This is a genomic window from Chryseobacterium sp. Chry.R1 (assembly GCF_039645525.1).
Lineage (GTDB): Bacteria > Bacteroidota > Bacteroidia > Flavobacteriales > Weeksellaceae > Chryseobacterium > Chryseobacterium proteolyticum.
Genome location: NZ_CP151793.1, coordinates 3056592 through 3979337 on the forward strand (window position 1 = coordinate 3056592; position 922746 = coordinate 3979337).

777 protein-coding genes, 3 tRNA genes and 3 pseudogenes (2 of these 783 running past the window's edge) are annotated in these 922746 nt (G+C 37.2%); 295 read left to right on the forward strand and 488 right to left on the reverse strand.

Annotated features, from left to right (window positions below; all coding sequences use genetic code 11):
* From AAEU33_RS13855 to AAEU33_RS13905, 11 genes are all read left to right on the forward strand, one after another.
* A protein-coding gene (locus AAEU33_RS13855) for a glycosyltransferase family 2 protein (protein WP_172278390.1) crosses the window boundary here: on the forward strand, positions 1-378 show its end. It extends 573 nt beyond the left edge of the window; 378 of the gene's 951 nt are visible here — the last part of the coding sequence; the start codon falls outside the window, past its left edge; the stop codon is at positions 376-378.
* Between the two features lies 1 nt (position 379).
* Entirely contained in the window at positions 380-772 is a 393-nt protein-coding gene (locus AAEU33_RS13860; protein ID WP_345988109.1) for a hypothetical protein, read from the forward strand.
* Between the two features lie 19 nt (positions 773-791).
* Positions 792-1520: a DUF3667 domain-containing protein gene (locus AAEU33_RS13865; protein ID WP_345988110.1), complete on the forward strand. Its 729-nt coding sequence runs from the start codon at positions 792-794 to the stop codon at positions 1518-1520.
* Positions 1521-1526: 6 nt separating this feature from the next.
* Positions 1527-2225 (forward strand): DUF2807 domain-containing protein, encoded by a 699-nt coding sequence (locus AAEU33_RS13870; protein WP_345988112.1) that lies wholly within the window; start codon positions 1527-1529, stop codon positions 2223-2225.
* 190 nt (positions 2226-2415) lie between these two features.
* Positions 2416-4131 (forward strand): phospho-sugar mutase, encoded by a 1716-nt coding sequence (locus AAEU33_RS13875; RefSeq protein WP_345988114.1) that lies wholly within the window; start codon positions 2416-2418, stop codon positions 4129-4131.
* A gap of 136 nt (positions 4132-4267) precedes the next feature.
* On the forward strand, positions 4268-5521 hold the full coding sequence (locus AAEU33_RS13880) for an aminotransferase class I/II-fold pyridoxal phosphate-dependent enzyme (RefSeq protein WP_273648159.1): 1254 nt from the start codon (positions 4268-4270) through the stop codon (positions 5519-5521).
* A gap of 97 nt (positions 5522-5618) precedes the next feature.
* Positions 5619-6584 (forward strand): phosphatase PAP2 family protein, encoded by a 966-nt coding sequence (locus tag AAEU33_RS13885; protein ID WP_345988116.1) that lies wholly within the window; start codon positions 5619-5621, stop codon positions 6582-6584.
* Between the two features lie 57 nt (positions 6585-6641).
* Positions 6642-7367, forward strand: coding sequence for a 3-deoxy-manno-octulosonate cytidylyltransferase (gene kdsB / locus AAEU33_RS13890; protein ID WP_273648157.1), 726 nt, complete (start codon positions 6642-6644; stop codon positions 7365-7367).
* Positions 7368-7506: 139 nt separating this feature from the next.
* Complete coding sequence (locus AAEU33_RS13895; protein WP_273648156.1) at positions 7507-8169, forward strand: histidine kinase; 663 nt, start codon at positions 7507-7509, stop codon at positions 8167-8169.
* A 48-nt stretch (positions 8170-8217) separates the two neighbouring features.
* A complete protein-coding gene (locus tag AAEU33_RS13900) occupies positions 8218-8793 on the forward strand; it encodes a glutathione peroxidase (protein ID WP_172278374.1) in 576 nt (191 codons plus the stop codon).
* 79 nt (positions 8794-8872) lie between these two features.
* Entirely contained in the window at positions 8873-9388 is a 516-nt protein-coding gene (locus tag AAEU33_RS13905) for a VOC family protein (protein WP_345988118.1), read from the forward strand.
* A gap of 110 nt (positions 9389-9498) precedes the next feature.
* Here AAEU33_RS13905 and AAEU33_RS13910 read toward each other — a convergent pair whose 3' ends face one another.
* Complete coding sequence (locus AAEU33_RS13910) at positions 9499-10155, reverse strand: NAD(P)H-binding protein (RefSeq protein ID WP_345988119.1); 657 nt, start codon at positions 10153-10155, stop codon at positions 9499-9501.
* A gap of 383 nt (positions 10156-10538) precedes the next feature.
* Here AAEU33_RS13910 and AAEU33_RS13915 point away from each other — a divergent pair, with 383 nt between their 5' ends.
* A complete protein-coding gene (locus tag AAEU33_RS13915; RefSeq protein ID WP_345988121.1) occupies positions 10539-10892 on the forward strand; it encodes an MmcQ/YjbR family DNA-binding protein in 354 nt (117 codons plus the stop codon).
* Here the strand turns inward: AAEU33_RS13915 and AAEU33_RS13920 are convergent.
* Positions 10889-11809 carry a bifunctional riboflavin kinase/FAD synthetase gene (locus AAEU33_RS13920; RefSeq protein WP_345988122.1) on the reverse strand — a complete coding sequence of 307 codons (921 nt, stop codon included), beginning with the start codon at positions 11807-11809 and terminating at the stop codon, positions 10889-10891. The two genes, AAEU33_RS13915 and AAEU33_RS13920, sit on opposite strands and share 4 nt — an antisense overlap.
* A gap of 321 nt (positions 11810-12130) precedes the next feature.
* On the opposite strand from AAEU33_RS13920, the gene atpD reads away from it, so the two are divergent.
* From atpD to AAEU33_RS13935, 3 genes are all read left to right on the forward strand, one after another.
* Complete coding sequence (atpD, locus tag AAEU33_RS13925) at positions 12131-13639, forward strand: F0F1 ATP synthase subunit beta (RefSeq protein ID WP_172278364.1); 1509 nt, start codon at positions 12131-12133, stop codon at positions 13637-13639.
* Positions 13640-13728: 89 nt separating this feature from the next.
* Positions 13729-14010 (forward strand): F0F1 ATP synthase subunit epsilon, encoded by a 282-nt coding sequence (locus AAEU33_RS13930; RefSeq protein ID WP_172278362.1) that lies wholly within the window; start codon positions 13729-13731, stop codon positions 14008-14010.
* A 79-nt stretch (positions 14011-14089) separates the two neighbouring features.
* Positions 14090-14908 carry a hypothetical protein gene (locus tag AAEU33_RS13935; protein ID WP_273648150.1) on the forward strand — a complete coding sequence of 273 codons (819 nt, stop codon included), beginning with the start codon at positions 14090-14092 and terminating at the stop codon, positions 14906-14908.
* A 113-nt stretch (positions 14909-15021) separates the two neighbouring features.
* On the opposite strand, the gene AAEU33_RS13940 is transcribed toward AAEU33_RS13935, so the two are convergent.
* From AAEU33_RS13940 to AAEU33_RS13955, 4 genes are all read right to left on the reverse strand, one after another.
* Positions 15022-17211: a B12-binding domain-containing radical SAM protein gene (locus AAEU33_RS13940; protein WP_345988125.1), complete on the reverse strand. Its 2190-nt coding sequence runs from the start codon at positions 17209-17211 to the stop codon at positions 15022-15024.
* Between the two features lie 74 nt (positions 17212-17285).
* On the reverse strand, positions 17286-17747 hold the full coding sequence (locus tag AAEU33_RS13945) for a glucosaminidase domain-containing protein (RefSeq protein WP_345988127.1): 462 nt from the start codon (positions 17745-17747) through the stop codon (positions 17286-17288).
* 136 nt (positions 17748-17883) lie between these two features.
* Positions 17884-19155 carry a pyridoxal phosphate-dependent aminotransferase family protein gene (locus tag AAEU33_RS13950; RefSeq protein WP_345992781.1) on the reverse strand — a complete coding sequence of 424 codons (1272 nt, stop codon included), beginning with the start codon at positions 19153-19155 and terminating at the stop codon, positions 17884-17886.
* An 80-nt stretch (positions 19156-19235) separates the two neighbouring features.
* Entirely contained in the window at positions 19236-20273 is a 1038-nt protein-coding gene (locus AAEU33_RS13955) for a cysteine synthase family protein (protein ID WP_273648147.1), read from the reverse strand.
* A 224-nt stretch (positions 20274-20497) separates the two neighbouring features.
* Here AAEU33_RS13955 and AAEU33_RS13960 point away from each other — a divergent pair, with 224 nt between their 5' ends.
* The 8 genes from AAEU33_RS13960 to AAEU33_RS13995 all read left to right on the forward strand — a co-directional run bounded on the left by AAEU33_RS13960 (position 20498) and on the right by AAEU33_RS13995 (position 34155).
* Positions 20498-23983 carry a DUF2723 domain-containing protein gene (locus AAEU33_RS13960; protein ID WP_345988129.1) on the forward strand — a complete coding sequence of 1162 codons (3486 nt, stop codon included), beginning with the start codon at positions 20498-20500 and terminating at the stop codon, positions 23981-23983.
* A 177-nt stretch (positions 23984-24160) separates the two neighbouring features.
* Complete coding sequence (locus AAEU33_RS13965; protein WP_345988131.1) at positions 24161-27646, forward strand: DUF2723 domain-containing protein; 3486 nt, start codon at positions 24161-24163, stop codon at positions 27644-27646.
* A gap of 99 nt (positions 27647-27745) precedes the next feature.
* Positions 27746-29230, forward strand: coding sequence for a hypothetical protein (locus tag AAEU33_RS13970; RefSeq protein WP_345988132.1), 1485 nt, complete (start codon positions 27746-27748; stop codon positions 29228-29230).
* A gap of 60 nt (positions 29231-29290) precedes the next feature.
* Complete coding sequence (locus AAEU33_RS13975; protein ID WP_345988134.1) at positions 29291-29821, forward strand: DUF1697 domain-containing protein; 531 nt, start codon at positions 29291-29293, stop codon at positions 29819-29821.
* 114 nt (positions 29822-29935) lie between these two features.
* A complete protein-coding gene (gene kdsA, locus AAEU33_RS13980; protein ID WP_345988136.1) occupies positions 29936-30745 on the forward strand; it encodes a 3-deoxy-8-phosphooctulonate synthase in 810 nt (269 codons plus the stop codon).
* Positions 30746-30789: 44 nt separating this feature from the next.
* A complete protein-coding gene (locus AAEU33_RS13985; RefSeq protein ID WP_172282460.1) occupies positions 30790-33021 on the forward strand; it encodes a TonB-dependent receptor plug domain-containing protein in 2232 nt (743 codons plus the stop codon).
* A gap of 170 nt (positions 33022-33191) precedes the next feature.
* The gene (locus AAEU33_RS13990; RefSeq protein WP_345988137.1) at positions 33192-33569 is read left to right on the forward strand and encodes a hypothetical protein; all 378 of its coding nucleotides are present in this window, start codon (positions 33192-33194) and stop codon (positions 33567-33569) included.
* A 112-nt stretch (positions 33570-33681) separates the two neighbouring features.
* The gene (locus AAEU33_RS13995; RefSeq protein ID WP_345988139.1) at positions 33682-34155 is read left to right on the forward strand and encodes a DUF3347 domain-containing protein; all 474 of its coding nucleotides are present in this window, start codon (positions 33682-33684) and stop codon (positions 34153-34155) included.
* A 126-nt stretch (positions 34156-34281) separates the two neighbouring features.
* On the opposite strand, the gene AAEU33_RS14000 is transcribed toward AAEU33_RS13995, so the two are convergent.
* From AAEU33_RS14000 to AAEU33_RS14020, 5 genes are all read right to left on the reverse strand, one after another.
* Positions 34282-35400, reverse strand: a complete 1119-nt coding sequence (locus AAEU33_RS14000) for an FAD-dependent monooxygenase (RefSeq protein ID WP_345988140.1) — start codon at positions 35398-35400, stop codon at positions 34282-34284.
* An 18-nt stretch (positions 35401-35418) separates the two neighbouring features.
* On the reverse strand, positions 35419-35928 hold the full coding sequence (locus AAEU33_RS14005) for a GNAT family N-acetyltransferase (RefSeq protein WP_345988142.1): 510 nt from the start codon (positions 35926-35928) through the stop codon (positions 35419-35421).
* Positions 35929-35951: 23 nt separating this feature from the next.
* A complete protein-coding gene (locus tag AAEU33_RS14010) occupies positions 35952-36545 on the reverse strand; it encodes a hypothetical protein (RefSeq protein WP_345988143.1) in 594 nt (197 codons plus the stop codon).
* A gap of 318 nt (positions 36546-36863) precedes the next feature.
* On the reverse strand, positions 36864-37730 hold the full coding sequence (locus AAEU33_RS14015; RefSeq protein ID WP_055859010.1) for an RNA polymerase sigma factor RpoD/SigA: 867 nt from the start codon (positions 37728-37730) through the stop codon (positions 36864-36866).
* Between the two features lie 237 nt (positions 37731-37967).
* Positions 37968-38759, reverse strand: coding sequence for a S1/P1 nuclease (locus AAEU33_RS14020; protein ID WP_273648137.1), 792 nt, complete (start codon positions 38757-38759; stop codon positions 37968-37970).
* A gap of 340 nt (positions 38760-39099) precedes the next feature.
* Between AAEU33_RS14020 and AAEU33_RS14025 the strand changes: the two genes are divergently transcribed.
* Genes AAEU33_RS14025 through AAEU33_RS14035 form a run of 3 tightly spaced genes read left to right on the forward strand, consistent with a single transcriptional unit; the run spans position 39100 to position 42141 of the window.
* A complete protein-coding gene (locus AAEU33_RS14025) occupies positions 39100-40017 on the forward strand; it encodes a type VI secretion system baseplate subunit TssG (protein WP_228457021.1) in 918 nt (305 codons plus the stop codon).
* Positions 40018-40072: 55 nt separating this feature from the next.
* Entirely contained in the window at positions 40073-40975 is a 903-nt protein-coding gene (locus AAEU33_RS14030; RefSeq protein ID WP_172282475.1) for a TssN family type VI secretion system protein, read from the forward strand.
* Between the two features lie 26 nt (positions 40976-41001).
* Positions 41002-42141: a hypothetical protein gene (locus AAEU33_RS14035; protein WP_345988146.1), complete on the forward strand. Its 1140-nt coding sequence runs from the start codon at positions 41002-41004 to the stop codon at positions 42139-42141.
* A gap of 131 nt (positions 42142-42272) precedes the next feature.
* Here AAEU33_RS14035 and blaIND read toward each other — a convergent pair whose 3' ends face one another.
* Positions 42273-42995 (reverse strand): IND family subclass B1 metallo-beta-lactamase, encoded by a 723-nt coding sequence (blaIND, locus tag AAEU33_RS14040; protein ID WP_172282479.1) that lies wholly within the window; start codon positions 42993-42995, stop codon positions 42273-42275.
* 429 nt (positions 42996-43424) lie between these two features.
* Between blaIND and AAEU33_RS14045 the strand changes: the two genes are divergently transcribed.
* Entirely contained in the window at positions 43425-45854 is a 2430-nt protein-coding gene (locus AAEU33_RS14045) for a TonB-dependent receptor (RefSeq protein WP_345988148.1), read from the forward strand.
* Positions 45855-45914: 60 nt separating this feature from the next.
* Here AAEU33_RS14045 and AAEU33_RS14050 read toward each other — a convergent pair whose 3' ends face one another.
* On the reverse strand, positions 45915-46568 hold the full coding sequence (locus AAEU33_RS14050; protein WP_172282483.1) for a metal-dependent transcriptional regulator: 654 nt from the start codon (positions 46566-46568) through the stop codon (positions 45915-45917).
* Positions 46569-46653: 85 nt separating this feature from the next.
* Here AAEU33_RS14050 and AAEU33_RS14055 point away from each other — a divergent pair, with 85 nt between their 5' ends.
* Positions 46654-47685: an aminotransferase class V-fold PLP-dependent enzyme gene (locus AAEU33_RS14055; RefSeq protein ID WP_345988149.1), complete on the forward strand. Its 1032-nt coding sequence runs from the start codon at positions 46654-46656 to the stop codon at positions 47683-47685.
* A gap of 48 nt (positions 47686-47733) precedes the next feature.
* Here AAEU33_RS14055 and AAEU33_RS14060 read toward each other — a convergent pair whose 3' ends face one another.
* Together AAEU33_RS14060 and AAEU33_RS14065 are read right to left on the reverse strand one after the other, a co-directional pair.
* Positions 47734-48063, reverse strand: coding sequence for a hypothetical protein (locus AAEU33_RS14060; protein ID WP_273648134.1), 330 nt, complete (start codon positions 48061-48063; stop codon positions 47734-47736).
* 58 nt (positions 48064-48121) lie between these two features.
* Complete coding sequence (locus tag AAEU33_RS14065) at positions 48122-48622, reverse strand: hypothetical protein (RefSeq protein WP_172282489.1); 501 nt, start codon at positions 48620-48622, stop codon at positions 48122-48124.
* A 239-nt stretch (positions 48623-48861) separates the two neighbouring features.
* Here AAEU33_RS14065 and AAEU33_RS14070 point away from each other — a divergent pair, with 239 nt between their 5' ends.
* On the forward strand, positions 48862-49833 hold the full coding sequence (locus AAEU33_RS14070; RefSeq protein ID WP_345988151.1) for a hypothetical protein: 972 nt from the start codon (positions 48862-48864) through the stop codon (positions 49831-49833).
* Between the two features lie 260 nt (positions 49834-50093).
* On the opposite strand, the gene AAEU33_RS14075 is transcribed toward AAEU33_RS14070, so the two are convergent.
* The 5 genes from AAEU33_RS14075 to AAEU33_RS14095 all read right to left on the reverse strand — a co-directional run bounded on the left by AAEU33_RS14075 (position 50094) and on the right by AAEU33_RS14095 (position 52863).
* Positions 50094-50651, reverse strand: a complete 558-nt coding sequence (locus AAEU33_RS14075) for a DUF4256 domain-containing protein (RefSeq protein ID WP_345988152.1) — start codon at positions 50649-50651, stop codon at positions 50094-50096.
* 169 nt (positions 50652-50820) lie between these two features.
* Positions 50821-51213, reverse strand: coding sequence for a DoxX family protein (locus AAEU33_RS14080; protein WP_345988154.1), 393 nt, complete (start codon positions 51211-51213; stop codon positions 50821-50823).
* An 18-nt stretch (positions 51214-51231) separates the two neighbouring features.
* Positions 51232-51810: a YdeI/OmpD-associated family protein gene (locus AAEU33_RS14085; RefSeq protein ID WP_345988156.1), complete on the reverse strand. Its 579-nt coding sequence runs from the start codon at positions 51808-51810 to the stop codon at positions 51232-51234.
* A gap of 165 nt (positions 51811-51975) precedes the next feature.
* Positions 51976-52461, reverse strand: a complete 486-nt coding sequence (locus AAEU33_RS14090; RefSeq protein ID WP_345988158.1) for an SRPBCC domain-containing protein — start codon at positions 52459-52461, stop codon at positions 51976-51978.
* A 72-nt stretch (positions 52462-52533) separates the two neighbouring features.
* Positions 52534-52863, reverse strand: a complete 330-nt coding sequence (locus AAEU33_RS14095) for a metalloregulator ArsR/SmtB family transcription factor (RefSeq protein WP_345988160.1) — start codon at positions 52861-52863, stop codon at positions 52534-52536.
* A gap of 603 nt (positions 52864-53466) precedes the next feature.
* Here AAEU33_RS14095 and AAEU33_RS14100 point away from each other — a divergent pair.
* Entirely contained in the window at positions 53467-53967 is a 501-nt protein-coding gene (locus AAEU33_RS14100) for a DUF1062 domain-containing protein (protein ID WP_345988162.1), read from the forward strand.
* Positions 53968-54038: 71 nt separating this feature from the next.
* Here AAEU33_RS14100 and AAEU33_RS14105 read toward each other — a convergent pair whose 3' ends face one another.
* The 7 genes from AAEU33_RS14105 to AAEU33_RS14135 form a co-directional block, all read right to left on the reverse strand.
* The gene (locus tag AAEU33_RS14105; protein WP_345988164.1) at positions 54039-54905 is read right to left on the reverse strand and encodes a DMT family transporter; all 867 of its coding nucleotides are present in this window, start codon (positions 54903-54905) and stop codon (positions 54039-54041) included.
* Positions 54906-55109: 204 nt separating this feature from the next.
* Positions 55110-55505 carry a VOC family protein gene (locus AAEU33_RS14110; protein ID WP_345988166.1) on the reverse strand — a complete coding sequence of 132 codons (396 nt, stop codon included), beginning with the start codon at positions 55503-55505 and terminating at the stop codon, positions 55110-55112.
* A 233-nt stretch (positions 55506-55738) separates the two neighbouring features.
* On the reverse strand, positions 55739-56146 hold the full coding sequence (locus AAEU33_RS14115; RefSeq protein ID WP_172282505.1) for a GNAT family N-acetyltransferase: 408 nt from the start codon (positions 56144-56146) through the stop codon (positions 55739-55741).
* A gap of 151 nt (positions 56147-56297) precedes the next feature.
* Entirely contained in the window at positions 56298-57158 is an 861-nt protein-coding gene (locus AAEU33_RS14120; protein WP_345988169.1) for a PhzF family phenazine biosynthesis protein, read from the reverse strand.
* A 45-nt stretch (positions 57159-57203) separates the two neighbouring features.
* Positions 57204-57812: a dual specificity protein phosphatase family protein gene (locus AAEU33_RS14125; RefSeq protein WP_345988171.1), complete on the reverse strand. Its 609-nt coding sequence runs from the start codon at positions 57810-57812 to the stop codon at positions 57204-57206.
* A gap of 297 nt (positions 57813-58109) precedes the next feature.
* Positions 58110-58907, reverse strand: a complete 798-nt coding sequence (locus tag AAEU33_RS14130) for an SDR family NAD(P)-dependent oxidoreductase (protein WP_345988173.1) — start codon at positions 58905-58907, stop codon at positions 58110-58112.
* Positions 58908-59103: 196 nt separating this feature from the next.
* Positions 59104-59733, reverse strand: coding sequence for an AraC family transcriptional regulator (locus tag AAEU33_RS14135; protein ID WP_345988175.1), 630 nt, complete (start codon positions 59731-59733; stop codon positions 59104-59106).
* Positions 59734-60027: 294 nt separating this feature from the next.
* Between AAEU33_RS14135 and AAEU33_RS14140 the strand changes: the two genes are divergently transcribed.
* Entirely contained in the window at positions 60028-60798 is a 771-nt protein-coding gene (locus tag AAEU33_RS14140) for a T9SS type A sorting domain-containing protein (RefSeq protein WP_345988177.1), read from the forward strand.
* Positions 60799-60952: 154 nt separating this feature from the next.
* The gene (locus tag AAEU33_RS14145) at positions 60953-61747 is read left to right on the forward strand and encodes a CPBP family intramembrane glutamic endopeptidase (RefSeq protein ID WP_345988179.1); all 795 of its coding nucleotides are present in this window, start codon (positions 60953-60955) and stop codon (positions 61745-61747) included.
* Positions 61748-61868: 121 nt separating this feature from the next.
* Here AAEU33_RS14145 and AAEU33_RS14150 read toward each other — a convergent pair whose 3' ends face one another.
* A complete protein-coding gene (locus AAEU33_RS14150) occupies positions 61869-62138 on the reverse strand; it encodes a hypothetical protein (protein ID WP_345988181.1) in 270 nt (89 codons plus the stop codon).
* Positions 62139-62606: 468 nt separating this feature from the next.
* On the opposite strand from AAEU33_RS14150, the gene AAEU33_RS14155 reads away from it, so the two are divergent.
* On the forward strand, positions 62607-63302 hold the full coding sequence (locus tag AAEU33_RS14155) for a VIT family protein (protein WP_345988183.1): 696 nt from the start codon (positions 62607-62609) through the stop codon (positions 63300-63302).
* 28 nt (positions 63303-63330) lie between these two features.
* On the opposite strand, the gene AAEU33_RS14160 is transcribed toward AAEU33_RS14155, so the two are convergent.
* On the reverse strand, positions 63331-63837 hold the full coding sequence (locus tag AAEU33_RS14160; protein WP_345988185.1) for a hypothetical protein: 507 nt from the start codon (positions 63835-63837) through the stop codon (positions 63331-63333).
* Between the two features lie 312 nt (positions 63838-64149).
* On the opposite strand from AAEU33_RS14160, the gene AAEU33_RS14165 reads away from it, so the two are divergent.
* Positions 64150-65073: an NAD-dependent epimerase/dehydratase family protein gene (locus tag AAEU33_RS14165; protein ID WP_345988187.1), complete on the forward strand. Its 924-nt coding sequence runs from the start codon at positions 64150-64152 to the stop codon at positions 65071-65073.
* 28 nt (positions 65074-65101) lie between these two features.
* Positions 65102-66010 carry a helix-turn-helix transcriptional regulator gene (locus AAEU33_RS14170; protein WP_345988189.1) on the forward strand — a complete coding sequence of 303 codons (909 nt, stop codon included), beginning with the start codon at positions 65102-65104 and terminating at the stop codon, positions 66008-66010.
* Here AAEU33_RS14170 and AAEU33_RS14175 read toward each other — a convergent pair whose 3' ends face one another.
* The gene (locus AAEU33_RS14175; protein WP_345988191.1) at positions 66011-66802 is read right to left on the reverse strand and encodes a hypothetical protein; all 792 of its coding nucleotides are present in this window, start codon (positions 66800-66802) and stop codon (positions 66011-66013) included. It lies immediately after the preceding gene.
* 719 nt (positions 66803-67521) lie between these two features.
* On the opposite strand from AAEU33_RS14175, the gene AAEU33_RS14180 reads away from it, so the two are divergent.
* Together AAEU33_RS14180 and AAEU33_RS14185 are read left to right on the forward strand one after the other, a co-directional pair.
* Complete coding sequence (locus AAEU33_RS14180) at positions 67522-68007, forward strand: DoxX family protein (protein ID WP_345988193.1); 486 nt, start codon at positions 67522-67524, stop codon at positions 68005-68007.
* A 99-nt stretch (positions 68008-68106) separates the two neighbouring features.
* On the forward strand, positions 68107-68895 hold the full coding sequence (locus tag AAEU33_RS14185) for a PhzF family phenazine biosynthesis protein (protein ID WP_345988195.1): 789 nt from the start codon (positions 68107-68109) through the stop codon (positions 68893-68895).
* Between the two features lie 87 nt (positions 68896-68982).
* Here AAEU33_RS14185 and AAEU33_RS14190 read toward each other — a convergent pair whose 3' ends face one another.
* The 11 genes from AAEU33_RS14190 to AAEU33_RS14240 form a co-directional block, all read right to left on the reverse strand.
* Positions 68983-70500, reverse strand: coding sequence for a TSUP family transporter (locus AAEU33_RS14190; RefSeq protein ID WP_345988197.1), 1518 nt, complete (start codon positions 70498-70500; stop codon positions 68983-68985).
* 4 nt (positions 70501-70504) lie between these two features.
* Positions 70505-73381 carry a TonB-dependent receptor gene (locus AAEU33_RS14195; protein WP_345988199.1) on the reverse strand — a complete coding sequence of 959 codons (2877 nt, stop codon included), beginning with the start codon at positions 73379-73381 and terminating at the stop codon, positions 70505-70507.
* Between the two features lie 236 nt (positions 73382-73617).
* Complete coding sequence (locus AAEU33_RS14200) at positions 73618-75291, reverse strand: NADPH-dependent assimilatory sulfite reductase hemoprotein subunit (RefSeq protein ID WP_345988201.1); 1674 nt, start codon at positions 75289-75291, stop codon at positions 73618-73620.
* Between the two features lie 39 nt (positions 75292-75330).
* Positions 75331-77040 carry a flavodoxin domain-containing protein gene (locus AAEU33_RS14205; protein WP_345988203.1) on the reverse strand — a complete coding sequence of 570 codons (1710 nt, stop codon included), beginning with the start codon at positions 77038-77040 and terminating at the stop codon, positions 75331-75333.
* Positions 77030-77875: a uroporphyrinogen-III C-methyltransferase gene (gene cobA, locus AAEU33_RS14210; protein WP_345988205.1), complete on the reverse strand. Its 846-nt coding sequence runs from the start codon at positions 77873-77875 to the stop codon at positions 77030-77032. The genes AAEU33_RS14205 and cobA overlap by 11 nt, the downstream gene beginning before the upstream one ends.
* A 26-nt stretch (positions 77876-77901) precedes the next feature.
* Positions 77902-78813 (reverse strand): cysteine synthase A, encoded by a 912-nt coding sequence (gene cysK, locus AAEU33_RS14215; protein ID WP_345988207.1) that lies wholly within the window; start codon positions 78811-78813, stop codon positions 77902-77904.
* 27 nt (positions 78814-78840) lie between these two features.
* On the reverse strand, positions 78841-79671 hold the full coding sequence (epsC, locus tag AAEU33_RS14220; RefSeq protein ID WP_345988209.1) for a serine O-acetyltransferase EpsC: 831 nt from the start codon (positions 79669-79671) through the stop codon (positions 78841-78843).
* Positions 79672-79674: 3 nt separating this feature from the next.
* Positions 79675-80913: a GTP-binding protein gene (locus AAEU33_RS14225; RefSeq protein WP_345988211.1), complete on the reverse strand. Its 1239-nt coding sequence runs from the start codon at positions 80911-80913 to the stop codon at positions 79675-79677.
* A 47-nt stretch (positions 80914-80960) separates the two neighbouring features.
* Positions 80961-81869, reverse strand: coding sequence for a sulfate adenylyltransferase subunit CysD (gene cysD, locus AAEU33_RS14230; protein WP_172282547.1), 909 nt, complete (start codon positions 81867-81869; stop codon positions 80961-80963).
* Between the two features lie 11 nt (positions 81870-81880).
* The gene (locus AAEU33_RS14235; protein ID WP_345988214.1) at positions 81881-82594 is read right to left on the reverse strand and encodes a phosphoadenylyl-sulfate reductase; all 714 of its coding nucleotides are present in this window, start codon (positions 82592-82594) and stop codon (positions 81881-81883) included.
* Between the two features lie 79 nt (positions 82595-82673).
* A complete protein-coding gene (locus AAEU33_RS14240; protein WP_345988216.1) occupies positions 82674-83090 on the reverse strand; it encodes an Rrf2 family transcriptional regulator in 417 nt (138 codons plus the stop codon).
* A 230-nt stretch (positions 83091-83320) separates the two neighbouring features.
* Between AAEU33_RS14240 and AAEU33_RS14245 the strand changes: the two genes are divergently transcribed.
* A complete protein-coding gene (locus AAEU33_RS14245; RefSeq protein WP_345988218.1) occupies positions 83321-84649 on the forward strand; it encodes a hypothetical protein in 1329 nt (442 codons plus the stop codon).
* Between the two features lie 44 nt (positions 84650-84693).
* Here the strand turns inward: AAEU33_RS14245 and AAEU33_RS14250 are convergent, their stop codons facing one another.
* The 7 genes from AAEU33_RS14250 to AAEU33_RS14280 all read right to left on the reverse strand — a co-directional run bounded on the left by AAEU33_RS14250 (position 84694) and on the right by AAEU33_RS14280 (position 92104).
* Complete coding sequence (locus tag AAEU33_RS14250) at positions 84694-85188, reverse strand: GNAT family N-acetyltransferase (RefSeq protein WP_345988220.1); 495 nt, start codon at positions 85186-85188, stop codon at positions 84694-84696.
* A gap of 228 nt (positions 85189-85416) precedes the next feature.
* On the reverse strand, positions 85417-86385 hold the full coding sequence (locus AAEU33_RS14255) for a hypothetical protein (protein ID WP_345988222.1): 969 nt from the start codon (positions 86383-86385) through the stop codon (positions 85417-85419).
* Between the two features lie 64 nt (positions 86386-86449).
* Entirely contained in the window at positions 86450-87715 is a 1266-nt protein-coding gene (locus tag AAEU33_RS14260) for an FAD-dependent oxidoreductase (RefSeq protein WP_273648101.1), read from the reverse strand.
* Positions 87716-87723: 8 nt separating this feature from the next.
* Positions 87724-88722, reverse strand: coding sequence for a 4-hydroxyproline epimerase (locus AAEU33_RS14265; RefSeq protein ID WP_345988225.1), 999 nt, complete (start codon positions 88720-88722; stop codon positions 87724-87726).
* A 3-nt stretch (positions 88723-88725) separates the two neighbouring features.
* Positions 88726-90207, reverse strand: coding sequence for an aldehyde dehydrogenase (NADP(+)) (locus tag AAEU33_RS14270; RefSeq protein WP_345988227.1), 1482 nt, complete (start codon positions 90205-90207; stop codon positions 88726-88728).
* Positions 90208-90223: 16 nt separating this feature from the next.
* Entirely contained in the window at positions 90224-91129 is a 906-nt protein-coding gene (locus tag AAEU33_RS14275) for a dihydrodipicolinate synthase family protein (protein WP_273648098.1), read from the reverse strand.
* A 96-nt stretch (positions 91130-91225) separates the two neighbouring features.
* Positions 91226-92104, reverse strand: a complete 879-nt coding sequence (locus AAEU33_RS14280) for an AraC family transcriptional regulator (RefSeq protein ID WP_273648097.1) — start codon at positions 92102-92104, stop codon at positions 91226-91228.
* Between the two features lie 185 nt (positions 92105-92289).
* Between AAEU33_RS14280 and AAEU33_RS14285 the strand changes: the two genes are divergently transcribed.
* The 3 genes from AAEU33_RS14285 to AAEU33_RS14295 all read left to right on the forward strand — a co-directional run bounded on the left by AAEU33_RS14285 (position 92290) and on the right by AAEU33_RS14295 (position 96715).
* Entirely contained in the window at positions 92290-93684 is a 1395-nt protein-coding gene (locus AAEU33_RS14285; RefSeq protein ID WP_345988229.1) for an aminopeptidase P family protein, read from the forward strand.
* A gap of 11 nt (positions 93685-93695) precedes the next feature.
* On the forward strand, positions 93696-95867 hold the full coding sequence (locus AAEU33_RS14290; protein WP_172282559.1) for a DPP IV N-terminal domain-containing protein: 2172 nt from the start codon (positions 93696-93698) through the stop codon (positions 95865-95867).
* A 242-nt stretch (positions 95868-96109) separates the two neighbouring features.
* Positions 96110-96715 carry a DNA-3-methyladenine glycosylase gene (locus AAEU33_RS14295; protein ID WP_345988232.1) on the forward strand — a complete coding sequence of 202 codons (606 nt, stop codon included), beginning with the start codon at positions 96110-96112 and terminating at the stop codon, positions 96713-96715.
* Positions 96716-96734: 19 nt separating this feature from the next.
* Here AAEU33_RS14295 and mug read toward each other — a convergent pair whose 3' ends face one another.
* From mug to AAEU33_RS14310, 3 genes are all read right to left on the reverse strand, one after another.
* Positions 96735-97235, reverse strand: coding sequence for a G/U mismatch-specific DNA glycosylase (gene mug, locus AAEU33_RS14300; RefSeq protein WP_345988234.1), 501 nt, complete (start codon positions 97233-97235; stop codon positions 96735-96737).
* A 128-nt stretch (positions 97236-97363) separates the two neighbouring features.
* Positions 97364-98200: an SDR family NAD(P)-dependent oxidoreductase gene (locus AAEU33_RS14305; RefSeq protein ID WP_345988236.1), complete on the reverse strand. Its 837-nt coding sequence runs from the start codon at positions 98198-98200 to the stop codon at positions 97364-97366.
* Between the two features lie 75 nt (positions 98201-98275).
* Positions 98276-99181: an AraC family transcriptional regulator gene (locus AAEU33_RS14310; protein ID WP_345988238.1), complete on the reverse strand. Its 906-nt coding sequence runs from the start codon at positions 99179-99181 to the stop codon at positions 98276-98278.
* A gap of 394 nt (positions 99182-99575) precedes the next feature.
* On the opposite strand from AAEU33_RS14310, the gene AAEU33_RS14315 reads away from it, so the two are divergent.
* Positions 99576-99893: a multidrug efflux SMR transporter gene (locus AAEU33_RS14315; RefSeq protein ID WP_345988240.1), complete on the forward strand. Its 318-nt coding sequence runs from the start codon at positions 99576-99578 to the stop codon at positions 99891-99893.
* Between the two features lie 283 nt (positions 99894-100176).
* Positions 100177-103068, forward strand: coding sequence for an AsmA-like C-terminal region-containing protein (locus AAEU33_RS14320; protein ID WP_345988242.1), 2892 nt, complete (start codon positions 100177-100179; stop codon positions 103066-103068).
* A gap of 73 nt (positions 103069-103141) precedes the next feature.
* On the opposite strand, the gene AAEU33_RS14325 is transcribed toward AAEU33_RS14320, so the two are convergent.
* The 27 genes from AAEU33_RS14325 to AAEU33_RS14455 form a co-directional block, all read right to left on the reverse strand.
* The gene (locus AAEU33_RS14325; protein WP_172282569.1) at positions 103142-103567 is read right to left on the reverse strand and encodes a hypothetical protein; all 426 of its coding nucleotides are present in this window, start codon (positions 103565-103567) and stop codon (positions 103142-103144) included.
* Positions 103568-103676: 109 nt separating this feature from the next.
* Entirely contained in the window at positions 103677-104462 is a 786-nt protein-coding gene (xth, locus tag AAEU33_RS14330; protein ID WP_345988244.1) for an exodeoxyribonuclease III, read from the reverse strand.
* A gap of 33 nt (positions 104463-104495) precedes the next feature.
* Positions 104496-104957: a PA2169 family four-helix-bundle protein gene (locus tag AAEU33_RS14335; RefSeq protein ID WP_345988246.1), complete on the reverse strand. Its 462-nt coding sequence runs from the start codon at positions 104955-104957 to the stop codon at positions 104496-104498.
* A gap of 145 nt (positions 104958-105102) precedes the next feature.
* Positions 105103-107397 (reverse strand): multicopper oxidase domain-containing protein, encoded by a 2295-nt coding sequence (locus AAEU33_RS14340; RefSeq protein ID WP_345988248.1) that lies wholly within the window; start codon positions 107395-107397, stop codon positions 105103-105105.
* A 23-nt stretch (positions 107398-107420) separates the two neighbouring features.
* Complete coding sequence (locus AAEU33_RS14345) at positions 107421-107873, reverse strand: heme-binding domain-containing protein (RefSeq protein WP_345988250.1); 453 nt, start codon at positions 107871-107873, stop codon at positions 107421-107423.
* Position 107874: 1 nt separating this feature from the next.
* Positions 107875-108519: a DUF3347 domain-containing protein gene (locus AAEU33_RS14350; protein WP_345988252.1), complete on the reverse strand. Its 645-nt coding sequence runs from the start codon at positions 108517-108519 to the stop codon at positions 107875-107877.
* Between the two features lie 57 nt (positions 108520-108576).
* Positions 108577-109071, reverse strand: coding sequence for a DUF305 domain-containing protein (locus AAEU33_RS14355; RefSeq protein WP_172282580.1), 495 nt, complete (start codon positions 109069-109071; stop codon positions 108577-108579).
* A 15-nt stretch (positions 109072-109086) separates the two neighbouring features.
* Positions 109087-109965: a DUF3347 domain-containing protein gene (locus tag AAEU33_RS14360; protein ID WP_345988254.1), complete on the reverse strand. Its 879-nt coding sequence runs from the start codon at positions 109963-109965 to the stop codon at positions 109087-109089.
* 120 nt (positions 109966-110085) lie between these two features.
* Positions 110086-110391: a hypothetical protein gene (locus AAEU33_RS14365; RefSeq protein WP_345988256.1), complete on the reverse strand. Its 306-nt coding sequence runs from the start codon at positions 110389-110391 to the stop codon at positions 110086-110088.
* Between the two features lie 440 nt (positions 110392-110831).
* Positions 110832-112271 (reverse strand): SusD/RagB family nutrient-binding outer membrane lipoprotein, encoded by a 1440-nt coding sequence (locus tag AAEU33_RS14370; RefSeq protein ID WP_345988258.1) that lies wholly within the window; start codon positions 112269-112271, stop codon positions 110832-110834.
* Between the two features lie 11 nt (positions 112272-112282).
* Entirely contained in the window at positions 112283-115303 is a 3021-nt protein-coding gene (locus AAEU33_RS14375; RefSeq protein WP_345988260.1) for a SusC/RagA family TonB-linked outer membrane protein, read from the reverse strand.
* A 147-nt stretch (positions 115304-115450) separates the two neighbouring features.
* Positions 115451-116152, reverse strand: a complete 702-nt coding sequence (locus tag AAEU33_RS14380; RefSeq protein WP_345988262.1) for a LytTR family DNA-binding domain-containing protein — start codon at positions 116150-116152, stop codon at positions 115451-115453.
* Complete coding sequence (locus AAEU33_RS14385; RefSeq protein ID WP_345988264.1) at positions 116133-117203, reverse strand: histidine kinase; 1071 nt, start codon at positions 117201-117203, stop codon at positions 116133-116135. Before AAEU33_RS14385 ends, AAEU33_RS14380 begins: the two co-directional genes overlap by 20 nt.
* Positions 117204-117281: 78 nt before the next feature.
* Positions 117282-117677, reverse strand: a complete 396-nt coding sequence (locus tag AAEU33_RS14390) for a DoxX family protein (protein ID WP_345988266.1) — start codon at positions 117675-117677, stop codon at positions 117282-117284.
* Between the two features lie 77 nt (positions 117678-117754).
* The gene (gene arsB / locus AAEU33_RS14395; protein WP_345988268.1) at positions 117755-118789 is read right to left on the reverse strand and encodes an ACR3 family arsenite efflux transporter; all 1035 of its coding nucleotides are present in this window, start codon (positions 118787-118789) and stop codon (positions 117755-117757) included.
* Between the two features lie 10 nt (positions 118790-118799).
* Positions 118800-119417 carry a protein-tyrosine-phosphatase gene (locus tag AAEU33_RS14400; protein WP_345988270.1) on the reverse strand — a complete coding sequence of 206 codons (618 nt, stop codon included), beginning with the start codon at positions 119415-119417 and terminating at the stop codon, positions 118800-118802.
* 33 nt (positions 119418-119450) lie between these two features.
* The gene (locus AAEU33_RS14405; RefSeq protein WP_345988272.1) at positions 119451-119924 is read right to left on the reverse strand and encodes a DUF6428 family protein; all 474 of its coding nucleotides are present in this window, start codon (positions 119922-119924) and stop codon (positions 119451-119453) included.
* Positions 119925-119981: 57 nt separating this feature from the next.
* Entirely contained in the window at positions 119982-120308 is a 327-nt protein-coding gene (locus AAEU33_RS14410) for a metalloregulator ArsR/SmtB family transcription factor (RefSeq protein ID WP_345988274.1), read from the reverse strand.
* 127 nt (positions 120309-120435) lie between these two features.
* The gene (locus AAEU33_RS14415) at positions 120436-121560 is read right to left on the reverse strand and encodes an ABC transporter permease (protein ID WP_345988276.1); all 1125 of its coding nucleotides are present in this window, start codon (positions 121558-121560) and stop codon (positions 120436-120438) included.
* A complete protein-coding gene (locus tag AAEU33_RS14420; RefSeq protein ID WP_345988278.1) occupies positions 121557-122663 on the reverse strand; it encodes an ABC transporter permease in 1107 nt (368 codons plus the stop codon). The genes AAEU33_RS14415 and AAEU33_RS14420 overlap by 4 nt, the downstream gene beginning before the upstream one ends.
* 2 nt (positions 122664-122665) lie before the next feature.
* A complete protein-coding gene (locus AAEU33_RS14425) occupies positions 122666-123409 on the reverse strand; it encodes an ABC transporter ATP-binding protein (protein WP_345988280.1) in 744 nt (247 codons plus the stop codon).
* Positions 123399-124340 carry an ABC transporter ATP-binding protein gene (locus AAEU33_RS14430; RefSeq protein ID WP_345988282.1) on the reverse strand — a complete coding sequence of 314 codons (942 nt, stop codon included), beginning with the start codon at positions 124338-124340 and terminating at the stop codon, positions 123399-123401. Before AAEU33_RS14430 ends, AAEU33_RS14425 begins: the two co-directional genes overlap by 11 nt.
* A gap of 84 nt (positions 124341-124424) precedes the next feature.
* Positions 124425-125354 carry an HlyD family efflux transporter periplasmic adaptor subunit gene (locus AAEU33_RS14435; RefSeq protein WP_345988285.1) on the reverse strand — a complete coding sequence of 310 codons (930 nt, stop codon included), beginning with the start codon at positions 125352-125354 and terminating at the stop codon, positions 124425-124427.
* Between the two features lie 15 nt (positions 125355-125369).
* Positions 125370-126656, reverse strand: a complete 1287-nt coding sequence (locus AAEU33_RS14440) for a TolC family protein (protein WP_345988287.1) — start codon at positions 126654-126656, stop codon at positions 125370-125372.
* A gap of 99 nt (positions 126657-126755) precedes the next feature.
* Entirely contained in the window at positions 126756-127382 is a 627-nt protein-coding gene (locus AAEU33_RS14445) for a TetR/AcrR family transcriptional regulator (RefSeq protein ID WP_172282614.1), read from the reverse strand.
* Positions 127383-127528: 146 nt separating this feature from the next.
* A complete protein-coding gene (locus AAEU33_RS14450; protein WP_345988289.1) occupies positions 127529-128743 on the reverse strand; it encodes an NAD(P)/FAD-dependent oxidoreductase in 1215 nt (404 codons plus the stop codon).
* Positions 128715-129545: a helix-turn-helix domain-containing protein gene (locus AAEU33_RS14455; protein ID WP_345988291.1), complete on the reverse strand. Its 831-nt coding sequence runs from the start codon at positions 129543-129545 to the stop codon at positions 128715-128717. The genes AAEU33_RS14450 and AAEU33_RS14455 overlap by 29 nt, the downstream gene beginning before the upstream one ends.
* 122 nt (positions 129546-129667) lie before the next feature.
* On the opposite strand from AAEU33_RS14455, the gene AAEU33_RS14460 reads away from it, so the two are divergent.
* On the forward strand, positions 129668-129946 hold the full coding sequence (locus tag AAEU33_RS14460; protein WP_345988293.1) for a hypothetical protein: 279 nt from the start codon (positions 129668-129670) through the stop codon (positions 129944-129946).
* Positions 129947-130054: 108 nt separating this feature from the next.
* Here AAEU33_RS14460 and AAEU33_RS14465 read toward each other — a convergent pair whose 3' ends face one another.
* Positions 130055-131245, reverse strand: a complete 1191-nt coding sequence (locus AAEU33_RS14465) for an MFS transporter (RefSeq protein WP_345988295.1) — start codon at positions 131243-131245, stop codon at positions 130055-130057.
* An 87-nt stretch (positions 131246-131332) separates the two neighbouring features.
* Here AAEU33_RS14465 and AAEU33_RS14470 point away from each other — a divergent pair, with 87 nt between their 5' ends.
* The 6 genes from AAEU33_RS14470 (at position 131333) to AAEU33_RS14495 (ending at position 134860) form a co-directional block, all read left to right on the forward strand.
* The gene (locus AAEU33_RS14470) at positions 131333-132181 is read left to right on the forward strand and encodes an AraC family transcriptional regulator (protein WP_172282620.1); all 849 of its coding nucleotides are present in this window, start codon (positions 131333-131335) and stop codon (positions 132179-132181) included.
* Positions 132182-132288: 107 nt separating this feature from the next.
* Positions 132289-132576, forward strand: a complete 288-nt coding sequence (locus AAEU33_RS14475; RefSeq protein ID WP_172282622.1) for a DUF6150 family protein — start codon at positions 132289-132291, stop codon at positions 132574-132576.
* Between the two features lie 178 nt (positions 132577-132754).
* On the forward strand, positions 132755-133174 hold the full coding sequence (locus tag AAEU33_RS14480; RefSeq protein ID WP_345988298.1) for a cupin domain-containing protein: 420 nt from the start codon (positions 132755-132757) through the stop codon (positions 133172-133174).
* Positions 133175-133394: 220 nt separating this feature from the next.
* Positions 133395-134147 (forward strand): NAD(P)H-binding protein, encoded by a 753-nt coding sequence (locus AAEU33_RS14485; protein ID WP_345988300.1) that lies wholly within the window; start codon positions 133395-133397, stop codon positions 134145-134147.
* Entirely contained in the window at positions 134117-134575 is a 459-nt protein-coding gene (locus AAEU33_RS14490; protein WP_345988302.1) for a hypothetical protein, read from the forward strand. The genes AAEU33_RS14485 and AAEU33_RS14490 overlap by 31 nt, the downstream gene beginning before the upstream one ends.
* Before the next feature lie 57 nt (positions 134576-134632).
* A complete protein-coding gene (locus AAEU33_RS14495) occupies positions 134633-134860 on the forward strand; it encodes a hypothetical protein (RefSeq protein WP_345988304.1) in 228 nt (75 codons plus the stop codon).
* Between the two features lie 92 nt (positions 134861-134952).
* On the opposite strand, the gene AAEU33_RS14500 is transcribed toward AAEU33_RS14495, so the two are convergent.
* The 20 genes and pseudogenes from AAEU33_RS14500 to AAEU33_RS14595 all read right to left on the reverse strand — a co-directional run bounded on the left by AAEU33_RS14500 (position 134953) and on the right by AAEU33_RS14595 (position 158170).
* A complete protein-coding gene (locus AAEU33_RS14500; protein ID WP_345988306.1) occupies positions 134953-135753 on the reverse strand; it encodes a type II CAAX endopeptidase family protein in 801 nt (266 codons plus the stop codon).
* Positions 135754-136343: 590 nt separating this feature from the next.
* Positions 136344-136610, reverse strand: a pseudogene (locus tag AAEU33_RS14505) (RHS repeat-associated core domain-containing protein); the annotation flags it as partial.
* A gap of 87 nt (positions 136611-136697) precedes the next feature.
* Positions 136698-137156, reverse strand: coding sequence for a hypothetical protein (locus AAEU33_RS14510; protein WP_345988308.1), 459 nt, complete (start codon positions 137154-137156; stop codon positions 136698-136700).
* Positions 137146-137853, reverse strand: a complete 708-nt coding sequence (locus tag AAEU33_RS14515; RefSeq protein WP_345988309.1) for a hypothetical protein — start codon at positions 137851-137853, stop codon at positions 137146-137148. Before AAEU33_RS14515 ends, AAEU33_RS14510 begins: the two co-directional genes overlap by 11 nt.
* Positions 137778-138206 (reverse strand): hypothetical protein, encoded by a 429-nt coding sequence (locus tag AAEU33_RS14520; RefSeq protein ID WP_345988311.1) that lies wholly within the window; start codon positions 138204-138206, stop codon positions 137778-137780. The genes AAEU33_RS14515 and AAEU33_RS14520 overlap by 76 nt, the downstream gene beginning before the upstream one ends.
* A gap of 333 nt (positions 138207-138539) precedes the next feature.
* Positions 138540-139034, reverse strand: coding sequence for a hypothetical protein (locus tag AAEU33_RS14525; protein ID WP_345988313.1), 495 nt, complete (start codon positions 139032-139034; stop codon positions 138540-138542).
* Positions 139031-139525: a hypothetical protein gene (locus tag AAEU33_RS14530; RefSeq protein ID WP_345988315.1), complete on the reverse strand. Its 495-nt coding sequence runs from the start codon at positions 139523-139525 to the stop codon at positions 139031-139033. The genes AAEU33_RS14525 and AAEU33_RS14530 overlap by 4 nt, the downstream gene beginning before the upstream one ends.
* 2 nt (positions 139526-139527) lie before the next feature.
* Positions 139528-140454 (reverse strand): annotated as a pseudogene (locus tag AAEU33_RS14535) (RHS repeat-associated core domain-containing protein); the annotation flags it as partial.
* A gap of 47 nt (positions 140455-140501) precedes the next feature.
* Positions 140502-141122: a CPBP family intramembrane glutamic endopeptidase gene (locus AAEU33_RS14540; RefSeq protein WP_345988317.1), complete on the reverse strand. Its 621-nt coding sequence runs from the start codon at positions 141120-141122 to the stop codon at positions 140502-140504.
* A gap of 14 nt (positions 141123-141136) precedes the next feature.
* On the reverse strand, positions 141137-141589 hold the full coding sequence (locus AAEU33_RS14545) for a hypothetical protein (RefSeq protein ID WP_345988319.1): 453 nt from the start codon (positions 141587-141589) through the stop codon (positions 141137-141139).
* A complete protein-coding gene (locus tag AAEU33_RS14550; protein WP_345988321.1) occupies positions 141589-145059 on the reverse strand; it encodes a DUF6443 domain-containing protein in 3471 nt (1156 codons plus the stop codon). The genes AAEU33_RS14545 and AAEU33_RS14550 overlap by 1 nt, the downstream gene beginning before the upstream one ends.
* A 6-nt stretch (positions 145060-145065) precedes the next feature.
* Positions 145066-148323 carry a hypothetical protein gene (locus AAEU33_RS14555; RefSeq protein WP_345988323.1) on the reverse strand — a complete coding sequence of 1086 codons (3258 nt, stop codon included), beginning with the start codon at positions 148321-148323 and terminating at the stop codon, positions 145066-145068.
* Between the two features lie 31 nt (positions 148324-148354).
* Positions 148355-148633, reverse strand: a complete 279-nt coding sequence (locus AAEU33_RS14560) for a T9SS type A sorting domain-containing protein (RefSeq protein WP_345988325.1) — start codon at positions 148631-148633, stop codon at positions 148355-148357.
* Complete coding sequence (locus tag AAEU33_RS14565; RefSeq protein ID WP_345988327.1) at positions 148542-149414, reverse strand: hypothetical protein; 873 nt, start codon at positions 149412-149414, stop codon at positions 148542-148544. Before AAEU33_RS14565 ends, AAEU33_RS14560 begins: the two co-directional genes overlap by 92 nt.
* A 396-nt stretch (positions 149415-149810) precedes the next feature.
* Positions 149811-150560, reverse strand: a complete 750-nt coding sequence (locus AAEU33_RS14570; protein ID WP_345988329.1) for a DeoR/GlpR family DNA-binding transcription regulator — start codon at positions 150558-150560, stop codon at positions 149811-149813.
* On the reverse strand, positions 150554-151738 hold the full coding sequence (locus AAEU33_RS14575) for an MFS transporter (RefSeq protein ID WP_345988330.1): 1185 nt from the start codon (positions 151736-151738) through the stop codon (positions 150554-150556). Before AAEU33_RS14575 ends, AAEU33_RS14570 begins: the two co-directional genes overlap by 7 nt.
* Before the next feature lie 146 nt (positions 151739-151884).
* Positions 151885-152577, reverse strand: a complete 693-nt coding sequence (locus AAEU33_RS14580) for an MgtC/SapB family protein (RefSeq protein WP_345988332.1) — start codon at positions 152575-152577, stop codon at positions 151885-151887.
* A gap of 273 nt (positions 152578-152850) precedes the next feature.
* On the reverse strand, positions 152851-153510 hold the full coding sequence (locus AAEU33_RS14585; protein ID WP_345988334.1) for a phosphatase PAP2 family protein: 660 nt from the start codon (positions 153508-153510) through the stop codon (positions 152851-152853).
* Between the two features lie 232 nt (positions 153511-153742).
* Positions 153743-155206: a RagB/SusD family nutrient uptake outer membrane protein gene (locus AAEU33_RS14590; RefSeq protein ID WP_345988336.1), complete on the reverse strand. Its 1464-nt coding sequence runs from the start codon at positions 155204-155206 to the stop codon at positions 153743-153745.
* A gap of 6 nt (positions 155207-155212) precedes the next feature.
* Complete coding sequence (locus AAEU33_RS14595) at positions 155213-158170, reverse strand: SusC/RagA family TonB-linked outer membrane protein (protein WP_345988338.1); 2958 nt, start codon at positions 158168-158170, stop codon at positions 155213-155215.
* A 563-nt stretch (positions 158171-158733) separates the two neighbouring features.
* On the opposite strand from AAEU33_RS14595, the gene AAEU33_RS14600 reads away from it, so the two are divergent.
* The gene (locus tag AAEU33_RS14600) at positions 158734-159552 is read left to right on the forward strand and encodes a DUF2490 domain-containing protein (protein ID WP_345988340.1); all 819 of its coding nucleotides are present in this window, start codon (positions 158734-158736) and stop codon (positions 159550-159552) included.
* Positions 159553-159556: 4 nt separating this feature from the next.
* On the opposite strand, the gene dnaE is transcribed toward AAEU33_RS14600, so the two are convergent.
* Positions 159557-162610, reverse strand: a complete 3054-nt coding sequence (gene dnaE / locus AAEU33_RS14605) for a DNA polymerase III subunit alpha (protein WP_345988342.1) — start codon at positions 162608-162610, stop codon at positions 159557-159559.
* A gap of 4 nt (positions 162611-162614) precedes the next feature.
* A complete protein-coding gene (dinB, locus tag AAEU33_RS14610) occupies positions 162615-163778 on the reverse strand; it encodes a DNA polymerase IV (protein ID WP_345988344.1) in 1164 nt (387 codons plus the stop codon).
* Positions 163779-163839: 61 nt separating this feature from the next.
* Between dinB and AAEU33_RS14615 the strand changes: the two genes are divergently transcribed.
* From AAEU33_RS14615 to AAEU33_RS14635, 5 genes are all read left to right on the forward strand, one after another.
* Positions 163840-164610 (forward strand): LexA family transcriptional regulator, encoded by a 771-nt coding sequence (locus tag AAEU33_RS14615; RefSeq protein ID WP_345988346.1) that lies wholly within the window; start codon positions 163840-163842, stop codon positions 164608-164610.
* 199 nt (positions 164611-164809) lie between these two features.
* Positions 164810-165037 carry a glutathione synthase gene (locus AAEU33_RS14620; RefSeq protein ID WP_345988348.1) on the forward strand — a complete coding sequence of 76 codons (228 nt, stop codon included), beginning with the start codon at positions 164810-164812 and terminating at the stop codon, positions 165035-165037.
* 74 nt (positions 165038-165111) lie between these two features.
* Positions 165112-165273 carry a hypothetical protein gene (locus AAEU33_RS14625; protein WP_345988350.1) on the forward strand — a complete coding sequence of 54 codons (162 nt, stop codon included), beginning with the start codon at positions 165112-165114 and terminating at the stop codon, positions 165271-165273.
* A gap of 103 nt (positions 165274-165376) precedes the next feature.
* Positions 165377-165547 carry a lmo0937 family membrane protein gene (locus AAEU33_RS14630; protein ID WP_172282659.1) on the forward strand — a complete coding sequence of 57 codons (171 nt, stop codon included), beginning with the start codon at positions 165377-165379 and terminating at the stop codon, positions 165545-165547.
* Between the two features lie 70 nt (positions 165548-165617).
* The gene (locus tag AAEU33_RS14635; protein WP_345988352.1) at positions 165618-166229 is read left to right on the forward strand and encodes an alpha-ketoglutarate-dependent dioxygenase AlkB; all 612 of its coding nucleotides are present in this window, start codon (positions 165618-165620) and stop codon (positions 166227-166229) included.
* Between the two features lie 2 nt (positions 166230-166231).
* Here AAEU33_RS14635 and AAEU33_RS14640 read toward each other — a convergent pair whose 3' ends face one another.
* From AAEU33_RS14640 to AAEU33_RS14650, 3 genes are all read right to left on the reverse strand, one after another.
* A complete protein-coding gene (locus AAEU33_RS14640) occupies positions 166232-166690 on the reverse strand; it encodes an NUDIX domain-containing protein (RefSeq protein WP_172282663.1) in 459 nt (152 codons plus the stop codon).
* Between the two features lie 27 nt (positions 166691-166717).
* A complete protein-coding gene (acnA, locus tag AAEU33_RS14645; protein WP_345988354.1) occupies positions 166718-169489 on the reverse strand; it encodes an aconitate hydratase AcnA in 2772 nt (923 codons plus the stop codon).
* A gap of 189 nt (positions 169490-169678) precedes the next feature.
* On the reverse strand, positions 169679-170674 hold the full coding sequence (locus tag AAEU33_RS14650; protein ID WP_345988356.1) for an aldo/keto reductase: 996 nt from the start codon (positions 170672-170674) through the stop codon (positions 169679-169681).
* Between the two features lie 113 nt (positions 170675-170787).
* Between AAEU33_RS14650 and AAEU33_RS14655 the strand changes: the two genes are divergently transcribed.
* A complete protein-coding gene (locus AAEU33_RS14655) occupies positions 170788-172053 on the forward strand; it encodes an NAD(P)/FAD-dependent oxidoreductase (RefSeq protein WP_345988358.1) in 1266 nt (421 codons plus the stop codon).
* Positions 172054-172058: 5 nt separating this feature from the next.
* On the opposite strand, the gene AAEU33_RS14660 is transcribed toward AAEU33_RS14655, so the two are convergent.
* Positions 172059-172493, reverse strand: coding sequence for a low affinity iron permease family protein (locus tag AAEU33_RS14660; RefSeq protein ID WP_345988360.1), 435 nt, complete (start codon positions 172491-172493; stop codon positions 172059-172061).
* Between the two features lie 276 nt (positions 172494-172769).
* Here AAEU33_RS14660 and AAEU33_RS14665 point away from each other — a divergent pair, with 276 nt between their 5' ends.
* Positions 172770-173387: a DUF892 family protein gene (locus AAEU33_RS14665; protein WP_345988362.1), complete on the forward strand. Its 618-nt coding sequence runs from the start codon at positions 172770-172772 to the stop codon at positions 173385-173387.
* 63 nt (positions 173388-173450) lie between these two features.
* Here the strand turns inward: AAEU33_RS14665 and AAEU33_RS14670 are convergent, their stop codons facing one another.
* From AAEU33_RS14670 to AAEU33_RS14680, 3 genes are all read right to left on the reverse strand, one after another.
* Entirely contained in the window at positions 173451-174353 is a 903-nt protein-coding gene (locus AAEU33_RS14670; protein WP_345988364.1) for a helix-turn-helix transcriptional regulator, read from the reverse strand.
* 16 nt (positions 174354-174369) lie between these two features.
* The gene (locus AAEU33_RS14675) at positions 174370-175368 is read right to left on the reverse strand and encodes an aldo/keto reductase (RefSeq protein ID WP_345988366.1); all 999 of its coding nucleotides are present in this window, start codon (positions 175366-175368) and stop codon (positions 174370-174372) included.
* A 132-nt stretch (positions 175369-175500) separates the two neighbouring features.
* Positions 175501-176445: an aldo/keto reductase gene (locus AAEU33_RS14680; RefSeq protein WP_345988368.1), complete on the reverse strand. Its 945-nt coding sequence runs from the start codon at positions 176443-176445 to the stop codon at positions 175501-175503.
* 616 nt (positions 176446-177061) lie between these two features.
* Here AAEU33_RS14680 and AAEU33_RS14685 point away from each other — a divergent pair.
* The 3 genes from AAEU33_RS14685 to AAEU33_RS14695 are packed head-to-tail and all read left to right on the forward strand — an operon-like array spanning position 177062 to position 178482.
* Positions 177062-177367 (forward strand): hypothetical protein, encoded by a 306-nt coding sequence (locus AAEU33_RS14685; protein WP_345988370.1) that lies wholly within the window; start codon positions 177062-177064, stop codon positions 177365-177367.
* Positions 177368-177380: 13 nt separating this feature from the next.
* Positions 177381-177719, forward strand: coding sequence for a hypothetical protein (locus AAEU33_RS14690; protein ID WP_345988372.1), 339 nt, complete (start codon positions 177381-177383; stop codon positions 177717-177719).
* A 46-nt stretch (positions 177720-177765) separates the two neighbouring features.
* Positions 177766-178482 (forward strand): GLPGLI family protein, encoded by a 717-nt coding sequence (locus AAEU33_RS14695; RefSeq protein ID WP_345988374.1) that lies wholly within the window; start codon positions 177766-177768, stop codon positions 178480-178482.
* Positions 178483-178585: 103 nt separating this feature from the next.
* Here AAEU33_RS14695 and AAEU33_RS14700 read toward each other — a convergent pair whose 3' ends face one another.
* Entirely contained in the window at positions 178586-180394 is a 1809-nt protein-coding gene (locus AAEU33_RS14700) for a hypothetical protein (protein WP_345988376.1), read from the reverse strand.
* A 238-nt stretch (positions 180395-180632) separates the two neighbouring features.
* On the opposite strand from AAEU33_RS14700, the gene AAEU33_RS14705 reads away from it, so the two are divergent.
* Both AAEU33_RS14705 and AAEU33_RS14710 read left to right on the forward strand, forming a co-directional pair.
* Positions 180633-181097 (forward strand): SRPBCC family protein, encoded by a 465-nt coding sequence (locus tag AAEU33_RS14705; protein ID WP_172282683.1) that lies wholly within the window; start codon positions 180633-180635, stop codon positions 181095-181097.
* A gap of 35 nt (positions 181098-181132) precedes the next feature.
* Positions 181133-181684, forward strand: coding sequence for a DUF6624 domain-containing protein (locus AAEU33_RS14710; RefSeq protein ID WP_345988378.1), 552 nt, complete (start codon positions 181133-181135; stop codon positions 181682-181684).
* Positions 181685-181781: 97 nt separating this feature from the next.
* Here AAEU33_RS14710 and AAEU33_RS14715 read toward each other — a convergent pair whose 3' ends face one another.
* The 5 genes from AAEU33_RS14715 to AAEU33_RS14735 form a co-directional block, all read right to left on the reverse strand.
* A complete protein-coding gene (locus tag AAEU33_RS14715) occupies positions 181782-183197 on the reverse strand; it encodes a TolC family protein (protein WP_345988380.1) in 1416 nt (471 codons plus the stop codon).
* Positions 183198-183199: 2 nt separating this feature from the next.
* Positions 183200-186352 (reverse strand): efflux RND transporter permease subunit, encoded by a 3153-nt coding sequence (locus AAEU33_RS14720; protein WP_345988382.1) that lies wholly within the window; start codon positions 186350-186352, stop codon positions 183200-183202.
* Positions 186353-186392: 40 nt separating this feature from the next.
* The gene (locus tag AAEU33_RS14725) at positions 186393-187514 is read right to left on the reverse strand and encodes an efflux RND transporter periplasmic adaptor subunit (RefSeq protein ID WP_273648037.1); all 1122 of its coding nucleotides are present in this window, start codon (positions 187512-187514) and stop codon (positions 186393-186395) included.
* A gap of 255 nt (positions 187515-187769) precedes the next feature.
* Positions 187770-188534 (reverse strand): LytTR family DNA-binding domain-containing protein, encoded by a 765-nt coding sequence (locus tag AAEU33_RS14730; RefSeq protein WP_273648036.1) that lies wholly within the window; start codon positions 188532-188534, stop codon positions 187770-187772.
* Positions 188531-189631: a histidine kinase gene (locus AAEU33_RS14735; RefSeq protein ID WP_273648035.1), complete on the reverse strand. Its 1101-nt coding sequence runs from the start codon at positions 189629-189631 to the stop codon at positions 188531-188533. Before AAEU33_RS14735 ends, AAEU33_RS14730 begins: the two co-directional genes overlap by 4 nt.
* Positions 189632-189863: 232 nt before the next feature.
* Between AAEU33_RS14735 and AAEU33_RS14740 the strand changes: the two genes are divergently transcribed.
* Positions 189864-190712 (forward strand): helix-turn-helix domain-containing protein, encoded by an 849-nt coding sequence (locus AAEU33_RS14740; RefSeq protein ID WP_345988385.1) that lies wholly within the window; start codon positions 189864-189866, stop codon positions 190710-190712.
* A gap of 77 nt (positions 190713-190789) precedes the next feature.
* A complete protein-coding gene (locus tag AAEU33_RS14745) occupies positions 190790-192007 on the forward strand; it encodes an MFS transporter (RefSeq protein ID WP_345988387.1) in 1218 nt (405 codons plus the stop codon).
* A 78-nt stretch (positions 192008-192085) separates the two neighbouring features.
* Here AAEU33_RS14745 and AAEU33_RS14750 read toward each other — a convergent pair whose 3' ends face one another.
* Positions 192086-193009, reverse strand: coding sequence for a DUF3078 domain-containing protein (locus AAEU33_RS14750; RefSeq protein ID WP_172282699.1), 924 nt, complete (start codon positions 193007-193009; stop codon positions 192086-192088).
* Positions 193010-193303: 294 nt separating this feature from the next.
* Between AAEU33_RS14750 and AAEU33_RS14755 the strand changes: the two genes are divergently transcribed.
* Both AAEU33_RS14755 and AAEU33_RS14760 read left to right on the forward strand, forming a co-directional pair.
* Positions 193304-194716 (forward strand): PLP-dependent aminotransferase family protein, encoded by a 1413-nt coding sequence (locus AAEU33_RS14755; protein ID WP_345988389.1) that lies wholly within the window; start codon positions 193304-193306, stop codon positions 194714-194716.
* A gap of 378 nt (positions 194717-195094) precedes the next feature.
* The gene (locus AAEU33_RS14760) at positions 195095-195439 is read left to right on the forward strand and encodes a mannan-binding lectin (protein ID WP_172282703.1); all 345 of its coding nucleotides are present in this window, start codon (positions 195095-195097) and stop codon (positions 195437-195439) included.
* A gap of 283 nt (positions 195440-195722) precedes the next feature.
* On the opposite strand, the gene AAEU33_RS14765 is transcribed toward AAEU33_RS14760, so the two are convergent.
* Positions 195723-196580, reverse strand: coding sequence for an AraC family transcriptional regulator (locus tag AAEU33_RS14765; protein ID WP_345988392.1), 858 nt, complete (start codon positions 196578-196580; stop codon positions 195723-195725).
* A gap of 153 nt (positions 196581-196733) precedes the next feature.
* On the opposite strand from AAEU33_RS14765, the gene AAEU33_RS14770 reads away from it, so the two are divergent.
* On the forward strand, positions 196734-197267 hold the full coding sequence (locus AAEU33_RS14770; RefSeq protein WP_345988394.1) for a carboxymuconolactone decarboxylase family protein: 534 nt from the start codon (positions 196734-196736) through the stop codon (positions 197265-197267).
* A gap of 19 nt (positions 197268-197286) precedes the next feature.
* On the opposite strand, the gene AAEU33_RS14775 is transcribed toward AAEU33_RS14770, so the two are convergent.
* Positions 197287-198171 (reverse strand): LysR family transcriptional regulator, encoded by an 885-nt coding sequence (locus tag AAEU33_RS14775; protein ID WP_345988396.1) that lies wholly within the window; start codon positions 198169-198171, stop codon positions 197287-197289.
* Between the two features lie 94 nt (positions 198172-198265).
* Here AAEU33_RS14775 and AAEU33_RS14780 point away from each other — a divergent pair, with 94 nt between their 5' ends.
* Complete coding sequence (locus AAEU33_RS14780; protein ID WP_345988398.1) at positions 198266-199132, forward strand: alpha/beta hydrolase; 867 nt, start codon at positions 198266-198268, stop codon at positions 199130-199132.
* Between the two features lie 81 nt (positions 199133-199213).
* Here AAEU33_RS14780 and AAEU33_RS14785 read toward each other — a convergent pair whose 3' ends face one another.
* From AAEU33_RS14785 to AAEU33_RS14805, 5 genes are all read right to left on the reverse strand, one after another.
* Positions 199214-200392: an acetyl-CoA C-acyltransferase gene (locus AAEU33_RS14785; RefSeq protein ID WP_345988400.1), complete on the reverse strand. Its 1179-nt coding sequence runs from the start codon at positions 200390-200392 to the stop codon at positions 199214-199216.
* Positions 200393-200427: 35 nt separating this feature from the next.
* On the reverse strand, positions 200428-201969 hold the full coding sequence (locus AAEU33_RS14790; protein ID WP_345988402.1) for an MDR family MFS transporter: 1542 nt from the start codon (positions 201967-201969) through the stop codon (positions 200428-200430).
* A gap of 202 nt (positions 201970-202171) precedes the next feature.
* Complete coding sequence (locus tag AAEU33_RS14795) at positions 202172-203320, reverse strand: efflux RND transporter periplasmic adaptor subunit (RefSeq protein ID WP_345988404.1); 1149 nt, start codon at positions 203318-203320, stop codon at positions 202172-202174.
* Between the two features lie 7 nt (positions 203321-203327).
* Complete coding sequence (locus AAEU33_RS14800) at positions 203328-207665, reverse strand: CusA/CzcA family heavy metal efflux RND transporter (RefSeq protein ID WP_345988406.1); 4338 nt, start codon at positions 207663-207665, stop codon at positions 203328-203330.
* An 81-nt stretch (positions 207666-207746) separates the two neighbouring features.
* Positions 207747-208079, reverse strand: coding sequence for a hypothetical protein (locus AAEU33_RS14805; RefSeq protein ID WP_345988408.1), 333 nt, complete (start codon positions 208077-208079; stop codon positions 207747-207749).
* A 307-nt stretch (positions 208080-208386) separates the two neighbouring features.
* Between AAEU33_RS14805 and AAEU33_RS14810 the strand changes: the two genes are divergently transcribed.
* The 6 genes from AAEU33_RS14810 to AAEU33_RS14835 all read left to right on the forward strand — a co-directional run bounded on the left by AAEU33_RS14810 (position 208387) and on the right by AAEU33_RS14835 (position 212213).
* The gene (locus tag AAEU33_RS14810; protein WP_345988410.1) at positions 208387-209037 is read left to right on the forward strand and encodes a Crp/Fnr family transcriptional regulator; all 651 of its coding nucleotides are present in this window, start codon (positions 208387-208389) and stop codon (positions 209035-209037) included.
* Positions 209038-209145: 108 nt separating this feature from the next.
* Entirely contained in the window at positions 209146-209688 is a 543-nt protein-coding gene (locus tag AAEU33_RS14815) for a YceI family protein (protein WP_345988412.1), read from the forward strand.
* A 21-nt stretch (positions 209689-209709) separates the two neighbouring features.
* Positions 209710-209928: a 4-oxalocrotonate tautomerase family protein gene (locus AAEU33_RS14820; protein ID WP_345988414.1), complete on the forward strand. Its 219-nt coding sequence runs from the start codon at positions 209710-209712 to the stop codon at positions 209926-209928.
* 4 nt (positions 209929-209932) lie between these two features.
* Entirely contained in the window at positions 209933-210664 is a 732-nt protein-coding gene (locus tag AAEU33_RS14825; RefSeq protein WP_345988416.1) for an SDR family oxidoreductase, read from the forward strand.
* Between the two features lie 71 nt (positions 210665-210735).
* Positions 210736-211110, forward strand: coding sequence for a nuclear transport factor 2 family protein (locus AAEU33_RS14830; RefSeq protein WP_228457024.1), 375 nt, complete (start codon positions 210736-210738; stop codon positions 211108-211110).
* Between the two features lie 26 nt (positions 211111-211136).
* Positions 211137-212213, forward strand: coding sequence for a nitronate monooxygenase (locus tag AAEU33_RS14835; protein WP_345988418.1), 1077 nt, complete (start codon positions 211137-211139; stop codon positions 212211-212213).
* A gap of 266 nt (positions 212214-212479) precedes the next feature.
* On the opposite strand, the gene AAEU33_RS14840 is transcribed toward AAEU33_RS14835, so the two are convergent.
* The 17 genes from AAEU33_RS14840 to AAEU33_RS14920 form a co-directional block, all read right to left on the reverse strand.
* Complete coding sequence (locus AAEU33_RS14840) at positions 212480-213229, reverse strand: porin family protein (protein WP_345988420.1); 750 nt, start codon at positions 213227-213229, stop codon at positions 212480-212482.
* A 9-nt stretch (positions 213230-213238) separates the two neighbouring features.
* The gene (locus AAEU33_RS14845) at positions 213239-214534 is read right to left on the reverse strand and encodes a TolC family protein (protein ID WP_345988423.1); all 1296 of its coding nucleotides are present in this window, start codon (positions 214532-214534) and stop codon (positions 213239-213241) included.
* 1 nt (position 214535) lies between these two features.
* Positions 214536-217634 (reverse strand): CusA/CzcA family heavy metal efflux RND transporter, encoded by a 3099-nt coding sequence (locus AAEU33_RS14850; protein ID WP_345988425.1) that lies wholly within the window; start codon positions 217632-217634, stop codon positions 214536-214538.
* Positions 217635-217642: 8 nt separating this feature from the next.
* The gene (locus AAEU33_RS14855; RefSeq protein ID WP_345988427.1) at positions 217643-218782 is read right to left on the reverse strand and encodes an efflux RND transporter periplasmic adaptor subunit; all 1140 of its coding nucleotides are present in this window, start codon (positions 218780-218782) and stop codon (positions 217643-217645) included.
* Between the two features lie 67 nt (positions 218783-218849).
* Positions 218850-221555, reverse strand: a complete 2706-nt coding sequence (gene mgtA / locus AAEU33_RS14860; RefSeq protein WP_345988429.1) for a magnesium-translocating P-type ATPase — start codon at positions 221553-221555, stop codon at positions 218850-218852.
* A 109-nt stretch (positions 221556-221664) separates the two neighbouring features.
* Complete coding sequence (locus AAEU33_RS14865) at positions 221665-222363, reverse strand: MgtC/SapB family protein (RefSeq protein WP_273648014.1); 699 nt, start codon at positions 222361-222363, stop codon at positions 221665-221667.
* A gap of 100 nt (positions 222364-222463) precedes the next feature.
* On the reverse strand, positions 222464-223831 hold the full coding sequence (locus AAEU33_RS14870) for a HAMP domain-containing sensor histidine kinase (RefSeq protein ID WP_345988431.1): 1368 nt from the start codon (positions 223829-223831) through the stop codon (positions 222464-222466).
* On the reverse strand, positions 223831-224511 hold the full coding sequence (locus tag AAEU33_RS14875) for a response regulator transcription factor (RefSeq protein ID WP_172282743.1): 681 nt from the start codon (positions 224509-224511) through the stop codon (positions 223831-223833). The genes AAEU33_RS14870 and AAEU33_RS14875 overlap by 1 nt, the downstream gene beginning before the upstream one ends.
* Positions 224512-224554: 43 nt before the next feature.
* Positions 224555-226402, reverse strand: a complete 1848-nt coding sequence (locus AAEU33_RS14880; RefSeq protein WP_345988434.1) for a chloride channel protein — start codon at positions 226400-226402, stop codon at positions 224555-224557.
* Positions 226403-226738: 336 nt separating this feature from the next.
* Positions 226739-227446 carry a YetF domain-containing protein gene (locus AAEU33_RS14885; RefSeq protein ID WP_345988436.1) on the reverse strand — a complete coding sequence of 236 codons (708 nt, stop codon included), beginning with the start codon at positions 227444-227446 and terminating at the stop codon, positions 226739-226741.
* 158 nt (positions 227447-227604) lie between these two features.
* Positions 227605-228420 carry an alpha/beta hydrolase-fold protein gene (locus AAEU33_RS14890; protein ID WP_345988438.1) on the reverse strand — a complete coding sequence of 272 codons (816 nt, stop codon included), beginning with the start codon at positions 228418-228420 and terminating at the stop codon, positions 227605-227607.
* Between the two features lie 78 nt (positions 228421-228498).
* The gene (locus AAEU33_RS14895; protein WP_172282750.1) at positions 228499-229035 is read right to left on the reverse strand and encodes a GNAT family protein; all 537 of its coding nucleotides are present in this window, start codon (positions 229033-229035) and stop codon (positions 228499-228501) included.
* Between the two features lie 247 nt (positions 229036-229282).
* Positions 229283-230566, reverse strand: a complete 1284-nt coding sequence (gene bioA, locus AAEU33_RS14900; RefSeq protein ID WP_345988440.1) for an adenosylmethionine--8-amino-7-oxononanoate transaminase — start codon at positions 230564-230566, stop codon at positions 229283-229285.
* Positions 230567-230712: 146 nt separating this feature from the next.
* Positions 230713-231711 carry a biotin synthase BioB gene (gene bioB / locus AAEU33_RS14905; protein WP_345988442.1) on the reverse strand — a complete coding sequence of 333 codons (999 nt, stop codon included), beginning with the start codon at positions 231709-231711 and terminating at the stop codon, positions 230713-230715.
* The gene (gene bioD, locus AAEU33_RS14910; RefSeq protein ID WP_345988444.1) at positions 231704-232321 is read right to left on the reverse strand and encodes a dethiobiotin synthase; all 618 of its coding nucleotides are present in this window, start codon (positions 232319-232321) and stop codon (positions 231704-231706) included. Before bioD ends, bioB begins: the two co-directional genes overlap by 8 nt.
* A gap of 151 nt (positions 232322-232472) precedes the next feature.
* Positions 232473-233630, reverse strand: a complete 1158-nt coding sequence (locus AAEU33_RS14915; protein WP_345988446.1) for an aminotransferase class I/II-fold pyridoxal phosphate-dependent enzyme — start codon at positions 233628-233630, stop codon at positions 232473-232475.
* Positions 233588-234205 (reverse strand): hypothetical protein, encoded by a 618-nt coding sequence (locus AAEU33_RS14920; RefSeq protein WP_172282757.1) that lies wholly within the window; start codon positions 234203-234205, stop codon positions 233588-233590. Before AAEU33_RS14920 ends, AAEU33_RS14915 begins: the two co-directional genes overlap by 43 nt.
* A 65-nt stretch (positions 234206-234270) precedes the next feature.
* Between AAEU33_RS14920 and AAEU33_RS14925 the strand changes: the two genes are divergently transcribed.
* Positions 234271-235761, forward strand: a complete 1491-nt coding sequence (locus AAEU33_RS14925) for a PLP-dependent aminotransferase family protein (protein WP_345988448.1) — start codon at positions 234271-234273, stop codon at positions 235759-235761.
* 43 nt (positions 235762-235804) lie between these two features.
* Here the strand turns inward: AAEU33_RS14925 and AAEU33_RS14930 are convergent, their stop codons facing one another.
* From AAEU33_RS14930 to AAEU33_RS14970, 9 genes are read right to left on the reverse strand one after another with little or no spacing between them, the layout of a single operon-like run.
* Positions 235805-237013 (reverse strand): PepSY-associated TM helix domain-containing protein, encoded by a 1209-nt coding sequence (locus tag AAEU33_RS14930; RefSeq protein ID WP_345988450.1) that lies wholly within the window; start codon positions 237011-237013, stop codon positions 235805-235807.
* 2 nt (positions 237014-237015) lie between these two features.
* A complete protein-coding gene (locus tag AAEU33_RS14935; RefSeq protein WP_273648002.1) occupies positions 237016-239460 on the reverse strand; it encodes a TonB-dependent receptor in 2445 nt (814 codons plus the stop codon).
* Positions 239447-240835, reverse strand: a complete 1389-nt coding sequence (locus tag AAEU33_RS14940; protein ID WP_345988453.1) for an AMP-binding protein — start codon at positions 240833-240835, stop codon at positions 239447-239449. Before AAEU33_RS14940 ends, AAEU33_RS14935 begins: the two co-directional genes overlap by 14 nt.
* Before the next feature lie 4 nt (positions 240836-240839).
* Complete coding sequence (locus AAEU33_RS14945) at positions 240840-241085, reverse strand: acyl carrier protein (protein WP_172282766.1); 246 nt, start codon at positions 241083-241085, stop codon at positions 240840-240842.
* A gap of 1 nt (position 241086) precedes the next feature.
* On the reverse strand, positions 241087-242490 hold the full coding sequence (locus tag AAEU33_RS14950) for an MATE family efflux transporter (RefSeq protein WP_273648000.1): 1404 nt from the start codon (positions 242488-242490) through the stop codon (positions 241087-241089).
* The gene (locus AAEU33_RS14955; protein WP_345988455.1) at positions 242487-244295 is read right to left on the reverse strand and encodes an IucA/IucC family siderophore biosynthesis protein; all 1809 of its coding nucleotides are present in this window, start codon (positions 244293-244295) and stop codon (positions 242487-242489) included. The genes AAEU33_RS14950 and AAEU33_RS14955 overlap by 4 nt, the downstream gene beginning before the upstream one ends.
* Positions 244296-244301: 6 nt before the next feature.
* Entirely contained in the window at positions 244302-245615 is a 1314-nt protein-coding gene (locus tag AAEU33_RS14960; protein ID WP_345988457.1) for a SidA/IucD/PvdA family monooxygenase, read from the reverse strand.
* Positions 245608-248034, reverse strand: a complete 2427-nt coding sequence (locus tag AAEU33_RS14965; protein WP_345988459.1) for a GNAT family N-acetyltransferase — start codon at positions 248032-248034, stop codon at positions 245608-245610. Before AAEU33_RS14965 ends, AAEU33_RS14960 begins: the two co-directional genes overlap by 8 nt.
* Complete coding sequence (locus AAEU33_RS14970; RefSeq protein WP_345988461.1) at positions 248006-249529, reverse strand: aspartate aminotransferase family protein; 1524 nt, start codon at positions 249527-249529, stop codon at positions 248006-248008. The genes AAEU33_RS14965 and AAEU33_RS14970 overlap by 29 nt, the downstream gene beginning before the upstream one ends.
* A gap of 213 nt (positions 249530-249742) precedes the next feature.
* Between AAEU33_RS14970 and AAEU33_RS14975 the strand changes: the two genes are divergently transcribed.
* Complete coding sequence (locus tag AAEU33_RS14975; protein WP_345988463.1) at positions 249743-250840, forward strand: taurine catabolism dioxygenase TauD; 1098 nt, start codon at positions 249743-249745, stop codon at positions 250838-250840.
* 93 nt (positions 250841-250933) lie between these two features.
* Here the strand turns inward: AAEU33_RS14975 and AAEU33_RS14980 are convergent, their stop codons facing one another.
* The 5 genes from AAEU33_RS14980 to AAEU33_RS15000 form a co-directional block, all read right to left on the reverse strand.
* On the reverse strand, positions 250934-251953 hold the full coding sequence (locus AAEU33_RS14980; RefSeq protein WP_345988465.1) for a S41 family peptidase: 1020 nt from the start codon (positions 251951-251953) through the stop codon (positions 250934-250936).
* Between the two features lie 70 nt (positions 251954-252023).
* Positions 252024-252818: a helix-turn-helix domain-containing protein gene (locus AAEU33_RS14985; RefSeq protein WP_345988467.1), complete on the reverse strand. Its 795-nt coding sequence runs from the start codon at positions 252816-252818 to the stop codon at positions 252024-252026.
* 114 nt (positions 252819-252932) lie between these two features.
* On the reverse strand, positions 252933-253631 hold the full coding sequence (locus AAEU33_RS14990; RefSeq protein WP_345988469.1) for a DsbA family oxidoreductase: 699 nt from the start codon (positions 253629-253631) through the stop codon (positions 252933-252935).
* Positions 253632-253737: 106 nt separating this feature from the next.
* Positions 253738-254925, reverse strand: coding sequence for an MFS transporter (locus tag AAEU33_RS14995; protein ID WP_345988471.1), 1188 nt, complete (start codon positions 254923-254925; stop codon positions 253738-253740).
* Between the two features lie 154 nt (positions 254926-255079).
* A complete protein-coding gene (locus tag AAEU33_RS15000) occupies positions 255080-255706 on the reverse strand; it encodes a chloramphenicol acetyltransferase (protein ID WP_345988473.1) in 627 nt (208 codons plus the stop codon).
* 316 nt (positions 255707-256022) lie between these two features.
* Here AAEU33_RS15000 and AAEU33_RS15005 point away from each other — a divergent pair, with 316 nt between their 5' ends.
* The 3 genes from AAEU33_RS15005 to AAEU33_RS15015 are packed head-to-tail and all read left to right on the forward strand — an operon-like array spanning position 256023 to position 258410.
* A complete protein-coding gene (locus tag AAEU33_RS15005) occupies positions 256023-256865 on the forward strand; it encodes an NAD(P)-dependent oxidoreductase (protein WP_345988475.1) in 843 nt (280 codons plus the stop codon).
* A 20-nt stretch (positions 256866-256885) separates the two neighbouring features.
* Complete coding sequence (locus tag AAEU33_RS15010; RefSeq protein WP_345988477.1) at positions 256886-257350, forward strand: PPC domain-containing DNA-binding protein; 465 nt, start codon at positions 256886-256888, stop codon at positions 257348-257350.
* A 28-nt stretch (positions 257351-257378) separates the two neighbouring features.
* Entirely contained in the window at positions 257379-258410 is a 1032-nt protein-coding gene (locus AAEU33_RS15015) for a LacI family DNA-binding transcriptional regulator (protein WP_172282789.1), read from the forward strand.
* On the opposite strand, the gene AAEU33_RS15020 is transcribed toward AAEU33_RS15015, so the two are convergent.
* Genes AAEU33_RS15020 through AAEU33_RS15035 form a run of 4 tightly spaced genes read right to left on the reverse strand, consistent with a single transcriptional unit; the run spans position 258397 to position 263194 of the window.
* Positions 258397-259779 carry an MFS transporter gene (locus tag AAEU33_RS15020; protein ID WP_345988479.1) on the reverse strand — a complete coding sequence of 461 codons (1383 nt, stop codon included), beginning with the start codon at positions 259777-259779 and terminating at the stop codon, positions 258397-258399. The two genes, AAEU33_RS15015 and AAEU33_RS15020, sit on opposite strands and share 14 nt — an antisense overlap.
* A 5-nt stretch (positions 259780-259784) precedes the next feature.
* On the reverse strand, positions 259785-261188 hold the full coding sequence (gene uxaC / locus AAEU33_RS15025) for a glucuronate isomerase (protein WP_345988481.1): 1404 nt from the start codon (positions 261186-261188) through the stop codon (positions 259785-259787).
* Positions 261189-261198: 10 nt separating this feature from the next.
* Positions 261199-262359: a mannonate dehydratase gene (uxuA, locus tag AAEU33_RS15030; RefSeq protein WP_345988483.1), complete on the reverse strand. Its 1161-nt coding sequence runs from the start codon at positions 262357-262359 to the stop codon at positions 261199-261201.
* 13 nt (positions 262360-262372) lie between these two features.
* Positions 262373-263194, reverse strand: coding sequence for an SDR family oxidoreductase (locus AAEU33_RS15035; protein WP_345988485.1), 822 nt, complete (start codon positions 263192-263194; stop codon positions 262373-262375).
* A 158-nt stretch (positions 263195-263352) separates the two neighbouring features.
* On the opposite strand from AAEU33_RS15035, the gene AAEU33_RS15040 reads away from it, so the two are divergent.
* From AAEU33_RS15040 to AAEU33_RS15095, 12 genes are all read left to right on the forward strand, one after another.
* Positions 263353-264345: a sugar kinase gene (locus AAEU33_RS15040; protein WP_345988487.1), complete on the forward strand. Its 993-nt coding sequence runs from the start codon at positions 263353-263355 to the stop codon at positions 264343-264345.
* Between the two features lie 20 nt (positions 264346-264365).
* On the forward strand, positions 264366-264992 hold the full coding sequence (locus AAEU33_RS15045; protein ID WP_345988489.1) for a bifunctional 4-hydroxy-2-oxoglutarate aldolase/2-dehydro-3-deoxy-phosphogluconate aldolase: 627 nt from the start codon (positions 264366-264368) through the stop codon (positions 264990-264992).
* Between the two features lie 352 nt (positions 264993-265344).
* Positions 265345-267783, forward strand: coding sequence for a M60 family metallopeptidase (locus tag AAEU33_RS15050; protein WP_345988491.1), 2439 nt, complete (start codon positions 265345-265347; stop codon positions 267781-267783).
* Between the two features lie 10 nt (positions 267784-267793).
* Entirely contained in the window at positions 267794-270781 is a 2988-nt protein-coding gene (locus AAEU33_RS15055; protein WP_228457027.1) for a SusC/RagA family TonB-linked outer membrane protein, read from the forward strand.
* Between the two features lie 17 nt (positions 270782-270798).
* Positions 270799-272526, forward strand: coding sequence for a RagB/SusD family nutrient uptake outer membrane protein (locus tag AAEU33_RS15060; protein WP_345988493.1), 1728 nt, complete (start codon positions 270799-270801; stop codon positions 272524-272526).
* Between the two features lie 10 nt (positions 272527-272536).
* Complete coding sequence (locus tag AAEU33_RS15065) at positions 272537-273730, forward strand: glycoside hydrolase family 88 protein (protein ID WP_345988495.1); 1194 nt, start codon at positions 272537-272539, stop codon at positions 273728-273730.
* A 12-nt stretch (positions 273731-273742) separates the two neighbouring features.
* On the forward strand, positions 273743-275809 hold the full coding sequence (locus tag AAEU33_RS15070) for a polysaccharide lyase family 8 super-sandwich domain-containing protein (RefSeq protein ID WP_345988497.1): 2067 nt from the start codon (positions 273743-273745) through the stop codon (positions 275807-275809).
* A gap of 68 nt (positions 275810-275877) precedes the next feature.
* On the forward strand, positions 275878-278016 hold the full coding sequence (locus AAEU33_RS15075; RefSeq protein ID WP_345988499.1) for a glycoside hydrolase family 2 TIM barrel-domain containing protein: 2139 nt from the start codon (positions 275878-275880) through the stop codon (positions 278014-278016).
* Between the two features lie 44 nt (positions 278017-278060).
* Complete coding sequence (locus tag AAEU33_RS15080; RefSeq protein ID WP_345988501.1) at positions 278061-279488, forward strand: alpha-L-fucosidase; 1428 nt, start codon at positions 278061-278063, stop codon at positions 279486-279488.
* A 271-nt stretch (positions 279489-279759) separates the two neighbouring features.
* Positions 279760-280611 carry an SDR family NAD(P)-dependent oxidoreductase gene (locus tag AAEU33_RS15085; RefSeq protein WP_345988503.1) on the forward strand — a complete coding sequence of 284 codons (852 nt, stop codon included), beginning with the start codon at positions 279760-279762 and terminating at the stop codon, positions 280609-280611.
* Between the two features lie 7 nt (positions 280612-280618).
* Entirely contained in the window at positions 280619-280873 is a 255-nt protein-coding gene (locus AAEU33_RS15090; RefSeq protein WP_345988505.1) for an Atu4866 domain-containing protein, read from the forward strand.
* A 29-nt stretch (positions 280874-280902) separates the two neighbouring features.
* The gene (locus AAEU33_RS15095; protein WP_172282815.1) at positions 280903-281817 is read left to right on the forward strand and encodes a helix-turn-helix transcriptional regulator; all 915 of its coding nucleotides are present in this window, start codon (positions 280903-280905) and stop codon (positions 281815-281817) included.
* A 23-nt stretch (positions 281818-281840) separates the two neighbouring features.
* Here the strand turns inward: AAEU33_RS15095 and AAEU33_RS15100 are convergent, their stop codons facing one another.
* The 4 genes from AAEU33_RS15100 to AAEU33_RS15115 all read right to left on the reverse strand — a co-directional run bounded on the left by AAEU33_RS15100 (position 281841) and on the right by AAEU33_RS15115 (position 284452).
* Positions 281841-282341: a hypothetical protein gene (locus AAEU33_RS15100; RefSeq protein WP_345988508.1), complete on the reverse strand. Its 501-nt coding sequence runs from the start codon at positions 282339-282341 to the stop codon at positions 281841-281843.
* Between the two features lie 6 nt (positions 282342-282347).
* Positions 282348-282992 carry an AraC family transcriptional regulator gene (locus AAEU33_RS15105; protein WP_345988510.1) on the reverse strand — a complete coding sequence of 215 codons (645 nt, stop codon included), beginning with the start codon at positions 282990-282992 and terminating at the stop codon, positions 282348-282350.
* A 197-nt stretch (positions 282993-283189) separates the two neighbouring features.
* Positions 283190-283591, reverse strand: a complete 402-nt coding sequence (locus AAEU33_RS15110) for a heme-binding protein (RefSeq protein ID WP_345988512.1) — start codon at positions 283589-283591, stop codon at positions 283190-283192.
* A 72-nt stretch (positions 283592-283663) separates the two neighbouring features.
* The gene (locus AAEU33_RS15115; RefSeq protein WP_172282821.1) at positions 283664-284452 is read right to left on the reverse strand and encodes an SDR family oxidoreductase; all 789 of its coding nucleotides are present in this window, start codon (positions 284450-284452) and stop codon (positions 283664-283666) included.
* A gap of 216 nt (positions 284453-284668) precedes the next feature.
* On the opposite strand from AAEU33_RS15115, the gene AAEU33_RS15120 reads away from it, so the two are divergent.
* The 4 genes from AAEU33_RS15120 to pdeM all read left to right on the forward strand — a co-directional run bounded on the left by AAEU33_RS15120 (position 284669) and on the right by pdeM (position 290488).
* Complete coding sequence (locus AAEU33_RS15120) at positions 284669-285691, forward strand: ligase-associated DNA damage response exonuclease (protein WP_345988514.1); 1023 nt, start codon at positions 284669-284671, stop codon at positions 285689-285691.
* On the forward strand, positions 285688-287268 hold the full coding sequence (locus tag AAEU33_RS15125) for an ATP-dependent DNA ligase (protein ID WP_345988516.1): 1581 nt from the start codon (positions 285688-285690) through the stop codon (positions 287266-287268). Before AAEU33_RS15120 ends, AAEU33_RS15125 begins: the two co-directional genes overlap by 4 nt.
* 1 nt (position 287269) lies before the next feature.
* Positions 287270-289720 (forward strand): ligase-associated DNA damage response DEXH box helicase, encoded by a 2451-nt coding sequence (locus tag AAEU33_RS15130; RefSeq protein WP_345988518.1) that lies wholly within the window; start codon positions 287270-287272, stop codon positions 289718-289720.
* Between the two features lie 123 nt (positions 289721-289843).
* Positions 289844-290488: a ligase-associated DNA damage response endonuclease PdeM gene (gene pdeM, locus AAEU33_RS15135; protein WP_345988520.1), complete on the forward strand. Its 645-nt coding sequence runs from the start codon at positions 289844-289846 to the stop codon at positions 290486-290488.
* Here the strand turns inward: pdeM and AAEU33_RS15140 are convergent.
* Positions 290485-291015 (reverse strand): GNAT family N-acetyltransferase, encoded by a 531-nt coding sequence (locus tag AAEU33_RS15140; protein ID WP_345988522.1) that lies wholly within the window; start codon positions 291013-291015, stop codon positions 290485-290487. The genes pdeM and AAEU33_RS15140 overlap by 4 nt on opposite strands.
* A gap of 166 nt (positions 291016-291181) precedes the next feature.
* Here AAEU33_RS15140 and AAEU33_RS15145 point away from each other — a divergent pair, with 166 nt between their 5' ends.
* Positions 291182-291913 (forward strand): MBL fold metallo-hydrolase, encoded by a 732-nt coding sequence (locus AAEU33_RS15145; RefSeq protein ID WP_345988524.1) that lies wholly within the window; start codon positions 291182-291184, stop codon positions 291911-291913.
* Between the two features lie 6 nt (positions 291914-291919).
* Here AAEU33_RS15145 and AAEU33_RS15150 read toward each other — a convergent pair whose 3' ends face one another.
* Positions 291920-292261: a hypothetical protein gene (locus AAEU33_RS15150; RefSeq protein WP_345988526.1), complete on the reverse strand. Its 342-nt coding sequence runs from the start codon at positions 292259-292261 to the stop codon at positions 291920-291922.
* 562 nt (positions 292262-292823) lie between these two features.
* Between AAEU33_RS15150 and AAEU33_RS15155 the strand changes: the two genes are divergently transcribed.
* Together AAEU33_RS15155 and AAEU33_RS15160 are read left to right on the forward strand one after the other, a co-directional pair.
* A complete protein-coding gene (locus tag AAEU33_RS15155; RefSeq protein ID WP_345988528.1) occupies positions 292824-293417 on the forward strand; it encodes a Crp/Fnr family transcriptional regulator in 594 nt (197 codons plus the stop codon).
* A 21-nt stretch (positions 293418-293438) separates the two neighbouring features.
* Positions 293439-293894: a PPC domain-containing DNA-binding protein gene (locus AAEU33_RS15160; protein WP_172282837.1), complete on the forward strand. Its 456-nt coding sequence runs from the start codon at positions 293439-293441 to the stop codon at positions 293892-293894.
* 20 nt (positions 293895-293914) lie between these two features.
* On the opposite strand, the gene AAEU33_RS15165 is transcribed toward AAEU33_RS15160, so the two are convergent.
* The 3 genes from AAEU33_RS15165 to AAEU33_RS15175 form a co-directional block, all read right to left on the reverse strand.
* A complete protein-coding gene (locus tag AAEU33_RS15165) occupies positions 293915-294805 on the reverse strand; it encodes an MBL fold metallo-hydrolase (RefSeq protein WP_345988530.1) in 891 nt (296 codons plus the stop codon).
* Between the two features lie 179 nt (positions 294806-294984).
* On the reverse strand, positions 294985-295563 hold the full coding sequence (locus tag AAEU33_RS15170) for a nucleosidase (protein WP_172282841.1): 579 nt from the start codon (positions 295561-295563) through the stop codon (positions 294985-294987).
* A 167-nt stretch (positions 295564-295730) separates the two neighbouring features.
* On the reverse strand, positions 295731-296966 hold the full coding sequence (locus AAEU33_RS15175) for an MFS transporter (RefSeq protein WP_345988533.1): 1236 nt from the start codon (positions 296964-296966) through the stop codon (positions 295731-295733).
* Positions 296967-297151: 185 nt separating this feature from the next.
* Between AAEU33_RS15175 and AAEU33_RS15180 the strand changes: the two genes are divergently transcribed.
* From AAEU33_RS15180 to AAEU33_RS15195, 4 genes are all read left to right on the forward strand, one after another.
* Positions 297152-297742 carry a TetR/AcrR family transcriptional regulator gene (locus tag AAEU33_RS15180; protein ID WP_345988535.1) on the forward strand — a complete coding sequence of 197 codons (591 nt, stop codon included), beginning with the start codon at positions 297152-297154 and terminating at the stop codon, positions 297740-297742.
* Between the two features lie 69 nt (positions 297743-297811).
* Complete coding sequence (locus AAEU33_RS15185) at positions 297812-298270, forward strand: hypothetical protein (protein ID WP_345988537.1); 459 nt, start codon at positions 297812-297814, stop codon at positions 298268-298270.
* Between the two features lie 2 nt (positions 298271-298272).
* Positions 298273-298575 carry a DUF3817 domain-containing protein gene (locus AAEU33_RS15190; protein WP_172282849.1) on the forward strand — a complete coding sequence of 101 codons (303 nt, stop codon included), beginning with the start codon at positions 298273-298275 and terminating at the stop codon, positions 298573-298575.
* Positions 298572-298931 carry a rhodanese-like domain-containing protein gene (locus tag AAEU33_RS15195; RefSeq protein WP_345988539.1) on the forward strand — a complete coding sequence of 120 codons (360 nt, stop codon included), beginning with the start codon at positions 298572-298574 and terminating at the stop codon, positions 298929-298931. Before AAEU33_RS15190 ends, AAEU33_RS15195 begins: the two co-directional genes overlap by 4 nt.
* Positions 298932-298983: 52 nt before the next feature.
* On the opposite strand, the gene AAEU33_RS15200 is transcribed toward AAEU33_RS15195, so the two are convergent.
* From AAEU33_RS15200 to AAEU33_RS15220, 5 genes are all read right to left on the reverse strand, one after another.
* Complete coding sequence (locus AAEU33_RS15200) at positions 298984-299628, reverse strand: NAD(P)-binding domain-containing protein (protein WP_273647969.1); 645 nt, start codon at positions 299626-299628, stop codon at positions 298984-298986.
* Positions 299629-299718: 90 nt separating this feature from the next.
* On the reverse strand, positions 299719-300327 hold the full coding sequence (locus tag AAEU33_RS15205; protein WP_172282855.1) for a Crp/Fnr family transcriptional regulator: 609 nt from the start codon (positions 300325-300327) through the stop codon (positions 299719-299721).
* Positions 300328-300465: 138 nt separating this feature from the next.
* Positions 300466-301422, reverse strand: a complete 957-nt coding sequence (locus tag AAEU33_RS15210; RefSeq protein ID WP_345988542.1) for a nitrilase family protein — start codon at positions 301420-301422, stop codon at positions 300466-300468.
* 177 nt (positions 301423-301599) lie between these two features.
* Positions 301600-302394, reverse strand: coding sequence for an AraC family transcriptional regulator (locus AAEU33_RS15215; protein ID WP_345988544.1), 795 nt, complete (start codon positions 302392-302394; stop codon positions 301600-301602).
* A gap of 141 nt (positions 302395-302535) precedes the next feature.
* Positions 302536-303774: a Na+/H+ antiporter gene (locus AAEU33_RS15220; protein ID WP_172282861.1), complete on the reverse strand. Its 1239-nt coding sequence runs from the start codon at positions 303772-303774 to the stop codon at positions 302536-302538.
* Positions 303775-304061: 287 nt separating this feature from the next.
* Between AAEU33_RS15220 and AAEU33_RS15225 the strand changes: the two genes are divergently transcribed.
* Complete coding sequence (locus AAEU33_RS15225) at positions 304062-304568, forward strand: pyridoxamine 5'-phosphate oxidase family protein (RefSeq protein ID WP_345988546.1); 507 nt, start codon at positions 304062-304064, stop codon at positions 304566-304568.
* An 82-nt stretch (positions 304569-304650) separates the two neighbouring features.
* Here the strand turns inward: AAEU33_RS15225 and AAEU33_RS15230 are convergent, their stop codons facing one another.
* The 3 genes from AAEU33_RS15230 to AAEU33_RS15240 are packed head-to-tail and all read right to left on the reverse strand — an operon-like array spanning position 304651 to position 306260.
* Positions 304651-304884, reverse strand: coding sequence for a thioredoxin family protein (locus AAEU33_RS15230; protein WP_345988548.1), 234 nt, complete (start codon positions 304882-304884; stop codon positions 304651-304653).
* A 4-nt stretch (positions 304885-304888) separates the two neighbouring features.
* Complete coding sequence (locus tag AAEU33_RS15235) at positions 304889-305773, reverse strand: dihydrodipicolinate synthase family protein (protein WP_345988550.1); 885 nt, start codon at positions 305771-305773, stop codon at positions 304889-304891.
* Between the two features lie 31 nt (positions 305774-305804).
* Positions 305805-306260: a cupin domain-containing protein gene (locus AAEU33_RS15240; protein ID WP_345988552.1), complete on the reverse strand. Its 456-nt coding sequence runs from the start codon at positions 306258-306260 to the stop codon at positions 305805-305807.
* Positions 306261-306360: 100 nt separating this feature from the next.
* Here AAEU33_RS15240 and AAEU33_RS15245 point away from each other — a divergent pair, with 100 nt between their 5' ends.
* Positions 306361-307815 carry a PLP-dependent aminotransferase family protein gene (locus AAEU33_RS15245; protein ID WP_345988554.1) on the forward strand — a complete coding sequence of 485 codons (1455 nt, stop codon included), beginning with the start codon at positions 306361-306363 and terminating at the stop codon, positions 307813-307815.
* A 37-nt stretch (positions 307816-307852) separates the two neighbouring features.
* Here AAEU33_RS15245 and AAEU33_RS15250 read toward each other — a convergent pair whose 3' ends face one another.
* The 23 genes from AAEU33_RS15250 to AAEU33_RS15360 all read right to left on the reverse strand — a co-directional run bounded on the left by AAEU33_RS15250 (position 307853) and on the right by AAEU33_RS15360 (position 329311).
* Positions 307853-308641, reverse strand: coding sequence for a phosphatase PAP2 family protein (locus tag AAEU33_RS15250; RefSeq protein WP_345988556.1), 789 nt, complete (start codon positions 308639-308641; stop codon positions 307853-307855).
* Positions 308642-308658: 17 nt separating this feature from the next.
* Positions 308659-311082, reverse strand: coding sequence for a TonB-dependent receptor (locus tag AAEU33_RS15255; protein ID WP_345988558.1), 2424 nt, complete (start codon positions 311080-311082; stop codon positions 308659-308661).
* A 5-nt stretch (positions 311083-311087) separates the two neighbouring features.
* Positions 311088-311516 carry a hypothetical protein gene (locus AAEU33_RS15260; RefSeq protein WP_345988560.1) on the reverse strand — a complete coding sequence of 143 codons (429 nt, stop codon included), beginning with the start codon at positions 311514-311516 and terminating at the stop codon, positions 311088-311090.
* Positions 311517-311580: 64 nt separating this feature from the next.
* Positions 311581-312324 (reverse strand): hypothetical protein, encoded by a 744-nt coding sequence (locus tag AAEU33_RS15265; protein ID WP_345988562.1) that lies wholly within the window; start codon positions 312322-312324, stop codon positions 311581-311583.
* 87 nt (positions 312325-312411) lie between these two features.
* Positions 312412-313698: a HAMP domain-containing sensor histidine kinase gene (locus AAEU33_RS15270; protein WP_345988564.1), complete on the reverse strand. Its 1287-nt coding sequence runs from the start codon at positions 313696-313698 to the stop codon at positions 312412-312414.
* Positions 313699-313817: 119 nt separating this feature from the next.
* Positions 313818-314498, reverse strand: a complete 681-nt coding sequence (locus tag AAEU33_RS15275) for a response regulator transcription factor (protein ID WP_172282883.1) — start codon at positions 314496-314498, stop codon at positions 313818-313820.
* Positions 314499-314582: 84 nt separating this feature from the next.
* On the reverse strand, positions 314583-315239 hold the full coding sequence (locus AAEU33_RS15280) for a DUF6766 family protein (RefSeq protein WP_306612252.1): 657 nt from the start codon (positions 315237-315239) through the stop codon (positions 314583-314585).
* 17 nt (positions 315240-315256) lie between these two features.
* Positions 315257-316768 carry an FAD-dependent oxidoreductase gene (locus AAEU33_RS15285; RefSeq protein WP_345988566.1) on the reverse strand — a complete coding sequence of 504 codons (1512 nt, stop codon included), beginning with the start codon at positions 316766-316768 and terminating at the stop codon, positions 315257-315259.
* Positions 316769-316812: 44 nt separating this feature from the next.
* The gene (locus AAEU33_RS15290; protein WP_306612248.1) at positions 316813-316956 is read right to left on the reverse strand and encodes a hypothetical protein; all 144 of its coding nucleotides are present in this window, start codon (positions 316954-316956) and stop codon (positions 316813-316815) included.
* 36 nt (positions 316957-316992) lie between these two features.
* A complete protein-coding gene (locus tag AAEU33_RS15295; protein ID WP_345988568.1) occupies positions 316993-318450 on the reverse strand; it encodes an alpha-amylase in 1458 nt (485 codons plus the stop codon).
* 5 nt (positions 318451-318455) lie between these two features.
* Positions 318456-319208 carry an SDR family oxidoreductase gene (locus AAEU33_RS15300; protein WP_345988570.1) on the reverse strand — a complete coding sequence of 251 codons (753 nt, stop codon included), beginning with the start codon at positions 319206-319208 and terminating at the stop codon, positions 318456-318458.
* A 5-nt stretch (positions 319209-319213) separates the two neighbouring features.
* Positions 319214-320014: an SDR family oxidoreductase gene (locus AAEU33_RS15305; protein WP_345988572.1), complete on the reverse strand. Its 801-nt coding sequence runs from the start codon at positions 320012-320014 to the stop codon at positions 319214-319216.
* 4 nt (positions 320015-320018) lie between these two features.
* Positions 320019-320519, reverse strand: coding sequence for a nicotinamide-nucleotide amidohydrolase family protein (locus tag AAEU33_RS15310; protein WP_273647951.1), 501 nt, complete (start codon positions 320517-320519; stop codon positions 320019-320021).
* A 44-nt stretch (positions 320520-320563) separates the two neighbouring features.
* On the reverse strand, positions 320564-321733 hold the full coding sequence (locus tag AAEU33_RS15315; protein ID WP_345988575.1) for a zinc-dependent alcohol dehydrogenase: 1170 nt from the start codon (positions 321731-321733) through the stop codon (positions 320564-320566).
* A gap of 48 nt (positions 321734-321781) precedes the next feature.
* Positions 321782-323917 carry a catalase gene (locus tag AAEU33_RS15320; RefSeq protein ID WP_345988577.1) on the reverse strand — a complete coding sequence of 712 codons (2136 nt, stop codon included), beginning with the start codon at positions 323915-323917 and terminating at the stop codon, positions 321782-321784.
* Between the two features lie 39 nt (positions 323918-323956).
* Positions 323957-324337, reverse strand: coding sequence for a hypothetical protein (locus AAEU33_RS15325; protein ID WP_273647948.1), 381 nt, complete (start codon positions 324335-324337; stop codon positions 323957-323959).
* Between the two features lie 12 nt (positions 324338-324349).
* Positions 324350-324697 carry a hypothetical protein gene (locus tag AAEU33_RS15330; RefSeq protein WP_345988579.1) on the reverse strand — a complete coding sequence of 116 codons (348 nt, stop codon included), beginning with the start codon at positions 324695-324697 and terminating at the stop codon, positions 324350-324352.
* Positions 324698-324718: 21 nt separating this feature from the next.
* Entirely contained in the window at positions 324719-325309 is a 591-nt protein-coding gene (locus AAEU33_RS15335; RefSeq protein WP_345988581.1) for a ferritin-like domain-containing protein, read from the reverse strand.
* Positions 325310-325379: 70 nt separating this feature from the next.
* Positions 325380-326201: a KGG domain-containing protein gene (locus AAEU33_RS15340; RefSeq protein WP_345988583.1), complete on the reverse strand. Its 822-nt coding sequence runs from the start codon at positions 326199-326201 to the stop codon at positions 325380-325382.
* Positions 326202-326420: 219 nt separating this feature from the next.
* Positions 326421-327035, reverse strand: coding sequence for a Crp/Fnr family transcriptional regulator (locus AAEU33_RS15345; protein WP_345988585.1), 615 nt, complete (start codon positions 327033-327035; stop codon positions 326421-326423).
* Positions 327036-327076: 41 nt separating this feature from the next.
* Positions 327077-327673: a Crp/Fnr family transcriptional regulator gene (locus AAEU33_RS15350; protein ID WP_345988587.1), complete on the reverse strand. Its 597-nt coding sequence runs from the start codon at positions 327671-327673 to the stop codon at positions 327077-327079.
* A gap of 256 nt (positions 327674-327929) precedes the next feature.
* A complete protein-coding gene (locus AAEU33_RS15355) occupies positions 327930-328169 on the reverse strand; it encodes a hypothetical protein (protein WP_273647943.1) in 240 nt (79 codons plus the stop codon).
* A gap of 257 nt (positions 328170-328426) precedes the next feature.
* A complete protein-coding gene (locus AAEU33_RS15360; RefSeq protein WP_345988589.1) occupies positions 328427-329311 on the reverse strand; it encodes a DMT family transporter in 885 nt (294 codons plus the stop codon).
* Positions 329312-329400: 89 nt separating this feature from the next.
* On the opposite strand from AAEU33_RS15360, the gene AAEU33_RS15365 reads away from it, so the two are divergent.
* Positions 329401-330825, forward strand: a complete 1425-nt coding sequence (locus AAEU33_RS15365) for a PLP-dependent aminotransferase family protein (RefSeq protein ID WP_345988591.1) — start codon at positions 329401-329403, stop codon at positions 330823-330825.
* On the opposite strand, the gene AAEU33_RS15370 is transcribed toward AAEU33_RS15365, so the two are convergent.
* From AAEU33_RS15370 to AAEU33_RS15390, 5 genes are all read right to left on the reverse strand, one after another.
* Positions 330822-331412 (reverse strand): Crp/Fnr family transcriptional regulator, encoded by a 591-nt coding sequence (locus AAEU33_RS15370; RefSeq protein ID WP_172282926.1) that lies wholly within the window; start codon positions 331410-331412, stop codon positions 330822-330824. The genes AAEU33_RS15365 and AAEU33_RS15370 overlap by 4 nt on opposite strands.
* Positions 331409-331789, reverse strand: a complete 381-nt coding sequence (gene ytxJ, locus AAEU33_RS15375) for a bacillithiol system redox-active protein YtxJ (protein WP_345988593.1) — start codon at positions 331787-331789, stop codon at positions 331409-331411. The genes AAEU33_RS15370 and ytxJ overlap by 4 nt, the downstream gene beginning before the upstream one ends.
* Positions 331786-332247 carry a DUF1569 domain-containing protein gene (locus AAEU33_RS15380; protein ID WP_345988595.1) on the reverse strand — a complete coding sequence of 154 codons (462 nt, stop codon included), beginning with the start codon at positions 332245-332247 and terminating at the stop codon, positions 331786-331788. The genes ytxJ and AAEU33_RS15380 overlap by 4 nt, the downstream gene beginning before the upstream one ends.
* Entirely contained in the window at positions 332241-332777 is a 537-nt protein-coding gene (locus AAEU33_RS15385; RefSeq protein WP_172282930.1) for a YfiT family bacillithiol transferase, read from the reverse strand. Before AAEU33_RS15385 ends, AAEU33_RS15380 begins: the two co-directional genes overlap by 7 nt.
* Positions 332778-332960: 183 nt before the next feature.
* A complete protein-coding gene (locus AAEU33_RS15390) occupies positions 332961-334103 on the reverse strand; it encodes a DEAD/DEAH box helicase (protein WP_345988598.1) in 1143 nt (380 codons plus the stop codon).
* Positions 334104-334366: 263 nt separating this feature from the next.
* Here AAEU33_RS15390 and pncA point away from each other — a divergent pair, with 263 nt between their 5' ends.
* Positions 334367-334972, forward strand: a complete 606-nt coding sequence (pncA, locus tag AAEU33_RS15395) for a bifunctional nicotinamidase/pyrazinamidase (protein WP_345988600.1) — start codon at positions 334367-334369, stop codon at positions 334970-334972.
* A 197-nt stretch (positions 334973-335169) separates the two neighbouring features.
* Here the strand turns inward: pncA and AAEU33_RS15400 are convergent, their stop codons facing one another.
* Complete coding sequence (locus AAEU33_RS15400) at positions 335170-336339, reverse strand: pseudouridine synthase (protein ID WP_345988602.1); 1170 nt, start codon at positions 336337-336339, stop codon at positions 335170-335172.
* Between the two features lie 101 nt (positions 336340-336440).
* On the opposite strand from AAEU33_RS15400, the gene aroB reads away from it, so the two are divergent.
* Positions 336441-337487: a 3-dehydroquinate synthase gene (gene aroB, locus AAEU33_RS15405; protein ID WP_345988604.1), complete on the forward strand. Its 1047-nt coding sequence runs from the start codon at positions 336441-336443 to the stop codon at positions 337485-337487.
* Positions 337488-337562: 75 nt separating this feature from the next.
* Here aroB and AAEU33_RS15410 read toward each other — a convergent pair whose 3' ends face one another.
* Complete coding sequence (locus tag AAEU33_RS15410; RefSeq protein WP_345988606.1) at positions 337563-338336, reverse strand: hypothetical protein; 774 nt, start codon at positions 338334-338336, stop codon at positions 337563-337565.
* 509 nt (positions 338337-338845) lie between these two features.
* Between AAEU33_RS15410 and AAEU33_RS15415 the strand changes: the two genes are divergently transcribed.
* From AAEU33_RS15415 to AAEU33_RS15425, 3 genes are all read left to right on the forward strand, one after another.
* A complete protein-coding gene (locus tag AAEU33_RS15415) occupies positions 338846-339493 on the forward strand; it encodes a porin family protein (protein ID WP_172282940.1) in 648 nt (215 codons plus the stop codon).
* Between the two features lie 142 nt (positions 339494-339635).
* Positions 339636-340196, forward strand: a complete 561-nt coding sequence (locus tag AAEU33_RS15420; protein WP_172282941.1) for a porin family protein — start codon at positions 339636-339638, stop codon at positions 340194-340196.
* A 499-nt stretch (positions 340197-340695) separates the two neighbouring features.
* A complete protein-coding gene (locus AAEU33_RS15425) occupies positions 340696-341400 on the forward strand; it encodes a porin family protein (RefSeq protein WP_172282943.1) in 705 nt (234 codons plus the stop codon).
* A gap of 101 nt (positions 341401-341501) precedes the next feature.
* On the opposite strand, the gene AAEU33_RS15430 is transcribed toward AAEU33_RS15425, so the two are convergent.
* The 6 genes from AAEU33_RS15430 to AAEU33_RS15455 all read right to left on the reverse strand — a co-directional run bounded on the left by AAEU33_RS15430 (position 341502) and on the right by AAEU33_RS15455 (position 348352).
* Positions 341502-342449: a glycerophosphodiester phosphodiesterase family protein gene (locus AAEU33_RS15430; RefSeq protein WP_345988609.1), complete on the reverse strand. Its 948-nt coding sequence runs from the start codon at positions 342447-342449 to the stop codon at positions 341502-341504.
* A gap of 165 nt (positions 342450-342614) precedes the next feature.
* Positions 342615-344108, reverse strand: a complete 1494-nt coding sequence (purF, locus tag AAEU33_RS15435) for an amidophosphoribosyltransferase (RefSeq protein WP_172282947.1) — start codon at positions 344106-344108, stop codon at positions 342615-342617.
* 110 nt (positions 344109-344218) lie between these two features.
* Positions 344219-344938 (reverse strand): phosphoribosylaminoimidazolesuccinocarboxamide synthase, encoded by a 720-nt coding sequence (gene purC, locus AAEU33_RS15440; protein ID WP_172282949.1) that lies wholly within the window; start codon positions 344936-344938, stop codon positions 344219-344221.
* Positions 344939-344970: 32 nt separating this feature from the next.
* Positions 344971-345666 carry a DUF3307 domain-containing protein gene (locus tag AAEU33_RS15445; RefSeq protein WP_345988612.1) on the reverse strand — a complete coding sequence of 232 codons (696 nt, stop codon included), beginning with the start codon at positions 345664-345666 and terminating at the stop codon, positions 344971-344973.
* Position 345667: 1 nt separating this feature from the next.
* Positions 345668-346273 (reverse strand): SatD family protein, encoded by a 606-nt coding sequence (locus AAEU33_RS15450; protein WP_172282953.1) that lies wholly within the window; start codon positions 346271-346273, stop codon positions 345668-345670.
* Positions 346274-346477: 204 nt separating this feature from the next.
* Positions 346478-348352, reverse strand: coding sequence for an endonuclease (locus AAEU33_RS15455; protein ID WP_345988615.1), 1875 nt, complete (start codon positions 348350-348352; stop codon positions 346478-346480).
* A 195-nt stretch (positions 348353-348547) separates the two neighbouring features.
* Between AAEU33_RS15455 and AAEU33_RS15460 the strand changes: the two genes are divergently transcribed.
* The 10 genes from AAEU33_RS15460 to AAEU33_RS15505 all read left to right on the forward strand — a co-directional run bounded on the left by AAEU33_RS15460 (position 348548) and on the right by AAEU33_RS15505 (position 359424).
* Positions 348548-349687 (forward strand): acyl-CoA dehydrogenase family protein, encoded by a 1140-nt coding sequence (locus tag AAEU33_RS15460; RefSeq protein ID WP_172282956.1) that lies wholly within the window; start codon positions 348548-348550, stop codon positions 349685-349687.
* 16 nt (positions 349688-349703) lie between these two features.
* Positions 349704-350201 (forward strand): DinB family protein, encoded by a 498-nt coding sequence (locus AAEU33_RS15465; RefSeq protein ID WP_345988617.1) that lies wholly within the window; start codon positions 349704-349706, stop codon positions 350199-350201.
* Positions 350202-350402: 201 nt separating this feature from the next.
* Positions 350403-353333, forward strand: a complete 2931-nt coding sequence (locus tag AAEU33_RS15470; protein ID WP_345988619.1) for a reprolysin-like metallopeptidase — start codon at positions 350403-350405, stop codon at positions 353331-353333.
* Positions 353334-353582: 249 nt separating this feature from the next.
* Complete coding sequence (locus tag AAEU33_RS15475; protein WP_345988621.1) at positions 353583-355826, forward strand: reprolysin-like metallopeptidase; 2244 nt, start codon at positions 353583-353585, stop codon at positions 355824-355826.
* A gap of 421 nt (positions 355827-356247) precedes the next feature.
* Positions 356248-356955 (forward strand): hypothetical protein, encoded by a 708-nt coding sequence (locus AAEU33_RS15480; protein WP_345988623.1) that lies wholly within the window; start codon positions 356248-356250, stop codon positions 356953-356955.
* Between the two features lie 13 nt (positions 356956-356968).
* Positions 356969-357388 (forward strand): hypothetical protein, encoded by a 420-nt coding sequence (locus AAEU33_RS15485; protein ID WP_345988625.1) that lies wholly within the window; start codon positions 356969-356971, stop codon positions 357386-357388.
* A gap of 193 nt (positions 357389-357581) precedes the next feature.
* Positions 357582-358049, forward strand: a complete 468-nt coding sequence (locus AAEU33_RS15490) for a nucleoside triphosphate pyrophosphohydrolase family protein (RefSeq protein ID WP_172282968.1) — start codon at positions 357582-357584, stop codon at positions 358047-358049.
* Between the two features lie 3 nt (positions 358050-358052).
* A complete protein-coding gene (locus tag AAEU33_RS15495; RefSeq protein WP_273647927.1) occupies positions 358053-358619 on the forward strand; it encodes a thioredoxin in 567 nt (188 codons plus the stop codon).
* 3 nt (positions 358620-358622) lie between these two features.
* A complete protein-coding gene (locus AAEU33_RS15500) occupies positions 358623-359228 on the forward strand; it encodes a DUF4230 domain-containing protein (RefSeq protein WP_172282971.1) in 606 nt (201 codons plus the stop codon).
* 10 nt (positions 359229-359238) lie between these two features.
* Positions 359239-359424 (forward strand): hypothetical protein, encoded by a 186-nt coding sequence (locus AAEU33_RS15505; RefSeq protein ID WP_172282973.1) that lies wholly within the window; start codon positions 359239-359241, stop codon positions 359422-359424.
* A 75-nt stretch (positions 359425-359499) separates the two neighbouring features.
* On the opposite strand, the gene leuB is transcribed toward AAEU33_RS15505, so the two are convergent.
* From leuB to AAEU33_RS15525, 4 genes are all read right to left on the reverse strand, one after another.
* Positions 359500-360624 (reverse strand): 3-isopropylmalate dehydrogenase, encoded by a 1125-nt coding sequence (gene leuB, locus AAEU33_RS15510; RefSeq protein WP_306612188.1) that lies wholly within the window; start codon positions 360622-360624, stop codon positions 359500-359502.
* Positions 360614-361213 (reverse strand): 3-isopropylmalate dehydratase small subunit, encoded by a 600-nt coding sequence (gene leuD, locus AAEU33_RS15515; RefSeq protein WP_172282977.1) that lies wholly within the window; start codon positions 361211-361213, stop codon positions 360614-360616. The genes leuB and leuD overlap by 11 nt, the downstream gene beginning before the upstream one ends.
* A 120-nt stretch (positions 361214-361333) precedes the next feature.
* Positions 361334-362722, reverse strand: a complete 1389-nt coding sequence (leuC, locus tag AAEU33_RS15520; protein WP_345988629.1) for a 3-isopropylmalate dehydratase large subunit — start codon at positions 362720-362722, stop codon at positions 361334-361336.
* A 38-nt stretch (positions 362723-362760) separates the two neighbouring features.
* The gene (locus AAEU33_RS15525) at positions 362761-363924 is read right to left on the reverse strand and encodes a 2-isopropylmalate synthase (RefSeq protein WP_273647925.1); all 1164 of its coding nucleotides are present in this window, start codon (positions 363922-363924) and stop codon (positions 362761-362763) included.
* Positions 363925-364070: 146 nt separating this feature from the next.
* On the opposite strand from AAEU33_RS15525, the gene AAEU33_RS15530 reads away from it, so the two are divergent.
* Positions 364071-365615 (forward strand): hypothetical protein, encoded by a 1545-nt coding sequence (locus AAEU33_RS15530; protein WP_345988631.1) that lies wholly within the window; start codon positions 364071-364073, stop codon positions 365613-365615.
* Between the two features lie 52 nt (positions 365616-365667).
* On the opposite strand, the gene AAEU33_RS15535 is transcribed toward AAEU33_RS15530, so the two are convergent.
* Both AAEU33_RS15535 and AAEU33_RS15540 read right to left on the reverse strand, forming a co-directional pair.
* Positions 365668-366627, reverse strand: coding sequence for a membrane dipeptidase (locus AAEU33_RS15535; RefSeq protein WP_345988633.1), 960 nt, complete (start codon positions 366625-366627; stop codon positions 365668-365670).
* 8 nt (positions 366628-366635) lie between these two features.
* Entirely contained in the window at positions 366636-367829 is a 1194-nt protein-coding gene (locus AAEU33_RS15540) for a DUF4932 domain-containing protein (protein WP_345988635.1), read from the reverse strand.
* Between the two features lie 93 nt (positions 367830-367922).
* On the opposite strand from AAEU33_RS15540, the gene thrS reads away from it, so the two are divergent.
* The 9 genes from thrS to AAEU33_RS15585 all read left to right on the forward strand — a co-directional run bounded on the left by thrS (position 367923) and on the right by AAEU33_RS15585 (position 376944).
* Positions 367923-369842 (forward strand): threonine--tRNA ligase, encoded by a 1920-nt coding sequence (thrS, locus tag AAEU33_RS15545; protein WP_172282986.1) that lies wholly within the window; start codon positions 367923-367925, stop codon positions 369840-369842.
* A 71-nt stretch (positions 369843-369913) separates the two neighbouring features.
* On the forward strand, positions 369914-370444 hold the full coding sequence (gene infC / locus AAEU33_RS15550) for a translation initiation factor IF-3 (protein ID WP_172282988.1): 531 nt from the start codon (positions 369914-369916) through the stop codon (positions 370442-370444).
* Between the two features lie 191 nt (positions 370445-370635).
* Positions 370636-371457, forward strand: a complete 822-nt coding sequence (locus AAEU33_RS15555) for an alpha/beta hydrolase (RefSeq protein ID WP_172282989.1) — start codon at positions 370636-370638, stop codon at positions 371455-371457.
* A gap of 174 nt (positions 371458-371631) precedes the next feature.
* Positions 371632-372195 (forward strand): hypothetical protein, encoded by a 564-nt coding sequence (locus tag AAEU33_RS15560; RefSeq protein WP_172282991.1) that lies wholly within the window; start codon positions 371632-371634, stop codon positions 372193-372195.
* Between the two features lie 180 nt (positions 372196-372375).
* The gene (gene rpmI / locus AAEU33_RS15565; RefSeq protein WP_034676300.1) at positions 372376-372573 is read left to right on the forward strand and encodes a 50S ribosomal protein L35; all 198 of its coding nucleotides are present in this window, start codon (positions 372376-372378) and stop codon (positions 372571-372573) included.
* A gap of 121 nt (positions 372574-372694) precedes the next feature.
* On the forward strand, positions 372695-373039 hold the full coding sequence (gene rplT, locus AAEU33_RS15570) for a 50S ribosomal protein L20 (protein WP_172282993.1): 345 nt from the start codon (positions 372695-372697) through the stop codon (positions 373037-373039).
* A gap of 110 nt (positions 373040-373149) precedes the next feature.
* Positions 373150-374325, forward strand: a complete 1176-nt coding sequence (locus AAEU33_RS15575; RefSeq protein ID WP_172282995.1) for a M28 family peptidase — start codon at positions 373150-373152, stop codon at positions 374323-374325.
* Between the two features lie 127 nt (positions 374326-374452).
* A complete protein-coding gene (locus AAEU33_RS15580) occupies positions 374453-375637 on the forward strand; it encodes a M28 family peptidase (RefSeq protein ID WP_172282997.1) in 1185 nt (394 codons plus the stop codon).
* Between the two features lie 128 nt (positions 375638-375765).
* Positions 375766-376944: a M28 family peptidase gene (locus AAEU33_RS15585; RefSeq protein WP_172282999.1), complete on the forward strand. Its 1179-nt coding sequence runs from the start codon at positions 375766-375768 to the stop codon at positions 376942-376944.
* 68 nt (positions 376945-377012) lie between these two features.
* Here AAEU33_RS15585 and AAEU33_RS15590 read toward each other — a convergent pair whose 3' ends face one another.
* The 16 genes from AAEU33_RS15590 to AAEU33_RS15665 all read right to left on the reverse strand — a co-directional run bounded on the left by AAEU33_RS15590 (position 377013) and on the right by AAEU33_RS15665 (position 394305).
* The gene (locus AAEU33_RS15590) at positions 377013-379010 is read right to left on the reverse strand and encodes a glycoside hydrolase family 97 protein (RefSeq protein WP_345988640.1); all 1998 of its coding nucleotides are present in this window, start codon (positions 379008-379010) and stop codon (positions 377013-377015) included.
* Positions 379011-379256: 246 nt separating this feature from the next.
* On the reverse strand, positions 379257-381377 hold the full coding sequence (locus AAEU33_RS15595; protein ID WP_345988642.1) for a TonB-dependent receptor: 2121 nt from the start codon (positions 381375-381377) through the stop codon (positions 379257-379259).
* Between the two features lie 231 nt (positions 381378-381608).
* Entirely contained in the window at positions 381609-382196 is a 588-nt protein-coding gene (gene hisIE / locus AAEU33_RS15600; RefSeq protein ID WP_345988644.1) for a bifunctional phosphoribosyl-AMP cyclohydrolase/phosphoribosyl-ATP diphosphatase HisIE, read from the reverse strand.
* Positions 382183-382947, reverse strand: coding sequence for an imidazole glycerol phosphate synthase subunit HisF (gene hisF, locus AAEU33_RS15605; protein WP_345988646.1), 765 nt, complete (start codon positions 382945-382947; stop codon positions 382183-382185). The genes hisIE and hisF overlap by 14 nt, the downstream gene beginning before the upstream one ends.
* Positions 382940-383662, reverse strand: a complete 723-nt coding sequence (gene hisA / locus AAEU33_RS15610; protein ID WP_345988648.1) for a 1-(5-phosphoribosyl)-5-[(5-phosphoribosylamino)methylideneamino]imidazole-4-carboxamide isomerase — start codon at positions 383660-383662, stop codon at positions 382940-382942. The genes hisF and hisA overlap by 8 nt, the downstream gene beginning before the upstream one ends.
* A 2-nt stretch (positions 383663-383664) precedes the next feature.
* Complete coding sequence (gene hisH, locus AAEU33_RS15615) at positions 383665-384243, reverse strand: imidazole glycerol phosphate synthase subunit HisH (protein ID WP_345988650.1); 579 nt, start codon at positions 384241-384243, stop codon at positions 383665-383667.
* Between the two features lies 1 nt (position 384244).
* Complete coding sequence (gene hisB / locus AAEU33_RS15620) at positions 384245-385339, reverse strand: bifunctional histidinol-phosphatase/imidazoleglycerol-phosphate dehydratase HisB (protein WP_345988652.1); 1095 nt, start codon at positions 385337-385339, stop codon at positions 384245-384247.
* 2 nt (positions 385340-385341) lie between these two features.
* A complete protein-coding gene (gene hisC / locus AAEU33_RS15625) occupies positions 385342-386367 on the reverse strand; it encodes a histidinol-phosphate transaminase (RefSeq protein ID WP_345988654.1) in 1026 nt (341 codons plus the stop codon).
* Positions 386368-387651 (reverse strand): histidinol dehydrogenase, encoded by a 1284-nt coding sequence (gene hisD / locus AAEU33_RS15630; RefSeq protein ID WP_345988656.1) that lies wholly within the window; start codon positions 387649-387651, stop codon positions 386368-386370.
* 2 nt (positions 387652-387653) lie between these two features.
* Entirely contained in the window at positions 387654-388511 is an 858-nt protein-coding gene (gene hisG / locus AAEU33_RS15635) for an ATP phosphoribosyltransferase (protein WP_172283016.1), read from the reverse strand.
* 248 nt (positions 388512-388759) lie between these two features.
* A complete protein-coding gene (locus tag AAEU33_RS15640) occupies positions 388760-389857 on the reverse strand; it encodes a glycosyltransferase family 1 protein (protein ID WP_345988658.1) in 1098 nt (365 codons plus the stop codon).
* Complete coding sequence (locus tag AAEU33_RS15645; RefSeq protein ID WP_172283020.1) at positions 389854-390630, reverse strand: polysaccharide deacetylase family protein; 777 nt, start codon at positions 390628-390630, stop codon at positions 389854-389856. Before AAEU33_RS15645 ends, AAEU33_RS15640 begins: the two co-directional genes overlap by 4 nt.
* The gene (locus AAEU33_RS15650) at positions 390631-391560 is read right to left on the reverse strand and encodes a glycosyltransferase family 2 protein (protein ID WP_345988661.1); all 930 of its coding nucleotides are present in this window, start codon (positions 391558-391560) and stop codon (positions 390631-390633) included. It abuts the gene before it with no gap.
* 4 nt (positions 391561-391564) lie between these two features.
* A complete protein-coding gene (locus AAEU33_RS15655) occupies positions 391565-392734 on the reverse strand; it encodes a glycosyltransferase family 87 protein (protein WP_345988663.1) in 1170 nt (389 codons plus the stop codon).
* Positions 392735-392762: 28 nt separating this feature from the next.
* A complete protein-coding gene (locus tag AAEU33_RS15660; RefSeq protein ID WP_172283025.1) occupies positions 392763-393575 on the reverse strand; it encodes a 2,3,4,5-tetrahydropyridine-2,6-dicarboxylate N-succinyltransferase in 813 nt (270 codons plus the stop codon).
* A gap of 160 nt (positions 393576-393735) precedes the next feature.
* Complete coding sequence (locus AAEU33_RS15665; protein ID WP_345988665.1) at positions 393736-394305, reverse strand: C40 family peptidase; 570 nt, start codon at positions 394303-394305, stop codon at positions 393736-393738.
* Positions 394306-394458: 153 nt separating this feature from the next.
* On the opposite strand from AAEU33_RS15665, the gene AAEU33_RS15670 reads away from it, so the two are divergent.
* Positions 394459-395109, forward strand: a complete 651-nt coding sequence (locus AAEU33_RS15670; protein WP_273647902.1) for a hypothetical protein — start codon at positions 394459-394461, stop codon at positions 395107-395109.
* Positions 395110-395816: 707 nt separating this feature from the next.
* Here the strand turns inward: AAEU33_RS15670 and AAEU33_RS15675 are convergent.
* Positions 395817-395890 (reverse strand) — tRNA-Ala (locus AAEU33_RS15675).
* A gap of 441 nt (positions 395891-396331) precedes the next feature.
* Between AAEU33_RS15675 and AAEU33_RS15680 the strand changes: the two genes are divergently transcribed.
* The gene (locus tag AAEU33_RS15680) at positions 396332-396928 is read left to right on the forward strand and encodes a Crp/Fnr family transcriptional regulator (RefSeq protein WP_172283032.1); all 597 of its coding nucleotides are present in this window, start codon (positions 396332-396334) and stop codon (positions 396926-396928) included.
* 85 nt (positions 396929-397013) lie between these two features.
* Here the strand turns inward: AAEU33_RS15680 and AAEU33_RS15685 are convergent, their stop codons facing one another.
* A complete protein-coding gene (locus tag AAEU33_RS15685; RefSeq protein WP_345988668.1) occupies positions 397014-397610 on the reverse strand; it encodes a Crp/Fnr family transcriptional regulator in 597 nt (198 codons plus the stop codon).
* Between the two features lie 257 nt (positions 397611-397867).
* Here AAEU33_RS15685 and AAEU33_RS15690 point away from each other — a divergent pair, with 257 nt between their 5' ends.
* Together AAEU33_RS15690 and AAEU33_RS15695 are read left to right on the forward strand one after the other, a co-directional pair.
* A complete protein-coding gene (locus AAEU33_RS15690; protein WP_172283036.1) occupies positions 397868-398101 on the forward strand; it encodes a hypothetical protein in 234 nt (77 codons plus the stop codon).
* A 217-nt stretch (positions 398102-398318) separates the two neighbouring features.
* The gene (locus tag AAEU33_RS15695; RefSeq protein ID WP_172283038.1) at positions 398319-398696 is read left to right on the forward strand and encodes a membrane lipoprotein lipid attachment site-containing protein; all 378 of its coding nucleotides are present in this window, start codon (positions 398319-398321) and stop codon (positions 398694-398696) included.
* Positions 398697-399126: 430 nt separating this feature from the next.
* Here the strand turns inward: AAEU33_RS15695 and AAEU33_RS15700 are convergent, their stop codons facing one another.
* The 10 genes from AAEU33_RS15700 to AAEU33_RS15745 all read right to left on the reverse strand — a co-directional run bounded on the left by AAEU33_RS15700 (position 399127) and on the right by AAEU33_RS15745 (position 410606).
* The gene (locus AAEU33_RS15700) at positions 399127-399606 is read right to left on the reverse strand and encodes a MarR family transcriptional regulator (RefSeq protein WP_172283040.1); all 480 of its coding nucleotides are present in this window, start codon (positions 399604-399606) and stop codon (positions 399127-399129) included.
* Positions 399606-400100 carry a GNAT family N-acetyltransferase gene (locus AAEU33_RS15705; protein ID WP_345988671.1) on the reverse strand — a complete coding sequence of 165 codons (495 nt, stop codon included), beginning with the start codon at positions 400098-400100 and terminating at the stop codon, positions 399606-399608. The genes AAEU33_RS15700 and AAEU33_RS15705 overlap by 1 nt, the downstream gene beginning before the upstream one ends.
* Before the next feature lie 143 nt (positions 400101-400243).
* Positions 400244-401659, reverse strand: coding sequence for a TolC family protein (locus tag AAEU33_RS15710; protein WP_172283044.1), 1416 nt, complete (start codon positions 401657-401659; stop codon positions 400244-400246).
* A gap of 92 nt (positions 401660-401751) precedes the next feature.
* Positions 401752-404898, reverse strand: a complete 3147-nt coding sequence (locus AAEU33_RS15715; protein WP_172283046.1) for an efflux RND transporter permease subunit — start codon at positions 404896-404898, stop codon at positions 401752-401754.
* Positions 404898-406082: an efflux RND transporter periplasmic adaptor subunit gene (locus AAEU33_RS15720; RefSeq protein WP_172283048.1), complete on the reverse strand. Its 1185-nt coding sequence runs from the start codon at positions 406080-406082 to the stop codon at positions 404898-404900. The genes AAEU33_RS15715 and AAEU33_RS15720 overlap by 1 nt, the downstream gene beginning before the upstream one ends.
* Before the next feature lie 6 nt (positions 406083-406088).
* Complete coding sequence (locus AAEU33_RS15725) at positions 406089-406544, reverse strand: transcriptional regulator (RefSeq protein WP_345988674.1); 456 nt, start codon at positions 406542-406544, stop codon at positions 406089-406091.
* A gap of 116 nt (positions 406545-406660) precedes the next feature.
* Positions 406661-407173: a GNAT family N-acetyltransferase gene (locus tag AAEU33_RS15730; RefSeq protein WP_345988676.1), complete on the reverse strand. Its 513-nt coding sequence runs from the start codon at positions 407171-407173 to the stop codon at positions 406661-406663.
* 155 nt (positions 407174-407328) lie between these two features.
* A complete protein-coding gene (locus tag AAEU33_RS15735; protein ID WP_172283056.1) occupies positions 407329-407559 on the reverse strand; it encodes a DUF2007 domain-containing protein in 231 nt (76 codons plus the stop codon).
* 63 nt (positions 407560-407622) lie between these two features.
* Positions 407623-408948: an L-lysine 6-transaminase gene (gene lat / locus AAEU33_RS15740; protein WP_345988678.1), complete on the reverse strand. Its 1326-nt coding sequence runs from the start codon at positions 408946-408948 to the stop codon at positions 407623-407625.
* Between the two features lie 107 nt (positions 408949-409055).
* On the reverse strand, positions 409056-410606 hold the full coding sequence (locus tag AAEU33_RS15745; protein WP_345988680.1) for an aldehyde dehydrogenase family protein: 1551 nt from the start codon (positions 410604-410606) through the stop codon (positions 409056-409058).
* Positions 410607-410739: 133 nt separating this feature from the next.
* On the opposite strand from AAEU33_RS15745, the gene AAEU33_RS15750 reads away from it, so the two are divergent.
* Positions 410740-410937: a hypothetical protein gene (locus tag AAEU33_RS15750; protein WP_172283065.1), complete on the forward strand. Its 198-nt coding sequence runs from the start codon at positions 410740-410742 to the stop codon at positions 410935-410937.
* A 103-nt stretch (positions 410938-411040) separates the two neighbouring features.
* On the opposite strand, the gene AAEU33_RS15755 is transcribed toward AAEU33_RS15750, so the two are convergent.
* The 8 genes from AAEU33_RS15755 to AAEU33_RS15790 all read right to left on the reverse strand — a co-directional run bounded on the left by AAEU33_RS15755 (position 411041) and on the right by AAEU33_RS15790 (position 422282).
* On the reverse strand, positions 411041-412069 hold the full coding sequence (locus AAEU33_RS15755) for a hypothetical protein (protein ID WP_345988682.1): 1029 nt from the start codon (positions 412067-412069) through the stop codon (positions 411041-411043).
* 391 nt (positions 412070-412460) lie between these two features.
* Positions 412461-412655 (reverse strand): Arc family DNA binding domain-containing protein, encoded by a 195-nt coding sequence (locus tag AAEU33_RS15760; protein ID WP_345988684.1) that lies wholly within the window; start codon positions 412653-412655, stop codon positions 412461-412463.
* Between the two features lie 69 nt (positions 412656-412724).
* Positions 412725-413591: an SPFH domain-containing protein gene (locus AAEU33_RS15765; RefSeq protein ID WP_172283094.1), complete on the reverse strand. Its 867-nt coding sequence runs from the start codon at positions 413589-413591 to the stop codon at positions 412725-412727.
* A 181-nt stretch (positions 413592-413772) separates the two neighbouring features.
* Positions 413773-417039, reverse strand: a complete 3267-nt coding sequence (gene ccsA, locus AAEU33_RS15770; RefSeq protein ID WP_345988687.1) for a cytochrome c biogenesis protein CcsA — start codon at positions 417037-417039, stop codon at positions 413773-413775.
* A 196-nt stretch (positions 417040-417235) separates the two neighbouring features.
* Positions 417236-417817, reverse strand: a complete 582-nt coding sequence (locus AAEU33_RS15775) for a Crp/Fnr family transcriptional regulator (protein ID WP_345988690.1) — start codon at positions 417815-417817, stop codon at positions 417236-417238.
* Positions 417818-417879: 62 nt separating this feature from the next.
* Positions 417880-418527 carry a cysteine hydrolase family protein gene (locus tag AAEU33_RS15780; RefSeq protein ID WP_345988692.1) on the reverse strand — a complete coding sequence of 216 codons (648 nt, stop codon included), beginning with the start codon at positions 418525-418527 and terminating at the stop codon, positions 417880-417882.
* A gap of 185 nt (positions 418528-418712) precedes the next feature.
* The gene (locus AAEU33_RS15785; RefSeq protein ID WP_345988694.1) at positions 418713-419213 is read right to left on the reverse strand and encodes a hypothetical protein; all 501 of its coding nucleotides are present in this window, start codon (positions 419211-419213) and stop codon (positions 418713-418715) included.
* A 24-nt stretch (positions 419214-419237) separates the two neighbouring features.
* On the reverse strand, positions 419238-422282 hold the full coding sequence (locus AAEU33_RS15790) for a hypothetical protein (RefSeq protein WP_345988696.1): 3045 nt from the start codon (positions 422280-422282) through the stop codon (positions 419238-419240).
* 600 nt (positions 422283-422882) lie between these two features.
* Here AAEU33_RS15790 and AAEU33_RS15795 point away from each other — a divergent pair.
* The 3 genes from AAEU33_RS15795 (at position 422883) to AAEU33_RS15805 (ending at position 427629) form a co-directional block, all read left to right on the forward strand.
* Positions 422883-425396: a DNA translocase FtsK gene (locus AAEU33_RS15795; protein WP_345988698.1), complete on the forward strand. Its 2514-nt coding sequence runs from the start codon at positions 422883-422885 to the stop codon at positions 425394-425396.
* A 68-nt stretch (positions 425397-425464) separates the two neighbouring features.
* Positions 425465-426112, forward strand: a complete 648-nt coding sequence (locus AAEU33_RS15800) for an outer membrane lipoprotein carrier protein LolA (protein WP_273647890.1) — start codon at positions 425465-425467, stop codon at positions 426110-426112.
* Positions 426113-426177: 65 nt separating this feature from the next.
* Positions 426178-427629 carry an LptF/LptG family permease gene (locus tag AAEU33_RS15805; protein WP_172283102.1) on the forward strand — a complete coding sequence of 484 codons (1452 nt, stop codon included), beginning with the start codon at positions 426178-426180 and terminating at the stop codon, positions 427627-427629.
* A 173-nt stretch (positions 427630-427802) separates the two neighbouring features.
* On the opposite strand, the gene frr is transcribed toward AAEU33_RS15805, so the two are convergent.
* Positions 427803-428357 (reverse strand): ribosome recycling factor, encoded by a 555-nt coding sequence (frr, locus tag AAEU33_RS15810; protein WP_172283103.1) that lies wholly within the window; start codon positions 428355-428357, stop codon positions 427803-427805.
* A gap of 111 nt (positions 428358-428468) precedes the next feature.
* Positions 428469-429176, reverse strand: coding sequence for a UMP kinase (gene pyrH, locus AAEU33_RS15815; protein ID WP_172283104.1), 708 nt, complete (start codon positions 429174-429176; stop codon positions 428469-428471).
* A 167-nt stretch (positions 429177-429343) separates the two neighbouring features.
* Here pyrH and porQ point away from each other — a divergent pair, with 167 nt between their 5' ends.
* From porQ to AAEU33_RS15840, 5 genes are all read left to right on the forward strand, one after another.
* Positions 429344-430333, forward strand: coding sequence for a type IX secretion system protein PorQ (gene porQ, locus AAEU33_RS15820; RefSeq protein ID WP_345988701.1), 990 nt, complete (start codon positions 429344-429346; stop codon positions 430331-430333).
* Positions 430334-430396: 63 nt separating this feature from the next.
* The gene (gene cmk / locus AAEU33_RS15825) at positions 430397-431071 is read left to right on the forward strand and encodes a (d)CMP kinase (RefSeq protein ID WP_172283106.1); all 675 of its coding nucleotides are present in this window, start codon (positions 430397-430399) and stop codon (positions 431069-431071) included.
* Positions 431072-431167: 96 nt separating this feature from the next.
* Positions 431168-431515: a YtxH domain-containing protein gene (locus AAEU33_RS15830; protein ID WP_172283107.1), complete on the forward strand. Its 348-nt coding sequence runs from the start codon at positions 431168-431170 to the stop codon at positions 431513-431515.
* 82 nt (positions 431516-431597) lie between these two features.
* Positions 431598-431906 (forward strand): phage holin family protein, encoded by a 309-nt coding sequence (locus AAEU33_RS15835; RefSeq protein ID WP_345988704.1) that lies wholly within the window; start codon positions 431598-431600, stop codon positions 431904-431906.
* A gap of 3 nt (positions 431907-431909) precedes the next feature.
* Positions 431910-432407 carry a phosphoribosyl-ATP pyrophosphatase gene (locus AAEU33_RS15840; protein WP_172283110.1) on the forward strand — a complete coding sequence of 166 codons (498 nt, stop codon included), beginning with the start codon at positions 431910-431912 and terminating at the stop codon, positions 432405-432407.
* 78 nt (positions 432408-432485) lie between these two features.
* Here AAEU33_RS15840 and AAEU33_RS15845 read toward each other — a convergent pair whose 3' ends face one another.
* On the reverse strand, positions 432486-433211 hold the full coding sequence (locus tag AAEU33_RS15845; protein ID WP_345988706.1) for an RNA methyltransferase: 726 nt from the start codon (positions 433209-433211) through the stop codon (positions 432486-432488).
* On the opposite strand from AAEU33_RS15845, the gene AAEU33_RS15850 reads away from it, so the two are divergent.
* Positions 433197-435809 carry a BamA/TamA family outer membrane protein gene (locus AAEU33_RS15850; RefSeq protein WP_172283114.1) on the forward strand — a complete coding sequence of 871 codons (2613 nt, stop codon included), beginning with the start codon at positions 433197-433199 and terminating at the stop codon, positions 435807-435809. The two genes, AAEU33_RS15845 and AAEU33_RS15850, sit on opposite strands and share 15 nt — an antisense overlap.
* Here the strand turns inward: AAEU33_RS15850 and AAEU33_RS15855 are convergent.
* Both AAEU33_RS15855 and AAEU33_RS15860 read right to left on the reverse strand, forming a co-directional pair.
* Positions 435806-436423 carry an ElyC/SanA/YdcF family protein gene (locus tag AAEU33_RS15855; RefSeq protein WP_172283116.1) on the reverse strand — a complete coding sequence of 206 codons (618 nt, stop codon included), beginning with the start codon at positions 436421-436423 and terminating at the stop codon, positions 435806-435808. The two genes, AAEU33_RS15850 and AAEU33_RS15855, sit on opposite strands and share 4 nt — an antisense overlap.
* Positions 436420-437544 carry an iron-sulfur cluster-binding domain-containing protein gene (locus AAEU33_RS15860; RefSeq protein ID WP_345988709.1) on the reverse strand — a complete coding sequence of 375 codons (1125 nt, stop codon included), beginning with the start codon at positions 437542-437544 and terminating at the stop codon, positions 436420-436422. Before AAEU33_RS15860 ends, AAEU33_RS15855 begins: the two co-directional genes overlap by 4 nt.
* 29 nt (positions 437545-437573) lie before the next feature.
* Here AAEU33_RS15860 and AAEU33_RS15865 point away from each other — a divergent pair, with 29 nt between their 5' ends.
* From AAEU33_RS15865 to AAEU33_RS15915, 11 genes are all read left to right on the forward strand, one after another.
* The gene (locus tag AAEU33_RS15865; protein WP_345988711.1) at positions 437574-438140 is read left to right on the forward strand and encodes a redoxin family protein; all 567 of its coding nucleotides are present in this window, start codon (positions 437574-437576) and stop codon (positions 438138-438140) included.
* Positions 438141-438163: 23 nt separating this feature from the next.
* Entirely contained in the window at positions 438164-439135 is a 972-nt protein-coding gene (locus AAEU33_RS15870) for an iron ABC transporter permease (protein ID WP_306612093.1), read from the forward strand.
* A 114-nt stretch (positions 439136-439249) separates the two neighbouring features.
* Positions 439250-440173 (forward strand): ABC transporter ATP-binding protein, encoded by a 924-nt coding sequence (locus AAEU33_RS15875; protein ID WP_273647882.1) that lies wholly within the window; start codon positions 439250-439252, stop codon positions 440171-440173.
* Between the two features lie 164 nt (positions 440174-440337).
* Positions 440338-440787, forward strand: coding sequence for a MarR family transcriptional regulator (locus AAEU33_RS15880; protein WP_172283496.1), 450 nt, complete (start codon positions 440338-440340; stop codon positions 440785-440787).
* 62 nt (positions 440788-440849) lie between these two features.
* Positions 440850-443255, forward strand: a complete 2406-nt coding sequence (locus AAEU33_RS15885) for a 3-hydroxyacyl-CoA dehydrogenase/enoyl-CoA hydratase family protein (RefSeq protein ID WP_172283126.1) — start codon at positions 440850-440852, stop codon at positions 443253-443255.
* Positions 443256-443285: 30 nt separating this feature from the next.
* Positions 443286-443648 carry a four helix bundle protein gene (locus AAEU33_RS15890; RefSeq protein WP_345988714.1) on the forward strand — a complete coding sequence of 121 codons (363 nt, stop codon included), beginning with the start codon at positions 443286-443288 and terminating at the stop codon, positions 443646-443648.
* 40 nt (positions 443649-443688) lie between these two features.
* Positions 443689-444867 carry an acetyl-CoA C-acyltransferase gene (locus AAEU33_RS15895; protein WP_345988716.1) on the forward strand — a complete coding sequence of 393 codons (1179 nt, stop codon included), beginning with the start codon at positions 443689-443691 and terminating at the stop codon, positions 444865-444867.
* A gap of 34 nt (positions 444868-444901) precedes the next feature.
* On the forward strand, positions 444902-445258 hold the full coding sequence (locus AAEU33_RS15900; RefSeq protein WP_345988718.1) for a four helix bundle protein: 357 nt from the start codon (positions 444902-444904) through the stop codon (positions 445256-445258).
* A gap of 51 nt (positions 445259-445309) precedes the next feature.
* Entirely contained in the window at positions 445310-447100 is a 1791-nt protein-coding gene (locus tag AAEU33_RS15905; protein WP_345988720.1) for an acyl-CoA dehydrogenase family protein, read from the forward strand.
* Positions 447101-447213: 113 nt separating this feature from the next.
* Positions 447214-447549 carry a YegP family protein gene (locus tag AAEU33_RS15910; protein ID WP_345988722.1) on the forward strand — a complete coding sequence of 112 codons (336 nt, stop codon included), beginning with the start codon at positions 447214-447216 and terminating at the stop codon, positions 447547-447549.
* A gap of 79 nt (positions 447550-447628) precedes the next feature.
* Positions 447629-448075, forward strand: a complete 447-nt coding sequence (locus tag AAEU33_RS15915) for a phosphohydrolase (RefSeq protein WP_172283136.1) — start codon at positions 447629-447631, stop codon at positions 448073-448075.
* On the opposite strand, the gene AAEU33_RS15920 is transcribed toward AAEU33_RS15915, so the two are convergent.
* Both AAEU33_RS15920 and AAEU33_RS15925 read right to left on the reverse strand, forming a co-directional pair.
* The gene (locus AAEU33_RS15920; protein WP_172283137.1) at positions 448072-448788 is read right to left on the reverse strand and encodes a DUF2490 domain-containing protein; all 717 of its coding nucleotides are present in this window, start codon (positions 448786-448788) and stop codon (positions 448072-448074) included. The genes AAEU33_RS15915 and AAEU33_RS15920 overlap by 4 nt on opposite strands.
* Before the next feature lie 53 nt (positions 448789-448841).
* Positions 448842-450650 carry a TonB-dependent receptor gene (locus tag AAEU33_RS15925; protein WP_345988725.1) on the reverse strand — a complete coding sequence of 603 codons (1809 nt, stop codon included), beginning with the start codon at positions 450648-450650 and terminating at the stop codon, positions 448842-448844.
* Between the two features lie 601 nt (positions 450651-451251).
* On the opposite strand from AAEU33_RS15925, the gene uvrA reads away from it, so the two are divergent.
* Positions 451252-454044: an excinuclease ABC subunit UvrA gene (uvrA, locus tag AAEU33_RS15930; RefSeq protein ID WP_345988727.1), complete on the forward strand. Its 2793-nt coding sequence runs from the start codon at positions 451252-451254 to the stop codon at positions 454042-454044.
* Positions 454045-454097: 53 nt separating this feature from the next.
* Here uvrA and AAEU33_RS15935 read toward each other — a convergent pair whose 3' ends face one another.
* A complete protein-coding gene (locus AAEU33_RS15935) occupies positions 454098-454736 on the reverse strand; it encodes an NAD(P)H-binding protein (protein ID WP_345988729.1) in 639 nt (212 codons plus the stop codon).
* A gap of 310 nt (positions 454737-455046) precedes the next feature.
* Here AAEU33_RS15935 and AAEU33_RS15940 point away from each other — a divergent pair, with 310 nt between their 5' ends.
* Positions 455047-456153: an epoxide hydrolase family protein gene (locus AAEU33_RS15940; protein WP_172283143.1), complete on the forward strand. Its 1107-nt coding sequence runs from the start codon at positions 455047-455049 to the stop codon at positions 456151-456153.
* A gap of 362 nt (positions 456154-456515) precedes the next feature.
* Here the strand turns inward: AAEU33_RS15940 and AAEU33_RS15945 are convergent, their stop codons facing one another.
* Genes AAEU33_RS15945 through AAEU33_RS15965 form a run of 5 tightly spaced genes read right to left on the reverse strand, consistent with a single transcriptional unit; the run spans position 456516 to position 459575 of the window.
* Positions 456516-457247, reverse strand: a complete 732-nt coding sequence (locus AAEU33_RS15945) for a hypothetical protein (RefSeq protein WP_345988731.1) — start codon at positions 457245-457247, stop codon at positions 456516-456518.
* Positions 457248-457251: 4 nt separating this feature from the next.
* Complete coding sequence (locus AAEU33_RS15950) at positions 457252-458232, reverse strand: hypothetical protein (RefSeq protein ID WP_345988733.1); 981 nt, start codon at positions 458230-458232, stop codon at positions 457252-457254.
* A 29-nt stretch (positions 458233-458261) separates the two neighbouring features.
* On the reverse strand, positions 458262-458759 hold the full coding sequence (locus AAEU33_RS15955; RefSeq protein WP_345988735.1) for a hypothetical protein: 498 nt from the start codon (positions 458757-458759) through the stop codon (positions 458262-458264).
* Positions 458759-459232: a hypothetical protein gene (locus AAEU33_RS15960; RefSeq protein ID WP_345988737.1), complete on the reverse strand. Its 474-nt coding sequence runs from the start codon at positions 459230-459232 to the stop codon at positions 458759-458761. Before AAEU33_RS15960 ends, AAEU33_RS15955 begins: the two co-directional genes overlap by 1 nt.
* Before the next feature lie 19 nt (positions 459233-459251).
* Positions 459252-459575, reverse strand: coding sequence for a DUF4870 domain-containing protein (locus AAEU33_RS15965; RefSeq protein ID WP_172283152.1), 324 nt, complete (start codon positions 459573-459575; stop codon positions 459252-459254).
* A 233-nt stretch (positions 459576-459808) separates the two neighbouring features.
* On the opposite strand from AAEU33_RS15965, the gene AAEU33_RS15970 reads away from it, so the two are divergent.
* Positions 459809-461665 carry a hypothetical protein gene (locus tag AAEU33_RS15970; protein WP_345988739.1) on the forward strand — a complete coding sequence of 619 codons (1857 nt, stop codon included), beginning with the start codon at positions 459809-459811 and terminating at the stop codon, positions 461663-461665.
* A gap of 51 nt (positions 461666-461716) precedes the next feature.
* Positions 461717-463156 carry a S41 family peptidase gene (locus AAEU33_RS15975; protein WP_345988741.1) on the forward strand — a complete coding sequence of 480 codons (1440 nt, stop codon included), beginning with the start codon at positions 461717-461719 and terminating at the stop codon, positions 463154-463156.
* Positions 463157-463206: 50 nt separating this feature from the next.
* Here the strand turns inward: AAEU33_RS15975 and AAEU33_RS15980 are convergent, their stop codons facing one another.
* Entirely contained in the window at positions 463207-464355 is a 1149-nt protein-coding gene (locus tag AAEU33_RS15980) for a hypothetical protein (protein ID WP_345988743.1), read from the reverse strand.
* Positions 464356-464425: 70 nt separating this feature from the next.
* Positions 464426-464875 (reverse strand): DUF1569 domain-containing protein, encoded by a 450-nt coding sequence (locus tag AAEU33_RS15985; RefSeq protein ID WP_345988745.1) that lies wholly within the window; start codon positions 464873-464875, stop codon positions 464426-464428.
* A gap of 120 nt (positions 464876-464995) precedes the next feature.
* Between AAEU33_RS15985 and AAEU33_RS15990 the strand changes: the two genes are divergently transcribed.
* Positions 464996-465982 carry a helix-turn-helix domain-containing protein gene (locus tag AAEU33_RS15990; protein WP_345988747.1) on the forward strand — a complete coding sequence of 329 codons (987 nt, stop codon included), beginning with the start codon at positions 464996-464998 and terminating at the stop codon, positions 465980-465982.
* Positions 465983-466016: 34 nt separating this feature from the next.
* Complete coding sequence (locus AAEU33_RS15995) at positions 466017-466583, forward strand: AAA family ATPase (RefSeq protein WP_345988749.1); 567 nt, start codon at positions 466017-466019, stop codon at positions 466581-466583.
* Positions 466584-466620: 37 nt separating this feature from the next.
* Here AAEU33_RS15995 and AAEU33_RS16000 read toward each other — a convergent pair whose 3' ends face one another.
* Both AAEU33_RS16000 and AAEU33_RS16005 read right to left on the reverse strand, forming a co-directional pair.
* Positions 466621-467535: a helix-turn-helix transcriptional regulator gene (locus AAEU33_RS16000; RefSeq protein ID WP_345988751.1), complete on the reverse strand. Its 915-nt coding sequence runs from the start codon at positions 467533-467535 to the stop codon at positions 466621-466623.
* 76 nt (positions 467536-467611) lie between these two features.
* The gene (locus AAEU33_RS16005) at positions 467612-468409 is read right to left on the reverse strand and encodes an SDR family oxidoreductase (protein ID WP_172283165.1); all 798 of its coding nucleotides are present in this window, start codon (positions 468407-468409) and stop codon (positions 467612-467614) included.
* A gap of 165 nt (positions 468410-468574) precedes the next feature.
* Between AAEU33_RS16005 and AAEU33_RS16010 the strand changes: the two genes are divergently transcribed.
* From AAEU33_RS16010 to AAEU33_RS16020, 3 genes are all read left to right on the forward strand, one after another.
* Positions 468575-468646, forward strand: a tRNA-Arg gene (locus AAEU33_RS16010).
* Positions 468647-469169: 523 nt separating this feature from the next.
* The gene (locus tag AAEU33_RS16015) at positions 469170-470117 is read left to right on the forward strand and encodes a 3',5'-cyclic-nucleotide phosphodiesterase (protein WP_345988753.1); all 948 of its coding nucleotides are present in this window, start codon (positions 469170-469172) and stop codon (positions 470115-470117) included.
* 84 nt (positions 470118-470201) lie between these two features.
* Positions 470202-470375: a hypothetical protein gene (locus AAEU33_RS16020; RefSeq protein WP_172283168.1), complete on the forward strand. Its 174-nt coding sequence runs from the start codon at positions 470202-470204 to the stop codon at positions 470373-470375.
* Positions 470376-470418: 43 nt separating this feature from the next.
* Here AAEU33_RS16020 and AAEU33_RS16025 read toward each other — a convergent pair whose 3' ends face one another.
* A complete protein-coding gene (locus AAEU33_RS16025) occupies positions 470419-471168 on the reverse strand; it encodes a DeoR/GlpR family DNA-binding transcription regulator (RefSeq protein ID WP_345988756.1) in 750 nt (249 codons plus the stop codon).
* A gap of 81 nt (positions 471169-471249) precedes the next feature.
* Between AAEU33_RS16025 and AAEU33_RS16030 the strand changes: the two genes are divergently transcribed.
* Positions 471250-471813 (forward strand): 5'(3')-deoxyribonucleotidase, encoded by a 564-nt coding sequence (locus tag AAEU33_RS16030; protein WP_345988758.1) that lies wholly within the window; start codon positions 471250-471252, stop codon positions 471811-471813.
* Between the two features lie 440 nt (positions 471814-472253).
* Here the strand turns inward: AAEU33_RS16030 and ilvA are convergent, their stop codons facing one another.
* The 7 genes from ilvA to AAEU33_RS16065 form a co-directional block, all read right to left on the reverse strand.
* The gene (ilvA, locus tag AAEU33_RS16035; protein ID WP_345988760.1) at positions 472254-473519 is read right to left on the reverse strand and encodes a threonine ammonia-lyase IlvA; all 1266 of its coding nucleotides are present in this window, start codon (positions 473517-473519) and stop codon (positions 472254-472256) included.
* A complete protein-coding gene (gene ilvC / locus AAEU33_RS16040) occupies positions 473509-474570 on the reverse strand; it encodes a ketol-acid reductoisomerase (RefSeq protein ID WP_273647860.1) in 1062 nt (353 codons plus the stop codon). Before ilvC ends, ilvA begins: the two co-directional genes overlap by 11 nt.
* A 68-nt stretch (positions 474571-474638) precedes the next feature.
* Entirely contained in the window at positions 474639-475178 is a 540-nt protein-coding gene (gene ilvN, locus AAEU33_RS16045; RefSeq protein ID WP_228457034.1) for an acetolactate synthase small subunit, read from the reverse strand.
* Positions 475179-475186: 8 nt separating this feature from the next.
* Entirely contained in the window at positions 475187-476926 is a 1740-nt protein-coding gene (gene ilvB / locus AAEU33_RS16050; protein ID WP_345988763.1) for a biosynthetic-type acetolactate synthase large subunit, read from the reverse strand.
* A gap of 10 nt (positions 476927-476936) precedes the next feature.
* Positions 476937-478619, reverse strand: coding sequence for a dihydroxy-acid dehydratase (ilvD, locus tag AAEU33_RS16055; protein WP_345988765.1), 1683 nt, complete (start codon positions 478617-478619; stop codon positions 476937-476939).
* On the reverse strand, positions 478612-479511 hold the full coding sequence (locus tag AAEU33_RS16060; protein ID WP_345988767.1) for an aminotransferase class IV: 900 nt from the start codon (positions 479509-479511) through the stop codon (positions 478612-478614). The genes ilvD and AAEU33_RS16060 overlap by 8 nt, the downstream gene beginning before the upstream one ends.
* 767 nt (positions 479512-480278) lie before the next feature.
* Positions 480279-481067 carry an AraC family transcriptional regulator gene (locus tag AAEU33_RS16065; protein ID WP_345988769.1) on the reverse strand — a complete coding sequence of 263 codons (789 nt, stop codon included), beginning with the start codon at positions 481065-481067 and terminating at the stop codon, positions 480279-480281.
* 166 nt (positions 481068-481233) lie between these two features.
* On the opposite strand from AAEU33_RS16065, the gene AAEU33_RS16070 reads away from it, so the two are divergent.
* Genes AAEU33_RS16070 through AAEU33_RS16080 form a run of 3 tightly spaced genes read left to right on the forward strand, consistent with a single transcriptional unit; the run spans position 481234 to position 485204 of the window.
* Positions 481234-482553 carry a TolC family protein gene (locus tag AAEU33_RS16070; RefSeq protein WP_345988771.1) on the forward strand — a complete coding sequence of 440 codons (1320 nt, stop codon included), beginning with the start codon at positions 481234-481236 and terminating at the stop codon, positions 482551-482553.
* 9 nt (positions 482554-482562) lie between these two features.
* Positions 482563-483609, forward strand: coding sequence for an HlyD family secretion protein (locus tag AAEU33_RS16075; RefSeq protein WP_345988773.1), 1047 nt, complete (start codon positions 482563-482565; stop codon positions 483607-483609).
* Between the two features lie 5 nt (positions 483610-483614).
* Positions 483615-485204, forward strand: a complete 1590-nt coding sequence (locus AAEU33_RS16080; protein WP_345988775.1) for an MFS transporter — start codon at positions 483615-483617, stop codon at positions 485202-485204.
* A gap of 147 nt (positions 485205-485351) precedes the next feature.
* Here the strand turns inward: AAEU33_RS16080 and AAEU33_RS16085 are convergent, their stop codons facing one another.
* From AAEU33_RS16085 to AAEU33_RS16100, 4 genes are all read right to left on the reverse strand, one after another.
* Complete coding sequence (locus AAEU33_RS16085; RefSeq protein ID WP_345988778.1) at positions 485352-485855, reverse strand: endonuclease V; 504 nt, start codon at positions 485853-485855, stop codon at positions 485352-485354.
* A gap of 6 nt (positions 485856-485861) precedes the next feature.
* Positions 485862-486230 (reverse strand): glyoxalase, encoded by a 369-nt coding sequence (locus AAEU33_RS16090; RefSeq protein WP_345988780.1) that lies wholly within the window; start codon positions 486228-486230, stop codon positions 485862-485864.
* The gene (locus tag AAEU33_RS16095) at positions 486227-486670 is read right to left on the reverse strand and encodes a GNAT family N-acetyltransferase (RefSeq protein ID WP_306612061.1); all 444 of its coding nucleotides are present in this window, start codon (positions 486668-486670) and stop codon (positions 486227-486229) included. The genes AAEU33_RS16090 and AAEU33_RS16095 overlap by 4 nt, the downstream gene beginning before the upstream one ends.
* A 96-nt stretch (positions 486671-486766) precedes the next feature.
* Positions 486767-487819, reverse strand: a complete 1053-nt coding sequence (locus AAEU33_RS16100; protein WP_273647852.1) for a M28 family metallopeptidase — start codon at positions 487817-487819, stop codon at positions 486767-486769.
* 89 nt (positions 487820-487908) lie between these two features.
* On the opposite strand from AAEU33_RS16100, the gene AAEU33_RS16105 reads away from it, so the two are divergent.
* Complete coding sequence (locus AAEU33_RS16105) at positions 487909-489048, forward strand: aminotransferase class I/II-fold pyridoxal phosphate-dependent enzyme (protein ID WP_345988783.1); 1140 nt, start codon at positions 487909-487911, stop codon at positions 489046-489048.
* A 63-nt stretch (positions 489049-489111) separates the two neighbouring features.
* Here AAEU33_RS16105 and AAEU33_RS16110 read toward each other — a convergent pair whose 3' ends face one another.
* The gene (locus AAEU33_RS16110) at positions 489112-491853 is read right to left on the reverse strand and encodes a sodium-translocating pyrophosphatase (protein WP_345988785.1); all 2742 of its coding nucleotides are present in this window, start codon (positions 491851-491853) and stop codon (positions 489112-489114) included.
* A 132-nt stretch (positions 491854-491985) separates the two neighbouring features.
* Between AAEU33_RS16110 and AAEU33_RS16115 the strand changes: the two genes are divergently transcribed.
* Positions 491986-493713: an amidohydrolase gene (locus tag AAEU33_RS16115; protein WP_345988787.1), complete on the forward strand. Its 1728-nt coding sequence runs from the start codon at positions 491986-491988 to the stop codon at positions 493711-493713.
* Positions 493714-493850: 137 nt separating this feature from the next.
* Here the strand turns inward: AAEU33_RS16115 and AAEU33_RS16120 are convergent, their stop codons facing one another.
* A complete protein-coding gene (locus AAEU33_RS16120; RefSeq protein ID WP_172283200.1) occupies positions 493851-494462 on the reverse strand; it encodes an inorganic pyrophosphatase in 612 nt (203 codons plus the stop codon).
* A 22-nt stretch (positions 494463-494484) separates the two neighbouring features.
* The gene (locus AAEU33_RS16125) at positions 494485-494997 is read right to left on the reverse strand and encodes a hypothetical protein (RefSeq protein WP_172283202.1); all 513 of its coding nucleotides are present in this window, start codon (positions 494995-494997) and stop codon (positions 494485-494487) included.
* A 185-nt stretch (positions 494998-495182) separates the two neighbouring features.
* Between AAEU33_RS16125 and AAEU33_RS16130 the strand changes: the two genes are divergently transcribed.
* On the forward strand, positions 495183-495929 hold the full coding sequence (locus AAEU33_RS16130; protein WP_345988790.1) for an FkbM family methyltransferase: 747 nt from the start codon (positions 495183-495185) through the stop codon (positions 495927-495929).
* Here the strand turns inward: AAEU33_RS16130 and AAEU33_RS16135 are convergent.
* From AAEU33_RS16135 to pdhA, 7 genes are all read right to left on the reverse strand, one after another.
* Positions 495924-496754, reverse strand: a complete 831-nt coding sequence (locus tag AAEU33_RS16135) for a phytanoyl-CoA dioxygenase family protein (protein WP_345988792.1) — start codon at positions 496752-496754, stop codon at positions 495924-495926. The genes AAEU33_RS16130 and AAEU33_RS16135 overlap by 6 nt on opposite strands.
* A 184-nt stretch (positions 496755-496938) precedes the next feature.
* Entirely contained in the window at positions 496939-497859 is a 921-nt protein-coding gene (locus AAEU33_RS16140; RefSeq protein ID WP_345988794.1) for a hypothetical protein, read from the reverse strand.
* Positions 497856-498533: a DNA repair protein RadC gene (radC, locus tag AAEU33_RS16145; RefSeq protein ID WP_345988796.1), complete on the reverse strand. Its 678-nt coding sequence runs from the start codon at positions 498531-498533 to the stop codon at positions 497856-497858. Before radC ends, AAEU33_RS16140 begins: the two co-directional genes overlap by 4 nt.
* A 37-nt stretch (positions 498534-498570) precedes the next feature.
* Positions 498571-499140, reverse strand: a complete 570-nt coding sequence (locus tag AAEU33_RS16150; protein WP_345988798.1) for a murein L,D-transpeptidase catalytic domain-containing protein — start codon at positions 499138-499140, stop codon at positions 498571-498573.
* Positions 499141-499152: 12 nt separating this feature from the next.
* Positions 499153-499821, reverse strand: coding sequence for an ABC transporter ATP-binding protein (locus AAEU33_RS16155; RefSeq protein WP_172283214.1), 669 nt, complete (start codon positions 499819-499821; stop codon positions 499153-499155).
* Positions 499822-499961: 140 nt separating this feature from the next.
* Positions 499962-501578, reverse strand: a complete 1617-nt coding sequence (locus AAEU33_RS16160) for a 2-oxo acid dehydrogenase subunit E2 (protein WP_345988801.1) — start codon at positions 501576-501578, stop codon at positions 499962-499964.
* Between the two features lie 96 nt (positions 501579-501674).
* Positions 501675-502676, reverse strand: a complete 1002-nt coding sequence (gene pdhA / locus AAEU33_RS16165; RefSeq protein ID WP_172283218.1) for a pyruvate dehydrogenase (acetyl-transferring) E1 component subunit alpha — start codon at positions 502674-502676, stop codon at positions 501675-501677.
* A gap of 125 nt (positions 502677-502801) precedes the next feature.
* On the opposite strand from pdhA, the gene AAEU33_RS16170 reads away from it, so the two are divergent.
* Together AAEU33_RS16170 and AAEU33_RS16175 are read left to right on the forward strand one after the other, a co-directional pair.
* Positions 502802-503404, forward strand: coding sequence for a phosphatase PAP2 family protein (locus tag AAEU33_RS16170; protein WP_345988803.1), 603 nt, complete (start codon positions 502802-502804; stop codon positions 503402-503404).
* An 8-nt stretch (positions 503405-503412) separates the two neighbouring features.
* Positions 503413-503880 carry a BlaI/MecI/CopY family transcriptional regulator gene (locus AAEU33_RS16175; RefSeq protein WP_172283222.1) on the forward strand — a complete coding sequence of 156 codons (468 nt, stop codon included), beginning with the start codon at positions 503413-503415 and terminating at the stop codon, positions 503878-503880.
* A gap of 126 nt (positions 503881-504006) precedes the next feature.
* Here AAEU33_RS16175 and AAEU33_RS16180 read toward each other — a convergent pair whose 3' ends face one another.
* Positions 504007-504363, reverse strand: coding sequence for an RNA-binding protein (locus AAEU33_RS16180; protein ID WP_172283224.1), 357 nt, complete (start codon positions 504361-504363; stop codon positions 504007-504009).
* Between the two features lie 577 nt (positions 504364-504940).
* Between AAEU33_RS16180 and AAEU33_RS16185 the strand changes: the two genes are divergently transcribed.
* From AAEU33_RS16185 to AAEU33_RS16220, 8 genes are all read left to right on the forward strand, one after another.
* Complete coding sequence (locus tag AAEU33_RS16185; protein ID WP_172283226.1) at positions 504941-505336, forward strand: hotdog domain-containing protein; 396 nt, start codon at positions 504941-504943, stop codon at positions 505334-505336.
* Positions 505333-505893, forward strand: a complete 561-nt coding sequence (locus AAEU33_RS16190) for an AraC family transcriptional regulator (RefSeq protein ID WP_345988806.1) — start codon at positions 505333-505335, stop codon at positions 505891-505893. The genes AAEU33_RS16185 and AAEU33_RS16190 overlap by 4 nt, the downstream gene beginning before the upstream one ends.
* A 288-nt stretch (positions 505894-506181) precedes the next feature.
* Positions 506182-509055, forward strand: coding sequence for a heavy metal translocating P-type ATPase (locus AAEU33_RS16195; RefSeq protein WP_345988808.1), 2874 nt, complete (start codon positions 506182-506184; stop codon positions 509053-509055).
* A gap of 59 nt (positions 509056-509114) precedes the next feature.
* Positions 509115-509843 (forward strand): DUF72 domain-containing protein, encoded by a 729-nt coding sequence (locus AAEU33_RS16200; protein WP_345988810.1) that lies wholly within the window; start codon positions 509115-509117, stop codon positions 509841-509843.
* A 126-nt stretch (positions 509844-509969) separates the two neighbouring features.
* The gene (locus AAEU33_RS16205; RefSeq protein ID WP_345988812.1) at positions 509970-510836 is read left to right on the forward strand and encodes a polysaccharide deacetylase family protein; all 867 of its coding nucleotides are present in this window, start codon (positions 509970-509972) and stop codon (positions 510834-510836) included.
* Between the two features lie 112 nt (positions 510837-510948).
* A complete protein-coding gene (locus AAEU33_RS16210; RefSeq protein WP_345988814.1) occupies positions 510949-511608 on the forward strand; it encodes a YggS family pyridoxal phosphate-dependent enzyme in 660 nt (219 codons plus the stop codon).
* A gap of 56 nt (positions 511609-511664) precedes the next feature.
* Positions 511665-512849, forward strand: a complete 1185-nt coding sequence (locus AAEU33_RS16215) for a sigma-54 dependent transcriptional regulator (protein WP_172283238.1) — start codon at positions 511665-511667, stop codon at positions 512847-512849.
* A gap of 71 nt (positions 512850-512920) precedes the next feature.
* A complete protein-coding gene (locus tag AAEU33_RS16220; protein WP_172283240.1) occupies positions 512921-514288 on the forward strand; it encodes an MATE family efflux transporter in 1368 nt (455 codons plus the stop codon).
* Positions 514289-514315: 27 nt separating this feature from the next.
* Here the strand turns inward: AAEU33_RS16220 and AAEU33_RS16225 are convergent, their stop codons facing one another.
* Entirely contained in the window at positions 514316-514885 is a 570-nt protein-coding gene (locus AAEU33_RS16225) for a Crp/Fnr family transcriptional regulator (protein WP_172283242.1), read from the reverse strand.
* Positions 514886-514961: 76 nt separating this feature from the next.
* Between AAEU33_RS16225 and AAEU33_RS16230 the strand changes: the two genes are divergently transcribed.
* Positions 514962-515651: an HAD family hydrolase gene (locus AAEU33_RS16230; protein WP_345988817.1), complete on the forward strand. Its 690-nt coding sequence runs from the start codon at positions 514962-514964 to the stop codon at positions 515649-515651.
* Between the two features lie 47 nt (positions 515652-515698).
* On the opposite strand, the gene AAEU33_RS16235 is transcribed toward AAEU33_RS16230, so the two are convergent.
* From AAEU33_RS16235 to AAEU33_RS16260, 6 genes are all read right to left on the reverse strand, one after another.
* The gene (locus tag AAEU33_RS16235; protein WP_172283245.1) at positions 515699-516235 is read right to left on the reverse strand and encodes a hypothetical protein; all 537 of its coding nucleotides are present in this window, start codon (positions 516233-516235) and stop codon (positions 515699-515701) included.
* Between the two features lie 86 nt (positions 516236-516321).
* Positions 516322-518724: a prolyl oligopeptidase family serine peptidase gene (locus AAEU33_RS16240; RefSeq protein ID WP_172283247.1), complete on the reverse strand. Its 2403-nt coding sequence runs from the start codon at positions 518722-518724 to the stop codon at positions 516322-516324.
* A 215-nt stretch (positions 518725-518939) separates the two neighbouring features.
* A complete protein-coding gene (locus AAEU33_RS16245; protein ID WP_273647833.1) occupies positions 518940-519368 on the reverse strand; it encodes a DoxX family protein in 429 nt (142 codons plus the stop codon).
* Positions 519369-519434: 66 nt separating this feature from the next.
* A complete protein-coding gene (era, locus tag AAEU33_RS16250) occupies positions 519435-520310 on the reverse strand; it encodes a GTPase Era (protein WP_172283251.1) in 876 nt (291 codons plus the stop codon).
* 74 nt (positions 520311-520384) lie between these two features.
* Complete coding sequence (locus AAEU33_RS16255; protein WP_345988820.1) at positions 520385-521281, reverse strand: carbohydrate kinase; 897 nt, start codon at positions 521279-521281, stop codon at positions 520385-520387.
* A 33-nt stretch (positions 521282-521314) separates the two neighbouring features.
* The gene (locus tag AAEU33_RS16260) at positions 521315-522316 is read right to left on the reverse strand and encodes a LacI family DNA-binding transcriptional regulator (protein ID WP_345988822.1); all 1002 of its coding nucleotides are present in this window, start codon (positions 522314-522316) and stop codon (positions 521315-521317) included.
* Positions 522317-522620: 304 nt separating this feature from the next.
* Here AAEU33_RS16260 and AAEU33_RS16265 point away from each other — a divergent pair, with 304 nt between their 5' ends.
* Positions 522621-523184 (forward strand): Crp/Fnr family transcriptional regulator, encoded by a 564-nt coding sequence (locus AAEU33_RS16265; protein ID WP_172283255.1) that lies wholly within the window; start codon positions 522621-522623, stop codon positions 523182-523184.
* Positions 523185-523344: 160 nt separating this feature from the next.
* Entirely contained in the window at positions 523345-523671 is a 327-nt protein-coding gene (locus tag AAEU33_RS16270) for a multidrug efflux SMR transporter (protein WP_345988824.1), read from the forward strand.
* A 58-nt stretch (positions 523672-523729) separates the two neighbouring features.
* Here the strand turns inward: AAEU33_RS16270 and AAEU33_RS16275 are convergent, their stop codons facing one another.
* From AAEU33_RS16275 to AAEU33_RS16300, 6 genes are all read right to left on the reverse strand, one after another.
* On the reverse strand, positions 523730-524497 hold the full coding sequence (locus AAEU33_RS16275) for a class I SAM-dependent methyltransferase (protein ID WP_273647828.1): 768 nt from the start codon (positions 524495-524497) through the stop codon (positions 523730-523732).
* Entirely contained in the window at positions 524497-525306 is an 810-nt protein-coding gene (map, locus tag AAEU33_RS16280) for a type I methionyl aminopeptidase (protein ID WP_172283264.1), read from the reverse strand. Before map ends, AAEU33_RS16275 begins: the two co-directional genes overlap by 1 nt.
* Before the next feature lie 109 nt (positions 525307-525415).
* Positions 525416-525847, reverse strand: coding sequence for a hypothetical protein (locus AAEU33_RS16285; RefSeq protein ID WP_172283266.1), 432 nt, complete (start codon positions 525845-525847; stop codon positions 525416-525418).
* A gap of 91 nt (positions 525848-525938) precedes the next feature.
* Complete coding sequence (locus AAEU33_RS16290; protein ID WP_172283267.1) at positions 525939-526916, reverse strand: acyl-ACP desaturase; 978 nt, start codon at positions 526914-526916, stop codon at positions 525939-525941.
* Between the two features lie 155 nt (positions 526917-527071).
* Positions 527072-528622, reverse strand: coding sequence for a 2,3-bisphosphoglycerate-independent phosphoglycerate mutase (gene gpmI, locus AAEU33_RS16295; protein WP_345988827.1), 1551 nt, complete (start codon positions 528620-528622; stop codon positions 527072-527074).
* Positions 528623-528867: 245 nt separating this feature from the next.
* Positions 528868-529803 carry a DUF2268 domain-containing putative Zn-dependent protease gene (locus AAEU33_RS16300; protein ID WP_345988829.1) on the reverse strand — a complete coding sequence of 312 codons (936 nt, stop codon included), beginning with the start codon at positions 529801-529803 and terminating at the stop codon, positions 528868-528870.
* 195 nt (positions 529804-529998) lie between these two features.
* On the opposite strand from AAEU33_RS16300, the gene AAEU33_RS16305 reads away from it, so the two are divergent.
* Positions 529999-530322, forward strand: coding sequence for a translation initiation factor (locus AAEU33_RS16305; protein WP_172283272.1), 324 nt, complete (start codon positions 529999-530001; stop codon positions 530320-530322).
* A gap of 1 nt (position 530323) precedes the next feature.
* Here the strand turns inward: AAEU33_RS16305 and AAEU33_RS16310 are convergent, their stop codons facing one another.
* The 3 genes from AAEU33_RS16310 to AAEU33_RS16320 form a co-directional block, all read right to left on the reverse strand.
* Positions 530324-531223, reverse strand: coding sequence for a leucine-rich repeat domain-containing protein (locus AAEU33_RS16310; protein ID WP_345988831.1), 900 nt, complete (start codon positions 531221-531223; stop codon positions 530324-530326).
* A 56-nt stretch (positions 531224-531279) separates the two neighbouring features.
* Positions 531280-533427, reverse strand: coding sequence for an alkaline phosphatase PhoX (locus AAEU33_RS16315; protein ID WP_345988833.1), 2148 nt, complete (start codon positions 533425-533427; stop codon positions 531280-531282).
* Between the two features lie 299 nt (positions 533428-533726).
* On the reverse strand, positions 533727-535580 hold the full coding sequence (locus tag AAEU33_RS16320; protein WP_345988835.1) for a cytochrome c peroxidase: 1854 nt from the start codon (positions 535578-535580) through the stop codon (positions 533727-533729).
* 196 nt (positions 535581-535776) lie between these two features.
* On the opposite strand from AAEU33_RS16320, the gene AAEU33_RS16325 reads away from it, so the two are divergent.
* Together AAEU33_RS16325 and AAEU33_RS16330 are read left to right on the forward strand one after the other, a co-directional pair.
* On the forward strand, positions 535777-536244 hold the full coding sequence (locus AAEU33_RS16325; RefSeq protein ID WP_172283278.1) for a hypothetical protein: 468 nt from the start codon (positions 535777-535779) through the stop codon (positions 536242-536244).
* Positions 536245-536251: 7 nt separating this feature from the next.
* Positions 536252-537106 carry a nucleoside phosphorylase gene (locus AAEU33_RS16330; RefSeq protein ID WP_345988839.1) on the forward strand — a complete coding sequence of 285 codons (855 nt, stop codon included), beginning with the start codon at positions 536252-536254 and terminating at the stop codon, positions 537104-537106.
* 43 nt (positions 537107-537149) lie between these two features.
* On the opposite strand, the gene AAEU33_RS16335 is transcribed toward AAEU33_RS16330, so the two are convergent.
* From AAEU33_RS16335 to AAEU33_RS16345, 3 genes are read right to left on the reverse strand one after another with little or no spacing between them, the layout of a single operon-like run.
* Positions 537150-537554, reverse strand: coding sequence for a hypothetical protein (locus AAEU33_RS16335; RefSeq protein ID WP_345988842.1), 405 nt, complete (start codon positions 537552-537554; stop codon positions 537150-537152).
* The gene (locus AAEU33_RS16340) at positions 537493-537990 is read right to left on the reverse strand and encodes a hypothetical protein (RefSeq protein ID WP_345988845.1); all 498 of its coding nucleotides are present in this window, start codon (positions 537988-537990) and stop codon (positions 537493-537495) included. Before AAEU33_RS16340 ends, AAEU33_RS16335 begins: the two co-directional genes overlap by 62 nt.
* Positions 537991-538022: 32 nt before the next feature.
* Entirely contained in the window at positions 538023-538586 is a 564-nt protein-coding gene (locus tag AAEU33_RS16345; protein ID WP_345988847.1) for a DNA-3-methyladenine glycosylase I, read from the reverse strand.
* A gap of 140 nt (positions 538587-538726) precedes the next feature.
* Between AAEU33_RS16345 and AAEU33_RS16350 the strand changes: the two genes are divergently transcribed.
* The 3 genes from AAEU33_RS16350 to AAEU33_RS16360 all read left to right on the forward strand — a co-directional run bounded on the left by AAEU33_RS16350 (position 538727) and on the right by AAEU33_RS16360 (position 540922).
* On the forward strand, positions 538727-539026 hold the full coding sequence (locus AAEU33_RS16350; RefSeq protein WP_172283282.1) for a hypothetical protein: 300 nt from the start codon (positions 538727-538729) through the stop codon (positions 539024-539026).
* 120 nt (positions 539027-539146) lie between these two features.
* Positions 539147-539959 (forward strand): SDR family oxidoreductase, encoded by an 813-nt coding sequence (locus AAEU33_RS16355; RefSeq protein WP_172283283.1) that lies wholly within the window; start codon positions 539147-539149, stop codon positions 539957-539959.
* Positions 539960-540187: 228 nt separating this feature from the next.
* The gene (locus tag AAEU33_RS16360; protein WP_345988850.1) at positions 540188-540922 is read left to right on the forward strand and encodes a hypothetical protein; all 735 of its coding nucleotides are present in this window, start codon (positions 540188-540190) and stop codon (positions 540920-540922) included.
* 88 nt (positions 540923-541010) lie between these two features.
* On the opposite strand, the gene AAEU33_RS16365 is transcribed toward AAEU33_RS16360, so the two are convergent.
* Genes AAEU33_RS16365 through AAEU33_RS16390 form a run of 6 tightly spaced genes read right to left on the reverse strand, consistent with a single transcriptional unit; the run spans position 541011 to position 551484 of the window.
* Positions 541011-542450 (reverse strand): glycoside hydrolase family 30 protein, encoded by a 1440-nt coding sequence (locus tag AAEU33_RS16365; protein ID WP_172283285.1) that lies wholly within the window; start codon positions 542448-542450, stop codon positions 541011-541013.
* A 43-nt stretch (positions 542451-542493) separates the two neighbouring features.
* Positions 542494-543303: a glycoside hydrolase family 16 protein gene (locus tag AAEU33_RS16370; protein WP_345988854.1), complete on the reverse strand. Its 810-nt coding sequence runs from the start codon at positions 543301-543303 to the stop codon at positions 542494-542496.
* Positions 543304-543348: 45 nt separating this feature from the next.
* Complete coding sequence (bglX, locus tag AAEU33_RS16375; RefSeq protein ID WP_345988857.1) at positions 543349-545571, reverse strand: beta-glucosidase BglX; 2223 nt, start codon at positions 545569-545571, stop codon at positions 543349-543351.
* A gap of 3 nt (positions 545572-545574) precedes the next feature.
* Positions 545575-547005 carry a glycoside hydrolase family 30 beta sandwich domain-containing protein gene (locus AAEU33_RS16380; protein ID WP_345988860.1) on the reverse strand — a complete coding sequence of 477 codons (1431 nt, stop codon included), beginning with the start codon at positions 547003-547005 and terminating at the stop codon, positions 545575-545577.
* A 4-nt stretch (positions 547006-547009) separates the two neighbouring features.
* Positions 547010-548563, reverse strand: coding sequence for a RagB/SusD family nutrient uptake outer membrane protein (locus AAEU33_RS16385; RefSeq protein ID WP_273647813.1), 1554 nt, complete (start codon positions 548561-548563; stop codon positions 547010-547012).
* A gap of 11 nt (positions 548564-548574) precedes the next feature.
* Complete coding sequence (locus AAEU33_RS16390; RefSeq protein WP_345988866.1) at positions 548575-551484, reverse strand: TonB-dependent receptor; 2910 nt, start codon at positions 551482-551484, stop codon at positions 548575-548577.
* Positions 551485-551661: 177 nt separating this feature from the next.
* Between AAEU33_RS16390 and AAEU33_RS16395 the strand changes: the two genes are divergently transcribed.
* The 4 genes from AAEU33_RS16395 (at position 551662) to AAEU33_RS16410 (ending at position 557112) form a co-directional block, all read left to right on the forward strand.
* A complete protein-coding gene (locus AAEU33_RS16395; RefSeq protein WP_345988869.1) occupies positions 551662-552852 on the forward strand; it encodes an MFS transporter in 1191 nt (396 codons plus the stop codon).
* 22 nt (positions 552853-552874) lie between these two features.
* Positions 552875-553666: an NUDIX domain-containing protein gene (locus AAEU33_RS16400; RefSeq protein ID WP_172283297.1), complete on the forward strand. Its 792-nt coding sequence runs from the start codon at positions 552875-552877 to the stop codon at positions 553664-553666.
* A gap of 162 nt (positions 553667-553828) precedes the next feature.
* Positions 553829-555007: an acyl-CoA dehydrogenase family protein gene (locus AAEU33_RS16405; RefSeq protein ID WP_345988874.1), complete on the forward strand. Its 1179-nt coding sequence runs from the start codon at positions 553829-553831 to the stop codon at positions 555005-555007.
* Between the two features lie 161 nt (positions 555008-555168).
* Positions 555169-557112 (forward strand): T9SS type A sorting domain-containing protein, encoded by a 1944-nt coding sequence (locus AAEU33_RS16410; protein WP_345988878.1) that lies wholly within the window; start codon positions 555169-555171, stop codon positions 557110-557112.
* Positions 557113-557222: 110 nt separating this feature from the next.
* Here the strand turns inward: AAEU33_RS16410 and AAEU33_RS16415 are convergent, their stop codons facing one another.
* The 5 genes from AAEU33_RS16415 to AAEU33_RS16435 form a co-directional block, all read right to left on the reverse strand.
* Positions 557223-559922 carry a PD-(D/E)XK nuclease family protein gene (locus tag AAEU33_RS16415; protein ID WP_345988880.1) on the reverse strand — a complete coding sequence of 900 codons (2700 nt, stop codon included), beginning with the start codon at positions 559920-559922 and terminating at the stop codon, positions 557223-557225.
* Entirely contained in the window at positions 559919-560455 is a 537-nt protein-coding gene (locus AAEU33_RS16420; protein ID WP_345988883.1) for a DUF922 domain-containing protein, read from the reverse strand. Before AAEU33_RS16420 ends, AAEU33_RS16415 begins: the two co-directional genes overlap by 4 nt.
* Positions 560455-560859 carry a hypothetical protein gene (locus AAEU33_RS16425; RefSeq protein ID WP_273647806.1) on the reverse strand — a complete coding sequence of 135 codons (405 nt, stop codon included), beginning with the start codon at positions 560857-560859 and terminating at the stop codon, positions 560455-560457. The genes AAEU33_RS16420 and AAEU33_RS16425 overlap by 1 nt, the downstream gene beginning before the upstream one ends.
* A 62-nt stretch (positions 560860-560921) precedes the next feature.
* Entirely contained in the window at positions 560922-561557 is a 636-nt protein-coding gene (rsmG, locus tag AAEU33_RS16430; protein WP_273647805.1) for a 16S rRNA (guanine(527)-N(7))-methyltransferase RsmG, read from the reverse strand.
* Positions 561558-561644: 87 nt separating this feature from the next.
* Positions 561645-562982, reverse strand: coding sequence for a M28 family peptidase (locus AAEU33_RS16435; RefSeq protein ID WP_345988890.1), 1338 nt, complete (start codon positions 562980-562982; stop codon positions 561645-561647).
* 121 nt (positions 562983-563103) lie between these two features.
* Between AAEU33_RS16435 and AAEU33_RS16440 the strand changes: the two genes are divergently transcribed.
* The 5 genes from AAEU33_RS16440 (at position 563104) to AAEU33_RS16460 (ending at position 568649) form a co-directional block, all read left to right on the forward strand.
* Positions 563104-564297, forward strand: coding sequence for a pyridoxal phosphate-dependent aminotransferase (locus AAEU33_RS16440; RefSeq protein WP_345988893.1), 1194 nt, complete (start codon positions 563104-563106; stop codon positions 564295-564297).
* 12 nt (positions 564298-564309) lie between these two features.
* Positions 564310-567249, forward strand: a complete 2940-nt coding sequence (locus AAEU33_RS16445; RefSeq protein ID WP_345988896.1) for an insulinase family protein — start codon at positions 564310-564312, stop codon at positions 567247-567249.
* Positions 567250-567398: 149 nt separating this feature from the next.
* Positions 567399-568031: a peroxiredoxin gene (locus AAEU33_RS16450; protein ID WP_172283316.1), complete on the forward strand. Its 633-nt coding sequence runs from the start codon at positions 567399-567401 to the stop codon at positions 568029-568031.
* A 61-nt stretch (positions 568032-568092) separates the two neighbouring features.
* On the forward strand, positions 568093-568398 hold the full coding sequence (locus tag AAEU33_RS16455) for a thioredoxin family protein (protein WP_172283318.1): 306 nt from the start codon (positions 568093-568095) through the stop codon (positions 568396-568398).
* Positions 568399-568400: 2 nt separating this feature from the next.
* Complete coding sequence (locus tag AAEU33_RS16460; RefSeq protein WP_027375263.1) at positions 568401-568649, forward strand: hypothetical protein; 249 nt, start codon at positions 568401-568403, stop codon at positions 568647-568649.
* Positions 568650-568772: 123 nt separating this feature from the next.
* On the opposite strand, the gene AAEU33_RS16465 is transcribed toward AAEU33_RS16460, so the two are convergent.
* The 4 genes from AAEU33_RS16465 to AAEU33_RS16480 all read right to left on the reverse strand — a co-directional run bounded on the left by AAEU33_RS16465 (position 568773) and on the right by AAEU33_RS16480 (position 571505).
* Positions 568773-569141: a hypothetical protein gene (locus AAEU33_RS16465; RefSeq protein WP_172283320.1), complete on the reverse strand. Its 369-nt coding sequence runs from the start codon at positions 569139-569141 to the stop codon at positions 568773-568775.
* A gap of 133 nt (positions 569142-569274) precedes the next feature.
* Positions 569275-569961: a Bax inhibitor-1 family protein gene (locus AAEU33_RS16470; protein ID WP_345988903.1), complete on the reverse strand. Its 687-nt coding sequence runs from the start codon at positions 569959-569961 to the stop codon at positions 569275-569277.
* Between the two features lie 29 nt (positions 569962-569990).
* Positions 569991-570446 carry a peptidylprolyl isomerase gene (locus tag AAEU33_RS16475; protein ID WP_345988906.1) on the reverse strand — a complete coding sequence of 152 codons (456 nt, stop codon included), beginning with the start codon at positions 570444-570446 and terminating at the stop codon, positions 569991-569993.
* A 24-nt stretch (positions 570447-570470) separates the two neighbouring features.
* Positions 570471-571505 (reverse strand): acyl-CoA reductase, encoded by a 1035-nt coding sequence (locus AAEU33_RS16480; RefSeq protein ID WP_345988908.1) that lies wholly within the window; start codon positions 571503-571505, stop codon positions 570471-570473.
* A gap of 59 nt (positions 571506-571564) precedes the next feature.
* Here AAEU33_RS16480 and AAEU33_RS16485 point away from each other — a divergent pair, with 59 nt between their 5' ends.
* The 7 genes from AAEU33_RS16485 to AAEU33_RS16515 all read left to right on the forward strand — a co-directional run bounded on the left by AAEU33_RS16485 (position 571565) and on the right by AAEU33_RS16515 (position 579624).
* The gene (locus AAEU33_RS16485) at positions 571565-571915 is read left to right on the forward strand and encodes a 4Fe-4S dicluster domain-containing protein (RefSeq protein ID WP_048510542.1); all 351 of its coding nucleotides are present in this window, start codon (positions 571565-571567) and stop codon (positions 571913-571915) included.
* Positions 571916-572034: 119 nt separating this feature from the next.
* Positions 572035-573099 carry a 3-phosphoserine/phosphohydroxythreonine transaminase gene (gene serC, locus AAEU33_RS16490; RefSeq protein ID WP_306611988.1) on the forward strand — a complete coding sequence of 355 codons (1065 nt, stop codon included), beginning with the start codon at positions 572035-572037 and terminating at the stop codon, positions 573097-573099.
* 122 nt (positions 573100-573221) lie between these two features.
* Positions 573222-574187 carry a D-2-hydroxyacid dehydrogenase gene (locus AAEU33_RS16495; RefSeq protein WP_345988911.1) on the forward strand — a complete coding sequence of 322 codons (966 nt, stop codon included), beginning with the start codon at positions 573222-573224 and terminating at the stop codon, positions 574185-574187.
* Positions 574188-574189: 2 nt separating this feature from the next.
* Positions 574190-575434 (forward strand): DUF1015 domain-containing protein, encoded by a 1245-nt coding sequence (locus tag AAEU33_RS16500; RefSeq protein WP_345988913.1) that lies wholly within the window; start codon positions 574190-574192, stop codon positions 575432-575434.
* A 56-nt stretch (positions 575435-575490) separates the two neighbouring features.
* A complete protein-coding gene (locus AAEU33_RS16505) occupies positions 575491-576897 on the forward strand; it encodes a M28 family peptidase (protein ID WP_345988915.1) in 1407 nt (468 codons plus the stop codon).
* A 1-nt stretch (position 576898) separates the two neighbouring features.
* Positions 576899-578257, forward strand: a complete 1359-nt coding sequence (locus AAEU33_RS16510) for a M20/M25/M40 family metallo-hydrolase (protein WP_345988917.1) — start codon at positions 576899-576901, stop codon at positions 578255-578257.
* A gap of 2 nt (positions 578258-578259) precedes the next feature.
* A complete protein-coding gene (locus AAEU33_RS16515) occupies positions 578260-579624 on the forward strand; it encodes a M28 family peptidase (protein WP_345988919.1) in 1365 nt (454 codons plus the stop codon).
* Between the two features lie 128 nt (positions 579625-579752).
* Here the strand turns inward: AAEU33_RS16515 and AAEU33_RS16520 are convergent, their stop codons facing one another.
* The 4 genes from AAEU33_RS16520 to AAEU33_RS16535 all read right to left on the reverse strand — a co-directional run bounded on the left by AAEU33_RS16520 (position 579753) and on the right by AAEU33_RS16535 (position 583894).
* Complete coding sequence (locus tag AAEU33_RS16520) at positions 579753-580916, reverse strand: retropepsin-like aspartic protease (RefSeq protein ID WP_345988921.1); 1164 nt, start codon at positions 580914-580916, stop codon at positions 579753-579755.
* A 188-nt stretch (positions 580917-581104) separates the two neighbouring features.
* The gene (locus AAEU33_RS16525) at positions 581105-582142 is read right to left on the reverse strand and encodes a peptidylprolyl isomerase (RefSeq protein WP_172283516.1); all 1038 of its coding nucleotides are present in this window, start codon (positions 582140-582142) and stop codon (positions 581105-581107) included.
* Positions 582143-582220: 78 nt separating this feature from the next.
* Complete coding sequence (locus AAEU33_RS16530; protein ID WP_172283347.1) at positions 582221-582730, reverse strand: hypothetical protein; 510 nt, start codon at positions 582728-582730, stop codon at positions 582221-582223.
* Positions 582731-582820: 90 nt separating this feature from the next.
* Positions 582821-583894, reverse strand: a complete 1074-nt coding sequence (locus tag AAEU33_RS16535) for a branched-chain amino acid aminotransferase (RefSeq protein WP_172283349.1) — start codon at positions 583892-583894, stop codon at positions 582821-582823.
* An 85-nt stretch (positions 583895-583979) separates the two neighbouring features.
* Between AAEU33_RS16535 and mnmD the strand changes: the two genes are divergently transcribed.
* Positions 583980-584657 (forward strand): tRNA (5-methylaminomethyl-2-thiouridine)(34)-methyltransferase MnmD, encoded by a 678-nt coding sequence (gene mnmD, locus AAEU33_RS16540; RefSeq protein WP_345988924.1) that lies wholly within the window; start codon positions 583980-583982, stop codon positions 584655-584657.
* Positions 584658-584830: 173 nt separating this feature from the next.
* Positions 584831-585247, forward strand: coding sequence for an NUDIX domain-containing protein (locus tag AAEU33_RS16545; protein WP_172283353.1), 417 nt, complete (start codon positions 584831-584833; stop codon positions 585245-585247).
* A 13-nt stretch (positions 585248-585260) separates the two neighbouring features.
* On the opposite strand, the gene AAEU33_RS16550 is transcribed toward AAEU33_RS16545, so the two are convergent.
* Complete coding sequence (locus tag AAEU33_RS16550) at positions 585261-585965, reverse strand: DUF4294 domain-containing protein (RefSeq protein WP_345988926.1); 705 nt, start codon at positions 585963-585965, stop codon at positions 585261-585263.
* 51 nt (positions 585966-586016) lie between these two features.
* Here AAEU33_RS16550 and AAEU33_RS16555 point away from each other — a divergent pair, with 51 nt between their 5' ends.
* Together AAEU33_RS16555 and rpe are read left to right on the forward strand one after the other, a co-directional pair.
* On the forward strand, positions 586017-587093 hold the full coding sequence (locus AAEU33_RS16555; RefSeq protein WP_172283357.1) for a M28 family peptidase: 1077 nt from the start codon (positions 586017-586019) through the stop codon (positions 587091-587093).
* A 105-nt stretch (positions 587094-587198) separates the two neighbouring features.
* Positions 587199-587849, forward strand: a complete 651-nt coding sequence (gene rpe, locus AAEU33_RS16560) for a ribulose-phosphate 3-epimerase (protein WP_345992784.1) — start codon at positions 587199-587201, stop codon at positions 587847-587849.
* Positions 587850-588061: 212 nt separating this feature from the next.
* On the opposite strand, the gene AAEU33_RS16565 is transcribed toward rpe, so the two are convergent.
* Positions 588062-588577, reverse strand: coding sequence for an anthrone oxygenase family protein (locus tag AAEU33_RS16565; protein WP_345988928.1), 516 nt, complete (start codon positions 588575-588577; stop codon positions 588062-588064).
* Between the two features lie 117 nt (positions 588578-588694).
* Between AAEU33_RS16565 and AAEU33_RS16570 the strand changes: the two genes are divergently transcribed.
* Entirely contained in the window at positions 588695-590533 is a 1839-nt protein-coding gene (locus tag AAEU33_RS16570; RefSeq protein WP_345988931.1) for an alpha-L-fucosidase, read from the forward strand.
* A 137-nt stretch (positions 590534-590670) separates the two neighbouring features.
* Here AAEU33_RS16570 and AAEU33_RS16575 read toward each other — a convergent pair whose 3' ends face one another.
* The 12 genes from AAEU33_RS16575 to AAEU33_RS16630 form a co-directional block, all read right to left on the reverse strand.
* Positions 590671-591087 (reverse strand): nucleoside-diphosphate kinase, encoded by a 417-nt coding sequence (locus AAEU33_RS16575; protein ID WP_034687444.1) that lies wholly within the window; start codon positions 591085-591087, stop codon positions 590671-590673.
* 387 nt (positions 591088-591474) lie between these two features.
* On the reverse strand, positions 591475-592665 hold the full coding sequence (locus AAEU33_RS16580) for a multidrug effflux MFS transporter (RefSeq protein ID WP_345988934.1): 1191 nt from the start codon (positions 592663-592665) through the stop codon (positions 591475-591477).
* Positions 592666-592790: 125 nt separating this feature from the next.
* Positions 592791-593606, reverse strand: coding sequence for a helix-turn-helix domain-containing protein (locus AAEU33_RS16585; protein WP_345988936.1), 816 nt, complete (start codon positions 593604-593606; stop codon positions 592791-592793).
* 8 nt (positions 593607-593614) lie between these two features.
* Complete coding sequence (gene rsgA, locus AAEU33_RS16590) at positions 593615-594541, reverse strand: ribosome small subunit-dependent GTPase A (protein WP_172283364.1); 927 nt, start codon at positions 594539-594541, stop codon at positions 593615-593617.
* A 274-nt stretch (positions 594542-594815) separates the two neighbouring features.
* The gene (locus AAEU33_RS16595; RefSeq protein ID WP_172283365.1) at positions 594816-595895 is read right to left on the reverse strand and encodes a chorismate mutase; all 1080 of its coding nucleotides are present in this window, start codon (positions 595893-595895) and stop codon (positions 594816-594818) included.
* A gap of 413 nt (positions 595896-596308) precedes the next feature.
* Positions 596309-596644, reverse strand: a complete 336-nt coding sequence (locus AAEU33_RS16600; protein WP_172283366.1) for a hypothetical protein — start codon at positions 596642-596644, stop codon at positions 596309-596311.
* A gap of 281 nt (positions 596645-596925) precedes the next feature.
* Positions 596926-598011 (reverse strand): DNA polymerase III subunit gamma/tau, encoded by a 1086-nt coding sequence (dnaX, locus tag AAEU33_RS16605; protein ID WP_172283367.1) that lies wholly within the window; start codon positions 598009-598011, stop codon positions 596926-596928.
* A gap of 92 nt (positions 598012-598103) precedes the next feature.
* A complete protein-coding gene (locus tag AAEU33_RS16610) occupies positions 598104-598742 on the reverse strand; it encodes a TetR/AcrR family transcriptional regulator (protein ID WP_172283368.1) in 639 nt (212 codons plus the stop codon).
* An 8-nt stretch (positions 598743-598750) separates the two neighbouring features.
* Positions 598751-600007, reverse strand: coding sequence for an aminotransferase class I/II-fold pyridoxal phosphate-dependent enzyme (locus AAEU33_RS16615; RefSeq protein ID WP_172283369.1), 1257 nt, complete (start codon positions 600005-600007; stop codon positions 598751-598753).
* 251 nt (positions 600008-600258) lie between these two features.
* The gene (locus AAEU33_RS16620; RefSeq protein ID WP_345988940.1) at positions 600259-601014 is read right to left on the reverse strand and encodes an SDR family oxidoreductase; all 756 of its coding nucleotides are present in this window, start codon (positions 601012-601014) and stop codon (positions 600259-600261) included.
* Positions 601015-601073: 59 nt separating this feature from the next.
* Positions 601074-601469, reverse strand: coding sequence for an AraC family transcriptional regulator (locus AAEU33_RS16625; RefSeq protein WP_306611964.1), 396 nt, complete (start codon positions 601467-601469; stop codon positions 601074-601076).
* Between the two features lie 93 nt (positions 601470-601562).
* Entirely contained in the window at positions 601563-602315 is a 753-nt protein-coding gene (locus AAEU33_RS16630) for a LuxR C-terminal-related transcriptional regulator (RefSeq protein WP_345988942.1), read from the reverse strand.
* Between the two features lie 106 nt (positions 602316-602421).
* Between AAEU33_RS16630 and AAEU33_RS16635 the strand changes: the two genes are divergently transcribed.
* Positions 602422-603069 carry a DUF1349 domain-containing protein gene (locus AAEU33_RS16635; RefSeq protein ID WP_345988944.1) on the forward strand — a complete coding sequence of 216 codons (648 nt, stop codon included), beginning with the start codon at positions 602422-602424 and terminating at the stop codon, positions 603067-603069.
* 119 nt (positions 603070-603188) lie between these two features.
* Here AAEU33_RS16635 and AAEU33_RS16640 read toward each other — a convergent pair whose 3' ends face one another.
* Together AAEU33_RS16640 and AAEU33_RS16645 are read right to left on the reverse strand one after the other, a co-directional pair.
* Positions 603189-603398, reverse strand: a complete 210-nt coding sequence (locus AAEU33_RS16640; RefSeq protein WP_345988946.1) for a hypothetical protein — start codon at positions 603396-603398, stop codon at positions 603189-603191.
* 272 nt (positions 603399-603670) lie between these two features.
* Positions 603671-603880, reverse strand: a complete 210-nt coding sequence (locus AAEU33_RS16645) for a hypothetical protein (protein WP_345988948.1) — start codon at positions 603878-603880, stop codon at positions 603671-603673.
* A 570-nt stretch (positions 603881-604450) separates the two neighbouring features.
* Between AAEU33_RS16645 and AAEU33_RS16650 the strand changes: the two genes are divergently transcribed.
* Positions 604451-604786: a hypothetical protein gene (locus AAEU33_RS16650; RefSeq protein ID WP_345988950.1), complete on the forward strand. Its 336-nt coding sequence runs from the start codon at positions 604451-604453 to the stop codon at positions 604784-604786.
* On the opposite strand, the gene AAEU33_RS16655 is transcribed toward AAEU33_RS16650, so the two are convergent.
* Positions 604787-606364: a Na+/H+ antiporter gene (locus AAEU33_RS16655; protein ID WP_345988952.1), complete on the reverse strand. Its 1578-nt coding sequence runs from the start codon at positions 606362-606364 to the stop codon at positions 604787-604789.
* Positions 606365-606727: 363 nt separating this feature from the next.
* Between AAEU33_RS16655 and AAEU33_RS16660 the strand changes: the two genes are divergently transcribed.
* On the forward strand, positions 606728-607927 hold the full coding sequence (locus tag AAEU33_RS16660; RefSeq protein WP_345988954.1) for an MFS transporter: 1200 nt from the start codon (positions 606728-606730) through the stop codon (positions 607925-607927).
* Between the two features lie 158 nt (positions 607928-608085).
* A complete protein-coding gene (locus AAEU33_RS16665) occupies positions 608086-608490 on the forward strand; it encodes a hypothetical protein (RefSeq protein ID WP_345988956.1) in 405 nt (134 codons plus the stop codon).
* 74 nt (positions 608491-608564) lie between these two features.
* On the opposite strand, the gene AAEU33_RS16670 is transcribed toward AAEU33_RS16665, so the two are convergent.
* Complete coding sequence (locus AAEU33_RS16670) at positions 608565-609845, reverse strand: epoxide hydrolase (protein WP_345988958.1); 1281 nt, start codon at positions 609843-609845, stop codon at positions 608565-608567.
* 357 nt (positions 609846-610202) lie between these two features.
* Between AAEU33_RS16670 and AAEU33_RS16675 the strand changes: the two genes are divergently transcribed.
* Positions 610203-610637, forward strand: a complete 435-nt coding sequence (locus AAEU33_RS16675; RefSeq protein ID WP_273647786.1) for an organic hydroperoxide resistance protein — start codon at positions 610203-610205, stop codon at positions 610635-610637.
* Between the two features lie 46 nt (positions 610638-610683).
* Here AAEU33_RS16675 and AAEU33_RS16680 read toward each other — a convergent pair whose 3' ends face one another.
* Positions 610684-612006: a serine hydrolase domain-containing protein gene (locus AAEU33_RS16680; protein WP_345988960.1), complete on the reverse strand. Its 1323-nt coding sequence runs from the start codon at positions 612004-612006 to the stop codon at positions 610684-610686.
* A gap of 120 nt (positions 612007-612126) precedes the next feature.
* Positions 612127-614769, reverse strand: a complete 2643-nt coding sequence (locus AAEU33_RS16685) for a glycoside hydrolase family 2 TIM barrel-domain containing protein (protein WP_345988962.1) — start codon at positions 614767-614769, stop codon at positions 612127-612129.
* A 349-nt stretch (positions 614770-615118) separates the two neighbouring features.
* Between AAEU33_RS16685 and AAEU33_RS16690 the strand changes: the two genes are divergently transcribed.
* Both AAEU33_RS16690 and AAEU33_RS16695 read left to right on the forward strand, forming a co-directional pair.
* Positions 615119-617929: a TonB-dependent receptor gene (locus tag AAEU33_RS16690; protein ID WP_345988964.1), complete on the forward strand. Its 2811-nt coding sequence runs from the start codon at positions 615119-615121 to the stop codon at positions 617927-617929.
* A gap of 44 nt (positions 617930-617973) precedes the next feature.
* Positions 617974-618969: a phytase gene (locus tag AAEU33_RS16695; protein ID WP_345992786.1), complete on the forward strand. Its 996-nt coding sequence runs from the start codon at positions 617974-617976 to the stop codon at positions 618967-618969.
* Between the two features lie 171 nt (positions 618970-619140).
* On the opposite strand, the gene AAEU33_RS16700 is transcribed toward AAEU33_RS16695, so the two are convergent.
* The 3 genes from AAEU33_RS16700 to AAEU33_RS16710 form a co-directional block, all read right to left on the reverse strand.
* Positions 619141-620556 carry an alkaline phosphatase gene (locus AAEU33_RS16700; protein ID WP_345988966.1) on the reverse strand — a complete coding sequence of 472 codons (1416 nt, stop codon included), beginning with the start codon at positions 620554-620556 and terminating at the stop codon, positions 619141-619143.
* A gap of 97 nt (positions 620557-620653) precedes the next feature.
* Positions 620654-621856 carry a GTP-binding protein gene (locus AAEU33_RS16705; protein ID WP_345988968.1) on the reverse strand — a complete coding sequence of 401 codons (1203 nt, stop codon included), beginning with the start codon at positions 621854-621856 and terminating at the stop codon, positions 620654-620656.
* Positions 621857-621862: 6 nt separating this feature from the next.
* Positions 621863-622201: a MerC domain-containing protein gene (locus tag AAEU33_RS16710; RefSeq protein ID WP_172283400.1), complete on the reverse strand. Its 339-nt coding sequence runs from the start codon at positions 622199-622201 to the stop codon at positions 621863-621865.
* A 90-nt stretch (positions 622202-622291) separates the two neighbouring features.
* Between AAEU33_RS16710 and AAEU33_RS16715 the strand changes: the two genes are divergently transcribed.
* The 4 genes from AAEU33_RS16715 (at position 622292) to AAEU33_RS16730 (ending at position 626369) form a co-directional block, all read left to right on the forward strand.
* Positions 622292-622678 carry a transcriptional repressor gene (locus AAEU33_RS16715; protein ID WP_172283402.1) on the forward strand — a complete coding sequence of 129 codons (387 nt, stop codon included), beginning with the start codon at positions 622292-622294 and terminating at the stop codon, positions 622676-622678.
* A gap of 117 nt (positions 622679-622795) precedes the next feature.
* Positions 622796-625387, forward strand: a complete 2592-nt coding sequence (locus AAEU33_RS16720; RefSeq protein ID WP_345988971.1) for a phosphatidylglycerol lysyltransferase domain-containing protein — start codon at positions 622796-622798, stop codon at positions 625385-625387.
* Positions 625377-626063: an alpha/beta fold hydrolase gene (locus tag AAEU33_RS16725; RefSeq protein ID WP_345988973.1), complete on the forward strand. Its 687-nt coding sequence runs from the start codon at positions 625377-625379 to the stop codon at positions 626061-626063. Before AAEU33_RS16720 ends, AAEU33_RS16725 begins: the two co-directional genes overlap by 11 nt.
* Before the next feature lie 60 nt (positions 626064-626123).
* Positions 626124-626369, forward strand: a complete 246-nt coding sequence (locus AAEU33_RS16730; RefSeq protein WP_345988975.1) for a redox-active disulfide protein 2 — start codon at positions 626124-626126, stop codon at positions 626367-626369.
* Between the two features lie 50 nt (positions 626370-626419).
* Here AAEU33_RS16730 and AAEU33_RS16735 read toward each other — a convergent pair whose 3' ends face one another.
* From AAEU33_RS16735 to AAEU33_RS16755, 5 genes are read right to left on the reverse strand one after another with little or no spacing between them, the layout of a single operon-like run.
* Positions 626420-627589 carry a MalY/PatB family protein gene (locus AAEU33_RS16735; RefSeq protein ID WP_345988977.1) on the reverse strand — a complete coding sequence of 390 codons (1170 nt, stop codon included), beginning with the start codon at positions 627587-627589 and terminating at the stop codon, positions 626420-626422.
* Between the two features lie 4 nt (positions 627590-627593).
* Entirely contained in the window at positions 627594-629159 is a 1566-nt protein-coding gene (locus AAEU33_RS16740) for an ABC transporter permease/substrate-binding protein (RefSeq protein ID WP_345988979.1), read from the reverse strand.
* Complete coding sequence (locus AAEU33_RS16745) at positions 629159-630073, reverse strand: ABC transporter ATP-binding protein (protein ID WP_345988981.1); 915 nt, start codon at positions 630071-630073, stop codon at positions 629159-629161. The genes AAEU33_RS16740 and AAEU33_RS16745 overlap by 1 nt, the downstream gene beginning before the upstream one ends.
* A gap of 9 nt (positions 630074-630082) precedes the next feature.
* On the reverse strand, positions 630083-631255 hold the full coding sequence (gene egtB / locus AAEU33_RS16750) for an ergothioneine biosynthesis protein EgtB (RefSeq protein WP_345988983.1): 1173 nt from the start codon (positions 631253-631255) through the stop codon (positions 630083-630085).
* Positions 631256-631275: 20 nt separating this feature from the next.
* The gene (locus AAEU33_RS16755; RefSeq protein ID WP_345988985.1) at positions 631276-632259 is read right to left on the reverse strand and encodes an L-histidine N(alpha)-methyltransferase; all 984 of its coding nucleotides are present in this window, start codon (positions 632257-632259) and stop codon (positions 631276-631278) included.
* A gap of 375 nt (positions 632260-632634) precedes the next feature.
* Here AAEU33_RS16755 and AAEU33_RS16760 point away from each other — a divergent pair, with 375 nt between their 5' ends.
* The 5 genes from AAEU33_RS16760 to AAEU33_RS16780 all read left to right on the forward strand — a co-directional run bounded on the left by AAEU33_RS16760 (position 632635) and on the right by AAEU33_RS16780 (position 637273).
* Complete coding sequence (locus AAEU33_RS16760; protein WP_345988987.1) at positions 632635-633312, forward strand: hypothetical protein; 678 nt, start codon at positions 632635-632637, stop codon at positions 633310-633312.
* Positions 633313-633356: 44 nt separating this feature from the next.
* The gene (locus tag AAEU33_RS16765; RefSeq protein ID WP_345988989.1) at positions 633357-633677 is read left to right on the forward strand and encodes a helix-turn-helix domain-containing protein; all 321 of its coding nucleotides are present in this window, start codon (positions 633357-633359) and stop codon (positions 633675-633677) included.
* Between the two features lie 184 nt (positions 633678-633861).
* Positions 633862-634473: a DUF2306 domain-containing protein gene (locus AAEU33_RS16770; RefSeq protein ID WP_345988991.1), complete on the forward strand. Its 612-nt coding sequence runs from the start codon at positions 633862-633864 to the stop codon at positions 634471-634473.
* A gap of 155 nt (positions 634474-634628) precedes the next feature.
* Positions 634629-636632 carry a sensor histidine kinase gene (locus tag AAEU33_RS16775; RefSeq protein WP_345988993.1) on the forward strand — a complete coding sequence of 668 codons (2004 nt, stop codon included), beginning with the start codon at positions 634629-634631 and terminating at the stop codon, positions 636630-636632.
* 11 nt (positions 636633-636643) lie between these two features.
* Positions 636644-637273, forward strand: a complete 630-nt coding sequence (locus AAEU33_RS16780; protein ID WP_345988995.1) for a response regulator transcription factor — start codon at positions 636644-636646, stop codon at positions 637271-637273.
* An 81-nt stretch (positions 637274-637354) separates the two neighbouring features.
* Here the strand turns inward: AAEU33_RS16780 and AAEU33_RS16785 are convergent, their stop codons facing one another.
* Entirely contained in the window at positions 637355-638329 is a 975-nt protein-coding gene (locus tag AAEU33_RS16785) for a T9SS type A sorting domain-containing protein (RefSeq protein WP_345988997.1), read from the reverse strand.
* Positions 638330-638613: 284 nt separating this feature from the next.
* On the opposite strand from AAEU33_RS16785, the gene AAEU33_RS16790 reads away from it, so the two are divergent.
* From AAEU33_RS16790 to AAEU33_RS16800, 3 genes are read left to right on the forward strand one after another with little or no spacing between them, the layout of a single operon-like run.
* Positions 638614-639396: a hypothetical protein gene (locus AAEU33_RS16790; RefSeq protein ID WP_345988999.1), complete on the forward strand. Its 783-nt coding sequence runs from the start codon at positions 638614-638616 to the stop codon at positions 639394-639396.
* A gap of 50 nt (positions 639397-639446) precedes the next feature.
* Positions 639447-641771: a hypothetical protein gene (locus AAEU33_RS16795; RefSeq protein WP_345989001.1), complete on the forward strand. Its 2325-nt coding sequence runs from the start codon at positions 639447-639449 to the stop codon at positions 641769-641771.
* Between the two features lie 29 nt (positions 641772-641800).
* Complete coding sequence (locus AAEU33_RS16800; protein ID WP_345989003.1) at positions 641801-642145, forward strand: nuclear transport factor 2 family protein; 345 nt, start codon at positions 641801-641803, stop codon at positions 642143-642145.
* A gap of 33 nt (positions 642146-642178) precedes the next feature.
* Here AAEU33_RS16800 and AAEU33_RS16805 read toward each other — a convergent pair whose 3' ends face one another.
* Complete coding sequence (locus tag AAEU33_RS16805) at positions 642179-643762, reverse strand: Na+/H+ antiporter (RefSeq protein WP_345989005.1); 1584 nt, start codon at positions 643760-643762, stop codon at positions 642179-642181.
* 228 nt (positions 643763-643990) lie between these two features.
* Between AAEU33_RS16805 and AAEU33_RS16810 the strand changes: the two genes are divergently transcribed.
* Positions 643991-644830, forward strand: coding sequence for an alpha/beta fold hydrolase (locus AAEU33_RS16810; RefSeq protein WP_345989008.1), 840 nt, complete (start codon positions 643991-643993; stop codon positions 644828-644830).
* A 64-nt stretch (positions 644831-644894) separates the two neighbouring features.
* Here the strand turns inward: AAEU33_RS16810 and AAEU33_RS16815 are convergent, their stop codons facing one another.
* Both AAEU33_RS16815 and AAEU33_RS16820 read right to left on the reverse strand, forming a co-directional pair.
* The gene (locus AAEU33_RS16815) at positions 644895-645785 is read right to left on the reverse strand and encodes a serine hydrolase (RefSeq protein ID WP_345989011.1); all 891 of its coding nucleotides are present in this window, start codon (positions 645783-645785) and stop codon (positions 644895-644897) included.
* 141 nt (positions 645786-645926) lie between these two features.
* Complete coding sequence (locus tag AAEU33_RS16820; protein ID WP_273647762.1) at positions 645927-646286, reverse strand: VOC family protein; 360 nt, start codon at positions 646284-646286, stop codon at positions 645927-645929.
* Positions 646287-646658: 372 nt separating this feature from the next.
* Here AAEU33_RS16820 and ppk1 point away from each other — a divergent pair, with 372 nt between their 5' ends.
* Positions 646659-648683, forward strand: coding sequence for a polyphosphate kinase 1 (ppk1, locus tag AAEU33_RS16825; RefSeq protein ID WP_345989015.1), 2025 nt, complete (start codon positions 646659-646661; stop codon positions 648681-648683).
* A gap of 5 nt (positions 648684-648688) precedes the next feature.
* Here ppk1 and AAEU33_RS16830 read toward each other — a convergent pair whose 3' ends face one another.
* The 6 genes from AAEU33_RS16830 to AAEU33_RS16855 all read right to left on the reverse strand — a co-directional run bounded on the left by AAEU33_RS16830 (position 648689) and on the right by AAEU33_RS16855 (position 699942).
* Positions 648689-649432 carry a 4'-phosphopantetheinyl transferase superfamily protein gene (locus AAEU33_RS16830; RefSeq protein WP_172283446.1) on the reverse strand — a complete coding sequence of 248 codons (744 nt, stop codon included), beginning with the start codon at positions 649430-649432 and terminating at the stop codon, positions 648689-648691.
* 42 nt (positions 649433-649474) lie between these two features.
* Positions 649475-650128 carry an MBL fold metallo-hydrolase gene (locus AAEU33_RS16835; protein WP_345989018.1) on the reverse strand — a complete coding sequence of 218 codons (654 nt, stop codon included), beginning with the start codon at positions 650126-650128 and terminating at the stop codon, positions 649475-649477.
* An 82-nt stretch (positions 650129-650210) separates the two neighbouring features.
* Entirely contained in the window at positions 650211-651182 is a 972-nt protein-coding gene (locus tag AAEU33_RS16840; RefSeq protein ID WP_345989022.1) for an acyltransferase domain-containing protein, read from the reverse strand.
* Positions 651183-653471: an ACP S-malonyltransferase gene (gene fabD, locus AAEU33_RS16845; protein ID WP_345989024.1), complete on the reverse strand. Its 2289-nt coding sequence runs from the start codon at positions 653469-653471 to the stop codon at positions 651183-651185. It abuts the gene before it with no gap.
* A 117-nt stretch (positions 653472-653588) separates the two neighbouring features.
* Positions 653589-674120 (reverse strand): amino acid adenylation domain-containing protein, encoded by a 20532-nt coding sequence (locus AAEU33_RS16850; RefSeq protein WP_345989026.1) that lies wholly within the window; start codon positions 674118-674120, stop codon positions 653589-653591.
* Positions 674121-674133: 13 nt separating this feature from the next.
* The gene (locus AAEU33_RS16855; RefSeq protein ID WP_345989029.1) at positions 674134-699942 is read right to left on the reverse strand and encodes an SDR family NAD(P)-dependent oxidoreductase; all 25809 of its coding nucleotides are present in this window, start codon (positions 699940-699942) and stop codon (positions 674134-674136) included.
* Positions 699943-700953: 1011 nt separating this feature from the next.
* On the opposite strand from AAEU33_RS16855, the gene AAEU33_RS16860 reads away from it, so the two are divergent.
* A complete protein-coding gene (locus AAEU33_RS16860; protein WP_345989032.1) occupies positions 700954-701583 on the forward strand; it encodes a class I SAM-dependent methyltransferase in 630 nt (209 codons plus the stop codon).
* A 120-nt stretch (positions 701584-701703) separates the two neighbouring features.
* Here the strand turns inward: AAEU33_RS16860 and AAEU33_RS16865 are convergent, their stop codons facing one another.
* Positions 701704-702834, reverse strand: a complete 1131-nt coding sequence (locus tag AAEU33_RS16865; protein ID WP_345989034.1) for a 1-acyl-sn-glycerol-3-phosphate acyltransferase — start codon at positions 702832-702834, stop codon at positions 701704-701706.
* A gap of 342 nt (positions 702835-703176) precedes the next feature.
* Here AAEU33_RS16865 and AAEU33_RS16870 point away from each other — a divergent pair, with 342 nt between their 5' ends.
* Complete coding sequence (locus tag AAEU33_RS16870; RefSeq protein ID WP_306611925.1) at positions 703177-704040, forward strand: AraC family transcriptional regulator; 864 nt, start codon at positions 703177-703179, stop codon at positions 704038-704040.
* Between the two features lie 227 nt (positions 704041-704267).
* Entirely contained in the window at positions 704268-704762 is a 495-nt protein-coding gene (locus AAEU33_RS16875) for a hypothetical protein (protein ID WP_345989036.1), read from the forward strand.
* Between the two features lie 62 nt (positions 704763-704824).
* Here AAEU33_RS16875 and AAEU33_RS16880 read toward each other — a convergent pair whose 3' ends face one another.
* Both AAEU33_RS16880 and AAEU33_RS16885 read right to left on the reverse strand, forming a co-directional pair.
* Positions 704825-706090, reverse strand: coding sequence for an MFS transporter (locus AAEU33_RS16880; protein ID WP_345989038.1), 1266 nt, complete (start codon positions 706088-706090; stop codon positions 704825-704827).
* 110 nt (positions 706091-706200) lie between these two features.
* A complete protein-coding gene (locus AAEU33_RS16885) occupies positions 706201-706794 on the reverse strand; it encodes a TetR/AcrR family transcriptional regulator (RefSeq protein ID WP_345989040.1) in 594 nt (197 codons plus the stop codon).
* A gap of 188 nt (positions 706795-706982) precedes the next feature.
* Between AAEU33_RS16885 and AAEU33_RS16890 the strand changes: the two genes are divergently transcribed.
* Positions 706983-708104 carry an endonuclease/exonuclease/phosphatase family protein gene (locus tag AAEU33_RS16890; protein WP_345989042.1) on the forward strand — a complete coding sequence of 374 codons (1122 nt, stop codon included), beginning with the start codon at positions 706983-706985 and terminating at the stop codon, positions 708102-708104.
* A 122-nt stretch (positions 708105-708226) separates the two neighbouring features.
* Here AAEU33_RS16890 and AAEU33_RS16895 read toward each other — a convergent pair whose 3' ends face one another.
* Positions 708227-708781: an OmpH family outer membrane protein gene (locus AAEU33_RS16895; protein WP_306611916.1), complete on the reverse strand. Its 555-nt coding sequence runs from the start codon at positions 708779-708781 to the stop codon at positions 708227-708229.
* 270 nt (positions 708782-709051) lie between these two features.
* On the opposite strand from AAEU33_RS16895, the gene AAEU33_RS16900 reads away from it, so the two are divergent.
* The 5 genes from AAEU33_RS16900 to AAEU33_RS16920 all read left to right on the forward strand — a co-directional run bounded on the left by AAEU33_RS16900 (position 709052) and on the right by AAEU33_RS16920 (position 718501).
* Positions 709052-712066, forward strand: a complete 3015-nt coding sequence (locus AAEU33_RS16900; RefSeq protein ID WP_345989045.1) for an ATP-binding protein — start codon at positions 709052-709054, stop codon at positions 712064-712066.
* The gene (locus AAEU33_RS16905; RefSeq protein WP_172278272.1) at positions 712059-712673 is read left to right on the forward strand and encodes a response regulator transcription factor; all 615 of its coding nucleotides are present in this window, start codon (positions 712059-712061) and stop codon (positions 712671-712673) included. The genes AAEU33_RS16900 and AAEU33_RS16905 overlap by 8 nt, the downstream gene beginning before the upstream one ends.
* Positions 712674-712917: 244 nt before the next feature.
* Entirely contained in the window at positions 712918-714021 is a 1104-nt protein-coding gene (locus AAEU33_RS16910; protein ID WP_345989047.1) for a hypothetical protein, read from the forward strand.
* A 60-nt stretch (positions 714022-714081) separates the two neighbouring features.
* Complete coding sequence (locus AAEU33_RS16915; RefSeq protein WP_345989049.1) at positions 714082-715008, forward strand: hypothetical protein; 927 nt, start codon at positions 714082-714084, stop codon at positions 715006-715008.
* A gap of 391 nt (positions 715009-715399) precedes the next feature.
* Positions 715400-718501 (forward strand): amino acid adenylation domain-containing protein, encoded by a 3102-nt coding sequence (locus tag AAEU33_RS16920; protein WP_345989051.1) that lies wholly within the window; start codon positions 715400-715402, stop codon positions 718499-718501.
* 51 nt (positions 718502-718552) lie between these two features.
* On the opposite strand, the gene AAEU33_RS16925 is transcribed toward AAEU33_RS16920, so the two are convergent.
* Positions 718553-719683 carry an alpha/beta hydrolase-fold protein gene (locus tag AAEU33_RS16925; RefSeq protein ID WP_345989053.1) on the reverse strand — a complete coding sequence of 377 codons (1131 nt, stop codon included), beginning with the start codon at positions 719681-719683 and terminating at the stop codon, positions 718553-718555.
* A gap of 237 nt (positions 719684-719920) precedes the next feature.
* On the opposite strand from AAEU33_RS16925, the gene AAEU33_RS16930 reads away from it, so the two are divergent.
* The 6 genes from AAEU33_RS16930 to AAEU33_RS16955 all read left to right on the forward strand — a co-directional run bounded on the left by AAEU33_RS16930 (position 719921) and on the right by AAEU33_RS16955 (position 725384).
* Positions 719921-720370, forward strand: a complete 450-nt coding sequence (locus AAEU33_RS16930) for a MarR family transcriptional regulator (protein WP_345989055.1) — start codon at positions 719921-719923, stop codon at positions 720368-720370.
* Between the two features lie 20 nt (positions 720371-720390).
* Positions 720391-721239: a hypothetical protein gene (locus tag AAEU33_RS16935; protein ID WP_172278260.1), complete on the forward strand. Its 849-nt coding sequence runs from the start codon at positions 720391-720393 to the stop codon at positions 721237-721239.
* A 131-nt stretch (positions 721240-721370) separates the two neighbouring features.
* Positions 721371-722300: a helix-turn-helix domain-containing GNAT family N-acetyltransferase gene (locus AAEU33_RS16940; RefSeq protein WP_345989058.1), complete on the forward strand. Its 930-nt coding sequence runs from the start codon at positions 721371-721373 to the stop codon at positions 722298-722300.
* Positions 722301-722484: 184 nt separating this feature from the next.
* Entirely contained in the window at positions 722485-722667 is a 183-nt protein-coding gene (locus AAEU33_RS16945) for a hypothetical protein (protein ID WP_345989060.1), read from the forward strand.
* Positions 722668-722946: 279 nt separating this feature from the next.
* A complete protein-coding gene (locus AAEU33_RS16950; RefSeq protein ID WP_345989062.1) occupies positions 722947-724371 on the forward strand; it encodes an MATE family efflux transporter in 1425 nt (474 codons plus the stop codon).
* Between the two features lie 116 nt (positions 724372-724487).
* Positions 724488-725384, forward strand: a complete 897-nt coding sequence (locus tag AAEU33_RS16955) for an aminoglycoside phosphotransferase family protein (protein ID WP_345989064.1) — start codon at positions 724488-724490, stop codon at positions 725382-725384.
* A 40-nt stretch (positions 725385-725424) separates the two neighbouring features.
* On the opposite strand, the gene AAEU33_RS16960 is transcribed toward AAEU33_RS16955, so the two are convergent.
* Both AAEU33_RS16960 and AAEU33_RS16965 read right to left on the reverse strand, forming a co-directional pair.
* Entirely contained in the window at positions 725425-726018 is a 594-nt protein-coding gene (locus tag AAEU33_RS16960) for a dihydrofolate reductase family protein (protein WP_345989066.1), read from the reverse strand.
* Between the two features lie 54 nt (positions 726019-726072).
* Complete coding sequence (locus tag AAEU33_RS16965) at positions 726073-726948, reverse strand: alpha/beta hydrolase (protein WP_228456940.1); 876 nt, start codon at positions 726946-726948, stop codon at positions 726073-726075.
* Between the two features lie 314 nt (positions 726949-727262).
* Here AAEU33_RS16965 and AAEU33_RS16970 point away from each other — a divergent pair, with 314 nt between their 5' ends.
* Together AAEU33_RS16970 and AAEU33_RS16975 are read left to right on the forward strand one after the other, a co-directional pair.
* Complete coding sequence (locus AAEU33_RS16970; RefSeq protein ID WP_172278250.1) at positions 727263-727406, forward strand: hypothetical protein; 144 nt, start codon at positions 727263-727265, stop codon at positions 727404-727406.
* Between the two features lie 27 nt (positions 727407-727433).
* Positions 727434-727580: a hypothetical protein gene (locus tag AAEU33_RS16975; protein WP_172278248.1), complete on the forward strand. Its 147-nt coding sequence runs from the start codon at positions 727434-727436 to the stop codon at positions 727578-727580.
* A gap of 171 nt (positions 727581-727751) precedes the next feature.
* Here the strand turns inward: AAEU33_RS16975 and AAEU33_RS16980 are convergent, their stop codons facing one another.
* Entirely contained in the window at positions 727752-728387 is a 636-nt protein-coding gene (locus tag AAEU33_RS16980) for an NAD(P)H-dependent oxidoreductase (RefSeq protein WP_345989069.1), read from the reverse strand.
* Between the two features lie 334 nt (positions 728388-728721).
* On the opposite strand from AAEU33_RS16980, the gene AAEU33_RS16985 reads away from it, so the two are divergent.
* The 3 genes from AAEU33_RS16985 (at position 728722) to AAEU33_RS16995 (ending at position 731597) form a co-directional block, all read left to right on the forward strand.
* On the forward strand, positions 728722-730134 hold the full coding sequence (locus AAEU33_RS16985) for an inorganic phosphate transporter (RefSeq protein WP_345989071.1): 1413 nt from the start codon (positions 728722-728724) through the stop codon (positions 730132-730134).
* Between the two features lie 51 nt (positions 730135-730185).
* Complete coding sequence (locus AAEU33_RS16990; protein WP_273647732.1) at positions 730186-731016, forward strand: universal stress protein; 831 nt, start codon at positions 730186-730188, stop codon at positions 731014-731016.
* 134 nt (positions 731017-731150) lie between these two features.
* Positions 731151-731597 carry a hypothetical protein gene (locus tag AAEU33_RS16995; protein ID WP_345989073.1) on the forward strand — a complete coding sequence of 149 codons (447 nt, stop codon included), beginning with the start codon at positions 731151-731153 and terminating at the stop codon, positions 731595-731597.
* Position 731598: 1 nt separating this feature from the next.
* On the opposite strand, the gene AAEU33_RS17000 is transcribed toward AAEU33_RS16995, so the two are convergent.
* The 14 genes and pseudogenes from AAEU33_RS17000 to AAEU33_RS17065 all read right to left on the reverse strand — a co-directional run bounded on the left by AAEU33_RS17000 (position 731599) and on the right by AAEU33_RS17065 (position 743957).
* Complete coding sequence (locus tag AAEU33_RS17000; protein WP_345989075.1) at positions 731599-732414, reverse strand: AraC family transcriptional regulator; 816 nt, start codon at positions 732412-732414, stop codon at positions 731599-731601.
* A gap of 200 nt (positions 732415-732614) precedes the next feature.
* Complete coding sequence (locus AAEU33_RS17005) at positions 732615-733670, reverse strand: hypothetical protein (protein WP_228456938.1); 1056 nt, start codon at positions 733668-733670, stop codon at positions 732615-732617.
* A gap of 72 nt (positions 733671-733742) precedes the next feature.
* A complete protein-coding gene (locus AAEU33_RS17010; protein WP_345989077.1) occupies positions 733743-734609 on the reverse strand; it encodes an AraC family transcriptional regulator in 867 nt (288 codons plus the stop codon).
* A 179-nt stretch (positions 734610-734788) separates the two neighbouring features.
* Positions 734789-735541, reverse strand: a complete 753-nt coding sequence (locus AAEU33_RS17015; protein ID WP_306611877.1) for a hypothetical protein — start codon at positions 735539-735541, stop codon at positions 734789-734791.
* A gap of 202 nt (positions 735542-735743) precedes the next feature.
* Positions 735744-736658, reverse strand: coding sequence for a prolyl oligopeptidase family serine peptidase (locus tag AAEU33_RS17020; protein ID WP_345989084.1), 915 nt, complete (start codon positions 736656-736658; stop codon positions 735744-735746).
* On the reverse strand, positions 736655-737107 hold the full coding sequence (locus AAEU33_RS17025; protein ID WP_172278230.1) for a hypothetical protein: 453 nt from the start codon (positions 737105-737107) through the stop codon (positions 736655-736657). The genes AAEU33_RS17020 and AAEU33_RS17025 overlap by 4 nt, the downstream gene beginning before the upstream one ends.
* Positions 737108-737164: 57 nt before the next feature.
* Positions 737165-737359: a hypothetical protein gene (locus AAEU33_RS17030; protein ID WP_345989087.1), complete on the reverse strand. Its 195-nt coding sequence runs from the start codon at positions 737357-737359 to the stop codon at positions 737165-737167.
* Positions 737360-737759: 400 nt separating this feature from the next.
* Positions 737760-738293, reverse strand: a complete 534-nt coding sequence (locus AAEU33_RS17035; protein WP_345989089.1) for a dihydrofolate reductase family protein — start codon at positions 738291-738293, stop codon at positions 737760-737762.
* Positions 738294-738364: 71 nt separating this feature from the next.
* A complete protein-coding gene (locus tag AAEU33_RS17040) occupies positions 738365-739099 on the reverse strand; it encodes a helix-turn-helix transcriptional regulator (protein WP_345989091.1) in 735 nt (244 codons plus the stop codon).
* Positions 739100-739154: 55 nt separating this feature from the next.
* Complete coding sequence (locus tag AAEU33_RS17045) at positions 739155-739949, reverse strand: HAD family hydrolase (RefSeq protein WP_172278218.1); 795 nt, start codon at positions 739947-739949, stop codon at positions 739155-739157.
* 83 nt (positions 739950-740032) lie between these two features.
* Positions 740033-741080: pseudogene (locus AAEU33_RS17050) on the reverse strand (UDP-glucose--hexose-1-phosphate uridylyltransferase).
* Positions 741064-742248: a galactokinase gene (gene galK / locus AAEU33_RS17055; RefSeq protein WP_345989093.1), complete on the reverse strand. Its 1185-nt coding sequence runs from the start codon at positions 742246-742248 to the stop codon at positions 741064-741066. Before galK ends, AAEU33_RS17050 begins: the two are co-directional and overlap by 17 nt.
* Before the next feature lie 90 nt (positions 742249-742338).
* Positions 742339-742992, reverse strand: coding sequence for a fructose-6-phosphate aldolase (gene fsa / locus AAEU33_RS17060; protein WP_345989095.1), 654 nt, complete (start codon positions 742990-742992; stop codon positions 742339-742341).
* Between the two features lie 92 nt (positions 742993-743084).
* Positions 743085-743957 carry an AraC family transcriptional regulator gene (locus AAEU33_RS17065; RefSeq protein WP_172278210.1) on the reverse strand — a complete coding sequence of 291 codons (873 nt, stop codon included), beginning with the start codon at positions 743955-743957 and terminating at the stop codon, positions 743085-743087.
* Positions 743958-744113: 156 nt separating this feature from the next.
* Here AAEU33_RS17065 and AAEU33_RS17070 point away from each other — a divergent pair, with 156 nt between their 5' ends.
* A complete protein-coding gene (locus tag AAEU33_RS17070) occupies positions 744114-744710 on the forward strand; it encodes a hypothetical protein (protein WP_273647720.1) in 597 nt (198 codons plus the stop codon).
* A gap of 115 nt (positions 744711-744825) precedes the next feature.
* Here AAEU33_RS17070 and AAEU33_RS17075 read toward each other — a convergent pair whose 3' ends face one another.
* The 6 genes from AAEU33_RS17075 to AAEU33_RS17100 are packed head-to-tail and all read right to left on the reverse strand — an operon-like array spanning position 744826 to position 754789.
* A complete protein-coding gene (locus AAEU33_RS17075) occupies positions 744826-746859 on the reverse strand; it encodes an alpha-glucuronidase (RefSeq protein WP_345989098.1) in 2034 nt (677 codons plus the stop codon).
* Positions 746860-746886: 27 nt separating this feature from the next.
* Positions 746887-747861 (reverse strand): glycoside hydrolase family 43 protein, encoded by a 975-nt coding sequence (locus AAEU33_RS17080; RefSeq protein WP_345989100.1) that lies wholly within the window; start codon positions 747859-747861, stop codon positions 746887-746889.
* A 21-nt stretch (positions 747862-747882) separates the two neighbouring features.
* Positions 747883-748992: an endo-1,4-beta-xylanase gene (locus AAEU33_RS17085; protein WP_345989102.1), complete on the reverse strand. Its 1110-nt coding sequence runs from the start codon at positions 748990-748992 to the stop codon at positions 747883-747885.
* A gap of 9 nt (positions 748993-749001) precedes the next feature.
* Positions 749002-750447, reverse strand: coding sequence for an MFS transporter (locus AAEU33_RS17090; protein WP_345989104.1), 1446 nt, complete (start codon positions 750445-750447; stop codon positions 749002-749004).
* Positions 750448-750475: 28 nt separating this feature from the next.
* Positions 750476-752380 (reverse strand): sialate O-acetylesterase, encoded by a 1905-nt coding sequence (locus AAEU33_RS17095; protein WP_345989106.1) that lies wholly within the window; start codon positions 752378-752380, stop codon positions 750476-750478.
* Positions 752381-752401: 21 nt separating this feature from the next.
* Complete coding sequence (locus AAEU33_RS17100) at positions 752402-754789, reverse strand: glycoside hydrolase family 127 protein (RefSeq protein ID WP_345989108.1); 2388 nt, start codon at positions 754787-754789, stop codon at positions 752402-752404.
* Between the two features lie 514 nt (positions 754790-755303).
* On the opposite strand from AAEU33_RS17100, the gene AAEU33_RS17105 reads away from it, so the two are divergent.
* Together AAEU33_RS17105 and AAEU33_RS17110 are read left to right on the forward strand one after the other, a co-directional pair.
* Positions 755304-755990 (forward strand): NUDIX domain-containing protein, encoded by a 687-nt coding sequence (locus tag AAEU33_RS17105; RefSeq protein WP_345989110.1) that lies wholly within the window; start codon positions 755304-755306, stop codon positions 755988-755990.
* Positions 755991-756636: 646 nt separating this feature from the next.
* Positions 756637-758355 carry an RICIN domain-containing protein gene (locus tag AAEU33_RS17110; protein ID WP_345989112.1) on the forward strand — a complete coding sequence of 573 codons (1719 nt, stop codon included), beginning with the start codon at positions 756637-756639 and terminating at the stop codon, positions 758353-758355.
* Positions 758356-758434: 79 nt separating this feature from the next.
* On the opposite strand, the gene AAEU33_RS17115 is transcribed toward AAEU33_RS17110, so the two are convergent.
* The 33 genes from AAEU33_RS17115 to AAEU33_RS17275 form a co-directional block, all read right to left on the reverse strand.
* Positions 758435-760162, reverse strand: a complete 1728-nt coding sequence (locus tag AAEU33_RS17115; protein WP_345989114.1) for a sodium/solute symporter — start codon at positions 760160-760162, stop codon at positions 758435-758437.
* Between the two features lie 3 nt (positions 760163-760165).
* Positions 760166-761323 (reverse strand): aldose epimerase family protein, encoded by a 1158-nt coding sequence (locus AAEU33_RS17120; protein WP_345989116.1) that lies wholly within the window; start codon positions 761321-761323, stop codon positions 760166-760168.
* A gap of 27 nt (positions 761324-761350) precedes the next feature.
* The gene (araA, locus tag AAEU33_RS17125) at positions 761351-762847 is read right to left on the reverse strand and encodes an L-arabinose isomerase (protein WP_345989118.1); all 1497 of its coding nucleotides are present in this window, start codon (positions 762845-762847) and stop codon (positions 761351-761353) included.
* Positions 762848-762886: 39 nt separating this feature from the next.
* Positions 762887-763597: an L-ribulose-5-phosphate 4-epimerase gene (locus AAEU33_RS17130; protein ID WP_345989120.1), complete on the reverse strand. Its 711-nt coding sequence runs from the start codon at positions 763595-763597 to the stop codon at positions 762887-762889.
* 33 nt (positions 763598-763630) lie between these two features.
* Entirely contained in the window at positions 763631-765331 is a 1701-nt protein-coding gene (locus AAEU33_RS17135; RefSeq protein WP_345989122.1) for a ribulokinase, read from the reverse strand.
* Between the two features lie 128 nt (positions 765332-765459).
* Complete coding sequence (locus AAEU33_RS17140) at positions 765460-767448, reverse strand: alpha-L-arabinofuranosidase C-terminal domain-containing protein (protein WP_345989125.1); 1989 nt, start codon at positions 767446-767448, stop codon at positions 765460-765462.
* Positions 767449-767500: 52 nt separating this feature from the next.
* Complete coding sequence (locus AAEU33_RS17145) at positions 767501-770134, reverse strand: glycoside hydrolase family 3 C-terminal domain-containing protein (protein ID WP_345989127.1); 2634 nt, start codon at positions 770132-770134, stop codon at positions 767501-767503.
* Between the two features lie 295 nt (positions 770135-770429).
* On the reverse strand, positions 770430-773168 hold the full coding sequence (locus AAEU33_RS17150) for a T9SS type A sorting domain-containing protein (RefSeq protein ID WP_345989129.1): 2739 nt from the start codon (positions 773166-773168) through the stop codon (positions 770430-770432).
* Between the two features lie 268 nt (positions 773169-773436).
* The gene (locus AAEU33_RS17155; RefSeq protein ID WP_345989131.1) at positions 773437-775959 is read right to left on the reverse strand and encodes a glycosyl hydrolase 115 family protein; all 2523 of its coding nucleotides are present in this window, start codon (positions 775957-775959) and stop codon (positions 773437-773439) included.
* Positions 775960-775976: 17 nt separating this feature from the next.
* Positions 775977-777197 carry an SGNH/GDSL hydrolase family protein gene (locus AAEU33_RS17160; protein WP_345989133.1) on the reverse strand — a complete coding sequence of 407 codons (1221 nt, stop codon included), beginning with the start codon at positions 777195-777197 and terminating at the stop codon, positions 775977-775979.
* Between the two features lie 26 nt (positions 777198-777223).
* A complete protein-coding gene (locus AAEU33_RS17165) occupies positions 777224-779161 on the reverse strand; it encodes a glycoside hydrolase family 97 catalytic domain-containing protein (RefSeq protein ID WP_345989135.1) in 1938 nt (645 codons plus the stop codon).
* A 2-nt stretch (positions 779162-779163) separates the two neighbouring features.
* Positions 779164-780540, reverse strand: coding sequence for a glycoside hydrolase family 43 protein (locus tag AAEU33_RS17170; protein WP_345989137.1), 1377 nt, complete (start codon positions 780538-780540; stop codon positions 779164-779166).
* An 8-nt stretch (positions 780541-780548) separates the two neighbouring features.
* Positions 780549-781955 carry a glycoside hydrolase family 43 protein gene (locus AAEU33_RS17175; RefSeq protein ID WP_345989139.1) on the reverse strand — a complete coding sequence of 469 codons (1407 nt, stop codon included), beginning with the start codon at positions 781953-781955 and terminating at the stop codon, positions 780549-780551.
* 13 nt (positions 781956-781968) lie between these two features.
* The gene (locus AAEU33_RS17180; protein ID WP_345989141.1) at positions 781969-783987 is read right to left on the reverse strand and encodes an NPCBM/NEW2 domain-containing protein; all 2019 of its coding nucleotides are present in this window, start codon (positions 783985-783987) and stop codon (positions 781969-781971) included.
* Between the two features lie 118 nt (positions 783988-784105).
* Positions 784106-785482, reverse strand: coding sequence for a glycoside hydrolase family 43 protein (locus AAEU33_RS17185; protein ID WP_345989143.1), 1377 nt, complete (start codon positions 785480-785482; stop codon positions 784106-784108).
* Between the two features lie 17 nt (positions 785483-785499).
* Positions 785500-786618: a family 43 glycosylhydrolase gene (locus AAEU33_RS17190; RefSeq protein ID WP_345989145.1), complete on the reverse strand. Its 1119-nt coding sequence runs from the start codon at positions 786616-786618 to the stop codon at positions 785500-785502.
* Positions 786619-786629: 11 nt separating this feature from the next.
* On the reverse strand, positions 786630-789185 hold the full coding sequence (locus AAEU33_RS17195) for a glycosyl hydrolase 115 family protein (RefSeq protein ID WP_345989147.1): 2556 nt from the start codon (positions 789183-789185) through the stop codon (positions 786630-786632).
* A 12-nt stretch (positions 789186-789197) separates the two neighbouring features.
* The gene (locus AAEU33_RS17200; protein ID WP_345989149.1) at positions 789198-791645 is read right to left on the reverse strand and encodes a TIM-barrel domain-containing protein; all 2448 of its coding nucleotides are present in this window, start codon (positions 791643-791645) and stop codon (positions 789198-789200) included.
* Positions 791646-791666: 21 nt separating this feature from the next.
* Positions 791667-793592 (reverse strand): alpha/beta hydrolase-fold protein, encoded by a 1926-nt coding sequence (locus tag AAEU33_RS17205; RefSeq protein WP_345989151.1) that lies wholly within the window; start codon positions 793590-793592, stop codon positions 791667-791669.
* Positions 793593-793692: 100 nt separating this feature from the next.
* Positions 793693-795297, reverse strand: coding sequence for a glycoside hydrolase 43 family protein (locus AAEU33_RS17210; protein WP_345989153.1), 1605 nt, complete (start codon positions 795295-795297; stop codon positions 793693-793695).
* An 87-nt stretch (positions 795298-795384) separates the two neighbouring features.
* Positions 795385-797103: a glycoside hydrolase family 43 protein gene (locus AAEU33_RS17215; RefSeq protein ID WP_345989155.1), complete on the reverse strand. Its 1719-nt coding sequence runs from the start codon at positions 797101-797103 to the stop codon at positions 795385-795387.
* An 11-nt stretch (positions 797104-797114) separates the two neighbouring features.
* On the reverse strand, positions 797115-799625 hold the full coding sequence (locus AAEU33_RS17220; protein ID WP_345989157.1) for a glycoside hydrolase family 95 protein: 2511 nt from the start codon (positions 799623-799625) through the stop codon (positions 797115-797117).
* Between the two features lie 37 nt (positions 799626-799662).
* Positions 799663-800937: an MFS transporter gene (locus tag AAEU33_RS17225; RefSeq protein ID WP_185248352.1), complete on the reverse strand. Its 1275-nt coding sequence runs from the start codon at positions 800935-800937 to the stop codon at positions 799663-799665.
* A 4-nt stretch (positions 800938-800941) separates the two neighbouring features.
* The gene (locus AAEU33_RS17230; RefSeq protein WP_345989160.1) at positions 800942-801574 is read right to left on the reverse strand and encodes a bifunctional 4-hydroxy-2-oxoglutarate aldolase/2-dehydro-3-deoxy-phosphogluconate aldolase; all 633 of its coding nucleotides are present in this window, start codon (positions 801572-801574) and stop codon (positions 800942-800944) included.
* On the reverse strand, positions 801571-802569 hold the full coding sequence (locus AAEU33_RS17235) for a sugar kinase (RefSeq protein WP_345989162.1): 999 nt from the start codon (positions 802567-802569) through the stop codon (positions 801571-801573). The genes AAEU33_RS17230 and AAEU33_RS17235 overlap by 4 nt, the downstream gene beginning before the upstream one ends.
* Before the next feature lie 4 nt (positions 802570-802573).
* On the reverse strand, positions 802574-803992 hold the full coding sequence (gene uxaC, locus AAEU33_RS17240) for a glucuronate isomerase (RefSeq protein WP_345989164.1): 1419 nt from the start codon (positions 803990-803992) through the stop codon (positions 802574-802576).
* Between the two features lie 246 nt (positions 803993-804238).
* On the reverse strand, positions 804239-805054 hold the full coding sequence (locus AAEU33_RS17245) for an SDR family oxidoreductase (protein WP_345989166.1): 816 nt from the start codon (positions 805052-805054) through the stop codon (positions 804239-804241).
* Positions 805055-805085: 31 nt separating this feature from the next.
* Positions 805086-806261, reverse strand: coding sequence for a mannonate dehydratase (gene uxuA, locus AAEU33_RS17250; protein WP_345989168.1), 1176 nt, complete (start codon positions 806259-806261; stop codon positions 805086-805088).
* A 79-nt stretch (positions 806262-806340) separates the two neighbouring features.
* Entirely contained in the window at positions 806341-808299 is a 1959-nt protein-coding gene (locus tag AAEU33_RS17255; protein ID WP_345989170.1) for a RagB/SusD family nutrient uptake outer membrane protein, read from the reverse strand.
* A gap of 12 nt (positions 808300-808311) precedes the next feature.
* The gene (locus tag AAEU33_RS17260) at positions 808312-811206 is read right to left on the reverse strand and encodes a SusC/RagA family TonB-linked outer membrane protein (protein WP_306611807.1); all 2895 of its coding nucleotides are present in this window, start codon (positions 811204-811206) and stop codon (positions 808312-808314) included.
* Positions 811207-811299: 93 nt separating this feature from the next.
* Entirely contained in the window at positions 811300-812628 is a 1329-nt protein-coding gene (gene xylA, locus AAEU33_RS17265; RefSeq protein ID WP_273647684.1) for a xylose isomerase, read from the reverse strand.
* A gap of 107 nt (positions 812629-812735) precedes the next feature.
* Complete coding sequence (locus AAEU33_RS17270; protein ID WP_273647683.1) at positions 812736-814220, reverse strand: FGGY family carbohydrate kinase; 1485 nt, start codon at positions 814218-814220, stop codon at positions 812736-812738.
* A 15-nt stretch (positions 814221-814235) separates the two neighbouring features.
* Positions 814236-814961, reverse strand: coding sequence for an NUDIX domain-containing protein (locus AAEU33_RS17275; protein WP_172278131.1), 726 nt, complete (start codon positions 814959-814961; stop codon positions 814236-814238).
* A 1020-nt stretch (positions 814962-815981) separates the two neighbouring features.
* Here AAEU33_RS17275 and AAEU33_RS17280 point away from each other — a divergent pair.
* The 10 genes from AAEU33_RS17280 (at position 815982) to AAEU33_RS17325 (ending at position 824232) form a co-directional block, all read left to right on the forward strand.
* Entirely contained in the window at positions 815982-816242 is a 261-nt protein-coding gene (locus AAEU33_RS17280) for a hypothetical protein (RefSeq protein ID WP_345989174.1), read from the forward strand.
* A gap of 47 nt (positions 816243-816289) precedes the next feature.
* A complete protein-coding gene (locus AAEU33_RS17285; protein ID WP_345989176.1) occupies positions 816290-817270 on the forward strand; it encodes an LLM class flavin-dependent oxidoreductase in 981 nt (326 codons plus the stop codon).
* 217 nt (positions 817271-817487) lie between these two features.
* Complete coding sequence (locus tag AAEU33_RS17290; protein WP_345989178.1) at positions 817488-818729, forward strand: spondin domain-containing protein; 1242 nt, start codon at positions 817488-817490, stop codon at positions 818727-818729.
* Between the two features lie 288 nt (positions 818730-819017).
* Positions 819018-819668 (forward strand): cytochrome P460 family protein, encoded by a 651-nt coding sequence (locus AAEU33_RS17295; RefSeq protein WP_345989180.1) that lies wholly within the window; start codon positions 819018-819020, stop codon positions 819666-819668.
* 126 nt (positions 819669-819794) lie between these two features.
* Positions 819795-820340, forward strand: coding sequence for a hypothetical protein (locus AAEU33_RS17300; protein ID WP_345989182.1), 546 nt, complete (start codon positions 819795-819797; stop codon positions 820338-820340).
* 333 nt (positions 820341-820673) lie between these two features.
* Positions 820674-821897 (forward strand): bifunctional alpha/beta hydrolase/OsmC family protein, encoded by a 1224-nt coding sequence (locus AAEU33_RS17305; RefSeq protein WP_345989184.1) that lies wholly within the window; start codon positions 820674-820676, stop codon positions 821895-821897.
* An 11-nt stretch (positions 821898-821908) separates the two neighbouring features.
* Positions 821909-822370: a peptide-methionine (R)-S-oxide reductase MsrB gene (msrB, locus tag AAEU33_RS17310; protein WP_345989186.1), complete on the forward strand. Its 462-nt coding sequence runs from the start codon at positions 821909-821911 to the stop codon at positions 822368-822370.
* A 177-nt stretch (positions 822371-822547) separates the two neighbouring features.
* Entirely contained in the window at positions 822548-823006 is a 459-nt protein-coding gene (locus AAEU33_RS17315; RefSeq protein WP_345989188.1) for a redoxin domain-containing protein, read from the forward strand.
* Between the two features lie 311 nt (positions 823007-823317).
* Positions 823318-823812, forward strand: coding sequence for a peptide-methionine (S)-S-oxide reductase MsrA (msrA, locus tag AAEU33_RS17320; RefSeq protein ID WP_345989190.1), 495 nt, complete (start codon positions 823318-823320; stop codon positions 823810-823812).
* 138 nt (positions 823813-823950) lie between these two features.
* Entirely contained in the window at positions 823951-824232 is a 282-nt protein-coding gene (locus AAEU33_RS17325) for a DUF427 domain-containing protein (protein ID WP_345989192.1), read from the forward strand.
* Positions 824233-824750: 518 nt separating this feature from the next.
* Here the strand turns inward: AAEU33_RS17325 and AAEU33_RS17330 are convergent.
* From AAEU33_RS17330 to AAEU33_RS17375, 10 genes are all read right to left on the reverse strand, one after another.
* Entirely contained in the window at positions 824751-825188 is a 438-nt protein-coding gene (locus AAEU33_RS17330; protein ID WP_345989194.1) for a MarR family transcriptional regulator, read from the reverse strand.
* Between the two features lie 558 nt (positions 825189-825746).
* The gene (locus AAEU33_RS17335) at positions 825747-826127 is read right to left on the reverse strand and encodes an aerolysin family beta-barrel pore-forming toxin (RefSeq protein WP_345989196.1); all 381 of its coding nucleotides are present in this window, start codon (positions 826125-826127) and stop codon (positions 825747-825749) included.
* Entirely contained in the window at positions 826093-826845 is a 753-nt protein-coding gene (locus tag AAEU33_RS17340; protein ID WP_345989198.1) for a hypothetical protein, read from the reverse strand. The genes AAEU33_RS17335 and AAEU33_RS17340 overlap by 35 nt, the downstream gene beginning before the upstream one ends.
* A gap of 112 nt (positions 826846-826957) precedes the next feature.
* A complete protein-coding gene (locus AAEU33_RS17345; protein WP_345989200.1) occupies positions 826958-827398 on the reverse strand; it encodes a glycosyltransferase family A protein in 441 nt (146 codons plus the stop codon).
* 1059 nt (positions 827399-828457) lie between these two features.
* Positions 828458-828880, reverse strand: coding sequence for a DUF417 family protein (locus AAEU33_RS17350; RefSeq protein WP_345989202.1), 423 nt, complete (start codon positions 828878-828880; stop codon positions 828458-828460).
* A gap of 103 nt (positions 828881-828983) precedes the next feature.
* Complete coding sequence (locus AAEU33_RS17355; RefSeq protein ID WP_345989204.1) at positions 828984-829661, reverse strand: hypothetical protein; 678 nt, start codon at positions 829659-829661, stop codon at positions 828984-828986.
* A gap of 775 nt (positions 829662-830436) precedes the next feature.
* Positions 830437-830955 carry an ester cyclase gene (locus AAEU33_RS17360; protein WP_345989206.1) on the reverse strand — a complete coding sequence of 173 codons (519 nt, stop codon included), beginning with the start codon at positions 830953-830955 and terminating at the stop codon, positions 830437-830439.
* Between the two features lie 1010 nt (positions 830956-831965).
* Positions 831966-832050: transfer RNA gene (locus AAEU33_RS17365), tRNA-Ser, on the reverse strand.
* Positions 832051-832143: 93 nt separating this feature from the next.
* The gene (locus AAEU33_RS17370) at positions 832144-833202 is read right to left on the reverse strand and encodes a ketoacyl-ACP synthase III (RefSeq protein WP_172278118.1); all 1059 of its coding nucleotides are present in this window, start codon (positions 833200-833202) and stop codon (positions 832144-832146) included.
* A gap of 255 nt (positions 833203-833457) precedes the next feature.
* On the reverse strand, positions 833458-833799 hold the full coding sequence (locus AAEU33_RS17375; protein ID WP_172278116.1) for a helix-turn-helix domain-containing protein: 342 nt from the start codon (positions 833797-833799) through the stop codon (positions 833458-833460).
* Between the two features lie 135 nt (positions 833800-833934).
* On the opposite strand from AAEU33_RS17375, the gene AAEU33_RS17380 reads away from it, so the two are divergent.
* The gene (locus AAEU33_RS17380) at positions 833935-834996 is read left to right on the forward strand and encodes an NADH:flavin oxidoreductase (protein ID WP_273647677.1); all 1062 of its coding nucleotides are present in this window, start codon (positions 833935-833937) and stop codon (positions 834994-834996) included.
* Between the two features lie 174 nt (positions 834997-835170).
* On the opposite strand, the gene AAEU33_RS17385 is transcribed toward AAEU33_RS17380, so the two are convergent.
* A complete protein-coding gene (locus AAEU33_RS17385; protein WP_345989209.1) occupies positions 835171-835560 on the reverse strand; it encodes a RidA family protein in 390 nt (129 codons plus the stop codon).
* 99 nt (positions 835561-835659) lie between these two features.
* On the reverse strand, positions 835660-836223 hold the full coding sequence (locus AAEU33_RS17390; RefSeq protein WP_345989211.1) for a Crp/Fnr family transcriptional regulator: 564 nt from the start codon (positions 836221-836223) through the stop codon (positions 835660-835662).
* Positions 836224-836331: 108 nt separating this feature from the next.
* Here AAEU33_RS17390 and AAEU33_RS17395 point away from each other — a divergent pair, with 108 nt between their 5' ends.
* The 4 genes from AAEU33_RS17395 (at position 836332) to AAEU33_RS17410 (ending at position 839204) form a co-directional block, all read left to right on the forward strand.
* Positions 836332-837165: a sigma-70 family RNA polymerase sigma factor gene (locus tag AAEU33_RS17395; RefSeq protein ID WP_345989213.1), complete on the forward strand. Its 834-nt coding sequence runs from the start codon at positions 836332-836334 to the stop codon at positions 837163-837165.
* Between the two features lie 47 nt (positions 837166-837212).
* Entirely contained in the window at positions 837213-837845 is a 633-nt protein-coding gene (locus tag AAEU33_RS17400; protein ID WP_345989215.1) for an NAD(P)H-dependent oxidoreductase, read from the forward strand.
* Entirely contained in the window at positions 837808-838164 is a 357-nt protein-coding gene (locus AAEU33_RS17405; protein WP_345989216.1) for a nuclear transport factor 2 family protein, read from the forward strand. Before AAEU33_RS17400 ends, AAEU33_RS17405 begins: the two co-directional genes overlap by 38 nt.
* Positions 838165-838340: 176 nt before the next feature.
* The gene (locus tag AAEU33_RS17410; RefSeq protein WP_345989218.1) at positions 838341-839204 is read left to right on the forward strand and encodes a DUF1932 domain-containing protein; all 864 of its coding nucleotides are present in this window, start codon (positions 838341-838343) and stop codon (positions 839202-839204) included.
* A 20-nt stretch (positions 839205-839224) separates the two neighbouring features.
* On the opposite strand, the gene AAEU33_RS17415 is transcribed toward AAEU33_RS17410, so the two are convergent.
* From AAEU33_RS17415 to AAEU33_RS17495, 17 genes are all read right to left on the reverse strand, one after another.
* Positions 839225-839965 carry a sterol desaturase family protein gene (locus AAEU33_RS17415; protein ID WP_345989220.1) on the reverse strand — a complete coding sequence of 247 codons (741 nt, stop codon included), beginning with the start codon at positions 839963-839965 and terminating at the stop codon, positions 839225-839227.
* 81 nt (positions 839966-840046) lie between these two features.
* Positions 840047-841054 (reverse strand): SDR family oxidoreductase, encoded by a 1008-nt coding sequence (locus tag AAEU33_RS17420; protein ID WP_345989222.1) that lies wholly within the window; start codon positions 841052-841054, stop codon positions 840047-840049.
* A gap of 209 nt (positions 841055-841263) precedes the next feature.
* The gene (locus tag AAEU33_RS17425) at positions 841264-842022 is read right to left on the reverse strand and encodes a hypothetical protein (protein ID WP_306611698.1); all 759 of its coding nucleotides are present in this window, start codon (positions 842020-842022) and stop codon (positions 841264-841266) included.
* A gap of 6 nt (positions 842023-842028) precedes the next feature.
* Complete coding sequence (locus AAEU33_RS17430) at positions 842029-842520, reverse strand: MarR family transcriptional regulator (protein WP_345989225.1); 492 nt, start codon at positions 842518-842520, stop codon at positions 842029-842031.
* 171 nt (positions 842521-842691) lie between these two features.
* Complete coding sequence (locus tag AAEU33_RS17435; RefSeq protein WP_172278092.1) at positions 842692-843057, reverse strand: response regulator; 366 nt, start codon at positions 843055-843057, stop codon at positions 842692-842694.
* Between the two features lie 16 nt (positions 843058-843073).
* Complete coding sequence (locus tag AAEU33_RS17440) at positions 843074-843655, reverse strand: chemotaxis protein CheB (RefSeq protein ID WP_345989227.1); 582 nt, start codon at positions 843653-843655, stop codon at positions 843074-843076.
* 7 nt (positions 843656-843662) lie between these two features.
* Positions 843663-844493, reverse strand: coding sequence for a protein-glutamate O-methyltransferase CheR (locus AAEU33_RS17445; RefSeq protein WP_345989229.1), 831 nt, complete (start codon positions 844491-844493; stop codon positions 843663-843665).
* The gene (locus AAEU33_RS17450) at positions 844494-844859 is read right to left on the reverse strand and encodes a response regulator (protein WP_172278087.1); all 366 of its coding nucleotides are present in this window, start codon (positions 844857-844859) and stop codon (positions 844494-844496) included.
* Positions 844860-844874: 15 nt separating this feature from the next.
* Positions 844875-848480, reverse strand: a complete 3606-nt coding sequence (locus tag AAEU33_RS17455; protein WP_345989232.1) for a response regulator — start codon at positions 848478-848480, stop codon at positions 844875-844877.
* Between the two features lie 6 nt (positions 848481-848486).
* The gene (locus tag AAEU33_RS17460; RefSeq protein WP_273647665.1) at positions 848487-849956 is read right to left on the reverse strand and encodes an ATP-binding protein; all 1470 of its coding nucleotides are present in this window, start codon (positions 849954-849956) and stop codon (positions 848487-848489) included.
* A 328-nt stretch (positions 849957-850284) separates the two neighbouring features.
* Positions 850285-850560 (reverse strand): hypothetical protein, encoded by a 276-nt coding sequence (locus AAEU33_RS17465; RefSeq protein WP_172278081.1) that lies wholly within the window; start codon positions 850558-850560, stop codon positions 850285-850287.
* Between the two features lie 54 nt (positions 850561-850614).
* Positions 850615-851967: a S41 family peptidase gene (locus AAEU33_RS17470; RefSeq protein WP_345989235.1), complete on the reverse strand. Its 1353-nt coding sequence runs from the start codon at positions 851965-851967 to the stop codon at positions 850615-850617.
* Positions 851968-851992: 25 nt separating this feature from the next.
* The gene (locus AAEU33_RS17475) at positions 851993-852730 is read right to left on the reverse strand and encodes a hypothetical protein (protein ID WP_345989237.1); all 738 of its coding nucleotides are present in this window, start codon (positions 852728-852730) and stop codon (positions 851993-851995) included.
* Positions 852731-852909: 179 nt separating this feature from the next.
* The gene (locus AAEU33_RS17480; protein ID WP_345989239.1) at positions 852910-853833 is read right to left on the reverse strand and encodes a T9SS type A sorting domain-containing protein; all 924 of its coding nucleotides are present in this window, start codon (positions 853831-853833) and stop codon (positions 852910-852912) included.
* A 64-nt stretch (positions 853834-853897) separates the two neighbouring features.
* Entirely contained in the window at positions 853898-855214 is a 1317-nt protein-coding gene (locus AAEU33_RS17485) for a hypothetical protein (RefSeq protein ID WP_345989241.1), read from the reverse strand.
* 315 nt (positions 855215-855529) lie between these two features.
* The gene (locus AAEU33_RS17490; protein ID WP_345989243.1) at positions 855530-858832 is read right to left on the reverse strand and encodes a TonB-dependent receptor; all 3303 of its coding nucleotides are present in this window, start codon (positions 858830-858832) and stop codon (positions 855530-855532) included.
* Positions 858833-858904: 72 nt separating this feature from the next.
* Positions 858905-859852, reverse strand: a complete 948-nt coding sequence (locus AAEU33_RS17495; protein ID WP_345989245.1) for a FecR family protein — start codon at positions 859850-859852, stop codon at positions 858905-858907.
* Positions 859853-860122: 270 nt separating this feature from the next.
* Between AAEU33_RS17495 and AAEU33_RS17500 the strand changes: the two genes are divergently transcribed.
* Positions 860123-860749: a sigma-70 family RNA polymerase sigma factor gene (locus AAEU33_RS17500; RefSeq protein ID WP_345989247.1), complete on the forward strand. Its 627-nt coding sequence runs from the start codon at positions 860123-860125 to the stop codon at positions 860747-860749.
* Between the two features lie 132 nt (positions 860750-860881).
* Here AAEU33_RS17500 and AAEU33_RS17505 read toward each other — a convergent pair whose 3' ends face one another.
* Positions 860882-862348: a serine hydrolase gene (locus tag AAEU33_RS17505; protein ID WP_345989249.1), complete on the reverse strand. Its 1467-nt coding sequence runs from the start codon at positions 862346-862348 to the stop codon at positions 860882-860884.
* A 131-nt stretch (positions 862349-862479) separates the two neighbouring features.
* Positions 862480-864615, reverse strand: coding sequence for a S8 family peptidase (locus AAEU33_RS17510; protein WP_345989251.1), 2136 nt, complete (start codon positions 864613-864615; stop codon positions 862480-862482).
* 539 nt (positions 864616-865154) lie between these two features.
* Between AAEU33_RS17510 and AAEU33_RS17515 the strand changes: the two genes are divergently transcribed.
* On the forward strand, positions 865155-865661 hold the full coding sequence (locus tag AAEU33_RS17515; protein ID WP_345989253.1) for a DinB family protein: 507 nt from the start codon (positions 865155-865157) through the stop codon (positions 865659-865661).
* Positions 865662-865713: 52 nt separating this feature from the next.
* Here AAEU33_RS17515 and AAEU33_RS17520 read toward each other — a convergent pair whose 3' ends face one another.
* Complete coding sequence (locus tag AAEU33_RS17520) at positions 865714-866334, reverse strand: metalloregulator ArsR/SmtB family transcription factor (RefSeq protein ID WP_345989255.1); 621 nt, start codon at positions 866332-866334, stop codon at positions 865714-865716.
* 191 nt (positions 866335-866525) lie between these two features.
* Here AAEU33_RS17520 and AAEU33_RS17525 point away from each other — a divergent pair, with 191 nt between their 5' ends.
* The 4 genes from AAEU33_RS17525 to AAEU33_RS17540 all read left to right on the forward strand — a co-directional run bounded on the left by AAEU33_RS17525 (position 866526) and on the right by AAEU33_RS17540 (position 868666).
* Positions 866526-867152 carry a superoxide dismutase gene (locus AAEU33_RS17525; protein ID WP_345989257.1) on the forward strand — a complete coding sequence of 209 codons (627 nt, stop codon included), beginning with the start codon at positions 866526-866528 and terminating at the stop codon, positions 867150-867152.
* 30 nt (positions 867153-867182) lie between these two features.
* Positions 867183-867683: a DUF2480 family protein gene (locus tag AAEU33_RS17530; protein ID WP_345989259.1), complete on the forward strand. Its 501-nt coding sequence runs from the start codon at positions 867183-867185 to the stop codon at positions 867681-867683.
* A gap of 5 nt (positions 867684-867688) precedes the next feature.
* On the forward strand, positions 867689-868252 hold the full coding sequence (locus AAEU33_RS17535; RefSeq protein WP_172278052.1) for an NADPH-dependent FMN reductase: 564 nt from the start codon (positions 867689-867691) through the stop codon (positions 868250-868252).
* Positions 868253-868318: 66 nt separating this feature from the next.
* Complete coding sequence (locus AAEU33_RS17540; protein WP_172278050.1) at positions 868319-868666, forward strand: 4Fe-4S dicluster domain-containing protein; 348 nt, start codon at positions 868319-868321, stop codon at positions 868664-868666.
* Positions 868667-868784: 118 nt separating this feature from the next.
* Here AAEU33_RS17540 and putP read toward each other — a convergent pair whose 3' ends face one another.
* The 3 genes from putP to AAEU33_RS17555 all read right to left on the reverse strand — a co-directional run bounded on the left by putP (position 868785) and on the right by AAEU33_RS17555 (position 873408).
* On the reverse strand, positions 868785-870281 hold the full coding sequence (putP, locus tag AAEU33_RS17545) for a sodium/proline symporter PutP (RefSeq protein WP_273647654.1): 1497 nt from the start codon (positions 870279-870281) through the stop codon (positions 868785-868787).
* A gap of 93 nt (positions 870282-870374) precedes the next feature.
* Positions 870375-872939: a M1 family aminopeptidase gene (locus AAEU33_RS17550; protein WP_345989262.1), complete on the reverse strand. Its 2565-nt coding sequence runs from the start codon at positions 872937-872939 to the stop codon at positions 870375-870377.
* 124 nt (positions 872940-873063) lie between these two features.
* On the reverse strand, positions 873064-873408 hold the full coding sequence (locus AAEU33_RS17555) for a YciI family protein (RefSeq protein WP_273647652.1): 345 nt from the start codon (positions 873406-873408) through the stop codon (positions 873064-873066).
* 568 nt (positions 873409-873976) lie between these two features.
* Here AAEU33_RS17555 and AAEU33_RS17560 point away from each other — a divergent pair.
* Complete coding sequence (locus tag AAEU33_RS17560) at positions 873977-876310, forward strand: TonB-dependent receptor (protein WP_345989265.1); 2334 nt, start codon at positions 873977-873979, stop codon at positions 876308-876310.
* 3 nt (positions 876311-876313) lie between these two features.
* Complete coding sequence (locus AAEU33_RS17565; RefSeq protein WP_345989267.1) at positions 876314-877123, forward strand: DUF4249 domain-containing protein; 810 nt, start codon at positions 876314-876316, stop codon at positions 877121-877123.
* A gap of 99 nt (positions 877124-877222) precedes the next feature.
* Here AAEU33_RS17565 and AAEU33_RS17570 read toward each other — a convergent pair whose 3' ends face one another.
* The 4 genes from AAEU33_RS17570 to AAEU33_RS17585 form a co-directional block, all read right to left on the reverse strand.
* Positions 877223-878521, reverse strand: a complete 1299-nt coding sequence (locus AAEU33_RS17570; protein WP_345989269.1) for a TolC family protein — start codon at positions 878519-878521, stop codon at positions 877223-877225.
* Positions 878522-878570: 49 nt separating this feature from the next.
* Positions 878571-880988 (reverse strand): FtsX-like permease family protein, encoded by a 2418-nt coding sequence (locus AAEU33_RS17575; RefSeq protein WP_345989271.1) that lies wholly within the window; start codon positions 880986-880988, stop codon positions 878571-878573.
* Between the two features lie 74 nt (positions 880989-881062).
* Positions 881063-881785 (reverse strand): ABC transporter ATP-binding protein, encoded by a 723-nt coding sequence (locus AAEU33_RS17580; RefSeq protein WP_273647648.1) that lies wholly within the window; start codon positions 881783-881785, stop codon positions 881063-881065.
* 132 nt (positions 881786-881917) lie between these two features.
* Entirely contained in the window at positions 881918-883159 is a 1242-nt protein-coding gene (locus AAEU33_RS17585) for an efflux RND transporter periplasmic adaptor subunit (RefSeq protein ID WP_345989273.1), read from the reverse strand.
* 198 nt (positions 883160-883357) lie between these two features.
* On the opposite strand from AAEU33_RS17585, the gene AAEU33_RS17590 reads away from it, so the two are divergent.
* The gene (locus tag AAEU33_RS17590) at positions 883358-884701 is read left to right on the forward strand and encodes a sigma-54 dependent transcriptional regulator (RefSeq protein WP_345989275.1); all 1344 of its coding nucleotides are present in this window, start codon (positions 883358-883360) and stop codon (positions 884699-884701) included.
* A gap of 72 nt (positions 884702-884773) precedes the next feature.
* Positions 884774-886090, forward strand: coding sequence for an ATP-binding protein (locus AAEU33_RS17595; protein WP_345989277.1), 1317 nt, complete (start codon positions 884774-884776; stop codon positions 886088-886090).
* Between the two features lie 41 nt (positions 886091-886131).
* Here the strand turns inward: AAEU33_RS17595 and AAEU33_RS17600 are convergent, their stop codons facing one another.
* Both AAEU33_RS17600 and AAEU33_RS17605 read right to left on the reverse strand, forming a co-directional pair.
* Entirely contained in the window at positions 886132-886758 is a 627-nt protein-coding gene (locus AAEU33_RS17600) for an NAD(P)H-dependent oxidoreductase (protein WP_345989279.1), read from the reverse strand.
* Between the two features lie 62 nt (positions 886759-886820).
* Complete coding sequence (locus AAEU33_RS17605; RefSeq protein ID WP_273647643.1) at positions 886821-887405, reverse strand: Crp/Fnr family transcriptional regulator; 585 nt, start codon at positions 887403-887405, stop codon at positions 886821-886823.
* Positions 887406-887619: 214 nt separating this feature from the next.
* Here AAEU33_RS17605 and AAEU33_RS17610 point away from each other — a divergent pair, with 214 nt between their 5' ends.
* The 3 genes from AAEU33_RS17610 (at position 887620) to AAEU33_RS17620 (ending at position 889938) form a co-directional block, all read left to right on the forward strand.
* Entirely contained in the window at positions 887620-888600 is a 981-nt protein-coding gene (locus tag AAEU33_RS17610) for an amidohydrolase family protein (protein WP_345989282.1), read from the forward strand.
* 18 nt (positions 888601-888618) lie between these two features.
* Entirely contained in the window at positions 888619-889470 is an 852-nt protein-coding gene (locus AAEU33_RS17615; protein ID WP_345989284.1) for a helix-turn-helix domain-containing protein, read from the forward strand.
* A gap of 72 nt (positions 889471-889542) precedes the next feature.
* Positions 889543-889938: a VOC family protein gene (locus AAEU33_RS17620; protein WP_345989286.1), complete on the forward strand. Its 396-nt coding sequence runs from the start codon at positions 889543-889545 to the stop codon at positions 889936-889938.
* Between the two features lie 106 nt (positions 889939-890044).
* Here AAEU33_RS17620 and AAEU33_RS17625 read toward each other — a convergent pair whose 3' ends face one another.
* Genes AAEU33_RS17625 through AAEU33_RS17635 form a run of 3 tightly spaced genes read right to left on the reverse strand, consistent with a single transcriptional unit; the run spans position 890045 to position 895744 of the window.
* Entirely contained in the window at positions 890045-891499 is a 1455-nt protein-coding gene (locus AAEU33_RS17625) for a SusD/RagB family nutrient-binding outer membrane lipoprotein (RefSeq protein ID WP_345989288.1), read from the reverse strand.
* Between the two features lie 19 nt (positions 891500-891518).
* Positions 891519-894476 carry a SusC/RagA family TonB-linked outer membrane protein gene (locus AAEU33_RS17630; protein WP_345989290.1) on the reverse strand — a complete coding sequence of 986 codons (2958 nt, stop codon included), beginning with the start codon at positions 894474-894476 and terminating at the stop codon, positions 891519-891521.
* An 11-nt stretch (positions 894477-894487) separates the two neighbouring features.
* On the reverse strand, positions 894488-895744 hold the full coding sequence (locus AAEU33_RS17635) for an alkaline phosphatase family protein (protein ID WP_345989292.1): 1257 nt from the start codon (positions 895742-895744) through the stop codon (positions 894488-894490).
* A 260-nt stretch (positions 895745-896004) separates the two neighbouring features.
* Here AAEU33_RS17635 and AAEU33_RS17640 point away from each other — a divergent pair, with 260 nt between their 5' ends.
* Positions 896005-896835, forward strand: a complete 831-nt coding sequence (locus AAEU33_RS17640) for a GLPGLI family protein (RefSeq protein WP_345989294.1) — start codon at positions 896005-896007, stop codon at positions 896833-896835.
* 25 nt (positions 896836-896860) lie between these two features.
* Here AAEU33_RS17640 and AAEU33_RS17645 read toward each other — a convergent pair whose 3' ends face one another.
* The gene (locus tag AAEU33_RS17645; RefSeq protein WP_345989296.1) at positions 896861-897034 is read right to left on the reverse strand and encodes a hypothetical protein; all 174 of its coding nucleotides are present in this window, start codon (positions 897032-897034) and stop codon (positions 896861-896863) included.
* A 228-nt stretch (positions 897035-897262) separates the two neighbouring features.
* On the opposite strand from AAEU33_RS17645, the gene AAEU33_RS17650 reads away from it, so the two are divergent.
* Positions 897263-898411, forward strand: coding sequence for a hypothetical protein (locus tag AAEU33_RS17650; RefSeq protein ID WP_345989298.1), 1149 nt, complete (start codon positions 897263-897265; stop codon positions 898409-898411).
* An 84-nt stretch (positions 898412-898495) separates the two neighbouring features.
* On the opposite strand, the gene AAEU33_RS17655 is transcribed toward AAEU33_RS17650, so the two are convergent.
* Complete coding sequence (locus AAEU33_RS17655) at positions 898496-898864, reverse strand: helix-turn-helix transcriptional regulator (protein WP_345989300.1); 369 nt, start codon at positions 898862-898864, stop codon at positions 898496-898498.
* Positions 898865-899097: 233 nt separating this feature from the next.
* On the opposite strand from AAEU33_RS17655, the gene AAEU33_RS17660 reads away from it, so the two are divergent.
* Positions 899098-899226: a hypothetical protein gene (locus AAEU33_RS17660; RefSeq protein WP_345989302.1), complete on the forward strand. Its 129-nt coding sequence runs from the start codon at positions 899098-899100 to the stop codon at positions 899224-899226.
* Between the two features lie 13 nt (positions 899227-899239).
* Here the strand turns inward: AAEU33_RS17660 and AAEU33_RS17665 are convergent, their stop codons facing one another.
* From AAEU33_RS17665 to AAEU33_RS17680, 4 genes are all read right to left on the reverse strand, one after another.
* Positions 899240-899965, reverse strand: a complete 726-nt coding sequence (locus tag AAEU33_RS17665) for a hypothetical protein (RefSeq protein WP_345989304.1) — start codon at positions 899963-899965, stop codon at positions 899240-899242.
* A 126-nt stretch (positions 899966-900091) separates the two neighbouring features.
* Positions 900092-900430 carry a hypothetical protein gene (locus AAEU33_RS17670; RefSeq protein WP_345989306.1) on the reverse strand — a complete coding sequence of 113 codons (339 nt, stop codon included), beginning with the start codon at positions 900428-900430 and terminating at the stop codon, positions 900092-900094.
* A 37-nt stretch (positions 900431-900467) separates the two neighbouring features.
* On the reverse strand, positions 900468-901190 hold the full coding sequence (locus AAEU33_RS17675) for a putative phage abortive infection protein (RefSeq protein ID WP_345989308.1): 723 nt from the start codon (positions 901188-901190) through the stop codon (positions 900468-900470).
* Between the two features lie 265 nt (positions 901191-901455).
* Positions 901456-901842 (reverse strand): helix-turn-helix domain-containing protein, encoded by a 387-nt coding sequence (locus tag AAEU33_RS17680; RefSeq protein ID WP_345989310.1) that lies wholly within the window; start codon positions 901840-901842, stop codon positions 901456-901458.
* Between the two features lie 179 nt (positions 901843-902021).
* On the opposite strand from AAEU33_RS17680, the gene AAEU33_RS17685 reads away from it, so the two are divergent.
* Positions 902022-902654: an NAD(P)H-dependent oxidoreductase gene (locus tag AAEU33_RS17685; protein WP_345989312.1), complete on the forward strand. Its 633-nt coding sequence runs from the start codon at positions 902022-902024 to the stop codon at positions 902652-902654.
* Between the two features lie 364 nt (positions 902655-903018).
* On the forward strand, positions 903019-903408 hold the full coding sequence (locus AAEU33_RS17690) for a surface-adhesin E family protein (RefSeq protein ID WP_345989314.1): 390 nt from the start codon (positions 903019-903021) through the stop codon (positions 903406-903408).
* Between the two features lie 142 nt (positions 903409-903550).
* Here the strand turns inward: AAEU33_RS17690 and AAEU33_RS17695 are convergent, their stop codons facing one another.
* Positions 903551-904495: an alpha/beta hydrolase gene (locus AAEU33_RS17695; protein WP_345989316.1), complete on the reverse strand. Its 945-nt coding sequence runs from the start codon at positions 904493-904495 to the stop codon at positions 903551-903553.
* 260 nt (positions 904496-904755) lie between these two features.
* Here AAEU33_RS17695 and AAEU33_RS17700 point away from each other — a divergent pair, with 260 nt between their 5' ends.
* From AAEU33_RS17700 to AAEU33_RS17715, 4 genes are all read left to right on the forward strand, one after another.
* Positions 904756-905739, forward strand: a complete 984-nt coding sequence (locus AAEU33_RS17700) for an aldo/keto reductase (RefSeq protein WP_345989318.1) — start codon at positions 904756-904758, stop codon at positions 905737-905739.
* An 82-nt stretch (positions 905740-905821) separates the two neighbouring features.
* Positions 905822-906730, forward strand: a complete 909-nt coding sequence (locus tag AAEU33_RS17705; RefSeq protein WP_345989320.1) for a helix-turn-helix transcriptional regulator — start codon at positions 905822-905824, stop codon at positions 906728-906730.
* 2268 nt (positions 906731-908998) lie between these two features.
* On the forward strand, positions 908999-909898 hold the full coding sequence (locus AAEU33_RS17710; RefSeq protein WP_345989322.1) for an SDR family oxidoreductase: 900 nt from the start codon (positions 908999-909001) through the stop codon (positions 909896-909898).
* An 82-nt stretch (positions 909899-909980) separates the two neighbouring features.
* On the forward strand, positions 909981-910898 hold the full coding sequence (locus AAEU33_RS17715) for a helix-turn-helix domain-containing protein (RefSeq protein ID WP_345989324.1): 918 nt from the start codon (positions 909981-909983) through the stop codon (positions 910896-910898).
* Positions 910899-910957: 59 nt separating this feature from the next.
* Here the strand turns inward: AAEU33_RS17715 and AAEU33_RS17720 are convergent, their stop codons facing one another.
* From AAEU33_RS17720 to AAEU33_RS17755, 8 genes are all read right to left on the reverse strand, one after another.
* A complete protein-coding gene (locus tag AAEU33_RS17720) occupies positions 910958-912247 on the reverse strand; it encodes a hypothetical protein (protein WP_345989326.1) in 1290 nt (429 codons plus the stop codon).
* 185 nt (positions 912248-912432) lie between these two features.
* Positions 912433-912834 carry an ACT domain-containing protein gene (locus tag AAEU33_RS17725; RefSeq protein ID WP_345989328.1) on the reverse strand — a complete coding sequence of 134 codons (402 nt, stop codon included), beginning with the start codon at positions 912832-912834 and terminating at the stop codon, positions 912433-912435.
* A gap of 184 nt (positions 912835-913018) precedes the next feature.
* Positions 913019-914824, reverse strand: coding sequence for a serine hydrolase (locus AAEU33_RS17730; RefSeq protein ID WP_345989330.1), 1806 nt, complete (start codon positions 914822-914824; stop codon positions 913019-913021).
* Positions 914825-915005: 181 nt separating this feature from the next.
* On the reverse strand, positions 915006-915341 hold the full coding sequence (locus AAEU33_RS17735; protein WP_345989332.1) for a TfoX/Sxy family protein: 336 nt from the start codon (positions 915339-915341) through the stop codon (positions 915006-915008).
* 41 nt (positions 915342-915382) lie between these two features.
* Complete coding sequence (locus AAEU33_RS17740; RefSeq protein ID WP_345989334.1) at positions 915383-916093, reverse strand: DUF2071 domain-containing protein; 711 nt, start codon at positions 916091-916093, stop codon at positions 915383-915385.
* Positions 916094-916401: 308 nt separating this feature from the next.
* Entirely contained in the window at positions 916402-916827 is a 426-nt protein-coding gene (locus AAEU33_RS17745) for an HIT family protein (RefSeq protein WP_172277974.1), read from the reverse strand.
* Between the two features lie 86 nt (positions 916828-916913).
* On the reverse strand, positions 916914-919286 hold the full coding sequence (locus tag AAEU33_RS17750; RefSeq protein WP_345989336.1) for an outer membrane beta-barrel family protein: 2373 nt from the start codon (positions 919284-919286) through the stop codon (positions 916914-916916).
* 121 nt (positions 919287-919407) lie between these two features.
* Complete coding sequence (locus AAEU33_RS17755) at positions 919408-920598, reverse strand: FAD-dependent monooxygenase (RefSeq protein ID WP_345989338.1); 1191 nt, start codon at positions 920596-920598, stop codon at positions 919408-919410.
* 101 nt (positions 920599-920699) lie between these two features.
* On the opposite strand from AAEU33_RS17755, the gene AAEU33_RS17760 reads away from it, so the two are divergent.
* Positions 920700-921158 carry a MarR family transcriptional regulator gene (locus tag AAEU33_RS17760; protein WP_172277968.1) on the forward strand — a complete coding sequence of 153 codons (459 nt, stop codon included), beginning with the start codon at positions 920700-920702 and terminating at the stop codon, positions 921156-921158.
* Positions 921159-921271: 113 nt separating this feature from the next.
* A protein-coding gene (locus tag AAEU33_RS17765) for a histidine kinase (RefSeq protein WP_345989341.1) crosses the window boundary here: on the forward strand, positions 921272-922746 show its 5' portion. It continues 190 nt past the right edge of the window; the window shows 1475 of its 1665 coding nt (coding positions 1-1475); the start codon lies at positions 921272-921274; its stop codon lies beyond the right edge, outside the window.

A 922746-nucleotide genomic window follows, 5' to 3' on the forward strand; every position in this document is an offset into this window, starting at 1 on the left:
GAAAAAGAAGTCCGTCATCAGGCCCGGCCTTACGGGACTTCCAAATTTGGTACCGAAAGGTTTATCCGGGGATTTCTGGATTTAGTAACACTTTGGTTTGTAAGCCGTTTCGGAGGAAGACCTATGCATTTTTTTGGAGCGGTGGGAACCACTATGTTTATTTTTGGATTCCTTTCGGCATTTTGGCTGGGTGTTTCGAAATTAATTGATGTCTCCAGGGGAATTTACGGCCACCTGATTACCAATAATCCATGGTTCTTTATTGCTTTAACCATGATGATTATGGGAACATTGCTTTTTATTGCCGGCTTCTTAGGAGAAATGATCATCAGGACTAATAGAGAACATAAGAACTATAATATTGATGAAGTGATATAGTATGGAAAATAATCTGCCAAAAATATATTCTAAAAAGGCCATTTTCGGTTTTTCTGTTTTGATGTCAACTCTTTTTGGGGGTATTTTATTATATCAGAATTTAATTGATATTAAGAAGAAAAGAGAGGCTTATATTGTATTGGGTCTTTCCATTTTAATAACAATAGTAACTATAGTTATAGTAAATATTCCGGAAGAACCGAAAAGCTCACTTGCTTATGTCTTTGGTGCCGCTGGAGGAGGTTTGCTCTCAAATTATTTCGTTCCCAACTATTTTCCGGATGAAGAACATTATCCTAAAAAAGAGATTTGGAAGCCTTTGATCATTGCAGCTATCATAACAGTATCTTTTGTTGGCTTAATTATTTATGCTGGATCACTTGAAAATACTTAATATAATGTGATATTTTTCCATGAATAAGAAGAGTTGTTTGAACTGCGGTTATACAATCTCCGGTGAGTTTTGTGCTCATTGCGGACAGAAGACCGACACAACAAGAATAACTCATATCTCACTTATTAAAAATGACATCTTAGGATCCATCTGGCATGTAGAAACCCGTTTCTTTAAAACAATAAAGAGTATTTTGTTTCGGCCCGGGAAAACAGCAATGGATTATATAGCAGGAAAAAGAATCAGATATTACAACTTTATTTCGTTGTTGCTGATTCTTTTCAGTTTTAATGTCCTGACCTTACATTTTTACGAAAAATTTGCAACGAAAGAAGCAATTCCTGAATCTTCTGAAGTAAGGACTTTTTTTGCAAGATACTCCAAAACAATCCTCTTTGTTATTATCCCAATGCTCGCAGTTAACGCTTTTTTTATTTTTAAAAAGGTAAAATTGAATCTTGGTGAGCATTTTATCCTTGGAACAGTAAGTCTGTTAGGAATTTTAGTTATATTTTTGCTAGATGATATCGTAAGTTTTATGGGTTTATGGAAGCCTTTATCAAAAATTACTGATATTGCTGATAAAATTTTATTCGTTCTTTTTATTCTCTTTCCTGCAATCACTTATTGGAATGCTTTTAAAAAATCATACTCAAAACCAGGTTTAATGGTGAGAGTATCAATTCTTTATGTGGTAATGGGAATAGAAAGTCTTGCAATAATTGCTGTTTTATATAAAATATTTTAAGTAAATATGAAAAATATATTGTACACATTTGTGCTTGTAGCCGTAATTTCTTGTGGAAAAGTTTCCCCAAAAGGAAATATTGAGAGAAAAGATGTGGATGTTTCAGAATTTGTCAACCTGGACCTTAACGGGAAGTTTAGGGTATTTTATGCGAGAGGTCCTAAAAATTTTGTTGAAATAGAGACTTATCCAAATGTTGCCAATAACTTAGATGTAGATGTGAAAGACAAAACTCTTTCAATAAAAGAAAAAAGAGGAACAAAGGGAGTTGATTTTTATAATGTGACCATTTATTCAAAATATAATCTTGAAAAAGTTTCCATTTCAGATTCTGTAGAAATGAATATTTCGAGTGAAATAAAAACAGATAATTTTAAGCTTAATTTAAAGAATAACGCTACATTTATGGGTTCAGTGAACACAAGAAGAGCGGAAATAGAGATGGTGAACAGGAGTAGAGCCAATTTTTTAGGAGAAACTAAAAATGCAGTAATAAAGATTTCTGATACGGCTAGCCTGATTGCTCCGTATTGGAAAATCACCAACCTGAATATTGATTCTAAAAACGGGAATTATGCTGAAGTTAATGTAAAAGATTCTCTTAAAGGACATATTCAGAATACAGCAAAGTTTTTATATTATAATGATCCTATCCGCGCTTTCAAAATTGATAAAACAACAAAAGTTGAAAATAAGACGCTATAATAGAAGCTGAAAGTTAGGAGAGGATGTAATTGTTTATAAAAAAGAATAGAAAATATATTTCTGAATAAAGTTGTAAAGAAATATATACAGAAATGCAATAAAAGAATAATAAATATACGCTGCAAAAGTTGATATGGAGACAGCTGAAAGGCCTCCGACATAAGACTTCCAGCTTAAATAAGATACAAATATGACAACATTAGAAAAAGCGAAACTTTGGTTAAGTGAAACGTTTGATCAGGAAACGAGAGATGCTGTGCAATTATTAATTGATAGTAATTCTCCTGATCTGGAAGATTCTTTTTACAGGGAACTGGAATTTGGGACCGGAGGTATGAGAGGAATTATGGGGGTTGGAACGAATCGTTTAAATAAGTACACTTTAGGTCAAGCTACACAAGGACTTGCGAACTATATGTTAAAGCAATTTCCCAATGAGGAAATTAAAGTAGCTATCGCTTATGACGTTCGTCATAATTCCAAAGAATTTGGAAAACTGGTGGCTGATGTTTTAACGGCTAATGGAATTAAGGTATTGCTTTTTAAAGATCACAGACCTACGCCGGAATTGTCTTTTACCGTTCGTGATAAAAAATGTAACGGGGGTATTGTACTTACGGCTTCTCATAATCCACCGGAATATAATGGATATAAAGTATACTGGAATGATGGAGCTCAAATTGTTCCGCCTCATGATGAAGCAATTATCAATGAGGTGTATTCTGTGAAATTTGATGAAATTAAATTTGACGGGAACGATGATCTTATTGAATGGATCGGGGCAGAGCAGGATGATGTTTATATTGATGCCTGTATTGAGAATTCCACGTATCAGAATGTTGGAAAAGAGAATCTGAATATTGTCTTTACATCCATTCACGGAACAACTTATACAACGGTTCCGAAGGCTTTGGAAAAAGCAGGATTCAAAAAGGTGGATCTTGTAAAAGAACAGATGATTCCTAGCGGAAACTTTACTACTGTAGCTTCCCCGAACCCTGAAGAGCCTGCTGCATTGGAAATGGCAATGGATCTTGCAAAAATCACCAATGCTGATATTGTGATTGGAACAGATCCGGATGGTGACAGATTGGGAATTGCAGTGAGAAACCTTGATGGAGAAATGAAACTGCTGAATGGTAATCAAACCAATACTATTCTTACCTATTATATTCTAAATGAATGGAGAAAACTGGATAAGATTACTGGAAAAGAATTTATTGGTTCTACGATCGTTACGTCAGATATTTTCTTTGATATTGCCCAAAAATTTGGGGTTGCCTGTAAGGCAGGTCTTACCGGGTTTAAATGGATCGGGAAAATGATCCGTGAAGCTGAGGGAAAAGAAAAGTTTGTTTGTGGAGGAGAAGAAAGCTTTGGTTTTATGACCGGGGATTTTGTTCGTGATAAAGATTCTTGTGGAAGTATTCTTTTGGCGTGCGAAATTGCAGCATGGTGCAAAGCCAATGGCAGAACGATGTATCAATATATGATTGAGATATATCAGGAGACAGGAATGTACTATGAGGGATTGGTGAATCTTGTCAGAAAAGGTAAGGACGGAGCTGAAGAAATTCAGAACATGATGAAAAATTTCCGAGAAAACCCTCCAAAAGAAATCGCGGGGTCTTTGGTTGAAGATATTAAAGATTTTAAGGAACAAACCCATTTTATTGTTTCTAAAAATGAAAAACAGGTTATGAATGAGATTCCAAAATCCAATGTATTGATTTACTATACTCAGGATGGAACTAAAGTTTGTGTAAGACCTTCCGGAACAGAACCAAAGATCAAGTTTTATATTTCGGTCAAAGATATGATTACTTCCGAAGCTGATTTCAGAGATAAATTAAAATCTTTGGATGAGAAAATTGATCAGGTAAAAGCAGATCTTAAACTAGACTGAAAATGAAAGTTATAAATTTGGTTTATACATTTATGAATGAGAGTATTAGGAAAGAGCTCTCTAATTAAAAACAAAATTTATAACTTATACTTAATAACATATAACATTAGTCAAAAACAATAAATATTTAAATAAAGTGAAAGTTTCAAAATTAGCGGCGAACCTGATTGGTTCTGAAATTGTAAAAATTGGTAATGAAGTAAATGATTTAAAGGCAAAAGGAGCGGAGATAGCCAATCTTACTATTGGTGACCTGAATTCTAATATCTATCCGATACCTGCAAAGTTAAAGGAGGAGATTCAGAAAGCTTATCAGAATAATCTGACGAATTATCCGCCTGCAAACGGACTTTTATCTTTAAGAAATGAAGTTTCAAAAGATCTTAAATCAAGATGGAATCTGGAGTATTCAGCCAATGATATTTTAATTACTGCAGGATCTAGACCTTTGATTTATGCAGTGTATAAGACGATTGTGGATGAAGGTGATAAAGTTATTTATCCTATTCCTTCTTGGAATAATAATCACTATGCTTATCTTACTTCTGCAGATGCTATTGAGGTGAAGACAACTCCTGAAAATAACTTTTTACCTACTGCTGCTGATCTTAAACCTCACTTAAGTGGTGCTGTTTTATTAGCGCTTTGTTCGCCATTGAATCCAACAGGAACGATGTTTACAAAAGACCAGCTTTCTGAAATCTGCGAACTCATCATCGAAGAAAACAAAAAAAGAGGCGCTGATGAAAAGCCTTTATATCTGATGTATGACCAAATCTACTCGAATCTTACTTTTGATGCTAAACATTACGATCCCGTTTCTCTATTCCCTGAAATGAAAGACTATACGATTTATATTGATGGGATCTCAAAATGTCTTGCTGCAACAGGAGTGCGTGTAGGATGGGGGTTCGGGCCATCTCATATTATCGATAAAATGAAAGCTTTGCTTACACACGTAGGAGCTTGGGCACCTAAGCCGGAGCAGGAGGCAACAGCTAAATATTACCAGAACTCTGAAGATGTAAATACTTTTGTTGATGAATTTAAAGGAAAACTGGAAGAAAGCCTTAAAGTCCTTCATAAAGGAATCCAGGATTTAAAAGGCAAAGGATTAGCCGTAGAAAGCATTGAGCCTATGGGAGCCCTTTACCTTACGATCAAGTTGGATTATATCGGAAAAACGAAACCGGATGGGAACACTATAGAAAATTCATCTGATCTTGTTTTTTATCTAATCAATGAAGCGGGTGTAGCTTTAGTTCCTTTCTCTGCCTTCGGAGAAGAAAAATCTGAACCTTGGTTCCGTGCTTCTGTAGGAGGATTAGCAGTAAACGAAATTGAAGTAATGATGCCAAAATTAGAGCAGGCATTAAGCAATTTAAAATAAAATAAATACCCGCAATCAGTTGTTGTAATGAACTTTTGTTTCTGTTGAAAGTCTCATGAACCGGATAGCTGATTGCGGGTATCAAAAAAAACACAAAGTGAAAAAAATTAAATGGCTGTTATTACCCATATCAATAGTGGTATGGTCGCAGAAAAAAGACAGCACCATCGAAAAATCGTTAAAATCACAGAGCTATATTCTCAAAGATGGTTCTGTGCGAACCTATCATAAGCCTAAGCTTTTCGAATTTATTACCAGGGCTCCGAAAGATTTTATAGATACTAATAAGGACTTTGTTGCAAAGGATCATGCTTATTACTTAGGAGGTGCAATAGCAAGTACTTTGGTGCTTATTCCATTCGATCAGAAATTGATTGATAATTCAAGAGAGCTGGGTGAAAAATGGGGGATGAGTGCCGATAATAATTACAGTAAAATCGGAGGAGTTATAAAAATACCGAAAGATATCGGCTCAGGTTTATATCTCATCGGTAATGGCTCTACAGTTGTATTGTTAGGGATAGGTTTTGCGACGTATGGTTGGATAAAAGATGACTACAGGGCTCAGGCAACCGCCAGTGGTTTAATGGAAAGTTTATTGCTTTCCGGTGTTTTTTCACAAACAATAAAAAGGATTACAGGAAGGGAAAGTCCTTTTATAGCAATAGAAAATGGTAATCCCGGAGGACACTGGACTCCTTTTCCAAGGTTTGCAGCTTTTGCTAAAAATACATCAAGTTATGATGCGATGCCATCGGGACATTTAACAACATTTATGTCGGCTATCACGGTGATTGCAGATAATTATCCTGACGCAGTATGGATTAAACCAGTAGGATATACATTGGCAGGAGCGATGGCTTTTCAGATGATGCAAAGCCAGGTTCACTGGGCATCGGATTATCCTTTAGCCTTGCTCATGGGATATTTTATAGGGAAAACCATTTCGAAAAACAGATATACAGTTTCAGGAGCAAGTACAGGAAAAGTAAAATATAAATTGAATTTTATTGCTTCTACGAATCTAGGCTATAATATGGTGGGAGTAAACGTTTCTTTTTAAGAAGAAGTCCATATTTTGCTTATATTTAAAAAAAATTAAAATAATAAGAATCGTTCAATGAAGATCATAGCAGTTATTCCCGCCCGTTACGAAGCAAGCCGGTTTCCCGGAAAATTAATGCAGATTTTAGGTGGTAAAACAGTAATTACGACCACCTATCAGAATGTTCTTGAAACGGGTTTATTTGATGAAGTTTTTGTAGCGTGTGATTCTGAGATTATTTATAATGAGATTATTAATAATGGAGGAAAGGCCGTAATGACCGGGCAGCATGAAACAGGAAGTGACCGTATTGCGGAGGCAGTTCAGCATATAGATTGTGATATTGTGATCAATGTGCAGGGTGATGAGCCTTTTTTAAAGACAGAACCTCTAAAACAGCTGATTGAAGTTTTTAAAGAAGACCAGAATCAGGAAATTTCATTAGCTTCCCTGAAGATAAAGCTGACTGAAAAGGAGGAAATTGAAAACCCAAATAATGTGAAAGTTATCACAGATAATAATGGTTTTGCATTATACTTTAGCCGCTCAGTTATTCCTTACCACAGGGAGATCTCGTATGCTGTAGATTATTTCAAGCACATTGGAGTATATGCATTCAGGAAGCATGCACTGCTGCAGTTTTCTAAACTGGAAATGAAACCTTTAGAAATTTCGGAAAAAATAGAATGTATCCGTTACCTGGAATATGGGATGAAAATTAAATTAATAGAGACCAACTTTATTGGAGTTGGAATTGATACACCTGAGGATTTGGAAAAAGCAAGAAAATTGATCAACTAAATTGCCAACAGGTAAAAAGGAAGAAGGGCTGAATTGCTAAATAGCAAATTTGTAAAATTGTTAAATGAGTACGATTTTACATTTTCACAAATTTGCTTTCTTACAAATTCGCCTTATATTTGAATTATAAATTGAATTAATGAAGAAATTACTTTTAGTATTCGTACTGATTTATTCACAAATTACTTTTGCACAGACCGCTAAGGAAATTATCGATAAAAATATTGAACTATCAGGAGGACTGACAAATTGGAAGCTGTTAAATTCAGTATTACTTCAAGGGAAAGTAATTTTGGGGATCAAAGATGAATATCCGATAAAAATTTATCAGCAACGCCCGAATCTCACTAAAACAGTTCTTACCATTAATAATAAAGAAACTGCGATTGAAGGCTATGACGGAAGTAAAGGATATGCAATGAACTATGCCACAAATAAAGTTCAGGAATATCCGAATTATATTCCCGAAAGTTTTGATAATGATTTCATTGACTGGGAGAATAAAGGTTTTGAAGCTAAATATCTGGGAAAAGAGAAAGTGGGAGATATTTATTGCCATAAAGTAGAATTAACAAAAAATGTCAATAAAAATTTCTATTATTTTGATACCAATACCTATATGCTTCTTAAGGAAATAAAAAAAGATGAAACATTAACGTATTCGGAGTATAGAAAAGTGGGAAATCTATTAATGCCTTTCAGAATTGAATCTTCAAGTCCTAAAAAAGATGGGGATTTTGTAATGCAGATCAATAAAATAGACATCAACAAAGTTTTTCCTGCCAATATCTTTAAATTTTAATAGTCTATATAAATAACGCAGTGAAAACTGCCACTAATCATATTACTCATGAAAAAGATCTTCTTATTGCTACTTTCTTTTGTAGCGTTCTTACAGAGTTGTACCAACCAAAAAAGTGAAATTTCTAAAGCTAAAACCAATGAACTTATGGGAAAAACAATATATGATTTCAAGGTAGAAAGCCTTGATGGCAAAGAGATCAATTTTGCAGACTTTAAAGGGAAAAAGATCCTGATTGTAAATACGGCTTCGGAATGTGGATTTACCCCACAATATGCGGATCTGGAAAAAGTTTATGAAGAATATAAAGATAAATTGGTAGTAGTGGGTTTTCCTGCCAACAACTTTGGAGGTCAGGAACCGGGAACCAATACCGAGATCGGTGCATTTTGCCAGAAAAATTATGGGGTAACTTTTCCATTGGCTGCTAAAGTTTCTGTAAAAGGGGATGATACAGCACCTATTTTTAAATATCTGACAGAAAAAGAACTGAATGGAGTTAAGAATACTACAATCCTTTGGAACTTCACTAAATTCCTGATCGACGAAAACGGTAAATTAGTAGATAGCTTTGTAAGCACTACGAAGCCAACTGATCAGGCGATTACAAAATATTTTAAGTAAACAAAAAAAAGTATATTTTTACAAAGTGGGTGTTTTCACCCACTTTTTTTATATGGTTAAATAAATAAAAACGTAACTCATGAAAAAGATCATTTTTGCGCTTTGCATTCTAATTTCTTTTATATTAGGATTTGCCTTTAAATCTGCTACTGATGGCAGTGAGGACCGTCTTAAAAGAGTAACAGGGATTGGTGGAATTTTTTTTAAATGTAAAGATCCTAAGAAAATGAGAGAATGGTATAGCGATCACCTGGGGCTTCACACCAATGAATATGGGGCGGTATTTGAATGGTACCAGGGGGCTGATAACTCTAAAAAAGGATTTAGCCAGTGGAGTCCTTTCAATGAAAAAACAAAATATTTTCAACCTTCAGAAAAAGACTTCATGATCAATTATAGGGTAGAACATCTTGATAAACTGGTTGAAGAGTTAAAAAAAGAAAATGTAACCATCGTGGATAAGATCGAAAGTTATGAATATGGAAAGTTTGTACACATCATGGATATAGAAGGAAACAAAATCGAGCTCTGGGAGCCTAATGATGTTGAATATGAAAAATTAGGGAAAAGTATGAATAGTAAAACGACGAAGTAAAGTCTGGACTTCGGTTTGAACCAGAAAACATAAATTTCCACCCTCAAATTGTTATCTTCCTCTAACCTCTAACCTCTAACCTCTAATCTCTAATTTCTAACTCTTAACCTTCATTCATTCGTTTTCTCAGCAAAACAAAATATATTTCCCAGTTTTATACTGGAATACCCATAGCTTTTGATTTTAGAAGAATTGATCATGGCTTTGGCTAAAATATGAGTTGGCAATGGCTTCTGGCTTTCCAAAAGTCCGATTTTGTTGGCAAATTTTATAATTCGGCTTCCGAGAACTTCTCCCGTTCTGTCGGAATCCTTTCTTTCCAGCATGCCAGGTTTAAAGATGGTTATTTTATTAAAATGCAGTTGCTTAACAGCTTCTTCAAGCTCGCCTTTCATTTTGGAGTAGAAAATTTTGGATTTAGGATTTGCCCCGTATGCAGAAACAAGAATGTAGTCATCCACATTGTTTTCCTTCGCAGCTTTTGCAAATTCATACTGATAGTTGAAATCTACTTTTCTCTGGGCTTCTTTACTTCCAGCTGTTTTCAAAGTGGTTCCCAGGCACGAAAAAGCAACATCACCTTTTACTGCTTCTTTCCATTCTTCCGGTGCATCAAAGTTTACGATGTGAACGTTTAATTTATCACTCCTGATATCAAGAGGTTTTCTGACAAATACATCAACTTCATCGAATTCCTTATCGTTAAGTAATTGATTGACTAAATCTTTACCGGTAGCACCTGTAGCGCCAATTACCAAAGCTTTCATAATAAATGTGATTAGTGATGATGTTGTGAACTTTTCTTTCCTACCTAAATTTACTAAATTTGAAATTAATAATAAAGATTAAAAGATTAAAAGATTAAAAGATTAAAAGATTAAAAGATTAAAAGATTAAAAGATTAAAAGATTAAAAGATTAAAAGATTAAAAGATTAAAAGATTAAAAGATTAAAAGATTAAAAGATTAAAAGATTAAAAGATTAAAAGAACTTGATAAACACTAATTTTGCACTATCAACTATCAACTATCAACTATCAACTATCAACTATCAACTATCAACTATCAATTATCAATTATCAATTATCAACTATTAAACTCTCACTTTCATCTTTTAACTAATAACCCATTAAAACAATCAGCTATTAAAAATGGATGCCAACGAAATATTGGATTACTGTCTTGCAAAAAAAGGAGTCACCGAAACTTTTCCTTTTGACAATGAAACGCTTGTGATGAAAGTAGGAACGAAAATGTTTTTATTAATGGGACTGGAAAGACAGCCTTTAGCAATCAACGTAAAGACCGATCCTGAATGGAGTGCCGAACTTCGGGAGCAATATCCGCAGATTACCGGTGCTTATCATATGAATAAGACCCATTGGAATTCAGTTTCTGTGGATGGGTTAAAAAGAGATCTTATTTTTAAAATGATTGATCACTCCTATGATCTTGTTTTCTCTTCATTAACGAAAAAAGCCAGAGAAGAAATTCTCGCTGATTAGAAAGCAAAATTTTCAGTAAGTCTTTTATCTTCATCCAATCTTTCGATCAATTTTTCAAGACCTTCGAATTTGATTTCTTCATGAAGAAAATCCCTGAATTTTACAGTGATCTCCTGATCGTAGATGTCTTCGTTGAAATTTAGGATATACACTTCAACCGTTAGTGCGTCGCCGTTTACAGTAGGATTGGTTCCTATACTGAGCATTCCTTTATATGGCTGTCCTTTAATATATACTTCAACAATATATGCTCCTTTTTTAGGCAATAACTTAATGGATTCGGTACTGATATTAGCGGTAGGATAGCCAATAGTTCTTCCTATTTTCTTGCCATGAACTACTTTTCCTGAAACAGAGTAGGAGTAGCCAAGCATTTCATTAGCTTCTACAATATTTCCCGCTAAGAGAGCATTTCTGATTTTGGTAGAACTGATATTATTTTCGTGGATATTGATGGCTTCCATTTGTTCCACTTCAAAATCCAATTCTTTAGACAGTTTTTGGAGAAGTTCAAAATTTCCGCTTTTATTTTTTCCAAAAGAATGATCATATCCTATAATAAGGTATTTTACATTCAGCTTATCTATAAGGACCTGGCGAACAAAATCTTCTCCTGTAAGATTTCTGAATTCCTCATCAAATTCTTTTAAAAACAAATTATTGATCCCATATTTATCAATCAACAATTTTTTTTCTTCCAGGGTATTTAAAAGTTTTAAATCTTCATTGGGATTAAAAACAAATCTCGGATGTGGCCAAAAAGTAAGGATAGCAGTTTCCAACTGGTTTTCTGCTCCTATTTTTTTTAGTTCATCGATAATGCACTTATGTCCCAAATGTACCCCGTCGAACATTCCTAAAGACAGTGCTAAAGGCTTTTGCGCGGAATAGTCATTAAAATTCTTGAAAACTTTCAAAACGGAAAAAATTTGACTGCAAATATAAAACCTTTAAAATTATCTATTATTATATAGTAAGAGTTATTTTCAATGAACAATTTCGATAATTTGCTGTCTGAGAATTGTTGTCAATTTTAATTTTTGTGAATGAATAACAGTATAAATTATCAATTATTAAATTTTAATCAGTCTGTTTGAGATTTTTAACAGTGAATTTTGTACCTGAATTTTGATTTCCGATTCTGTTCATCTGATCAGAAAAGCATGATAAAAATCTTTTTTTTACCAATTGTGGGTTTATGAAGAATCATTATATTTGCACCAAGAAAAAATTTAGCAATGGCAAACCAAATTAAAGGAAAAATTTCTCAAATTATTGGTCCGGTAATCGACGTAGTTTTTAATAATGTGGAAGCAGTTCCAAGTATTTATGACGCGTTAGAAATTACTAAAGGAAACGGTGAAAAAGTAGTCTTAGAAGTAGAACAACATATTGGTGAAGATACGGTAAGATGTATCGCAATGGATGCTACAGATGGTCTTACAAGAGGTCAGGAAGTAATCGGATATGGAAATCCTATTACAATGCCGATTGGTGAGGCTGTAAACGGAAGACTATTCAACGTTGTTGGTGATGCTATCGACGGGCTTCAGAATATCTCTAAAGAAAATGGATTACCTATCCACAGAGAAGCTCCGAAATTTGATCAGTTGTCAACTTCTGCAGAAGTTTTATTTACAGGTATTAAAGTAATCGACTTAGTTGAGCCTTATGCAAAAGGAGGTAAAATTGGATTGTTCGGTGGTGCCGGTGTTGGTAAAACAGTATTGATCCAGGAGTTGATTAATAATATTGCAAAAGGACACGGAGGTCTTTCAGTTTTTGCCGGAGTAGGTGAAAGAACGAGAGAAGGAAATGACCTTTTGAGAGAGATGTTGGAATCAGGAATTATCAAATATGGTGATGATTTCATGCACTCTATGGAAAATGGTGGTTGGGATCTTTCTAAAGTAGATTTAGAAGCGATGAAAGATTCAAAAGCTGCATTCGTTTTTGGACAGATGAACGAGCCACCAGGTGCAAGAGCGAGAGTAGCTCTTTCTGGTCTTACATTAGCTGAGTACTATAGAGATGGAGGAGAAAGCGGACAAGGTAGAGACGTTCTATTCTTCGTAGATAATATCTTCCGTTTTACACAAGCTGGTTCAGAGGTATCTGCACTTCTTGGACGTATGCCATCTGCGGTAGGTTACCAGCCGACGCTTGCTTCTGAGATGGGAGCGATGCAGGAAAGAATTACATCTACTAAAAACGGATCTATTACTTCAGTACAGGCAGTATATGTACCTGCGGATGACTTAACTGACCCGGCTCCTGCAACTACATTTGCTCACTTGGATGCAACTACAGTACTAGATAGAAAAATTGCTTCTTTAGGTATCTATCCTGCGGTAGATCCATTGGCTTCTACTTCAAGAATCCTTGCACCGGAAGTTATCGGAGAAGAGCATTATAACTGTGCTCAGAGAGTAAAAGAAATTCTTCAGAGATACAAAGCTCTTCAGGATATCATTGCGATCCTTGGTATGGAAGAACTTTCTGAAGAAGATAAATCTGTTGTTTACCGTGCAAGAAAAGTTCAGAGATTCTTATCTCAGCCTTTCCACGTTGCTGAACAGTTTACAGGTATCCCTGGTTCATTGGTAGATATTAAAGACACCATCAAAGGATTCAACATGATTATGGATGGAGAACTTGATCATTTACCAGAAGCCGCTTTCAACTTGAAGGGGACTATCGAAGAAGCTATTGCAGCAGGACAAAAAATGTTAGCTGATAACGCTTAATAAGTTAGACATGAGATATCAGATACTAGACATGAGACTTTAAAGGTTGTCTGAAATCTGAGATCTGAAATCTTTTAATCTAAATTAAAATGAATATAAAAATTTTAACACCAGAATACGTAGTTTTTGAAGGCGAGGTAAACTCTGTTTTACTTCCGGGAAAAAATGGTGAATTTCACATCATGAAAAACCACGCAGGAATCGTTTCTTCATTAATTAATGGTAAAGTAAAGCTGTTTGTGAATTCTGTCGATGAAGCTTATGCCAAGAATCTTACCAGAGAGAATGAAAAAGATTCTGTTTTTTCTTATTCTATCAAAAGCGGTGTTGTAGAATTTAATCATAATAAAGGAATTATCCTTTGTGAGTAATTAAATGAAAAGCTAAATATATTTTCAAGAAAGTGTAACTTTGGTTACACTTTTTTTTATGTAATGTAAATCTGATTTTATGAGGAGTATGATCATGTTGTTTATGATGATGGGAATTGTGTTAAACGCCCAGAATTTTAAAACCAAAAGGGGTATTATAAGTCTTGATGGAGTACATGTTGCTAAAATTTCAAATAAATCAAGTGAGTACACTTTTATGGACCTGAAGGAGACGCCTATTTATACAATAGAATTTGTTGATAAAAGCGTTGTGGATTCTGTAAGGGACAGTTACATAAAATTGAACAGAGTATACAACAGGGATAAGACCATTGAGTTGGATTACAGCTCTCCTTCGGCCTTTTCCGGTGAAGAAAGATCTGCAGTATATACTTGTATAAAAGACCTCAAGATCATTGATAACAAAGGTATTAATGTTAAGAATTTAGATGAGCTTTTTCAAAATACACCCAAAAGAAAACTCGATACTAAAACCAAGGATGCTTATTCCATACGGAGTAAAATTGACAAAATGAAAATTGAAGTCAACAATGTAGGGGAAATTCTCAGCAATGGTGTCCCGGTCGGATATTTTACGAATTTGCCGGTAAGCTTCGGATCTGATGATAAGATTGCTGAGAAAACATTTGTAGATATTGAAATCTATGATGCCAAGAGCAAATATATTGGCAAATACATTACCACTACCAAGCAGATCAAAACAGCCGGTGGAAAAAGTTTTACATTGTACAGGGAAATGTCCGGAAGGGCTTCAATTTTAAAATTTCCGACTTATAAAGCTATTGCAGAACGGATGGCAATTTTAGATCCGAATTTTATTAAAATTCAGGAAAAGGTTGTTGTAGGACAGGTCGTAAAAGATGGTGTAGAGAAATAAAAGTTTAGTGTTTAATAATTTAATTGTCTATGGAATGCCAGGTTTGATTCATTTATAAAAATCAATCAAAATTTGGATCAGCTAAAGATCCCGGTAGACTTCTCAATTAGAAACTACAAACTTAAAATGACACCATTATCTTTAAGTTGCTGTATAGGTTTTGAAAACCAGAACAGTTCAAAATCCTCGAAGTTCTCTTCAAACTGAATTTTAAGCTGTTGCAGGGTTGTCTTTTTTGCATTTTCAATGGCGTTTTCCGCAAGCACTTTCATGAGCCATTCTGCTTTTGGCTGCTCCAGATCTATTTTTACGATATTTGTTTTTAAATGGAATGTCAGTTGTGTATATGCCCACGAATTTTGTTTCTTTGTTTTTATGTAATTCTCGGCAACAACATTTCTGTCTATAAAAATAACCTTTGAGTTTCCTTTAAAAACAAAATGATCTTCTTCTAAAAGGCAATCGTGGATATAATCGGGGTGAATGGTTGTTTTGGGAATTTTAAAATCAAACCAATCCTGTAATGGGATATCAAAATTGATTCCGTGCATATAATTGAAAAGCGATTTTTTTAATCCGAAACTGAATTTACTATGGTCAATTCCTGTTTTATCTGTAAAATCAATATCGTTATTGGCAAATAAAATTTCCTGTTTAATAGGAGTAACGCCAAATTCTTCAGGATGTAAACCCACCGGAGAATGAGCCGTCATGGCAAACTGATGCCAGAATCCACTTTGCAGAATTCCCATTTCAAAGAGCTGCCGCACCATTTCCAGTGAATCAATTGTTTCCTGTACAGTTTGGGTAGGGTAGCCGTACATAAGGTAAGCATGGATCATTATACCGGCTTCAGTGAAATTTCTTGTAACCTGAGCCACCTGATCAACGGAAATCCCTTTATCAATCAATTTTAAAAGACGGTCACTGGCTACTTCCAATCCTCCTGAAACAGCAACACAACCTGAAAGCTTCAGTAAAAAACAAAGATCTCGGGTAAAACTCTTTTCAAAACGGATATTGGTCCACCAGGTCACGACGAGATTCCTGCGCAAAATTTCCAGCGCAACTTCTCTCATTAAAGCGGGTGGGGCAGCTTCATCCACAAAATGAAAACCGGTTTCTCCAGTTTCTTTAATCAGCTCCTCCATCCTGTCGACCAGGATTTTTGCAGAAACAGGCTCGTAGATTCTGATGTAATCCAGCGAAATATCACAAAAAGTACATTTTCCCCAATAGCATCCATGAGCCATTGTAAGCTTGTTCCATCTTCCGTCGCTCCACAGACTGTGCATTGGGTTGGCAATTTCAATGACTGAAATATATTGATCGAGTAAAAGATCTGTATATTCAGGTGTTCCGACCTGTGCCTGTTTATAGTCGTGTCGTTTAGAGTTATTCTTATAAGTTACCGTATGGTTCTCAATGAGGAAAGTTCTTTTAAATTCGGCTTCTTCAGTTGGGTTATTTAGATGGTTATAAAGAAGCTCAATTGGGAGCTCGCCATCATCTAAAGTAATAAAATCGAAGAATTCGAAAACCCTGGGATCTTTTATTTCCCTTAGTTCCGTGTTTGGAAAGCCACCACCCATCGCTGTTTTAATGTTTGGGAAATTTTTCTTGATGTATTGGGCACATCGAAAAGCGGAGTACAAATTCCCCGGAAAGGGGATAGAGAAACAGACAAGTTTGGGTTGTACGGTCTGTAGCTTTTCCGCTAAAATTTCTAATGTGATATCATCGATAAATGTTTGCCGGTCTGATAATTTGGAATATAGCTCGTCAAAAGAATTGGCACTTTTCCCCAGGCGTTCTGCATACCGGCTGAAACCAAAATCGGAATCTATATTTTCAACAATATAATCAGATAGATCCTCCAAATACAATGTGGCCAAGTGTTTTGCTTTATCCTGAAGCCCCATGTTTCCGAAAGCATATTCCATATCATCCAGCTGATTGAACCGGGAAGCTTCCGGTAAAAAATTCATGCTACAGATCTGGCGGGCCAAAGTGGCATTTTTACCTTGCAGGAAATGAATGACCTGATCAATGGTTTTTACATATTCGTCCCTTAGAGCGAAAATCCTTTGGGTATTTTCTGACAACTTCTCAAGATCAATTTTCCTGGAAAAAATGTTCTGAAGACCCTCTTTTGAAAAAAGTTCCAAAATAACTTCAATCCCCAAATCGATCTGATAACTGGTAATATTTTTGGTATTTAAAAAACCTTTAATATAAGCCGTGGCAGGATAAGGAGTATTAAGTTGGGTAAAAGGCGGAGTAATCAGAAGAAGATCTTTCAATAGGAATTTTTTTGCAAAATTATCACATCTATATCATACAAAAAAATTAATGGCCTGTAAAAGATGAATTGAACTTATTTTTGTAAGCCGAATTTAGCAATGGTAGAATTTATTTTCTTTATCCATTCATTAGGTTTGGTAGAATAACCTGTGGAAGCAATAGCTTTAACCCAATCGTTACTGTTATTATTATCTTTTAACCGGGTATAGATTTTCTTTTTGGAAAGCATACGGCAAAAAGCTTCATAGCTTTCGCGAACGGTACTAAAGCTTTTAAATTTAGAATTATTCACATCGTTCTTTCCCAAAATACCAAAGTGATTATTAAGGGTTTTGCTAGCCTTGCTGGTTCCGGCTCCGGACTCCACAATAGCTATCGCGAGTATGATCGAGCTTGGAATCCCGTATTGTTTTGAGAGATCTGCTGCAATATCTTTATGGTTATCTATATAAGAATGCTGGGCATTAGCTGTTGTAAAGAAAAGCGTAAAAAACAGGCCGATAATTGCTGTTTTAATATTTCTGGAATTTCTCATATACATCTATTTTGATATCAATCTATTAGATAAAATAATGACTTTTAAAAAATTAAAAGACAGATACTTACCACCCATTCAGAAGTGGATTATAGATAAAAAGGCCATTGTATTTCAAATGGCCTTTTGTATTGTTTTAAATTTCTTTAAACTGAACGTTGTTCTCCTTCAGATAATTATCAGCTTGCTCCTTATAATGACCACCCACCAGTTTATCGTGAATAGCTTCAAAGGCAGCTAATGTTTCATTGATCTCAGCATCTGTATGAGACGCTGTTGGAATCAATCTTAGTAATATCATTCCTTTAGGAATTACCGGGTAAACAACTACAGATGTGAAAATTCCGTAAATTTCTCTTAAATCTTTAACCAAAAGAGTTGCTTCTACCGGTGTTCCCTGCATCATTACTGGCGTTACACAAGTATTACTGTCTCCAATGTTGAAACCTCTTTCTTTAAGACCGTTTTGCAGTTTATAGGTATTTTCCCAAAGTTTAGCTTTAATTTCAGGTCTTGTTCTTAAAAGCTCTAATCTTTTAAGCCCTCCGATAACCATTGGCATCGTCAGGGATTTTGCAAATATCTGTGATCTTAAGTTGAATTTTAAGTATCTGATGATTTCTTTATCTCCGGCAATGAAAGCTCCGAAACCTGCCATTGACTTAGCGAAAGTAGAGAAATATACATCGATTTTATCCTGACATCCTTGTTCTTCACCAGCTCCGGCTCCTGTTTTTCCAAGAGTTCCGAATCCATGAGCGTCATCTACAAGAAGTCTGAAGTTATATTTTGATTTCAGGTCACAGATTTCTTTAAGCTTCCCCTGCTGACCTCTCATTCCGAAAACCCCTTCTGTAATTACCAGAATACCACCACCGGTCTCTTCAGCTACTTTTGTTGCTCTCTGAAGGTTTTTTTCAAGACTTTCGATATCATTGTGTCTATAGGTAAATCTTTTTCCGGAGTGAAGTCTTACCCCGTCTACGATACATGCATGTGAATCTACATCATATACGATTACATCATTTCTGCTAACCAAAGCGTCAATGGTAGAAACCATTCCCTGGTAACCGAAATTTAATAAATAAGCAGATTCTTTCTGAACAAAATCAGCAAGCTCCTTTTCCAGTTGTAAATGCTGTTCTGTTTCCCCTGACATTGCTCTTGCTCCCATTGGATAAAACATCCCGTATTCAGCAGCGGCTTTTGCATCGGCTTCCAAAACTTCAGGATGATTACATAATCCTAAATAATCGTTAGCACTCCAGAAAATGACTTCTCTTCCCTGAAACTGCATTCTAGGTCCGATTGGCCCTTCAAGTCTCGGGAAAATAAAATAGCCTTCTCCATAATCTGCAAATTGTCCAAGAGGTCCTGGATTTTCTTTTATTCTTTCAAAAATATCCAACATTTTATAAGTGATTTTATTTAATTAAAAAAAGCCTTTTGTGATCTACAAAAAAGGCTTGATTTGTATGGTAATTATTTCTATTTGATGAATTCTGTCTTGAAAACTTCATCGTAGTTGTGAACACAATTGTTTACAAAACCTTGTTCCGCCATCCATTTGTCGCTGTATACCTTGGTAATGTATCTTGATCCGTGATCAGGATAAATTAATACAACCAGGTCATCTTTTGAAAATTCGTTAGATTGGGCATATTGTATAAGCGCCTGGGTAACAGCTCCGGTCGTATAACCTCCCATGATCGCCTCTTTCAGAGCTATTTCACGGGTTCTGTAGGCAGACATTTCATCATTCACTCTTACAAACTGGTCTACTTTATCAAAAAGTAAGGCGGCAGGAATAAGATTTTTTCCCATTCCTTCAATCTGATAGGGGTGAACATCTTCTTTATGGATTTCTCCGGTTTCATGATAACTTTTCAGAATAGATCCGTCTGCATCTACTCCTATTATTTTGATATTCGGATTCTTTTCCTTTAAAAATTTTGCTGACCCGGATAAAGTTCCCCCGGTTCCTGTACATGCAAAAAGATGTGTGATTTTTCCTTCTGTCTGCTCCCATATTTCCGGTCCGGTAGTCTGGTAATGGGCATCAATATTCAACTCATTAAAGTATTGGTTGATATAAACAGAATTAGGTGTTTCAGAAGCCACTCTTTTGGCAACCTCATAATAGGATCGGGGATCATTCGCAGGTACGTTAGCAGGGCAAACATACACTACCGCTCCAAGAGCTTTAAGATAGGCAATCTTTTCAGGTTTTGTTTTGTCACTTACAGCAAGAATGCATTTATACCCTTTGATAATGCAAACCATTGCAAGAGAGAATCCTGTATTCCCTGAGGTGGTCTCTACAATTACAGAATCTTCTTTTAATAAACCTTTTTTCTCAGCGTTTTCTATAATGTGAAGTGCGATTCTATCTTTAGTGGAATGTCCAGGATTATATGATTCTAACTTGGCATAAACAGTTGCAGGAATATCTTTCGTTACAGTATTTAGCTTCACCATAGGAGTGTTTCCTATTAGGCCAAGGATATTATCGTAAACATTACTCATTATTTGCTATTTTTCAATAAAAATCTGAGGGCAAAAATACAAAAAAATAAATAATTTCTAAACTTTTGTTTGATTTCTAAGCTGTCATTACTTAAATCGATATTTTTCCTTCCTCAATGGTTACAGACTTATTAACGCAAATACCACACCAGTATTTTAAAAATTTGTTAAAATCGATATAAAATCATATAAAAGCCCTATTTTCGCGTAATTGATTTTATACTATGAAAAACTGGACTTTTAGGCAATGGAACACCGTTTTAGGATGGGTGATTTTCGTCATTGCATTTTTCACGTACTTATCAACGATAGAACCCAAGCTGAGTTTTTGGGACTGTGGTGAGTACATATCTTCTGCAGTAAAATTAGAGGTAACGCACGCTCCCGGGGCTGCTTTATTCCAGATTGTGGGCGCTGTAGCGGCCATTTTTGCATTAGGAAAAGGCGAAAATTATTCTATCGTAATCAATGCAATGTCTGCTACGTTCAGTGCTTTTACGATCTTGTTTTTATTCTGGACCATTACGCATTTTGTAAGACGATTACTGAATAAAGATTTTGAAGAAGTAACCAAACATCAGGAAATTTCGATTCTTTTTGCCGGTGTGATAGGCGCGTTGTGTTTTACATTTTCCGATACTTTTTGGTTTTCAGCGGTTGAAGGAGAAGTGTATTCTATGGCTTCAATGTTTATTGCGCTTTTGGTATGGCTGATCACCAAATGGGAAAATGAGTATAACACTTCGGACAATGAAAGATGGATCATTCTTATTTTCTTTATCGTTGGACTTTCAGTAGGTGTACACATGATGTGTATGTTATCTCTTCCCGCAATCTGCCTGGTATACTACGCCAGAAACTATAAGTTCACGTGGAAAAATTTTATCTGGGCAAATCTGATCACGTTGGGGATTCTGATTATTGTATTTAAAATTATCTTCCCACTCATCATGACGATGTTTGGTAAACTAGAGATATTCTTCGTCAATGGTTTGGGACTTCCTTTCCATTCAGGAACAATTGCGGCTTTTATTCTTATGGTAGCAATATGCTATTTCATGATTAAATATGCGAGAAGGACGAGAAAGAATATTTATCAGACCGTAGCATTATCAATTGTTTATATGGTAATCGGCTTCTCATGTTGGATGGTCATTCCAATCAGAGCTAACGCAAACCCTCCAATGAACCTGAATGATCCCGATACGGCTATCGGTATGCTCGATTATTATAACAGAGAACAATATGGAGACTGGCCGACAATTTACGGGCAAAACTATACCGCTTTCCTTGATGCCAACGGAATTGAGAAAAATGAAGACGGAAGTTTTAAAACGAAGAAGACAGGCGACATTTATGAAAAGGATGAAAAAACAGGAACCTATAGAAAGACAGGAGAGCGTTTTAACTATGTTTTCAGTAAGTCCCAGGTAAGTTTAATGCCGAGAATGTTCAATGAGGACAAATCGGTGATGGCGAACTACATTTCAATGTATGGGGCTCCTGATTTTACCTTCAATTATGGAAATGAAGATGTGGCAGATAATCCTCAGGCAAAAGAGATCTTCAATGAATTGAGAAAGAAATACGAAGATAAAACGATTACGGCAGCAGATTACCTGAAAGTAAAGCCATACGATCTTATTAATGTTCAGAAGCCTTCTCTGGCTCAGAATATGGATTACTTCATTACTTTTCAGAACGGATATTACTTTGTAAGATACCTGATGTGGAATTTTGTAGGGAGACAGAATGACCTTGAGGGGAATATGGAAAATACAAAAGGAAACTGGATTTCCGGATTTTCTTTTATAGATAATGCCATGTGGGGAAATCAGGATAAGATGCCTGCTAAATTTAAAAATGAAAGTACGGTTGCCTTTTTCTTCTTACCCCTTATTTTAGGATTAATCGGATTCTTCTTCCAGCTTAACAGAGATTTTGGAAGATTCTATGCTATATTATCATTATTCGTTATTACCAGCGTTGGAATTATTTTCTATACAGGTGTAAAACCATTTGAACCTAGGGAGAGGGATTATGCGATGGTAGGCTCATTCTATGCTTTTGCTATATGGATAGGTTTAGGAGCGGGTGCTATTTTATGGTTCTTACAGTCTAAAGTAAAGTCCGGTGCAGCGAATATTGTTGCGGGAGTGATTTTACTGGGTATACCTTTTATGATGGGATTCCAGAACTATAATGTACATGACAGAAGTAACCGGTATACAGCATATGATTATTCTTATTCCGTATTAAAATCATTGCCAAAAGAGGATATTTTATTTGTATACGGTGATAATGATACATATCCGGTTTGGGCGATTCAGGAAACCGAAAATTTCCGTGATGATGTAAAAGTGGTCAACTTTACTTTGCTATCAACACCATGGAACATTGACCAGGTAAAGAGAAAAACCTATAATGCCAATGCTATTCCTAGCCAGTTAACTCACGAAGACTACAGGGATGGTGTGAATGATCAGATCTACCTGATGAAAAAAGAAGACTGGCAGAATATCTTCAATAACCTTCAGGAACAAGGAGCCTCTTCTACGGAATTCCAGGCTTTTAGAAAGTATCTTACCCAGGATTCCATTACTTTAAAAGAAGCAATCAATTTCATCAAAATGAAATCCCCTGAAAAGGATGAAATTCTTAAAATGATCTTTGGAGAGGCACGTTATGAAAAATACAACTTCTTACCGGTGAGTAAATTTATTTTACCTGTCAACAAGGAGAATGCTTTAAAAGCAGGGATTATCAATCCAAGTGATCTTCCTAATACTGTTAATCAGATTATGATCGATTATAAAGCCAATACTCTTTATAAGAACAACCTGATGATGTTTGATATTCTGGCTAATTTTGATTGGAAAAGACCGATTAACTTCTCCTCAGGCGGAGTATATGACAGCGAAAATATTTTCTATCTGGATGATTATTTGCAGTTGGATGGTTTTAGCTACCGACTGATTCCTATTCATACGCCACCTAGCAGCGATGGAGATATGGGAAGAGTAGACGCCAACTCTCTGTACAATGTGGTGAAAAACTTCAAATGGGGTAATTTTAAAGACTTAAATGCTCATTTTGATGAAACCGCAACTTCCAATATCATCAGCTATAGAAGTGCAGCGAGCAGAGCAGCGGCAGCCCTTTCTTTAAAAGGTGAAAAAGCTAAAGCGATCGAGTTACTGGACCTTGCTGCTAAGGAAATTCCGGTAGAAAAATACAATGATCCTCGCTCATTAAGTTCAATTGTGTACGGATATATTGTAGCAGGACAGGAACAAAAAGGATTGAAACTGGCAGAAGTTCTTAAGAAAGGGATATTCGAAGAATATGATTACTATTTAAGCCTTAGCCCTGGTGATCAGAGATACCTGAGAAGACAAATGGGAGCTAAACCTATGGAATATTCTCTTGTGGTTTCTGCTGTAACTACAGCTTACAACGCTATTGGGCAGAAAGATAAAGCATACGACTACCTTGTGAAATCTATTGAGCCTATTGATAAAAAGTTCAATGTGTTCATCAAAGATCTTCAGCAAATGGGTAAAGAAAAAGCGATGAATGAATCTGAAAATGTACAAAGAATCACTCCGTTCTATCAGTACTTATTTGATATTATGGAACCTTTTGATTCTACTTATTCCAAAGAAAAAGAGCATCAGATTACAACAGCGATTATGAAAGCGACCCAATAAAATACTTTCAAAACATAATTAAAAACGGAACTTCGGTTCCGTTTTTTTTTGCTTTGGATGTAATAAAATTAAGTGGTTAAATGTCTTACAGAGAATAGCTATATTATTAAAGATATCACTGGAAAATAATCCTTGACCGCTTAATAATTTGTAGGCAAAGATAAACTGATATATTATATGAAAAACTGGACTTTCAGGCAATGGAACACCGTTTTAGGATGGGTGATTTTCGTCATTGCATTTTTCACGTACTTATCAACGATAGAACCCAAGCTGAGTTTTTGGGACTGTGGTGAGTACATATCTTCTGCAGTAAAATTAGAAGTAACGCACGCTCCCGGGGCTGCTTTATTCCAGATTGTGGGCGCTGTAGCGGCCATTTTTGCATTAGGAAAAGGCGAAAATTATTCTATCGTAATCAATGCAATGTCTGCTACGTTCAGTGCTTTTACAATCTTATTTTTATTCTGGACCATTACGCATTTTGTAAGACGATTACTTAATAAAGATTTTGAAGAAGTAACCAAACATCAGGAAATTTCGATTCTTTTTGCCGGTGTGATAGGCGCATTGTGTTTTACATTTTCCGATACTTTCTGGTTTTCGGCGGTTGAAGGAGAAGTGTATTCCATGGCTTCGATGTTTATTGCGCTTTTGGTATGGCTGATCACCAAATGGGAAAATGAGTATAACACTTCGGACAATGAAAGATGGGTCATTCTTATTTTCTTTATCGTTGGACTTTCAGTAGGTGTACACATGATGTGTATGCTATCTCTTCCCGCAATCTGCCTGGTATACTACGCCAGAAACTATAAGTTCACGTGGAAAAATTTCATCTGGGCAAATCTGATCACGTTGGGGATTCTGATTATTGTATTTAAAATTATCTTCCCACTCATCATGACGATGTTTGGTAAACTAGAGATATTCTTCGTCAATGGTTTGGGACTTCCTTTCCATTCAGGAACAATTGCGGCTTTTATTCTTATGGTAGCAATATGCTATTTCATGATTAAATATGCGAGAAAAAGTAAAAAAAGCATTTATCAGACCGTAGCATTATCAATTGTTTATATGGTAATCGGCTTCTCATGTTGGATGGTCATTCCAATCAGAGCTAACGCAAACCCTCCAATGAACCTGAATGATCCCGATACGGCTATCGGTATGCTCGATTATTATAACAGAGAACAATATGGAGACTGGCCGACAATTTACGGGCAAAACTATACCGCTTTCCTTGATGCCAACGGAATTGAGAAAAATGAAGACGGAAGCTTTAAAACCAAGAAGACCGGCGACATTTATGAAAAGGATGAAAAAACAGGAACCTATAGAAAGACAGGAGAACGTTTTAACTATGTTTTCAGCAAGTCCCAGGTAAGTTTAATGCCGAGAATGTTCAATGAGGACAAATCGGTGATGGCGAACTACATTTCAATGTATGGGGCTCCTGATTTTACCTTCAATTATGGAAATGAAGATGTGGCAGATAATCCTCAGGCAAAAGAGATCTTCAATGAACTGAGAAAGAAATACGAAGATAAAACGATTACGGCAGCAGATTATCTGAAAGTAAAGCCATACGATCTTATTAATGTTCAGAAGCCTTCTCTGGCTCAGAATATGGATTACTTTATTACTTTCCAGAACGGATATTACTTTGTAAGATACCTGATGTGGAATTTTGTAGGAAGGCAAAACGACAGAGAAGGACATATGGAAAGTACCAATGGAAATTGGATTTCCGGATTTTCTTTTATAGATAATGCAATGTGGGGAAATCAGGATAAGATGCCTGCTAAATTTAAAAATGAAAGCACGGTTGCTTTTTTCTTCTTACCCCTTATTTTAGGATTAATCGGATTCTTTTTCCAGCTTAACAGGGATTTTGGGAGGTTTTATGCATTGCTGTCATTGTTTATTCTCACAGGTGCCGGAATTGTTTTTTATACGGGAGTAAAACCTTTTGAGGTTAGAGAAAGAGATTATGCGATGGTAGGCTCATTCTATGCTTTTGCTATATGGATAGGTTTAGGAGCGGGTGCTATTTTATGGTTCTTACAATCTAAAGTAAAGTCCGGTGCAGCGAATATTGTTGCGGGAGTGATTTTACTGGGTATACCTTTTATGATGGGATTTCAGAATTATAATACGCATGACCGTAGCCGTAAATCAGCAGCACACGATTATGCCTACTCATTTCTGAAGTCTTTGCCCAAAGAGGATATTATATTTCTTTATGGAGATAATGATACCTTTCCGGTTTGGGCGATTCAGGAAACCGAAAATTTCCGTGATGATGTAAAAACAGTCAACTTTACATTGCTTGCTACTCCCTGGTACTGTGATCAGGTAAAGAGAAAAACCTATAACGCCAATCCAATCCCTGGGGAACTTACGCGTGAGGATTATAAAGATGGTGTGAACGATCAGGTTTACATTATGAAAAAAGAAGACTGGCAGAATATTTTTGAAAATCTTAAAGAACATGGAGCGCCTGAAACGGAATTTCAGGCTTTTAGAAAATATCTTACCCAGGATTCCATGACTCTAAAAGAAGCAATCAGTTTCATCAAAATGAAATCTCCTGAAAAGGATGAAATTCTTAAAATGATTTTCGGAGAGGCACATTACGAGAAATACAACTTCTTACCGGTGAGTAAATTTATTTTACCTGTCAACAAGGAAAATGCTTTAAAAGCAGGGATTATCAATCCAAGTGATCTTCCAAATACTGTCAATCAGATTATGATCGATTATAAAGCGAATACTCTTTTTAAGGGAAACCTTATGATGTTCGATATTTTTGCCAATTTTGATTGGAAAAGACCGATTAATTTCTCCTCAGGTGGGATTTATGAAAGTGAAAATATTTTCTATCTGGATGATTATTTACAATTTGATGGTTTCAGTTACCGATTGGTTCCTATTCATACACCACCTAGCAGCGATGGAGATATGGGAAGGGTAGACGCCAACTCTCTATACAATGTGGTTAAAAACTTTAAATGGGGTAATTTTAAAGATCTTACCAACCATTATGATGAAACTGCAACATCCAATATTATATATTACAGATCAACAGTCAGCAGAGCTGTAGGAGCTTTATCATCCGCCGGACAAAAAAATAAGGCAATTGAATTGTTAGATCTTGCCGCAAAAGAGATCCCGACGGAGAAATACAATGATCCTCGCTCTTTAAGCTCAATTGTGTACGGATATATTGTAGCTGGACAGGAACAAAAAGGATTAAAACTGGCAGAAGTTCTTAAGAAAGGAATATTTGAAGAATATGATTACTATTTAAGCCTTAGCCCTGGTGATCAGAGATACCTGAGAAGACAAATGGGAGCTAAACCTATGGAATATTCTCTTGTGGTTTCTGCTGTAACTTCTGCATACAAAGCTATTGGGCGGAAAGATAAAGCATATGATTATCTTGTGAAGTCGATAGAGCCTATAGATAAAAAGTTCAATGTATTCATTAAAGGCCTCCAGCAAATGGGTAAGGAAAAAGCGATGAATGAATCTGAAAATGTACAAAGAATCACTCCGTTCTATCAGTACTTATTTGATATTATGAAACCTTTTGATTCTACTTATTCCAAGGAAAAAGAACAGCAGATTACAACAGCAATTATGAAAGCGACCCAATAAAAGGCTTTCAAAACATACTTAAAACGGAACTTCGGTTCCGTTTTTTGTTATTGTATTCATAAATTTTTAAGGTTATATTTGTGGCATTAAAGAAGCACAATGTCTGAAAGAACAACTAAACTTCCAATCTATGCTGTAATTTTTACAGTGGTTTTTAAGCTCCTTTTCTTACTGACGCACCATATTCAGGAGGATGCATTCATCACCTGGCGGGTCGCACAGAATTTAATGGATTATGGAGTAATAGGGTTTAACGGAGATACAAAAATATCGGCATCTACAACGCACCTGTATGTTTTTGTTTCCTACCTGTTCAACCTTATTTTCGGTAAAGAATACTTTATTGAACCTCTTCTTATTTTCAACTCCATATTATTTACAATAGGAAGTTTATTCTTATCTCATCTGCTTTTAAAAAATCCATGGCATAAAGCTGTTTTTATTTTTCTGTTTGGAATTTTACCACCTTCAATAAAAATTTCAATTCTGGGAATGGAATACGGGCTTCTCTTCTTCCTTGAAATGGCTTTGCTGTATTATGGTTTTAAAAAGGAAAAGAAATGGGCATTTATTATACTTCCTATCCTTATTTTATTTACAAGAATTGATACTGTTATTTTTTTAGGTATTGTATTCCTGGTCGATATATTCTGGAATAAGAAAATACGATGGAGCTACATTTTTGGTGGAATACTGGGTATTTCCTTTGCCCTGGCGTTCAACTGGTTTTATTTTGGAGAATGGGTTAACAATACCATTGTTGCTAAAAAACTACTCTATGATAAGAATTTTACATTCGGGCAGGACGTGGAATATTTTATCTCTAACTACGGAAATTTCTGGGGAATGCTCAAATTACCCGGCGATTTTAATCCGTTTACAATTGTTGTGCTGCTTTTTGAGTTGGCCTGTTTTGTTTTTCTGGTCCGCCAAAGAGAAAAGAGGAATTATTTCTTATGGATGATTTTCATTTTTGGATGGGTGAAGCAACTGGTCTTTCTTTCTCAGAAAAGTTTATTCGACTGGTATTACTGGGTTCCTCAGATTTTACTTTTTGTCCCGGTCCTTATTTTTGTGCTAGAACAAAAGGTCAAAAGAGATCTATGGCTGTTTTTATTGATTATTATTTATATCGTTCCTATGATGATTTTCCAGACCATACATTCTATTGCAACGGGCAACGGAGAATGGAATTACAGAAGATCGATCGGAACTTCCTTAAACTTTTATGAAAAAGATAAAAATCAGTGGATCTTACTAGAACCAGCAGGATATGTACCTTATTTTTCTGGGTTGAAGACAATTGATGAAGTAGGTTTGGTAGACAAACAGATTCAGACCGAAATCAAGAAAGATAAAGCCAATTACTGGATCAACACCGTTAAAAACAGAAAACCCAAATATCTGCTTTCTTATAATGACTTATTTAAAGGAAAAGATGCGGAATATTATAAAGCTCACTACAGATTATTGGAAGAATTCAGGATAAAAGACCATCTAAAAAGTGAGAATACAATTCTGGAAAAGATTTATCGTCTTAAACCTTCCGGGACGGATTATAATTTGTACGTTAGGATAAGGTGATAGGTAGTTGCTCTCAACTTTGACCAACCTGTAATAATCAAACCTTAAAAAACTAAAACTATGAAATACTGTGCTTTTCTTCGAGGTGTGAATGTAAAAGGAACGAACATGAAAATGGCCGATGTTTGTAAAGTCTTTGAAAAAGCCGGAATGAAAAACGTAAGCTCTATTCTGGCTTCCGGAAATATTGTTTTTTCTTCCGATAAGAATGTGGCGGATCTTAAAAAAATTCTGGAAGCAGCAATGTCTGAACATTTTTCTTATGATGCTTTTCTTTTCATCAGGTCTGGTGCTGAAATTGAAAACTTCTGGAACGGAAATCCCTTTGAAAAAAACGAAGATTTCCATAGCTATACTTTTATAGGAAATGAAGGTGTAGAAACTATTTTAATGAAAGAATTTGAATTGTCTTCCAAAGCTGAAAATGAGAAGGGTGAGATTATCAATGATATTTTTTACTGGCAGGTTCCTAAGGGGAATACATTAGACTCCAGCTTTGGGAAAATTCTGGGAAAGAAAAGTATGAAAGACCAGTTTACCAGTAGAAATATTAATACTTTTGAGAAAATTCTTAAGAAGATGGAGTCTTAATATTATTAATGTTTTGGAAAAAGACCTTGGAATTCCAGTAATATTAAGGCTTTAAATAATTTCGGATTCTGAAACATTATAAGTATTTTTACTGAACTTTTTAATTATAATAAAATGATTCAGTATTTAGATAATATCCATCACAAAGATTCAAAAAACCTTTTTCTTACAGCAGGACCTTGTATCATCGAAGGCGAAGATATGGCATTGAGGATTGCTGAAAAAGTAATAGAAATTACCAACAAATATAATATACCGTATATTTTTAAAGGAAGCTTCAAGAAAGCCAACAGAAGTAGAGTAGATTCCTTTACTACGATCGGGGAAGAAAAGTCTCTTGAGATTCTAAAAAAAGTTGGGGAAACTTTTAATATTCCTACAACAACAGATATTCATGAAAATGAGCATGCAGCTTTGGCTGCCCAGTATGTAGATGTTTTACAGATTCCCGCATTTTTAGTCCGTCAGACGGATCTTTTGGTGGCAGCAGCGAAAACCGGAAAATGTGTGACCCTGAAAAAAGGACAGTTCCTGTCTCCGGAATCTATGAAATTCGCTGTTCAGAAAATAACAGATTCCGATAATCAGAAAGTAGCAATTATTGAAAGAGGGAATTCTTTCGGCTATACAGACCTTATCGTTGACTACAGAGGGATTCCTACTATGAGGCAATATGCCCCTGTTATTCTGGATGTTACCCATTCTTTACAACAGCCTAACCAGAATTCAGGAGTTACTGGAGGAAGACCAGACCTGATTGAAACAATTGCAAAAGCTGGAATTGCAGTAGGAGCGGATGGACTTTTCATAGAAACACATCCTACACCGGAAACGGCATTATCTGATGGAGCTAATATGTTAAGGCTGGATTTATTAGAAGATTTGTTACAAAAATTAACAAGAATTAGAGAATCGATTTTGTAATTGTTAAAAAATACTTAATTTTAGAAATTCTTAAAACATTTCTTTTGAAAAAACTAGTTTTACCGCTGAGCCTTATGGTTCCCATGTTAGTGTTCTCTCAGACAAAAAAGAAGGATACTGCAAAATACAGAGATATTGAGGAAGTTGTGTTCCAGAAAAAAGTCGTTGGTAAAACCAGTGATCTCAGTACTGTAAAAATCTCAGCCAAAGATGCTAAGAATGTTGCAAGTATTTCGGGAGGAATAGAAGGAATCCTGAAAACCTTACCTTCCGTAAACTCCAATACAGAGCTTTCTTCACAATATATGGTTCGTGGTGGAAACTATGATGAAAACCTTATCTATATTAATGATATTGAAATCTACAGGCCTTTTTTGATCAGAAACTCTCAACAGGAAGGGTTAAGTATCATCAATCCCGATATGGTTTCAACAGTTAATTTTTCTGCAGGAGGTTTTGAACCGCGATATGGAGATAAGATGTCCTCTGCGCTGAATATTTATTACCGGGAACCTGAGAAATTTGAACTGTCCGGGGAAGCAAGTTTGATCGGAGGCAGATTAACGACCGGTCTGGCTTCAAAAAATAAAAAGTTGACTGCTTTATTTTCCGGCCGGTACAGAAATACCAATCTGGTTCTGAATACCTTGAAAGAAGATACCAATTTTAATCCTACCTATTGGGATTTTCAATCGTATATCAATTATCATTTCAATCCTAAGCTTAGCCTTTCATTTGTAGGATATTATTCCAAGAATGATTATGAAATGATTCCTAAAGAAAGGAGTGTGGATTTCGGAACGCTCCAGAGACCTCTTAATCTGACTGTTTTTTATGCCGGAAAAGAAAATGACCAGTATAAAAACATGATGGGAACACTTTCGATGAATTTCAAGCCATCGGAAAAGTGGAGGTTTACATTAGATGCTTTTGCCTATCAAAACAGGGAGCGAGAATATTATTCTATTCAATCCCAATATATATTACAAACATTTGATCCGATCACCGGAGCACCTATAACGACCTATGATACTGGAGGACAGATAGACCATGCAAGGAATGATCTTTTCGTAAGAACCTACGGAGCCCAGTTCAGAGGACGTTTTTCTCCGAATGTGAATACTGATATCGAAGTAGGATTTAAATATGAAAAAGAAAACCTCAAGGATCTTACTAATGAATGGAAATTAATTGACTCTGCCGGCTATAGTATTCCAAGGCCTATAGATGATCCAAGATTCGGAACACCGGGAGATCTTAAATTATTATACAGAATAGCAGGGCAGAATGCTATTGAGCCAACACGATTATCAGCCTATGCGCAGTATTCCCAGAAATTTTATTGGGGAACCAATAAGGTTTTCATCAACGCCGGAGCAAGGGTTGCCCATTGGAGCTTTAATAATGAAACCATTTTCTCGCCCCGCGTTCAGTTTGCTGTAAAACCTGACTGGGATACGGATATGTTATTCAGGCTTTCGGGCGGGATATACTATCAGGCACCTTTTTACAAAGAGATTAAGGACCTGGACGGGAATTTCAATAACACCATCAAATCCCAGCGTTCCATACAGCTGATTCTGGCAAATGATTATGAGTTCCAGATGTATGATCGTCCGTTTAAATTGACTACAGAAGCTTATTATAAAAAGATGGATGATCTTATTCCATACTACATGGATAATGTAAGGATCCGTTATTCAGGGAAAAATAATGCTTCCGGATATGCCTATGGACTTGATGCCAGGTTATTCGGAGAATTTGTTCCCGGAATTGATTCATGGCTGTCTGCAAGTTATGCGAGGGTGTATGAAAATATCGATGGGAGAGGGAATATTCCCCGACCTACTGATCAGAGGTTAAGATTTGCGATGTTCTATCAGGATTATATGCCTCAATTTCCTTCAATGAGAGTGAATCTTACTTTAACCTATGCAATGGGATTACCGACAGGATCGCCGATCATATTGGATCAGAATGGTGCACCGGACGTGAATGCCCCGTATAGATATCAGAGTACCTTACCGTCTTATAAAAGAGTGGATATAGGACTATCCAAAGTATTCATTGATTCAAAAGATAAAAAACAGACATATGGTTTCTGGGGCAATTTTGAGGAGCTTACTTTAGGAGTACAGGTATTCAATGCATTTAACATCCGGAATACGGTAGCCAATCAATGGATTACCGACGCGAATACTAATCTGATGTATCCGGTACCGGTACGTCTGACAGGAAGATTTTTCAATGTAAAACTTGAATTTAAGCTTAAATAAGATTTTCCCTGAGATGACCGTCTGATCATTAAAAACGGTTAATCTGAAATAGATAACATATAAAAAAGCTTCTGAAATCTTCAGAAGCTTTTTATTTCACGAATTTTATAACAACGTTACATAATTTTATAACAACAAAATCAAAGATATTTTTACCTTTGCTTCAACATATGAAAAAGATTCTGGCCATAGTGTTTTCTATTTTCTACTTCGGATTTTCTTCCGGAGCTGTTTTTAGGGTGCATTATTGTATGGAAGAGCTGGTTTCTGTAAGCCGAAAAACCGACGACATATGCTCTAAATGTGGTATTAAGTCCAAAAAGGACTGCTGCAAGACAGAAATTAAGGTTTTAAAAGTTGATGATTCGCAAAAGTCAGATTTTTTGAAAATCAAATTACTCAAAGCGATTCCAAGGCTTCAAAGTGACGAAACTTTTTATGCAGACCGATCTTTTTCAGCTGAAAAATTTTCTCAAACCACTGTCAATCCACCACCTGATAGGAGATCAGTTCCTATTTTTATTGAACATTGTAATTTCAGAATTTAAAATTTAATCTTTCGTCCAATGGTTTTTATTGGATGAACAAAGATGATTATCACCATCTGTGATATTCCAGGACCTTATTAATATTAAAATTTTCAATTCTAAATTTAAAACAATGAAAAAGTATATCATTACAGCAGTACTTTCTATATTCTCAGTACTGTCTTTATCTGCACAGTCACAATCCAACCCTCAGGTTTCAAAATTATACCAGGATTATATTTCTGTTAAAACAGCTTTAACAACGGACGATGCTGATAAAACATCAAAAGCCGCCGCAGAATTCGTTAAGACAGCTGCTGCAATAGATCCTAAAGTTATTTCATCAACTCATTTGTCTGCCCTGAAAAAGAATGCCGGTACTATTTCCGGAACCAAAAGTATAGATACCCAAAGAGAGGCCTTTCTGAATCTTTCAAAAGATATGATCGCGCTGACAAAGCAGTTCAAACTATCCGGAAAACCTGTTTTTGTAATGTATTGTCCTATGGCTGACGGAAGCTGGCTAAGTAATGAAAAGCAGGTTGTAAATCCTTACTACGGAAGTAAAATGCTTTCATGTGGGAGTGTGAAGTCGGAAATTAAATAAAAGTTATAACTGTTTTTAATATAGCGAATTGTATAGTTTTAGTTAAAGCGTAATTTAATTAAAACTATACAATTTTTTTATTCTGTTTACTGACCTAGCGGAAGAGGATTGCCGACTCTATAATGGTTATAGCTCCAGATATACCAGTTTTTCAATCAGTTTTTTATTGGTACTTTCAGGGATTTGCCTCATTAAAAAGTTCCTGAATCCTGTGCCATATTTCCACAGAGATATTTTTCCAATCATCCGGCTGGTATTGACAACATAGTCTACTTTTTTTCTCCTTATTTTTTGAAAATTTTCGAAGACCCGGTTAAAATCTTTATTCTCTACGAGCAATTTTCCGATGATATAAGCATCTTCTATGGCCTGGCATGCACCCTGCCCCATATTAGGAGTTGTTGCGTGCGCGGCATCACCTATCAGGCATAAATTGTCAGAATACCATTCAGGTATGGGAGAGAGGTCTGTAATATCATTTAAAATGATATCCCCGGGAGAAGTTGCTTGTAGGATTTTTGTTACCAATGGATTGAAATCACTGAAAACAGAACAGAGATCAATATCCGGTTTAAAGCTTTTATCACTTATTACGGCATACCAATATACTTTTGTAGCTGACATCTTTACAAAACCGAAACGTTTACCTTTTCCCCACATTTCCAGAGCTTCATGATGGTACTCTTCAGGTAGATCGTATTTAACGAGGCCCCGCCAGCACTTTTGTCCTGTATTTCTGATGGTTCCTGTTTTTAAGATCTGATTCCGAACTTTGGATTTTATTCCATCCGCTCCAAAAACAACCATGCTTTCTACGGCTGTTCTGTTTTCAAAATGTAACGTATAGTTATCATTTTTTTCTATACTTTGTAGATTATGACTTAGCTGAATGTTTTCGAAACCTATGTTTTCAGCAAGGATTTTTTGCAGCTCCGCTCTATGAATGGCTACATTGGAGACATTCAACTTTCTTTCAAGATCTGAACTATGTGTTCTTGAAATAGATCGAAATGAACCGTCAGTAATAGAGATTCCATGAATTTTATTCCCTGCATTTTCAACTTTTTCTTTGAGATTCAGTTGTTCAAATACTTTCATTGCATTCATGGCCATCATAATTCCTGATCCCACTGGCTTAATTTCAGGAGCTGATTCATATAATGTAACATCCAGCTGACGTTGTTTAAGGATATTGCCAAGGGTAAGACCTCCGATTCCGGCTCCGATAATTGAAATTGAATTCATATCAGCTTGATTATCTGCTTACAGGGTTAAAATATAATTTTCGGAAACTTTTCTAAAACCATATTTTTCAAAAAAATGATGAGCTCCTTTATTATCAATGCCACTTTCCAAAAGGAGAAAGCTGATATTCCACTTCCCGGATTCTTCGATCGCACTTTCCAGGAGGGTACTTCCGATAGATTGCCCGCGGTAAGACTGATCTAAGAGCATGTCTTCAAGCACTGCATAATTTTTAAAACCACTGTAAATCACATTAAAAACCAGCATCCCAATGATTTCTTTTTCAGCGTTTTCTGCAATTAAAATCTTGACCGCTGAGGCAGAAGGACTTTCAGCATTAAAATCACTGTTAAACTGCTCCGTCAGAATGGATTCAAGATCAGCACTCCATTCTTCCGAGCTTTCAGCTCTTCCTGAAATTATTTCTCCATGTGAAATGTATGACTTTGTTTTATGGGTAATAAAAAAGTCAACAAGTTCTTTAATCCGGCTTTTATCAGTAAGCCATTGAGTGGTATATTGCATCATTTGGATTTTTATTGTATTCTGAATTATTTAAGGTTTTTCAGCTCGTTTAATAGCTTATTTTGCTTATTAATGAATATGTTCAGTTGGTCTGTTTTCAGAGGATGAGCCTGCTGGTATTTTTCAATTTCAGGAAGTGTCTTTCTGATCTTAAAAGCGGTGTAAAGATCATTCATTTTCTTTTCATTGACATCGATCTGACTAATAAGATCCTTTATGTTTTTGACTTTTAAAGAATATTGATCAGAGCTTGCTTTGATGGATTTGGTTATTTCATTTTTCAGAATGGAATCGCTTATTGCATCAGTATGGTACTGAGCATCATGGTAGTATGATTCAGATTTGTCAAGGACTTCTTTATACTTAAAAATAACTTGAATGGCTTCCCTGTTGGCATCGCTTATTTTATCATCCAGTACTTTCAGATTGTTGTCATTCTTAATCAATTCAGAGTAAATCTGGTCGATCATATCACCACCCCGACCACTTTTAAAAGATCCTGAAACAGAAGATTCTGCATGATCCACTAAATTATCTGCAATAGGTGCATTCTCCGAATTATTTTCTTTGCAGGAGATTAGTAAGGCAACAAGGGATATGATGTAAAGTATTTTTTTCATGTGTTGTTTTTTTCAGTTGATATTTGCTGACTACAGAATTTTTCCGAAGATCTGATTATTTAATTTGATTAGTTGAATATATTTTTTGTATTGTTACAAACATTGAATTTATAAAATGGAATTGATATCAATTCCTTTATTTTTAAAATTTATGAAAATTTTAAAGTCCTGATTTAAAATTCCGCGGTTGAAGTAGCCTTTTATCCTGTGGCTTTCGCCGGCTTTTGATTGAGAGTAAAAAAAATCTCGATCATAAATACAAAGATAAAAAAAGCGGAGTCTGAAAATCAAACTCCGCTGCTAATTGTTTAGGCTAAATTATTTACCCAGGTAAGATTTTAAAATCTTACTTCTTGTATTATGTTTTAGTCTCTTGATCGCCTTTTCTTTGATCTGACGAACTCTTTCTCTCGTCAGGTCAAAAGTCTCACCAATTTCTTCTAAAGTCATTGGATGTTTTCCGTTTAATCCGAAGTATAATCTTACAAGATCCGCTTCTCTTGGAGTTAAAGTGTTCAATGCTCTTTCAATTTCAATTTGAAGAGATTCAAGCATTAAATCTTTATCCGGGCTTGGAGATTCTCCGGAACGCAATACATCGTAAAGATTAGAATCTTCACCTTCTACTAAAGGTGCATCCATAGACAGGTGTCTACCGGAGTTTTTCATAGATTCTTTAATATCCTCTTCGCTCATATCAAGAACTTCAGCCAATTCTTCCGGAGAAGGTGGTCTTTCATTTTCCTGTTCAAGGTGAGCGTATGCTTTATTGATTTTGTTAATTGAGCCAATCTTGTTTAGTGGCAATCTTACAATCCTTGACTGTTCTGCCAAAGCCTGTAAAATTGATTGACGAATCCACCAAACTGCGTAAGAGATAAATTTGAAACCTCTGGTCTCATCATATCTTTTTGCAGCTTTCATTAATCCTAAATTACCTTCATTGATCAAATCGGGTAAAGAAAGTCCCTGGTTTTGGTATTGTTTAGATACAGAAACTACGAAACGAAGGTTGGCTTTGATTAATTTCTCCAGTGCGGCTCTGTCACCTGCACGTATTTTTTGTGCCAAATCTACTTCTTCGTCTGCAGTAATCAATTCTACCTTACCAATTTCCTGCAAATACTTGTCTAATGAAGCAGTTTCCCTGTTGGTTACCTGCTTAGTAATTTTTAACTGTCTCATTTATTTTATCCTCAAACTAGAGTTACTATATATTATACGCTTGAAGAGGTCAAAAGGTTACACCAGTTTTAATTTTTTTTAAACGTAAACTGAATTTTGCGCAAACAAAAAGGCGAAACCGAAGTTTCGCCCTATCTTTTTAATCGTTGGAATTTTTAGAATCACACTTTAGAGGTTAGATGTTGAACAAAAATATAATTCAACATACAACCCTGAATTCCAGCACGATCAATCCTGTTAAAACAGGTCGTTCAACAATTTGGCCAGTCTTAAACCTCCGTAAAGAAGTTGCCTTTCCAGAGTATCGTTAAACTTATACTGGTAGTCAAATGATAATTTGGATCCATCCGGTGTTTGCGCATATATTTTATTGGCAATTTTATGCGAATCGTACAACCAGTCTTCTAATGTCCCGTACTGAATTTGCTTCACTTCATCTTTTGATTTGATATCCAGTAATCTTGAATATTCCGTGTAGCTGTATTTTTGGGAATCAACCAATTTTCCGTCCCAGACAGAGTGCAGGTTGGTTTTTTCTCCGAAATAAGTAACATTAATCTTGTTGCCTCCCAGATCTTCCGCTCTTCCTACGTGTAATGGCTGTGCTAAATCTCCCATAATATGGATCAAAAAGATCAATGCAATTTTTCTGTCTTTCTCAGGGGTTTTTTCATCTTTTACCTGTGCAGATAACGTATTTACCTGAGAATAAAGGCTTGGTCCCGCCTGTGCTTTTAAATTTTGCTCAAAGGTTTTAAAATCAGTCTGCGGATCAATATTTACATAATGCCATGCTGAAGCCTGCTTCCATACCCCTGTTGTATCCGATTTAATAAAGTCCGGCCAGTTAGCCCAATAGGCCAGGCGTTCCTTGCCCATAATTTTTCTGATTTCTCTTCTTGCCTTTCCGGAAAGATGATTCTCTGCGATTTCTGCAATAATTCTGTGTCCCGTTAATCCCCACGCAAATGAATAAAGAGAAGAGGAAATGAATGCTAAAATTAAAATTTTAGAATAAATACTTTTCATTGTAAATAACATTTTCAATCTGCAAAGATAACTTAGCTTTTGGTAATAAGGCGTAAAAAAGTGAATTTCTTATTATTATAATAAGGTTAATAAAATTTAATCATATTCATGGATTAAACCATGTTCCAATTAACAGGTAGCTACGTATTCTTTTATTTTATATTTTTTATCCGGAACCCGCTTTGATTATACAAAATTTTTATATTTTTACTGCTGTTATCGATAGTATTGTCGTAGAAATATAAAAATTGAATAATATTTTTTTTCATTGCGATGAGATATATTATCTTTACAGGCCATAATCACAGGAAACACTATGTATGAGAATAATATTGTAGATATGCATTACAATAAGCTGCAGACAGATTTTAAAGCAGAGTCTGTAGCCGTTAATCTTTTGAAATATCACAGGAGTGTAAGCAATATTTTCATTGACCGTATCGGCATCAATGACAGGGCTTATCTTAAAGATATCAAAAGTATTTCAAGTAATTATCTGGGATTTGATGAAGAAGTATTTACGATAGAAACTTACAGGGAAGGGATATACGACTATCTTCCGGAAGGTTTGTTTCATCCCCCTTCATTAAGTACCTCAAGAAAGAATGTAGAAAGCGTTGTTAAGGAGATCCGCAAACAAAAAAGGATTGAGGAAGACGCGCGCAAATTTTTTCGTCCATTTGAATTAGAAATCTTTTTTACCGAAATCAGTGCTCTGTCTAAGGAGTTTGACTTTGATGTATCAAGCGATACCGACACATTGCTTGAAACGATCAGTGAGCTGTGGCCTATTGTAAGACATCTGGATACAAAGAATGCCTATATTTTTATGCATATTTTACCTTTTTTCCATAACATCCGTGGAGATAAAAGGTGGTTTGAAAGATGCCTGACTGCCTTCCTTCAGGTACCGGTAGAAGTTACCTTCACTCCTAATGTTATCGAGGATATAGAGGAAAATGACGACTCTATGCTTTTAGGAAATTCCCGATTGGGAGTTACTTATATTCCCAGTGGCAGGCATATGGACGGACAGCGTAACTGGGTTGTGAATATAGGACCCATTCCGTATGAAAAAATGAAAATGTATATTCCCGGAAATCCATTCAGAAAAGTTCTCCAGGCGTTATACGATTATTTTCTTCCTGTAACGGTAGATGTAGTGGAAAATTTTATCACCGAAAAACAGGAATATTCATTTAAGCTGGAAGATGATGAAAGAAATGCAAACCGCCTTGGATACTCTACATTTCTGTAAAATAATTTAGCTATATTTACAAGCACCAATACATTATAAATTTGAAAAACAACCAATGGAAATTTCTTCAGTAAAGGGAATCTTTTTAAGATATATTTTAATGCCTTTAATAGCAGTAATCATGATGGTTATACTCGGTGTAATCAGAAGAAATAAACCTGCAATTAAAATTAAGGTCATTATTATTTATGTGCTGCTATGCAGTTTATGTTTGGCTTTGCCCGGCTTTTTTGGGTTTGCCGGAAATCTATTTAACCCGTATTGGTATCTTATAGCACAAATCATTTACCTTATTTTTGGAATTATTCATGTCAACCTATTGGATAAATATTTCAAAAAACACATTGACTCATTGCCGATGAGCATTTTATTTGAGTCCATACTTTCATTAACGTGTATTGCTTTCGGAGGATATCTTTTTGTATTGCTGTTCAAATGGATGAGTGTGGGAACCGGTAATGCGGTCATGTCTGCAACGAGTGTTATCATATTTCTTGTTCCGATGGTGTTTCACTATTGCTATGTTCAGTTTATCAGTATTCCGGTGGATATTTATAAAACATGGCGTTATTCTCCAGAGCAGAGGCTTCCGGATTTTGAAGGCGCGGATTTTGATAGACTTATGGTATTGAATGTGGAATTGAGTAAAAACTTAGAAGATTCCAACAGGTTCAGAATTAAGGCCAAAACTTTGCCAACCGGAGTAACATTTGGAGACTGGTTTTATAGGGTAGTGGATGACTACAATCACAAAAATCCTAAATCGATCATTCACCTTACGGATGCAGACAGAGAATCTTATTACTGGATCTTTTATACTAAAAAATCATTTTTCAGCTTTAGAAAATATATTGATTTTAACCAGGATATTAATACAAACGGGATTTCTGAAAACGAGGTCGTAATTTGTAAGAGGGTTATTCAGCATGAAGAAGAAGGAATAACAAGAAAATCATAACCACACAAAATTTAAAAGTATTTAATATGATACAGCCTATTAAACATTTTGCAATCAATTGGGTTGACGGGATGAAAGTTTCCCAGAGACACCTGAATGATCAGGATAATTTTTTAATTGATACCATCAGGGATTCCAATTCATTGGGAATCACTCCTTATAATTACGGGCTTCTTCCTATCTCAAATGAATTTACAGATAAAACCATTTTTGATGTTCACAATACCGCGACGAATGATGTACAGCTGGTTATCAAACGTTGCAGTGCTGTAACGCTGGCCGGATACAGAATGGAGCTGTCGGACAGGAGGGTAAGCGTAAAATCATTGGCGAAGTCCATGAATGAAGAACAGGCTGATGGAGAATATTACATTCTGATTTCAGTAAATCCGTTTGATAAAGTACCTTTTGGAGATATCGATCCTGAAGAGATCCCTCCAAGACACCCAAATGCCCAGCCGAATTACCATATTGAACTTCTTCCTGTAACTTCGCTCAACAGCAGCTATTCCGGAGGAAATTATCTGATCGTGGGAAAGGTTGATCTTAAAGGTAATATTGCCCAGGTTAATTCCAATTTTATTCCGCCATGTACTTCTATTCAGAGCCATCCTGTTCTTATTGATTACTATGGCAGTTTTGCTAAATCTATTGGAAATCTACAGCAGTATGCGTTCAAGATCATTCAGAAAGCTTCTCATAAAAATCAGAATACGGCACTGGCACAAAACGTTAAGTTTTTGTGTAATGCCATGATCAATACGTTCGGGGATATGTATTTTCAGTTCAGAAATGTGATTCCCTGGCAACCACCGGTATTTTTAATTGATTGTTTCGCAAAGCTGGCGCTTCGTCTTTATAATTCTACCCAGGTTCTGGTTCCTGCCGAGCTGGAAGAAATGCTGAATTACAGTTTGGAATGGAGTGAAATTGCCCCTCATACGTTATTGAATCAGCTTTCTATTGTTGCTGAAACCAATTATGATCATCACAATTGTGGTGAGCCTTTGCTTTATATCCAGCAGATGCTTAGAAGTCTTGAAATTATTTTCTCTAAATTAAGTGAACTTGATTATATCGGTCAGAGAAAAGAAAATATCATCGTTAATGAACAGGAAGTTTCTAATAACGCTAATCCGAAAAGAGGTTGGAGCGTATTGGATTAATTGATCCATATTAAAATATAAAATCCCGTTTTACGGGATTTTTTTTGATGAAACAAGCTCTGTAAACATGATTAACACAGCAGAAAGTATGTTTAAATAAAAAAAGCCCAGGCAAGTTGCTTGGGCTTTTGCTATTTTTTATTCAGGAGATCTATTGTATGTTCTACATGACCTCCACCTTTCCATTCATCATGTCCCGGAATAACCATCGTTGCTCCGGCATACCTGGATTTTAATTTTGCCATTGTCTGAGGCCACGCTTTTACATTAGCTTCTCCTGTATATCCTAAATCTGCCGCCATTCTGCTTTTTACCAGACATCCTCCATCTAATATATGGTATTTGGGGAACCATACCACTACATTATCTGCAGTGTGTCCCTCTCCAAGAAAATCAACGATAAACTCTTCTCCTCCAATGCGATAGGGTTTTCCTGTTTTTATAATTTCAGTAGAGGTTGCTTTTCCATTCTTCTTTAAGATTTCGTTGGTTTTTTCCGTAGCATAGGTCTTGATGCCCTTGTTATTATAAAAACTGAGATCTCCTGCTCTGTCCTCATGGGAATGGGTGGCAAATACAGCAATAACAGGAAGATTATGCCGCTTTTGTATTGTATCTATCAGGCTTTGATACTGTGTTTTCTGCCATGGAACATCAAATAAAACGACTCCTTTTTTAGTAATAAGATATACTGCGTTGGTAGAATATTCCTTACCACCAAATACTCCAAAAGTTTTGTAGATATACAAATTGGGCTTAATAGGTGGTTCTATTACAAAATCTCTTACCTGGGCATGGATAAACTGGCTTAGAAACACAATGGAAATAATCAGAAACTGACTTCTTTTTTTCATAATTTTTTAGAATAATAATTTAATGATACTGCTTTTAAGAAGAATAAAAGTTGAAGCAGAAAGATTTGCAAACCTAATTAAAATAAAAATATTGACCATTTACTGAAGAAGGTTTAACCCTTTTTTAACGATTATCAGTCACCATCATTCACCATCATTCTGTATGAGGTAAATACTTGCTCGCAAATTTATCTGCATGATAATGTTGTGAAATCTCCATAATGGGTTTTGAACAACCATTTTCACTTCGTCTGTGAAATTAACTTTATTACTTTAAGGTAGGATTCCAGAGTAATGAGAAGAATATGATAAATAATTAAAGCAACATTGTTGCGTTAATTAAAATTTTTATACTTTTGCCTTTGTTCACGAAGAGGCTTTTTAATGTTTAGCCATAGCCTTTGATGATCATGGTTTAATACAATGTATATGAATTTCAGATTTATGCTGTCAGCATCCGGTATTTTTACTATTTCTATAGTAGGTGCCCAAAATGCACAATTAAAAGGAAGGGTACTTTATGAAAACGGAGACTTTCCGAATACCGAAGTAATACTCAAAGGAACAAAAGAAAAGACGGTAGCCGACAAAACCGGTAACTACATTATGAAAAATCTGGTTCCGGGTAGTTATCAGCTTGTTATTAAGGCGAAAGGGTATGAGGAAGTGCAGCAGGACATTTTTGTAGAGAAAGCTTCTACGGCTATTCCGGATATTTTATTGTTACGTAATAGCAATACAATTGATGAAGTGGTTATTACAGGGGTTTCAAAAGAAACTTTAATCAAGGAAAATCCTGTTGCAGTGATCAGTATTTCTTCTAAACAGATTGAAAAATCAGTAGCTACCAATATCATAAGTGCCCTTGTAAAATCTGCACCGGGAATGAGTGTGGTAGAAACGGGACCGAATGTTTCCAAACCTTTTATCAGAGGATTGGGATATAACCGGGTTTTGACTTTGTATGACGGCGTACGCCAGGAAGGTCAGCAATGGGGAGATGAACATGGTATAGAGATCGGTCCCTATATGATTGAAAGGGCTGAAGTTATAAAAGGCCCTGCAAGCCTGATGTTTGGTTCCGATGCATTGGCCGGCGTTGTAAGTCTTTTTCCGTATATTCCGAATCTGGATGATGGAGTAGTACATGGTAAAATAACAAATGAATACCAGGGAAATAATAATCTTATCGGGAACGGAATGCAGGTGGGATACAAAAAGAACTCTTTTATAGCAGCCTTAACCGGCTCTTACCGAATGGCTAAAAACTTTAGAAATTCTATTGATGGAAGGGTCTACAATACCAATTTTGAAGAAAAGAACTTATCTTTTTTATTAGGATATAAAACAGACACCCGTTTTTCTAAGATCAATTTTACATTATATGATAATCTCCAGGGAATACCGGATGGTAGTCGAGATCCAAAAACCGGAAAATTTACTTATCAGGTAGGAGAGGGAGATGATGATGATATGGAAAAAAGACCTATTGTGCCGGAAAAAGAGCTTAACTCTTATGCTCTTTCCCCATTGCACCAGAGAATTCAGCATTACAGGCTATATGCTCAACATACCGAACAGTTGGGAAAAGGTGACCTGGATATTCAGCTGGCCTTACAACAAAATATCCGCCGTGAATACAATCATCCTACATTTCCCTCGCAGGCCGGGATGTATGTACGACTCAACACTTTAAATTATGGGGTACGCTATAATTTTCCAAAATTTTCTTCTTTTGAAATTTCTGCCGGAGTGAATGGTATGATGCAGAATAATAAAAATAAATCAGCAACTGATTTTCCTATTCCGGACTATGATCTGCAGGAGGGAGGAGTTTATGCTTATGTAAAATGGAAATACAAAAGACTCAACATCAGTGGTGGTGCGCGGTATGATCTTCGGAATATTAGATGGAGTGACTTTTATATAGGAACAAATCCTATGACCCAATTTGAAGAACACGTCCCATCATCATCTGCCAGTGCCGAACTTCGATTTCCCTTGTATCATAAAACATTCGGCGGACTATCTGCCAGCATAGGATCAGCGTTTCAGTTAACGAAGCACATCAGTCTTAAAGCAAATATCGGAAGAAGCTACAGAGCTCCTAATATCACAGAAATAGGTTCCAATGGATTGGATCCGGGAGCTCATATTATTTACAAAGGAAACAGGAATTTTGATCAGGAGTTTTCATTACAGGAAGACTTGGGAGTCAGTACACGCTTTAAAGATTTTTCTGCAGACGTGAGTTTGTTTAACAATAATATTCAGAATTATATATATCTTTCATTGCTTATAGACAGTCAGGGAAATCCTCTCGTCGATTCCCAGGGAAACAAAACCTACCAATATCAGCAGGCTTCTGCCCAACTTTATGGTATGGAAGCATGGTTTTCTCTTCATCCAGAGAAGTGGAAGGGATTTAATTTTGAAACCAGTTTTTCGGTTATTTATGGATTCAACCGGGAAAAGATGTTTAAAAACCAGGGAATCAACGGCGAATATCTTCCATTGATCTCTCCGCTGAGATTATCAGGCAATATATCCCAGAAAATAGCTACAGGTTCCACAATTATTTCTTCGATTACTCCAATGGCAGAAATAGAATATTCAGCTGCGCAGAACAGATACCTTAACCTCAATGGTACTGAAACTGCAACATCTGACTATACCTTATGTAATATAGGAACGTCCATGGCTATCAACTATTCGGAAAATCATTCCGCAGTCCTCCAGTTTCAGGTGAATAATGTTTTTGACCGTGCCTATCAGTCGCATCTTAGCCGTTTGAAGTATTTAGGCAATATTTATAATATGGGAAGGAATGTATCTTTAAAACTTATTGTTCCTTTTTAAGGATATAAAAAAGGTGGCCGGATTTTTTCCAGGCCACCTTATTTGTGTTATACTTAGGGTTTACTTTTTTACCAGTATTTTCTCCGTCGCTTTTTTACTTAGAATTTCTTTTTTTCCTTCGATTTCAATTGTTACGGATTTATCGAAACTCTCAATTTTAATGATCTTTATCTTTGTATTCAGTAATAACTTTCTCTCCGTGAGATAGCTTAAGAAAGCATCATCAGAGAGTGTAACGGAAGCAAAAACTACGGTTTCACCGACTTCGCAATTACTCAGCTTCTGCAGATCCTGAGCAATAATATTTCCATCTTTATCGGGAATAGGCTCTCCATGGGGATCGAATTTCGGATGATCCAGAATTTCATCCATTTTATCAAAAAAGATCTGGGAGTGTACGTGTTCCAATTGTTCTGCAATTTCATGCACATTTTCCCAGCCAAAGTTCATTTTTTTCACCAGAAACATTTCCGTCAACCTATGTTTACGCACTACCAAAGCTGCTTCCCGTCTTCCTTTTTCGGTAACTCGGAGAGGTTTGTAGGTTTCATAAACAACCCAGCTTTTTTCTGCAAATTTTTTCATCATGTTATTAACGCTGGGCATTTTTACATTTAAAAATTTACTCAGTTCGTTAATCGTTACTTTCCCTTCATTATCAACCAAATGAAACAAAGCCTTCAGATAATTTTCTTCTGTTAATGTTGTTTTCAAAATGTTAGACGATTTTATCTACAAATCTAACAAAATATTGTGGAAATGTTGCGCTTGTTGTCTTCAATTTTTTTAATTTTGATCTATGAAATTTTCATTCAAAAACGATTATTCAGAGGGATGTCATCCCAATATTCTACAAGCACTTTTACGTTCTAATCTCGAGCAGGAAGCCGGTTATGGGGAAGACCGTTTTTCTTTAGAAGCTAAACAACTGATCAGAGAAAAAATAGGAAAAAAAGATTCAGAAATTTATTTCGTTTCAGGCGGAACACAAGCTAACCTGATCGTTATTTCATCTATTTTAAAACCCTATCAGGCTGTAATTTCTGCTTCTACAGGTCATGTTTTAAATAATGAGACCGGAGCTATTGAAGCTACAGGCCATAAGATTCTAGGCATTGAAAAAGCAGATGGGAAATTAACACCGGAAGATATCATAACGGTTTTGGAAAGCCATACCAATGTTCCACATCAGGTGATGCCTAAATTGGTTTATATTTCCAACTCAACAGAATTAGGAACCATTTACACCACCCGAGAACTGGAGGATCTTTCCGCATTTTGCAAAGAAAGAGGCTTGTATCTTTTTATGGATGGAGCAAGGCTTGGACATGGTTTAACGGCAGAAGTAAGTGACCTGAGTCTTGAAAACGTTGCCCGGCTGACTGATGTTTTTTATCTGGGAGGAACTAAAAACGGAGCTCTGATAGGGGAGGCAATTGTGATCAATAATCCTGTTCTTCAGGAAGATTTTGGGTTCAATATCAAACAAAAAGGGGCTTTGCTGGCAAAAGGAAGGTTGCTTGGAGTCCAATTTCTGGAACTGATGAAAGATGATCTGTACTTTGATCTGGCCAGACATGCGAACCGGCAGGCGATGAAAATAAAAAATGCCCTACAGGAAAAAGGAACTGCCTTTTTATCCGTGACTTATACCAATCAGATATTTCCTATTTTGAGTAATGAGCTTATCGATATTTTATCCCAAAAATTTGAGTTTTACATCTGGAAAAAGATCGATGACCAGTATTCTGCAATCCGGTTGATTACTTCTTGGAATACTCCTGACGAAGGCATCAATGATTTTATTGAAATTATAAACAGAGATTCATAACTAAAAAAACAGCCATATGGCTGTTTTTTTAGTTTGTATCACGGCTGATTAACCGTGGGGATCTTGCCTAAGTATGCGCTTTATACCCGCAACCACTTCATCTTCAAGATGTTTTATTTTATCTTTTTTCATTCTGATATAAATAGCGATCGGAAAAGAGAAGATAAAATAAAATAGAGGGATATCACTGTTGGTTTGTGTAGTAACGGTACCTATTCCCGGATTGGTCGTTATTTTTACATTTCCGGTAAGAGTAAAACCACTTGTACGAACCTGTAATGTTCCAAAACTTGTCTGAATTTTATATTGAGGAAATATTCTCCTTAAATCTTCAATAAATTCGGACTGTGAAAAAGGCCTGAATTGAAGTGTCTGCATAGAATATGATTTAGGTTTGTATTCGTGGAAAGTCGCTAATTTGATGAAAGAAGCTGTATTATTTTAATGCTTTGGATACAAGCGCACAATCAGCAACATTCATTTTCGGTCCATCTTTGTAAGCAACTTTCTTTTCGTCGGCATACTTACTTTGCCCGCCTTCTTCTTTATGGTCTCCAATTCCTTCAATTAATGTATTGTCTTTCTGAATAAAGAAAATATCGCGTTTACTTTTAGTACCTTCCGACTGGAATTCATAAGTGAGTTTTAATGTATCTCCTGATTTAAAGCCTGTTATATCTCCTTTAGAACTGTCCTTTTCGCTGTTTTTATAAGCTAATTTACCTGAGATGGTTCCCAGATTATCATCAATAGATGCAAAAACACTGTCTTTACCTATTACTCCTAAATAGCAAAATGACTTTGTTCCTAATGTATCAACCACTGGCTCTTCAACTGCAACAGAATCGGTTTCCACTTTTGGAGTTACAGGTTCCGGTTTTTTATTGCAATTCATTAAAAAGAATGATAATGAACCCAACATAATTAATTTTTTCATATCCTTAGAATTATATTAAATCAAATTTCGATTTTGCTAAATTAACCAAACTATTTAAATCAAAGATATATTTAATGGAAATAAAATTTATTAAAAAAAGTCCCCGAAATACTTGTGTATATCAAATTTTTCCTAATTGCCGAGAATCGCTTAAAAAAAACTTTCCCGGATATTTTCCCGTATATCAAAAACTCATTTAGGCATAAAAAGTGCTTATAAAAGGATAATAAAAATCGGATATGATAAAAAGTTTTAAAATATTTTGTCTTGCTTTCATTTTCTTTGGAGCAAGTTCTTTCAAATCTCAAAAACCTCAAAATTATATTTATACTTCTTCAGGTGATCTTCATGATCTGGAAAAAAAGATAAGAAGCAAAGAGATCGGAGGAGTTCAAATTGTTTATAATTGGAAATCTTTGGAAAAAGAAAAAGATGTTTATGATTTTTCCCGGATTGAAAATGATCTCAATTTCCTAAGCCAACTCGATAGAAAGTTGTTTATTCAGCTTCAGGACCGCTTTTTTGAACCCGAAGCCCAATACGTTCCGGATTATATATTAAAAGATAAGGAATATAAAGGAGGATTGGTTCCGCAATATGATAACCCTGGTGAAAATAAGCCTGTTGGGAATGGTTGGGTCACCCAACAATGGAATCCCGAAGTTCAAAAAAGATTTCAAAAGCTCATTGGCGCTTTAGCTGAAAAATTTGACGGAAGAATTCAAGGTATTAATTTACCGGAAACATCTATAGACATTGAGATGAAAAAAGATAAAACCGGTTTCAGCTGTGACCGGTATTTTCAGGCAGAGATCGATAATCTAAAGTTTGCAAAAGAGGTATTCAAAAAGTCCAACGTTTTGCAGTATGTCAATTTCTTTCCATGTGAATGGGAAAATGATCATCAATATATGTCCAGGCTATTTAAGTTTGCCAAAGAAAATAATGTGGGTTTAGGCGGTCCTGATATTGTTCCCAACAAAAATGCCCAGATGAAAAATTCCTATCCCTTCTTTAATCAGTATAAAGGACAACTTTCTTTAGTTGCAATGGCAGTCCAGGAGCCAACACTCACATATAAAAATCCAAAAACGAAGAAACCTTTCACAAAAGAAGAGTTTGTAGAATATGCCGGAAACTATCTGGGTGTGGATATTATCTTTTGGAGCGTGGAAACACCGTGGATAAGGGAATTGAAAGTTGAAGAATAAGGGGGAGTTGTATTTGTGTTTGAGAGTTTGAGAGTTAGAGGGTATGAGAGCTGCAATAAGGTTCAAGATGTAAAGTTAAGTTAAGAGTTGAAAGTTGAGAGTTGAGAGTTGAGAGTTATTACAATAAAATACTCTCAACCTTAACGATATCTAGAACCACCTACCAAATCAAACAACCTCATACCAACCCAGTATTCTACAACCCTAATACTCTCAAACTCTCATACCCTCAGACCCTCTAACTCTCAACCCCAAAACTCTCAAACTCTCAAACTCCCACGAAATCCTCTTGCAGCGTAGTATGAATCTGCACCGTTGTGATACATGAAAACCATATTGTACCGGCGGTCGCAGAAGATGGCGCCTCCCAATTCACGAATTTCAGGAGGTGTCTTTACCCAGCTGGATGTTTTCAGATCAAACTTTCCTAATTCCTGAAGTTGGCGGTATTGTTCTTCAGTTAGTAATTCGATTCCCATTTCTGACGCTTTGTCGATGGCGTTACTTTCCGGCTTATTGGCTTTACGGGATTCCCAGGCCTGATAGTCGTAACATAGGCTTCTTCGTTTTGGACTTTCCGGAGAGCAGTCGACAAAAATGTATTCATCGGATTTTTTATCGTAACCGATGACATCGGGCTCTCCTTCAGTATCTTCCATTTCAGAAAGTGACCATAATTTTTCAGGTTGTGCTTCAAGCCTGGTCTGGATCTTATTCCAGTCAAGGCCTTTGTGGCGGCCGGTATTTTTTTCAAAACGCGTCTTCAGAATTTTTAAAAGCTCCTGACTCTGTTGTGAAGTTAATTTTTTCTTATTCATATTAATTTGATGTTTTTTGTTATTCTTTAATGGGATGTGATTTCGTATAATACGTATTCCTTAAGTTCCTGATTATATGTGTTTTATGTATATTTTTTAAAATTTTTGTCTAACTGATCATGCAGATATTTTTAACCAGATTAAAAAACTTACAATACATTATTATTACCTATCCAACTTTTCGGTCAGCAGGTCTGAAGTAATATGAAATCAGAGTAAGTACCAAAAGCAATAGTGAAGCAAAAATTTTACTTGAATTGTGATCTGAGGCAAGGTGGGAAATAATAGCTCCTGACATCACGAAGAAAAATCCTGCATAAGCCCATTCTTTTAATAAAGGATACTTAGGTATAAGTACGGCGATGACACCCAGGATTTTCCATACTCCGATAATGGTCATGAGGTAAGCCGGATATCCAAGGCTGGTAAAGTTTTCCACTTCATCTTTATTTTTTAAAAGCTGAACCGCAGCGGTTGATACCATTCCCAATGCCAGCCAAAGGGTAAATATCCAATAGATGATCTTATTTCTTTTTTCGGATTTGTTTGATTGTGTTTCCATAGTATAATTTTTTTGTGATTAGTCGTTAATTCCTTTACCGTCAAGAATTTGAGGAATGCATTTTTCAATTCTTGATTCACGGGTTTTACTTTGTTTAGCAGAGGAAAAATGGAGTAGGTAGGCCCTTTGTCTTCCCGGTGTTAAGGCTTCAAAGGCTTGTTTTAAAACAGGATCTTTATCCAGCTTCTGTTGAAATTCTTCCACCATTTCGAATTCTTTGGTCTTTTTCATTTCAACTTTAATTCCCGATTCTTCAATTTCAACAGCCTCAAACATGTATTCCCGAAGAATTTTTTCAAGGTCATTAATCTGTTCCAGATCTGTAAAGCGGATTTGTCTTGCGGCCTGTACATTTTCTGTCTGTTGGATCAGGAGTTTATCAGGATCCTTCATTAAAGCACCTTTAAAAAAGAGTAGGGCGCAATAGTCTTTGAACCCGTGGATCAAAAAAATATTTTTCCCTTCATAGGTATAACAGGGACATCCCCATTTTAAATCTTCTACAAGTTCGGTACTTAGAGCAATGGTTCTTAATTTTTTAAATTCTTTTTGCCATTGGCCGGGTTCGTTAAAGAAAAAGTCTGTTTTTGGATTCATGGTGTTTTGTGTTTTAGGGTTTGGGAGTGGGAGAGTTTTAGGGTTTGAGAGTGGGAGGGTTTGAGTGTGTGAGGGTGAGGTTTGCAGGATCCGAATTTTGGGGCTAAAAAGTGAAATGATTATTTTTGCTCTAACCTCTAACCTCTAACCTCTAACCTCTAACCTCTAACTTCTAATCTCTAATTTCTCAATTCCCTTAACCACTTCCTGAAGTCGATTATGGGCCATATTGATTCCCTGGGCAAATGGTAATTTCAGGTGCTGGTCCCTGAAGTCTACGGATTTATAGATGGTTTGGATGGTAATTTTGCTGGTGGTGTCAGTTAATTTTTCAAACTCTAAAAACTCGATCTGAGCGGGGAAGGGCGTATTTTCCATTTGAAAGGTCCTGGTTATTTTGAGATCGGGAATGATCTCATGGATCGTTCCGTTGGCACTGAAGACTACGTCGCCCTGTGGATTTGAGGTTTCAAAACGGTAACCGCCATGTTGTCTGTTTTCCATCTTTACGACTTTTGCTCCCATCCATTGTTCTACCAATTCGGGTTCTGTGTAAGCTTTAAAGAGAAGATGGACAGGAAGATCAAATTCCCTGGTGATGAAGATTTCCTGCTTGCCGTCTTCGGCGTGAATTTTTGTTTTTAGTTCCATGTTTTTGGTTTGAGGGTTTTGGTGTTGAGAGTGGGAGAGTAAGAGTTGTTGGGTATAATTATTCATTGCCCATTACTTACAACTTATGTTTTGATATGCCTTCATCACACTTTCCAGCTTATTGAATTTCTCATCCCACATTTTGCGGAAGGGTTCTATAAAATCGGCTATTTCTTTCATTTTATTGGGATTGAGGTGGTATATCATTTCGCGGCCGTTTTGTTCCTGGGTTAAAAGTTCACATTCCGTAAGGATCTGTAAATGCTTCGAAACAGTAGGGCGGGCAGTATCAAAATTAGAAGCAATGGCTCCCGCGGTCATCGATTGGGCCGCCACCAACATCAAAATAGATCTTCGGGTAGGATCTGCTATTGCCTGGAATACATCTCTTCTTAAATTCATCGTGTAGTTATTTGACTACAAATATATATGAAGTTATTTAGCTACGCAAATATTTTCCAAAAAAAATTGAAATTGTTTTATAAAAATCTTTTGTAAAACATTGGATTGCGGCTTTGAGCCCGGAGACAGGGTAGTTGTAAAGGTTAGGAAAAATCATATTATTCTCAAAAAGGAATCGTAACGAATAAAAAAATGATCAAATAATCGCTGTTTACAAGAGATTGATTATATTTATATCACAAATCAATGATCATTGAGAACCATTCTTAAACTTATAGCAGCTTAAAATCGGCCTTATAAACCACAGGCTGATTATTTCTTTATTTGGGTAATTCTATACCCGAACAGGTTTTTCATTTAATCATATTATTTATTGGGTTGCTTACAAAGGCAATTGCATGAATTATTTCTACAGTGTCCTGATCATCTTATGGATCAAGACTATAATATTATTAAATGATATCCCAAAATTAATGAAGAATAATAAGCATACTTTAAATGATACAATATATTTGGGAGGTAAAAATAATAAATACTCCCTTTTTAAAAAGAAAATGCAGTCATTGCAGCAGCGACAGATTTTATTGCAGTGAGAAATTCAGGATGAACGCTCAAAAAAAGAATATCGATATATGGTTAATTTACAACTGTTTAAAATGTGGGAGCTCCTATAACATGACGATTTTCTCTCGGATAAAACCAGAAAACATAGATAAAAATCTTTTTAATAAGTTTTCGGAGAATTGTACAAAGACAGCCTGGGATTACGCGTTTTCCAGGGAAACAGCATGGAAAAATAATGTTGAGCTGGATTATGAGAGTGTCCGGTATGAGCTGGAATATGAAAAGATTTCAGCAGAAGATATTCTGAATGGTGACCATGATATCATAGCCTTTGAAATTAAATATCCTTTTGATTTTAATCTTAAATTTTCATCTGTTATAAAAAAATGCTTACAGCTTTCGACAAATAAACTGAACCAATTGATCACGGAAGAAGCAATACATATCCCGCAAGGGCCACTGCAAAAGAAACATAAGATCAAGAATAAGGATATAATACAGATAAACAGAGCAAGATTGAAAAGCATGTACGATAATTAATTTGTCACTATTTTGTGATTTAAATTGATTTTAAAACCCTCTTACCATAAAGGAAGAGGGTTTTGTATATATTATTTTTTCCTGATCGAAATGATGGTCTGTAATACAACAGAAGTAATGATCAGAGAAAGTCCAATATAGAATGAATGATTTACCTGTTTGCTTTCATTAAAGAATAAAAAGGCCATGATAATTGCATAAACAGGCTCCAGATTGAAGGTTAAGTTCACTGTAAATGCAGGGATCTTTTTTAAAACCTCTGCAAATATAACATAGAGACCCACTGTACAAAAGAGAGCCAGGATCATCAGATAACCGATATCTTTCATCCCGGGAATCATACTTTCCACCGGGAAAAAATAAAGATAAACCGGTAGGACGGTACCCAGGCAAACAGTTCCACTAAGCATCTGGTAGTAATTAATGACTTTGGTGTCATAATGTTGAACCAGGCGCTTGTTGAAAATGGTATACAAAGCGCCAATAGCGGATGAAATAACACCCAAACCAATTCCTAACTGATACGATGTATCAAAATGAAAAATCAGACTGATCCCAAAAACCGTTAATAAACTTAACAACAGCTCGGAAATCTTAAACCGTTCCTTATCGATAAGAGGTTTGAATACGGCAGTAAAAAAACTGGTCAGACAATAACATACTACACCTATGGAGATATTAGCGTATTTGATACTTGCGTAAAAAAATAACCAGTGCAAGGTAATCAGTATTCCAACTTTGGCTATATGGAATTTTCCCCGGGTTGAAATCATATAAGGGAATCTCAGCGATTTGAGAATCACGAATAAAATGAGAGTAGAGAATAACAGCCGGTACCAGACCAGAAGACCTTCGTTAAGCGAGATGAGTTTTCCGAATATTCCTGTAAATCCAGCCAGTATAACGGCCAGATGTAATAATACATATGATTTTTTCATAAGACAATTTGCCTGTCTGTAAAGACAAAGATTTTAATTAATAAGTCATTGAATCTGAAGCATTAGAAAATAGCCAATAAAATTTTATCAGCGTTAATACTTCAGTTACACTTTAGAAATATTAAAATCTTGGAGGAGGCAAACAGCTTGAATGGTTCATATTGGATTGTATTACGGCAAATATAAGAATTAAATCCAGGAATACTACATATGGAATACATTAAAGGTATGGCCGTCAGGATCCGAAAAAACAAATCCATAGTAATTATCTCCGAAACTTTGAGGCGCAGAGACAATGGTGCCACCGGCTTTTTCAACTTCTTTAGCCCATTCATCTGCCTGATCTTTGCTTTCTGCAGATAGCGTAAAAACAATCTCATGGACTTTCTGGGTGTCGCAGAATTCTAACGGCTTAAGATTGGACTCCAGGATATTTTTCAGGAAAAAATGGATCACAAAATCATTGTCACCAAAGAAAAAGCTTACCAGCTGATCAGAGGTGTGCGGACCATTAGGTTTAAATCCTAAGTCTGTATAAAATTTGTGGGTACGTTCAAGATTGGCTACGGCCAGATTTGACCAGATCATTTTAGGTTTCATAATGATTTTATTTTTTGGTTAGGATAAAGGTATAAGGTTTATAAAGAATTTACATTGCCATATGACAAGATTTGTAATGGCTGAGAATCGGATATTTGAAAAGGTGACAGAAAGATGAGCGTATGAAGGATAATTACCCCTATTCGGAATGAATTTTAAAAGTCCTATAATTTATATTATGTTAAATTGTATATGCTAGTATAATTTCATGTATCTCTTTATAATAAGCATACTTAATAATTTCTTTGAATTATAAATGCTTCAGAAATATTTTTCATTCCAATTTTTTCATAAAATTTAAATGCATTTGCATTTGAATGCAAAATTAGTTTGCATTCATTGCCTGCACTTTCTTTTGTGAGTTCAATTAATTTTTTTCCAATATTCAGATTTCGATATTGTAAGTCAACGCAAAGATCTGAAAGATAGCAACAATAACTAAAGTCGCACAAAGAACGAGCAATTCCAACAAGTTTTGTGTTATCCCAAGCAGAAACTATCAGATTTGCATTAGTGAACATTTTTTGTAAACGAATTTTATCATTCATATCTTCGAGTGGCAAATAATCAGAATCAAATAATAGGGCTATTATTTTTTCAATTTCTATTTCTTTGTTTAATTTATATATTATGTCTTTCATATAATTCCCTATAACGAAGTGTTGTCAAATGCCTTGTCAAATTTATCTGTAAGTTGGCAGAGCCGATTTGTTTTAATTCTTACTAAAGACTTTATGTAAGCCTGATTTTCAATTTTATTTAAATATATACCAGGAGCAAATTTGCTCTTAGCTAGATGAATACTTCACCTTGTACTATTTTACAAACATCCCCTTCTACAAAAACATGATCCATTTGTTCATTTTCACCGGTGACCATAACTTTAATCTGGCTTGGTCTTCCCAAAAAATGCCCCTGCTCAATAATGATTTCGTTATTTATTTCTGCAATTTTATTCTCAACTAAGTAGGGACCTACAGGACCAGCTGAGCTTCCTGTGGCAACATCTTCTACCGAACCCTGATTATCCCAGGTTCTCCCCTGCTTTCCGGCAACATCCAGAACAAATATGAATTTGGCACCAATTTCATTAAGCTTAACTTCTAAATCAGGAATTATAATTTTTGATTTGCCTAATGCACTGGCTTTTACAGGAACTATTAAGTAAGGTAAACCAGTAGAAACCACCTGAAATGGAAATTCTTCGAATTTGTCCTCCATGCTCAGATTTAAATAGCTTAAAAATTCATTTTCTTGTTCTTTTCTTAATACCGTTTTAAATTCCGGAATTCCCTGATTCATTCTTGCTGAATAATAGTGTGGTTTTTTTGTTGTTTCCACAACAACCGGTTTTTCATTAAGCTCAATAGTCCAGCTGTTTCTCTCCTTTTTCGGGGAATAAAGATCGTGAAGCATTGCAGACAAGCCGATTATGGGGTGTCCTGCAAAATCCAGCTCTTCTTCAACTGTAAATATGTATGCTCTGAAAGTGTTCGGATTGATTTTATAATAAAAGATACTTTCAAATTGCTTCATTTCCTGCGTTAGAATATGCATGCTCTTTTTATCAAATTCCTCATTAATCTCAAAAATGGTCAATCCGTTTCCAGAAAATTTCTTTTTTGAGAAAACATCTACATGGTAGTACTTCATTATATTTAATTTTTATTCAGTTTGTTGGATATATTATTTTATCTCTTATAAAGAATCCTGTTTTTTGCCTGATGTTCTTTTCTTGTAATTCAACAGATAAGTTCCTTTGTCCGAATTTTTAGAGAAATTACTACCGAACTCCCAAAGGAAACGGGCATTTGCTCTCGCCTCTTCGTTGGTGAAATTTTCATATTCAATTCTGTACAGTGAGCTGAATAAACGCGAACGCCCAACACCATGATGACAATGGATCAAAACAGGATAATTTTTAGGGTCATCCATAATAGATAAAAACTTTTTTACCGTGCTGTCCTGGGGAATCTGATCGGTGGGCAAATTGAAATAATGAATACCTGAAAGCTTATCTACGGCATTTTCTTCCGCATTTACCTGTTTCTTTGTTTCCGGGTTGAGTTCCGTTTGCTGCAGGCCATCCCGTAGGTCAATAACCGTTTTTATATTGTGACTCTTTAATACCGCCGGTAATTTGTCAGGAGGAATAACTCCTGAATTGTACACCTTGTTTTCTGAAATGGTGACTAAATTATACCGCACCTTCTTTTGATAAAGGGCACCAACTAAAAATAAAAAAGCTATTATTAAAAGCGGAATTAGTATTTTTTTCAGCGTATTGTTTTTAAAATTCAGGCTCATGATTGAAGGGTTAAATCTTGTATCGTGGAAAGCTCTAATTTATTTAAAAATATTCATTTTTTCTATAAAAATGTTTTACGTAAAAAACATTTTTGATCTAAGGGCTATCCGGGATTTATTTGACTTTTTGAAATGCAAATTACTGGTAGTTAGCTTTTAAATATAAAGAAAAGGAGACCAGAAGGTCTCCTTTTTATTTCAACAATTTTCTGTAAATGTCTAAAAGAACCGATGTATTATGCATCAAATGAATTCTACTGATCCGGCAGATCACTCGGGTCTGCCGGATTTTATTATTTACAGGCAACGTATTGTACCGCCGTCTACCCGAAGAACAGACCCACTGATGTAGTTGGCAAAACGACTACAAAGGTATACTACAGCTCCGGCAATCTCTTCGGGTTCACCAAACCTTCCTGTGTCATTAGGGATAAGCTCCTGGACAGCTTTGTACTTGATCTCCTCCATATCTGTTCCCCAATTAAATTTCGGGGCTGCATTTTTGAGCCAGTCTTCCACCATTGGATTGATAATGGCACCCGGCGACACCACATTTGATGTGATGCCGGTATCTTTTAGTGTTCTGGCAAGCGAAACAGACATATTATGACGGGCAGCCAGGGTTGCATTGTAATGAGGCTGCTCTTTAATCGGTTGTATGCCAAGGCCTCCTCCGATATGGACTACCCTTCCCCAACCCAGATTTTTCATCTGTGGCACAATACGTTGAATCATCCGTACATATGAAACTACATTTGTATTGTAAATATTCAGCCAGTCATCGGCTGTCGCTTCACCCCAGGACTTATGGGAAGTTGCACCTGCATTATTAATCAGGATATCTATCTTTCCAGACTGGAGTGCTTCGGCGGCTACCTGATCTGCTCCTTCATCAGTTGAAAGATCCCCTATAGCAATTTCTGCAGACCCTCCTTTATCGATTATTGCTTTTGCAACGTTCTCGGCACGGCTTTTATCACGGCCATGAATAATTACCATAGCACCTTCATTTGCTAGCATTTTTGCAATAGCTTCGCCGAGGCCGGAGCTTGAACCTGTAATTAATGCTCTTTTTCCTTTTAATTGTATATCCATTATTATTGTATTGGTTTTTATTGATATTATTTTTTATTGGGAGCGTACCCAAATGCTTTTTTATAAGCATATGAAAAATGAGAAAGATCTTCGAATCCCAGATCCAGGTATATATCAGAAGGCCTTTTTCCTTTTTCCTCTATTTGATATTGAGCATCTTCCAGTCTTTTTCTGACGAGCCACCTGCGGGGGCTCGTCAGAAAAGCTTCTCGAAATCTCTTTTGAATCCGGCCAGACTTCTCCCTGTAAGAAAAGCAAAACGTTCAATACTGATATTATATCTGTAATGACTATTCATAAATGCCTCGAGATTAATTTTACCGGGCTCTCTGAAATCAAAAAGGATATTCTTAAACTGTGGATTGTTTTTGATCAGTAACATGATCAGCTCCCGGGTTTTTAACATTAGAATATGATGATCAATTTCAGGCTCCTGCAGATAGGGAATCAGAGATTCTGTAAATCCTTTGAGAAGATTATCGGGACTGATCAAAAGCACTTCTCCGGACAAATTCATTTCATCTGCTATCCATCCGTATTGGTGACTCATTTCCTTTAAAGTGGTTTGGTCAATATGGATAGCAATTGATTTAAAGCCCTCAGTACCGGTATTTTTAACGTATTTAGCCAGCTGATTCCTTCTGAAGAATCTGAAATCTCCCTGTTGAAACGAATATTTTTTATTGCCAAGCCATACCTCATGTTTTCCCTGCAGGATATAGCTGAAAATATGGTCGGTTACAAAGGCCTCTCCTTCTACATCAGCTCCCTTATAATCATTTAATATTAATCTTGGTCCTAAAACAGTTGGGTCTTTCTTTTTCATGCTTGTATCATTATTTGCATGGACAAAGTTATGGGGGAAATCAGAGTTTAACTTTGCAGGAAAGCTCAAAATACTTTGTTGAAAAGCTCGGACTGAAGAATGATATGATAATGGGTCATATCATTTTTAATATGAGCATTATCGGAGTTTCTTTTAATAGTATGTTATAGACGATTACTAGGGAAAACAAGACAGATACTAGACCAGTTTGCTCAGTTGCTAATTGTTTGTTGGCTGTACCTTATTTTAATCTCAATTTTATTAAAAATATTTTACTAACCTAAATTTAATTGCATGAAAAAACTAATTCTATTTTTATCCTTTATGTCTTTCTTTCAAAGTCAGATAATTGCGCAGATAATTGCTCCTGTAAGAGATACCTATAACATTACTTTTACCAGGGATGACAATTTTATAGGTGAAACCGTACCAGGGCACGCCCATACAAATGTTACCCTGGATATAAAAATTGGCTCTAATATAAGAACAAATACTTTTCTTCCAGATGTTGTTTCCTCAAAGGATTATAATTTTCCTGTGATCTATCTTCTTCCCGGGAGCCCGGCCCCTGTCACCTATGTTAATGTAACTTTTAGTACTCCATCCTTACAAAGCGGATATTATGAGCTTGGAACCCATGTTGGAGATGAGACTATAATTCCTCCTGTGACCTACTATACCGGTCAATTCGGATACGGTGTTGCGATTACCTGTATTGCTACCAATAAATATCTCATGAGAATTACCCGTTTTGAATGTAACCTATGCATTCCGGGAGGTGGTATACCGGTTACAAAAACAGCAAACCCTCAAAATACACCACTAATAGCTCCAAATCCAAGCATGGGACTTACCGAATTGTATTATACGGCTGCAGGTAAGGAAACAGTTTCAATAAACATAGCAGATATTAATGGTAAAACAATAAATGCTTATTCTAAGGATTTAGAAGCCGGTTTACAAAAGCTTCCTATTGATATTCAAAATCATTTGAGCGGTACTTATATTGTTCAATGGAGATCCAGTACCGGTAAAACCGGAAGTTTGAAACTGGTTAAAAAATAAATCAAAAAAAAAGCTCTCAATAGGTATTGCTCCTGCATTTTGCAGGAGCTTTTTTATTCAGTTCCAACAGAAAATTCTTAATTGGCTTTTTTATTATTATTTTTACTTTCAGAAACCAAGCAGTTATTAGTTTAATTAAAGTATCATCAACCATATGGAAAGAAAAGAATTCATCAAAACAGGAGTATTATTTTCTGTTTTGATGATGAGCCTCTTCACTCAGCTTATATCTGTTACAGGATTTTTAATTATAACGTTGTTTGCAGCTTTGGTCTATCTGTATACTGTGCTGGCAAAGAACCTGAAATACAGCAGGTTTTTATATCATACTTTGGCATTGGTAATTCTGGCTGTTTCGATTATCATTTTTCAGCATCTGTTGCCGGGGTTTAATAATGTGCTCATTTTCGACAAAATACAGGTTTCAAAAGACGGTGTTCCTTTCACAATGTACTTTAATATAGATAAAACGTTGGCAGGACTTACCCTGTTGTTATTTGTAGTACCGCCTGGAGCTGGTTTCAGGTCCGCTTTGAAGAAAAGCTGGTCCCTGATTTTGATGACCATTCTTTTGCTGATGGGACTCACACTATTATTTAGTTTTGTAAGAATTGATATTAAATTTCATCAGTATTTCTTTGTATGGGCTTTGAATAACGTGCTGTTTGTCGTCATGGCCGAAGAGGTTTTGTTCAGAGGTTTCTTTCAAAGGCATTTGTCTTTGCTGAATATTAAAAACAGTCAGATAATTGCTGTTGTTATTGCCGGATTAAGCTTTGGAGCGTTGCATTGGGCGGGTGGAATATTGTATGTTCTGTATGCTGCAATAGCCGGGATTATGTATGGTTTAATTTACCAGAGATCAAACAATATACTGGTGAATATATTGAGCCATTTTTTATTGAATATCATTCATATTCTGTTTTTTACCTATCCATTTTTAAAATAAAAGTTTGTCCGTAAATCTCCGGTTCCAAACCCGCTGATTAATGTTACGGAGCGTTGTATTGTTTATTTCTGGACATAAAAAAACCGCCCTTTTCGGAGCGGTTATTAGTCTTTAATTTTTATTAGTGGCAAGTGTTTGCTCCACAGCTAACAACAGTAATGTGTACTACGTTGTTGATTCCGCACTGCACCTGGCAAAGTCCGTTTTCAAGATTTTTGATCACTTGAACAACAGTTCCTCCAACTGCACCACCAACAGCACCGATAGTACCGCCAACGATAGTTCCAACACCTCCTAATACACCACCTACTAATCCTAAGATTGGATCAAGGAATCCATCTCCTGAAATAGTTTTCAATTGCTCTCTGTCTAATTTTTTTAAATTTTTCATGATATAATTTTTTATGATTAATACATCACTAAGATATGAAAAATTATAATATGACAAATTTTTTTTGAAAAAAATAATTAAATATTCTTATAATTTAATATTCGATTAATATATAGGGTGTTTAGTAAGGATATCGTTTTTGTGAAAACACCCTTTCTGAATGCATTTTAACGGATATTAGGGGGCCTTTTTTCCGGAATGAATATTTATTTATAGATCCTGGTTGTAGCGTTGCGTTATTTTAAAGTTGTATTATTGTTACAGCTCGCTCCTGTAAAACAATAAATTTCTAAACAAATGTTTGACCCCAGGAGGTGCATGTACTGTTGATTAGAGATTATAAATATTTTTTTCGAAATGAGAAATTGTTGAAATGGCGTTTAGCATTGTCTTTTTATTTTTACAAAAGTAGAATACGGTATTATTTCCTTATATTTAAGATGAGAATAACCATTTATTCATTCGTGTATGCATCATCAACAGGAAAAACATTATGTAAACAGGGTTGGTTGGCTGCGGGCAGCCGTTTTGGGAGCCAATGACGGTTTATTATCTACAACAAGCATTGTTATAGGAGTTGCCGCTGCAGAATCACAGCGTAACACGATCATTCTGGCTGCATTAGCCGGGATGATCGCCGGTGCCTTGTCCATGGCTGCAGGTGAATACGTATCGGTGAGTTCACAGGAGGATACCGAGAAAGCTGATCTTCTGCGTGAGAAAAGGGAGTTGGAAGAAATGCCGGAAATGGAACTTAAAGAACTTGCCAAAATATACGAAGAAAGAGGTGTGAGTAAGGAAACAGCAATGCAAGTTGCCGTTGAATTAAGTGAGCACAATGCCCTGGAAGCCCATGCCCGGGATGAATTAGGAATTAATGGGATCAGCCAGGCCAGGCCATTGCAGGCTGCCATTGCTTCTTTGGCATCATTTGCTGTGGGCGCCATGCTTCCTTTTCTTGTATCTCTTTTAGCTCCTATTGACCAGATGGTTTATTTTCAATATGGATTTTCCATTATTTTTCTGATGATTTTGGGAGCTGTTTCTGCAAAAACAGGAGGTTCAAAAATCGGAATTGCTGTGGTAAGGATTTGTTTCTGGGGAACTGCTGCGATGGGGATAACGGCACTGATAGGGCATCTTTTTGGAGTAACCGTTTCCTGATATTTGTCAAACAGTGATCTCTGTCCTATTATTTCTTTTTGATTCCAATCATTTTTAATGCCGTAGGGCTCAGATAGATCTCATCAAAAACAGTAAGGGATTCAATATCCGTAAACGTTTGAAATTTTGAATCATTTTTATTGAAAGATAATTCTATCGATTCATCATAGGATGCTGTAATGCGTACGACCGAATACCCATTGTAGGCCACTTTAAAGCCTTCAAAAAAGCAGTTTTGTTCGGCTTTCTTATAGACATTATATTCTTCAAATCCGCTTACAGCAGGAGTATCATCGGAAAGAACTTCATTGTGCTTAAGCGATTTCCAGGAAGAATAGTTTTTAGGTTCCTTCAAGACATTCCCATTTGGATCTACAGGAACAAACAGGGCAAGCGTTAAGGGATGTCTCAGAAAGTTAGCATAATTTTTCATCAGATTTAATGTCTGAAGATCGGCGTATCCTTCGTTTGAATAATACTCAATGACAAAATCGGTCATTGGGATAAGCTTATGGGAAGCATCATTTGGCATCATTAATATTCTCTTTGTCTCGAATGAATTTGATTGTTGGGCAAATATACAAGTTTAGCATAAATACACCTCCTTCACAACGTTCAAGAATGCGGATTAGTACAGGAATTTCCGGTATTTTTTCTTAGAATAAATAAGGTTAGGAATGGAATTGGGATTTGTCATTATGTTAGAATGATCAACACCTGTGATTGAAATATGTGTAGGGCAACAACAGAGATTATGTTACAAATTCAGGTGATCGGGATACAATTTCATTCAGATTATGCCCGAATTTTGCATAGGAATATAAGTCAGAAATAAATACCCATAATTATGCAAACAATATTAGGTGCTAATGGCCAGATTGGCGAAGAACTGGCAAGGGAGCTAAAGCGGAATTTCACTTCCGATATCAGAATTGTAAGCAGAAATGCAAAAAAAGTAAATGACACGGATACCGTCTTTTCAGCGGACCTCTCTGTTAAAGAAAATGCGATTGAGGCGTTGAAAGGAAGTGAAATTGCTTATTTCACACTAGGGCTTCCGATGGACTCGGATCTTTGGGAAAAACAGTTTCTCCTTATTACAAAAAATATAATTGAGGCTTGTAAAGTAAACGGAACCAGGCTTGTATTTTTTGATAATACCTACATGTATCCTCAAAATGGTAACGTTCTTACGGAAGAAACACCGTTTGCTCCTGTGGGTAGAAAAGGAAGAGTAAGGAAGAAAATGGCAGAAATGCTTTTAAAAGAAATGGCAGCAGGAACTATGGATATTGTCATCTGCAGAGCTCCGGAATTCTATGGCCCCGGAAAAACACAGAGCATTACCAACGCTTTTATTTTCGATGCTATTAAAGAGGGAAAAAAACTAAAGGTTCCTTTAAGAGATGATAAGTTAAGAAGCTTAATCTGGACACCCGATGCGAGCAGAGCTACCGCTTTGATTGGTAATACACCCGATGCCTATGGTCAAACCTGGCACTTACCTGTTGATGATCATCGGCTGACTTATAAAGAATTCATTGCTTTGGCTTCGGAAATTTATGGACAGGAATTCAGATATTTTACAATTCCTAAATTTGCTTTCAGGATTGGAGCCCTGTTTAATGAGAAAGCAAAAGAACTGCAGGAACTTTTTCCCAGATATGAATATGATAACCTTTTTGATGATTCAAAATTCAGAAACAGATTCCCGGATTTTGAAGTAACCCCATATCGAAAAGGCATAGAACAGATAAAAAAAGAGCAGTAAAATACGGTAACTTATAAAACAACAAACGATGAAAACTCCTGAAAAAGTATCTTCTATTACAGCAATGCATCATTATCTGAAGCTTAAAAAACCTACGAATCCATTGATCAGTGTTTTTGATTTTAATGAAGTGTCTGTGTCTCCGGACACCATTCTGAGTGCTATTACAACGGAATTTTACGTTATTGCGATTAAAAGTGATTGTGCGGGAAGATTCAAATACGGTCAGCAATATTATGATTTTGAAGATGGAATCATGTACTTTATTGCTCCCCATCAGGTGGTGCAGTTTGAAGATATTCTGCTTTCTGACGTTAAAGGAAGTGTATTGGTGATTCACCCGGATTTTTTGCAGGGCTATCCTATTGCTTCTTCCATAAAGGATTACGGTTATTTTTCCTATTCTGCCAATGAGGCTTTACACCTTTCCGAAAAAGAAGAAAATTCTGTTACGGAAATTATCGCCAATATACGGAGGGAAACGGAAAATAATATGGATGTTTTTACCCAGGATTTACTCATCTCCAATATTGACCTGCTTTTGAAATACTGTGACCGTTTTTATAACCGTCAGTTTTTAACCAGAAAGAAAGTAAATAATGATCTCTTAACGCAATTGGAAACACTGCTTGATGAGCAGTTTAAAAATAAAAGCCTCATCATCAATGGAATTCCGTCAGTACAATTTATAGCAAACGAATTGCACATCAGTCCTAATTATCTCAGCGATATGTTGCGTGTCCATACGGGACAAACAACACAGCAGCATATCCAGAACCGGCTGATTGCAAAAGCTAAAGAATTGCTGTCTACGACTTCAATGTCGGTTTCGGAAATTGTCTATCATCTTGGTTTTGAGCATTCGCAATCTTTTCACCGTTTGTTTAAGAACAGGACTTCGCTTTCTCCACTTGAATTCCGGCAGACTTTTAACTGATTATTCTTTTGCGGCCTCTTTTTCCAGTTCTTCCTGAAATTCAATAAGGGCTTTGGTGGTTCCGGATTTTAAGCTTCCGTTCTTTTCTCCTTCATCCCAGGTTTTAAAAGCTTTTTCTTTTAATCCTAATGTGTAATAATAGCTTCCCAGAACCGTATACCCTTCAGGCTCTCCCATGCTTATTATTTTCTTTGACAGGGCAATTAATTCAGGATGAGGTTGTATTTTTTTTGAGGCGATTTTCTCCGGTTTGGTCAAAAGTCCGGGAGTATACTTCATCATTTTGAGCCCAAAAAGATTCATGCAGGCCTTTGCTAACCCTTTATTGCAAAGTTCTTCATTCACTTCATCGGTTTTTCCTGAAAACAGGGCTTCAAAATCCAGATCTGAACCTGAAGGACTTTTTGTCTTATCATAGTATTCTGCTAAAAGCCGGGCTTTGTTTTGAGCCTCCAGAGGACTCTTTCTGTTATTGACTTCGGAGCTGTCTTTTTTCTGAACCCAGACGCCTTTTTCAACCCAATTGGAAATCCCGAGCAGTTTTCCTTTTTTAATTTTAAAGATGAAAATGCTTTTATCAGGATAAATAATTAAACTGTCATTTCTTGTAAAATAATCTCCATAATCCATATCACCTATCGAAACTTTCCCGTTTCCATCGAAGTTAAAACTGCTGTAAAGTGTATCGTCACTGCTTGCTTTGTAATATCCCTGAAGGGAATTGTCGGCATTTTGTGCCGAAAGAATATAGCTTGATAAAAAACATAGTATTGACAGGATGCATCGTTTCATGGTGCCTAATATTTTTGGTGTGATTTTTCTTTGTGCAAAACTATTAAATAAAAAACAGTTATAATAATTGATAAATATCACATCTGTAGTGAATGGATGTAAGAAATTTCACCCGTAAATATTTTATTACCTTTGTCTGGTGTAAGGAAGTGCTTATGGTGAAACAAATCGGTTTATGGCATTATATAAAGGTATTGAGTATATTTTTGATGCTTGCCCATTTGTTGATCATTCAGTCTGGTACAAATTCTTTTACGGCTCCGACCACTGTCTTTTTTCACATCAAGGAAACTTCCCATAAAGAATGTGATAAAGTTATTCTCAAAGAAAACAATACAACGCCTGTAAAATGTAATGGCAATTATTGTTCAGGTTTCTCATCATTGTTTACTGCACCATTTTCATCTTTTACATTCGGTAGATTTGAAAAGGATGTAAAAAACCGGTTCTTTTTATATGATGATCCATCCTACTCTTCTTTTTTTAATTCGATTTGGATTCCCCCAAAAATAACAGCTTAATTTCTGATTGTCTTTGGTCTTATCAAATAGTGACAGGACCTTATTATTGCTTACAATAATACTATCCGGGATCTATATGCCGGAATATATGCACATTGCTTTATTCCTTCATAATCTGTGATCTGGATTTTAATAAAATGCAAGGCCGGGATTTCTGTACCTTCAATAATGTTTAATTAAAATGAATTAAAAAATATAATGAAAACAACCATATCAAACTTTGAAAAAAACAGCAATACCATTTATATTATCTGTAGAATCCTGATAGGGCTGTTCTTTTTTATCGCAGGGTTTAATAAATTATTCCACCCTATTTTCCAGGGATATATGTTCAATACCATCAGTAGTATAGGTTTTCCCTTTCCGGCGTTCACTGCTCATTTTACAGCTTTTTGCGAGTGTGTATTTGGCTTATTTTTAATGTTGGGTTTCTGGACGAGAATAAGTTCTATTATTCTGATCATCATAATTCTGGTAGCCTTATTGACACATGATCTGAATTCAATTCCTAAAGAGCTAATTCCGATTAAGCCGGAAACCGGAGTTTATGAAATGGATCCTTTTACCTGGCTGAGTTATTTTCTTTACCTGCCTCAAACCCTTTATTTACTTTTTCTTACCCTGTTCTTATTCCGGGGATGTGTGGGATTTGGGATTGATACTTCGAAAAAAATAAATGCGTAAATATACCTGAAGGTCCATCTGAAGGATATTGCCCCTATTGGAATGCCAAGATGAAAAGAAATTTTTAATTTTGCAGGAAACAAGTTTATATCCGTAATTATGAAATTAGAATTATATCAGATAGATGCATTTACAGATGAGCTTTTCAGAGGAAATCCGGCATGTGTTGTACCATTAAAAGAATGGCTTCCGGATGAAACTCTTCTTAAGATTGCTATGGAAAACGCGGTTGCCGAAACAGCATTTTTTATAGACCTCGGTTCAAGAATACATCTTCGCTGGTTTACCCCTGAAATTGAAATGGATTTATGCGGACATGCAACACTGGCAACGGCCCATTGTCTGATTTCAGTTTTAAACTATAACAGGAATGAAATTATCTTTGAAACAAAAAGCGGTGATTTAAAAGTTACCTACAGGGATGGGCTATATTATCTTGATTTTCCTTCGAGAATGCCTTCCCCGTCCTCTTTACCGGATTTGATTTCAAAATCATTGAATATCCAGCCTAAAGAGGTATTTAAATCCAGGGATTATGTTCTGGTATATGATAATGAAAATGATATCAGAAACATCAAAATCGACAGGCAAATCTTTGATCAGATCAATCTGGACCCGGGTGGCGTGATTGTAACTGCAAAAGGTGACCACAGCGATTTCGTTTCAAGATATTTTACTTCGCAGGCAAGTATTCTTGAAGATCCTGTAACAGGGTCGGCTCATTGCTCATTAATTCCTTTCTGGTCTGACAGATTGGGGAAAAAAGATCTTTTTGCAATGCAGCTTTCCGAAAGGTTAGGAAAGTTATATTGTGAGGATCAGGGTGATCGGGTGATCATTGCCGGAAAAGCAAAAACGTATGCTGCCGGACATCTGTGGACGGAATGATTTTTATAGGAAGTAATCATTACATCTATATTGTTAGCAAAAAAGCTCCCGTGAGGGAGCTTTTCTGTATAGGTAAAATCCTGGTTGCTAGATTATTGATTTGATAATTGTGGTAAGGCTCATTGCAATAACCACTATTCCTACAACCACAAACATTTTCTTTGTAGGAAGCCTGGAAGTAAGCATTGCTGAAAAAGGAGCAGTGAAAACACCACCCAGTAAAAGTCCAAGCACGATATTCCAATGATGGATACCAATGGTAAAAATAAAAGTAACAGCACTGGTAAGGGTTAGAAGAAACTTAGCAACAGTAGAGCTTCCTACAACATAACGCGGAATTCTTCCTTCTTTGATCAGGGTTCCTGTAACCAACGGCCCCCAACCGCCTCCGGCGAATGAATCTATAAAGCCCCCAACCAATCCAAGAAGCCTAAGGTTGGTTCTTTTTTTTGTTTTTATACGATCTTTTGTTTTTTCCTTGAAAGCATTCCTAAGAATATTCAGTCCCAAATACAAAGTATAACAGGCGATAATAGGCTTTACGATATGCGCATAATATTCGCCGTAATGGGATAAGGTTAATGCACCGATCACAGAGCCGGCAATGGCCAGCGGAAACAGAACCCAAACCAGTTTTTTATTGACATTTCCCAGTTTATAGTGGCTGAAACTTCCGGCTGCAGTAGTAAATGATTCTGCAGAATGAATGCTTGCGCTTACTACGGGTGGCGGAACATTGAGCAACAAAAGTATAGTGGTGCATATTACTCCGTACCCCATACCCATTGATCCTGCTACAATTTCTGCCAGAAAACCAGTAAGAAGCATCCAATAAAAAATGTGGCCGTCCTTATTAAGGAACACCTGAATGTCATCCGAAAGGTTAAACTGATAAATAATAATTCCTAATACGCCTAAAAGAAGTAAAACTCCGATGACAGCGAGATAAATGTTTGCTCTTCTCTGGGCTATTTTGGTAATGTGGATCAGCTTTTCGATTTCCAGATCTGAATTCGGAAAGCTTTTTTTTCCATCAGCAAGATATTCTGTCGTTACCCGGTTCAGTTCTTTTACTTTATAATTAAAATCTCCCTTTAGCTGGTTACGAATATCCTGCATATTGTCCAGTACCGTATCCATTTCATCAGGAATGATTTCGGTAAATGTTTCCCTTAATCTTTTGGCAATGGTTGGCGATTTTCCGTTGGTTGAAATGGCAATTTTCAGACTTCCTTTCCTGACAATGGAGCCTAGATAAAAATCGCACAAATCCGGTTTATCCGCAATATTCACCAATAGATCATGATTCCGTGCCTTTTCCCTTATCTGACCTGCCAACTCAAGGTCATTTACGGCAATAATCGCAAGATCTGCATTATTAAAATCATTCTCATTATACGGTCTTTCATGTATCTGTATATTAGGGAACCGGGCTTGTAAAGCTTTTACTTCCGTAATAATTTCCTTGGCTACCAATTTAATTGAAGTTTCAGGGGAATTACCCAGTACCGATTCCAGCTTTTCAAGGGCAACCCTGCCACCACCGATAATAAGGAGTGACAGCTGCTCCAGCTTTAAAAATATGGGATATAAGGAATTGCTCATTTAATTATAGTTTTAAATCATAGGTAAAAGCCAGATAATACAATCCGCCTATTTCAGGCCCGGCTGCATATTGAAAATAACGCCTGTTAAAAAGGTTGGTAGCTCCAACCTTTACATTGGCATGGATCTCAGGAAGCTTCCATGTTGCCTGTGCATCTATAGTGTAATATGCCGGAATATTCCCCGAGGCCAAAGGACTTTCCCATAAAAACTGATTCTGCCATCTTGCCACGACTGTAAATCCGATATTTTTAATGATCTCCCTGTTTCCTATACTTACATTTACCATCCATTTTGGGGTGTTGAATGAAGTAATGAACAGGTCGGATGCATTGTTCGAAGCCAGATCATTATAAGAGACGTTAGCATTGATATTGTAGTTTTTAATAATATTATATCTGATTCCCAGAGAGGTCCCGTAACTTTTATAAGTACTATTGCTGTTGGTATATACCCGATAACGATCCTGCTTGCTTCGGTCGGTCATATCCAGCACTGCATTATTGCTTCCCACCTGACCGTTTTTAGGTACGGCCACTTCTACCTGTCCCAGAAAACCTTCGTAGATATTATAATAAAAATCCCAGTCCAGTACCAGTTTACTATTAAAGAAAACCGATTTGTATCCTACCTCAAATGAATTGATCTTTTCAGGTTGTAACTTTTGAAGATTGGCAACGGCTAAAAGATTCTTATTGTCCAGGGCCGCCTGGTTAAGGGTTTTCCCTCCGTCTACATCTGCATTCACAGCAGAAGTAAACTTATCAATTGATGCTAACGTGTAAGAATTTTCGAGATATCCTAATCCTTCGTTGACCTTTGAAAGTCCTCCGACCCTTCTTACATTTCCGTTGTTGACGAAAGACAATGCTTCAAATAATGAAGGAAAACGGTATCCATTCTGAAATGATGCTCTGAAGTTGTGCTGGTTTACAGGAGAATAGACGATACTTATCCTCGGATTCACTTTAGCTTCAAATTCAGGATTTCTGTCCACCCTTAAGGCGGCATTAAGTTTTAATTTATCGTCAAAGAAAAGCTTGGTAATCTGGGCGAAAATCCCATATTTCTGATAGATAACATCCTTACCAAATGTTCCGTCAGCTAATGGGATGTTTCTTTCTTTAACCGGCCTGTTAAAATCTACAAAATTGTTTCCATCGGGAGTAATGCTGTAAAGACGATAATCGATACCCGCAAGGAGATTGAATATTTTTACAAATCTGCTGAAATCATAGGTTAGCTCTCCCTGATAAAAACGCGATTTTTGCTCCAGTTTTGCTCCTCCGGTTGCAGGTGCTCCTGCCACTCCTCCATTGGCCGAATCCCAGTTATTAATCCCAATAATTGTATTTTTTAATTGTTCAAAAGCCGGGGTTCCCGGGACTACTCTGTTTTTATCGGCTTCCCTTCTGGCAAGAATAAAAGCTTCATTAAGGCTTACACCGGCATTAATACTGTTCTGCAAAGCCGTCTGAAATGCATTTCTCCAGTTGCTGTTAGAAAGATTCGTAAGATCAAGATTATCGGCTAATGGTTTCAGATTATAGGAATCTCCTGTATTTTCTATAGAGACATACGCTCTGAATGTAAGCTCCTTACCAGTCAGTTCAACTTTGTGATTCTGCACCGTCGCATTTTGGAGGCGGATTTTATTTCCCCTCTGGAATGTTCCGTCCAGCAATCCGTACCGGTATACATATGAAGTCTTCCATTGGTCTCCAAAACGGTAATATAATCCCGCATCAAATTTAATGTTCTTTACTTCAGGACTTACAAGGTCTTTTTCAAGATACCCTGTTCTCGATACATTGAATGTGGTAGGTTTGCCGTTATAATCTACTTTTACGGCAACCCGGTTGTTTCTTTCATCTCCGTATTTGTTCCAGAGATCCTCTGCAGGGTTATTAGCTAATGAAAAATTGGGATTGGCCGTAATCAATGGATTGGCGTTCTGATCGGTTTGATTATTCGAGATCCAATCGACTCCGCTGAAATAAGAGGCATTAACTTTTACCGCCAGATTTTTATTTAAAACTTTTGCAAACCGTATTGCACTCTCCCCCAGAGAACTTATTTTATGATTAACGTTGTCTACATGATTCACGCCGCCCCGGAAATAAACGCTGAGCCCTTCGGAGGTAAAAGGATCTTTTGTCTGAAGGCTTGCCAGTCCGTTGATGGCATTCATTCCGTAGAGCGCAGACGCTGCACCGGGTGTAACCTCCATAGACTGTATATCCAGCTCTGTAGGTCCGATTGCATTTCCTAAAGGAACACCCAATGTAGCAGATTGTACATCTACCCCATCTACCAGCTGCATAAACCGGAAATTATTGGGAGAATTAAATCCCCTTGAGTTAGGAATTTTTAAAGTAAGGCTGGACGTTAATAGTTGTAACCCTTTTACATTTTCAAGGGTTTCATAAAAAGATGCAGCAGGGCTTTCCCTGATCGCCCGGATATCAATCTTTTCAATAGCTATTGGTGATTTTAAAACTTTTTCCGGAACTCTTGATGCAGAAATGACCACTTCATCAATGATGGCATTCTGCGGATTAAGTTCCACCGCAATTTTATTGGATAGGGATAATATTTCCACCGTTTGGGTGAGAAAACCTTCTTTGCTGATGATCAGCCTGAAAGGTACTTTTACCCTTGTACGTATTTTAAAATTACCCTGTTGATCTGTTAATGAAGTATCCTCAGTGTGTTCAACCTGCACCTTTACGGTACTGATCCCTTTCCGGGTATCGGTATTTTTTATCGTTCCGCTTAACTCTACGAGCTGCTGCTGCGCTTCTGCAAGAGTACAAAATAAGAAGATCAATAGAAATACAGCTGATCTCTGCAGAAAATATCCCTGCTTATTGTTTTTCATTTTTTCATTTTTTAGGTTATGTGAATGAGCCTGTTTAAACTTTTAATAAGGGAGGATTCAGATATGTTTTTAAAAACAAGCAACATTAAAGTCTTTGTGGCTTGCGATTTAAATAATTTAAACAGTTAATGCTATCATTGATTTAAAATCAACAACACATACACATTCGTTTACCTAAAATAGAATGGTTTTGTTTTTTAGTTTGTTTCTGACGATAAAATGGTTGTGTCATATTTTCAATTTAAGTTTTGTAAATAACGATAAGAGAAATCACCGAAAGTTTCTTCTTCTAGTTTATCTTGTATGTAAATTCCAAAAAGCTCATCAAGCGTTTCAATGATTTCTTCCTCGCCGATATTCTCTTTGAATTTCGTGTTAAGACGGGTTCCTAAGCGGTCTCCCCCAATGTGAAGGTTGTATTTACCATAAGCAGTACCCACAAAACCGATCTCTGCATTAGGTGATCTTCCGCAACCATTCGGGCAGCCTGTCATCCTGATCGTGATATCTTCCTCCAAAAGGCCATATTTTTCGAGTACGGGTTCTATTTTGGTTACCAGGGAAGGCAGATAACGCTGTGCTTCTGCTAAAGCCAGGGAACAGGTATTTAAGGCTACACATGCTACAGAGTTTTTGCGCAATGCGCTGGCTCCGGTTGTATACCCAGAAATACCATATTCTTTCAGGAGACGTTCAATTTCAGGTTTATCAGCTTCTTTAATATCCGCAAGAATAAGGTTTTGGTTACAAGTAAAGCGGAAATTAACCTTGCCGGTTTCTGCAATTTTTAATAATCCTGATTTTAAGGGGTAATTATCCGTGTTGAGAACTCTTCCATGTTCAACAAATGCGGTGTAGAACCAATTTCCTTCATGGTTTTGTGTCCAGCCGTAACGGTCTTTTCTTTGTTCAAACTTAAATTCCCTGGCGGGTTCGAAGGCAAAGCCTGTTCTTTTTTCAACCTCCGCTCTGTATCCTTCGATTCCCATTGTATCGATTGTATATTTTAGCCTGGAAAGTTTTCTGTCACTTCTGTTTCCGAAGTCACGCTGTACAGTGATGATTTCATATACGGCCTTTAAAGCTTTCTCTTCGGTATCCACAAACCCTAATACTGAAGCCAAACGTGCATAGGTGGCCGCATTTCCATGCGTTGCACCCAAGCCTCCTCCTGCTGCAATATTGTAGCCGGCGATTTTATTGTTTTCAATGATAGCGATGAGTGCAATATCATTGATAAATACATCCACATCATTATTAGGTGGAATAGCAATTCCAATTTTCAGTTTTCTCGGAAGATATCTGTCCTGGTACAGAGGATCTTCTTCAACTTTCCTGTCGACTATTAATTCATCATCGATCCAGATATCATAATAGGACTTGGTTTTAGGAAGACACATTTCACTTATTTTACCGGCTAATTCATAAGCTTCCTGGTGCAATGGAGACTCCGAAGGATTCGCAGTACAGGTTACATTTCTGTTCACGTCCCCGCAGGCTGCAATGGAATCGAGATGCTGTATATTGAAATTCTGGATCGTAGGTTTTAAATGTGATTTTAAAATGCCGTGCAGCTGAATGGTTTGTCTTGTTGTAATTTTTATCGTGCCTGTAGAATGATCTTCGGCAATGCCATTCAATCCGATCCATTGTTCCGGGGTTAAAAATCCACCGGGTAGTCTCAGTCTGATCATATATGAATACAACCACTCCAGTTTCTTGCTTACCCGCTCTTCCCTTCTGTCCCTGTCATCCTGCTGGTACATTCCATGGAATTTGATAAGGGTCTGGTCATCTTCTCTTATAGATCCTGTGAAATCATCCGCAAGACTTTCCTTTAACGTACCTCTGAGTCCGTTGCTTCCGGTTTTTATCCTTTCTACCGGCGAAAGGTTATCTTTATTGCTCATTATTATTTTCTTTTAATTGGTGATTATTTCCGGCAGATTTTAATAAACATCTTTCGCGTACCTGCCACTAAGTTCCATTTCCTCGAGATAGCTTACTGCTTCGGTTCTGCTACGTCGTCCTTCATCCTGTATGATATCCAGAAGAGTTTCTTCTACATCACGGCTCATCGGGTCTTTGGTTCCGCAAACGTAGACGGATGCTCCCCCTTCCAGCCAGTAAAATACCTCCTGTGCTTTTTGTTTCAGTTTATGCTGGACATAAATTTTTTCAACAGTATCCCTTGAGAATGCGGTATCCAGATGCGTTAATGTTCCTGTTTTCAGGAAATCAATCAGTTCCGATTGGTAAAGGAAATCTGAAATGAAATTTCTGTCCCCGAAAAATAACCAGTTTCTTCCTTCCGCTCCCGTGGCATCCCGTTCCCAAAGAAACGACCTGAAAGGCGCAATCCCGGTGCCGGGCCCTATCATAATGATATCTTTTTCCGGTTCAGGCAGTTTGAAGTGTCCCGCGTCCTGGATATAAAATTCAAGCTCTTCGCCTTCCTTAAATTGACTTAAATAACCACTGCATAAACCATTTTGCTTCTGGTCATCAATGAAAAATTCTGATTTCGCTACCGTAATATGAATTTCAGTATCACCATGCGCTTCCAGTGAAGAAGAAACAGAATACAAACGTGGGGATTGGCCTGTCAGTATCTTAATAACCTGCTCAAACTCATCAGGTCCCTTTACCGGATAGATCCTTAGAAGATCCAAAAGACCTAAACGGACATCCGGAATTGAATGACCAGTGATCTTGGCATATTGTGCAACGACAGACTTTAATAAATAACTTATATTAAGGTGTTTATGCAAAAGCTCCTGCACGCTGGCCGTAAGCTTTGTAGTTTGTATCTGCTTTTGGGAATTGATTCCGGTAAGCCGGATGATCTCGTCCACTGCTTCCTGTGAATTAAAAGGCATAATCCCTAAAGCTGCACCCGGTTGATAACTAAGGGTTTCTTCGGTTTCAATCTCAATATGATAGGTTTCTTTTTCTGAAGTGATATCGTTGAGGTTGATGATTGCAGATATTTTTCCCTTATATTTTCTTCGGCCGGAAGGTTGTTTTGGAGCTGAAGCATTTTTTAAGCTTCCTTCTGATGCTTTTTGTACAGCTTCAAAAACATGTTCTATCCAGGTTCCGGCTTCGCTTTCATAATCAATATCACATTTTTTTAAAGGAACAATACGTTTTGCTCCCAATAGCTCAAAACGGTAATCCACGTCTTCTCCTGTTTTACAGAATAAAGGATAACTGCTGTCTCCCAATGCCAGAACCCCGAACTTAAGATTGCTGAGATTGATTTCATTTTCATGGATATAATCATAGAATTTTTTTGCCAGAACAGGTGGATCTCCTTCTCCTTGCGTACTGATGATCACAAAGAAATAGTCTTCTTTACCAAGGTCTTTAGGCTTATATTGGGAGAGATCGGCTAATTTGACCTGAATTCCTTTTTTCTTGATAATCCCTGCAAGTCCTGTTGCCAGCTTTTTACTGTTTCCCGTTTCCGTACCGTATGCCAGGGTTATTTTCCTTGTAGTGATGGGATCTGGCTGGTCTGTATGGATAGGTGGTAGCGTAGCCGTCAAAGGAGTTCCTGCAAGACCGGCTAAATATCCGCTTGCCCATATGGTTTCATCCCTGGAGAACTCCCCGGATATTTGTTTAAGGACATTTAATTTTGTTTCAGACAGCATATTCGAAAAAGTTTTGAGTTTTTTGTATTAGGCTTCCATTTTCAACCGATTTAAAATAGAGACCTTCTTCTGCTGCATTTTCCAGCCACGAGAACTCTTCATGCAGATTCACGATCTTGCCGATAATCACCAGTGACGGTGAGGCAAATGTTTTACCTTTAAAATTATTTTCAAAGTCATCAAAAGAAGAAGTATATACCTTTTGATAAGGTGTTGTGGCCTGCTCAACGACAGCTATTTTTTTCTCATCGGAAATGTTCAGCCTGATGAACTTCTCAACCAGACCGGCAAGATTACCTTTGGACATATAAAAGACAAGAGTGTCGTCGGTCCCGGCCAGTTCCTTCCAGTATTCATCTGTAAGAATTTCAGATTTATAATAGGTTAAGAAACGGACTGATGTGGCGTATCCTCTGGCTGTTAAAGGCATGCCTGCGTAGGCTGCTGCTCCTAAAGCTGCAGTAATACCAGGGATGATTTCATATGGAATATGATTTTCTCTTAAAGTCTGGAGTTCATCCAGGATATTAGAAAATACAGATACATCTCCCCCCTTAAGCCGTACGACGGTTTTGTTCTGGCGAGCATAATCTACCATTAGAGAATTAATGAACGATTGAGGGGTAGAAGCATTTTTACTGCATTCTTTACCTACATATATTATTTCTGCGTTTTTGCTGACATAAGTCTCTAAAATTTCAGGACTTACAAGTCGGTCACACAGAATAACATCTGCTTCAGCAATAATTTTTACTGCTTTTACAGTGATCAGATCAGGGTTGCCGGGTCCTGCACCGATAAGATATACCTTGGGTGCTTTGATACTTGTATTCATTTAAAATCGGTTTTTAGTTAAAGGATTTAGAAGAGTCCTTCAATCGAAAGATACCTTTCTCCGGTATCATAATTTACGGTAAGAATTTTTGCTCCGGGTTGTATTTCAGGGAGATGTTTTGCAATCGCTGCCAATGCAGCACCTGTTGAAATTCCTACAAAAAGTCCTTCCTGTTTTGCTGCTTTCAGTGTATATTCAAATGCCTCTTCCTTACCTACAGTAATGACGCCATCCAGAAGTGTTATATCCAATATGGAAGGAACAAATCCAGCTCCCAGTCCCTGCAAAGGATGAGGCGCGGGACTTCCGCCGCTCAATACGGGAGACAGCTCTGGTTCTACAGCAATTACCCTGATATTGGGAAAGGTCTCCTTTAAAACTTTAGCAATTCCAGTGATATGTCCTCCGGTGCCCACTCCTGTGATTACATAATCCAGTCCGTCGGGAAAGTCCTTTATAATTTCCTGTGCCGTAGTTTCTGTATGTACTTTTACGTTGGCAGGGTTATCGAATTGTTTAGGAATCCATGAGTTCTGGATTTCCTCTGCCAGTTCGTTAGCCTTTTCAATAGCACCTTTCATTCCTTTTTCCCTTGGAGTGAGCACGAACTCAGCACCGTAGGTTTCCATAATCTTACGGCGTTCTATACTCATGCTCTCGGGCATTACGAGAATAAGTTTATATCCTTTAACTGCAGCAACAAGTGCAAGTCCTATTCCTGTATTGCCACTGGTTGGCTCTATAATGGTAGTATCTTTATTTAATAATCCTTTTGCTTCTGCATCTTCGATCATTGCTAGTGCAATTCTGTCTTTGATACTTCCGCCGGGATTGCTTTTTTCCAGTTTGATCCAGACTTCATGATCTGAATTAAAAAGTTTATTAATCTTTACGACTGGCGTATTTCCAATCGTTTCTAATGCGTTCTGAAATTTCATACCAATACAATTTTTATTTTTCTCTTTTTATATGACGAAGTTCAGCGACTCCGGTAATGTGTTGTTATCTTTTATTCTTATTTCCCCTTTATTATACACCAGGGAATTAGACGGAACGCTTTGAGTGATCCATACGTTTCCACCGATAATGCTTTCCCTGCCTATTGTTGTATTTCCGCCGAGGATAGTCGCTCCGGAATATATAATAACATGGTCTTCAATATTCGGATGTCTTTTTTGGTTGGCTTTTTCCTTCGAAACATTCAAAGCTCCCAAGGTTACCCCCTGATAGATCTTCACATGGTTTCCAATGATGGCTGTTTCCCCGATCACGATTCCTGTTCCGTGATCAATAAAAAAATGTTCCCCGATCAAAGCTCCAGGATGGATGTCGATCCCTGTTTTGCTGTGAGCATATTCAGAAATGAAACGCGGTAAAATTCTTACTTCCTGTTTCCATAACTGATGAGAGATTCTGTAGACATACGTAGCAAAATATCCTGGATAAGCAAGAAGTATTTCTTCAGGAGAATCCGCAGCGGGATCAAACTCAAGTATAGAACGGGCATCCTTGATGAGGTGATCATAAATTCCCGGGAGTGCATCAAAAAAGCTATCCGTCTGCACTTCTGCAATTTCCTCATCACCGGTTATGCTGTTGATCAGGCAAAACAGTTCGCCATATAATCTGGCAAAATTTTCTTCCAAGTGATCTTTTATCTCTTCTTTTTCGGGAAGAAAAAGAACTTCGTACAGGGTCGTAACAAAATTTTTGGCTTTTGCTTTATCAAAAAAAACATGACCGCTATTTTGTTTGTTGTCCCGGATTCTATCGATTAAATTACTAAATGCTGTCATTTTTTATTGAATTATGCATGCCGCCACCGTAGAATTAGATGTTTCATCCACCAAAATTGCAGATCCGGTTCTTTTGTTATTAATAAAACTATCGTAAGCAAGAGGTTGTGCTGTTCTCAGGGTAACCTTAACGATCTCATTCAGCTTTATCTCCCCATCAGCCTGTTCCTGTACCAGCGTATTGACATTGATCTTATAGTCTACTGCTTTTACTACTGTTTTTACAAGTCTGCTATTCTGTTGTAACAGGTATTTATTACCGGGCTGTAATGATTTCTGGTCGAGCCAGCATAAGAGTACTTCCAGATCTTTTTCTATAATGGGAAGCTGTTCTTCGGTCGCAAAAAGATCACCTCTCCCAATATCCAGATCATCAGCAATGTGAATGACGGCAGGTTGTCCTTCAAAGGCTTCTTCAACTTCTTTTCCATTAATTTCAATTGCTGTGATTTCACTTGATGAAGCAGCCGGAAATATTTGAATTTTGTCCCCTTTTTGAAATTTTCCACTTAATATCTGTCCGGCATATCCCCTGTAATCATGTAATTCCTCTGTCTGTGGACGAATTACATACTGTACCTGGAAACGGCTTCCACTATTCAATTCTTCATCAAGGGTTACCTGTTCCAGGTATTCCAGAAGAGCGTTTCCCTTATACCATTCCGTTTTAGAAGATAAGCTTACAATATTATCTCCTTTCAGTGCTGAAATGGGAAAATAGCTTACGTCATGTAAGTCCAGATTATCGGCAATCTTGGAATAATCGGATTTAATGCTTTCAAAAACTTCTTCCGAATAATCGACCATATCCATTTTATTAATGGCTACAACTACTTTTTTCAGCTTGAGTAATGAAGCGATGATAGAATGTCTTCTTGTTTGTTCAATGACTCCTTTACGTGCATCAATAAGGATGACCATCAGATCCGAATTGGAAGCTCCGGTGATCATATTCCTGGTATATTGCACATGGCCGGGAGCATCGGCTATAATAAATTTTCTTTTAGCTGTTGAAAAGTACCTGTAAGCGACGTCAATGGTAATTCCCTGCTCTCTTTCAGAACGTAAACCATCCGTTAAAAGCGCCAGGTCCACTCCATCTTCATTTTTATTTTTAGAATGTTTTTCAAGGACTTCCAACTGATCCTGTAAAATACTTTTGCTATCGTACAACAGTCTTCCGATAAGGGTACTTTTACCGTCATCAACACTTCCTGCTGTTATAAATCTTAAAATATCCATATCTGTTAGTTATAAATGATTAGTTATAAATGATAGATGATAGACGATTAAAAGTAGCCTCCTTTTTTTCTATCTTCCATAGCGGCTTCTGTTACACGGTCGTCGATCCTTGTTTCTCCGCGTTCGGAAATGCGGGTTGCAACAATTTCTTCGATCACTGCATCTATGGTTACAGCATGAGATTCAACCGCTGCGGTACAGGTCATATCGCCTACCGTACGATACCGTATTTTTTTTGTAGTAATAAAATCGTGGCTTTCTAAGGAAGCATGTTCTGAATTGGCAATCCATTGTCCGTTAAAATCTACCACCTCCCTGTCATGCGAAAAGTAAATTGATGGCAATTCAATTTTTTCTCTTCGGATATAATTCCAGACATCAAGTTCGGTCCAGTTGCTGATTGGAAAAATTCTTACATTTTCTCCCTTATGAATTTTTCCATTGAAGATATTCCATAGTTCGGGACGTTGGAGTTTAGGATCCCATTGTCCGAATTCATCCCGCACAGAAAAAATTCTTTCCTTCGCCCTTGCCTTTTCTTCATCTCTGCGGGCACCTCCTATGCAGGCATCAAATTCAAATTCTTCAATGGTATCCAGTAAAGTATAGGTTTGCAGCCAGTTCCTGCTTGGAAATTTACCTTTAGGTTCTGTAAGGCTTTTAGCTTTTATCGTATCTTCTACTTTTCTTACAACAAGGTCCACTTCCAGCTCTTTCACCAGCTGATCCCTGAAATTAAGGACCTCCGGAAAGTTATGTCCGGTATCCACATGAACAAATGTAAAAGGGATCTTCCCATGACGGAATGCTTTTGAAGCAAGATGAGCCAGAACAATACTGTCTTTTCCTCCACTGAACAGCAATGCGGGCCGTTCAAACTGTCCCGCGACCTCCCTTAAGATATAAATAGACTCAGATTCTAACTGGTCGAGATAATTTAAATGATATTTTGACATATTTTTTTTCTTTATTTATGGATATGTAAACCGCATTCTTTTTTACTGGCATCTTCCCACCACCAGCGGCCTGCCCTGAAATCTTCACCTTCTTTTACAGCTCTTGTACAGGGCTCACAGCCAATGCTGACGAATCCTTTTTTATGCAGATGATTATAGGGTAAGTGGTTCGTCTGAACATACTCCAGGACCTGGTCTGAAGTCCAGTGAAGCAATGGATGGAATTTGATGATCCTGTTATCTTCGTCCCATTCCAATTGCGGCATATTTTGTCTGTTGACAGAATGTTCGGATCTCAATCCTGTGATCCATACTTTATAACCCTGTAATGCCTTTTTCAAAGGGTGTACTTTACGGATTGTACAGCATGCCTTCCTCTGCTCCACCGATTGATAAAATGAGTCCGGTCCGTTTTGTGAAACAAACTCTCTTATTTCTTCCGTATCGGGATAATAGGCTTTGATGTTCTTTTTAAAGAAAGCCCTGCTGGCTGTCCATGTTTCATAGGTTTGTTCAAAGAGCCTCCCGGTATCCAACGTGAAAATATCAATATCAAGATTTTTTATCAGGTGAGTGATTATTTGATCTTCGTAGCTGAAGCTTGTTGAAAAAATAACCTCACCCGGAAACCTTTCTGCAAGTAATTGTAGAAACTCAGTATTAACAGCATGGTCAGAGACTTCTTCAAGCAGTTTTTCGAATTCTTTTTTCAGATTATTTTCCATTTGAGATTGAAATTATTCCTGCAAATATATATAATCCTATTAATCCTACCAAATTAGTAGTATTTAAAATTAAAAAAAACTAATTTTTTTTCATAAACGTAGTCAGAGTGGCCTCCATCATGCTTTTTCTTGTTTTTTCCCTTACGATAATAAATTCATTTCTTAGATAACAGGTTTCTTCATCCACACAATCATCACAGGGTTCATAAAAGTTTAAGGAAACACATGGCGCCAATGCAATAGGACCGTCGAAAATCCTGTAAATATCAGCCAGAGAGACTTCGTCAGGAGATTTCAGTAAATAATATCCTCCTGTTTTTCCCTGTTTGCTGTTCACCAGTTTTACCCTCTTCAGCTCTAAAAGAATTTGTTCTAAAAATTTTCTGGGAATATGCTCATCTTGTGCTATAACAGACGTAGGCAGAAAGCCCTGATTGTAATTTCTTGCTAACCTGACCATTGCTTTTAAAGCATATTTGCAACGTTTGGACATCATAATGACTGCAAGTTATAACATTTTCTTTTATTAATGAAATGTTTTTCAGGTGGGAATATATAGCCATTTTGTAAAATTGTTGATTGGCCACCCGTCAGGACAGTAATTATTTATTCTGAAGAGATCTTGAAAAGCTGCATAGAGAACTTTTTTCATAGTACATATTAAGTTTTAAAAGACCCCTACTCGCTTTAAGATTAACCTGTTATCTTTATGATCAAACTATTGATATGAGACAAAGATTAGAGTTCTTAAATATTTTAATGGTACTTATTTTTCTGGTTGGCTGCCAGCAATCCCTTCAAAATAGAGTGTCTTCCAAGAAAGGAACGATAACTAAAAAGATCATATATACTACACCTTTATATCCAAGCTATAATGCTAATTATGTGCCTCCTGTGGGATTGAAACCTTTTGAGCTGAGCCAGGACTATCCTAAAGAATTGGTTTTAGAAAATTATCCCTGGCAAAGTATTGATTTCACCAAAGATCCTCAGCTTTACATGCATACGGTTTTACACTATTGTCTGGAAGGTAATACAGACGTGAATTTCAGAGGTCAGGAAAACCGGATCAGAAAATGGTACCATGCTCCATGGCTTCACGATGATGAAAAATATGCAGGTACTGACTATATAGGAAATGGTCGGGAGTATATCCATGGCCTGACAAGAGAATTTGCAACCCCAAAATACAAACTGCACGATCTTCAGGATGTTGAGCTGGAAAACTGGGCAGTCGGTATGTATAATTCTCCGGGAGGATATACGTTAGGGCAAGTCTGGCCGGGAGCAAAACAAAGTCCTGATCCCGGGAAATCCCATTTTCCAGAAGGAACGGTAAGTTTTAAGCTGCTGTTTACAGATGCCGATACCAAAAAGCTTCCCTTCCTGAACAATACGCTTGAATGGAAAGCAAATATCTATTTGTGCAATCCCAATGCCGAGTGTGCCAACAAAAAAAGGATTGATCGTACTGTTCGGTTACTGCAGATCGATATTGCTGTAAAAGATCATAGAGCATTAAAAACGGGTTGGGTATACGGTACGTTTATGTATGATGGATCAGAGAAAGGAAAAACAGTCTGGGAGAGAATGGTTCCGGTAGGATTAAGCTGGGGGAATGATTCGGGTGTGGTGAAGGATCTTAACCGGGATGGTGCATTTATCAACCGGGAATTAACGGAATCATTTATTAATCCTGCATTGATCGGGTCGAAAGAAAATTATTATGCTGCTTTTCTCAAATATCATGGATTGGGTGGAAGGCTTAATGGTCCGATTGATAATCCTGTCTCATCCTGTATCTCTTGTCACGGAAATGCAGCAGTAAATGATAGAGGCGTTACTTTGCCTCTTGGTGATTTTAAAAGTTCTACAACACGGCAGAATTATTCCCCGGAATCATTCAGGCAATTTTTTAAAGATATCGCGCCGGGTGCAAATGGGATCAGCTACAAAGGAGAAAATTATGTAACCACCGATTATTCATTGCAGATTTCAACAGGGATTAGAAATTACTATGCAAATAAGAAATCTCTGAGTGGGAATGAGAAGTGAGATGTTTTTCCGCAAACCGGGCAGAATTAAACAAACATACTTATTTAATTTTTCTGAAATATAAAATAGGCCAATTCCTCATTTTCCCTTGCCAGGTTTTCCATCCTGTTAAAGCCATTTTTAACAAGAACTTTTTGTGATGCGATATTATCCAGATCAGTTACGGCAACGATATCTTTTGTTTCTCTTAGTGAAAGACAATACTCGACAAGGGCTTTGCATACAAGAGTTGCTACCCCTTTTCCCCAATAATTTTCACCAAGTACGTATCCGATTTCGGTTTGTTCCGGATGATCTGCAAAGATTCTGGCAACCCCCATTCCTATAAAGTCATTATTTTCAGCATTAAAAATTCCCCATCTGCTGAGTGAACCTTCTTTATAATCTGATAAAGCTTTTTCGAACATTTCTATATATTCCTGATGGGTTTTATGAGGCAGAAAACTGGTAACGTTTTTATTTTCGAAAAGAGAAAGAAAAAGAGGTAATTCCTGAGGGGTAAACTCACGTATGATGATGGTATCGTCTTGATAATGCATAAGAATATTTTAACGATTATAAAATTACATAAATAACTGTAAAATGGGTAATGATATTAATCAGAAAGGGCTTAACGCCATTGTTGGTCATTAAGCCTTTTCAACATTCAACTATATACTTATTATTTTTAATAGACCACCCGTCAAATCTTTGATTTGTAACCCTTCAGTAGGAGGGAAATTTTAGGTTGTTTTAAATGGTGGTGTTTTGTTTTAGAAATGTGTCAATTAAAAAGTTTTGAACCAATCTGTTACTGCTTTGAAGTAATAATCTGGGGGTTGGTGACCAGGAAGACTGCCACTGCCTGAGTATTGTCCGGTTTTATAAAGGCTAAGCTTTACGGCTGCTGTGCCCCCACCATACGTTTTTGTAACATCAGTACTGCTTCCAATTGGTGTAGATGTGGGGGTACCGCTTGTTCCGTTTTTCAGTCTCCAGAAATCAGCTTGCTGTATTCCGAAGAGCCCATTAGGGCTGATGTTACCAAAATGATCATCATTAAGCCCAAAGAACACCCACACGGCCGTGTTTCCGTGATAATTGGAATTAGCAACATAATTACCATTGCTATTTTCAAACCAAAATGGTCTATTGGATGCTATGGGAGCAATAGCTGTGAATACTCCATTTAAGAAATAAGCTGTAACATTGGTCATATCACCGCCCCAGGAATGTCCGGTAGCAAAAATACGGTTGTTATCAATGGTATATTCATTTTTGATCAATGCAAGAAGTTCTTTTGTGAATTGAATATCATGCATTCCTCCATATTGTCCGGCATAGCTTCCAAGAGCCCAACCTGTTCCAGTACCCCATATGTATTTCTGATCAGGATAAACAAAAATAGTATTGTCCATTAATTTTTCCAGTCCAGGAGTGTTGGAATTCCAACCTTGTCCCATCCATTCATGCATAAATTCTCCGGTCGAATCTGTTCCTGCAAAAACAAAAACTAAACGGTATTTTTTAGTATCGTCATAATTTTCAGGAATCGAAATGTAGTAACTTCTCTCTCCACCTGCTTCGGGTGAAAAAGTGTATTCTCTCTGTTCGCCGATTAAAGAAACATTCTTAGCCACAGTTGTGGGTTTTGCCTCTGGCCGGTCTGTTATGGTCTCCAATTCTTTGCTTTCACATGAATAGCAAAGCAGGAAATTGAGTAATAATAGCATCATTGTGATAGGTGTTGTTTTCATTATTAATTATTTATGGTGTGATTTTGGTGTTGAATTGTAAAATGTCGAATGTAAAATGTAATTTTTAGCTAAATCTTTCGGGATTGAATTTACTGATATCGGCTGTTGGTTTTTGACCATTGGCGATTTCGGAAACTGTTTTTCCAAAAACGGGTCCAAGACTGAGTCCCATCATTCCACCGCCACCTGCAATAATTAAATTGTCAAGTTTCGAAGATTGTCCTAAATATGGAAGTCCGTCTGGAGCACAGGGTCTGTATCCAAACCAAACATCAGATTCTTTTGGTATTTGTACCTGAAAGTCCGGCATATACTTAGGGATTGATTGTACAATACCTTCTACTCTGTTCATGTTCTTTTTATCACGATGAGGTGCAAGCTCCATGGTACCCCCAAAGCGTATTTGTCCTCCCATTGGCGTTACTGCTACTCTGGCTTCCAGTAATAATGCAGCGTGTTCCAGTTTGTTGGATGGGTTGTCTGGTTGATGCATGAATGAATATCCTTTACCAGGCATTAAATGGATTTTAATTTCTGCTTTTTGTGCCAGTTCCGGAAGAAAAGACCCTCCCGTCATTACATAATGATCTGCAGTGAATTTTTTGCCATTTGCAATAATGCCTTTAATTGTTCTTCCTTGTATTTCAAATCCCGTTACCTCATGTTGAGTATAGAAAACAACCCCATTGTTTTTAAGATATGAGATCATCTGACTCATCAGTTTTATAGGATTCATGTGACCATCACATTTATAATTAATTCCACCAATGACATCCAGCTTAGCATGCGGCTCTAAGCTTTGAATTTCTTTCTGATCAAGAATCTCAACAGGCAGTTCTAATTTGATAGCAGTATGAGCAAGTTCAATTTCTTCTTCAGCGACTTTTTCTGTTTTATAAAGCATAAGGATTCCATTCTGAGTAAGCTCAAAATTAAATTCTTCTTTTTTAGCGAGCTCATTATAAAGCTGGCTGCTTGCTAAATTAAGATCCCGGATAGCCGATGCAGAACGATCTACATGCTTCTGATTGGAATGTTTTAAAAATTTCAACCCCCAGGATAGTAGTTGTGAGCTTAGTGAAGGTCTTACATAAAACGGACTCTTACTGTCAAACATCCATCGGATACCTTGTGTCACTACTCCTGGTGCAGCTAAAGGTGTAAAATGACTCGGAACAATCATTCCTGCATTGCCATAAGAGCAATTGTTGGACAGATCATTCTGTTCCAGAATTTCTACCTGCCAGCCTTTTTGTAAGAGGTAGTATGCAGAGCTTAATCCTACGATTCCTGCACCAATAACCAGTGCTTTTCCTTTATTTTGTGTCATTTGTCTGTTTACATAACCTGAAATCCTAACCAGTATGGATCTTCGTCGTCAATAATAATATGATTATACCCTGTAATTCTCGCCCAGCCTTCAACTGAAGGGATAATGGCTGGTTTTCCGGCAACGGTTGCGGTTCCTTCAATTCGGCCTATAAATTGGGATCCGATATAACTTTCGTGAATGAATTCCTCGCCTTCTTTTAGTTTTCCTTTAGCATACCATTGCGCCATTCTTGCAGAAGTTCCCGTACCACAAGGAGAACGATCCAGAGCATTTTCACCTACTAAAACTGCGTTACGTCCATTTGCTTTAGGATCTGTAGGCTTACCTGTCCACTGAATGTGGCTTAATCCTGTAATGTTTTCATCTTCAGGATGAATGAAACTATATCTTTCATTCAAAAGCTTTCTGATCATTTTTCCATAATGGATTAACTGGCTGGCTGTAAAACCCGAGATATCTTTGAAATTTTCCTGAGGATCGATAATTCCATAAAAGTTACCACCATAGGCTACATCTACTCTTATAGACCCCAAACCCGAACAATCTACTTCCAGATCTTCGGCGTACAGAAAAGATTTTACATTCGTTAGTTTTACAGATTTTACTTTCTTTCCTTCCTCAACATAATCAATAAGAATAAGGCCAGCGGGAGTTTCGAGTCGTAATTTCCCGGGAACCTTTGGAACAACCAAGCCTTCTTCTATAGCGATGGTGACTGTTCCTATGGTTCCATGCCCACACATGGGAAGGCATCCACTGGTTTCAATATATAAAACACCGACATCATTAGCTTCATCAATAGGTGGATAAAGGATACTGCCACTCATCATATCGTGCCCCCTTGGCTCAAACATCAATCCTTTTCGGATCCAGTCATATTCTTTCATAAAATGAAGCCGACGTTCCATCATCGAATTCCCTTCCAGCATTGGTCCACCACCAGCCACAAGGCGTACAGGGCATCCACAAGTATGGGAATCGATACAAAAAAATGTTCTGTTCATCTGTTATAATTTTATTGGTCCTGAATGAATTTTTCCATCAACAATTCTGTTAATTTGTAGTGAATTTTCATTCTTTAATTCTTCCGGCAGAAATTCATCCGGCCAGTTCTGAAAAGAGATCGGACGGACAAATCGTTTCACGGCATCCGGTCCTACTGATGTAAAACGGGTATCTGTGGTAGATGGAAATGGTCCTCCGTGCTGCATGGCATAAACAACTTCAACACCTGTTGGCATTCCGTTGAATAATAATCTTCCGCATTTATCTTTTAAAAGATTAATCACATCAGAATTTTCACGTACATCTTCAACTGTAGCTGCTACGGTTATGGTTAACTGTCCTTTTAACTGTTGAGCAATTTGAATAATTTCTTCATGACTCTCACATTCGACAACGATACCAAAAGGCCCGAAAACTTCTTCACTTAAAAGATGATTTTTAATGAAGTTTCTGCCGCTGGTTTGTATCACACTTGCACGTCCTTGCCATTCCTGGGCTTCCGTATGAGATTCGGCAATAAGGTGAACCTCTGGTTGTGTTGAAGCTGTCCTTTTATGTTTTTCAAAATTTTCAAAGATTCCTTTATGAAGCATGTTGGCAGGAGTAATCCCTTGAATTTCTTTTTTTAGTGCATTGACAAATCTATTCAGTCCCTCTCCTTTCAACGCTATAAATACACCAGGATTGGTACAGAATTGACCTGCACCTAATGTTAAAGAAGCAGCATATTCCTTTGCTAATTCTTCTGCTCTGTTTTGGGATACGCTCTGAAAGGCAAATACAGGATTGATGCTTCCCATTTCTGCAAATACAGGAATAGGTTCCTCGCGCTGATTGGCGAGGTCAAATAAAGCTTTCCCACCAGCAAATGAACCGGTAAAAGCAACAGCCTTAATATCTTTATGTTGAGTTAAATAAGCTCCAACATCATTGGATATTCCTGTAATATCGCTGAATATACCTTCAGGCCATTCTTGTTCCTTTATCACTTCTGTTATAGCCTCTGCCATGATCTGCGAAGTTTTGGGGTGTGCAGGATGTACTTTTACAATAACAGGATTTCCTGCACCTATTGCACTGGCAGTATCTCCTCCCGCAGTAGAAAATGCAAATGGAAAGTTACTGGCTCCGAAAACCACTACAGGACCCAATCCTATATTGTATTTTCTCAGATCTCCTTTTTGTTTATCCGGTTGAGGAAGATCAATTCTTGGTTCGGTGTAGATCCCTGTTGCTACTGCTTTAGCATAACCTCTCCATTGTCCTATTGTTCTTGCTTTTTCACCTGCAAGTCTGGTCATAGGTAATGAAGTCTCAGCATGTGCTGTCTCCAGAAGTTCATCTCCCAGGGATTCAATTTTATCTGCTATAGCGTTCATTAACGCCGCACGTTCCTTTATCGTTGAATTCTTCAGGAACTGATAAGCCTCAGTTGCCTTCTGAATTTTCCTATCAATAGTTTCTTTTGATGTTTCTTCAATCATAACTGTATCTATGACATTAATCTAATGAGGGACGATTCGCTATTCCATCTGCAATAATTGTATTGATTTTTTCAGCTTCTTCGCCTTGAAGTTCTAATCTTGGAGCTCTTACATAAGGATTGCTTATCCCTTCTGCGGTTGCTGCAAGTTTGATGTATTGAATAAGTTTAGGATGAATATCCAATTCCAGTAAAGGCATGAACCATCTGTAGATCGTAACTGCTTTATCATAGTTTCCAGCTTTAGCATGGTTATACATTGCCATTGTTTCATTAGGGAATGCATCGACCAAACCCGCAACAAGACCGTCAGCACCAAGTATCAGAGTTTCAAGGCAAATGGTATCTACACCACCAAGAATTTTAATTCTTTTGCCAAAACGGTTGATCATTCTGGTAACATTGGCCAGATCTCTTGTAGATTCTTTAACGGCCTGGATTGTAGGATAAGCAATAAGCTCTTCAAACATATCAAGAGTTACATAAATTCCGTAATCAACAGGATTATTATAAATAAGAATAGGAAGATCAGTCGCAGTTGCTACGGCTTTAAAATATTCTACGACTTCACGGCTGTCCGCTTTATATCTCATAGGAGGAAGTAACATCAATCCATCTGCATCTAGTTCTTTAGCTTTCTTTGCAAAGTTGATTGCATTTTTTGTAGTATTCTCAGAAAGATTCAAAATGACAGGGATTCTTCCAGCTGTAATCTTCTTTGCATATTTTAATAGTTCAAATTTTTCCTCTGTTTCCAAAGCGCTTGCCTCTCCTAATGTTCCAGCCAATATGATTCCATGGACACCCGCTTCAATCTGAGCTTCTGTATTTTTAGCAAACATTTCAAAATCTATATTCCCCTCTTTTGTGAATGGAGTCAACACTGCCGGATAAATACCTTCCCAGTTAAGTTTTGTATTCATAATCAAATTATATTTTTCTCCAAAACTACCGGAATTTTAAATCGATGAATGTTAATATTTTAATGAATTGTAACCATATTTTAACATGGTGTCTTTTTAATCCAAAATGGTATCTTTGTACCGCTTAAGATATTCTTTGGGAGAATGCTTCATAATTGATTTAAAAACCCGGTTAAAATTAGTCAGGCTCGTAAAACCACTGTTAAAAGCTACTGACGAGATATTGTACATGGTGGAAGAGATCAGCAGTTTGCATGCGCGTTGTACCCGTAATTCATTAAGGAATTCAATATAAGTAATTCCGGTCCTCTTTTTAAAAGAGCGGCAAAAAGCCTGTGGAGTCATACATGCTTCCTTCGCAATACGATCAAGAGTCAGCTTATTCTGGGCAAAATTTTTTCTGATATAGTTTTGGGCATCTATGATGCGTTGATCATAATTAGAAATCTCAACAGGCATATTTTTTTCTGCTGATAATGGAATGTGTAGATTTCTGTTTTGCATCAAATGAGTGAGGATCTTTATAAAGCTTAGAATTTGATCTATACCCTTCGATTTTTTCAATTCGTTGATGCTGACGCTTATCTCGGCTTTTACCTCAGAAGCGATCTGGAAGCCCACTTCAGAGTGATCCATAAAATGTTTCAACTCTTCAAATTCGGGTAGGTTAAAGATGGGAGATAATTTTTTATGGGGATCAAAGAAGATGGATACGGCATGAACTTTTTGTTTTTCTCCTTTATTAAAATCACCTTTGAAAACATGTGACTGATTGGCTCCGATATAGAAAATATCACCGGCTTCAAAAGCGAAAAGGTTTTGTTCTATGGCTAATGTTCCATGTCCTTCAATGATCCACATGATCTGGACTTCGGTATGCCGATGAAAATGGGGGTAGAAGTTAGGCATAATATCCTCTTGAATACGGATGCTTTTGCTGGTATCAGCAGGAACTGAAAACTGAAGACTTTTCATACAGGATCAGAATTTTGTAATGAAAGAATATGGTGTTAAAATATGGTCGAATTTAAGCAAAATATAAACACTGTATATCATTTTAAAATCCAAACTTTACCTGCTATTTATTTTTCGTGAACAAATCCTTTAGAAATATAACAAAATCGTAACTTTAAACCTTACCAAAAAATTGTATTTATCATATGTTTTCAGCACAGACTTATCAGGATAGACGAACTGCATTACAAGGCAGTATAAAGAACGGGATTCTTTTGTTTTTAGGGAATATAGAGAACCCTGTCAATTTTGAACATAATCCTTATTATTTCCGCCAGGATAGTACTTTTCTGTATTATTTTGGAATTCAGGAACCTCGCATTGCCGCTATCATTGACATCGATGAAAATAAAACGATTATTTTCGGCGACGAGTTGAGCATCGATGATATCGTATGGATGGGAAGACAGGAAACACTGAAAGAGAAAAGCCAGAAATCAGGAGTATCAGAAACTTTACCCTACAGGGAACTTTCCCAATACATTCTGAAGGCAAAAACAGCTAACAGGAAGGTGCATTATCTTCCACCATATCAATCTTTCAATAAAATTTTGCTAAGTGATCTTTTGGGAATTAAAGTAGCAGAATTACAGCCCTCTGTGGAGATGATCAAATCGATCGTAAAACAACGTTCGGTAAAGGAACCTCAAGAGATCCTTCAGATAGAACAGGCTGTAAATGTATCCAATGATATGCATCTGCTGGCAATGCGTATGGCAAGACCCGGAGTTAAAGAATATGAAATTGCCAATGCAATTCAGCACCTGGCAGGAGATAAAGAATGCCAGATGTCCTATCCGCCAATCGTAACGATAAACGGAGGCATCCTGCACAATCACTACCGCCTTAATACTTTGAAAGAAGGAGATCTTTTCCTGAATGACTCGGGAGCTGAAACAGCAATGGGATATGCCGGGGATCTCACCAGAACATTTCCTGTGAGTACAACTTTCAGTACCCAGCAAAAGGAAATCTATGAGGTGGTTCTGAATGCTTTTGAAAATGCCCAGCGTCTTTTAAAACCAGGCGTAAAATTCAGGGATATTCATTTACAAGCGTCCCGGCATCTGGTAGATGGACTTGTCGATTTAGGATTAATGAAGGGAAATCCGGAAGAAGCAGTAAAAAATCATGCCCATACCCTATTTTTTCAGTGTGGATTAGGACATATGATGGGGCTTGATGTTCATGATATGGAAGACCTTGGGGAACAATATGTAGGATATACCGAAGATGAACCAAAGGATACAAAAACATTTGGGCTAAAATCTTTACGTTTAGGTAAATCTTTAGAAACCGGGTTCGTGGTAACAGTTGAACCGGGTATTTATATGATTCCTGAATTGATCGATATATGGCAGGCTGAAGATAAAAATGCAGAATTTATTAATTACGATAAAGTTAATGAATACCGGAATTTTGGAGGCGTACGTATCGAAGATGATTTCGTGATTACGAATGAGGGATACAAACTTCTGGGGAACGGATTGATTAAAACTGTGGAAGAAATTGAGAATTACAGAAAAGAACATATATCTTAATTAATTATTATATGAGAAGCATAAAAAAACTGATTAACATTGCACTGTGTTTCCTGTGTCTGTCGCCTCTTGCGGCGCAAAAAACACAATGGACGCCTGATGGCAATGCTTATTATTCATTTACCAAAAACGGAATTGAAACCGTAAATTTATTAAATCCCGGAAAGAACCAGACATTTTTAAGTTCGAGCGAATTAATTCCACCAGGAAGTTCAGAAGCTCTGGATGTACAAAGTTTCGAGGTGTCTCCGGATGAAAAAAGCCTTTTGCTTTTTGCCAATACCCGGAAGGTATGGCGGGACAATACCCGTGGTGATTACTGGATTTTTGATAAAGCCAGTAAAAAGCTGACACAGCTTGGAAAAGGATTACCCGGTGAATCCCTGATGTTTGCCAAATTCTCACCGGACGGGAAAAAGGTAGCTTATGTATCTAAGCATAACATATACATCGAAGATCTTTCCAACAACAAGTACAGTAAAATTACGAATGACGGAACAGACAGGATCATCAACGGAACTTTTGACTGGGCCTATGAAGAAGAATTCGGGACTCAGGATGGATTCAGATGGTCTCCGGATGGAAGTAAAATTGCTTATTGGAAACTGGATGCGCGTGGAACCAAGAACTTCCTGATGATCAATAATACCGATAGCTTATATTCTTTTACGATTCCCGTAGAATATCCTAAAGTTGGAGAAAATCCCTCTGGTTGTAGCATCTGGTTATATGATTTGGCTTCAAAGTCCTCAAAAAAAGCAAATATTGCAGGGGATGAAATGCAAAACTATATTCCGAGAATGGAATGGGTGTTGGATTCCAAATCTATTATTTTACAGCAGTTGAACAGAAAACAAAACCAGAGTAAGGTAATTGTGGCCGATGCCAATTCAGGAAACAGTAAAACCATTTATACCGAAACGGATCCTGCGTGGATCGATATCAAATCCCGTTGGAACGACAATGATCCGAGCGGATGGGACTGGATCAACAATGGTAAAGAATTTTTATGGTTATCTGAGAAAGACGGATGGAGACACATTTATAAAATAGACCTGAACGGAAAAGAAACACTGATTACAAAAGATGATTTTGATGTGATAAAACCGGAATTTTTTGATGTTCCTAACAAACTGATTTACTTTTTAGCTTCACCAAAGAATGCCACTCAGGAATATTTGTACAAAGTGAGCATGAACGGTGGGAAATCCGAAAGGGTTACGCCTGAGTCTTATCCTGGAACTAACAAATACAGCATTTCATCCAATGGAAAACTGGCGATATTTAGTAACAGCAGTGTTAATGCCCGTTCCAATGGTTCCATTATATCGCTTCCTGATCATAAAGAACTGGTAGCTGCAAAAAATTCCACCAAAGCAGACCCTTCGAGATCTAAGGCAGAATTTTTCCAGATTACAACACAGGATGGAATTACCCTGGACGGATGGGTGGTAAAACCTAAAAACTTTGATCCGAATAAAAAATATCCGATCGTCTTTACAGTATATGGAGAACCTGGAGCCCAAACCGTAACCGATAGCTTCTATACGGGCTGGAACGGCTTATATATCGGAGATATGGCTCAGGATGGCTATTTATATGTTTCACTTGAAAATCGTGGGACTCCGGCTCCAAGAGGTCGTGAGTGGAGAAAATCTGTTTACCGTAAAATAGGACAGCTGAACATCCGTGATCAGGCAATGGGAGCTAAAGCTTTATTTGCAAAATGGCCTTATATTGATACTTCCAGAGTTGCCGTATGGGGCTGGAGCGGTGGCGGTTCTTCTACACTGAATCTTTTGGGACAATATCCGGACATTTATCAGACAGGGATAGCGATTGCTCCGGTGGCTAATCAATTGTTCTATGATAATATCTACCAGGAAAGATATATGGGACTTCCACAGGAAAACAGAGAAGATTTTGTAAACGGATCTCCTCTTGCTTATGCTAAAAATCTGAAAGGGAACCTTCTGCTGGTTCACGGAACAGGAGATGATAATGTGCATTATCAGAATACAGAGGTCTATGTGAATGAGCTGATCAAGTACAACAAGCAGTTCCAGCTGATGTCCTACCCTAACAGGACACACTCAATCAGTGAAGGAGAAGGAACTTCGCTTCACCTGGCTACATTGTTTACCCAATATTTAAAAGAACATTGTCCTCCCGGACCTAGATAAAAAGAATCCCACAGTAATGTGGGATTTTTTATTTCTTTTTATAGCAGATGTAACCTAAGAGCTATTTTCTTTTAAAAACCAATGTGCAGATTCCACGGCTAACCTTGTTATTATGCACTAATTTTATTTTAGTGAATAGGTAAGGATCTTAAAAGTTCAAATCTACTAAGAATCTACAGACGATTAGCAGATTGCTGTTTATATCGTTAATTTTGTTGTATTAAATTTTAAAACCCATTGTTTTGAAACTACCACTCTCCTATTATCAGAACCAGGACGTTATATTTCTCGCTCAAAATCTTTTGGGAAAAGTGCTTTTCACACAGATCGGTGATCAGGTGACGGCGGGTATTATTGTTGAAACTGAAGCTTATTTCGGTGCTCTTGACAAGGCTTCCCATGCCTATGGAGGACGGCGTACGGACAGAACAGAAACACTGTATCATGAAGGAGGTGTTTCGTATGTATATCTGTGCTATGGAATTCACCATCTCTTCAATATTGTAAGCTCGGTACGGGATGAGCCGCACGCGGTATTAGTAAGGGCAGTCGAACCATTGGTAGGAAAAGAAATTATGGAACAAAGAAGAAATATGCCTTTTACAAAAGCAGCAATCTCTTCCGGACCAGGTTCAGCAGCCAAAGCTCTGGGAATTGACCGCACATTCAACAAAAAAGATTTGACGGGGGAAGAAATCTGGATCGAAGATCATGGTATTCGTTATTCGCCTGATGATATCGTAGCATCTCCACGTGTAGGAGTTGCTTATGCCCAGGAAGATGCCCTTCTGCCCTGGAGGTTTTTTGTGAAAGGCAATCAATATGTAAGCAAGCCAAATAAAATATAAAGATTTATATTAGTACTTTTTACTTTTGAATTTCCTGATACAATTCTGAATAAGAGTGAACAAGATCTTCAAAGGTAAATCCACGGTTCAGGCCACTTGGATTTGGTAATATCCAGACTTTAGCTCCGCAGAAATCCTCGGATTGTTTTCCCCATGAGATTTGTTTTTTTCCAGAAAAGGCCTGATAAGCTGCCTTCCCCAAGAAAGCTACATATTTGGGGTGGAAAGTTGTGATTTTAGATTTAAAAATTTCAAGAGACTGGTCGAATTCCTCCTTTGAAAGCTCATCTGCCCGCGATGTGGGTCTTGCTACAGCCGTAGTGAGACCATATCCAAAATCCAGAATCGTGGTATCATGTACTGCTTCAATTTGGTAGGGAGTAAAACTGGAGTGATGAAGAACCTTCCAAAAACGATTGCTTCTGCCTGAAAAATGGTGGCCATCGTCCGCAGATTTTAAGCCCGGATTGATTCCACAGAAGATAATATTGAGATCTTTTGCTATAATATCGGTCAGCATTGTAAGAACTGGATGTTATTGTTTGATGATCGCAATTTAGAAATTTTTAATGGTCCCGTCCTGTTTTATATAAAACAACCTCCATAAAAAGCTTGCTGGTTTATGGAGGGTCTTGATAACTTAGTTTTTTATCCGGGAAAATCTGTAGAAAAAGAAATATCTTTCCATCTGCTCATTTCCTGGGAAAGCTGTTCTATTTTACTTTGAGCTCTGTTGAAAGAATCGCTGCCCAAAAATAAATTGACAGCTGGTGCAGGGTTATTAACTACTTCTAAAAATACATCTGCTATTTTATCCGGATCTCCCGGCTGGTTTCCGTTCAAAGTATTCATTCTTTCATGAGCCTCCCGAAGGTAATCATAATCCTTTATGCTGTTTTTATTATAAGCTATGGAATCTGTATTGGCAAAGTTTGTCCGGAACCATCCGGGAAGTACATTCGTTACATGGATGCCAAGAGGTTTAAGGTCATTCGAAAGCGCTTCAGAAAGTCCGCTAACTGCAAATTTTGCAGCACTATACATCGACCAGCCTGTTCCGGGAGCAAAGCCGGCTATAGATGAAATATTAATAATATGCCCTGATCTCTGACCTCTTAAATACGGTAAAGCCTGCTGAATAACTTTAACGACAGCAAAAAAGTTAACTTCAAAATTGTCATTAATTTCCTCTGACGTAAGTTCTTCCAACGCACCGCCAAGTCCGTACCCGGCATTATTGACCACAACATCCAGTCTCCCAAACTTTTCATAGGTTGTCTTCAGGGATTGAGCAATAGAACTCTCTTTTTTAAGGTCAACTTCCAGTGGAAGAAATTTTTCTCCATACTGAAAAAGTGGTTCTAATGAGCTTACAGACCTGGATGTAGCGGCAACGCAATGGCCTTTAATTAATAATTGTTGAGCTACTGCAACCCCCATCCCTTTTGAAGCTCCGGTGATATACCAGATTTTTGTACCTGTCATGATTTCTTTTTTTTACAAAGGTAGATCCCGTTACCCGGCCTTACTTTGTGATATTAAAACCATTTTTTGTCAGATTCAAACCTGTCTGAAGGCAGATGGATTCATACCCGTTTGTTTTTTTAAAAAATTATTAAAGTGAGCCTGGTCTTCAAACCCCAGAACATAGCTTATTTCTGCGATATTCCATTGAGTATGTTTTAGCAGGGATTTAGCCTCTGCAGTGAGCTTAGCAAAAATGTGTTCCGTAGTTGTAAGGCCTGTTACAGTTTTTATAGCTCTGTTGAGTGAGTTGACATGGATTGAAAGCCTTTCGGCAATTGTACGCGGAGATCTTAACTCGAACCGGTCTGTTTTGGATTCTATCGGGAACTCTCTGTCGAGCAGTTCGTGGAATAGAGCCGTAATGCGCGAATTTGAATCGGAATGTAAAGAAATATCTTCACTGGGACGGAATTGCATGGCAAGATAGATCACTTCACTGATATAGCTTTTGATCAGTTCATGTTTGTAGATGTATTCTGTATTATTTGCTTTATAGATTTTTTCGAAGATCATACGTATTTCTTCAGACTCTTCGGAATTGAGTTTAAATACCGGATGGTCTGCCCCTGAAAATAAAGGCAGTTCCCTGAGGTTGATCCGCTGGGTATCCTGAAAAAACTCTTCTTTAAAGACACAAAACCATCCGCTGCTTCCGGGTTTCAAAGGATCGTAAGTATAAGGCATTTTAGGATCAAAGAATAATAAGGTATCTCCTTCAACTGGTATGCTTTTGTCACTGTAATGGAATACATTATTCCCTTTAAAAAGCATGATCTTGTAAAAGTTTCTCCGGATATAGCTTGGTGAACTTGTTCCGTTAATCATATTTTCTTCAATACTAAAAATATTGAATAGACCACTGTCCTTTCCTGGACTCTTGGAAAGATGCGTAAGCTTATGTTTGTAAAATTCCTCAAGTGATTCCGTTGATTTTCCCATGGTAATGCTAAGAATGAAAATATCTACCTAAAGATAAGCTATTCTCTCTAAATCTGCTATTGTGTAAAAAGGAAGATCTACAGTAAAATGTATATGTGACGTTTCATCCGTTGAAAACTACACTTCGCCTGCACATTATGTCAGATCACTTTATTTAATCTGTTGAAAACTAGTATTTACTATTACTTTTACAAAGTAAAAATGCTGTACACTTCATTACTCAAAGTTTTCAGTTTTTATGATTGGCAAACATGGTTAAGAATCAATAAAAATCTGTACAGTCTATCCTTTCATGCCGGAAAGGTTCATTCTAATTTAATCATGTTTGGTAGGATTGGTATATTTCCAATCCTACTTTTTGAGAACAGTATAACAGATGAAAAAATAATAAATTATGAACTGGATTGCATTAATTATTGCAGGGATTTTTGAAATCGGATGGCCTTTGGGAATCAAAATGTCGCAACAGCCTGATAGCAATAAATTCGGGTGGATCTTTCTATCTGTCATTTGTATGACGATCAGCGGTGCTATGCTGTGGTATGCACAGAAAACCATTCCTATTGGAACAGCCTATGCGGTATGGACAGGAATTGGTGCGGTAGGCACTTTATTGGTAGGGGTTATATTCTTTCAGGATTCGGCTAATATCTTCAGATTGTTGTCTGCATTGCTGATCGTAGTTGGAATTGTAGGACTTAAATTGTTTTAGAGTTAAAACTCTCTCGAATTTATAGATTTAAAAGTACCTCTTAGAGGTACTTTTTTGTTAAAATTATTGTAAACTTTCATAGATCATATAAATTATAATTTGATTGCAATCTATTGTTGTAATTATTTGTTTATTAATGTATTGTTGTTTTTATAGTGAAGTATTGGTTTACATATTTGAAACAATGCTTTAATGATGAATGGCTTGATTTTAGATGGTTGTTAATTATTATTTACTCATAAGAGGAAAATAATATCGAAATCAAAATTATAATAGCAATTTTATGGAAAAGTTTATAAAAATAATTTTGAAAGTTTTGAAATGGCTGGGAATTTCTATAGCATCCATTCTTTTTCTGATGTTCATCATCCCTATATTGTTTCCGGGAACTATCTCCCAGCAGGTAAAAATATTTGCCAATAAACATCTTGCGGGTAAACTGGATTATAAAAAGACCCACCTCTCCTTTTTCAGGCATTTCCCATCGCTAACGGTTTCTGTGGATCAGCTTATCCTGAAAGGTTCAAAGCCATTTCAGGAAGATACTCTACTTGCCGCTAGAGAAGTGGCCGTGGGAATCAATCTTAAAAACCTGATCTTTGACCGTGAGGTGAAGATTGATGAAATATATGTAACGGATGCCAACGCGAATGTTTTCGTCAACAGTAAAGGAGAAGCCAACTATAATGTTTATGTTTCCAAGCCCTCACAAACACCTAAGGATAGTACAGAAGAAGGAGCATCTATAAAGCTGGACCTTATCAAATTCAGAAACTGGAATATCAAATACAATGATCATTCTGCCAGAGTGCTGGTAGATGCCAAAGGCTTGAATTACACAGGTAAAGGTGGATTCAGCAAAGATATTTTTGATCTGCAAACCGATCTGGAGATCAATAAAGTAGACTTTGCCCTCAACAGAATCTATTACGCCAAACAAAAAAGTTTGCGTGCAGATCTCATTACGCGGATCAATACGAATGCATTAACTTTTGTATTAAGGAAAAACGAATTAAGGATCAATGATCTGCCCTTAAAATTTACAGGTTCTCTTAGTATTTTGAAGGACGGATATAATCTCGACATCAATGCTGCATCTGAAAAGACAACGATCCGCGATATGATCTCGGTACTGCCGCCGCAATATCTGGACTGGGCAAAAGACACTAAAATTGAAGGAAACAGCGATCTGTTTTTCAGCCTGAAAGGAAGATTCAGTGAACCCAAAAAGCTGAAACCAAGGTTAAATGCCAGACTGCTGGTAAAAGATGGATTTGTCTCCAATGGAAAAGCTCCTGTTCCTATGAACAACCTGAATATGGATCTTATGGTAGATCTTCCTTCATTAGATACGGAACAAATGAATCTGAATCTCAGGAATCTGAGTTTTGATCTGGGTAAAAATAATAATTTCCGTGCGGTTGTAAGAACGAAAGGACTTAATGAAATGATGGTGAATGCCGATGTAAAAGGCGCTGTTGATCTTCAGACTCTTGATCAGGCATTAGGTTTGAAAAATATTGATGTTCGTGGGCTTATGGATACGAATATCAAGGCAAACGGGATTTTCAGCCTGGATAAAAAATTATTCCCAAAGACGGAGGGTTATCTTCATTTAAAAGACGGTTGGCTGAAGACGAAATATTACCCCAACCCTATTCAGAATATCAACCTGATCGCCAACATTAATAATACAGACGGAACGTTTAAAAGCCTTGGAGTGAAATTGGATCCTTTTAGTTTTGATTTTGAAGGGAATCCTGTCTATGTTAATGCTGATCTGCATGATTTTGAAGATCTGCTTTATAAAGTTAAAGCAAAAGGTGTTTTGAATGTGGGCAGAATCTATAAAGTTTTTGCAAAAGAAGGATTTGATGTAAGCGGACTGATTATGGCGGATCTTTCCCTGAACGGACGTCAGAGCTATGCAACTACCGGCCAATACAGTAAGCTGGATAACAAAGGAACTTTGATTCTTAAAAATATAAAGGCTACTACATCATATCTTCCCAAATCATTTTATATCAAAGAAGGAAATTTTCAGTTTGAAAATGAGAAAATGTGGTTCAGAAAGTTTTTGGCCACTTATGGAAAATCGGATTTTGCATTAAACGGATATCTGCTCAATACCATCAACTATTTTATTGAAAGAAAGGGGACCCTTCACGGAAAGTTTGGGTTAAACTCCAATTATATTCTTATTGACGAGTTCATGGCACTTAAGGATGGAGATAATGCAGATAAATCGATTGAAGTGGAATATGCAAAAGTTGAAAATCCTAAAAGCAGCGGTGTGGTAATTATTCCGAAAAACCTTGATGTCTCTTTGGAAGCCCATGTTAAAAAAGTCGAATTTAAGGGACTTGATCTCAATCATCTTCAAGGTCTGGCTTCTGTAAATACGGGTCAGGTGTATCTTAAAAATACTTCTTTTGATATTATTGGAAGCCGCATGAATATTGATGCACGTTATCAGGACGAATCTCCATTAACGGCTAATTATGACATTGCGCTTAAGGTACTGGATTTTGATGTACAAAGGGCTTATAAAGAAATTGATATGGTCCGGGAAATGGTTACTGCTGCTAAGAATGTAAAAGGGATTGTGTCTCTTGATTATAAACTGAAAGGAGATTTTGATAAAAATATGAGGCCTATTTATCCGTCCCTTGAAGGGGGTGGTATCGTAAACCTTCGGGATGTAGAGGTAAAAAATCTTAAGATGCTTTCGGTAATTGGTGATAATGTTGGTGCAAACGCTTTTAATAATCCGGATATGAAAGGAGTTAATATCGAAACCGTGATCAAAAATAACCTGATCCACGTTGATAAATTCACCTTTAAAGTATCTGTCCTAAGACCTTCTATCAGTGGAACAACAAGTTTCAACGGTTTACTGGATCTGCGGGTAAGAATAGGTCTTCCTCCGGGAGGATGGATCGGCTTTCCGGTAGTTGTAACGGGGACCCATGACAAACCTAAAATAAAAATCTTCAGTAAAACCGGACAAGGAATCGTTGATGCTTTGTATAATACGAAATCGAATAAAGTAATACGCCAGGAAAGGCGTGCTGAAAAAAAATCCAGAGTGCAGCAGCGTAAAGAGAAAGAAGCACAGGAAAAAAAAGCTGAAAATGCTGAGAAGCAGATTAAAAAAGATCTTAAAGAAAAATAAATAAAATCAGAGCCCGTTATAAACAAATAGCGGGCTCTGGTCATCAACAGCCTGACCGGCAGGCTTTATTTTTTTAAATACTGTAAATGATTTTCTTACCTTTCCTGAGTGTATAACTATCCTTTTCTTTATTCAGGTTATACGTTCCTTTTTTACTTTTATACACCGATGTGTTTAAGTATTCAAGGGTTCTGTTGAGAATGATACTTCCCTTGGATTCAGGAAGGAACAATTCCGCCTTTTTCTTGTCCTTACTCAAGATAACTACAGCATTGGAAACGTAGGATTTCTGAGGATTAGCTTCTCTCAGCTGTATCTTTTCTTCAAAAAGTTTTACGCAATCATCTTTTAGAACGGAATAGGTATAACCGGCTGAACCGATGCACCCGTGTTGGTCTTTATCTCCCCCTGCTACTTTTGGAGTTGTTTTCTGAGCCCATCCTGTAGTGGTAAACGTCGCAGTGATCATTACTGCCAGTAATAATTTTGTATTTTTCATGTGTTTGTATTTTATAAAACGTTCTATAATATTACGAAAAATCTTTTAACTAAAATTAAAAGATTTATTATTAATATGCCTGGAATAAAAGATAACAGGAAAGATAGGGTTATTGTTTCCCTTCTTTTTCTAATTCTATCCACACCGGGGCATGATCACTGCTCTTTTCCCAGCCACGAACATGCCGGTCAACACCGCCCGATTTTAACCTGGATGATAGATAAGGGCTCAACAGAACGTGATCAAGCCTAATTCCGGCATCGCGGTCATATGCTTTGTAGAGGTAATCCCAGAACGTATAGATCTTTTCTTCAGGAAACAAGGTTCTGATAGAATCAAGCCAACCTTTTTTAAGCATTTTCTCAAAAGCTTTTCTTACTTCGATCCGATATAATGCATCATTTTCCCATCGTTCGGGTTTATGTACATCAAATGGCGTTGGAATAATATTAAAATCACCAATAACAACGGCGGGCAGGTCCATTTTTATAAGCTCATCTGTTCTTTTTTTCAAACGATGGATCCATGCCAGTTTATATTCGAATTTTGGTCCCGGATAAGGATTGCCATTGGGGAGATACAAACAACAAATAACAATCTGATCAATGATTGCTTCAATATAGCGGCTTTGAATATCTTCCGGATCCCCTGGCAAAGCCCTCTGAACCTCTGTGATTTCATATCCTTTTGAAAGTATGGCTACTCCATTCCAGCTTTTCTGGCCATGCCAGATGGCATTATATCCTGCATCATTTATTTCTTTTAGGGGAAAACGTTCCTGTGGCGCCTTCAGTTCCTGGAGGCATACCACGTCCGGTTGTGCTTCTTGTAACCAGCGAAGCAGAACAGGCAGCCGCCCATTTACTCCGTTTACATTATACGTAGCTATTTTCATGGTCCTTATGAGTTGTTGAATAGTATTTATAAGTTAATCCTTTTTTTTATAATCCTCAATTTTTTTAAACTGGGCGTAGGACTGTTTTATGTTGTGCAGTTGTTCTTTTACGGTCTCCAGGCTCTTATCATAAAGGTGTCCGCTATCGATAGCTTGTTGATAGGCTTCTATTGCCGCTTTTTCTCCAAAAGCAACATTTTCCAGGGTAGATTCTACCTTATCCCCTATGAGAAAAGAGTTTTTAATGTCAATCCATGTTCTGTGAAGTGATCCTGCAACAGAAGGTGAATCTTCGGGAGTTCCTCCTTTTTCGGTAATCAGATTGATCAGTTCATTTTTCATGATTTTTGATTGGGTGATCATCTTATCGTAATCATCTTTGATGTCCGGATAAGACTCCCATACCTTTCCTTCTACTTTTTCAAATCCGGCAATCCGGTCGTTGCTGATGTGCAGCAGATCGTTAAGGACTGCTACGGTTTCTTGATTTTCCATATTTACTTTTTTTTGTGGTGTATTCAATTCGTACAAGAATTATGCCCCAAGGGTTAAAATATTCTGGATTTCAGGCATATATTCATTCAATAAAAACGGCTCGGGAGCTTTGCTCCCGAGCCGTTTTGTTTTTAAAGTACCATCTTTAATAGTTTAAGGTAATACCTGCTCCAAAGCCCATATCACTATCGTAATGGGTTCGGATGTTGATATTTTTGTTGATGATATAGCTGAGCCCTGCCATATATTCCCTGTCTGTATTTATCATGAAGTCTCCTCTCAATCTTCTGGAGATCGGAATGTCTTCACGCATGAGCTGCAGACGCACAATACCATCATGATATACTTCTGCCTGAAAATTAACCAACATCGGTAAAGTGTACATAAAACCTAAACTGAATGCCCTACGGCTATCTTTTTCGTTTTTTTGCCCGAAGATATTGGTTTCGTGTTCGTCGATTCCCATTTTTCGGTAACGGTAGTCAAAACCAATAAATGGCATAAACCACTGCATTTTACCTATATATCTGCCCAGATGAGTTTCTACCTCATAACCGTGCATGCTGTTGTATCCCAGACGCCATTCCGTTCCTAAAGACCATCTTGCATTCTGCAGCATGGCCTGTCCGTCATTACCATTGGTAGCAAAATCATTCTGCGCCATAAAGTGTGGCATATTGCTTTCCATCTGCAAAGCCATATAGGCTTTTTCCTTGTCTGGGAGTAAAGGATTTTTATAATCACCAACAGCAAATACCCTGTTCATTCCGGACATCATATGGTAAAGAATATGACAGTGGAAGAACCAGTCCCCTTCTTCATTGGCCAGGAATTCGATGGTATCGGTTTCCATCGGCATAATATCGAGAACATTTTTCAGAGGAGATTTTTCCCCCTTACCATTGATCACCCTGAAATCAAATCCATGCAGGTGCATCGGGTGTCTCATCATGGAATTATTATAAATCGTAATACGTAGGATCTCTCCTTTTTTAACCGGAATTTTATCTGTTTCGGAAAGAACTTTATTGTCCATACTCCATACGTATCGATTCATATTTCCTGTAAGCGTAAACCTGAGTTCTTTCACCGGGGCATCTTTGGGAAGCGTGGTATCGAAAGGAGATTGTAGCATGGCATAGTTTAGCGTCTTAATATCACCCAAAGCATTGGCATTATACCGGTTGGGATCATTATCCATATTCATGGTATGTTTGCTGTGGTCTTCTTTGGGTTCTTCCTTTTGCTTGCCTTTTTTCTTAGCTTCTCCTGTAATTTCGGGATACATCACGACATTCATATCCATTTGGTTTAAGCTCATTTTCATGCCCATATCATTCAGGTCTCCGTTCATTTTCATCATCCCGTTCATCATTTTCATTCCTTCAAAATATTTTAATTTCGGATGTGGTGAAATAAGCTGTTTTATCCCATTTCCAATGTAATAACTGGCTGACTGGGTTCTGTCTTCAGTAGTAGCTAAAAACTCGTAAGAAACACCATCTTCAGGAATTGTTACAACTACATCATAAGTCTCGGAAACGGCAATGATCAAACGGTCGACTTCTACCGGTTCAACGTCATTTCCATCGTTGGCGACAACCGTTATTTTTCCTCCTGCATAGCGAAGCCAAAAGTAAGATGATGCACCACCGTTTGATATTCGTAACCTTACTTTATCGCCGGCTTTTAATGTTTTACCATCAACGGTTTTTAAATCTGTAGCGTTATTCCCGTTCATTAATATTTTATCGTAATACACATCACTTACATCCATTGCTGTCATACGCTTCCATTCATTGGCGATTTTGGTTTTAAAATAACCTTCCTTGATAGCTTCGACATAAGATTGTGTTGCATTCTTTTTTATTCCTGCCCAATCATTTGCGTTATGAAGCATTCTGTGAATATTGTCCGGATTAAGGTTTGTCCATTCACTTAAAATAACAGGAACGGTTGGCAAATCGTCGATTCCTTTTCTAAATCTTTTATCCTCTTCACGCTTTTTCAGGGTGAGGCTCCCGTACATACCAATTTGCTCCTGCATTCCTGAATGGGAATGGTACCAGTGGGTACCGTTTTGAATCACTGGAAAGCGATAAGTGTAGGTTTCACCTGGTTTTATTGGATTTTGGGTGAGAAAAGGCACACCATCTTCCTTATTGGGTAAAAAGACTCCGTGCCAGTGCAGTGAAGTATTTTCTTTTAACTGGTTGTGGACCACTATTTCAGCAATGTCACCTTCCGTAAAGGTCAATGTAGGCATCGGTATTTGCCCGTTTACTGCAATGGCTCTTTTTTCTTTACCTGCGTAATTAACTATGGTATCTTTTACATATAGCTCGTAACGGACGACTTTTTGTGCGAAAATAGTCTTCGAGCACAGGAGTATAAATACTGTCAGAAGTACCTTTAACGAGATATTTTGGGGTATATTCATTGTATATTTCTTTTATATGAAACTTATTCTTGCTTTTCCAGCCAATCTGTTATCAGCTTTATCTGCCGGTCATTCAGTTTTGCATCTTTATGCATAAGCGTGTAGGATGACATTGGCATTTTTTTAGTTTCAATCTGTTTTTTAATTGAGTTTATTAATCTTTCCTGCTTTCGACCCGAGTAAGTGGCCCATTCGTTAAAATTCAAATCCTCTTTTGCATCTTTAATGTGCTTGTCTACTAAACTTCGTGCAGGCTGTATGTAATCGTACCATTGATAATTGGTATTGTTACTATGACAATCATAACACGAGGTCTGTAATAGGGTTTTTACTTCAACGGGCATTGTCTTATGGGTCTTTATAAAATCGGTTTTGTAAACCTGCCCTTTATCTGCATTCCGGGCAGGCTGATAAAATTGTACAGCAATAAAAACCAGCAGCATAATAGCTGCAAAAATCTTTAGTACTATCTTCATTTTAATATTCCTTTTTTACGGAACCACAAGTGAGCATCTTATTACCGTAATAAGGGTTTTTAATTTCTTTTGCTTCGCTGATCCAGATGGCACCTTTTCCATCGTTGAACATCGGGCAATAATCCTGATACAATTTTTGGGTCGTTCCAAATGTTGCAATAAGATCAGCCATGTCATTACTTAATGACATCATGTGTTCCCTTTGGTGATCTATTTTTCCTGCATTATCTCCAATATGCTCCGCATTCTCTTTAGCGTCTTCTGCAATTTCCATATATGCTTTATGCTTATCTGCAGGGATAGTTTTCATATCTACCTTCTCTAGGGTAGCTAATAACTGTTTTCCGGCAGTAGCAACAGCTTGATCGTTATCGGCAACAAGTGCATTTTTTAAAATTAAATAATCTTTGATTAAAGGATCTATAGAAAAATTGTTAACAGGGTCTTTGACAGCTGTCTTTTCATTTGATTTATTGTTGATTTCTTCTGCTGTATTGGTATTTTCTAATTGGGCAGCTGACTGTGTTTCTGTTGCAGAAGCATGGTCCGTATGTTGTTCCGCATTTTTATCCGGTGATTTTGTACAGGAGAATAAAGTAATTGCCATCATTGAGACAGCACTGATTGATAAGAATATATTTTTCATGGTATATGTACGATTAAATTTTTTTGATTTCATAATTGTTATAATATGAGTTTTACCTTATTTTTTGTTGAGTTCTTCCAGCTTCCGCTTCATGAGTTCGATTTCATTGGCCTGGGTTTCCAATATGTTTTTTTGGAGTTGTATCAATTCCGGGTCAGTAAGTTTTGTCTTTTCAGACATAAGAATAGCGGCCGCATGATGAGGGATCATTCCCTTTACAAATTCTTTATCATCCACCATAATCTGTTCTCTGATTCCGAACCAGGAAAAAATGCCTAAAGCAAGAGAAAATACAATGATGATCCCATTGATTTTCTTGTTTTTATACATATCCTTCATGATCAATAATTCAATAATTAACATGACGGATACCATAAGCAAGGTCATATAAAAGTTATTGATATTGGGAATGAGATTTTGTATTCCGTCGATCATTGAATACATAATGAAGTACATGGCAACAAACATAGCAACAGCCATCATGATAAATCGTTTATACATTCCTGTATGGTTTTTATGTTGCATTCCGTGATGATCTGATTGATTATCCATAACTGATATTATTTATTAGTTACCAAGTGTTTCTACTGTGCTGCCACAAGTTATCATCTGAGAACCAAAATAAGGGTTCTTGATCTCATTTTCCAGGCTCAGCCAATCAGCTCCTTTCCCATTATTGTACATAGGACAATGCTGATAATATATAGGATTACCCTGTTTGGATACCTTTGCGAGGTCGTACATATTTTTAGATAATACAGCAAATATTTCTCTTTGTTTGGCAACATCTTTAGCAGAGGAAATCTTTTCTGCATTAAGGGTCAGGTCCTTCATTACTTTCATCCAGACCATATGTTCTTCATTTGAAAGTTGGTTCATTTCCACTGCTTTAATTGCTTTTGACAGTTCAGAAGCTTTAGTTGATGCATTATCGGCATCTGTTTTAACCAGTGCATTTTTTAAAGAGAAGTAGTTGTCGAAAACAGCTTTTAGCTGAGATGTATTCTGGGTAGCTATCATGTCGTTTTCTTCCGTTTTTTTCTGGTCATGGTTCATATGGTCAGTCTTCATATTCATGTCCATAGCCTTATTTTGAGAAGCGGGTTTTAAATCCCTTTTGTAATGACAACATTCCGGTAATGCAGCATAAGCATTGTCAGGAGCTAAAAAATTTTCACTGTCATACCCTGCCAGAGCTATTCTTTTTAATATTTCGTCCTGACTGGTCTTCTGAGGATCGTAGGTTAAAGTAGCCATTTTGGTATCTTTGTTCCAGCTTACTGTGGCTATTTTTCTTAGGTTTCCCGCTTTTTCTATATTCGCTTTACAGATGTCACAATTCCCATAGATCTTTACGGTTTCTGTTTTTATATTTTGAGATTGGGCATAGATTGCTAATGAAAACAGCAAGGTGAATGCTATCCATATTTTTGATATTGATTTCATTGTATAGAGTATTTTGTGAACAAAAGGAATATTCCTGTTGTTTCAGTTAATAAATTGAATGGAAAAAAATTGAAGTGTATCCTTACAAAAAGGCACACTTTAGGCTATAAAATACAGGATCTAGCCTATTTTAGGGATTAACCAAATGGATTGAAAGCCTTTAGAAACAGCACTTTCATAAGTTAAAAAAGAAACAGGAGAAAAGACTTCTACTGTAAGAAAACTAAAATCATGTCTGTCCGGTAAAGTTGGATTTAAATTGGATGCCGGGCATTTGCATAAAGGATTATTGCATTTTCCGGGACATTTTTTAGAACCACAGGAATTACACTGATCTTTTTTAATAGATTTTGAAATATTGAGTTCACAACGCGATTTCTCTTGTAAGGAAATTTTTACAGCACATGCATAGATTTGCTTGGGCATGAATAAAAATCCCAATAGAATAAAAATCAATATGTACTTACGTTGAAACATAATAATATACAAAATTAATGTTTTTTTTTAATCGAACATCAATTTATGCCTCACATGTTTGTTTTTTTACTCTATGGATCATGAATTATTACAGGACAAAAAAAAGGCTTAAGAGTCTGAAAACTCATTAAGCCTTAACGATTCACAGCGTGAATACTAACCTATATATTGTTATGTTCTTTGGAAAAATAAGGTATGATAGTGTTTTTGCCAACCCTGATTCACAGTTCAAAGATGATCAATTGGTGTGTAAAAAAATAAAATGATCTACGAATACAAGAGTCCGGTCTATAAAAGTTTTAATAAAAAACCTGCATGAGTCATGCAGGCTAAAATCACAACTGAAAAAATTTAATATGAAGTTGATTGTGTGAATTTATAAATGCTGTTTAATGGATATCCCAGAAGATTTTAGTCGTTAATTTATCTCCTCCGATAGCGGTGGCGGCTTTGGAATAATTGGTTCCGTTCGTAGTTGCTTCAAGCGATGGATATTGCAGTCTTACAGGGACTTTTCCTTCTGCATTGTTAATGGCGGTAGGAGGAGCCTGAAGAGCGGGATAATCCAGCCTGCGGTAAAAATTCCATGATACTACAGGATGATTATATAGAGCAATCCATGCCTGTTCTCCGATTGATTTTTTCCAGTTGCCGGGGTTATAAGGGTGGGCTGTCAGGTAAGTTTCAGCCTCCTGGGCAGAAAGTTCCCATTCCAGGAATGAGGCCCGGACAGCATCTTTATAAAGCGTCTCCGGATTTCCTCCGATTCCAAACCGGGCAGCTGCTTCTGCAAGATAAAATGTTACTTCTGTATGCGTCATCAGGTTTCCCGGAGTCACTGGAATATAAGCAAAGATTCCGGGAGAGGAAAAGGCGAAAAAGTTTCCGGGAGCTCCAATGGTCTGTCCCAGATAAACTCCGTTTACATCTCTGAAGTACTTGGTTACCCTTTGGTCGGAAGTAGCATTGAGATAATCTATAAAAGGTTTTCCTCCAATAAAATCGTTTCTTCCATTATTAGCCAGATTTTCGAATATAGGGCTGAAATTGGGTGTCTCCGCAAGGTATCTGAAAATACAGTTCTGAGACTGATCCGTAATTACTCCTCCGGAAATCGCTGTATTGATTGCTGTCCTGGCCAGGTTTGCATCAATATCGGAAATAGCGATTCCCAGTTTCAGAAGTAACGAGTTCCCGAATTTCTTCCATTTTGCGATATCTCCACCATACAAAATGTCTCCGGAGCCAAAAGTCCCTTCTCCTTCCTTCAGTCTGTTGATGTCCGCCATAAGACGATTGATTATGCTTTCATAAATTTTTTGGTCATCGTCATAAACCGGAAGCGGGTATTTTTCATTGTTGAGAGCCTGGCTGTACGGAATATCTCCATAAGTGTCTGTCAAAGTCTGAAATGTATAAACTGATAAAATATCAATAATGGCAAGCTGATTCTGCTTTTTGGCCTGCCAGCTGGTCACTTCGGAAGCGGAAGGCTGGTACTGCTCTATCAGTTCCTTAGCTTTATTGAGGCTGTTAAGCACATTAACATAATTATCGGTCCATACATTATTGGAAACATTTCTTGCTGTAAAATTATAGTTGCTTTCATTCACATAAACGGTTTCCTGCCAATACTGCATAATAAGGCGAAAATTATTTTCGTTCACACTGGGAGTGTTCATATAATCGCTCAGTTCCTTTTCTGCATAAGTAATAAGAGTTTCCGGGATCGTGTTATAAGTGACATCGGGATCATTATTTACATCCTCCGATGTGCAGCCCATTAATACCGAAAATAGTATAGAGCTTATCATTATTTTATTTTTCATTTTCATAGTTTTTAAAAATTAACTTTCAGGTTAAATGCAAAATTTCTGGTTGCAGGCATCACTCCGGACTGATATCCCTGAATATTTCCCGATGACAAACCCGCTTCGGGATCTGAATAAGGAAGGTTTTTGTGGATGATCCAGAGGTTACTTCCCACAACACCCAATGTGAGACTCTGAATACCTATGTTTCCCAGAGATTTCTTATCGAAAGTATAAGAAACGGATACCTGGCGGAGCTTTATAAAGCTGGCATCATAAACAAAGGCAGAAGAAGGTGGGTCGGTTTCAATGATCTGGCTGGATCTGGAACGATCCAGACGTATCGTGTTGGGAATATAATGTCCCGGATTATTAGGATCCTCCATCACTCCGGGTAATATGACTCCTCCTCCATTAGATAATGTGTTTCTTATAGGATTACCTAAATCATTCAATCCCACAGAGTCGGGATAAAGTCCTGTTCCATAGCCGAAATATTGGTCCAGTGAGAAGATCTTTCCTCCTTTTTTCCAATCGATCTGAAAGCTTACATTAAAATTTTTATAGGTAAAAGAATTGTTGAGTCCGCCAATAAAGTCAGCCTGGAAACTTCCCAGGTTGTGATTGGTATCATCCGTGTGAAGGTAAGCACCGTTTTTTCCTATGATCTTATTTCCATTAGGATCATACACAAAATCTGCTCCCCAGATGCTTCCATACTCCTCATTAAGTGGTGCGTTGATAGAAATCCCTCCCGGAAGCGTTCCTATTGAAATGTTTTCTGTCCCTTCTCTTAAGGCGGTAACTTTTGTTTTAGGATTGGACCAGTTGATGCTCATATCCCAGTTGAAGTTGTTCAATTTTAAAGGAGTTATATTGAATGAGACTTCAAATCCTTTGGTGGTAAGCTCCCCTGTATTCTGAATTTTGCTTCCGGAGCCATTGGCAAGAGAAATAGGAAGTGGTAAAATCTGATCAAAGGCAATATTTCTGAACCAGGCAACGTCAAAACCTATTCTGTTTTTAAAGAACTGCATATTGGTACCCAATTCAAGGTTTTTAAGCTTTTGCGGAAGCAGGTCGGCATTCCGCAAGACCGTATTGTAAGAATATACAGGGTTGTTTCCAAAGGATGACTGAACAATGAACCTGTTTCTCAATTGATCTGCATTGGTGTCAGAACCTACTTCTGCGTAGGCAGCCCTTACCTTTCCAAAACTCAGCCATTTTTGTTGCAGCAGATTGGAAAATATCATGCTGGCTGAAACGGATGGATAGTAGTAAGCTTCTTTTCCTTTAGGCAATGAACTGGATTGGTCTCTTCTAAAAGTCCCTTCAATGTAATACGTGTTTTTATATCCTAAGGAAGCCTGGATAAACGCTCCGTAAACATATTTTGATGTATCCGATATCAGGGGTTTTGCAGGTGTTGCTGCAGAATTGGAAATGGTGTACAGGTCATCGATGTACAATCCTCCGGATGTGGTCTGGGCATTGGAATAGCTGGACTGGACATTGATATTTCCCCCGATCAGTGCCTGGATATTAAAATTTTCTCCAATATTCTTTTTGTAGGTTGCGATAAGGTCGTAATTGGTTTCTGTAAAGCGGAAATCGGTAATAGCATATCCGGAAGGCTGTTCAATAGGATTAAAACTAAAGAATGCAGGGATTGAGCCTTTGGCTCTCCGCTCTTCTGTGATCATCGTATATCCGTCGATACCTACCCTTCCCAGTATATTGATGCTTTTGGAAAGATCATAGCTCAGGCTGAAGTTTCCTGCAAAACGATCCCTTTTATCGTTTTGATAATTCTTATAGCGTGTAAAATAAGGATTATCCCAATAACCCGGACGTAAATCATCAGGAGAAAGGATGTTCCAGGTATAGTTTTTATTAAATGTTTCATAAAGATATTTTTGGTATTGAATATCGACATTGGTAGGCCACCACTGCCTAAAATTACCCATAATATTATCCCCGTAACCCGTAGAGTTCCGGCCTTTTGTATTTTGGGTTACATAATTGGCAAAGATTGTAGTGGTAAGATTATCCGTTATTTTATACGACGCATTGCCCCCGAAATTATTTTTGATCAGGGAAGAGTTGGGAAGAATATCTGTTGCATTGATATTGGAATAGCTTAATCTGAAGGTAGCACGGTCATTTCCCCCGCTTAGTGCGATATTATTGGTTTGATTAATCGCTTTCTCAAAAAAAGTTACCGGTCCGTTTTTGGCCATTACCCATGGTGTTCTCTTTCCAAAGTTGCGTGAACCGGGAATAAATGCATCATATTGCCACACCATAAGGTTAGGATCAAATGGCGCTCCATAGGAAGAATCTGAAAAAGAGGAAATCGGATGCCCCTGGTAAGAATTGAAAAAGTTTCCATCATATCCCTGCCCGTATTCTGTCTGATATTTTGGAAAGGTTGACTTATCCACAGTAGAAACGGAAATGCTTCCACTGTATTCCAGACCGATCCCCTGGGTATTTTTCCTGCCTTTTTTCGTTGTGATGATTATGGCTCCATTCTGTGCCCTGGATCCGTACAATGCGGTGGCTGCAGCTCCTTTTAATACATTGAGTGTTTCAATATCATTGGGATTGATATCGGAAACCGGGCTGCCGTAATCATAGCCTCCAAAGCCATTAACCTGAAGCGGGGAATTGATATTCCTGTTGATGACGGGAACTCCATCAACCACAAATAAAGCCTGGTTATCTCCAAGGATAGATTTATATCCCCTGGAAACAGCATTGACTGATCCTCCGAAATTGGTAGACTGCTTGATCTCAAGACCAGCCACTTTACCGGATAGATTATTAATGAAATTGGTGGTAGGATTTTTATTGATTTCTTCGCCTTTTACTTCCTGGGTAGAATATCCTAAAGATCTTTTTTCTCTCTTTATTCCTAAAGCAGTTACCACCACACCTTCTATATCGTGGGTTTTAATGGTATCTTGCTTTCCCTGTGCAAAAACAAGCCCGTGTCCTATAAAAAAGACGACACCTGCGCTGAGAAGCTTTATCCGGTAATTCATAATTATTGATTTTTTTAACTGTTATGAGTCAAAATTCAATAATTGGTGAATATTTTAATGAAATGTATATATCAACAGCTGGATAACGTCTACTAAAACTGAAGGCCGGAAAAATAATACCATTACAGAATAAAGGCTTAAAGAATGCTACAATTCAACAAATGGCTTATACGTTCTGCCTATGGGAAGCTTTTTACCGTTTATCTGAATCATATTGGCTGATTTAACTTCTATTTTTAATTTAGAAACAATATAGGATTTATGAATACGGAAGAATATTTTTGAAGGTAGGCTTTTTTCAATTTTACTGATGGGCATTTTAAAGGTGAGCGTTTCTGCTTTTGTATGGATATTAATATATTCGCGCAGACTTTCAATATAAAAAATGTCCTGAAGTGTGATCTTAACCTGTTTTTTTCCGCTGTTAATGAAAATATAATCACGGTCGGCAATTTCCAGTAAAGCTTCTTCGGATTCCATAATGTGTCTGAATTTACTGATGGCAGTAACAAACCTATCGTAAGGAATGGGCTTCATCAGGTAATCCACAACATCGAGCTCATACCCTTCTACCGCATATTGATGATAAGCTGTGGTTACAATGACAAAGGGAGGATTCTTTAATTTTTTCAGAAAATCAAATCCTTTTATAACGGGAAGGTTGAGATCCAGAAACATAAGATCTACATCATGAATGTTTAAAAGGCTGCTTGCGTGTACAGCATCGGCACATTTTCCGACAAGGTTGAGTTCTTCGTTCCGGATTACAAAATTTTCCAGAATTTCAGCTGCAATAGGCTCATCTTCCACGATAATGCAGTTGTATTTTTTAGATGCTGAATGTATCATTGAGGTCAATGGTTAGTTTAACGTTATACCGATCATTTTTATCTTCCACAGAAAGGATATGTTCCGGATACAATAATTCCAGTTGTCTGCGGATATTTTTTAATCCTATTTTAGTAGAATCACCGGCTATCTGTTCTTTGGAGTTTTCTACAGAATAATGGAGGATGCCGTTTTTCAGGCGAATATCTATATGTATAAATGAGTTGCCCAGACTTTCGGATACGCCATGTTTAAATGCATTTTCAATAAACTGAATCAGTATCAACGGTGAAATTTCCTGCGAGGGATTATCGATGTCTTCTTTAAAATTAACAAAAAGCCGACGGTGACGGATTTTCTGAATTTCAATAAAATCTTTAATGTTCTCAATATCTTTTGCAATGGAAATATGCCGTTCAGCTGCTTCATAGATATTATAACGCATGATTTTGGAAAGCTGGAGAATGACGTCTGGGGTCTCATCGGCCTTTTTCAGGGCCATTCCGTAGATGTTATTAAGCGTATTGAACAGAAAATGCGGATTGATCTGGGCTTTCAGCATGGTGAGTTCCTGATCCAGTTTTTCCGATTTCAGCATGGATATCTGGTTCTTGAGAAGGTTCTTCTGCCGGGTAATTTCAACTCCGAATACCAATCCGACCATAAAAATAAGATCCATGAATGAATTGAAAGCAACAAGTCCGTTGATAAGCCCCGAAGGTTGTTTCCCGTCAAGGGTTTCCGTAACTCCGTATATGTAAGGATAAATGATATAATGCGTGAAAAACCGATGTCCCAACACGGCAAAGATCACAATGAGAATAGAAAAAAGATACTTGAGAAGCTTACTGATGCCTGTTTTTTCGTAAACATAGAGTAACGCATAGGCAAGAGGGACTTTGACAAAAAAATATCCCAACTCAAGAGTCAGTGTGTTCTGAAGCCTGATTTGCCATTTGAAATCCGGAAACTGATACCGGGACCAATAGAAATCAAGATAAGCCTCAAGGATATAATACAATATCCAAAAAACCAGATGGGTATATAATTTCGATTTTATATTGGTTTTCAAGCTGTCGATTTAAAACTACAAAATACTATTTTTCAAACCAATATAAAAGCAGAAAAGCTATGAAACGAAACTTTTTGTCTATGAACGACCTGCTTCTTTCTTTCTAAAGGAAATTTTCGGAAACATAAGATTCAGAAAACAAAAGATCAAAAGGAAATTAAATTCAATTCCGTTGGTACCGCCTCCTACCACAAACCAGCCGTTTTGTGCATGGACATAATAGATCCCTGATATAAAGATCAATATGTTGTATATCGCGACCGCTTTTATATATTTGTTCAGAACCAAAAATGGGACGGATAAAAGATGGGTTAATTTAACCATCCACGCGATATACAAGCCCCAGGGACTAAAACCAATGGTATTCAAAAAATGGATGCCAAATTTATTAACATCCCCACTCACAATGGAATCAACACTGTGCATCAATAAAATCACGGATAACGCAAACCTAAGGAAAAAAGACTTTTTCATATAACCAAAAATAGGTCATAGGAAAAAGTCTGGTTTTATTTCAGGTATCAACAACCCTGAAGTGCATACAAAAATGGTTATGGCTTGTTACTATAGTTTTTTAACCATAAGCTGACCTTAACTAATAGTATCAGAACCGGAACTTCAACCAAAGGTCCTATCACACCAACAAATGCCTGCGGAGAATGGATTCCGAACACGGCGATAGATACGGCGATGGCAAGTTCAAAATTGTTTCCTGTTGCAGTAAATGCGATGGCTGCATTTTTATCGTAAGGAATATTCAACAGCTTATTGATAAAGAAACTCATCATAAACATCACTATAAAATAAACGATAAGCGGAATGGCTACTTTTAGCGTATCTAAAGGGAGCTCCAAAATTTTGTCCCCCTTAAGGCTGAACATAAGGATGATGGTAAACAATAAGGCATATAGCGTTAAAGGAGATATTTTAGGAATAAACTTTCTCTGGTACCATTCCTTTCCCTTCAATTTTGTAAATAAATAACGGCTCAGAAAACCGGCAAAAAACGGGATGCCCAAATATATCAAAACACTTTCTGTTACTTCTGATATGGATACGGTGATATTAAAATTAGCAAGGCCGAGTTTTCCGGGTAAGACATTGATGAATAACCAAATCATAAAACTGTAGCTGAATACCTGGAATATGCTGTTAAGAGCTACCAACAAGGCTGCATACTCACGGTTACCTTTTGCAAGGTCATTCCAGACAAGGACCATTGCAATACATCTTGCCAATCCTATGAGAATCAGGCCGACCATATAATCCGGTTCATTCCTTAAAAATAAAACAGCTAATATGAACATTAAAAAAGGGCCAATCAGCCAGTTCAGCAATAGTGAAACACCGATAACCTTCTTATCTTTAAATGCTACAGGGAGAAGGGAATAATCCACCTTTGCCAATGGCGGATACATCATTACTATTAGGCCGACGGCTAAAGGAATATTGGTTGTTCCCACTGATAATGAGGTGATCATATCCGGGATTCCGGGAAATATATTGCCCAGGATAATTCCTGAGATCATGGCAATGAATATCCATAAAGTGAGAAACCTGTCCAGGAATTTTAATTTTGGCTGCATAGTATTGATCTTAATGGAGTTGTTTTACCTGGGAAAAAACATGCCACATTTCTGCCCCTATCTCTAGACTTCTTTCATCATAAACTTTGGACTGTTCAGGAGTATTGTCTGAAATTTTAGGATCTTCAAAAGTGATGGGGATACGCTTTTCTGCACCTGGAATAAAAGGGCAGCCTCCATCTGCCTGAGAACAAGTCATGATTGCTGCAAAACTGTTGGCCGGATTAAACGCACTGTCATATCTTTTAGAAAAAGCAATAATGGGTTGGGACTCTTCATTATACCTGATTGAATAAACAGGATTTCCGTTCTCAGCTATTTTCAAGATCCGGAATCCCTGTTGTTTAAGAGTTTCTATAACCGTAGGAAATACAGCTGTTTCTTCCGTCCCTCCCGAATAGCAAGTTACTTTTGGAATGGAAAAAAAATCGGCTGCTGCTTGTGCCCAGACCTGTGACAAATGGCTCCTTCTGGAGTTGTGTGTACAAATAAAGTTTAGATGTATTGGATTTCCGGCATTGAATTTTGCCTGGATGAATTCTGTAAGAGGTTGTAGCAGGACTTTTCTTTCCTGGGTAATTTCAAAGGCCTTTAATTTTTCTATAGTTTCTAAAACGGATGGATACATAATTTTTGTTTATTTTTAAGATGAGACAGTTGATTAGCAGCATCCTGATTCTGGTGTACAGCAAGCGCTTGATTGGGAAGAAAGGTCTGATAATTTGAGTTTTTTCTTTTCAGTTGGTAGCCCACAAGCTTCCTGAGCCAGGCAGGCTGTGGTTTTATTTTTAAGGACAAAGGTTTTTCCATTGAAATCCAGATCATACTTTCCGATGGTAACGTTCTGATATTCCACTTCTATTTCATGGTCTTCAATTCCTAATTTTTCCTCGGATAGCACGATGATATTGAGAAGCTTTCCGGGTTTTAAGCGATGTTCATAGTCATTGGCATTCCAAAGCTGGAAATTGACTACTTTTTCATTTCTTATGGTTCCTCCGCAATCAATAAAGGATTTTGTTATCGTTCCGACCTCGGTAACATGAAAATGCTCAGGTACAAATGTTCCGTCTTCCAATTGAAATTCAACATTATGTAATGTTGGTAAGATGTTTTTGATTTCAGATAATTTCATTGTTTTTATTTTATTTGTTTATTGCAATATTGCGATTGAAAAGGTCAAAAAAATGCATTAGCAGCATTTTTGTGTAGTAACAGTGGAAATAATCCCCGAGAAATATTCGTTCAAAACTTCAAAAGTTTTTTCATCAATGCAATAGCAAATTGCAGTTCCTTCGATATTTCCTTTGATGAGCCCTGCATTTTTTAATTCTTTTAAATGCTGGGAAACCGTAGCCTGTGCCAGCGGAAGTTCATTTACGATATCCCCGCATATACATGCGTTTACTTTTAGCAGGTATTCTATAATTGCAATCCGTGCAGGATGTCCCAATGCTTTGGCAATAGTGGCTATTTTATTCTGTTTATTCGTAAAATGGTCTGTCTTGGTTGCTCCCATAATGATAACTTTATATTGCAATATTACGATAAATATGTTACACTAAAAATATTTTTTCCATTTTAACAATTGATTATTAGAAATATGAACAAAATAATTTTACAATTGTCGTTGATTTTCAGTACTTTCAACTCGTTTTCCTGTAGTTGTAAATTGCCAGTGAATTCAGGAGCAATGCGAATCCCAGCAGGTAGAAAAACTCGGTTTTGATCTCAGAGAATCCACTTCCCTTCAGTACAATAAGCCTTACGACTTTAATGAAATGGGTAACAGGAGTGAAATTGGATATCTGTCCCGCCCAGTCGGGCATACTTTCGGTATTGGTGAAAAATCCGCTCATCAGCATAAAGATCATCATGAAGAAAAATGCAATGAACATTGCCTGAAGCTGTGTATCGGCAAAAGTAGAGATCAGGAGGCCCAACCCTAATAATGCAATAAGGTAAACTGCTGCAAAAAGATAAAGGGTCAAAAGGCTTCCTTCAGGAAATATGCCGTAAATAATGTACATTACAATCAATCCGATGGTAAAAACAGTCATTCCTACAATCCAGAAAGGAATCAGTTTCCCCAGGATAAATTGCCATTTTTTTATAGGAGTAACGTTAATTTGTTCAATGGTTCCGATTTCTTTTTCCTTGACAATATTAAGAGCCGTAATGAATCCTCCGATCAGTGTCAGAAGCAGGACCAGTATTCCAGGAACCATATAGTATTTATATTCTGCCCTTGGATTATACCAGTTGGTACTTGCCACTTTAATGGTTGCCGGAGATACAGTGGTGGTTTTAACCGGTGATTTAATATTAATATCCAGATTTTTGTTAAAATCTCCGATAACCGATACCAGATAACTTCCTCCCAGAGAAGACTTTGTCCCGTTGATCGCATCTACCGATATATTTATTTTCTGGCTTTCCTCGCGGACCAAATTGCGTTCAAAGTGAGCAGGGATCTCCAGAACAAGATCGGCATCACCGTGTTCAATCATTTTCAATCCTTTTTGGTAGGAATCCGGGTTTCCTGCAATTTTAAAATATCCGGATGAAGCAATTTTGTTGATCAGTCTGTGGGAATAGCTACTTTGATCGTGATCAACATATGCAATATTAATATTTTTTACCTCAAAGTTAGCCGCCCATGGCATGATGATGAGCTGTATTGTTGGCATTATGAACATCATTGCCAGGATAATCTTATCCCTGAAGATCTGACGGAATTCTTTTCTTAAAATAAAGCTTAGTACTTTCATGACAAGCGGATTTTAAATTTCTTTAAGGCAAGCGTTAAGAGTCCACCCGCCATAATGAGTAAAACAAGAGTTTCTTTCCATACATAACTAAAGCCCAGTCCTTTCAGCATAACTGCTTTTACGATATCATAGTAATATCTTGAGGGAAGAATGTGTGATACGACACGGAATATCCAGGGCATATTTTCTATAGGGAACATAAATCCTGTAAGCAATAATGTAGGTAGCATCATTCCCATCATAGAAATCAGCATGGCTGTCTGTTGGGAGTTGGTTACATTCGAGATAAGCAATCCCAGGGAAAGACATGTGATAATGAATAAGATGCTTTCTCCAAATAATAAAAGCAGGCTGCCCCGGATTTCTACATCCAGCAGATACACAGATAGCAGCAGGATGATCACAAAATTGACCAAAGACAATACAAGATAAGGAATGGCTTTGGCCATCAGGACCATAACGGGCTTAAAAGGAGAAACCAATAAGATTTCCATGGTTCCCATTTCTTTTTCACGAACGACAGACACAGAGGTTAAAGCCGTACTCACAATCATAAAAATTAAAGCAATCACTCCCGGAATAAAATTCAGTGATCCGTTTTGTTCTTCATTGTATAACAGCCTTATTTCGGGAATTATTTTATATGTGATTTTGATATGGGGATTAAGTTGTTGCTGATAATCATTAATGATATTGTTGAGATAATTGGTTAATATCGTTGCGGTATTGGGATCTGATGCATCCGCTATAATCTGAATTTGCGCTCCGCCTGTACGATAGAGATCTTTTCCGAAATTGACCGGGAATATAACTGCACATTTGATGCTTCCTTCTTTAAACCTTCTTTCCACATCCGGATAATTCAGGATGGGTCCATGCATTTTAAAATAGGGGCTTGCCTGTATTTTGGAAATGATCTGGACGGAATGGATGTCATGGGCATTATCCTGTATGGCAATGCCTATATTTTTTACCTTGCTGCTTAATGCATATCCAAATAAGATGATTTGAACGACAGGCAAACCAAAAAGGATAAGTAAGGTTCTCCGATCTCTGAAAACATGGTAAAATTCTTTCCTGATAAATACGAGTAACTGTTTCATAACTAATCTCCTGATCTTTTGGCACTTCTTGCCAACTGGTAAAAAACTTCGTCCATCGAGTGGGTTCCAAACTGGTTCTTCAGGTTGGCGGGGGTATCCATGGCTTCTACTCTTCCGTCCACCATTACAGTAATCCGGTTACAATATTCTGCTTCATCCATATAATGGGTGGTCACGAACACCGTGATCCCATCCGCTGCTGCCTGATAGATCATATCCCAGAACTGCCTTCTTGTAATGGGATCTACTCCACCTGTGGGTTCATCCAGGAATACGATTTTAGGCCTGTGAAAAACAGCTACTGAAAAGGCCAGCTTTTGTTTCCAGCCCAGCGGTAAGGAACCCACCAGTTTTTTAGCCTCGTTTTCCAGTCCTAATCTGGAAATGAGTTCATTGCTTCGTGTTTTTATATCTGAACGCGATACGCCATATACTCCTCCATAAAACTCAATATTCTCCAATACAGTAAGATTATCGTATAAAGAGAACTTCTGACTCATATAGCCTATATTTTTCTTGATCTCTTCCTGTTGTTTGTATACATTATAACCGGCTACTATTGCTTTTCCTGAGGTTGGAAAAGAAAGGCCACAAAGGATACGCATGGCGGTGGTCTTCCCTGCCCCGTTGGCTCCCAGGAAACCGAATATTTCGCCCTGATCTACATCGAAGGAAATACCGTCTACGGCCTTAAAATCTCCAAACTGCTTTGTCAGATCTTTACATATAATTGCTTTATTTCCCATGGTTAGTTTCTCTTATTTCTTTTTGTTCACGCATCAGACGAATAAAACTATCCTCAATAGTGGGGGTAATTTTTTTGATCTCAAATTCATCAGGATGATACGATTGGGCTAATTCTGTCACCTCCTTTTCAGTTGCCGTATCAGAAACCATAGTAAGATGAAGATATTCTCCGAATGCATAGCAACTTTCAACAGCTTGGTCAGATCTCAGGTTTTCCAACAATTGGTACATATGGGTGCCTTTGGCTGCAAAAAGGGATTTGGGAAAATTGGAGACGATTGTTTCGGGTTGATCTACAGACATGATCTTTCCTCCCTGTATCAAGGCGATCCGGTCACAAAGTCTGGCTTCATCCATATAAGGTGTAGAAACAACGATGCTTATATTCTGCTCCTTTAATCTTCCTAGCATTTCCCAAAACTCTTTTCTTGAAACCACATCCACACCGGTGGTTGGCTCATCCAGAAACAGCACTTCCGGTTTATGGATCAATGCGCAGCACAAAGCGAGTTTTTGCTTCATTCCCCCTGAAAGCTTACCGGACCTTCTGTTGTTGAATGGTTTGATCTGCTCATAAATATCTTTAATGAGACTGTAATTTTCCTCTATGGTTGTTCCAAATAAGGTAGCGAAGAAGTCCAGGTTTTCTGCCACGGTGAGATCCTGATATAGTGAAAATTTTCCTGGCATGTAGCCTACTTTATTTCGGATAATCTGGTAATCGTTTACCACATCATGTCCTTCCACAGTGGCTGTTCCACTATCAGGAAGTAAAAGTGTGGTAAGAATCCTGAAAATAGAGGTCTTACCGGCACCATCAGGACCTATTAACCCAAAGAGTTCCCCCTTTTTTACTTCAAATGAAACCTCATCAATGGCTTTTATATCGCCATAGGACTTGGTCAGGTTTTTTACTATTACTGAATTCATTTTTATTTTGAATTATGAATTATGAATTGAGGGTTGAGAGTTGAAAGAGGAAAAAGATTGAACTTTTTAATTTTCCATTTTTAATTAAAAAACTACCTCACCGTACATTCCAATTTTCAAATAACCATCATTCTTTACACGTACTTTTATAGCGTAAACGAGATTGGCTCTTTCGTCCTTAGTCTGAATATTTTTTGGAGAGAATTCGGATTGAGATGAGATCCATTGTATGCTTCCTTTGTATTCCCTGAATCCATTCTTACCCTGATCGATTCTTACTTTTACCTGCTGCCCTATTTTAACCTGAGGAAGCTGGACTCCCGTTATATAAGCCCGTAAATCAAGGGTACTGATATCGGCTATTTTATACAAGGGCTTACCGATCAGCTGCATTTCTCCTTTGAGGGCATAATTAACAAGCACTACTCCATTAACAGGGTTAATGATCTGTCCTTTGTTAATCTGTTCCTGAAACTGGGCCGCTGTTTTCTCCAAAGGAGCTTTTTCACTGAGAATACTTCTGTTTTGGGTATTGACATTGGAGTTATTGACTGATCGTTGCTGGCGGGTGGCTTCAATCTGTTTTCTTAGTTGATCAATGGCGGCATCGATATCGTCGAGCTGTTTCCTTGTAGCAGCATCTGCTTTCAATAAGTTAGCTGTACGTATTCGTTCACGGAGCTGTTGTGCCAGTTGAGCTTCCTGTACAGCAAGCTGCTTTTTGATCAGCATATTCTGCTCATCTGCATTATTGGTTTTTTGGGTTAGGGCTCCAATGCTTGCTTCGGCCTGCTCTTTCTGAAGAGTGGCTACTTTTACATCTATTTGTCCTACTTTACTTCCTGCATGAAGTTGCGATCCTTCCTGAACGGAATAAGAAATCAGCTCACCGTTTTGCTGTGCGGATACAATAACCTCATCGGCTTCAAAGTTTCCTGAAGCGTCAAAATTATCTTTTTGTTGACATGCCGTCAAGAGTAAAGTATAGGCTAAGGGGATGATTATTTTTTTCATTGTAACAATGGATTATTAATTTCCGGTTATGAATTTCTGATTGTATCTGGCCTGTAATAATTGAATCTGATGAAGAACCAGGGTTTGTCTTGCAAGATGTTCAGCATTGAGTTTCTGAATGTATTCGTGGATGGTGATTACTCCGTTATCAAGCTGTGCTTCTGCAGATTGTTTTACAGATTGCCGCAGGGCAATGATGTTTTCATCCTGTGTGATCAGTTGAGTGTATTTTTTTACCTGTTCATCCTGCTGCGTAAGATCCAGTTTTGTGTTCAGAAGGAATGTATCTCTGTCTGCATCCGCAGTTTTTTTGTTTAACTCCAGTATTTCTTTTTTGTTGGATGAGGTATACAAACTGTCAAGAGACCAGCTAAACCTTACTCCTGTAATAAACCACGGACCGAACTTATTCTCAATGATATTAAGTGTAGGCCTTCCATATGCTCCCTGGAAGAATGCACTTACCCTGGGGAGAAAATCGGATTTCAACTGTTTTTTCTGGAGGTCGTAAATGGAGTTTTGTAGATCAAAAGCTTTGAGCTCAGGCCTTCTAATTTCTGTTTGAAAATAATCACTGTGGGGAGTGTCAAGTTTCGTAGAATCTGAAAGTTCTTTTCCAATGAAAATGGAAAGCATCTTAAGATAGGCTTCCCGGTTAGATTTATACTCTGTTGCCATCATATCGATATTGATGATCTCTGCTTTTAGTTCATCCAGATTGCTTCTGTACGCAACACCATATTTTAATGCGGCTTCTGTCTTCTGGATCTGGGTATGAAGGTTGGATTTGTTGAGGTCGTTTTGTTTTAGCTGTGCATCCATAAGCAGGATGGAGAAAAACAGATTATTGACCCTATGCTTTAATGTATAAAGGCTTGTTTCAATGTTTTGTTGCTGTAATTCAGTATTGGCTTTTATCAGTTCCTTCTGATTGTGAGTGGTGCCTCCATCGTACAATACCTGGTCTATCTCTCCCTGAATTTTGTATTGGTCTTTACTGAGTGAAGGAAGTGAGGCATTGATCGGGAGTACTCCCAGTGCATCCGAAAAACTGATGGTTTGAGACTGGTATGTGGCCTGGCCGGAAAAAGAAACCTGGGGAAGATATTTCTTATTGGCGTTTTCAATATTGTAACCGGCTGTTTTTGCAATCATCCCTTTTTTTCTGATTAGCGGGTAATTGTCTTTTGCCAGCTGATAACATTCTTCAAGACTAAGGCTTTGAAGCTGAGATTTAAAAGAAGTTGTGGAGGCACAACCCAGAACGAAAACCAGCAGGTATTTTTGAGCATTTTTGTACATAATCACTCATCGTTTATAGGTTAAAAATCATTTTTTTATTTTTCAATTCTTGTTTAAAATTTCGTTTTAATCATTTGATTAAATTAGGGTCAAAAAAAATTAGCCTGCCGCCATCATGGCTTTTACCCAGATCGGGATAAGCTTTTTACGTTGAATCATTAAGGTATTGAACTCTTTATCGTTCAGTTCACTGCTTCCAATCAACATAGGTTTTGCTATGAAGGGAAATACGGTAAGCCCTAACAGGTTAATTAGAAAATGTAAAGGATTAGGCTCTATAATACTACCCTTTTTCACCGCTTCTTGATGTTGCTTTAAAAAGACAGAAGATTGAATCACTTCTTTTAAAGGGATTTTTTGCAATAGAAGATTAGGATTGTTACGAAGCTCACTGATGATGAATGTCGGAATTTCCGGCTCTTTGATGATCAGGTCGATATACTTCCCTACAACCTCTTCTACTTTCTTTTCGAGAGTTGTTTTCTCTGTATTTAGCACCACTAACAAGCTTTGAAAGAATCCAGCCATAGTTTCGAGCATGATAATCTCAAATAATTTGGCCTTGCTTCTGAAATAATAATTGAGCAATGCCAGGTTGATATCTGCTTCTTCAGCAATATCCCTGGTTCTGGTTGCAGCGAATCCCTTTCTGTAAAATACGATTCGTGCGGCTTCCTTTATTTTTTCTTCCGTTGAGGTATCTATTTTTTTAGATTCTTCTTTCATATTACAATCGTTCTTCTGTTGCAAAGGTAGAAAATATTTTTTAGGTTAAACAAGTAATTTAATCAAATGATTAAATTTGTTTTTTATAAAGATATAACCTGAGTTGCGTCAACCCAGGCTATATCTCTTTATGCAGAAGGTTATTGTTATTCAAAAAGCTGTAGAAAAGAAAAATCGGGATCGCGCATTTCTGCCTCGTTAACGGCTGATTCCTGTTGGGCTCCAGCTGCATACTTTATCATTTTCAGTTCATAATCTTTTATAGCTGCTTCTACAGTTTCAAAACTACCTTCAGTAAGATTTTCAGATAAGGTAAGGGCATCTACCAGGCCAATGTTTACCCCCTGTCCGGCAAAAGGAGGCATCAGATGGGCTGCATCACCGATCAAAGTTATGGGAAGCGGTCTGCTATCTTTCCACTGTTTTAATGGTAATTTTCGGGTTGGTAATCCAACGAAGAAGGAAGTTGCCTGAAATACTTCCTGATAAGGTTTGCCCCAATCCGGTAATCTTTCGGAAAGAAACTGAATTACACTTTCTTTATCCTGAAAGTCCAAAGCATGGCCCTGATCCCATTCTTGAGGTTTTTGTATAATTAAACCATAAGTGAGCGAACCATTGTTATAAGGAGTGGCAACGAATAAGCTTCCTTGGTTTGAAGTCATGAGCCTGCTTCCATCACACAGCCCGTACATTTGAGGAGAATTGATCTCAGGCTGCGGAACATCACCCTGGATAATAAAGCTACCGGTTTCTTCGATTTCGGCATCGGTGACATAGTTTCTAACTTTTGACATTCCTCCGTTGGCAACAATCACTAGATCAGCTGTTGCATCGGGCTGGTTTTCGAATTGTAGCAACCACTTGCCATTATGTTCTGTGAGGTTGGTCAGCTTTCTGTTCCAGATAACGGTATCTGGAGCTAAGCTTTCCAGCAGGATCTTTCTTAGCTGATTTCTGTTGATTTCAGGGTTATCATACCGGTTTTCCGGAGTTGGCTTTCTGATATGTAAAGTATTACCTTGTCGATCGGCAAATATAATTCCCATGGGAATTGCGGTTGTATAGTAGTTTTCAAGCAGTCCGGCCTTTTTAATGGCCTCCTGTCCTGAACCTTTATGAAGATCGAGCGTCCCACCCCATATTCTGGTTTGGGCGTCAAAGTCTCTTTCATAAACGGCTACATTGACTTCTTTTTGCTGAAGTAGTCTGGCCATAGTTAAACCTACAGGTCCGCCACCGATGATCGCTACTTTTTTGTCTTTTAATAAATATTGCATGTCTTTTAATTTGTATGTTAATTTCCATACAAATGTCAGAAATGCAGTAAGCTTAGGATTGTACAAATGCGACAAAATCATTGCTTACCACTCGTTGTCTTTTTTTAGCTTTTTTAGCGAACGCAGCAGGAGTAATACCGGTATACCGTTTAAACTCTCTGCTTAAATGGGATTGGTCCGTATATCCAAGATCAACAGCCAACCCGGCTAGATTAACATCAGGATGCAGCCATAAATGATTTCTGGCCTGCTCAAAACGCATCAGACCCGATACATCCTTAACGGTGTGGCCGGATGATTCTTTAAATTTTCTTTCTAAAGTTCTTACTGTTGCATGAGCCGCTTCAGCGACCTGGCTGACGGGTAAAGTACCTTTGGCCTTTGTCATGGCAACTCCTGCTTTGAATAGCATGCTTTCGGTAGAAACATGTGAACGCAGTGTAAGGAAATATTGTTTTAGCTGATCTATAGCTTCTTCTTTTCTACCTTGCTGAATCAATGCATCCAATGTGGAATGAAGCTGTGCTATTGGGTGTTCAAAAGTATGTACCCCTACTTTACCGGAAGGAAGTTCCAGCAAATCGAAAACCGTCCATGGGAAACATCTTACCGCGATGATCTCCAGCCGGTTGGCCATATGGAAATGAACAGGTTGATTGAGCAGCCCCATCATAAATGGCGAAGGTAACGGATGAAGAATTCCGTTTTGAGCAACGCTGCATTCGCCACTGAAATAAAAAATAATTTCAGCATAGCCATCAGGAGTTACTTCAAAGATGGATTGAACTTCTGTTGAATCCCTTCTGTTGTACCAGAAACATTTTATAGTATCCTGTAACTGTTCCGGGACATCAAATTCCTGATGATACATTTCGGGAGACATAATATGGATGTTGGTATTAAAGCTATATTTAAAAAGTAATACTAAATTAAAAATAAAATGGTCACGATCGGCCATAACCAAAGAAGAAATGTTTTAATTTAATGAATGAAAATTTTAAAAATATGAATGAAAATAAGCAATACGTAACTTATACGGTATCAAAAGACGGGATCCGTACAAAGATTGATGCCGAATCGATTATCATACAGATCGAAGAGGAAGAAATTGAAATCGCCCTGATTCCTCCGCATCCTGTTTGGAAAGGGAAACTGACATTATCCACGGGATCAGCCATTGACGGACGACATGAGGAAAGAGAACCCGGAGTACAATTTGTTATAGAACCCGGAGCATCTAACGTTGTACACATTACGGCAAAGAAACCAGATAAAAGCTTTTAGAACCGATATCAAAAAATAATCTCAATACAATCTTTTTCTGTAGAATATTCAGAATAAAAACTGTATTGAGATGAGGAGAAAAAATTTATTTATTTAGTCAAATAGGATTTATTCGCAAACTGCAGAAGAAATTGTTATTTCTTCTTTTTCCTCAGCTTCTGATTCTATTTCTATTTTTTTCGGAAAAGTAATAAAGCTGATGGCGAGTGTAACTCCCAATAATGCAATGCTGATCCAGACAATTTGATGAATTCCATATTTGGCAATAATTAAACCACCCACAAGAGCTCCTAATGATATCCCGATATTGTAGCAGGAAGTCAGCAGGCTGTTGACAAATTCAAGGGCGCTGTGCGGGACTGCCTGGGTGGTACGGATATTAGGAACCAGGAAGCCTCCGGTGTGTATCATTCCCCAAAGGGAAAGAATCAGAACCATCGCCACAAAAATTCCCCCGAAGTAATAGGCTAATATCTGAACGGCAATCAGAGACACAAAAAACAATCGTACGGTAACAAGTAAATTTCTGTTCAGTGCAATCCCCATAAGCCAGTTCCCCAGAATTCCCATACCTCCGAATAAAAGAAGCATTACACTTATTTCTGCTCCATTCATCCGTGTAATTTTTTCCAGATAAGCAGCCAGATATGTATAGCTTGAAAACATAGCAGCCAATGTAAGAATAGTCGAGATCAGATTGACCCAAAGTTGTGGACTTTTTAATACGTATAATTGATTTTGTGATGTTTTATCTTTACTTGCGGGCATGGACGGAACAAAGAATAATAATCCTAAAAACGCAATCAGGCTCACAAAACTTCCCATATAAAAAGAGGCTTGCCAGTTATTAAAGAAATCCGCTGCATAAGTGGTAAGCGGAACTCCTAAAACGGTAGCCAAACTAAGTCCTGCCATTACCACAGAAACGGCTTTAGCACCACCCTGTTTAAATGCAATTGCCATTGAAATATTCCAGAACAGCGGATGCAAAAAGGCAGGTAGAACCCGTGCTACCATCAACATGGTAAAACTGGTTGAAATAGAAGAAAGAAGATTTGATAATACAAATACACCAAGCACCATACATAATAAAAGCTTACGGTTGATCTTAGTGGTAAATGCAGTGATAAATGGAGATGAAACAGCCACAGTAAGTGCAAAAGCACTTAACAGCCAACCGGCTGTATCTATAGATACATTAAATTCCCTGCTGATGTTGGGTAGAATTCCAATTACCCCAAATTCTGTAGTAATGATTCCAAAAGCTCCCAGAGCCAAAATATAAATCGATCGTTTCATGATGAGTCTTAAAATTATTCCACAAAATTGGACAGATTTTTTTTAATAAATCAGTATATTTTAATGATAATTGAGTAATTTTGCAGGATGAATAAAGAAAATATAGACCGATTGGTAGATGTAGAGTACTGTAAAACAGAAAAGTGCCCCGTAAGGAATCTGCAGTTTTCTTTTTTTCAGATGGTCTATGTTATTTCCGGATCAGGATTTTTAGAAATCAATGATAATAAAGTTACCTACAACAAAGGTAGCCTGATCATGCTCACTCCTAATGACCAGCATTATTTTGAGATTTCTGAGATCTCAGAATTTTTATTTGTTAAGTTCAGTGAGAATTATGTAAGAGAATACAATTGGAAAAGCATAAACTGTATTGAATGCTTATTGTATCATGCTTCACATCTGTCAGGCTGTGTTTTAAAAAACAAGCCGGATGAATTCCTGGTAAAATCAATCGTAGATTCACTTCTGCACAATATGAAGCATAGTGATCTTTATCAGGAGGATCTCACACTTCATTATGTAAACGCATTAATTGTGATTGCAGCAAGAAATATTTCTAAGATGAGGCCCGTCAATGCAACGGTGAATGCAGACAAAAGAATGTTATCGATCATCGGTCACATTCAGACCCATATCTATGACCCACAACAGCTGAAGGCCTCTGTGATCAGTCAGAAATTTGGATTATCTGAAACTTATTTGGGAAGCTATTTTAAGAATCAATGTGGAGAAACCATTCAGAACTATATCTATAACTACAAAATGCGATTGATTGAACACAGGCTGATGTTCAGTGATATGCGGATCAATGAAATCGTGAGCGAGTTTGGTTTTGCGGATGAAAGCCATCTCAATAAGTTTTTCAAAAAGCGCCACAAGATCAGTTTAACCGAATTTAGAAAATCTAAACAGAAGGTTAAAGAAATGGTTTAATAGAAGGAGATATAAAGCATTGTGATCCATTAAATTATAATTTAGTACCTTTAGGCCTACGGAATTGATTCAATACCGAAATATAATAACTCCAAAACACCGAACACATGCCAAGTATTAGTATTAAAAATTTTCAATCTAAAAATGATCTTGTAGTTTATGAAACTGATGTTGAAAGCTCAGCTGATCTACTGGTCTATAAAACAAACTCTAAACTGAAAGCTCTGGAAAATGAAGCGTTCTGGTATATTGAGAAATTGGAGAACAGCTCGGATCGTTCCATTTGTTTTTCCAATTCCAAAGCCGCAGCAGATTTATCAATTCATTATGTGGGTAATGATGCCAGTGCCGGATGGCAGGGCGAACACCCGTTGAAAGGTAAGCTTAAAAGCTGATCCATTTACTGAATCATAGAAATTATATTTTTATAATAGAAAACCACTGTATTGCAGTGGTTTTTTGTTGGGAACAGAATGAATTTTTAGAGCAATATTTCTTAAACCAGTTTAAGCATATATCATGTTTTTATTTCCAGTTTTGCTTTAGTAATAATCAAAGAAAAAACTGGATACAATGAAAAAATCAGCAATCATTCCTATTGCCTTTTGTTTTGCTTTTGTGATGAATGCAAAAGCACAACATTCCGGGGATTCAGCACCTGAAATCCCACCACGTGTTATCTTCAAACAATTCATAGAAACTTCCGGGCTTAAAGAGCAGGAAGTAAAAATGGTTATCGTTAATTTTTCTCCGGGTGAAGTCTCTGCGCCACACCGGCATCCTATTCCTACTTTTGGTTACGTTTTAGAGGGTGAACTGGAATCTACCTTTGATGGTAAAGTATATCATTATAAAGCCGATGATGCCTTTTATGAAAAACCAGACGGACTACATTCAGGAACGAGAAATATGAGCAAAGATAAGCCAGCCAGGCTTCTTGCCTTTTTTGTCGGAGATAAAGGGAAACCATTTTTAGTTCCGGAAAAAAAATAAAGTTTCTCAATCTGCATTCCACTTGTGGAGAAGGACATTTTACAAATTTGATAAGCCTCATTTTTAATTTTTAAAATGAGGTTTTTTATTATTTTATTCTGCTGAGATTATGAATCCCATTTTGTACAAATCTGAATGGTTAGCATTTTCTTAAACCAGTTTAAGCAGATATGGCTTTTTTATTTCCAGTTTTGTTGTATTAATAATCAAAACAAAAAAAATGAAAATTGTAATCATCGGAGGTAGCGGACTTATAGGAAGTCAGCTAACAAATATTCTTAAAAATGAACATGAAGTTATCTCTGCTTCACCAAGTTCCGGCGTTAATACAATTACCGGAGAAGGTCTTGATGAGGCCCTTAAAGAAGCTCATGTAGTAATTGATGTATCGAATTCACCATCATTCGCAGATGATGATGTGATGACCTTTTTCAAAACTTCCACCCATAATTTGTTGTCCGCGACAAAGAAAGCCGGACTGCAGCATTATGTTGCGCTCTCAGTAGTAGGAACAGATAAATTGCAAGAGAGTGGATATTTTAGGGCTAAGCAAACTCAGGAAGATATGATCAGGGAGTCTGGAATACCATTTACCATTGTTCATGCCACACAATTTTTTGAATTTGCGGGAGGGATTGCAACGATAGGAACATCAGACGGAAAAGTATGGCTTTCAGATGCATTTGTTCAGCCTATCGCAAGTGCTGAAGTCGCTGCATTTATGAGTAAAGTCGCAGTTGAAAAACCCGTCAATGAAATGATTGAAATAGGAGGTCCGGATCAAATAAGACTGGATGACTGGATAAAGCAATATATTGTATCAACCGGAAAAGATATTCAGGTTGAAACCGATGCCGCTGCACCCTATTCAGGAGCTATATTGGAAGAAAAGACACTTGTTCCGGAACATCCTGCTTATGTAGGAGTGATCAAATATTCTGAATGGATTGCAAAGCCCGAAAACAGACGTTGATTATCCGGAAGACCTTACATTATCTCAGAAAAGCAGCTATGAACTATCAGAAAAATACCCTGATCACAACTTCCATAGGAAGAAAAGTTGTAATGGCATTAAGCGGTTTATTTCTAATCAGCTTTCTTATTGTACATGCTTCGGTTAATGCGCTTATTTTTTATAATGATCATGGGGAAACATTTGGGATCGGAGCCCATTTTATGGCTACCAATCCTATAATCAGGACGATTGAGGTATTTCTGGTTATTGGATTTATTATTCATATTGTCCAGGGATATATGCTGTGGTATAAGAATAAAAAAGCCAGGCCGGTTGGTTATGCAATAGAAAAAAGGCTGTCAGGAGTTACATGGTATAGTAAAAGCATGACTTTATTAGGGACATTGCTTTTGTTATTCCTGGTTATTCACACCCGAAATTTTTGAATTCCCAATCGAATTCATCAGTTTCAGTCGGGCGAAGAACTTCCCTTGTATCAAATGATGATTGATAAATTCACGAATCCTGTTGAAGTGGTTATATACCTGATTGGATGTTCATCCCTTGCCTGGCATCTGGCCCATGGCTTCCAAAGTGCATTCCGTTCTCTTGGTGGTAATCCCAATAAATTCAATTCCCTGATTCTCAATTTGGGTTATGCTTTTGCCGTTATAATACCATTTACACTGGCGATGATGCCCATTTCGATTTATTTTGGATGGATAAAATAGAGAGAAGTGTGCTCCGGAATATTGATAACAAAATCAACCTGCTATTGAGCGGGTTGATTTTGTTAATAATTAAAATAACCAAATTCATATAATTATTCACCTCCAAAATCTCTCTCCTTCATGAATTTTATTTTCTTATTAAACAAAAAAAATCCGTAATAACTTATTATAACTCCCAAAAATATTATTACCCAATAATTAAATGAAAATCGATGTTTAAAAATCATAGTAGTAATATCAGGCAAGTAATAATTAGTAGAATACGCAACAAAATTAAGAATTGAATGAAAAACTATAGTATATTCTATCTTTCTGGATTTAAGAAAAATATAGCCTAAAAATACTCCCATTATTAATGCTGGGATGATGTCTGCCATATTCATATGAAATAACGAGAATAAAATACTTGAGATAATAATAGAGTAAGTTGCAGAATACTTAGTATTAAGTTCTTTTAAAATAAACTCCCTAAAGAACAACTCTTCAACAATAGGAGCAATTATACATCCTTTTATTAATCTCAATATATAATAAAAAATAGGGATATGATATACGAAGTTATTTTCCTTAATATCTGGTCTAAAAATTAAATCATATAAATCAACGAAAGGTTCCTCGATAATTAAGCAGGATAATACCAATATTGATAAAGGTAATAAAATACTTTTCTCATTTTTACGAAAATTAAGCTTTAAATTATAAACTTGAAAATAAAGTTTTTTAACTATTAAGAAAGAAATAACTTGAGATAGTATATTTATAAAAATCCAATAATATTCATAAAAATCTTTAGAAAATGTGATGAAATATTTTGGTAATATTAAAACTGAATAGATAATAGAACTTATACCACAAAAAACAAGGGTGATCCAAAATGCCTTCCAAATATTCATTCTGTAATGAGTATATATTGCTGATTAAAAATAATAACTTAAAGAAATAAGAGATTTATAATTGTTTACTATTCATTAAGAAATAAGAATTACTTTTACTTTCATATCAATGTTATTTATCGCAAATTTACATAATATCCCCACTACAGCACTAAATCCTTTCGTGTGATTAAAAATCATAAATCAAACATCTTAAAAATGACCATATCATCCAAAAGTCCTTTTTCATCGGAATAGTTAACAGTACTGCTGTATTTATGATCTTCTCCTCGAAAAACTAAGCCTGCTTCAACCGGATTTTGATGAGTATAGTTAATTTTTTGGTTTATAACCTTATTACTGCTTACTACAGTAAAGCCTATAAAATATAACCTTCCTTATTATTATGAAATTTATAATTTCTACTCATCACTATATGTTTTAAGTAAAGATAGAACATGAGATCGTTTATTGAAAGAAATGAGATAAAATGCTAAACGAAAGGATTCGTGCAGCAGCGGGGGAACTTTGCTTATTATTTAAATATAGTATTTTCTCTTACAAAAGCTATATCTGCAGAATTTGTGATAACATACACATCTCCATCATCTTTAGATTTTTGCATTTGCATTTAATGCATTTATATTTGCATCATAGACATAATTTCCTTGTTTATCTTTATACCAATCTTTATTTTCTCTTCTATCCGGATCAATAAATCTTATCGGATTATTATAAGCATAGGTATAGGTGCTCCATCTTCTAGAAGTTTCCGCCAGCGGATCCACGACGCCCCATCTCCCAATATCCGGCATATACATTCTCGCTCCATAATCATACATACCCGTCTCCTGCAACTCCTTTCCGTTGTACTTATATTGATACGTAAAATTCCCACTTAAATTATTATACCGCTCATGCTTTAATAATTATCTTCTTCTATTGTTACGTCAGATTTACTATCATTATTCTTCTATTAGTAATTTTGGAAAATCATAATAATGAATGTATACTGTTTGAGATTTTTCATTATGGCAAATTGTTATATAATCATATCCTGGTTTCTGGGATATTGAAAAGGAAATTCCGTTAGATAATTCTATATTAATTTTCCCTAGACTTTTTGAAAAATTAACAATACTCTGTCCATAATGAATTTTATCAGCTTTAGGAAATTCTTTTACATAAGTATTATTAATATTAACCTTTTTATTAAAAAAACAATTATATTGAAACATTAAAGCGATCTCATCTGTTTTTTTAGAAATCATTTTTTTCGCATCAGTAATATATTCATCAATCTCATTCTTCTTTTCTAAAGGTAAATCTTCGTATTTAGTAGAACTAATAATTTTTTTTGTTTGACAAGAAGCTAAACTGAATATTATAATAGTTACAAAATATAATAATTTATTAATTTTCATTTGTATTAGGAATTAATTTTTGTTGTTCTTTTTCTTTTCTTTCTCTATTTTCATTAGTTATTTTGACATAATTTCTAATATCTGTTGTTTGAGAAGTTGTTAGATTAGTTCCGCTAGTATCTTGTAAAGTATCCGTAGTATTTGCTCCTGAGTTCATCAGATTTTTTTTGTTCTCTTTTGTATTCGATACTTTACTTGTTTCATCAAATATATGTGGTAAACTTGCTTTGTGCCCCAATTCATGGGATAATGTTCTTGGGCTATCTTTTGACACTACACTTCCATCATATACATTACCATCCATTTCAGTTTGACCATTTATAAGTATGATTCCATCAGAAGTATTTTCTATTATTGGTTTAGTTAATTCAATAGTAAACTTTGCATTAGGATCTTCAATAATATTTACAGTTAATCCATTTTGACTTAATATACCACCTGCATCACTCAAAAGAGTTTTACTATAATCACGACCTAATTTATTATCAATTTTCACTTTCCATTCAATTGTATTTTCATTGATTAGCACTGCCTCAAGTCCTTCTAGTTCTCTTGCATCTATAACTCTATTTTCAGAGAAATTGTAATGCGATTGATAAGCATATTTTTCAGAAAGTGGATCTATATTGAAAAACCGCCCCATTGTAGGGTCATAATTTCTCCGTTTAAAACTATACCATCCCGTCTCCTGTTGCAATTCCTTACCATTATTCTTTTTAATATAGAATCAGCTTGCCTACCAAATTTCACACCATCAGTATTAAATCTATTAATCATTGAATCCTTTTGACTTCTTGAGATATTAGTTTTATAAACATCTTGAGTTTTAACACCAACACCGGTTATTCCGCCGCCGTTTCCTTTATAAATATTAATACCAACTGCTTGAGTACCAGAATGACTAAACGTATTCGGTTCTCCAATAAATCTAATTGGGTTATTGTAGGTATAAGTATAGGTGCTAAATCTTCTCGAAGTTTCTGCAAGAGCATCAAGCACTCCCCATCTGCCTAAATTCGGCATATACATTCTTGCCCCATAATCGTACATACCGTCTCTTGCAATTCCCTTCCATTGTATTTGTACTAATAGAATAGAAAGCTCCAGTTAATCCATTTATTTGATTTATCCAATAAAAACACTAAACAAATTATAAATAAAATGGATCAATATAGGATATAATAAGTTTCTTTCTTTGATGTATACAATAAATGATACCATAGCAGTAAGCTGATGCCAAATCGATACTCATTCACAATTAAATTATTTAGGATTAAAAATTTCTATATGATATATTTTTTTAATTAAAAATATGAGAAGACATAAAAGAATATTTACTCTTTATTAATTCTACAATAAATACGTCATCTCATTTTCCTCAGTTTAAAATTTTTTCTTATTTCTAATTATTGTTTTGTTAACATAGGACGAATCACCAATTATTTTAAATATCAAATCGTCATTAATACTTTCATCTTCATTATAACCCGTATGACGGCCAAATCTTAAAAGACTTTTAAAAGCGATCTGTGGACTAATATTTTTTTTAAATCTTAGGGGGCCTTTATATCCGAGTTTTCCATTATCAAGAAAAAGTACATGAGTACCATAAAAATATTTTCCTTTAGAGCTATCAATAGTAATATAATGTTGTTTTTGATCATAGTAATAAATTGTGTCAATAAATTGATCTTGTTTAAATTTTAGTTTCATCATTAATTTACCATCTTTTGCATAATCATAAATTGTTATAATGTCTCCTTTGGTAGTATACATTTGTTTCAACCTATTGTCAGGACTAAAAACTTTTTTATAATTCTCTTTTTTTGTACACCCAATTAAAAGTAATAGTATATAACTTAATAGTATATTTCTCATTTCATTAAAGTTTGATCATATATTTTTTCATTTATAATCACTGATGAATCATTGATAATTTTATAATATGTTTCCCTTGCTAATTTACCTTCAGGATTATAAAGAGTTTCTTTTCCAAATAATTTTGAACTTCCTAAAATACTATCTAAATCTTTTCCTTTTCTAAATCTTAAAGGTGAAATTTTTGAAATATTTCCTGTTGAATAATGTGAGATGTAAGAACCATAAAAATATTTATAATCTGAGCTATCCACTTTTATAAAATAATCATCTTGGTCATATACAAAAATAGTGTCTATTAACTGATTATTTTTAAACTTTGCGACAAGTACTAGATTTCCCTTTGTATTATATCTATTTATAAAAAAAATGTCATTTTTCCACGTATTTATATATTTAGGTTTTCCATTGGAATAATATATTCTTTCCTCTTTTTTACATGAAAAGAATAATAAGAAGATTGATGAATAAAAAGCTGCAAATGGTCTCATATTTATTTTTTTTGTAGCATTGAATCTAATAGGGAATTGACTCTTTGATGTGCTTGCTTAGAAAAATAAGCACTGTCATTTTTGTTTTTATTTTTTACAGAATCATATTGGGTACGAGTTAGAAAAGGAATATATTTGCTTTCTCCAGTTACTCTTGCGCCAATTGTTCTATTATCAATTTTAATATCTTCAATCCCTGTGAAAGTATTACCATAAAAACTCATACTTTTTTGATCTTGTTTAATTCCTTTTATTGGATCTATCATACCAAAGGCCTGTACTTGAAGCCCTAAAGATGCTTCTAGTCTATTCATGAGAGGATTAAATTGACCAATTGTCAATGAAGAAAGCATGCCTCCTCCAAAACCTTGCAAATCGACTACCTTATCTATATCTGATCTGAAAAATGGACTGTTCTGACCTATTCCGCTTCCTCCAGCATTAGAGTAATAATCTCCTCCTGTATTTCCTAAACGAGAAATATCTCTTTCCCATTGAAGGCCACTAGAGACAGTTCCTCCGAGTGTCTCATTTGAAAAATTTACCATGGCTGTTGACAAATTATCCGGCATATATTCCGCTGTTCCGCCGGCATTGAGCCTTACATAACCTGCTTCTCCATTAGCTCCAATCTTAGCATTTGAAACTACCGAACCATTTTTAGCAAATGCATCTGCTCCGGCTGCTGTTGCCTGAGCAGCTGTTGTAATATTTGCATCATAAGTCCATTGATTATCTTTCTTAATCCAGTCTGTTCCTTGTCTTCCGTCCGGATCAATAAACCTAATTGGGTTATTCATAGCATAGTTGTAGGGTGACCATCTTCTAAATTCTTCACTCAATGGATCGGGGCTAAACCATCTTCCTAAGTCTGGCATATACATCCTTGCTCCATAATCATAGAAACCTGTCTCCTGAAGCTCCTTGCCATTGTACTTGTACTAATAGAAAGCTCCAGTTAATCCATTTATTTGGTTTATCCAATAAAAACACTAAACAAATTGTAAATAAAATGGATCAATATGGGATATAATAAGTTTCTTTCTTTGGTGTATACAATAGAACAGATTATACCTAATAAAAATGTAACAATAACCTGAGGCCAATTAGGTAAATGAACTAAACTAAAAAATAATGACGTAAAAAATATAATCCAATTTTTTGGCACTTCTTTTTTTAAAAGGTATTCTATTGGAATAACTCTAAAGATTATTTCCTCTGCAATAGGTCCTATCAATACAACACTTAATACATTTGATAAGAGAAATGAGTCAGGTGATTTTAAATAGAAGCTACCACCATAAATTTTTATAAAAATAAACTTAGATAAAATTGAAAATAGAATTCCCATCAAGAAATGTAATCCAATTTTTTTTCTAGAAAAGTTTAATTTACTTATATATTGCTTTGTATGCTCTCTGAGTACAATAAATAAAACTACGAGTATTAAAATGTTAGCAAAAGCTACTTTCCAATCATATTCTATAAGTCTAAGATTTTTATTTAGCCCGAATAAAACTATAAAAACACCTCCTGTTATTTCTTGAATTAAAAGATATAATAATAGATATAAAATATATTTACTGTTTTTTCTCAAACAAACTCATTTTGTTATTTATCCCAACTTATATGGTTTTTTAATGGAGCAGCATTAAATATCTTATTATATCCAACAGGCTTATAAAACATTAAAGTTATTATTAAAGGTTTTTTTAAATTATTACTATCATTTTCTTTTTTAATTATGTATTGAACATATTTCTGTTTATTTTCAGCAAACATAACAGTAGTATCTTTAATTTTTATGTTTTTTACTAGAATATCATTGGGATTTATTTTATCATAGTTTTTACGAAGAAAATAAAAGTCAGCCTGAATACCACCAAAAAAAGTCTCACTATCATCAAAAAGATTTTTATAGCTTTCTGAATCATCATCTTTTATGGTTTTCCAAAATTTTTGAACTGTTGTTTTAATTTGCTCTTCATCCTTTTTATTTTGGTTTACACAACAACTTATATTCAATAAGAATAGTATTCCTAAAATGTATTTAATTGTTTTCATTATTGAGGTATATTTCTATTTTTTGCTGTCAACTGTTCATCAAGTGGTTGAATAGGAATGCCATTTGATCTCATAATTTCTGTCCCGTTCTGGATGATTAAAGAGTTTGGCATTAATCCGGCATCAGGATCAGGTAATGTTCCATCAAATATATAGTTTATTACATCATTTCTCGTTTGTGAGCTCATATTAATTCCACTTTGGTCAACATAATTAATAGCATCGTTCATTCTCATTGCTTGACCTTCGATTGCTTTAACATCCTTTGTTGCTTGTACATAATCGTTTGTACTTTTAATAGCATCAGGAACACTTGCTCCCAATTTCACTAATTTAACAATCTCTTTTACTCCACTGCTTGCTGAGATTGCTTGGTCCGCTCGGTATTGCTTAATATTCCACATTTCCGAACCTGTTTTAGTAGTTTTAAAGCTCTGGCGAACTTTATTAGATATTTTATCTCTTGTATTCTGCATTTGTACAGCATCAGGTACTGGGCCGCTATATTTATAAGAATTAAGCCTTAGACCCGTACTGCCTGAACTAAATCTTGCTTCATCAGGATTATATCCAGCTGTTGATAATCCAATATCTCCTGCTGTAAATGTTGCCTGACCGCTACTATTCGTTTGAGAAACTGGTGCTCTTTTCACTTTCATCGCATTGCCATTAATGGCGAAAAATCCTGTATGGTTTTTCAATAATTCCAACCCTTCCAGCTCTACACCCATTCCCATTTTATTCTCTTGGAAAGCATAGGTAGAATTATATGGATATTTTTCAGCCAAAGGATCAATATTAAAGAATCTTCCCATTGTTGGATCGTAATTTCTCCACTTGAAATTGTACCATCCCGTCTCTTGTTGCAATTCTTGCCCTTGATACTTATATTGATAAGCTAGATTTCCCGCAAGACTATTATATCCCTCGTGTTTTAATCCAAAAGGATAATAATTGTTTTCCTCAATAATTTCTGTTCCGGATCCGGATTTGGTATAACTTAATCTCACATTCCCTAGATGATCGGTGTAGTTGTAAATATACTTATTTTTTACAAAATCATAATATCCCTCGCTAGTTGGGATAAACTGTAACTTAATAGAGGATGGATTGTTAAAAGCAACTATAGGTGCATATTGGAATCCATCCAAATAATCTGTAACTATTTCCATTGTTTCATATCCCACAGCACCAACAAATTTTTGTGTATATTTTTTACGAGTCTTTGTACCGTCCGCTCTGTAGGTATAGTAAATTTGATAAGGTTCGACTACTATGGTGTTGCTTGTAATTACTTCATTAGGAAGATTTAAAAAGTTATATTTTATCTCATTTATTCCTTTATCTTTATGCTTTGTCATATTCCCATTATTATCATAATCAATTACATTTGGAGTTGCAAAATAAGGATATCCTGATGAATTTTTAGAAGCGTCTTCTACTTTAAATAATCTGTTCCCAATGTACGAATACTTTAGATTATCTATCTGCATGGCTAAGCCATTGGTTGTGTTTTTTGTATTTCTGTATAATCGTGTAATATTTCCATTTAAATCATATTCCAAAGATTCCCCGAAATGATTTTCCTGTGGGACTGTTCCATTAGGCTCAGAATAATGCCCATAATTAAGCCTGTTTAAATTATCATAACTATAAGAATATCGTCTTAATACGTTATCTACAGAAGTTTTCCAGTCCACTTCTGCAATATTTCCATTGTATCTTGAAATAGCAAATAATGTATTAACTGGATTATTATACCTAATCTCATACCCAAAAAGTTTTCCATTGAGGTTTGAAAGATCATTAATCTGGGTCATCCAACCGCGGATGTTGTATTTATAATCTACCTGCTGAAGCGGGGTGCTTACAGTAGCTCCTCCTATCTTCTTACTTTCCAGCTGGGAAAGTTCATTGTAGGTATTTTGGCTCAGATATTCAATAGGGCCGCCATTAACCTGGTGGGTATGTGTGAGAAGCCTGTCATTACTATCATAAGTAAAAAACTCCCGGGTGGATGTCTCCGCATCTGTTTTTAATCTTTTATGCCTTGTGGCAGTTTGCTTAACAAGCCCGGCAAAGCTAAGCTGGTAGCTCGTTCTTGTATATCCATCCAGGTGGTTGATCGAGTGGGTACTTATGAGTCTTCCTTTGGTATCATAATAATTATAGTTCTTTGTCCAGTTATCATCTTCAATGTTTTTTATAAAGGTCATTACCGGAAGACCTTTTGTACTTATATTATTTCCTGAAGAATTATCTGTTAGGACGGGTTGGGCAAAAATATCAGCAGAGAAGGACGGGTTAAAACTATATGCGGGATAAGTATCATAGTAATTTACACTTAGCAACTTAAAATTCGATTGAGGATAAGTAGAATTAGTATAATAAATATCCATTCCACTATTATTAAAACTTGAAGAGCTTCGTACTTCATTAAAAGAACTGAAACCATCAACCGTTGCAGCTTGTGCGGACCTTCCTGAATAGCTGTCTAAAATACCTGTATACACAGGCCGTGAAAACTGATCATATTTAGTAAAAAGCCATTGTCCTTTTGCTTCTAAATTAGCATCTCTTGTTAAAACGACCCGATCTGCCTTATCATATACCATAAATTCCCAACCTTTGCCTGGTAGTTTTTTCTCAACCAGCCTGTTTTTTCCATCATATCGATATTGATAACAGAAATTATTTAATGCGGTATCATCTGGTGTGGCAGGGGAACCCGGTGGAATAACAAATACTAACTGGTCATACTCATTATACACATAATAAGTATCTGCATTTTCAGTAGAGCTAATGACTTTTCTAACCAGCACAACTTGTCCCCTTCCATTTTTGAATTCTATGGTTTTATTTCCATCTTCATCATTAACTGTATTTTTATAGAGGGTATTCGGTAAAAAATACTCAAGCAACTCAATCTTAGTGACTGTCATTTTTCCTATAGGATCCCATGTCGTTGTAGGTTTATATTTTCTAACATAATCCTCATGGACGTTGGCATCATATTGAAACTTTACAGGTTTATCACTCCAGGCTGTCCCTACTTGTTTTTGTTCTAGTAGCCTGTCCAAAGGAGAATTTTCTAATGTCTTTTCAGCATAGATCTTTTCCTGTCCATAAATCCCTACCTGAATAGAATTATTTAAAGGATTAGGAACAATGGCGCCATTGAGTGTCTTATCCTGGGGAACCGGTAGATAATCTTTTACCTGTCTTCCAAATCCATCGTATTCGATTTGGGTTACTACATCCCTTCTTTTAGGTGATGCTTTTATATTCACAACCTGCTTAGGTCTTCCCAATCCATCAAAATACTCCACGGTTTCTGAAATTCTTGCGGGTTGGTTACTGGCACTGTATTCTAAATATGTTTTAGAATACACATAATTTTCTGTTGGAGAAAGCTGTGCATGAGCTATTCCTGCCATTAGTACTCCAATAGGAATAATTATCTTTTTCATCGTGTGTTAGTTTTTGTAATTGTATTTGAATTCTTTAACCGTCTTGTATGTTATATTTCCGGAGCTGTCCACTTCCTGTTGGCGGATCTCTTTCAATCTGTTGGCAGTATCGTAGATATACACCTCTCTGATCCCTGATGGTGGAGTAATACTGGTTACTCCGATTAAAGGATCATAAGTATACGTGGAAACCTGGTAGGAAGATGTGCCTGTATTTTTTCTGAAGGTATCCAGGGCCGTCATCAATAAATTTTCTTTTGCAGGATCGGAAGCATCTTCATTAGAAGCATTTACAATAGCTGTAATCTGTGATTGTGGAATGTCAGATAATTTTGCACCTTCAATTTTTGCAATAGGCTGTGTCTGGTTATATCCCCAGATGATTGTTGTGGGAATACCTGCTTTGGTAGTGTATTGCTGGATATTTCCTTTAGAATCATACTGATCATAAGTGATTTCTGTAATGCCCGAAGAAAGGTTTGAAATATCATAAGATAGCATGGATGTGGGTACTGTTAATCCTTGTGTTTTAGTATCAGCATCTGCCTGAGTTTTTGGATAAATCGTTTCCACTTTGGATATAATTTTAGTATTATTTCCAATGGTTTTACTCGTAATCGTTTCCAGCGGAATACCTATCATATTTTTATCTATCATCAATTGATTGTTTTTTTCATAAGCGTAGCCTAAACTTACTTCAATTGTCAGGTCAGAGAGTGTGTTTTTCTGTCTAACAGGATTTAAGTGGTTATATAAATTATCATAGTAATAATCTGTAATTTCATTTATTTCTTTGTCACCGAGATAATTAGTTACTTTAGTCTGTGTGTTTTTCATCCAGGCTGAAGTTATTTCATAGCGGTTTGTTTCAAAAACAGGAGTATATGAAATTGGAATATTATTCACATAAAGACTAGCATATATTCCTATGATATTTATTTGATATGGTCTTATTACTAGTTGTGGAAATTGGCCTACATAATCAGCGGACTTCTGATTAAAAAAACTATCCGAACTGTAATTGTTCTCTATTCTTCTTACAATTTTATTATTAGTGTCAAAAATTTCTTTTTTAATTAAAAGGCCTCTGGCAAACTGGTTATTAACAAAAGTAAGATAGGGTACTTTGCTATTATATGCATTTGTAGATCCTATATTATAATAGCTATCTTCCGTTTTCCATTTTTCATTATTGTTTACATTTATTCTTTCTGTAATAACCTTATTGTACACTACTGGTTTTCCGTTTATTGTCGCTAGATTGAAGTTTCCTGAATTACTGACAATAAGTTTTTCGCAGTAATTTCCATTATAATCATCAGGAGACTTTACTGAATAAAAATAGTTGAGAGGATCTCCCATAAATACTCCTGTGGAAATATTATTTTTATCAGTATATATATACCTTTCTTCTATAATATTGTTATTAAAATTTTCTTGTTTGGTAATTTTTTTAACGCGAATTCCTCCAACCGATTTGTTATATTTTTTATTTTCTGAGGTAACTTCATACCATTCTACCATCAGACAAGGAAGAGGCTTTGTAGTATCTAGATTTTCACTTCCTTGCTTGCGAAATCTGATTTTGTATAAGCTTTTCTTTTCTATAAAATACTCATACTCTTTACTGATTAAGAATTGTTTTAAAATATTATTATTTTGGTCAAGGAGTTCAGCTACAACATATGATCCTATAGGAAGACTTCCTGATCCATCATCATTAGGACTATATGGACTAGTGAAGGTAAATTTGAACTTTATATTGGCGCGAGTTGAATTTACTGTGAATTCTCTTCCTCCAATTGTTCCGTTTCCGCATTCCATAAACCCTTGACGTGAAACATTGATTTCTGGTCCTTCAAAATTAAAGTCATCCAATTCATAATCAAGTTTCATTTTACCCCCAGTGGGATATATAATTTCTTTTAAGCTTCCAGAAACAGCATAGGTGATATTGGGTTTTTTATCGTCCCCTAATCCATATACTTCATCTTCCATTGTAAAATAGGGAATTCCTGCATTATTTGTTTTTCCATTAGAATATCCCAAATAGTCGGTAGCATCAGATAACCTGTTAGGAAGAGGATTCTCCTCATAATATGTTAGTTTAAAAGAAGAGTTATCAACGGTATTTTTTACTTCATTTAATTTTAATCTTTTTGTTATTGAATTTGTATGATTGGGGTAGCCATTAATATTTTTAGTATCAGAGGTGGTGAAATAGCTTTTATTAAGAAAATAATTATAAATTAACTTATTTGCTTTATCATAAGTTGAAATTTTTTCTAATGAAAGTCCGTTTAAAAGGTCTTCTCTACTATTATTATAAGTGAATAGTACGGAGCCTTCGGGATAGATAATTTTAGTGAGGTAATTTTCGGACATTACTTCTGTTAAAGATGCATACTCGTTATATTCAGAGCTTTTACTTTGTATACATGATACCGGATAGGAGAATCCCTTGTAGTAATTGCTTAAATATTGATATGGAGTATTTATTGATGAGTATTCAAATACGATTTCTTTTCCAGTATTAAGAATAATTTTCTTTATAATAAAATCGGTAGTTATAATATCATCATTAGAAGGAATTTGTCCTCCAGTTGTTCTCATTTGGTTACCCTCTGAAAAAAAATATTTGTTACCATTATTATCAGTCAATGTAAAATAATCCTCTATTTTTATATCAGTTTCTGGTATTTTTATAATTTTTCCTGTACTATCAAAATAAAAGTCTCCTGAACTACCTTTTACGGAATAAGAATAGATATCTGGCTGGGTATCCTTTTTATTATCTTTGAGTGGATTTTCTGGACCAAAAGAATTAAATCCTGTTATTATTGTCGCAAAATTCTGGTCACCGGAGTTTGTATTGGGTTCAAAGCCTCCATCCACCTGATTAATATTAGGAATTGCTCCCTTATCTTGATTTCCAAATATTTGTTTGGAAAGAATAATATCTCCAATAGACAAACTCCACCCAAGCCCTATTTTAGAAGCAACTTCTTTCACTTTTATACCCGATGTATGATATTTTAGGGAAATAGGAAGAGTGTAATCTCCCTCTTGGATTGTATAAATGGGAATTATAATACTTGTAGTGCCTGTATGGGTGCTAGGAGGAATATCTGTAAATTTAGATAGTTGGCTTGCGTCAGGAGACTTAATTGTTAAATTGTACTTATTTGGTGCTACCTGATAATTTTGGCCCCATATCCAGGAGTTTAGAAATAAGGATATTAATAAAATTTTATTTTTCATCATATTAAACTATTGAGTTATTATGTTTTATTTTTTATTTTTTAATCAGTTTAGTACTTGCTGTTTTATTCGTATCCATCTTGATCACCACCAGGTAAGCACCTTGTATTAGCGGCTGTGTATTAATCTTAGTCACCTTATTCTTCGTTTTTAGATTCTGAAGCTGTCTTCCGCCCATATCATACAAAGTAATATCCGCTTCCCTGAAATCAAAGCCTATTTCAACATAAGCATAATCTGATACCGGATTCGGATAGATCTTGATGTCTTGTTTTTCGATTAACTGATCCAGTTGTTTGTCTCCCAGCTTCACGATCTTCCAGTTCTCCTTCCCTAATTCCTGAGGTTCCTGTAGCTGAGTTTTGATTTTCGGAATCGGAAACACGAAACTCGGAGCTTCTTGAATAGATTCCCAGAAGTGCTCCTCCGTCTCTTGTGGGGATCATCTTTTCCACTTCGTCTAATCCTCTTCCTCCTAGAATAAGCTGTGAGAGTTCTTTTCCGTTTTTATCCAGTCTGATAACCAGGATATCTTTTGAACCATAACCTTTGGATGCATTCTGAACATTTCCGGCTACAACAAATCCTAAATCTGTGGTTTGGATAACCGCTCTGGCTTCTTCATCAGCACTTGTTCCTAAAATCTTCTGCCACAATTCATCTCCAAATTCATTAATTCTAATGAGCCAGATATCAGATCCTCCTTTCGAATCATCTTTTTTATCTATTCCCTTTCCGGAATATGAGGTTCCTGAAATTAGAAAGCCTCCTTCCTGGGTAGCTACGGTAGACGACAAATAATCATGATTGTTTCCTGAGAAATATTTTTCCCAAACCTGGTCTCCCTGTTGGTTCAGTTTCACCAGATGAAAGTCGTAACCATTATTTTGCTGGGTATTGTTGCCTGCATCCTTCTTTTGATTTCCAGCTTGTATGACACTTCCTGTTATCAAATACTGCTGATCGATTGTTGTGGTTACCTGGCTCAGGAAATCCTGGGTAGAAGATTTGATATCTTTTTGCCACATCAGTTCCTGAGCGCTGAGGCTTAAAATAGTACATACCGAAAATGCACTGAAGTAGAGTTTCTTCATTGATAGATATTTGTGTTTTTAATGGCTGCTAATCTAAATGATTCATTCAGATTCGTCAAGAAATTATTTTGTTTATTTTATTTTTAAAGAAAATTTTAGAAGATCGAATAATGAATTTAATTTTATCTATTGGATTGTAATTGATTTATTTCTAAATAAAATTTATTTTAATGAATAAAAGTTATATGCAATATTAATTTATATGTTGATTTTATTCTTTGTTGAATCCTCTATAGGCATATTAAAATTTTTAAATATTCTAGAAAATCAAAGAAATATTCTTAATAAAAAAGAAACGCCTTATATAAAATAAAGCGATTAAAAAATACATAATATTATACATAAGTTTCTAGATTGATTTTTAACATTCAACCGTACAGTTTATAATCCTGTTCTCTATACAATCTGAAGATTCAATCTCCTGAAAGATTCCAGTTCATCATGATCGGCAGATAGATCTGTAATTAATACATCAAGATCTTCTATATCACAGATTTTAAGGGGCTCTGTACGTCGGAGTTTATTTTGATTGGCGAGTGCAATTGTTTTTTTTGATGATCTGATCATGGTTCTTTTGGTTTCCGCATCAGTCATAGAAGTTGCCGATACACCAAAATCTGCATCTATTGCACAGGTTCCCATGATGAAAAGATCTGCAATAAACCGGGACGCTTCATGACAGGTTGCATTTCCTGTAGTAACGGCTAAATCATTATCATAAATTCCTCCCAACAGAATCAGTTCTACCCTTTTGAATTTACTAAGGATAGGAATGAGCGAGGTGTTGTTCGTTATAACCCGGATATTGATAGTTGCCGGCATATAATTCGCAACTGCACAGAGGGTTGTTCCCCCATCTAAAAAGAGAGTCATTCCATCCTTAATGAATTGCTGAACTTTTAAAGCAATTACATTTTTCTCCTCGGCCAAAAAAGACTGTCTGTCATGAAAAGAAAGCGGATCTTTCTCTCTTAAAATAGCACCTCCACGAACCTTGGATAAAAGACCATTGCGGTGAAGCTGCTCTATATCTCTTCGTACCGTGTCTTCAGAAACATTAAGATCTGAGGCCAGGCTCTCAAACATAACTTTCTTTTTTTTCTTTAGCTGGGTCAGGATGACCTCAAAACGTTCTTCTTTTAACATGATGACGAAGTATTTCTGAATTTATATATGATGGCGACCACAACAAATAGCAAAGCTATAATTTCAAATGCAGCAGTCAAAGAAAAATGATGCGCAATAAAGCCTAGTAAAGCAGGACCTGCCAGTGATCCGGCATAACCTATTGTCGTAATTGCAGGAATGGCAACCGTGGAAGAAATTCCTGAAATCCTCCCGCCTTCACTGAAAAATACAGGAACAATATTGGCAGCTCCCAATCCGAGTAATATAAAGCCAAAAAGAGATAGCGGTACCCATGGACTAAACGTTAAAATAATTACTCCCGCTGCAGCAATAATACTTCCGCCTATGACCACTATCCTGCTGTTTAATTTGCTGATAAGGGAGTCCCCCGATAATCTCATAACAGCCATGGCTACAGAAAAAGCAGCATATCCTATCCCTGAAAATTCAGACTCTACGCCTTTATCATCTCTTAGAAATACGGCACTCCAATCCAACATAGCTCCTTCGGAGAGAAAAACCATAAAGCACATGATCCCCAGAATCAAAACTCTTGAATCCATCCATTGAAAACGGGAATTCGTTTTACTTTCAGGATCCACATGGGAAAACTGGATAATGCTTTTTCTTTCCGTGTCTCGATCAAATAAATATCTGAATTGAATGATCAAAAGGAAAATAAGCAAAACGGATATACTTACTGCCGCATAAATCGGATTTAATCCCAGCTTCATAAGAAAACCCAGTCCTAAAGAACCGAAAAGCCCGCCAACACTAAAGAGTCCGTGTAGGGATGACATAATAGGTTTTCCATATTGATTCTGCACCTGTACTCCATGAGCATTCATAGCTACATCAATCGTTCCTATGCTGCACCCGAATGCGAAAAGAACGGCTCCCATAATATAAACATCCGATACAATCAATAGAAAAGGAAGAAGTAATGCACTCAACAAAACGCTTACAGCTATAATTTTCCGGCTCCCTATTTTATTGATCAGGAGTCCTGATAACGGCATCATCAACAAGGCTCCTCCTCCCAGCAAAAGCAAAAGTAAGCCTAAATCGGCTTCATCTAATCTAAGCCTGTCTTTAGCAAAGGGAACCATAGGTGCCCAACTCGCAATTCCCAATCCACAAACTAAAAATATAAGCTGGGTAGCTATTTTTGCTTTCTTTACCGTTTCAGAGACCATTAATGTAATTATTTGTTTTGCAAAAATATGCAAATTTGCATTATATTGCAATATTAATCTTGCTTAATGCATAAATCTGCATAAATGAAGCGGATCATTTTGCTGTATAATCCTTAAAGTTGAAAAAGAATTTAAATAAAGATTTATTAGATATGAGAATTAATCTCAGTTATCCCTTCAATCGTTTTAAACTCATCTAATGCTGAAAGTATTTGAGATGGAGGGGAATTGTAATCAAAGGTAACCTTTAATTCATCGGATGAGCTTTCTTTACTGCTGTGTATGAATATTTCACTCGTAACCAATTCATATTTAGTGAATATACTTTCAATCTGAGCAAGGCTGATCAGTCCGGAATTATAGAACAGGGTCATGGTTTTACCTTTTGTACTTTTAAAAAGCTTTCTTTCAAATGGTTTTAAAAGAGCCAGAATAACAAGGATGATCACCGTGGCAATGAAGGCTGGAAAATACAAGCCACCCCCAACGGCTAATCCGATACCTGCAACAGCCCACAATCCAGCCGCTGTAGTAAGTCCGATTATAATTTGTGGTCTGAGAAAAAGAATGGTACCGGCTCCCAAAAAGCCTATTCCACTGATGACCTGGGCAGCAATCCGTGAAGGGTCGAGCACAATAGAAGGTTTTCCCATAATATCATTAAAGCCAAAAGCAGAAACAATCATAATTAAAGAAGAACCTACACAAACCAACATATGGGTTCTTAAACCTGCCACCCCCTCTTTCCTTTGTCTGTCCCAACCGACAAGACCGCCGAATACAGCAGCAACAAGCAGACGGACGGCTATTTCCTGATTAGCTAAGTTATAATTAAGCATAATGTTAAGAATTAAAGTGTAATGAATATTTCAGAGTGTTTTGCTATTGGACTGAGTTTCAATAAGCAGAAATAAAACAACTCATAGGGATATGGTCGCAAAAAAGATACCATTTTGAAGTATTGTTACATCGCGAAAAAGCGAAAAGCCGGAATCGAATAAAGCTGGAAGGTAAAATTGCAGATTTATTGAATTGTAAATTTTGTTTTTTGAGAAGCTGGTTTTATGCAATTTTGCCTTTTCGCCATTATATCACTTTACTATTCAGCAACTTTATGGTGCAGTTCTTATATTTTTCACATAGACGGATCCCAAAGCAAAGAGACAGAGAATCCCTACAATAAATCCGCCTAAAACATCTGTAAACCAATGTGCTCCCAGATAAATACGGGAAAAAGCTCCTGCAAATATCATCAGCAGACATGTGGCAACAAGGAATATACGCACGGTATATTTTATGGTCTTCATATGAAGGAAAATTAGAATCAGCGCTCCGAAAAAAGTGGTATAAAATAAAACGTGTACGCTTGGAAAACTCTGGTATTGGGTTTTTTCTAAAAGAACGACCAGATCCTGGGAAGGACGCGGTCTATTGATGATGATTTTAAGGATTAAGCCTACAAGTCCTGATAACAATGTGGATACAATAAATACGGCTTCTTTTCTATACCGTAATAAAACCAGTACAAGGGCAGTAAGGAAAACCATAACCACTGATACCGGGGTTCTTCCCAACCAGCTGATACCTATCATTAATGCGTCAAGATTCCTGGTTTGATTCTCCTGGATTTCTCTGGAAATATGGAGGTCCAGATATTCGGGAGAAATAAAAGTAACAAAAAGGCTCAACAGAATAAACAGCACCACTAAACTCATAAGTATTGCTTTAAATAGAAGTTTTTTATTGGCCTCCAGATAAGTTAGGAATTTCATATTTTAAAAATTAATCAGGATAAAATAAGTACACCAATTTCAAATTAATTTTGAATTGACCAGAGATCAATTAATTTCATTATGGTAATACTGAGCATCTATCATAACAAAATGTGTGCTAATGCGAGGCTATAATTTGAATTGCCATAGAAGTAGTATACAAAAAAGCCGGAGTGAAAATACTCCGGCTACAAATTGCTAATAATTTGTTGATATGAATGAATGTGTGTTGCTAGTCGTTTTGTTTGATCTGTGGATTGTTATTGATCTCTTTATTAGGAATCTGGAACCTGAATTTATCGGGTGAAAGATTGAATCTGCCAAACGTATGGTTGGTTCCCGGATATATTCTTTCCAGAGGAACATTCAGTCTTTTCATGTCAAACCAGTCATAGCCTTCACCCCATAATTCTATCCTTTTTTGCAGGATAATTTCATTGATCAGTTCATTTCCGGTTTTGGTAGATAACGTGTAGGCACTGTTTCTTTTCGAAGTGATTTCATACAATACCTGTCTGGCTTCTGCTTCCCTTCCATGTCTGGCCAGTGCTTCAGCCTGTATGTAATATAATGATGAAGCCCTGATATAAATATAATCCCCTTCAAAAAAAGTAGGGTCTTTAAATTTCCAGCTCACATACGCAGGATAATTTCTTGTTTCTCCATTAAAAGTATAGGCAGTGCTTTGTGCTCCGTTGAATATTTTTTTGCGATAATCCGTTTCTGGAATAGCTTCATACAACCTTTTGTCGATAAGCTTATAGATACCGGCAGCACCGGCATATCCTTTATTGGTATTATCAAACATAGAGAAGAAAGAAGCATAGTAATTTCCAATACTCATTGTGGAGGTCGTATTGTGGAAACCCCACAATACTTCCGGATTATTGATATTGGAAAACCCGGTTGTCGTATACTCATTTTCGGTCATCAGCGCTATTCCCTGCTTGCTTTCTTCAGCATATTTTGCTGCTTTTATGTAATCTCCTGTCTGTAAATAAACTTCTGAGGCTATAGCTTTTGCCGTTCTTTGGTCTATCTGGGCTCTGGATGGGCGGGCATAGCTATCCAGAAGTATAATAGATTCTTCAATATCACTGGCAATCTGTTTATATACATCCGATATGATTGCTCTGGGAAGTCCCTGGCTCGGGTTGCTGCTTGTTAAGACCAAAGGAACTCCCGGCTCCGATTGATGACCTTTGTAATCGTTGGCGTAAAACCGCACCAGATAAAAATAGGAGTAAGCTCTGAGGGCGAGAAGTTGTCCTTTAATGGCTTTATTATTATCGTTACCATTTTTCTGCAGACCATCCAGAAGTTTGTTGATGATAAAGATTCTCGCATAAAATGTAGTCCATACAAATTCGGATGCAGAATTATTGGCATTCGTTGCATCATAATTGTAAAACATTCCCAAATGCTGGTTTTTAGCCTGGATAACGTCATTAGACATCAGATCTGATCCTGCTTTTATCGCCATAATTCCAAAATCCGAATGTAAAGTTGTTCCTCCGGCTCCGTTACTGCGGAGATCAAGGTATATTCCACCTAGTATTTTTTCAGGTGATGACTGATCATTATTCAACTGTTCACCGGAGATATCTCCATCCGGATCTGTATTCAGATCATTGGTACAGCTTGTCATCATAACGCTTATTGACAGGGCTGCTATAAAGTATTGTATTGTTTTCATATTTTCTTAAAATGTTAATTTAAAACCTAGGGAAACACTGGATAATAAAGAGTACCGGTATGGATCGGATACGCCGGTTAATGAAGCTCTCGGATCATAACCTTTTCTTTTAGACCATAGGTAAAGGTTGTTTCCTGTAACGTAAATTTTCAGCCCCGATAAACCTGCCTGCTGCGGAAATCCGTCCGGAAGCTGATAGGATAATGTAACATCCTGAAGACTGATATAATCCGATTTTATAAGATAAAGCGTGGAGTTTCCATTCTGATTCGTAGAGGTAAGATCTACCCTTGGAAGCTCTGCACCCGGATTTTCCGGTGTCCATGTTTTGCTTAAATCTGTAGAGTAATTAGAAGCATAGCTGTCGGAATGGAATAAAGACCTGTAAATATCATCATAGCCGTATCCACCGAACTGATAAGAGAAATTAACAGCCAGGTTAAATCCTTTATAAGTAAAATCAGTTCCTAAACCACCATATACTTTTGGAATGGCGGATTTACCCGTATTGTAATCTGTTGCATCCTTATAATTCCGGGTAACAGTTGTTTCCTCTTTCTGGGTATTAGGGTTTAATGCTGTACGGTACCATAAAGCATCTCCGTTAGAAGGGTCTACACCTGCAAATTTTTTAAGATAGTAAGTATACCTGTCGCCTCCTTCCGTAAGGATAAAAAGTCCGGAAACAAGGCCTGTATTCCTTTGTTCGGCCGGTAATCTGGTGATTTTATTTTTGTAATGGGTGGCATTCGCATATACATTCCATTGGAATTGATCGGAGTGCAGGATTTCAGCGCTTAGATTTACCTGGACTCCCTTGTTGATCATGTCACCGATATTGCCGTACTTTATGTAGGATCCGGCATTGGAAGGCGGTAATGGAAGCGTATAGATCATATCGGATACTTTTCTTTCGAAATAATCCGCATTCAGGCTGATCCTGTTTTGTAGCAGGGATATTTCAAAACCTGCATTCAGGTTTTTGGAAGTTTCCCATTTTAAGTCCTTATTTCCCTGTTTTTTAAGGGAAAGAACGGGCTTGTCATTTCCAAAGTTATTGATGCCATAGATGTCCTGGTATGCATAATAATCCCTTGTTCCGTCATTAAGTAATATGTTATCATTACCCTGCTGACCGTATGAAGCTTTTAACCTTAAGGAGCTGATTACTTTATTATCTTTAAGGAAATCTTCTTTGGCTACATTCCATGCAGCTCCCAGACCATAAAAGGTACCCCATCTGCTATCCGGCGAAAATACAGACGATCCGTCTCTTCGGATATTGGCATTGAAAAAATACTTATTATCATAGTTATAAAGTAATCTGGAAAAGTAGCCTTCTACAGCATATTCATAGCCATTCCCCGATAAATCTGTTATTTTTACAGCATTGTCAAAAGATAACGAGTTGGGTAATAACAGTTGTTGTTTTGATCCGGAAAACCCTTCATTTTTTATTTTATTGAGTTCATGCCCAATAAGGATATTGAAATTATGTTTGTCCAGTTTTTTCTGATAAGTAAGGAGCTGCTGATGGTTTAATGTATGCTTGAATGTGGAGCCCATATTGATGGTTCCCCCGACGGATGATGAAGTTCCTCCGACGGTATTGCCATATCTGAGGTCTTTAAGATTTTCCAGATATGCTCCAAAGTTATAGGTGAAATCCAATCCTTTGACAATTTCGTAATTGAGGCCCAGATTGATGTTGGTGAGATTGCTTGTTGTCCGGAATTTATCCTGCTGAAGATTGGCTACCGGGTTTTCATAGACAGCATAAGACCTTCCTGCTCCGTTTGGACCACTGGAATCCCCGTAATCATAGAGTGGATTTCCATTATTGTCATAAATGATCTGATAATTATCATTCCTAAGGAAAACAGGATAGAAAGGAGCAATATTTCTTGCAAACTGGAACGGATTGGAAAACCCTCCCGATTCACCAAAATCCTGCTGGCTGTAAGTATAGGACAGGCTGCTGATCAGTTTTAACTTTGAGGTGATAGTATAATCCAGATTGGATCGTATTCCGAATCTTTCAAAACCGGAAGAAATAAGATATCCCTTATCATCTAAATAATTCAGGGAGGTATAGGATTTTATCTGGTCATTATTGGCGCTGATCCCTACATTGGCTTCTCTTCTTAATCCGGGTTTAAAAAGAAGTTTTTTCCAGTTGTCCTGGTAGATAAGTTGGGCACTTTTGTTAAAGGTACCATCCTGCCCTATCATTTGACTGAAAGGGACATTGTAGGCGTTGTATCTCAAGCTGGTCAGAGCAGTTATTCCAACTTCATGAGGGTTAGTACCGGAAGGAACTGCTCCGGGTTGTGTTAATCTGGCAATTTCACCGATCCTTGCCCGGTTATAATAAGCGGTGTAGTAATCCTGTGGTGAAGTATACACTGAATAATCTTCAACAGATCTGAAATTAACCCCTGTTCTGATATCTGCTTCTATATGAAGTCCTTTGGATTTACCCCTTTTGGTGTTCACAATGATCACACCATTGGCTCCCCTGGAACCATATAATGCGTTGGAAGAAGCATCTTCAAGAAAGGAGATGCTTTCAATATCAGATCCCGGAATGCTGTTAAGGTTTCCGTTATAAGGAATGCCGTCCAATACGATTAATGGATCACTTGAAGCATTGATCGAACCTATTCCCCTCATTCTGATGACAGGCTGTGAACCCGGCTGACCTGAGGATACTACCTGTACCCCTGCTACTTTACCCCCGATTCCCTGTAAAATATTTCCGTTTTGGAGATTAGCAATATCTTTTGTCTTTAAAGACTGTACGGACCCTGTTATTTCTTCTTTTTTCTGTTTTCCAAAGGCAACCACCACGACTTCTTTTATAGACTGCTCTTTGGTGGAAAGGCTGTCCCTGTTTTGTGCAAAGCCAAATTCTGCAATTAAGATCATGGCCAGTGCACCAATTTTACATTGGTTTTTCTTCATTATATATTAATTTAAGTAGGTTAAAAAATGAGATGGATGCTTACTGTTTTTTTTCGGTAAGAAATAATAATCCTCCTCCCTCCTTTTCCGGGAAGGCTATAATAGAGTCGTTAAATTGTACGGGAATTACTTCTGTTTAAAACCTGTAATTATTGGGTTTTAATTTCTACAGTAAAGGTGGCTTATGACTTCATCATCATGTAGCACATCATAAAATCAAAACACATGTATTGTAACATAAGATCGTGTTGTGAAAGACAGTTGCCTGTACTCCATTCGTCTTGAATGGATACCGTTGCTGTCATCGTGCATAAATAAGGATGAGATGAAGTTTTATTCATGAGAATAAAGTTTATTTTTTTAACTGTGTCAAAAGTATTTAATTCTTCACAAATCTTAACCAAGGAGGGACATGAGATAAATCATATTAGTCTATTAATTTTGTAGACTAATTGAAATTATAACATGGATTCCAGAATTCTTCCAGATTTTGTCCCGATTTTCGACACTTTAAAAGTCATTTAAATAATACGTGGAGTTAAAAAGCCTTTAAATTTGTGATAATGAAGAATGTTTTATGGGAACGACCGTTGAGATTAAAAAAAATTGCCGGAGCCTTATTGCTGTTCGGAAGTCTCTTTTTACAAGCCCAGATCAGCCCGCCGGGTTTAGGGGAAGCCAATACAGCATTCTGGGGTGCATTTGGTGTTCGCCGCAGACTGGATTCATTAGGGAAAAAGCAAACTTTAAGTTATGTTGCGATAGGCCGTAAAAGTGAACCGGACCGGAATAATTTGTTTTCCAGGCAGGCGATCCTGGTATTGAATCATGAGGTGTATCATTCGTTTGCCCCGCACCAGCAGTACAGTTATGCATTCAGTTATCGTCGTCAGCCTCAATATGATGAGGTCTCCCCTTATGAAAAAGAAGGTATAGAGCAGGAATTCAGGATCTATGGGAGGTATGCATATACTTTTAATCTCGGAGAAAGATGGAAGCTTAAAAATACCGTGCGACAGGAATTCAGAAAGTTTTTTGATCCTGACTTCCATAATGTGGAAGAAGATTTCCAGTTAAGGACCCGTCTTAAAAGCCAGATCACCTATAGCCTGCCATCAGAGAATAGCCAGAAATTGATGCTTAGCGTAGAAGGATTATTTTCTGTGAGCCATCTTAATGAGCCGGATAAAGAATGGACTCCTTTTGGATACCGGGAAATGCGTATTGCTGCTTATTATATGTTTGATATTCCCAATTCTCCTTTTACGGTAGATATCGGTTATATGGATGACCTGATCAGAGACAGCCACAGCATACATAAGGGTGGTGTCCATTATCTTGCCGCTGACCTGATCTGGAATCTGCCTTATAAAAAGAAATAAATATTTATTTCAGCTTGTTTCTGGGGAGTCCGATTTCGTGGGCTTGGGGATAAGGAAGCCTGTTTGTCATACTGACGTCCTCTCTGATCTGTTTATGAATATCGTATTGCATTTCTTTGTCATATGCATATCTTGGATCAGGAATGAATGGCATTTTGGCCATTTTGGTAACCGTAATGGTCGGAAAATGAAAATCAACTTCCACAGTTCCTAGAAGAAGATAGCATCCCCCACCCTGAAATGCATACTTTTCAAGACTGTCCGGAAAATGGGCAGTATCAAAGTAATCGCCATTCACATCGATCCAGGTTCCGAAATACATCGTTCCTTTTTTGGTAGGGACATGTTTTCTGGAGATGAGGTAGGCCAGCATTTTTACCTGTTTTTTATGGTACTGTAGCAGGTCTTTCACAAAAACGGAACCTCTGTAACCGGTCTTCAGCAAGTCAAAAGGACTGCATGATATGGTAAACCCCAGAATTTCAATTTCATCGAAAGCATCTTCAAAAGTCTCCCTTTTCAACCGGGGAAGCTTGTATTCCTTAACAGGTTCTTCGATCAGCATCAATCCTCTGTTTTCCGGTTTGAAATTAACCAGGAGCATCCTTACTTCCACCAGTAGTTCGTTTTTCTGTTTTCCGGTAAACCGGAAAGCTCCGATGAAAATAAGTATTTGTGCGGTTTCAAGTCCGACAGGGACTCTTCGTATAAAATCCTCCAGGGATTTATAATTCCCGTTTCTGGCTCTTTCCTCAACGATAAAATGGGCAATCCTGGTTTCAAGCCCCTGTAAATGCATTAACCCGAGATAAATTTCTTTTCCGTGCAGGGTGGTTTGAAAATCACTGGTGTTCACGCAAGGGTTGCAGACAATTCCACCCGACATTTTGGTTTCATGAATGTACACCTCGGTGCGGTAAAATCCACCCATGTTATTGATCACGGAAACCATAAACTCTAGAGGGTAATATACTTTCAGATATAAACTCTGATAACTTTCTACCGCATAGGAAGCAGAATGAGCCTTACAGAATGAGTACCCGGCAAAAGACTCGATCTGGCGATAGGCTTCAGCAGTAAGCTGTAACGAATGTCCTTTTTCTTCACAGGATTTGAAAAAATTAGCTTTTACTTCCCGAAGCTTTTCAATAGAGCGACCTTTCCCGCTCATCGCTCTCCGGAGAATATCTCCATCTGCTAATGATAATCCTCCAAAATACTGGGAAATTTTGATCACATCTTCCTGATACACCATGATTCCATAGGTTTCTTTCAGATGTTCTTCAAATACGGAATGAAAATATTCAAACTGGTCAGGATGGTTATGCCGGAAGATGTATTCGCGCATCATTCCGCTTTGGGCAACACCGGGTCTGATAATGGAAGAAGCCGCCACTAAAATTTTATAGTTATCGCATTTCAACCTTCGCAAGAGCCCACGCATGGCAGGACTTTCAATATAAAAACAACCTATCGTTTTCCCCTGAGCCAGATATTCATTACACACTTCTTCATCTTTGGAAATTGAGGTATCCCGAATATCTATATCAATATTCCTTGTTTTTTTGATCAGCTTAACGGTATCATTAATGGTTCCTAAACCTCTTTGGGAAAGGATATCAAACTTTTCAAAACCGATATCTTCAGCAACATTCATATCGAACTGGACAATGGGAAATCCTTTAGGAGGCATTTCAAGGGCTGTAAAATGGGTAATAGGCTCTTCCGAAATCAGAATTCCGCAAGCATGCATACTCCTTTGATTAGGAAATTTTTCTAATAATTTACCATATTTATGAACATGCTCTATAACCAGGTTTTTATCATGCAGTTCCATCCGTTGGCTGGTCAGCTCGTCCAGTTCTTCTTTTGGCAGACCAAAAACCTTTCCTACTTCACGCAATATCGATTTGTACTTAAATTCAACATTAGTTCCGCAAAATGCGATATGTTCCTTGCCGTAACGGTCAAAGATATATTGCAGAATAGCATCCCTTTCCTGCCAGCTCCAGTCAATATCAAAGTCTGGAGGGGTCTTCCTATTCAGATTGAGGAAGCGTTCAAAATACAGATCCAGTTCCAGCGGACAAATATCCGTAATTTCCAGGCAGAAACTTACGATACTGTTGGCTCCACTTCCCCGCCCTACATGCATAAATCCCATTCTGTTGCTGTATCTTATAATATCCCAGACGATCAGGAAGTAGGAGCTGAAATTGAGTTCATCAATTACTTTAAGCTCCATTTCAACTCTTGCTCTGGCAATTTCATGATCTAAGCCATAGCGTTTTTTTAATCCTAAATAGGCCAGTCTGGTCAGCATTTTAAGGTCTCCTTCTTTGGACCGGGTGTAATGTAATTTATTTTTAACTCTCTTATAGTCAAACTCAAAATGACAGGAATTGAGAATATGCTGTGTATTTTTAATAATTTCTGGATACTGATAAAAAGCATCACGGATACTTTGTTCCCGTTTGAAATATTCCGTTTTATGGCAGGTGTCATCTTCAGTCAGTTTACTGAGGAGTGTATTGTTATCTATGGCCCGAAGAATACAGTGCAGGTTATAATCCTTTCTGGTGGCGAATGTTATCGGATGCAGTACCACCATTTTATGGATGAGGTTCTGATATTCAGTACGGATAAGAAGTGTCAATTCTTCCTCCCGGATCCCTATAAACTCATTTTCTCTAAGTGTTTCAGGAATATTTTCTTTAGGATAGATCACAAATACATTGGCAAATTGCGGAGCGGCTTCCGTGAGGTCTTTTCCATTGCAGTTATAATCCGTAATCATTTGGTTGATCTCTCCAATCCCGCTGAATTCCTTTGCAATAGCGATATAAAGAAGCCTACCCTCTTTCCTTATTTCAACTCCGGCGATGGGTTTTATACCACATTGGTCACATAACGTTTTAAATTCGTAGATTCCGGTAATGGTATTGATATCGGTTAAAACCAATTCCCGGACTCCTGATTCCTGAGCTTGTTTTACCAGCTCTTTGATGGATAGTGTGCCATAACGAAGGCTGTGGAAAGAATGACAATTGAGAAACATAGCGTTAGAATAATCTGTTTTTATTTTCTAAATCAAATCCGGAAGCTCTGCCGACAGCCTGGGCTCCAAAACGATTTTTGATGTAATCCATCGACTGATAAAGATTCATCAGCTCTTCAGTATCTTCGAAAAGATCCATCTGATGGTTTCCATGAACCAGTCCTGTGAAGCGTAGCCCTACCAGACGAAGGCGCATTCTTCTGGTGTAAGCTTTTTGGAATAATTCCAGGGCAACCCGTGAAAGGGTGTGATCTGCAGAAGTATAAGATACTTTACATTGTTTGGTCTCCGTATCAAAATTGGAATACCGGATCTTAATCGTTACCGTTGAAGTCAACCATCTTTCTTTCCGGAGCTGATAGGCCAGCTGCTCAGCCATTCCCGATATCAGCCCTTTTAAAGAAACCATATCCATGGTATCATTCGAAAAAGTTCTTTCCGTTGAGATGGATTTCCTTTCCGAATAAGGAATGACCGGATTCTCATCAATTCCATTGGCTTTTTTCCAGAGTTCAATCCCGTTTTTTCCGATCATCTGTTGTAATACCAGAACAGGCATTTCAGATAATGTATGAATGGTGCGGATTCCTATTCTTGAAAGGAGCTGAAAAGTAGCATTTCCTACCATCGGAATCTTCCTTATTGATAAAGGGTTAAGAAATCCCTGCATATTCTGCGGCTTTATTTCGAGCTTTCCATAGGGTTTAGATTCCCCACTTCCGATTTTTGAGACGGTTTTGTTGTTGGATAATGCAAAGCTGATGGGAAGCCCCGTTTCTTTTGTGACGGCAGCAGCAATTTCTGTAGTCCACTGATAGCATCCGAAAAACTGATCCATTCCGGACAGGTCGAGATAAAATTCATCAATACTCGCCTTTTCCATTACCGGAACCTTACTTTGAATGACCTCTGTTACCAGATGGGATAAGTTGGAATACATTTCATGATCTCCACGGATCACTTTAGCATCAGGACAGAGCTTAAGTGCCATTCTTATCGGCATGGCAGAGCGTACTCCAAACTTTCTTGCTTCATAGGAACATGAGGCTACTACTCCACGGTCCCCACCTCCTATGATCAGAGGGATTCCGTTAAGTTCTGAGTTATTAAGACGCTCACAGGATACAAAAAATGTATCCAGGTCCATATGTACAATCGATCGTTCCACGAAACAAAATTAGCTACGATTTGTATCAAAATTATTATATTTGTTGATATAATTTGTATCAATGTCAATTTTAGCAGAAAATATAAGGTATTTACGATATCAATTGAAATTATCTCAACAAGCTGTAGCAGATGAGTTATTAATAACACGCGGACGGTATGCAAAATATGAAGATGGCGCTTCACAACCTCCGATAGAGCTATTGATTAAGATGTCCAGGTACTATAGGGTAAGTATCGATCTGATGGTAACGATAGACCTTAAGAAATATCCATTAAATGATATTATTAATCTTCCCGATAACAGAATTGTGCTTCCCGTCGTAGTTGATCAATCAGGAAATAACAGCATTGAAATTATTCCTCAGAAAGCATCGATGGGATACCTGTCCGGATATACCGATCCAGGGTACATTGAAAGCCTCCAGAATATCTCCCTACCCTTTCTTACAAATGGAAAATACAGGGCTTTTCCTGTAGAAGGAGATTCGATGCCGCCTTTTAAAGATGGTTCTTATATTGTCGGAAAATACATTGAAAAAACAGAAGACCTGAAGCCTGATAAAACATACATCTTCGTAACGTTAAATGATGGAATTACTTATAAAAGATTTAAATCCAGAAAAGAAAATGCACTTCATATAGCGGCTGACAATCCATTTTATGAGCCTTATGATATTATTTTGAGTGATTTACTGGAAGTTTGGGAATATGCCTGTGGAATTTCGATCCGGGAATTTGAAAATGAAGACCACACCCAAAGTGTAAAAGATATGTTTCTGGAATTGCGGAAAGATATCAAAAATCTTAATCAAAAGGTATCAGGATTGTAGTGATGATAAAAGAAATCCGTTTTAAGTTGAATTACCTTATAAATGATTGATTATCAAAATATATGAAATCCTGCAGATATGCTATTGATAATGGGATTGATTGCTGTGTTGTATGTTAAAAGTGAAAAAAAATAACATATTTGTAAAAAATGGCATAATTTATTCTTTATATAAACCGAATTCTTATACACTTTATATCATGGCACATCGAAATTTACATAAAGAAGATTTTGTACCCACTGATGACGGACGATATCAGATTGAATACAAAAAAACAGAAATTGGGGAAGGCTCGAATCTTACTGTAGAGAAAAGAAATGAAGATGGAAGTTATGAAGTTATACAGGCTATGATAAGAAGACTGAACGACTGTATTTTTATCAGTTGGAGTGAGCCGTTTGAGGGCAGACTTATCTTTGAAAAGTAATAAAAAAGCAATATGGAGTACAACGAAGCAGTTCAGCATAAAAAAGAATCTTTAAAAAAGCTGATGAAACGGTATTGAAGGATTATCATATCATTATTACCCCAGCTAATACGGAAGAAAGTCAAAAACACATTGAGGCTTTTCTGAAAGCTCCTGATAAATTTGATGATGAAAGTTGTAAAAAGTTTTGTTCGGATGGTGAATATCAGGTTGTAAGTTTTAGAAAAGAGGAGTAACCAACGAAAGAAACGTATTGAGGTTCTGAATTCAGGATAAGAATTGAATAACAAAAGGCATAAGGTATGCTTTAATAAAATAAATCACTTAAAATATACAGTTATGAGAAGTTTATTATGGTTAGTCGCAGTTATTTGTATTGTTGTTTGGCTTTTAGGAATGCTAAACGTTATACCCGGAATAAGTACCGGATATTTAGTTCATGTTTTATTGGTTATTGCCATTATTGTCGTTCTTTATAATATTATTTCAGGCAGAAAGCCTCTTGATTAAAATTTAAAATATTAAAATATCCTTTACCGGATTATTTACCGGTGAAGGATATTTTTTTTAATTTCTTACAATGGACCAGCTTAGCTTATTTGATGCAGAAGAATATTACCAATTTCCTAAAGAGTTATTGGAATATACAGATCATTTCCTATCACAACAGGAAGCAAAAGAGCTTCAGGAGTTTTTAATGGAAACTGCCCCATGGATCCAGACGACTCAGAAAATGTATGACAAAGAAGTTTTGACGCCACGCCTGACCGCTTGGTATGGAGACGAAGGGAAATCTTATCAGTTAAGTGGTACCCGTGTTGTGGTTAATCCATGGTTCCCTGAATTACTGGCATTGAAACACCGTTTGGAACAGACAACCGGATATACATTCAATTCAGTATTACTGAACCTGTACAGAAATGGCAATGATTCCGTTGCGTGGCACAGGGACAGAGACAGTGAGTTGGGGAACCGGCCTGTAATCGCTTCTCTGAGTCTTGGACAGGTCAGAAATTTTGATTTCCGTAAAGTGGATGATCATCATTTAAAATACAGCCTCCCTCTTTCGCATGGATCGCTGTTGATCATGAAGGGTAATTTGCAGGTTAACTGGGAACATAGAATTGCGAAATCAACCAAGCCTATGCAACCCCGGATCAACCTTACTTTTCGATTGATTAAAGAATTGTAATCTTACTTTTGCAACAGTTCCTCCAGTTCTGAAAGGAACAATACCTGCGCTGGATTAATACGTATTTTTGCTTCTTCTGAATCGAACCATTCCCATTGGTCTACCTCCGGTATTTCCATACGTTTTCCTGATCTTGGCGGCCATTCTATTTGTAAAGAATTGCTGAAAAGCTGTGTCGTTTCAATATCTGTTTCTATTGCCCAGGCATGCACTGTTTTACCTCCTTTCTGCCGGATGGGAGTCAGTCCTATGAATTCTCCTTCTATAGATTGTCCGGTTTCCTCTTTAAATTCTATGCGGGCCCGTTCCAGGGGATCTTCCCCCTGTTCTATTTCTCCTTTGGGAATGGACCAGGCACCTTTATCTTTATTCTTCCAGAAGGGGCCTCCCGGATGAACCAGAAAATAAAACAGATGGTTATTTTCTTTTTTAAATAATAAGATGCCTGCACTTGTTTTCATTCCATCGTATAGTCCGGATTCCGGAGATTAATTATTTTTTAAATAATCCCGTAAAACGTACTGTAATATTCCCTGGTTTTTATAATATTCAATTTCTATTGCCGAATCTAATCTTGCCTTAACGGTGAATACTGTTTCTTTTCCTGAAGGGTGTACAGCTTTTACATTAAGCATTTTATGCGGAACCAGATTTTCCTCTAAACCGGTGATGGTATACGTTTCCGTTCCGTCCAATCCTAAAGAGGCTGCATTTTCTCCATCATTGAAAACCAATGGTGCCACACCCATTCCAACCAGATTGCTTCTATGGATACGTTCAAAGCTTTCAGCGATCACCGCTTTTACACCTAACAGGAAAGTTCCTTTTGCAGCCCAGTCACGGGAGGATCCTGATCCATATTCTTTACCCGCTAAAATAATCAGTGGTGTCTGGTCTTTTTGGTATTGCATCGCCGTATCAAAAACCGTTTTAACTTCTCCTGTAGGTAAATAACGACTGTATCCACCCTCTCTGTCAGCTATTTTATTTTTTATCCTTACGTTGGCAAAAGTTCCGCGCATCATCACTTCATGATTTCCTCTTCTGGAACCATAAGAATTAAAATCTTCTTTGTTTACATTATTGGCTTTCAGATAACTTCCTGCCGCAGAGTCTTCTTTAAAAGATCCGGCCGGTGAAATGTGATCGGTGGTTACAGAATCTCCGAGATACAGCAGCACTTTTGCATTTTTTATATCGGTTACAGGATCCGGCTGAGCCTTGATATTTTCAAAAAAAGGAGCTTCTTTGATATAGGTTGAGCTTTTGTTCCATTCGAAATTCTGATCCAGGTTAACTTCAAGATCCTGCCAGTCTTCTGAACCATCAAAGATTACATTATAAACGTCTTCAAAATCTTCCTGTTTCATGCACTCATTGATCGTTCTTTGGATCTCTTCGCGTGAAGGCCAGATGTCTTTTAAATAGACAGGCTGCCCATTCGGATCATAGTCCAGAGGGTCTGTAATTAAATTGATATCAACATGTCCAACCAAAGCATAGGCAACAACCAACATTGGTGACATGAGAAAATTCATCTTAACCTGCGGATGCACTCTTGCCTCAAAATTCCTGTTTCCGGAAAGTACCGAAGCTACTACCAGCTCGCCATTATCAACTGCTGTTGCAATAGCAGGTGGAAGTGGTCCTGAATTTCCGATACATGAGGTACAGCCATAGCCGACTGTATGAAAGCGAAGTGCCTCCAGATCTGTATTAAGTCCGGATCTTTCAAGGTATTTTGTAACGACTTTGGAACCTGGTGCCAGAGATGTCTTAACCCATGATTTTGTTCGAAGTCCTTTTTCTATGGCATTTCGGGCTAAAAGTCCTGCTCCTACCATAACAGCAGGGTTTGATGTGTTGGTGCAACTGGTAATCGCTGCAATAACAATGCTTCCGTCACTTAAGACAAATTCAGAATTATTTTGTTTGATCCTTACAGTTCGTAAAGAGTCCTGAATAACTTCCGAATGAAGTTCTCCTTCAATAGGAACTTTTCCAAACGTAAATTCCGTTCCCGAACCTCCGTCCGCTAACCAGGCATATTCTGTTCTTTTGGAAATAGGTTCGTAATTACGATGATGCTCGTCTTTTAAAACTTCAGAAAATCTCTGGCTAAGATCTTTAACTAAAATTTTATCCTGAGGACGTTTAGGCCCGGATACCGTTGGTTCAAGGGTCGACAGATCAAGTTCTGCGACGGATGAATATTTAATTTCTTCCGTTCCGGTTCTCCATAAAAGATTTTCTTTGCAGTATTCCTCAACAATTTTGATCTGTTCCGGAGAACGGTTGGTAGCATGCATGTATTCCAAAGTACGTGAGTCGATAGGGAAATAAGTAACCGTACATCCGAATTCCGGAGACATATTAGAAATGGTAGCACGGTCGGTAACCGTTAAATGATCCAGCCCTTCACCAAAGACTTCCACAAATTTCCCAACTACTCCCTGGTTTCTAAGGATCTTTGTGATTGAAAGAACCATATCGGTAGCAGTACAATGATCAGGAATTTTTCCTGTCAGTTTTAAACCTACTACCTCAGGACAGGTAAAGAAAATAGGCTGTCCCAGCATAGCTGCTTCCGCTTCTATCCCACCAACACCCCAGGCGATAACCCCGATTCCGTTTACCATTGGCGTGTGTGAGTCTGTCCCTACCAATGTATCAGGAAAGAGCCATCCGTCTCTGCTGATCACTCCTTTTGCTAAATATTCCAGGTTAACCTGATGGCATATTCCCATTCCGGGAGGAACTACGGTAAAATTATTCAACCCATGTTGTGCCCATTTCAGAACTTCATACCGTTCCTTATTCCTTTCAAACTCCAGTTCTACATTCCGGTCATAAGAATAATCGGTTCCGAAATAGTCTACCTGAACGGAATGGTCGATAACCAGATCTACCGGAATAGCTGGATTGATCTTTTGTCCGTTTTTTCCCTGCCTCACAAATTCTGCCCTTAAAGAAGCCATATCTACTACTGCCGGTACTCCGGTGAAATCCTGCATCAGGATCCTGGCAGGTTTAAAAGGTATATCCTTATCATTAGGAGCAGGTGTCCATTGCAGTAAGGTATTGATATGTTCGTCTGTAATACCAAAGCCGTCATAATTCCTTAAAACATTTTCTAGAAGAATACGGATACTGAACGGAAGATGATCCACACCTCCCGGCAGGTTTCTTAAAGAGCTATAAGTATAAGATTTTCCATCAATAGTGATTTGTTGTACAGATTTTGCGTTTGGGGTGTTCATTTCAGGTGTTTTTTATTATATATACTAAGTTACCTCAAAAAAAGAAATATGAAAAGAACATTAGGATATATTAACATTAAAGAACCTTTTTTTTCTTTAGTCTACTTATATTTGACCCAAGACAAATGATAAACTATTAAAACAGAAGCCTCTCACAATGAGAGGCTTCTGTTTAATAATATTAAAATTCTACCTGTAATCTGGGATCTGAGCTTTCTCATAGATCAATCCCTCAGATTTTATCTCATTCCAGAAATCAGGAGGAATTACGGCATTTAGTCCTTCTACATTGTCATGCACCTGATCCGGCTGACTAGCTCCGGGAATAATGGCCGCAAATTCATCAGCCGCCAAAACAAATTGCAGGGCTGCATGTACAATGTCTGTGTTGTATTTTTTTGCTATTTCTGCAATCCGGTCTCTTTTTTCTGTCATCCCTTTGGGAATGACGTCTTTATAATTATAGCGGTTTCTCCCCGCAATAAATCCTGAATTATAACCGGCTCCGGAAACCAGTTTTACCCCAGCTTTTTTTACGGCCGGAAGTAATCTGTCTACGGCATCTTCATGTTCTAAAATAGAATATTGGGTAGCAGAAAGGCAGATGTCTGGGTCAGCAGCTTCAATGCAGTCCAAAATAGGCTCTATTTTATTAACACCCATTCCCCAGGCTTTTATAATCCCTTGTTCCCTTAACTCTGAAAGTACTTTAAAAGCTCCTTCCTTTGCCTGTTTCAGAAAGTAAGGATACCGGTCACCGACCTGATCTTCAGAAAGGTCATGGATGTATACAATATCAATACGGTCGAGCCCTGATCTTTCAAGGCTTTCATCGATTGACTTTTTTATAGCATCTGCTGTATAATCATGCCGGAAGTCATAATTTAATGGATTTTTCCACATGGTGGGTGGAACCTCAGATTTAGGGACTTCCTTAAATAATCTGCCTACTTTTGTAGAGAAAACAAAGTCATCTCTATCCTTACCCTGTAAAAACTGTCCAAATCTTCTTTCGCTTTTTGTCAATCCGTACCAGGGTGAGGTATCATAATACCGTATGCCCAGGTCCCAGGCCTTTTGCAGGACTTCGTGCGCTTCTTCATCCGTAATGTCAGCAAAAGCAGTTCCTATAGCTACTCCTCCTAATCCTAATTTGTGCTTTTCTGTTAGAATGTCTGTTTTCATATTGTACTTTTTATGTTGGGTTATAGTAAAGCAAGCAAACATTGTGCATTTATGACTTTAATTTTTTTGGTCTTATTATTGGACTCTTACTGTAACCACTCAAAATAGTAAGTATGAAAAAGCACATCATCATTGTAGGCGGAGGATTTGCTGGGATTAATCTCATCAAATCACTTAAAAATGACGAACGGTTTGAGATCACATTGATTGATAAAAATAATTACCACTTCTTTCCTCCTCTCATCTATCAGGTAGCCACTTCTTTTATTCAGGCTTCAAATATCAGTTATCCTTTCAGGAGAATGATTTCAAAGTTCCGAAATGTACGGTTTCACATGGGCAACCTTATTAAAGTGGTTTCAGAAACCAAAACCGTAGAAACAGATACCGGAAATTTAAACTATGATTATCTGGTTCTTGCTTTAGGAACCGAATCTAATTTTTTCGGGATGGAAAATGTTCAGAGATGTGCACTTCCTATGAAAAGTATTAAGGAAGCTCTTTATCTTCGAAATCATATGCTTCTGACGCTGGAAGAAGCGACAAGAAATAAAGATATGAAAGCAGCAGGCCGTCTTCAGAATATTGTTATTGCCGGAGGTGGACCCACAGGAGTGGAACTTGCTGGGATGCTGGCGGAAATGGGAAAATATATCGCTGAAAAAGAATATCCTGAAATTAAAATGGGTCTTTCCAACCTGTATCTTATTGATGCCCTTCCTACCCTTCTTTCCCCGATGAGCGAAATGGCCCAGAAAACTTCTTATGAGACACTGGAAAAATTAGGGGTAAAAATTATTCTGAACGTCTCCGTGAAAGATTATATTGACAATAAAGTAATCCTTTCTGATGGAAGATCCATTGAAACCGAGACCCTGATCTGGACATCCGGTGTCATAGGCCGGGAAGTTCCCGGTATTCCAAAAGAAGCTATCGGTCGTGGACGAAGAATACTGGTAGACGGATATAATGAAGTGGAAGGAATGAGAAATATTTACGCTGTAGGCGACATTTGTCTTCAGCTCACGGAAAAAAAATATCCTAACGGGCATCCTCAACTGGCGCAGGTAGCCATACAGCAAGCGCATAACTTAGCTGATAACTTTAAATATATTGCACAAGGTAAACCTTTGAAACCTTTCGAGTACAATGACAAAGGAAGCATGGCTATTATTTCTAAATACAATGCGGTAGTAGACCTCCCAAAATTTTCTTTTAAAGGGTTTATAGCATGGCTTACCTGGTTATTTATTCATATTATTCCTTTGATAGGATTTGGAAGTAAAGTCCGCCTGGCTTTTGATTGGCTTCGGTTGTTTATTACCAATAACCCTTCTATCCGTTTAATACTCTATCCAAAGAGGAATACGGGGAAATAACGGTTTTATTTATACCGCTGATTACAGGCTGGTTTTGATTGCTCATCAATTGATATTGAATGGGTGGGAGAAGCTTCTTTTTTAGGTAGTTTTCCCAGTTTTTCATAGAATTTATGAAGCTGGTCCAGTTCATCTTCTGTAAGGTCTTCAATATCTACGATCCGGTTACTGGCGTGCTCATGAGCAGCAATTAGTTCGTTAAGCTTAATCTGTATGGCTTTGGAGTCCTTATTTTGTGCTTTTTGGATAAGGAAAACCATGAGAAAAGTAATTATTGTGGTTCCGGTATTGATCACCATTTGCCATACTTCCGAAAAATTAAATATAGGTCCTACGGAGGCCCATATGATAACGAGGATTGTTGCTGTGATAAATGCAGCAGCACTGCCTGTAAAGTAAACAGCTTTATCTGCGAATTTGTCAAAAAGATTCTTTTTCATAATAATATAATAGTGGATTGAAGGACAGGCATCATTTAGGAATGTTTATTATCCTTTTCATTATTTATGTCCAATATAAAGATTCAACAGTAGTCATTTTTATGATCGTAGTCATAATGAAAATTAGTAATTGCGTATTTAATTCTATTTATTTTTGTTTAATATTTTGGTTTTAAGTTAAAGTAATGTTAAATATTTAAATAATTTGCAGTTTTATTATTGTGTTTGGCTTTATTATTGTAACCAGTTAATGCATAAACCACAAAAAATATTAATATGGCAACGAGTACAAAAACACCAGGAAAAAAAACGGCAACGTCTTCAAGAGCCAGATCGGCATCAACCCCGGCTAAAAAAACAGCCGCTGTAAAAACTCCGGCAAGAAAGGTTCCCGCTAAAAAGGATGCGGCAAAGGAACTCAAGGATCTGTTTGAAGATGGGCTTAAGGATATTTACTGGGCTGAAAAAGCACTAACGAAAGCTCTTCCGAAAATGGAAAAAAATGCTGAAGATAAAGGCCTGAAGAAAGCGATATCAAGTCACCTGGCTGAAACCGAAAACCATGTAAAAAGATTGGAAGAATGTTTTGCTGCTTTGGGCAAGAAAGCTCAGGCAAAAAAATGTGATGCCATGCAGGGATTGCTGGATGAAGGGAAAAGTATTATGGAAGAAACACAACCAGGCTCTGTACGGGATGCCGGAATTATTGCAGCATCACAGAAAGTAGAACATTATGAAATTGCAGCCTATGGTACGTTAGCAGCTTATGCTAAGGTTCTGAAGCAAACCAAATGTCTGAAAATTCTATTGAAAACATTGGAAGAAGAGAAAAAATGCGATGAACTCCTTACCAGTATCGCAGATACTGCTCTGAATAAGAAAGCAATGAAATAATATGATTAATACAACAAAGAATCCTCAATTTTAATTGAGGATTTTTTTATAAAAATTTAGGTATTATTTTATTCCGAAGGAAGTTCTGAACTCCATCGGAGCCATTTTTGTTTTCTTTTTAAATAGAGTGCTGAAAGACTGAGCGTGTTCAAAGCCTAATGCATAGGCAATTTCACTCACAGACAAATTAGTGGTCGACAGTTTTTCTTTGGCCTTTGCTATTAATTTTTCATGAATATGTTGTTGGGTATTCTGCCCTGTATGAATTCTTAACAGATCACTGAGATAATTAGGAGATAGGTTCATTGCTTCAGCAATAAGCTGAACGGTTAACAAACCCTTATCTACAGATTGTTCATGATCAAAATAATCATTCAGAAAACGCTCGAATTTTGTTAGGAGCTGATGATTGCTGTTTTTGCGGGTAATAAACTGCCGTTCATAAAAACGATTGGAATAATTAAGCAAAAGATCAATCTGAGATAAAATAATCTCCTGGGTATGACGATCGATATGCTGACATTCTTTATCTATTTTTTTGAGTATTGCAATCAGATCATCTTCCTCATCTTCCGATAAATGTAAAGCTTCATTTACCGCATAGGAGAAAAAACCATAACCCGTAATCGAAGATGCCAGAGGATGTTTCAATAAAAAATCAGGATGAAAGATCAATAAGTAACCTGATCCGCATTCCATATTTTGCAAGTCTAAATACTGTACCTGGTTAGGTGCAGTAAAGCTTAATACTCCTTTATCATAGTCATAATGCTGCTGACCGTATTTGATCTTGCCTTTTGCTTCTCTTTTCAATGCAACACAGTAGAATCTGTTCACAAAACCTTTCCATATTTCATCTTCCAGAAATATAGAATGGGACAGATTAATAACACTTACCAGCGGATGTTTAGGTTCCGGTAAGGATAATAGGCGATGAAAAGCTGAAACCGACTGAATAGCATTCATAAAACAAATGTAATAATTAATCTAACAGTCCCATACTGAATTCATCATATTGAGCTCCCGTATCAGTGCCTAAAGGAATAATGCCTTCCAGTTTTAAAATTTCCTCTTCTGTAAGCTGAATATGAACAGCATCAATATTCTGTTCCAGATATTTTCTGCGTTTTGTTCCTGGAATCGGGACAAAGCCTTTACTGATAATCCATGCTAATGCCAGTTGGGAAGACGTAATGTTCTTCTCTTTTGCCATAGACTCGATGGCTTCTACCAGTTTAATATTTTTATAAAAATGTTGTTCCTGAAAACGAGGGATTGCGCGTCGGAAGTCATTTTCAGGCAAGTCATCAATGGAACGGATTTGTCCGGATAAAAAACCGCGTCCCAGCGGAGAATAAGGCACAAACCCTATTTTCAGTTCTTGTAATGTTGTAATCACTCCTCTTTCTTCTACTGTACGCTCAAACAATGAATATTCACTTTGTACAGCTGTAATGGGATGAACAATATGGGCTCTTTTGATGGTTTCTGAAGATACTTCCGATAAGCCGATGTATTTCACTTTTCCTTCTTTTACCAGGTCGCTCATTGCTCCTACAGTTTCCTCTATAGGTGTATTTTTATCCAGCCGATGCATATAATAAAGATCAATATAATCGGTCTTTAAGTTTTTTAAGGAACGTTCTACTGATTTCTTTACATAATCCTTCTTTCCGTTGATGGCCCAGGTAACATTATCCTGGTCATTGATTTCCCAGCCAAATTTGGTAGCAATAATATATTGGTCCCGATTGTTTTCCGTAGCTTTGGCAATAAGCTGCTCATTTTTAAACGGACCGTAAAGATCTGCTGTATCAAGAAAATTACCTCCTAGCTCCAATGATCTGTGAATGGTCGCAATAGCTTCCTTCTCATCTGCTTCACCATACATATTTCCATCTTCAAAACCTGTCATGCCCATACATCCTAAACCTATAACAGGAACTTTCAATCCCTGATTTCCTAATTGTATTGTATTCATTTTCATACTGTTTATTTAATGATCCAAAATTCGTAAGAAATAAAAGACAGCATGTATGCAAAACACTGAACAACGTATGTAAATCAAGGTATATAGATCATAAAAACAAAAGCCTCGTATGAGGCTTTGTTTTTATTTGCTTGCTTCATTCAGAAGCTGTACATCTTCATTACTCAGATGAAGTTCAGTCGCTTTAAACAAGGTTTGTAATTGAGACTGGCTGGTTGCGCTTACGATAGGTGCGGTAATAAGTGGATTGGCTAATAGCCATGCTAATGCCACAGAAGCCTGGTTGGCCTGATGTTTTTCACTTACCTGATCCAAAGCTTTTAATACTCGCTCCCCTTTTTCATTCAGATATTTGCGGACACCTTCTCCCCTGGCACTTTTAGAAAGATCTGCTTCACTGCGGTATTTTCCGGTTAGAAAACCTGCCGCTAAAGACCAGTATGGGAATACGCTCAAATCATATTTTTCCACCAAAGGAGCGTAATTTTTTTCAAATTTTTCACGCTCTAATAAATTATAATGAGGTTGTAAAGCGACATACCTGGGTAAATTATTCTTTTCTGAAGCTTCAAAAGAAGCGGTAAGCCGTTCCGGAGTAAGATTGGAAGCTGCAATATAACGCACCTTTCCGGCTTTTATAATTTCGTCATACGCCGCAAGAGTTTCCTCAACCGGGGTTTTATGATCATCAAAGTGGGTATAATAAAGATCTATATGATCGATCTGTAATCTTTTCAGAGATTCGTCAACAGATTTCAGGATATGTCTTTTACTGATATCAAAACCATGTTCTTTGGTTTCTGATCCTACTTTAGTCGCAATAACAAGATCGTTTCTGTTGCCCCGGCTCTTCAACCATTTTCCGATAATTTCTTCAGACTGTCCCCCTCTTCCATTTACCCACCAAGAATAGGTATCAGCAGTATCTATAAAATTGAATCCGGCTTCTGTAAACTGATCCAGGATGTCAAAAGATTGTTGCTCATCCAATGTCCATCCGAAAACGTTTCCTCCGAAATTAATCGGTGCGACCGATAAATCCGTATTTTTTATCATTCTCTTTTCCATACATTAAAAATTAATTTTTTAGTCATAATCATTGATGTGGTGTTCTATGAACCCACAATTGAAAACTATTAAGATAGTTGATCTCCTTGTTTTCTGAATTGTTTGAAGATGTCGAATTATCTTCAGTAGTATAAAATTAAAGAAAAATTTTCTTAAGAATAGCGGACAGAAGATTATTTAAGATAATATTAATACAATACGGTTGATCATAAGAGTTTTATTCTGTCTATTAAGATTATGATTTTAAATACAAAGACGCAAAAGAATTTAATGATGATACTTTTTAAGGGGCAAAGATTTTTGGAAAGTATGGGGTAATAAAATTTTAGATTCTTTCAACACTGTATATTTAATTGACCTTAAAGATTTAACTCAGTATAAGATCATTTAAAAGCTGCAAAAACTTGAAATTCGGCTAAAAAGTTTGAGCTTAATGAAAAGCAATTGAAATAAATCATAGAAAATTATGAAGCATAAATAATGTTTACCTTTTTCGCATTCTATACAAGCAGAAAGTTTTAGTAAATAGGGCTTCCCGTAATGGGGAATAAAAATAATTTTGTACTATTGTAATGATTGCAATCACAAAAAAATATTAAAATTAAAAACGATCAAAATGCAAAAATTAATTCTTATTTTAGGTATTGCTACATCAGGTATATTGTGTGCCGCTTCCCCAACAAAAAGTAATGTAAAATCTGCTGAAACGATTAATGCAGCGCAAAATAGTATTAAAAAAATTAGCTTTAATGGGTTTATAGCTTATGATACTACCTGTTGTGGCACATGCTATCAATACGGAACTTATACAGAGCAAACTGTGGGAGGTATTACATATTGGGAATTTGAGTCAGCTAGTCAAGCTACATCATCGACTGTTATCACACCTCCTTGTACTGGAGCAGGATCATACATGGGTTAATATTGAAATTAATATGAAAAACTTACTTATTTTATCTACTTTCTTTTTACTTTTTTCTTGCAGCAGAAAAAATGCTCAAGCATTAGAATTTCAAAAATTACCAATTGTTGATTATAATAATTCTGATGAATTTTTTAAGAATTCCGGTAAAGTTAAAGGTTACTTTGACAAACAAAAAAAGCAAACGGTAATAATTGCTAATGATAAGGTTATAGATTTTGAAACCTTTCATAAATTAATGGATACAGAAGAGGTGCGTACAATAAAAGTAATTGAGGACAGTACAGAAATAAGTAAATTAAATTACCCGTATAATGATGTCAAAAAAATTATTATTGTAACCAAAAAATAAACTATCCAGGTGGCTGTTATATCAGCCACCTTTTATATAATAAAATATGAAAAAAATACTCTCCATTGTTTCTATATTTTTATTTGGGATTATGCTTTCACAGAATAAGAAATTTAAAGTGTTTAAGTCTCATACTCAAATAATTTACAATGTTGATTTTAAAGCAGATTCAACACTAAGTACTAAAAGTGATGATATGCTTACTTTATATATTGGTGATAATGAATCAATTTTTCAAAATGATAAAAAATATAAAGTTGATTCAATAATAGATAGTCAACCGTTTTTTCAAATGTCATCAAGACCAATGTTCAAGGTGTCTCATGTAATAAAAAAAGATTATCAACAACCTGATTTGATATATAGTGATAAAATTGAAAATATAAACTTTGGCTACAAGGAAAAAAGTCCTGCGATGCAGTGGAAACTTATTGATGAGAAAAAAAATGTTTTAACATACGAATGTTATAAGGCAGAAGCTACATTTAGAGGTCGAAAATTTATTGCATGGTACACAAAAGATATCCCAATAGCTGATGGCCCATATAAATTTGCTGGTTTACCGGGGCTTATTCTTGAAGTATATGATGACCAGGAAAACTTTCATTATAAACTTTTAGCTATTACAAAAAAGTCCCAAAATATTCTGTACGATGAGAATATCAATTTTATTGACCGTAAGAAAATGATTGAGGCTAGAATGAATGTAATCAAGAAGTTTACAAAAGGAAATATAAAAATAAATCCTATAGAAAAAAATTAAAAAGACACCCATTATGGTGTCTTTTGTTAAAAGCCATCATGAATATTTTCTAGTATTTGGATTTGAATTTATCCTTATTATAGAATTACAGGTATGTTAGTTTTTATTTTTTTATCTGTGGAATTATAATTTGTGAGATCATTACTTTACACTCTTCAAGTTGATGTTTCATATTTTCTTTTTCTTTATTAAAAAATCCTGTGGTACAGAACAGGTTTTCGTAGTAAGCAATGCCTTCCAGTAGATTTTTTCTGAAGATATTCCATTTCTTTGTTTGGGAAAGAGTAACCGTGTCAGTTACCGCTTTGATTTCCTTTTTCAGGTGTTCCACATACATTTTCAGCTCATTAATGAACATATTCGGGCGATTATTGTCCGGAAGGATATTGCCGTTGCCATAAATGTGCTGAACCATTTCAATGAGAGAAACCTCTTTATCAAAATAAGCCAGATTAGGTCCCGGACAAATAACTACACCTTGATCCTCTCCTTTTATTTGAATCTCCTGTTCCATATAGGCTGCATTTACAAGACCCACGCATAAGCAGGCCTTATTAGTTATTTCTTTTTTCCTGTTGTTAAACTCTTCTTCACTGAGGGTTTCTTTTTCTTTCTCAAGCTCTTTTAATTTGATAGCTTGGTATTTCCGTGATGCCGTGCAGTTTCCTTTGGAGGAATATTCTTTGTTTAGTGCAAGCAGTTTTTTGGGACAGGAACTACCGTACTTTCCGTGAGCCTCTTTTTGATGTTTAAGAAGTTCATTGGAGGTTCCCCGGACAGTGTTAAAAGGAACTCCTAAAGGTGAAATCGTACTGAGATAAAAATCACTTTCTTTAGATCGGGCCAGGAGATCGCGGGTTACTTTATCTACAGATGTCGCTTCAGGAACCAGTAAAAATGGAGAGCCCCATCCTACACTGTCTGCATGATAATATTCAAGTAAAAAATCATGTTCTTCGGAAGTTCCTACTCCTCCCTGAACGGTAATTTTTACTTCCGGCGGTTGAGTAGCCGTATATCTGTCTTTTTGTTCTAAAGCTGCAATCATAAGAACATAAGCAGAATTTATGAGTTCATTCTTTTTCTGTTTGAATTCTTCCAAAATGGGACCTAATAATAAGCCCTCCGTTGCAAAAGCGTGACCACCACAGTTGAGCCCGGATTCAACTCTGTATTCTGAGACCCATAATCCTTTTTTTGCCAAAAAATTTCCCTGGATCATGGCGGAACGGAAATCACTTACCTTAAGGATGATCTTTTTTTTCAGATTTCCATTTTTGTCCGGAAAAAAATCATCAAATTCTTCGAGGTAGCTGTATAAACGTGGATTCATTCCTGCGGAAAGTACCACAGATGAAGAGAGTCTGCTATGAGCAAATCCCCGTAACGACGCGTGGGCGTCATTATGCATTACAGGAAGCTGTTCATTTTTCGCGAAATTATCCTTATCTACTTTTGTCATAATATTCACATCTATATTCCCGGGACTGAGATGAGCGTCAATAAATTTTCTGATACCGGAACCTACATAGTCTTTTTGATCTGCAAAATCCTGCAATCTGCTTTTAATAGAAGAAGTGTTCGGTAGCATGCCTATAAATTCTCTGAGTGTTTCTGTATTCTTGATAATCTCCTGCTTAAAGGATTCGAACTTTTTATTAACGATGTCATCTACCATATTAAGGTAGTCCGTTATTCTTTTAGCTCTGTAATCTTCAGTTTTTGTAGAAATGAATGCATAATTGAGATTGAATTTTCCAGCGTAAAAATTTTTCATTTTTTCTATAAGCTCGTCATCTATAATAGAAATAACGGAGGAAATTCCATACTGTGCAACCCGTATCGGGCTGTCAATAGTATAGGCTAGTCCCATCACCGGAATATGGAAACTGTGTAAGGGTTTATTTGTCATTTTGTTTTGATAAAAATAGGATGGAAAGATAGCCTGAAATAGTGGGTTATTTTATACCCTTTTCTACTAAAGTATACGGATATGGTATATTATATTTTCCTTTATTAAAAGGGTAAACAGAGAATTTATTCATGTCGACCTTTTATTTATGAAAAAAAATAAAAAGAACACTTGTTTTTTAAAACTAATGACTTAACTTTTCCCTAAGGACTCAAACTTTTAAAATTAACGATACAAAATGGTACATCAACTTCAACGTGAACAGCAGCTTTATTGTGATCTGGAAACAGCATGGAGGTTTTTTTCTTCAGCCAATAATCTTTCTAAAATTACTCCAAAAGATATGAACTTTATTGTCCTGACCAAGCTGGAGAATGATGAAATTTATGAAGGGATGATAATTGATTATTATGTTTCTCCATTGCTGGGGATTAAGATGAGCTGGCAAACTGAGATCATTCAGGTTTCTTTTCAAAAAAGCTTTACTGATTTTCAGAAAAAAGGACCTTATAAACTGTGGAATCACTTTCACGAATTCATTCCCAACGAAAAAGGTGTTTTAATGAGGGATACCATTAATTATGAGCTGCCAATGGGTGTTTTAGGAGAAGTAGCCCATGGGCTTTTTGTGAAAAAGAAAATTGAACATATTTTTAATTATCGTTATCAGATTCTGGAAAAAATGTTTAATGAGAAAAAGTAATCTGACTTTTAGTTCATGAATTTGTCATCAATACCATGAAACATAGTTGTTTTATCCTGTTATTAAATGTATTGCTTATTTCTTCCTGTAAAAAGAAGGATGATGAATACCGTATTATAAAATATCAGCTGGAAAAAGTATTGGTTGATGATCAAAAGTACAGGGCGCCCGTATACAATCCACAAAAGCAAAATCCGATAGATCGAAATAATTTGATGATCGTTACAAAAATTATTGATAGTCTGGGTTGGTTGGGAAAGGATAAGATTGGAAATGATGCTAATCTTGCTTTGTTCGTTACGATACAACACGCGGGGAAATTATCTGTAATGGAAAAATATCTTCCCATAATGAAGGAAGCTGTTAAAAGAGGAAATGCTGAAAGGTCTCAGCTGGCTTACCTTATCGACAGGGTTGAGATTTTAAATAACAGAAAACAGATATATGGAACCCAATATTCTATAGATGACAAGGGCAAGGTTTTTTTTAAAGATATTGCAGATTCAAGCCACGTAAACGCGAGGAGAAAATTCATGAATTTAGGAACTATTGAAGAGTATATAAAGATGATTGATTCTGACCGGTAGATTATTTTCTTTGTAGCTTGTAAAAGGTATCAATTGAAAAAATAAAAACTGCCTCATTTTACAAGGCAGTTTCACAAAAGTAATCGTATTTTGAGTATCAATTAACCCCTCCTCCTAAAGACCGGTAAAGGTCTACTTCTGCATTTAGCTTTTCCAGGGTAATGTTTACATACTCAAGATCGTTCTGGAGCTTGTTATTCTGTGCAGTGATTACCTCCAGATAAGTTGCCATACCACTTTTATATAATTTAAGCGCATCATTGATTCCTTTGTCCAGAATAGCAGTTCTCTGTTCCAGTAATGTGAGCCTTTCTGATGTTCCTTTAGATTTGGCCATTGCATCGGAAACCTCACTTACTGCTGTCATCATGGATTGCCGGAATGCTATCACCGCTTTTTCCTGTTCAATAATAGCTGTTTCATAAGCTGTTTTCAGCTGCCTTTTCTGTAACAAAGGCATGGCTAAGTTAGCGGCCAGGGTCTTGGTGATGGATCCCGGGAGGTCAAACCATGTATTAAACTTATTCGAGTTGATTCCAATCTGTGGAGTAAGGCTTATGCTCGGATACATGGCGGCTTTGGAAAGACCTGTTTTAGCATTCAGGCTGATGACAGCCAGCTCTGCTGCTTTCAGGTCTGGACGTCTGCTTAAAAGCTGGGCAGGAACTCCTTCTGACAATGTATTTTCGGGGATCATATTTTTCATGGAGTTTCCCCTGTCGATTTTTCCAGGATATTCGCCACACAAAATACTTAAAGCATTTTCCTGTATTGAAATATTCTGCCTGGCCAAAGGGATCAGAAGTTCAGCAGTTTTCTTTTGGGCTTCAGATTGCTGAATTGCCAATGAATTGATCTGTCCTGCTGTATATTGCAGCTTCATCATTTTTAGGGTATTATCACTTAGCTCAATATTTTTTTCTGCTATTTTCAGCTGTTCATCAAGGCTGATCAGATTGTAGTAGGCCTGAGCTACCTGTACGATGATGCGTGTTTTAAGGGCATTCATATTTTCTTTTTGAGCAAAATAATCAGCTGCAGCGGATTCTTTCTGCATTTTGGTCTTTCCCCATATATCCACTTCCCACGACAACCTTAACGTTGCGCTGAAATCATCAATATACTTGGTTCCGGTAAACTGTTCATTAAGGGAACCATTCAGGCTGTTTTTTGAAGCCCATGCCCTGTTGGCCCCTGCACTGAAATCTACAGTTGGCATAAGGTTGTTTTTGGCCTGCTTGTAGGCGAGATCAAGCTGCTCCATATTTTTAAGCGCGGTATGGATCTCATTATTCTTCAGGAGAGCTTTATCGATAAGGCTAATCAGCTGAGGATCCTTAAAAAATGTTTTCCAGGGAAGTATAACCGTATCTCCGGTTACTTTCATGGACTCTTTATATGTTTGAGGGACATTAAGGTCCGGTCTCTTATATTCTTTTCCTACGGCGCAGGACAACAGGAGTATTGCTGCCAATCCCGATAAAAGGAAATTTTTTATATGAAATGTGTTCATTTTTATTGATTTAGTGATGAAACATTAGAAACATTAGCATTCTTTGCCGAAATCTTTTCATCGATATATTGAAAGAACATATATAATACTGGAATCACAAATACTCCCAGAACAACCCCGCTCAGCATTCCCATTGCCGCACTCACGCTGATGGATTTATTTCCTGAAGCCATTCCTCCGGAGGATAACATCAAAGGAATCATTCCCACAATAAATGCCAGTGAAGTCATAATAATAGGGCGTAATCTGGACTTCGCCCCTTCAAGAGCCGACTCGAGAAGAGACATTCCTGATTTTCTCCGCTGGACAGCGAATTCAACGATCAGAATGGCATTTTTGGCTAAAAGTCCTATCAGCATGATCAAGCCAACCTGTACGTAAATATTGTTGTCGAATCCTATTGCTTTTATTCCAAGGAACGCTCCAACAATTCCTGTAGGAATGGAAAGCATTACAGCTAATGGAAGTATATAACTTTCGTATTGGGCAGCAAGGAGGAGATAAACAAACAATAGACAGAGACCGAAGATTGCAATAGTCTGATTTCCTGATGACTTTTCCTCTAAGCTCAATCCCGTCCATTCGTAACTGTAATCAGATGGAAGTTTATCCAGTGTTTTTTCCAGGGATGTCATTAATGCCCCGTTACTTACTCCCGGTTTTGGGGTCACGTTGATGTTCAATGAATTGTACAGGTTATATCGTCCAACAGATTCAGGGCCATACACTTTCTTTAAAGTGATCAAGGTGTTAGCGGGAACCATTTCACCTTTATTGTTTTTCACGAAGATATCATTAAAGGCTTCCGCATCCATTCTGAAAACTCCATCCGCTTTAATATTTACCCGGTAGAATTTCCCGAATCTTGAAAAGTTTTGAGACTGGTCTCCTGAAAAATAAGTCTGTATACTTCCTAAAAGATTGGAAATGCTTACGCCCAGCTGTTTGGCTTTGTCTTCATCCACTTCCAGCTCCATTTGCGGATAATCTGCCCGGAACATGGTGTAGGCAAAAGCTACGTTGGGATTTTGCATCAGCTGTCCGATGAGCTCATCAGCTTTAGCCTTTAAAATCTGTGGGTCACGTCCCATGCGGTCCTGAAGTACAATTTCCGCATCGTTGGTCATACCATATCCTTCCACCGGAGGCATTCTGAATGTCATGACACTTCCCTCTTTGATACCTGAAAACTTCTCGTTAACAATGGCCATGATTTCATCAATATCCTGGGTTTCTCCTCTTTCTTTTTTAGGCTTCAATTTTACAAATCCCATAGCATAGGCCGGCCCTGAACTGTTACTCAATAAATTATAACCTGTGATAGATGTATTTTCCTGAATAGCATCCAGTTTTTTCAGCATGGCATTCATTTTATCAGATACTTCTGTTGTTTTCGTTAATCCTGTTCCTGGTGGCATGCTTAGAGTATACATAAACAGTCCGTCGTCTTCCATAGGCACAAAACTTTTGGACGTAGAAGTCATCAGCCATGCGGCTCCTCCGATAATCCCTATGATCAGACCTCCGGCAATCCATTTTCTGTTGATCAGAAAGCGTACACCTTTTACATATCTGCCCGTTAAATTATTAAAGCTGGCATTGAAAGCGGTAGCGAATCTTTTTCCAAATCCTTTCTTCTTACCATTTTCCTCATGGGAATGGTTATTTTTAAGAAAAACGGCACATAATGCAGGTGTTAATGTTAATGCATTCACTGCCGAAATAATAATTGCAATAGCCAGCGTATAGGCAAACTGTTTATAAAATAATCCTGCTGAACCCGACATGAATCCAATCGGAATAAATACGGCAGACATAACCAGGGTAATTGAAATAACAGCTCCGGTAATTTCATTCATGGCTTTGTGTGTTGCTTCCTTACCGGTAAGGCTGGTTCCTTCCATATTACTGTGTACCGCTTCTACGACAACGATTGCATCATCAACGACAATACCGATGGCCAGAACCAATGCAAAAAGTGTCAGTACATTAATCGTGAACCCTAGTACAAGAAGGAAAAAGAAAGTTCCGACAATCGCTACGGGAACCGCAATAGCAGGAATAATGGTAGACCTGAAGTCCTGTAAGAAAATAAACACAACAATAAACACCAGAATAAATGCTTCTATCAACGTAGATTTTACCTGTCCCGTTGCTTCGTCCAATCTTTCTTTGGTACTGATCACTTTAGAGTATTTAATTCCGGGAGGAAAAGATTTGGAGAGCTGTTCAATGGATTTGTTGATTCCAATTTCAATTTCATTGGCATTGGATCCCGTAGTCTGCATGATAGCAACAGTCACGGCATTTTTACCATTTGAAAGATTATCCCCGCTGTAAGAAATTGATCCGAATTCTACTCTTGCTACGTCTTTAAGGCGGATCAGTTTGGTTCCGTCATTTTTAACAACGATGTTTTCAAATTGTTCAGGTTTGTTTTTCTTTCCTTTGTACCGGATAACATATTCAAGGGAAGCATTGGATTCCTCACCCAGTTTACCGGGAGCAGATTCCAGACTGTGATCAGCTACAGCATTTGAAATATCAGCAGGTTCCAGTCCGTAAGATGACATTTTCTGCGGATTAAGCCAGATTCTCATTGAATAATCTTTAGCTCCGAAAACCTGTGCCTGCCCTACACCCTTTACTCTTTTTACCTGTGGAATAAGATTGATGTTGGCATAATTCTGTAAAAAGGTTTCATCATACTTTTTATTATCGTCAGTATAAATGTTAAACAGCATGATCATACTGTTTTGCTGCTTGGAGGTGGTTAATCCCATTCTCACAACTTCCTGAGGTAAAATAGGGGTTGCCTGCTGCACTCTGTTCTGTACATTTACGGCAGCCTGATCAGGATTAACTCCCTGTTTGAATATAATTGAAATGGAAAAAGTTCCGTCATTACTGGCATTCGACTTAATATATTGCATGTCTTCCACTCCATTGATCTGCTCTTCTAAAGGCGTTACTACGGAGCGGATAACGGTTTCACTATTTCCTCCCGGATAAGATCCGGAAACCATAATGGTAGGCGGCGAAATATCCGGAAACCGGGTTACTGCAAGTTTGCTGAGGCCTATGATTCCCAATATGACAATAATAAGGGAAATTACAGTGGCCAATACCGGTCGGTCTATGATCTTTTTTAGCATGTCTTAATTTCTTTGGATGAGTACATTGTGTTTTTAGAATCTATTTTGAAGGGATGATTTTAGGGAGTACTGATGCTCCTTCGTTAAGGGCATCAATCCTGTTGATGGCTATTTTATCTCCCGGCTGCACTCCTGATGAAACGAAATAATCAGAGATGGTTCCTCCTGAGATTTCAATTGGAGTCATAACAACTTTGTTCTGTGCATTCAGTTTGTAAACAAAAAATCTGTCCTGAATATCCTTTACAGCTGTTTTAGGTAATTTAATGACATCATCCACATACTGATGAATCTTTACCCGCGCTGTACCTCCTGCACGAAGAAGTTGATCAGGATTTTGAAATATTGCTTTCAGCTGCATACTTCCTGTCATCCGGTCAAAATTTCCACTGGCATTTTCCAACTTTCCTTTATATGGATAGGTAGAACCATCCGGAAGGATCAGTTCAACGTTTCCGGTTTGATCTTCGGAGGCCATTCTTGCTTTGGTATAGCGAAGGAAATCGGCTTCGTTCATTGCAAAATAAACATTCACTGTATGGATATCGGAAAGTGTGGTAAGCGGAGTGGCATCAGAAGGGGTAATCAGATTTCCGGTTCTGTTGACGATCCTGCCAATATATCCCGATACAGGAGCTTTTATATACGCAAATCCGGCATTGATCTTTGAAGAGCCTAATGCAGATTTAGCCTGTGCGACCTGAGCTGTTGCTGCTGCATAGCTTGCCTGAGCTGTTTTCAGCTGCATATCGGAAACCACATTTCCTTCCACCAATGGTTTCAGTTTTTCTACTTCAAGTCTGGCACTCGCCTGGTTGGCCAATGCTATTTTTAATGCAGCGTCACTATTATTTACCTGTTCATTATAGACTGAAGGATTGATCCTGAAAAGCGTCTGCCCTTTTTGTACATATTGCCCTTCTTTTACGTATACCGTTTCCAGATAGCCTGTGACCTGGGCTTTGATATCCACATTATCCTGTCCTTCGATACTTCCCGGATATCCGGAAGAAATATCGGCATTTCCTGATTTCAGCTGTATAAAATCGGTAGGAAGTGCAGACATTTGCTCACCTGTTTCCTGGCTTTTTCCGGAGTTGCAGGACTGGAGAAAAACAGCTGCTGTCAATAGCAGTACGAAATAACCTTTTTTACAATTCATAATATACGATTTACTATTTGTTGACTACAAAATAATCGCAAAAAAAGGGCATTGATAGGGAGAATTTCAGTGAAACGTAATTATTCGGGGATGAAGCGTTTAATAGCTGAAATGAAAAGAAAAGGGCATAAAACCGGATTTTCATTATTGCTGAAATGATAAAAAAATATTACCCCGAACAAATGTTTGGGATGAAGAATTTTAAATTGTATGATAAAAAAAGATTTCCACTATCGTAGAAATCATATAGGTGATCTAATAATCCATCCAGGACTTCAGTGCCGAAGCTTTTTCCCTGCTTACAATGACTTCAATATCCGGATGCCTGACCAGGTCGAGTTTCAGTTTTCCGTTAAAGTAATTGGAAATATGCTGTACGGAATCTATGTTGATGATAAACTGCCTGTTGGCTCTGAAAAACATTTTAGGATCCAGCTGTTTTTCCAGTTCCTCTAAGGTCTGGGGAACAATTTCTGTGTTTCCGTTTTTTACAACAGCCCTGCTGACGCCCAGTTCGGTAAAAAAATAGAGGATATCTTCCGAGAGCAGGGTTTTATAACCGTCTCTGTGGGCTAAAAGGAAACGCTTCCTGTAATCTTTGGGCTGGATGTAGTTCAGCAGTCCCTCTATAGCAGTTCCTACATATGGAATGGTTTCCATAAAGGTTTCATAATTCTTTAATGCGGTTTCAAGCTCCTCTTCCTCAACAGGTTTTAAAAGATAATCGATGCTGTTGTATTTAAATGCTTTTACTGCATATTCATCATAAGCGGTGGTGAAGATCACAGGACATTTAATTTCTGTCTGATTGAAAATTTCAAAACTTAAGCCGTCTGCCAGCTGGATATCCATCATAATGATATCAGGAGCCGGATTTTCTTCCAACCATTGTACTGCTGATGCTACGGAATCTTCAACAGATACAATTTCAGCGTGGGGCCGCAATTTCAGCAATAACCTTTTTAGGCGGTCCGCATTAGGTTTTTCATCTTCTACGATTAAGATCTTATTGAGCTTCATAATAATGGTATTTTGGCAAGGAAATCTTTTTCTGTTTGAAGGATCAACGGCTTTTTATCTCCAAGCAATTCAAACCGGTTCATGATGTTTTTAATACCCACCTTGGAAGATTCGGCTTTATTGATGAGAGGGATCAAAGTGTTGCAGACAACAAGATTTTTGCTGGTTAATGTATAAATTTTTATTTGTAGAGGATTGGATCTGAGTGTTTGATTGTGTTTGATGGCATTTTCTACCAAAAACTGCAGAGTTAAAGGAGGGATCATCATATTCCTTAATTCCGGATTAATAGAGATCTCGAAATTGACTCCGTCACCGATTCTTTTTTTTATCAGGAAAATGTAAGAGTCTAAAAATTTCAATTCTTCGTCTAAAGAGATCACATCTTTTTTTGAATTAATAACAAGATAGCGGTAAACTTTAGAGAAATTTTCAGCGTACTCATAACCTAATTGCTGGTTTTCCAGAATAAGTTCCGATAAAACGCTTAGGTTATTAAAAATAAAATGAGGGTCTATCTGTAGTTTCAGAGCCTGTAGCTCTGCAGCCATTGCAGCCTGTTTGTGTTTAGAAGCCCTTAGCTTGTGCTGGGTTACTTCTATGGCAGATTTTTTCCAGTTTTCCAGTAAATAATCTCCTGTATTTACGGCACTGATGAGCAGGGAAATAATGATATTGGTAGCTACCCATTGCCCCAACAAGGTCATTTCTTTACGATAATCCATTTTGGCTATGTCGGGAGTATTGGAAAAAATATTAATGATAATGGCCACAAAAAGAATGCTTACGGCAATTTGCAGAATGCCTTGTATGCATAAGCGTTTTATTCCCCGGTTACTCCATGGAAGCAACTTATTAAGCTGGCTATCGATCAATATGCTTACCTCCGAAATAATAACTGAAAAAAGAAGCACCCACAGAAAATCACTGATCAGAAAATCCAACGGATCTTTAACATAGTCTTCCCATACCGGATCAAAAGGATCCATAAGATAAGAAAATAAATAAAATGAAATGATTGCCACAGCCCATATGACCAGGCGTTTTTTAGTGGCAGATAATAATTTTTTTTTCCTTATTTGGGTTTTTCTCATCATAGAGCAAGTAGGTTTTGGAACCATTAATTCTGTAAATATAAATATTGATTTTCTAAATGCGCATCTGTTTTTTGAGTCAAGCAGGAAAAATTTAAGATGAAATGTAAAATAAATGGTTTAAAACGAATGCCTCATATTACCATATATATCATATGAAAGAAAGTGTTGCTTTCATTAAAATATCAGGCAATATGATTACATTTACATGCTCTAACAGCCCAATGTTTCAGTGATGGCAAAATCGAACATTTTACTCCATACAAACGAACTCAACAGTACCGGTATAGAAATTTGTCCTATGGGTGAACTTGAAGAATCTGTACAGGCAGCTCACCGCGATGAACATTTTATGTTTGTTATTCAGCAGGAAGGATATTCTTCATTAGAACTGGATTTCCGTAAGGTTGAACTTCATGGAGCTGCAGTGTTATATGTTGCACCAGGACAGGTTCACCGGTATATAAAAAATGAGCATTGTAAAGGTTGGTTGGTATTTGTGGAAACGTCACTGATTCCTAAAACTTATCTTGAGATTTTCACTACTTACCTCAATTCTAACCAGGCTGCAGAAGTTGAAAAGAATGACAGTCTGTTTTCGTTTATTCCGGTTTTTGATGCTGTATTGGCTCATAATGAAGTTCCTTTTCAAAATAATCTTATCAATTCATTTACGGATAGCCTGGCAGGTCTTATGGTAAGAGCGTTGGTCAGAAACAGGCATTCTGAAAAAGTCATTGGCGGACAGAAATATAAGACAGTATTGCTTTTTAAACAAATGATTCAATTGCATTACAGGGAATTGAAACAGGTAAAGGAATACGCAGTGAAACTTCATATCACCCCTCTGTATCTGAATGAGGTGGTAAAAGAAATCACAGGTTTTGCAGCCAGTCATTGGATACAGCAGGAAATTATCCTGGAGTCTCAGCGTCTTTTGTACTATACTTACATGGATATTAAGGAAATCGCTTTTGACCTTGGATATGATGATTATACTTATTTTTCGCGCTTTTTTAAAAAGAATACCGGCTATACAGCATCTGAATTCCGGAAAAGAAAACCATTATTTGTCCAATTATAGCCATTGAATAGCTATCGCTAATTGTATGTTGCCGATCTACTTTTGTAGTCGAAAAATAACTAAAAAAACGATGCAATATGGCAATCAAAAGTACAACTATGGTAACTCCTAAGATTGGAGATACTCATCATCACAACAACATACCTTTAAAAAAAGTTCTCGCTCCGATCGTAATTTCCGTATTTGCGGTATATCTTACGATTGGAATTACACTGGGAGCTTTACCAGCTCTGATTAAAAATGAACTGAAATTCGACTCCTTTATCGTGGGGGCTGTGATGGGGCTTCAGTTTTTAGCTACTTTATTAACAAGGGCTTACGCCGGTAAAATAACCGATACACTTGGGGCTAAAATCAGTAATCACAGAGGTATATTTATGGTTTTTGCAGCCGGAATTCTTTATATTGCAGGAAGTTCCTCTGTACATTTCCCAATTTTAGCATTAGGATTGCTGATTCTGTCAAGAATTATTCATGGTATTTCTGAAAGTATGATGGTAACGGGAGCGCTAACCTGGGGAATTGGACTGGTAGGAGCACACAATTCCGGCAAAGTAATGACCTGGAACGGAATTTCAATGTATGGAGGAATCGCTTTAGGAGCCCCGTTAAGTATATGGATGGGAAGCCAATTCGGTAGTGTTGTTCCTTTTACATTAATTCTGGTCCTTTCTGTAGTGAGCTGGTTATCAACAGCCCGGCTGCCAACCCTTGAAGCGGATCCTACTCATATAAGAACTCCTTTTTATAAAGTGATTGCAAAAGTTTCCGATCAGGGATTGGCACTGGCTTTCTCTTCCATAGGATTTGCATGCATAGCTTCCTTTATCGCTTTGCTTTTCGCTGAGAAAAACTGGGAGCATGCTTCTCTGGCTTTTGTTTGTTTTGGTGGATTTTATATTCTTACCAGAATATTATTTGCCTCCCTTCCCGACAAGTACGGTGGTTACAAAGTAGCCTTAGGGTCTTTTGCTATTGAGGTCATAGGACAGCTATTGATAGGTTTTTCTCATTCGGGATGGATGGCAATCGTAGGCTGTGCACTTACGGGAATTGGTTTTTCCCTGGTATTTCCATCTTTGGGAGTACTCGCCATTAAAAAGGTAACTCCGCAAATGAGAGGAACAGCACTGGGAGCTTATTCAGCTTTTTTCGATCTTTCACTAGGCTTGGCTGGTCCGATAGCGGGGATTATTGCAGGCTGGCTGGGATATCAGTCTATTTATTTTTTTGGCGCGATCAGTGGGCTTCTGGCTATGCTGACTTTAATGGGCAGAAAAAGCGGACATCAATAATTTCCATTTTTCTCCATACTAAATAAAAAAGACTAACCATTCTTCGGTTAGTCTTTTTTATTTTTTCGATGAATAGTGCTACTTCTTCATCCAGGATTGATTGTCTTTTTTATCAGAACGTTTTTTCCCGTTATCAATATTATAGGCAAAACCAACTCCCAAAGTCTGTTTCAGCTGTGTTCTTCTGATCTGGTTGTGATCATATAAAAGATCCAGCGTTATGTTGGTTGAAATAAATTTGTTGATCTTCATATTTAAAATTCCGCTGTAAGACAGGACCAGTCTTTCAGGATGATCTAAATAATTGGAAAAGACAGAACCTGTATTCGTAAGGTTGATGTTTTCCATGATCTTTATTTTATAAATGGCTGTTCCCAGGAAACCGAACTGAAATAGTGAAGAATCTCCATCATTCTTTAAGCCGTAAGTTCCTGCATACTGAAGGTCTTTATCCAGTACAAAAGTTACCCTTGCATTTGCCGGACGTAATGTCATGGTGAAATTATCATTAGGTCTGTATGTAAAACCAGCACCTACATTAAGGTATCCCGGAGCCATAAAGTTGGATATCTTTTTCGCATCAGGATTATTTCCGTCCTCATAGCCCGGAGCAAATTGAGTTTGTAAACTTACACCACCGGATGCGTACCAATTTTTAGCGATCTCCCTCCCATAGTTACTTGAAAGATTAATTACATCCTGGGTCTTTCTTGTTCCTACGCCCTGGGTATTGTTTTGTCCGTATCCAAGGATAATAATATTTTCCCAAAGGTCCTTCCCTTTTTCATAGGTAAGGTTATAATTCACACCGGCAAGCCAACCCACGTTGTTTGCTCCACCACCTACCCAGTTCGAGAATGCCGCCTGGTTCAGCATTAATGTGTTTTGACCTTGAATGCTCCATGCTTTTGTCGTATCAACAGCCGGAGCCTCTGTTTTTGCTTCTTGTGCTGCAGCAAAAATTCCCAAAGAAAGAGAAAGGGTTAATAAAATTTTTTTCATAATTTATAAGATTTGGTTGCAAAAATAGAAATATAAATTTTGTTAAAAAATATTAAAAAAATCTAAAATCACCTAAAATTAAGATTTTTTATAATACAATTTTAAAAAGTTATAGAACAATATTTTACAGATCATTCACTTTTGTATGAAATATATCGTATTGAGCGGTATTTCTGATAGAAATCATTTTTTTTATGAGTTAACGCAGGCTTGTGATTCTTTATCTGTATGATAAATTATTAAACGGGGATTTAATTTCTTAATTTTGAACTACACAGAAATAATACCGATTGAATGAAAAAAGAAATCCTTTATCTGAAAATTGCCGGGATCATTGAGCAGCAGATTCTCAGTGGAACGTTAAGGCTTGGTGATAAATTGCCTTCTATACGGACCTTACAGAAAGTATATAATGTAAGCATCAATACCGTTCGGCAGGCATTTCTGGAATTAGAAAGTAAATCGTTGATAGAACCACGACCTAAATCCGGCTATTATGTAAGTAAAGCTTCACAAAGGAAATTTTCTCTTCCTTCTGTTATTATCCTGGAATCCCTGCAAAAAGAGCAGTACCCGGAACATCTTTTCCTTAAGACATTTGCTTCTTCGGAAAATACGGACATTACCCATTTTTCCCTCGGGCTGCCGGAAAAAAGCCTGCTGCCCATCGCCCAGCTTAATAAGAGCGTGACTACAGTTATGCGAAGCCTGGCAAATGGCGGGGCAACCTATGAATCTGTTCAGGGAAATCTCAATTTTAGAAGAACGGTTGCCAGATGGGCATTTATGCTGGAGGGTAAAGTTACAGAAGATGATGTGATAGCAACGTCCGGAGCGATGAACGGAATGTTTACCTGCCTGATGGCGGTTACCAAACCCGGAGATAAGGTTGCTGTAGAAAGTCCCGCTTACTTTGGTATTCTTAAAATGATAAATGCCATGGGACTTGAAGCTGTAGAAATTCCTTCAGACCCTTCCACAGGTTTAGATCTCGAAGCATTGAAAAAGGTTTTGCCTGTCATAAGTGCATGCTGTTTTGTGGTTAACTTCAATAATCCTTTAGGCACAATCATGCCGGACGATCATAAAAAGGAGCTTGTAAAAATGCTTACGGAATGGGATATTCCATTAGTTGAAAATGATATCTTCAGGAATGTGTATTATGGAGCCGAGAGGCCGAAACCCTGTAAAGCATTTGATGAAGCCGGTATTGTGATGCTGGTGAATTCCATATCCAAAACACTGGCACCGGGTTACAGGCTCGGATGGATTATCCCGGGCAAGTATAAGGATAAAATTATCCAGCAGAAGCTGATACAAACGCTTTCTACTCCTGCTTTGTATCAGGAAGCCATATCCCATTTTTTAGAAAACGGAAGATATGATCATCATCTTCGTACATTCCGGAAAATAGTACAAAATAATTGTCTGAAGCTTCAGCAGGGCATTGAGGATTATTTTCCTGATAATACTAAAGTTTCCCAGCCGGAAGGTGGATTTATGGTATGGCTGGAACTTGATAAAAAAATTGATACTGTCAAACTGTTTGATATGGCCATCAGGCGGAATATTACTTTCGCTCCGGGAAGAATGTTTACCCAATACAATCAGTATAACAACTGTATGAGGCTGAATTTTGCGATGGAATGGACAGATAAAGTTAACTCCGATCTTAAGACTCTTGGGGAAATTGCCAGTAATTGGTAATCTGTGCCCTAATAAAAAACAGCAACTGTATCTGTACCTGTCGTACGGATTGCTCTAAATTTGTACCAACAAAACCAAATGATTGAAAAAATTGATGAGGCTATAAGTAATAATTATAGCTTCGTCTTTTTTTATGTCCTTTTCTCTTAAAAAAATTAACTTCTTTTGTTTTTTTCTGTTATTTTCCATTGATCAATCTGATATATCTAATTTCGGAGAAATAATTTGAACCTATAGCCCTTTATTGATGGGGGTTAACCCAATTTTTTTAAAGCTGTAGGTATAAATACTGAACAAAAAAAATGGTGTTTTCTACTCTAGTGTTTGTTTTATTATAGTTGCACCTTTGGTATGTTAAAACATAAAAAAACAAACACCATGTCAAAATTCAAAATCAACATCGTTGCAGGTCCGCTTTGGAGCAACGATCAGGCTCAGAAATTAGGAGGTCGTATTGCTGCGGCACATTTAGGAAAATTTACCGGACAATGGTCTACCATTGTTGAGGGGGAAATGAGTGTAATCGAAGTTGAGTACGATACGGTTCCTACAGGAAGCACAGAATATACATTGGATGTTCTGGCAGGTCCTATCTGGAGCAATGAAGATGCAAAAGAAATATGCCCTTCCATTTGTGCCTCTTACGGAGGTACCTGGAACGGACAATGGACAACAGTCGTTGAAGGTAAAATGAGCGTTTGCGGCTGTGTATTCAAATTTTAGTCAATAAAAAGTTTCAAACCTCCGGGATTTTTCCCGGAGGTTTTTTTATGGATCTGGAATACTTCCTGTATGTTTAAATAGAAAAAACTCCTCTGAAAGAATTATACCTATATTTAAAAATATATTAATAGTATGTATGCATAATATTAATATGTTATTTAAAATTGAATTAAAATATTAATAAAATTATAATGTATTACATAATATATTTTATTATATTTGCACTTCGAAATAATTTTTTTTCATCATTTGTGTTTTTTAAGGCCTCCCTCGGGAGGCTTTTTTATGGAGTGGAAATTCCGGCTGATTGCTTTTTGAACGCCAGAGGTGAAAGTCCCGTTACCCTTTTGAAAAAGCTACTGAAATAAGCAACATCTTCATATCCTAATTCATAAGCAATTTCTTTGGCTGAGCTGTTGGTAAAGAGAAGTAATCTTTTAGCTTCCAGTATAATCCTTTGCTGAATAATTTCAGAGGGAGTTCCGTTATTATAGAGATTAAAAAGATTGGAAAGGGTTTTGGGAGACTTATGAAGCTGATCTGCATAAAACTTTACGGAATGTTCCGACTTATAATTCTTTTCAACCAGTAAACTGAACTGCCGGATAATATCCAGTTTTTGTTCAGGAAATTGATCTGCAACAAATTGTTTTTTTGCCGACCGTGTAATCAGGATGATCAGGCGCTTCAACAGCATCCGGAGCATGTCCTCCTGGATATCATCTACATCCTGGAATTCTTCAATAAAAATACGCAGTAGCAATGTGAGTTTATCACGGACCTGATCCTCCACGGAAACAAACATACTTTGAGACAAACCATAAAAAAGAAATCCTACACACCCTACTTCGGAATCATGACTTTCAATGCAGTAGAAATCTTTATTAAACTGCCATACGATGATTTGTGAATTGTCGGGAAAATCAAATGACTGATTGACCATTAAGCAAAGTATGCTGCCTGATTTGAATAGATAGGATATTTTATCTATTGTAATAAAAATGTCCAGACCCTGGTTCCATGCCAATGTCAGAAATTTGTCTTTACGGTCTTTTCCGTAGAAAACCCTGTCAAATTTTTCTTCATGGACAAGAAGCCGGCAAGCTGCTTCCGTCTGTTTATTATAGAAATTATAGATCATCTTTTATCTCACTAAATTTTTAATAAAAGTCTTATTTGAACAAATGTATCATTTGGAAAGGGAAAAAAGCATACATCTTCGGGAAATTGTTCTATTTTTTTGAGGTCAGGGATCACTGAACTTTGTCGTATTAATTTTAAACAACAATTACAAATGGAAAATTTTCAGATTCCTCAAAAAGAGCAGCTTTCAGAAGCAAATCAAAATATTTTTAACCAATTAGAAAAAGGGGTTGGCTTTGTTCCTAATCTGTATGCAACTTTTGCACATTCGGAAAATGGGCTTGCCACCTATCTTGCCTTGCAAAATGCCAAGTCATCCTTAAAAGCAAAAGAAAAAGAAGTAGTGAACCTTATTGTCAGCCAGTATAACAATTGCCTGTATTGTTTAAGTGCTCACACTGCTATTGCAAAGCTGAACGGATTTGATGATGATCAGATCCTTGAAATCAGAAAAGCAAAAATATCTTTTGATCCAAAACTCAATTCCTTAGGGCAACTGGTTTATGAGGCAGTAAGCAATAAGGGTGAGATTTCTGAGGAGACAAAAAATCAGTTTTTCAACGAAGGATATACAGAAGGACATTTGGTAGATGTGATTATTGCGATCGGTGATAAAACAATAACCAATTACTTGTTTGCAGCTACAAAAATTCCCGTAGACTGGCCATTAGCTCCGGAACTGTAAATAATTACAAAAGGCAATCTCAAAAAGGGATTGCCTTTTTATTACCTGTTGCATACATCCCGATAAAAGATTCCAAAGCTTGGGATTTGGGAATGCTTTTCAGGTAGATGAGAGAAGTAGATATGGTATTGATCTCCTTACTGAGCTTAAAGGTTTTCAATTTCCTGCCACCGTAATACTTTTCAATCAGCTCAAGCGGAAGCAAGGTAATTCCCAGGCCTGCTTCAACGAAATTAATGATCCCTTCAATAGAATTCATTACCATGCTCTTGTATTGTATCACTCCCCTTGCATTGAGCAAAGTTTCAAGCCTTGCCCTGTAAACGCAACCCTGGTCAAAAACAACAATATTCAGATTGTCCTTTTTAAGAATTTGATTGACTGATCTTTCATCCAGAGAAGTCACAATAACCAGCTCATCCTGCTTGATGTGGATCTGCTCGAGTTGTGCGGAATGAATAGGTGCAGAAACAAACGCCGCATCCAGCTTATAATTCAGAACATCATCAATAAGCTTTGAGCGGGTGTCCGATTTAAATTCCAGCTGGACATTAGGATAAGCATTCATAAAACCCGAAAGGATTTCCGGGGCTTTAAATACCAGTGTTGTCTCTATACATCCTATGCACAGGTTCCCTCCTATCTGATCAGAATTTTTAATTTCCCTTTTGGCTTCTTCTATGGTATTTGAAATCTTACGGGCATATTGAATAAATGCATGTCCGGCCGTGGTTAAAGAAACTTTTCTGGAAGTACGCGTAAAAAGCTGAGCTTCCAGTTCTTCTTCGAGCGTTTTTATCCTTGCGGTAACATTGGATTGTACGGTACACATAACTTCCGCAGCTTTTGTAAAACTGCCGGAAGCAGCTACTGCTTCAAATATTTTTAAATCATTTAAATTCATGTATCATTTTTTATGATTATTCATATCATAATTAATCGTTTTATGTAATCAAATGTATGGCGTAATTTTGAAATAACAAAAAAATAAAACAATTATGAACCCAACCATTTATTACAACAATACAGACGTTGATGGTCTGAATGTTTTTTACCGTGAATCCGGGCCTGAAGATGCTCCTGTTCTTTTGCTTCTCCATGGATTTCCTACGTCTTCACATATGTTCCGCAACCTGATTCCTAAGCTGAATGATCAATATCATATCATTGCACCTGATCTACCGGGTTTCGGGTTTAGTGATGCTCCGGGTTCTGACCACTTCAGCTATACGTTTGATAATCTTGCCAGGATAATGCAGGGATTTATTGATAGATTGGAATTAAAAAGATTTGCCCTTTATATTTTTGATTATGGTGCTCCTACCGGTCTTAGGTTAGCTTTAGCCAATCCCGAAAAAATAACGGGAATTATTTCTCAAAATGGGAATGCCTATGAAGAAGGACTTAGTGACAGCTGGACTTCGATAAGAAAATACTGGAAAGATCCCACTCCGGAAAACCGTAAGCTCTTAAGTGATTTTACTTCTGAAAAGATGACCAAATTCCAGTACCAGGAAGGTGTTAAGGATCTTTCGCTTATCGCCCCTGAATCTTATGCTCTGGATCAGCATTTTCTAAACCGCCCGGGAATGGATGATATTCAGATTGACCTGATGCTGGATTACCGGACTAATGTGGCACTATATCCTGAATTTCAGGCATATTTCAGAAAATACCAGCCCCGGTTCCTGGCTGCATGGGGAAAATATGATCCTTTCTTTTTGCCTCCGGGAGCGGAAGCTTACAAAAAAGATATTCCGGATGCTATTGTAAAATTTTATGAAACCGGACATTTCGCACTGGAAACCCATGCAGAAGAAATAAGTAATGAAATCAGGGAGTTTTTAAAAGCCCTGCCTTCGTAAGCCTGGAATATTGTATTCATAAAAAATGTCCGGTCATTCATCTGACCAGACATTTTTTTATGGAAATTAAAAATACTTTAGCTATATATTCATATTTTCGATAACCATAGCGGAAGCTCCTCCACCACCATTACAAATCGCAGCTACACCATATTTTCCCTTTTCCTGTTGAAGGACATTGACAAGGGTCACAAGAATTCTGGCTCCGGAAGCTCCTATCGGATGTCCGATGGCTACTGCGCCGCCATATACATTCACTTTTTCACGATCAAAACCTAATATCTTCTGATTGGAAAGTACAACTGAGGCATAAGCTTCATTGATCTCAAAATAATCTACTGCTGAAAGGTCAAGGTTGGCACTTAAAAGAGCTTTTGGAATAGCAAGAGCCGGAGATGTTGTGAACCATTCCGGTGCCTGGGCGGCATCTGCGTAACCGATAATTTTGGCAAGCGGTTTCAGCTGATATTTTTCTACAGCTTCTGCCGAAGCAAGAATCAAAGCTGCGGCACCGTCATTCAGATTACTGGAGTTGGCCGCGGTAAGCAATCCGTCCGGTTCAAAAACAGGCTTCAGCTGAGCCATTTTTTCAGGAATAAGCTTAAAAATATCTTCATCTTTATCGATGGTAATGGTTTCTTTTCCTTTGGTGAATTCTACAGGAACAATTTCATTTTTAAATTTCCCCTGTGCAGTTGCGTTTTGTGATTTCTGATAAGAAGACAATGCATAATCATCCAGTTCCTGCCGGGTATGTCCATATTTTTTAATTCCCAGCTCTGCCGCACTTCCCATATGGAAATTATGATAAACGTCCCATAAACCGTCTTTAGTCATCCCATCAGTAAGGGTAAGGTCTCCTAATTTTTTTCCGCTTCTTATGAAGGCATAATGTGGTGTATTGCTCATACTTTCCATTCCGCCTGTTACGATGAGATGTTCAAGGCCTGTCTGGATTTGCTGTGCTCCCAATGAAGTTGCCTTCATTCCTGAAGCACATACCTTATTGATGGTCGTGGCATCTTTATCATACGGGATATCAGCAAAAATAGCAGCTTGTCTTGCCGGAGCCTGTCCTATTCCTGCACTCAGTACATTTCCCATATAAACACTGTCCAGTAATTCCGGTTCCAGAGAAATGTTTTTATAAGCTTCCCGAATGGCCAGAGCGCCCAGCTGTGTGGCTGTAAAAGTGGACAGATTCCCAAGTAATCCTCCGACGGGAGTACGTTTTGCTGATACAATGAATACTTCTTTCATGATATTGATTTTATTATATTTTATATGATTCTGTTTTAATGGTCTGCTGATACGATTACTATTTTTTTATTCTTATTCCTCTTCAGGAAAAATAATAATAAAGGTAAGACAAATATAAATGCCAGACCAATAACCATATAGGCATCGATATAGCTTAAAAAAAATGATTGTTTCACCACAATTTTTTCCATCAGACCTATTGCTTTTTGCTGTGCTTCAGGAAAACCGAATCCCTTGCTCTGAAAAAGTGAAGTGTAGGTTTGAAGACGATCCATTACCGAACGGTTATCCGGAGTAAGGTTGGAGATAAGGTCGGTACGGTGAAGGGCAACCCTTCTTGCGATATATGTATTGATAATGGATATTCCAAATGAACCACCCAACTGGCGCATCATGTTGTTAATAGCGGTTCCCTGGGGCATATCTTCAGCTTTTAAAGAAGAAACGGCAAGTGATGCAAGCGGAACGGTAAGTAAAGCCATTCCCAGTGCTCTGAATATAAGGTTAATGGAAATTGTAGCAAAAGAAACATCCAGGTTTACCTGTGCCATAGACCAGTTAAAATAAATAAAACAACAAAAACCAAGCAATACCACCAATGCAGGAGGAACTCCTTTTTGCAAAACTTTCCCGGTAATGATCAGCGCAAATACGGCAATAATGGAACCCGGAAGCAGTAGAAGACCAGCCTGAGCCGGGTTGAATCCTAAAAAGCGTTGTGCCAGTACAGGAGTGAGGTAAATGGAAGTAAACATTCCAATCCCGGTTATAAAGGTAAGTACGGCAGAGATACTGAGTGAAGGGTGCTTAAGAACCGATAGCTTTACCACGGGATGTGGTATAGTGAGCTCCCTGTGAACGAAAAGAACGAGTGAAAGGACAGCTGCTACAGTGAGGAAAATAATATAACGGGCAGCAAACCAGTCTTCCGTTTCCCCACGCTCCAAAACCGTTTGTAAAGAGCCTATACCAATAATTAAGAGAATAATTCCTGGCCAGTCGATCTTTTTAACCTTTTGCCGGGTCGGAGATTCGGGTAATAATTTTAAACATAGAATAGCGGCCAGTATTCCTAAAGGAATGTTGATGTAAAAGATCCATCGCCATGAAAAGTTATCCGTAATAAATCCACCGAGTGTAGGCCCGATCGTGGGTCCTATGAAAACCCCGATCCCAAATAAAGCGCTGGCAATATTCTGTTTTTCTTTTGGAAAACACTCGTATACAACCATGGCAGATACCGATAATAACGCTCCACCTCCAATTCCCTGCAGAAACCGGAACATGACGAGTTCCCAGAGGTTTGTGGAGTTGCCGCACATAAAAGAACAAAAGGTAAACAGGATAATAGAGCCGATGTAATAATTCCGCCGGCCAAGGTTATTAACCAGAAAGCTGGTCATCGGAATAATAATAACGTTGGCAATCCCATAAGCTGTAACCACCCAGGAAATGTCTTCTAATGTTGCCCCCAGGTTTCCGCTCATATAATTGAGGGCAACATTTACTATGGAAGTGTCTATAAGCTCCATAATGGCTGCGGAGATTACCGTAATAATAAGAATGATTCTTTTCATAGCATTTTACTATTTAATATACCGATCGGTATATTTTGAATTAAAAAAATTTATGTTCGAAACAAAAGAATAAACCGCCTTTAATTCAGTAGTTCCAATTTTTAAATGGCAAAGATATAAAATAAATATACCAATCGGTATATTTAATTTCGGAATCATAAAAAAGCCGTTCAACCGTTTGAACGGCTTTGTGTTAAAATGATTATTCTGCTTTATTTTTAAGGATCATCAGGAGATCGTAAGCTCCTTTTTGTACCAGTCTTTTATTTTTTAACGATTCAGATTTGAGAATTTCCGTAAATCCGTTATCTGAAATTCCTGTGATTACGGGGATCATTTTATACCGGTGATTTCCAAGGTCTTCAAAGATATAGTTCTTATTTTCAAATGATACTATAGATTCGCCGGGTAAGCCGGTCGTATTTCTACCACTAATGCTTACTTCTGCATTGATGTACATTCCGCGCACAAACTCTGTGCTGGATGCGGACAATTTGGCTATAGCTACCGATGATCCTCCATTTTCGATATTGGGAACAAGGCTTATAATTTTGGCAGGATATTTCTGGTCCGGGTTCTGATTATTATACACCAGGATCTCCTGCCCGGTTTTTATATCATTTACGTCATTTTCAAATACTTTTAATTCCAATAACAGACCAGCAGGATCAATCAGTTCAAATAAGGTATCGGAAGGATTGATATACTGACCATTATTAACCCATATTTTACTTACAAAACCGCTAAAAGGGGCATAAATGCTTATTCTGCTTTTAATATTTCCAGAATTTAGTCCTTTCGCATTGATGCCTATGATCCTGAGTTTTTCTTCCAGTCCCTTCAATGTAGCGTTCAGTGTGGAATAATCCGCCTGGGCGGTCTGTAATGTTTTGTCACTACTGGCTTTGCTGGTGTTGAGGTCTTTTTGCCTGTTGAAGTTCAATCTTGCTGATTCAAGCTGGGCCTTTGTAACGAGATAATCCTGCTGAAGCTGTATGAACTGAGGATCTTCTACTACAGCCAGTACCTGTCCTTTTCTGAAATGACTCCCGTTAATAACATTGATCGATTTTATATGTCCTCCCATAATACTGGAAAGAGAACTGATATGAGACGGAGCTATGTCTGCTTTTCCGTTCAGCCGTACCGTTTTTTCCATGATCCTGTTTTGAATACCTGTCAAGGTAAGCCCTGTAATTTTGATCTGCTGATCACTTAACTGAACGGTATTCTGGTTTTTTGATGCCAGTTTTTTATTTTCATAGACTGTGGTTTCCTCTTTCTTTCCCGAACATGAGGTTAAAAATAAGGCTGCAACAATGATGTATAATGATGATTTTCTGAAATACATGATATTATTATTTTGAAATTAAGAAATTAAGCTCAGCCCCCGTTTGATTGAGTCGATCTAAATTTTCGATATAATCAACCTTTATTTTAACAGCCTGATTGGTTAAAATAACCCAATTGAGGAAATCGATCTCTCCTGCTTCCATTTGTTTTTGGGCTGCTTTAAGAATCGTTTCAGCTTTGGGCAGTTGCTTCTGTTCGTAATTTTGTATGATCGCAAGCTGGTTAGCGTAGGTATTGGCCAGCTGTTCATACCTGTTTTTCAGTTCGGTTTCTTTTCTTTGGTATTGATTTTCTGCAATGGCCACTTTTGCTTTTGTTGCTTTTGCCAGTGCTCGCTGTCCTTTTGTAAATAGAGGGATCCCAACACCGACCTGAACGGAATTGAAGCGGTTGTTATTGATATTCTTCATGCTCTGATTAGTGTATCCTACAAGAAGATCCGGAAGGAGTTTGCTTTGTTCTAAACGGGCTTCTGCTTCATTCACCTTGATTTGCTGATTCAGATACTGGAGCTGCGGATGATTTCTTAAGACATCCCCCGGAATCTGAAAGTCAACATTCAGGACGGGTTGATCAGTAAGCGGCTGATATCTTTTTTCCGACTGAAGCAATACCTGAAGCTGAAGCTGTGCAATATTGAGGTCGTTTTCAAGAATATTCAGCTGCACTGCGGCCTGTTCCCTTTGAATTTCGGCCGTTGACTCCTCGAGAATATTGGCTTCTCCTTTTTTCAAACGTAAACTTGCTTTGTCGGCAAAGCCATTGTACAGCTCACTGATGTAATCCAGCACTTTTTTCTTTTCCTTTAGAATAATAATTCTGTAAAAAACTTCTGAAACTTCTTTAGTCAGTTGGGCTTTGGTGAGCTGCTGATTCATAAGACCTGAAGCCCATTCCGCATCCAGCAATTGTTTTCTTCTGGAATAAACAGTCGGAAAACTAATGCGTTGGGATACGGAAAACGAATTATCGGTTTCGATTCCCTGTATCTGGCCGATACCTGCTGTCACTTCCAGTTGAGGAATGTCGAGATAGCTTGATTTTAGTTTTTCCTGATAGGCTGAAATGAGTCTGGAATTCTTATAGTTTCCGTTTTGCCGGAAGGCAACTTCCAATGCCTGATCCAGTGTAATGTTTTCCTGTGCCTGAATGCTTCCGAAAGAAATGAACAACAGGAATATGGTTAGTTTTTTAAAGTTTCTTTTTTTTGAGAATTTCATTTTATTTTTATTGATTCGTTCAAATAAGACATACAAAATAGGCAGGACAAATAAGGTTAACAGCGTAGCAAGCATTAAGCCTCCTATAACCACGGTAGCAAGAGGTCTCTGTACTTCTGCCCCTGCACCACTGCTTAACGCCATAGGAAGAAAGCCCAGCGAAGCGACAAAAGCAGTCATCAGTACGGGACGAAGCCGGATTCTTGTGCCCATTAAAACAATTCTGCTGAGATTGGTTATTCCATTATTTTTTAATCGGTTGAATTCTGATATCAAAACAATTCCATTAAGTACCGCAACACCAAATAATGCAATAAATCCTACTCCTGCACTGATGCTGAAAGGCATTCCCCTGAGGGCCAGAAAATAAACTCCACCAATGGCTGATAGCGGAATTGCGGTGTAGATCAGCAAACTGTGTTTTACGGAACCAAATGCGAAGAAAAGAAGCAAAAAGATCATTACCAATGAAATAGGAACAGCGACACCTAATCTTGCTTTAGCTTCATTTAAGTTTTCAAAGGCTCCACCATAAGAGATGGTATAACCTGAAGAGAGTTTCAATTCTTTATCGGTCTTTTGCTGAAGTTCCTCCACGATACTTTGAACATCTCTTCCACGGACATTAAATCCGACAACAATTCTTCTTTTGGTATCTTCCCTCTGGATTTGGTTGGGACTGCTTTTCAATTCTATGCTGGCCAGCTGGTGTAAAGGAATCTGCTCACCAGAAGCAGTCGGAACCAGAAGATTTTGAATACTTGTTATATCTTTTTTATGCTCATTGTCCATTCTTACCACGACATCAAATTTTCTTTCACCTTCATACAAGGCCCCGGCAGTTTGTCCGGCAAAAGCCATATTGATCACCCTATTGATTTCCATTACGGAAATATGGTAACGCGAGAGCTCGGCACGGTTATAACCGATAACTACCTGTGGCGCCCCGACAACAGGCTCCAGATAAAGATCTTGTGCACCTTTTACTGTATTGATAATCCCACCCAGTTTTTTGGCATATGCAGCAAGGCTGTCCAGATCTTCTCCATAAATTTTACACACCACATCCTGTCTTGCTCCGGTCATTAATTCATTAAAGCGCATTTGTACCGGGAACTGAAAACCTGTTTTGAGCCCGGGAATAACCTGCAATGCTTTGCTCATCTTTTCGGATAATTCCGGGAATGATCGTGCAGACGACCATTCTTTTTTAGGCTTCAGAACAATGATCATATCACCCGCATCCATTGGCATCGGCTCTGTGGGAATTTCGGCACTTCCGATTTTAGTGACTACCTTTTGCACCTCTGGAAACTGTTTTAAAAGAATGTGCGCCGCCTGGGTGGTTGCCTTTTTCGTTTCATTAATATTACTTCCCTGCAGGATATGCATTTCTACAGCAAAATCACCTTCCTCCAATGATGGAATAAACTCTCCTCCCATCCGGGAAAGGGTGAAAACAGCTCCTGCGAAAAGGAGAAGTACTGTGATAATAATGGTTTTTCTGTACTTCAATGCTTTTATCAGAAGCTTTTGATGCCCGGTTTCTACCCTGGTCATCACCTTGTCTGAAATATTGTCTTTGGTCTTTTTCTTTTTGCTAAGAACCAGGGAACTCATCATTGGAATATAAGTAAGGGAAAGCAGGAAGGCCCCGATCAATGCAAACGCGACAGTCTGAGCCATGGGTTTGAACATTTTACCTTCAATCCCTTGTAATGTGAAAATAGGAAGGTATACGATCAGGATAATAATCTGCCCGAAAACTGCACTATTTACCATCTTGGTAGCGGAATCTGAAACCTGTGTATCCATTTCTTTTTTGCTGAGGATATGATCTTTCCCGAAATGTTTTTTATGAGCAAGCTGATGCAATACAGCTTCTACGATAATAACAGCCCCATCAACGATAAGTCCGAAATCAAGAGCACCGAGGCTCATGAGGTTTCCTCCGACTCCAAAAAGGTTCATCATGATTATGGCAAAAAGCATTGCCAGTGGAATTACAGAAGCGACAAGCAGACCGGCACGGAAGTTTCCTAAAAAGAGAACAAGAATGAAAACAACAATCAGGGCTCCTTCCATCAGATTGGTTTTTACGGTACTGATAGTATTGTTAACCATTTTCGCACGATCCAGGAAAGGCTCAATAACAACACCTTCCGGTAAGGTTTCCTGAATTTTTTCCAGACGCTGTTTAATATTACCAATCACTTCGTTGGCATTTTCTCCTTTAAGCATCAGTACAATAGCTCCCGAGACCTCTCCTGTGTCATTATAGGTCATTGCTCCATACCGTGTGGCATATCCCGTTTTTACTTCCGCCACATCCCTGATAAGAACAGGAATCCCCTCTCCTGTTGCTGATACTTCGATATTACCTATATCTTCAGTACTTCCCAGAAGACCCTCTGTCCTAATGAATAATACAGTCTCCTTCTTTTCGATATAAGCCCCGCCGGTATTTTGATTATTCCGCTCCAGGGCATCAAAAACGTCATTGATGGTAATATCAAATGCTTGTAATTTATTGGGATTGATAGCAATCTCATATTGTTTCAGTTTTCCTCCAAAGCTGCTGACATCCGCAACTCCTTTTGTTCCCAGAAGCTGGCGGCGGATAATCCAATCCTGGATGGTTCTCAGTTCGGTCTCATCGTAGATGTTCTCGTAGCCTTTTTTTGCCCGCACCACATATTGGAATATTTCACCTAATCCACTGGAGATAGGTCCCAATTCCGGTTTTCCGATTCCTTCCGGTATATTATCCTGGACTATCTGCAGACGTTCCTGAACCTGTTGTCTTGCCCAATATACATCGGTATTATCATTAAATACCACCGTAACAAGGGATAAGCCGAACCGTGAAAAACTTCGGAGCTCTGTTATGCCATTGATGTTACTGGTAGCCTGTTCAATGGGAAAGGTCACCAGCCGTTCGATATCAGCTGCTCCATATGAGGGTGCGACAGTGATAATCTGTACCTGATTATTGGTAATATCAGGCTGGGCATCAATTGGAAGCTTTGTTGTTTCATAGATTCCAAGAAGAATCAGCCCCATTGTAAAAAGGGCAATAATGAGTTTATTCTTTACAGAAAACTCAATAATTTTATTTAACATGAAAAATTAATTAATTGATAGATAACAAGATTAAGCTGCTCTAAAAAGTATTTTAAAGCATAGTTATTGTGCAGAGATTAATTAAGAATAGCGTGGAGGCTGGAAAATCCTGGAAAGATAGAGTCCGGAAAAATCTTTTTCCTGATAAAAAGTGTTTTTTTGCTGAACCGGAAATTCTTTTATTTTTTCAATATGAAATAGGGTTTCCGGAAGTTGTGCATATACCATAAGCACAACAGGAGGATTGATGAAGGGCAGTTTCTGATCGGTATCCCAATCCTGGTCTTTTTTATGATTATCATAATGTTCTACCAGAAATTCTACACAATTGCCGTCATATTCAATCAGATGTTCTATAAAGACCGGAGCCTTCAATACTTCCGCCATATTTGTTGTCGCAAATACGTAAGTCATAGAACAAAATATAGAAATCCATTTCAGCATAGGTGACAAAGATAAGGTTTTTTGGTCTTTTTTACGTGAATTAATTGTTAAAAAATACTTTATTCATGCATGTTTTACTCTTTTTACTAAAGTTTGATTAATACGATAACAATCAAAGTTAGAGTTTTATAACCTTATGTTTTTTGAGATGATAATTTTTGATTTTTAATATTTTACATTTTTTTGCTGCTGTACCTGAATCATCCGTTTTTTGGTATTTAGGTATTATTGCAATTGTTTTCTTTACCCTACTAAAATTAGACTGAAGCTCTTCTTAATGGATAAGATAAAGTTAAGGACCGCTTTGGGGAAATGTTTTACATTGTATATTTGTAATTCAATTAAAAAATTGATGACCCATCCTAAAGAGATATTACAGCAACATCTGTCACAATTTGTTTCTCTCAATGAAGAGCAACTGGATTATGTATTTTCGCATTTCACCCTGATCAGTCTGAAAAAAGGACAGATGCTTTTGTCGGAAGGAAATCCTGTAGATCACGAATATTTTGTCCTGGAGGGTTGCCTTAAGGCGTTTTATCTAAATGATGCCATGAAGATGTTTATTTTACAATTTGCAATGCCAAATTGGTGGGTTTCCGATTATAATGCACTGTACAGTCATCAGAAGGCAACCATAAATATTGATTGCATTACCCATGCAACCGTATTGGCCATATCCAATAAAAACAGAGAAAAGATATGCAGCGAAATTCATGAAATGGAGCATTTTTTCAGGTGGAGAACCAATAAAGGCTATGTTGCAGTACAGAAACGCCTTCTTTCACTAATGAATAACGATGCTAAGTTCAGATACGAAGAACTTTTATCAATGTATCCTCAATTGTATAATCTTGTCCCTAAACATCTTATAGCTGCTTATCTCGGTGTTTCCAGAGAAACCTTAAGCCGTTTGTATCAACCCTGATCTCTTAATTTACTCATTGCTTTTCAGTAAAATTAAATTGTGACCCAGGTCACGTAACTTTTTAACGTCCCCTTCTGAACTTTGTGTCAACATTTAAACATAGAAAAAATGAATACACAAAATTTTAAAGTAGACCATGAAAAAAGTACAATAGAATGGACCGGAAGAAAAATAACCGGTGCTCATAATGGGACCATCGGAATCAAAGAGGGTTCATTTACTTTTAAAGACAACCAACTATCTTCAGGAACATTTATTATAGATACCCGTTCTATAAAAATTCTTGATATCAAAGATGCTGAGACCAACGCTCAGTTTGCAGGTCATTTAGCTTCCGATGATTTCTTTAATTCGGATCAGTTTCCGGAATCTACCTTTGAAATCAGGCATGCAGAGCCTGGTGATGATCATCTGTACTATGTAAACGGAGATCTTACGATTAAGGGAATCACCCATCCTATTGATACTGTACTAAAAATCGAGAACAATCCAAACTCAGCAACTATTCAAAGTAAAATTGTTCTTGATCGTACTAAGTATAATATGAAATTCAGATCAGGTAATTTCTTCACGGATTTAGGGGATACCTTGATATACAACAATTTTGACCTTACCATTAATCTGGTTGCTGAATCAGTTGAAAATAATTAATAACCTTAAAAATTTACAATCATGCCTTATATAAAAATAGAAGTTCTGCGTGACGGAGTTACAAGAGAACAAAAACAACTTTTAATAAAAGGAGTAACAGAACTGGTAATTTCAGTTTTGAATAAAGATCCACATCTTACCCATGTGGTGATTGATGAAATAGAAGATGATAACTGGGGATATGCCGGAGAGCACGTATCTGCGTTGAAAGAACAGGGATTTTCCACCGATAAAAAATAGAAAAATGGAGAAACAAACGGTCATCATAACAGGTGCATCCTCAGGAATCGGATTGGAGATCGCCAGGTATTTTCTGGAAAAAGGAAGTAATGTAGTTATTAATTCAAGAACAGAATCTAAATTGCAGGAGGTTTTTAATGAATTGGGAGGTGGAGATCATTTGGCAATGATTGCAGGGGATGTTGCCGACAAAGCTATTGGTGAATTACTTGTAAAAACAGCTATTGAGCGATTTGGTTCAGCAGATGTTCTGGTCAATAATGCAGGAATTTATGAAAACAAACCATTTCTTGAAGTAACAGAAGATCATCTGGACAGGTTTTTAAGAACAAACCTTAAAGGGACCTTTTTTACTACACAGTCGGTTATTCCTCAGATGCAGAAGCAGAGAAATGGAGTTATTATTAATATAGGTTCTCCATTGGTATATCACGCCATGGCAGGGTCTCCTTCTACGGCTCCGATATCGAGTAAGGGTGCGATCCATGCTTTAACACATCAGCTTGCCGTCGAGTTCGGAAAAGATAATATCAGAGTAAATACCGTTGCTGCCGGGCTGATCAGAACCCCTATGCACGATGAAAATATCGATCAGGCAGCAGGAATTCATCTACTGAACCGTATCGGTGAACCGGAAGAAGTTGCACAAATGGTTTACAGTATTGCCTGCAACAAGCTGATCACAGGAGCGATAATCAATGTGGATGGCGGCATGGGAGCCGGCCATTACCTATAATGAAAATTGTATTACTAATAGCATGGTTGCTGTGTATTCCACTAAGCAGCCATGCTCAAAAAATCAACACTATGAAAAATAGTACAGAAGAAACCGCTATAAGAACCGCACTTGAGCAATATTACTTCAAAGGCATTTTTGAAGGGAATACAACACTTTTGAAGGAAGTCTTCTTCAAAGACGCCCTTCTATTCGGAGATATAAAAGGAGTAGCGTATTACAAAACCGCGGAACAATACATCGAAGGTGTAGGCAATCGGGTCAGCCCGGAAAAGGCAGGGGCACCATTTCATCCGGAGATTATTTCCATCGACGTGATCAATTCTATTGCCTCAGTAAAGCTCAATGTGAAGATGTACGATTATAATTACTATAATTTTATTACTTTCCATAAAATAAACGGGAAATGGCTGATCGTAAACAAAACCCTTACGGATGTTGAATAATTGGTAACCCAATCAAATCACTTATTATGTGGAATACAAACAGAATTACAGATTTACTTGGAATTGAATACCCTATCTGGCAGGGACCTTTCGGAGGAGGTTTATCTACAGTAGAACTCACTTCACGGGTAAGCAATAAGGGTGGATTAGGTGGTTTTGGAGCATATACCCTTAGTCCGCAGGAAATTTATGAGGTGGATCAGAAAATAAGATCTCAAACGGCTCAACCCTATAATCTTAATCTTTGGGTTTCCGATACAGATTTTGTAAGTGCGGAAGACAATGAAAAAAGCTATAAAGAAACTGTGGAGGCTTTTAGACCTTATTTTGACCGGCTGGAAATAGATGTTCCCGCTCTTCCACCCTCTTTTGAATCCAGGTTTCAGAATCAGCTGCAGACGGTTTTGGATATTAAACCAAAGGTTTTCAGCTTTATGTTTGGGTTGCTGGATCCAACTGTTGTAGAGGAATGCCATAAAAGAGGAATTCTTTTGGCGGGAAACGCAACGACATTGGACGAAGCGATAGCTCTGGAGAATATTGGAGTAGATATTATTGTTGCTTCAGGGTTTGAAAGCGGCGGCCACAGACCTTCATTTTTGGATAAGGCTGAATACTCAACTATGGGCACATTCGTTCTTGTCCAGTTGATAAAAGATAGGATTAAAATACCGGTCATTGCTGCCGGTGGAATTGCTAATGGGACGGGAATTGCAGCTGCGCTTACATTAGGAGCGGAAGGAGTTCAAATCGGAACTGCGTTTCTGGCTTGTGAGGAATCCGGTGCTTTGCCTGTTCATATAGAGGCTCTTTTTTCAGAGTCGTCAAAAAACACGAGGCTGTCAAGAGCTTATACCGGACGTTTAGGCAGAGGAATAACCAATGAAATTTTAAAGGATTTTTCAGAAAAACCGATTTCCCACTTACCTTTTCCATTACAAACTACTTTTATGTCATCTTTGCGTAAGGCCGCTCTGGAACAAGGGAAAAATGAAATGTTATTTTTCTGGGGTGGGCAGATCGCACCGGTTCTTAAGCATAAAAGCGTAACGGTATTGATGGATAGTTTAATTACTGAAGCCTCAAAAATACTTCCTGAATGATAGTTTCCTTAGGCAACTTAGATCTAAGAATTTGAGCACAAAGACGCTATAGTTTTATAGAATTCTATATGCCGGTTTTAGCAAGTTAATACATTTTGGAACTAAAATAAGCCGGGTTTTAACCCGGCTTTAACACTAATTTAGAAATAAATAATCTACGATATAAGATGATCGTATTGGATTAAAAGGAACCAAAAAATATATATAATTTCTTTGTGTTTTTACTGTCCTGTTGTAGAACTTTGAAATTTTGATTCCTTTTTGCATTATTTATAAGAATGATATGATGTCAGGTCATATGCTAAAGAAAGCATAAGTCCCCGGTTGTATATTTTAATTTTATCTTTTTTAGCATTGCCGTTTGCTGAACTGTTGGCATTCTGAAAAAGATCTGTAAAACCATGTGTGTATCTTAGACCTACCGACCATCTGTCTTTTAGTTGGTAGTCCAGACCGATATTCATTCCAAAATCAAATTTCTGAAGATAATAGCTTTTGCTTTCATCATTGGCCGCATCTCCGAAAATGCTTTTATCCCGGAAAACGTTACCATTTTCATCTTTTCGTTTTGTATTGGCTGCTGCTAAAACACTTACATACGGCCCCGCATAGAATTTAAATCCGGACAGGCGGTATTTCATGTTCACAGGAATAATATCAATATAAGAACTGTTGATCACTGAGTTATAAGTTTTGTCAGAACTATCCTTATAGGAGACACCTACCCTTCTTTGGCTGAAAATCAATTCATGGGTAAGTTCTATATTTTTGCTTATCCGGGTGTTAACAAATACGCCTGCATGGAAGCCCGGTTTGAATTTTGTGTCTGGATTTGCAAAAATAAAATCCCTCTCTTTGCCGTAAAAATTATAAGAATTAATACCCGCTTTCACACCCCAGCTTACTTTGTTTGTGTTTGATTCTATGGAATCTGTTTTTAACGTATCAGAATTCTGTTGAGCATATATAAAATGTCCTTCAAGTATTATGATCAGTATAAAAAATATTTTTTTCATTGTTTTTAATTATAAATTAATATCCCATATTCCGGCAGCTCTTTCAAGTTCCACCAATGCAACGGCATAGTTGTAAAGTGTTCCGTAATAATCGTGCTGTACATCATTATAGGTACGTTGTGCATTCAGGACTTCCAGTAAGGAAGACTGACCTCTCTTATAGCTGTATATTTTGCCTTCAAGGATAGCTTTAGCTTCTGTAAGCAAACCGGATTTAAACTGATTCACCTGCTTTTGAGCTGCGATATAGGTGTAATATGCCTGGGTAACTTCGGTTTGAATCTGGAGCTCAGTTTGTTTATAGGTTGTTTCTGCCTGTAAGGTACCATATTGTGCTGCTTTCAGATCTCCCGATCTGTTGTTTGAAAATTTCAGGGGAACACTGATTCCTGCATTTACAGTAGTCATTGCAGGTGTGGGAGCGATGGTATTTCTCACGTAAGAAGCATTATTAACACCAAATGACAGTCCCAGGTCAATCGCGCGGTCAGCCTTAGCTTGCTTAAGCAGACTTTGAGAAACGGTTTTGTTTTGCAGGGCTGCTTTTAAATCTGCCCTGTTGTTTTGGGCTTCAATAACCAGATCCGATAAGGAAAATTGACGTTCAAACCCTGAAAAATCGCCCTGAGGATACCATAAAGAATCACTTTTAGCTTTTCCCGACAAAAGTGAAAGGTTAGCTAATGAAGCTTTCCATTCTGCTTCTGCAGAAAATACATCGTTCAGCATAGTACCTGCTTCCAGCTTTGATTGCCGGGCATCTACCTGGGTGATCACACCTAATTTAAAACGGATACTGTCGGATTCCGCCAGTTTTTTCATCTGCAGATAAGAATTGGATTCTACATCCAGCACGATCCTGTTCTGGATAGCAGAGAGATACGCCAGTGTAGCATCTGCCCGGAGATTACGGAAATAATCATCCAGAAGAAGACGGCTAAGCTGTGCCTGATTTCGAGCAACTTCTATGCGGGCTTTTCTTTTGCCCCCCATTTCCAATGTCCAGCTTACTTCAGAGTTAAAACCATAGCCCATCTTCATTCTTCTTTGTCCGTTATCAAACCATCCGAAGCCTAATTGTGGATCCGGAAAAATCCGGGCGGTTTGTATCGCGGCATCGGCAATATTGATATTGAATTTTTCTGCAGAATATGCCAGATTGTTTTTTCCGACCAGATTGATATAGGTCATATAATCAATTGGTATTTTAGCGAATGCAGTATCAATCTTCTGGGCCTTTATATTAAAGGCTGAAACGAGGAATATTATGATAAAAAGCTGTGTATATTTTTTTATTGTGATCATTTTAATCTTCTTTTGGTACATTAAAATTCTTTCCCCATTTATTTTCTATCAGATAGTAAAGTGCAGGAAGTGCAAACAGGGTAATGATGGTAGAAAACAGGAGTCCATACACAATTACAGTGGCCAGAGGTCTTTGTACATCAGAGCCAATACCTGTAGCCAATGAGGCAGGAAATAACCCCAATATGGCGACAGTAGCGGTCATCAGAACCGGACGGAAACGATGGAAAGCTCCTTCTGTTACTGCTTTTTTCAGGTCGTACCCTTTCTTACGCAGGTCATTGATGTGGGAGATCATGATTACCCCGTTTTGTATGGCGACTCCAAACAAAGCAATAAAACCAACTGCTGATGAAATATTCAGGGTCATACCCCGAAGATTGAGAGCAAGCATTCCTCCGAAAAGAGCCAGCGGAACTATACTGATTAAAAGCCCGGCCTGACGGAATGACTGGAAAGCTCCATACAACAAAATAAACATAATGGAAAGCGCGAGGGGAACAATAACAGAAAGCCTTCCGTAGGCACGGTTCTGGTTTTCAAACTGGCCACCCCATTTGATGCTGTATTTTTCGTGATCATATTTTACATTTTTTTCGATGGCATTTTCTGCTTGTGATAAAAATGACGTTAAATCGGTACCACGAAGGTTAAGGCGTACGGTGAGATGACGCTTGTTCATTTCACGTGCGATCATACTTTCCCCTGTATTCAACTGTATATCTGCAACCTGGGATAGTGGGATTTTCGCCCCGGATTCATTGGTAAGCATCAGGCTACCTATTTTTTCCGGCGTATTTCTGCTGGTTTCGTTATACCTCGTAATAATATCGTATACTTTGATTCCCTGATATACTTTTGAAACAGCTTTTCCCCCGATCGCTACTTCTATAAGATCTGAAACATCAGATACATTGAGTCCATATTGGGCGATTTTTTCGCGATCTACCTTTATCTGTAACTGGGGCAACGGAGGCTCCTGATCTATAGCAAGGTCCACGGCTCCTTTTACCTTTTTTAAAGTAGCCATTACTTCTTCTGCTATTCGTCTTGTTTCTTTAAAATCATTTCCATATACCTTAACAACGAGTTCACTATGGGCTCCGGAAATTTTGTCCATTACGCCATCGATCATCGGTTGGGTGAAAGCAATATTGTATCCCGGCATAGTTGCGTATTCTGCTTCAAGTTCTTTGATAAGATCCGCTTTACTTCTTCCCCATTTCCATTCGCTATACGGTTTTAGTCCTACACTCACCTCAAAATGGGAAGGTGTCCAGGCGTCAGTTCCGTCGTCATTTCTTCCAGCCTGTACCATTACATACGTTACTTCTTTGTGCTTAAGAGTACGCGCCCGGAGCGTATCACTCATTTCTCTTGATTTTTCTACTGTAATGCCTGGTGGTAAAGAAACCTGAAGCCATATTGATCCTTCATCCAGCGGAGGTAAAAAGTCTTTTCCTACCAGGGCTGTTAAAACGCCTGTCGTCAGCAGGATAGCAATCAATGGAATAAATATCCGTTTAGGACGGCTCATGATCTTTTGAACTCTGTTATGATATGCCGTCCCTATTTTCTCAAGCCAGCGGTTGTGATAAATCTTCCGTGGTTTCCGGTAGATGACAAAAGCCAGTCCCGGAATGAGGAATAATGCAACAGCAAGTGCACCAAGCAATGCGTAACCTACTGTAAATGCCATTGGTGTAAATAATTTCTTTTCTACTCTTTCAAAAGCAAACAATGGCAAATAAGCGGTAATGATAATGATGGTGGCAAAGAATATGGGTTTGGCTACTTCTTTTACTTTTTGAGTAATGGTTTTTTCTTCCAGTTCCTCTTCAGGATGATCTTCCCGTTTCTTTAAAATCGTTTCAAGCATTACAATAGCGCCATCTACAATAATCCCGAAATCGATAGCCCCAAGGGATAAAAGGTTAGCCGGAATATTGGTGAAATGCATTAATATAAATGCAATAAGCAAAGACAGGGGAATGGTAATGGCCACAAGCAGGGCACCGCGCCAGCTTCCAAGGAATACAATCAATACGATGATAACCAAAGTCATTCCTTCAAGTAAAGTTTTAGATACGGTATGTAATGTATTATCAACAAGATTGGTTCGGTCTAATACAACATGGATCTGAACACCTTTTGGAAGGATGTTTTTATTAAGATCATCAACAGCATCATTTACTCCTTTTAATACGACAGATGGATTTTCTCCTTTAAGCAACAGAACAATACCTTCTATGTTGTCCGGGTAATTAACACCCCGCTGATCTGAGTAGCCTAGCGCTCCTTTACGTTCAAGGTTCCCATATTTTATTTTGCCAATGTCATTCATGTATATAGGAGAGCCATTAACTGATTTTACGACAACCCTGCCCATGTCTTCGAGAGATTTAACCAGGCCGATTCCACGGATAACGTAAGACTGGTCTCCCCTGTTCATAACACTTCCACCTGAGTTGGCATTGTTGGCCTCAAGCTTTTCTGCCACCTCTTTAAGGCTAATATTGTATTGTTCCAGTTTTACCGGATCGAGTTCTACCTGAAACTGGGTGGTAATCCCACCAAAATTGGTAACGTCTGCCACTCCTGAAACCTGTTTTATTTTCGGGATGATTACAAAATTCTGAAGATCAGTAAGCTCACGTAGATCATGGGTTTTACTCTCAATGATATAGCGGTAAATCTCTCCTGTTGGAGAGGTGAGCGGATCCAGCCCAGGAGTTACTCCATACGGAAGTTCGAGGTCCCCCAGCCTTTCTTTAATTCTGGTCCTTGCCCAGTAATCATCAACCCCGTCATTGAAAACAATGGTTACCATGGATAATCCGAAGGTACTTTTGCTTCGCATGACATGCATTCCTGGGAGCCCATTTATTGCCTGTTCAATAGGTATGGTAATTTGCTGCTCAATTTCCTCGGCAGCTAAACCGGGTACCTGAGTAACAACCTGGGAAGTAACATCCCCGATATCGGGATAAGCTTCTATAGAAAGTTGTTTCCATGAATAATATCCGAAAAGAGCAAGCAGTGCAAACAATGCCAGTATCAGCCATCGTTTAGCAATGATATTGTTTAATATGTTTTTCATTGGGTTCCTTATTTAGCATCCAGAAGATAGAAAGCTCCTTCACTGATGATCGTTTCGCCAGGTTTCAGCCCGTTGAGGATCTGTATTTTATCATTTTCCGTAATTCCTGTTTCTACATACCTTTTTACATATTGGTTACGAGAGGTCTGTACCAGCACATAATTTTTATCATTGAACTGAAGGACAGCCTTAGCAGGAACAAAAACTTTTTTCTCCACGGTGTTAATGAACTTTACATTCACAAACATCCCGGGTTTTAAAAGACGGTCATCATTTTCACACTCCACCAGGACTTCCACACTTCGGGTTTCTTCATTGACAATTTCATTGATATGATAAATTTTTCCCATAATTTTTTTATCCGGTAATGCGCTGATATTGACTTCCACCGAGGTTAAATTTTGCAGAAAACGAATGTCCTTTTCTTTTACCTGTCCTGCTATCCATACTTTGGAAAGCTCTGCAATTACGGCAATTGGCGGAGCATCTTCTTTCAGGTATTGTCCCATAACAATATTATTCGTTACCACTTCTCCTTGTATTGGAGATACAACGACAAGAGGAGTATTCGGCGACATATTTTTACCATTTTTAAAAATTTGCAAAGCTCCGGATGCGTTGTCGAGTGCTGTTTTCTTAATCTGGAATTCTGTGGCAGCTTCTTCCGTTTCACGCCGGATACCCACGCCGTGGTGTAATAAATCCTGTTGACGCTTAAGGTTCAGTTCGGCCTGACGGTATTCCTGCTGGGCGTCACGGTATTCTTTTTGTGCAGCGAGATAGTCTCTGGAACTTATTGAAAATAAAGGCGATCCGGAATTTACCTTCTGCCCTAGTTTAATGTATGATTTCAATATCCTTCCGGCAAATGGTGAGGCAACTTCTGCATAGGTATTGGGAATCGCTTTAACCGTTCCTACGGTAAGTAAATTGGGATTATATTCCTCTTCCTGTACTTTATGCAAAACAAGTTTGGAAAGTATCGGAGTATTTTTCTGCAAAATGATCGTATCTCCTTTTGTGATATACGGTGCTGTGTTTTCAGACTGTTCTTTCTTATTATTACAGGAATAAAGAAAGATTGATGCAGTTGTCAGCCATAACATTGCGGACATATTGCTTTTCAATCGTGCTGATTTAATAGTCATTACGTTTATAGTTTTAATTGTTTTTTTGAAATTGGATCGATAAATACTTGAAAAGGAATTCTTTTTCTTACAACCAGGTATTGAATTTTCTGATAAACCAGTTTTTCACCCATTGAGTGAGCAGGCAATAACAAGTGAGTATACCTAACAGCCATGGGAAATAGCTTAATGGTAAAGGCTGCATTTTTAAAGCTGCTGCAAATGGTGAGAAAGGTATAGCAATCCCTATAATCATGATTAAAGTTGTTAAGGCAACTACCGGAGCGGTGGCCCAGCTTTGTATGAAAGGAATTTTCCTTGTACGGATCATATGAATGATAAGGGTCTGCGAAAGTAAACCTTCAATGAACCATCCGCTTTGAAACAGGGTCTGATGTTCTGGTGTATTGGCTTTGAACACAAAATACATCACGGCAAATGTGGCGAAATCGAAAATAGAGCTTATAGGTCCTATAAAGAACATAAATTTAGCCACTCCGCCTGCATCCCATTTTTTTGGTGTTTCAAGGAATTCTTCATCCATTCTGTCCCAGGGAATAGAAATCTGAGAGATATCGTACAATAAATTCTGGATCAGCAAATGAACAGGCAGCATAGGAAGGAAAGGCAGAAATGCACTCGCTCCCAGCATACTGAACATATTCCCAAAATTACTGCTCGCAGTCATTTTAATATATTTGATAATATTCCCAAAGGTTCTTCGTCCGTAGATCACCCCTTTTCTGAGAACCATAAGGTCTTTTTCAAGAAGGATAATATCTGCGCTTTCTTTTGCCACATCCACTGCCGTATCTACACTGATCCCTACATCCGACTCTTTAAGTGCCGCTGCATCATTAATTCCATCTCCCATAAAGCCCACCGTATGTCCCTGATCGCGTAAAATTCTTACAACCCTTACTTTTTGTAAAGGATTTAGTTTGGCAAATACAGAAACAGAATCCATTCGCTCTGCCAGAACTTCGTCTGATATTTCATCCAGATCCCTTCCGTTGATAATATGGTGAACCGGAATTCCTACATCTTTGCAAATTTTCCGGGTTACAATTTCATTATCACCGGTGAGTACTTTTACCCCAACACCCAATTTATGTAAGGCTTCTATTGCCGGCTGAGCTGATGGCTTGGCAGGATCAAGAAAACCGATGAATCCGGTAAGGGTAAGGTCTTTTTCACTTTCCAATGTATAAGTAAGCGGATGAGAGGCATCAAATTCCCTGATGGCAACAAGGATCACCCGGAGTCCTTCCTCATTCATTTTTTTTGAAGTTTTCAGCACGATCTTACGCATGGCGTCGTCCATGGGAACGGCTTTATCATTTTCAATATGAATATTCCTGTTATCTCCCGGATCGAAAGTTTTACTGCATAGTTCCAGCATTTCTTCTACGGCTCCTTTGCAGATAAGGAGATGGTTTCCGTTGTGCATTTTAAGGATAACAGACATTCTGCGGCGCTGAAAATCAAATGGTATTTCATCTACCTTCAGGTATTGTTCTTCCACTTTTAAATAATCGTGAAGCTCAACATGCTCAAGAACAGCTTTGTCTAAAAGATTCTTTAGTCCTGTCTGGTGATAGCTGTTCAGATATGCCCACTTCAATACTTCGTCATCCTCTATTCCATGGACATTAAGGTGTTTTTCAAGGACAATTTTATCCAAAGTAAGGGTTCCGGTTTTATCTGTACACAGGATATCCATAGCACCGATATTCTGGATGGAATTCAGGCGCTTTACAATCACTTTACGTTTGCTCATGTTTACAGCTCCTTTCGCCAGGTTAGCTGTAACGATCATCGGAAGCATTTCCGGAGTTAATCCCACGGCAACGGCAATAGCAAACAACAGTGCCTCCAGCCAGTTTCCCTTTATAAGTCCGTTGACCAAAAAAATCACGGGAACCATAACCAGCATAAAACGGATCAATAGAAAGCTCACTTTATTGATTCCTTTATCAAAACTGGTTTCAGGACGCTCTCCAGTGATGGATTTACTGATGCTACCAAAATAGGTATAGCCTCCGGTCACCACAATAACTGCCGTCGCTGAGCCGCTTACCACATTGGTTCCCATAAAGCACAGGTTATTAAGTTCTATGACCTGTTTAGTTTCTGCATCGCGGATCGGAAGATGGTTCTTTTCGACAGGTAATGCTTCGCCTGTAAGCATACTTTCGCTGACGAACAAATCTTTACTCTGTACAATCCTGCAATCTGCAGGAATCATATCTCCGGCAGACAGATAAATAATATCGCCCGGAACAAGCTCGCTGATGGGTATTTCCTGTTTAGATTGAAATTTCCTGAGTACAGTAGCCGTTGTTTTTACCATGCTTTTCAGCTTTTCAGCAGCAGCATTGCTCCTGTATTCCTGCACGAAACGCAATAGCGTACTGACCAGGATCATAACCGAAACCACGATTACCGTCTTAAAGTCACGTTCTTCTGCGGGAGGGAGCCATACATCAATGATAAAGGATACTGCAGCAATAGCCAGCAGAATATAGATGAAAGGGTTGGCAAAAGCTTTTAACAGCTGGATGTACCATTTGGGAGCTTTCTGATGTTGAATTTCATTGTGTCCGAACCTGGCTTTACGTTCATCAGCCGTTATCTTTGTTATACCTTCTTCACTGGTTTCCAGCATAGCATATACAAATTTATCATCCTGGCTGGATGCATTTTGCAGCTTGGTAATGGTTCCGATATTCATTCCGTCTGAATTGATTACAGAATGAAATGGGTTTTTAATTTTTTCTTTTAGTTTTATCATGACTCATGGTATTAATGAGTTAAAAAGGAACAGAATATCCTGCATCACAGGATGGATGCGTGTTTAGTAGATCATTACCCGAAAAGGTAATTTTGGTTAAAGAGAGAGATTATAATTCCGACTGGGTACCTATAATCTCCCAACTGACCTTATGTACTTTTTCCTCTATGGTAAGACGGCTTGCCGTACGTTCTATAAGGCTGTCCTGAGGCGTTGCGGTAACGATTACAGCGGTGATGATAACATTATCATCCACATCATCGCTTGACAGGGATTTCAGTAACAATTTTTCATCATTTCCCAGCATCTGCATGAGCAGTACACGAATATGGTTTTCCACTTCGGCCGTACATTTTATTGTAAAAAGATAGTCTGTCTGTACATTGCCGGATTTTACGAAAGTGAATCTGTTTAGGTGAATACCTATAGGACGAAGGATAATGTGGGTGAACATAACGGTAACAGTAACTACCGCGGCTTCCATCTGAAGGCCCATTCCGCTAAGAGCACCTACAGCGGCAGAACACCATATGGTTGCAGCGGTATTCAACCCCTGTACATTGAGTCCGTCTTTCATGATAACTCCGGCACCGAGAAAGCCTATACCGCTTACAATATATGAAGCAATCCTTCCGGTGGCATCGCCACCGATTTTAATGGAAAGAAGAATGAAGGCTGTAGCACCCAGGGAAACCAGAGCATTGGTACGTAAACCCGCACTTTTCTGACGCCAATGTCTTTCGATACCGATGGCGGAACCTAATAACATTCCGCTTAAAAGTCTGATTGTAAATTCCAATAATCCCATGATTCCTCTTCTTTTATTTTGCTGGCACAAAGGTCTTTACAATCTGCCACAAACACGGTTAGAGAACCACTAGAAAAAAATTAGAATTTTATTAGAAATTTTATAAATGCGGGAGCTCTACCGTGAAGGTTGTCCCTTTGTTTTTTTGTGAAGATACGGTGATGCTGCCTTTATGCAGATCAACTATTTTTTTGGTAAGAGGGAGCCCTATTCCGTTTCCATCCGCAAATTCTTTATTTTCACCTCGATGGAAAGGAGCAAAAATAAAGTTCATATCTGTTTCTGAAATACCAATTCCAAGGTCTGAAAATGTAAGGATAATTTTTTCATTACTGAATATAATGGAGACTGTACTTTTATGGTCATCGGAGAATTTACATCCGTTTTCAAGGAGGTTTACAAATGCCACTTTTAAAAGATACTCATTTCCATTTACCGTAATCTGGTTTTCATCATCAATATCAGCTTTGAAATTGAGGTCAATCTTATAATCATAGTTATAATTCTGAACCTGCTGACGGGCATCCAGCAATATCTCATCGATCCTTACAGGTTTAAAGGAAATTTCCGTAGGATCATAACTTGCTTTGGCAAAATCCAGAAGACTGTTTGATAAACGGACCAGCTTTTTGGAGTCGTCTAATACATTGCTGATCACTGTTTTATATTCGTCATTGGTCCTCTCCTTATTAATGGAAAGTTCCAGTTCGGTAATGATTGCGGCCAGAGGGGTTCTCAGTTCATGGGAAATATTGGAAACAAAATTTTTCTGGGCATCAAAAGAGCTTTCCAGACGATTGAGCATGTCATTGAATGTATTGGCCAGTTCCGATAACTCATCCTTATTTCCTGTAGTTTCCAGTCTAAGATCGAGATTTGTTGCTGAAATATTCCGCGCTTTTTCCGTCATTTCATTTACGGGCTGAAACGCCTTTCTTGAGAAGATTCTTCCTGCCAGAAAAATGATAATGATTGAAAATATAAAAACAATGACAATCGTTTTCAATAAATTACTGACTTTGCTGTATCCATATTGGTCATACGCTGCCGCCGTAACCAGATATTTTTGTCCCTGGTACATATAAGTAACCCCAATCACCTGCCAGTTATCCTGATAAAACTGAATGTTTCCTTTGGAATTGATATCATCAAGCATTTTTGAGGTTTCCTTTACGAAATCAATATCCACTGCATCATGATATAAAAGCTGATGATCTGTATTATAAATAGCTACTTCAACCTCATTCAGGGTTTTACGGTTATTGTGATAGATTTCCTGGAGGGTATGTTTGTCTACTTTAGCATTCAGGAACAGATTGGCTTTGGTGTAAGCTTCTTTTTTTAAAAGCGCATAAAATTCGGTTTCCCTGCTTTGGCTTGCGGAAAAATAGATTACAAAAGCAAATACCAGCAAAATAGTTGCTGTAATAATGGTGAATAATATGGTAAGCCTGGTTTTGATTTGCATCACTCCAATTTAAGAATAAATCCCATACCGGATTTGGTATGGATGAGTTTCTGATCAAAATCTTTATCTATTTTCTTACGAAGGTAATTGATATAAACATCGATAAAATTAGTTCCCGTATCAAAATGGGTATCCCATACTTTTTCGGCAATTTCTACTCTTGACAGCACTCTTTCCGGGTTGTGCAGCATGTATTCGAGCAGTTTGAATTCTTTCGGAGTGAGGTTGATATCTTTTGTATTCCTTTTAACGATCTTGGTATGAAGGTTCATTTCCAGGTCAGCGTAACGCAGGATAAATCCCGAATTCTGAGCAGCTTTGTTGTTGCGTTTCAGTAAAGCTCTTATTCTTACCAGTAATTCCCTCATTTCAAACGGTTTTACAAGATAGTCGTCTGCACCGGCATCAAAACCCTCTACCTTATCGTCTGTTGTTCCCAATGCGGTAAGCATAATGATCGCAAGGTCAGGCTTGATCAGGCGTACTTCCCGGCAAAGGTCGATTCCATCCATTTTAGGAAGAACGATATCCGTTATCACAAGATCGTAATCATTCTGTAAGGCTAATTTCTTTCCGGACAACCCGTCATAAGCCAGAGTTACCGTAAATCCCTGTTCTTCCAGACCTCTTTGGGTAAGCTGGGCAACTCTCTGATCGTCTTCTATGATTAGGATATTCATGGATACAAAGATATCAAATATTGTTTCTTAAAATAAAAGGATTCTAATCGGAATATTCCTTCAGCAATTCCCTGTAGCTCATTAAAACGGTAGATTTTGATATGAAGCCGATAAAACGGTTTTGAGCATCCACAACAGGTAAATTCCAAACCCCTGTTTCATCGAAAATCTGAATGATCTTCAAAGGCTCATCTTCGGGATGAATAACTGCCGGCGGAGCTTTCATAAGCTGCTGGATGGTGAATGACGCATCTTTATCCCTGTTAAAAAGCAAAGGCCGGATATCGTCCAATGTCAGAATTCCTTTCAGCATTTTTTCATCATCCGTTATTGCAAATATGTTCTTTTTTCCATTTTTGATCAGTTCATAAAGATCATTAATGGGAGCATCCTGGCTGATAGTCTGGGAGTCCCGGTCTATCAATTCTTTTGTACGAAGTGAAGACATCAGGTTTTTATCATGCTCATGGGTAAATATTTTGCCCTCATCAGCCATGTTTTTTAGCTCCGGAGATATCGGGGAAAACCATTTTGCCATTAAATAAGACATTACAGAAACAATCATTAACGGAATGAACAGATCATATCCGAAACTGGATTCGGCAATAAGAAATATAGCCGTAAGAGGTGCATATAGTACGCCACTCATCGCGCCTGCCATTCCTACAAGAACCAGATTGGTAACAGGAACATCCTCAAACCCTATTTGCTGGCAGATCATGGCAAAAAGAAAACCGACCGTACCTCCCGCAAAAAGTGAAGGTGCAAAGTTCCCTCCGTTCCCGCCGCTGAAAATGGTAATAGAAGTCGCAAAAGCTTTTAACAGGCATATCAGGACCAGAAAAATAATGACCGTCCAGTTTCCGATTTCAAAGTATCTGAAAAGACTGTTTTCAATTATAAAATGGGTATTTCCATTGGTGAAATCCTTTACTGTTTCATAACCTTCACCAAATAACGGAGGAAACAGGACGCAAAGTAATGACAACGCGGCTCCTCCGATCATTGCCTTGCGGATGCGGGAAACTTTCAGCTCCTTAATAAAATGCTCTACTTTCTGGGAGATGATCACAAAATATCTGGCATATAAACCTGTAACAATACCTAATATCAGATAATACGGAACATTGTGGTAATTAAATGATTCTCTGGCGTGAAACCTGAAAAGGATATCCTCCTGAAGCAATATCCTTGATAAAAGACTTCCGCAGACCGCAGCAACTACAAGCGGAATAAAATCGGAAAAGACAACTCCCGTCAACAGGATCTCAAATGCGAACATTACTCCTGCTATCGGGGCATTGAATGCGGACGCAATACCTGCTGTTGCTCCTGCAGCTAAAAGCAAAGTTCTTTCTTTATATCCTAAACGATAAGTCTGCGCATAATTTGATCCTATGGCAGCACCGGTAACGGCGATAGGGCTTTCCAGCCCTGCAGATCCTCCCAATCCTACGGTAATGGCACTCTGAACAATCTGCGAATACATTTTTACTGAAGAAACGATACTGGAGTTTTGAGCTATCTCATAAAGAATAGCCCCGATTCCTTTCCTGTCCTGCCCTTTAAATAAAGTAAGAACAATACTGGTGGTCAGTACAATTCCTAAAAAAGGAAAAACAATATAAAAAAGGATCTGATATTCAAAATGGACTTTATTGACAATGAAATAATGGATGGTATGAACCAATGTTTTAAGGATCACACCTGCCAGTCCGGCAGTGCATCCAACCAGGATACCCGAAAGAATAAGAAACTGGTTGCGGCTGAGTCTGTTGCTTAGCCAATGAAGGACAAGTTCATAGCTGCGTACTTTCTCGAGACCATATTTCTGAAAATCTCTTTTAAACTTAAGAAAACTGAGGTATTTTCTTTTATTGTGAATCTTCACGTGTAATTATCGGGTATTTGAGTGTTTTTTACAAGTATTCTTCCATTGCTTTACACAGATATTACCATGTAAAGAGGAAATTAATGTTATAAAAAGGGTTAATGATTAATGAGACTTTTCACAGTTTTTATTTAAAACTGATACTTGGGATAACAAATATAAGGAAAAAAGAACACTTAGATTTTAGGAAACTTTAATTATCATGAGATGATCAGGATTGTTTTTTTTTAAGTTTGCCAGGAGTACCGCGATTTATAAAGATTGCTAAATAAAAAAAAGTTTTTATTAGAACTCAATTTTTACAGTTTAGGAATTTTTTTAAACTTCAATTGATGTTTATGTCACTCTTTTCCTATTGCTTGCCAATACCCATTCATCTTTTTTACAAACCGGACAATCTCCTGCGTTTCCCTGATTTTTCCTTTCCGTATGCCCACAGAAAGTACATGAATAATATCCTTCTTCATCGATGTACTTTACGGTTTTTTTTAAAGAGTCCGGCATAATAGGAAGGCCATATTTTACCTGGGTATCTTCAAAATAAAATACGCTGATTTCTCCTGAAATTTCTTCAATAGCTGTTTCGATCTGTCCCAGCTGTGATATGCCTTTTAATCTTAACTCTGCAAAAAATTCATCGCTTCCCAGATTTTCTTTTTTGAAGTTCTCAATAGCAAACTTTCCATTTTTAATAAGGCAGATAGAAGTTCCTTCAATGATTTTTTCAACGTTTTTGTATTTTCCGATCAGATAGGTAATGATGCTGTACATAATGATGATCACGAGGAAAACAATGATGGAAGAAATAATTCCGACATCTTTATTGAACATGGGGTCTCCGGCGGCAGAACCTAAACCGATAATCACAACAAGTTCAAAAATTGAGAGTTGTTTTACACCCCTTTTGCCTAGAACCCGGAGGCCAATAATGATCGTCAGAAACATAATAGCCGTACGAAGAATGATTTCAAGAATAAATGACCATTCCTCATGTCCCATTAGTAATTCTTTCCAGTTGAGTTCTAAGAGCAATATGGATATCATAGAAATTAATTTAGAATGAACATCCAAAAAATAAGCCATTTCAATAGGAAATGAAATGGCTGTAAAAGATTAGTTTGCTTTATATAAGGCTTATTCCATACTTTATAGTAAGTGCGATTTCTTAGATTTTTGAAATCACTATCTCAAATTATTTTTGATTATTTGTTCTCAAAATATTTATTGAATAAAGCCAGTTGATCTGATAATGATCTGCTCCAGTATTCCGTAGTGTGGCCGCCCAGTGATTCTGTGTACAGATGCTGGATTTTATTGGCTACGAGTTTTTCATGAAATTTCCTGTTCATCATGATCATTTGCTGATCTTCAGTACCACAATCAAGAATATAGGTTTGATTGGCGCCGATCATTTTCTCTATTTTACTGTCCGTAAGAAACTTTGGATCAAGCTTTTCCAAAGGGCCTAAAACCTCATTAACTTTGTATTGTTCATAACCTTTTCCAATAGATTTAAGGTCTAAAGCTCCACATGAACTTCCCACAATCCCAAAAGTGTCCTGATAAGTTACGCCGATGTTTACCGCACCATAGCCACCCATACTCCATCCTAAGATACCACGGTACTTTTTCTCTTTTTTTACAGGATAATTCTTATCGATATAGTCTACCAGCTCTTTTCCGATAAAAGTCTGATATTGTGAGTCTTTTTTCAAAGGGCTGTCTACATACCAACTGCTGTAATTGTCGTCAGGCAGGATATAAATGGTGTTGTAGGTTTTGGCTTTGTCAAGCAGATTAGGCAGGTCTTCCTTTACCAGCCTGTCCGGATTGCCACTGAACCCGTGGAGAATATAAACTGTTTTATACGTTTCTTTAGGCTTAATATTGGGTGTAATGATAATGGTTTTAATATTTTTGTTCATCCGTGGGCTGAAAATTTCTTTGTGGATGAGTTTTTGTGCGGGTGTAAGCCCGAAAGTGATCAATACCAGAAGCAGGTTTACCAAATTTTTCATGCGCTAAAAATATTTAATTAAATACGTAGTGATATTGTGAAATAGCATGGCAAAATTGTGCCAGATATATTCAAAAAGCTATTTATTAAGCCATTCTTTTTGTAATAAAGCAAAAACGAGATCATCAACCCAAACACCATTTATATATAAGCTTTCAACAAAATGAGCTTCTTTTCTGAAACCTATACGATTCATAAGATCAATTGAACTTTTGTTTGCGGGGTCAACAGAGGTTGTAATTCTATGCTTGTTAAGGTCTTTGAACATCAAATCAATCAGGCTTTTCAATGTTTCTGAAGCATACCCTTTATGGTGGTGTTTTTTGTTCAGGGTAATTCCAAATTCAACCTGTTTGTTTTCACTGTCTATAAAATGGATGCCAACATCCCCGATCACGTCATTTGTCTTCCTGTCCGTAATCAAAAGCTGATACCAGGTTTCCGGCTGATTGAATTCTTTAGGATTTCTAAGAATAAAAGCTTCCACTTCATCTATTGTTTTGGGGATCCAGCTTTGGAATTCATTGGTTTCAGCATCTGACCGGTATTCGAAAAGAGCTTCTTTATCACTTACATGGAGGTCTCTGAGGACTAATCTCTCTGTTTCAAGAATCATTGTAATAGTTATTATGAGGAGCTAATTTAAGAGTTTAAGGGGTAAGAATCAATATTCATGGGAAAAATTGATCATTAAACTTTAAATTTAGACAGCGTGGAATTAAAGATTTACTTTTCTTCAGTATCTCCTCCAATCAGCGAAAAAGGATGCAAAAATATACTCCCGCATACCATGCTTAATGTAACAGATCATAATTTTGTGTTTTTTTAAATCTGTGTATCGTTGCCGGCAGCGAGAGTATGGGCTATTTCATTTTCAGAAATAGGTTAAGAACGTCTATGATATTTTCATAAATGAAATCAAGCTCTTCTGAGGTAATGCAATAAGGAGGAACCAGATACATCACATTTCCCAGCGGGCGCATGATAATTCCTCTGGACAGAAATTCATTGTAGATCTTTTTTCCGGTTTCATTAAAGTATGAAGTTCCCTGATCCGTTTTGAGCTCCCAAGCCAGAATGGTTCCCATTTGGCGGACATTTTCCACTTTCTTATGCTGCTGAAGGATTTTTGTAAAATCAGCATGTTGTTGGGAGATTCTTTCAATGGCAAGTTGTGTATCTTGCTGTAATAAAAGCTCCATACTGGCAAGTGCCGCAGCACAGGCTAAAGGATTTGCTGTAAAGGAATGCCCATGGAATAAAGTTTTATACTTATCATCGGATAAGAAAGCATTGAAAATCACTTCCGAGCAGGTTGTAATACCCATTGGCATTGTTCCGCCTGTTAATCCTTTTGAAAAACACATGATATCCGGTTGTTCGGACAGGTGATTCGCCGCAAAAAGTTTTCCCGTTCTTCCGAATCCTGTAAAAACTTCATCCTGAACCAGGATGATTTCTTTTTCCCTGCAGAACTTCATAAGATTACTAAGATCTTCAGCATGGTGTACCAGCATTCCGGCAGCTCCCTGGATCAATGGTTCGTAAATAAAACAGGCCACATCACCGGCAAAACCTTCAATCCGGATTTTTAATTCCTCCAGATTTTCAGAATTCGGAGTATCTATGAAGATCACTTCAAACAGCATTTCGCCAAAAGGCTGGGTCCAGATGCTTCTTCCGCTCACTGACATCGCTCCAAAGGTATCTCCATGATAAGCATCTTTAAAAGCAAGTATCTTTGTTTTTGATTTTCCCTGATTATAAGCATGCTGGATGCTCATTTTTAAAGCAACTTCTACCGCAGTTGATCCGTTATCTGAATAAAAAACCTTCTCCTGATTATCCGGTAATAGCTTCAGGAGGTTTTCAGAAAGCTGTATCGCCGGTTCGTGGGTAAATCCGGCAAAAATAACTTGCTCTAATGTATTCAGCTGACTGTAAACACGTTCGGCAATATGCTCATTAGCATGTCCGTGCAAAGTAACCCACCATGATGAAACAGCATCGATATATTTTTTACCTTCATTGTCATAGAGATATACTCCTTTTCCTTTGACGATAGGAATTGCATCGTCAGCTGTTTTCATCTGAGTATACGGATGCCAGTTCACGGCCCGGTCTCTTTTTTGTAATTCGTTCGGCATAGATTGATTTATATTGTGTGTTGTTTTAGTGTGTATGATGAAGGGGAGAAAAAGAGGAGAAAAGAAAAAAGAACAAAGAATAAAGACCTGGATTTATCTGTAATTTTGCCTCTAACCTCTAACCTCTAACCTCTAACCTCTAACCTCTAACTTTCACTATTCACCAAGGCTTCTTCTCTTTTTTTCATCGGTTTCAATCCGAGGGTATTGAGCATTTGCATATCTTCCGAAACTCCTGGGTTTGGGGTTACTAAAAGAGTTTCCCTTTCTCCGGTAAAAATGGAATTAGCTCCTGCCATAAAGCACCATGCCTGTTCGGTTTCGGTCATCTCGATGCGTCCCGCGCTCAAACGAACCATTGATGATGGCATTACAATTCTTGCGGTAGCGATCATTCTCACCATTTCCCAGGTATCTACTTTGGGGTTGTTTTCAAGAGGGGTTCCGGCTACTCTGGCTAAGGCATTGATCGGAACGGATTCCGGGTGTTTAGGCATTGTAGCTAATGTCAGCAGCATGGAAATACGATCCCCATTGGTTTCCCCAAGACCGATAATCCCTCCGGAGCATACAGTAATTCCTGCTTTTCTAACGTTATTAATGGTATTGATCCTGTTATCGAATGTACGCGTTGAAATAATTTCTTCATAATACTGTTCAGAGGTATCCAGATTGTGGTTATAAGCATATAACCCTGCTTCCTGTAAACGTATTGCCTGTTCTTCTGTGAGCATTCCCAATGTACAGCATACTTCTAATCCGAGCTCGTTTACTCCTTTCACCATATCGATTACGCGATCAAAATCCTTGTTGTTGCGTACTTCACGCCACGCAGCAGCCATACAGAACCTTGAAGATCCAGAATCTTTGGCTTTCTGGGCATGTTCAATTACTTTTTCTGTAGGAAGTAAGGCCTGTACTTTGATATTCGTATGATAGCGTGCAGCTTGTCCGCAATAGGAACAGTCTTCCACGCAACCTCCTGTTTTTATTGATAATAATGTTGAAATCTGTACTTCTTCAGGGTTATGCCATTCCCGGTGAACGGTCGCAGCTTTGTATACAAGTTCTAATAGAGGCAGGTTAAATATTTCCTCTATCTGCTCTTTCGTCCAGTCATTTCTAAGTTTTGTTGTTTTATCCATTGTATACGTGTTTTAAATTGTTTGATATTGTTTCTATGTTTTCTTTTGTAATTGAATCCATCTCAGGTATTCTGATGATATGGGTTTCTTTTTCTATATAGTTGATGATCACCCGTTCTGTATCGGTGGGAAAAGATCCGTTAAGGATCAGGTATTTTAATGAAAGCCCTCTTTCTCTTAAAGCCATTATGGATAACAAAGTGTGATTGATACATCCTAAATAATTTCTGACTACCAGGGCAACAGGTAACTGCAGTTTTTCTATCAGGTCAATCATAAATTCATGATCCGAAAGTGGTACCATTAATCCTCCGGCTCCCTCTACGACCAGGGTGTTTGATGTATCCGGTAACTGAAAATCGTCAACACTGATTTGTTTTCCTTCTGCTGCTGCAGATTGATGAGGAGAAGCCGCGAGGTGTAAACGGTAGGTTTCGGGATAACAACAGACCTCATGTCCCACCCAATTATTAATTTTCATACTGTCCGTATAATGAAGATCTCCGGATTGAACGGGTTTCCAGTAATCTGCTTTAAAATGGTTGGTTAAAATTGCTGAACAAACTGTTTTTCCTATTTCGGTTCCTATTCCGGTGACAAATAATTTCATAGGTTTAATATTGTTTAAAGGCGAAATCGCTGAACAGCTTACTTGCTGAATCTTAAAATTGTGGATTTATAATGTTGTTAAAAAGTAGAAGGCTTTTACCTCTTGATAATCAACTACAAATCCTCAATTCTGTGATTTCGTTATTTTATATTCACATAATTTCTCTGATTGTTGTGGCAAGCTCAATAATCTCTTCTTCGGTATTAAAATTGTGCAGACAAACCCTTAATCTTTCTGTTCCTTCTTTCACGGTTGGACTGTAGACTGCATAGGTGAGCATTCCCTTTTCCGATAATGTTTTTTGCAGCAATTGTAATTGGTGGTTATCAGGAATAACAATAGCCTGTACCGGGCTGCTTTCTGATGAAGGGCTTTGAAGTCCTTGTTTTCTAAAAAGGGTGATATTGTGCTGTAGTTCTAATGCTAATTCAGGATGGATTTTCAGGAAATTATATCCGGCTTTTACAGAATTCCATTGAACATCCTGTGCTGATGTGGTATAAATAAAAGGAGACGCAAAATTAATGAGATAGTCTTTGATCAGCCGACTGCTTAAAATAGCTGCTCCATGTGCCCCTAAAGCTTTACCATAAGTTATCACAGTAGCCAAAACCCTGTCCTGTAATTGATTTTCATTAACTAATCCATATCCTAAAACACCAAAACAATGAGCTTCATCCACGATGAGATGGGCATTGTATTGTTCTGCCAGCTCAACAATTTTTTGGATCGGAGCAAAATCACCTTCCATCGAATACAGGCTTTCAATGCCAATGTAACAGTTTCCCTGAATTTTGCTTAATTTTTCTTCTAAGCTGATAAGGTCATTATGTTTAAACTTGATCTTTTTTGCATGGGTGATGCAGCAGGCATCGTGTACCGATCTGTGGATGTGTTCGTCTACAATAATAGTATCCTGTCTTCCTGGCAGGGCAGAGAACAAAGCCAGATTGGCATTGTATCCGGAAGAAAAAAGCAATGCTGAATCGTATTGATGTTGGTGGGCAATAAATTCCTCCGTGTGAACGGCTACTGCACTATTACCACTGATTAGTCTTGATCCTGTGCTGCCTGCTAATAATGCAGGATTATTCTGAACCTGCCCGAGCAAATAATGCTGAAATGCTTTATTTTGTGCCAGACCCAGATAATCATTAGAATAAAAATCTGTTCCTTCAAGCTTAGGCCGGAGAGACCTTAAGATTCCCTGCTCTCTTCTTTTATCCAATGCCTGATGGAAATGAGCTAATTGACCCTCTCTCATTTTTAATTCAGCTGTATTACTTCTTTTGTAATGGAACTGATCCATTGTTCATGTAACTGATGTTCAATTTTAAGAATCTCTTCTGCATGAAGCTGCCAGTCTGGTGAAAACTCATTCAGTTGATTGATCATTTCCTCTAAGTGTCCTTCTTCTTCAAGAATGATTGACTTTACCATAATTTTAGAAGATTCTTTAGTCAGGATATCCTGATATACGGGATATAGCTCATCGGCACGTACTTCAATGGCATAGGTTACAAAAAGGTAAGCCGCATATTTTAGCTCTTCTTTGGTTAAGGAAAATGCTTTTTGTAAATATTTACACGCTTTAATATCCAAAGAGTGCAGATATTGACGGGTTGCCAATGAAGCCAGAAGCTCCTCTTTTTCATAGGTTTTACAAAAGTCGGGATTAAGCTTTCCGATCTGCTTTTTCAGATAGTAGGCATGGCGGTGTTCTTCTGCTGCATGTTTTAGCTGGATCTGGCTCACCTGGGTAGGATGCTCACAGCTGGAAATTTTTCTGGCTCCTGCATTCTCCATAAAAGATAATGTATTCAGCCATTTGGCATGAACCTCATTATTTTTTACAATACGTTCTAATAGATTGTAAAATTCCATGTATTTTTATTTTGATTCAAATGTAGTATATTGCCGGATGGTTGAATGGTGCCAGTTTTAATATTATGGATAGTCCGGTTGAAATTCCTTATCAGAGTTTTGTCAAAATTAACAGAAGTTCAGACGCTTCAATATATATGCAGATTGCCAATCAGCTGATCAATGCGATTCAGCGTGGTTACCTTCCTTTTGGGACCAAACTTCCGGGAACCAGGGCTTTAAGTCAAACCCTTGAAGTACATCGTAATACGATTGTTGCCGTATATGATGAGCTGTTTGCTCAGGGCTGGGTGGACAGCATCCCGAATAAGGGGACATTTGTTATCGGGAAAAATAAGGATGAGCCTACAAAGGTTAAAAATTTTGAAACCAATGACCTTGAACATTATCCGAAAACAACAGGCTTTTCTTTTAAAACGTCCAATATCCTCGATAACCCATTTGAGCATTCTGCATGTGAATATCTGTTGAATGATGGGGTACCGGATATCAGGTTAACACAGATTGACCAGCATTCCAAGATTTACAGTGCTATTCTCAAGCGTAAAGCACATCATAAAATGCTTGGCCATTATAATCATGACGGAAGTGAATTCTTTAAAAAGAACCTATCTCATTACCTGAATCTCTCAAGAGGGCTTCCTATTTCCAAAAAAAATCTGCTTATTACAAGAAGTACGGAAATGAGCATCTATATTGTCTCGGAAGTACTTTTATCAGAAGGCGACACTGTATTGGTAGGAGCACTGAGCTATTTTTCGGTTAATATGATACTGGAGAAAGCCAGGGTTCACATTGTTCCTGTTCCTATCGATGAAGAAGGAATTATGGTGGAATATGTAAGGGAGGCTTGTGAAAAGCAAAAGATACGAATGTTATATCTCACTCCTCACCACCACTATCCTACCACGGTAACGTTAAGTGCTCAAAGAAGACTAGAGCTGCTGAACCTGGCGAACGAATTTGGATTTGTGATCCTGGAGGATGATTACGATTATGACTTCCATTATGATAAGAGTCCTATCCTTCCTTTAGCAAGTGCAGATACAAACGGAATGGTTGTTTACACCGGTTCTTTCGGAAAATCACTGGCCCCGGGATTCCGGACAGGATTTATTGTGGCTCCGGAAAACCTGATGACTGAATTGCGGAAATATTTGGGAATTATAGACCGTCAGGGTGATATTCTTATGGAGCAGGTATTGGGTGAAATGATTGCTGAAGGAGAAATTCATCGTTATCTTAAGAAATCGGTCAAGATTTATCAGGAAAGAAGGGACCAGTTCGCTCTTTTACTGGAAGAATATCTTGGGGAATATATACGGTTCCAAAAACCATCAGGCGGCTTAGCGATCTGGATTGAGTGGAATGTTCCCCTGAACCTTATGCAGCTCAGCAGGAATTGCGCTCAGAATAACCTATTCATTCCTAAAACATTATTGTATCAAAACAAAAATCTTACGGCAATGAGGCTGGGATTTGGAAACTTAACTTTCGAAGAAATGGAACAAAGTATCAGAATTTTATCTGAAAATGTAAAGAGACTGATTTCATAATTTTTGAAGTCCATAAAAAAGAGTACCATTTTTGTTACTCTTTTTAGTGGCTATTTTGAAAAAAGGAATGTCTTCGCTTATGAATTTTTGCATGACTCCTTTTTGTTGGTTTCTTTTTTTTCCTGTTTAGATAAATCATAAATCCTGTAATGGGAAGTGATGCTGCAATTAAACCAGCAATGAGATATAAAATTCTGCCTGCCGTACCCAGAATACTTCCTGTATGCAGATCGTAATTTCTTCCTCTTAGAGCGGTTCCGTTCCCGATATTTTTGTCATTATACAATTGATGTTTTAAAGTTTCCCCGGTATATTGATCAAAATTGAATTGCTCATTCTGGTATTGTTTTTCACCATATGTTATCTCTGCATAGTACGTTCCCTCTTCTTTTTTGGGAAAACTGATCAATGCGGATTTTTTACCTGCCAGACTTTTTTCCACTTTATTCCCTACGATATCCAGGATCATTTTTTGATTGGAGAACCCGGTGGCGGGTACTGTACTTTTAGCTTTTTGTTCAGTGTGGGCCTTTCCGTTTAAAGTTTTCTTTACCCATTGATCAATATTTTCAAAATTCCATATCACTGCGGAATAGCATATCAGAAGCAGAGGGATCACAGCATAAAAACCCAGAACATTGTGACTGTCATAATTAATTCTTTTCCAGTTAGCTGATGTTTTAATAAAAAACATGCCTTTCAATGCATTTTTATTCATTTTACGGGGATACCAGATCACTAAGCCGGAAAAAAGCATGATCGCTAAAATCAGTGTGGAATATCCCGTAATGGTCTTTCCTATCTTTTCTCCAAGCAATAATCTTCTGTGGAGATCCATCACAATTTCAAAAAAGTCGGTTTTGGCGTTCTCAACTGCAAGAACTTTTCCGGTATAAGGATCTATATAAACCCTGTAATAATAAATATAAGTTCCCCAATATGTCCATGCTTCGTCATTCATTTTCAGGGAACGGAATGCATAACTGCGGTAAGGATCGGAAGATATCTCTACCCTGCTAAGTTTTAAGCTGTCAGGTAATGCCTGTTCAGCTTTCAATTTTAGTTCCGAAAACGGGAGCTTTTCATTTTTAACTGATCTGACAAAATATTTTTCAGGATAGAACGTATGTTTTAATTCTTTTTCAAATGCCAGGATGCAACCGGTAACTGCCATTATTACAACTATAAGCCCGGACATTAGTCCGAGCCATAGATGTAATTGATATGTGATTTTTCTCAATTTAGAATTCATTATTAAAACTTAAGGCTAACCTCAGCAACAAAATTACGAGGCATTTGGGCTACTACAACACCTTGCCCTGCAAAATATTGGGCATTCCCTAAATTATTCATTTTAAATCCTAGTCTGTATCTTTCTTTTTCAAGAGAGACAGAAGCATTGATCAATGTATAGGCAGGAAATATAAATTGTCCTGTAGTTGCATTATCCACTGTTATTTGTTTACCTACACGATTAAGTCCGAAACCTATACCTAATCCCTGTAGTCCGTTGATTGGGAGTATGTAACTGATCCATGAATTGAATACATTTGCAGGACCCGAAGATGAAGGACGGCGGCCTTCCACATTTGCCGCGGATCTTACAAATTTACTGTCATTGTATGAATATCCTGCCATAATATTTAAACCATGGATAGGGTTTAAAATGGTTTCAATTTCAATTCCTTTACTTCTTTGTTCTCCATCCTGAATGGTTACATTATACCCTTTTCCATCTCGAATCACAACATCTGCCCTTAGCATATTGTCGACAAGGATATTGTAATATCCGATCGTGAAATTCACCTTGTTTCTCCACAAATTTCCTTTAATTCCAGCTTCCCATTGATTAGATCTTTGAGGTTTAAAATCTCCGCTATAATCTGGAAGCGGCTGAGAGCTCGGAGCTACATAGCTAAAACCATTCATATAGTTGGCGTATGCAGACAGGCGATCTTTAAATACCTGGTAAACAATACCCAGTTTCGGTGACCAGGCATTCTGATTGAATGCACCTGTATTCGTATTGGTATTAAGGTCAAGTTGACCTTTACTTTCATAATGATCAAAACGTAAACTTAGCAATGTAATTAAACGGTCGGTAATATAAACGGCATCAGAAATATAAGCCCCATACATATTACTTGAAATTGTATTTCTTTCCAATGGCGATTTTCCTGTTTTAGTAATAGCATTTTGTGTGAAAATCTGTATTTTCTGAAGTGCCAGATCTTTTGATATTGCACCGTATTTACCCGTAAGATCCCTTCCGTTGATCGTATCATACTTTACGATTGGAGAATTATTATTGTTCAGTGACTGATTTAAATAATCCAATCCGATCAGGAGTTTATTTTTAATTTTCCCAATTTTAAATTGTCCGTTAAAATTCTGCTGGATACTTGTGGAAGCTCCTTCGGAATTCTGCCATTGTACGTTACGCTCCAGCATATCGTCTCTTTTAGGTGATCGGATAAATTGATACTGGTATAATCCCTCTGTTTTTCTGTAGTTTCTCGAAATCAAAGTCTGCGAACTCCAGTTGTCGGAAATTTTATAATTAACCTCAGCTTTTACATTGATAGACGGAGCTTTTAAACTCATATCATTGTTGGAATATGATCTTTTCCAGTCAAATCCAAGCTCCTGAGGAGTATGTGCTTCAAACGGGCGTGTTCTGGCAAGGAAAATAATCGGCGTATTCGTTCCTTCGTAGGTATAAATCTGCGCTCCAAGATTGAACTTTAATCTGTCATTAACCTGGTAACTCAGTGTAGGAGCCACAAACATAGACTTTCTGAACTCAGAATCCCTGAATCCGTTCTGATACTGATATGCTGCATTTAATCGGAATAACGTTTTTCTGGAATCGGTGATCGGACCATAAACATCAGCTGTAACACGATTCAGGTTATAACTTCCCAATAAATAGGAAACTTCTCCCCCGAAATAATCTTTTGGTTTTTTGGTTACAACATTGATCAGTCCGCCAAATGATGTTACCGCTCCACCGTATAATGTTCCGGAAGGTCCTTTGATTACATCAATACGTTCAATATCTGAAGGATCAATTTCAGAGTTGGTGGTTGCCGGGACACCGTCTACCATCGAAACTCTTGTTGGAAAACCTCTTAAGTTATAGTAGAAACTTCCGTCTCCTGCTCTTCCGGCGCTTCCTTGCATTTTCACAACACCAGGAACGTTTTTCAAAGCATCTGAAACATCATAAACAAGCTGTTCTTTAAGGATTTGTTGATTGATGCTGGTGTACATCTGTGGATTTTCCAGGTTTTTCAACGGCATTTTAGCAATTGAAGTACTGTCCTTATCGAGAAATTTATTTCTGCTTACGGCATATACGGTAATTCCTTCAATAACATTGTTCTCCACCGCGGTATAAATAACCGGGATTTCATAGACATCTTTCTCAATACGAATGGTTTCACGTGTGAGTTCGATATCATTTAAAACCACCTGAAGAGTATACTCCCCAGGCGGCACGTTGTCAAAATAATATTCTCCTGAATTATTGGTTTTTGCCTGATAAGGCGTATTTACTAGTCTTAAAAGCGCGTTTTTTACCGGTGCTTTATCAGACAGCATGATCTTGCCGTTGACACGTTCGCTCTGTTGTGCAGAGACAATTACGGGAAAGCTGACAAGAAGTAAAAGTAATATAAGGGTTCTAAATGTTTTCATGCTGAAGGTTTTGTAACAGAGGATAATTTATTTTGCCGTTTTGTGATAGTGGAAATGTCTCTATATGTTCCGTGCGTACATATTGAGGATTGATGCGTAATTTATTCTTTATGGTTTCAGTGATAATCTGAGGATCAATTTCATTGTTGTCATATAATACAATGATCTTTTTGTCATTGGAATTCAGGCATACAAATGTGTTTCCCTCCAGTTCATTTTTAAGAATAAATTCAACCTCATCCAGGTTGAGACGAATTCCGAATAGCTTCATGATGCGTTTTATTCTTCCTGTAATATAGTACAGTCCATTTTGTCCTCGCCTGGCGGTGTCTCCTGTACGAAGCACTTTGGGTTGCTCATAAGTTGCAAGATCATGGAGTGTATTGGCATATCCTCCACATATACTTTCATGGAAGAAAAGAAGTTCATCTGTTTCCGGATCGATCTCAAAGCTTGCGCCGTGTACCGGGCTACCAATAGACGTTTCTTCTTCAAGAAGTCCATCGGTACTGAGGTAAGCCATTCTTCCTCCGGCTTCTGTCTGTCCATATTGGGCAAAGAATTGTTTTTCAAATTCATGACAGTAATTGAAGATCGTTTTTCGAAGTTCTCCGTTGATAACCCCTCCTGTATGGGTCATGTATCGTAGGCTTTTACTATCTTTTCTGAAGAAGCCTATTCGGTTCAGATTTTCATAAAGGTATGGTACGCCACCCAGTGTACTGTATCCGTACTCTTCCATTTCATCCCAGAATGCCTTTTGCATAATATCTTTATCCGTGCATACTATTTTCCCTGCCCGCATACAGTTGGTAGTGAAAATCGAAAAACCATACACGAAATTAATCGGGACATTTAACGGAACTACATCCGATTCCAGGATAGGCATGTATTGCAGAATACTCACCGCATTTTTATAAAAACTCTCATCCGAAAGCTTAACCAGCTTAGGAACTCCTGTTGTTCCCGAGGTGCTTAAAAGAATCTTAATATCCGGATGAATAGAAACTTCCGGTTTATAATCTTCTCTAACAAAGATTTTAATGGTTTCTGAGAATTCTCTGGATGAATATCCCTGAAGCTTTTCCCTTGACGGATCAAAGATGTATTTCGGACGGTATTCTGCTTCCAGGCGTTCTTTGAAGTCCGGGTGAAGCTTTTGTCCCAGAATTGCAATGGCATGAGCCGTACCATAGAAGTTCAGTAAAACTTCAATACTGGACAGCTGATTGTCATTGTATAAAAAAATCAATCCTTTTTCTACAGGATTCAGGCCTAATGACCGGTACAATGTTCCTACCGGAACACTTTTGCCACTGGAAGCCTCTATAAAAGAGAGGCTTCTGTTGGCAATTACATTTTCTAAAATTTTCATATACTTAGTTTTCTACGAGTACATCGTATTTTTTCATTTTGTCGCGGATCTTTCCTACAGTTCCCATTTCAAGAATATCATTAAAATCAAACTTTATTTGGTAGAACTGTTCCAATGCTTCTACTATAAGAAGATGGGACATAGAATCCCATTCCGGGATTTCCTGGTAGGTAAGGTTTTCATCAATCATTTCTTTTTTTACTGCAATTGCTGATGCAATAATTTCATAAAATTCGTCTGTTGTGTGCATTTTAAATTTTTATAGTTTTCCATTTACCATTTCTGAAGATCATAAGGAAAAGTACAGCCAGTACAATTTCCGAAGAAACGATAGCTGTAAATATTCCTTTCAGTTCCCATTGAAGCCTTACTCCAAGGAGATAAGCCAAAGGAAGCTGAATAACATAAAACATGATCATATACAGCAGGGTTACCTGCATGATATTTCCGGCAGCATTAAGTGCGCGGCTGATCACCATTGTAAAGCCTAATAACAAATAAGCCATTGAAACCACGTGGATATACTGGACTGCATACTGAGCGACCTGGGCTTCCGAAGTAAAAAAGGTAACAACATATTCCGCTGCCAGTTGCCAGAATAAAGCAACAGCCACGAGATATGTCATATTGATTCCTCCTGCCCTCCATACGGTTTTTTCCGCACGATCCGGATTTCCTGCTCCCAGATTCTGGCCCGTAAGAACTCCCGCAGCATTTCCTATTCCCCAGGCAGGCATGGTTGCCACAGAAGCTATCCTTTGGGCAATAATGTAACCTGCAAGTGCGGTGGTTCCAAAGGTTGCAATAATCTTCACCATAATCAGCCAGCTGGAGGCAGGAATAATATACTGAACCAGTCCGCCAAATGTAATTTTGAGGATTTTCTTTGTTAAGGAAAGGTCGAAGTGAAACTTCGTACCAATCTTGATACTGGTTTTTCCTGTAAGGAGGATAAAAAACTGGTATATTACCGCAAGCAGGCGGGATAAAACAGTAGCATAAGCTAATCCCATCAATCCGTAAGCAGGAATAAAACCAAGTCCGAAAACAAAGATGACCGCGAATACCATACTCGATATATGGCAAAGCCAAAGGGATTTCATGGCAAGGGAGGCATCTCCGGCCCCTCTGAAAAGCCCGTTAATGGAAAGCCTCAGAATAACCAATCCGATACTTAAAAATACCAGTTGGGAAAAAAGGACTCCATGATCAATACTATCGGGTTTAATCCCGAGAAAGCCGATGATATCGGATGCGAAAATAAATGACAGTCCCCCAACCAAGAGGGCAAATCCAAACGCAAGCAGTATGATATACTGTGCCGTTTGTCCCATTCCTTCCTTGTCTTTTTCACCTGCTCTCCTGGCCGTTAATGTAGCAGCCGCTATCCCAAGACCGATGGCAATCGCGTTGGCAAAATTGATGTAGTTATCTGTAATACCAACAAGTCCGAGGACCTTATCTCCAAGCTTCGCAATAATTAAAAGATTGATACTCACGAAAACAGATTCCATAACAAGCTCCATCACCATAGGAATGGCTAAACTGAAGATTGAACGGTTGATGCTTCCGCTGGTAAGCTCGGTTTTTCTCCCGGCTAATGCTCCGTACGCAAATACAGAACCGTCTTTTACAAGATGCAGGAACTTTTTCATAGTGCCACGACAGAATTTTTATTGGCTATCTGGTACAATGGGTTTGGTAAAGCACCATCTTTCTTTGGAATAGCAAATGCTTTGTTTTCACTGTAACCGTTATTTTTCAAGCGTACACTGTTGATATAGAATCTTTTGAATGACGGAACATACAGATCATATTTTGCATAGCGGTCCTTTAAATCAGGGTTTTGATTTTTGTAGTGCTCTATGCATTCATGAACAAGTGTCCAGAACTCTTCTTCTTTAAGATCCGAATAGGTATGAAGAACGTTTGATAAATATCTGAAAAAGGCATCAAAAACCCCAAGAAGAATGGACAATGGAACATTTTCCTTGTTTGAAGACTGAATCAGGCCGTCTGCCAGATGATCCGGTAATTTTTCTCTGGCTTCTGTCGTTAAAACAATGTCATCTACAAAATCTTTAATAACAATCCTTTGTGGAAGCCCGTTTCTCAATACCACCATAATGTTTTCTCCGTGAGGTGTTACGCAAAGAGAATGGGTGTAATAGATATGAAGAAGAGGAGTAAGATAAGCATCCAGATAATCTGTGATCCATTGTTTTACACTAATTCCTGCTTTTTCAGCAAAAGCTTGTACCAGGGGAACTCCGTTTTGATCCACATAGAGCAATGAAGCCATGGTAAACATTTCTTCGTCTTCCTTTAAATAAGATCCGGCACTTTCACGCCATAATGCTCCCAGGAACTCATTATATTGATATGGAACGCCTGTAATAGCACCGTATTGCGGATGGTGGTAAGCGATTGAAGCTTCTTCACCGAGAAATATGGTTCCTTTATTTTCCAGATAAGCATCCCCTTTGATCAGTCCTTTTACCCAATCTGTAATAGAGGGTGCTATTTTCATCTGTTTAGGGGAAAGTCCTCTGATGTTTCCGGTACTCAGAATGGAGACAGCCGTTTTTAAGTATCTCTTCTCAGGATGATCTGCATTGAATAAAGTACGGATGCTCTGTTGCGGGCTGTAAACGTCATTCCCTTCTCCCAGAGGAATTAGTATTCCGGAGACAAGATCTCCGGCAAAATGGATCTTTAACTTATGTTCCCATTGCCAGGGATGCACCGGGATGAAATGATAATCCTCAACTGATTTTCCTTTATTGATCAGTTTTTGTTGAAAATTCTGATATAATTCATCCCCGATTTCAGAGCGGTAAAATTCTTCCTGATCGATATGCCCTAAAGAATGAAAAGATGATCTGCTCTTATGAGCGGCAAACCAAAGGACTTTTAAGCTCTTATCCGCTTCCGGGGCAAAGGTTTCAAGGTCAGTAGGTGAAAAGCCTAATCTGCTTTTATTGACGATAACCCATGGGTGACCTGTCATCTGGTGCTCTACTGTCTGGTAATTACTGGATGCCAGATCCTTTGAAGTCATAATCCCTCTGGACAAGATCAGGGAATCACAATATAAAGTATGCAGTAATTCTTCTGTGTATTTTGCTAATGTATTGGAATCAAGATCAAAAACCGCCTGCATTTCAAGGAAAAATTGAGGGATATTAAGGATGTCGGTTTTTTCGCCATTCTCTGTTTTTGTAATACTGGCTTTATCAATATGCCAGAAATCCATCATTCTTTCCTGTCCCCTGAAGCTATATTCTATGTTTTCAAATCCTGTCTCAAGTCTGAAGATGGTATATCCTTCTTCATCTTGATATACAGCGACAGGCTTTAATCGCTCCTCATGCATTAATTCGGCGATTGTTTTGGCCATAAGGTCCCTGTTAGCCTGTAGCCAGTGTTTCTGGTTAATTATCGTATTATCGTTACTCATTATTCATTATATTTTGGCGGTTGGCATTGCGTGTTTTTCAACGTCAAAATCCTGGAAGGCTATTTTCTTTTCTATTTTATAATGCTCCCTTCCCAGAATATCATTGATGATATAAGAATTACGGTAAGCCGCCATTCCAAGGTCGGTAGAAATATAGCTGTGGGTATGGACTTCTGCATGAAGCACATAAATTTCACCTCCGTTATGATCTATTGAGTAATTCCTGTTCACGGCAAATAACCCGTTGGAATCCCTTTTAATTCTTGATTCAATATTTTTTAAGAATGAAGGTTCATGATAACGGTATCCTGTTCCAATTACGAGATAATCAGCTTCCTGTTCATAAGGGATATCCTGTTCCAATTGTGTAAATTCAAGGGTAAGACGTTCTGTATTGCTGTTATCTACCCGATCCAGCTGGCTGTTGGGAATGATCGTAAGCTTTGGATCGGCATTATCAATATTCAGATCATAGATAAAATCATAGATCTGGTTGATCAGGTCATAATTGATCCCTTTAAACTGTGCCTGTTGCTTGCTTAAGATAGCTTTGCGGGCAGCTTCGTTTCTGCTGTAAAAATAATCTACGTAATCAGGGGAAGTAAGCTCTAAGGTAAGTTTTGAATATTCCATCGGGAAAAACCTGTCAGGTCGGGAATACCATCCTAATTCCGTATTTTCATTGCGGCTTTGAAGAAGATCGTAAAAGACTTCCGCAGCACTTTGCCCTGAACCAATTACCGCTATTTTACGGCCTTTAGATAAAAGCTCCTCTTTTCTGTACAAATAAGAACTTGTATGAAGGATCCTGGAATCTTCTTTCGGAATAAATGAAGGAATATGGGGCTGTGTCCCGGTACCGAGGATGAGTCTTTCCGCTTTAAAAACTACCGCCTCCTTGGTTTTGGTGTGAAGTGTGGTAATCAGATAAAGTCCGTCTTCATAAATAATATCGACAACCTGTGTGGAAAAACGGCATTGTGGCAATTGGCTGACTACCCATTGACAATAGCGGTTGTATTCTTTTCGGGGAATGAAGAAATCTTCCCTGATAAAGAATTTATATAACCTGTTGGTTTCTTTAAGATAATTAAGAAGGCTTAAGGGATTGGTAGGATCCGCCATCGAAACACAGTCACACAAAAACGGTGTCTGAAGGGTTACGTGGTCTATCATTAATCCCGGATGCCAGTCGAAGCCATCCCTTTGATCAAGAAAAAGTGTTTTTAGTTCAGATATAGGATTGGATAAAGCAGCTAGCCCTAAATTAAAAGGCCCGATACCTATTCCTATTACATTATATATGGTTTCATTAGTCATGTTCAGCGATTTTTGCGGTGATTTGTACATCTTTGTTTTGTGGGAATTTTTCCCAATACCATTCTCTGTAGCAGAAGTTCAGATTGGCTTTTTTGTGTGGCATTTCAATGATTTTTTCTATTTTGAAGCCTACATGTGCCTTATTCATCATGGATGCAAAAGAATCTACAGAGCCTTCTCCTACCATTTTTCCAACTTCCGGTTGGGCAAAAACGTAATCTACCATAGATTGTGTGGAAGGAGAAACATATTTCTTTTTAGGATCTGTCGGAGCTATAAACTGATGCGTCCCATAGTCTGTAGGTATTACTTCATAATAATCTCCCACAATATCCCGGCATGGCCAGTAAACTTCAATATTGCAGGAAGGTTCATCATTACTCGAAATAATATAGCTGTGGGCTTCATCACCCGGTAACATCAGTCGGTAATAGGTTTCCAGCTCGTCAATCGGCCAGTTCATCTGCCATATTTTTACAGCATGCTCCCGATTGAACCATTCATGAAGCATTTCAAGATCCTCATCAAGGTTAATAGGACGCATACTGATTGTAACATCTTCTTTCTGAAAATAACGCCTGAAGAACACATCGTTTCCTTTTGGATTGATCAGCTGATCCGAGAAGAAATATTTGTAAAGAAGGTTGGGAACCCTGGCATAAGAAATAGCCCCGGCACTGGTAATTCCATCAATCTCATTGGCTACTGCCTTAAAGTTTGTTTTGGTTCCCCAATACCTGTTTTGAAGGGCATAGTTGGTAAACGCTGAAGGCATCTCATGGTGAACGGCATCAAACTCCCGGTATAATATATCAATCAGCATTCGTTCACTTACCCACCCTGTTTTTCCTAATGAGGCGATAAGTGCTGAAAAATTGCTCACCAGTACATGATAAGAAATGATATCTAAAAGACGCTCATCTTTGATAAAGAGATCCTCAATCTCCGGATATTCTTTAGCCAGCCCGGTATACTGGTCTCTCGAACTTTCTCTGAGGAGATAACCCTGTGCATCTCTTACAAAAAGTGTTTGAGGAAGCAATTGATCATCCAGCTGAATCAACAGGTTCTGCTGATGAGCTTCAGGAGCCATTCCATATTGGCTGTATAAGTGGTTTAATGGAGCGATTAATAGTTTAATATACTTTTCGAACCATGTGGTTATGGATTCTTCAAGACCCATTCCCAGGACATCTGAAACATCCGAGAAAAATTTCTGTATAAAAGTCTTTCCGTCAGCAGGCTCATCCTGGCATAACCTGGCGAGTAAAAGTATTTTATCTTCAGGTAAAAACGGATTTTCGCGAACTAATAAATTAAGACTATCAATGTTTTTATCATTGTGGTAGACTCCCAATGCTACAGGTTCTAAAAGAAGTTTGAACTGATTAAAATCCTTTTCAAATGCTGAAGCTGCGTGCTTTCGCCATAGTGCTGAAGCATAGCCTCTTTTTAAATCTTTTTCAGTGTTGATCCTGATCGAACCGGTTAAAAGAACATTCAGGGAAAACTTTGGCATCCATGGAATATGAGGGCTGTACATGCTTCTTATAGAAGATGTTGAATAAAATCCTTCTCCCAGGGCTCCGATGTGAATTAATGTCCTGTTTTCTATCATTTCCGAGCATTCTTTTATCGATAAAAGATAACTGGCTTCCCAGGGATGACATGGAACGATATAGAAGTCAGACAGGCTTTCCCCTTCTTTAAGATCATTTTTTCCAAAGTCCGAAGGCAGAGAAACGATGCTTTTCAGAAATTCATTGTAGGAGATCTCTAAAACAGAGTTTTCTACAACATTGTTTTTATGCACTAAAAAATACTCAAGCTGTATCTCTTTATTGAATTCAGGACCATATAAAAGCTGTTCTTCTTTTGAAAATCCCATCCTTGCTTTGGTAAAAGGATGAAGATTATGCCCTGCCGGAAGCCTCTGCTCAGATTCCAGAAAGGAGTAAGACACAGGATCATTCTCCTGAGCACCAGCATTCATGATCAGTTCCAGGTTTCTGAAGCTGCTTTGGATTCTTTTGGTAAACAATTCCAACCCTTGTTCACTGAATTGCTCAGAAAGCTCTTTATAAACCAAAGCTGTCAGCTGGTCGATATCCACCTCAAAAATGCTTTCATTTTTATGATCAACGGCCCATAAAGGCATTGCATAATCGTGAAATGAACTTTCGGAACGATAAGCAACAGGGGCGAATAAAAACAGATCGCTCTTTTTTAATTCAAATCTTATGTATAGCGGGTAATTGCTGTTTTGAAGTGCCCGGGCAGTAAGGGTATCATATTTTGGAACTCCTTCATAAAATCTTCCGTTCCCCAGTTCCCGCAACATACCATTCAATAAGATTCTGCTTGTAATGGTAAGCGCTTTTTCTGCAACATTAGTTTGTTGTTCCAAAATTTTCTCCATGCTTTTTTATTGTGTTTAATATTTGATGAATATCTTCAGTCGTAGTAATAGGATTCAGGAAAGTAAATTTCAGATAGAAATTACCATCAACCTTGGTACTTGCTACCAGGATCTCTCCACTGTAGAACAATTTCATTTTTATATGTAAGTTCAGTGCATTCAGATCTTCAATATCGTCTCTCAGATAACGGAATACCAATACACTAAGGTCAGTATGCGATAGCAATTCAAATTCCTGGTCTTCAGTGATCATTGCTGCTGCATCTTTAGTAAGATCAATCACCCTGTCGGTATATTCAGCCAATTGTTCCTGCCCCATCATTCTTAAGGTAAACCAAAGTTTTAAGGCGTCAAATCGACGGGTACTTTGTATAATAGACTTATTGATCTGTGCAGGAATCTCTTCCTCATCCATTTCTGCAGGATTCAGATAATCGGCATGATGTTTAAGAATTCGAAGTTCTCTCCTGTTTTTAACAATGAAAGCACTACTGCTGATCGGTTGGAAGAATGATTTATGATAATCTATTGTTACAGAATCTGCTTTTTCAATGCCGTTTAAAAGATGACGGTATTTCGCGCTTAAAAGTAAGGCACAACCATATGCTGCATCTACGTGCATCCAGATATTATGTTGAGCCGCGATATTCGCAATATCCTCCAATGGGTCTACATTGCCAAAATCTGTTGTTCCGGCCGTTGCTATGATCCCGATAGGAATATTTCCTAATTCGATCTCACGCTTCATGTATTTCTGAAGCAATGTAATATCCATCCGGAATTCATGGTCAGTGGGAACTTTTATTATGGATTTTTCCCCTAACCCCATAATAGATGCATTCTTTGAATTGCTGAAATGCGCTTTATCGGAAATGAAAATTCTAAAACGGCCGGCTTCAGGCGGTAAGCCGTCTTGTTTGATGTTGTGATGTAAGTTTTTTTGAGAGAAGACATCCCGCATCATCACCAATCCCATCAGATTACTTTGTGAACCTCCTGCGGTGAATACACCATCACTTTCAGAAGAATACCCTAATCTTTCTGCTGTCCAGTCAATCAGTTTTCTTTCCATAAAAGTGCCACCGGCACTCTGATCATAAGTATCCTGTGAAGAGTTGATAGCGCTCACAAGGATTTCTCCGGCTAATGCCGGAATTACAATAGGGCAATTGAGATGGGCTACATATTGAGGAAGGTGAAAGGCTGTGGCATGCTTTACGTAGATGTCATCCACCTCATTCAGGAGCTCTTCATAAGAAGAGAGTTTTTGGTTCAGGTCAATGTGCTGAACCTTTTGTTTCATTGTTTTAGCTTCTATTCCGCTAAATGGTTTGTCGTTTCTATGAAGAAATGTTCCGACCAGGTCTAAAGTGTCATTGATAGCGGAACGATAGTGATCATAATTATCCTGATGAAAAATGTTTTCAAATTTCCCCGAAAAGTGATTCAAAGTGTCGTTTATCACTCCTTCGTGAGGCAAAATTTCGTTGTTCATATATTTATTTATAACGTTGATTAAAAAAAATGGTGTTGACTTATTTTTATTTGGACATAGTTTATCTATCTCGTAATCAATACGTTAAGTTTTGTTTTTTTGCATTTTTTATTTGGTACTTAATTAAAAATTCATAAATTTGACAACGCAATTGTTATTTAGAATAATTAAAAACAAATATAATAATTTAATCCTAACACAAAATTTTTTTTAATGAATTCTCTAAAAATTCTTGAAGAAAGCAGTTTGACTATGGAAAGAGTACTTCCTGTAGCCATTCAGATTACAGATAGCGAGCGCAGGATGATCAAAGACGCGGTAGATCATCTCGAAAGAAAATATGGAACTTTTGAAAACAGAGAGTTTGTCATGCAGGTTCATCAACTGGCCTCTTATTTTTTACCGGAAAGATTATTAAAGGTTCTGGCGTCATTTGCCAGCGATTTTTCCAGAGAGCAGTATGGTGCATTGATTTTCCAGGGCCTTTTTGATATTGACCAGGAAAAAATAGGAACGACTCCACCCAACTGGCAATCGGCGGATTACTCAAAATTCAATCAATACGGATTTGCCTGTGCTTTGTTGCATGGTACCCTTCCATCGAAACCGGTACAGTATTATTCACAGCGTAAGGGAGGCGGGCTGATCCATGCGATCATTCCGGATGAAAAAATGCGGGATACTCAGACGGGATCAGGATCAGCTACAGATCTGTATGTCCATACGGAAGATGCTTTTCTTAAACATCAGGCAGACTTTTTAAGCTTTATGTATATCCGTAATGAAGAGCAGGTACCTTCTACCCTTTACTCTATCCGTTCCCATGAATCTATTCATGAAGATTACAAACCTTTATTTGATCCGATCTTTAAGATTCCTAAGGATGCAAATCTAAAAACCGAGGCAGAGGAAATCGATACTTTAGATGCTATTTTATACGGAAATAAGGAATTGCCGTTTATGAGATTTGATGCCGCAGAGCAATTGTTTAATCCGGATATTAAGCAAACAGATATTGCCCATCATGCGCTCAGTAAATTCTGGCAGGAAGCAAAACATCTGATTTATTCGGATTTTACTCCTCAGGCAGGAGACGTTATCGTCGTTAATAACCATTTATGTGCCCACGGAAGATCCGCTTTCCGCGCGGGAATAAAAAATATTAATGGTGTTGAACATACCTGTGAAAGAAGGATCATGCTTCGTATGATGAGTAAAGTAAGTCTTATAGATATGAGGGGACATACCCTTAAAGAAGATCCATTCTTTGTAATAGAAGAACATTTGGGTAAAAACTTCAAAGACTTCTAATCATTTAAAGATTTAAATTTTACTATAAAATCCTTTCTGAGCATTTGTGCAGAAAGGATTTTTATGATGTATTACAATTTGGAAAATATAAGCTTAGAAAATTGCCATCTTGCTTTTCTCATTTTCTAATTTCTCAATAAGACTTTCCAGTTCATCCCTATTTAATTCTGTTTGTATTTTACTGTTCATGATCTCTTTTAAAGCCAGAATATATGCTGTTTTTAAAGCATTTTCCGATGTGGTTTTTATATCCGGGGAAACACCTGTGTGTTCCCAGTTTCCATGGGTTATTGTGGCTGTAATTTTTCCGACTGGAATAACGGTGAGGTATTGATCTGCAATAATAAATTCGTCTACAGGATTTGCCGCCCCTCCGGTATTTTCTCCAATGATTTTGGCGAGTTTATAGTTTTTAAGAAAGTAGGCTAATCCTTCCGCAGCAGAAAAAGAAGACCTGCTCGTAAGGATATAGACATTTTTATCAAGGTATTTTTTTCCTAAAACTTTTGTTCGGGTAGTATTTTGAACCGTTTTTTCTTTGTCTCTGAAATAGGTAGAATACAGATTGGTTTTTTCTTTGAAAAAATAACTGCAAAATAAGATAAGCATTCCGTTATCACCTCCTCTGTTTTCACGAAGATCAATAATCAAAGAGTTGGTATTCGCAACAAAATCCATTACTGATGCAAGTGTTTTTGCACTTGAATGGGATTCTGCAAACCCTTTGAAATTAATATAACCAATGTTCCCTTCCAATCTTTTTACATTTTCGAATCCGAAATTTTCAAGGCTATTAAGGAAATTATTTTCAGCGGCGGTTTCCTTTGCATTTTTCTTGTTTTCAGATGTTAGACCGTCCTTGTATTTAATAAAAAAATGCTGATCACCGGACACAGTCCTCAATTTTTCAGTAAGCTTCTGAGCCAGTTCTTTTCCGGTCAGTGTATCCCAGTCTTCCGGTTGAAATTCCGTTTCAAGCTTTTTATAAAGATCTTTATCCGTATAGTGATCTTTGACCTTTTCCAGAATATCTTTCACAACAGGGTTGTTTGTTTTCTGGCAGCCAAATGATAAAGAATATAATAATGAGATGAGGACAAGTGTTTTCTTCATGAGATATAATTTAAGTTCATGACAAAAGTACGGGGCAGGAAATATTGAGAATTGTAAAAAAGGAAACAGATTAAATAAATAACCAGATATTATTTTGTTCTGTATTAACTTTTTTGAAGAATGTTTTTGGAGTTATTTGAGTAAGTTCCTTAAAATCTTTGATAAAATGAGACTGGTCGTAAAAAAGATTTTCATAGGATAATTCCGTAAGATTTTTCACCTGTTTGTTTTGCAGCAGGGAATTTCGAAACCGGTTTATTTTACGGTATTCGGAGGCTGGTTTTGCTGCAAACCGTTTGGTAATTTTATTAACGTATTGTCTTGTAATGCCATTCTTTTCAGCAATGTCCAGGATACTGATATCATTCTCAAGGTCTTTGATGATGTTTTCGGCTCCAGTCAGATGCTTATCAATGAATTTAGATAGCAGGTAATCTTCCAGGGCTTTTATTTGTATTTCCTTCCCGTGTTCATTCAGTATCTTATCCATAGCCTCACGAAAGTCCGAAGATAAAATTTTATCTTTTAGAATTAAGCATTTGTCAGCATTAAAAAAATGATAGATCCCCAAAGGTTTAAAGTAGATGGTAATTTCATTAATGGGTTTCTCATAAAAGATTTCCGTAGATCCTGTGCATCGGGAGACCAAATCAATCACTATATTTTTTATGGGAGAATGATAAATTTCCATACTGCCTTCATCCGATCTGATCTCGGCATCCTGACAGGCTGAAACAATGAAAAAATTGTTTGGAAATGTCAGATATCTGATAGACGAAGCAGATTCATCTTTATCCATAAAATAATATCCCTGGATATATTTTTTAAGAACAGGATTTCTTGGTTGGTAAAAATGGATATCCATAATCTGACAATAAATAAGGGTATAAAATTACAAATACAAAAGAAAAACCTGAAGAAAATCTCTTCAGGTTTTTCTATATAACATAATTTAATTGTCTTCTGAATATTATATCAGTTAAATGCTGCATCCATCGGGGCCACAGGCATTTTCTCCATTAGAAAGATCTGTGAATGGAGAAACCGTTTCTTTATACGTTTGCTGGAGTGCATTTTCAAAAACTTCAACAGGTTGAGCGCCCGAAACAGCATACTTCCCATTTAAAACAAAAAATGGAACGCCGGTAATTCCATTATTTCTGGCTTGTTGGATGTCTTCATTGACTTCTGATGTCAATTCCTCTGAAGTTACTGCATGCTTTGCCTCCTCTTTATCAATACCCAGTGATTCTGCAATTTCTGCCAACGTATCAACATCCCCCACGTTTTTGCCATCAATAAAATGGGCGATGAACAGAGCTTCCTCCATTTCATTGGACTTGTTGTATTTTTTAGATAAATGCAACAATTTATGTGCAGGAAACGTATTGGTTATAAGCGCAGTTTCAAAATTGAAATCAATACCAGCCCCTTTTCCCATTTGAGTAACCTGGCTGATCATTTGCGCAGCCTGGGTCTCAGGAAAGCCTTTTTTCTCTCTGAAGTAGGAAAGTGTATTCTTTGTTTCACCTGTATTTAAGGTAGGATCCAGCTGGAAGCTCTTCCACTCTACTTCTACCTGATCTTTGAATGGCAATTTTTGAAGAGCCTGTTCAAAATTATTTTTTCCTATATAACAAAACGGACACATAACGTCCGACCATATTTCTATTTTCATTGTAATTCTTGTTGTAATGTTCTGCAAAGTTACCATTTAATTTTAATGTAACAAAATTTATTACATTTAACTTGAATCTACTTTGTTTCACGAATAGAAACGCGGATTACAATGTTTTACTTACTTTCCTGCTAAAGATCAAATGAGCGATTAAAGCTAAGAGACCAAAGCTTGCCCCAACGAAGCACACCCCTTCCCACTGTGCGTAATGCCATGCAACCGATGCCAGCCATGTTCCTAATGATCCACCGATAAAGTAGCAGACCATATAAACCGTATTCAGGCGGTTGACCGCATTGGTTCTGATCAGAAAATAACTGGTTTGATTCATAATATGACTGGATTGTACTCCCAGATCAACCAGGATGACTCCCACAATCAAACCCCAATACGTGTATCCTGCAAAATAGGTAAAAGCCCAGCTGCCTAAAACGATTAGTAGTGAGTAGAATATGATCCTGTTGATATTCATGAACTTTTGGAATGCCCCGACTTTGGCTGCGGCTAAAGCACCTACTGCCCCCGCCAGACCAAAACTCCCTACCACAGATGAACCGGCATTAAATGGAGGTTTCTCCATATGAAAAACCAAAGTGGTAAATAAAGCACACATAGAGCCAAAAGCCATTGCGCCCCGGAAAGAGGCCAGTTGTAAAACAGGCTGTGTTCTTGCGAGATGAAATACAGAACGCATCAGATCTTTGTAAGTCCCCTTAAAATTTGGTGAGAGCTCAGGAAGCATTTTATACACTGAAAACCAAACGAGTATCATCAAGCCTGCCGCAATACCAAAAACGGCCCTCCAACCCAGAATTTCTCCCAGGATTCCCCCTACAAACCTGGATAAGAGAATACCCAAAAGTAATCCGGACATTACCAATCCTATATTGGAAGATTTCTTTTCATCAGATGAAAGTTCTGCTGCGATAGGAACAAAAAGCTGCGGAATAACAGAGGTCATTCCGATCAGTAAGCTCGCCGCATACAGCATCCATAGTTGAGTAGCAAAGGTCATCCATAAAAGTGATCCGAAAACCAAGAGAAGATCAATCAAAATCAGTTTTTTACGGAAAAATTTATCACCCAACGGAACGATAAGAAGCAATCCCAGTGCATATCCTATCTGGGTCAGTACGGATATTTTGCTGGCAGCACTTTCTGAAATCTGTACGTCATTTGAAATGAGTGCCAATAGTGGCTGATTATAATAGTTGTTGGCAACTACCAACCCTGAAATAATAGCCATCAGCCATATCACAGTTCTGGAAATGCCCTGAGAAGAACTCGCCTGCATACTAACGTTTTAAATTCAAAATTAATTATAGAATAATGAGATAAGTATCTTTCCTGATTTCCGGAATCAAATCGAGGATTTAAATTCCGGTCAGAAAGAAAAAGAAACCTTTTAATTACCTGCAAAGATAATTTAATTACATTAAAATTATTCGTTACAAATCCAATTGTTTTTGAAATTCTTCAAAGTATTTTGCCAGATGAAGACCATCTGCCAGACCGTGATGAGCTTCTATGGAAACCGGTAAATATTTCCTTCCGTTACGGATGCTGTATTTTCCAAATGTAATTTTCGGAATAGATTCCGTCTTATCAAAATTCGTAGGATGCAGCAATGCACTGAAAGAATTCCAGGGAATAGTAGAATGTCTTATTAAAGCTTTGGTGACGGTATCAGTACTTAATCTTAATCCTGTGGAGTTTTGTACAGCCTGAATTTCTTTTTGTAATTCTTTATTGAAAACGTCAAAGCTTTCTGAAAAAGGGATGTAAGAAAAACCAAAAGTTCCGTCTGCCCTGGCAATTGTACTTCCCGCATCGATGACATCGAAAATGACCACCTGATCATCAACAATTCTCATTTTCAGTTCTTCAACAGAATTCACGGCAGCCATTGATTTATGAAGGTAATAGGCAAAAAAAGAATGACCGTTAGTTTTTACAGTATCATAAGCTTTTGTACAATCCACTTCTGCTGTAAAACCAAAATAAGGACTTGCCATTTTTGAAAAAAAATTAAAATGTTCTTTTCTGTTCCACTTTTCAACATCAATGATCTTCATTTTTATACTGCTTATTTTTTCTGCAAATTTCTGTAAGTTTTCTCATTATAAAAAATGTAAGGGTAATAAAATTGAATTTGGAATGCGTAATTTTGATACGTTGATTGTTGTTTGGATAGAAAAACACATTGTAAGGCTTAAGAAATAAGAAGTAAATTATGAATCCCGGATTTTAAATCAATGGTTACAGGATATGAAATCTGAGGCAGTTATGAACAACCATACATAATTATCATTATTTATCTAATCTTTAAGCTGCATTTTCCAACTTTCAATTCAGTATTAATACTTTTTACATTTTACAAAAAATAAAAATATGGAAGACGCAAAAATTGGATTCATCGGATTAGGAAATATGGGGCATCCCATGGCTAAAAATTTAGAAAAAGCAGGATTTCCTTTGTCTGTCTATAACAGAACCACCGAAAAAGCAAATGATTTTAAGGAGAAGTCAACCGTATATACCAAAGTTACTAAGCTGGTAAAAAACAGTGATGTTATTTTTACAATGCTGACCAATGATACAGCAGTGCGCCAGGTATATGAAGAAATTCTTTCAGAGGATATTCATGGAAAACTTTTCGTCGATATGAGTACCATTTCTCCACAAGCGACCAATGATATTTCCTCTGCAGTTAAGATAAAGGAAGCCGGTTTTATCGATGCACCTGTAGCAGGAAGTACCAAACCTGCAGCTGATGGAACATTGATCATCATGGCAGGAGGTGGTGAAAAGGATCTTGATCGTGCTGAACCTTATTTAAAAAAGCTGGGAAAGATCAGACATTTAGGAGAGAACGGAAAAGGAATCGCGGCTAAGCTTTCGGTGAATTATTTTCTGTCTACGCTCTATCAGGGCCTTGCGGAAACGGTCTTATTTTCAGATAAATTGGGAATCGACAGGAAGGACATGCTTGATATCATTAATGAAAGTGCAAGTGGAAGTGGTGCCACAAAAGTAAAAACACCACTACTGATCAATGATGATTATGCACCGGCATTTGCCCTGGATCTGATGTTAAAAGATATCCTTTTAGCCCATAATGCAGGAGCTGATTATCCTTTATCAAAAACGCTTATTGAAACCTATCAATCTGCCCATGATGAAGGATTTGGAAAAGATGATGTTATCGGGATCATCAATTATCTTAAGAAATAATAAGTGTAAACTGAAATATGATGAGTACGAATACTGCTATTTTAAAAGGAAATAACTGGACTGCTAAAAAAGTAAATTCCACTTATATTGTGAGTCTGAAAAACCATTCAGGTATTGTGGAAGCGTTGACCGATTTTGTAATAAATCAAGACATCAAATCGGGAGAAATAACAGGAATTGGTGCTGTAAGTGAAGCGACACTTCGTTATTTTGTGCCCTCAACAAAGAAATATGTAGATAAAACTTTCAATGAACAAATGGAAGTCTCCAATATTTCCGGGAATGTTTCTGAGCTCAACGGTCAGCCACTACTCCATTTGCATATCACGTTAGGCAGACAGGATTATACAGCTCTGGCAGGACATCTTTTGGATGCAAAAATTTGCGGTGCCGGAGAATTTATTTTTTATCCGCTGGATACCAGAATATTCAAGGTCAAAGATGTAGAAGTTGGGATTAATTTTTATGACTTTGAAAAGGAATAAGCTGAATCGATAAAAAGCAATTGATAGAATGACAAAAATTACCATAAAACATATTGCACAAAGTTTGGGACTTTCTGTTTCTTCAGTTTCTAAAGCTTTAAATGATAGTTATGAAATCAGTGAGGAAACAAAAATAAGAGTTCGGAACTACGCAAAAGAAAATCATTATAAGCCCAATCGCTTAGCCAAAAGCTTAAAGGGAGGTCATTCCAATACGATTGGAGTAGTCGTCTGTTCCATCAACAATATTTTTGTTTCTCAAATTTTGGATGGAATACAAAAAGCTTCTTATGAGACAGAATATGATATTATCATCATGCAGAGTCATGAAAATGTAGAAAATGAAAAATCATGTATTGAGGCATTATTGAATAAAGGGGTGGATGGCATTTTACTAGCCCCTGTCAGTGAAACATCCAATACAGAATATTTGCGTCAAATCAATTCGGAAGTTTGTCCTGTTGTTTTGTTTGATCGTTTCAATCCTTCTTTAGAAACGATGAAAATAGGAGTTAATGAATATAAAGGAGCCTTGCAAGCTACTCAGCATCTCATCAGGATTAATCGAAAGAAAATAGTATTTATTACAGGATGTCAATTTGGAGAAAATAATCCACGAATTCAAGGATTTAAAAAAGCACTAAAAACCTTAGATATTCCTTTTTATCCCAAATTTATGCTTACCTGTAATCTTGAAAATAGTGAAATGATGGATCAACAAATTTCGCAGGCACTCACCGAATTATTAAAATCCAAGGTAAAGCCTAATGCTATATTTGGGGCTACGGGTGTGATTACAATCCGTGTCCTTGGGATTTTAGCTCAGATGAAGGTGAAAGTACCGGAGGAAATTGCCGTGATTGGATTTTCAAATTTTGATATGCCTTTTGCTCTTAATCCTTCTCTTTCAAGTATACGTCAACCTACACAAGAGATAGGTTTTACGGCTCTTACTAAACTTGTTGATTTATTAAATATGGAACAACATAAAAGACATAGGGCTTATGAAACTATTTTATTGGATACTACAATTCATTTTAATAAATCTACAGATTTGTGATTTCTTCTATTCTGATGATTTTTGCTTTTGGGACAAGCAGTTTCATAATGATCCATGCCACAAGATAGGCAACAGCACAAGCTGAAAATACTAATGTATATCCTAGGTTGGGATCTTCGATACGGTGATAATAGTCAAAGACTTTTCCTACAAAAAAAGAAACGAGTGCTCCACCCATCCCGCCTGCCATGCCTCCAATTCCTGTAATACTTGCTGTTGCTGCTTTGGGAAATATATCCGAAGCAGTAGTGTATACATTTGCTGACCAGGCTTGGTGTGCAGAAGCTGCTAATCCGATTAAAATAACAGGAACCCAATACGATATTCCGGATAAAGGCTGAACTAAAAAAAGAACGATCAATGGAACTAAAGTAATATAAAACATTGCTTTCATCCTGCCATCATAAGGAGCAAATCCTTTATTGATAAAATACATGGACAGCCATCCTCCGCAAATGCTTCCGATCATGGTCATGGTATACAATACACTTAAAGGAAGTATAATATCCGAGCCTGAAAGATGGAATTTTTTGTTCAGGTAGGATGGCAGCCAAAACAAGAAAAACCACCATACCCCATCTGTTAGGAATTTGGCTAATGAGTATGACCAGGTTTGTTTAAACGTCAACAGCTTTAGCCAGGAAACTTTATATTTCTTTTCTTCTTCAGTTTTTATGTCAGAAGTCGAATCTGATAATATATAGTTTAGCTCCTCAGGTGACAATCTTTTTTGTTTTACCGGGGTATCATAAAAAATCAACCATAAGATCAACCAGAAAAACCCTAAAGAGCCAATGATAATAAAAGCACTTTGCCAGCCATAATAATATGCCAGCCACGGAACTGTGAGCGGCGCGAGTATAGCTCCGACATTTGAACCTGAATTAAAGATTCCGGTAGCCAAAGCACGTTCTTTTTTTGGGAAGTATTCCGCGGTTGCCTTAATGGCTGAAGGGAAATTTGCGGATTCTCCCACACCAAGAATCAGACGTGCAATAATGAATCCCGTCACCGAAATAGAAAGTCCGCTGAAACCTAATACCCCTAATATTTGGACTGAAACCTCACCCATTGGGATTGCAAAAGCGTGAATAATAGCTCCGACAGACCAAATGACCAAAGCAATCGCATATCCTTTTTTCGTTCCCATTTTATCTACAAATCTGCCTGCCAGCAACATGAAAAAAGCGTAAGAAAGTTGGAAAATAGCTGTGATGATCCCATAATCTGAATTGGACCATTGAAATTGTTCTTCCAAAATAGGATGAAGCAAACTCAGGACCTGACGATCGAGATAATTAATGGTTGTTCCAAAAAATAGTAATGAACAAATAACCCATCTATAGTTTTTCACCCTATTGCTTTCCATAGCTTTTATAAATTGAAATAGTTTTTAATATTTTGATAACAAATATCTTTGATGACCGATCCGATAAAAGGAATATCATGAGGAAGATATCCCTTTCTGATATCATTGGCTAATAAATTACACAGTAGCCTGCGAAAATAATCGTGTCGGGAATACGAGACAAACGATCTCGAGTCTGTAGTCATTCCTATAAAAGTGCTTAATAAACCAATATTAGAAAGTTCATTCAGATGTTGTGTCATTCCATCGAGATGATCGAGAAACCACCACGCAGACCCTAATTGTATTTTTCCCTTAATTCCATCCCCTTGAAAATTTCCTATCATAGCTGCAAACAAAGCATTATCAGAGGGATTAAGATTATAGATGATCGTTTTAGCTAATTGTGCCTCTCCTTCCATGTGGCTTAGGAAAAAAGAAAGTTGTGTAGCCTGGGCATAATCCCCAATGGAATCATATCCTTGATTAGAACCTGCAATCTTAGCTTTGTTAATATTTCCATCACGAAGAGCACCGAGATGGAATTGTTGTACCCAGCCTTTGTCATAATATAACTTGCATAATTCTGTTAAAGCATAAAATGTGAAACTCGTATGAACTTTTTCTGCCTGGGAATCATCGCCATTCATTACCTGTTGAAAAATCTGATCGGCTTCTTCTATAGTGAAATGCGGAACCGGCATTGAGGGAAAGCTATGATCGGATGAGACACAGCCTGCCAGATGAAAATAATCAATCCTTTTTTTTAATGCTGCAATCAGGGATTCAAAATTACTGATCTTCGTGTAGCTGACTTGTTCTAATTGTTGGATATAGTTTCTATAACCATCCCCCTGATTGATATTGAAAACTTGATCTGGTCGAAAAGAAGGAAGTACTTTTATGCCAGATTCTTCTTGCCTTAATTGTTGATGGTCCATGAGCGAGTCAATAGGGTCATCTGTGGTTCCCTGCATTTCCACATTAAAGTTTTGCAAAATTTTCCTCGGTTTAAAATCTTCACTTTGCAACTGCTCTAAAGTCTGGTTATAAATTCGATCTGCCGTATAAGGATTTAATAATTCTTTGATTCCAAAAGGATTTTTAAGTTCCATATGAGTCCAGTGGAACAAAGGACTTCTTATAGTATAAGGTACTACCTCTGCCCACTTCCTAAATTTTTCCCTTGGATCTACCTCTCCGGTAATAAATAATTCCTCTACACCAAAAGCCCTCATTGCCCGCCATTTGTAATGATCATCCTGAAGCCATAGTTTAGTCATATTTTCAAATGGTTGATTACAGGCTAAAATATGCGGTGATAAATGAGAATGATAATCAATAATAGGCTGCGGAGCCGCGTAATCAAAATAGAGCTTTTCTGCTACAGATGATTCCAAAATAAAATTATTTTGCAAGAAATATTCCATATAATATTGATTATTGTCCTAAAATTCCCATTTCGAGTCCCCTTAGTTCTGCCAGTCCCCGCAATCTGCCGATCGCAGAATAGCCCGGATTGGTTATCTTATTCATATCATCCATCATTTGATGGCCGTGATCCGGCCTGAATGGAATTGGAATGCTTCTTTTTTGATTTTCAGTAATAATCGCTTTCATAATATGATACATATCTACATCACCATTCAGATGATCTGCTTCGTAAAAATTTCCGATTTTATCATTTTTGACATTGCGGAGATGGATAAAGTTTACCCGGTCTTTTACCAAATCAAAGATCTCAGGAATATTATTATGGATACCGGCTCCTAAAGACCCGGTACAGAAACAAACACCATTGAACTCATCATTTATGGTGTTTAACAGATACTCAAAGTCTTCTTTATGACTTAAAATTCTTGGCAATCCCAGAATAGGATAAGGAGGATCATCAGGATGAATGGTCATTTTTATTTTCTCTTTCCGGCAAACAGAAGCGATAGATTCTAAGAAATGTTTTAAATTGGCCCGCAATCCTTCAGTTCCGATATTTTTATAGACGTCTATACTCTTTCTGAGGCTTTCCAGAGTAATGTTCTTTTCTCCTGGTATTCCCATTAAAATATTTTCAGACAATACTTTACGCTCTTCCGCTGTTATGCTTTTCTTTTTTTTATCAACCGCTTTTAAGATCGGGTCCGAATAGTCATTGATGGCGCCTTCACGTTGTAACAGGTGTATATCGAAGTAAGCAAGATCAATCCAATCGAAATACAATGCTTTTGAACCATCTTCCATTTCTAAATCCAATTGGGTTCTTGTCCAGTCTAAAACCGGCATAAAATTGTAGCAAATCGTTTTGATATGGCAGGCACTTAGATTGGCTAATGTTTGACAGTAATTTTTTATATATTTTTCTGAATCTCCCGACCGGGTTTTTATGGATTCATGAACCGGAACGCTTTCAACAACCGACCAGGTTAATCCGGAGGATTCTATCATTTCTTTTCGCAGGATAATTTCTTCTTTTGTCCATATTTCCCCATGAGGAATGTGGTGCAGTGCTGTTACAATTCCAGTAGCACCTGCTTGTTTTGCATGTTGTAAGGATACAGGGTCCTGAGGACCATACCATCTCCATGTTTGTTCCAATTTATTCATTCCTAATTTTATTTTAAATACCGCTCCATGCACTAAATCCACCATCTACAAATATCGTTTCTCCATTCACAAATACCGATGCATTACTGAGCAGATAAACCAATGTTCCTTGTAATTCTGTGGGGAGTCCAAGCCTTGAGAATGGAGTATGATTGATAAATTTTTGCGCCCTCGAAGTATAGTTTCCATTTTCATCAGTCAGGAGATTCTTATTTTGGATCGTAAGAAATACACCAGGAGCAATGGCATTCATGCGAACCTGGTCTCCGTAACGAAGTGCCAGTTCTGTTGCCATCCATTTGGTGTATCCTTCAATACCATGTTTGGCAACAGTATAGCCTAATACACGGGTTAAAGAGCGGTCTGCTGCCAAAGAGGAAATGTTTACAATAGCTCCTTTGCCTTTTTCTGCAATCACCTGACCCAGAATATGGGTTGGGATCATAGTCCCATAAAGATTGAGTTCAATAGCTTTTCTGATATTATGCAGATCTAAAGAAAACAGATCCTGTTCAGGTTCTAATGTTGAACCGGCAATATTTCCTCCCGCGGCATTCACCAATCCATCTATTGTCCCAAACCTGGTAAGAATTTCTTCTCTTGCTCTTACCATATCTTCTTCATGTAAAACATCCCCTATGACAACCAATGCTTCCGAACCTAGACTTTCGGCCAAGATTTTCCGCTCATTTGCTCTGGCTTCAGACTTTCCCATGATGACAACCTTGGCACCGGCTTCCGCTACCGCAGTTACAAAAGCCTCTCCCAAGACTCCTGTTGCTCCGGTTATAACAATTACTTTATCTTGTAATGAAAATTGATTTAATATTCCCATCGGCTTGCATATTATAGAGGGTGTAATGTAAATACAAATTTTTATTTCAGATCTATTTTTTTAAATTACCTACTAAAACGTATTCGTAACTTTTTGCTGTCATATTTTTAAATAGCGTTATAGATCTTTATTTTTACTTTATCAATATTTGAATTTTTATGCACAAAGTACTTTCGTTGGGTGAACTGCTTTTAAGATTTGAGACGTATGCAGATCCGGAAATATCGGAAGCCTCCTCTGGTTTGTTTAAAATGTATCCCGGGGGATCAGAAGCCAATGTTTCTGTAGTATTATCCACATTGGAAATCCCGGTTTCTTATTTTACGGCAGTTCCTGATCATATATTAGCAAAAAATGCTTTGGAAGTACTCGAACATAAAGGGGTTGATATTTCTAAAGTTTTAATTCAGGGAGATCGGATAGGTTTATATTTTTTAGAGGGATACAACGGTCTCACCACCGGCGAAGTAGTTTATGATCGAAAGTTTTCTTCATTTTACAATATAGATGAAGAATACCTTGACTGGGATCAATTATTCGAAGGATGTACATGGTTTCACTGGAGTGCCATTACTCCTTCTCTATCGGAAAGATGGATTCACATCATGAAAAAAGTTTTAAAGGAAGCCAAAAAGAGGAATCTGTTTATTTCAGTAGATCTAAATTATCGCAACAGATTATGGGACTTTGGAATAGATCCTAAAGAGGCAATGCTCGAATTGGTCACATTTTGTGATGTTATTATGGGAAATATCTGGTCATCCCACCTCATGTTGGGAACTTCAGTACAAGAAGATTTTGATAGAAATACCTCTAAACAAGATTATTACATTTTTTCTGAGAAAGTAAGCCTGGAAATCTTCACTCAATTTCCACAATGTCAACATATTGCTAATACATTCAGGTTTATGGATCATCCAAAACATAACCTCTTCTATGGAACTTATCACACCCGGGACGGAAACTGGATTTCTGAGTCTTATGAAACAATGGAGGTGGTAGATAGAATTGGTAGTGGAGACGCTTTTATGGGGGGATTGATTTATGGAATTTGTCAGAATAATAACCCCAAGGAGATTATAGACTTTGCAACACTCATGGGATTTGAAAAATTATTTATTCCCGGTGATTTTTATAGCAAGATAATATAAGTAACAATCCTTTCATAATTATGAATACCATTATCAACACGATCGAAGCCTACCCTATTATTCCTGTATACTATCATAATGATCCGGCACGATGCATTGAAGCGTTTAATAGGTCATATCAGGCAGGAATCCGGGTTTTTGAATTTGTCAACCGGGGAGAGAAAGCAGAAGAAAACTTTAAAAAAATAGTGGATTACCGCGACAAGTATGCTAAAGAAATAGTTTTGGGGGCTGGTACCATTACATCACGAAAGCAAGCGGAAACCTTTATCGGCTTAAATGCTGATTTCCTTGTTAGTCCTGTAGTACTTCCCGAGATCGCGGAAGCAGCAGCTATTCATCATAAAATATGGATTCCGGGAGCTATGACACCCACAGAGATTGCTATATGCTCGAATCTTGGAGCAAAAATGATCAAAATATTTCCGGCCAGTGTTATTGGGACTTCTTTTTTAAAAGGAATCAAACCTTTATTTCCCCATTTAAAATTTATGATTACAGGAGGAATCCCGTTAGAGATTGAGGAGATAAAAAAATGGTTCGAGGCGGGTGCTTCAGCAGTAGGGTTAGGAGAAGCTTTATTGAAACTATTAGAATCCCCTGACGAATTCCAAACATTGATCAATACTCTAATTTATAATAAATAAATGCAATTTTTGGTAAGGATTAAATGATTATCCTAAGCCCTACCAATTTAAAAAATCAATTTTCTTACATCAAAAAAAGGATTCCATATCTGTTATTTTTAGTAGGTTAATACTTGTATCATAGTAATTTACAGTGGTATTCTTTCCATATTATGATAACTATAACGTTTTCGTGAAAATATTTTTAAATAATATTTCGTAAGTAATTAATAATCATACGATTGTGTTTAGGTGAGCGTTTTTAAAGACATGAAACAAATGTTAGAAAATAAGGGTAAAGAATAACAACACTCATAATAATTGTATTATTGATAATTAATGTTTCGTTTACGAATCAAAAAACCAATTTATTATGAAAAAAAATGTATTTTTTACAATTTTGCTATTTTTGTTATTGGCCAAAGGAAATGTTGTATTTGCTGAAAAAAACAAATTAAATAGCATAGAGAGCTTTACAATAGAAAGTTCAGATGTATATAATAACAGTATTGAACTAACGCAAGTTACAAGTACAGAGGTGGAAATAAAAAGGTTGAGACAGGTACAGAAAAAATTTGACCATATAGTTACAGGCTTTTATCTTCCGGCAGGCAAAACATTGAAGCTTAATGTTGAGATTCTAACTCCGTCTTCAGACAACCGTATGCCTGCTCTGGTTATTGGAACGAGAATAAAAGACGGTTCCAATGTAAAAGAAATCCCTTTACAGCTTGGTCTCAATACCATTTCTTCAAGTCAACATTCTGGTGGAATCATCTACCTACGCTATATTACTAATGGAAACAATCCTACAGGAAAGGCCAGAGTTACTTTTGCTCAAACAGGAAGTCAACATGTAAAGCATCCCTACTATGTTTTAGGGACCAGTACGATCGATGAGTTTAAACAACAATTGACAAACTATGGCTATACAGATGTGGTATTTGCCAATAGAAATGCGATCATTGTTGTTAATAAAGCAAATGTAGAGAAATACTCTCTTACCAATTATAACAACAAGCCTCATAATATAGACGAATGGCTTAAATCTGTAGAAAGAATATTTGATGCTCAGAGGGATATAAGCGGCGTAAGCAGTGACGATCCTAATTCGCTTCACAAGCCGATGAATACTAGTCATAGAAACCTTATGGTTGAAGCGAACAGCGGATACATGTTTGCCACAGATTATGGATCCGGATATAATGGGAGTAATGACGGGGCTATGCAAAGATTGCTTACCCAATACCAAATAGAAAATAACCCTTGGGGAATTTCTCACGAGTTAGGTCATCAAAACCAGCAAAGTGCTTATAAACCTGGCGAATATACAGAGACTACGGTTAATTTTTATTCTATGGCTGTAATGAGAAGTTTTTTTGGAGCCAACTGGCAAAAATGGGATCAGTCTGTTTGGGATAAAGTACATAATAATTGGTTTCCGCAACCCGATGCTAATCGTAATTACTGGGGAAATGAAATTGGAAATGTTTACAAAAATGTTAATGAAAGTCGTTTGATATTTTTGGCTCAATTACAATATATTTTTGGGGATGAGCTTACCAAGCTATTGCACAGAATAACAAGAGAAGAAAAAAAAGACGGAAGTAGTAATGATGAAAGAAAGTTTTATTTTTTATATAAAATCATGGAAATTTCGGGTTACGATCTTCGGGATTTATATTACAAATGGGGACTGTTTATTCCAGCCTATTATCAGGAGAAGATAGATAAGCTTGTTTCCGATAAGCAACTTCCTAAACCTCCTTACAATGATAATCTATACCTCACAACTCCTTTCTCTTCTCCGGATCCCGGCATGACCTATCCATTACCTTTAATAGGAATTAAAAGCTCTTCTCCAGCATCAGCTGATGTACAGCCTGGCAACCAACTTGCCTCTAAATTAAAATACTGTAATTACGATAGTAAAAATGGTGAGGTTACCGACGTTAGAGATGGTAAAAAATATGCCTATAAGCGTTATGGGAATACCGATTGGTTTATGGAGAATCTCAATTGGAATGGCTATGATGGAAATAATGCAGCAACCAATAATACGGTGGGGGTAGCAGTTCCAGGAGATTCTGAAGGAAAAGTATATGGAAGATACTACCCTACCAATGCTTTCAATGCATCAAAAAGCTGGTGTCCTAGCGGATGGGATGTTGCCAATACCCAGGACTGGAAAAATCTGTTCACCAGTATTAAGCAAGAATACAATACAACTGATGAACAACTTGCTCCCATGATGAAATGTGGAGAAGACCGGGATCGGGTAAGTGATGGACTTTGGGCAAAAGGACCAATGACAATTCAGAATGCCAATGCCAATACAGTAGGCTTCAATGCTCTTCCTGCCGGTGTTTATAATAATGATCAACAGTCTTACGATGGCGGAGATCAGATGGGAATGAAAGCCAGTTTCATAGACGAATCGTCAACATGGTATCATAACTTCAGCACTGCTGAATCCAATATATGGGAAAATGGGAACAAGAATTCCAGACATTATGCATCTATTCGTTGTGTAAGACCTACTCAATCTGGTACCGCGAAACTCATATCTGCCAATGAAGAAGCAGAGGTTTATCCGAATCCCGCAAAAGATGTGATCAATATAAAGCTTCCGGCTAAACAAAACGGGACCGTGAAAATATACAATACATGGGGTAATATTGTGAAATCTATGAAAACCAATCTGAATAGTAGAACTATAAGCTTTGATGTGAGCACTTTACTTCAGGGCACCTATTTTATTCATATAGAATCCGAAACCGGCACTACAATCTCAAAGTTTATTAAAAACTAAATAACTGGTCATGAAATCTGCATCGAATTCTTTATGGTATAAAAACGGAGTGTTTTTCTTCCTCTTTCTAGGTATCGGAAGCCCTTTAATGGGTCAGAAGCTAACAGAAAAGAAAAAAGACACTCTAAAATCCAAGGACATAGACGAGGTAATTGTAGTGGGCTATGGAAAGCAAAAAAAACTTACATTAACAGGAGCCGTGTCTACGGTGGGCCCGGAAATTTTAGAAGACAGACCCGTGACAAATATAGGCCGGGCACTTCAGGGAGCATCTCCTGGTTTAACCATCACACGGTCATCAGGAAGACCAGGGAATGAAAATATAAACATCGAAATCAGAGGGGCAACAACTGCAAATGGAACAGTTGAACCACTCTATATTATTGACAATGTGGTGGCCTCTCAAAATACCTTTCTAGCTTTAAACCCTAATGATATTGCGAGCATTAGTACATTAAGGGATGGTGGAGCTGCTGCTATTTACGGATCAAGAGCTGCAGGTGGAGTTATTATTGTAACCACAAAAACGGGTAAAAAAGGAAAAATGCAGGTTTCCTATCAATCCTCAATGGCAGTCCAGTACCCTATCAATCTACCTAAAAGAGTATCATTACTACAAGAGGCAGAATATGCAAATTTGGCAAGAGCCAATGCCGGACTGCAACCTGAATATTCTTCCATAGACATGGATTATATAAGAAGAGGAATTGAATATGTTACAGATCCAAATAATCCTAATAGATACATCACTTATAATCAGAAGAACATCCCGGATATGATTCTGAGGAAATCCTATAATATGTATCAGAATAATATTGATTTTAGTGGAGGCTCGGAGAAAATCACCTTTATGGCTTCGGTAGGCAACCTTTTACAGGATGGTATGATAAGAATCGGAGAAGATAATTATAGCCGATGGAATTACAGGTTAAACCTCAGTGCACAGCTCAACAAATATATTACACTGGACTTAAGGTCTTCCTACACGAGTCAATATCAGAAAAAAGCTGTTGATGGTGGTTATGGACTGGAGACCGGCGGAAATGGAATATTCCGTCAGCTTTATACAGCCAGGCAACGGTTTCCGGTGTACACGGAAGATGGCAGGTATTATATCAGCGGCACTTCATCTATTTTCGCTTATGCATTATTAAAGGACGGAGGATTCGACAGGTTAACGCAGAATACATTATCTAATGTGGGAACAATTACCTTTAAAAATATGGTAAAAGGATTAGAGCTAAAAGCTATTTATGGGCGCGAAAACTTTGACTCTAATGAAAATATTTTCAGAAGAACGGTAGTTTTCTATGATAAAGGACCTGCAATTGTGGGAAGACAGAATAATCCCAATTCCTATGAAGTACAAAAACGTAGTGATATAAGACAAAATGTTCAATTCCTAGCAGATTATGACCTTAAGCTCAATAAACATCATTTCCATTTTATGGGCGGTTTTCAGTACGAAGATTACAGATATGATTTGTTAACTGCCAGAACCAGCAATTTATATGTCAATGATAATCCAGCCCTAGGTTTCACCGGAGATCCAAAAAACAAAACCAATAATCAAAACATCAATACATTTGCTCTTCAGGCATTTTTTGGAAGGTTTAACTATAACTTTAACGAGAAATATATCTTTGAAGCAACATTAAGAAGAGATGAAAGCTCCAGACTGGCACCGGGAGCAAATAGAGCGAAAGCATTTCCTTCCTTCTCTTTAGGCTGGAATATGCAAAAAGAAGACTGGTTCAAGAATACATTGGGATTTATTAATGAATTTAAGCCAAGACTTACATGGGCTAAAGTAGGCAGCCAGACAGGAATTTCTTATTACGACTTTTTGAGATCCTTGTCTTCAGGAAGTGATATTATTCTGGGAGTAGACAGGACAACCTATTTGTATCAATCAAGAATTCCATCGCCTACCTTGGCCTGGGAAACGATAGAAACCAGAAATATAGGGGTAGATTTTGGTTTATTCAATAATAAGCTTACCGGTAGTTTTGATTATTATAATAAATTCAACAAAAATATGCTGGTAGGAATTAATTTACCTGGAACAATAGGTATTTCTACCCCGCGTGTCAATGGCGGAGAATTAAAAACCTGGGGTTGGGAAGCGTCCTTACAATATAAAGGGAAAATTGGACAGGACTTCAAATTCAGTGTAATGGCGAATGTGTCTGACAGTGATAACAAAGTAATTCGTTATGATGGTGGAAAAGACATCATTCAGTTAGGATTAAATCGGGTTGATGTGGATCAGAATATATATAATCTTATTGAAGGATACTCTCTGAATACAATTTGGGGGTATAAGACAAACGGCTATATACAAACTGCAGAACAGCTTAAAAATGCACCCAGTTATTCGAATCTGAATAATATGCCGGGAGTGGTACCGGGGCTGGGAGATATTCTCTATGTAGATCAAAACGGAGATGGAAAAATTAGTCCTGGTGGTGGAAGATTGGGAGACAGAGGAGATCTTGTTTACTTGGGGAACACCAATCCAAGGTATTTGTTTGGACTTAATATATTCATGAACTGGAAAAATATTGACTTTAGCCTTTTCGTACAAGGCGTGGGTAAACGTAATATTATGCCCAGCTCAGAGCTTATCTTCCCTCAGCAGCAACCATGGTATCAGCCATTGTCTATCCATATGGATTATTGGACACCAGATAATCCTAATGCAGCATTTCCAAGACCTTTCCTTAATGCAGGACAGAATAATATCCCATCAGATAAATGGGTGGTTAATGCTGCTTATGCAAGACTGAAAAATGTTCAGATTGGGTATTCTTTATCACAAAATGATCTCAAAGGAATGCCTGTTAACAGGTTAAGAGTTTATATCACGGGAGAAGACTTATTGACATTTTCCAGATTAGGAGTGTTTAAAGGTGTTATAGATCCGGAGCAACCTTACAATGGTATTAATTACCCTTTTTCGGCTTCAGTAGCACTTGGGGTAAATGTTGATTTTTAACGATAAAAAAAATTAATATGAAATTCAAATATAAAATAATAATAGGGTGTTTTACAGCTTTTATGCTGATGAGCTCATGTAATATTGACAGGCTTCCGGAGACCAGTCTTGTGGATCAGAATTTCTGGAATAATGAAAATGATGTTAAACTGGCAGCTAATTATTTCTATAAAAAATTACCGGAACTTAATGCCAGTCAGAGTATAGAGGACGTATGGGGAGATAATCTGGCAAGGAATACAAGTGCTGATAAAATTAGTGATGGCTCGCGGGTTACTCCGGCAACATCTGAGGATTATGATTATAGTCTGATTTTTGCGACTAATAATCTTCTGGAAAAAGCTCCGGGAGTAATTGCAAAAGGAGGTAAAGAGGCGGATATTAATAATTATGTTGGTGAGGCCTATTTTTTTAGAGCATTTGCCTATTACAAAATGTTTATAAGATTTGGAGGAGTGCCCTTAATTCTGAAGACTATGAATATTGATGATCCTGATATATATCTGCCGAGAGCTACAAGAGATGAAGTATTGGACCAAATATACAGTGATTTGGATAATGCTATTTCAAAACTGAAAACAATAGATCAATTAGGCACTGTGGATTATGGAAGAGTATCTAAAACCGCAGCACAGGCATTGAAGGCCAGAATAGCGCTGTTTGAAGGAACGAGATGTAAATTTCATGGTTACGGAGACGCTAAAAAACATTTGACTATTGCAAAGGAAATGTCAGCTGCTGTAATGAATTCAGGGTTACATAGCTTATTAAATACACCTAAAAGCGGCCCGAATGGTGAAATTCAGAATGATGCCTATTATAATCTATTCCAGGAAGCTGGAGATGGCAGGGCAAATAAAGAAAATATATTGGTCAGAATCTATGGGAATGACCCAACAAATAATATTACATCCACTACTATTCAAAGAACTTTTGAAGGTGGAAATGCAGGGCCTACACAATCTCTCGCTGCATCATATCTAATGGCAGACGGTTTACCAATAGATAAATCCCCTTTATATACAGCTCCGAACTCAACAACAAAACATGCGGAATACTTTAATAAAAAAGATCCAAGAATGTCTTTCTCGTTTATGAAAAGAGGAGATGAATTTACCTCCAGTGAATATACAACACCTAATGCGACGCTTTCCAGAACAGGATATACGGTTAGAAAATATGCTAATGCTATAGCATGGAAGGATCAAAGGTCTTTTATCGACCGTGCAATTATTCGCTATGCTGAAGTATTGCTTACTTATGCGGAGGCAGTGTATGAGTCAGACGGAGCTATTTCAGACGGGGATCTTGATAAAACCATAAATCTGCTGAGGGCAAGATTGCCACAGATCAATATAGGGACAACAGCAGCACCTAATTATGTATCTATGCCAAAGCTGACTAATATATTTGTTGCAAGTAACGGATTAAGTATGAGAGAAGAAATCAGAAGAGAGCGCAGAGTAGAGCTTGCATTCGAGGGATTAAGATATTGGGATTTGCTCAGATGGAAAACAGCTGAAACGGAGCTACCTAAATCGGTTACCGGAAGTTATTTGTTCACAGAAATGCTTAACCCCGGTACGGGAGGCTGGGCTCCTAACACTGCAGTAGATGCGAATAATTATATTCTGATTCAAGCCGCAAGCAATAGAACATTCGATCCGCAAAAAGATTACTTGTGGCCATTGCCCACTTCAGAGATTGCCAAAAATCCTAAAATCAAACAAAATCCCGGCTGGTAAAATATGTTCTATGAAATCAGGTACCCAATACAAAATACTATTATGTTTTTTTTATCTGCTCTATGCTCTTATTCCTGCCCAAAAAATAAAAATGGGCGCTCTCATAGAAGATAATTTTAAACAGGCTGCAAAACAGTATAAGATCCTTATGAAAGTTATTCCTGAGGACAAACTTCCTCAAACTTATGACTCTATCAATAAAAAAGTCGTTAGTTATGAGCGGACCTGGTGGTGTACAGGCTTTTATCCTGGCTCTTTATGGTATATTTATGAGCAGACCAAAGATCCTGTTATCAGAAAAGAGGCGGAAAGAGCACTCAACATTATAGCGCCTAATCAAACCTACACCGGAAATCATGACCTGGGTTTTATGATGTTTTGTAGTTTTGGAAATGCATACAGGTTGACGGGAAATCCAAAATATAAGGAGATCATCTTTCAATCAGCTGCTTCTTTATCCAGCAGGTATAAACCGGCAGCAAAAGTTATCCAGTCATGGAATAGCAGCAAAAAATTTGACGGGCCGGTGATCATTGACAATATGATGAATCTTGAACTTTTGAATTGGGTCAGTCAAAACGGTGGAGATTCAAAATATCAGGAAATAGCGGTTACCCATGCCAATACTACATTAAAGAATCACTTTCGTCCAGATTATAGTTCTTACCATGTAGTAGATTATAACCTGAATACAGGTGAAGTCATTAAAAAGAAAACTTTTCAGGGATATTCTGATGAATCAGCGTGGGCAAGAGGGCAAGGTTGGGGATTGTATGGCTATACCATGATGTATCGTTTTACGAAGGATCCAAAATATTTGAAGCAAGCTCAAAATATTGCCAATTTTATATTGACGAATCCGAATTTACCGGAAGACAAGATTCCTTACTGGGATTTTAATGATCCTAAAATCCCGGACGTACCACGGGATGCTTCAGCAGGAGCATTGATCGCTTCTGCCCTGCTGGAGCTTGGTCAATACACACCAGAGCCCGAAAAAGCAAAATATCTCGATGTTGCAAAGCAAATAATTATATCTTTATCAGGCCCGAAATATAGGTCTGCTATAGGAGAAAATGGAGGCTTTATCCTCAAGCACAGTACTGGAGCACTTCCATTACACTCAGAAATTGATGTTCCGCTCATCTATGCAGATTATTACTTTTTGGAGGCCTTAAAACGTTATCAAGACTGGTATCTTTAATCATCAGTAATTATGAGAGAAAGAATGGGTATTATCCTTTTTTTGCTTGGAATTCTTCTGTACCGGGGCAATGATTTTGAAGTCATCAGACTGCGTATAGTGGAGGAACAGTGGGAAAACATAAATAATAGAAGTCAATTACTTAACGATACGAAAAGCTTTAGTCAATTGCTCCAGAATGGATTTTGGAAAGATATAGACTATACCAGTAAGGTACGTAGTCCATGGCCTCCCGCACAACACCTTCAGCGAGTAAAAATGTTAACCATAGCTTATACTGCTCCCTGGAGTAGCCTTAAAGGGGATTTTTCTATTTTCGAAAAGATTTCAACGGCTTTATCGTATTGGAATCAGCATGAATGCCGCAGCACCAATTGGTGGCATAATGAAATTGGCACTCCAAGAACATTGGGTTTGATTCTGGTTATGATGCAGCAGACAGGAGCACAAAAGCTAGCTCCCGTTCTTCAGGATAGCCTTATTGAAAAAATGAATGTCAGACGATTCAATGGAACTACCGGAGTCAATAAGATAGATTTTGATATGCATCTTTTTTTCATAGGAATACTTAAGCAAGATCCTGAAATCACTATGAAAGCGATCGAGGGAATGTATAGTGTCAATGTGACTACGGATAAGGAAGGAATACAACCTGATTTCTCTTATGCACAGCACGATATTATGCTTCATATTTTTGGATATGGCTCTGAATATTTCAAAGGGCAGGCTTCTATTGGCTATATCACCCGTGAAACGGCTTTTAAGATGAAAGAAAGACATCTCCGTATCTTATCCAATTTTGTTCGGAAGGGAATATTGGCTCAGATTCGCGGACGTTATATCAATCATAATACCTTTGGTCGACAAATAAGCCGGAAAAATTTTACTGATGCCATAGATTTAATTCCTTATCTGGAAAAAATGAAAAGGATTGATCCCGAATATAAGAGTACTTATGATGACGCTTTGGCAAGAATTTTAGAGAAAAAAGACCCCGGTTATCATATCAAACAAGTATTTTCAAACTATTGGCGTACTGACTTTGCCTCTGTACAAAATAAAAGATTTTTATTTTCTGTCAAAGGTTCTTCTATCCATACTGCCCAGGCAGAAACTGATTACTGTGGTACCTATGGCCATATGGGAAATGGTGAAAATAACAAAGGAGGATATCGTTCTATAGGCTCTACTACCCTCTTGATTGATGGAAATGAGTATTATAACATCTATCCGATATGGGATTGGGCTAAAATTCCAGGCACTACTGCTCCACAAAAGGAGATTATCCCAGCTACCGATTATATCACGTATGGTACTTCTACTTTTTCAGGAGGAGTAACCAATGGGAAAATAGGAAATTTTGTTTTTGATATGCAAAACCAATTTAAAACAAATGCCCGAAAATCCTGGTTTATGTTCGAAGATAAAATCGTAGCATTAGGAACGGGGATTTCTTCTGACGCCAAAGAGCGTGTGGTTACCAGCGTCGAACAAAACTGGGCAAAGGGAGATGTTTACCAACTGGGACCAAACTCTATACACAAAATAGAAGCACAAGATGAGAAAATACAACTGGAAGGTTCCGGTTTGTATCATAACAATACCGCTTATATTTTTCCTAAAAAGGAAACGATTTTCTTTTCTCATGCAATACAATCCGGCTCATGGAATAGCATTGCTTGTGGGAGTAAAGATCCTGATGATATGGAGGCTCAAAGCAAAAAAGTTTTTAAATTGTGGATAGACCATGGTGTACATCCTAACCAAGCAGACTATGAATACATCATCTACCCTCAGATCAGATATAGAAAGGCTCGAAGGATAGCAGGGCAACAAGATATTTGTATTTTAAAAAATGACAATGAGATACAAGCAGTATATGAAAAATCTACTCAAAGCCTGCAAGCGGTTTTTTATCAACCCGGAAAGCTCCAGTTAAATGATCGTACTATTACCGTAGATAAAGCCTGTAATCTGATCATCGAACATCTTAATAATAAGCATCGCAGGAAAATTTATGCCTCGAGTCCCGATAAAAAAGAAAAAACAAAAGATACAATCATGGTAGATGTCTTATAAATGGACAGAACATAAAATAAATGGAATTGCATATCAGAAAATATATACGCACGATTAAAAAATTGAAAATGATGTATAGTGTAGAAAGACATTTTAGAAAATTTGCAAAAAAAAATACAACAGAGTTACCAATAGTAAAAGTACACTTTATGATCAGAAAAATCATGTTAGGCATTCTTATAGGTTTAATGATTTTAAAAACTGTGCCCCTTTTTTCACAAGGCCGCCAGGTTATTTCATGGAATACCGATTGGAAATTTCATAAAACTGACATTCAGAAAGTTAAAAAGGTTTCAGATACGGTTTGGTCTCAGGTCACGATTCCTCATACCTGGAATAGAGAAGATATGCAGTTGGGCAAAGATTTTTACCAGGGTAATGCTGTTTACGAAAAACAGTTCAAAGCAGATCCGGCGTGGAAAGGTAAACGGGTATTCATCCGTTTTGAGGGAGTGGGCAATGTGGCAAAAGTTCTGATTAATAATAAAATGGTTGGAGAGCATAAAGGAGCCTATAGTGCATTTTCTTTTGATATTTCATCATGGCTTCGATGGGATGAAATCAATACCTTACAGGTAGTGGCTAATAATGAAGCTAGACCGGATGTGATCCCTGTTAATCACCAGCTGTTCGGAATATATGGTGGCATCTACCGTCCGGTTTCGTTAATTATTACTGATCCTCTGAATATAAGTGTCGATAATTATGCAGGACCGGGGATTTATATTCATCAAAAAAATGTTTCTGAAAACCAGGCGGATGTATCTGTTTGTACAGAGCTGAACAATAAGACCGGGCAGCCACAACAAGCTGCTTTATTAGCTAATATTCATAACCGGGAGGGACAAGTTATTCAATCAGCTGAACTTCCTGTAACAGTAACTGCACAGGGTTTACAACGTTATTGTCAGAATATACAGATGCAAAAGCCCCATTTATGGAATGGTTTGGAAGATCCCTATCTCTATAAAGTAACCGTACAGGTTAAAAAGCAAGGGAATGTAATAGATGAAGTTTCTCAGCCTCTTGGTATCCGTCACATTGAGATCAGTAAAGAAAATGGCTTCTCCTTGAATAATAAAAAAATAAAGATTCACGGAGTGACAAGACATCAGGATCGTTGGGGTTTCGGGAGCGCATTGAGTAATAAACAGCATGCCGAAGATCTCGAAGACATCCGTGATATAGGAGCCAATTCAATTCGATTGGCACATTACCAACAATCTGAATATGTGTATGCAAAAAGTGATAGTATTGGTTTTTTGATCTGGGCAGAAATTCCATTTGTCAATACAACGACTGGACAGGAAAAAGACAATGCTTTGCAGCAGATGAAAGAGCTTATCCGGCAAAACTTCAATCATCCTTCTATCTATGTTTGGGGAATGCATAACGAAGTTTATGAAAAAAATGCCGGAGGCTATGTAAGCCAGGTAACCGCAGCATTGCACGATCTGTCAAAAACAGAAGATCCCGGACGGTATACGGTAAGTGTAAATGGATATGGAACCATGGAACGACCGGAAAATGGAGAAGGAGATTTACAAGGAATGAATCGTTACTATGGATGGTATGAAGGAGCAACCACTGATCTGGAAAAATGGATGAAGAAACTTGAGCAAGACTACCCTTCTAATAAAATAATTTTATCTGAGTATGGTGCTGATGGTAATATCTTCCAGCAAGCTGAAACACTACCGTTGGAATTTAATCCTGTAAATGGAACGTTCTTTCCCGAACAACGGGAAACACGAATGCATGAAATACAATGGGGAGCAATATCCAGATCCTCTTACCTGGTCGGCAGCTATTTGTGGAATATGTTTGATTTTGCAGTACCTCTTTGGAGCCGCGGAGGTATTCCTGCCAGAAATATGAAAGGATTGGTCACCTTTGACCGGAAAACAAAAAAAGATGTTTTTTATTGGTATAAAGCCAACTGGAGTACACAGCCTGTATTGTATATTTCGGATAGAAGACTGGTCGAACGTACAGAAGCCACTACAACTATTACTGTATATTCTAATATTGGAGTTCCCGCTTTAAAGATTAATGGACGAAAAATATCAGATCCTGAAACGGGTACGACAGCTGTCCATTTTCTATTCAAAAATGTTTCTTTAAAAAAAGGTAGAAACAAAATCAATGTTCAGGTAAAAAAAGGAGGCAAAACATATACCGACGAGGTATATTGGAATTTGAAATAGCAATGGACTCTTATTCATTCGTATAATCTTAAAAAACTAATGAGATGCAATTACCTAAACAATATCTATTGATCTTTTTTTTAATAGGATCTCTTTCATTAATAGGACAAAATCATAAAAAGAAGTTGCTTAAGTACGGAGCACAATATGAAGGCAAACGGACAGATGCAGCTATGCAAAAATGGCGGAGCAATCGTTTTGGGCAATTTATTCATTGGGGTCTGTATGCTATTCCCGGAGGAGAATGGAAAGGTAAAACATATACCTATGCTGCAGAGTTCCTGAAATCAAGTGCCCATATTCCTAATTCGACCTGGGATTCACTACAATATCAATTTAATCCCGTAAAATTTGACCCGAAAACCTGGGCAAAGATGGCAAAGAAAATGGGTGTTAAATATATGACTATTACCACAAAACATCATGAAGGCTTTTGTTTATGGCCAACCCAATATACCAAGTTTAATATTGGAAACACTCCGTATAAAAAAGATATTATCAAAGCATTAGTGGATGCCTACAATTCAGAAGGGATTGACGTTAATTTCTATTATTCCGTCTTAGACTGGCACCATCCTGACTGGAGATATGATATTAAAACCAAAGAAGATAGTATCGCATTTTCGAGGTATCTTACTTTTGCACAAAACCAGCTCAAAGAACTTGCAGAGAATTATCCGAGTGTAAAAGGATTTTGGTTTGATGGAACCTGGGATCAATCCATAAAGAAAAATGGATGGTGGACATTACAGGTAGAACAAATGCTCAAATCCATTCGTCCGGAGGTTGTAGTGAACAGTCGATTAAGGGCTGATGACTATGGAGCACGTCATTTTGATTCCAATGGAAAGATGATGGGAGATTATGAATCAGGATACGAACGAAGACTACCCTCTCCTACAGATACTCAGGTTATTCACCGCGATTGGGAGGCTTGTATGACCATTCCCGAAAATCAATGGGGATATCATAAAAAATGGGATATAAGCTATACTAAAACGCCCCTTGAGCTTATTGAAATGTTGGTGCAAACCACTTCATTAGGCGGAAATTTTCTTTTGAATTTCGGACCAAAACCAGACGGAACGATACGAATAGAAGAACAACAAATAGCTGAACATATTGGAAACTGGATGAAAATAAACAGTGCTGCCATATACAATGCCGGACATGCAAAAGGCTGGCCACGACAGGACTGGGGATATTTTACACAAAATGAAACAACCGGAAAACTGTATGCTGTTGTTTTTAATATTCCCATTTCAGGAATTCTAAAAATTCAAACTCCGGAAGGCATAACAATTAGTAAAGCTTCATTCTTAGAAAAACCTGATGTTCCCATCACTGTTAAAGAAATAGCCAAAAAACAGGTTAATCTTTATTTGCCACAACAATCGTTCTCAGAACCTTTTGTTATTGTTCTGGATACAATTAATGAGAATAAAAATAAATACATCGATGCAAAAACATAGTTTTTCAATTGTTTAAATATTGATCTTTTCGGTTAAATTCAATTAGAAATAATAAGATATTTCTCAAATTATTGGAAAGGACAATCCTTGAAAAACCATACTCAGTCGTTATCAGCTACGAATCATCTTCGATTTCAGAAGGAAGCGAAGAATCTAAATCAATAAAAATTACCATTCACTATTTGATTACATTTTTAGTTGATCGGGTTATCTTAAATTTTGATTTCCTTATGATCTTTGTATCATCAATTAAGATCAAAAAAATAAAAAAATGGAAACAAAAAAAGTATGGTTTGTTACAGGCGCTTCAAAAGGTTTGGGGCTTAGTCTGGTAAGAAAATTATTAAGTGAAGGATACCGCGTTGCAGCGACAAGCCGGAATGCCGAATCTTTGGTTAAAGAAATAGGTGATGCCTCTGATGCATTTTTACCATTGGAAGTTAATTTACAAGATAATTCCAGCGTAAAAGAGGCTGTGGAAAAAAGCATTGCACATTTCGGACAATTGGATGTTATTGTCAATAATGCAGGATATGGCCAGATAGGTACTCTGGAAGAATTATCGGACGAAGAAGCCAGAGAAAATTTTGATGTGAACGTATTTGGCTCCTTAAATGTGATCAGAAATGTTATGCCTTATTTACGGAATCAGGGTTCCGGAAATATATTTAACATTGCTTCTGTAGGAGGTTTATTTGGAAGTTTTCCGGGTTGGGGAATTTATTGTTCTACTAAATTTGCTGTTGCAGGATTCACTGAAGCGCTTGCTGAAGAAGCTAAAGCTTTCGGCGTAAAAGCTACAGTGGTTTATCCGGGCTATTTCCGCACAGATTTTCTTGCTAAAGGTTCTGTAAGGACACCTAAAAATACCATTAAAGCATACGAAGCAGCCCGTGAATCTGAGCAATTACACCTTGATACGATTAATGGAAACCAGGCCAACGATCCGGAGAAGGCTGCTGAAGTGCTTATTGCCATAAGTAAGGAGGCTCAGCCACCAGTGCATTTATTGCTGGGAAATGATGCCTATGATATACTTAAAAATAAAATAAATATGATTAACCAAGATGCGGAACAGTGGAAAAATTACACATTGTCTACCGCATACACAGAACTTTCATAATATAAAAATGAATAAGACCATCGAAGAAACAAAAGAATACATCGGAATGTGGGTAACAGAGGATGGGTACGTCCGTCATGAATTGCTGCCGGACAACCGGTATGATGAAGCACGTGGCTCAAGAGAAAGTGCTTATCAGGGAAGTTATATCGTTTCAGGTAATCATATTGATTATAAAGATGACACAGGATTTACAGCTGACGGAGAGTTTAAAGAAGGGATATTATATCATGGAGGTATGATTTTGTACAAAGAAAATTGATTCACTAATTTAGCATCATAGTATAAGATATGGAAAAAACATTTCGCTTTAATTCGATTTCCGAGTTTCATCATTTTTGTAATCTTGAAGGACCTGAACATCCGCTGATCAGTCTGATTGATTATAGCAGGGTTTCTTACCCTGTGAAGGATGATGAAATGAAATGGATTCAGAATTTTTATTCTATTGGTTTAAAGCGGAATGTTAATGCTAAATTTAACTACGGACAGCAGGAGTATGATTTTGATTCCGGGGTTTTATCATTTGTTTCTCCTTTACAGTTTTTAAAGGTGGAGATCAATCAGAATGCTAAAGTGGAACCTACAGGCTGGATACTTCTGATCCATCCCGATTTTCTGTGGAATACGTCACTTGCCAAAAAGATCAAATCTTATGATTTTTTCCAATATGCAGTGAATGAAGCTTTATTTCTTTCAGACAAAGAGGAAAAAGCTATTGTAGAAATTCTGCTGAATATAGAAAAAGAATACCGGTCTAATATCGATAAATTTACCCAGGACCTGATCATCGCACAGATAGAACTACTTCTCATATATTCCGAACGTTTTTATGAAAGACAGTTCCTGACCAGGAAAAAATCCAATCATGAAGTCATAGAACGTTTTGAACAAACAATTTCTAAATTCTTTGATCATGAACGGATCATTAGCAATGGTTTGCCTACAGTGAAAGCTATTGCTGAAGAAATGAATATTTCTCCTAATTATCTGGGAAGTCTGTTGCGTATTCACACTCAGCAAAGCACGCAGAACCATATTCAGAACAGGCTTATCGACTATGCAAAGGAACGGCTAAGCACAACCAGTCTGTCCGTTAGCGAAATTGCCTATGAATTGGGTTTTGAGCATCCGCAATCTTTCAGTAAACTTTTTAAACAGAAGACAGCCCAATCCCCATTGGAATTCAGAAAGTTTTTTTCATAAAAGATTGTTTCTATGTTTACCTTTTACTTGCTAAGTTCTTGTAAAAAAGAAAGATAAACATTCAGCCTGGCATGAAATAAGGTATCTGTAATCGATAAAGTTAAAAACAGAATAATACACCCTGCTGAAAAACCTTTTATATACATACCGCTTGCCAGAAGGTAGATTATAATGGAAACCAGCAGCAATGAACTCCAGATTGTTTTAAAAACGACATAACTTTTACTGTTGGCTTTTCCTTTGGAATGCTCTTTACTAATAATTCTCTTTTGATTTTCTAAATATTGCTGTTCTATTTTGCGAACCTCTTTGTCTTTTGTGATCAATAAATAGCTACCATACCCTAAAAGCATGATGGCCAGTAAAATTAATGGAATAATGAGACCCTTATAAAAGATTTTATTGATTTTAAAACAATAGCAGATGAGCGGTATACAAAAAATAAAGGCCCAGGCCAACATGATTTTAGCCTGAAGCAGATCCCCTTTTGCCCAATGATGAAGTTGCTGAATATAATTCATCATAATACATCAGGATACTGACTGTGGTGAAATTTCAGAAGTAGTAAGACCATATTTTTCTTTAAATGAATAATAGAAATGGGACAGGTTTTCAAATCCAAGATCCAGATAGATGTCAGCCGGTTTTTTATTTTTATGTTTGATAAGATAATACGCTTCCTGTAACCTTTTTTCCTTAAGCCATTTTTTAGGAGGCATATTGAATGTCTTCTGAAAATCACGCTTGAAGCCTGAAAGGCTGCGTCCTGTCAGCTTTGCAAAGGCATCTATAGAAAGATTAAAGATAAAATTCTTATTCATAAATTCCTTCAGGTCCGTTTTATGGGGATCGGAAAAATCAAAAAGCAGATTTTTAAAATCAGGATTGCTCTGTAAAATAAGCTCAATAGCTTCTTTCACTTTTAAGGAAGCAAGATTGGAGCTAATTGTTTTTGTTTTATCGATGTAAGGAGTAAGCGAAATAAAATAATTCGAAAAGAATGCATCCGATTCAAAGAATATTTTCTTGTTATTATGGAATACATCGTCTGTTACTACTTTATTTTCAGCGGCATATTGCCGTAAAGTTTCTTTATCCAGTGTTATAGAAATAAATTGGTATTTTGCACTTTTGGCAGGATATTTTATGGTCCTGATCAGCTGGTTTTTTCTCACCAGAACCACTGTATTTTCCCTTATAACGGTTTTCCCCTGATCATGGAAAGCGTGGGTTTCACCAGACAGCTGAAAACCAAGGAAATGATCAGGAATAAATTCCTCATGTCCCCTGTGTGTTTTTCAAATGCACAGGAATACACCAGTTGATTAAATAATATTTCAGATTGTGGAGCCATTATACAAATATGCAAAATTTAAAAAATAGAAGAGGCTCCTTCAAGTGCTATTTCTCTATCCTGCTCCACAGTACCTCCTGAAGACGCGATAGCACCTATTATATCCCCTTTTTCATTCCTGATGACTACGCCGCCGGCAATCGTAAGGAGACCGCCGTTTGAATTCAGCATACCATATCCGTGAATGTCTGCGCCAGCAATGATGGTTCCCATTACCTCCGTGTCTACTCCGAACATAACGGCCGTTCTTGCTTTTTTTATGGCAAAATCTATCACTCCGTATACACTGTCTAAGCGGGCAAAAGAAACCAGATATCCTCCGGTATCTACAACGGTGATGCTTACGGGAATACCAAGTGTTTCTGCTTTTTTAATTGATTCGTTTAACGCTTTTGTTGCTTCGTGATAAGTAATATTCATGTCGTTTAAATTTAAATGGGAGAATGAATGCATGAACAATAATATTCATGCATTCTATAAGTAACTGTGTTTTTAGCTCTTTGCGCTCCAGGCTTCAGTTTGTAATTGTTTTACAAAATCCTCGGTTTCCTTTGGATGTAAATTTCTGAAGTTGCTATGGTCATCCAACGTAACATTTACAATAACATCTGCCATAGATTGAGGATCCAATTGATGGGCTAATGATTCTTCAGCTCCTGCAAAAGCAGATTCCGGAGTGAAGTTTTCTTTAGGATCATACCAATGTCTTATGGAATCCACTCCCCTGTCGTTAAAACCGGTTCCGAATACTCCCGGATTGCATGTTGCAATTTTGATGTTAAAAGGAGCCAGTTCTGTCTTTAAGCCCTCAGCTATAGCTTCCAGAGCATGTTTTGATGCACAGTATGCTGCCACGTACGGAACCGTCCACAAACCTCCCATAGAAGAGGTAAATACTATTTTTCCGCTTTTCTTTTGAACGAATTTTTTAATGAATCCCTGAGCGAGTTCCAAAGCCCCGAATACATTCACCTCAAACATTGAACGGATAAGATCCAAAGGCTGTTCAGCAATAGGTCCGCCTTCCATAATACCGGCGTTGCTTATTAAAATATCAATATCATATTTTTTTAAGATATAAGCGATATCTCTTGAATTGGTAACATCCAGTTTATCAACAGTCATTTCTACCCCTTGCTCTTTGGCTTCACGGATCATGTCGCTCATCTGGGGGTATACCTGTGTTGTAGCAATTACATGGTGTCCTTTTCTTGCTAAATCGAAAGCTGCTATTTTTCCAAATCCGCTTGCTGCTCCAGTAATTAAAATTGTCTTATTCATTTTGTACTTTTTATGGGTTAGTCATAAGGCAAATTTCAGATTTATACAGTCTTTGTTTATTGGTGAAAAGTCCAATGTTTTATTGCTGGGAAGTTCACACTGAAAAATGATTATTTTTCATGATTTAATGATAATTGGTCAGCTTTTTGAATGATAAATTAAACCAAATCGCTATAAAAGCATTATATCTTTTATCGATAACAAAATATACCTCATTTGAAACTAATTACATTCACAAAAAAAGGAATATACTGCCCCCAGGGTCAGTTTTACATAGATCCGTGGCGTCCTGTAGATCTTGCGGTTATAACGCATGGCCATGCTGATCATGCCCGTTGGGGAATGAAGAAGTATTTTTGCCATGATTTTACAAAACCTATTTTATACCAGAGAATTGGTCCCGATATCGAATGTCAGAGTGTAGGATATGGAGAAGTTACCACGATCAATGGAGTAAAAGTTTCCCTTCATCCTGCCGGACATATTATCGGCTCTGCCCAGGTCAGGTTAGAATATAAAGGATATGTAAGCGTGATTTCCGGAGATTATAAGGTTCAGGATGATGGATTAAGTACACCCTTTGAATTGGTAAGGTGTAATGAATTTGTTACTGAGAGTACCTTCGGACTTCCCATCTATAATTGGCTGGATATTGAAGATCTTAATAAAAAGCTTCAGAACTGGGTGTTGAGAAATAAGGAAAATTCCAAGACTTCAGTTTTTGTAGGATATTCTCTTGGAAAAGCTCAGCGTATCATGAAAGCTGTAGAAGGTCTGGGGAAAATACATGTCCACTACTCTATCGGAAAGCTTAACGAAGCATTTGAAAGTGCCGGAATCGTCCTGCCTGAGTATGAAATCCCGGATTTCAGAGAAAGCATAAAACACCTGCAGGGTGAAATTGTCATTGTTCCGCCTGCTTTACTGGATACCAATATTATCCGCAAAATACCTGATGCCGCTACGGCAATTTGCTCCGGCTGGATGCAGGTTCGGGGGGCCAGAAGATGGCGGAGTGCTGATGCAGGGTTTGCAATGAGTGACCATGCGGATTGGGGTGGATTGTTACAAGCTGTAAAAGCTACTGAAGCTGAAATAGTACATGTAACCCATGGCCAGACTGAAGTTTTTTCAAAATACTTAAATGAAATAGGAATTAAGGCGGATGTGGTAGCCACCCAATTTGGCGACGATGAAGAAGAGGCTGAAAAAGAAATCATTGAAAACCCCGAATCATGAGACATTTTGCAGAACTGATCAACGCTTTGGAAAGCACCAATAAAACCAATGCCAAAATTGATGCGATCATTGATTATCTTGAGCGTGCTCCTGATGAAGATAAAGTTTGGTTTATTGCCTTATTTACAGGCAAAAGACCCAAAAGGAATGTCAATACAAATTATATGAAAGAATGGGCTTTGGAGATTACAAAGCTGCCTTTCTGGCTTTTTCAGGAAAGCTACTCTTCTGTCGGGGATCTTGGAGAAACACTTTCTCTGATTCTTCCGCAACCTACCGAAAAAATAGAACGAAGTCTTTCACAGTGGATGAATGATATTGTGAACTTAAAAGAAAAGACAGAAGCTGAGAAAAAAGAGTTTGTCTTAGAATCGTGGAATGGGCTGGATTATACGGAACGATTAATATTCAATAAATTACTGGGCGGAAGCTTCAGGATCGGCGTATCGGATAAAACACTGATTAATGCGCTTACCAAGTATTCCGGACAGGAAGCCAGTGCACTAATGCACAGTATGATGGGGAAATGGAATCCCGGTGAAGTTTCTTTTCAGGAACTGATCTCTGCCGAAAAAGTAAATACAGATAATTCACGTCCTTATCCATTTTGTCTTGCCTATCCTTTGGAGAAAGAGCTTTCGGAATTGGGAGATCCGGATGAATGGCTCGTCGAATACAAGTGGGATGGAATCCGCGGGCAGATCATCAGGAGAAATGATGAAGTATTCATCTGGTCCCGGGGTGAAGAGTTGGTAACAGAACAATTTCCTGAAATTGCAGAGTCTGTAAAGGCCATGCAGGGGAATTTTGTCATAGATGGAGAAATACTTGCGGTAAGGGATGATAAAGTTTTAAACTTTAATGAATTACAGAAAAGGTTAAACCGTAAAAATGTCACCAAAAAAATGCTTACTGATGTTCCTATCGAAGTATTTGCCTATGATCTTATTGAGCTTGAAGGAAATGATCTGCGCGAAAAACCTATCTCAGCCAGAAGAGCAATGCTCGAAGAATTATTCCTGAATGAAAATCCCGAAAAATTAAAGCTGTCAGCAATCGTTGATTTTGAAAAATGGGCGGAACTGGATCAGATCAGGGAAAGCTCAAGGGATATTAATAGTGAGGGTTTAATGCTTAAACAAAAGGACTCTCCGTATCATTCAGGACGGAAAAAAGGAGATTGGTGGAAATGGAAGATCAATCCCATGACCATTGACGCAGTGCTGATCTATGCTCAAAAAGGAAGTGGCCGACGAAGTGCTTACTATACCGACTACAGTTTTGCAGTTAAAAATGGAGATTCACTGGTAACAATTGCTAAGGCTTATTCAGGATTAACGGATAAGGAGATCATGGAAGTAAGCAGGTTTGTTAATAAGAATGCGATTGAAAAATTCGGTCCTGTCCGGACTGTAAAGGCTGAACTTGTTTTTGAAATTGCTTTTGAAGGAATAGGTTTCAGCAGCAGGCATAAAAGCGGGGTGGCTCTACGTTTTCCGAGAATCGTAAGATGGCGGAAAGACAAAACGGTAGATGAAATTGATGATCTTGAAGAAATAAAAAAACTGATACAATAGTTTGAGTGCTTTTGAACATACCAACGGATTTAAGGTTATCCAGCAATGGATGGCTGAAAAAGGCAATACCCCATTTAAATTCCAAACCGATACCTGGTGGAAATTTGGAAACGGATACAGCGGAATGGTTATTGCGCCTACGGGATTTGGTAAGACCTATTCCGTGTTTTTGGCGTTAATTACAGATTTTCTTAATCATCCTGAGAAATTTAAAAAAGGACTTAAAATGATCTGGATCACTCCTCTCCGATCCCTTTCCAAAGATATTGCTAAAGCCATGGAAGAAGCTATCAATGAAATCGGGTTGGATTGGACAGTAGGTGTCAGAAATGGTGACACTGATCCTAAAACCAGACAGCAGCAGGTAAAAAATATGCCTGAAATCCTTGTCGTAACACCGGAAAGTTTACACCTGCTTCTGGGACAGAAAAATCATGTCAGGTTTTTCCAGAATCTTCATTGTATCGCTGTAGATGAATGGCATGAGCTGCTGGGATCCAAAAGAGGTGTGATGGTGGAACTGGGAATTTCACAGGTCAGAAAATACGCTCCAACACTAAAGATCTGGGGAATTACCGCCACAATAGGCAATCTTGAAGAAGCAATGGATGTTCTGATACCGTATGATGTAAAAAAAGTGAAGATCACGGCCAAACAACATAAAAAGATCGATATCATTCCTGTTTTTCCGGATGAAGTTGAAATTTTACCGTGGGCTGGACATCTCGGGGCTAAACTGGCAGATAAAATTGTTCCCATCATTCTGGAATCCAAATCTACCATTGTTTTTACGAATACCCGGAGCCAGAGCGAAATGTGGTATCAGCTGCTTTTAAATGCATATCCTGATTTTGCCGGGCAAATTGCCATTCACCATAGTTCCATAGATGCTCATTTAAGGATCTGGATTGAAGAAAACTTAAGTAACGGCAAATTAAAGGCTGTTGTTTCTACTTCATCTTTAGATTTAGGTATCGACTTTAAACCTGTTGATACAGTGATCCAGATAGGATCAGCAAAAGGAGTCGCAAGATTTCTGCAACGGGCAGGAAGAAGCGGACACTCCCCTTTTGAAACTTCAAAAATATATTGTGTTCCTACCCATTCCCTGGAGCTGATTGAGGTGGCAGCATTGAAGGAAGCCGTCAAACAGAAAGTTATAGAGCCCAGAGAGCCTCAGGTTTTGTGTTTTGACGTATTGGTTCAGTTCCTGATGACTTTAGCTGTAGGTGATGGTTTCTACCCTGATGAAACCTATCAGAGAATTAAAAACATTTATACTTTCCAGGAAATAAGGGATGAAGAATGGCAGGCTATAATAGATTTTCTTACCATTGGTGGCAGTGCTCTGAAAAGTTATGAGGAGTTTCATAAGGTAGTTATTATGGAAGATGGTTTGTTTAAAGTTACTTCCCGCAAAATAGCTATGCTGCACAGAATGAACATGGGAGCGATTGTAAGTGATGCCATGCTGAAAGTGAAATTTATTTCCGGAGGCTATATCGGAATGGTTGAGGAATATTTTATTTCAAAGCTTAAAAAAGAAGAGAAGTTCATTTTGGCTGGAAGAGTTCTTGAGGTAGCAATGGTGAAGGATATGACCGTTTATGTACGGTTGGCAAAGGGAAAAGCTCTGGCTCCGAGCTATCTGGGAGGAAGGTTGCCTTTAAGTTCAAATCTGGGGCATTTCTTAAGGGAAAAACTTTCCGGTGCATTGAATCCTTCATCTTCGGAAAAAGAGCTTAAATTTTTACATCCATTATTGGTTAATCAGGAAAAAAGGTCCCATATACCGAGAGAAGATGAGTTTCTGGTAGAACTTATTAAAAACAGAGAAGGTTATCATTTGTTTATGTATCCTTTCGAGGGACGTTTAGTGCACGAAGTGATGGCAGCCCTGATCGCTTTCAGGATTTCAAAACTGGCTCCCATTTCATTTTCAATGGCCATGAACGATTACGGATTTGAATTGTTCAGTGATAAGGAGATTCCGATACATGAAGGTAATCTGCAAAAGATCCTGACCCGGGATAATCTTATGGTTGATGTAATATCGAGTATTAATTCGGCTGAAATGGCCCGGCGAAAATTCAGGGATATTGCTGTGATCTCCGGAATGGTGATTCAGAATTTTCCGGGACAACAAAGATCGAACAAAGCTTTGCAAAGCTCAGCAGGCCTTATTTTTAAAGTATTGGAAGACTATGATCCCAATCACTTCCTTGTTCGCCAGGCCTATACTGAAGTCTTCAACATGCAGCTTCAGGAGCAAAGGCTCGTGGAAGCTTTTAAGAGAATAGAAAAATCAAAGATTGTTTTAAAATATTCCAATACTTTTACCCCTTTAAGCTTTCCTATTAAAGTTGACAGTCTTCGTCAGACGCTTTCAAGTGAAGGGTTAGATACGAGGATACAAAAGCTGATACAACAGGCGACTAAGGGAAGAAAATAGAAAAAGAGAGTAAATAGAGCAAAGAAAAAAGAGAAAAGAGAAAAGAGAAAAGACCGGAATACTCAATAATCTTTAACTTTGCCTCTAACCTCTAACCTCTAACCTCTAACCTCTAACAAATAAATGAACATCGCCACAAAAAACGTAACCATTCTATCTGAAATCTTCACCTTAACCAATCAGCGCGCTGTATTTTGGAAAAAAGAGAAAGCACTGATTTTATCCGATCTCCACATCGGGAAAACAGCCCATTTCAGAAAAAATGGAATTGCTTTGGCGAACCATGTAATGAAAAGTGATCTGGAGCGTCTTTCTGTGCTGATTGCTTATTTTCAGCCTGAAAAATTTATCATGGTAGGCGATCTGCTTCATGCCGGAAATAATTCTGACGTGGATGAATTCTGTGCATGGAAAAATCAATATCCGGATCTGAAATTCTATCTTGTGGAAGGAAATCATGACCGGATTTCCAAAGTGCTGGATGAAAAATTATGTCTTGATTTTAAAGCCGATGTGCTTGAATTAGGAGATATCCTGTTTATTCATGATTTCGACAATTCGAATCCGAAGTTCCAGATTACAGGGCATATTCATCCGGGATTTGTCATCAGCTCTCCGGTTAAAAACATCCGTCTTCCATGTTTTGTAAAAACATCCGGACAGTTGCTTCTTCCGGCTTACAGTGAATTTACCGGTTTAGACACAAAGAATCTTCCTAAGGGAGGAAAATTCTTTGTTTTTACCGATGCCGAGATCTATGAAATTTAAAATTGTTTATTCAATGTTTTCTTCATCATAAGATCTGTCTGCTCTTCATTGCCTAAACGGAAAATATGTTTGTCGAATTCCTCAAAACCGTTCTTCTTATAAAAACTAACAGCTCTATGGTTTTCTTCCCATACGCCAAGCCAGATATACGCCTTATTTAGCTCTTGGGCAATGTTTAATGCTTTTTCATAAAGAAGCTGCCCCACTTTTTTACCGTGATGGCTGCTCTTTACATAGATTCTTTCAATTTCAAGTGACGAATGGTCCTGTAACTCAGTCTGCGCAGTTCCAGAATTCAGTTTCAGATATCCGATCGGGTTATCTTCTTCCCAGGCAATAAAAAAATAAGATTCGGGATTATTCAATTCATCAGTCAGTTTTTCTTTATTAAAACTTTTTTCAAGATAAAGATCCATCTCTTCTTTGGAATTGCTTGCTGCAAAGGTTTCCGAAAAAGTTTCTTTTCCAAGGATCTGAAGGATATCCAGATCTTCCAAAAATGCTTTATTGAGTATTATGGAGCTCATATTTACTGTTGCTTATTACTAATTGTAAAATTACAAATAGATTATAAAAAGGGATGGATACAGAGTTGATAAAAATTGACATTTTTGATAATAACATTGGTTTTACCGATAGTTTGTATTGAAAATAAAGTTTTCAATATTTACAAATATTCAGGAAATTTGCAACATGAAAATCATTCCACTAAAAGAAGGTAATTTTGTAGCCAGCCCAACTAAAGACTTCAGTCTTTTAACCACGGGGAAAATTGATCTTACCCAAGGAATAAAAATGGCTGTGCAACCTTTTCTGATCATTACTAAAAACGATTATATTCTGCTTGATACCGGATTGGGCTGGAAAAATCAAACAGGAAAAATGGTTATTTTAGACATTCTGGAGAAAGAAAATATCAGCCGTCATCAGATTACCAAAGTTCTGCTCTCCCATTTACATAAAGATCATATCGAAGGAGCGATCCTGCACCTAGAAACCGGCTTTGAGGCTACTTTCCCCAATGCTGACCTATATATTCAGAAGCGTGAATTGGAATATGCACGTGAAAATACCGGAAATCCATCGTTTAATTTTGATACCTTGGATAAGCTTGTTCAATTACCAAACATCGTCTGGATGAATGATGATAAAGGCAGCATTACCAATGAAATTTCTTACGAAGTGGTTGGAGGACATACTCCTTTTATGCAGGTTTTCTGGATCACTGAGGATGGGCAAACGACCTTTTATGGTGCTGACGATCTGCCACAGGAAGCCTATCTGCACTATCATCTTGCTTATAAAAGCGATTTTGATGGCAGAAAAGCTATGGAATTACGACAAGAGTGGCAAAAGCAAGCCGAAGAAAAACATTGGAATATATTACTGTATCACGATCTTGATAAAACGTCTATACAGTTCTAAATCCTCTTATAAATCATTAAACCACTTGTAAATGTCTGTTTCAGAGGGAATGAATAGCTTTTTTCTGATTCTGTTTTTTCTGTTCTGGATGGCTTTTGGCGTTACAAAAGTATAGGTTGCAATCTCTTTTGTTGATAAATTCAGTTTTAGATAAACACAAAAAATCAATTCCGAATTTTTTAAATCGGGTTGTATAAGGGATATTTTTTCAAAGAAATTGGGATAAACTAATCTGAATTTATTCAATAGACGTGGAGAATTTTCTTTGGCTAATGCTATAATTTCGTCTTGAGCAAAAATTTTTTCGTTTAAATCTTCTAAATTAAATCCAGGTTTTTCGTTTTTCATAATATTTTTCTCATCTCTACTAGTTTCTGCAACGGTATCATTTTATTACACTGCTACAGAGTTTAATACGCTTTCTCACTATTATTTTTAATACATTTAGAATCTTCTGATTGTTATTGAAAACAATAGGAACACCATTAATTTTTTAGACTGAACTATTTTTTACAATTCCTTCATACCTTTAAAAATAAAGTTTGCTTTAACAAAGACAAAGAAAGAAAAAATGATTAAATTTTTGTTAAATTAAAATACCACATAGATACCACGCGACTCTCTCTATAGTGCCAGTCAGATTTATTTTTAGTGTTTTTTCCAGATTCCGCATTTTTTAAATGAGAATTCAAATGTACACCGCTTCACTCATTACTTTTTATGATCATGATCAATGTTTTTCTATTTTGTTATAGCAGCATGTTTCCACATACCGACAAATAAAATGCGTGGTACTGATGTGGTACGTGATTTTTAGGAAATTACCAAAAATTAGTCTCTCTTTACTAAACAAAGGTAGCGGCTACCTTACCAGCATATTTAATTTTTAACCTTATAAGCTGATATTACCATGATAAATGAAGATCTATTGCTTTCCTATGGAGCAGAAGTTAAAAATTATAAATCAGGCGACACGATATTCCGGGAAGGAGAACTTGCACTACATTACTACCAAATTATTAAAGGAAAAATAAAACTCAATAATTATAGGGAAGACGGAAAAGAATTCATTCAGAATATTTTTTCGGATGGGAATAGCTTTGGAGAATCCATTTTGTTTGTCGATAAGCCCTATCCCATGAACGCGGAATCCCTCACCCCCTCCACAGTCTTCAAACTCTCTAAATCGGATTTTTTAATTTTAATGAAAGAAAATCCTGAAGTGTCCAACAATATTTACCAGTGTATGGCAGAACGGATGTATTACAAATATGTTATGTTGTATAATCTTTCCGTTCAAAATCCCGCTTCCAAATTAAAACTCTTAATGGATTATCTTAAAAGCTATGACGAATATAAGACACCGTATTCTTTTCAAATCCCTTTAACAAGGCAACAATTGGCTTCTTTAACAGGGCTTCGTGTAGAAACTGTAATTCGTGTTATAAAAAATATGGAAAAAGAAAATGAATTAAAAATTGTGAACCGAAAAATTTTCTATTAATTTTAAGCAAAACTAACTATCATGAATTCACAAATTGTTACCGGCAATCTATGGACCGCTCACAGAATTGAAGATTACTACATTGTAAAGCTTCAGGACAAAGCAGATGTTTTGGATGCTTTAAATGATTTTGTCTCGTATGAAAGGATCAAATCAGGAAATTTTTCGGGTGTAGGAATCGTCAAAGAGATGACCCTTCGCTTTTTAGAGCCTATTGTAAAGAAGTATTTATATACCCATTTAAATAATCCCATAGAAATTCAGAATATTTCAGGAGCTGTTTCAGATCACGAAGGAAAAATATCCGTTTCCTTGAATGCTACCCTCGAATGGAGAAATGAAACCACATTATCGGGTCAGCTGATTGATGCTAAAGTGCATGGTTGTACGGAATTCCTGTTTTATTCTGCAGATGACCGGATAATCACCGATGAGTTTCTGGACCTCTGCCATACCAGCTTCTGGAGTTTTAATTAATTGTATTATCCAAAAATACTTCAGATCCTTATTGAATAGGGATCTGATTGTGCTTTCGGAATCCATTGCCAGCCTTTTTCGGTTTTCCCGATATATCCTATCCCCGGCCACGGAAGATGGCAGGTGGTCACTAAAGTATTATTGGCAGAACAACTTTCTAAAATCCGTTTTCTGGTAGCAACTCCTTCTTCAAAATTAACATCCCATTGGGTGCCCCACTCCGGATGAGCAATGAGCAAAGAAGAATGAACCACATCTACGAGGTGTGTGATAGACTGGTCACCGGAAAATACATGCAATATAATATGCCCGGGTGTATGGCCGGGTGCCAGTTCTGTTTTGATGCATGAGAATAATACATCGCCGGGCTCAAAAATAGTAAGCTCATTTTTAATCGCTCCAAGGATATCGGTCTGTATTTTTCCTGTTGGATAAACAGTCATTTTGCTTTTGGAGAAATCTTTTGCTTCGCTGTTCCAGAAGTTATATTCCGGAGCCGGTATGTGATATTTTGCATTAGGATATCTTCTTCCGCCATCTTCAAAAAGGATTCCTCCGATATGGTCCCTGTGTGCGTGCGTGATCAGGATGTCCGTAACGTCTTCCGGTGAGAACCCTGCTTCCGATAAGCTATTTTGAAGCCAGCCAGCGTTTACGGGATCATGATACCCTTCGCCGGTATCCACAAGGATATGATGGTCTCCTCTCTTGATAAAAAGGGTGGTAATAGGCATCTCGTATTCAGATCCGGGTAAGTGTAAAGATTTTAAAGCATCCTGTACATTCTCTTCTTCAATTTCAGGAGCTAAAATAGGTTGTGGATTGCCTATTCCAAAATATCCGTCCGATACAATATAAACATCCATTTCCCCCATTGGAATATGGATCGATGCGCTATTTTTTGATTTCATTCGCTTTCTGAATTAATATATTCCTATATCAGTTTTCAAAAACTGTTTTAAATAAGAAACACCAGATCATAAGAACTGGTGGTAAATTGATTTACTATATTGCAAAATTAAATAATTTTATAAATAAAAAAAATACTTTAAATTAAAATTAATCCTTTCTGACAGGCAATTTCTGTTATTTAAAACAACAACTTCCTGAATGCCTCGGCAGCAAGATGTACCTGTACCGACCAGTCGTCAGCAGCATCACTTCCAGCATCATCCGAAATATATTTCAAACTTAGAAAAGGAATTTCCTCCTTCATCGCAATCAATGCCAGAGGATAAGCTTCCATATCCACTACATTATAATCTGTTTCTATATGATCCATTTCAAAGCTGTCACCACTTCCGCATATCCCCTGTTGTACTCCATCCATTTTCAATCCGTATTCGAGGACAGGTGGAATTCCCGATAACGGAGTCTCATATTTTTTAAACCCAAGACCTCTTACGTCCATATCGCGCTGGATAAATTTTGTGCAACAAACAATTTCTCCTTTACCGAATGTTTTGCTCCCTGCGGAACCCAGATTAACAATTAGCTTCGGCTTTCTGGAATGGATTTCCCTGGTGAGTGCTGAGGCAGCATTCACCTTTCCTATTCCGGTGATCAGTTTATGGGTATCATTAAAAAGATCTGCGGCTTCAGATTCCAGTGCGAAAACAAAAAGGGTGCCTTCTAACGGATATGTATGCTCAGAATTAATTGCTATCATGAGTAATAATTTTTAGAAATAACGGATGCAAATGTATTTATTAAAAAGCATATAAAAAATCTGTGCAGCTGGTTTTTTGCTCACACTGTTCAAAAACATAGTTAGATTTGGTGTTGTACGTAAAGACTTATCCCAAAAGGGTTGAGTCTTTTTATACGGATAAACATTTAATCGTTTTTCAACAGTTTTTTTCCAAGACGAATGCTGTATAATGTAATCATTACTGTAATCACAAGGAATAAAGCTCCGATCCATGGTGTACTTCCAATTCCTAAAGATGATGTTACAATAAGCCCACCTGAATAGGATCCGATCGCAATTCCGATATTAAATGCGGCAATATTAATGCCTGACGCCACATCCTGTGTTCCCGGAAGTTCTTTTTCTGCAATCTGAACGACTAAAAGCTGTAACCCGGGAACACTGGCAAAAGATAATGCTCCGAGGAAGAATAAGGTTATAATACTTAAAACCGGACTGTGAACCGTAAAGTAAAAAAGAAATAAAACCAGACCTTGTGCTATAAACATCCATAATAATGCTTTCAGGGGATTTTTGTTAGCTAACCTTCCTCCGATAAGGTTTCCCAGAGCAATAGCAATTCCATAAATCAGTAAGATCAACGTTACAGCAGATTCTTTCAGCCCTGTAATTTCCTGCAGAATTGGTGATAGATAAGTGAAAACGACAAAGGTTCCGCCATATCCCATAGCTGTCATTAAAAAGGCAAAAATTAAACGTTTATTGGTAAGTACTTTTAACTGTTGTTGTAAAGAAGCTGTTTTTCCATTTTGTAAATGGGCAGGCACAAGAATCATACTGGCCAATAACCCGACAATTCCTAAAATAGCGACTCCGATAAAAGTTGCCCGCCAGCCAAAATGCTGTCCGATAAATGTTCCGAGTGGAACACCGGTAACAATGGCTAAAGTGAGGCCTGCAAACATAATCGATATTGCCGTAGCTCTTTTTTCCTCAGGAACTAAAGATGCTGCGATCGTAGATCCGATAGAAAAGTAGACTCCGTGAGCAAATCCTGTTAAAATTCTGGCTAAAATTAATGTAATAAATCCCGGGGCTATTGAAGCTAATCCATTTCCGATAACGAATAGGATCATAATGGAGATCAAAAGCGTTTTGCGGGGTACCTTACCTGTTAAAGCTGTCAAAACGGGAGCTCCTATGGCGACTCCTATAGCATACAAGCTTACCAATAAGCCTGCTGAAGGAATGGAAATACCTAGATCTCCTGCTACTGTTGGTAAAAGACCTACGATAACGAATTCTGTAGTTCCGATTCCAAATGCACTGATCGTTAATGCCCATAGCGCAGCAGGAAGACCTTTTTTTATCTTTTGGATGACTGTTTTGTCGGAAACATCTATTTCATTCTGATGATTCATTGTATTATGTTTTTGGTTGTTCTTTTAACAGGACAAAGTTCCGATGAAATTTCGTATTATGAAAATTAGTTAAATTGTAGTTATTTATTATAATTATGATAGTTAGAAGTTGAATTTAACCGGAACCGAATTTGTAATGATGAAAAAATATTGTTTATTTGCAGAAAAATACCGGTTAGTATCTAATGAAAAAATCTGAAGCCACCCGACTAAACATTCTCCAGAAAGCATTTGAACTGATTTATTCCAATGGATATCAGACAACAAGCGTAGACGAGATCATAGCAACCACCCAGGTTACAAAGGGAGCTTTCTATTATCATTTCAAAACAAAAGATGAAATGGGGCTGGCCATCATCAATGAATTGATGAAAACTACCTTTCAGGATACTTTTATTACCCCCTTTAAAAATACGGATGATCCATTGGATGCTGTATATCAATTGATGCATTCCCTTCTGATGGATAATGAATTTTTAAGAGTAGAATACGGTTGCCCTGCTTCGAATTTCACACAAGAAATGGCTCCATGGAATATAGAATTCACAAAAGCACTGAACAGTTTGTCGGGCCAGTGGGAGGAGGCAATGATCCAGGCAATTGAGAAAGGCAAAGAAAATGGAACGGTTAGTGAAAAAGCAGATGCTAAAGGAATTGCAGTTTTTGTAATGTCGGGCTATTGGGGAGTCCGTAATTTAGGAAAATTAGAAAACAATAAGTCAGTTTATCTTATTTATTTAAAGCAACTTAAGGGTTATTTACAAGGCTTTCAATAATTTTTTTACTTAAAAACATACTAATTAGTATGTTTTATTATATCTTTGTCTGCGTATTAAAAACTACACATGTACCAGACGCTTACTTTTCTGCATTCCATCTTCCGGTGGTTGGTTTTAATAAGCCTTATATATGCAATATTCAGAGCTTATAAAGGATACCGTTCAAACAGCAAATTCTCTAAAACTGATGATTCCGTGAGACACTGGACAGCAACGATTGCCCATATCCAGCTTGTTCTGGGAATTATACTATACTCCAAAAGCCCTATTGTCTCTTACTTCTGGAAGAATTTCAAGATAGCTAAAGATACCGGTGACCTGTTATTTTTTGGACTGATCCACATTTCCCTAATGCTGATTTCTATTGTTATGATTACGATTGGCTCTGCCCTGGCAAAACGTAAAGAAACCGACAAGGATAAGTTTAGGACTATACTCTTATGGTTTGGCGTCGGATTACTTATCATTCTTATCGCGATCCCGTGGCCTTTCTCCCCTCTTGCAAACAGACCTTATTTCAGATAATTATGACAGATTTACTTAAAACCAAAATCGGACGCCTGCGGATCCTTGCTATTCTTGAAGGGATCTCGTTATTAACCCTCGTGTGCATTGCTGTTCCTATGAAGTATGGAATGGAAAATCCTTCTCTAGTAAAAATCATGGGACCGGTTCACGGTTCTCTGTTTCTGCTTTTCCTTTTTAATACCCTGAGCGTGGGAGTTGAGCAACACTGGAAATTTAAAGAGACAACATGGAAAGTCTTAATAGCTTGCTTTATTCCTTTCGGAACCTTTTATATTGATAAAAAAATACTAAGTAAGCTATGAAGAACCTTCTTATTTTCTGGGGAATTTTGCTTGGGATTTATGTCATCTACCGGGTCTACAGATACCAGACTCTGAACAATGGTTTGTCCCAACTTATTAAAAACGGAGCCGTTATCCTGGATGTACGGACGGAGAAAGAATATGAAACCGGCCATATTAATGGTTCCGTCAATATTTCTTTAGGAATAATAAGGGAAAGGTATATCGAATTAGATCCCAATAAAACGTATATCACCGTATGCTCGCATGGGCTCAGAAGTGTAAAAGCTGAAAGTATTTTAAAAGAAAGGGGATTTCTAAAAGTTTATAATGGTGGAGCATGGAGTGACTTGGAGAAGACCTTGAAACCGGACTAAAAAAAATCGAAAAGGCCCAAAAAGATCTTTTCGATTTAATATTTTAAAATCTTTATACTTTCTGCTTTGCCTCAGATAAGGTAACCAGTTTTCCCAAAGCACCGAATTCATGAAGGTCGCCAAATACTTCTATCCTGATCGATTGATCGATCCCTCCTACTCTTAATGCATCATAGCCGGTATCATGAATTAGCTTTTCTACCTGAGGATCGATACTGGTATCGTCTGTAGCATAGAATAAGACTGCTTTTTCAGGAGATTGATATGCTGCGTTGGACAACGTTTCGGCACCTAAGGTTCCCAGTGCTTTAACTAATTTTGCACCATGAGGAAGATAAGATGCATTGATTTCTCCTGCTGATTCATTTTCTCCGATAACCTTCTTGAATCCTCCACTTTCTGCGGGAGCAATCGGATTGGACGGATCAACGATGATTTTACCCTCCAGATCTGCGGAATAGTCTTTCATAAATCCACTGATGGTCCCAAAAGGAATAGCAAGAACAAGAATATCTGCATTTTTTACAGCACCTGGAATATCACTTGGTTCAGCATTCCATTTTTCAGAAAGTTCCTTTGCTTTTTCTAAATTACGATCTGCAGCAATAAATGAGGTATTGGACTTTGAAAGATTTCCTGCTACTGCCTGACCGATATTTCCCAAGCCGATTACGGCTACTTTTGATGATGTTGTCATGATGATTTCTTTTTAAATTGATAAGACAAATATCCCCCGAAAAATGTTCTGTTTCCAATGAACTGCATCAAGAAATACGATTGATCTGGTTTAAGATTTTGATTTTACCAGTCTGTTTCTAAGTCTGCTGAGAAATTCAGGTGTAATCCCTAAAAAAGATGCAATCTGTGTTTGTGACAGACGATTAGATAAATGGGAATACGTGTGCATAAAGAAAAGATATCGTTCTTCTGCCGTAGAACTTATGCTTTGCAACAATCTGTTTTGTAATGTAATAAAACTGTTTTCCAGCAAAACCCTGAAGATTCTGTCAAATTTAGGAGCATTTGTATACAAAGTAACTAAATCCTCCCGGGTGATCTGCAAAAGCATGGTATCCTCCAAGGCATCAATATTAAGTTCTGAAGGCTGTTTCTTATGAAAACTTCCAATATCATTGATCCACCAGTTTTCTGCAGCAAATTGGATAATATGAGTATGGCCTTTTTCGTCTACCTTATACATCCTGAGGCATCCCCGGACCACAAAATTAAAGTGAGTACAATGATCTCCTGCCTGAAGAACATATTGCTTTTTCCTGTATAATCTGGGCTTGAAAAGTTCAGTTACAAGTAGGCGTTCCTCAGCATTTAAAGGAATGCGTTGGTTAAAATAATCAATTAATGGCTCTACTGAATCTTGTCCGGGATTTTCTTTCATAAAATGGATTTGTATGACAAATTTACTATTCCTTTGCTAATTTTATCCATTGATCAGCAATATTTAAGGAAATCATAATTCTTATTCAGTGAGTCCCGCATATTCCGGCAATAATACAACTGTGCAAATCCGTAGATTTTAGTCATTTTCAGGATGTAACCAGATTACTTTCTGATCAGGCTGATGCTCGCGTCCAATGATATCCCGGTACAGATCGGGCCGTCTCGCTTTAATATACCGGTATCCTCCTGCCTGGAAGAGTTTTTCAGAAGTAATCAAAGCGGTTGTAAAGCTATCTTCAAATGAGCGGCATTCTGCCAGAACATCTCCAAAAGGATCAATGATCATGGAGCAGCCATTTTTCAGCTGGTCATCATCCATTCCTATGGGATTGGAGAAAATAACGTAGATACCATTGTCATAAGCTCGTGCGGGCAGCCATTTCATAAGCCAGTCGCGTCCTTTCATTCCATCAAACTCAAGGCGTAATGAAGTGGGGTCGGCTTCCCGGTTTTTCCAAAGTTGAGCATCTACAAAACCGGCTCCCGGTCTTGAGGAGGGTGTACACATGGTAACATGAGGCATAAAAATAATATCTGCTCCTAAAAGTCTGGTAGCCCGTACGTTTTCAATAATATTATTATCATAACAGATCAAAATTCCGCATTTCCATCCATGAATATTAAAAATACAGTATTCCTGTCCCGGACTAAGATGGGGATTGATGAAAGGATGCAGTTTCCTGTATTTCGCCATCAATCCGTTCTTATCGACACAAACATAGGCCTTGAACAGGTTATCATGCTCATCTTTTTCAAAAAGACCGGCTAATATGGTAATGTTAAATTTCCCTGCGATTTCCTTTAGTTTCTGTATACTTTTGCCTTTCGGAATGAATTCGGCAATATCGAGCATTTGTTCCCTGTTTAGTTTTCGGGCAAATGTATATCCTGTGATTGAACATTCGTGAAAGGCAATAACGTGTGAACCTTTATGAGCAGCTTCCTCGCTTAGCTTTTCTATGACTGAAAGATTGTATTCTTTATCTCCACTTTTGTTTTCGAATTGCGCGCTTGAAATTTTTAGATTGGTCATATTTTTTTTCAGCAAAGCTATAAGCTTGAAATATTCCGGAATTGTAAAAATCCGCCATTTTCTCTGTGGCGTTTTTATCTTAAAATAAAATTAATAGTTAAAAAAAACACGTTCATTATATCCAGCGAATAGAAATGAATTGTTACTGTTTTTTATTTATTGTGCTTTAAATTGCTTTCAATGAAGCTCTATAAAATTAACAGCTAATTTATTCTTCGTTGTAAGATATTGTCCGGGAGTCAGGCCAATGATGTTTTTAAAATCTTTGATCAGGTGTGACTGATCCGTATACCCTGCTTCATAAGAAAGACTTGTCATGGTAGTGTTTTTAGTGGTATTCTTCATAAGACCCAAAAAGTGATGAAGCCGTATGATGGTATTGTATCTCTTAGGGGATAGCCCAATATGGTTTTCAAATGTTCTTTCGATATGCCTTTCGGAATATCCTGTAAAGCGTTCGAGCTTTTTTAAAGATACCGTTCCTTTATTTTGTAAAAGATATTGCTGGGCTTTTATCAGCCAAAGCTCAGACATATTTTTTTTGGAAATCAGTTTTAAAAAGAAGAGATCCAAAGCATTGATTATCGACTGCGGATCATCTTTTTTATAAAGACTTTCCTGGAATGGTAGGAGCTGATTTTTTAAAATATCAGTTGCAGAAATGATTTCATTTTTAGTTTCTTTAGCAGACACACCAAAAAGAAGATTGAAAAAATAGGGCTGAAAAACGACTGCCAATAAAGAAAACTCCCCTTTTGTATAAAGATCTTTGTAGACAGTTGGCTGACCATAAAAAAAAGATGAGGGCAGGTTTTGCTTTGAACTATCGGACATATTCATATCGGGTGATAGGATAAGCCCTGTATTCCCGTCAGCAAATAAACGCAGGTCTTTATGATCTTTTTCAGTGTTTTTTAAAAAGATGTAATGTTTGATAAAACCGGATAATTGACTGGAAGGAGAAACCTGCATGATCCAAAATTAGGTAAAAATAACTAATAAAATATGCCATTCCGGAAACGGGGTATTCAATTTACATAGTCTGCTGCAAGAGTTTGAATGATGAAAACAAGCAATCAAAGCCTTTATTTGAATATGCTTATACCATTTCATTTATAATTTAAACTTTTTAACGATCCATGGTAACGTTAAACCTTGTCCTAATAAGGAGATCAAAACCACAACGACAGATAAAAAGATAATTTCATTACGCATCGGAAACGGTTCTCCTCCATTAATCGTTGTTGGAAGACCTAATGCAATGGCTAAAGAAACGATTCCGCGCATTCCCGACCAGCTAAGAATAAAGCTCGTTTTGGAGTCGAACAAAGCTTCTTCGCTGATTTTTCTTTTACCCTGAAATGCCTTTTGAAGGTTAAATTGCTGCAGATATACCCTGGCCATTCTGATCAGTAAGGTTACAATCACAATAATAGCAGCATAACCCGCATAGGTCCATACCTGGATTTGAGGCATTTTCTTCAAAATAACAGGGAATTCCAGTCCAATCAATAAAAAGATCAATCCATTGAGTAGAAAAATAATGATATCCCAAAAATTACGGGATTGTTCCTTTACATGATCAGGAAATTTAATCCTGCTCAGTTTAGACATTCCCAAACCTAACATAACAACAGCAATTACCCCGGAAACTTTGAAATGTTCAGCAATAAGATAAGTTACAAACGGCATTAAAAGGATCAGGCTGTTTACAACCATGGCATCTTTACGGAAGAAGGCAATAGCGAATCTTAATGCTATAAAAATAATCCAGCCAATAAGAAATCCTCCTCCTAGTACACATAAAAATTCAATGGACGCTTTCCAGGTTACAAAAGCTACTCCTGTTACGGCAGCTACGGCAAAACGATATGCTACCAACGCAGAGGCATCATTGATCAAACTTTCTCCTTCAAGTATAGTCATTGTTTTATGGGAGAGACCTAATCCCTTTGTTACGCCTAAAGCTGCCACAGCATCGGTTGCAGATAGAATAGCACCTAAGACAAAAGCCAATGGCCAGGTCATTCCGGGAATTAGGTAATAAGCCAGCACAGCAATACCTGCAGTAGTCATAAAAACAAGTCCTATAGCCAGTGTACCTATTGTATTGAGATTGGTTTTAAACTGCTGAAATGAGATATTAAATGCTGCATCATACAATAAAGGAGGTAAGAAAAGCAACATAATGATCTCCGGATTGATCTCAACCTCTGGCATAGCGGGAACAAACCCGATCATCACCCCGGCAATTAAAAGCAGCATGGGGACGGGAACCTTAAATTTACCGGCTAAACCGGACACCCCGATCATCAGGGCCATAATTACTAAAATGACTGCATAGTTCTCCATCAGGTTTGTTGTATTTCAGAAAATGTATCGTTTTAATTGTTTGTTGAGTGTATAAAAGTAACAAATATTATTTCTGCTTATCAAAAGTCCTTTCATTTTCTTTGTATTATCCAAGACCAGAGGAAAATTTATTTTAGAAGAAGGGGAAAAAATATACCACAAATACAAGTTTTTAATAGACTTGATATCTTGTATTGGAAATTATGGTTAGGTTTTTGAAGTGTAATACCTGAAATGAATTATCATTTTATTCAATTTTCTTAACCAATCACTTAAAATATAATATTATGTCAACAAAAGATCTTGTCCATTTAGAGGCAATCAAAAAGATTCAGGAACTTTCGACGAAAGCAAGAATTTGTATGTTTTGTACCGAACTGGAAACTGTTCCTGTTAATTCTCGTCCTATGACTTTACAGGAAACGGATGACAGCGGGAATTTATGGTTTATAAGCAGTGAAACCAGCAATAAAAATTTTGAGATCAAAGAAGATCGAAGAGTCCAACTATTCTTTATGAATAATGATGATTCCCAGTATCTTTCCGTATACGGTGAAGCATCTGTATACAAGGATAAAGCTACAATTGAGGAAAAATGGTCTGCAATGGCAAAGGCCTGGTTCGATGGTAAAGATGATCCTAATGTGACCATTATCCGGGTGGAACCGAAACAAACCTATTATTGGGACACTAAGGCTGGAAAACTGGTAAGTTTGTTAAGCTTTGTTGCTTCTGCCGTTACAGGAATCAAGACCAATAATGCTGATGGTGTGGAAGGCAACGCCAGCATTTGATCATAAAAAAGCAGACCGATTTGTCGGTCTGCTTTTTATTATTTTCCTTCTCTATTAATACAGGTTTTAACCTGTTTTCATTTTATTTTTTCACATCTTCCAGCGATGCTCCGAAATTAATATGAAGTACATTCCCGTTAGGAGTAATTAAAGCAGGTACAGACTTTACACCAGCTTTTTCTGCAGCATCAATTCTGTGCCTTTCCTCTCCAAGATGTACAACTTCTATATTGTCTTGACCGATCAGGTTAATGATATCGTGCTCTGCACTGACACATACAGGACATCCTGCATGATAAAAAACGGATTTTTTCATTTGATCAATTTTTAAGGTTATTAATAATATTTTTTAACTCTTTTATTTCATTTTCCTGCAAGGGTTTTAGAGGACTTCTTAAGCAGCCTCCATCTTCACCCAGGATATTTAAACCAGCTTTAATCGCTCTCGGAAGTCCTTTGGAAACAATAAACCTGAGTAATTCCACCTGTTTATAAAAAATATTCTGAGCCTCCTGTAATTCGCTATTTTCAATGGCTTTATACAAATCTATATTCAGTTCAGGAATTAAATTAGGAGCTGCAGTACACCATCCTCTTGCACCAGCCGCAAATGCAGCAAGCGCCAACGGGTTCGATCCGTTATAAAAAGCGACATCTTCTCCAAGCTCTTTTCGCAGGTAATGCATTCTTTGGATGTCACCTGTGCTTTCTTTAATCATAGTAACATTGGGGATTTCCAACAACCTTTTCAGTAAGGCCGGGGACATATCTACTCCACCGGTTGCCGGATTATTATACGCCATAATGGGTATTGATATTTTACCGGCTACTTTATCATAATGAGCAACGATTTCGTCATCTGTTAATTTCCAGTAACTCATTGGAATGATCATTACAGCATCGGCTCCCGCCTTTTCAGCAAATTGTGCATGATACGTTGTTTTTTCAGTGGTTAAATTAGAAACACCCACCAGTGTCGGGATCCTTCCCTTTACCTGCTTTAGTGTTGCTTCAGTAACGGCCTCTTTTTCTTCATCTGATAAATACGGCAATACACCGGTACTTCCCAAAGGTGCAATACCGTTACTTCCGGAAACAACAAGTCTTTCGACTAACTTTTTGAAAAGAGGGAGATCTACTTTTTCATTTGTGTCAAATGGGGTTATAGGATAGGCAATGATCCCTTTAAATGGAACATTTTTCATGTATTTCTTCTTTTTAAATGGTAATTTGATTTTACAAATCTCTTCCTTCTTCCTCTCTCAATGCTACTCCCAGGTTTTGTAATTGCGGAGCATTTTCACAGGCAATGTATTTTGCAGGTTCGGTATCACTGAGGTTTTGATGCTTGTGCCATCCCCACGATGGAATATATACAGCATCTCCGGCCCGCCATTCCACTTTTTCGCCTTCTATTTCCGTCCACCCTTTTCCCTCTATAACATACAGAACGGTTTCATAAGTATGACGGTGCCTGTTGGTTTGCTGCCCGGGTAATAATCCTCCAATAGTCATGCTTACATTTTTACTGGGCAGATCCACAAAGAAAACAGGATGTTTTCTTTCCGTTGAAAACTGATTATGCTCACCAGCTCTTTCTACATTTTTATGAATGAGATGACTGGGTTTTTGGAATTCTGGTCTTGCAAAAGTTTTATGAAAATCTTTTGAACTGAATTTTTCATTGTCCATGATGTAAAATATTTAATGTTTTTTGCATTATTGCATGACAAAATTATTTTATATTTGGACCAGTTAACTGATTCAGTTTTTATAAAAATAGGTAGTCCAGATGTTGCGTCCTTGGAAATTAGAATTTAAAATCGATAAAAAAAGCTCAAAAGCAGTATATCTTCAGATTGCAGATACCATCATAGCAGATATCCGTTCCGGAAGATTAAAAGCCGGAGAAGTACTTCCGGGCAGTCGTATTCTGGCTTCAATGCTTGAAGTGAACAGAAATACAGTCGTTGAGGCTTACCAGGTTTTGATTAATGAGGACTGGGCAATGTCTAAAGAGCGTAAAGGTATTTTTGTTTCTGACAGATTACCTTCTTCATTGGAAATTTATCCCGTTGATACCAAAGCCCGTGTAAATGATCATATCCCTTATGCAGATCCTTTTATCATTGATTTTGATGACGGACATCCAGACAGTAAAATAGCTCCTATTACTGAATTGGCCAGAGCTTACCGTCAGATATTCGACAGGAAAGCCAGATGGCAGATGATGGGATATACAGATGTTCACGGCGACATTGAATTCCGGAGAGCAATTTCCCGGATGCTTAATCACCAAAGAGGAATGGATACCACTGAACATGAGATTTCCATAACCCGGGGAAGCCAGATGGCCATGTTTCTTACTGCAAAAAGCCTTCTAAATCCCGGAGATTATGTAGTGGTCGAAAATCCAGGATATAAACCTGCCTGGAAAGCAATTGAGCATACAGGAGCCCAACTTTTGCCCGTATCCGTAGATCAAGAAGGTATAATCGTGGAAGATCTTATTCAAATTCTGAAAAAGAACAAAAAGATAAAAGCGATATATTTAACGCCTCACAGACAGTATCCTACAACCGTTACTTTAAGTCTCGCTAGAAGGCTAAAATTAGTAGAGCTTTCCAATGAATATGGCATTACGATAATTGAAGATGATTACGATAATGAATTTCATTTTGGCTACCGGCCCATCCTTCCCCTTTCAAGTTTTGCGGAGCTAGGCAATTATGTATATATCGGGACTATGAGTAAAGTTGTTGCTCCGGCTTTAAGAATTGGTTATTTAGCAACCAAGGACACTTTATTGCTTGAAAAGATCGGAGAATTAAGGAAGATCATTGATGTACAAGGCGATGTGATTATGGAACAGGCTGTTTTGGAGCTGATCAAGGAAGGAGCGGTACGAAAGCATATTAAAAGAGCTACTATTCATTACAGGAATAAGAGAGATTTTGTATACCGGCTTTTAAAACAACATATGGCGGGTTGTGCGGATTTTAATTTACCAGATGGAGGACTTGCTTTCTGGATTGTACCTAAAGCAGAATTAAACTGGGATATAGTAACTGATTTGTTATTAGATCATAAAATTAAAATAATTCATCCCAAGCATTATGGTTTTGATCAACATATTAATGGATTCAGACTCAGTTACGGTTCTCTTTTAGAGGAACAGCTGGAGCAAAGTATCAAGGTTATCGGGGAAATATTGTCCGGACTACATCAACAAAGCTCTCCCGTTTAGGAAAGCTTCGATGATTATTGATTTTTAAAATGCTTTTTTAGAAATTTTTAACTAAACCTATTCCCACATTTCCCTGCTGATAAAATGGCATTACCATGGTTTGAGATCTTTCACTTTTTCCTCCTAAAAGTTTATTGATTTTAGGATAAAGCCAATAGGCCAATTCTGTAGATATAATACCAAAACCAGCGCCACCTACCACATCTCCGAACCAATGCTTATTATTGAGCATCCTGTAAACTCCCGTAAAAACAGCAAATGAATATCCGGAAACTCCCAACCAGAAATTAGTATCCTTATATTCCCGGAACATAAACTGGGCCGAGGCAAAAGCCATTGCAGTATGGCCGGACGGAAAGGACAGGTTGTTCGACCCGTCAGGTCTTTCTTCTTTTGTGAGATGTTTAAGGGGCAATGTAAAGGCGGAGGAAATAAGTAAGGAAGTACCATAAATAATACTTCTGTCCCTGAAATTATGCTGTCCTCTAATTCCAATGGCATTTAATCCGTATACCAGAGCTGCTGGTGCAAACTGGGAATAATTGTCCAGTTTTATAGGATCAGGCTTGTGCTCACTGATTTCATATTGTGTTGAAGAATTAAGCTGTTTGAGTCCTTTAATACTTAAACTGGCTACACCATAGGTAATTAATGTCGCGGGTATGATTAGTTTTTTATAAGAAAACTGATGATTGGCCTGATCCGTATTCAATGCAACAGGAGAAATTATACTGTCTTTAACTTTGTCTACAGCTATACTATCCTGAGCAACAACATTCTGAAAGCCTATGAAAATTAAAATGATGCCTGCAATTAAACCTTTCATTTGAATTATATTTGAAATTAAAATTTATAACTATAGCCTAGTCTGATGACCTGAGTTTCATAATAATCGTCACTTGTATACCTGAATCCACTACCCTGGATTTGTTTTTTCATGACGAGGGTGTTAAAAAGATCAGTTGCATTTAGAAAAACTTCTCCTTTTCCGTTTTGAATGGATTTTTTTACTCCAAGGTCCATTGAAAAACGACCTTTGACTTTTCCTTGTGGAATAATATCCGGTGCAAGATAAACTGCTGTAAGCTGAGCATTAATGCCTTTAGAAAATTTAAAGATGTTATTGAATTTTATATTCCCTGAAACAGCAGTTTGTTTCTCCGCTGAAAAAGTATTGGGTTGAGGATATAAATTTTCCACCGTAAAGGCGTTGATCTGATTCCTGTATACATTTCCATTGATATTGAATGAATAAACCGGGGAGATCTTCTGATTCCAGATGGCTTCAATCCCGGAATTATAACTTCTTCCTGCATTCTGAAATACGGCATAAATCAAATTACTTCCGGGAACAATACTGGAGATCCTGGTAATTGTTCCGCTTGAAAAACGATGATAGACTGAAGAATACAAATACCCACTGTCCCAATTGTATTTATGCCCCAGTTCAATTGAGTTCGTAAATTGCGGGCGTAAACCTGGATTTCCAACCTTGATAATTTCAGCATCATCATACTTTGGAAATATCCTGATGTCAACCTCATTAGGACGGTCTACCCTTCTGTTATAGAATACAGAAAACTTATTGTGATCATTAATCTTATAAGCCAATCTCAGATTAGGAAAAGGCTGGGTATAATTATATCCGTTACTTGAATATGTAGGATGATTGGGATTTACATCATACCGAATTTTTACATACTCCATTCTTAAGCCCAGTTCTGCTTCCCATTTTTTATTTTCAAAGACATAGTTACCATATACTGCCGGAATCAGTTCTTTATAGTTTGCCCAGCCTCCTGCATTGGCATCAATTACAGAATTTATCCCCGGGATAAAATTCATATTCGTCGGTATATTTCTGTTTCTAAGCTTGATTCCAGCCTCAATATGTCCATATTTCAAAGGTTTCACATAGTCGATATTGAAATCATAAACCTGTTCATCGGAAAGAAGTTTAAATGCATCTGTTCCTGCTGAAGAAGGCAGAAAATTACCATAGAAATATTTTTCATCTTCCCTGTGGAAAGTATAATTGAAACCTATATTAAGCAGGTGACCAGCTTCTTTAAATTTATGCTGGTAAGAAGCCGTAGCCATTACCGTAGTTTTTAATTCATCCTCTAAAAATTGCCACAAGCGTAAACGCTGTGAAAAGTCTCCGTTAAAAAAAGGCTGATCTCCACGATCTTTTATTTTTTCACTTCCGTAAAGCCCCGAAATTGTCAATGTATTCTGGCTATTGATATTCCAGTCTATTCCTGCTTTTGTAGTCAGAAAATTGGTATTTCTGTTTCTTTTCAACTGTGAGTTGATAACCTTTCCATCATCATATATTCTTCTTACATATTCATTTTTGTTAAGGGTCTCGGTATAAAGGTTATCCGCCTGTAAAAAAACATTGATCTTATCTTTTCTGTAATTCAGGGAAATCGATGGATTGATCTTGGGAGTGGTTTTGTATTGTGGGCGTATCGTAGGAAGATTTTGTTTTCTTTCCCATAAAGATCCGAGCCCCAGTGTAAGACCTGCTTTTCCATTCCAACCATTCTGTTTGTTTTTCTTCATGATGATATTAATGATCCCCGCATTCCCGTTAGCATCATATTTTGAAGAGGGATTATTAATGATCTCAATCTTATCAATTGCCGAGGAGGGAATATTATCCAATCCGGTCTGGCTTCCGAATCCCGTTAAAGCAGTTTGCTTTCCGTCAATCAGAACAGTCACCCTATCATTTCCACGAAGCTGTACTTTTCCATCCTGTACTGTTATTCCCGGGAGATTCTGCATGCTTTGCAATACAGAACCTCCGGCTTGGCTGATATTATCCGCAACAGAATAAGTTTTCTTATCAAGCTGGTTGCTCACTTCATTTTTTTTATCACTTGTAAGCACAATCTCTTCTATTTTTGTTTCTTTATCATTAAGATGCTGTCCAAGTTCAACGGGAGGAATATCCAGAAACTCTGAAAGGCTACCCACAAAAAGAGGCTGACTATACGTATCATATCCGGATATTGAAACTTCAATCTGATAATTTCCGGGTTTTACTTCCGTAAGGGAATATCGTCCTTCTTCATTGGTAATTGTTCCCGATACAAATGCATTGTCTTTTGATGATTTTAAAATAACGCTGGTGTAAGGTAATGCAGCTTTCCCGGTATTCGTTACGAGGCCGGAAACAGTTACAGATGACACCTGGGCTTTGATCACTGAAGAAAACGATAGAATGATGAACAAAAATAACAACCTGAATTTTCCCATTATTTCTAGTCTTTAATTTCCTTTAAAAATTTACCGTTGGCGTCAAAGATGATGTCCATTCCATTCACTTCCGCTTCGTAAGTAACCACCCCTTTTGAATCTGTTATTTGAGCAGCTTCTTTTATAGAGGATTCCGGATATTTTTTAATGATAAACTGTTTAATGGGAGCAGAAAGTGATTGTGGATTGATCAGCTTTTCAGTCTCAATAATGTTTCCTGTTGCATCCAGCAGAGCTGAATAAGAAGTTCCTTTAGATGTAAATCCCGCTTCAAATTTCCCTTTTTCCTTTTCCCATTTTACATGATGAGCGTCTGGGAATTTTCGGGTGAACGAAGATTGTACCTGAACCGGGACATCTTTTGTTTGGATCTTTTGTGCATGAATCATGGCTGCACCTACTATAAATGCTATTAAAATTCCTGATTTTTTCATTGTATGATAGTTAATTAATGATACAATGATCGGGTATGATTTAGAATAAATTTAGAAGATGGAATTACAGGGGTTTATTTTCTTGCTTTTTATGAGAAATAAAGATCATGAAAAGTAATAGTCCCAGGGAAACCAATGACGCATTGAGTGTTCCCAGATCAAGTCCTCCCTTTGAAAGAGGTTTGGTCAGGAAATCACCAAAGGTAGCACCAAACGGTCTTGTAAAAACAAATGCAATCCAGAATAGCAAAACATGATTGATTTTGGTATGATAATGCAGGAGAACTACGACCAGGATAATGATACCGGTAACCCAGGCTCCCGTTAAATAACTCAATCCCAGATTGTCACTCAGGAAGTCACCGAATGCCGTTCCGAGACTATTTGAAAAAAGAATACTAATCCAATAATAGATCTCTTTGCTTCTTTCAAAAACAGGATAAACCTCAAGATTCTTATATTTTCGGTACCATAAGAAAAGCGTCTTTAATAGTCCTGCAACTAAAATTAAACTGCCTGCAAGGTATCCTGCTTTTAAAGTCCGGTCAATAAAATCAGAAATTTCAGTACCTAAAGTAGTGGTTCCTATGATTACCAGCCAGTAAACAATGGGAATATATTGCTTAACCGTTAATTGGATTGAAATAGTGATGATAAAAAGACATAAGGTAACAAGAATACCCATCGTATATCCGAGATTGAGGGTCATGGATATAAAATCCCCGAAAGTTTCACCCAAGGTCGTAGCCGTTATTTTCATCAGCCAGAAAAGAAGCGTGACAGAAGCTACTTTATTAATCGTTTTCATTTTTTCATTCAAAGTTCCTGATCAATTTGGAAGAAATTTAGAATGAAAGAATAGATTTATGGCATCCGCATCATACCTTCGGGATTATTAGAAATTTACAGAAAAAATGTGATGATGATGCTCAAAATGATATGTTATGGTCCACCGTTGATGATTACAAATCTCTTTCACAATAGCCAACCCAAGACCACTTCCATTAGTGTCTGTGGAAGCTTTTGAAAACCTTTTAAATAGAGACTCTTTCTCCAGTTGAACAAATCCTGAATTGGAAATGACCAACTGTTTTTCGGAAAGCTTTACATAAGCTGTTCCATTATTTGGGGTATGCCTTACCATATTGATCAGAAGATTATTGATCAGCGTTTCAGCTAATGTATGATTTCCATCAATATATACTTCTTCAGTGATTTCTGAACGAATATGTATCTGCTTTTGATCAAAATACTCCTGAAACATATCTAAACTCTGGTGGAGAATTCCACTCATTTCCAGGTTTTCTTTTTGAGCAAACTGACGGTTTTCAATCTTAGCCAGTAATAAAAGATTTTGATTGATTCTTGAACTTCTGGTCAAAGCCCTGTTGATTTCTTCTATGATTTCATATTGCCTTTCCGTAAGATCCCTGTTCTGCAATAGAACATCCAACTTATTTTTGATAATAGCCAAGGGGGTTTGCAGCTCATGAGAAGCATTTTCCGTAAATTCCTTCTGAGTTTTATAAGCTGAAACATTATGTTCTATCAACTTCTTTAAGGATTCGTTCAGTTCTTCAAATTCTGTAATATCAGTGCTGGTAAAATCGATGGTATTCTGACTATTCAGATTGAAAGTTTTTAGTTCTTCCAATGTATTTCTGAAGGGCTGCCAGATGGAACGAGAGAGTCTTCTATTGAGGAATAAGAGTCCCACAACAATAAGAACAAAGAAAAACACAGTAATGGCAGCAATAACAGCTATTGTTTCATGTGATTCTTCAATATTGGTTTCTACTGTAAAAAGAAATGGTTTATGATTGATATAAACCGTTTTTTTTAAGCACCGGTAGCGTTCGACCTCTGGCTTTTCAGAAAAAGTTTTCTTTTTCTCTACTGTAAATGTAACGTCTTTTTGCGCGTCATTATCTGAAACATATTCAATATCAGTTCCTGGCTGAATCTTGTTCCAGAGGGCAATACTTTTTTCCAGCTCACTATCCGAAAGTTTTAAGCGGTTAAAGCTATAAGCCGTTTTCTCTACGATGGTTATATTATGCTCATCCAGCTCACTTTTCCAAATAGTATCCACTACCCAGTAATAAATGGGGATACTGATGACCAATACGATAAGAACGTAGATCAGGAAAGGTTTTGTGGTTTTACTTAGTAAAGGTTTCAAAGTTCGGGGAAAATAAGCATTATATTATTAATCATGAGGTTTACTTTATCTGGACCGAATTTCAGAATCCGGAAAATTTTATATCATATTTTTAATATCTAAGTTCTAATTTCTGTCTCCTAATCTTCCTCTTCCCATTTATAACCTGTTCCATATACTGTTTTCAAATAATGATTACATCCTGCATCGTAAAGCTTCTTCTTTAAATTTTTAACGTGGGCATACACAAAATCGTGATTATCAAGCATATCAGCAAAATCACCTGAAAGGTGTTCAGCCAAAGTACTTTTGGAAATTACTTTATTTTTATTACCTATAAAATAGATTAAAAGATCAAATTCTTTTTTGGTAAGCGACACGACGGTATTATTAATGGATACTTTTTTAGCCAAAAGATCGATAAGGAGCTCACCTTGGCTGATAACATTAGAATTATTAAACTGTTTTCTGCGGATAATAGAATATATCCTTGCCAGAAGCTCGGAAAGATGGAATGGTTTCGTCAGATAATCATCTGCTCCCATTTGTAATCCGTTGATCTTATCATCCAAAGCATTTTTTGCAGAAATAATAATGACTCCGTCCTGTTTGTTTTGCTTTTTTAGTTCTTCTAAAATTTTGAGCCCATTACCATCGGGAAGCATGATATCCAAAAGGATACAGTCATATTGAAACATTTCTACTTTCCTTGTTGCTTCAAGAAAAGTAGTGGCAAACTCACATAGGTAATCCTCTTCCGACAGATATTCAGAAATGCTTTTGGCCAGCTCGGTTTCATCTTCTATGATCAGAATTTTCATGGGACTAATTTACATATCCAATTTTGAAGAAATTTTGAATAAACTAAAATAGTGCTAAAAATCCGAAAAAATAGAAAACATTAATCAGGGATTTTCGTCATGAGCCATGTCAACGGGTTTAGATTCTGGAGATCCTTTCTCCCTAAGCCAGATGGATAGAATAACAAGAGAAAAAACAGCTAGAAATTCGCTTTGCCAATTCTGAAATGATTCAAACCAGAAACGGGATTCCGTTATATAATCAAATGCTGTAATTACTGGTTTTTCCTTGGAGATCTGCTCCGTATTGTACTCTTTGAGACTACCGTAAAAATGCAGTGCAAAGCTTAAAAGAAATAAAATGGCAAAGGCAATGGATAGAGAATGCTTATATATGGTTAACCAAATGCCTCCTTTCTTCACAGGCCATGGGGCTTTTGGATGTGGGACAGGCTCTTTGTCCACATCTTCTTTTTCTTCCAGGGATTTGGATTCACTGGAGCCCTTTTGTCTAAGGGAAATCGTCAGTAAAACATAGATCATCATCTGGAGGAATTCACTTTCCCAGTTTTCAAAAGTCGCCTGAATGAAATGACCGCTGTATACATATTCGCTCAGGCTGAGAGTAGCATTTCCTTCCTCCAGTAATTCTTTATTCTGAGTATTCCAGCCAGTTAAAAACTGCCCCAAAAGACAAATGAGCATTAAAGAAATTAAAACAATACTCAGACTATTCCGGTAAAAGAAATTATTTTTTGACATGACCGTAAGTTTTAAATTTAAGATTCTATTCTTTGCAAATCCTTTACGGCAGGACCCGTAAGAAGCTTACCATTAACATTAAAACGGGATCCGTGACACGGGCAGTCCCAAGTGATCTCTGCACTATTCCATCTTACTTCACATTTTGCATGCGGACAGGTACTCTTTACCATATGTAAACTCCCTCCTTTCTCTTTGTACAGCGCATAAGATTCTCCTTCGTATCGGATCACCTTGGCTTCACCGTCTTTAATCTCCGAAAGTGAAGTTATTTTTTCAGTAAGTAATTTGTCTTTAATAAAATCAAACACTACAGTTGCCTGCTCCTGTACAAAAGTTGAAAATCCAGCGATAGGTTTGATCCTTCCGGGAGAAAAAAGCTGCTCATATTTATTAGATCCTTTTACAATTAAATCACTTAAGATCTGTGAGGTAATCGTTCCGAAGATCATCCCATTTCCCCGAAACCCCGTTGCTGTATAAATACGACCTTTACTTCCCGGCAATACTCCGATATAGGGTAAGCCATCTACCGGCTCGTAATACTGACTGGACCAACTGTATTGAGCTGTCCACACGTCAAAATACTGACGCACATAATTTTCAAGCCTCGAAAAACATACTCCTGTATCATCAGAATGTCCTGTTTTATGGTCTTCCCCTCCTGCAATTAGAAGGTTTTTCCCATCGATTTCCTGAATCCTGTAATAATGATACGGATCTACCAGATCATAACCAAGATCTTTCGGGTATGAATCACCTTTTAAGGTAAATGCAATGGCATAACTTCTATAAGGTGCATTCATAAAATGAAGCTGGTTAATCCCTGGAGGAATGTGAGTGGCATAAATTACATGTGTGGCATTGATTATGCCTTTCGATGTATGCAATCTCACCATATCGTCAAACTCCTCATGGCTTTCACAAAGGCACTTTTCGATAAACGCACCACCGGCGGCGATAAAAGCTTCGGTAAGTTTTTTTATATATTTAACCGGATGAAATTGCGCCTGATCAGGAATAATTGCCGCTGCTTTAAACGGGATGGGAAATGGAATATCGTTAATAGAATCAATACGATGTCCTACTTTTGAAGAGCCTTCTATAATATCAGCGAGTTTCTTCTCCTGCTTTTCATCCAGAGCAAAAAGATAGCCGGTTTTCATCTCGAAATCGCAATCAATATCAAACTCATGGATATTGTTTTTAATAATATGAAGTGCTTCTATTCCTACATTTTTTAAGAGTATGGCATTATCTAATCCAAAATCTTTAATAGCTTCAGCATAGGTGGTATCAAAGAAATTGTTCAGGTGAGCAGTGGTGCCTCCTGTTGTTCCAAAGCCAATATTGGAGGCTTCCAGGATAATGCACTTTTTGCCGGCCTTTTGCAGGCGCATTGCTGTTGAAATACCAGTAATACCGCCACCTACTATGGCTACATCATACAATGGGTCTGTATGGATTTTAGATGGGAATTTCCTGATTTCTTCCTGCCATATACTTTTTCGTACGCCGTCTCTAAACATAATAGATGTTTTAAGTTGTTATTCCAAATTACTTTTAATGCACCCTACTTTTTAAGAGTGATGGTGTCATTTTCGACATCCGGACTTTTATATTTTGCCTTTGGCTCATCTTCTTCAAGATTGCATCTGCATGAAACCGTAGAAAAGAGACAAAAAATACCTAAAAGGATCGTTGCTGTTGTTTTCATAATACAAGTATTTGGTGGTTTATATTATTTTTGAATTCAGATGCTTACAGAGCGGGCATTTACTTTAAAAACGGCCCTTCCGTTCTCATCTGATTTTATTTTATCTTTTCTCTGTTGAAGAAAATCGAAATATTCGGAATTAGCATTTTCTTTCCCCAGATCAATTTCTTTGGCCCTCTCACCGTTGTTAGAAATGATGATGATACATCCTCTGTGTTTTTCATCACCTTTTCTCATCCATGCAATGCAGTTCGGATCATCAAAATAGTTGATCTGCTCACCATGGGCAAATTCCTGCCGGGCTTTTAAAAGCAGTGGCAAAAGCTGAACTTTAGGCATAGAAACTTTAATTTCTTTGCCCTCTGACAAGTTAGTATATTCAGCGCCGTATAGGTCCGGATAGAAAATACATGGATAAGCATTTTTGTTCATAAGGATCAATGTGTAGGCAATCGGTTTAAACCAATCTTTAACGACAGATTCCAACGCCTGAAGTTTTTGGGTATCATGATTTTCCACAAATGAAACTGAGCATCTGGGGTTCTGACTTAAAAGAGTGCCATCCAGAATATTTCTCAGATCATATTTCTCCTCTTCATTGGAGGCATTATAAAAATGGTAATGCAACGGAACATCAAAATAGCATAAAAGGTCTTCCATGAATTCAGAAAAGTCGTTGATTTTTACTACCTCATCTTTCCACAATTCCCCCATAATAAAAATATCAGGCTTAAGCTCCGTTTTTATGTAGATAATCCATTCTTTTAAAAAATCATAGGAAATATGTTTTAACGCATCAAGACGAAGTCCGTCTACTTTAGTCGTATCCACATACCATTTAATCCATCTTTTCATTTCTGTAACAACCTCCGGATTCCGGTATTCAACATCAGCACCCATCAGATAATCGTAATTTCCAAACTGATGACTGACAGAGTCATTCCATTCTTGCCCCGACGTATTGTGGATTTTAAAAACTCCCTGCTTTTCATTGTTGTCCTGAACAACAGTATCTATACCACTAAAACAGTGAAAATCCCATATGAAATCCGAGTATTTTCCATTTCTCCCGGGAAAAGTAAATTTCGTGAAAGCCGATGCTGAAAAAGAATCTCCTATCATTTCATTTCTGTTTTCTCCGTTTACTTCATGTACGATAATATCTTCTTTTTCATCCCCTCCTATCCTGTGGTTAAGAACGATATCCGCATACACCGACATTCCAATATCATGCGCTTTTTGAATTGTGGTAAGGTATTCTTCTTTTGTTCCGTATCTTGTCGCTACTGTTCCTTTCTGATCGAATTCTCCCAGGTCGTAAAGATCATATACATCATAGCCTCTTCCCCCTTTGCCCAGTCCGCCTTTTACAGCAGGAGGAAACCATACCGCAGTTATACCCAATTCTTTTAGATCATCGGCTTTTTCTAAAAACTCTTTCCAGAGGTTTCCTTCATAATACCAATGGAAAAATTGCATAATAACCCCATTCATATCATTTATCCATTCACAATAAGTCCTCCATTAGGATGTAAAACCTGCCCCGTAATCTGCGCAGATTCTGTAGTGGCAAGGAATAAAAAACTGTAGGCAACCTCTTCGGGAGTTGCATTTCTCTCAAACGGGGGTTTGCTGGGATCCTCCTCTTCTTCACCAAAAGTTTCCTTGGTAAGAGGTGTTGCTACAGGTCCCGGTGCAACAGCATTGATCCTGATTCCTTTGGATTTCGACTGTAATGCCAGGGAACGGGTAAAAGATACGATTGCCCCTTTTGTAGCAGAATAGTCTACCAGTTCTTCGTGTCCCTGATAAGCCACCGCAGAGGTTGTATTAATAACACTTCCCCCTTCTTTCAGATAAGGGAAAACTACTTTTGTAAGCAGGATCATTCCGATGATGTTGGAATCAAATGTTTTTCTGATATTTTCTTCCTCCAATTGTTCGATATCCTCTGCAGGAAACTGAACTCCTGCGTTATTCACGAGGATATCTATGCCTCCGAATTCTTCAGCAACTTTCGCGGCAGTTTTTTCACAAAATTCATAGTCATTGATATCTCCCCTAAAAAGGATTGATTTTCTGCCAATCATCATAATGTCATTCTGTGTTTTTTCTGCATCCTCATCATCAGCATGGTAAATGATGGCAATATTAGCTCCCTGCCTTGCAAACAACAAGGCGACCGCTTTTCCAATGCCACTGTCAGCTCCTGTGATAAGAACCGACTTGTTGTTTAATCTTAATTCTCCCATGATCTTTAGTGTTTTTCTGAAACCGGCTCCTGCATGGCACCCATTCTCTGAGCAGCCATGCTGTCCGTTGATACATTAAGCATCGCAATGTTTAACTTATTTCTTGTCCCTGAAATGATCTTATCATCTCCTTTCATCAGAGCATTGAATCCATCCATGGCTACATCTGCCGGAGAGGAAAAATTTTCTTTATCTTCCATGATCTTGCTCCTGGTCATATCTGCTTTGTTAAAGAAATCCGTATCTGTCGGTCCCGGTAAAAGGGCTGTTACAGTAATTCCGGTATCCTTCAGTTCTTCACGGATAGCTTCAGACCATGATAATATAAATGCCTTAGTACCGTGGTAAACGGAATGCCAGGGCCCGGGAGATTTGCTTGCAATGGATGCCAGGTTAAGTATTTTTCCGCTTCCTTTGGATATACGATCTTTTAAGAACAGTTTAGTCAGGATCACCACCGATGTGATATTGAGGTTGATGATGTCTATTTCCCTGTGTATATCGGTATCCTGAAATTTACCATAAACTCCCTGGCCTGCATCATTAACCAAAATTTCCGGACTAATGGCGTTGGCTTTAAGTTCAGAGTACAAAGAATAAGCTTCATCCTGCAGGAAAAGATTTTTGGAGATAGGGATCACATTCACTCCGTAGCTTTTAAATTCTTCTGCTTTAATTTTTAACTGATCATGATTTCTGGAAACAATAACCAGGTCATATCCGTTTTTGGCAAAAATTTTGGCAAGCTCATAGCCTATTCCACTTGTAGCCCCTGTAATGAGTGCATATTGATTTTTACGTTCCATAAGTTTATTTTAATATTAAAACCTGGTTAAGCTCACTTTTAAAGCACCCTAGAATAAATTCGGTATAATATAACTGTGCATCCAATGCCTGAGTTTTAGGATGAAGTTCAAGCTTTTTACTCAGAACGATTTCTCCTTTGTATGAAAATGCGAAATATGAAAATATTTTATAGGATGAACTTCTCACCGGTGTACAATAACCTGTAGTTGCAATGGACCAGTCCGTATCAAATAATCTTGCGACACTCAGGGCCATGGTTTTGGCAATATTTTCAGATACACAATCACATTCTTCAGCTTCTTTCTGATCCACATCCAGAAATATAACTTTCTGTGGTAAAGTGTAGGCGGTGATACCACCGTTATAAAATAGAGAAGCGTTTGGCATTTGTGAAAATGCAAGCTGTAATAAGCCTGATGTTACACTTTCTGCTACAGCAATTGTTTCTCCTGTTTTAAGTAAGGACTGGCTTATATATTGAAGCAAATTTTCTTGAAATTTCATAATCGTAAATTTTTAAGTGATTAATTGGTGTACCATATGGTGTTTCATACTTTCCATGGGTCCAGGACGACTTTCACACAGCCATCTTCCTTTTTGTCGAAGATTTCATAGCCTTTGGCCACTTCATCCAGCCCGAGACGATGGGTGATAATATCATCGAGTTTTACTTCCCCATGTTCTACATATTTCATCAGTTTGTCTATAATGGGATGTACAGGAGCTTGTCCTGCTTTTAAAGTGATTCCTTTATCAAAGATCTGTCCGAGTTTAAAATTATCGTAATTCACAGGATAGACCCCCAGAATAGAGACGATCCCTCCACGTCTTACCGCACTCATACAGGCCTCCAGTACCTTGATTGATCCCTTTTCAAAATTCAGGACGGCTTTTGCCCTGTCCAGCAAATCTCTTTCAGGTTCGAAACCAACAGCATCAATGCAAAGATCGGCTCCACGTCCGTCCGTCATATCCCTGATCTGTTCAATGGTATTTTTGGCATCTTCCCATAAAATGGTTTCACAGCCCGTCAGCCTTTTGATCTGATCCAGCCTGTACTGTAAAGTATCAATTACAATGACCTTTTTGGCATTATGAAGAATGGCGCTTTTTACCGACATGGAACCAACGGGTCCGGCCCCAAAAACCGCTACTGTTTCTCCACCTTTTAATTCGCCCCACATAACGCCGGTATAGCCTGTCGGGAAAATATCGGTAAGAAATAAAACCTGTTCATCGGTAAGGTTATCGGCTACTTTTCTGGGGCCGAAATGAGCATAGGGAACCCTAACATATTGTGCCTGCCCACCATCATAACCGCCATAAAGATCCGTATACCCGAATAAGCCGCCTCCTTTTTCGGTAAGGATTCCGCCTTCTGGTCCATAATGTTCCGGATTACTGTTTTCACAAGCACCCGGCAGATCGTGCTGGCAAAAAAAGCAGCCTCCACAGGCAACGGGGAATGGAACAACCACCCGGTCTCCAATGTTCAGATGGGTGATTCCTTTACCCAGTTCCTCTACAATTCCCATAAATTCATGTCCCATGACCATAGGACGAACTTGTGGTAATCCTCCTGAATACATATGAAGATCACTTCCGCAAATGGCTGTAGAGGTTACTTTTAAAATGATATCATTTGAATCCTGAATAACGGGATCGTCTACTGTATCGCAGGTAATTTTACCTGGTGCGTGAAAAACTGCAGCTTTCATAATGTAATATTTTGGTGTGATGGTGTTGTTTGTGTGTAGTATGAATTTTTAAGAATTCCTTTCCGTTTCCAGATGCCACACCCTATGACGGGCAATAGCGTCGATAAACCGGTCTTCTGAATTCTGATCCGATGCTTTTATAATCGCAGGATCTTCATGTTTTTTATGAGCGACATTAGAATGGGCATAAAGGTTATCCGTTCCAGCTCCAAAATAAAGAGCTTTACAGTGTTGATACGCTTCGTTTATAAAGGTGAGGACTGCATGTTTGTTTTCAGGGCTCAAAAGCTCTTTTTCAGACAGTTCTCCCGGACAAAGCAATAACGCATCAAAACATACACTCTTTGTACTGGTGAGAGAATGCTTGGGAATAAAAGAAGTACCATCATCAGCTGTCACGGGTGCTACGCTCGGACCTATGATCTGTACCTGAGCACCATTCTTTTCAAGAAGGTTTTTCAGCCGGGTTGTTGATTTAGCATCTGTTCCGTTCCCCATTATAAATCCTATTACCCTGCTTTTAATGGTGTCTTTAACCGTGTTTTCCATACTTAAGGCGTCCGATTTCGCAATTTCAGGTTCCTTTTCTTTGCTTTGCAATTCTTTTGGATCCGCATCTGCCGGTATACTTTGATTCGGCTGCTCAGGTTTTTTAACTTTTACCCCTAATTTATTTGCTACAATGGAAGCCAGCTTTTTATCAATATATGCTAATTGACCCACTAACCTTTCCCTGATTGCAGGAATGGTTACTTTAGAAAGTTCAAAAATAAGAGCATTTTGCAGATGGCGTTGTTCCGGATCAGATTGACTGTTATAGAATAGTTTTGCCTGAGAATAATGATCAACGAAACTCTTACTTCTGGATCTTATTTTAGCTCCTGATACAGGCTCCTGATGAGAAACAAATCCTCCATCCTTCATCATAGCCTGGAAAGGACATCCACCTCCTATAGAATTGGGTTCGTAACTTACTTTTCCTTTAACGATCTGTTGTCTCATATGGCCGTCACGCTGATTATTGTGTACGGTATTTACAGATCTGTTGATGGGAATTTCATGGAAATTGGGTGAGCCTAACCTGGATAACTGGGTATCTGTATATGAAAACAACCTCCCTTGAAGCAGAGGATCATTACTGAAGTCTATTCCGGGAACGAGGTGTCCGGGATGGAAAGCGACCTGCTCTGTTTCAGCGAAAAAATTATCAGGATTTTTATTTAAAGTTAAAGTTCCTACAATCTCTACGGGAACAATTTCCTCAGGAATAATTTTGGAAGGATCTAAAAGATCAAAATCAAAACGATGCTCATCTTCTTCAGGCACTAATTGTACCCCCAGATCCCATTCAGGAAAACTTCCCGATTCGATGGCCTCCCAAAGATCTCTTCTGTGAAAATCCGGATCCGCACCTGAAATTTTCAAGGCTTCATCCCATGCAACAGAATGTACTCCCAACCTTGGCTTAAAGTGGAATTTCACGAAATGGGATTTCCCTTCGTCATTAATGAGTTTAAAAGAATGGACACCGAATCCCTCCATCATTCTGAAACTTCTTGGGATGGCTCTGTCGCTCATCAGCCACATGATCATGTGCATGCTTTCCGGCATTAAAGAAATAAAATCCCAGAAAGTATCGTGTGCTGAAGCAGCTTGCGGAATTTCGTTGTCAGGTTCAGGTTTTACCGCATGGATAAGGTCGGGGAACTTCATAGCATCCTGAATAAAAAATACAGGCATATTATTCCCCACCAGATCATAGTTTCCTTCATCAGTGTAGAATTTAACAGCAAATCCTCTTACATCCCTTGCCAGGTCTGTGCTTCCCCGGCTACCAGCAACCGTTGAAAACCTTGCAAAAACAGGAGTTTCTTTACCTATCACACTTAGGAATCTAGCTTTCGTGTATTGGGAAAGACTTTTTGTTAATTTAAAAACGCCATGAGCTCCTGAACCTCTCGCATGAACTATTCTTTCGGGTATACGCTCATGATCAAAATGAGTGATCTTTTCCCTGAGAATAAAATCTTCCAGTAAGGTGGGTCCCCTTTCTCCTGCCTTTAGCGAATTCTGGTTATCATTAATTTTAAGCCCCTGGTTCGTCGTTAACATTTCGTTGTCGTTAGAGGTACTTAATGATTCCAGTTGTTCAATCTTTTGATTATTTTGTGCATCTTTTTTCATAATAGTGTAATTGTTGATTGGTGTTACTCCGAAGAGCTGTTATTCTATGTGATTTATTTCTCTGTCCAGACTATTGATAAGTTTCTGAAGATATTCTTCTTCTTTTAAGACCTTATAATAAGCTGTTTTAGCATATAATGTAAAATTCATATTCCCTGTTGTTTCATGAATATTGGGATGGGTTATTGAACTTTCATTTTGGTATCGTGTGATGGAAGCAATACATTCTGTTGTATAATTATCCAGTGTTGTTTTCAATTGTCCACAGCTGGCATTATGCTTTATTTTTTCCAAAGATTTCATAACAAATGCACTTACCCCATAGGTATTAATGATACCGGGAAATAAAGATTCATTCTCAAGGATATTATTTTTATCATAGAGGCCCGAATGTTTTAATGTTTCATTTTCAAATATCATAACCGTGGATGTTTAAATTTCTGGGACTTTCAGATACTTGTCAAAATAATGCAGATCTTCTTTGTTCTTTATGGAAAGATAGAACATGATCTGTTTCGGCTCCTTTAATCCGATGCTGTTAAAGTCTTCAAAATGGCCAATCATGGCTCTGATGCTTTCGGTATCAATATCCTTTACCGTAATAAAAACAAGGAAAAGATTTTGTCCGATTTCTTTGGCATATACATCAGCACTGTCTTCCAGCCATTTCCCTTTATTGGTAACCTCTTTAAACTGATCACATTGTATTGATTTGATTATCGCCTGGTAATTCATTTTGCTATAAGGTATTAAATAAGCCAGATCAATAGAAGCATCCATCTGGCTTATATAGGTAAATGTTTAATCTTCCTGCTCAGCATCAAAATTGATGTAGGTCTCAGCGATCTCAGTTAAGGTATAATCTGTATCCTCTTCTTCTTCGAGGGTCTTTTCCAGAAGATCCGCTGCCTTATCATGTCCCATTGTTATAGCGAGCTGAGCAAGGCCACCATAGGTTGCTATTTCATAATGTTCTACTTTCTGCGCTGCAATAATTAAAGCGGCATCCCGGGTCATCGATCCGTCTTTGGTGGATTTTATAATCTCTTCTCCTTCTTTAATGATCCCTTTTATAGCTTCGCATTCTTTCTTTTCAGGCTTCTCATCAATTAATTTAAAAACCTTTTCAAGGCGGCTTACATGTTTTTTCGTCTGTAACTGATGATCTTCAAAAGCATCTTTCAGTTCCTCTGTCGTAGCGGCTTCCTGCATTTTTTCGAGAGCATCAATAATTGCATTTTCAGCAAAATAAATATCTTTTAATGCACTTACGAAAAATTGATGGAGGGAAGAATCTTTCATCTCCTTTTCATTAACAGAAGCGTTTCCTACTGTTATTTTCTTTTGAGGAGTTGTTGTAGCTGTATTGGTTTCTGATGTTTTCGTTGCCATAATGTGTGGTGTTTAATAGTAAAGATTGCCCCTTCTATCAGGGAAGGGACAATCTGATTAATAATATAAATTATGAATTACGTCTGCCTCCGAATCCTGATCTTCCGGAACCTGATCCCGAACCCGAAGATCTTCCACCTCCATGAGATGCCTGACCTCCCATACGGGCGATTCTTGTACGTTCAGCTTTGCTCATGGCAGCAAAACCTCTTCTTGAACTTCCGTTTCCGGAATTTGTCCCACGTCCAGAGGAGTTACCACTATTTGATCTAGAACCTGAACCTCTGGAACTACTATTGCTTGATGATCTGCTATTGGAACCGGAATTACCAGATCTGGAACCCGAAGAAGACCTTCCACCTCCATGCGAAGCTTCACCACCCATACGGGCAATTCTTGTACGCTCAGCTTTACTCATAGATGCAAAACCTCTTCTTGAAGTTCCATTTCCTGATGAACTCCTTCTTCCTCCGGAACGTGATCCGGAATTAGAGTTGCTACGGGAACCAGAGCTACCTCCTCTTCCTCTTCCTGATGTAAATCGCCCCTGACTATCTCTTTGCTGATTTCCATTTCCTGACCTACCACGATCTCTGTTGCCACTGCCATTGTCATCGTCGTCGTCATCATCATCATAATCCTCATAATCGTCATCTTCATAATCTTCATCTTCATCGTCGTAATCTTCATCATCATACTCCTCATCGTCGTCGTCATATTCATTATCATAATAATCCTCATAATCTGAGAAGTCATCATCATAATCCTCTTCTTCGGATGCATCGTTATAACCATGGTCATAACCTAATTGATACACTTCTTCAAGTGTTGATCTTGATTCATTGGATGAATTACCTCTTGAACTTCGATTGTTTGAATTTCTGGTGTTCATAACTTTAAATTTTTTTTAATTAATATTGCGTGATGTTATTAATTATTGGACATGACTAGTATTGAACAACAATTAATGATTTGATGTTTTAAATAAATTGTACAGCAAAAAAAGGAGTAATTATTTTACTCTGGAAAAGGAATTACATTCCTTAGTTGTAAATTAGTATATCAAAGATAGGAGATTAAAATACCTATTCTTATGACTTGAATCATGTTACTAATATAAAATTCGTCTATTTTCGATTTTAATAGAATTTTCTTTTTCCATTTTCTTTAACGTTCTGATAACAGTCTCTACACGCAACCCGGTAAGGTTGGCAATCTGCTGTCTTGTCAGCTCTATAGGAAATTCAAACTGGCAGTCATTTTCCGAATAGCTCTTCAGGTACTCCATGAGCCCTTTCAATCTAAATACAGGATTCTGATATGCCATATACTGGGTCATCAGTATTTTATAATATAACCTTTGAGAAAGGCAGGCGTTCATCATTAAAGAAAGATCTGGATTTTTTTCCAGTAATTTCAGAAAGCTTTCTTTTGATATTCTTATAATTTGTGTAGATGTTAACGCCGTTGCGTTTGTTGGATATAATTTATCTAGAAAGAGTAATGGATCTCCAAAACTCTGGTTTTTTCCTAATATATTCTGGATAAACTCTTTTCCCTCTTCATTATAATTATTAAGCTTTACTTTTCCTTCAGCAATCTGAAAATAGTAAAGCGCATGGTCACCTTCTCTGAAAATCAATTCTCCTCTTTTATATGTTTTATCTTCTGCACCAAAAGAATATAAAAGTTCCTGGTCAATGTTCATGCAGCTTATTGTTTTCATTCTGTTTCCATTTGTACCCAGAAAAATACTAAAACTAAACCTTAGTACAAAATTTTTCTGTTTTCAATCTGCACGGTGCATTCTTTTTCCATTTTTTTAAAAGATCGTATGACTGTTTCTACACACAAGCTTGTAAGGTTGGCCATCTGCTGTCGGGTTAAAGGAATAGAAAACGAATAAGGGCTTTTGTCATTATGAAAACTCTTCAGATAATCCATCAAACCTTTTAGGCGTGTTATAGGATTAAGGGAAGATATATTCTGCATCATTACATATTTATAATAAAGCCTTTGGGATAAAAAGTTGCTGATTTCAAGATAGAGCTCAGGAGATTCCTCCAGCAATTGAAAAAAAAGATTTTTAGAAAGTCTCAGGATATTACATTCCGTCAATGCCTCGGCATTCATAGGATAAGGTTTATCTATGAAGAGAATAGACTCGCCACAGCATTGTCCTTCTGATAAGATGTTCTGGATAAATTCCTTACCATCTTCATTATAATTATTCAATTTCACTTCACCCTCTACAATCTGATAATAATAGTGTGCAAAATCTCCTTCACTAAAAATAAAATCCGAAGGACTATATTGTTTTGTCTCAGCTCCCATAGAATATAAGACGTTTTCGTTGATTACCATAATATTTAGTTTTTGGTATTATTATATAAACAAAGTTCACAAAAACACCCTAGTAAAATATTTTAATGGACCAATGCTTTTACAAGTGCAATTATTGCACCTATTGATTATTTTTTATGTTAATTGTGATTTAATTAACTGATTGAAATACAAATTATTATATAGAAATATTTTCGTAAATCTATCAACAAAAGGCATTCGTGAGATATCACGAATACCCATTTACTTGAAAGAATTTTTACATTAATTTGAAGAATTATCTCTTTTTATTTGTGGTAGAATCCTGTGCAGGCATAGTGGTTGTGCCGGATTGGGCAGTACTGTCTCTGGAAGGCAATGATGTAGTCATCGTGTCAGAGGCTGGAGGAACAGCTCCCATCGTATCCCCCGGAACTGTAGTTACCGTGTCAACGCCGTTATTCATCTGATTTTCCTTTTCTTTTTTGCAACTCAGGATAAGTAAACCCATGATGCTTAATGATAAGATCAATTTCATAATATTTTTATTTTGTGGTGTGTGGTGTATATAATATAATTTTAAATAAAAATCAATCATATTTATATATGAACGATTATTTAATAATTATATTTCAAATCTACAGATAAAACATTCATAAATTTATGACTTCAATCATAAGGTTTTTTGTGTGAAAGTTTAATTTATATACCATAAAACCTTACCAGAGTGATTTATATACAACAAAAAAGACTGCCTTACAGCAATCTTTTCTTGTTATAATATTTTTAAACCTTTTATTTTGCAAATTTTTTGGTCCCGGCAACACATAAAATCACACCAATTGTCACTCCCAGCATTCCTATACTTACAGGTTCATGAAGCAGGTAGGCGGCCAATGCAAGTCCAAAAAATGGTTGTAAAAGCTGTAATTGCCCTACATTCGAAATTCCTCCCTGCGCAAGTCCTTTATACCAAAAAATAAACCCGATAAACATACTGAATAATGAAATATAAGCTAGGCCAAACCATCCCTGTCCGCTCACGGTTTCAATATGGTTGGGAAAATAGATGAAAAATAAAGGGATCATAAGGGGTAAGGCCAGTATCAGCGCCCAGGATATCACCTGCCACCCTCCCAGTGTTTTTGACAACTTAGCACCTTCCGCATAACCAAGCCCACATAAAACAACAGCGGCAAGCATCAGAGTATCGCCAACAGGAGAAGCCGATATCCCCTGCGAAACAGCATATCCTATGACCAAAAGGCTGCCGGCAATAGAAAAAAACCAAAATACAGGATGCGGTCGTTCACCACCTCTGAGTACCCCGAATATAGCCGTTGCAAGAGGAAGCATTCCTAAAAACACGATAGAATGTGCAGATGTAATATATTGAAGGGCCAGAGAAGACAATAAAGGAAAACCAATAACACAGCCCAATGAGACCAGAGCTAATGGGAATATCTGTTCCTTTACCGGACGTTTTTCTTTATATATCAGAATGACAGATAAAGCCAATACACCGGCAATGGTTGCCCGGGCGATCGTTACGAAAATTGGGTTCATATCCATTACGGCTAATTTTGTGGCTGGCAGCGAACCGCTGAATAGCAATACTCCGATAAATCCGTTGATCCATCCGCTAAGAGCCTGATCTTTTGAAATTTTATTCGTTATCATTTTATATTTTATTATAAATCAAAATTAGAGAGGAAAAATAAATAAACACAGTCTCAGTTTTGTATATTTGCATGAGCACAGTTTAAGATATGAGTAAAAATTTTTTGTACACAGAGATCACCAATGGTTTTGTTTCACAGATTACAAGCGGCGTTTTGAAGCCTGGTGATAAGCTTCCGTCGGTAAGAAAATTATGCCTTGAGCATCAGATTAGCATGAACACGGCAAAGCGTGTATTCCTGGAACTGGAATCCATGTCACTCATTGAATCCAAACCACAGTCCGGATATTTTGTAAGTCAGTTACTTTCGGTAAAGCTTCCGCTTCCTGAAGTCAGCAGGCCATCACTGATTGCCAATAATAACGAACCCGATGAACTCATCAGTAAAGTGTATGAAAATATGGGAAAGAAAAATCTTACCCTTTTTTCCATAGCAATTCCATCCGGAGAATTATTACCGCATGCAAAACTTAAAAAGGAAATCATCCATGCCACACGGGAGCTTGAATATGGAGGCGCAGAGTATGAGGAACTCCAAGGGAATTTAAAATTAAGAAGAATGATCGCCCAAAGATCTTTATCCTGGGGCGGAAACTTTAGCGAAAATGATCTTGTGACGACCAACGGTGGAATGAATGCTTTGTCATTTTGTCTGATGGCTTTAGGAAAACCGGGAGATACTATAGCTATAGAAAGCCCGTGTTATCCTGGCATCTTACAACTGGCTACCGGCTTTGGACTGAAAGTATTGGAATTGCCTACCCATCCTGCCCATGGAATTGAAATCGAATCCCTGAAAAAAGCTATTCCCAAAATCGACATCTGCCTATTGATCCCTAATTTCAATACTCCTTTAGGAAGCTGTATGTCTGATGAAAATAAAAAAGAAGTCGTAAAACTTCTTGCCGAAAATAACATTCCGCTTATTGAAGATGATGTGTACGGGGATATTTATTTCGGAACACACCGTCCGAAATGCTGTAAGTCCTTTGATACTGAAGGAAATGTTTTGTATTGCAGCTCTATCTCAAAAACGCTTGCCCCGGGTTATCGTGTAGGATGGATTGCTCCCGGAAAGTACAAAGACAAAATCCTCAAACTCAAACTTCTTCATTCCACCTCTTCTATTTCTATTGTAAATGAAGCCGTTGCTAATTTCTTAAAAACCGGGAAATACGAAAAACACCTTCAGGAACTACGGAAAACCCTGCAGGCTAATTATCAGAATTATGTCCACACCATTGCGCAGCATTTTCCGAAAGGAACCAAAACAAGCAGGCCACAGGGAGGGCTTTCCCTCTGGGTGGAATTCGATAAAAAAATACAGACCCGGAAATTATACGACCTTGCCATTAAGCAAAGTATAAGCATTGCACCGGGAAGAATGTTCAGTCTCCAGGATCAGTTTGAAAATTGTATGAGAATGTGTATCGGACTTCCCTGGTCAGAAGAAACCCAACAAAAGCTAATAGAGGTAGGAAAAATGGCTAAAATGATTGAGAGGGAATCTTAATCAACAACAAAGTTTTTCCTCGCTAATTCCTTCCTTACACGGCTCAGGCTTTCAGGGGTAATTCCTAAATAAGATGCGATCATCCATTGTGGTACCCGTAATAATAAATCCGGGTACATTTTAATGAATTTAAGGTATCTTTCTTCCGCAGTCTCGCCTAATAATGAGCTGATCCTGTCCTGAAGACTTCTGACGTGCTTTTGTAAAAGAATATCCCGTCTTTCTGCACTGTCCGGAAACTGGGAGACCAGTTTGTTAAAAAAGTCCGGATGAAGAAATAAAACTTCGGAATCCTCCACAGCCTCTATATAATACACCGATTGTTCGTTAAAGTAAATACTGGTGCGGTCAGAAATCAGCCAGCTTTCAGGGGCAAATTGTATGATGTGTTCTTTTCCGTTCTTATCGATAGAATACATCTTTAAAAGCCCTTTTTCTACAAAAAATACATAGCGGCAAATTTCGCCGTATTGCAGAAGGAACTGGTTCTTTTGAACTTTTTTTACTTCATAGTGCAAGCTACAGCCATTAACCTGTTCTGTGGGAACATTTAAAACCTGAGCTAGGTAGTTATTAATATTCTTCATTGTGCGATTTGGGTTATTGATATATTCTGATGCGAAGCATTATTTACGGCTTTTCCGTTTTCTACTACAATCAGTTGAGGACTTTGATGGGTTACATCAAGATCTTCTGCAATCTTATTGGAAATAGGTCTGTATGCCAGCAAATCAAGAAAATATAAATCTGCATTGGTACCGGCATCCTTAATTTCCGATTCAAAATTCCTGAGCACCGTCTTACTGATAAAACAACTGGTAGAATGTTTGAATATGGCAACCTTGTTATGGTATGATCTTTCTATAGCTTCTGCGAGATCTTTCTCGGATTCTATTTTTTTCCAGAAAGATTTCTGTTCCGGTTTCTCTTCTTTTCCGCCAAATATTTTATCAAAAAAACTCATACATTAAATTGTTTTAGGTGATGATCGAGATGTTTATACTCCAGAAAACCCCAGTCTTTCTCTTTCATTTTTCCAAATAGAACATGCTTTTCAGGCAGGTTATCTTGGGTATAACATTCCCAGTATTCATTCATTGTTTCTAAGAGTCCTTTTCTGGCCTCAGTAAAATCACATTCAAAATTAACGATAAGTTTTCGAAAAGTAGGCATATTTCGGGGAATTCCGTTATTAAAGACCTGCATTTCTATTTTAGTGAGCACTCCTATTGTCTCAAAAAGGGGATTGATAGTGGAAAGCCAGGTTTTTCCCAATGCAATGCCAAGAATAAGGTCACAATGTTTTAACATTTGAGCAACATTCATCTTACCCCATTTTCCTGGAGAATTTTCAGTAAGCATAGAAATCCTGTTGAGGATCTCATCAAAATAGATTCGGTTATGCAGACTCTTTTTTACCAACCTCTCTCCTTCTTCAGATTTTCAATATGAGTAAAATGATGATTGCAATGCCAGCTATAAAATGCCAGATAGCTTCTAAGGTCATAATCCTGATGGTTTTCAGGATGATGAAATGTTCTTTCGAATTGTTTATTCGTGAGTGTTTTAAGGAGGATATACCATCTTTCGTGAGTTCCTTTGATCATTCTCATTGCAGGTTTCACAGGAGAACTTCTGCTATCCTGAAGCTCAGCCCATTTTGCCTCTTCATAAGGTTTGATGGTTGGATTATTTTCCGTTAAAGCCAATTTAAAACGAATGAAACTATTAATATGGCTGTCTGCAATGTGATTGACAAGCTGTCTTACTGTCCAGCCTCCTTCCCGATATGGGGTATCCAATTGATCATCCGAAAAGTTTTCAATCAGATTTTTCAGTTTGGCAGGAAAGTGTTTGATCACTTTTATATATTCATCCAATTGGATATCATCGATGCTTTCCGGCTTTTCAAATGGTCCGATCGGATATTTTTTTAATTCTAAATTGCTCATTTTTAATTATCGTGGTTAATATGTTCTTCATCCTTTAAATAAATAACACAAAGTTTTTTACCCTTCCGGAATTTTTTCTAAAATTACTACAAGAAAAGCTATCAGCCAACAAAAAAATAGGGATTAACGGGATAAAATAAAACGCCTTAATTCTTAAAAAAAATTGAAGCGTTTTTATTGTTTCTAATAACCGTGAAGATCGATTCCTTCCGTTCTTTGCAATGTCACTTTTTTACCCATTTTCTTTTGAATAACCCTGAAATGTTGCAACTCATCATCCGTGAGGATTGAAATGGCGGTACCTTTTTCATTGGCTCGTCCCGTCCTTCCGATACGGTGAATATAATCCAAAGGTGAACGTGGTAGCTCATAATTGATCACACAAGGCAAAGACTCAATATGAATGCCTCGTCCCAGTAAGTCCGTAGCAACCAAAATCTGAGCACCGTTTACCTTGAACTCTTCCAGATTATTTCGTCGGGCACCCTGTGACTTCTGACTGTGAATGGCTACTGCTTTAATTTTATTCTTTTTAAGCTTTTCAACCAGATTATCTGCTGACTTTGTTGAAGATACAAATACCAAAGCTTTTTCAACCTTTTTCTCTTTGATTAAATAACGCAGGAAAGGCCCTTTATGTTCAGGAGAAACATGATAAGCCAGCTGCTCGATATTATCAATTTCAACCGCTTCCTTTTTTATTTCAATAATAACGGGATTATGAGATAAACGTTCTTTTATTTCAGAAACTTTATCATCTACAGTTGCTGAAAACATAGTCGTTTGTTTCATCACCGGCATTAAAGCAAAAAGCTTATTCATTTCATCACCAAATCCAAGCTGGAACATTTTATCTGCCTCATCAATCACCAGGTGCTTTATTTCTGAAATGCTCAAAGCTTTATGTTCTATCAAGTCCAATAAACGTCCTGGGGTCGCAATAAGGACTTCTACTCCGAACATTCCTTTCATCTGAGGGTTGATAGAAACTCCACCATATACTGCCATCGTACGGATGTCACGTTTCAGGTTTCCGGTAAAGGCTCTGAAAACTTCATCAATCTGGATTGCCAGCTCACGCGTAGGAACCAATATTAAGACCTGAATATTACGGTCTTTCTTAACTTCTGCATTCTGTAATTTTTCTAAAATAGGCATCACAAAACAAGCTGTCTTTCCCGAACCGGTTTGTGCAATTCCCATCAAATCCTTTCCCTGTAAAATAACAGGAATAGCTTGCTCCTGAATTGGAAATGGCTTTAAATAGCCTAGCTTTTTGACAGATTGAATAATATTGTGTGATAATCCCAAAGACTCAAATGACATAAATACATATTTACTGCAAAGATAAACTATTGATATTTGGTTTGCACCCGAACCAGATTATTAATTTTACAGGTGAATGAGTCTGTTGGGATGGAAATTAATTATTTAAAAATTTAATCTATAATCAAGGACCATTTTCTGGGATGAACTCATCCATTGACAATGGTGAATTCTTTTATAAAGTGTCGTTTTGTCCGATAATTCGTGTTTGGACGAATTTTTGAGTAGTTTTTATAAATTTATAAAAAATTTGAGATTTAAATATGAAAAAAGCACTAATAATAGTAGATGTTCAGAATGATTTTTGTGAAGGTGGAGCTTTAGCGGTTCCGGGAGCTAATGAAATTATTCCTTATATCAATCTTTTAATGGAGGAAAACGAATATGACCAGATTGTTTTAACCCAGGATTGGCATCCCGCAGACCATAAAAGTTTTGCCAGCAACAACGGAAAAAAAGTAGGAGAAAGTATTATTTTAGGTGGTGTTCCGCAATTTATGTGGACGGATCATTGCATCCAGGGAACTTTCGGGGCAGATTTTCATAAAGATCTTAACAGGGATAAAGTAACCCATATTATTCAAAAAGGAAAGAATACCGAAATTGATGCTTATAGCGGTTTTCAGGACAATAATCATTTTATGAAGACAGGATTGGATGACTTCTTAAAATACCATGACATTCAGTTATTGGAAATCGTCGGTCTGGCAATGGATTATTGTGTAAAGTTCACCTGTACAGATGCTGTAGCAAACGGCTATGTTACCTGCCTTCATTTTAACGGAACACGCGCGGTTAATGTAAAACCGGATAACGGTAGAGACGCCATTTACGAAATGATCCAGAAGGGAGTTACTGTTTTAGGATAGTCTTTTATTATCATAAAAATAAAAAGCACAGTTAATTACTGTGCTTTTTGTGTATCGATTACACCGGAATGAAATCAGTATAAATGACACAAATAGTTTTTACTGAATGGTACTAAATAAAAAAGCGTGATAATTCTTTTACCACGCCTATATTTTTCAGTTTAAAAATCTTTTAGATCAACTAAAAAAATTAATTTCTAAAGCATTTTTAAATTGTTAACTTCTAATTCCGTAAGAATTCTCCAATGACCTCTTTTGATGTTTTTCTTTGTTAAACCGGCAAACATCACCCTGTCTAAAGCTTCCACTTCATACCCTAATCTCTGGAATATTCTTCTTATAACACGGTTCCATCCGATATGGATCTCAATTCCTACCTCATTTTTAGGCTTTCCTTCAATAAACGAAATCTGATCTACCTTAGCAACGCCTTCATCCAGACGGATACCTTCAGCAATCAGTTTCATATCTTCATGTGTCAGTTTTTTGTCCAGTGTTACATGATAGATCTTTTTAGCATCAAAAGACGGGTGTGTCAGTTTTTTGGTCATATGTCCGTCATTTGTTAAAAGAATAACGCCTGTTGTGGAACGGTCCAGTCTTCCAACCGGGAACACACGATAAGGAGACGCATTTGCAACAAGATCCATTACCGTTTTTCTCGCTTTATCATCTTTTGTAGTGGAAATATATCCTTTCGGTTTATTCAGAAGGACATAAACAGGTTTTTCAGGAGTAATGTTTTGTCCGTCAAAAACTACTTTATCACTTTTCTGAACCTGATAGCCCATTTCAGTAACCACTTTTCCGTTTACTTCTACAAGACCCTGTGTGATCAGTTCATCTGCTTCCCTTCTGCTGCATATTCCTGAATTGGCTATATATTTGTTAAGACGGATCGTATCTTTATGGACATCTTTTTCGATCTTGCTCAATCTTCTTTTCTGTACAAAAGATCTTGCCTTATCTTCATCTCTGTCATTGCCCGATGAAGGTCTTCTACCATATTTTAAGCTACCTCTCTCATATTTATCTCTTGCATCAAAACTTTTCCCTCCTCTTTTAGGACCTGGTTTTCCATAGGTCTTTTTTTCTCGTCCTTCACTTTGATTGGTAATATAAGGTGTTCTCTCAGGTTTTGATTTACCTTCTTCAGCACGTCCTTCAAAACTTTCCTCACTCCTCTTAAACTTCGAACTGCTGCTTTTGTGATCAAAATTTCTCTCTCCTGCTTTAGGAAAAGATTTCTTGAAAGAACCTGATCTTGAAGAATTTCCAGATTTAGAAGCACGAGAATCATCAGAATTTTTTCTGGTTGAAATTCTTGGTCTTTGTGGTTTCCCTGATTTATTATTATCTCTGCTCATTCTAAATATTTTTGCAAAGATAGTAATTTAGTTACGAGTTAAAAATTAAGAATCATAACTTTGCAATATTGTTCTACAATTAAATATATATTATTCCAGAAATGATAACACTATTAAACGATCAGTTTTCCCAGCTTAATGATTTTTTGCATGGAAAATCTTTCAGCAAAATTTTCATATTGGTTGATGAAAATACACATGAATATTGCCTTCCGGTACTTTTGGACAATATGGAAACGGATCTTGCTTTTGAAATCCTGGAGATAGAAGCGGGTGAAGAAATGAAGAATATTCAGACTGCCAATCAGCTTTGGGAGATTTTAACGGAAATGCAGGCAGATAGAAAAGCTCTGGTTATAAACCTCGGTGGTGGTGTTATTACCGATATGGGCGGATTTGTTGCCTCAACCTATAAAAGAGGGATCCAGTTCATTAATGTTCCTACTACTCTATTATCGATGTGTGATGCCTCTATTGGAGGAAAAACAGGTATTGACCTGATGCACTACAAAAATATGGTAGGTACCTTTACCTTTCCTGAACAGATTTTTGTATACCCTAAGTTCTTAGAAACACTTCCCTTCAAAGAATTAAGAAGTGGTTTTGCTGAAATGCTGAAGCACGGGTTAATTGCAGACCGTTTACATTGGGAGAATCTGATCAAAATACAAAAGCTGGATGTAGAATCAGTACTACCACACATTCAGACCTCGATGGCGATCAAACAGGATGTTGTAGATCAGGATTTTCATGAAAAAAATGTCAGAAAAACTTTAAATTTCGGACATACAATCGGTCATGCTATCGAAAGCTCCTGTCTTGAACAGGGAAATCCGGTTTTACATGGAGAAGCAGTAGCTGCCGGAATGATCTGTGAAGCACATCTTTCTCACCTTGAAAAGTTAATTTCAAAAGAAGATTCGGAAATGATCATTGACCATATCAAAAGGTATTATCCATACCTGGATATCAGTGATTTTAGCGATGAAAATCTGATGTCTCTATTATTAAACGACAAAAAGAATACGGAAAAGAAGATTAATTTTTCTTTGCTTTCCGGAATAGGATCGTGTGTTTTTGACCATGAATGCAGCCAGGAAAATATTGAAAAATCACTGCATTTTTACAGAAAACTGAATGATGCATAACATGCCTGTTTACTTTTTAGATAAAATTAAGAATCCTGATTGTTTGATCAGGATTTTTTAATGATCAGATCACCTCTACAGTGTATCATGAGTAGTGAATTGAATATGCTTTATCAGCCGATGTCTGATCATTTGAAATACCTTTTCCAGGTCCTCCACATCATCATATAGAAAGGGTAAGTAAAAACCGATCCCTTCAATATAAATTTTTATTTTGTCTCCGTTCCAGGTGTTATTAACCTTTTCAACAGAAATCTGATCTGTAAAATAAGCTTTACGCATTTTTTTCTTAAAAAATAGAGATAGCGCACTTATGTTTCGGGTTGCAGTTCCAAAGTCGTAAACAGGGAGAAATTCGATGCTGTCATCATTGATAATTAGCTGTACGATTTTCTTTCGTCTGATAAAAAGCTTAATTCCTGTCAAAAAACAATAAATAGATCCTATAAATAAAATAACGTATAATAGCATCAGGACAATTACTATTACCGAAGGTTCCATATAAATTTCTTCAATAATTTCAGGGAATAGCTGAGTAAAAAGATAAATGAAAATTGAGGACAAAAATATCATTGACATACTTAGCAAACTTGTCCGGAAAGTTGAAATATAGAAGATCTTTTGTCCAGGTTCATCGACGTATTGTCTGGATGATAAAGATTGATCTGTTTTGGATAGAAATAGATTATAGATTAATTTTAAACTTAATGCAATGATTAAAATACCCAGGCAGATCATTACCCATACGTTTAATGGATAAAAAGTTTTACCAGCCACCATAGTCAACAGCAGCAGAATAACCAATCCCAGAATAGGAAGTATAAATTTCAACTGCTTGTTTTGTTTCATTCCCAGATTAGTTTATTTTTCATTTAAGGTTCAATATAAATCCTGATCCTTAAGTTTTATAATCAAAATTACAACTTATATACTGTATTGTATTACAGACGATTAAAAATATATTAAAAGAATGATTTAAATTACTATTCATTACAGGCCTTATGGTTTTTCATAAAGGAATTTTCATCCGGCCTTGATTTTAAAATAAATTCCACTTATTTCAAAAAAGGAGTAATATATATCAATTACGTTCAAGTCATTTGAGTATTATTTTCCTCGAAATAAGCCTAATCTAGAATTTAAGCTGTTTTTAAGGAATGTTAAACAAATGTTTGTTTACCTATCGTAATGATATGATTTTAAGCATTTTATAGTAGTTTTCAATAGTATTTGCGGACCTGACTTTTGTCATATTTTATGTTTTGGCATCTAATTTGAAAGATACTCTGCGTCAAACGAAAGTTGACAAGTAGTAAAATTTAAAATTAAGAATAGTAAAATATTAAAAAAATTAAGTTATGAAAAAGTTAATTTTAGGATTAGCAGTAACTGCAAGTTCATTAGCATTCGCTCAGACAACTTCTACTTCATCTTCTAACCCGGTTACATTTGGTGTTAAAGGTGGTATGAACGTTTCATCTCTTTCAAAAGGAGCTGACCTTAGTGACTCAAAATCTAAAATCGGATTCAATGCAGGGGTTTTTGCAAACATCCCGGTAGCGAGCTCATTCAGCATTCAACCGGAGGTATTGTATAATGACTTGGGTTCAAAAGTAACCAGAGAATATACAGTATTAGGTAATAACTTTAAGGATGAATCTTCAAGAAATTTAGGTTATATAGCTGTACCGGTAATGTTCCAGTATAATGCAACTCCTGAATTCTTCTTGGAAGCAGGTCCTGAATTCGGATTTCTAGTAAGTGCTAAAGATAAATTCAAAAGTTCTACGAATGATAATACAAGCACAAGAACGAGAAGTCTTGACAAAGATGCTTTCAACACATTCAACTTTGGAATCGGTATTGGTGCAGGATATTATTTCACACCAAACCTAGGAATTACAGCTAGATATACTGCCGGATTAACAGATATCTACAAAAACAACAATGGTGATGCGATGAGAAACAACGTATTCCAGGTTGGTTTAGCTTACAAATTCAAATAAGCATAAAACACATTCAGATAACAAATTTTGATTTCAATAAAATGGTTAGATTTAATGGTTAAATCTAACCATTTTTGTTATTTTAACATAATTTGGCAAGAATTTTGCATCAAAACAGTACAAATTAAAATTAAATATAATCATGAGAAAATTATTATTAGGTTTGGCGATCGTTGCTGGTTCATTAACGTTTGCTCAAACATTTGGAGTAAAAGCAGGTCTTAATATCTCTACAATTTCAGGTGGTGATTCAAAATCAAAAGCAGGATTCTATGGTGGAGTTTTAATGAACGTTCCTGTAGCTCCTAGCTTTAGTGTACAACCCGAAATCTTATACAATGGGTTAGGCGCAAAGGCTGATGGAAACACTGATCTTAAAGTAAATTTAGATTATATCTCTGTTCCTGTGATGTTCCAGTATAATGCAACTCCGCAGTTTTATCTTGAAGCAGGACCTCAGTTTAGTTTCCTGATCAATTCAAAATTTAAATACAAATCTTCTTCTGTGGATGGAAAAGATTTTGTGAAAGGTTTTGATTTTGGTGTAGGTCTTGGTGCTGGATATTTCTTTACAAAGAATATCGGTGTAAATGCAAGATATGTTGCGGGTGTTATAGATATTGCTAAAGAAGTTAATAACGTACAGGCAGATGGAAAAAATAACGTATTCCAGATCGGTCTTACTTATAAATTTAATAAGTAATAATATACTTTAATAACAAGATAAGCGGTTAGATTTGATAAATCTAACCGCTTTTTTATGCCCTGCTCTCCGGTAATGTTCTGTTTTCATATTGAATAATCAATGCAATGCATCCATTAATCAACAAATGATGATCATAAAAAAGTATAAAAGTCTGATAAAAATGTTCATCTGGCATTTTTGTACGCTTCAATTCATCTGGAAAGTTGGGTAAAAATGGTCATAACTAACGATGAATAAAGGGTGTTGAATAAAAAAAATGAAAAAAGTTTGCATTTTTTTTCAAGCAATTTTAACTTAAAAATTAAACAAATTAGATTGTTTTAACTAAAAAAATCCCACGTATGTGGATTATCACTTATTCTTTTAAAGAAGTGGCTCGCAGCTTATCTTTCTGCAAATCATAAAATTATAATTATGGCAAGCCTTTTGCAAAATACACCCCATCTGAATGAATAATTCGGATAACAAGAAATAGTACAATTTAAAAAATAAAATTATGAATAAGTTATTTCTAGGACTAGCAATAGTTGCTGGTTCATTAGTATTTGCTCAGGAAACACAAACAACAGCTACTATTACTACTGTTAACAAAGAAAAAGAACCAATCAGATTTGGTATTAAAGGTGGAGCTAACTCCGCTCAATTCAGTCAGCAACAATTAAGTGCAAACAATCAGAAAATAGGATTTAATGCCGGTGTTTTTGTAAATATTCCTCTTTCCAAGCAATTCAGCATACAGCCTGAAGCATTGTATAACCAATTAGGAGCAAGAAGTGTTCTTTCTTCTACTGAAGTTACAACGGGAGCTACTACTGTAAAAACTCAACGTGATTACAAAACAACATTGAATTATGTTTCAGTACCGGTAATGGTTCAGTTTAAGCCAGCGGATAACTTTTATGTAGAAGCAGGTCCTGAATTCAGTTATTTCATCGATGGAAAAAACAAAGGTGAAAATACTGTTACAAGCACTACAAACGGTATCGCTACCACTCAGAAAAATTCAGTTTCTGAAACGATCAACAAAGATGACATCAACAAATTCAACTTTGGTCTAGGTTTAGGTTTAGGATACTACTTCACACGTAATCTGGGAATCAACGCAAGATATGTAAATAGCTTGACTAAGATTGATAAAAGCAGACCTGCTGCTGAAAACAACAACAGAGTATTCCAACTAGGTTTGAATTATAAGTTTTAATAACAACAACCAATTTTTTAACCATAGAATGTAGTTTTCTGCATTATAAAATGGCTGGAAGAATAACTTCCAGCCATTTCTATTGGATGAGTAAGGCAAATCTATTCGAAAATTCGCGGGTCATCGCTAATCACACCATCTATTCCCATTGCTTTTAATTCCTGCAGTCTTTCTTTCGAGTTTACTGTCCATGGTATGACTTTCATTCCGAGTTTGTGACATTCCTGCACCAATCCGGGTGTGACAAGAGATTGATCCGGACTGTAAATTGTAGGAGTAAAACTTAAGAATTTCATATCACCCGATACTCCATTAAGATGATCGGGATACATTCTGAATTTTTCGACAGGGATATTTTTAAAATAATTCCGCTGCTGGGCAAGCTTTTTATCATCCACCTTCTCTACCAGTAAGGCAGTCATTATTTTAGGATATTGTGCATGGATAAGCTCTAAGGTTCTTGGATCGAAGGATTGAATAATAACCCGGTCCTGGATATTTTTTCCTACAATGATCTTCATCATCAGATCGACAAATTCCTTAGGTTCAGGATGGAAAATATCGTCCGAAAAAGGTCGCGTTTTAGTCTCTATATTATAAAACGGCAAAGGCCTTTTAAGTTCCCGGGCATAATTCTCACAGGCATCTATAACATCTGAAAAGAGCGGTTTTTGTACCCTCATTTTCTTTTGGTCAGGATAATTGGCTAGTGTTTTCATCCCTACATCAAAAGTTTTGATCTTTGCATAAGGCATTTCATAAATTTTGTAATAAAATCCGGAATCCCGGGGAATAAATGTTCCGTCAGGCTTTGTTACCAGTTCAGGTGAAAGAAATGCATCGTGAGAAAGAATCACCTGCTTGTCTTTTGTGATGGCAAGATCCATTTCAAGTGTCGTAACACCCATTTTTAAAGCATTTTTCATTGCAGGGATGGTGTTTTCCGGATATAAGGATTTTCCACCCCTATGCGCCTGGTTATCAAAAGACTGAGCTGAATATAGCTGAATAAACAGAAATAAAATGCCTGTGATAAATGTACTTTTCATAATCCTGATCTTAATTACGCAAAATTAAAGGATACCGGCATATCCTGTACGACAGTAATATTAAGCTTTTGCTACATTTATATCAATTATTTTTTTCGAAATAAAACGAAAAAGACCTGATATTATGCTATCAGGTCTTTTTTTATGTATTGATTGTTGAGACAATTAATTAAATAGCTCTACTTCCTCCCCTTTTGCTACAGGATATTGTTCTGTAAAACATCCAAAGCAGTGATTGGAAGATCCTAAAATTTCTTTAAGGTTTTCTGTACTGAGGAACTCTAAAGAATCTACTCCAAGGTAGTTTCTTAGCTCTTCAGTCGTCATATTGGCTGAAATCAAATCATCTTTTGATGGAGTATCAATCCCAAGATAACAAGGTGCAATGATCGGAGGAGAAACACTTCTGAAATGGATTTCCTTTACTCCGGCATCCTTTAAAATCTTAACCAGTCTTTTAGAAGTAGTTCCCCTTACAATAGAGTCATCAATAATAACTACTCTTTTGCCTTTAATTTCAGATATAATAGGATTCAGCTTCAGGTTAACGATCCTTTCTCTCATTTCCTGAGTCGGAACAATAAAACTTCTTCCGATATATCGGTTTTTAATTAAAACCGGACGGAAAGGGATCCCTGATGCTTTTGAAAAGCCAATCGCTGCAGGTACTCCTGAATCCGGAACTCCGATAACGATATCTGCATCCACAGGAGCTTGTTCCCAGATTTTTTCACCCGACTTTTCTCTGATCTCATACACATTAATGTTTTCTAATGTCGAGTCAGGTCTTGCAAAGTAAATATATTCGAAAGAACAGATTCTTTGTTTTCCTTTTTCATTCACCATATAAGACTGTAATCCGGTCTCATTTTCGTTGGTGTAGATGATCTCTCCAGGTAAAATATCACGAACATACTGTGCTCCCACTGCGTCCAATGCTACGGATTCAGAAGCCACTACATATGATTTTTCATCAATAGCTCCTAAAACCAACGGTCTGATCCCGTTGAAATCCCTGAATGCAAAAAACTTATTTCTCGTCATTCCTACTACGGAATAAGCTCCTTCGATCTTTTCCATTGTTGCTTTGATCGCTCCTCTTAATCCCAGATCAAGGTTTTTCTGGATTAATCTTAAGATAACCTCAGAATCTGAAGTTGCTCTGAAAACAACACCTTCTGCCTCCAGTTCGGCTTTCAGTTCTTTTGCGTTCGTTAAATTACCGTTATGTGCAATCGAAAGTATAATCTGGTCATATTCATTTTTCGCAAAAAATGGCTGGAAATTGTACTTCTTTTTATCTCCTGCTGTAGTATAACGTGTATGCCCTATTGCAGAATTCCCCATAAAAGCTTCAGGATCCTGAATATCTTTATAAACGTCTAAAACCAACCCTTCGTCTTTCAGATTATTGATCTTCCCGTTTTTAAGAACGGAAATACCACAGGCCTCTTGTCCTCTGTGCTGTAAAGCAAAAAGTCCGAACTGAGAAAGGGAAAACGTATCCAGATCATTGTCAGAATACAATCCGAAAATACCGCACTCCTCATTAGGAGCATCAAGTCTTTCCTCTTCCTTTGTTCTGAAAAGGTTTCTACCGTAAGTCTGGTTTTTAAACTGTTTTAAATATTCACTTTTATGAATGTCTAAACTTTTCATTTCTATTTTTTCTAATCTAGATTTTATTTTGATAGATTCTACAATTAGATGTGAAATTCAATATTATGTTAAATACAATCTCAAGTCTGATTATAAATCTTCCGTATTACTTATTTATTAAGTAAAGCTTTCAGTCTGTTATAGATTTCGACATACGCTTCAGTTACTTCACCTAAGTCTCTTCTGAATCTGTCTTTATCTAATTTTTTCATGGTGTCTTTATCCCATAATCTGCACGTATCAGGAGAGATTTCATCTGCCAGGATAATTTCACCATCTGATGTTTTCCCTAATTCGATCTTGAAGTCAACCAGGATGATATTCATTTTATCAAACAGATCGATAAGGATTTCGTTGATATCAGAAGTCAGCTCGTACATTTCATCAAGCTCTTCATACGTAGCTGCACCTAAGAAAACAGCGTGGTGATCATTGATCAAAGGATCTCCCAATTCGTCTTTTTTATAGCAGATATCAAAAATAGTTACCGGAGATTTTATACCTTCCTCTACTCCTAATCTCTGAGCCATACTTCCGGCAGAATAGTTTCTTACAACCATTTCCAAAGGAATAATGGATACTTTTTTTACCAATTGTTCTCTTTCGTTCAATTGTTTAATGAAATGAGTTTTAATCCCTTTTTCATTTAAATACTCGAAAATTAAAGTGGTGATCGCGTTGTTCATTTCGCCCTTAAGATCAACCTGTCCTCTTTTCTGAGCATTGAAAGCCGTAGCATCATCTTTGAAACGCACTACTACTTGATCAGGATTATCGGTAGCAAACACTTGTTTAGCCTTACCTTCGTACAACATTTCTTTCTTTTCCATTTTCTAAATTGTCTTTATAGTTAGATTTATAATTATTTTATTAAAATTCCCGTTAAAACAGCCATTCCAAAACTTAAAAGCGTTCCTACCAATACATATTCAGTCAACTTTCGTTGTTTTGCCTGTGCAAGGTCACTGAATCTGAATACAGATTTGGCAGCAACCATGAAACCTACCCCTTCCCAGTGGTTTACCAGAATAAAAATAAATACCAGTAAACGTTCCAGGATTCCTATATATTTACCTGCACTCGTTAAAGATTCGGTTTGTATATTATTCTGAGCTTCAGCAACCGGAGTCCATGAAGACAGTAATATTTTAATGATAATAGATGAAGGCGTCGTTAAAAATATAACAGCCATTACTATTTTCAGAAATTCCTGATTTTCAAATATCGTTACATCAAATTCTTTAAAATAAAATGAAACACTTAGAATGACCAGGATATGAAGAACCTGATCAATAAAAAACCATCTTTTCTTTGTTTTAATGTTTTGGAAGATAAGCTTAGCTGCATCAATGATAAAATGAGAAATACCTACCAACGCTGCCACCCACCAAAGTTGAAGGTTCCAAAGGAAAATAAAAGTTAAAACAGTATGTATGAGAACATGCAGGTACAGAAACTTACTTTTAAGTTTACGATTTTCTTTATCAGCAACCCATGAATTTGGCTGAAGAATAAAATCTCCGAGTAAATGTGCCAATATGAGTTTAGTGAAAATCATGTTACAGTTCTGAAATTTTCTTTCTAAAATATTGATTTGTCTCTACGATAAGGTCATAGTTCGCCCGTTTTAGCCTCTGGCTTACCGAAGATTGCGATATGGCAAACTTCCTGGCAAGATCTTCCTGGGTGATATCTTTATTCATGATCATTTCATGAATAATTTCGGCGGTAGCCATTGTCCAGTTATCAAAATCTTTTGAAGCCCACTTTAAAAGAATATTGAGGTCCCTGTCTACCGTTTCGTTCGATGTTTTAATAGCAACAGTATCACCATCACTCTTTAATCCATTCAGTAATCTTCCGGAATTAACGTAGGCCGTTCCATTGGATTCGGTAATCTTTTCGGATGAAAAGTTTTCCTCACCAATACCGATGGCTATCCTTACATCTAAATTTTCCTGACTTTTTATAATAGATTTTATGGCTAGAAAACGCCAGAAAACTTCATCGATAGTACACTTAAACTGAAATTCATCTCCTCTGTAAATTTCCCATGTGAGGGGTGAGCTCCCCCAATTCTCCAGGAGATTCTTTAGTTTGGTAATCCAAACTTCTGTGTCTGCATGTTGCGAATTTATAATATCACCGGTGATGACCGCTATCATTTTGCAAATATAAGCATAATTACTTATAAATAAAAGATATAAGCAGAAACACTTATAGATATTAATTATTAGTGAATCTGCTTATATCAATATCCTGTAAAACAGTAGATTCTACGGGATATGAACTCTTTAAAAATTAATTTCCAGAACTATAATTTCATTACTTTTTAAAGTGAAAAAATCTATTTTCTGAATTTTATAAAGTTATTTCTTGATAAATTTAAATACTTTGTTATCCAGTTTTAAAAGATAATGACCGGATTGTAAATTCTGCAATGAAATATTATTTTTATTTAGGAAAGGTGTTTTTTCAGTAATCAATACCCTTCCGGACCAGTCGATGATCTGTGCCGTTTCTATGCCTTCTGTTTTTCCGGTTACAAATATATTTTCACTGACAGGATTAGGATATATTTTAAGCTCTTCCTGTCCGGCATACTGAATATCCTGTAAAAATAAAGTTCCCGTATCTTCACAATGATCAGCAGGATGTACATCCCATTCATTTATATTAAAAGAAGTTGTGGGCTGAGTAACATTAGCTTTTCTGTAAAGAGAAACGTCAGTCAATTGAGATGAATTGGATTGGGACTTCATACCAATAGCATCAACAGTTGCAGATTTATAGCTCAGCTCAATATACTGGCTTCCTGAAAATGTCATTTGCGGGGCTGCAGTAACAAACTTAGCGCTTTCATTGCCAAAGCATGAAAAACTGGCGTTAGGATTTAAAATCATAAAAGTTTCATTATTCTGTACGGTCCCCTCCAGCTCATATGGAGCGGGAAAATAATAATTGGTACTACTAGGAAACTGAATAGCAAGCCTGTAATTGCTTAAATTCACCGCATGCCCCGTTCTGTTGGTAATCTCAACAGCTTTATTATTGGATGTTCCTTCTAAATATTTAGAAACAAAAAGGTCTTTGGAATATACATCGGAAGCAAGAGTGGTTACTGAAACAATATTACTGTCTGGTGAAAAAAGATATCCGTTATCATAGGCTTTAACCGTATAATTGTAGTTGGTAGAAGGAGAAAGATGATCGATGCTTATCGAGGTATTTCTTGTTGATGCCACCAGCGACCCATTCTGATAAATCTTATATCCGATAACATCTGAACTTGTACTTGGCGTCCAGCTCAATGTTGTAAAGTAGGCGCTTGTCTGACTCACAGTTAGATTCGTTGGTGATTGAGGAGAAATCGTGTCAGGAACCTGTCCCCAGATATCATTTACCCATTGCGGATGATCAATAAATGGATTTCTGTTCTTTTGTATCATGTAAACAGAATTATTTCTGTCAATTTCTCTTTGGGAAACAGGATCCTGGGCATGCCACTGGAGAAGCATAGCTATATACGCATCATCAAATGCTTTTTCTTCCGTACCATCCAGAGGATTGGTATCCGAAGCCGGATTTGCATTATTGTTGAATTTAAAAGTTCCTAATTTTCCTTCATACCTCACTGCAAAATACAATAAGCTCCTGGCAACATCTCCTTTGAACTCATCTATCGGTTCGTAAACACGTCCTGTATAAACATAATTGGGAATGGCACTTCTTCCGATTTTGGAAGAATTGGTAAAGGTGTAAAATACATTAGAAGGTGTTGTAGTAGAAATTCCATACGGATAATTACTTCTCAACTGATTGATCCTTGCATCTGTTGGTACTACATAAAACAAATCCGAATACATGGGATAGTTACTGTAAAATGTACTTTGAGGCATCATATGCTCTCTGTTCCATCCGAGTCCTTCGGCCGACGAACTTCCTATAAGATTAGCGGTCGTATATTCGTAAACATCCGGTCCTGTCGGAATTTCAGAGTACATATCCAATAGTATCGTCGTGTTGCTTGCATCATGATCATAATAAATATCGAGATCCGTCTGATTATAATAATTGGTGAGATCACCATAATGCCAGCTTATGTTCTTAGTCGAAATAATGTCATGCAATCTGGACTTCAATGCAAATCCGGTAAGTCCCGTTGTTCCGTCATAATATCCGGCCGGAGCTTGTGCTGAAACAAAAGAGGAAAATAAGATAATAGATCGTAAAAGTTTTTTCATATTCTAAAATTTGGTATTGTAAAGTAGATAAATAATCAATATCTCTTTACACGATTTTTATTAAAAAATTATTAAATTATATTATGTAAAAAACTGATAGTTAATTTATTGTAGACAGAATATTACGCAGTGGATAATTTATTTTCGTATTTCTACAATTTAAGTATCTTTGAGAACTAACTATTTACTTATATAATGAATACCGAGATTGTTGACAACATCAAAATGATAGCAGAAACAGCAAAAGAATTTGCTGAAAAAAACATCAGACCCCATATTATGGAATGGGACGAGAGCCAGACTTTTCCAAAAGATCTATTTCATCAATTAGGAGAAATGGGTTTTATGGGAATTGTTGTTCCTGAGCAATATGGAGGTTCCGGGTTAGGCTATCACGAATATGTTACCATTCTTGACGAAATTTCTCAGGTAGACCCTTCTATCGGACTTTCTTTAGCCGCACACAACTCATTGTGTACGAACCATATTTACGAATTTGGAAATGAAGAGCAAAGACATAGATGGTTGCCTCAGCTTGCAACAGGAAAAGTACTTGGAGCATGGGGATTAACAGAACACAATACAGGTTCTGATTCAGGAGGAATGTCTACAACAGCTGTGAAGGATGGTGATGAATGGGTAATCAATGGAGCTAAAAACTTCATTACTCATGCTATTTCCGGAGATATTGCAGTCGTAATGACAAGAACGGGAGAAAAAGGAGCAAAGAATAATTCAACTGCTTTTGTTTTGGAAAAGGGAATGCCGGGTTTCACTTCTGGAAAGAAAGAAAACAAACTGGGAATGCGAGCTTCTGAAACGGCTGAATTAATTTTTGATAATGTGCGTGTACCAGATTCTAATCGTTTAGGAGAAGTTGGAGAAGGCTTCAAGCAGGCTATGAAAATCCTGGATGGTGGAAGAATATCTATTGCAGCATTAAGTCTTGGGACAGCAAGGGGTGCATATAAAGCAGCATTAAAGTATGCTAAGGAAAGACATCAGTTCGGAAAATCTATCGCGAGCTTTCAGGCTATTAATTTCATGCTTGCTGATATGGCAACCGAAATTGATGCTGCTGAACTTCTTATTCACAGAGCTTGTACATTAAAGAATGCTAAACAAAAAATGACCAAAGAAGGAGCAATGGCGAAGTTATTTGCTTCTGAAGCTTGTGTGAGAATTGCAAATAATGCAGTTCAGATCTTTGGAGGTTATGGATATACTAAAGATTTTCCTGCAGAAAAATATTACAGAGATTCTAAACTTTGTACCATTGGTGAAGGAACTTCAGAAATCCAGAGATTGGTAATCGGAAGAGATATTACACAATAATTTATTTTCTACTATCATGATTAAACAGGCTCTTTTAGGTGAGTTTCTCTATGAAGCAGAGAATACCCGAAAAATTTTAAATGCAATTCCCGACAGTGTTCTGGATTGGAAACCTTCCGATAAAAGCTGGACCACGGGCCAACTGGCTTCTCATATTGCAGAGATTTACAACTGGTATGAATATACTTTCAATCAGGATACTTTCGATATGGGAATCTACCAATATGATAAAGGGGATATTTCCACAATTCAAAATATTGTAGCAAAGTTTGAAAATAATGTCAGTAGAGCCCAACAAGTAATAGAGGGCTCTGATGAAAGTACATATTTTAATGAGTGGAAAATGGAAATGAATGGAAAAATTCTTTTCGCTCCTACTCCAAAAGTTCAGGTAATCAGAGGCTTTTTATTTAATCATTTATATCATCACAGAGGAGAACTGGTTGTTTATCTGAGATCAACGGGAAATAAAGTTCCTGGATTGTATGGCCCTACGGCTGATGATAGATTGTAATGTAGAGTTAACTTATCAATAAATGAATAGCATGCGTATTTTACGTATGCTATTTTCTTTTTTTGATACAATATGAATTTTATTATTCTTAACATAATGCTTAATATATTTAAAATATAATCAAAAATTTTCTTAAAAAATTTTGTTTTCTGTTGTGAATTTTTTATTAGCTTTGACATTCCACAATCAAACAAATATTTTATGAAAAAACAATTAACTCTGATTGGAGTGCTTTTTATGACGGGCATTTCTTTCGCTCAGACCGATCGTCTCTGGTCTCAAAGTTCACAGAAAACATCTGCAAATGTTTTCGAGAATAAAACGAACATCAATAATCCAAAAGTCTATACACTGGACATAGACGGTTTGAAAAACGCGCTTTCAAGAGCTCCCAAAAGACTGGCTGCCGGCGAAAAATCACAAGTCATTATTTCTTTTCCTAATTCCGACGGGAAAATGGAAAACTTTAAAGTAAAAGAAAATTCAAATTTTGATCCACAACTGGCAGCCCGGTATCCGGACATTAAATCTTACGTTGGTGAGGGTCTTGGAGATTCTAATTCCACAGTTTATTTCAGTATTTCGCCCTTAGGATTATCCTCGATGGAAATTTATGGTGATAAATCGGCTGTGTTCATCGAGCCTTACACCAAAGATCTTTCAACGTATGTGGTTTATAAAAAATCAGACAAAAAAGACAATCTTAACAAATTTGAATGTACTGTTATTGATGTTGCCCAAAAAGGGATTGATAATACCAGTCTCGCTGCAAGACCTAACGCTGATGATGCCAAGCTGAGAACTTTCAGATTAGCACTTTCCTGCACAGGAGAATACACTACTTATTTTGGAGGAACAAAAGCCAACGCTTTAGCTGCAATGAACAATACAATGACCCGTGTAAACGGTGTTTTTGAAAAAGATTTCGCAGCAAGAATGGTTTTAATTTCTAACAATGATGCTGTAATTTACACTAATGCTTCTACGGATCCTTACTCCCCTTCAAGCAGTATGAATAACTGGAATTCGCAACTTCAAAATACCCTAACTTCTGTGATTGGCGAGTCTAATTACGACATCGGACACCTTTTCGGGGCTACCGGAGGTGGTGGAAATGCCGGATGTATCGGATGTGTTTGTACAAACGGCTCGAAAGGAAGTGGCTACACCTCCCCTGCTGATGCAATTCCTTCAGGAGATAATTTTGATATTGATTATGTAGCGCATGAGATGGGGCATCAGTTCGGAGGAAACCATACATTCTCTATGAGCAATGAAGGAACCGGAGCTAATATGGAACCTGGTTCAGGATCTACCATCATGGGATACGCAGGAATTACCTCTCAGGATGTACAACCCCATTCTGATGCATTTTTCCATGCAATAAGCATCCAGCAGATCACTAATAATATTAAAGCTAAAACATGTCCTGTAAGTACAGCAACAGGAAATGCAATTCCAACCGCTAATGCAGGATCTGATTACACTATTCCTAAAGGCACACCATTTATGTTAACAGGAACCGGTACGGATTCAAACGGAGATTCCTTAACCTATATATGGGAACAAATGGACAATGCTTCTTCGTCACAGACAGGAGCAAGCTCTGCAGCCAGCGCAACAAAAGCATCCGGACCTACTTTCAGATCATGGACTCCAACAACTTCTCCAACCAGATATTTTCCAAGGATGGCTTCTATCCTTGCCGGTGCTACCACAACCGCAGGTTCAGAAATTACTGTAGAAGCTTTATCTAATGTAGCAAGAACACTGAACTTCAGATTTACAGTTCGTGATAACAGAGCCGGAGGTTCAGGAAACAATTCTGATGATGCAGTGATTACGGTAAATTCTACAGCAGGACCATTTGTGGTTTCTTCCCAAAATTCAGCAACGACATATACAGGAGGAACTTCCCAAACTGTAACATGGGATGTAGCAGGAACTACAGGAAATAATGTAAATGCTGCTAATGTAGATATTCTTTGGTCAACTGACAGTGGAAATACCTGGACTACATTATTGGCCGGAACACCTAATGATGGAAGCCAGGCTGTTACCATACCTAATGCCTCTACGACAACAGGGAGAATTATGGTAAAAGGTTCCAATCATGTATTCTTTGATGTAAATAACGCTAACATCACGGTAAATGCAGGTTCAGGAGGAACTGATACTGTAGCGCCTACAGCACCTACTCTTGCTGCTTCCGGTACTACTGCAACCACAACCAATTTATCATGGAGTGGAGCTACGGATAATGTAGGAGTTACCGGATATGATGTATATCAGGGTGCTTCATTAATAGGATCTACTGCTTCTACTTCTTATACAGTAACAAGCTTAAGTCCATCTACCACTTACAGCTTTACCGTTAAAGCAAAAGACGCCGCAGGAAACACTTCAGTAGCCAGTAATTCCGTAAGTGTAACAACTCTTGCAGGAAGCACGGTAACCTATTGTTCAGCAAGTGCAAACAATACTGCTGACGAAAGAATAGGAAATGTGAAGTTTGGAACGATCAACAACACTTCTACGGGAACTGCAGGATACGAGAATTTCACATCTGTTTCCACTAATGTTACAAGAGGAACTGCCTATACAATTTCTATTACTCCGGTATGGACTTCAACCGTATACAGTGAAGCGTACGCAGTATATATTGACTACAATCAAAACGGAGTCTTTACAGATAGCGGCGAATTGGTATGGACCAAATCAGGATCTACTACAACACCGGTAACGGGAAGTATAACGATTCCTGCCTCTGCTGCACTTGGCTCTACAAGAATGAGAGTAATGATGCAGTACAGCTCTATCCCATCATCATCTTGCGGAACTTATACGTATGGACAAGTTGAGGATTACACAGTAAATATCGGATCAACATCTAAAGGAGACATATTAGCTGGCAATAATATGCTTACAGATATCAAACTTTATCCTAATCCGGTAAAAAATATCCTTAATGTTTCCAATACAACATCTGAAGAATATAAAATCTTCGATATGACAGGAAAATTAATCAATTCAGGAAAACTCGAAAGAGGATCTGTTAATGTAAATAATCTCGTAAAAGGAGCTTATATGATACAAATTGGTGAAATTTCAAGGAGATTCATTAAAGATTAATAATATTAAATCAGGATTAAATGAAAAAGCTACCTCACTAGAGGTAGTTTTTTTATTTGTTGATTTAGAAAAAAATTAATCATTTATTTTGTTTTAATTTATTTTATTCATTTTTTATTAAAAAATTAACTATTATTCAATTCGTAAATGAAAATAATAATTAATACCTAGTAAAAATATGAATTAAGTACGTTTTTCGTAATATTATTTTCGTTAGCTTTGGTATTCCACAATTAAACAATATTTTATATGAAAAAACAGTTATCCATGATTGGGGTGCTTTTAATTTCGGGCATCTCTTTCGCGCAGACCGATCGTCTCTGGTCTCAAACTTCACCAAAGACAGCATCGCAGGTTTTTGAGAACAAAACCGGCATTACTGATCCAAAAGTGTACTCACTAAATCTTGATGCACTCAAAAGCGTCCTTTCAAAAGCTCCAAAAAGATTGTCTGCGGGAGAACCATCAGAAATTATTATTTCTTTTCCTAATTCAGAAGGAAAAATGGAAAATTTTAAAGTAAGGGAAAACTCAAACTTTGATCCTCTTTTAGCTGCAAAATATCCGGATATTAAATCGTATGTTGGACAGGGAGCAGAAGATAAAAGTTCGACTGTGTATTTCAGTATTTCTCCTTTGGGGCTTTCTTCTATGGAAATTTACGGTGACCGCTCTGCTGTTTTTATTGAGCCTTACACGAAGGATCTTTCTACGTATGTAATTTATAGGAAGTCTGATAAAAAGGATGCACTTAATAAATTTGAATGTAAAGTGATTGATGTTGCACAGAAAGGGATTGATAAAACAACCGTTGTTGCAAGACCGAATGCTGATGATTCAAAGTTAAGAACCTTTAGATTAGCCCTTTCCTGCACCGGTGAGTATACGTCTTATTTTGGAGGAACTAAAGCAAATGCCCTGGCTGCTATGAATAACACAATGACCCGTGTAAACGGAGTGTTTGAAAAAGATTTTGCTGCCAGAATGGTCCTTATCTCAAATAATGATGATGTCATTTACACCAATTCATCCACCGATCCTTATTCCCCTTCATCACAGCTTGATAATTGGAATTATGAACTTATGCAAACCTTACATTCAACAATTGGTGATGCCAATTTTGATATAGGACATTTATTCGGAAAAGATGGTGGTGGTGGTAATGCAGGTTGTATAGGCTGTATTTGCAGCAATGACGATACAACTTATGTAGATGGAGGAGTTACATATCCTGAAAACTATAAAGGAAGCGGATACACCTCACCGGCAGACGGTGTTCCTTCAGGAGATAGTTTTGATATAGATTATGTAGCTCATGAGATGGGACATCAGTTTGGAGGTAATCATACATGGTCTTATCAGACCCAAACCGGATTGCAACCTGTAGAACCGGGATCCGGATCTACCATTATGGGCTATGCAGGGATTACAAGTTATGATGTGCAAGCTCATTCGGACGCTTTATTCCATGCTTTAAGCATTCAGCAGATTACGGACAATATTAAAGCCGCAACCTGCTCTGTAAATACAGCTACAGGAAATTCCATCCCAACAGCCAATGCAGGTCTTGATTACACTATTCCTAAAGGCACACCCTTTATGTTGACAGGAACCGGTACGGATGCTGACGGAGATACATTAACTTATATCTGGGAGCAAATGGATAAGGGAACTTCTTCACAAACAGGATCCAGTTCTGCAGCCAGTGCTACAAAAACCGCTGGTCCTACATTCAGATCATGGACACCAACTGCCTCTCCTACCAGGTATTTCCCAAGAATGGCTTCTATCCTTGCAGGTGCTACAACCACCTCAGGATCCGAAATCACAGTAGAAGCATTATCTAATGTGGCAAGAAAACTGAATTTCAGATTTACAGTTCGTGATAACAGAGCCGGTGGATCAGGAAATAATTCCGATGATGCTATAATTACAGTAAACTCTACAGCTGGTCCATTTAAGGTGAGTTCCCAAAATTCTGCCGTAACTTATGCCGGGGGAAGCTCTCAAACCATAACATGGGACGTTGCAGGAACTACAGGAAATAATGTAAATGCGGCTAATGTGGATATATTATGGTCAACCAATAGTGGAACTACCTGGACTACTTTGCTGGCGGGAACTCCAAATGACGGTACCCAGGCAGTAACAATTCCTAATGTTGCAACAACAACAGGAAGAATTATGGTAAAAGGAAGCAATCACATTTTCTTTGATGTGAACAATGCCAATATAAAGGTAACTGCATCTTCAGCCAAACAAAAAGACATCACTAAAGACCTGATCACCGAGGTGAAGCTCTTCCCTAACCCGGTAAAAAATATCTTAAATGTTTCAAACGCTACTTCAGAAGAATATAAAATTTTTGATATGGGCGGGAAACTAATTAATTCAGGAAAACTTGAAAGAGGAGCCATTAATGTAAGTGGCCTTATTAAGGGAGTTTATTTACTTCAGACTGGAGAAACAACAAAAAGGTTTATTAAAGAATAATTATCTTGATAACAATGATCTTAAGGCTACTCTTTTTAGAGCGGCCTTTTTTTATTCAATTCATCTTATAGAAAAGTAATAAATTCTAAAATTAAAAACTAAAAAAGTAAATAATTCATTAATTATTAATTTTTAAAATAATTTATTCTTTTGTTATAGTTTTTTAATTTAAATTTATCGAATCATTGTACCGCCTGCCATCGGGTATTCGGGTCGAAGATGCTATTAGTAAGCATTGCCTGATTCATATCACTTTGCATTCCATTACTTTGGATAAAGTCTTAATAAGCGCCTTATTTTACATCCAAAGTGAACCAATAAATTTATTCCGAAGATGACCGCCAATATTCACTAGATGAATATTAATGAAAAAGATATGCCTCCTGACACTAACTTAATTATAAATAAAAAACTAATTATTATGAAACATTTACTGAAGTATTTACTTTTTTTATCCGTTATTTTTTTCTCGACTGCTTGTAGTTCGGACAGGGATGATGAAATTGATAACACAAACGGAGTTACCCACGTATTTTATAAGAACGCTGATGAATTTGCCTTAACTTATGACACCGCGGGACTGGTTAACCAGGATATCCGGAATCAGGCTTTCGAATTATACAAACAGGGAAAATGGAGTGAACTGGAAGCTCTTTTTAAAGCCAATAATCTAAATGGAGGCTGGCCCCCTGCCAATGGGGGATACAATATAGTTGATAATGTTCCCTTTCAGGCCGGGCAAAAGTTTGACCGGTACAGCGGAGCGATTAATTATAGTGGAAGCGGAATTCCTACGTTAGGAGGCAGTTTTACAAGTCCTATTATAAACGGGTATGTGTATACTTTCTCTCAAAGAGCATTAAATCAACCTGAAAACACCTATGATTTTTATTATGAGATCGATGTTCTGAATAATTCATTACCTTTCACTTCCCAAACAGCTGATGTAATTCCCTGGTTCAATCAGGTAGGTGGCGGAAAACAAACGATGTGGAAAATCCCTATAGATCCGGCAACCGGTTATCAGAAAACCTGGAATAAGTTGGCGGAGGAAGGATATGTGAAAATAACCATAAAAAAAAGTCCAAGCGGTCATTACAACAATTTAGTAGGTACAGTGATTCAATAAAAGACAGATCCTGATGTATTCAATATCAAAAAAAATAAGAATTGGCAGAAAAGCTCTCGTAGCAAAAGCAGTTTTTACCAATGATGAAATTATCCCATCTGCAGTCACAACATTTACCTGTTGTGACTGCGGTTATGAAAATAAACTCGAAATTATCCCTTATCAATCAGGGTTCCCGATCCTTCAGATTTATCAGGGTGACAAAGTTCTTTCGAAAAACGAATTAACAGATAATGGTATTGTTGCTCCCACCCTCCCCAGCATATTGCATTTTGGAGAATTAACGGTTTCTAATTTACCTACCTTATACTTTGGTACGGATTGTCCATCCTGCCACTCCTCTTATATCTGTGTTTTCAGTTATGGTGAAAAACAACCGGGAGCAACGGTCTTACATATTTCAGGGGTCTGGAAATTTGAAAAAATGGAGTAATCTGTTTTTAATCATCATTTTGATAATTTCGCATGGTTATTAATGAACATGATTACCTGCAAAATCCGCCAGAGGATCATGAAGTAGATTACGGAGAAGTAGTCTATATTCTACCGTTTTTAGGTACATTTTGCGTTGTACATTTTACCATTAGCAAATCGTTTTCTATCTTTGCTTTTAAATAAAAAAATTCATGGATAAAATTGATAGTCTGAACCAAGTAGCAGAATTCCATACTACTTTTAAAGCCCCTATTTTAGAAACACCACAAATTCCTTCTCCTGAAAGATGTAATCTTAGAGTTGAACTGTTACAGGAAGAATTAAACGAATTAAAACAAGCAATCGCAGACAATGATATCGTTGAAATTGCAGATGCTTTATGTGATTTACAATACGTTTTGAGTGGTGCTGTTTTAGAATTTGGTCTTGGCAACAAATTTGTAGAGCTTTTCAACGAAGTTCAGCGTTCCAATATGTCAAAAGCATGTGACAACGAGGAGCAGGCAAATGAAACTGTTGAATTCTATAAAGAAAAAGAAGTAGAATCTTTTTATGAAAAATCAGGAGAAAAATTCAACGTTTACAGAAAAACGGATCACAAAGTTCTGAAAAACAAATACTACTCTCCTGCTGATTTGAAAACGATCATCGAGAAATAAAATATGAAAAAATTTATTACAAATACCGTTGCTATTTCAGGATTGTTCCTGGCTACCCAGCAGCTCAGTGCTCAGAAAGTGGTTGTAAACCGTGAGGTAGAAACCCAGAATGATGGCAAAATGCTTTTGGGTAACCAGTTAAAAGAACAATTTTTAAAGGCACCTTATGCAGATTGGTATGTGAAAGAGCATGATGAATATGCTTTAGATCAGAAGGCCATTGCAGACTTGAAGAAAGCTAAAATAAGTTCTTATCACATTATCGTTTTCATGGGAACCTGGTGTGAGGATAGCCACAGGGACTTTCCGAGACTGATGAGAATCCTGGAAGAAGTAAATTTTCCGGATAACAGGCTGACCATTATTGCAGTCAATCGCAAAAAGGAATCTCCATCAGGAGAAGAAGGTATTTATAATATCCAGAAAGTTCCGACTATTATTGTTGAAAAATATGATAAAGAAATCGGAAGAATTATTGAAATGCCCAAAACCGGTTATGTAGAAAGGGATCTGGTAGAAATTCTGAAAAAAGATGACAAATCGGTACTTAAAGAAATATTTAAAAAGTAAATATTGAAAAATAATAAGCTTATACTATCTTTTGTAGCAGGAATTCTTGTGATGCTTTTCCTGTTTTTCGGTCTTAAGTCCTGTTTTAATTTTGGAGGCAAAACGGAAAAATCGGATTATTATATTCTGACGAACCAGATTTCCAAAATGAATAAAATGGTGGTTTTGGAACAGAATATTTCCAGCATGCAGAAAACCAAAATGGGTTATGAAGTATTCGGAAACGAAGTATCCAGTAACAGTATAATCACCTATACCAAGACCAATGCCCAGGTTTCCTACGATCTTAATAAAATGAAGATAGAGGTGGATTCGATCAATAAAAAACTGGTTATTACTCAGCTGCCTAATGCCGATATCCGAATTACTCCAAGTGTGGAAATACAGTCGCTTGACGATTCTTTCTTTAACAGGATTTCTGAAAAAGACATTAAAAATGTAACCAACAAAGCAAAAGAAACAGCTATTAAAGCTATTGATGAAAATAAGCTACGAAATGAAGGACGTAAGCAATTGATGGAAAATCTTAATAATATTTTTGTTTTGGCAAAGGCTTTGAATTATACCATTGAAGACAAAACAGGTCAACTCGGTATTTTAGAACTTTAAAATCTAAGCTATGAATTCAAAAGATAATGCTAAAAAGAAGGAATCTGCCAATGCTGCAGAATCGAAAAAACAAAACCAGGATTTCCCGGATATTCCTGCATCATCTAAGAAAACCAATCCACCGGATATCGATAAAGAGGATATTGAAAAATCTTCGAAGAATAAGTCCGGAAAAACAGATAATACCCGTCGGTAAAATAATGAAAGGTCTGCTTCAGAAGAAGCAGACCTTTTCAATATAAAAAAAATAAAATCAAACTCTTGGTTATCACTATACAATAGTGGATTTTCCGATCTTGATATTCTCAAAATTGTAATATGATTTTTCGGAAAATCTGATATAATCCGCAATGAAGTCCCCTACTTCGCTTGTAGAATAAGATTGCTTCGCATTAAGATCTACGGTTACATATTTGTTTTCAATGGCATGTTCTACCGATTCTCTCAATTTATCTGCTGCCTGATTCAATTTCAGGTGATCCAACATCATTGCCGTACTCAATATTGAAGCTACAGGATTAGCAATACCTTTGCCTTTTGCCTGCGGATAAGACCCGTGAATAGGCTCAAAGAGTGCATTTTCATTTCCTATAGATGCGGAAGGCAGAAGTCCTATGGAACCACCGATTACACTCGCTTCATCAGAAATGATGTCTCCAAACATATTCTCCGTTACGATAACATCAAATTGTTTAGGATTAAGGATCAGCTGCATCGCAGCATTATCTACAAACATAAAATCCAACTGAACTTCAGGATATTCCTGGGCGATTTCCTTACAGATCTTTCTCCACAATCTTGAAGTGTCCAGGACATTAGCTTTATCAATAAGCGTTAATTTCTTTTTACGTTTTTGGGCTTCCTGAAATGCCATATGCACAATAGGTATAATATCTTCCCTGCTGTATTTACAAACATCATAGGCATAAGCTCCTTCTTCATCGGTAAATTTTTCACCAAAATAGATCCCACTCACCAATTCCCTGAAAATCTGAATATCCGCTCCTTCAATGATTTCTCTTTTCAAAGGACTTTTCTCAATCAATGAAGAATAGGTTTTTAACGGCCTGATATTGGCAAAAAGCCCTAATTCCTTACGAAGCTTCAGCAATCCCTGTTCCGGTCTTACTTTTGCGTCGGGATTATTATCAAAAGCAGGGTCGCCTATCGCTCCAAAAAGCACGGCATCTGATTCTTTACAAATGGCCAGTGTTTGTTCAGGCAACGGATCTCCTGTCTGAAAAATTGCTTCTGCTCCCATCAATCCATAGGTAAACTGGAAATTGTACTGGAACACTTCACCAATTACTTTAAGGATTTTTACACTCTCACTGACCACCTCAGGACCAATTCCGTCTCCGGGAAGTACAGCTATTTTGAAATAATTATTGTTCATATACTTTTTGTGTTTTTAATTCAAACTCTTTTATGGCTTCTTTTTTACTGATCAGAAAATCAATGTCGTCATATCCGTTAAGCAAACAGATTTTCTTATAAGAATCCAATTCAAAATATTCTGTTTTACCATTAAAACTTATAGTTTGCTGTTCAACGTCTATGGTAATTTCCTTTTCAGGATTTTCTGTAATGTCCGTTAAGATTTCCTGTAAGAATACATCAGAAACCTTTACAGGCAACAAACCGTTATTCAAGGCATTTCCTTTGAAAATATCCGCAAAATAACTGGATACAATCACTTTAAACCCGTAATCGGTTAAAGACCAGGCAGCATGCTCACGGCTACTCCCACAACCAAAGTTATTACCGGCTACTAAAATCTCACCGCGGTACTGGGGTTTATTTAAAATGAAATCAGCATTTGGCTGATTGGTATGAACATCATATCTCCAATCTCTGAACAGATTATCTCCAAACCCTTTTTTGTCTATACTCTTCAGAAACCTTGCCGGAATGATCTGATCAGTATCTATATTCTCTACAGGCAAAGGAATTGCACTTGATTTTATTATAGTTAGCTTTTGCATTGCTTTAGTTTACTAGATTACAATATGTTTTGGTTAAAAGCTGCTTTATTTAAAATGTATGAGAAATCAGTTCAAACAAAAGCAGCTATTTTTAACATCCTCTATTTGTATGTCTTATTATTAATTTAAATTTTCAAAAATATTGATTCTGCCTTCTATGGCGACTTTAGCAGCAGTCAACGGACTTGCCAAAATAGTTCTGGCTCCCTGTCCCTGTCTGCCTTCAAAATTTCTATTGGAGGTCGAAACGCAATATTCACCTTCAGGAATCTTATCATCATTCATGGCCAGACAGGCTGAACATCCGGGCTGCCTGATCTGAAAACCGGCATCATTGAATATTTTATCAAGACCTTCTTCATAGATCTGTTTTACCACAAGCTGGGATCCTGGAACAATAAGCGCTTTAACATTTTGAGATTTATTCTTTCCCTTAATATATTGCGCTGCAGAGCGAAAATCTTCAATCCTTGCATTCGTACAGCTTCCAATAAATACATAATTTACCTTAATATCAGAAGGAGACTGACCGGCTTTTAATCCCATGTATTGCAACGCCTTTTCCTCGGATTCATTTTGTGGAACAGGAATAATCTCATCCAAAGAGATACCCATCCCCGGGTTTGTTCCATAGGTAATCATAGGTTTTATTTCTGACGCATCGAAACTAAATTCAGCGTCAAATGTGGCATCTTCGTCCGTTTTCAGACTCTTCCAATAGGCAAGTTTTTCTTCCCACTCCTCTCCTTTTGGTGCAAAAGGCTTTCCTTTTACATAGACAAAAGTCGTTTCATCAGGAGCAATCATTCCTCCTCTGGCTCCCATTTCAATACTCATATTGCACACCGTCATTCTTCCTTCCATCGACATTTCCTCAAAAACAGACCCCGCATATTCACAGAAATACCCGGTTCCTCCATTAGTCCCTACTTTAGAAATAATATACAGGATAACATCCTTGGGCTGAACATCTTTTTTAAGCTTTCCATTAACCGTAATCCTCATTGATTTTGGTTTATTGAGCAATAAACACTGGCTCGCAAAAACCTGTGCTACCTGGCTGGTTCCGATACCAAAAGCTATTGTTCCGAAAGCTCCGTGTGTAGAAGTATGACTATCTCCACATACAATGCTCATTCCCGGCTGTGTGATACCCAGTTCCGGTGCAATAATGTGGACAATTCCCTGATAGGGATGTCCAAGGCCATACAGTTCGATATTATTTTTGGTACAGTTTTCAGTAAGTTGTTGTACCTGGTTTCTTGAAGACTCATCGCGGATAGGTTGCTCCTGATTTAAAGTCGGTACATTGTGATCCGCTGTAGCTACAATCTGATCAGGCCTGAATATTTCAAGATTTCTGGATTCCAGTTCTGCAAAAGCCTGAGGGCTTGTTACTTCATGAATAAGATGTTTATCTATATAAATAATTTGCGGTCCGTCAGGAATTGTTTCCACCACATGAGCATCCCAGACCTTATCAAAAAGTGTTTTCTTATTATTGTTCATTTTTTTGTTTGATTTTATTGAGAAATGATGTAAAATTCCTAACTGATTTTTCTCGTTAATGCATTCATCATCAGGCTAAGATCATCATTATCCACTTCTTTTTTAGCATCTGCAATTTTTAAAAACTCCCCATACAAAAAGTCCAGCTCATTTTTGGTAACATCAAAGCCGATATGCTTAAAACGGTATGCAAGAGCAGAACGTCCGCTTCTTGCTGTAAGAATAATCGAAGATTCGGTTACTCCCACATCTTCAGGATTCATGATCTCATAAGTTTCCCTGTTCTTGATCACACCATCCTGGTGGATGCCCGAACTGTGGGCAAATGCATTGGCTCCTATGATCGCTTTATTAGGCTGAACAGGCATTCCCATAAGGTCTGACACCAAAGAACTCATTGTATTCAACATTCTGGAATTAACATCTGTATGAAGTCTAAGGTCTTTATGTTGCTTCAGAATCATGACGACTTCTTCCAAAGCCGTATTTCCTGCTCTCTCTCCCAATCCGTTGATCGTACATTCAATTTGTCTTGCCCCGTTCATTACTCCTGCAATGGAATTAGCAGTTGCCAATCCCAAATCATTATGGCAATGGCATGAAAGGATTGCTTTATCAATGCCTTTTACATTTTCTTTTAGATATTTAATTTTCTGTCCGTATTCCTCCGGCAGGCAATATCCTGTGGTGTCAGGAATGTTTAAAACGGTTGCCCCGGCTTTTATTACAGCTTCACAAACCCTGGCAAGGTATTCATTATCAGTTCTTCCTGCATCCTCTGCATAAAATTCAACATCTTCCACAAAGCTTTTAGCATATTTTACAGCATCCACTGCCCGTTCAATAATGTCTTCTCTCGTAGAGTTGAATTTATATTTAATATGTGAGTCTGAAGTTCCTATTCCTGTATGGATTCTGGGGCGTTTTGCATATTGCAATGCTTCGGCAGCCACTTCGATATCTTTTTTATTGGCCCTGGTCAGTCCGCAAACTTTTGCATTTCGTACCAACTTGGAAATTTCAGAAACGGAATGAAAATCTCCCGGACTTGATACCGGAAAACCGGCTTCTATTACGTCAATCCCTAGCTTATCAAGCCTTTCGGCGATAATTAATTTTTGTTCTGTGTTTAACTTACATCCCGGAACCTGTTCCCCATCACGCAAAGTGGTATCAAAAATTTCAATTTTTTCGGAATTCATAATGAAGTTTTTACTTAATTTTGATCCAAAACTAAGGCTTGCATATTTTTTACATTTTCAATTTTAATGAAAATTACAATATTCAAATAATGAAAAACTAAACGTAAGTATAATAAAATCAATAATTTAAATTATTAAATTTTACAATGGCAGAATTGCAGAAAGACTTCTTATTTGTACTCATTAAATCATTAACCACTTCTGAGAAACGGCAATTTAAGCTTTATGTTAATCGTTTAGGAATTAATGTAGATGCTAAGTTTCTACTACTTTTCTCTGAGCTTGACAAAATGAACGAGTATAACGAGTCTGTCATCATAGAGAAGAAAATTTCTACCAAGCAGCAGCTTTCTAACCTGAAAGCGCATCTCTATAAGCAAATCTTAGTAAGCCTTCGTATGAACCCGAGCCATCAAAATTACAGGATTCAGCTTCGGGAGCAACTTGATTTTGCCAATATTCTGTATCAGAAAGGACTATACAAGCAGGCTTTAAAAATATTGGATAAAACGAAGCAATCTGCCCTGGAACTGGATGAAAAAAGCATTGCTTCAGAGATTATTGACCTTGAGAAGGTAATTGAATCCCAATTTATTACACGAAGTATAGACGGAAGAGCCGAAGAACTGATAAGAGAGTCTAAAGAAATAAGCAAACAAAACCAATACACAACGGAACTTTCCAATCTTTCATTGAAGTTATACAGTGAAATGCTCACCCATGGGTATGTGAAAAACGATGCGGACAGGCAACAGATACTGGAAATCTTCAATTCTCAGATTAAAAATATAAAACCTTCCAGTTTAAATTTTACCGAAAAACTTTGGTATTATAAAGCGCATGTCTGGAAAAATCAGCTATTGCAGGATTACAAATACACGCTGAAATATGCTTATCAGTGGGTGGAGCTCTTTCATCAGAAACCCGAAATGATTTTTAGTCATCCGGTGTGGTATATCAAAGGCAATACCTATTTACTGAAGATCCTTTTCCTTTATGGTAATATCGATATTTTAGAAAAACAATTTGAAAATTTCACTAAAACGGTTTCTTCACCCGGATTTGCCCAAAATGAGAATTTACAAGCTCTTACATTCCTTACCTACTCCAATACTTTAATGAATATCCATTTCGTAAAAGGAGAATTTTTCAGTGGAACGAAGCTTATTCCAGAAATAGAAATGAAGATGGAAAAGCTCCGGGATAAAATTGATGAGCACCATTTTATGATTCTGTATCTTAAAATGGCAGCTATGTTTTTTGGAAGCAAGAAGTATAATGAATCGATGCGCTACTCTATGAAGATCATCGAGTCAAAAGGCAACGTACAGGAAGATCTTTTATTTCATACGAGGATTCTGATCCTTATGTCCAAGCATGAATCCGGAAATGACGAAGATTACGATGAGTTTATTAAAGCTACTTTAAAGTTCGCTTTAAAGATGAAAAAGCCGGAAGAATTTCATTTTGAAAGCATCGATTTTTTTAAAAATCTCAATAACCTTGTTTTGGATGAAAGACAAAAAGCATTTGAAGCATTTGACCGGAAACTGGATCAATATGAAAACAATGAATATTACAGACGTTCACTTTTTTATATCGATATCCATGGCTGGATACAGTCAAAAGTTCAGCATGTGGATGTAATTGAAATTATAAAGAAAAAAGTGAAGTATAAAAGACTGAAATAATAAATAACACCAGATGGTAACCGACTCTTAAAGCCACCATCTGGTGTTTATTTTAAAGCTTTTTTATAAAATCCAGAGCATTTTTATGGCTTATTTTTTCCATTAGCTCAACGGAATAATTTTCGGAAATCTTTTTATTAATTGCTTCATAGGCGGTAGCATTCTCGAACTCCTGAAAGAATATGGGAAGCTTTGATGTATCCGGATAGTTTTTGCAGTAGTAAAAATCTGCACCAAAAGCAATTGAATTTTCTCCACCAAGATCAAGTCCATATTGAAGATGTTCATATAGCTTGTAAGGATCAGTTTCATCAACACAATTCCTGATAAAGTTAAGTCCGATAAGACCTTTTCTCCTAATCACTTCTTTTGCCAGCTCATCAGGAAGATTCCTCTTTTTATCATAGATAGTGCGGTAATTGGAATGGCTTGCCAGAATAGGAATATGATAGCTTCTCTGATCGATATAATTAAGAATATCATAGGCCAGCTGATCGCTTGTATGGGAAAGATCAATGGCGATTTTGCGGTCCGAAATATAATCCAGAACTACTTTTCCGTCTTCTTTTAATCCTGTTCCTGAATTATTTCCGCCCCCAAATCGGTTTTCAGTATGATGCGTAAGTCCTATATAAAGGACTTTCTGCGTATTATTAATAATAGCTTCCAGGTTTTTAAAACCTGTTTCGAGGTCAGAATCCTCTTCACAAAATGAGGATGCATTTTCTATGGAAGCAAGTACCCCTGCCCGATCCTTATTTTCGTCTGCTTCATAATTTGAAGGATTAAACAGGAAGAAATCATCAGTATTCAATAAATCAGCGAATACCTCACTTTGCCTGACTCCTTCGGCCGTGCTGTTCTTAGCTGTAGCCGTGTAAATGGCCATTACCTGTAATTTTACATTTCCTTCTCTTAAATAGGGCAATGAACACCCCAACTCCCTGTCATCTGGTTTTGAATTTTTTCTTAGCAGATAATACAATAAATCACAGTGTAAATCAAAATTCATTTCATTCATTATATTTTATCTTTATTTATGTCGAGTTCTTTATTAATCCACTTAATATCACTATTTTCAAATACTTTTAAGAGTTCCGGAACAAAATCTCCGAATTTCTTATATTTTTTTCTGTTAGCATTGTATTCCTTTATCTTTCTTTCTAACTGAGGGAGAAAAATAAAATGATTTTTCAGATGATAGGCCTCTAGTTTTTTAGCACGTTCAAGATCATTCTGTATAATGGCTGTTTCAATTTCCCCCAACCTTACCAGATGTTCTACCACGCAAGTCTGATAATCGGCAACGCCACCTGTTTTTGTCATGATTTCTTTTAAGTTTGATTTTTCAAACAAATCCTTAAACATATTGAGGTTATCCTTATTCTGATAGACTTCCTTATTTACAAATGCATGACCAAACTCATGAATAGTTAAAAACCTCGCCTGAAACTGGTTGTTATATCCAAATTCCCCTTCTTTTGCCACTCTCATAAAAGGGCTTGCAACTTCATAAATACTTTTCTTTCCTCCCGAATGTTGTATATCAGTACCAATGCCACGACCTTCATTATCTTCTATTGGCCACATCATCATTGGTGAAATGAAAACAGTATAGCTGCCAAATCTTTCTCCATAGTAATGTTCCATTGCTGAAACAAAATTCGCGGGAATCTGTTGGTAATATTCTTTAATTCCACCGTCATAGAATGTTTTATTCTCTGAAAAGAAATCCCCAATTTTTTCCTGTATATAAAATTGCTGCAATTCCGAGATGTAGTTTTTAATAAGGAATGTTACTTCATCATTTTGTACTTTGGTCAGCGTATTTTTTTCAAATAAATAGTCATCATTCCAGCCTTTTAAGGGGAATTCTTTGTGTGATAAAAGCGGTTTCATGATTGCGTCATTTCCAATGCCATATTTACTGAGTAGCGTATCATTAATCTGTGCAGTAAGATGAGCGATTTTAGAATTTTTCAGATGCCCATATTTTTCCAATGCTCTTTTTACAATAGGCTGGTAGGTTGAGCACTCTTTAATCTTGAATAATTCAAAATCTTTATTGATCTTCCTATGCTCAGCTGAAAGGATCTCAGCTAAAAAATAAGTATCTATATTTTTGCTGTAAGAAACCTGAAATTTTGGGGCTTTTTTTTGTGAAAAAGAGAATGTGAAAAATAAAACAGTAAATACCGTTAATAGGTTTTTCATTATTTTGAATTATTTATTTATTCAAATATACGTTAATATACCATTTTAAATAAAAAATGCGTATTTTTGCATCTTAAAATTTCATAGTAAACAATGATAAAAATTACACTTCCAGACAATAGTGTCAAAGAATTCGAGGGAGAAGTAACTCCTTTAGATGTGGCAAAATCTATAAGCGAAGGATTGGCTAGAAATACCATTTCCGCAGTCGTAAACGGCAAACAAGTAGAGATTACCACACCTATAACGACGGATTCTACGGTACAGCTATTGACATGGAATGATGATCTTGGAAAGAAAGCTTTCTGGCATTCTTCTGCCCACCTTCTGGCGCAGGCCATCCTTGAATTTTATCCTGATGCTAAGCTTACTATCGGCCCAGCCATAGAAAATGGATTTTATTATGACGTAGATTTTGGAGACGAAAGTTTATCTGAAAAGGATTTTGAAAAGATTGAAAAGAAAGTTTTAGAGAATGCTAAGAAAGGTTCTACATTCTCCCTCTATCCTGTTTCCAAAGAAGAGGCATTAAAAACTTATGCAGATAATCCTTATAAAGTAGAACTGATCTCCAATCTTAATGACGGAGAAATTACTTTTGTAACTCATGATAATTTCACGGATTTATGCCGTGGAGGTCATATTCCCAATACAGGAATTGTAAAGGCCGTAAAAATATTAAATGCAGCAGGAGCATACTGGAGAGGTGATGAAAAGAACCCTCAATTGACAAGGGTTTACGGTATTTCTTTCCCAAAACAGAAAGAGCTTACAGAATATCTGGAAAGATTGGAAGAAGCAAAAAGAAGGGATCACAGAAAACTTGGAAAAGAATTAGGGATTTTCGCATTCTCTGAAAAAGTGGGTGCCGGACTTCCGCTATGGCTTCCAAAAGGTACTGCATTAAGAAGAAAATTAGAAAACTTCCTTAGTGAGGCTCAGAAAAAAGGAGGCTATGAATTCGTGATGTCCCCGCATATTGGTTCAAAAGAGCTGTATGTGACTTCAGGACACTGGGATAAATATGGGGCAGACAGTTTCCAACCTATTAAAACACCGAATGAGGGTGAAGAATTTTTGCTGAAGCCTATGAACTGTCCTCACCACTGTGAAATCTACAAAACTTCACAATGGAGCTACAGGGATCTTCCAAAAAGATATGCAGAGTTCGGTACTGTTTACAGATATGAGCAAAGTGGAGAGCTTCACGGCTTGACAAGAGTACGTGGATTTACTCAGGATGATGCCCACTTATTCTGTACTCCGGATCAGCTTTCGGAAGAATTTGAGAAAGTAATAGATTTAACACTTTATGTTTTTAAATCTTTAGGATTTGAGGATTTTGTTACACAGGTTTCTTTAAGAGATCCTGAAAACAAGGAAAAATATATCGGTTCTGATGAGAATTGGGAGAAAGCTGAAAATGCCATCATCAATGCAGCAGAGAAAAAAGGATTGAAAACCGTTATTGAATATGGTGAAGCTGCCTTCTATGGCCCTAAACTGGACTTCATGGTTAAGGATGCGTTAGGAAGAAAATGGCAGTTAGGAACCATTCAGGTGGACTATAACCTGCCGGAAAGGTTTGATCTTCACTACATCGGAAATGATAATGAAAAGCACAGACCGGTAATGATCCACAGAGCGCCGTTTGGTTCTATGGAAAGATTTATCGCTATTTTATTAGAAAATACAGCAGGAGATTTTCCTTTATGGTTAAGCCCTGATCAGTATATAATTCTACCGATTAGTGAAAAATATGTAGATTATGCAAAAAAAGTTTCACAATTTTTGGAAAATCACGATATTAGCGGTCTGATTGATGACAGAAATGAGAAGACCGGAAAGAAAATCCGTGATGCAGAATTAAAGAAAATCCCTTTCATGATTGTGATCGGTGAAAATGAAGAAAAAGACGGAACCGTTTCAGTAAGAAGACGTGGAGAAGGAGATCTTGGCGTAATGAAGATGGAAGATTTCGTCAATTATTTTAAAAAAGAAGCAGCCATATAAGAAAGCTGTCAATAGAAAGTTAACCAATAAAATTTAAGACAATAGCACAAAGATTTAACAACAGAGGCCCAATGCGTCGTCCGGTACAGGAGGATTTGCATCAAATTAATGGTAAAATCAGAGCCAGAGAAGTTCGTTTGGTAGGTGACAATGTGGAACCTGGAGTTTACCCATTAGATAAGGCTTTGCAGATAGCCAAGGATCAGGAATTAGACCTGGTTGTGATTTCAGACAAAGCAGAACCTTTTATTGCAAGAGTATTAGACTATAAGAAGTTTTTATACGAGCAAAAGAAAAAACAAAAGGAACTTAAGGCAAAACAAATAAAAGTGGTTGTAAAAGAGATCCGTTTCGGGCCTCAGACAGATGACCATGATTATGAATTCAAGAAAAAGCACGCTGAGAAATTCCTGGAAGAAGGTTCGAAACTTAAAACCTATGTATTTTTCAAAGGACGTTCAATTATCTTTAAAGATCAGGGAGAAATTTTACTTTTAAAACTTGCACAGGAACTTGAGCATGTAGGTAAAGTAGACCAGCTTCCTAAATTGGAAGGTAAAAGGATGATTATGATGATGAGTCCTAAAAAAGCAGCTAAATAATCAAATTAAATTCTGAATTTAATTTCCAATATAAACCTCAAAGAAATTTGAGGTTTTTTTTTATTCAATTCCGAATAAAATATCCTATGTTAAGAGTTGTGTTTATTAATAAATTTAATTTTGAATTAGAAATAAGATTAAAATATTATAGGTACTAAAAAATTAAATTACTAATCATAAAATTAAAAACAATGAGTACAATTCAACTAAAAGACGGAACTGAAATTTATTACAAAGACTGGGGAAAAGGACAACCTGTATTTTTTCATCACGGATGGCCATTGTCAAGTGACGACTGGGATGCTCAAATGCTTTTCTTTTTGGAAAAAGGATACAGAGTAATTGCTCACGACAGAAGAGGACATGGAAGATCCACCCAGACTGCGGAGGGACATGATATGGACACGTATGCATCAGATGTTGATGAGATCGTAACGGCACTAGATCTGAAAGATGTGATCCACGTAGGACATTCCACAGGAGGCGGTGAAGTGATCAGATATGTAGCACAGTATGGAAAAGGAAGGGTTGCCAAAGCTGTTTTAATAAGCGCTGTTACCCCGATTATGGTTCAAAATGAAAATAACCCGAACGGTGTCCCGATTTCTGTTTTTGATGATATCCGTAACAATACGGCACACCACAGGCAGCAATTCTATATCGATATTACCTTCCCTTTTTATGGCTATAACAGAGAAGGAGCTAACATTTCCGAAGGTATCCAGAGAAACTGGTGGAGACAGGGAATGATGGGATCGATTAAAGCACATTATGACTGTATCAAAGCTTTTTCAGAAACTGATTTTACAGAAGATCTTAAAAGTACAGATGTTCCCGTATTGGTGCTTCATGGGGAAGATGATCAGATTGTACCTTATGAAACTACAGGTGTGGTAGCCGCAAAATTAGTTAAAAATGGAAAGTTGATCACTTATCCGGGATTCCCTCACGGTATGCCAACGACTGAAGCTGAAACTATTAACAGAGATCTTCTTGCTTTTTTCCAATCATAAAACCTTAATTGAAATAAAAACTAAAAGGACTGATTCACCAATCGGTCTTTTTTTTGTTATAAATTTATCTTCCTGAAAATGCGATTAATAAAGAGAAAATCAAAATATATTAAGTCTTATCATTGTGAGTTAATTTGATTTTTTATTATTTTTGCGGCTCAAAAAAAATAATATATGAAGATAAAATTATTGACTTTTGTAAGTCTTTCAATGCTTTTAGCATCTTGTGGTCAGGATGATACTCTTGATAATGTAATTGTAGAAAATGGAAAGGTACAAACAACTGCGAATGCAAATAAATCTATTCCTGGTGGTGGTCTTACCACATTAACATTTATTTCGGAAACAACCAATCATCCTCAGGTATTAAATGCCGGCGAATCAATTAGTTTAGAAAATCAGGGTGTTACTTACCGTCTGGTAATGCAAGGAGATAGTAATCTTGTCCTATATGCTGAAACACCTAGCAGCTACAGAGTACTATGGGCATCTAATACGGTAAGAAGCGGAGGTACCCCAAAACTTATTGCACAAAATGATGGGAATCTTGTTATTTACAATAACGATACTCCTCTTTGGAATTCAGACAGCGCAGTTGCAGGGAACGTTTCCAACCCACATATTAAGCTTCAGCTTTATTCAAGAACCGGATATTTAATCGGTAGTGGTTTTAGAGTTAAAGTTATTCTGGGTGGAAATAATCAGGAAAGAAGAGAAATAACTCATAAGGATATCTAGTGAGTAATTTAATGATTTGTAACCACTTTTTATAGAAGTGGTTTTTTGAAAATACTATAAAATCACAATTTTGAAAATTCGAATTGATATTTTTTGTATCTTTGCACACTATTATTCCTAAGTGTCTTTGGGAAGAAAGTAAATCAGATATTGATAACAAAATAATAAAAAAGCAAGACAATGCCAAAATTAAAAACGAAATCAGGTGCTAAGAAACGTTTTGCTCTTACCGGAACTGGTAAGATCAAAAGAAAAAATGCTTACAAAAGCCACATCTTAACTAAAAAAGAAACTAAGCAGAAGAGAAATCTTACTACTACTTCTTACGTAGCTAAAGTGGATGAGAAAAGCGTTCAACGTCAATTAGCAATTAAGTAGTTTTTATAAATCTATATTCGGTTTATAGGAATTAAAACAATTCAGAATTTTTAACCCTGAAACGGAGCAGATAAGTGTAATGAAACAGTTTACCGCCCTTTTCAAAAAAACAATTTAAATTATGCCAAGATCAGTAAATGCAGTAGCTTCAAGAGCTCGCAGAAAAAAAATCATGAAACAAGCTAAAGGTTTTTTCGGTAGAAGAAAGAACGTTTGGACTGTAGCTAAAAACGCGGTAGAAAAAGCAATGCAATATGCTTACCGTGGAAGAAAAGAGAAAAAGAGAAATTTCAGATCACTTTGGATCACGCGTATCAACGCTGGAACAAGAGAGCATGGAATGTCTTACTCTCAATTTATGGGAGCTCTTAAAAAGAACAACATTGAGCTTAACAGAAAAGTTTTAGCAGATTTAGCAATGAATCACCCTGAAGCTTTCAAAGCAGTTGTAGATCAAGTAAAATAATGTAAAATTTTTTGTTATCAATATTAAATCCTGAGTTTTTTGCTCAGGATTTTTTTATTATATACATTTGTTTCATTAAAAATATAATAATTCTGTAATTCTTTTATCAAGTGAAAAAAATAACTACTCTACTTCTCTTTTCCATTGCTATTTATAGCGCAAAGGCACAAAGCTTTATTCAGGCTTACCAAAGCAGAGCAACTCAGGTTTCACAAACCAATATTACAGCTAATTTACACGAGTTTGAAAACCTGGGTGTAAAAACAACAGGTTCTGTAAATAATACCAATACTTTAAACTGGATCAAAAATAAATATACGTCTTACGGATATAGTGCAAGTCAGATGGTTGAGGATCCTTTTACCTTTGGAAGTACCAGTTCTAAGAATTTAATTATTACCAAAACAGGAACTGTTTATCCTGATACCTATGTAATTATCTGTGGACATTATGATACCATAACCGGTTCCGGAGTTAGCGACAATGGAAGCGGAACGTCTATTATATTGGAAGCTGCAAGAATCTTAAAAGATATTCCAACAGAATATTCTATTAAATTCATTCATTTTTCAGGAGAAGAGCAGGGACTGGAAGGAAGCTATCATTATGCAGACAATGTGGTTTTTCAGAATAATATCCGTCAGATGAATATAAGACTGGTATTTAATATAGATCAGGTAGGTGGTAAACTTGGCAATAACAATAATACGATAAAGTGTGAGAAAGGCGTTAACGGAAGCTCTGCCAATAATGCAACTTCAAGTGCGTTTACACAACAGCTGGCCACTTGTACAAGTCTTTACTCCCCTCTTCAGACTGTAATTACTAACGCGTATTCCTCAGATTATATACCTTTTGAACAAAACGGAGATATCATTACAGGTTTTTATGAGAATATCAAAAGCAATAATGAACATACGGTAAATGATACCTTTGCCAATATAGATCCTGTATATGTCTACAACGTAGGTATGGCAGCGGTTGGTGCTCTTCAACATTTTGCTGTAGCAACAACTCTGAATTTGGGAACAAGCGAAACAGAAGGACAGAAATCATTAGAATCTGTAAAGATCTACCCTAACCCGGCAAAAGATGTATTGACAATTGACCTGCCAAATACGATTAATGATTTTAATTTTGAATTAACAGATCTGCTAGGCCACACTTTAATTAAACAGAATAATAAGAAAGCGATCCAGGTTTCTTCTCTGACAAACGGTGCCTATTTAGCTATAATAAAAACTGCTGATCATACCGCTGTACGGAAAGTAGTAATCAGCAAATAACTCACCGCTAAAAAAATAATTTAAAAATGCTTTTATTACACGTTATAAAAGCATTTTTTATTTATACTACAAAATTAATATTCTTTCATTGTGATTTTATTATTACTTTTGCAAAAATCACCAACTAATGAAAAATATAATTACTTTTCTAATTTTTTGCCTGCTATGTCAGCAACTATCATCTCAAACATTTATTCAGGCCTATCAGAACAGAGCCAATCAGGTTACTCAAACCAATATTACAACGAATTTACAGCAATTTGAAAACCTGGGTGTCAAAACTACAGGTTCCACGAACAATGCGAATACTCTGACGTGGATAAAAAATAAGTACCTGTCTTATGGCTATACAGCCAGTCAAATCGTTGAAGATCCTTTTACATTTGGAAGTACGAGTTCAAAGAATCTGATCATTACGAAAACAGGGACAACATATCCCAATACGTATGTAATTATTTGCGCCCATTATGATACGGTAACAGGATCCGGCGTAAGTGATAACGGAAGCGGAACTTCAATTTTATTAGAGGCCGCAAGAATTTTAAAAGATATCCCTACCCAGTATTCAATAAAATTCATTCATTTTTCAGGAGAGGAACAGGGACTTTACGGGAGCTACCACTATGCGGATAATGTAGTTTTTCAAAACGGAGTTCGCAAACTTAATATAAGACTGGTCTTCAATATTGATCAGGTGGGAGGTAAATTAGGAAATAACAACAATAAGATAAAATGTGAAAAGGGAGTTAACGGAAGCTCCGCCAATAATGCAACATCGAGCTCTTTCACCCAGCAGTTGGCAACCTGTACAAGTCTGTACTCTCCTCTTCAGACAGTGATGGCTACCGCATATGCTTCAGACTATATTCCTTTTGAAGAAAACGGAGATATTATCACAGGTTTTTATGAGAATATCAGGAGCAATAATGAGCATACGGTAAATGATACCTTTGCCAATATAGATCCTGTATATGTATTCAATGTAGGTAAAGCTGCTGTTGGTGCGCTCCAACATTTTGCCGTTGCATCTACAACCGCAGCAATGGTTCTAAACACAGAAGAAACAAAAGCTCAGGCATCAATAGAATCAGTAAAGATCTATCCTAACCCGGCAAAAGATATTATAACTATTGACTTACCTGATACCATTAAAGAATTCAACTTTGAGCTGACAGATCTTTTAGGACATATTCTGATCAAAAAAGAAAATCAAAGAAAAATCGATATTTCCGGTTTGCAGGAAGGAGCTTATCTAGTCATTATAAAAGCCAAAGGTCAGACTACAACAAGAAAAATTGTTATAGAAAAATAAATCATCAAATATCTCTCAATTACAAAAATGCTTTTATTATCAACAATAAGAGCATTTTTTATTTATTACATAATATTTTTATTCTTTCATTGTGATTTTATGATTACTTTTACAAAAATCACCTAACAATGAAAAATATAATTACTCTTCTTTTTTGCGCTTTATTAGGCCAGCAATTACAATCTCAAAGCTTCATTCAAGTTTATCAGGACAGGGCAAACCAGGTCACACAAACCAATATTACAACCAATCTGCAGCAGTTCCAAAATCTTGGTGTAAAAACAACAGGTTCTACCAATAATGCCAATGCGCTTACGTGGATCAAAAACAAATATTTATCGTATGGCTACACAGCAAGCCAGATTGTTGAGGATCCTTTTACCTTTGGAAGCACAAGTTCCAAAAACCTGATCATCACCAAAACAGGAACAGTATATCCTAATAAATATGTTATTATTTGTGGGCACTTTGATAGCATCGTAGGTCCGGGAACCAATGATAACGGTAGTGGTACTTCAATTATACTGGAAGCTGCCAGGATCCTTAGAAATGTTCCGACAGAATATTCTATCAAGTTTATTCATTTTTCCGGAGAAGAACAGGGATTAAGAGGAAGTTCCCATTATGTAAACAATGTAGCTTATCAAAATGGTGTTCGAAAGCTGGATATAAAATTGGTATTCAATCTTGACCAGGTAGGTGGAAAAATGGGGAATGTAAATAACAGAATATACTGTGATGAGGATCAGGGAGGAGTAAGCAGCAATAATGCGGCATCAAGTGCGGTTACACAACAGCTGGTGACCTGTACTACTCTATATTCTCCACTACTTACAGGGATTGATCCGGCAGAAGATACGGACTATATCCCTTTTGAACAGAAAGGAGAAGTGATTACAGGATATTTTGAGTATAAGAGAAGCAGTTATCCGCATACTGTGAATGATACCTTTGCGAATACAGACCCTGTATATATTTTCAATGTAGGAAAAGCAACAGTGGGGGCACTTCAGCATTTTGCAGTAGCATCCACTACGGCATCTTTAGTTTTAAATACCAAAGAAACCGCTGCAAATACGCTTGAATCCGTTAAAATTTATCCCAATCCGGCAAAAGATATTCTGAGCCTGGAATTACCATCTTCCGTTAGCAACTTCAGTTTTGAAATCACCGATCTGTTAGGTCGGTCTTTACTTAAGCAAGAAAACCAGACAAGAATTAATGTTTCTAATTTGCCAAAAGGGGTTTATTTAGGAAACCTTAAAGCCGATGAGCATACAGTAGTTAGAAAAATTATGATTGAATAATCACTTATACTATATATCTTAATACAAAAGCTTTCTAAAAATAGAAAGCTTTTGGTTTTTATAATTCTTTATTTTTTTGTGATCTTTATTACGTAACCTCCTCCTGACGCCATTGATACGGTTAATTTTCTATTGGCTGGAATGTCAATGACTTCCTTTTTGTAATCTTTAGCAACACGATTCGCGTTGATTCCATCTTTAAATACTTCACCTTTGAAATTGCCTTTTCCTAGGAATGATAAATCTAATTCTACAGTACGTGCATCCCAGTTGGTTAAAGCACCCATATACCAATCATCTCCTTTTTTACGGGCTATTGCTACATATTTTGCGACCTCACCATCTAAAGCTATGGTTTGATCCCAAATGGTAGGAACCTTAGCAATAAATTCTGTACATTCCGTTTCTGCCATATAATTTGACGGGCTATCACAAAGCATATTTAACGGAGACTCAAAGACTATATATTCTGCCAGCTGACGGCATCGTGTTCCCTGACTCATAGCTTCACTATCAACACTTTTGAAATTATCTTTGGTTGCATTACGCATTGCTCCCTGAGTATAATCCATTGGACCTGCTATCTGTCGGATAAATGGAATGGTTACATCATAGGTCACCTGGTCAAGATGATCTGCCCATTTCATTTGCTCCAATCCGTTTACCCCTTCAAAATTAATAACATTAGGATAGGTTCGTTGTAGCCCTGTAGGTTTATATGTCCCATGATAATCTATCAACAACTTATATTTTGAAGCCATTGCTGCCCCTCGCCGGTGAAAGTCAACAATGATCTGATCATCCCGATCCATAAAGTCTACTTTAAAACCTTTGATTCCCATTTCACTATAATGTTTACAAACAGCTTCCATATCACGATCAAAAGCATAATAACCAGCCCAAAGAATAAGCCCTACTTTTTTGGAATTTGCATAAGCAATCAATTCCGGCAGATTGATTTCAGGCACTACCTGAAAGAGGTCTGCTTTCTTATTGACTGCCCAACCTTCATCAAGAATCACATATTCTATTCCATATTGAGCAGCAAAATCGATATAATATCGATAGGTTTCATTATTAACCCCGGTCTTAAAATTTACATTGTACAAATTCCAATCATTCCACCAATCCCAGGCTACTTTTCCTGGTTTCACCCATGAATAATCTCCCTGAGAAGGAGTTGCCAATTTATAGACGATATCACTATCTGTCAAATCTGAGTCTTTCTCGGAAATAATAATGATTCGCCAAGGAAAGTCTGTCCCTTTATCGAATTGGGCAACAAAGTTTTCACGAGATTTTATGAGCATCTGCAAATTATTATGTCCCCCTTGCTGAACTTCTTTCGGGTAAGGTGCAAATACGCCTTTTAAACTATTGGATTTATCTCCCGGATATAAGAACATTCCCGGGTAATTGATCAGATCAGACTCGGCAATACAAAGCTTTTTACCCTTTACCCCTTCTACAAGTAAAGGATTGATAGCGAGTCTTTTCTTATTCCATTCGGATAAAGGATAATGAAAATAAGGTTGTTCAAACGAGTTGAAAAATTGTTTTTCCAAAGGAGCTGTTTCCGGTTTATTGGTATAGTTGATAAAAGCTTTTTGATCTGCAGGGAAATTAAATTCAGCTTGTTCAGCCATTATTTTAAATGGCTTTTTAGCTAAAGACACAAATCTGTAAGCAATCCCTTCATCATAAGCTCTAAAAATAATATGATAATCTTTAAACTCTAATATCAGTTCATTATAATAGTCTTTAATTTGCTGGCGTTTATATATCCGCACATTGAAAGTCTGGTTAACTTTTTTTTCTGACGATCTTAAAAGTTTTCCATTTTTCCCATAGAAAGATCCATCATCAAGTGTCATGGAAATAGCAGATTTGTCGAGCATTACATCTCCATTGTGTAGCAAGGAATACTCTACTGTTTTACCTACGTTGATGAAGGTTTTCAGTTTATTATTAGGAGAAGTGAGTATTAATTGTTTTTGAGCTGAAACCCCTGTAGGCAAAAGTATCAGACAGAATAAGATGAAAATAATAAAATCATTTTTTTTCATAAATATTACTGGGTATTTGTACAAATTCTGTTTATGACATATTCTTTAAGGTTGTTTTGAAAATAAAATGTAAATTATGAAAAATGTTTTGAAAATTTCATCTGCTTTATAAGTTTTTTATGCCTAATACTGCTATGGCGCTCAGAATGCAAAAGATTACATGGACAAAGAGGATTATATTCTTTAAAACACAAAACCCTATCTAAAAGCAGATAGGATTTCATTATTCATATAGCTAAAATTAGTCTAGTAATTAAAATTCAGAGACAAGGTATAATACCTTCCGTTTCCTCTTACATACTCTGCATCTCGTGCAGTGTACATTGAAGTTGGAGTATAATAGGTTTTATTCAAGACATTTTCTATTCCTAATCCTACCGTAATTACATTATTAAATTGGTAACTCCCTTGAAAATTAAAAAGGTTAAATTCCTTTACAGGACCTTCTCCTTCCTGATATTTTCCGGATACCGGTTCAAATTGTTCTCTTTTAAAGGAGTACATATGATAAACTCCCAATTGAAGCTTCTGGGATTTATTATTCCATTTGATATAAGAATTAAGTCTGGCTGGAGCGATCCTCAATCCGCTCAAATATTTATCGTAGCTATTATCATTTTTCACGTCTACTTTTCCTTCCTGGTAAGTATAATTAGCTCCTATACTTAATCCTCTGGTCGGATATACGTTCATTGCCAGCTCTACTCCACTAATGTATTGTGGCGCTCTCAAAGGAGTCCAAAATCCGTTTACAGAGACCAAGTCTGCCCCCAATTTTGAATAATTATAAAAATAACTCGCTGAGAAATCAACAGCCCGGCCAATTTTACTGTTAAATCCAATCTCGTAATTATCAATAACAACAGGATCCGTATTGATTTCATTTAAAACATTAGTTTTAGCATCTCTTAGCACTCGTCCTAAATCATAAATATTAAATCCTCTTGAGTAAGAGGTAAAAGGCTGGAAAAAGTCAATTGCAACATAACTTACTCCTACATTATATGATATATTGGAATAATTTAACCGGCCTCCCTGCACATTAAATTCAGAGGCATTTCCAGAAGGTAATGTAGTATAATCCGGAACTTTTACAGACATCTTATCCCATCGTAATCCTGCTTTAACAGTTAAATCTTTGGTGATAAACAATTTACCTTGTACAAAAGGAGCAGCCGCCAGCATACTCATTTCAGGAACCCATATTCTTCCGCCTACCAAAGGCTGGCTTGTTTTCTCATTGAGTAAATCAAGACCATAGGTTAAAGAACCTATCAGCTCATTTCCTTTTTTAAATTCAGTATTAAAATCTGCCCTGAAACCGTATTTCTTTTCCAAAATAGCCGATTGTCCCCCTGTTTTCCATCTTGGTGGGTTACGATAATCATAGATTGTATAAAAGTCCTGAAAATAAAGCGTTGTATTGAGGGAAGTCTGATGGAAAATATTTTTATTGATATATTTTAAATATCCGTTATGATTATATCTTGTTCCCTCTTTCACCCCTTCTCTGTTTCCTAATTTTCCTGTAGAAGGTCTTTCTCCATACTTTCCGATATCAAGAATATATTTAGAATCCTGTAAACTGGAATAATAATTATACATTAACTCCACCCTATTATCATCATCTATATTATATCCTATTTTTCCGAATATGTTTCCTACACCGGTTTCTCCTAATCCATATCTTGGATTTTGAACCAAATCATCACCGTCTATTTTCACTCCATTCTGAGTGATTGTACCGTTAATCAGGTAATCCCACTTTCCTAAGTTTCCAAAAAAACTCTGGGAAACCCTGTAGCCAGCACCACCATCCGATTTGAACATATTACTATTGAATAAATCATGACTGGTAAAGCCCAAAACTGTTTTTCCGGAAAATGGTTTGTTCTTAGTATTTTTCTGAGTGATATAATTGATGATACCGCCCTCTGCACCATTTCCATAAATGGATGTTGCTCCTTTAACAACTTCAATACGTTCAAGTACTGACGGATCAATACTTCTGATCTCCCTGTCATTATTTCGTAACGGACTTGATTGAGGAATACCATCGATCATGATCAGTACATTTCTACCCCTTAGGGTTTGGCCTCTATTTCCTACGAGATTATTACCAAAAGCAAGTCCCGGAACTTTATATGCTAATATATTACTGAGATCTGGAGATATCAGAGACTGCTCTTCAATTTCTTTTTTATGGATAATATGTACTGTAGAAGCCGTCTTTTTTACAATTTCGGGAGACCTTGATGCTGTGATAATAACTTCTTCAAGTCTCCTTTGATCAAGTGAATCTTTTTTTTGTGCATGTATTAAGGAAGCTGCGATTATGCTTCCCAAACAAAAAATATTTTTTTTCATCTACGTGTTCTTATTTAGAATAATTAAAAGGCAAAAGTAATGCTTTTAATATTTTACTAAATCAGACAGATTCAACCCAATCAGATAAAATGAAAAACGATTGACCTATAAAAACTTATTTTAATGTAAAAAATCCAAAAATTCAATTAAGTAATTTTATTTTTTACACATTAAAAGATAAATGTCATGTTTACTAGCTAACACAGATCTAATATAATGTGCCAAATGTTTTCATTTTCCATTCCTTTCCAACAAAACGCGTTCAATGTCTTTCAGGGAAAAGTTTTTGGCTTTCAACAGAATTAAAAAGTGATACATCAGGTCCGCAGCTTCATCCTTAAACAATTTTTCATTATCGTCCTTTGCTTCGATTACCAGCTCTACAGCCTCCTCACCTACTTTCTGGGCAACCTTGTTGATACCTCTCTGATATAGTGAGTAGGTATAAGATCCCTCTGTTTTATCATCAATTCTTTGTCCTATTTTTTCCTCCAGCTCATATAAAAATCCCTTGGAATCTTTTTCACCAAAACAGCTAAAGCTTCCGGTATGACAAACAACATTTTTAGGAGTAGCTTTTATCAAAACAGTATCCTGATCGCAATCAATATCGATACTTTTTACCATTAAAAAATTCCCTGACTCCTCTCCTTTTGTCCATAATCTGTTTTTTGACCGGCTGAAAAAGGTAACAATTCCTTCCGCCCTGGTTTTGTTCCATGCTTCTTCATTCATATAGCCGAGCATTAAAACCTGTAAAGTCCGTGCATCTTGTATAATAACCGGAACCAAGCCGTTTGTTTTATTAAAATTGATCATTTCTTACCTGTATTTTTTTATATAATAATTCTTTTTTTACATCCTGAATATGAATTTCTCCAAAATGGAAAATACTCGCAGCCAAACCACCGGTAGCTTTCGTTTCCTGAAATACTTCTGTAAAATCTCCTATTGTTCCTGCCCCTCCTGAAGCAATTACGGGGATATTGACAATTTCAGACACCGCTTTGGTTATCCTGATATCAAATCCCTTTTTAGTTCCGTCACCATCCATTGATGTCAGAAGAATTTCACCGGCACCTAAAACTTCAGCTTTTTTAGCCCACTCCAGAGTTTTCAGCTCTGTTGCTTCTCTTCCTCCTTTAATGTGTACCCAATCTTCATTATTCACCAATTTTGTGTCAATGGCAACCACAATACACTGACTTCCGAATTCATTGGCCAGATCTGTGATAAGCTGTGGTTTTTTGACAGCAGAAGAATTGATACTGATCTTATCTGCTCCCGCTTCAAGAAGTTTTCTTACATCTTCAATAGAATTGATTCCTCCGCCAACTGTAAAAGGAATGCTTAATTCTTTTGCGATATCCCGGACAAGTTCTACAAAGGTTTTTCTTTCTTCAATAGTAGCTGTGATATCGAGAAAGACCAGTTCGTCCGCACCGTCAATTTCATATTTTTTAGCCAGGCTGATCGGATCTCCTGCATTTCGGAGTCCTTCAAAATTAATTCCTTTCACGGTTGTCCCATCTTTAATATCAAGACATGGAATAATTCTTTTTTTAAGCATTTTCAATAAAGTTCTGAAGTTCTTTTAATTCAATTTTCCCCTCGTAAATAGCTTTTCCAATGATCGTTCCGGAACAGCCTATTTCTTTCATCCTATATACATCCCCGATACCTGAAATTCCTCCACTGGCAATCAGATTAACAGGAACATTCCCTAAAATATCCTGATACAGATCGATTGACGGTCCCTCCAGCATTCCGTCTTTAGAAATATCCGTGCAGATTACCTGCCTAATTCCTTTTTCTTTATATTGAAGGATAAAAGAGAGTACATCAATTTGACTTTCTTCAAGCCATCCGGAAGTTTTTATTTTTCTGTTTTCACAATCAGCTCCGAGAATAATTTTTTCAGGACCGTATTTGCTGACTAAAGTGTAACAGAGTTCCGGATCCTGAACTGCAATGCTCCCGATAGTCACCTGACTTGCACCAGCATTAAGAGCCATCTCAATATCTTCCGGTGTTTTTAATCCTCCTCCAAAATCAATTTGCAAGGAAGTCTCGCGAGCAATTGATTCCAATATTTTCTGATTTACAATATGCCTGGATTTAGCTCCGTCCAGATCTACCAGGTGGAGATACTGAATACCGGAATCTTCAAACTCTTTTGCCACCTCAAGGGGGCTTTCGTTATATATTTTCTTTGTGTTGTAATCTCCTTTAGAAAGACGTACACATTTTCCGTCAATAATATCAATAGCGGGAATGATCTTCATAATTACAGATTTAAAAAATTTTGAAGTAATCTTGCACCCACTTTCCCGGACTTTTCAGGGTGAAACTGGGTAGCAAAGAAATTGTCTTTTTGTAATGACGCACTGAATGGAAGTATATAATCACAAACAGAAGTCGTATACTCAGAAAGCTCACAATAGTAGCTGTGCACGAAATACAGGTCATTTGCTTTTTCAATACCTGAAAAAACAGGACTCTTCAAATCGCTTACCGTATTCCATCCCATATGAGGAACGATATCATTCGCCGGAAATTTTTTGACATTGATATCAAAAATTCCCATTCCTGTAGTATTTCCTTCTTCATTATCTTTACACATCAGCTGCATTCCCAAACATATTCCCAATACCGGCTGTTTTAACCCTGGGATAAACGTATCAAGTCCTTTTTCCTTTAAAAGTTCCATTGTTGAAGATGCTTCTCCTACGCCAGGGAAAATCACTTTGTCAGCCTGTTGAATAATAGTAAAATCATCACTGATCACTGATTCCACGTTTAACCTACCCAAGGCATTCTGAACGGATTGTACATTTCCGCCATTATATTTAATAATTGCAATCATCTTATAAGCTTCCTTTAGTTGAAGGTAAATTAAAATTCTGATCGGTCTGATTTACAGCCATCTTTAAAGCTTTGGCAAAAGCCTTAAAAACAGACTCGATCTTGTGGTGTTCATTGCTTCCTTCTGCTTTAATATTCAGGTTGGATTGAGATGCATCGGAAAATGATTTAAAAAAGTGGAAGAACAATTCAGTAGGAACATCTCCTATTTTTTCTCTTCTAAAATCAGCATCCCAAACCAGCCATGGTCTCCCTCCAAAATCCAGAGCCACCTGGGCCAGACAGTCGTCCATCGGAAGTAGAAAGCCATATCTTTCAATCCCTTTCTTATTTCCTAATGCTTTAAGAACAGCCTGCCCCAGAACGATGGCCGTATCTTCTATCGTATGGTGTTCATCTACCTGCAGATCTCCCTTCACCTTAATACTTAGATCTAAATTTCCATGCTTTGAAATTTGCTCAAGCATATGATCAAAAAAGTGTAGTCCTGTTGAAATACTGGAGTTGCCTTTCCCATCGAGGTTAACTTCAATTTCTATTTCTGTTTCATTAGTCTTCCTTGCAACTTTTGCTTTTCTTGGCATATCTTTTAAAAACTGATAAATTTCCGACCAGTCTTTGGTTGTCAAAGCAGCTTTATCATCAGCCGTTTCACTGATAAAAATTGCTTTTGATCCTAAATTTTTGGCCAACTGAATATCTGTCAATCGATCTCCGATAACGTATGAGTTTTCAAGATCATAATTTCCATAGATGTATTGACCTAGCATCCCGATTCCTGGCTTTCGGGTAGGAAGATTTTCACGTTCAAAACTTCTATCAATTAATATATCATTGAAAATTATTCCTTCATTTTTAAAAGCATTCAACATTTTTTCCTGAGGCTTGATAAAGTTTTCGTAAGGGAAGCTTTCAGTTCCCAATCCATCCTGATTGGTTACCATTACCAATTCATAATCCAGTTCCCTGGCTATTTTGGAAAGGCTTTGAAAAACACCCGGATAAAACTCCAGTTTCTCCAAAGAATCAACCTGAAAATCTGTAGGTGGCTCAATAATGAGTGTCCCGTCACGGTCTATAAACAGTAATTTTTTCATAATTACACTCTATTTAAAACAGCAATTAATTTCATATTTTCTTCTCTTGTTCCGATATTGATGCGTATGCAATCAGGAATGGCCGGAGCCCTTTTATTGGTAAGTACCTCATTGGCCAGTAACTTTTGATGAACCTGGTCTGCATTGGTAAATTCAACCAGGAAAAAATTGGCATCAGTAGGGAAAATTTTGGTCACGCATTGAAGCTTTTTGAGCTCATTGTTTAACCAGGCTCTTTCAATTAATATATTTTCAACATTCTGCTGAAACACATCTATCTGATCGATGCTTTTTAAAATCAAATCCTGGCTTAAAGAATTAACGTTATAAGGAGCCTTCACTGTGTTGATGAGATTAATGATTTCTTTAGCAGCATAGGCGATCCCAACTCTTGCTCCCGCTTTTCCCCAAGCCTTTGAAAAAGTTTGAAGAACAATAAGGTTTGGATATTTCATCAGCAATTCCAGGCTGGATTTTTTATCTGAAAATTCAATATAGGCTTCATCGACTACTACAATTCCATCAAAATTCTGTAAGTAGAATTCAATATCATCGACACTGTTCCCCGTAGGATTATTAGGCGAACAAAGGAAAAATATCTTTGGTCGGTTTTCCATGGATATCTTGAGAAAGTTTTCCTTGATAATCTCGAAGTTTTCATCAAGATCCACTTTGATCACCTTGTTTTCATTGATCGTAGCATAAAATGCATACATCGCAAAAGATGGATTCATCATCATGATGGCATCTTTTTTGGGCTCACAGAAAATTCGTATGATCAGGTCTATAAGCTCATCACTTCCGTTTCCGATTGCGATCTGCTCTGGAGATAGTTCCTTGAGATCTGCAATTTTATTTTTAAGCTTCTTCTGGGTAGAATCCGGATACCGGTTAAACTCTCCAAAAGGACTTTCATTGGCATCCATTAGAACCGGTGATTCAAATTCATTATGATCCCTGAAACTGATATAAGGTTGTAGCTCTAAAATATTCTTCCGTACAAATTGACTGATCGTTAATTGTTTCATCTATTTTTTATTTTTTAATCGTATTGAAACGGCATTCCTGTGGGCAAATAATCCTTCTGCCTCTGCCATTATTTCTATTGTTTTTCCCAAATTCTGCAAGCCTTTTGCTGAAAGCTCCTGAAAAGTGATTTTCTTTACAAAACTGTCCAATGAAACACCGCTGTAATTGCGTGCAAATCCGTTGGTAGGAAGTGTGTGATTGGTTCCACTGGCATAATCTCCGGCGCTTTCACAGGAATAGTTTCCTAAAAACACAGACCCGGCATTTTGAATTGAAGAAATAGATCCTTCAAAATTTTCTATTGCCAGAATAAGGTGTTCCGGACCATATAAATTGCTGAATTCTATTGCTTCTTCTACCGTATTCAGTAAAATAAAATAACTGTTGTTTAAAGACTCTTCTGCAAATTGATTCCTGGGAAGTTTTTTGATCTGGTTATCTATTTCTTTGATCGTTTCAGTAAATATTCCAAAATCTGTAGAAATAAAAACAACCTGACTGTCACTTCCGTGTTCTGCCTGGGAAAGAAGATCAGCCGCACAGAAAGCAGGTACTGCCTGTTGATCTGCAATAACCAGAACTTCACTTGGTCCTGCAGGCATATCAATGGCTACCCCATAGTTTTGTGCATATTCTTTTGCTGCCACCACAAACTGATTTCCGGGCCCGAATATTTTATATACGTTAGGTATACTTTCCGTTCCGATAGCCATTGCTGCAATAGCCTGTGCTCCTCCTGCTTTAAATATTCTGGTCACCCCACAAATCATTGCGCTATAAAGAATGGCAGGATTAATATTTCCATTTTTATCCGGAGGAGTGCACAGAATAATTTCTTTACATCCGGCTAAACGGGCAGGAATAGCCAACATCAGAACCGTTGAAAATAAAGGCGCAGTTCCTCCGGGAATATAAATCCCTACTTTATCAACCGCACGATTTTCCCGCCAGCAAATCACTCCTTTTGTAGTCTCTATCTTTTTCGTTTCCGGTTGTTGCAGAACATGAAATTTTGTAATATTTCCGCTCGCCTCCTGAATTGCCTTTTTTAACGCTGGGCTGACCAAAGATTCCGCCTGTTCAATCTCGACTTGGGAAACTTCTATTTCTTCAATATCAGCAGAATCATATTTCTTCGTAAATTCAAGCAATGCTTTATCACCTTCCTCTTCTATCTTCCTGAATACTTCTGAAATAATTTCTGAGATTTCTTCTTTTTTCCGGGCAGGACGCTTAACCAGCTCCTTCCATGTTTCTTTTTTAGGATATCTGTGTATAAACATAATTAAATTACCATTTTATCGATTGGAATTATAAGAATATCTTGTGCTCCGTTGTCCTTGAGTTCATCAATGACGTCCCAGAACCTTTCTTCGTCAATAACGGAGTGAATACTGCTCCATCCTTTTTCAGCCAGGGGAAGTACAGTAGGACTTTTAAGAACCGGAAGCACTCTGGAAATATCTTTGATCTTATCATCAGGTACATTCATAAGAATATATTTGGAATTTTTTGCTTTGAGCACAGCCTTGACCCTGAATAAAAACCGATTCAGAATGTTTTCTTTTTCCTCATTCAATTGAAGGTTTTTAGCAAGTACCGCTTCAGATTTCAATAAGGTGATGGTCTCCCTTAATCCGTTTTTAAATAAAGTGCTTCCCGAACTTACAATATCACAGATCCCGTCTGCCAATCCTATATTGGGAGCAATTTCAACAGAGCCTGAAATAACGTGAATATCTGCTGATACAGCATTTTCTGCCAGGAATTTTTTAAGAGTATTGGGATATGATGTAGCAATTTTCTTTCCCTGAAAATAATTCAGTTCATCGGTTTCTACATCTTTGGGAACTGCTAGAGAAACCCTGCATTTTGAAAATCCGAGCTTCTGAACAATTTCAATTTGCTTTTCTTTTTCTACCAGCAGGTTTTCGCCTACAATAGCGATATCCACCACACCATCTTCAAGGTACTGAGGGATATCAGAGTTTCTGAGATACATGATTTCAAATGGAAAATTGTCTACAGAAACTTTTAGCTGGTCTTTTCCGTTGTTAACGAAAATTCCACAATCTTTTAAAAGCTGTAAAGAATCTTCATAAAGTCTGCCGCTCTTCTGGATGGCAATTTTTAATTTACTCATTGTTGCACATATTGGGTCTGAGTAAATGAAAAGTATTTTTGAAAAGTTTCCAGGAAGAATTTGAAACAAAAAAACCGTCTGTTACTCAGACGGTTTTTAATTATTTTTTGATTTTAACACAGGCTACTATCAATCAATTCCGTCTTAGCAGAGATGATGATGATAATGATGTAGTGTTAAAAAATTCGGTTTCATGTTTGAAAATTGTGGTACAAATGTAGGACTTATTTTTAAATAACAAAATTTTTTTACAAAATTTCATGATATAAATTCATCAGTTCCTGTGCAATAGGTTCGTCATTAAACTTCTGAACAAACTCAAAACCCAGATCAGCACGACGTTTTCTTTCGGCCTGATTATCCCATAAAAATTGTATTTTGGATTGAATATCCAAATGATTTTCCGGATTAATATAAACAGAGTTCTTTCCTCCCGCTTCCGGCAGACTGCTTATATTACTCGTTATGGCAACGGTTTTTGAAAAAAGCGCTTCAATAACAGGGATTCCAAATCCCTCAAATAAGCTGGGATAAATAAAAATATCAGCAAACTTATAGATAACGGCCAGTTCATCCATAGAAACTCCTTCTAAAAAGTGAACCTGATTTTCTAATTTATTCTTCCTGATGAAGGTTTCCAGTTTCTTATAATATCCGGTTTTCCGCCCTATAACAACCAAAGGAATTCCGGTTCCATTGATAGCCTTTAAAACATTTAAAAGATTTTTACGCTCCTCAATAGTCCCTACATTTAAAATAAATCTTTCCGGGAGTTTAAATTTTTCTTTTGTAGCTTTAATCAAATCTTCGGGCTGCTGTTCTTTAAAAGCCTTGTGACAACCCTGATAAATAACTTTAATTTTATTTTCAGGTACCTTCAGATATTGGATAATATCGTTTTTGGTCTGTTCTGAAATAGCAATAATCTTGTCTGCACTTTGCGCCGCCTTTTTAAATTTCCATAAATGAATCTTGCGGTCAAAAAATGAGTAATACTGAGGATATCTTACGAAAATAAGATCATGAATCGTTACAACCTTCTTTATTGGTTTTTTGTCCCATTTTAAAGGCAATTCCCCGGATAGACCATGAAAAATATCGGCTCCGCTTTTCTGGGCATCCTTTCCCATTTTGAACTGACGGGACATACTTCCTTTGGAGGTTTCAACAAACTGAACATGAGGGTCTTGAAGTATATCTGCTCCCCTGTCGGATTTATTTTTATTGAGTAACAGGTACTGATTATCAGGAAAATATTCTGAAAGAATTCTTACAAGATCCCTGGAATAATTACCCAGCCCGGAAGTATTATGGAAAAAACGTTTAGCATCAAAAGCAATCTTCATGATTCTATCTTTTTTTGAAATTCCTGAAATGTTCCAAAGCTGTACTTCTTATTTTTCAGCCATCCTATGAATTCATCAAACCTTTCGACCATATCAATTCCGGAATTTTTCACTGTAAAGCCGGGAAGTTTAAAGGCTTCATCCTTAATTTCAGCAAACTCCCATGGGTGAAAGTATATATTAAGGTACTTATCTTTCTTCAGGCTATCTGAAGCTATTTTTTTATAGATGGAAAGGGGAAAATTATGGAAACTCAGCCAGAATAAAGGAATCCTGAAATTTGGAGAAACAGAAGCCGGAATCTGGGTAACATTTCCCTCTTTGAAGTAAGTCCTGGATACTTTCAGGTTATTATATCTTCCAGGTAAAAAGGTTGGATTAATCGAAGAATTATAAGAATAACCCGCTTTTTCCACTGCCATTTCATTAACAGGCATCATCCTTGGCATCCGAAGGCCGGTAACTTTTGCTGAAAATAACTCTTCAAGTTTCTCCCGGGATTCTTTTAAATGCTTTTCCTCAAATTCAGAATGAAACCATGTATGGGAAGCCAGTTCATGTCCTTCGCTTAACAATCTTTCGATTAAATGTTTACTGTTTTCTGCAAAGACAACAGTTGAAAAAAAAGTCGCTTTTACCTGATGTTTTTTCAAAAGGTCAAGTATTCTTTCCAATCCTTTCTGAGAAATAGAGATCTGCCTATCAAAAGGAATTTCTCCTTTATACTCTAATGGCATATCAAATTCCTCGATGTCAAAACTTAATAAAACCATTTATAATTTTTTATTTTTAATAATGTAATTAGGCCTTTCTTTAACCTGTTTAAAAATTTTGCCCAGATACATCCCGATAATTCCAAGGATGATAAGCTGTAAGCCACCAAAAAATACGATTGTCATAATCAAAGAGGCCCAACCTGAAATTTCTGTATGAGACACAAAAGAATGAATCACATAGATTCCATAGCCGATCACTGATATTGCAGAAAACAGGAAACCCAAATAAGCCGCAATATAAAGAGGTTTTACGCTGAAAGCTGTTATTCCCGTGAAAGCAAAAGTTATCATCTTCTTGAGATTATAACTACTTTTACCAGCCAACCTCTCATTAGCCGTGAAATTAAGGGCTGTTTGTTTAAAGCCCATCCAGCTTGTCAGTCCTCTTAAAAATAAATCATCTTCATTGAATTGCCTCATTACTTCCACAGCACTGGCATCCAAAAGTCTGAAATCAGATCCTCCGCCTTTAGTAAGGTTTACATCAGAAAGATTGGATAACAGCTTATAGAAAAAATCGGAGGTTTTCCTTTTAAAGAAAGAAATTTCTTTCGGATAGGTCCTTACCGTTAATACAATATCATAGCCTTCTTCCCATTTTCTGATCATATCAGGAATCAGCTCCGGAGGGTGTTGAAGATCTCCGTCCATAGAAATCACAGCATTTCCGTAAGCCTGATCCATCCCTGCTTTTACTGCCGGCTGATGCCCGAAATTCCTTGAGAATTCAATAAATTTCACTTCATCATACAGCTCGGACAGTTCTTCAAGTTTTTGCTGTGTATTATCCCTGCTTCCGTCATTTACAAATATAATTTCAAAATCATAAGCCTTTAACCCGGAAAAAACCTCTTTGATCTTCTGATGGATCATAGCTACGTTTCCTTCTTCGTTATAGGCTGGTATTACAATAGAAATTTTTTTCATCGGATCAGTTCAGGCTATAATTTTTTTCAAAATCTTTGGTTAAAAGTTCATATACAACTCTTAGCCAAACAATAATGCAAGGTACCGCTTTTAATGAATATTTGATGATATAATCATTTTTGACTGATTTAGGAAAAAGATCTGAAGTTGAAAAACAAGTAAAAATGATCACAAAAATCAACAATCCAATGACAAATGGTGTTCTTTCTTTCTGAAGAAAAAACCAGATCATCACTCCTACAACAGCAATGATATACGTAGGTGATTCTGAACTTGAGCTGAATAGCACCAAAAACAATAATGTAGAAGCTAGAATCATTAGCTGAAAAGCATAATTTTTATATTGTTTTATTCGCACATATGGCAAAGCAAATAATGGTAAGCCAAAAGCTAAAAATATAAGATTGGAAATGGAGGCATCCCCAAGAACTCTTCTTACAAAACCCATTAATGAAATATCCTGCATATTTCCCAATACCTGGTTTTCATTATTCTTCTCTATAATAGAATGAAACCAATCTGCATAGCTCTGTATGACAAACTGAGGAGTGGAATAGATCATAGGAATGACAAAAAACAATGCGGCAATTACAATCCCCGAAATAATAAACTTCATCTTATTTTTGATGAAGAAAAACTGGCTCAATCCTACAATACCATATATTTTCACAAAAACACCAATGAGAATCGCTGTAGCCGAACGTATTTCTTTTCTTTCATAGATGTATACTGCAGATAATATCAAAAGCCCTGTAAGAGCTACATTAAACTGCAAACTTAATGCAGCGGTAATATACTCCTGGAGGCACAGCAATCCGAATATCGCCTTTTTGGAATCCGAAAACGGAAGCTTATAAATGGCAAATACAAATACAAAAGTATTAATCAGATTCCAGAGTGAAATTCCCAGCCAATCCGGCATAACGGCAAACGGAGCAATCAATAAGCTAAAAAAAACTCCATAATGATTCAAATCAAAATAGAGGTCAGGATAATGGATAAATAAATTTTTCTGATGAATGGTATTAAAAAATACATTTTTAAAAATCAGATAGTTGTTGATGGCATAATCTCCTCTCAGATATTTGGAAATTGCAGTAACTACCGATATAATAAGATAAACCCCAAATATATATTTAGGGTTTAGTATAAATTTTAAAACTTTATCTTTCAAAATTGTGCAGTATTAGATGGATAAGCGCTTATACAGCTACATTATTTTCCCTTAATGCATCATTAAGAGAAGTCTTCTTGTCTGTAGATTCTTTTCTTGTACCAATAATCAAAGCACAAGGAACCTGATATTCCCCTGCCGGATATTGTTTAGTGTAGCTTCCAGGAATTACCACTGAACGGGCAGGTACTCTTCCTTTGATCTCAATCGGTTGATCTCCTGTAACGTCGATGATCTTTGTTGAAGCAGTTAATACTACATTCGCTCCCAATACCGCTTCTTTTTCCACATGTACTCCTTCTACCACGATACATCTTGAACCAATGAAACAATCGTCTTCAATAATTACCGGTGCAGCCTGTAATGGCTCTAAAACACCACCGATGCCAACACCACCGCTAAGGTGAACATTTTTACCGATCTGTGCACAGCTTCCAACGGTTGCCCAGGTATCTACCATCGTTCCTGAATCTACATAAGCCCCGATATTTACATAAGAAGGCATCATAATTACTCCTGAAGCAACAAAAGCTCCTTCTCTTGCAATAGCATGAGGTACAACACGTACTCCTTTTTCAGCATAATTTCTCTTCAAAGGAATTTTGTCATGGAATTCAAATGGTCCCACTTCAATGGTTTCCATTTTCTGAATCGGGAAATACATTACTACAGCTTTCTTCACCCATTCATTTACCTGCCACCCGTTTTCCGTAGGTTCAGCAACACGAAGTTCCCCGGAATCCAATAAAGAAATAACTTCTCTTATCGCCTTCTGGCTATCTTCATTTTGTAGTAAGTCCCTATTATCCCAGATGTTCTCAATAGTTTGTTGTAACGACATGTTTCTAATTTAAATTAATTTGAATAATTATACCGGCCAAAGATACAAAAAAGTTCAGCAAAACCTTTTGAAACTTAGTGAATGCAAAATGATTTAAATCAATCTGCCATCGTATAAAAACTGAAATGATAACAGAAAGATAATACAGAATATTTACTCATTACAAAATCCTTCGGGCATGCAGATACGCTTTATTCCAATACTTTTCATTTAAAGAAGAAATCATCACCCCTTTTGAGGTTGAAGCATGGATAAATCTGATTTCGCCATCGTTTCCGATATCATGAACAATGCCAACATGCGATACCCTGCTTCCACCTGCAGTTGCAAAAAACAGCAAATCCCCGGGTTTCACTTCACTGATGTCAATTTTCTTTCCCGTATCTGCCTGATCAGAAGATCTTCGAGGTAATTTCTGGTCGTTTTCTTCAAATACTTTTACCGTAAAACCGGAACAATCGAATCCTGAAGAAGTACTGCCTCCAAATTTATACGGAGTTCCAATGTACTTTTCAGCATCTTTCAGAATACTATTGATTGAGCCAGACACTTTCCCATTGAAATTTGAATCCAGACGTCTGAGGTTTTCAGATCTTGCCACTGTTTTTGTGTTACTCTTTTTTGAAGAAACACTTTTACTGCTTCCGCATGAAATCACAGTAGAGGTTACAATCAGCAAAGCAGCAATCTGCTTTATTCTCATTTTTCCAATAAATAATCCTGTTGTCATATCTGCTTGATTTTTACCGAGGTACGTAATTATCTACAAATATACATTTTATATTTTAATTCTATATATTCTATACTACAACTATATTATAAATATATGTTAAAATTTTATATTTATTTAATTATCACTATATTTGGGTTTAATTTTGAGAAAATGGCCACATATGAAAGCATAATTAAAATAACAGGATCAGTTGGTGACCTTGTTTTTTACACTTTGAACGGGAAAAATGTCGTTCGGAAGAAAAGTGGGTTTAATAAAAATGCTTTCAAAAAAAGCGCTTCCTACGAAAAAGTAAGACAAAACAGTTCCGAATTCGGACATTGCTCAAAAGTGGGGAAAATAATACGCCAGGCCCTGGACCATTACGTTAAAGCTGCTGGAGACCCGCTACTCTATCAAAGTTTCGCGAAAACAATGACGAGAATTAAGGATCTTGATCAGATTTCAGTAAGAGGAAACCGTAATGTGAAACATGGATTGCCTTTGGAAGAGGGAAAAAAACTGCTCAAGGAGTTTCAGTTTGGACAGATCCCGGTTATTTCAGACCATATTTCTGTCTCATTTGACCTTTGGGAGAACAATCTTCACATTCATAAAAAAAGTGAAGCTGATGAAGTTACCATTGTTACTTTAAAGGTAGATACTGACTCGTATTCGATTGAAAAGTTTGAACAAACCGAGGCTTTGAAACCTGACATGGAAATGATCAGGTTTGAAAAGCATTTTTCTGACGATGATCTTCTCCTCTATTTTATGGTTTTGAAAAGAAAAGGTGAGATTTTAAATATGGGGTTTGTGTAATGTAAACCATTCCTTTATTTATTTTTTCTAGCTCCCCTTTACGTAAAGGGGTTTATTTATATATTAAGTATACATCACGTCAGGATGTGACAAAAGCAGCAACCTAAAAAGCTATTGAAATATATTCAGCAACAGTAAAAAAGGAAACAAAAAATCCCTCATTTGAGGGAAGTATTTCTTAATCGTCACAGTGGGTAGTAACACAATAATTACCAGTTGGGTGATAACAACATTGATATTCTGCAGTTGGACAATGTGATCCTCCGCATGCTGGACCTGTTGGATCTGTTCCGATTCCGGTATCTGGTTTATCAGGGCCCCCTCCGTTAACTTGCTTTAGTTTCGCTCTTGAAACTTTTTTTAGATTTTTCATAGTAGTTTTATTTTATGAATTGTGAATATAATAAAAATAAAGAAATATACAATGCGAATAAATAAAATAAAGCTAATTTTAAATATGAAATAACAATTGTAAAACTTTATAAGTGCTTTTAACAATTTCTTTATGATGACTTTGTTATCAGTTACAATAAATAATCTATTTGCTAAAACGGTAAAATACTTTAATGGAAAACATACCAATGTATACGTAAAAAACTTAAGCAATGAGCTATTTATGAGTTTATAAAAAATAATTGTGCTTTTGTGTATCAGGCTTATTATTGAAATAAAAAATCCCTTTATATAAAGGGATTGCTCATTGTTTGTGGAGAATACGGGGATCGAACCCGTCACCTTTAGACTGCCAGTCTAACGCTCTAGCCAGATGAGCTAATTCCCCATTTTTGTGGACTTCATTTTCTGAAGCGGTACAAAAGTAAGTATTTATAGCGCATATACAAATATTTTCTAAAATTTTATTTATAAACTTCTGTAATGAACTGAATAATAAATACAAAATTTAGTAAGATCAGGAATAAATATCTGTACCAGGATTACAATTCATTTTTTCCAAGGTCTATTTTTAACTTTTTTCTATCATTTGCAGTCTTTATGACTGCAATCATAAATGTATTATAAGAGTACACTTAAATTTATACTTATAATTTTTCATCGTTTTTACAGTCGTTGAGCTTCCCGATATGGGAAGCTTTTTTTATTGAAAAAAATATAGAAAATGACGTCTACATACCACACGGAGGTAAAAACTGGTTTGGAATTTGCTGAGAATTTTTCATCAATCTTTATAAAAATTATTCTTATAACCTAAAAGCTTACAATTATGATAATACGTGAAGATTTATTGCTGGCACATGGTGCGGTTTACAAGGAATTTCAACCAGATGAAATAATATTTGAAGAAGGCAGTCAACCTAAATATTATTATCAGATATGTACTGGTACAGTGGAGTTATTTAATTACCACTCAAACGGAAAAGAATTTATTCAGAACATTTTAAATGACGGACAAAGTATTGGTGAATCCCTGTTATTTACAGACAGACCTTATCCAATGAACGCAATTACAAAGACAAATTGCATCCTGTTATGTCTTGGCAAAAATGATTTTAATAATCTTGTAAGCCAGGATGCTAACATAATGCAGAATTTATTACAATGTTTGTCTGAAAGGTTGTATTACAAATATTTAATGCTTTTTAATTTATCAGGCATTGAGCCTGCTACAAAGATTAAAACAGTTCTGGATTATATTAAAGATTATAATTTAAGAGAGGTATCTGATACTGTCCAGGTTCCGTTTACCCGTCAACAGATTGCAAACCTTACCGGCCTGACGGTAGAAACGGTGATAAGAACCATAAAAAAAATGGAAACGGAAAATATCCTGAAAATAGAAAGAGGAAAAATCCATTATTAATGGGTAAAATACCTAATGATAGGAAAAAATAATCTGTGGAGTCTTTCAAAAAAGAAAGACTCTTTTTTTATGGCTTGAAAAAGATTTAATAGAAAATCTTCCCATTTACGATTGAAAGCAGATTACGGCTCTCCATCCTTTTAACTGTCCTTATGACCGATTCAATAGTTAACCCCGTCAACGATGCCAATTGCTGTCTGGTATAAGGTATAATAAAGGGGCGGGTATCATTTAATGTATAAAACTCTTTAATATAATCTAATAAAATAGTTAATCGCTCCTGAGAAGTGACACATCCCAGTGTTGATAGCATAAGATTTTTATAGTGGATCCTTTCTGCTGTATAGGTATATAAATTAACTAAAAGAGAAGGAATATTTTCTATAAGTTGTATAAACTGATTCTTTTCTACGCGAATGATCTTACAATCTGAAATTGCTATTGCACTAAAAGGATATTTTTTATCAGTAAATAAATAAGATTCTGCAATACAATGCCCATTGAAAGGCAGGCCATAAAAATATTCTTTACCGTCAAAATGAACTGAATTCATCTTTGCTGTACCTTTTATAATCTGTAAATAATATTTTGCGCAAGTAGCCTCTTCTACTATACATTCATTAGCCCGATATTCTATTACTTCTCCCCCATTTTGAAGTAACAGATTTTCGCATATTATCATTTCTTAATGTTTGGTCATTCAAAATTATAGGTATATTATCAATAATTAGTGAAATGTGGTATCAAAAAGTACAACTGAAGGCATTCCGGATAATTTATATTCTTTAAAAATAAGGCATTACGAATAGCAGTTACCATCCGATTATCAACAAGAAGAAATTCTCCTGATAAAAAGAAAAAAAATACATACCACATTCCTCATTTTCTCTTTACTGTGGCACATTGCTTGATAATGGATAAACATATTTGAAAATAGCAATGGAACCTAGTTTAAATCAAGAAACATTAAGCAATGATGAAGTGACTGTAATACTTGCTCTTTTGGATAAAGATTTACAAGAAATGATGCTTTATTGTGTTGAACATCAATGGAAATTTGAAATGATTAATTCACATAACCTACAGCTTCGTATTCCCAAGGATTCTATTCATCTGCTTTTTTATTTAGGGCATAAAGTTTTATCAGGAGATAAGCCATCAATTTACAATTGATAGTTTAGATTTTTTATCTTTTTATTGATCTCGGTTATTAGATCCTGCAAAACAAATATTCAATTATTTGTTTTACAAAAAAAACACAAAAAGTGCGCAAATTAAATAAAAAATTATATATTTGCGCTCAACAGAAACGAGGATTACTAACGATTTTAACTAAAAAGGAGAAAATGAAGATTCCCATATTCTCCACTCTTGTAAAACTATCAAAACTATGAAGAAACTTTTTTTTCTTTTATTAGCAACTTTTGCACTAATAGGATGTAGCTCAGATGATGATACGATCTATGATTACATCGGAACCTGGTCAGGAACTTATGATGGAAGCGATAAAGGGGTTTGGAATATTGTAGTCGCAAGTGATGGAACCGTAAATGGAACAATGCATTCTGATGTTAATAATGAAAATTACAAGATTGCGGGTCATTTAAATGATTCAGGGGAATTAAACGCTTCAGTTGGTCTTCCGTCTGATGGTTCTTTCAACGGAAACCTGGGTACTGATAAAAAAGGAAACGGAAGCTGGACAAATGCTGTTCCTACTCCTACAAGATCCGGATCATGGACTGGGGAAAAAGATAAAAGTCAATAAGGTTTATTACTACATATAAAAAGGTGGCCGGTGGTCACCTTTTTTTGTTTCTTATTTAAAACGTAAAAAATCTCCGGTAGCATACCGGAGATTTATCTTAATAATATATAAAAAAATGATGTGGTGTGTTGCTTTTATATAATCAATTTTAAGGAAAACCTTAATATTTATCGTATGTAAAGCATGATTTGCGTGTGCGCTTTTGTTATCTGCAAATACTGTACCCTATGAAGTGATTTTTTTAATAAAATTTGAAATTTAATGCCAACTTATAGAATATCAATAGATTAAATTTACATCATCTATCATATAAAAAAAAGCCTGCAAAGCCCATTAACATTAAAAAAACAGAATTCAAAAAAATCCTGCGTAGTGCAGGATTCATTTTATTCATATGCATTAACTGTAAAATTGAATACTGTCAGAAATTTTACTTAGTATTTTTCAATTGCAAAGCACGTTGTAAAAAGGACTGATTTGCCAGTTTTTCTTCTGCTTCATCAATGGCTTTTAATAAGTGATTGTTATTGTCGGCTATTTCTCCCAAAACAGTTGAAATAAGTTCCCATACAGGTTTCATTTTTTCGATGAGTTCAAGACCTTTGGGTGCTAATCCGATCAAACGTTTTCTTTCATCCTGCTTATCCTTTTTTGAAATAATCATCTTCTCCTTTTCAAGTTCTTTAAGTAAGCTTATTGTAGAGGGATGGGTATACCCTATTTCATTGGCCAGCTCCACAACACTCAGAGGCTGTTTATGATAAAGTGTAAAGATAACAGGAAACCACTTAGGCTCAAAATCAATATCAAATGCCTTATAAACCAAAGCTCCATCTTTACGGAGCTGTTCACTTAGCCTTTGCAGTCTTGTGGATATCGCAAGAATTCCGGATTCGTTAATAACATTCATTAGATCTCATTTAAATTAAGAATATAAAAGACGTTATCAGCACTCATCAGAGGAAATGAAGAAGGGAGATCTTCTTTGGCAATTTTCTGAAACCGGTTACGTTCATAAAAATGCATGGCCGCATTCAGCACAGAAACTGTCCCCAGCATAATTTCTTCAATTTTATTTTCCCAGCAATACGAAATCAGGATATCTAATAATTTTTGTGCGATCTGATGTTCTTTTCCCCTGAATTCTTTCTTAACAAACATCTTTCTAATGGCTGCAGCCTTTTCGTCAAATTTAACTAAAGCAATGGTACCTACCAACTCTTTATCCAGAAAAGCGCCCCAAAAGTTTCCGCCCCCTTCTCTATAAAAGCTTTCAATCTTCAAAAGATCCGGCTGGTCTTCGATCGTGATAGGAATATTAAATTCTTTTTGCTGAATATTCAGAATCAAATCTATGACTTGTTCGGAATAAGTATTACCGATAGGTTGGATTTCTAATGTCATAATTTTTATTTAATGTACAAAACTACGTAGTTAACTACATAAAAACAAATATATTTAATCAATCAACAGTAATTTATGTTATCAATAAAAAGACGCATACAATAACTGCATGCGTCTGATCTATTTAAAAAGTGGCGGAGGAATTACTTCCAACCACCACCTAGTGCCTGGTATAAGTCAACTGCAGCTTTCATTTTGTTGTATTCTGCATTTGAAATATTCAATTCTGCATTCAATGAATTTACACTCGCATTCAACACTTCAAGGTAATTGGCCATACCATAGTTAACCAATTCCTGAGAAAAATCTACAGATTTTTTATACGCGTCCAGTTCCTTTCTTTTAAGTTCAATAAAAGAATCCTGCACTCCAAATACCCGTATTGCATCAGATACTTCCTTTCCTGCAGTAAGAACTGTTTTTCTAAAATTCAGATAAGCCGTTTCCTGATTGGCCAGGCTCACGTCATAATTCGTTTTGATCTGTCTTCTGTTGAGAATAGGTTGTGCCAATCCTGTTACTACATTGGCAAATAACGAATTCACACTGAATAAATGATCAATATCTACAGACTGTACTCCACCGGTTCCGGTAAGTTTTAGTGTAGGGTAAAACTGTGCTTTCGCAGAGTTGGTTAATTCGAAAGCATTCATCAGATTGTATTCCGCACGCATTACATCCGGACGGTTGGCCAGTAATTGAGCCGGATATCCAAGCTTGATATCCTTCGGAAGGCTCTGGCTTTCTAGTGTTGATCTTTCAATGGCATGAGAAGGTTCTCCCATCAGCAGACTCATTGTATTCTCCAAAGACTGGATTTGAGTATCAATATCAATAAGTAGAGATTTCGCATTAAAAACCAACGCTTCACTTTGCTGAACCGCCACTTCAGTTACCGTTCCTGACTCTTTCAGAGCTTTTGTTGTTTCAAGATTTTTTTCCCGGACATCAATGGTTTCCTGGATAATTCTTTTCTGCGAATCGAAAGTCAGCAGCTGGTAATAGGCAGAAGCTACTGAGGCTACCAAACTGCTTTTTACAGCCTTGTGTGCGGCAACTGTTCCTAAATAAGTAGCAAGCTGAGCTTTTTCCTGAGCTTTTAATTTACCCCAGATATCCGCTTCCCAACCTATAGTCGCTGTAATATCAAACTGATTTACATAACGTCTTTCTCCAATGATCTGACCAAACTGGGTATTGATGGATTGGGTTTGAAACGTGTAATTGGGCCCGATTGAAACCGTGGGCTGATATGCTGCTTTACTTTGTTTAAGATAAGCTTCGGCAGAGGCAATACTCTGTAATGCAATTCTGATATCTAAATTGTTTTCTAAAGCTTTTGAAATATGCCCTTGCAATATGGGATCCGTAAAAATTTCTTTCCAGGAGATATCAGCAATACTTGCACTGTCCTTAGGAAGCATATCAGTACGGAAAAGCTTTTCGTCAACGACATTTTTCGGTCTTTCATACTCTTTTCTCGCCATACATGATGAAATGGCTCCCAGTATGAAAACTGAAAAAGTTATTCCTTTTATGATGTTTATTAAACTTTTCATTGTTAAAAATTGGAAGTTAGAAACCAGAGGTTAGAAGTAAGATCGGAAATTCAATTATTCTTCTACTACTTCTACCTCTCTGGTTTTTATTTTTATTCAGCTAAATTGATGTCTTCTCTTTTAATCGGTTTGATTTTTTCCTGCAATGTTTCAAAGATCACATACAATACAGGAATTACGATAAGCCCTAATACTGTTCCTATCAATAATCCAATGGCAGCACCTGTTGCAATAGATCTGTTTCCTACCGCCCCGATTCCACTTGCCAGCACCAATGGTAATAGACCAAATATAAAGGCAAATGAGGTCATCAGAATCGGTCTTAATCTTGCCTTCGCAGCATTGATTGCAGACATGACAATGGTTTCACCATGATGTCTTCTCTGAACGGCAAATTCAACAATCAAAATGGCATTTTTAGCCAATAATCCGACCAACATGATCAAGGCAATCTGGAAATAGATATTGTTTTCCAAGCCCATGATTTTTTGTCCAAAATAAGCTCCCATTACCCCTAATGGAAGTGAGATCACAACAATCAGCGGAAGAATATAACTTTCATATTGCGCAGAAAGGATAAAGTAAACAAAAATTAAACTTAGCCCAAAGATTAATACGGTTTGAGATCCGGAGTTTAATTCTTCTCTTGTCAATCCGGTAAACTCAACATCGTAATTCTGATTCAGGGTTTCTTTCGCTACCTGCTGTACCGCAGTAATAGCATCCCCGGAACTGTACCCCTGGGAATTACCCCCTGTAATTTTTACTGATGTAAAAAGGTTATAACGACTTACAGACTGTGGACCATATGTTTTGTCTAATGTCACAAATTGCGAAATAGGAGACATTATACCCGAACCTGTTTTTACATAGAGATCGTTAAGATTATCGATGTTCTTTCTGTTTTCAGGAAGAGCCTGAACCATTACTCGGAATTGTTTTCCGTATTTCGTAAAGTCAGCTGTATAAATCCCTCCGATGTATCCCTGCATTGTACTTAGAATGCTGTTTACAGAAACTCCCAATTGTTTTGCCAAAGGAACATTAATTTCCATTTGATATTGCGGGTACTTTGTATTGAACGAGGTCTGTGCAAACTCTATCTCGGGTCTTTCCATAAGCTTACCGATGAATTCATTAGTTTTATCATCAAGCGCTGTATATTCACCACCGGATTTATCCAGCAATACCATCTCAAATCCTGCACTGTTACCAAAACCTGGTACACTTGGTGGCTGAAAGAATACGACTTTGGCATCCGGCACTTTCCCTGAAATTCCAAATAGTTTTTTCGTAATATCTTCAGAGGTTAAATTATCTTTTTTCCTTTCATCAAAAGGTTTTAATTTAATAAAGGCAAGACCATTATTACTTCCGTTTCCGGATAAGAAACCTCTACCGGTAGAAATGGTAACGTTTTGGACTCCTGGAATTTTCATTGCGTTAGCCTGTAATGTTTTCAATGCATTATAGGTCCTTTCCATAGATGATCCCGGAGGAAGCTGCACATCGGTAAAGATAATTCCACGGTCTTCAGTAGGAACGAATCCTTTTTTCATCGTTGAACTTGCCCAGAATAAAATTCCTCCTGTAATGGCAAAGATGATCAGGGTAACCCATTTATGTCTTAATAAGAAAACAAATCCTCTTCCGTAACGTTCAGTGGTTGTTCTAAATGCTATATTGAATTTATAGAAGAACTTCTGAAGGATATTCATATTCTTGTATTCCTGGTGATGCTCAGAATGAGGTTTTAGGAATAGTGAACATAAAACCGGACTTAACGTTAATGCATTGATTGCCGAAATGATGATCGCTACGATAAGTGTAATACCAAACTGCTGATAGAATACCCCTGTCGGACCGGTAATAAAAGTTACCGGAATAAATACGGATGCCATTACCAATGTAATTGAAATAATTGCTCCTGTAATCTCATCCATCGCTTCTACGGTAGCCTTTTTAGCATCGGAAATACCATGCTCCATCTTAGCATGAACGGCCTCGACGACGACAATGGCATCATCCACTACAATACCAATAGCAAGTACTAACGCGAATAAGGTTAAAAGGTTGAGTGAATATCCAAACAAATTCAGGAAGAAGAATGCTCCCACAATAGATACCGGAACTGCAATAGCCGGAATCAAAGTAGATCTGAAATCCTGTAAGAAAATATACACTACAATGAATACCAGAATAAATGCTTCAATTAAGGTATGAACAACCTTATCAATAGAGGCATCAAGGAACTCATTCGTGTCAAAGTTGAAAGTATATTTTATCCCTTTAGGAAAACTTCCCTCTGATGCTTTTAAGTATGCTTTAATATTCTTAATAATGTCTTGAGCATTGGAACCTGGTGTCTGAAAGAATCCCATACTGATGGAAGGATTATTTCCATTCTCCCCAATTCCGGTATAAGATTGCCCAGCCAATTCAACTTTGGCAACATCTTTAAGCATCAGATTCTGGCCATCGGCAAGAGACTTGATAATGATGTTATCATATTGAGATTTCTCGTTGAATTTCCCTACATATTTAATAATGTATTCAAAAGAACTACCACTGTTTTGTCCGATGGATCCAGCTGCTGCTTCTCTACTCTGCTCATTAATAGCCGCTGTAACATCATCCGGTGTTACTCCATAGGCTGCCATTTTCGCAGGATCCAACCATATTCTCATCGAATAGTTTTTCCCACCGAAAACCTGAGCATCTCCAACTCCATTAATCCTTTTGATATTAGGAATAATGTTAATATTCAGGAAATTTTGAAGATAAACGTCATCGAGATCCTTATTTTCGGAATAGAAAGACATATACATCAAAGCACTGGTTTGCTGCTTCTGAGTTACAACCCCTGAACGGGTTACTTCACTTGGAAGTAATGGTGTTGCTCTTGTAACACGGTTCTGTACGTTTACCGCTGCAATATCCGGATCAATCCCCTGCTTAAAGAAAACCTGGATATTGGCAGATCCATCGTTTCCTGCAGAAGAGGTGATATAATCCATTCCTTCTACCCCGTTAATCTGTTCCTCCAAAGGAACTACCACACTTTTCATCACCGTCTCCGCATTAGCTCCCGTATAGTTTGCTGTAACACTCACTGTAGGAGGTGCAATGTCCGGGTATTGGGTAACAGGCAATGAAATAAGGCCTAAAACACCGAGTATAACAATTAATATTGAAATAACAGTGGATAAAACCGGTCTGTTAATAAAGTTTTTTATCATTAGAATTTCGGTTTTATAGATTGAACGAGGCTATCCATTTTTATAGGTTTCGGCTTTACAGGAGTTCCGGATTTCAAACCACCGATACCTGCTGCCACTATAGTTTCTCCTTTATTTATTCCTGATTTTATTAACGCCATGTTGTCAATTCTGTCAATTACATTTACTACTACATTTTTAGCAGTATCCTTTTCAACTTTATACACATAAACAATTCCCTGTTGTTCGTATGTTGCACTTTCCGGAACAACTAAAACGCTATCATACGCTTTAGGTAACCTTATTGTTCCACTGTTCCCGTTGCTAAGTAACTTTTGGGCATTTGAAAATGCTACTCTGAACTGAATGGTTCCTGTAGTGGGATCAATTTGTCCTGTAATAGCTTCGATCTTCCCTTTTTCAGGATAAATACTTCCATTAGCCAGCTGTAAATCAACCATAGGAAGATTTTTGATTTTCTCAGGCATTGTAGCTCCTACAGATTTCTCCAAAAAGTTGAAATATTCTTTTTCGTTCATCGAAAAATAGGCGAAGACCTCGGAAGTATCTGAAATTGTCGTTAAAGGAGTCTGATCAGTAGGTCCTACCAAGCTACCCACTTTTAAAGGAAGTTTTCCAACAACTCCCGAAATAGGTGCGCGAATAATAGAATATTCGATATTAGCTTCTACCCCTTTGTAATTGGCTGTCGCCTGACGTTTTGAAGCAACCGCCTGCTGAAGCTGTGCCTGAGCCTGAGCCAGGTTAGCCTGTGCTGTTTGAAGCTGTACGTTACTGATGATATTCTTAGCAACCAGAGGTTTAAGTTTATTCACTTCCACCTGAGCTGCATTTACCGAAGCCTGTGCAGCAGCCACCGTTGATTCAGCAGCACCAATACCTGCCTTTGCAGCAGCTGCATTTTCAGTAAGTATATTCGTTTCAAGACGGAATAAAGGTTGTCCTTTGGTTACATATTGCCCTTCGTCTACTAATAGTTGAGTAATATATCCCTGAATTTTAGCCCTTACATCATTATTTACTCTACCTTGTATGCTGGCAGGGAATGTCTGGTATCCTACGATATTCTTTTGTTCCACCGAAATTACAGGGTAAGGTTTTGCACCATCCTGTTTTGGAGCTTCTTTTTTGCAGGCCGTCAGTGAGATAGCTGCAACAGAAAGTATGAATAGTTTATTTGTCATTTTAAATTATAGTTTATTAATAGATTCCTGAATATTTGAAATGTTTTTATTCAACAGCGCCTTATAAATACTAAGTTTTTCATTGTAATGTTCATCGTGTACCTTTCTAAAGTTATTTAAATCGTCTAGTAGTTTTAGTTCATCCTGTAATTTCTGGAGAATTTTTTCAAACCTTATCTTCATATGCTCATCATTGATAAAGAAATACCGCTTCCTCTCATCGATCTTATTATGGTCGACAATAAGCTGAGAGTTGAGTAATAATGAAATACTGGTGGAAACGGAACTTTTACTGGCTGAGAGCACTTCTACAAATTCGTCAAAAGTAATTCCTACTTTTTCAAAATCGAAGATGAGATAAGCATATATTTTTGAAGCTAATGGAGGAATATTCAGGTTGGTACCATAGAATTTTACGGCATCCTGAAAAATTTTTTCATCAACTTCTATACTTTTATGCATAATATACAAATTTGAGCAAAAGTATAAATTAGTTCAGAACTAAACGAACAAACGCAATAGAGTTTATAAATATATAGCGTTTTAAAAATTCAATGGAAAAGGATTTAACCTTTCGCTCAAATTATAATCTTCTCGAATGCTTTTCGGACTCCTCCGGCAAGAACTACTTCACCGCAATAGGAATAACCTTGCTTTTCAAGAATCTTCAGCATGGCAATATTATCATAATTAGTGTCTACTTTTACACTCAATACCCCCTGGCTTTTTGTGTAATTTTCTATATGATCAAATAGTTTTTTTACGAGTCCCTGTCCGGCAAACTCTTCGGAAACAGCTACACGGTGAACAACAACAAACTCACCGTAACTAAGCCATGCCCCATCAATGGTGCTATAAGCAGGCTCGTCATTAAATATCAGGGCAACATAAACGGCAATAACATCATCTACTGTAAGAACAAAACCAAAACCTTTCGAAATATCACTCTCTATAGTATCTTCATTCGGATAACCATTTTGCCACTGAGTACTCCCGTCCAATCTTCTCCTTTCGATTGATTGCTGGATAATGTCCCAGATGATATTTTTCTCTTTAATTTCGGCCTTTCTGAACTTAATTTGCTGCGTCATAGATTCTTAATTGTTGTCAGGATTTAAAAGAAAGAAAATTAAGATTATTTTCAACCTTATATATTTCTTTAGCATTAAATTTAAATAAAAAAACCGAAAATTAATTGAATTAATTTTCGGTTCGAAGTAGTAAAATTTAAAATTATGAAATTGTTTTATTGGTTTGCACTTTGTTGTATATAAGTGTCAATAATTTCAAATGCTTTTTTCTCATCTTCCAGATCCACCATGAGCTTTAGCGATGTTGCCGTTGGCGTTGTTGTAAAAGTGAGATAATTATTTTCAACTGTGTTTGTGATTTGAGCGTCATCTAATTTAGACTTGATCAATTGAATTTCTGAAGGATTATCACTTTCAAAAACTGATACTCTCGTACTTCTTTCCATATTTTATCCTTTTTTGAATATCTAAATATAGTAAGATTTTTCCTAAATCACAAATACACCGTTTTAAATTTTGTTAATATTATTTTCAATTTTATCGAGAGCCAATTGAATTTCTTCTCTCGAAACATTCAAATGTGGCCTGAAACGAACGGATTGATCACCGCATGGTAAAATTATTAATCCATCTTTGAAAAGTTCATTTACTAAAAGATTTCTTTGTCCTCCGGAAGGTAAATCTACTGCACACATCAATCCTCTTCCTCTTGCATTGGAAATCTTTTCAGGATATTTCTGAGCCAGATTTTGCAACCCTTCCAATAGATATTCTCCAACCTCCTTAGCATTCTCAACAAGGTTTTCTTTTTCGATCACTTCCATAACCAATTGAAAACGGAGCATGTCTATAAAGTTTCCTCCGAATGTAGAATTGATTCTTGAACTCTCTCTGAAAACATTGTTCGCAACTTCATCAAATTTTTCTTTATTTGCTAAAACACCACAAACCTGTGCTTTTTTACCAAAAGAAATAATGTCCGGCTTAGCCGTAAAATGTTGGAAAGCCCACATTTTTCCGGTAATTCCAATACCTGTCTGAACTTCATCAAAAATCAGCAGGATCTCATTATGATCACACAGCTTTCTTAGTTCAACGAAAAATTCATCCCTGAAGTGATTATCTCCTCCTTCTGCCTGGATCGGCTCAATGATAATGCATGCCACTTTATCAGGATTGGAAAGAATTGCCTCTTCGATGTGCAATAACGCCATTCTTTCATTTTTAATGGTCTCTTCAAGATTTTCCTCTGTAATAGGAAAGCTTAATTTTGGATTAAGGATTCTTGGCCATTCAAACATCGGGAAATATTGATACTTTCTTGGATCGGAAGTATTGGTTAGGCTTAAAGTATAACCGCTTCTTCCATGAAATGCCTGTCTGAAGTGAATACAAATTCCGGCTTCTGTCTGAAGTCCTTTAGCAAAATTTTTGCGGGTTTTCCAGTCGAAACATGCCTTCATTGCATTTTCAACACCTAATGTTCCCCCTTCAATAAAAAACGCATATTGCAATTCTTCCGGAATAACCACTCTTTCAAAAACTTCTAAAAAATGAGCATACTCCTCAGAATAAACATCTGCCAGGGTAGGCTTATTAACCGCCATTTTACCTAGCCAATCTGATTTACTTACAAGATAAGGGTGATTGTATCCTATAGATCCTGAACCGAACATAGAAAACATATCCAAAAATTCTCTGTCAGTAAGTTTGTCATATAACCATGATCCATGAGATTTTTCGATATCCATAACGAAATCAAAACCATCTGCAAGTACATGTTTCCCTACTGTTTCTTTAACTTTATTTGCTTTTATATCAATTGTTTGTTCCATAATATTTTGATGTGATTTAAAAATTGAATGATTAAAAGGTTTAAGCATTCATGGGTATTAATTTTTAAATTCTTAAATCTTAAAATGATTTAAATGTTGTTTTTTTATTAAATATCAAATTTAATCCCTTGTGCCAAAGGAAGGTTTGTAGTATAATTGATGGTATTTGTTTGTCTTCTCATATAGTATTTCCAAACGTCAGAACCGGATTCTCTACCTCCTCCTGTTTCTTTTTCACCACCGAAAGCTCCGCCGATTTCAGCACCTGAAGTTCCGATATTTACATTGGCAATTCCACAATCTGAACCCGCATGGGAAAGGAATAATTCTGCCTCTCTTAAGTTTTGGGTCATAATTGCAGAAGACAATCCCTGAGGAACATCATTTTGAATAGCGATGGCTTCGTCAAGAGTTTTGTATTTGATCAAATAAAGAATTGGTGCAAAAGTTTCATGCTGCACAATCTCGTATGAGTTTTTTACTTCCGCGATACATGGTTTTACATAGCATCCTGACTCATATTCTTTACCGCTTAGAACACCGCCTTCAACGATGAATTTACCGCCTTCTTTTTTACATTTTTTTATTGATTCTTCGTATTGGGTAACAGCACCGGTATCGATCAATGGTCCCACATGATTGGATTCATCTAACGGGTTTCCTATTTTCAGCTGTCCGTATGCTTTTACCAATCTGTTTTTCACTTCATCGTAAACGCTTTCATGAATGATCAGTCTTCTTGTAGATGTGCATCTTTGTCCTGCAGTTCCTACAGCTCCAAATACAGCCCCAATGATAGACATATCAAGATCAGCATCTTTAGAGATAATGATGGCGTTATTTCCACCTAGCTCAAGGATTGATTTTCCAAATCTCTCTGCTACTTTAGAAGAAACCATTCTTCCTACTCTCGTAGAACCTGTAAACGAAATTAAAGAAACGCGCTTATCTTCAACTAATTTTTGCCCGATCTCATGATCTGAAACCAATACACTTGAAATCCCTTCAAAAAGATTATTTTCTTTAAGAACTTCTGCTAAAATATTTTGACATGCAATTGCACAGAAAGGTGTTTTTTCGGAAGGCTTCCAGATCGTAACATTCCCACAAATCCATGATAATGCTGTATTCCAAGCCCAAACAGCTACCGGAAAGTTAAAAGCCGTAATGATTCCCACAATCCCTAGTGGGTGATATTGTTCGTACATTCTGTGACCTGGTCTTTCAGAATGCATCGTATATCCATGAAGCTGTCTTGATAGACCAACCGCAAAATCACAGATATCAATCATCTCCTGAACTTCACCAAGACCTTCCTGCAGGGACTTTCCCATTTCATACGAAACAAGTTTTCCCAAATCATCTTTATATTCTCTTAGTTTTAGACCTAATTGTCTTACGATTTCCCCTCTTTTAGGTGCCGGGATTAACCTGAATTCCTGAAAAGCCTTTTGAGCAGACTGAATTACCTTTTCATAATCACCTTCATTCGATGTTTTTACTTTAGCAATTAATTTTCCATCAACAGGAGAATAACTTTCAATTACTTTCCCCGATGCAAAGTATTTCCCCCCTACAGAAGTTCCTTTGTTGTCATCTTTAATACCTAGATTTTTTAGGGATTTCTCGATACCGAAATCCTTGACTTTTTTAGACATAAAATATTCCTTTTCGTTTTCTCTAAAGATAAAAATATTATGCGAACCGCAAAAAATTAATTTTCATAACGTTTTTATTTGGACTAATTATAAACATACCTATCTTTGTCATATCAATAGTTTAATTTCGGAAATGGAAAATAATAAACCACTAGACGAGCAGCCTGTAAAAGAGAATACTTCAAAATGGAAACAATGGGTTAAGCGTTTTGGGATCGGAGGGATTATATTCTTTACCGTAAAAGGGATTATTACGTCTACCCTTATCTATTTTCTCGGAAAAAATTTCTGGACTATCATCAGCAATTATTTTACCGCTCTATTCGATTAATAGTGTGTATTATTAAAAAAAAGCAGAGAAAATTTCTCTGCTTTCTTTTTTTGGAAGTTTAACTAAAAGCTAATGATAAGTTGGCAACTGGTACAGTTACTATCTATTCTATTGAGCTATCAAACCTATTGGTTACATTATATGTTTTATCTTTTACTATAATATCATAACCTCCTTTATCCAGAATAAGATATCCTGAGTCTTTATCACTCTGTAATTCTATCATATCCGCAGGAACACCATTATTGTCAAACTCTCCTTTTCTATAGGCAAAAATTAAAGAAGGATAACTTTTAATCTTTGATTTTGGTACTTCATAAAGTTTCCGGTTTTCATTAAGCATCCAACAAGGTCTATCTTTGATATATGTTGTAACGGGATGAACCACTTTTATATCCGTAAAAGGTTCAATTTGACTTCCTTTGAATGCCTTGTTATTTTCGTCCAGCAAAACGACAGGATCCTTCCCCTTTATAATTTTTAATAGTGGACTATTACGTTCGGTAACACTTTTTTCAGAAAACTCTGTTTGGTCAATTGTAAATGGGTTGATTTTTGTTAAGTCGGAAAGTCTTCCTGCCATGGTTTTTTCCCAATATGGATCTTTTCCTTCATATGCGTGCCCATAACCGCAGTAAATAATATATTTTCCATTTTTATTTTCCTGCATAAATTTATAGATGTTATCCGCTTGTTTTATCTCTCTGTCTTTTCCGTTTTCTCCTTGTACTGCTTCATATTTAAAGAGAGTAAAACCCAGATCTAAAGCTGTTTTAATAAAACTACCAAATTGTGGTTCAGAGGTGTAAAAACCACTTTTTGTTGTAGGAAACTTTCTAACATTTATTGAATCATCTCCAATAGCTTCCAAGCCCAAATATCGATAACCGTTTTCATAAAGTCCTTTTAAGAGGGATGTTGCAAATGTTCTATGACTTGCGTAATGATGTGCTTCATTAAGAATTACTATTTGCTCTTTTTTTGTTTGGTCTAAAATATAGTTTTTAGCATTTTCAACTTTAAGCTTTACTAATTTCAAACTGTCATCTTTAGATATTTTTTTTCTTTTACGTCCAAGTTTATCCCAGGTTTGTAAACCCTTAATGTAATAGTTCGAAACGGAATATTTCATTGCTCCCACCTGATATCTGAAATCGTCTCCATTTTTATCATTCTGGATGTCATTTTCAATATCATTTGAAAATTTATATTGCTCTTGGGCGAAGGATTTTGTTGAAAATAGTATTACGAATAAGAAAAATGTCTTTTTCACCATATTGCTTTATGTTTATACTGAAAATATTATTTGGAGTAGTTCATTACTTTATCACTCTAAAATAGTACTTTTATCTATAATTTAAGATTTATATTTTCATTATTAATATACTTATCCCTAATCCTGATTTTATTTTCCTTAGAAAGATTGTTTTACAGTGCAGGAAATCAAAAGCTGTCAAAGTTCCAGCTTTCAATTCCTTCACAATTATTAAACTTAGCAATTTTGCCTTTTAGCTATTCCATCGCTATTCCTTTTTCTTTCTTCCTGACTCGAGAAGGCTCTGATGAAGCAAATACTCAATTTGTCCGTTTACACTCCTGAACTCATCATTCGCCCATTTCTCAAGAAGTTTATACGTCGATTCTTCTATCCTTATCACAAAGGATTTTTTGCCTTTTTGAGTGCTTTCAGAAGAATTTTGAAATTTTTGAGATTTCATTTTTTACTTTTAAATTTCATGATAAGATCGCCTATGGTTTCAGGTCGATTCTTTAACCAAAAAGAAGTTTTAATTGTATAAGGTTCCTGCATTAAGAACCGGAGTTGCTGCCTTCTCACCACAAAGAACGACCATCAGATTACTCACCATTGCAGCTTTTCTCTCATCATCCAACTCTACGATGTTCTCTGCCGAAAGTTTTTTCAATGCCAGATCAACCATTCCTACCGCGCCCTCCACAATTTTTGTTCTTGCTGCAACGATAGCTGTAGCCTGCTGTCTCTGAAGCATGGCACCTGCGATTTCGGATGCATAAGCCAAGTGTGATATTCTGGCCTCCTGGATTATAATTCCGGCTTTAGAAAGACGATCAGTAAGCTCCTGCTCAAGAATAGAATTGATCTTGTCACCACCCTCTCTTAAAGTAATTGGTGCATGATCATCTTCTAAATTATCATAAGGAAAGCTCATAGCCAGGTGACGTACCGCTGCCTCACTCTGCATTTTTACAAAATCAGAATAACGTTCTACATCAAAAGCTGCTTTATAGGTATCCCCTACTTTCCATACGATGACAACAGCAATTTCGATTGGGTTACCCATTTTATCATTCACTTTTAATGTTTGTCCCTGCAAATTCTCGGAACGAAGCGACATTTTCTGGGATGAGTATAATGGATTGATAAAGAACAGTCCGTTATCTTTCACTGTTCCTACATATTTTCCAAAGAAATTCAATACTCTTGAGTGATTAGGCTGAATGATCATCAGGCCTTTTAAGAAAAAACATGAAGTCAGAAAACAAAGCATGGCTAAAACAACATAAGTAATACTCTGATCTACTCCGCTGATGAAGAAGTAAACTGCAGCTATAAATAAACCCAAACAAATAACAAGGGTTAAGTAGCCGGACATAGGTTTTAAGATTTTTTCCATATAGGTATTAATTTAAAATGATATTATTTTGATATCATAAAGTTATAAATAAGTTTTGAATTAAAAATGATAATCTTAAAATTTTTTACTTAGTAATAATACCTAATTCCGTTTGCCTTAAAGACAAAGAAAAATCCCGAAAACTATCGTTCCGGGATTTAGTATGTGTATGTATTTACGCTTATTTTTTGTTCAGCATTTTAAACTTAAAGTAAGAAGCTGCAGACAATAATATCATTACTGAAAGTCCGATATATACCCAAGCCGGTACTGGTACCGGATCTCCTGCTGCATACGAGTGAAGTCCCGTTAAATAATAATTAACTCCAAAATAGGTCATAACCATTGAGCAGAAAGCGAACATTGTTGCTACATGGAACGCCCACTTGCTTCTTAATCCGGGTACCAATCTCATATGTAACACAAAAGCGTATACCATGATAGATATAAATGCCCATGTCTCTTTAGGATCCCAGCTCCAATATCTACCCCATGACTCATTCGCCCAGATTCCTCCTAAAAAGTTCCCTACCGTTAAAGCAAACAAACCTATAGTAAGAGACATCTCAGAAACAATAACCAGCTCTTTTAAAGTAGTATCATGATGAATTTTGTATGTTTCTTTACTCGAAATAATATAGAATACCAGTGATATGACAGCAATAATCATCGACAGGGCAAAGAATCCATAACTCGATGTAATGATTGCTACGTGCACAATCAGCCAGTATGATTTTAATACAGGTACTAATGGTGTGATCTGCGGATCAAGAGCAGATCCTCCGTGAGCAAATCCCATCATAATAACCGCTACCATAAATCCGGCTGCAGGAATCAAAGCATTGGAATTTCTATACAATAACAATCCGGCTGAAATACCTACCCATGAAATGAAAATGATTGCTTCATAACCATTACTCCATGGTGCATGCCCGGAAATATACCATCTTGCCACTAATCCAAGGAAATGGAATATATATCCTACCAGACCTAACACAATAATCACCTTGATGATCTTGTTCAATATCTTATTAGGCTTGAATAATTCAACAAAACCTAAAATCAGTAATAGCCCTCCTATCAGTGTATAGAAAATCAGGAGTTTAAAGTTGATATTCACTTTATTCATGAATACCTCCAGATCAACTTTAGATTTAGCCGGAACTACACTTTTACCCCATTTTTGCTGGTATTCTGAAAGTCTTGCCAATTGAGTATCTGCTTTTCTCCAGTCTCCTGTTTTCTGAGCAGCTAATGCTTCAGCAAAATAAGGTCCCATTACCTGTTGAGATTCCATATCCGGTTCAAATTTCTGGTCTAGCCATGAATGCCATGTGTGGTTCGGATCATTTTTCACAGGCACAATTCTCATAAATTGCCCGCTGAAAAATTCATTGAAGATCTGAACTCTTTCATTTACAGAAATAACTTCTTTATCATAATTGGTTTGCTCAGCCGGTTTTTTACGGAAAGCAATGTTATAGTCATGCTCAAGGATATAGGTAAGGTTACCGTTAGCATCCGCAGGAAACAAATTCATCAGGGAAGTATAACCATCTTCATCAGCCTTGGTTTTGTTCTTCAGCTCATCTCCTCCTTTAGAACCTACTTTAATGATAGGAACCATTGTCCAGCTAGGAGTGTCGGTGTTAATGGATAAAAACCACTGATTTGCAGTAAGGTATTTTCCATCCGTTCCTTTAAATTCGTCTTTTTTATAAAGCTTTCTTAAAACATCAAGAGCTTCAGTATTGATCGGAACAATTCTTCCTTCAAAATTCTGTACCAAAAGATATCCGAATTTATCTGCATGTTCCTTGCTTATTTTGTTTCTAGCGATGATTTCATCTGCAGAAATTAATCTCATTTTAGAAAATGGAGCTGCCAGAGAATTTTGTCGCGGAGCAGTTTCCGTCTGTCCCATTTGGGAAGCCTGTGCATGAGCGTGATCATCGCCTTCTACATGGATGTGCTCTCTGCTTCCGTCAGTTGTTCCATGGGTTTCAATTTTTTGGGCATTTAAGCCTAAACTTAGCAACAATAGAACAACCATGGTGGCTCTTTTCTTATTGACATCAGTCAGTATTTTATTTAATTTCCAGAAGTGAGATCCTTTCCAGAAGAAAATTAAAAACATACCTAAAAACAAGAATGTATATCCGATATAAGAAATTAAAGTTCCCCAGAAATCATGGTTCACTGACAATACAGTTCCCATTCTGTCCGGATCAAAACTAGCCTGGAAAAAACGGTATCCTCCGTGGTTCAGAACGTGGTTCATATAGATTTTATAAGGTGTCTGCTTACCTCCGTCAATGATCTTCACATGACTTTCATAAGCACTTGGCGAAGAACTTCCCGGATATGTTTCCATTACAAAGTCGTCCAGTTTCAGTGCAAAAGGAGTGTTGTATACTTTAGGACCAAAACCTGCCATGATATTCAATCCATCCATCGAGATCTGCTTGAATGCATTCGGATTTCCTTTTTCTACAGATAGTTCAACCAACTGTTTTGTTTTAGGACCCTGGATTTCTATTTTCAGCATATCAGGAACTGCCTGATCTTTCTTTCTGTCTCCTTCAATCGCTATCAGTTTTCCTTTTCTTAAACCTTCAGGAACAACCAATTTCAGATCATTGATGCTATATAAACTTCTCAATGCCAAAGGTTGGAATTCATCCTTCTTTGTATTTCCGGTCGCCTGAGTTGCCATCGTCATATACGTTGCATCAACAGGAGTTTTAACAAATAGTTTCCCTCCTTCATTTTTAAATTCCACAGCTCCTTCAATCGCTCTGTTAAAAGTAACAAGCGTTCCATTAATGGATTTTGTTTCACCTGGCTTGATGTAGATATTCTGTCTTCCGGTTTGCCCCGTTGAAACCAAGTGAAGGTATTCAGTACCACTTGGGTCGGCCACAAGACTGTCTTTTTTTCTTTGAATATATTCTTTGGCAAAAATCTTTACTTCTTTTCCGTGAAAGTCATAAGTTGCGCTGAAATCTTTGTGCAAAGGAGACATCAGATAAGGAATATCCTGGTAGTTAAGCACATCTCCCTTCTCTTCAATCTGAATCTTAAAGAAGTTTTTATCCGTAACTATTTCATTAGAGGTTTCTCCTTCCCTGATATGCATAGTTCCTTCAAAACTCACATACCTTGTAATAGCTCCCCCGATAAAAATGAAGACAAATGCAAGGTGAAAAACCAAAACCGGCCACTTCTCTCTTTTCCAAAGTCTATATCTGCCGATATTTCCGATGAAATTTAAGATCAGCAATACCATGATCAGCTCAAACCATTTTGCTTCATAAATTAATGCTTTCGCCGTAGGGGTTCCATAATCGTTTTCGAGAAACGTTGCATATGCCATGGCAAATGCAAAGACCAACAGCAAAACCGCCATTGTTCTGGTTGAAATAAGAATATCTTGGATCTTCTTCATGATTTATTTTACTTGACATGCAAAAATAAGCATGATTAAGTAAAAGGTCGATAAAAAAAGATGTTTTTTATCATTTTAAAGCCTATATTACTTATTTTGAATTATTCTTAATAAGCCACAAAACGTTAAAGAAAATTTAAAACTAAAAACTACGATTATAAGAATGAAAAAAAGCTATACAGGTCATTGAGTCTGTCTATTTTTGAAGGCTCATTTTTTTCCTTATTTTACTTAAAAATTCATGGGTGATACCAAGATATGATGCGACCTGTTGCTGTGTAATTTTCTGTTCGAGACCAGGGTATTTTTCAAGGAATTCAAGATATCGCCGATCTGCCGTCTTACCGGTCAAAGAAAGAATCCTTCTCTGTAGTGCCACTGAAGACCTTTGATTCATGATTCTGAAAAGCTTCTCTACCCAGGGAATGGTTTTGTAAAGATGTTCTTTATTTTCTTTTAAAACCATAAGAACTTCACTATTTTCCAACGCTTGAATATTTAAGATACTGGGAACACGATTGATCATACTATCTATATCCGTAATCCACCATCCTTCCACTGCAAAATATAATGTTTGCTCCATCCCTTTTTCGTTGAGATAGTACACTTTAAAACAGCCGCTTGTAACAAACCCTTCAAAAAGACAGTAATTTCCCTCTTTCAGTGCAAAATCATTTTTCTGAAATTGAACTTTATTAAAAGATTCGGAAAATCTTTTAAATTCATCCTCAGAAAAATCGACATATTGCTTGATGTAATGATAAAGTAGGTCAGACATCGTATAAAATTAAAACATAAAGATACCGATATTATGACCGGTATCCTTATTTTAAACTAATCTTATTTACTTTCCAGCAAATCCTCTGTACTTATGATTCTGCTGTATAAATTTCCTAATGAAGAAATACCCGCCAGAAAAGATTTCTGAATATCTGCTGCTTTTATAATTTCTCCATCCAGCTCCCTGTTCTTTGTTGCCGTTGCATCCCCCACAATCGTATTACTAAAACCCAGATCAAAAGCTGCTCTTGTAGTAGATTCCACACATACATCGGTCATCATTCCGGTGATAATTAAATTTTTAATGTTATTCTCTTTTAAATAGGCAAGAAGTTCTGTTTCTCTGAAGCTATTTGGAAAATGTTTGATGATTACTTTCTCATTCCCTTTTGGTAAAACCAGGTTATGAATTTCAGCACCCTTTGTGTGCGGAAGGAAAAAATCAGCTCCTTCATTGGTTGCTATATGTTTAATATGAATAACAGGCAGATTATTTTTCCTAAAGTATTCCAACACCTTACTGGTATTTTTACCTGCAGTTTCTGCCCCTTCTAAAACCATTTTTCCTCCGGGAAAATAATCGTTTTGTACATCGATGATTAATAATGCCGTGTTTTCCATTGTCATGTTATTTTGTTGTGCTCTGGCAGAAAATAGTATAAAGAATATCATACATATCGTCAGCGTTTTTTCGATTTTATTTTTCATTTGTTATAAAATTGATGGTACAAAATTATAAGGAGGATTATTAATAACATTTGAACTAGTTCAAAAAAGTATTATTTACAAAATAAAAGCGGTCCTGAGTAAAACTATTTAAATAAAATAAGGGCATAAATTATCCTTCTATAGTTCACTTTGAGACCGCTAAAAAATATAAATGAAATACTACTTTATTTCCAATAACTCCATTTTAATCCATCAAATACAGCTAATGTCTTACTTGCTGTATCATAGCAAATCATTCCCGGATATGGATTTTTGACCGAGGTATGCGGAGTTGCTATTTTAGGTAATATCAGTGCCTTGTCAGAAGATTCCAATACAAGTACGCCAGGTGCGTTCGTTCCGGCTGCCCCTATAATTATTCTGTTAGTTCCGCTTAGCTCAGGATTTACATTAAAAGTAGCGTCTGCAATACTTCCAGCATCGCTCAACGAGGCCCATTCAGTTCCCGTATTCATTTTTAAAGTTTTATCATTTTTATCCATCAAAAGTGTACCGGCTACTGCATTTCCGGGAAGAGTTTCTACAATCGGCAGCAAAATGCCATTGGTTGTATTTTCTGCAAAATCAAGGAGACCATCTTCATCGGCCATTTCTTTTTGAATGGCTATCTGTGCGTGGGCCAGCCCTGCATACGATATTGCGAACATTATTAATATTGATTTCATATTTTTGTTTTTTTTTATTATTTTTCAGTCATTGCAAGTTCTCGTTATACAATTCCAGGTCGATCCATTATATAATTTAAAGCACTTGTCATCCGTATCAAAAATTAACATTCCTTCTACAGGTTTACCTATTTTATCAGAAGTGGTTCTTGTAATAACAAAGCCTTTATTTTTAGACTCTAATGCAATAAATCCATTGGGAACAGTAGCAGGCCAGTTAGCCTGAAGATTCGTATGTCCGCTGATTCCTATTCTTGTAATATCGTTTGGAATTCCTTTTGCCGGGTCTTTTGTACAAATTCCTTTACAAACAGGAAGGAATATTGGTTCTGAAGAAATTGTAGAACTCCCGCTACAAACACTGTCCGGATCCAATTCTATAATAAACTGGCTGAAGATCGGTGAATTATTATTGTTAGTATAAGAGTCCTGAATGTCTACTACCATATCAATGGTACTCGTTCCCACGGGTATGTTCACATCATTTAAGTGAAATATTGTTGATCCTACCGGATTTACTGCCGGGGTTCCGGTGATTCCGTTCATGGTATAACTAAGTATTGTTTGGCCGTCTTCAAGATTTTCTTCGAGATTAGCTCCTGCTATTGCCGCACCGGAGTTATTTTCAATTGTCAGCTTATAAGTGATTTTCTGGTTATTGGCCCCACAAGATACATTGATCAATTTCGTTAATTTAAATTTTGAAGCATCGATTTCTTGTCCGGCAAGAACTTCTAAAGGTGAGGCTTGATATCCAGGAATTGAAGCATCTCCATCACTTTTATAGGTGTTTCCGGTATTTGATACTGTAAAATCAGCTTGTGTCTGATACGTGTGATCGATATTATTAGAAGGTTTTACATTAACATACAAGGTATGCTGGCCGGTAGGAACAACCAGATTGTTTAATACAAATGACTGGTTATTATAAGCAGGTTGCGGGTTTCCCGGAAGTTCTGAATCGTTATAGCTATTAGAAACATAATTCAAACCTGAAGGAAGATTATTGATAATGCTGATCGTTTTATTCACGGAATTATTATTCACAATTTTCATAATCATTGTTGTTTCATTACATGAATACACAGGATTGGTTGAAAAGGACTGATATATATATACATTATCTTCTGACGGTTCAGGATTGGCGGCACACTCTACTGCTATATCACCCCATGTTAAAGATCTTAGTGTTCTTCTTGCATTTACTCTGTTTACCCTGCATTCGACTTCAATCTTCTGTACCGGACGATCAAACACAATATTTGCTGTAGAATACAAATAGGTAAAGCCTCTGAAAGGACGTATACCTGTCAATAAATTTCCATCGATCTTAAATGTTGTTCTGTTATTTACCGGGTAGCCGTAAGTTATTTTAGGATATACAACTTTTCCATCACAATACCCTTTTACAGTAAACAGGTTACCATTTCTCAGATAAGTGTTGATGTTTGATATCTGAAATCTTGCCTTCACGGACTGATTAAACTCCACAAAGTGTCTTGCTACAGCATTTGTGTTGTCATACCTTCTGGTAATTACCCAGGTTCCTCGGTACATTCGTGGATATACCCTTGGCCTGTATTCTATAGATGGGTTTTCTGTATAATCTGAAACCATTCTTACCACTCTAAGCGGGCCCTGGCTTGTATTTCCTAGAAGAATATTGGATATTTCATTACTGCTTCTGCCCGACTGGCCGGCTTGCCGCCAGGAAAATCCTGTTCTGAACTTAAAGGTTTTACCTCCTGTACATTGTATACAGTTTCCTTCAGCAACTTCTCCTCCGAAAGTAATATACCTGTTTTTTGTAAAAGCATAATTAAATACTACTTTACCGTCACTATTAGTTATTCCCGGAACAATGATTAAATTTGTTTGGAAATCTTCATCATCAGCTACCATCATAAAAATATTGGTATTAATTGCGTAAGCTGCTAAATCTGCCTGAAGCCAGATAGAACCACTTTCATTTGTTCTTTCTACCTGCCACACTCTAGGTATTCTTTTTCGATCGCCATTTGGATTGATTGCTTGAGGAGCATTAATAACACTGGTTGCCGTATTATTGTTATCTCCGAACATTAAAAAAGTTTTATCTACAGCTAGGGCCCTTCTGCTCCCTGTTGCATTAGGAGAAGCAAAATCATTACTTGTTGCTACAGTAAGAATATTCCCATTATTAATGCTATTAGATATGTTTTGATCTAATGCTGTATTAGTGTCTTTAGCTATACCGAATATATTATTATTAAAGTTTTGATTTCTTCCGGAATTCCAAGATACTGTTAATCCGTCTGAAGCAATGTAATTCTGTGGCTGGGATAAAGTAACTCCATATTTAACAGCAAGATATGAACGAATTCTGTTTTTTTCTGACTGAGATAACTCTCGCTGAAAACTAATAACTTCAGAAATATCAGCGGCGGCAACTTCTGGTTGAGATCCTAAAATCGCACCACTCCCAAGCCTGCTGCTACGTGATGGCATAGAAGGTCCGGAATTGTTTCTACCATCCAAACCACTTGTGATAGTTCTTCCAACGGAATAGGAAAAATCTACAAGGTGGTTTTTATTAAGTGTTCTTCTAGAAGTTTGGGCTCTTGTCGGATAAAGCTGAACTGATGTATCACTTTGGGAATTATTGGTAACAACCGGCACATTAGCCTGAGTTAATCTGGCTGTTGTAGTAGTTCCACCAAACCCTATATAGTCATGATAGCGTCTAAAATCTTTTGCGCTAACCATTAATAGTACTGTATTGGCTGCATTATTGATATAAGGCCTTCCGCTTGGAACAACCATAAATCTTCCGTCGCTACGGCTATTGGTGCCAAAATCAACTGACGGATTAAAATTATTTTTAGGTGAAGGTTTTTGTAGAAATGGTTGTCTGCTATTATTGGATTGTGTAAAAGTGTTTCCGGCTCCTGAATGGTCAATCCATGAGCCAGGTGAAAATCCTTCATTTGCTTTTAACCAGATACGTAAACCCTGGTTTACTCCACCAGGAGACTGTCCCTGAATTGTAAAATTAATAATAAGATAAATAAGAATAAATAATCTTTTCATTTTGTGTATGTCTATGTTAAAAAAGTATTTTAATGACTAAACATTAGCAATGTTGCAAAGTAAGAGTTGATCATACACTAAAATGTATGATATAATCGTAACAAAATATATTGCATTTTGCAGAGAGAATTTAATAATCCCTACTTAATTAATAATTGTCAGAAAATTTGTATAGTATCTATTGATAAATAATAGTTTTTTTCCATCGTGTTTGTTTGTGTTTGTTTGCTAAATCACGGTTATTGAATAACCGGCCTTGTAATAAAGCTAGAATAATAGATTACAAAATTACTAACAAATATTTAATGGCAATTATGTGTGTTTTTTATCAAAAATAAGGGCTGGTATAAGTTATCAAAGCTACATCATTAATGCTAATAAAAATTTTATCTCATTAATGAACATCGGTTTATATTTACCTTTTATCAAGAAAGAATATAAATTTGTTGTATCAGCATATTTTAGAATTTAATATTTTCTACTTGGTCTGCTGATAATATAGTCTGGTAAGCTAAGAATACGTTGATCAGTAGACAAATTTGAAAAGCTTATAAATGTTTTAATAATAAAAAAAACACTAAATTTGCCCACATTGATATTATGGACAAAAAGACACAAACAAAGCAGCAAGGCATGTCTGAAAAAGGCAAAATCCTATCGAAACCCCGTATATTTTTTGGGCTTACTTTTATACTTTTTTCTGTCGTACTTATGTTTTCTTTCATTTCTTATTTAATGAACTGGAAGGCAGATCAAAGCCAGGCAGGAACTATGCTTGATAAAAGCATACAATCCTCTAATATTTTTGGCAAGGTTGGAGATTGGCTCGGGAATATTTTCATATTCGAAAGTATAGGAGTGGCTTCATTTATTATAGCATTTCTTTTCCTTGTTTTCGGAACTTTAATTTTAAAAAAGAAAATTTTCAAGCCCTGGAAAACAATAGGTCATTCATTATTTTTTATCTGCTGGGTTCCGATTTTCATGGGAGCTGTTACAAAAGGGCAAGGTGTTCTGGGAGGCGTTTATGGCTACCAGATTATGGATTCGCTTAATGCAATCATAGGAACTGTTGGTCTTTGGTTGGTACTGGCCTCGAGTATAGCTTTATATTTTATCCTTGAGTTTAACTTACGTCCGAGTTCCATCAAAGCAAAACTTAATAATATTAATGAAAATACGATCGGAAAGGTAAAATCCATGATGCCTAGTTCTGATGAAAACTTTGAGGCTGATGAAGAGCTGGAAGAAGAAGCACTCGACAATCATCCTAATATTTCGGTTACGGATATGAGTGAGCCTGTGAAACAACAGGAGCCGGTAAAGGTACCTAAAGGTTTTCCTGAGGTCCCGGTATCCACAAACCTGGAAACCATTACTACACCTAATCATACTTCATTTGAAGATGATGATAATGCTAAGCCGATCAACCTTAATCTTAATACCAAACCTAGTCTTCCGGTTTCGACTCCGGAACAGGCCTTTGATCTTACACCATCTACTCCATCACAGGAAAATATTAAGTTCAATGTTGAAATTGCTCCTGTAATTGATGTTTTAGATGACACAGAAAAGCAATCTCAGGAACTAGTAGAAAAACATGGTCTGTATGATCACAAATTAGATCTGGCCAAGTTTCAAATGCCTCCGGTGGAATTACTAAAAGATTATGGTAATGAGGAGATTTCCATCAATAAAGAAGAATTAGAAGAGAATAAAAATAAGATTGTTGGTCTTTTAAAGAACTTTAATGTAGGTATTGCTGAAATTAAGGCAACCATCGGACCTACAGTAACCTTATATGAAATTGTTCCTGAAGCAGGAATCAGGGTATCCGCCATTAAAAAGCTACAGGACGATATTGCCCTGAATCTTTCAGCTTTGGGGATCAGGATCATTGCACCTATGCCTGGAAAAGGAACCATTGGAATTGAAGTTCCAAGAAAAAATCCTACCATGGTTTCTATGCGCTCTGTAATCGCTTCGCACAAATTTCAGAATACAGACATGGATCTACCTGTCGTTTTTGGAAAAACCATTTCCAACGAGATCTTCATGGCCGATTTATCAAAAATGCCACACTTACTGATGGCAGGTGCAACCGGCCAGGGTAAATCAGTAGGTATTAATGCAATTCTTACTTCTCTCTTATACAAAAAACATCCAAGCGAACTGAAATTCGTAATGGTTGACCCTAAAAAAGTGGAACTTTCTTTATATTCAAAAATTGAAAGACATTATTTAGCAAAACTTCCGGATACGGATGATGCCATCATAACGGACACCAATAAGGTAATCAATACACTGAATTCTCTTTGTATTGAAATGGATAACAGATATGACTTACTTAAAAATGCATTTTGTAAGAATTTAAAAGAGTACAATAAAAAATTTGCTGAAAGAAAATTAAATCCTGAAAACGGACACCGTTACTTACCATACATCGTTCTGGTGGTTGACGAATTTGCCGATTTAATTATGACAGCAGGAAAAGAAGTAGAATTACCGATAGCAAGACTGGCACAGCTGGCAAGAGCGGTAGGAATCCACCTCATTGTTGCCACCCAAAGACCTTCCGTAAATGTAATTACGGGAATGATCAAAGCTAACTTCCCCGCAAGAGCAGCATTCAGGGTAATTTCAAGTGTAGATTCAAGAACAATTCTTGATTCTACCGGTGCTGATCAGCTGATTGGTAAGGGGGATATGCTTTACTTTAACGGAAATGAAATTCTTCGACTGCAATGTGCCTTTGTAGATACGCCTGAAGTGGAAAGAATTGCAGAATTTATTGGCGAGCAAAAAGGATATGCTTCTGCGTTTCTTCTTCCTGAATACGTTTCTGAAGATGCAACAAGTTCAGTAGGTTCTTTCGATCCTAACGAAAAAGATGCACTGTTTGAAGAAGCAGCCAGAATTATTGTTTCTACTCAGCAGGGATCTACTTCCATGCTTCAGAGACAGCTTAAATTAGGATATAACAGAGCGGGAAGAATTATGGACCAGCTGGAGGCTAGTGGTATTGTAGGAGGCTTTAATGGCGCAAAGGCAAGGGAAGTGATTATTAGCGACCTTCATTCTTTGGAACAGTTTTTGGAAGATTTGCGTAAATAAAGGAAAACATGCCATAATGTTTAACTTTTGAAGTGGAAAAAATGTCTAAAGAATATTAAAATAAAAAAATGAAAAACATAGTTTCGAAAATTATATTAGGAGGATTTGTGGTAGGAGCTGTTGGATTATCCAATGCACAGAAAATAGATGCAAAAGCTAAAAAGATCTTGGATGATATCACCTCCAATTATAATTCTAAAAAGAATACCTATTTTAAATTTTCTTTTGGAAGCGGTGTCAATGGCAAGGTTGCTAAAACAGAGCCTGGCATCTATTACTCATCGGGAGATAAATATAAATTGAAAATCATGGATACAGAACAGATTTTCGATGGTAGCAAGATCTACAATATTAATGCTGACGACATGGAAGTAACGATTGCCAAACCTAACGGAAGCAGTACTATGTTCTCCCCTATCAATTACCTTTCTACCTACAGAAATGATTACAATGTAGTTTATGGAGGAAAGAAAGTGGTCAATGGTGTAAGTGCTGATCTGATCAAGCTTACTCCGGTTAAGCCTAATGGATTAAGTTATGTTTATCTGTTTGTAGATTCAGCTAAGAAACAAATGGTGAAACTTGAACAGCATGGAAGCAACAAAGATGTTGCAGTAATTGCCATAAAAGAATACAAGGAGAACCAGGAATTAGATCCTAATATGTTTGTTTTCGATAAGAATAAATTTAAAAATTACGTTATTACAGAATTGTAATTAAAAAAGTAATAATTTATAAAGTCACAAAGTAAACTTTGTGGCTTTTTCATTAATTTTGGCGAATGTTAAAAATACTAGACCGATATATCATAAAAACCTTTTTCGGACCATTTTTCTTTATATTCAGTGTATTGTTTTTCATATTTATTGTAAACATTATCTGGGTTCAGTTAGGGCAGTTTATGGGAAAGGGATTAAGCTACTGGCAAATTATTAAGCTCCTTTTTTATTTGGGGGTAAGTGTTATCAGTATGGTTTTGCCTCTTACGATCCTTTTAGCAAGTATCATGTCTTTTGGTGAGTTTGGGGAGCGTTACGAGCTTGCAGCTATGAAAGCCGCCGGAATCTCATTAACCAGGGTTATGGTTCCTCTTTTTGGGGTCACCACCATATTATCTATAATGCTGTTCTTTTTCTCTAATAATATTATCCCGGATTTTCAAAGAAAAGCGAAAAATATGCTTTTCAATATTGCTCAGACAAAACCCGCTCTTAACTTTACTCCAGGGCAGTTTATTGATCAGATACCCGGTTATATGGTGAAGTTTGATAAAATCCACGAAGACAATAGTATTGAAGGTGTTTTTGTTCACAGAAAAGCTAGCACATTCGAAAACCAGCAGTCTATTGTCGCTGAAAAAGGGAAATTTATTCCCGCAGCTAACAACCATTACTTAAAACTTGAGCTTTATAAGGGCTATGTGTTTGAAGATAATTTTGCAGGGAAAGGTGAAAATGTGAGATTAAAGCAACCGGATCAGGCTATTAAATTTGATACTCTTGTTTCGCATTTTGACATTAGCGAGCTCATCAATAAAGCAATCGAAGAAGAGCAGATCACCGATGATTACCGTTTTCAGACATTCAATCAGCTTAATAAAACTATTGATCTTAATAAAAAAGACAACGAAAGATTCTTTTCCACCGTCACGGACGATGTTTTGAACCAGACCAACTCCACCGTCAGCTATATGGATAAAAACAATAAATCCAAAGCTCCGGTTAAACAACAACTAAAACTGGATACGGTAAAAGGAAACAGGAAGATGGAGATTATCTACAATGCCTATACGAGATTGGATAATCTGAAAACCACCCTAGACGGTAAAGCCAATGATTTCAAACCCAATGTTAAGTATTTCAGTAAAGTTGTTATTTATCAGCAAAGAATACTCTCCTATTCATTTACCTGTATCATATTCTTCCTTATCGGTGCCAGTTTGGGTTCCATTATCAGAAAAGGAGGAATGGGAGTTCCCGTAATTATTGCCATCGTTATATTTATTATTTTCTATGTGATTAATGTGGGAATGGAAAACCTTGCCTGGGCAGGAACATTAAATCCATATCTGGCAGCATGGCTCCCTAATATTATACTGTTCCCGTTTGGAGTGATTATGACCTATAAAGCATTAACGGATTCGCAACTCTTTGACGCTGAAAAATACAAGGCATTTCTCAAACCTATTACCAAAAGGTTTTCTAAAAACAAAGAACATAAAAGATATCAATAACAAAACGCTCCGGAATTCCGGAGCGTTTTTAAAAGGGAAAGGCTCCGGTTTCCAAATCATTCTAATGATTTTATTTTCAGATAGTAGAAATACCTTCAACCTTATTGACAATAAAAAAACAGGCCTCATTATGAGGCCTGTTTTAGTATATGTTATATGTTCTAAAGCGAAAGTTACACTTTCATAATTTCAGCTTCTTTTGTTTTAAGGTGGTCATCACAAGCTTTCACATACTTATCAGTAAGTGCCTGGATGTCCTCTTCAACGCCTTTAATAACGTCTTCAGAAACACCTTCAAGTTTTTTAAGTTCTTTCAAACCGTCCTGTCTTGCATTTCTTACGACAATCTTTGTCTGTTCGGTTTCTCCTTTAGCTTGTTTTGCCAGATCTCTTCTTCTCTCTTCTGTTAAAGGTGGAACATTCAAAATAATATTCTCCCCGTTGTTAGAAGGTGCAAAACCTAAGTTTGAATTAATAATAGCTTTTTCAATAGCATTGATTGCTGTTCTGTCCCAAGGTTGAATAGAAATCGTCATTGCATCAGGAACCGAAACATTAGCAACCTGGTTGATCGGAGTTGGAGCTCCGTAATATTCAACCATCACATCCTGAACCATTGAAGTAGAAGCACGTCCGGCTCTAATTCTTTGAAATACATGTTCAAGGTGCTTAATAGCCGCTTCCATGTCCTGTTTTACAGACTCTACTATTAGATCTAATTCTTCCATTATATATTTAAAATTTGATAAATTACACATTTATAAACGATGATCTTTACCTAGTGGTATGTGATCAACAATAAATAATTTTTAAATCTCTTTATCTATTTACTTTACTGACTATAAATCCACTAAAGTACCAACGTTTTCTCCGTCTACAATCTTTACTAAATTCCCCTCTTTATTCATGTCGAATACGATGATAGGAAGTTTATTTTCGTGACTTAAAGTAAATGCAGTCATATCCATTACTTTAAGATTCTTTTCGAAAACTTCATCGAAAGATAAAGAATTATATTTTACAGCGTCCGCATTTTTTTCAGGATCACTGTCATAAATTCCATCTACCCTTGTTCCTTTTAAAATAACATCAGCACCAATTTCAATGGCTCTTAATGTAGCTGCAGTATCAGTTGTAAAATAAGGGTTTCCGGTTCCTGCTCCGAAAATAACCACTCTTCCTTTTTCCAAATGTCTTACTGCACGTCTTTTAATGAATGGTTCAGCTACCTTGTCCATTTCTATAGCAGATTGAAGTCTGGTTTTAATACCGGCGTCTTCCAAAGCACCTTGCAAAGCCATTCCATTAATCACTGTTGCAAGCATACCCATATAATCGCCCTGAACTCTGTCCATTCCCTTTGCAGCACCTGCTACTCCACGGAATATATTTCCTCCTCCAATTACAATGGCAACTTCACAACCTTTATCTACTACTTTTCTTATTTCAACAGCATATTCCTGAAGTCTGTCATTGTCAATACCATATTGTCTGTTCCCCATTAAGGCCTCACCACTAAGTTTTAGAAGGATTCTTTTATATTTCATCTTTAATTTTTAATAAATTTTAAATAGGGTTTATATCCCTGAAATTTGATTTTGCAAATATAATCATTAAAAATATTGAAAAAAGAAAAATATTTAGCTGTAAATAATGTTAGAAATATTTTGACAACTACAAAAAAGGATTATTTTTGCAATAATTATAAATTGAATTGAAGAAAATTATCATTCTTTCATTATTTCTGTCAGGAATTGTTTCTTATGCACAAACGGGAACAAATGTTTATCCTTTCTTAAACATTCCCGTATCTGCCAGACAGGCTGCATTAGGTGGCGATGCAATTACTATAAGAGATTATGATGTTTCCTTTGCTATAGCAAATCCGGCCTTACTTAATAAAGATTCAGACAAACAACTTTCTGTGAACGGAGCAGCATATCTTGCGGATTCCAAATACGGAACGATTGCTTTTGCTAAAGATTTTGATAATGGCCACATGGCTACAATCAACGCCAGATATATGAGTTATGGTGATATTCCAAGGACTGATGAAAGTGGTTTTGAAAACGGACAATTCAACGCATCCGATGTTGCCATCGGAGCTGGTTACGCCTATCAGTTTGAAGAAGACTGGACCATTGGAGGAGGAGTTAATTTTATTACTTCAAAAATAGATACCTATACTTCTTCTGCTATTTCAGGAACTGCCGGAATTACTTACCATAATAAAAAAAACAAGGAAGTTCTCTCTCTTGTCGCAAGAAATTTCGGATATCAGTTCAAATCTTTTAATGGCACCCGTGAGAACCTTCCGTTTCGTATTGATCTGGGATATACGAGAATCTTAAAGGCTATTCCACTTGCCATTACAATTACGGCCCATGATTTACAACAATTCGATATTTCATCTCCGTTTAACGTAGACGGTCAGGAAGTGAATGTGGGAAGAAAAATTGCAGATCACTTTTCTATTGGAGCAGAATTATTTCCGGAAAAAAACTTTAATATCAGATTAGGATATAATGTGAAAAGAGGAAATGAACTGGCTGTAGCTGACCAAAGAAATTTCTCTGGACTATCAGGAGGATTTGGAATTAAAATTTCAAGATTCCGTGTAGATTACGCTCATGTAAGATACCATAACTCTTCCAATGTGAATCAAATAGGAATATCTATGGATCTTAGCGGGCATCGCTATTAAACTTTTTCAATATTTAATTTTCCATTTCCTTGATTTTTTAAAAAAAATCTTGAACTTTGCAGTATGAAAAAACCTGTAATAGCTATCGATGGATACTCCTCTACCGGAAAAAGTTCAATATCAAAGGTCATTGCCGATAAATTAGGACTTATTCACCTGGATACCGGAGCGCTTTATAGAGGAGTTACCTGGTTTGCCCTGCAAAATTGTAAGGACGAAAAAGGTTCTATTGACCTTAATCGACTTTTCTCATCATTAGATCAGATCCAGCTTGAATTTAAAAATGATGAAGGTGAACTGGTTCTTTATCTGAACCATAATGATATCTCAAAGGAGATCCGAACTAATGAAGTTTCTGACAATGTAAGCCTTGTAGCTAAACAAAAGGAAGTAAGGGATTTCTTATTACAATCCCAGCGTTCCCTTGCCGAAAAAGGAGGTATTATAATGGACGGCCGTGATATCGGGACCGTAGTTCTTCCCAATGCTGATTTTAAGTTCTTCCTTACGGCAAGCATCGATGAAAGAACCAAAAGAAGATACAACGAACTTTTGAGTTTAAATATCGAAGCAAACGAGCAGCAGGTAAAAGAAAATCTTATCGAAAGAGACAAAATTGACAGTGAAAGAGAAATCGCTCCGTTAAGACAAGCTGAAGACGCCATTGTTATTGACAATACCGAACTTTCTAAAGAAGAAACCATCGAAGCCATACTGTCTTATATCCAAAAGATTTAACAATTTTTAATAGGACCATAGGCTCATTTGGTATATTAATTGTAATATTTAACAAAGTAAAAACTAATATTATTTAACTATTAAAAAAAACGAAAAATGTCTAGAAAAGGAAACAATACAGCAGGTATATTAGCGGGACTTCTAGCTGGAGCAGCAGCAGGTGTAGTACTTGGAATGCTTTATGCGCCAGAAGAAGGAAAAGAAACGAGAAAAAAGATTAAAACAAAAGCTAACGATCTTAAAGATCAGGCTAAAACAAAATACGGAGAAGTTTCTGAAAGAGTAAAAGATCAGTATGACAATATATCTTCTACTTTTAAAGAAACAGCAAACAGTGTTGCTCATACCGTAAAAGATGGATACGATAAATATAAAGATCAGATTGTTTCTAAAACTACAGATGTAGTAAAAGATGTAGAAGCAGAATTAAACGATCTTAAATAGTAATAATTTCAATTAATTTTTAAATTATGAAAGGGACTTTTTGCATTAAAGTTCCTTTTTTTGTAACTTTAAAGAAAAACAGATGATAGAAACTCTTAAAGAATATGCATCTAAGAGAATAGATCTACTTAAAATAGAAGCTACCGAAAAGTCATCACTCTCCGCAGGTATGATTACCTATCTGGTCATATTGCTTGTTGCTTTTGCTTTTTTTATTATTCTTTTCAACTTTGGAATTGCATTTCTTATCGGTAAAGCGTTGGACAACTACTCCTACGGATTCCTTATTGTAGCTGCATTTTACTTATTGATAATGATTCTTGTTGTTCTCTTTAAAAAGAGAATTGTAAATACCGTAGCGGACCAGGTTATTAAATTTTTAAATCATTAAACTATGAGCAGAAACTATGAAAGTCTGAAAGAATTAAGAATAAAGAAGAAGTTACTGAAGGCAGAACTTGATGATTTGGAAAACCTTCTTACATTCAAGAATACAAAAGAAAGTTTAAGCGCATTTACCAATGGTTTAACGGATCAATATCTTCAGGAAAAAGTAGATGAAGACGGTGATGAAAAAATAGTCCTGAGAAAGGATGTGATTGCTAAACAGCTTACTTCTGAGGTGAAAGATATGTTTATCAGCAAAAATACAGCAATGGGTATTGCAAGCTCAGCGCTCAAGGGTAATGCACTGGATGGTATCATCAGGTTAGGTGCCACTGCCCTTGTTGGAAACTATGCAAAGAAAAATATGCGTAGTTCTAATTGGAAAAAGAAACTGCTTGGTGTGGCTATGATTTATCTTGCGCCAATTGCATTAAAATTTGTCAGAAAAAAGCTTGAAAGTTATCAGAAAAATAAAAGTGTGTCCAGCATGGAGCAATTAATATAAAAATAACAAACCAGAGGTTAGAAGTTAGCTAAAGGTTATCTTTAAAATTTAATCCGGCTAACCTCTGACTTTTGGAATCTATTTAGAAAACAATTGTCCCAATATAATTCCGGCTGCCATAGATACATTAAGACTTTCCGTTGACTGAGAGGTACCAAACCTAGGAATACTAATACTTTTATGAAGCAACTTTTCCGTTTCCGGTCGCATTCCATTTCCTTCATTTCCTAAAATCAGGTTTAGTTTCTTAGGCTTCTCGAATTGGTATATATTTTCTCCCTCCATATCGGTTCCTATGTTTACATTCTCCGTATTCGAAAGATAATCGATAAGATTACAGTACACCATGTTCACTCTTGTAAAAGATCCCATACTTGCCTGAATCACTTTGGGATTATAAAAATCCACCGTATCTTCACTGCAAATAATTTGTTCTATCCCAAACCAATCCGCTAAACGGATTATAGTTCCCAGATTTCCGGGATCCTGAATCCCATCCAATACAATCTGTATATCCGGGTCTGCCATCTTTTTCTCAGAATTCATATAGCAAACGGCAACGGAATCTTTAGGTGTTTTAAGAAAACTGATCTTTTTCAGCTCATTTTCAGATATATGGATAACAGGAACGTCAGAAAATTTAATTTTCTCTGGATCTGTAGATAATATTTCTTTAATTTTAAAGTTAGAATTGGGAAGTTCACAAATGATTTTATTACCCTCAACCAAAAACAAATTGTATTTTTGTCGGAACTTCTTTTTATCTAAAGACTGTAAAATTTTTATTGTATGAGCTGTAAGCATTATAAGAATTCTCCTCAAAAATATTATAAAATTATATCATTTGCAACATTTGTTACTCTTCTTTATGCTTGTAGCACCACAAAGAAAGTTCCCGATGGCGAATATTTGCTTACGAAGAACACATTCACTTTTACTGATAAAAAAGAACCATTTGATGGAGAGCTAAAGGGTTATGTTCAGCAAAAACCCAATAAGAAGCAATTCCTTTTTATGCCTTTAGGCTTATTATTATACAACGCCGCCAATCCTAAATATGACACTATTCTTAATGAATACATGACCTACCCTAGCGAAATGCGAACGCAAAAGCTCAGGGATTCGCTCTTCATTAAATACAATATGAAAAGTAGTGTGGGAAAAAGCCTTTTATTAGACAGGTTATACCACAACTGGGGTTCACCTCCTGTTATCCTGGATCAAACAAAAGTGGAAAAAGGAGCCGAATCCATTGAAAAACGACTTACTTACAAAGGGTACTGGGATGCAGAAGTAAAGTTTAAAACCAAAATAGATTCTGCAGCAAAAAAAGCGGCTGTTACGTATTTCATTACACATAATGATCCTACTTATATTAAAGAATATTATTACAATATTCCGGATCCGGTTCTCCATAATCTTTACCAGCAGAAAATTAACGGAACCCTCATCAGATCCGGACAGGTACTTGATCAAACGGTTCTTGAAAAAGAAGTTACCAGACTTAATGAAATCATGAGGGATTATGGGTATTACAGATTCAATAGTGCCAATGATGAAATTTATTTTGTCGCCGATTCACTAAAAAGCAGAAAACAGGTTCCTCTGACCCTTGAAATTCATAAAGATTCTATTGACACTCCTTATAAAAGGGCAACTATTGGTAATATAGACGTAGCGATCGTTAATGAAGCATCAGAATACCGTAAAAATACAACCAAAGACAGCTTAAGAGGAATACGGTTCCATAAAGTTGATAATAAATACACAACCCGTTCTGTATGGAGAAATATCATAGTTGGAAACAAACAGATTTATGATCAGAAAAAGCTTGACCTTACCAAAAGGAATCTCCTCTCTATGAATAACTTTAGCATTCTGAAAGCAAAAGATTCTCTAAGACACGGAGGTGAAGGCTCTCCTAATGATAGTATTATTGATGTATTATATATACTTAAACCGCTTCCGAAATATGAATTAAAAGTAGGAACGGATATCAATTATTCGCAGTTATTAAATCTTGGGATTTCTCCCTCCATAGACCTTACTACCCGAAATGTTTTTAGAGGAGCAGAAAACCTTTCGACAAGTCTGGCGGGTACTTTTGGTTCTATCAGAAGCACCAAAGATATCAGTCAGCGTATATTAGCCTATGAATTATCAGCACAGGCTTCCCTGAATTTCCCAAGACTTTTACTACCTTTTGATTATTATAAATTGATTCCTAAAAGATACAGCCCTACATCATCAATTGTTCTGGGGGCTACTGTACAAAATAATATCGGTTTAGGAAGAGTTAACTTCAATACCGGCCTTAATTATCTCGCTACGGTTAATGATAAAGTATCCCATAGGCTGACCCTTTTTAATACACAGTTAAGTTTAACGAAGAATAAATCGGCTTATTATGATTACTTTACAAACGATCGTGATCTAAAAGATGAAATATTCGAGAATTACTTTCAAAACAGCCCGCAAGGTGCAGCAACGAAAGCCAAGCTTTTATCCGGACAGCTTTCAGTAGATGAAGTATCTCAACAGATTGTTACCGATAATGCCTACCGTAATTCTTTAGATCAGGCAGGTGCGGATCTTTTTACTGCATTTACAGGAATTCTTGTCAATAAAGACAGGCAAACCCAGGATGTTCTGATTTCGTCCATGATCTATAATTATGTGTATAACGAAATCGGTAAGAAGGATTATCCTAACGCTTTCTACTTTAATGGAAAGGTAGAGTTGGCTGGTAATATATTAAGCATTTTTAATCAAAAAAGAAATGATGGCGGAGGTGTAATCACAAGTCCTCAAAGAACAATTTTTGGAGTGCCTTATGCACAGTTTGTAAAATTTGATATTGACGTAAGAAAGTACTTTAAGTTTAACGGGAATCAGACTTTAGTACTTCGTCAGTTCGTAGGAGTAGGAATACCTTACGGAAACTCTTCATCGATGCCGGTTATCAGGTCTTATTTCAACGGAGGATCCAATGATATCCGGGCGTGGGTTGCTTTTGGAGGCTTAGGTCCTGCTGACTCTCAGATTGATGAAAGAGTTCGTACTTATATGACAGATAATTTAAAGCTTACTACAAATATTGAATATCGTCTGCCTTTCAACGATATGTATGAAGGGGCGCTGTTTACCGATATTGGGAATACCTGGAGTCTCAGGGATTATAATGATGGATACGGCGATGAGTTTAAATTCAATAAATTTTTAGGCCAGGTGGGTATCGGTAGTGGATTCGGATTAAGGGTAAATATTGCATACATCACTTTAAGGCTTGATTTTGCATATAAAATCTATGATCCTAATAAACCTACCGGTGACCGATGGAGATTCAAAGATTTCCAGCCTTTTAAACCTACATTGAATGTAGCGTTTGGATATCCTTTCTAATCAGGAGAAATTCCCAACAGGAAATAGACTACAGCGATCATTCTTGCGAAAATCTCCCTGAACTGATTTCTGTAGTAGCTTTCGGGTTTATTTACATCCTGTGCATCAAATCCCAGTGCATTCATATTATTGTTTCTTGCGAAAAATAGGGCCCGAAGGTTATGAAATCCCTGAGATACTATAATAACATTACTTTTTTTGTACACATCCTTACAACGTAAAATACTCTTATATGTATTGAAGCCTTTCGGATCTTCAATAATGATTTCTTCAGGAACTCCTTCCTGATAAACAAGATAATTTTTCATCGCAGCCGGTTCATTATAACCTTTGCTTTTTTCACCGCTTACAATTATTTTACGGATTTTCCCATGATGATACAATAATGCAGTAGCATCCATTCTTTTCGTAAAATAAGGATTGGATAGTCCGGATCTCATCTTAGGTGAAGTACCTAAAACCAGAGCGACCTCACGAGGTGGTATCTTTGATATTTTGGTATAGGTCCTCCCATTAGTAAGGGCAAAAACCCAGGCATTAGCCAAACATATCACTAGAATTCCAATTTCTATTGATGTGAGAATAAGATTGAATATGTTTTTTACAGCTCTCAAATGAGATCAAAGTTAAGCTTTATTTTCTTTGTTTTTGCTATAGACATGCATGCTAATATTTTCCCTTGCAACTCTTCTTTTTCCGTTAAATATTCATTCTCTAGTAATTCAACTTCTCCTTCTTCCAAATAACATTCACAACTTCCGCAAATTCCGGATTTACAGGAATAAGGAACAGGAAATTTCTGAACCAGCAATTGCTGCAGAATTTTATCCTTGTTATCCGGAAGATGGGTACTGTAGTCTTTTCCTAATATTTTAAAATCGATTTCCACATTTTCAATCAACGGAAACTCTTTTTCTATAGGATAAATATCATCATTAAACTCTTCAAAAAGTTCAAAATGAATATTTTTTTTCGGGATTCCATGATGGTAGCAGGCATTGGCCAGTGTTTTTATCATCTCCCCTTTTCCACAGATCAGAACTTCATCTACTGCATCCCAGATGGTGGATTCTTCGTCTGTATCATCAAGGTGCAAAATCTGATTGATAATCAGGTTTAACTTTTTCGCATCTAGCCTTCCATAAAAAAGCTGATCCGGTGTTTTTTCCTGCGAAAAGAAATAAAATATCTGTAATCTGTCGCCATAAGTTCTGGCCAGATTATCCAAAAGATCCCGGTAGATTAATTCGTCAGAATTTTTATTTCCGAAAAACAAAAACAGTCGCGTTCTGGGCTCATTATGAAGAATATTTTTGAAATGGCTTAACACAGGGGTTATCCCGATTCCTGCAGCAAAACCGACTATCGTTCTGAATTCACTGGGTTTAGATATTAAAGTAAATCGACCTCCCGGTTCACTTACCAATAGTTCATCTCCAACCTTATAATTTTTAAACAGTTCTGCTGTTGCTCCTACAGGAGAATTTACTTTTATGCCCAGGCTTATTTTTTTCTCGTAAGGAGCCGATGTCATTGAATAATCATTGATGATATCTTTTCCATGGGACTGAAATTTAATACTGACAAACTGACCCGATTCAAATTCAAAATTCTTCTGTAAATTCCCGGGAATCTCAAATTCCAGGGAGAAAGTATTTTTGGTCAGTTCTTCCTTTTTCGCTATTTTTAACCAATGAAACGTTGTAAGTTTCCCTTTATAGATTTGTTGTTCCATACTTCAAAATCAAAAATACTAAAATAATTATGAAGAAGATCATTTTATCAACCCTAGTTATATTTGTGCTGACCAGTTGTAAAAAAGAAAGTTCAAAAACTGATGACAAAGGGATATCCCAGGATTCAGTAGCTGTTGCAGAAAATACTACTTCTGCTGATCACACAGCTTATATTTCAAAAGAAATTTCTCCCGAAAATATTGGAGACTATCTGGCAAAAAATAATGACACACTGTATGTTACTAATTTCTTTGCCACTTGGTGTGGGCCATGTATTCAGGAAATTCCACATTTCAGAAAAAAAATGGAAGAACTGAAAGGAAAACCTGTAAAGTTTACTTTTGTTAATCTGGATAAAAAGTCTGATTGGAGTACTGCAGTTAAAGATTTTGCAGAAAAAAATGATCTTGCAAAAAACATAATCTTACTGGATGGCCAAAAGCTTGATGAGAATTTCTTTCCGAAAAATTTTAAAAAATGGGACGGTGGTTCTATCCCTTTTACTTACATGAGAAAAGGAGCGAAAACTGATGAATACCTTGGAATGATGAATGAAGAACTTTTAAATTCTAAGATCGATTCATTCTTAAAATAAATTGTACAGAATCACTTCTGAAAATGTCAAAAAAATTCAAAATCCTGTGTTTTTTATTTATAATCGCCATTATTCTGGCTGCGGTTATTAATCTGAATACAGGATTTTTAAGTTTAAACCTAAAGGATTTTTTTTATAGCTCAGCCAACGGCCAGATTGCAGATATTCGTATCAACAGGGTTTTGGTAATGCTTTTAGCAGGAATTTCCATTCCCACTTCAGGGTTTCTGATGCAGGAATATTTCCAGAATCCATTAGCAGGGCCGGATATATTAGGTATTACTTCCGTAGCTAGTTTATCTGTTTCATTTTATATTTTCTTTTCACATGATATTCTGCTTCCGGATTATCTCCAGAACAGTTTCCTGAGCTTATCAGCGATTATCGGCAGTTTCTTCCTGATGATCGTACTTTTATCCATTTCTAAGAAATTTCAGGACAAATCTTATCTTATTATCTTCGGGTTTTTAGTTTCCGCACTGGCCGGAGCAATTGTTTCTTTACTTCAGTTGTATGCAGAAAATCAAAGTCTGAAAAATTATATCCTATGGTCTTTCGGCGCAAATAATATGGTCACCAGAAACCAGATCCTTGTATTATCTGTTTTGGTTATTGTCGGCTTATATATGTCTTTTAAAACCATTAAACCATTAATTGGAAATTCCTTGGGCAGTTCCTATGCACAGAGCCTTGGAGTAAACTTGCATCATTTAAAGCTGTTCATCATCATAGCCGCTTCGCTCCTATCAGCATCTATAACGGCATTTTTGGGGCCTATTTTGTTTATAGGCATTATTGTTCCTCATTTTTGCAGACTTATTTACAATCCTGCAAAACTCTGGCAGCAGTGGATCTTGAATATGATGCTGGGAATGCTGATGATGTTACTTTTTTCAATTATTGCAGAGAAAAGTCAAATTCCGTTGAATGTGATAAGTTCTATTTTTGGAATCCCCGTTATCCTTGTGATGCTTTTGAAGCAGAATAAAGTTTAATTCGTTAATTGCAAAAGACACAAAAATTAAGATAAATACTGTATATTTTTAAGACGCATGAAAACTGGATATAGATAAATTTCATTGCTTCTATACAAATACCAAAAACAAAAAATGCATCTACAAATCAAACAAGCCCATATTGGTTATAATACCACCCTGATTTCAAATACTAATACCCATTTGAATTTAGGAGACGTATGCTTGTTGATTGGAAACAATGGTGTAGGAAAAACCACTCTGATTAAATCAATTTTACATCAGATACCACTATTACAAGGAGAAATTTTAATAAATGGTAAGAATATAAAGAAACTGTCTGTTAAAGAAATTGCAGAGAATATTGCCATTGTTTTTTCTAAGGCGGTTATTCCACAAAACTATACGGTGGAAGATCTTATTTCGTTAGGAAAATATATTTATTATCCATATTATTTTGAATTAAAAAAAGAGGACAGAGATGAAGTTTCACATATCATCAGTGAACTGAATTTGAATCAGTATAAGGATATACTCCTGAAAAATCTCTCTGATGGAAATCTTCAGAAAGCATTTATTGGACGTGCTTTAACACAAAACTCCCCTATTATTATTCTGGATGAGCCTACCACTCATCTTGATGAAAAAAATAAGATTATCATCCTTAAAACATTACGCAGACTGGCAAAGGAACAAAACAAACTTATCCTTTTTTCTTCCCATGACTGGCGGCTGGCAAAAGAATTTGCTGATAAGATATGGTACGTAAAAGACAATCATTTGTATTCAGGGATTGTTGAAGATATCCTCCTCCAACATGATGAACTGACCAACGTTTCTTTATTTCAGGTTAACGAAAGTTTTGTAGCACCGGAAATTTCTGCTCCTCCGATTTATAAGGAGATGCTGTATTCACTGCTTCAAAAAAACTTTCAAAAAGACCTCTCATCTTTTAAATTTGAGTTTCAAAACAAGTTTTGGGTAATTTATTACCATAACACAAAACATCAATGTGAATCATTCGAAGAAATCATTGATTCCATCAGAAACATTCATTAATACGCACTTTTTATTACTTATTTCACATACTATGCATGCATAGTATTATGCTAATCATACAATTTAATCGATTTACTATCAGATTGTTAACAAATTTTAACGTTAATAAATACTATGCATGCATAATATTTGCTAAATTTGATAAAAACCTATTACCAAAAATGATGGATAACAACAAAGAAAAAATAGAAAATGTAGATCTGGTTCTAAAACAAACCTGGCTTGCTGTATCCAAAATGTTCACAGAACTTGCCCAGGAGCACGATTCTACAGCCGTTCAGGCGCTCACACTTCTTAAAATAGATCCTAAAGAAGGGACAAGAAGCACAAATTTGGGACCCAAGATGGCCATTGAGCCTACTTCTCTTACAAGAATTATAAAACTTCTGGAAGATAACGGCTATATCTATAAGGAGAAAACCACTACCGACAAAAGAGAGGTTATCATAAAACTTACAGACAAAGGGCTAAACTCAAGAAATCTTTCAAAAGAAGTGGTCTTAAGTTTCAACAAAAGGGTCATGGATAAAATTGCTCCGGAAAAAATGGAAATTTTTAAGGAAGTAATGAATGAAATCATGAAAATTGCCAACGATCTGAATAACAGAAAATAAATTAACATACAACCGAAAGGTTACGTCTGACCCAATAAAAATAAATAATAAATAGTTTACAGATGAAAAGAAGAATCAAACACGTTACGGTTCTTGGTTCAGGAATCATGGGAAGCGGTATCGCAGCTCACTTCGCCAATATTGGTGTGGAAGTTTTGCTTTTAGATATTGTTCCCTTTGAATTGACTGAAGCAGAACAAAAAAAAGGTTTGACCAAAGATGATAAAGCAGTAAGAAACAGAATTGCTGCAGAGAACTTTGAAAAACTTAAAAAAGCGAGTCCTGCACTACTCTATTCTCCAAAATTTGCAGATAGAATCAAAGTAGGAAATTTTGATGATGATTTACAGAAAATAAAAAATACAGACTGGATTATTGAAGTGGTCGTTGAAAGACTGGACATCAAAAAATCTGTCTATGAAAAGATTGAACAATTCAGGAAACCAGGAACTTTAATTTCTTCTAATACATCGGGAATTCCTATCCACTTATTAACGGAAGGAAGAAGCGATGACTTCAAGAAGTATTTCGCAGGAACCCACTTCTTCAATCCGGTACGTTATCTTCCTCTTTTGGAAATTATCCCAACCAATGATACGGATCCCGAGATCGTTGATTTCTATATGAACTACGGAGCTAAGTTCTTGGGTAAAACTACGGTTTTGGCAAAAGATACACCGGCATTCATTGCCAATAGAATCGGGGTATTTTCCATGATGGACCTTTTACATAATGTACAGAAGTTAGGTCTTACCGTTTCCGATGTAGATAAATTAACAGGACCGGTGATCGGCCGTCCAAAATCTGCAACCTTCAGAACAGCGGATGTGGTAGGTTTGGATACTCTGGTTATGGTAGCTAACGGTGTACGCCAAAGTGGTTCAGAAGCCAATGACTTTAATGATGTGTTTGCGCTTCCGAATTATATCCAGAAAATGATGGATAATAAATGGTTAGGCTCTAAAACACAGCAAGGATTTTACAAGAAAGTGAAGAATGCGGATGGAAAATCTGAAATTCACGGATTAAACCTGGATACTTTAGAATATGAACTTCAGGGAAAATCATCTTTCCCTACCCTTGAGCTTACTAAAACCATTGATAAACCTATCGACAGATTCAAAGTTTTAATCGGCGGAAAAGATAAAGCAGGAGAATTATACAGAAAATCTTTGGGTGCGTTATTCGCTTACGTATCTCATAAAGTCCCGGAAATTTCTGATGACATCTATAAAATTGATGATGCCATGAGAGCCGGTTTCGGATGGGAAAACGGCCCGTTTGAGATCTGGGATGCCGTAGGTATTCAAAAAGGTATTGAACTTGCGAAAGATGCAGGCTATGAGGTTTCCGATTGGGCTAAAGAATTGGCGGAAAAAGGACAAACATTCTATAAAGTTAATGATGAAGGTCAAAGTATCTATTATGACAAGAACTCAGGAAATTACAACAATATCCCGGGTCAGGATGCCTTCATTATTTTAGATAATATCAGAAAGAATAAAACGCTTTGGAGCAATTCAGGTTCAGCTATTGAAGATCTGGGAGACGGAATTATCAATTTTGAGATCCGCTCCAAGATGAACTCTCTTGGCGGAGAAGTTCTTGACGGACTTAACCGTGCGATCGACTTAGCTGAAAAAGAATACGATGGTCTTGTAATCGGTAACCAGGGGACCAACTTCTCGGTAGGTGCCAATTTAGCTATGATCCTTATGATGGCTATCGAACAGGACTGGGATGATCTGAATATGGCTATAGCTTATTTCCAGAAATCAATGATGAGAGTTCGTTATTCTTCAATTCCTGTCGTAGTGGCTCCTCATGGAATGACTCTTGGTGGCGGCTGCGAAATGACCATGCACGCTGACCGTGTAGTTGCTGCTGCGGAAACTTATATCGGCCTGGTAGAAACCGGAGTTGGTGTAATTCCTGGTGGTGGTGGTACTAAAGAATTAACTTTAAGAACTTCAAGAGAATTCCACACCGATGATGTGAAAAATAACAGATTACGCGAAGCTTTCATGAACATTGCCATGGGTAAAGTAGCAACTTCAGCCTACGAAGCTTATGATATGGGAATCCTTGAAAAAGGAAAAGATATTGTTTCCGTAAGTAAAAACAGACAAATTGCAGAGGCTAAAAAGATTGCAAAATTATTAGCAGAGCAAGGATACACACAACCTATTGAACAAAGCGTAAAAGTTTTAGGAAAAGATGCATTGGGAATGTTCTATGTAGGAACAGACCAGATGTTAACCGGAAACTTTATTTCTGAACACGACAAGAAGATCGCAGATAAACTGGCCAATGTAATGGTAGGTGGGAATCTTTCCGAACCAACTGTTGTAACCGAACAATACCTGTTGAATCTTGAAAGAGAAACTTTCCTTCAACTTTGCGGAGAAAGAAAAACCCTGGAAAGAATACAGTACATGTTGCAGAACGGAAAACCACTTAGGAATTAGAGGTTAGATATTAGATGTTAGAGGTTAGAGATGAAAGCACATAAATTACATAATCTGCTAATTTGGAAAAAATCAATGGCTTTAGTAAAGGAAGTTTATCTTTTAACAGAAAAACTACCTTCAGACGAAAAGTATGGGCTTATTTCCCAGATAAGAAGATGTGCTATTTCAATCCCTTCTAACATTGCCGAAGGTGCAGGAAGAAATAATGTAAAAGAATTTAATCAATTTTTAGGTATTGCCACAGGATCCAGTTATGAACTTGAGACACAATTACTATTATTGGTTGATTTACATTTTAAAAATCAAGATGAAATTGCTCCTTTATTAGATAATCTAAATGAAATTCAGAAGATGATTTATAAGTTCAAAAATAATTTAACATTAGGTTAGAAATCTAAATTCTAACCTCTAAATTCTAACTTCTATTAAAATGAAACAAGCATATATAGTAAAAGGATACAGGACAGCGGTGGGTAAAGCGCCTAAAGGTTCCCTTCGCTTTACACGTCCGGATGTAATGGCGGCTACAGTAATTGAAAAATTAATGGCTGAGCTTCCGCAATTGGATAAAAACAGGATTGATGACCTTATCGTAGGAAATGCAATGCCTGAAGCTGAGCAGGGCTTAAACGTAGCCCGCCTCATCTCTTTGATGGGATTGAATACGGATAAAGTTCCAGGTGTAACTGTAAACAGATATTGTGCATCAGGAAGTGAGGCAATTGCTATTGCTTCAGCTAAAATTCAGGCCGGAATGGCGGATTGTATTATTGCCGGTGGTACTGAATCAATGTCTTATATTCCTATGGGAGGATACAAGCCCGTTCCGGAAACTGATATTGCCAAAACAAACCCTGACTATTATTGGGGAATGGGTTATACTGCGGAAGAAGTGGCAAAACAATATAAGATCACAAGAGAAGAACAGGATCAGTTCGCTTTTGAATCTCATGTGAAAGCTTTAAAGGCTAATGCTGAAGGTAAGTTTGCCAATCAGATTGTTCCCCTTCCTGTAGAATATAATTTCCTGGATGAAAACCAGAAGATGCAAACCAAAAAGTTTGATTTTTCTGTTGATGAGGGACCAAGAAAAGATACTTCTTTAGAAGGTTTGGCCAAACTAAGACCTGTATTCGCCAACGGAGGAAGCGTAACAGCCGGAAACTCTTCTCAGATGAGTGACGGAGCTGCTTTCGTAATGGTTATGAGTGAGGAAATGGTAAAAGAGTTGGGTTTACAGCCGGAAGCAAGGCTTGTTGCCTATGCTGCTGCAGGACTTGAGCCTAGAATCATGGGAATGGGACCTATCTATGCTATTCCAAAAGCACTAAAACAAGCAGGCCTTGAATTAAAAGATATCGAATTAATTGAATTAAATGAAGCTTTCGCTTCCCAGTCAGTTGCCATCAAAAAAGAATTAGGTCTAAACCCTGATATCCTTAATGTAAACGGAGGAGCAATCGCTCTGGGGCACCCTCTTGGATGTACCGGAACAAAGCTTACTGTACAGCTTCTGGATGAAATGAGAAAACGCGGAAATAAATACGGTATGGTTTCAATGTGTGTAGGAACCGGACAGGGAGCAGCAAGTATTTTTGAATTATTATAGATAAAAGAAAAAAGAATAAAGAGAAAAGACTTTGATGAAGCATAACTTTAAGAATTTAAATATCTGGAAATTGGCAATTGAATTAGCTAATGATGTTTATATACTTACTGATATTTTTCCAAAAAGTGAAGAATTTGGGCTAAAATCTCAAATTAGGAGATGTTCAGTTTCTGTTCCTTCAAATATAGCTGAAGGTTCAAGTAGAAGTTCCAATAAAGATTTTAATCGCTTTTTAGAAATGAGTCTTGGCTCTCTTTATGAATTACAAACACAGATTATCATTTCTTCCAATAGAAGTTATTTTGATTTGTCCCAACTTAAAAATATAGAAAATAAAATTACAGAATTACAGAGAATGATTTCTGGCTTTCAAAAGAACTTAAAGTTGTAAGTCTTTACTCTTTTCTCTTTATTCTTTAATCAAAAATTAAAATTATTAATAATGAGTGATACACTTAATAAAACACGAAAAGGCGGTGAGTTTTTAATTAAAGAAATTCCTGCTAATGAAATCTTCTCTATTGAAGAGCTTAATGAGGAACAAAAAATGCTTCGTGATTCTGCTAAAGAATTTATTGACAGAGAAGTAGTTCCGCAAAAGGAACGTTTCGAAAAGAAAGATTATGCATTCACAGAAGAAACAATGCGTAAGCTTGGTGAAATGGGTATGCTTGGAATTGCTGTTCCTGAGGAATATGGAGGACTGGGAATGGGCTTTGTTACAACCATGCTTGCCTGCGATTATATTTCGGGAGTTACCGGTTCATTAGCTACGGCATACGGAGCGCACACCGGAATCGGAACATTACCAATTGTTCTTTACGGTACAGAAGAGCAAAAGGAAAAATACCTTCCGGATCTGGCTACAGGAACTAAGTTTGGAGCCTATTGTTTAACAGAGCCGGATGCAGGTTCTGATGCCAACTCAGGAAAAACAAGAGCTAAATTATCTGAAGATGGTAAACATTATATCATCAACGGACAAAAGATGTGGATTTCCAATGCTGGATTTGCCGATACTTTCACTCTGTTTGCAAAGATCGATGATGATAAAAATATTACAGGCTTTGTAATCAACCGTTCTGAACTTGAAAATCCTGAAAGCTTAACTTTCGGAGAAGAAGAACATAAATTAGGGATCCGTGCATCCTCTACCCGTCAGGTTTTCTTTAACGATATGAAAATCCCTGTTGAAAACCTTTTGGGAGAAAGAAACAACGGATTTAAAATTGCTTTGAACGCATTGAACGTTGGTCGTATCAAATTAGCTGCAGCTTGTCTTGATGCTCAGAGAAGAATTACCAACCACTCTATCCAGTATGCTAACGAAAGAAAACAGTTTGGTGTTTCTATTTCAACTTTCGGAGCGATCAGAAAGAAGCTTGCTGAAATGGCAACAGGAATATTTGTAAGTGAGGCAGGTTCGTATAGAGCGGCTAAAGATATTCAGGATAAGATTGACGAACTGGTAGCGGGAGGATTAGATCATCAGGCTGCAGAATTAAAGGGTGTTGAAGAATTCGCTGTAGAGTGTTCAATTCTTAAAGTTTTCGTATCTGACCTGGCGCAACATACAGCTGACGAAGGAATTCAGGTATACGGAGGTATGGGATTCTCGGAGGAAACTCCTATGGAGGCAGCTTGGAGAGATTCAAGGATTTCAAGAATCTATGAAGGTACCAATGAGATCAACAGACTACTTGCAGTAGGAATGCTGATCAAGAGAGCGATGAAGGGTGAATTAGACCTGTTATCTCCTGCTATGGCAATCAGTAAAGAATTAATGGGCATCCCTTCATTTGAGGTGCCGGATTATTCTGCCTTTATGAGTGAGGAGAAAGCGATTATTGCAAACCTTAAAAAAGTATTCTTAATGGTTTCCGGAGCTGCCCTTCAAAAATATATGATGGATATTGAAAAGCAGCAACACTTATTGCTAAATGCTTCAGAAATTCTTAATCAGATCTACATGGCAGAATCTGCAATCTTAAGAGCTGAAAAGCACTTTACTCCTGATTCTGTAGAAGCAGCTATGGCTCAGCTTAACCTTTACAAAGCAGTTGAAAAAATCATCGTTGCTGCTAAAGAAGGAATTGTTTCTTTTGCTGAGGGAGATGAGCAAAGAATGATGCTTTCCGGATTAAGAAGATTTACAAAATATACTAATCATCCTAATATAGTTGCTCTTACTGAAAAAGTTGCAGCACACTATATTGAAAAAGGACATTATTAGTCTTTTCTAAAATAAATTTGATGTTAAAGCACTTCACCTTTGAAGTGCTTTTTTGTTTTATAAATTTTTGTTACATTTAAATAACCGAAACATCATCATAAAACAAATAAATTATGGGAAAATTTATTATTTCTAAAAGAACAAACGTGGATTATCAATTCAACCTGAAAGCAGGAAACGGACAGGTAATCTTAACAAGCCAGGGATACAGCTCCAAATCAGGATGTGAAAACGGTATAGAATCCGTGAGAATCAATTCTAAAGACGACTCTAAATTTGAAAGAAAAACTTCTTCTAATGAAAAGTCTTATTTTAATCTAAAAGCAGGGAATGGCCAGATTATTGGAACCAGCCAGATGTATGAATCTGAAAATGGTATGGAGAACGGCATAGAATCAGTAAAAAACAACGCTCCCATTGCATCTGTTGAAGACGAAACACAGGGATAAAATATTTTAAAATAATTAAAAGAAATGTCTTATTTATTTAAGGCATTTTCTATTTTTGCACAGAATCTTTTCAAAAAAAATGACTAAAGAAGAACTTTTACACAGAGCCATAAAGATTGCTGATAAAGCGCATAAAGGGCAGACCGATAAATACCATGCACCCTATATTGCCCATGTAATGCGTGTTATGGAGTACGGAAAAACAATGGATGAAAAAATCGTAGGGGTATTGCATGATGTCGTAGAAGACCATCCTTCTGAGTTTAGTCTTGATTTTTTACGAAATGAGGGCTTTCCGGAATATATCCTGTTTGCCATTAGTTGCCTTACCAAGTTCGATCCTGAAGAGGACTATGACGATTTCATAAAACGAACTGAAAGATCTCCCCTTGCTGTAGCTGTCAAATTAAACGATCTGCGGGATAATATGGATTTACGAAGAGTAAACAGGGAACTTACTCCTAAAGACATTAAAAGATTTAATAAATACCTTAAGGCATATCATTATCTGATCGAAAAATATTAATCCGCTCCCGGGAATTCATAAGTTTTTGTATGGTGATCGGTGCCATCGATATTAATGTTCAGGGCTAAGTAAATAAAATGAAGGTTTTTGTTCCCGGTTGCATCGAATTCTCTTTGCCAGAGGTAACCACATAAAACACCGAAATATTCGTCAATCTGATAACCGAATCCACCGTAAACCCTGTTTCGGGCAAATGTAGGTTTCATAGGGCTTACAAAAAATACTTCGTCATAAGCATTGGCAAATACAGTTCCTTTTTCGATTGTTTTCGCATTAAGAGGTACGCTTACATTCAAACGGTAACGATAACGCATCCTTTGAGATGTTTTATCTGTTTTAGGTTCGTAAAACCAGCTCTTCTCCGCGCGGAGACGATTCTCAAATTTTACAATCCCTTTCTTAACGTCGATAACGTCCTGGAGCCATACCCTGAATTCCTCCCTGCTTAAGCTCTGGGATTTATAGTTCACATATCTTCCAAGGCCTATAAACGGCTTGTGGTTTTTTGTGAGATTATATCCCAGCCCTCCTTTTATTTCGTAATAATCGGGATAAGTATAATCTTCATTTCCTCGAAGCTGACCTTCTGCATACAGGAAAAATTTCGGATGAAATTTATAGGTGAGGGTTACAGCATTAAAGCTTGAAATATGCTCTTGTGCCTTTATAAATGCCATGCTACATAGCAAACTTAAACCTAAGAAAAGTTTCATCTGAAAAAATTTTTGCAAAAATAAAATTAATTAACCACTCGTTAATATTAACTTTACTTAATATTAATATTGTAGGTAAATCCTATATGAAACCATCTGTTAGGCATCTGAACACCAAAGGTTTCGGTATATTTCGTATTCGTAACATTATTAATCAGAACATAGACTGAGAAATCCTTTTTAACGAAACTAATTTTTTCGTCCAATAAATTATAGCTGCCAAGATTCACTCTGTCATTATAACGGTATACTAATTCATTAGTGAAATGTTGCAGGAAACTTGTCTCAAGTTTGGCAACCAACTGATGTTTCAGATTATCGAGAACATATCTTGAAACAAAATCATTAGACTGTTTAAATTCGGTATCCAGGTACGTATACCCCAAAGAATATTTTATCCAAGGGAATAATCTGTGATTAAATTCTATCTCAACTCCTTTCGTATCAATTTCTCCTACATTTTGAGCATACCATACAGGGTCCTCTAAGGATTTCTTTACCCAATCGATAGAATTCTTTGAACTGCGCATAAAACCACTGATTTTCGCCAGTAATATTTTATTCTGATATTGATATCCCACTTCTGATGAAACGGCATTCTCAGGCAAAAGATCAGGGTTTCCCTGCTCTGTTTTACTTATATAATACAGATCTGTAAATGTTGGCACCCTATGCACTCTTGCTACATTCGCATAGACCTTGTTATTGGAATCAAAATTATAACCTACATCCAGCCCTGGATAGAAGAAATTTCCTTCCTTGGAATAATTAGCCCATGAAATTCCGGGACTGATATTTAGTTTTTTGTCCAGCAATGAAAAGTGATGTTCAAAGAGGACCTGGGTGACAAAACGGTTTCTGTCTCCAAGGTTATTACTCACCAGAAACTCTTTTCTCAGTTCGACACCAACCCCTGTCGTTCCTAATCCCCATGTATAGCTTGAATTAACTTCTCCTCCAACATTATTTCCGATATGCATGTTCCTGTACAGAGCGGGATTTTGCCTGTTATATAAATACATATCCTGTCCCCTTCTCCAATATACATTAGAATTAAGTTTCAGTTTCCCAAAAGTTTGCTGGTGGGCTAAACTGACAATGGAAGCCTGCATCTCCTCATACTGCTCTGTAGCCTTCGGTGATGAATAAAATCCATTGGCTCCGAATTTCTTTTCTGAAAAACCTGCCTGAAGCCTTATATCTCCATTTCTAATCCCTAATTTGCTCTGGTAAAACACATTCCGTATTTCATAATCCGTATTATGCATATACCCCTGGGAAGTGGATGAATTAGCTTGCAGGGAGTTGGAAAACTTTTCATTTCCCAATTGGGCATTCAACCCGAAACCATAAGTCTCATAATCTCCGCCTTCCGCACTTATTTTTACCTTTTTACCTAAAATTGTTTTGGTGATGATATTGATGACACCCGCATAGGCATTTTGGCCAAACCTTCGTGCTGCGGGACCTTTAATAATTTCTATGCGCTCAACATCTTCCAGATCCACCGGAATATTTAAAGAATTGTGCCCCGTTTGTGAATCATTCATCCGAATCCCGTTTAATAGTATAAGGACCTGTTCAAATGAGCTTCCGCGAAATCCTACATCACTCTGTACACCATTGGCACCTCTTCTTCTGATATCCATTCCAGGAACCATCTGAAGAATTTCATCAATACTTTTGGCCGCAGCATTTGCGATCTCTTCTCTTGAAATTATGGTGATATTCTGATTGGCACTCTTATAGGGAGTAGCTATAAATTTTCCCTGAACTTCTATCGTTTCAATATCTGATGCTCTTTCCTGTGCTTGTCCCATTACAATAGCTCCCAGAAAAAAAACGGCTCCCAGCTTTTTCATTCCTTAATTTAAGATTTTTTTAAGATTTCCAAAATTAGACGACTTGAACAACACTTACAAATGATTATTATCATAATACTTTAATTGATGTAAATAAAAAAAGATGCAGTGGACTGCATCTTGTGTGGGGAAGTAATTACCTTTTTCTCATTAAATGTGTAACAAGGTCTCTGAATAACTTTACCATTATTATATACATTTATACGCTGCAATGTTAAATAAATTTAAAATACGAAGCAATACTGCAACTTAAAAAAACATAAAAATTCATAAAATTTCTTTAACATACTTAATAAGATATTGCATCTTTCCTTCTTTGTTTAATAATTAATGCTGATGGACAGATTCATTGCTATCATTTTATAACTTATTGTTTAATAAACCACAGTAATAATATTTTATTATTGAAATAATCAATTGACTGTTTAAAGTATTTACATAAGTGTTTTTTTTCAAAAAAGCACCAAAGTAATGACCGGGTCAATGTTTTTATTTTGTAAATATTAACAGTCTGTTTAATAGATTTTTTGAATAGTAAAAGCGATAATTAGACGAAGAAAATCCGTTAAAAATTCGTATTTTTGTTGGTCTTAATTTTACTATGGCATCAATTACAGAAATAGATATAAAAAAGCAGGTATTTGTTAAAAATGCACATCTTAACAACCTGAAGCACATCGATGTATTAATCCCGAAAAATAAACTGATCGTTATCACTGGAGTGTCCGGAAGCGGAAAATCATCACTCGCTTTTGACACAATTTATGCCGAGGGACAAAGGAGATATGTTGAAAGCTTAAGTTCGTATGCACGACAGTTTTTAGGGAAACTGGAAAAACCAAAAGTGGATGATATTAAAGGACTCGCTCCTTCAATTGCTATCCAGCAAAAAGTTATTTCTTCCAACCCCCGTTCAACAGTCGGAACTTCCACAGAAATTTATGATTACCTTAAACTTTTATTTGCCAGAATCGGGAAAACATTTTCCCCGGTTTCAGGACAGGAGGTAAAAAAAGATTCGGTGACAGATGTCGTGGATTTTATTAAATCTTCAAAGAAGGATTCTTCTTTTCTTTTAACGGCTCCACTGGAATATGATATTGACAATTTTGCAGAGAACTTAAATGTCCTCAAGCTAGCCGGTTTTACGAGATTGGAGATTAATGATAACGTTGCAGGAATTGAAGATCTGGAAAGCTTTGGATTTACTCCTGAAAAAGGAATGATCATTAATCTGGTGATTGACCGTTTTGCTTATGAAGAAGATGAGAGTTTTCTTCAAAGATTGGCAGACTCTATTCAGATGGCTTTCTACGAAGGTAGAGGGTATTGCTCGCTTAAAAATATTGAAACAGGAAAAGTCAGAGAGTTTTCCAATAAATTTGAGATGGACGGGATAGAATTCCTGGAGCCCAATGTCCATTTTTTTAGTTTTAATAATCCTTATGGTGCTTGCCCTACCTGTGAAGGTTATGGAAAAGTAATAGGAATCGATGAAGACCTTGTGATTCCTAACAAGACCCTTTCCGTTTATGAAGATGCTGTTGTGGCATGGAGAGGAGAAACGATGAGTGAATGGAAAAAAGCATTCATCAAAAAAGCGGGGGACTTTCCTATCCATAAGCCTTATCATCAGCTTACGAAGGAGCAAAAAAATTATTTATGGAAAGGAGATGGTAGCAGCAGTTTTCCATCGATCAATAATTTCTTCAAAATGCTTGAAGAAAATTTATACAAGATCCAATACCGTGTCATGCTTTCCCGTTATCGGGGTAAAACACTTTGTCCAACCTGTGAAGGTTTAAGGCTTCGTGAAGAAACAAGCTGGGTAAAAGTTGACGGGCATAATATCCAGTCTACGATTGAATTACCGCTTGACGAGCTCTTCCCTTTAATCCATTCTTTACAGCTTTCGGAACATGATCAGGAAGTAGCTAAAAGGCTTCTCTATGAGATCACTACCCGTCTGGAATTCCTATTAAAGGTGGGATTAGGATATCTTACCCTTAACAGAACATCCAATACGCTGTCTGGAGGAGAAAGCCAGAGGATCAACCTTGCTACCAGTTTGGGAAGTTCATTAGTAGGTTCCATCTATATTCTGGATGAACCTTCAATCGGGTTGCACTCCAGGGATACTGAAAATTTAATCGGAGTTTTAAAAAATCTGCGGGATTTGGGAAATACCGTTATCGTTGTTGAACACGATGAAGATGTAATGAGAGCTGCAGACTATATTATTGATATTGGTCCTGAAGCCGGTTACCTGGGCGGTGAACTTGTTTTTGCCGGGGATTACAAAGAATTAAAAAATGCTGATACCCTTACCTCTCAATATTTAACAGGCAGACTGGAAATTAAAGTTCCTGAGAAAAGAAGGAAAGCTAAGGAATGGATCCATATTAAAGGAGCCAGACAAAATAATCTCAAAAATATTGATGTAGATGTTCCTTTGGAAAATCTGGTTGTTATTTCAGGAGTTTCCGGAAGTGGCAAATCTACACTAATGAAAGAAATTCTCACAAACGATATCCAGATACAGTTGGGAATGGGAGGAAAAAAGGGAGATTACGATACAGTGGAATTTCCTAAAAAACTGATCAAGAATATTGAACTCATCGATCAGAATCCTATCGGGAAATCTTCACGTTCAAACCCTGTTACTTATCTTAAAGCTTACGATGATATCAGAGATCTTTTTGCCAAACAAAAGATGTCTAAGATGATGGGCTATAAACCGAAACATTTCTCATTCAACGTAGATGGTGGAAGATGTGATGAGTGTAAAGGAGAAGGGGTTATCAATGTCTCTATGCAGTTTATGGCTGATATCGAGCTGGAATGTGAAACCTGTAAAGGAACCCGTTTCAAAAATGAAATTCTGGAAGTAAAGTTTGATGAGAAGAATATTTCTGATATCCTCCATATGACGGTGGATGAAGCTCTTGAGTTTTTTAAAGAAAATCATGAAGACAAAATTGTTACGAAATTAAGACCTTTGCAGGAGGTTGGTTTAGGCTATTTGCAGCTTGGGCAAAGCTCTTCTACCCTTTCGGGAGGTGAAGCACAGCGTGTAAAACTTGCTTCTTTCCTGGTAAAAGGAGTAACAACGGATAAGACGTTATTTATCTTTGATGAACCCTCAACCGGACTCCATTTCCATGATATCCAAAAATTACTGAAATCTCTTCAGGCACTGATTGATCTCGGGCATTCTGTAATTGTTATAGAACATCAACCGGACATCATCAAATCTGCAGATTATATTATTGATATTGGTCCTGAAGCCGGAAAATATGGTGGTGAAGTAGTTTTTGCCGGGACACCTGAAGAACTGGCAGACAATAAAAAGTCGCATACGGCCAAATATATCAAAGAAAAATTAGAAAATTAATATGAACAGAGAGTCAAATTTGACTCTCTGTTTTTTAATCTTATTAAATGATCTTAAAGTACATTATACAAAAAGGGGCTTTCCCTGATGTATGTTGTATCTTCAATTTGTGAAATCAGAAATTCCGCCAGGTCTGCTACGCTGATATTTTCACCCTTACAATCTTCCAGATTGGTTTCCACATTGAAATGTTCATCGGTCTGAATAATTAAAGGAAGTCTTACCAATGTCCAGTCCAGATCTGTTGTCGTAAGCAATTCATATTCTGTCTGCTTGTCTTTTGTTGTTTTCGGATAGTTTTGATACATCCAGTCTGTTGCCTGTTTCACCTTTATATTTTTTTTATCAAAAGGGGTGTTAACATTCAATCCGGTAGTTACAATATATCTTTTAAGACCGTGAAAAGTCATCGCCTTTAGAATATTTCCCGTGGCATCACTGAATATAGGATCTTCACCAACCGGCTGCCCTAAAGTACTGATGACACAACTGCAATCTTTAAGTAAAGCATGAACGGACTGATAATTTCTGGCATCCCCTTTCATAATTTCTATCAGAGAATTTTCTGATTTAAAATTCTCGGGATTTCTGAGCAAAAGTTTAATGGAATAGCCTTTTTCCAAAAGCTGACGAACAAGATATTTTCCGGATTTTCCGGTACCGCCGATCACGGCTATTGTATTTGTTTTCATAAGAATCTCTTTAATGTTATAAACTGTACACGCCGGTAATATAATATCACCCATTGGTTTTGTTTTTATGTAAATATAAAATGACAAGGAGTCCAGGAGCCTGAACCCTTATAAAGCCCGGTTATAGAATCTTACCGGTAAATACTGATGATATTTATAAAGAGATTTTAATAGGATAAATTTACTTATTTAATTTAAAACAGCAGTATAAAAATTTATAAATATCTAATTAATACGACTTTACAAAACAATTAAAGAATTATATTTGTTAAGAACCATAATACAACTCATACAACCAAATTCAAATCATATGAAACCATTTACCGTAAACATTTCAGAGACTGTTCTTACAGATCTGAAAAACCGAATTCAAAACACCCGATGGCCCGGAGAAGCTGAAGGTTCTGACTGGCACTTCGGAACAAGCGAAAAGTACCTGAAGGAAATTACAGACTACTGGATCAATGGATACGACTGGAAAAAACATCAAGACCAGTTGAATCAATATCCCCAATATACAACTGACATTGACGGGATTCAGATTCATTTCCAGTATATAAAAGGAAAAGGAAGCAATTCCATCCCCTTATTGCTAACCCACGGCTGGCCGGATACCTTTTATCGTTTTCACAAAATAATTCCTCTGCTTACGGAGGGTGAACAAACTTTTGATCTTATTATTCCTTCCATTCCAGGGTTTGGCTTTTCTGATAAGATTGCCATTAGTAGTGAAGCCGTAGCAGATGTATGGATCAAATTAATGACGGAAACATTAGGGTATAATAAATTTTGTGCTGCGGGTGGAGACGTGGGAATGGGAGTTACCAAAGCTTTAGCTTCCAAATATCCGGATATTATGGAGGGAGTTCATTTTACGGATATCGGTTATCCTATGGGACAGGAAGATCCGAATACAATGACAGAGGAAGAAAAGCAATTTGCCCAGTTTGTACAACGCTGGTGGTATTCCGAAGGTGCTTACGCTATGGTTCACTCTACAAAACCACAATCATTGGCTTATGCACTCAATGACTCTCCTGTCGGGTTAGCGGCATGGATCATTAGTTTTGGAAACGCCGGTGCTCCTCCTGAATTAATTGAAACAGCTTTTGGAGGACGCGATGAGTTGCTTACGAATATTATGATCTATTGGGTCACCCAGACCATCGGTACATCCATGAGAATGTATAAAGCCGATGCTATAGCACAATGGGGAGGATCTCAGCCATTGGAAAAAACCGATGTTCCTGCGGGAATTGTAGTGCTTCCCCGTGAGGCCCAGTTTCCCAGAGAATGGGCAGAACGGTTTGTCAATGTTGTCTCTTTTAAAAAACTGGATAATGGCGGCCATTTTGCAGCATTGGAAATACCCGAGGTATTTTCAGATGAATTGAGATCATTCTTTTATTCTTTGTAGCTGCGCTAAGAATTGGTTCTCAAAACACCATGATAAGGATAAAAACGGGAAATTGATAAAGCCAATTAATACACTGAAAAACCTGATCACGGACTTATCCACAAAAAAATGTGGATAACTTGTGAATTTTAACATTTAATTCATGTTTTGTATTAAAATTATTCCTACATTTACTATGTAATACAACTGAAATGAAATCGTTTTTTGCTTTTTTCAGATTTGAAATTGCAATTAAATTTATAAAAATTTAAGCACAGCATTGTCGGCTGTGCTTTTTATTGTTGTCTAATTAAAAAAATGAGATGTATTTATCTACTGGATCCGCTCCTAAAGAGCGGATTCTTTTATATTATACCTCCTTACTACTCTCTCTCAAATTTTTTTAATGTTCCGTTTTCGTTTAGCTCAATTGAATAGCGTTCCCTGCTTCCGTTAATGCTTGAAGGATACCATCTTATCATATTGTTCCAGACCGAGATGGAAATATTTGTAACAGGCTTTGCTCCTTCAACGCGAGCTGTTTTTTCATTATAGATTTCTGCCGCTTTGGCAATATTTACGAAAGGAAGCTTTCTTAAGGGGACCAACCTGGTTTTAATATTATCTTTAACGGATAATTGTTCCGGGCTGGGATCAGACCATTTACCATTTTCATAACGGTAGTTGTCTATGTATTCCGGGTTCTGAGGATGCTGAAGCATCAGCCTGATATTGCCGTCGTTATAAAAATAAACGGAAGAGTAGATAAAGATCTCTTTACCCATGTACTGAGGCAGCTTTTTCAGTGCTTCCTCAGCTTTGATTAATTTTTCTTCGTTGCTTAGAAAGTCTGTGCTTTTACCTTCCTGATGAGTCTGAACATGGGTTTTAGTATGTTTTTCCAAAATAGTATTGACAATATGCTGCGCTTCTTCTATCTGCCGTTCTACTGCTGGGTCAAATGGGCTTTCAGGAAAAGTTTCTTCCTTTTTTACATAGGTAGAGATACTATCTTTTGGTACAGGCTTAAGGGTATCCTTAACACTCTTTGAAATCTGTTCGCAACCTGTAAAAAGAGTACTGCCTGCAATTATTATAATGATTGATTTTTTCATGGTGTTAACTAATTTGATCCAAATCAGAGGCAAATGCAACAATGTCAGGATTTTCTTTGAGGTAAAAAATATCTATGTTTGCCTGTTTTACTATATTCAGGTCAAGAAGATTTACAATTTTTTTGAGCTCTGCCCTTTTTGTATGATTTTGGAAATCTATATATTCTACTTTAAACAGAACCATAGGCTGTTCATTGATATAGGTTCCTGTCTGGTTGGCGCTCAGTAATCTGGCTGTAGTTTTTATCCCTTTCAATTTAATAAGCGCGGCTTCACCCTTTTTTTTTCCTTCAAATACTCTTATAATCAAAGGAAATCCCACTCTATACAGCAAAAGAATGGCAGGGCAAAGAATAAGAGGATGCCAGAAAACCATAAACCTCCAACCCATTCCCATGCTTTCCGTATGATAAGAGTAGATATAATACCAGGAAATAATTGCAACAAGCGCAAGCCATCCTAAGCAAATAAGAGAAATAGTCAGGATACTGATCTTCGCTTCAGTTCCTGCAAAAATAAAATAAGGTTCTCTTTTTACTTCTTTGTCAATAAGAATATCAATCTTTTTCCCAGCTTCAAATCGATGCTGCTGAGGTTTTGAATCGTTTACCGTTGTTTTCTGGACAATTTCAGTATCTACTAAATTTTTAAATAATAGTTTTAGTTCATAAGAGTTATATTTACTCTCCTCCTTTATTTTTACAGCTTCAATTATTTCGGCTTTGCGAGGGACTCCATTTTTGTTTAAATATTCAATATTCTTTTTTGCTGTAAAATTAGACAGGATCCATTTGCGAAAATACCCGGTAAGAATAATGATCCATAATATAAGAGAAACGGCTAAAATACCTAAAGCAAGCCATGGGTTTACAAGGCTGAGATCAGTAGGGTCATCCCCCTTGATGTTGTAATACAAAATCATTGGAAATGGGATTGCAAAAAACAACATATACAGTATCCAGAATATAACAATCTTTTTTTTCATATTGATATGTATTTGGAGTGACTTTAGATTTAAGGATTATTTACAAACTCAAGAATAGGATTCAGTATCTGTTCTACGTATTCATCCTCTCTCCTATTACTTCTTTTACTTCCTGAAAAGGTATCACTAATAGGATAATTTCTTAGAAACTGTTTCTTCTTTTTACCTATGGCATAAGCCCTGTCACCATATTCTGCAGTATTGATAATTGTCATTTCATCAAAAGCCATTAATCTTTTTCTTACCGACAATGGGTAAATCTTGTAAATACTGTTTGTTTTTTTATCAAACAGGAATTTTATACCGGCCCAAAAGATAAAATCATATACCGCATACAATAACATGATCCCACCAAGGCCATACAACGTATATCGGATGTTATCATTCAGCTGGGTGAAAAAGGGAACAAAACAGAATATAACAATAGCCAGAAAAGCGAATATCTTTATCTTTGGTAAATATCCGAAATAAGGTTTTATACTTAATTCAGTGGAGGTTATTTCCAGTTGATATTTATTCGATTCCATTATTTTTCTGCAATATTCATGATTTCGCTTACTTCATTAATGGCATTTTGTGGAGTTCTTGAACTAAAAAGCCCTACAACGACCGGAACTCTCTTCTCTCTGCCATTCTGATCAAATATTAAGAAAGCTGTACTGTCCATGGTGATAAAAAGATATTTTCCCACGAGTACATAAAATTGTTCAAAATCTTCAAAACGGTAAACAGCTTCTCCACTCAATATATTATTTTTATGAATGATGGTTCTGGCCTGTGTATCGATGATCAACTTTTTTGTTGCCTTCAACAAATTAACCAATGCAAAGAACACGAAAAGAAGAGCTGACCAAAGCCTTATCTTATTTTCCGGAGGGATTATGTAATACAAAACAACAGCTATTACTACACATAATATTGTTCTTAGAACTGCAGTTGAGACTTTGGTTTTAAGATGAAACTGATTGCCTTCACGGATGAAATATTTATAATCGTCCATATTAATTTTCCTGCTTGTGTTAACCAATGAAATTAAATTTATCTTCAAACATTTTTCCGAATACGGGAACCGGCTTTTCTGCTCCGTTTGCGGCATTAATGATTCCCAATATCCAGAATATGGTAATAAGAAGTCCTGCGATACCTAAAAAAGATAATGCAGGTGTCACAGAAACCAGTATTCTCATTAAAATATTGAAAAGGATACTTATAATCATAAGTCCTAAAGACTGTCTTAAATGATATTTAAGTAGAGCGTCTGCATTGTCTTTTCCTGATAGATAGGCTATAATCCAGCCTATAGGAGTAATATAGGAAACGATAGATAAAGTTTTGTTGTTCATAAAAATCTGTGATTAATTATACAGCAATATTGCTAAGACAAAGATTCGTTTGAATGGCGCGTATTTCCAAACTTTATGATGCTACAAAACATCTACTTCTCTTATAAGGGTGTCTACAATATGACTACAGGAATCAAACAGCACTGGTTTCCAGCATATTGCTATTCTATATATTCGTCCATATTTACAAACTTTTATGCGGGAATCTAACAAATTATCTTAATTTTAAGTATATGAAATCTGTATTCTACAAAATATTTTTATGGACCTGTTTAGGAATAAGCTGTCATGTTTTTCCTCAGGGTGTGTATACCGACAGTCTTCAATCGACAATTAATAAACCGGCCACTGAGGAAAAAGAAAAGCCCTTTTTATTAAATCAACTTGCAGAAGCTTACAGAATAAACAGAAACTATTCTGCTGCCGAAAATAAGGCAAGGCAGAGTGCTCGTATCGCCTTAAGGAATAAGAATTACCTTGAAGCAACAAAAGCTTATACACTTCTCACAGTTATAAAAGCCAATGATCAGCAAATAGCCTCTTTAAAAAAGATAAGTGATTCGGCTTTAATGATTGCCCAGCAATCTAAAAATCCTCAGGCAATGGCTTCCGCATATTATGCAAAAGTGTTCTTGTATAAAACTTTGGATGATCACGAAAAAAGGATAAAATATTGTCAGCTCGGGTTAAAAGAGCTGGAAAAATCACCGGACCCTTATATTGCAGCCTGTTTTTATTATCAGCTTTATGCCTCATATTCAACATGGAATAATGTACCCCAAGTCAATAACTATGCGCACAAAACAGTTGAAAATGCAGAAAAAACAAAAAATTACAATCTTCTCAGTAATGCGTATGCAGCCTTATCCGTTGCCCACGAATATAATTACAATTCTTCCAAAGAAAAAAAAGGACTGGACAGTGTTCTCTTTTATTTAAGAAAGTCTGAAGATCTTTATCTGAAATATCCAACAAGAGTATCCAGATATACCTATGCCATCACTTGTAACAATATTGCCAATGTATATTTAAAATATTTTCCAGCCAATGATAAAGATGCAGAAAAAAAAGCCATTTATTATGCCGAGACAGCGGGGAATATATTAAAAGATAATCCTAATGCTTCAGAAGTTAAAGCCAGTAGCTTTGGGATATTAAGTGAATATGCCAAAAGAGATGGTAATACTCTTTTAGAAGAAAAGTATTTATTAGAAGCTTATCATCTCATGAAAGCCGATAAAGCCCCATACTATTATACTTTAATCAATATTACCCAGGCTTTGTCTAACTTTTATAAAAATCAGGGCAATTTTGAAAAAGCTTTGGATTTTCAGGCGGAAGTAACCGAATACAGCGACAAGAATTTTAATCAGCAGCAAGCCCTTAATGCACAGAAGCTTGAGATACAATTTGAAACAGAAAAAAAGAATAATGAAGTGAAAATACTCAAAGAAAGGGAGGAAAGCCGTAAACTTCAAAACTATTTATATGTTTGCATTGCTATCGCTTCATTACTTGGACTCCTTTTTATGTTTCGTTCCTACCATTTCAAACTGCGTCTTTCCTTAGAACGGGAGAAACAACTTGAATTCGAAAAACACGAATCTGAAATGCAGGTAAAACTGGAGAAGGAAGAACAAGCAAGATTAAGGGCAGAACAACAACTGCTGGAAGCCCAGCAGCAACAACTTCAAAAAGAAGTAATGGCCAACGTCCTTCAGCTGGAACATAAAATCCGCATGTTGCATAGCATCAAAGATAAACTTGCCGATGACAGCTCTCTGAATATGCAGAAGATTATGAAAGAAGAGCTCGTTCTTGATAATGATTTTGAAGATGCAAAACTCCAGATTCAGAAAGTTCACCCCGATTTCTTTAACCTCATCAACGAAAAAGCCCATAAAAAGCTTACCCTTCTTGATATGAAGCTTTGTGCTTATCTTTATCTTAAAATGGATACCCGCCAGATTTCCCAATTGATGCATATCGAGCCTAAAAGTGTAAGAATGAGCCGCTACAGGATCAAACAAAAATTAGGACTGGACAAAGAGGAAGATCTTAATCTTTTCCTTCAGAAATTAGGTAATTAGAGGGTTGGATATTTTTTAAATATTCCTATTTTTAGAAATCAAATTTAAACCATGAAAAAAATTTCCATTGGTATTTTTCTTTTGGCCGGTAGCATCTTTGCGTCAGCCCAATTACAAAATCCCGGCTTTGAAAAAACAGAAAACAATTATCCTTCGGATTGGAGCCATAAAGTCCTCGACCCATATGAGATGAAATATGATGGTGAGGTTAAACACTCCGGTAACGGCTCATTACAAATCTTCGGTAAACAGGATCATGTTAATGAATTACAAACTTTCTCTCAAAAAGTAAAGATTCCTGGAAAAGGATTAAGAAAAGTTGAAATCGGTGCTTTTATAAAATCAGCAAATATCCAGGGTAATATTTCTCTGTGGGCACAGGTTTGGGATGGAAAGAATACTATGGTTGATTTCGGAAATTCTTTTTCCCAAAACCGTAAAATAGTCCAAAATGAAGATTGGAAAAAGTACACCCTGGAATTTATACTTAATGATCAGGCAGACTATTTTGTATTGGGTGGCTTTTTAAAAGGAAGTGGTAAAGTTTGGTTTGATGATTTTTCTGTCACGGAAATCCCATTTTCCGATAAGGAAGCTTCGAAGACCGCTTTGAAGTATATCAATCAATTTAAAAACATCGTAAAGAAAAATTCGATTTTTAAAAATAAAATAGACTGGAGTTCACTTGATAATAACCTTCAGAAACTTTCAGGAGGTATGGTAACAGAGGAAGATACAGCTCCTGCTATTCAACATATTATAAAAGTGTTGCGGGCTGCAGGAGATAATCATTCGTTCGTGGACAACAAACAATATGCTGAAGAAAAAAAGAGTACCAAAAGTTCTCCTATCGAACCTGAATATAAATTATTGGACCAAAAGATCGGTTATATTATGGTTCCCGCATTTTCATCTCTTAACAAAGAAGTAGGTAATGCTTTTGCTGAAAAAATACAGGGTATGATTAAAAAGCTTGATTCAGAAAACACCCTGAAAGGCTGGATTGTGGATCTCAGATCCAATACCGGGGGCAATATGTATCCCATGATCACGGGATTGGGCCCCTTAACAGGAGAAGGAGCTTTGGGTTATTTTACAAAAGATGGAAAAAGCAAAAGTGCCTGGAAATACAAGGATGGCAGTATGTATAGTGTTTCAGTTTCAAAACCCTATACGCTACATGATCAGAACCCTAAAATAGCAGTTTTAATAGGACCTATGACAGCCAGTAGTGGTGAGGCAACCACTATTTCCTTTATCGGAAAAAAGAATGTTAAAACCTTTGGTCAGCCTTCTGCTGGACTTACAAGTGCAAATCAGGGATACGAACTGAGTGATGGAAGAACTCTTTACCTTGCGGTTTCCTACGAAATGGACCGGACAGGAAAAGAATACAAGGAAGGCATACAACCGGACATTATGATTACTCCTTCAGAGGATAAAAATGCTGATGCCGTTCTACAAAAAGCTACCGAGTGGATCATGGAATAAATATTAAAGCTCCGGATTTACCGGAGCTTTATTTCTTTCTGGCACAATTTCTATTCTTTTTTGAGCACATACATGCTTGAAAACAATTTATTATCATCAAATATTAAATTGATTTTATAAGCAGGATTTTTAATCTCTAAATAATTGGAGTACTTTAATCCCGGATCTCCTACAACATCATTTTCACCTATGATCTTTAATACATCCTCTCCTTTCATTCCTTTTTTCAACTGATTCCCAAAGGAAACCTCCACCGCTTCAAAGTCATTGATCGCATAACCTTTCAAAATGTTATTTTTCTGATCATTTTCACCGTTTTTTCCAGCTGTGAAATAAAAATGAAAATTATTATAAGTATTTTGCTGCATCAATTCTTTGAGGTCTCCTTTTGAATCTACAGTGGTTATTCTTTCAAAATTTTTGTTGAGCGGAGATTTAACAAAATCCGCTTCGGTTGAAGTACCAAGTGCAAGATCATTTATATTCCAGTTTTTATCAATTTTGATAACAGGTTTATCTTTGATATCTTTAGAATCGGTTCTGTTCTTGGTGAGTTCTTTCGTATAAGACTCATTGTCACATCCGCCAAAATCTATAAGACCGTTCATAGCATCCCAATAACATGTTTTTGAAAGGTTTGTATTATTCAGAATAATTAGCCTGTCATAGTCCGGTGCATAGAAAATATATCGATTGTCTTTTTTTACATTCCAGTATAGCCCATTATACGTATTAGGATTTTTAATTCCCTTTCCGTAACGGCTTTCGAGCTTTTTTAGGATTTCTTTCTTCAGGGCAGGAGTTTTCATTTCTATCCTGAATCCATATATTATGGGATCTGCTTTTTGCTTTTTCAGAATTGCAGCAAGTTCTTTTTTATCTTTAAAACCCTGCATATCAAAATGACCTCCACCAAATTTTGTGATACTGTCTGTTTTCAATCGCTCGGAATTAATCTGGAAAAATACTTTTTGTCCTTTTAAATCTATTCCGTCAAACGTAAACTTCTCTGAATTATCTATTTCAATAAATAAACAAAAGGGATATTCAACAGTATTTACTTCAACCATATTTTTATTTTTAAAGTCGATCAGATCTTCAATGGACTCATTCAATCTCAATGTGGAAAGATCTGTTTTTCCCTGTCCTTTACAGGCAATAATTAAAAGTGAGCATACTACTAAATATAGGTATTTCATAATATTAGGTAACAATTAGTGAAAGACCAATATAGCAAGAAATAATGATTAGTATCCTATATTATGAATATTATACATTAAACTGCCGTAAATGATGATCCATGTGTTTATAAACAAATATGCCCAAATCCTCTGTTTTCATTTTCCCAAAGAAATTATGGATAAAATCGCAATTTGAATAGTGTTCATAAGCAGCAATCTGCTCCAACCATATTTTTTTATATAAGTCCGTATCTCCTGTTTTTTCTTTAATGGCAAATTCACCGGCCGGTACATTTTTATCCATGACAGCTCCTTCCCGCAATAATCTTTTTAAAGCCATTCTCCCAAATAGTTTTCCCAAAAATTCCTGTTTATATTCTTGTTTATTTCTTCCTAAAATCCAATCATTCCAAACGGTACAGTGTCTGATCATCTGATAAACATTCATTTTTCCCCACTGTGCAGTCTTATTATCTGTTAGTGCACTGATCCTTTCGATCAGCTCCTGCCTCTCTTTATGTTCAAATATTGTTTTCATAACTGATTTTTATGTAAAATTAAAGAGCCTCTTTGTAAAAGGGGCAACGCATAAATGACAACATGCAGTGCATTTTGTGCCATTTAATTATGTACTTTTGAGTATACAAGCACTGATATTATGAAACATATTTCAATTATAGTGTATGAAGATGCTATACCTACAGCAGTCTCCACGGTAACAGCACTTTTAAGCAGTGCCAATGAGATGGCATTAATGAATGGCAGGCCACTTCCCTTTCATATAGAACTTATCGGGGTTCATCATAAAGAAGTTTCATCCGGGCTGCCTATGCAGTTTTGCTGTAGCAGAACACTGGCAGAAAAATTCGATACAGATGTTGTGATTGTGGCTCCCATGAAATCCGGACAGGAAGATGTGAATGCCATATTAACAAAAAATGCTGTACTGACGGGATGGATTCTGAAAAAGTATGAACAAAAATGTGAGATCATCAGTCTTTGTACCGGAGCATATTTCCTTGCTGAAAGCGGACTTCTTGATCATATGCCTGCGACTTCACATTGGAACGCTATAGAAGATCTTCAGTATCGATACCCTTTAATCGATTTCAAACCGGACCATGTGGTTACTCATTCAAAGGCGATCATTACAGGCGGTGGCGGATTTTCATCATTGAATGCAATTTTGTATTTCATTGAAAAAAACTGCGGTAAAGAAGTGGCGGTTTCTTTAAGCAAATTCTATGCTCTTGACTATGGACGAAGTTCCCAGGGCATTTTTACAATCTTTTCCGGACAGCGCAGGCATAATGATGATGAAATCCATAAAGCACAAAGTTATATTGAAAAGGAATTTACAACAGAAATTTCAGTAGAACAGATCGCCAGCCAGGTGAATATGAGTCGCAGAAATTTTATCCGCCGTTTTAAAAATGCGACTTCCCTAAATCCTATAGAGTACATCCAGCGTGTAAAGGTAGAAGCTGCAAAGAAAGCTCTTGAATCTGGAGAACACAATATTGCTGACGTTACTTACAGTATCGGCTATAACGATCTTAAAACCTTCAGAACGGTCTTTAAAAGAATCACAGGACTCACTCCGGCAGATTACAGGAACAAATATAAAAGCCAGGAAATAGATTAAATCATTTTCCTTTTAAAACTCCATAAAAATGGGAATGAAATACAGTAGGAACAACTTTTACATCATCACCGGTGGTCCCGGTGTTGGAAAAACAACTCTACTGAACGAACTTGAAAATACAGGATATCGGACGGTAGAAGAAGATGCAAGACAAATCATTAAAGAACAGATAAAGAATAAAGGAAATGGACTTCCATGGGGAAACAGAGAACTCTATACGGATCTTATGATCAGTGCATCTTTACAAAGTTATGAGGCTGTTTCTGATGTTCGGGATGAGATTGTTTTTTTTGATCGTGGGATTATAGATGCTTTTTGCTATGCGCGTATGATTCAATTACCTGTTACCTCTGAAATGAAAAATATTACCACAAATTATCTCTATAATCCCCAGGTATTTATTCTTCCACCCTGGCCGGAAATCTACAGAATAGACGGCGAAAGAAAGCAAACCTGGGAAGAAGCAGCAGAAACTTATAATGTGATGAGGTCTACCTATATTGATTATGGTTATACGCCTATAGTTGTACCGCCTGATACTCCGCAGGCACGGGCAAACTTTATTCTCAGGAATATCATACAAAGTGATTTTCAACAATAAAAAGCAACCATTCTTACATTTCAGCCCTTTGCAATAATCAGTTAAACGATTGCTTAAATATTAGGGGTGTAATATTCATTTTCTTTTTGAATAATTTATTAAATGATTGTGAATGCTCGAATCCCAGCTGATAAGCTATTTCTGCTACAGATAAGCTGGTGGTTGTAAGATATTCTTTCGCTTTTTCAATTAATTTTTCATGGATATGTTGCTGGGCATTTTGACCTGTAAGGTTACGAAGCATATCACTCAGGTAATGGGGTGACAGGTTCAGTCGGGAAGCCAGAAACTCAACGGTAGGAAGTCCATTTTGTAAGGTCTCCTGATCTTCAAAATAATTCTCCAGGATCTTTTCCATCCGGGAAAGAAGATCATTGCTTACGGTTTTGCGGGTAATAAACTGACGCTTATAAAATCTGTTGCTGTAATTGAGTAATACTTCAATATAAGATATAATGACATCCTGGCTGATATCATCAATCGCAGTATGGAGTTCTCCATTGATATTATCCAGCAATCCTACGATAAGCTTCTTCTCTTTGTCGGATAAGTGAAGTGCTTCATTTGTATCGTAAGAAAAGAAGCCATATTTCTTTATATTCTTAGCCAAGGGATAATTCCTAATAAAATCAGGATGTATGAATAAGGTATATCCATGGTATTCCGCTTCTTCGTCAGTGGACAGGATCTGGTTGGGAGCCGTAAACATCATTCCACCCTCGTTAAAGTCATAATATCCTTGGCCATATCCCATTTTCCCGTTTTCAGAAAATTTATATGATATCTTGTAAAAATTCAAGACAAAATTCCGGTTTAGTATTTCTTTATTTACACTCATTGTGGTATTATCCACAAGACTGATCAGAGGATGTAGCGGTTTGGGAACCTGTAATATATCGTGCAGCTCGGAAATAGAGGAAATTTTCAGAGGAGCATTATCTTTCTTTTCCATAATATAAATGTAAGCATTATTTAAAGTTAAAAAGACAGTGCAGTCGTTATATCTGCACTGTTCTTTGAATGAATATTTATATAAATTGCTTTCCGAATTGTTCACGGAATGCTTCTGCTCCCATCTCCAGACGTTGTGCATACAGCTCATTAGCATCTTTACCTGCAACATAGCGAAGTTGCTTTTTACCGTCGGTAGCAGCTTCATATACTACTTCAGCAATTAATTCAGGCTCTGAAGCCCCTTCCATCATCGCTTCCGTATTGGAAAACATAGTATTGATCATTGGTTCATATTCCGGTTGGGTACCCATATCCAGCGACCTACTGATAAAATCTGTTTTAATCCCGCCTGGAGAAACGGTTTTTATATCCACCCCGAAGGTATTCAGTTCAAATGCCAGGCTTTCGCTCCATCCTTCCAATGCCCACTTCGTGGCATGATAGGTAGATCCTAATGGAAAAGCAATCAAGCCTCCAATAGAAGTTGTAGTAATGAACATTCCGCTTCTCTTTTCCCTGAAATAAGGAATAAATGCCTGTGTAACACGGATCACTCCCAAAAGATTGGTATTTAATTGTTTTACGATCTGATCATCTGTTAAAGCTTCCAAAGGTCCTATTAAACCATATCCCGCATTATTGAATACAAGGTCTATCGAACTCATCTCCAATGCCTTTTTTACTGTAGATTTGATCTGTTCCGGATTGGTAACATCCAAAGGAAGTAACGTTACATTTTCTAAAGTATGCAGTTCGGTATCAGATTCCGGATTTCTCATCGTTGCTATTACATTCCATCCTTTGCTTTGAAATAATTTAGCACTCGCTTTTCCAAGTCCTGTAGAGGCACCTGTTATAAAAATTGTTTTCATTTTTTGTTGTATTAAAATTACAATACAAATGTCCGCACTCGAAAAATGACTGAAGTTGCCAAAACGGATATTGATGTAGCCAAAATGGAAATCAGCCTTTTTGAAAGAAAAAATGGCTGAACATGGCTTATTTTTAAATGGATATTAATATATTTGACCCACTAAGGCCTCATAGTTCAATGGATAGAACAAAAGTTTCCTAAACTTTAGATCCAGGTTCGATCCCTGGTGAGGCTACACATCACCTTTTGTTCAAAGCTCTAAAAATAGTATCCCCCGAAACATTCAAAATCGGAATTAAACAAGCGGCAACTTTATTTGAAGTGAAAGTTCTTTTTTTCATAGTTGAAAAATAGAACTTGACGCTACTTTAGTAAAGTAAATCCATAATTATTTTTGATAAACGACTAGTATAATCCACCACTTTATGATCATGATCATAAAAACAAATGTATAGCAATCACTATTTTTGAATACGAAACATCACCTTAATAATAATTTTCATCATTTTAGTCTAAAGCTTCCCTCCAGCGGGAAGCTTTTATTTAATAACTTATTACATGCTTATATGTAATGCATTTGCAGCAGGGGCTTTTCATTTATGAGAAGCCCTTTTCCCTTATTTCAGAATTGTAATAAACATAATTATAATTACCTGGAGTCTTACAAAACATAGATTTCTTAATTTGTTTTGTGATCGCTATGTTTTAAATTAAATTTGTATTCCCATTATTCCTCATAACAATAACACGTATTTTACATGATAAAACAATTTTTCAGCCTGGCTATTATTTTGTCGACAGCCATTTGTTCCGCACAGAACAGCTTCAAAGTAATCCCATTGGGGATTTATGGTGGAGGTGATGAAAGTAATTTATCCAGCTACATGGCTGCTCCGGTGCATTCTGACAATTATATTACTCTTGATGCCGGAACAATACGTTCCGGAATTGAAAAAGCAATAGAGAAGGGAAATTTTAAACAAAATTCTGCATTGCAGGTGATCCAACAAAATATCAAAGGCTATCTTATCTCCCATGCACATCTTGATCATGTAAGCGGATTGATCATCAACAGCCCGGATGATACAAAAAAGTCCGTGTATACACTACCTTCTGTTGGAAACATCATTACAGATAAATATTTCTCGTGGCAAAGCTGGGCTAATTTTACCGATACCGGAGAAACACCCAGGTTAGGTAAATATAAAATGATCAGTCTGGAAGAAAACAGGGAAATACCTCTAACAGACACAGAAATGTATGTGACAGCTTTTCCGATTAGCCACGTCAACCCTTATGAAAGTACAGCTTTTCTTTTACGGTATAATGATGATTACCTTCTTTACTTGGGAGATACGGGAAGCGATCGTATAGAAAAAAGCAATAAGCTCGAAAAACTATGGAAACAGGTTGCTCCATATGTAAATAAGCAAAAGCTAAAAGGAATTCTAATAGAAGTTTCTTTTCCAAATGAACAACCGGATAAATCATTATTTGGACATCTTACCCCAGCGTTATTGGAAAATGAATTGAATATTCTAAATGGTTTTTGTCAACCCGGAAAACTAAAAAACGTCCCTATAATCATTACCCACCTGAAACCTGTGGATGATAACATAGAGAAAATCAAGAAGCAACTGAAGGAAAAAAATACTTCGGGAATCCGGTATATTTTCCCTGTAAAAGGAGAAAAAATCACTTTGTAAAAAGATAAACAGGTTTTTTTTAATAACAGATAATTTCCTACTACATAATTCATTACATTTGTTTTACAACTAAAACTATGTACTATGAAAAATTTAAAATCATTGGAAAGAAGTGAACTAAGACGTATTAATGGTGGATACCTGCAATGTCCTGCCAACCTGGAATGTGGTGATGACTGGTGCTGCATTAACGGAGCATGCCGTCCAAGATCACAAGCAGGGCCAAATGGGTTATGCATGGCCATTATTATCGATTAGAATTGATCAAAAGGCAAAGAAAGTTATTCTTTGCCTTTTGATTTTACCGTACTTCTATACCCGCTTCTATATAAGGTTTTAAATAATCAGAATCGGAATCAGCTTCTGTGATGATTACATTCAGGGAATTCGTGGCGCATATGTAAAAGGATTCCGATTTTCCCAGTTTATCTGAGGTCGATAAGGCAATCGTACATTTTGAAGTTTCTATCATTACTCTTTTTACCAGACTATCTTCGTAATCATCTCCCGTCACACCCATCTCCAGATCAATACTGCAAACACCCAGTAGACAGATATCTGCCCTGATATTTCTTATACTTTGTATGGTTTCGTATCCTGTTGTAGAGAATGAAATTTTATTCAACATTCCTCCCATAAACAAAACTTCAATTTCTGTATGGTCTTCCAAAAGGGAAGCCACAGGAAAGCTATTGGTGACAACAGTTAAAGCGATATCCTTTGGCAAATTCGCTACTACAGCCAATGCTGAAGTTCCTGAATCCACAAGCAGAACCATGCCGGGAGTGATATATTCCAAAACCTTCTCTGCAATCATCTTTTTGTGGGCCACATCAATATTCTGTCGGTCCTTAAAATGCAACGGCATTGATGACCGTTGAAGAGCACCACCACGGACGGCTTTAAGCAACCCTTTATCGGATAATTCTTTAATATCCCGGCGTATGGTATCTTCAGATACTTTAAGGGTTTTGCTCAATTGATCAAGCAAAACCTTTTTGTCCTTGGCCAGATATTCCAGAATGCGATCCTGTCTTTCAGCTTTTATCATAACACAAATATAGAAAATATTTATTGCAAGATAATGCAACTTTATGCAATATTTAATATATTTGTTGCAAATAATTGCAAAATGAAAAATAAAAAAGAAACGATCGCTATAGATATGGATGGTGTAATAGCAGATGTAGAGGCACAATTAATTGACTGGTATTACAGGGATCATGGCATTTTAATCAGCCGGGAAGATATGATTGGTAAACCGGAACCGGACGCTTTTCCCAACAAAGAAGTAATATTCGAATATCTGCAAACTCCGGGATTTTTCCGCACCTTACCGGTAATGCCTGGTGCCATAGAGGTAGTACAGGAACTGATGAAAGATTATGATGTATATATTGTGACAGCAGCAATGGAGTTTCCGCTTTCATTATATGAAAAATACCAATGGCTGCAGGAGCACTTCCCTTTTATTTTATGGAAAAATATCATTATGTGCGGAGATAAGAGTGTAATCGATACGGACTACCTTATTGATGACCATATTAAAAATCTGGATTTCTGTAAGGGAAGACCAATTATGTTTAACGCAGGACACAACAGTAATATAGATCACCACCAAAGAGTAAATACATGGGGTGAAGTACGGACATTATTCAATGATATCAGGAATTTAAGTAAATCTGAAGCTGTTTAAGCCATCAGGAATAATCGTAACGATTTGATTTATCTAATAAACTGAAATAATTTACTCTAACAACTAACCCTTCCAATAATAGGAAGGGTTTCTTTTTACAGGAACATTTATCCTATAATAAAAGAAAACCGGTGAGATATGGCCTCACCGGTTAAAAAAACAAAAATTGATATGGATATGATTAGTTGTGTTATTTTTATTATACTTTCCAAAAAACAAACCGTAATAATTGAGAGTAATTATCTCTCTATTTCTTATTGTTATTTTGCTACAACAAATTTATATTTATTTAGACTGAATAAAAATAATAAACACCATGACATTTATCAGTTTAGCCTTATTTTAAGTATCCATAAGACTATAACGGGTATTTATTACCGGTCAAAGCTTATGTTTACCAAATAATCAAGCCACTTTTGTAAGTGGCTTGATTCATTAATCTAAATTAAAATATTCATCATATTGGGGGAATCATTGAGATATGATTCATAATACCCAGCCTGCTTCATTCTCTTTAATAATCCTTCAAAGTCTGAAAAAGAAGGAACTTCAATACCAACGATCGCTGAAGCAGTTTCCCGGGAATTCCTTTTGGTATATTCAAAAAAAGTAATATCATCCGATGTTCCCAAAACACTCAGAACAAATTCTTTAAGAGCACCCGGTCGCTGAGGAAATTTTACAATAAAATAATGTTTCAATCCTTTATAAAGCATTGCCCTTTCTTTAATCTCCTCCGTCCTTGTAATATCATTGTTACTTCCGCTTACAATGCATACAACATTTTTTCCCGCTATCTCTTCTTTACAGAGCTCCAGTGCAGCTATCGTCAATGCACCTGCAGGCTCAAGCACCATTGCATCCTTGTTGTAAAGTTCCAATAAAGTTTCACATACTTTCCCTTCATGAACAGCAATACACTCATGGATATGGTCCCTGCAGATTTCAAAAGTAAGGTCGCCTACCTTTTGAACAGCAGCTCCATCTACAAATTTATCAATGTACAACAATTCGATATTGGTTCCGGCTTCTACAGATGCCTTCATCGATGCAGCTCCCTTTGGTTCTGCAATAATGATTTTCGTTTGAGGTGATAAAATCGAAAACACAGTGATAATGCCAGCAGCTAACCCACCTCCTCCAAGTGGTACAAGTACAAAATCTATAGGATCTTTTGCTTGTTCCAGAATTTCCATGGCCAAGGTAGCCTGCCCTTCAATGATTTCCACATCATCAAACGGATGGATAAATTCAGCTCCCGAATTTTCACTGTATGCTATGGCCGCATTCTTTGTGTCATCGAAAGTATCGCCTATAAGCTTTATTTCAACATACTGTTCCCCAAACATGGCTACCTGCTCCAGTTTTTGCTTAGGAGTCGTGACGGGCATGAAAATCGTTCCGTTGATCTTCATTTTCCTGCATGCAAAAGCAACGCCTTGGGCATGATTTCCTGCACTGGCACAAACAACTCCATTTCCGGTTTTATCATCTCTGTGGAGGCTGTAGATTTTATTATAGGCACCCCTGATCTTATAGGAACGGACCGGTTGCATATCTTCCCTTTTCAAAAAAATATCAGCTCCAATCTGTCTGGAAAGTCTAACGCTTTCCTGTAGTGGTGTTGTATTGACAATATTTTCCAGAGTTTTCCGGGCCTTTTTAACAGCATCTAAGGAAGGGAAAGTAATGGTTTTACTTTTCATATTCATATTCTCTATCCGGACGTAACGATCTTACGACTTTCCCGGCTTGCCATAATTCGCTATTTCTCAATTCTTCTAGCTCTTTGTTAAGACCTTCCCTGTAATTTTCTTTACTGTTACTTGAAATTGATTTTTGTGATTCAGTTCCTTCTTTCACACTTTGATACAGCTCTTCAAATACAGGTTTTGTAGCGTCATAAAACTTTTTCCACCAATCTAAAGCTCCTCTTTGGGCTGTTGTTGAACAGTTGGCATACATCCAATCCATTCCGTTCTCTGCCACCAAAGGCATTAAAGACTGTGTTAATTCCTCAACGGTTTCATTAAAGGCTTCGGAAGGTGAATGTCCCTGAGCTCTCAATACTTCAAACTGAGCCGCAAAAAGTCCCTGTATTGCACCCATCAATGAGCCCCTTTCTCCTACCAGATCACTATATACTTCTTTCTTAAAGTTGGTTTCGAACAAATATCCGCTACCTACCGCAATCCCTAATGCAATTACTTTATCCTTTGCATTTCCCGTTGCATCCTGATGGATGGCATAACTGCTGTTCAATCCCTTACCTTCCACAAAAAGTCTTCTTAAAGATGTTCCGGATCCTTTAGGCGCCACCAAAACCACATCTACCTCTTTAGACGGTACGATATTAGTCTGGTGATTATAGGTAATTCCGAAACCATGTGAGAAATATAATGTTTTTCCAGGGGTAAGGTGTTTTTCTAATGTTGGCCAGAATTCGATCTGTGCAGCATCACTTAAAAGATAGCACAGAATAGTTCCTCTTTGTGCTGCCTCTTCTAATTCAAATAATGTTTCACCCGGAATAAATCCATCTTGTACTGCCTTATCCCAACTTTTAGAATTCTTACGTTGTCCGACAATTACATTGATTCCGTTATCCTGAAGGTTTAAAGCCTGACCAGGTCCCTGGATACCATATCCTAAAACCGCTACAGTCTCATTTTTTAATACATCCTGCGCTTTTTCAATTGGAAATTCTTCTCTTGTTACTACATTTTCTTCTACTCCTGCAAATTTAATTAATGCCATAATTTTGTTTTTAATTGTTATTTTTCCGGCCAATTCTGGCCACATTATATATATTGAACTTGTGTTTTTTATTGATAAGCCATTTTTTCAAGGGCCGTCAGCTTTTTATGGAAAGCTTCATTGGATTTAATAACTGCTACTCTTCCGCTTCTGATAAACTCTATAAGACCATGAGGCTCCAGAAGGTCAAGGAAACGGCCTATTTCTTCATGATGTCCCACAATCGTAAAAACAGTATAATCATTTCTTACACTTACGATGGTTGCACCATATTGTCTTAAAATCCTTTCAACATAGAATTTTTCAGAAACGACATTGGTTTCTATTTTAAAAAGTGCCAGTTCCTGCCATACGATTTCTTCATTGGTATTGTAATATACTTTTATCACTTCTACCAGCTTCTGAATCTGGCGGGATATTTTCCTTACAGTTTCATATGTAGTTTCCACTACAATGGTAAACCTGGAAATACCTGTAATTTCTGTAGGTGAAACATTCAGGCTGTCTATATTAATCCCCCTTCTAGAAAAAACCGTTGCTATTCTGGCGAGTAATCCTACCTGGTTTTCTGTGAAAACGCTTATGGTGTATTCCTGTTTATTCATCATATTTATTTTTATTTTAAGCGGATTTCACTTACGCTGCATCCTTGTGGAACCATCGGGAAAACATTATTTTCTTTTCCTACTTTTATTTCCAGAAGATAAGATCCCTCTGTTTCAAGCATTTCTTTTAATGAAGATTCCAGGAAAGCTCTTTCTTTTACATGCTTTGCTTTAATACCATAGGCTTCAGCAACAGCAGAAAAGTCCGGACTGGTAATATCCACGAAAGAATATCGCTTGTCATGAAAGAGTTCCTGCCATTGACGAACCATCCCGAGAAAAGAATTGTTCAGAACAATCATCTTTACCCCTATTCCGAATTGTGAAATAGTTCCCAGCTCCTGGATGTTCATCTGAAAACCACCGTCTCCGGCAATACAGATCACGTGCTTGTCAGGATTTGCCATTTTTGCACCTATTGCTGCAGGAAGACCAAATCCCATTGTTCCAAGACCACCTGAAGTGACGTTTCTTTTTGATTTTTTAAATTCAGCATATCTGCAGGAAATCATCTGGTGCTGTCCCACATCCGTACAGATGATGTACTCTCCATGGGTGAGTTGGTTCAGGTATTTTAACACCTCTCCCATGGTAAGTTCTTCTGTTTCCGGATTCAATTCCTTGTGTACAACCTCAAGATTTTCTTCACGATGCAGTTCTTTAAACTGATCCAGCCACTCTTTATGTGAGTTTTCTGAAAGAGCCTCAGTCAGCAGAGGAAGTGTTTCTTTACAATTACCAAGAACAGGGACATCCGCTTTTACATTTTTATCTATTTCCGCAAGGTCAATATCGAGATGAACTACTTTAGCTTGTCTCGCATATTGATCCAATTTTCCGGTTACACGATCGTCAAATCGCATTCCTACAGCGATAATCACATCACAATCATTGGTTAATTTGTTAGGAGCATAATGTCCATGCATTCCTAGCATTCCTACATAAAGCGGATGTTCTGTAGAAAGTGCTCCTAAACCCAAAGCAGTAGAAGCCGCAGGAATGCCGGTTTTTTCAACCAAATCCTGTAACTCTTTTTCTGCCTTTCCTATAATCACTCCTTGCCCGAAAAGTAGGAATGGTCTTTTAGCAGCATTGATCAATAGAGCAGCCTGCTCAATGTATTCATGCCTGATTCGGGGTTTAGGATGATAAGACCGGATGGAATTACAGGCCTCATATCCTGTAAAATCGATTTCCTGAAGTTGTGCATTTTTAGTAATATCCACCAATACAGGACCTGGTCGCCCTGATCTTGCTATATAGAAAGCTTTTGCCAAAGCTGTCGGAATATCTTTAGCATCGGTTACCTGACAGTTCCACTTGGTAACAGGAGCGGTAACATTGATCACATCTACTTCCTGAAAAGCATCAGATCCCAAAAGGGATGCATATACTTGTCCGGTTATGCAAACAACCGGTGTGCTGTCAATCATAGCATCTGCAAGTCCTGTTACCAGATTGGTTGCTCCCGGGCCACTGGTTGCAATAGCTACCCCGGTATGGTTCGAAGACCTGGAGAACCCCTGTGCTGCGTGGATTGCTCCCTGTTCATGTCTAACGAGAATATGCTTTAAATCGTCTTTGTAATCATATAATGCGTCATAAATCGGAATGACAGCTCCACCAGGATATCCGAAGATCGTATTGACGTTTTCAGCTTTCAGGATTTCCAAAATAACTTCTGCCCCTTTCAATTTTTTTATGGTCTGTGTAGACCTTTCTGTTTCTAATGCATTAAATGTTGATTCCATTATATTCAATTTAAAAATCTGTTATACATCCCTGAGAGGCATCTGATACCAGCTTTGCATACTTGTATAACACCCCTGTTTTTACTTTATAATCCGGTTGTTTGAATCCGGCTTTTCTTTCTTTTAATTCTTCATCTGATATAATCAGGTTGATGGTATTCTTTACAGCATCTAGTTCGATCACATCATTGTCTTTAACCAAACCAATTAATCCTCCTTCAAAGGCTTCAGGTGTAATATGTCCTACCACAAAACCATGAGTTCCCCCGGAAAAGCGCCCGTCAGTAATCAATGCTACATTCTTACCTAGTCCGGAACCCATCAATGCAGAAGTTGGTTTCAACATTTCAGGCATTCCAGGAGCGCCTTTAGGGCCTTCATTCTTAATCACAACTACATCACCTTCCTGGATTATTTTGTCTTCAATGCCTTTGATAAATTCTTTTTCACCATCAAAAACCCTTGCTTTTCCTTTAAAGAAATTCCCCTCCTTGCCTGTAATTTTGGCCACACAGCCTCTTTCCGCCAGGTTGCCGTACATAATACGGATGTGGCCTGTTTCTTTTATCGGATTGCTGATATCTCTGATAATATCCTGTTTCCTATCTATAATTGAAGTAATATTTCTAAGGTTTTCTTCCATTGTCTTTCCGGTTACCGTAAGGCAGTCTCCATGAAGAAGTCCGAGATCCAATAGATATTTCATCACAGCCGGTATTCCTCCTACCTCATGAAGATCTTTCATCAGGTACTTGCCGCTAGGTTTAAGGTCAGCCAGCAAAGGCGTAGTATCGCTAATCTTCTGAAAATCATCCAGCGTTAAATGATGACCAATACTCTTTGCTATTGCAATAAAATGGAGGACTGCATTCGTGCTTCCCCCTAAAACCATAATGATTCTCAAGGCATTTTCAAAAGCCTTTGGCGTCATGATATCGGAAGGCTTGATATCTTTTTCCAGCAATATCCTCATGTAATGTCCGGCAAACTCACATTCTTCCTTTTTCTCTTTGCTTAGAGCCGGATAAGAAGATGAGTACGGTAAGCTCATACCCAGTGCTTCAATCGCAGAAGCCATTGTATTGGCTGTATACATCCCACCACAAGCCCCCGCGCTTGGACAGGAATTTTTGATGATTCCATCATAATCTTCATCAGAAAGCTTTCCTGCAATTTTATTTCCCAATGCTTCAAAAGCAGATACGATATTGAGATCATTGCCTTTATAGTGTCCTGCTTCTATGCTTCCACCATATACCATGATCGATGGCCTATTTAATCTCGCCATTGCCATTAGGGAACCAGGCATATTTTTATCGCATCCCGGAACTGTAATAAGACCGTCATAGTACTGCCCTGCACACACCGTTTCAATGCTGTCTGCAATCACATCCCTGCTGACAAGAGAATATCGCATTCCATCTGTCCCATTGGTCATTCCGTCACTGATCCCTATGGTATGAAACATCAGGCCAACAAGATTCTGTCCGTTTACTCCCTTTTTGACCAATTCTGCCAGCCCGTTAAGGTGCATATTGCATGTATTCCCGTCATATCCCATACTCGCTACTCCAACCTGGGCCTTATCGAAATCCTCTTTTTTAAAGCCGATTCCGTAAAACATCGCCTGAGTTGCCGGTTGAGTAGGATCCTGAGTGAGAACCCTGGAATATTTATTTAATGTTTCACACATACAGCGCTTGTTTTAAATAGGAATAATCTTCTTCAAAAACCAGATGTCTGTAAGCTTTTTGAATCAAAGCAGACACACTGTTTTCCCACTTCAGTTTAAATGGAATATTATTCAATGATTCTAACGCAACCACTTCCGCTGCAGTCCCACAAAAAAATCCGGCATCTGCTCCTTCCATTTCTTCAGGTTTAAAGAATTTTTCTTCGTAGCTAATCCCTAGCTGATCGCATATCTCGAACATTGTCGCTCTGGTTATCCCTGGAAGAATACTCCCTTTTGCCGGTGTATATAATTTTGCATCCTTTTCATAAAAAATATTGGCTCCTGAACTTTCCGCTACATTTCCATTGCCATCTAAAAGCATTGCTTCGTCAAATCCTTTATCTTTGGCTTCCTGCGATGCAAGAATAGAATTTACATAATGGCCACTCGCTTTTGCTTCTATTCTAAATGCCTTCGGATTGGGACGCTCAAAAGAAGAGGTCATTATCCTTGCATGGTCGGATAAGTATCCGTTATCCCAACTCCACGCTTCAATAATCAAAGAACTTTTGTTTCCTTTTGAAAGACTCATGTTAGGAGAGCAAATTACTAACGGTCTGATGTATGCATTACTTAAATTATTCATTTCCAAAAGCTTATAAGTCAAGTCAATCATCTCTTCCGTAGAATAATCAAAAGGAATCATCATTAATTCTGCTGATTTTTTTAGGCGGTCATAATGTTCTTTTGCCTTAAAAATTTTGGCCCCGTTCTTTGTTTTGTATGATTTAATTCCTTCAAAGACAGCATATCCGTAGTGAAGTGATTGTCCGTAAAGACCCGTAGAAGCAGTAGTAGCCTCCTGGAACTTTCCGTCATAATAAAGCATCGTTTTCTCGTTGTAATACATATTTATTTTTTAAATTATTTTAAGTTTAGACATAAAAAAAGCTATTCTCATCAGTCGGGTCAACATGGTAATAAACCTTACTTAACCTGTTCCGATTCCAAAAGCAGTACATGAAGTTCTTTTCTAATTTTGATTCAAAACTAAGGCTTGTATATTTTCTATCTTTCATATTTCAATTAAAATTACAATATTCAAATCACGATAAAATAAATACAAAACACTAATAATCAACAATTTAAATTATCTAATTCTACAATAGCAGAATTATAAAAAGACTTCACTTCTGCATTATAAAATCATTAGTCCTACAGTACTTTGATTTGTTAGATAAAAAGCACCGGATGTATCATTGCTATCCGATTGAAAAGAATGATTGCAAACTCCGAATGATTTCAGAACCTTTTTCAGATTATGGAGTTTAAATTTTTTGTTGTAATACATATTTTAATTTTTTTAAATTTTTTAAAATTCGGGTATAAAAAAAGCCATCCCGGATGAGGATGGCTTTCTAATAATTTTATAGAGTTTCAACAATACCATCGCTCATCACCGGAATCCGATAATGACAATAACGATAGTAATAATATTGTTGAATGTACTGTTCACTTTTATTTTTTGATGTGACAAATGTATAAACTTTTTTTAATTAAAAAAATATTTTATCATTTTTTTAATTAAATCTCAATAAAAAACAAAATGATTAATGGTATCTATAATCCCTGATAGAAAAGCTTAAGATGCAATTACAGACAGGAATAATTATTTCATTAAAGCATCGATTTAAATTCTGTTGGTCTCATATTAGTCAGTTGCTGAAATGTATTGCTAAATGCCGAAATATTGGAATAGCCAATTTCATAAGCAATCTCACTCATACTCAGAGTAGTATCTTTTAGTAATTCCATTGCACGAATGATCCTTACCATCTTTACATACTGGATAAACGAAATCCCCAATTTATTGGTAAATATACGGGTCAGACTTCTTACACTAAATCCAAATTTACCCCCTACTTCTTCTAGTGTGAGTGGGTTTTCTAAATTGTTTCGAACAAATTTTATAATTGCAGTAAGACGTTCATCATTGGTGGTAGGCAACTGGATAGAAAATTTTTTCAAATTCTCCTTAGGAAGTAAATGTTTCATAGTGAGAAGAAATTCATATTCCCATGAATCTGGAAAGAAATCTCCATTCCAATCCTTTCCGAAATTCAAAAGCTCAGAAAGTAGATTACTAACAGGATATATCCCCAGATCATCGTAAAATGGATGATTAAATTTTTCTTCCTCCGGAAAGTAAATATTAATGATATCAAGGTCCTTAGAATTGAACATCAAATTATGCGAATACATTTTAGGCATCCAGATATAGTGACTGCGTGGAATGTAAAGATCTTTTTCTTTTGTTCTCAATTTTGCCATTCCACCAATAACCAAAAGCAACTGTCCTTTCTGATGCCTATGCATGGGTAGTCTTTGTTCCCATTGCTGACGGATCATCAATATGGATGCAGGATGAGCATCTACTTTTTCTCTTACTTCTTTTATCGTTTTCATAGGCAGGAGTCGATTTTAAAATTTTACAACAGAACACTGATAATGACTTATCAAATAGAGATAAACTTAAAAATATTGGCCAGAATAAACAAAAATAAGGCTAATATTATAAAAAGACTCATTTTAATCCACAATAATTTTGCCAGTATAAAAATGTAATCTTACAATGAAAAGATATATCATACTTCTGTACCTGGCTGTTTCGGCTGGTATAAAAGCACAAATAAAGGATAATCCCTCCGTATTGACATTGAATGAAATCTGGAATATATCAGAGTCACAAAACAAACAATTGAAATTTGCAGAACTGGCAAAAGAAGAAATCGATATCAGTATTTTAGAAGCAAAAGATAAGCAATTACCAGAATTGTCTGTCGATGGAGATTTTCGTCTTAACTCCAAGTTTCTTCTGTATGAAAATGGTCTGTTTTCGTCACCTCAAAGTGTTCCAATTAAGGAATATGGTTATGGATTGGGCTACAATCTGGATTTCAATCTTTATAGTGGAGGAAAAGACAAAAGGAACATTGAAATTAAAAAAGAAGAGAAAATACGCAAACAATATGAGTTTGAATTACAGGAAGATAATGTAAAATATATGATCGCTGCATCCTATTACGATCTGTACAAATTCCAGGAATTTGAATCATTTATTTCCTCCGAAATTTCTAGCGAAAAGAAGCAGCTATCCACCATTGAAAATCTTAACAAGAATGGTATTGTATTGAAGAGTGATGTATTAAGAATCTCAGTCAAACTATCTCAATTGCAACTCAGTGATTCGGATGTAAAAAAGAAAATTGATCTTACCAAGCAACGACTCAACATTCTGATGGGAAGAAGTAGTACTGAGCCACTGGATATTTCTTCTGAAGATATTCTGGAAAACAAGAATTTACAAGGATCTAATTATGAAGACTATCTTGCAGCTGCACTCGATAATTCACCTGATCTTAAGATTGTTAACACAAATCAGACATTAAGTGAGCTTAATATTAGGCAGGTAAAATCAAGACTATTACCAAGGATTTCTGTATACTCCAGATACAATTATACGTATCCTCAAATTTCATTTTATCCATACTCCAATGATCTCTGGGGATTTGGTCAAATAGGTTTAAAGGTAACCTACTCTGTAGACAATCTTTATAAGAGTAAACACACTATTGCTCATGCATATAACCTGAAAAAACAGGAGATTGAAAAGAGCCGGATAAAACAAGACGACCTATCGATTAAAGTAAGAGATGCTTTCCTTGAAAGAGAACAGGCAAGAGAAAGTGTAGAGACAGCAGAACTTACCATTCGTCAAAGTACTGAAAGTGTGAGAGTAATCAGAAACAGCTACCTCAATCAGCAATCTCTTCTGACCGATCTTTTAGATGCTGAGAACATTCTGTTACAAGCCAAATTCAATCTTACATCTGCTGAAGCAAATTTAAGACTAAGCCATATAAAACTATTGATTATCACAGGAACACTTTAAAATAAAATTATGAACAAGAATAAAACAGACCGTATTATAGTAGTAGCAACACAATGGTTAGGAATACTATTATTAATCGTAATCATCAATTGGGCTGTACTTCATTTCTGGAAAGGATATTGGTATGAGCAGACCAATGATGCACAGATAGAAGCTTATCTATCACCTATAAATGCTAAAGTTGGTGGATATATCAGCAAAATTTATTACCAGGATAATCAGGAAGTCCATAAAGGAGATACTCTCGTACGTATTGAAAGGGATGAATATGATCTTAAAAAAGAAACAGCTTTAGCAGAATTAGCGACATCGGAGGCCAAACTCCCTATACTAAGCGCCAGTGAACAAACCCAGATCAAAAATATTGATGTCATAAAAGCCCATATTTCAGGAATCAAAGCTAAACTGGATCAGCAGCAAAAGGAATACGAGCGCTATAAAAATCTTCTGGCAGATGAATCGACTACTCAACAAAAATTTGATAACGTACATACTTCCCTATTAACCAATCAATCGGATTACGAAGAAACGCTCGCATCTCTTCGGGTAGCAGAGTCAAAACTCAATGATATACAAGCACAACGTTTCGCAATAAATGCTGAAATAAAAGTAAGACAGGCATCTATAGAAAGACAGGATCTCGATATACGTTATACGGTAATCACGGCTCCATTTGATGGTAAAATAGGAAAAAAAAACATTCAGGAAGGACAACTGATTCAACCGGGGCAGACTCTGGCATTTCTTGTCAATAAATCGCAGGAGAAATGGGTGGTAGCCAATTTCAAAGAAACACAGATCAAGACATTCAAAATGGGCCAAAAGGTCAATATAGAAGTGGATGCTTTTCCAGGAGAAACATTTTCAGGTGTCATAGAATCCTTATCTCCTACTACAGGTTCCCGCTATTCTCTTCTACCACCAGATAATGCTACAGGCAATTTTGTAAAAGTAATACAACGTATTCCTGTAAGAATCAAGCTTACAGAAACCAAGGAGAAACTGTCCGGGCTATCTGCAGGAATGAATGCTAATGTGTATATCAACAAAAATTAAAGCTAATGGAAGCCCACAATATGCCCATATTTAAAAGTTGGATCCCTGAATGGCTGGCCAGAAGCATTATTTTTACCATATTAATGGTCTCCTTATTCAGCTTTGCTCTGTACGGAAGGCCTATCAGTATGGCAGGATATTATGGAGTCCAGCCAACAGATGTTCAATATGCTATGGTACTTACCTATTCTTCTGCAGTCACTTTTTTAGCTTTAGATTTTCGTATTACTAAATATTTTGCACCCAGGAAATATCTGATAATAGGATTAGCATTAAATTCGGTGAGTTCACTCATCTGTTTTTATTCTAAAAACTGGGGATTATTTCTGGTATGTGGAGTCGTTCAGGGAATTGCCTGTGCACTCATTTGCAGTATCATCCTCAATATGGTTTTTTCCCGTTTATCTTCCACGAGAGCAAGAGTTATCGGTTACAGTATTTTCTATGCAGCCATACAGATCGCAGTTCCCGTATATGCTATTTATAGTAGTATTTTACTTGATGTCTTAGACTTTAACTGGCTGTTTTTCGGATTGATTTTAATGCTCATTACTCTGCTTTTTGTGATTTTAATAGGCATGAATTCAAAAGCGAGGTTTTCAAAAAAGATTCCTCTCTACAGAGTAGATTGGATCGGGTATCTCTACTATCTTACATTTTCCTCTGTTATCGGATACATTTTGATATATGGACAGCAGCTCAATTGGTTAGATAGTCCAGTTATTGTTCTGTTGGGCATGTTCTTTATCATCCTATTGTTTCTTTTTATAGTCCGGGAAAACAGGTTAAAACATCCATTGATTAATTTACAGATCTTTAAAGCCAAAAATTTTGTCATCGGTTTATTATTGCTTTTTGTTTTTTATATTTTTAAAGGAACGACCGGCCTTACCTATGGCTATATAGAAGTTGTCCTTGCCACTGATCCGCTCCATATTATTCCTGTTTGGATAGCCGTTATCTTAGGTACAGCAGTCAGCATGGCAATCACTGCTCGTTTTATCTTAATGGGGATTTCCTTGATAAGAATTATTATCACAGGATTTGTCATCATGGCCTGCTATTATTTCTACATGTTACAATTTGTATCTTCTACGGGCGAAACAAAAGACTTTATTCTTCCAATGTTCATCTATGGAGTTTCTACAGGGGTCTTGTTTGTTCCTATTGTATCATTTATGGTTTCTTCAGCACCTCCAAAGGTTGCCTTCAATGCTGCTTTTCTTGGTATTTTTGCCAGATTCTTAGGATTTAGCAGCAGTATGGCTGTAAACAATTATACACAATTATATACCAGATCTGAAGCCAATGATAAGCTCAGAGAATCATTGACAGAAACGAATCCCCAATTATCAATTACCCTGCAGAATATTCAACAAGCTTATTTGAATGCAGGCAACGATATGTATACTTCCAAAGGAGCCTCAAATGCTTACTTCAATTATTTTATAAAACAACAGATATTAATACGCTCAACAAAAGATTATTATGATATTATGTTGATCGGATTGCTTGTTGTAATTGTTATTTTGATATGCTTACCTGGAATTCAAAATATTGTTCTCAGATTGCGAAAAGGAAATGTACCTTATTAAACTGGTTCGTAAATTCCTTTTATTATGGACTACATTAACGAAATAAGAAGCAGAATTATATATTCTGCTTCTTATCCGTTTTTATCCTTTTATAAAATTCAAAATTATGACAAAGTCCTCACCTAGTTGTAGATAAGAAGGTTGTAATTAAGCAATTCTTGTCAATTGATCTAGTTTTTTCAACAATGTCGGTATTCTGTACAATCCGTGCATTTTCTCTATTTTATTTTTTAAGAAATCTACATCAACTCCTTTCGAAGTAAGAAATAACGGTGTTTTACTTTCCCCCCTATAGATTGTTCTCCGCTGAGAGTCAGGAGCGGAGAATTCATTTTTTGCAATTCCCACAACAGGATATTTTTCTTCTAATTTTTCATATAAATATCCTCCGAGTCCAATCTTACCTTCATTATTGAGAGTCACATAACCATCTACTAACAGAATATCTCCATTTTTGAGATCAATCTTTGATAATAAACTTAGAATACATGGAAGTTCCCGTTTGTAAAAAGCTCCACTTTCGTATTCAGAAGTTACAGGAGTTTTTTCACTGTAAGCTGCTGTTTCCAGATCATCTGCCCAGTCTTTGAATGCCAGACAGACTGTGTAGGCGTAATTCTCATAATAGTAGGTATCAAAAGCGTAAATCATATTCAATTAATGGTTGAAAAATTCTCCAAAATGCCATAAAATACCAGAAGGATCATGCACGAAAGATTCTTTTCCCCAATTCAGGGTTCTTACGGGCGTTAGTTTTATAGTATTATATTTCTCTGTCAAGTTCAAATCCAAAAGTTCCTGCCAATATTCATCCACATTTTCTACTTCAACAAAGATCATGGTATTATCAATCCACTCTTTCACATATGCATCCTGAAGATAGAATGCAATATCTTGTTTTTTAAATAATGATAATTTTTCTTCTAAAACAATTTCCTCAAATCCCAGATCCGTATAAAAAGATCTGCTTTCCATAAAGTTTTGAGCACCAATAAATGGTCGAATTGATTTCATTTTTTGTTTCATGGCTTTATTTGTTTCCAGGTTTTATAAGTCATTTCAAATTTAATTTCGTGCTTTCCATGAGTTCCTGTTTCATTCCAGCCTATCTTCCGGTAAAACTTTTCAGCTCTTGTATCAAAAGCTGTTCCCAGCCAAACACTTTTTTTAGTTTGCTGAAAATACCAATCCAGCATGATGTGGTGAAGCTTTTGCCCTACTCCAAGACCTTCAAAATCTGGGTGAACAAATAGTGCCCAAATGTTATTTTCTTTCAAATCAACAATTGAAAAACCGACAACCTGATCATTGATTTCACACACCCAACCTTTCCCTCTTTCAAATAAAAATTCTTCGCAATCTTTATCAGTAACAAGATCAGGATTTGACAATCTATTTTCTTTTACAGCATTTCTCACTATCTGTATCTGAAAAATATCTTCTGATTTTGCCTCTCGAATTACCATCACGTAATACTTCAATAAAAATAAATAAACAACTATATAATAAATAATTACATCATTTATATAAAGTAATTAATTATAGTATTTTATTATTATCTATTATTTTCTATCAACCGTAATTCTCTCCGGTCTATTGGCAATTTCCCACGCTGTTGTGAATACCAGCTGAGCTCTTTTTTGCAATAAACTGAAATCAATCTTTTCAACATCATCGGTTGGTTTATGATAGTCTTCATGGATTCCGTCAAAGAAAAAAGCAACAGGAATATTATTCTTTGCAAAGTTATAGTGATCCGATCTGTAATACAATCTATCAGGATCATTAGGATCATCATATTTATAATTAAGTGCTAAATTATTGGTCTTTTTATTGGCAGCTTCATTAATTACTTTCAGCTGTGAACTCAGCATTTCCGAGCCTATTACATACACATAGTTTTTTCCTCTGTTTTCAGGATCATCCCTTCCGATCATATCGATATTCAGATCTACTACCGTATTGGCTAATGGGAAGACCGGATTGTCCGTATAATATTCTGATCCGAATAATCCATGCTCTTCTCCCGTTACATGCAGGAATAAAATGGATCTTTTGGGTCCGTTACCGGCTTTCTTAGCACTTTGAAAAGCTTTGGCTATCTCCATCACAGCTACAGTTCCGCTTCCATCATCATCAGCCCCATTGTATACGATCCCGTTCTTCGTACCTACATGATCATAATGCGCAGAAACCACAACTATTTCGTCAGGCTTCTCAGAACCTTCAATAAATGCAAGGATATTCTCAGAATCAGGAAGATTTCTACCTCCTCTCTGTTGCATGAAAGATGCGGGTACTTTCTGATAATATGAACCTAAAGCTTTTGGATAAGAAATTCCGAGATCTTTGTAAAATTTAACCATATACTCTCCCGCTTTTTTCTGTCCCGGACTTCCGGTATCTCTGCCCTCCATTTCATCGGAAGCAATCACATATAAATTTTGCTTCAGGTCATCTAGCTTAATTTCTTTATATGCAGATTGAAAAGCTTTCTCAGACTTAGACATTGCCTTTGAAGCCGATTGTCCGTTTTGATTTTCCGATGTCACTTTAGCAGTTTCGCAAGAAGATAATATCGCGACAGCCAATAGTGGAATAAGTATTTTTCTCATTACAAAAATAATTTTACTAAAAGTAACAAAATTTATTTAATCTATAACCGATTCTAAATTTCCTTATATTTGATATAAACACGCAAAAGGTGGAAAATATTTACGGATTTACACATTATTCTTTTTTTACTGATATGTCTGAGCTGGCCGCAAAGCATAACAGTTATGATTTATCACTAGGGTTACCTGATTTTGATATTGATCACCGCCTCAAATATTACCTTAAAGAATCAGTTGATCTGATTCACCATCAGTACGAACCGCTTGCGGGTAGCCCGTCGCTTATAGAATCCATCATCAGGTTTAATGAAAAACGTAAAAATCCGATCCATCTGAAAAAGGAAGAGATCACCATAGTCCCTTGTACAACCTTTGCCTTATATACGGCTTTAAAAAGCATTATAAATCCCGGAGACGAAGTGATTATTATCCAGCCATCCTATTACACTTATGCTCCTTCTATTGTTCTCAATGGTGGTGTTCCTGTATATTATGATCTTGGAAATGATTTTGATATAGATTGGGATAAACTTCAATGCTGTTTATCGGAAAAGACCAAAGCAATCATTGTGAATTCTCCACAAAACCCCACCGGCAAAATATGGTCAGAACAGGATTGGAATCATCTTTATGATCTGATCAGGCATCAGGAAATCTATCTTATATCGGAAGAAATCTACGACACCTATTGCTATGATGAACAGGAACATTACAGTTCCTTTTTACACAAAGAACTTAGAAAAAGGACGTTCTGCATTTTTTCCTTTGGTAAAATGTTCCATACAACAGGATGGAAAGTAAGCTATTTGCTTACGCCGGAACCTCTATCCTCTCAATTCAGATGTCATCAACAGTATATTTCCTATAGTGCCAATGGTCCTGCTCAATATGCTATTGCAAAATACCTTGAGGTTTTTGATCCCCTGGAAAACAAACTCCTGATGCAAAAGAAGAGAGATCTGTTCAATGAATTAATTAAAAATACGCCTTTAGTTGTTGAACAGCGGTCAGAAGGAAGTGTTTTTCAATTGGTTAACTTTAGAAACATCTCTAAAACCATGACTGATGTTGAATTTTCAAAGTGGCTGACCACAGAAAAACAGGTCGCATGCCTTCCTTTGTCAGCCTTTTATAATTCAAGGCAAAACTCTGATTATGTAAGATTTAGCTTTATTAAAAGCGATGATATGATCATCCGGGCGATGGAACATTTAAAAAAGAACCTCTAGCTAGATTGCTCCACATAAAAAAGCACCGCAAATTGCGGTGCTTTTTGTAGATATTATTTTGAATTATAAAGAAAGGACCCTTACGTCAATCCTTCTGTTCTTTGCTTTACATTCATCGGTATCATTTTCTTCACAAACAGGGAATTGGGAACCATATCCCTCTGCTTCTACTCTATCTGACGGTATACCCATTTCTAAAAGTTTCAGTTTAGCTGTTTGAGCTCTTAAGTTGGATAGTTTTTTATTACTGTCAGGATTTCCTGTATCATCTGTATAACCACCTAATTTTATCCTAAGACCCGGAAAAGCATTCAACAGTTCCGCTAAATTAGCCAGCTGAGCATCAGAACCCGCCTTAAGATCACTAGAACCACTTTCAAAATAAAGATTTTCAATTGTGTACCAATGATTAGGATCCAGAACAGATTGATTTTTATTTTTTATGCTGTTATACATTTCAAACAGACGGCTGTTTTCTCCAAGTGAAATGGTTTTTCCATTGTTCATCTTGATTTCCTTGATATTTCCGGTTTCATATACAAAATCTCCGTTTTCATTCAAATGTCCTTTGATTTCGGCTGGAGTTACAGTAATTCCAGAAACTCCCGGATCCATATTTTCAACACCTGAATGTGCACCGGCTTTGCTCAATAAATTTTCAATTGTCGCTTTTCTTTCAGCTTCAATCTTATCTTTATGTAAAGTGGCCAATGTAGGCGCAATCACTAAAGAAACAATAGACATTAATTTAATTAAAATATTCATCGATGGTCCGGAAGTATCTTTGAACGGATCCCCCACAGTATCACCGGTTACAGAAGCTTTATGAGGCTCTGAACCTTTATAATAAGTCTGACCGTTGATATCTACACCTTTTTCAAAAGATTTTTTGGCATTATCCCACGCACCTCCGGCATTATTCTGGAACATCCCCATCAGAACACCACATACCGTAGCTCCGGCTAAGAATCCACCCAATACTTCAGGACCAAAAATAAAACCTACTAATAAAGGAGATATAATCGCTATGGCTCCCGGAAGCATCATTTTTCTTATCGACGCATCCGTTGATATGGCAACACATTTTTCATATTCGGGTTCAGCAGTCCCTTCAAGAATTCCCGGGATCTCTCTAAACTGTCTCCTTACTTCTTCCACCATGGCCATTGCCGCCTGCCCCACCGCTGTGATTGCCAGTGACGAGAAAATAAAAGGGATCATTCCCCCTACAAATAAGCCGGCTAAAACATCAGCCCTGTATATATCGATTCCGTCAATTCCTGCAATTCCTACGAATGCCGCAAATAAAGCCAGGGCTGTTAATGCTGCAGAAGCGATAGCAAATCCTTTTCCTGTAGCTGCGGTGGTATTTCCTACGGCATCAAGAATATCTGTTTTCTCACGAACTTCTTTCGGGAGTTCACTCATCTCAGCAATTCCTCCGGCATTATCAGCAATGGGTCCAAAGGCATCAATCGCTAACTGCATAGCTGTTGTTGCCATCATTCCTGCTGCTGCAATAGCCACCCCATAAAGACCGGCGCATAGATAAGATCCGTAAATACCTCCTGCCAAAACAATAATAGGAAGTAAAGTAGACTCCATTCCTACAGCAAGACCTCCGATAATATTCGTTGCGTGACCGGTCGAAGATTGTCTCACAATACTGGAAACCGGCCTTTTACCAATCGCTGTATAGAATTCAGTGATGATACTCATTAAAGTTCCTACCACCAATCCTACCATAATAGCCCCGAAAACACCCATTTTGGTAAATTCATGACCTCTTAATACCATTGTTTCAGGTAAAATATAAGTAACCAGGAAATAAGAAGCTACCGCAGTAATTACGATACTTCCCCAGTTCCCCAGATTCAATGCATTCTGCACACTGGAAGTTGAAGCTCCTTCATTGTCATTAATTCTGACAAATAAGGTCCCTATGATGGAAAAAATGATCCCGGTTCCTGCAATAAGCATCGGAAGCAGAATGGGAGCAAATCCCCCGAAAGAATCCACCGAAATTGTTTCTCTTCCTAGTACCATTGTTGCCAGAACAGTGGCTACGTAAGAACCAAATAAATCAGCTCCCATTCCTGCCACATCCCCTACATTATCTCCTACATTATCTGCAATGGTAGCCGGATTCCGGGGATCATCCTCAGGAATTCCTGCCTCCACTTTCCCTACAAGATCCGCCCCTACGTCGGCCGCTTTAGTATAAATACCGCCGCCCACTCTCGCAAACAATGCTATAGACTCTGCGCCTAAAGAAAATCCGGTAAGGATCTCAATCGTTTTTTCCATCTCATGAGAATCAACCGGAGCATCAGCAGCAAAGATCTGCTTAATGATCAGGAAAAGAGCTCCTAAGCCCAGGACGGCTAATCCTGCAACCCCCATTCCCATTACTGAACCTCCTGTAAATGAAACTTTTAAAGCTTTAGACAATGAAGTCTTCGCAGCTTCTGCAGTTCTTACATTGGCTTTGGTTGCTATTTTCATCCCAATAAAACCAGCAGAAGCAGAAAAAATAGCTCCTACCACAAAGGCAATCCCGATACTCCAGTGGGAATTAGAATTACTCATTCCCATTACGGCTAATAAGATCGCCACAACTACTACGAAATAAGTTAAAATCTTGTACTCGGCCTTTAGAAAAGCCATCGCACCGTCAGCGATATGCCCGCTGATAATTTTCATTTTTTCATTTCCGGCATTCTGTTTTTGCACCCAATTACTTTGTATAAAAGTGTATAGTAAAGCAATAACACCAAAAACCGGAATTAAATAGAACAAATCCATAGTTTATTATTTTTATATTAATAAATAGTAATTAGTTTTATAAATATAACAAAAATTCTTATGGTTTATTAAGACTAGGCCGATAATATATTTATTCGTAAATTTAAGAACACCACAAAAACACGATATTGTATGAAAGCATCAATTTATTTACTATTTTCAGTAATTCTTATTGTTATCAGCTGTGCAGGAAGACCTCAGAAAGAAAAAGCAGAAATTCTTTATTTTGAAGGAACAATTTTAACAATGGAAGATACACTTCCCCAGGCGGAGGCAGTAGTTTTAAAAAATGGTAAAATACTTTTCGCCGGAACAAAGGCAGAAGCCGACCGCTATACGGATGAAAAAACGAAGATCATCAATCTTGAAGGGAAAGTTTTACTTCCCGGTTTTATTGATGTTCATAGCCATCTCACTTCAAGAGCGGGGATGCTGCAGGCAATCGATCTGTTTCCTGAACCTTATGGTACGGTTAATTCCATTAAAGACCTTCAGAATACCATCAGAAAATACCTTAAAGACCATGCTATTCCTGCTAATCAACCGGTCATAGGCAATGGGTATGATGATGCCATCATGACTGAACACCGACATCCGACCAGGGACGAACTGGATGCTATAAGCAAAACCAATCCTATTATTGTTATTCATACCTCAGGTCATGCAAGTGTAGCCAATACTGCCATGCTAAAGCTTTTAGGAATATCAGACTCTTCAAAAGATCCGGAAGGAGGCCATTACGGGCGAAATAAAAAAAAAGGAAAGCTTAATGGAAAATTAGAAGAAAACGCAAGCTTTTCAGCGCTTCTTTCCCTTACAGAAAAAATGAGTAAACAAACAAGAAATGCTCAGGAGCAGGCCATGCAGAATCTTAAGAAAGCTCAGGATGAATGGCTCAGCTATGGCCAGACCACCATCTGTGACGGAAGGACAATGGGCGAAAGTGTGGCCCTTCTGGAAAAAGCGGCATCCGAACACGTTTTTAAAGCAGATGTTGTGTATTTTCCAGATTATGAGTATTTCAAAAAGGAGCTGAGTACCTTTAAGCCGAAATATATGAAATACAACAATCATTTAAAACTTGGCGGTTTTAAATTTTCAGATGACGGCTCGCCACAGGGAAAAACGGCCTGGCTTACCCAGCCTTATCTCGTTCCTCCCGAAGGCCAGTCAGCAGATTATAAAGGCTTTCCGATATTTTCTGACCAGGTCTTATACGAGGATCTGAAAACTTTATTTCAAAACAATATCACCGCACAGCTTCATGTAAATGGTGATGCTGCTATTGATCAGGCATTACGGGTGATCGGAAAACTGAAAGAGGAAAATATTTACAGGCCGGAACTTCGTGTCACCCTGATCCATGTTCAGAACAGCCGTCCGGATCATATTCAGAAAATTAAAGATATAGGGCTTATTCCTTCTTATTTTTCTACTCATGTATATTTATGGGGAGACTGGCATTACTCAAGCGTTTTCGGGCCGGAAAGGGCATCATTCATCAGTCCTGCAAATTCAGCGTTAAAGGCAGGAATTATCTTCACCATGCATCACGATGCTCCTGTTACCCCACCCGATTTGATTACAGCAATGTATTCTGCCGTGAACAGGAAAACCCGTTCCGGAAGGATCCTGGGTCCCAATGAACGAATAACCCCTCTTCAGGCATTAAAAGCCATCACGATTAATGCAGCTTATCAGCTTCAGGAAGAAGAAAGGAAAGGCTCCATCAAAGCTGGAAAGCTTGCTGATTTTGTCATATTAGATCAAAATCCATTAACCATTGATCCTGAACAAATCCGGAATATTAAAATATTGGAAACGATTAAAGAAGGAGTTTCTGTTTATCAAAGAAAATAGGAAGTTCTTATAATACGATCAAGGGTTATATTTAATGACCGGAGGTCCTTTTCCCTCTTCATTTAATTAAAAATATAAAGAAGGCAGATGAAAATTCATCTGCCTTCTTTATATTGCGTTCCGGATGCTGTTTTATTTTAGCCACCGAATTTTTCTGCGTAGTCTTTTTGTGATGCTTTTATTACTTTTCTTGCATGCTCTACTCCGTAAACTTCCTGGATTCTACATTTTGCAGGCTCATCCGGTAAGTTTTTGTATGTTAAGAAGTAATGCATCAATCTTCTTACTTCGGCTTCCGGTAATTCAGCGATATCCCTGAAATGCCCGAAAGCGTGATCACCTACCATTACAGCAACAATTTTATCATCTGCCTCACCTCCATCAATCATTTTGAAACCACCGATTGGAATAGCTTCCATCAACATTCCTCCTGAGTGGATGTTGTGTGAACTTAATACACAAATATCCAATGGGTCATGATCTCCCATTGTTACATCATCAGCACCGCTTTCAACAGCAAGCTTCATAACTTCATTATGGCAATATGTTCTTGGCACAAAACCATACAAAGCAGGGATAATATTTGAAAATTTCTGAGGACGGTCTACTTTTAAATATCCAGTTTCCTTATCAACTTCATATTTAATCGTATCTGAAGGAACAATCTCCACAAATACATTTACAACATTTGGCGCATCTTCTCCTGCAGAAATTCCATGCCACGGATGTGCTTTAAAATTTGGAATCATTATTTATATTTTAATTTTTTTGTTATGATAATATTAAAACTTCTCTTCTTAAATCTTCTATGGTAACAGCAATATAATCTTCAGCATTCATGTAATTCATAATAAAAACCGTTTTAAATTCATTAAGATCGGCATTATTATTAAGACCTTCATACGTCTTATGAAGCAAATCTATAATTGCATTTTTACAATCGACAACATTCTTCCATGAATTTTTCGTTAAATAAAGCTGCTGAGAAGAATTGTACTCGAACTCTTCATTGATCGTTTTTTCCGTAAGAAAAATAAATTCATGAACTGCCAGATCCTTATCAAACCGCTGAACAATATTCGAAGGTTTGATCCTTTCCAGAAACAACGTCATTCTTTCATATGAATGGCTCTTGTTCTCAGAATTTGATTTCACGGACAGAAGCTTTATTTCCTGGTTTTTAAGGGTAATATAGGTATGTACAAATTGTCTCAGCAAAACCAGAAAAGGAATTGCAATAATTAGAGCAAAAGCATACGGCAGATATTCTGAAAAACTTGTCATAATTCGATGTGCAAAATTACTAATAATTTACTATTCACTATGCAAGTTTAAAGCTTTTATTTTTCATTTTCCTCTCAAAAAAATAGTGAAATAAACATAAATACCATTAATTTGTACTGTCAACCATCTTATAATTTATAATGTCTTTAAAAAACTACATTTCAAAGGTAATTTTCAATAAAAATATGAGCGGTACTCTGAAGACCTTTTTTACAATTATTGTGAATTCAAAAAGGTACAGTTCCAAATTCAGAAAGAACGATCTCAATTTTAATAACAATGAGACCTTTGTATATAATTTTAAGAAGAATAAAAAAGAATTCAGCCTGTATTTGAGGACCTTTAAAGGTGATATTGATATTTTCTACGAAATATTCTGGAAAGAAACCTACACCGATCATCTTAAATTCTTAAACAAAAGCCCTGAGATTATAGTTGATCTCGGTGCTCACATCGGAATGACCTCCATTTACCTGTCTCTGAAATATCCTAACGCCAAAATTTATGCAGTGGAAGCTTCCAACGATAATTTTGAACTGCTAAAAGTCAATACGCAGTCATTTAAGAATATTATTTGTTTACATGCAGCAGCCCATTTTGAAGATGGTGCTTTACACTTTGGTGGAGATGAACTTTCTTACAATCAAAAAATATCTGAAACCGGTATTCTTACGGACGCTTTATCTATTGTAAGCATCATGAAAAATAATGGTATCCAAAATATTGATCTTCTTAAAATCGATATTGAAGGAGCGGAAGCTGAACTACTCAGCAAGAATAATTCATGGCTTCAAAATGTAGAGAATATAGTAATTGAAACTCACCCGCCTTATGATTCCATTACGTTAAACAAAGATCTGAGTCCATATCAATTTACCATAAAAAGCCAGAGTAAAGATGTGTTTTTTGCATGCAAACCAGTCGGTTTATAATTCAAAAAGTGCGGGACGTTGGGTCACTTCATGATAGCAAACACTGTTTTCATCAAAATAATGATAAACAAGACTTTTGCGGGTTCTGCTTTTATCCAGGTGTGGTTCCCCTCCATGGAGAACGTTCGCATGCCATATTAAAAGATCTCCCTTTTTAGCTCGAAAAACCTCTTTCTTTAACCCCAGCTCCTGAACTTTATTTTCTAAAAACTCCTCATAAGCCTTATAACTTTTTTTACCGATTTTAAAGACACTTCCTTCATTATCATAATCAGAATTCAGGAAATAAGGTAATTGATGGCTTCCCGGAATATAGTGCAATGCTCCGTTATTTTCGTCTACATCTTCCAAAGCGATCCATACGCCCAATAATCCTCCCAGAGGATAGGTAGTCATGTGGATACTGTCCGAATGTGTTTTTTGCTGGCTCCCGTTAATAAAATTGATACTCTGGAAAAGTTTGGCCTGCCCGTCCAATAACACCGATAAAAAATCGAGAAACTCCTTATCATTACCAATATTTCTGATAATTTCCGAATGATGGATAGCAAACATCAGCTTACCGCCGTAACGGAATTTCAAAGTCCCGTCATTCATTAATTTTTCGATTTCAGCATTGATCTGGTCCACCGTTGAAGAATTAAGGTAATTTTTTAAGATCAGATATCCATTATCATTATACCTGGATGCACTTTCCTTATTTTCTTCCGATAGGCTTTTATAAAAATCCGTATTCATCATCTTTTCCTGATGCACTTCTCTTTTGCTTGCAGGAAGATGCGAAAAATCTTTACTTGAAATACTTGAAAAGTAGTTCTTTTTCACACCATACTTTTTATAAAGCGGAATATTATGTTTTAATTTATTCTTATTGAAAAAATTATAAATAATGTAAGGTAATTTGTAATTTCGGATCTGCTTGAACATCGCTAAATAGGTTGTTAAAATAACCTCATAAAGGTACAAATAATATTTAGAACGAATCTAAATGAGAAACAAGTCTTGTCATCTATTTTAATGTTGAGAATCTTCCTTTAATAATTAATCTCACTAAATTCTCAGCCAAAGATTTCACAGAACTCTGCAGAACCCCGTAAGGTCTTAATTCCGGACGGAATCCTCTGAAAAACTCTTCAATATTAGGTAGCTCTCCTCCTTCAAAATCAAATATTTTACTTTCAATATGATTCCTGATTGCACGATCGATGAGAACGGATGCGCCGGAAACTTTTACATATTCTTTATCATTAAATGTTCCAAGTAAGGCAACAGTACCTAAATCTTCATAAAGCGCAATTATATTAATAATTTGATCTTTAAAATAAAAAGCTGAAAATTGAATTTTACCCAGCTTATAAAATACTTCAAAAATCCTTAAAAAGCCGTTAAGATCACCTTCTTTATCAAGTCCAAGCATATTGGCCGAAATAAAACTTCGGGCCTCTTCAAAGCTTACATTTTTAATCAGGGAATTCTCCAGTACATTTTCGTCAAGCCTTAACTTCCTTTTCCTTTTAGGTGAATATTTGGCATACACCCTTTCGTATGCATCAGGTAGAATAAGGAAATTTTTTCTCAATGGTATTGTAGATTGAAACTGATTATGATCATTGAACTGGTAAATTCTTATCAGATAGTTTTCCTGTAAAAATTCCAAAAACGCCTGGTTAATTGAAACATCATCTTTCTTTGAAAAAACGCCTAGCTGCTGACAAAGCATAGGATTGTGAACGATTTTTATTCCGTATTTTTTTACGTACGGAACCGGCATTACTGCTTCATAATCATTGTAAACAAGCAATTCCCATTTATCCAGGGAAGTGATATCTAAAAAAGTTTTAGAAGCTGAATATTTCCTTTGTTCAGAGCCTTCCAGGCATTGGGTATATTTTTTAAAATCAATTTCGGGATATCGTACTCTCTTAATCATAATAATCCTTCGTCTGAGAAACTAAAATATGCATTCTGGGTTATTATTAAATGGTCCAAAAGCTGGATACTTAAAAACCTTCCCGCTTCCTTTATCTTTTGGGTTATGGTGAGATCTTCACGGCTGGGTTTTAAACTTCCGGAAGGATGATTATGTGCTATAATTACACCTGTAGAAAAATTATCCAGCGCTGTTTTAAAAAGAACACGTACATCAACGATAGATTGACTGATCCCACCCTGTGTCAACTGTGAAATCTGGGTAACTTTGTTACTTTGGTTAAGGAACAGTGCCCAGAATTCTTCAGTCCTTAAATCCGATAAATGATTTTTAAAAATGACATAAGCATCATTACTATTCGAAATAACCGGCTTGTCTGAGATTTCCTGCCGGGCACGTCTGCGTCCTATTTCAAGAGAGGTAGCAATTGAAAGTGCTTTTACTTCACCTATCCCTTTAAACTTCATAAGCTCTTTAACGGACAGCAAACTGAGTTCATTCCAGTTATTATTAACACATGATAAAATCTTCCTGGCTAATTCCAGGGCAGATTCATCTTTATTTCCACTTCCCATTACAATGGCCAATAATTCAGAATCGGAAAGTGAATCTTTACCTTTTCGTAAAAATTTTTCCCGTGGCCTGTCATCCTCAGCAAGAAATTTAATGGACATAATTGAAGTTTAAATTAAAAGTACAAAGTACGAATTTTTAATAAAAAGCATACAATATTACCGGTAGTTTAGATGAATCAATAAAGCGGGCGGTTTGTTGAAAAGCACCAGACGATAACATCGGACAGCCAAGGCTCAGACAAGCAGGCGTTTGTGATTCTTTATCCGGTATGCATCCGTATGAATGAATAACAATAGCTCTGCCCATTGCATTATTATTGCTTGGATCAAGACCGTTTAACCGGTAAGATTTCCCGAACTTCCCTATATAACTTTCTTTTATTTCAAATTTCCCCAAGGAAGACTGATAAGAGCCTTCAGTATTACTAAAGCTAAGAACGTCCGTATTTTTATTAACGGAACCACTTCCGTGAGAAACAATAGCCTGCTGAAGTATTTTATTATTTTTCAGGTCGTAAACAAAATAACGGTATTTACCAGAATGGACTTTATAATTAATGAATATAGCGAGGTCTTGATTATAACTTTTCCCGGCTAAGAATCTTTTAATTTCGATGATCTTTGCTTCCGGCAAATTAGAGTTGATCTGTGACTTAAAGCCCACAAAAATAAATAATACCAGAAAAAAGAACATTCTTTTTTGCATGATTGAAGCAAACTATTCTATAATCATTCCATCTTTCATCACCAGCTTACGGTCTGTAATCTCCGCAAGATTGGGATTATGGGTTACAATGACAAAGGTCTGATTGTATTTATCCCTAAGATCAAAAAATAAGCGATGCAGATCATCCGCATTTTTTGAATCAAGATTCCCCGTTGGTTCATCAGCAAAAATAGTTTTGGGAGAATTAATAAGTGCCCTTGCTACCGCTACCCTTTGTGCTTCTCCACCAGACAACTGGTTCGGCTTATGATGCAATCTCTGTTCAATTCTTAGATCTTCAAATAGCGCATAAGCTTTTTCCAGCGCTTCTTTTTCATTTGCTCCTGCAATTTTGGTAGGTAACAAAACATTTTCCAGTGCTGTGAATTCAGGAAGCAACTGATGGAACTGAAATACAAAACCAATATTCTGGTTTCTGAATTTAGAAAGCTGCTTATCTGTCATATTGATAAATGACTCACCAGCCAATGTAATTTCGGTGTCGTAAAGTTTTGAATTAGTAGGTGAATCCAATGTTCCCAAAATCTGTAATAGAGTAGATTTTCCGGCTCCGGATTCTCCCACGATAGAAATTACTTCCCCGGTTTTGATATGGATATCAACCCCTTTTAACACTTCTAAATTTCCATAAGATTTATGGATATTTCTTGCTATAATCATGTTTCAAAAATAGTGAATATAAATAAAACTCTAATGATCTTACATTAATTTTTTAATGATTGAAATTCTATTGAATTACAAGATCTACAAACAAAAAACCTCTCGTAACGAGAGGTTTTTATCTATATCATCCGGATTTGTTACAGTAATAAAGTCAAAGGACTTTCCAGATATGTTTTTAAAGTCTGTAAGAATTGAGCTCCTGTAGCACCATCTACTACTCTGTGGTCACATGCTAAAGATAGCTTCATAATGTTTCCAACTACAATTTCTCCGTTTTTAACAATTGGTTTTTCAATGATTGCTCCAACAGAAAGGATTGCAGAGTTCGGTTGGTTGATGATACTTGTAAATGTTTCAATTCCGAACATTCCAAGGTTAGAGATAGAGAATGTAGAACCTTCCATTTCATTTGCTTTTAAGCCTTTAGATTTAGCTCTTGAAGCCATATCTTTCACAGCCGCAGAAATCTGATTGTAGTTCATCTGGTCTGTATTCTTAAGAACAGGAACTACCAAGCCATCAGGAATCGCAACGGCTACTCCGATATTGATGTTTCCTCTGTGAATGATCTTATCACCTGCCCAGCTTGAATTTACCTGCGGATGTTTTCTTAACGCAACAGCTGTTGCTTTAATGATCATATCATTGAAAGAGATCTTCGTGTCTGGTAAGGAATTGATTTCTTTTCTTGCCTCAATTGCTTTATCCATATTGATCTCTACCATCAGGTAATAGTGAGGTGCAGAGAACTTACTTTCTGCAAGACGTTTTGCAATTATGCTTCTTACCTGAGAGTTTGGAGTTTCCGTATCTTCTCCCTGAACAAAATTCAAAGCAACCTGAGCTGCAGGACTTGCCGTCGGAGCAGATGCTGCCGGCTTAGCCTGAGAAGGCTGATAATTTTCTATATCTTTTTTTACAATTCTTCCGTTTTCTCCGGAACCTTGTACACCATGGATATCCACCCCTTTTTCCTGAGCAATTTTCTTAGCCAAAGGAGAAATAGCAATTCTATCCGTAGATGATGAACTCACCGCCTGAGCAGCTGGTTTATCTTCTGCCTTCACTTCGGATTTTTGTTCAGCTGGTTTTTCTGAAACAGCACCCGATGATTTTGCAGCACCTACTCCTGAAACATCTGTTCCCGCAGGTCCTATAATTGCCAATACCGAATCTACCGGAGCTGCTCCGTTTTCCTCAACACCTTGCTTTAATAATACCCCGTTGAATTCAGATTCAAAATCCTGAACAGCCTTGTCAGTTTCGATCTCCGCAAGAAGATCTCCTTCTTTTACGGTATCTCCTACGTTTTTATGCCATTTCGCTACCTTTCCTTCTGTCATTGTATCAGATAGTCTTGGCATTGTAATCACTTCCACTCCTGCAGGAACTTCAGAAGAAGCCTGTTCTACACTCGTTTCTTTATTTTCGGTTTTAACCTCTTCTTCGGATTTTTTCTCTTCAGATCCTCCCGCTGCCGGAGCGCTTCCTCCTTTCAGTGAGGATATATCTTCACCTTCATTACCAATGATTGCAAGAACAGAATCTACAGCTGCAGCACCGCCTTCTTCTACACCTACGTACAAAAGGGTTCCTTCTATCTCAGATTCGAAATCCTGAACAGCTTTATCTGTTTCAATTTCAGCTAAAATATCTCCTTCTTTTACTTTATCTCCAACTTTTTTATGCCATTTCGCCACTTTCCCCTCCGTCATTGTGTCGGAAAGACGAGGCATTGTAATTACTTCTGCCATAATTTTTTAATATGATAATGAATTAATTTGATAATTTGATAATGAAAGGGATATGATAATAACTCCCGGTCATCATCATATGATCTCCTATTATGTTTAGTTTTCCAGTTTATCTACGAATGGGAAATCTTCCTGTGCATATACATACTCATAGATTTTTTCCGCGGTTGGATATGGAGAATTTTCCATAAATTCCACACATTCGTCAACAAAATCTCTGGATTTATTTTCAATAGTTTCCAATTCTGCTTCAGTAGCCCAGTTATTCGCCAGGATTCTTTCTTTTACCAATTCTATTGGATCATCTTTTTTATGGATAGATACTTCTTCCTTGGATCTGTACGGCTCAGCATCCGACATCGAGTGACCTCTGTAACGGTATGTTCTTGCTTCAATGAATGTAGGCCCATCACCTCTTCTTGCTCTTTCTATAGCTTCATAAGCTGCCTCAGCCACTTTTTCAGGATCCATTGCATCTACTGCAAGACAAGGCATTTCATATCCTAATCCTAATTTGTAGATATCTTCATGGTTGGCAGTTCTTTTTACAGAAGTTCCCATCGCATACTGGTTGTTTTCTACCACAAATACTACCGGAAGCTTCCAGTTCATTGCCATGTTAAATGTCTCATGTAATGATCCCTGTCTTGCTGCTCCATCTCCAAAGAAACAGATATTTACAGCTTTTCTGTCAAAATACTTATCAGCGAAAGCAATACCGGCTCCCAAAGGAATTTGTCCTCCTACAATACCATGACCTCCGTAAAAACGGTGCTCCTTACTAAAAATATGCATAGATCCACCCATACCTCCGGATGTACCTGTAGCCTTCCCGCAAAGTTCCGCCATAATTCTTTTAGGGTCTACTCCCATTGCCATTGGATGAATATGACATCTGTAAGCAGTAATCATACTATCTTTGGTTAAATCCATTGCATGGGTAAATCCGGCTGGAATAGCTTCCTGACCGTTATACAAATGTAAAAAACCTCTGATTTTTTGTTTTAGATAAAGAGAACGGCATTTGTCTTCAAACCTTCTCCACATTGTCATATCTTCATACCACTTAAGGTATACCTCTTTAGAAAATTCTTTCATGTGCTAGCTCTTGCTTATTTATTATGAAATAGTTGAGCAAAATTATAAAAAAAACTTTGTTTTTATTGTATACATACCAATTGTTTTTTTACTTATAATGTTATATTTGAGTTTTTAATTTAAACATGGAAGAAAAACAAACATCCGCATTGCATAAAATCTCCAGAATTATCTCAGAATTTTTCAGTCCGCTGGTATCTTTATTTTTATTCTTTGTTTATAAAAGTGTTCATGAATATTCCCTTAAAGACTCAGTTACTTACTTTCTTCCTATTTTACTTATCATTATAATTCCTATTATTATCTGGCTGATCTGGAATGTAAAGACCGGACGATATACCAATATGGATGTTTCAAACAGGGTTCAGAGGAAGACATTTTATATTTTTGCTGCAATTGCTGTGATTGCCTATTTACTTCTTCACTATATCAAATATGGCTCACTGGATTTTCTAATGCTTTTTATCCTTATTCTCCTTTTTTCCTTACAGATAAGTAATTTTTTTATTAAAAGCTCTATGCATACGGCCTTCAATGTTTTTGTCGCCGGCTTATTTTATGCCATTAGTTGGAAAATAGGACTTTTATGGCTGGGAATAGCTGTTCTTGTGGGAATTACAAGAGTAATATTAAAGAGGCATACTATAAAAGAAGTATTTATGGGTGCGGCAATAGCATTTTTAATTTCTTTTCTTTATCTTTATTGCAGTATACACTTTCAACATTAGAATATCTTATGAAAATAAATCATCTTACAACTGCAGAAGAAAACTTAATGAAGCTATTTTGGAAGCTCGATTCATTCTACCTGAAAGATGTTATGGAGCAGCATCCGGAACCAAAACCACACCAGAATACTGTATCCACTTACCTGAAGATCCTTGTTGAAAAGGGATATCTTTCTACACAGAAAGAAGGCAGGATTTTTAAATATTCAGTCACCATACCCTATGAACATTATAAAAAGTTTTTATTAAAAGAACTTTCGCATAACTTCTTTCATGATTCGGGAAAAGAGATCTTACAATTCCTATTGAATGAAAAATTAATATCACAGGATGATTTAAAAGAGTATTTCGATCTTAAAATTGAAATAAAACCCGTAAAAACCAAAATACCGAAGCTGGAGATTGCCAATGAGATCCTTAATCCCAAAAAGGATAAGAAAAACAGGGATAAAAAGAAAAAGAAGAAAAAAGATTAGCCCCCGAAGAAGGCATATTTATAAATAAGTAAAACAGTATCGTATAAATTATTTATATTGATTAATTAACAAGGAACACGAAATAAAAAGACATAAAAAAAGCGGCTTAAAAGCCGCTTATATTTTTTACCAACGATTTCCGCCGCCGTTTCCACCACGGTTGTTACCACCGCCGTATCCACCGCCTCTGTTGTTTCCATAACCACCACTTCTGTTGTTATCGAAACTTCTTCTTGGCTTCTCCTCTCTTGGTTTAGCTTCTGAAACGTTAAGTGTTTTTCCGTTAAATTCTTTTGCGTTTAATGCTTCAATAGCTTGCTTTCCTTCTTCTTCTCCCATTTCTATGAAACCAAAACCTCTGGAACGTCCAGTTTCCTTGTCTGTAATGATTTTAGCAGAAGATACTTCTCCAAATTCTGCGAATAAATCTTGTAATTCGTACTCTTTAGTTGAGTAATTGATGTTTGAAACAAAAATGTTCATTGTTAAATAAAATTATAATAATTAATAAAAATTTGGTATATAAAAGAAAAGCAACATATATTAAATGAACAAATATTGATTCCAAATATAAACGTTCGCAAGATACAATTTAAAATTTCAAATCAAAGCGTTTTTATAAGTATTTTATCACCCACATTTGATCTATTGACAAAAATTATCGTAAAACAATATTTTATATACGTATATCAATAATATTATAAGCAATATTTGGGAAAATTAAATATTTTTTAACACTAGATCTTATAGTAAAATGACACTTATATAGCAACAAATACTATTAAATTGCTAAAATGCAAGTTAAAACCACATCTATTTAAGCTTATCATTGAATATTTTTTAATAAACACAACTACATATTTGTAAAATACTATATATCAAATGATTAAATAAAATGGAAATAATAAAAAATGAAAAAAGATGATATGATGAGTTTGATATTGCGAAATGACGAAATTTTCTGATCGAGAAAATAAATATTTCTCTTTTGATAACTAAATCCTATTCTTTTGATTAAGCCAGTTTTTAGCGCTAAATTTGTGGGGCAAATTATTAAGGTATGAACTATCACACTAGAAAATGGGTAAAACCCGAAGATCTGAATCCTAATCATTCACTTTTTGGAGGCAGGTTATTACAATGGATCGATGAAGAAGCTGCTCTCTATGCTATCATTCAGTTAGAAAACACAAAAGTAGTTACGAAGTTCATTTCGGAAATCAACTTCGTTAGTTCTGCCAAACAGGGAGATATTGTTGAAATCGGGATTGAAGTAACAGCATTCGGTTCGAGTTCTATTACATTGCGATGCGAGGTACGAAATAAAATGACGCATCAAACTATTATCACGGTAGATAAAATTGTAATGGTCAATTTAGGTGAAGATGGAAATCCTCTTCCTCATGGTAAAACACAGGTTGAATTCGTAAAGGACCGATTAAATAACCAGCTATGAAGATTTTCATCAAAAATATGGTTTGTGGCAGGTGCATTTCTGCCGTTTCTTCTATTTTTAATGATTTTGGGATCGGAATACAATCCATACAACTTGGGGAAGTGGAAACGGAATCAGATATTTTAGATCATGATATGCGTTCCATTGAAACAGAATTGGAAAAAACAGGTTTTGAAAGAATAAAGGATTCCTCCCATCAACTTGTTGAGAAAATCAAAAATCTCATTATTACCAAAATCAGCGAACTTGATATCGATGAAGACTTTTTATTATCAGAATTTCTGGCTTCAAAAATACATAAGGATTACAGTTCCCTTTCAAAAACCTTTTCCCAAAATGAGAATATTACTTTGGAGCAGTTTTTTATCCTTCAAAAAATAGAGAAGGTAAAGGAGCTTCTTTTGTATAATGAATTTACGTTAACGGAAATTGCAGGAAAGCTTGGTTATAAAAGTGTACAGCATTTATCCTCACAATTCAGAAACAGCACAGGATTCACCCCTACTGAGTTTAAAAAACTGAAAGTCCATAACAGAAAACCGCTTGACAGTTTTTGAGTGAAGTATCAGAGCGTATGGGATTAATTAGAGCTTACATGTTTGACGGTTTAAGCATATAATTGGAGATGATAAAATAGCCTTTAAGCAGATAAATGCTTCAGTACTACAAGATAATAAAATCCCAAATAACTCAATATTACTCCATTATTCAATACCCTAATACCCTAACACCCTCCGACTCTCAAACATCCAAATACCCGATTTCCCAAATTCTATAACTATTATCCTTAAATTTATAACATACATTATTTTCCTTTACGGAATTTTGTATCATAATTTAAGATCATGGAACAACAATATAAAATACTCGGAATGAGCTGTTCCGGTTGTCAGAAAAAAATCTCTGAAAAGCTAAATTCAATCGAGGGTATTACAGCAGATATCAGTCTGGAAAATAATCTTGCAACTATTATCTCAGATACTGCAATTAACCTTAATACGCTAAACAAGGCTTTAGCCGAGATTGGCCATTATCAGCTGGAAGATCAGACGCAGCCGGAAAAAGCTTTCATTAAACCTCAGGATCGTGTTTCTCCATCTTCAGTTTACTATTGTCCTATGGAATGCGAGGGAGATAAAGTATACTTCAAACAAGGAGAACGATGCCCGGTTTGTCATATGTACCTTGTTCCTATTGAAGAAAAGCAGGCTAAGGACCCTAATTACAAACCAGCCTACTCTTCCACCCATTTGCCGGAAAACTTCAAAGACCATATTGGAAAATATTATTGTCCGATGTTTTGTGAAGGAGATAAAATATATGATGAAAAAGGCGAATGTCCGGTTTGTCATATGCACCTGGAAGAAATTACACAAGAGCTTGTTAATAATTCATCATCAGAACATACACATTCTCATTCTCATTCTCATTCTCATTCTCATTCTCATTCACACACCCACCATCATGAAGCTCCCAAAGTTACGGATGATATGGCTGGAAGATACTATTGTCCGATGTATTGCGAAGGAGACAAAACTTATGACAGCAATGTAGGGTGTCCTGTCTGTGGAATGGATCTTGTGAAATATCCTGAGAAAAAGACCGCAAAATATACCTGCCCTATGCATCCTGAAATTATACGGGATGAGCCTGGAAGCTGTCCCATATGCGGAATGGATCTCGTAAGAATGCCTGATACTGGAGGGGAAGAAAATGATGAAACCTATAATATATTAAAAAGGAAATTCATTATTTCATTGCTATTTACCGTTCCCGTATTTATTCTTTCTATGGGAGGTATGCTGATTAATTTCCCGTTCTCTCATCAGATTCAGGGTTTTATTGAGCTGGCTTTAACACTTCCTGTGCTTTTCTATTCTGGGTGGTTTTTAATGAAAAGAGGCTGGGTTTCATTTAAAACATGGAATCTGAACATGTTCAGTCTGATTGCCCTGGGAGTTTCTGCAGCATTTATTTTCAGTATTGTCTCTCTTCTTTTTCCGGATATCATCCCACATGAAATCCGCGGTCACAATCATGAGATCCCTCTTTATTTTGAGGCGGTCTGTGTTATTCTTACGCTGGTTATCCTGGGGCAACTCATGGAAGCCGCTGCTCATAAAAAAACTGGAAATGCGATCAGGGAGCTGATGAATCTTTCACCGGATGAAGCCAACCTGATCGTAAATGGAGAAGAAAAAAGGGTTCTTCTTTCTCAAGTAAAGATCGGTGATTTTTTAAAGGTAAAGCCCGGAGAAAAGATACCGGTAGACGGAAAAATAACGGAAGGCAACTCTATTGTTGATGAAAGTATGATCACCGGAGAACCGATTCCTGTAGAAAAAAATATGGATGATAAGGTCTCATCAGGAACAATCAACGGGAATCAGGTTTTTATTATGAAAGCTGAAAAAGTTGGTGATGAAACCCTATTGTCCCAGATCATCAAAATGGTGAATGAAGCAAGTCGTAGTAAAGCACCTATTCAAAAATTAACCGATAAAGTTTCCAAAATCTTTGTACCGACGGTTATCCTTATTGCCGCTTTAACATTTGTCGGATGGCAATTCTTCGGGCCCGAAGGGAAAAGAAGTTTGTTTGCTTTCGTCAATGCTGTAGCTGTACTTATTGTAGCCTGTCCTTGTGCATTAGGTCTTGCTACTCCAATGTCTTTGATGGTTGGAATCGGAAAAGGGGCTAAAAACGGCATCCTGATTAAAAATGCCGAAGCTTTGGAACAAATGAACAAAGTAAATGTTCTTATTACGGACAAAACAGGAACTCTTACCGAAGGGAAACCATCTGTAGAACACATTGAAACAGTGGATAACGGAAATCAGGATCAGATTTTAAAATTAGCCTATTCATTGAATCAGAATTCAGAACACCCACTGTCTAACGCAGTCATTAAAAAAGCTAAGGATCAAAAAATCTCTTCCGCGAAGGTGGAAAAGTTTGAAAACATATCCGGAAAAGGGGTAAAAGGAATCATCGATGGAAAAACGGTGTATGTTGGAAACGAAAATCTCCTGACCTCTCATCAGATTGCCATTCCTGATAGTTTAAAACAGAAGGCAATTGAAGTTCAGACCAAAGCGCATACGATTTCATATATTGCCGAGGATCATAATGTTTTAGGGTTCATAAGTTTTAGGGATAAAATCAAAGAAAGTTCTAAAAAGGCCGTTGAGCTCTTAATGAAAGAAGGTCTGGATATCGTGATGATGACCGGCGATAATGAACATACAGCTAAAGCTGTAGCGGATGAGCTGGGTATCATACACTACAAAGCCAATTGTTTACCTGAAGATAAATTAAATGAAGTTAAAAAACTTCAGAAAGAAGGAAAAATTGTCGCAATGACGGGTGATGGAATCAACGACTCTCCTGCTTTGGCACAATCCGACATCGGAATTGCTATGGGAACAGGGACGGATGTCGCTATTGAGAGTGCAGAGATTACTTTATTAAAAGGAGATATCATAGGTGTAGCCAAAGCTAAGCTTCTGAGTGAAAAACTATTGAAGAATATTAAGGAAAACCTCTTTTTTGCTTTTATCTATAATGTATTAGGAGTTCCTATTGCGGCAGGATTATTGTATCCTTTTTTTGGAATTCTGTTATCTCCGATGATTGCAGCCGCAGCTATGAGTTTCAGCTCTTTATCGGTGATTCTTAATTCATTAAGATTAAACGCTGTCGATCTCGACATTAAATAATCAAATTTTCCTCCGGATTCCAGGTTTATAGATCAAATCCGGAGGAACTTTATAAAACCATGAAAAAAGAAATGTATCATATCGGTTGCTCAGGATTCTATAATAACGATTGGAAAGGCTCTCTGTATCCACAAGATGCATCTGCTAAAAATTTCCTTACGCTCTATTCTCAAGAATTCAATACTGTGGAAATTAATTCTACCTTTTATAGAAAACCGACTCTGAAAACTCTTGTAAAATGGTTTGATGAAACTCCTGAAGAATTCAGATTTTTTATTAAAATCCCCAAAACGATTTCCCACGAAAAAAGAATGAAAGATTGTAAGGACGAGATCGAAATCTTTTGCCGTCACATCCATGAGGGATTAAAAAATAAGCTATCCGGATTTTTATATCAGTTTCCCCCTTCTTTCAAAAATACTCCCGAAAACCTTAATTTGGTACTAACACATCCAGACTTTGATTTCGTAAATGTAATGGAATTCAGACATATTTCATGGTGGACTGATGAAGTCTTAAAGGCTTTAAAGCAAAAAAACATTATTTTTTCTGGTGTCAGTTTTCCCGGAAACCTTCCGGAAGACTTAATGAGTAATCATCCTGAAATCATTTATTATAGACTTCATGGAAAGCCTATTCTCTACAAATCTGAGTACACTCGCGAATTTCTCAATCATTTAGCCGAGAAAATACAAAAATCACAAAAGAAAGCGTTTATATTTTTCAATAACACTTGGGGAACTGCCGCAATCAAAAATGGGTTATATCTGAAAAAGATATTATCTTGAAAACCCTTTACAATTAATAGATTAAAATATTATTAAAACTTATTTTTTTGTAAAAATTGGCATGTATATTGTTAACATCTATTTGTAAATTTTAACGATAATTAACATTTAATCTCCAATTTTTTTATGAAAAACCTTTTTGCGGAAAAGTCGCGAAACCTGACTTTTCTTGGGATGTTTGCATTGGTGAGTGCAACTTCAGTTTTATTCAACAGCTGTAATGAGAAAAAAGACGCGAAAGATTCTGAAAAGATGATTTCCAAAGACCATCCCGTCGCAAAAATAGTCCCCGAATTGGAGGATGACGAAACCCCGACAGACAAAAGAGTTATTTATCTTACTTTTGATGATGGTCCTAATCGCGGGACCGAAAACCTTCTGAAAGTTTTACGCAAAAGAAATGTATGTGCTACTGCATTTATAGTGGGAAAACACTGCTATGACAGCAACAGACAAAAGAATGATATGGAACTGCTGAAAGCAGACCCATTGATTGAACTGGCCAATCACAGCTTTTCGCATGACCACAACAAATATTCCAGTTTTTATAAAAATCCAGAAGCAGTTGTCCATGATTTTGACAGAGCAAAGGACAGTCTTACACTGCACAATAAAATCGCCAGAACTCCGGGCAGAAATATCTGGAGGCTCAACAACATCAATGTTACGGATATTAAAAGTTCTTCGCTGGCAGCCGATCATTTAAAAAAGGCAGGATATAAAGTAATCGGCTGGGATCTGGAATGGAAGCCCACAAACAGAATGGTCCTTAAAGGAAGTCACGAAGCCATGTTGAAAAAAGTAGACAGCATCTTTTTTAATGACCTTGAAAAAACATCAAGACATTTGGTGTTCCTTACCCATGATCAGTATCTTTCGGATACCGATTCAATTAATGAGCTCGACCTGTTTATTGAAAAACTACAGAAGACCAATCGGTTTGTATTCAGAAAGATTTCCGCTTATCCTAAAATCAATGAAGTTTTAAATTAAAATATGAAACAAAGCTCATTCTGAAATTTCATGGCAAAAAAATAACTCAGACCTATTTAAAATTTTATAAAATCATTAGCTTTTTGCTATAAGAATTCAGAAATTTGCAATTATGGATATTAAAGAAAATTACAACAATATAAAGGAACAGCTTTCCGAAGGAGTTCAATTGGTAGCCGTTTCAAAAACCCATCCTGTTTCAGCTATTCAGGAGGTTTATGATCTGGGACAGAAAGTTTTCGGTGAAAATAAAGTCCAGGAGCTTATGGAGAAATATCCTCTGCTTCCGAAAGATATTCAATGGCACCTTATCGGCCATCTGCAAACGAATAAGGTAAAATATATTGCTGAATTTATCGACACGATCCAGAGTGTGGATTCTGAAAAAGTATTGCTGGAGATCAATAAAGAAGCAGGAAAACATAACCGAAAAATTAAGGTTCTTCTGCAGGTAAAAATCGCTGCTGAAGACAGTAAATTCGGTCTTGAAATATCAGAAGCCAGAGAGCTCTTCCAAAGATACATCAATGGTGAATTTGCTAATATTCACATTACCGGACTTATGGGGATGGCTACATTCACTGACGATCAGCAACAGGTAAGAAAGGAATTTTTAACCTTAAAAAAAGTTTTTGATGAATTAAATCAATTAAAAAAACTGGATACCTTATCAATGGGAATGAGTGATGATTTCCCTATTGCCATTGAATGCGGGGCAAATTCCGTACGGGTTGGCTCTGCAATTTTCGGGCGAAGAGATTATTCTAAATAAAGTATTTAGGTATAGTTTTTGCTAATAATTCAATCAAAAAATCTAAATTTGCAACTATGCAAAAAATCCTTATAGTAGAAGACGAAAAAGCAATCTCAGGAGTACTGCACAGTATTCTGTCTGATGAACTTACCAATTATGAATTTGTAGTAGCCGAAGATGGTTTAGAGGGTTACAAACACCTGGAAAAAGAAGATTTCGCATTAGTGATTTCCGATATAAAGATGCCAAAACTTTCAGGAACAGAGCTTTTGAAGCAGACTTTGGTGTTAAAACCCGAAACTACTTTTATTATGATCTCAGGGCATGCGGATATTGATTCTGCTGTTTCTTGCTTAAAGGATGGAGCATATGATTTCATTTCTAAGCCTATCGATATCAACAGACTGATCACCAGTGTTAAAAATGCCTTAGCGAAAGAAACCCTGAAAAAGGAAAATAAGACGCTACAGAGTGAAAATAAAACACTTAAAAGAAAAGTCAACAAAAAATACCAGATGATCGGTGAATCTCCTGCATTACAGAAGATTCAGGATATGATCGAAAAAGTAGCTGTTTCTGATGCAAGAGTTCTTATTACCGGGCCTAACGGTGCAGGTAAAGAGCTGGTAGCGCATGCTATTCACAATCAAAGTGAACGGGCAAAGGGACCTATGATCGAAGTAAACTGTGCGGCGATCCCATCAGAACTGATCGAATCCGAACTTTTCGGACACGTAAAGGGTTCTTTTACCGGAGCTATCAAAGATAAGCAGGGAAAATTCGAACAGGCAACAGGAGGTACTATCTTCTTGGATGAAATCGGAGATATGAGCCTTATTGCACAGGCAAAGGTTTTAAGAGCACTTCAGGAAAGCAAAGTTTCTCCTGTAGGAAGCGACAAAGAAATAAAAGTTGATGTAAGGGTTCTTGCTGCCACGAATAAAAATATGCAGAAAGAAATTGAAGAGGGGAAATTCAGAGAAGACCTTTACCACAGGTTATCTGTAATTGAAATCTATGTACCACCATTGGATGAAAGAAAAGAAGATATCAAATTATTGGTAGAACATTTCTCAGGAATGATTTCAGACGAACATGGTACAGCCGTGAAAAAATTTGATGATGAAGCGATTGAAGCGCTTAAAGCCCTTTCATGGACTGGAAATATCAGAGAATTAAGAAATGTTGTGGAAAGATTAATTATTCTAGGTGGAAGCACAGTTTCCAAGGAGGATGTTGCAAATTTTGTAAGAAAATAATTTAATTATAAACTAAATAAATTATAAAAAATTTGCAGTAGTAACACTGCAAATTTTTTTTTGTTAAAACTATGAGCTTTTTAAATAAAAACTACACCAAAGAATGCCTTACTTTGGCGCTACCCGTAATGCTAACGCAGGTAGGACAAGTATCTGTTAACTTATTCGATAATATTATTGTCGGAAAACTATTAGGTGCAGATGCTTTAGCTTCCGTTTCTCTAGGAAATGCCGTATTTTTCTCGACATTTGTACTGGCACTGGGATTCTCTTTTGCGATCCCTCCCCTTGTTTCGGAGGCACATTCAAGACACGACCATGAAAGAATTAATTCCGTATTCAGCCATGGATTTGTGATCAATATGACTGTAGGAATTATTTTAATGGCAGTCCTGTTACTCGGATTACCTCTACTCTATCATTCGGGACAGCCTGCGAAGATCGTTCCTGATACAGTTCATTTTTTGGGAATTATGGCGATCAGTATGATCCCTTTTATGGCGTTTCAGACCTTGAGAGAGGTTTCTGAAGGGCTATCCTACACGATTGGTGTGACCAAAGCAACCATTATTGCAAACGTTATTAATATTGTTTTAAATTACGTTTTTATCAAGGGCCTTTTCGGATTACCTCCGATGGGAGTAAAAGGATCTGCTTTGGCCAGTTTGATCGCCCGGATTTTTATGGTGGTTTTTCTTTACTTCGTTTTGTTAAAAGAAGAAAGAACAAGACGCTATATCAAAGATTTTTCATTAAAGATCCAGGTGTTCTCCAGAAGTATGTTCGATAAAATGGTAAAATTAGGACTACCAACAGCCTTGCAAATGTTCTTTGAGGTAACTGCCTTCGCGGGAGCCGCTTTCATCTGTGGGTTGATTTCAGCTCATGATATTGCCTCTCACCAGATTGCATTAAGCATGGCCTCGTTTACCTTTAATTTATGTGTCGGATTCAGTGTAGCCTCTACCGTAATGATTGGAAGGAAGATGGGTGAACAAAATTATGTTGAGCTGAGAAAAGTTGGGCTTAATAATTTAAAAATTGCCTTTATCTTTATGTGCATCTGTGGAATTGTATTTATTCTGGGCAGAAATATTCTCCCAACATTCTTCACGAAAAAAGAAGAAGTTGAAGTGATAACACTGGCATCAAAACTAATGATTATCGCAGCATTATTCCAGTTATCTGATGGAATTCAGGTTACAGCATTGGGGATGCTTAGAGGAATACAGGATGTGAAGATCCCTTCTATTTACACTTTTATAGCATACTGGGTGATTACCGTTCCATTGGGCTACTTATTGTGTGTTACGCTAAATATGGGGGCATTCGGAATGTGGATTGCTTTAGGATTGGGATTAACCATTTCTGCGATCTTCCTGGTCAAACGTTTTTTAAATATGTCTGCAAAGAAAATCAGGCAGAATGCATCCATATAAAAAAAGCGGTCTTGTAAGACCGCTTTTTTAGTTATTATTCAGACTTTTCAATGCCCTGTTTAGGCTTCTTATGGTCACTCCTAAATAAGCAGCCATATCTTCTTTTGAAATTTCAATCTCCTGTTTGGATTGTAGCTTCAGAAGCTTTGCCAGATTATGTTCAGTGGTGTACAGCTGCTGGTAAGACGCCCTAGTCGATGTATTTACGATACGTTCGGCAAACACATCCAGCAAAAGGTTATTCAACGTAAGGTCATTTTTAATCACCGATCTCAAATAAGGGATGGAAATAGCGTATACAGAAACATTGGTCATAGCTTCGATGGAGCAAAGGCAATTAATATTTTTAATAAACTCTATTTCACCTATAATTTCACCTTTTCCCAGAAACTCCATAATATATTCCTTTTCATTTTCCTCTACAAAATAGCATTTTGTAATTCCTTCACGAATAAGCATTACTTTCGACGCCGCTTCGTTCTGGGTAAATATTTTCTGCCCCTTTGAAAATGATTTTATAACAATATCTTCTTTACGCTCCTGATTTACGTATAGCTGCTCTAAATACTTTAAAAATGCTTCGTTCGTTCGTAACATATAGGTCCGGGACAAATGTCCTTTTCTGATGTATTTTTTATTCTGATTTTTGCCTTCAGAAATGTACAAAAGTAAAATGGAAAATCATATAACAACAATAGCATTTGATGCAGACGATACGCTTTGGATAAACGAGCCGTATTTTCAGGAAACGGAAAAGGAATTTTGTGCTTTACTGGAAGACTACCTTCCACACCACTCCGTTTCCCAGGAATTATTTAAAACCGAAATGCAGAATCTTCACCTTTACGGTTATGGGGTCAAAGGTTTTATGCTCTCTATGGTGGAAACCATCTGCAGAGTCTCAAGCGGAACAGCTTCACTCCAACTGGTCAATAAAGCAATTGAATTGGGGCATAATTTACTTCAGCAGCCTATAGAACTTCTTGAAGGTGTAACAGAAACTTTAGAACAACTAAAAGGAAAATACAGGTTGGTTATGGCTACAAAAGGAGACTTGCTTGATCAGGAACGTAAGCTTAAAAAATCCGGGCTCGAAAAATATTTTCATCACATAGAAATTATGAGTGATAAGAAAAATAGTGATTATCAAAAGCTATTGAAGCATCTGGATTGCAAACCTGAACATTTTCTTATGTTAGGAAATTCCATAAAATCAGATATTTTACCAGTCCTTGAGATGGGAGGCTATGCAGCTCATATCCCTTTCCATATCACCTGGGCTCACGAGCAACATGAACATCAGCTGAAACATGAAAGATTTGTTGAACTTGATGATATCAGTGGGGTTTTGAAATATTTGTAATGATCAGTTGATTTTATCCTTCCTGAATAATTGGACAACGAATATAATTATATGATAATTCCCCCATATGCTAAATAGGTGAGTTTTGAACCTTTAATAAATTCTTCAAAGCTTGTCTTTTCATCAGCATTCATATTTTGAAGTTCAAAATAGTATTCCGAAGGATTAGCTCTTCCTTGCAGCATATATTCAAATGAATTTTTATGTCCAACCCTATTTTTGGGAATTATCCAAAACTTAAATCTTTTTGTCTGCGGATTCGGATTCAACAATACAAGTTCATTATTACTAAATATTTGAACTGCATTCTCATTGTCTAATTCTAATGGACTAAATAATTTATGTCCAAAAATTAAGGTAATTCTATTTCCTAAATCTCCTGAAAAGCCATCATCTTTTATAACATCAATTATTATTCTATCCTTTTCAACCTTTACATCAGAGTTTAAATAATTTTGTTTTATGTATTCCTTTTCAAAATGCCTTTTTGCTGAAAAATATTTTCCAGTTTCAAGACTATCAGTTTGTGCAAAAATTTTTCCAATAAAAATGAATAAAAGTAATGCTAACAATATTTTTTTCATAAGTGCTACTTCTTACTTTTTAACTTAATATGTAAATTTCAGCTAAAAATAACAAAAAACTCGTCCCTTTGGACGAGTTTTTCAATTTATTTCTTGAGACATTTCTCCAGGAACTGATCTTGTTCCCATAGCAAATGAAGAATATTTTCTTTTGCGACATATCCGTGGGCTTCTTTAGGTAAAAGAACCATCTTTACGGGAGCACCCAGATTTTTCAGTGCCTGGAAATATCTTTCCGTCTGTAAAGTGAATGTTCCCGGATTATTATCCGCATCACCATGGATCAGCAATAATGGTGTTTTCATTTTATCAGCATTCATAAATGGTGACATTGTGTTATAAATTTCAGGTACATCCCAGTAGTTTCTTTGCTCACTCTGGAAGCCAAACGGCGTTAATGTCCTGTTGTAAGCTCCGCTTCTGGCAATTCCACACGCAAACAATTTAGAATGGGTTAAAAGGTTAGCCGTCATAAAAGCCCCGTAGGAATGTCCTCCTACGGCTACTTTTTTCTTATCGATATAGCCTAACTGATCTACAGCATTAATTGCTGCTTCTGCATTTGCTACCAATTGCGGAATAAAAGTATCATTAGGTTCTGTTTTTCCTTCCCCTATGATCGGGAATGCAGCATCGTCCAGAACAGCATATCCTTTTGTGGTCCAGTATACAAAAGAACCGTAATAAGGGAAAGTAAAGTCGTTAGGATTCTGAGTATTCTGCCCTGCCGTATTTTTATCTTTATATTCTGTAGGATAAGCCCAGATCAGCAAGGGAAGTTTTTCTTTTTTTGCTTTTCTGTCATAGTTTGCCGGAAGATAAAGAGTTCCCGTTAGCGTTACACCATCATTTCTTTTGTAAGTAATCACTTCCTTATACACATCTTTGATGCTTTCGAAAGGATTGGCAAAAGTAGTTACAGCTTCTGCTTTATTAGATTTGATGTTTTTCCTGAAATAATTAGGATACTGGCTCGCAGACTGCTGGATGGTCAGTACCTCACCTTTTGCAGGATTAAGGATATCTATAATATCTTCCTTAGCATTTTTTAAGTTTGAAGTGTAAAGTCTTTTCTTTTTTAATGTTTTCACATCCATTTCATCGATAAAAGGATGCTGTCCGTCCTTTGTAAATCCTGCTCCGATAAGATAAGCTTTTCCCCCTTTCATATCAATTACAGTTCTTCCGAATTCATTTTTTGTGGTATTGAAATTTCCGGGATCGCTGTAAACATCCTGATAGTTTCTGTCATCAATTACTTTTGACTCCCCATTGTTCAGGTCTACTAAAAATGACTTGGTATTTCTTGTATCATACCAATCTTCAGAAACAATAGCATAATGATCATTGGTCCAGCTTGTTCCTTCATATCTCTGCTTTGTTTTAAAGAAAGATTTTGCCGCATTGTTAAACGGTGCTTCCCAGGTGAAGATTTCATCTCTGTATTCAGCAGTTCTAGCCTGATCACCTCCATCCAGCGCTTCTGCGTAAACAAGTGTTGCCGGGGCATCGCTTCTCCAGCCCATATCTCTTTTACCTGTTCTTACTGAGGCAAAACCTTTAGGCATAATCTCATTTAAAGGGACTTCATTTACGACTTTCACCATGCTTCCTTTAGCATCATATACAGTTGTTGTCATGGGAAACCTATTCAAAGGAACGATATACGAGAAAGGCTTTTTGATTGTGGTAACCATCAGGTAATTCCCATCCGGTGAAAAGCTCAGACCTGCATACATGTCCTGATCTTTCACTTTTTTTACGTTGCCGGAAAGATCTACGTTATAAATATCTGAAGCAGTAAGAATTTCAAAGTTTTTTTCATCCTGAGGATTTTTAAGAAGATCCTGATACGTCCTGTTTTGGGATACTTTTCCATCCGCAGTAGATACAATAGGTCCTGTTGGCAGATCCTTGCTTGAATCTATCAATGCAGGTCTGTTTTGCGGAAGCACTTTTATCAGCAAATTCTGAGAATCTTTATACCACGTATAAGGACTACCCAGGTTAGCGTTGAGATTATCATTGGTAACTTTCTTAGCCGTTGCCGTTTCAAGGTCCACGATCCAAAGCTCTACTCCTTTTGCTGTTGTATTGGTAAAGGCAAACTTTTTTTCATCGGGAGAAAAAGAAGTATTGGTTATTTTAGGATTGGAAGGCAATCCTTTTACCTGAACCTCACTTTTATCATTGATTTTTCTAACCTTAAGGTTATTGGAGTAAGTTGCTGAACTAGAAATATTCGTCACAGGATTGATTCTGAGACCACCTAATTTCATTTCCTGCTGACTAAGATCTTCTAAGGTTTTATAGGTAGGACGGTAAGTGAAAACTACCCAATCCTTTTTACTGTTCATTAAAACACTTGGAGGTCTTTCGTAGTCTGCAAGTTTAAGAATTTCAGCAGACGGCTTTTGATAAGTAACATTTTCCTGCGCTTCATAAAAATTAAGGAACGCAAGAAGGCAAACGGTTAGTTTTATCTTCATTATATACATTTTTTACGAATTTAGTAAATTTTGTTATTATAAAGGGTAAACAACAATCATTTAGCCTGTCCTGCAACTTGTAAAATCCGATAATTACCTAATAATTTTTACAACATAATCGAGATTATACGGTGAAGATACATCGTGAATTTTATCTTTTATAAAACAAAAAGAGGGCATACAAGTATGCCCTCTTTATTTATATCAGTATGCATCTACCAATCGGATGCCCTTTTTCGTTTTTCTATCATGTAATCCACCGAGATCTTTCCGGCTCCATAAGCGATTAAAAGAAGATAAACAGAGAGGTAAATAAAAGCCAGCTCTCTTTTCTCAAATGGATCGGATCCATGAACTACAAATCCCGCAATAATCATTGTAAAGATAAGGAAACCCAGAGCAACTCTGGTAAATAATCCTAAAATAAGGAGTATTGAGCATACAAACTCTGCTATAATGGTAAGAATTAAAGAGATCTGCGGACCAAGTCCTAAGAAATCATAAAAATCTATCTTTCCGCCTTCCAATAGCATCTGGAGTTTGGGATATCCGTGTGAAAGCATGGCAAATCCAATAAAAACTCTCACAATTAACAGTATAATATCTCTAAATATGGGATTAGAATTTGAGTTACTATAATTCATGTATGAAAAATTTAGTTTAAAGATAGTAAAATCTTTCTATACAACGATGATTATTGATGTTTTAGTTTATCTGTACCCAAAATTCTTTAGATCCCTATCGTTTTTTCTCCAGTCTTTTTTCACTTTTACGAACAGGTTCAGGTGAATTTTTTTATCGAAAAATTTCTCTAGATCCACTCTCGCTTCCGTACCCACTTTTTTTATTGCTTCCCCTTTGTGGCCAATGATAATCCCTTTTTGGGTATCTCTTTCCACATAGATAATAGAGTCTATAAAAATGATTCCTTCCTTTTCTTTAAATTGTTCGGTAACCACTTCTACGGAATAAGGAATCTCCTTTTCATAGTTCAAAAGAATTTTTTCACGGATTGCCTCATTAACAAAAAAACGTTCCGGCTTATCTGTATACTGGTCCTTATCATAATAAGGCGGGTTTTCCGGAAGCATCGATTTTAGCTTTGGAAGGATAACGTCCGTGTTAAAGGCATTTAATGCAGAAATCGGTAAAATTTCAGCCTTAGGAATTCTGTTATGCCATTCTTCTACCAGCTTTTCAAGACCTTCCTGGTTGGTCTGGTCTACCTTATTTAATAAAAGTAAAACCGGAACCGGAATTTTATTCAGTTTTTCAATGAGAAATTCCGAAGGTTCTGCTTTATCTGTAACATCTACAATGAATAAAAATACATCGGCATCCTGTAAAGAGTCCTTTACAAAATCCATCATCTTCTCCTGAAGACCATATTTAGGATCCAATACCCCGGGAGTATCGGAAAATACAATCTGTAAATCCTCTTCATTATAAATTCCAAAAATACGGTGACGTGTTGTCTGTGCCTTCTGCGTTACAATCGCAAGCTTCTCTCCCATCAACTGGTTAAGGAGCGTTGATTTTCCTGCATTAGGTTTTCCAACTATATTTACAAATCCTGATTTGTGCATAAAAATTATATTACGGACTGCAAAGTTAGTAAAAGAAAACTGGTCTTTAGGATAAATTTTAAAGATTTAAGTCTTTAATGCTGGTCTCTGAACTTTTGAAATTCTTCATATTCATACTCCGGACATGCCCCTTCTTTTGACGTAATGAATGCTCCTAATGCAACAGCTTCTTTCATAATGATTTCCGGAGCTTCCTGCTGTATTCTTTTGGATATAAATCCCGCCAGAAAAGAGTCTCCGCTTCCTACGGTATCTGCAATGGTGATTGGAACAGCCGGGCAGGTATAGCTTTCTGTCCCTTTAAAATACCTGGCACCTTTGCTTCCTTTAGTAAGAACTATTTCCTTAATCTTAAAATGATCCTGAATTAAAGCAGCACTCTGATCTTCATCAATATATTCTTCATTAAGAAAATCGATGATCTGTCTCATTTCTGCTTTGTTCATCTTTACAATATCAGCTTGATGAAGCAAATCTTTAATGAGCTGTACCTCTATGAATGGAGGTCTGAAATTGACATCAAATATTTTAAGTTCTGCATGTTCCAAAAGCTTAAAAAGAGTTTCTCTTGTTTTTTTATTCCGTGCGGATAAACTTCCGAAAATAAATGCCTGGGCATGAGATACCAATTCTGTAAGCTCCGGAAGGTTTTCTATATAATCCCAGGCTACTTCATTAATAATTTCATAGCTGGCTTCATTATCCTCATCAATAGTAGCTACAACGGTACTCGTTGGTTTATCAGCATCGACCTGAATATAGTCCGTTGTCATTCCCCAGTTTTTGATCTGACTGACCAGCTGGTTACCAAGATCATCGTTCCCTATTCTGCTGAGTACCTTCGCATCAATTCCCGTTTTAGAAACATGATAAGCTACATTAAAAGGTGCTCCTCCAGCTCTGGATCCTTGTGGAAATATATCCCAAAGAACTTCTCCGAAACATACTACATACTGATTATTTTTTTTCATTAGGTTAAACGTTTAATATATAGGTTAAATTTTTTATTTGACTGATTTTTTTATAATTAATTCTGCTTCACAAACTACTCTTTCCTCCTTTTCAGAGAAATTTTTTGTTTGTTCATCGAGGAGTTTTACAGCTTGTCTGGCCATTTCTTCCAACGGCTGTCTTATATAGGTAATTTCTGTAGGAAATAAATTGTAGGCATCGGTTTCATCAAAAGCAATGACAGAAACATCTTCAGGAACCCTGATCTTATTTTTTACAAGATAATGCAATCCTGCATTTCCTATTTTATTGTTTAAAAAATATAATCCTATTTTTCCTGCACCTATTTTAAGATGTTCATCTAATCCTGCATGAACTTTTGAGGTAACATTTCCCATTTCAACCAGCACTTTCTTTGATGCAATACCGTGTTCCTTGATTTTTCTCTCAAACCCTCGCTGTCTGTCAAGCAAATGCGGAAGATGGGTATTGTATCCCACATAGATCAATTCATCAAATTTATGCTCCATCAGATAGTTGAAAACCTGCCCGGAAATTTCAAAATTATTGAGCGTTACTGCAGGAAGCTCAACATTTTCGAGATAATAATCAATAGACACAATAGGATATTCGTCCTTTAGCAGCTTCTTAATGATATCATCAGAGCCTGCTACAGGACTTACAAGCATTCCGTCCACCTGTTGCTGAGAAAAAAGCTCCGTAAGCTTTTTAAACTTATCAGGGTTTTCATCAGAACTTCCGATAAGTATGGTATACCCCAGCTTCATGGCTTCATTTTCTATACAACGCGCAATATTGGAATAAAAATCATTTGAAATATCCGGAACAATAAGACCTATTAACTTGCTTTTGCTCATTTTTAAGCTTCTGGCAATCTTATTGGGTGTATAATTGATTTCTTCTGCAATATCCAGAATTTTATTCCTGGTTACTTCACTGATTCTGCTTCCCTCCTTTTTGTTGATCACATAAGAAACAGTTGCAACGGAAACTCCGGCAATTCTTGCAATGTCTTTGATGGAAGCTCTCTTCATTTTGTTTATTTGGCGTACAAAAATATTTTATATTTACTAAAAATGAAATAAAAACAGAATTTATTTTATATCAAATTACAGATGCCCATAATTTCTTGAAAAATCACAAATTTATCTTATATATAACTATAGATCAGAAATATACAAATCTTATTTTCATTATTTCTCAGCTGTTTAATCCTAATTGACCAGAATAGTATTTTGCGATTTACTCATTTTATAGATCGCAAATGTAAAAATTAACCATAACATCTTCATTAAATAAGTAAAAACAAATAATTTTGACTGATTAGAATTTGCCTTCATGACTATAGACGAAATCATCGATAATTTACTGATTCTTCCTGAATCTTCACGGGAAAAGCTTAAAGCTCATATTACCGAAGCAGCTTACCCCAAAGGATTTTGCCTTATGGAAGCAGATAAGATCATTCCTTATGTTTATTTTATTAAAAAGGGAATTGTTCGGGCCTATGCCTCCACCCAGGATAATGATATTACTTTCTGGTTTGGCAGTGAAGGAGAAACGATTGTCTCCATGAAAAGTTATGTAGAAGATAAACCGGGTTATGAAAGTATCGAGCTGCTGGAAGAATGTGAGTTGTATCGGTTAGAAACAGAATATCTCCGAAAACTTTTCAATGAAGACATCTACATTGCCAATTGGGGCCGTAAGTTTGCAGAAAGAGAGCTGGTAAAAACAGAAGAGTTGATAATATCCAGACAGTTCAAAACTTCGACCGAACGCTACAAAGACCTGATGCGTGACAAACCCAATCTTTTGAGAAGGGTTCAGCTGGGACACATTGCTTCTTATCTTGGAATTACCCAGGTAAGTCTGAGCAGAATCCGGGCTGAAATTAAGTAACACTGTATAAATTCAGCATTTTAAAGTACTACATATCATAAAATTTTGGCCTACTAAACCTATCTTAGATCACAAAAAGCTTTGGAGCATCATTTTTTAACATTTGTAAAATTATTTTTCCCTTTAAATACAGAACTTTGCATCAGAAAAAAATAAAAAAATGAACTGGATTATTTTAATTATTGCAGGGTTGTTTGAAGTAGCTTTTGCTTCCTGTCTTGGAAAGGCAAAAGAAACATCAGGATCAGAAATGTATTATTGGTTTGCCGGTTTTTTGTTTACCATGACCATTAGTATGCTTCTTTTAATCAAGGCAACGCAAACTTTACCTATCGGAACTGCATATGCTGTATGGACGGGGATTGGTGCAGTAGGCACTGCTTTAATGGGAATGCTCTTTTTTAAGGATCCGGTAACGTTCTGGAGGATATTCTTCTTGTCAACGCTGATTGGTTCCATCATCGGATTGAAAGCAGCATCTCACTAATTAAAGCTGTATCTTTAACCAAATAAAAATGTCTACATTATGGTGTAGACATTTTTATTTATTTTTTGAAAACAACAGGTAAGATCTCATTGTATCTTAATCCGTATTTTTTAATTTCTTCTTCGGTAAACTTTTGTGAATAGAAATTGATATCAACATCAAATCCGGCCTTTTTCAACCTGTCGAAATAATCCATTCCATACCAACGTACATGATCATACTGCCCGAAATGTTTCTGCCGCTCTTTAGGATCCTTTATGGTAAAATCCTCATAGGTTTTTTCCAGTGAATTCTTCATGGGTACCTGGAAAATACCCCATCCTCCAGGTCTCATTACCCTGTATAATTCACTGATTGCTTTTGCATCATCTTCAATATGCTCTAATACATGGTTGCAGAAAACAATATCGAAGCTGTCATCAGCGAAAGGAAGGTTCAGGATATCTGCTTTCACATCTACAATAGGAGAATATAAATCAGCAGAAATATAATCCAGGTTACGCATCCTTTTGAACTTTCTCAAAAACTCCTGCTCAGGAGCGATGTGCAAAACTTTATAGTTCTTAATAAAAAAATCGGTTTCATTCTGAAGGTATAACCACATCTGACGATGTCTTTCCAAACTTAATGTTCCCGGAGATAAAGCATTTTCCCTTTGTTTTCCATAGCCATACGGAAGAAACTTACGGTATGATTTTCCATCAATAGGATCGAAAAATTCATCTCCCTTAAAAAACTGGTAGATAAGCGGCCTTGCCCATATGCTCATCGTAATAAGGGCAGGACGCGGAATAGTATTCAGTAAAAGCTTGGTTACTTTTTTCATTAGAAATCCATTTGAAAAGGCTTCTCCTCATCACTTTGAATACCTAATGCTTCATATACGTATTTGAAAGTAGATAGCAATACAGGTTTCCCGTTGATCACAGCCACATCGTGTTCAAAATGTGCTGATGGCTGATTGTCAAGGGTAGTTACCGTCCATCCGTCATTATGGAATTTTACTTTTTCAGTTCCCAGATTAACCATAGGCTCAATAGCAATGGCAAGACCATCCTTGATCACTTTTCCACTTCCCTGTCTGCCATAATTCGGAACCTGAGGATCTTCATGCATCTTTCTTCCTAATCCGTGCCCTACAAGCTCTCTTACCACTCCATAGCCTTCTTTTTCACAATGAGCCTGAATTGCATGAGAAATATCTCCAATCCTTTTTCCACGGATGCATTGTTCAATTCCTTTATAAAGGGATTCTTTGGTAACCTGTAACAGTTTCTTAACCTCAGGCTTCACTTCCCCTATCTCGAAGGTATACGCGTGATCTCCCACAAAGCCATTTAAAACAGCCCCGCAATCTACAGAAAGAACATCTCCTTCTTTAATAATGTCATTATTGGGAAAGCCGTGAACCACCTGTTCATTCGGAGAAATGCACAGCGAATTGGGGAATCCCCCGTATCCTAAGAATGCCGGTTCTCCTCCATGATCTTTAATGAAATCATGGGCTAATTTATCTAAATACAAAGTCGTAATTCCCGGTTTGATTTCTTTTGCTAACATTCCTAATGTTTTGGAAACCAATTGAGCACTTTGTTTCATAAGACGAAGCTCGTCTATTGTTTTTAATTGAATCATTTTTATACGATGTTAGATAGTAGATTTTAGAAGTTAGATTAATGATTTAATCTTAATAAAAGACATGCAAAAATCTAATTTCTAATGTCTCCTTCTCATATCTATTAATTTACCAGAAAAGACCTTTTTTCTTTTCTTTCTTAAGTTTGGAGTATGCTAAAACTTCTTTACCTTCCACACGGAATTCTATCCTTTCGTGGATAATATTATAGATTTCTCCCCATCCCGGAAAACCTCCTAAATTTCTGTCATCAATAAACCAGTCTGCATCAATTTTTCGGGATTGTGTTTCAGGGTCGAAAACTTCTCCTTCAAAACTACCGTTTACAGAATAAAATTCTATTCCGTTTTTCTTGCAGAATTCTACTGCCTCATCTAATGTTTTTCCGTGTCTGTATGTCCAAAGAATTAACCTGTAACCCTCGGATTGAAGTTTTCTTAAAGTTTCAAATGCAAAGATCTTCGCTTTTCCGATCCCCGGATAAGCATCGTCAACGATGGTTCCGTCGAAGTCTACAGCAATTTTTTTATTATTTAACATTTTCTGCGTTTTTAGCTGTGCAAAGATAAGAAATAAAAAGAGTGCCAAAAACACTTGGCACTCTTACTTTTATTTTTTAAGTATTACATACCTAACTTTTCACCCAACTGAACTGGAATTGTAAGTCAGGAGTAGAAACTCTGTCTGTAATTTTCTGTAATCTCGCCGGAAGCTTCATAAGGTATTCCTGTGCTTTTTCAGCCTTTTCAGTAAGACCTTTGATGTGTTCTATTTTCCACTCGTCAAGCAGATCTTTCATGATATTGATATAATCCTGACCGGTATACACCATACATCTTTGTGCGGCATCTGAGAAATGTCCCCACAACTCACCTGCTTTCTGTCCTGACTGTCTCATTAAGTGAGCCGGCATAACAATTTTCTTACGCATCATATCTTCAAATGCCAGGATCATTTCCGACGGATCCAGCTCAAGGATCTTTGCAACAAAATGTTTATATGCTTTAGCGTGTCTTGCTTCGTCTGCTGCAATCACTCCACACATTTTTGCCAATTTTCCGTTTCCGGATTGTTTAGCTAAAGTTCCTACCCTTCTATGCGAAATATTAGTCGCTGTTTCCTGGAAGCTTGTATATACAAAGTTTCTGTAAGGATCCATACTTGTTCCAAGATCGAAACCGTCACTGATAAGGTACTGAGTCGTAATCTCTACTTCTCTCATGTTAACCCTGCCGCATAAATAAAGATATTTATTCAGCAAATCACCATGCCTGTTTTCTTCACCTGTCCATGATCTTACCCAATTGGCCCAGCCTACTTTTTCTTCCTGATCAATACCTTCTACACCCATTAACCAAGATTCATAGGATGGTAGAGCCTCTTCTGTAATACAGTCACCGATAAGGGTTACAAAAAGGTCATAAGGCATTTCACGAGCGAAGGTCTGAATTTCTTCTAAATCATATTTGAAATTTTCACTTGACGGATCCGGAAGGTAATCTGAGGGTTGCCATATTTTTTCAATTGGCGTCAAAAACTTTTCCAGAAAAGAACTTACTTCCTTTTCTAGAATACTCATCACTTCCTTCCTTACCAGCGTTTGATACATTTCAGTTATTTAGATTTATTATAATTAATATACAAAGATAGGATTTATTTATTATTTAGAGCATAATAACGTATGTCTCTCATAATATGTATGACATATATCATAAAAAATGCCATTATTAATGTAACGGCATTTTTTATTTTTTATTGGTAATCTTAGTTAACTAAAACATCTCCTGTCATACTTTCCGGAATGTCTATTCCCATTATTTTTAAAATAGTCGGAGCTACATCGCCCAGTTTTCCGGATTTCCCCGGTTTTAAATTCCAGGTACGGTCCTTATCCATTATAATAAGCGGTACCAGATTCGTGGAATGCTGTGTATTTGGTGTCCCATCAGGATTGATCATGACATCTGAGTTCCCGTGATCTGCAAGGATAAAGACGGCATAACCATGTTCATAAGCTGTAGTAGCCACTTTCTCAATGCACTTATCTACCGTTTCAGCAGCTTTTACAGCAGCTTCAAATACTCCGGTATGTCCTACCATATCCGTATTCGCAAAGTTCAGGCAAACAAAATCCGCAGTTTCATTTTCCAGCTCCGGAACAATAGCATTGGTAATATCATAGGCAGACATTTCAGGCTTAAGATCATAAGTAGGAACATCTTTAGGGCTTGGGCAAAGCAATCTTTTTTCCCCTACAAATTCTTTCTCTCTACCACCGGAAAAGAAAAAAGTAACGTGAGGATATTTTTCTGTTTCTGCAATGCGGATCTGCGTTTTACCGTTTTTTTCGATGATTTCCCCCATCGTTTCCTGTAAAACTTCTTCATCAAAAACTACCTTTACATTATTAAAGGTCTTGTCATAGTTGGTAAGGGTAACATAATACAGATTCAGCTTACGCATAAAGAATTCCGGAAAATCTTTCTGAGACAGAACTTCTGTGATCTCTCTTCCCCGGTCGGTACGGAAGTTAAAGCAAATAACCACATCATTATCCACAATTTTAGCTACAGGAACCACATTACCTGTTTCCGTAGTATTCATAAGGATAATCGGCTTTAAAAACTCATCAGTAACATTATTATCATATGACTGCTGGATTGCTGCCAATGCATCAGTTGTTTGAAGTCCTACGCCTTCTATTAGCGCATCATAAGCTAATTTCACTCTTTCCCATCTCTTATCCCTGTCCATGGCGTAATATCTTCCGACAATAGTTGCCAGTTTACCGGTCGTAGCAAGCATATGTTTATCAAGTTCTTTGATGAATCCCAATCCTGAATGCGGATCGCAGTCTCTACCGTCCGTAAAAGCGTGGACAAAAACATTTTCATTCAATCCGAAATTTTTAGCCGCGGTTAAAAGACCTTTTAAGTGATTGATATGGGAATGTACTCCTCCATTGGAAACCAATCCGATAAAATGTACTTTTTTATTTTCCCTTTTAGCATATTCGAAAGCTTCCTGAATGACTTTTTCTTCCCCGAGGGTTCCATTTTCTACAGCCATATTCAGTTTTACAAGATTCTGGTAAACCACTCTTCCTGCTCCAAGATTCATGTGTCCTACTTCTGAATTCCCCATCTGCCCTGCAGGAAGACCTACTGCAGTACCGCTCGCTTCAAGTGTGGTGTGTGGAAATTTATGAAAACAACTATCTATAAATGGTGTATTGGCTTTATCAAGTGCTGAAACTTCAGGATTTTTTCCCAGTCCCCATCCGTCAAGTATGGCCAGTATTGCTTTTTTCGACATTTTTTGTAACTTTTAATATACAAATTTACCTATTTTCCAATGAAACTGATCCTTTTAAAGACTTAAATTTTTATTAAAGCTTTTATTTATTTCTCTTTAAACAATGGATTTTTTTACAGTACCGGATTTTGAAATTCAATAAGATTCTCATTAATAATAATGGTGGCTGCTTAATCTCTATTCCTAGGAACAGCATCATATATGATATGAACTTTCAGCAATTCAAATATTCAAACGTTTACAGTTTACGCTTTAAAAAAGTTTTCAAACTTTTTGTGGCCTTTCTTTGTGTATTCTTTAATGTATTGATCTAAAAAACCGCTTTCTTTCAAAAATAACAAGGGATCTTTGATATTCAATATATCATGGATTGCTTTGTGCTTATCTGTTTGTTTATTAAAATAGGCTTCTGAAATTTTATATCCCATCCAATATCCTAAATCATTAGGACGGTCATCTTTTTTACTGGTTTCATAAAGCCAGTCCGTAGCACTGTTTCCCTTTAATAAAGCGACAAACTCTTTTTTTAAAGGATCAGCATGTGCTTCACCATATTGAAATGCTTTTACATTAATATTTTCACCAGATATCAATTCGCTGACAAAATCCGCTCCTCCCTCAAGCAAGGTATATTTTAGCAGCATGTCATTTCCCATAATATTTTGTTGAAAATGAATCAATTCATGAGCAATAAGCCCCGTAACACCATCCAGATTTTTAAGCATTTCAGTGCCAATTATAATACCATCATTAGAAGTCGTTCCTCCGGAATTAAATCTTCCATAGACAAAATATACGGGTGGAAATTTAGCTTCGGGATACCAATATTTTAACGCGCTGTAAATTGCCCTTGTCCTTTTTTCTTTTTGTTTGATCCCACTCAGTACATTCCGGCTTTTTAAATAATCTTCCCTCTTCTTTTTTACTTTTGAATATAAAGAATCGGCATTGATGATCCTGAATTCCATAAAACCTTTTACTCCGGGAGATCCGTCTTTTACATAATCTGCAAAAGGATTTTTCGTTGATGTTTCTATCTGATCAAAAGCTTTCCAGAATTTATCGGTATCTCTTGTTTCAAAGACAGCATCCAGAGGATTTGTGGAAAAATTTGTCTGAGCATTTACCCCTGCAAAAATTAAAGTGAATGCTATAAGAATGGTCCTTGCTTTTATTTTCATGATCTCATTTTAGTTGAGTGTATTTTATGAATTCCAAAAATATAAAAATCGCCTTTGTATTTAATGTGGAATACAAAGTTTTTTTGCTTTAAATCAATAGGCATTCACGGCATATACTATTGGAATGAATACTTTTTGCTTATGATTATGAAAAATCTGCGGCGAGGTATTAATTATTATTTTTAATTTTGCTTTATGGATTTACGAGATCAACTAAAGAACCTTTTTCCTGACCATGAAGAGCAGGATTTTGAAATGCCTGAAGAAAAATTCAAGCAGAAAGAACCCCTGATATGCAAGTTTGAAAAAAAAGGAAGAAATGGAAAACCTGTTACAGTGATTGAAGGCTGGGAAGGGAGTGAAGAAGATTTGAAAAAAATTTCCAAAAAGATCAAAACCACTTTAGGGATCGGAGGATCAGAAAAAGATGGGATGATCATTATTCAGGGGGATAACCGAGATAAGATTATGGAGATTCTTAAAGATATGGGCTATAAAACGAAAAGGGTTGGCGGATAGCTTAGAAATAGATCTGAGTATCAGGTAGCAATTTCTTATATTTTTCAATGGTGGCCTTATCCATAGGATTCCCCGTTAATATCAATGTTTTAAGATTTTTCAGCTGAGAAATATCCTTAGGCAGGTCTTTTAAGTTATTGTTTGCAAAGTTCATACTTACCACATTTTTCAATCCTTTTATTTTTGCCGGAATTTCCTGAATATTATTCTGGCTCACGTTAAGGAACTCCAGATTCTTTGATTGAAAAAGGGATTCAGGTAGTTTGGAAATAGCATTTTGCTGTAATTCCAGATACTTCAGATTCTTGGGAAATTCAAGATTGCCAAGATCATTGATCTGGTTTGCTGCCAGATTCAGGTATTTTAAATTTTTAATTTGATTCAGACGTTCGGAAATAAAGCTGATCTGATTATCCTGGAGATTAATTTCCTCCAATGCCGGAATTTCCGTTAAGGCTTCCGGGAAAACATTCAGATTATTAGCATCGAGATGAATTACTTTCAATTGCTGTAACCTGGCAATATTGGGATTAACAGAGGTCAGGCTGTTCAGATTCATTGAAAGGGTTTTCAATTGAGTAAGCTCTCCTACTTCATCCGGAATAAACTTGATGCTGTTTTCATTGACATTCAGTATCTCCAGATTCTTCAAAGCAAATAGTTCAGGATCCATCTTTTCCAGATTATTTCCCATGATATTAAGAAAGAACAGGGAAGTAAATTTTCTGATATCAGAAGGAAGATTAAATAAACCTTTACCTCTGAAACTCATACTGTATACCGGCTTTTCACTTTTTAAAGCATCTTCGATAGTCGTGTAGGTAAGATATTTTACCGGATCAATCTGTGCATAGCTGTAGTTCAGTGCGAATAAAATAATTAATAAGGAAAGTTTTTTCATAGATAGATAAAAGCTGCCGATAACAGAATTACCGGCAGCAACTGAATATTAATACATTACTTCTTTATCACTTTTACTGTTTTCTGGAATCCTTCTGCCTCGATATTTACTATCAAAACACGGGAAGCTTCAAGTTGGGATGTAAAGTCTAAATCCAACGCAGTATGAGAACCTGCAAATTTCTTTGTGAATACAATTTTACCATCCAAGCTGTAGGCTGTTACAGAAATATCTTTCAAGCCTTTAGAAGAATTGATCTTCACAATTCCTGACGTCGGGTTTGGAGCTACACTAACTGTACTTTCGGTTTTAGCGTCAATTGTTCCCAAAGTACCGTTTTGTCCTAAATTATTTTTAAGAGCGACAACAATGGTGGCAGATTTTCCTCTGTAGTCAATTGTATTTCCAGTGGCATCCACATCTGTAGAGATTGTCGCATCCGGATGCTGAATCGAAAAGAATCCGAATTTATGATCTGGAGTAAAGGTAAGTCCTGTAGGCTCAGAACCAGCCGGCATAGAAGCAAAAAGTCTCACTTTAGGATTCGCCTGAGTATGATCCGGAGCTACTACCCAAATATAATTTTTTCCTCCATCCTGTAACACCCAAAGGTTTCCAAGTTCATCAAAAGTAAGATTGTCATTCCCATCTCCCCATGCTTCTGATTTGATCCCTTGTGCCGTATTGAAAGAATATACAGTAGAAAGCCCTCCGACAAACGTTTCTACTTGAGAAGCGGTAGTTCCGTTATCCTGTAAGCGATATACTTTATTTAAACCTTTTGCAGTAAAATAAATCTTCCCATCCAATGGGCTGATATCCACATCTTCTATTCCGTTGAATTTTGTACCTCCTAATGAAAAAGCCAGGTTATTTGTATTATTCTGGTCTGCTTTTGTCTTATTAGGTACCTGGATCCATGTTGCTGTATTTACTACCGGATCTCCTGTACTGCTTAATCCCTGATCCAGTTTCAGTACATAAAGATTACCTGATGAAAGGTTGTTGGGTGTATCCATTACATATTTATAAACCAGATGGGTTCCTCCATCCTCACCATAATAAGCTGTCGTTCCTGCATTATTGATCACTACATTTTCGTGATTCATTATACCCATCTGCCATAATTTCCCTTTAGAACCGTCCGCATTCTGTGAAATTACCTGAGCCGTTGCAGGATCAATTTCTACCAACCAACCATAATCTTTATATCCGTCAGCATTGGTATCACTTGAGGTTACAGATTCTTCAGCTGTAACCACAGTTCCCCAAGGAGTAATACCTCCTGAACAGTTTCTGATCGTCTGTACAAGGCTTGGTGTAGAGAAATCCACAGCTCTGGATTTTGTCAGCTGCCAAAGCTTCGTTGAAGCATTATAATTGATTTCCGCCATCGTAACTCCACCTGGATTTGTTTCATGGTTTACTGAAAGATAACCATCGGTTGAGCTGGCGTTTTTAGCAACATAAGCGGTAAAATCATTCTGTCCACCTACTAATCCACCTCCTTGTGTATAGGCATCTCCTTCTTTTAAAATAAGCTGATATTTATGCTCGGCAGGGATGATCAGTTTATTGGTTTGTGAAGTAGGAACAATAGAAGTGAAACAACTGATGTGAGCCGCATTACAACCAACAGGATTCGTTGTTCCGCTTACCGTTTTTAAATAAGCATCAATTCTCAGGTCTGAGCTTTGTCCGCTTCTGTTGTGCAGTTCAATGGATATCCTGTTGTTTCCGTTAACAAATTTTGATTTTGGAATCGAGAAAACATTATATACATTCTCTGCAGCACCGTCAATTGTGGTCACAGAAGGTGTATTAAAAGCGATAGTTCCGGTAGGCATATTGTCCCTTACCACTTCCTGTCCGTTAAGGTATACAACAATACCGTCATCTCTCATCACTCCTAACTCCATAGTATCGGAAAGATCAGCAAGATTAACACTAAAGTCTTTTGCAAAATAAGCTGCAGTAAGACCTGAATTAATAGTGGTAGTTACAGGATCACCATATCCTAACGGACCGTTTCCTGTAGACCAGGAAGAAACATCAAAATTGGTATCTTTCCACTGGGTAACCTGCGCCTGGTTGTTGTCGATATACCTCCATGAGGCATTTTTATTGAAAACAAAGGTCTGTGCCTGAAGGGCAGAACCTGATACGAGTGCAAGAGCTGCAACTGTTAGTAGTTTTTTCTTCATAATAATTTCGATTTATTAGATGTTGCAAAACTATTTTTTTATCACCAGCCCTCTATTAATAGAGTTTTAAATAAAGCATCAGCAATGTTACAAAATTAAAAACCCAATGTTAAGTGAATTAAGTTTGTGTTAAATATGATGCAGGATTTGAAATTCGTGGTTATGTGATAATTACCATATAAGTGGAATATTGAACTTAATACGATTACTTTTTAAGTATAGCACGTTCATTTCGAATTTCGAAATTCATTTATTAAATCAAAATAAGCCTTAGCCTTCTCATTATAAACACTTCCCTGTTATCTTTTGCTTACATCCGTCAGAGCGTTTAGAAATGCAATGATCTGCTTCATTTCAGTTTCGGTAAGATTAAGTTTATCCGCTGGTAAAGTCTGGTTATTTATTTTTAACCCCAGACCTTCGCCTCCTCCTTCATTATAAAAATCCAGCACTTCTTCCAGAGTATTAAATGCTCCATTATGAAAATAAGGCTTTGTAAGCGCAATATTTCTTACTGTCATGGTTTTAAAAGAATTTTCATAGATCCAGGAATTTTCTTTTTTCACCGGGCTTTTCACTCTTCCCAAATCAGAATCCAGTTCTAAAGGCAGTTTACTGATCGGAGCTTTTGTAACCCCTAACACTTCCGATTCATTCTCATTATAGAAGGGAGGAACCAGTCCTGAGAAATGAGGGGCAAAATGACAGGTTGCACAGTTGGCTTTTCCCATGAATAAATTGAATCCTTTTTTAGCATCATCTGAGATTTCTTTCTCATTCCTCATAAAGCGATCAAAATCACTTTCAAAAGAATAAAGGGAAGCTACATATGAACTCAATGCTTTGGAGAAATTCTCTTTACTGATCTTCCCATCTTTAAATGCTGCACGGAATGCTCTTTTATATTCCGGTTTTTCCTTTAATTTTTTAATAATACTTTCATAGCTCGTATTGAATTCCTGTTCATTGTAGATAACATGCTCTGCCTGTTGCTCAATATAAAAAGCACGCATATCGTAAAAAAATCTTTTAGCAAATACTGCGTTGTATAAAGAAGGAGAATTCCGCAACACGGTTTTTCCTTCAACATTACTTGGCGACTTTGCTTTAAGGTCTGTAAAAGCATTTTCCGGCAAATGGCATGTAGCGCAGCTCATTTTCCCATTTCCGCTTACACTTTGGTCATAGAATATTTCTTTGCCCAGTTTCTTAAGCTCAGGATTATCTTCAGATGCCTTTAAAAGGGTATAAAAATAGGGATCCAGAAAATCGCTGCTGAAAAAGTTTTTGTTCTGAGCGTTCCATCCCGAAAACGCCTTGAGGTCATCTGTTCTTCCGTCCCAGTTTCCAAATTCTTCATAAAGAGGCTGGATGTATTTTTTATAAAATTCAATGCGGTCAAATGTTTCAAAATTTTTATTAACTGCAAGGTATCCGGTTGCATCAGAAAGAATGGTATTTGCTTTCTGAATATTATAATTCCTGAAATAAAGATCATCATTAATGTATTTTTTTATTCCCAAAAGCGCATACGCTGCTTCTTCAGAAATATTTAAAGAACCGGGTGTATCAAAGCCTGTAACTCCCAAGCTATAAATCCTTATTAACTCTATACGAAGCGGTAATGTTTTATTGACACCTTTGCTCAATCCGTTTTTTACCGAGCTTAAATAAAAGTTAGAATAACTATTGTACAAAAAATCAGTAATGGATTTTATTTTCTCTTTCTGTTCAGCTGCCTCTTCCGAGTAAATCAGTTCATCCAAAACCTGTAATCCTTCCGGGGGCAAAGTATAGGCTGACGTTCCTGCTGCCTCAATATGAAATAAAGGAGCAGCATTAAGATGGGTTTTTGTGAATTCAGGGTAATGATAGGCAATATAGAATTCTATTTCCTTAAAAGAGTTTCGGGTAGTACTCAATGATTTCTGCAGATCTTCAAGAGATATTTTATCATCCCCAAACAGGTAAACATCTCTTTTCAACTGTTCAAGCTTATTTTTAAAGTCGGTTAACCCGTTATTGATAAAAGTATTTTCATTTTTCGTCCCTTTATCTGTAGGATTAAATGACATGATTGCAAAACCGAAAGTTAAAATAATAAGCAGTAAAGAGTATTTCATGAAATTTTTAGCGGCAAATGTAATCATCATACATTATCTCAGTTTTAAATCTGGATTAAATAATGTTTATATTTTAATTCATGAATTTTTATTAATTTTAAACCCCGAAACCAAATTCATTATACTGAAAAGCCGGATATACTGCCTGTTCTTTTTAAAATATGATGTGAGATTAATGGGATGAGGATTTTATATATTTACAACTAATCAAAAACGAAATATCATTATGAAAACAAAATTACTACTGGCTTTTGTAGCAAGTCTTTTCTCATTTGGGATTTTTGCCCAGAAATTAGGTCAGGAAATGGCTGTATATGCAGAAAAAAAGGGTAATGATTATTACCTGATCCGTCTGGTACAGGATCAGGCCGTACCTAAAGTTTACGTTTACTCCAACGGCGAGACCAAACCTTATAAAACTTATACCGAATTAAAAGATGTTGTAATGGATTTTCCGGGAATGATGTCTTCGAATAATTCAACTAAAGAAGAGTTGGTTTCTGTTTTGAAAAAAGATAATCATTTTTATGAAATTACTTCCCAGAGAAAAGATCCTAAAAACTTTGAAAAAACAACAGTAACCGTTTACGAAGTTTTCAATGGCCAGAAAAGGATCGTAGAAGAGTACGGCTCTATTTATGAGCTTGTAAGTTCTCCTTATAAAGATGCCATTTTCATTGACATAAAAAAATAAACATAATATGCTAAATAAACTTGCAGCTTCCGAGCTGGTACTAAATGATGACGGAAGTGTTTACCACTTAAACCTTTTACCTGAAGATATTGCGGATAAAATTATCCTGGTTGGTGATCCTGACAGGGTTCCGAAAGTATCTCAGTATTTTGATAAAGTAGAGATTAAAAAGAATAAACGGGAATTCTATACCCACACAGGAGTTTTACGCGGTGAAAGAATTTCAGTAATGTCCACCGGAATCGGTACGGAGAATATCGATATTGTAATGAATGAGCTGGATGCCCTGGTTAATATCGACCTTAAAAATAAGGAAATTAAAACCGAACATAAGGCGCTTGAACTTTTCCGTATGGGAACATGCGGTAGCGTGAATCCAGATGTACAGGTGGACAATATGCTGGTAACCCAAAATGTTGTAGGTTTGGATGGTCTTATGCACTTTTATAAGGATTACCATTTTGAAAATGCTTTTTCAAAGAACTTTATCGAAAAGTTCCCTTATGAGAAAATTAAGCCAATGCTTTATTTTGCTGACTGGGCTGAAGATATTGCTGAATACTACAAAGATGCCAGATATCATGGAAATACCGCCACATTCCCTGGATTCTATGCTCCACAGGGCAGACAACTTCGTCTGAAATCCCTGGATGATAAATTCCTGGAAACATTGAACGAACTTGGCATTACTAATTTCGAAATGGAAACTTCGGCAATTTATGCATTTTCAAAGCTATTGGGACACAAAGCAATTACCGTAAATAATGTAATTGCCAACAGAAGACGTGGGGAATTTTCCTCTGATCACCATGCATCGGAAAAGAACCTTATTGAATGGGTATTGGAGAGAATAATAAAATAATAAGAAAAAAACAAAAGGATTTCAAAATTGAAATCCTTTTGTTTTATGGACAATTCTTTTCATATTCATTGATGATCTTCACAAACATTTTAATATCATATTCGGATCTTTTTCGTGTAACATAATTGAATCTATCTTTTTTATCAAGACCTTTAGATTCATCAATCGCTTTTTGGTAATTATCTTTAATGTCCTGCTTCATTTTTTTCCTAAAATCCCTGTCTTGTAATTTTATATAAAGATTATCCAGATACTTTACAAATTCAGGGCAATCCCCACCGGCATATTTAAAAGCATTAATTAATTTTTCATCGAGGCTTCCCAGGTTAAACAGTGAAACTTCATCCACATCAACAGGCATTACGGCAAAATCTGATTTGTCATTTTTAATACATAATCGTGCCTGCGTACATGCATCCCATACCATTGCCACAAACTGTATATTCATACCCGTAAATATCTATTTTACCATCGTAAAGAATGGGAAGGATGGCTGTATAATTTTTATCTTTTACATCATTATCCTTACTCAATTTTTTAATGCTCAGCTTTTCATAACCAATAACTTCATCATCATACTTATCTACTACCTTTATTTTTTGAATATCATGATACCCTATTTTCTTGATCTCCGACGCTTCAGAAGTTTTGTATTCAAATAATTGTTCATTCTCAAAAACAGATTTATTTTTATTTTGTGCTACAATCCCCATAAAGGATTCAGCTTTGGGGAAATAAATATCTCTTAACAAAATATTTTCAGTAGAACCATCAGTTTTAGTGATTTCAACCGGAATAAAAGGCCTCTTTTCAAGTGACTTCTTGGATTGCCCGAACATTAAATTTGCGCAGATCAGACCTGCCATAAGTAAAATTCTATTCATCGTTTTTAGTTTTATATAATTTTGTTGTTGTATCAGGATTGCAACCTCAGAAAACAGTTCTCGATGTGATCATTTACCATACCGGTCGCCTGCATATGGGCATATACTACCGTTGATCCCATAAATTTAAAACCTCTTTTCTTGAGGTCTTTGGATAAAATATCGGAAATTTCAGTAGTGGCTGGAACATCTTTCAAGCTTTTGGGCTTATTGTCAATAGGTTCACCACCTACAAAACCCCAGATATATTTGGAAAAAGTTCCAAATTCTTTCCGGACTTCCATAAACTTCTGTGCATTGTTGACCGTTGCTAAAATTTTCAGCCTGTTTCTTATAATGCCGGAATTCTGCATAAGCTCCTCAATTTTTTTATCCTGGTATTTTGCAATCTTTTTATAATCAAAGCCATCAAAAGCCTTCGTAAAATGTTCTCTTTTGCTTAAAATGGTATACCAGCTTAATCCTGCCTGGAAACTTTCAAGGATCAGAAATTCAAAAATCTTTTGATCATCATAAACAGGACTCCCCCATTCTTCATCATGATATTTCCTGTACAGATCATCTTTTTCACACCATCCACAACGTATTTTTTCCATATATCAAGATTGTATTTATCCCTTTAAAGATAAAACGGATTTAGAAAACTATAACAAAAGATTATGAAAATTTTAACAACAGAGCCGGATTTTAGGAATGGTTATTGTTTTACTATAAACAACACTAAATAATAAATGTTATGAACAATTCGGATTACAACAAAGCAGAGGACGCAGTAAATAAAACAGAAAACTCTTTAAAAAATGCAGCGACCGATGCGAAATGGAAAATTAATGATTTAGCAGACAAAGCTAGGGATTATATCAATGAAAAAAGAAACAATGACGAAGAAGCTAGTCAAGAAGATTGGCTTGACAGGGTAAAAGCTAATATTTCTGACACTTGGGAAGACATCAAGGATAAGGCGGATGAAGCCTGGGAAAAAACCAAGGATGCGGCTGAAGATGTAAAGGCGGAATGGAATAAAAAAACCAATTAAAATTTCAGTCATATAAATATTTTCAAAAAAACGGAACCTTTTTATAAGGCTCCGTTTTTTTATTATGTTCTAAACACAAATTATCGCTACATTTGTAATATTAATAAACATTAAAAAATTATGTCATACGGTTTACTTAAAGGCAAAAAGGGAATTATTTTTGGGGCCCTTAATGAACAATCGATCGCATGGAAAGTTGCTGAAAGATGCCATGAAGAAGGAGCTGAATTTATTTTATCTAATGCTCCTATTGCTTTGAGAATGGGAGAACTTAACGGTTTAGCTGAAAAAACAGGCTCAGAGGTTATCGGAGCAGATGCTACTTCTGTTGAAGATCTTGAAAAACTTTTTGATGCTGCGATCGCAAAATTCGGAAAAATAGATTTCATCCTTCACTCCATAGGAATGTCCGTAAATGTAAGAAAAGGAAAACATTATACAGAAATGAACTACGACTGGTTGGAAAAAGGATGGGATATCTCCGCTGTTTCTTTCCATAAAGTAATGCGTGTGGCATGGGAAAAAGACTGTATGAATGAATGGGGAAGCATCCTAGCACTTACTTATATTGCTGCTCAGAGAACATTCCCTGATTATAATGATATGTCTGATAACAAAGCTTATCTTGAAAGTATCGCGAGAACATTCGGAAACTATTGGGGGGAAAGAAAAGTTCGTGTAAATACGGTTTCCCAGTCTCCTACTCCTACCACTGCCGGAAGTGGAGTAAAAGGTTTCGGAGGTTTCCTTGGATATGCAGAAGACATGTCTCCACTTGGAAACGCTACGGCACTTGAATGTGCAGATTACTGTGTTACACTTTTCTCTGATCTTACCAAAAAAGTAACAATGCAGAATCTGTTCCATGACGGTGGGTTCAGTAGTTCGGGTGTTACTCAGAAAGTAATTAGTAAGTATGACGTTGAGAAATAATCAACTTTCTTAATAAAAAATTAAACAGGTTGTCTTTTTAAGACAGCCTGTTTTTTTTTACTTCCTAACTTACTATTAATGACGTAAAACATTACAGTTTTAACTCAATAGGTTTATTTTACAAAAGATGGGATAAAAGTGTTTTGGTTATGTCAAACATAATATATTTAATTCGTATTTTTTCTCTTATAATTGAATTAATTTAACTTTGCCAAAAAGCAACAAATTATGAAGAAGTTAAAAATACTTATTTTTATAAGCATTATGCCACTTGCGTACTCGCAAACTGGACAGGTAGGAATTAACACAACAGCCCCAACTGCTGCTCTTGATGTAAATGGAAACACAAGAATCAGGAAAGTAGACAGTATTGCATCCGCTCCGAAATATATCTTAACATCAGATGATAATGGGATTGTTCAAAAAGTGAATGTTGAGAAATTATCGGACAGCAATCCTGAAGTGATCAGAAGAAAAATCTATGCGGTACTTTCCAAAAACTCATCGCAGTTTCTTACTACAAAAGGGACTGACTACAACTTAACATATGATGGTGTGGTAAGCGGTATTAATACAGATCACCTGTCCTTTAATAGCCAAAAAGACAGAATCAATTTACCCCCCAATAAAACATTTAAAATAACCGGATACATTGGAATTAAAGGAAGTACCACTGGTAATAGCAATACTACTCCCGGTTATATCACATCTCTGTTTTCAGCCGGTGGTGACGCTGAAGCAATCGTAACAACCCAGGGATATACGGAATCGTCTACAGAAACCTTTGATGATGGGGGTGTTACTCCTCCTATTATCATCGTAACAACAGGTTCCGCTGGCAACGCGTATGTTGAACTCAAGGTACGTTATGGAGGAAGTAATGCCGGAAACTCAGGATATTATGTTTCAGGAGCATCTACAAGAACATCTGTAGGAACCTATGTTTTACTGGAGGAATTATAAATATCATTTTTATTTTTTAATAAAAAACAAGGTAGGCTGTCTAAAAAAGACAGCCTACTTTAATAAAAAAATATTAATATGAAGTGTATTATAGAATTACTGTTTGTATGGAATGCGCCGGCGCAGGAAGTTTGGCAGCCATTCCTTCGATCCAGAGGCTCGCATTGATATCACTATCTGTATTATTCATAATAACGGTAACCAACTGGCCGTTCTCATTCATGAATGAGGTAGAAATCAAGCCTGATGTATTGGTAGAACTTCCAATTCTTTGTGCATTGGGTTTAATGTATTTTGAAACATGCCCTACATAATAATATTCGTAGGTATAATGTACTTCTCCTGACTGGGTATCTGCAATAATCGGAGCAAAACATAAATTTCCTACATGATTCGGCCCTCCTGTTTCGTCAAGCAAAACATTCCAGTCCGTCCATAATGATGTACCTCTGTTAAAGTCATTGATCATATTTTTCCCGTACAATTCTCCAAGACTTACATCATTGATCCTTGACATATTGAAAACTTCCTTACATCCTTCTGTAAAAGCCAGGAACTTATCCGGAAATGCCCTGTGTGTTTCCCCAACATTATCAAACAACTGGGTCTTATTGTGCCAAGTCTCATACCAATGATATGCAATTCCTGAAGCATATTTTGAAGTCTCAGGATCACTTAAAGTTGTTGTGGCTCTTTGAAAGATCAGATCTCTGTTATGATCCCAGATCATTACTTTTTTATCTTTAAATCCGTTTTTCCATAGAGTGGGTCCCAGGTTATTCTTCAGGAAAGCGGCCTCTTCTTCAGCAGTGTACAAACAAGATTCCCAGGTTTGTTTAGCCATGGCTTCATTTTGTACAGTTAACCCCCAGATTTTGATTCCTCTTTTTTCATATTCCCTGATGAACTTTATATAATAATCCGCCCAGGTCTGATAATACTGGTTCTCAAGCCGGCCTCCATTCAGCATATTTTTATTCGATTTCATCCATGCTGGTGGGCTCCATGGTGAAAAATACAATTTGAACTGATTCCCTATCGCCTTTTGAGCTTCCTGGATCATCGGTATTTTATATTTTTCATCATGAGCAACGGAGAATGATTTTAATGAGGTATCATTATCTTCTACATACGTGTACGAATCACTTGAAAAATCACATGAATTCATATTGGTACGCACTACAGTATAGCCTAATCCATTCTTACCATAATAGGCTTCTATGATTTCTTTCTGTTTATCCTTCGGTAGTTTATAAAACGTCTCTGCAGCTGCATCTGTTATTGCACCTCCGATTCCGATCAGTTTCTGATATTTAAAATCCGGATCTACAAAAACACAGGCTTCATTTTCTTTAGGCTGGTCAAATTTTGCAAACTGCACCATTCCCTTATCTACCATCTTTTCATCAGTTTTGGAATTCGTCAGTATAACCCTGGCCGATTTTCCGGCATTCTTCTTCCAGTAATTCTGTGCATTGACATGACTGGCTATCCCTGCAATAAGACAGCTTACAATTAGTTTTTTCATTATTATTACTTCCTGTTTTTACGGAGCTGTGCAACTCCCTTCATTATTTATTCTGATAAACCCGTACATAATCTATATAGTACTTCTGAGGAAAAATAGAGTCATCAATTCCTTCTTTTCCACCCCAGAATCCACCTATAGCCAAATTCAAAATGATATAATACGGCCGGTTAAAGGGCCAGGCTTCGTTTGTTTTTTCCTCGTTCTCGTACGTGAAAAATTTTTTATCGTCAATATAAACCTCTATTTTTTCCGGCGTCCAGTCTGCTTTATACACATGGTAGCGTTCACTGGCATCATTAACAATCAAAGTATCTGTTTTCTGAGTTCCCTTGATATGATTGTATTTTTTCGTGTGCACTGATGCATGGATGTATCCGGGATTGAATCCCACATGTTCCATAATATCAAGTTCTCCATCATCCGGCCACTTCTTCATATTCTCACTCATCATCCATATGGCAGGCCACGTTCCTCTTCCTTTGGGTAATTTAGCCCTTACTTCAATTGTTCCATATTGAAAAGAGAACTTCCCTTTGGTTAAAAGTCGTGCAGATGTGTATTTATTTTTATCCCATGCTTCTTTTCTTGCTTCGATCACCAGATTCCCATTTTCGATTCTTGCATTTTCAGGGCGGTCTTTTGTATAATACTGAGCTTCCTCATTTCCAAAACCACCTCCGCCTACATCATAATTCCATTTTGATGAATCAGGTAATCCCTTTCCATTAAATTCATCACTCCAGATCAGCTTCCTGCCGGAATCTGTTTTATATGAAGCACAATCTAACACTGAAAACAGCAGCATCCCTCCAACCCATACATGTAAACTATTTCGAAAAAAAAATTTCATATGCGTTAATATAAAGCGGGCTACTACCCGCATTAGTAATCCTGGCTATTTAATCCAATTAATTTTCTTTGTCTGAACTTCCTGAGAGTTTGTTCCTACCATAATTTCAAATTCCCCCCCTTCCCAATCAAAATTCAACTTGTCGTCATAGAATTTTAAATTTTCAGGTGACAGTGTAAAACTCACAGTTTTCGTTTCTCCTTTTTTCAGGAATATTTTTTGAAATCCTTTTAACTCCTTTACCGGTCTTACCACTTTTCCGAATAAGTCTCTAATATAAAGCTGCACGACTTCTTCGCCGTCATAATTTCCATTATTGGAAACATTAACTTTAATTTGTAAAGATTGATTTCCTCTAAGATTTTCAGAACTTAATTTCATATCGGAATATTTGAATTTTGTGTAACTCAATCCATATCCAAAAGGAAATTTAGGGTCATTATCCAGATCGATATATGCTGAAACGTAACTCCTTTCTTTATTGGTTTTTGCCGGTCTTCCGGTATTATAATGGTTATAATACACAGGGATCTGACCTTCAGTTCTGGGAAAAGTCATCGGAAGCTTTCCACCCGGATTTACAGAACCAAAAAGGACATCCGCAATTGAATTTCCTGCTTCAGTACCAAGCCACCATGTGTATAAAATTGTTGGAATATGGTCCGCTGCCCAATCAAAAACCAAAGGCCTTCCTGCATTAATCATTAAAACAACTGGTTTTCCTGTTTTTGCAATTTCCTTCAATAATTCTTCCTGAACTCCAGAAAAGTGAATATTGCTTCTGCTCTTCGCCTCTCCACTCATAGCGTGCCCTTCACCCAAGGTCATAATAACCACATCCGCTTTTTTTGCCGTCTCTATTGCTTCAGCAAACATAGAGCGATCCTGATCGTCAATATTACATCCTTTGGCATACAATAATGTGGAACCTTTATCCAGTTGATTCTTAATTCCATCAAACTGGCTCACAATTCTTTGATTGTCATCTTTGAATGCTACAGACCAGAAACCATGATTAGCAACAGTTTCTTTCCCGAAAGGACCTATCAAAGCTACAGTTTTTGTAGATTTTGAAAGTGGCAGAACGCTATTCTGATTTTTTAAAAGGACGATACTTTTTGAACCGAACTCTCTCCCAAACTTCCTGTTCTCAAGATTATCAGTCTGTTCTTTTTGTCTTTTCTCATCACTAAAACGGTAAGGATCATCAAATAACCCCATTTCGAATTTTTTAATTAAAATTCTTCTGGCCGCATCATCAATAAATTTCGGATCTACTTTTCCGTCTTTTACAAGTTTGGGAAGTTCAGCCATATAAACACGGCTTTCCATATCCATATCACTTCCTGCGATAATAGCCTTTTCAGCAGCTTCCGCTTTATCCTTTGTATATCCGTGGTTCACCATTTCACCAATGCTGCCCCAATCTGAAACCACAAAGCCTTTATAGTTCCACGACCCTTTTAACAGGTCTCTGAGGATGTATTGGTTTGCCGTCGCAGGAATTCCATTAATGTCATTAAATGAATTCATAAACGTAGCAACTCCGGCCTCTGCTGCTGCTTTAAAAGGGGGTAAATAAGTTTCATTCAATTGTCTGGGGCTCATGTCCACAGAATTATAATCTCTGCCACCCACTGCAGCACCATAGGCTGCAAAATGTTTGGCACAGGCCATTATAGCATCAAGGTTTCCTAAACCTTTCCCCTGAAATCCTTTGATTCTTGCCAGGCCAATTAAAGTACCGAGATATGTATCCTCACCCGAGCCTTCCATGACCCTTCCCCATCTCGGATCTCTGGCAATATCGACCATCGGTGCAAAAGTCCAGTGGATGCCATATGCTGAAGCTTCCGTTGCTGCAATTCTTTCAGACTTTTCAATTAATCCTAAATCCCAGCTCGCAGCTTGTCCGATATTAACAGGGAATGTTGTTCTATAGCCATGGATCACATCCTGCCCAAACAATAATGGAATTTTCAACCTTGATTCCAATGCTAATTTCTGAAAAGCTCTTGTTTCTTCTACACCAGCTACATTGAGCATGGAACCTACCTTACCTTTTTTTATTTCTTCAAGAACAGTTGCCGAATTGGAATTCTGAGGTCCTGTTGCATAAGCAAAACCACTATATTGAACCAATTGTCCTACTTTTTCTTCTAATGTCATTTTGGACAGAAGCTCAGAAACTTTCTGGTCGATTGTTTTTTGTCCGTATGTATTCAGGCCGAAAGTAGCAAATGCCAGTAAGAAATAAACTCTTTTCATAATTTAGAAAATATAGGTTGCAACAGCGTTTCCGGGTAAACTTACCTGAGCTGTTTTTTGATTAAATTTAAGAGAGAAGGTCTCTTCCGTTTTATTATTATTTTGTACGATCAAAACTGTTCTTCCTTCAGGTGTTCTGAATGCTACAGTCGACAGATTATCGGTTTGAGATGAAGCTATCCTTTGCGAGTTTGCCGGAATGAACTTAGAAGCGTGCGCAATAATGTAATACGAAACGTTTCTCGTAAAATTTTCTTTATCGGAAACTGTAATGGCTCCTTTACATTCCGTACAGCCACCTTCAGTGTGCGGCTTATACTGCGGATCATTAGCAAGGTTCCATTCCAGAGCTATTTTACTCCAGTTTCTCATAGAACCGATGATCACATTCTTGGTATGCCAATTCAGATCTTCATTAAAGTTGCTCCTGGAACCTGTCCACTGCTCTGTAAAGTAAAGGTTTTTATCAGGATAAGCATTATGGACAGTACTTAACGCAGAAATATCGCCTTCATAAAGATGGAATGCAGAACCATCGACATATTGATAAGCTTCGGGATCACTCAGTATATTGGTTGCGTATTCAGGTTTATTACAATTGTGGTCGTACACAACAATCTTAGTTGTAATGCCTTTAGATTTAAAAGCAGGTCCCAAATGATTTTTAATAAAATCTTTCTGCTGATCAGAGGTCATATATAAACTTGGATTGTTTCCCGGGTGTAAGGGTTCATTCTGAGGTGTAATGGCATCAATTGTAACCCCTTCTTTTTTCATTCCCTGGATGTATTTTACAAAGTAATCAGCATAAACCTTATAATACTCTGGCTTTAAACTTCCCCCTTTTGACTTTCCGTTATCTTTCATCCAGACAGGTGCAGACCAGGGTGCCGAAATAAACTTAATTTTAGGATTAATTGCTAAAATCTCCTTTAGCATAGCAATCAGATCTTTGTCCTTTGCGAGGCTGAAATGTTGTAATGACATATCTTTTTGTCCTTCCGGTAAATCGTCATAGGAGAAAACTTCACCGTCAAGATCTGAAGCTCCGACACTCAATCTTATATAAGAGACTGAAATGGACTGATCCTTTTTACCAAAAAGTTCATATAATAAAGCTTTTCTTTTAGTTTCTGAAAGCCTGTTGATTACTTCCACACTTCCTCCTGTCAGCGTATATCCGAAACCGTCAATATATTGAAACTTCTGCTGGTCATCAATTTCAATATTCTGACTGCTACCCGGATTGTTTGTAAAACCAATTGAAGGTTGCTGTTGTAATTTTATACTCTCATCTCCTTTCGTAAGCCATATCTGAACTTCGTTTCTTGTACTTACCGAATGTGACTTACATGCTGATAAAGATAAAAGTACCACACCACAAAGTGGTGTGATACTTCTAAAAAAGAAACTATATAAACTGTGAAACTTCATGTTTTTAGTAGCCAGGGTTTTGTTTTAATGCTGTATTTACTAGTTCATTAAAAGGAATTGGCAAAATTTCATTTTTACCTGCAGTAAAGCCTCTTGCTCCCAATTTTGCCGGAGCATCCCCCCATCTTACCAGGTCGAACCATCTGTGTCCTTCACCTGCTAGCTCTCTCCTTCTTTCGTCTTTAATAGCCTGCATAGAAACCGGAACTGAAGGCAATCCTACTCTATCCCTTACAGCATCTAGTAGGGCCTGAGCTCTTGCTCCGGAACCTCCTAAAGCTTCTGCTTCCATAAGATAAGTATCTGCTAATCTGATGGCCATATAATTTTGACGGAAGTTCAATTCTGTAGCTCCCGGCTCCGTGGATTTATCAGCATTTGTAGGTAAAAATTTCTGTAAGAAATATCCTGTATCCTTGAATCCTGGCGTATAGGTAATCTTACCGTCTTGCTTTAATTGTTTTGCATTAAAGATGGTCGCATTTAAACGAGGATCTCCCTGCATGAAATTAAACAGATCGTCGGTTGCAGGATTGAATCCCCATCCTTTATAGATGTCCGGTGCATCATTTGCAGGTTGTCCTGGTGCCGGAGCCACCTTTCCGTAAGATATTATTGCTACCATCTGGTTGACTGTATTTCCTTCATCCTTTCCACTTCCCCAAAATGCCCAGTCTGCATTACTCTTATTGGTATGCATTACTTCTAATATAGATTCTGACGTGAATTTATTGTTCACCACCCACAGATCGGCAAAATTAGCAACCAATTTATATCCATACTGGCTCGTTCCTCCTGGAGTTCCGTTTACCATTGCAAACTGGGTAGCCGCTTCAGAATTCTTTTTATCATATAAATAAATCTTGCCTAATATAGCACGAGCAGATCCTTGTGTGATTCTTCCAAGTTCACTTTTGTTTGTTGATGCAATGGATACTGGCAGATCATTAATAGCAGAAAGAATATCGGATTCTATCTGGGTATACACATCTTCAGGTTTTGCCTGAGGAATATTATAGTAATCATCGTCATATTTAATCGGTTTTAAAATCAATGGAATATTTTTGAATATCCTCAATAATTCAAAATAATACAATGACCTTAGGACTTTTGCTTCTGCAATGAAACGCTTTCTTTTCTGTTCGTCCATATTTGAATTCGGAATCCTTTCAAACAATAGATTCGCTTTCGCAATGCCCTGATAAAAATCTTTCCAATAACTAGGAGGCATAATAATAGGATTGATCGTATAATTAGAAAACCCTTGTATTCCTGCACCATCCGTGGAGCTTCCCCCTCCGGAATAGAAATCATCAGATGCTCCGTTGAAGAAAGTAACCTCATTTTCAAATCCACCAGAGTATTTTCTCAACATATCATACACAGCCACAAGACCACTGAATGACTCAGCTTCATTTCTAAAATAATTATCGGGTTCAAATGTCCCTGAGTTCTGTACATCCTCTAGGTTGCTGTTATTACAAGAAACAGCTCCAAAGCCTATTCCTGCTAATAATAAGACAGATAAACTCTTATATATAAATCTTTTATTTTTCATTTTTCTTTTAATTAAAATTGTACACTAGCTCCGAAAAGGAAAGTTCTTGCCTGTGGATAATACGCCCGGTCGATTCCGAATGTATCTCCTCCTGCGATTTCAGGATCAAATCCTGTATACTTAGTGAAAGTAACAAGGTTTTCTGCCGTAACGTAGAATCTTACTTTACTTGCTCCAATTGTTTCAGAAAGATTTTTTGGAAGTGTATATCCTACCTGTACCAGTTTCAAACGTAAATAATCACCCTTTTGCAAATAATAATCAGACATTCTTGTATAGTTTTGATTAGGATCATCTTTGGTCACCCTTGCAATGGTGTTGGAAGTTCCTTCTCCTGTCCAACGATCAAGAATGGTTGTTTGATAATTGGCTTCCTGGATATCCAGTCTTCTCAATCCCTGGAATATTTTGTTCCCTGCTTGTCCCTGAGCAAATATCATCAGATCGAAGTTTTTGTAGTTCATATTCAGGGTAAGTCCAAACGTATATTTTGGAACAGAATTTCCAAGGTTTACATAGTCATTCTCATCAATTTTTCCATCACCATTAGCGTCCAGTCGCTTGAAATCTCCCGGCTTTGCGTTAGCCTGAATCAGACCTCCAGAAGCATTTCTGTACGCGTCAATTTCTGCCTGGTTTTGGAAAATACCTAAGTTCTGATATCCATAAAATGATCCGTAAGAGGAACCAACCTGTAGTCTGGAAACAGCTCCCATTGATTGGTATGAAGCAAAGTTTACATAAGGTTTATCTCCTTCAAGCCTTGTAATTTCATTTTTCAGATAAGCAAAATTTCCGTTTGCTGAAAATCCAAAATCACCCCAGTTCTTTTTATATCCAAGACTTACTTCCACCCCGTCATTATTCATATCCCCAATATTTCTCCAAGGGTTGTTGATCAGACCAAGGTAACCCGGAAGATCGATTTTTCTCAAAATATCCGTACTTTTCTTTCTGTACACATCTACTGATAAATCAAAGTTCTTAAAGATTTTTAAATCCGCAGCGATGTTTAGCTGAGAAGTCCTTTCCCATTTCAGATTAGGGTTCTCTAATGTACTTGGCGCATATCCAATATGGATTACATCATCTCCGAAGGTATAATTACTTCCAGGAATCAGGAAGTTGGCATATTGGAAATCATCAATGGCATCATTTCCTAAGACTCCATATCCCCCTCTTAGCTTAAAGCTGTTAATAACATTATTTTCCGGCCAGAATTCTTCATTGGATACATTCCATCCCAAAGACATTGCCGGGAAGTTCCCCCAGTGATAAGCTCTTGCGAATTTTGATGATCCGTCTCTACGAATTGTTCCGGTGAAAAGGTATCTGTTTGCATAGTCGTAAACCACTCTCGCAAAATAGGAAGTTTTATGGGTTTCTTTCCCGTCCCAAGCGTTGGTAGATCTGTCGGACTGAGGAATTTCAAAATTAAAAGAAGCTTCCTGCCAGTTATTCGTAGGTAAGTTTTTATAAGTAGTGTTTTGACCTGAAGAAATATTATACTCATAATATCCTTGTCCCAACAATACATTTAAGCTGTGCTGTCCGAATTTATTTTGATAGGTAACCGTATTCTCTGTACTCCATTCAAATTTTTTCTGTGTTTCTCTGAATAAGCTGTTAAAGTCATTCTTAACTGCAGAACTTAAATATGATACCGGCGTAAATGCCTGATTCCCCCAATAGGAAAGCTTCCCATTTACGCTTGATTTAAAGCTCAGGTGCTTGCTTAACTTCAAATCCGCAAATACATTGGCAACCAAATCATCCGTCCAGTTATACCTTCCTAACTGAGTTTGCTGGAAAGCCAATGGGTTGGACATCTCTTTACTTACATAGTGGGAGATTCCATATGGATTTCCGTTAGGATCGTTGATGTGATTAGGGTTATTAATGTAGTCACTAGGAAAAGGCTGATTAGCCACTCCGTTTGTTACTACCACAGGAGTTGTTGGGTCGAGGTTGATCGCGGAACTCAAAGGTCCACCAAACTCTCCATTCGCATTAATTCCCTGTGATTTAGTGTGTGTATAGGCAAAAGTTTGTCCAACCGTTAAGAAATCAAATACTTTATGCGTGGAATTAATTCTTCCGTTAATCCTTTTGTAATTAGAGATATCCCGCAATACAATACCCTGTTGGTCATAATAACCAAATGAAGTATAAAAAGTAGATTTATCGCTTCCTCCACTGATGCTGAATTCATGGGAAGAACGTTGAGCAGAATTAAAAATTTGTTTTTGCCAATCTGTTCCATTTCCCAAAGCTGAAGGATTTGCAAATTCAGGTGCTCTTCCATCATTCATATTAGCTTCGTTCATGATCATCCCATATTGTGTAGCATTAAGGAGATCAAGTTTTTTTGCAGCACTTCCTACTCCAAAGAAACCATTATAAGAAAGGTTTAATCTTCCTTTAGCTCCCTTCTTAGTAGTAATCAGGACAACCCCTTTCGCTGCAGAAACCCCGTAGATTGCAGCCGAAGCACCATCTTTCAGGATTTCCATTCCCTCAATATCGGACTGATTTAACCAGGCAATGTTATCCACTACGATACCATCTACAACCCACAAGGGATCGTTACTTCCCGCACCAAAACTGGTAATACCACGGACCCTGATTGTAGCAGGCGAACCCGGTTGTCCGGAATTTGAAATTACGGAAACACCCGCTGCCCTACCTTGCAGAACCTGCTCTGGTCTTCCCATAGGAACGTCATCAATATCGGAAGCTTTGATGCTCGATATTGCTCCGGTCACATTACTCTTTTTTTGAGTACCATAACCAATCATTACCACTTCCTCAATTTTCTGTTCTTTCGGAAGAGTATCATTGGTTGTTTTCTGGGCACTGAAATTAGCTGTAAAATATAGCACAGCAACTACTCCCAAACCTCTTGATATTCTAATATTCATATACAGTTAGTTTTTTAATTCTCATTTTGAGACAATAAAAATATATTTTTTTTTAAATAGTTAACATTATATTAATAAATATTTTAATATTTCTTTTATTTTTGGGGGTTCAAAGCCCTTTTTTTTGATTAAAATTTCATAAAAACTCATAAAAATTTAATAAAATTAATCCCCAAAATGACGAGCAAGCTTCACAATATTTCACTTCCGTTAAAACTTACCTTCCTCATTTTCTCTATGGTCTTAAACTGCATGGGTATTGTTATCTTGCAACTTTCCGAAGCCAAAATCACTTATGAAAAATTGGGACTTTTAGAATCTTTCAAAGATTTACCAATTGCCTTTTTTTCTCTTTTTGCCGTCAATTTTATAAGCAGAATCGGGACAAAAAAAGCTTTGATCTTTGCTCTGATTATTGTAGGAATCTGTTCATCAATTCTTCCCTTCGTAAAAGTATTCTGGTTTTATAAGCTTTGGTTTGCTATTATAGGGACATGCTTTGCCATAGGGAAGATTTGTGTTTTCGGAATTATCAGAAATAATATTTCCGATGAAAAATCCCTTACCAAAACCATGAGTAATGTAGAAGCATCATTCATGATCGGGATCTTTGTGGTCAATACGGGGTTTGGGTGGCTGATCTCCAGTCAATATTCGGAATACTGGAAGTTTGGGTTTATCGGAATTTCCTTACTCTCCTTTGTTACCATTATTTTGTTTTCAAGATTGGAGATCGCTGAACCGGAAAAGAATTTTGAAAATAAAACCTTTCTTTCCGACCTGTCAGGATTTATAACTCCTTCTATTGTTGTATTTTTGGTTGTTGTCTTTTCCATTGTATTTGTTGAGCAAAGCTTTAATTCCTGGTTACCTTCATTTTATAAAAACCATTTGAAGGTCAATTCGTTCTTTGCCCTTCAGGCATCTTCCTTTTTAGCTCTTTTCTCTTATGTAGGAAGAACAATCACCGCGAACGTTATCCATCGTTTTCATCTTTCAAAATATTATATCTTCTGCTTACTGTTTATTATTTTCGTGTTAGCAGGTATTTTAGGAATACAATACCTTGATTCTGAAGATTCAAAGGTCATTTTATTTTTATTTCCTGTTATAGGATTGTTTCTTTCTCCTCTCTATCCGGTTCTTAATTCCAAAATGATTGTTCAGGTGGATAAAGAAAAAACGAATCTTTTTACTTCATTAATCGTTATTTTTTCGTCTTTGGGAAGTTCAGTAAGTTCTATCGTTATATCACTACTCTTTGAAAATCAATTACTAACGTACTATCCACTATACATTTTATTTATTGTAACTGTCCTTTTTTCAATAAGTTTGATTTATTTTAAACTTATTAAAAAAACATATTGAAAATAATTTTATTTTTACTCCCATGGAAATCAAGGATTCAAAAAATAAAGAAACGCTTAAGGAGCTTATTGATACTAAAGACTTTGTAGCCCACATTTCAGTGGACTGTACCATATTTGGTTTTCACAATAATATCCTGAAAGTTCTGCTCTTAAAATATCATGATTTAGATCTCTGGTCACTTCCCGGCGGATTTGTGTTTAATGATGAAGATCTGAGAGAGGCTGCTCAACGTGTACTTTACGAAAGAACCCACCTGAAGGACATTTTCCTGAAACAGTTCCATACCTTTGGAAGGATAGACCGTACGGAAAACAATGTCCACCAGATCCTCCTTAAAAATAAAGGCATAGAAGTACCGAGAAATCACTGGATATTTCAAAGGTTCATCACTGTAGGATATTGCAGTCTTATTGACTTTTCCCTTGCCAATACTTTTCCGGACGCTTTTAATGAAACCTGTGAATGGTTTGAAGTGAATAACCTGCCTAAAATGGCATTTGATCATGATAAAATTATTGAAACAGGATTGGAATACCTTCGAATGAATATCAATACCGAGGTGGCTGCCAGCAATTTATTACCGTTGAAATTTACCATGAAGGACTTGCAGTCATTGTACGAAACCATTTTAGGTCAGAAATTCAGAAGGAATAATTTTCAGCGTAAAATATTAAGCTTAAATATTCTTGAAAGACTGGAAAAACTATATGATGGCTCTGCCAACAAAGCGCCCTATCTCTATAAATTCAAGAATAAAATCCATAACTCCGCCAACCACTATCCTATTTCCAACGAAGAGGAAGAGGAATAATTCAACAACGTTCTTATTTAAAACTTAGATTATCGTCATCTTAAAAAGTTGGCGTAATTCTATATGTCCTGCAGGTACATTAAAAAAATAGGCTGAAATAAAGCAAGTAAAAAAAATTTTTCTGAAATCGCGAAAAATGCTATTTTTAGGAAAATTTAAAAAATGTCATATTATCCTCTTACAAGTATTCCTGACTATTACGGAATTGATGCCTTACTTACCGAAGAACACAAGCTAATCCGCCAATCTATAAGGGATTGGGTAGAAAGCTTTGTAATGCCTCAGATAGATCATGCTGCTCAAAATCATACCGATTTACCTGGTTTAATGAAAGAATTAGGGAAAATAGGTGCGCTTGGTCCATATATTCCGGTAGAATACGGTGGTTCCGGATTAGATCAGATCTCTTATGGTCTTATCATGCAGGAATTGGAAAGAGGAGATTCAGCAGTTCGTTCTGCCGCTTCTGTACAAAGTTCTTTGGTGATGTTTCCTATTAATGAATTTGGTTCTGAGGAACAGAAAAAAAAATACCTTCCTCAGCTGGCATCCGGAGACATGATCGGATCTTTTGGATTAACGGAGCCTAACCATGGATCAGATCCCGGCTCTATGGAAACCTATTTTAAAGATATGGGAGATCATTATCTTCTAAATGGTGCGAAAATGTGGATCACAAACTCTCCTTTATGCGATATTGCGGTAGTTTGGGCTAAAAATGAAGAAGGAAAAATTCAGGGATTAATCGTTGAAAGAGGAATGGAAGGATTTACGACTCCTGAAACACATAATAAGTGGAGTTTGAGAGCTTCTAAAACCGGAGAATTGGTATTCAATAATGTAAAGGTTCCAAAAGAAAACCTTCTTCCTGGAGTAACGGGATTAAAGGGACCTCTTTCTTGCCTTAACTCGGCAAGATACGGGATTTCCTGGGGAGTAATCGGGGCAGCAATTGACTGCTACTGTACTGCTGTTCAGTATTCTAAAGAGAGAAAACAATTTGGCAATCCAATCGGATCTTATCAGCTACAACAGAAAAAATTAGCTGAATTTTTGACAGAAATTACAAAAGCACAATTGCTTTGTTTACAGTTAGGAAATCTTAAAAACGATCACAAAGCAAGTCCTGCACAGATTTCAATGGCTAAAAGAAATAACGTAAAAATGGCTATAGATATCGCCAGAGAATCCCGTCAGATTTTAGGAGGAATGGGAATCATGGGGGAATTCCCAATGATGAGACACGCTGCAAACCTTGAATCGGTAATTACTTATGAGGGAACCCACGATGTTCACCTGTTAATTACCGGAATGGATATTACTGGTATTAATGCTTTCTAAGTATAAAATAATAGAGATGTATAAAGCGTCCGGTCAGCTGACCGGACGCTTTTATTTTGTAATAATTGCAATACTACTATTCAATGAATAATTATTGATATCTCAACAAGGTGAATTTAATTTTAAAAAATTCTATATTAACCTAACCAAAAATTGTCATTATGAAAAAAATTACTCTTTTATTGCTTGGACTTGCTGCTCCATTTTACTTTTCCCAGCAGGCAGGAGACGTTGCCAGTTTTGAACAAAAGCTGGATTTAACTCCCCAGGGAGTTATCAATTTTATCGCCAATAACCTTGGAGAACAAAATGCTCCTGATTTTGTAAGCTATCTTAATGGATTTAACGTGGGTTTGAAAGCGTACAAAATTACTTACTACACTAAAAATGAAAACAATACACTGGTAAAAGCAACCGGTCTGGTTATGTACCCTAACGTTAACTACAAACTATCTACCGTTGTTTCCGACCATGGAACAACAGACAGCAGAAATAATGTTCCTTCTAATTTAAGGGGTGTATTATACGCAGGATTTGTTGTTGAATTATCCTATGTACTGAATGGATATATCCTTATGGCTCCGGACTATGTGGGAATGGGAAGTGGTGATGGCGTTCATCCTTATGTCCATTACCCTACTGAAGCCAGTGCGACTATCGATTTTGTAACAGCCGCCAATAAAGTATTAGCACAGTTAGGGATAAAACGATATGATGAATATTTTCTGACAGGATATTCCCAGGGAGCACACGCTGCAATGTCTACTTTAAAAAAGCTGAACGATTCGAATCCCACTCAATTGAAATTCAAATATGCCTACATGGGTGACGGGCCGTATGATTTTTCAGGAGTTACACTGCAAAAAGGGGTTTTAGAAAAAGATGTCTATCCATTTACTTCTTTCCTGGCCAACGTAGTAAATACCTGTAACAACATAGGATACAAAACATATAACACCAGTATTTCAGAGGTTATTTCCGCGGAATATATGGATAAGTATAATTATCATGTCCTGCAGGATAATGGAGGGTTATTATGGGGACCTCTCATCTGGAGAAAACTTTTTACAAATAATTTTGTGAATGACGTTACTAATAACAACAATAATAAACTCAGACTTTGTTTAAAATCAAATGATGTTTATGACTGGTATAACAAAACGCCTATGACTTTAGGGCACTCAAGTGTAGATCTTGCGATCCCACCTGAAAATACATCAAAAACGATTGATGTACAAAGAGGCTATTACTCATGGTGGGATCTGGATAAATATAAGCTTCAGTCTTTTTATTGGGGCCCTCTGGGACATGTTGGAGGAATAGTTCCATTTGTTCTGGCATCTAATGCAAAATTTAATACCCTCAGGAGCGGTGGGCTTTTTAATGAATGGGCAAAAATCACTTCAAAGTCCGCTGATTCACAACCAAAGCTAAATCCTCTTTATTCGTCACAGATACAACCTAATTCAGGATCCATGGAAGTGATTGAAATAAAAGATTTTAACAAAGATAATTCTCAAGGAAAATCATTAACTCATCAGAATTTAGGCACTTTACAAGATGGTGTATATCTACTAAAAGTATCTCAAAACGATGAAAATAAATGGATCTCATATATCAAAAATGCCCCAACTCCTATTAGCGAAAAGGATATTGTAAATTCCGAAAACAATAATATAATCAGTTTAAAGATCAATCCTGATGAGTTGATGGCTATTAATATATTTGATGAGAATAAAAGCCTTGTTAAAACAATTCCTCAAAAAGAATATACAAGAGAAGGCGGAATTAACACAAATACCTTAGAATCAAAAAATTACACATTTGAAGTCTTAACAGAATTCTATGGTCTCCAGTTCAATAAGAGCATCACCGGAAATAATGTAGAAAACAGTACTGATATATTCTCTCAAAATAATCAGATTAAAGTCCGTGCTAAAAATGGCCTGAAAAACATTCATATTTATTCCATTTCAGGAACATTAATACAAAATGTGGATCTTACTTCCTCCAGCTTTGAATCCAAATCTTTGGAGCCGGGAGTTTATGTAACGCAGGTAACCCTATCTGATGGAAAAACTATTCACAAGAAAATAAAATTATAACATTACTTTCTTCATTTCAAATTATATTGATTCCAAAGCTGCCTTATATTACATATATAAGGCAGCTTTTTTTATAGGAAGAACTCCGTGAACATCAGCATTCATTCAGCTTAATTAGTAAATGATTTGATGTTTTCTTTAAAGCTAACCTCAGGGTTAAGAATTTCAAGAATAAGACTACGTACCGATTTCATAGCTTCATCAATACCACCTTTTTCAAATTGCAGGGAAACAACCCCTTTTTTTGCCTCTGCGAAACTCCAGATCCCGGTTTCAACAGGAAAACCCCAAAATTCAGGAAGACTTTGAATTACATACTGATAAATACACAACTGAAGAGCCTGTTTTCTGTCGCTGTTATGAAAATAGGCATCTACATTATCAGCATCAATTTTTACGATCAGATTTTTAATTTTTGCGGTCTTGTAATCGATAATCCTTACAGTTCCGTTAAGGCGGTCTATGCGGTCTATAAATCCAAAGAAAGAAACTTTATCTTTTGTGATGTCGTCCAGATAAAAATCCACATTCTCAAACCTTCTTTCGATGGCAATAATTTCCAGTTTGTTTCCTGACTTTACAAGATCCAGATCGTAAGTAAGAATGCTTTCAATTACCTTTTTTGCAATTGCTTTATGGATAAAATTCATTCCCTTTTCATAGAATTCCGGCTGGTGTTTAAGCTTTTCAATTGCTATATCGATATATTGATCTATTGCTTTAATTGATTCTTTTAAATCATTTTCTTTTAATATTTTACCTTTAAGTACTTCATATACTTCTTGAAGTGAATAATGAACCAGATTTCCGTAATTTTTAACAGATAACTCTTCTTCGATTTCATCAGTTTCCGATGTATTTAAAATCTTTGATAAATAAAAATCGATAGGATTATAAAGGTAACTCGTCAAATGGGAAGCAGATACTTTTTCTTTCCATTTTTCAAGTCTTTCCAGAACAATATCCGTTTTATTAATTTCAATAGGCTGAGAGGAAATGGGTTCAGAGGAATTTTCTATAATTAGGTGCTCGATATTGTGAGAGCTTTCCATTTCAATCTGGGTAATAAATCGGCTTTTTTCACCACTGTTAACGCCTGAACTTAAAGCATTGAATAAAAGATGTACATTCTGAGCATCCTGAATCAGCCTGTAAAAATGGTAGGCATAAATACTATCGTTTTCCAAAAAGGTGTGAAGATCAAAGAACTTTCTTATATCAAAAGGAATATAAGTATTCTGCGAATTTCCTAAGGGCAGCTTTCCTTCATTTACAGATAGCAGAATCACGTTCTCAAAATTTAAAAGCCTGGTTTCCAGCAATCCCATGATCTGTAATCCTCTTAAAGGCTCTCCCTGAAAGTCGATACTCTCGGAATTAATATGCTGGTTAATAAGTATTTCAAGCGTTTCCATCTTAATCTCAAAATCATAAGGGGTCACCTGATTTTTAATGATCCTGAATGCATTTTCAAAATGGGAAACATTTTCATATTGGATATCATCTATTTCCAACCATTTAATCTTCTTACAAAAATCAATAAGCATGTCAAGGTAGCGTCCTGTTGAATCTGCCTTTTGAAGTAAATGAAAATAAGAGAGTCCGCTTAAGAGTTCCCGTAATAGTTTCTGGGATATATAAACGATATTTCTCTCTTCTATCCTTGTTTTAAACTGATTGATAATCTGTTCATCTTCAGTCGATTTCGGGAGCTCTTCGAGGATAGGAAACAAATCCCTGTAATAATATGAGGATTTATTTTTTTCCAATTGTTTCTGGAGATAGAAAAGCTGTTTGACAGCATTGGAAAAAGAGAGATTCTTCAGAGGAAACCCCATGGTAATATTCAGATGGTCAACACCATGCATAACATCCAGACTTGCCGGAAGCAGATTTTCATCCAGCAGCACCAATGCAGTATTCGAATAGGTTTTGTTCTCAATTTCACTGAATATCTCAGGCAGTATTTTTGTTTGAGTTACATTACCGGAAACTTCATAAACATTGATGTTTTTAGGTTGGTTAAAATCATCTTCGATCCACTGAAAAGCCCTGCTGTCATTAAACTCCTTCCACAACTTATGATTTCTCAGAAACTTTCCGGCTTCTTGCCTTTCATCATCGAAATAGTAATGATCTGCCTGGAAAAAGCACTGTCCTTTATCCCATTGGAGCAAACTTCTCACCAGCTTTTCTTCCACCGGAGTGAAAGCATTAAACCCACAGAATACAAACTGCTGGTCGGTCGCCTTGGCGAAATCGTTTATTTTAGCTTTAGCTATTTCATGGATCATTCCTGAAGTAGCCCAATTCCTTTCCTGTAATTTCTTTTTTAAAACAGGAAGAAAAATATTCATATTCCTCCAGAAATTAAGGAACTTTTTCCTTGGAACATCATCATCTTCTCCTAAATTCTGAGCCCACTCCTTGATCCTCTCTTCATCAAACATATACTGGAGTACTACTTCATCACTATCCGAAAATTTCAAAATATCATCCCAGTCTTTTTGTAAAGTAGGAAACCACTTCAAAAAGTCAGAGAAATTATCATTGGGAATCAGGTTAAGACTTTTATAGACATCAAACGCAAAAAGCCACAGGGCAATCCCCTGAATGGGTTGCTTATCCGCAATACGGTCAATAAGTTCCTCTATCGTATAAAAGTTGGGCAGAAACCCAGAATAATTATTTTCCTCAAGGATCTGACGGATAAAAACAATGGGTCTTTTTCCGGGAATAACAATATTAAATACGGATAAATCTGTATTTTGGGCTAAGAGTTCGTGAATGATTTTATTGAGAAATTTCAAGACTTTTTATAGCTATTTAATTGGTCTAACTGTTCCGTTATACTGGCATTATATTCAGCTTGCTTTTCCTTATTCATTCCATTTTGTGTTTCTTTGTCATAGGCAATCTGGAAATCTCTGTATTCATGCAACACCCTGTCATAAATAGCTTTGAATTTTTTCTGGTAATCACCTGCGGTTTTAATGTTTTCCATTACTTCTTTCCGAAGCTTTCTGGCATATAGTTCAGCAATATCAAAATGCTTTTGCTCGTGGAGTAATACATAATCATTAATCCTTTTGACATCTTTCCACGACTTATCTTTATTGAAAATAGTTAGAACTTCAATTTTCACAGGAGATGCAGGGTTGGAGGAAGTGACAACGGAATATTCCCAACCACAATGAGTATAGGCAACTACATCTTTATTGCTTTTTCTGCTCACCGGACTTTTAAAATCATCCCAGGTAAGCTTCTGATCTTCTTTCCAGATAATTTTCTGACCGAATATCTGAACGGATACCAAAAGACAAATAAAGATGATCCACTTCATTATTTCACTACGATGGTTTTGGTGATCCAGCTGTTCGTTCCCTGCCAGAATTTAAAGGTATAAGTTCCGGTCTGCTGAGGATTGAAATTGATCTGATTCATACCCTGGTGGGTAGATTGTGAACATTGAGCATCAGTTCGGAATTTATAAGCAGTAACCGTTCTGGTTAAATTATCACTGTGAATGTAATCATAGCCATAGAAGCCTTCACATTGTGACACATAAGAAGAATAAGTTTTTATATGCTGAATATCAAAAACGTTCATCGTGTCTTTAGAAATTTTTACACTATCAATTTTTACCTTATCAATAGATTGTATGGATTCATAATCATCATCATGACAGGAAGCAACAACTATCCCTAAAATTATTGCAGAAAACCCAATATTTAAAAGTCTTTTCATAACACAATATTTTTCGATTATTAATAAATATTTAGCAAAAATTATTCCTTTGTTAACGAAAATTAAGAATTAAAATTCCCTTTCGATAAATAAACTACTTTTTTGGTATCAAAAAACTCTTCTTTAAAATAAGTATTAAGATTATAAATTTCACACTTCAAACCGGCAAGTTCTTCAGCGAGATCTCCTCCTTTCAGATATAGCACCCCATTATGCTTCGCATTAAATTGTTCTTTTTCAAATTTACCTTTCAACCATCTTAGGAATTCAGGCATTTGAGTAACCGCCCGGCTCACTACAAAGTGAAATTTTTCTTTTAATTTCTCAGCTCTACCATGGATTGCAGTAACATTAGTAAGTCCTACTCCTTCTGCAACAGCATTTACAACACTGATCTTCTTACCGATGGAATCTATGAGTGTAAATTGAGAATCCGGAAATAAAATAGCTAAAGGAATTCCGGGAAAACCACCTCCCGTTCCAATATCAAGAACCCGGGTTCCGGGAGAAAACTCCATTACTTTAGCAATCCCTAATGAATGCAGGATATGCTTTTCATATAAAGATTCCATATCTTTTCTGGAAATCACATTGATCTTTTCATTCCACTCATTATAGAGACTTTCCAATTGAGTAAATTGTTGTATCTGATTTTCTGTGAGATCCGGAAAATATTTTAATAGTAACGATATAGACATAAGAATTATTATAATTTGCAAAAATAAGTTTATTTCACGTTGTATTCAAATTAAGTCGCCTAAATCAGGGTTTTTAAGCCAATAAGATTATTTTGCAATAGCCGGTATCACCGGTACACTTACGTTTCCGCTTGTATTCACGGTTTGTACTGCAAAAATATAGTTGTCTTTTGAGAGCGGGATTTTCAGTGAAAGCTCCTTGGTAAATATTTTCTTCTGCCACAAAGGATTATCTGTTTCTCTCACTAACACATAGTAGCCTGCAGCCAGTCCTGATTTTGGTTTTTTCCAATGCAGGACAGTAGAGTTGGTAAGTTCTTTAACTTCTATTTCAACCTGCTCGGGCTTTGATGCAGATTTAGCAAGACTGGCTAATACAGCAACATTGGCAGCTACATTCTTTCGCAAATAATTAAAGTCAATAAACTCAGGAAGATCACCATATTGCTTATTATTTTCTTTTCTTATATCCTGATGCTGATGATCATAATTTTCATAATATTCCGTCAATCTTACAGAAGGAAATCCACAGTTCACAAAGCTCGAATGATCTCCTCCACGTAAAAACCTGTCATTTCTGTAGATCAGCTTTACTTCAAGTTTTTTCACATATTTTTCAGCAACCTCCTTAATGTATCTCGCTAACTGACGGGATTCGCCATCATTTTCCAAGCCCAGATTTCTTAATCCCAAAGCTTTTTTATCCAGGTCAGCATAAGGCAATCCTTCACTGAACACCCGCAGTGTGTGATCATTGATTTCACCAGTCTCTCCCGCTTTGGCATTTCCTATCATATCATTATTCAAAACAGCTTCTAATTGCACATTCTCCTTTTTCATTTTCTCTGCCAGTAATTTAGAACCAAGCAGCGACTGTTCTTCTCCGGAAAAAGCAACGAAAATAACAGATGCCGGAAACTGGGATCTGCTGAGAACCCTTGCCCCTTCTATCACAGCACTTACTCCACTTCCATCGTCATTTGCCCCTGGAGCAAACGATGTCCTGTTCATCACATCCGTAACACGAGAATCTAGATGTCCTGAAATCAGGAAAACCCTTTTGTCACCAGGGTCAGTCCCCCTTAAAAAAGCACACACATTCCCAAGATTAGTCACCTGATCTACCCTTTTTCCATCCGGCTGAATATCTTGCTGCTGCAAATAAACTTCCATTCTTCCCCCTGAATTTTTTGCAAATTCTTTAAACTTACTTAAAACCCAGGTCCTTGCCGCTCCTATCCCATTTTCCGGATCATTTATCTTGCTTAACGTATGTCTTGTATTAAAACTTACAAGACTGTTGATATAACTTTTCAGGGAATCCGAGTTTACCTCGGAAACATATTTTTTTATTTCACCGTCTTTTTCAGGTATTTGTGAAAAACCTATAAACGGAATCAACAGCAGAAGAACAGAATATTTCATAAGATTAAATGTAAGATGATTTAAATATACAAAACGTACAGCTTGAGAAGCTTTTTTTATTTTAATATTATATTTAAATTAAGTTTTATTATATATTTTTGTTACAATACAAAAATATTACATGGACAAACTTTCAGATAGAGTAAAAAGACTTGGATACTCGCAGACTTTTGTAATGTCTAATAAGGCTAGAGAAATGAAAGCCAACGGAATAGACGTTATCAGCTTAACACTTGGCGAACCGGATTTTGATGTTCCCGACAATATAAAACAAGCGGCTTTTGATGCCATTAATCAAAATTACAGTCATTACTCTCCTGTTCCGGGCTTTCTGGAGCTTCGTGAAGCTATTGCATACAAATTAAAAAGAGATAATCATTTAGAATATAAACCTACGCAAATATGTGTTTCCAATGGTGCCAAACAAGCTATTTTAAATGTTCTGGCTGCCATCATCAATGACGGAGATGAAGTAATCCTTCCAACACCTTATTGGGTAAGTTATGACGAAATGGTAAAAATGATGGGCGGAAATTCCGTAATGGTTCCAACCTCTTATGTAACTGATTTCAAAATCACTGCCGAACAGCTGGAAGAAGCGATTACAGATAAAACCAAAGCTGTTTTATTCAGTTCACCTTGTAATCCTTCCGGTGGATATTACACTTACGACGAATTAAAATCCCTGGCTAAAGTCATTGCTAAATACCCTCATGTTACTGTGATTTCTGATGAAATCTACGAGTTTATCAACTATGAAACTAAAACAGCATCTATATCCCAATTTCCTGAAGTATATGAGCAAACAGCCGTAATCAACGGAATGTCCAAAGCTTTTGCGATGACAGGCTGGAGAATAGGATATTCCGCATGTCCTGAATGGTTGGCAAAAGCTTGTGAAAAAGTTCAGGGGCAAATGACCAGCGGAGCCAATACAATGGCCCAGAGAGCTTCTATTACTGCTCTGAAAACAGATCCTTCAGAATACAGATACATGATCGATGCCTTCAAAAAAAGAAGAGATCTTGTCTATGATCTGATCACTGAAATCCCTGGATTCAAGGTTCTTTTGCCTAAAGCAGCCTTCTATTTCTTTCCGGATATTTCTTACTATATAGGCAAAACTTTGAACGGAACCGAAATTAAAGATGCTGATGATTTTGCTATGTTTATTTTAGAAAATGCCCATGTAGGATGCGTTGGCGGTGTTTCCTTTGGAAGCCCTGAATGCATCAGATTCTCTTATGCTGCATCAGAAGATGATCTACGGGAGGCCATGAGAAGAATCAAGGAACTATTAGAGAAATTTAACTAACAATACCAACCGATGAATTTATTAAAGAGAATCACTATTGCAACAAGCATTGCAGCAGCTAGTTTTACGGGCTATGTTCATGCACAGGATTTCCAATGGAAAGAAGCTACGGCCAACGGTTATACTTACCGATATGTAACCAATGACCCAACCGCCGCAAGATATTATAAACTGAAAAACGGCTTAACTGTTATTTTAAGTCCAACCAAAAAGGACCCAAGAATCCAGACGTATATTGCTACCAAAGCAGGAAGCAAAACCGACCCTGCTGACCATACAGGTTTAGCCCATTACCTTGAACACATGCTTTTTAAAGGTACCGACAAGTTCGGATCCAAAGACTGGGCAAAAGAAAAACCTCTGCTGGATCAGATCGATGCATTGTATGAAAAATACAATCAGACAAAAGATGAAGCCAAGAGAAAAGAGATCTACAAAGAAATAGACAAAGTATCCGGAGAGGCAGCGAAATATGCCATTGCCAATGAATATGATAAAATGATGTCAGGAATGGGAGCAGATGGCACCAATGCTTTTACATCATTTGAACAAACGGTGTATACGGAAGACATCCCTTCAAATGTTACCGATAAATTCTTAGCTGTTCAGGCAGAAAGATTCAGACAACCCATTTTAAGGCTTTTCCATACGGAGCTGGAAGCAGTTTATGAAGAAAAGAACCGCGGCCTGGATAATGATTCAAGAAAAGTTTATGAAGCGATGTTCGCGGCCATATTTCCAAATAACAATTACGGGAAACAAACTACAATCGGAACCGTTGAACACTTAAAGAACCCTTCTCTAAAAGCAATCAGAGAATATTTTAACAATTATTATGTTCCTAACAACATGGGAATCATCATGTCTGGAGATTTCAATCCTGATGAAATGATCGTTAAAATCGATAAAGAATTCTCCTATATGAAACCTAAGGAGATTCCTGCTTACACTGTTGGGCAGGAGCAGCCTATTACTGCACCGATCACTAAAGAAGTATTTGGCCCTAACCCAGAAAACATCACGATAGGCTTCAGATTTCCGGGAGCGACAACAAGAGATGCCAGACTTCTGAATCTGATAGGAAGCATGCTAACTAACGGGCAAGCGGGACTTATTGACCTTGATCTTGTGAAAAAACAAAAATTATTAGCTGCCTATGCTTTCCCTTATGTTTTAAAAGACTACTCTGTTCTCTTCCTGCAAGGGAACCCTACAGAAGGTCAATCTTTAGATCAGGTTAAAACATTGTTACTGCAGGAGATTGATAAATTAAGAAAGGGAGAATTCTCTGATGATCTTATACAATCTATCGTAAATAACGAAAGGAAGAATATCATTCAGAATAATGAAAAGTACTCTTCAAGAGCAAGTACTTTAATGGATGAGTTCACTTCTGATATTGACCACAAAGCAGCTTTGGAATATGTAGAAGAGATATCGAAACTTACTAAAAAAGATATCATGGACTTTGCTTCCAAATATCTTCAGGACAACAATTACGTTGCCATCTATAAGAGAAAAGGAGAAGATAAAAACATTGTAAAAGTAGATAAGCCTACAATTACTCCTGTTTCTGTAAACAGAGACGACCAGTCTCCTTTCCTGAAAAAGATCAACGAAATGCCTGAGTCGGCCATCGCACCGGTTTGGCTGAATTTCGATAAAGACATCGCAAAAAATAAATTAGGCGGTATTGATGTTCTTTCTGTAAAAAATACAGATAATGAATTATTCAGGCTGTATTATCACTTCGATTCAGGAAAATGGAACAACAAAATGCTTCCTTTGGCAGCAGAATACCTTCAATACCTCGGAACCAAAAATAAATCGTCCGAAACCATCAGCAAGGAATTCTATAAACTTGCATCAAGTTTCAGCGTAGGCGCCGGAAATGAGGAAACCTATGTAACCATAGAAGGTCTCAACGAAAATTTTGATAAAACATTAGCTTTATTCGAAGACCTGATCAAAAACTGTGAAGCTGACCAGGCTGCTCTAGATTCTTATAAAGCAAGATTGAAAAAAGCGAGAGCCAATGCAAAACAGAATAAAGGCAGCATCATGGCTGGATTGAGAAGCTATGCACAATATGGCCCTCAAAATCCATTTAATAATGTATTGACAGATGCAGAACTTGATGCCTTAAAAGCAGAAGACCTGATCAAAATACTTCACGATTTGTTCAACTACAAACACAAAGTATTGTATTACGGTCCGAAATCCGGAAGTGAAGCCGTTGCATCCCTCACTCCCATCCACAAGCTTCCGGCTACCTTAAAAGATATGCCGAAGTCTAAAACTTTCACCCAGGTACCAACAGATAAGACCAAAGTATTATTTGCTCATTATGACATGGTTCAGGCTGAAGTTTTCTGGGTAAGAAACGGAGAGCAATATAATGCAACGATTACTCCTACGGTAAGCTTATTCAATAATTATTTCGGAGGTGGAATGGGATCAATTGTATTCCAGACCATAAGAGAATCCAAAGCCCTGGCTTATTCTACTTATTCTTACTTCTCTCTTCCAAGCAAAAAAGAAGATAAAGATATGATTACTGCTTATGTAGGAACTCAGGCAGATAAATTCAATGAGTCTACTACAGCGATGAATGAGCTTCTCACTACTTTACCGCAGTCTCAACAACTATTTGAAACAGCTAAAAGTGGTTTAAAGAAATCTATCGCTTCGGAAAGAATCACCCAGGACGGAATCATCTTTACTTATTTAAGAGCTCAAAAGCTGGGCAATTCTACTGATATCAGAAAGAATGTTTATGATCAGGCTCCTAAACTGTCATTTGCAGACATTAACAGTTTCCACGATAAGGAAATGAAAGGTAAAAATTTCACCTACTGTATTGTAGCATCTCAGGACAAAGTAAATGAAGCCGACATGAAAAAATTAGGAGAGGTAAAAAAGCTCAACTTAAACGAAATCTTCGGTTATTAAATTTAATGAAAAAGCTCTGAATTCAGAGCTTTTTTCTTTCTATCGGTTTGAAAACAATTATAGATTTTATTAATCGATTTACATTTGTTCGATAGACAAATCATTCCTATATTTGCAACAGAAAATTTAAATATAAAAACAGAAAAATTATGTCTTTAGTAGGAAAAAAATTCCCGAATCTAACAATCGATGCGATGTCTGAAATGGGTGATGATTTAAGAATCAACATTTTTGAACAAACGACTAAAAATCAAGAGAAAGTTATCTTATTCTGGTATCCAAAAGATTTCACTTTTGTTTGCCCTACAGAGCTTCATGCTTTTCAGGATGCTTTAGGTGAATTTGAAAAAAGAAACACTAAAGTAATCGGAGCTTCATGTGATACTAACGAAGTACACTTTGCATGGTTGAACACTGCAAAAGACAATGGAGGTATCGAAGGTGTAACTTACCCTCTTTTAGCTGATACTCACAGACAATTAGCAAACATCTTAGGAATTGTAGATCAGGATTTCGAATACGATGAAGAAGGAAATGAAAGCTTTACAGGTTCTAATGTAACTTACAGAGCAACATATCTTATCGACGAAACAGGAAAAATCTTCCATGAGTCTGTAAACGATATGCCACTTGGAAGAAACGTGAAAGAATATTTAAGACTAATAGATGCTTATACTCACGTTCAAAAGCATGGAGAAGTTTGTCCTGCAAACTGGGAAGAAGGTAAAGAGGCTATGAAAGCTGACAGAAATTCAACCGCTGAATATTTAGCTAAAAACTAAAAATAATAATGGGGTTTGAATTTTCAGACCCCATTTTTTTTAAATTAAAATCACAACAATTATGTACACAGAGTTAACAGAAGATACATTACAGAATATAGTAAACGATAATGAAAAGGTAGTCGTTCAATACGGTGCTACATGGTGCGGAAACTGCAGAATTATGAAACCAAAGTTCAAAAAACTGGCTTCTGAAAATGAAGCAATTCCATTTCTTTATGTAGACGCTGAGAAATTACCTGAAAGCAGAAAACTGGCTAAAGTAGATAATCTTCCTACGTTTGCGATCTTTAAAAATGGAGCGCTTGTTAACCAGGTTCAATCCAATCAGGCAGAAAGTTTAATTAACCTTTTCAACGAATTATAATTATGAAGTTACCCGTAATCAGACAATTTTATCAGAATCAGACCCCTGAAAACCTGGAAAAGACCCTTGAAGTATTGGAAAGCTTCAGTGAATTCAGAGGAACAAGTGAAGAAGATTTAAATGTAGCAGGAGAGCTTATTACCAATATCTGTGGAGCGTTAGAAGTTCATGCTAATGTTCAGAACGGAATGAGCGAAAAAGATGCTTTAAACTCTTTTGCACAAAAGGTATTAGGATCTATAGATAAATAGTTTTAATTTATTTTAAAATTAAAAGATTAAAGTATTTAAAGATTAGATAACCTGATGTCTAAATACTAAAAATCCCGATGATAATACATCAGGATTTTTTTTAGTTTACAGCCTTTGACAATATCAATCACGCTGTTTAATAATAAAAACCGTCCCTGCCGGATCTGTGATCCAATGCATATTATCAGGGATTTTTTCAAATTCATCACATGTTTCTACATGATGATTCTTGAGATGAGATATCGCTGCCGGTACATCAGGCACATTAAGCTCAAGCCATGTTTCGGAATGGGTATAATTATCCACACAATCAAGCCACACTGTATTCCCGCCAAACTTCACTTCGTGAGTTCTTGATACTGTAGGGTTGTCTATAGGCTTCTCTTCAATCTCCATTTTGAGAATATCTTTATAAAAAGAGATCGTTTGTTCGTATTTATTTTTAGGAATTTTTATGGCAATATTAACTCCTCCTTCAAATTTTGTTTCCATAATTAAGTTTTGGTATTAAGTTGTTGCACCCAAAATACAAAAAAATTGACATCCTGTATTTTTTAAGACTTTGATATACTAAAAGATCCCGATGTTATGCATCGGGATCTTTCAAATATATTGTGTTGATTATTTAGCTTCTTCTGCTCATCAGGATGCTTAAAACATACCAGAATAAAAGCATGATTGAAGCGAAAAGTTGAAGAGCCGCACCTACATATTGATCTGTAGCATAAGAATCCTTAAGTTTACTTGTCTGGTATAGAATAGTTGCAGAAGCAAGAATCACCATACCTACAGAAAACCAAAGTCCAAGATTGAATCCGAAAATCATTCCGGCTACAATAAGGCCAATTGCTATAAATCCACCAATTACAATGATGTTTCTCAGGAATGAAAAGTCCCTTTTGGAGGTAAATGCTACGGCCGATATACCAGCAAACATAGCGATGGTTAACATAGCCGCCTGAAAAATAACATTAGGCCCAGAGTATACCATTGCAATATAAATCAAAGGCAGGAAAATAACAGCTTCCAATAAAACATAAAATCCAAGCCCTAAATATTGTGTTGATTTGCTTTGCGACAACGACCATTTGGCTGCCAAAACGGAAGCAAGCCAGAAAACACCGATAATCAATAACCATGCATACTTCTGAGCAAACATCATAAAAATCAGCTCCTGTGGAACTGTTTTCAATAAGATCGTTTCAACTCCAATAAAAGCAAGGATCGAAAGCGCAACATGCAAATAGGTTTTTTTGTAAAAAGCAGCCTTCTCTACATCGGTAGACTGTGCTACTAAAACGTCTTTAATCATAATTTATATTTTCTTTAAATATAATGAATTTATTTATTTTTCTCGACAGGTTTTACTCCAATAATCCTGCCATCTTCCTCAAATAAAACAGTAATGAGATCTTTTGGCAAAGGCGACTTATCATCAGAATATTTATACTGAATAAAAGGATAGCTTATTCCATCCATCAACGTCTGATGACCTGATTTAAAGACTTCAGCTTTTTTCTCCAGCTGAATCCCGTCTTTAAGCTTCTGCAATACCTTATCAGTCACGAGGGTCTTTACCTTTTCAGAAAGTAAACCATCGATTGTTGCGCGATCAGCAGAAGTTTTCAGAGCCTGTATAAATGCAAAATACTTTTTATTATATAATGCAATTTTATCCTTATCAAGCTCTACTGTTGATTCCTTTCTGTTGTCATTTTGAATTTTTAAGCCTACCACTTTTTGTGAAAATAAAAATGACGCGGTAAAGAGGCTTATGGTAAAAAGCAATTTTTTCATACTATGAGATTTGGTGGCTTAAAGTTAGACTATTTCCAGGAACTTCATGGTATCCACATTATCTGCATATGTATTCAATCCCGGATTCTGGGCTTCTCCAAAACGAATAGAGTCTAATCCTAATTCATCTTTAGCCACAATACATTGGATATTTTCTTCATTTTCCGCAATAAAATTTCTCACTTCATCCATTGAAGAATACCTGCTGAAATTGATAACAGAAAGAGGACTGAACAATTTATCGTCTTCTTTTAACATCACAAAATTATTATCCCAGAACTTATCCTGGTTCAATAGATAAATTGCGCGGTTATAATCATAATTATTAGCATACTTATGATGATTGATGATATCTTTATGATCGATAAAACTTTCAAAAAGCCTGTCGATCAGGAAATCTTCAGGAATTAAAACCCTCGTGACATTTCTGCAACCTAATCCGAAATATTGGAAAATATCATTAGCGAGAAGCTTAAGCTCTTCTTCTGTTTCATCTCCTTTCAGAACAGCAACCGATGTCCTGTTTTTACGAATGATATTCAGATGATTTTTAAAGTAGTATTCCAGGTACCTCGCGGTATTATTGCTTCCTGTAGCAATTACAGCATCAAAATTGTCTAATCTTTCAACAAATTCGTACTCCACGTTATTATCAGAAAATTCCTTCCATTTTTTTAATAAAAAAGGAATTATATATTGATCTTTTGACGATAATTTGATCACCGGAATATGATTGCTTAATACAACAGAGATCACATCGTGCCAACCTACAAGAGGAATATTTCCTGCCAGGATAAGCCCTACCCGCTTTGAAGTTTCAGATGCAGAATAGTCTTTAAGCCAATCTTTTATATTCGTTTCGGTAAGCAATTCAGCCCATTGCCGGAAAGCAAATTTCTGATTATCAATAGTAAACCACGGGTTCTCTATTTCCGACTTTCTCAACAATAATTCAAATTCAGAATCACTTTCGTTGAACTCCTCCGTACTTTTTGCTAAATACGCTCTTATATAACCACTTAGTTTAATAAGTCCTAAAACTTGATTTTCGATATTCATAATTACTGCAAAATTGGGGAATATTTTGTAATTTTGTGCAAATTTAAAAAAAATTAGCGATGGCTATTAAAATAACTGATGAATGCATTAATTGCGGAGCCTGTGAACCGGAATGCCCGAATAATGCAATATATGAAGGAGCCGTAGACTGGAAAGCTTCCGAAGGTACTGAGTTAAGTGGTACTGTAACATTGCCATCAGGATTAACGGTAGATGCGGATGCACCTCAGGAACCTGTAAGTGATGATGTTTATTTTATTGTTACTGATAAATGTACAGAGTGTAAAGGATTCCACGAAGAACCACAATGTGCTGCAGTTTGTCCTGTAGATTGCTGTGTTCCGGATGAAGATCATGTAGAATCCGAAGAAGCACTACTAAATAAAAAAGCGTTCTTACACGGTGAATAAAAAATGCCGTCTCATCAATTATGAGACGGCTTTTTAATTATAATTTCTATAAATCTATTAAGAATATAAAGTGAAACCACAGGTTCTAAAAACACCTGTACAACCAAAAAAATAAAAATATGAGCAAAAAGCACAATTTCAGCGCAGGACCATGTATCTTACCAGAAGAGGTATTTCAAAAATCAGCAGAAGCTATTCTTGATTTCAACGGTATCGGGTTATCTATCCTTGAAATTTCTCACAGAAGTAAGGATTTTGTTGCGGTGATGGACGAAGCACGTGCCATTGTAAAAAGGCTGATGAACCTGGGTGATGATTATGAAGTATTATATTTAGGTGGTGGTGCTAGCTTACAGTTTGCAATGGTTCCTTACAACCTTATGAAAGTAGGTGGTAAAGCTGCTTACCTGGATACAGGAACTTGGGCTGCCGGAGCTATAAAGGAAGCTAAAAAAGTAGGAACTGTAGATGTTGTAGGTTCTTCAAAAGAGGAAAATTACTCTTTCATTCCAAAAGACTATACTGTTTCTTCAGATTATGATTACTTCCATTGCACATCCAACAATACTATTTATGGAACTCAGATGAAATCGTTTCCCGAAGTGGATACATTGATGGTTTGCGATATGAGCTCAGATATTTTTTCAAGACAACTGGATTTTACTAAATTCGATTTAATCTATGCCGGAGCTCAGAAAAACATGGGACCTGCAGGTGTAACACTGGTTGTTGTAAAAAAAGAAATCCTGGGAAAAACAGGAAGAGAAAACATGCCTTCTTATTTTGATTATGAACAGCACATCAGTAAAGAATCAATGTATAATACACCACCGGTTTTCCCGGTATATGCGTCTTTATTAACGCTTCAGTATCTTGAAAGAAACGGAGGAATTGCAGCAGCAGAAAAAAGAAATGAGGCTAAAGCTAAACTTCTTTACGACGAAATAGATAACAATCCTTTGTTTGAAACGTTCTGTGTAAAAGAGGATCGTTCACTAATGAATGTTTCTTTTAGATTAGTCGATGAGTCTAAAAAAGAAGCTTTTGATAATGCATGGAAAGCAGCAGGAATCAATGGATTAAACGGACACCGAAGCCTTGGAGGTTACAGAGCAAGTCTATACAATGCCTTGCCTATTGAAAGTGTTCAGGTTCTTGTTGATGTCATGAAATCCATTAAGTAATTAAGGCATTAAAAAATTGAAGAATTGAAAGATTATAATGCTAATTATAATTTTATTAATTTGCGAACCAATTTTAGATATTTAAATTTTTCAAATCTTTAGATTTTTAAATAAAAGAAAGTATGAAAGTTTTAGCTAACGATGGAATTTCCAAAGCAGGAGAACTCGCTTTAAAAGAAGCTGGAATTGAAATTCTGAACAACCGTGTTGCGCAGGATCATGTCATCAATTTTATTAACGAAAATAATGTTGATGTTCTGCTGGTAAGAAGTGCCACCAAAGTAAAACAGGATCTTATTGATGCCTGCCCCGGTTTGAAGATCATTGGAAGAGGCGGGATCGGAATGGATAATATTGATGTAGAATATGCCAAAAGCAAAGGAATACAAGTCATCAATACCCCTACAGCTTCTTCTAAGTCAGTAGCCGAGCTGGTATTTGCCCATTTCTTTTCCTTAGCAAGGTTTCTTCACGAATCGAACAGATTAATGCCTTTGGAAGGAGAAACTCATTTTGATGCAATGAAAAAGTCATTCAGCAATGCCTATGAGCTTTCGGGAAAGACATTAGGCGTGATTGGTTTTGGAAGTATTGGTCAGGAAGTAGTGAAAATGGGAATTGCATTAGGAATGAAGGTTAAGGTATTGACGAGAAAACCTAAAACAAAGACCCTTTCGTTATCTTTTTTTGACGGACAAACCCTGGATTTTGAAATTACATCTACCAACGATTCTGATTCTTTCTATAAGGACACTGATTTTATAAGTATCAATACTCCTAAAACCAATGAATATATTATAGACACCGATCAGTTCGAGAAAATGAAAGATGGTGTTTATATCGTAAATACTGCAAGAGGTGGGGTAATCAATGAAGTTTCCCTTCTTGATTTCATTGAATCCGGAAAAGTGGCGGGAGCTGCACTGGATGTTTTTGAAAATGAACCTACTCCTGAACTGATCTTACTGATGAATCCATCTTTGTCCCTTTCTCCTCATGTAGGAGGCAATACAATGGATGCCCAGGAAAAGATCGGGGTAGAACTTGCAGAACAAATTATTAAGCTACAAAAAGAAACTATAAAATAAATATGCCTGTTTTTAAACCATTTCGCGGAATTAGACCTCATAAAGATCTTGAGCAAACTTTTCCTACCCATCCATTAGACAATTTCACCCAAGAGGAAATTGCAGAAAAAGCTCAGGTTGAAAATACTTACATCAATATGATAAAGCCCTATGTTGTAAGTAAATCAAAAGATATTGACCGGAACCTAAGGAAGATCCGTTCTACGTTTGAAGAACTTATGGAAGAGAAAAAACTCGTTCAGGACAGTTCTGCATACTATCTTTATGAACAGATCTACCCCAACAAACAGGTTTTCAGAGGATTACTTGGTCTAACAAGTCTTGAAGATTTCTGGAACGGAAAAATCAAAAGACATGAAAGTACCATCCCCCAGAAGAAGGAAAAGCTGGCACATTATCTTGAAAAAGTAAACTTACAGGCAGAACCGGTACTTCTTACCTACCCTGCCAATTCCAAAGTGGAGCTTCTTATGAACCATGAGGAGAAAAACGTGCCGATCTTCAACCACGTTGACTCTAAAGGGATCAGACACAAAATCTGGAGAATAGACAACCGTCTTAAATTACAGCAATTCAAAGAAGTCATTGAGCAGATCGATTCTTTTTATATTGCCGACGGTCACCACAGAATTGGTTCCACAGCATTGAATGCAAAGCATCAGAAAGATAAAAATAAAAGACACAACGGTACGGAAGCCTATAATTTCGTATTCAGCTTTATCGTGTCCAATCAGTCCATTAAGATCCATGATTACAACAGAATTGTAAGTGATATTAATGATTTATCTACTGACGATTTCTTAAAACAGCTTGAACATTATTTCCTGATTCACGAAAAAGAAGAAACCCCATACTACCCTTCTCAGAAATTCCATATTTCGATGTATCTGGACGGTAAATTTTATTCGCTGCACGTGAAGCATGACCTTCGTTCCCAGGAAATGTCATTGGATAACCTTGACCACCATTTATTGGACAAATACATCTTTAAAAACATATTGAAGATAGAAGATCCTGATAGTTCAGATAAAATTTCTTATGTAAAGGGAACTTCCAATCTTGAAGGTATCACTATTCTAAAAGAGAAAATAGACAACGGTGAAGGACGAGTAGGTTTTGGAATTTATCCGGTAAGTTTTAACGATATGATTAAAATTTCAGACCTTAAATTGAGTATGCCTCCAAAATGTACATTTATTGAACCGAAATTGGTTACAGCACTCTTAATGTACGACATGAAACCTTAAATTATTTCCTTTTTTTTCCTACTTTTATACACGGAAAAGAAAAGGTAAATCAAAAAATGAAAAAAATATTCATTATCATACTTCCACTCTTTTTGAGTGGATTTTTATTTTCTCAAAAAAAAACTCAAAAAAAGCCTCAGAAAAAATTAACTACAGCCAAATTCAACTACGCAGATGAATTTAAACAGATCTCTGATGAAATCTTAGTCAATGGTACTGCCTACGAGAATTTAGGAGAATTAACTAAAGGTATAGGTCCTCGTTTCAGTGCTACACAGGGTTATACAAAAGCTACGGAATGGGCGGAAAAAAAGCTGAAAGAAGCCGGTGCCGAGAATATATGGAAGCAGGAAGTTAAAGTACCAGTATGGATCAGGGGAAAGGAATCTTTACAGATAAAAACCAACAATGGAGAGTGGAAGAATATCAGAATGCTTTCTTTCGGAAACTCTGAAGGAACAGGCGGTAAAGACCTTACAGCAGATATTTTGCTTGTGAATGATATTCCGGAACTCAATGCTCTTACTTCAGCTCAGGTAAAGGATAAAATCATTTTTGTGAACTCTCCCATTGACCAGAAAATCATCAATACTGTAGATTCCTATCTTATTTCCGCAAAATCTAAATTGCTCTCAGCTTCTGTAATTGGCAAGAAAGGGGCAAAAGGCCTGATCATCCGATCTCTCACTACAGCATCTGATGATGTTCCCCACGCCAAAATGATCTATTATGAACCCGATGACAGGGTAAAAATACCTGCAGTAACCATAGGCGCAAAATCAGCCAATGAACTGGAAAAGCTGTTAAAAAAACAGACTGTCAAGGCAAAGCTTAATATGTCTGCAGAATCAAAAGGAGAAACGATCAATCATAATATCATCGGAGAAATTCCGGGAAAGAAAGATTCTAAGGTAATCCTTTTAGGAGCACAGCTGGATTCATGGGATTTTGCAGAAGGAGCTCATGATGACGGCACAGGAGTCGTACAGTGTCTCGAAGTATTAAGAACAATTAAAGCTTTAGGAATTGATAACAACCATACCATAAGAGTTGTGCTGTACGCCAATAGTGAAAACGGTGGCCAGGGAAGAGAAGGCTACGCTGCTTATGTTAAAAAGAAAGATGAAAAACACATTTTTGCTTTAGGTACGGATTCGGGAGGCTACTCTCCAAGAGGGTTTTCATTGGATATGGCTCCACAGCGAAGAAGACTGATATTTGATTGGAAAAACTATTTTCTTCCTTATGGAGTGTATGATTTCGATCAAACCTACGCTATACAAGACATTTCACCATTAAAAAAACTGGATATCCCACTTGCAGAATTAGTAGTAGATACTCAGCGTTATTTTGACTACCACCACTCTTCCGAAGATACTTTTGATAAAGTAAACAAAAGAGAGCTTCTCCTGGGAGCTGTCGCTATGACACAAATGATTTTTATGATTGATAAAAATTGGTAATATGAAAAAATTAATAGGAACCACATTAGCTCTCTTAAGCATAGCAACATATGCTCAGGCCCAAGGAGATTCAATACAATTCAGTAAAATTTCCACGGAAATTCTAAATAATGGAAAAGGATATGAAGAACTCAGAGATCTAACACAAAATATTGGAAATCGTTTAAGTGGTTCGGAAGCCTACGAAAAGTCGGTACAATGGGCAGCGAAAGAACTTCGCAATGCCGGGGCAGATAAAGTATGGCTGCAGGAAGTTATGATTCCAGTCTGGAAAAGGGGAAAAGAGTCTTTATATATAAAAGCCGGTTCAGGAAAGCCCCAAAGCCTCAAAATGCTTTCTTTGGGAAACTCTGAAGGAACAGGAGGAAAAGATGTTTCCGGAGAAATCGTTATGGTGAAATCATTGGAGGAATTCGAGCAGCTTCCGGCTGAAAAAGTAAAAGGTAAGATCGTTTTCTTTAACCATCCTTTTGATCAGAATTATGTACAGACTTTCATAGCTTACAGGGATGCCGGTGCTTACAGACGCTCTGCGGCCGCACTTACCGCAAAGAAAGGAGGTAAATTTGCAATCGTCCGTTCTTTGTCTTCTGCATTGGACGATGTTCCGCATACCGGAGGCATGAAATATGAGGATAATATTGAAAAGATTCCCGCAGTTTGTATAGGAAATACAACTGCAGATCAACTGGAAGAACTTTTAAAAACCCAGAAAGTGATTGCAACACTCAATTCTAACTGTGGGATGAAGGGAGAAAAACTCTCTCACTCTGTTATCGGGGAGATTACCGGTAAAAAAGACCAAAACGTAATTGTTGTAGGTGGCCATCTGGATTCCTGGGATGTGGGCCAGGGTGCTCATGATGATGGAGCCGGAATCGTACAGAGTATAGAAGTCTTAAGGACATTTAAAAAATTAGGAATTCAAAATAATCATACCATAAGAGCAGTTTGTTTTGCGAATGAAGAAAATGGAACCAAAGGAGGCAAACAATATGGAAAAACTGCAAAAGAGACTAATGAGAAACACCTTTTTGCAATAGAGTCCGATGCAGGAGGATTTAGCCCAAGAGGAATATCCTTAGAAATGGATGATATTAAAAGAAAGCAGATCCAGGATCGGGTTAATTTGTTTTTACCCTATGGCGTTTATAATTTTGATGGAAAATATTCAGGATCCGACATCGCCCCTCTCCATGAGATGGGAGTACCTACAGCTGAGCTGGTTCCCGATCCTCAAAGGTATTTTGACATCCACCATACGGAAGAAGATACTTTTGAGAAGGTAAATCGCAGGGAACTGCTTCTGGGATCCGTAGTAATGACACAACTTATTTATATGATTGATAAAAACTGGTAGATATGAAAAAAATAGTAAGCACCTCTTTATTCCTTTTAAGTATGACCTTGTTTGGTCAGGTAAAAGCAAAAGAAGATTCAATACAATTCAGTACAATATCCAAAGAGATCCTTAACAACGGAAAAGGATACACAGAGCTAAGAGACCTGACCAAAAATATTGGCCATCGTTTAAGTGGCTCGGTGGCTTATGAAAAAGCAGTTCAGTGGGCAGCGCAGAAGCTGCGTGATGCCGGAGCTGATAAGGTATGGCTTCAGGAAGTTACCATTCCTGTTTGGGAACGAGGAAAAGAATCTTTAAAGATCACAGCAAACAGTGGCCGATGGAAAACCCTTAAAATGCTTTCTTTAGGAAATTCTGAAGGTACGGGCGGAAAAGATGTTTCCGGAGAAGTCATTATGGTAAAATCCATGGAGGAATACGATCGTCTTCCTGCTGAGAAAGTAAAAGACAAGATCGTGTTTTTTAATTATCCTTTCAGTCAATCGTTTATAGAAACTTTCAGAGGTTATGGAGATGCTGCTAAGTATAGAGTAACTGCCGCAGCTTTAACGGCTAAGAAAGGGGGCAGATTTGCCATTATCCGTTCACTTTCATCAGCTTTTGACGATATTCCTCACACGGGTGCTATGCGATACGAAGATAATGTAGACAAAGTACCGGCTGTTGCAATCGGAAATACAACAGCGGATGAACTGGAACAACTTTTAAAAACCCAAAAGGTACTGGCTACTTTGAATTCCAACTGTGGAATGAAAGGAGAAAAGCTCTCCCACTCTGTTATCGGGGAAATAACAGGTAAAAAAGATAAAAGCGTAATCGTTGTCGGTGGACATCTGGATTCCTGGGATGTAGGCGAAGGCGCTCATGATGACGGAGCCGGAATTGTACAGAGTATAGAAGTTTTGAGAACATTTAAAAAATTGGGTATTCAAAACAACCATACGATCCGGGTAGTATGTTTCGCCAACGAAGAAAACGGATTAAAAGGTGGCTTACAATATGGAAAAACCGCTAAAGAGACCAATGAAAAGCACCTTTTTGCTATAGAATCCGATGCCGGAGGTTTCAGTCCAAGAGGAGTTGCTCTGGAGATGGATGATGCAAAAAGAAATCAGATCAAAGGCTGGGCTCCATTATTCCTCCCTTACGGAGTTTATAATTTTGAAGGAAAATACTCGGGAGCTGATATTTCTCCCCTTCATGCTATGGGAGTACCTACAGCAGAATTGGTTCCGGATTCTCAGCGGTATTTTGATATTCATCATACCCATGAAGATACTTTCGAAAAAGTAAACCGGAGAGAATTGCTGCTGGGAGCGGTAACAATGACCCAACTTATTTATATGATCGATAAGAACTGGTAATATATTAAAAAAACCGCCGTACGGCGGTTTTTTTATTTTATATACTATTTAAAGTTTCATTATTTACCGTAACGAAAAACCAGGTTATTTGATTAGTTATCGAAATATTTAAGGTAGACTGTTTGTACCTATTTTAGAAATTCTTTTTTATCAACTCTCAGATCCATAATATTACCGGCTCTTTTTACTCTGATTCCGATAGTTTTATAATCCCTCTCCACCCGATTCATCATATAATGGCAAGCAGATTCTTTATTCAAATGATCCAGATCCACATCATTTATACTTAAGATTGAATCACCAATTTCCAAAGAGGAACTTTCTCCTTTAAATATAAACGCAACAACCGGCTTGGCATCAATAAAACGGTATCCAAAACCAAAAGATTCCAGTGTTGGCGGATCATTTATAATCTTCTTCATGTAAATCTTTTTATTCTGCCAGTCCATTATAAATGCAAAATCTTTGAAAAAATCATTTCCTATTAATCTTGAATTTCCGGTCATGACCATTTCATTATCAAAGATTCTGTTTCCTAAACCTAATGCGGGCATTTTAAAAATAAATCCGGGGACCGGCTTTCCTGCCCCAAAGGCCCCCACGGAACTAATTCCGTAAGTTTCAACATATTGTTTTATCTTTTTTTGATCATAATCACTTTCTAAAATCTTAAGCCTTCCTGTAAATCCGGTATCAAAAGTAAGCCTGATGTTTTTATCTAAAATTTTAGTTTCCACGACCGGTGTTTTCTGATTTTGTGAATCAAAAGGGACTACAGTTTCATAATCATCGAACTTAAAGTTCGAAAGGTCTTTTGTCGCTTCAAGCAAATTTTCAGAATAATTCACTTTCCAGAAAAGTTTTGCCATCTGATTAGCACCAATAATACCATCAATTTTAAAACAGCCAAGCTCAGAACCACTAAGGTCCATTACAATAGCACCTATATTTTTAAAAACCACATTATCAACAGTCATTTCCGGTAATTTTGTGAAAATCTGTTCCTGCTTATTTTTCTGGGAATCCTTTACTTTACTGGTATGCTCTTTCTGCAGATTGAGCTCAGTATAAATGGTATTGGAAATAACGGTAGGGGCACCGGAATCAAACAAAAAATTATACAATTTCCCATTAATGTTCACCTTTACAAGTGGTAAATCATTAATAAAATTCAGATTAATTCTCTCAACAGGCTGTGTCAATTGTACTTCTCCACTTTCAAAGAATCGCTTTCCCTGAGCTGAAATCATTATTAAAATAAAAAGGAAAAATAGGGAGAATACTTGCTTCATTAAATTATTTTGAGCTAAAATAGTAATTTTACCGTTGATCACGAAATAAAAACACGATCCTGCTCATATAGTTCAACATGGACTTATCTTGCTAAAAGAGTTGGTTTCCCATCCTTAAATTAATTGTGTTTTTATCCCAATAAAAAAAGCCGACTAAAAAGCCGGCTTTTCCTATAATGGTATTTGAATTATTTCACTTTTACAAGCTCAACATCGAAAACTAACCATGCATTTGGTGGAATAACACCTCCTGCCCCTCTTTCTCCATAACCCATTGCAGGCGGGATCAATAAGGTAGCTGTTTCACCTTCTTTCAGTAACAGGATTCCTTCATCCCATCCTTTGATTACTCTACCCATTCCGATTGGAATTTCGATCGGCTCATTTCTTTTAAAAGAAGAATCGAATTCACTACCGTCTACCAATTTACCTGCATAGTGTACAGATACATTGTCTCCTGATTTCGGAGCTTTTCCATCCGTAGTCTTCGTAATTTTATAATATAATCCGGATTCAGTTTTCTGCATTCCCGCTTTAAGGTTTTCTATCATCTTCTCCTGATTAGCCTTAAATTCTTCTTCTTTTTTCTTTCTCTCAGCTTCTTCTTTTGCTAAATAAGCCTTGTTGTTTTCCTGAATCTTAGCTTTTCCTTCATTGAAAGTTTTAGCCGGATCATAATTCTTATATTCATCACCTTTGCTGAAAACATTCACCTTCTCTAAAACAACATCTGTTTTAGGTTTATCCTGAGGTCCTTTTTCAACATTAGCGATGGCATCAATTACCTCTTCTCCTTTTACTACTTTTCCGAAGATTGTGTGTTTTCCATCCAACCAAGGAGTAGCTACTTCTGTAATGAAAAACTGAGACCCGTTTGAATTAGGTCCTGAGTTAGCCATTGATAAAATACCTTTTCCTGTATGGCGAAGGTCGTTTCTCTCATCTTCGAATTTATATCCTGGATCTCCCATTCCGGTTCCCTGAGGATCTCCCCCCTGGATCATAAAATCCTTGATCACTCTATGGAAAATAGTTCCATCATAAAAAGGAACTCCTTTAGCTTTAGATTTGTTATCAATTTTCCCTTCTGCAAGACCAACAAAGTTAGCTACAGTAACAGGCGATTTTTTGTCTTCAAACTTTACAATAAGGTTTCCTTTTGAAGTTTGAAGATTAGCATAAAGTCCGTCTTTAAGACCTTCGTAAGTTTCTTTGTCTACGTTCATTTTTTTATAAATTGGTGTACAACTCATCAGCGATATACTTGCCGCTGCCAGAATTATATTCTTGTTAAACAATTTCATTTATTGAGCTTTTAATTTTATGATTAATGGGATGTCGTTATCTATTTTTTTTTCGTCTCCATAAGTGCCATACGCCAGAGAAGATGGAACCAAAATCGTAACTTCCTCACCATCATGTATAAAACGCAAAGCATTTTCTACCGCTTTTAATTCATCAAAGTGCCCGAATTTGGCATCTCTTCTTTCAACAGGCTGATCATAGATCTTGGTCTGATCAAAATCATAAAGATCATAAGAATAAGAGATCAGGGAATTATCCGGTCTCCTCTCTCTTGTATCAAAACCTTCAGCATTGACCCAATAGTTGAGTTGGGTAGGATAAAATTTCACCGGCTGATTTTTGATCCACTCCTGAATATGCATTCTTTCCGAAGCGTTAAGATTTTTCATCCTTGCTTTTGAAATATCCAGATCTTTCTGGCTCAAAACCCCACCCAATGGCGGATGAGCCTGTGAATTCCTGTTACAGCTCAGCAATCCCAATACTGATATGAAGAGTAATTTTTTCATAAACTTTTGCGAAAATAAGCATTTCACAGGATATAATAAACAAAAAAAGCCAAGAATATCTTGGCTTTTATATAATTTTCAAAGTAGAAATTAAACGGTTTCCAACACATTTTTTTCTACCAACACTCTCCATCCGAAAGAATCATCCGAAAGATTCGTCTGTATGCTTACCAAATCATTTTTAAGGATTGCTGCAAAGCTTTCTTCATCAGATAATTTTGGTAAATCCAGTTTTTCACCCTGGTATCCTAATGCCTGGAAAATAGTTGTAACAACAGCAGTTCCAACCCCCCAAACTTCTTTCAATGTACCATTCTTCTGCGCTTCAATTACAGCTTTTACAGGTATTGGCTCCACTTTCACTTCAATTCCTCTTTTTTTAGCCAACTGAATGAAACTGTCTCTTGTAACTCCGTCCAGGATCTTTTCTGAAGTAGGAGGAGTAAATACAGTATCGTTAATTCTTACGAAAACGTTCATTGTTCCGCTTTCCTCAAAATATTCGTGAGTAGCATCATCCGTCCAGATGATCTGATCATATCCTTCTTCTATTGCCAGCTGAGTAGGGTAAAATGATGCAGCATAATTTCCTGCAGCTTTTGCAGATCCTACACCTCCGTTAGCAGCTCTTGAATAATGATCGGAAATTTTTACTGAAACAGGTTCAGTGTAATAACTTTTTGCTGGTGTTGCAACAATTGCAAACATATATTTTTCTGCTACTCTTGCTTTTAAAGCTTCTTCAGTAGCAAAAATCAAAGGTCTGATGTACAAAGACATTCCTTCTCCCTGAGGGATCCAGTTTCTATCGATATCTACCAATGCTTTCAGACCATCTAAAAACATTTCTTCCGTTACCTCAGGCATTGCAAGACGCTTAGCCGATTTATTGATACGTTCAAAATTCTTTTCAGGCCTGAATAGGAAAACCTGTCCCTCCTGATCTTTATAAGCTTTCATTCCTTCGAAACAAGCTTGTCCGTAATTTACCCCCATCATTGCAGGTGTAAAGGCTAAAGGCCCATAAGGCACCAATTTTACGTCCCCCCACTTTCCATTCTCATACTCACATATTACCATATGGTCTATGAAAGTATTCCCAAAAGAAAAATTATTTGGGTCGAATGATGAAAGTCTGGAATTCTCAGTTTTTTGAATTATCATTTCTAAAATTTTTTATGATGTTCTACAAATTTAACATAATTTTCTAAATATAAAAATTTTAGACTAAATTTGACAAAAAAATAGGGTGAAACGAGAGATAAAGACCACAAACGATGGAAGTAAAACATTGTTTATCAATGAATTAAATGAAAACTACCATTCTCATCACGGAGCATTACAAGAAGCCGAACACGTGTTTATCAAAAATGGACTAATTTTGATAAATGATTACGAAATTAATATTTTAGAACTCGGTTTCGGGACAGGTTTGAATGTTTTGGTTACAATTAATGAATATTTAAAAACTGATAAAAATCATGTCATCAACTATTTTTCTCTGGAAAAATATCCCATAAATGAATCGGAAATTAAAGATTTGGCCTATTTTGAACTTTTTGATAACATTGAATTCAAAGAAATTTATCATAAAATTCATGCTGCAGAATGGGAAAAATCAGTGGAAATAGTTAAAAATTTTAATTTAAAAAAAATAAAATGTGATTTTTTTGAATTAAAAAACATTGATTTACCTAAAATAAACCTTGTATACTACGATTGTTTTGGTGCGCGCGTACAACCTGATCTATGGGAAAAACCATTATTTGAGATGGTTTCAGACAAAATGAATGTGAACGGATTATTAACAACCTACTCTTCCAAAGGAAGTGTCCGAAGAATCCTTCAGGAACTTAATTTTACTGTAGAGAAGAAACAAGGTCCGCCGGGGAAAAGGGAAATGCTGAATGCCATAAAGAGAGGGTGATCAGTAGAAAGTCGGAAGTCTGAGGTTTTGTAATTATAAGAATTGCGGATCAGAGGTTCAGGATTTACAGCATCTGAGATCTTATGATCCATCTTTCATTTTTCAGCTTTCAACTTTCAATTCACTTCTTTTTTTTCCCAAATTTCCTTAATTTAGCTATACAAAATATATATATGATAGATAAGATCAACGTCAGAGTATATGCCTGTGCGATAAAGGAAAAAAAAGTACTTACCTTATTTGAAGAATATGCCGGAGACCAGCTTGTAAAATTTCCGGGAGGAGGTTTGGAGTACGGAGAAGGATTACTGGAATGTCTCCACCGAGAGTTTGATGAAGAGCTCAATGTAAAAATAGATATCGTGGAACACTTCTATACACAAGAAGATTTTTTAGTATCCCGTTTCAGAGAAAATGAACAACTCCTTACCATATATTATATAGTTAATATTATCAACGAAGAAGATTTCCTTATTCTGGATCCTTGTATAGAAAAAACGGAATGGATCGATATCAACAGACCGGACAATCCATTTCCTTTACCCATAGATCAAATTGTATTTGATAAACTGAAAGAAAAATACCTGTAATTACTTACAGGTATTATTTTTTTTTTTTAAAATCACCGGCTCCCGGATATGGCTGAAGATAGCCTGAATTCCAGTTGGATTGTAATAGTGATTCTATGAATTCATCTGTTCTGTTTCTATGAGGATCATATTGATCTTTAAGATCGATACTGGCCATTTTACCTTTAACATTCCACCAGAAAGCGCTCCACCCTCCCCTTAGTTCTTTAATAATCTCATAAACATTCTTTCCTGTCGCCCTGTTCATAAGCTTGGCAAAAACCTGACCTTCGGTTGTTGTAAGATCGCGTAACTGCTTTTCGTACTGATCAGCCAGGATATTCTGACGGTCCCTTACATATTTTCTTTTTGCCTTACTGTCGAGATTGGTCATTTCTTTCTGAATATCCCTGTACTGTTGTAAAGCTGCTACAAATAACGGATATACCCTGTATAGTTTTTTATTTAGAAAATAATAATAATTCCTGTCCAGCTGGTTATTGAATTTAGGTTTGTTGAGAAGGACAAGTTCATCCATCACAACAACTGTCTCTCCATTTATTTCATAGAATTTGGCTTTCTGTCTTTCATCATAGTAATATTTATTTCCAAATTCATCTACTTTTAACTCCTCCGGAGGGTATTGGCTCAGGGGTTTAGCAATAATAGAATCCGTTTGTCCAAAAACACCAATCCCAAAAAAGAAAAGAAAAAGACAAAAAATCTTGCTAAAATTCATTATTTTTACGCGTATTAGAGCTAATATTGAACGCAAAAATCATTCCTTTTTATGAAATTTGAAAAGAAATCTTTAAAATTTTTAGAAAAATACCTAAATACATCATCTCCGACGGGTTACGAGCACAAAGGACAGGAAGTCTGGATGGATTATATCAGACCTTATGTAGACAAAATTGAAGTTGATCACTATGGAACCTGCTATGGAATTATCAATCCTGAAGCTGAATTCAAGGTAGTCATTGAAGCGCATGCTGATGAGATCTCGTGGTATGTGAATTATATTACGGACGACGGATTAATTTATGTAATAAGAAACGGAGGTTCTGACCAAACAATAGCTCCTTCAAAAGTAGTTCATATCCATGGAGAAAACGGGATTGTAAAGGGTGTATTCGGATGGCCTGCAATTCACACCCGCAGCAATAATCAAAATGAGCCTACTCCCAAAATTGAAAATATCTTCATCGATTGTGGGGCAACTTCTAAAAAAGAAGTTGAAGAAATGGGCATCTATGTAGGATGTATGATTACATATCCTGATGAATTCTTCGAAATGAATAATCGCTATTTCGTGTGCAGGGCTTTGGATAACAGAATCGGTGGATTTATGATTGCAGAAGTAGCCAGATTATTAAAAGAAAATAAAAAAACAATTCCTTTCGGTCTGTACATTACAAATTCTGTTCAGGAAGAAGTAGGCTTGTACGGTGCAGATATGATTGCAGATACTATAAAGCCTAACATCGCCATCGTGACAGATGTAACACATGATACAACCACCCCTATGATCGAGAAGAAAAAAGAAGGTGATCAGAAGTGTGGTAACGGGCCGGTGATTTTCTTTGCTCCAAGTGTGCATCATACCATCAGGGAACTGATTATAGATACTGCAAAAACAAAGAAAATCCCATTCCAAAGAGCTGCAGCCAGCAGATCTACAGGAACGGATACTGATGCATTTGCCCATTCTAATGGTGGTGTTCCCAGTGCATTGATTTCATTACCTTTGCGCTATATGCACACAACAGTAGAAATGGTTTCAAAAGAAGATGTAGGAAACGTGATCTCCCTGATCTATGAAACTATTTTAAAGATCCAGCCGGAAATGAAATTGAAATACCACTAATAAAGACATCATAAAAGATGTCAGATGTCAGACTTTAAAAAAAACAGGTCTGATATCTGGTGTCTGGCATCTGATATCTTTAATAAATCTAATATAAAAGTAAAAATGAAAACTAAGCTAATTGCTCCTTCCCTTTTATCAGCAGACTTCGGGAATCTGCAAAAAGATATTGAAATGTTGAACAATTCTCAGGCAGACTGGTTCCATATTGACGTGATGGATGGGAGATTTGTACCGAACATTTCATTTGGTTTTCCTGTAATGAAAACGGTTCAGAAGCATGCCAAAAAATTTGTTGATGTTCATTTAATGATCGTTGAACCGGAAAAATATGTTGAGGAATTTATTGACCACGGAGCAGATTTGATTTCTGTACATTATGAAGCTTGCACACACCTGCACAGAACGATCCACCTTATTCAGAGCAGAGGCGCTAAGGCAGGAGTTGTACTGAATCCTTCCACTCCGGTTTTAATGCTGGAAGATATCATAGCAGATGTAGATCTGGTATTGTTGATGAGTGTAAATCCAGGATTCGGGGGACAAAAATTTATTGAGAACACCTATAAGAAGATTGCTGAGACCAAAGACCTGATCTTAACCAATAATTCTACAGCTCTTATTGAAGTGGATGGTGGTGTTAACCTGGATAATGCATCGAAATTATTCGAAGCAGGCGCAGATGTTCTGGTGGCAGGAAATGCTGTTTTCTCTTCTGAAAATCCTGAGAGAACAATTGAGCTGTTAAAAATTTAAGTAACGTCTCATTATTAAAGCTATATAAAAAAGGCAGTCCTTCAGGCTGCCTTAATTCGTTGAAAATCTGAGCTTACGATGGTTATTAGTTTCAGTCATTCAGACTTTAGCTTAGATTTTCGTTGTTCTATGCTTGTGTAAAGATGCTAATAAAACACAATACCGTGCATCCGTAAAAATACGGAATTTGCATTAAGTACTAATACTGAACATTATTCCGTTTTAGCCCATATATAGGCACAAATAACCAGAACAATACTGATGGTAGAACATATTGACCTGATGTTATTGAGAAGGTTCCATCTGTTTTCAAAAGCTTCACGCACTTTTTTTAATGCTTCAGCAGTAGCATCTCCGATATTAAACTGATCCAATTGATCATTCATAGGTACATTACCTACCACGGTAACCCCGAAAACGCCAACCAGATAAATTATTGTAGCCAATAAAAGCATGAGAAAAGACGGATGCTGCCCTCTGAATATATAAGTACAAATAGGAAGCATCGCTGCCGTTCCCATAAAACTCAGGAAGAAGACAGGATTGAGAATTTCACGGTTTATAGACTGCATTGCTTTCAGGTACTCCATGTCGGATAGTTTCCCTAATCCCAGTACAACCGAGCAGGAATAAGCATAGAATAACCCTGCAATAAGGGCTGTAAGTGTTCCAGTAATGATCAGAATAAGTGTTGTCATTTTCATGTCTTTTGTTTTGGTGATTATCATTTTGTTTATTTTATAAAATTAGCTTTATTCTGAATACAATCACTCACAAAATGAATATGCGCTCCAACTAGGAAATTAAAGAAGACTTTTGTTATTTTAGTACACAAAAATATAAGCATGAGAAATAAGTGGATCATTGCCTTTTTGTTGGGAACTTTGGTTGCAGGAAATAGCAATGCACAAAATAAGCCCAACCCGAAAAAAATGGAATGGTTTCAGGATGCCAAACTGGGGATCTTTATTCACTGGGGAATCTATTCGGTAGATGGAATTTCGGAATCCTGGTCTTTTTTTAATAACTACATTAACCATGAAAATTATATGAAGCAGCTGAATGGATTTTCTGCTGCGAAATATAATCCAGCCTACTGGACAAAACTTATTAAAAATTCGGGGGCACAATATTCCGTAATCACCACAAAGCACCATGATGGGGTTTCTCTTTGGGACTCTCAAGCTGAAAAAGCGACTACTATTGCAAAAAATTCAATAGCCCGAAAAGATGTTCTCTCACCCTTTATTGACGAACTTAAAAAATCAGGGTTAAAAACTGGTCTTTACTATTCCCTCCCGGACTGGAGCCATCCTTATTATGATATCAACACCAGAACAAAGAAGAGATATGAAATTAAGAATGATCCAGGACGATGGCAAAACTTCATCCAATATTATCAGTCACAACTCAATGATCTGTCAGACCGTTACCACCCCGATCTTTTATGGTTTGATGGCGATTGGGAACATACTTCTGAGGAATGGCAGGCATCAAAAACTTTAGACAATTTAAAAAAATATAATCCAGATATTATTATCAATTCAAGGTTAACCAATCATGGAGATTACGAAACTCCTGAGCAAGGAATCCCGGTCATCAGCCCTCAAAGTGAATACTGGGAATTATGTTATACCATGAATGATTCATGGGGATACCAACCTTTTGATCACCATTATAAAACTCCTAATATGATTATCAGAACATTGGCAGATGTAATCAGTATGGGTGGTAATTTACTTCTGGATATCGGTCCTAAAGCAGATGGAACCATTCCGGAAGAGCAAGTAAAAATCCTCCAAAACCTGGGACGCTGGACCTCTAAATATCCTGAGGCTATATATGGAACACGCCGGGGCTTGCCTTTTGAAAACTACAAAGGAAAATCTGCAATATCTAAAGATCATAAAAAACTGTTTCTGTATCTTGAGGAAGCTAAAAATTTCACAAAAATATATGGGTTAAAATCCTTCCCGGTTTCTGCAGAAGTTCTTAGTGATCCCAATGCAAAGGTAAATATGGTAACCGATCCTGCCGGAAACCTGACTTTACATTTTTCTAATGTACAATTTGATCAGGATGTGACTGTTATTGAGCTTAATTTTAATAAGGAAATTCAGTTTAAAGCCCCCCATAAAGGAGATATTCCATCTTTAAAACAACTCACTGATCATTCCGATACGTTTGCAGCTGTCTATGAAATTGCTGAACAGCTTCATAATGGCAATAATCTCCTGGACCATTCCGGACTTACCGCAGATGGGATGGATATGAGCATTCCAAAGACTTCAAAAACGAATACGAAAACTTTGTCATGGATCAGCGATCATGCCGAAGCTCTTTTTGAAACCGGAAAAGGATTACCGGATGGGCATTATGCAGGTATGAGTGCCCTTTCAAAAGATAAACAAACTCTTTATCTTTTTGTAGAAGGAATTCCCACGGGGCCGGTTGCTTTAAAAGGAATTAAAAATGGCATTTCAAGAATTCGTATTGTTGGGGAAGGTTCCATGATCGACCATACTATTTACAATAAATTGTACTGGAGTGACCGGCCTGGAATTATCTATATTGACATTCCAAAAGAAAGGCTGGATAAAGAAATGACAGTCATTGCTATACTTCTGGATAAACCATTGGAATTATACCGTGAAAAAGTAGGTGCTATAGAAAGTAATTTATAGACTTGGCAGGATCTGAGATTTCACTATATTAACCACTCTCCAAAAAACGGCTATTATAAAAGTTCCCAATATCAGGGTTTGAAAATAAAAAATCCGGAGACTTATCTCCGGATTTATATTTTGAATAAATTCTGGTCTTAAAAGATCTCTCTTCCGGAAAAATGGAATTGTGCTTCGATAAGAGCATTTTCGTCAGAATCTGAACCGTGAACGGCATTCTCTCCTATGCTTCTTGCAAACATTTTTCTGATAGTTCCTTCTGCAGCTTCAGCAGGGTTTGTTGCACCGATAAGAGTTCTGAAATCTTCCACTGCATTGTCTTTTTCTAAAACAGCTGCAACAATTGGTCCTGAGCTCATGAATTCTACTAATTCCCCATAGAAAGGTCTTTCAGCATGTACTTCATAGAATTTTTTAGCATCAGCTACAGTAAGTTGAGTTAACTTCAAAGCTTTGATTTTAAAACCTCCTTCTGCAATTTTACCTAATATAGCACCGATATGTCCGTCTGCAACTGCGTCAGGCTTAATCATAGTGAATGTAATGTTAGACATAAACGTATATTTTTTTTAATGCCGCAAAATTACAAAAAAAAACCTTATCTCCATTTTAATTTTTTTTTAACATAAAAATAACTTTTATTAAGAAATAGTAAATTCATCTTTGGCACAGTAATTGTTTATTCTATTGCGATTCTCATGTTTAATTTGAGTTTTCATGGTTATTAGTTTTTACCCAGCTTCGGCTGGGTTTTTTATTGTTAAAATCTATGATATCTCCCTTATTTTCTCAAAAAAAAATCCCCAAAATCATCACCAAGAACCCCAAAAAGTAAAAAAACGATATTTTTTCGAAAAAAATACCACTCCAACATACATGTCAAAGTGGCATTTTTTTTATTTTAAAAATCTTATTATCAACAAGATCGAAATGAGATATTTCTAAGCGTAAACCTTTTTTGCCAAAAAAGTTCTATAAGCAAAAAAGACAGCAATCCCTGCCAGTGCGATCCGCGCTATAATCATGGGCATAATGGATTGAGATTCTAAAAAACCAACTATAGCTGACATGAGGAAGGTAACCATTAACTGAATAAATCCCATCAGGGCTGCAGCTGTACCACGCCCCTCTTTAAAAGGAGATAATGCATGGGCAGTAGTAATAGGAAAAAGAAGTCCTATTGCTATAAGAGAAGAAAACAGAACCGCAACTTCCAATCCCACGAACAATTGGCCCAGGGATATAAATAAATGTAAACAGCTCATTGACAACAACAGGATAGCAGCAGAAAATAGAATTCGGGTATCCTTAACTCTCTGGGTTAATTTCGGAGTAATATAGGCTGCAAATATTAATGCCATGGAATTAAAGGCAAATATAAAGCTGAATACTTCACTGGAAAATCCATGAATTTCCATAAAAAGGAATGGAGCATTGGAAATATAAATAATCAGTGATGCAAAAGCAATACTCCCGATAATAGTATTGTTGATAAAATCTCTATTGGAAATAATAACTTTCAGCTGATTTTTTAATTGGATTTCAGTTTCCGAAGTTTCAGGTGATGCTATCCGGGAATTGGTTTCCGGAATATACTTAACAACAAGAAATAAAGTGATAGCTCCTAAAATGCTTAAAAAGCTAAACGCACTATTCCATCCCCAAAACCTCAGAAAAATACTGCCCATTAATGGTGCTACAATGGGAGCAATCCCGCTTATCTGAGATTGCTTGGAAAAGATAGTTACCGCTTTTTCTTTGTCGTAGAGGTCTATTACAATGGCTCTACCAATGACAATCCCGGCACTTCCTCCAAAAGCCTGAAGAAAACGCATGATCCACAACACATATATATTTTCGGTAAAGATAATAGCAACTGCTCCAATCATAAACAGGATTAATCCGCAATACAGCATAGGCTTCCTCCCCTTTTTATCAGATAAAGGTCCCCATAGTAGCTGCCCGATAGCAAAACCGGCAAAAAAAATGGAAATGGAAATCTGGATATGCCCTATATCGGTTCCGAAAATTTTTGCCATAACAGGAAAAGCAGGAAGATAAAGATCTATACTTAAAGATTCAAGCGTGTTTAAAAGAGCCAGAATAAATACAATAATACTCAGTTTTTTCATAATTTTTTTTAAATCATTACATGCCAACATTGACTTTTACAGCATGCAAAATTCTTATAAAATTAAAGGTCATCCAATGAAACTATTGAAGGCTTACCAGGACAAACTGAGGATTATCCCTGGAATCAGTCATTCATATTTTTGAATTGTTCGGGGCTGTACCCTGAATGCTTCTTAAAAAAACGGGAAAAATAAGAAGAATCATTAAAGCCTAATCTGAAGGCTACTTCTTTTACTGTCAGAGCTCCAAAACTTAACTCTCTTTTTGCCTCAAGTAAAAGGCGTTGAGCGATCATTTTTTTTACTGTTGTCCCACGTGAAATCCGCACAATGTCATTAAGATGATGAGCGCTTATGCTAAGTTTTTCTGCGTAGAATCGGGTTTCTTTTTGTGTAATATAGTAGGTATCGATCAGCGTAATGAGCTTTTGTATACGTTGCTTGTCATGGAGTAAAGGCTCTTGTGAAGTAAGATCCTCTGTGATAATAATACAAAAAGCTTTTAAATAAGCTTTGATTAAATTCATCCGGCAATTTCTATGGTATTCGTCCTCAAGCAGCTTAATGATCCCCTGGCAATTTTTCCGGCTTTCATAATCAGGAAAAAAAGGAGCTGCCCCATTGGTAAGTATGAGTTCCACGTCACAAATTTCCTGGAAGATTTCCCGGCTTATGGCAAAGACGTATCCTTTTTCACCCCGGAGCTTCATATTGAACACTTGTCCCGGAGCTATAATGCAGATGTGATTACTTTTGAGGTGATAATTTTCAAAATCAAGTTCAAGATGACTATCATCTTTTACCTCTTTGAACCACAGGATCTCAAAAAAATTATGCCTGTGGACGTCATTAAAATTTTCAGGATGTCCATTTTCCAAAGTGGTCAGCTGAAATTCCTGATAGGTAAGGTTATGAACAGGAATATGCTTTTCCTCACTCATGAATAAGACTATTTTTGAGAAGCTTCTTCTGCTTCATCCATTAATTTTATATAGGTAGAATATCGGGAATGCTGAATTTCTCCTGTTTCCAGGGCAGCTACTACTGCGCATTTAGGTTCATTGATATGCATACAGTTATGGAATTTACAGTCTTCCCTTTTTTTGAAAATTTCAGGAAAGTAATGTTGTACTTCTTCTTTTTCTATATCAATCATCGCAAATTCCCTTACTCCGGGTGTATCAATAACATTTCCTCCAAAATTCCAAAAATGCATTTGGGCAAACGTAGTCGTATGTTTTCCTTTCAGATGGCTATCTGAAATTTCTGAAGTCTTTAGATTTAATCCGGGCTGCATTGCGTTAACCAATGTGGATTTACCACAACCAGAATGGCCGAAAAATACAGAAGTTTTATCTTTTAAAATTTCCTGAAGCTGATCCAGATTAAGTTTGGAGTAAGATGATATCTCAAGTGTATCATATCCGATTTCCTGATACATAAACTCTATATCTTTTACGATCTCTATTTCTTCTTCATTCAGGACATCAATTTTATTAAATAAAATAAGAGGTACAATATTATATGCTTCACAACACGCTAAAAAACGATCTAAAAACCCCAGAGAAGTTTCCGGATACCGAAGTGTAAAAATGAAACATGCGAGATCAATATTAGAAGCTATAATATGAGCTTCTTTGGAAAGGTTTACCGATTTCCTTATCAGGTAATTCTTTCGTGGTTCTATTTTAGTAATCCAGGCAATATCATCCTGTTCCAGCTGAAACTCTACATAATCTCCCACAGCTAAAGGATTCGTAAGCCGGGTTTTGATAAGTTTAAACTTGCCGCGAATTCTGGCTTCGAAAATTCTACCGGTTTCCATTTCCAGAACCTGGTACCAGCTTCCTGTAGATTTAATAATTTTTCCTTTCATACGTATAGAATGCAAATATAAGGAATTCGGTGATAGGTAGGAGGATGTATAGTACAGAGTTTAAAATGGAACATTCAAAATACAGAGCTGGGAAAAATGAAAAGCTAAAGTAAGACTATAAGGCTTTTGAAAATGAGAAAATATATTTTCCGATTTCATCATAAGATCAATAGTAAAAAAATCAGGACTTAAGATTCAGTTTCGTAACGAAGTTTCTGTTTCGTGCACGTCTGATTCTTAAGCCCTGAATCCGTTAATTATTATTTTATAATTGTTATTTCTCAATCATAATATTGTTCTGTACTTCAATCGACTCTTCATGTATCGCTTTGAAAACCTTTTCAATAAAATCCTGTGACATTCCTGTTTCTTTTGCTTTTTGAGTAGCATATTCGGTAATCACTTTCCAACGCTCCGGCTGGAAAATAGCGATATCATTCTCTTTTTTAAGCTTACCAATTTTCTCAGAGATTTTCATCCTTTGGGAAAGAAGCTCAATTAACTGAAAATCGAGATCAGAAATCAACGTTCTGTGTCTTCCCATTTCACCGTCAAATCCTGCTAATCCTGCATTTCTCATTTTTAGATTACCAATAAGTTCAGCTAAAACTTCCGGTGTAATCTGCTGTGAAGCATCGCTCCATGCTTCATCTGGATTACAGTGACTTTCAATGATAGCTCCCTGGTACCCTACGTTCATTGCCTCCTGGGTGATATCTGCCAATCCAGTTCTGTTTCCGCAAATATGGGAAGGATCAATCAGCATCGGAATGTTCGGGAACTGGCTTTTGAAATCCAGAGCAATCTGCCAGTTCGGATTGTTTCTGTATTTTGTTTTCTGGTATGTAGAGAAACCTCTGTGTATAGCTCCCAGATTGTGAATCCCCTGCCCTACAAGTCTTTCCAAAGCTCCGATCCATAATGCCAGATCCGGATTTACAGGATTTTTAACCAATACAGGTTTATCCGTTCCTCTTAAAGCCATTGCAATTTCCTGAACGGTGAATGGATTCACAGTAGAACGGGCTCCGATCCAAAGAATATCCACATCTGCTTCCAAAGCGGCAAAAACGTGATGTGCGTTGGCTACCTCGGTAGCTGTTTTGAAGCCGTATTCTTCTTTTACTTTTTTCAACCAGTTTAATCCAATAACTCCGACTCCCTCAAATCCATTGGGTTTTGTACGTGGTTTCCAGATACCTGCCCTGAAAACAGGCACCTGCGCATTGGTTTCTTTTATCCTTCTGGCAGTTTCCAACATCTGAGCTTCACTTTCAGCACTGCATGGCCCGGCAATCATTAATGGCTGTGAAAACTCATTAATCCAATCGTTTTTTAAATCTTTTAAATTCATTCTGTTAATTTATTTTATCTTATTTTTAATTTATTATAATGCACAAACGGTTCTTCCCTTATAAAGTTTCTTTATAATTCTTTTCAAAAAATGCCGTTTAAAAATTTTTTATTGGGATGAGGAATTAATGAGAGAAGATCCGTTAATTCCTATTTTTTGGAAAGAAATTTAATTAGTAGTACCAGTAAAATCGGTAATAACTTCTAAAATTTCTATAATAAGTAGCCGAAAAGCTAAAATAACCGCTAAAATAATCAGCGGGTATAAAACCAAAAAGGTTTAAAGTAGACAGAGATGGGACTAATAATTTTTCCACTTTATTCTGTAATTGTCTATTCTTTAGCTTTACAATTAAATCATTTGTTTTTGTCAAAAATCCATTTTGAACAAAAAGATTTGACAAAGATATAAAATTATGTCAAATCAAACTTCATTAAATCATCAAGATCTTTTAATAAAGGATTTTTCTCAACGAACTTTTCGAATATTTTTTTCTTCGTAACCACCTCTATCTTAAGGTTTTGAACGTCTTTTTTATAATCAATTTCAATTGAATAATTAAGTACTTTTCTTTTAAAATGATTGAAAAATTCTCCACTTATTTTATCAAATTCAGCTTTTGCTGAGTCCGAAGGATATAAAACCTGTACTGTTGTCTCATCAATTTTAACCAGTTTAAAAGATTTTATAGCATTGAAAACTACTGCTTGTTTGAATTGGATTTGTTTTAAAAATAAATTCCATTCCATTAATAAATCCGTTTCGGTAAAATGATGCTGGGGAAGATTATCAGCTTTAGTAACAACAGCTTCTTCCTTTTCTTCTTTTTCCTCTTTATTTAAAAAAGAATTAATGCTGAATCCTGAAGAAATACCTTTTGATAAAGGTTTGGATGTTTTTCTTATCGTGGGTTCAGCCTGATGACCTATGGGAGTCGAAGGTTTTTCAATGCTGTCCTGTTTTACTGGCTCTGATTTTTCCTGTTTGGGAAGTTTTATTTCCTGTTTCTCACTAAGAAACGGAGCCAGTATTATAAACTTTTTTTTTTAGCAACGTCTGCCTGGGCAGTCAATGAACATAATTGCATTAATGCAATTTCTACAGTAAGTCTCGGATTTTTGGAATTTTTATAGTTGATGTCTGCATGGTTGCAGATTTCAATGGCATCAATCAATTGCTGAACATTCCATTTCTGGCTTTGCTCTACAAATTTAGTTTTTGTTTTCTCTCCTACCTCAATTAAATCTATCGTTGAAGCATTTTGAGCCATCATGAGGTCCCTACAATGGTTTCCAAGTCCTGCAATAAAAATGTGCGGATCAAAACCTTTTTTTACAATTTCATTGAATGCGGAAAGGGTTTCAGGAATTTTATTGTCTTTAGCCAGGTCCAGAATATTGAGATACTGATCGTAATCAAGAATATTAAGTACTTCAGCAGCTTTAGCCAATGTAATATTTTTCTGGGAGAATGTAGAAAGCCTGTCGAAAATCGAAAGGGCATCCCTTAATGCACCGTCTGCTTTCTGTGCAATAAGATATAAAGCATCATCTTCATATTGGATATTTTCTTTCTGGGCTATATTTCTCAAATGTCCCTGAATATCCTCAATAACGATCCTTTTGAAATCATATATCTGGCAACGGGATAAAATCGTAGGAATGATCTTATGTTTTTCCGTTGTTGCAAGAATAAAAATTGCGTGAGCGGGCGGTTCTTCCAGTGTTTTAAGAAAAGCATTGAAGGCTGCAGAAGACAGCATGTGCACCTCATCAATAATGTATACCTTATACTGGCCAACCTGCGGTGCAAAACGAACCTGGTCGATCAGTTCCCGAATATCATCCACTGAATTGTTTGAGGCAGCATCGAGCTCATAAATATTATAAGCAAAACCGTCTTCTGAAACGGAACCATCCTTTTCGTTGATCTTTCTGGCCAGAATTCTGGCACAGGTTGTCTTACCAACACCACGAGGCCCACAAAATAGTAGAGCCTGTGCTAACTGGTTCTCTTCAATTGCATGTTCTAAAGTATCTGTAATATGGGATTGTCCAACAACAGTGTCAAACTCTTGCGGGCGGTATTTTCTTGCAGATACGATAAAATTTTCCATTGGTCAAAAATAAGAAATATAGTTCTAATTTGAAAGTCAAAAGTCTTCAAATTATCCACAAAAAATATATCTCACATCAAACAGGAAAATTTTTACTGAGCAGCTTTTTTCTTGTAGGCGTTATCTATTAACTCCACAATCACCTTTTCAATCTCGGCTCTTCCTTCAGTCGTTCTCATATCAAGACCACAAAATTCGGTTCCGTTATAGGCCGGGAAAAGATTAAGATAGTAAACACCAGCTACAATTAAAGCCAATAAAGCTCTAAAACTTGTTGCATCTTCTCCGAAATATGGGTCTGTAACATTTTCAAATAAATTAGCCCCAACATCTTCTCTTTGCTTTAAGATATTTTTAAGGATAGGCTTACTTTCAGAAAGTTCCCACAGAATGATTTTCTGTAATTCTTTATTTTTCTTCAGACTCTCGAATTGCATAAGAATTCCTTGAGTAAGGGCTTCTTTACCTTTTCCAACCTGTACTTCCTCCTCAATATTCGGGCTGAATTTACTCCAATAATCCTGAGATTTAATATATTCGTCAATAAGCTTATCTGTACTACCAAAGTATTCATAGATAAGTTTTTTATCAAAACCGGCAACCGCTGCAATTTTACTTACTTTCAGTCCGGCATAGCCTTTTACTCTCAGAATTTTACCCACTGCAGCAAGCAGTTTCTGTTTTGTTTTTTCTTTGTCCCTTATAGGACCTTGCACCACTTTTCTAGGCATAATTATTATTATTTTTTCGCAATATGCATTTTTTTATTAATATCATCAAAGACATTAAGCGTTTTATCTAAATGTTCTTTTTCATGTCGCGCTGTTACCGTCATCCGGATACGGGCATCTTTTCTCGCTACGGCCGGATACATGATAGGATTCGTGTAAACTCCGTTTTCGATTAATATTCTACCGATATCCCACATTTTATTTTGATCTCCAATCTTTACCGGGATAATAGCAGAACAGGTAATTCCTGTATCCAATCCCAGATCATTAAGACCTGTTTTTAGATAATTGATATTTTCCCACAGTTTATCTTTCCAAATGGGTTCTTCATCAACAAGATCAATTGCTTTTACTATTCCGGCGGAAGAAGGTGGCGCTGTAACAGAGAATATATGTTGTCTCGATTGAAACTTTAGGAATGATGCTATTTTTTTATTTGCAATAACATATCCTCCCAGGTTACCGAAAGTCTTACTCGAAGTTCCTGTTATAAAATCCACTTTATCCAATAAACCGTCATCCTCTAAAGCTCCTCTTCCTGTTTTTCCCAAAACTCCAACACCATGGGCATCATCTATCATAAGATAGGCATTGTATTTTTTCACAAGATCATATATTTCCTTGGCCCGTGAAGTATCACCCTCCTGAGAGTAGACTCCGTCAATGATAACGAGCTTTGTACGGTACATACTCTCAGACATCTTCAAAATATGTTCCAAAGCTTCCAAATTATTGTGAGGAAATGTTTTTTTATTGGTAAAAGCACATCCTTCATGTACGCTTGCATGTACTCCCATGTCCAGTATAGCAATATCTTCCTTCTGCATTAAAATCTGTAAAGTTGCACTATTAGCTGCATATCCGGTAGTAAACAAGACTACTTCGTCTTCATTCCTCCCAAAAAAGGCAGAGATTTTTTTTTCCAAAATATTATGATAATCAAAGTACCCCCCAATAAGCGGTGAGGCTCCTGTACCCGTACCATATTTTTCAATTCCTTCAATAGCTGCCTGCTTTACTTTCGGGTGTTGTGTAAACCCTAAATAATCACTTGATACAAAACTTACATACTCCTTATTGCGATCTGCAATGCTGATATTTAAAACTGCATCAGCTGCTGAAGTATTTTTCAGTCTATAATTCATGTGTCCCCTGGTTTTCATGTGATCCAGGAATTCGTAAAAATATTCTGCCCTCTGAGCGATATCATAATCAGGAATATTTTCAAAATCCTTAAATGTCGCTGTTGTAAAATCGATACTCATCCTTTATATTATTAGTTGTTTAGCAGGCAAATATATAAATAATTCACTCTTCTTGATTTTAATTTTCATCTAAAATTTATTATAAATACCATATTTCGATCTTACCACTTAAAAATCAAATAATTTTACAACAAAATCCATTTATAATAATTAATTATAACATTTATAGGCTAAATACAGAGACATACTGAAGAAAAAGAAAAAGGTGATTGCATAAAACAATCACCTTTTTTATCGGTTGAATAAGAGATCTACCTTGTTGTGTATCCTCCGTTTGCAAATATGGTCTGACCCGTAATCCACCATCCGTCACTTACCAAAAACTCTACAAGAGGTGCAATATCTTTTATATCTGTTAGCCCACCTAAAGCAGAAGCAGATTTATGATAATTAACAGCATCATCACTTTCCTGTCCATAAAAGAACGGAGTATCCATTGGTCCCGGCGCAACAGCTGTTACAGAAATACCACGATCACCAAATTCTTTGGAAGCCATTCTGGTAAAGTGTTCTACCGGGGCTTTTGCTCCTGCATATGTGGAATACAATCCTGTATAAGCAGCCAGCAATGATGTAACGATCGTACATATTTTCCCGTGATCATTTAATTTCTTTCCAGCTTCCTGAATAAAGAAATATGCCACTTTGGAGTTGATGTTAAACATAGAATCATATTCTGCTTCTGTCGTTTCCACAAAAGGTTTCTTAAGAACCATACCTACAGTATTGATCGCAATGTCAATTCCACCGAAATTTTTTATCGTTTCGTCGAATAATCTTGTGATGTTTTCAACTTTTGTAAGATCTCCCTGAAACAGAAAAGCTTCCGCTCCCAACGCTTTAACTTCATTTAAAGTCTTTTCACTTTCTGCTTTTGAACTTTCACTGTTGTAGTGAATAGCAAGCTTTGCTCCTTTTGAGGCAAAATCTCTGCTTAATAATCCACCAAGATTTTTTCCTCCTCCAGCGATTAAAACCACTTTTCCTTTTAAATCATTTTTTGACATAATTATGTTTCTTTTTAATTAGTTATGTCTTACAAATGTGAGCATTAGGAATAGTTTTTTTATGGTGAACTTTTTGGAACTTTTGTCTTTGTTCTTTTTCTGTATTCTCCAGGTGTAATTCCTGTAAATTTTTTAAAAAATTTTGAAAAGTTGGAGGGATCATAAGTAAATATTCTGGCTATTTCAGCAATTGAAAAATCGCTTTGTGCAAGCATTACCTGTATCTGCTCTACGATTTTAGTATCATAAAAATAACAAGGATGGTTCCCGGTTTCTTTCTTTACCGTATCTGTAAGGTGGGTGTGAGAAACAGCCAGGCTGTCCGCAATCTCATTCACTTCCATAAATTCAGATATATTGCCGGAAATAACATCCTGAATATGCCTATCTAAGAATACCATATAACTATTGGTGATTTCTTCTCCCCTCTTCAAATTTCTTACGTCTTTTTTCATATAAGTATCGTTATGTGTTTTACTAAAAATACCAATTTAAAAAGATATTACGCAAGTTTATGGTGAACTTTTCGGAAGATTAGCCTTCATTAATCAATGAAAGCTGTCATTGAATGCCTGTATTGAATTTTTTACTTTCAGCTTTTCAAGGATATTTTGCCTGTGACGGCTTACTGTATTTACACTAATAAAAAGTAAGTCTGCAATTTCCTTACTGGTAAAACCCTCTCCTACATATTTTAAAATTTCCATTTCTCTCTGCGATAAAATGTTTCTGTAATTGAGTTTATCCTCCGCAACAATCTTCCCCTTTATTGAATTAATGATCAGAAAGTCCGGAGGTAAAAGTATAGACTGATCAATAGCGATATTATAAAGACAGAGGGCAAATCTCAGTTTGTTATTGTAAGGAGAATAGAAATAAAACATACGGTGCTGCACAAAGACATATTCCCCATTCTTATCTTTCATCCTTATTCTGGATAAAACGTTATAATGGGTTCTTTCTTCCGGTTTAAAAGAATCCATCAGCTTGAAAAATCTCAGTTCATGAATGTATTTTTTGACCTTATCATCAGGATGTATTCTCTTCAGGATTTCCTCTTCCCAGATGGAATCTATGATTAGTGGCTCTATCTCCCTTTCCAATCCAAGTTCCAGGGCAGTATCGGATTTATAAACGTAGCTTCTGTTTTCCTGCATATCACTTAATACAGAGATGGTGTTTTCCATTTGGGTATACACACGAGCTATGTTTTTATACACATCAATATCTAATAAACATTCATTGCTTTTATTTATCCCTTTAATCAGCAATGTTTCATTCAATGTTTCTACAATCTTCATAAAATGGTTATTTATCAGTATTGATGATGCTATTGTTAAGTTTTACTTTTGCTAAATTAATAATTTACATTCAGTTATATATTGATATGAAAAGATATTTTGCGTTATGAGGAGAATCATTTTAAGTTTTTGCACCCTATTGTTTATCAATACAACTTTCGCTCAGACATTAGAAAAAATGATATGGTTTAATGAACCTGAAAAATGGGAGATTAAGGGCAATACATTGTCTATGTTTGTAACTCCGCAAAGTGATTATTGGAGAATTTCTCATTACGGCTTTACAGTAGATGATGCGCCTTTTTATTATACCACTTATGGTGGTGAATTTGAAGCTAAAGTAAAAATAAACGGAAACTACAAGGCCAGGTTTGATCAGATGGGTTTGATGCTGAGGGTGGATAAAGAAAACTATATCAAAGCAGGGATCGAATTTGTAGACGGAAAGTATAATCTAAGTACGGTCGTTACTCATACGACGAGCGACTGGAGTGTCATTACCCTGGATAAAATCCCTTCAGCAATATGGATAAAGGCAGTAAGGAGACTGGATGCAGTAGAAGTATTTTATTCTTACGACGATAAAAATTACATCATGATGCGCAATGCCCATCTACAGGACAATACTCCGGTGATGGTCGGGTTAATGGCTGCATGTCCTGACGGAGCAGGATTTAATGCTGTTTTCGAAAACTTTAAAGTTAAGCATTTACCTGATGAACGTCGTTTACAATGGCTTGACAATCATCAATAACGATTGAGTTACATTTCAATATACAGTCAATTTTTTAATACCTCCCATTTTTGGGAGGTTTTTCATTGGGATATAAGCAAAAACAGACAGCTTATACAGCTATCTGGTAAAGCCAAAAGCTATCTTCTCTTAAAGCATCTAAATATAGAGATTTCTGATGCTTTCCCATTCGTAAATTTAATAGATAAAATAATTCTTCTTCCTATCCAGGTCCTCCCCACTTCATATATCCAAACCTCATTACCAAAGCAATTGTACCCATATCCTAATACTTGTCCTATTTCATAGCGAGTCTTACCAATTAAATTAATAAATAGTTCTTTTTTCATTATTGTGTTTTGACGCTTAAAACATCAAAAAACAGACCATATAAAAGCGTTAAAGCCTTTATCCATAGGTAATTCCGGGAGAAAATATGTTCAGAAAAAAATAATCGATTAACCCATTTTTTAAAATTTAAAAAAAAATTAAATCAAGGTCTTATTAAAATACCTCAAAGTGTGAATTATTATTTGTTTTAATGATATTTTTACTTCTCATTTTTTTTATAAATTTCACAAAATAAGTAGTAACAAATGGGAACTAAAACAAGGGGTAAATGCTAGCATTTTTTGAAGCTTTTGTAAAAAGCAATCTCTGATGCTTTTTTATTCTTGAACCTGATCGATAAAATAATTCTTCTTCCAATCCAGGTTTTCCCTACCTCATAGGTCCAGATTTCATTATGCGGAAAATTAAAACCATCACCTATTTCTTCTACTATTTCACGACGTGTTTTTCCAAGCAAATGCTTAAATTTTTCTTTCATCATTGTGTTGTGTTTGCTGATAATCATCAAAAAAGGGACCAAAGCAAAGGCACTTTTTCTCTCTAAGAAACACATAAACAATTAATAAACAACCCGTTAATTACATATTACAATAATGGAGTTCTTGTGGATATATTTAATCAGAAAATTTATTTTATTGAATAAAAAGATAAGGCTGAAAATCTCTTTAATATAAGAGGTTCCCAGCCTTAAGCATTTGTACTTTTAAAAGTATGTTAAATATTGTTATGCTTATAATTAATAAAGTTATCCTTCTAAAATGAACCTTATCGGGATTATAAAAGCAGTGTAGCAAAAATAAGATTCCCTTATTTTTTATTAAAATAAATTGCATAGAATAAAAAGTCACAATATGTAGAAATAGTTCTACATTAATATAGATATTATTGGAAATCTCGAAATAGTTATACATATTTCAATAAAAAATTCTACAAAAATATTTTTACAACACGATTCAGGTATTTTGGTCAGGTTTTTGAAGTGAAAAATTTAAATACAAATGATAAAATTGGTTTAAAAAATTCTAAACAATTTAAAAACTATTGCCAGATTATGATTTTTGAAGATGAACCACACTACCAATTGCAGGATAAGCATAATTTATCATTTGTGAAAAATATCATTAATTTCCATGGAGATAAATCCCTTATATTAAATTCTCTGCAGAAAATAAGGAATTGTACTTTATGTGAAATGAAGAAAAGAATCATTGATAAATATATTAGCGATTACTCCGTTCACCTCAGTCAAGATATTGAAACCGAAGAGTTTCACACCATCACGGAAGTGTATAAGCTTTCACCTTCTTACGCGAGGCAGTCCTATCAAAAGGTATTAAAGGAAAACGAATATTTGCAGAGGCTTCTTTCCTCATTGAACATAGATTGATTAATGGGTATATCTTATTCTTTCTTCTTCAAGATCAATTCTCATCAGATGCTTTCTGATAATGTCTTCATCATAGCGGTCACCATGATTCTGATCTACCAGCCAGGTCCGTTGTTGGTTTAGGATATCCATGTATGCAGATTTAACTTCCGGAGAAATCCTGATCTGAGCATCATCTCCTATTTTTCCCTGCCACTTGTCATGTATGTTTTGTAAGAAAGGACTTGTCTTCAACATTTCTCCATAATTATTCGTGATATGTTCAAGCGTATATTGAGCCATTTCTCTTTTAATCTGTTCATCGGCTTCTTCATCCGGAAGATGATCATTAAAGGAGGGCATATTTACTTTTCTGATTATAAAAGGCAGGGTCAGACCCTGAAGCAGTAATGTGGTCAATATAACAATGAAAGTAATAAATAAAATCAGGTTCCGCTGAGGAAAATCAGGACCACCAGGGTATAACTTAATGGGTATTGAAAGTGCTGCCGCTAAAGAAACGACCCCACGCATTCCCGTCCATCCCATGATTAATGGAGCTTTGAATCCGGGGCTTCTCTTATCCGCTACCGTAATATAATTCCTGGCAATAAGAGTAATGATCACGGCTCCGTAAGCAGACAAAATCCGGACAACAATTAACACACCCGTTATTAAAAGGCCATATCCTATTGCTGCAGATAGACTTACTCCTTCCAGTCCTGAAGTAATTTCAGGAAGGTCTAATCCGATCAGCACAAACACCAAACCGTTTAATATAAAGGCGAAACTTTCCCAAACATTGATTCCCCGTAAACGTGATGAAGCACTTAATACACGATGCCTGTGATTAGAGAGTAGCAGGCCGCCGCTCACTACCGCAAGTACACCGGAACTGTGCACTTCTTCAGCACAGATGTACATGATGTAAGGAGCTACAATTGTAAGAATGGTATCCATGTTGGCATCTGTAGGCAGATATTTATGGCACTCCATGAAAATCCATCCTATGACCAGGCCGATTCCGAGTCCTCCTACAACCATCCAGGAAAAGCTTAACGCCGCTTCATGCCATACAAATTGTCCGGTAGCTACAGCTACCATTGCAAAACGTAATATAATAAGAGAAGAAGCATCGTTTAAAAGGCTCTCTCCTTCCAGGATTGATGACATCCTTTTAGGAACTTTCACAAATTTAAGAATGGCACCTGCACTTACAGCATCCGGCGGAGAAACAATTCCTCCCAGCAAAAAGCCTAATGCCAAAGAAAATCCGGGTATGAAATAATTCGCTACAAAAGCGACGGAAATTGCAGTAAGAAAAACAACAACGAAGGCAAAACTTCCGATAATGCGCCGCCATTTCCATAATTCCTTCCAGGAAATAGACCAGGCTGCTTCATAAAGCAAGGGTGGAAGAAAAATGATAAAGATAAGTTCCGGATCCACCTTTATGGCGGGAATACCGGGAATAAAACTAATCAGTAATCCTGCAATTACCAAAAGAACAGGATAAGCCACCTTTATTTTATTGGCCAGCATTATAAGTAATACGATAGCAACAATAAGTGACAGATAAAAGGGGAAATTTTCAATCATTTTATCATGTTTAGAAATACAATGATAATGATTTGCTGACTTTTAATCCAAAAAAAAATTGAATTTATAAAACGTTTACAAGAGGTCATTCCTTAAAAAATCTAACATTTGTTTCTATTTCATCGTTTTTAAAACCGTAAAACAGAAATCACTGTTGATGATAAGAATTCCTTGGTCCGTTGATATTATTTAGAAGATATTCAAATTTAAAAAAGAGCTTTTTTAATCAGAGTGTGAAGAATATATTTTTCATGATCGCTTATAACGATTTATATTATCAAAAATAAACGTTTTTCAAATTGAAAATTTATCTGGAAATTTGTATAATCCTTTATGGTTATTAAGTAAAGGAATATGTATCCCATGAACTTATCTGAAAAAGCAGAAAGAAAAAGCAAACGTTTTCATTACATTAAATTATGTATTTTTCTTTCCGGATTATCTGTATTTGCCCAACTTTATCTTTTCCAGCCATTGCTTCCTTTGGTAGCAGATCATTTCCATACGACCGTAGGAGACAGCTCTTTGCTCGTTTCTTCTTCTACAATAGGAATGGCAGCAGGCCTTTTTTTCTTTGCTTTTAATGCAGACAGCTATTCAAGAAAGGGATTAATGGCATTTTCCCTTCTGTCTTCAGCTGTTCTCACTATTATTTCGGCATGGATTCCAAGTCTTACCGTATTGATATTCATTGGCATTCTAAAAGGTTTTGTGATTTCCGGTGTGTCCGCGGTAGCTCTGGCCTATCTCACCGAGGAGGTCCATACATCTGTGGTTGCCCTGGCTATCAGTATGTATCTTAGCGGGAATACAATAGGAGGAATGAGCGGAAGAATATTGGCGACACTTCTTTCAGGAGAATTGGGTTGGCAGAAAGCAGTCCTGATCATGGGCATCGAGAGCCTTATCCTTGGTTTACTATTCTGGAGGCTTTTTCCCGGATCAAAATTTTTCAATCCGCAAAAAGTAGATTATCACCTTAAAATAAAACAGATGAAGAGATTCCTTACAGACTCTTATATGCTAAGGTTGTATTTTGTTGCGGCGCTGTTGATGGGAGCTTTTGTAAGTGTATATAATTATCTTACATTCCGTTTGGAAGCCGCTCCATTCTCGCTCAATCATTTTTATATTGCATTTATATTTTTGATGTATACATTCGGAGTGTTCGGAACGATGATTACCAGCCGTTTATCAAAGAGTACGGAACAGAAGAATATTCTGAAAGGATCTATATTATTCATGATGGCCGGTGTTATCCTTCTCCTTTCGGAAAATATCTGCATTGTCATTTTCGGACTCGGATTATTTACACTTTCTTTTTTTGCGGCCCATACTATGGCGAGCCAAATGACAGCGCTCCGTGCAAAAGAAGGAAAATCTTCTGCAACTTCTATGTATTGGCTATTTTATTATTTTGGTTCCAGTATTCTAGGGAGTGGCACCGGTTATTTACTACACGGCACTTCGTGGAGTTATTTTATCATATTCCTTATTGTAGCTATACTTACAGCCTTTCTGCTTACATCGTTAAAATTTAACAATATCCACAAAGTATCGTAAGTAAAAATCATTTATTTCAAGTAATATTTTATAATCCATAAATATTAACCTAATACATTAACATATATTTAAATAAAATATATTCTGTCAGGCATAGTATTTGCAACTCTATTTATTAACACACATCATTTTTAATAACCTCCTTAACACTAAATATTATGAACGTTGCAGACTTAAAGATTAGAAATTTAGTTGAGTACAAAAATCAAACTTTCACAATCACAGAGATCTTCCAAAATAATGCAAAAGATTATTTTGTAAAAATTGAAAATGATATCCAAAGTATCTCTGCCCCGGCTGATGCCATCAATCCAATCCAGATCACTGAAGAATGGTTGGAAGAATTCGGTTTTTCAAGAACATACAGTTCTGAACAACGCATCCGGTATGAGCGACCGGAAGAGTTTATTAAATATGACATCGATCTGAGCCCAAAAAAAATCGTAGAAGGTTTAAAGATCTACGGCAACTCAATCCGGTGCAGATACATTCATGAGTTTCAGAATATTTTTTCATGCCTTTTCGGAAAAGAGGCCTTTACACGAATGCAATATCACCAATAATGTAAACATAACAACTATATATAAATCCACAGCTTTCTGAAGCTGTGGATTTTTTTGTTTCTGTTTTATCCCATTTATTTTCTTAAAGGCTTAAATGCCGACCGGAGTTCCTGTGCAAAAATCTGGGGCTCTTCCCAGGATGCAAAGTGTCCTCCTTTTGTAACTTCATTAAAATACATCAGGTTAGGATATGCCTTTTCTGCCCATGTTTTGGGAGCCTGATAAATTTCTCCGGGAAATACAGTAATGGCTACAGGCACTTTGATGTCTCTTGTTTTCTGCTCTACGACATTAAAATTGTTATTATTATTTTCCCAGTATAGTTGTGCAGATGAAACAGCGGTATCCGTGAACCAATATAAACTGATATCATCAAGCATCTCATCTTTCGTCAGGGATTTTTCAGCATTTCCACCACTGTATGTCCACTCATTGAATTTATCCAGGAAAAAAGAGGCTAGTCCTGCCGGTGAATCTGTTAGTCCATAACCAAGTGTCTGAGGACGTGTTACCATCATTGCAGCATAACCACCGCCGCGGGTATATAATTTATTCAATGAGGCAAAAGCTGCTTTTTCTTTTTCTGACAAACTTTCAGGTGCCGGGCCTCCCGCTTTTAGAATATCAGCTATTTCTGCAGGCACAGTTGCAGGCATATTGACATGGATTCCCAGAAGCCCTTCCGGAGCCTGACGGCCCATCGCATCGGCAATAACCGCACCCCAATCTCCTCCCTGGGCTACATAATGATGATAACCCAGACGTTTCATCAGAACATCCCAGCTTTTGCCTATCCTTTCAACACCCCAACCTGTTGTTTTTGGTTTTTCTGAAAACCCGTAACCAGGCATAGAAGGAATTATTACATCAAAAGCGTCTTCAGCTTTTCCACCATATTTTACAGGATCTGTAAGAGGTTCAATGGCTTTTAATTCTTCAAATACAGACCCTGGCCAACCATGCGTAATAATCAAAGGCATTGCATTTTTATATTTCGACCGTACATGAATGAAATGAATATCCAACCCATCTATTTTAGTTATATACTGTGGATAGGCATTTAGTTTATTTTCCGCCTTATGACAGTCATAACTATTTCCCCAGTATTTTACAAGATCCTGAATCTGGTTCAGTCTTACTCCTTGTGACTGGTCTGTTACTGTCTCTTTACCTGGCCATCTGGTCGCATTGATCCGCTGGCGAAGTTCTTTGATGGCAGTTTTGGGAATACGTACATGGTAAGGGCGGATGGTTTCAGTTTCTTTTGTTGTATTCTGTGCAAAAGATGTTGCTGATAATAACATAAATACACCTGCAGTAATAGTCGTTTTTAAATTGTTTGCTTTTGTTTCCATTGTTTTGATTTTAAGAAGTTGATTTTTTAATTATTTTTTCGGCAAATGTATTGTGCTGCTCATCGCAGATCAATCATCATCAGGACCAATAAGACTAAATGAACGATAAACCGGTCATTTCAAAACTTAAAATCTACACCCGCTTTTTGATTACTTATTCTGATCATTATTTTCTGCTCTAATCATAGTATATCCTTCAAAATTGTTCTTCCTAAAACCCCTGAAAAATATCCCAGATCCTATTTGCCCGCCTCATCCTCCAAAATGTCTGTTTCACCCTTATGAAGCTGGTAACCGAAGAAGATTCAGACTTTCTTTGCAAAGTATTTCAACAATCATTAACTAAAATTTACACTCATGAACAATGATCAAAAAACAGCAGAAATAGTAAAAGTGCTCTATACTGCGAAAACAAAAACTACGGGAGGACGACAAGGCAACGCTAAAAGTGATGATGGAAATCTGGATCTGTTATTATCTCCTCCGGGATCAAAAATGGCGGGGACAAATCCGGAACAGTTATTTGCTGCAGGATGGTCCGCCTGCTATATCGGAGCTTTAGGTCTTGCTGCCAAAAAATTGGGAGTACTAATCCCTTCTGAGACTTATGTGGATGCCGAAGTAGATCTGGGAATGAATGGGGAAGACTTCCTTTTACAGGCCCGGCTTTCTATTGCTCTTCCTGGTTTGGAAAGAGAGATTGCACAGCAATTAACAGAACTCGCTCATCAGACCTGCCCCTATTCTAAGGCAATACACGGTAATATCAAGGTAAGTACTACTCTTATTTAAAAAGAAAATCCACAACATTGAAGTTGTGGATTTTTTTAGAATTTAATCAATTTACCTTTTTAGTTTTAAGATGTAATCCATCCGATATCATCTCGAGTTCATAAACTCCTGTATCTTTGTTTAAGGTAAATATCAGTCCGTCATTTGAGGCAGGATCAAAAAAGAATGTAAATTCAGAATCAGGGACACCTTCTGAGGCCTCGCCATCTTTGTTAGTAATGTACAATTTTCCCTCCTTAATGGTAATGACTAAATATTGAGATTGGTCGATTTCGAGAATGTATTTTCCTTCATACCGCTTCATTACATTTTCAGATAGACTAATCTTTTGTCTTTTTATTGCTCGAGGAACATGGTATGCTTTTCCTTCAAATATCTTCACGATATCTTGCGTCACCTGTTGAAAAGGAACTCCGGTGTAGTTGCTTAGAAAAATGAAATCAAATCCGGTTTTCCGGTTTTTATAAAAATAAGCCCGGTATCCAGGTCTGCCGCCAGCTTGTGCCAATACATCATTTTCGTCAAACAATTCTTTAATAAGATCTTTTTGAAGATGTTTACCATTAAAACCTTCTTGGGAGAAATGGAAAAGATCATCAATCGTTGAGGCGTAATTGCCGGTTTCAAACCGATCGAGTTCCTTTGCAGAAGCTTTAATTATTTTCCCATCTTCTATATCAAATCCATTCACAAAATTTTTAACCGGACTCTTACCATTATATTCATTGGTATTGTGAAGACCAATAGGGTCAAATATTTCTTTTTTTATGAATTTTAGATAACCCTCAGAAGCTACTTTGTTAATAATGTTATGCAATAATAAAAATCCAATATTGGAGTATAATGTCTGGGATCCGGGTTCAAATAAAAGTTTTTCCTTTTTAGCCAATTCAATGATCTGGTCACCGGATAATTTATCAAACTTTTCATAATCTGTAATTTCCCTTGGTAAGCCAGACTGATGCTGCATAAGATGCCGGATGGTGATTTTTTCTCCTTCCGGAAAACCAGACAAAAACTTTGACAAATGATCGTTAAGCGATATTTTGTTCTGTTCTACCAATTTCAGGATTCCATATTTTACAAAAACCTTTGAAACAGAAGCAATAATAAATGTACTGTTTCTATTGATCAGCATATCCTTAGGTCCGTTTTGTAAATTGTATGTTTTATTGAGAAGCACCACTCCATTTTTTGCAATTATAACATTTCCATTAAACTGCGTTATAGCTGTAAGAGATGAAAAATATTCATCTGCTTCCTTTTTTATTGTTGTATTTTCCACACCTACATTTAGCTGCGAACCTTCCTGGCTAAAACCCAGTGAAAAGAACAGTAAAAAAAGCATCAGCGAAAATTGATATTTCATAATTATTGGTTTTTTGGTGGTAAGGCTTTACGAATAATCCGATTTAAAGTTAGAAAAATATAGTAATAAGTTTATTTTTTTTACCTGTACCCAGCCTTATCCAAATCCTCTATTTTGATACTAAAATATCTTCCTAAGCTGTATTCCATTTAAAATGGCTTCGCCTTCATGAGGAATAAAACCAACTGTTATTCCCTGTCCTCTATTTACCAAAATAGTGGTTTTTGTACTGTATGCTGTAATAGGAGCAAGATGATTATCGTCTGAAAGATTTTCAAGAAAAATAAAACCATTCAGGGAAACATCAAATTTCCGGGTATGTCCCAACTTATTTTCTGACCGGGTATTGCTTTCAAGGTTATACACCAGCTTTTCCTGTTCCGTAGGGCTAAGGAGCTCCGCAAAGTGCAGTGTAATTTCGTAAAGTCCGTCAGGGACATCAGCTTTAAAGCTTTTCAGACCAACACGCTGCGTTTCATACATTGCATCATAAGCAGTTCCCAGTATATTTCTTCTTGAACCGTACTTTTCACTTTTCTCATCTTCCCGATACACTTTTCCGCCTACATATCCCCAGCTTCCCGGTTTATACTCCTGCTCAGGCACCCAGCTTTCTTTCGTTACTTCATCTTCAAACATTCTCTGATCTCCCAAACTTACATTTAAAGTTGTAAATGTATTTTCCGTATTTTTCAACTGATTGGCAATTACATGAAAATCAATGGCTATAAGATCTTCGTCACCTCTGTCCGTAACAGCTTTGAGGGTGTTAAGTCCATTTTTAAAACTGCATGCAAAGACAGCTTTCCCGTCTTTCACATTTTGTATGCCAATCAATTGTCCGTTATTCCAAAGCTTCACTTCTTTCTGATTGCTATACACTGTTACCGGTTGAGTGGCTTCTGTATTACTTCCGGGGTCCGCCTGCTGTGCCCGGTACAACCAGTCCGAGCCTCCAATTTTCACAAAAGGCTGTTGAGCCAATGCTGCTTTGTATATGAAATAGCTGTCTTTTGGTTTTCGGTCCGTCGTAAGTAATCCTTTGTTGTTAATATGAGGAACGGCTTCCTGACGGCTTTCGTTTCCAAACTCTGCAAGATTCCATACAATTGCACCTGCAATGAAGGCGTATTTTTTAATGATCTTAAGATAGGATTCATGATAAAGATTAGCATATTCCTGGGTTTTATCAAAAATTACAGGGCTGAAACTGTGAAGCCGGTAATCTGAATCTGCTCCGAACTCGGAAATAATCAAAGGTTTTAAAGGAAATTCTTTATGATGCTTTAAAACAAAAGTTTCAAAGTCTCCGAATTTCCCTCCATACCATCCCTGATATAAATTCCATCCCGCAATTTTAGGTATATCGATAAGTCCAACTTTTTTGTACAAATCGAAATCTCCGTGAAATGCAATCATAGTATATCTTTCCTTATCTTCATCTTGGCAGAGATTTTCCATTTTCAGAGCAAGCTCATGAAGATTTTTCCAATACTTTTCTCTTTCCGGTGTTTTGTCCTTATACAAGGGCTGAATAAGAACTTCATTCATATAGCTCCATATAATTACACTGGGATGATTATAATTCTGCCGTATCATTTCACGTTGCATATCGAGCATATTATGAGTGTAGCCTTCACTTTCGGTGATCTGATTGTTACCCGGCGTTTCCACAGCAGTTAATATTCCAAGGCGATCACATGCTTCCATAACAGCAGGATCCTGGGGATAATGAGAAACCCTTAAAAAATTTCCACCCATATCCTTCAGCCATTGCACATCATTGATATGCAAGGCGTCGGAAAGAGCAGATCCCATGCCTTTAAAATCCTGATGCCTGCTCGCTCCCATAATTTTATAGGGTTTACCGTTCAGGTAAAATCCTTTTTCAGCATCGAAATGATACCATCTAAAGCCTAAAGGATTGACCACCTCGTCATATACGATCTCATTTTTTGCATCTCTCAATACATTCACAACTTTATACATGTAAGGATTTTCAGGACTCCATAAATTTGGTTTTTTGATGTTTTTTACCTGAACCGTAAAGCTTCCATCCTTATCAGGATACGTTTCAGAAACGACAACCTCTTTGCCTTCTTTATCATAAATGGTTGTTGTAATTTTAAACTTTTTGCTGACAGAAACTTTCCCCCTGATCTGAACACTGGCAGATTCTTCACTTACGGAAGGAGTAGAAATAAATACACCGCTACTTGCATAATTATCCATATCGAAATGGTTTTTATCTACTGCAATGAGATAGACATCCCGGTAAATACCACCATATACGCTGAAATCTCCTCCAAGCGGGGGAATATCAGGATCATGGCTGTTATCCACTTTTACCCTGATTGTATTTTTTCCTTCGTTTAAAAGGCCGGTAATATTGAAACTAAATGCAAGATAAGATCCTCGATGTACCCCCGCCCTTTTACCATTTACAAATACTTCTGCAACCTGGCTGGCCCCTTCAAAATAGAGGTATATGTTTTTATCCTTCCAACCCTCAGGAATGTACAATTCTTTCTGGTACCATCCTATTCCCCGATAGTACCCGGGTTCATCATCCATAACATCTTCAGCATTCCATGTATGGGGAATATTTACCTGCTCCCAATATCCTTTTTTATTATCATCTTTTTCAGCTCCTCTGTGAAATTGCCAGGAAGTATTAATACTTTGCTTGATCCTTTGTGAAAAAGACACAAACGGAATTAATGAAAGGAATACTATAATCAGATTTCTTATCGAATAGGTCATACTTCGGGATTTTGGAAATAATTATTTGTTACAATGTAATTATTGTCTCAAATAGAGACAAATACAAATTTAATAGAAATTATCGTGCTTTAGTTTTTTTTCTTTCTTTTAGTTAATTCACATTTTAATATAAAAACCATTCTTATATTTCATTGTAAGACATTCCAGATGCTTTTAGTTCAAGTCCTATTCATTTAATTAAAAAACAACTTTATTTGTTTATAATTACATTAAAATTTAAACATAAAACTCACATATTATTAATAATTTATTAAAGCAACGTTCATCTTAATTTCAGCCCGTTCCAAGCTTTAGAACCTATTTTTACACTGAGAATTAATATACTAAAGTGAAGAAAATTTTAACGTCTGTTCTATTGTGTGCATCCATCTATTTTTATGCACAATCCGGGACCGTTTCCGGAAATATCAATGATGATTCGAAAATTACATTACCGGGAGCAAAGATCTCCCTTGCACCTGGAAACATTTATACGACATCGGATGAGCATGGAAATTTTGTTTTCCTGAATGTTCCTGCGGGAAATTATACAATGAAGGTAGATTATATGGGATATGGCAGTAATGAATACAACATTGTGGTGGAAGCAAATAAAAACACCAGACAAAACATCATTTTTACCAGAAAAGAAACCCAGATCAAAGAGGTTGTGGTAACCGGGGCCACTTTACGGAACCAGGCCAGAGCCCTGAATAAACAAAAGAATAATGCCAATATTACCAATGTAATCTCTTCTGATCAGATTGGGCGTTTTCCGGATGCCAATATTGGGGATGCTTTGAAAAGAGTTCCTGGAATTACGATACAGAATGACCAGGGGGAAGCAAGAAATCTTATCATCCGAGGGCTCGCTCCCAATCTGAATTCGGTGACTTTGAACGGTGACCGTATCCCATCTGCAGAAGGTGATAACAGAAATGTTCAAATGGATCTGATTCCGTCCGATATGATTGCAACAATTGAAGTCAACAAAACATTGACGCCGGATATGGATGCGGATGCAATAGGTGGATCTGTAAATCTTATTACAAGAGCTTCACCTAACGGGCAAAGAATTTCCGCAACATTAGCAGGCGGATACAATCCGATTCGTGAAAAGGGAAATTATACCGCAGGCTTCGTATATGGAAACCGCTTTCTGAATAAGAAACTGGGTGCCGTTTTTAGTTTTTCCTATAATAATAACAATTTCGGATCGGATAATATAGAACCCACCTGGAGCCTTGCAGAAGATATTGCAAAGACAGCCTATGTCAGTAAAATGGGAGTTCGTTATTATAATGAACATCGTATACGACATAGTTTTGACCTGAATATGGATTATGAATTCAATTCGAAAAACAAAATTTATGCTTCTGCAATGTATAATTTCAGGAATGATAAGGAAAACAGATATGCTTTGGGCTACAAAATAAAACCTGTGTATAATACGGATGAAACTGAAATCACAGGATGGAGCGGAAGTATTACGAGACAAGATAAAGGTGGAGATGCTGCTAACGATAATACGCGTCTTGAAAAACAGAAAGTTCAGAACTATGCATTAAGAGGAGAACATCTCCTGGGTTCCAAAATTGATCTGGACTGGTCTATGAATTATGCTACCGCCAGTGAAAAAAAGCCTCATGAACGACATATAGAGTTTGAACGTAAAAACGTAAATTTCCTGAGTGACCTCAGTGATCCGGAAAGACCAATGATCAATCCTGCAACAGCAGATAATCTCGGGAGTTATAAATTAAGTGATCTTTCTGATTCCAACAGTTTCACCCAGGAAAAGGAATTCGGAGCAAAAGTAAATCTACGTTTCCCACTTTCTGTGATTGAGGATCAGAAAGGAAGATTACGTGTGGGAGCGCGTTTACGTATAAAACAAAAAGAAAGAGAAAATGATTATTATGCTTTTGAACCGCTTAACAGTTTGGGAAGTCTTTTAACGGTTCCAACTACCTATTTTGATGGTTATAACTTTCAGCCGGGTAATTATGTTCCGGGGGCTTTTGTAAGTACGTCGTACATGGGAGGACTGGATCTGTTTAATCCCAATCTATTTAAAGGAGAACTTAAGCCGGAAGAATTCCTTTCCAGTAACTACCGTGCAAAAGAGCATATATATGCCGGATATATCCGATGGGATCAGGATCTCAGTGACAAATTCTCTATGATTGCTGGTGCGCGTCTTGAAACGACCACAATTGATTATACAGGAAACTATGTAATGGATGAAGAAAATCTTGTAGGAAAGATCAATAATAAAAACACATACACTAATATTTTACCTAATATTTCCTTCAAATATATTCCGGAACAGAATCTTGTTCTCCGGGCTGCTTTTACTACGGCTTTGGCACGTCCTAATTATTATGCACTCGTACCTTTCTTAAACGTTATTTCGGCAGATGAGCTGATATCCGCAGGAAATCCAAATCTTAAAGCAACGTATGCGTATAATTTCGATTTCATGGCAGAAAAGTACTTTAAATCGGTGGGGATTCTTTCAGGAGGTGTCTTTTATAAAAACCTGAAAGACTTTATTTATACCTATTCCAGAAAAAACTATACAGCGGCGGATTTTTCACAAGATTTTACAGGTCAGACCAATCCTATTCCTGACGGGGAGAGTAACTGGAGATTTACGCAACAAAGAAATGGAGATAATGTAGACATCTACGGTTTTGAGGTCGCTTTACAGAGACAGCTGGATTTTATTCCGGGGGCATTCTGGAAGGGTCTTGGAGTATATGTTAATTACACCTATACTAAATCCAAAGCCAAAGGAATTACCAACGAAGAAGGTGTGGAAAGAACAGATGTAGGATTACCGGGAGCAGCTCCCCACATGTTCAACGGATCTCTGTCGTGGGAAAATAAACGTTTTTCAGCAAGGGTTTCTATGAATTATGCATCTTCTTATATTGATGAACTGGGTGGAAATTCGTTCGATGACCGCTATTATGACAAGCAGTTGTTCCTTGACGCAAATGCCTCGTATAAAATTACCAGCCAGCTGAGAGTATTTGCCGAAGCCAATAATTTAACAAATCAGCCGTTAAGGTACTATCAGGGAATTCAAAGCAGAACAGCTCAGGTAGAATATTACAGGCCCCGGTTTACGATGGGTGTAAAGTTTGATTTTTAATGTTATACAGAATGATAAAGATAAATACACGTGTTGCTCTCATCATGTTACCTTTGCTCATTAATTGTGCAGGACAAAATGAATTGGGAAAAAAAATAGAACCAACTATTATTACAGAACAGGTCGGTTATGATACCGATGACCCGGCTATCTGGATCAATCCGGAAGATGCTTCAAAAAGCATTATCATAGGTACCGATAAGGATACCAATGGCGGGCTGTATGCTTTCGACCTGAATGGAAAGATCATTAACAAAGTTACAGGCTTAAAACGTCCGAATAATGTAGATCTCGAATATGGGTTTTATTTACACGGAAATATAATAGATTTTGCTGCCGTTACAGAAAGGGAAACGAATACAGTTAGACTTTATTCTCTTCCTGAATTAAAAGAAGTTGGAGCATTCCCTGTTTTTGATGGTGAAAAAGAGCGATCTCCCATGGGAATTTCTCTTTATAAAAACCCTGAAACAGGCGATTTTTTTGCTGTTGTCGGAAGAAAATCCGGACCGGCAGATGGCTATTTGTGGCAATATAAATTAACCGAAAAAGAAGGGAAAATTACGGGCGAGGTTGTACGGAAGTTTGGAAAATACAGTGGCTTGAAAGAAATAGAAAGCATTGCGGTGGATGATGAAGCAGGATATATTTATTATTCTGATGAACAATTCGGGGTGCATCAATATTATGCAGATCCATCTAAAGGAAATGAGGAACTTATGGTTTTCGGAAAGGGTGATTTCACATCTGATGTGGAAGGAATTTCCATCTACCCTACTTCATCAACGAATGGATATATCCTTGTTTCCAACCAGCAAAAAGATACTTTCAACGTCTACCTGAGGGAAAATCCGTCAAAAGGAAAGATTGCAGAAATTCCGGTTTCAACCAGTGAAAGCGATGGTTCGGAGGTTACAAACGTAAACCTTGGTCCAAAGTTTCCAAAAGGGGTGTTTGTAGCAATGAGCAACGGAAAGGTTTTTCATCTGTATGACTGGAGAACGATTGAAGATAGAATTAAAAGCCAGATGAAGAACTGATTTTTAGTATGGAAACTGATGTAAAATATATTCATCATTGAAATACCACGGTTGAAATCTATTTTTAATATAGAAAAACAAGAAGCCTTTACTATTACGTAAAGGCTTCTTTCCACCAAAAGATATAAATATGAAAAAAAAATATTTATTCTGAAATCCGGATACCGAAGATCAAAGCTTACCGGTATGTGCTGAAAGCTCTGTGGCTTCAAGCATGATATAATGTAAATCTGTGTTTTTTACGAAAGATTTTAGCAGTTCACTTCCCGGCCCGAACATGGCAAGTTCCACATAATCACCCGAGTGATCCATGCTGATCCAGCCAACAGAATTATGCTTTTTCTGAATTTCCGAATACAGTTTAAAGGGAAGCTTTTTATAATTATATAATCCACCTTCTTTATTAAGACTGGTGTAGAAACTTAAAAGACTTTTAGCTTCATCATCAGCCAGGCTTATGGCATTGGTCTCATAGATCCAGTCTTTCGTTTGCTGCAGGTTAAAATCGGGATGGATTGCATTCAGGATATATTCATTGGTGAATTTATAATGGGCAATAGTATTGAAGTTTCGGGTAGCATCCGCGCCATAAATTGTTCCCGGATTGGCATTGCCGTGATCTGTGGTGATAATAACCAATGTGTTCTTATCTTTTTCAGCAAAATCAACAGCTACTTTTACAGCTTCTTCGAAGGCAATCTGATCATGGATAAGTGCCGCAACATCATTTGCGTGTGCAGACCAGTCCACCTTACCTCCTTCAATCTGAAGCACAAAACCTTCTTTATGATCTTTCATCTGGTCTATTGCCGTCTTTGCCATCTCAGCAAGTGTTGGTGTAGATTGTAAAGCTGCTATATTAGCCCTATCAATTGAATAAGGTAGTGCTCCTGTATTGAATACTCCTAATACCGGTTTGCTTTTATCGATATTCTGCAGATCCGAACGGTTTTTTAGAATCTGATATCCTTTTTGTTTATACAACCCGTATACATCTTTTTTATCTTCTCTTTTCGCGGGGTTAAAAAATTCATCTCCTCCCCCCATCATCACGTCAAATCCTATTTCAGCATACATTTCCGCAATTTCAGGCTCGGCATTCCTGCTGGCTGAATTGATACAAAAGCCGGCAGGTGTGGCATGGGTAATGGTTACAGTAGTGACACATCCTGTTTTTTTACCCGCTTTTTTAAATTTCTGCCAGATGGGAACATATTTTTCACCATTAGCGCCGATATTTAGTACGCCATTCTTTACCCTGAACCCACCACCGAAAGATGAGCTTGCAGCAGCGGAATCGGTAACAATTGAACTCGCAGAGGCAGTATCCATCAATGCTCTGGATACTTTATTTTCTTTATATAAATTGATCCAGTTTCCACTTTTCCCAAGGATATTCTGGGAATACAGGTTCGCTAACGCCAGTGTTCCGGAACTCATTCCATCGCTTACCATAAAAATGATATTCTTAGCTTTTTTGTAGGATTTGGGTTTTACAGCAGGTTCGGTGGCCAGAACATTAACCGGATTAATTGCAAACAATCCGGAAAGCAATGCCGAACCTTTTAGAAACTTTCGTCTGTTCATTTTCATTAACATTTCACGATGCAATATAGATAATTAAAATTTAATAATGAAACAATGTTGCATTAATTAATTGTAAATTTAATTTTAACAGAATTGATCATATATTCTGCGGAAAAGGATCCTGAAAAATTACAGATTCATCAAACATTTTCTTTTCATCTCCGGTTAAGAGACAATACTCCAGATCTGCCATCATCTTTTCCTGATCTAAATTCTGCCCAATAAAGACCAATTCATTGATGCGGTCCCCCCAGTTTTTATCCCACCGGCTTTCTATAAATTCCTGATTTTGCAGAAATGAAGAATACTGCACTCTATTGCTCATAGGCATACTGGACCACCATACTCCTGCTTTTTCAAGACGGAAAGAACCGCCTGCCTGCGAAAAGTTCAATGCGTCATCAGGACGTGAAGCAAGCCAGAATAAACCTTTTGCCCGTAAAGCACCTTCCGGATATTGTTCGTTCAGATAGGTCCATAACCTCATCGGATGGAATGGCTTTTTGTTTCTGAAAACAAATGATCCTATTCCATATTCTTCAGTTTCCGGAGTATGATGTTCTGCTTCCAGCTCTTTCTGCCATCCGGCAGATTGTTGGGCTTCTTCAAAATCAAATAAATGAGTATTCAGTATTTCCCCGGGAGCTACTTTCCCAAATTCAGAAGTGATAATCCTTGCAGCAGGATTCAACTTTCCGACGGTTGCTTTTAAAAAGCCAATAGTTTCTGAGTTTACCATATCCGTCTTATTCAATATGATTACATTGGCAAACTCTATCTGATCCGTCAGCAGATTTACGATCGTACGGAAATCACCTTCCATATCAGTAAGATCGCGGTCCATTAATAACTCGTTGGAGCCAAAATCTTTAAAAAAATTAAAGCAATCCACTACAGTAACCATTGTATCTACATAGCTGAATGCGGAAAGATCAATCCCGTTTTCCTCATCTGCATAGGTAAAAGTTTGTGCTACTGGAACAGGCTCACTGATACCGGTGCTTTCAATTAAGAGATAATCAAATCTTTTCTCTTTTGCCAGCCGTTCTACTTCAATCATCAGATCTTCGCGAAGAGTACAGCAGATACAGCCATTACTCATTTCCACCAGCTTCTCTTCTGTACGGGATAATGTACCCTGATTTTCTACAAGGCGTGCATCGATATTGATTTCACTCATATCATTAACGATTACCGCTACTTTTAAACCTTCTTTATTGTGTAAAACGTGATTCAGTAATGTCGTTTTTCCGGCACCAAGAAATCCGCTGAGCACGGTTACGGGAAGTTTATTCTCCATAATAGGTTAATGTTGATGATTATTAAAATTGAAAATATGGCCTGCAATTAAACCTGCAGCTCCAATATATATTAAAGGAATATGGATTTCAAAAATCAGGTCTACCAATACAGACACGGAGATTAATAGAATGGAGATCCAAAACCACCATTTCAGCCATGTTTTTGAGATTTTCTTCGTGACTCTATAAACTACGATGGCTCCGATGAGCAGAAACGCCAGATCGATATAGGGATTGTGGGATATTCCAAGGGGAATGATCATCAGTAAAGGAAAGACAATACAATGAATCAGGCATAAAACCGCTGCGGAAATACCTACTGCATCTAAAATTTTTGATTTCATAAATGATATTTAAGTTTAAAATACTTATCGTAACTTTGTTGCAAATGTAGATATTAATTTTAATTAATGCAACAAAGTTGCAATAAAATCATGAAACAAGTCAGAAACACCCAGGCCAAAACAGAAATATTAAACATCATTAATAGCTCCGACAGCGCATTATCTCACACTGCTATCCAGGAAAAAATCGGGGATCTGTGCAACCGTGTTACCACTTACCGCGTGCTCGACCGTCTTGAAGAGGAAGGAAAAATCCATAAGATCGTTAATGTGGATGGGGTTGTGAATTACGCAAAATGCCATCATTGCACAGAAAATGATCACTCTCATAATCATATTCACTTTAATTGTGAAAAATGCTTGTCTGTAACATGCATAGAAAATGTGGTTCCTGAAATAACACTCCCTAAACACTTTGTTGCCAAAAGCTACAATTTTGTGGTAAGTGGAATCTGTCCGAAATGCTATCAGAACTAACAACAGATTACTTTAAATAAAGTAAAATATCTGTGAATTGCTACACGTTTTTTATTTATTTTTGATTTCAGGACATTTCAGCGTAAAAAATGCATGAAAGGGTTCTATATCACGAATATGAAAAACATAAAATTTTCAAAAATCTTCAGGCTGGTTCGTTGGAAAGAAGTTCTGGCAGTTATTATTTTATTACTGGCCTTCGTATTTTTCCGCAGTGAAAGACACGAACTCGCAACCATAGGCCCTCAATTGCAAAACTCAAAATTAAGCTGGGTTCTGACAGGTATACTTTTAACACTGATTTATGTCCTGCTCCAAGGTTTAATGTATGTAAAGAGCTTTCGTGCAACCCAACTGAATGTAGGGATATCTGATGCCACCGTTTTATTTTTAAAACGAAACTTTCTTAGTGTATTTCTTCCTGCCGGAGGTGTAAGCTCGCTGGCATACCTTCCCAGGAATATCAGAACAAAAGGATATAAATCCTCCAAGATCCATCAGGCAAGTGCAATTTATGGATTTGTAGGATTACTAACGGTAATGATCGTAGGAATCCCGTTAATTGCTTACGCAGTCCTGATCAATAAAAGCTTCAATGACAGCTGGGTGGGGATTATTGTCTTGGCGGCTATTCTTTTAGGCAGTTATTCAGCATTCGTTTCGTTCCGTAAGAAAAATTCCCTCTACCGGTTTCTGGATCGGAAATTTCCTAAATTCATTGCTTCCATAGATGAGATATTCAATAATGAAATCGACAGAAAGTATTTCTGGATCACTATTTTAGTTTCAGTACTTATTGAATTCTGTGGTGTTTTCCATCTCCTGATTGCCATGTATGCTTTCGGAGTTCCGGCATCATTTTCTGCTGCAGCGATATCGTATGTTGTTTCGATTTTACTGATGATCGTCTCCCCTTTCCTCCGTGGCTTGGGAGCCGTGGAGTTTTCGCTTACCTATATTCTTACGAACTTCGGATACAGCCACGCTGACGGTTTAGGCATTACTCTGCTCTACCGTTTTTTTGAATTCTGGATTCCATTGGTTCTTGGGATTTTTGCTTACCTATGGAGCGGACGGAAACTATTGGCCCGTATTTTACCTGTAGTTATGATTTTTTTATTGGGCATCATCAATATCCTTTCGGTAATTACTCCCGCCCTCACGGATCGTTTACACATCCTGAAAGGGTATCTGCCCTGGGAGCTGATCCATATTTCCAAAATGATCACACTCATTTCCGGAGTCTTGCTGCTGGTAACCTCCGCTAATCTTTTCCGGGGATATAAAAGAGCCTGGTATTTTGCAGTAGCACTCACCATAGTATCCATTATTTTTAATTTGTCTAAAGCACTTGATTATGAGGAGGCCTTATTTTCTGCATTTACTTTGGGACTTCTTTGGTACAGCAGAAAGGAGTATATCTTTACCACTAAAATCGTTTCTTTACAAAGAGGTTTCAGCTGGTTTTTAGGAATATTCACCATTATCCTTATTTTCAACTATTTCAGCTTTTACTTTATCAGTAAATCCCATTTCGGCATTGATTTTACAAAGAAAGAAGCCCTTTATTATACATTGTACACATTCCTGCTGTTCAAAGATTCGGGACTTACCCCTCTTACCGGATTTGCACGGGATTTCCAGAACCTTAACTATATTCTTGGGGTAATTTCCTGGTTGGTGCTCATTCTTTCGTTTTACAAAACTCATTCCTGGGTCGTGAAAGATGAGAAAGAAAATGCTATTAACGCTAAACAGCTGATAGAAGAATTCGGAACATCTTCATTAGATTATTTTAAGTTGGCCAAAGAAAAGGAGTTTTATTTTTCTGAAGAAATTAATGGGGTTGTGTCTTTTCGTACGGCGAATGGATTTGCAGTTGTTCTCGAAGAACCCGTATGCGCTGAACATCACAAAACAGATCTGATCAGGGAATTCGATCTGTTCTGTAAGAAAAACAATTTAAAAACCTGCTATTACAGAGTGAGTGAAAGTGGTATTATTTATTTTAATCCCTTAAAAAAACAAAAATTGTTTATCGGTCAGGATGCCATCCTGGATGCAGAAGGTTTTACGCTTACAGGAAAAGATAAAAAGACGATCAGGAACGGCATCAATGCGGTTGAAAAGTCCGGTTATACCACGGAAATACGATATGCGCCTCAGGATGATAAAACCATAGACCAGATCCAAAGTGTTTCTGATGAATGGCTCAGGGAATTTGATAAAAAGGAAATTGTTTTTGCAGAGGGAATGTTTGATCGCGATACGGTAAGAAACCAGGATCTTATTACCATTTCTGATAATAACGGACGATGCGTTGCATTTCTGAATATAATTCCCCATTGTGCTCCTGACGAGTGCAGCTATGATATGATCAGAAAAACTGAAGATGCTCCCAACGGCAGTACTGATGTACTGATCGTAAAACTTGTAGAATATGCCAAAAGCAAAAACCTGAAATACATAAACATGGGAATGACCCCAATGGCAGGGATACAACAGACCCATAATACGGCTGAGGATATCATGAAGTTTGCATATCAGAGGGTCGGTAGCTTTAAACATTATCAAACACTGCGAAACTTTAAAGAGAAATATGCCAGTCTCTGGGAAGATCAGTATCTTGTTTATAACAGTGATTTTGAACTGCTCCAGATACCAACGGCATTAAATAAAGTGATGAAACCACAGAAAAATGAAGAATAGACTACGAAAATTCGGCAATCTCCTATCATTATCCCTACTGACCATTTTTTCAGGCTGTCAAAAAGATAATGACTTCAAAATAACGGAATGGAATTCAAACACCGACAAACCTGTTATCTTTTACATCAGTGGCGACGCCGGCTTTAATACTTTTACAAAAGGCCTGGGTACAGATCTCCACAAATTAGGGTATGATGTGTTTGCTTTGGACACGAAGGCTTACTTCTGGAATAAAAAAACACCGGAACAAACTTCCGGAGATATAGAGAATTACATCAACCAGCAATTGCAGGGACGGAAAAATCAAAAAGTAGTTCTTCTTGGGTTTTCATTTGGTGCTGATGTAACTCCATTTGTATATAACCGTTTTACTCCTGATCTGAAAAGCAAGATCCAAAAAGTATTTATTATGGGGCCTTCCAAAAGCAATGACTTTCAGATTCACCTGGATGAATATTTTGGAGTTGAGCCCAAAGGAAGTTTACAGGTCATCCCGGAGATCAACAAAATGGGAACAGCTCCCGTACTGCTTATTGTAAGTGATTTTGAATTTGCCCATTTTCCGTATTATGAAATAAAGCTGGGTAGTAATTATAAGATGAAACATATTCCGGGAAACCATCATTACGGAAATAATACGAAGATGCTGGCCAACTTTATCAATCTTAATTTATAAAATACAGCGACCGCACCGGTTGGAAAAATTAATAACCTTGTAGTCATCAACAAAAATAACATGAAAAATAAACCAATAACAGAATACACCAATGAGGAACTTATTAATCAGGAAAAAAATTCAAAAGCAATAACCATTTTGCTTATGATTGCTATTTCACTTTTATTCTTTAGTAATCTTTTTCTAGCATTCAAACACAAATTCAGTGCTTTGGCCGTGATTCCTATCGCTCTGGTTCCTATTTTAATTGTAAATATTAATAAATGGAAGCAACTTAAAAAAGAAAAGGCCGATAGAAATCTATAAAATAAAAGCCTTCCATAATTATTGAAAGGCTTTTAAAATAGGAATATAAGTTAATCCCGTTTCTTATTGATATATTTTTCAAACCGTTTTAAACCTTCTTCCAAAACTTCTCTGGGACAGGCAATGTTCATTCGCAAAAAACCTTCCCCGGAACTGCCATACATTGTTCCCGGATTCAGCCACAATTTTTCTTCCTTAAACAGGAGTTTTGAAAGCTCTTCAGATCCTTTACCCAAAATCCGGCAATCCAGCCATACAAGGTAGGTCGCCTGTAATGGGCCAATGGTTATATTGGGTAAATGATCTTTGCAGAAATCTTTTAAAAACAGATAATTATTATACAAATATTCTTTTAATTCCTCCATCCAGTCCCTTCCATGTGTATAGGCAGCAATTAAAGCTTCAGCCGCAAATGGATTGATACCATAAGTCTCCTGTACGGATAATATTTTTGAAATTTGTTTTTTAAACTCCTGATCTTTAGTAATAACATATGACACAGGCAGGCTGGACAAATTAAATGTTTTACAGGGAGAACCGCAGGTTACAGAAAGTAGATCATAATCTTCCGCTACAGAAAGAAATGGCACATGCTTGTTTTCTTTATACACGATATCGGCGTGAATTTCATCAGAGATAACCATCACATTATGTCTCGAACATATTGAAGCTATTTTTTCCAGTTCCTGTCTTGTCCATACTCTTCCTACAGGGTTGTGGGGACTACAAAGCAGCAGCATTTTATTCTGAGGGTCTGAAGCCTTCATTTCGAGGTCTTCAAAATCAATCTGATAGTTTCCGTTTTCGTACATCAGATGATTTTCAACCGCATGGCATCCGCAATTTTCAATCAATATAAAAAAATGGTTGTATACCGGTGATTGTACTATAATATGATCTCCCGGCTGAAGGTATGTTCTTACAATAGCAGAAATTACCGGAATCATTCCCGGAACAGGAAGCAGCCATTCTTTTTTTAAACTGACCTCATGACTTGTTTCCCACCAACTGATAATTGCATCATACAGTGCCTGGGGAGTAAAGCTATATCCAAACATTCCCTGTTCAGCTTTCCGTGAAAGAGCATTTATGATTTCAGGAGGTGTTTTAAAGTCCATATCAGCCACCCACATAGGGAGCACATTATCATCTGCCACAGAATCCCATTTGATGGAATTGGTGCCTCGTCTGGAGATTATTTCGTCGAAATTATAAGTCATTGAATTAAGGAGTATCTAGATAGTTTTTGAGATCTGAAATATTTTTTATGTTTAATTGCCGGGCCTGTTCCCGTCTCATCATCAGGGCGTAGGAATTATTAAACCCTAAAGGCTGAAGCCATTCTATACCATATTGTTTTTTAAATTCAGTGTTTACGTAGTTATAGGTTTTTTCAGGACTTGGGCTCACCTCTTTTAAAATTGTTTCCGAAGGTTTTAAAAGGACCAAAAGGCCTGTTCCCGTATATTCAGGGTAGAAATCAATGGCATCATTCACCAGTGCATCGAAACAAATTTTCGTTCCTCCCAAGCCTGTTTTGGTTTCTACTTTATAATCCGTATTGCCTTCAATAAGCATTTTATACATTTCTGTAAGAATATATTGCTCTCCAAAAATTTTAGACCCGATCCGCACGGTCCCTCCATTTCCTTTTCGGGAATTTTTGAAAAGATCATGCTGCTTCAGGAAGTCCTTTGCAATTTTTTCCGGGGTTTGGTGGAGGTAATCAGACCGATAATTGAGATCCGTCATGACAGAGTCATTGAATTTTCCTGCCAGCAAATTGAGCGTTTCTTGCAGCTGCGGAAACTTTTGTAATGTTTTTGTCTTTATAATGGGTGCGGCAAAATATGGTGGAAATATTTTTTTATCGTCCTCCAGTACATACAGATCATAGGCTTTAATCCTTCCGTCTGTAGAATATCCGCTTATGAGATCCAGTTCCTTATCGTAAGCTGCTTTATACATAATGGCATCACTTACAATAAGTGGTTTGGCATTAAGCCCGTATACTGATCTCAATCCAATATCTCCATCCTGCCTTCCCATAAATTCAGGCGTAAAACCTGCTTTAAGCTTGGTTCCGGAATAGGAATTAAACACATATACACCTCCAATAATAACCAAAACTATGGGAATAATGAACAGCATCTTACGAAGCCTCCTATAGCCGGATTTCTGTAAAACAGCAATCAGTTGATCCAGGATAATAGCCAGTAACGCAGCCGGGATGGCGCCTGCTAGAATCATATTGGTATTATTAAGGGAGATTCCTCCAAATATAAATTCTCCCAATCCTCCTGCCGCAACAAATGAGGCTAAAGTCGCCACACCTACATTGATTACTGCAGCTGTCCTTATTCCTGCAATGATTACAGGCATTGCCAATGGAAGCTCTACTTTGAACAAGAGCTGTTTTTTGTTCATTCCCATTGCCTGGGCAGCTTCTACAACCGAAGGATCTACTCCCGTAATTCCCGTATAGGTATTCCGTATAATTGGCAGAAGGGCATATATCAGTAATGCTACAATGGCTGGAGTAGCCCCGATGCCAAAGGCAGGAATCATAAATCCAAGTAAAGCTATACTCGGAATGGTCTGCAGTATACCGGCAGTTCCCAGGACAGGGTTGGCAAATAATTTCTTTCTGGCGATGAATATTCCTAACGGAACACCCACAATTATTGCCAGGAGTAATGATACAAAAGTAAGCCCAAGATGCTGTATAATCTGGAGAAGAAGTTTATCCTGCTGTTCGGCAATAAATTGCCAGAGGTTCTGCTGTGTCATTATGCCTGTGCTTTTCTGTAAAGGTTAAATGCCTCGCTCAGTTTTTCATACTGATCCGAATAGCTTTTATCTGCACTGAGTTTCTGTAAAATATTCCACACATTTTCCTTTCTATCAAATTCTTCTCTGAAACTTTCGTTCTGTTCAAGAAAAGGACTTATATTATCCAGCGTGGCAACTTTATATTCAAGCAAAAGCCTGTTTTCTGCAAAGAAATTTTTCACAAAATCCCCGGCAGGATGATAGAGCATTTCCTTGGGAGTTCCGATCTGGACAATCTTTCCTTCATTCATAAGGCAAATCCTTTGCCCCAGCTCGAAAGCTTCCTGTACATCATGTGTAACAAGAATAATGGTTTTATTTTTAAGTTCCTCTAATGATTTAAATTCAGAATGAATATCCGCTTTAGTAATATTATCTAATGCTCCAAAAGGCTCATCCATTAATAATATCGGGGTATCTGCTATTAAAGCTCTTGCGATCCCGACCCGTTGCTGCTGTCCGCCGCTTAATTCCTGGGGAAAACGGGAAAGCAGTTCTTCCGGCAGGTGAAGCTTTTCCATAAGTTCTTCCGTTCTGCTTCTGATCTTCTTTTTCTCCCATTTGAGCAGCTCGGGAACCACAGCAATATTCCGGCGGATGTTATAATGAGGAAAAAGCCCGGCATGCTGCATAACAAAGCCAATGTGCATGCGGAGTTCTTCCGGTTTCTTTTCAAGAATATTTTGTCCGTCAATCCAGATATCACCGGAATCAGCTTCTATCAGGCGATTGATCATTTTCAGGGTTGTGGTTTTTCCACAACCGCTTGTTCCTAGAAGCACCAGAATTTCTTTATCCTGTGCTTCGAAGGAGATATGATCAACGGCAATCCGGTCATCAAATTTTTTGGTGAGTGATTCTACTTTAATCATAGGCAGGACTTATCTCGCTAATCTTATTCCTGTAAACTGCCACTGAAGATTTGCATGAAAGAAATTCCTGTATGTATTTCTGCTGTGCCCTTTGGGTGTAGCTTCGGAAGCCCCTCTTAAAACCATTTGATTGACCATAAACTTTCCGTTATACTCGCCTACGGCACCCGCTTCTTTTTTAAATCCGGGATATGGTAAATAAGCACTTCCCGTCCATTCCCACCTTTCTCCCCACTGAAAACGTACGGAAGCAACCTCCCACTCCGCTTCGGTTGGAAGACGCATTCCTTTCCATGCTGCAAAGGCTGAAGCTTCATAGAAATTGATGTGACAAACCGCTTCGTCAGGATCTACTTCCTGCAAACCATCTAAAGTATAATACATCCATTTTTCATCGATCCAATGCCAATATAACGGTGATTTCACCTCATTTTGTTTCACCCAGTCCCAACCCTCTGCATGCCAATGTCTGAAATCCCTATATCCGTTGTCATTTATAAATTCCAGATATTCGCCATTGGTAACCAGACGGTCACTTATTTCAAAATTGTTGAGGTATACTTTATGTCTTCCCAGTTCGTTATCAAAGCAAAAGCCATTACCATTAAAACCAATTTCATACACACCTTCACTTAATCTGATCATTTCACCGGTCCGAACCATTTCCTTGTTTTCTTCCTTATCTTTTCGGTACGCCGGGAAAAGAGGATTGTGACCTAAAATATATTTGATGTCCGTAAGCAACAACTCCTGGTGTTGTTGTTCATGATTGAGTCCCAGCTCCAAAAGCGGCTCAATGGAAGGGTTCATAAATTCACTCTGAAGAAAAGCAGTCATCTGGTGGTCCACATATTCCCTGTAGCGATACACATCTGCCACTGAAGGGCGGCTCAAATTACCCCGGTCTGTACGGATGACTCTTGCTCCTATGGTTTCGTAATAGCTGTTGAATACAAAATTATATTGAGGATCAAAAACAGTGTACCCCGGAAAATTCGGAACAAGAATAAAGGTTTCAAAAAACCATGTGGTATGTCCTAAATGCCATTTTGGCGGGCTTACATCCACGATAGGCTGTACGACAAAATCTTCAGTCTCAAGAGGAGCACAAATAGCCAACGAATGGCTGCGAATATTCCTGTAAGTCGTTACGGCATCAATAATCTTAGGATTTGCTATCATCTTTTTAGATTTTTTATTATTTATTTAAACTTCCAGACGGAGTCAATAAACCATTTCTTCGAGTCTTTAATTTCTCCGTCAATCTCAAAGCCCGTTTTCTTTGCCAATTCTTTTATATCGGCCTCAGAAAATTTCTGTGAAACCTCCATATCTATCAGTTCATTTTCCTTAAATATAATCTCTGTATGATCTATATTTACCACCTGATCGGCCAGACTCACGAGATAACTCCTGCATGCTCCGCTTATAGGATCATACGTCTGATAATGCTGAAATTGCTCAATATTAAAATCAGCATTAAGTTCCTTATTGATACGCGTAAGAAGATTAAGGTTAAAAGCTGCTGTTATACCGGTGGCGTCGTTATAGGCATTTAAGATGGTGTGAGGATTTTTTTTAAGATCAAACCCTATCAGAATCCTGTCTCCGGGATTAAGGTGATCTTTCAATCCTATACAAAATGCATTAGCCTCTTCGAGTTCCATATTACCGATGTTCCCTCCCAAAAACAAAATGACTTTTCTTCTTGAGGAAAGCGAGGCCGCTTTATTGAGCATTTGAAAATATTCTCCCTCGAGCTGGGTAACTTTTAAATCAGGTATCTCCTTTTTTAATTTCTGATCCAGGACAGATAAAATATTACCTGAAATATCAATGGGCATATAAGTAAAATCCAACCCCTTATCTATCATATATTTAAGAAGATAGGTCGATTTCATAGCATCACCTGCACCCAGTTCGATCAGATCGAAAGGAGTATTGTCAAAACCTATCAGATTAGCGATATCGGCTGTTTTATTTTGAAATATATCAAGCTCACATTGGGTAAGATAGTATTCAGGCATTGCCATTATCTTCTGGAAAAGCCGGTCTCCTACTTCATCATAAAAATATTTTGAAGATAATCTTTTGGGATTGCTATCCAGTCCTTTTTTTACATCGAGGAAAAAATTTCCGGTCTTATTGTGATTGTTTTTTATTTGTGAATTGGTGTTTGAGTTCATTTTACGTTTTCATTATAGTTCGGTAAGCACTACAAATTACCGTCCTCCTCATTACTCTTCATAAAAGTAGTTGCTTGGCGCATTCAATATAATTAAATGTACACTTAAATTTTGATTTAGCTATTCTATTTTCCATCTTTTTAATAAAATTATGAAAATTTAAAAGTCAAAATTCATATTAAAAAGTTCTTATTAATAGCAGGTTATTCACTCCCAACCCTGAAAAATGTCCGTTAAATAAAATATACCTCAGAAATATGATTTTAATATTTTATTTTTGGTCATTACTCGGTTTGGTATTGTAACATGTTCTATTTATCAGGAATCTTTATTGCTTATTTTTCTTCTTTTCTCATTTTAGGTAAGAAAAGGAAAATGATGGCAGATTACCTTTTGGCATTATGGTTCTTTATCATTGGGATTCATTTGACATTATTTTATTTAAATTTTTCCGAAAACAATATTACTACTCCCTATTTATTGGGATTAGAGATTCCTCTTCCTTTGATACATGGACCTATGCTTTATGTATATGTCCTTACGCTTACTCAGCAAAACAATCGCAGATATCTGAGGATTCTGCATTTCATTCCTCCTTTGGTCGTGTATCTTATTTTGTGGGATTTCTATTTACTTTCGACAAAAGATAAGATTTTAATTTATCATAATGGCGGAATGAGGTATCAAAACATAAGAGAAAATATCAATATACTTATTTATATTTCCGGAATTACATATATCATACTTAGTATCAGATCATTAAAAAAATACAAAAACAGTATTGCAAAACAGTATTCTAACATTGAAAGAATCAACTTGAACTGGGTATATTATCTTATTTTTGGAATCGCTGTAATCTGGATCTTAGTTATCCTTAAAGATGACAGAATCACATTTACCTCAGTTGTAATTTTTATATTACTGGCGGCCTATTTCGGAATTACCAAAGCAGGAATTTTAAATTTAGCAGAGCCAAAAATAAAAGATACTGAAAAAGATAAAATCACATCACCGATTGATAATCAAAAGTTAAATACCAGAAATCGGTTTTAAACGAAGCCTCAATCCAGGAAATCTACACCAGGCTGACTTCCAAAATGCAATCTGAACAACTTTTCAAAGATCCCGAATTAAACCTGGCTACACTGGCCGGCATTATCGAAGTACATCCCAATACTCTTTCTCAGGTTATCAATACCATTGAAGACAAAAACTTCTACGATTACATCAATATACAAAGGATTGAAGAATTTAAAAGAATCGCTATCCTTCCGGAAAATCAAAAATTCACTATTCTTTCACTGGCATTTGAATGTGGGTTTAATTCCAAAACTGCTTTTAACCGCAATTTTAAAAAATATATGAATTGTTCCCCGAGAGACTTTTTAAAGGAGGAGAATCTTGATATTGGAGGTTAGAGGTTAGAAAGAAAATAATTATTCAACTTCCACAAAACAATCCGCTCAATCAGTTATTTTATGTGTTTGAAATTAGTTCCACCTTACATTCTGGGGCATTTATTTTTTTAACAATCCGCACTTTTGCTAAAAAAACAACATTTAACACCCTATTGTTAAGCCATTTAACTCAAGCTCTTTTACTATGAAAATATTTTTGTTCGTTATCCTGGTCATTTTTGCATTATTAATCGGACTATATCCTTTAATTTATCTTTTTGTTGATCACAAACATACTTTTTTACAAACCAAGCTTCCTGAAGTTGTTCATGATACTGTCTGGAGAGCTCTTTTCTTTAGCCATATGATCTTCGGGGGTATCTCTCTTTTTATTGGATGGAGACAGTTTGGGGCAACATTTCGGAATAAGCATAAAGTTTTACACAGAATAATAGGTAAAACATATATATTCTCAGTAATTATCAGCTCAGTATCGGGTATATATATTGGCTTCTTTGCTAATGGAGGAATTATTTCTTCATTAGGTTTTATAAGCCTGGGAATGATTTGGTTTTCTACAACCGTTGCCGCATTTTTAAAGATAAAAGGAGGAGATGTTTTACAGCATCAGAAACTGATGACTTATAGCTATGCCTGTACTTTTGCAGCAGTAACACTAAGACTGTGGATGCCTTTATTAAAAATAGCTATAGGGACACCGGATATATCCTACCTTATTGTTGCCTGGCTATGCTGGGTTCCAAATCTCTTAGTAGCATATTATATTAACAAAACTCATTCATTGCAGAATCAATAACGTCTTGAAAAGATGTCTCATGAAGGCTTGAGTTGTTTAACCAGATAAAAATCCACGAACTGCACTTAAGTATCTACCATTTAAATGGTGATAAATGTATATTTGTATAAGTAAGAATTTTATTTTTACTGCACCAAAGATCACAATTTATACGTATGAAAAGAAAATTACTCCTGTTGCTGGTATCTTTCACTTTCGGTTTTTCTTATTCTCAAAGGTTTTACACCCTTGATGATGACGGCCCGTATATCGACAGTCTTACTCATGTTATACAGACAACCAAGTCAGACAGCATACGAGGAATAAACAGTTTTAAGCTGGCCGATCTGTTCAGAAGAAGTAAAAAGAACGAGCTATCTGACAGATATCTCCTTACTGCCAACAAGATAGCACCCAAATATCCTTTCTTAAAAGCTGCGGCTATTTATTATAATGCGGCAGGATTAGTGAGCAAGGGAGATTTTGACAATTATGGTAAGCAGCTCAACCTTGCTCTTACTGAGCTCAGGAAATATAAAACCAAGGACTCATATTCATTACAGGCTTTTATCCTGAAAAACATATCTCTTATTAAAGTTTTACAGAACAATGAGCTGGAAGGGATGAAAATTCTCATCAATGAAGCCATCCCTACGGGTAAAAAAGGAAACGATCTGGAAACTCTGAGTATTCTTTACAAATCCGTTGCAACCATTTTCATGAACTATGATGAAAGGATTAAGGCAGACAGCTACCTGAAAACCGCTAAGGAATATATTGAACAGGCCTCCAGATCTACATATACTTACCAGGAAACAAAGGCCGACATCTATATTATAGATGCTGAAAACAAAAGCCGCCTTCATATGTTGGCAGAGGCTAAAAAATCTCTTGATATCGCATACAATATCATCAGAAAATATCCTGATTCTAATCTCAACGGCAGCTATTATACGGCTGAGGGCTTTTATTTTTACAGACTCGGACAGTTTAATAATGCTTTAAAAAGTTATGATAAAGGGATTGTAAACAGTACCCTCCATCAGGATATGCTTTTAACCAATCGACTGAAGTTTTCCAAATATGAACCCCTGAAAGCTCTGAACCGACTTGAAGATGCTAAAAACCTGCTGCTGGATCTTATAGGAAGCACGACCCATTTTGCCCTTGACCAGAGAAACTATACCAAGGAACTGGCGCAGACCTTTGAAAGTCTGGGGGATACCAAAAATGCTTATAAATACCTGTCCAGATACAATACGATCAATGACAGCCTCAACCTGAGTGAGTATCAGGGAAAAATAGCAGCTCTTGAAGCCAAGTTTAACCGGGCGGAAAATGAGAAGAAGATCAGCCAGCTTGAAGCTCAACGCGAACGTGATCGTTTGGTTGCACAGAACAATAAACTTTACTATGGTTTGCTGGTTGCGGCTTCGGTTATTCTGTTATTACTTGTTATCTTCCTTTGGATCAATTCAAAAAATCAGAAGAAAATAACCAGCCAACAGTCCCTTAATTATGTACAAAACCTGGAAAGCTTAAAAAATCAGAAGGAAATAGAAGTCATGCAGGCGGTGATCAGAGGAGAAGAAGATGAACGTAAGAGAATAGCCCGGGACCTCCATGACGGCGTGGGAAGTATGCTATCTTCCCTTAGAACCAGATTTTTAAAGATAAGCAGTTCTTCGGGACCTGCATCGAAGGATGAAATTGAAAATATGAACGGAATCCTGAACAATTCAATTACTGAATTACGGCAGATTTCTTTTAACCTTATTCCGGAAACGCTTCTCAAATTAGGTCTGGAACATGCATTAAATGACCTCTGCCATATGTTGGAAACCGATGACATCCGTATTTATTTCCAGGCCAATCAGATCCGGTCTGATATTCCGGAAAATATTCAGATTATGATTTACAGAATTATTCAGGAATTACTGAACAATGCTTTGAAACATTCATCCTGTACAGAAATCCTGGTGGACTGCAGCCAGAATCAATCCCGTTTTTTCATTACGGTAGAAGATAATGGTAAAGGTTTCGATACCAGTCAAATCAAGAACTTTACAGGACAGGGGTTGAAAAATCTCAAAAGCAGAGTGGAACTTTTTAATGGAAAAATAGACATCCAATCTTCTGCAAATCATCCTACTACTTTTAATATTGAATTATCCATTTAACTGCACCCATCATGACAAAACCCTATAAAACAATTATTGTTGATGACCATCCTATTATTGCTGAGGGACTGCAAATGCTTTTTTCGAAATCAGATGATGTGGAAATTGTCCGGAGCTTTAATACCGGTGAAGCCCTCCTCAATTATAAGCATCTTGGTAAAGCAGATGTTGTTCTGCTGGATGTATTTCTTCCGGACATCAATGGCATCGATCTGTGCCTTAAAATTAAAAAAAACCATCCTAAAATCATCGTATTGGCAATGAGCAGCCAGTCCGAAAGAAGCATTATTTTACAAATGATCAAAAACGGAGCACATGGATATTTGCTAAAAAATGCGTCACTCGAAGAATTCAAATCCTGCATTAATAAGGCTGTATCCGGAGAAATGGCTTTTAGCTCCGAAATTGAAGCAATTGTTGAAAAGACCAGTATTTATGATCTTAAATCGGTTCCCAGGTTAACCCAAAGGGAGAAAGAAATTCTAAAGCTGGTATCGGAAGGTAAATCGACACAGGAGATCTCGGATATCCTTTTCTTAAGCTATCTTACAGTACAAACTCACCGGAGAAATTTATTGAACAAATGTGAGGTCCGTAATGTGGTTGAACTTTTAAAATTTGCAAAAGAAAACGGACTTTGACAAAAGGAAATGATCTCCACATAAAATAAAAAGTACTATCCAAAGCGGATAGTACCTTTCCATCATAAAAAATGAAAAAAATTACTGTTTACTGATTTTTTTCGAAATAATTTTCCCACTTTTTAATTCTCCCTGAACCACATATATTCCATTAGGCAGCTCTGAAACATCGATCATTCCGGAATTCTGTGTTTTCTGAACAACTTTACCATCTAGGCTGATAATACTGATATTTTTAATGTCATCTTTAGATTTTATTGTGATGAATTTTGATGTCGGGTTAGGATAAATCACAATCTCATCTTTTTTGTTATCCATATCTATCGTAGATAATGTAGACGACGGTGAAAAATATGCCAATGAAGGCTGGGTCGTGGTTTGTCCGTTAGTTGTAAATGTATTAAATGCAATTACCAGAACTGGTCCGTTGGATTCAGTGACCCATTGATACGATTCATTATGATAGTCCTGAGATACTCCGCCGCTGGTTTGGGTTGCCGTTCTTACTCTCTTAATCCTCAAAGCATTCTGAAAAGTTCCGTTAGGTGTTATCACAGTGCCATATCCGTCTACTTTAAAGTTTTCCTGTCCGTTCTCTACCGTACCAGGAATATTGATCTGATAAGTATCTGTAAATTCCTGAAGGTAATTAACAGGAAATTTGTAATTGATCAAGGGATCAGTATAGGTCATCATTACATCTCCCGGTGTACTGTAATTACCAATAGTTGTGGCTTCCGTATCACTATTGAGAAGATAATCGTAAGTACTTCCTCCTACCAATTCGCTTATTCTGTTGGCCGTTGGAAATTTAGAACAATTGGCATGCCCCGGACACGGATATAGTCTAGTAGTGATTACGGGTGTGCCTACATAAGATGAGAAATCCCAGGTTTGTCCGGCTCCGGAAGGTCCTGGATTCAAAGATGCCGAAACATTGGCATGATAAACATCAGTGGTAATGTTAATTTTATCAAGTGCCGCTCTCGTCACTGTGGGTTGTGCCGCAATGCTCAACCCTGTTAAAAATAAAAAAGTACAGATTAATTTTTTCATTTTGTTATTGTTTGGTGTTAAAATATATACTGTTAAATCCATGAAATGAATTCCAGATCCAGCGAAAATATGGTTACAAGCTCTTACCCTTCCTTTCATCAATTATAAAAGCAAATTTACCTGCATAAAGAGGCCCCTCCAATACCTGCCGGAGCGTATTTTTTTCTACCTGACAGCAGGTATATACTAAATAAATTGATTAATTTCACCTACTTAAAAAAAATAATAGTACACAAGTTCGAATTCACATCATTATAATTAGGAAGGAGATAAAAAAAGTTAATATGAAAAAAGCAGGAATAATCGGTTGTGGCTGGCTGGGATCAAGGATTGCAACAAAATTGTCCGAAACCTTTGAGGTCTATACAACAATAACAAGTCCGGACAAGGCTAAGCACTTGGAAAAACAGGGATTTCATCCTTACCTTGTCAATTTTCCCGATTATCTGCTGACCGAAAAAATGGATCAATGGCAGATTATCAATGAGCTGGATGTCCTGATCATTACTATTCCTATTTCGGGAAAAAGCTGCTGTGCAAGTTCTTTATACAACAGGATCCAGAATCTTTTTTCATTTATAGAAGATTATGACGGACAGATTTTTCTTATGAGTACAACAGGGGTATATCCTGATCACAATAAAGAATTTACCGAGGAAGATGTATCTCCTGATCAGATTTCCGGAGAAAGAATGATCAGAACCAGATATCCCCAAACTAATATTTTAAGGTTGGCTGGTCTCATGGGAGATGATCGTTTTCTAAGCAAATATAATGTCTCAAATCTCAATTTTTTTGTCAATCATATTCACTACAACGACATTTGTTCGGTTATTGAGAAAATGATTGAAAAGCAATGTTCTTCCAGAATCTATAATGTGGTTGCCCCACTTCATCCTACCAAATCAGAAGTCATCAGTATTCAGAAAAACATATTGAACACAGATACCGCAAAACCGGAAGGAAAGAAAATCTCTTCAGCCAGACTGATCGCTGAACTGAATTTCGAATTTGAATATGCTGATCCCAAGTACTTCCACCCTCCTTTTTCAGCAGTTGATGTGTAGCTTCTATAGTAGACTTCCATTTTATAAAAACAAACACCAAGCAATATATTATGAACGAAAAAACTTCACTATGGAAAAAAATAACAGGTTGGTTTCAACGTTTAGAAAACTCGATTGCTCCAAGCCGTCAGACATTAAAAGCAAGCGGGTATGGCATTCTTTTGAGTTCCTGTATTTTTTTCATTCTGGTATCCGCGGATAAATTCCTTCCTGCCATAGGATGGGGAAATTTCATTTTATTTCTGCTGATTTCACTTCTGGTAAGTTACCTTATTGGCAGATTAATAGGCTGGTTGGCCGGCTTAATAGGCAGAACACCTTCTAATTTCAGACATGCAATCGGTTTTACCCTGTTTTTTTTCTTCTATCTTATTTTAATTACATCTACATTTCGCTGGGTATTGATTGTATTTCTTGTTCTTTTTCCTTCTCTTACCTTTGGAGCTTTGTTCTATTGGAGATCCAAATCTAAAACAAGCTGGTCATTGCGTCAGAAAATACTTACCGCAACTTCACTTTTTATTGGAATTCTTGGAATCGTGATTGGCGGTTATATTTATTTGGATTCGGGGAATACTCCTTCAGCAGTTAAAAATTATAAAATGTCCGGGAAACTTCCCCTCCCGATCAATGCTCCTGACCCTTCCCTGCCGGGAAAATACAAAGTAGCTTTCCTTACTTACGGATCGGGAAAAGACAAACACCGTACGATCTATGGCCGGGATGTAAATATTAAAACAGCTTCTGTAGATGGCTCCCTACTTCTTAACTCATGGGATGGAATGTCCGGTAAACTCCGTACACGCTATTTTGGATTTGATAAAACGCAACTTCCCCTGAATGCAATGGTTTGGTATCCTGAAAATCTCAATGGAAAGGCTCCTTTGGTATTGATCGTTCATGGCAATCATCTGGCCCAGGACTGGTCTGAAAAAGGATATGATTATCTGGGTAAGCTTCTGGCAAGCAAAGGATATATCGTAGCATCCGTTGATGAAAATTTCCTGAATACAAGTTTTACGGATATCGACCAAAAAGGATTCAAAGACGAAAACGGAGCAAGAGGCTGGCTGATGCTTAAACATCTGCAGCTTTGGAGAAAGTGGAGTCAGGATCCTCGTAATCCGTTTTTTAACAGGATCAATATGGATCAGATTGCGCTTATAGGACATTCCAGAGGCGGGGAAGCCATGTCGCACGCTGCGCTGTTCAATAAGCTGCCTTATTTTCCTGATAATGCCAATGAAAGATTTGATTTTAATTTTAATATAAAAGCTTACATAGCTATTGCACCGGTGGACGGACAGTATCAGCCGGCATCTATTTTAGCACCCTTGGAAGACATCAATTATTTTGTCATCCAGGGAGTTCATGATATGGACATGCAGTCTTACGGCGGACTTGCCACATATAAACGGATTCAGTATTCACCGGATTATAAGGGATTCAAGGCTGGATTGTATGTTCATCAGGCAAACCACGGACAGTTCAATACTTCATGGGGAAGCTATGATTCCAGCAGTCCGTATATCAATCAGTTCAATATGAAAAACCTGATGCCTGAAAAGGAACAACAACAGATTGCGAAAGTATACATATCCGCTTTTTTAGATGTTAACCTGAAAGGAGAAAACGTCTACAAACCTCTTTTTACAGATTACCGGTATGGACGAAAATGGCTTCCGAACCATGTTTATTTCAATCAGTTTGAAGATAGTGAAACGACATTTGTTGCCCGTTATGAAGAAGATCTCAACTTATCTACCGCCACTTTAAAAGGTGTACAGATCACGGGTGAAAACCTTAGCTTATGGCGGGAAGCCCAGCAGAAGCTGATCTGGAACAGTCAAATTTCAAGAGCTGCTTATATCGGCTGGAATCACAGTGAAAACGGTAATAAACCAGGAAAATATACCTTTACTTTCCCTGACAGCCTCCGCCAGGATTTAAAGGGAAAAGCATTGGCATTTAATCTTGCAGAGAGCGATGAATCTTCGGTAGCAGCGCGGAAAGGAAAAAAAGAAACTAAAAAGGAGGAGTCCGTAAAAAAAGATCTGCAAAAAAAGGCCATCGATTTCAGTATTGAGCTGACGGATCAAAACGGAAAAAAAGCACATTTCCTTTTGAGTGACTGTGCACTTTTACAACCTCAACTGAAAAAGAACTTAACCAAATTCAGTTTTTTCAATGATAATCCTGATGCAGAATCTATTCCAGACTATTTTTATTTTGACCTTGATACCGTCAGAAAAAAGTATCCGGAACTGGATCTGGATAAGCTGAAATCGATCTCATTGATCTTTGATAAAACTCCGGAAGGTGTAGTTATTCTGGATGACATCAGCTTTGTTAAACTTCCTACTTCTACCCATTAATCTATTGACCCTAAAAAACTAAATATTCTATGGACATTAAAAATTTTGCCAACCTTTGGATCAACTCCTGGAATTCTCATAATTTGGAAGACATCCTGAGCCATTATGCAGATGATATCGAGATCACTACTCCGATGATCAAAACATTCACATCAGGTGAAGATACCCTTAAAGGAAAAGAAGCTGTTAGAGAATATTGGGGGCGTGCTCTTGAGAAGGTACCCGATTTGCATTTTGAGCTGTTTGATGTCACTTACGGTATCAATTCCGTTGCATTGTATTACCAATCCATTATGAACAAAAAAGCAATTGAGGTGATGTTCTTTAATGATGAGGGCAAGGTGCAAAGGATGCATGCATTTTATACTGATTAATAAAATAAACGGGCCAAAGCCCGTTTTATTGATTTATAAAAGTCTGATTCTCTCTTCTTCCAGATCAATCTGATATATTTGCCAATTGATGTATTCCTCATGCAGTTCAGGATCTTTGTTAAGTCCCGATAAGAACTTACGCTGATTTTCCAGCAATTCGAGGTAATTCTGTTTGGTCCGTTCGGTCATTCTCAAATGTTCCGGCTGGCTTATTTTATATTCCCACTGGTCGATCATCTTTTGTAAATGAGGATCTTCATACTCCCCCATTTTTTGTTTTTCTTTTAACAAACGTATTGTTTCTACCACAAGATGGTTCTTAACTTTCATTTTTGCTTCATCCTCCGGTAATTCCCTGCCGTAATCAAACAATTTTGAGCGTTCAATGATAAGAGGAAGAGTAAGCCCCTGGATAAGAAGTGTAAAAAGTATCACTGTAAAGGTGACGAATAATATCAGATTTCTATGTGGAAAAGCTTCTCCGGTCGGTAAGGTCAACGGAATAGATAAGGCAGCGGCTAATGACACCACACCCCGCATTCCTGTCCAACCTAATAACAGCGGTAAGCCAAGTATTCTCCGGCGGCTCAAACCTCTTCCGGGAGTAACACTGGGTCTGAACATAACAGTTGCAATCAGTGCGGCATAAGAAGAGATCATCCGGGTAGCAATTAAAATTACCGTAACAAGGGCTCCATAAAAAATTGCTGTTCTTAAAGGAATCCCATCTGCCCTAAGCCCCTTCACAATTTCCGGAAGAGCTAATCCGATGATCATAAATACGATACCATTTAAAATAAAGATCAGCGCTTCCCAAAAACTGAGCCCTTTGATCCTGCTGGCGCTACTGAGAAAAGTGAGCCTCCGGGTGGATAAAAACAATCCACCGGCCACTACCGCCAGCACACCTGAACTATGTGCCTGTTCAGCTACCCAATACAGCAGATAGGATTCCACCAGTGTAAACACAATATCTGAAGGTGCATCCGTAGGCAGTCTTTTATGAGCCTGGATAAAGAGCCAGCCTCCTAAAAGTCCGATTCCTATTCCTCCTATAACCATCCAGAAGAAATCCGTAATTGCCGTCTGGAAAATAAATTGTCCCGTTCCTATAGCTACTAAAGCAAAGCGGACAATAATAAGTGATGAGGCATCGTTCAGTAAGCTTTCACCTTCCAGAACTGCGGAGGTGGATTTTGGAATTCTCACAAACTTCATTATTGCTCCGGTACTTACCGCGTCGGGAGGTGATACGATTCCTCCTAACAGAAAACCTAATGCAAGGGTAAAACCCGGGATAAAATAATTAGATATCATTGCAACTGTGAGCGCGGAAAAAAATACAACCAGAAACGCAAAACTTCCAATGATCCGCCACCACTTTTTCATTTCTTTAAATGAAATACTCCATGCCGCTTCAAAGAGAATAGGTGGCAGGAAAATAAAGAATATAAGGTCCGGATCAATCTGTATGCCTGGCAGCCCGGGAATAAAACTGATCAGCAGTCCGGCAACAACAAGAAGTATGGGATATGCAATTCTCAGTTTTTCAGCCAACATTTCGATCAATACAATTGCTATAATCAAGGCTAACATGAAAGGTAATAGTTCGTGCATATTCGTTACTCGTTGTTTGAAATAGTTATTTGAAATGAAACGGATTTTAAAAATAGTATTTTCGGAGATTACTTTCAAGAAAAATTATGTATAACACTTAAAATCAAGGCAATTCTTCTCTTATTAAAAAAATTATGGCTTACATTTATTAAAAATTTTTATTCACTATTTTATCAAAAACCTCTTAATAATGAGAAATCATTATTTATTCAAACTACATAACCAAATATGATGAAAACAGTAGAAATTAAAACCAATGAAGGGTATCCTGTTTCCGCCCATATTTACGAAGTTCCTGACAGTAAAAATATTCTAATCATATCATCAGCCACCGGAGTAAAACAATCTTATTATAAAAAGTTTGCGCAGTTCCTTTCTGATCATGGAGTTTCAGTCATTACTTTTGACTACCTTGGTATAGGAGAATCTCTTAAAAAGCCTATTCAAAAGCTGAATAATGGTGCTTCAGACTGGGGAAAAACCGATTTGCATGCTGTAACGGAATACACTAAAAAGAATTATCCGGACCAGAATATCATTTTATTGGGGCACAGTATCGGAGGGCAGCTCATCGGGTTATCATCATCTTCTACAGAGGCTGGTAAAATTATTCTTGTCGCAGCCCAGAGCGGATACTGGAAATTCTGGAAAGGGTTTCAAAAATATAAGTTATGGACTTATTGGAAAGCGATGTTTCCTCTACTGATCAGCTTTTTTAATTATCTTCCCTCCAAAAGAATCAGCGGTATGGAAAATTTATCGAAGAATGTTGCCAAACAATGGGGAAAATGGTGTTTGTCGCCTAATTATCTTTTTGATCATATTCCGAAGCAGGATCTATTTTTCAAAAACATCACAACCCCTTTAATTTCTGTTAGCATTGAAGATGATCATTTTGCCCCCAGAAAAGCCGTTGACTGGCTCAGTAAAAAATATGAAAGGGCAGATCTGACCAGAATTCATCTGGTTCCAAAAGATTTTAATACTGATACTATCGGGCATTTTGGCATTTTCCGTGAACAATTCAAAGACAATATATGGCCGTTATTTTTACGGGAAATAATTTAAGAAAAGTACAGTGTTAAAGTCCGTCCATAAACGTACAAATCAGACACATAAAGTACATGAACATTTATTTGTTCAACTTACTATACACTAAGTCCGTTATTTTTGCTATTACATCATCATTGGTCTTATTGTCTTCATGGGAGTCGGATATAAATACGGCAATACTGAAAGATTTACCATCTTGAAGATTTACAATTCCAATATCATTACATGCCCGGAGCACACCATTGTCCCTGCCTGATGTTCCTGATTTATGAAATGATTTTGTTTTATTTTGTATCAATCCCTGTATTCTGGTATTTGTTACCGAATGTTCCATTCCGTTTTTTAGCAGATCAAAACTTTCGTGAGATAATATTTTCTTCTTTTCAACCTTATAAAGGATTTTTGTAGCAAAACCAGGGGTAATCCTATTTGATTCAAAGTCTTTTAAAGGACTGGTATAATCATACATAATACTGAAATCTCCCGGATTTCCCATGTGAATTTCATGGATAAAAGTATTGAGGCCGCCAAAGCTTCCGGGAACATAATTCGCAAGCTTATCGAATATATTATTATCACTACGTTTAAGCATAAAATAAACGGATTGTTTCAGAGACATTGTTGTCCCCTGGGGAATACTATCTCTCAGAGGGCTATAGGTATCTGGTCTTAAATCTTCTTTAGAAAATACAATCTGTTGATTCAGATTCATCTTTCCCTGATCTACAAGATGTAAAATATAAAGACCTAAAAAGTATTTTGATACACTGTATAGCCTGTATTTCTTATTCTTATTATTATTAATCTTAACTAATTCATTTCCTTCATTATTTCTGACAGAAACTCCTATATCCATTTTTTTGCCATCTATCAATTTATTGATGTCATTTGTTAAATTTGTTTCCACAGAAGTACTCCTGCACGACGTCATAAAAATGACCAGCAAAAAATACATAAACGCTTTTTTCATCTGAATGTGTTTGTTTTTATTATTGTTTTCTATTTTAAATTTTTAGTTTTTCCGGATTCCATTCAACCTATCATCTAAAACATTCGTATAAGATTCACAAAATCAAAATCTTAAAAACCTCTACCTTAATCAAACTAAAAACTATTCATAATAATGCCCCACCTCTATCATCAGGTTTTCATAGCTGAAATAAAAACCAAAGCTATCCCTTATTTTGCGGGGTTCCTGTTCTCCTACAATACCTCCCGTTTTTAAACGTTGGTATATATCATTAACCTGTTCTATGGTGTCCAGCATAAATCCTATGTGAAAGGCTTCGGGGTAAGCAGGAGTTCCTTCTCGGTTTTTCATCAATACCAGTGTAAAATTACCTTCTCCCTTTAATACACTAACGATATAATCTCCTTTTACATCTACACATTTAAAACCGAAATAGGTCTGAAAGAATTTTGTTGTCTTTTCAACATTGGCAACAACTAAATTGATATGATTAAGCTTCATCTTCTTTTTGTTAAAAAGTGAATTTAGCTATTATTTTTTAATTTAAAATATAGATTCAATAGATTATTTAATAATCAAGCGCTAACGATTACGCTTTTTCTCTATTGCTTATCCCTGTATTTGTACGTGTTCAGCCTCATTTCATATCTATTTTGATCAGGAAGTAATATTTAAGATCACCTATATTTTGCTTTATCACAATAACCAGGTTTTATCTAATTTCCAGTATTAATATTTCGCAAACTAACCATGAATTATGGTTTTGATATTAAAAATTGTATTAATTTCACATTCAATATCGCTTAATGAAATTTTGAAAGAGGATTTTCTAAACTAACATCCTTATCTATATTTGACTTCAACAATTATAAAATGCCTAAAAAATATATATTTCCATCCGAATTGTCCTGGTTATCTTTTAATGACTGTGTTTTACAGGAAGCGGCTGATAAAACCAATCCTCTGTATGAAAGAATAAAATTCCTTGCCATTCATTCTTCCAACCTTGATGAATTTTATAGGGTAAAGATCAGCGATCTTCATTCTATTCCTGAAAAAAGCAATTTGTTTGAGAAGGTTAATAAGGAAATTAACCGCCAGCAGAATACATTCGGTTCGATATGGAAAAAGCAGATTATCCCGGAACTTCAGGAAAATAAGATCATCTATTACGAAAACCAGCCGTTGCTCCCCCTGCATACAGAGGAGATCGACAGTTACTTTAAAACAACCATCCTTTCTTATATCCAAATTGTTTATTTGTCAGAAGACGAAAATCAGGAGTATTTTTTAAATAACAGGCAGCTTTACTTATTGATCCGGCTAAAAAATACAAATGGCGAAATCACCTATTGTTACATCAATATACCAGCTGATAAGCTGAACCGGTATAAATTACTGAGCCCTGTAAAAGGAAAAAATTACATCATATCCATAGACACAATAATTAAAAAATGTCTGCATTATATATTCCCTGACCAGAAAACCTCTACAGCATTTGCTATTAAACTTAACCGGGATGAAAATTACCTGATTGAGGACGAAGCTAGCGGAAATCTGGTTTCCAAGATCAAAAAGAAACTGCAGGAAAGAAAATCGGGTTCATCTACAAGATTCCTGTATGATTTTAATATGCCCGAAGAAATGAGAAAGCTATGTAAAAATGCATTCCATCTGAAGGACTACGAAATGATTGAAGGTGGCACTCATCATAATTTTTTTGATCTGTTTAAGTTTCCTAATCCCAATTTTCCGGATCTTCAAAATGAGAATTTCCCACCGCTGAAATATTTTCCGTTTGAAACCAAGAAATCAATATTTGAAGTCATTGGTGAAGAAAACCAGCTGCTCCATTTCCCATATCAATCTTATCATTATGTCCTACAGTTTTTTAACGAGGCTGCTATTCATAAAGATGTAACGGAAATAAAAGTAACCCTGTACCGCATATCTTCACAGTCTCTCATTGCTAATGCTCTGATCAGCGCTGCAAAAAATGGAAAAAAAGTAACTGTTTTTGTTGAGGTAAAAGCCAGATTCGATGAGAATAATAACCTTTTCTGGGCCAACGAGATGCAAAGGGCCGGAATCAGGATCATTTACAGTATGCCTAATCTTAAAGTACATGGCAAGGTGGCTCTATTAACCTTAAAAAATGCAGGAAAGACAAAGAATTATGCTTACCTATCAACAGGAAATTTCAATGAAAATACAGCAGAAACATACACCGATTTTGGCTTTTTCACCTCTCAAAAAGAATATACGGATGATCTGAAGCAGGTATTCAGGTTTTTTAAAACCAAAGAAAAAAATTACCCTATTTCTAATTTATGGGTCGCAGGATTTAATCTGAAAGAAAATATCCTACAGCATATTGATATTGAAATACAAAATGTTGAGAATGGCAAGAAAGGAGCAGTATTCATGAAGATCAACGGTCTTAATGACAAGGAAATCATCAGTAAACTAATTGAAGCCAATAATGCAAAAGTTGAAATTACCCTTATTGTGAGGGGGATCTGTACTCTGCTGCCGGGAATTAAAGGTTATACGGAAAACATCAAGATTTACAGGATTGTAGACCGTTATCTTGAACACTCCCGTATCTATCGATTTCACAATGATGGAGCAGAAAAAATTTACCTTTCTTCGGCAGATATGCTTAGCAGGAATCTCAACCGCAGAATAGAAGTTGCCTTTCCTATAAAGGATAAAAAAATCATGCAGGAGATTAACGCTATTATCAATATGGAGCTGAATGACCATACCAAAAAGAGGATCATTAACAGTAAAGGCCAGAGTATTTCCGAAGACCAGGCCGGGCAACCGGATAGCTCATCTCAACAGGCTACTTATCTTTGGTACAAAAAGAAAGAGAAAAAGTCAAAGAAAAAATAACTGTTCTACAAACACAATCGTGAAATCACTGCTGTATCCAAACTACTTTTTTTAGGTAATACAATGGACCATGCATGTCCTTTTGACACCCAGGATATGGATTGATATTGAGGAAAATTGATAAAGTTGCAAACGATAACATTTCCTTTATGCTCAATATCCTCAATTTCATATAAATGAAAAGGAGTCATAAGACCGGTTTTCAGGACTTTGGACAGGGCTTCTTTTATCGTCCATAAAACAGTAAGACTTTTGTTTTCATCACCATCAATATCCAAAAGCTTATCTTTCTCATGAGGAGTAATAACTCCTTTAATGGTATCTGATTGCTCTGCACTAACAGCTTCTACGTCTACCCCCATCGGATGTCCTTCCGGAAATACCACAGCTATCCCCATTTCTGTAGTATGAGAAATACTTAATTGGATATTTCCCGCTCCGGATAAATGAAGAACCGGCTGCTGGAATATTCCGGAAACTATTTTTGTATCTGGTAAAACAACCTCATTCATAAATGCACTTAATGCAGTTTTGGCAGCGTATCTACCCAGCAAATAACTGTGCTGAACTTTAGGTAACTTTAATGTACCAAAAAAGTCCAGTTCTTCCTGATGCAAAAAAGAATGTCGTATTTCTTTCAAGTGAGCCAGCGAGTGCTGAGTTACTGCAATAGCAGCAGGATACAAACCATCAGCTCTCTGTAAAGCTAATTTTTCAACTGCACTATTATTTTGTATGGATACATTCATAGCAATAAGTTCATCGTCAATAAACGCATAAAATTAGCATTATTATTTGAAAGAAAAAGGGTCTGGCTGATTCTTCCGCATCCTGAAATCTGTAAAAGCATCTCTTCTGTTCAAAAGGAAATAGATGTTGTTCTGCAGTAGAAAACTTAGCTCTTTTCCCGGCTGTTCACCAAACGAATGTCCCGGCCAGATTAAGGCCTGCTGGGGTAAATATTGTTTTATAAACTGTACGGAATCATAAAGGGAATTGATTCCACTATTGTCACAGATGCCCACTCCTTCAATAAAAATAGTATCTCCTGTAAAACAATGCCTATCAATGAGATAGCAAACACTTCCTTTCGTATGTCCCGGAGTCAGTAATGCCGTTACACTAAACTGACCTACCATGACATCCTGCAAATGCTGGATAGCGATGAGATTAGGGCATGTAAATTCATATTGTCTGATTTCAATGGCTGACATATATACCGGTACCCCATAATATACTGCAAAGGTGGAGGCCAGATCTGTATGATCGTAATGAGAGTGAGTCAATAAAACCCCTCTCAATGTAATATGGTTGTCTTTCAAAAAACTGCTGATCAACTCATAGTCCCATGCCGGATCGATCAATATTCCGGAATGGTTATCATGAATGAGGTAACATTGATTTTTAATACCTTGACCAGATACGAGGAAAACTTCTACTTTCATCTGTTTATATTTATTTTTTTAAGATCAGATGGAATGCCCATCATCACTTCCCAGGGTGTCAAAAAATTTTTGACATGGGTGTTCATACTACTGTATCTTTTATTTTTTGCTGTAATTTTTCCAGCTGCTCAATTTCTCTTCTGTAAGGGCTCATAATGGTTAGTACCTCAGAAGAAGTTTCAGGTTGCAGATTGTATTTAACAAATGCAGCACTGGTTCCCGAAGGTCCCATGTCTATATACAGACAGGGACCTTTGGCTTCCAGAAGATCAATTATTTTTGTAAAATTAGAGTAGTGACTTATCGCCTGCCAGAAATAATCAGCTGTCAGCTCATTGATTTCTATCGCTTCAAAACCCGATATAAATCCTTTGGATGGAGCTTTAAAAGCACTGGCTGAACTGCTGTACTGATCGAAATCTGCTTTTGCAGTTTTCATTAATGGAGAATGAAAAGGAACATTGACGGGAAGCCGAAAAGTACTCATTCCTTCTTCAGACAATTTGCTTTCAAATACTTCTAAGTGAGACGTTTTACCTGATAAAGTAAAATGTCCTTTAAAATTATCTGATGCAAGAAATAGCTGATGTTGTTTATAGAGACTTCTCAATTTTATTTCTTCGGCAAAAACTACCAGCATACCGCCTTCAATATCAGCACGGCAGATGGATTTAGCCTGTTCTATTGCAGCTTCAACAGCACTGGCAGCATCCCATACCCCATTAGCAACACCTGCCGCAAATTCACCCAAACTGTTACCCGATATAAAATCCGGTTTAATTCCCATTTCCAATAGAACTTCATACAAAGCAATCTCAACAGCAACAATTGCAGGATGGGTGATCAACAACTCATCGAACGATTCTTCTGTGTTGGTATACAGTTCATCAATCAATGAGTAGTTGAGCTGCTTTTGTACCATTTGATCCAGTCTTTCAAGACAGCTTTTAAATTTCGGGTGCTGTTCGTACAATTCCCGTCCCATCCCGCGATAATGGCTTCCTTGTCCGGAAAATAAGAATACAATATGTTTTTTAAACTCGTTTTCTGTCATCTAATTATTTACCATTAATGCTGTGTTTTCTAATAATTTTGCTGCTCCTACCATAATATTGACTCCAATCTCGTCAACATGGCGTTTTTTCCAGCTTTCCATCGGAGTACCTTTGACCCACTGATTAAATGCTCCAAGTGCAGAACCTGTATGGATCTGGAAATTGGCTTTATTCTCAATATTTCCTTCAAAAGCCAGTCTATTGGTATACCCAAAATACCAACGGAAGACCAAAGCCATTTTATTTTTAGGATTCTGTTCCGCTTTGGTAATCTCTGCCTCAGCTCCCACATTTCTACAATATTCGCGTACTTCGTTCCATATTTCACTGATGCTTTTTTCGAAATACGTTTTCTCTAACTGCGTTAAGGTCTTTTCTGGGATCTCATCTAAACTGTTGTACTGATTGTATAAAGCGTATAGCTTATTTGCTCTTGCAGCAAACAACACTCCTCTTCTAAGCACTTGCACTTTAGCACCAATTTCAAACATATCTCCTGCCGGCGCATAGTCGGTATCCTGTACATTGATGTCCTGTAAAAGGTCTTTTACGGCATCGCTGGTTCCTGCTTCTACCGTACATTGATTAACTGAACCAGTCACAATAAAGTCAGCTCCCATAATGTAGGCACATGTTGCTGCCTGAGGCGTACCGATTCCACCTGCCAATCCAACTCGTATTCCTTTATAATAACCATATTCTGCCATAATATCTGCTCTTAAACGTTGGATAGACGGCAATAAAACCATTGCAATTCCACGATCAGTATGCCCACCTGAATCCGCTTCAACACAAATATCATAACTCATCGGTACTTTTTTAGAGAGTGCTGCCTGTTCTGCTGTGATCAACTCTTCTTCCAAAAGATGTCTCACAATTTTTTCAGGGGCAGGACGCATAAAAACTTCTGCTACTTCCGGTCTGGAAACTTTGGCAATAATGTTATGCTTACATATTACTTCACCGTTTGGTCCTTTCTGTAAACCTTTTAATCTGTAATACACCAAAGCAGGCATCATTTGCATATAAGCCGAAGCTTCAATATTCGTTACTCCATAAAGAAGTAAAAGCTCAATAGCTTTCATTTCAGAAGCCGGATCATTTAAATTATGCAGGAAGTTCACGCCATACGGTTCTCCATGGGTCAGTTCCTCCTGAATTTTAATAATATTCTTTTCTATTTCTGCCAATGGCATTCCTCCTGTTCCCAAAAATCCCATGAATCCTGTTTTTCCCAAGCGTACTACCAATTGAGGTGAAGCAATTCCTCTGTACATGGATCCTGCAACATAAGCGTATTTAAGACCATAATCTTTACGGAATTCATGGCTTCCTAAGCGGGTGGAAAGACATTCTTTTTTTGAAGCTTCCCCATTTACCTTACCATTTACTGATCCGTTAATATGAGGTTTTGCTGTTTCGATTACAATTTCCTCTTCATGGATCAATGGCGTACAGTTTTCTGTAATTTCATTGACCATTTTAGTTAAAATAACACTTCCTGTTTCTTCATATTCGGTAACTCCCTTCCCCATTAAAGTCCGGATGGTATCTGTCCACTGTACAGAGCTTTCAATCTGCTGAGCCAAAAGCTCAATGATCTGTCCATCAGGATAAGGTTTTGCTGTAACATTTGCAATCACAGGAGTCTTTAAGGCTGAAAAACTAAAGTTTTGAAGATAATCTTTAAATTCTGTAGCCGCAGGTTTCATATATCTTGAATGGAAAGGAGCGCTTACAAAAAGAGGAAATATTTTAATCTTGCGTTCTTCAAATTCCTGCACAATCCTGTCAATGGAATCCTGAGGTCCCGCTATTACAATCTGAGTCGGAGTATTGATATTGGCGATATCTATATCGCTGTATCCCCCTTCTGCTAAAAGTTTTTGTACGGCATCCACTTTAAGTCCCAATACCGCTGCCATTCCACCTCCGGATGCCGCAGCCATCAAAGCTCCTCTTTTCTGAACCAGCTTTAATCCGGTTTCAAAGCTGAATGCTTCTGCTGCTAACAGGGCATTATATTCTCCCAGACTGTGTCCAATGAAAAAATCGGGTTTACTTCCTGATGAGTTGGCATAATGTGTAAATGCATTTACCGTATATAATGCAGGTTGTGTGAATTGTGTTTTCCCCAACTGACGTTCAGGATCTTTGATGCATAATTCTTCAAGGTCGTACCCTAATATTTCTGATGCTAAAATTGTTTCTTTTCTGAACTGATTGAACAGGTCTTTTCCCATTCCTTTGTATTGGGATCCCTGCCCCGGAAACATTACTGCTTTCATATGCTAATATTTATTGTTTTTATGGTCATATGGAACACCCATAATTATTTTCTTGTGTGTTAAAATAATTTTTGACATGGATGTTTCATATGTCTTATTGTGTGTTTATTGTGATTATTAAAGTGTTTGTTTTATATTTTCTTCGGTATTTATTTTAGTTAACCATTCTGTACAATATGGTGTATTCACAATGGTAAAGTGATTGGCCTCTGTAGGGATGATCTGCACCTCGCTGAAATACTGATCCCAGCCTGCAGCAGCTCCCTGATCTCCCCAATCTTCGCCTGAAAGTTTCGTATTATCTGCTTCTACGAAAATTAAAGTTTGATCCAGTTTTTCTTCCATCTTGTAAACTGCTGAAATAGAGGCCCGGAATACCTCCCACATTCTGGCTACTGTTTTAGCTGGAAGTGTATGGACTGTATCACAGATAAATGGCATATAATCCTCTTCCGGCAGTTGTTTCACAAGATCTTCTACGGCATCGTCACTCAACCATGGCTGACTAAACTGGATCAATGATCTGAAATAGGTTCCCAATTTTTGAGCTTCCTCTAAGGAATTGAAAGAAGAAAGCGGATCCGTGAAGCAATCCAGGAAAATAACCTTGTCGATTTCGATGGCCAATTCCTTCGCCTGTCTGATCATCTCATAGATTACGATACCCCCATAACTGTGTGCCAATAAATTAATACCTTCAATAACTCCCGTCTGTTTAATCTGTTCCAGGTTATAAGATGCCATTTCCTCAATGCTTATGCTAGGTGCTTCATCATTCGTAATCCCTTTCATCTGCAATCCATACACAGCTCCTTCTCCAGATAAATTACCTGCCAGGGTAAAGTAACCTTCTGTTGACCCAAGCGCACCTGGAATAACAAAAGTTACTTCTTCCATATTTCCTTCTCTTAATGTTAAAACAGATTCTTCACCTGACTCTTCATTACCATTGATCAGTGTTTTTATTCCTGCTATGGTTGGATTCTTCATGATGTGGATCAGCTGAATGTCTTTATCAAATGCAGTATTGATCTTATGGGCAAGCTGAATCATCGTTAAAGAGTTTCCACCCACATTGAAGAAATCATCATGAATACCTACCCTATTTAATTTTAATAGCCTGATCCATATCTCCGCCAGCTTATGTTCTGTTTCATCCGATGGTGCTGTAAACTCACTTTGATTAATATCATTTGGATCAACGCTTGGCAAAGCTTTCCGATCAACCTTACCATTAGAAGACAACGGAATTTTATCTATTTCAATGAATATGGAAGGAACCATATATTCAGGCAGATGAGCTCTTAAGTGCGTTTGTATTTCTTCTTTGTCAAAAACATCATTTGCTACGACATATGCAACCAGTCTTTTATTTCTGTTATCATCTTCTACCGTTAGAACCAAGCCTTGTTTTACGAGCGGAGATAACTGCAAAATAGTTTCCACCTCTCCTAACTCAACTCTGAATCCATTGATCTTAACCTGTCCGTCCTGTCTTCCAAGGAATACAATAAATCCGTCAGGATGCTGACAGCCAATGTCTCCGGTACGATATAATTGTTTCTGCATTCCGGGATGTTCAATAAAACTGGCAGCTGTTTTTTCTGGATCCTGGTGATAGCCTTTAGCTACCCCAATTCCGCCGATATAAATATCTCCGGGAACATTCACTGGGCAAGGAGAAAGGTTGATATCTAAAACATACATTTCCTGATTACCTAAAGGATACCCGTAAGGAATACTCTTCCATGACGGATTGATTTCACCGATCGGATAATGAATAGACCATATAGAACCTTCTGTTGCTCCACCAAGGCTGATCACAGCACTGTCCGGATTGATCTTTTTTATTCTGCCCGGTACATCCAAAGGAATCCAGTCTCCACTCATCCAGTACATTCTTAAGCTGGAAAGATGCATTTCAGAAGTATCTTCCTGTCTTTCTATCAACAAATTCACGATCTGAGGTACTGAATTCCAAACAGTCACCTGTTCTTCTTTCACATAACGAAGCCAGATATCGGGATTCAATCCTTCTGTTTCCAAAGGTAGGATCAATGTTGCTCCACAGGCAAATGTTCCGAAAATATCGTAAACAGAAAGGTCAAAGTTGAGATCGGATATTCCAAATACCTTATCGTCTGAAGTAATGCCAAATCTTGCATTCATATCATACAAGGTATTGACAGCCCCACGATGATCGATCATTACCCCTTTCGGTTTTCCGGTAGACCCTGAAGTAAAAATGATATAAGCAAGTTCTGTATCCGGAACTTTTACAGTTTCATGATCCGCTGATTCTTCGGCAAAAGTGTTTTCTTCCAGAAGGATTATTTTCACTTCCTCAGAGCAGCTTACCTTATCCATATAATCCGGTTGTACCAAAACGATAGTGGATTCCGTCTGTTTAATCAATTCATTCATCCTGTTTTCAGGTAGGCTGCCTTTAACAGGAATATAATGTCCACCAGCTTTCAGAATTCCCAATACGCCCCAAACCTGCTCTACACTTTTATGAGAAACCATCGCTACAGGAGCATTAGCAGCAAGGCCTGATTTTACAAGTGCCCCCGCTAAACGATTCGCCATTTCATTTAATTCAGCATACGTAATTCGTCTTCCGTCGTGTACTACTGCAATTTGATCAGGAGTTTTAAGAACCTGTTCTTCGAAAAGATCAGATAATGTTTTATGTTTCGGATATTCAACCGCTGTGTCATTTCTTTCGTAAAGGAAGTAATTGATTTCTTCTTTAGATAGAACTTCATACGTTTTTATCTGTCTTGCTGTATTTTCCAGAACACCATTCATTAGCTCCATGAAATATCCCATATGTTGTTGTATCAGCCCCGGACTGAATACATCCTGATCATATTTCAGGCTTACAATGATTTCTTTTCTCAGATCCTGTATTTCCAAAGAATACACGTGAGCCGTTTCCTGATATACTTCATCATAAATTTCAATACCTGAACCACCTCCCGTTAATATTTCATCAAAGATGTTCTGATAAATGAATGATACTTTGAATGGTGTTTCTCTATTACCGGAACGGTCTAAATTCAGATCTGATAATAATTTAGGCAAAGGATAAGCTGCATGAGACATTCCATTGATCATTCCTTTTTGAATATTTTTCACCAACTCTGCAAAAGTCTGGTTTCCAGACACTCTGTTACGCAATATCATCATATTGACATAATAACCAATACTGTTTTCATACTCCTTTTTAGGACGTCCTGCAGTCGGCATCAAGATCAATAGGTCTTCCTCTGTGGTCAACTTATGAAGTAGCATTGCATAGATCCCTGAGAATAAGACAGAAAGATTGACTTTCAGCTTTTTACCTAATTCTTTGAGCTGATCTACTTTCTCCTCCCCAAGCTTTATTCTTTCAATACCAATCGTATTTGTTTTGGTACTGTTCTGCTTGTACAAATCATAAGGCAAATTAATTATGGGTAGTGTTCCAGATAAGTTCTTTTTCCAATACGCCAGACTTTTCTCTCCTTTCTTACTTAGAATGAAATTCTTTTCCCATTCTACATAACTGAAATAGGCAAAATCAGGTTCTTTAGCCACTATTTTTTCTCCGTTTAAAAGCTTCTGGCATTTTTCAAAAAGAGAAGCTATAAACACAGAGCTTGACATTCCATCAAAAATGATATGATGAAATACCAATAGAATATAATTATTATGGGCTGCAAGGTCTCTTCTGACATATAATCTTACCGGTAATTCTATCTCCAGATTGAATGGTTTTCTTACCAGATTCCATGAAACTTCATTGATATTCTGACCTTCAGCAAGCTCTTGATCATCCACTTCAACTTCTGATACATTTTGAATTTGATTATAAATCTCTCCGGTTTCATCAGTAAGAAAACGGGACTTAAGAACCGGATATTCATCAAGCGTTAGCTGAAATGCTTTTTTCATGACATTATAATCGATGGTTCCCGGAATAATAAACGATACAGGAACATTATAATTTGTATTTCCAGGTTCCAGTTGCTGTATAAACCAAAGTCCTTTCTGACCTTCTGAAAGCGGATATCTTGGTGATTCTTTCCCCTGAATTTCTTCTACATCAGTGATGGTACTATCCGATAATGCTTCAGGCTGATGAACGGCTGTTATTTTCTCCTGATATTCTTCGAGAAGGAAATCAGCCAGATCATTGATCGTTGGATAATTATAGAAAACAGCAGGAGTCAGGTCCGTATCATAGAAATCATTGAGTTCATTAGAATACTTGATCAGTAAAATGGAGTCAAATCCGTAATCACTCAGTTTTTCATCCCTTTCAATATCGCTTTCGGATAATTTCAACAGCTGAGCCGTGATCTCCAATAATTTTGATGCGACTTTATCCTGTAATTCAGCACTTTTAGGCATAGCATGCGCTTGTACCTGTTTCTGTTTTACTACTAATCTGTTCAGTAATTGAGATCGTATTTTATCAACTTTTCCATAGGTTACGATTCCCTGGGTGTAATTACTGCCTAATAATTGATCAAAAATGTTAATTCCAACCGAATTAGGTAAAGGAGACAATCCATATTGTTTGTCTAAATATTCCTGACTGGTCTCGTCCATTACCATTCCACCTTCTTTCCAGAATGGCCAATTGATGCTGATCGTTTTCCCTTGTCGTTTCCCTTTATTGCGCTCAGATTCCCTGTACACGGCATAATTATCCAGATAGACATTAGCGGCTGCATAATCTGCCTGGCCTGCATTTCCTGTGATGGCGGCTAATCCGGAAAACAGCACCATAAAATCAAGAGCTTCATCTTTGGTGGCTTCGTCAATGTTCTTAACGCCATTTACTTTAGCAGCAAAAACTTTTTCTACTTCATCAGGAATTTTATTGACAATCAAACTGTCCTGAGTTACCCCTGCACTGTGGATGATTCCATCTATTCGGTGGTATTTTTCTTTAATCTGATCCAGTAAACTCACAACCTCTTCTTTATTGTTCACATCACAACTGAAGTAATCTCCATGAGCAAGACCCGCAATGAAAGCTTCTTTTTCTTCATCTAGCTGACCTCTACCTGTTAAGATCACTTTCGTTTTTGGTATTTTGTTGATGTGGGTAGCGAATAATCTGCCTATTCCTCCTGCTCCCCCTATGATCAGATACACTCCGTTTTCTTTAATTTTTAATCCGTCATTATCCGAAATATTAATTTCGTTAAGTTTTTTCACTTTTCTTAGCCCGGACTCATAACGGATCTCTGCATCGGCAGTACCTAGTTCTGTCTGTAAAATTGAGGTCAGTTCCGGTGCATCTTTTACAGAAATTCGATCAACACTGATGATCTTCCCTGTGATTCCCGGATTTTCAAGACTTGCTGTTTTGAGCAGTCCCGATATAAAGCCGTAATCCAGGTAATCTGCAATACAGCAAACGATTAATAAATGGGACGTATTTTTCTCTAATGCTCTTTTTTTAATTACAGACATCACATCAATCAGGTAATCTTCGGCAACTGCCCCATCGATCGTTGTGGTTTCAATTCCCAATTCTGTTTTAAGATTTTCCGCGAGCTGTGCCGGGCTGTCTACCAACAAGACCATTGGAATCGCTTCGTTTTCATGTCCGGCAAAGCTTTCTGCAGCGCATTCTTCCCAATTCATCGTAAATATGCAGGCATCTGTTGCAGCATCCGACCATTCTGTTTTCTCAGTTCCATCTACCGGAAGGGTAACAAAATCATGGAAACTCATCAATACTTTTCCATGATCATCCAGAATATCTACATCATAGGTAATTACAGCTCCATTTCCCTGATTGGCTTTGCTTTTTCTGGCATAACTCCAGATATTAAGAGGCAGTTCTTCATAGAATACAACTTCTTTAACACTAAATGGAAGCTGAGTAACCGGTTTTTTATTGATAAAGCCCATTCCCATACAGCTTTGCAATGCACTATCCAAAAGACCCGGAGAAACACTGAATCCTTGTAATTTTGGTAATGTAATCTTCGACAATGCTTCTGTGGATGAGTAATACATATGCTCAATTCCCATGAAACTATCTCCGTATTGAAATCCCATCTGTCTGAAAATATCATAACATGTTGCTCGGTCCACACTCTCTGACATTCTGTTTTGAATAGATGTAAGATCAAATGAACTCTTCACTGGCAAAGATTGCGTTGAAATACGACCCTGGCTATGAAGCTGCTCTTGTCCATTCAATGAATAGATTTCATAACTAAATTCTTCATTAATGCTTTTCAAACGAATATGCACCTCTTCTGCCTTTCCATTGACGCGTACAGGACTCATCCATGCGATATTTTTAAGAACGGTTATCTTTTCTGATAAAAGCTGGGTTCCTGAAATTCTTGCCATTTCAAGGTAAGCTACACCCGGTAATATGATCTCATTCTGTATTTTATGATCACTTAAAAATTCTTCGTTTCCTGTAAAAGTACTGGAGAACTGGAAAGATTTAACTGTTGAGGTATTACGATGGATCAGTGGATGCAGATAACTTGTTTGCTGACGGTTGACAGTAGATTTAACCTCAGGAATCCAGTAACTCTGACGGGCAAAAGCATATGTAGGAAGACTGATTTTATTCGGACGTTGTTCCTGGTACAATAAATCCCAGTTGATAGTTATTCCTTTTGTCCATAACACTGCTAACGATTTGATCTCACCATGGGCAATAGCATAGTCAATATATGCCTTACCAGCTCCGCCTTCCAGTAAAAAGTCTGCTTTATCCTTTTTGATGTTTCCGATCATCAGGTTTTCAGTATTCCCTTTCAGGAATCCATCCAACTGAAGCATCAGATCGGCCTGGTCTGCAGCAAGTAGAGCAAGACGTTCTTCCATAGGTTCTCTTCCGACTTGCAGGGTATAAGCTATATCCTGAATATTAGTTCGTAGATTTCTTTCTAACCAAGACAGCAATTTACTAACCTGATTTTTAAGTCTTTCTGCATTTTTTGCAGAAATAATGATCAATGCCGGTTCGGTAGAAATTGATGACACTTTATTTTCCGGATACTCTTCAATAACCATATGTACGTTCGTTCCACTAAAACCAAAACTGCTGATGGCCGCTCTTCTTGGTGCCTGATTTTCTGTTTTCCAATCAGTTAATTCACTTCCTACCTGGAAAGGGCTATTGACAAGATCAATTAAAGGATTGCATTCTTCAAAATTCAAGGTGGGTACCAATTGTTTATGTTTTAAAGAAAGCATGATCTTCAGAACACCTGCTACTCCTGCAGCAACTAATGTATGACCGATATTGGTTTTAACGCTTCCGATTCTGCAATACTGTGTTTTTTCTGTATACTTTCTGAAAGCATTCGTCAAGGCATCCAGCTCAATAGGATCTCCCAGACTGGTTCCTGTACCATGTGCTTCTACATAGCTGATGGTCTCAGGATTGATATTGAACTTTTTATAGACTTCCTTTTCAAGTTCCTGTTGTGCCAGAACACTTGGTGCTGTAATTCCATTGGAAGCTCCATCCTGATTGGTTAAGCTGGCTTTGATCACTCCATAAATTCTGTCTCCATCTCGTTCTGCATCCGCAAGACGTTTCATGATCACAACTCCTACCCCTTCACCCGGAACAAATCCATCCGCTTTTTTATCAAAAGTATGGCATTGTCCTGTGGAAGACATCATTCCGGCTCTGCTGGCCAGAGAATAAAAACCAGGCGTTGTCATGATATTGATTCCTCCCGCAATAATCAGGTCGGTTTCCCCTTTTTGTAAGCTGCTGCACCCCATATCCATCGCCAAAAGAGAACTTGAGCACGCTGTATCCACAGAAATTGCAGGTCCCTTCAGATCTAAGAAATAAGATATTCTTGCTGCTAATACAGCACTGGAATTCCCCCACATTACTGAAGCTTCCTCACATTCCCGGATATTGTAATCACTTGGAGCCACTCCTGCATATACTCCACACTTGCTGCCTTTTAAACTTTTCGGATTGATCGCTGCATCTTCAATGGCTTTCCAGCAATGCTCCAGGAACAAACGCTGTTGCGGATCCATCATTTCGGCCTCATTTCCTGAAATCTTAAAGAAAACAGGGTCGAATTTATCAATATCCCTTAAGAAACTACCTTTCCATTTCGTGCCTTCATTCTGTGTATATCCCTGCCATCTGTCTGCCGGTACATCACCGATCAGACTTTTCCCGTTTTTCAAAACTTCCCAAAATGCATCCAGATCGTTGGCAGCCCCAAACTGTCCGCTCATCCCAATGATGGCGATATCATTTTCATGGCGATATACTGGTTCCTGAGCTTTAACAGAGGCAGTAAATCTTGTTTTCAAAGGTGTTTCCACTTCACGAACTGAAGCTTGAACTGAAGTTTCAACAGCCACTTCAACTTGTAATGCTTCGCTAAAGTTCTGCATTAAATGCTCAGCAAGCTGCTGGATGGTTCCATAGCTGAAAATATCTGTAGATTTCAGATCCACCTTCAGTTTTTCATTGATATTTTTGATGAGTTCCATACTCAGGATGGAATCAAAACCATAATCCATAAACTGGCATTCTATATCAAAATCGCCTGGTGGAAGTTTGATTAAATCGGCAGCTATTTTGGTCAGCTGCTGGATCAGGCTATTATTATCTATTGTTTTTTTCATAACAGGCATTTTCTGTTTTGGTGCTGCTATAGTCTGTTGTATAACAGGAGGCACCATTTTGATTTCATGTTTTTTTTCTGGTTGTTTTATTTCGGAAATGATCTTTCCATCGCTGGTAGCACAAATGATCTGTTGTGAAAGGACTTCTCCCTGAGGATAGCTTATTGCTTGAAGATAACCCGTTTCTTTCAACACATTTTGCCAGCTTTCTGATGATAGTCCAGGACTTCCGTTTAATCGTATTCCGCGGTCTTCATACAGCCACCATCCGTCTAATAATCCGAAAGTTAATGTGGTAAATATTTCTGTGCGTGCTATTTCATTCATGATCAGTAGGCCATCCTGTTTTAATAAAGCTTTGATATTATTCAGGGTTACGGCCATGTTTTTAGTGGCATGCACTACGTTAGCACCAATCACGATATCATAACTGCCTAGTTTTATCTGCTGATCGGAAGGATCCGATTCTATATTCAAAATAGCTGTTTCCAGATACGGTGCCATTGTTTTAAACTGTTGCTCTGCATAATGAAGGAAACTGTGTGAAAGGTCCGTGTATAAGTAGAAAAGATGGTCTTTATAAGGTTCCAATGCTCTGAAAACAAATTGGCTTGTTCCTCCTGTTCCTGCTCCTACTTCTAATATTCTGATCTTTTCACCCGGTTTTAAATAAGGAATACTGGCAGCAACACTATTTTTGATGATCCCTGTCAACAAATCGTTAAAGTAATCGGATTGCGCATTTCCTTTATAAATACCGCTTACATAGTCCATGCTTCCTGCGGGAAACATCACTGAAGTAGCCTGTATCTTTCCTGTTATGATTTCTATGAAGGACTCCAGACAAATCTTAAGCAGTGTTCCATGAGGACGGTATTCCTGTCCCTTCATCACAAGCTCACTCATCTGCTGTTCGAAATCAAAATCATTAAGAGCGTCTTTTGTTTCTTCAGCCACAAAAATCTGAGTGTCTTTTACGGTTACATATCCTTTTGTCTCCAATAAATGAATCAAAACAAAAAATAACTGTTCGTATTTATCACTAATGGAAAGTTGAGATCTTAAACTACTGATTGTTTGACCCGTAGTCTGCTTTTCTTCCAGTCCAAGTTGAAGTAATACTTTCAAGATTCCTTTACAGCAAAGCATTTCAAATATCTGATCCTGCTCATCTGCTTTTGGATAAATAAGAGCATCCGCTTCTTCCATTTGTAATACGGAACTGGATTTGACTTGTGAAATCTCCTTCTCATGATGCATGGTAGGCATAGCAGCAGCCGTTGCAGCAGAGAGTTTCAAAGCAACGATCTGTTGTTCATTGTTGTTTAACACGGTTTCAAGCAAGTGCATTCCCTCTTCCGTCTCTATGCTTTCAATACCTGCCTGCTTCATTTTTTCTTTATAACCATCTGCCGCTACAATACCGATCTCGCCCCAATATCCCCAATTGATGATCCTAACAGGGATATTCAACAGGTGGTTTACATTAAGCGCATAACTATCTTTAAAAGAACACCCTGACGCATAATTAGCTTGTCCCGGAGCATGTACCAAAGATTGTGCTGAGGAATAGAAACAGATAAAATCAAGAGGTTCGTTTTTGAATATATGTACTAAATTCTGGCTGGACAGAGATTTAGGCATGAACGCTTTTTTAAAATCATCTTCAGTCATATTTTTCAAAAGCATATCATGCAAAACAATTGCTGAGTGAAACAGACCGTGAACCTCGCTGTGATTTTCTTTAATTAATTTATAAGCTTTTTCAACCTGTTTTGGATCAGTAGCATCACATGAGTAGTATTCAGGTTTTTGTCCCAGTTTGGCAATTTCTTCCTGAGCCATCATAATTGCTTCATCAGCGACTCTTCTTCCCAACCAGATGATCTTCGCCTGATAGTTCTTTACCAGGTATTCTGTAGTTGCTTTTCCTAATCCTCCTGCACCCCCTAGCAATACATAAGTTCCTCCGTTTCTAAACGTTGAAGAATTTACTTCAGGTAATACAATAGGATACAAATGCTGTCTGTAATAATGCCCGTTTCTCAAAGCAGTAATTGCATTTTCTTTATTATCAAGACTGATTGTAAATAGATCTGCCCAATTGATTTTCGCAGGATTTTTCAATGCAGATAGACCCAGATCAATCCTGTTAACTGACCATTGAGGTTGTTCTTTTATCAAAGCTCCTGTCATTCCTATCATCCCACTGCCTGCAGAAGTTACCTTACTATCCGGCAAAACTTTCTGTGTATTAGAAGTGAATACGGTAAGTTTCAAGTCTTTGATTCCTGCATCTAATAATTGTTTTATGCTAGTAAATACGGCCAACTCTCTTGCAGAATGATCATCCATTAATGCATTATCACCTATTTCAGTTAATCCCTGTAAAAGATAAACACCTGCTACATCATCAGGAACTGCATCTAAAGTTTCTGTAGTGGTCACCTCCGCACCTTGATTCATTAGCCACTTTCCAAGTTCTTCACCAAATACCGGATCTGAACCTCCGGTAACAAGGATCTGTTTTCCTTCAATTAAAACTGAAGCTTCCGGCTGGGTAATTATCCTGTCCCACATAGGTTTGTGAGCAATGGATGAAGCTTTACCCGAAGTGCTTTGAGAGGTAACCTGAGGTGACAATACCAAATCCCTGAAATGCAGTAAAACAGTTCCCTCTTCATCCATAATATCCATTTGACAACAGAAAGCTCCACTTTGCTTTTTCTCAAATGTTGCATGGCACCAGATCACTGATGGTAATGTTCCAAAAATGGTTATTTCAGCAGCATCTGAAGGCTGATAAAGAGATTGTTCTCCCTGACTTAACAACCAACCTGTGCTGGTTTGTACGATATTGTCCAATACTCCCGGAGAAAGAATAAATTCATCAGTAACCGGTAATACGATTTTTGCCAGTGCATCAAGTTTATCGAAATATAATATTTCCACTCCCTGAAAGTCAGCTGCATAAGTCTTACCTGCTTTTGCAAACAAGTTGTAAAGCGCCTCTTTTTCAATAGAATACTGATAGTATTGTATTAAATCTTCAATATTCTTTTGATCATGGGGCTGCTGAAATTCCGTATTCAATAAGCCCTGACCATTAAGCTGTATCTTATTTTCTTTATGTTTTGTGTAGATTTCATACCCGATTTCATTTCCTGCGTTAAAGAGGTTGATCTGAACATTGGCAGGAACTCCGTTTACTCTTATCGGATCAACCCATGACACATTCTTCAATTGGGTAATACGCTGAAGTAAACTTCTTTCTCCCGCTTCTCTTGCGAGTTCTAATAAGGCAGAAGATGGCAGTTCTTTATAATTGGTGATCTCACACTGTGTTAAGAAATCTTCTTCTCCCGTATAGGTGCTGATAAATTTCTGCTCATTCAGGTCAGAATCATTGCTGTGCAATAATGGGTGCAGATTATTCTGACCATATTGTACAATTCCGTCGTTAACGATAGGAATCCAGTATCGATCTTTTATAAATGGATAAGCCGGCAAACTGATTCTTGAAGGAAATCCTTTAGGATAAAGAGAATTCCAGTCTGTATCCACTCCATTCACCCAAGCCATTGCTATAGAAAGCAAATCTTTTGTGTGCTGGATGTAGTTTTCATCTTTTTTACGAATATTTCCTCTGATTGGATTCATTGTTTTTTGATCCAGATAATCGCTTAACTGAACCATCAGATCTTCTTTATCAGTCGCAATGAATGCCAGCCTTTCCTCCATTTCTTCTCTACCTACCTGTAAGGTATAGGCAACATCATATAAATCTGCCTGACTGTTTTTTTCTAAGAAATTTTTCAGATTCTCCACCTGGATGGCAATTCTGCTGGCATGTTTTGCAGACAATGCAATGATCACAGGCATTTTATAGTCCAATTTCCTGGCTGGTAAAGCTGCATATTCTTCAATGATGATATGAGCATTGCTTCCTCCTGCGCCAAATCCACTGATCCCGGCGATACGAGGTTTCCCGTCATTTGTTGGCCAAGCTTCAAGTTGTTGCTGTACTTTAAAAGGACTGTTTTCAAAATCAATATCCGGATTTAGAACAGCGGAATGTAATGAAGGAACCAACTGCTGATGCTTAAGCTGTAAGATCACTTTGGTTAATCCTGAAATTCCTGCTGCCGATTCACAATGTCCGATATTGGATTTGACAGAACCGATGCTGCAAAACTGTTTTTCTGTAGTTTCAAATGCTCTGTTCAGTCCTGCTATTTCGATCGGATCTCCAAGACTAGTTCCTGTCCCATGGGCTTCTACATAGCTTAAATCACTTGCCTTAACTCCACTTTTCTCGATCGCAGCTTTAATTACTGCAGCCTGAGCTTTTGGATTTGGAACGGTATATCCATTCGTTTTACCGCCGTGATTTAATGCGGTTCCTTTAATTAAACCATAAATATGGTCACCATCTTTAATAGCTTCGCTTACACGCTTTAATAATACCGCTCCAACACCTTCTCCAGGTACATATCCATCTCCACCCATACCAAAGCTTTCACAACGGCCTGCACCAGACACAAAACGTCCCTGGCTCAGCATCAGATATTTATTTGGATGTACGCTAATGTTTACTCCTCCGGCAACAGCCACTTCGGTATTTCCAACAATCAGATCATTACATGCTAAATGAATAGCCGTTAAGGAAGAAGAGCACATCGTATCAACGGCCATACTCGGACCATTGAAATTAAAGAAGTATGAAATTCTGTTCGCAATACTGCTTGCTATACCGGCCGGCGTTACAAAATTCCCCTTCATTCTTTCCTCAGCACCAAATAACTGGTATTCTTCATACATTACTCCGGCATAGACTCCGATTTTCTTAGCAATTCCGGTTTCGGCATCTTCTGAACGTATACTGTCACGGGTGTATCCCGCATCTTCTATCGTTTCCCAAACAGTCTGCAGGAAGAGACGTTCCTGAGGATCCATCAATTCTGCTTCTCTTGGTGAGATACTGAAAAATAAGGGATCAAACTTATCAATGTCATTCATAAACCCACCCCATTTGCTGTAACTTTTTCCAGGGCGACCTTTTTCTTCATGATACATTTCATCTGCATTCCAACGGTCCACCGGAATCTGTGTGATACAGTCTTTTCCGATTTTAAGATTCTCCCAGAATTCTTCCAGGTTATTGGCATCCGGATAACGTCCGCTGATACCGATAATGGCAATATCTTCGTTTATGTTTTTATTCCCAGATTGTTGTTGTACCATTGAAAAACGTTGGCGTCTGTTTTGAACATCAACAGGTCTCTCAGTTTTTATAACTTCTTTTGTCAAAGGTGCCGAAGCTTTAACTACAGCCAATCCTGTTAATTCTAAAAGTAATGAACGATGAGCTTCCATAAAGTAGCCACAAAGCTCTTTCAGGGTCAGGTATTCAAAGAATAAGGTACGGGGTAACTTACCAAATACGTCCTGCAGGCAATTAGAAAGCCTGATCACCAATACGGAATCAATTCCGTACTGCTCAAAAGGAACTTCAGCCTTTAATTTTTCTTCAGGCATTCTCAACTCTTTTGCCAGAAGGCCACGCAGATAGATTATGGACGCATTGTAAAGACTATCATTATTGACAGAAGTTTCTGTTGGTGAATAGGATATTTCTTCTGGTTTCTCCACCAAAACCTTCTCCTCTTTAGTATCTCCAAACAGTACCATTCCCTGGGTAATTCCACTATTCATTAAGCTTTCAAATGCCTTAATACCCACATCAGTTGGCATCGGTGCCAAACCAAAGTGTTGCATCATATAGATTTCAGCTTCAGCACTGATTTGCATTCCGCCTTCTTTCCAGAGTGGCCAGTTAATGCTTAAAGTCTTTCCATAACGTCTGCCATTCATACGTTCGCTTTCCCTGTAATGGGCATAATTATCCATCCAGGTGTTCGCTGAAGCATAATCAGACTGTCCGGCGTTTCCATTGACCCCCGCTATGGAAGAGCAAGTGATCATAAACTCTAAAAGAAGGTCTTTCGTTGTTATATCAAGATTTCTGGTTCCTTTTATTTTAGCGGCAAAAACTTCTTTTACTTCCTTTTTTGTTTTCTGAAGGATCATACTGTCACGAATCACTCCTGCGCTATGAATAATACCGTCAAGTTTCGTATGTTTTTCAATGATATTTTGAATAAGATCATTGACTGCTGACTCATCACTGATGTCACAAGGATAATACAATGCATTATCTAATTGATCAACAGCTTTTTGTTGAGAAGGGTTCAACTGTGGACTTCTGCCTGTTAGAATTATTGTTGCCCCTTCTGTTTTATTAAGATATTCCGCAAAGATCAATCCTAATCCACCAGCACCGCCAGTAATCAGATATACTCCGTCTGACTTGATGTGAACGGGAGCTGTGGAAGAATCAACCAACCTATTTTCCATTGATCTTACCTCGCGTTTTCCTGCTAAATAGCGCACTTCATGGTCTGCGTTCTGTTTTTCATTCATCAGAATACCACCCAATTCTTCAAGATTTTGAAATGCCTGATCTTCTAAGCTGATCAGTTTTCCGGTAATTCTAGGGTTTTCCTGGGTTAACGTTTTTAGTAAACCTGTAATAAATCCGTACTGATAATACTGATCCTGACTGCAAGCCACGACAATATGAGTTGCCTTTTTATGAGGCATTACTGTTTTTGCCAGAGAAAGCATATCCATAAAGAAATCTTCCTCTTTTACTGTATTAATGGCCGTAACCGTTAATGAGAAATGATTGTAAAGATCATCGGCCATGGTCCCGGATCCTCCTGCCAATATGATGATCGGCATTGTATCTTTAAGAGATTGTACAGGTTCTGGCTGATACTTCCAATGATCAGCTAATAAGCTAAGTCCTTTCGGAGCCATTTCGGTATCATTAACGCTATCATTGGCTACAAAACCATTCACAGGTAATAATACTAACTCTTTGAAACGAAGAACAACCTGTCCTTGATTATTCAAAAGATCAATGTCATAGCTGCTAATTCTCTTTCCTGCTTTATTTTTCTTAATGTGACACCACAATTCATCTGTTAAATCCTGATACAACTCTATTTCAGTTACGCTAAAGGGCAATAGAATCTCTTTGGTGCTTTTTGCCAGCTGCATTCCTATGCATGACTGTAATGCACTGTCCAGAACTCCCGGAGTTAAAACCAAAGCCTGATCCTTTGGTAAAGAAATCCTTGATAAAACCTCGTCTTCATTGTAATACATCTCGCGGATGCCACGGAAACTTTTACCATAGTCTAATCCAGATTTCTGGAATAAAGTATAACAGTCACTTCCGCTTATTGTATGGGCTAATCCTGCTTTGATTGTTTTTATATCTTTCTGTTCAGGAATGATCAGTTCATCAGTAGATACGATCCCTCTGCAATGTACCTGTTCGGCATTGTCGTGGGTATAGATTTCAAATTCTATTTCATTTTCTGAAGTAAACAGACTTGTAAAAACAGTTTGCTCCTTATCGTTGATCTGAATTGGATGTACCCAGCTAACCTCTTTTAATTGTGTGATCTTTGCCTGTACAGACTGCTCTCCTGCTTCTCTTGCCAATTCGAGATAAGCGACTCCCGGTAATGTTTTAACATCATGTACCAGATGATCTGTTAAAAACAATTCTTTCCCCGTGAAAATGCTGGTAAACTGCTGTTCTTTAAGATTAGAAGTATTGCTGTGCAATAAAGGATGAAGTTTTGAACCTGCTTTTAATACTAATTCTCCTTCTCCTTTTGGAAACCAATAGCGTTCATTGGCAAAAGGATAAGATGGTAAACTCATGATAGACGGTTTAGCATCATTGTAGATCAGATTCCAGTCGATATTCACCCCTTTTACCCATAGCTGAGCTAAAGAATGACTCTCCTTTTCTTTGATAATACTTTCCAGATAAGCCATCCCAGACTTCCCTTCCAGAGAGATACCCAGATGATCGTTGTAGATATTCCCAATATATAAATTCTGTGTATTCTTTTCCAGATAACAAGATAATTGTGAAAGCAAGTCTTCTCTATCTTCTGCTATAAAAGCCAGTCTTTCCTCCATTGCTTCTCTTCCCGTTTGAAGAGTGTAGGCAAGATCATCAAGATTTATTTCGGAATGGTTTTCAATATGCTTTTTGAGGTTCTCAACAATTATCTTTAATCTCTCTTCATCTTTGGCTGACAATACAATCACCAATGGCATTTGCGGTCTGTAAGCAACATTTTCACCTACATATTCCTCTATGATAAGATGTGCGTTGCTTCCTCCTGCACCAAATCCACTGATTCCGGCAAGCCTTGGTTTATTATTTACAACAGGCCATTCTTCAAGTTCTTGTTGAACTTTAAATGGTGTATTTTCAAATTTTATATTAGGATTTAGTATCGTAGAGTGCAGAGAAGGTACCAGTTGGCGGTGCTGCATTTGTAACAGAACCTTGGTTAATCCCGATATTCCTGCTGCTGATTCGCAATGCCCAATATTGGATTTTACGGAGCCAATGCTGCAGAATTGTTTGTTTTTAGACTCAAAAGCTTTATTTAATCCTGCTATTTCAATAGGATCTCCAAGGCTTGTTCCGGTACCATGCGCTTCGATATAGCTGAAATCTTCAGCTTTTACACCCGCCTTTTTCATAGCAGCTTTAATGACAGAAGCTTGTGCTTTTGGATTCGGTACGGTATACCCGTTGGTTTTACCTCCGTGATTAAGAGCGGTCCCTTTAATTAAACCATAGATACGATCTCCATCTGCTAATGCCTGGCTGTACGATTTTAGCAATACAGCACCCACTCCTTCACCCGGAACATAACCTTCTCCTCCTTCTCCAAAGCTTTCGCATCTGCCCTTACTGGAAACAAACATTCCCTGGCTCAGCATCAGATATTTATTCGGATGTACACTGATGTTCACCCCTCCGGCCAGAGCCATGGTACAATTGCCATTCTGGATGCTTTCACAAGCAAGATGTATTGCTGTTAAAGAAGATGAACACATGGTATCTACTGCCATACTAGGTCCATTCAGATTGAAAAAGTAAGATACCCGGTTGGCAATACTGCTGATGCTTCCACCAGGATTTACGAAATTACCTTTCGCATTTTCTTCAGCTCCAAATAAAGGATATTCTTCATACATCACCCCTACATAAACACCTACCTGCGGCTGGGTAGCATCTTTATCTCTTCCTCCTTCCAGTTTCTTTTTAGGATACCCTGCATCTTCGAATGTTTCCCAGGCAGTCTGAAGAAAAAGACGTGCCTGTGGATCCATTAATTCTGCTTCACGAACAGAAATGTTAAAAAATAAGGGATCAAAATGGTCTATTTCATCAATAAATCCGCCCCATTTGCTATAGCTTTTTCCTGCTTTTCCTTTTTCTTCGTCATAAAAATCTGTAAGATCCCATCGGTTGGCAGGGATTTCCGTAATACTATCTTTTCCTGATTTCAGGTTCTCCCAAAATTCTGAAAGATTTTTAGCCTGAGGATATTTCCCTGAAAGTCCGATAATGGCAATAGGCTCATTAACAGCCGATGAATTTCTGCTCATTGATTTCTCCTCAACCTGAGAAGCAGGTTTTATATCATTTTTAATGCTCTCACTGATTGGTTTAGAAATAACAGCGGGCTCTTCTGGCAATGCTGTTTTTATACCAGTAAGTTCGATTAATTTTTCAGGATAAGCATCAACGAAAAACTCGGTGACTTCAGCCAATGTCTGACATTCAAAAAATAAAGTCCGTGGGGTATTGTTGAAGATGCTTTCCAGACGATTAGTTAATTTCGTGATCATGATAGAATCGATTCCGTACTGTTCAAATGAAGTATCAGGTTCCAGCTTATAATTCTTCATTCTGAGTTCTTTCGTCATTACATCTCCCAGGTAGATCATGGATGCAACGTACAATGCTTTATTAGTTTCACCCGTTTTCTTTTGATTGGTTTTAGGAGTTGAAGCTCCATTCATCCATGCTTTCAGCTTATCTTCCTCGCCATATACCACAACACCTTGTGATGAGGTATTGCTCAACAGAATTTCAAAAGCTGAAATCCCATCAGAAGTAGGCATTGGCCATAAACCAAAATAGCTGGCCATATATTTTTCCTGATCTGCATCGATCTGCATTCCGCCTTCTTTCCATAAAGGCCAGTTAATACTTAAGGTTTTGCCTGTTCTTTTTCCTTGATTACGTTCTTTCTCCCGGTGGTTGGCAAAATAATCCAACCAGGCATTAGCGGCAGCATAATCTGCTTGCCCTGTATTTCCGAATACGCCCGCTAATGATGAACAAAACATCATAAAATCAAGTTTCTCGTCTTTTGTTGCCTGATCTATATGCTGAGCTCCGATAATTTTAGCAGAGAAAACATCATGAATTTCCCCTGTAGTCTTATTGCTTATTAAGCTATCCCGGGTAGTTCCTGCACTGTGAATCACTCCATCCAGATGACCATAGGTATTTTTTATCTTTTTAATTAAATCTGTAACAGACTTTAAATCCGTAACATCACAACGCTCGTACTGTGCATTTCTAAATCCTTTAATTTTTTCCTGTTGCGTAAGGTTTAATTCGCTTCTGCCTGTCAGGATTAATTGTGTTCCCGGTATCGTATTCAGATAATCTGCGAAAATCAATCCCAGTCCACCAGCTCCACCTGTGATCAGGTACACTCCATTTTCTTTGATCTCTGTTTTTAATCCTGGATTTTTATCAGAAATTCCTGTTAAGCTTCTAACTTCTCTTTGTCCCGATTGATAACGTACTTCCGGCTTATGGTTTCTTTGCTCTTCCTGTAAAATCTCTGTCAATTCATCCAGTTCATTCATTGAAAAGCTTTCTACACCTATCGTTTTCCCTTGCAAAAGCTGATTTTCCTGCACTGCTGTTTTCAACATTGCTGAAATAAAACCATATTCAAGCTCGTCTGCAACAGGATAAACAAAATGAATCTTCAGTTGAGCAGACTGTTTATTTTGTATTTCTTCTAAAACCTGGATAAAAACAGACTCTGGTGTTCCTTCGTTAATTGTTTTTACTTCACATTCCAATCTTTCGCTTAATTTCTCAGCCAATACAGCAGATCCACCCGCCAATACTACCAATGGAGCATCACCTGTTTCTGTTTTTGATAATCCTGCATTGGTCTCATCTAAAGCTTCCGCTTTCCAATTATAACTGTATAAGTGGAGCTCTGGAATTACATTAACGCTATCATTTGTTTTAGCATTCTTTTCAATAGGTACTACAACAAATTCAGAAAAACGAATTACCAGTTCTCCGAAATTGTTCAATAATTCAATATCATAGCTATTAGCTAGTTTACCGGATCTGTTTTTGGTGACATAACACCATATCTCTTCCGGAAGCGCCTGGTAAATATTCATTTCTCGGACACTGAAGGGCAGCATCAATTGTTGATTCTGATCCGCAAGGCTAATTCCCATACAGGTTTGTAGCGCACTATCCATCATTCCCGGAGTCCATACAAAGCCTTCTGCCGCTGATAAAGTTATTCTTGATAAAGCTGCTTTTCCATTGTAAAAAATTTCCTGGATCCCCTGAAAGGTTTTCCCATATTCAAGCCCAATGGAATTCATTATTTTATAATAATCTGCACCTTCTTTATGGCTTCCGGAATCTTTAAAAAGATCACGAAGATGGTTTATATCTCTTATTTCCGGAGACAGCTTGTCAGCTGTCCCTAAAATACCTTTGGTGTGCAATTGAGTATCAGCTTCACCGCTAAAGATTTCATAGGTTAATCCATCTCCCTGCTCCACGACGTTCATATAAAGCTGAACGGGTGCGTCACTGATCTTAACGGGTTGCAGCCAACTAATGTCCCTGAGTAGAGTAATGTCTTTTCCGGCAACATATTCTCCTGCTGCGCGGGCCATCTCAAGATAAGTGACCCCAGGCAGTACCTTTGTTCCAAGCACTTTATGGTCCGTTAAAAAAAATTCTTTTCCGTTATATATACTGTTGAATTGGTGTTGTTTCATGATAATAAGTCAATTAATTTTTATAAGCGTGTAAAAGAGGATGTAGTTTTTGTTCATCCCGAACTTGTATAATGGGCTGTACCTGAATCGTATGTTTTACAGGATCTTCCTCCTTTTTGGCAAACCAGTAGCTTTCCCTTGCAAAAGGATAAGATGGCAAACCGATGATGGATGGCTTAACATCCTGATATAACACTTCCCAATCGATAACCGCTCCTTTTATCCATAATTTCATTAGGGACTCGCTTTCCCTTTCCTGGAGAGCACTTTCCAGATAAGCTTTTCCAGCTTTTCCTTCCAGCATAAACCCAGAATCATCCTTACGGACATTTCCGGTAAGCAATTCTTCAAGATGATGGTTCAGATAATTGTTCAGCTGTAAGATCAGATCAGCTTTGCTTTCGGATAAAAATGCTAAGCGCTCTTCCAGTGCGTCTCGTCCCGTCTGTAAGGTATAAGCAAGGTCATAAAGATTGATTTCTGCATTCTTTTCAACAAAATCTTTCAGATCTGAAACCTTCTCCCGGAGTCTGTTTGCATTTTTAGCTGACAGCAAAATAATTGCTGGTCCAGAAATGTTATGATCTGCAGGCTGAGGGCTAATATATTCCTGAATAATGATATGGGCATTACTTCCTCCTGCACCGAAACTACTGATTCCAGCGATCCGTGCCTTATTATCTTGTGTTGACCATTCTTCCAGAGACTGTTGTACTCTGAATGGACTGTTTTCAAAATCGATGTTCGGGTTGAGTACTTCAGAATGCAGAGAAGGAACCAATTGACGATGTTTCATTTGAAGCAACACCTTTGTTAATCCTGATATTCCTGCTGCTGATTCACAATGCCCAATGTTCGATTTTACGGAACCTACGCTGCAAAATTGTTTAGCATCAGATTCGAATGCATTCTTTAATCCGGTCAATTCTATAGGATCTCCTAAACTTGTTCCTGTTCCATGTGCTTCGATATAGCTGAAATCTTCAGGCTGAATTCCTGCTTTTTTCATGGCCGCTTTAATAACCGCAGTCTGAGCTTTTGGATTCGGGACGGTGTAACCATTGGTTTTGCCGCCATGGTTGACAGCTGTTCCTTTAACCACTCCGTAAATACGATCACCGTCAGCAACAGCACGGCTTAAAGGTTTTAGTAACACAGCTCCAACTCCTTCACCCGGTACATAGCCTTCTCCACCTTCTCCGAAACTCTCGCATCGGCCTTTGCTGGAGGCGAATCCACCTTCACTTAAAATTAAAAATTTGTTTTGGTGCAAACTTAGATTAACTCCTCCTGCAACAGCCATTTCTATTTCTCCTGACTGTAAATCTTTACAAGCCATATGGATTGCCGTTAAAGAAGAAGAACACATCGTATCTACCGCCATACTAGGTCCGTGGAAATTGAAAAAGTAAGATACCCGGTTGGCAATACCGCTTGGGTTGCCCAGTAAAGCTGTCGGATTTCCTTTTGCTGTTTCTTCTGCTCCGAATAACTGGTATTCTTCGTACATTACTCCTACGTATACTCCAACCTGTCCTGACATACCGCTTGTTTCATTTACTTTCCCCTGAAGTTTGGTTTTTGTATATCCCGCATCTTCCATGGTTTCCCATACCGTTTGTAAGAAAAGTCTTTCCTGAGGATCCATGATTTCTGCTTCTCTAGGAGAAATATTAAAGAATAAAGGGTCAAAAAGATCAATATCTTTCATAAATCCACCCCATTTGCTATAGGTTTTCCCTTCTTTACCTTTTACAGGATCATAAAAATCGCTGATCTTCCATCGGTCTTCAGGGATTTCTCTGATGCTGTCTTTTCCTGATTTAAGATTCTCCCAAAACTCATCCAGATTCTTAGCATCAGGATATTTTCCACTCAATCCGATAATGGCAATATCTTCAGATAGTATTAATGATTCAGGAAGTTCTTTTTCAGGAGTTTCTGTTCGTTGATCTACTGCCTTATCAGATGCTGTAGATTGTATATTTTTTATCTGATCTGTAAATGCTAATTTCTTATGATCAACGGTTGTTGCTGATCCTGTTAGTTTCATAAGTTCATTGCGATGGGTTTTCAGGAAATGAGAAACCAATTCACCCAAGGTCTGACATTCAAAAAATACGGTTCTTGAAACCTTACCGAGTTTTTCTTCCAATAGGTTCGTCAATCTTACGACTATCGTAGAATCGATACCAAATTCTTCAAAAGGAATATCCTGCTGTAATTTAGCCACAGGGATCTTTAAGGTTCCGGCTATCAATGTCCCAATATATTCTATAGATGCTTCATATAAATGGTCATCAGCCTGGGGAACCGGAGTTTCTTTTGCCACTTCTTTTTGAGGTAGTGAACTTCCTTTTTCTATTCCCAGTTTTTCAGGATCTCCATAGATTACAATTCCCTGATTGAAATTGCTGTTTAATAAAGTGTCAAAAGCACGAAGTCCATCAGCAGTCAGCATTGGCCATAAACCAAAATGATGCGCCATATATTTCTCGTGTTCTGTGCTGATCTGCATTCCGCCCTCTTTCCATAATGGCCAGTTGATGCTTACTGTCTTTCCTGTTCTTTTTCCACGAAGCCGTTCCATTTCGCGATGTGAAGCAAAATGATCCAGCCACAAATTAGCTGATGCGTAATCCGACTGTCCTGTATTCCCGAATATTCCCGCTAATGATGAAAAATAAACCGTGAAATCAAGATTTTCATTTTTGGTTGCCAGATCAATGTTTTTAGCTCCTTTTACTTTAGCAGAGAAAACATCCCTAACCTCAGCTGCTGTCTTGTGAATCATCAGGCTATCTCTGGTTACCCCAGCACTATGAATAATACCATCAATACGGCCATATTCATTTTTGATTTTTTTCATTAAAGCCGTTACGCTTCCAAGATCAGTAATATCGCATTGTTCGTAAGCGGTGCTGGACAATTCTCTTAATCTGCCTTTTTGTGAAGCATTAAGCTCACTTCTGCCGACCAATATTACTTTTGTTCCTGCAATCTGATTGAAGTAATCTGCAAATAATAATCCCAATCCGCCTGCACCTCCGGTGATCAGATAAACACCATTTTCTTTAGCGGCTGTTTTTACCTCTTGATTGTCGTTTATGTTTAAAACTTTCAGTTTTTTTACTTCTCTTCTTCCAAGGTGATATCGAACTTCAGCATCGGTATTTTCCTGTTCAATTTGTAAAATCCTCACTAATTCATTCAATCCGTTAATCGACAGATTGTCTACTTCAATTAGTTTTCCTGCGGACACTAAGCTTTCCTGTACTGCTGTTTTCAATAATCCTGAAAGAAAACTATAATCCATTTCTTCTCCGGCAGGATATACCAATTGAATCATTTGCCCTACAGGTTTTCTTTGCTGTATTTCTTCAAGAATCTGAATAAAAGTTTCTTCCGGAGCATTTTCATGAATCATCTTTACTTCACATTCCAGGCTCTCTTCCAGCTTTTCTGCTAATACTGCAGAACCACCCGCCATACATACCAAAGGAGCAATTGATGTGTTTGTTCTTTTTGAATTAAATTCCTCTACACCTGCTTTCTGCCATTCATTAGCATAAAGGTATAATCCAATACCACTCTCTGAAGTTTCCGTATTCTGACGTTTATTCTCATGAGTCACCGAAGATGTACTGTTGTTGTTTTCTAATGTTAAAACCACTAACTCAGTGAAACTGATCAGAACCTCACCCTGCTGATTCAGCATTTCAATCTCATAACTGCTGGATTGTTTACCTGAACTGTTTTTTCTCACATAACACCAGATTTCTTGTGATAAAGGCTTATAGATATTGATCTCCCTTACACTGAATGGCAACATCAATTGCTGGCTTTGATCAGAAAGACTGATCGCCATGCAGGTTTGTAATGCGCCATCCATCATTCCAGGGGATAAAGTAAATCCAGCTTCGGGAGTTAGCTCAATTCTTGATAATGCAGACTCCTCATTATACCAAACCTCCTGAACTCCCTGGAAGGTTGTTCCATAGTCCAATCCAATAGATCTGAACAATTCATAATAGGCTGCTTTATCCATTTTTGAAATAAAGCTATTTCGTAACTTATTGATGTTTTTGATCTGAGGAGCTGAGCTGGAAACCGAACCCATGATTCCCTGTCCATGCAGTTGTTTCTCGTTAGGACCTGAATAGATTTTATAAGTCCATTCATTATTTAAAGTTTCAATATTAATGTGAAGTTGTACTGATTCAGTATTAACCTTTACAGGTTGTAACCAGTTCACTTCTCTTAATTGAGCTATTGAAACCTCAGCACCCATCTCACCTGCTACACGGGCCATTTCAAGATAAGCGACTCCAGGCAGAACCTGTTCTCCAAAGACCTTATGATCTCTTAAAAAAGATTCACTTCCATTCAGCAGACTGCTAAACAAACAATTCTTTAGACTGGAATTATTCTGATGCAATAAAGGATGTGCAATAGCAGAACTTGTAACTATTTTCTGTTCAGATTTCAGCCAATATCTTTCTCTTGCAAAAGGATAATGAGGTAGACTAACTTTATTACACTTCGTTTCCTGATATAATACATTCCATTTTACAGGAAATCCTTTTACCCAATATTCTCCTACAGCTGTCCAGAATTTATTGGCTAAAGCATTTTGAATCGCAGATGCTTCGGAAGATCGATTGACTTCTTTTTTATGCTGTCTGATATTTCCAGTAAAATAATGCCCTCCTTTTCCGATTGTAAAATCAGTAAGTCGATCAACCAGATCCTCAATTGTTTTTGCTGGAATAGCCAATCTTTCTTCCATTGCTGATCTTCCGACCTGCAAGGTGTAAGCAATATCATATAAGCTGATCAACGGTTCATTTTTAATATGTTTAACAAGTTGTTCAGCCTGTACAATCAATTGTTCTCTGCTTTTAGCTGACAATACAATCAATACATCTCCGCTATGCTTAACCTCTTTCTTTTCCTGAGGGATGTATTCTTCAATAACCATGTGCGCATTGGTTCCACTAAAACCAAAGCTGCTGATGGCCGCTCTTCTTTTTGTATTAGCCGGTGTATTCCAATCGGTTAGTGTATCCTGTATTTTAAATGGACTCCCTTTAAAATTGATTAACGCATTAGGCTTCTCATAGTTAATGCTAGGCGGCAATTGTTTATGTTTCATTGCCAGAAGTACTTTTAAAACACTAGCCACTCCGGCAGCTTCTAAAGCATGACCTATATTTGTTTTCACGCTTCCCAGACTGCAGAAATTCTGTTGATTGGTGTACGCTCTGAATGATGCATTTAAAGCTTCAAATTCTATAGGATCTCCTAATCCCGTACCTGTTCCGTGAGCTTCCACGTAGGTGATGGTTTCAGGATTGATATTAAACCTGTCATATACTTCTTTCTCCAGTTCTTCCTGAGATACTACACTTGGAGCGGTAATACCGTTGGTTGTTCCGTCCTGGTTGGTCAGACTTCCTTTGATCACTCCATAAATACGGTCGTTATCCCGTTCTGCATCTGCCAGCCTTTTCAAAACAACAACACCAACACCTTCTCCCATCACAAAGCCATTAGCTCTACTATCAAAGGTGTAGCATCGTCCATCTGCAGACAGCATACCCGCTCTTACCGCCATATCATGTGAATGGGCAGAATTGATAATATTGATACCACCCGCCAAAACAAGATCTGTATCGCCTCTTTGAAGACTGTTAAATCCAAGATCCATTGCAACCAAAGAGCTTGAACAAGCTGTATTGACGGCTATTGCAGGTCCTTTTAAATTAAGGAAATAAGAAATTCTTGAGGCCAATATCGCACTTGAATTTCCCCAAAGCGCCGAAGGTAATGTTCCTTCAGTTCCAGCAATATAATCACTGTGTCCTGCTCCTGCATATACACCGCATTTCAGAGATGAAAGAGAGTCTGGGTCAATTCCTGCATCTTCAATAGCTTTCCAGCTATGTTCAAGGAATAACCGCTGCATAGGATCCATCATTTCTGCTTCAGACCCTGAAAGTTTAAAGAATAAAGGATCAAAATAGTCCGGATTTTCCAAACAGCTTGCCCATCTTTTCTGTCCTTCCACATTGTTATCATCTCTCGTCCATTTCTCATCCTTTATCTCTTTGACAAGACACTGCCCTTCTGCCAATACTTTCCAGTATTCATTCAGATCATTGGCCGTTCCGAATTGTCCACTGATTCCTATAATCGCAATTTCAGCGGTGGAATAAGAATGCTTTGAAACTTTATTTTCAGCTGCCTGACTTTTCTTTTCGGTTAATATGGTTTTATCTGCAACAGCATAGTGATGAACCTCAACAGGAGCCTGCAATTCTTCAGAGAAATTCTTTAACACATAATCCGTCATTAAATTAATGTTAGGATAACTGTATAAATCAGTTGCCTTGATGGTGATATTCAGTTCGGAATTGATATTGTTTACCAGTTCAACACCCATAATGGAATCAAAACCATAGTCTTTAAACTGAGTGGTCGTATCAAAATCTTCTTCAGGCAACACAATCGTTGCTGCTGCGATCTGAATTAATTTTGCCATCAGCCAACTGTTATCCTGAGCTGTTTTAGTCTTTACATCAGCAGGTTCAGCTCTTTCTTCTATTGTTATGTTTTCTGAAGAATATTCAAATAGTTCCTGATCTGGCTCTTTTGCAGAAACGGCTACTGTCTTTTTTCCTTCCGGAATCCAATAACGATTACGTGCAAACGGATACACTGGTAAACTTATTTTAGCTGGTTTCTGACCCGGATAACAAGCAGACCAATCTTTTAATACTCCGCTTAACCAGTTTTCTGCCGTTGAAATTAAAGCTCTATTATTTTCTTCCGGTTTGCAAACAGGAACATTCAGATCTCTTTTTTCAGAAAGAAGGTTGATAAGATCTTTGGTATTAGCTGCTATAAATACCGCTTTTTCCTTCATCTTTTCACGCCCATTTTGCAAAGTATAAGCGACATCATGTATATCAAGCTGAGGATTCAGCTCCAGATAGTTCTTAAGATTGATAATCTGTTGTTGAAGTTGCCCCTTTGTCTTTGCCGATAATGGAATAATAGCACTGTCATCTATTTTATGAGTCAATTTTGATGACTGATATTCTTCAATAATGATGTGTGCATTGGCTCCTCCAAATCCGAAACTGCTGATCCCGGCAATTCGTGGCTTATTTCCTTCGCTGGTCCATTCTGTAGTTTCTTTCTGTAAACGGAATGGGGTATTTTCCATTTGTAAATAGGCATTTGGATTTTGCAAATGCGGATTACCAGGTAAAACTTTATGCTTCATGGCCATCAATACTTTTGCTAATCCGGCCATTCCGGCTGCAGACTCAAGATGTCCGGCATTTGTTTTTACACTACCAATGCTGCAATAGGCTTTTTGTGTTTGCTGTAGTCCTTTATCCTCATATAATGTATTGAATGTAAGCTTAAGCCCTTCAATTTCTATAGGATCACCCAGCGCTGTTCCTGTCCCATGTGCTTCTATGTAGCTGATATCACGTGGATCTATATCTGAATTTCGGTATGCTTTTACCAATAGATCTCTTTGTGCATTGGGATTCGGAGAGGTTAACGTATTAGCTCTTCCACCATGGTTTTCAGCCGTTCCACGGATCACTCCGTAGATATGATCACCATCAGCTTCAGCCTTGCTTAAAGACTTCAGGATCACAATTCCTACTCCTTCTCCACGAACATAACCATTGGCACGCTGATCAAAAGTTTTACATCTTCCATCTTCGCTCAACATCCCTGCACTGCTGAAGGAAAGCGTCAGTTCCGGAGACAGTATGGCGTTGACTCCACCTGCAATGGCCATATCGCAATGTCCGTTTCTGATGTGTTCTACGCCTCGATGAATGGCAATTAATGCACTTGAACACGCAGTATCCACCGGCTCACTTGGTCCATGAATATCCAATAGATAAGAAATTCTGTTCACCAATATCGAATGAGCGGCACCTGTGGAAAACTGTGCCAGACTTGTAAGATCGGTTCCGTTATTCAATAACATGGAATAATCTACCGCAGATACTCCGATAAAGGTTCCGGTATTGGTTCCTCTTAATGCGGAAGTGGCTATTCCTGCATCTTCCAAAGCGTGGTATACAGCTTCAAGGGTAATTCTTTGCTGAGGATCCATTAAAGCAGCTTCTTTAGGCGAAATATTGAAAAATAAAGGATCAAATTTGTCGATATCGCTGATAAATCCACCCCATTTTGCTTTGGTTTTACGGCTTTCTTTTTGAGGATCTCCGTAATATTCCTGCCAGCTCCATCGGTCTTCAGGGATTTCTGTGATCAGATCTTCATTATTTTTAATCCTTTCCCAGAAAGTATTGATATCGGGAGATCCCGGAAAACGTCCGCTGATCCCTATGATAGCAATTCCCTCTTCAGCTGGCTTTTGAGCTGCCTTTACCGGTGAGCTGTTGTATTGTAAAGCATGTTTTCTGTTTTTACGCCCGGAAAACTGATCAAATTGAGTTGAATCCTGAGCTGGAGTAACAGCCCTTGAATCATTTTTACTTTCTATTGCAAGGTTTGGATATTCTTTGATCAGGAATTCTGAAAATATTCCAATAGCCGGATAGTTGTAAAATACCGTTGGCATTAATTTAAGATCGTAGAAATTATTCAAAGCACTGGTAAACTGGGTCATTAAAAGGGAATCAAAACCATATTCACCAAATTCTGTTTCCTGGTCAACCGTAGAAACATCCATTTTAAGCAGTTTTGCTACAATTTCACTCACTTCTCTAACGATCTTATCTTTCGCCGTTTTTGAACCACCTACGTTTTCATTTGTACTTTTAAGTACTGAAACATTTTTTTGAGTGGTATTTGCAACTGCATTACCTGTCGTTCTGGAAATTCCTTCTTCTTTACCAAAATACACCGCATATTGTCCTGACTGGGCTTTCAGAATAAGATCGAACATCTCAAGACCAGTTTCTGTTGCCATTGGGATCATCCCAAACTGACTTTCAAGGTATTTTTCTCCTGCTGCACTTACCTGCATTCCACCGGATTTCCATAATGGCCAGTTCAGACTGATTGTTTTTCCTGATCTCTGTCCTTTGGTGGCAGCTTCATTTCGGTATTCCACATAATGATCCAGATAAGTATTGGCCGACGCATAATCTGATTGTCCTGCATTGCCCGTTAATGCTGCAACGGATGAAAAGAACATCATAAAATCAAGAGGTTCGTCTTTTGTTACTTCATCTAATACCTTCGTTCCTGTAATTTTAGGATGAAGCACCTGTTCCAAGTGCTCCTGGGTTTTATTCTGAATAAAGCTATCTCTCAACGTTCCGGCACTATGGATAATTCCATTCAATGCGTTATAGGTTTCTTTGATGGTTGTAAGCAATCGCTCTGTGTCCTGATAATCTGTAATATCGCATGAATAATATACTGTTCCCGGAATTTCAGACAGTAGTTTTTCTATCTCCTGATCTGCAGTTCTTCTGCCTGTCAGGATAATTTTCACATTTTTAGTTTTGCTTATATGCTTCGCGAAAATCTGTCCCAGACCACCGGCACCACCTGTAATGAGGTATACTCCATGTTCACGGATCGCCATTTGATCTACCGCTAGAATATCTTTTACTACCGGTCTGAACTGTTTTGTTTTGAAAATAACCTGATCATAACGGATTTCAGCATTTTTACTTACTTCATTTTTCAGTAATTCTGCCAGAAAATCAGGATCGAAGCTGTCTACACCGATGGTCTGTCCGGTAACTCCAGGATTTTCCTGAACTGCCGTTTTTAACAAACCGGTAATAAATCCTGCCTGTGGATACTGATGATTTGGGTAAACCACTGTGATATGCACTGAAGCATTTTTCTTCAGATAACTTTTAAGCTGTTCAAGTATTGTAGTAAAATATTCGATTGGCTGATCGATTGCAATGGTCTGTACCGGGATTCCCAATCTTTCTTTTAATGTTTCTGCCAATGAATCTGTACCCCCTGCAAGCCAAATGAACTGTTTCTCGGTCTCTCTTACCTGTGTGTTTTCTACAGTCATTTCTTCCCAAACCGGCTGATAGATAAATGTATCAGTATCTTTTTTAACTAACTTTGTGGGTTTAAAACCATCTAACGGAAGGGCTACAAAGTTTCTGAAACTTACTAGAACGACACCATGATCATTGATCAGATCAATATCGTATGCTGCCAGCTTATCTTCTGATTTGGTTTGCTCATTTTTTCGTGCATATGCCCACAATGATTGTCCTTCTAATGTCTGGTAGCAGCTCATCTCTCCCATAAAATAAGGAAGTGCCAATGAATACGTTTCGTCAGCGAGTTGCTGGAAACCATAAATGGTATGGAGCATACTGTCAAGGATTCCAGGAGTGTACATAAAGCCTTCGAGGCTGGTCAGATTAATTTTAGCTAAACAGCCATAGTCATCTGCATACATCTTTTGAACTCCCTGATAGACAGCACCGAGATCAAGTCCAGCAGCCAAAAATTCATTGTACATTCCTTTCCCATCCAACACCTTATTGGCTTTAGCCTTCAAAGCATTGATATCCATATTTTCCGGCTGGATAAGCTTATCGGTCGATATCTGACCATTACCATGTACCACTTCTTCATCGTTATAAACCTCATAGCAAAGCTGATCACCATCCCTATAAATCGCGGTTGAAATCTTTGCATAGTCATCCACGATGGAAATCGGATTGACCCAACTGATATTTCTAAGTTGTGTTACCTTTTGGCCTGTACTCAATGTTCCGGCAATTCTTGCCAGTTCGAGATAAGCAACTCCCGGCAATATCTTTTCGTTTCTTACTTTATGATCGCTCAGGAAAACTTCCTCACCTGTAAAAATACTGGTATACTTTTGTTCATTTAAATCCGATTCATTCATATGCAGTAATGGATGAATTCTGGTATTTGCCATTGTTTTTAGCAGGAATGAACTGACAGGGATCCAGTATCTGTTTTTGGTAAACGGATAAACCGGTAAATTGATTTTCGAAGGACGTCCGTTGATATATAGCAGGTTCCAATCTACAGATGCTCCTTTAACCCATAAGCCTGCCAATGAATTGAGGTCTTTATTGTCAATGGCAATACTGATATAGGCATTTCCGGAACCCGTTTTATCCTGTTTTATATTTCCTGTAAATCCATGTTCTGAATTTCCTGAAAGATAATCTGTCAGTCTGCTCATCAATTCGATTTTATTGGTTACGACCAAGGCCAGTCTTTCTTCCATTTCATCCCTGCCCGTTTGCAGGGTATAGGCAATATCAAAAAGATTCGCTTCAGGATTTTTTTGAACAAAATCTAAAAGGTTACTCACCTGCTGTTTCAGATTGTCTTTAGTTTTTGCAGAAAGTATAATAATGGACTGGCCGTCTTCCTGATAAGGAGTTGTCTGATCAGGTCGGTATTCTTCAATGATAATATGTGAATTGGCGCCTCCGAATCCGAAACTGCTGATTCCCGCAATTTTAGGACGGTTATCGGATGTGATCCAGGGACCTGTCTCTGTTCGCAACTGGAAGATACTTCCGTTTAATTTCAGGTATTCATTAGGATTTTTTAAGTGTGGATTTCCTGGCAATGTATTGTGTTTCATACACAGTAGTACTTTAATAGTACTTGCAATACCTGCTGCAGATTCCAGGTGTCCGATATTGGTTTTTACACTTCCGATACTGCAATGCGGTTCTGCAGGCTGTTGAAGTCCTTTATCTTTATATAAATCTTTAAATGCAAGCTTCAGTCCTTCTGCTTCTATCGGATCTCCAAGAGGTGTTCCGGTACCGTGAGCTTCAATATAACTTACATCACGCGGATCGATTCCGGCACTGCGATAGGCATGAAGCAAAAGATCTCTTTGTGCAATCGGATTAGGTGAAGTTAAGGTGTTCGCTCTTCCCCCATGGTTTTCTGCGGTACTTCTGATCACCGCATGAATAGGATCACCATCTGCAATGGCCTGTTTCAATGATTTAAGGACAATAATTCCTACTCCTTCTCCTCTTACGTATCCATTGGCACTCTGGTCAAACGTTTTACATCTTCCGTCTTTGCTCAACATTCCTGATTGGCTGAAAGAAAGGGTCAACTCTGGAGAAAGTAGTGCATTCACTCCTCCTGCAATAGCCATATTACACATACCGCTTCTGATATTTTCAACCGCCCTGTGAATGGCAATTAATGAACTTGAACAGGCAGTATCTACCGGTTCACTTGGTCCATTGATATCCAGTAAATAGGAAATCCTGTTCACCATCATGGAATGTACGGAGCCTGTAGTGGTATGCATTTGTCCCGCTAAATCGGTTTCATGGCGAAGGCGTATCAAATAGTCAGAGGCAGAAACTCCTATAAATATTCCGGTATTGGTCCCTTTAATGCTTTCTGTTGCAATTCCACCGTCTTCCAGCGCCTGGTATACGGACTCCATGAGAATACGTTGTTGAGGATCCATTAGCTCAGCCTCCATGGGAGAAATACTGAAAAATGCAGGATCAAACTTATCGATATCGGTAAGGAAACCTCCCCACTTGGATCGGGTTTTATTCTTTTCCGTTAAAGGATCTCCGTCATATTTTTTCCAATCCCATCGGTCTGCGGGAACTTCTGTGATCAGGTCTTTATTTTCGCTGATATTTTTCCAGAAAGTATCCAGATCCGGTGATCCCGGAAAGCGTCCACTCATCCCAATAATAGCAATAGGTTCATTGACGGATTGTGGCTTTGGTTTGTAAGGAGTGAGCTGTTTTACTGGTTGCTTTACAGGTGTTGCAACGGTTGTTGAAAAAGCGCTCTTTTTTATTGTGATTTTTTCAACCGGATTAGCTATTGGAACAGCAGGAGATTCTCCGTGCAATGCAGTGAGTGCCTCCGTATATTCTTCTGTCATAAATGCAGCCAGTTTATTGATGGTTGCATAATTATAAAAGACCGTTGGCATCAGATCCAGATCATAATAACCGTTGAGCTCATTGTTGAAACGGGTTAATAAAATGGAATCAAACCCATAATCTCCGAATTTTTTATCATTTTCAATTTCGGCAGGCTCCATTCTTACTAATTCAGCAACAATACTGATGATCTTATCGGTTGCTTTTTTCTTTAGCAAACTTGCTTCAACTGGTGCTGTTATTTGTTCGTCAACCGATTTTTCAACAGTTTCGTCAGGAGTATCTTCCTGTACCGTAGTTTCAAGACCATCCAAGGGAAGTGCCACAAAATCTTTGAAGCTTAACAATACATCTCCTTCATTATTCAGGAGATCCAGATCGTATGCAACGACCTGATCGCCGTCTTTGTAATTTTCACTTTTTCTGGCATAGCCCCACAATACTGAAGCATCTGTTATAGGCTCATAAAAATATACTTCTTTTACAAAATAGGGTAACTCCAATGAATAGGCTTCTCCTCCGGAAATAACCAATCCGTAAATAGTATGCAAGAGACTGTCCATAATACCCGGTGTATACATGCAACCTTCCAGTTCTTCAAGACGGATCTCTGATAAAGCGATATTCTCCCCTACGTTAATTTGGGCAACTCCTCTGAAGCTCTTTCCAAGGTTCAATCCGTTTTCTTTGAAATTGTGATAAACTTCTGCTCCAGGAATAACCTTTGAGCAGGCCGCTTTCATCATTTCCAGATCATATCTTCCGAGAGGTTCTCCCTCACCGGTAATGATCAAACCGTTTCCATAAAGAAGCTGGCTATTTTTCTGATTATAAATTTTGTAATTAAGACCTGTTGGTTCTGGATCCAATGTAACGGCAATAGAGACCATTCCATTTTCAAGTTTTAGCGGGTTCAGCCAACTCACATTTTTTAATTTTACCACTTGCTTTTGGGAGCTCAAAGCCCCTGCTGCTCTCGCTATTTCCAGATAGGCTACTCCCGGAAGTATTTTCTCATCATTTACGATGTGATCATAAAGGAAAGATTCAGTTCCATCATATACTGCCGCGTATTGTTTTTGCTTACCATTAGATTCATCGGTATGTAACAAAGGATGCAGATGATTTTCTGTGATTGGTGCATGCACTATTCTTTTAGGAGAATCAGGGATCCAGTACCGTTGTCTTGCAAATGGATAAACAGGGAGACTGATGCGTTTTGGTAACATATCTGTGTACAATAGTTTCCAATCAACATCAATTCCTTTTATCCACAGCTGAGCAAGGCTTTTGATCTCATTATTTTTAAAAGCTGTTTCCACATAGGCTTTTCCTGCAGTTCCCTCGAGAAGGAAGCCGATCTGCTCCTGATTGATATTTCCTTGATAGAATCCAAAGCTATTGCCATTGGTGTAGTTCTCCAACTGAGTCAATAGATCATCCTGGCTTTCTGCAATCCATGCAAGACGTTCTTCCATCGCTTCACGCCCTGATTGCAACGTGTAAGCCAGTTCGTGTAAATCAGTATCCGGATGAGCTTGCAAGAATGTTTTCAACTGCAATGCTTTAGCTTTTAACCGGTCTGCATTTTTTGCAGATAATAAAATAACAGCAGGCTGTCCTTCCACAATTCCTTTTCTGGTAGGAATATATTCTTCTATAATTAAATGAGCGTTGGCTCCTCCAAAACCAAAACTACTGATTCCCGCAATTCTTGGTTTGTTGTCAGCAACATTCCAGTCGGTTGTATTTTGCTGCAACCTGAACGGACTTCCATCCAGATTTAAATATGGGTTGGTCTGAATCAAATGAGGATTTCCAGGCAGTGTTTTATGTTTCATCGCCAGGATGACCTTCATTACCCCTGCAATTCCTGCAGCAGCTTCCAGGTGGCCAATATTTGTTTTGACACTTCCAATACTGCAATAGGCAACTTCTGCCGGAGTTTGATTTCTCTGTTTATATAAAGTATTAAAAGCAAGTTTCAATCCTTCTATTTCAATGGGATCTCCCAGCGAAGTTCCTGTTCCATGAGCCTCTATATAGCTTACATCTGCCGGATGAACTCCTGCTCTTCTATACGCTTTAACCAACAGTTCTTTTTGAGCATTCGGGTTTGGAGAAGTTAGTGTATTGGCTTTTCCACCATGGTTTTCTGCGCTTCCACGGATAATTCCGTAAATATGATCTCCGTCTGCTTCTGCCTGTTCCAATGATTTTAAGATCACCACTCCTACTCCTTCACCACGTACATAACCATTAGCACTTTCGTCAAATGTTTTACAACGTCCATCTACGCTTAGCATTCCAGATTCACTGAATGAAAGAGTCAATTCCGGAGAAAGAAGTGCATTTACCCCTCCGGCAATTGCCATTTTGCTATCTCCGTTTCTGATGTGTGCTACGGCACGGTGAATGGCAATCAGTGAACTAGAACAAGCGGTATCCACAGGCTCGCTTGCCCCACGAATATCTAATAAATAAGATATTCTGTTGACCAGGATAGAATGTACTGATCCGGTTGCATAATGTCCCTGTCCGGTTAAATCAGACTGATTATTCACTAACATAGAATAGTCGGATGTGGAAACTCCAATAAAAATACTGGTGTCACTTCCTTTGATCTTATCCGGTGCAATTGCTGCATCTTCAAGAGCATGATATACGGCCTCCAGAGTGATTCTTTGTTGTGGATCCATCAGTTCTGCTTCACGCGGAGAGATGTTAAAGAATAAAGGATCAAATTTATCAATGTCGGAGATCAGTCCGCCCCATTTAGCTTTGGTCTTATTTTTTTCTTTTAACGGATCTCCGTAATACGCTTTCCAATCCCATCGGTCTGGAGAAATTTCAGTGATCAGATCTTTATTGTGACTGATATTTTTCCAGAAAGCATCTAAATCATCTGACCCAGGGAAACGTCCACTGATCCCAATAATAGCAACTGCTTTTTGTGTTGTATCAGTATTGTTACTGATGACATTCACAGCTGTTTTTGGTAATGCGGTACGTCCCTCATTATTGAAAGCAACTCGTTTGTGTATGATCGTAGCAGGTTGAACCTCTTCTGATTTTACAACTACAGATGAGCTGTGTTTTTGAGCTACTGACACATAATGTTCTTCCATTAAAAAATCTTTCAGATCATTGATCGTCGGATAATTATAAAAAACAGTGGGTAATAATTTAAGCTCATAAAATGCATTTAACTGGCGGGCAAATCTGGTTAGTGAAACGGACTCAAAACCGTAATCACCAAATGCTTTGTCTCTTTTAATAGCCGCAGGGTTTAATTTTAACAACGCTGCTACTGTTTCGATAATTTTACCTGAAACTTTTTCTGAAATTTCAGATTGACCAATAGCTACTTGGGCTATTGGAGCATCTTCTACCTTAATTTTAGAAACCTGTACATCTTCATGAGTGTTTTCATAGGTAACCAGAATTTCTCCTTTCCCATTTTTTAGTAAAGTATCAAAAGCCCTTATACCATGTGCGGATGGAAGTGAAAGTGATCCCAGGTGTGTTTCCAAATGCTTTATGTCTTCTTCATTCACCTGCATTCCGCCATCTTTCCATAAAGTCCAGCAGATGCTTAAAGTTTTACCGTTTGCTTTTTTACTATTCCTTTCTGTATTTCGGTAAGTCGCATACGTATTCAAATAAGCATTAGCAGCAGCATAATCCGCCTGTCCGGCATTTCCTTTAATGCTTGTTATGGAAGAGAAGAATACCATAAAATCTAATGGCTGATCTTTGGTCGCTTCATCAATGTTTTTTGTCCCCTCTACTTTAGCTGCAAAAACCTCATCCACCTGTAAAGATGTTTTATTGATGATATAACTATCTCTAAGGACACCTGCACTGTGAATCACGCCATTTAAAGGACCATATTCCTGATTAATAAGATGTACCAGTTTCTGGGTTTCTTCAAAGTTGCTCAGATCACAATGATGATAAACAGCTCCAGGTATTTTATACACTAAAGTCTTAATGGTTTCAGACCATACACTTCTGCCTGTTAGTACCAGTGTAATATTATTTTTACTGCAAATATGCTCTGCGATCTTCAAACCTAAGCCTCCTGCACCACCCGTTAAAAGGTAAACTCCTCCTTTTTTAAAGGTTATACCTTCCGTATTTTGTGAATCAAAAGTTACAGACACTGATCTTTTTACGGTTCTTACACCATTAGTATAGGCTACTTCAACATCTTTATTATGCTGCTCCGCTTCAATCATTGAAGTAAGTTCTCCCAAATTCTTAACGGATAAATGATCCACGGCAAGTACTTTACCTGTAATTCCAGGATACTCAAGATGTGCTGTTTTAAGCAATCCGGATACAAAACCATACTCAGGGTAATCACTGTTCTGACAAACGATCGTAATTTGAGTACGCCCTTTCTCCTTTATTTTTTCTTTTATTTTAGATAGTACGGAATTGAAGAAAGCCACTGGCTTTTCCTGGTTGATGGATATAACTTCCAGTCCCAGTTCTTCCTGAAGCTTATCGCACAAATCTATGGCACCACCAGCAATAAGAATTATCTGATTGGCGGTTTCAAGTTGTTCTGAGCTTAAGGCTTCTTCTTTCCATTCCTGTTGATAATACACTACTTTTCCTTTTTCATTCGAAGAAGTCTTTATTCCTGAATGACCGGAATCCTTGCTTCCCAAAGGCAGGAAGATAAAGTCTTTAAAGGATAATAATGCTTCTCCGTTTTCATTTAATAAATAAAAATCGGCAGTTACAACCTTGTCGTTATCTCCTTCTTTTTTTCTCACCGCATAACCCCAAAGCTCCTGGGCTTCTTCAAGTCCTTTATAGAAATTAATTTCTCCTGCATAAAAAGGCAGTACCAATGAATAAGAATCCATTAAACCATAAATGGCATGAAGAAGGCTATCCATAATACAAGGTGGATATACGCAACCTTCGTTATTCACCAATTTTATTTTTGACAAAGCATATTCTTCTGCCACATATAAGATCTCTACCTGCTGAAAACTACTCTTCAGGTTTAATCCTTCTAAATCAAAGGTGTTATACAATTCTGATCCTGTGATTTCATTGACACAGTCTTTTTTAAGCTGCTGAATATTCATTTTTGCAGGAGCTGCCGTTAAAACATTGGAAAGTCTTCCACTATTATGAGTAATCAGGGTGTCTTCATGGCCACTGTATATTTCATAAACCACATCTTCCTGATCGCGGTGTAATCCTATGTGAAGTGTTTCTGATTGATGAACCCAGAAAGGATTGATCCAGCTTACTTCTTTAAGTTGGGTAACTTGCTTATGGTTACTGAATTTACCCGCAGCCCTTGCCAGCTCCAGATAAGCAACTCCTGGTAAGATTTTATTATGGCGTACCTGATGATCCGCTAAGAATGATTCTTCACCACTATAAGTGCTGCTGAACTGTTGTTGATCCAGGTCAGATGTATTCTGGTGTACCAGTGGATGTAGTGTTCTGTCAACAATTTTTCCTGTTGGATTCAATTTTTCTTCAGCAGTAGGAAGCCAGTAGCGTTCCCTTGCAAAAGGATAGGTAGGCAGGCTGATCTTACGAGGTTGTTTTTCAGCGTAAAGCAAATTCCAGTCGAATACAGATCCCTGTATCCATAGATCAGCAATTCCAGCCCAATCTCCGGCATTGATCCTATTCTGAACTTCGGTAGATTTTTCTTCACCTTTAGTTCCTATTTTACAGGTTCCTGTTGTATATGTTTTTTGAGAATCTGTATCTTTTAAAAAGTCATCCAGTACACCTATTAATGATGGAATATCCTTCACAACAAAGGCTACCCGGTTTTCCATGGCTTCTCTTCCTGTTTGTAAAGTATAAGCGATATCCGCCAATGATAAGGTGTTATCTTTTTCTAAACTATACTTTAAGTTAAATACCTGTTCCTGAAGGCGTTCTTCATTTTTAGCTGATAAGACAATGATCGCAGGATCCTGTTCTAATTCATTTTTAGGAGTCTGCTCTGGTGCTCTGAATTCTTCGATAATAAGATGAGCATTGCTTCCACCGGCACCAAAAGAACTTAACATCGCTCTTAATGGCAATTCTTCTGATTGTCCGTTCTGATTAATGATCACCGGTCTTTTCCATGGCGCTAAATTTTGAGGAACATAGAAGGGTGTATCTTCAAAACTGATATTCGGATTCAGTGTTGCAGAATGAATAGATGGTACTAAATGCTGGTGTTTAAACTGTAACAGAATTTTTGTCAGTCCTGCAATACCCGCTGCGGCTTCCAGATGCCCGATGTTTGATTTTACAGAACCGATGGCACAAAATTGTTTATCATCTGTATATTCATCAAAAGCTTTACAAAGTCCCGTCATTTCAATAGGATCTCCTAAAGATGTTCCTGTTCCATGAGCTTCTACATACGATATGGTGCGTGGATCAATTCCGGTCTTTTGCAAAGCAGACTGAATCAATTCCCCTTGTAAATTAGGACTTGGTACGGTATATCCATTGGTTCTTCCATTATGATTAACGTTAGTTCCTTTGATCACCCCATAAATCTGGTCACCATCCGCAATTGCTTTTTCCAGAGGCTTAAGCAAAACTGCACCGATCCCTTCACCTGGTACATAACCATCTCCAATACCAAAGCTTCTGCAACGTCCGTCACTGGCTAAGAAATTATTCTGACTCAGGAATAAATATTTGCTCAATGACAATGATAAGTTCACACCTCCGGCAATACAGCTTTCCGATTCTCCGCTTCTGATGCTTTCACAGGCATAATGTAAAGCCGTTAATGATGCAGAACAAGCAGTGTCTATGGCCATACTTGGCCCTGTCCAGTTAAAGAAGTAAGAAACTCTGTTAGGAATACTGTATAAAAGGCCACTTGGAGCGACAGGATTTCCTTTGGCTGTTTCTTCTATTCCAAGGTTAACGTATGGCTGCCATAATGCACCTACGAAAACACCTACTTTCTTAGATTGTTCTGTGAGTTTCTCACGGGTAATTCCGGCATCTTCCAACGTGGACCAGACTACCTCTAAAAATAACCTTTCCTGAGGATCAATTTTCTCTGCTTCTCTTGGTGAGATATTAAAAAATAATGGATCAAATTGATCAACATCATTAATAAAACCACCCCAACGGGCATATAACAATCCATTTTCTCTATCTTCATCAAAATGTCCCTTATAATCAAAACGATCCTGCGGAATTTCTTCAATACAGTCGTCTCCTTTTTTCATCAAATCCCAGAAATCAGAAAGTGTATTCGATTTTGGATATTTTCCACTCACTCCAACAATAGCAATGTCTTTGTTTGTGCTTTTTTCTGTTGAATGCTCAACAGAAGCAATCTCTTCTACCCTTTCCGGTGTTGAATCAATTTCTTCCGGTTCACCTAATAGATCTTTTAATACACCCGCATGTTTTTTCTGAAAATACCCTGCCAGCTCATTGATATTGCGGTATTCAAAAAATAGGGTTTTGGATAAGTTTCCGAAGGTTTTTGCTAACAATCTATTCAGATCGATAATCATTCTGGAGTTAATTCCCAGTTCTTCAAAAGATGTTTCAGCATCCATTTCTTCTTCTTCCAGACCAACTCCTTCGTGTAACAATGTTTTCAAAAGACTTTCAATGCGTTCTATCGCAAGTTCACCACTCTCAACAGCTTTCACTCTTGGGGCTACTGATTGAGTTGAAGTTACAGTAATGGATGCATTGGTTGTTTCTTTGATTGAAAACCCATTAAGTTTGGCAATAATATTTCCTTCAATATCCATCACCTGAGCATCAAATTTTCTGATGCCGCTTCTGGTTTTGTTAGCTTCGTGAGCTATGGTATGTACGTAACACTCCGCAGGAATCTGACCTGTAAATACAATCTCATCTATGGCCACCGGAATGTATTTGGAGTTTTCCAAGCCATTAGGCTTATTATTAATAATAGCGGTCTGGAATACTCCTGTAAGCATACTCGGATGTAAAATATAATCTGACAATGTTTCTGCCACGTGTAAAGGCAAGATGAGGTGTCCTAGAGCTTCTTCTTTATTGGTCCACAGTTCCTTCATCGGCATAAAAGAAGGTCCTACGTGTAATCCTTCAGCGATGATTTGTTCATAAACCGTTTCCCTGCTTATACTTATATTTAATTTTTCTTGAGCTGCCTGAATATCAAAAGTTCCCAGTTCGCCCGGTTCAATGGATGTTTCCATGTTGACATCACCCATTGCATGTACTGTTTTTCGACCATTGGTATCTTCACTAAATATTTCGTAAGCATACAATGAACCCTTTGATACCATCTGAATAAAAGCATTGATTGCAGGCCCTGCTGATGATAATACTTCCGGCCAGTAATTATTGGATAAACTGCAAATCCTTTTTCCAAGCAATGTGGCAGCCTGTCTTCCCATTTCAATGTAGCAGGCTCCCGGAACATTGTATTTTCCATCCACCACATGATCCTGCATGAAGAATTCTTCATTGCTATATCGTTTTCTAAACAGTAAGTTCTTTACGTCTGATCGTTCAGCATCTACCAATGAAGTAGTTGCTATATAACTCTTTTTAGTGTCGTTTGACAGAGATTCTCTGATCTTTTCAGGATCAAAAGATGGAACCTCGTTGGCAATATTAGCAGCAAGATTTTTGATGGTATTGTATTCAATCAATAAAACAGGATTGATTGTTGCTCCCACATATTCAGTCAATTTTGCAGAAAGCTTTACCAGTCCTGAAGAATCAAGACCTAGTTTATTGAAGCTGTCTGTATCTGTTATTACTGAAGTTTTAGGTAAAATATCAGCAATCATATTTCTAAGTACTGAAGAGAAATCACCTTTTTCAGAGTCTCTTTTTTCACTATGGGCTTGATCAAATACATGCTCGACACTTAGGTGAGATTCTATTTTAGCTGCAATTCCTTCAATCAATACCGCCTGACCTGATGTTGAGTTATTGTCTGTGCTTAATAATTTTACAAAACCTTTTAAGGCATCTTCATTAAGCATCGGTTTCATTCCGAATACCTGCCATAAATGCTCTCTTTCTTCATCGGAAACGGTAATTCCTCCGCTTTCCCATAAAGGCCAGTTAATAGCCAGGCTGATTCCATGATTTCCTTTTTCTATTTCTCTTCTGTTTCTGATTTCCATCATGTGATCAAGGAAATTGTTAGCAGAAGCATAGTCACATTGTCCCTGATTAGGCATCAATGAAGCTATTGAAGAAAATACGATAAAGAAATCAAGCGTTTCATTCTGAAGGCATTCATCCAGATTGATCGTTCCATATACTTTTGGAGTGATCACTCTTTCAAATGAATCTGCTTTTTTATTGATGATAAAAGAGTCTTCAATCAGACCAGCTGCATGAATGACTCCGTTAATCGTTTTAAATTTCTTTTTGATTTTAGAAATAGCCACAGAAAGTGCTCTTTTATCAGCCACATTAGCTCTGTAGTATGCTGCATTTCCTCCAAGTTGTTTTAATTGCTGAAGCTTTTCTTCAATGGCTTCATTCTTTAAGCTTCGGCCTATTAATATAATATTGGCCTTATAGTGTTCCGCCAAGTAAGCAGCGAATACCATTCCTAAACCACCGGTGCCACCGGTAATGATATAACATCCGTTTTCTTTTAACAATAGTTCTGATGATGAGTTGTTCAGTTGTCTTACTGGTACAACGGTTCTTTCCTGTCTTAGTCTGTTACGGTAAATTACTTCCAGGAGAGGAGCCATCACATAATGCGTCGTTTCCTGCACAATGATATCCTGGTAAGAAGATACATCTGCCTCACTGATGCCTAATGTTAGAATTGAAATCCTTGGGTTCTCATAAGCCAAGGTTCTGGAAAACCCACCTGCCATTTGCTGTATAGCAGCAGATTTTGTATCATTATAATTGTAGGCAAACAGCAACTTAATACGTCCAGAATATTCAGCAGTAATTAAAGCTTGCGACAGATACAACAATGCATAAATATCCTGCATATTCTCGGCGACCTGTTCACCACGGCTCATTCCCCATCTGTAGATCCAGTTATCCGTTACCATTCCGTCTTCTTCAAGATCTTTAAGCAGATTTTTAAAAGATGCCGTATCTGCAACATCAAGCTGATAGGTGTATTGATCTTTTTTCTCATAAGAATCCCCTGGTAATACCAAAACTGGTTTTGTATAACCTAATTCTGCCTTTATCTTTTCGTATAATAAAGCGTCCGTATCAAAAATAATAACAGAAGCAGGTCTTTCTGCGTGGATTCCTAATGGTCTTTCTAGCCAATCGGTCGTATAATGTAAGCTCTCAATAACAGGTACAGCCGTTTCCTCAATGGTCACAGGTCCTGATTTATAAGCTCTTTTCACAAATTCATTAAATTCAAGGATCACATTTCCATGTTCATCACACAAAAACAAATCAAATGAAAACCTGTTTCCATTCTGGTATGTATCTGATTTTTTGACATAAGCATAATGAGCATCTGCCAGATTACCATAACAACGGATCGCTTTTAAATAAAATGGTAATAACTGATGTTGGGCTTCTACATTACCCCAGATGCATAATCCAACAACGGTTTGAAAAACCCCATCTAATAGAGACGGTTCCCAGACTTTTGAGGAAACCGGATTTTCTTTTTTAGTAGGTTTTAATAGGCATATTGCTTCATCAGAGGCAAAAAAGCCTTCTGTGATGGTTTGAAAAGTTTCCTTGTAAGCCAAACCTTCTTTTGCAAATTCCTGATAGATTTCTTCTGTTGTTTTTACAGTGGAGCAACGTTGTTTTATTTTTTGCAAGTCAATAGATCCTGCGGAAGTTGTATTGCTTTTCAGTGAGACATTTCCATTGGAGTGAACCCCGTCAGTAGTTGTGATTTCAAATGAAAATCCTGTATTTATTGGTGTAAGTTTGATCTGTAAAGGGACATTCTCTTCATATACTTTTACCGAATGCATCCAGCATACATCATTCAATTCATTAACCGGACGTCCACAAGCCTGTTCTGCTACCGATCTTGCAATTTCCAGATAAGCAACTCCCGGCATCATGCATTCGCCTTGCACTACATGATCACGAATAAAATAATTTGTTGATTGTAAAAGAGCTTCATATTCCCATTGTTGCTGATCTTTGTTTAAAAACTGCATCAATGGTGATCCCACTTCCCGAACAATTGCTGAATTTGAAGTGGCCACTGATACAGAAGCTCCATCCATCCAGCATCTTCTTCTTTCAAAAGGATATCCCGGTAAAGAAATTCTTACACCATCAGCCAGTTGATTTTCAGCATCCGTCTCGGTTTTGTTAATTTTTCCTGTGGAAATATATTCTTCTAACTGCTTAATAAGATCTTCTACGTCAGAAACTACGAAAACAGCTTTAGCAGCCATTGTATCTCTTCCGTTTTGAAGGGTAAAGGCAATATCTTGTATGCGTAATTCTGCCCTATTTTTTCTTATAAAATCTATAATTCTTTCAGCATATGCTTTTAACTGTTTTTCTGTTCTTGCAGATAATGGGATGGTATAACTCCTTACGTTTTCCTCCGTATTTCTGATTTGTTCTCCATCATACGCCTGTAAAATAACATGTGCATTTACTCCCCCCATTCCAAAAGAACTTACCCCGGCTGTCAATGCTCCACTTTGAATTCCGCTCTCAGAAGGCTTCCATTCTGTATTTTCAGTAGAAATAACAAAAGGACTTCCTTTTAAATCGATATATGGATTCAGCTTTTTATGATGCAATATCCCCGGAATCTTTCCATTCTGCATACATAGCAAAACTTTGATAAGCCCAGCTATACCCGCAGCACTTTCCAGGTGACCGATATTGGTTTTTAGTGCCCCTAAAGTGCAATTGATATTTTCATCCGCTCCATACTGACTGTAGACTTTTTTCAAAGCACTGATCTCAATAGGATCACCCAATGGCGTTGCCGTACCGTGTGCTTCAATATAGCTTACATTTCCTGCTTCCAAAGCAGCATCTTCCAAAGCAGCATTTACTACTTCAGCCTGTGCACGTACGCTTGGGGAAGTCAATGAATTGGAACGGCCATTATGATTCACTGCTGTTCCTTTAATCACACCTATAATATGATCATTATCTGCTATTGCCGCAGACAATGGTTTTATGAAAATACATCCTACTCCTTCTCCACGTACGTATCCGTCAGAACTTTCATCAAAGGTTTTGCATTTACCTTCTGAGGATAGCATCCCTGATTTCCCGTGAGACAAATACATGGTTGGTGTAATCAATGCATTCACACCACCTACCAGAGCAGATTCGCAATTTCCTGAACGAATATCCCTGATAGCATTATGCAATGCCACCAAAGAACTGGAACAAGCGGTATCTACCACTTCACTTTTCCCTCTGATATCAAGGAAAAAAGAAACCCTGTTCGCCAAAATAGAATGTACCGTACCAGTAGAAACGAACGAGCTAATCTCCTGATGCGTAGATTGCAGCATTTCTGCGTAATCATTTTTGGAAACCCCAACATACACTCCTACTTTTTTGCCAGACAGGCTCTCCGTGCTGTATCCTGCATCTTCCACTGCATGCCACGCTGCCTCTAAAAAGACTCTGTGCTGGGGGTCAATATATTTAGCTTCTTTAGGGGATATATTAAAGAATAAAGGATCAAATTTATCCATATCATTGATAAATCCTCCCCATTTGCTATTAGTTTTTGGTATGTCCGACGCGGGATCACCATAGTATTCCCGCCAATCCCAACGCGATTCCGGAATCTCCGTTACACTGAAGGTTCCATTGATAAGGTTATTCCAAAAATCATGATAATTATCCGCTCCGGGAAACCTGCATGACATTCCAATAACGGCAATATCTGTCCTGTTCAACTGGTTATCCAGCTGAAGATTATTTTTTGAAGTATCTTCCATGTTGATATGTTTTTTTAAAATAGAAACAAGCTATCCCACCCACCTGATCTTATAATCATTGGGTTGTTCTAAAATAGCCTCACATAAAGTGTATTCTATAGAATATTTAGCGGTAGATGATTAATGCCGTATTAAATTCAATATTTTGGAAGAGTGAATGTGATCCGTAGATGAAAATTTGTTCAGGTTAGGATTAAAAGTCTCAAAGACCCTGAACAGGTGTTTAATTTTTTTTTGTGTTGACACATTTTTCATAGAAATTTAATTTTGTTCATTTAGTTTTAACATATAAAGCCTTTATTCATAGGCTTTTCATACTTTTTGATTCTTTATGTCTCATTTTGGTGATATGCTAATGTAAGTTTTTTATTAATACAAACAGCATTAAAATAATATTAAATTATAAGGTTGTTTAATTAAATTAAATATAACAAATTGAGATATTGCAGTTAGTTTATTCATTATAAAGCTTTTAGACCAATATTATTCTCTGCATAACAATAATCACATCAGGGTGAATTTTTTATTAACTGTAAAGCTTTATCACATAACAATATAGTCCAATATGATCTAGTCAATAATTTCAAATTAAAAAGTCTAATAATGGAAATCTATAAATCATTTTATTTTTAAGCTTTATTAATATCATTTTTTCATTTTACGGTGAAACACCCATAATAGAATAACCTAAATCTTCACCCTTCAACCCTAAATTTCGTTTATCGCATAATTTTATGTTGTTCACATTTTCTTAATTAACTAAAAATAAGGTTTAGATGAAGAATCCTTTCAATTGCACTTAAAGCAAAAACCAGCAAAAAGCTTGTGAGTCTTCAATTTTACTCATTTATATTATCAGGTGAAATTGACAAATCGAGTATTAGTAACATGACTTTTGCTTATTCTAGTCAATTGATCATGAATCCATTTTAAGTATATATTCAAAACTGCCCTACTTTTTCTTAGAGATTGATAATATTTATTTAAATTGGTATACCAAAATCTATAATCATGAAAATATTGAAACCTGTTGAGGCATTTGATAAAGCCGCAAAAATATACCAGGATAAGTTCATGGATGTAAGCTTGTTTGGGAACACTTTTAATTTCTTCTGCGATCAAATCGAAGCTGATCGTGCCGATATTCTTGATATTGCCTGTGGTCCGGGAAATATTACTAAACATTTATTGGACAGAAAACCAGAATATAACATATTAGGAATCGATTTATCCTCAAAAATGCTTGATCTTGCCCAAGCCAATAATCCTACAGCAGATTTTCAACTGATGGATTGCCGGGATATTCATAAGATTCAAAAAAAATTTGACGGAATCGTTTGTGGCTTCTGCCTTCCTTATTTAACACGTGATGAAGCAATCACCTTAACCAAAGATGTCTCCGCATTGTTAAAGCCCGGAGGTGTATTTTATTTGAGTACGATGGAGGATGATTATAGCAAATCAGGATTGATCACATCCAGTTTAGGAGATCAGGTTTACCTTTATTACCATCAGGAAGATTATTTAGCAAAAGCTTTCCAGGAAAATAATTTTGATATGTTGCAGGTAAAACGTTTTAATTCTTCCGATAAAGATGGTGTAATGATTACTGACATGGTATTGATCGGAAAACTGAAGTGACCAGTGTGTTATATCATACATGATAAAACTCAGAAGAGTTTGAGTTTACAGGTTTATCTCATTCCCTTTTCGCATTAAAAAAGAATTCTATTTTACAGATTTCAAATATGCTAAAGCCTGCTATTTATTGTATTTATTTTTATTGATAACCGGATTTGCATACATTGCTAAAAAACTTTGTTTCAGCTCTGCATCGGAAATATCGATACGCATTTCCATTCTTCTCTCGAACAGCATCTTTTCATTTTCCGTATAACATCCGGAATATTGATTGGTCTTATGCAAAAGGTCGTAGGTAATGAAATTTGTTGGCCAGAGTTTATAATTCCGGATAATAGAATCATCAATTACCTGAGCAATGGCCTGTAGCTGTTTGTTCTTGTTATCAAATTCTGACCCGATTTCATCAAGTTCAGTCCCAAGTACCTTTCCTGCATGGAGGTGAATGCGTTTTTTCTGGCCCAGCACTCCGCTTAGCATTGTTGTAAAATCCTCATCCTTATCTTTAATATAAACTTCATTTCTTGATTTCGCCATAAGTTGCGGCATCTTCAGAACATCTGTAGGATCATATTCATATGAAATAGATAGCGGAACTATTTTCAGACTTTTAAAGAAGTCGGTTAATGACTGCCCCCCTGCTGCCATGGCAAGCATTTTCAGAACTCCTTGTTGTGTAGCGTCATTGCCGTCTTTGGTTCGGCCTTCTCTTTGTGCAATCCATACAGATCGGTTTTCTTTAGTAAGCAGCTCATAAATATATTCGGACATGATCTTTGAACTGTTTAGTTGTTCGCGGATCGGCAGTCCACGCTGAACTAAAAAATTACGATTCAGTTTTGCAAGGATATGAAGGAATGATTTCTGTACCAGATTATCCCCAATTGCTGAAGATGTCATTACAAGTCCCTCATCCAGCAATACCAAATTGAGCAGAGAGGTATCCAGAACAATATCACGATGACTGGAAACAAACAGATAAGCTGTATCCTTATCCAGGTCCTCGAATCCGGAAGTACTTAATCCCTCAGAACTTTGTTTCAGGATCTGGCGAACGGTATACGCTATAAAGTGGTGTTGAAAATCACTAATGGAATGAATATCTTTAAATTGTCCAAGCCAAAATTCTTCGTCCTGATCAGGAAAAGTAAAACGCATCAACGCCTTCATCATAGGATGTTTTGCAACACTCTTCAGAGCATCATTAACTTCATCATCATAAAAAGGCCTGATATCATCAAATTTTGACATATTATTATTTAAAAATTAAACGCACTGCAAAAGAACAAAAAAATATTGACTACGCCCGATGATTCATGTCATAATTGTTATTCGGTAAATTGATTATTGAAAGTTTATGTTTAAAAAGAAAATACAGATTGAAAAACTGGCCGGTAGAACAAAGTGATATTGACCAATATCTTGATTAATAATGTCGAGATATTTAAAAAACAGCTGATAAAATTTTGTTTTATTACGTTCTCACTTAAAATCAGATTTTCTGATCTATATTTGATAGATATTTTAATGGCATGCAAAAAATTCTCTTGATGATAGTGCTACCCATTACGGGACCAGATAAAAAATAAAGTTATGGTAAATGATTATAAAAAATATGACCTGTTTGGTAAAACATTAATGCAAAAAATTGCATTGACCTCACCTTTTAATTATGATTTTCCAGTTACCGAACAGGCGTGTTTTCTATATGTTTTAAAAGGGGAACTACAATATAAGAAGGATAATGATGAAATTAATATACCTACCCATTATTCTTTACTTCTCAATTGTATCACCTCCGGTAAGCAAATCTATCATGCTGCCTCCGAAACTAACTGTGAAGTTGTAATTGTTACTTTTTATCCGGACATACTAAAGAAAATCTACGATCGGGAATTGCCTTTATTACTTCATCCTCCCGGAAACATCATTTCAAATCAATCCAATGAAAAAATCAACAATGAATTTTTAATTCAAAAATATATTGAAGGACTGTTGTTTTATTTTGAGAATCCGTCTTTGGTAAATGAAGATATCCTGATCCTGAAGCTCAAGGAAATTATACTTTTGTTAGCTCAAACCCAAAATGCGGAAGCAATACAAGTGATATTATCACAGCTTTTTTCTCCTACAACTTACACTTTCAAGCAAATCATTGAAGCCAATCTGTTTTCACAATTAACGATCGAACAGCTTGCAGGACGGGCTAACCTGAGTGTGTCTTCCTTTAAAAGAGAATTTTCAAAACTCTATAATGATACCCCTGCCAACTATATCAGAAACAAAAGGCTTGAAAAAGCTGCCGAACTTCTTGCGGTTTCAGATCAGCGCATCACTGATATTGCATTTGAATGCGGATTCAATGATCTGGCTAATTTTACAAAAAGCTTTGGTGAAAAATATCATCAGAGTCCAACGAACTACCGTCAAAAAATAAAAGACGATAACACGATATAATATTCCACTTCCTTATTTCTGTTAAAAATCCTCCCTTATAGCATTCTTAAAACCGGTTTAAGGATGCTTTTTTATGAACCAAAATACCAAACAATTGAACGAAATCGCAAAGCTATTTCTTTTTTTCTGACGCAACTTTGCAATGTTCCTCTTGGGAAAATATTGAAAAAAAACAATTGAACTGTATTTTTTCAAATAAAGGATTTATAAATTAAAAACATTATAAAATGGGACTATCAGGTTTAGGAATATTCCATACGATTATTGGAATTGCTGCCATTGCAGGAGCATTACTATCATTTATTAAATACGGCAAGATCGATCTTAGCAAACTACCGGGGAAAATATATTTTTACGGAACCCTTATCACCTCACTTACAGCATTGGGAATTTCGAAGCATGGAGGTTTTAATGCAGGACATATTTTTTCCATCTTTATCATTGTTTTGGTGTCTGCCGCATATTTTCTTTTTTCAAAAAAGCAAAACAGTAACAGAGCACGGTATTTTGAAAATTTCTCACTCTCTTTCAGCTTTTTTCTGTCACTCGTGCCTACGGTTAATGAAACTTTTACCCGTGTTCCATTAGGACATCCATTGGCAAAAGATATCAGCGACCCTATTATAGGAAAAACGTTGGGAGCGCTCTTTATTCTGTTTCTCGCGGGTTCGGTATACCAGTACATCAAACAAAAAAGAGCCAATCAACAAGTGTCATTCTAAATTTCATTCTTTGCTTAAAAAAAATGTTCGGAAAATCCGAACATTTTTATTTTGCATTGTATTTACTCCGACAAAGGAACAGGATCTTCTATGGGAGCTTTATCAACGGTTTTCTTTTTTGCTAAGTTGTCCACTCTCCACATTAAGAAGATACCTAATATAGAAATGGCAACGATCACATAACCCACTATATTATAGTGCTCTAAGGGAGCCCCTTTACTTTCTTGGGTAACGATCACGCCTGCAACCGCTGCTGCTATTCCACCTGCTATTTGCTGCAGAGAAGAGTTAATGCTCATGAAAGCGCCACGGTCCTGTAAATCCGGAATGGCACTCGTTAAAGCTGAAGAAGGAATCATACGGCTCATAATCCCGATCATCATCAGGATATTAAATATCATCACCAGCCATAACGGAGTTACGGACAGGTTAGTATAAAGCACGCACATCCCCATCATCCATACTGAAGCTATTGCAAATATTTTAAACTTGTCTACTTTATCACTTAATTTTCCGATCAAAGGCATGATCACCAATGAGCTAACCCCAGAAACCATAAATAACATAGGAAGCTGTTCGTTGGTAAGCCCAAGGTTATTAACTGCAAACGCACTTCCGAAAGGCATCATCATAAAACCTCCGATGGAAAGTAAGGCTGTAGCGGCAAACCCTACCCTGTAATTACTTTTTGCAATTGTATGCCACAAATGCTGAAAAGCAGATTTATCCCGTTGTACCGAAAGATGTTTGTTTACAGGCTGCAATTTCAGGAAAATTAAAACAGCAATAACGACACTCAAAGCCGCTACCATCCAGAAAGGTGCTTCCCAGCCCCATTTATTAGCCAGATAAAGCCCGATAGGCACCCCAAGAACCTGGCTTCCTCCGAAGCCCATCTGAATAAATCCCATTACCCTACCTCTTTGTTGCAGCACAAACAAATCAGTTATAATAGCCATAGAAATAGAGCCTATCACTCCTCCAAAAAGGCCTGTAATAATTCTCGCGGCGACCAGGGCCGCATAAGATTGTGCCATACCGCAAAAAATAGTCCCGATAATAAATCCGATGTAAAAAAATAGTAAAAGTTTTTTCCTGTCAAATCTGTCGGCAAAACCCGCCGTCAGCAATCCTGAAACTCCCGCACTGAAAGCGTAGGCAGAAACGGCAAAGCCAAAAGCTGAAGGTTTTAGGCTAAGTGATTTCATGAGCATATCGCCCAGTGGAGACATTACCATAAAATCCAATATTACCGTAAACTGGGTAATTGCTAAAATAAATATGACAAACTTCTGATAGCCCGTAAAGGGCAAAGGTTGTTGTTCCATAATTTCTTTAAAAGTAAATTAAGATTCCGGGAGTCGTCAGTTATGACCAACCTCCTAGCATCCCTTGTTTGATTAGTTTTTGTGTAAATAATAATGTAATAGAAATTTTATCACTTCTTTTTTAAAGCTTTTACGACAAGATCAAATGTCTGCCATAAAATTTCGTCCGTCATTTTAAAGGATTTTCCGCCAAGACTTTTTCCTTCATTATGGAACCTTGCTAAAGAGTACATGGGTGAAAAAGCAACCGACCAGTATACTTCAAAAGGCATTGGGCTGAGTTCACCTCTCTTTACTGCATTGTCCCAGAATTTCCCTAAAGTCTCCTTAAATCCCCGTAAAAAATGATGAAGAAATTCTTCCTGGTAGCTTGAGTTCCTCAATTGCTCAAAAAACAAATGTTTGTCAGGATGAGTGGTCATGTAGCTATACCGATTTCTCCACTGTACCCGTAAGCCTTCTTCAAAATGAGCTTCAGGATCAAAATTATTTAGAATGGCATCAGACATTGTTTGCCCCTCTTCTTTGGCAATCGTTAAAATTAAATCATCCCGGTCTTTAAAATACAGATAAGGAGTAGCAACAGAAATCTTGCAGGCCTTCGCAAGTTTATTCATGCTGAATCCCTCCAGTCCGTTTCTGATGATCATTTTAATCGCTTCTGTCTTAATGAGCTCTCTTTTATCACCTTCTTTTAAACGCATGAGTAAAGTTCTAAAATTTCAGATTGTAAAATTAATGAATATTTATTAATTAATAAATATTATTTCCTTAAAAATTAATCTATACCTTAAATTGTATATAAATCTATATTGATTAAATTATCCTTGTCAACCAAAAAATATTTATTTTAGTAAAAAAAGAACACCAAAACTAAACTTGAAAATACAATATGAAAAAAATAAAAATATTACTGCTATGCTCACTGAGCATGATGGCTTGCTCTCAGGAGGAATCCAGGCAAGATCTGCTAAAGAATTCAAATAAAAAGACGGAAAACAAATGGTCGGCCACTGCTACTGTAAAAGAACTGAAACTTTTCCAGATCAATGTATGGCAGGAAGGAACCTCTGTAACGGGAGGCTATAATGCTATTGTCAATGAAATTGTCCGGTCGGATGCTGATTTTGTATTTCTCAGCGAAGTCAGAAACTATAATAATGTCGACTTCACGAATAAACTGGTTCAGTCACTTCATTCCAAAGGGTATACCTACTATTCCTTCCGTTCAGATGATTCGGGGATATTATCCAGGTATCCGATTATTGAAAACGCTTCTGTCTACCCGGTGAGTAATGATCACGGCTCAGTTTACAAACTGGTCACTCAAATTAACGGACAGCGCATCGCTGCTTACACCGGTCATCTGGATTATACTCATTATGCCTGTTATCTTCCTCGTGGGTACAGTGGGACGACATGGTCAAAACTACCCAATGGTCCAGAAACCAATCTCACAAAAATATCGGAAATGAATCTTGCATCTTATAGAGATGAAGCTATCTCAGCGTTTATCTCCGATGCAAATACAGAAAAAACAAAAGGTTCCATAGTATTTCTGGGAGGAGATTTTAATGAGCCTTCTATGTTTGATTGGGTAAGTAGTACAGCCAACTTATATGATCATCATACCGTAGTTTACCAATGGGATACCACCAAACTCCTGAATAATGCAGGTTTTAAAGACTCATACCGCATGATGCATCCTTCTCCCGTTACCCATCCCGGATTCACCTACCCTTCCGATAATCCGGCAAAGCCCGTCAACCAGTTAACATGGGCTCCTGACGCAGATGAAAGAGAGCGGATTGACTATATTTTCTTTATGCAGGCTCCCAATCTTACTTTAAAAAGCTCCCATATTATAGGCTATAACAAGTCTATTGTAAAAAATATCCGTACTCCGGAGAATACCCAGGATTCATTTGTTCCTCCTATAGGTATCTGGCCTTCGGATCATAAAGGAGTGTTATCCACCTTTGAGCTGGTTACACAAAACGGAACAGGTAACTGATAACTTAAAGGTGAGTATCACAAAAAAATATGAACCATGAAAGCATACTGCATTATGGTAACCAATAGCTATAAAAAAAGCCTGTGACTGATCCAGGCTTTTTAATTTTTATATCTCTAAAGTTATTTTTTTCTTTTAGGTGTTTCTTTCACTTCCACTACAGGGGTTCTATGTAATAAGATATCTAAAACTCTCTCAGTATAGTCGAACTTTTTCTCAAGGTACAGAACATTATTATATCTCTTATCGATCACAGCACCTAATGCTTCTTTCTCAGAAATGGTTTCCATTGCATTGTGAATCTGTTCTTCAAAAGGCAAAACCATATTGGCCTTCAGCTTGTTGATTTCACCGGTACTTCCGAATCTTAAACTGGTAGTCGTTTTAATGTTTTTCTCTAAATCGAATACTTCTTTTTCTCTTCGTTTTAATTCTTCTCCTACCAATAATACCCTATCGTTTTCCAATGCCGATTTTTTCTTTTCATATTCCGACTGTATACTCTGAAGCTCACTTTTCCATGTAGCTATCTGGGCATTAAGCCTTGCTTCAGCCTCTTTATAATCTGGCAGCTTACTCAATATCACATTGGTATCTATAACACCGATCTTCTGAGCCTTACTTAAACTGAAAAGCAAAAATAATATAAGGGTTAGTGCAATTTTTTTATTTCTCATTGGGAACTGTTATTACATTCTATATTGATATTCTAGCGGAAAATTATATAAAAACATTTAAAATTATATTTATCAACGCAGATTTAGCGCCTCTATTGTCCTTACAGGTAAGTATCAACATTTTTTATATCAATAGCTAAAATTCAGCTGTAAAAATAAAATAATTAAATAAACTTTATCCAAAATTGTTAATTAAAGTTTTTTTCACCTACTATTGGTTTATTATTATCTATTCCGTTATATCTTTGTTTTATTCGTAAAAAATAAGATTTGAATAAAAATATACTATTAATTTTCATATTTATTTTTGTTAAGGTCTACAGCCAGAAATACAACATAGAGTTATATAATACCGATAACGGGCTCCCGCAAAACAGTGTAAAAGACATTATAAAAGATAAATATGGATTTATATGGCTCACCACTGAAAATGGAATTGTACGGTATGATGGCGCTCAGTTTCTGGTCTATAAAAACTTCCCGTTGAGCAGTCAGCGTTTTACATACTTCTATGGATACCCAGAAAAAGACAGTATTTTCACAGCCGGTGATTACGGGAAAACCATCCTTCTGCGTAATAAAATTCCACGGGTAACAAATTCTTTGAAACAATTCCCTACAGTAGTGTCAAAAGATAATACCGGTTACCTTTTGTATTGTTCCAATTATAGCTATACCCGGTATCCCGGCATCAACTTTTACATGAACGATAAGGATGGAAGGTATTACATCAAAGAAAACAGCCTTACCTTCACCAGTTTTCACTCTAAACCTGAAGAAACGCTCAAAATTAAAGCCATCCACAAAAATATTCCCAGGATTTTTACAATCAATGAAATCCTGTTCTACATCAACTTTACCACAAATAAAGTAGAAAAAATAGAAAAAGGAAAAATCACAAATTCCTATCAGGTCCCTTTGCTAACTGACAAGGGTAGTAAGATTTTCTGGAGCAGAATAAACAATCAGCTTTTCGTGTTAAGTCATAATAAATTTTACCTCTGCACCTATGAAAAGGAACAATTTATCATATCCGAGATCGTCCAAATGGACAATATAAAGAATGACAACCTGATCAGTGTATATTATGATAAATGGTACAAGAAACTTTATCTGGGGAGTAGTACTGAAGGATTGCAGGTTATCAATCTTCATGATTTCACTACCGTCAAAGGATCTTCGCCGAAAGCAGAATCCGTTTTTTATGCTACCCTTCCTTACGACAGCACTTCGGTCATTAATCCCTTTGGTGAAATCTACACCCGTAATGGAATGGTCCGTGAGAAGCATTTTAAAAATACAGCTCCTTTTTTTATGGCATACGACCGGCATGAAAACCTTATGATACGAAAAGACCGGGATTTAAGGATCTATAAAAAATCAAATTCGTACCGGGATTTTACTGTTTTAAAAGAGTTTTTTTTAAAAGATTTCTTTTTCGATACAAAAAGATCTTACGCATTGGTTGCGAAACGTAAAAATAACAGTGTTTCCGAATTCAGGGGAACATTTGAGATATACAAAGACAACTCCCTGCTATCTTTGGAAAGAAGAATTGTATTGGGTAGTGAGCCTACCAAATTTTTAAAGGTCGATCATGATCATATTTTAGTCGGTACGGTAAAGGGTTTATACAATATCCGGTTGAGCACAAACCAAATACATCCGGTAATCGCTGACCAGGAATTGTCTATCCGTAATATCATAAGGTCAAAAGACGGTAACTTGTGGATCACAACTTTGGGAAAGGGATTTTATTTACTAAAAAACAACAGGCTTATCAGGATGCCTTATGATGCTGATGGTAATATTTCATCTCCTCATACCATTCTCGAAGATCAAAAAGGTTTTTTCTGGATCCCTACCAATAACGGCTTATATAAAGTTCATGAAAGTCAGCTTCTGAAATTTGTTCAGGCCCCGGATTCTAAGGTTAATTATTACAGATTTTCAAAAGATTCGGGTTTTTTCACCAATGAATTCAATGGTGGCAGCAATGTAAGTGGCAATAAACTTAAAAATGGGGATTTTGTGCTCCCTTCTCTGAATGGATTAGTATTTTTTAACCCCTTAAAAATCGAAAGTTACTACCCTAAAAACCTCTACATCGAAAGAGCAATGGTAGATAACAAAGACGAATCCTTTCATAAAACTCTTTTTCTTGAACAGAAATCCAGCAGATTAGACCTCTTTATAGATGTTCCCTATTATGCAAATCCCGACAATATTGTGATAGAAGCTAAAATTATGGGGCTTCCCAACGCAAAATGGGAATCCATCGGGAAAGACAGGAAGTTTTCCATTTCCAATCTGAGGTACGGGAATTATTCTTTCATTGCAAGAATGCTTGTTTCCGATAAGGGAAAATATATCTATAAAAAAATCAACCTCATCGTAAGGCCTTATTTTTATCAGACCTTATGGTTTAAGATAGTGATGATATTATTACTATTCTTTGTGTTATACCTCCTTCTCAAATGGAGGATCCGGTTTTTGCAAAAGAAAAATCTGGAACTGGAAAAAATTATCACCGTCCGTACCGAAAAACTTTCCGCTACCGTCGAAAAGCTTGAAACAATAAAAATTCAGCTTCATAAGGAAATCGAGCAGCAAAAAAAACTGATCGGTACCATAACACATGATATTACCACTCCTGTAAAATTTATTGCTTTAACTGCAAAGGAAATATTAGGGAATAAAGAATTCAATCAACAACGGACTGAAAAAGTGCTCGCTTCAATTTATAAATCCTCCGATCAGCTGTATAATTTTACGGCAACGCTCAAAGAGTATGCTGATATCTACAGCCACCACAGAACTGATAAAACGGAAACATACTCTCTGCATGATCTGATCACAGAAAAAATAGTGCTTTTCAGTACCATAGCTGAAAGCAATCATACATCCATTATTAACAATGCTGATCAAAAAATACACACCCGGATCAGTAAAAATATTCTGGCAGCCATTATCCATAACCTTCTGGATAACGCAGTAAAATATACAAGAGGAGGAACCATAAGCATAGATGCTTTTACCGAGTACAGAAGCGTCATTTTAATTGTAGAAGATACCGGTTCAGGAATGGATCAGCAAAAAATAGATTATTATGAAGAGCTTCAGAACAACATCGAAAATGAAAAATTATTACTCCAAAAATATGGGATGGGAATCCATCTGGTGCTACAACTACTACAAATGATAGAAAGTAAAATAATCTTTACCAGAAACAAGACAGGGGGAACTACCTGCCGATTGATTTTAAAAAATAAAAAAAATGATTAAATACATTCTTATAGCTGATGATCATGATGTGGTTCTTACGGGAACAAGCCTGATACTGGAGTCCAGAATCCCTGATATATCCGTTGATCAGGCAGAAGATTACCCGGAAACTCTGGAAAAAATCTCCCAGCGAAAGTACGACCTGATTATTCTTGATATCAACATGCCTGAAAGTAAAAATAAAAAAATGATTTCTGAAATTAAAGAAATCGATCCGGATGTAAAAATATTGATATTTTCGGCTTATGAAGAAGAGATTGCCGTACAATACATAAAAGAGGGAGCTAACGGTTACCTCAGTAAACTGAGCAAAGTGGAGGAAATATCAGAAGCAGTAATCAGGATATTCCGTGAGGGCTACTACTACCCTTCCGGTATCGTTAATCAATTACTACAAGACTCTCCGCTAGATTCCATAAAGAGGCTTTCGGAAAGAGAATATCAGATTTTTATTTTAATGGTGAAGGGATATGGAAATTTAGAAATTTCCAATGAGATGAACATTCAGATGAGCACCATAAGCACCTATAAAAAAAGGATCCATAACAAACTGAAGACCAATCATCTTGCAGATCTTATTAAACTTTATCAAAATTATATTTCCTGAAGTAAAATTTGCAAACACTGACAACTGGCTCTTTTAGTTCTGTTTAAAAAGGGTTAGTGATCCGGAGAATCGTGTAGAAAATTTTCTACACGATTCTTTATTTCATTCTACAGACCATTACAGGCTCTTGTAGAAGTATTCCTATAATTTTACGCCTTGTAAATGATACTTTAATATCACGACTTTTCCTTTTCTGATATAGGATTATTGACACATCAAAACCATAACCATAAACATTTAATAAATGAGTAAAAATTTTATCCCACTAGTATTATTCTTATCAACTATTACCTTTGCACAAACGGGAAATGTTGGAATTAATACGGTAACCCCTGGCTCTACATTAGACATTAACGGATCGGTAGCGGCAAGTTATAAGACAGTTAATACGGCATCTTACAGTTTAACCGCCACTGATTTCCATGTATCATATAATGGTAGTACGAATACGACATTTAGCCTTCCTCCCGCAATTAATGGCACCGGAAATTTTAAAGGACGTATGTATAGGATTGCCAATAACAGTAATTTTACGATAACCATAAGTTCTGCTTTACCTGAAACAATTAATGGGAATACAAATATTCTGATCCTTCCCAATCAAAGTGCACAGTTGATCAGTACAGGACTTACCGGAGCAAATTCCACATGGGAAAGCATAAGTGGAGTAACAAATACGGCCAGTAACGGTCTAAACCTTTCCGGAAATGATGTTAAGTTAGGAGGTACCCTTTCCCAGGCTACAGACATCGTTACTACCGTAGGAAATAATCTGAGTATCACCGGTACTGGTAAAGTTTTATTAGGATCCAACACTATCCCGGCTGGTGCGGCTGATGCAAAAATTGTTATTGATAATGGCACAACAAACGGAGCGCTGCAGATTAAGGATGGAACACAACAATTAGGCTATGTATTAACCAGCGACTCTAATGGATTAGCTACCTGGTCATCTACTGTTACTACTGCGTTTGCCAATAACTGGACTTCTTACACAGGAACATTAGTAAATCCTTTCACGGCACCTACCGGCGGCGGCGGCCTGGTTACCGGAATATCACTGACTATCCCTGCAAAAGGATGGTATTTTATCCGAAGTGGCGTGGCCATCAATTCTGAGTGTAATGATTATTTCTTTTACATCAATGGTATTGGAGACGTCTGGAGAAGTTATTGTGGTTCCAACACGGCAGCTTTTATGTTTCCTCGTGATCAAAATCGAGTCCTGTACTTCGCCACACCAGGAAATTATACCATTTTGGCTGGTAAAACAAATGGCATTATCCCTGCCAGTTTCAATGCGGGTAATCCTTCTTTTTATCTTGATTTTGTAAAGTTCCAGAATTAACAGTATCAATAATGCATTCATCATCCAACTAACTTTTTGATCATTTTAACAATAATTTATATGAAAAGAAATTCAATTTTCCTGACTTTACTGGCCGCCATGAGTAGCACTCTGAGCTATTCGCAAACAGGAAATGTGGGTATCAACACTACCACTCCCGGGAGCACACTCACTGTGAACGGTTCATTTGCCGCTACGTACAGAGCTGTTACAGCAAGTGGAAATGTCACCCCTACGGATTACTATCTGGCCTACAGCAGCAATACGAACGGAACTTTGACGCTACCTGCCGCCATTACTGGTTCCGGTAACTTTGCAGGAAGAACCTATCATTTCAAAAATACAGGAACAGCCGTGTTATCTATCGCAGCCAATGGAGCAGAATTAATCGACAACCAAACAGGAGCAGGCGTTGGTACTGTTAATGTTCCCGCAGGTTACTATGCATTTTTTATAAGTAAAGGAACAACGACAGGAACAACATGGGAGCTTATTTTGCTTTCAAGCTCTGACAGCTTGCCAGCAGCCACCACCAGTTATCCGTTTTCTACAGTAAGCACCACAAGCAGACAGGATCTTACCGCCAGCACCGGTCCTTACATCAGAAGGGAAATCAATTATCCTCAGGGAACAGTAATCAACACGGGAAATGTACTGAATATCAGTAACGGTCGGTTTACTGCACCTTCAAACGGATATTATATGTTTTATGGTTCCACCCAATTTGATAACGGAAATATTCCGGGTACACCAAGTTTCGACTGGGTTGTATTGTATCTTATGAAAAACTATGCGGTGAGCACAGACAATATTTTGGTACAATCTTTCCAACCTGCTCCAGGTACACTGACGGGAAGAAATGTATCGTGTATCACGTATCTTAATAAAGATGAAACCGTAAGCATGGCAGCAGCCGCCGGAGTAACCGGCAGTCCAATATACCAGGTTGTCGTAAGCTCCTTTTACGGATATAAAATCGCGAATTAATTTATACAAAACCGCGGATAGATTCTAATAACACAACTGAAACTTAAACATGTAGAAATCCCTCATTTTACAAGGTTTCTTATTAAAAAACGACTGTCTCATTAGTAGACAGTCGTTTAATTTAAATCTCTTTATGGTGAAAATTTAACACTTATTGTGCAGTACCTTCAATTTATAATCTTAAATTTATTGAATAATCATTAAAATAAATCAATTATGAACAAAACATTAATAGATACATCATGAAATTTAACAAATAAAACCAAAACATAAAAAAATATGACTCTATGAAACAAATTTCACATTTCGTTTATTCTAAATTTTATAACCCAAAATAACAACCATGCCATAAACATTACAACATACAACCAAATCAAAAAAAAAAACTAATATGCCAAACACAAACTTAACATCACAAACCCGAATCAACAGTACCCTTCCTTTGTCCTCAGAAGAAAGGAACAAAATTTTGTACGAGTTCAATAAAACAAATTGGGACTACAAAAAGGAACAAACATTGGTTTCATTATTTCTCAAACAAGTTTCCCTACATCCGGATAACGTGGCTGCTGTTTATCAGGATCAGCATATAACCTACCGTGAGTTGGATGAAAAAAGCAACCAGATCGCCAATACACTCATTGCAAAAGGGATTACAGAAGGAATGTACATCCCTGTATGGCTGGACCGATCCCTGGAATGGGTCATTGCAATTCTTGGAATATTAAAAACAGGTGCTGCTTATGTTCCTATAGATCCTGCCTATCCGGTAAAACGCGTAGAGTATATTCTGAATGATACTAAAGCAGAAATTATAATCACGAATCAGGTTCTCTCTCAAAATTTATCTAAAGAGCCAAACTTCCACATCTTTTATTTTGACCGTAAGGATGACCTCACTGATTCCTCCGTTCAGCATCCGGAGGTGATCATTCATCACAACACTCTTGCCTATACCATTTACACCTCCGGCTCCACAGGCAACCCTAAAGGAGTAATGATCACTCATGAAAGTATCCAGCACCTGATAACCTGGCATAATGTTTATTTTAATGTCACCCCCACTTCTCATCTCAGCCTGGTGGCCGGTTTGGCATTCGACATATCGGTATGGGAAATCTGGTCGGCATTGACTTCCGGGGCGACCCTTTTTATAGCGGACAGCGAAGAGAGAACTGAAGCTTCCGCCCTGGTCGGCTTTTATCAGAAAAACAAAATTACCCACGGTTTTGCCCCTACTGTTTTGGTTCCGGCGGTCGTGGCACACACCAGAAACCATAATGATCTTCAGCTGGAATATCTTTTTACAGGAGGCGAAAAACTAAAGCCTGTCCTCACCGATGGACTAAACTATGAACTTATCGATTATTACGGTCCTACAGAATGTACCGTATATGCTACTTTTAAGAAGGTTAAAGATCTTCACGGAAAATATGTTTCTTCCATTGGCAGACCTATAGCAAATGCTAAAGCTTACATATTGGGAAATCAAATGGAACTATTACCGATAGGAGCAACCGGAGAATTATACATAGGCGGCACCTTACTGGCTAAAGGATACTTAAACAATGAGGAACTCACTGCTTCAAAATTCATTATTAATCCTTTTATGGAAACTGAAAAACTATACCGAACAGGAGACCTTGCCCGATGGTCCTCCGATGGAGAAATCCAGTTTCTGGGAAGAATGGATAATCAGGTAAAAATAAGAGGATTCCGAATCGAATTGGGAGAAATAGAACGCACATTCGATCGACTGGAAGGAATACAAGAAGCTGTAGTAATCACAAAAAATACTTCAGGGAACAACAAATATCTTGTCGCCTTTATTGTTTTAAAACCCGGAACATCAAAGGATATCCAGCAAATCAGGAATTTTCTCAAAGAAGAATTACCCGGATATATGATCCCCGCCCAGATCATCTGTATCGACAAAATACCATTGACCGCGAATGGAAAAACCAATACGGACCTCTTAAGCAGCCTTGCAGAAAAAGAGGCAAAGGAACTTATCTCACACGAACCGCCAACAAATGAAACCGAGAAAATAATAGCTGATATCTGGTCATCGGAACTGGAACTTCCGGTTATCAATATCACTGATAATTTCTTTGATATCGGAGGAAATTCGCTTCTGGTTGCTGTTGTTGCGGTAGCTTTACAGGAAAAATTAAATATAAAAGTATATCTGCGCGATATTTATCAATACCCTGTTCTGAAAAAACTCAGCGATGTGCTTATAGCACGTGCTCACGAGGCAAGAGAAGCAATTCCTTCTGAAGACGTAGAACCTTATGTTGAATTACAACAGGACGTCTACCTGAATCCCGGCACCCGATTCAAGGATAATTTTGATCCCGAAAAACTGGAAAATCCATCTGCCATATTTCTCACAGGCGCCACAGGCTTTGTAGGAATCCATCTTCTGCAGGAGCTTTTAGATACAACGGATGCAGATATATACTGCCTGGTAAGAGCACAGGACGAATTTCATGCCATGGAAAAAATCAACCATTGCTTTATTCAGTTTCATATCCCGCAAAATCACTCGCAGAGATCAAGGATTATTCCGGTTTTAGGTGATCTGGCAAAACCTTCTTTGGGTTTATCTGAAGAAAAATTCGATCTGCTTGCCACTGTTATTGATGTGATATATCATTCCGGAAGTTCCGTCAATTTTATTGAGCCCTATTCTTACATGAAAGCACCCAATGTAGATGGAATAAGGGAAATTATACGTCTGGCAGGAACAGAAAGAACAAAGTGCCTGGCTCTTTTATCTACAATTTCAGTTTATAGCTGGGGACATCTATTTACCGGAAAAAAGATCATGCTGGAATCTGACGACATAGAACAGAATATCATGTCGGTAAGTAAAGATATTGGCTATGTGCGAAGCAAATATGTAATGGAAGCTATAGCGGATCTTGCAGCCCGGGAAGGTCTCCCGCTGATTACGTATCGTTTGGGATATGCGATGTGCCACAGTAAATCCGGAGCGAGCGCACCTTATCAGTGGTGGTCCGGACTGGTAAAAAACTGTATAGAGTTTAAATCCTACCCTGCATTAACAGAACTTAGAGAAGGCCTGATCACCGTAGACTACATGACCCGGTCAATGGCCCATATCACGAAAAATAAAAATGCAATCGGCAAGAAATTCAATCTGATTGCCAGCCCTGAAACCAATCTGACGCTGGAGGATTTCTTTGGCCTGCTCAAAAAGAACTACCCTTATGAACTTACTCCCCTTCCCTATAAAGAATGGCGTAAGCATTGGGAAAATGATACCAAAAACAGATTGTATCCATTAACAAGCCTGTTTAAAGATAATATGCATGAAGGCCTGTCTACTGTGGAACTTTACCAGCATACTTACATCTGGGACTGTTCGAATGTACAGGAGTTCCTCAAAGACTCAGACATTAAAGAACCTGTATTCAACAAACCTGTCCTTGATGCTTATTTAAAGTATCTGGGCATGCATTCTTAGTTTTTAGTTATGGTGTATCCCCGGCCAAGGCCGGGGATTTTTAATATAAAGTTATCTAAAAATGTGTTGTGCAAACTCATAAAGACATCTTCTCCAGGTAAGCCATTCGTGATAAGTTCCCGCGGATCTGTATGAAGTATAGGGGTAATTATTCTGAGTAAAGAAATCATGCAGAATCTCATTGAATCCAAAGAATCGTGCTTCTTCTTTTTCCCCGATCCCGATAAAGAAATAAGGCTTTTTCCGTGACTTTAAAAGATGATCAACCGGCAGCTCCTTAAAAGGCTCATCTTCAGTTCCTCCATAAATTACAGGACTGAATGACCCGATGGCTGTAAACATTTCAGGATGGCTTACCCCTATCAGCATCGCCTGATAGCTTCCGCGGGAAAGTCCGGCAATCGCTTTTTTACCATTGGTTTTATACTTTTTTTCTACATAGGGAACCAGCTCCTCGATAAAAATCTTATCCAGATTTCGGGATGAAATGACGGTTTTGGAAGAATTATCCGCCAGTTTTTCTTCTTCCGGATTTAATGCCACTCCGTAATCCATTACGACAATCATTTTCTCTGCTTTTCTTTCTGCCAGAAGATTATCAAGAATCCAGGCAATATGCCCCTGTTTTTCCCAACCCGTAATATCTTCTCCTGTTCCGTGGTATAAATACAATACCGGTAGTTTCTCTGATCCGTATCCCGGAGGAAGATAAACCTTAAAATTTCGCTTACCTTTTGTTATTCTTGAATTAAAACCATCCTCTATAATCTGTCCATGTTTTACATTCTTCTCAAAGAAAAAATCTTCTCCTGAAGGAACTTCGATCCCGCTGGTCGGCTGACCGTAGCCAAAGTACAGCTGAGTATCCGGATCGTTGACCCGTTTTCCATCCACGTTCAGCCAGTAATAATGAAATCCAATTTCAAGAGGATTTGTTGAAATATTCCAAAAACCGTCTTTATCTTTTGAGGCGGTAGATTTTATATTTTTCATACCATCCCCACCCTCTAAATTTACAGATTGGGCATCCGGAAAATACACCCGGAATTGAGCCTTCTTTTCAAAATCCAGCTTCGGAAAATCCTTTCCCGGTAATGCCGTTGTTGAAACAGTGTAATTCTGACAAAATAGCATTGACGAAAACAAAACAGAAATGAGAAATATCTTTTGTAAATATTGCATTATTTTGATTTTAACATAAGAAAAATACGAACACTCATTTCTTACATTCCATGTAAAAATCAAGTTTTCCCTATAATTTAATTCAATAATAAGAAAATATTCTTCTTAAATAAGTAAACAACAGAAAAAAAATCTTTCATTTTTTTGAAAAATTAGTTTTAATTCAAACTAATTTTAAGTATATTTGTTATACAACAACGATTGATCAAACTCCCACTATACGTTAATATTCATCATATGCCCGTCACACAAAACAACATATCAGAATTAGCCCTGGAGCTTGGTTTGGCAATGAGTGAAATGAAAAGCCGTTTGCGACAGAAAATCCAGACCAGAATCAACGAGTATGATCCGGATCTTTCTTTTGAGCTTATAGAGATCCTTGGAGTTTTATCCCGGAATGACGGGATCAATCAGCAGGAGATAAGCAATAAAATAAGCAAAGACAAATCAAGTGTTACCTACCTGATCAACAATCTTGTAAAACGGGAATTGGTTGAAAGAATAGAATATAGCCATGACCGAAGGAATAAACAGATATTCCTTACCGCAAAGGGAAAGGAAATTGTAGAAATTGTTTACCCGTGGGCACTGGAACTGTATGAAAAAGCAGCCGGTAACCTTGGTATAGAGAAAATACAGGATGCTCTTTTCCTGGTAAAAAAAATGACAACAAATCTTGAATAACTGAGTTTAAATTTACTGATATGAGAACAATACTTGTACCTGTTGACTTCACATCAACTACCGAAAATGCCGTAAAACTTGCTGCAGAATGGGCCACACAATATCAATACACACATATTATTCTTTTAAAAACGTCGCAGGAATCTGAATTTGACTATCTCCACATAGCCGAAGGTCATCTGCTTGTGAATGAAGAAAATGTAAACAGCCTCATTAAAAGTACAGAATTACTCCTTAGTAAATTAACCGGTATCATCACTGAAAAATCACCTGAAGTAACTGTTCTAAAAGCGGTAAGCGAATGGACGCTTACGAGAAGCATCAATGAACTGCTGAAAGACCAGCCTTCTGTAGAACTTATCATTTTAGGAAGTGACGACCAGGCTTCTTCCGGTAACAGCTTTGTGTCTGAAAATATTATAAGTATTGCCAGAACAAGTCCTGTAAAAGCGTTGATCGTTCCTAATGGTTACACCTACAGCACGATTAAAAATATTTTAATACCCTGTGACATAAACAGCATAACAAAATTAGACCGACTGTTTCACCACAAGTCCATCATCGAGCAGATGGATGTTCGCCTTATGTTTCTCAATATCAACACAAGAAAAGGGATCGATGATAATGAAGATAAAAAGAGAGACCTGGAAAAGTACATCCACCAATATTTAACCAAGATTCCGAGTACTATTCATTATTATTACGACGAAAATATTATCAACGGAATTCTGACTTTTGCCTCATCAAATAAAACGGATCTGATTATTGCGCTACCAGGAAGACATAGTTTCCTTTATTATCTGGCAAGCAGAAGTATTTCTGAAGGAATTTACCAAAATGTAAATCAACCTGTTTTGATATTAAAATAACTTCTATCTTTTATTTTCAAAAGCTGGCTTAATCAGATTATAAACAACAGAAAATAAGCAAACTAAAATAACGTAATGTATTTTTGATGTAAAATAGTTGACAAAGTCAACTATTGATGTATATTTACATCATGAAACAACATTATATTGAACAAATAAGAGCCTTCAACAGGTATTATACACAGGTACTGGGATTACTCAACAAGGGTATTCTTGATGGAGACCTGGGTATTTCGGAAGTCAGGGTTATGCGTGAGATTTATTTCAATGCTGATGTAAGACCTACTGAAGTGGCTGCTACTCTGGGATTGGATAAGGGTTTTCTAAGCCGCATCCTTAAACGTTTTGAAAAATTGGGACTGACTATTAGAAAAAAATCAGGAGAAGACAACCGTTCCAGCGTGATTAGTCTTACAGATTTAGGACGCAGCACTTATGAAAAGATCAACCGTGATTCAGACATTCAAATAGAAAATTTATTTTCAGATCTTTCCGAGCAAAATCTGAAAACGGTCATTAGGAGTATGAACACGATTGATTCTCTACTTCATCACAGAGATAATCATGCAGTTATAGATCCTGTTATTATCCGACCTATTGAAGAAAAGGACAATAAAGCCTTAGCAGATATTATTCGTACAGTTTTTGAAGAGTTCGACGCTCCTCAAGAAGGAAGTGTATATGATGATCCCAGAACAAACCAATTATATCAGCTTTTTCAAGATGTAAACGCAGAATATTGGATAGTAGAATCTAATGATGTAGTTTTAGGTGGATGTGGCTTCTACCCTACCATAGGGTTGCCTTCTGCATGCGCAGAGATTGTTAAATTTTATCTTTCCAATCAATTGAGAGGAAATGGTGTTGGACAATATTTGCTAAAAATGATAGAAGGGAGAGCAAAAAAAGCAGGTTATAAGCAACTTTATTTAGAATCTTTTGAGGTTTTTCAGGGAGCAATATCAATGTATGAGAAATTGGAATACAAACATTTACACAGTTCCATAGGAGATTCCGGGCATTATGCAACAACTATTCATATGTTGAAGGATATCTCCTAATTTAAATATTAAAATTAGACGGTGGTGACATAGGCTATCGGAAGTATGCTTGCATTAGTTCCTGAAAAAAAAATCAGGAATTGTTCTATTAAGCAACACTGATAATATAGATATTAATATTCGATATCCTATTGGATGAAACGGATCAATAAACATCAACAATCTTCTCAAAGACCTGCCTTCTGTGAAATTGATCATTTTAGGAAGTGACGACCAGGCCTCTTCTAGTAAAAGCTTTGTATCGGAAAATATTATAAGTATTGGCAGAACCAGTCCTGTAAAAGCATTGATCGTTCCTAACGGGTACATCTACAACACGATTAAAAATATTTTAATACCTTGTGACATTCTCTTTCTATATCAATAAGCCAGACAAAAAACTGTACGTCATAAGAACTAAAGTAATATAAATAAACATATGATATAGGTCCGGACTTATTATTTGTCTGATTTTTTTTCATCTTATTAGTCACTTGCAATTAAAAAATAATTATATTTGCGATTCAATTACTACTGCATATGAAAGTGATAGTAGCCCTCACCAGTGTAATCATTGGTTAATCACCGGGCTTAAAACATAAGAACACTTTAAAGAACGAAGCCTCTTCGTTCCATATTACTATTACTTACTTTTAATTTTACATTTATGTCATATCATAAGAAAACCCCATCGAAGGGTTTGCGCTATTTCACATTGTTGAAACAATCATTACTGGGTACCGAAATGGATTATACGACCGGTAATATTAATAAAGCTGTTATTTTACTCGCCATTCCCATGATGCTTGAAATGATCATGGAATCGGTATTTGCACTGGTAGATCTTTATTTTGTAGGGCATCTCGAAAACAGCAGCTATGCCATACAAACAGTGGGCTTAACGGAATCTGTACTTACGGTAATGTACTCTATCGCAATTGGTATGAGTATGGCAGCCACAGCGGTGGTTTCACGACGGGTGGGAGAAAAAGATCCCGACGCAGCAGCACATGCCGGTATGCAGGCTATTATCGTAGCTTTTGCTGTAACCCTTGTCTTAAGCATCGCGGGGATGATCTATGCCGGGGATATTTTACGGATCATGGGAGCAAGCAAGGAAACCGTTGATGCGGGAGTAAACTTTACCCGGATCATGATGGGAAGCAGCCTTGTCATAATGCTATTATTCCTGATCAATGGTATATTTCGTGGTGCAGGAAACGCTGCCATTGCCATGCGGAGCTTATGGATTGCCAATATCTGCAATATCATCCTGTGTCCTATATTCATTAACGGCTGGGGTATCATCCCTGCATTCGGACTAACAGGAGCGGCTATGGCAACGGTTGTCGGGCGGTCAATGGGAGTGGTTTACCAGCTATTTTGCCTGTTTAACGGAAAGCATCAGCTAAAAATCAAGCTTCATCATTTTCGTATTGACTGGCCGGTAATAAAATCATTGGTTGGGATTGCAACTCCTGGTATACTTCAGTTTGTTATCGGGTCATGCAGCTGGATATTTCTTGCTGAGCTGGTAGCAACCACGGGTGGTGATCATGGATCTGCCGGTTATCAGACCGCATTGCGATTGATGATGTTCTTTATGCTGCCAGCCTGGGGTATGAGTAATGCTGCCGCTACCCTGGTAGGGCAAAACCTTGGAGCCAAACAATTTCAGCGCGCTGAAGATTCTGTCCTGGCTACTGTAAAATACAATGTCATCTTCATGATCATTGTCACCATATTATTTCTCTTTTTTGGAGATTGGCTGGTTTCATTTTTCACCAATGATATCCAGATCAAAGAAGTTGCCCAAAAGGCTATGTGGATTATGAGTACCGCTTTTGTCTTTTACGGCATTGGTATGGTAATGATGAATGCCCTTAACGGAGCCGGTGACACAAAAACCCCGACATGGATCAATTTCTTTGGCTTCTGGTTTCTTCAGATCCCATTGGCCTATATCCTTACCAAACATGTAGGCATGGGACCAACCGGTGTCTTTATCGCAATACCGGTTGCGGAAACGGCCATCGCAATTACGACATTTATCTTTTTCAAAAGAGGTAAATGGAAAACGGTCAATGTATAGTCCAGGACTTATTATACCATAATTTTCTAAAATGAAGAGGCCACTCTATTGAGTGGCCTCTTTTAGTTAGGTCCAGCTGTTTTTAATTTGTAAATTAATGCTTGAAAAATTGAAGTATGGAAAATTTTTTAACCAAAAAATTTGGAAAGATCTTTAACCTCCAATTTATCGCTGAAGGATGGTGGTCTAAGGCATATAGTTTTACTGCTGAAGGGCAGCAATACATTATCAGAACAGGCAATCATGTACAGGATTTTATGAAAGACCATTGGGCTTTTATACATCTGAATAATACGAAAATTCCTATTCCTGAAGTTTTGGAATACGGAAATTATCATGATAATGTATACTACTGTATTTCAAGAAAGGCAAATGGTGATCCTTCCGATGAGATCATGGACCATCTTGATCATTATTCGCAAACAGAGCTTGCAAAAATAATCATCCGGCAATTGGAAAATATCCACCTGAGCGATACCACAAACCTCAGCGGTTGGGGCTTTACCGATGCCCAGGGAAAAGGTATGTTTCCAAGCTGGCAGCATTTTCTCTTATCATTTTATAATAGCAAAACGACTGCAAGCTGGCAACATCTTGCCCAGACCTCATGGCTTAACAGACAGCTTTTCACACATCTTATCGAAAAAATGAAAAGCTTTTTCCCTTATCTGCCCAATGAAAAATATATCCTTCATGGAGACTTCGGGTTTGATAATCTTTTACTGGACGGAAACCGAAAAGTAACCGCTGTTCTGGATTGGGCCGAAATGATGCTTGGCGACCCGCTTTATGATTTACTGCATATGAATGAACCCTGGATAAGGGATACTGGTCCTGATTTTCTTTCGATCTGGCTGAATATGAAACCCGGGTATATCAATTTTGAGCATATAGAAGAACGGCTACAATGCTACCATATCCATTATACTCTTTTCCATCTGTATATTCATACTGTACGAAAAGAGCATGATGATTACCAAAAAATTGAAAACTGGGCCATAAACAATTTATAATTTTAAATATTTGGGTTAAATTAGTTCAATAAAAAGGTCATTATATTTCAACATTACCCGTTACGATGTCTCCGTCACGTTGATAAGCTGCGATCATAACCCCTTTCGAAGTCACATGATTTTCTGTTAGTTTAAATGCTGAAGGAATTCCATTCTCATCAAAAAGTCTTTTTCCCTTGCCAAGGATCAACGGGTAGATTTTAAGCCTTAGTTTATCTACCAGATCATTTTCAAGCAACAGGTGAATTAGCTCGCTGCTTCCCCATACCTGAATATCCGATCCTTCTGTGTTTTTAAGCATTCTGATATCTTCCCAAGTTTTTAAGAATACGGTATTTTTCCAATCAGATGTCTCCCTCTCTTTAGACAGGACATATTTTGTCCCTTCATTAATTGCAGGCCAAAAGTTTGCATGCTCAGGCCAATAGGATTCAAAAATTTCAAATGTTTTCCTTCCTAAAATATAATCTGAAGGCTTCATCTCTTCTTTCATAATCTCTCCAAAAAGCTCATCTCCATAGGACACTGTCCATCCTCCATATCTGAAGTTTCCGGAGGTATCCTCTTCAGGTCCTCCGGGAGCCTGCATAATACCATCCAATGTTATCATGGATAAAACGGTTATTTTTCTCACTTTATTAATTTTTTTATGATGTATTAAAATTATTACGCTGATCCTTTAATTAAATTACTTTAAAAAAGCATTAAGGTAATTCAGTATGGTCGAAGTCTGCATCATAAGGCTGACATGGTTTTGACCCGGTACAATGGCTAATTGTGATTTGGGCAAGGCTCCAAAGTCTCCTGCAATACCTCCACCTAATAACTTATAGGTTTTTACAAGCTCAATTTTATCGAGGCCGTCGTTATCCCCAGCTATGATCAGTACAGGAGCTGTAATTTTTGCGATATTCTCATCTCCCATATTATAAGATTCCGATGCAGAAGCCATCATTTGCTCAAGAAATTTGGTCCATTTTGTCTTATCAGGAGCTACAGCATCATAAGCAGTTTGCATAGGGCTACCATTAAAAACATCCGGTTTCATTCCCTTAAAAGCATTATTAATTTCCGGTAGCCAACCCGCGCTTTTATAAGTAGCAGAAATGATGACAAGATTTTTTAATCTCTTTGGACTCTGGATAGCAAACTCATAGGCGATGGCACCTCCAAAACTATAACCTACTACATCAGCACTTTCAACTTTAAGATAATCCATTACTTTTTCCACATCCTTTGCTAATGTAGCATGTGACAATTTCCTGTCCGAATAAGGCGTATGACCGTGTCCCTGCAATTCTATAGCAATCACTTTCCTGGTTTTTGATAATTCAGGGATCAGTTGTCCCCAATTCATATCAATGGTCATAAAAGCACCATGCAATAAAACTACCGGCCTGCCCTCTCCGTATACTTCATAGTAAACCTTAGTTCCTTCTACCGGAACATACCCGCTTCCGGAAGGCTTGATTTTCTGTGCATACAAATGCGAAGCCGTTAACATCATAATTACAATCATGATCAATGGCTTACGAAACGTATCAAATTTGAATAGATTTTTCATAGTAATATTTTAATTTGGTTTATTTTTTTTGATCTTATCTCAAACAGATCAAAAAACTTTTATCCAAAATTACTAAGCCATTAGAAAAGTTCGCTTGCCATAGGGCAAGATTTTACTGGGGTAAACAGTTTTCTTTGTTGATCCTGTTTTTTGCGGGAATTCTGTTATTTCTTAAATATTTTTTTTACTACATATCTATAAAATCAATGTAAAGTCAATAGACAAATCATATTTTACCTGAAAATTTATCAGATAATTTTAGTGATGTATATGAAATTTGATTAATTTTAACTCGAAACTAAACTTAATTTATTATGAAAAATTTACAAAAAATCAAAAGAGAGGATTTGAAAACAATTAAAGGAGGAATTAACTGTCCTGGTGGCCAGATCTGCTTAATCGGTGGAAAATGGCAATGTATGCCATTCGATGGATGCGGTGGCGGAAACCAACCTTAATTTTAATTTTATCCAAATTTTATTATTATGAAAAATTTCACAAAAATTACAAGAGACCAATTGAAGAATATCAATGGCGGAGCAGTAGGTTGCTCTAATGATTGCTGCCCTCCTCCGGGAATTAAAAGATGTCCATCGGTAGTATGCTTTGCACCGTGTGAAATATTAAGTTAAAAGCTGAAAGGCGATCCGATCAATACGGTTCAATAACTTTAATAAAAAGCATCCTTTAGAAGTATCTAAAGGATGCTTTTGCTTAATCATCTGCACTTAATCATTTTTTCAGAGGGTATAACTTCTGTTTCCGCCGACTATTCATTGATAAAAACAGAAGAAGTTCCAGGGCTAAGCTATTGTATTTTCATTCAAGATCATCGTTTTTATTTTTTTGTTAGCGGCTTCTAATGAGCTCCCTTCAAAATCTACTCCATTGAGTGTCATACAATTGATGTTTTTTATCCCCATTATGTTTAATACAGTCTTAAGATAAGTAGTTTGAAAATCCATATGTTCATAAAATTCTCCGGGATCATACCCTGCATTTCCGCGAACCATCAACAGATAAGCCTTCTTATTTATCAATAGGCCCGTATAGGGATTTTCTGGTTTGTTTTTATTTACCAAAACCGTTTCATTCACTCTTACCACCTGATCTATGTATGCTTTTAGCACGCTGGGTACCGACCAATTATACATCGGGGTTCCCAATACGATAACATCAGCATTTTTCAGTTCTGCGACCAGCTGATTACTCACTTGTAATGTTTCTATATCTTCATCTGTTCTCAGTCCGGCAGGTTTAAAAGCTGCTGCAATCCATTTTTCCGTGACGTGTGGAATATTTTCCTGCCCCATATTCCTATAGACAATATGATCTTCAGGATGTCTTTCTTTCCATTCTTTAGTAAATACCTCTGAAAGATGACGGCTTAATGACCGTTCTTTTCTTGCACTGGCGTTAATAATTAATACATTGCTCATAATCTAAATTTAATAAGCTAATTAGTTTCTTTTATATTGAATCCTTTATTCAACTCGTAGATCCATCTTCTATGCAAAGGTATTTTGCTTTACATCCCCATTAAGGTACCAGACATACATATATAAGTAGTCCAGATAAATTACGATCCAGATCCCGATTGACCACATTAAAACAGTCGGTCCGTAAAGCATAACAAATTATTAATGATCCGTTTAAATACAGATAAATTAAATCACTTTTCTTTGTTAAAGTGAAAAGTACCGGGCATTTATTCTTAACGCAATCATTGGGGCATATTGCACGGATATCTTTTTACTTAAATAAAAATATTGTATGCTTTTAAACACTACCCTGCCTTTTTCTGGAGAATCAGAATTAACCATAGGCTTAGTGATCGTTTTTGCTTTATCCTTATTTGCTGTAGTTGTCTTTGAATTTGTAAATGGCTTTCATGATACAGCCAATGCAGTTGCCACAGTTATTTATACCAAAGCCCTTAAGCCCGTTATTGCCATCCCCTGGTCCGGTCTCTGGAATTTTCTCGGTGTCTTCACGGGTGGGATTGCTGTAGCGATGGGAATCCTGAAACTGGTACCCATGGACACGCTTATGACACTTCCCATAGCTGTCGGGGCAAGCCTGGTACTTGCTGTGCTAATTGCATCCATCATCTGGAATCTTGGAACATGGTATCTGGGTATTCCCTGTTCGAGCTCACATACCCTCATCGGTTCACTGATTGGTGCCGGTCTTGGTTTCAGCTGGTATTATGGAGGTGGTGTCAACTGGGAAAAGGCAAAAGAAATAGGACTGTCACTCATCCTTTCTCCTATTGTGGGTTTTGGACTGGCTATTCTGATAATGTGGTTCTTTAAATATGTTCTCCGCTATAAAGCATTGTTTCATATCCCGGAAGGAGAAAATGACAAACCACCTTTGGTGATCAGGGGCATTTTAATTACCACCTGTACTTTGGTCAGCTTTTTTCATGGAAGCAACGACGGGCAAAAGGGTGTCGGTCTTTTTATGCTCATCCTTATTGCATTCCTTCCTGCCAAATTTGCGATCAATCATGATATTCCTAATGACAGGATCCTCTACACTCTGAATCATACAGAAAAGCTCGTACAAGGTATAGCCGCTGCATCTATTGAAAACCGAAATGAACTGGTTTCCATAAGTCAACAGATCGAAGCTGTAAAAAAACAGCTGGCTTATAAAAGTGAAAAAGATAAAAAGGGGACCTATGCCTTCAGAAAACAGATTGAAACCCTCGTAAAGTCCATTAAAATGATCAATGATGATAAAAAAATAATCATTGATGATACGAATAGGAGCCAACTTATGCATCAGGCAGCTGAATTAAATAAACTTACTGAGTTTGCACCGGTATGGGTTATTATTATCATATCAGTTTCATTGGGATTGGGAACAATGATCGGCTGGAAAAGAATTGCAGTAACCATTGGTGAAAAGATTGGTAATGAACACCTGAATTATGCGCAAGGTGCTTCAAGTGAAATTGTAGCGGCCTCAACCATCGGTATCAGTACATTTTTGGGGCTACCTGTTAGTACCACCCATGTATTGTCAAGTGGAATTGCCGGATCTATGGTAGCATCAGGAGGCAAGAATAACCTGAATGCAGGCACATTGAAAAATATCGGGATGGCCTGGGTTCTTACTTTACCTGTTTCAATAATATTATCTTTGTTATTGTTTACAATCTTTCACCTGTTTATTTAATTTAACATGGTCTCCTTTTAGATTAATCAAATTGTCATCAAAAACAAAAAAATGAAAAAAATACTGGTTGCATCCGATTTCTCTCACAGTGCCGGGAACGCTATGCTATATGCATTATCACTTGCTAAAGCTTTAAAAATGGAGATAACAGTTTTAAATGCCATACATCCCACAGAGGGAATCAATAATAATATTTACAATGTTGTCTTTATCGAGGATTATTATGCGCGAAAGAGAAAGGCTCTTCAGGAATGGACAGAAAGTTTTATTCAGAGTGAAGAATATAAAGACATTCCGGTTAAAACAATCTGTGATGTGGGTTTTCTTCGAAATGTGGTGACCAAATATGCAGAATACCATGAAGTTTCATTTTTGGTAATGGGGATTACAGGTGCTACGGGTATCAAGGGAATTGTAGGCAGCAACACCAGTATGGCGCTATCTAAAATCCGGATCCCTACTTTAATTGTTCCTATTGAAAGTGCAATGCCAGAAGTTCCTGTCATTACGCTGGCCACCGATTATAAAACAACAAAATTATCTGTAAGGGATGTTAAAGCTTTAAATCAGATTCTGAAAGTTTCTAAGCCTAAAAAACTTGAGGTTCTTCATATTTCTGAAAAAGAAACCAACCCTAAGGTTATAAAGAATGGTGAAAAAAAGCTCACGGCACAGTTTCCCTCTGTAGAAATTAATTTCAATTATATCGATGAGGAGGGTAAAACATCAAATGGAATTATAGAGTTTATTGATAATAATGAAACAGACATTTTGTGTCTCGTTAAAAGAAATCATAATATTATTTACCGCTTATTTAGCAGCAGCACTGTAGAAGAAATTCTTAACAAATCCGTAAAAGCAATATTGGTACTTCATGCTTAAATAATATTGTTCATTTTTCATTTGTATCAAACCATCCTTTAATCTGCATAAGGTTAAAAGAAAAAATTAATATTAGTTCGCAATTATACAATTTTCATTTTCGATCAATCGGTTACTTTGTAAAAAAAATTAAAATGAAAAAAGTAGTTATGGTAAGCGTATTCATAGCGTTTGCCGGTTTTTGCAAAGCCCAAAATACAGATATGGTATCAAAAAGTGCCAGGAAAGCCATAGAATCAAGCAATGCCATCTATGCAGATCTCGCCAATAAGGACGATGGATCTATTCTTACCAGATATACTGAAGATGCATGCCTGTTCCCTCCCAGCGCTTCACCCGTGTGCGGACGGGAGCAAATAGCTTCATTCTTTAAAGGTGGACCTAAGGTACATGTTACATTTACAATTCAGCATTTATATGGGAATGATAAAACATTCATTACTGAAGAAAGCTTTTATGAAATGAGAGATCTTGACGGTAAGAAAATAGACGATGGAAAAGTAATGGTCATCTGGAAAAATACAAAAAACGGATGGAAAATGCATCGCGATATGTTTAGCAGTAATCATCCAGCAAAATAGGCTAAAAGCCTACATTGACAGCCTCTTGAAAATCTTTCCCGTTTTCAATTAGGAAACTCCGGGATTCTGAGGGAACAATACCCGTAAATCTTTTAAATTCCCGGATAAAATGTGCCTGGTCATAATACCCGCAATCATAGGCGATAGAAGTCAGTGATGACCGGGTATTAAGCACCAGATGCAGGGATCTGTTAAATCGGATGACGGAAGTAAAGGCTGCCGGACTGATACCGATATTGTTCATGTAAAGTTTTTGAATATATCTTTCCGATAGTCCGGAGTCTTCAGATAACCGGTTTAAATTTAATGGCTGATGATCAAATGAAATCCGCTTACTAAGAGCCAGAACCATTGACACTTTTTTCAATCGGTTTTCATTTTTTCTTATTTGCTGCAACAAAAAATCTTCTACTATTTTAATCTGGCCGGACAAGTCACCCGCCATTATGATACGGTCATACAAGGTTGTACTTTCTGCTGTTACATCATACATATCAGTGGCATAGTTTGTAAATTCAGAGACCGGATCATCAAAAAATAAAGTGCTGGCATGAGGATAAATTCTTACGATGAGCACCGTCGTATTTTTCAGGACCGTAAGTCTTGTTGGAAGTGTAATATGTCCCAGCAACTCTACGGACGGGGTATCTTTTCTTTTGCCATTAATGATAGTCGCAGCTGATCCGCCAGAAATATTAATAATCAAATCGATATAACCACTGGGATAAAATACAGCATCCGTGATATCTTTACCAATCGTTACAACCGTATAATTCTTTACGTAAGGCGCTAAAACAGCTGATGGCAAAATCTGCATAATCGGAATAAATAATTAAGTAATTCGCTAACACAAAGCTTGTTAAAGTTATAAAAAAACATGACAGATCAAAAGAAAAACACATACTTTTTGGCCCTGGCTGAGATATATGATATTTGCGAAATTTTCATTGGTTACAGTAAAATAAAGATCCTGCAATTTTAAAAACTACAGGATTCTTTATCATCTAAACTATATACTTATTGATTTTTTTTAAAAAGGCCTGCTTTTAGGTTTGAGCCCAACGACCCCTCTGCCAGCTGAAGATAATTACGCTTACTCTGATCTTTTTCAATTTGTACAGTTCCTGTAGTCTGCACGTTTTTCATATCCAGAAAATCTGAGGAAGTTAAATCATTACCACCTATCGCACCGTCACCAAATCCTGCCATATTTTTATAGTCTGTAAAAATGCAATCAGAGGCTTTGTATCTCAGTGTACTTCCTTTTTCCCTTATCCATACCGTAGTAGTATTTGCAATGATATTATGATGAAAATCAAAATAGTCACCATCAGTACCTTTTGTAGTCCAGACCCCACTGAAATAACCTCCATAAACCAATGAATAACGCATGGCACTTCTGCTCCCCTTAGCTCCTTCATTTTTCCAGAAAACAACAGGATTTTTACAATTGAAAAATACACAATGATCAACCACCAGACCATATCCATTAGCTATAACCCCTACATGCAACGGCAATACATCCGGATTTCCGGTAAAAAGACACTGCGTTACCAGAAGATCATCTAATTTTTTGCCATCCCTCCAAATGGGATAAGACCGGCGTAAGTTTTTACCATCTATATAAGAATAGTCAGGGCTTCCCGTAAATCTAAGACCTTCAATAGTCACATGACTAACCTCCGGTTGTATGCCTCTTGCCTCTTCTCCTCCCACACCCGGTACAAGGGGTGCTGCTGTAACGACAACCGGCATTTTTTGAGGACCCCAATCTGCATCATCAGGCATAATCTCCGCACGAATAACCAAACGGTTTTTAGGGGTATACTTATCGTTACTGAATACAACAGTCTCGGTGATCAGATGGATACCTTCCGAAAGAATGATTGTAGTGGATTCCTTTTCCTTATTTTGGTTTACGCGTCTTGCTGCTTCTGCAATTGTTTTCAGAGGTTGTTCTTTTATTCCGGAACTGGTATCGTTGCCGGTCCTGGGATTAACATATAATTGTTCTGCCTGTACTATCGCTACACTTATTATAAAAAGCAGAAAGCTGAGTATGTATTTTTTCATATTCCTTTTTTTGGTAAAATTAGGAACAATCTTATACTGCAAAAAGGTCATTTTAATTTTTAAATGGTCATTTTACAAACTCTTCCGGTATTGTTGAGGAGTGCTCCCCGTAAGTTTTTTAAAGAAGCGGTTAAAATTAGAAGGATCAGAAAAACCAAACCCGTAAGCAATCTCTTTTGCAGATTTGTTTTGATACAGCTCTTTCTTTATTTCTGAAACCAGTTTATGGTGAATCATTTGTTGTGCTGATAGCCCACTGAATTGCCTGCATATTTTGTTCAGAAATCCCGGACTGACATTAAGTATTCGGGTATAAGCCTCTACAGTCCTGTCATTTATAAAATTATTTTCCAGTAAAGATCGAAACCTGTAAAAATCCGGATGAACATAGGTATCCCCCTGAATATGATAAACACTTGCATAATAACGGTTGAGAATGACAAGCAGTTGATATAAGACGGACCTGATCAGATGGCCGCTGTCATTCTGAAGCTGCCCGAACTCCCCTTCTATTTCATGTAAAAGGTTCATACATTTCTCAAATGATACTTCCGGTATCTGCATTCCGGTTGGAAATGAATATTGATGAAAATATTGAAACCTATACAGGAACAGCTCGTCTGAAAAAAAGAGATAGAGAAAATCTTTATCAAAAAATAAAGTATATCCTTCAACCTTTTCTTTGATTTCCCAGCACCGAACTTGTCCGGGGCTTGTGAAGATAGCAGTTCCAGGAGTAATGGGAATCTTATTTTCATCCAATGTAAAGGTACCGGCTCCCTTTTCAATAAAAAGAATTTCGTAAAAACTAAGCTGGTGCAATGTGCTATCTAGTACAAAATGATTTAATGTTTCAATACGACCAATATCTAAAAGCAGCTCTAAACCATACTTGCAGGGAAGAAAGTGATACGTTTTAATTTTTGTGACCGGTTCCATTTCTTTTAACAACTTTTTCTTGCACCAATGATGGATTAAAAATACAAATTTCCGGAGTGTATATGATAATGAATAAAAATTATAATTCTATGATCAAAGATTATAGTGTACAGCCAGCCTGAAAAAAGGCCCTCAAAATTATTTGAAGGACTTTCTTCCTGAGTTATATGTCACATGATTTATGGTAAAAATGAAGAACCTATAGCTCCGGTTACAGCTCCGTATACAAGCCCACTAGCACCAACCGGTCCTAAAAAAGCACTAAAAGACCATGCAACCATTCCATATCCTGCACCACGCATATCTTTCTTGAATCGTGTATCACCACCTACTTTTGAAGTACTGTTTACAACGGAAAGATAATGATAGCCAACTCCATCGCCTTCCAATTCTGTAGGAAGCCAGAATTTTGATGATGCTAATCCTGTTTCTAAACACGTTAATAGGATGTCTCTATCTTTCTGATTAGAAAGAGAATTGATTTTTAATCTAGTGTCATCCATTTCTTTTGATATGGTGGAAAACGATTTATTATCCCCTGATAAATCATCTAATATTTCATTATAAAGACCCACGGCTCTATCATCACTCAAATTGCTCATGATAACTTTATCCATCTCATCATCTGAAGTATTGGATATTCTGGTCGATATGCAATTCATATAGTCACTACTTACATTCGGAATATCCAGACTTGTCAAAATTTCTATGTCAGATTTACCAGGATTTTGAAGTGCGGTATTCACAGCCACTTCTAAAAATTTATTATGAAGTATCGCCACTTCCACAGGATCTATAGCCTCCCACTTTTGATCATCCCCTTCTGTTACTAATCCACAATCACCGGCTTTGTTACTTAAATTGGAATGTAAAGCTGATACAGAGTCGTTCTCTGTAGATTGTGAATCATCATTACAGGAAAATGAAATCATAAACATTGATATCAGAAGTAATGGTCTAAAGAATTTTTTCATGTTGTTTAAAATTTTAATGTTATTTATTTATTTTTATTTATAGTCATTAGTGTATTTTTTCTCAATCGCTTCTTCTATTTTCTTTGAGTAAATCGACCTTTGTCGTTTCTCAAATGATATTCTAAAACGAACTAATGCCACATTTACTTCATCAGAAGGTTTAGAGATATTCCTTGAAAAATTTGGTTATATTTTCTATCAGGCTTTTCGTGTTATTATTAATTCCATGATTGGCATCTTCATAAATCAGTAGTCTTGTTGAAAAATTATTTTCCTTTAAATTTTTAAACAATACAATTGCATTTTCTACATTTACCCTTTCATCATTGGCCCCATGGATAATCATATTTTTTACTTTTTTATTTTTGATCATAGGAATAGCAAGAACTGAAGAGCGCTTATCCATTTCTTTTTTCGAATTTTTCTCAAAATCAGGAATGAGTTTTTTGTAAAGCTCCAACATTTCCGGTCTGTCTTTTTGATTTAAATCAGCAATGCCTCCTACAGTAATATTTACGTTTACTCTGTCTGTTTCTTTTAGGACTAAAAAGTTGGTCATTGCTCCTCTGCTTACACCCAGCATTCCAACTTTTTTGGGATCAATAGTCTCCTGATGATCAATAATTTCAAATAATTTTAAGACATCTCCAATATCTTTCCCCCCAAATTCATCTTTTCCTTCACTACGGGCTCCTCCCCGTAACTGAGAGCCTATTACCACAAAGCCTTTAGCCGCAATTTTTGATAGAAAATCCGTTAATACTGGTAGAGTTACAGCTCCAAGTTCACCATTGCCTCCACGGTTGAAAATAATTACGGGATACTTCCCTTTTATTTTGGGCTCTATAAGAAACCCTCTTATTTTAAGATTGTCTTCTGATAAATAATTATATCCGAAAATTTTTACTGAGTCAAGATGTTGATATTCCGTTTTATAAACCTCTTTCCCTTCAGTATTTTTTACGGTATACCCCCCTATTTTTTCCGGTTGTAACTCCTCAAAACCGGTTGATAAATTTTGACAGAAAACCAGATTCGACAGGATCAGTAAACAGAAATAAATAATTCTTTTCATTTTCTAAGTTTTTTTATTTGCTCTGGAGAATATTTTTTAGGATATTCTTCATACCAGGTTAGTAAGGTCTCTTCTCCCAGGTTATCATACACCCTTTCATATAAACTTTTTAATCGGTCTGTATGGCTTTCAACATTAAATGTCTCATTATACCACTCCTGTTGTTTTCTTTTTTCAGGCTGATGATGTATAAAACGTCCAAAATGTGCAGAACAAAAGGCTTCATAGTCCTGAGTAAAAAGAATAAAGTTATGCCACATCTCATCAATTATTAAGGTAGAATCATCAATAAAAACATCATCAACGTGGTTACCCAGCCATAGCCATTTCAATGTTTCGTTAAATATTTTTAAAGCTTCTTCCTTCTCAATATTGTACATGGTTAAAAAACGATCAATAACATCATCATTTCTGTAGGCCAGCACATCATGTAAGCTTTTGTTTATCATAGTAAGTCTAGTTTTAGATAAGAAGGAATGATTGCTCATTCCTTCTTTTTTTAGTAATTAAGGAGCAATTGCAACAACTGGTCCGCTCGGATTGGTCGGGGAAGTTACTGTACAGATGTAGCATTGAGTAATAACAATCGGCTTAGGAGGTGCCGTGCATGCAACACCACCATAAATACCTTTAAGACCTTCGATTTTCTTCTTCAACAAATCATCAATAACTTTCTTTTTTCTGTTAGTTTCAGAACTCATAATTAATAAACAGTTTAATTTTCTCCTACTCTATTAAGCTTTTCGGATTTCGCTTTTTTTAACAGAGCAAACATAAATTTTAATTAGATATATTCATAGCATACACTATTTATATTTATAAATTTAGAGCATATTGAAGCACCGCAACTATCTTAATTACAGAATGTTGCTTTTTTTATGAAACGAAATAGATCATTGTAATCATCCCTGTTAAATACTATCCTAAACAATATTGAAGAGAACAAAAAGTCCGGTTATCATACATGTAGGAATGCTAATTATAAAGAAAATGACACCATCTATCTTTATGGTGCTACCTGGTTTTTAGAGAATGAGGGATGTAATACCACAAGTATCGGTTCCAAATATAAGAAAGCCGCTCTTTTAAGCGGCTTTCTTATTACTTTTTACGTTTGTAATGAAATTGTACCAAACCGGTTTCAAATGTTTTTACGGTAATAAATTCAAGTACCTGTTCTGGTCTTCTGTCATTAAAAAGTCTTGTCCCATCACCTAACAAAACCGGGACAACCGAAATTACAAACTTGTCTATTAGGTCTTGCTTCAATAATTCATTAATTATTTCCGCCCCGCCGTCGCAATAAATATTTTTACCGTTTTCTGATTTTAAACGCTCAACCAATTCGGTTAAATTACCCGTATAAAAAATCGTTCTGCCTACTTGCGGCCTTTCTGTTCTGGTAATTACATAAACATCCCGTTCCCCATTATCATAATGAGATGCTCCGATTTCATTTACTACATAATCATAGGTTCTTCTACCAATAATTATGGTATCAATTTGAGAAGTAAATTCCGCATAGCCATAATCTTCGCCTTCTTTCTCTACAAGTTTTAAAAAGCTTAAATCGTCATTGGGTTGCGCGATATAACCATCTAAGCTCATCGCAATAAAAAGTGATATTTTTCGCATTGTTTTGAATTTTAATGTATCTGCAAATTTACTTTTACCCAGCCTGGTATACTTTGTAAAAATGCGACAAATCAAAGTAACGATGGCAAAAGTCCTGTATTTCTTTTGATTTCATGGCTAAGGTGTGAATGGTCATAGTATCCACATTCAAATGCAATATCTAAGAGACTCCTGTTTTGATCCGGATTTCTGATCAGGTGCAAAGCATTCTGAAATCGGATTATATTGGTATATTCTTTGGGTGATATTCCAATAAGTCTTTTAAAATCCCTTTCCAATTGTCTTACGGACGTGAAATTCCTTTTTGCAAGCTCAGATATGCTGATTTTTCCTTTTGCTGAATGTATCTCGTTAAGTACAGGTTGTAACTTGTTGTTCTTATTCTGTACTCTAGCGGAAAAGAATTGATCAAAATAATGGAAAGGATCCTCTAATGCTTTATCAACGTTAAAGGAATTTGATTTTTCAAATTCAATCGTGTCGTCTACCAGCTCATTCTGTGAAGTATAATTATAGAAATTGGCAAAAGCTGCCGGCTTCAGGCATGCACCGATTAAATGAGTATCGGTATCAATAAAACTATCTTTGAATGAAATCATCGCTCCCACCACATAAGTTTTTCCGAACTCCATTACGACCGAACCGTTATCCGTCAAACAAGGATCTCCTACATTCATTAGTATACCGGCACAGCCATCCGGAAAAACTCTTTCCCATTGCTCTTCCTGTTCATTTCCTTTCAATTCCCAATAGAAATGAATGAAGGGTTCTAACGCTTTATGCGGATGTGCTTTTTTATACTCCATGGGTTTATTTTACAGCCCGATATTCTATTGCATTTCTTACTACAAATGCCTTTAATCAGTCCAGATAGCCCTTGATTGTTTTTAAAACTCCAAAGCTGTCATTGGTACACGCTTCAAAATTGGCCACCTGCTTTACATTCGGGTGTGCATTTTTCATCGCGTAAGAATATTTGGCATTCTTCAGCATTTCTATATCGTTCATATAATCTCCGAATGCCATCGTATTTTCAGGAGAGATTCCCAAAGATTTCTGAAGGATTTTCAAAGCGTTTCCTTTATTGATATCCTTATTCATAATGTCCAGCCAGTATTCTCCCGAAACAACCACTTCCAGACCAAATTCTTCAAATCTTTTCAAAACCGGATACAGATATTCTTCAGAGCCTTCAGGATGATAGACTGCTATTTTAAAGGCTGTATCATCAATTCTTTCAGTAAGATCATCCTTTTTCATATTTTCGGTATAATACTTTGAGAAAAAATCTACAAACTGCTGATCTTCGGTTTCATAATATGCCATTTTTTTAGCTGAGAGTACCGCTTTCGCTCCCGGTATTTCCCGAACCGCTTTGATGATCTCAACAATATATTTATATTCCAATATATCAGCAAAAAGCTCCTGATCTTTATAGATCACATAACCTCCATTTTCAGCGATAAAGCCGATCTCACTCTCTATATCCCCGAAATAATGGGTAATCCCCGGCATCTGCCTGCCACTCGCGGGAACAAATACAATATTTCTTTTTTTCAGTTCTTTATAAATATCCGAAAATTCAGGGCTCATTTCATGGTTGGAATTCAGAAACGTCCCATCCATATCCGTCACAATTAATTTAATTTGTTCCATAATTTTATTGAGAAAAAGAGATGTTATATTCTGTATGTATCAGAATTACCATCTGCATATTCTTTCCAAAGGTATTGATTTTATTATTTTTTCTTGTAATGAATCCGGGGCAGGTTTCTTAATATTGCCGCGCTTTGTTCCGGGGTAATGTCTCGCTGAGGCTCTGCAAGCATTTCATACCCTACCATAAATTTCTTTACTTCCGCACTCCTGAGCAGCGGTGGATAAAAATGCATATGAAAATGCCATTCCGGATGTTGCTTTCCGTCCGTAGGTGATTGATGAATTCCCGCAGAATAAGGAAATGACGTTTCAAAAAGATTGTCATAAATTGTAGTCAGGTCCTTGAGTATGGCTGCAAGTGATTCTTTTTCATCCTCAGAAAATGCTGCAATATTTTCTCTTTGTTGTTTACTGATAATCATTGTTTCATAAGGCCATGATGCCCAAAACGGCACTAATGCTGCAAAATTTTCATTTTCTGTGACCATACGTTCGCCGGCCGTTATTTCCTGCTCAATATAGTCCTCCAGCAATGTTCTTTTATTCTTTTCAAAATAAGATTTCAACTGATCCTGGGTTTTCTGAACCATTGCCGGAACTGATGACTGTGCCCATATCTGGCCGTGCGGATGAGGATTGCTGCATCCCATGATGCTTCCTTTATTCTCAAAAATCTGAATATAATTAATATGGTCCAAAGCGGCTAATTCAATGAACTGCGCCTGCCATGCATCCACCACATTTTTTATTTGTTCCACGGACATTTCCGGTAAGGTAAGGCTGTGGTCTTCAGAAAAGCAAACAACCCTGTTGATTCCACGTTCCGGAAGCAGGGTAAAAAATCCTGAATGTCCTTCTGAGAAATCAACCTCTTCATTAAGCAACGCCCCGAAATCGTTATTAAAAACGTAAGTCCCTTTATAGTCAGGGTTGCGGGCTCCGTTAGCACGAATATTTCCGGAACAGAGATAACAGTCCGGATCATAGGCAGGACGATCATCTGCTGCGGTCTTCTCTCTGTCCTTGCCAGGGCCGGTTTGCCCGTTGGGGAGAAACCAGTATCCATTCATTCAGGAGAGGATTGTATCTTCTGTGGGGATGTTTATTACGGTCAAATGATGTATTCATTGGTGTATTCTTTTATCCCGTCTGAAATTTTAACTTGATACACTTTCATCTGAATATTAAAATGTTCAAGATATTTTTCACTGATGGCTTTAATCACTTCTTCAGCTCTGTTTTCCTGAATCAGGTTGATGCTGCAGCCCCCAAAGCCGCCTCCCATGATTCTTGCTCCCAGAACCCCTTCCTTCTGCAATGTGTTTTCAACCAAAAAATCAAGTTCAATGCAACTGACCTCAAATTCAGTGGACAGCCCCGTATGGGTTTCCGTGAGAAGTGTTCCCAGATATTCAATATTTCCTTCCGAAATTGCTTTGGCCGCCATTTCTACTCTTCGGATTTCTTTCAACAGATAGAGACATCTTTTGTATGAAATATCTCCCATTTCTTCTTTTGTATGATCAAGCATAGACAATGTAAAATCCCGGAATTTTTCAATCTCAGGGAAATTTTTCCATAAGACTTTTTTGCCGTGTTCTACATCTCTACGTCTTTCGTTATAGCCGGATGTCAGATGACTATGCTTTACACAGCTGTCAAAAAGCAGCAGGCTGTATCCTTTAAGGTCGGCATCAAAATATTGATGCTCCAAAGAATTACAGTCAAGCATAATGACCTTATTTTCCTTTCCGAAAACGGAGGCAAACTGATCCATAATTCCGCACTGAACTCCTGCAAAAGTATGTTCTGATTTTTGCCCGATCACCGCGATTTCTTTCTTGGTGAGATGAAGGTTAAAAAGTTCATTGAGAATATAGGAAAAGCCACATTCAAGGGCTGCCGAAGAAGAAAGTCCGGATCCCATTGGAATGGTACTACTGAAGACAATTTCCATTCCGCAAAACTGGTTTTCTGACTTCTGCAACTGGCTGAAAACGCCCAGAATATAATTCATCCACATTTGCGGTACAGGTTTTACCTCTATTGTGACATCAAATGTATATTCTTCTCCGAGGTCTTTGGCTATGATGGTACAAAAATTAGACTGTGGCAGCTTGCGGACAGCAAAACAAATGTATTTATCTATGGCAGCAGGTAATACAAAACCGTCGCTATAGTCTACATGCTCACCGATAATATTAATTCTCCCGGGAGAAAGGAAGATGTGTTCAGGCTCTGCTTTGAATTCGGTCCTAAACTTTTGTATGGTTGGGTTGATTAACTGTTCCTGCATATCAATCTCATTTGATCAACAGATCTGGGCTCATCTAAAGTATAAAACTACTGAATTTTAACAGAGAAGTTATACTTTTTCTGCCCAATCTTATTTCATTTTTTGTGAATCTTTAATAAACTGGTCTAATCCTGAATCTGTAAGCGGATGTTTAAGAAGAGAAAGTATAGGAGCCAAAGGACACGTTACCACATCAGCACCAATCTTTGCACAATTGATAATATGCATGCTGTGTCGGACTGAAGCAGCAAGGATCTGTGTCTGAAAAGCATAATTGTCATAAATCTCCCGGATTTCCGATATCAGATGAAGGCCGTCCGTAGAGACATCATCCAGTCTTCCCAGAAACGGAGAAACATAGGTGGCTCCTGCCTTGGCAGCCAGCAATGCCTGTCCGGAAGAGAATACAAGCGTACAGTTGGTCTTTATTCCCTTTTCAGAAAAATAGCGGATGGCTTTAATCCCATCTTGAGTCATGGGTACTTTTACAACAATTCTCGGATGTAGTGCAGCAAGCTCTTCACCTTCCTTAACCATTTCTCCAAAAGTAATTCCTAAAACTTCAGCACTTACATCGCCATCCACAATGTTGCAGATATCAAGATAGTGTTGGTGTATGTTTTGTTTTCCGGAAATCCCCTCTTTCGCCATCAGCGAAGGGTTGGTGGTTACTCCGTCAAGAACTCCAAGGGCATGGGCTTCTTCTATCATCGCCAGATTGGCAGTGTCAATAAAAAATTTCATAAAAAGTGATTGTTATTTTATAAGTGTTAAAATTACACTTATATTTTAATAAATCATCATATGATTACACTTTTTTATGGTTTTTCTAAAAATTATTCCATGAAATAATTAAACTCTTTCCTGTATTGGGAAGGACTTTTTTGGATGTATTCCTTAAACGTTTTATTAAAATAACTGAAATTATTAAATCCGGATTCAAAGCAGACTTCTGTAATGCTTAAAGGCTGTTCAGCAAGAAGCTTGAGGGCATGGGTAATTCTGTATTCGTTAACAAACTGTGTAAAGGTCTTATTTGTGATTTTTTTAAAATAACGGCAAAAAGACGGTACTTTCATATTGGCAAGATCAGCCATTTCTTCCAGGGTTATGGCTTCTTTAAAATGATCTTTGACGTAATTGAATATAAGATTGATTCTTTCATTATCTTCAATCTGTGTCTGAAGGTAATATTTTCCCGCATTTAAAATCCTGTAATCCTGAGTAACAGCCAATTCATCCAATATTTTTAAAAATCTGCATAACCTGTCCAAAGAGGAAGCTTCATGCATCTCAACAATCTCTTTCCCGATTCTTTTTTTCACATCCTCCCCAAATACAATACCTGCTTTTGATTTTTCAAGCAAAGAAGAAATCCTTTGCATTTCCGGTATGTCCCAGATAGGTTCTCCTAAAAAATCAGGTTTGAACTGAATAACCATTTCATACTCATTATGCGTACTTTCATTGGTGAGTCCGCAATGCGGTAGATTGCTTCCTATCAGTACAAGATCTCCTTCTGAAAAATAAGTGATACTACTTCCAATCTGTCTTTTCCCGGAACCTTTGCATACAAAAATCAATTCAACCTCGGGATGGTAATGCCAGACATGTGATTTTATATTCTCATTAGTCAGAAATTTAAGGCTGGTAAAGCTGCTTCCTATAGTAGGTCTTACCGCCTCAAAAGAAGGATTTACATGTTTCATATGCCAAATACAAATAATTTCATATGCAAAATTAACAAATAATACACTAATATCATTAAACAAGGTTAATATAGCACATAAATATGAAAATTTAATTATAGCCTGAGAATTATTGGTGCCCTAGCTTTGCAGTATTAATCCTAAAAGCCTTAACCCATGAGCACATTATTAAAAGCCGTATTTTTTGCAGGAGCCTTGTTGTTTTCAGCAAATGTAATGAGTAAGGATAGAGATTTTTCCCTCTCCTTTGGAAACGTACAAGCCAAAACGTTAAATTTTGAGCTGTCGAACGCCAGAAGCGTATCTGTTTTTGTTTATAACAGTGCACATGATGAACTATTCTCCGAAAATCTTACGGATGGGAGCCATGTAATGAAAACATATGATTTTCAAAGCTTTGAACCCGGAACTTATTATCTGGTAGCAGAATCAGAAATGAAGATAGAGAAGTATAAAATACAAATCAGTTCCGATAATGTAATGGAAGTGGAAAAAAAGCCTGTGAGCTCAATCAATAAGCCTGAATATACCATTTCCGGTAATATGGCGAAGCTGCACATGTCGGATGTAAAGGGTCCTGTAAATATTTCAGTATATGATCTATCCAATACTACGTATTATACATCCAACAGAGAATATGCTGACGGCAATGTAGATATTACCTTTAATCTTAACCCACAAACAGCCAACCAATATATCATCCAGGTTGAAGAAAATGGAAATATTTTTAATAAAATAATTTCCCTTAGATAAAACCGGCTACATTTAAAGATCATTCATTCCAATTATTTGGATTTAAAATTTTACATAGCTATTATTATTTGAGGCCGCTCTTCTTTCCGATCCTGAAAAAGAACGGCCTCATTTTTTAATTGTGATGTCCCATATTCAATTTAATTTTTTTCAGATCTTCTAATTCGTGAACAGGGCGTTCGATGTCATAAGGAATCGGTTTTTTGGAAAAAGTCTGAAAATACAGCAGGCAGGCATCCTTCCACCAGACTGCATCTTTTGACTGAATCTTGAGTTTTGACTGAACATCAGCAAATCTTTGTTCATCTATATAAGGTTCCATCTTATCCCATACTTTCTGATAGTCCCTTACTTTTTTTACTCCGGAATCATACGTATAGCACAGCTCATCCCACAGTGTTTTTCCGTCTTTCATTGTATAATCCCACGGAACATGATGAAACCACAGGATAAGATTTTCCGGACAGGTTGAGATATTCCCATACCTTTCATTCAATGGTGGAAAATATTGCGAAATAGCATTACTTCCTGTTTTTGTTCTGTTAAAGCCCAATCCCTGAGCATCAGCCTGATGATAATAGACAGGTGACCAGTCCGGTCTTCCGCCTTTATAATCTCCCCATGGCTCTGGCCCGTAGTGATGTCCGCCTGCAAAAATGTGGTGAAGTCCCAAAGGCATCATATAATCCACAGCGGTTTCTCGGGACGAAAGCATCATTTCTTTTACCGGATCCAGGAATTTCTGATTGTCTGTAAAGGTCATTTTAATCCATTCATCCGCAATCTGCTCTGAACTCAGCTGATGGTTCCATGCCAACCTTCCGAAGGCATACCAATTGGCCTGTGCAAAATGATGTCCTGTCCAGTTGGTATCTTCCCCGATATTGGCAACAGCTGAAATGGCTGTCAATTTTGCGGGTCTTAATGTACCGTCTGTTATTTTAGCAATCGTAGATCCCTGACCGTCCGAGTAAGTATCACTTTCCAGTGTTTCCTTGAATAACGGAGCCAAATAAACCAAATGATTTGAAATGCCCAGATATTCCTGTGTAATCTGAAATTCTACCATTTCGGAAGTTTTTCTTAGTGCTCCGAAAAGCGGATTAAACGCTTCGCGGGGCTGAAAATCAACCGGACCGTTTTTGATCTGAATAATTACGTTATCCCTGAATTTACCATCCAGAGGAACAAATTCCAGATAAGCCTGTTTGGCTCTGTCGTCTTTGCTCGGACTGTAGACAAATGCTCTCCACATCACGATTCCATGGTAAGGTTTCAGGGCATCAGCCATCATATTGGCTCCGTCTGTATGGGTTCTTCCGTAATCCTGAGGACCCGGCTGCCCTTCGGAATTGGCTTTCACCAAAAATCCACCGAAATCGGGAATTAACTTATAAATTTCAGCAGCTTTATCTTTCCACCACTTTTGTACATCCTTATTCAATGGATCTGAATTTTGCAATCCGCCAAGCACTTTTGGGGAAGAAAAATTCACGGAAAGATACACCTTCATGCCATAAGGCCTGAAAATATCGGCCAGAACCTTTACTTTCTTAAGATAATCTTCCCTGAGCATATTAGGCGATGCATTCACATTATTCAAAACAACGGAATTAATTCCTACAGAAGCATTCGCTCTCGCGTATTCTTCATAGCGCGGAGAAATTTTCCCTGGCAGATCTTCCCATTTCCAAAGCGATCTTCCGGCATATCCCCTCTCAATGCTTCCGTCCAGATTATCCCAATGATTCAGAATCCTTACATCGTATGATGGCTTTTCAATACTGTTTAAGTGAGACAGGTCGGCTTTTGTCTGCTGTAATCGCAAAATATGATAGACTCCATACAACAATCCTATTTCTTTCCCTGCAGAAATAACAATTTTTTCAGGGGTGGAAACAATTTTATAGCCGTCTTTCAGATTTTTCTCTTTGTTTTCTGTACGAAGTTCCACCGCCTGCCCCTGCCAGTGGCTGCTCAGCTCTTTTCTGGCAATGTTCAGCGTAGGACTGTTCCCTTTGGAAATAATTTTATCTGCCGATATTCCGTTTTTTGCAGGAAACCGAAGCCATAGCTGACTTCCGTCCTCCGCGAAGGTCAGTAACGGAATGATCAGAAAAAATAGAATGTTGAGTCTCAGATATCGCATTGAAAAATTTTAAATTATTAAAGATGACTATGATTGGTCTTCTAGACCTTCAATCGTCTTGATTTTCCCTTCCTGATCGTATTCCAGTTCAATCACTTTCATACTTCTCAGCCATGTTTTACCGCCACTGGGAACAGAATCATGGAAAAACAGATACCACTTCCCTTTGAATTCTACAATACTATGATGAGTAGTCCATCCTACCACCGGAGTAAGAATTTCACCCTGAAAGGTAAACGGCCCGTAAGGATTATCCCCGGTTGCATAGCAAATCAGGCGGGTGTCTCCTGTTGAATAAGAGAAATAATAGGTATCATTATACCGATGCATCCATGATGCTTCAAAAAAGCGGTGTTTATCTCCATGAAGCAGTGGTTTTCCGTTTTCATCAATGATGACAACGTCTTTAGGTGCTTCAGCAAATTCAAGCATATCATCGCTCAGCAAAGCTACCTTAGAATGGATTGCAGGTTCATTATTTTCGGGAATTACAGCAGATTCAAGTGCTTTATTATCTCTGTAGCGCTGTAATTGTCCACCCCAGATTCCTCCGAAATACATATAATATTTTCCTTTATCTTCAAAAATGCACGGATCGATGCTGTAACTGCCCATCATCGGATGCTTTTCAGGAATGAAAGGCCCGTAAGGTTTGTCGCTCACAGCAACCCCGATTCTGAAGATATCATTCTGATCCTTCAGAGGAAAGTACATATAATATTTGCCGTCTTTGAACGCAACATCACAATCCCACAGCTGTCTTCCCGCCCATGGAATATCTTTTACCGAAAGTACTACGCCATGGTCTTTAATTTCTCCACCTTCCACATCATCCATTGAGAAGACATGATAATCATTCATGTCAAAATGGTCTCCGTTATCATTTTCTTCAATTCCACTTTCGCGGTCATGAGAAGGATAGATATAGATTTTATCTTCAAAAACGTGAACGGAAGGGTCTGCCATATAATCTTCCGGGAATAAATATTTTGATTTTTTCATTAAGTAAAAATTCTATTGATTTTAATTTTTCTCTGCCAGCTTTATTATTTTTTGTACTACAGGTTTTTCCTGGTCTTTCCTGTCAAACAGTAGCGGATAATCTGTTCTCCCTTTTACCGGGAAATCGTTTTTCCAGGATTGCTTATCGGTAACTCCCCATAAGGTTACCCTTCTTATTTTATCTTTATGTTTCAAAAACAAGCTAAAGAAATTGAGATAACGCTTTTCCCATTTCACTTCTACTTCCTTGGGAAGACCTTGGGTGTAAGGATTCATTTCTTTCTGATAGGCAACCGTATCCGAAACATTGGCAGAGCTTCCCCACGGAGAAGGCAGCGCACTTATTTCCAGTTCTGTTATATTAACTTTAACTCCGGCATTGGAATAATCTACAATTGCTTTTTCATACTCATCCATAGAAGGGTTATCCATTCCGACGTGAGACTGCATTCCCACCCCATCAATGCGGATACCTTTTGATTTAAGTTTTTCAACCATTTTAATGACTGCTTTTACCTTGTCAGGATACCATTCATTATAATCGTTATAATATAGTTCTGCATTGGGATCGGCCTCCTGTGCATACTGAAATGCCAAAGGAATAAAATCTTCACCCAGGATTTCGTAAAATTTACTTTTTCTGTAGGTTCCGTCTTCCATAATGGCTTCATTCACCACATCCCATCCTTTTACTTTCCCTTTGTAACGGGAAACTACCGTTGTAATATGGTTTTTCATGCGTTGTTTCAATACTTCCGGAGAGACATCCTTTCCATTTTTATCTGTAAAAAACCATTTTGGAAGCTGGGAATGCCAGACTAACGTATGCCCGATGATGAACATCTTGTTTTTTATTCCAAAATCGACAAATTTATCGGCATCGTCAAAGAAGAACTTCCCTTCCTGAGGCTGAAGGAACATAGATTTCATGCAGTTTTCAGCAACAATAGAGCTGAATTGGTTTCTGATGATGGCTACCGCTTTTTTATCTGTACCGTCAATCTGCGGAAGACTCATCGCCGTTCCGATGTAAAATTTATCCTGAAATGCTTTTTTTAAAGTACCGTCAGACTTCTGCGCCGACAGACCGGCAGCGGTAAGAGCCGCCAAACCTAGTAAAATACGTTTCATAGTAATCGTTTATTTTCTTCTTTCAGCCAGATCTTTTTCAATCTGAACTTCCATTTTTTTGTTGATTTTGTAGAATAAAAGCAGTCCGCAGGCAATGAAAAACGGTATGGATGGAAATATGCTCACAAGCATTTTCGCTCCTGCAGCCACTGTTTCAGGCTGAATAGCCTGTTCGCTCCCGTGTACTGAAATGTATCCGTATTTCCCAATGATCAAAGCGACCAATGAGCTTCCGATGCTGAGACCTACTTTTAAGCCAACCATCATTGCGGAAAAGATAATAGCCGTTGCCCTGCGGTTGTTCCTCCATTCCGAATAATCGGCAACATCAGCAATCATGGCCCACAAAAGCGGCGTACTGATTCCGTAAAAGAATCCGTGTAAGATCTGTGACAAAAACATCACTTTTACTGCTTTCGGAGGGTAAAATATAAACATCAGGATGAACAATGTAGAGATAAATAATGAAGCAATAAAAGTATCACGCTTTCCAAATCTGTCTGCCAGCCTTTTAGAGAAAGTAATCCCGACGATCATCATGACAATTCCTCCTGCATTAAATAATCCGAATCCCGCAGACTTTGGATCTTCTCCGAAGAAATTCATCCCTGCAGAATTAAAAAATGCGGTAATGGGTGAGATAAAGCTCTTCAGGGCATTTTCATCCACATAGTTGTTAAAATAATATACATAAGATCCTCCTTTCATAGCCAATGTGATAAATATAAATGCGGTCACGGTAAGCATAATAATCCACGGTCTGTTCTGGAATAAATCTTTTAAATCTTCTTTCAGACTTGATTTCTGCTCCGGCTTGGGAATGATTCTTTCTTTGGTCGTAAAAAAAGTAATCAAAAGCATTATGGATCCGATCACCGCCAGCCATGTCATAACAGTTTCAATTCCCTGAGCTTTATCTCCGTGTCCTACATATAAAATGATGGGAAGCATAAATACCTGTACAAAGAACTGTGCAAACATCACGGCTACAAAACGGTATGAAGAAATACTGTTCCTTTCTCCCATATCTCCCGTAATAACACCGCTCAACGCAGCATACGGCAAGTTATTGGATGCGTATAATAGCAACAATAATGAATAGGTAACCGCTGCATAGATCATTTTACCCTGATAAGAAAAGTGAGGCGTGCTGAAAGCTAATAGTGCTGCAATACCAAGCGGTACGGCGGTAAATAAAATCCATGGACGAAATTTTCCCCATCGTGAGCTTGTACGATCCGCCAGTGCTCCGATAAGCGGGTTAAAGCCAAACCCGGCAATTAAACCTACGGTAAGGGTGATGACAGAGGCATCTTCTGCCTTGAGTCCGTAAATATCCGTATAAAAATAGGTTAAGTAGGTTACCAGGGTCTGAAAAACAAGATTGGCTGCCAGATCTCCCAGGCTATACCCTACTTTTTCTATTACCGATATTTTTTGCGGTTGATTATCCATTGATTTTAATAAGGTTTTCTATGTTAAATTAATTTTTTTCTGTTGTAAAAGGTGAAGCAGGCAGCCCATTTTTGTTTTTAAGATTGCCGTCCGGGTTGTCTGCCCAGTCGTAACGTACATTGACAGGGCTGGTGACCTGGTCATTCCAGACAATGACTTTACTACCTTTTGCTTCTGCTTTGGCCCATTGGTAGCTGCCATCTTTCTGCTGTATGGCAAAACCTTTCAGTTCTCCCTGTACCAGATCATCTGTTCCGGGTTTAAAGGATAAAATAATGGTATTCCCTTCTGTTTTCATGGACTGATAAACGGGTCCGTCTGCAATAATCTTTTTACCTTCCCCAATTTTCAGGGCTTGTAAAGCCAATCTGTCACCTACTGTTTTTTTATTCAGCGGATGAATATCGTTCCATTCTCCTAAATCAATAGCTACTGCAAGCCCTGCGTAAGGAACATTGAGGGAAACCTGTCTCTGCTGCTCTCTCAGCTCAGCCCAGCCACTATCCAGAGGTTCATCTTTTTTCTCCATGAAATTAGCCAGCTGCACAATCAGGAAAGGCAAATCATTCTTATTCCATTTTGAACGCCAAAGTGAAATCATTGTTGATAGCAAATCTCCATATTCTTTAGGTTTTCCTGTATTGCTTTCACCCTGATACCAGATAAATCCTTTGATGTTATAATTGATCAGCGGGTTAATCATGGCATTATAAAGTCCTAACGGTTTCCACCGGATAAAAGTTTGTCCGGGAGCCATTTTTTCCATTTTTGCTCCTATTTTATATTTCCACTCGCCTTTAAGATCTGTTTTTTGTCCGTCAATTTCGAGGTAATACGGTTTATCGGCAATAAACTGCCCCTTCCCGCTTCCATTGATTACTCTTACGGTAATGATATTCTTTCCTTCTTTTAAAACGCCTTTGGGAATATCGTACCAACGTGGCGGATATTCATAGGTGACATTTCCTACTTTAATTCCATTGATGTAAGTAACATCAGCATCTTTTATCCTTCCCAGATTCAAAAATGCTGTTTTCTGATCCACTCCTTTTGGAAGAATAATTTCTTTGCGGAACCATACCGAACCGTCAAACGAGCCTTCCTGATCCTCCCACGATCCCGGTACCACCATGGTTTTCCATCCGGAATCATTCCCATTGTCTTTCTCCCAGTGCTGGCTCAGTCCTATATCACTCTGATCAAGCTCTGCATACCATGCTTTGCTAAGGGACCGTTCCTGAGATTCTGTGGTTTTTATCAGGTCATCATTTTTCCATCTTTCTGCTTCAGCCAGATATTCCGGATATTTTCTCAGTGAGTTTTCATCCATCCAGGCCTGAACCGGAGAGCCTCCGAGACTGGTGTGAATGATTCCTACCGGAACTTTGTTTTTTTCATTCAGTTCTTTGGCAAAGAAATAGGCAACTCCTGAAAAAACAAGAATAGTCTGAGGGTTGGTACTTTCCCACTTCCCGCCGTCAAGATCATTTTGAGGCGCTTTAAAATTATATTTCTGCGGGACAGTAAAGAATCTTATATTCGGATTATTGGCATTTTTAATTTCATTTTCATAAAGAGGTGTCAGCCTGCGCATCGGAAGTTCCATATTGGATTGCCCTGAAGCCACCCATACATCTCCAATAAGGATATCCTTAAGGGTGATCTCATTAATTGTCATGCTATATGGACCACCGGCATTAAGCTTTGGAAGCATAAGGGTCCAGTTGCCATTCTGATCAGCCGTGGCATGATAGGTTTTACTGATAAACTTAACCGTAATTTTTTCTCCCGCATCTGCATATCCCCAGATTTTCAGATCCTGGTTCCTCTGAAGGATCATCCCGTCCGAAACCAAAGCAGGGAGCCTTACTTTTGCATGAAAACTGCAAATGGCTGCCAGAAAAAATAATAAGTATAGGGTTCTGTTTTTCATGGGAAAAATCTGTTTTTATTTTTAGTTCAGCTTGTATTGCTTTTCGTATTTTCCTTTCAGCAAACGGACTTCGATGATTTTAGCGGTCATCAATTTTTCATCTGCCAGGAATTTTACCGTTAGATGTTCTTTATTCTTTTCTGAATCCGGTATCGGAACAACCAGATATTGAGATAAGGCTCCGGACTTTCCGTTCAAATTCTGAGTAATGATGTTTTTACCGTTGATTTCAATATTCAGTACTCGATTGGCATTGGCATCAAAATAAAGCAGGTAAAGGAATGAAGCATTTTTTTCGTTATTTTTCATCTGATAGCTAAACCAGCCTTTGGCATCTCGGAAGTGCCGGTCTTCCATATAGCCTGTACCAGAGTCTTTGCTTTCTATAAAATGATCTGATTCCGGCTGCTGTTCTCCTAATTGGATTCTATCAGTTGTGATGACATCCAGTTCTTTGGTTTCCGATTCCTCTTTCGCCTTCTGTTTCAGCATATTTTCTATCCCGTTTTTGTCGGCCTGCGGCCAGTACAGAATATATCTTTCTGCCTGGATACTGTAAAACGGTACAAGCTCTAAACCTTTCCCGAATTTTTCCGACGGATAAAGCCCTGTAACGGCAAAGTTGAGCGGTTTACTGTTCAAAAATGTAACATGGCTAAGCACCTCGGAAGAATTTCCAAGGATAACTGGAATTTCGTTTAAAGGAATCTGCGGACCATGAGCAATATGGCCGCCTCTGCTATCGTCCGCAAGAAGTCCCTGCTGGCCTTCGGTTCCATATTTTGCAGCAAGCACTACAGGTCCGTATTTAAATGCATAATAATTGGAATGGTCAGGAAGTTGTTCTGCAGAAAGATGCATCGGCAAAATCATTTTCACAACATCTCCTTTTTTCCATCTTTTAGTCAGTGTAAAATAGCCATCGGAACCTCGTTGTACTTTCTCCTGTTTTCCGTTGATCAGAATTCTTACTTCCGAGGCTGTGGTCCATTCCGGACATCTTAGTTTTAAACCAAATTCTGATTTTCCTGCGGCATCAAAGATCAGTGTTGTTTCAGGAACTTCCGGGAAGTTGTTCACCTGACGAACTATGACTTTTTGCTGTTTCCAGGTCAATGTGGAAGGAATAAACAGGTTCACATATAAATCCTTATCCGACCGGGCATAAATCATTTCCCCGTATTTGGCATGATTTTCCATCCCCGATCCTACACAGCACCAGAAGCTGGTCTGAGGCTGTGAATAAACACGATAGTATCCGGGACGCATCGGGGTAAAGTACACGAAGCCTCCCTGTTTATAATTTTCCGTGGAAAGGATATGATTGTATAATGCTTTTTCGTAATAATCTATGTAATAAGATTCGGGCAGTGTTGCATAAAGCTCTTTGGTCAGCTTCAGCATATTGTATGTATTGCAGGTTTCCGGACCTTCAATACTTTTTATCATGCTGCTGAAATCATTGACAGGGTTAAAATGCTCACTGACACTGTTACCTCCAATAACAGACGATCTTTTCTCGGTAATATTATGCCAGAAAAAATCAGCGGCATTACTCCATGAAGTATTATTTTCAAGATCAGCAATGCGTTTGTAGCCGATTACTTTTGGAATTTGTGTATTGGCATGAAGACCTGTAAGCTTATCTTCTCCCGCCAGAAGAGGATTAAGGATAGCCTGATGGGAAAAGCGATGAGCCAGTTGCAGATATTTTTTTTCATGGGTGATATCGTAAACATCCGCAAAAACTTCGTTAAGTCCTCCATGCTCACTGCGCAGCATATCCTGCATCTGTTCATCAGAAAGGCCTGACACTTCATTCAGCATCCAATCCGTAAGTCGGATCAACGTTGTCTTTGCTTTTTCACTTTTTGCATACCAATAGGCATCGCGTAATCCTGCATATAACTTATGAATATTATACAAAGGAACCCAGCGATCATTCAATCCAAAACCTGAGGCGCGTATATTCCCCTGCTTTATTTCTTTCCAGATCTTTTTCCCGTTGGGAACCCCAGAAATGTATCCGTCCGGAGAGGCTTTCTGGCATCGTTCCAGCTCACTGATCATATAATCAATCCTCTGCTTGATTCCGGAATCACCTGTGGAAGCATACATTAGTGATAGTGCAGAAATGTAGTGTCCTCCTATATGACCATCTAATCCGGTGTTTTCCCAATTGGGATAATTATCAGCTTTTGGCTTCAGCCGGGCTTCCTTAAGATAGGGAGCCAGCAATCTGTCCGGCTCCATCTCCATAAGGTATTTCCGGTCTGCTGTCATGGCTTTATTGAAAACACTCTCTGATAACCTTACAGTTTCCAAAGGGAAATAATGAATTTTCTCCTTTACCTGCGCTGAGGTAAATGAAGTGAAACACAATAAAATAACTGAAAATTTTGGTCTCATGAATAAATGTTAATTCAACATTTCTAAAATAATGGAAACAATCTATATACGAAACTTTTTTTGAGTCTGTTTTAGTTATTTTATTATTTAAAACCTTTCACAAAGCCCGGAAAATAAAAGAAAAGCCACTACCTTATCATAAAAAATAAGATAATCAATTCACAGAAAAAGAAAACTTTGCAATCACAGGATTCCCTATGAAAATGAATTAAGAATACGTTTTAATAAAAATTTCAATAATATAGTGAATACCTTATCGTATTTTTAACGTTAAGCTATTTTAATTAATAATAATAAGTGTTAATTCTAATTTTAACACAATTTTAACATTAAATTCATATACATTTAACTGGATTTCATTGCTATTTTTCATTTTTAATCCCAGTTTTAGCTCCCAAAATACCTTTGTAGAATCGTTTTAATAAAAATAATGATTCAGATTTAAAAGTGTAAGAATTACATTTGTATAAGATCGTAAGTATAAAAGTTTTACCTTTGCATCAAAATATAAAAGATGACTGAGGATTACTCCCAATATCCCAAACACCTGGTTGCTGTTGACTGTATTATTTTCGGTTTTGATGGCGAAAATCTTAAAATCCTATTGGTAAAAAGAAATTTTGAACCCCAGATGGGCGAATGGTCCCTCATGGGTGGATTCATTGGCAGTGAAGAGACATCCGATGAAGCGGCCAACAGGGTTCTGTATACATTAACCGGTCTTGAAAATATTTATCTTGAACAGCTGAAATGTTATACGGAAATTAAACGTGAGCCTACAGCCAGAATCATGTCAATCTCCTACTATGCATTGATCAATATTGAAAAAGATATTCAGATCAATGAACAGTACAGTGCAGAATGGGTTGAGCTTCAGAAAGCACCGGACCTTATTTTCGATCATAACGATATGGTAAAGGATGCGGTAGCCAGACTGCGGAGAAGAGCTTCCACCGGACCTATCGGCTTTGAGCTTCTTCCTGAGAAATTCACCATGAAGGATCTTCAGAATCTTTATGAAGCCATTTTTGACGAAAAATTCGATAAGCGTAATTTCACAAGCAAGATCAATAGCATGGATATCCTTGTCAATACCAATAAAAAGGATATGTCCTCATCCAGAAAAGGTTCTTTTCTTTACCGCTTTGACGAAAAAAAATACACCAAGAAAATATCGCGCGGGTTTATGTTTAAAATGTAATTGTTTTTGATATGATGCAAATCATCTATTTTAATATCTATACCCTGCACCTTTCCACAAATCTTCTATGACCTTAAGATAAATGAAATCTCGTTTTTTACGGGATTTTTTTTGAGCTAACCTGGAAATTTCAGCTGGCAAATAAACATTTGCGCCTTTTTATAGAAGTATCATAAAGAAAATTTATGATAAGCTTTTCTATTTTCCCTTTCAAATAAAACAATTATAACTATTTGCCAATTATTATATTTATGATATTATTTTTTTATGTTAATTTTAACTAAAATACTACCATATATTTAAATAAATATGTATTTTTATACAAAACTAACAACAATAAATATCATTTATTTGAATTTTCGTCATATCATGCTTCATGCGTGAAAAATGGAGAAAAAGAGAATAAGGGTTTTCATATCTGAAACCTGACAGAGATAGTCCTGTCATTTCCTCCCCGTGATTAATGCCGAAAAACCGCAACAGATTATAACACTTTGAGATAAGCAGTTTTTAGTCAATACGCCCTGTCCAGTCAACTATCCCATTAAGATTTAAAAAAATCGAGTATCTGCCTGATCCTTCTAAGGGTAAAGAGGAAAAAATCGATCACCAAAAACAAAATTAATAACCCTTTAATATATAAATTATGAGAACAAACACAATGTGGCTATTTATGGCCTTTCTGTTAACCATTCTTTCGGGCTGCTCCCGGATGGAAAAAACTTTACAAGAAGAACCTGAAAACAATGTAAGCGCCAATGCCAGTGCAAGGGCATTGGCAGCAACTCCAATGCTGCATGTTGGAGGCAGATACCTTAAAGACCCTTGTGACAATAACGTTATCTTACATGGGGTTGCCATAACCCCCAGCCCCTGGTTCAATGGATGTCAATATGGTGCGAATTCCGGCTACTGTACCTGGGATAATTACAATGTACAGGGTGCTCTGAACTACAACAAAGCTGTTATGAACAAGCTCAGCAGTGCTTCCGATGGCTGGTATCTCAATTATATCCGCCTTCATATTGATCCGTATTGGACCAATGATCCCGGACCGGCTATCCCGGAGAACGATATCTCAAGATTCAATTACAGCCGCCTGGTTACCTACACCGATCAGGTAATTATCCCACTGATCAACCATGCCCGCAGTCTGGGAATGTATGTCATCCTTCGCCCACCAGGTGTATGCCCAAATCGTATTGCAGTCAATGATGCGTACCATAGCTATCTGAAGACCGTATGGACTTTTCTGTCTCAGCATCCCGGATTAAAGAATGCTGACAATGTGATGTTTGAATTAGCCAACGAACCTGTTGAGATTCTGGGCACAAATGGCACATGGGGATCGACAGGAAACGAGCACTTTGCAGCACTTAAAAACTTCTTCCAGCCACTGGTTAACATCATCCGTAACAACGGGGCTAATAATGTTTGCTGGATACCGGGTACAGGCTGGCAATCGCATTATCAAGGCTATGTCAATAATCAGATCACAGGAGGTAATATTGGCTACGCTGTTCATATTTATCCCGGTTACTGGGGTGGTCTCAGCAACTATCAATCCTTTCAGAACGCATGGAATGTAAACGTTAAGCCGATTGCAGACATTGCACCGATCGCCATTACCGAAACCGACTGGGCTCCACAAGGATATGGTACCTTCGGCATTGGTAATACCGGTACGGCAGGCGGAAGCGGATTTGGTGCCAACTTAAAATACATCGTGGATCAATCCGGCAATGTAAGCTGGAATGTTCTTGCCCCGGATAATCTCCTCCACAAAGGCGATCCTAATGCGGGAACAGCCTACAACAACGATTGGGAAGCCTGCGCTGCCCCGGTTAAACAGTGGTTTCAGCAATATGCATCCTCCAACTACCCCGTTGCCAACTGCAACACAAACAGTAGCCTGGTTAATAATGGTATTTATGAGATCGAATTTCAGACTGATGCCAACAAAGTAGTTGATCTGAAATCAGGAGAAGACGCCAATGGTGCAGTATTAAGGCCATGGACAAGGAATGGCGCTGCTGCCCAGCGATGGGTTGCCATTGACGCAGGTAATGGCTACTGGCGTTTTGTATCCAAAGCCAGCACAACCAATCGTTGTATTGATCTGGCCAGCAATAGTAATACATTGGGAACTTCGATCAGGCTTTGGCAGAACTATAGTAATGACGCACAAGCCTGGCAGGTAGTTGCTGTCTCTAATGGTTATTACAAAATACTATCCAAGGTGGATCCTACACGCGGCTGGGATATTCCCAACTGTACCATGGATGGTAATTCAAACTTACATCTTTGGGATTATTATGGTACATCCTGCCAGCTGTTTAAGTTCAAATTTATTGCAATGAACTAAACGTACATAACCAATTCTAAGATCAAAAAAATAGGATGCTTTTTCAGCATCCTATTTTATTTGTTATGTATAATAATTTCTACCAAAACCTTACATATAAAGCAGTCAGTAAAAGCAGTGTCATTACGATCAATACTAAAGTTCTGTTGTCCACTTTAAACATCGTCACATCAATGGCAAAAGCTTTAGGGTTTACTTTCGGACCTGCAAGACTGATCAGGATCATCACGATTATCGTGATAAAGAATGACCATCCCATATTGATCAGGAAAGGAATCTCGGTAATGGTATGAACTACACCATTCTCCAGCTTTTCATAAGTGAATGCAGTATACAACCATGTTTCTTTCCCGAAAATCTCTACAGCAAAACTGTTGAAGAAGATCGCCAGTACAAAACCTAAAATAACCCCTACCAAAGCTGCTGTACCCGTTGTTCTTTTCCAGAACATTCCCAGAAGGAACATGGCAAAAACTCCAGGACTGATAAAGCCTGTATATTTCTGGATGAATGTGAAACCTCCTTCACCTCCAATTCCTAAAACGTCTGTCCAGGTAAAAGCCAATGCAACCATCATGGCAATAATAATGACCCAACGGCCTGTTCTCACCATCTGGATTTCGGTAGCATCTGTTTTAAGGTATTTTTTATAGATATCCAGCGTAAAAATTGTTGAAATACTGTTCACTTTTCCTGCCAGTGAAGCCACAATCGCTGCGGTCAAAGCGGCAATAGCCAATCCTTTCAATCCTACGGGTAAAAATCCTAATATTGCAGAGTAGGCTCCGTCTTTTACCCCGTTGAATCCCGGAAGGTGTCCTTTTGAATATAAAACATAAGCGGCAATTCCCGGAAGCATTACGATCACAGGCATGAATAGTTTCAGAAAACCGGCAAATAAAATTCCTGTTCTTGCTGTCTTCAGGTCTGCCCCTAAAGCTCTCTGAGTGATGTACTGATTACAGCCCCAATAGTTCAGGTTAACAATCCACTGACCGGCAAAATACATTGCCAAACCAGGTAATACGACATACTTCTGTACATCCAGATTCTGAGGCATTGCTAACGTAGTTGTGGTCGTTGTTGGTTTTTGAAGAACCAGCTTAAAGTGCTGCGGAGCCTCATTAATCAGGGTATTAAATCCTGCTAAAGCATTTCCTACAGCCGCTCCATTGATTCTCTGGTCCACAATCTGCAAAGCCATATACACCGTTGCAAAACCGCCGATAATAAGGACAGCCACTTGGATAACGTCTGTATATCCTATCACTTTCATCCCCCCAAGACCAATCAGAAGAGCCATAAGCAAAAGACCGATCATAATGCCGTGAAGATGTTCACCTCCCAGTAAAGTATCAATGGCAAGAGCTCCAAGGTAAAGAATGGAAGTAAGATTCACGATAACATACAGAAACAGCCAGAATACGGCCATGATGAGTGAAACAGATTTGTTATACCTTCTTTCCAGAAACTGGGGCATGGTATAGATCTTATTTTTAAGATAGATTGGAATAAACCAAACCGCAATAATGATCAGCGCAAGAGCAGCGATCCATTCGTAAGCGGCAACAGCGATTCCTACAAAGAAACCTTCACCACTCATTCCAATAAACTGTTCAGCAGAAATATTGGAAGCAATTAAACTGGCCCCAATAGCCCACCAGGTCAAAGATCCTTCCGCCAGGAAATAATCTTTACTTCCTGTAGATTCGGATTTCTTCTTTTTATAGATCCATAATCCGTAGGAAGCTACCACTACGAAATAGATCAGGAATATGATAATATCAATAGTTGCTAATTTTCCCATAGTTTACTTTTTAACGGAGAATTTATAGATGGTTTTCGACTGGTATTTCTGCCCAGGTTTCAATTCTGTAGAAGGGAAAGAAGGCTGGTTCGGTGAATCCGGAAAATGTTGCGTCTCTAAGCAGAATCCTGTTCTGAATTCATTTTTACCACCGGTTTTGGTATCAAATTTTCCGTCAAGAAAATTTCCGGAATAAAACTGCACACCGGGTTCATCTGTGAAGACTTCCATCAGTCTTCCTGTTCCCTGATGATAAACTTTGGCGATGCTTCTTAATCCTTTTCCATTCAGAATCCAGTTATGGTCATATCCTTTTCCTTTTTTCAGCTGATCGTCGTCTGCATTGATATCTTTTCCAATCGGTTTTGATACCGTAAAATCAAAGGGAGTTCCCTTTACAGCTTTCTGTTCACCCGTAGGAATCAAGGTTTCGTTCACCGGAAGAAAATGATCTGCATTAATCTGTAGTTCATGATCGGTAATCGTTTTAGTAAAATTCCCGGACAGGTTAAAATAAGAATGCTGGGTAAGATTTACCACTGTAGGTTTATCGGTCTCAGCCTCGTAAGAAATTTCCAAGGCGTTATCATCTGTAAGCGTGTAAAAAACAGTTGTTGTTAATTTCCCCGGATATCCCTCTTCACCATCTGCACTGGTATAAGATAATTTTAATGTCGGAAATTTTGCATCTTTTACTGCCTCAATATTCCAGAACCTGGTATGAAATCCTTCTTTTCCTCCGTGAAGGCTGTTGGGACCGTCATTTTTATCAATTTCGTATGCTTTACCCTCCAGTGAGAATTTTGCATTGGCAATCCTATTGCCATATCTTCCGATCAAAGCACCAAAATAATAAGGGTTGCCATCGAAATATCCTTCGGGTTTTGTAAAGCCGAGTACCACATCTTCATATTTCCCGTTTCTGTCTGGGGCGGTTAAAGAAGTGATAATTCCACCAAAGTTGATGACTTCAACTTTCATCCCGTTTTTATTGCTCAACGTGTATTTTTTAATAGAATCGCCTTTTGGCGTAACTCCATAGTCTGAAGTATGAACATTCTCCATTTTTCCTGAAATATCCTGTTTGTTATTTTCTTTTCTGCAGCCGAAAATAATTAAAAATAATAAAATAAAAATGCCATTATGTGTTGCTTTTTTCATAATTATTTACATATTTTTTAAAATTAATTAACGATAATACATTTCATTCCAACGAAGTGTATTTTTAAAATCACGCATTCTGGTATCTTCATCAATGACTAATGATTCAATTCCTGCTATCTCAGCAAAATCTTCCAGCTGCTCTGCTGAAATATTTTCACTGTAACATGTATGGTGTGCCCCTCCTGCCAATATCCAGGCTTCTGCTGCCGTATATAAATCAGGAAGAGGTTTCCATAAAACTCTTGCTACCGGAAGTTTTGGCAGCTCTTCTGTAATTTCCAATGCTCTGGTTTTGTTGATCAGCAGTCTGAAATGGTTTCCAAAGTCCATCAGGGCAGTGTTCAGAGAATCAATATTTCCTCTGGAGTTAAAAACGAGACGAACGGGATCTGCTTTTCCTCCGATTCCCAGCGGATGGATCTCACATGAAGGTTTCCCGGCTGCCAGCACAGGGTCTACTTCCAGCATGTGGGAGCCTAAAATAGAAGGGTTAGAAGGATCAAGATGATAGGTATAATCTTCCATAAAGGCATTTCCACCTTCAAGGCCCTGTCCCATTGTTTTCATGGCACGTACGAGTGCTGCGGTTTTCCAGTCTCCTTCCCCGGCAAATCCGTATCCTTTCTGCATCAAGCGCTGTACGGCAATTCCCGGAAGCTGTTCCAATCCGTGAAGGTCTTCAAAGGTATCTGAAAATCCTTTAAAACCTCCGTCTTTTAAAAATTTTTCAAGTCCCAATTCAATTTTTGCTGCGGTGTGAAGTGAACTTCTGTGGGCCCCTCCTTCCAAAAGAGAGGCTGCCATGTGATAAGAAGATTCATATTCTTCCATAAGGCTTTTTATTTCTCCTTCGCTTACAGAATTGATAACGCCTACAAGGTCACCGATTCCCCAGGTATTGACTGAAAATCCGAATTGAGTTTCAGCTTCCACTTTATCTCCATCTGTAACGGCTACAAACCGCATATTATCTCCGAAACGTGCAAATTTAGCTCCTTGCCAGTCGTCCCAGCCTGCAGCAACGCGGCTCCAGTCACCGATCTGTTTCTGAACTCTTTCTTCTGACCAGTGCCCCACCACTACTTTTCTGTTCTTTCGGAGCCTGCTTACCATAAAACCAAATTCACGGTCTCCGTGAGCTGCCTGGTTAAGATTCATAAAGTCCATGTCCATGGTAGACCACGGAATATCTCTGTTGAACTGGGTATGCAGATGCAGAAGAGGTTTCTGTAAAATTTTTAATCCCCTGATCCACATTTTGGCTGGTGAAAAGGTGTGCATCCAGGTGATAACTCCTATACAGTTTTCTGCATGATTGGCGGCTGCAATAGTTTCAAATATCTCTTCGGTAGTTTTTACCGTTGGCTTTACAATGACTTTTACCGGAATGAAAGAAGATTTTTCAAGTTCTTCCACAATTTTCTGAGAGTGTTCTGCCACCTGGGCAAGTGTTTCAGGTCCATAAAGATGCTGACTTCCTGTGATGAACCAGACTTCTTTGGTATTGAGAGATGTTAACATAATTTTGTTGATCGTTAATAGTTGTTTATGTTGAAGTGTTTAGTGTTTAAATTCCTGTCCGTAATAAGCATTCTTGCCGTGCTTACGTTCATAATGTTTTTTGATGAGTGAGTCTTTCAGACGTTCCGCATCAGGATTGATCTGCCTGGTGAGATAAGCCATTTCGGCAATGGTTTCCAGCACTTTGCTGTTGTAAACAGCCTTCTCTGCGTTTTTACCCCAGGTAAACGGACCGTGATTACCGATCAGAACCATTTCTACTTCTTCCGGAGAGAGTTGTTTTTCTTTAAAGCATTCCAGAATCTGTATTCCTGTATTGTATTCGTAGTTTCCTTCAATCAGCTCATCCCGCATAGGTGGAGCGCAGGGAATATCTGTTGTTAAATGGTCTGCATGGGTGGTCCCGAAAACAGGAATATCCATTTGTGCCTGTGCCCACGCCACGGAATAGATCGCATGAGTGTGGGAAATTCCACCGATGTTTTCCCAGTTTTTATACAGATAAGCATGGGTCTTGGTATCGGAAGAAGGTCTGAGCCTGCCTTCAATGACATTGGCATCAAAATCCAGAATCACCATATCTTCAGGCTTTAAAATTTCATAAGGGACACCGCTTGGTTTAATGGCAAAAATGCCTTGATCACGGTCTACAGCACTTACATTCCCGAAAGTATAGACCACCAGCTTCAGGGCATCCAACTGCATATTCGCTTCATAACATTCTCTTTGGAGTTCTTTATAGGTATTCATTTTGAGTATATTCAAAAGGTTAAAATGGGAGAATCAGGAGTTCTGAAGTTCCTTCCTGTTGTTTTTCAGTTTGGTATTGTATTCTACAAAATCAGCGAGATTCTGGTATTGCTGCATTAATTCTCTGTAGAGCTGTACTTCTTCCGCTTTCGGCTGGTATTCCGCTTCAAATGCGGAGCCCATTTTCATGCTTGCTTCCTGTACGGTCGGATAAATTCCTGCTGATACAGCTGCATAAACAGCAGCACCCAAAGCGGGAGTCTGATCTGAAGCAGCTACTGCAATCGGCATATCCAGAACATTAGCGAGAGTCTGCATGATAAACGGCGATTTCCTTGCTACTCCACCGATTCCGATCACTTTATTGATTTTCACACCTTCCTCTTCAAAACGGTCAACAATCTTCTTAGCTCCGAAACAAATAGCATTCACCAAAGCTTTGAAAATATGAGGTGCTTTTGTTCCCAGAGAAAGCTGGCTGATCGCTGCCTTAAGTTCCTGGTCTGCATCCGGCGTTCTTCTTCCGTTAACCCAGTCCAATGCAATCGGAACAGTATCTGAAAGAGGAATTTTTTCTGCTTCAAGGGTTAGTTTTCTGATAAGTCCTGCCTCCATTTCATCTGCGAGCTTTGTCTTCTGTTCATCTGAAATATTTTCGGAATGCATCATAACCTGGTGAACCGGCCACATCAGGATATCTTTATACCATGCCAGCACATCTCCAAAGGCTGACTGTCCTGCTTCAAGCCCTATCAGTCCTGGAATTACGGAACCGTCAACCTGTCCGCAGATTCCTTTAACGGTTGTATTCCCGATAGCTTCCTGTGAGGCAACCATAATATCGCAGGTAGAAGTTCCCATGATCCTGATCAGGGTATTTTCTTCCACCCTGGCTCCTACTGCGCCTGAATGGGCATCAAAAGTTCCTACAGTAATAATGGTTTGGGTGGTAAGACCGGTTTTTGCAGCCCATTCTTCATTCAGGTAGCCGGCAACTTCATCTGAAGTATAGGTTTCCCTGTATAATCTTGCTCTGAGCATTCCCAGAGAAGGGTCAAGCCTGTTGAGGAATTCTTCGGAAGGCAGACCATCCCATGTCTCATGCCACATGGCTTTGTGGCCAGCTGCACAACGGCTTCTTTTAAAGGTAGCCAGGTCTTTATGATCTGATAAAAGGAAAGTCAGATAATCACAGTGCTCCATCCAGCTATAAGCAGCATTTTTTACCCCTGCATCCACTCTGCTGATGTGCAGTATTTTGGCCCAGAACCATTCTGAAGAGTAAATACCGCCTTCATATTTTGTATAATCTTCTCCACCCCAGGTTCTTGCAAGGGTATTGATTTCTTCAGCTTCGCGGATAGCGGTATGGTCTTTCCATAAAACCATCATGGCATTCGGATTCTCTTCAAATCCCGGAACCAGTGCTAAGGCTACTCCATCACTTGTTACTGGTAACGGTGAAGAGCCTGTAGTATCAATGCAGATACTAACGATCTGCTCTGCCGGTATCCCGCTTTCTCTTACAACTTCTGAAATGGTTTTCTCCAGACCTTCAATATGATCTGAAGGATGCTGTCTGAAACTATTGGCTGAGGGATTACAGAATTTACCTTCTTTCCATCTTTGATAATAGCTGACTGAAGAAGTTATTTCAGAACCGTTTTCAGTGTCAATAAGAACGGCCCGTACGGAATCTGTACCGTAGTCCAGCCCGATAACATATTTTTTCATGGTGGTGAAACGTTTTTGATTATTGAGATTTTAAATTCTCGTGATGAGATAAAAACAAATATAAGATTCTATTTTAAATAAATGTAAAAAACACACTTATTTTTCATAAATATATGTCTTACAGTTAATTATTTTGTTTTCAACTTTAAAACCACTAAAGAATTGGCGGGAATTTCCGTTGAAATTTCCCCATTTTTGGCTTCAGAAATCTCTTCTTGAGGTTTTATGGGCTCAGCATCGAAACTATTTTCAGTAGAAAGCTGTGGTGCAGACAGAAGGATTTTGGTTATTTTCTTACCTGTTTTCAGAGTTCCGGGTTTAATATTAACCGTTTTAGCCTGAGTATCAGTATTAACTATTTTAATAATAATCTCATGAGTTTTGGCATCTTTAACTGCCGTAGCGTATAATTTTTCCTGGCCGGATACCGCTTTTCCGTTTCTCTCTATTTTCAGTACATCCGTTCCTTTATTGTTGGAGAATAATTTCTGAACATAATAATTCGGGGTTGCATAAGATTTCAGATTATTGAACCAGATAAGGTCAGGTGTCCACTGCCAGCCATCAGCATGGGCAAAAAGCGGTGCGTAGGAAGTCATATAGACCACATCTGCGTTTCTTTCAAGACCGGTCATAAAAGCGGCTTCTGAAAGGGCCGTCAGCCAGTTGTTTTTATTATCAGGTTTTACCACACCTACAGATTGGGCTGCATATTCTCCGGCAAAAACTTTTGGTCCGGAACGGTCATATTCGTCATACCTTCCGGCATTTTTCATGAACCATTCGGGAGAGTTGTAATAATGCTCATCTACAATCTGCGCATTAAGCTGCTTCAGTTCTTTCCAACCATATTCAAAGAACTCGCCATCAGGTGACGGCCCGCTTCCGGAGATGATCTTAATGTCCGGATATTTTGCATGAATGGCTTTTTCAAATACTTTATAACGTTCGATATAATCTGCTCCCCACTGTTCATTTCCCACTCCGATAAATTTTAAATTAAAAGGTTTCGGATGTCCCATTTCAGTACGGATTTTACCCCATTTTGTTCCGGAACCTCCGTTGGCAAATTCAATCAGGTCCAGGGCATCCTGAACGTAGGGATCAAGGTCTTCCATTTTCACCAGTTCTGCCGTATTGAACTGGCATGCCATTCCACAGCTCAGAATAGGAACCGGTTCTGCACCCAGATCTTCGGAAAGCTGGAAATATTCATAAAATCCTAACCCGAAAGACTGCCCGTAATCCGGTGTAAGCCGATGTGGAAATCCTGTACTCCATTTATTGATAAGATATTCGCGGTCTGCAACATTTCCTATTGTTTTTTTCCACTGATACCGTTCTGCCAACGTTCTTCCTTCTACGATACAGCCTCCCGGAAATCTCAAAAATCCTGGCTGCAGATCATATAGTTTCTGAACAAGATCTTTTCGTAAACCTCCTTTTCTGCCTTTCCAGGTGTCTTGCGGGAAGAGGGAGATCATATCCATGTTTACGATGCCGTTTCCAGTAAATGTAATCCGCAGTTTTGCTTTTTCTACAGTTTGAGGTGCTTTGAAAACGGCTGTATACTTCTGCCAACCCTTTCCTTTGATGAGCGTGGAAACTGAAGAAATTTCCTTCCCGTTTTCATCAACAAGACTTGCATTTACTGCAGCAATATTTCCTGAAACATTCTCCAGATCAAAACTGAAATCATATTGTTCTCCCTGATGAAGCCCTATTCCCCTGAATCCTTCATTTTCCAGAATATAGTTTTTATCATTGAGAACGGTAATTCTTGCATAATTTTTATTGGTTTTGGCAGGTTCTGAATAAATGGTCAGAAATCCGGAATCCAGATTAGGAGAAAGTGTTTTTGTGTTGGGCTGTTTCCAGCCTGTAAATGGCTCGTCAAATTCAAAGCTCCGGTTTTTAATCAATTCAGCATACAATCCGCTGTCTGCGGCAAAATTGATGTCTTCAAAGAAAATCCCGTACATAGTGGGCTGTATTTTAACAGGAGCAGGGGTTTCTTTCAGATCCAGGTTAAAAGTACGAACCGTATTATTCTGAGCCGAAAAAAAAGCAGCACTAAGGGAAATCGCGATGGAGAATATTTTATTTTTTGTTGTCATAGATCGTATATTTTGAAGCTAAAGCATGTCTCAATTTGTCCTGAATCAATTTTTATTTTACTTTTAACGGAATACTTTTTAACCCCGCATCATCAGAAGTTCCGCCATAAAAAATGGTATAGTCACCAGGTTTTGAAACCAGATCATCTGCTTTTTCATCATAGAAGGCAAATGAATCTTTAGAGAGCGTCAGCTGAATATTTTTTGTTTCTTTAGATTTGATTAAAGCTCTTTCAAAAGCCCTTAACGTTTTTACCGGTGCCTGGCCATCATGATTTCTTTTGATATAAACCTGAACGACTTCTTCGCCATCCCTTTCTGAAACATTGGTTACCGGAATTGTGATGGTCACATTTTCGTTGGTACTGATCGTATTTTTGCTCAGCTTTGAATCTCCGTAAACAAATTTTGAATAACTCAGGCCATGCCCGAATGGATAAAGAGGCTTTTCCGTCATATAACGGTACGTTCTCCCCTGCATATCATAATTTTCAAATCCTTCGTGTTTGCTTGTCTTTGAAAGAGCGTTATCCAGCTGTTCAAGGTTTTTGTAAAAGGTAATGGGTAATTTTCCGGAAGGGTTATAATCCCCTGCCAAAACATCTGCTACAGCAGTTCCTTCTGATTGTCCACCATACCAGGCATTTAATAAAACATCGTAATTTTTCTCATCCTGTTCCAATCCCAGAGCACTTCCGGTGCAAAGAACAAAAACAACAGGTTTTCCGGTTTTTCTAAGCTCCGCCAACAGGTCCCTCTGGACTTTAGGAAGGGCAATCGAAGTTTTGTCACCGCCTTTGAAGCCTTCTGCATTTACCATCATCTCTTCACCTTCCAGACTTGGAGAAAGTCCGCCTGCAAAGACAATGACGTCTGCATTTTTCACCTTTTCCCTCACCGAAGCAAAATTAACAGGGTCTTTTCTGTAGACTTCAAAGCTGATGCTTACATATTTTCCTTTTTGTGTATGACGCAGTTCTATCTGGTATTCTTTTCCTTTTTCCATTTTTACAGGAAACTCTGAAGGATGTCTTGCATCAGGTCCTTTTCTTGTTGCGATTTCTTTTCCGTCCACGAAAAGAGTATAGATATCGGAAGTGGAAGCAGAAAACACGACCTCTCCTGTGTAGGTACTTTTGAAAATTCCTGAAATGATGGCTGAGGTATTTTCTCTTCCTACATTGGGTGCAAGCTGGGTTCCTCCAAAGCTGTTGTAGCTGATGGCAGTGGAATTTACGGAAGTATTTGCCGGCTGGCCTTTGAATTCATTGTTATTGAAAAACGTTACTTTCATTCCTTTCGAGCCGTTTTTCTGACTGATGAAATTCTGATAGAGTGACGTTCTGGACGAAGGATCTGTTACTTCGCTTCCTTTTTCGTAAATAATTTCAGCATTTGGAAATTTGGTTTTGATTCCGTCTAAAATCGTTACAATGGAAGAAGGCGTTCCGTTATAATTTCCTAACTGCATCAATCCGTCATCGGCATTTGGTCCTACAACGGCAATTTTTTTAATACTTCTGCTGAGAGGCAGAATATTCTTTTCGTTTTTCATCAGCACAATTGACTTTTGTGCCATTTTCAGTGCCTGCTTTTTATGATCTTCAGAATCGACTACAGAATACGGAATGGTATTCCAGTGAACGGAAGATTTCGGATCAAGCATTCCCAATTCAAACCAGCCTTTCAGGATTCTGCGCATCGACTCATCAATATCTTTTTCGGTAATCAGTCCGCTTGCCAGAGATTTATTCAGGTTGTTATAGGTATCTCCGCATTCCAGATCCGTAGAATGTTTCAGGGCATCTGCCGCGGTTGTTTTTTCGTCAGGATGGGTGCCATGGTATTTTTTCTGAAAGAAATCGGCCAGTGCCCAGCAGTCTGAGACTACCATTCCGTCATACTTCCATTTTCCACGGAGAATTTCAGTAAGTAAAGTATTGTTTGCACAACATGGCTGCCCGTCAAAAGCATTGTAGGCACACATTACTTCTCTTACATTCCCTTCCTGAACCAATGCTTTGAAAGCGGGAAGATACGTCTCATATAGATCTCTTTTAGAAATTTCTGCGTTATAAGAGTGGCGGTTCCATTCCGGTCCGCTGTGTACCGCAAAATGTTTGGCGCAGGCGTGGGTTTTAAAATATTTCGGGTCTTTTCCCTGCAGGCCTTTTACTGCAGCAACCCCCAGAACAGATGTCAGATAAGGGTCTTCACCATAGGTTTCCTGGCCTCTTCCCCATCTTGGGTCACGAAAAATATTGATATTGGGTGTCCAGAAGGTCAGTCCTTCGTACCGCCCTGTTTTTTGAGCCTCATCAAAAGATCTGTTGTATTTTGCCCGTGCTTCATCAGAAATCATTTCAAAAGTTTTAAAATGCTCCGAAACATCCCATGTGGCAGCCATCCCGATTGCCTGAGGAAAAACAGTGGCTGTTCCTGCTCTTGCCACCCCGTGAAGTGCTTCATTCCACCATCCGTAGGCAGGAATTTCCAGACGGGGAACTGCCTGGGAATTATCCATCATCATTCCTATCTTTTCTTCTGTGGTCAATAAAGAAAGAAGGTTCTCTATTCTTTCATTAACCGGAAGCTCCGGGTTTCTGAATGGGTATTTATAATGGCTCTGGGCAATAAATAAAGGTGCTGCCAGTGTTGCACATAGGATTAATACAATTCTTTTCATAGGTAGTATGGTTTCAATAAAGTCCGAAAAAGGCTGTGGATTTTGTGATTAATCATTTTCAAACCACTGATTTCACAGATTTTTACGGATAATTATGTTTTCATTCTTATTATACACAAATTGCCAGTATTATTCAGCAACAATGCAATGAAAAACAAATATAACGTTCTATTTTAAATAAATGTAAATAATACACTTAAATTAAGAATAAATCCTACTTACTTTTGGTTTTCATCTACCAAATTGTAGAAATAAAGCCACCATAAGCAGTGCTCATGATGGCTTCGGATTCAGTTTACTCTTTGATAAATTTTTGTTTTACGACTGTATTATTTTTTTGAGTAACCTCAATAAAATAAATACCAGCTGGGAAATCTCCCACATTAATTTGGTTTTTCCCTGGATTTATTTTCATTCCGGATCTGATGATGCTTCCTCTTCCGTCAAAAATGGTGGCAGCAGCTTCTGAAAAGTCAGAATCAATGAAAAGGTCTGCTTTTACCGGATTAGGATATATTTTCACAGCCTCTTTTTTAGCTTCAGCAGAAATATTTCTGGTGTTTAACGATCCGAAGTTTAAAGGGAGAACGTTGGCAGAATAGGTATTTTCTTCTGTAAGATATGCTTTGAAAGATCCCATTGCAGGCTCACTTCCTGCAGTTATTTTATAGAAGCCTGTTACTCCGTTTTCTGTTTTCAGCACATAAGCATTCGCCGGAACTTTGATGCTCTGATAAACCCCGTTCATTTGATTGACCGTGATTGCTTTGGGTGTGGAAACATTTCCTGAACCGCTGAAAGTAATATTCCCTGTCGCATTGACGATTACCGGAGTGTTTGCAGGAATGATTCCGTTTGAAATTGCGGTACAGCTGATATTATTGGCATTCGGAGACATCAGATAAGCAGTAACTCCGGAAGGTATATTAGCCTGGAATGGCAGGATCAGCACATCGTAACCATTAAATGTACGGCTGTAAGAAGCAGCATTGGCTGTGAAGTTAAACGGCACCTGAAAATCCATACCCTGACCGGAAAGGACAAGATTGGAACAAGCTGTACCTGAAATCACATTATTGGCAGATGAACTTATGTTTGAATTCACATAATAAATGCTGTTAGAGTTAGCACTCATAGGCTGCCAGTTATTGGAGGAAGTAACTCCTGCTGCATTTCTGAAGTCTACAGAAGTGTAGTAGCCATTTTCCAGTGCATCCATCAGATAGCTGTCGCTTGCGGAATAGGTCCCTCCGAATTTTGAAGCAATTTCATTACCCACATTGAAATAAACATCTCCCAGATTAATTGTAAGCACAGAGCTGTAATTGGAATTTCTCAGTCCTAAAATTCCTTTGCATCCGTCTGTAAGCACCTGCCTTGAAATATCTAAGGTGATATCGAAGTTTCCTCCCTGCGGAAAATTAATCTTGCCGTAATTATATGATTTCGTTACGCCCTGACTGTTGATGTAATATAAAGTCGTATTGTCTGAGTAACTTTGTCCCGCCGTCGTATAGCTGTTTACATGCAGAATCAGTTTATTGTACCGGTCATTAAGCTGAAGATATCCGTTAGCCGCAGTCATATTATTACTGATAAGAGGACTTGGATTGGAGAACGTCACTGTTGTATTGCTGATATTGAATCCTGTCCCAAAAGCTGTACTGGTAGCCGTTTGTGTTTCAATTTTATTATAATGAATATCACCGCCTGTCATGAGAGAAGCAGGTCTGTCACCACTTTTGTTAAAAACGAAAGTCATGACACTGGAAGGGCTGATATCAGCAGTAGGACGGAATGTTGCCGTACTCATAGTGATAGGAGTACTCGCCATATTGGATTGCGTATTGGTCAGTACTTTTGTTCCTGAAGTCGTGTAAAAAGGCAGATCAACTTTTAAACTATAGGAGTTCTGAGAAGGATTAATGACCATAAGAACAACCTGATTACCATCCTGCGAAATATAGGAAGAACCCTGTAAAACACCTGTTTTGTCATCCCATTTGGCTTCTATTCTCGTTTTTCCTGTTGTATATTTGGCATAATGTGAAAGGATATAACCTCTTTTGGTCATTACCCCTGAAGGAGTTCCGTAAGTTCCGTCCCCCATTAAGCCATAATACCGTTTGGCAGAGTAATGAATCCATGCATTGATATTACCTAATAGTGCATTGTTGACACTGCTGGCAAAGGTAAATGCATCGGTATTCCAGCTGAAATCTCTTGCCGGCTGTGTGGATGAAGAGTTCCAGTTGATCAGATATTCTGTCTGCCAGATTTCTTTGTTGTAATTCTGGAATTGTTTGTAGGTAGACTGCATAAGTCCGTATTGATGCCCGCCATACACTTCAAAATTGGCCATTGCCGCAGGATCCAGCAAAGCACTGGCAAAATTATCCGTAAATCCCACACTTTCCGGGGCAATCACTTTACAATTGATAAGCTGTCCGTAATTTTTGATGAAGGTGGTAATTTGCGCAGGAGTCCAGATACATCCCTGATACTGTGCCATTTCATCCGGTTCATTTTGAATGGAGATATAATCGAGCTCTACTCCGTTGTTCTGGAGATAGGTAACAAAGCTGTTAAGATAAAGGGCATAATCCTGATAATTTTCCGGCTTTAAATATCCCACCTGCTGTACTCCGTTCGCATCAGTATACACTGCATTCACATGGTTATTGGTTTTCCAGGCTGCGGGCATGGTCCAAGGCGAAGCAAAAATGGTAAGCCCCATAGATTTGGCGAGTTGCGCTGTAGCCAGTACGGAACTCCAGTTGCTGCTGTTTTCGGGAATATACAATCTCATAATATTATATCCACCTTCACTGGAAGCGCCCCAAAGCGTCTGAATCTCTGAGGTAGACATATGGTTATACGCAAACTGGGGACTGCAGACAAATCCTCCGAATCCTTTTATTTTCTGATAAGGAATATTCTTATCAATTTTTACAGTTGTAAGCTGTCCATGAAGCATCAGGCTGCAAAACAGAGCTATAGAATGAATGGTTACAAGACTTAAAATTTTTTTCATAATGGTTTAGTTTTAGATAGTCGTGATTTTGATTTTAACAATTAAAGTAAGGGCAATAGATTCCCCATCAAGACGGTTGATTTTCAAAAACCGTCAGGAAAATACCCTGAATGATATCAGGCAGCGATCTGTTAAATAAAGTTGCTTACAAAATCATCTGCTGTTCTTTCTCTTCATTCTCTGTGAGGGAACTGTATTTCAGATTGGAATGTGAAATAAGATTAGTGTTTCATAATTAAAGTGTTGTTTGTGATGAGTATTGGGTCACTCAGTGAAGCATTTCGCTTTCGGGAGCGCCCAGGTAAGAGGGTTTTAATCCTCCGGTATTGATCAGTATTTTTTCAAGGACAATGCCGGGTTCCAGCACTCTGAAACGTAAAGTGTGTTTTCCAGCCTGCTGAACCGAATGCTTTGTAATAGATTTAATAATATGTTCTGACTGCCATCTTCCCAATTCTCCTTTGTAATGGCCATTGAAGTTGACAATTTGCTGAGTTTCGTTGTCAAAAGAAATTTCGTAACGCAATCCTTTATTATGATTAAAATTTAAAGTCGGTGCTAATAATAACTGGACTTCAAACTCCCCTTTTGATTCAAAATTGATATCATATTCCAGCCAGATATTTTCATTAGCTTTGGGATAGGCATTCTGCGGAAAGGTTGTCACTCCCGACTTTGTTTTTCCGAAATCAGGAATCACTTCCCAATGGATTCGGTCAGAATTGCTCATTCTTGCAAAATTTTCTGCTTCAATGGAAACATAGCCGTTTTTCTCCTGAAATACCTTTTCTTTGGGAACCTCAGCGTCAGAAATATAGGTCACTTCAGGCATTATATTTTCTTTTCCGTCTGCCCAGCTTTTATATCCTATCCTCATCTGATCCATCATATGCTTCCATTTTCCTCCAGCAATCACATTATTGTATTGATTATCCAAATAAGCGTTTCTTTCAAAACATGTCTTCACTTTATCTGCGTAGAAATTGGCTTCAGGATCTTTTTTTGCTGCCAGTTCCCTGTTTTTTGCAACAGCATAGTACATTTCGTATAAATTACTGCATGCATCAATTGGGTACAAAACCAACTGATAATACGCATCCTGGTACTCAGCCGGAATCTGCTCTTTTAACCGTAAGGCGTCTACGGCCAATGCTCTGTAATCATTTAAGACCGTTTCAAATTCATGGTAATTTTCAAGGCTGTACGTTTTACTGTCAAGGGTTTCAGGAGTTACTCTTCTGTTGTATTTGGAATACAGATTAATCATCCTGGCAATTTCTTTGGCGTGTTTTTCTCCAAACTGCTGAGCAGCCCATTTCTCAGTATATTCCAAAAGGTTTTTAGCATTAAACTGCTTCGGATTCCAGGCCATTTCCAGGAAAAAACTGATCGGAAACTCCATAGGTTTTAAATCTCCTACATTCACGACCCAAAGCTTATCTACTTTGTGTGCATAAGAAAGATTCATCTGTTCCCAGACTCTCTGGATGGGGCTTATGTTGATCCATTTGGAGTTTCTCGGTCCGCCTACATAGTCGAAGTGGTAATAGATTCCATAGCCTCCTTTATGCAAAGGTTTTGAAAGGTCCGGAAGCTTTCTTACATTTCCCCAGTTATCATCACAGAACAGCAGGATCACATCATCCGGAACCCGCATTCCTTTATCATAATAGTCCTGAACTTCTTTATACAATGCCCAGACCTGAGGTGTTTTTTCAGCTTTTTTTCCGGTAACCTCAGCAATGATTTTACGCTGGTCTTTTACAATTTTCTCCAGCAGGGCAATATTGGTTCCCTCTCCCATCGCTTCGTCACCATCACCCCGCATCCCTACTGTAACAAGCTTTTCCCAGTTTTTGCTTCTCTCCATTCCGGATCTCCAAAATTTTTGTAAAACTTCCGCATTTTTGGCATAATCCCAGACATTCGGGAGGTTATTTTTTTTGATATACCTGTGCCAGTCGGTTTGTGCCAAAGCCATAGGCTCATGGTGGGAAGTTCCCACGACAATACCCATTTCATTTGCTAAAGGGCCGCTCAGAGGATCGTCGTCATAGAATGCTTTCCCCCACATTGCCGGCCAGATATAGTTTCCTTTAAGACGCAGGATCAGTTCAAAAACTTTTTCGTAAAATTTAGAATTAACTCCGCCAAAAGTTGCTCTTGCCCAGCCTCCCAATGAAGGTTCTTCATCATTAAGGAAAATACCGCGATACTCTACAGCAGGCTCACCATCAGTATATATTCCTTTTTTAAAGTATACATTATCTTTTTTCTCAACCGGAACGTCAGCCCAATAATACCATGGTGAAACACCTATCTGCTTAGACATTTCATAAATCCCGTAAATCGTTCCCCTTTTATCACTTCCTGCAATCACAATGGCTTCAGAAACGCCCGGAAATGGATCACTGACATTCTGAATGATATATTTTTCTCTTTTCCCTGTTAATGCTTTTCCATCCAGCTTTTTTTGACGAATTAAATTATCAATGGTCTTGCTTTTACCTGCTTCACCAATAATGATGATCATTCCGTTCAAGCCAGAGTTTTGGGAAATAAGATGAGGCTGAACACCGGTTACTTTTTGAAAATCAGATTGAAGGTTCGCAACAGCACGCAGAATTCCTTTATCCGAATCACTGTCTGAAAAAAGCATCAAACCTGAATTACGCTCTTTCAACACCACCGAATTTTCTGTCTTAGCAAAAGAAATAAATGGTTCGGTTGCTTTTACAAAAAATATAAACAACAACGTAAGAAACAACGAAATGTTTTTTGTAAAATTCATACTATATCTTTTTGATTTTAATTTTTAAATAAGTTCAGATTCACAAATTCTCCCATTCTCCTGTAGCCGGCCTCATTGGGGTGAAGGAAATCATGATCGTGCATATCGTTTAAGATGACTTCCGGATTTTCACTTTGCATTTGTTTTGCAAAATCGATGACGGCATCAAACTTCCCGCTGTTTCTGATCCAGTCGTTTACTTTTTTCCAGGCCTCGATACGGAAAGGTTTGTCGTAGAATGACTTTCCGAAAGGAAGAATCGTTGCTCCGTACACTTTGATCCCGTTAGCATGTGCCTTATCGATCATCACCTGGTAAGCGGCAATCAGTTCTTCTGTTCTTTTGGAAGCGTCATCAGGATCTCTTGTTCCTCCCAGATCATTCACTCCTTCCAAAATAATAAGCCATTTTACGCCCTGCTGATTGAGGATGTTATAATCGAAACGGTCTAATGCTGTAGGACCCAAACCGCCACGCACTACACAATTCCCACCAATCCCGAAATTAAGGACACTTATATTCCTGGTAGAAGGATTAGCCAATAACCGCTGAGAAAAAATATCCGGCCAGCGATTCTGTCTGTTGGTTCCCGATCCTCTTCCATCGGTAATGGAATTCCCCATAATAGCCACCGCATACGAAGGTTCACCGGTCTTTACATCGATGTTAAAAAGCGAATACCAATGATCTGTTTTTACAGGATTTTTAAATACTGCAGCATTGGCCTGCTCACCTTTAACAATAAAAGAGGTTGTTCTTGACCCCGGATGTCCGGTGACAGATTGGGTTACTTTTGTATAGGAAATTGTAATAGCCAGTAACGAATTAGGCTTCAGGTTAAAGTTCACTTCATCAGAATAAATATCGGATCCGGGAGCAATTTTAAAACTGTTTTTCTTCTCAAACGTTAATGATCTGATGCTGGTTGCATCCACATTACTGCTATCGGACGGCACGGCAATAGAAACGGCTTTTACCTCCAGGCTATCCATGGAATATTTGTTGGAGAAACGTAGCCGCAGTTTTTTCCCACCCACAGATACACGCACAATCTGACGCAGGGTGTTCCCCGAAAGCCCTGGTTCCGGCGCAAGGTTTTTAGGTTCCACCAATTGGGGAGCTGTTGCCCAGGTAGTGAGCCACTGGTCTTTGGAAGACTGCTTTTCCAGACTCTGTGAGGAAGAGCAGGAAACCAAAAATCCCGAAATGATAAAGATATATAAGTTTTTGAAGCGCATTTTTTCCTGTTTTATTATATTAATCTCTAATTTCTTATTACAAATCCTCCGTTCGGCTGAATTTCAATTGTAAAGTCGCCTTTTGCATTTACTTTCACTTCTTTCTCTGATGTATTTCCTTTTGCATCATCATTGATAAGTTGCAAGTTTTTCCCGGCGAACATCGGAAGTTTTATTTTCAGTTTTTGGGATTGCTTTTCGGCATTTACCCCTGCCACATACCATCGATCCGCATGTCTTCTCGCAACCACGGCATATTTCCCGGGATAGCCGTCTATGAAAACTGTCTCATCCCAAAGTGTCGGAACTTCTTTCATGAAGCTGAGCTGAAATTCCGGAGCATCGGTCAGGTTATTCGGCATGATGCCAAACATCTGAACGGGATTCTGAAACAGGACTGCTGTAGCCAGCTGAAAGCCATCTGTGGTATGCCTTTTATTTTTGTCTCTGTTGGATTCTGTTAAATATGTATTGAGGAAAGTACCTCCGAATTCCATACTTCCCACTGTGTTTCTGATGAAAGGATGAAGTGTGGCAAAAAAAGCTTCCTGTTTCCGTACATCTTCTGAGAAATAAAGCATTTCTGAGGCAAGAACGGCCTCACTTCCTGCATAATTCGGGTACATTACTTCCCAGCCTCTCGGGACAGTGGCTCCATGGAAAATAATGGTTAATCCAAAATCATTGGCGTCGGAAAGAATATCTTCGTACAGACGCATGGTTTCCTGTTTGTCTCCTCCGAAGAAATCCACTTTCAGTCCTTTTACGCCTGTCTCTTTCAGCCATTTCATTTCTTTTTTCCGTTCAATAGATGAGCTCATTTTGTTTCTCGGTCCCATCGGTGCGTCATTGGCTGCCCCATTGGAATTGTACCAAAGTAATACTCCCACGTTTTTCGATTTTGCATATTGAATAAGCTCTTTCATGCGATCTTTACCTATATTTTTATCCCAAAGCGCATCTATAAGAATAAACTGATATTTCAACGCAGCAGCAAGGTCTATGAATTTCACCTGATCATCATAGTTCATACTGTTATCCTGCCAAAGAATCCAACTCCATGTAGATTTTCCGAACTGATATTCCTGTGAAGGCTCATACATCGGATCTACAACATCAAAAGGAATGGTAGTTTCTACGATGGGTTTCAGGGAGCTGCCTACTGTAATTGTTCTCCACGGTGTTTTTCCGGGAAGAGAAACGGCTGCTCCGGTACTTCCGAAACCGTTATTTTCAGCAATGTTCGGATAAGCGACTTTGTAAAGATTTTTTTCTGCTGTGGTTTCAAGGTGTGAAGCACAATACGTACTGTTCACTCCTGTCTCGGAAAGCAGTACCCAGCCCTCATTTACAATATGGAACAGGCCAGGGAAAACGTATCCATAATCGGATGGCATTCCCAGCTCAGCATCAGCTTTATAGCCACTTTCATAACTTGGCGCTGTACGGGCAAATCCCGTCATCGGCTTCATCATAGGTGAAAGAAAAGTAGTCGTCTGTGACGGAAATCTGTACCCTGTGGATTCTGACTGTATCACAACACTCAGCCGTTCTTTCATCGGTGGAATATTGTAGCGGAAAGCAATATTGTTGTTGCTCACCTGAAATTCAATGCTTATCTGATGCTGGTCTGCATTACTGAAGTTAACGAATAAATTATTGGCCTTATAATCAATCTCAGATTTTTTGATTTTTTCGTTCGTATATTTCTTAGAAACAATATCCTTTTTGCTGTCCATAAATTTCAGATCTTTTGAAAAATCGGACTCATTGGTTACCAGGCCCAGCGGGGATTTTTCAAGCATTGCTTTTCCCAGAAGGATAACATTATACGATGCTTTTCCCTCTTCTGAAAAAACCTGAAGCTTCAGGTGTCCATCCGGACTTGAAATTTCTGCTATCTGTGCAAAGCTTTTGCTGATCAGGAACAGGCTGAATACGATATATAAAACTTTTTTTTTCATAATTAATTATTTGCAAGAAAGGTCCAGTAATCGAAATACATAATATCTGTTGAGGCTTTTCCATTGAATACAAAGTACAGATCATGAATACCGGTAATTTTTTCAGTAAGCTGAACTTTTACGGTTTCCCAGCGGTCATCTCCACCCGTCAGTGGAACCTTTACCGTTGCGGCAACCGGGCCGTTCACAGCATCCAGATGAACGGTCATTGTGACGTCACTGTTATGGGTCGTTCCTACTCTTGCAGAGAAGGCAGCAGCTCCTTTTTTCCGGAAATCTACATTCTTTACACTGCTATAAGCCCCATTTTTCTTTGCTTTGATGAAAACACCAGCTTCTTTATTCTGATAGGATTTTACATTTTCCGACCAGGCAATCATTTCTGCCTGATTGAATGAATAAGGATTAACTGTTGCGATAGCTTTTGTAATTCCGCTGGTCATTTTAAATGGTGAAATGGAACCGTCTTTATTGAATGTAAGCTCTTCCAGACTTACTGATCTTGTAAACCCGCTTCCGCCCGGCAATGCACCATTGTGATAAAAGAAATAGGTTTTCCCCCGGAAATCAATAACACCGGGATGATTGGTGAATGACTTCCCTTCAGTAGGCATTACAATTCCTCCATATTTCCAGGGCCCTTGTGCTGTTTTACCTGTAGAATATCCTATGAATTCAGGAAGCGGACCACCCGGCCAGAAAAGATAATACAGGTTTTTCCTTTTGTACAGCCATGGGCCTTCCTCGTATTTTGTGGGTCTTTCCAGATTGGGTTTCCCATCTCTTTTGCCAAATGATTCTTCGGTCATCGGAACTTCTGTAATATTCCCGGAATAGGAGATCATATCTTCATTCAGCTTTACGTATTTAAGCTTAGGATTTCCCCAATACATATGAGCCTGTCCGTCATCATCCACAAAAACTGTGGGATCAATATCTCCCCATTCGCTCTGAACAAGAGGTTTTCCCAGCGGATCATGAAAAGGCCCAAACGGACTGTCGCCAACAGCAACCCCTATAGCGCCTTTGTTATTGGTTTTGGACCACATCGGAACGTATAAAAAAAACTTTCCGTTTCTTTCTACACATTGTGCTGCCCAGGCATCGCGTTTTGCCCAGTCAAAGTCTTTATATGAGAGAATTGTTCCGTGATCTGTCCAGTTCACCATATCATTGGTGGAATATACTTTCCAGTCGTTCATGGTAAACCAGGTAGAATCATCCTCATCGTGTGTGGTGTACATGTACAGTCTGTCATTGTACACCATGGGTGCCGGATCTGCAGTATAATTGGTCTGAATAATAGGGTTCTGCGCTGATAAACCTTCGGAAAAACCTATCAGACAAAACCCCAGTATATATTGTATTGTATTTTTCATAGTCAGTTTTATTTTTTCTGAAAGCTCCAGTAATCGAAATTAAATAACTTTCTTCCTGCCGTAATATTTTTCCCCTGGAACACAAAATAGACATCGTGGACACCGGAAACGGATTCTGAAATTTTTGAGTTTAAAGTTTTAAAATCTTCCCAGCCACCGGTTCTCGGAATTTCAATCTCGGCTATTTTTGGCCCTTTAACATCATCCAGATGAACTTCCAGAATTCCGCCATCAATTCCTGCGGCAACAGAAGCTGAAAATGCAGAAGCCCCTTTTTCAAAATCTACCGAACGGACCCTGATATACCCTCCTGCTCTGGCATCGGAGACATACACTCCGGTTTTTCTGTTTTCGGAAGTGCTGCATTTTTCCGACCATGCCATAGTTTCGGCTTCGGTTCTCTGATATGGATTTAAGGTTCCAGCCGGAGCTACGCCTTCTTTGGTCATTGTGATCTTCGGAATAGTCCCATCAGCATTATATCTGAATTCTTCTACAGCCGTTGAGCGTCCGTAGCTTCCTCCGGCCGGTAATAATCCGGTATGGTAAAACAGGTAGGACTTTCCTTTGAAATTGATAATTCCGCCATGGTTGGTAAAGCTGTTAGTAGGCTGGTCGGTCATTATTTTCCCCTGATATTTCCACGGCCCGGTTGGCGATGGACTGGTTGAATAGGATAAACATTCTGTTCTTCCGGTCATTCCAGCATACATCATATAATATTGATTATTTCGCTTGTAAAGCCATGGTCCTTCTACATATACATCATCAAATTTTTCCTGCTTTTGCAGAACTTCATCACTTTTCCCGGGACGTCTCAGCCCACCAAAAGCTTCCACCGATTGTGGAATTTCTGTGATTTGTCCCTGATAAGAAGTCATATCTTTATTGAGCTTCACATAAAATAATTTACTGTTTCCCCAATACAGATAAGCCTGTCCGTCATCATCTATAAAAACAGTCGGATCAATATTATCCCAGGTTCCGGTTGAAATCAGAGGTTTTCCCAAAGCATCTTTGAACGGCCCGGTAGGACTGTCAGACACCGCCACCCCAATAGCCATATTGTTGTCAACGGTCTGTACACAGATATACCAGTAGAATTTACCGTTTCTTTCAATACATTGTGCTGCCCAGGCCCTATCCCGTGCCCAGCTGAAAGACTCTAAAGAAATGGGAGAACCATGGTCTGTATAATTGACCATATCTTCCGTGGAATACACCCGCCATTTGGTCATCGTATAAAAATCAAATCCCGGCTGATCATCCCCTGTATAAACATACATTTTCCCTTTATAGACCATGGGAGCAGGATCTGGTGTAAAATGGGTCTGAATAACCGGATTCTGTGCAGCAATACCAATCCCTGCCAACAGAAAAGAAAGTGTGATATATTTTAAATTTCGTTGATTCATATCTTTATCTTAATTATTTGAGTGAAATGAATTTATAATAGGCAACACCATGTGCCGGAATGTCCAATGAAAGACCTTTTTTGTCTGTGTTGATTTCTGCAATATCCTTCTGTCTCCAAAGGTCACGAACCGCCTGAACACCGGAAATCCCTAATTTTTTGAACTCTTTATATGACAGTGTCACTTTTTCTCTTCCGAAATTGGCAAAAGCTACTGCCTTTCCTCCGTCTTCCAGCTCTTTGACATAAATTCTGAGCTCACCAATGGTCTGCAAACAAATCCCCTGTTTTCCCAAAGCATCCTGATTGACGGCAATAACTTCGTCATTCGTCAGAAGGTTTAAAGTGAAATCATCCAGTTTCTCAAGGTCACAGCCAATCAGCAACGGGGCTGAAAAAATACTCCACAAACTCATATGAAGATACTGTTCATCAGGCTTCAACCGACTCTGATGTGGATTTCCCCAACCGACAACGCCAACAACCAGCATATCCGGATCGTTCCGGTTTCCGGGTTTCGCAAAAGGAGCCGCTTTATCCTGAGCAAGAGCAATATTCTTTACGCTTGACCAGGTATCTGTAATATCGTTGGTGGTACGCCAGGATTGTGCATTGACCTCATCACCCCACTTCCACACATCGCCCATTCCATATTGGCAGAGGTTGTACACGATGTCTCTTGGCTGCTGCTTCAAAAGGTTTCCCATCAGTTTGAACGGTTTTACACCTTTATCTGGATCCCCGCCGCCCTCAAAAGCAAGAGAAGGAACTTTATCGGGATTATTATCCGGCAGCCCGTCAATTACACCACCATAGCTGCACCAGTCATATTTCAGGTAATCAACGCCCCATTTGGCGTAGCTTTCAACATCCTGTTTTTCGTAACCGTAGCTTCCGGCACATCCGCCACAGGTCCATGGACCGGGGGAAGAATAAATTCCCATTTTCAAACCATTGTTATGCATGTAGTCTGCAAGACCTTTCATATCAGGAAATTTGGAATTGGTCAGGATATAACCGTTTTCATCACGCATTTTTCCCTTGAATGAAGGGTCTTTCCCCTCCCTGTTAAACTGCCAGGAATCATCGATATTGATATAATTCCATCCATGATTGATCAGTCCTGACTTTATGAGGGCATCTGCTGCACGTTTCACTTTATCAGCAGAAACTTCATGTCCGAAGCAGTTCCAGCTATTCCAGCCCATTGTAGGCGTGAGAGCGATTCTGTCTCCACATTCTATTTTTAATTTTTTTGAAGCTGAACCTTTTGCATTTTTAGCATTCAAAGTCACTTCATAACTTCCTTTAGAATCTATTTTTCCAGTGATGATTCCGGTCTGTGAATCTATTGTTAAACCTTTCGGAAGATTTTTTGCTGTAAAAGTCATTGGTCTGTCACCCGTTGCTGCAACCCTGAACAAAAAAGGTGAGCCAGGACGAACTCCGTAAACGCCTGCTGAATTAATTTTTGGAGTTGCCGCAGGTTTTGGCGTCAAAATATAAGGTACTGATGAAATCGGATTAAATGTTGTCAGTTTTGCACCGCCTGCTGTTTCAAACTTAGCATCTGCCCAATCGGCGTGATCATAATAAGGTCCGTTTCCGCCGTCTGTTACGACTAATTCTAATTGTTTTACACCTTCCAGCGAAACGGAAACAGGCTTTGCTTTATCGCCTAATTTCATGACCCCGCTAGACCAGAGCTTTTTATGATCTCCATAAATTTCAAATTCCACGGCAGGGTTCTGTCCTTTGATCTCATCATCTATTCCTACTAAGGCTGAGAATTTTTTGACTTTCCCGTTTAATGTAATCAACAAAGAACTTTCAGCGTGGGTTCCGAAGCCTCTTTTGAAAACTTCGCCGGCAATGGTTATAGGTTTTCCGTCCACCGAAGTATTGATGCCGGGTTTTCCGTGTCCCTGTGTTACAACGCTTAAATCCAACTGGTCTAACCAAACGGTTGACTGCGCATTTAAACAGTATCCGGCAATGAGAAAGCTGAAAATAAAGAGTTTAAATCTGAACATTTTTAAAATTGTAACTGATATATTAATATAACTCATAACAAATGAATTAAGTTTTGGCTCAAGCCACCCATATTCTTTCTTTATAAAATCATTCCTATTGATATTCCTGAATTCAGCTTTAATTTCTAAATTTCCACCAATCGAAATAGAAAAGGTCTTTTTCTCCTTTAAAAACAAAATATAAATCGTGGATTCCCTTTACACTTTTCAGAGGTGTATTAATAGTCTTATATAAGTCACCCTCACCTTTTCCTGTAACGTTAACAACGCCAAGCACAGGCCCATTAAGAGCATCTGAACGTACTTCTATTGTTCCTCCATAGAGAGAAGCGACATTCACATCCAAAGATTTTACACCTTTGGAAAAATCTACTCCCTGGATTTTAATATAATCACCATTGTTAATTGAGGTAACGATGATACGGTCTGTGATTTTTTTGCCTCTGTTATAGGGTTGATTGCGTTCCCATTCTGTGACCATTTCTGTTTTCAGGCCTTCGCTGTAAGCCATCGTTTCTGCTTCAACTTTTTTATAAGGATCCAGAGTACCTACTCTTTTTGCGCCATCCGCAGTCCAGAAAGGAAGCTTCTGAATGGTTCCATCTGCATTGTATTTCATTTCGCTTACACAAACCGAACGGCGTTCGTAATGTTTGCTCATCGTCTGTTTCCCGATATTATAATTGAATCCGAAAACATACGTTTTCCCTTTATAATCAATAATTCCCGGATGGTTTCCGTTGGAACGTTTGTCACTGTCCATAATCATTCCCTTAAATTCCCAGGGACCGGTGGCAGATTTGCTCATCGCATAGCCCATCCCTTCCGGACAGCAAGTAGAGGCATAAGCCAGATAATAATGGCTGTTTCTTTTCCAAACCCAAGGTCCTTCCTGGTAATGAAAAGGGTCAGATGAACCTTTCACTTTAGCGATTGAAGGATCTTTTACGATATCTCCATTGACAGAAATCATATCTTCATTCAGCTTGACATACCAAAGGTTCGGATTTCCCCAATAGAGATAAGCCTGCCCGTCATCATCAATCAGAACAGTTGGATCTATATCATCACCTGAATTTTTCACCAAAGGTTTTCCTATAGGATCTTTGAACGGACCATACGGACTATCGGCCACAAGAACCCCTATTCCTCTTTGTCCCGGCATCGGGCAATACATATAAAACTTACCGTTTCTTTCGATCACCTGCGGGGCCCAGGCTCCGTTTTCAGGATCGGTCCATTTGAAATCTTTTAAAGAAGCTACTATTCCTTGATCAGTCCAATTGACCATATCAACAGACGTGTAAAGCAGCCAGTTTTTCATTTTAAAACCAAACGCATCATCTTCATCATGGCTGGTGTAAAGAAAAACGGTGTCTTTATAAACCATTGGAGCCGGATCGGCTGTGAATTTGGTCTGGATGATCGGATTTTGGGAATGAACAGATATTCCTAACAACAACAACCCAAAATTCAATATATGTTTCTTGATCATATTAATTATTTTTCGAATTAATATTTAATGATTTGTTCCGTCCAGGTTGGCGGATTAATGTAAAACATTCCGTCTTTGTAATGCACCGGTTCGATTCCCATCTGTGGACCCAATTCCCAAGGTTCAAAGGTCTGACTGTACGGATACGGTCGTTTTTCGTACATAAAATAATGACAGGAATTCCAGAGATTTCCGTCAGGACCGATGAATAATGCGTTGTGTCCCGTTTCCTGATAAGGGTCTTGAGTATCTGTAAACTGCAGGTTTTCATAGCCTCCATCTTTTGCCATTTGTTGTCTGTAACCTTTTTTACGAGTTCCAAAAATCGGTTCTTGTGAAGCGAGCTCCCAAGGTCCCAGAGGCGATTTTGATTTAAGCAAACCCACTTCATAACCTCTTGTCCACGTGGAAAAAAACATAAAATAGGTTCCTTCTTTTTTAGTCACGAAAGGTCCTTCAATTCCGCCAATCATCCATTCCGGCCATCCCGGTTGTTTTTTATCTAAAAATTTTTGAATAGGTGTGGTTAGTTTTCCTGTTTTTAAATCAATTTTAGCCTGAAACAGTCCATTTCCGCTGCAATAGAGATAAACCTGACCATCTTCATCTTCAAACAAAGTGGCATCGTTGTTATATTGCGGAGTAAGCGGACCATTCAGCAGTTTATAAGGGCCTGTTACTTTATCGGCAGAGAACAGCCAAATGCTGTGCGTCGTCATTCCTTTCGGATCTTCTTTGGTTACCTTTCCGCTGTTTACAATCAGATAATATTTTCCCTTGATAAAATTAATTTCAGGAGCCCAGAAACGACCGTCATAAGGGCAGTCTTTGGGAAGTTTTTTAGCATCTATTAAAAAGGAATGCTGTTTCCAATTCACCATATCTTTTGAAACCAACATCCGGACTCCGGGGTTTTTACCTTCCCAAACAGGATTAGAAGTTCCCACGCAATACCACAAATCATCTACCTTAATAATGAAATGGTCACGCATAGAAATGGCGGAATCTCTGGTAATCGGGTTGGTATATCGAAATTCCCTTTTGGCTGGAATTTTTGGCGTTTCACCCTGAGCAAAATTCAGATTTGAAGTAAAAATGAATAAACATAGTAACAGAATATCTTTTAAATTTTTCATATTTCAAATATTTATCTTTTATAAGGACTTTCATCCATTTTCAAATACGTTTCTTCATAACCACCGTTGTCAATGATGATTTTGTGCAGTACAATTCCTGGGTCAAGAGGTTCTATCATCAAAGTAAAATTGCCGTTGTGATTTTCGGGAACAACAAATGTTTCTACTTTCTCTACGATTCTTGCCGATGCAGCAGGATACATTTTGGAATAATTATTTGCCCAGGTCAAATCCTGATTGAGACCGATAATTTTTGAACTATTTGCATCGAGATAAGCTTTTATGGTGTGTCCGCCTTTTTTGAACGGAAGCGTGGAATCAAAAATGAAATGAATTCTTACCTCGGAAGGCTTATTTTTAAGATTAAATTGATAAGCTATTACTGAACCGGCAGTTTTTTCCGTATAAGGCATCAATGCAATCCCGGAAAGCGTTCTTCCCAAATCAGGAATAACTGTCCATTTTGTATTTGTTGAAGCTTTAGTCTCAAAAAAATGTTCGGCTTCCATTACAACGACACCGTTCTTTTCTTCAAAAAAATAACCGCCTGTTTTTGCTTCTTCTCTCGTGACTCTATAAACGGTTGGCTTGATATTCCCTTCCTTCGGCTCATCCCAGGATTTGTAGCCAATGTGCGTTTGGTCCATCATATGATTCCATTTTCCGTTGGAAATATTCAGGTTGTAATCTTTTGTATAATCGGCATCTCTGGTAAAGCATTCATCGGCATAATCTGCCCACTCATTGGCTTTTAAATCTTTCTCTTCAGCCAATTTGTGATTCATTGCAACGGCATAATACATGTCGTAAAGATTCGCCATTGCACGAACGGGATGCAAAACAATCTGTTTGTAGGTATCTTTGTAAGCCTCATCTAAATTGATGAATTGTCTCAAAGCCCTTGTTTCCAAGGCTAAATACGAATCTCTTACCTGCAAAAATTCACCGTTTTGAAGGTTATAGGCTTTATCATTCAGCATTTCTGCCGAAACTCTTGAATTGTATTTACAGTAAAGATTAATGATTTCTGCAATTTCCTTTGCATTGGTCTTTCCAAAATGTTCTTCTGCAAATTTCACCGAATAATTTCCGAGATTATCCTGTCTGAAAGAAGTCGGATTCCAAGCCATATTCAGGAAGAAATCCATAGGATATTCGTTCGGTTTTAAGTCTCCTACATTCAAAATCCAGATTTTATCAACGCCGTAACTGTACGTTAACTGCAGCTGTTCCCACATATGCGGAATCTGCGTCATATTCAACCATTGATAGGCCCTCGGAGCACCGTGCAAATCGACATGATAATACATTCCATAACCACCCGGATGTTTTTTACCGTTTAATTCCGGAAGACGCCGCACATTTCCCCAATTGTCATCACAAAGTAAAATAATGACATCGTCCGGAACTTTCATTCCCTGGTCGTAATATTCCAACACTTCACTGTACAAAGCCCAAAGCTGCGGGGTCTTTTTCGCAGGCTTTCCTGTTACTTTTTCAATAACTTTTCGCTGGTCATTCATGATCTGCTCCAACTGTTTGAAATTGGCTTCAGCACTTCCCAAATCGCTCATTGGTTCGTCTCCGTCACCTCGCATTCCCATGGTTACGAGATTATCATAATTTTTGTTCCGACGGAATCCATCTTCCCAAAATTTCAGAAGAGCTTCTTTATTGGTGTGATAATTCCATTCTCCGTTTCCGTATCCTTTGCGGTGATTTCCCCATTCTTTCTGAGCTCGCATCATCGGTTCGTGGTGCGAAGTTCCCATGACGATTCCATATTCATCGGCTACTTTAGGGTTAAGCGGATCATCTTCGTTAAAAGCTTTTCCCCACATTGCCGGCCACAAATAATTGGCTCTTAGACGCAACAGAAGCTCAAACATATTCGCATACATTTTGCTGTTGATACCTCCGAATTTCGTTCTTGCCCAGGTTCCGAAAGCAGGTTCTTCATCATTAATGAAAATTCCACGGTACTTTACTTTTGGCTCGCCCGAAGCAAAATATCCCGGAACGACATATGCTGAAGGACGTTTCTGAACGGGAACATCATTCCACCAATGCCACGGCGAAACGCCGAGCTGTTTTGAGATTTCGTAAATTCCGTAAACCGTTCCCCGTCTGTCACTTCCTGCGATGATGAGCTGTTTTTTAGATTTTGAAGATTCTAAGGTTGTAATGACAAAGCTTTCCCATTTTCCTTTCAAATCTTTAGCACTGATTTTTTTTGATAAAATCAGTTGATCAATCTGCTTACTGGTTCCAACAGTTCCGATGATGATTTCAAATTCGTTGGAAGTGTCTGTTGTTCCCAAATTGGGCATTTTCCCCGTCACTTTCTGAATGTCGGTCTGTAAGTCTTTTGCAGCACGAATGACGGCAATATTTTCTGATTGGTCATAAAATAAACCGGTAACTTTCCCTTCTTTTGAAACAATAGGAAAGCCTTTATCATCTGAAATGATATTTTCCGGAATTCCTGAGGTTTGCTGGGCAAAAATTCTTGCTGCAAAAAACAGAAACAGGATTAACAGTTTATTATTTTTGTGACACTTCTTCATGAATAAGGTTTATCATTTAAAATCTAAACTCACTTTTTTTCCGGAATAATTCACCGATTTCTGCTGACCATCAGGAAGAATCAGGTTAAAACTCCTTGTCTCAATCATTCCTTTGTATTTACCTTTCCGGTCACCTATCGTGAGTGTTCTTGATTTTTCGTTCCAGTGAAAAGGTATTTCTGTATAGAATCCTTTTTCGTAATTATAGTTATCGAATTCATCTTCGTATACAATGAAATCGGTATCGCTTCCCGGATAAACTTTTATGGTAAGATGATCCCATTTTTTCTCCGTTGCATATTGTACATCGGGGCCTAACGGAATGATACTTCCTGCTTTTACATACAAAGGAATAGTCTGAAGATTAACAGATTTCTGAATTTCTTTCCCTCCACTGTATTTTTCATTGGTCCAGAAATCAAACCAATCTGTTCCTTCCGGAAGGTAAACTTTCACGCTTTTGTTTTGAGTAAAATCTATATTTGAGACCGAGTTATCCTTATTGCTGTCGGTTTTATTCCAGCCTTCATTTTCATCGGTTTTAACTGTCTTTTCAGGAGTATATTGGGCATTAAGAACCGGCGCCACCAGCAATGACTTTCCAAAAAGATATTCGTTATTCATATCCCACGTTTTTCTGTCTGAAGGAAATTCCATGGAAAGGGCTCTCATAAAGCTTGACCCGTTTTTTGAAACATCATGGGAAATAGAATAGATATACGGTAACATACTGTAACGCAGTCTGATGAATTTTTCTATCGCATCATACACAATGTCTCCTTTATTTCCAAACTGATAAATTTCCCTCGCAACATCGGTTCCATGCGAGCGCATCATTGGTGTAAAGGTTCCATACTGCAACCATCGGACATACAGTTCCTGGAACATTGGATTTTTTGAACCTCCATTTCTTTTGTAAGTACCAGCAAAGAAACCGCCGATGTCAGAGTTGAAATTCGGATTTCCTGTAAGATTGAAATTCAATCCTGCCGGTACCTGTTTGCGCAATGTTTCCCAGGAAGAATTGACATCTCCGGACCAGGTGTTGGCTGCATATCGCTGCTGGCCTGCAAAAGCTGACCTTGTTAAAATAAAAACCCTTTTATCACCGGTAGTTTCACGCTGATGATCGTAAACACCGCCTACTGTCATCAGCGGATAAGCATTTCTTACTTTTCTGAATGAGCCAAGATAGGTTTTAGTATCCAGATCTTCCGCTTTCTGGCTGAGATGATCGGGTTCTGTTGAGTCCATCCACCAGGAATCTACTCCCAGACTGAAAATGCCTTTGTTCAGGTATTTCCAATATATATTTCTGGCTTCAGGATTGTACGCATCATACACACGGACACCGGAAGGATAATTCATATCCGGAGGCCAAACCTCGCGGCCTGATTCAGGCCATGTACTGATATTGAAAAGCATTCCCTTTGAATCCATTTCACGGTATTGCCTGGTCATTGGCCCGAATGACGACCAGATAGAAACCGAAAGATGGGCATTCATATCATGGATCTCCTGTACCATTTTTTTAGCATCCGGAAAGTCGGGACTAATGAAGTCCATGGCATTCCACTGGTAATTATTTCCCCAATATTGCCAATCCTGTATGATTCCGTCCAGAGGAACTTTCAGATCACGGTATTTTTTAACCACCTCTGTCAGCTCATCCTGGCTTTTATAACGTTCTTTACTTTGCCAGTAGCCATATGTCCATAAAGGAAGCATGGGTACGGTACCTGTAAGATCACGCATTCCGGCAATTACTCCATCGGCATTTTTTCCGTAGATAAAATAATAATCTATACCATCTCCCACTTCTGATGAGAAAGAGGTTTTCTGAGGTGTATCCGTAAATTGTGTTGGTGAATAGTTATCCCAAAAAACACCATATCCTTTTACAGACTGGAAAAAAGGCACAAAATCCCAGGTATTATTCTGAATCATTTTTACATCGGTATTCCGCTGGGACATTTTTTCATTTTGCAGAATTCCCAGACCGTAAATAGGTTCGTCCTTTTCAAGCTGAAAATCCTGTCTTACAGAATAACTCTGCGTTCCGGCATCATTGAATGGCTTGAAGTCATTTGCGATTTCTTTCAAAAGCTCCTTTCCGGATGGTAATGTATAAGTGATCACTCCATTTTTAGTATTAATAGAAAGCAGGAGGTCATTTGTTTTTAATGAAATAACATTATTTTTTTCTGAAACTGAGAATTTGATTTTCTGCTCCTGTTTAATGACCGACAAACTATTTTTGACAAATAATCTGCCTGCGGGATATTTAATAATCCTAACCGTATTTTCTCCATAAAATTTCACTTCAACATTCATATGATCAGCAGAAAACTTCAATCCAGATTCTGTTTTCTGATAAGACTGTGCACGGACATTTACCATTCCGCAAAACATGATGACCGTAATGATAGAAGTTTTGGTGTTCATCTTTGTAAAGCTCATTCTATTTCAGATTTGAAAACATTATTTAAAAAGTACCTGGGCAAACTGATGCAGACTATTTCTCCAAACCGGCCATGTGTGGCCTCCAGGATAATCTGTGTATGTATATTTAATTCCTGTTTTATCCAGTTCTTTCAGCATTTTCTGACCGTTTTCATAAGCAATATCATCTTTTCCACCCATTGAAATCCAGAAATTTCTGATACTGGATGAAAAAGCAGATCTATTTTCATTTAAAAATTGGTACTGTTTATCAGCAACATCCTGAAGCATCGGCAACATATATCCTGAGCTGAAAACTCCCAGACCGGAAAACATATCTGAATTCTGAATTCCGGCATACAGCGTATAAATTCCACCCATGGAAAGTCCTGCCAATGCACGGTTTTCTTTACCTTTTTTTATCCTGTAATTAGATTCGGCAAATGGAATGATGGATTCTTTCAGCTCTTTTTCAAACATCTGAAGATTACGCTCTCCAAAGTTCCGGATTCCGCCCTGTCCGATATTGGCGTCCGGCATAATGATGACCATTTTTTTTGCCTTTCCTTCTGCAATCAGATTGTCCAGAATCAGATTGGTCTTCCCCTGATTCGCCCAGCCGCTTTCATCCTCACCTCCGCCATGTAAAATATACAGTGCAGGATAAGATTCAGCAGGATTCTGGTCGTAACCCGGTGGCGTGTAAATAAAAATTCTTCTCCAGGAATTGGTGACTTTGGAATAGAAATTTTTAATACGGATATCTCCATGAGGGACGTCTTTTAACGCATAGAAATCATCTCCTTCGAAAGGAATATCTATTCCACTGGCATACCTTCCCATTCCGTAGAATGTTTCGCTGGATGGATCTGCAACCGCAACCCCATCAATCAGCAGGGAATAAAAATGGAAGCTTCCGCTTTGCGGATCAGTTGTACCTGTCCAGAAGCCATCAGCATCCTTTTTCAGGTCATATTTTTTCCCTAAATCGATCTGAACTTTTTGCGCTTCCGGTGCCTTCACTTTGAACATCACCCTTCCGTCGGGAAGGATCTGAGGATACTGGGCATTTCTGATATTGGTTGCTGCAGGAGTTCCCAAAACGGTAAATCCTTCAAACTTGGTTTTATCAACAGGCTTAAACAACAGCTGTGAAAAGATATATAAATCATTTTTCCAAACCTTAAAATCATGGCCGCCTGGTTCTATATAAAAAATATGGGGGATTTTATTTTTTCTCAGATAATCACTGGTTCTCTTGCTGAAAGGCATCAGCCCGTCTGCATCGCCACAGGAAATAAAAATCAGCTTCAGTTTTAACGCATCCTGTGGATTGGGTAAAAGCTTATTGGGTTCTTTTGTATTGGGTGCAGAAGAAAATGCACCCAGCCAGGCAAACTTATCAATGTTTCCGAAAGCAAAATTCTGTGTCTGTCCGCCTCCCATTGACAGTCCTGCCAAAGCACGGTTTTCACGGTCTTTTTTAACCGGATATTTTTTCTCTACAAACGGAATCAGATCATTCAGTAAATCTTTTTCAAAAGTTGCAAAAGCTTCAACTTTATCCGGAGCCATTATATTTCCCGTCGCCCTGTCATCCTTCATCGCACGGCCATTGGGAAGTACAACAATCATCGGCTGAAGTTTTCCCTGTGCATAAAGATTATCCAGAATAATATTGGGTTTTCCCTGGTTGAACCACTCTTTTTCATCCCCGCCAATTCCGTGAAGAAGATAAAGAACGGGATATTTTTCACTTTTTTTGAATCCCGGCGGTGTATAAATCAAAGCTCTTCTTGTTGTTCCAACGGTTTTCGATTGGTATTGAATCGTGTCAATTTTCCCGTGGGAAACAGCAGCATTTTCCACATCGAAACCCTGCGGCGCCTGCTGATCAAGAGTTTGCGCGGAAACAAATATTCCCGACAAAACAAGTCCTAAAGCCAATATAACTGATTTATTCATGATTTTTATTTGTATTTTTCACACTTATTATTTCAGATAAAAAAATAATAGCGTATATTTTACTTACTGTTTACAACAGACTTTTATCTGCTTCTGATTCTTATTTTCCGGCTTCATTGACTCTGAAAAAATCTACATCTACGAAGCCTCCGGTATTTTTAGTGGCATAATTGAAAACTGCGAATTTTGATCCCATAAAAAATCTACGGTAATCAAAGATCATTTTGTAATCTTTTGCCATTTCCGTCCAGTTCTTCTGATCAGTACTGTAATAAAAGTCTGCAAGATCTTTCCCGAGGTTAAAATCAGCATCGATACGAAGAAAAACTTTATCAGAATTAAGAGGAATCCGTTTTTTTTCTTCTTTTTTAACCCCTGTAATGGCTTTTGTTTTATTATCCAGGCTCACTTCGTTGGTTGAAAAAACAATGAATTTTTCTTCACCTTCCTTTACTACTGACAAAATCCCGGAATCCCCGTTGAAGGCACTGAAACCTGCTACATCTCCATCTTTCATTCCTTTAAGATCCATGGCGACAACTGCTGAAGAAGTCGGACCCTCCATTCTCTGGGTCAAAGTGTTGGGAGCCGCGTACAGATTGTCTACCGCTCTGCTGGTTTTCAGTCTCAGAAAGCCTTTTCTTTCAGATAAAGACCATGCTTCATTCACCGGATTATGATTCCATTGCCACTGGATTTTCATTGTTTTATCAGAGAACTCATCGCTTTCCACCAGATGATTTTTGGGTTTGAACGGCGGAAGCGGAACTTCTCCTTTCAAAGGAACTTTTCCGTTATCCCCCAGTACTGGCCAGTCATTTTCCCATTGTACAGGCAGAAGCAGCGGAACGCGTCCCACTCCGTTTCTGTCCTGGAAAATAAGGGAATACCAGTTTCCGTTTTTATCATCTATCAAAGCGCCCTGACCTGCATAGGAAAATCCTAAAAAATTATCTTCCAGAATTACTTTTTTCTCGTAAGGACCTGTCAATTTATCTGCCCTGTAGACTACCTGACGGCGTTTTCCGTTTCTTGGCCATGATATCATCATCATATAATATTTTCCGTTTCTTTTGATGATCTGATTACCTTCCAGAAGTCCGGTTTCCGAAGCATCTTTCTGAAATACTTCAATTCCATCCGGATTTCCGATCACTTCCTTAAAATCAGGACTCAGTTCAAAAACTTTGTTGGAAGTAAAAACGTATATCCTGTCATCATCAAAAAATAAAGACGCATCATGAAAATGCCGTGTTCTGGTGATGAGTTTCCATTTTCCTTTTTCGGGATGATCAGTCACATAGAAATAGGATTTGAAAGGTTCATCATTCGGAGAAAACAAAACATAATATTCCCCTTTATGGTAGCGAATTGATGAAGCCCATTGGCCCCTGCCGTAAACGGTTCCGTTCAATAAATCATATTTTGAGTTGTCATTTAAAGTGTCAAAAACATACCCGGACATTTCCCAATGTACCAGATCTCTGGAATGCATTACCGGAGCTCCGGGCATCAGATGCATAGTGGTACTGATCAGGTAAAAATCATTTCCGTTTCTGGTAATGGATAAATCCGGTGCATCTGCCCAGATGATGGGATTGGTAAATGCGGTATTCTGTTTTCCGGAAGGATTTACCTGGGCTGAAAGAAGATTCAGCCCGATAAATCCCAATAAAGAAACTATATAAGATTTTTTGATTTTCACGTTTTTGATGTTTTGGTTCGATTTGATTCTTTTCAGTCTTAAAAGGAAACACTTCGACAAGCTCAGTGTGACATTGCTAATACTAACTTAATTCGGTACAATATCATTGGAAGAGGTGCTGTAAAGCCCGATAAGGCTTCCTGTAAAACCTCCCGCTACATCGGTAGAAAGTATATCTCCTGAAACCGGTCCGCCAAGGTTTTTATAGTTCCTGCCATCCAGTGAATAATTAAAGTTATGTTCATCTTTATCGGCAACAACCTGCAGTTTAACCGGTTTGGATAATGAAATCTTTTCGCTGGCAATCAATTTTGACTGTCCTTTTTCTGTTCTTTCCAATACGATGTAGAAATCTTTATCTTTTTTGGTAATTCCAAAAACGTAATTGAATGTTTCGCTTTGGTAGAGGGTAATTCCAGCCAATTCTTTTTCCGATTTTGGTTTATAATCCAAGGTTACGGAAGTTTCGAAGTCTTCGTGCTGTAATCTGTGGAACAAAGATGAGATCGGAGCCAACGCTTTGATGTTCGTTTCCATTGGGCTCACTTTTACACCATTTTTTGTTGCAGTAATGAAGTTTTCACGAGGACCACGCATGGCAATCCAACGGAAATCGAGGTTTTTATCGGTTAGTTTATCGTTGTATGCAAAGTTGCCGTTCGGGAAAAATCCGGCTTGCCCGGTTTGATTCTGAACGCCTTGTGGCATTTTCAATTTTGGTTTCATCGGAACCAGGCCATTTTGAAACACAGGATACGTTCCGCTCCAGTCTACAGGAAGAATAAAAGTTTCACGGCCTTTGTTAACACGGTTGCTGACATTCGGACGAATTGCTAAAAATACGCCATACCATTGTCCGTTCGGACCCTCCACCAAATCTGCGTGACCTGCCCAATCCACTTTTTCTTTTCTGTCTCTCGGGAAATATCTTTGCGTAAGAATTGGATTATTTTTAGCGGGAACAAATGGTCCTTTCGGAGAATCTGCCATAAAAATCACTTCGCTATGGTTGCCTCCCGTTCCGCCTTCTGCACACATCAGGTAATATTTACCGTTCTTTTTGTAAATATGGGGACCTTCAATCCAGATGGGTTTTTGGGAAAGATCTACGCCTCCGTTTACAATAATCTTATCCGAACCCGCAACTACCTGGTCTTTTTCAAGATCATAGTCCCAAATCTTAATAACACGGTGACCGCTGTACTGCTCAGTACCTTGTGGAGGAGCATCGTTGTGAACAATGTAAGCTTTTCCATCATCATCAAAGAAAATAGAAGGATCAATACCGTCAAAGTTTAGCTTTTGGACTTCGCTCCATCCTTTTGCAGGATCTTTGGTTTTTACAACCATATTTCCGATACCGTCTGCAAACTGGGTAGTGATCATATAAAAAGTGTCGTTGTGCTTATTGTATTTGATATCCGGTGCATAAATTCCATGCGAAACCCCCGATTTTTCAACTTTAAGCTGGGAAGGCCTGTCCAAAACGTGTCCCACCTGCTTCCAGTTTACCAGATCTTTAGACGTGAAAATCGGAACACCCGGGAACATTGAAAAAGAAGAGTTTACCAGGTAATAATCGTCACCTTTTTTGGTAATGCTGGGATCAGGATAACAGCCCTGTAAAATCGGGGAATAGAACTCATCCGGCTTAAGAGGGTTGTCATTATATATTTTATCGTTTCCATGGTAGTTGAAGTCGGAAAAAGTCTGTGCAGAGAGGTTACTGATGGAAAGTAGTGCTGCCACTGCAATGACATTGGTTTTATTTCTTAAAAAAACAGGATTCATTAGACTCTTTTTCATATATAGATTTTTTAGTTTTTATTGTAAATAGATTTAGTTTCGGATTGTCCTTCAGAGCTTTTATCACTCCTTCTTAATGTATAGACCTTCCCTGCTTCAGTCGGGAAATCATAGATAAGATCAGTTTTAATTTCAACTGGATTCAATTTTGCTTTGTCAGAAATCACAGGTTTCGGAGTTTCCGGAATTTCAAATAAAGAATTCGGGTTTTTACCTTCTGCTTTTTTCAGTTCTGCATTTCCGGAAAGCTGCATTTCGTTCGGAAGTCTTATTCTGCAGTTTCCTCCTGATCCGGATTTTATGGTAATTTCTTTAGCTTGATTGTTTTCCCAGATAATACTGACTTCGAAACCTCCATATGCTTTCAGCCCTGAAATGCTGCCGTTTTTCCACTCAACCGGAAGTGCAGGAAGAATGTCTATAAAACCATTTTGAGTCTGCAGAAGCATTTCGGTAATCCCGGAAGTACAGCCGAAATTTCCATCAATCTGGAATGGCGGATGTGCATCGAAAAGATTCGGATACGTTCCGCCTTTGCTGCCCCAACCGTCTTTTTCTACCAGTGTTAACTGATCTTTGATTAATTTATTGGCGTGATTTCCATCTAATAATTTAGCCCAAAGATTGACTTTCCAGCCCATTGACCAGCCTGTGGATACATCACCACGGTGAACGAGTACGGTTCTGGAGGCGTCCAACAATTCCGGTGTGGTAAACGGACTGATCTGGTTGGAAGGAAATAATCCGTATAGATGCGAAACATGTCTATGGTTGTCGTTAGGATCGTCCAGGTCTTCCATCCATTCCTGCAATTGTCCGTAACTTCCGATTTTCATCGGTGGTAATTTTGAAATAATAGTGTTCCAGACCTGAATTTTATCTGAATCTATATTGAGAATCTGTGCTGCCTTTTTTGTTTTGGTGAACAAATCGAACATCAATTGATTGTCCATTGTATTTCCCGCCGCCAGAGCACTTCCCTGGTGTCCCTGCGGAATATTTTCGGGGGACATTGACGGGCTTGCCACCAGCCAATGATGCGCAGGCTCTTCAATCAGGAAATCTTCATAAAACTGTGCTGCAGATTTCAGAACAGGATAAATGGTTCGCAGATAGTTTTTGTCTCCGCTGTATAAATATTTTTCCCACAAATGCTGTGAAAGCCAGGCTCCGCCCATGGGCCACATTCCGGCATTGGCAAAATCCACTACCCCTGTTATTCTCCAGATATCGGTATTATGATGTGCTACCCAGCCACGGCTGTTGTACATTGTTTTTGCCGTTTCTCTTCCTGTTTCGCTCAAATCTTTTATCATCCGGATCAATGGTTCATGCATTTCAGGAAGATTGGTCTTTTCAGCCGGCCAGTAATTCATTTCCGTATTAATGTTAATCGTATACTTGCTGTCCCAGGCCGGTTTATTGGAATTGTTCCAGATCCCCTGCAAATTCGCAGGCTGGCCACCCGGCTGAGAGGAAGAAATCAGGAGATAACGCCCGAACTGATAATATAATGAAATAAGCTCCGGGTCATAACCCGTTGCAAAATTTTTAATACGGACATCTGTAGGATTTTTTGCTGCTTCGGAAGTTCCTAAATCCAGATCTACTCTTTTAAAATAGTTCTGATAAGCACTCAGATGGTTTTGAACTAAAGTTTTGAAACTTTTATTTGCTGCTGCTTCAATATACTTTCTGGCTTTTGCAACCTCGTCTGTATTTAAATTTTTGTAGTCTGTAAAATTAGTGGCCATTGCAATAAGAATCGTAACCTCATGAGCATTGCTTACCGAAATTCTGCTCTCTGAGATCTGAGTTTTGCCACCTTTGGTCATGAGTTTTGCCAGTGCACTGAACTTCACCCGCCCCTGAATGCCGTCTAATGTGGAAGAAACCCCATCCATCTGTAAAGTAGTGGCATCAATGGCTTTGACTTCCTTTTTGAGCTCGCTGTTGAATTTTGCTGTAAAGTTCAGTGCATTCCTGTGATCTGAACTTAATTTAATAACGATTACATGATCAGGAATTGAGGCAAAGACTTCTCTTTTAAAATTAATGCCTTCAGAAGTAAATGTGGTGGTTGTAATAGCTTTTTCAATGTCCAGTTCTCTGTAATAATTTCTGATCTCTTTAAGATTATTCAGATCCAGTGTAAAATCACCAATATTCTGGAATGCTGAGCCGTGAACTGTTTTCGCTGTTAATCCCTTATCCGCAAGGATCTGGGCTCTTTTATAGTTTCCGTTGAAAATATAATACCGGATGGAATCCAGAACTTTTGGAGCATCCGGATTATCATTCCGGGAAGGGCCTCCGGACCAGAATGTCCCTTCGTTCAGCTGAAGCTTTTCCTGATAAGGGTCTCCATAGACCATAGCTGCCATGTTTCCGTTTCCTACCGGTAAAGCTTCCACCCATTGTTTTGCGGGCTTGTCATACCACAGCTTATATTTTCCTCCTTTCTGGGCAAAGGAAAATATACTGATCAGAAGACCTATGGTGATGTAAAACCCGGATTTCATTTTTACTTTTTAAACTTCAAACTATATTATTGTTATACTAAACTGTTTTCTTTCTGTTGATCAACGAAATGAGTCCCCAGGCTGCAACATATGAAATTCCTGCGATAAAGAAAATAATATTGTAACCGCCATTGACGTTTCCTGCCTTTTTGAATGTGTCCAAAACGATTCCGATGAACAAAGGAAAAATAATTCCTGCTGCAGAACCGAGCATTCCGCCAAAACCAATGACAGAACTGACATAGCTGTTAGGTAACTGGTCTCCGACCGTGGTCATAAGATTGGCACCCCAACCCTGGTGTGCGGCTGTTGCAAAAGCAATGATAACCGTGATCATCCACATATTATCTACATATTTTGAGAACATGACCGGAACCACCATCAAAGCAAATAATAACATTGTAATACTTCTGGCTCTTCCGATGGCCCAGCCTTTTTTGATCAGAAATGATGAGAGATATCCTCCACCAATACTTCCGATCGTGGTTCCGCTGTAAATAATAATTAACGGAAGAGATGGTTTTGTTAAATCCATTTTGAATACATCCGAGAAATAGGCCGGCAGCCAGAACATGAAGAAATACCAGATAGGATCGGTTAACATTTTACCGATGGCAAATGACCATGTTACTTTATATTTGAGTAATTCCGATAAAGGAATTTTCGTTTTCTCTTCTGTTTTTTCAGCCTGATCACTTTTTATGTACTGCAGTTCTTCCTTGCTGAGATTTTTGGCTTTCTCCGGAACGGCATAGAATTTCCACCAAAGGACAATCCAAACCATACCCAAAGCTCCGATCCATACAAAAGTCTGCCTCCAGCCGTAATGTCCGAGAATGAACGGAACCAATAACGGCGCTAAAATAGCTCCCACCGTTGCTCCTGAGTTAAAAATTCCGGTTGCCAGTGCTCTTTCTTTTTTGGGAAACCATTCAGCCACTGATTTGATGGCAGCAGGAAAGTTCCCTGCCTCACTGATGCCTAAGGTACTTCTCGCAATGATAAACCCGATGGTACTTTTCACAAAACCGTGTCCTATAGAGGCCAAGCTCCATACAATAAGGGAAACCGCATACCCGATTTTGGTTCCCACCCTGTCTATAAACCTTCCCATCGCCATATAACCGATGGCATAAGTCGTGGTAAAGGCCATGACGATATAGCTGTAATCTTTTTCGTCCCAGCTGAATTCCTTTTCCAGTACAGGTTTCAGTAAACCCATTACCTGACGGTCAAGATAATTGATCGTAGTGGCGAGAAAGACAAGGGACAGCATCCACCATCTTATATTGCGGTTTTGAGGAGCCTGCATTGAGTTATTGATTAAGTTGTTGTAATAAATTTTTTGTTTTACGAGTCAGTGCTTCTTCATTAATATCTTTTCCGATGAGAGAGCTTCCCAACCCTGCTGCTATGGCACCTCCATTGAGCCATTCCCTGATATCTTCAGTTTCAGCATGAATTCCTCCGGTGGGCATAAAATTCATTCCCGGAAAAACAGGTTGCACCGATTTGATGTAGTTCTTTCCTAAAGCATCAGCCGGAAATATTTTAACCAGTGTTAACCCATTCTGATGCGCGATATTGATATCGGAAGGGGTAAAGCAGCCCGGAATCAGAAGGATATTTTTTTCGAGAGTATGTTTCACCAATGCCTCATTGATAACCGGTGTAATGATAAAATCTGATTTTACGTTAGCATAATCATCCATTTCCTGTATATTTTTTACCGTCCCGATTCCTAACAGAAGACCAGGAAATTCTGTATGGGAAATTTCTTTCAGCTTAGTGAAATTTTCCAATGCCTGATGGCCGCGGTTGGTATATTCTATCACACGGATTCCTGCTTCGTATAAAGCTTTTATGATATTTTTTGAGACTTCAAACGATTCGTTATAAAACAACGGAACGATTTTCTGGTCTTTTATTTTTTGTACTATTTCATTCATAATGTTTCGATATTAATGCTTTCATCAATGGTATCTCCTTTTACAAAAAGCTTTTTAAAAGCAACTTTTGTAGCATGTTCCAGAACCTGCTGTTCAGGATTTCCTTTTAAAATTCCATGAATCAAAGCGGCCATGAAAGAATCACCGCTTCCTACCCTTTCTTCAATTTTATCTGAATTGTATTTTTCTGAAATCAAAAGCTGTTTACCAGCAAATAAGGTGGCAAAATAATTGACCTTTTCTCCGTTTGTAAAGCGGAAGGTATTGGCTATTTTTTCCACCCCCGGAAATTGCCTTCTGATTTCCAATGCTGTTTTCTCGGCCTGTTTCAGAAGATTTTCATCATCAAATTTTCCGTTAAGCTCATATTCAACCGGAATATCCAGAAACTGCCCAACAGACCAGATATTTCCCATAAGAACATTCACAAATGGCATCAGTTCTTTAATTTTGTGAGGATTCTGGTTTTGCCAAAGCAACGCCCTGTAATTCAGGTCGAGAGAAACCGTAATATTTCTTGTTCTGGCTTCCTTCATGATCTGTAAACATTTGCGGAATGCATTGTCGCTCAAAGCCGGTGTGATGGTACTTATATGCAGCCATTTTACCTCTGAAAATATCTCATCATCACTGAAAGTTTCAAAATCCGATTGGGTAAAAACAGACGGAAAACGATCGTACACCACTGAGGCATTCTGCATATCTCCATCAGAAGAAAGATAAAATGTTCCTATTCTTCCCTGAGTTTTTTCTGCAAGGACTTCTATTCCTTTACTGTTAAGCTGAGATTCCAGCTGGTTTGCTACAAAATTCTCCGGTAATGCTGATAACAGTTTGACAGAATTCTTCCATTGGGAAAGTGCTGCTGCTACATTGTATTCTGCTCCGCCTATATACATCTTAAGAGACTGCTCATTCAGCCAGTTTCCTTCGGAATCCGGGGCAAAGTGGAGAAGCAGTTCCCCGAAACATAATATTTTCGATGAATCCTGCATGCTTTTATATTTCAAAATAATTTTTTGTATTGTGATAACAGATATCCTGGATGATCTTTCCTACCCATTTTTCGTCATCGGGAAGAAGACCTCTTTCCATTTCACTTCCGAACATATTGCATAAAAGCCTCCTGAAATAATCGTGTCTTGAGAATGATAAAAGGCTTCGGGAATCGGTCAGCATGCCGACAAAAGTGCTGATAAGACCGATATTGGAAAGCGTATTCATCTGCTTGGTCATCCCGTCAAGCTGATCGAGAAACCACCAGGCTGCTCCAAACTGTACTTTGGATTTGATGCCTCCTTCATTGAAATTTCCGGCAAGAGTAGCCAGAACTTCATTAAATGCCGGATTCAGATTGTATATAATGGTTTTGGCCAGTTTTCCTTCTGAATTCAATGCATCAAGCAAAACGCTCAATCGCTGTGCGTAATATGGTTCTCCAATGGCATCATATCCTGCATTGGCACCCATTTTCCTGAACATTTCTGAATTGTTGTTTCGGGTTGCCCCTACATGAAACTGCTGTACCCACCCTTTTTCTGCATACATTTTGCAAAGTTCTTTCAGCAAATAGCCGCATAATGCATCCGGATTGGAAAATGTCGAAATATTTCCTTTCAGAAATTCTGAAAATTCTTTTTCAAGGTTTTGATTCCACTTTGTGGTATCCTGGAAATATTCAAAGCCGTGATCAGCTACTTTTGCTCCTGCTTCCACAAAATAATTGATTCTGGACTGAAGTGCATTCAACAGATCAGAGACTGATGCGATGGAAAAACCACAGACTTTTTCAAGCTTTTTAATTCCTGAAAGATATTGTTCAGGATTGATCATATTGATATAGGTATCAGGACGGAAAGCCGGAAGAACAGCTGTTTTAAACCCACTGTTTTTTAATGCTTTATGATGAACCAGATCATCAGCAGGATCATCTGTAGTACATAAGGCTTCTACTTTAAAATTTTCAATAATGGATTGTGGCAAAAAACCAGGTGTCTGCAAACTTTCATTCATCTGATGATACACTGCATCTGCATTATTGGATGATAAATATTCGCTGATTCCAAAAGGATTTTTAAGTTCCAGATGGGTCCAGTGAAATAACGGATTACGAAGGGTATAAGGTACTACCTCTGCCCATTTCCTGAATTTTTCCTGATCTGAAGCATTTCCGGAAATAAACTGTTCATCAGTACCAAAGTTTCTCATGGCTCTCCATTTGTAATGGTCACCATCCAGCCATATAGCGGTTGGAGAACGGAAATTCTGATTGGCAGAAATCACATCCGGTTCCAGATGATTGTGATAATCGATCACCGGCATATCTTTGGCATATCCGAAATACAGATTTTCTGCCTTTGCCGATTCAAGCAAAAACAATTCTCCGAAAACGTCTTTATTTTTAATGGAATTACTCATGATTTATTTTTACAACCCTGAATTTTAATTAACTTGTTTAAACTCTGCAAAACCACAAAAGTCACAAAAGCCTTATTTTAAAACACTTTAGCTCACTTAAGAAAGTTTAAAATAATTCTGCAGAAAAGTTCACATAAGATGAAAATCAAAGATTTTCACAACACTTAGGTGTCTACTTTTTAAAAACAGGACCTTGAATGAAACCATTAAGGTCCTGTTTACTGTATATGAAAAAATTAGTTTTTTTTATACTCCACTGAATGCGCTGAAGCCTCCGTCAACAGGAATCAATGCTCCCGTGATAAAACTTGCGGCATCGGAACATAGAAACTGTACAACCCCGTTCAGTTCTTCTACTTCTCCAAATCTCTGCATCGGTGTTTTGGCCATTACTTTTTTACTTCTCTCCGTTAAGCTTCCATCAGGATTCAGAAGAATTGCACGGTTCTGATCTCCAATGAAAAATCCTGGTGCCACGGCATTCACACGTATCTTATCTCCGAATTTTAATGCAAGGTCAGAGGCCAGCCATTGGGTAAAATTGGTAATTGCTGATTTGGCTGCAGAATATCCGGCTACTCTTGTAATCGCTGAATAGGCAGCCATGGAAGAAATATTGATAATGTTTCCGCTCCCCTGTTCAGCCATTGCTTTTCCGAAAACATAACTCGGGTAAACGGTTCCGTTGATATTAAGATCGGTAACCTCTGCCCATCCTTTCATATCCATATCGAAAAATGACTGTTCGGGAGATAAGGTTGCTGCCGGAATATTTCCACCGGCTATATTGAGCAGAATATCAATACGGCCATACTTTTCCTTTATTTTCACTGAAGCGGCTTCAAGGCTTTCAATATCCATCACATTGGATTCTACAGCGAGTGCCTCTCCTCCTAAATCCTTAAGTTCTTTTACCCGGGCATCCAGTGTTTCCTGGTTTCTCCCCAGTGCAACAACTTTAGCGCCGGCCTCTATAAAGCTTTTGGCAAGACTTCCTCCCAAAACACCTGAAGCCCCTGTGATGACTGCTACTTTGTTTTTAATACTAAACAGGTCTTTCATTTTACTTTTTATTATTTATTACAAACGCAGTTTAATTTTTCTGTAATTCCGACTGTACTGCGGCCATTACGCCTTCTATCTGACCTAATGCCAGCATTCTTCCTAAAAATGAATAGCCAGGATTATATCCTTTGTCAATATCTTCGGTTAAAAGTCTTCCGTGGTCAATTCTCATAGGAAGATTAGGGTTTTCTTTTTCGAATACACGGATCACTTCGATGAGCCTTCCTCTTCCTCCCAGGTGATGAGCCTCGATGAAGTCACCGTTTTCAAAAACATTTGTACTTCTCAGGTGAACGAATTTCGTCCGGTGGGCAAATTTCTGAGCCAGCTTGGGAACATCATTCTGAAGATTAGCACTTAAAGAACCCGCACAGAAAGTCAACCCGTTGTGAGGATTGTCAACAGCCTGCAGAAGCCAGTCAATATCTTCTTCATTGGTCACTATTCTTGGTAAACCCAATAGTGAAAACGGAGGATCATCAGGGTGTACACACATCTGGATATTCCATTTTTCACAGACAGGCATTATTTTTTCAAGGAAATATTTCATGTTTTGGCGAAGTCTGTCTTTATCGATTCCATCATATAAAGCCAATAAACTCTTGAATTTTTCTACAGGATTCAATTCACCATCTTTGATATTTCCGTTTACGAATCCCTGTGTTTTTACAATGACTGAATCTATCAGGTCATTATTATCTTTTTCCGTTAAGGTATTTTTTAATTCTTCTACCTTCTGAAGGATTTCTGCATTATAATCGCTTTCGGCTCCCTCTCTTTGAAGGATGTGAATTTCGAAGTACGCAAACTTGGCTTTGTCAAAATAAAGTGAGGACGAACCGTCTTCCCACTCGTGAAAGAGATCGGTGCGTGCCCAGTCGAGAACAGGCATAAAATTGTAGCAAACTTTTGTAATGCCTGCTTTACCCAGATTTTCAAGGCTTGTGATATAATTTTCTATTAAAGAGTCACGGTCTTCACCTCCGTATTTGATCGCTTCGCTTACGGGAAGACTTTCAACAACAGACCAGCGAAGTCCGTGGCTTTCTATATAGTTTTTATAATCATTGATGGCCTCCAGATTCCAGATTTCTCCGTTTGGGATATCATGCAGTGCAGAAACAATTCCTTCTACTCCTATTTGACGAAGCGTACTCAGTTCTATTTTGTCTTTTTTTCCAAACCAACGCCAGGTTTTTTCCATAATTTTTAAATTTTAATTCAGATAAACAAAGCAGGTGCTTTCACACCTACTCTGTTGCTGATATGAATGTAGAATAAAATTAATTGTATCCGGGGTTCTGATATTTTGCCTTGATATCTGCAGATACTTCCATCGCATCAATCTGATTCTGTGGAATAGGTCTCAGATAATGAAAAGGTTGTATCGTTCTTGTCACCGTTTGCGGATCATGATCTCCATAAGAAGCTCCCCCGATCTGATAGGTAGCCGCATAATCTCCCCACTTCTGTGTACGTACCAAGTCATACCATCTGTAGAATTCGCCGTAATATTCGCGGGATCTTTCTGCAAGGATATAATCAATGGTAATTACCGCTGGTGTAGCCGCAATCATGGCAGCACTGTTATCCGCTACGTAAGCAGCATTCTGGGCATTATTGAACTTCCATTTTCCGGCACGGGCACGGATGACATTAATTAAACTTCTGGCTGTCATAGCACCTGAAGCTCCTTTTACTGCTGCTTCTGCTGCAATAAAATAGAATTCTGAAAACTTGGCAACGCTGAAAGGACGGGTTAATCCCGCATTCGGATAGCCTAAGCCATTCGGATCATCGGTACGATAAGTTCCAATTTTCCATAAGCCAGGATATACAATCCTGCTGATTCCATTCGGTGCAATTACCCAATCTGCTCTTCCTGCCAGTGTTCCTGCTCCTACACCACTTTGTCCCGCTCCTGTAGGATAAGCAGGCAATTGGTTGTCATCGTTAAGAAAGCTCAGGATAGCCCCACCCGGTTGTACCGGTAAATTATTGGCGTTATAAAGTACAGGAACCGTTGTAAGACCCGTTCCATTCTTGTTCCAGTTTCCTCTGTACGTGGTTACAAAAGTTCCATCATAACGGGAATCATTGGTTTTATCTGCAAAAGTATTTTTAATGACTCCCAAAGTAGGACACATACGAACCCAAGGACGTCCCAGTGATTGCGCCGCCTCTCTCTGTACTGAACTTACAACGTCTGCGCCAACCCAAGCCGTGGTTTTACTGCTTTTGATAGCCGTATAGTTCCAGGTCTGCATCCATGCTGCAAAATTGTCCGGAGCCCAGCCTGATCCAAATCCTACAGGATCACTTTCATTATAGTAAGTACTTGACTGTATATGGTCTGCATAGAGCATCGATTCCGTGTTTCTGTCGTTTGAACCTACATTGACATCATAAAAAGTAGGCTGAAGCGCATAAGGTCCCGGGTTGTTGATTCCTTCCATTGCGACATCATAAGCCTGCTGGAAATACCATTGAGCATTATGTCCGTCAGGGTCAGTTCTTGTTGCTTCAGGGTAAGTCGGAATATTGTTAGGATTCTGCAGCCACCATCCATAAGTAAGGTAAGCTTTGGCAAGCATTAATCTTGCTGCATTTTTGGTTACACCACCTGTTACTCTCGGTGATGAAGGTAAATTTTCTATTGACTTTTTAAGATCAGCAAAAACCGTTTTTGTGTAGACTTCCGGCACGGTATTCCTTGCAGAATTCGTGGACGGAAGCGTATTATATTTCAATTCTCCTGCCCCTAAGTCCAAAGGAACTCCTCCATAGGTCTGCACTAGCATGAAATAATAAAATCCGCGGAAGAAACGGGCCTCGGAAATCATGGATTCTGCGATTCCGAACCCCGGTCCCTTTTCAATGATTCCATTGGCTGTATTGATATACGGAAACACTGAATTCCAAACCATACTAGTAGGAAAAGTATTGGAATTGATAATACCGTTTCCGGACATATCAAGTTCTTTAAAGTTACCATCCGCACTTTGGGCCCATGTTGATTCGTCAGTTCCATTCTGGCAATTGCTCATGAAATATCCATTACCGTACAATAATCTCATCTGTCTGTACAGAGAGGTAAATCCCTGATTAATTCCATCCGGTGTACTAAAGTAATCCGCTGTATATATTGATCTTGGCTGCTCATCCAGAATTTCATTACATCCTGTAAATGTTAGGGATAAAAAGATTGTTCCCAATACCAGTTTTTTGTTAAAATTTATCATGACAATACAGTTTTAAAAGGTTAAGTTAAGTCCCATTAAGTAATTTCTTGTGGAAGGGTTGTTGGTTCCTATAACAAGCTGACGGCTTTGATATCCGCTTACGGCCTGGTTTTCATTTCCGAAAGAGTTCGGTTCCGGATCCATTCCTGAGAACTTATGATAAGGAGAGAATAATACAACAGGATTTGTTACGGTAAAGTAAATTCTTAAGCCGGTGATCTTCAAATCCTTTAAAAAATCTTTGTTGAAATTATAGCCTAATGTAATCGTACGGAGCTTAAGGTAAGAAGCATCAAACATCGCTAAAGTAGAAGAATACTTCGGATTATCACCGCTCAAATGGCGTCCCGGACGAGGAAAATAAGCTCCTGTATTATCTTCTGTCCAGTAATCTACATCCACGTTGTTCCCTCTACCTGTTAATCTGTTAAGATAACTTGCAGATCCGTAAATGGTACTTACCAAGATTCCTCCGTTTTGGAAAGCCCCTACTGTGCTTAGTTCAAAGTTCTTGTAGGCAAAACGCATATTGAATCCTCCCTGAAATTTAGGAGCGGTATCAAAAATCTGCCTGTCGTCAGGTCCTATTGCCCTTACCGGTGTTCCGTCAGGATTATAACCTCCGGTGTAAAGAACTTTGATAGATCCTACTACATCTGCAGCAGTTCCCGGTTCCAGAATGCTCTGATAAGGATCTCCTGCCTGCCAAAGGCCTACATACTGATAATCATATAACGAATTGATATTATGACCTACAAACCAAAGATTATTCACATCGCGTGTTGTTCCGGATGCAAGAGATAAAATTTTGTTTCGGTTGGTATAAAAATTAACTCCGGCTTCCCATGTAAACCCATCCGGATTATCGAAAATGACACCGTTTAAGGAAACTTCAAAACCTTTATTTTCTGTTTCCGCTACATTGGAAACAATGGATGACCATCCGCTTGTTGCCGGAAGACTCTTCTGTGTCAACAGGTCATATGTATGGGTTTTGTAATACTCCACACTCCCCGTAAGGCGGTTGTTCAATAAACCGAAATCCAGACCGTAGTTTTGCGTTTTTGAATATTCCCAGCCCAGGTTCGGATTTGGTGGCTGACTTCCATAGATCCCCGTACTTCCTGCACTTCCAAAATTATAAGGAGCAACACTAAATCTTCCCATAGTAGAATATGGATCTACTGCCTGATTAGAGGTCTGTCCCCATCCAACCCTGAATTTAAGAAGATTAATGGCTTTGATATTCTGCATAAAGGATTCATTGGTAACATTCCATCCTAATGATAATGCGGGATATGTATGCCATTTGTTGCCGGGAGCCAGTCTGGAAGATCCGTCTGCACGAAGTGTTGCTGTCAGCATATACTTGTTATCATAAGTATACATTACCCTTCCCATTGCAGAAAGAAGACCCGTTTTCCAGTAGATCTGGTCTTCCGGTCGTACGGTAATATCTGCCTGAGGCGATTGTCCCAGATTATAATACTGGAAAAAATCTGCAGGGACATTCTTTGCGCTCATGTATGAGCTTGTATACTTATTCCCTTCTGCGGAATATAATCCTACGGCATTAATTTTATGCTTTCCAAATGTACGGTCGTAGGTTAAAAGGTTTTCCAGGACCCAGTGATAGGTTTGGTTATTCCCTCTTCCTGCAGCTGAAGGTCCAAGAGGATTCGTATTAAATACTCCTACCCCAGCATAATTTCCACTATTTGATGTACGGAAATCCAAACCTACGTTCAATCGGTATTTCAGTCCTTTGATCGGAAGATTGGCCTCCCCGTAAAGGTTGTTGTAGGATGCAAAAGATTTGGTTTCGTCAATATATTTATCTCCGAGACTTTCCAGGCTCCCTCTGGTATAAATCCATGTCTGGTCAATACCTCCAGCCGTGCTCATTACCCTCTTCGGGCTTCCGTCCGCATTGTAAGGATTGGCAATTGGAGAAAATCCCAGCACTGCTCCCGGATTTACCCCATTTCCTTCAGAGATTGAATAATTGGTATTAGATGTAAAACCAAATTTAAAAACCGAGCCTACCTGCTGGTCAATAGCCATTCTCAGGGCAAATCTTTCATAACTTTGAATAGGGATCAATGCATCTTGCTTGAAGTAAGATAGGCCTACATTATAATTTCCTCCGTCTGTTCCTCCTGAAACCCCGATATCATGACTGGTCATCATCGCCGGTTTGTAATACAGGCTTTGCCAGTCCGTATTAACACTGTTGCTTTCATCAGCGCCATTTGAATATAAAGGCGTTGTATTTCCTGCCGGAATCGCATAAGCACGCAACTGTGCAAACTTAGGACCATCCATCATAGGATATTTTGAAAACAAGGTCTGAACTCCCGTAAAGGTATTGTAAGTGAATCTTGGTTTCTGCCCTTTTGCCCCTCTGTTGGTTGTAACGAGGATAACTCCGTTTGCTCCTCTGGATCCGTAAATCGCAGTAGCAGAAGCATCTTTAAGGATGTCAATACTTTTGATATCACTTGAGCTTATATCTCCCAGTGATCCTACGAAAGGAATTCCATCCAATACAATCAACGGATTATTATCTCCTGTCAGAGATCTTGTTCCCCTGATACGGATCTGCATGGCAGCACCCGGTTTTGTAGAGGTTTGTGAGATATCTACCCCTGCCGTTCTTCCCTGTAATGCCTGAGTTATGTTAGCTGAGGGTACTTCACGCAATGCATCTCCTTTTACCGTGGCCACAGAACCTGTAACCGCCTCTTTTCTCTGTGTTCCATACCCTATTACAACAACTTCATCTATTTTCTTTTCTTTAACTATCGTATCCTTTTTAACCTGTGAATATGCTATGCCGGAAGGCAATAAAGTCATTGCAAAAAATAATGCTGCTTTATTGCTTTTATTGAAATAAAATCGGTTCATAATTATTATTTTTAGTATTAGTTATTGAATAAAAGGCTGATTAATAATTATAGTTTGTAAAGTCCTTAGTGTTTACAAGCCTTTTATTTTTTATTATATATGCATATTCACGATGGCTTCAAACAATTCCTGCTTTCCGCTTTTTGGCTGTGGTTCGCCGATTTCGTGAGCTATTCTCTGAAGATCTTCCAGGGTAAGCTTACCTTCCTCGAAAGATTTTCCATTCCCGTTATCAAAAGAAGCATAACGATCTGTTCTCAGTTTTTTGTAATCAGAATTTTCCAGGATATCAGCTGCTGCAAGAAGACCTTTTGCGAATACATCCATTCCTGAAATATGGGAAATGAATAAATCTTCAGCATCTATAGAATTTCTTCTGATTTTCGCATCAAAGTTTACTCCACCGGCCCCCAGGCCTCCCGCCGGAAGCAGTACAAGCCACGCCTGAACCATGTCGTAATAATCGATCGGGAATTGGTCGGTATCCCATCCGTTCTGATAATCTCCTCTATTGGCATCAATGCTCCCTAAAAGTCCGGCATCTACAGCTACCTGAAGCTCATGCTCGAATGTGTGCCCCGCCAACGTAGCGTGATTCACTTCGATATTCAGTTTGAAATCTTTATCCAATCCGTAATGTCTCAGGAATCCGATCACTGTTTCGGAATCATAATCATACTGATGCTTGGTAGGTTCCATTGGTTTTGGCTCGATCAGGAATGTTCCTTTAAATCCTTGCTGACGCGCATAATCTCTTGACATGGAAAGAAAACGGGCCAGGTGATCTTTTTCACGCTTCATATCCGTGTTTAAAAGACTCATATATCCTTCTCTTCCACCCCAGAAAACATAATTTTCTCCTCCCAATGCTATCGTTGCATCTATTGAGTTTTTCACCTGAGTTCCTGCGCAGGCTACGACATCAAAATTCGGATTGGTAGAGGCCCCGTTCATGTATCTTTCATGGGTAAAAACATTGGCGGTTCCCCATAGAAGCTTAATTCCTGTTTCCTGCTGCTTTTGTTTTGCATATTCTACAATAGTCTGAAGGTTTTTCTCATAATCCTTCCAGTTATTAGCAGGGTCTACCAGGTCGATATCGTGAAAACAGTAATAATTGAAGCCCATTTTGGACATGAATTCAAAACCAGCGTCCATTTTATGCATGGCTCTGGTCACTGCATCATTTCCGATGTCCCATGGATGGTGGATCGTAGGACCTCCGAACGGATCACTTCCGTTTGCACATAAGGTATGCCACCAAGCCATTGCAAATCTGGTCCAATCTTTCATAGGTTTTCCCATCACAATCTTTTCAGCATCATAATATCGGAATGCCAACGGGTTCTTGCTTTCTTTTCCTTCAAACTTAATTTTTTCAATACCCGTAAAAAACTCTTTTGTACCTGTTAAAGTGTTCATATTTATTTGATTATTTTTAATTTGTTTTTTTAATTTTTGCGTAGGAATTCCCTTCTCACTGGTTCTTAAAAGTCAGTAAGAGGATGAAAAATACGGTTGTAATTGCTTTAGATTATTTCATTAAGATGATGTTTCCATCGCGCATAGGCTTCTGTATATTGTTCTTGTTTTTCGTGTTCCGGCTCTATCACCGCTATCTTTTCAAGTGAAGAAAATGCTTCTCTGGAATCTGAATAAAATCCAATTCCCATTCCAGCAGCTCTTGCAGCTCCCACTGCTCCATCGGTATCATAAAGTTCAATGACCGCATTGCTCACGCTGGCCAGAGACTGGCGAAAAATTGAACTTAAAAACATGTTGGCATTTCCTGCACGGATGACCTGTATATCCATTCCGATATTTCTCATGATATCCATTCCGTATTCGTAAGAGAATACAATACCTTCCTGCGCCGCACGCAGTATATCTCCCTTAGTGTGTATATTGAAATTGATTCCGTGAATAGAACAGCTGGTATCTTTATTTTCCAGTACCCTTTCAGCACCGTTTCCAAAAGGAATGATACTTAACCCTTTTGAGCCAATAGGTGAAAGCGAAGCCATATCATTCATATCCCCATAAGAAGAAAGTGAGGTTGCGAAATTATGCTTCAGCCAGGAATTTAAAATACCGGTTCCGTTGATACATAGTAAAACCCCCAGCCTGATCTGTTCAGGTGTATAATTGACATGGGCAAATGTATTTACCCGTGATAACTTATCATATTCCAGCTGATCAAGAACGCCATAGACAACTCCTGAGGTTCCTGCTGTGGAGGCAATTTCTCCGGGATTAAAAACATTCAGGGAAAGTGCATTATTCGGTTGATCACCTGCCCTGTAAGATATAGGTGTCCCTTCTTTTAGGCCTAATTCCTCAGCTGCTGCTTTGGAAACCGTTGCCTGGATACCAAATGTAGGTACGATTTCTGGGAAAAAGCTTTTAGGAATACCATAGTAGTTTATGATATCTTCCGAAATGCAGTTGTTTTTAAAATCCCAGAAGATCCCTTCTGATAATCCTTCAATGGTTATTCCGATCTCCCCTGAGAGTCTCATAGCAATGTAGTCTCCCGGGAGCATGATTTTATCTATCTTTTCAAAAATTTCAGGCTCATTTTCTTTTACCCAGGCCAGCTTTGATGCTGTAAAGTTTCCGGGTGAATTCAACAAATGAGACAGGCATTTTTCCTCTCCTATTGTTTTAAAAGCTTTTTCGCCATAGGGCACAGCACGGCTGTCACACCAGATAATGGATGGCCTTAAGACATTCTGATCTTTATCTACCAGAATTAGACCATGCATCTGCCAGGTAATTCCAATTCCTTTGATATCTTCAGCATGTACACCGGATTCATGCATCACAGCTTCATGTGCCAACCTCAGATTGGTCCACCAGTCGACTGGATTTTGCTCTGCCCATCCCGGATTTATAGCAGTGATTTTCATTTCTTTTTTGGGAGAAAATTCAGAAGCAATCACTTTTCCACTGGATGCCTCGATGAGACAAACTTTCACAGAAGAACTGCCAATGTCATAGCCTAGTAAGTACATAATTTTTTAAAAAGGTTATTTTATAAGTTTTGTATTGTTTTTCTTGTAAATCTTAGCGTCAAATCTGTAGTACCTTGCTGCACGGTGTGACACATCTTTTTGAATTTCGTCCAAGGGAACAATATAGGGGAACGAAGAAATTTTTTTATGAAAATTCTTGATGTCAATATTTTTTTCACTTAATGCACTATAAAGCTGATAGAGCTGTCTTATGGTGAATCTTTTGGGTAGCAGTTCAAAAATGATGGAGAAATCAGATTCAATCCACTTTCTGATTTCCATCAAGGACTCACTGATAATTTTGTTATGGTCAAAAGGCAATCCCGGAACTTCATCAATAGGATACCAGTCTACGGTATCATATTTTGTGCTGTTGATCTTGTGGTCTATTTTACAAAGAGAAAGATAAGCCACTGTAATGATCCTGTCTATATGATGTTTGTATTCCTGATCCATCCATTTTATATCATGCGCATTGCTTGCTCTCATGGGATCTGCAAAGCATTTGAACTGTTTGAGGACCATTTTTTTAATTCCTGTAAGTTCATGCAGTACTCTTTGTGCAGCATCATCCACATCTTCGTCGCTGAAAATCAAACTTCCGGGAAGCTTGATTTGTTTTTCCAATGGTACATCATCTACATGACGTTGTACTAATAATATATTCAACCGGTTTTCATGGTCAAATCCAAACACAACGCAATCTACAGAGACGTAGGTATGAATAAAATTCTGATTCATTAGTTTGTTAACATTTTGGTAACATTACAAATATAAAAATTCATCTGAATAAAAAAAATAAATCCATCATTATATACTGCTTATCAACACATTACATATCGAATTTTTATGATATGAATTGTATAAAAATTATGATAAGGTTATCATTAAAAATACACTTACTTATTTCATAAGACATGAGTTCACAATTAATTGCAATATCACAACACCAAAAAGAGGATCATTTTTTTCTGAATAAATATTATGATAAGAAGAATTAATTTTTTTTTCATTTTAGCTGAAAAAAAAATGTAAAAAAGACACTTTTTATTATGAAAAAGTAAATAAAAACCTATTTTCATTCACCAATTTTCCGCTCTAACAGCAAAAAATTATGAAACAATAAATTTAAAGGGTGTGATTATTTGATCTTATAACCATCAAAAAAATCTAATTAAACGGCTCGTTCCGGAATCCAGGAGAAATGGTCTATTCAAATTACCCGGCACTTATTGGAACACAATTAAACCATGTAAAATACTTTCAGTACTCATAAATAAAATAGCCTGTAATCTACAGGCTCTTTTATTTATATTGCTATTGCAAAAGCTAAAGCGATTCCTACTTACTTAAGCTCAACATAGGATTCTTTGAATACCTGCCATCCTTCAGATGAATATTTCCAAATCAATGTAAAGAATTTAGGGTCTGACTTTCCGTTTAATTCCAAATCACGTGTCATTACTACCATTCCTATATCTCCATCACAAACGGCGTAATGAAATTCAGCTTTGGTAGAAAACGGTGTAAATCTAATATAGCCATATTATTAATTCATAATTAAAATGGGATTACCTAATACCAATATGGATTAAGAATTCATTAAATAATAATTATAAAATTGCAAATAAAAATTTGTTCTAACGAATATAATATGGTATGCATTTTAATTTTCAATGGCAGATATGCAATTTTAACTATTTAATGATTAGTCATTAATGATTAATCATTATATTTGCTGTAGAATTAAATCCACATAATGTGAAAGATTTAAAAAAGATAGCATTTTTAACTGGAATAAATTCAACAATAGACAATTTGTTTACCTTACTAATAGGAGGAAAAGATTCAAAAGTAATTAATCCTAAAGATAATAGTGTTTATGAAACTTTAGATGAGGCATTAAAAAGCGAAAGTGATGTGTCGAAATCTGAGAATATGGAACATAATATTTTAGAAAGCCCAGACGCAATGATAAAAAGTGTGGAAAGACAGAAATTACTAAAATGGCCTTGCCTCTAAATAGCTAATATAAATTATTCTCGTCATGTTTAAAACACAATTAGAAAATGAAAATATCAATTCTTGAATCCGCAATGGTAATTGAAGGTGGAGATGCATTTCAGGGTATTTCTGATACAATAGAAGTGGCAAAACATGCTGACAAATTAGGATATGAGCGAATCTGGCTGGCAGAGCATCATAATATAAAATATATTGCTAGTTCTGCTCCACAAATATTAATTGGAACCATTGCAGAAAAAACAAAAAATATAAAAGTAGGTTCTGGTGGAATAATGCTACCTAATCATACTCCATTGATAATAGCCGAGCAGTTTGGAACACTTGATACGATCTATCCGAATCGAATTGACTTAGGTTTAGGACGGGCTTCTGGTACAAATCAATTAGTAGCGGCGCAATTACGGAAGAATAATATTCACCGTGTCAATACATTTGAATCTGATATTATTGAATTACAAAACTATTTTGATAACTCCCAACAAACAGAACAAAAAGTTACAGCATTTCCAGGTCAGGGAAGAAAAATACCTATTTGGATTTTGGGATCCAGCATTGACAGTGCTTATCTCGCTTCAAAATTAGGGCTACCCTATTCTTTTGCCAGTCATTTTGCTCCCGCACAATTTGAAGCTGCTTTAAAAATTTATAGAGACAATTTCATCCCATCAGAAAGATTATCAGAACCCTATATTATTGCTGGACTAAATATTTTTGCAGCAGAATCTAATCAGGAGGCTGCCCATTTCATGACTACACTGTATAAAATGTATGTCAACTTCTTGACAAATAATATAGGTCCATTAGAACCTCCTGGAGAACTACCTCCCATCTATTCAGGTCATCTAAAGTCTGCAATAGATGATACATTGCGATTCACGTTTCATGGGAACAAAAACAAACTAAAAAAGGACATTGGAGTATTTGCATCAAAATATAAAGTAAATGAAATAATGATTGTAAGTCCGTTTTATGATCTTCAAGCAAAATTAGCCTCACTTTCTATAATAAAAAATGCACTACTATAAATTAAATAAGGTTATATACTAATGGAAATTAAGAGACAAATTGTTTCCCCATGTGATGTGATCTATGAAGCAATCATAAAATTTACATAATAACAATATTACAATGAACCATCTCAGTTATTAAATTAAGTATAAATTATAATAAAGTAGCTCCTAACAAAACTAAAAATGGAATAATCAATTTTAAAAAATAATTACAAAATAAAAATTAGAATTTATGAAAAAAACGACTCTTAAAACTATTCTTTTTGCTACAGCTTCCATGCTTATATTTAGCGTTACATCTTGCAAAAATGACAATAACAATGACAACGACAATGATAATGAAAATAAGAAAACAATTACATTTGAAAATTTAGTGCCTCTTAAAGATTTTGTAGAAAGTGGAGAAATTCTTGGAGTTACAAATTCAAATGGAAATCTCACTATTAATCCAGGAGAATCTCAGAGTATTACCTTTAGTGCAGGAAAGGCTCAATCGTTAATGTTCGTGACAATGTATAAAGCTTCAAAAGACTGGTTTTTTTCATCAGCTCAGCCAGGAATCAAATTATTTGACACAGATGGAAAAGCCATTACAGGAGATGTTTCTTCACAAGTTCAATTATGGGATAATGGAACAAAAGAAAATACCTCTGGGCAAATAGAAAGTAAACCAATAAGATTAGTTCCTAATATAGACGCTTCTCAATTAATGAAACTATATCTTACCTATGATGATATTTCTTCTGAATTTACATTAAAAATAACAAATACTTCAGGTGGAACTTTACATGAAACTCCCTTCTCCTCAGGTGTATGGGCCATTTCAAATTTTAATGGTGTAAAATTAGCAAATGAAACTCCTTTTTTTAAGCCAAACTTCTTGTCTAATCCTGAACTTACTGACATTGCAGAAATGGGAAATATTACTAAGATGAAGACAAAGTTAGCAGCAAATACAGGTCTAGTACCTGATCTTTCTGAGGGTCTCATTGTAGTTTATACTGGAGATAAAAATCCGATTTTTGAGTTAGGCAAATTAGATGCAGGGATAGGATTGAAAGAACTTTCACAAATGGGAGTTGCTGCCAAACTTCAGAACAGTTTAAAAGCTCTATCCTATGTCAAGGGTGTTTACAAAATAGGAAATATTCTAATAGCACCAGGAGAAAAAGCAAGTACAAGTTTTGAGGCAGGTGCCGGTGATAAACTAGCCTATGTAACAATGTTTGGTATTTCAAATGATTGGTTTTATTCCAACAATAAGGTTATTAGTGGTAATACAAAGGGAGACTTGACTTCTAGCACAACTTTATATGATTCAGGAACTGGAATCGATCAATATCCAGGTGCAGGAAATAATCAAGTTGTATTTGGTGGAACCCCACTTCCAGAAAGTAAAATCATCTCTGAAGTTGTGGGAAATAAATATCCAATTCCACCTTTAAAAAACATTATAAAAGTGACTGTTAATTAACAAAAAAAATATAGCTATATTAATTTAACTATTTAAGCAGTAAAGCTGCAATCATGGTATTGATTAACTTATAAAAATGAATTCATCAATTATAACAATTATCAAAGTGAAATCCATAATCTTTCTTTGATCTATTACAGCTCATGGCTATATATTCAGTTAAAAAATACTTAAGAAAAAGCTTTTATCTCAATCCTATTAAAAAAATAATTATTGGAATATTTTATTCATAAAGTTATTGTTTACAAAACATAAATTATTAAAACATATAATTATCAAACTTCACAAATGAAAAAAAAAAGCAATCATATTATCTTATTTATCCTATTAATAATTACAGCCACAGCTATTTCTCGTTCAAACAAAATTGAAAAAAATCCATATTATAAATATGATAAACAAGGTAATTTGTTTCGCCCAAAAGATTATCGTTCCTGGATATTTGCTGGAACAGTAGCAAGTCCAAAGATACTTGACCCCAATGTTATCTTTCCAGATTTTCAAAATATATACATTGATCCAATAAGTTTTAAATTTTGGAAGAAAAATGGATATTTTCGTGAGGGGACAATTTTTGTGAAAGAATTACTTAAAGCAACTGATAGGAGAGAACTTCCAATAGGAAAAGGTTTTGTTCAAGGAAAAGTTTGGGATGTTGCTGTTACAATTAAAGATACAGCACGCTATCCTAAAGCTCCAGGAGGGTGGGAATATTTTGATTTTGTCGAAGACAAAGATGGTAACTATGATGAATTTTCACCTGTAATGGGTAACACAGGCTGTATAGCCTGCCATAGTAAGTCCGAAACTGGATATGGCCCATTTTCAGAACTATATGCTCCACTAAGAGATGCTCAAGGATTTGATAAAGACAATCCTGAAAATTTGAGTAACAGAAATAAATTACCATCATACCTGCTTAGATATTTAAACGAGTAAAATTTGTAAAACTAAAAATCTCACAATTTTCTTCTATACTTCTATTTTAATTCCATCCACTAAAATTTAAGATTAAAAAACAATCTTACTCTAAGCAAAAAGAATATTTTTTAAAAAATTAAAATTATGAAAGATCCAAAAGATTTAGTAACAGCAGTTTCCGATTTAAGAGATTGTGGTTATAATTATGAATTCTCAATCAAAGACAAGCAATTGTTTTCGGACGATTTAAGTATGACATTTGAAATGGACGAATTTATAATTGATAAAGCATATAGTTTCAATGAATATCAAGAACCCATAAATGAACGCTTGTTTGCTATTACCCTTACTAAAGAGAAAACAAAAGGCTATTTGGTAGATGCTTATGGGGCAATCGAAGCCGCGGACTCAAATGAAATACATATTAAGTTCAATGTTATGAATATCAATCATGTTCATCCTATTGACGACGAGGAAACAAAATATGGCTTACCTCGCGTAAAAAAAGCATTGTTCAATGAGGAACCTGATCGTTATACATTCCGTATGGGCTTTCCCGACTTCCCTCCGTGTCCTTTTGGAAATAAATTCGAAGCTCTTGGATGGGACAAAGAAGATAAACATTATGTTTGGCTTGCTTCGAGTATCATAAAAGACAATCGATTGGTGCGAGAATTATATAAAAAATAGAGAATTATCCAACATAGAAATCTGATATATTAAACCAAAGAGTTAAATATCATCATAAAAGATCAGCACCAGTTACAAATTAGAAAAATAGGGACATCTCTCGTTATCTGAAAATTTCTATGGAAAAACTAATTTTAATATCAAAAGCATTATTTTTAGTTATCCATTTTATGCAATATCCAACTTTATTTCAAGTCAGGTAGTGAAAGAAATTTGATAAATGGATCAACGCAAAAAAACATTTGTATATTCATCAATAAAGGTTTGTGTTTTGTAACCAGCTGAATTACTTGAAAACCTGAGAACTTATAAAAACATCAAATAATTTAACAGATGAAAAGAATACAACTTGATATTACTAACCAAAAAGGTAATAAACTAAATGCTTATCTTGAACTTCCAGCGAATCGGAAACCTAATTTTTATTGTATTTTTGCTCATTGCTTTACTTGCAATAGCACCACTGATGCAGCTCGAACTATTAGTAGAACGCTTACTGGTTACGGTTTTGGTGTAGTCCGTTTCGATTTCATGGGCTTAGGGCGAAGTGAAGGTGATTTTGCTGAGAGTCATTTTTCAGGTAATGTAGAAGATCTTATTTCGGTAAGCAATTATCTGGCTGAATACTACGAAGCCCCTTCACTTTTAGTTGGACATTCTTTAGGAGGAGCAGCAGCTATTGTTGCGGCATCCCAGTTAGAGAATGTTAAAGCCGTTGCTACTATCGGAGCCCCTGCATCTGTATCGCATGTAAAACGTTTGTTTTCTGATCAGGTAAAAAATGAAGAACAAAATGAACTCGTCAATATTACCATTGAAGGACGTCCTTTCAAAATCAATTCGAAGTTTGTCAATGATTTTGATAAGACCGATTTGCTATCTATAGTGAAATCGTTTCGTAAACCTATCATGATTATGCACTCCCCTATCGATAATAGTGTTGGTATAGAAAATGCCCGAGATTTATATCACAATGCTTTTCATCCGAAAAGCTTTATTGGATTGGATGGCGCTGATCACTTATTAACCAAACATAGAGACAGCCAATACGTTGGAAACATGATCGGTGCCTGGGTACAGCGTTATTTTGATCAAAATGAAAATGAAATGCTAGACCCTTTAGGAGAGCAACTGGTAGCTTACTTAAATATAAAAGAGGATAAATTTACTACTATGATGCAAACCCGTAAGCATTCTCTTACGGCTGACGAACCCGAAAGCTTAGGTGGCAATGATCTAGGCCCTACTCCTTATGATTTCTTAAGTGCTGCACTAGCTGCTTGTTCCGTATTAACTGTAAAACTTTATGCTGAAAGAAGAGGTTGGGATTTACAGGAAGTGTATAGCTACATTACCCATTCTAAAAAACACAGTGATGACCTGCTGATTGATATGGAAAAACCAGGGCAGATAGATCACATTTCCAAAAAGATAAAACTTATCGGAAATTTATCCGATGACCAACAAAAACGGCTCATTGAAATTGCTTCCAAATGTCCAGTACACAAAACATTAACAAGCAAAGTCATTATAGAAACAGAAAATATTAATAATTAAATATAAAACAAATGATAAATTGGACGGATGTACTGAATTTTGCCGAAAAAAGCAATCCAAAACCACCAAGAAGAGTTGAAAAAACACTTAAAGAATGGAAAGCCTTATTATCCGATGAAGCTTTTTATGTAACCAGGCAACACGGTACTGAAAGAGCTCACAGTTCAGAAATGTGCAGTATTTTTGAACCTGCAAAATATGCATGTATATGTTGTGACACAACCCTTTTCGACAGTGGTGAAAAATATGAAAGTGGTACGGGCTGGCCATCATTTACCCAACCTATCGCTATAGAAAATGTGGCATATAAAAAAGATAGCGGTTTTGGAATGATAAGAATCGAAGCATTATGTAATGTTTGTGATGCTCACTTGGGACACGTGTTCCCTGATGGACCTTCACCAAGCGGTTTGCGTTATTGTATAAATGCTGTTGCATTGAATAAAATAAAAGAAGAAAAAAGTAAGAATTGAATTAAACGTCATTAGTTGATTTTTACACAACCAGTTATACAGAAAGCTTCTGTGGAATTTATTGTAACGTGATAAGCAAAATTATAACTGATCCATGAAATACACTGTATAAAATCGGAATCAAAAAATTGTACTAGATATAAAACAAAAACAATGGAGAATATTAAAAATCAAAGAATGAAAGCCCCAGAATTAAGAGTAAAACAATGGATAAACGCTAATGGTGACGAACTAAAGGAACCTATAAAACTATCCGATTATAAAGAAAAATTTAAAATCATTTATTGCTTTCAACATTGGTGCCCGGGCTGCCATAGTGTTGGACTTCCATCACTTAAAAAACTGGTTGATATATTTGAAAGAAATGATAAAATTGTTTTTCTGGCCGTTCAAACGGTTTTTGAAGGAGCTCACGCCAATACTTACGAAAAAATAGTGGAAACACAGAAAAAATATAATCTAAATATCCCTTTCGGTCACGATCCCGGAAATGGAATGTCGACTATTATGGAAGATTACAGTACGGGCGGAACACCTTGGTTCATTTTTATAGACCAGGAAGACAATATTGTATTTGCTGATTTTCATATCAATACAGATGGTGCTATCCAATATCTAAAAGAAACCTTCAGTTAATTTAAATCATACAGTATAAAGTTAATAAGGAATTTGTTTTATCCTTAGAAAATAGATTAAGTTCATATATTAATTACAGTTTAGCTGACAATCTAGAAATGAGGTTTTTTGAAAATGCCTTACGATTTCAAGGGAGCGGAGTTAGGAAAAGAACTGGTCTTGAAAACCTTTGAGAAATTAATCAAAGATGGTTATAGTACCACTGCTATTTGCAACTTTATAAAAACGAAAGCAAAACGTATCTTCAATGAAACAAAATTATTTAATAGAAATAAAAAAGAATAAACCGAAATTCAATAAATAATATAAAAATGGAAAACACTAAAAAAGTATATATCGCTGGCGGTTGCTTTTGGGGAATGGAAGATCTTTTCAGAAAGCAAAAAGGAATAATTGATACCGAAGTAGGTTACATTGGTGGAAACAACGAAAATCCAACTTATCGAAATCATCCAGGCCATGCAGAAGCTATTGAAATAACATATGACACCACCCAGACTAATTTCAAGGAAATATTGGACTATTTCTATCGTATTCATAATCCAACTACTATTGACCGACAGGGAAACGATATAGGTTCAAGTTATCGATCTGCTATTTTTTATCAAAATGAAGAAGAAAAACAAATAGCCGAATATGTGATTGCGATTGTAAATAAATCAAACAAATGGAAAGGACAAGTAGTAACCACTTTAGAACCTTATAGCAAGTTTTGGCCAGCAGAAGATAACCATCAAGATTACCTAGTGAAAAATCCCAATGGTTATACCTGTCATTTTGAAAGGTTTGGATCGTTTTTAAACTAAAGATTTAACTCCTCAAAAACAAGAGGAACAATTGAAATCAACCTTTGAAAAAGATCGTAAATATTTAAGGTGCTTACAAAGTGACTTATAATATCTCATACTTAATTTTATATACACAAACTCAAAATTATAAAATATATGAAAGCAATTTGGAATGGAACAGTGATCGCAGAAAGTAATGAAACTGTAAACATTGAAGGAAATCATTATTTTCCTGAAGATTCAATAAAAAAAGAATATTTCTCTGAAACAGAAACGCATACTACCTGTCCATGGAAAGGCCATGCAAGCTATTACAACATAAATGTTAATGGGAGAGAAAACAAGGATGCAGCCTGGTATTACAAACAACCAAGCGAATTAGCCAAAGCAATTAAAAATCATATAGCCTTTTGGCGTGGAGTGATTATAGAAGAATAGTCTAAAATTAGGTATTCTTATAAGATAGCTTACTATTATATTAGTAACAACAAGATGTCTTTCTATCAAAAAAACCGGAGAAAAAATTCCTCCGTTTTTTTTGATACTTAAGTTTGGATCAATTTATAATGACATCTTTACAAAAGTAGTTTATTCATATCATCAAAACCTGAAGAAGTGGAATATGAATTGGTTAAAAAATATAAAATCCAGAAACTTTAACGTAATACTTAAAAGTAAATTTATTGCGCATTTTCACATTATTATAAAATTAAATAGAATGAATAGAAAGCTTAGTGAAGTAATTCTTATCATGATATCTACCATTAGGAATAATAAGCAAAGTAGATTGCAGATCACACCTTTCATACAATATTATCAAAACTTTAATTTTCGAACTAAGATTTGTTAATTTATACATCCTTATTGGTCAAAACCAAAAAAATTGTTCAATAATATTTGATACTATTGGTTATTACTTATAATAAATTTATATTATATTTTAATATATAAAAACCCTACCCTTTCAACTTAGATAATAGATCAATAAGCAACTTAGCCTCCTCCTCAGTTACAGAACTATAAATATTATCTATCTCAAATATATGCTTTTCGATTTCTTCATACAATTTTTTCCCTTTTAAAGTTAATTGTATGTCAACTAATCTTTTATCCTTACTATTAGTGACTTTTTCAACTAAACCTTTTAAAATCAAACGATCTACCATTCTAGATACACCTGAATTCTTTTCTGGCATTTTTTTTAGTATATCAGATGTAGAAAGTGGTACTGAAGAATTAGAAAGAATTAAAACAACCCCATATTGATGACAAGTAAGATCATATCTCAAAAAAAATTCCTGAGCTTTATCATAAACATGATTATACACTTCTCCCATTACAGTTCCTAATTTCATTTTAAGTGAAATCTCTTTAATATGAATTTTGCCTCCCATTTTATTAACAATTATATCAAAACAACAAAAAGAATTGGCTAAGTCTAATCAATGAAAGTTTATATTCTTAACACAAAACTGGTTTAAAAATTCCTCCTTTTCAATCTTATACTTTGCCTAACTTTACCTCTATAATATTTGATATACAAATATAATGATTACTCATTAATGACAATAATTAAAAAACATCAACATTTAATTGCTATTGATACTGCGATTAGAGTATTTAAAACATTAAATAATTTTTGGAAAATTCTGCCTTATTTAGCTTTATCAATAACCTTTATGAGAAAATTAAATAAGGAAATCTAAAAAATAAACTAAATATTGATCAAAAGAAAAATAAAAAACATCTCCGGAAGCATCGGAGATGTTTTATTATTTTAAGATGATATCTCTTTATTAATTGATACTTTTTGCCGGGGAAGATACAACATGTACTTCTACATAATTGAGTGCTTTAACAGTTCCTATTTCGCTTTTAATATTAGGTAAAAATTTGGATATGTGGAAATAGGGCCTGACCAAAAATAATGCCCATTTACAGCTGGGTTAAAATTAGTACGTACAGTACCATCCAATGAAAATGGGAGTGTAATCAATTGTTGTTGTTCTTATTTTGGTAAATGCTTTTACTTCTACCTCAGAATGAGGAGGAACTTTTACTGTATAAGATGATTCTTTGGTTGTTTCATGAGAGTTTTCTTCTCCATTAACAGTTTCTCCACCAACAACTACTTCAGTAGATATTTCTCCTTTTGCTACTAAGGGAACTTTAACTTCTGCTTTTGCTCCTATTTTAAAACTTCCCAATACTTTTCTTTGCCATGTCTTTTTATAACCCTCTTTGTAACTATATTTCACAGTAAGTTGTGCTTCTGTATCACTATTAATAACTACTTTTTCAAAAATATTTTTTGATTTCTTGCATTTTATCAAAAATTAAAGGAGGATAATTACCATGTGGCTTATAGCATTTTTCACACATATCTAATTTTAAATTGGCAGATTCATCAAGATCCTTATAAGGAAATATGCTAAAAATAAGCTCATGCTTCATAATATTAAGATAAAAATTCTCGTCCGACACTTCAATGTCGGCTTCTTTTATCTTATCAAAAATATTTTCAGCTATTTTAAGAATACTTAATATTTCGCGCACACCATCTTTTTGCAGCAGCAAATCATTATCGTGCAAATCAATATTCATCTCCTCGATATCATTTATAAACAATCGGATAGCCCTTTTACCGTGTAAAACCTTGGCTGGGATACTAGTATCTAATTTACTCTCATAGCTGAAATTGCTAATATTATTTTCTAACAATATGTACAATTCGTGGACATGTTTTACACTCCTTTCTTTTATCTCTCTTTTTCCGTTAGCATCTAATTGTTTTTGCACAATATTATTTGCAGTTCTACGCTCTCGCAGAGCAAGAAAAAGTAATATAATCCCTAAAAGCTGAGCGATTGGAGCTATAATTTTCCAAAATGCAGAACTAATTTCTCCTGCATCTTTAAGATTATTGATACTAAGTGAAAAATAAAACAAAGGAATTAAAAGTATTAAAATGATTACTATTATTAGTAATATAATAGGCCATTTAAGCTCAGAGTTATTTTTTTTATTTGATTTTAGAGCTTTCTCTTTCATATTTTAAGCTTAATAGTTCATTTATAACTGCTTTGATTATATTACTTAATTAGTTGAAATAAACAGGTCTCTTATGGTTAAAAAAAAGATAAATATTATTTTATATTATATCTCAGCGACATTTAATAATTATATTTCGCAATGCATTATCTGCTAATTCATCCTCACAATTAAGAAAACCATAAACTTTACCTACTGATAATCCAATAAGCTTTGTTTTAGACATTTCAAAACCTATTTTGGAAATATTTTCATGTATACAAAACCTTTTATCATTACCTATTATATTTTTAATAATCATAACTGAATTATCTGTAGAACAATCATCCAAAATAATAGCTTCCCAATTACTACATTTTTGTTCTATAATTGAGTCAAAACAATTCTTAAAAAACATGCCTTGATTATAATTATAAATTAAGATTGAAAATTTTAAAGGTTCAACATCCTTCTCTTTATGAAGTTCAGATTTAGAAGTGTTCTCTAATGCATTTCTATAGTTTCTGTAATCATAATCATAAATTGCATTAAGAATTTTATGTATAAATTTCATAGTAGTTATGATAGTAAAAAATTAATCCTTGCTTTTTTTAAACTAGACTCGATTCATAAAGTAGTAATTACAAAAATTATAACTGATTAAAACGTATCCCTATTTCTACATCAGTCAAACCTCATTACTGTAATAATAAAATAATTTTTATAGTATTATTATTCCTTTTATGTCGAAAATATAATAATCTAACATTTTATTACTTATTCCTTTTTGCAAAATTTATAGAAGACATTTAAGCAAAAAAGAATCAAAAGATTCAATAGTGTAAAATTAATGATTAATCATTGATGACTAATCATAAAATATGTTAAATTATATTGTTTTATTAAGGATGTGACATATGAGTAAAACTAATATCAAACTAAGCCATCTATAAACTTTTTCACAATTTAAAGCCTACTCTTTTTTAGCAGGATTATAATTCCTGCAAAGGATTTGTAGTATCGCTTCAGATTTTGTTTCTTTTCCAGTATTTTAACAATTTATTGTTCTATGTTTTTCTCTTCCTGCCGCAAGTCCAGTTGATAAATCTGTTAGAATTCTATTCTCTATCATATCTTTTGTTAAGTTCTTCAGACTGAAGAATTGCTGTTTCCACTATGGAACAAAGATCATAGTTTAAATCAATAGCCAGCTTTCAAGATGGAAAACTCATAACTCCTATTTTTCTCATGTATTCCTATACAATCTTTTAAACATCTAATCCCTAAATTTATCTTCCATATACCAAAGGGCATACCTTGTGGCTACATTGCTCGACAAAAATTGCAATAAAAAAACGTCGAAGTTTTTTCTCTGTATTCTTACCCAAAGAATGTACCGGATTATTTATTTTTTCATTGCACAAACTTGATTTTTAGCTAAGCTATTTGTTATACATAAAATCAAGTGGTTAATTCAAATCAGAATAAACTGATCATTTTATTAGATTGACATTATCAAATTTTAGAGATCTAAGCATTAGCAAGAAAATTTAATATGATTATCACAAAAGATAAACAGACTGAGTATGGATAAAATTTCTAATTATGATTTTGCAAGATTATTACCAAACCTTTACTCCTTACTGTGTTTAGCAATTATCTGGAGTGCAATGGCAAGAAATGCAATATCTTTCAGCACAAAAAAGTCGGTAATCAATATACCATTGCTTAATCTCCATATTCCAGGAGTGGTAAGTAAAAAACTAAGTGTACCCATAAAAATAGTTGCTGTTAAGTAACCTGCGACTAATCCAACTTTCTTATTCCAAAAAGATAAGATTAATAAGATAGCCGTAACTATTTCGTAAGAACCAATAATATTTGAAACACCTTGGGTAGAAGAAAAACGATACATCCAGTTCATAAGAAAACTGTTTGAAATATAGCCTTTAATTGCTGTTGCTTCTTCTGGTGTAAACTTGAAGATACCAATCCATATTAGCACAGTAATTGTACCTATAACCGCTAAGTTGTAGCCTGTTTTGTTTAAATTCATAATATATTTGTTTTCGCAATTATCTTCAATAATGCATTATGTTATACAATTATTTTTAAAATTCGACAGCAAATTTTAAAAGAAATAAAATATCTATATATCCTTATTGATATCTTATTATATTAACATTGGTTATATTACCAGACCCTGTACTACCAGATTGATTACCTTGTATTGTCATATTACCACCAGACGAATAAATACCCATTGCAAAAGAATCTCCCGCATTAAATTTCAAAGTGGTAACATAATTATGAAACTGTCTAGAGCTTTTAGGATAAGAAAATGTAGCCCTACCAATCCACTGTCTATTACCATTTACAATACCCATAATAATATCAGTATCCAAAGGAAAATCGTTCAATCCTAATTGAAAAGTAATTTGATATAGACCACTTTCTTTTACCGTAAAAATACCATTATTAGCATAAGTCAAACTTTGGTTATTAAGCACAACAACCTCATCAAGTGGTAATAGAGTTATTTCATTACTAGAACCTGCATCATTGTAAGAGAAGTTAGTAGTTCTCCTTACTAATCCAACTACCCTTGGCATAAAAGCTGACGAAGTCATATTATCGACAGATATTTTATTGATTACCCCATCTTTATTTGGCACTAGCAGATAATTAGTTGATGAAATCTCTTCAATCTTTCTAATTCTTGTATTACCATTAACATCTAAATTATTGGTTGGAGAAGTTGTGTTAATACCTACGTTTCCTGTCTGAGAAAACACAATTTGAGAAGCACCTACGATAATTAATAATTTTTTTTTCATTTTAAAGTATTTTTTTAATTTATATTTTTTTTGTTTTCAAGTGAATTTAATTTATTTAGCATATAACATATAATGTGATATGGACTCACAAAAATTAATAACAATTAAAAATTTTATGTTTATTTTGACTTCTTTTGCAACAAATAAACAGTAGGTTATTTAGTTTTTTAAGAATTTCTTCTTTAATATACTCTGCTTATTTCTTTTCGTAAACTTTATCAAATAAAAACATCTACACATTTATCAATGTATTACTGGAAAGCATTTCAAATCATTAATATTTAATGTTCAAAAATTGATAAGTTCAAATTTTCATACTATTAACATTATCCAGTACATCAGATAAAATTTCATTTTCTAATTAAACTTATTTTTACAAATTTAATGATTAATCATCAATGATTAATCATTAAAAATGTTAAAATTTAATTCTGAGGGTATTTTCTTAATTTTAATAAATGAAAAAAAAATAAAAATGCCCATCAGAAGATGGGCTAAAAATACACTGTAGAAAAAATATTTCCACTTGATAATGAAAAACGTGATAAATACTTTTGTTATTTTAAGAATATTCAAATCCCACGTGTTCTTATTTTCTTGTAAAAATGTATTACAAAATAGTACAAAATCATTACTTTTTCATAACAACGAAAAATAATACAATATAATTTCGTTGATTAATGAATTAATAATAAAGTATACTTTACATCAAGAAAATTTAATATAATTGACACAAAAATAAAGCAATGCGTATGATAAACAAAGCATTTCTTCTTTATTTTGAAGTCAATTGTGTGATCATATCGAGATCATTAGTAAGTGTTTCAAGATATATTAGTTTACCACTGTCATTGAATGTAAAGAATTCAGCAGCATACATAATTACTTTTCGTCCAGTTGGTTGGATCGGCCCGTTTGCTGATGGCAATGTACCGCTGTGAATCCCTGTAAATATATATCGTATGGCTGCCTTATTACCGGAAACAACAATATTTTCATCAATAATTTTACTGTCTGGAAAAGTTGACTTAAAAGTCTTTAACCATTTTACAAACTCATCACGTCCTTTAAATGTAGCACCATTGGTTCTATTTCCTGCCCCTCCATTAACATTAACGACAAGGCTATCATCCACTAGCAATCCATTTTTCTCAACCTCATTATTAGAAAAATTAACATGGAATTGGCGCACAATGTCAGTAATAGCATTTTGTGTACCCATTTGAGCAAATGTCGAAGAGTAAAATACTGTCATAAATAATGTAAAAATGGTAATTTTTGATTTACTATACATAATTGTTGGTTTAATAAAGTTAAAGAATTATATAATTAATAATTGTATTTAAAAGTAATGTGATTAATCAAGCTTAGATGTTATCATTAATTGTAATTATGTTTTTTTAAATAGGTTGCATAATAAATTGATTTAGCCATTTATACTAATAAGTGATAACTTAAACATATCTAAAATTGTTTATCATCTTAGTTTAGATTTATTCATCTTATTACTAATTCATTTGATTCTTAAAGGGTAATGAGCTTTTATTAATTTTAACAAAGCAAATTTAATGATTAATCATTAATGATCAGTCATAAATTTTGTTAAATTAAACTTATTTAGTAATTTAGATGTTAAAGCAAAGAAATGAATAACATTATATAACAGTTAAGTATTATCAAAATAAAGTTATAATTTTTAGGATTAATAAAACGATTTAAGAACTTCTGCACTAACTCTGGGCGTAGTCTCCAATAATAATCATTTACACAGTGTTGCTGGCAGGAACCTCCAGAATAATTATAAAGACTTGTGGAGCCTGAAATTGTGGATGCTTAACATAAATAAATGATTAAACATCAAAATAAACCTGCAAGTTTAGAGAATCATAACGTTAGCAGGAAACTGTAAAGAAGCATTTACCTTTTATCAATCCTGTTTTGGATTCAGTGTTTTAGCTTCTTGAGTATTTCCTAATGCCTTGTGCGCTTTAGTATCCCATTTTGCAGATCAATATATCTTTTCGCAGCAATATCAGCTGTCTTGCCCTCTATAGTAATTATTAAATAGATCGGAGCTGTTCAGTTTATTCTGATTTTATTTTTTTTATAAAGAATAACAGGTTGAATGTTTTGTTCATTGTGCGATAACTTTAATTGATTAGTAATTTAATTTTTGTTACGACTTTTTGCAAGATGTACAATCATTAGATTGCCTATTGGTCAGGTTTTTATAGTTTTGATACTAACGCTAAAACAAAAAACGCTGTAAACATTGATGTTTACAGCGTTTTAGCTCTAGACTTGCGGAGAGTGAGGGATTCGAACCCCCGGACCTGTTACAGTCAACAGTTTTCAAGACTGCCGCAATCGACCACTCTGCCAACTCTCCCTGAACTCCGGCTATGCCTTCGTTTTCAGTGGTGCAAATATAGAGAGTTTTTTATTTCTGGCAAAATATTTTTAGCAGTCTGTGAATAAAATATTAAAATTTATATACAAATGCATTAATATTCATCCCCGCTCCTACTGAAGCAAACAAGACTATATCTCCTTTATCAATATCATGAGAATCCAGTTCATCTTTCAGGATCATGCTTAGTAATGAAGGGATTGTTGCCACACTGCTATTACCTAGTTTTTTGATAACCATAGGCATAATATCTTCGGGCATTGGTGTATTGTACAACTGATAGAATCTTTTAACAATAGCTTCATCCATTTTCTCATTCGCCTGATGGATGATAATCTTATTCAGTTGATCAATTCCATAGCCACTGTCATCCAGACATTTCTTCATTGCATCCGGAACATTTGAAAGAGCAAATTCGTAAATTTTACGCCCGTCCATTTTAATGTATTTGGTATCCGGGCATTTGTCATTGTTGTATGATTTTCCGAAATATAAATAATCTTTTTCTGTGAGGGTAAAAGAGGCTGAGATATGGGATTTTATTCCGTTTTCTTCCTCAGAGATCTCCAGAATGGCTGCCCCTGCCCCATCTGCATAGATCATACTATCCCTGTCGTGGATATCGACTACCCTGGATAAGGTCTCAGCTCCGATGACCAGGCATCTTTTGGCAATACCGGATTTAATGAATGCATTGGCCTGGATGATTCCTTCGATCCATCCGGGACATCCGAATAATACGTCATAGGCGACGCAAAAATTATTTTTGATTTTTAATAGGTGTTTTACCCTTGAGGCAAGACTCGGAACCGTATCGGACTGAACAGTTCCAAAGCGGACGTCCCCAAAGTTATGGGCAAATATAATATAATCCAACGTTTCAGGATCAATTCCTGCATCTTCGATAGCTGCCTTGGCAGCAATAAAGCCCAGATCGGATGTAACCTGATCATTGCTTGCATATCTTCTTTCTTCAATGCCCGTAATCTCCTTGAGTTTACTGGCAATAATAGCATTACTTTCTTTTAATGACTCGCCGCTTTTGTTTATAAAATTGTGTTTATCAAAGAATAAATTGGTAATGGTTTCCGGGGGGATGTAGTTTCCTACACCAATGATTTTACTGGTCATCTAAAAGTTATGATCTATTAATCCATTTTTGATTTAAGAATTAATTCGATAAATATAACGATTAATTATAAAAAAAAGTATTTGAGATTAGAGATTGTCTTCTTTTTTCACTTAATCTGTTATGCATGTCATAAGCATTTACTGAATTTTAATTCACTAATGCCCCTCTTATAAAAAATAAAATAATCTTTAACTGAGTAGGAATCAATCATCAACCTGGCATCAAAACTCTTAATCTTATAAAATCAAAGAACGTTATGCCTCAGCCAACACTTCTTTTGTTTCATAATTTCTTTCCCAATCTTCCAATAAATTTAAAATGGGCAAAAGAGCAAGTCCCTTTTCCGTAAGGGTATATTCAACCCGGGGTGGCAGTTCTTTAAATTCCTCTCTGATTAGCAATCCATCCTCTACCATTTCTCTTAGCTGGTCGGTAAGAACCTTACGCGAAATGACATGAATGCGGGCTGCAATCTGTCCAAACCGTAATTTTCTGTCATTAATTACCATAACAATGACAGGCTTCCATTTACTTCCCAGGGAAGACATAGCCTTTACCAGGGGACAACAGTGCTGGGTTATTTTATTTTCTTTCATAAGTTACAAGCCGGTTACTATCGTTTGTTACGACAAAGTTACCACAATTTTTTTTCTAATAGGTACAAAAACGAATTATTATTAGTTACTTTGTGTAACAAAAGAATAAAAATTATTAATAAAAATTAATAGAAAATGAGTACAGACGCGTTATTCACTCCATTTAACTATAAAAATCTACACCTTAAAAACAGAATTGTAATGGCTCCCATGACGAGAGCTCAATCGGATAATGGTGTACCTACACAACAAATTGCAGATTATTACGGCCGTAGGGCAGCCTCAGAAGTTGGATTAATCCTTTCTGAAGGAACTGTAATCAATCGCCCTGCCTCTAAAAATATGCAGAATATTCCTGATTTCTACGGTACTGAAGCATTGGCAGGTTGGAAAAATGTAATCGACCAGGTTCATCATAACGGGGGTAAAATGGGACCACAGATATGGCACGTGGGTGATACCCGTTCATCTGACGACTATCCTTTGGTTCCTATGGAAAAAGCTTCTACTATGTCTCTGGAAGATATTCAGGACACCATAAATCAATTTGCAGCTTCAGCGAAATCAGCTAAAGATTTAGGTTTCGATTGTATTGAGATCCACGGTGCTCACGGTTATCTTATCGACCAGTTTCTATGGGAGGTTACCAATACAAGAACTGATGAATATGGTGGTAAAACAATAAAGGAAAGAACCCGCTTTGCTGTAGATGTAGTAAAAGCAATCAGAGCGGCTGTAGGAGAAGATTTTACAATTATCATCCGACTTTCGCAGTGGAAACAGCAGGATTATAAAAGCAGGCTGGCCACAAACCCTTCTGAGATGGAAGATTGGTTGCTTCCTTTAAAAGAAGCGGGAGTAGATATCTTCCATTGTTCACAACGTCGTTTCTGGGAGCCAGAGTTTGAAGGTTCGGATCTTAACTTTGCCGGATGGGCCAAAAAAGTAACCGGCCAGCCAACGATTACCGTAGGGTCCGTAGGACTTAAAGGTGATTTCATGTCGGCATTTGCGGGTGAAAGCTCAGAAAAATCTGACCTTACGGAATTACTGAGAAGATTAGAAAGACAGGATTTCGACTTAGTGGCTGTAGGCCGTGCTTTACTGAACGATTATCAGTGGGTGAAAAAAGTAAAAGAGGGAAAATTAGAAGAGCTTTCAGGCTTTGCAGCGGAAAGTATGGGAGTTTTGTATTAAACCGTTACAACAATTTCTTTGTTTATATATAAAGTTTTCTTCAATAACCGGAAATCTAATCTCCAGATGATTTCCAATGTGCAAAAAGGATTTCAGAAAGTATTCGGAATTACTGGCATAAAAAACCTTCAAGTTTAAGACTTGAAGGTTTTGTTTTTTTAATAAAGTTGTTCATTATTTCACCACGGTCGCTTCGAGCTCCACTATTAAAGTTTCAAACAATCCTGTTACCTCAAGCATGGTAACTGCCTGTTCAATATCATGCCTGGCGATCCACTCCTGAAGGATAGGAAAATGAGGCCACAGCTCTTTCGTAGATGTGGTGTAAATATTTAATCTGACGATTCCTTTGCATTCATAACCCGCACTAGTAATTACTTCCTCCAGATTGGCTATAGCCTGTTCCAGCTGGGATTTCATATCCTGTGTACTCGAAGTTCCGTCAGGATCAATAGCCGCCTGCCCTGAACAGTATAAGGTAGCTTCTGCATTTTTCACTTCTACAGCCTGGGAATAGCTTCTTTCTTTTTGCCAGTTCCAGGGATTAATTGTTCGCTTTTCCATTGTTGTTTGTTGTTTATATTGTTGTAGCAAAATTGCAATATATCAAGTGGAACAACTCTTGACATGGATCACGATTATGAAGTGATGAAGATCACTCCTTTATAAAGAAAAGCGGCTTAAGGTTTCCCTCGAAACGCCAAGATAAGCAGCCAGAAGAGATTTAGGCACACGCTGAACCAGTGCCGGATATTGTTTAAGCAGCTGATCATACCTTTCTTTCGTAGAGGAGGTCATCATCGAAAGTATACGTTGCTGGGCTGATATAAAACCAAAGTAAGCTTTCTCAAGAAAAAAATGTTCCATTTTGGGAATCTCCCTGCATAATTTTTTATATCCCTCCAATGTTAAACACAGAACTTCCGTATCTTCAACGCATTCCAGAGACATCGTTGCTCTGGATCCTGTGTAAAAAGCTTTGAAATCACTCTCCCACCAGTCTTCCATGGCAAAACCTACAATATGGCTTTTATCGGTATCATCAGTGTATACCAATTTTAAAAGCCCTTTTAGAACAAAATAATTGCAGGATACAGACTCCCCTTCCTGAATCAGGAATTGGTACTTTTTATATTTCTTCCTCGTGAAATACGAGGAAATGATGGTAAATTCCTCGTCACTTAACGGAACAACTTTTTCAATATGTATTCTTAACGGATCCTGCATCTGTAGTAGCTTCGAAAGTATAAAAATACTACTTTTACTTTCTTTATTATTTAATTTGATCAGAATGGTCACGTTTTTCCCCTCTGATGGGTCTTAAAAAGAAAAGGCATGCAGGAAAATTATCGTCAGCTATTGACTTACGCTTATAATATTACAGGTTCATATGAAGATTCACAGGATCTCGTGCAAGATGTTCTGGAAAAATACATTTCATTGGATAAAACAGAAATCAGGAATGAGAAAAATTTTTTAATAAAAAGCACCATCAATCACGCTATAAATTTTAAAAACAGGCACATAAAAAAGATGGTGTATGGAGAGTGGCTTCCGGAACCTTTGTCTTTTGATAACGCAGAAAACAAGCTTATCCGGGATCAAACCGCCCGCTATACTTTACTTGTTCTTTTAGAAAAACTGACGGTTAAAGAGCGTGCTGTATATATCTTGAAAGAGGCATTTGATTATTCACACCACGAGATCTCAGAACTCCTTGATATCTCCGTTGAAAATTCAAGAAAATTACTGAGCAGAGCGACGAGACACCTTCAGAATATAGAGTATAAGCCTGACCATACCAACTCTTCGATTTCCCATGAAACCCTTTCTCAATATCAAAAAGCATTAAGCGAAGGAAGCATCCCGATGCTTGAGGAGCTTTTACTGAACGAAATCAGGCTTTCTGCAGATGGCGGACAGCGTGTCCGGGTGATAAAAGCAGTGGAAGTAGGAAAATCAGCTACAGCTGCCCTTCTTGCCTATGTCCAGCAGCAGTTTCTTAACCACAAACCTTTTACTTTTCACAGGTTCAATCATCAGCCAGCCATATGTTTCTGGAGGGAAAATCAGATATACAACTGCCATATTTTAGATGTTGATCGTGATGGCAGAATCCGGGAGATTTATTCCATAGTAGATCCGGAAAAATTAAAAAGATTAACATAAACGTCACGTTTCCGAGAAGCGGTGTGTCTTTAAAGAAAAAGCAGAACATGACAACACTACTTCGCCTCGACAGCAGCCTCAGGATAAATGATTCCTATTCCCGTTCCATGGGTGATTATTTTACAGAACAATGGAAAGTAAAATATCATGACGGAACGATTATCTCGAGAGACCTGACCTTACAGCCTATTCCCCATTTGACCCAGGAAACACTCAATGGATTTTTTGATGACTCATTACATTCAGGACACATCGGATTGTCCGATCTGCTTATAGATGAGCTGTATTCCTGCGATGAGATCCTTATTACCTCTCCGATGTACAATTATGGAATTGCCTCTTCATTAAAAGCATATTTTGACCTTATAGTCCGGACGAAAAAAACCTTTGCCTATGACACCAATGGAATAAAAGGGCTGCTGACCGGTAAAAAAGCATACCTCATTACGGCACTGGGTATTCTTCAACCTGCTTCTCAGGAAAAAAATCCTATTGAAATTCAGGTCACAAGCATATTAAACCAGCTGGGTATCTTAGATATAAGTTATTTTCCGATGGACGGAATGGTAGATCCGGAGCAAGCAGCTATAAAAATCCAACAACAAAGAAAGCAGATTAATCAACATTTAAATCAATCAGATTATGCAACAGATAAAACAGACTATAGAAAAATTTATTAAAGCAGGTGACACCAGTGATACGAATCTTATGGACGAAGTTCTTCACAAAGATTACCAGAATATTCAGGATGGATTTTTCGAACAAAAAGGGATTTTTATTATTTCCAAAGAACAATACATTGAGTACATCAGCAATAAAACCTTTGGCGGAAAACCTAGAACCCTTGCTTTTGACTCAATTGAGCAAAAAGGGAATATTGCTATTGCAAAACTCAGCCTGGAGAGCGATGTGCTCCGCTTTTCATCTACCATTACATGTGTACAGGAGGATGAAGAATGGCAGGTCATTACCAATATTCCGGTGATTGAAAAGAAGTAAATTTCACCGTAACCTTACTTACAGCCAGTGTAGAAAATATCGATACCGGCTGTAAGTATACTAATGGTTTTTAAACTATAGAAATTATCCGGGACAATATGTTTAGGAATTAAAAAAAATTAAAGAAATTTGCAATAAAATTTACTTCATCATTTGAATGTTAAACTGAAATTATAATGACTGCCCAACCTGTTATAGCTATTCTTTTTCCCGGAGACATGGGAACACAAATCGCCAGAACCTTAATCAAAAATAAATATACGGTTATCACCGCAGGTGAAGAAAGATCGCAAGTGACGCTCCAAAATATTAAAGATGCGGGAATCCATGATGTGAATACTCTACAAAACATAGCAGAACAGGCAGATATTATTATTTCATTGGCAAATCCTGAAGCAAGTCCGAAGGTGGCAGAAAATATAATCGACCATCTCAAAAACACGGATAACCGACCTGTCTTTATAGACCTCAATTCAAATACCCCTCAGATTGCTCTATCTATTGAAAAAATGTGCAGTACGGGGAATATCAGATTTGTAAACGGAGCGGTAATGGGTGCTTCCAAAGATGTTCCGGACCAGGCAACATTTGTTGTAAGCGGTATCTGGAGAAACTTATTTGCAGAACAATTCGGCGGGATATTTAAAATAAAAGATGCCGGTGAAAAAACAGAAGCAGCTTCAGCTTACAAACTTCTGTTTTCAATGGTCAATAAAGGAATGAACGCTTTGTTTTTTGAAACAATGATCGCTGCGTCTCATTATGGCATTCTTGATGAACTGAATGAAAGCCTTCAGGCATTTCTTCCGGGAACGTATCGGGATCTGATTAAAACAACTCCCACTTACCCACAGCATATTTCAAGAAGAATTGATGAAATGAAAGGTCTGACCGATATGCTCAGAAGTGAAGGACTTCCCCATACAATTGCTGCCGGTACCGCTGAAACTTTTGAAAGGGTTGATGAATCCGGTATTTTTAAAAACGAAAAATTTGATGGTGTTACAGAAACTTTCAGGAGTTTTAAAAAATTAAAATAAAATTCAGCCAGCTGTAATCATTATTTATACGTCCCGAATATCCTGTCCCATATGGAAGTGTAGAAACCAAAGTTTTTAGTTTCATCTACATGATGTTGGTTGTGGAATTGTGTTGTTCCCACAAAATACTTGTTAAACTGAGGCGGGAAAAACTCTTTATTCAAATGGCCTATTGTTCCCCAAATGAGATTGATAAGAAGATACAGACTAATGGAGAGAACAGAAAAATCGTAACATACCAGTACGGCCAGTATCATCAATCCAAATCCTATTGTTTCTGCCGGATGCAATACAAAAAGGCTTAAGAAGTTGGTGTTAACATGTTCATGATGTCTTCCATGCAATCTTTTATAAAAGTAAGGTGTATGGGCAATAAAATGAAAAAAGTACATACAAAGATCCATCAGTAGGATTAAAACCAGGACCTCTAAAAAAACGGAAACCGCTGAAAACCTATTTCCTAATGTAATCCAATGATTTTTCCAAAGGAAAACACCGCAGAGCATTACTAAGCAATTACAGAGAATGGTTACGAAGCTCAGATAATAATCCGACCGCATTACGGGATGACTATACTCCTGTAGCTTATTTTTGGGAAAGATCTTTTCAATACTCAGATAAACACCTATTGAAAAAAGATACAAAGCGATATTTACAGCCAGGCTAGCCCCTACCCAATCCAACCAGGTCAACCGTTCCAATACTTTTATATATTCGTGAAATCCCGATCCGCTGAAATTCAAAAATCCGTTCTCTATCATGAAGCATAAAAGTATGAATTTCAGGGCAACGGACGAAATGAAATGCGTAGTAATTTTACTGCTGAAATATCGCTTCTTATATTAAGAATTCTTTATTTGCTTATTTCCGGAACCGGCTTTCAAGATCATGTAAGCCAAACCTAAACCCAGTCCCGCTGTAATGGCTAATTTTGTCTTTTTGGAAGGGACGGGCAGCATGGTTTCCCCATAAATACGGTGAGGCTCTGACGAAGGCTTTAAAATATTACCCGAATCAGGTGGAGCACTTTTAGCTTTCATCATCATTCTCATCCCTGCAGAAGCTACATTAATGATCGGTTTCGGAAATAATCCGTAGATATTTTTAAGAAGTAATGAGGTAAAATCGGGAAACAGATCTTTTCTGGGGTTTTTAGCTAACTCTACAATTTTTTTGGCTGTGTCCCGGGGATCTGCTGCAAACGGCGGAATTTTAAAATCCAGTCCGGAATATTTTGCCGAATGCATATTTCCGGTGGATCTTTGAATCTGAGGATAAATATTACAAATATGAATATCCGGATAATCGGAAATCTCCCCCTGAAGACAATCCATCATACCGCGAATTCCGAATTTTGTTGATGAATAAACAGCACTGTAAGGAGCCGGCATAAACCCACCGATAGAAACATTATTAATTAAGATTCCCTCCTGCTGCTTTTTGAAGATGGGGAGCGCACTGTAAGCCCCATGCATATATCCGAACAAATTTGTTTTGATGACCTGCTCATTGAGTTCCATGGGTATTTCTTCAAATTTTCCGCTTGCCATGACACCGGCATTATTTACCCAAATGTCAATTCTTCCGTTAAATTGAATGGCTGTTTCAGCAAGATGAGCAACTTCTTCAGCTTTTGAAACATCTGTAGATACCCCTATTACCGCCACTCCAAGATCCCTGCAAAGACTCACGGTTTCATCCAGAGCTTCTTTACCCCGGGCAGCAACTACAATATTACATCCTTCCAAAGCAAATGCTTCCGCAGTAGCTTTACCAACTCCACTACTTCCTCCGGTAATAACTACGGTTTTTCCTCTTATACTCTTTTTTAATTTAGTCTCAGATTTCATTTTGTAATTGATTTGGTTAATGCTTACAATCAACCTATTATCATGCCATAAAGGATAATCTAGTCCATTAATATTCTAATTTTTATATGTTTTTTACAATTAAAAAGTTCAAAACAACTATACTACAACTATATATCGAGATCGAATAAAGTAGCTTTACTATAGTGTATGCGGATATAAACAAGAAGGTATAAAAACCTCTGTATCTTTTAATATACTACGTAATTGATTTTATCCACTCCGGTGTTTCCTGTTTTGGGATCAAAAGCATAAACGATGATCTCATAATTTCCAGGTACAGAAATAGAAGTGTTCCCTTCAAAAAGATTGGTAGAAACCAATGATAAATTGATTTCACTTACCCGTTTTCCATCTTTATTAACTAAGGCTTTAGTTTCAAACTTATCGGAATCCCATACACCACCTTTATCGATCACACAACCGCACATCATAACAATATTGGCTTGTATCTGAAAAGGTTTTCCACTGATTGAGCTTAATCCGATATATTGATGCGTTCGGGGCTTTAAAATATCAATAATAAACCCGGGTATTTCCAGGATGATCCCGTCGCCCAGAATATCTTTTCCAGGAATAAGCCATATTTCTGTGCTTACTTTTGCCTGTGCCTGTTTATGATTGAATGGTGAAAACACTTCTATACTTACAAAAGTAGGTTCATCAATATTAACCGTGGCCAGAAATTTACCGGTTGCATCATCAACAATAGAACTATCTCTATGTTTTGGAGCTTTCATGATCAGATCCGTATTTCCTGTACTGCCACTGGTTTTTCCTTCAGCCAAAATGGTATTATTGATCTTATTCCTTACAATCACATAAGCTCCTCCCAGAGAACTTCCGATGAATTTAGCATCTTTAGCTTTCGCTCTAATGGTTATTCTGGTCTCTTTTGCAAAGGAAAATACGCAAAATACCGAGAGAAGAATGATAAGGTATTTTTTCATGGGTTTTTATTTTAATTGGTTTTTATACTCCTGTTTGAAGCGATAATAAAAGGAGGTCTCCTCCAAAGAGGCTTCAATAGTATCAAGGTATTTTAAGATGGTGAGATCTTCCTGCAATACTTTGAGAATGGCAGCCTCACAGCTGTTCCAGAGCATTTCAAATTCTGGCATTAATCTTAATGCTTTGGGAGAAAGTGATACGATCTGTTTTCTTTTATCCGAATCATCTTTTTTTACATCCAGATAATCTTTGGTCGCCATTTTTTTTACCGTGACCACAACAGACGGATGGGAATACCCCAGACTTTCAGCAATATCTATCAGAGATAATTCTCCTTTATCCCTTAGGATCATAAATATCAGATACCAGTTGGGCTCTATGTCGTAATCAAGATCTTTATAAAGTTTCTTCACACTGTAAGCCATCTTTTCACTGATCCTTTTAAACCGGGAATCAAGTGCCTTATAGCCAAGCTCTTTTATGAAATCATTGTTCATGGAATTGTACATATTGGACATTCAAATATATAAAAAATATACACAACTATATAGTTGGCTATATATTTTTTTTTAAAAAAGTACAAGACTATGAATAGAAATAAAAAATCCTTACTTTGTCAGGTAAGGATTTTATACATCCGGTATGATAAACACGCTTTTTTATCTGGTTTATCCTTTCAGGTATTTAGCTACCTTCTCTTCAAGATCATCCAGGTTGAATGGCTTGGCAATATAATCGTCAGCCTGAGCGCTTTCCGCCAACGCATTGATATCATTGTTAGCCGTTATGTAGATCACAGGGATCTTTTTGAACTCTTCATGGTTTTTCAGAAGTTTCGTTGCTTCTACTCCCCCGATATTGGGAATCCAGTTATCCATCAGAATCACATCCGGCTGAAACTGTGATACCTTATCGATGATATCATGCGACGTTTCTGAAATCCCTACTTCATAACCACTTTCTTCAAAAATGATGGTTGCAACGTCCAGGATCGTCTTGTCATCATCAAAAATTAAAATTTTCTTCTTACTCATATATATTAGCTTTAATTTAAAACCGGTTTAATTGATTAATGCACTCTGCAAGATTTTCAGGAGTAATGATGAGATCATAGCTCACTCCTTCCACTGCATGTCTGGGCATATAGTTAACCTCCGCGGTATCCGGATCCTGGATCCACACCCTTCCATGATTTTTTTTAATATACTGTAAACCTTCTACTCCATCGGCATTAGCACCGGATAACAATATTCCGACAAGACTTTTCCCATATATTTCTGAAGCTGACTTAAAGGTTACATCAATCGATGGACGTGAATAATTCATTTTTTCCGAACTATCAAGAGATACCAGCTCTTTGCTTTCAAATAAAAGATGATAGTCGGCCGGCACAATATAGATCTGATTCTTATTTATTTCTGTTTTATCTTCAATTTCCGTTACTTCTATAGAAGAAAACTGCTGCAGCAAAGTCGGTAAAATACTTACGGATTGAGATTTACGGTGAACAACCAATATAATGGGAAAGCTGATCTTATGATCCAGCTTTTTCACCATATCCAGTATCACCTCCAAGCTTCCCGCAGAACCTCCTATGACAACGAGTTCAATATTCTCTTCTATTTCTTTCATATAAATATTAATGATGGTCTACTTTCTTCCAGATCCGCTGATCATCGGCCTGATGATAATATCTGTTCAGATTCGAAAATCTCAGAGTTTCTTTCGAACCTAAAGCAAGATAGCCCAGATTTTCAAGGCTATCGTCAAACAGCTGAAAAACACGCTCCTGTAAACCTTTATCAAAATAGATGAGCACATTCCGACATATAATCAGCTGAAAACTGTTAAAGGAGCTATCTGACACCAGATTATGGGTAGACAAAATCAACTTTTGCTTGAGACTTGAATCAAACATTGCACTATCATAATTGGCCGTATAATAATCTGAAAAATCTTTTTTACCTCCTGAAAGTATATAATTCTCTGAATACAATTTCATCTGTTGCAGAGGAAAAACTCCGGCACGGGCTGTTTCCAGCACAGAAGGGTTAATATCCGTAGCATAAATCAGTGATTTCTGATAAAGACCGGCTTCCTTCAATAGTATGGCCATGGAATAAGCCTCTTCCCCGGTTGAACAGCCTGCCACCCAGATTCTGATTAAAGGATAGGTTCCCAATTGGGGTAAAATATTTTCCCGTAATGCTTTGAAAAAATAGGGATCACGAAACATTTCCGTCACATTCACCGTAATTTCCTCGATAAAGTGCTTCAGATAATCCGGATCATTAAGGACAGTATATCTTAACTCTGCAAAACTTGTAAACTTATCGATCAGGCAGATCCTGTTTACCCTTCGTTTAAACGAAGCCCTGCTGTACATGGAAAAGTCATAACCATACAGTTCATAAACATCTTTTATCAGATGCTCTACCTCTTCATCCTTTACAATACTTGGTTCCAGCATCTACGACAGTTTTTCAATGGCAGTTAATAAAAGATCGACATCGATAGGCTTTTTCACATAATCCTGTGCTCCAACATCAAGACATTTCTGGCGGTCTTCCTTCATGGCTTGTGCCGTCACGGCAATAATGGGAACCTTACTGATCGAAGGTGTTTCGCGGATAATCCTGATGGCTTCATAACCATCCATTTCGGGCATCATCATATCCATCAATACGACTCCGATCCGGTCGTCTTTCTGTAAAAGTTCAATGGCTTCCTGTGCCATTGTACAGCTCTCCATTTGATATCCTCTGGCTTTCAGAGTAAGTTTAAGTGCAAATATGTTTCGCGGATCGTCATCCACGATCAAAATCTTTTTTTTCATCAGAAGTGAGTTTTTTTAACTTTCATATAACCAAACACGCAACAAAGATAATAACTGATCTACATCCACAGGCTTTGATATATAATCTGATGCCCCGGCGGTAATGCACTTTTCACGGTCGCCTATCATGGATTTTGCCGTAACGGCAATGATCGGTAATCTGCTGAACGCCTGTTTTTTTCTTATTTCCTGTATGGTTTCATAGCCATCCATTTCCGGCATCATCATGTCCATCAAAACAGCATCAATATCCGGATGTTCTTTAATCTGTTCTAAAGCCTGCTTCCCATCCATCGCCAGGATGACTTCTACTTTGTATTTTTCCAACGTTTTGGTCAGTGAAAATATATTCCGTACGTCATCATCCGTAATCAGAATCTTCTTTCCACTTAATACTTCAGTAAGTGATCCGAGATTTTTGTTTCGCGGTGCTTCGGTACTTTTCTCTTCAACCAAATGTAAGAATAAACCGACTTCATCCAATATCCTTTGGTATGAATGTGCTGTTTTAACAACAATAGAGTCAGCATATTGTTTGATCTTCAACTCATCAGAGGAAGACAGGTTGTTTTCTGTAAAAATAATGATCGGAAGATTTTCAAGGCCTTCATAGCTTTTGATTGACTCTATGATCTTATATCCTTTTCCTCTTGCCGGTCCCACATCCAGGATCACACAATCTACCTCAGCTTCCGTAAGCGCCTTTATACTGTCCTCCACATTATCTTTCACCGCCAGAGAAATATCAAAATTGCTTAAGAAATATGACAATGCGCTGGCATGTTTAGCATTCTCCTCTACAATAAGAACTTTTTGAGGTGATTTTCGAAGGGCTTCTTCAATTTTTTTAAATACATCCGTCATCTGTTCAAGGGCCACAGGCTTGTTGATAAAGTCAATGGCTCCTCTCATGATACTTTCCTGCTTTTTAATATGCAACGAAGACATCATGTGCACCGGAATAGGTTTGGTTTTTGGGTTGGATTTCAACTCATGCATTACCTGCCATCCATCTTTTACCGGCAACTGAATATCGAGTAAGATAGCTAAAGGATGATATTGTAATGCTGCAGAGAGCCCATGGTCTCCTCTTACAACCACTACTCCTTTATAATTTTGTCTGTGGGCATACTTCAGAAGTGCCTTTGCAAAGTTGGTATCGTCTTCGATAATCAATATAACTTTGTCATCCTCCGTAATATTATCCCGGTCATCTTCTATTTCTTCAGGAATTTCTAAAACCGTAAGCGGTTGTTCCGGTTCTTCTTCATATCCTGCAATGTTCTTAATCTCCTCTACATCTTCTTTTATGATCTCTACCAATTCTTTATCAAGTGATACCTGGACCGTTTCTGAGATCGCTTTTACCGGAATTGTTAAACTAAATTCACTTCCTTCGTTAACTGCACTGGTAAGCGATAATTCCCCACCCAATAATTTGGCAATCTCACGGCTTATGGATAATCCTAAACCTGTCCCACCGAATTTACGCTGGGTAGATCCGTCTGCCTGCTGGAATGCTTCAAAAATAATTCTTTGCTTATCTTCCGGAATTCCGATTCCCGTATCTTTTACGCTGAAGGTAATAAAGTCTTTATTTTTAGGATCTTTTTTAATATACAGCCCCACGCTTCCTTCCTGTGTAAATTTGAAAGCATTGGAAAGCAGGTTACGTAAAACCTGATCCAATCGTAACCGGTCCGTTTCTATAGACTTTTGAAGACCTTCTTCTATTTCAAGGTCAAATCTGATCCCTTTTTCATTAACCAAAGGATTGAAAAGGTTTCGCAGATCATTCACCACATCTTCCAGGGCAACGTCATCATATTCCAGAACCATTTTCCCGGATTCAATTTTAGCAAGATCCAGGATCTCATCGATCAATGTTAGCAAACTTCTTCCTGAACTCTGGATTACTTTCGCTGACTCTACCTGGTCCTCATTCAGATTTTCTTCCGGGTTCTCCACCATTAAACGGGAAAGAAGCAGGATAGAATTAAGAGGGGTCCTCAATTCATGCGACATATTGGCTAAGAATTCTGATTTGTACTGCGTACTTAAAGCCAGTTCTTCCGCTTTTTTCTGGATCTCTATATTACGTTCTGCAATGAGGTGATTTTTTTCTTCCAGTAACTTTGAGCGTTCTTCAAGTTCTGCATTCGTCTGCATAAGCTCTTCCTGCTGAACTTTCAGTTCTTCTTCTGAAGCCTGAAGCTTTTGTGTCTGCGCCTCGAGTTCAGTATTCAGGTTTTCAAGTTCTGCATGCTGTACCTGAAGTTCTTCTGATTGTGCCTGCGTCTCTTCCAATAAACGCTGTTCCTTTTCACGACCTTTTGCCGCACTTATGGCAGTTGCTATATTCCTGCAGCTATCTGCGAAATAATTGATTTTATCCTGATCGAAATTTGTGGTTGAGCCCACTTCCAAAACTCCGATACTCTGCCTGTCCAGAGTAATAGGGATTACTACGAGTCCATTAATCTTTAATTTGCTGCTGGCAAATGTTGCCGCAAAATCTTCGTCATTAAGGTCGTTATATACCTTTGTTTTCTTCTGAAGAAAGACCTGTCCTACCATTCCTTCTCCCGGTTCGAAAGATTTTTTCATATTATCTTCCAGCGCTACAGCACTGTTCAGGAATAATTTACCTTCATCAAGCAGGTAGATGGCACCATTGGTTCCTCCTCCGTATTCGATAATATGATTCAGGGAATTGGTAACAACCTCTTTAACAGACTTATTCCCAACCAGAGATTCATTCAGTAAGGCCAATCCTTTCTGGTGCCAATCGCTTCTGTTTATTTTATCAAAGGATTTCTTTAGGGAGTCCGTCATATTATTCAGTGATTCCACAAGATCTCCAAGATCATCCTGTACATTATCCACAGCCCTTTGACTATAGTCTCCGTTGGCAACTCTATTGGCAATCTGCTGGATTGCACTTACCCGTTTTGTGATTTCCAGATCTTTTGCTTTCAGCTCTTTTTCAAGCTTATCCCTGCGGAGTAGGTCACTTCTTAATTTAAGATAAAAGAAAGTAGTTACCACTATGGCTGCAAGTGCTGAAAAAATGATAAAAATAACAGTGGTGTTTGAGGAACGGTTAAGATCTTTGTTTTTTATTTCAAGCTGAATTTCTTCATACCGTACAAAATCACGAACGATCTTTCTGCATTTGTCCATATAGGATTTGCTTAAAATAAGCTGATCCTGCGTCATTACGATTCCTTTGCTCCTGTTTTCAACAAATTGTTTAAGGTTACCTATATTCGTGTTCACATTATATTCCAGATCCTCCAAACGCTTTAGCTGTGCCTTATCTTTAATGTCTAAGGATTTAGCATAGGCAATTGCTTTAGGATAGGCTGCAATGCTTCTGTTATAGGGTTCCAGAAAATTTTGCTTGCCGGTAAGCTGGTATCCTCTGTTGGCAGTTTCTGCATCCAGAAGGGAAATTAATATATCTTTTACTGCAGTAATGGATCTTCTTGTACGTGAAAGGCTTTCGCGGTTTTCCATCTGTTTCTGAATGCTCCAGTACGATGCTACGGAACTTGCTATTAAAATTAACAGCGAAAGCCCGACTCCAAATTGCAGATTTCTTATAACTTTTTGTGGCATAAAAAATTAGTTTAAAGGTAAAGTGAAGTAAAATGTGGAACCTTCATTGACAATACTTGACAATCCGATTGTTCCATGGTGCTGCTTGATGATCTCTGAACAGATATACAAGCCTATTCCCATTCCCTGAAATTGTAGTGACGATTCTTCTACACGATAAAATTTCTGGAATACTGCCTTTTGTTTAAAATCAGGAATCCCGATTCCAAAATCGGTAACACTTACTTTTACCTGGTCATCATCTACAAATGTAGTGACAATAACCTGGTTATTTTGTGGTGAATATTTGATGGCATTGGTCAGGAAATTGATCAATACCTGCTCTATACGAATTTCATCAAACGGAATAAGGATATCCGGTATTTCCCCGTGACGCTGGATTTTTACCTTATTTTCATCATGAGTCTGAAGTATGGTTTCGATAGCATTTTCAATTATCTTCTCAAGATTGGAAGGTTTCCTGTTGATCTTCAGCTTCCCGTTTTCAATTTTAGAGACATCCAGTAAGTCACTGATAAGACTGTTCAATTTTTCGATCTGATCCTGGACCTTGGTTACATATCCTGCTTCTGCACTGTCTTTGTCAAGTTTTAGTTTACGTTCCAACAACTGAACATACGCTTTAATGCTTGTAAGAGGAGTTTTCAGTTCATGACTGGCAATACTCAGGAATTCATCTTTCTCATTTTCTACCCTCTTCTGATCATCAATATCCGTAAATGTTCCTACCCAATTTTTGACATGGTTACCTTCATAAACCGGTGATATTCTCAATAAATGATACCTGTATTCTCCGGATTCAATATTTTTTATCCGCGTCTCAAGCTGAAGTGATTTTCCATTTTTCCTTGAAATTTCAAATTGCTCCTTTATATCTAAATCATCAGGAAAAGTTTCGGGGAAGTTTTTATCAGATGTTGAATACTGATACCATCTGCCGTTGACAAAATCGATGATCCCTTTATCATTCAACGTAAATGCAATTTGCGGCAAGCCTTCCAGCATCAGATGAAAGTGATCAATCTGCGACTTCATGGTAACCTGTGATTCTCTTCTTCCTTTTACCTCAAGCTGTAAACTCTGCTGAGTTTTTTTCATTTCAATATTCTGCTCCTGCAGATTATAAAATGTTTTAACTTTCAGTAAAAGAATTTCGGGATCTACCGGCTTGGTGACATAGTCCTTACCTCCGGAAGCATATCCTTTGGTGATAAATCTCTTTTCTGTATTTACCGCTGAAAGAAATATAATAGGAATTTCTTTCGTTTTGCTATAACCTGCAAATATTTCAGCTACCTCAAAACCATCCATTCCCGGCATCTGAACATCGAGAATAATTAGGGCATAATCATTTTTCAATGCTTTCCCTAATGCTTCTTCACCGGAATTAGCAGTATCTACCTGAAAATCTTTGGATTCTAATAGTTTCTTTAATGAGTAAATATTGTTTTGGTTATCATCGACAATTAAGATCATAAAGCACAAATAATCTAATGGGAGTTAAGTCCTCAAAAGTACTCACAAAATCCCAAAAAATGATTGATTTTCTTAATAATGTTCTTAAAGTCCATTATCCATTAAAAAACCAACCAATAATTCAATTATCAGCACACATTCATCACAAAATACCAATCATTCCCTAATTAAAATACGATTTAACCGAATTTAACTCAATATAAAATCAAAAAAAACCTGTTTACTGAACCATTATAGATACCACATTTTATCAATTAATTTTCCGGCTTAGGTTTTTATTCGTAAAAGTTGAGTCGCGGGACCCTATTTTTAAATAGGTACCCTTTATTTATTTTCGGTTAACCCTTTCCCGTTTAATCTTTCTAATATTATGGGTAAGGTGCTTTCTGATCTCAATATGTCTTGACCTGTAGAGTTTAATGCAGGTTTCTAATCTCTTTTTTATACTAAGATACTCTTCATACAGCGCTGATAATTCCGTATTCATCATAACAATTTCATCTGTATAGGTCCTGTCCTGATCGGGAGATTGCTTTAAAAGCTGCTCCAGATCATTAATTCTCTTGATTACTTCCTGGTGTATTTTTGGCTCTATTCCCTGCATAGTGAATTCAATTTTAAAAAAATATAGTTTGATTTGGTTTTTTATTTTTAATATTTAGTGTTTACCCATAGATAAAGGCTTTTCACTTTCTGTAATTATTTTTACCTGGTGCGTTAAAGTTTCGAAATAAGCGGATTTAGACGACACCTTACCTAAAGCCGATTGCAATAAGGTTTCATCAGCCTGCCCTAAAGGCTTCAGAGGTAAAGATGCGTATTCATCTACAGGAAACTGCGGTGAAATTCCATTGCTGTATTCTCCCTGTCCGTTAGCATTATATACTTTATAGATGACCGGGTGAAGCTGCCAGGAAATCTTTTTAGGTTTCCGATCATCCATAATGGCAAATCCGGCCATATCTTTTCCTAGTGTTTTCCCTCCCATCTGTATCACCTGCATATAAGGTTTTAGATTATTGATAACGATTTCCGAGGCCGAGGCCGTACTTCCCGAGGTAAGTATATATACTTTGGCCAGCTGCAGATTATTGGCATGGAGTGTTGTGAAATTCAGAGCGGCAGGGTCATAGGCAATTTGTTCGGCAAATGTTTTTTTCACCTCACCTCCATTTTTATTTCCTTTATAGGTTATAAAAGGAGAATTGCCCGTTATTCCGGAAGGGATCATTGCACATAATGCGGCCGCAGAAGCTACTGATCCTCCATAATTGTACCTGAGGTCCACGATAAGATCCTGTACACCGTTAGCTTTAAATTCTGCAAACTTCTGATTGAGACTGTGAGACATGCCATCCGGAAAATCATAGATGTACAGATACCCTGTCTTTTTTCCGTTTTGTTCAAAAATTTTAGATATAACAGGCTGGCTGAGCGAAAATCCATAGTACACTTTTATATCTTTTTCATCAATCACGTTTCCGTTGTCCCAATTACCTACGCTCAGGTCAAGCGTAGTGTTGTCCGGGATAGAATTTAAAAGACTTTCCGCATTCGATGCCGTAATCTCACTTCCATTGATCTTCTTAATGATCATCCCTCGTTTCAGGCCTGCATTCTGAGCCGGAGAATCCTGTAATACCAATTTTATCACAGCCGTTATCTGCCCGTTAGCAAGCTGCAATACTGCATAATCAAAGCCATACATGTTGCGGACCGTCCGCAGGTAAGTAGAAGCATCTTCCGTATTTACAATGCTTGAAAAACGGTCATTCTGAGATAGAAGGCTTGCAAAAAATTTCTTTACAGGAAGATGATAATCCGGTTTTGCCGGCATCTGATCCTCCCAGAAATAATAACGTTTCATGTTTTCATGAACCCAGACATTGACAGACTCTACGCTTCCGTCGGGAAAATCAGGAACAGATTCTTCCTCAGAACGGCAGGAAACGATAACTGCTGAGCTTAAAAATAATAAAACAAGTAGGTAGGATTTTAAAAATTTATGCATGATCTTATCCGAATGATTTTTTATTTTACAGGTAGTCTGCGATGTCAATATCACCAATAATCTGAACAGTACCGCCTTCCGCTTTTTCCTGCAGCACGATCATATTAGCTCCGATATCCTGTTTTATTTTTACTCTAATCGTTTGTGATCCAAAATAAGGGTCAGTACTTCCAGGCTTGTACAACTCCAGATAAACGGGAGCAGTAACACTGAAAAAGCTATACATTTTAAGTGAAGAGAAGTTATTTTTTTCAATATTTTCAAATTCAGCGAGAACATCTCCATTCTCTTTTTTAAGTATTCCTTTCACACTTTGTAATGTAGTATGGGAATATTGTCCTAGATTCGGAAAAATAAGTTCGAAACCTACCTTCCCCAGATTAACCTGTGGCTTTACTGCATAGGTCTGAAGATAGATCCCGGGCAGATTGAAGAAATTCAGATTTTTATACTGATCCACTGTATTAAAATCGATGTTATATTTTGCGATCTGTTTGCCGGTTTCATGGTTAAAGATCTCAATCTGATCTGTTTCCCCTTCGTCCACGACAAAGCTCAGCTTTGTTTCTATAGTATTGGTATAAGATGTACTTCCATTAATGCTTACCGGTTTTCCGTTAAGCCGGAGCTGCAGTACATCCGGTTTTGAATATCCTTTGACACTGATTTCTGCAGGTTTCTGTGATTTATCATAAGGTTGCAGCACATCATCGGTACACGATATCAGACCTGTAAGAACAGCAAAGGCGATTATTTTTTTCATTGTATGATTCATTATAAAATTCGATTTAGAAATATTGCCCTTAGCACGCAGAGGGCAATACTTTTAAATTCTATAGTAAGCAGGAAAGGCATATATCCTATGATGATGGTTTTGATATGGTTATTATTTTGCATTTGTAAAAATTGAAAATAAGAGACTGCCTTCCTGCATCTAAAACATTATTTTTTGATAAATTTCACTTTCTCAGAAAGCACTCCATCCGAAACCACGGCGATATAGCTTCCGGAAGATAAAGTCGTAACATTGATTTCTCTACGGTACTGCGTAGTAAGAACAGATTGTCCGGCCATATTGAAAACAGTCACAGTAACACTGTTTTCTTTCAGGGCTGGATTAAGTTTTAACATCAGTGATGAGGATACGGGATTCTGCATCACCATAGTAAGATCTTTTGCTTTTTTTACATCCTGTGTTTTTAGAACTGAAGTATAGATCGCCATTTCGTTGATGTTGATATTCTGTACATTGGTATCATCAGCCGCATATCTGTTCGACCATAATCCGATGTAGATTTTTTTTCCTGCAAAAGCAGAGAGATTAACAAGGCTTTCAACAAACTGATTGAGGTCCGACGGGAAAGGATTAGCAGTTCCTCCTGCTGCAATCACATATGGGCTGGGAACATTATTGCCGTTTGCATCTACTGCCAATGCCTGAAAATCCGATAATTCAGGGACAGGCTTTTGTGCAGTACTTACATAGATGTACAGATATCTCTTTACCACCTGATGTGTTGTTCTCTGACGTCCTATATATGCTGCTAATGTAATCGTTCCTGAAGATGAAGTGAGGTCAATCTCCGGAGAAATAGCCCAGTCATTTTCTGTAGCGAAACCGGCCACATTTCCGGAAGGAACATTACTGATTGAGTAACGAAGAGAACCAGCCCCTCCATAAGCCAAAGAAGTACCGTTATGGTAGATGTTCGGTCCTTGTACCCATCCATTTCCGTTTCCGTTCAGATCATGGAAAGACCATCCCTGCATATCACTTGTTGAATTAAAAGAATTAGTCCATACAGGATATTGTGCAGACACTAATTTTGATAAAACCAAAACAGATAGTAAAATTACTTTTTTCATTCTATGAATTTTAAAGTTGAATTAAAAAATGGGATGGCAGGTAATGCCACCCCATGTTGATCAATTATTGTACAATTGAGAAATTATATTTTGTCCATGTACCCTTGAAATCTCCACAGTTTCTTGGAGAAACGTTCCATGCTGTAGCCTCGTTAAAGAATGGCTGAGACATTCCCCAAAGGTTAGCAGGATTGCTTGTAGAAGTAGTTACTCCAGGAATAGTGAGAGCAGCAGTGGTAGTACCGATCTTAGAAGCAGTAGCGAATGTAAATCCATGTGCCTGTACTCCTGTAAAGCTAAGGTCTGCAAGATTTACCGGAGCACTGCTCTGAGTTTCCAATAAAATTCCGATAGGATAACCTGTAACAGTAGCATTATCTAAATTCAATTTACCGTTTCTTCTTACGTGGATGGCATTTTCATATAATCCACCTTTTAATGGGCTTTTAGCGCCAACAATTGTAAGATTTTTAACTGTAGGACGGGTAAATGGAGAAGCAGTAGAACCTGTTCCATCGTTATCAAGCTCGATACCGTTCGTATCAGAAACTCCACCACTTTGACTGTGCGTTGAGTTGTAATCAGCTAAAGCTAATGCACAAGTAATTGTTCCTGTATATCCGAAGTCAAAATCGAAGTTATCATCGTCCGGAGCGAAAGACACAAGGTTTGAAGCGTTTACAGTACCTCCGAAGAATTCAAAAGAATCATCTTTACCATAAGATACCTGGATATGGTCTAGTGTAGTTCCGTTACCTACTCCACCTAATGTTAATCCGTTGATTTCATTTCCTGAGTTAGGAGCGAAAAGGTCGAATCCACCGAATTCGATACGTGCATATTTAATAGTTCCCCCATTATGAGCGGCATTCGTACCTCCATATTGGTAATCAGCACCTGTTAACCCTTCGATAACAGTAGTTGTAGGCTTGTTTGTAGGAGCATCTCCCAACATGATAACCCCTCCGAAATCACCTGGAGTTGCTGTAGTATCTTCATCTCCGTCCAATAATCTGTAGCTTGTAAAGATGATCGGCTGAGAAGCAGTTCCTGTAGCGTTTATTTTCCCAGTTTTAGCAATAACCAAAACTCCTGTAGGTGTATTTGTTGTATTAGGTTTAGCTTTAATGAAAGTACCTGGCTGGATAGTCAAAGTAGCTCCACCTTTAACAGTTACGATTCCATCAATTTCAACCACTCCACTCCATGTAGTATTGGTAGTAATAGCACCACTTACTGTAGTTACAGGAAGTGCAGAAGCAGTTAAATATTCTGCAGAAGCAGATTGCATTTCAAATTTAGAAGAATCTGATAAAGAATCATTCTCACGACAAGCTGTTAAAGATAAAGCTGTTACAGCGATTAAAGTTAATTTTCTCATTGTTGTAAAATTTAGAAATATGGATCCGGTTATTTTGTTTTTTGGTCCGGATGATTCCTGTTTACGGGATATTCACCTTTATCTCCGTGATTTGGTTACACATTGTTTTTAAAACTCCATTTCACCCAGGGTGCAAGTGAATAAAGCTTCCCCTTAAAATCCTACCGGACGGGGAAATCCGGTATTTCCATTTTTTGACTGAAAGTTCACTGATGTGCGCATCAACAGATCTATCGATTCAGATTTCAGGCTATGGGAACCTGTGACATGGCTTATAAGATCTCATATATACTTTTGTTAAAAGTTCTTTTATATTTAAAAACTATAACTTACTGATAAACCGAACTGTCTACCATTGTAAGCCCGGAATAATATTTTATCAATTCCTTTATCATATTTATCCGTTGCTCCCGGTAAAAGCCCTAAAGATTCTCTCTGGGTATCAAAAGAACTTCCGTTTCCTTTGGATACTGAGTAAGAATTGAAATTATTATAATACTCCCTTACTCTGTTGAACAGGTTTCTGACATTCAATTTGATTTCCAGGTTCTTATCTTTCAATAGCTTATAGGAAATCTGTGCATCCGCTACGGCATAAGGACGCTGGATCTCTTCTCCAATGTAAGCATAGCCCACTGTAACGTACTGATCTCCTTTAGCATTGTACAGGAAACTAAGTCCTAAACGATCTCCATTGTACAGCAGCCCCAGATTATAGGCATACGGCGTCTGCCCGTAAAGGGGACGATCTACTTCATAAGTGTCATCGGTATCCTGAGTTTTATACCGGTCTTTAAAAGCTATAACCTTAGTATCGTTATACGTGAAATTTCCGCTGATAAAAAGATCTTTCAGGAAGCTTTCGGGTCTGATAAAGCCAAGGCTCTTTCTTACCTCTACTTCAAATCCTTTCAGCTTTGCATTTTTAGAGTTTCCGTTGTAAAGGAAGAGGTTTCCCTCACTGGAAATATAACCTTCACGCTCTATCGGTCTGTCGATATTTTTATAATATAAACCTGCAGAAATAATTTCTCCAAGACCCGGAAACCATTCAAACTTAAAATCGTAATTATTAATGACTGCTGATGTCATTTCGGTATTGTATATAAGTCCGTTCGCCACAGGATCAAAATAAGGCAACCCTGTTCTTTCATTAAACTGAGGACGAATGACAGACCTGTTATAAGCCAGCCTTACATTGATACTGTTGGAAGGACTGTACGTAAAATTGGCTGATGGCATCCACTGCCATGGCTTTTCTTCAATCGGTTCTTTGGTAACGCTTTTAGGATCATTCGGATCCTGTTGCTGAGAAATAAGATCATACTTAAAATATTCTACCCGTACTCCCCATACCAGCCTCAGCTTATTTTTCCAACGGTTATCAAACATGATGAAAGGTGCGTGCTGGGAAACTTTCCCTTCATATTTATCATTTTTATACAATGCTTTGGTTTGCCACCCGATTCCTCCGGGTACATAATGAGATCCGTCAAACCATCCTGAAAGTGCTCCATACATGATCAGCATATTCTTTTCACTATTCGGAACATCGCGGTTTTCATCCACCCTCAGGAAAAACTTCTGTTGCTGGTTGGTATTGCTTTTTGAGGCCCCTGCATACCCCACCTTAATATCATTTTTAAAATTTCCGGCATCCATACTCCATTTAAAGGCAGCTCCATAATTATAATCCGTTTCTTTATTTGCAATATATCCCCTGGCGAAATTATTCCCGGAATTATAGATCTGGTTATAACTCAAAATTTCGTTGCCGATAAAGTTATAATTGGTTTGATATTGTGTATAATCTTTTGTATCGGAAGTGACACCAGTTCTTGCTGCAAACCAGCTGATTTCTTTATTTCCTATTTTATGGTTCCCTTCCAGTTTGTTCTGTAATAAAGTCTGATAAACCGGATAATCCGTAGTTTCTGTTATAGGCTTATCTAAAAATTTAAGGTCTGTGTTGGGAGGAACAATCCCATGGTAAAAATAGTTGTAAGCATCCGAGGCATCTCCGTTTCCGCCTGTATATTCATTCCATCCCGTAATCCTTGTCAAAGTCTGGTCATAAATATGGGTATAGGAGTTACGGAATGAAATCCTGTTTTTCCCAAGCTGTAATCCCAGATTCAACATGGCACCGATAGTGGAATTATAGCTGTACGAGGCACCTTGATTCCTGAAATTAAAGGTATTGACCGGTGCTATTCCCAATTGTTCCCAGTTGTTATTCACTCCACCTACATTATCCAGCCAGCCACCTCTGGCTGTATTTTCAATATCCAGTTTATTCTGTTCATTTCTGGTGGTAATGGCAGCAGCAAATCCCCATTTATTATTATTTTTCAGTCTGTAATTTCTTCCCAAGGCAATTTGCATATTGGAATTCAGATCTGCTTTGGTAGCATAATTGGTGAAATTATCATTGGTAAACCTTTTGGATTGTTCAAAAAACAAGGGATTATTCCAATCCATGGCTTCTAAACCTTTAGGGAAATCCCTGGTTCCATCATCATATCCCCAATAATCATATTTTCCTCTTTTCTTTGATAAAAACTCTTTGAATGTAGAGACGTCATTATATGAAGTTCCCAGATTTACCGTGGTAAAATTTTCGTTCGGAATATCTTTCGTTCTCACCTCCACATATCCTCCGGCAAAACTTGCATTCATATCCGGTGTGGCCGTCTTACTGATCACCACGCTTTCCACCATGGCCGTGGGGATGATATCAAATGAAAAATTCTGGTTATAAGCTTCTGTACTAGGCAAATTGATTCCATCCATCGCAGCGGTATTCCAACGCTCCCCCATGGAGCGGACCACTACATATTTATTATCAATCGTGGTTACCCCGGTTACTCTTTTTAATGTTCCTCCTACATCATTGTCTGGTGTTTTTGAAATCTGTTCAGCAGAAATCCCGTCACTCATCTGTGCGGCTTTCTTTTGCTGAGCCAGAAGTCCAGCCTGGGTATCCGCTTTACGTGTTCCTGTAAGCACCACTTCCTTAATATTCATTTCTTTATCGGAAGAAATATGCTTCATGGCAAAAGAAACGGTATTGATATCGTCATTACTGATTTGCAGTTTCTCCACCCTTAATGAGCTGAATCCCGAAGCCTTTACACTAAGGGTATAAACTCCGGCAGGAATGCTGATACTAAAGTCCCCGTTGTTATCCGTTGCTGCTGTTTTACCTGCTACACTTACTTCTGCTTTTACAATGGGATTTCCTACCTCATCTACAATTTTTCCTGTAAGCCTTCCGTTTCCCCGGGCAGAGGATATGGAAGTATTCTGGCCCTGATATTTTACTGAGATCAGTTCTCCCCTCTGCCGTACTGCTACAGGTAGATTGTCTGTAATATTTTTCAGGCAATCGTTCACAGGAAGGTTATCACATTTTACCTCTCTCACTTTAAGATCATTTATATCAGCTTTTGAATAGACCAGACGCATTCTTGTTTTATCTGCAAATTCTTCCAATGTATTGATCAAAGGCTTTCCGGCCGGGGCAGAAAAGGACACTTTCATCGTTAACTCCTGCGCGTCTACTGTCGTGGCAAAAAAGATCACCGCTACCGTAAGACTGCATTTCAAATTTCTCATGTTTTTAACACCACTTTTCATTATTGACTGACTCATAATTCTTCGTAAACTCTATCTAAATTAATCCGGTTGCTATTTTTTTAATATGTAAGTGGTATTGTTTTCTTTTTGTACCTCAAGCCCTGTGATAAATGCCAATGCTTCTACATTTTCATCCCAGTTGCTGCCGGTAAGGTCAGCAGTAATTTTTTTTTCTGCTATTTCTTCCGGATATCTGATACTTATTCCATAATTTTTATATAGTATTTCCATGATGCTCCTAAACGAAACATCATTGAAAGTCAGCGTCATTAGTACTGAAGTCTTTTTTCCCGATTGCTTATTTATTTTTTCATTTATTACAGCAGCAGTATGGGCCATTCCAAAATTTGTCCACCTTTGGTTTGGAGTCAGGTAAGAAACTGCAGTTCCGGGTGAAGAAACAGCCACTTTACCTTCATAAAGTTCCACGGTCTTGCGTTCTCCCCGCTGCATTACCTTAAATACCGTTCCCATTACCCTTGTGCTGAAGCCATCCGCACGAACTATGAATGGATGTTTTTTAGATTTAGCTACTTTAAATACAGCATCACCCTGCAAATCCACCACTCTGGTATCAGCGGGAAAAGATTTTTCAACTGTAAGCTTTGCACCCGGTAAAAGCATTACTAAAGATCCGTCCTCAAGTTTTATCGTTTGATTGTCATTGATCGCAACATATACATCCGGTTTTATAAAAAACATATACCCCAGGAAACCTGTAAGACCAAACAGCAGAAGCAATACAGCGGCAGCCCTGTACATATTTTTCTTAAGAGAAAATATATTCGCCTTATGAGATTGTTTAAAGTAAGACTCAAGACCAGCCAATACTTTTAGCTTAGACTCCTGAATATGTTTTTTATCCAAATCTTTAATAGCTTCATTTTTCCATAGTTCAAGGATCACCGATTCTTTCTCTGAGATCTCATCACCAGACACCTCCCTGCTCCATAACTTAAAAACAAATGTCTGTGCCTTGCTGTATTTCAATTTCTTCACTGTATAATGTTGTTGTATTAGTTTTATATTTTTGTATTAATTCTAATAAATACCCTCACTTATAATACTGGGCAAAAAGACAAACTTCCCAAACCCCATTTAACATTTCCTTAATATCACATTTGTTTTTTCAACAAAAACACTTGCTTTATGAACAATTCGATACATTATAAGTGGAAAAATGAAAATATTTTCAGAAATATTTAATCTTATAGGTTATATAATTCACAAAACATTAATATTAGTTTAGGTAAATTTGTAACAGACATTATGAAACCTACAGACTATACTTTATTAAAAAAAATAAAATCGGGCGACCGGCCTGCTTTTGCGATATTGTATGAAAGATATTGGGATAGTTTCTATACAATGATCTTCACACGGACAAAGGACAGGGATGCTACTGAAGAGCTGTTGCAGAACCTCTGGATCAGGATTCTGGAAAATCCGGAGTTTGTACAGACAGATGAAGAGGAAAGTGCCAAAGGTTATTTATTTCGTTTCATCCATTACCGTATTCTGGACTATTATGCAAGCATCAGGAAGATCCAGGAAGTATATGTAGCTGAAAGCGAGGATTTCTTAGCCGAAATAACGGATGCAGAATATGCGGAAATACTGGAGGAAAATGATATTACTGAACTGTTTGCTATGATCGATGAAGTGATTTCCCAGCTTACCCCCACTGAACAAAAGGTATATGACCTGAGAATTCGCAAGAACATGTCTGTGGTAGAAACTGCTGAAGCCCTTAATTTAAGCAATAAAACAGTGAGTAATAATTTAAGTAAAACCCTGAATGAAATCCGGGAAAAGCTTAATCCCAATTATGAATCTTCCAAAAAACTTGTTTCCCTTCTGATTCTTATGGAAATGATGCCCAATCTGTATTCTTAAAATCATTTAAATCTGATATAAAAATCCGGCCCTGTTTCACAGGGCCGGATTTTGTTATACTTACTTGTTATTTCCTGTTGAAAAAAATCCAAGATCAATACCTGAAATCATTTTTTCATTTTACGATTCTCATTATTTAACCGATGAATTTGTGGACCCATTTGCTGTAAAGATCTCATTGAGGACTTTTTTTCCATATTCATTATCAGGATTCAGGTCTATTGATTTTCGGTACATTATGGCAGCCTGACTTTTATTTCCTAACTTTAATAATGCTTCTCCGTAACTATCGTACGCATTCCAGCTATTGGGAAACAAATAAACATTCAGTTTAAAAATTTCGGAAGCATTTTTGATATTATTTTCAGACATCATCCGGTAACCCCAATTATTAAGTTCAGCTTCCTGAGGCTTGAAATCCGGATTCTTTTTCTTTTCCGAATTAACCAGTTCTATTGCCTTATCAAAACCAATCTTTTTTAGATGAAGTCTAAGATAAGTAAGCGGATCAGATTTAATAATTTCCGGATAATATACTCCGGCAAGCTCTTCCAGAAATTCTTCAGGATAACTTCCTGCTAAATTTGTAAGCACAATAATGGCAAGATGATCATCCGGATATACCAAAAATGCAGATCTTCCTCCTCCTGACATTCCGATAGCCTTGTGTTTTGTCCTGAATTTCGTCAATCCCCAACCGGGTGACCACATGGTCTGACTTCCATTGTTCATTTTTATAGGTTTCCACATTCTCTGCAGAGATTCTTCTGTCTTCAAAAGCTTTCCACTCTGCAGCGCAATGATCCACATGGCCAGATCCTCAGCCGTACTGTTCAGCCCAGCTCCGGTTCTGCTATAGGGAGGAAATATAAAATAGTCGTTGACTAGCTTTTGCCGATTCCCATTTTCTCCTTCGGTCATATTCCTGTAACGGTAAGTGGGTGCAAAGTGAGGAATGACATCCTTGGAATCTCCAAATAATGTATGCGGCATTCCGACTTTTTGAAGCTGTTCCTCTTTAAAAAACTGATCAAAAGACTTCCCACTCAGTTTGTTTATAATCTTTCCCAGTAGATAATAGTTGGTTTGATTGTAGCTAAACTGCTCACCTGTCTTGAATTCCATAGGCAATCCCTTAAGTTCGTCCCAGATTTCTTTTTCAGTTTTCGATGTATCACCGGTAGCCGGATCAAACAACTTGAGTATCTCAGGAAAACCTGAAATATGAGTCATCATTTGTTCTATGGTCACTTTCTGCCATTGTTCCGGAAGATCATCCAGATACCGGGACACGGGTGCAGACAAATCAACTTTGCCTTGCTCAGCCAGCTGCATAATAGCGGTAGCGGTAAATACTTTCGTACAGGAGTTAATAGCAAAAACAGTCGTATCTGTAACCGGAACCTGATCCTGTACATTGGCAACTCCGAAAGATCTTTTCACTATCACCTTACCCTCCTTAACTACAGCGATTTGTAGGCCGGGAATTTTGCGTTCTGCCATTTCTCTTTTAATAATGGCTTCAATGGCTGAAGCTGTTTCCTGGCCATATCCATAAGAAGAAAATATACAAAGAATGAGTAAAAAGAAACTTTTCATGTCGAGGCATTTGTGATAAGACAATATAAACCTGCAATATATTACAAAAAAAGGCACCGAAATATGATTTTATAAAAGTCAAATCATAACCGGTGCCTTTAATTACAAAAAATAGTAGAAAGAATTACGGCTTATTCTTTAATAATTTTTTTAGAGATCGTTTCTTTATCTGTTTTTACCTCAATAATGTAAATACCATTGGCATTCGAAGACAAATCTACACTCGCTTCGTTGGTGTTTATCGTTCCGCTTTGTATCTTTTTACCTGAAAGATCATACACATTGAAGGTTGAGTTTTTAGGTGCTTTCAGTACTTTAACCACATCTTTGGTAATGGTAGGAGCAATGATTAAACTTTCGGTTTTTGCAATTCCTCTCTCACTTGTTGCGAGAACTTGTTCACTGTAGCCTGTAACAATAATCGAATAATCCTGAGGGGCCCCTGCTCCGGCACTGTTCACCAGATTCCCTTTATTTGTGATTTCTATCCTGTAATTTCTACCTGCAACCGGAGCATCAATGACTACCTGTTCCACGTTATCCACCGTGTTATCTCCTTTGGTTGCCGGGGTCATAGGACTAGCAGCATCAAGTTTCCATGGAGTATAAACCGTATTATTCGTCGTATCAATGATTCTCAGATCCAGATCATTCACCAATCTCGAGCTTCTGTTGTTATAAACTTGTCCCCAGGTTAGGTTCGCAGGAACATTGTAAGCAGGATCAATCCAGGATATGGTTACTTTTAGAGGTTCAGTTCCTGATGCTTTTATCACTTTTGTGTTGGCAACCCCGTTATTGAGAGTTTCATTATTGAAAACTACAGTATTGTTTGCTTTTCCAACCAATAGCTCAGCGCCTTTTTTTGCATTGATATATCCCCAGCCAAACCATGGATCAGGACCTACATTACCTGCTTCAGAAGCAGAATGAACCGTTAAAGTTTTAGCACTGGCAGCATTAAGAAGCTGATCAGAAAATAGATCTTTGTAAATCTGGGACCATAAACCGATTACTCCGGTTACCACCGGGGCGGAATAAGATGTTCCACTTCCATAATCATATTTCACACTTCCCGTAGTATCTTCTGCTGTAGAAGCTGAAAACACATTTGTACCCGTGGTTGTGATATCCGGTTTTATTCCACCGTCATCTCTTGGTCCTGCACTGCTGTAATCAGAATGCACCACATCCGAAGGAACAGAATATTTAAAGTTATTCGTAGAGATCACATCTGTAGCGCCTACCACAATAATATTTTTTGCTAATGAGCCTTGACCTATACAGTCATAGCCTTGTGCACAATTATTTGCAGGTAAAGTATCTGTAGAAGCAAACTGAACCAGATTACCATTGCTGTCTCTGTAATACTTTGGAAATGTTGTGGTTCCTGGCATTGTAGGACCATATCCAAAAGAATTCCCTGCTGATTTTACTATAATATAAGAAGGATTACTGTATACGATCTGATCATAATTCTGATCATTGGATAAATAAGATCCCTGAGTATCAAAAGAGGTATCAGGACTATCATAAGCACCATTCCATAGCCAGACATTGCTTCCGTTAGCATCTTTTACTACATCCCAACCTGGATTAACCCCGTAAGAATGATTGGATATTTTAGGCTGTGCAATTAATATTTTTTGAAATACATTACTTGCCGCTGTATTTCCCGGTAGTACAGTTTGAGCAAATCTATATGAATCTATGGTTGAATTTACCGCAACTCCCTGGATATTTCCAGTAACTGCCGCACCATTTAAAGTTCCTGAAATGGTTAATGCCCTGCTTCCTATAAATCCGGCAACTCCTGTTGAATGTGCACTGTAGATCTGAGTTGAAGCTTCTCTATTGGTAATTCTACCAACTGCATTATCAAATGCGGGATGAGCAGCATAAACCCTTCCTCCGTCAAAGACCGTAAATTTAATATTCTCTCCTTTGTATGCATTGGTAAGTCCCGCTACACTACCCGCTGTGTTCAAAGCGTCAGCATTGGCATTCTGAACTTGTCTTATATCCTGCTGTTTGTAGAAGTAAGGCTTGCCATCAGGCAGAAATCCTGCCAGATTGCTTCTTTGCTCTTCAATTTCCTTTTGATTGGCTGCTCCTTTAGCGGAACCATAATGTTTGGCTACATATGAATCAAACCTGTCGTTGTTTTCTCTGTTTTGCTTTTCGAATTCTTTTTGTAAGATATCATTGGATTGAGCACTCGCAAGACTAACCATCAGGGTGCTGATTACAAGTAATTGTTTTTTCATTAGTGGTAAATTTAAATATGTTTTTTAAGTTAAAAATCAATCCAAAAAGAGCATCTTTTACAGCTCAGAAAAGCACTTCACCAAAATCCATCCTGCATTTAATTATTATCCTTTATTTTCTAATAATCCATGAATTATTTATTTTTTTTGAAAGGATCATGTTTTATTAATGCAATTTAATTGCAATAATAATAAAAAATTTCTAAAAAGCAACAAAGTTGCAATTAATATTCAATAAAAAATTTTTCTTCTTCAGGCTTATAAATGATTTATACATCACATAAGAATAAATTGAATAAATTAAACACATAACATCAATTTTGTAAATTTATTATCTGAATATGCCTGCAAATATAAAATATACTTTCAATTAGTCTACTAAAATAGTAGACTTTTTTATTATGTTAAGTACTTCCCTGTTTTTGATCAGCCTAAAAAGATCATAAAAACAGTAAAGTCAGATTTTCATATATTCACAAAATGTTTGGACCTATAAAGACATCTTTTAAGTTTAAACTGACAGAAATAAAATTAATACGATGGAGATAAGATCAGCACAGTCATTTATTGATTATTACGAAAAAGTACGGTCCCGAACCCTTCGGCTGCTGGAAGTTATCCAGCCGGAACACCTTGATTTTTCATATAAACCGGGAAAGTTTACCATAGGCGACCAGATCAGGCATATTGCTGCCATTGAACGTTATATGTACGGAGAAACCATTGCAGGAAGAAGGAGTGCTTATCAGGGCTGCGGAAAAGAGCTGGCAGATGGTTATGACAACATCCTGAAATATTTTAATGAAATGCACCGGCAGACTATCGATATTATAAGCCGGCTATCGGATGAAGACCTGTATAAGAAGTGTCTTACTCCCGCGAATCAGGAAATTACAGTATGGAAATGGCTGCGGGCAATGCTGGAACATGAAATCCACCACAGAGGCGAACTTTATATTTACCTGAACCTGTTGGATGTAAAAACACCTCAAATTTATGGTTTTTCAGCAGAAGAAGTACAGGAAATGAGTGTGAAAATAGAATAAAGATATTTTTCTTAATTGCATATTGCCCTTATCCTCTCCTCCGATCAGGCTATTATACACTGATCTTATACACACATCTCTGAGCTCCGGACAGGATATGCTTTACCCTTTCTACTTTATAGTCCAAACCTATCAGGTTCTGAAAATTGGATAATTCTGCCCGGCAAAACCCCTGGCATTCACTTGCAGCTGCACAGATCGGACAATGGTTTTCTATTAAAAAATAATCAGCTCCTTCCTTTGTCCATTCTGCCATATATCCCTCGTCATTCCTTATTTTTGATAGAATTTCCAGTCGGTCTTCCAACGATTTTGCTTTCGTAAGTGCTTTCTCGTACCTCTGATACGTTGTCTTTTCCCTGTCATTGATCAATAAATCCAGTGCATTATCTCCCAATAGATCTTTTACAGACCTCAGAAGCTGTACGGTAACGTCAGCGTGGGTATCAGGGAATTGTGAAAGCCCCCTTCGGGTAAGGATATAATAAGTGGAAGGACGTCCCACTCCTTCACTCCTGATAACAGATTCAATAAGTCCTTCTTTAACAAGATTTAGCAAGTGCTTTCTCGCCCCTTCCTTTGTTATGGAGAGTTCTTCAGAGATTAAAAGCGAAGTAGCTTCCCCTCTCATCTTTAAAAACATCAGAATACGATCTGCTGCTGGTTTTTTCATTTGGCAATATATAGGTTGTTTTATTTCTTACAACAAAGATAGTCATTTTCTATTATATCGGCTTTATAACGACAAATCAGTCATTTATAATATATGGGAGGACTCAATAGGATTATTAATTAAACAACCTAAAAGTTGTTTAATTAAAATAAATGTTTACCTTTGAAACACATTAATAAAAAATCAAAGTAATGAACGCATTTACCCTACCCCAGCTGCCGTATGCTTACGATGCATTAGAGCCTTTTATTGATAAAGCAACAATGACTATTCATCATCAAAAACATCATCAGGCATACGTTGATAATCTAAATGCTGCCTTTGAACAGGCCGAAGAAAAAGAGACTGATCTGGATTCTCTTCTACAGAGGATCAGTGAGTACAGCCCTGCTGTAAGAAATAACGGCGGTGGACATTTTAACCACTCTTTATTTTGGGAAATCCTCTCTCCTGAACCTAAACTTCTTCCTGAGGGAAAACTTGCAGAGGTAATCGACTCCACTTTTGGAAACCTTGATACCCTTAAAGCTGAGATAAAAAAAGCAGGTCTGGGACAATTTGGGTCGGGATGGGTTTGGCTCTATGTAAAGTTCAATGGTTCTATTGCCGTAAGCTCAACCCCTAATCAGGACAATCCTATGATGGATATTCAATCTGCCAACAGAGGATTTCCCATATTGGGAATAGATGTTTGGGAGCATGCTTATTATTTAGCCTACCAAAATAAAAGAGCAGATTATCTGGATGCATTCTGGGCAGTTCTTGACTGGGCATCAGTAGAGAAAAAATATGAAGAAGCTCTCTCAAAAATCAAATAACATTCCTAGAACAAAACAGGTTGCCTACTTATGAACCAGAATATTTTTATTAATAAAGCTGAGGCTTCGGGAATCATTCCATTTGATCTTTTGGATTATAAACCCACTATAGAGATTGTTGAGTTTGATCTTAAGGATCATCTCTTCATGGGAATGATCCTCAAAGAAAAAGAATTTAAAGAGTCCCTGTCATCTATTGATTTCTCGGTGTACACTGGAAAAGCCGTCGCTGTTATCTGCTCTACAGAGGCCATCATTCCACCGTGGGCATATATGTTACTGATGGATAAATTATCCGGGTATTCTGTTTACACAGATATACGCAGTTCAGAAGAGATCCTTCTGGATCTTTGGAAAAAAGAACTTCAAAATGTAGAACCGGAGCAGTATAAGGATCTTAAAATTGTTGTTAAAGCAAGATCCGAAACTTCTCCTGCTCTTTATCTTTTAATCACCCAGCTTATGAAACCATTTGTCAAAAGTCTGATGTATGGTGAAGTAGGCCTTCCTAAAGTCATATTAAAAAATTAAATAAAATGAAAGCAATTATCTTCAACGGCGCTTTGGAGAGAAGACCAAAATCCACTTCAGGGATCCTTTCCAAATATTTTACGGACAAACTTGAAGAGCTGGGCATCATTCATGAAACATTTGCCCTCGCTGACTCCGGTATTCCACTTTATGATATTACCCTTACCAAAACACCATTGGCTGTAGAGCGTATGACCCAATTATTCCTGGGAGCAGATATTCACTTCTGGCTCGCTCCTCTCTATCATGGAAGTATTCCGGGTGTAATGAAAAACTGCCTGGACTGGCTTGAGGTAACCGCTGACAATGAACAGCCTTACCTTACAGATAAGACAGTAGGCCTTGTATGCTGGGCAGATGGTTTACAGGCCATGCAGGGAATCAACGCAATGGATTCTATTGCCAAATCGTTACGGGCATGGCCGCTGCCTTACAGTGTTCCTATGATCAGAACGTCCCTGTTTGATGCGGAAAATAAAATCTCTCCCCTTTATTCCGATAAGCTGGACAGATTGATCAGCATCGCAACCACAAACAGGATAGAAAAAATAATTTATTCCAAAGTATAAAGAAAACATCGGGATTGATAATATAAAATCCCGTACCTTTATTAAAGAATCTAAACGATTGATATCATGGCTATAACAATAACGGATGCGTGCATCAACTGTGGAGCCTGTGAGCCGGAATGCCCGAACTCTGCAATTTATGAAGGTGCCATCGACTGGCGTTGGCAGGATAAAACAAAGCTTTCCGGGAAAACTATTTTTCCTGACGGTACGGAAGTAGATGCCAATGCTTATAACCAGGCTATTTCTGATGATGTTTATTATATTGTTCCCGGAAAATGTACAGAATGTAAAGGTTTTCATGAAGAGCCTCAATGTAAAGCAGTTTGCCCGGTAGACTGTTGTGTTGATGATCCTGAACATCGGGAAAGCGAAGAAGTTTTATTTAGCCGTCAGCGGTTTTTGCATACCTGAGATTAACAAAACCATAATCTTTAACAGCTATTTCCTGCATAAAGATTTGAAGTAAAATAAAAAGCCAACTCTACCGAGTTGGCTTTTAGTATAATGAGCATCTTAATGCATCTCTATTTTATTCCTTAATGATCTGGCTCACCTCATCAAATTCACGTTCAATAACCGGATCAGGTTTATAGGTAGCCAATGAAACAATAACATTGGTGATGAATGAAAGGGTAAATCCGGGAATCATTTCATACCAGTCTTTCAGTGGATGCTGAATATATACCCAGCATAAGATGGTTATACCTCCGGCCAGCATTCCTGCCAAACCACCCTGCCACGTTGTTTTTTTCCATAAAAGAGATAGTAAAATCAAAGGACCGAATGCAGACCCGAAACCTGCCCATGCATTTCCCACAAGATTAAGAATACTATCCTTTGGATTCAATGATAATAACATAGCAACAACAGCAACTAACAGAACGGAAAGCCTGCTTGCGATCAGCAATTGTTTTGAGGTTGCTTTTTTATTCAGAAAAGCTTTGTAAATGTCTTCTGTTAATGAGCTGGAAGTAACCAGCAACTGAGACGAAATGGTACTCATTACTGCTGCGAGAATCGCTGTAAGCAAAAATCCGGCAATAAACGGATGGAATAGTATCCTTGAGAAATAAATAAAAATAGTCTCTGCCTCAGTTTTTGAAGCATCAAATTTCATCATGGTATTTACATCAAACTTTTGCAGATAAGCAATTCCTACCAACCCTATTGCTAAAGCGCCAGCAACGGTAAAGATCATCCATGTGATTCCGATCCGTCTTGCTTTAATCAGATCTTTCGGCTTATCAATTGCCATAAAACGAACCAGGATATGTGGCTGCCCACAGTATCCTAATCCCCACGCAAGAAGGGAAACAATACTCACCGTGGTCGTTCCCTTAAACAGGTCCAGGTACTTTGGGTCTTTTGCTTCGATCAATGAAAAAGTTTCCTGAACACTTCCTATCTCAGAAATAGCGACAATCGGTACAATGACAAGCGCCAGTACCATAATTGTTCCCTGCACAAAGTCCGTTAAACTCACCGCAAGAAATCCTCCTAAAAATGTATATAATACCACAACCAAGCTCGTTAATAATAAACCGGCAGTATAGTCCATCCTGAATGCGGACTCGAATAATTTCCCCCCTGAAACCATTCCTGCAGAAGTATAGAGGGTAAAAAACACAAGAATAAAAATAGACGAAGTTATTTTGAGAAGGTGATTTTTGTTTTTAAATCTGTTTTCAAAAAATACCGGAAGTGTAATGGAATTCTGGGCAACCTCTGTATATACCCGGAGTCTGGGTGCGACAATAATATAATTGAGATAAGCTCCTATCGTGAGCCCTATCGCGATCCATGCACTGGAGATCCCGGTAAAATACATGGCCCCGGGAACTCCCATCAGCAACCAGCCACTCATATCGGCAGCCCCGGCGGATAGCGCGGTAACAGCTGCTCCCATTTTTCTTCCTCCTATTAAAAATTCCTCTGAATTACTGGTTGATTTCCTGTAAGAATAAATACCTATGCCAATCATCAGCAACAGGTATAATCCGACAGAAATTGCTTCATATACTTGCATATCATTTTTTTTACGACACCGAATATAACCATTTTCTGAAAAACAGATGTATACCTGTTCATACAAATCCTCCTGAACAAGCAGGAAAAGTGTTTATTTTACAAGTTTTTGGGCCCTTTTCAGATTATCAGAGGCCTGTAAAATTTTATTCTTCAGGATTTTATTATAATCCGGATTGTTCAAAAGGAACTGATTGACAATTTCAAGTGCCTTTGGATCCTGATAATTTGCGAATGCAGAACGAAGCCAGTTATCAGGAAAAAATATGTCTCCGGTTTTTTGTATTTCCTGTAACAATTCTAAAGTTTTTGGAAGATAGCTTATGGAAGTCTGCTGTCTCAAAGGGTGATGTAAATATCCTACGGCAGCCCCCACGGCAGATTCATTGGTTCTGTTTTGTTTTTCGGATAAGCTTTTGAAAAAATCATCACGGATTTTCTGATCTGAAGATGCCGCTTTCATAATGATCTTAAAACGGTTGATCCGGTCCGGGTTTTTAATACGAGCTAACTGTTCCTGCAGGAGATCATTATTGTTGTTATTCCTTAATGATAAGGAAAGCGCAAGTCCTGTATAATCCTCATCATTCAAAGACACACCTTCCGGTGGAGTTTGTGATTTCCAGATGGCATACAAATTATCATACGCTTTTTTAGATTGAAAGATTCCCTGGTATCCGTCAAAAAGAATTTTTTTATTATTTTTTGTGGTTTGCACCTGTAACGCTTTCCATAAGGTATTTTCTAAATTTTCCGATTCTTTTATCCGCTGAGATTCCGGTAAAAATTCCCAGTAAATACCCGAAATATATCCCATGATAAGACGTAGATTCAGCTCTGAAGTTTCATTTTGAAGTTGTGCTGTAAAAAAATACAACAAATCCTGTGGACTAATACCCGTTCCTCCCAGCATATTTTCATATAATGAAATATAGGCGCTCGCTCTGTTGACAGGATCTTTAACCAGAGAAAAGTTGGACAGCATCCCTTTGTCTATACCGAATATGCCGTATCCAATACCGGAAGAGTTCTGAAGAATGAAAAGAGGTTTCATTTTTCCTTTTAATGCTGTAATTTCCTGCTGTCTTCCTGAAATTTTAACTTCTGTTTTTTCAACCCTGTCCGGATAAAATAAAGCAATCTGGAATTCCTGTGGCCAGGATTTATGCTCTTTTCCATGCTCGGGATGTTGTAAGATCGTAAATTGATCAATTGTATTCCCTTTATATTGTACTTCATTATCAAAAACCGGTCTTCCGGGATCATTCACCCAAACTTTATTCCAGCTTTGTAAATCCTCATCTGTATATTGGTCCAGAATCCTGATAAGATCCGGCCAGGTTGCATTGCTGTATGCATATTTCTTAAGGTATTCATCAATTCCTTTCCTGAAATTCTCCTCTCCTGTTAACAGCTCCAGCTGTCTCATCATAATGGGGGCTTTGTTATAAATAATAGGACCGTACATCATTCCTGCATTTTTCAGATTATCCAGAGTCTGACGTATCGGATTCGCTCCCAGAGTCCTGTCTACTGAATAAGCAGCCGGAAAGTGTGTCGTTAAAAACTTGAGATCATATACACTTTTATCTGATGCAGCTCCGGTACTTTTGTCTGCCATAAAATTGGCAAATACTTCTTTCATCCAGACATCATTGAACCAATCCATTGTCACCATATCTCCGAACCACAAATGGGCTACTTCATGGGCAATAAGATTGGAACGGCTGTTTAGCTGATTTTGGGTAGCATTTTTATCTAAAAACAAGGTTGAATTTTGAAATAGTATAGCCCCGGGATGCTCCATACCTCCAAACTGAAAATCAGGTACCGCAACCATTCCATGCTTTTGGAATGGATGTGGAATGTCAGTCCATTTCTCATAGTAAGCCAGGGAATTTCGGTAGAGTGTGAATACAGAGTCCATACTGTTCTTAATTTTCACAGAATCCGTTTCACGGTATAGGATTTTAGAATCTTCCTTTCCTATTTTTGCTGTAAAATCTTTAAAATCTCCGGCAGCAAAAGAAAATAAATAAGTTGGAAGCAGGTCTGAAGCTGCAAAATTCAATGTTTTTGTTCCTTTCCGGATACTTGTTTCTTTAAGTTTACCATTGGCTAAAGCATTCCATTTTTCAGGAATCGTAAGGGATAAGGTGTAACTGGCTTTCAGATTGGGCTGATCAAAACAGGGAAACATAGTCCTGGCCCGGTCTGGAACAAAAAGAGTATACAGATAACCATCACGTATGTTCAATGCTGCATTACCTGCGAGAAACGTAAAATGAATCTCGTTTGCTCCTGATTGAAGAAATCTGGATTCAATTATTACATGTTCATTTTCCAGAACCGGTTTTACGGCCTTACCGTTTACAGACACAGAAATTAAAGATGCGGCTTCTTCCTTAAAGTCTATTTGTAACGGAGCTTCATCCTGTTTTTTATAGGTAAAATGCAGAATTTCATTTGCCTTTATCCTTTCAGATTTGCTTTCCGGAATGTTTAAACTAAGCTCATATCTGATGCCGCTTAATGTATTTTTTCTGAACTGTGCCAATTCGTAAGAGACTCCTTGTTCTACCCTTGGCGGGGATTTCATTTGTGCCTGAGAATAGCTAGCAAATGCAACAATAAATAACGTCAATAATCCTTTTTTCATAGATCAAATATAAGAATTGATCGGAAATTAAATGCAGCTAAAAGATAAATGCAGAAATAACAAGGGTGGATGGCAAAGCCAAAGATAGTATATAGATTATATTGTTCATTTCATCAAAGGCTTTTTAATCCTGATTTTGCAGTTCCCTTATTTCAGCATAGCCATCAAATTCATAAATTGGGCAGGTTTTCATTATTTCTACCGCTTCGTCAAAATCAGTACACTTCAACAACAAATACCCTCCAACGATTTCATGATGATTCTTATAGATTTCATTGGTGACTGTATTTCCATTATCTTTTATCATTCTTCCTTCTAATGTTAAGCCGCTCCCACCTTCCAGCTTTCCCTTTTGTCCCCAAGTCGAAAACCAATTCTTCCAATTTTCCTGATGAGCTTTAATATCATCATCAGAATGTTGTATGGTCCTTCCATCAGGTTCTCTAAATAATACGATAAATTTTTTCATTGTTTTATATTTAAATGGAATGAGTGAATCATAGCATAACTTTTAAAATTAGCTTTTAATGATTGGTATCAAATACCTATTAAGATCTTTACATTTAAAAAAGATACCTCCGATACCTGTTACTTTTTTCATGTTTATTGTTTTAGTGTTTAATAATTTGAAAAGTTTTTAAAATTATTAATTTTTTTAATCTGCCATCCAATATTTTTATCATTTCTCAGTTATTTTCATTGAATAACAAACTATTAATCCTATAACAAGATGAATCAAATCCGGTAAATGGTCGATCCGTAAACCTAAGACCATGATGCAAAACTCACAATTGTTTGAAAATTAACAGTGATAAATGTATTTTACAAATCAAAATACCTATTTTCGCGATGCATATTTTCAAAGGACGTATTTCTAAGTTAAAAATATTCACTAAAAACTATAAAACTGTGACCTACCTATTCCTCAAAAACCTCTTCCTGAGTTAAATTAAACTTCCTTTTCAATCCTTGTAACAATCAACCATTAAACCCTACTACTATATTTAAAAAAATCTACTACTTAAATAATAAACTGAATGCAAACATCTTTTTTTAAAATTGCGGCTGCCTCAGCTGCACTCTGTTTCAGTACGGTCGTTTTAGCCCAACAAAAATACACGGTTAGCGGAACGATCAAGGATAAAAAAAACGGAGAATTGTTGATTGGGGTTACCGTAAAAGTAGCTGAAGATCCTTCGATAAATGTGGTTGCCAATGAATATGGCTTCTACTCTTTATCGCTACCGGAAGGAAATTACACCATGATCATTTCATATCCGGGATACAGGGATTTTGAACAGAGCATCACGGTAGATAAGAATATCAAGCTGGACCTTCCGCTGAACCAGGAGGAAGAAGAGAGAACAGCAAAGATTGATGAAGTGATCATCTCCGGAGTAAAAAAAGATAAAAACCTTTCTACTGCCCAAATGGGTACCGAGACTTTAAGTATTAAAAATATCGAGAAGCTTCCGGTTTTATTCGGTGAAAAGGATGTTATGAAAACCATTCAGTTGTTGCCGGGGATTAAAAGTAATGGTGAAGGAAGCAGTGGATTCAGTGTTAGAGGTGGAGCTACCGATCAAAACTTAATTTTACTGGATGAAGCTCCTGTTTATAATGCTTCTCACCTGTTGGGTTTTTTCAGCACATTTAACAGTGATGCCTTAAAGGATGCCAGTATCATCAAAGGAAACAGCCCCGCACAATACGGTGGTCGCCTTTCTTCTGTCATGGACGTGAAAATGAAGGATGGAAATAATAAAGATTATAATATCAATGGAGGAATCGGTTTGATCAGTAGCAGATTAAGTGTGGAAGGTCCTATTCAAAAAGAAAAATCATCATTTATTGTTTCCGGAAGAAGAACGTATGCGGATTTATTTCTAAAAGGAAGTGAAGATTTTAAGGACAGTAAGCTGTATTTCTATGATCTGAACTTAAAGGCTAATTATCAGATCAATGATAATAACCGACTGTATTTATCCGGATATTTTGGAAGAGACGTTTTGGGAATCGGGAAGACCTTTGCGACAGACTGGGGAAATACAACCGCTACTTTGCGATGGAACAGCATCATCAGCAGTAAATTATTCTCCAACACTTCCCTCATCTACAGCGACTATAATTATAAAGTAAGCCTGGAAAGTAATGATAATAAATTCGGACTGAACTCAGAGATCCAGGACTGGAACCTTAAACAGGATTTCACATGGTTTGCCGGAAATAAGCATTCGGTTCGTTTTGGCCTACAGTCCATTTACCATACCCTGACACCGAGCAGTGCCTCAGGAACAAGTGTCAGCAGCTTTCCAAGAAATCCACGGTATTCGTGGGAAAATGCCATTTATATCAACGATGATTTTAAAGCAACCGAAAAGCTGACCATTAATTATGGTGTGCGGCTCTCTACATTCAGTGTTTTAGGTGGAGATACATTTAATAGTTATGATAACGGTGTTCTTACGGACAGCAGATATCTTGAAAAAGGAAAATTCGGGAAAACGTATGTAAATTCGGAACCGCGTATTACAGCCAATTACAGGATCAATGAAGTGAGCAGTGTAAAAGGAGGATACTCCAGAAACACCCAGAATCTGCATCTTTTGAGCAATAGTAGCAGCGGAAACCCTACAGATCAATGGATCGGAAGCAGCTATACGGTAAAGCCCGAAATTGCAGATCAGGTAAGTGTAGGCTACAGCAGAAATTTCAATAACAACAATTACGAGATTAATGCTGAGGTGTATTACAAATCAATGAAAAATCAGATCGACTTTAAAAACGGTGCGCAAATTACCTTTGATACTGCAGCAGATGTAGAAAGTGAGTTATTATTCGGAAAAGGAAGGGCTTATGGTCTGGAATTGATTGCAAAAAAGAAAAGCGGGAAATTAACAGGCTGGATCTCATATACATTGTCTAAAACAGAGAGAAAAATCAACGGGATTAATGATAACGAATGGTACAATGCAAGAATGGATAAAACCCACGACTTATCCGTTGTGGCCACCTATCAGCTAAACACAAAATGGTCCTTTTCCGGATTATTTGTTTACAGCACCGGAAATGCGGTAACTTTTCCTACCGGGAAATATGAGCTGAACGGACAAACCGTTTTCCAGTACAGCAGCAGGAATGCGGATAGAATGCCCGCTTACCACAGGATGGACCTAAGTGCTACTTATGAGCCTAATTCCACTAAACGCTTCCATGGATCTTGGTCATTTGGTATTTATAATATATATGGTCGAGAAAACGCCTATACTATTACTTTTGAAGACAATCCAAATAATCCGGGAACTACGCGTGCTATGCAAACTTCATTATTCCGTTGGGTACCTAATATTACTTACAATTTCAAATTTTAAATCATGAAGAATATATTTTTTATCATATTATCCTTGTTTTTATTGACCTCTTGTCAAAAAGAAATAGACCTTGATCTGGCTGATCAGAGTGGAAAGATCGTCATTGAAGGAAACATTACAGATCAACCTGGTCCTTATATTGTAAGAATAACAAAATCAGTAGCGGTTACCGAAAATAATTTGTATCCTGCTGTTACCAATGCACAGGTGATTGTAAGCGATAACACGGGACAGACAGAAACCCTGCAATATATCGGAGACGGAAAATATCAGACGACCAACTTCAGCGGAGTATCGGGAAGGACTTATACTTTAAAAATACAGGCTGAGGGACAACAATATACTGCTCAAAGCACTATGCCTGCAGCTGTAAGTTTCGATGGCCTTACTCAGGATTCCTTTGTATTCGGAGGAGAGACCACTTATACCCTTTTGCCTCTTTTCACGGATCCTGTAGCCTTGGGAAACCGTTATCTTTTTAGCTTTACTATCAACAGCAAGCCTAAAAAGACGCTTGAAGTATTTTCAGATAATATCAATAACGGATTACTGAATCAGCGCCCTTTGTTTCTTCCCAATGATGACGAAGACGGAAACAGCCACAAGGTTGTAGTTGGTGACACCATCCATGTCGAAATGCAATCTATTGATAATAATGTATTCACGTACTACAGTGCATTGCTTCAAATCATTGATGGAGGCGGCCCCGGTGGTGGAGTAACTCCATCCAATCCGCCGAGTAACATCAGCAATGGTGCTTTAGGTTATTTTTCTGCTCACACTCTGAGTAAAAGAAATGCTGTAATTCAATAATTTATAACGATTGAATCAAAAAAAGGCTATTCCGAAAATCCGGGATAGCCTTCAATATAATCAGTGTAAATAGGTTTTTATTTTTCTGCTGACTCGTTTTTATAAACCGGATTCCAGCACTTTTAATAATTCAGTCTGCTGAATAAGATCATTCTTACTGCTGATGAGATTATAATTGGCCTGGAGCCAACCGTTCCTTACAACGAAGAAGGTATAGGCATCCATTAAACCCTCTTTGTATTTTTCTTCCGATTTCTGAAATGACAGTTTCTGATTTTCAAAATTGAGATCCAGAAGATGGTATTTTTCCTGTGCATTCAGGAACTGTGCTTTTATGGAATTGATGGTTTGTGTGAGATTATTAATTACCAACTCTTTGTCATAGTTGGAATTGATAGCATTCAGTTTTGCGATCTCAACATTTGTTTTTACCTGAAGTTTATTGAAAACGGGAATACTGAGGCCGAAACTAAGGGATTGATTCTTATTTTGTCCGAACTGATCAGAAAAACTAAGGGTCGACGCATTATCTTTTCCCAAAACCTTATTATAAAAAGTTGACCAGCTATAGGTTCCGTTCAAAGTTGGCCAATATCCGGCTCTTGCTACCTCTTCCTTTTTTTTCTGTGCATTAATCTCCGCCATCACCGACTGGTAAGCCGGATTCTTTTCTAAAAGCCTTTTTGTAAAGTTGGGATCCTGAAATTCACTTTCTGAAAGAGGATTCTCATTATCCATGACAAAATCTATCGAATCTTGTGTTACCGCCATAGCATTGAGAAGGTTAATCCTTGACAGGTCGCGCTGGTTCTTGGCGGATACCCATTGCTCCTGTAAAGTTCCTAAATTGGCTTTTATATCATAGATATCGCTTTTGGGCCTGTTGCCAATCTCCACCTCCTTTTCAGTCCGTTTAATCTGCTCTTCAATGCCTGAGATCTGGGTTTCCAGCACTTCCAGCCAGCTTTTGCTGTTCTGATACGTGAAGAACATCTGTATAACATTCAGCTTTACTTCATTTTTAGCCTGCGCAAGCTTGTAGGTACTGGTTTCTTTATTCAATTTAGAAAGAGAGATATTCAGGAAATTTTTCCAGTTGAACAGTTCCCAATCCGCCCTTGCATTGAATTGATCGTATTGTGTATTAAGAGCTTCACGCTGATTACTGGACTGGTTGATTGAAGATCCGAAACTATACGTGTGGTTTACCCCTGCTTCTATTGTTGGCAAGAGCATTCCTTTTGATCCGGTGATCAGCTTGTCATTCTTTTCTACGGCAACAGCGGCCTGTTTTATTGACGGATGATGCGTAGATGCATAATCCAGGCACTGTTGCAGGTTCCAGGTTTGCTGCCCCGGATACAGGCTGATAAAAAATATGAAAATGAAATTTTTCATGAGTTCGTTCTGATTTAAGTAGATTAAAAATATAGTATGATTGCGCTACTTATTCATATTTAAGGTACTTTACAAGATTGACTTTTGTAGCTTTGTACGCTTTTATACTTACCACGGCAAATGTCAATGCAAGCAATACACAGAAACTGACGATAAATGGCCATAACGGCATATCAATTCTGTAAGCAAAGTCTTTCAGCCATTCGTTCATCAGGTAGTAACATATAGGTACACTGATCAATACTGCAATTAGGGCAATCCAAAGAAACTGTCTGGTCAGTCCGAAGACCAAAATACGGTCAGACGCACCTAAAGTTTTCCTGATCGCTACTTCTTTCAGCTTTTGTTCGATCATCAGGGAAGAGAGAGCAAAAAGCCCAAGCAGAGCCACCATAAGCACCATGGCATTGAGAATAGTAAATAAGGTCTGCTGTTTCTGATACTGTACAAAGGTTTTCGCAAATTTCTGATTTACAAAATAGTATTGGAACGGATATCCCGGCTCAGCTGAGTTTTCCCAGTATTTTTTTACCTTGTTTACTGTTCCTTCAATATCATCAGGTTTTACCTTTACCTGGATACTTTGCAGAGCATACCTGTTTGCGGCAGTTTCTTTGTAATGGAAAAATGCAATGGGCTCTACTTTAAATTTTAAACTTTTAAGATTAAAATCTTTAACGATCCCAACAATCCTATATTTTTTATTGTCATCGAATCCCGGATTTAAATTTCGCGCCAAAGCTTCCTCATCGGTCCAGCCAAACTTTTTAACAAATGCTTCATTTACGATCAGACTGTTAATTGTATCTGAGGCAAGATTAGGGTTTAGCCAGCGTCCTTTTAACAATTTCACTTCCATAAACTGCAGGTAGTTGTAATCCATGGAGCTGTAGTTTGTATTAATAGTCTCCTGCATATAATCGATATTAGCACTTTTCTTCCTGCTACTCCCCGCAACTGCATCTCCAAAGGAAACCGCTTCTACTCCATCAATTTTAGAAATTTCGGACTTCAGACGCTCATACTTCAGCCACGGTTTAGGATCGTTTTCATTGAAGGTTATCAGCATGATTTGCTTTCCATTAAAACCAAGATCTTTGTTCATCATATATTTTACCTGACTGTTTACAATAAGCCCACCGATGATAAAAAACGAAGAGATCATCAACTGAAGGGTAAGAATTCCGTTTCTTAACCATATCCCGTGCTTACTTCGTGAAAAATTCCCTTTCAGTGTTTCAATAGCTTTAAAGCTGGAGAGATAAAAAGCCGGAATAAGTCCTGACAGCAAAGTAACCAAAAGTACCATGATCAGGGAATAAAGAAAGACATGCCAGTCATTCAGCTTTATTTCTTTATCAAAAAATTTATTAAAGCTCGGAAGCAGGAGTTCCGTAAGCACCAGCGAAATAAAATAGGATACCATGCAAATTATAAAAGTCTCTAAAAGAAATTGTCTCATCAGTGAAGACCTTGTTCCTCCGATTGCCTTTCTCACTCCTACTTCTTTGCCTCTTTGAGATGCTTCTGCTGTTTTTAGGTTAATAAAATTAATAGCAGATAAAACAACGATCAGTACAGATAAAATAAACAAGATCAGCACAGTTTTAAAATCTCCTGCAGCCAGCGGGGAAGATTTCGCATGGAGTTTTATCTTATCAAGTGGAGTCAGTAAAACGGTGTTGGGGCCATATTTTTCGAGAAATTGCTGGGTGCTTATTCCAGAATCTTTTGCGTCTACCGCTGCCCTTACTTCAATGATGTCTCTTTTAAATTTCTCACTGAAAACCGACGGATCCACTCCCTTTTTTAACATGAAGAAACATGCATAACGATAGTCGTTCCAGTGGTCACGGTCACTTCTGAACTGTTCCACAGGATTAATGATAAACTCCGGTTTTATCTGCGTATTTCCTTCCGGAAGTTCGTATACCGCGGTAATGATATAGTCTTTATTTTCAATCTTTACAGATTCCCCCGCAACATTTGTCTTTCCGAACAGCCTGATAGCCGTCTGTTTGGAAATAGCAATAGAGGTTTCTGTTTTTAAAGCATCTTTTGCTCCTCCTGAAATAATCTTAAAAGGAAAAAAATGGAAGAAGCTTTCAGATGCCAGAAGACCGTCCTGCTGAAATGCTGTATGGTATTTTGTAGTCATTTTATTACCAATTCCGGTACCAAAGAAAAGAACGTAATCCTGAACTTCGGGAATTTTCTTAAGGGCATTGAATGCCATAGGATAAGAAATACTGCTGCGGTAAGAGTTCTCTGCCTTAGAATAGGTTTGAAAGGCATAGATATCATCTTTTTTAGGATTCCATTTTTCATAGGATTCCTCATCATTCCAATGCATCAGGATCAGCATAAATCCTGTAAGCCCTATCGTAAGTCCAAATATATTGATAATGGTGGACAGCGCATTTTTTTTATAATTGACGAAAGCAATTTTAAGCCAGTTCTTGAACATAATTCTGTTGTTATTAATAATGAATGGTACAGATCATTTCCATGATCTTCATGGGTACACTGAAGGATTTTGATTTATCCGAATTCTTTAGCATCCGCCTTAGCGAATACATCTTTTCTCTGAGAAGCATGTTCCTCATTAAAAATCTCTCCGTCTTTCATGGTGATGATTCGGGAAGCGTATCCGGCATCATAGGAAGAGTGTGTTACCATAACAATGGTAGAGCCTTCTCTGTGAAGTTCTGCCAACAGGTTCATCACTTCGTTTCCATTAGAACTGTCCAGATTCCCCGTAGGCTCATCGGCAAGGATCAGTTTGGGCTTGGTGACAAGGGCCCTGGCTACGGCTGCTCTTTGCTGCTGCCCTCCCGAAAGCTGTTGGGGATAATGTTTGGCCCGGTGGCTGATATTTATCTTTTCCATAATTTCTTCCACCTTCTTTTTTCTTTCTGAGGAGGAAACCCCATTATAGATCAAGGGCAGTTCAATATTTTCATAGACGGTAAGCTCATCTATCAGATTAAAATTCTGAAAAATGAAACCTATATTCTTTTTACGGACATCCGATTTACCTTTTTCGCTAAGTCCCACCATTTCCACTCCTGAAAACTGATAGGAACCGGCTGAAGCGGAATCCAGAAGTCCGAGAATATTGAGAAAAGTAGATTTTCCACAGCCTGAAGGTCCCATTACCGCAAGGAATTCTCCTTCTTTAATGCCCAGGCTTACCTTATTTAATGCATGGGTCTGAACATCTTCTGATATATAAATTTTTGAAAGGTTATGAATATTGATCATGATAATTTGATATTTAATTGTATTATGTATTGTTGATAAATCCCTGATACCAGGTTCATTAGAGAAGCTTTTACCTAAATTGCTGAATCGGCTTCATCTCTGTAACAATATGAATTAAAAGTATTCATATTTTTACTTTTTTATGGTGAGTATCTCATATTTTTTAAGATCCGCATAATCTGATATGATTACCGTTTCTCCTTCATGGAGCCCCGATTTCACTTCATAATATAAAGGGTTTTCCCTACCCAGGCTTACGTTTCTCCGTTCGGCTTTATTTCCTTTAACTACAAACACCCATTTCCCATTGGTATCTTTATAAAAATTCCCTTTTGGAATCATGGTACTCTGTGTATCTGCCGAAAGTTTTAGTTTTACTCCGAATGTCATCCCTATTTTGAGGTTTTCAGGCTTTTTGTCCGTGAAATTAAGCTCTGCTGAAAACTGCCCGTCTTTTACTTCAGGAAGTATTTTGGTAATCACCACCTCATCTTCCTGTCCGTTATTATCCAGAACTCCCTTAATTCCGTTTTGCAGTTTGTTGATGTAATATTCGTCTACTTTAGCTACCAGCTTATAGCCGTCCATCAGATCTATTTTTCCAATGCTTTGGCCATTCGTAAGGTTCTCACCTACCGATATTGTGAAAGATGAAAGTCTTCCGGAAGCCGGAGCCATGATCAGGAAATTATTTTTGTTAGAATGTAGGATTTGTAAGCTTTTATCCATCTGGTTTATCGATGTATTAATTGCCGACATTTGAGCGCTTCTGGAATTTTTTTCACTGGAATAGCCTTTTTCTACAATTGATTTCCTTTGTTTCTGGTACGTAAGATTCTGCACACTGATGTCATAATCTGTTTTCTTCCCGATCTCTGCATCATAGAGACGTTTTTGAAGGTTAAAATTCTGTAGGGCTGTATTATAATCATTCTGTGCCTGCAGCAATTCCTTATCCTGGGCCAGCTTCTGATTTTTCAGTTCTAGAAGTGTACTCCTCATCTGGCTGATCTGCTGCATGATCCCTGTTTCCTGATTCATATAGCTGAATTCGGTATTCGGATTGTAGACTCTTGCTATCGGCTGACCTTTTGTGACCATCTGACCGTCTTCAGCAAATATTTCCTTAACCGCTCCTCCTTCCAGAACATTTACAAATGAAGATTTAAGCGATTGTGTCTGTGCATTCACCATCAGCATATCTTCAAATTTCCCTCTCGTAACCTTATCGGTCTGGATATCTTCTGCCGAAACATTATACGTCTTTTTCTGGCTGCTGAAATACATCCCGGAAAGCGACAAAACAGCTATAGCTCCCAATCCCCCTAAAACAAATTTTAATTTCGATTTCTTTTTTACTATTTTCGTATCCATAATAAAGATAACTCTTTTTGTTACAGTAAATTACACAACACAGATGCCAGAAAATTATACTTTTATAAGTGTCTGATAATCTGAAATAATATTAATAAGAGGAGTTGATCAGGTGTTCATTATCGGACACTTTTTGTCCGATAATGAACATTTTTAATAGAAAAAGAATGAGTTTTAATACAATCAACAAATACCGATATGCGAAAAAAAGAAGCGCACATTCTCATTGTAGATGACGACGAAGACATTTTGTTTTCTGCAAGAGTCTGGCTTAAAAAATTTTTCACAGAGGTCAGCTGTCTCAGTAAGCCCGTACAGATCATGAAATTCATGACTGAAAACCAGGTTGATGCAGTAGTACTGGATATGAACTTCAGAAAAGGTTTTGAAAGCGGCCAGGATGGTTTGTACTGGATGAAGGAGATCAAAACACTTGAACCTCAGCTTCCCATTATTCTTATGACCGCTTATGGCGAAGTGGAACTTGCGGTTGAAGCTTTAAAAAACGGTGCGTCGGATTTCATCCTGAAGCCGTGGAATAATGAAAAGCTCTATGCCTCTGTGAATCTCGCTGTAGATATTTCCAGAAAAAATAAAAAGCTGAGTCAGTGGGAAAATATAAATCAGAAAAACCATCAGTATCAGCTTGATAGTCATTCTCCGAAAATGCAGGAGGTCTTAGAACAAATCGAAAAAGTGGCCCCTACGGATGCCAATGTTCTGCTTCTGGGAGAAAACGGAACGGGAAAATATGTCCTTGCCGAGTCTATTCACGAACAATCGGAGAGAAAAAATCAGCCTTTTGTGCATATTGATCTTGGAAGTATTTCCGAAAGCCTTTTTGAATCAGAATTATTCGGTTATAAAAAAGGAGCATTTACTGATGCCCACCAGGATTACGCCGGAAAAATAGAAAATGCACAAAATGGAACAGTTTTTCTTGATGAGATCGGAAATCTACCGCTACAGTTGCAGACAAAATTATTAAGCCTTATTCAGAACCGGAAATTATCGAGATTAGGTGAAACCAAGGAACGCTTACTGGATGTCCGTTTTATTTTTGCCACTAATGAAAACCTTAAAAAAGCGGTAGCTGAAAATCGCTTTCGCCAGGATCTTTACTACCGTATCAATACCGTGGAAATTCATATCCCTGCTTTAAGAGAAAGACAGGAAGATATAGGTCTTCTGGCTCAGTATTTTCTGGACCGCTATAAACAGAAATACCATAAACCGAATCTGGAACTTACGCAAGGTTTAATGCTTACCCTTACCAATTATTCCTGGCCGGGAAATATCCGCGAGCTGGATCATTGTCTTGAAAGAAGTGTTATCCTGTCCACCGATCATCATCTCCAATTGCTGATGCCTCAGCCTGAGGAGCAAGAGCAAACCATTATCAATCTTAATATCGAGGAAATGGAAGAAGTACTGATCAAAAAGGCATTGAAAAAACATACCGGGAATATTTCTCTGGCAGCCGAAGATTTAGGTCTTTCCCGGGCTGCACTTTACAGGAGAATGGAGAAATTTGGGATATGAGTGGTAGATGGTAGAAATTAGAGGTTAGAGGTTAGAAAGTAGATTTTAGATTTTAGACAATGTATTAAAATTATGAATAAATATAAATATTGGTGGTTGCTTTACCACTTTCTGGCAATCATGAGCGGAATTGCTACCTATCATTTTTTTTTACAGGAAAAATGGTTTAATGCGAGTCTTTTTGCCGGAATAATGGTGCTCTTTGTTATTTTGATCAACCAATCGCAGATTGCTTTAGCATCAAAAACAGAGAAGATTATATCTTCTATCAGAAAAAAAGATTTTTCATTATTTCCCAAAGAGGAAGGAACAGCGCTTTTGGATAGCAGCATCCGTTTGTACTACCAAAGCAAGGAAGAACAATTTTCCCTATCGTCCTATAAGCTTCTGTACGAAAGTATTCTGGATCAGATGGAAACAGGACTCATGATCCTTTCCGATGAAAATAAAAACTGGGAAGTATTTTATGTGAATGAAGCTTTTCTTACAAGCCTCCAGGTTCCAAGATACAACAGCTGGAGCCTGTATGCATCTAAAGCTCCTGAATTTTTTAAAATTATTGAGGATACAGGATACAGCAATTCTCAGGAATTTTTTGATATTTCTATTCGTGGAAATTCCAAGCAGTCTTTTTCATTAAGAACAAAACAGGTAAAAAATCCGCAACACCGTTTTTACATCATCACCCTGGAATCCGTTCAGAAGATCATAGAACAAAAAGAGAAGCTCGCATGGAATAACCTGATGAAGGTGATTTCACACGAACTCCTCAATACACTGACCCCCGTAAACAGCCTGATCCAAAGCCTGGAATACATCAGTAATCAGGAAACCGTAGATAAAGAAGACCAGCAGGAAATGAAAGAAAGCCTGATGATCATTAATTCCAAATCAAAACAGTTGCTAAGCTTTGTTGATGATTACCGCCAGGTTGCAGAATTACCCAAACCTGTTCTGGCTTCTGTTTCCCTGAAAAAAATAGTAGAATCTGCATTAAATTTCCTAAAACCGGAATTTGAAAAGCAAAATATTTCAATCGTCCGCGAAATTGAAGATTTCAGGGTTCTGGCGGATGAGAAAATGATAGAACGCAGTCTTATCAATTTGTATCTCAATGCGATATTTGCCGTTTCTGAAAAACCAAATAAAACCATCACAACCACTGTCCGATCTCAAAATAACCGCATCATTATCGCTATTACCGACAACGGATCGGGCATTACTCCTGAAATTAAAGACAAGATCTTCCTTCCTTTCTTTACAACCAGAGCCAGTGGTTCCGGAATCGGGCTCACACTTACCAAAAGTATAATGGAAGCGCATGGAGGGTATCTCAATTACCAGGCACTGAATGAGGGCAGCAGTTTTGAATTATGGTTTTTAGTATAACTGCTTTTCAATTGTAATTGGAAAACCTAAAATACTCTGCTTTATTCAACCAGGCTTATCTGCTCAAAGATTTGCCTTTTGGACTTTTCAAATATCTCTCCGCCGAACTCTTCATTGTCCAGAGAAAAAAGGGTTATATCTTTTACTCCCATAATCCCGAATATAAACTCCAGATACGTGGTCTGAAAATTCATATGAGCATTTTTCTCTCCTGCTCCATAGCCTGTATCTCCCCTGCTGGACAGTATAAATATCTTTTTATTTTCAAGTAAACCTACATAATCCCCATCAGGAACTCCTGATCGGAATTTCCAGGTTTTATTGAATCTCATCACCTGGTCGATATAGGCTTTCAAACCACTGGGAAGCGACCAATTATACATTGGTGTGGCAATGACATAAATATCATGTTCTTTCAGTTCATCCACCAGTTCATCACTTAGCTCCAAGGCTTTATGATCTGCTTCTGTCCTGTCTGCAGGCTTGGTAAACGCCCCGGCAATCCAGGATTCATCAATTCCGGGAATCACCTCTGTTCCTACTTCCCTGTAGGTAAATATATCCTGAGGATATTTTGATGTCCAGTTGTCTGCAAAAAGCTTTGACAGTTTTCGGCTGTGTGATCTTTCATTTCTTACGCTTGCGTTGATGATCAATACTTTTTTCATATGCTTCGTTATTATAATGAAGCAAAATTCCAGATTATAAAAGAGAGAAAAATTGACCTAGTTCAAGAGGATTTATTTTTTTTTCGCAGTCTGCTAATAAATTCTGCCGACACTCCCAGATAGGAAGCAATCAGATACTGCGGAACCCTGGAAGCGATATCAGGATATCTTTCAAGAAAATCAAAATACCTGTATTCTGCATCATATACATTATGGTAGATCAGTCTCTTTTGCAGGACTCCCAGGTAACTTTCAAGGATAAGCCGGAAATAACGCTCAAGTTGTGGAATAGCCCGCAACAGATTTTGAAATGAATGGTAATTGATCTGTAAGACCTTGGTTTTTTCAAGAGCCTGGATATTGTAAATAGAAGTTTTTTGTTTAGAAAAGCTATCGATATCACTGGCCCACCAATCGTCAATAGAGAAATAAAGAATTTCTTCATTACCATTCTCGGAATTGATATAAAATGCTTTCAGGAGACCTGAAACCACATAATTATCATACCGGCAGACATCCCCGTTTCTCAAAAGATAATCTCCCTTTTCCAAAATTTTCTCTGTCCAGAAACTCTCAAAAATTTCAGTCTCTTCCTCTGTTAAAGTAACATATCTGGAAATATTTTTCAGTAAAGGGTTTTCCTTCATAAGCGATCTTTAATGAGATGATCAACAAATGTACAGAATATTCCAATCCATTCATGGTTTATAAAAGATCAGGTAATGAGTTAATACATGAGCACTATCCATTTCATTTATCCCAGGAAAAAAATTACCGCGAATTGTGCTATCATCCCTGTAAGTTCTTCATTGATTCCGTACCTTAAGTATTCTATTTTTGTGGCAATATAATCCTTTTACAATGAGAATAGTAACAATAGAGGAACACGTGTCCTTTCCTGAAATGTCCCACTTTCTTCCTGAAGGTATAACGGATAAAAAGCAGCCATCGGGTCCGGCAATGAGACTGATGCCTATGTTGTCGGATATTTCCGGACAACGACTGGAATCGATGGATCAATCGGGTATATCCATGCAGGTCCTTTCTGTAGAAAATACCGATGTCAATTTACTGGATCAGTCATCTGCTCCTGCATTTGCTTCGCAATATAATGATTTGCTGGCGGAGAGAATAAAAGATCATCCTGACAGGTTTGCGGCATTTGCCCATCTTCCGATGGTGGCTCCCTCTGCTGCGGCTGATGAGCTTGAACGCACCGTAAAGACTTATGGTTTCCGTGGTGCTATGATCCGCGGACTTACCTGTGGAGAATTCCTAGACGCTCCTAAATTTGCACCTGTTTTTGAAAGAGCTGAAAAGTTAGGAGTCCCCCTATATATACATCCCGGAATCCCACCAAAACCTGTCATGGATGCTTACTACAGCAATATAGGCACAACCTCCGGTTCTTTTGATGCTCTTGCCTGTTGGGGATGGGGCTGGCACTCAGAAACAGCTATTCATGTACTGCGACTTCTGATAGCCGGAGTTTTTGATGATTATCCCAAACTGAAAATAATCATAGGCCATATGGGCGAAATGTTGCCGATCATGTGGGACAGGTCCAATAAGGCTTTTCAGCCGGGTAATGGAGGCCGTAATCAAAGAACAATGGCTGATACATTCAGAGAGCAGCTTTATATAACAACGAGTGGTTTCTTCACCCAACCTCCTTTGCAGATAGCATTGGATACGATAGGCATAGATCATATTATTCTATCGGTAGATTATCCTTTCAGTGATAATCAGATGGGTATTGATTTCTTACACGGCATAAATCTTCCAGCCGAACAGATCGCAAAGATCGCCCATGGAAATGCAGACCACATCCTGGGACTTTAATAATTGATTACATTCTCTATGCAAAATATTCCCATCCATCAATTACAGGAAAAAACTGATCATAGTTTTTTAATTTCACGATTTAGCCCTGAGCAGATCAGTCGGAAGCATTCCAGAGATCTTGGGGCGCACCGTGACGATCATTATATATTTTTTATGATGTTGAAAGGCTCCGGATCCACAATTGTAGACTTTGAAAATAAAATTATCCGTGAAAAACAGCTGTACTACATTTTACCGGAACAGGTTCATTACCGGATTCAGTCGAGAAAAGCCGAAGGATGGTATATCGCTGTAGATCCTTCATTGGTGGACCCATCATGCCGGAATACTTTTGAAAGCTGGCTGGGCTTTCAGGAACCTATTGATCTTCGTCCGGAAGATGCGGAAGATATGGATCAGCTATTGAGTATTTTACATAGAAAAACAGATCATTCTTCCGGGGATAAACTCAATTTAAACATAGCTTACTCATTACTGCGTTCCTTTTTTGAAATGGCAGCAGATGTTGTTCGTATCCGGGAGAATTCTGATGCCAATTCAAGAACCGCTGAACTGTCCTTTCAATTCAAAAATCTTCTTAACAAACATATCAGGAAATGTAAAAGTCCTTCTGATTACGCAAAAATGCTCCATATTTCAGAGTCATACCTGAATGAATGCCTGAAAAAATATACGGGTTCCCCTGTTTCATTCTGGATCAGGTACAATATAATTCTTGAAGCTAAACGGCTTTTATACTTCAGTGACCTCAATGTAAAACAGATTGCAAATGACCTGGGCTTCGAAGATCATTCCTATTTTTCACGCTTTTTCTCTAAAGAAACGGGAATGACAGCCCTTAATTTCCGTAAAAAATTCAGAGATTAATTTTTCTACTGACATACTCTTGTCACAACCTGAGCTTACTTTTGTTCCAGGATATTATTAAATTCAACAAACATGAAATTAACATCATTAAGAATTATCACAAAGGACATTAAGCAATCCGTACAGTTTTATGAAAATGCAATGGGTCTGACAGCTCAATGGTATACAGAAGATTTTGCAGAGCTATCTACAAGTTCTATCACTTTAGCTATAGGAAGCACACGCACCATGACGCTCTTCAGTGAAAGCCTCACAGCATCTACCGGAAGCAAAAGCAGCATCATAGAATTCATTGTCGACAATGTAGACGATGAATATGAGAGAATTAAAGGAATTACAAGTGAAATTGTCCAGGAGCCCACTACCATGCCGTGGGGTAACCGGTCACTTTTATTCTGTGATCCGGACGGAAATCTGATCAATTTTTTCACACCTGTTTCTCCGGAAGCAATTAAAAAGTTCAGCTAAAAATTTATATTGAATCATCATATCCTTCATTTTCTAACTAACAGCAAACTCCTGCTTCTTCGAAGCAGGAGTTTTTTATTGATCCGATGTATAAATTCAGTACGGCTTACTTAATCAGCCACATGGTCTCATTAATATTATCACCAGCCGGATACTGCTTGGTAATGGCATTGTTAAGATTGGTATTGTTATTATTGATTTCCGAAGAAGGATACATCCATCTTTTAGGAATCTTGCCGTTGTTCAGAATTCCGGGACCATCAGTATTGAAGTGAGGAAAACCTGTTCTTCTCTGATCATAGAATATTTGCCATCCCGTATTAAAAAACAAGGCCGTATGCTTCTGATCCATGATCTGTTCGATCTCTTTTCCAGGCTGCAGATTAATGATTGGCTGAGCCAGATAAGCTGCTACATCTGTAGGACTTATTTTATAGAAAGTCATGGATGCATTAATGGCATTCAGGTAGTATGTATTTGCGTTTGCATTGATCCAGCCTCTTACGGCCGCTTCGGCCAAAACAAATTGGAGTTCAGCATATCCCATTAATAAAGAAGGCTCATTGATCGGATCATTAAAATATCTCGGATTAATTCTTGATGCCAGACCATTGGATGCTTTGGTAGAATTCTGCCCCAGATCCCCACTTCCATATAATCCGTCATAAAAGCTAAACGGATCTGAAGGACTTGTCCCAACTGTACTTGTTTTCTTTTCAGCCATTTTAAATAACCTTGGATCTTTGGAAGTCCTGAGTTTATCTACAAAACTTTGCTCCATATAATAGGCCGTCTGCAGATCATTACTATTAAAAAACGGATACCGGTTATTTACAAGATTATAAAACGGTAATGCACCACTGTCATTGCTGGATTCCATCACAGGATTTTGGGCCGGATTATTGATAATATTGGCAAAAGTCTGTTTTACATTCAGATCCGGATCATCCGCTTTTTTAGAAAGATCCATTAAGATCCTTAATCTGTAGGAATTGATCAGTTTTCTCCACTTAAGCAAATCTCCATTATAGATAATGTCCCCACGGATCGGAGTATTCAGATTGGAAAGCTCGGTATTGGCTAATGCCAGCTCATTAAGGACGTTTTTATAAATGCTTTTCTGGTCATCATATTTCGGATAAAAATTAGCCGTGTTTATCGCCTCGCTATAAGGAATATCACCAAATGTCTCGGTTAAGGAGATAAAATAATAGGATTTAAAGAAGCGGGCTAGTGCAATATATTCCTTTCCTCCTTTTTTATTGGCTTCCTCCACCATCTTTTCCACCTGCTTGATGTTGTCATAAACACCAAATGATCCTCTTTGCCAGTTGTAATACTGCTGCGCATTAACTCCGTTGATATAGGTAAGTTGTCTAGATGCAAGAGCTGCTTCCGCCTTAATCGTACTGAATGCATTCACTTCGATTCCCGGAAGGATGTTTTCCGCATCTACACTTTTAGGGCGGTTGGGATCATCATGGAAATCATCTACCCTGCTGCAGCCCGTAAGTCCTATTAAAGCAGTCAGCAACACTATATATATTTTAGCTACTTTCATTTCTATCGTATTTTTATCATTAGAATTTTACATTAAGATTAACTCCAAAACTTCTTGTTGCAGGAGTCTGAAGCTGGTCGACACCAGAATCGGGATCTACATTTTTAATCTTTGAAGCCAGCCAAAGGTTTCTACCGATTAACGAAACACTCGCTGATGATACTCCTAATTTTTCGGCAAAAGATTTTTCAAAATTATAAGTAACCGTGATCTCTCTCAATTTGATAAAGGTTTGCTTATAATAATGGTAATTGCTTTCAAAAGCATTGCTGGTACTCTGCATATAAGCATTGTAGTTTACAGCAACATCATTGGGAACAAAAACGCGGGTATCGGATTTTATATTACCATTCTGGTCATACGTTATAGAACCGCTTACCACTCTTACACCCGGTGCTATGTAAGTATTGTTTCCGGCATTGGCATCATCCCTATACTGATTAACTGTTCCCGGGGCAATCCCTCCCCACCACATTTTCTGATTGGTAGTGGAATACATGGTTCCTCCAAGTCGGCCATCAAATAATAAGGAAAGTGAGAAGTTCTTGTAGCTGAAATTATTGGATAAACCATAAGTCCAGTCCGGATCAGAATATCCCATATTGCTTTCAAAGGGTGCTGTGGAATTCACAGGATATCCGTTTTGAAGGACCAATTGCCCGTCCGGTGAAGTTTCATAAGGCATGGCAGTCAGTTTATCAGCTCTCTCTCCTACCCGGATGAAATTGTTCCTTCCGTTGGCAGCGTTATAGATTGTTGTATAATCTTTACCGCCATAAGCTTCTTTTAAATACTTCCGGTAGTGGCTCAAATTAAGCTGTGTACTCCATCTGAAATCCGATTTCTTAATGACATCCGCATTCAGGGTAAACTCTACCCCTTTTCTTTGAAATACATTTCCGTTGGTTAGGTACGTTTTATATCCTACTCCCTCAGACAGAGGAATACTCGCCAGATTATTATAATCCCGGGTTTGGTAATAAGCAACGTCTAAATTAATTCTGTTTTTTAGAAATGAAATGTTCGTTCCTATCTCCCAGGAGTTCGATGTTTCAGGCTTTATATTACTGTCGATCAATACATCCCCGAAAACAAATGTTGATTGTCCGTTCCAGCTGATATCACTTTTTTCAAATGCAGAGATATAACCATACGTATCGTTAGCCAGCTTACCGTTGGAAACCTGCGCCAATGATCCGCGAAGTTTGGCAAAACTGATCCAATCCGGAAGCGTTACCAGTTGGTTAAGTAATACTGATCCGGAAACAGACGGATAGAAATACCCGTTATTTCCTTTCGGAAGTGTGGATACTTTGTCATATCGGGCAGTCATATTCAGGAAAAATGCTTTATAAATTTCCATATCTACGTACCCGTATACGCTGTTGATCTGTTCAAATTCTTTCCGGTTTCCTGCTTTTGGAGCAAATAGCGGTCCTATACTGTTAAAAAGATTATACCATCCCGGGCTTACCAATCCATCAGTACGGATCTCACTATTTTTCTGTTCCCTGTAGAAATTAGACACATATCCTTCACCGGTTAATGAGAAGTTTTCTGAAAAGCGGTTCTGGTATTTAAGTCCCAGTTCTGAAGTAATATCAAAATAATTTCCATTAATCTGCGTATAGTTTCCTAATGACTTATTCCCATACCCTATATAGCTTTTAGGCTCTCTATATTCGCGGTTCAGGGCATACACATTTGTCCCCACTCGGGCTTTAGCTGATAATTTGGGAATGATCTGGTATTCCAGGTTTACATTTCCCATTACATTATCCTTATAGTAAGGTCTCAGGTATTCATACGCCTGAAAATAAGGATTGTTGTAGTAAGAAACATTGTAATGCCTTTGCTGGTATCCTTCTTTTCCGGCTACCCAGTAATTTCTCAGGTCTCTTACATCTACATCGGCACCGGTCCATAATACCAGATTATAAAGATAGTTCGTAGGTCCGTATCCTACTTCCGGGAAGTTGGAGGTATATTCTTTATTATAGGTTAAAGTAGAATTAATCGTAAGCTTTTCAATAGGATTTACGTATCCTGCCAGACTGATTGACGTAGTTTTCAGATCGGTATTCGGAACGATTCCCTTCTGATAAATATTAGAAAGGGAAAGTCTGAAAGTTGCTTTTTCACTTCCCCAGTCCACACTCAGGTTATTGGACTGGATAACGCCGGTATCAAAGAAATTTTTAATATTATTCTTTCCACGGGAAATCCATGGTAAGGGTATCGGTTTTCCGGTTGAAGGATCAATCGGACTATTGTATTGCGGAGTTTCATAATATCCGCTGGGTGTTGTAGGATCTTTCTGGTCTAGCTTAGGACCCCAGATCCATCCGCCACCTTCACTTCCGGAACCACTTCCGTCTATATAGGCATATTTCCCATTATTTCCTCCCCCGTATGTTGTCTGCACTTTAGGAATACGGATAAAAGAAGTCTGAAACATGGTGGAATTATTAAATGAAATACTCATTCTTCCTTTCTTACCTTTTTTAGTGGTAATCATGATTGCTCCGTCCTTTCCCACTGATCCGTACAAAGCAGAAGCTGTAGGTCCTTTCAATACACTGATATTATCGATATCATCCGCATTGATCCTCCACAAATCAGCGGTCCTGTCTGGAACACCGTCAATAACAATAAGCGGCTTGGCACCCCTCAGGCTGATTCCCGGATCTTGAAAAAGATCCGTACTGTTCTTAACATTCAATCCGGCTACCCTTCCGGAAAGGGAATTGATGAAATTCGGTTCCTTTGCTTTTTCAAACACATCGCCTTTCACCTCCTGTACTGCATATCCCAACGTTTTTTTGTCTTTTTTGATCCCAAGTGCTGTAATAACAACCTCATCGATCTTTTTCTCATGGGTCTTTATGGTATCGGCGCCATCTATTTTCTGTACGTTCTGGCCATAGACTTCCAGGCCTGTGACTAAGCCCAGGCCGATTAAAAGATGTAATTTCATAAGTAGATTCCTTATTTATTTTGTTGAGTGATCCACGTATTCAGAAAGCCTTCTTTGGTTTTCAGAACAATCTTGTAGATATTGGAATGATCGAGTTTTTGTTTTGATATAAACTTACCACTGCTCAGATCTGCCTGTCCCAACAACTGGTAATAGTCTTTACCACCGGTTTTGAAATTATTGGTAGTGGTTGCATACACCTCCGCAGATTCCTTCGTGGGTGTTACTACTTTCCACGTTACTTCCAATGTTCTGTCGGTTAACAAAGAGGCATTCAGCTGGCTTACCGCTCTGTTTTTAAGCAAATCGATTCCGTCCATTTCCTGTTGAACATTCTCAGGTACTTTGATACTGAGAAAATCAGTCATCGTAGGAAGAATATCTGTAATGGCAACACGATTATTTTTGGCATATGCGTTAATATTGGGTTTATTGATTGCAATCCAGGTATCCCGTTCTCTATCACTTTGCCCGCCATGCCCTTTTCCGTTACTGGCAGATCTTCCATGATCCGTTGTAACGATGAATAACCAATCCTCTCCATGCTTTGCCTCTCGCTCTTTTACGGCATCATATATTTTTCCGATCAGCCTGTCTTCGAAGGAGATTGCCTTATACAAAATATCTCCATCTCCGTGGCGATGTCCCATATCATCAGAGAATTCCAGGTATACCCAAGACAAATCAGGGGCATTTTCTTTAATATAGCTTGCTGCTTTTCCTGCCACCAGGCTATCGATCTTACGGATATATCCGCTTTGTTTGTCGTGTGGAAATTTCAAGGTATCCTTTTCCAACCCATCATAAGAAAAATCCATTTTTATTTTTCCTGTAGCCGCCAGACCTTCACCGATCAGTTTCGTGCGGTTGTCTTCCCAGGTTGAAAATACAGCTGTCTTTTTGCCGGGATACTGATCTTTAAAAAGCCTGAAAATGGTTGGATAGCTATAATTAGGATCTTTAATATCGTTATCAAAAACATGATGCTTATTCACCCAGGTTCCTGTCAGCAAACTATTGTATCCTACTGCTGAAATCGTGGGTGTTTCACTGTACCCTCCTTTTTCTCCTCCTACATACGCTTTCAGGAGTGCACCGTCTTTTTTAATCTTTTTAAGATTGGGGATTTCAGACTTGTCCAGCATATCTTCAGCGATACCATCTACGATAATAAAAACTACTTTTTTTTGTGGCGAATGTTTCTGTGCGTGCCCGGTAATACCGGTGAAAGAAAGAAGAATAAAAAGAGAAGTTTTGAAAAGGTTCATGCTACATTTTTTATAGGGGCAAAATTCCATAAAAAACAGACAGTATCTTTTAACAAACCGTTAACAAGTTTAAATAATATATTAACTTTCATTAAACACCTTCATCATGCAACTCAATACATACATAAGCCGTTATTAATTAATTATGAAAAAATACATCCCAATATTTTGATTAAACTTTAAATTATTCCTATTTACATCCTATTTAATTTTAAAAAAAACAATATATTAACTGAATTATAATCCGCCCACTTTCAGTTATGTATAAAGTAGTATTTTTCTTTTTATTTGTTTCTTTATTTATTAAATCACAAAACAAACGTTTTGTATATGAGTATGTTTTTGCAAAGGATTCAACGCATCTTGAAAATAAAGAAAAAGAGATTTTGAATCTGGATATCGGAAAGGAAGGATCTAAATTTTATGCAGCTCAAGTTTTAGTACTTGATTCTTTAATAAAAAATAAAGAGACTCCTATGGGAGATTTTCCTTATCAAAAAATAGGTTTTTTAGATGTAGTCGTAAAAAAATATCCCAGTTTTGATATGAATTTCTATACAAGCTGCCTTGTTGATTACAACGTGAGTTTGCATAAAAAATTAGATTGGCAAGTTTTTCCAGAGAAAAAGAATATTCTAGGATATTCTGTCCAGCGAGCAACCACTACTTTATATAAAAGAAAATGGACGGTATGGTTTACCACCGACATTCCGGTACAGGATGGACCTTACTTATTTCAAGGATTACCAGGCTTGATCATAAAAGCAGAAGACGATCAACGAAGTATTTCATTTAATCTAATTGGAATACAATCTTTGCATCGTTTTGACATTAGTGAAATTCCTTATTATTTCAAGTCAGATCTATTACAGATTTCTGAAAAGGACTTGAAAAACGCTATTAAGAATTTTCATGATAAACCTTCTGTACAAATGCATGATGAAGGCGACCCACGAGCTCTTAATATACAAAATTTTCATATTGACGGTAAAGAAGTATCCCGTTCCGAGTTTTACAGAATTATGGAGCAAAATAACAAAGAAGCAATAAAAAAGACGAACAATCTTTTAAACTATGATATTATAAAATAAGGGGAATTGACAGAATCTTATAATACTAACATATAAACTGCCTTATAGCCTGGTCAACCAATTTTCTGTATAGAAATCCATCTCTATAAAATGCCATATGAAAAAATTCAAAGGATATAGTATATCCTGCTTTCTTAAGATCTGCGGACTCATTGTGATAATCCGGAGATAAGGGTAATGTGATGGTTATAATTTTCATGATACTATTTTAGTTTTTTATGATCTTTCTATAAGCTTTCAGTTCTGCGAACAGACCAAAGTAACGGAGAAACCGAAAGAAATGGCAGCATATAAATAACCAAATAGTGATTTACGTAGAAACACGAAAAGGGCCGGAAAATGCTATATTTTATAATAAACTTAATATCTACTTTATTAATCATACTCAGAGTTTTATTATTACATTTGAAATAATATTCTAAAAACTATGAGTAACCAAAAAAGAGAAGAACAATTTAGTAAAGTATTCAGTCGTTATGGAAATAGAATAGTTACCCAAGATGATAATTACTTAAATCAGTTCCGTGCTACTTGCCAAGAAACTCTTGCAAAATACACAGATCTAGATATATATTTCGATATCATTGACAATTCAAGAGTAAATGCAGTTGCAACAAAATATGAAGGCTCTTATTTTATTGCAATATCTAAGGGTACGATTAAGATATTTGAATATTATGCTAGAAAATTCAGCGCTAATCCAAATATTTTATCTGATTTTGGGCCTTCGAATCAAGAGAATAATGTAATTAAATTACAGAATTCAATCATTATTAAAGATGAAATTTACATCATTGAAGAAGATCCACCAGTCTCGCCAATAACAAAAGAACGTCGTACATTAGCTGAACTGATCTTTTCTCAATCAATTTTAAATATTATTTTTCATGAATTGGGACACATAGTTAATGGTCACATTGACTTCTTAGAGTCTTCTAAAATTCATTATTTAGAAGAGGTACAAACAGAATCAAACAAACTAACAAGCATTCTTAGTCTACATCGTCAAACTCTCGAAATAGATGCAGATGCATTTTCTGCAATTGAAACACTTCGGGAAATGTTAGCAATTTTTGATTCTAAAGAAGACAAGTTTAAAGAAATTTTACCAAATTATAGATCCGTATTCAAACTGTGGTCTTTTGTGCGCCAAATGTGTTGGAGAATAATGGAAAATAACTATATTGGAAAAGGTCTATTAGAGATAACACATCCGCCAACAAGTCTTAGATCTCAATATACACGCATCGCAAATTTGGATCTAGTTAAAGGAAGAGGAGGAAGTAGTCTATTAGATGACTTTGAAACTTCATATACATTAGGTGTATCACAAGCTGATAACGCATTCAGAATTATTTCAGAAATGGATACTATTCCTCCTGTTTTATCTAAAGAACTATCTAATTATCATTTTCATCACGGAGCTCTCATATTCTGCCATTGGGATTTTATCCGTGAAGATTTGTTGCCTCTTGCAAGCTATTCTCTAAGAGACCCCAATATTCGCGATGATCAATATAATGAAATTTTAAAAGGGTATAAACAAGTAATATCAAGACTAAATTTACAAACCTAGTATTATAGATTTATTCTTGATACAAAAAATACTGCCTCGTTGGAGACAGTATGTATATTGATGATCTGTTTTTCTGAAACAGATTTATTTTCCAGATTTTAATCTTTTATTTTCTTCTTTTAAAGCTTCGATCTGCTCTTTAAGAAGATTGATGTATTCCTGTTGGTTTTCTAAGATATACTCAGGAATATTATAATATTGATTAAAATTATTATTTGCTGACTGATCGTTAAAAACAAGGTTATCATTGTTTACGACACGGGCGGATCTTTCTTCTTTAATTTCTTCTACAGGAACTTCTAACGCTTTCGCTAACTTCTCCCACTCATCCTCAAATATTTTGACATCTCCACTTTCCTTCCGTGAATAGTTGGAAACATCTGTTGATAAAATTTTTGACATGTATTCCTGAGTGTACCCTCGCTGCTTTCTTAGACTTCTTAGCTTTTCCATAGTGGTTTGTTGTGCTTTGTACAAATATAGAGAAAATTTGTTTTTATATATTGTGTTTCCTTGCTGAATAATAGTAATTCGGGATTTTAAAAATAAGTTAAATTTGAAATATGAAAATAATAGACAATAAGGCAATATTTGATTCTGAACGTGAAGCAAGTTGCCATAACGGATTTATAGGGATCAATTGAAATCTACAAATTTCCGAAGGTTCAGATGGCGACTTTCACATTATGGGTCAAGATTATGATGAGGAAAAAGAAAAGTTGACAGCTGATGAAAAGATTGAATTAGCTGACTTTATGGTTAATCAATGGAATCATTATAAGAATTTTGCTAAACCTGAACAACTTAAAGTATAAAATAAAGCCATAATTAAGGAGTTGTTTTGTTTTGAAATATTACTTTATAGTGTATTAATTCGTTTTGCCATAAGTAATTCCATGGCTCTACTTGAGTGTGAAATACATAATAAATATAAATTGAAAACCTTACAAAAACTGTAAATAAACCAATAAAATAAATTATCTGAGGTATATTAAAATTTAACATTCTATACCTTTTTACAATTTGAATGAATTTATTAGCTTTCAATGCGTCCTTCTTAAAAGCTACAGTTGATCTTTCAAGTATAATTCCATATTCTTGCATTTCTTTAGCAATCCCTTCTAATTGTTCAAGCAATTCTTTTCGTTTTTCAATTATAATAGTTTGATTTGAGAATTCTTCAGTAATAATTTTACGCCTTTCAGTTAACTCACCAAGTTTGTTTTCAGCAAATGCTATAAGAGAAAGAGTTTCGTTTTTAAATACTTCATATTCTTCAGGGACAAAATTTGAATGATTATCAGCATCATAGGATAAGATGAATTGCTGATAGTAATAAAAATTAACAAATATTAATACTAAAGTAAGTACAGTAGTATTGATTGAAATTGAAATGCCTTCAATTTCAATACCGTTAATTGTCAGAAAGTTTAAAGAAATTAAAATAATAAAAGCGGAGGTTAAAACCGTTCTATTTCCAAAATTTAAAGTTTGTTCACTGAGATATGAATTTGCTTTTTTCATATCTAATTTAAGACTTTCTTTATATTCCACGATTCCTTAGTTTTTATCAAATATAATAAAAAGTTAACTAGTAATAGTTTACTATAGTTGACCTATCATATATTTCCTAAAACTTCCATTATTTATTAATACCTCATCTCGAATAACTACCTCACATCAATGGTTGTAATTCTCTTCTCGATACTTTTGATCATTTTCTCTGACAAGTGGTTCCTTTAGGTAAATAAGGAGATTAGCAAATCCATGAGATAGATCCGGAAGTCGCTCACTATCTATTTGTTTGTATAGTCGTTCAATTCTTGTTGTTAGTTTTTGGTAAATATGGGAAAGGTATTTATCATTGTAGAAATGGAAACAGTAATATTTAATTCCTGGTAGATCATCACCAAATATAATATCTTCACGGTACCCCATAAAGGTAGGGGTAAGAGCGATAAAATGCATTTCCATTTCATCTGTGAGACGATCATATTCTTTGTATTCTGCTGGTGTCATTTAGTTTCGATTTCTTTTAAAAATACTTTACTAAATTTTAATTATAAACCCTTTTATTATAATAATTTCTAATATTAAGATGTGGAATATGTATGAGTAACAAATCTTCAAAAATGGGAAACTTTTCAATCATATTTTTTACAATTAAATCATTATTATACAAGCAACCATAATAAAGCAACGCAATTTCATCTAACGACAAGTTAGCTTTAAATATTCTAAAATATTTCATTTTATCAATTCTTTCTGAAGTATCGATTAATTCTATGATACTATATAAAATGCGTAAATGATGATCCATTTCTGATCTATGGACTTGATGTATTTCAATGTATAAATTTCTAACTTCAGTAAGGTCTATAGTTCCTTTAGAATAACATAATTCACGTAATGAATGCATGAAATCCCAAGAAAGTCTATTTAAATATTTTCGGCCTTTTAAATCATCTCTTTCAACAGTCGTAACAAAGTTAGAATAAAGTGATAACATTTGAAAAAAGGTATTTTCAAAATTTTGGACATTGCTCAAGTCTCTTTGATTATTAATATCACGCCTCTGCAATAAAATAGTTACAATCAGACCAACAAAAGACAAACCAGTAAATAAGGCATTAGCTGCTCCAAACATGTCCCCAAAAGTGCCTCTAGTATTTTCATTTACATCTTGTCCAATATATAATGTTGATAATATTACAGCTGCTATAAAGAGGATTGCTAAAATAATAAACACTACTAAATAATCTGGTTTTGTTGGCTTCATATGTTTTTAGTTTTCGCAAATATAAATAAAAAAGCCACCTACAACAGACCCCTTAAATTTTGCTTATTTTCCTCTAAGAAATTAGGTTTTCTTTTTCTTCTCATAATCATTTCTCTGTTATCATTTACCCATGAAATAAATTATCAAGAACATCTGATACAAAGTTCGCAAATGATTCGGGTGAAAGATTTTATCCATTGTTTATTTCAATGATTAATTTCCCCTCGCTAGCTCGAGCGTCACGCTCGTTGATCTTCCTTCTGGCTCAATTCACAACCTCCGCAACCACCTCACTTCCCTTCTGCAATAAATCCTTCCTATACTTCATCCCCCACTCACCCATCGTATCAATAATCGTATGGAGACTTTCACCAAAACAGGTCAGTTCATAATCTACAGAAACGGGCATGGTATTATTCTGGGTTCTTTTGATCAGGTTATTCATTTCCAGTTCTTTTAATTCCTTGGAAAGGGTTTTTGACGCGATGCCTTCTACCTGTCTTTTCAGATCCATAAACCGCATTTTTCCTATATAGTACAAATGGCTTATGATGAGCGTTTTCCATTTCCCATCCAGCAGATACATCGTATCACGTACGCCACGGATGTGGTTTTGGCATTTTATTGAGATCTCAATTTTATCTTTTTTCATACCCAGAAAATTAGACTTTAAAATTACGGAATTATTTATATTAAAAGTCACCTGGTTACTTTTTTGTAACTGGTTACCAATGGGTAACAGGTGTGTTTTGGAAACCAAAACTCCCTAACTTTGTTCCATCAAAATGAGATAAAAACCTCAACAATTTTTAATAAAAAACACTCAACATTATGTCATTACAAGAAACATTACAATGGAGATTTGCCACTAAAAGCTATAATGGTAAAACAGTAGAAAATGAAAAGATTGAGCAGATCCTGGAAGCGATCCGGATGTCGCCTTCAAGTTCGGGTCTACAGCCTTTTAAGGTTTTGGTGATCACCAATCAGGAATTGAAGAAAAAGTTGTATCCTTATTCATGGGAACAAAAACAGATTCTTCAGGCTTCTCACTTGCTGGTTTTTGCAGCATGGGATGAGTACACTCCGGAAAGAGTAAACACCTTTTTCGAATTTAGTAATAAAGAACGCAACCTGCCTTCCAGTGCCACCGATGACTACCGTTTAAAGCTTCTCGGCATTCTGGAAAAAAGAAGTAAAGACCAGCATTTTGTAGGTGCTGCCCATCAGGCTTACCTCGCATTAGGATTTGGCCTTCTTGCCGCAGCCGATCTGAAAGTAGATGCCACTCCTCTGGAAGGATTTGACAGTGAAGCGTATGATGAGATTCTTAATCTTCATGAACAGGGATTAAAGAGTACGGTTCTTTTAGCATTGGGATACAGGGATGAAGAGAATGACTGGCTGGTAAACCTGAAAAAAGTAAGGAGATCTAATGAAGAGCTGTTTATTGAGATGAATTAGGGTGGAAATTAGAAATTAGAGCTTAGAAGTTAGACGTTAGATAATTAGATGATAAGAGATCTTCATTGAATTAATAATAGAGATCTCTTATTATTTTTTTATATAATTCTCCTTTAAGATGGTATGGTATACTACAGAATCGTGGCTTTCCATATTGAGTAAAAGATTCACTTAAATAAATTTATCAATATTGAAAATTGGATTAATAATATTAAAACGAACAGTAAACTTCATTCAAAACACTATCAAACAGCCTATTAAGGCTCAATTTCAAAGCTAAATATTTTTACGATAATGATTAATTCCGTATTTTTAAAATTATCAGATTTTATTCAAATAATTTCTAATAAATTTTTACACAAATATGAAAAGATCTTTAATTCTACTCCCTTTATTTATCGGAGCCAATTTATTTGCACAAGAATGGAAATATGTAACAGCAACGGATGATGGTACAATTTACCATTTTAAGCCTAACAACGATAATACTGCATGGATAAAACAAACATCCAATAAAATAGAATACTATCCCGATAACAAAGTGGGAAGTAAAAAAACAACTGATGGCTATAAAATTTTATTATATAAATTTGATTGTTCAAAAAAACAACTTGGAATGATTCAGGTAACAATTTATAATAAAGATGGAAAATACCTAAATAATTTTGAAACAAAAGAATTTTTAGTCGAAATGAGTTATGTAGTTCCTGATTCAGTTGGTGAAAATATTTTAAATGCAATGTGTAATTATTAAATAAAATTTATGCTAATCAAATGCAAACAAATTTAAGTTTATGAAAAGCTTGTAAAATAACTTTGTATCTTAACAAGAAACCGGCCTTAAGGTAAAAGAAGAGAGCCTCCGTTATCGGTAGGCTCTCAATTAAAAACAAAAACTACTCACTCAAAAACGCCACAGCCTTCGCCACAAACGCATCATGATTCTGAAAGAAAGAAGCATGTCCTGAATCCGGAAAAATCACGAGTTCCGCATGCTCCAAATTTTGTTTCATATTCTGTGCATTCTGAACCGATACGGGAAGGTCATTTTCCCCGTGAACGATAAGCACCTTATTTTTGATCATTTTTATTTCTTCAAGAGCGTTGGCATCAGGTTGTGCCCAACTCAGAACAGCCGTAAACTGAGCATTGGAAGTCGCATCGCTTAATGCATGATCCCGATCCGTTGTACGAAGCTGAATCCTCTCATAAGATAGCTTTCCTGCCGCAATACTCGCTGCAGATTGGGTAAATCCAAATTTCAGGAAAGATTCTTCAGGACTTAATCCTGCAGTTCCGGCAATAATATTCGGCAAATTGGATAATCCGATTGCACCTTTAGGTCCGGTACCTGTTAAAATAACTTTATTGATGAGTGTAGGTTGCGTTAAAACCACTCTTTGTGTCACAAATCCTCCCATCGAAAAGCCCATAATATTTACTTTCGTCAGGTTGAGTGCCTTGATAAAGGCAATGGCATCATCGGCCATTCCCTGCACGGTATTAGGGGTTGTTCCCTGGGAAGAAGCCACGCCCTGGTTATCGAATATAATGATCTTATATTTCTGAGCCAGCCCGTCTGTGACTGCCGGATCCCAGTCGTCCATGGAGCCTCCCAATCCAGGTAATAATACCAACGGTATCCCTCCTTCTTTTCCCCAGGTACGATAAGCGATGTCATTCCCCTTTACTTTTATAAATTTTGTTTTGGCGTTGCGGTGGTTCACCATCTGGACTTCCTGGGTGATGATCTCACTTTCTTCACTGCATGACACAGTTGCTACTGAAAATAGCGTTACACATAAAATACTTGCTGCTGAAATGGTTCTGAATGCTTTCATTGTTGTTTATTTTTGTATGATTATGGTGCAAACATAAAGCGCACAAAAAGGCGGAACACTTACAAAGTACCCCAAACGGACAATTTCAGAGGTTAATCAGACATTTACCTCACTTAAAAAAGCTTCTTCCCTACCGTTTATTTCCATGAAATGCATTTCTGCCGATTTTCCGCAATCTGGCTACGTGATCCCTCAATCAGGCTACATAAACCTTATGCTATAAGCTGAACTTTGCGATATCAACTTTAAATAAGAATACAATGAAATCAAGAAAATTGAGAACTCTCGAGGTATCGAGTATAGGTTATGGCAGTATGGGACTCAGCCAGGGGTACGGATCAGTACCAGAACGGAAAGAATCCATAGAGTTACTTCACAATACCTATGATCTTGGCTGTACTTTTTTTGACACTGCAGAAGCCTACGCCATGGGAGCTAATGAAGAATTAGTGGGTGAAGCTTTAGCCGGTTTCAGGAATGAGGTGAGCATTGCCTCCAAATTCTGGATTCAGGATAGCATAGAAAATTATTCCGCAGAAAAACTAATGGGAGTGATCCGAAATAAAATAGAAGGCTCATTAAAAAGATTGAAAACAGACCACATCGAACTTTATTATCAGCACCGTGTAAACAAAGATATTCCTGTAGAAGATATAGCCTGGTGTATGGGTGAGCTGATCAGGGAAGGAAAAATACTGGGCTGGGGCCAATCACAAGCCACAGAAGAAGAGATCAGGAAAGCACATGCCGTAACACCCATTACCGCGATTCAAAGTGAATACTCTATTATGGCCCGGCAGTTTGAAAAAAATGTGATACCGACCTGCGGAGAACTGGGAATCGGTTTTGTAGCCTTCTCGCCTTTAGCTAACGGATTCCTGTCCGGTCAAGTAAACGCAGATACATCATTTACCGGAATTGATGCCCGTAGAGTAATCACCCGCTTTCAAAAAGATAACATTCTCGCAAATCAGCCTCTATTGGATCTCTTGCATGGGTTTGCCACTATGAAAGAAGCAACTCCCGCGCAGATCTCCCTGGCGTGGATGCTCCATAAAAATGATTTTATCGTACCGATTCCGGGTTCAAGAAATTTAAAAAGGATCCGCGAGAATATAGAATCTTCTGATATTGTCCTTACTGAAGATGAATTTAAGCAGATAGAAACAGCACTGGCTACCATTCAGGTTTATGGCGACAGAAAAGATGAAGATCTGGCAAAACTAAGAACATTAAAAGATTAAACTGATAATAGAAAAGTCGGTTCTTTAAGGCAATTTATTTGTAAATTGTAAAAGAATTTCTGATCGGATACAATTATTTAAAATGGATAAAAACATTCCACAAAAATTTGAATCTTTATACGACTTGCATAAGGTGTTCGGGCTTCCCAAGCCCGTACATCCTTTGGTAAGTTTTATCAATATCAGAGACATCCGAATCAATACGGATGAACTTTCCCCAACCATGATGTTGAATTTTTATAAGATCGCCTGCAAAACAGATCTATGCAGCCACGCACGGTACGGGCAAAACTATTATGATTTTCGCGAAGGTGGACTGGTATTCACTGCCCCCAACCAGATCTTTGAAAGCCCGGATGACCAAACGAATTCCGGCTTTATCCTGCTTTTTCATCCCGATTTTATATTGTCTTATCCTCTGGTAAAAAAAATAAAGGAATATGGCTTCTTTTCCTACGCTGCCAACGAAGCTTTACTTCTCTCGGAAAAAGAAAAGGAAACCATTTTATCGGTTTTTAAAATCATTGAGGAAGAACTCAATAACCGGATCGATGATTTCAGTCAGGATGTAATGATTGCACAAATAGAGCTTCTATTAAGCTACAGCAACCGGTTTTATAAACGACAGTTTATTACCCGAAAAGCAGTGAACCACAGTATACTTGAAAAATTTGAAGAAGTTCTTGATCAATCATTCAATAATTCAAGCCTATTGGAACATGGAATTCCCACAGTTCATTCCCTAGCAGAAAAACTGAGTATTTCCGCCAGTTACCTGAGCGATCTTTTACGGTCACTAACCGGACAGAATACCCAACAATATATTCATCAGAAACTCAGCAATCTTGCAAAGGAAAAACTGTCAACCACACAATTATCAATCAGTGAAATTGCTTATGAGCTTGGATTTGAGCATCCGCAATCTTTTAGTAAGTTTTTTAAGAAAATGGTGAAGGTAACGCCTATTGCATTTAGGGAATCGTTTAATTGAAGATTTTTTTAATCTGCGAAATGCTCATAAATTGGGGTTGGATAAACCGATTGTTATATTCTTTTGTCTTGAAACAAAAGAAACAAAAATTCAAGACTGGATACTTTCGCTAAAAATGTATTCTGTTCTCTAAAAATTCTAAAACTTGCGCGAGTTCAGAATAAGTTATTCGATTCGGTATGGTTGTCGCGCTTCGGACAGTAGAATTTTTTTTGCGTTCACAGAATACATTTTCTTTACGCTACAGCTTCCGAGGTCGATTAGGAATTGACTTCAAAGTTGAAATATAGGTCTTTTTTAAATTTGCAAAATCTGTGGGAGATAAACCTACCGTCATTGTGAGGAACAAAGCAATCTTTTTTATTATGTTCTTTTACCTTGAAGCAAAAGAAACAAAAATTCAAGACTGGAATCTTTCGCTAAAAATGAATTCTGTTCTCTAAAAATTCTAAAACTTGCGCGAATTCAGGATAAGTTATTCGATTCGGTATTGTTGTCGCGCTTCGGACAGTAGAATTTTCTTTACGTTCACAGAAATCATTTTCTTTACGCTACAGCTTCCGAGGTCGGTTAAGAATTGACTTCAAAGTTGAAATATAGGTCTTTTTTAAATCTGCAAAATCTGTGGGAGATAAACCTACCGTCATTGTGAGGAACAAAGCAATCTTTTTTATTATGTTCTTTTACCTTGAAGCAAAAGAAACAAAAATTCAAGACTGGAATCTTTCGCTAAAAATGAATTCTGTTCTCTAAAAATTCTAAAACTTGCGCGAGTTCAATATGAGCTGTCCGATTCGGTATTCTTGTCGCGCTTCGGACAGTAGAATTTTCTTTACGTTCACAGAAATCATTTTCTTTACGCTACAGCTTCCTAGGTAGGTTAAGAATTGACTTCAAAGTTGAAATATAGGTCTTTTTTAAATCTGCAAAATCTGTGGGAGATAAACCTACCGTCATTGCGGGGAACAAAGCAATCTTTTTTATTATGTTCTTTTACCTTGAAGTAAAAGAACCAAAAGTTCAAGACTGGAATCTTTCGCTAAAAATGAATTCTGTTCTCTAAAAATTCTAAAACTTGCGCGAATTCAGGATAAGTTATTCGATTCGGTATTGTTGTCGCGCTTCGGACAGTAGAATTTTCTTTACGTTCACAGAAATCATTTTCTTTACGCTACAGCTTCCGAGGTCGGTTAAGAATTGACTTCAAAGTTGAAATATAGGTCTTTTTTAAATCTGCAAAATCTGTGGGAGATAAACCTACCGTCATTGTGAGGAACAAAGCAATCTTTTTTATTATGTTCTTTTACCTTGAAGTAAAAGAACCAAAAATTCAAGACTGGAATCTTTCGCTAAAAATGAATTCTGTTCTCTAAAAATTCTAAAACTTGCGCGAGTTCAATATGAGCTGTCCGATTCGGTATTCTTGTCGCGCTTCGGACAGTAGAATTTTCTTTACGTTCACAGAAATCATTTTCTTTACGCTACAGCTTCCTAGGTAGGTTAAGAATTGACTTCAAAGTTGAAATATAGGTCTTTTTTAAATCTGCAAAATCTGTGGGAGATAAACCTACCGTCATTGCGGGGAACAAAGCAATCTTTTTTATTATGTTCTTTTACCTTGAAGTAAAAGAACCAAAAGTTCAAGACTGGAATCTTTCGCTAAAAATGAATTCTGTTCTCTAAAAATTCTAAAACTTGCGCGAATTCAGGATAAGTTATTCGATTCGGTATTGTTGTCGCGCTTCGGACAGTAGAATTTTCTTTACGTTCACAGAAATCATTTTCTTTACGCTACAGCTTCCGAGGTCGGTTAAGAATTGACTTCAAAGTTGAAATATAGGTCTTTTTTAAATCTGCAAAATCTGTGGGAGATAAACCTACCGTCATTGCGGGGAACAAAGCAATCTTTTTTATTATGTTCTTTTACCTTGAAGTAAAAGAACCAAAAGTTCAAGACTGGAATCTTTCGCTAAAAATGAATTCTGTTCTCTAAAAATTCTAAAACTTGCGCGAATTCAGGATAAGTTATTCGATTCGGTATTGTTGTCGCGCTTCGGACAGTAGAATTTTCTTTACGTTCACAGAAATCATTTTCTTTACGCTACAGCTTCCTGGGTCGATTTATAATGATGCAGTTTAAAAAATATGAAGCTATTTTATTTATCACGTGTTTTCAATTATGCGTTTTCCGGCTACAACAAAGTGTGTTTTGGCTACATAGAGAAATCCTGTTCTTTCCAACTTTGTAGTGTTAAAAACAAATAGAAAATGAAAGTATTTGTAACAGGAGCTACAGGATTTATAGGCTCTGCAACAGTAAAAGAATTACAATCCGGCGGACATCAGGTTATAGGATTAGCCCGTTCTGAGGAATCCGCGGAAAAACTAAGGAAGTCCGGTGTAGAAGTATATTACGGAGATCTCAGTCAACCAGAGACATTGATAGAAGCAGTTGAAAAAGCTGATGCAGTAATTCATCTTGGGTTTATCCATGATTTCAGCAAGTTTAAAGAAATGTGTATCCTGGACGGAAAGGTCATTGAAACGATCGGCTCTGTACTGGAAGGAACACAAAAGCCATTTGTTATTACTTCAGGAATCGGTGTGCTTAAAAAACAAGGTATGATTACGGAAAAAGATATGCCGGAAGGTAATAGCATCCCAAGGATTATTACAGAACATGCAGCAGACAAAGTAGCTGCTAAAGGAGTTCAGGTATCCGTTGTCCGTCTTCCCCCTGTGGTACATGACCTGGGAGATAAAATTGGCTTTATTCCTTCGTTGATTGGGATAGCAAAAGTAAAAGGTTTTTCTGCATACATTGACAACGGTAAGAATTTCTGGCCTGCAGTACACCGTAAAGATGCGGCCAAACTCTTCCGACTGGCCGTAGAAAACCATTCTGTTAACGGAATACGCTACCACGGAGTTGCAGAAGAAGGCATAGAATTTAAAAAGATCGCCGAAACGATAGGTACAAAACTGGGTATACCAGCACGTTCCATTTCAGCAGGTGAGGTAGCAGATCACTTTACCTGGTTTGCCCATTTTGCAGAATTTGACGTCCTTGCTTCAAGCGCTGCAACACGGGAAATATTAAATTGGGAGCCAAATGAAATCGATTTGCTATCGGATTTACACGGAGAAATTTATTTTCCTGCTCAATAAATTGTAAATTTACTATACCACATCAGGGAAGAGTATGTGATAACTATTTACATATTCTTCTCTTTTTATACCCTAAAAGATTATGTCGGCAAAAGAACCCATAAGGATCAAAACGATTTCACAATTTCATGCTTTGCGTGGCTTACCAAAGCCTAAACATCCGCTGATCAGCATCATTGATTTTAGAGATATGCAAAAACCCGATAAAGGAAGTGAAAGCCTGGTATTTGATTTTTACTCCCTTTCAGTAAAAAGAAATATGAACCATAAATACAAATATGGACAGCAAGACTATGATTTTGATGAAGGCATATTATTTTTTATGGCTCCGAACCAGGTACTCCGGATTGAAATGGACAACCAGCCACGTCCCGCTGAAGGCTGGATGCTGATGATCCATCCTGATTTTTTATGGAATAAACCCCTGGCTAAAACTATAACCCAATATGAATTTTTCGATTATTCCCTGCATGAAGCCCTTTTTCTTTCTGAAGATGAAGAGCAGATCCTTCAGCTTCTGATAGATAATATTCGAAAGGAATACAATACCAATACGGATAAGTTCAGCAGTGATATCATGGTTTCATTACTGGAAACGCTTTTTAATTATTCAAACCGATTTTACCAGCGCCAATTCATTACCCGTGATAAGGCACATCATGAAATCCTTGAACGGTTAGAAATCCTACTCAACCAATATTTCAACAGTGAAATGATCATAAATAATGGCATCCCAAGTGTTCATTATATTTCCGGAGAGCTCGGTATTTCTACAGGATATCTGAGAACATTACTCCAAAACCTTACCGGACAAAGCACCCAACAGTTCATTCATCAGAAACTGACCGAAAAAGCAAAGGAAAAACTCAGCACAACAGGCAGCACCGTAAGTGAGATTGCTTATGAATTAGGATTTGAGCATCCACAGTCTTTCAGCAAATTCTTTAAGAAAATGACGAATACCACTCCACTTGGATTTAGGGAACTTTATCACAATTAAAATCAGTCTGTAAATTTTTCTGATTCTACCTTATCATTTATAAAATTCCATTGGCTGCCTTAAGGTTTTACCTTCTTCCTTTCATACATCATCACTATAATCATGGCTATGACAAAAAAAGCATATACGTATTGAGTACGGGAAACACCTACTCCAAAAGGAAACCAGATTCCCTGAATGTGAAGCGCTGACAATTCCTGTGAAAATAAACCTGCGGAAATCAATAATACAGCAGGAAGGTATTTTATTTTTTCCTGATGCTTCATTCCTTTGAATATTATGTATACCATTAACACAACAAACAACAATCTTACATATTGGGATAGTTGTTGAAATAAATGATGTGAAAGGGGTCCGGAAATCCACGATAGCCCGAAAAACTGGCAGCCCATATACATCACAGTGAGGACTATTGCCGTTATAAATATCCAAGTTAATTGACGCAAATTAAACCAGTCTCTCCACGCTACAATCCATGCCCCAAGCGCCAACGGCATTAGAATTACTGTTGTCACCACATCGATCCCATGTGCGGTTTCTATCTGAAACCAGTAAAAAAAAGCTTGATTGGCTCGGACAAAAGCCAGTAACAATAAGCCAATAATAAACCATTTGTAGTATTTTACAGGCTTCCAAAAAAAGATCAGAATTCCTAAAAGAATAAATAATACAGGCTCAATGACTTCTACAACATAGCCCTTTATGGTTTGCCCCCATTGCTGTTTGTATTTTAGCTCAACAATCCTTTTATCACCAATTTCAGGCGCAATATGAATTCCACCTGCATCAGAAAGCTGCTCCAAAGTACCCGGACTCATCCATACCCTGAAAGCAATCGTAATTTCTTTTTTTTTCTTCACGGTTTCTGGAAGCATGAAAATCTGTGGCTGTATGCTGTAAGCAATAGGTACTGGTCTGGAAAAATCTCCTGCATTACCCAATAACACTCCGTTAACGAACAATTGATAAGCATCATCAACAGCGGGCGGACCGGTTAAAGCCAGATCATTGTCTTCGAATCCCTTCAGTGAAACTCTGATCCGGTACCATGCATATCCGGAATATTTAGGATATCCCTTAACTGACCAGCCTCCAACATAGCCCGACAGCCCCACATCGCCATCATGGGCTCCGGGAGGTGCAGTAAAATCTACTGTTTCCCAACTTGAATCATCAAAATCAGGATGAGCCCATGCCTTCTGATCTCCGGTTTTAAATTTCCATGGTCCATTAAGAACTATTTTTAATGGTTTTGTCTTGTCAGAGGCTTTTAAAAAGCAACAAGATCCCAAGGCAAACACCAAAATCCATATTCTTAAAGAGAAATGAATATTTTTTAAATCAATCATGCTTACTACCATTTATATTGCTAATTTTCAGCTATATAAAAATAAGCAAATCCTGAAGATTATTTTTGATTATTCGATTTTTATAGCCCGAAATGTAATTTTCCGACAATCATTCTGATAATATTATCTTCAGAATATCCTCTACTGTTTGTAAATATTTGAAGAATTTCCTTTTCAATGGAACTTCATTGCTCCGCTTTGATTGCTTTCAAAGCTCCCATTGCTTTTTCTGCATCATCTTTTGCAACAAAAATATGATCATGAAAATAAGCTGCCACCACATTGCAGCTAATGCCTTCGTGCTTCAGTACGTTAGCGAATGCAGCCGTAAGCCCTACGGCTTCAAGTGAGGAATGAATACTCAAAGTGATCCATGAAGAAACATAATTGTATTCCAAATTCCATTTTTCAGCGACCGCCTTTTCCAGAACAACGGTTATGGCTTCTTTTTCACGAAAGAAAAATACAAGTTTTTCTATATCCGGAATCTCATGTAAATGACCTACTTTGCAAAAAACATATTCCCCTGAATTCAACACCGGTTCCATATGTTGCAGCAATATTTTTAAATCTGTTTCTCCTGACATCTTTTTTTGTACAAAACTACAGGTTAAGCCTTAGGATTTATTTATCAATTGATAAAAAATGCTTCGTGATAGTTATTTAATGGAACTATGAACCACAATACGTAAAATACTCATTGAATTAAACCGTGAAATAGGAACGGCAAAATGAACGCCCCTGGAATTCAGGGGCGCTAATTAAAAACTTTTATTTTGTTGTTTTTAAAATCTTAATTGCATTTTCATTATCCGGATTGATTTTCAGTACTTTCCGGTAATTTTCCAAAGCTTTATCTTTTTGTCCTGCTTCAAGATAGGCTTCTCCAAGACTGTCGTAAGTATTTGCACTTTGAGGATACAATTGGGTATTGACACGGAAAAAATCTATTGCATTGGTATATTTCTTTTCGCGAAGTAAGGTATACCCCAGACCGTTAATATAGTCTTCGGAAAGCATTTCATTATCCGCATCTTCTTTTTTTGCTTTTTTATAAGCTTCCAGACCTTTTTCAAAATATCCTTCAAGAATCAATTCCAATGGTCCTTTCTCATCTTTCGCCCATTGTGGGTTTTCTGAACGGATGGTTTTATTCAGGAGTGTTTCCACCAATTCACGTTTTCCTGTCTTTGGGTTAGTCCTAAAACTTATTTTAAAATTCCAGTTTCTTAACGCATAGTTATTTTCCCCGATTTTAAGAAGTTCAATCGGTGCTTCCACATTCATCTTCATCATCAGTTTTCCCTTTTCCTGATAGATTCTGTAAACACCATACTTATTGAATTTATATCGACCGGTATTGCTGAAATCCTCTTGTTTTAAAGGTAAAATTTTAAGAGTGGGTGCCATAAATTCCGGCCATTGATATTCAGTTGCCACAGAACGTATAACCTCATTGATAAACTGAGGTTTGTTGGTATTGGTTAATACTACAATTCCATCCCCACTTGTTTTACTCGCCGTAAAAAGGCTGGAAAAACCTTCATTCCAGCCACCGTGGGAGAAATATACCTGATTGCCATAGGTCTCCAGCATAACACCTAATCCCTCAAAAGTTTCAATGTAAGGAGTTGTAAATGTTTCCGCCATCTTTTTGGAAATAATGGTATTACTTTTACCATTCAACGTATTCTGGATATCGACCACAAAACGGGCATAGTCTTCTGCTGTGGACCATAAACCGGCGGCGGCCTGTTCAGGATAGATATGATATCTGCCCTGGACTTTAGTTCCGTTTTCTAAATATGCTGTTGCGGCAATTGCGGACTGAGATTCTGGCAAAGGCTGAGTGAAGCTGCTGTTCTTCATTCCCAGAGGCATCAGGATTTTTTCCTTCATCAAAGTTGCAAAATCCTTTCCTTCAATATCTGTAAGTATTTCCTGCAATACAGTATATCCACCTCCAGAGTAACGAAAAGATTTTCCGGGAAGCTTATCCACCTTCACAGCATCGGTATTGGCAGGCTTTTCTCCGTTCAACACCTGAATCACTGTAGGGAGAGGTTTTCCTGCCTCGTATCCGGGGAATCCATGTACGGTGAAACCGGCTGTATGGCTAAGAATATTCTTAAGCGTTACCGGCTTCTGTTTTGTCCACTCATTCTCAGGAATTTTCCAGGATTTCAGAAATCTGTTCACATCAGCATCGGGATCTATTTTTCCTTCCTCTACCTCCTTTAATGCAGCATATGCCGTTACGGGTTTACTCATAGAAGCAACCTGAAATAAGGTAGCGGTGGTAGCTGGAGTTTTATTTTCCACATCTGCGAGTCCATATGCTTTGGTCCATATCACCTGGTAATTTCTGATCACTGCTATACTGACGGCTGGAATATTATAAAACTTCATTCGGTCTTCCAGTTTCCATGCAGATTCTCCCTCAAATCTCACGGCAGGTAATAAACCTGATTCTATCCGGGCAATTTCATTTTTCAGCTGAGCATCTGTCTGTGCAGATAAAGAACTGGAAATCAGCCCCAGAAATAATACAATATAAAAACGAGTTCCGGTTTTCATAATTTTTAATTAATAGCCTAAAAATAAGTAAGTATTACGAATATCAGCGGAATTAATTTTATAAGATGCCTATTATTATATTCAAGACAGTCAAATTCATCCCATAGATTGCTGATACACTTCCTGTAGTGTTTTATTTTCCGACCCCTTCTGAAAAAAATCTAATGAAAAGAAGGACACCTCATTTCTTTTTTGCCTTTTGAACCACTTTATTATAAGCAAGACAGAGGTCTATATAGTATTGAAAATCTTTGTTTTTATAATATCCTTCTTTACTCACAAAAATATATCCTTTTGCTATCCTCTTCCCATGAATCATCGGGCGGCAATACTCTTTTTCCAGCTCCAGCTCTGCTTGTTGAGGATCGATCCTGCATAAGATCTCCTCATTACGAACTCCGATGCATAGTTTATCATCTACCATAAAGCTTAATCCCTGGAACATTTTTTTCTCAACCACATTATTCTCATGCATCAATGTTTCTCTTATCCGGTTTACCAGTTGTTCGTTGTACATGATTATTTTTTTTAATTCTTGCAGGTATACTCTTTAATGAATCACCATTTTTCAGGCATCGATTTCCATGTGTGCTCGATATTGGTCATCAGCAAAGCATTATCAAACGTTATAGAGCCTTTTGGGAAAAGTGTTTCATCTTCATAAAAAGTTGATTTCAAATCCATCACTTCAAGAGGTCTTATTTCCCATGTATAGGTATTCAACTGAAGTCCTTCCAGCTTATCTTTATGAGGCGAATACCCAAGGCATCCCTCCTGAAAAAAGTCTGAAGCCTTCTGCAATGTTTCAAATATGGAATGATTATCAAATACTTCAATTTCCTTAGCATCAATTGAAGTAATCAGCTGATCGGAGCTTTTAAAATCAACATGGTAATGCTTGTTATTTTCCTTTACATTAAATTTCGCATAATAATGTTTACCCGGAAATACACGTCCGCCTATAAGCGTATTGATCTTCGATGAAGTATCTCTTCTCGGAATATATACCCCGGTCCTTACCTCTCCGCCTTCGTCCCATTCAACAGCAATTCTATGTGCTCCGTTCTCGGAATCGATCCCCATAAAGTCCGGCAGCCCCAACGCTTTAATATTTTTAAGCCTAATCAGGCAAATACCTACTATTGCTTTATTTTTATAAAGCTTTGGTCTGAATGGAAAAGGGAGAATCTTTTCTACTGCGTCAGGATCAGCAGTAAAATTGATCAAAATCCTTCGATCTATATATCCATGTATTTCTGGTAATTTCATTTTTATATGTTAAGATGCGGCCATCCCCTGTCTTAGAGACAAATGTAATTCATTTTTTGGTCAACCTGATAAAGTATTTCAATATGTTTTACACAGAAAAGATGTTAATTTCGTTCTATTTTTATTTGCTGTTTTTTTATGAGATTTGCTGCTATAATTGCTTTCAGTATTATGAAAAAATTAATTTTAATCTGCACCTTTTCTTTTGCTTTTATCCAAATAATAAATCCTCAACAAATCATATCCCGAAATTCAAATTCCGATCGTGAACTGTATGCTCAGAATATTGGGAAAATACTTTTTCTACATTATTCCATCATCTTTTTAATAGATGTACATACCTCATCAAGCTCTTTGCGATCCGGAAGGACTGAATATCTTTCACCAAACCGCAAACCAAAACCATCATTACGGAATCTCGGGAAAATATGCAGATGGGTATGAAAAACCTCCTGGCCGGCAGCTTCACCATCGGCAAGAAAATAATTGATTCCCTCAGATCTTATATCCGATTTCCTAAGGGCCCTATTAATTTTAGCAGCAACATTGAACATTCCTGAAGTAAGATCTTCGTCCAGTTCGGCAATGAATTCCCTGTGTATTTTCGGCACTACTAATATGTGTCCCGGATTAACGGGCTGGATGTCCATAAAAGCAATTACCTGATCATCTTCGTGGATGATGCTTGCAGGGAGTTCTCTGTTTATTATTTTACAAAAAATACAATTGTTCATAAGGGCTGGAAAGTTTTTTATAAAAATAGTAAAACGGAAATGATCATAAAATACAGGATTGTTTATTCAACAAAAAAAAGATAAATCTAGTTACGGTTTCCTGTTTTGGCCTGTCGCACAGCCTGGTTATCTTTTATATTCAATCGGTAGACCAACGTCAGGCGATATCGGGCGGCATTAGGGATATTGGTCTGGTTGATCACATAATCTGCTCCGGTGGTTACGCTGCTTAGTTTGCGTAATTCAAAAAGATTACTCACATCAAATGTGACGGTCGCCCTGTCTTTTAAAAAAGTTTTGCTGCATCCAAAGTCGATACTGTGTACCGCATTAGTATAGGTTTGAGCTGTTGCATTGACCCCCCTGAAATTATATATTGTCTGGAAAGAAAGTTTATCCTTCAGTTTAAGCTGAGCACTTAAACGGGCAGTCAGTGTAGTTCCTGAAAAATCAAAAGTCTGTTCCCGATAAGATCCTTCCTTTGCATAATGAAACAGGTTGAGCTCTGTATTCAGCTGAATCCATTTTAACGGATTATATAATACGGACAGCTCTATTCCACTCCGGGTTTCTTTATGAATATTTACAGGCATGGTAATAAAAAGCCCTTCAGCATTCCTGTACGTATAATCCTCAATTATCCCCTTGTTTCTTTGGTAGTAAACCGATGGATTAAAAGTAAACGTCTTTGTGTTCTTTAGAAAAGAAATTTCCAGTACCTGTGCATATGACGGATTAAGATCCGGATTTCCCACATAACGGCTGCTGAGATCTGTCAATTCATTAAAAGGATAAATCATGGTAAGGGACGGCCTGTTGATCCGCTTGCTATAGCTACCCTGCAAAGTCGTGTTTCCATTAAAACGATAACTTAGATTTAATGTTGGAAACAAACGGGTGTAATTTTTATTGCTTGTGTAGGTTCCCATCCGGTCTTCAATTCCTATTTTGGTAAGCTCACCACGTAATCCTCCCTGATAACTAAAGGCTCCTTTCTTACCTGAAAACTGAACATATCCACTTCCGATCAGCTCTTTATATAAAAGGTGATTATCAATCTGATCAATGATCTCCCAGCCTGAAATATTTTGCTGCTCAGCAATGAAATCACTGTTGACCCTACGATCCTCCAATTTCAATCCGTATTCAATGGTAGAAGTACTGTCCAGCGGGTGGATCATATCCGTTTTGATCATAAAATCCTTACTGCTTCCTACTGAACCTGTTCTGATCAAAGGCAAGCCAGCCGGCAAAGGGAAAACCCTTCGCGTTTCAAGATTCCATTCTTTATCACTGTCCCAGAAATCATACTGCATATCGACAGTAAATTTCTTTCCGGGCTTATCAAAGCTTTTGGTATAATTAAACTCCAGCTGATTGTAGCTCCTCTTTTCCCAAGATTCTCCATTGCGTGTGACACTGCTGTCTGCCAAACTATTTCTCCCAGAGTACAGATAATTCATACGGGTTTTATCATGATCACGTGTTGAGTTCCGGAGAAAAGCAGCAGTAAGGCTGTTCTGATCATTAATTTGAAAATCTGCTCCAAAATATAACAGTTTGGCATCGTCATGCCTGTTTTCATCCTGTCTCTGATCCAGTAAATAAGAGGCATCGGAAAGTCCTGAAGACTGCTGCATGGTGTATACCCCCACATAATCAGATAACCTGAGTCCGTACGTAGCAAATAAATTGAGTTTATTGGATTTAAAATTCAGACTGGGACTTATTCTGGTTTCATTGGGAATACCTCCAACCACACGCAACTGGCCACTAAAACCTGCTTTTTTATTCTTTTTAAGGATTATATTGATAATACCGGCTGATCCGGCTGCGTCAAACCTTGAAGAAGGGTTGGTTATCACTTCTACCCGTTCTACCTGATCCGCCGGCAATTGCTCCAATGCATTACCTTGCGTTAACCCTGTTCTCCGTCCATTAATCAGTACGAGGACATTGTTGTTCCCCCGTAAACTGATCCCGCCACCCGGATTTACACTTACGGAAGGGACCCTGTTTAGCAAATCGGTAACTGCTCCCGATTGTGACAGAACATCCTTACCTACTTCAAAAATCTTTTTATCAAGCTTCAAACTGACTGGACCCCGTTTTCCTGTTAAAGAAACCTCTTCTAAAAGCTTTGCATCAGGATCCAGGAGAACAGTTCCGACATGTATTGTCTCCGAGTTTACCTGTATCTGTTTATGGCTTTCCCGATAACCAATCAGGTGATAAACAATGCTATAATTTCCCATGGGAATTTGGTCCAGACGAAATACCCCTTTGCTATCTGAGATACCCACCGCAATGGATTTATCGTTACTGTCCTTTAATGTAACAGTCACATCGGATAATGGCTGTCCTGAATTTTCGCTGATGATGCCTGTTATCAGGGCTTGTTGGGCAAAATAAAGCGGAGCTGCCACCATGATCAGAAAGATGATTATTAATTGTTTCATGAGGTAAAATTAGAGCGTGTTCATGTCTGTTTAAAGTAAAAACATGTGAACCGCTCCAGAGGCTTTCGAACAGCAATCCGGAAGATTAGACTCAACTATTACTTCTGTAAACTTCTCTCTTTTACCACTTAATCTTATAGCTGAAAAGCCAGTCGTTTCCTTTTGATCCAAAAAGATTGATGAAAATTCTAATCATAGTTTCCCTGATGAATTGCTTAAAACCGTTCACCACTACTTTATCCTCTCCCCTTCTTCTTCCTTCAAGTACAATTTTTTCTACCCGAGGTCTGCGCTCTTGTTCAAATAGTGAAAATGCGGACAGACATTCTTTTTGATCTCTGAGCAATTTAGCCAGCAACATTGCGTCTTCCAGGGCCATAGACGCTCCCTGTCCGGAGTTTGGACTTACTGAATGGGCTGCATCTCCTATCAGTATTATTTTTCGATGAGACCAATCAGGAAGAAAACGTACATCAAAAACATTAATGCGTAGGTAAGAATCTGCATTATTAATGATATCCGATATCGGAAAACTATAGTTTCCATATTGTTTATTCAAAACTTCCTTTTCCTCATCCACATGAATGTTTTTCAATTGATCTTTAGACCAGGGCATTTCGGAAATGACGTTGGTCCACCACATTAATTCTTTATCGTTTGCTCCGCTAAAGCCAAAGAAACCGTTTTTGCCATAAATAAAATTAATGTTCCTGAACTCCCTGTCTGTTAAACCTGCCAGCTTATCTTTTGAAATAAAACCGGCATGCGAAATAATCCCGATAAATTCCGGTTGAATTTCAGGGGCGACGGACTTTCTTACCTCACTATTGATCCCATCTGCTCCAATCAACAGGTCCCCGATTGAAACAGTATCATCATCAAAGGAAACGATCACTTTCCCATCGTCAGTCTGGACAATATCTTTTACTTTCTTTTCAAAATAAAGCGGGATATTCTTAGTTCGGACAGCTTTTCTTAAGATATCTACCAATGTCTGCCTCTTCATACTGACTGCAGGTTGCGGAAACTTCTGCAGATCTGTAAACAGCATTTTTGCCAGCCTTTTTCCTTTGGAATTTCTAAAAACTCCTTCATGAACGGGACATCCGCTTTGAATAATTTCCTCTGCCAGGCCAAGCTCTGCCAGTACATTCATTCCGTTTGGTGCTATATTCAGGCCACCACCCGCAGTTTCCTCTCGTGATCTTAGTTCAAAGATTTCGGAGGAAATACCAATTTTTTCAAGGAATAATGCCATGGCAGTACCAGCAATTCCGGCACCTAAAATAATGGCTTTTCGATTCTCTTCCATAACTGATCGGTTTTTGTTTACTTTGTATATAATTAAGTTTGATTTTATTTTACTTATGAAATATTTTACAAAGTAAAATAAATTATTTTACACCAACAACAATGAGCAGAAATAAAATAGAACAAATCGGTGAAAGACTCAAAGAACAAAGTACCCATGCTGTTAGAAGGAGCAATCTTATCGCCGCTCAATTGAAAATCAATCCTACCGATCTTGAAGCTTTGGAAGTCCTGTTACGAAACGGAAAAGCGACTGCTGGAACACTTTCCAGCGAAACAGGAATATCAGGAGGAGCCGTTACCAAAATGATCGATCGCCTTGAAAAAGCAGATTTTGTAAAAAGGGTCCTGGATAAATCTGACCGAAGAAAAGTAATTATTGAGCCCAACTTAAATACCATACAACAAAGGGTATTCCCGTTATACGCTCCTTTAATAGCTGCTACAACAGAATTATTCAAAACATATTCTGACCAGGAACTCGATATTATCAACGGTTTTATGGAAAAAATACTTCAGATAAGCAGTGATGATCTGAACCAGATGACATCGGATCTGTAATATGATGTGATAAATAAGTCTATGTATCTGCAACCTAATTAAAAACATGCAAACAGCTCTACAGACTTTCAAACGACAACCAGGATTTATCCATTACCTTGTATATTTACATTATGCATAAGGTCCTGCTTTTATTGGTATTCCTGAACCTGGTGAATATCCCGGTTATTCAGAATGATGAACCTGTATCGCTGTATAAAACAGGAGATGATCCGGCCTGGGCAGCTAAGAACTACAATGACAAAAACTGGTCACGGGTAAGAGGAGATACTTCTGATAACATATTCTGGTCACGGACCCGTCTTGATCTCCGGCAAGTAGAACCTGAACTTACGCCTTTAGGACTTCAGATCGAATCTTTTGGCGCATTTGAAGTATACTGGGATGGTGTTTTTATCGGAAACAACGGACAATTACCTCAAAATGGAAAACCTGAAATCCCAGGTTCCGAAAGCAGTTATTACAGAGTTCCGGACAGCCTGATTTCAGCGGGTTCCCATATTGTTGCATTGCGAACTTCTCAATCATTACTTCCTCATGTACATCGTGACATTGGATTTAAGATGAATAAATACACGACCTTATTAACCAAACCCCTGGTTACCATGTCGTATATGAATCTCATGGCCGGAGCTTTTCTTATTGCAGCAGTCTATTATTTTTTCCTGTACCTGAACAGCAGGCGAAGACCTCTTGACATCCTTATTTTTGCAACCACCTGCCTTTTATTTTTTGTTTTACTGATCATGGAATACCTTAAATTTCATGTGGTTATTCCCTACTCTCAGTTTTTTATCCGCCTGGAAATTATTGGATGGCTCACCTTTGCCAATGCCCTTTTGGTTCCCTGGTATTTTATTATTCAGTTTAATTTTAAAAGAGGAAAGTGGCTCATGGCAGCCCTTTTGGTAACGCTCTTATTATTATATGGATTTAATTACGGACACTACGACCTTACCGCAAGACTATACAGTCTGGCAATGCTGATAGCAGCCATCATTGTCGTTCTGAACGGCATTATCCAAAAAGAAAAAGGAGGTTTTATCGTACTGGCAGGACTCTTGATCAGCGGCTTGATGCATAAATTTATTTTTTACGACTATGGACTCTTTATCAGCTTCACGATCATTGTTTTAAGCATGCTTTACCTGCACTCGATCCGGACCAGTGTTATTGAAGCCGAACACCAGCAGGCTGTATTGCTTTCTTCAAGGCTGCAACTGGAATTGCTGAAAAAAAATATCCAGCCTCATTTCCTGAGAAATACACTGACCTCTATGATGGACTGGGTCGAAGAATCACCCAGGGAAGGATCGCGCTTCATCCAGGCATTGGCCGCAGAGTTTGACATTATGAACGAGATTTCCGAACAGACCCTGATTCCCATAACAAAAGAGCTCGAACTTTGCCGGCAGCATCTTTCAGTCATGGGTTTCCGGAAAGAGATAAACTATAAATGGGAGCAAAACGGAATAGATGAAACGCAATTCATTCCACCCGCCATTATTCATACTTTACTGGAAAATGGCATTACCCACAGTGAACCATTGCCCGGAAATATCATTACATTTAAACTGAGCTATTCCTT

Coding starts and splice junctions, on each gene's coding strand:
- AAEU33_RS15415 (WP_172282940.1), top strand. CDS start 338,846: ATGAAAAAGTTAATTTTAGGATTAGCAGTAACTGCAAGTTCATTAGCA.
- AAEU33_RS14845 (WP_345988423.1), bottom strand. CDS start 214,534: ATGATCACAATAAAAAAATATACACAGCTTTTTATCATAATATTCCTC.
- AAEU33_RS17700 (WP_345989318.1), top strand. CDS start 904,756: ATGAAATCAAGAAAATTGAGAACTCTCGAGGTATCGAGTATAGGTTAT.
- AAEU33_RS14410 (WP_345988274.1), bottom strand. CDS start 120,308: ATGGGAGCAACCAAGACAGACCATTTTACGAATAAACAGAATAAAATA.
- AAEU33_RS15190 (WP_172282849.1), top strand. CDS start 298,273: ATGACAGATTTACTTAAAACCAAAATCGGACGCCTGCGGATCCTTGCT.
- AAEU33_RS14450 (WP_345988289.1), bottom strand. CDS start 128,743: ATGATTTTGTCGCATTTGTACAATCCTAAGCTTACTGCATTTCTGACA.
- AAEU33_RS15425 (WP_172282943.1), top strand. CDS start 340,696: ATGAATAAGTTATTTCTAGGACTAGCAATAGTTGCTGGTTCATTAGTA.
- AAEU33_RS14985 (WP_345988467.1), bottom strand. CDS start 252,818: ATGGATATCCATTTTTACCAACCAAGAAATCCTGTTCTTAAAAAATAT.
- AAEU33_RS15860 (WP_345988709.1), bottom strand. CDS start 437,544: ATGGAACAACAAATCTATAAAGGGAAACTTACAACGTTTCATTGGTTA.
- AAEU33_RS14980 (WP_345988465.1), bottom strand. CDS start 251,953: ATGAAGAAAACACTTGTCCTCATCTCATTATTATATTCTTTATCATTT.
- AAEU33_RS16535 (WP_172283349.1), bottom strand. CDS start 583,894: ATGATAATTCAAAAAACTGAGAATTCCAGACTTTCATCATTCGACCCA.
- map (WP_172283264.1), bottom strand. CDS start 525,306: ATGATTCAATTAAAAACAATAGACGAGCTTCGTCTTATGAAACAAAGT.
- rpe (WP_345992784.1), top strand. CDS start 587,199: ATGAAAACTAAGCTAATTGCTCCTTCCCTTTTATCAGCAGACTTCGGG.
- AAEU33_RS15965 (WP_172283152.1), bottom strand. CDS start 459,575: ATGAACAACAAAACTTTATCTATCGTTTCCTATATTACTCCTATAGGC.
- AAEU33_RS15695 (WP_172283038.1), top strand. CDS start 398,319: ATGAAGAAACTTTTTTTTCTTTTATTAGCAACTTTTGCACTAATAGGA.
- AAEU33_RS14740 (WP_345988385.1), top strand. CDS start 189,864: ATGGCAAAATCGAACATTTTACTCCATACAAACGAACTCAACAGTACC.
- AAEU33_RS15070 (WP_345988497.1), top strand. CDS start 273,743: ATGAGAGAAAGAATGGGTATTATCCTTTTTTTGCTTGGAATTCTTCTG.
- AAEU33_RS15950 (WP_345988733.1), bottom strand. CDS start 458,232: ATGAAAAAAAAGATTGTTATATTCTGGATACTGTATATGTTGTTTTTT.
- AAEU33_RS17480 (WP_345989239.1), bottom strand. CDS start 853,833: ATGAAAAAAGTAATTTTACTATCTGTTTTGGTTTTATCAAAATTAGTG.
- AAEU33_RS16350 (WP_172283282.1), top strand. CDS start 538,727: ATGAACAATTCGGATTACAACAAAGCAGAGGACGCAGTAAATAAAACA.
- AAEU33_RS14940 (WP_345988453.1), bottom strand. CDS start 240,835: ATGAAAATTTTAGAAAATGTAATTGCCAACAGAAGCCTCTCTTTTATA.
- AAEU33_RS17550 (WP_345989262.1), bottom strand. CDS start 872,939: ATGAAAAAAGGATTATTGACGTTATTTATTGTTGCATTTGCTAGCTAT.
- AAEU33_RS15295 (WP_345988568.1), bottom strand. CDS start 318,450: ATGAATGGGGTTATTATGCAATTTTTCCATTGGTATTATGAAGGAAAC.
- AAEU33_RS17720 (WP_345989326.1), bottom strand. CDS start 912,247: ATGATTGATTTAAAAAATATTCATTTCTCTTTAAGAATATGGATTTTG.
- AAEU33_RS16675 (WP_273647786.1), top strand. CDS start 610,203: ATGAACAATGATCAAAAAACAGCAGAAATAGTAAAAGTGCTCTATACT.
- AAEU33_RS17255 (WP_345989170.1), bottom strand. CDS start 808,299: ATGATAAATTTTAACAAAAAACTGGTATTGGGAACAATCTTTTTATCC.
- AAEU33_RS16785 (WP_345988997.1), bottom strand. CDS start 638,329: ATGAAAAAATTAATCTGTACTTTTTTATTTTTAACAGGGTTGAGCATT.
- AAEU33_RS15230 (WP_345988548.1), bottom strand. CDS start 304,884: ATGAAAAAATCCGTTTTTTATCATGCAGGATGTCCTGTATGTGTCAGT.
- AAEU33_RS17605 (WP_273647643.1), bottom strand. CDS start 887,405: ATGAAGGAAAACCCTTTACTGAAAAATATTTCCAGATATGTTACTTTA.
- AAEU33_RS14270 (WP_345988227.1), bottom strand. CDS start 90,207: ATGATTGAAGAAACATCAAAAGAAACTATTGATAGGAAAATTCAGAAG.
- AAEU33_RS13915 (WP_345988121.1), top strand. CDS start 10,539: ATGGATGCCAACGAAATATTGGATTACTGTCTTGCAAAAAAAGGAGTC.
- AAEU33_RS16285 (WP_172283266.1), bottom strand. CDS start 525,847: ATGTTAAATAATAAAAAAATTGCTGTAGACTTCGACGGAACCATCGTT.
- AAEU33_RS17195 (WP_345989147.1), bottom strand. CDS start 789,185: ATGAAGAAGTGTCACAAAAATAATAAACTGTTAATCCTGTTTCTGTTT.
- AAEU33_RS15340 (WP_345988583.1), bottom strand. CDS start 326,201: ATGAACACCAGAAATTCAAACAATCGAAGTTCAAGAGGTAATTCATCC.
- AAEU33_RS16695 (WP_345992786.1), top strand. CDS start 617,974: ATGTTACCTTTGCTCATTAATTGTGCAGGACAAAATGAATTGGGAAAA.
- AAEU33_RS15780 (WP_345988692.1), bottom strand. CDS start 418,527: ATGAAAAATAAAATCGAAAAAACGCTGACGATATGTATGATATTCTTT.
- AAEU33_RS16520 (WP_345988921.1), bottom strand. CDS start 580,916: ATGAAGCAAGTATTCTCCCTATTTTTCCTTTTTATTTTAATAATGATT.
- AAEU33_RS17070 (WP_273647720.1), top strand. CDS start 744,114: ATGAGCACATTATTAAAAGCCGTATTTTTTGCAGGAGCCTTGTTGTTT.
- AAEU33_RS17540 (WP_172278050.1), top strand. CDS start 868,319: ATGGCTATAACAATAACGGATGCGTGCATCAACTGTGGAGCCTGTGAG.
- AAEU33_RS15090 (WP_345988505.1), top strand. CDS start 280,619: ATGAATAAGACCATCGAAGAAACAAAAGAATACATCGGAATGTGGGTA.
- AAEU33_RS15040 (WP_345988487.1), top strand. CDS start 263,353: ATGCACAAAGTACTTTCGTTGGGTGAACTGCTTTTAAGATTTGAGACG.
- AAEU33_RS16955 (WP_345989064.1), top strand. CDS start 724,488: ATGGAAAATTTTTTAACCAAAAAATTTGGAAAGATCTTTAACCTCCAA.
- hisH (WP_345988650.1), bottom strand. CDS start 384,243: ATGATTGCAATTATTAAATATAATGGCGGAAATGTACAATCCGTTCAG.
- AAEU33_RS15455 (WP_345988615.1), bottom strand. CDS start 348,352: ATGAAAAAACTTTTACGATCTATTATCTTATTTTCCTCTTTTGTTTCA.
- AAEU33_RS16220 (WP_172283240.1), top strand. CDS start 512,921: ATGAGCTTTTTAAATAAAAACTACACCAAAGAATGCCTTACTTTGGCG.
- AAEU33_RS17355 (WP_345989204.1), bottom strand. CDS start 829,661: ATGAAAAAAAAATTATTAATTATCGTAGGTGCTTCTCAAATTGTGTTT.
- AAEU33_RS16190 (WP_345988806.1), top strand. CDS start 505,333: ATGAAGATTTTCATCAAAAATATGGTTTGTGGCAGGTGCATTTCTGCC.
- AAEU33_RS16645 (WP_345988948.1), bottom strand. CDS start 603,880: ATGATGAAAGAAAAATTTAAGCATTTGCTTGGAAAAACACGTCGTGAA.
- hisF (WP_345988646.1), bottom strand. CDS start 382,947: ATGCTTAAAAAAAGAATTATTCCATGTCTTGATATTAAAGATGGGACA.
- AAEU33_RS16085 (WP_345988778.1), bottom strand. CDS start 485,855: ATGATTTACGCTTTTGATACCTACTATTATGAGAATTACGCCTACACA.
- AAEU33_RS14500 (WP_345988306.1), bottom strand. CDS start 135,753: ATGAATATTTGGAAGGCATTTTGGATCACCCTTGTTTTTTGTGGTATA.
- AAEU33_RS17015 (WP_306611877.1), bottom strand. CDS start 735,541: ATGATTTCATTTTCCTGTAATGATGATTCACAATCTACAGAGAACGAC.
- AAEU33_RS15890 (WP_345988714.1), top strand. CDS start 443,286: ATGAAAGCACATAAATTACATAATCTGCTAATTTGGAAAAAATCAATG.
- AAEU33_RS17655 (WP_345989300.1), bottom strand. CDS start 898,864: ATGGAAAAGCTAAGAAGTCTAAGAAAGCAGCGAGGGTACACTCAGGAA.
- AAEU33_RS14285 (WP_345988229.1), top strand. CDS start 92,290: ATGTTTTCAGCACAGACTTATCAGGATAGACGAACTGCATTACAAGGC.
- ytxJ (WP_345988593.1), bottom strand. CDS start 331,789: ATGAGTTTTTTTGATAAAATATTTGGCGGAAAAGAAGAGAAACCGGAA.
- AAEU33_RS15305 (WP_345988572.1), bottom strand. CDS start 320,014: ATGGAACGTAAAAATCAATATGCACTCATTACAGGGGCTACAAGTGGA.
- AAEU33_RS15720 (WP_172283048.1), bottom strand. CDS start 406,082: ATGACAAATAAACTATTCATACTTTCTGTTGCAGCTATCTCACTGACG.
- AAEU33_RS17360 (WP_345989206.1), bottom strand. CDS start 830,955: ATGTATAGTAAATCAAAAATTACCATTTTTACATTATTTATGACAGTA.
- AAEU33_RS16925 (WP_345989053.1), bottom strand. CDS start 719,683: ATGCAATATTTACAAAAGATATTTCTCATTTCTGTTTTGTTTTCGTCA.
- cobA (WP_345988205.1), bottom strand. CDS start 77,875: ATGAATACAAGTATCAAAGCACCCAAGGTATATCTTATCGGTGCAGGA.
- AAEU33_RS14960 (WP_345988457.1), bottom strand. CDS start 245,615: ATGACTAATGAAACCATATATAATGTAATAGGAATAGGTATCGGGCCT.
- AAEU33_RS16305 (WP_172283272.1), top strand. CDS start 529,999: ATGGATTTACGAGATCAACTAAAGAACCTTTTTCCTGACCATGAAGAG.
- AAEU33_RS14085 (WP_345988156.1), bottom strand. CDS start 51,810: ATGAATCCAAAAACAGACTTTTTCTTTAACGAACCCGGCCAATGGCAA.
- AAEU33_RS16770 (WP_345988991.1), top strand. CDS start 633,862: ATGAAAATATTTTTGTTCGTTATCCTGGTCATTTTTGCATTATTAATC.
- AAEU33_RS14275 (WP_273648098.1), bottom strand. CDS start 91,129: ATGAATACAAAACTTAACTGGGAAGGTATTTATCCGGCAGTGTTGACT.
- AAEU33_RS17420 (WP_345989222.1), bottom strand. CDS start 841,054: ATGAAATCTGAGACTAAATTAAAAAAGAGTATAAGAGGAAAAACCGTA.
- AAEU33_RS15335 (WP_345988581.1), bottom strand. CDS start 325,309: ATGGCAACGAAAACATCAGAAACCAATACAGCTACAACAACTCCTCAA.
- rsmG (WP_273647805.1), bottom strand. CDS start 561,557: ATGTCTATATCGTTACTATTAAAATATTTTCCGGATCTCACAGAAAAT.
- AAEU33_RS13960 (WP_345988129.1), top strand. CDS start 20,498: ATGAAAAACTGGACTTTTAGGCAATGGAACACCGTTTTAGGATGGGTG.
- AAEU33_RS17065 (WP_172278210.1), bottom strand. CDS start 743,957: ATGAAACATGTAAATCCTTCTTTTGAGGCGGTAAGACCTACTATAGGA.
- AAEU33_RS16965 (WP_228456940.1), bottom strand. CDS start 726,948: ATGAAAAATCTATTCAAATTTGATACGTTTCGTAAGCCATTGATCATG.
- AAEU33_RS15580 (WP_172282997.1), top strand. CDS start 374,453: ATGAAAAATATAATTACTTTTCTAATTTTTTGCCTGCTATGTCAGCAA.
- AAEU33_RS14640 (WP_172282663.1), bottom strand. CDS start 166,690: ATGAAAACAAGTGCAGGCATCTTATTATTTAAAAAAGAAAATAACCAT.
- AAEU33_RS14420 (WP_345988278.1), bottom strand. CDS start 122,663: ATGAAACAGTTACTCGTATTTATCAGGAAAGAATTTTACCATGTTTTC.
- AAEU33_RS14390 (WP_345988266.1), bottom strand. CDS start 117,677: ATGAAAAAGTCTTTTTTCCTTAGGTTTGCGTTATCCGTGATTTTATTG.
- AAEU33_RS13965 (WP_345988131.1), top strand. CDS start 24,161: ATGAAAAACTGGACTTTCAGGCAATGGAACACCGTTTTAGGATGGGTG.
- leuB (WP_306612188.1), bottom strand. CDS start 360,624: ATGAACAATAATTATTTCAAAATAGCTGTACTTCCCGGAGACGGAATT.
- AAEU33_RS15255 (WP_345988558.1), bottom strand. CDS start 311,082: ATGGGAAAATTCAGGTTGTTATTTTTGTTCATCATTCTATCGTTTTCT.
- AAEU33_RS14670 (WP_345988364.1), bottom strand. CDS start 174,353: ATGAATGCTATTCAGTCGGTTTCAGCTTTTCATCGCCTATTATCCTTA.
- AAEU33_RS16715 (WP_172283402.1), top strand. CDS start 622,292: ATGAAACAAGTCAGAAACACCCAGGCCAAAACAGAAATATTAAACATC.
- AAEU33_RS16405 (WP_345988874.1), top strand. CDS start 553,829: ATGTCATATTATCCTCTTACAAGTATTCCTGACTATTACGGAATTGAT.
- AAEU33_RS15155 (WP_345988528.1), top strand. CDS start 292,824: ATGATAAATGAAGATCTATTGCTTTCCTATGGAGCAGAAGTTAAAAAT.
- AAEU33_RS14430 (WP_345988282.1), bottom strand. CDS start 124,340: ATGAATTCAGTAATAGTAAAAAACCTGACCAAGTCCTATGGCGATATA.
- AAEU33_RS14175 (WP_345988191.1), bottom strand. CDS start 66,802: ATGAAACGATGCATCCTGTCAATACTATGTTTTTTATCAAGCTATATT.
- AAEU33_RS16510 (WP_345988917.1), top strand. CDS start 576,899: ATGAAAAAATTAATAGGAACCACATTAGCTCTCTTAAGCATAGCAACA.
- AAEU33_RS14025 (WP_228457021.1), top strand. CDS start 39,100: ATGCATTACAATAAGCTGCAGACAGATTTTAAAGCAGAGTCTGTAGCC.
- AAEU33_RS15365 (WP_345988591.1), top strand. CDS start 329,401: ATGAGTAAAAATTTTTTGTACACAGAGATCACCAATGGTTTTGTTTCA.
- AAEU33_RS15680 (WP_172283032.1), top strand. CDS start 396,332: ATGATAATACGTGAAGATTTATTGCTGGCACATGGTGCGGTTTACAAG.
- AAEU33_RS16570 (WP_345988931.1), top strand. CDS start 588,695: ATGAGAAATAAGTGGATCATTGCCTTTTTGTTGGGAACTTTGGTTGCA.
- AAEU33_RS16420 (WP_345988883.1), bottom strand. CDS start 560,455: ATGAAGTGGATCATCTTTATTTGTCTTTTGGTATCCGTTCAGATATTC.
- AAEU33_RS16985 (WP_345989071.1), top strand. CDS start 728,722: ATGCTTTTAAACACTACCCTGCCTTTTTCTGGAGAATCAGAATTAACC.
- AAEU33_RS15110 (WP_345988512.1), bottom strand. CDS start 283,591: ATGAATATTACTTATCACGAAGCAACAAAAGCGTTAAACGAATCAATT.
- AAEU33_RS16885 (WP_345989040.1), bottom strand. CDS start 706,794: ATGCGTTTAAAAGAAGGTGATAAAAGAGAGCTCATTAAGACAGAAGCG.
- AAEU33_RS17115 (WP_345989114.1), bottom strand. CDS start 760,162: ATGGGAAAATTAGCAACTATTGATATTATCATATTCCTGATCTATTTC.
- AAEU33_RS15355 (WP_273647943.1), bottom strand. CDS start 328,169: ATGAAATTGATCTTATCATTAAGCATCATGGGTTTACTTATCCTGAGT.
- AAEU33_RS14070 (WP_345988151.1), top strand. CDS start 48,862: ATGATAAAAAGTTTTAAAATATTTTGTCTTGCTTTCATTTTCTTTGGA.
- AAEU33_RS17670 (WP_345989306.1), bottom strand. CDS start 900,430: ATGACACCAGCAGAATACAAAGAATATGATCGTCTCACAGATGAAATG.
- AAEU33_RS14495 (WP_345988304.1), top strand. CDS start 134,633: ATGATTGATAAATTCACGAATCCTGTTGAAGTGGTTATATACCTGATT.
- AAEU33_RS15980 (WP_345988743.1), bottom strand. CDS start 464,355: ATGAAATACCTATATTTAGTAGTATGCTCACTTTTAATTATTGCCTGT.
- AAEU33_RS15325 (WP_273647948.1), bottom strand. CDS start 324,337: ATGATATTTGAAAATGAAACATTAAAACATTCGGGCCTCTATGATAAA.
- AAEU33_RS14785 (WP_345988400.1), bottom strand. CDS start 200,392: ATGAAAGAAGTATTCATTGTATCAGCAAAACGTACTCCCGTCGGAGGA.
- cysD (WP_172282547.1), bottom strand. CDS start 81,869: ATGTCAAAATATCATTTAAATTATCTCGACCAGTTAGAATCTGAGTCT.
- AAEU33_RS14870 (WP_345988431.1), bottom strand. CDS start 223,831: ATGCAAATCAAAACCAGGCTTACCATATTATTCACCATTATTACAGCA.
- AAEU33_RS15765 (WP_172283094.1), bottom strand. CDS start 413,591: ATGGAAAAAATCTTAAAACCTATGTCCGGCTACTTAACCCTTGTTATT.
- AAEU33_RS15700 (WP_172283040.1), bottom strand. CDS start 399,606: ATGAATGTTATTAACGAATCCGGAATTCTTGCGATATCCACAAGACTG.
- frr (WP_172283103.1), bottom strand. CDS start 428,357: ATGGAAGAATTAGATCTAATAGTAGAGTCTGTAAAACAGGACATGGAA.
- AAEU33_RS14685 (WP_345988370.1), top strand. CDS start 177,062: ATGCAAAAATTAATTCTTATTTTAGGTATTGCTACATCAGGTATATTG.
- AAEU33_RS14370 (WP_345988258.1), bottom strand. CDS start 112,271: ATGAAAAATAAAATAATGATAAGCTCTATACTATTTTCGGTATTAATG.
- kdsA (WP_345988136.1), top strand. CDS start 29,936: ATGATTCAGTATTTAGATAATATCCATCACAAAGATTCAAAAAACCTT.
- AAEU33_RS15725 (WP_345988674.1), bottom strand. CDS start 406,544: ATGCATAAAAGTATAGAAGTTGATGAAAAAATTTTTCAGGATGCCGTA.
- AAEU33_RS17245 (WP_345989166.1), bottom strand. CDS start 805,054: ATGAAAGACCTGTTTAGTATTAAAAACAAAGTAGCAGTCATCACAGGG.
- AAEU33_RS14650 (WP_345988356.1), bottom strand. CDS start 170,674: ATGAAAACAGACATTCTAACAGAAAAGCACAAATTAGGATTAGGAGGA.
- AAEU33_RS14005 (WP_345988142.1), bottom strand. CDS start 35,928: ATGATGCAATATACCACTCAATGGCTTACTGATAAAAGCCGGATTAAA.
- AAEU33_RS16805 (WP_345989005.1), bottom strand. CDS start 643,762: ATGCACGAACTATTACCTTTCATGTTAGCCTTGATTATAGCAATTGTA.
- AAEU33_RS15585 (WP_172282999.1), top strand. CDS start 375,766: ATGAAAAATATAATTACTCTTCTTTTTTGCGCTTTATTAGGCCAGCAA.
- AAEU33_RS16195 (WP_345988808.1), top strand. CDS start 506,182: ATGGAACAACAATATAAAATACTCGGAATGAGCTGTTCCGGTTGTCAG.
- AAEU33_RS15750 (WP_172283065.1), top strand. CDS start 410,740: ATGGAAAATAATAAACCACTAGACGAGCAGCCTGTAAAAGAGAATACT.
- AAEU33_RS17435 (WP_172278092.1), bottom strand. CDS start 843,057: ATGAGTAAGAAGAAAATTTTAATTTTTGATGATGACAAGACGATCCTG.
- AAEU33_RS15715 (WP_172283046.1), bottom strand. CDS start 404,898: ATGATAAAAAACTTTATTAACAGACCGGTTTTATCCACTGTTATTTCA.
- AAEU33_RS15310 (WP_273647951.1), bottom strand. CDS start 320,519: ATGAAATTTCAAGAAAATTTGCTTCAATATATAAGCCAGTCCTTACTT.
- AAEU33_RS14250 (WP_345988220.1), bottom strand. CDS start 85,188: ATGCATTATCAAGACGATACCATCATCATACGTGAGTTTACCCCTCAG.
- AAEU33_RS14700 (WP_345988376.1), bottom strand. CDS start 180,394: ATGACAAATAAACCCTTACACAGTTTCCATATTCCGGTGATGGGACTA.
- AAEU33_RS16125 (WP_172283202.1), bottom strand. CDS start 494,997: ATGACAAGTTTTTCAGAATATCTGCCGTATGCTTTTGCTCTAATTATT.
- AAEU33_RS15080 (WP_345988501.1), top strand. CDS start 278,061: ATGCAATTACCTAAACAATATCTATTGATCTTTTTTTTAATAGGATCT.
- AAEU33_RS14915 (WP_345988446.1), bottom strand. CDS start 233,630: ATGGATCAGTTCCATTACAAAAGAAGTAATACAGCTGAATTAAAAATG.
- AAEU33_RS15640 (WP_345988658.1), bottom strand. CDS start 389,857: ATGAAGATTGCTTTTGATGCTAAACGTTTTTTCCATAATACTTCCGGG.
- AAEU33_RS15745 (WP_345988680.1), bottom strand. CDS start 410,606: ATGTCTAAAAAAGTCAAGGATTTCGGTATCGAGAAATCCCTAAAAAAT.
- AAEU33_RS17525 (WP_345989257.1), top strand. CDS start 866,526: ATGAACGCATTTACCCTACCCCAGCTGCCGTATGCTTACGATGCATTA.
- AAEU33_RS15085 (WP_345988503.1), top strand. CDS start 279,760: ATGGAAACAAAAAAAGTATGGTTTGTTACAGGCGCTTCAAAAGGTTTG.
- AAEU33_RS14380 (WP_345988262.1), bottom strand. CDS start 116,152: ATGATACATTCAGCATCTAAAAAATACAACTGCATTATCGTGGAAGAT.
- AAEU33_RS13955 (WP_273648147.1), bottom strand. CDS start 20,273: ATGAGTAATGTTTACGATAATATCCTTGGCCTAATAGGAAACACTCCT.
- AAEU33_RS15985 (WP_345988745.1), bottom strand. CDS start 464,875: ATGAAAACAATATTTGAACATAAAGAGAGGCAGGAGCTGATCGAAAGG.
- AAEU33_RS15005 (WP_345988475.1), top strand. CDS start 256,023: ATGGAAGACGCAAAAATTGGATTCATCGGATTAGGAAATATGGGGCAT.
- AAEU33_RS16640 (WP_345988946.1), bottom strand. CDS start 603,398: ATGAAAAAAGAACTATTTATTAATTTAATTGGTAAGACTCGCTATGAA.
- AAEU33_RS17075 (WP_345989098.1), bottom strand. CDS start 746,859: ATGCGATATCTGAGACTCAACATTCTATTTTTTCTGATCATTCCGTTA.
- AAEU33_RS14710 (WP_345988378.1), top strand. CDS start 181,133: ATGAAACATAGTTGTTTTATCCTGTTATTAAATGTATTGCTTATTTCT.
- AAEU33_RS14935 (WP_273648002.1), bottom strand. CDS start 239,460: ATGAAAACATTTAGAACCCTTATATTACTTTTACTTCTTGTCAGCTTT.
- AAEU33_RS17660 (WP_345989302.1), top strand. CDS start 899,098: ATGGGTCAAGATTATGATGAGGAAAAAGAAAAGTTGACAGCTGATGAA.
- AAEU33_RS13910 (WP_345988119.1), bottom strand. CDS start 10,155: ATGAAAGCTTTGGTAATTGGCGCTACAGGTGCTACCGGTAAAGATTTA.
- AAEU33_RS16480 (WP_345988908.1), bottom strand. CDS start 571,505: ATGAATATCGAAAATCAAGTTTTAGGACTTATTAAACTAAGTGGTTAT.
- AAEU33_RS15420 (WP_172282941.1), top strand. CDS start 339,636: ATGAGAAAATTATTATTAGGTTTGGCGATCGTTGCTGGTTCATTAACG.
- AAEU33_RS17415 (WP_345989220.1), bottom strand. CDS start 839,965: ATGATAGAGAACGGATTTTTGAATTTCAGCGGATCGGGATTTCACGAA.
- AAEU33_RS14725 (WP_273648037.1), bottom strand. CDS start 187,514: ATGAATTGTAAAAAAGGTTATTTCGTACTGCTATTGACAGCAGCTGTT.
- AAEU33_RS14735 (WP_273648035.1), bottom strand. CDS start 189,631: ATGATGAGAAAAACCCAAATAAGGAAAAAAAAATTATTATCTGCCACT.
- AAEU33_RS14475 (WP_172282622.1), top strand. CDS start 132,289: ATGCCAAGTATTAGTATTAAAAATTTTCAATCTAAAAATGATCTTGTA.
- AAEU33_RS15905 (WP_345988720.1), top strand. CDS start 445,310: ATGAGTGATACACTTAATAAAACACGAAAAGGCGGTGAGTTTTTAATT.
- AAEU33_RS13995 (WP_345988139.1), top strand. CDS start 33,682: ATGAAAAAGTATATCATTACAGCAGTACTTTCTATATTCTCAGTACTG.
- AAEU33_RS17350 (WP_345989202.1), bottom strand. CDS start 828,880: ATGAATTTAAACAAAACAGGCTACAACTTAGCGGTTATAGGTACAATT.
- AAEU33_RS16445 (WP_345988896.1), top strand. CDS start 564,310: ATGAATTTATTAAAGAGAATCACTATTGCAACAAGCATTGCAGCAGCT.
- AAEU33_RS17215 (WP_345989155.1), bottom strand. CDS start 797,103: ATGAAAAAGAGTCTAATGAATCCTGTTTTTTTAAGAAATAAAACCAAT.
- uxuA (WP_345989168.1), bottom strand. CDS start 806,261: ATGGAAAAAACCTGGCGTTGGTTTGGAAAAAAAGACAAAATAGAACTG.
- AAEU33_RS15225 (WP_345988546.1), top strand. CDS start 304,062: ATGTCAACAAAAGATCTTGTCCATTTAGAGGCAATCAAAAAGATTCAG.
- AAEU33_RS16015 (WP_345988753.1), top strand. CDS start 469,170: ATGATAAAACAATTTTTCAGCCTGGCTATTATTTTGTCGACAGCCATT.
- AAEU33_RS16725 (WP_345988973.1), top strand. CDS start 625,377: ATGAAGAATAGACTACGAAAATTCGGCAATCTCCTATCATTATCCCTA.
- AAEU33_RS14630 (WP_172282659.1), top strand. CDS start 165,377: ATGAGAAGTTTATTATGGTTAGTCGCAGTTATTTGTATTGTTGTTTGG.
- mgtA (WP_345988429.1), bottom strand. CDS start 221,555: ATGATAAAACTAAAAGAAAAAATTAAAAACCCATTTCATTCTGTAATC.
- AAEU33_RS17085 (WP_345989102.1), bottom strand. CDS start 748,992: ATGAAACGTATTTTACTAGGTTTGGCGGCTCTTACCGCTGCCGGTCTG.
- AAEU33_RS15020 (WP_345988479.1), bottom strand. CDS start 259,779: ATGGAAAGCAATAGGGTGAAAAACTATAGATGGGTTATTTGTTCATTA.
- AAEU33_RS16820 (WP_273647762.1), bottom strand. CDS start 646,286: ATGAAGCTTAATCATATCAATTTAGTTGTTGCCAATGTTGAAAAGACA.
- AAEU33_RS15645 (WP_172283020.1), bottom strand. CDS start 390,630: ATGGTTTTATTAAGTTTTGACATCGAGGAATTTGATATGCCATTAGAG.
- AAEU33_RS15935 (WP_345988729.1), bottom strand. CDS start 454,736: ATGAAAACAAATACAATAGCCGTGATCGGCGGTACCGGAAAATCCGGA.
- AAEU33_RS15925 (WP_345988725.1), bottom strand. CDS start 450,650: ATGAAAAAGCTGGGAGCCGTTTTTTTTCTGGGAGCTATTGTAATGGGA.
- AAEU33_RS17325 (WP_345989192.1), top strand. CDS start 823,951: ATGAAAGCAATTTGGAATGGAACAGTGATCGCAGAAAGTAATGAAACT.
- AAEU33_RS14365 (WP_345988256.1), bottom strand. CDS start 110,391: ATGCCCAAGCAAATCTATGCATGTGCTGTAAAAATTTCCTTACAAGAG.
- AAEU33_RS14065 (WP_172282489.1), bottom strand. CDS start 48,622: ATGAAAAAATTAATTATGTTGGGTTCATTATCATTCTTTTTAATGAAT.
- AAEU33_RS13895 (WP_273648156.1), top strand. CDS start 7,507: ATGAAGAAATTACTTTTAGTATTCGTACTGATTTATTCACAAATTACT.
- AAEU33_RS16225 (WP_172283242.1), bottom strand. CDS start 514,885: ATGTTACGAACGAACGAAGCATTTTTAAAGTATTTAGAGCAGCTATAC.
- AAEU33_RS15910 (WP_345988722.1), top strand. CDS start 447,214: ATGGGAAAATTTATTATTTCTAAAAGAACAAACGTGGATTATCAATTC.
- AAEU33_RS15560 (WP_172282991.1), top strand. CDS start 371,632: ATGAAGATAAAATTATTGACTTTTGTAAGTCTTTCAATGCTTTTAGCA.
- AAEU33_RS16795 (WP_345989001.1), top strand. CDS start 639,447: ATGAACGAAAAAACTTCACTATGGAAAAAAATAACAGGTTGGTTTCAA.
- AAEU33_RS16790 (WP_345988999.1), top strand. CDS start 638,614: ATGAAAAAAGCAGGAATAATCGGTTGTGGCTGGCTGGGATCAAGGATT.
- era (WP_172283251.1), bottom strand. CDS start 520,310: ATGCACAAATCAGGATTTGTAAATATAGTTGGAAAACCTAATGCAGGA.
- AAEU33_RS15430 (WP_345988609.1), bottom strand. CDS start 342,449: ATGAAAAGTACATTTATCACAGGCATTTTATTTCTGTTTATTCAGCTA.
- AAEU33_RS14615 (WP_345988346.1), top strand. CDS start 163,840: ATGTCAATTTTAGCAGAAAATATAAGGTATTTACGATATCAATTGAAA.
- AAEU33_RS15490 (WP_172282968.1), top strand. CDS start 357,582: ATGGATAAAATTGATAGTCTGAACCAAGTAGCAGAATTCCATACTACT.
- AAEU33_RS17510 (WP_345989251.1), bottom strand. CDS start 864,615: ATGAAAAAACAATTACTTGTAATCAGCACCCTGATGGTTAGTCTTGCG.
- AAEU33_RS17640 (WP_345989294.1), top strand. CDS start 896,005: ATGTATAAAGTAGTATTTTTCTTTTTATTTGTTTCTTTATTTATTAAA.
- AAEU33_RS14930 (WP_345988450.1), bottom strand. CDS start 237,013: ATGAATTCTAAATTGAGAAAAATCACATATCAATTACATCTATGGCTC.
- bioD (WP_345988444.1), bottom strand. CDS start 232,321: ATGAAATTATTTGTCACCGGAATAGGAACCGAAATAGGAAAAACAGTT.
- AAEU33_RS16880 (WP_345989038.1), bottom strand. CDS start 706,090: ATGGAACAACAACCTTTGCCCTTTACGGGCTATCAGAAGTTTGTCATA.
- AAEU33_RS15215 (WP_345988544.1), bottom strand. CDS start 302,394: ATGCAGGTTTCTCCTTCCAGTCAATTATCCGGTTTTATCAAACATTAC.
- AAEU33_RS16330 (WP_345988839.1), top strand. CDS start 536,252: ATGCTAAATAAACTTGCAGCTTCCGAGCTGGTACTAAATGATGACGGA.
- kdsB (WP_273648157.1), top strand. CDS start 6,642: ATGAAGATCATAGCAGTTATTCCCGCCCGTTACGAAGCAAGCCGGTTT.
- AAEU33_RS14155 (WP_345988183.1), top strand. CDS start 62,607: ATGCATCATCAACAGGAAAAACATTATGTAAACAGGGTTGGTTGGCTG.
- AAEU33_RS14555 (WP_345988323.1), bottom strand. CDS start 148,323: ATGATGAAAAATAAAATTTTATTAATATCCTTATTTCTAAACTCCTGG.
- AAEU33_RS16425 (WP_273647806.1), bottom strand. CDS start 560,859: ATGAAAAGACTTTTAAATATTGGGTTTTCTGCAATAATTTTAGGGATA.
- AAEU33_RS14310 (WP_345988238.1), bottom strand. CDS start 99,181: ATGGGAAAATCAACGGAATCACTTGAGGAATTTTACAAACATAAGCTT.
- AAEU33_RS16020 (WP_172283168.1), top strand. CDS start 470,202: ATGAAAAATTTAAAATCATTGGAAAGAAGTGAACTAAGACGTATTAAT.
- AAEU33_RS15940 (WP_172283143.1), top strand. CDS start 455,047: ATGAAACCATTTACCGTAAACATTTCAGAGACTGTTCTTACAGATCTG.
- AAEU33_RS17305 (WP_345989184.1), top strand. CDS start 820,674: ATGAAAAGAATACAACTTGATATTACTAACCAAAAAGGTAATAAACTA.
- AAEU33_RS17585 (WP_345989273.1), bottom strand. CDS start 883,159: ATGGATACGAAAATAGTAAAAAAGAAATCGAAATTAAAATTTGTTTTA.
- AAEU33_RS16915 (WP_345989049.1), top strand. CDS start 714,082: ATGAAAAGAAATTCAATTTTCCTGACTTTACTGGCCGCCATGAGTAGC.
- AAEU33_RS17340 (WP_345989198.1), bottom strand. CDS start 826,845: ATGAAAGAGAAAGCTCTAAAATCAAATAAAAAAAATAACTCTGAGCTT.
- AAEU33_RS14765 (WP_345988392.1), bottom strand. CDS start 196,580: ATGATCTATAATTTCTATAATAAACAGACGGAAGCAGCTTGCCGGCTT.
- AAEU33_RS16495 (WP_345988911.1), top strand. CDS start 573,222: ATGAAAGTTTTAGCTAACGATGGAATTTCCAAAGCAGGAGAACTCGCT.
- cysK (WP_345988207.1), bottom strand. CDS start 78,813: ATGAAATTTCAGAACGCATTAGAAACGATTGGAAATACGCCAGTCGTA.
- AAEU33_RS16175 (WP_172283222.1), top strand. CDS start 503,413: ATGAAAATAAATCATCTTACAACTGCAGAAGAAAACTTAATGAAGCTA.
- AAEU33_RS17500 (WP_345989247.1), top strand. CDS start 860,123: ATGAAACCTACAGACTATACTTTATTAAAAAAAATAAAATCGGGCGAC.
- AAEU33_RS14000 (WP_345988140.1), bottom strand. CDS start 35,400: ATGAATTCAATTTCAATTATCGGAGCCGGAATCGGAGGTCTTACCCTT.
- AAEU33_RS15835 (WP_345988704.1), top strand. CDS start 431,598: ATGATAGAAACTCTTAAAGAATATGCATCTAAGAGAATAGATCTACTT.
- AAEU33_RS17200 (WP_345989149.1), bottom strand. CDS start 791,645: ATGAGCTTTACAAAGATGAACACCAAAACTTCTATCATTACGGTCATC.
- AAEU33_RS16835 (WP_345989018.1), bottom strand. CDS start 650,128: ATGAAAGTAGAAGTTTTCCTCGTATCTGGTCAAGGTATTAAAAATCAA.
- AAEU33_RS17395 (WP_345989213.1), top strand. CDS start 836,332: ATGCAGGAAAATTATCGTCAGCTATTGACTTACGCTTATAATATTACA.
- AAEU33_RS16030 (WP_345988758.1), top strand. CDS start 471,250: ATGAAAAATAAAAAAGAAACGATCGCTATAGATATGGATGGTGTAATA.
- AAEU33_RS15760 (WP_345988684.1), bottom strand. CDS start 412,655: ATGAAATCTCAAAAATTTCAAAATTCTTCTGAAAGCACTCAAAAAGGC.
- AAEU33_RS14890 (WP_345988438.1), bottom strand. CDS start 228,420: ATGAAAAATTTGGTAAACCTGCTTCTGGTATTGATCACTTTCGGGCTT.
- AAEU33_RS17235 (WP_345989162.1), bottom strand. CDS start 802,569: ATGCAGGATTCATCGAAAATATTATGTTTCGGGGAACTGCTTCTCCAC.
- AAEU33_RS14180 (WP_345988193.1), top strand. CDS start 67,522: ATGAAAACAACCATATCAAACTTTGAAAAAAACAGCAATACCATTTAT.
- AAEU33_RS14590 (WP_345988336.1), bottom strand. CDS start 155,206: ATGAAAACAATACAATACTTTATAGCAGCCCTGTCAATAAGCGTTATG.
- AAEU33_RS13970 (WP_345988132.1), top strand. CDS start 27,746: ATGTCTGAAAGAACAACTAAACTTCCAATCTATGCTGTAATTTTTACA.
- AAEU33_RS14600 (WP_345988340.1), top strand. CDS start 158,734: ATGAAGAATGTTTTATGGGAACGACCGTTGAGATTAAAAAAAATTGCC.
- AAEU33_RS16615 (WP_172283369.1), bottom strand. CDS start 600,007: ATGAGTATCGATTTTACAACAGCGACATTTAAGGATTTTGAAAATATT.
- AAEU33_RS17290 (WP_345989178.1), top strand. CDS start 817,488: ATGAAAAAAACGACTCTTAAAACTATTCTTTTTGCTACAGCTTCCATG.
- AAEU33_RS17705 (WP_345989320.1), top strand. CDS start 905,822: ATGGATAAAAACATTCCACAAAAATTTGAATCTTTATACGACTTGCAT.
- hisB (WP_345988652.1), bottom strand. CDS start 385,339: ATGAAAAAATTACTGTTTATAGACCGTGACGGGACACTCATTATTGAG.
- AAEU33_RS17150 (WP_345989129.1), bottom strand. CDS start 773,168: ATGAAAAAAATTTTAAGTCTTGTAACCATTCATTCTATAGCTCTGTTT.
- AAEU33_RS16170 (WP_345988803.1), top strand. CDS start 502,802: ATGGAAGAAAAACAAACATCCGCATTGCATAAAATCTCCAGAATTATC.
- AAEU33_RS17515 (WP_345989253.1), top strand. CDS start 865,155: ATGGAGATAAGATCAGCACAGTCATTTATTGATTATTACGAAAAAGTA.
- AAEU33_RS17270 (WP_273647683.1), bottom strand. CDS start 814,220: ATGTACTTACTAGGCTATGACATTGGCAGTTCTTCTGTGAAAGTTTGT.
- AAEU33_RS16875 (WP_345989036.1), top strand. CDS start 704,268: ATGGGACTATCAGGTTTAGGAATATTCCATACGATTATTGGAATTGCT.
- AAEU33_RS16525 (WP_172283516.1), bottom strand. CDS start 582,142: ATGAACGTAGACAAAGAAACTTACGAAGGTCTTAAAGACGGACTTTAT.
- ilvD (WP_345988765.1), bottom strand. CDS start 478,619: ATGTGTGAAACATTAAATAAATATTCCAGGGTTCTCACTCAGGATCCT.
- AAEU33_RS16635 (WP_345988944.1), top strand. CDS start 602,422: ATGAGGAGAATCATTTTAAGTTTTTGCACCCTATTGTTTATCAATACA.
- AAEU33_RS16565 (WP_345988928.1), bottom strand. CDS start 588,577: ATGATAATCACCAAAACAAAAGACATGAAAATGACAACACTTATTCTG.
- AAEU33_RS15875 (WP_273647882.1), top strand. CDS start 439,250: ATGCATCTACAAATCAAACAAGCCCATATTGGTTATAATACCACCCTG.
- AAEU33_RS14465 (WP_345988295.1), bottom strand. CDS start 131,245: ATGAAACGATCGATTTATATTTTGGCTCTGGGAGCTTTTGGAATCATT.
- AAEU33_RS15595 (WP_345988642.1), bottom strand. CDS start 381,377: ATGAAAAAAAATATTTTTTGTTTGGGAAGCATAATCGCAGCTTCCTTA.
- AAEU33_RS16940 (WP_345989058.1), top strand. CDS start 721,371: ATGAAACAACATTATATTGAACAAATAAGAGCCTTCAACAGGTATTAT.
- AAEU33_RS15995 (WP_345988749.1), top strand. CDS start 466,017: ATGAAATACAGTAGGAACAACTTTTACATCATCACCGGTGGTCCCGGT.
- pdeM (WP_345988520.1), top strand. CDS start 289,844: ATGAACATCGCCACAAAAAACGTAACCATTCTATCTGAAATCTTCACC.
- AAEU33_RS14770 (WP_345988394.1), top strand. CDS start 196,734: ATGGAAAATTTTCAGATTCCTCAAAAAGAGCAGCTTTCAGAAGCAAAT.
- AAEU33_RS14425 (WP_345988280.1), bottom strand. CDS start 123,409: ATGGGAAATAAAGCAATTATATGTAAAGATCTGACAAAGCAGTTTGGA.
- AAEU33_RS14115 (WP_172282505.1), bottom strand. CDS start 56,146: ATGAAAGACATAATATATAAATTAAACAAAGAAATAGAAATTGAAAAA.
- AAEU33_RS15800 (WP_273647890.1), top strand. CDS start 425,465: ATGAAAAACATAGTTTCGAAAATTATATTAGGAGGATTTGTGGTAGGA.
- AAEU33_RS14810 (WP_345988410.1), top strand. CDS start 208,387: ATGGATAAGATAAAGTTAAGGACCGCTTTGGGGAAATGTTTTACATTG.
- AAEU33_RS16185 (WP_172283226.1), top strand. CDS start 504,941: ATGAACTATCACACTAGAAAATGGGTAAAACCCGAAGATCTGAATCCT.
- AAEU33_RS17575 (WP_345989271.1), bottom strand. CDS start 880,988: ATGTTCAAGAACTGGCTTAAAATTGCTTTCGTCAATTATAAAAAAAAT.
- AAEU33_RS15900 (WP_345988718.1), top strand. CDS start 444,902: ATGAAGCATAACTTTAAGAATTTAAATATCTGGAAATTGGCAATTGAA.
- AAEU33_RS15990 (WP_345988747.1), top strand. CDS start 464,996: ATGAAACATATTTCAATTATAGTGTATGAAGATGCTATACCTACAGCA.
- AAEU33_RS16395 (WP_345988869.1), top strand. CDS start 551,662: ATGACGAGCAAGCTTCACAATATTTCACTTCCGTTAAAACTTACCTTC.
- AAEU33_RS17730 (WP_345989330.1), bottom strand. CDS start 914,824: ATGAAAACCGGAACTCGTTTTTATATTGTATTATTTCTGGGGCTGATT.
- AAEU33_RS14080 (WP_345988154.1), bottom strand. CDS start 51,213: ATGGAAACACAATCAAACAAATCCGAAAAAAGAAATAAGATCATCTAT.
- AAEU33_RS14400 (WP_345988270.1), bottom strand. CDS start 119,417: ATGTATCCATCCGTTTTAGAAACTATAGAAAAATTAAAGGCCTTTGAA.
- AAEU33_RS16585 (WP_345988936.1), bottom strand. CDS start 593,606: ATGAGTGAGGAAAAGCATATTCCTGTTCATAACCTTACCTATCAGGAA.
- AAEU33_RS17650 (WP_345989298.1), top strand. CDS start 897,263: ATGAGTAACCAAAAAAGAGAAGAACAATTTAGTAAAGTATTCAGTCGT.
- AAEU33_RS14760 (WP_172282703.1), top strand. CDS start 195,095: ATGTCAAAATTCAAAATCAACATCGTTGCAGGTCCGCTTTGGAGCAAC.
- AAEU33_RS16120 (WP_172283200.1), bottom strand. CDS start 494,462: ATGATTCCAAATTTTAAAGCACATCCGTGGCATGGAATTTCTGCAGGA.
- AAEU33_RS14205 (WP_345988203.1), bottom strand. CDS start 77,040: ATGCTGTCTGAAACAAAATTAAATGTCCTTAAACAAATATCCGGGGAG.
- AAEU33_RS15730 (WP_345988676.1), bottom strand. CDS start 407,173: ATGACGCAGCAAATTAAGTTCAGAAAGGCCGAAATTAAAGAGAAAAAT.
- AAEU33_RS16980 (WP_345989069.1), bottom strand. CDS start 728,387: ATGAGCAATGTATTAATTATTAACGCCAGTGCAAGAAAAGAACGGTCA.
- AAEU33_RS13990 (WP_345988137.1), top strand. CDS start 33,192: ATGAAAAAGATTCTGGCCATAGTGTTTTCTATTTTCTACTTCGGATTT.
- AAEU33_RS17555 (WP_273647652.1), bottom strand. CDS start 873,408: ATGAAAAAATTTATCGTATTATTTAGAGAACCTGATGGAAGGACCATA.
- AAEU33_RS15475 (WP_345988621.1), top strand. CDS start 353,583: ATGAAAAAACAGTTATCCATGATTGGGGTGCTTTTAATTTCGGGCATC.
- uxaC (WP_345989164.1), bottom strand. CDS start 803,992: ATGAGTAATTCCATTAAAAATAAAGACGTTTTCGGAGAATTGTTTTTG.
- AAEU33_RS17430 (WP_345989225.1), bottom strand. CDS start 842,520: ATGAACAATGATTTCATAAAAGAGCTTGGCTATAAGGCACTTGATTCC.
- galK (WP_345989093.1), bottom strand. CDS start 742,248: ATGCAGGAACAGTTAATCAACCCAACCATACAAAAGTTTAGGACCGAA.
- AAEU33_RS17180 (WP_345989141.1), bottom strand. CDS start 783,987: ATGTTCAGATTTAAACTCTTTATTTTCAGCTTTCTCATTGCCGGATAC.
- AAEU33_RS15795 (WP_345988698.1), top strand. CDS start 422,883: ATGGACAAAAAGACACAAACAAAGCAGCAAGGCATGTCTGAAAAAGGC.
- AAEU33_RS16270 (WP_345988824.1), top strand. CDS start 523,345: ATGAACTGGATTATTTTAATTATTGCAGGGTTGTTTGAAGTAGCTTTT.
- AAEU33_RS14305 (WP_345988236.1), bottom strand. CDS start 98,200: ATGACAGGTACAAAAATCTGGTATATCACCGGAGCTTCAAAAGGGATG.
- AAEU33_RS17695 (WP_345989316.1), bottom strand. CDS start 904,495: ATGAAAGCATTCAGAACCATTTCAGCAGCAAGTATTTTATGTGTAACG.
- AAEU33_RS16265 (WP_172283255.1), top strand. CDS start 522,621: ATGACTATAGACGAAATCATCGATAATTTACTGATTCTTCCTGAATCT.
- bglX (WP_345988857.1), bottom strand. CDS start 545,571: ATGAAAAGAGTTTATTTCTTACTGGCATTTGCTACTTTCGGCCTGAAT.
- AAEU33_RS15320 (WP_345988577.1), bottom strand. CDS start 323,917: ATGAAAAAAGATGCACAAAATAATCAAAAGATTGAACAACTGGAATCA.
- AAEU33_RS14010 (WP_345988143.1), bottom strand. CDS start 36,545: ATGAAAAAAATACTTTACATCATATCCCTTGTTGCCTTACTAATCTCC.
- AAEU33_RS16800 (WP_345989003.1), top strand. CDS start 641,801: ATGGACATTAAAAATTTTGCCAACCTTTGGATCAACTCCTGGAATTCT.
- AAEU33_RS13865 (WP_345988110.1), top strand. CDS start 792: ATGAATAAGAAGAGTTGTTTGAACTGCGGTTATACAATCTCCGGTGAG.
- AAEU33_RS14755 (WP_345988389.1), top strand. CDS start 193,304: ATGAAAAAAGAAATCCTTTATCTGAAAATTGCCGGGATCATTGAGCAG.
- AAEU33_RS16815 (WP_345989011.1), bottom strand. CDS start 645,785: ATGAAAAAAGCGTTTATGTATTTTTTGCTGGTCATTTTTATGACGTCG.
- atpD (WP_172278364.1), top strand. CDS start 12,131: ATGGCAAACCAAATTAAAGGAAAAATTTCTCAAATTATTGGTCCGGTA.
- AAEU33_RS15955 (WP_345988735.1), bottom strand. CDS start 458,759: ATGGAATCGAATAAATATCAACTGGAAATAACCTCCACTGAATTAAGT.
- AAEU33_RS16705 (WP_345988968.1), bottom strand. CDS start 621,856: ATGGAGAATAAACTTCCCGTAACCGTGCTCAGCGGATTTCTTGGTGCC.
- AAEU33_RS15450 (WP_172282953.1), bottom strand. CDS start 346,273: ATGATAGCGGTCATCACCGGTGATATTATAAATTCGCAACATGCAGAC.
- AAEU33_RS15465 (WP_345988617.1), top strand. CDS start 349,704: ATGATTAAACAGGCTCTTTTAGGTGAGTTTCTCTATGAAGCAGAGAAT.
- AAEU33_RS15960 (WP_345988737.1), bottom strand. CDS start 459,232: ATGGACGATTATAAATATTTCATCCGTGAAGGCAATCAGTTTCATCTT.
- AAEU33_RS17110 (WP_345989112.1), top strand. CDS start 756,637: ATGAGAACAAACACAATGTGGCTATTTATGGCCTTTCTGTTAACCATT.
- AAEU33_RS15535 (WP_345988633.1), bottom strand. CDS start 366,627: ATGAATTTTGATTTACACTGTGATTTATTGTATTATCTGCTAAGAAAA.
- AAEU33_RS15880 (WP_172283496.1), top strand. CDS start 440,338: ATGGATAACAACAAAGAAAAAATAGAAAATGTAGATCTGGTTCTAAAA.
- AAEU33_RS17225 (WP_185248352.1), bottom strand. CDS start 800,937: ATGCAGGCTCCTCAAAACCGCAATATAAGATGGTGGATGCTGTCCCTT.
- AAEU33_RS16290 (WP_172283267.1), bottom strand. CDS start 526,916: ATGTATCAAACGCTGGTAAGGAAGGAAGTGATGAGTATTCTAGAAAAG.
- AAEU33_RS17630 (WP_345989290.1), bottom strand. CDS start 894,476: ATGAAATTACATCTTTTAATCGGCCTGGGCTTAGTCACAGGCCTGGAA.
- AAEU33_RS17565 (WP_345989267.1), top strand. CDS start 876,314: ATGAAGAATATATTTTTTATCATATTATCCTTGTTTTTATTGACCTCT.
- AAEU33_RS14020 (WP_273648137.1), bottom strand. CDS start 38,759: ATGAAAAGTATTTATTCTAAAATTTTAATTTTAGCATTCATTTCCTCT.
- AAEU33_RS14995 (WP_345988471.1), bottom strand. CDS start 254,925: ATGCAGGCGAGTTCTTCTCAGGGCATTTCCAGAACTGTGATATGGCTG.
- AAEU33_RS16910 (WP_345989047.1), top strand. CDS start 712,918: ATGAGTAAAAATTTTATCCCACTAGTATTATTCTTATCAACTATTACC.
- AAEU33_RS17535 (WP_172278052.1), top strand. CDS start 867,689: ATGAAAGCAATTATCTTCAACGGCGCTTTGGAGAGAAGACCAAAATCC.
- AAEU33_RS17220 (WP_345989157.1), bottom strand. CDS start 799,625: ATGAAATCCGGGTTTTACATCACCATAGGTCTTCTGATCAGTATATTT.
- AAEU33_RS14975 (WP_345988463.1), top strand. CDS start 249,743: ATGAATTCTCTAAAAATTCTTGAAGAAAGCAGTTTGACTATGGAAAGA.
- ilvA (WP_345988760.1), bottom strand. CDS start 473,519: ATGAAAAGTAAAACCATTACTTTCCCTTCCTTAGATGCTGTTAAAAAG.
- AAEU33_RS16465 (WP_172283320.1), bottom strand. CDS start 569,141: ATGGAAACAAAATTTGAAGGAGGAGTTAATATTGCCATAAAAATTCCT.
- AAEU33_RS17465 (WP_172278081.1), bottom strand. CDS start 850,560: ATGCAGGGAATAGAGCCAAAAATACACCAGGAAGTAATCAAGAGAATT.
- AAEU33_RS15920 (WP_172283137.1), bottom strand. CDS start 448,788: ATGAAACTTTTCTTAGGTTTAAGTTTGCTATGTAGCATGGCATTTATA.
- AAEU33_RS15095 (WP_172282815.1), top strand. CDS start 280,903: ATGGAAAAAACATTTCGCTTTAATTCGATTTCCGAGTTTCATCATTTT.
- ilvN (WP_228457034.1), bottom strand. CDS start 475,178: ATGATGAATAAACAGGAATACACCATAAGCGTTTTCACAGAAAACCAG.
- msrA (WP_345989190.1), top strand. CDS start 823,318: ATGGAAAACACTAAAAAAGTATATATCGCTGGCGGTTGCTTTTGGGGA.
- AAEU33_RS15445 (WP_345988612.1), bottom strand. CDS start 345,666: ATGATTTTCACTAAACTCATATTGGCACATTTACTCGGAGATTTTATT.
- AAEU33_RS14545 (WP_345988319.1), bottom strand. CDS start 141,589: ATGAAAACAATTAAATACATTTTAGGAATACTATTCTTATTGAATATA.
- AAEU33_RS17520 (WP_345989255.1), bottom strand. CDS start 866,334: ATGAAAAAACCAGCAGCAGATCGTATTCTGATGTTTTTAAAGATGAGA.
- AAEU33_RS16870 (WP_306611925.1), top strand. CDS start 703,177: ATGGTAAATGATTATAAAAAATATGACCTGTTTGGTAAAACATTAATG.
- AAEU33_RS16650 (WP_345988950.1), top strand. CDS start 604,451: ATGATTTTTGAAGATGAACCACACTACCAATTGCAGGATAAGCATAAT.
- AAEU33_RS14120 (WP_345988169.1), bottom strand. CDS start 57,158: ATGAAGTACTACCATGTAGATGTTTTCTCAAAAAAGAAATTTTCTGGA.
- AAEU33_RS16470 (WP_345988903.1), bottom strand. CDS start 569,961: ATGATTAAAGACGTTTTAGTAGCACAGTCTACCGATGTAGAGAAGGCT.
- AAEU33_RS17410 (WP_345989218.1), top strand. CDS start 838,341: ATGACTGCCCAACCTGTTATAGCTATTCTTTTTCCCGGAGACATGGGA.
- leuC (WP_345988629.1), bottom strand. CDS start 362,722: ATGAACAATAATAAGAAAACACTTTTTGATAAGGTCTGGGATGCTCAT.
- AAEU33_RS14920 (WP_172282757.1), bottom strand. CDS start 234,205: ATGGAATTTTACAATCTATTAGAACGTATTGTAAAAAATAATGAGGTT.
- AAEU33_RS14715 (WP_345988380.1), bottom strand. CDS start 183,197: ATGAACACATTTCATATAAAAAATTTCCTTTTATCGGGATTGGCAGCA.
- AAEU33_RS16235 (WP_172283245.1), bottom strand. CDS start 516,235: ATGAAAAAAATATTGTTAGCATTACTTTTATTCATTTTTATTGGAAAA.
- AAEU33_RS16990 (WP_273647732.1), top strand. CDS start 730,186: ATGAAAAAAATACTGGTTGCATCCGATTTCTCTCACAGTGCCGGGAAC.
- AAEU33_RS14800 (WP_345988406.1), bottom strand. CDS start 207,665: ATGTTAAATAAAATTATTGAGTTTTCTGTAAAGAATAAACTCATTATT.
- AAEU33_RS14865 (WP_273648014.1), bottom strand. CDS start 222,363: ATGGGATTATTGGAATTTACAATCAGACTTTTAAGCGGAATGTTATTA.
- AAEU33_RS15665 (WP_345988665.1), bottom strand. CDS start 394,305: ATGACAACAGGATTATTTATTGGAAAAATGAGAATAAAGCAGATTGCT.
- AAEU33_RS15970 (WP_345988739.1), top strand. CDS start 459,809: ATGAAATCTGTATTCTACAAAATATTTTTATGGACCTGTTTAGGAATA.
- AAEU33_RS14680 (WP_345988368.1), bottom strand. CDS start 176,445: ATGGAAAAGAGAATGATAAAAAATACGGATTTATCGGTCGCACCGATT.
- AAEU33_RS17040 (WP_345989091.1), bottom strand. CDS start 739,099: ATGGAGTATAAAAAAGCACATCCGCATAAAGCGTTAGAACCCTTCATT.
- AAEU33_RS15710 (WP_172283044.1), bottom strand. CDS start 401,659: ATGAAAAGTTTAATAAACATCATAAAAGGAATAACTTTTTCAGTTTTC.
- AAEU33_RS15205 (WP_172282855.1), bottom strand. CDS start 300,327: ATGAAAGAAAATCCCGGACAAGATTCAGTAGAGCCATTAATTGATTAT.
- AAEU33_RS15235 (WP_345988550.1), bottom strand. CDS start 305,773: ATGAAAAATGTTCCATTTAAAGGGATCATTGCCTATCCTATAACCCCA.
- AAEU33_RS17580 (WP_273647648.1), bottom strand. CDS start 881,785: ATGATCAATATTCATAACCTTTCAAAAATTTATATATCAGAAGATGTT.
- AAEU33_RS15805 (WP_172283102.1), top strand. CDS start 426,178: ATGTTAAAAATACTAGACCGATATATCATAAAAACCTTTTTCGGACCA.
- AAEU33_RS16435 (WP_345988890.1), bottom strand. CDS start 562,982: ATGAAATATTCTGTTCTTCTGCTGTTGATTCCGTTTATAGGTTTTTCA.
- AAEU33_RS14705 (WP_172282683.1), top strand. CDS start 180,633: ATGGTACATCAACTTCAACGTGAACAGCAGCTTTATTGTGATCTGGAA.
- AAEU33_RS14490 (WP_345988302.1), top strand. CDS start 134,117: ATGGATTGCAAAGCCCGAAAACAGACGTTGATTATCCGGAAGACCTTA.
- AAEU33_RS14105 (WP_345988164.1), bottom strand. CDS start 54,905: ATGAAAAAATCATATGTATTATTACATCTGGCCGTTATACTGGCTGGA.
- ilvB (WP_345988763.1), bottom strand. CDS start 476,926: ATGGAATCAACATTTAATGCATTAGAAACAGAAAGGTCTACACAGACC.
- AAEU33_RS16765 (WP_345988989.1), top strand. CDS start 633,357: ATGCAATCTGAACAACTTTTCAAAGATCCCGAATTAAACCTGGCTACA.
- AAEU33_RS16485 (WP_048510542.1), top strand. CDS start 571,565: ATGGCTATTAAAATAACTGATGAATGCATTAATTGCGGAGCCTGTGAA.
- AAEU33_RS14550 (WP_345988321.1), bottom strand. CDS start 145,059: ATGAAAAAGATAATTATTCCTATTGGAGTACTAATGGCAGGAATAGCT.
- AAEU33_RS16775 (WP_345988993.1), top strand. CDS start 634,629: ATGAAAAGAAAATTACTCCTGTTGCTGGTATCTTTCACTTTCGGTTTT.
- AAEU33_RS16670 (WP_345988958.1), bottom strand. CDS start 609,845: ATGGAAACAAAAGCAAACAATTTAAAAACGACTATTACTGCAGGTGTA.
- AAEU33_RS14350 (WP_345988252.1), bottom strand. CDS start 108,519: ATGAAAAATATATTCTTATCAATCAGTGCTGTCTCAATGATGGCAATT.
- pncA (WP_345988600.1), top strand. CDS start 334,367: ATGAAAAAAGCACTAATAATAGTAGATGTTCAGAATGATTTTTGTGAA.
- AAEU33_RS16630 (WP_345988942.1), bottom strand. CDS start 602,315: ATGAAGATTGTAGAAACATTGAATGAAACATTGCTGATTAAAGGGATA.
- AAEU33_RS14730 (WP_273648036.1), bottom strand. CDS start 188,534: ATGAAGCTCAATAAGATCTTAATCGTAGAAGATGAAAAACCTAATGCG.
- AAEU33_RS16370 (WP_345988854.1), bottom strand. CDS start 543,303: ATGAAATTTTTTTTTCGAAATAGTTTACATGTATGGGTTGGAGGGATG.
- AAEU33_RS16660 (WP_345988954.1), top strand. CDS start 606,728: ATGAACTTATCTGAAAAAGCAGAAAGAAAAAGCAAACGTTTTCATTAC.
- leuD (WP_172282977.1), bottom strand. CDS start 361,213: ATGCAAAAGCTAACTATAATAAAATCAAGTGCAATTCCTTTGCCTGTA.
- AAEU33_RS16115 (WP_345988787.1), top strand. CDS start 491,986: ATGAAAGCATCAATTTATTTACTATTTTCAGTAATTCTTATTGTTATC.
- msrB (WP_345989186.1), top strand. CDS start 821,909: ATGATAAATTGGACGGATGTACTGAATTTTGCCGAAAAAAGCAATCCA.
- hisG (WP_172283016.1), bottom strand. CDS start 388,511: ATGAGTAAATTAAAAATTGCCATCCAGAAGAGCGGCAGACTTTATGAA.
- AAEU33_RS14720 (WP_345988382.1), bottom strand. CDS start 186,352: ATGCTAAAAAAGATCATAGACCGACCGGTATTGGCCACTGTAATTTCC.
- AAEU33_RS15775 (WP_345988690.1), bottom strand. CDS start 417,817: ATGTCTGACCTACTTTATCATTACATCAAGCAATATGTCGATTTTTCT.
- AAEU33_RS16860 (WP_345989032.1), top strand. CDS start 700,954: ATGAAAATATTGAAACCTGTTGAGGCATTTGATAAAGCCGCAAAAATA.
- AAEU33_RS16075 (WP_345988773.1), top strand. CDS start 482,563: ATGAACAAGAATAAAACAGACCGTATTATAGTAGTAGCAACACAATGG.
- AAEU33_RS15160 (WP_172282837.1), top strand. CDS start 293,439: ATGAATTCACAAATTGTTACCGGCAATCTATGGACCGCTCACAGAATT.
- AAEU33_RS15300 (WP_345988570.1), bottom strand. CDS start 319,208: ATGGGAGAATTAAGATTAAACAACAAGTCGGTTCTTATCACAGGAGCT.
- AAEU33_RS15060 (WP_345988493.1), top strand. CDS start 270,799: ATGAAATTCAAATATAAAATAATAATAGGGTGTTTTACAGCTTTTATG.
- egtB (WP_345988983.1), bottom strand. CDS start 631,255: ATGATAGCAAATCCTAAGATTATTGATGCCGTAACGACTTACAGGAAT.
- AAEU33_RS15165 (WP_345988530.1), bottom strand. CDS start 294,805: ATGAAATCAAAAAATAGCGCATCGATCCATATTCCAATGGGGGAAATG.
- AAEU33_RS16380 (WP_345988860.1), bottom strand. CDS start 547,005: ATGAAGTTTCACAGTTTATATAGTTTCTTTTTTAGAAGTATCACACCA.
- AAEU33_RS16665 (WP_345988956.1), top strand. CDS start 608,086: ATGAACGTTGCAGACTTAAAGATTAGAAATTTAGTTGAGTACAAAAAT.
- AAEU33_RS14665 (WP_345988362.1), top strand. CDS start 172,770: ATGGCAACGAGTACAAAAACACCAGGAAAAAAAACGGCAACGTCTTCA.
- AAEU33_RS15845 (WP_345988706.1), bottom strand. CDS start 433,211: ATGCTTACAGCTCATACAATAAAAATTTTACAGTCTTTAGATAAAAAG.
- AAEU33_RS17470 (WP_345989235.1), bottom strand. CDS start 851,967: ATGCATAAATTTTTAAAATCCTACCTACTTGTTTTATTATTTTTAAGC.
- AAEU33_RS14655 (WP_345988358.1), top strand. CDS start 170,788: ATGAAAAAGCACATCATCATTGTAGGCGGAGGATTTGCTGGGATTAAT.
- AAEU33_RS17600 (WP_345989279.1), bottom strand. CDS start 886,758: ATGAAAAAAGTATTGATCATCAACGCAAGCGTAAGAAATGAAAGATCA.
- AAEU33_RS17380 (WP_273647677.1), top strand. CDS start 833,935: ATGAGTACAGACGCGTTATTCACTCCATTTAACTATAAAAATCTACAC.
- AAEU33_RS14265 (WP_345988225.1), bottom strand. CDS start 88,722: ATGAACAGAACATTTTTTTGTATCGATTCCCATACTTGTGGATGCCCT.
- AAEU33_RS16755 (WP_345988985.1), bottom strand. CDS start 632,259: ATGAACTCAAACACCAATTCACAAATAAAAAACAATCACAATAAGACC.
- AAEU33_RS16245 (WP_273647833.1), bottom strand. CDS start 519,368: ATGAATTATAGTAACTCAAATTCTAATCCCATATTTAGAGATATTATA.
- AAEU33_RS15480 (WP_345988623.1), top strand. CDS start 356,248: ATGAAACATTTACTGAAGTATTTACTTTTTTTATCCGTTATTTTTTTC.
- AAEU33_RS16930 (WP_345989055.1), top strand. CDS start 719,921: ATGCCCGTCACACAAAACAACATATCAGAATTAGCCCTGGAGCTTGGT.
- AAEU33_RS16400 (WP_172283297.1), top strand. CDS start 552,875: ATGGAAATCAAGGATTCAAAAAATAAAGAAACGCTTAAGGAGCTTATT.
- AAEU33_RS15195 (WP_345988539.1), top strand. CDS start 298,572: ATGAAGAACCTTCTTATTTTCTGGGGAATTTTGCTTGGGATTTATGTC.
- AAEU33_RS15915 (WP_172283136.1), top strand. CDS start 447,629: ATGACTAAAGAAGAACTTTTACACAGAGCCATAAAGATTGCTGATAAA.
- AAEU33_RS17560 (WP_345989265.1), top strand. CDS start 873,977: ATGCAAACATCTTTTTTTAAAATTGCGGCTGCCTCAGCTGCACTCTGT.
- hisD (WP_345988656.1), bottom strand. CDS start 387,651: ATGTTTATACACAGATATCCTAAAAAAGAAACATGGAAGGAGCTGGTT.
- AAEU33_RS15075 (WP_345988499.1), top strand. CDS start 275,878: ATGATGTATAGTGTAGAAAGACATTTTAGAAAATTTGCAAAAAAAAAT.
- AAEU33_RS14240 (WP_345988216.1), bottom strand. CDS start 83,090: ATGATGTCCAAACGTTGCAAATATGCTTTAAAAGCAATGGTCAGGTTA.
- AAEU33_RS15220 (WP_172282861.1), bottom strand. CDS start 303,774: ATGGAGAACTATGCAGTCATTTTAGTAATTATGGCCCTGATGATCGGG.
- AAEU33_RS17315 (WP_345989188.1), top strand. CDS start 822,548: ATGAAAGCCCCAGAATTAAGAGTAAAACAATGGATAAACGCTAATGGT.
- AAEU33_RS16440 (WP_345988893.1), top strand. CDS start 563,104: ATGGACAAACTTTCAGATAGAGTAAAAAGACTTGGATACTCGCAGACT.
- AAEU33_RS14290 (WP_172282559.1), top strand. CDS start 93,696: ATGAGAAGCATAAAAAAACTGATTAACATTGCACTGTGTTTCCTGTGT.
- AAEU33_RS16905 (WP_172278272.1), top strand. CDS start 712,059: ATGATTAAATACATTCTTATAGCTGATGATCATGATGTGGTTCTTACG.
- AAEU33_RS17190 (WP_345989145.1), bottom strand. CDS start 786,618: ATGAAAAATTTAAAAGATATTCTGTTACTATGTTTATTCATTTTTACT.
- AAEU33_RS15470 (WP_345988619.1), top strand. CDS start 350,403: ATGAAAAAACAATTAACTCTGATTGGAGTGCTTTTTATGACGGGCATT.
- AAEU33_RS16780 (WP_345988995.1), top strand. CDS start 636,644: ATGACAAAACCCTATAAAACAATTATTGTTGATGACCATCCTATTATT.
- AAEU33_RS16760 (WP_345988987.1), top strand. CDS start 632,635: ATGATGGCAGATTACCTTTTGGCATTATGGTTCTTTATCATTGGGATT.
- AAEU33_RS14970 (WP_345988461.1), bottom strand. CDS start 249,529: ATGAACAACGAAATTTTGCCTCACGAAGGAGTGATAAACGACACTTTG.
- AAEU33_RS17285 (WP_345989176.1), top strand. CDS start 816,290: ATGAAAATATCAATTCTTGAATCCGCAATGGTAATTGAAGGTGGAGAT.
- AAEU33_RS16935 (WP_172278260.1), top strand. CDS start 720,391: ATGAGAACAATACTTGTACCTGTTGACTTCACATCAACTACCGAAAAT.
- AAEU33_RS16230 (WP_345988817.1), top strand. CDS start 514,962: ATGGAAAATCATATAACAACAATAGCATTTGATGCAGACGATACGCTT.
- AAEU33_RS15850 (WP_172283114.1), top strand. CDS start 433,197: ATGAGCTGTAAGCATTATAAGAATTCTCCTCAAAAATATTATAAAATT.
- AAEU33_RS14830 (WP_228457024.1), top strand. CDS start 210,736: ATGAAAAATAGTACAGAAGAAACCGCTATAAGAACCGCACTTGAGCAA.
- AAEU33_RS14030 (WP_172282475.1), top strand. CDS start 40,073: ATGGAAATTTCTTCAGTAAAGGGAATCTTTTTAAGATATATTTTAATG.
- AAEU33_RS14035 (WP_345988146.1), top strand. CDS start 41,002: ATGATACAGCCTATTAAACATTTTGCAATCAATTGGGTTGACGGGATG.
- ppk1 (WP_345989015.1), top strand. CDS start 646,659: ATGCCTAAAAAATATATATTTCCATCCGAATTGTCCTGGTTATCTTTT.
- AAEU33_RS16060 (WP_345988767.1), bottom strand. CDS start 479,511: ATGTATTACAACGAGAAAACGATGCTTTATTATGACGGAAAGTTCCAG.
- AAEU33_RS14965 (WP_345988459.1), bottom strand. CDS start 248,034: ATGGAGAAAATTTTGGAACAACAAACTAATGTTGCAGAAAAAGCGCTT.
- AAEU33_RS15140 (WP_345988522.1), bottom strand. CDS start 291,015: ATGAGCTCCATAATACTCAATAAAGCATTTTTGGAAGATCTGGATATC.
- AAEU33_RS17145 (WP_345989127.1), bottom strand. CDS start 770,134: ATGAAAAGAATTGTATTAATCCTATGTGCAACACTGGCAGCACCTTTA.
- AAEU33_RS14335 (WP_345988246.1), bottom strand. CDS start 104,957: ATGGAAAATCAAGAAACCGTAGCAGTCCTTAACGATCTGCTGCACATC.
- AAEU33_RS15260 (WP_345988560.1), bottom strand. CDS start 311,516: ATGAAAAAATCAGGAATTTTAATAGCATTTATAGTAGGTGCAGCCATG.
- AAEU33_RS17135 (WP_345989122.1), bottom strand. CDS start 765,331: ATGAAAAAATATGTTATCGGGCTGGACTACGGTACAGATTCCGTACGG.
- AAEU33_RS14090 (WP_345988158.1), bottom strand. CDS start 52,461: ATGGAACTAAAAACAAAAATTCACGCCGAAGACGGCAAGCAGGAAATC.
- AAEU33_RS17460 (WP_273647665.1), bottom strand. CDS start 849,956: ATGATCTTAATTGTCGATGATAACCAAAACAATATTTACTCATTAAAG.
- AAEU33_RS15065 (WP_345988495.1), top strand. CDS start 272,537: ATGAAATCAGGTACCCAATACAAAATACTATTATGTTTTTTTTATCTG.
- AAEU33_RS15115 (WP_172282821.1), bottom strand. CDS start 284,452: ATGAATAAGACAATTTTAATTACTGGAGCAGCAAGCGGATTTGGAAAA.
- AAEU33_RS15690 (WP_172283036.1), top strand. CDS start 397,868: ATGGAACCTAGTTTAAATCAAGAAACATTAAGCAATGATGAAGTGACT.
- AAEU33_RS15360 (WP_345988589.1), bottom strand. CDS start 329,311: ATGATAACGAATAAAATTTCAAAAGATCAGGCTCTTAGCGGATGGATC.
- AAEU33_RS16655 (WP_345988952.1), bottom strand. CDS start 606,364: ATGATTGAAAATTTCCCCTTTTATCTGTCACTTATTGTTGCTATCGTA.
- AAEU33_RS14445 (WP_172282614.1), bottom strand. CDS start 127,382: ATGAAAGAAGAATCTAAAAAAATAGATACCTCAACGGAAGAAAAAATA.
- AAEU33_RS16155 (WP_172283214.1), bottom strand. CDS start 499,821: ATGATTATAGCAAGAAATATCCATAAATCTTATGGAAATTTAGAAGTG.
- AAEU33_RS14595 (WP_345988338.1), bottom strand. CDS start 158,170: ATGAAGAAAAACCAATGTAAAATTGGTGCACTGGCCATGATCTTAATT.
- AAEU33_RS14415 (WP_345988276.1), bottom strand. CDS start 121,560: ATGAAAGTACTAAGCTTTATTTTAAGAAAAGAATTCCGTCAGATCTTC.
- AAEU33_RS17030 (WP_345989087.1), bottom strand. CDS start 737,359: ATGAGTTCTGAAACTAACAGAAAAAAGAAAGTTATTGATGATTTGTTG.
- uvrA (WP_345988727.1), top strand. CDS start 451,252: ATGGCATCAATTACAGAAATAGATATAAAAAAGCAGGTATTTGTTAAA.
- AAEU33_RS17735 (WP_345989332.1), bottom strand. CDS start 915,341: ATGTACAACGAACAACTGGTAAACCGGATAAGAGAAACATTGATGCAT.
- AAEU33_RS15830 (WP_172283107.1), top strand. CDS start 431,168: ATGTCTAGAAAAGGAAACAATACAGCAGGTATATTAGCGGGACTTCTA.
- AAEU33_RS14815 (WP_345988412.1), top strand. CDS start 209,146: ATGAATACACAAAATTTTAAAGTAGACCATGAAAAAAGTACAATAGAA.
- AAEU33_RS14325 (WP_172282569.1), bottom strand. CDS start 103,567: ATGAAAAATACAAAATTATTACTGGCAGTAATGATCACTGCGACGTTT.
- AAEU33_RS14750 (WP_172282699.1), bottom strand. CDS start 193,009: ATGAAAAAAATTTTATTAACCCTTTCTCTTTCTTTGGGAATTTTTGCT.
- AAEU33_RS15385 (WP_172282930.1), bottom strand. CDS start 332,777: ATGAGCAATTTAGAATTAAAAAAATATCCGATCGGACCATTTGAAAAG.
- AAEU33_RS14200 (WP_345988201.1), bottom strand. CDS start 75,291: ATGAGCAATAAAGATAACCTTTCGCCGGTAGAAAGGATAAAAACCGGA.
- AAEU33_RS16180 (WP_172283224.1), bottom strand. CDS start 504,363: ATGAACATTTTTGTTTCAAACATCAATTACTCAACTAAAGAGTACGAA.
- AAEU33_RS17100 (WP_345989108.1), bottom strand. CDS start 754,789: ATGAGACCAAAATTTTCAGTTATTTTATTGTGTTTCACTTCATTTACC.
- AAEU33_RS14955 (WP_345988455.1), bottom strand. CDS start 244,295: ATGAGTAACGATAATACGATAATTAACCAGAAACACTGGCTACAGGCT.
- AAEU33_RS17185 (WP_345989143.1), bottom strand. CDS start 785,482: ATGATCAAGAAACATATATTGAATTTTGGGTTGTTGTTGTTAGGAATA.
- AAEU33_RS14280 (WP_273648097.1), bottom strand. CDS start 92,104: ATGAAAAGTCTTCAGTTTTCAGTTCCTGCTGATACCAGCAAAAGCATC.
- AAEU33_RS17505 (WP_345989249.1), bottom strand. CDS start 862,348: ATGAAAAGTTTCTTTTTACTCATTCTTTGTATATTTTCTTCTTATGGA.
- AAEU33_RS15540 (WP_345988635.1), bottom strand. CDS start 367,829: ATGAAAAACCTATTAACGGTATTTACTGTTTTATTTTTCACATTCTCT.
- AAEU33_RS14565 (WP_345988327.1), bottom strand. CDS start 149,414: ATGAAGAAACTCTACTTCAGTGCATTTTCGGTATGTACTATTTTAAGC.
- fsa (WP_345989095.1), bottom strand. CDS start 742,992: ATGAAATTTTTTATTGACACTGCCAATCTGGCGATGATAGAAGAAGCC.
- AAEU33_RS16855 (WP_345989029.1), bottom strand. CDS start 699,942: ATGGAAGATACTTCAAAAAATAATCTTCAGCTGGATAACCAGTTGAAC.
- AAEU33_RS14835 (WP_345988418.1), top strand. CDS start 211,137: ATGTGGAATACAAACAGAATTACAGATTTACTTGGAATTGAATACCCT.
- AAEU33_RS17300 (WP_345989182.1), top strand. CDS start 819,795: ATGAAAGATCCAAAAGATTTAGTAACAGCAGTTTCCGATTTAAGAGAT.
- gpmI (WP_345988827.1), bottom strand. CDS start 528,622: ATGTCGAAAAAAGCAATACTGGCCATACTTGACGGATGGGGACTGGGA.
- AAEU33_RS14435 (WP_345988285.1), bottom strand. CDS start 125,354: ATGAAAAAAATAATCATCCCCTTAGCCTATACTTTACTCTTGACGGCA.
- AAEU33_RS16320 (WP_345988835.1), bottom strand. CDS start 535,580: ATGATGATTACATTTGCCGCTAAAAATTTCATGAAATACTCTTTACTG.
- AAEU33_RS14170 (WP_345988189.1), top strand. CDS start 65,102: ATGAAAACTCCTGAAAAAGTATCTTCTATTACAGCAATGCATCATTAT.
- AAEU33_RS17020 (WP_345989084.1), bottom strand. CDS start 736,658: ATGAAAAGAATTATTTATTTCTGTTTACTGATCCTGTCGAATCTGGTT.
- AAEU33_RS17025 (WP_172278230.1), bottom strand. CDS start 737,107: ATGATAAACAAAAGCTTACATGATGTGCTGGCCTACAGAAATGATGAT.
- AAEU33_RS14695 (WP_345988374.1), top strand. CDS start 177,766: ATGAAAAAAATACTCTCCATTGTTTCTATATTTTTATTTGGGATTATG.
- AAEU33_RS14990 (WP_345988469.1), bottom strand. CDS start 253,631: ATGAAAATAGAAATATGGTCGGACGTTATGTGTCCGTTTTGTTATATA.
- AAEU33_RS15885 (WP_172283126.1), top strand. CDS start 440,850: ATGAAAAGAAGAATCAAACACGTTACGGTTCTTGGTTCAGGAATCATG.
- AAEU33_RS15530 (WP_345988631.1), top strand. CDS start 364,071: ATGGCAGAATTGCAGAAAGACTTCTTATTTGTACTCATTAAATCATTA.
- bioB (WP_345988442.1), bottom strand. CDS start 231,711: ATGGATAAAACAACAAAACTTAGAAATGACTGGACGAAAGAGCAGATA.
- AAEU33_RS13905 (WP_345988118.1), top strand. CDS start 8,873: ATGAAAAAGATCATTTTTGCGCTTTGCATTCTAATTTCTTTTATATTA.
- AAEU33_RS14130 (WP_345988173.1), bottom strand. CDS start 58,907: ATGGATATACAATTAAAAGGAAAAAGAGCATTAATTACAGGTTCAAGC.
- AAEU33_RS15705 (WP_345988671.1), bottom strand. CDS start 400,100: ATGACATTAGAAATCCAACCTATCGGTAATACTTATTCCGAACAAGTC.
- AAEU33_RS14185 (WP_345988195.1), top strand. CDS start 68,107: ATGAAATTAGAATTATATCAGATAGATGCATTTACAGATGAGCTTTTC.
- AAEU33_RS14135 (WP_345988175.1), bottom strand. CDS start 59,733: ATGAAAAAGAAAGACCCAACTGTTTTAGGACCAAGATTAATATTAAAT.
- AAEU33_RS16830 (WP_172283446.1), bottom strand. CDS start 649,432: ATGAATGTATCCATACAAAATAATAGTGCAGTTGAAAAATTAGCTTTA.
- lat (WP_345988678.1), bottom strand. CDS start 408,948: ATGGAACAAACAATTGATATAAAAGCAAATAAAGTTAAAGAAACAGTA.
- purC (WP_172282949.1), bottom strand. CDS start 344,938: ATGGAAAAGAAAGAAATGTTGTACGAAGGTAAGGCTAAACAAGTGTTT.
- AAEU33_RS17390 (WP_345989211.1), bottom strand. CDS start 836,223: ATGCAGGATCCGTTAAGAATACATATTGAAAAAGTTGTTCCGTTAAGT.
- AAEU33_RS14145 (WP_345988179.1), top strand. CDS start 60,953: ATGGAAAGAAAAGAATTCATCAAAACAGGAGTATTATTTTCTGTTTTG.
- AAEU33_RS16080 (WP_345988775.1), top strand. CDS start 483,615: ATGGAAGCCCACAATATGCCCATATTTAAAAGTTGGATCCCTGAATGG.
- AAEU33_RS17165 (WP_345989135.1), bottom strand. CDS start 779,161: ATGAAAAAAAAAGTTTTATATATCGTATTCAGCCTGTTCCTGATCAGC.
- uxuA (WP_345988483.1), bottom strand. CDS start 262,359: ATGAATAAATTGGAACAAACATGGAGATGGTATGGTCCTCAGGACCCT.
- AAEU33_RS16150 (WP_345988798.1), bottom strand. CDS start 499,140: ATGCAAAAAAGAATGTTCTTTTTTCTGGTATTATTTATTTTTGTGGGC.
- AAEU33_RS14260 (WP_273648101.1), bottom strand. CDS start 87,715: ATGACACAAAATAAAGGAAAAGCACTGGTTATTGGTGCAGGAATCGTA.
- AAEU33_RS17680 (WP_345989310.1), bottom strand. CDS start 901,842: ATGAAAAAAGATAAAATTGAGATCTCAATAAAATGCCAAAACCACATC.
- putP (WP_273647654.1), bottom strand. CDS start 870,281: ATGCAAGTATATGAAGCAATTTCTGTCGGATTATACCTGTTGCTGATG.
- AAEU33_RS14100 (WP_345988162.1), top strand. CDS start 53,467: ATGAACGCTCAAAAAAAGAATATCGATATATGGTTAATTTACAACTGT.
- AAEU33_RS14825 (WP_345988416.1), top strand. CDS start 209,933: ATGGAGAAACAAACGGTCATCATAACAGGTGCATCCTCAGGAATCGGA.
- AAEU33_RS14405 (WP_345988272.1), bottom strand. CDS start 119,924: ATGAAATTATCTGAAATCAAAAACATCTTACCAACATTACATAATGTT.
- AAEU33_RS14675 (WP_345988366.1), bottom strand. CDS start 175,368: ATGAATACAATACAATTAGGAAATCAGGGATTGAAAGTTCCTGTTATA.
- AAEU33_RS14355 (WP_172282580.1), bottom strand. CDS start 109,071: ATGGATAATCAATCAGATCATCACGGAATGCAACATAAAAACCATACA.
- AAEU33_RS14045 (WP_345988148.1), top strand. CDS start 43,425: ATGAATTTCAGATTTATGCTGTCAGCATCCGGTATTTTTACTATTTCT.
- AAEU33_RS17385 (WP_345989209.1), bottom strand. CDS start 835,560: ATGGAAAAGCGAACAATTAATCCCTGGAACTGGCAAAAAGAAAGAAGC.
- AAEU33_RS16505 (WP_345988915.1), top strand. CDS start 575,491: ATGAAAAAAATATTCATTATCATACTTCCACTCTTTTTGAGTGGATTT.
- AAEU33_RS16110 (WP_345988785.1), bottom strand. CDS start 491,853: ATGGATTTGTTCTATTTAATTCCGGTTTTTGGTGTTATTGCTTTACTA.
- dnaE (WP_345988342.1), bottom strand. CDS start 162,610: ATGTTTCTCAATTGTCATTCTTTCCACAGCCTTCGTTATGGCACACTA.
- AAEU33_RS17140 (WP_345989125.1), bottom strand. CDS start 767,448: ATGACAACAAAAAATAAAATATTCTCCATCGCGATTTCCCTTAGTGCT.
- AAEU33_RS17750 (WP_345989336.1), bottom strand. CDS start 919,286: ATGAAACAATTAATAATCATCTTTCTGATCATGGTGGCAGCTCCGCTT.
- AAEU33_RS17045 (WP_172278218.1), bottom strand. CDS start 739,949: ATGGAACAAATTAAATTAATTGTGACGGATATGGATGGGACGTTTCTG.
- AAEU33_RS17370 (WP_172278118.1), bottom strand. CDS start 833,202: ATGACCAGTAAAATCATTGGTGTAGGAAACTACATCCCCCCGGAAACC.
- AAEU33_RS17035 (WP_345989089.1), bottom strand. CDS start 738,293: ATGCGAAAAATATCACTTTTTATTGCGATGAGCTTAGATGGTTATATC.
- AAEU33_RS14245 (WP_345988218.1), top strand. CDS start 83,321: ATGAGACAAAGATTAGAGTTCTTAAATATTTTAATGGTACTTATTTTT.
- AAEU33_RS15150 (WP_345988526.1), bottom strand. CDS start 292,261: ATGAAAAACGAAAAACCTGGATTTAATTTAGAAGATTTAAACGAAAAA.
- AAEU33_RS14055 (WP_345988149.1), top strand. CDS start 46,654: ATGAAATTTTCATTCAAAAACGATTATTCAGAGGGATGTCATCCCAAT.
- AAEU33_RS15275 (WP_172282883.1), bottom strand. CDS start 314,498: ATGAAAATTCTGATCATAGAAGATGAAACCGAGCTGGCCAAAAGCATT.
- AAEU33_RS17755 (WP_345989338.1), bottom strand. CDS start 920,598: ATGGAAGAGAATCGAAAAGCCATTATTTTAGGTGCCGGAATTGCTGGT.
- AAEU33_RS17205 (WP_345989151.1), bottom strand. CDS start 793,592: ATGAATAAATCAGTTATATTGGCTTTAGGACTTGTTTTGTCGGGAATA.
- AAEU33_RS16515 (WP_345988919.1), top strand. CDS start 578,260: ATGAAAAAAATAGTAAGCACCTCTTTATTCCTTTTAAGTATGACCTTG.
- AAEU33_RS14875 (WP_172282743.1), bottom strand. CDS start 224,511: ATGAATATCCTAATCATAGAAGACGATCAGAGAGTTGCCCAGCTTACC.
- AAEU33_RS17170 (WP_345989137.1), bottom strand. CDS start 780,540: ATGAAAAATACAATACAATATATACTGGGGTTTTGTCTGATAGGTTTT.
- AAEU33_RS16850 (WP_345989026.1), bottom strand. CDS start 674,120: ATGAAACAACACCAATTCAACAGTATATATAACGGAAAAGAATTTTTT.
- AAEU33_RS14775 (WP_345988396.1), bottom strand. CDS start 198,171: ATGAATTTAAATGATTTAAAAATATTTGAAGCAGTAGCTGCTTCCGGC.
- hisIE (WP_345988644.1), bottom strand. CDS start 382,196: ATGATCAATTTTAATAAAACAAACGGCTTGGTTCCGGTTATTATACAA.
- AAEU33_RS16345 (WP_345988847.1), bottom strand. CDS start 538,586: ATGGAAAAAATACGTTGTGGATGGTGTGAAAAAGATGATCTGTACAGG.
- hisC (WP_345988654.1), bottom strand. CDS start 386,367: ATGAAACAATTAACGATCAGTCAATTTGTACGGAAGAATATTTTAGAG.
- AAEU33_RS14095 (WP_345988160.1), bottom strand. CDS start 52,863: ATGAATTTAAGAAGAGATGTATTCCAGGCAATAGCAGATCCTACCCGA.
- AAEU33_RS16720 (WP_345988971.1), top strand. CDS start 622,796: ATGAAAAACATAAAATTTTCAAAAATCTTCAGGCTGGTTCGTTGGAAA.
- AAEU33_RS14125 (WP_345988171.1), bottom strand. CDS start 57,812: ATGAGCCTGAATTTTAAAAACAATACGCTGAAAAAAATACTAATTCCG.
- AAEU33_RS17625 (WP_345989288.1), bottom strand. CDS start 891,499: ATGAAAGTAGCTAAAATATATATAGTGTTGCTGACTGCTTTAATAGGA.
- pdhA (WP_172283218.1), bottom strand. CDS start 502,676: ATGAAAGAATTTTCTAAAGAGGTATACCTTAAGTGGTATGAAGATATG.
- AAEU33_RS14575 (WP_345988330.1), bottom strand. CDS start 151,738: ATGGTCTCTGAAACGGTAAAGAAAGCAAAAATAGCTACCCAGCTTATA.
- AAEU33_RS14470 (WP_172282620.1), top strand. CDS start 131,333: ATGAATAAAGAAAATATAGACCGATTGGTAGATGTAGAGTACTGTAAA.
- fabD (WP_345989024.1), bottom strand. CDS start 653,471: ATGAAAGCAGTAATGTTTCCGGGGCAGGGATCCCAATACAAAGGAATG.
- AAEU33_RS17715 (WP_345989324.1), top strand. CDS start 909,981: ATGTCGGCAAAAGAACCCATAAGGATCAAAACGATTTCACAATTTCAT.
- AAEU33_RS17725 (WP_345989328.1), bottom strand. CDS start 912,834: ATGTCAGGAGAAACAGATTTAAAAATATTGCTGCAACATATGGAACCG.
- AAEU33_RS14320 (WP_345988242.1), top strand. CDS start 100,177: ATGGAAAAGTTTATAAAAATAATTTTGAAAGTTTTGAAATGGCTGGGA.
- AAEU33_RS17295 (WP_345989180.1), top strand. CDS start 819,018: ATGAAAAAAAAAAGCAATCATATTATCTTATTTATCCTATTAATAATT.
- AAEU33_RS16200 (WP_345988810.1), top strand. CDS start 509,115: ATGAAAAAAGAAATGTATCATATCGGTTGCTCAGGATTCTATAATAAC.
- AAEU33_RS17095 (WP_345989106.1), bottom strand. CDS start 752,380: ATGAAAAACAGAACCCTATACTTATTATTTTTTCTGGCAGCCATTTGC.
- AAEU33_RS16310 (WP_345988831.1), bottom strand. CDS start 531,223: ATGAAAAAACTTTCCTTATTAATTATTTTATTCGCACTGAACTACAGC.
- arsB (WP_345988268.1), bottom strand. CDS start 118,789: ATGCAGCCAAAATTAAAATTCCTGGACAGGTTTCTCACTTTATGGATA.
- AAEU33_RS15945 (WP_345988731.1), bottom strand. CDS start 457,247: ATGAAAAAATCAATCATTATAATAATTGCAGGCAGTACTCTTTTTACA.
- AAEU33_RS14950 (WP_273648000.1), bottom strand. CDS start 242,490: ATGAAAAAGTTCCTGCATCTTGTAAAAGACGGTTCTGTATTTGCGTAC.
- AAEU33_RS17610 (WP_345989282.1), top strand. CDS start 887,620: ATGAGAATAGTAACAATAGAGGAACACGTGTCCTTTCCTGAAATGTCC.
- AAEU33_RS16545 (WP_172283353.1), top strand. CDS start 584,831: ATGATAGATAAGATCAACGTCAGAGTATATGCCTGTGCGATAAAGGAA.
- hisA (WP_345988648.1), bottom strand. CDS start 383,662: ATGAAGATCATTCCCGCTATTGATATTATTGACGGAAAATGTGTACGT.
- uxaC (WP_345988481.1), bottom strand. CDS start 261,188: ATGGAATATTTCTTGCAAAATAATTTTATTTTGGAATCATCTGTAGCA.
- AAEU33_RS15180 (WP_345988535.1), top strand. CDS start 297,152: ATGAAAAAATCTGAAGCCACCCGACTAAACATTCTCCAGAAAGCATTT.
- AAEU33_RS16735 (WP_345988977.1), bottom strand. CDS start 627,589: ATGACTTATAATTTCGACGAAATAATCTCCAGACGAGGCACCAATTCC.
- acnA (WP_345988354.1), bottom strand. CDS start 169,489: ATGAACACCCCAAACGCAAAATCTGTACAACAAATCACTATTGATGGA.
- AAEU33_RS14925 (WP_345988448.1), top strand. CDS start 234,271: ATGGATAGTCCGGTTGAAATTCCTTATCAGAGTTTTGTCAAAATTAAC.
- rpmI (WP_034676300.1), top strand. CDS start 372,376: ATGCCAAAATTAAAAACGAAATCAGGTGCTAAGAAACGTTTTGCTCTT.
- AAEU33_RS15125 (WP_345988516.1), top strand. CDS start 285,688: ATGAGACATTTTGCAGAACTGATCAACGCTTTGGAAAGCACCAATAAA.
- AAEU33_RS14360 (WP_345988254.1), bottom strand. CDS start 109,965: ATGAAATCAATATCAAAAATATGGATAGCATTCACCTTGCTGTTTTCA.
- AAEU33_RS16065 (WP_345988769.1), bottom strand. CDS start 481,067: ATGAAAACGATAAAAGAAGTAAGAGAAAAAGTAGATGCTCATCCTGCA.
- AAEU33_RS14635 (WP_345988352.1), top strand. CDS start 165,618: ATGGACCAGCTTAGCTTATTTGATGCAGAAGAATATTACCAATTTCCT.
- AAEU33_RS17710 (WP_345989322.1), top strand. CDS start 908,999: ATGAAAGTATTTGTAACAGGAGCTACAGGATTTATAGGCTCTGCAACA.
- AAEU33_RS15185 (WP_345988537.1), top strand. CDS start 297,812: ATGTACCAGACGCTTACTTTTCTGCATTCCATCTTCCGGTGGTTGGTT.
- dnaX (WP_172283367.1), bottom strand. CDS start 598,011: ATGGAAAATTTTATCGTATCTGCAAGAAAATACCGCCCGCAAGAGTTT.
- AAEU33_RS14340 (WP_345988248.1), bottom strand. CDS start 107,397: ATGAATATACCCCAAAATATCTCGTTAAAGGTACTTCTGACAGTATTT.
- AAEU33_RS15170 (WP_172282841.1), bottom strand. CDS start 295,563: ATGATAGCAATTAATTCTGAGCATACATATCCGTTAGAAGGCACCCTT.
- aroB (WP_345988604.1), top strand. CDS start 336,441: ATGATAACACTATTAAACGATCAGTTTTCCCAGCTTAATGATTTTTTG.
- AAEU33_RS16215 (WP_172283238.1), top strand. CDS start 511,665: ATGCAAAAAATCCTTATAGTAGAAGACGAAAAAGCAATCTCAGGAGTA.
- AAEU33_RS17175 (WP_345989139.1), bottom strand. CDS start 781,955: ATGAATCAACGAAATTTAAAATATATCACACTTTCTTTTCTGTTGGCA.
- AAEU33_RS16555 (WP_172283357.1), top strand. CDS start 586,017: ATGAAATTTGAAAAGAAATCTTTAAAATTTTTAGAAAAATACCTAAAT.
- AAEU33_RS17475 (WP_345989237.1), bottom strand. CDS start 852,730: ATGAAAAAAATAATCGCCTTTGCTGTTCTTACAGGTCTGATATCGTGT.
- AAEU33_RS17105 (WP_345989110.1), top strand. CDS start 755,304: ATGACTGAGGATTACTCCCAATATCCCAAACACCTGGTTGCTGTTGAC.
- AAEU33_RS17080 (WP_345989100.1), bottom strand. CDS start 747,861: ATGAAAAAATCAAAATATTTATTCCCGGAAGATTATATGGCAGACCCT.
- AAEU33_RS16865 (WP_345989034.1), bottom strand. CDS start 702,834: ATGTCAAAATTTGATGATATCAGGCCTTTTTATGATGATGAAGTTAAT.
- thrS (WP_172282986.1), top strand. CDS start 367,923: ATGATAAAAATTACACTTCCAGACAATAGTGTCAAAGAATTCGAGGGA.
- AAEU33_RS16600 (WP_172283366.1), bottom strand. CDS start 596,644: ATGGAATGGAATTTATTTTTAAAACAAATCCAATTCAAACAAGCAGTA.
- AAEU33_RS16620 (WP_345988940.1), bottom strand. CDS start 601,014: ATGTCAAAAAATGATTTAAAAGGAAAAGTGGTTTTAATCGCTGGAGGA.
- AAEU33_RS14780 (WP_345988398.1), top strand. CDS start 198,266: ATGAACCCAACCATTTATTACAACAATACAGACGTTGATGGTCTGAAT.
- AAEU33_RS17260 (WP_306611807.1), bottom strand. CDS start 811,206: ATGAACCGATTTTATTTCAATAAAAGCAATAAAGCAGCATTATTTTTT.
- serC (WP_306611988.1), top strand. CDS start 572,035: ATGAGCAAAAAGCACAATTTCAGCGCAGGACCATGTATCTTACCAGAA.
- AAEU33_RS14520 (WP_345988311.1), bottom strand. CDS start 138,206: ATGTACGATTATGGGGCAAGAATGTATATGCCGAATTTAGGCAGATGG.
- AAEU33_RS17445 (WP_345989229.1), bottom strand. CDS start 844,493: ATGCTGGAACCAAGTATTGTAAAGGATGAAGAGGTAGAGCATCTGATA.
- AAEU33_RS16500 (WP_345988913.1), top strand. CDS start 574,190: ATGCCTGTTTTTAAACCATTTCGCGGAATTAGACCTCATAAAGATCTT.
- AAEU33_RS16450 (WP_172283316.1), top strand. CDS start 567,399: ATGTCTTTAGTAGGAAAAAAATTCCCGAATCTAACAATCGATGCGATG.
- AAEU33_RS17675 (WP_345989308.1), bottom strand. CDS start 901,190: ATGAAGCCAACAAAACCAGATTATTTAGTAGTGTTTATTATTTTAGCA.
- AAEU33_RS16700 (WP_345988966.1), bottom strand. CDS start 620,556: ATGAACAGACGAAAGTTTCTAAAAGGTTCGGCATTGCTTTCCGGATTG.
- AAEU33_RS15175 (WP_345988533.1), bottom strand. CDS start 296,966: ATGAATCATCAGAATGAAATAGATGTTTCCGACAAAACAGTCATCCAA.
- AAEU33_RS17345 (WP_345989200.1), bottom strand. CDS start 827,398: ATGAAATTTATACATAAAATTCTTAATGCAATTTATGATTATGATTAC.
- AAEU33_RS15895 (WP_345988716.1), top strand. CDS start 443,689: ATGAAACAAGCATATATAGTAAAAGGATACAGGACAGCGGTGGGTAAA.
- AAEU33_RS17000 (WP_345989075.1), bottom strand. CDS start 732,414: ATGCAGATTTTGCCATCAGCTGTTTTAGCGCCTTACGTAAAGAATTAT.
- AAEU33_RS13860 (WP_345988109.1), top strand. CDS start 380: ATGGAAAATAATCTGCCAAAAATATATTCTAAAAAGGCCATTTTCGGT.
- AAEU33_RS14375 (WP_345988260.1), bottom strand. CDS start 115,303: ATGAATTACCGGATAAAGCTTCTCAGCGCAGGTGTCGTCTTTTTTATA.
- AAEU33_RS16335 (WP_345988842.1), bottom strand. CDS start 537,554: ATGAATATACAGTTTGTGGCAATGGTATGGGATGCATGTACGCAGGCA.
- AAEU33_RS15975 (WP_345988741.1), top strand. CDS start 461,717: ATGAAAAAAATTTCCATTGGTATTTTTCTTTTGGCCGGTAGCATCTTT.
- AAEU33_RS14195 (WP_345988199.1), bottom strand. CDS start 73,381: ATGAAAAACAATAAGCAGGGATATTTTCTGCAGAGATCAGCTGTATTT.
- AAEU33_RS15210 (WP_345988542.1), bottom strand. CDS start 301,422: ATGACCAATCTAAAAATTTCAAGCGCGCAATTCGAAAACAAAAGTGGA.
- AAEU33_RS17760 (WP_172277968.1), top strand. CDS start 920,700: ATGAGCAGAAATAAAATAGAACAAATCGGTGAAAGACTCAAAGAACAA.
- AAEU33_RS14150 (WP_345988181.1), bottom strand. CDS start 62,138: ATGAAAAATTTAAAAAAATTAGACAGAGAGCAATTGAAAACTATTTCA.
- ccsA (WP_345988687.1), bottom strand. CDS start 417,039: ATGAAGAAGATCCAAGATATTCTTATTTCAACCAGAACAATGGCGGTT.
- AAEU33_RS16610 (WP_172283368.1), bottom strand. CDS start 598,742: ATGCCTAGAAAAGTGGTGCAAGGTCCTATAAGGGACAAAGAAAAAACA.
- AAEU33_RS15240 (WP_345988552.1), bottom strand. CDS start 306,260: ATGGACAATGAAAAATTCAGTTCAAAAGATTTTCATAAAACTTTTGCA.
- pyrH (WP_172283104.1), bottom strand. CDS start 429,176: ATGAAATATAAAAGAATCCTTCTAAAACTTAGTGGTGAGGCCTTAATG.
- AAEU33_RS15200 (WP_273647969.1), bottom strand. CDS start 299,628: ATGACAACATCATCAAAAGTAGCCGTAATCGGCTTGGGAAATATCGGT.
- AAEU33_RS17425 (WP_306611698.1), bottom strand. CDS start 842,022: ATGAAAAAATACCTTATCATTCTTCTCTCGGTATTTTGCGTATTTTCC.
- AAEU33_RS15285 (WP_345988566.1), bottom strand. CDS start 316,768: ATGTTTAGAGACGGCGTACGAAAAAGTATATGGCAGGAAGAAATCAGG.
- AAEU33_RS16530 (WP_172283347.1), bottom strand. CDS start 582,730: ATGAAAAAATTACTCTTCATATCAGTATTGGGATTGCTGAGCTGTAAC.
- AAEU33_RS15685 (WP_345988668.1), bottom strand. CDS start 397,610: ATGATAATATGCGAAAATCTGTTACTTCAAAATGGGGGAGAAGTAATA.
- AAEU33_RS17155 (WP_345989131.1), bottom strand. CDS start 775,959: ATGAATTTTACAAAAAACATTTCGTTGTTTCTTACGTTGTTGTTTATA.
- AAEU33_RS16460 (WP_027375263.1), top strand. CDS start 568,401: ATGAAGTTACCCGTAATCAGACAATTTTATCAGAATCAGACCCCTGAA.
- rsgA (WP_172283364.1), bottom strand. CDS start 594,541: ATGAAAGGAAAAATTATTAAATCTACAGGAAGCTGGTACCAGGTTCTG.
- AAEU33_RS16100 (WP_273647852.1), bottom strand. CDS start 487,819: ATGAGAAAAATACTTATTCCACTATTGGCTGTCGCGATATTATCTTCT.
- AAEU33_RS16315 (WP_345988833.1), bottom strand. CDS start 533,427: ATGAAGAAAAAACTACTAACAGTTGCAGCTCTTGCACTCGTATCAGGT.
- AAEU33_RS14225 (WP_345988211.1), bottom strand. CDS start 80,913: ATGGATATTTTAAGATTTATAACAGCAGGAAGTGTTGATGACGGTAAA.
- AAEU33_RS16575 (WP_034687444.1), bottom strand. CDS start 591,087: ATGTCTAACATTACATTCACTATGATTAAGCCTGACGCAGTTGCAGAC.
- AAEU33_RS16300 (WP_345988829.1), bottom strand. CDS start 529,803: ATGAAAATAAAAGCAAGGACCATTCTTATAGCATTCACTTTAATTTTT.
- AAEU33_RS17330 (WP_345989194.1), bottom strand. CDS start 825,188: ATGGGAGGCAAAATTCATATTAAAGAGATTTCACTTAAAATGAAATTA.
- AAEU33_RS15035 (WP_345988485.1), bottom strand. CDS start 263,194: ATGGGAATATTAAATCAATTTTCATTACAAGATAAAGTAATTGTTATA.
- AAEU33_RS15790 (WP_345988696.1), bottom strand. CDS start 422,282: ATGAAAAGATTATTTATTCTTATTTATCTTATTATTAATTTTACAATT.
- AAEU33_RS14110 (WP_345988166.1), bottom strand. CDS start 55,505: ATGAAACCTAAAATGATCTGGTCAAATCTGGCCGTAGCCAATCTTGAA.
- AAEU33_RS14525 (WP_345988313.1), bottom strand. CDS start 139,034: ATGAGAAATATACTATTAAGTTATATACTATTACTTTTAATTGGGTGT.
- AAEU33_RS15840 (WP_172283110.1), top strand. CDS start 431,910: ATGAGCAGAAACTATGAAAGTCTGAAAGAATTAAGAATAAAGAAGAAG.
- AAEU33_RS17485 (WP_345989241.1), bottom strand. CDS start 855,214: ATGAGAAAATTAACTTTAATCGCTGTAACAGCTTTATCTTTAACAGCT.
- cmk (WP_172283106.1), top strand. CDS start 430,397: ATGAAAAAACCTGTAATAGCTATCGATGGATACTCCTCTACCGGAAAA.
- AAEU33_RS16390 (WP_345988866.1), bottom strand. CDS start 551,484: ATGAATATTAGAATATCAAGAGGTTTGGGAGTAGTTGCTGTGCTATAT.
- AAEU33_RS15245 (WP_345988554.1), top strand. CDS start 306,361: ATGTTGCGTCCTTGGAAATTAGAATTTAAAATCGATAAAAAAAGCTCA.
- AAEU33_RS14945 (WP_172282766.1), bottom strand. CDS start 241,085: ATGCACACAACAGACGAATTTTATGAAATTATTGCATCAGCAATTGCA.
- ilvC (WP_273647860.1), bottom strand. CDS start 474,570: ATGGCATTAATTAAATTTGCAGGAGTAGAAGAAAATGTAGTAACAAGA.
- AAEU33_RS17160 (WP_345989133.1), bottom strand. CDS start 777,197: ATGCGCTTCAAAAACTTATATATCTTTATCATTTCGGGATTTTTGGTT.
- AAEU33_RS16710 (WP_172283400.1), bottom strand. CDS start 622,201: ATGAAATCAAAAATTTTAGATGCAGTAGGTATTTCCGCAGCGGTTTTA.
- AAEU33_RS14455 (WP_345988291.1), bottom strand. CDS start 129,545: ATGTCTCCCGAAATGTATCATCAGGAATTTGATGTCCCGGAACAGTTA.
- AAEU33_RS14510 (WP_345988308.1), bottom strand. CDS start 137,156: ATGAAAATTAATAAATTATTATATTTTGTAACTATTATAATATTCAGT.
- AAEU33_RS13975 (WP_345988134.1), top strand. CDS start 29,291: ATGAAATACTGTGCTTTTCTTCGAGGTGTGAATGTAAAAGGAACGAAC.
- AAEU33_RS15250 (WP_345988556.1), bottom strand. CDS start 308,641: ATGAAAGGTTTAATTGCAGGCATCATTTTAATTTTCATAGGCTTTCAG.
- AAEU33_RS16205 (WP_345988812.1), top strand. CDS start 509,970: ATGAAAAACCTTTTTGCGGAAAAGTCGCGAAACCTGACTTTTCTTGGG.
- AAEU33_RS17740 (WP_345989334.1), bottom strand. CDS start 916,093: ATGAAATTACCAGAAATACATGGATATATAGATCGAAGGATTTTGATC.
- AAEU33_RS14620 (WP_345988348.1), top strand. CDS start 164,810: ATGGCACATCGAAATTTACATAAAGAAGATTTTGTACCCACTGATGAC.
- AAEU33_RS17595 (WP_345989277.1), top strand. CDS start 884,774: ATGAATAAATATAAATATTGGTGGTTGCTTTACCACTTTCTGGCAATC.
- AAEU33_RS15870 (WP_306612093.1), top strand. CDS start 438,164: ATGTCAAAAAAATTCAAAATCCTGTGTTTTTTATTTATAATCGCCATT.
- AAEU33_RS16095 (WP_306612061.1), bottom strand. CDS start 486,670: ATGGTAATTCGAGAGGCAAAATCAGAAGATATTTTTCAGATACAGATA.
- AAEU33_RS16685 (WP_345988962.1), bottom strand. CDS start 614,769: ATGACCTATTCGATAAGAAATCTGATTATAGTATTCCTTTCATTAATT.
- AAEU33_RS17005 (WP_228456938.1), bottom strand. CDS start 733,670: ATGAAAAAATACATACTCAGCTTTCTGCTTTTTATAATAAGTGTAGCG.
- AAEU33_RS14160 (WP_345988185.1), bottom strand. CDS start 63,837: ATGATGCCAAATGATGCTTCCCATAAGCTTATCCCAATGACCGATTTT.
- AAEU33_RS14745 (WP_345988387.1), top strand. CDS start 190,790: ATGGCAATCAAAAGTACAACTATGGTAACTCCTAAGATTGGAGATACT.
- AAEU33_RS16355 (WP_172283283.1), top strand. CDS start 539,147: ATGTCATACGGTTTACTTAAAGGCAAAAAGGGAATTATTTTTGGGGCC.
- AAEU33_RS15865 (WP_345988711.1), top strand. CDS start 437,574: ATGAAGAAGATCATTTTATCAACCCTAGTTATATTTGTGCTGACCAGT.
- mug (WP_345988234.1), bottom strand. CDS start 97,235: ATGCTGACCGATATTATAGCAAAAGATCTCAATATTATCTTCTGTGGA.
- AAEU33_RS15050 (WP_345988491.1), top strand. CDS start 265,345: ATGAAAAAAAATGTATTTTTTACAATTTTGCTATTTTTGTTATTGGCC.
- AAEU33_RS17455 (WP_345989232.1), bottom strand. CDS start 848,480: ATGCCACAAAAAGTTATAAGAAATCTGCAATTTGGAGTCGGGCTTTCG.
- AAEU33_RS17405 (WP_345989216.1), top strand. CDS start 837,808: ATGCAACAGATAAAACAGACTATAGAAAAATTTATTAAAGCAGGTGAC.
- AAEU33_RS16210 (WP_345988814.1), top strand. CDS start 510,949: ATGGATATTAAAGAAAATTACAACAATATAAAGGAACAGCTTTCCGAA.
- AAEU33_RS16000 (WP_345988751.1), bottom strand. CDS start 467,535: ATGGAAAAGAAAGATAATGCTCCTCTGAAAATTTCCTCTATTTCCGAG.
- AAEU33_RS16130 (WP_345988790.1), top strand. CDS start 495,183: ATGAGCGGTACTCTGAAGACCTTTTTTACAATTATTGTGAATTCAAAA.
- AAEU33_RS16455 (WP_172283318.1), top strand. CDS start 568,093: ATGTACACAGAGTTAACAGAAGATACATTACAGAATATAGTAAACGAT.
- AAEU33_RS14885 (WP_345988436.1), bottom strand. CDS start 227,446: ATGATATCCATATTGCTCTTAGAACTCAACTGGAAAGAATTACTAATG.
- epsC (WP_345988209.1), bottom strand. CDS start 79,671: ATGACAGCATTTAGTAATTTAATCGATAGAATCCGGGACAACAAACAA.
- AAEU33_RS17230 (WP_345989160.1), bottom strand. CDS start 801,574: ATGAATGAAATAGTACAAAAAATAAAAGACCAGAAAATCGTTCCGTTG.
- AAEU33_RS16365 (WP_172283285.1), bottom strand. CDS start 542,450: ATGAAAAAACTAATTGTAAGCTGTCTTATTGCAGGGATAGCCAGTCAT.
- AAEU33_RS17530 (WP_345989259.1), top strand. CDS start 867,183: ATGAACCAGAATATTTTTATTAATAAAGCTGAGGCTTCGGGAATCATT.
- AAEU33_RS14530 (WP_345988315.1), bottom strand. CDS start 139,525: ATGAGACCATTTGCAGCTTTTTATTCATCAATCTTCTTATTATTCTTT.
- AAEU33_RS13870 (WP_345988112.1), top strand. CDS start 1,527: ATGAAAAATATATTGTACACATTTGTGCTTGTAGCCGTAATTTCTTGT.
- AAEU33_RS13875 (WP_345988114.1), top strand. CDS start 2,416: ATGACAACATTAGAAAAAGCGAAACTTTGGTTAAGTGAAACGTTTGAT.
- AAEU33_RS14660 (WP_345988360.1), bottom strand. CDS start 172,493: ATGAAAAAGAATCTTTTTGACAAATTCGCAGATAAAGCTGTTTACTTT.
- AAEU33_RS17490 (WP_345989243.1), bottom strand. CDS start 858,832: ATGAGAAATTTGAAATGCAGTCTTACGGTAGCGGTGATCTTTTTTGCC.
- AAEU33_RS17440 (WP_345989227.1), bottom strand. CDS start 843,655: ATGAAAGAAATAGAAGAGAATATTGAACTCGTTGTCATAGGAGGTTCT.
- infC (WP_172282988.1), top strand. CDS start 369,914: ATGCGTCGTCCGGTACAGGAGGATTTGCATCAAATTAATGGTAAAATC.
- AAEU33_RS16160 (WP_345988801.1), bottom strand. CDS start 501,578: ATGGCAGAAGTAATTACAATGCCTCGTCTTTCCGACACAATGACGGAG.
- AAEU33_RS14580 (WP_345988332.1), bottom strand. CDS start 152,577: ATGCTTAATTATAACTTAGCTAATCAGGAAATAGCCGTCCGTCTGCTT.
- AAEU33_RS17620 (WP_345989286.1), top strand. CDS start 889,543: ATGAAATTAACATCATTAAGAATTATCACAAAGGACATTAAGCAATCC.
- AAEU33_RS14570 (WP_345988329.1), bottom strand. CDS start 150,560: ATGTTAAAAGAAGAACGTTTTGAGGTCATCCTGACCCAGCTAAAGAAA.
- AAEU33_RS16140 (WP_345988794.1), bottom strand. CDS start 497,859: ATGATTAAGAGAGTACGATATCCCGAAATTGATTTTAAAAAATATACC.
- araA (WP_345989118.1), bottom strand. CDS start 762,847: ATGTTAACATCTCTCAATACCAAAGAAGTCTGGTTCATCACAGGAAGT.
- AAEU33_RS16475 (WP_345988906.1), bottom strand. CDS start 570,446: ATGAAAAAATTGCTTTTTACCATAAGCCTCTTTACCGCGTCATTTTTA.
- AAEU33_RS16920 (WP_345989051.1), top strand. CDS start 715,400: ATGCCAAACACAAACTTAACATCACAAACCCGAATCAACAGTACCCTT.
- AAEU33_RS17010 (WP_345989077.1), bottom strand. CDS start 734,609: ATGGAACCGGTCACAAAAATTAAAACGTATCACTTTCTTCCCTGCAAG.
- AAEU33_RS15045 (WP_345988489.1), top strand. CDS start 264,366: ATGAATACCATTATCAACACGATCGAAGCCTACCCTATTATTCCTGTA.
- AAEU33_RS14805 (WP_345988408.1), bottom strand. CDS start 208,079: ATGACTTACGTATTTGCGACAACAAATATGGCGGAAGTATTGAAGGCT.
- AAEU33_RS15345 (WP_345988585.1), bottom strand. CDS start 327,035: ATGAAAACAATAAGCTGCATGAACATTGACCAGGAACTTTTATATTCT.
- AAEU33_RS17745 (WP_172277974.1), bottom strand. CDS start 916,827: ATGAACAATTGTATTTTTTGTAAAATAATAAACAGAGAACTCCCTGCA.
- AAEU33_RS14345 (WP_345988250.1), bottom strand. CDS start 107,873: ATGAAGATAGTACTAAAGATTTTTGCAGCTATTATGCTGCTGGTTTTT.
- AAEU33_RS16550 (WP_345988926.1), bottom strand. CDS start 585,965: ATGAATTTTAGCAAGATTTTTTGTCTTTTTCTTTTCTTTTTTGGGATT.
- AAEU33_RS14585 (WP_345988334.1), bottom strand. CDS start 153,510: ATGAAATTCCTAACTTATCTGGAGGCCAATAAAAAACTTCTATTTAAA.
- AAEU33_RS15785 (WP_345988694.1), bottom strand. CDS start 419,213: ATGAAATCAATATTAATAATGTTCGCAATATCGTATGCAGGGCTGGCC.
- AAEU33_RS14075 (WP_345988152.1), bottom strand. CDS start 50,651: ATGAATAAGAAAAAATTAACTTCACAACAGAGTCAGGAGCTTTTAAAA.
- AAEU33_RS17685 (WP_345989312.1), top strand. CDS start 902,022: ATGTCATTACAAGAAACATTACAATGGAGATTTGCCACTAAAAGCTAT.
- AAEU33_RS16595 (WP_172283365.1), bottom strand. CDS start 595,895: ATGAATTTAAAAGATTTAAAAAACGATTGGATTAATGAGTTTTCACAG.
- AAEU33_RS16005 (WP_172283165.1), bottom strand. CDS start 468,409: ATGAAAACAATTTTTATAACAGGTGCCTCTACAGGACTTGGAAAAGCG.
- AAEU33_RS15280 (WP_306612252.1), bottom strand. CDS start 315,239: ATGTCAAAAAATAATTTCTTTTACCGGAATAGTCTGAGTATTGTTTTA.
- AAEU33_RS14015 (WP_055859010.1), bottom strand. CDS start 37,730: ATGAGACAGTTAAAAATTACTAAGCAGGTAACCAACAGGGAAACTGCT.
- purF (WP_172282947.1), bottom strand. CDS start 344,108: ATGAAAAGTTTAGACATTCATAAAAGTGAATATTTAAAACAGTTTAAA.
- AAEU33_RS16745 (WP_345988981.1), bottom strand. CDS start 630,073: ATGATTAAAGTAGAATCACTCACCAAAAAATTTGATGACCGGATTGCC.
- AAEU33_RS17570 (WP_345989269.1), bottom strand. CDS start 878,521: ATGAAAAATTTCATTTTCATATTTTTTATCAGCCTGTATCCGGGGCAG.
- AAEU33_RS15010 (WP_345988477.1), top strand. CDS start 256,886: ATGAGTACGAATACTGCTATTTTAAAAGGAAATAACTGGACTGCTAAA.
- xth (WP_345988244.1), bottom strand. CDS start 104,462: ATGAAAATAGCTACGTATAATGTAAACGGAGTAAATGGGCGGCTGCCT.
- AAEU33_RS15525 (WP_273647925.1), bottom strand. CDS start 363,924: ATGAATTCCGAAAAAATTGAAATTTTTGATACCACTTTGCGTGATGGG.
- AAEU33_RS17635 (WP_345989292.1), bottom strand. CDS start 895,744: ATGAACCTTTTCAAAACTTCTCTTTTTATTCTTCTTTCTTTCACCGGT.
- AAEU33_RS14485 (WP_345988300.1), top strand. CDS start 133,395: ATGAAAATTGTAATCATCGGAGGTAGCGGACTTATAGGAAGTCAGCTA.
- AAEU33_RS16070 (WP_345988771.1), top strand. CDS start 481,234: ATGAAAAGATATATCATACTTCTGTACCTGGCTGTTTCGGCTGGTATA.
- AAEU33_RS14460 (WP_345988293.1), top strand. CDS start 129,668: ATGAATGAAAATAAGCAATACGTAACTTATACGGTATCAAAAGACGGG.
- AAEU33_RS15650 (WP_345988661.1), bottom strand. CDS start 391,560: ATGAAAAAAATTTCTATTGTAATACCAGCCTATAACGAAGAAGGAAAC.
- AAEU33_RS15590 (WP_345988640.1), bottom strand. CDS start 379,010: ATGAAAAAAAATGATTTTATTATTTTCATCTTATTCTGTCTGATACTT.
- radC (WP_345988796.1), bottom strand. CDS start 498,533: ATGTCCATTAAATTTCTTGCTGAGGATGACAGGCCACGGGAAAAATTT.
- AAEU33_RS16090 (WP_345988780.1), bottom strand. CDS start 486,230: ATGAAACAAAAAATGAAATCAATTCGACCATTTATTGGTGCTCAAAAC.
- AAEU33_RS14255 (WP_345988222.1), bottom strand. CDS start 86,385: ATGAAAACAACACCTATCACAATGATGCTATTATTACTCAATTTCCTG.
- AAEU33_RS16385 (WP_273647813.1), bottom strand. CDS start 548,563: ATGAAAAATAAAAGATTTATATATAAGAGTTTATCTGTCTTATTATTA.
- AAEU33_RS16810 (WP_345989008.1), top strand. CDS start 643,991: ATGATGAAAACAGTAGAAATTAAAACCAATGAAGGGTATCCTGTTTCC.
- AAEU33_RS15485 (WP_345988625.1), top strand. CDS start 356,969: ATGTATTCAATATCAAAAAAAATAAGAATTGGCAGAAAAGCTCTCGTA.
- AAEU33_RS14060 (WP_273648134.1), bottom strand. CDS start 48,063: ATGCAGACACTTCAATTCAGGCCTTTTTCACAGTCCGAATTTATTGAA.
- AAEU33_RS16995 (WP_345989073.1), top strand. CDS start 731,151: ATGAAAAAAGTAGTTATGGTAAGCGTATTCATAGCGTTTGCCGGTTTT.
- AAEU33_RS16410 (WP_345988878.1), top strand. CDS start 555,169: ATGAAAAAAATTACTCTTTTATTGCTTGGACTTGCTGCTCCATTTTAC.
- AAEU33_RS16360 (WP_345988850.1), top strand. CDS start 540,188: ATGAAGAAGTTAAAAATACTTATTTTTATAAGCATTATGCCACTTGCG.
- AAEU33_RS15495 (WP_273647927.1), top strand. CDS start 358,053: ATGAAAAAATTTATTACAAATACCGTTGCTATTTCAGGATTGTTCCTG.
- AAEU33_RS15315 (WP_345988575.1), bottom strand. CDS start 321,733: ATGAAAGCTGCAGTTTTTCACGCACCAGGTAAAATTACCTGCGATACA.
- AAEU33_RS15290 (WP_306612248.1), bottom strand. CDS start 316,956: ATGAAAACAACAGCAACGATCCTTTTAGGTATTTTTTGTCTCTTTTCT.
- AAEU33_RS15055 (WP_228457027.1), top strand. CDS start 267,794: ATGAAATCTGCATCGAATTCTTTATGGTATAAAAACGGAGTGTTTTTC.
- AAEU33_RS15145 (WP_345988524.1), top strand. CDS start 291,182: ATGAAAATCATTCCACTAAAAGAAGGTAATTTTGTAGCCAGCCCAACT.
- AAEU33_RS16255 (WP_345988820.1), bottom strand. CDS start 521,281: ATGAAAAAAAATAATCAGTATGTAGTATGTTTCGGAGAAGTTCTTTGG.
- AAEU33_RS16025 (WP_345988756.1), bottom strand. CDS start 471,168: ATGATAAAAGCTGAAAGACAGGATCGCATTCTGGAATATCTGGCCAAG.
- AAEU33_RS15370 (WP_172282926.1), bottom strand. CDS start 331,412: ATGAAGAATATTAATAACTACCTAGCTCAGGTTTTAAATGTTCCCACA.
- AAEU33_RS14690 (WP_345988372.1), top strand. CDS start 177,381: ATGAAAAACTTACTTATTTTATCTACTTTCTTTTTACTTTTTTCTTGC.
- AAEU33_RS17615 (WP_345989284.1), top strand. CDS start 888,619: ATGCAAAATATTCCCATCCATCAATTACAGGAAAAAACTGATCATAGT.
- AAEU33_RS15755 (WP_345988682.1), bottom strand. CDS start 412,069: ATGAAATATTCCGTTTCGAACTATTACATTAAGGGTTTACAAACCTGG.
- AAEU33_RS14850 (WP_345988425.1), bottom strand. CDS start 217,634: ATGAAAAACATATTAAACAATATCATTGCTAAACGATGGCTGATACTG.
- AAEU33_RS15390 (WP_345988598.1), bottom strand. CDS start 334,103: ATGTCATTTGAGTCTTTGGGATTATCACACAATATTATTCAATCTGTC.
- AAEU33_RS16340 (WP_345988845.1), bottom strand. CDS start 537,990: ATGAATAGAATTTTACTTATGGCAGGTCTGATCTGCGCAAATTTAATG.
- xylA (WP_273647684.1), bottom strand. CDS start 812,628: ATGAACACTTTAACAGGTACAAAAGAGTTTTTTACGGGTATTGAAAAA.
- AAEU33_RS14235 (WP_345988214.1), bottom strand. CDS start 82,594: ATGGAAAATAATCTGAAAAAAGAATTCGAAAAACTGCTTGAAGAAGTC.
- AAEU33_RS15000 (WP_345988473.1), bottom strand. CDS start 255,706: ATGAAGATCATTGATGTTGAAAAGTGGAACAGAAAAGAACATTTTAAT.
- AAEU33_RS16740 (WP_345988979.1), bottom strand. CDS start 629,159: ATGACACAGCAGAACCTCTGGCAATTTATTGCCGAACAGCAGGATAAA.
- AAEU33_RS16730 (WP_345988975.1), top strand. CDS start 626,124: ATGAAAAATAAACCAATAACAGAATACACCAATGAGGAACTTATTAAT.
- rplT (WP_172282993.1), top strand. CDS start 372,695: ATGCCAAGATCAGTAAATGCAGTAGCTTCAAGAGCTCGCAGAAAAAAA.
- AAEU33_RS15555 (WP_172282989.1), top strand. CDS start 370,636: ATGAGTACAATTCAACTAAAAGACGGAACTGAAATTTATTACAAAGAC.
- AAEU33_RS14190 (WP_345988197.1), bottom strand. CDS start 70,500: ATGAGCAATTCCTTATATCCCATATTTTTAAAGCTGGAGCAGCTGTCA.
- AAEU33_RS15015 (WP_172282789.1), top strand. CDS start 257,379: ATGACAAAAATTACCATAAAACATATTGCACAAAGTTTGGGACTTTCT.
- AAEU33_RS15735 (WP_172283056.1), bottom strand. CDS start 407,559: ATGGAAAGAAGTACGAGAGTATCAGTTTTTGAAAGTGATAATCCTTCA.
- bioA (WP_345988440.1), bottom strand. CDS start 230,566: ATGCCGAACGAATTACAAAAAAGAGACCGGGCCGTGAACTGGCATCCG.
- AAEU33_RS16840 (WP_345989022.1), bottom strand. CDS start 651,182: ATGACAGAAAACGAGTTTAAAAAACATATTGTATTCTTATTTTCCGGA.
- AAEU33_RS14855 (WP_345988427.1), bottom strand. CDS start 218,782: ATGACTATTAAATCAGCACGATTGAAAAGCAATATGTCCGCAATGTTA.
- AAEU33_RS16975 (WP_172278248.1), top strand. CDS start 727,434: ATGAAAAATTTCACAAAAATTACAAGAGACCAATTGAAGAATATCAAT.
- AAEU33_RS16895 (WP_306611916.1), bottom strand. CDS start 708,781: ATGAGAAATAAAAAAATTGCACTAACCCTTATATTATTTTTGCTTTTC.
- AAEU33_RS15265 (WP_345988562.1), bottom strand. CDS start 312,324: ATGAAAACGATTAATAAAGTAGCTTCTGTCACGCTTCTTTTCTGGCTG.
- AAEU33_RS15350 (WP_345988587.1), bottom strand. CDS start 327,673: ATGGTAATCAACGAAAACGTCTTATATTCTATGGGAGCTGAGACAAAA.
- AAEU33_RS16260 (WP_345988822.1), bottom strand. CDS start 522,316: ATGAAGAGAGCTTCCATCAAAGACATTGCAAGAATTGCCGGAGTTTCC.
- AAEU33_RS14315 (WP_345988240.1), top strand. CDS start 99,576: ATGAACTGGATTGCATTAATTATTGCAGGGATTTTTGAAATCGGATGG.
- AAEU33_RS17590 (WP_345989275.1), top strand. CDS start 883,358: ATGCGAAAAAAAGAAGCGCACATTCTCATTGTAGATGACGACGAAGAC.
- AAEU33_RS14790 (WP_345988402.1), bottom strand. CDS start 201,969: ATGAAAAGAATCATTCTTATTATTACGGTAATCTCCGCAGCCATTATG.
- AAEU33_RS13935 (WP_273648150.1), top strand. CDS start 14,090: ATGAGGAGTATGATCATGTTGTTTATGATGATGGGAATTGTGTTAAAC.
- AAEU33_RS17090 (WP_345989104.1), bottom strand. CDS start 750,447: ATGGATAATCAACCGCAAAAAATATCGGTAATAGAAAAAGTAGGGTAT.
- AAEU33_RS14795 (WP_345988404.1), bottom strand. CDS start 203,320: ATGTATTTCAGAAAATCATCATTATACATCATTGTTGCAGCCTTATTT.
- AAEU33_RS14165 (WP_345988187.1), top strand. CDS start 64,150: ATGCAAACAATATTAGGTGCTAATGGCCAGATTGGCGAAGAACTGGCA.
- AAEU33_RS16325 (WP_172283278.1), top strand. CDS start 535,777: ATGAAAACAAAATTACTACTGGCTTTTGTAGCAAGTCTTTTCTCATTT.
- AAEU33_RS17375 (WP_172278116.1), bottom strand. CDS start 833,799: ATGAAAGAAAATAAAATAACCCAGCACTGTTGTCCCCTGGTAAAGGCT.
- AAEU33_RS14840 (WP_345988420.1), bottom strand. CDS start 213,229: ATGAAAAAAATATTTTTTATACTGATCATAATACTTGAAGGACATTTT.
- AAEU33_RS13930 (WP_172278362.1), top strand. CDS start 13,729: ATGAATATAAAAATTTTAACACCAGAATACGTAGTTTTTGAAGGCGAG.
- AAEU33_RS16240 (WP_172283247.1), bottom strand. CDS start 518,724: ATGAAGATAAAACTAACCGTTTGCCTTCTTGCGTTCCTTAATTTTTAT.
- AAEU33_RS17120 (WP_345989116.1), bottom strand. CDS start 761,323: ATGAAAAAAGCAACACATAATGGCATTTTTATTTTATTATTTTTAATT.
- AAEU33_RS17450 (WP_172278087.1), bottom strand. CDS start 844,859: ATGAAAAAAAAGATTTTGATCGTGGATGACGATCCGCGAAACATATTT.
- AAEU33_RS14895 (WP_172282750.1), bottom strand. CDS start 229,035: ATGATTCTTGAAACAGAGAGATTAGTCCTCAGAGACCTCCATGTAAGT.
- AAEU33_RS14480 (WP_345988298.1), top strand. CDS start 132,755: ATGAAAAAATCAGCAATCATTCCTATTGCCTTTTGTTTTGCTTTTGTG.
- AAEU33_RS17130 (WP_345989120.1), bottom strand. CDS start 763,597: ATGAATACCTATAAAGAACTCCAAAGAGAATGTTATGAAGCGAATATG.
- AAEU33_RS14440 (WP_345988287.1), bottom strand. CDS start 126,656: ATGTACAAAAATGCTCAAAAATACCTGCTGGTTTTCGTTCTGGGTTGT.
- blaIND (WP_172282479.1), bottom strand. CDS start 42,995: ATGAAAAAAAGAAGTCAGTTTCTGATTATTTCCATTGTGTTTCTAAGC.
- AAEU33_RS17400 (WP_345989215.1), top strand. CDS start 837,213: ATGACAACACTACTTCGCCTCGACAGCAGCCTCAGGATAAATGATTCC.
- AAEU33_RS14820 (WP_345988414.1), top strand. CDS start 209,710: ATGCCTTATATAAAAATAGAAGTTCTGCGTGACGGAGTTACAAGAGAA.
- AAEU33_RS15410 (WP_345988606.1), bottom strand. CDS start 338,336: ATGAAACAAAACAAGCAGTTGAAATTTATACTTCCTATTCTGGGATTG.
- AAEU33_RS14140 (WP_345988177.1), top strand. CDS start 60,028: ATGAAAAAACTAATTCTATTTTTATCCTTTATGTCTTTCTTTCAAAGT.
- AAEU33_RS16580 (WP_345988934.1), bottom strand. CDS start 592,665: ATGAAAAAACTGAGTATTATTGTATTTATTCTGGCTCTTTTAAACACG.
- AAEU33_RS16625 (WP_306611964.1), bottom strand. CDS start 601,469: ATGAAAAAAGACGTAAGAAATTTGAAGAGGGGAGAAGAAATCACCAAT.
- AAEU33_RS16970 (WP_172278250.1), top strand. CDS start 727,263: ATGAAAAATTTACAAAAAATCAAAAGAGAGGATTTGAAAACAATTAAA.
- AAEU33_RS15670 (WP_273647902.1), top strand. CDS start 394,459: ATGGCCACATATGAAAGCATAATTAAAATAACAGGATCAGTTGGTGAC.
- AAEU33_RS15505 (WP_172282973.1), top strand. CDS start 359,239: ATGAATTCAAAAGATAATGCTAAAAAGAAGGAATCTGCCAATGCTGCA.
- AAEU33_RS17275 (WP_172278131.1), bottom strand. CDS start 814,961: ATGAATCAGAATTTTATTCATACCTACGTCTCTGTAGATTGCGTTGTG.
- AAEU33_RS17690 (WP_345989314.1), top strand. CDS start 903,019: ATGAAAAGATCTTTAATTCTACTCCCTTTATTTATCGGAGCCAATTTA.
- AAEU33_RS16950 (WP_345989062.1), top strand. CDS start 722,947: ATGTCATATCATAAGAAAACCCCATCGAAGGGTTTGCGCTATTTCACA.
- AAEU33_RS16680 (WP_345988960.1), bottom strand. CDS start 612,006: ATGAAATATCAATTTTCGCTGATGCTTTTTTTACTGTTCTTTTCACTG.
- AAEU33_RS17645 (WP_345989296.1), bottom strand. CDS start 897,034: ATGAAAATTATAACCATCACATTACCCTTATCTCCGGATTATCACAAT.
- AAEU33_RS13945 (WP_345988127.1), bottom strand. CDS start 17,747: ATGAGAAATTCCAGAAATATTAAAACAGCAATTATCGGCCTGTTTTTT.
- AAEU33_RS13900 (WP_172278374.1), top strand. CDS start 8,218: ATGAAAAAGATCTTCTTATTGCTACTTTCTTTTGTAGCGTTCTTACAG.
- AAEU33_RS15330 (WP_345988579.1), bottom strand. CDS start 324,697: ATGGATGCTTCTATTGATCTGGCTTATTTAATACCTTATAGCAAAATG.
- AAEU33_RS16275 (WP_273647828.1), bottom strand. CDS start 524,497: ATGAAAAAAGTAACCAAGCTTTTACTGAATACTATTCCGCGTCCTGCC.
- AAEU33_RS16890 (WP_345989042.1), top strand. CDS start 706,983: ATGAAAAAAATAAAAATATTACTGCTATGCTCACTGAGCATGATGGCT.
- AAEU33_RS15660 (WP_172283025.1), bottom strand. CDS start 393,575: ATGTCGTTACAACAAACTATTGAGAACATCTGGGATAATAGGGACTTA.
- AAEU33_RS15400 (WP_345988602.1), bottom strand. CDS start 336,339: ATGAGCAGAGATAATAATAAATCAGGGAAACCACAAAGACCAAGAATT.
- AAEU33_RS15100 (WP_345988508.1), bottom strand. CDS start 282,341: ATGATGAATTATATTCAGCAACTTCATCATTGGGCAAAAGGGGATCTG.
- AAEU33_RS15460 (WP_172282956.1), top strand. CDS start 348,548: ATGAATACCGAGATTGTTGACAACATCAAAATGATAGCAGAAACAGCA.